The sequence below is a fragment of the Bradyrhizobium sp. AZCC 1610 genome, assembly GCF_036924515.1.
In the GTDB taxonomy this organism is placed as follows: Bacteria; Pseudomonadota; Alphaproteobacteria; order Rhizobiales; family Xanthobacteraceae; genus Bradyrhizobium.
Genome location: NZ_JAZHRR010000001.1, coordinates 632,121 through 1,548,757, shown reverse-complemented (window position 1 = coordinate 1,548,757; position 916,637 = coordinate 632,121). Strand labels below are relative to the sequence as shown.

Annotated in this window: 846 protein-coding genes, 2 tRNA genes, 2 other RNA genes, 34 pseudogenes and 3 riboswitches (2 of these 887 cut by a window edge); of the genes and pseudogenes, 380 read left to right on the top strand and 504 right to left on the bottom strand. The window is 62.0% G+C overall.

Annotated features, from left to right (window positions below):
- The 4 genes in view from V1279_RS07545 to V1279_RS07530 are tightly spaced (at most 23 nt apart) and all read right to left on the bottom strand, a layout consistent with a single transcriptional unit that may run on beyond the window.
- Positions 1 to 10 carry the beginning of an ABC transporter substrate-binding protein gene (locus V1279_RS07545; RefSeq protein WP_334433971.1) on the bottom strand. Its footprint begins 1,193 nt before the window's first position, so the window shows 10 of its 1,203 coding nt (coding positions 1–10); its start codon is at positions 8 to 10; its stop codon lies beyond the left edge, outside the window.
- A gap of 23 nt (positions 11 to 33) precedes the next feature.
- Entirely contained in the window at positions 34 to 618 is a 585-nt protein-coding gene (locus V1279_RS07540) for an amino acid synthesis family protein (RefSeq protein ID WP_317253130.1), read from the bottom strand.
- An 18-nt stretch (positions 619 to 636) separates the two neighbouring features.
- A complete protein-coding gene (locus V1279_RS07535) occupies positions 637 to 1,545 on the bottom strand; it encodes a UPF0280 family protein (RefSeq protein ID WP_334433965.1) in 909 nt (302 codons plus the stop codon).
- Complete coding sequence (locus V1279_RS07530) at positions 1,542 to 2,990, bottom strand: 6-hydroxynicotinate reductase (RefSeq protein WP_334433963.1); 1,449 nt, start codon at positions 2,988 to 2,990, stop codon at positions 1,542 to 1,544. Before V1279_RS07530 ends, V1279_RS07535 begins: the two co-directional genes overlap by 4 nt.
- 288 nt (positions 2,991 to 3,278) lie before the next feature.
- Here V1279_RS07530 and V1279_RS07525 point away from each other — a divergent pair, with 288 nt between their 5' ends.
- The 5 genes from V1279_RS07525 to V1279_RS07505 all read left to right on the top strand — a co-directional run bounded on the left by V1279_RS07525 (position 3,279) and on the right by V1279_RS07505 (position 10,807).
- Positions 3,279 to 3,761: a (2Fe-2S)-binding protein gene (locus V1279_RS07525; protein WP_334433961.1), complete on the top strand. Its 483-nt coding sequence runs from the start codon at positions 3,279 to 3,281 to the stop codon at positions 3,759 to 3,761.
- Positions 3,761 to 7,309 (top strand): molybdopterin cofactor-binding domain-containing protein, encoded by a 3,549-nt coding sequence (locus V1279_RS07520; protein WP_334433959.1) that lies wholly within the window; start codon positions 3,761 to 3,763, stop codon positions 7,307 to 7,309. The genes V1279_RS07525 and V1279_RS07520 overlap by 1 nt, the downstream gene beginning before the upstream one ends.
- Before the next feature lie 69 nt (positions 7,310 to 7,378).
- On the top strand, positions 7,379 to 8,683 hold the full coding sequence (gene pncB / locus V1279_RS07515) for a nicotinate phosphoribosyltransferase (RefSeq protein ID WP_334433957.1): 1,305 nt from the start codon (positions 7,379 to 7,381) through the stop codon (positions 8,681 to 8,683).
- Positions 8,684 to 8,728: 45 nt separating this feature from the next.
- A complete protein-coding gene (locus V1279_RS07510) occupies positions 8,729 to 10,024 on the top strand; it encodes an O-acetylhomoserine aminocarboxypropyltransferase (RefSeq protein WP_334433955.1) in 1,296 nt (431 codons plus the stop codon).
- Between the two features lie 3 nt (positions 10,025 to 10,027).
- On the top strand, positions 10,028 to 10,807 hold the full coding sequence (locus V1279_RS07505; protein WP_334433953.1) for an alpha/beta fold hydrolase: 780 nt from the start codon (positions 10,028 to 10,030) through the stop codon (positions 10,805 to 10,807).
- A gap of 114 nt (positions 10,808 to 10,921) precedes the next feature.
- Here V1279_RS07505 and V1279_RS07500 read toward each other — a convergent pair whose 3' ends face one another.
- The 3 genes from V1279_RS07500 to V1279_RS07490 form a co-directional block, all read right to left on the bottom strand.
- Positions 10,922 to 11,941, bottom strand: a complete 1,020-nt coding sequence (locus tag V1279_RS07500; RefSeq protein WP_334433951.1) for a S1C family serine protease — start codon at positions 11,939 to 11,941, stop codon at positions 10,922 to 10,924.
- An 81-nt stretch (positions 11,942 to 12,022) separates the two neighbouring features.
- Positions 12,023 to 12,472: a hypothetical protein gene (locus V1279_RS07495; protein WP_334433949.1), complete on the bottom strand. Its 450-nt coding sequence runs from the start codon at positions 12,470 to 12,472 to the stop codon at positions 12,023 to 12,025.
- 7 nt (positions 12,473 to 12,479) lie between these two features.
- Positions 12,480 to 14,078, bottom strand: coding sequence for a GMC family oxidoreductase (locus V1279_RS07490; RefSeq protein WP_334433947.1), 1,599 nt, complete (start codon positions 14,076 to 14,078; stop codon positions 12,480 to 12,482).
- Between the two features lie 169 nt (positions 14,079 to 14,247).
- Between V1279_RS07490 and V1279_RS07485 the strand changes: the two genes are divergently transcribed.
- Positions 14,248 to 15,876: a flavin-containing monooxygenase gene (locus V1279_RS07485; RefSeq protein ID WP_334433945.1), complete on the top strand. Its 1,629-nt coding sequence runs from the start codon at positions 14,248 to 14,250 to the stop codon at positions 15,874 to 15,876.
- A 575-nt stretch (positions 15,877 to 16,451) separates the two neighbouring features.
- On the opposite strand, the gene V1279_RS07480 is transcribed toward V1279_RS07485, so the two are convergent.
- The 6 genes from V1279_RS07480 to V1279_RS07455 all read right to left on the bottom strand — a co-directional run bounded on the left by V1279_RS07480 (position 16,452) and on the right by V1279_RS07455 (position 26,293).
- Complete coding sequence (locus tag V1279_RS07480; RefSeq protein WP_334433943.1) at positions 16,452 to 17,624, bottom strand: IS110 family transposase; 1,173 nt, start codon at positions 17,622 to 17,624, stop codon at positions 16,452 to 16,454.
- Between the two features lie 866 nt (positions 17,625 to 18,490).
- Positions 18,491 to 21,811 (bottom strand): carboxyl transferase domain-containing protein, encoded by a 3,321-nt coding sequence (locus V1279_RS07475; RefSeq protein ID WP_334433941.1) that lies wholly within the window; start codon positions 21,809 to 21,811, stop codon positions 18,491 to 18,493.
- 209 nt (positions 21,812 to 22,020) lie between these two features.
- Positions 22,021 to 23,463, bottom strand: a complete 1,443-nt coding sequence (locus V1279_RS07470) for an amidohydrolase family protein (protein WP_334433939.1) — start codon at positions 23,461 to 23,463, stop codon at positions 22,021 to 22,023.
- Between the two features lie 100 nt (positions 23,464 to 23,563).
- Positions 23,564 to 24,589: an ABC transporter substrate-binding protein gene (locus V1279_RS07465; RefSeq protein WP_334433937.1), complete on the bottom strand. Its 1,026-nt coding sequence runs from the start codon at positions 24,587 to 24,589 to the stop codon at positions 23,564 to 23,566.
- A gap of 47 nt (positions 24,590 to 24,636) precedes the next feature.
- Positions 24,637 to 25,413 (bottom strand): ABC transporter permease, encoded by a 777-nt coding sequence (locus V1279_RS07460; protein WP_334433935.1) that lies wholly within the window; start codon positions 25,411 to 25,413, stop codon positions 24,637 to 24,639.
- A 1-nt stretch (position 25,414) separates the two neighbouring features.
- The gene (locus V1279_RS07455) at positions 25,415 to 26,293 is read right to left on the bottom strand and encodes an ABC transporter ATP-binding protein (RefSeq protein WP_442894738.1); all 879 of its coding nucleotides are present in this window, start codon (positions 26,291 to 26,293) and stop codon (positions 25,415 to 25,417) included.
- Positions 26,294 to 26,487: 194 nt separating this feature from the next.
- On the opposite strand from V1279_RS07455, the gene V1279_RS07450 reads away from it, so the two are divergent.
- On the top strand, positions 26,488 to 27,246 hold the full coding sequence (locus V1279_RS07450) for a GntR family transcriptional regulator (protein ID WP_334433931.1): 759 nt from the start codon (positions 26,488 to 26,490) through the stop codon (positions 27,244 to 27,246).
- A gap of 137 nt (positions 27,247 to 27,383) precedes the next feature.
- On the opposite strand, the gene V1279_RS07445 is transcribed toward V1279_RS07450, so the two are convergent.
- On the bottom strand, positions 27,384 to 27,803 hold the full coding sequence (locus V1279_RS07445; protein ID WP_334433929.1) for a nuclear transport factor 2 family protein: 420 nt from the start codon (positions 27,801 to 27,803) through the stop codon (positions 27,384 to 27,386).
- Between the two features lie 134 nt (positions 27,804 to 27,937).
- Here V1279_RS07445 and V1279_RS07440 point away from each other — a divergent pair, with 134 nt between their 5' ends.
- Positions 27,938 to 29,179 (top strand): amidohydrolase family protein, encoded by a 1,242-nt coding sequence (locus V1279_RS07440; protein WP_334433927.1) that lies wholly within the window; start codon positions 27,938 to 27,940, stop codon positions 29,177 to 29,179.
- A 178-nt stretch (positions 29,180 to 29,357) separates the two neighbouring features.
- Positions 29,358 to 30,572 carry a mandelate racemase/muconate lactonizing enzyme family protein gene (locus V1279_RS07435; RefSeq protein ID WP_334433925.1) on the top strand — a complete coding sequence of 405 codons (1,215 nt, stop codon included), beginning with the start codon at positions 29,358 to 29,360 and terminating at the stop codon, positions 30,570 to 30,572.
- Between the two features lie 101 nt (positions 30,573 to 30,673).
- Here V1279_RS07435 and V1279_RS07430 read toward each other — a convergent pair whose 3' ends face one another.
- The 6 genes from V1279_RS07430 to V1279_RS07405 form a co-directional block, all read right to left on the bottom strand.
- Entirely contained in the window at positions 30,674 to 31,903 is a 1,230-nt protein-coding gene (locus V1279_RS07430; protein ID WP_334433923.1) for an ABC transporter substrate-binding protein, read from the bottom strand.
- A gap of 717 nt (positions 31,904 to 32,620) precedes the next feature.
- Entirely contained in the window at positions 32,621 to 34,666 is a 2,046-nt protein-coding gene (locus V1279_RS07425) for a hydantoinase/oxoprolinase family protein (protein ID WP_334433921.1), read from the bottom strand.
- Complete coding sequence (locus V1279_RS07420) at positions 34,663 to 36,330, bottom strand: hydantoinase B/oxoprolinase family protein (protein ID WP_334433919.1); 1,668 nt, start codon at positions 36,328 to 36,330, stop codon at positions 34,663 to 34,665. The genes V1279_RS07425 and V1279_RS07420 overlap by 4 nt, the downstream gene beginning before the upstream one ends.
- Positions 36,331 to 36,446: 116 nt before the next feature.
- Positions 36,447 to 37,763, bottom strand: coding sequence for an aspartate aminotransferase family protein (locus V1279_RS07415; protein WP_334433916.1), 1,317 nt, complete (start codon positions 37,761 to 37,763; stop codon positions 36,447 to 36,449).
- Positions 37,764 to 37,782: 19 nt separating this feature from the next.
- Positions 37,783 to 39,015 carry an MFS transporter gene (locus V1279_RS07410; RefSeq protein ID WP_334433914.1) on the bottom strand — a complete coding sequence of 411 codons (1,233 nt, stop codon included), beginning with the start codon at positions 39,013 to 39,015 and terminating at the stop codon, positions 37,783 to 37,785.
- A gap of 77 nt (positions 39,016 to 39,092) precedes the next feature.
- Positions 39,093 to 39,938 (bottom strand): CmcJ/NvfI family oxidoreductase, encoded by an 846-nt coding sequence (locus tag V1279_RS07405; protein ID WP_334433912.1) that lies wholly within the window; start codon positions 39,936 to 39,938, stop codon positions 39,093 to 39,095.
- A 383-nt stretch (positions 39,939 to 40,321) separates the two neighbouring features.
- On the opposite strand from V1279_RS07405, the gene V1279_RS07400 reads away from it, so the two are divergent.
- Positions 40,322 to 41,101, top strand: coding sequence for an SDR family oxidoreductase (locus V1279_RS07400; protein ID WP_334433910.1), 780 nt, complete (start codon positions 40,322 to 40,324; stop codon positions 41,099 to 41,101).
- A 200-nt stretch (positions 41,102 to 41,301) separates the two neighbouring features.
- Here V1279_RS07400 and V1279_RS07395 read toward each other — a convergent pair whose 3' ends face one another.
- Positions 41,302 to 41,601, bottom strand: coding sequence for an HU family DNA-binding protein (locus V1279_RS07395; protein WP_057851696.1), 300 nt, complete (start codon positions 41,599 to 41,601; stop codon positions 41,302 to 41,304).
- A 279-nt stretch (positions 41,602 to 41,880) separates the two neighbouring features.
- Positions 41,881 to 43,185 carry an NAD(P)/FAD-dependent oxidoreductase gene (locus tag V1279_RS07390; protein WP_334433908.1) on the bottom strand — a complete coding sequence of 435 codons (1,305 nt, stop codon included), beginning with the start codon at positions 43,183 to 43,185 and terminating at the stop codon, positions 41,881 to 41,883.
- Between the two features lie 73 nt (positions 43,186 to 43,258).
- Here V1279_RS07390 and V1279_RS07385 point away from each other — a divergent pair, with 73 nt between their 5' ends.
- Positions 43,259 to 44,113: a VOC family protein gene (locus V1279_RS07385; RefSeq protein WP_334433906.1), complete on the top strand. Its 855-nt coding sequence runs from the start codon at positions 43,259 to 43,261 to the stop codon at positions 44,111 to 44,113.
- 134 nt (positions 44,114 to 44,247) lie between these two features.
- Here V1279_RS07385 and V1279_RS07380 read toward each other — a convergent pair whose 3' ends face one another.
- The 3 genes from V1279_RS07380 to V1279_RS07370 form a co-directional block, all read right to left on the bottom strand.
- Positions 44,248 to 45,882, bottom strand: a complete 1,635-nt coding sequence (locus V1279_RS07380; RefSeq protein WP_334446253.1) for a regulator — start codon at positions 45,880 to 45,882, stop codon at positions 44,248 to 44,250.
- Positions 45,883 to 45,884: 2 nt separating this feature from the next.
- Positions 45,885 to 46,595 carry a cysteine hydrolase family protein gene (locus V1279_RS07375; protein WP_334433904.1) on the bottom strand — a complete coding sequence of 237 codons (711 nt, stop codon included), beginning with the start codon at positions 46,593 to 46,595 and terminating at the stop codon, positions 45,885 to 45,887.
- Between the two features lie 179 nt (positions 46,596 to 46,774).
- Positions 46,775 to 47,773, bottom strand: a complete 999-nt coding sequence (locus V1279_RS07370; protein WP_334433902.1) for a LysR family transcriptional regulator — start codon at positions 47,771 to 47,773, stop codon at positions 46,775 to 46,777.
- A gap of 99 nt (positions 47,774 to 47,872) precedes the next feature.
- On the opposite strand from V1279_RS07370, the gene V1279_RS07365 reads away from it, so the two are divergent.
- Positions 47,873 to 48,421 carry a YybH family protein gene (locus V1279_RS07365; RefSeq protein WP_334433900.1) on the top strand — a complete coding sequence of 183 codons (549 nt, stop codon included), beginning with the start codon at positions 47,873 to 47,875 and terminating at the stop codon, positions 48,419 to 48,421.
- Between the two features lie 95 nt (positions 48,422 to 48,516).
- On the opposite strand, the gene V1279_RS07360 is transcribed toward V1279_RS07365, so the two are convergent.
- The 8 genes from V1279_RS07360 to V1279_RS07325 form a co-directional block, all read right to left on the bottom strand.
- A complete protein-coding gene (locus V1279_RS07360; RefSeq protein ID WP_334433898.1) occupies positions 48,517 to 49,887 on the bottom strand; it encodes a hypothetical protein in 1,371 nt (456 codons plus the stop codon).
- 152 nt (positions 49,888 to 50,039) lie between these two features.
- Positions 50,040 to 51,299 (bottom strand): allantoate amidohydrolase, encoded by a 1,260-nt coding sequence (locus V1279_RS07355; protein WP_334433896.1) that lies wholly within the window; start codon positions 51,297 to 51,299, stop codon positions 50,040 to 50,042.
- Between the two features lie 4 nt (positions 51,300 to 51,303).
- Positions 51,304 to 52,242 carry an allantoinase PuuE gene (puuE, locus tag V1279_RS07350; RefSeq protein WP_334433894.1) on the bottom strand — a complete coding sequence of 313 codons (939 nt, stop codon included), beginning with the start codon at positions 52,240 to 52,242 and terminating at the stop codon, positions 51,304 to 51,306.
- Positions 52,243 to 52,244: 2 nt separating this feature from the next.
- Entirely contained in the window at positions 52,245 to 52,658 is a 414-nt protein-coding gene (locus V1279_RS07345; RefSeq protein ID WP_334433892.1) for a DUF3830 family protein, read from the bottom strand.
- Positions 52,659 to 52,793: 135 nt separating this feature from the next.
- Positions 52,794 to 53,585 carry a shikimate dehydrogenase family protein gene (locus tag V1279_RS07340; RefSeq protein ID WP_334433890.1) on the bottom strand — a complete coding sequence of 264 codons (792 nt, stop codon included), beginning with the start codon at positions 53,583 to 53,585 and terminating at the stop codon, positions 52,794 to 52,796.
- Between the two features lie 4 nt (positions 53,586 to 53,589).
- Entirely contained in the window at positions 53,590 to 54,417 is an 828-nt protein-coding gene (locus tag V1279_RS07335) for a carbohydrate ABC transporter permease (RefSeq protein WP_334433888.1), read from the bottom strand.
- 8 nt (positions 54,418 to 54,425) lie between these two features.
- Positions 54,426 to 55,325 carry a carbohydrate ABC transporter permease gene (locus tag V1279_RS07330; RefSeq protein ID WP_334433886.1) on the bottom strand — a complete coding sequence of 300 codons (900 nt, stop codon included), beginning with the start codon at positions 55,323 to 55,325 and terminating at the stop codon, positions 54,426 to 54,428.
- Positions 55,322 to 56,686 (bottom strand): ABC transporter substrate-binding protein, encoded by a 1,365-nt coding sequence (locus V1279_RS07325; protein WP_334433884.1) that lies wholly within the window; start codon positions 56,684 to 56,686, stop codon positions 55,322 to 55,324. Before V1279_RS07325 ends, V1279_RS07330 begins: the two co-directional genes overlap by 4 nt.
- A gap of 154 nt (positions 56,687 to 56,840) precedes the next feature.
- Between V1279_RS07325 and V1279_RS07320 the strand changes: the two genes are divergently transcribed.
- From V1279_RS07320 to V1279_RS07270, 11 genes are all read left to right on the top strand, one after another.
- On the top strand, positions 56,841 to 57,599 hold the full coding sequence (locus V1279_RS07320) for a FadR/GntR family transcriptional regulator (RefSeq protein ID WP_334433882.1): 759 nt from the start codon (positions 56,841 to 56,843) through the stop codon (positions 57,597 to 57,599).
- 80 nt (positions 57,600 to 57,679) lie between these two features.
- Positions 57,680 to 58,753, top strand: coding sequence for an LLM class flavin-dependent oxidoreductase (locus tag V1279_RS07315; protein ID WP_334433880.1), 1,074 nt, complete (start codon positions 57,680 to 57,682; stop codon positions 58,751 to 58,753).
- Between the two features lie 85 nt (positions 58,754 to 58,838).
- Positions 58,839 to 59,816: an NADPH:quinone oxidoreductase family protein gene (locus tag V1279_RS07310; RefSeq protein WP_334433878.1), complete on the top strand. Its 978-nt coding sequence runs from the start codon at positions 58,839 to 58,841 to the stop codon at positions 59,814 to 59,816.
- Between the two features lie 29 nt (positions 59,817 to 59,845).
- Positions 59,846 to 60,427 carry a DUF2889 domain-containing protein gene (locus V1279_RS07305; protein ID WP_334433876.1) on the top strand — a complete coding sequence of 194 codons (582 nt, stop codon included), beginning with the start codon at positions 59,846 to 59,848 and terminating at the stop codon, positions 60,425 to 60,427.
- 302 nt (positions 60,428 to 60,729) lie between these two features.
- Positions 60,730 to 61,029 (top strand): helix-turn-helix domain-containing protein, encoded by a 300-nt coding sequence (locus V1279_RS07300; protein ID WP_334433874.1) that lies wholly within the window; start codon positions 60,730 to 60,732, stop codon positions 61,027 to 61,029.
- Positions 61,029 to 63,044 carry a hydrogenase 4 subunit B gene (gene hyfB, locus V1279_RS07295; RefSeq protein ID WP_334433872.1) on the top strand — a complete coding sequence of 672 codons (2,016 nt, stop codon included), beginning with the start codon at positions 61,029 to 61,031 and terminating at the stop codon, positions 63,042 to 63,044. Before V1279_RS07300 ends, hyfB begins: the two co-directional genes overlap by 1 nt.
- Positions 63,035 to 63,991, top strand: coding sequence for a respiratory chain complex I subunit 1 family protein (locus tag V1279_RS07290; RefSeq protein ID WP_334433870.1), 957 nt, complete (start codon positions 63,035 to 63,037; stop codon positions 63,989 to 63,991). The genes hyfB and V1279_RS07290 overlap by 10 nt, the downstream gene beginning before the upstream one ends.
- Positions 63,992 to 63,996: 5 nt before the next feature.
- A complete protein-coding gene (locus V1279_RS07285) occupies positions 63,997 to 64,659 on the top strand; it encodes a hydrogenase-4 component E (RefSeq protein WP_212419042.1) in 663 nt (220 codons plus the stop codon).
- Positions 64,656 to 66,107 carry a hydrogenase 4 subunit F gene (locus V1279_RS07280; RefSeq protein ID WP_334433868.1) on the top strand — a complete coding sequence of 484 codons (1,452 nt, stop codon included), beginning with the start codon at positions 64,656 to 64,658 and terminating at the stop codon, positions 66,105 to 66,107. Before V1279_RS07285 ends, V1279_RS07280 begins: the two co-directional genes overlap by 4 nt.
- A gap of 12 nt (positions 66,108 to 66,119) precedes the next feature.
- On the top strand, positions 66,120 to 67,631 hold the full coding sequence (locus V1279_RS07275) for a hydrogenase large subunit (protein ID WP_334433866.1): 1,512 nt from the start codon (positions 66,120 to 66,122) through the stop codon (positions 67,629 to 67,631).
- Between the two features lie 12 nt (positions 67,632 to 67,643).
- The gene (locus tag V1279_RS07270; RefSeq protein WP_334433864.1) at positions 67,644 to 68,177 is read left to right on the top strand and encodes an NADH-quinone oxidoreductase subunit B family protein; all 534 of its coding nucleotides are present in this window, start codon (positions 67,644 to 67,646) and stop codon (positions 68,175 to 68,177) included.
- Positions 68,178 to 68,183: 6 nt separating this feature from the next.
- On the opposite strand, the gene V1279_RS07265 is transcribed toward V1279_RS07270, so the two are convergent.
- The gene (locus V1279_RS07265) at positions 68,184 to 68,510 is read right to left on the bottom strand and encodes a helix-turn-helix transcriptional regulator (protein WP_334433862.1); all 327 of its coding nucleotides are present in this window, start codon (positions 68,508 to 68,510) and stop codon (positions 68,184 to 68,186) included.
- Positions 68,511 to 68,693: 183 nt separating this feature from the next.
- On the opposite strand from V1279_RS07265, the gene V1279_RS07260 reads away from it, so the two are divergent.
- The 8 genes from V1279_RS07260 to V1279_RS07225 all read left to right on the top strand — a co-directional run bounded on the left by V1279_RS07260 (position 68,694) and on the right by V1279_RS07225 (position 76,804).
- Positions 68,694 to 69,152, top strand: a complete 459-nt coding sequence (locus V1279_RS07260) for a hypothetical protein (protein WP_334433860.1) — start codon at positions 68,694 to 68,696, stop codon at positions 69,150 to 69,152.
- Entirely contained in the window at positions 69,149 to 69,439 is a 291-nt protein-coding gene (locus V1279_RS07255; protein WP_334433858.1) for a hypothetical protein, read from the top strand. The genes V1279_RS07260 and V1279_RS07255 overlap by 4 nt, the downstream gene beginning before the upstream one ends.
- Positions 69,440 to 69,772: 333 nt before the next feature.
- Positions 69,773 to 70,711 carry an ABC transporter permease gene (locus tag V1279_RS07250; protein WP_334433856.1) on the top strand — a complete coding sequence of 313 codons (939 nt, stop codon included), beginning with the start codon at positions 69,773 to 69,775 and terminating at the stop codon, positions 70,709 to 70,711.
- On the top strand, positions 70,708 to 71,595 hold the full coding sequence (locus V1279_RS07245) for an ABC transporter permease (protein ID WP_334433854.1): 888 nt from the start codon (positions 70,708 to 70,710) through the stop codon (positions 71,593 to 71,595). Before V1279_RS07250 ends, V1279_RS07245 begins: the two co-directional genes overlap by 4 nt.
- On the top strand, positions 71,592 to 73,160 hold the full coding sequence (locus V1279_RS07240; RefSeq protein ID WP_334433852.1) for an ABC transporter substrate-binding protein: 1,569 nt from the start codon (positions 71,592 to 71,594) through the stop codon (positions 73,158 to 73,160). Before V1279_RS07245 ends, V1279_RS07240 begins: the two co-directional genes overlap by 4 nt.
- Before the next feature lie 16 nt (positions 73,161 to 73,176).
- Entirely contained in the window at positions 73,177 to 74,748 is a 1,572-nt protein-coding gene (locus V1279_RS07235) for an ABC transporter substrate-binding protein (protein ID WP_334433850.1), read from the top strand.
- Positions 74,748 to 75,728, top strand: a complete 981-nt coding sequence (locus V1279_RS07230; protein WP_334433848.1) for an ABC transporter ATP-binding protein — start codon at positions 74,748 to 74,750, stop codon at positions 75,726 to 75,728. The genes V1279_RS07235 and V1279_RS07230 overlap by 1 nt, the downstream gene beginning before the upstream one ends.
- Positions 75,725 to 76,804, top strand: a complete 1,080-nt coding sequence (locus tag V1279_RS07225) for an ABC transporter ATP-binding protein (protein WP_334433846.1) — start codon at positions 75,725 to 75,727, stop codon at positions 76,802 to 76,804. Before V1279_RS07230 ends, V1279_RS07225 begins: the two co-directional genes overlap by 4 nt.
- Positions 76,805 to 76,808: 4 nt before the next feature.
- Here the strand turns inward: V1279_RS07225 and uxuA are convergent, their stop codons facing one another.
- The 6 genes from uxuA to V1279_RS07195 all read right to left on the bottom strand — a co-directional run bounded on the left by uxuA (position 76,809) and on the right by V1279_RS07195 (position 82,942).
- Entirely contained in the window at positions 76,809 to 77,999 is a 1,191-nt protein-coding gene (gene uxuA, locus V1279_RS07220) for a mannonate dehydratase (RefSeq protein WP_334446251.1), read from the bottom strand.
- 30 nt (positions 78,000 to 78,029) lie between these two features.
- Positions 78,030 to 79,076 (bottom strand): L-idonate 5-dehydrogenase, encoded by a 1,047-nt coding sequence (locus V1279_RS07215; RefSeq protein ID WP_334433844.1) that lies wholly within the window; start codon positions 79,074 to 79,076, stop codon positions 78,030 to 78,032.
- On the bottom strand, positions 79,073 to 80,479 hold the full coding sequence (locus V1279_RS07210) for a TRAP transporter large permease (protein ID WP_334433842.1): 1,407 nt from the start codon (positions 80,477 to 80,479) through the stop codon (positions 79,073 to 79,075). The genes V1279_RS07215 and V1279_RS07210 overlap by 4 nt, the downstream gene beginning before the upstream one ends.
- Before the next feature lie 4 nt (positions 80,480 to 80,483).
- Entirely contained in the window at positions 80,484 to 81,062 is a 579-nt protein-coding gene (locus V1279_RS07205; protein WP_334446249.1) for a TRAP transporter small permease, read from the bottom strand.
- A gap of 83 nt (positions 81,063 to 81,145) precedes the next feature.
- Positions 81,146 to 82,054 carry a sialic acid TRAP transporter substrate-binding protein SiaP gene (locus tag V1279_RS07200; RefSeq protein WP_442894877.1) on the bottom strand — a complete coding sequence of 303 codons (909 nt, stop codon included), beginning with the start codon at positions 82,052 to 82,054 and terminating at the stop codon, positions 81,146 to 81,148.
- 150 nt (positions 82,055 to 82,204) lie between these two features.
- Positions 82,205 to 82,942, bottom strand: a complete 738-nt coding sequence (locus tag V1279_RS07195) for a FadR/GntR family transcriptional regulator (protein ID WP_334433838.1) — start codon at positions 82,940 to 82,942, stop codon at positions 82,205 to 82,207.
- A 121-nt stretch (positions 82,943 to 83,063) separates the two neighbouring features.
- On the opposite strand from V1279_RS07195, the gene V1279_RS07190 reads away from it, so the two are divergent.
- Positions 83,064 to 84,584: a mannitol dehydrogenase family protein gene (locus tag V1279_RS07190; RefSeq protein WP_334433836.1), complete on the top strand. Its 1,521-nt coding sequence runs from the start codon at positions 83,064 to 83,066 to the stop codon at positions 84,582 to 84,584.
- Positions 84,585 to 84,648: 64 nt separating this feature from the next.
- On the opposite strand, the gene V1279_RS07185 is transcribed toward V1279_RS07190, so the two are convergent.
- Positions 84,649 to 85,479 (bottom strand): alpha/beta hydrolase, encoded by an 831-nt coding sequence (locus V1279_RS07185; RefSeq protein ID WP_334433834.1) that lies wholly within the window; start codon positions 85,477 to 85,479, stop codon positions 84,649 to 84,651.
- Positions 85,480 to 85,643: 164 nt separating this feature from the next.
- Between V1279_RS07185 and kynU the strand changes: the two genes are divergently transcribed.
- Together kynU and kynA are read left to right on the top strand one after the other, a co-directional pair.
- The gene (gene kynU, locus V1279_RS07180; protein ID WP_334433832.1) at positions 85,644 to 86,837 is read left to right on the top strand and encodes a kynureninase; all 1,194 of its coding nucleotides are present in this window, start codon (positions 85,644 to 85,646) and stop codon (positions 86,835 to 86,837) included.
- Positions 86,834 to 87,673 carry a tryptophan 2,3-dioxygenase gene (gene kynA / locus V1279_RS07175; RefSeq protein ID WP_334433830.1) on the top strand — a complete coding sequence of 280 codons (840 nt, stop codon included), beginning with the start codon at positions 86,834 to 86,836 and terminating at the stop codon, positions 87,671 to 87,673. Before kynU ends, kynA begins: the two co-directional genes overlap by 4 nt.
- Before the next feature lie 22 nt (positions 87,674 to 87,695).
- Here the strand turns inward: kynA and V1279_RS07170 are convergent, their stop codons facing one another.
- The 4 genes from V1279_RS07170 to V1279_RS07155 all read right to left on the bottom strand — a co-directional run bounded on the left by V1279_RS07170 (position 87,696) and on the right by V1279_RS07155 (position 92,012).
- On the bottom strand, positions 87,696 to 88,148 hold the full coding sequence (locus tag V1279_RS07170) for a RidA family protein (RefSeq protein WP_334433828.1): 453 nt from the start codon (positions 88,146 to 88,148) through the stop codon (positions 87,696 to 87,698).
- Between the two features lie 24 nt (positions 88,149 to 88,172).
- The gene (locus V1279_RS07165) at positions 88,173 to 89,858 is read right to left on the bottom strand and encodes a benzoate-CoA ligase family protein (protein WP_334433826.1); all 1,686 of its coding nucleotides are present in this window, start codon (positions 89,856 to 89,858) and stop codon (positions 88,173 to 88,175) included.
- 180 nt (positions 89,859 to 90,038) lie between these two features.
- Positions 90,039 to 91,529, bottom strand: coding sequence for a flavin-containing monooxygenase (locus V1279_RS07160; RefSeq protein ID WP_334433824.1), 1,491 nt, complete (start codon positions 91,527 to 91,529; stop codon positions 90,039 to 90,041).
- 33 nt (positions 91,530 to 91,562) lie between these two features.
- Entirely contained in the window at positions 91,563 to 92,012 is a 450-nt protein-coding gene (locus V1279_RS07155; RefSeq protein WP_334433822.1) for a cupin domain-containing protein, read from the bottom strand.
- A gap of 248 nt (positions 92,013 to 92,260) precedes the next feature.
- On the opposite strand from V1279_RS07155, the gene V1279_RS07150 reads away from it, so the two are divergent.
- Positions 92,261 to 93,280, top strand: coding sequence for an AraC family transcriptional regulator (locus V1279_RS07150; protein ID WP_334433820.1), 1,020 nt, complete (start codon positions 92,261 to 92,263; stop codon positions 93,278 to 93,280).
- Between the two features lie 51 nt (positions 93,281 to 93,331).
- On the opposite strand, the gene V1279_RS07145 is transcribed toward V1279_RS07150, so the two are convergent.
- Entirely contained in the window at positions 93,332 to 93,826 is a 495-nt protein-coding gene (locus tag V1279_RS07145; protein WP_057833485.1) for a MarR family winged helix-turn-helix transcriptional regulator, read from the bottom strand.
- A gap of 224 nt (positions 93,827 to 94,050) precedes the next feature.
- Here V1279_RS07145 and V1279_RS07140 point away from each other — a divergent pair, with 224 nt between their 5' ends.
- Positions 94,051 to 95,223, top strand: a complete 1,173-nt coding sequence (locus V1279_RS07140) for an ABC transporter substrate-binding protein (protein WP_334433817.1) — start codon at positions 94,051 to 94,053, stop codon at positions 95,221 to 95,223.
- A gap of 22 nt (positions 95,224 to 95,245) precedes the next feature.
- Positions 95,246 to 95,701, top strand: a complete 456-nt coding sequence (locus V1279_RS07135) for a cupin domain-containing protein (protein WP_334433816.1) — start codon at positions 95,246 to 95,248, stop codon at positions 95,699 to 95,701.
- Positions 95,702 to 95,806: 105 nt separating this feature from the next.
- Here the strand turns inward: V1279_RS07135 and V1279_RS07130 are convergent, their stop codons facing one another.
- The 5 genes from V1279_RS07130 to V1279_RS07110 all read right to left on the bottom strand — a co-directional run bounded on the left by V1279_RS07130 (position 95,807) and on the right by V1279_RS07110 (position 103,286).
- Positions 95,807 to 97,057 (bottom strand): flavin-dependent oxidoreductase, encoded by a 1,251-nt coding sequence (locus V1279_RS07130; RefSeq protein ID WP_334433814.1) that lies wholly within the window; start codon positions 97,055 to 97,057, stop codon positions 95,807 to 95,809.
- A gap of 82 nt (positions 97,058 to 97,139) precedes the next feature.
- On the bottom strand, positions 97,140 to 99,488 hold the full coding sequence (locus V1279_RS07125; protein WP_334433812.1) for a bifunctional salicylyl-CoA 5-hydroxylase/oxidoreductase: 2,349 nt from the start codon (positions 99,486 to 99,488) through the stop codon (positions 97,140 to 97,142).
- 215 nt (positions 99,489 to 99,703) lie between these two features.
- Positions 99,704 to 100,540 carry an enoyl-CoA hydratase family protein gene (locus V1279_RS07120; RefSeq protein ID WP_334433810.1) on the bottom strand — a complete coding sequence of 279 codons (837 nt, stop codon included), beginning with the start codon at positions 100,538 to 100,540 and terminating at the stop codon, positions 99,704 to 99,706.
- Between the two features lie 36 nt (positions 100,541 to 100,576).
- Positions 100,577 to 101,338, bottom strand: a complete 762-nt coding sequence (locus V1279_RS07115; RefSeq protein WP_334433808.1) for an SDR family NAD(P)-dependent oxidoreductase — start codon at positions 101,336 to 101,338, stop codon at positions 100,577 to 100,579.
- Positions 101,339 to 102,098: 760 nt separating this feature from the next.
- A complete protein-coding gene (locus V1279_RS07110) occupies positions 102,099 to 103,286 on the bottom strand; it encodes a CaiB/BaiF CoA transferase family protein (RefSeq protein WP_334433805.1) in 1,188 nt (395 codons plus the stop codon).
- A 109-nt stretch (positions 103,287 to 103,395) separates the two neighbouring features.
- On the opposite strand from V1279_RS07110, the gene V1279_RS07105 reads away from it, so the two are divergent.
- Both V1279_RS07105 and V1279_RS07100 read left to right on the top strand, forming a co-directional pair.
- Positions 103,396 to 104,328: a dihydrodipicolinate synthase family protein gene (locus tag V1279_RS07105; protein ID WP_334433803.1), complete on the top strand. Its 933-nt coding sequence runs from the start codon at positions 103,396 to 103,398 to the stop codon at positions 104,326 to 104,328.
- An 82-nt stretch (positions 104,329 to 104,410) separates the two neighbouring features.
- Positions 104,411 to 104,602 (top strand): hypothetical protein, encoded by a 192-nt coding sequence (locus V1279_RS07100; RefSeq protein ID WP_334433801.1) that lies wholly within the window; start codon positions 104,411 to 104,413, stop codon positions 104,600 to 104,602.
- A 13-nt stretch (positions 104,603 to 104,615) separates the two neighbouring features.
- Here the strand turns inward: V1279_RS07100 and V1279_RS07095 are convergent, their stop codons facing one another.
- The 9 genes from V1279_RS07095 to V1279_RS07055 all read right to left on the bottom strand — a co-directional run bounded on the left by V1279_RS07095 (position 104,616) and on the right by V1279_RS07055 (position 117,081).
- The gene (locus V1279_RS07095) at positions 104,616 to 105,287 is read right to left on the bottom strand and encodes an endonuclease/exonuclease/phosphatase family protein (protein ID WP_334433799.1); all 672 of its coding nucleotides are present in this window, start codon (positions 105,285 to 105,287) and stop codon (positions 104,616 to 104,618) included.
- Between the two features lie 8 nt (positions 105,288 to 105,295).
- Positions 105,296 to 107,413, bottom strand: a complete 2,118-nt coding sequence (locus V1279_RS07090; RefSeq protein ID WP_334433797.1) for a VTT domain-containing protein — start codon at positions 107,411 to 107,413, stop codon at positions 105,296 to 105,298.
- Positions 107,414 to 107,818: 405 nt separating this feature from the next.
- Entirely contained in the window at positions 107,819 to 108,088 is a 270-nt protein-coding gene (locus tag V1279_RS07085; protein ID WP_334433795.1) for a hypothetical protein, read from the bottom strand.
- 59 nt (positions 108,089 to 108,147) lie between these two features.
- Positions 108,148 to 109,710 carry a GNAT family N-acetyltransferase gene (locus V1279_RS07080; protein WP_334433793.1) on the bottom strand — a complete coding sequence of 521 codons (1,563 nt, stop codon included), beginning with the start codon at positions 109,708 to 109,710 and terminating at the stop codon, positions 108,148 to 108,150.
- A gap of 44 nt (positions 109,711 to 109,754) precedes the next feature.
- On the bottom strand, positions 109,755 to 111,134 hold the full coding sequence (locus V1279_RS07075) for an HlyD family type I secretion periplasmic adaptor subunit (protein WP_334433791.1): 1,380 nt from the start codon (positions 111,132 to 111,134) through the stop codon (positions 109,755 to 109,757).
- Positions 111,135 to 111,175: 41 nt separating this feature from the next.
- A complete protein-coding gene (locus V1279_RS07070; protein WP_334433789.1) occupies positions 111,176 to 113,206 on the bottom strand; it encodes a type I secretion system permease/ATPase in 2,031 nt (676 codons plus the stop codon).
- 120 nt (positions 113,207 to 113,326) lie between these two features.
- Positions 113,327 to 115,261, bottom strand: coding sequence for a hypothetical protein (locus V1279_RS07065; protein WP_334433787.1), 1,935 nt, complete (start codon positions 115,259 to 115,261; stop codon positions 113,327 to 113,329).
- A 141-nt stretch (positions 115,262 to 115,402) separates the two neighbouring features.
- On the bottom strand, positions 115,403 to 116,191 hold the full coding sequence (locus V1279_RS07060; protein WP_334433785.1) for a hypothetical protein: 789 nt from the start codon (positions 116,189 to 116,191) through the stop codon (positions 115,403 to 115,405).
- 302 nt (positions 116,192 to 116,493) lie between these two features.
- Positions 116,494 to 117,081 (bottom strand): hypothetical protein, encoded by a 588-nt coding sequence (locus V1279_RS07055; protein WP_334433783.1) that lies wholly within the window; start codon positions 117,079 to 117,081, stop codon positions 116,494 to 116,496.
- A 511-nt stretch (positions 117,082 to 117,592) separates the two neighbouring features.
- On the opposite strand from V1279_RS07055, the gene V1279_RS07050 reads away from it, so the two are divergent.
- Positions 117,593 to 118,381 (top strand): response regulator transcription factor, encoded by a 789-nt coding sequence (locus V1279_RS07050; protein WP_334433781.1) that lies wholly within the window; start codon positions 117,593 to 117,595, stop codon positions 118,379 to 118,381.
- A 492-nt stretch (positions 118,382 to 118,873) separates the two neighbouring features.
- Positions 118,874 to 120,070 carry an acetyl-CoA C-acyltransferase gene (locus V1279_RS07045; RefSeq protein ID WP_334433779.1) on the top strand — a complete coding sequence of 399 codons (1,197 nt, stop codon included), beginning with the start codon at positions 118,874 to 118,876 and terminating at the stop codon, positions 120,068 to 120,070.
- Between the two features lie 84 nt (positions 120,071 to 120,154).
- Here V1279_RS07045 and V1279_RS07040 read toward each other — a convergent pair whose 3' ends face one another.
- Complete coding sequence (locus V1279_RS07040; protein ID WP_442894737.1) at positions 120,155 to 122,455, bottom strand: MHYT domain-containing protein; 2,301 nt, start codon at positions 122,453 to 122,455, stop codon at positions 120,155 to 120,157.
- A 386-nt stretch (positions 122,456 to 122,841) separates the two neighbouring features.
- Here V1279_RS07040 and V1279_RS07035 point away from each other — a divergent pair, with 386 nt between their 5' ends.
- The 3 genes from V1279_RS07035 to V1279_RS07025 all read left to right on the top strand — a co-directional run bounded on the left by V1279_RS07035 (position 122,842) and on the right by V1279_RS07025 (position 126,736).
- On the top strand, positions 122,842 to 123,372 hold the full coding sequence (locus V1279_RS07035; RefSeq protein ID WP_334433775.1) for a DUF992 domain-containing protein: 531 nt from the start codon (positions 122,842 to 122,844) through the stop codon (positions 123,370 to 123,372).
- Between the two features lie 1,112 nt (positions 123,373 to 124,484).
- Positions 124,485 to 125,204 carry a response regulator gene (locus V1279_RS07030; RefSeq protein ID WP_334433773.1) on the top strand — a complete coding sequence of 240 codons (720 nt, stop codon included), beginning with the start codon at positions 124,485 to 124,487 and terminating at the stop codon, positions 125,202 to 125,204.
- Positions 125,201 to 126,736, top strand: a complete 1,536-nt coding sequence (locus V1279_RS07025) for a sensor histidine kinase (protein WP_334433771.1) — start codon at positions 125,201 to 125,203, stop codon at positions 126,734 to 126,736. Before V1279_RS07030 ends, V1279_RS07025 begins: the two co-directional genes overlap by 4 nt.
- A gap of 238 nt (positions 126,737 to 126,974) precedes the next feature.
- On the opposite strand, the gene V1279_RS07020 is transcribed toward V1279_RS07025, so the two are convergent.
- The 10 genes from V1279_RS07020 to urtA all read right to left on the bottom strand — a co-directional run bounded on the left by V1279_RS07020 (position 126,975) and on the right by urtA (position 137,667).
- A complete protein-coding gene (locus tag V1279_RS07020; protein ID WP_334433769.1) occupies positions 126,975 to 128,333 on the bottom strand; it encodes a metal-dependent hydrolase family protein in 1,359 nt (452 codons plus the stop codon).
- 970 nt (positions 128,334 to 129,303) lie between these two features.
- Entirely contained in the window at positions 129,304 to 129,663 is a 360-nt protein-coding gene (locus tag V1279_RS07015; RefSeq protein WP_334433767.1) for a hypothetical protein, read from the bottom strand.
- Positions 129,664 to 129,841: 178 nt separating this feature from the next.
- Entirely contained in the window at positions 129,842 to 130,882 is a 1,041-nt protein-coding gene (locus tag V1279_RS07010; protein WP_334433765.1) for an aliphatic amidase, read from the bottom strand.
- A 51-nt stretch (positions 130,883 to 130,933) separates the two neighbouring features.
- Positions 130,934 to 131,275, bottom strand: coding sequence for an FmdB family zinc ribbon protein (locus V1279_RS07005; RefSeq protein WP_334433763.1), 342 nt, complete (start codon positions 131,273 to 131,275; stop codon positions 130,934 to 130,936).
- Between the two features lie 92 nt (positions 131,276 to 131,367).
- Positions 131,368 to 132,597 carry a formamidase gene (gene fmdA / locus V1279_RS07000; RefSeq protein WP_334433761.1) on the bottom strand — a complete coding sequence of 410 codons (1,230 nt, stop codon included), beginning with the start codon at positions 132,595 to 132,597 and terminating at the stop codon, positions 131,368 to 131,370.
- Between the two features lie 115 nt (positions 132,598 to 132,712).
- A complete protein-coding gene (gene urtE, locus V1279_RS06995; RefSeq protein WP_334433759.1) occupies positions 132,713 to 133,402 on the bottom strand; it encodes an urea ABC transporter ATP-binding subunit UrtE in 690 nt (229 codons plus the stop codon).
- A gap of 17 nt (positions 133,403 to 133,419) precedes the next feature.
- On the bottom strand, positions 133,420 to 134,175 hold the full coding sequence (gene urtD, locus V1279_RS06990) for an urea ABC transporter ATP-binding protein UrtD (protein ID WP_334433757.1): 756 nt from the start codon (positions 134,173 to 134,175) through the stop codon (positions 133,420 to 133,422).
- 11 nt (positions 134,176 to 134,186) lie between these two features.
- Positions 134,187 to 135,332, bottom strand: coding sequence for an urea ABC transporter permease subunit UrtC (gene urtC / locus V1279_RS06985; RefSeq protein WP_334433755.1), 1,146 nt, complete (start codon positions 135,330 to 135,332; stop codon positions 134,187 to 134,189).
- 17 nt (positions 135,333 to 135,349) lie between these two features.
- The gene (gene urtB / locus V1279_RS06980; RefSeq protein WP_334433752.1) at positions 135,350 to 136,276 is read right to left on the bottom strand and encodes an urea ABC transporter permease subunit UrtB; all 927 of its coding nucleotides are present in this window, start codon (positions 136,274 to 136,276) and stop codon (positions 135,350 to 135,352) included.
- Positions 136,277 to 136,407: 131 nt separating this feature from the next.
- Entirely contained in the window at positions 136,408 to 137,667 is a 1,260-nt protein-coding gene (gene urtA / locus V1279_RS06975) for an urea ABC transporter substrate-binding protein (protein ID WP_334433750.1), read from the bottom strand.
- A gap of 175 nt (positions 137,668 to 137,842) precedes the next feature.
- On the opposite strand from urtA, the gene V1279_RS06970 reads away from it, so the two are divergent.
- Positions 137,843 to 141,214 (top strand): hybrid sensor histidine kinase/response regulator, encoded by a 3,372-nt coding sequence (locus tag V1279_RS06970; RefSeq protein WP_334433748.1) that lies wholly within the window; start codon positions 137,843 to 137,845, stop codon positions 141,212 to 141,214.
- Entirely contained in the window at positions 141,204 to 142,133 is a 930-nt protein-coding gene (locus V1279_RS06965) for a response regulator transcription factor (protein WP_334433746.1), read from the top strand. The genes V1279_RS06970 and V1279_RS06965 overlap by 11 nt, the downstream gene beginning before the upstream one ends.
- Positions 142,134 to 142,196: 63 nt before the next feature.
- Here V1279_RS06965 and V1279_RS06960 read toward each other — a convergent pair whose 3' ends face one another.
- The 3 genes and pseudogenes from V1279_RS06960 to dctA form a co-directional block, all read right to left on the bottom strand.
- Positions 142,197 to 143,069, bottom strand: coding sequence for a bifunctional allantoicase/(S)-ureidoglycine aminohydrolase (locus tag V1279_RS06960; RefSeq protein ID WP_334433744.1), 873 nt, complete (start codon positions 143,067 to 143,069; stop codon positions 142,197 to 142,199).
- Between the two features lie 47 nt (positions 143,070 to 143,116).
- Entirely contained in the window at positions 143,117 to 143,653 is a 537-nt protein-coding gene (locus V1279_RS06955; RefSeq protein WP_334433742.1) for an ureidoglycolate lyase, read from the bottom strand.
- 46 nt (positions 143,654 to 143,699) lie between these two features.
- Positions 143,700 to 145,033: pseudogene (gene dctA, locus V1279_RS06950) on the bottom strand (C4-dicarboxylate transporter DctA).
- A gap of 33 nt (positions 145,034 to 145,066) precedes the next feature.
- Between dctA and V1279_RS06945 the strand changes: the two are divergent.
- Positions 145,067 to 146,221, top strand: a complete 1,155-nt coding sequence (locus V1279_RS06945) for a LysR substrate-binding domain-containing protein (protein WP_334433740.1) — start codon at positions 145,067 to 145,069, stop codon at positions 146,219 to 146,221.
- A gap of 12 nt (positions 146,222 to 146,233) precedes the next feature.
- On the opposite strand, the gene V1279_RS06940 is transcribed toward V1279_RS06945, so the two are convergent.
- The gene (locus V1279_RS06940) at positions 146,234 to 147,001 is read right to left on the bottom strand and encodes an SDR family oxidoreductase (protein WP_334433738.1); all 768 of its coding nucleotides are present in this window, start codon (positions 146,999 to 147,001) and stop codon (positions 146,234 to 146,236) included.
- 279 nt (positions 147,002 to 147,280) lie between these two features.
- Here V1279_RS06940 and V1279_RS06935 point away from each other — a divergent pair, with 279 nt between their 5' ends.
- From V1279_RS06935 to greA, 3 genes are all read left to right on the top strand, one after another.
- The gene (locus tag V1279_RS06935) at positions 147,281 to 147,553 is read left to right on the top strand and encodes a hypothetical protein (RefSeq protein ID WP_334433736.1); all 273 of its coding nucleotides are present in this window, start codon (positions 147,281 to 147,283) and stop codon (positions 147,551 to 147,553) included.
- A gap of 211 nt (positions 147,554 to 147,764) precedes the next feature.
- The gene (locus tag V1279_RS06930; RefSeq protein WP_334433734.1) at positions 147,765 to 149,270 is read left to right on the top strand and encodes an ATP-binding protein; all 1,506 of its coding nucleotides are present in this window, start codon (positions 147,765 to 147,767) and stop codon (positions 149,268 to 149,270) included.
- A 138-nt stretch (positions 149,271 to 149,408) separates the two neighbouring features.
- A complete protein-coding gene (greA, locus tag V1279_RS06925; protein ID WP_334433732.1) occupies positions 149,409 to 149,891 on the top strand; it encodes a transcription elongation factor GreA in 483 nt (160 codons plus the stop codon).
- 178 nt (positions 149,892 to 150,069) lie between these two features.
- Here greA and V1279_RS06920 read toward each other — a convergent pair whose 3' ends face one another.
- Positions 150,070 to 151,578, bottom strand: a complete 1,509-nt coding sequence (locus V1279_RS06920; protein WP_334433730.1) for an amidohydrolase family protein — start codon at positions 151,576 to 151,578, stop codon at positions 150,070 to 150,072.
- 415 nt (positions 151,579 to 151,993) lie between these two features.
- Between V1279_RS06920 and V1279_RS06915 the strand changes: the two genes are divergently transcribed.
- The gene (locus V1279_RS06915) at positions 151,994 to 152,467 is read left to right on the top strand and encodes a VOC family protein (protein WP_334446248.1); all 474 of its coding nucleotides are present in this window, start codon (positions 151,994 to 151,996) and stop codon (positions 152,465 to 152,467) included.
- 388 nt (positions 152,468 to 152,855) lie between these two features.
- Here V1279_RS06915 and dinB read toward each other — a convergent pair whose 3' ends face one another.
- From dinB to V1279_RS06890, 5 genes and pseudogenes are all read right to left on the bottom strand, one after another.
- Positions 152,856 to 154,103 carry a DNA polymerase IV gene (dinB, locus tag V1279_RS06910; protein ID WP_334446246.1) on the bottom strand — a complete coding sequence of 416 codons (1,248 nt, stop codon included), beginning with the start codon at positions 154,101 to 154,103 and terminating at the stop codon, positions 152,856 to 152,858.
- Positions 154,104 to 154,371: 268 nt separating this feature from the next.
- Positions 154,372 to 155,572: pseudogene (locus tag V1279_RS06905) on the bottom strand (adenylate/guanylate cyclase domain-containing protein).
- Between the two features lie 257 nt (positions 155,573 to 155,829).
- The gene (locus V1279_RS06900) at positions 155,830 to 156,879 is read right to left on the bottom strand and encodes an Ldh family oxidoreductase (protein ID WP_334433727.1); all 1,050 of its coding nucleotides are present in this window, start codon (positions 156,877 to 156,879) and stop codon (positions 155,830 to 155,832) included.
- Positions 156,880 to 156,881: 2 nt separating this feature from the next.
- The gene (locus V1279_RS06895; protein WP_334446245.1) at positions 156,882 to 157,763 is read right to left on the bottom strand and encodes an alpha/beta hydrolase; all 882 of its coding nucleotides are present in this window, start codon (positions 157,761 to 157,763) and stop codon (positions 156,882 to 156,884) included.
- Between the two features lie 73 nt (positions 157,764 to 157,836).
- Entirely contained in the window at positions 157,837 to 158,739 is a 903-nt protein-coding gene (locus V1279_RS06890) for a VOC family protein (protein ID WP_334433725.1), read from the bottom strand.
- 170 nt (positions 158,740 to 158,909) lie between these two features.
- Here V1279_RS06890 and V1279_RS06885 point away from each other — a divergent pair.
- The 5 genes and pseudogenes from V1279_RS06885 to V1279_RS06865 form a co-directional block, all read left to right on the top strand.
- Positions 158,910 to 159,077: pseudogene (locus tag V1279_RS06885) on the top strand (acyl-CoA dehydrogenase); the annotation flags it as partial.
- Between the two features lie 100 nt (positions 159,078 to 159,177).
- Entirely contained in the window at positions 159,178 to 159,909 is a 732-nt protein-coding gene (locus V1279_RS06880; protein ID WP_334433723.1) for a GntR family transcriptional regulator, read from the top strand.
- A gap of 193 nt (positions 159,910 to 160,102) precedes the next feature.
- Positions 160,103 to 161,218, top strand: a complete 1,116-nt coding sequence (locus tag V1279_RS06875; protein ID WP_334433721.1) for an alcohol dehydrogenase catalytic domain-containing protein — start codon at positions 160,103 to 160,105, stop codon at positions 161,216 to 161,218.
- Between the two features lie 23 nt (positions 161,219 to 161,241).
- Positions 161,242 to 161,775 carry a cupin domain-containing protein gene (locus V1279_RS06870; RefSeq protein ID WP_334433719.1) on the top strand — a complete coding sequence of 178 codons (534 nt, stop codon included), beginning with the start codon at positions 161,242 to 161,244 and terminating at the stop codon, positions 161,773 to 161,775.
- 163 nt (positions 161,776 to 161,938) lie between these two features.
- Positions 161,939 to 163,501 carry a bifunctional 3-(3-hydroxy-phenyl)propionate/3-hydroxycinnamic acid hydroxylase gene (locus tag V1279_RS06865; protein ID WP_334433717.1) on the top strand — a complete coding sequence of 521 codons (1,563 nt, stop codon included), beginning with the start codon at positions 161,939 to 161,941 and terminating at the stop codon, positions 163,499 to 163,501.
- Between the two features lie 91 nt (positions 163,502 to 163,592).
- Here V1279_RS06865 and V1279_RS06860 read toward each other — a convergent pair whose 3' ends face one another.
- Positions 163,593 to 163,913, bottom strand: a complete 321-nt coding sequence (locus V1279_RS06860; protein WP_334433715.1) for a 2Fe-2S iron-sulfur cluster-binding protein — start codon at positions 163,911 to 163,913, stop codon at positions 163,593 to 163,595.
- A 10-nt stretch (positions 163,914 to 163,923) separates the two neighbouring features.
- Positions 163,924 to 165,105 carry a cytochrome P450 gene (locus V1279_RS06855; RefSeq protein ID WP_334433713.1) on the bottom strand — a complete coding sequence of 394 codons (1,182 nt, stop codon included), beginning with the start codon at positions 165,103 to 165,105 and terminating at the stop codon, positions 163,924 to 163,926.
- Between the two features lie 148 nt (positions 165,106 to 165,253).
- On the opposite strand from V1279_RS06855, the gene V1279_RS06850 reads away from it, so the two are divergent.
- Together V1279_RS06850 and V1279_RS06845 are read left to right on the top strand one after the other, a co-directional pair.
- On the top strand, positions 165,254 to 165,688 hold the full coding sequence (locus V1279_RS06850) for a LysR family transcriptional regulator (protein WP_334433711.1): 435 nt from the start codon (positions 165,254 to 165,256) through the stop codon (positions 165,686 to 165,688).
- Between the two features lie 12 nt (positions 165,689 to 165,700).
- Positions 165,701 to 166,168 carry a LysR substrate-binding domain-containing protein gene (locus tag V1279_RS06845; RefSeq protein ID WP_334446243.1) on the top strand — a complete coding sequence of 156 codons (468 nt, stop codon included), beginning with the start codon at positions 165,701 to 165,703 and terminating at the stop codon, positions 166,166 to 166,168.
- 592 nt (positions 166,169 to 166,760) lie between these two features.
- Here the strand turns inward: V1279_RS06845 and V1279_RS06840 are convergent.
- From V1279_RS06840 to hutI, 6 genes are all read right to left on the bottom strand, one after another.
- The gene (locus tag V1279_RS06840; RefSeq protein ID WP_334433709.1) at positions 166,761 to 167,612 is read right to left on the bottom strand and encodes an amidohydrolase family protein; all 852 of its coding nucleotides are present in this window, start codon (positions 167,610 to 167,612) and stop codon (positions 166,761 to 166,763) included.
- Positions 167,612 to 168,649 (bottom strand): aldo/keto reductase, encoded by a 1,038-nt coding sequence (locus V1279_RS06835; RefSeq protein WP_334433707.1) that lies wholly within the window; start codon positions 168,647 to 168,649, stop codon positions 167,612 to 167,614. The genes V1279_RS06840 and V1279_RS06835 overlap by 1 nt, the downstream gene beginning before the upstream one ends.
- A 39-nt stretch (positions 168,650 to 168,688) precedes the next feature.
- Positions 168,689 to 169,972 carry a cystathionine gamma-synthase family protein gene (locus V1279_RS06830; protein ID WP_334433705.1) on the bottom strand — a complete coding sequence of 428 codons (1,284 nt, stop codon included), beginning with the start codon at positions 169,970 to 169,972 and terminating at the stop codon, positions 168,689 to 168,691.
- A 71-nt stretch (positions 169,973 to 170,043) separates the two neighbouring features.
- Entirely contained in the window at positions 170,044 to 171,714 is a 1,671-nt protein-coding gene (gene hutU / locus V1279_RS06825; RefSeq protein WP_334433703.1) for a urocanate hydratase, read from the bottom strand.
- Positions 171,711 to 173,288: a histidine ammonia-lyase gene (hutH, locus tag V1279_RS06820; protein WP_334433701.1), complete on the bottom strand. Its 1,578-nt coding sequence runs from the start codon at positions 173,286 to 173,288 to the stop codon at positions 171,711 to 171,713. Before hutH ends, hutU begins: the two co-directional genes overlap by 4 nt.
- Positions 173,285 to 174,499, bottom strand: a complete 1,215-nt coding sequence (gene hutI / locus V1279_RS06815) for an imidazolonepropionase (protein WP_334433699.1) — start codon at positions 174,497 to 174,499, stop codon at positions 173,285 to 173,287. Before hutI ends, hutH begins: the two co-directional genes overlap by 4 nt.
- Positions 174,500 to 174,586: 87 nt before the next feature.
- On the opposite strand from hutI, the gene V1279_RS06810 reads away from it, so the two are divergent.
- The 5 genes from V1279_RS06810 (at position 174,587) to V1279_RS06790 (ending at position 179,383) form a co-directional block, all read left to right on the top strand.
- Positions 174,587 to 175,945, top strand: coding sequence for a formimidoylglutamate deiminase (locus tag V1279_RS06810; protein WP_334433697.1), 1,359 nt, complete (start codon positions 174,587 to 174,589; stop codon positions 175,943 to 175,945).
- On the top strand, positions 175,942 to 176,685 hold the full coding sequence (gene hutC / locus V1279_RS06805) for a histidine utilization repressor (RefSeq protein WP_334433695.1): 744 nt from the start codon (positions 175,942 to 175,944) through the stop codon (positions 176,683 to 176,685). The genes V1279_RS06810 and hutC overlap by 4 nt, the downstream gene beginning before the upstream one ends.
- 105 nt (positions 176,686 to 176,790) lie before the next feature.
- Positions 176,791 to 177,735, top strand: coding sequence for an ABC transporter substrate-binding protein (locus V1279_RS06800; RefSeq protein ID WP_334433693.1), 945 nt, complete (start codon positions 176,791 to 176,793; stop codon positions 177,733 to 177,735).
- A 92-nt stretch (positions 177,736 to 177,827) separates the two neighbouring features.
- Positions 177,828 to 178,601, top strand: coding sequence for an ABC transporter permease (locus V1279_RS06795; RefSeq protein ID WP_334446242.1), 774 nt, complete (start codon positions 177,828 to 177,830; stop codon positions 178,599 to 178,601).
- Entirely contained in the window at positions 178,598 to 179,383 is a 786-nt protein-coding gene (locus tag V1279_RS06790; protein ID WP_334433691.1) for an ABC transporter ATP-binding protein, read from the top strand. The genes V1279_RS06795 and V1279_RS06790 overlap by 4 nt, the downstream gene beginning before the upstream one ends.
- A gap of 51 nt (positions 179,384 to 179,434) precedes the next feature.
- Here V1279_RS06790 and V1279_RS06785 read toward each other — a convergent pair whose 3' ends face one another.
- The gene (locus V1279_RS06785) at positions 179,435 to 179,824 is read right to left on the bottom strand and encodes a hypothetical protein (RefSeq protein ID WP_334433688.1); all 390 of its coding nucleotides are present in this window, start codon (positions 179,822 to 179,824) and stop codon (positions 179,435 to 179,437) included.
- A gap of 316 nt (positions 179,825 to 180,140) precedes the next feature.
- Here V1279_RS06785 and V1279_RS06780 point away from each other — a divergent pair, with 316 nt between their 5' ends.
- The 3 genes from V1279_RS06780 (at position 180,141) to V1279_RS06770 (ending at position 184,251) form a co-directional block, all read left to right on the top strand.
- Positions 180,141 to 180,458 carry a hypothetical protein gene (locus tag V1279_RS06780; protein WP_334433686.1) on the top strand — a complete coding sequence of 106 codons (318 nt, stop codon included), beginning with the start codon at positions 180,141 to 180,143 and terminating at the stop codon, positions 180,456 to 180,458.
- A gap of 1,070 nt (positions 180,459 to 181,528) precedes the next feature.
- The gene (locus tag V1279_RS06775; protein ID WP_334433684.1) at positions 181,529 to 181,672 is read left to right on the top strand and encodes a hypothetical protein; all 144 of its coding nucleotides are present in this window, start codon (positions 181,529 to 181,531) and stop codon (positions 181,670 to 181,672) included.
- Positions 181,673 to 181,716: 44 nt separating this feature from the next.
- A complete protein-coding gene (locus tag V1279_RS06770) occupies positions 181,717 to 184,251 on the top strand; it encodes an NfrA family protein (protein WP_334446241.1) in 2,535 nt (844 codons plus the stop codon).
- A gap of 208 nt (positions 184,252 to 184,459) precedes the next feature.
- Here V1279_RS06770 and V1279_RS06765 read toward each other — a convergent pair whose 3' ends face one another.
- From V1279_RS06765 to V1279_RS06755, 3 genes are all read right to left on the bottom strand, one after another.
- Positions 184,460 to 185,350: a PEP-CTERM sorting domain-containing protein gene (locus V1279_RS06765; RefSeq protein WP_334433682.1), complete on the bottom strand. Its 891-nt coding sequence runs from the start codon at positions 185,348 to 185,350 to the stop codon at positions 184,460 to 184,462.
- Positions 185,351 to 185,741: 391 nt separating this feature from the next.
- Positions 185,742 to 186,014 (bottom strand): hypothetical protein, encoded by a 273-nt coding sequence (locus tag V1279_RS06760; protein WP_334433680.1) that lies wholly within the window; start codon positions 186,012 to 186,014, stop codon positions 185,742 to 185,744.
- 90 nt (positions 186,015 to 186,104) lie between these two features.
- Positions 186,105 to 186,761, bottom strand: a complete 657-nt coding sequence (locus V1279_RS06755; RefSeq protein WP_334433679.1) for a DUF642 domain-containing protein — start codon at positions 186,759 to 186,761, stop codon at positions 186,105 to 186,107.
- Positions 186,762 to 187,269: 508 nt separating this feature from the next.
- Here V1279_RS06755 and V1279_RS37770 point away from each other — a divergent pair.
- Positions 187,270 to 187,368 (top strand): annotated as a pseudogene (locus V1279_RS37770) (PEPxxWA-CTERM sorting domain-containing protein); the annotation flags it as partial.
- A gap of 51 nt (positions 187,369 to 187,419) precedes the next feature.
- On the opposite strand, the gene V1279_RS06745 reads toward V1279_RS37770, so the two are convergent.
- From V1279_RS06745 to V1279_RS06715, 7 genes and pseudogenes are all read right to left on the bottom strand, one after another.
- On the bottom strand, positions 187,420 to 188,226 hold the full coding sequence (locus V1279_RS06745; RefSeq protein WP_334433677.1) for a hypothetical protein: 807 nt from the start codon (positions 188,224 to 188,226) through the stop codon (positions 187,420 to 187,422).
- 716 nt (positions 188,227 to 188,942) lie between these two features.
- Positions 188,943 to 189,293, bottom strand: a pseudogene (locus V1279_RS06740) (IS5/IS1182 family transposase); the annotation flags it as partial.
- A 265-nt stretch (positions 189,294 to 189,558) separates the two neighbouring features.
- Positions 189,559 to 189,660: pseudogene (locus V1279_RS37765) on the bottom strand (PEPxxWA-CTERM sorting domain-containing protein); the annotation flags it as partial.
- Positions 189,661 to 190,326: 666 nt separating this feature from the next.
- The gene (locus tag V1279_RS06730) at positions 190,327 to 190,587 is read right to left on the bottom strand and encodes a hypothetical protein (RefSeq protein ID WP_334433675.1); all 261 of its coding nucleotides are present in this window, start codon (positions 190,585 to 190,587) and stop codon (positions 190,327 to 190,329) included.
- Between the two features lie 80 nt (positions 190,588 to 190,667).
- A complete protein-coding gene (locus tag V1279_RS06725) occupies positions 190,668 to 190,877 on the bottom strand; it encodes a hypothetical protein (protein ID WP_334433673.1) in 210 nt (69 codons plus the stop codon).
- Positions 190,878 to 191,298: 421 nt separating this feature from the next.
- Positions 191,299 to 191,463 carry a hypothetical protein gene (locus V1279_RS06720; RefSeq protein WP_334433671.1) on the bottom strand — a complete coding sequence of 55 codons (165 nt, stop codon included), beginning with the start codon at positions 191,461 to 191,463 and terminating at the stop codon, positions 191,299 to 191,301.
- Between the two features lie 171 nt (positions 191,464 to 191,634).
- Positions 191,635 to 192,813, bottom strand: coding sequence for a glycosyltransferase family 2 protein (locus V1279_RS06715; RefSeq protein ID WP_334433670.1), 1,179 nt, complete (start codon positions 192,811 to 192,813; stop codon positions 191,635 to 191,637).
- Between the two features lie 191 nt (positions 192,814 to 193,004).
- On the opposite strand from V1279_RS06715, the gene V1279_RS06710 reads away from it, so the two are divergent.
- Positions 193,005 to 194,204, top strand: a complete 1,200-nt coding sequence (locus tag V1279_RS06710; protein WP_334433668.1) for a glycosyltransferase — start codon at positions 193,005 to 193,007, stop codon at positions 194,202 to 194,204.
- 69 nt (positions 194,205 to 194,273) lie between these two features.
- On the top strand, positions 194,274 to 194,594 hold the full coding sequence (locus V1279_RS06705) for a hypothetical protein (protein WP_334433666.1): 321 nt from the start codon (positions 194,274 to 194,276) through the stop codon (positions 194,592 to 194,594).
- A gap of 187 nt (positions 194,595 to 194,781) precedes the next feature.
- On the opposite strand, the gene V1279_RS06700 is transcribed toward V1279_RS06705, so the two are convergent.
- From V1279_RS06700 to V1279_RS06685, 4 genes are all read right to left on the bottom strand, one after another.
- A complete protein-coding gene (locus V1279_RS06700; protein ID WP_334433664.1) occupies positions 194,782 to 195,477 on the bottom strand; it encodes a metallophosphoesterase family protein in 696 nt (231 codons plus the stop codon).
- Positions 195,478 to 195,604: 127 nt separating this feature from the next.
- Positions 195,605 to 196,537, bottom strand: coding sequence for an exosortase V (gene xrtV / locus V1279_RS06695; RefSeq protein ID WP_334433662.1), 933 nt, complete (start codon positions 196,535 to 196,537; stop codon positions 195,605 to 195,607).
- A 38-nt stretch (positions 196,538 to 196,575) separates the two neighbouring features.
- Positions 196,576 to 196,797, bottom strand: coding sequence for an XrtV sorting system accessory protein (locus V1279_RS06690; protein ID WP_334433660.1), 222 nt, complete (start codon positions 196,795 to 196,797; stop codon positions 196,576 to 196,578).
- A 57-nt stretch (positions 196,798 to 196,854) separates the two neighbouring features.
- Entirely contained in the window at positions 196,855 to 197,727 is an 873-nt protein-coding gene (locus tag V1279_RS06685; protein WP_334433659.1) for a hypothetical protein, read from the bottom strand.
- Positions 197,728 to 197,984: 257 nt separating this feature from the next.
- On the opposite strand from V1279_RS06685, the gene epsI reads away from it, so the two are divergent.
- The 4 genes from epsI to fcl all read left to right on the top strand — a co-directional run bounded on the left by epsI (position 197,985) and on the right by fcl (position 201,557).
- Entirely contained in the window at positions 197,985 to 198,686 is a 702-nt protein-coding gene (gene epsI, locus V1279_RS06680) for an exosortase-associated protein EpsI, V-type (RefSeq protein WP_334446240.1), read from the top strand.
- A 41-nt stretch (positions 198,687 to 198,727) separates the two neighbouring features.
- Complete coding sequence (locus tag V1279_RS06675; RefSeq protein WP_334433658.1) at positions 198,728 to 199,432, top strand: S1 family peptidase; 705 nt, start codon at positions 198,728 to 198,730, stop codon at positions 199,430 to 199,432.
- A 111-nt stretch (positions 199,433 to 199,543) separates the two neighbouring features.
- Positions 199,544 to 200,629 (top strand): GDP-mannose 4,6-dehydratase, encoded by a 1,086-nt coding sequence (gene gmd, locus V1279_RS06670; RefSeq protein WP_334433657.1) that lies wholly within the window; start codon positions 199,544 to 199,546, stop codon positions 200,627 to 200,629.
- Entirely contained in the window at positions 200,610 to 201,557 is a 948-nt protein-coding gene (fcl, locus tag V1279_RS06665; protein WP_334433656.1) for a GDP-L-fucose synthase, read from the top strand. The genes gmd and fcl overlap by 20 nt, the downstream gene beginning before the upstream one ends.
- A 60-nt stretch (positions 201,558 to 201,617) precedes the next feature.
- On the opposite strand, the gene V1279_RS06660 is transcribed toward fcl, so the two are convergent.
- Positions 201,618 to 202,433 (bottom strand): CpsD/CapB family tyrosine-protein kinase, encoded by an 816-nt coding sequence (locus V1279_RS06660; RefSeq protein ID WP_334433655.1) that lies wholly within the window; start codon positions 202,431 to 202,433, stop codon positions 201,618 to 201,620.
- A 16-nt stretch (positions 202,434 to 202,449) separates the two neighbouring features.
- The gene (locus tag V1279_RS06655) at positions 202,450 to 203,799 is read right to left on the bottom strand and encodes a sugar transporter (RefSeq protein WP_334433654.1); all 1,350 of its coding nucleotides are present in this window, start codon (positions 203,797 to 203,799) and stop codon (positions 202,450 to 202,452) included.
- 273 nt (positions 203,800 to 204,072) lie between these two features.
- Between V1279_RS06655 and V1279_RS06650 the strand changes: the two genes are divergently transcribed.
- From V1279_RS06650 to V1279_RS06640, 3 genes are all read left to right on the top strand, one after another.
- On the top strand, positions 204,073 to 204,909 hold the full coding sequence (locus V1279_RS06650; RefSeq protein WP_334433652.1) for an ExeA family protein: 837 nt from the start codon (positions 204,073 to 204,075) through the stop codon (positions 204,907 to 204,909).
- A 123-nt stretch (positions 204,910 to 205,032) separates the two neighbouring features.
- A complete protein-coding gene (locus tag V1279_RS06645) occupies positions 205,033 to 205,617 on the top strand; it encodes a polysaccharide biosynthesis/export family protein (RefSeq protein ID WP_334433651.1) in 585 nt (194 codons plus the stop codon).
- A gap of 82 nt (positions 205,618 to 205,699) precedes the next feature.
- Positions 205,700 to 206,887, top strand: a complete 1,188-nt coding sequence (locus V1279_RS06640; RefSeq protein WP_334433650.1) for a hypothetical protein — start codon at positions 205,700 to 205,702, stop codon at positions 206,885 to 206,887.
- Positions 206,888 to 206,899: 12 nt separating this feature from the next.
- Here V1279_RS06640 and V1279_RS06635 read toward each other — a convergent pair whose 3' ends face one another.
- On the bottom strand, positions 206,900 to 209,167 hold the full coding sequence (locus V1279_RS06635) for a tetratricopeptide repeat protein (RefSeq protein WP_334433649.1): 2,268 nt from the start codon (positions 209,165 to 209,167) through the stop codon (positions 206,900 to 206,902).
- 184 nt (positions 209,168 to 209,351) lie between these two features.
- A complete protein-coding gene (locus tag V1279_RS06630; protein ID WP_334433648.1) occupies positions 209,352 to 210,563 on the bottom strand; it encodes a WecB/TagA/CpsF family glycosyltransferase in 1,212 nt (403 codons plus the stop codon).
- Between the two features lie 272 nt (positions 210,564 to 210,835).
- Here V1279_RS06630 and V1279_RS06625 point away from each other — a divergent pair, with 272 nt between their 5' ends.
- From V1279_RS06625 to V1279_RS06610, 4 genes are all read left to right on the top strand, one after another.
- Positions 210,836 to 211,351 carry a serine acetyltransferase gene (locus tag V1279_RS06625; protein ID WP_334433647.1) on the top strand — a complete coding sequence of 172 codons (516 nt, stop codon included), beginning with the start codon at positions 210,836 to 210,838 and terminating at the stop codon, positions 211,349 to 211,351.
- 169 nt (positions 211,352 to 211,520) lie between these two features.
- Complete coding sequence (locus V1279_RS06620) at positions 211,521 to 212,534, top strand: glycosyltransferase (protein WP_334433646.1); 1,014 nt, start codon at positions 211,521 to 211,523, stop codon at positions 212,532 to 212,534.
- Positions 212,535 to 212,625: 91 nt separating this feature from the next.
- Complete coding sequence (locus tag V1279_RS06615; RefSeq protein ID WP_334433645.1) at positions 212,626 to 213,465, top strand: FkbM family methyltransferase; 840 nt, start codon at positions 212,626 to 212,628, stop codon at positions 213,463 to 213,465.
- A gap of 310 nt (positions 213,466 to 213,775) precedes the next feature.
- The gene (locus tag V1279_RS06610; protein ID WP_161855475.1) at positions 213,776 to 214,213 is read left to right on the top strand and encodes a hypothetical protein; all 438 of its coding nucleotides are present in this window, start codon (positions 213,776 to 213,778) and stop codon (positions 214,211 to 214,213) included.
- A 101-nt stretch (positions 214,214 to 214,314) separates the two neighbouring features.
- Here the strand turns inward: V1279_RS06610 and tnpC (V1279_RS06605) are convergent, their stop codons facing one another.
- From tnpC (V1279_RS06605) to V1279_RS06560, 10 genes are all read right to left on the bottom strand, one after another.
- Positions 214,315 to 215,931 carry an IS66 family transposase gene (tnpC, locus tag V1279_RS06605; RefSeq protein ID WP_334446238.1) on the bottom strand — a complete coding sequence of 539 codons (1,617 nt, stop codon included), beginning with the start codon at positions 215,929 to 215,931 and terminating at the stop codon, positions 214,315 to 214,317.
- A 95-nt stretch (positions 215,932 to 216,026) separates the two neighbouring features.
- The gene (gene tnpB, locus V1279_RS06600) at positions 216,027 to 216,374 is read right to left on the bottom strand and encodes an IS66 family insertion sequence element accessory protein TnpB (RefSeq protein WP_334433644.1); all 348 of its coding nucleotides are present in this window, start codon (positions 216,372 to 216,374) and stop codon (positions 216,027 to 216,029) included.
- A complete protein-coding gene (gene tnpA, locus V1279_RS06595) occupies positions 216,371 to 216,745 on the bottom strand; it encodes an IS66-like element accessory protein TnpA (protein WP_334433643.1) in 375 nt (124 codons plus the stop codon). Before tnpA (V1279_RS06595) ends, tnpB (V1279_RS06600) begins: the two co-directional genes overlap by 4 nt.
- Before the next feature lie 495 nt (positions 216,746 to 217,240).
- On the bottom strand, positions 217,241 to 218,056 hold the full coding sequence (locus tag V1279_RS06590; protein ID WP_334433642.1) for a hypothetical protein: 816 nt from the start codon (positions 218,054 to 218,056) through the stop codon (positions 217,241 to 217,243).
- Positions 218,057 to 218,209: 153 nt separating this feature from the next.
- Complete coding sequence (locus V1279_RS06585) at positions 218,210 to 219,358, bottom strand: nodulation protein NodZ (protein WP_334433641.1); 1,149 nt, start codon at positions 219,356 to 219,358, stop codon at positions 218,210 to 218,212.
- 4 nt (positions 219,359 to 219,362) lie between these two features.
- Positions 219,363 to 220,820, bottom strand: a complete 1,458-nt coding sequence (locus V1279_RS06580) for a GMC family oxidoreductase (protein ID WP_334433640.1) — start codon at positions 220,818 to 220,820, stop codon at positions 219,363 to 219,365.
- A gap of 579 nt (positions 220,821 to 221,399) precedes the next feature.
- The gene (locus V1279_RS06575) at positions 221,400 to 223,385 is read right to left on the bottom strand and encodes a hypothetical protein (RefSeq protein WP_334433639.1); all 1,986 of its coding nucleotides are present in this window, start codon (positions 223,383 to 223,385) and stop codon (positions 221,400 to 221,402) included.
- A gap of 538 nt (positions 223,386 to 223,923) precedes the next feature.
- Positions 223,924 to 225,219 carry a glycosyltransferase family 4 protein gene (locus V1279_RS06570; protein WP_334433638.1) on the bottom strand — a complete coding sequence of 432 codons (1,296 nt, stop codon included), beginning with the start codon at positions 225,217 to 225,219 and terminating at the stop codon, positions 223,924 to 223,926.
- A gap of 54 nt (positions 225,220 to 225,273) precedes the next feature.
- A complete protein-coding gene (locus V1279_RS06565) occupies positions 225,274 to 226,662 on the bottom strand; it encodes an oligosaccharide flippase family protein (protein WP_334433637.1) in 1,389 nt (462 codons plus the stop codon).
- Positions 226,663 to 226,991: 329 nt separating this feature from the next.
- A complete protein-coding gene (locus V1279_RS06560; protein ID WP_334433636.1) occupies positions 226,992 to 228,281 on the bottom strand; it encodes a hypothetical protein in 1,290 nt (429 codons plus the stop codon).
- Positions 228,282 to 228,777: 496 nt separating this feature from the next.
- Here V1279_RS06560 and V1279_RS06555 point away from each other — a divergent pair, with 496 nt between their 5' ends.
- The 3 genes from V1279_RS06555 to V1279_RS06545 all read left to right on the top strand — a co-directional run bounded on the left by V1279_RS06555 (position 228,778) and on the right by V1279_RS06545 (position 231,449).
- Positions 228,778 to 229,590 (top strand): hypothetical protein, encoded by an 813-nt coding sequence (locus tag V1279_RS06555; protein ID WP_334433635.1) that lies wholly within the window; start codon positions 228,778 to 228,780, stop codon positions 229,588 to 229,590.
- 323 nt (positions 229,591 to 229,913) lie between these two features.
- Positions 229,914 to 230,708: an FkbM family methyltransferase gene (locus V1279_RS06550; RefSeq protein WP_334433634.1), complete on the top strand. Its 795-nt coding sequence runs from the start codon at positions 229,914 to 229,916 to the stop codon at positions 230,706 to 230,708.
- 459 nt (positions 230,709 to 231,167) lie between these two features.
- Entirely contained in the window at positions 231,168 to 231,449 is a 282-nt protein-coding gene (locus V1279_RS06545; RefSeq protein WP_334433633.1) for a hypothetical protein, read from the top strand.
- Position 231,450: 1 nt separating this feature from the next.
- Here V1279_RS06545 and V1279_RS06540 read toward each other — a convergent pair whose 3' ends face one another.
- Complete coding sequence (locus tag V1279_RS06540; RefSeq protein ID WP_334433632.1) at positions 231,451 to 231,705, bottom strand: hypothetical protein; 255 nt, start codon at positions 231,703 to 231,705, stop codon at positions 231,451 to 231,453.
- 311 nt (positions 231,706 to 232,016) lie between these two features.
- Here V1279_RS06540 and V1279_RS06535 point away from each other — a divergent pair, with 311 nt between their 5' ends.
- Positions 232,017 to 232,709, top strand: a complete 693-nt coding sequence (locus tag V1279_RS06535) for a PEP-CTERM sorting domain-containing protein (RefSeq protein WP_334433631.1) — start codon at positions 232,017 to 232,019, stop codon at positions 232,707 to 232,709.
- Positions 232,710 to 232,889: 180 nt separating this feature from the next.
- On the opposite strand, the gene tnpC (V1279_RS06530) is transcribed toward V1279_RS06535, so the two are convergent.
- From tnpC (V1279_RS06530) to gspG, 5 genes and pseudogenes are all read right to left on the bottom strand, one after another.
- Entirely contained in the window at positions 232,890 to 234,413 is a 1,524-nt protein-coding gene (gene tnpC / locus V1279_RS06530) for an IS66 family transposase (protein ID WP_334433630.1), read from the bottom strand.
- A gap of 80 nt (positions 234,414 to 234,493) precedes the next feature.
- Positions 234,494 to 234,850 carry an IS66 family insertion sequence element accessory protein TnpB gene (gene tnpB / locus V1279_RS06525; protein ID WP_334433629.1) on the bottom strand — a complete coding sequence of 119 codons (357 nt, stop codon included), beginning with the start codon at positions 234,848 to 234,850 and terminating at the stop codon, positions 234,494 to 234,496.
- On the bottom strand, positions 234,847 to 235,242 hold the full coding sequence (gene tnpA / locus V1279_RS06520) for an IS66-like element accessory protein TnpA (protein ID WP_334433628.1): 396 nt from the start codon (positions 235,240 to 235,242) through the stop codon (positions 234,847 to 234,849). Before tnpA (V1279_RS06520) ends, tnpB (V1279_RS06525) begins: the two co-directional genes overlap by 4 nt.
- 861 nt (positions 235,243 to 236,103) lie before the next feature.
- Positions 236,104 to 236,205, bottom strand: a pseudogene (locus tag V1279_RS37760) (PEPxxWA-CTERM sorting domain-containing protein); the annotation flags it as partial.
- 981 nt (positions 236,206 to 237,186) lie between these two features.
- The gene (gene gspG / locus V1279_RS06510) at positions 237,187 to 237,681 is read right to left on the bottom strand and encodes a type II secretion system major pseudopilin GspG (RefSeq protein WP_334433626.1); all 495 of its coding nucleotides are present in this window, start codon (positions 237,679 to 237,681) and stop codon (positions 237,187 to 237,189) included.
- A gap of 296 nt (positions 237,682 to 237,977) precedes the next feature.
- Between gspG and V1279_RS06505 the strand changes: the two genes are divergently transcribed.
- On the top strand, positions 237,978 to 241,088 hold the full coding sequence (locus V1279_RS06505; protein ID WP_334433625.1) for an efflux RND transporter permease subunit: 3,111 nt from the start codon (positions 237,978 to 237,980) through the stop codon (positions 241,086 to 241,088).
- Between the two features lie 479 nt (positions 241,089 to 241,567).
- On the opposite strand, the gene V1279_RS06500 is transcribed toward V1279_RS06505, so the two are convergent.
- Positions 241,568 to 242,569, bottom strand: a complete 1,002-nt coding sequence (locus V1279_RS06500) for an acyltransferase family protein (RefSeq protein WP_334433624.1) — start codon at positions 242,567 to 242,569, stop codon at positions 241,568 to 241,570.
- 185 nt (positions 242,570 to 242,754) lie between these two features.
- Here V1279_RS06500 and V1279_RS06495 point away from each other — a divergent pair, with 185 nt between their 5' ends.
- The 4 genes from V1279_RS06495 to V1279_RS06480 all read left to right on the top strand — a co-directional run bounded on the left by V1279_RS06495 (position 242,755) and on the right by V1279_RS06480 (position 246,280).
- Positions 242,755 to 243,738: a glycosyltransferase family 2 protein gene (locus V1279_RS06495; protein ID WP_334433623.1), complete on the top strand. Its 984-nt coding sequence runs from the start codon at positions 242,755 to 242,757 to the stop codon at positions 243,736 to 243,738.
- A gap of 28 nt (positions 243,739 to 243,766) precedes the next feature.
- Entirely contained in the window at positions 243,767 to 244,261 is a 495-nt protein-coding gene (locus V1279_RS06490; protein WP_334433622.1) for a hypothetical protein, read from the top strand.
- Positions 244,262 to 244,312: 51 nt separating this feature from the next.
- Complete coding sequence (locus V1279_RS06485) at positions 244,313 to 245,845, top strand: hypothetical protein (RefSeq protein WP_334433621.1); 1,533 nt, start codon at positions 244,313 to 244,315, stop codon at positions 245,843 to 245,845.
- A 270-nt stretch (positions 245,846 to 246,115) separates the two neighbouring features.
- Positions 246,116 to 246,280 carry a hypothetical protein gene (locus tag V1279_RS06480; RefSeq protein WP_334433620.1) on the top strand — a complete coding sequence of 55 codons (165 nt, stop codon included), beginning with the start codon at positions 246,116 to 246,118 and terminating at the stop codon, positions 246,278 to 246,280.
- 151 nt (positions 246,281 to 246,431) lie between these two features.
- Here the strand turns inward: V1279_RS06480 and V1279_RS06475 are convergent, their stop codons facing one another.
- Entirely contained in the window at positions 246,432 to 246,737 is a 306-nt protein-coding gene (locus V1279_RS06475) for a hypothetical protein (RefSeq protein WP_334433619.1), read from the bottom strand.
- Between the two features lie 260 nt (positions 246,738 to 246,997).
- On the opposite strand from V1279_RS06475, the gene V1279_RS06470 reads away from it, so the two are divergent.
- Entirely contained in the window at positions 246,998 to 247,414 is a 417-nt protein-coding gene (locus V1279_RS06470) for a VanZ family protein (RefSeq protein WP_334433618.1), read from the top strand.
- A gap of 736 nt (positions 247,415 to 248,150) precedes the next feature.
- Positions 248,151 to 248,252 (top strand): annotated as a pseudogene (locus tag V1279_RS37755) (PEPxxWA-CTERM sorting domain-containing protein); the annotation flags it as partial.
- Between the two features lie 105 nt (positions 248,253 to 248,357).
- On the opposite strand, the gene V1279_RS06460 reads toward V1279_RS37755, so the two are convergent.
- From V1279_RS06460 to V1279_RS06420, 9 genes are all read right to left on the bottom strand, one after another.
- On the bottom strand, positions 248,358 to 248,978 hold the full coding sequence (locus V1279_RS06460) for an A24 family peptidase (protein WP_334433616.1): 621 nt from the start codon (positions 248,976 to 248,978) through the stop codon (positions 248,358 to 248,360).
- Positions 248,975 to 249,577 carry a hypothetical protein gene (locus V1279_RS06455; protein WP_334433615.1) on the bottom strand — a complete coding sequence of 201 codons (603 nt, stop codon included), beginning with the start codon at positions 249,575 to 249,577 and terminating at the stop codon, positions 248,975 to 248,977. The genes V1279_RS06460 and V1279_RS06455 overlap by 4 nt, the downstream gene beginning before the upstream one ends.
- Positions 249,574 to 250,185 (bottom strand): type II secretion system protein GspM, encoded by a 612-nt coding sequence (gene gspM / locus V1279_RS06450; protein ID WP_334433614.1) that lies wholly within the window; start codon positions 250,183 to 250,185, stop codon positions 249,574 to 249,576. The genes V1279_RS06455 and gspM overlap by 4 nt, the downstream gene beginning before the upstream one ends.
- On the bottom strand, positions 250,182 to 251,291 hold the full coding sequence (locus V1279_RS06445; protein WP_334446237.1) for a PilN domain-containing protein: 1,110 nt from the start codon (positions 251,289 to 251,291) through the stop codon (positions 250,182 to 250,184). The genes gspM and V1279_RS06445 overlap by 4 nt, the downstream gene beginning before the upstream one ends.
- Positions 251,292 to 251,526: 235 nt before the next feature.
- Positions 251,527 to 252,171, bottom strand: a complete 645-nt coding sequence (locus V1279_RS06440) for a prepilin-type N-terminal cleavage/methylation domain-containing protein (RefSeq protein WP_334433613.1) — start codon at positions 252,169 to 252,171, stop codon at positions 251,527 to 251,529.
- Positions 252,168 to 252,590, bottom strand: coding sequence for a type IV pilus modification PilV family protein (locus V1279_RS06435; RefSeq protein ID WP_334433612.1), 423 nt, complete (start codon positions 252,588 to 252,590; stop codon positions 252,168 to 252,170). The genes V1279_RS06440 and V1279_RS06435 overlap by 4 nt, the downstream gene beginning before the upstream one ends.
- 20 nt (positions 252,591 to 252,610) lie before the next feature.
- On the bottom strand, positions 252,611 to 253,051 hold the full coding sequence (locus V1279_RS06430; RefSeq protein WP_334433611.1) for a GspH/FimT family pseudopilin: 441 nt from the start codon (positions 253,049 to 253,051) through the stop codon (positions 252,611 to 252,613).
- Positions 253,048 to 254,313, bottom strand: coding sequence for a type II secretion system F family protein (locus V1279_RS06425; RefSeq protein ID WP_334433610.1), 1,266 nt, complete (start codon positions 254,311 to 254,313; stop codon positions 253,048 to 253,050). Before V1279_RS06425 ends, V1279_RS06430 begins: the two co-directional genes overlap by 4 nt.
- Positions 254,314 to 254,329: 16 nt before the next feature.
- On the bottom strand, positions 254,330 to 256,111 hold the full coding sequence (locus V1279_RS06420) for a GspE/PulE family protein (protein WP_334433609.1): 1,782 nt from the start codon (positions 256,109 to 256,111) through the stop codon (positions 254,330 to 254,332).
- A 150-nt stretch (positions 256,112 to 256,261) separates the two neighbouring features.
- On the opposite strand from V1279_RS06420, the gene V1279_RS06415 reads away from it, so the two are divergent.
- The gene (locus V1279_RS06415) at positions 256,262 to 257,176 is read left to right on the top strand and encodes a hypothetical protein (protein ID WP_334433608.1); all 915 of its coding nucleotides are present in this window, start codon (positions 256,262 to 256,264) and stop codon (positions 257,174 to 257,176) included.
- Between the two features lie 142 nt (positions 257,177 to 257,318).
- Here V1279_RS06415 and V1279_RS06410 read toward each other — a convergent pair whose 3' ends face one another.
- From V1279_RS06410 to gspD, 6 genes are all read right to left on the bottom strand, one after another.
- Positions 257,319 to 257,453, bottom strand: coding sequence for a hypothetical protein (locus V1279_RS06410; protein WP_334433607.1), 135 nt, complete (start codon positions 257,451 to 257,453; stop codon positions 257,319 to 257,321).
- Between the two features lie 168 nt (positions 257,454 to 257,621).
- A complete protein-coding gene (locus tag V1279_RS06405) occupies positions 257,622 to 258,650 on the bottom strand; it encodes a hypothetical protein (protein ID WP_334433606.1) in 1,029 nt (342 codons plus the stop codon).
- Complete coding sequence (locus V1279_RS06400; protein ID WP_334433605.1) at positions 258,619 to 259,281, bottom strand: ParA family protein; 663 nt, start codon at positions 259,279 to 259,281, stop codon at positions 258,619 to 258,621. The genes V1279_RS06405 and V1279_RS06400 overlap by 32 nt, the downstream gene beginning before the upstream one ends.
- Positions 259,282 to 259,893: 612 nt before the next feature.
- Complete coding sequence (locus V1279_RS06395; RefSeq protein WP_028349245.1) at positions 259,894 to 260,190, bottom strand: hypothetical protein; 297 nt, start codon at positions 260,188 to 260,190, stop codon at positions 259,894 to 259,896.
- A gap of 203 nt (positions 260,191 to 260,393) precedes the next feature.
- The gene (locus V1279_RS06390) at positions 260,394 to 260,825 is read right to left on the bottom strand and encodes a hypothetical protein (RefSeq protein WP_334433603.1); all 432 of its coding nucleotides are present in this window, start codon (positions 260,823 to 260,825) and stop codon (positions 260,394 to 260,396) included.
- Positions 260,822 to 262,879, bottom strand: coding sequence for a type II secretion system secretin GspD (gspD, locus tag V1279_RS06385; protein WP_334433601.1), 2,058 nt, complete (start codon positions 262,877 to 262,879; stop codon positions 260,822 to 260,824). Before gspD ends, V1279_RS06390 begins: the two co-directional genes overlap by 4 nt.
- Positions 262,880 to 263,000: 121 nt before the next feature.
- Between gspD and V1279_RS06380 the strand changes: the two genes are divergently transcribed.
- Positions 263,001 to 263,153, top strand: a complete 153-nt coding sequence (locus V1279_RS06380; RefSeq protein ID WP_334433599.1) for a hypothetical protein — start codon at positions 263,001 to 263,003, stop codon at positions 263,151 to 263,153.
- Between the two features lie 256 nt (positions 263,154 to 263,409).
- On the top strand, positions 263,410 to 263,577 hold the full coding sequence (locus tag V1279_RS06375; RefSeq protein ID WP_334433597.1) for a hypothetical protein: 168 nt from the start codon (positions 263,410 to 263,412) through the stop codon (positions 263,575 to 263,577).
- A gap of 17 nt (positions 263,578 to 263,594) precedes the next feature.
- Here the strand turns inward: V1279_RS06375 and V1279_RS06370 are convergent, their stop codons facing one another.
- On the bottom strand, positions 263,595 to 263,795 hold the full coding sequence (locus V1279_RS06370; protein ID WP_334433595.1) for a hypothetical protein: 201 nt from the start codon (positions 263,793 to 263,795) through the stop codon (positions 263,595 to 263,597).
- A gap of 490 nt (positions 263,796 to 264,285) precedes the next feature.
- Here V1279_RS06370 and rfbF point away from each other — a divergent pair, with 490 nt between their 5' ends.
- From rfbF to rfbG, 4 genes are all read left to right on the top strand, one after another.
- Positions 264,286 to 265,056, top strand: a complete 771-nt coding sequence (gene rfbF / locus V1279_RS06365; RefSeq protein WP_334446236.1) for a glucose-1-phosphate cytidylyltransferase — start codon at positions 264,286 to 264,288, stop codon at positions 265,054 to 265,056.
- Positions 265,057 to 265,128: 72 nt separating this feature from the next.
- Complete coding sequence (gene rfbC, locus V1279_RS06360) at positions 265,129 to 265,695, top strand: dTDP-4-dehydrorhamnose 3,5-epimerase (protein WP_334433593.1); 567 nt, start codon at positions 265,129 to 265,131, stop codon at positions 265,693 to 265,695.
- Positions 265,692 to 266,627: an NAD-dependent epimerase/dehydratase family protein gene (locus tag V1279_RS06355; RefSeq protein ID WP_334433591.1), complete on the top strand. Its 936-nt coding sequence runs from the start codon at positions 265,692 to 265,694 to the stop codon at positions 266,625 to 266,627. Before rfbC ends, V1279_RS06355 begins: the two co-directional genes overlap by 4 nt.
- Positions 266,628 to 266,662: 35 nt before the next feature.
- Complete coding sequence (rfbG, locus tag V1279_RS06350) at positions 266,663 to 267,730, top strand: CDP-glucose 4,6-dehydratase (protein ID WP_334433589.1); 1,068 nt, start codon at positions 266,663 to 266,665, stop codon at positions 267,728 to 267,730.
- A 51-nt stretch (positions 267,731 to 267,781) separates the two neighbouring features.
- On the opposite strand, the gene V1279_RS06345 is transcribed toward rfbG, so the two are convergent.
- The 3 genes from V1279_RS06345 to V1279_RS06335 form a co-directional block, all read right to left on the bottom strand.
- Positions 267,782 to 268,024 (bottom strand): hypothetical protein, encoded by a 243-nt coding sequence (locus V1279_RS06345; protein WP_334433587.1) that lies wholly within the window; start codon positions 268,022 to 268,024, stop codon positions 267,782 to 267,784.
- Between the two features lie 42 nt (positions 268,025 to 268,066).
- Positions 268,067 to 268,444 carry an H-NS histone family protein gene (locus V1279_RS06340; protein ID WP_334433585.1) on the bottom strand — a complete coding sequence of 126 codons (378 nt, stop codon included), beginning with the start codon at positions 268,442 to 268,444 and terminating at the stop codon, positions 268,067 to 268,069.
- 275 nt (positions 268,445 to 268,719) lie between these two features.
- Complete coding sequence (locus V1279_RS06335) at positions 268,720 to 270,183, bottom strand: undecaprenyl-phosphate glucose phosphotransferase (RefSeq protein WP_334433583.1); 1,464 nt, start codon at positions 270,181 to 270,183, stop codon at positions 268,720 to 268,722.
- Between the two features lie 189 nt (positions 270,184 to 270,372).
- On the opposite strand from V1279_RS06335, the gene V1279_RS06330 reads away from it, so the two are divergent.
- Positions 270,373 to 270,636 carry a hypothetical protein gene (locus V1279_RS06330; RefSeq protein ID WP_334433581.1) on the top strand — a complete coding sequence of 88 codons (264 nt, stop codon included), beginning with the start codon at positions 270,373 to 270,375 and terminating at the stop codon, positions 270,634 to 270,636.
- Positions 270,637 to 270,691: 55 nt separating this feature from the next.
- Here the strand turns inward: V1279_RS06330 and V1279_RS06325 are convergent, their stop codons facing one another.
- Positions 270,692 to 271,039 carry a hypothetical protein gene (locus V1279_RS06325; protein ID WP_334433579.1) on the bottom strand — a complete coding sequence of 116 codons (348 nt, stop codon included), beginning with the start codon at positions 271,037 to 271,039 and terminating at the stop codon, positions 270,692 to 270,694.
- Between the two features lie 265 nt (positions 271,040 to 271,304).
- On the opposite strand from V1279_RS06325, the gene V1279_RS06320 reads away from it, so the two are divergent.
- The 6 genes from V1279_RS06320 to V1279_RS06295 all read left to right on the top strand — a co-directional run bounded on the left by V1279_RS06320 (position 271,305) and on the right by V1279_RS06295 (position 278,062).
- Entirely contained in the window at positions 271,305 to 271,724 is a 420-nt protein-coding gene (locus V1279_RS06320) for a hypothetical protein (protein ID WP_334433577.1), read from the top strand.
- A 154-nt stretch (positions 271,725 to 271,878) separates the two neighbouring features.
- Positions 271,879 to 272,895 (top strand): hypothetical protein, encoded by a 1,017-nt coding sequence (locus V1279_RS06315; protein ID WP_334433575.1) that lies wholly within the window; start codon positions 271,879 to 271,881, stop codon positions 272,893 to 272,895.
- A gap of 600 nt (positions 272,896 to 273,495) precedes the next feature.
- Positions 273,496 to 274,125, top strand: coding sequence for a PEPxxWA-CTERM sorting domain-containing protein (locus tag V1279_RS06310; RefSeq protein ID WP_334433574.1), 630 nt, complete (start codon positions 273,496 to 273,498; stop codon positions 274,123 to 274,125).
- 322 nt (positions 274,126 to 274,447) lie between these two features.
- Positions 274,448 to 274,648, top strand: coding sequence for a hypothetical protein (locus tag V1279_RS06305; RefSeq protein WP_334433573.1), 201 nt, complete (start codon positions 274,448 to 274,450; stop codon positions 274,646 to 274,648).
- Positions 274,649 to 275,380: 732 nt separating this feature from the next.
- Entirely contained in the window at positions 275,381 to 276,568 is a 1,188-nt protein-coding gene (wecB, locus tag V1279_RS06300; protein ID WP_334433572.1) for a non-hydrolyzing UDP-N-acetylglucosamine 2-epimerase, read from the top strand.
- Between the two features lie 3 nt (positions 276,569 to 276,571).
- Positions 276,572 to 278,062 carry a glycosyl transferase family protein gene (locus V1279_RS06295; RefSeq protein WP_334433571.1) on the top strand — a complete coding sequence of 497 codons (1,491 nt, stop codon included), beginning with the start codon at positions 276,572 to 276,574 and terminating at the stop codon, positions 278,060 to 278,062.
- Here the strand turns inward: V1279_RS06295 and V1279_RS06290 are convergent, their stop codons facing one another.
- Positions 278,063 to 278,368 (bottom strand): hypothetical protein, encoded by a 306-nt coding sequence (locus tag V1279_RS06290; protein ID WP_334433570.1) that lies wholly within the window; start codon positions 278,366 to 278,368, stop codon positions 278,063 to 278,065. It lies immediately after the preceding gene.
- Between the two features lie 391 nt (positions 278,369 to 278,759).
- On the opposite strand from V1279_RS06290, the gene V1279_RS06285 reads away from it, so the two are divergent.
- Together V1279_RS06285 and V1279_RS06280 are read left to right on the top strand one after the other, a co-directional pair.
- The gene (locus tag V1279_RS06285; RefSeq protein WP_334433569.1) at positions 278,760 to 279,044 is read left to right on the top strand and encodes a type II toxin-antitoxin system Phd/YefM family antitoxin; all 285 of its coding nucleotides are present in this window, start codon (positions 278,760 to 278,762) and stop codon (positions 279,042 to 279,044) included.
- Positions 279,041 to 279,460, top strand: coding sequence for a type II toxin-antitoxin system VapC family toxin (locus V1279_RS06280; RefSeq protein ID WP_334433567.1), 420 nt, complete (start codon positions 279,041 to 279,043; stop codon positions 279,458 to 279,460). The genes V1279_RS06285 and V1279_RS06280 overlap by 4 nt, the downstream gene beginning before the upstream one ends.
- Before the next feature lie 705 nt (positions 279,461 to 280,165).
- On the opposite strand, the gene acdA is transcribed toward V1279_RS06280, so the two are convergent.
- The gene (acdA, locus tag V1279_RS06275) at positions 280,166 to 281,377 is read right to left on the bottom strand and encodes a 3-sulfinopropanoyl-CoA desulfinase (protein WP_334433565.1); all 1,212 of its coding nucleotides are present in this window, start codon (positions 281,375 to 281,377) and stop codon (positions 280,166 to 280,168) included.
- Positions 281,378 to 281,512: 135 nt separating this feature from the next.
- Here acdA and V1279_RS06270 point away from each other — a divergent pair, with 135 nt between their 5' ends.
- Positions 281,513 to 282,355 (top strand): nitroreductase family protein, encoded by an 843-nt coding sequence (locus V1279_RS06270; RefSeq protein ID WP_334433564.1) that lies wholly within the window; start codon positions 281,513 to 281,515, stop codon positions 282,353 to 282,355.
- Positions 282,356 to 282,381: 26 nt separating this feature from the next.
- Here the strand turns inward: V1279_RS06270 and V1279_RS06265 are convergent, their stop codons facing one another.
- Positions 282,382 to 283,443 carry a YeiH family protein gene (locus V1279_RS06265; protein WP_334433562.1) on the bottom strand — a complete coding sequence of 354 codons (1,062 nt, stop codon included), beginning with the start codon at positions 283,441 to 283,443 and terminating at the stop codon, positions 282,382 to 282,384.
- 85 nt (positions 283,444 to 283,528) lie between these two features.
- Here V1279_RS06265 and V1279_RS06260 point away from each other — a divergent pair, with 85 nt between their 5' ends.
- Positions 283,529 to 284,437: a LysR family transcriptional regulator gene (locus V1279_RS06260; RefSeq protein ID WP_334433559.1), complete on the top strand. Its 909-nt coding sequence runs from the start codon at positions 283,529 to 283,531 to the stop codon at positions 284,435 to 284,437.
- Here the strand turns inward: V1279_RS06260 and V1279_RS06255 are convergent.
- The 3 genes from V1279_RS06255 to V1279_RS06245 all read right to left on the bottom strand — a co-directional run bounded on the left by V1279_RS06255 (position 284,434) and on the right by V1279_RS06245 (position 286,400).
- Positions 284,434 to 284,652 (bottom strand): hypothetical protein, encoded by a 219-nt coding sequence (locus V1279_RS06255; protein WP_334433558.1) that lies wholly within the window; start codon positions 284,650 to 284,652, stop codon positions 284,434 to 284,436. The two genes, V1279_RS06260 and V1279_RS06255, sit on opposite strands and share 4 nt — an antisense overlap.
- A gap of 432 nt (positions 284,653 to 285,084) precedes the next feature.
- A complete protein-coding gene (locus V1279_RS06250; protein ID WP_442894876.1) occupies positions 285,085 to 286,023 on the bottom strand; it encodes a recombinase zinc beta ribbon domain-containing protein in 939 nt (312 codons plus the stop codon).
- The gene (locus V1279_RS06245) at positions 285,909 to 286,400 is read right to left on the bottom strand and encodes a recombinase family protein (protein WP_442894875.1); all 492 of its coding nucleotides are present in this window, start codon (positions 286,398 to 286,400) and stop codon (positions 285,909 to 285,911) included. Before V1279_RS06245 ends, V1279_RS06250 begins: the two co-directional genes overlap by 115 nt.
- A gap of 18 nt (positions 286,401 to 286,418) precedes the next feature.
- On the opposite strand from V1279_RS06245, the gene V1279_RS06240 reads away from it, so the two are divergent.
- On the top strand, positions 286,419 to 286,574 hold the full coding sequence (locus V1279_RS06240) for a hypothetical protein (protein ID WP_334446762.1): 156 nt from the start codon (positions 286,419 to 286,421) through the stop codon (positions 286,572 to 286,574).
- 574 nt (positions 286,575 to 287,148) lie between these two features.
- On the opposite strand, the gene V1279_RS06235 is transcribed toward V1279_RS06240, so the two are convergent.
- The 4 genes from V1279_RS06235 to V1279_RS06220 all read right to left on the bottom strand — a co-directional run bounded on the left by V1279_RS06235 (position 287,149) and on the right by V1279_RS06220 (position 291,414).
- Complete coding sequence (locus tag V1279_RS06235) at positions 287,149 to 289,269, bottom strand: DUF3363 domain-containing protein (RefSeq protein WP_334433556.1); 2,121 nt, start codon at positions 289,267 to 289,269, stop codon at positions 287,149 to 287,151.
- A gap of 656 nt (positions 289,270 to 289,925) precedes the next feature.
- Positions 289,926 to 290,453 carry a transposase gene (locus tag V1279_RS06230; RefSeq protein ID WP_334433554.1) on the bottom strand — a complete coding sequence of 176 codons (528 nt, stop codon included), beginning with the start codon at positions 290,451 to 290,453 and terminating at the stop codon, positions 289,926 to 289,928.
- A gap of 26 nt (positions 290,454 to 290,479) precedes the next feature.
- Positions 290,480 to 290,914: an IS110 family transposase gene (locus tag V1279_RS06225; protein WP_334433552.1), complete on the bottom strand. Its 435-nt coding sequence runs from the start codon at positions 290,912 to 290,914 to the stop codon at positions 290,480 to 290,482.
- 152 nt (positions 290,915 to 291,066) lie between these two features.
- On the bottom strand, positions 291,067 to 291,414 hold the full coding sequence (locus V1279_RS06220) for an HdeA/HdeB family chaperone (RefSeq protein ID WP_334433550.1): 348 nt from the start codon (positions 291,412 to 291,414) through the stop codon (positions 291,067 to 291,069).
- Positions 291,415 to 291,672: 258 nt separating this feature from the next.
- On the opposite strand from V1279_RS06220, the gene V1279_RS06215 reads away from it, so the two are divergent.
- Positions 291,673 to 292,143: a hypothetical protein gene (locus V1279_RS06215; RefSeq protein ID WP_334433548.1), complete on the top strand. Its 471-nt coding sequence runs from the start codon at positions 291,673 to 291,675 to the stop codon at positions 292,141 to 292,143.
- Between the two features lie 460 nt (positions 292,144 to 292,603).
- Here the strand turns inward: V1279_RS06215 and V1279_RS06210 are convergent, their stop codons facing one another.
- The 5 genes from V1279_RS06210 to V1279_RS06190 all read right to left on the bottom strand — a co-directional run bounded on the left by V1279_RS06210 (position 292,604) and on the right by V1279_RS06190 (position 297,802).
- Positions 292,604 to 292,816 carry a hypothetical protein gene (locus V1279_RS06210; protein WP_334433546.1) on the bottom strand — a complete coding sequence of 71 codons (213 nt, stop codon included), beginning with the start codon at positions 292,814 to 292,816 and terminating at the stop codon, positions 292,604 to 292,606.
- Entirely contained in the window at positions 292,813 to 293,973 is a 1,161-nt protein-coding gene (locus V1279_RS06205) for a hypothetical protein (protein WP_334433544.1), read from the bottom strand. The genes V1279_RS06210 and V1279_RS06205 overlap by 4 nt, the downstream gene beginning before the upstream one ends.
- 7 nt (positions 293,974 to 293,980) lie before the next feature.
- Positions 293,981 to 295,477: a DUF4331 family protein gene (locus tag V1279_RS06200; RefSeq protein WP_334433541.1), complete on the bottom strand. Its 1,497-nt coding sequence runs from the start codon at positions 295,475 to 295,477 to the stop codon at positions 293,981 to 293,983.
- 75 nt (positions 295,478 to 295,552) lie between these two features.
- A complete protein-coding gene (locus tag V1279_RS06195; protein ID WP_334433539.1) occupies positions 295,553 to 297,310 on the bottom strand; it encodes a di-heme-cytochrome C peroxidase in 1,758 nt (585 codons plus the stop codon).
- 189 nt (positions 297,311 to 297,499) lie between these two features.
- The gene (locus V1279_RS06190; RefSeq protein ID WP_334433537.1) at positions 297,500 to 297,802 is read right to left on the bottom strand and encodes a c-type cytochrome; all 303 of its coding nucleotides are present in this window, start codon (positions 297,800 to 297,802) and stop codon (positions 297,500 to 297,502) included.
- A 339-nt stretch (positions 297,803 to 298,141) separates the two neighbouring features.
- Here V1279_RS06190 and V1279_RS06185 point away from each other — a divergent pair, with 339 nt between their 5' ends.
- From V1279_RS06185 to V1279_RS06135, 11 genes are all read left to right on the top strand, one after another.
- Positions 298,142 to 298,576, top strand: a complete 435-nt coding sequence (locus V1279_RS06185; protein ID WP_334433535.1) for an SRPBCC family protein — start codon at positions 298,142 to 298,144, stop codon at positions 298,574 to 298,576.
- Positions 298,577 to 298,776: 200 nt separating this feature from the next.
- Positions 298,777 to 299,247: a (2Fe-2S)-binding protein gene (locus V1279_RS06180; RefSeq protein WP_334433533.1), complete on the top strand. Its 471-nt coding sequence runs from the start codon at positions 298,777 to 298,779 to the stop codon at positions 299,245 to 299,247.
- Positions 299,244 to 301,472 carry a xanthine dehydrogenase family protein molybdopterin-binding subunit gene (locus V1279_RS06175; RefSeq protein ID WP_334433531.1) on the top strand — a complete coding sequence of 743 codons (2,229 nt, stop codon included), beginning with the start codon at positions 299,244 to 299,246 and terminating at the stop codon, positions 301,470 to 301,472. Before V1279_RS06180 ends, V1279_RS06175 begins: the two co-directional genes overlap by 4 nt.
- A gap of 13 nt (positions 301,473 to 301,485) precedes the next feature.
- Positions 301,486 to 301,701 carry a hypothetical protein gene (locus tag V1279_RS06170; RefSeq protein WP_334433529.1) on the top strand — a complete coding sequence of 72 codons (216 nt, stop codon included), beginning with the start codon at positions 301,486 to 301,488 and terminating at the stop codon, positions 301,699 to 301,701.
- Positions 301,698 to 302,246 (top strand): cytochrome C oxidase subunit II, encoded by a 549-nt coding sequence (locus tag V1279_RS06165; protein ID WP_334433527.1) that lies wholly within the window; start codon positions 301,698 to 301,700, stop codon positions 302,244 to 302,246. The genes V1279_RS06170 and V1279_RS06165 overlap by 4 nt, the downstream gene beginning before the upstream one ends.
- On the top strand, positions 302,236 to 303,864 hold the full coding sequence (locus V1279_RS06160) for a cbb3-type cytochrome c oxidase subunit I (protein WP_334433525.1): 1,629 nt from the start codon (positions 302,236 to 302,238) through the stop codon (positions 303,862 to 303,864). The genes V1279_RS06165 and V1279_RS06160 overlap by 11 nt, the downstream gene beginning before the upstream one ends.
- Positions 303,851 to 304,666, top strand: a complete 816-nt coding sequence (locus tag V1279_RS06155; RefSeq protein WP_334433523.1) for a c-type cytochrome — start codon at positions 303,851 to 303,853, stop codon at positions 304,664 to 304,666. Before V1279_RS06160 ends, V1279_RS06155 begins: the two co-directional genes overlap by 14 nt.
- A 332-nt stretch (positions 304,667 to 304,998) precedes the next feature.
- Positions 304,999 to 306,339: an OprD family outer membrane porin gene (locus V1279_RS06150; protein ID WP_334433521.1), complete on the top strand. Its 1,341-nt coding sequence runs from the start codon at positions 304,999 to 305,001 to the stop codon at positions 306,337 to 306,339.
- Between the two features lie 337 nt (positions 306,340 to 306,676).
- Positions 306,677 to 307,042 (top strand): DUF3302 domain-containing protein, encoded by a 366-nt coding sequence (locus tag V1279_RS06145; RefSeq protein WP_334433519.1) that lies wholly within the window; start codon positions 306,677 to 306,679, stop codon positions 307,040 to 307,042.
- Positions 307,039 to 308,196: an HlyD family secretion protein gene (locus tag V1279_RS06140; protein ID WP_334433518.1), complete on the top strand. Its 1,158-nt coding sequence runs from the start codon at positions 307,039 to 307,041 to the stop codon at positions 308,194 to 308,196. The genes V1279_RS06145 and V1279_RS06140 overlap by 4 nt, the downstream gene beginning before the upstream one ends.
- Before the next feature lie 126 nt (positions 308,197 to 308,322).
- A complete protein-coding gene (locus tag V1279_RS06135; protein WP_334433516.1) occupies positions 308,323 to 308,832 on the top strand; it encodes a hypothetical protein in 510 nt (169 codons plus the stop codon).
- 21 nt (positions 308,833 to 308,853) lie between these two features.
- Here the strand turns inward: V1279_RS06135 and V1279_RS06130 are convergent, their stop codons facing one another.
- The 3 genes from V1279_RS06130 to V1279_RS06120 form a co-directional block, all read right to left on the bottom strand.
- A complete protein-coding gene (locus V1279_RS06130) occupies positions 308,854 to 309,162 on the bottom strand; it encodes a hypothetical protein (RefSeq protein ID WP_334433514.1) in 309 nt (102 codons plus the stop codon).
- A gap of 229 nt (positions 309,163 to 309,391) precedes the next feature.
- Positions 309,392 to 310,615, bottom strand: coding sequence for a cation:proton antiporter (locus V1279_RS06125; RefSeq protein ID WP_334433512.1), 1,224 nt, complete (start codon positions 310,613 to 310,615; stop codon positions 309,392 to 309,394).
- A 379-nt stretch (positions 310,616 to 310,994) separates the two neighbouring features.
- Positions 310,995 to 312,437, bottom strand: a complete 1,443-nt coding sequence (locus tag V1279_RS06120) for an outer membrane protein (protein ID WP_334433510.1) — start codon at positions 312,435 to 312,437, stop codon at positions 310,995 to 310,997.
- Positions 312,438 to 312,995: 558 nt separating this feature from the next.
- On the opposite strand from V1279_RS06120, the gene V1279_RS06115 reads away from it, so the two are divergent.
- From V1279_RS06115 to V1279_RS06090, 6 genes are all read left to right on the top strand, one after another.
- Positions 312,996 to 313,298 carry a DUF3551 domain-containing protein gene (locus V1279_RS06115; protein WP_334433508.1) on the top strand — a complete coding sequence of 101 codons (303 nt, stop codon included), beginning with the start codon at positions 312,996 to 312,998 and terminating at the stop codon, positions 313,296 to 313,298.
- 41 nt (positions 313,299 to 313,339) lie between these two features.
- A complete protein-coding gene (locus V1279_RS06110; protein WP_334433506.1) occupies positions 313,340 to 313,585 on the top strand; it encodes a hypothetical protein in 246 nt (81 codons plus the stop codon).
- Positions 313,586 to 313,717: 132 nt separating this feature from the next.
- Positions 313,718 to 314,494 (top strand): hypothetical protein, encoded by a 777-nt coding sequence (locus V1279_RS06105; RefSeq protein WP_442894736.1) that lies wholly within the window; start codon positions 313,718 to 313,720, stop codon positions 314,492 to 314,494.
- A gap of 300 nt (positions 314,495 to 314,794) precedes the next feature.
- Positions 314,795 to 316,588 carry an ABC transporter ATP-binding protein gene (locus V1279_RS06100; protein WP_334433504.1) on the top strand — a complete coding sequence of 598 codons (1,794 nt, stop codon included), beginning with the start codon at positions 314,795 to 314,797 and terminating at the stop codon, positions 316,586 to 316,588.
- A 37-nt stretch (positions 316,589 to 316,625) separates the two neighbouring features.
- Positions 316,626 to 317,609 carry a phospholipase D-like domain-containing protein gene (locus tag V1279_RS06095; protein ID WP_334433502.1) on the top strand — a complete coding sequence of 328 codons (984 nt, stop codon included), beginning with the start codon at positions 316,626 to 316,628 and terminating at the stop codon, positions 317,607 to 317,609.
- A gap of 238 nt (positions 317,610 to 317,847) precedes the next feature.
- Positions 317,848 to 318,123, top strand: coding sequence for a response regulator (locus tag V1279_RS06090; protein WP_334433500.1), 276 nt, complete (start codon positions 317,848 to 317,850; stop codon positions 318,121 to 318,123).
- 7 nt (positions 318,124 to 318,130) lie between these two features.
- On the opposite strand, the gene V1279_RS06085 is transcribed toward V1279_RS06090, so the two are convergent.
- From V1279_RS06085 to V1279_RS06075, 3 genes are all read right to left on the bottom strand, one after another.
- Positions 318,131 to 320,077, bottom strand: coding sequence for an MASE1 domain-containing protein (locus V1279_RS06085; RefSeq protein ID WP_334433497.1), 1,947 nt, complete (start codon positions 320,075 to 320,077; stop codon positions 318,131 to 318,133).
- A gap of 699 nt (positions 320,078 to 320,776) precedes the next feature.
- Complete coding sequence (locus V1279_RS06080) at positions 320,777 to 321,472, bottom strand: urease accessory protein (protein WP_334433495.1); 696 nt, start codon at positions 321,470 to 321,472, stop codon at positions 320,777 to 320,779.
- Between the two features lie 234 nt (positions 321,473 to 321,706).
- A complete protein-coding gene (locus V1279_RS06075; protein WP_334433492.1) occupies positions 321,707 to 322,096 on the bottom strand; it encodes an Ig-like domain-containing protein in 390 nt (129 codons plus the stop codon).
- A gap of 1,153 nt (positions 322,097 to 323,249) precedes the next feature.
- On the opposite strand from V1279_RS06075, the gene V1279_RS06070 reads away from it, so the two are divergent.
- Positions 323,250 to 323,825, top strand: a complete 576-nt coding sequence (locus V1279_RS06070; protein WP_334433489.1) for a methyltransferase family protein — start codon at positions 323,250 to 323,252, stop codon at positions 323,823 to 323,825.
- A 540-nt stretch (positions 323,826 to 324,365) separates the two neighbouring features.
- On the opposite strand, the gene V1279_RS06065 is transcribed toward V1279_RS06070, so the two are convergent.
- Positions 324,366 to 324,998: a nucleoside deaminase gene (locus V1279_RS06065; RefSeq protein ID WP_334433486.1), complete on the bottom strand. Its 633-nt coding sequence runs from the start codon at positions 324,996 to 324,998 to the stop codon at positions 324,366 to 324,368.
- A gap of 821 nt (positions 324,999 to 325,819) precedes the next feature.
- Entirely contained in the window at positions 325,820 to 326,050 is a 231-nt protein-coding gene (locus V1279_RS06060) for a hypothetical protein (protein ID WP_334433483.1), read from the bottom strand.
- Positions 326,051 to 326,580: 530 nt separating this feature from the next.
- On the opposite strand from V1279_RS06060, the gene V1279_RS06055 reads away from it, so the two are divergent.
- Positions 326,581 to 327,294: a Bax inhibitor-1/YccA family protein gene (locus tag V1279_RS06055; protein WP_334433480.1), complete on the top strand. Its 714-nt coding sequence runs from the start codon at positions 326,581 to 326,583 to the stop codon at positions 327,292 to 327,294.
- Between the two features lie 458 nt (positions 327,295 to 327,752).
- Here V1279_RS06055 and V1279_RS06050 read toward each other — a convergent pair whose 3' ends face one another.
- The 7 genes and pseudogenes from V1279_RS06050 to V1279_RS06020 all read right to left on the bottom strand — a co-directional run bounded on the left by V1279_RS06050 (position 327,753) and on the right by V1279_RS06020 (position 337,986).
- Positions 327,753 to 329,288 (bottom strand): AMP-binding protein, encoded by a 1,536-nt coding sequence (locus V1279_RS06050; protein ID WP_334446230.1) that lies wholly within the window; start codon positions 329,286 to 329,288, stop codon positions 327,753 to 327,755.
- A 178-nt stretch (positions 329,289 to 329,466) separates the two neighbouring features.
- Complete coding sequence (locus V1279_RS06045) at positions 329,467 to 331,407, bottom strand: alkyl/aryl-sulfatase (protein WP_334433478.1); 1,941 nt, start codon at positions 331,405 to 331,407, stop codon at positions 329,467 to 329,469.
- A gap of 52 nt (positions 331,408 to 331,459) precedes the next feature.
- Positions 331,460 to 333,064, bottom strand: a complete 1,605-nt coding sequence (locus V1279_RS06040; protein ID WP_334433476.1) for a GMC family oxidoreductase — start codon at positions 333,062 to 333,064, stop codon at positions 331,460 to 331,462.
- Positions 333,061 to 334,548 (bottom strand): annotated as a pseudogene (locus V1279_RS06035) (coniferyl aldehyde dehydrogenase). The gene V1279_RS06040 and the pseudogene V1279_RS06035 overlap by 4 nt, the downstream one beginning before the upstream one ends.
- A 387-nt stretch (positions 334,549 to 334,935) precedes the next feature.
- Entirely contained in the window at positions 334,936 to 335,823 is an 888-nt protein-coding gene (phaZ, locus tag V1279_RS06030) for a poly(3-hydroxyalkanoate) depolymerase (RefSeq protein WP_334433474.1), read from the bottom strand.
- Positions 335,813 to 337,519 carry an alpha/beta fold hydrolase gene (locus V1279_RS06025; RefSeq protein WP_334433472.1) on the bottom strand — a complete coding sequence of 569 codons (1,707 nt, stop codon included), beginning with the start codon at positions 337,517 to 337,519 and terminating at the stop codon, positions 335,813 to 335,815. The genes phaZ and V1279_RS06025 overlap by 11 nt, the downstream gene beginning before the upstream one ends.
- The gene (locus V1279_RS06020; protein WP_334433470.1) at positions 337,516 to 337,986 is read right to left on the bottom strand and encodes a MaoC family dehydratase; all 471 of its coding nucleotides are present in this window, start codon (positions 337,984 to 337,986) and stop codon (positions 337,516 to 337,518) included. The genes V1279_RS06025 and V1279_RS06020 overlap by 4 nt, the downstream gene beginning before the upstream one ends.
- Positions 337,987 to 338,368: 382 nt before the next feature.
- Between V1279_RS06020 and V1279_RS06015 the strand changes: the two genes are divergently transcribed.
- Positions 338,369 to 339,349 (top strand): AraC family transcriptional regulator, encoded by a 981-nt coding sequence (locus V1279_RS06015; protein WP_334433468.1) that lies wholly within the window; start codon positions 338,369 to 338,371, stop codon positions 339,347 to 339,349.
- On the opposite strand, the gene V1279_RS06010 is transcribed toward V1279_RS06015, so the two are convergent.
- The 4 genes from V1279_RS06010 to V1279_RS05995 all read right to left on the bottom strand — a co-directional run bounded on the left by V1279_RS06010 (position 339,285) and on the right by V1279_RS05995 (position 344,189).
- Complete coding sequence (locus V1279_RS06010) at positions 339,285 to 339,770, bottom strand: alkyl sulfatase dimerization domain-containing protein (RefSeq protein WP_334446228.1); 486 nt, start codon at positions 339,768 to 339,770, stop codon at positions 339,285 to 339,287. The two genes, V1279_RS06015 and V1279_RS06010, sit on opposite strands and share 65 nt — an antisense overlap.
- 31 nt (positions 339,771 to 339,801) lie before the next feature.
- The gene (locus V1279_RS06005; RefSeq protein ID WP_334446227.1) at positions 339,802 to 340,221 is read right to left on the bottom strand and encodes a hypothetical protein; all 420 of its coding nucleotides are present in this window, start codon (positions 340,219 to 340,221) and stop codon (positions 339,802 to 339,804) included.
- A gap of 1,674 nt (positions 340,222 to 341,895) precedes the next feature.
- Positions 341,896 to 343,458 (bottom strand): Do family serine endopeptidase, encoded by a 1,563-nt coding sequence (locus tag V1279_RS06000; RefSeq protein WP_334433465.1) that lies wholly within the window; start codon positions 343,456 to 343,458, stop codon positions 341,896 to 341,898.
- Positions 343,459 to 343,679: 221 nt separating this feature from the next.
- Complete coding sequence (locus V1279_RS05995; protein WP_334433463.1) at positions 343,680 to 344,189, bottom strand: tellurite resistance TerB family protein; 510 nt, start codon at positions 344,187 to 344,189, stop codon at positions 343,680 to 343,682.
- 428 nt (positions 344,190 to 344,617) lie between these two features.
- On the opposite strand from V1279_RS05995, the gene sbmA reads away from it, so the two are divergent.
- Positions 344,618 to 345,868: a peptide antibiotic transporter SbmA gene (gene sbmA, locus V1279_RS05990; protein ID WP_334433461.1), complete on the top strand. Its 1,251-nt coding sequence runs from the start codon at positions 344,618 to 344,620 to the stop codon at positions 345,866 to 345,868.
- 99 nt (positions 345,869 to 345,967) lie between these two features.
- Here the strand turns inward: sbmA and V1279_RS05985 are convergent, their stop codons facing one another.
- On the bottom strand, positions 345,968 to 346,441 hold the full coding sequence (locus tag V1279_RS05985; RefSeq protein WP_334446225.1) for a helix-turn-helix domain-containing protein: 474 nt from the start codon (positions 346,439 to 346,441) through the stop codon (positions 345,968 to 345,970).
- A gap of 923 nt (positions 346,442 to 347,364) precedes the next feature.
- On the opposite strand from V1279_RS05985, the gene V1279_RS05980 reads away from it, so the two are divergent.
- Both V1279_RS05980 and V1279_RS05975 read left to right on the top strand, forming a co-directional pair.
- Positions 347,365 to 347,619 carry a hypothetical protein gene (locus tag V1279_RS05980; RefSeq protein WP_334433458.1) on the top strand — a complete coding sequence of 85 codons (255 nt, stop codon included), beginning with the start codon at positions 347,365 to 347,367 and terminating at the stop codon, positions 347,617 to 347,619.
- 61 nt (positions 347,620 to 347,680) lie between these two features.
- Positions 347,681 to 349,207, top strand: a complete 1,527-nt coding sequence (locus tag V1279_RS05975) for a hypothetical protein (RefSeq protein ID WP_334433455.1) — start codon at positions 347,681 to 347,683, stop codon at positions 349,205 to 349,207.
- A 383-nt stretch (positions 349,208 to 349,590) separates the two neighbouring features.
- Here V1279_RS05975 and V1279_RS05970 read toward each other — a convergent pair.
- The 5 genes from V1279_RS05970 to V1279_RS05950 all read right to left on the bottom strand — a co-directional run bounded on the left by V1279_RS05970 (position 349,591) and on the right by V1279_RS05950 (position 353,608).
- Positions 349,591 to 349,666 (bottom strand) — tRNA-Lys (locus tag V1279_RS05970).
- A 164-nt stretch (positions 349,667 to 349,830) separates the two neighbouring features.
- Positions 349,831 to 350,421, bottom strand: a complete 591-nt coding sequence (locus tag V1279_RS05965; RefSeq protein ID WP_334433452.1) for a Spy/CpxP family protein refolding chaperone — start codon at positions 350,419 to 350,421, stop codon at positions 349,831 to 349,833.
- A 128-nt stretch (positions 350,422 to 350,549) separates the two neighbouring features.
- On the bottom strand, positions 350,550 to 351,875 hold the full coding sequence (locus V1279_RS05960; protein ID WP_334433450.1) for a TRAP transporter large permease: 1,326 nt from the start codon (positions 351,873 to 351,875) through the stop codon (positions 350,550 to 350,552).
- Complete coding sequence (locus V1279_RS05955; protein WP_334433448.1) at positions 351,872 to 352,447, bottom strand: TRAP transporter small permease; 576 nt, start codon at positions 352,445 to 352,447, stop codon at positions 351,872 to 351,874. Before V1279_RS05955 ends, V1279_RS05960 begins: the two co-directional genes overlap by 4 nt.
- Before the next feature lie 159 nt (positions 352,448 to 352,606).
- Entirely contained in the window at positions 352,607 to 353,608 is a 1,002-nt protein-coding gene (locus tag V1279_RS05950) for a TRAP transporter substrate-binding protein (protein ID WP_334433446.1), read from the bottom strand.
- A 1,074-nt stretch (positions 353,609 to 354,682) separates the two neighbouring features.
- Here V1279_RS05950 and V1279_RS05945 point away from each other — a divergent pair.
- Positions 354,683 to 354,967, top strand: coding sequence for a hypothetical protein (locus V1279_RS05945; protein ID WP_334433445.1), 285 nt, complete (start codon positions 354,683 to 354,685; stop codon positions 354,965 to 354,967).
- A 153-nt stretch (positions 354,968 to 355,120) separates the two neighbouring features.
- Here V1279_RS05945 and V1279_RS05940 read toward each other — a convergent pair whose 3' ends face one another.
- The 3 genes from V1279_RS05940 to V1279_RS05930 all read right to left on the bottom strand — a co-directional run bounded on the left by V1279_RS05940 (position 355,121) and on the right by V1279_RS05930 (position 360,488).
- Positions 355,121 to 355,243 carry a hypothetical protein gene (locus V1279_RS05940; protein WP_334433444.1) on the bottom strand — a complete coding sequence of 41 codons (123 nt, stop codon included), beginning with the start codon at positions 355,241 to 355,243 and terminating at the stop codon, positions 355,121 to 355,123.
- 34 nt (positions 355,244 to 355,277) lie between these two features.
- Complete coding sequence (locus V1279_RS05935; RefSeq protein WP_334433442.1) at positions 355,278 to 358,622, bottom strand: adenylate/guanylate cyclase domain-containing protein; 3,345 nt, start codon at positions 358,620 to 358,622, stop codon at positions 355,278 to 355,280.
- A gap of 306 nt (positions 358,623 to 358,928) precedes the next feature.
- A complete protein-coding gene (locus V1279_RS05930; protein WP_334433441.1) occupies positions 358,929 to 360,488 on the bottom strand; it encodes a 2-isopropylmalate synthase in 1,560 nt (519 codons plus the stop codon).
- A 638-nt stretch (positions 360,489 to 361,126) separates the two neighbouring features.
- Between V1279_RS05930 and V1279_RS05925 the strand changes: the two genes are divergently transcribed.
- Both V1279_RS05925 and V1279_RS05920 read left to right on the top strand, forming a co-directional pair.
- Entirely contained in the window at positions 361,127 to 361,591 is a 465-nt protein-coding gene (locus V1279_RS05925; RefSeq protein WP_334433440.1) for a hypothetical protein, read from the top strand.
- Positions 361,566 to 362,471, top strand: coding sequence for a CHAD domain-containing protein (locus tag V1279_RS05920; protein ID WP_334433439.1), 906 nt, complete (start codon positions 361,566 to 361,568; stop codon positions 362,469 to 362,471). Before V1279_RS05925 ends, V1279_RS05920 begins: the two co-directional genes overlap by 26 nt.
- A 99-nt stretch (positions 362,472 to 362,570) precedes the next feature.
- Here the strand turns inward: V1279_RS05920 and V1279_RS05915 are convergent, their stop codons facing one another.
- The 9 genes from V1279_RS05915 to V1279_RS05875 all read right to left on the bottom strand — a co-directional run bounded on the left by V1279_RS05915 (position 362,571) and on the right by V1279_RS05875 (position 373,076).
- Entirely contained in the window at positions 362,571 to 363,482 is a 912-nt protein-coding gene (locus tag V1279_RS05915) for a polyphosphate kinase 2 family protein (protein ID WP_334433438.1), read from the bottom strand.
- A 122-nt stretch (positions 363,483 to 363,604) separates the two neighbouring features.
- Positions 363,605 to 364,579 carry a branched-chain amino acid ABC transporter permease gene (locus V1279_RS05910; RefSeq protein ID WP_334433437.1) on the bottom strand — a complete coding sequence of 325 codons (975 nt, stop codon included), beginning with the start codon at positions 364,577 to 364,579 and terminating at the stop codon, positions 363,605 to 363,607.
- Complete coding sequence (locus tag V1279_RS05905) at positions 364,576 to 365,457, bottom strand: branched-chain amino acid ABC transporter permease (RefSeq protein ID WP_334433436.1); 882 nt, start codon at positions 365,455 to 365,457, stop codon at positions 364,576 to 364,578. The genes V1279_RS05910 and V1279_RS05905 overlap by 4 nt, the downstream gene beginning before the upstream one ends.
- A gap of 65 nt (positions 365,458 to 365,522) precedes the next feature.
- On the bottom strand, positions 365,523 to 366,227 hold the full coding sequence (locus V1279_RS05900) for an ABC transporter ATP-binding protein (RefSeq protein ID WP_334433435.1): 705 nt from the start codon (positions 366,225 to 366,227) through the stop codon (positions 365,523 to 365,525).
- 3 nt (positions 366,228 to 366,230) lie between these two features.
- Entirely contained in the window at positions 366,231 to 366,998 is a 768-nt protein-coding gene (locus V1279_RS05895) for an ABC transporter ATP-binding protein (protein WP_334433433.1), read from the bottom strand.
- 18 nt (positions 366,999 to 367,016) lie between these two features.
- A complete protein-coding gene (locus V1279_RS05890) occupies positions 367,017 to 368,327 on the bottom strand; it encodes an ABC transporter substrate-binding protein (RefSeq protein ID WP_334433432.1) in 1,311 nt (436 codons plus the stop codon).
- 100 nt (positions 368,328 to 368,427) lie between these two features.
- A complete protein-coding gene (locus V1279_RS05885; RefSeq protein ID WP_334433430.1) occupies positions 368,428 to 369,144 on the bottom strand; it encodes an NUDIX hydrolase in 717 nt (238 codons plus the stop codon).
- 41 nt (positions 369,145 to 369,185) lie between these two features.
- Positions 369,186 to 370,214 carry an ABC transporter substrate-binding protein gene (locus V1279_RS05880; protein ID WP_334433428.1) on the bottom strand — a complete coding sequence of 343 codons (1,029 nt, stop codon included), beginning with the start codon at positions 370,212 to 370,214 and terminating at the stop codon, positions 369,186 to 369,188.
- A gap of 75 nt (positions 370,215 to 370,289) precedes the next feature.
- On the bottom strand, positions 370,290 to 373,076 hold the full coding sequence (locus tag V1279_RS05875) for an autotransporter outer membrane beta-barrel domain-containing protein (protein ID WP_334433427.1): 2,787 nt from the start codon (positions 373,074 to 373,076) through the stop codon (positions 370,290 to 370,292).
- A gap of 353 nt (positions 373,077 to 373,429) precedes the next feature.
- Here V1279_RS05875 and V1279_RS05870 point away from each other — a divergent pair, with 353 nt between their 5' ends.
- Together V1279_RS05870 and V1279_RS05865 are read left to right on the top strand one after the other, a co-directional pair.
- Positions 373,430 to 373,879 (top strand): cupin domain-containing protein, encoded by a 450-nt coding sequence (locus tag V1279_RS05870; RefSeq protein ID WP_334433426.1) that lies wholly within the window; start codon positions 373,430 to 373,432, stop codon positions 373,877 to 373,879.
- A gap of 165 nt (positions 373,880 to 374,044) precedes the next feature.
- Entirely contained in the window at positions 374,045 to 374,506 is a 462-nt protein-coding gene (locus tag V1279_RS05865; protein WP_334433425.1) for an OsmC family protein, read from the top strand.
- Between the two features lie 236 nt (positions 374,507 to 374,742).
- Here the strand turns inward: V1279_RS05865 and V1279_RS05860 are convergent, their stop codons facing one another.
- Both V1279_RS05860 and V1279_RS05855 read right to left on the bottom strand, forming a co-directional pair.
- Positions 374,743 to 375,531: an ABC transporter permease gene (locus V1279_RS05860; protein ID WP_334433424.1), complete on the bottom strand. Its 789-nt coding sequence runs from the start codon at positions 375,529 to 375,531 to the stop codon at positions 374,743 to 374,745.
- Complete coding sequence (locus V1279_RS05855) at positions 375,531 to 376,358, bottom strand: ABC transporter ATP-binding protein (RefSeq protein ID WP_334433423.1); 828 nt, start codon at positions 376,356 to 376,358, stop codon at positions 375,531 to 375,533. Before V1279_RS05855 ends, V1279_RS05860 begins: the two co-directional genes overlap by 1 nt.
- Before the next feature lie 203 nt (positions 376,359 to 376,561).
- Between V1279_RS05855 and V1279_RS05850 the strand changes: the two genes are divergently transcribed.
- The 3 genes from V1279_RS05850 (at position 376,562) to V1279_RS05840 (ending at position 378,959) form a co-directional block, all read left to right on the top strand.
- Positions 376,562 to 376,705: a hypothetical protein gene (locus tag V1279_RS05850; RefSeq protein ID WP_334433421.1), complete on the top strand. Its 144-nt coding sequence runs from the start codon at positions 376,562 to 376,564 to the stop codon at positions 376,703 to 376,705.
- Between the two features lie 269 nt (positions 376,706 to 376,974).
- Positions 376,975 to 377,469, top strand: a complete 495-nt coding sequence (locus tag V1279_RS05845; protein ID WP_334433420.1) for a septal ring lytic transglycosylase RlpA family protein — start codon at positions 376,975 to 376,977, stop codon at positions 377,467 to 377,469.
- A 323-nt stretch (positions 377,470 to 377,792) separates the two neighbouring features.
- A complete protein-coding gene (locus V1279_RS05840; protein ID WP_334433419.1) occupies positions 377,793 to 378,959 on the top strand; it encodes a lactonase family protein in 1,167 nt (388 codons plus the stop codon).
- 163 nt (positions 378,960 to 379,122) lie between these two features.
- Here the strand turns inward: V1279_RS05840 and V1279_RS05835 are convergent.
- A pseudogene (locus V1279_RS05835) lies at positions 379,123 to 379,904 on the bottom strand (SDR family NAD(P)-dependent oxidoreductase).
- A gap of 285 nt (positions 379,905 to 380,189) precedes the next feature.
- On the opposite strand from V1279_RS05835, the gene V1279_RS05830 reads away from it, so the two are divergent.
- The gene (locus V1279_RS05830) at positions 380,190 to 380,978 is read left to right on the top strand and encodes an ATP-binding cassette domain-containing protein (protein ID WP_334433417.1); all 789 of its coding nucleotides are present in this window, start codon (positions 380,190 to 380,192) and stop codon (positions 380,976 to 380,978) included.
- Complete coding sequence (locus tag V1279_RS05825) at positions 380,975 to 382,534, top strand: glycine betaine ABC transporter substrate-binding protein (protein WP_334433415.1); 1,560 nt, start codon at positions 380,975 to 380,977, stop codon at positions 382,532 to 382,534. Before V1279_RS05830 ends, V1279_RS05825 begins: the two co-directional genes overlap by 4 nt.
- A gap of 307 nt (positions 382,535 to 382,841) precedes the next feature.
- Here V1279_RS05825 and V1279_RS05820 read toward each other — a convergent pair whose 3' ends face one another.
- The 3 genes from V1279_RS05820 to V1279_RS05810 form a co-directional block, all read right to left on the bottom strand.
- Positions 382,842 to 384,569, bottom strand: coding sequence for a sulfatase-like hydrolase/transferase (locus V1279_RS05820; protein WP_334433413.1), 1,728 nt, complete (start codon positions 384,567 to 384,569; stop codon positions 382,842 to 382,844).
- Positions 384,570 to 384,601: 32 nt separating this feature from the next.
- Positions 384,602 to 386,311 (bottom strand): sulfatase-like hydrolase/transferase, encoded by a 1,710-nt coding sequence (locus V1279_RS05815; protein WP_334433411.1) that lies wholly within the window; start codon positions 386,309 to 386,311, stop codon positions 384,602 to 384,604.
- A gap of 210 nt (positions 386,312 to 386,521) precedes the next feature.
- On the bottom strand, positions 386,522 to 387,211 hold the full coding sequence (locus tag V1279_RS05810; protein ID WP_334433410.1) for a TetR/AcrR family transcriptional regulator: 690 nt from the start codon (positions 387,209 to 387,211) through the stop codon (positions 386,522 to 386,524).
- A 200-nt stretch (positions 387,212 to 387,411) separates the two neighbouring features.
- On the opposite strand from V1279_RS05810, the gene V1279_RS05805 reads away from it, so the two are divergent.
- On the top strand, positions 387,412 to 388,026 hold the full coding sequence (locus tag V1279_RS05805) for a hypothetical protein (protein ID WP_334433409.1): 615 nt from the start codon (positions 387,412 to 387,414) through the stop codon (positions 388,024 to 388,026).
- A gap of 1 nt (position 388,027) precedes the next feature.
- Here V1279_RS05805 and V1279_RS05800 read toward each other — a convergent pair whose 3' ends face one another.
- The gene (locus V1279_RS05800) at positions 388,028 to 388,273 is read right to left on the bottom strand and encodes a hypothetical protein (protein ID WP_334433408.1); all 246 of its coding nucleotides are present in this window, start codon (positions 388,271 to 388,273) and stop codon (positions 388,028 to 388,030) included.
- Between the two features lie 8 nt (positions 388,274 to 388,281).
- Complete coding sequence (locus tag V1279_RS05795; protein WP_334433406.1) at positions 388,282 to 389,133, bottom strand: SDR family oxidoreductase; 852 nt, start codon at positions 389,131 to 389,133, stop codon at positions 388,282 to 388,284.
- A 455-nt stretch (positions 389,134 to 389,588) separates the two neighbouring features.
- On the opposite strand from V1279_RS05795, the gene V1279_RS05790 reads away from it, so the two are divergent.
- Positions 389,589 to 390,674 (top strand): DUF2336 domain-containing protein, encoded by a 1,086-nt coding sequence (locus V1279_RS05790; protein WP_334433405.1) that lies wholly within the window; start codon positions 389,589 to 389,591, stop codon positions 390,672 to 390,674.
- 537 nt (positions 390,675 to 391,211) lie between these two features.
- Here V1279_RS05790 and ilvC read toward each other — a convergent pair.
- From ilvC to miaA, 8 genes are all read right to left on the bottom strand, one after another.
- Positions 391,212 to 392,231 carry a ketol-acid reductoisomerase gene (ilvC, locus tag V1279_RS05785; RefSeq protein WP_334433404.1) on the bottom strand — a complete coding sequence of 340 codons (1,020 nt, stop codon included), beginning with the start codon at positions 392,229 to 392,231 and terminating at the stop codon, positions 391,212 to 391,214.
- 146 nt (positions 392,232 to 392,377) lie between these two features.
- A complete protein-coding gene (locus V1279_RS05780) occupies positions 392,378 to 392,950 on the bottom strand; it encodes a LysE family translocator (RefSeq protein WP_334446223.1) in 573 nt (190 codons plus the stop codon).
- Between the two features lie 35 nt (positions 392,951 to 392,985).
- The gene (locus V1279_RS05775) at positions 392,986 to 393,876 is read right to left on the bottom strand and encodes an EamA family transporter (RefSeq protein ID WP_334433403.1); all 891 of its coding nucleotides are present in this window, start codon (positions 393,874 to 393,876) and stop codon (positions 392,986 to 392,988) included.
- 39 nt (positions 393,877 to 393,915) lie between these two features.
- Positions 393,916 to 394,611 carry a class I SAM-dependent methyltransferase gene (locus V1279_RS05770; protein WP_334433402.1) on the bottom strand — a complete coding sequence of 232 codons (696 nt, stop codon included), beginning with the start codon at positions 394,609 to 394,611 and terminating at the stop codon, positions 393,916 to 393,918.
- A gap of 3 nt (positions 394,612 to 394,614) precedes the next feature.
- Positions 394,615 to 395,157, bottom strand: coding sequence for an acetolactate synthase small subunit (ilvN, locus tag V1279_RS05765; protein ID WP_334433400.1), 543 nt, complete (start codon positions 395,155 to 395,157; stop codon positions 394,615 to 394,617).
- 25 nt (positions 395,158 to 395,182) lie between these two features.
- On the bottom strand, positions 395,183 to 396,169 hold the full coding sequence (locus V1279_RS05760; protein ID WP_334433399.1) for a threonine dehydratase: 987 nt from the start codon (positions 396,167 to 396,169) through the stop codon (positions 395,183 to 395,185).
- A gap of 153 nt (positions 396,170 to 396,322) precedes the next feature.
- Positions 396,323 to 398,098 (bottom strand): acetolactate synthase 3 large subunit, encoded by a 1,776-nt coding sequence (locus tag V1279_RS05755; RefSeq protein ID WP_334433397.1) that lies wholly within the window; start codon positions 398,096 to 398,098, stop codon positions 396,323 to 396,325.
- 347 nt (positions 398,099 to 398,445) lie between these two features.
- Positions 398,446 to 399,396: a tRNA (adenosine(37)-N6)-dimethylallyltransferase MiaA gene (miaA, locus tag V1279_RS05750; RefSeq protein WP_334433396.1), complete on the bottom strand. Its 951-nt coding sequence runs from the start codon at positions 399,394 to 399,396 to the stop codon at positions 398,446 to 398,448.
- Between miaA and serB the strand changes: the two genes are divergently transcribed.
- On the top strand, positions 399,374 to 400,279 hold the full coding sequence (gene serB, locus V1279_RS05745; RefSeq protein ID WP_334433395.1) for a phosphoserine phosphatase SerB: 906 nt from the start codon (positions 399,374 to 399,376) through the stop codon (positions 400,277 to 400,279). The two genes, miaA and serB, sit on opposite strands and share 23 nt — an antisense overlap.
- A gap of 116 nt (positions 400,280 to 400,395) precedes the next feature.
- Here serB and V1279_RS05740 read toward each other — a convergent pair whose 3' ends face one another.
- The 10 genes from V1279_RS05740 to V1279_RS05695 form a co-directional block, all read right to left on the bottom strand.
- Positions 400,396 to 401,910, bottom strand: coding sequence for a Do family serine endopeptidase (locus V1279_RS05740; RefSeq protein ID WP_334433394.1), 1,515 nt, complete (start codon positions 401,908 to 401,910; stop codon positions 400,396 to 400,398).
- A 302-nt stretch (positions 401,911 to 402,212) separates the two neighbouring features.
- A complete protein-coding gene (locus V1279_RS05735; RefSeq protein ID WP_028350308.1) occupies positions 402,213 to 402,413 on the bottom strand; it encodes a DUF2065 domain-containing protein in 201 nt (66 codons plus the stop codon).
- An 89-nt stretch (positions 402,414 to 402,502) separates the two neighbouring features.
- Entirely contained in the window at positions 402,503 to 403,408 is a 906-nt protein-coding gene (hflC, locus tag V1279_RS05730; protein ID WP_334433392.1) for a protease modulator HflC, read from the bottom strand.
- A complete protein-coding gene (hflK, locus tag V1279_RS05725; RefSeq protein ID WP_334433390.1) occupies positions 403,405 to 404,544 on the bottom strand; it encodes an FtsH protease activity modulator HflK in 1,140 nt (379 codons plus the stop codon). Before hflK ends, hflC begins: the two co-directional genes overlap by 4 nt.
- 172 nt (positions 404,545 to 404,716) lie before the next feature.
- Positions 404,717 to 405,229 (bottom strand): dihydrofolate reductase, encoded by a 513-nt coding sequence (locus tag V1279_RS05720; RefSeq protein ID WP_334433389.1) that lies wholly within the window; start codon positions 405,227 to 405,229, stop codon positions 404,717 to 404,719.
- A complete protein-coding gene (locus tag V1279_RS05715) occupies positions 405,229 to 405,714 on the bottom strand; it encodes a GNAT family N-acetyltransferase (protein WP_334433387.1) in 486 nt (161 codons plus the stop codon). The genes V1279_RS05720 and V1279_RS05715 overlap by 1 nt, the downstream gene beginning before the upstream one ends.
- A 22-nt stretch (positions 405,715 to 405,736) precedes the next feature.
- Complete coding sequence (locus V1279_RS05710; protein ID WP_334433385.1) at positions 405,737 to 406,531, bottom strand: thymidylate synthase; 795 nt, start codon at positions 406,529 to 406,531, stop codon at positions 405,737 to 405,739.
- A 173-nt stretch (positions 406,532 to 406,704) separates the two neighbouring features.
- Positions 406,705 to 407,688: a tripartite tricarboxylate transporter substrate binding protein BugD gene (locus V1279_RS05705; protein WP_334433384.1), complete on the bottom strand. Its 984-nt coding sequence runs from the start codon at positions 407,686 to 407,688 to the stop codon at positions 406,705 to 406,707.
- A 112-nt stretch (positions 407,689 to 407,800) separates the two neighbouring features.
- Entirely contained in the window at positions 407,801 to 409,366 is a 1,566-nt protein-coding gene (locus tag V1279_RS05700; protein ID WP_334433383.1) for a tripartite tricarboxylate transporter permease, read from the bottom strand.
- Positions 409,367 to 409,373: 7 nt separating this feature from the next.
- On the bottom strand, positions 409,374 to 409,874 hold the full coding sequence (locus V1279_RS05695; protein ID WP_334433381.1) for a tripartite tricarboxylate transporter TctB family protein: 501 nt from the start codon (positions 409,872 to 409,874) through the stop codon (positions 409,374 to 409,376).
- Positions 409,875 to 410,271: 397 nt separating this feature from the next.
- Here V1279_RS05695 and ssrA point away from each other — a divergent pair.
- From ssrA to V1279_RS05670, 5 genes are all read left to right on the top strand, one after another.
- Positions 410,272 to 410,629, top strand: a transfer-messenger RNA (tmRNA) gene (gene ssrA, locus V1279_RS05690).
- A gap of 144 nt (positions 410,630 to 410,773) precedes the next feature.
- Positions 410,774 to 411,289 carry an SspB family protein gene (locus V1279_RS05685; protein ID WP_334433379.1) on the top strand — a complete coding sequence of 172 codons (516 nt, stop codon included), beginning with the start codon at positions 410,774 to 410,776 and terminating at the stop codon, positions 411,287 to 411,289.
- Between the two features lie 72 nt (positions 411,290 to 411,361).
- Positions 411,362 to 412,777 carry a class II fumarate hydratase gene (fumC, locus tag V1279_RS05680; RefSeq protein WP_334433378.1) on the top strand — a complete coding sequence of 472 codons (1,416 nt, stop codon included), beginning with the start codon at positions 411,362 to 411,364 and terminating at the stop codon, positions 412,775 to 412,777.
- 289 nt (positions 412,778 to 413,066) lie between these two features.
- Positions 413,067 to 413,255, top strand: coding sequence for a DUF4169 family protein (locus V1279_RS05675; RefSeq protein ID WP_334433376.1), 189 nt, complete (start codon positions 413,067 to 413,069; stop codon positions 413,253 to 413,255).
- A complete protein-coding gene (locus V1279_RS05670; RefSeq protein WP_028350320.1) occupies positions 413,252 to 413,509 on the top strand; it encodes a ribbon-helix-helix domain-containing protein in 258 nt (85 codons plus the stop codon). Before V1279_RS05675 ends, V1279_RS05670 begins: the two co-directional genes overlap by 4 nt.
- Before the next feature lie 56 nt (positions 413,510 to 413,565).
- Here the strand turns inward: V1279_RS05670 and V1279_RS05665 are convergent, their stop codons facing one another.
- Positions 413,566 to 414,153: a tetratricopeptide repeat protein gene (locus V1279_RS05665; protein ID WP_334433374.1), complete on the bottom strand. Its 588-nt coding sequence runs from the start codon at positions 414,151 to 414,153 to the stop codon at positions 413,566 to 413,568.
- A 310-nt stretch (positions 414,154 to 414,463) separates the two neighbouring features.
- Between V1279_RS05665 and V1279_RS05660 the strand changes: the two genes are divergently transcribed.
- Positions 414,464 to 416,053, top strand: coding sequence for an ABC-F family ATP-binding cassette domain-containing protein (locus V1279_RS05660; RefSeq protein ID WP_334433373.1), 1,590 nt, complete (start codon positions 414,464 to 414,466; stop codon positions 416,051 to 416,053).
- Between the two features lie 1,566 nt (positions 416,054 to 417,619).
- Here the strand turns inward: V1279_RS05660 and V1279_RS05650 are convergent.
- Positions 417,620 to 419,788 (bottom strand): AsmA family protein, encoded by a 2,169-nt coding sequence (locus tag V1279_RS05650; protein ID WP_334433372.1) that lies wholly within the window; start codon positions 419,786 to 419,788, stop codon positions 417,620 to 417,622.
- 160 nt (positions 419,789 to 419,948) lie between these two features.
- Complete coding sequence (locus V1279_RS05645; protein ID WP_334433371.1) at positions 419,949 to 421,181, bottom strand: cytochrome P450; 1,233 nt, start codon at positions 421,179 to 421,181, stop codon at positions 419,949 to 419,951.
- 114 nt (positions 421,182 to 421,295) lie between these two features.
- On the opposite strand from V1279_RS05645, the gene V1279_RS05640 reads away from it, so the two are divergent.
- On the top strand, positions 421,296 to 421,907 hold the full coding sequence (locus V1279_RS05640) for a TetR/AcrR family transcriptional regulator (protein WP_334433369.1): 612 nt from the start codon (positions 421,296 to 421,298) through the stop codon (positions 421,905 to 421,907).
- A 76-nt stretch (positions 421,908 to 421,983) separates the two neighbouring features.
- Here V1279_RS05640 and V1279_RS05635 read toward each other — a convergent pair whose 3' ends face one another.
- The 3 genes from V1279_RS05635 to V1279_RS05625 form a co-directional block, all read right to left on the bottom strand.
- Positions 421,984 to 423,285, bottom strand: coding sequence for an MFS transporter (locus tag V1279_RS05635; RefSeq protein WP_334433367.1), 1,302 nt, complete (start codon positions 423,283 to 423,285; stop codon positions 421,984 to 421,986).
- 144 nt (positions 423,286 to 423,429) lie between these two features.
- Positions 423,430 to 424,407 (bottom strand): hydroxyacid dehydrogenase, encoded by a 978-nt coding sequence (locus tag V1279_RS05630; protein ID WP_334433366.1) that lies wholly within the window; start codon positions 424,405 to 424,407, stop codon positions 423,430 to 423,432.
- A gap of 101 nt (positions 424,408 to 424,508) precedes the next feature.
- The gene (locus tag V1279_RS05625) at positions 424,509 to 426,545 is read right to left on the bottom strand and encodes an adenylate/guanylate cyclase domain-containing protein (RefSeq protein ID WP_334433365.1); all 2,037 of its coding nucleotides are present in this window, start codon (positions 426,543 to 426,545) and stop codon (positions 424,509 to 424,511) included.
- Positions 426,546 to 426,747: 202 nt separating this feature from the next.
- On the opposite strand from V1279_RS05625, the gene V1279_RS05620 reads away from it, so the two are divergent.
- From V1279_RS05620 to V1279_RS05580, 9 genes are all read left to right on the top strand, one after another.
- The gene (locus V1279_RS05620; protein ID WP_334433364.1) at positions 426,748 to 427,479 is read left to right on the top strand and encodes a cytochrome c biogenesis CcdA family protein; all 732 of its coding nucleotides are present in this window, start codon (positions 426,748 to 426,750) and stop codon (positions 427,477 to 427,479) included.
- A 145-nt stretch (positions 427,480 to 427,624) separates the two neighbouring features.
- Positions 427,625 to 428,089: a DoxX family protein gene (locus tag V1279_RS05615; protein ID WP_334433363.1), complete on the top strand. Its 465-nt coding sequence runs from the start codon at positions 427,625 to 427,627 to the stop codon at positions 428,087 to 428,089.
- An 89-nt stretch (positions 428,090 to 428,178) separates the two neighbouring features.
- Positions 428,179 to 429,963, top strand: coding sequence for a thioredoxin domain-containing protein (locus V1279_RS05610; protein ID WP_334433362.1), 1,785 nt, complete (start codon positions 428,179 to 428,181; stop codon positions 429,961 to 429,963).
- 381 nt (positions 429,964 to 430,344) lie between these two features.
- Positions 430,345 to 430,608, top strand: coding sequence for a BufA2 family periplasmic bufferin-type metallophore (gene bufA2 / locus V1279_RS05605; protein ID WP_190241832.1), 264 nt, complete (start codon positions 430,345 to 430,347; stop codon positions 430,606 to 430,608).
- A 197-nt stretch (positions 430,609 to 430,805) separates the two neighbouring features.
- Positions 430,806 to 431,063: a BufA2 family periplasmic bufferin-type metallophore gene (gene bufA2, locus V1279_RS05600; protein WP_334433359.1), complete on the top strand. Its 258-nt coding sequence runs from the start codon at positions 430,806 to 430,808 to the stop codon at positions 431,061 to 431,063.
- Positions 431,064 to 431,171: 108 nt separating this feature from the next.
- On the top strand, positions 431,172 to 432,065 hold the full coding sequence (bufB, locus tag V1279_RS05595) for an MNIO family bufferin maturase (protein ID WP_334433356.1): 894 nt from the start codon (positions 431,172 to 431,174) through the stop codon (positions 432,063 to 432,065).
- Positions 432,062 to 432,847 (top strand): DNA-binding domain-containing protein, encoded by a 786-nt coding sequence (locus V1279_RS05590; RefSeq protein WP_334433354.1) that lies wholly within the window; start codon positions 432,062 to 432,064, stop codon positions 432,845 to 432,847. The genes bufB and V1279_RS05590 overlap by 4 nt, the downstream gene beginning before the upstream one ends.
- Positions 432,848 to 432,864: 17 nt before the next feature.
- Positions 432,865 to 433,653: a creatininase family protein gene (locus V1279_RS05585; protein ID WP_334433352.1), complete on the top strand. Its 789-nt coding sequence runs from the start codon at positions 432,865 to 432,867 to the stop codon at positions 433,651 to 433,653.
- Positions 433,650 to 434,639 (top strand): hypothetical protein, encoded by a 990-nt coding sequence (locus V1279_RS05580; protein ID WP_334433349.1) that lies wholly within the window; start codon positions 433,650 to 433,652, stop codon positions 434,637 to 434,639. Before V1279_RS05585 ends, V1279_RS05580 begins: the two co-directional genes overlap by 4 nt.
- Positions 434,640 to 434,706: 67 nt before the next feature.
- Here V1279_RS05580 and V1279_RS05575 read toward each other — a convergent pair whose 3' ends face one another.
- Both V1279_RS05575 and V1279_RS05570 read right to left on the bottom strand, forming a co-directional pair.
- Positions 434,707 to 435,405 carry an outer membrane protein gene (locus tag V1279_RS05575; RefSeq protein WP_334433347.1) on the bottom strand — a complete coding sequence of 233 codons (699 nt, stop codon included), beginning with the start codon at positions 435,403 to 435,405 and terminating at the stop codon, positions 434,707 to 434,709.
- Between the two features lie 233 nt (positions 435,406 to 435,638).
- The gene (locus V1279_RS05570) at positions 435,639 to 437,057 is read right to left on the bottom strand and encodes an FAD-binding oxidoreductase (RefSeq protein WP_334433345.1); all 1,419 of its coding nucleotides are present in this window, start codon (positions 437,055 to 437,057) and stop codon (positions 435,639 to 435,641) included.
- Between the two features lie 82 nt (positions 437,058 to 437,139).
- On the opposite strand from V1279_RS05570, the gene V1279_RS05565 reads away from it, so the two are divergent.
- A complete protein-coding gene (locus tag V1279_RS05565) occupies positions 437,140 to 437,658 on the top strand; it encodes a thioesterase family protein (protein ID WP_334433343.1) in 519 nt (172 codons plus the stop codon).
- A gap of 17 nt (positions 437,659 to 437,675) precedes the next feature.
- Here V1279_RS05565 and V1279_RS05560 read toward each other — a convergent pair whose 3' ends face one another.
- Positions 437,676 to 437,849, bottom strand: coding sequence for a DUF1328 domain-containing protein (locus V1279_RS05560; protein WP_334433340.1), 174 nt, complete (start codon positions 437,847 to 437,849; stop codon positions 437,676 to 437,678).
- A 288-nt stretch (positions 437,850 to 438,137) separates the two neighbouring features.
- Between V1279_RS05560 and V1279_RS05555 the strand changes: the two genes are divergently transcribed.
- The 4 genes from V1279_RS05555 to V1279_RS05540 all read left to right on the top strand — a co-directional run bounded on the left by V1279_RS05555 (position 438,138) and on the right by V1279_RS05540 (position 443,839).
- On the top strand, positions 438,138 to 440,780 hold the full coding sequence (locus tag V1279_RS05555) for an ATP-dependent helicase (protein ID WP_334433338.1): 2,643 nt from the start codon (positions 438,138 to 438,140) through the stop codon (positions 440,778 to 440,780).
- A 307-nt stretch (positions 440,781 to 441,087) separates the two neighbouring features.
- Positions 441,088 to 442,011: an ABC transporter ATP-binding protein gene (locus V1279_RS05550; protein ID WP_334433336.1), complete on the top strand. Its 924-nt coding sequence runs from the start codon at positions 441,088 to 441,090 to the stop codon at positions 442,009 to 442,011.
- On the top strand, positions 442,008 to 442,769 hold the full coding sequence (locus V1279_RS05545) for an ABC transporter permease (protein WP_213287755.1): 762 nt from the start codon (positions 442,008 to 442,010) through the stop codon (positions 442,767 to 442,769). Before V1279_RS05550 ends, V1279_RS05545 begins: the two co-directional genes overlap by 4 nt.
- A gap of 290 nt (positions 442,770 to 443,059) precedes the next feature.
- Positions 443,060 to 443,839, top strand: a complete 780-nt coding sequence (locus V1279_RS05540; RefSeq protein ID WP_334433333.1) for a L,D-transpeptidase — start codon at positions 443,060 to 443,062, stop codon at positions 443,837 to 443,839.
- 45 nt (positions 443,840 to 443,884) lie between these two features.
- Here V1279_RS05540 and V1279_RS05535 read toward each other — a convergent pair whose 3' ends face one another.
- From V1279_RS05535 to V1279_RS05525, 3 genes are all read right to left on the bottom strand, one after another.
- Positions 443,885 to 444,343 carry a DUF6691 family protein gene (locus tag V1279_RS05535; RefSeq protein WP_334433330.1) on the bottom strand — a complete coding sequence of 153 codons (459 nt, stop codon included), beginning with the start codon at positions 444,341 to 444,343 and terminating at the stop codon, positions 443,885 to 443,887.
- A gap of 3 nt (positions 444,344 to 444,346) precedes the next feature.
- Positions 444,347 to 444,772 (bottom strand): YeeE/YedE family protein, encoded by a 426-nt coding sequence (locus V1279_RS05530; RefSeq protein WP_334433327.1) that lies wholly within the window; start codon positions 444,770 to 444,772, stop codon positions 444,347 to 444,349.
- Positions 444,773 to 444,834: 62 nt separating this feature from the next.
- The gene (locus V1279_RS05525) at positions 444,835 to 447,120 is read right to left on the bottom strand and encodes a fused MFS/spermidine synthase (protein WP_334433324.1); all 2,286 of its coding nucleotides are present in this window, start codon (positions 447,118 to 447,120) and stop codon (positions 444,835 to 444,837) included.
- A 251-nt stretch (positions 447,121 to 447,371) separates the two neighbouring features.
- On the opposite strand from V1279_RS05525, the gene V1279_RS05520 reads away from it, so the two are divergent.
- Positions 447,372 to 448,973 carry a phytoene desaturase family protein gene (locus tag V1279_RS05520; RefSeq protein ID WP_334433322.1) on the top strand — a complete coding sequence of 534 codons (1,602 nt, stop codon included), beginning with the start codon at positions 447,372 to 447,374 and terminating at the stop codon, positions 448,971 to 448,973.
- 387 nt (positions 448,974 to 449,360) lie between these two features.
- Positions 449,361 to 450,251 carry a 50S ribosomal protein L11 methyltransferase gene (locus V1279_RS05515; protein WP_334433320.1) on the top strand — a complete coding sequence of 297 codons (891 nt, stop codon included), beginning with the start codon at positions 449,361 to 449,363 and terminating at the stop codon, positions 450,249 to 450,251.
- A gap of 106 nt (positions 450,252 to 450,357) precedes the next feature.
- Here V1279_RS05515 and V1279_RS05510 read toward each other — a convergent pair whose 3' ends face one another.
- The gene (locus tag V1279_RS05510; protein ID WP_334433317.1) at positions 450,358 to 450,546 is read right to left on the bottom strand and encodes a hypothetical protein; all 189 of its coding nucleotides are present in this window, start codon (positions 450,544 to 450,546) and stop codon (positions 450,358 to 450,360) included.
- A 189-nt stretch (positions 450,547 to 450,735) separates the two neighbouring features.
- Here V1279_RS05510 and V1279_RS05505 point away from each other — a divergent pair, with 189 nt between their 5' ends.
- The gene (locus V1279_RS05505) at positions 450,736 to 452,571 is read left to right on the top strand and encodes an aminopeptidase P family protein (protein WP_334433314.1); all 1,836 of its coding nucleotides are present in this window, start codon (positions 450,736 to 450,738) and stop codon (positions 452,569 to 452,571) included.
- 237 nt (positions 452,572 to 452,808) lie between these two features.
- Positions 452,809 to 454,092 carry a multidrug effflux MFS transporter gene (locus V1279_RS05500; protein ID WP_334433312.1) on the top strand — a complete coding sequence of 428 codons (1,284 nt, stop codon included), beginning with the start codon at positions 452,809 to 452,811 and terminating at the stop codon, positions 454,090 to 454,092.
- Positions 454,093 to 454,206: 114 nt separating this feature from the next.
- On the opposite strand, the gene ligA is transcribed toward V1279_RS05500, so the two are convergent.
- From ligA to rsmH, 20 genes are all read right to left on the bottom strand, one after another.
- Positions 454,207 to 456,351, bottom strand: coding sequence for an NAD-dependent DNA ligase LigA (ligA, locus tag V1279_RS05495; RefSeq protein WP_334433311.1), 2,145 nt, complete (start codon positions 456,349 to 456,351; stop codon positions 454,207 to 454,209).
- Between the two features lie 15 nt (positions 456,352 to 456,366).
- Positions 456,367 to 458,055, bottom strand: coding sequence for a DNA repair protein RecN (recN, locus tag V1279_RS05490; RefSeq protein ID WP_334433308.1), 1,689 nt, complete (start codon positions 458,053 to 458,055; stop codon positions 456,367 to 456,369).
- A 13-nt stretch (positions 458,056 to 458,068) separates the two neighbouring features.
- Entirely contained in the window at positions 458,069 to 459,001 is a 933-nt protein-coding gene (locus tag V1279_RS05485; protein WP_334433306.1) for an outer membrane protein assembly factor BamD, read from the bottom strand.
- Positions 459,002 to 459,311: 310 nt separating this feature from the next.
- Positions 459,312 to 460,271 carry a UDP-3-O-acyl-N-acetylglucosamine deacetylase gene (lpxC, locus tag V1279_RS05480; protein ID WP_334433303.1) on the bottom strand — a complete coding sequence of 320 codons (960 nt, stop codon included), beginning with the start codon at positions 460,269 to 460,271 and terminating at the stop codon, positions 459,312 to 459,314.
- A 352-nt stretch (positions 460,272 to 460,623) separates the two neighbouring features.
- On the bottom strand, positions 460,624 to 462,429 hold the full coding sequence (ftsZ, locus tag V1279_RS05475) for a cell division protein FtsZ (protein WP_334433301.1): 1,806 nt from the start codon (positions 462,427 to 462,429) through the stop codon (positions 460,624 to 460,626).
- A gap of 88 nt (positions 462,430 to 462,517) precedes the next feature.
- The gene (gene ftsA, locus V1279_RS05470) at positions 462,518 to 463,837 is read right to left on the bottom strand and encodes a cell division protein FtsA (RefSeq protein WP_334433298.1); all 1,320 of its coding nucleotides are present in this window, start codon (positions 463,835 to 463,837) and stop codon (positions 462,518 to 462,520) included.
- Entirely contained in the window at positions 463,834 to 464,814 is a 981-nt protein-coding gene (locus V1279_RS05465) for a cell division protein FtsQ/DivIB (protein WP_334433296.1), read from the bottom strand. The genes ftsA and V1279_RS05465 overlap by 4 nt, the downstream gene beginning before the upstream one ends.
- Before the next feature lie 311 nt (positions 464,815 to 465,125).
- Positions 465,126 to 466,118 carry a D-alanine--D-alanine ligase family protein gene (locus V1279_RS05455; RefSeq protein WP_334433294.1) on the bottom strand — a complete coding sequence of 331 codons (993 nt, stop codon included), beginning with the start codon at positions 466,116 to 466,118 and terminating at the stop codon, positions 465,126 to 465,128.
- Positions 466,118 to 467,041, bottom strand: coding sequence for a UDP-N-acetylmuramate dehydrogenase (gene murB, locus V1279_RS05450; protein ID WP_334433292.1), 924 nt, complete (start codon positions 467,039 to 467,041; stop codon positions 466,118 to 466,120). The genes V1279_RS05455 and murB overlap by 1 nt, the downstream gene beginning before the upstream one ends.
- 2 nt (positions 467,042 to 467,043) lie before the next feature.
- Complete coding sequence (murC, locus tag V1279_RS05445; protein ID WP_334433288.1) at positions 467,044 to 468,447, bottom strand: UDP-N-acetylmuramate--L-alanine ligase; 1,404 nt, start codon at positions 468,445 to 468,447, stop codon at positions 467,044 to 467,046.
- Between the two features lie 158 nt (positions 468,448 to 468,605).
- Positions 468,606 to 469,706, bottom strand: a complete 1,101-nt coding sequence (gene murG / locus V1279_RS05440) for an undecaprenyldiphospho-muramoylpentapeptide beta-N-acetylglucosaminyltransferase (protein WP_334433285.1) — start codon at positions 469,704 to 469,706, stop codon at positions 468,606 to 468,608.
- A 47-nt stretch (positions 469,707 to 469,753) separates the two neighbouring features.
- Positions 469,754 to 470,905 (bottom strand): putative lipid II flippase FtsW, encoded by a 1,152-nt coding sequence (gene ftsW, locus V1279_RS05435; RefSeq protein WP_334433283.1) that lies wholly within the window; start codon positions 470,903 to 470,905, stop codon positions 469,754 to 469,756.
- 190 nt (positions 470,906 to 471,095) lie between these two features.
- Positions 471,096 to 472,544: a DUF5107 domain-containing protein gene (locus V1279_RS05430; RefSeq protein ID WP_334433281.1), complete on the bottom strand. Its 1,449-nt coding sequence runs from the start codon at positions 472,542 to 472,544 to the stop codon at positions 471,096 to 471,098.
- A 117-nt stretch (positions 472,545 to 472,661) separates the two neighbouring features.
- The gene (murD, locus tag V1279_RS05425) at positions 472,662 to 474,062 is read right to left on the bottom strand and encodes a UDP-N-acetylmuramoyl-L-alanine--D-glutamate ligase (RefSeq protein WP_334433279.1); all 1,401 of its coding nucleotides are present in this window, start codon (positions 474,060 to 474,062) and stop codon (positions 472,662 to 472,664) included.
- Positions 474,063 to 474,072: 10 nt separating this feature from the next.
- Entirely contained in the window at positions 474,073 to 475,179 is a 1,107-nt protein-coding gene (mraY, locus tag V1279_RS05420; protein ID WP_334433276.1) for a phospho-N-acetylmuramoyl-pentapeptide-transferase, read from the bottom strand.
- Between the two features lie 202 nt (positions 475,180 to 475,381).
- Positions 475,382 to 476,764, bottom strand: a complete 1,383-nt coding sequence (locus tag V1279_RS05415; RefSeq protein WP_334433273.1) for a UDP-N-acetylmuramoyl-tripeptide--D-alanyl-D-alanine ligase — start codon at positions 476,762 to 476,764, stop codon at positions 475,382 to 475,384.
- Complete coding sequence (locus V1279_RS05410) at positions 476,761 to 478,221, bottom strand: UDP-N-acetylmuramoyl-L-alanyl-D-glutamate--2,6-diaminopimelate ligase (RefSeq protein ID WP_334433271.1); 1,461 nt, start codon at positions 478,219 to 478,221, stop codon at positions 476,761 to 476,763. The genes V1279_RS05415 and V1279_RS05410 overlap by 4 nt, the downstream gene beginning before the upstream one ends.
- Positions 478,222 to 478,269: 48 nt before the next feature.
- Positions 478,270 to 480,021, bottom strand: a complete 1,752-nt coding sequence (locus V1279_RS05405; RefSeq protein ID WP_334433269.1) for a peptidoglycan D,D-transpeptidase FtsI family protein — start codon at positions 480,019 to 480,021, stop codon at positions 478,270 to 478,272.
- Positions 480,018 to 480,410: a cell division protein FtsL gene (ftsL, locus tag V1279_RS05400; RefSeq protein ID WP_334433265.1), complete on the bottom strand. Its 393-nt coding sequence runs from the start codon at positions 480,408 to 480,410 to the stop codon at positions 480,018 to 480,020. The genes V1279_RS05405 and ftsL overlap by 4 nt, the downstream gene beginning before the upstream one ends.
- Before the next feature lie 3 nt (positions 480,411 to 480,413).
- Positions 480,414 to 481,409, bottom strand: coding sequence for a 16S rRNA (cytosine(1402)-N(4))-methyltransferase RsmH (gene rsmH / locus V1279_RS05395; RefSeq protein ID WP_334433262.1), 996 nt, complete (start codon positions 481,407 to 481,409; stop codon positions 480,414 to 480,416).
- 546 nt (positions 481,410 to 481,955) lie between these two features.
- On the opposite strand from rsmH, the gene V1279_RS05390 reads away from it, so the two are divergent.
- Positions 481,956 to 482,741, top strand: a complete 786-nt coding sequence (locus tag V1279_RS05390) for a peptidoglycan recognition protein family protein (RefSeq protein WP_334433259.1) — start codon at positions 481,956 to 481,958, stop codon at positions 482,739 to 482,741.
- Between the two features lie 142 nt (positions 482,742 to 482,883).
- Here V1279_RS05390 and V1279_RS05385 read toward each other — a convergent pair whose 3' ends face one another.
- Positions 482,884 to 484,122: an RNA polymerase sigma factor gene (locus tag V1279_RS05385; RefSeq protein ID WP_334433256.1), complete on the bottom strand. Its 1,239-nt coding sequence runs from the start codon at positions 484,120 to 484,122 to the stop codon at positions 482,884 to 482,886.
- 6 nt (positions 484,123 to 484,128) lie between these two features.
- Positions 484,129 to 484,479 carry a YciI family protein gene (locus tag V1279_RS05380; protein ID WP_334433253.1) on the bottom strand — a complete coding sequence of 117 codons (351 nt, stop codon included), beginning with the start codon at positions 484,477 to 484,479 and terminating at the stop codon, positions 484,129 to 484,131.
- Positions 484,480 to 484,617: 138 nt separating this feature from the next.
- Here V1279_RS05380 and rnpB point away from each other — a divergent pair.
- An RNA gene (rnpB, locus tag V1279_RS05375) (RNase P RNA component class A) lies at positions 484,618 to 485,031 on the top strand.
- 167 nt (positions 485,032 to 485,198) lie between these two features.
- Here rnpB and V1279_RS05370 read toward each other — a convergent pair.
- The 3 genes from V1279_RS05370 to V1279_RS05360 all read right to left on the bottom strand — a co-directional run bounded on the left by V1279_RS05370 (position 485,199) and on the right by V1279_RS05360 (position 487,762).
- The gene (locus V1279_RS05370; RefSeq protein WP_334433250.1) at positions 485,199 to 485,927 is read right to left on the bottom strand and encodes an alpha/beta hydrolase; all 729 of its coding nucleotides are present in this window, start codon (positions 485,925 to 485,927) and stop codon (positions 485,199 to 485,201) included.
- A gap of 117 nt (positions 485,928 to 486,044) precedes the next feature.
- A complete protein-coding gene (locus V1279_RS05365; RefSeq protein WP_334433248.1) occupies positions 486,045 to 487,010 on the bottom strand; it encodes a helix-turn-helix domain-containing protein in 966 nt (321 codons plus the stop codon).
- 218 nt (positions 487,011 to 487,228) lie between these two features.
- Positions 487,229 to 487,762, bottom strand: coding sequence for an alpha/beta fold hydrolase (locus V1279_RS05360; RefSeq protein WP_334433246.1), 534 nt, complete (start codon positions 487,760 to 487,762; stop codon positions 487,229 to 487,231).
- A gap of 131 nt (positions 487,763 to 487,893) precedes the next feature.
- Between V1279_RS05360 and V1279_RS05355 the strand changes: the two genes are divergently transcribed.
- Positions 487,894 to 488,637: a sulfite exporter TauE/SafE family protein gene (locus tag V1279_RS05355; protein ID WP_334433244.1), complete on the top strand. Its 744-nt coding sequence runs from the start codon at positions 487,894 to 487,896 to the stop codon at positions 488,635 to 488,637.
- A gap of 72 nt (positions 488,638 to 488,709) precedes the next feature.
- Positions 488,710 to 489,642 (top strand): DMT family transporter, encoded by a 933-nt coding sequence (locus V1279_RS05350; protein WP_334433242.1) that lies wholly within the window; start codon positions 488,710 to 488,712, stop codon positions 489,640 to 489,642.
- Here the strand turns inward: V1279_RS05350 and V1279_RS05345 are convergent.
- From V1279_RS05345 to V1279_RS05330, 4 genes are all read right to left on the bottom strand, one after another.
- Complete coding sequence (locus tag V1279_RS05345) at positions 489,624 to 490,025, bottom strand: hypothetical protein (protein WP_334433240.1); 402 nt, start codon at positions 490,023 to 490,025, stop codon at positions 489,624 to 489,626. The two genes, V1279_RS05350 and V1279_RS05345, sit on opposite strands and share 19 nt — an antisense overlap.
- Positions 490,026 to 490,088: 63 nt before the next feature.
- Positions 490,089 to 491,891 (bottom strand): ABC transporter ATP-binding protein, encoded by a 1,803-nt coding sequence (locus tag V1279_RS05340; RefSeq protein WP_334433238.1) that lies wholly within the window; start codon positions 491,889 to 491,891, stop codon positions 490,089 to 490,091.
- A gap of 327 nt (positions 491,892 to 492,218) precedes the next feature.
- Positions 492,219 to 493,808 (bottom strand): DHA2 family efflux MFS transporter permease subunit, encoded by a 1,590-nt coding sequence (locus tag V1279_RS05335; RefSeq protein WP_334433236.1) that lies wholly within the window; start codon positions 493,806 to 493,808, stop codon positions 492,219 to 492,221.
- A gap of 48 nt (positions 493,809 to 493,856) precedes the next feature.
- The gene (locus V1279_RS05330) at positions 493,857 to 495,152 is read right to left on the bottom strand and encodes an HlyD family secretion protein (protein WP_334433234.1); all 1,296 of its coding nucleotides are present in this window, start codon (positions 495,150 to 495,152) and stop codon (positions 493,857 to 493,859) included.
- A gap of 185 nt (positions 495,153 to 495,337) precedes the next feature.
- On the opposite strand from V1279_RS05330, the gene V1279_RS05325 reads away from it, so the two are divergent.
- Positions 495,338 to 495,979, top strand: a complete 642-nt coding sequence (locus V1279_RS05325; RefSeq protein WP_334433232.1) for a TetR/AcrR family transcriptional regulator — start codon at positions 495,338 to 495,340, stop codon at positions 495,977 to 495,979.
- A 30-nt stretch (positions 495,980 to 496,009) separates the two neighbouring features.
- On the opposite strand, the gene V1279_RS05320 is transcribed toward V1279_RS05325, so the two are convergent.
- A complete protein-coding gene (locus tag V1279_RS05320; RefSeq protein WP_334433230.1) occupies positions 496,010 to 498,256 on the bottom strand; it encodes a TonB-dependent siderophore receptor in 2,247 nt (748 codons plus the stop codon).
- Positions 498,257 to 498,972: 716 nt separating this feature from the next.
- Here V1279_RS05320 and V1279_RS05315 point away from each other — a divergent pair.
- From V1279_RS05315 to V1279_RS05305, 3 genes are read left to right on the top strand one after another with little or no spacing between them, the layout of a single operon-like run.
- The gene (locus V1279_RS05315) at positions 498,973 to 499,635 is read left to right on the top strand and encodes a TetR/AcrR family transcriptional regulator (RefSeq protein ID WP_334433227.1); all 663 of its coding nucleotides are present in this window, start codon (positions 498,973 to 498,975) and stop codon (positions 499,633 to 499,635) included.
- On the top strand, positions 499,632 to 502,322 hold the full coding sequence (locus V1279_RS05310) for a molybdopterin-dependent oxidoreductase (protein ID WP_334433225.1): 2,691 nt from the start codon (positions 499,632 to 499,634) through the stop codon (positions 502,320 to 502,322). Before V1279_RS05315 ends, V1279_RS05310 begins: the two co-directional genes overlap by 4 nt.
- Positions 502,319 to 503,242: an FAD binding domain-containing protein gene (locus V1279_RS05305; RefSeq protein WP_334433223.1), complete on the top strand. Its 924-nt coding sequence runs from the start codon at positions 502,319 to 502,321 to the stop codon at positions 503,240 to 503,242. Before V1279_RS05310 ends, V1279_RS05305 begins: the two co-directional genes overlap by 4 nt.
- Positions 503,243 to 503,337: 95 nt before the next feature.
- Here the strand turns inward: V1279_RS05305 and V1279_RS05300 are convergent, their stop codons facing one another.
- Entirely contained in the window at positions 503,338 to 504,597 is a 1,260-nt protein-coding gene (locus V1279_RS05300) for an extensin-like domain-containing protein (protein ID WP_334433221.1), read from the bottom strand.
- Positions 504,598 to 504,948: 351 nt separating this feature from the next.
- Positions 504,949 to 505,803: a DUF2147 domain-containing protein gene (locus tag V1279_RS05295; protein WP_334433219.1), complete on the bottom strand. Its 855-nt coding sequence runs from the start codon at positions 505,801 to 505,803 to the stop codon at positions 504,949 to 504,951.
- 186 nt (positions 505,804 to 505,989) lie between these two features.
- On the opposite strand from V1279_RS05295, the gene V1279_RS05290 reads away from it, so the two are divergent.
- Complete coding sequence (locus V1279_RS05290) at positions 505,990 to 506,721, top strand: DUF2147 domain-containing protein (RefSeq protein WP_334433217.1); 732 nt, start codon at positions 505,990 to 505,992, stop codon at positions 506,719 to 506,721.
- A gap of 81 nt (positions 506,722 to 506,802) precedes the next feature.
- Here V1279_RS05290 and V1279_RS05285 read toward each other — a convergent pair whose 3' ends face one another.
- The 7 genes from V1279_RS05285 to V1279_RS05255 all read right to left on the bottom strand — a co-directional run bounded on the left by V1279_RS05285 (position 506,803) and on the right by V1279_RS05255 (position 511,089).
- Complete coding sequence (locus tag V1279_RS05285) at positions 506,803 to 507,255, bottom strand: hypothetical protein (RefSeq protein ID WP_334433215.1); 453 nt, start codon at positions 507,253 to 507,255, stop codon at positions 506,803 to 506,805.
- A 129-nt stretch (positions 507,256 to 507,384) separates the two neighbouring features.
- On the bottom strand, positions 507,385 to 507,804 hold the full coding sequence (locus tag V1279_RS05280; protein WP_334446220.1) for a hypothetical protein: 420 nt from the start codon (positions 507,802 to 507,804) through the stop codon (positions 507,385 to 507,387).
- A gap of 351 nt (positions 507,805 to 508,155) precedes the next feature.
- Entirely contained in the window at positions 508,156 to 508,572 is a 417-nt protein-coding gene (locus tag V1279_RS05275; RefSeq protein WP_334433213.1) for a GFA family protein, read from the bottom strand.
- Between the two features lie 49 nt (positions 508,573 to 508,621).
- Positions 508,622 to 509,086 carry an SRPBCC family protein gene (locus V1279_RS05270; RefSeq protein ID WP_334433211.1) on the bottom strand — a complete coding sequence of 155 codons (465 nt, stop codon included), beginning with the start codon at positions 509,084 to 509,086 and terminating at the stop codon, positions 508,622 to 508,624.
- Positions 509,083 to 509,412 (bottom strand): ArsR/SmtB family transcription factor, encoded by a 330-nt coding sequence (locus V1279_RS05265; RefSeq protein WP_334433209.1) that lies wholly within the window; start codon positions 509,410 to 509,412, stop codon positions 509,083 to 509,085. The genes V1279_RS05270 and V1279_RS05265 overlap by 4 nt, the downstream gene beginning before the upstream one ends.
- Positions 509,413 to 509,658: 246 nt before the next feature.
- The gene (locus tag V1279_RS05260; protein ID WP_334433207.1) at positions 509,659 to 510,312 is read right to left on the bottom strand and encodes a glutathione S-transferase family protein; all 654 of its coding nucleotides are present in this window, start codon (positions 510,310 to 510,312) and stop codon (positions 509,659 to 509,661) included.
- Positions 510,313 to 510,375: 63 nt separating this feature from the next.
- Entirely contained in the window at positions 510,376 to 511,089 is a 714-nt protein-coding gene (locus tag V1279_RS05255) for a DNA helicase (protein WP_334433204.1), read from the bottom strand.
- A gap of 346 nt (positions 511,090 to 511,435) precedes the next feature.
- Between V1279_RS05255 and V1279_RS05250 the strand changes: the two genes are divergently transcribed.
- Complete coding sequence (locus tag V1279_RS05250; protein WP_334433201.1) at positions 511,436 to 512,872, top strand: FecR domain-containing protein; 1,437 nt, start codon at positions 511,436 to 511,438, stop codon at positions 512,870 to 512,872.
- Between the two features lie 15 nt (positions 512,873 to 512,887).
- Here V1279_RS05250 and V1279_RS05245 read toward each other — a convergent pair whose 3' ends face one another.
- Positions 512,888 to 513,637: an NUDIX hydrolase gene (locus V1279_RS05245; protein WP_334433198.1), complete on the bottom strand. Its 750-nt coding sequence runs from the start codon at positions 513,635 to 513,637 to the stop codon at positions 512,888 to 512,890.
- Between the two features lie 73 nt (positions 513,638 to 513,710).
- On the bottom strand, positions 513,711 to 514,574 hold the full coding sequence (gene asd / locus V1279_RS05240) for an archaetidylserine decarboxylase (protein ID WP_334446218.1): 864 nt from the start codon (positions 514,572 to 514,574) through the stop codon (positions 513,711 to 513,713).
- Between the two features lie 34 nt (positions 514,575 to 514,608).
- Between asd and V1279_RS05235 the strand changes: the two genes are divergently transcribed.
- Positions 514,609 to 516,273 (top strand): aminotransferase class III-fold pyridoxal phosphate-dependent enzyme, encoded by a 1,665-nt coding sequence (locus V1279_RS05235; RefSeq protein WP_334433195.1) that lies wholly within the window; start codon positions 514,609 to 514,611, stop codon positions 516,271 to 516,273.
- Positions 516,274 to 516,319: 46 nt separating this feature from the next.
- Here V1279_RS05235 and V1279_RS05230 read toward each other — a convergent pair whose 3' ends face one another.
- From V1279_RS05230 to V1279_RS05215, 4 genes are all read right to left on the bottom strand, one after another.
- A complete protein-coding gene (locus V1279_RS05230) occupies positions 516,320 to 516,526 on the bottom strand; it encodes a hypothetical protein (RefSeq protein WP_334433192.1) in 207 nt (68 codons plus the stop codon).
- A gap of 25 nt (positions 516,527 to 516,551) precedes the next feature.
- Complete coding sequence (locus V1279_RS05225; RefSeq protein ID WP_334433189.1) at positions 516,552 to 517,169, bottom strand: hypothetical protein; 618 nt, start codon at positions 517,167 to 517,169, stop codon at positions 516,552 to 516,554.
- A 121-nt stretch (positions 517,170 to 517,290) separates the two neighbouring features.
- The gene (locus V1279_RS05220) at positions 517,291 to 517,980 is read right to left on the bottom strand and encodes a class I SAM-dependent methyltransferase (protein ID WP_334433186.1); all 690 of its coding nucleotides are present in this window, start codon (positions 517,978 to 517,980) and stop codon (positions 517,291 to 517,293) included.
- Between the two features lie 54 nt (positions 517,981 to 518,034).
- Positions 518,035 to 519,090, bottom strand: coding sequence for a glycosyltransferase family 4 protein (locus V1279_RS05215; protein ID WP_334433183.1), 1,056 nt, complete (start codon positions 519,088 to 519,090; stop codon positions 518,035 to 518,037).
- Between the two features lie 197 nt (positions 519,091 to 519,287).
- Here V1279_RS05215 and V1279_RS05210 point away from each other — a divergent pair, with 197 nt between their 5' ends.
- Positions 519,288 to 520,616, top strand: coding sequence for a TAXI family TRAP transporter solute-binding subunit (locus V1279_RS05210; RefSeq protein WP_334433180.1), 1,329 nt, complete (start codon positions 519,288 to 519,290; stop codon positions 520,614 to 520,616).
- A gap of 447 nt (positions 520,617 to 521,063) precedes the next feature.
- On the top strand, positions 521,064 to 521,741 hold the full coding sequence (locus V1279_RS05205) for a L,D-transpeptidase (RefSeq protein ID WP_334433177.1): 678 nt from the start codon (positions 521,064 to 521,066) through the stop codon (positions 521,739 to 521,741).
- Between the two features lie 94 nt (positions 521,742 to 521,835).
- Here the strand turns inward: V1279_RS05205 and V1279_RS05200 are convergent, their stop codons facing one another.
- The 4 genes from V1279_RS05200 to V1279_RS05185 are packed head-to-tail and all read right to left on the bottom strand — an operon-like array spanning position 521,836 to position 523,667.
- Positions 521,836 to 522,123, bottom strand: a complete 288-nt coding sequence (locus V1279_RS05200) for a hypothetical protein (protein WP_334433174.1) — start codon at positions 522,121 to 522,123, stop codon at positions 521,836 to 521,838.
- The gene (locus V1279_RS05195; protein ID WP_334433171.1) at positions 522,120 to 522,515 is read right to left on the bottom strand and encodes a TfoX/Sxy family protein; all 396 of its coding nucleotides are present in this window, start codon (positions 522,513 to 522,515) and stop codon (positions 522,120 to 522,122) included. The genes V1279_RS05200 and V1279_RS05195 overlap by 4 nt, the downstream gene beginning before the upstream one ends.
- Positions 522,516 to 522,527: 12 nt before the next feature.
- Complete coding sequence (locus tag V1279_RS05190; protein WP_334433169.1) at positions 522,528 to 523,208, bottom strand: winged helix-turn-helix transcriptional regulator; 681 nt, start codon at positions 523,206 to 523,208, stop codon at positions 522,528 to 522,530.
- Positions 523,209 to 523,232: 24 nt separating this feature from the next.
- Positions 523,233 to 523,667: a hypothetical protein gene (locus tag V1279_RS05185; protein ID WP_334433168.1), complete on the bottom strand. Its 435-nt coding sequence runs from the start codon at positions 523,665 to 523,667 to the stop codon at positions 523,233 to 523,235.
- Between the two features lie 241 nt (positions 523,668 to 523,908).
- Here V1279_RS05185 and V1279_RS05180 point away from each other — a divergent pair, with 241 nt between their 5' ends.
- Entirely contained in the window at positions 523,909 to 525,477 is a 1,569-nt protein-coding gene (locus tag V1279_RS05180) for a DUF4403 family protein (protein WP_334433165.1), read from the top strand.
- 158 nt (positions 525,478 to 525,635) lie between these two features.
- On the opposite strand, the gene V1279_RS05175 is transcribed toward V1279_RS05180, so the two are convergent.
- The 4 genes from V1279_RS05175 to V1279_RS05160 form a co-directional block, all read right to left on the bottom strand.
- Positions 525,636 to 525,851, bottom strand: coding sequence for a dodecin family protein (locus V1279_RS05175; RefSeq protein ID WP_334433163.1), 216 nt, complete (start codon positions 525,849 to 525,851; stop codon positions 525,636 to 525,638).
- 222 nt (positions 525,852 to 526,073) lie between these two features.
- Entirely contained in the window at positions 526,074 to 526,613 is a 540-nt protein-coding gene (locus tag V1279_RS05170; protein ID WP_334433161.1) for a PRC-barrel domain-containing protein, read from the bottom strand.
- Between the two features lie 103 nt (positions 526,614 to 526,716).
- Positions 526,717 to 527,094: a PRC-barrel domain-containing protein gene (locus V1279_RS05165; protein ID WP_334433158.1), complete on the bottom strand. Its 378-nt coding sequence runs from the start codon at positions 527,092 to 527,094 to the stop codon at positions 526,717 to 526,719.
- A gap of 146 nt (positions 527,095 to 527,240) precedes the next feature.
- On the bottom strand, positions 527,241 to 527,534 hold the full coding sequence (locus V1279_RS05160; RefSeq protein WP_334446760.1) for a hypothetical protein: 294 nt from the start codon (positions 527,532 to 527,534) through the stop codon (positions 527,241 to 527,243).
- Here V1279_RS05160 and V1279_RS05155 point away from each other — a divergent pair.
- Together V1279_RS05155 and V1279_RS05150 are read left to right on the top strand one after the other, a co-directional pair.
- Positions 527,518 to 527,634: pseudogene (locus V1279_RS05155) on the top strand (DNA-binding response regulator); the annotation flags it as partial. The gene V1279_RS05160 and the pseudogene V1279_RS05155 sit on opposite strands and share 17 nt — an antisense overlap.
- Positions 527,600 to 528,304: pseudogene (locus V1279_RS05150) on the top strand (ATP-binding protein); the annotation flags it as partial. The pseudogenes V1279_RS05155 and V1279_RS05150, both read left to right, overlap by 35 nt.
- A gap of 9 nt (positions 528,305 to 528,313) precedes the next feature.
- On the opposite strand, the gene V1279_RS05145 reads toward V1279_RS05150, so the two are convergent.
- Positions 528,314 to 528,508, bottom strand: a complete 195-nt coding sequence (locus tag V1279_RS05145; protein ID WP_083754684.1) for a hypothetical protein — start codon at positions 528,506 to 528,508, stop codon at positions 528,314 to 528,316.
- A gap of 356 nt (positions 528,509 to 528,864) precedes the next feature.
- Here V1279_RS05145 and V1279_RS05140 point away from each other — a divergent pair, with 356 nt between their 5' ends.
- The 6 genes from V1279_RS05140 to thiC all read left to right on the top strand — a co-directional run bounded on the left by V1279_RS05140 (position 528,865) and on the right by thiC (position 534,514).
- The gene (locus V1279_RS05140; protein ID WP_442894735.1) at positions 528,865 to 529,371 is read left to right on the top strand and encodes a transglycosylase SLT domain-containing protein; all 507 of its coding nucleotides are present in this window, start codon (positions 528,865 to 528,867) and stop codon (positions 529,369 to 529,371) included.
- Positions 529,372 to 529,559: 188 nt separating this feature from the next.
- A riboswitch (TPP riboswitch) is annotated at positions 529,560 to 529,689 on the top strand.
- Entirely contained in the window at positions 529,677 to 530,690 is a 1,014-nt protein-coding gene (locus V1279_RS05135) for an FAD-dependent oxidoreductase (protein ID WP_334433153.1), read from the top strand. Its footprint overlaps the riboswitch before it by 13 nt.
- The gene (gene thiS / locus V1279_RS05130) at positions 530,681 to 530,878 is read left to right on the top strand and encodes a sulfur carrier protein ThiS (RefSeq protein WP_334433151.1); all 198 of its coding nucleotides are present in this window, start codon (positions 530,681 to 530,683) and stop codon (positions 530,876 to 530,878) included. Before V1279_RS05135 ends, thiS begins: the two co-directional genes overlap by 10 nt.
- A gap of 199 nt (positions 530,879 to 531,077) precedes the next feature.
- A complete protein-coding gene (locus V1279_RS05125) occupies positions 531,078 to 531,860 on the top strand; it encodes a thiazole synthase (protein WP_334446214.1) in 783 nt (260 codons plus the stop codon).
- A complete protein-coding gene (gene thiE / locus V1279_RS05120; protein WP_334433148.1) occupies positions 531,847 to 532,455 on the top strand; it encodes a thiamine phosphate synthase in 609 nt (202 codons plus the stop codon). Before V1279_RS05125 ends, thiE begins: the two co-directional genes overlap by 14 nt.
- Before the next feature lie 160 nt (positions 532,456 to 532,615).
- Positions 532,616 to 534,514, top strand: coding sequence for a phosphomethylpyrimidine synthase ThiC (thiC, locus tag V1279_RS05115; RefSeq protein ID WP_334433146.1), 1,899 nt, complete (start codon positions 532,616 to 532,618; stop codon positions 534,512 to 534,514).
- A 33-nt stretch (positions 534,515 to 534,547) separates the two neighbouring features.
- On the opposite strand, the gene V1279_RS05110 is transcribed toward thiC, so the two are convergent.
- The 3 genes from V1279_RS05110 to V1279_RS05100 all read right to left on the bottom strand — a co-directional run bounded on the left by V1279_RS05110 (position 534,548) and on the right by V1279_RS05100 (position 538,123).
- Positions 534,548 to 535,057 (bottom strand): SAM-dependent methyltransferase, encoded by a 510-nt coding sequence (locus V1279_RS05110; RefSeq protein WP_334433144.1) that lies wholly within the window; start codon positions 535,055 to 535,057, stop codon positions 534,548 to 534,550.
- 841 nt (positions 535,058 to 535,898) lie between these two features.
- Positions 535,899 to 537,167, bottom strand: coding sequence for a DUF6602 domain-containing protein (locus tag V1279_RS05105; RefSeq protein WP_334433141.1), 1,269 nt, complete (start codon positions 537,165 to 537,167; stop codon positions 535,899 to 535,901).
- A gap of 83 nt (positions 537,168 to 537,250) precedes the next feature.
- On the bottom strand, positions 537,251 to 538,123 hold the full coding sequence (locus V1279_RS05100) for a toll/interleukin-1 receptor domain-containing protein (RefSeq protein WP_334433140.1): 873 nt from the start codon (positions 538,121 to 538,123) through the stop codon (positions 537,251 to 537,253).
- Positions 538,124 to 538,729: 606 nt separating this feature from the next.
- Here V1279_RS05100 and V1279_RS05095 point away from each other — a divergent pair.
- Positions 538,730 to 538,978, top strand: coding sequence for a helix-turn-helix domain-containing protein (locus V1279_RS05095; protein ID WP_334446212.1), 249 nt, complete (start codon positions 538,730 to 538,732; stop codon positions 538,976 to 538,978).
- Positions 538,979 to 539,187: 209 nt separating this feature from the next.
- Here V1279_RS05095 and V1279_RS05090 read toward each other — a convergent pair whose 3' ends face one another.
- Positions 539,188 to 539,397 (bottom strand): DUF6429 family protein, encoded by a 210-nt coding sequence (locus tag V1279_RS05090; RefSeq protein ID WP_334433138.1) that lies wholly within the window; start codon positions 539,395 to 539,397, stop codon positions 539,188 to 539,190.
- Between the two features lie 1,054 nt (positions 539,398 to 540,451).
- On the opposite strand from V1279_RS05090, the gene V1279_RS05085 reads away from it, so the two are divergent.
- Both V1279_RS05085 and V1279_RS05080 read left to right on the top strand, forming a co-directional pair.
- Positions 540,452 to 541,213: an SPFH domain-containing protein gene (locus V1279_RS05085; RefSeq protein WP_334433135.1), complete on the top strand. Its 762-nt coding sequence runs from the start codon at positions 540,452 to 540,454 to the stop codon at positions 541,211 to 541,213.
- Between the two features lie 286 nt (positions 541,214 to 541,499).
- Positions 541,500 to 542,600, top strand: coding sequence for an alkene reductase (locus V1279_RS05080; RefSeq protein ID WP_334433133.1), 1,101 nt, complete (start codon positions 541,500 to 541,502; stop codon positions 542,598 to 542,600).
- A gap of 189 nt (positions 542,601 to 542,789) precedes the next feature.
- Here V1279_RS05080 and V1279_RS05075 read toward each other — a convergent pair whose 3' ends face one another.
- From V1279_RS05075 to V1279_RS05040, 8 genes are all read right to left on the bottom strand, one after another.
- On the bottom strand, positions 542,790 to 544,535 hold the full coding sequence (locus V1279_RS05075) for an ABC transporter substrate-binding protein (protein WP_334446210.1): 1,746 nt from the start codon (positions 544,533 to 544,535) through the stop codon (positions 542,790 to 542,792).
- Between the two features lie 128 nt (positions 544,536 to 544,663).
- Positions 544,664 to 544,990 (bottom strand): DUF2160 domain-containing protein, encoded by a 327-nt coding sequence (locus tag V1279_RS05070; RefSeq protein WP_334433131.1) that lies wholly within the window; start codon positions 544,988 to 544,990, stop codon positions 544,664 to 544,666.
- A gap of 2 nt (positions 544,991 to 544,992) precedes the next feature.
- Positions 544,993 to 545,799 carry a carbohydrate ABC transporter permease gene (locus V1279_RS05065; RefSeq protein ID WP_334433129.1) on the bottom strand — a complete coding sequence of 269 codons (807 nt, stop codon included), beginning with the start codon at positions 545,797 to 545,799 and terminating at the stop codon, positions 544,993 to 544,995.
- Positions 545,799 to 546,701, bottom strand: coding sequence for a carbohydrate ABC transporter permease (locus V1279_RS05060; protein ID WP_334433127.1), 903 nt, complete (start codon positions 546,699 to 546,701; stop codon positions 545,799 to 545,801). Before V1279_RS05060 ends, V1279_RS05065 begins: the two co-directional genes overlap by 1 nt.
- Positions 546,701 to 547,786, bottom strand: coding sequence for an ABC transporter ATP-binding protein (locus tag V1279_RS05055; RefSeq protein ID WP_334433125.1), 1,086 nt, complete (start codon positions 547,784 to 547,786; stop codon positions 546,701 to 546,703). Before V1279_RS05055 ends, V1279_RS05060 begins: the two co-directional genes overlap by 1 nt.
- A gap of 12 nt (positions 547,787 to 547,798) precedes the next feature.
- Positions 547,799 to 548,878 carry an ABC transporter ATP-binding protein gene (locus V1279_RS05050; protein WP_334433123.1) on the bottom strand — a complete coding sequence of 360 codons (1,080 nt, stop codon included), beginning with the start codon at positions 548,876 to 548,878 and terminating at the stop codon, positions 547,799 to 547,801.
- The gene (glpD, locus tag V1279_RS05045) at positions 548,875 to 550,419 is read right to left on the bottom strand and encodes a glycerol-3-phosphate dehydrogenase (protein WP_334433121.1); all 1,545 of its coding nucleotides are present in this window, start codon (positions 550,417 to 550,419) and stop codon (positions 548,875 to 548,877) included. Before glpD ends, V1279_RS05050 begins: the two co-directional genes overlap by 4 nt.
- Before the next feature lie 131 nt (positions 550,420 to 550,550).
- The gene (locus V1279_RS05040; protein ID WP_334433118.1) at positions 550,551 to 551,465 is read right to left on the bottom strand and encodes a DMT family transporter; all 915 of its coding nucleotides are present in this window, start codon (positions 551,463 to 551,465) and stop codon (positions 550,551 to 550,553) included.
- A gap of 60 nt (positions 551,466 to 551,525) precedes the next feature.
- On the opposite strand from V1279_RS05040, the gene V1279_RS05035 reads away from it, so the two are divergent.
- Positions 551,526 to 552,146, top strand: coding sequence for a CGNR zinc finger domain-containing protein (locus tag V1279_RS05035; protein WP_334433116.1), 621 nt, complete (start codon positions 551,526 to 551,528; stop codon positions 552,144 to 552,146).
- A 10-nt stretch (positions 552,147 to 552,156) separates the two neighbouring features.
- Here the strand turns inward: V1279_RS05035 and V1279_RS05030 are convergent, their stop codons facing one another.
- Positions 552,157 to 552,990, bottom strand: coding sequence for a DeoR/GlpR family DNA-binding transcription regulator (locus V1279_RS05030; protein ID WP_334433114.1), 834 nt, complete (start codon positions 552,988 to 552,990; stop codon positions 552,157 to 552,159).
- A 250-nt stretch (positions 552,991 to 553,240) separates the two neighbouring features.
- On the opposite strand from V1279_RS05030, the gene V1279_RS05025 reads away from it, so the two are divergent.
- A complete protein-coding gene (locus tag V1279_RS05025) occupies positions 553,241 to 553,699 on the top strand; it encodes a nuclear transport factor 2 family protein (protein ID WP_334433112.1) in 459 nt (152 codons plus the stop codon).
- A gap of 24 nt (positions 553,700 to 553,723) precedes the next feature.
- On the opposite strand, the gene V1279_RS05020 is transcribed toward V1279_RS05025, so the two are convergent.
- Positions 553,724 to 553,912 carry a hypothetical protein gene (locus V1279_RS05020; RefSeq protein WP_334433109.1) on the bottom strand — a complete coding sequence of 63 codons (189 nt, stop codon included), beginning with the start codon at positions 553,910 to 553,912 and terminating at the stop codon, positions 553,724 to 553,726.
- Positions 553,913 to 554,056: 144 nt separating this feature from the next.
- Here V1279_RS05020 and V1279_RS05015 point away from each other — a divergent pair.
- A pseudogene (locus V1279_RS05015) lies at positions 554,057 to 554,356 on the top strand (glycine zipper domain-containing protein); the annotation flags it as partial.
- A gap of 138 nt (positions 554,357 to 554,494) precedes the next feature.
- Here V1279_RS05015 and V1279_RS05010 read toward each other — a convergent pair.
- From V1279_RS05010 to V1279_RS04945, 14 genes and pseudogenes are all read right to left on the bottom strand, one after another.
- Positions 554,495 to 554,923, bottom strand: a complete 429-nt coding sequence (locus V1279_RS05010; protein WP_334433107.1) for an acyl-CoA thioesterase — start codon at positions 554,921 to 554,923, stop codon at positions 554,495 to 554,497.
- Positions 554,920 to 557,014: pseudogene (locus tag V1279_RS05005) on the bottom strand (3-hydroxyacyl-CoA dehydrogenase NAD-binding domain-containing protein). Before V1279_RS05005 ends, V1279_RS05010 begins: the two are co-directional and overlap by 4 nt.
- Before the next feature lie 2 nt (positions 557,015 to 557,016).
- On the bottom strand, positions 557,017 to 558,300 hold the full coding sequence (locus V1279_RS05000) for an acetyl-CoA C-acetyltransferase (RefSeq protein WP_334433105.1): 1,284 nt from the start codon (positions 558,298 to 558,300) through the stop codon (positions 557,017 to 557,019).
- Positions 558,300 to 560,568 (bottom strand): annotated as a pseudogene (locus tag V1279_RS04995) (acyl-CoA dehydrogenase). Before V1279_RS04995 ends, V1279_RS05000 begins: the two are co-directional and overlap by 1 nt.
- Before the next feature lie 254 nt (positions 560,569 to 560,822).
- Positions 560,823 to 561,089 carry a hypothetical protein gene (locus V1279_RS04990; protein ID WP_334433103.1) on the bottom strand — a complete coding sequence of 89 codons (267 nt, stop codon included), beginning with the start codon at positions 561,087 to 561,089 and terminating at the stop codon, positions 560,823 to 560,825.
- A gap of 238 nt (positions 561,090 to 561,327) precedes the next feature.
- Positions 561,328 to 562,582: pseudogene (locus V1279_RS04985) on the bottom strand (SMP-30/gluconolactonase/LRE family protein).
- A gap of 303 nt (positions 562,583 to 562,885) precedes the next feature.
- Positions 562,886 to 563,878 carry a L,D-transpeptidase family protein gene (locus V1279_RS04980; protein WP_334433101.1) on the bottom strand — a complete coding sequence of 331 codons (993 nt, stop codon included), beginning with the start codon at positions 563,876 to 563,878 and terminating at the stop codon, positions 562,886 to 562,888.
- Between the two features lie 156 nt (positions 563,879 to 564,034).
- The gene (locus tag V1279_RS04975) at positions 564,035 to 564,658 is read right to left on the bottom strand and encodes a flavin reductase family protein (RefSeq protein ID WP_334433099.1); all 624 of its coding nucleotides are present in this window, start codon (positions 564,656 to 564,658) and stop codon (positions 564,035 to 564,037) included.
- Between the two features lie 144 nt (positions 564,659 to 564,802).
- Positions 564,803 to 565,411, bottom strand: coding sequence for a TetR/AcrR family transcriptional regulator (locus tag V1279_RS04970; protein WP_334433097.1), 609 nt, complete (start codon positions 565,409 to 565,411; stop codon positions 564,803 to 564,805).
- Positions 565,412 to 565,430: 19 nt separating this feature from the next.
- Positions 565,431 to 568,571: an efflux RND transporter permease subunit gene (locus tag V1279_RS04965; RefSeq protein WP_334433093.1), complete on the bottom strand. Its 3,141-nt coding sequence runs from the start codon at positions 568,569 to 568,571 to the stop codon at positions 565,431 to 565,433.
- Positions 568,572 to 568,765: 194 nt separating this feature from the next.
- Positions 568,766 to 569,872 (bottom strand): efflux RND transporter periplasmic adaptor subunit, encoded by a 1,107-nt coding sequence (locus V1279_RS04960; protein WP_334433090.1) that lies wholly within the window; start codon positions 569,870 to 569,872, stop codon positions 568,766 to 568,768.
- 251 nt (positions 569,873 to 570,123) lie between these two features.
- Positions 570,124 to 570,570, bottom strand: a complete 447-nt coding sequence (locus V1279_RS04955) for a hypothetical protein (protein ID WP_334433087.1) — start codon at positions 570,568 to 570,570, stop codon at positions 570,124 to 570,126.
- A gap of 68 nt (positions 570,571 to 570,638) precedes the next feature.
- On the bottom strand, positions 570,639 to 571,811 hold the full coding sequence (locus V1279_RS04950) for a winged helix-turn-helix domain-containing protein (RefSeq protein WP_334433084.1): 1,173 nt from the start codon (positions 571,809 to 571,811) through the stop codon (positions 570,639 to 570,641).
- 78 nt (positions 571,812 to 571,889) lie between these two features.
- On the bottom strand, positions 571,890 to 572,120 hold the full coding sequence (locus V1279_RS04945; RefSeq protein WP_334433082.1) for a hypothetical protein: 231 nt from the start codon (positions 572,118 to 572,120) through the stop codon (positions 571,890 to 571,892).
- Positions 572,121 to 572,886: 766 nt separating this feature from the next.
- Here V1279_RS04945 and V1279_RS04940 point away from each other — a divergent pair.
- Complete coding sequence (locus V1279_RS04940) at positions 572,887 to 573,516, top strand: OmpA family protein (RefSeq protein ID WP_334433080.1); 630 nt, start codon at positions 572,887 to 572,889, stop codon at positions 573,514 to 573,516.
- Positions 573,517 to 573,639: 123 nt separating this feature from the next.
- Here the strand turns inward: V1279_RS04940 and V1279_RS04935 are convergent.
- Together V1279_RS04935 and V1279_RS04930 are read right to left on the bottom strand one after the other, a co-directional pair.
- Positions 573,640 to 573,858, bottom strand: a pseudogene (locus V1279_RS04935) (hybrid sensor histidine kinase/response regulator); the annotation flags it as partial.
- A gap of 10 nt (positions 573,859 to 573,868) precedes the next feature.
- Positions 573,869 to 575,131 carry a phospholipid carrier-dependent glycosyltransferase gene (locus V1279_RS04930; protein WP_334433078.1) on the bottom strand — a complete coding sequence of 421 codons (1,263 nt, stop codon included), beginning with the start codon at positions 575,129 to 575,131 and terminating at the stop codon, positions 573,869 to 573,871.
- On the opposite strand from V1279_RS04930, the gene V1279_RS04925 reads away from it, so the two are divergent.
- From V1279_RS04925 to V1279_RS04915, 3 genes are read left to right on the top strand one after another with little or no spacing between them, the layout of a single operon-like run.
- A complete protein-coding gene (locus tag V1279_RS04925) occupies positions 575,121 to 575,330 on the top strand; it encodes a hypothetical protein (protein ID WP_334433075.1) in 210 nt (69 codons plus the stop codon). The genes V1279_RS04930 and V1279_RS04925 overlap by 11 nt on opposite strands.
- A gap of 50 nt (positions 575,331 to 575,380) precedes the next feature.
- Complete coding sequence (locus V1279_RS04920) at positions 575,381 to 576,088, top strand: FecR family protein (RefSeq protein ID WP_334433073.1); 708 nt, start codon at positions 575,381 to 575,383, stop codon at positions 576,086 to 576,088.
- A 2-nt stretch (positions 576,089 to 576,090) separates the two neighbouring features.
- A complete protein-coding gene (locus V1279_RS04915; protein ID WP_334433071.1) occupies positions 576,091 to 577,215 on the top strand; it encodes a hypothetical protein in 1,125 nt (374 codons plus the stop codon).
- A gap of 183 nt (positions 577,216 to 577,398) precedes the next feature.
- Here V1279_RS04915 and V1279_RS04910 read toward each other — a convergent pair whose 3' ends face one another.
- From V1279_RS04910 to ggt, 7 genes are all read right to left on the bottom strand, one after another.
- Positions 577,399 to 577,887 carry a VOC family protein gene (locus V1279_RS04910; RefSeq protein WP_334433069.1) on the bottom strand — a complete coding sequence of 163 codons (489 nt, stop codon included), beginning with the start codon at positions 577,885 to 577,887 and terminating at the stop codon, positions 577,399 to 577,401.
- A gap of 35 nt (positions 577,888 to 577,922) precedes the next feature.
- On the bottom strand, positions 577,923 to 578,354 hold the full coding sequence (locus V1279_RS04905; protein WP_334433066.1) for a VOC family protein: 432 nt from the start codon (positions 578,352 to 578,354) through the stop codon (positions 577,923 to 577,925).
- A gap of 125 nt (positions 578,355 to 578,479) precedes the next feature.
- Entirely contained in the window at positions 578,480 to 579,217 is a 738-nt protein-coding gene (locus tag V1279_RS04900) for an enoyl-CoA hydratase/isomerase family protein (RefSeq protein ID WP_334433064.1), read from the bottom strand.
- A 40-nt stretch (positions 579,218 to 579,257) separates the two neighbouring features.
- Positions 579,258 to 579,782: a cupin domain-containing protein gene (locus V1279_RS04895; protein WP_334433061.1), complete on the bottom strand. Its 525-nt coding sequence runs from the start codon at positions 579,780 to 579,782 to the stop codon at positions 579,258 to 579,260.
- A 154-nt stretch (positions 579,783 to 579,936) separates the two neighbouring features.
- Complete coding sequence (locus V1279_RS04890; RefSeq protein WP_334433059.1) at positions 579,937 to 580,917, bottom strand: D-2-hydroxyacid dehydrogenase family protein; 981 nt, start codon at positions 580,915 to 580,917, stop codon at positions 579,937 to 579,939.
- A gap of 23 nt (positions 580,918 to 580,940) precedes the next feature.
- Positions 580,941 to 581,399, bottom strand: a complete 459-nt coding sequence (locus tag V1279_RS04885) for an FKBP-type peptidyl-prolyl cis-trans isomerase (protein ID WP_334433057.1) — start codon at positions 581,397 to 581,399, stop codon at positions 580,941 to 580,943.
- Positions 581,400 to 581,439: 40 nt separating this feature from the next.
- Complete coding sequence (gene ggt / locus V1279_RS04880; RefSeq protein WP_334433054.1) at positions 581,440 to 583,026, bottom strand: gamma-glutamyltransferase; 1,587 nt, start codon at positions 583,024 to 583,026, stop codon at positions 581,440 to 581,442.
- A gap of 205 nt (positions 583,027 to 583,231) precedes the next feature.
- Here ggt and trhO point away from each other — a divergent pair, with 205 nt between their 5' ends.
- Positions 583,232 to 583,984, top strand: a complete 753-nt coding sequence (gene trhO / locus V1279_RS04875; protein ID WP_334433052.1) for an oxygen-dependent tRNA uridine(34) hydroxylase TrhO — start codon at positions 583,232 to 583,234, stop codon at positions 583,982 to 583,984.
- A complete protein-coding gene (locus V1279_RS04870; RefSeq protein WP_334433050.1) occupies positions 583,977 to 584,192 on the top strand; it encodes a SlyX family protein in 216 nt (71 codons plus the stop codon). Before trhO ends, V1279_RS04870 begins: the two co-directional genes overlap by 8 nt.
- Positions 584,193 to 584,200: 8 nt before the next feature.
- Here the strand turns inward: V1279_RS04870 and V1279_RS04865 are convergent, their stop codons facing one another.
- On the bottom strand, positions 584,201 to 584,422 hold the full coding sequence (locus tag V1279_RS04865) for a hypothetical protein (protein ID WP_334433048.1): 222 nt from the start codon (positions 584,420 to 584,422) through the stop codon (positions 584,201 to 584,203).
- A gap of 135 nt (positions 584,423 to 584,557) precedes the next feature.
- On the opposite strand from V1279_RS04865, the gene hemE reads away from it, so the two are divergent.
- Positions 584,558 to 585,604, top strand: a complete 1,047-nt coding sequence (gene hemE / locus V1279_RS04860) for a uroporphyrinogen decarboxylase (RefSeq protein WP_334433045.1) — start codon at positions 584,558 to 584,560, stop codon at positions 585,602 to 585,604.
- A gap of 100 nt (positions 585,605 to 585,704) precedes the next feature.
- Here the strand turns inward: hemE and V1279_RS04855 are convergent, their stop codons facing one another.
- The 4 genes from V1279_RS04855 to V1279_RS04840 all read right to left on the bottom strand — a co-directional run bounded on the left by V1279_RS04855 (position 585,705) and on the right by V1279_RS04840 (position 589,328).
- On the bottom strand, positions 585,705 to 587,318 hold the full coding sequence (locus V1279_RS04855) for a GMC family oxidoreductase (protein WP_334433042.1): 1,614 nt from the start codon (positions 587,316 to 587,318) through the stop codon (positions 585,705 to 585,707).
- An 86-nt stretch (positions 587,319 to 587,404) separates the two neighbouring features.
- The gene (locus V1279_RS04850) at positions 587,405 to 588,187 is read right to left on the bottom strand and encodes an enoyl-CoA hydratase (RefSeq protein ID WP_334433039.1); all 783 of its coding nucleotides are present in this window, start codon (positions 588,185 to 588,187) and stop codon (positions 587,405 to 587,407) included.
- Positions 588,184 to 588,624: a MarR family winged helix-turn-helix transcriptional regulator gene (locus V1279_RS04845; RefSeq protein ID WP_334433037.1), complete on the bottom strand. Its 441-nt coding sequence runs from the start codon at positions 588,622 to 588,624 to the stop codon at positions 588,184 to 588,186. Before V1279_RS04845 ends, V1279_RS04850 begins: the two co-directional genes overlap by 4 nt.
- A gap of 116 nt (positions 588,625 to 588,740) precedes the next feature.
- Entirely contained in the window at positions 588,741 to 589,328 is a 588-nt protein-coding gene (locus tag V1279_RS04840) for a TetR/AcrR family transcriptional regulator (protein WP_334433035.1), read from the bottom strand.
- Positions 589,329 to 589,428: 100 nt separating this feature from the next.
- On the opposite strand from V1279_RS04840, the gene V1279_RS04835 reads away from it, so the two are divergent.
- The 10 genes and pseudogenes from V1279_RS04835 to V1279_RS04790 all read left to right on the top strand — a co-directional run bounded on the left by V1279_RS04835 (position 589,429) and on the right by V1279_RS04790 (position 596,610).
- Positions 589,429 to 589,794: a nuclear transport factor 2 family protein gene (locus V1279_RS04835; protein ID WP_334433032.1), complete on the top strand. Its 366-nt coding sequence runs from the start codon at positions 589,429 to 589,431 to the stop codon at positions 589,792 to 589,794.
- Positions 589,795 to 589,890: 96 nt separating this feature from the next.
- Positions 589,891 to 590,055, top strand: a pseudogene (locus V1279_RS04830) (GntR family transcriptional regulator); the annotation flags it as partial.
- Positions 590,056 to 590,167: 112 nt separating this feature from the next.
- Entirely contained in the window at positions 590,168 to 590,620 is a 453-nt protein-coding gene (locus V1279_RS04825) for an FCD domain-containing protein (protein ID WP_334433029.1), read from the top strand.
- Between the two features lie 50 nt (positions 590,621 to 590,670).
- Positions 590,671 to 591,642, top strand: coding sequence for an ABC transporter substrate-binding protein (locus V1279_RS04820; protein WP_334433026.1), 972 nt, complete (start codon positions 590,671 to 590,673; stop codon positions 591,640 to 591,642).
- A gap of 9 nt (positions 591,643 to 591,651) precedes the next feature.
- Positions 591,652 to 592,404: an ABC transporter permease gene (locus V1279_RS04815; RefSeq protein WP_334433023.1), complete on the top strand. Its 753-nt coding sequence runs from the start codon at positions 591,652 to 591,654 to the stop codon at positions 592,402 to 592,404.
- On the top strand, positions 592,383 to 593,180 hold the full coding sequence (locus V1279_RS04810; protein ID WP_334433021.1) for an ABC transporter ATP-binding protein: 798 nt from the start codon (positions 592,383 to 592,385) through the stop codon (positions 593,178 to 593,180). Before V1279_RS04815 ends, V1279_RS04810 begins: the two co-directional genes overlap by 22 nt.
- A gap of 7 nt (positions 593,181 to 593,187) precedes the next feature.
- Positions 593,188 to 593,988 (top strand): ABC transporter permease, encoded by an 801-nt coding sequence (locus tag V1279_RS04805; RefSeq protein ID WP_334433019.1) that lies wholly within the window; start codon positions 593,188 to 593,190, stop codon positions 593,986 to 593,988.
- A gap of 12 nt (positions 593,989 to 594,000) precedes the next feature.
- Positions 594,001 to 594,663 carry a polysaccharide deacetylase family protein gene (locus V1279_RS04800; protein ID WP_334433017.1) on the top strand — a complete coding sequence of 221 codons (663 nt, stop codon included), beginning with the start codon at positions 594,001 to 594,003 and terminating at the stop codon, positions 594,661 to 594,663.
- Entirely contained in the window at positions 594,663 to 595,532 is an 870-nt protein-coding gene (locus V1279_RS04795) for a fumarylacetoacetate hydrolase family protein (protein ID WP_334433015.1), read from the top strand. The genes V1279_RS04800 and V1279_RS04795 overlap by 1 nt, the downstream gene beginning before the upstream one ends.
- A 37-nt stretch (positions 595,533 to 595,569) precedes the next feature.
- Positions 595,570 to 596,610 (top strand): uroporphyrinogen decarboxylase family protein, encoded by a 1,041-nt coding sequence (locus tag V1279_RS04790; RefSeq protein WP_334433012.1) that lies wholly within the window; start codon positions 595,570 to 595,572, stop codon positions 596,608 to 596,610.
- Here the strand turns inward: V1279_RS04790 and V1279_RS04785 are convergent.
- The 8 genes and pseudogenes from V1279_RS04785 to V1279_RS04750 all read right to left on the bottom strand — a co-directional run.
- Positions 596,603 to 597,208 (bottom strand): nuclear transport factor 2 family protein, encoded by a 606-nt coding sequence (locus V1279_RS04785; protein WP_334433009.1) that lies wholly within the window; start codon positions 597,206 to 597,208, stop codon positions 596,603 to 596,605. The genes V1279_RS04790 and V1279_RS04785 overlap by 8 nt on opposite strands.
- Before the next feature lie 5 nt (positions 597,209 to 597,213).
- Entirely contained in the window at positions 597,214 to 597,483 is a 270-nt protein-coding gene (locus tag V1279_RS04780; protein WP_334433006.1) for a hypothetical protein, read from the bottom strand.
- On the bottom strand, positions 597,480 to 598,379 hold the full coding sequence (locus tag V1279_RS04775; RefSeq protein WP_334433004.1) for a DUF2778 domain-containing protein: 900 nt from the start codon (positions 598,377 to 598,379) through the stop codon (positions 597,480 to 597,482). Before V1279_RS04775 ends, V1279_RS04780 begins: the two co-directional genes overlap by 4 nt.
- A 281-nt stretch (positions 598,380 to 598,660) precedes the next feature.
- Positions 598,661 to 599,086, bottom strand: a complete 426-nt coding sequence (locus tag V1279_RS04770) for a DOPA 4,5-dioxygenase family protein (RefSeq protein ID WP_334433001.1) — start codon at positions 599,084 to 599,086, stop codon at positions 598,661 to 598,663.
- Between the two features lie 89 nt (positions 599,087 to 599,175).
- Positions 599,176 to 599,736 (bottom strand): carboxymuconolactone decarboxylase family protein, encoded by a 561-nt coding sequence (locus V1279_RS04765; protein WP_334432999.1) that lies wholly within the window; start codon positions 599,734 to 599,736, stop codon positions 599,176 to 599,178.
- Positions 599,737 to 599,761: 25 nt separating this feature from the next.
- A complete protein-coding gene (locus tag V1279_RS04760; RefSeq protein WP_334432997.1) occupies positions 599,762 to 600,295 on the bottom strand; it encodes a VOC family protein in 534 nt (177 codons plus the stop codon).
- Between the two features lie 66 nt (positions 600,296 to 600,361).
- A complete protein-coding gene (locus V1279_RS04755) occupies positions 600,362 to 600,721 on the bottom strand; it encodes an SDR family NAD(P)-dependent oxidoreductase (RefSeq protein WP_334446208.1) in 360 nt (119 codons plus the stop codon).
- Between the two features lie 100 nt (positions 600,722 to 600,821).
- A pseudogene (locus V1279_RS04750) lies at positions 600,822 to 601,160 on the bottom strand (SDR family NAD(P)-dependent oxidoreductase); the annotation flags it as partial.
- A gap of 206 nt (positions 601,161 to 601,366) precedes the next feature.
- Here V1279_RS04750 and V1279_RS04745 point away from each other — a divergent pair.
- On the top strand, positions 601,367 to 602,404 hold the full coding sequence (locus tag V1279_RS04745; RefSeq protein ID WP_334432994.1) for a LacI family DNA-binding transcriptional regulator: 1,038 nt from the start codon (positions 601,367 to 601,369) through the stop codon (positions 602,402 to 602,404).
- A gap of 106 nt (positions 602,405 to 602,510) precedes the next feature.
- Here V1279_RS04745 and V1279_RS04740 read toward each other — a convergent pair whose 3' ends face one another.
- The gene (locus tag V1279_RS04740; protein WP_334432992.1) at positions 602,511 to 602,801 is read right to left on the bottom strand and encodes a hypothetical protein; all 291 of its coding nucleotides are present in this window, start codon (positions 602,799 to 602,801) and stop codon (positions 602,511 to 602,513) included.
- Between V1279_RS04740 and V1279_RS04735 the strand changes: the two are divergent.
- Positions 602,694 to 603,245 (top strand): annotated as a pseudogene (locus tag V1279_RS04735) (Bug family tripartite tricarboxylate transporter substrate binding protein); the annotation flags it as partial. The gene V1279_RS04740 and the pseudogene V1279_RS04735 sit on opposite strands and share 108 nt — an antisense overlap.
- Positions 603,246 to 603,629: 384 nt before the next feature.
- On the opposite strand, the gene V1279_RS04730 reads toward V1279_RS04735, so the two are convergent.
- Positions 603,630 to 604,850: a cytochrome P450 gene (locus V1279_RS04730; RefSeq protein WP_334432989.1), complete on the bottom strand. Its 1,221-nt coding sequence runs from the start codon at positions 604,848 to 604,850 to the stop codon at positions 603,630 to 603,632.
- 61 nt (positions 604,851 to 604,911) lie between these two features.
- Complete coding sequence (locus V1279_RS04725; RefSeq protein ID WP_057853801.1) at positions 604,912 to 605,121, bottom strand: ferredoxin; 210 nt, start codon at positions 605,119 to 605,121, stop codon at positions 604,912 to 604,914.
- A gap of 151 nt (positions 605,122 to 605,272) precedes the next feature.
- Between V1279_RS04725 and V1279_RS04720 the strand changes: the two genes are divergently transcribed.
- The 3 genes from V1279_RS04720 to V1279_RS04710 all read left to right on the top strand — a co-directional run bounded on the left by V1279_RS04720 (position 605,273) and on the right by V1279_RS04710 (position 608,140).
- Complete coding sequence (locus V1279_RS04720) at positions 605,273 to 605,902, top strand: TetR/AcrR family transcriptional regulator (RefSeq protein ID WP_334432987.1); 630 nt, start codon at positions 605,273 to 605,275, stop codon at positions 605,900 to 605,902.
- Complete coding sequence (nhaA, locus tag V1279_RS04715) at positions 605,899 to 607,089, top strand: Na+/H+ antiporter NhaA (protein ID WP_334432985.1); 1,191 nt, start codon at positions 605,899 to 605,901, stop codon at positions 607,087 to 607,089. The genes V1279_RS04720 and nhaA overlap by 4 nt, the downstream gene beginning before the upstream one ends.
- A gap of 109 nt (positions 607,090 to 607,198) precedes the next feature.
- On the top strand, positions 607,199 to 608,140 hold the full coding sequence (locus V1279_RS04710) for a hypothetical protein (protein WP_334432982.1): 942 nt from the start codon (positions 607,199 to 607,201) through the stop codon (positions 608,138 to 608,140).
- Between the two features lie 85 nt (positions 608,141 to 608,225).
- On the opposite strand, the gene V1279_RS04705 is transcribed toward V1279_RS04710, so the two are convergent.
- From V1279_RS04705 to nirB, 3 genes are read right to left on the bottom strand one after another with little or no spacing between them, the layout of a single operon-like run.
- Positions 608,226 to 610,886: a nitrate reductase gene (locus V1279_RS04705; protein ID WP_334432979.1), complete on the bottom strand. Its 2,661-nt coding sequence runs from the start codon at positions 610,884 to 610,886 to the stop codon at positions 608,226 to 608,228.
- 12 nt (positions 610,887 to 610,898) lie between these two features.
- Positions 610,899 to 611,234, bottom strand: a complete 336-nt coding sequence (gene nirD / locus V1279_RS04700) for a nitrite reductase small subunit NirD (RefSeq protein WP_334432977.1) — start codon at positions 611,232 to 611,234, stop codon at positions 610,899 to 610,901.
- A complete protein-coding gene (nirB, locus tag V1279_RS04695; protein WP_334432975.1) occupies positions 611,231 to 613,690 on the bottom strand; it encodes a nitrite reductase large subunit NirB in 2,460 nt (819 codons plus the stop codon). Before nirB ends, nirD begins: the two co-directional genes overlap by 4 nt.
- 644 nt (positions 613,691 to 614,334) lie before the next feature.
- Between nirB and V1279_RS04690 the strand changes: the two genes are divergently transcribed.
- A complete protein-coding gene (locus V1279_RS04690; protein ID WP_334432972.1) occupies positions 614,335 to 615,594 on the top strand; it encodes an MFS transporter in 1,260 nt (419 codons plus the stop codon).
- 31 nt (positions 615,595 to 615,625) lie between these two features.
- A complete protein-coding gene (locus V1279_RS04685; protein WP_334432970.1) occupies positions 615,626 to 617,338 on the top strand; it encodes a protein kinase domain-containing protein in 1,713 nt (570 codons plus the stop codon).
- Positions 617,339 to 617,409: 71 nt separating this feature from the next.
- Here V1279_RS04685 and V1279_RS04680 read toward each other — a convergent pair whose 3' ends face one another.
- From V1279_RS04680 to V1279_RS04645, 8 genes and pseudogenes are all read right to left on the bottom strand, one after another.
- The gene (locus V1279_RS04680; protein ID WP_334432968.1) at positions 617,410 to 618,846 is read right to left on the bottom strand and encodes an NAD-dependent succinate-semialdehyde dehydrogenase; all 1,437 of its coding nucleotides are present in this window, start codon (positions 618,844 to 618,846) and stop codon (positions 617,410 to 617,412) included.
- Between the two features lie 98 nt (positions 618,847 to 618,944).
- On the bottom strand, positions 618,945 to 619,604 hold the full coding sequence (locus V1279_RS04675) for an ATP-binding cassette domain-containing protein (protein WP_334432966.1): 660 nt from the start codon (positions 619,602 to 619,604) through the stop codon (positions 618,945 to 618,947).
- Complete coding sequence (locus V1279_RS04670; RefSeq protein WP_334432963.1) at positions 619,604 to 620,305, bottom strand: ABC transporter ATP-binding protein; 702 nt, start codon at positions 620,303 to 620,305, stop codon at positions 619,604 to 619,606. The genes V1279_RS04675 and V1279_RS04670 overlap by 1 nt, the downstream gene beginning before the upstream one ends.
- Positions 620,302 to 621,045, bottom strand: coding sequence for an ABC transporter ATP-binding protein (locus V1279_RS04665; RefSeq protein ID WP_334432960.1), 744 nt, complete (start codon positions 621,043 to 621,045; stop codon positions 620,302 to 620,304). Before V1279_RS04665 ends, V1279_RS04670 begins: the two co-directional genes overlap by 4 nt.
- Positions 621,036 to 621,785, bottom strand: coding sequence for a branched-chain amino acid ABC transporter permease (locus tag V1279_RS04660; protein ID WP_334432957.1), 750 nt, complete (start codon positions 621,783 to 621,785; stop codon positions 621,036 to 621,038). The genes V1279_RS04665 and V1279_RS04660 overlap by 10 nt, the downstream gene beginning before the upstream one ends.
- 34 nt (positions 621,786 to 621,819) lie before the next feature.
- A pseudogene (locus V1279_RS04655) lies at positions 621,820 to 622,032 on the bottom strand (ABC transporter permease subunit); the annotation flags it as partial.
- A gap of 50 nt (positions 622,033 to 622,082) precedes the next feature.
- On the bottom strand, positions 622,083 to 623,003 hold the full coding sequence (locus V1279_RS04650) for a branched-chain amino acid ABC transporter permease (protein ID WP_334432954.1): 921 nt from the start codon (positions 623,001 to 623,003) through the stop codon (positions 622,083 to 622,085).
- A 76-nt stretch (positions 623,004 to 623,079) separates the two neighbouring features.
- Positions 623,080 to 624,375 carry an ABC transporter substrate-binding protein gene (locus V1279_RS04645; protein WP_334432951.1) on the bottom strand — a complete coding sequence of 432 codons (1,296 nt, stop codon included), beginning with the start codon at positions 624,373 to 624,375 and terminating at the stop codon, positions 623,080 to 623,082.
- A gap of 135 nt (positions 624,376 to 624,510) precedes the next feature.
- Between V1279_RS04645 and V1279_RS04640 the strand changes: the two genes are divergently transcribed.
- Complete coding sequence (locus V1279_RS04640) at positions 624,511 to 625,347, top strand: MurR/RpiR family transcriptional regulator (protein ID WP_334432949.1); 837 nt, start codon at positions 624,511 to 624,513, stop codon at positions 625,345 to 625,347.
- Between the two features lie 21 nt (positions 625,348 to 625,368).
- Complete coding sequence (locus tag V1279_RS04635) at positions 625,369 to 626,193, top strand: SDR family NAD(P)-dependent oxidoreductase (RefSeq protein WP_334432947.1); 825 nt, start codon at positions 625,369 to 625,371, stop codon at positions 626,191 to 626,193.
- A gap of 6 nt (positions 626,194 to 626,199) precedes the next feature.
- On the opposite strand, the gene V1279_RS04630 is transcribed toward V1279_RS04635, so the two are convergent.
- From V1279_RS04630 to V1279_RS04585, 10 genes are all read right to left on the bottom strand, one after another.
- Positions 626,200 to 627,105 (bottom strand): amino acid ABC transporter substrate-binding protein, encoded by a 906-nt coding sequence (locus V1279_RS04630; protein WP_334432945.1) that lies wholly within the window; start codon positions 627,103 to 627,105, stop codon positions 626,200 to 626,202.
- A gap of 140 nt (positions 627,106 to 627,245) precedes the next feature.
- Complete coding sequence (locus tag V1279_RS04625) at positions 627,246 to 627,593, bottom strand: RidA family protein (protein ID WP_334432942.1); 348 nt, start codon at positions 627,591 to 627,593, stop codon at positions 627,246 to 627,248.
- 17 nt (positions 627,594 to 627,610) lie between these two features.
- A complete protein-coding gene (locus tag V1279_RS04620; RefSeq protein ID WP_334432940.1) occupies positions 627,611 to 628,732 on the bottom strand; it encodes an NAD(P)/FAD-dependent oxidoreductase in 1,122 nt (373 codons plus the stop codon).
- Positions 628,729 to 630,147, bottom strand: coding sequence for an FAD/NAD(P)-dependent oxidoreductase (locus tag V1279_RS04615; protein ID WP_334432938.1), 1,419 nt, complete (start codon positions 630,145 to 630,147; stop codon positions 628,729 to 628,731). Before V1279_RS04615 ends, V1279_RS04620 begins: the two co-directional genes overlap by 4 nt.
- Entirely contained in the window at positions 630,144 to 630,440 is a 297-nt protein-coding gene (locus V1279_RS04610) for a (2Fe-2S)-binding protein (RefSeq protein WP_334432935.1), read from the bottom strand. Before V1279_RS04610 ends, V1279_RS04615 begins: the two co-directional genes overlap by 4 nt.
- A gap of 45 nt (positions 630,441 to 630,485) precedes the next feature.
- A complete protein-coding gene (locus tag V1279_RS04605) occupies positions 630,486 to 631,625 on the bottom strand; it encodes an NAD(P)/FAD-dependent oxidoreductase (RefSeq protein WP_334432933.1) in 1,140 nt (379 codons plus the stop codon).
- An 8-nt stretch (positions 631,626 to 631,633) separates the two neighbouring features.
- Positions 631,634 to 632,440: an ABC transporter permease gene (locus V1279_RS04600; protein WP_334432931.1), complete on the bottom strand. Its 807-nt coding sequence runs from the start codon at positions 632,438 to 632,440 to the stop codon at positions 631,634 to 631,636.
- Positions 632,437 to 633,345, bottom strand: coding sequence for an ABC transporter permease (locus V1279_RS04595; RefSeq protein ID WP_334432928.1), 909 nt, complete (start codon positions 633,343 to 633,345; stop codon positions 632,437 to 632,439). The genes V1279_RS04600 and V1279_RS04595 overlap by 4 nt, the downstream gene beginning before the upstream one ends.
- Complete coding sequence (locus V1279_RS04590) at positions 633,342 to 634,385, bottom strand: ABC transporter ATP-binding protein (RefSeq protein ID WP_334432925.1); 1,044 nt, start codon at positions 634,383 to 634,385, stop codon at positions 633,342 to 633,344. The genes V1279_RS04595 and V1279_RS04590 overlap by 4 nt, the downstream gene beginning before the upstream one ends.
- A 98-nt stretch (positions 634,386 to 634,483) precedes the next feature.
- A complete protein-coding gene (locus V1279_RS04585; RefSeq protein ID WP_334432923.1) occupies positions 634,484 to 635,515 on the bottom strand; it encodes an ABC transporter substrate-binding protein in 1,032 nt (343 codons plus the stop codon).
- Positions 635,516 to 635,790: 275 nt separating this feature from the next.
- Here V1279_RS04585 and V1279_RS04580 point away from each other — a divergent pair, with 275 nt between their 5' ends.
- From V1279_RS04580 to V1279_RS04565, 4 genes are all read left to right on the top strand, one after another.
- On the top strand, positions 635,791 to 636,750 hold the full coding sequence (locus tag V1279_RS04580; RefSeq protein WP_334432920.1) for a LysR substrate-binding domain-containing protein: 960 nt from the start codon (positions 635,791 to 635,793) through the stop codon (positions 636,748 to 636,750).
- Between the two features lie 354 nt (positions 636,751 to 637,104).
- Complete coding sequence (locus V1279_RS04575; RefSeq protein WP_334432918.1) at positions 637,105 to 637,380, top strand: winged helix-turn-helix transcriptional regulator; 276 nt, start codon at positions 637,105 to 637,107, stop codon at positions 637,378 to 637,380.
- A 351-nt stretch (positions 637,381 to 637,731) separates the two neighbouring features.
- The gene (locus V1279_RS04570) at positions 637,732 to 638,406 is read left to right on the top strand and encodes a hypothetical protein (protein WP_334432915.1); all 675 of its coding nucleotides are present in this window, start codon (positions 637,732 to 637,734) and stop codon (positions 638,404 to 638,406) included.
- Between the two features lie 67 nt (positions 638,407 to 638,473).
- Entirely contained in the window at positions 638,474 to 639,325 is an 852-nt protein-coding gene (locus tag V1279_RS04565; RefSeq protein WP_334432912.1) for a hypothetical protein, read from the top strand.
- A 187-nt stretch (positions 639,326 to 639,512) separates the two neighbouring features.
- On the opposite strand, the gene vapC is transcribed toward V1279_RS04565, so the two are convergent.
- The 3 genes from vapC to V1279_RS04550 all read right to left on the bottom strand — a co-directional run bounded on the left by vapC (position 639,513) and on the right by V1279_RS04550 (position 640,620).
- Positions 639,513 to 639,911: a type II toxin-antitoxin system tRNA(fMet)-specific endonuclease VapC gene (gene vapC, locus V1279_RS04560; protein ID WP_275198039.1), complete on the bottom strand. Its 399-nt coding sequence runs from the start codon at positions 639,909 to 639,911 to the stop codon at positions 639,513 to 639,515.
- A complete protein-coding gene (vapB, locus tag V1279_RS04555; RefSeq protein WP_334432905.1) occupies positions 639,911 to 640,144 on the bottom strand; it encodes a type II toxin-antitoxin system VapB family antitoxin in 234 nt (77 codons plus the stop codon). Before vapB ends, vapC begins: the two co-directional genes overlap by 1 nt.
- Positions 640,145 to 640,389: 245 nt before the next feature.
- Positions 640,390 to 640,620: a hypothetical protein gene (locus V1279_RS04550; RefSeq protein WP_334432902.1), complete on the bottom strand. Its 231-nt coding sequence runs from the start codon at positions 640,618 to 640,620 to the stop codon at positions 640,390 to 640,392.
- A 21-nt stretch (positions 640,621 to 640,641) separates the two neighbouring features.
- Here V1279_RS04550 and V1279_RS04545 point away from each other — a divergent pair, with 21 nt between their 5' ends.
- On the top strand, positions 640,642 to 641,853 hold the full coding sequence (locus V1279_RS04545) for a Fic family protein (RefSeq protein WP_334432900.1): 1,212 nt from the start codon (positions 640,642 to 640,644) through the stop codon (positions 641,851 to 641,853).
- 606 nt (positions 641,854 to 642,459) lie between these two features.
- On the opposite strand, the gene V1279_RS04540 is transcribed toward V1279_RS04545, so the two are convergent.
- The gene (locus V1279_RS04540; protein WP_334432897.1) at positions 642,460 to 642,849 is read right to left on the bottom strand and encodes a type II toxin-antitoxin system VapC family toxin; all 390 of its coding nucleotides are present in this window, start codon (positions 642,847 to 642,849) and stop codon (positions 642,460 to 642,462) included.
- Between the two features lie 299 nt (positions 642,850 to 643,148).
- On the opposite strand from V1279_RS04540, the gene V1279_RS04535 reads away from it, so the two are divergent.
- A complete protein-coding gene (locus V1279_RS04535) occupies positions 643,149 to 643,712 on the top strand; it encodes a hypothetical protein (protein ID WP_334432894.1) in 564 nt (187 codons plus the stop codon).
- 312 nt (positions 643,713 to 644,024) lie between these two features.
- Here V1279_RS04535 and V1279_RS04530 read toward each other — a convergent pair whose 3' ends face one another.
- On the bottom strand, positions 644,025 to 644,267 hold the full coding sequence (locus tag V1279_RS04530; protein WP_334432891.1) for a helix-turn-helix transcriptional regulator: 243 nt from the start codon (positions 644,265 to 644,267) through the stop codon (positions 644,025 to 644,027).
- 1,513 nt (positions 644,268 to 645,780) lie between these two features.
- Between V1279_RS04530 and V1279_RS04525 the strand changes: the two genes are divergently transcribed.
- The 5 genes from V1279_RS04525 to V1279_RS04505 all read left to right on the top strand — a co-directional run bounded on the left by V1279_RS04525 (position 645,781) and on the right by V1279_RS04505 (position 649,536).
- Entirely contained in the window at positions 645,781 to 646,308 is a 528-nt protein-coding gene (locus V1279_RS04525) for an MbcA/ParS/Xre antitoxin family protein (RefSeq protein WP_334432888.1), read from the top strand.
- Positions 646,305 to 646,976, top strand: a complete 672-nt coding sequence (locus V1279_RS04520; protein WP_334432885.1) for an RES family NAD+ phosphorylase — start codon at positions 646,305 to 646,307, stop codon at positions 646,974 to 646,976. The genes V1279_RS04525 and V1279_RS04520 overlap by 4 nt, the downstream gene beginning before the upstream one ends.
- Before the next feature lie 496 nt (positions 646,977 to 647,472).
- On the top strand, positions 647,473 to 647,727 hold the full coding sequence (locus V1279_RS04515) for a class I SAM-dependent methyltransferase (protein ID WP_334432882.1): 255 nt from the start codon (positions 647,473 to 647,475) through the stop codon (positions 647,725 to 647,727).
- 211 nt (positions 647,728 to 647,938) lie between these two features.
- Complete coding sequence (locus V1279_RS04510) at positions 647,939 to 648,703, top strand: DUF899 family protein (RefSeq protein WP_334432879.1); 765 nt, start codon at positions 647,939 to 647,941, stop codon at positions 648,701 to 648,703.
- A 653-nt stretch (positions 648,704 to 649,356) separates the two neighbouring features.
- On the top strand, positions 649,357 to 649,536 hold the full coding sequence (locus V1279_RS04505; RefSeq protein ID WP_275190303.1) for a hypothetical protein: 180 nt from the start codon (positions 649,357 to 649,359) through the stop codon (positions 649,534 to 649,536).
- Positions 649,537 to 649,931: 395 nt separating this feature from the next.
- Here V1279_RS04505 and V1279_RS04500 read toward each other — a convergent pair whose 3' ends face one another.
- Together V1279_RS04500 and V1279_RS04495 are read right to left on the bottom strand one after the other, a co-directional pair.
- On the bottom strand, positions 649,932 to 651,716 hold the full coding sequence (locus V1279_RS04500; protein WP_334432876.1) for an adenylate/guanylate cyclase domain-containing protein: 1,785 nt from the start codon (positions 651,714 to 651,716) through the stop codon (positions 649,932 to 649,934).
- Between the two features lie 327 nt (positions 651,717 to 652,043).
- A complete protein-coding gene (locus V1279_RS04495) occupies positions 652,044 to 655,211 on the bottom strand; it encodes an alpha/beta fold hydrolase (protein ID WP_334432874.1) in 3,168 nt (1,055 codons plus the stop codon).
- Positions 655,212 to 655,556: 345 nt separating this feature from the next.
- On the opposite strand from V1279_RS04495, the gene V1279_RS04490 reads away from it, so the two are divergent.
- The 5 genes from V1279_RS04490 (at position 655,557) to V1279_RS04470 (ending at position 660,326) form a co-directional block, all read left to right on the top strand.
- On the top strand, positions 655,557 to 656,570 hold the full coding sequence (locus tag V1279_RS04490) for an ABC transporter substrate-binding protein (RefSeq protein WP_334432871.1): 1,014 nt from the start codon (positions 655,557 to 655,559) through the stop codon (positions 656,568 to 656,570).
- Positions 656,554 to 658,143, top strand: a complete 1,590-nt coding sequence (locus V1279_RS04485; RefSeq protein WP_334432868.1) for a sensor histidine kinase — start codon at positions 656,554 to 656,556, stop codon at positions 658,141 to 658,143. The genes V1279_RS04490 and V1279_RS04485 overlap by 17 nt, the downstream gene beginning before the upstream one ends.
- Positions 658,140 to 658,505, top strand: coding sequence for a response regulator (locus tag V1279_RS04480; RefSeq protein ID WP_334432865.1), 366 nt, complete (start codon positions 658,140 to 658,142; stop codon positions 658,503 to 658,505). Before V1279_RS04485 ends, V1279_RS04480 begins: the two co-directional genes overlap by 4 nt.
- Before the next feature lie 29 nt (positions 658,506 to 658,534).
- The gene (locus tag V1279_RS04475; RefSeq protein ID WP_334432862.1) at positions 658,535 to 659,647 is read left to right on the top strand and encodes a response regulator; all 1,113 of its coding nucleotides are present in this window, start codon (positions 658,535 to 658,537) and stop codon (positions 659,645 to 659,647) included.
- 445 nt (positions 659,648 to 660,092) lie between these two features.
- Complete coding sequence (locus tag V1279_RS04470) at positions 660,093 to 660,326, top strand: GNAT family N-acetyltransferase (protein ID WP_334446206.1); 234 nt, start codon at positions 660,093 to 660,095, stop codon at positions 660,324 to 660,326.
- A gap of 548 nt (positions 660,327 to 660,874) precedes the next feature.
- On the opposite strand, the pseudogene V1279_RS04465 reads toward V1279_RS04470, so the two are convergent.
- Positions 660,875 to 661,084: pseudogene (locus tag V1279_RS04465) on the bottom strand (IS110 family transposase); the annotation flags it as partial.
- Here V1279_RS04465 and V1279_RS04460 point away from each other — a divergent pair.
- The 3 genes and pseudogenes from V1279_RS04460 to V1279_RS37750 form a co-directional block, all read left to right on the top strand.
- Positions 661,020 to 661,655 (top strand): annotated as a pseudogene (locus tag V1279_RS04460) (IS91 family transposase); the annotation flags it as partial. The pseudogenes V1279_RS04465 and V1279_RS04460 overlap by 65 nt on opposite strands.
- A gap of 643 nt (positions 661,656 to 662,298) precedes the next feature.
- Positions 662,299 to 663,111, top strand: a complete 813-nt coding sequence (locus tag V1279_RS04455; RefSeq protein WP_334432860.1) for a Crp/Fnr family transcriptional regulator — start codon at positions 662,299 to 662,301, stop codon at positions 663,109 to 663,111.
- A gap of 554 nt (positions 663,112 to 663,665) precedes the next feature.
- A pseudogene (locus V1279_RS37750) lies at positions 663,666 to 663,854 on the top strand (helix-turn-helix domain-containing protein); the annotation flags it as partial.
- Between the two features lie 166 nt (positions 663,855 to 664,020).
- On the opposite strand, the gene V1279_RS04445 reads toward V1279_RS37750, so the two are convergent.
- The 7 genes from V1279_RS04445 to V1279_RS04415 form a co-directional block, all read right to left on the bottom strand.
- Positions 664,021 to 664,773 (bottom strand): hypothetical protein, encoded by a 753-nt coding sequence (locus V1279_RS04445; protein WP_334432856.1) that lies wholly within the window; start codon positions 664,771 to 664,773, stop codon positions 664,021 to 664,023.
- Positions 664,770 to 665,186 (bottom strand): phage holin family protein, encoded by a 417-nt coding sequence (locus tag V1279_RS04440; protein WP_334432853.1) that lies wholly within the window; start codon positions 665,184 to 665,186, stop codon positions 664,770 to 664,772. The genes V1279_RS04445 and V1279_RS04440 overlap by 4 nt, the downstream gene beginning before the upstream one ends.
- Complete coding sequence (locus V1279_RS04435) at positions 665,146 to 665,784, bottom strand: YtxH domain-containing protein (RefSeq protein ID WP_334432850.1); 639 nt, start codon at positions 665,782 to 665,784, stop codon at positions 665,146 to 665,148. Before V1279_RS04435 ends, V1279_RS04440 begins: the two co-directional genes overlap by 41 nt.
- Positions 665,777 to 666,961: a hypothetical protein gene (locus tag V1279_RS04430; protein ID WP_334432847.1), complete on the bottom strand. Its 1,185-nt coding sequence runs from the start codon at positions 666,959 to 666,961 to the stop codon at positions 665,777 to 665,779. Before V1279_RS04430 ends, V1279_RS04435 begins: the two co-directional genes overlap by 8 nt.
- An 810-nt stretch (positions 666,962 to 667,771) precedes the next feature.
- Positions 667,772 to 668,620 (bottom strand): YihY/virulence factor BrkB family protein, encoded by an 849-nt coding sequence (locus tag V1279_RS04425; protein ID WP_334432844.1) that lies wholly within the window; start codon positions 668,618 to 668,620, stop codon positions 667,772 to 667,774.
- A gap of 225 nt (positions 668,621 to 668,845) precedes the next feature.
- The gene (locus tag V1279_RS04420; RefSeq protein WP_334446204.1) at positions 668,846 to 669,022 is read right to left on the bottom strand and encodes a DUF3606 domain-containing protein; all 177 of its coding nucleotides are present in this window, start codon (positions 669,020 to 669,022) and stop codon (positions 668,846 to 668,848) included.
- A 375-nt stretch (positions 669,023 to 669,397) separates the two neighbouring features.
- Positions 669,398 to 669,793 (bottom strand): PRC-barrel domain-containing protein, encoded by a 396-nt coding sequence (locus V1279_RS04415; RefSeq protein WP_334432842.1) that lies wholly within the window; start codon positions 669,791 to 669,793, stop codon positions 669,398 to 669,400.
- Positions 669,794 to 669,990: 197 nt separating this feature from the next.
- On the opposite strand from V1279_RS04415, the gene V1279_RS04410 reads away from it, so the two are divergent.
- The 3 genes from V1279_RS04410 (at position 669,991) to V1279_RS04400 (ending at position 673,674) form a co-directional block, all read left to right on the top strand.
- On the top strand, positions 669,991 to 671,487 hold the full coding sequence (locus V1279_RS04410; protein WP_334432839.1) for a helix-turn-helix transcriptional regulator: 1,497 nt from the start codon (positions 669,991 to 669,993) through the stop codon (positions 671,485 to 671,487).
- Between the two features lie 251 nt (positions 671,488 to 671,738).
- Positions 671,739 to 672,242 (top strand): YciE/YciF ferroxidase family protein, encoded by a 504-nt coding sequence (locus V1279_RS04405; protein WP_334432837.1) that lies wholly within the window; start codon positions 671,739 to 671,741, stop codon positions 672,240 to 672,242.
- Positions 672,243 to 672,456: 214 nt separating this feature from the next.
- A complete protein-coding gene (locus V1279_RS04400; protein WP_334432835.1) occupies positions 672,457 to 673,674 on the top strand; it encodes a sensor histidine kinase in 1,218 nt (405 codons plus the stop codon).
- 548 nt (positions 673,675 to 674,222) lie between these two features.
- Here V1279_RS04400 and V1279_RS04395 read toward each other — a convergent pair.
- The 12 genes from V1279_RS04395 to V1279_RS04340 all read right to left on the bottom strand — a co-directional run bounded on the left by V1279_RS04395 (position 674,223) and on the right by V1279_RS04340 (position 686,015).
- A complete protein-coding gene (locus V1279_RS04395) occupies positions 674,223 to 675,278 on the bottom strand; it encodes a HupE/UreJ family protein (protein WP_334432833.1) in 1,056 nt (351 codons plus the stop codon).
- On the bottom strand, positions 675,275 to 675,805 hold the full coding sequence (locus tag V1279_RS04390; protein ID WP_334432831.1) for a hypothetical protein: 531 nt from the start codon (positions 675,803 to 675,805) through the stop codon (positions 675,275 to 675,277). The genes V1279_RS04395 and V1279_RS04390 overlap by 4 nt, the downstream gene beginning before the upstream one ends.
- Complete coding sequence (locus V1279_RS04385; RefSeq protein WP_334432829.1) at positions 675,793 to 677,355, bottom strand: GldG family protein; 1,563 nt, start codon at positions 677,353 to 677,355, stop codon at positions 675,793 to 675,795. The genes V1279_RS04390 and V1279_RS04385 overlap by 13 nt, the downstream gene beginning before the upstream one ends.
- A complete protein-coding gene (locus V1279_RS04380) occupies positions 677,352 to 678,053 on the bottom strand; it encodes an ABC transporter permease (RefSeq protein ID WP_334432827.1) in 702 nt (233 codons plus the stop codon). Before V1279_RS04380 ends, V1279_RS04385 begins: the two co-directional genes overlap by 4 nt.
- Complete coding sequence (locus tag V1279_RS04375; protein WP_334432825.1) at positions 678,050 to 678,805, bottom strand: ABC transporter ATP-binding protein; 756 nt, start codon at positions 678,803 to 678,805, stop codon at positions 678,050 to 678,052. Before V1279_RS04375 ends, V1279_RS04380 begins: the two co-directional genes overlap by 4 nt.
- Positions 678,806 to 678,929: 124 nt before the next feature.
- Positions 678,930 to 679,790 carry an N-acyl homoserine lactonase family protein gene (locus tag V1279_RS04370; RefSeq protein ID WP_334432823.1) on the bottom strand — a complete coding sequence of 287 codons (861 nt, stop codon included), beginning with the start codon at positions 679,788 to 679,790 and terminating at the stop codon, positions 678,930 to 678,932.
- A gap of 287 nt (positions 679,791 to 680,077) precedes the next feature.
- Positions 680,078 to 680,248, bottom strand: a complete 171-nt coding sequence (locus V1279_RS04365; RefSeq protein ID WP_334432820.1) for a hypothetical protein — start codon at positions 680,246 to 680,248, stop codon at positions 680,078 to 680,080.
- 811 nt (positions 680,249 to 681,059) lie between these two features.
- Positions 681,060 to 681,899 carry an endonuclease/exonuclease/phosphatase family protein gene (locus tag V1279_RS04360; RefSeq protein WP_334432818.1) on the bottom strand — a complete coding sequence of 280 codons (840 nt, stop codon included), beginning with the start codon at positions 681,897 to 681,899 and terminating at the stop codon, positions 681,060 to 681,062.
- Positions 681,899 to 682,708 (bottom strand): carbohydrate ABC transporter permease, encoded by an 810-nt coding sequence (locus V1279_RS04355; RefSeq protein ID WP_334432816.1) that lies wholly within the window; start codon positions 682,706 to 682,708, stop codon positions 681,899 to 681,901. Before V1279_RS04355 ends, V1279_RS04360 begins: the two co-directional genes overlap by 1 nt.
- Positions 682,705 to 683,622, bottom strand: coding sequence for a carbohydrate ABC transporter permease (locus V1279_RS04350; RefSeq protein WP_334432814.1), 918 nt, complete (start codon positions 683,620 to 683,622; stop codon positions 682,705 to 682,707). Before V1279_RS04350 ends, V1279_RS04355 begins: the two co-directional genes overlap by 4 nt.
- Before the next feature lie 47 nt (positions 683,623 to 683,669).
- Positions 683,670 to 684,947: an ABC transporter substrate-binding protein gene (locus V1279_RS04345; RefSeq protein ID WP_334432811.1), complete on the bottom strand. Its 1,278-nt coding sequence runs from the start codon at positions 684,945 to 684,947 to the stop codon at positions 683,670 to 683,672.
- Between the two features lie 51 nt (positions 684,948 to 684,998).
- A complete protein-coding gene (locus V1279_RS04340) occupies positions 684,999 to 686,015 on the bottom strand; it encodes an ABC transporter ATP-binding protein (RefSeq protein WP_334432808.1) in 1,017 nt (338 codons plus the stop codon).
- A 283-nt stretch (positions 686,016 to 686,298) separates the two neighbouring features.
- Between V1279_RS04340 and V1279_RS04330 the strand changes: the two genes are divergently transcribed.
- The 3 genes from V1279_RS04330 (at position 686,299) to V1279_RS04320 (ending at position 689,331) form a co-directional block, all read left to right on the top strand.
- Entirely contained in the window at positions 686,299 to 687,087 is a 789-nt protein-coding gene (locus V1279_RS04330) for a DeoR/GlpR family DNA-binding transcription regulator (protein WP_442894734.1), read from the top strand.
- A gap of 53 nt (positions 687,088 to 687,140) precedes the next feature.
- On the top strand, positions 687,141 to 688,790 hold the full coding sequence (locus V1279_RS04325; RefSeq protein WP_334446201.1) for a Na/Pi cotransporter family protein: 1,650 nt from the start codon (positions 687,141 to 687,143) through the stop codon (positions 688,788 to 688,790).
- A gap of 157 nt (positions 688,791 to 688,947) precedes the next feature.
- Complete coding sequence (locus tag V1279_RS04320; RefSeq protein WP_334432806.1) at positions 688,948 to 689,331, top strand: NUDIX hydrolase; 384 nt, start codon at positions 688,948 to 688,950, stop codon at positions 689,329 to 689,331.
- Positions 689,332 to 689,370: 39 nt separating this feature from the next.
- On the opposite strand, the gene V1279_RS04315 is transcribed toward V1279_RS04320, so the two are convergent.
- Positions 689,371 to 689,634, bottom strand: a complete 264-nt coding sequence (locus V1279_RS04315) for a PepSY domain-containing protein (RefSeq protein ID WP_334432804.1) — start codon at positions 689,632 to 689,634, stop codon at positions 689,371 to 689,373.
- Between the two features lie 715 nt (positions 689,635 to 690,349).
- Here V1279_RS04315 and V1279_RS04310 point away from each other — a divergent pair.
- Positions 690,350 to 692,505: pseudogene (locus V1279_RS04310) on the top strand (TonB-dependent receptor).
- Positions 692,506 to 692,588: 83 nt separating this feature from the next.
- Here V1279_RS04310 and V1279_RS37745 read toward each other — a convergent pair.
- From V1279_RS37745 to V1279_RS04285, 6 genes and pseudogenes are all read right to left on the bottom strand, one after another.
- Positions 692,589 to 692,753: pseudogene (locus V1279_RS37745) on the bottom strand (CadC-family transcriptional regulator); the annotation flags it as partial.
- Positions 692,754 to 692,786: 33 nt separating this feature from the next.
- Entirely contained in the window at positions 692,787 to 693,158 is a 372-nt protein-coding gene (locus V1279_RS04305) for a hypothetical protein (protein WP_334432802.1), read from the bottom strand.
- 118 nt (positions 693,159 to 693,276) lie between these two features.
- The gene (locus V1279_RS04300) at positions 693,277 to 693,453 is read right to left on the bottom strand and encodes a hypothetical protein (protein WP_334432800.1); all 177 of its coding nucleotides are present in this window, start codon (positions 693,451 to 693,453) and stop codon (positions 693,277 to 693,279) included.
- A 295-nt stretch (positions 693,454 to 693,748) separates the two neighbouring features.
- Positions 693,749 to 694,071: pseudogene (locus V1279_RS04295) on the bottom strand (SOS response-associated peptidase family protein); the annotation flags it as partial.
- Positions 694,058 to 694,225: pseudogene (locus tag V1279_RS04290) on the bottom strand (short-chain dehydrogenase); the annotation flags it as partial. The pseudogenes V1279_RS04295 and V1279_RS04290, both read right to left, overlap by 14 nt.
- 429 nt (positions 694,226 to 694,654) lie before the next feature.
- Entirely contained in the window at positions 694,655 to 694,888 is a 234-nt protein-coding gene (locus V1279_RS04285; RefSeq protein ID WP_334432797.1) for a hypothetical protein, read from the bottom strand.
- Positions 694,889 to 695,304: 416 nt separating this feature from the next.
- Between V1279_RS04285 and V1279_RS04280 the strand changes: the two genes are divergently transcribed.
- The gene (locus V1279_RS04280) at positions 695,305 to 695,787 is read left to right on the top strand and encodes a hypothetical protein (RefSeq protein WP_334432795.1); all 483 of its coding nucleotides are present in this window, start codon (positions 695,305 to 695,307) and stop codon (positions 695,785 to 695,787) included.
- On the opposite strand, the gene V1279_RS04275 is transcribed toward V1279_RS04280, so the two are convergent.
- A complete protein-coding gene (locus V1279_RS04275) occupies positions 695,763 to 696,431 on the bottom strand; it encodes a class I SAM-dependent methyltransferase (RefSeq protein WP_334432793.1) in 669 nt (222 codons plus the stop codon). The genes V1279_RS04280 and V1279_RS04275 overlap by 25 nt on opposite strands.
- A gap of 530 nt (positions 696,432 to 696,961) precedes the next feature.
- Here V1279_RS04275 and V1279_RS04270 point away from each other — a divergent pair.
- From V1279_RS04270 to V1279_RS04260, 3 genes are all read left to right on the top strand, one after another.
- On the top strand, positions 696,962 to 697,174 hold the full coding sequence (locus tag V1279_RS04270; RefSeq protein WP_334367271.1) for a hypothetical protein: 213 nt from the start codon (positions 696,962 to 696,964) through the stop codon (positions 697,172 to 697,174).
- A 554-nt stretch (positions 697,175 to 697,728) separates the two neighbouring features.
- Positions 697,729 to 699,165: a DUF2252 domain-containing protein gene (locus V1279_RS04265; protein WP_334432791.1), complete on the top strand. Its 1,437-nt coding sequence runs from the start codon at positions 697,729 to 697,731 to the stop codon at positions 699,163 to 699,165.
- A gap of 224 nt (positions 699,166 to 699,389) precedes the next feature.
- Positions 699,390 to 700,625, top strand: coding sequence for an anion transporter (locus V1279_RS04260; protein WP_334432789.1), 1,236 nt, complete (start codon positions 699,390 to 699,392; stop codon positions 700,623 to 700,625).
- A gap of 49 nt (positions 700,626 to 700,674) precedes the next feature.
- Here the strand turns inward: V1279_RS04260 and V1279_RS04255 are convergent, their stop codons facing one another.
- Both V1279_RS04255 and crcB read right to left on the bottom strand, forming a co-directional pair.
- The gene (locus V1279_RS04255; RefSeq protein WP_334432787.1) at positions 700,675 to 701,112 is read right to left on the bottom strand and encodes an EamA family transporter; all 438 of its coding nucleotides are present in this window, start codon (positions 701,110 to 701,112) and stop codon (positions 700,675 to 700,677) included.
- Positions 701,109 to 701,492 (bottom strand): fluoride efflux transporter CrcB, encoded by a 384-nt coding sequence (gene crcB / locus V1279_RS04250; RefSeq protein ID WP_334432784.1) that lies wholly within the window; start codon positions 701,490 to 701,492, stop codon positions 701,109 to 701,111. Before crcB ends, V1279_RS04255 begins: the two co-directional genes overlap by 4 nt.
- A 27-nt stretch (positions 701,493 to 701,519) precedes the next feature.
- Positions 701,520 to 701,582: riboswitch (Fluoride riboswitch) on the bottom strand.
- A gap of 395 nt (positions 701,583 to 701,977) precedes the next feature.
- Here crcB and V1279_RS04245 point away from each other — a divergent pair.
- The 3 genes from V1279_RS04245 (at position 701,978) to V1279_RS04235 (ending at position 707,639) form a co-directional block, all read left to right on the top strand.
- On the top strand, positions 701,978 to 702,157 hold the full coding sequence (locus V1279_RS04245; RefSeq protein WP_334432782.1) for a hypothetical protein: 180 nt from the start codon (positions 701,978 to 701,980) through the stop codon (positions 702,155 to 702,157).
- Between the two features lie 1,135 nt (positions 702,158 to 703,292).
- Entirely contained in the window at positions 703,293 to 704,486 is a 1,194-nt protein-coding gene (locus tag V1279_RS04240; RefSeq protein WP_442894733.1) for an efflux RND transporter periplasmic adaptor subunit, read from the top strand.
- Positions 704,487 to 704,516: 30 nt separating this feature from the next.
- The gene (locus V1279_RS04235) at positions 704,517 to 707,639 is read left to right on the top strand and encodes an efflux RND transporter permease subunit (protein WP_334432778.1); all 3,123 of its coding nucleotides are present in this window, start codon (positions 704,517 to 704,519) and stop codon (positions 707,637 to 707,639) included.
- A 542-nt stretch (positions 707,640 to 708,181) separates the two neighbouring features.
- On the opposite strand, the gene V1279_RS04230 is transcribed toward V1279_RS04235, so the two are convergent.
- Positions 708,182 to 708,421, bottom strand: a complete 240-nt coding sequence (locus V1279_RS04230; protein WP_334432776.1) for a PepSY domain-containing protein — start codon at positions 708,419 to 708,421, stop codon at positions 708,182 to 708,184.
- 300 nt (positions 708,422 to 708,721) lie between these two features.
- Between V1279_RS04230 and V1279_RS04225 the strand changes: the two genes are divergently transcribed.
- Together V1279_RS04225 and V1279_RS04220 are read left to right on the top strand one after the other, a co-directional pair.
- A complete protein-coding gene (locus V1279_RS04225; RefSeq protein WP_334432774.1) occupies positions 708,722 to 709,177 on the top strand; it encodes a hypothetical protein in 456 nt (151 codons plus the stop codon).
- Positions 709,178 to 709,201: 24 nt separating this feature from the next.
- Positions 709,202 to 710,164 carry an HlyD family secretion protein gene (locus tag V1279_RS04220; RefSeq protein WP_334432772.1) on the top strand — a complete coding sequence of 321 codons (963 nt, stop codon included), beginning with the start codon at positions 709,202 to 709,204 and terminating at the stop codon, positions 710,162 to 710,164.
- A gap of 149 nt (positions 710,165 to 710,313) precedes the next feature.
- Here the strand turns inward: V1279_RS04220 and V1279_RS04215 are convergent, their stop codons facing one another.
- The 5 genes from V1279_RS04215 to mnmA form a co-directional block, all read right to left on the bottom strand.
- Complete coding sequence (locus V1279_RS04215) at positions 710,314 to 711,264, bottom strand: DUF2971 domain-containing protein (RefSeq protein ID WP_334432770.1); 951 nt, start codon at positions 711,262 to 711,264, stop codon at positions 710,314 to 710,316.
- A 1,012-nt stretch (positions 711,265 to 712,276) separates the two neighbouring features.
- Positions 712,277 to 712,353, bottom strand: a tRNA-Met gene (locus tag V1279_RS04210).
- 115 nt (positions 712,354 to 712,468) lie between these two features.
- Positions 712,469 to 712,834 carry a hypothetical protein gene (locus V1279_RS04205; protein ID WP_334432767.1) on the bottom strand — a complete coding sequence of 122 codons (366 nt, stop codon included), beginning with the start codon at positions 712,832 to 712,834 and terminating at the stop codon, positions 712,469 to 712,471.
- Positions 712,835 to 712,972: 138 nt separating this feature from the next.
- Positions 712,973 to 713,611 (bottom strand): class I SAM-dependent methyltransferase, encoded by a 639-nt coding sequence (locus tag V1279_RS04200; RefSeq protein WP_334432766.1) that lies wholly within the window; start codon positions 713,609 to 713,611, stop codon positions 712,973 to 712,975.
- Positions 713,612 to 713,632: 21 nt separating this feature from the next.
- Entirely contained in the window at positions 713,633 to 714,832 is a 1,200-nt protein-coding gene (gene mnmA, locus V1279_RS04195) for a tRNA 2-thiouridine(34) synthase MnmA (protein ID WP_334432764.1), read from the bottom strand.
- A 346-nt stretch (positions 714,833 to 715,178) separates the two neighbouring features.
- Between mnmA and V1279_RS04190 the strand changes: the two genes are divergently transcribed.
- The 8 genes from V1279_RS04190 to flbD all read left to right on the top strand — a co-directional run bounded on the left by V1279_RS04190 (position 715,179) and on the right by flbD (position 723,367).
- Positions 715,179 to 716,867 carry a flagellar hook-length control protein FliK gene (locus V1279_RS04190; protein ID WP_334432762.1) on the top strand — a complete coding sequence of 563 codons (1,689 nt, stop codon included), beginning with the start codon at positions 715,179 to 715,181 and terminating at the stop codon, positions 716,865 to 716,867.
- A gap of 11 nt (positions 716,868 to 716,878) precedes the next feature.
- Positions 716,879 to 717,574: a flagellar hook assembly protein FlgD gene (locus tag V1279_RS04185; protein ID WP_334432760.1), complete on the top strand. Its 696-nt coding sequence runs from the start codon at positions 716,879 to 716,881 to the stop codon at positions 717,572 to 717,574.
- Positions 717,575 to 717,781: 207 nt separating this feature from the next.
- Positions 717,782 to 718,057, top strand: a complete 276-nt coding sequence (gene sciP / locus V1279_RS04180; protein ID WP_002714638.1) for a CtrA inhibitor SciP — start codon at positions 717,782 to 717,784, stop codon at positions 718,055 to 718,057.
- A 170-nt stretch (positions 718,058 to 718,227) separates the two neighbouring features.
- On the top strand, positions 718,228 to 719,850 hold the full coding sequence (fliF, locus tag V1279_RS04175; protein ID WP_334432758.1) for a flagellar basal-body MS-ring/collar protein FliF: 1,623 nt from the start codon (positions 718,228 to 718,230) through the stop codon (positions 719,848 to 719,850).
- A 1-nt stretch (position 719,851) separates the two neighbouring features.
- Entirely contained in the window at positions 719,852 to 720,937 is a 1,086-nt protein-coding gene (gene fliG, locus V1279_RS04170; protein ID WP_334432756.1) for a flagellar motor switch protein FliG, read from the top strand.
- Positions 720,937 to 721,563, top strand: coding sequence for a FliH/SctL family protein (locus V1279_RS04165; RefSeq protein ID WP_334432752.1), 627 nt, complete (start codon positions 720,937 to 720,939; stop codon positions 721,561 to 721,563). The genes fliG and V1279_RS04165 overlap by 1 nt, the downstream gene beginning before the upstream one ends.
- Positions 721,564 to 721,582: 19 nt before the next feature.
- Entirely contained in the window at positions 721,583 to 721,933 is a 351-nt protein-coding gene (gene fliN / locus V1279_RS04160; RefSeq protein ID WP_108521346.1) for a flagellar motor switch protein FliN, read from the top strand.
- 54 nt (positions 721,934 to 721,987) lie between these two features.
- Positions 721,988 to 723,367, top strand: a complete 1,380-nt coding sequence (flbD, locus tag V1279_RS04155) for a sigma-54-dependent transcriptional regulator FlbD (RefSeq protein WP_334432746.1) — start codon at positions 721,988 to 721,990, stop codon at positions 723,365 to 723,367.
- A gap of 138 nt (positions 723,368 to 723,505) precedes the next feature.
- On the opposite strand, the gene V1279_RS04150 is transcribed toward flbD, so the two are convergent.
- Together V1279_RS04150 and V1279_RS04145 are read right to left on the bottom strand one after the other, a co-directional pair.
- On the bottom strand, positions 723,506 to 723,661 hold the full coding sequence (locus V1279_RS04150) for a hypothetical protein (protein ID WP_275189567.1): 156 nt from the start codon (positions 723,659 to 723,661) through the stop codon (positions 723,506 to 723,508).
- Positions 723,662 to 723,724: 63 nt separating this feature from the next.
- Complete coding sequence (locus V1279_RS04145; RefSeq protein ID WP_334432742.1) at positions 723,725 to 724,933, bottom strand: LLM class flavin-dependent oxidoreductase; 1,209 nt, start codon at positions 724,931 to 724,933, stop codon at positions 723,725 to 723,727.
- A gap of 199 nt (positions 724,934 to 725,132) precedes the next feature.
- Here V1279_RS04145 and V1279_RS04140 point away from each other — a divergent pair, with 199 nt between their 5' ends.
- The gene (locus V1279_RS04140) at positions 725,133 to 726,248 is read left to right on the top strand and encodes an ATP-dependent DNA helicase (RefSeq protein WP_334446199.1); all 1,116 of its coding nucleotides are present in this window, start codon (positions 725,133 to 725,135) and stop codon (positions 726,246 to 726,248) included.
- Between the two features lie 128 nt (positions 726,249 to 726,376).
- On the opposite strand, the gene V1279_RS04135 is transcribed toward V1279_RS04140, so the two are convergent.
- Complete coding sequence (locus tag V1279_RS04135; protein WP_334432740.1) at positions 726,377 to 728,071, bottom strand: caspase family protein; 1,695 nt, start codon at positions 728,069 to 728,071, stop codon at positions 726,377 to 726,379.
- A 265-nt stretch (positions 728,072 to 728,336) separates the two neighbouring features.
- Between V1279_RS04135 and msrA the strand changes: the two genes are divergently transcribed.
- The 4 genes from msrA to V1279_RS04115 all read left to right on the top strand — a co-directional run bounded on the left by msrA (position 728,337) and on the right by V1279_RS04115 (position 730,348).
- On the top strand, positions 728,337 to 729,056 hold the full coding sequence (gene msrA / locus V1279_RS04130) for a peptide-methionine (S)-S-oxide reductase MsrA (RefSeq protein ID WP_334432737.1): 720 nt from the start codon (positions 728,337 to 728,339) through the stop codon (positions 729,054 to 729,056).
- 24 nt (positions 729,057 to 729,080) lie between these two features.
- Positions 729,081 to 729,491, top strand: coding sequence for a peptide-methionine (R)-S-oxide reductase MsrB (gene msrB / locus V1279_RS04125; RefSeq protein ID WP_334432735.1), 411 nt, complete (start codon positions 729,081 to 729,083; stop codon positions 729,489 to 729,491).
- Positions 729,492 to 729,675: 184 nt separating this feature from the next.
- Positions 729,676 to 729,840 (top strand): DUF3309 family protein, encoded by a 165-nt coding sequence (locus V1279_RS04120; RefSeq protein WP_247780758.1) that lies wholly within the window; start codon positions 729,676 to 729,678, stop codon positions 729,838 to 729,840.
- Between the two features lie 223 nt (positions 729,841 to 730,063).
- Complete coding sequence (locus V1279_RS04115) at positions 730,064 to 730,348, top strand: hypothetical protein (protein WP_108521386.1); 285 nt, start codon at positions 730,064 to 730,066, stop codon at positions 730,346 to 730,348.
- A 54-nt stretch (positions 730,349 to 730,402) separates the two neighbouring features.
- On the opposite strand, the gene V1279_RS04110 is transcribed toward V1279_RS04115, so the two are convergent.
- From V1279_RS04110 to V1279_RS04100, 3 genes are all read right to left on the bottom strand, one after another.
- Positions 730,403 to 730,939 (bottom strand): DUF4112 domain-containing protein, encoded by a 537-nt coding sequence (locus tag V1279_RS04110; protein WP_334432729.1) that lies wholly within the window; start codon positions 730,937 to 730,939, stop codon positions 730,403 to 730,405.
- Positions 730,940 to 731,238: 299 nt separating this feature from the next.
- The gene (locus V1279_RS04105; protein WP_334432727.1) at positions 731,239 to 731,661 is read right to left on the bottom strand and encodes a DUF5413 family protein; all 423 of its coding nucleotides are present in this window, start codon (positions 731,659 to 731,661) and stop codon (positions 731,239 to 731,241) included.
- 168 nt (positions 731,662 to 731,829) lie between these two features.
- Positions 731,830 to 732,969: a DUF2336 domain-containing protein gene (locus V1279_RS04100; protein ID WP_334432725.1), complete on the bottom strand. Its 1,140-nt coding sequence runs from the start codon at positions 732,967 to 732,969 to the stop codon at positions 731,830 to 731,832.
- A 657-nt stretch (positions 732,970 to 733,626) separates the two neighbouring features.
- Between V1279_RS04100 and V1279_RS04095 the strand changes: the two genes are divergently transcribed.
- Positions 733,627 to 733,893 carry a hypothetical protein gene (locus tag V1279_RS04095; protein ID WP_334432723.1) on the top strand — a complete coding sequence of 89 codons (267 nt, stop codon included), beginning with the start codon at positions 733,627 to 733,629 and terminating at the stop codon, positions 733,891 to 733,893.
- A 178-nt stretch (positions 733,894 to 734,071) separates the two neighbouring features.
- Here the strand turns inward: V1279_RS04095 and V1279_RS04090 are convergent, their stop codons facing one another.
- Together V1279_RS04090 and V1279_RS04085 are read right to left on the bottom strand one after the other, a co-directional pair.
- Complete coding sequence (locus tag V1279_RS04090; protein ID WP_334432721.1) at positions 734,072 to 735,682, bottom strand: hypothetical protein; 1,611 nt, start codon at positions 735,680 to 735,682, stop codon at positions 734,072 to 734,074.
- 37 nt (positions 735,683 to 735,719) lie between these two features.
- Entirely contained in the window at positions 735,720 to 737,012 is a 1,293-nt protein-coding gene (locus V1279_RS04085) for an adenylosuccinate synthase (RefSeq protein ID WP_334432719.1), read from the bottom strand.
- Between the two features lie 338 nt (positions 737,013 to 737,350).
- Between V1279_RS04085 and ybaK the strand changes: the two genes are divergently transcribed.
- The gene (ybaK, locus tag V1279_RS04080; protein ID WP_334432717.1) at positions 737,351 to 737,824 is read left to right on the top strand and encodes a Cys-tRNA(Pro) deacylase; all 474 of its coding nucleotides are present in this window, start codon (positions 737,351 to 737,353) and stop codon (positions 737,822 to 737,824) included.
- Between the two features lie 23 nt (positions 737,825 to 737,847).
- Here ybaK and V1279_RS04075 read toward each other — a convergent pair whose 3' ends face one another.
- Positions 737,848 to 738,012: a hypothetical protein gene (locus V1279_RS04075; RefSeq protein WP_334432714.1), complete on the bottom strand. Its 165-nt coding sequence runs from the start codon at positions 738,010 to 738,012 to the stop codon at positions 737,848 to 737,850.
- A gap of 402 nt (positions 738,013 to 738,414) precedes the next feature.
- Between V1279_RS04075 and V1279_RS04070 the strand changes: the two genes are divergently transcribed.
- The 3 genes from V1279_RS04070 to V1279_RS04060 all read left to right on the top strand — a co-directional run bounded on the left by V1279_RS04070 (position 738,415) and on the right by V1279_RS04060 (position 741,499).
- Positions 738,415 to 739,341: a DMT family transporter gene (locus V1279_RS04070; RefSeq protein WP_334432712.1), complete on the top strand. Its 927-nt coding sequence runs from the start codon at positions 738,415 to 738,417 to the stop codon at positions 739,339 to 739,341.
- 81 nt (positions 739,342 to 739,422) lie between these two features.
- Positions 739,423 to 740,238, top strand: a complete 816-nt coding sequence (locus tag V1279_RS04065) for an MlaD family protein (RefSeq protein ID WP_334432709.1) — start codon at positions 739,423 to 739,425, stop codon at positions 740,236 to 740,238.
- Positions 740,239 to 740,344: 106 nt separating this feature from the next.
- Complete coding sequence (locus tag V1279_RS04060) at positions 740,345 to 741,499, top strand: alpha-hydroxy acid oxidase (RefSeq protein ID WP_442894874.1); 1,155 nt, start codon at positions 740,345 to 740,347, stop codon at positions 741,497 to 741,499.
- An 81-nt stretch (positions 741,500 to 741,580) separates the two neighbouring features.
- On the opposite strand, the gene V1279_RS04055 is transcribed toward V1279_RS04060, so the two are convergent.
- Positions 741,581 to 741,907: a fumarylacetoacetate hydrolase family protein gene (locus V1279_RS04055; protein ID WP_334432704.1), complete on the bottom strand. Its 327-nt coding sequence runs from the start codon at positions 741,905 to 741,907 to the stop codon at positions 741,581 to 741,583.
- On the opposite strand from V1279_RS04055, the gene V1279_RS04050 reads away from it, so the two are divergent.
- On the top strand, positions 741,887 to 742,882 hold the full coding sequence (locus V1279_RS04050; protein ID WP_334432702.1) for a zinc-dependent alcohol dehydrogenase family protein: 996 nt from the start codon (positions 741,887 to 741,889) through the stop codon (positions 742,880 to 742,882). The two genes, V1279_RS04055 and V1279_RS04050, sit on opposite strands and share 21 nt — an antisense overlap.
- 144 nt (positions 742,883 to 743,026) lie before the next feature.
- Positions 743,027 to 744,034, top strand: coding sequence for a tripartite tricarboxylate transporter substrate binding protein (locus V1279_RS04045; protein ID WP_334432699.1), 1,008 nt, complete (start codon positions 743,027 to 743,029; stop codon positions 744,032 to 744,034).
- Positions 744,035 to 744,134: 100 nt separating this feature from the next.
- Here V1279_RS04045 and V1279_RS04040 read toward each other — a convergent pair whose 3' ends face one another.
- Entirely contained in the window at positions 744,135 to 744,536 is a 402-nt protein-coding gene (locus V1279_RS04040; protein WP_334432697.1) for a DUF1330 domain-containing protein, read from the bottom strand.
- A 94-nt stretch (positions 744,537 to 744,630) separates the two neighbouring features.
- On the opposite strand from V1279_RS04040, the gene V1279_RS04035 reads away from it, so the two are divergent.
- Both V1279_RS04035 and V1279_RS04030 read left to right on the top strand, forming a co-directional pair.
- Entirely contained in the window at positions 744,631 to 745,569 is a 939-nt protein-coding gene (locus tag V1279_RS04035) for a DMT family transporter (RefSeq protein WP_334432695.1), read from the top strand.
- A gap of 273 nt (positions 745,570 to 745,842) precedes the next feature.
- Positions 745,843 to 746,769 (top strand): Bug family tripartite tricarboxylate transporter substrate binding protein, encoded by a 927-nt coding sequence (locus V1279_RS04030; protein ID WP_442894873.1) that lies wholly within the window; start codon positions 745,843 to 745,845, stop codon positions 746,767 to 746,769.
- 158 nt (positions 746,770 to 746,927) lie between these two features.
- Here the strand turns inward: V1279_RS04030 and V1279_RS04025 are convergent, their stop codons facing one another.
- A complete protein-coding gene (locus V1279_RS04025; RefSeq protein ID WP_334432691.1) occupies positions 746,928 to 748,613 on the bottom strand; it encodes a methyl-accepting chemotaxis protein in 1,686 nt (561 codons plus the stop codon).
- A gap of 250 nt (positions 748,614 to 748,863) precedes the next feature.
- Here V1279_RS04025 and V1279_RS04020 point away from each other — a divergent pair, with 250 nt between their 5' ends.
- The 4 genes from V1279_RS04020 (at position 748,864) to V1279_RS04005 (ending at position 753,394) form a co-directional block, all read left to right on the top strand.
- Positions 748,864 to 749,907, top strand: a complete 1,044-nt coding sequence (locus V1279_RS04020; protein WP_334432688.1) for a C-terminal binding protein — start codon at positions 748,864 to 748,866, stop codon at positions 749,905 to 749,907.
- 157 nt (positions 749,908 to 750,064) lie between these two features.
- Positions 750,065 to 751,411, top strand: coding sequence for an ABC transporter substrate-binding protein (locus V1279_RS04015; RefSeq protein WP_334432685.1), 1,347 nt, complete (start codon positions 750,065 to 750,067; stop codon positions 751,409 to 751,411).
- A gap of 134 nt (positions 751,412 to 751,545) precedes the next feature.
- Positions 751,546 to 752,502 carry a carbohydrate ABC transporter permease gene (locus tag V1279_RS04010; RefSeq protein ID WP_334432683.1) on the top strand — a complete coding sequence of 319 codons (957 nt, stop codon included), beginning with the start codon at positions 751,546 to 751,548 and terminating at the stop codon, positions 752,500 to 752,502.
- A gap of 49 nt (positions 752,503 to 752,551) precedes the next feature.
- Entirely contained in the window at positions 752,552 to 753,394 is an 843-nt protein-coding gene (locus V1279_RS04005; protein WP_442894033.1) for a carbohydrate ABC transporter permease, read from the top strand.
- Between the two features lie 2 nt (positions 753,395 to 753,396).
- Here the strand turns inward: V1279_RS04005 and V1279_RS04000 are convergent, their stop codons facing one another.
- The 6 genes from V1279_RS04000 to V1279_RS03975 all read right to left on the bottom strand — a co-directional run bounded on the left by V1279_RS04000 (position 753,397) and on the right by V1279_RS03975 (position 758,800).
- Complete coding sequence (locus tag V1279_RS04000) at positions 753,397 to 754,227, bottom strand: TonB family protein (protein ID WP_334432679.1); 831 nt, start codon at positions 754,225 to 754,227, stop codon at positions 753,397 to 753,399.
- Between the two features lie 5 nt (positions 754,228 to 754,232).
- The gene (gene exbD, locus V1279_RS03995) at positions 754,233 to 754,673 is read right to left on the bottom strand and encodes a TonB system transport protein ExbD (protein WP_334432676.1); all 441 of its coding nucleotides are present in this window, start codon (positions 754,671 to 754,673) and stop codon (positions 754,233 to 754,235) included.
- 17 nt (positions 754,674 to 754,690) lie between these two features.
- Positions 754,691 to 755,476, bottom strand: a complete 786-nt coding sequence (gene exbB, locus V1279_RS03990) for a tonB-system energizer ExbB (protein WP_334432673.1) — start codon at positions 755,474 to 755,476, stop codon at positions 754,691 to 754,693.
- A gap of 31 nt (positions 755,477 to 755,507) precedes the next feature.
- On the bottom strand, positions 755,508 to 756,023 hold the full coding sequence (hutX, locus tag V1279_RS03985; RefSeq protein WP_334432670.1) for a heme utilization cystosolic carrier protein HutX: 516 nt from the start codon (positions 756,021 to 756,023) through the stop codon (positions 755,508 to 755,510).
- A 13-nt stretch (positions 756,024 to 756,036) separates the two neighbouring features.
- Positions 756,037 to 756,372 carry an antibiotic biosynthesis monooxygenase family protein gene (locus tag V1279_RS03980; protein ID WP_057839794.1) on the bottom strand — a complete coding sequence of 112 codons (336 nt, stop codon included), beginning with the start codon at positions 756,370 to 756,372 and terminating at the stop codon, positions 756,037 to 756,039.
- A 136-nt stretch (positions 756,373 to 756,508) separates the two neighbouring features.
- On the bottom strand, positions 756,509 to 758,800 hold the full coding sequence (locus V1279_RS03975; protein WP_442894732.1) for a TonB-dependent hemoglobin/transferrin/lactoferrin family receptor: 2,292 nt from the start codon (positions 758,798 to 758,800) through the stop codon (positions 756,509 to 756,511).
- Between the two features lie 323 nt (positions 758,801 to 759,123).
- Between V1279_RS03975 and V1279_RS03970 the strand changes: the two genes are divergently transcribed.
- From V1279_RS03970 to V1279_RS03950, 5 genes are all read left to right on the top strand, one after another.
- A complete protein-coding gene (locus V1279_RS03970) occupies positions 759,124 to 759,330 on the top strand; it encodes a hemin uptake protein HemP (RefSeq protein WP_334432662.1) in 207 nt (68 codons plus the stop codon).
- Between the two features lie 35 nt (positions 759,331 to 759,365).
- Positions 759,366 to 760,319, top strand: a complete 954-nt coding sequence (locus V1279_RS03965; RefSeq protein ID WP_334432660.1) for a heme/hemin ABC transporter substrate-binding protein — start codon at positions 759,366 to 759,368, stop codon at positions 760,317 to 760,319.
- Entirely contained in the window at positions 760,316 to 761,413 is a 1,098-nt protein-coding gene (locus tag V1279_RS03960) for a FecCD family ABC transporter permease (RefSeq protein ID WP_442894731.1), read from the top strand. Before V1279_RS03965 ends, V1279_RS03960 begins: the two co-directional genes overlap by 4 nt.
- Complete coding sequence (locus tag V1279_RS03955; RefSeq protein WP_334432655.1) at positions 761,410 to 762,210, top strand: heme ABC transporter ATP-binding protein; 801 nt, start codon at positions 761,410 to 761,412, stop codon at positions 762,208 to 762,210. Before V1279_RS03960 ends, V1279_RS03955 begins: the two co-directional genes overlap by 4 nt.
- A 213-nt stretch (positions 762,211 to 762,423) precedes the next feature.
- A complete protein-coding gene (locus V1279_RS03950; protein WP_334432653.1) occupies positions 762,424 to 763,782 on the top strand; it encodes an esterase-like activity of phytase family protein in 1,359 nt (452 codons plus the stop codon).
- Between the two features lie 70 nt (positions 763,783 to 763,852).
- On the opposite strand, the gene V1279_RS03945 is transcribed toward V1279_RS03950, so the two are convergent.
- From V1279_RS03945 to V1279_RS03895, 11 genes are all read right to left on the bottom strand, one after another.
- A complete protein-coding gene (locus tag V1279_RS03945; protein WP_334432651.1) occupies positions 763,853 to 765,514 on the bottom strand; it encodes a mucoidy inhibitor MuiA family protein in 1,662 nt (553 codons plus the stop codon).
- Between the two features lie 170 nt (positions 765,515 to 765,684).
- Positions 765,685 to 767,274: a phosphoglycerate dehydrogenase gene (gene serA, locus V1279_RS03940; protein WP_334432649.1), complete on the bottom strand. Its 1,590-nt coding sequence runs from the start codon at positions 767,272 to 767,274 to the stop codon at positions 765,685 to 765,687.
- Positions 767,275 to 767,414: 140 nt separating this feature from the next.
- Positions 767,415 to 768,587 carry a phosphoserine transaminase gene (locus tag V1279_RS03935; RefSeq protein WP_334432646.1) on the bottom strand — a complete coding sequence of 391 codons (1,173 nt, stop codon included), beginning with the start codon at positions 768,585 to 768,587 and terminating at the stop codon, positions 767,415 to 767,417.
- Between the two features lie 79 nt (positions 768,588 to 768,666).
- On the bottom strand, positions 768,667 to 768,861 hold the full coding sequence (locus V1279_RS03930) for a hypothetical protein (RefSeq protein ID WP_334432644.1): 195 nt from the start codon (positions 768,859 to 768,861) through the stop codon (positions 768,667 to 768,669).
- A 256-nt stretch (positions 768,862 to 769,117) separates the two neighbouring features.
- A complete protein-coding gene (locus V1279_RS03925) occupies positions 769,118 to 769,588 on the bottom strand; it encodes a GNAT family N-acetyltransferase (RefSeq protein ID WP_334432641.1) in 471 nt (156 codons plus the stop codon).
- A 17-nt stretch (positions 769,589 to 769,605) separates the two neighbouring features.
- Positions 769,606 to 770,196: a glutathione S-transferase family protein gene (locus tag V1279_RS03920; RefSeq protein ID WP_334432639.1), complete on the bottom strand. Its 591-nt coding sequence runs from the start codon at positions 770,194 to 770,196 to the stop codon at positions 769,606 to 769,608.
- An 85-nt stretch (positions 770,197 to 770,281) separates the two neighbouring features.
- Positions 770,282 to 771,109: an outer membrane protein gene (locus tag V1279_RS03915; RefSeq protein WP_334432636.1), complete on the bottom strand. Its 828-nt coding sequence runs from the start codon at positions 771,107 to 771,109 to the stop codon at positions 770,282 to 770,284.
- 211 nt (positions 771,110 to 771,320) lie between these two features.
- Positions 771,321 to 772,148 carry an outer membrane protein gene (locus V1279_RS03910; protein WP_334432634.1) on the bottom strand — a complete coding sequence of 276 codons (828 nt, stop codon included), beginning with the start codon at positions 772,146 to 772,148 and terminating at the stop codon, positions 771,321 to 771,323.
- Between the two features lie 297 nt (positions 772,149 to 772,445).
- A complete protein-coding gene (locus V1279_RS03905) occupies positions 772,446 to 773,702 on the bottom strand; it encodes an MFS transporter (RefSeq protein ID WP_334432631.1) in 1,257 nt (418 codons plus the stop codon).
- Positions 773,703 to 773,847: 145 nt separating this feature from the next.
- Entirely contained in the window at positions 773,848 to 775,194 is a 1,347-nt protein-coding gene (glmM, locus tag V1279_RS03900; protein ID WP_334432628.1) for a phosphoglucosamine mutase, read from the bottom strand.
- 207 nt (positions 775,195 to 775,401) lie between these two features.
- Entirely contained in the window at positions 775,402 to 775,590 is a 189-nt protein-coding gene (locus tag V1279_RS03895; protein WP_334432626.1) for a hypothetical protein, read from the bottom strand.
- Positions 775,591 to 775,710: 120 nt separating this feature from the next.
- On the opposite strand from V1279_RS03895, the gene V1279_RS03890 reads away from it, so the two are divergent.
- Entirely contained in the window at positions 775,711 to 776,847 is a 1,137-nt protein-coding gene (locus tag V1279_RS03890; protein ID WP_334432624.1) for an alpha-hydroxy acid oxidase, read from the top strand.
- A gap of 184 nt (positions 776,848 to 777,031) precedes the next feature.
- Here V1279_RS03890 and V1279_RS03885 read toward each other — a convergent pair whose 3' ends face one another.
- From V1279_RS03885 to V1279_RS03845, 9 genes and pseudogenes are all read right to left on the bottom strand, one after another.
- Positions 777,032 to 777,658 (bottom strand): hypothetical protein, encoded by a 627-nt coding sequence (locus tag V1279_RS03885; RefSeq protein ID WP_334432622.1) that lies wholly within the window; start codon positions 777,656 to 777,658, stop codon positions 777,032 to 777,034.
- A 76-nt stretch (positions 777,659 to 777,734) separates the two neighbouring features.
- Complete coding sequence (locus V1279_RS03880; RefSeq protein ID WP_334432620.1) at positions 777,735 to 778,361, bottom strand: hypothetical protein; 627 nt, start codon at positions 778,359 to 778,361, stop codon at positions 777,735 to 777,737.
- Positions 778,362 to 778,448: 87 nt separating this feature from the next.
- Positions 778,449 to 779,291: a shikimate dehydrogenase gene (locus V1279_RS03875; protein ID WP_334432618.1), complete on the bottom strand. Its 843-nt coding sequence runs from the start codon at positions 779,289 to 779,291 to the stop codon at positions 778,449 to 778,451.
- Positions 779,292 to 779,372: 81 nt separating this feature from the next.
- Positions 779,373 to 781,421: an elongation factor G gene (locus V1279_RS03870; RefSeq protein ID WP_334432616.1), complete on the bottom strand. Its 2,049-nt coding sequence runs from the start codon at positions 781,419 to 781,421 to the stop codon at positions 779,373 to 779,375.
- 133 nt (positions 781,422 to 781,554) lie between these two features.
- Positions 781,555 to 781,711: pseudogene (locus V1279_RS03865) on the bottom strand (DUF992 domain-containing protein); the annotation flags it as partial.
- Positions 781,705 to 782,529 carry an alpha/beta fold hydrolase gene (locus tag V1279_RS03860; protein WP_334432614.1) on the bottom strand — a complete coding sequence of 275 codons (825 nt, stop codon included), beginning with the start codon at positions 782,527 to 782,529 and terminating at the stop codon, positions 781,705 to 781,707. The gene V1279_RS03860 and the pseudogene V1279_RS03865, both read right to left, overlap by 7 nt.
- A gap of 100 nt (positions 782,530 to 782,629) precedes the next feature.
- Positions 782,630 to 783,106 (bottom strand): DUF992 domain-containing protein, encoded by a 477-nt coding sequence (locus tag V1279_RS03855; RefSeq protein WP_334432612.1) that lies wholly within the window; start codon positions 783,104 to 783,106, stop codon positions 782,630 to 782,632.
- Positions 783,107 to 783,318: 212 nt separating this feature from the next.
- The gene (locus V1279_RS03850; RefSeq protein WP_334432610.1) at positions 783,319 to 783,834 is read right to left on the bottom strand and encodes a DUF992 domain-containing protein; all 516 of its coding nucleotides are present in this window, start codon (positions 783,832 to 783,834) and stop codon (positions 783,319 to 783,321) included.
- Positions 783,835 to 784,035: 201 nt separating this feature from the next.
- Positions 784,036 to 785,238: a pyridoxal phosphate-dependent aminotransferase gene (locus V1279_RS03845; protein ID WP_334432608.1), complete on the bottom strand. Its 1,203-nt coding sequence runs from the start codon at positions 785,236 to 785,238 to the stop codon at positions 784,036 to 784,038.
- A 190-nt stretch (positions 785,239 to 785,428) separates the two neighbouring features.
- On the opposite strand from V1279_RS03845, the pseudogene V1279_RS03840 reads away from it, so the two are divergent.
- From V1279_RS03840 to V1279_RS03825, 4 genes and pseudogenes are all read left to right on the top strand, one after another.
- Positions 785,429 to 786,657, top strand: a pseudogene (locus V1279_RS03840) (glycosyltransferase family 87 protein).
- Between the two features lie 205 nt (positions 786,658 to 786,862).
- Complete coding sequence (locus tag V1279_RS03835) at positions 786,863 to 787,516, top strand: glutathione S-transferase family protein (RefSeq protein WP_334432606.1); 654 nt, start codon at positions 786,863 to 786,865, stop codon at positions 787,514 to 787,516.
- Positions 787,517 to 787,722: 206 nt separating this feature from the next.
- Positions 787,723 to 787,896, top strand: a complete 174-nt coding sequence (locus V1279_RS03830; RefSeq protein ID WP_334432604.1) for a hypothetical protein — start codon at positions 787,723 to 787,725, stop codon at positions 787,894 to 787,896.
- A 69-nt stretch (positions 787,897 to 787,965) separates the two neighbouring features.
- A complete protein-coding gene (locus tag V1279_RS03825; RefSeq protein ID WP_334432601.1) occupies positions 787,966 to 789,126 on the top strand; it encodes a PQQ-dependent sugar dehydrogenase in 1,161 nt (386 codons plus the stop codon).
- A 21-nt stretch (positions 789,127 to 789,147) separates the two neighbouring features.
- On the opposite strand, the gene V1279_RS03820 is transcribed toward V1279_RS03825, so the two are convergent.
- Complete coding sequence (locus V1279_RS03820; protein ID WP_275190160.1) at positions 789,148 to 789,498, bottom strand: DMT family protein; 351 nt, start codon at positions 789,496 to 789,498, stop codon at positions 789,148 to 789,150.
- Between the two features lie 206 nt (positions 789,499 to 789,704).
- Between V1279_RS03820 and V1279_RS03815 the strand changes: the two genes are divergently transcribed.
- The 3 genes from V1279_RS03815 (at position 789,705) to V1279_RS03805 (ending at position 792,315) form a co-directional block, all read left to right on the top strand.
- A complete protein-coding gene (locus V1279_RS03815) occupies positions 789,705 to 790,517 on the top strand; it encodes a PAS-domain containing protein (RefSeq protein ID WP_334432598.1) in 813 nt (270 codons plus the stop codon).
- A gap of 116 nt (positions 790,518 to 790,633) precedes the next feature.
- On the top strand, positions 790,634 to 791,095 hold the full coding sequence (locus tag V1279_RS03810; protein ID WP_334432596.1) for a GNAT family N-acetyltransferase: 462 nt from the start codon (positions 790,634 to 790,636) through the stop codon (positions 791,093 to 791,095).
- A gap of 281 nt (positions 791,096 to 791,376) precedes the next feature.
- Entirely contained in the window at positions 791,377 to 792,315 is a 939-nt protein-coding gene (locus tag V1279_RS03805) for an aldo/keto reductase (protein ID WP_334432594.1), read from the top strand.
- A gap of 298 nt (positions 792,316 to 792,613) precedes the next feature.
- On the opposite strand, the gene V1279_RS03800 is transcribed toward V1279_RS03805, so the two are convergent.
- From V1279_RS03800 to V1279_RS03790, 3 genes are all read right to left on the bottom strand, one after another.
- Positions 792,614 to 792,976 (bottom strand): endonuclease domain-containing protein, encoded by a 363-nt coding sequence (locus V1279_RS03800; RefSeq protein ID WP_334432591.1) that lies wholly within the window; start codon positions 792,974 to 792,976, stop codon positions 792,614 to 792,616.
- Between the two features lie 73 nt (positions 792,977 to 793,049).
- Entirely contained in the window at positions 793,050 to 794,285 is a 1,236-nt protein-coding gene (locus tag V1279_RS03795; RefSeq protein WP_442894730.1) for a DUF1501 domain-containing protein, read from the bottom strand.
- Between the two features lie 5 nt (positions 794,286 to 794,290).
- The gene (locus tag V1279_RS03790; RefSeq protein ID WP_334432587.1) at positions 794,291 to 795,859 is read right to left on the bottom strand and encodes a DUF1800 domain-containing protein; all 1,569 of its coding nucleotides are present in this window, start codon (positions 795,857 to 795,859) and stop codon (positions 794,291 to 794,293) included.
- A 301-nt stretch (positions 795,860 to 796,160) separates the two neighbouring features.
- Between V1279_RS03790 and V1279_RS03780 the strand changes: the two genes are divergently transcribed.
- Entirely contained in the window at positions 796,161 to 796,850 is a 690-nt protein-coding gene (locus V1279_RS03780; RefSeq protein WP_334432583.1) for an HAD family hydrolase, read from the top strand.
- A gap of 120 nt (positions 796,851 to 796,970) precedes the next feature.
- Here V1279_RS03780 and V1279_RS03775 read toward each other — a convergent pair whose 3' ends face one another.
- The gene (locus V1279_RS03775) at positions 796,971 to 797,579 is read right to left on the bottom strand and encodes a TetR/AcrR family transcriptional regulator (protein ID WP_334432580.1); all 609 of its coding nucleotides are present in this window, start codon (positions 797,577 to 797,579) and stop codon (positions 796,971 to 796,973) included.
- A gap of 90 nt (positions 797,580 to 797,669) precedes the next feature.
- On the opposite strand from V1279_RS03775, the gene V1279_RS03770 reads away from it, so the two are divergent.
- Complete coding sequence (locus V1279_RS03770; protein ID WP_334432578.1) at positions 797,670 to 798,461, top strand: crotonase/enoyl-CoA hydratase family protein; 792 nt, start codon at positions 797,670 to 797,672, stop codon at positions 798,459 to 798,461.
- Between the two features lie 39 nt (positions 798,462 to 798,500).
- On the opposite strand, the gene V1279_RS03765 is transcribed toward V1279_RS03770, so the two are convergent.
- The 3 genes from V1279_RS03765 to V1279_RS03755 form a co-directional block, all read right to left on the bottom strand.
- Positions 798,501 to 798,677, bottom strand: a complete 177-nt coding sequence (locus V1279_RS03765) for a hypothetical protein (RefSeq protein WP_334432576.1) — start codon at positions 798,675 to 798,677, stop codon at positions 798,501 to 798,503.
- A gap of 200 nt (positions 798,678 to 798,877) precedes the next feature.
- Positions 798,878 to 799,570, bottom strand: coding sequence for a glutathione S-transferase family protein (locus V1279_RS03760; protein WP_334432574.1), 693 nt, complete (start codon positions 799,568 to 799,570; stop codon positions 798,878 to 798,880).
- A gap of 756 nt (positions 799,571 to 800,326) precedes the next feature.
- Complete coding sequence (locus tag V1279_RS03755; RefSeq protein ID WP_334432572.1) at positions 800,327 to 801,160, bottom strand: hypothetical protein; 834 nt, start codon at positions 801,158 to 801,160, stop codon at positions 800,327 to 800,329.
- Between V1279_RS03755 and V1279_RS03750 the strand changes: the two genes are divergently transcribed.
- From V1279_RS03750 to V1279_RS03735, 4 genes are all read left to right on the top strand, one after another.
- Positions 801,155 to 802,174: a hypothetical protein gene (locus V1279_RS03750; RefSeq protein WP_334432570.1), complete on the top strand. Its 1,020-nt coding sequence runs from the start codon at positions 801,155 to 801,157 to the stop codon at positions 802,172 to 802,174. The two genes, V1279_RS03755 and V1279_RS03750, sit on opposite strands and share 6 nt — an antisense overlap.
- Positions 802,175 to 802,238: 64 nt before the next feature.
- Positions 802,239 to 803,267 (top strand): TAXI family TRAP transporter solute-binding subunit, encoded by a 1,029-nt coding sequence (locus V1279_RS03745; RefSeq protein ID WP_442894729.1) that lies wholly within the window; start codon positions 802,239 to 802,241, stop codon positions 803,265 to 803,267.
- Positions 803,264 to 803,884 (top strand): hypothetical protein, encoded by a 621-nt coding sequence (locus tag V1279_RS03740; protein ID WP_334432567.1) that lies wholly within the window; start codon positions 803,264 to 803,266, stop codon positions 803,882 to 803,884. Before V1279_RS03745 ends, V1279_RS03740 begins: the two co-directional genes overlap by 4 nt.
- A 29-nt stretch (positions 803,885 to 803,913) precedes the next feature.
- Complete coding sequence (locus tag V1279_RS03735) at positions 803,914 to 804,459, top strand: DsrE family protein (protein WP_334432563.1); 546 nt, start codon at positions 803,914 to 803,916, stop codon at positions 804,457 to 804,459.
- Positions 804,460 to 804,664: 205 nt separating this feature from the next.
- Here V1279_RS03735 and V1279_RS03730 read toward each other — a convergent pair whose 3' ends face one another.
- From V1279_RS03730 to V1279_RS03715, 4 genes are all read right to left on the bottom strand, one after another.
- Positions 804,665 to 804,943 (bottom strand): hypothetical protein, encoded by a 279-nt coding sequence (locus V1279_RS03730; RefSeq protein WP_334432561.1) that lies wholly within the window; start codon positions 804,941 to 804,943, stop codon positions 804,665 to 804,667.
- Positions 804,944 to 805,168: 225 nt separating this feature from the next.
- Positions 805,169 to 805,876, bottom strand: a complete 708-nt coding sequence (locus V1279_RS03725) for a glutathione binding-like protein (protein ID WP_334432559.1) — start codon at positions 805,874 to 805,876, stop codon at positions 805,169 to 805,171.
- Positions 805,877 to 806,000: 124 nt separating this feature from the next.
- On the bottom strand, positions 806,001 to 806,237 hold the full coding sequence (locus tag V1279_RS03720) for a hypothetical protein (RefSeq protein ID WP_334432556.1): 237 nt from the start codon (positions 806,235 to 806,237) through the stop codon (positions 806,001 to 806,003).
- Positions 806,238 to 806,250: 13 nt separating this feature from the next.
- Positions 806,251 to 807,012, bottom strand: a complete 762-nt coding sequence (locus tag V1279_RS03715) for a sulfite exporter TauE/SafE family protein (RefSeq protein WP_334432554.1) — start codon at positions 807,010 to 807,012, stop codon at positions 806,251 to 806,253.
- Positions 807,013 to 807,321: 309 nt separating this feature from the next.
- Here V1279_RS03715 and V1279_RS03710 point away from each other — a divergent pair, with 309 nt between their 5' ends.
- The 5 genes from V1279_RS03710 (at position 807,322) to uvrB (ending at position 813,293) form a co-directional block, all read left to right on the top strand.
- Positions 807,322 to 808,227, top strand: coding sequence for a LysR substrate-binding domain-containing protein (locus V1279_RS03710; protein WP_334432551.1), 906 nt, complete (start codon positions 807,322 to 807,324; stop codon positions 808,225 to 808,227).
- A complete protein-coding gene (locus tag V1279_RS03705; RefSeq protein ID WP_334432548.1) occupies positions 808,217 to 809,437 on the top strand; it encodes an NAD(P)-binding domain-containing protein in 1,221 nt (406 codons plus the stop codon). Before V1279_RS03710 ends, V1279_RS03705 begins: the two co-directional genes overlap by 11 nt.
- 353 nt (positions 809,438 to 809,790) lie before the next feature.
- The gene (locus V1279_RS03700) at positions 809,791 to 809,913 is read left to right on the top strand and encodes a hypothetical protein (RefSeq protein WP_334446759.1); all 123 of its coding nucleotides are present in this window, start codon (positions 809,791 to 809,793) and stop codon (positions 809,911 to 809,913) included.
- Between the two features lie 83 nt (positions 809,914 to 809,996).
- A complete protein-coding gene (locus tag V1279_RS03695; protein ID WP_442894728.1) occupies positions 809,997 to 810,152 on the top strand; it encodes a hypothetical protein in 156 nt (51 codons plus the stop codon).
- Between the two features lie 111 nt (positions 810,153 to 810,263).
- Entirely contained in the window at positions 810,264 to 813,293 is a 3,030-nt protein-coding gene (gene uvrB / locus V1279_RS03690; RefSeq protein WP_334432547.1) for an excinuclease ABC subunit UvrB, read from the top strand.
- 101 nt (positions 813,294 to 813,394) lie between these two features.
- Here uvrB and V1279_RS03685 read toward each other — a convergent pair whose 3' ends face one another.
- Entirely contained in the window at positions 813,395 to 813,691 is a 297-nt protein-coding gene (locus V1279_RS03685; RefSeq protein ID WP_334432545.1) for a cytosolic protein, read from the bottom strand.
- 324 nt (positions 813,692 to 814,015) lie between these two features.
- Here V1279_RS03685 and V1279_RS03680 point away from each other — a divergent pair, with 324 nt between their 5' ends.
- From V1279_RS03680 to V1279_RS03660, 5 genes and pseudogenes are all read left to right on the top strand, one after another.
- Entirely contained in the window at positions 814,016 to 814,594 is a 579-nt protein-coding gene (locus tag V1279_RS03680; protein ID WP_334432544.1) for a GIY-YIG nuclease family protein, read from the top strand.
- Between the two features lie 73 nt (positions 814,595 to 814,667).
- Positions 814,668 to 815,933, top strand: coding sequence for a hypothetical protein (locus tag V1279_RS03675; protein ID WP_334432543.1), 1,266 nt, complete (start codon positions 814,668 to 814,670; stop codon positions 815,931 to 815,933).
- A 14-nt stretch (positions 815,934 to 815,947) separates the two neighbouring features.
- Positions 815,948 to 816,427, top strand: a pseudogene (locus V1279_RS03670) (DpnI domain-containing protein); the annotation flags it as partial.
- A gap of 139 nt (positions 816,428 to 816,566) precedes the next feature.
- Positions 816,567 to 816,710, top strand: a complete 144-nt coding sequence (locus V1279_RS03665) for a hypothetical protein (RefSeq protein WP_334432542.1) — start codon at positions 816,567 to 816,569, stop codon at positions 816,708 to 816,710.
- Between the two features lie 9 nt (positions 816,711 to 816,719).
- On the top strand, positions 816,720 to 816,995 hold the full coding sequence (locus V1279_RS03660) for a hypothetical protein (RefSeq protein WP_334432541.1): 276 nt from the start codon (positions 816,720 to 816,722) through the stop codon (positions 816,993 to 816,995).
- Positions 816,996 to 817,046: 51 nt separating this feature from the next.
- On the opposite strand, the gene V1279_RS03655 is transcribed toward V1279_RS03660, so the two are convergent.
- The 3 genes from V1279_RS03655 to V1279_RS03645 form a co-directional block, all read right to left on the bottom strand.
- Positions 817,047 to 817,343: an addiction module antidote protein gene (locus tag V1279_RS03655; protein ID WP_334432540.1), complete on the bottom strand. Its 297-nt coding sequence runs from the start codon at positions 817,341 to 817,343 to the stop codon at positions 817,047 to 817,049.
- Between the two features lies 1 nt (position 817,344).
- On the bottom strand, positions 817,345 to 817,641 hold the full coding sequence (locus V1279_RS03650; RefSeq protein WP_334432539.1) for a type II toxin-antitoxin system RelE/ParE family toxin: 297 nt from the start codon (positions 817,639 to 817,641) through the stop codon (positions 817,345 to 817,347).
- A gap of 1,046 nt (positions 817,642 to 818,687) precedes the next feature.
- Positions 818,688 to 818,867 carry a hypothetical protein gene (locus V1279_RS03645; RefSeq protein ID WP_334432538.1) on the bottom strand — a complete coding sequence of 60 codons (180 nt, stop codon included), beginning with the start codon at positions 818,865 to 818,867 and terminating at the stop codon, positions 818,688 to 818,690.
- Positions 818,868 to 819,108: 241 nt separating this feature from the next.
- On the opposite strand from V1279_RS03645, the gene V1279_RS03640 reads away from it, so the two are divergent.
- The 4 genes from V1279_RS03640 to V1279_RS03625 all read left to right on the top strand — a co-directional run bounded on the left by V1279_RS03640 (position 819,109) and on the right by V1279_RS03625 (position 821,455).
- Positions 819,109 to 819,558 (top strand): nuclear transport factor 2 family protein, encoded by a 450-nt coding sequence (locus tag V1279_RS03640; protein ID WP_334432537.1) that lies wholly within the window; start codon positions 819,109 to 819,111, stop codon positions 819,556 to 819,558.
- A gap of 98 nt (positions 819,559 to 819,656) precedes the next feature.
- The gene (locus V1279_RS03635) at positions 819,657 to 820,559 is read left to right on the top strand and encodes a hypothetical protein (RefSeq protein WP_334432536.1); all 903 of its coding nucleotides are present in this window, start codon (positions 819,657 to 819,659) and stop codon (positions 820,557 to 820,559) included.
- Positions 820,560 to 820,742: 183 nt separating this feature from the next.
- Positions 820,743 to 821,159 (top strand): hypothetical protein, encoded by a 417-nt coding sequence (locus tag V1279_RS03630; RefSeq protein ID WP_334432535.1) that lies wholly within the window; start codon positions 820,743 to 820,745, stop codon positions 821,157 to 821,159.
- 122 nt (positions 821,160 to 821,281) lie between these two features.
- Entirely contained in the window at positions 821,282 to 821,455 is a 174-nt protein-coding gene (locus tag V1279_RS03625; RefSeq protein ID WP_334432534.1) for a hypothetical protein, read from the top strand.
- Between the two features lie 34 nt (positions 821,456 to 821,489).
- On the opposite strand, the gene V1279_RS03620 is transcribed toward V1279_RS03625, so the two are convergent.
- The 3 genes from V1279_RS03620 to V1279_RS03610 all read right to left on the bottom strand — a co-directional run bounded on the left by V1279_RS03620 (position 821,490) and on the right by V1279_RS03610 (position 822,600).
- Complete coding sequence (locus V1279_RS03620; protein WP_334432533.1) at positions 821,490 to 821,633, bottom strand: hypothetical protein; 144 nt, start codon at positions 821,631 to 821,633, stop codon at positions 821,490 to 821,492.
- 101 nt (positions 821,634 to 821,734) lie between these two features.
- The gene (locus V1279_RS03615; RefSeq protein ID WP_334432532.1) at positions 821,735 to 822,136 is read right to left on the bottom strand and encodes a MaoC/PaaZ C-terminal domain-containing protein; all 402 of its coding nucleotides are present in this window, start codon (positions 822,134 to 822,136) and stop codon (positions 821,735 to 821,737) included.
- Between the two features lie 2 nt (positions 822,137 to 822,138).
- A complete protein-coding gene (locus V1279_RS03610; RefSeq protein WP_334432531.1) occupies positions 822,139 to 822,600 on the bottom strand; it encodes a MaoC family dehydratase in 462 nt (153 codons plus the stop codon).
- A gap of 205 nt (positions 822,601 to 822,805) precedes the next feature.
- Between V1279_RS03610 and V1279_RS03605 the strand changes: the two genes are divergently transcribed.
- On the top strand, positions 822,806 to 823,099 hold the full coding sequence (locus V1279_RS03605; protein WP_334432530.1) for a DUF4282 domain-containing protein: 294 nt from the start codon (positions 822,806 to 822,808) through the stop codon (positions 823,097 to 823,099).
- Positions 823,100 to 823,197: 98 nt separating this feature from the next.
- Here the strand turns inward: V1279_RS03605 and ychF are convergent, their stop codons facing one another.
- From ychF to V1279_RS03585, 4 genes are all read right to left on the bottom strand, one after another.
- Positions 823,198 to 824,295, bottom strand: coding sequence for a redox-regulated ATPase YchF (ychF, locus tag V1279_RS03600; RefSeq protein ID WP_334432529.1), 1,098 nt, complete (start codon positions 824,293 to 824,295; stop codon positions 823,198 to 823,200).
- Positions 824,296 to 824,464: 169 nt separating this feature from the next.
- Positions 824,465 to 825,073 (bottom strand): aminoacyl-tRNA hydrolase, encoded by a 609-nt coding sequence (gene pth / locus V1279_RS03595; protein ID WP_334432527.1) that lies wholly within the window; start codon positions 825,071 to 825,073, stop codon positions 824,465 to 824,467.
- Between the two features lie 21 nt (positions 825,074 to 825,094).
- Positions 825,095 to 825,817, bottom strand: a complete 723-nt coding sequence (locus tag V1279_RS03590; protein WP_334432525.1) for a 50S ribosomal protein L25/general stress protein Ctc — start codon at positions 825,815 to 825,817, stop codon at positions 825,095 to 825,097.
- Positions 825,818 to 826,040: 223 nt separating this feature from the next.
- Positions 826,041 to 826,322, bottom strand: coding sequence for an accessory factor UbiK family protein (locus V1279_RS03585; RefSeq protein ID WP_334432523.1), 282 nt, complete (start codon positions 826,320 to 826,322; stop codon positions 826,041 to 826,043).
- 195 nt (positions 826,323 to 826,517) lie between these two features.
- Here V1279_RS03585 and V1279_RS03580 point away from each other — a divergent pair, with 195 nt between their 5' ends.
- From V1279_RS03580 to pgeF, 4 genes are read left to right on the top strand one after another with little or no spacing between them, the layout of a single operon-like run.
- The gene (locus V1279_RS03580) at positions 826,518 to 827,252 is read left to right on the top strand and encodes a dienelactone hydrolase family protein (protein ID WP_334432520.1); all 735 of its coding nucleotides are present in this window, start codon (positions 826,518 to 826,520) and stop codon (positions 827,250 to 827,252) included.
- A 12-nt stretch (positions 827,253 to 827,264) separates the two neighbouring features.
- A complete protein-coding gene (gene lgt / locus V1279_RS03575; RefSeq protein WP_334432518.1) occupies positions 827,265 to 828,107 on the top strand; it encodes a prolipoprotein diacylglyceryl transferase in 843 nt (280 codons plus the stop codon).
- 8 nt (positions 828,108 to 828,115) lie between these two features.
- Entirely contained in the window at positions 828,116 to 829,243 is a 1,128-nt protein-coding gene (locus V1279_RS03570) for a class I SAM-dependent methyltransferase (RefSeq protein ID WP_442894727.1), read from the top strand.
- A complete protein-coding gene (gene pgeF, locus V1279_RS03565; RefSeq protein WP_334432516.1) occupies positions 829,240 to 830,007 on the top strand; it encodes a peptidoglycan editing factor PgeF in 768 nt (255 codons plus the stop codon). The genes V1279_RS03570 and pgeF overlap by 4 nt, the downstream gene beginning before the upstream one ends.
- A gap of 4 nt (positions 830,008 to 830,011) precedes the next feature.
- On the opposite strand, the pseudogene V1279_RS03560 reads toward pgeF, so the two are convergent.
- Positions 830,012 to 830,158, bottom strand: a pseudogene (locus V1279_RS03560) (zinc-binding dehydrogenase); the annotation flags it as partial.
- Positions 830,159 to 830,396: 238 nt separating this feature from the next.
- Between V1279_RS03560 and V1279_RS03555 the strand changes: the two are divergent.
- Both V1279_RS03555 and V1279_RS03550 read left to right on the top strand, forming a co-directional pair.
- The gene (locus V1279_RS03555) at positions 830,397 to 831,017 is read left to right on the top strand and encodes a hypothetical protein (protein ID WP_334432514.1); all 621 of its coding nucleotides are present in this window, start codon (positions 830,397 to 830,399) and stop codon (positions 831,015 to 831,017) included.
- Positions 831,018 to 831,189: 172 nt separating this feature from the next.
- Positions 831,190 to 832,143, top strand: a complete 954-nt coding sequence (locus tag V1279_RS03550; RefSeq protein ID WP_334446194.1) for a ribose-phosphate pyrophosphokinase — start codon at positions 831,190 to 831,192, stop codon at positions 832,141 to 832,143.
- Positions 832,144 to 832,246: 103 nt separating this feature from the next.
- Here V1279_RS03550 and V1279_RS03545 read toward each other — a convergent pair whose 3' ends face one another.
- Both V1279_RS03545 and V1279_RS03540 read right to left on the bottom strand, forming a co-directional pair.
- Positions 832,247 to 833,062, bottom strand: coding sequence for an SDR family NAD(P)-dependent oxidoreductase (locus V1279_RS03545; RefSeq protein WP_334432511.1), 816 nt, complete (start codon positions 833,060 to 833,062; stop codon positions 832,247 to 832,249).
- A 101-nt stretch (positions 833,063 to 833,163) separates the two neighbouring features.
- Positions 833,164 to 833,742 (bottom strand): 6,7-dimethyl-8-ribityllumazine synthase, encoded by a 579-nt coding sequence (locus tag V1279_RS03540; protein WP_334432509.1) that lies wholly within the window; start codon positions 833,740 to 833,742, stop codon positions 833,164 to 833,166.
- Positions 833,743 to 833,820: 78 nt separating this feature from the next.
- Positions 833,821 to 833,974: riboswitch (FMN riboswitch) on the bottom strand.
- A gap of 184 nt (positions 833,975 to 834,158) precedes the next feature.
- Between V1279_RS03540 and V1279_RS03535 the strand changes: the two genes are divergently transcribed.
- The 3 genes from V1279_RS03535 to proC all read left to right on the top strand — a co-directional run bounded on the left by V1279_RS03535 (position 834,159) and on the right by proC (position 837,153).
- Entirely contained in the window at positions 834,159 to 835,136 is a 978-nt protein-coding gene (locus V1279_RS03535) for a Bug family tripartite tricarboxylate transporter substrate binding protein (RefSeq protein ID WP_334432507.1), read from the top strand.
- 476 nt (positions 835,137 to 835,612) lie between these two features.
- The gene (locus tag V1279_RS03530) at positions 835,613 to 836,113 is read left to right on the top strand and encodes a YbjN domain-containing protein (RefSeq protein WP_334432506.1); all 501 of its coding nucleotides are present in this window, start codon (positions 835,613 to 835,615) and stop codon (positions 836,111 to 836,113) included.
- A 206-nt stretch (positions 836,114 to 836,319) separates the two neighbouring features.
- Positions 836,320 to 837,153 (top strand): pyrroline-5-carboxylate reductase, encoded by an 834-nt coding sequence (gene proC, locus V1279_RS03525; RefSeq protein WP_334432505.1) that lies wholly within the window; start codon positions 836,320 to 836,322, stop codon positions 837,151 to 837,153.
- Between the two features lie 109 nt (positions 837,154 to 837,262).
- Here proC and V1279_RS03520 read toward each other — a convergent pair whose 3' ends face one another.
- Together V1279_RS03520 and V1279_RS03515 are read right to left on the bottom strand one after the other, a co-directional pair.
- Positions 837,263 to 837,658: a thioesterase family protein gene (locus V1279_RS03520; protein ID WP_334432503.1), complete on the bottom strand. Its 396-nt coding sequence runs from the start codon at positions 837,656 to 837,658 to the stop codon at positions 837,263 to 837,265.
- Positions 837,659 to 837,819: 161 nt separating this feature from the next.
- A complete protein-coding gene (locus tag V1279_RS03515) occupies positions 837,820 to 838,029 on the bottom strand; it encodes a tautomerase family protein (RefSeq protein ID WP_161849727.1) in 210 nt (69 codons plus the stop codon).
- A 194-nt stretch (positions 838,030 to 838,223) separates the two neighbouring features.
- Between V1279_RS03515 and V1279_RS03510 the strand changes: the two genes are divergently transcribed.
- Positions 838,224 to 839,378, top strand: a complete 1,155-nt coding sequence (locus V1279_RS03510) for an IS4 family transposase (RefSeq protein ID WP_334432501.1) — start codon at positions 838,224 to 838,226, stop codon at positions 839,376 to 839,378.
- A 41-nt stretch (positions 839,379 to 839,419) separates the two neighbouring features.
- On the opposite strand, the gene hisS is transcribed toward V1279_RS03510, so the two are convergent.
- The 3 genes from hisS to V1279_RS03495 form a co-directional block, all read right to left on the bottom strand.
- Positions 839,420 to 840,892: a histidine--tRNA ligase gene (gene hisS, locus V1279_RS03505; RefSeq protein WP_334432498.1), complete on the bottom strand. Its 1,473-nt coding sequence runs from the start codon at positions 840,890 to 840,892 to the stop codon at positions 839,420 to 839,422.
- 236 nt (positions 840,893 to 841,128) lie between these two features.
- Positions 841,129 to 842,019: a branched-chain amino acid aminotransferase gene (locus V1279_RS03500; protein WP_334432496.1), complete on the bottom strand. Its 891-nt coding sequence runs from the start codon at positions 842,017 to 842,019 to the stop codon at positions 841,129 to 841,131.
- Positions 842,020 to 842,033: 14 nt separating this feature from the next.
- Positions 842,034 to 843,110, bottom strand: coding sequence for a branched-chain amino acid aminotransferase (locus V1279_RS03495; RefSeq protein ID WP_334432494.1), 1,077 nt, complete (start codon positions 843,108 to 843,110; stop codon positions 842,034 to 842,036).
- 287 nt (positions 843,111 to 843,397) lie between these two features.
- Between V1279_RS03495 and V1279_RS03490 the strand changes: the two genes are divergently transcribed.
- Genes V1279_RS03490 through V1279_RS03480 form a run of 3 tightly spaced genes read left to right on the top strand, consistent with a single transcriptional unit; the run spans position 843,398 to position 846,083 of the window.
- A complete protein-coding gene (locus tag V1279_RS03490; protein WP_334432491.1) occupies positions 843,398 to 843,952 on the top strand; it encodes a MarR family winged helix-turn-helix transcriptional regulator in 555 nt (184 codons plus the stop codon).
- A 2-nt stretch (positions 843,953 to 843,954) separates the two neighbouring features.
- Complete coding sequence (locus tag V1279_RS03485) at positions 843,955 to 844,689, top strand: response regulator (RefSeq protein ID WP_442894726.1); 735 nt, start codon at positions 843,955 to 843,957, stop codon at positions 844,687 to 844,689.
- A gap of 8 nt (positions 844,690 to 844,697) precedes the next feature.
- Entirely contained in the window at positions 844,698 to 846,083 is a 1,386-nt protein-coding gene (locus V1279_RS03480; RefSeq protein WP_334432489.1) for an ATP-binding protein, read from the top strand.
- 18 nt (positions 846,084 to 846,101) lie between these two features.
- Here V1279_RS03480 and V1279_RS03475 read toward each other — a convergent pair whose 3' ends face one another.
- Together V1279_RS03475 and V1279_RS03470 are read right to left on the bottom strand one after the other, a co-directional pair.
- Positions 846,102 to 846,638: a DUF3617 domain-containing protein gene (locus V1279_RS03475; protein ID WP_442894725.1), complete on the bottom strand. Its 537-nt coding sequence runs from the start codon at positions 846,636 to 846,638 to the stop codon at positions 846,102 to 846,104.
- Positions 846,639 to 846,742: 104 nt separating this feature from the next.
- Positions 846,743 to 847,063 (bottom strand): hypothetical protein, encoded by a 321-nt coding sequence (locus V1279_RS03470; protein ID WP_334432487.1) that lies wholly within the window; start codon positions 847,061 to 847,063, stop codon positions 846,743 to 846,745.
- A 166-nt stretch (positions 847,064 to 847,229) separates the two neighbouring features.
- Between V1279_RS03470 and V1279_RS03465 the strand changes: the two genes are divergently transcribed.
- From V1279_RS03465 to V1279_RS03445, 5 genes are all read left to right on the top strand, one after another.
- The gene (locus tag V1279_RS03465; protein ID WP_334432485.1) at positions 847,230 to 847,706 is read left to right on the top strand and encodes a hypothetical protein; all 477 of its coding nucleotides are present in this window, start codon (positions 847,230 to 847,232) and stop codon (positions 847,704 to 847,706) included.
- Between the two features lie 185 nt (positions 847,707 to 847,891).
- Positions 847,892 to 848,506 (top strand): ribonuclease T2 family protein, encoded by a 615-nt coding sequence (locus tag V1279_RS03460; RefSeq protein WP_442894872.1) that lies wholly within the window; start codon positions 847,892 to 847,894, stop codon positions 848,504 to 848,506.
- Positions 848,507 to 848,620: 114 nt separating this feature from the next.
- On the top strand, positions 848,621 to 848,899 hold the full coding sequence (locus V1279_RS03455) for a hypothetical protein (protein WP_334432481.1): 279 nt from the start codon (positions 848,621 to 848,623) through the stop codon (positions 848,897 to 848,899).
- A complete protein-coding gene (locus V1279_RS03450; protein WP_334432479.1) occupies positions 848,896 to 849,756 on the top strand; it encodes a 23S rRNA (adenine(2030)-N(6))-methyltransferase RlmJ in 861 nt (286 codons plus the stop codon). Before V1279_RS03455 ends, V1279_RS03450 begins: the two co-directional genes overlap by 4 nt.
- Before the next feature lie 262 nt (positions 849,757 to 850,018).
- Positions 850,019 to 850,234, top strand: a complete 216-nt coding sequence (locus V1279_RS03445) for a cold-shock protein (protein WP_028350729.1) — start codon at positions 850,019 to 850,021, stop codon at positions 850,232 to 850,234.
- Between the two features lie 171 nt (positions 850,235 to 850,405).
- Here the strand turns inward: V1279_RS03445 and V1279_RS03440 are convergent, their stop codons facing one another.
- On the bottom strand, positions 850,406 to 851,029 hold the full coding sequence (locus V1279_RS03440; protein ID WP_334432477.1) for an outer membrane protein: 624 nt from the start codon (positions 851,027 to 851,029) through the stop codon (positions 850,406 to 850,408).
- Between the two features lie 224 nt (positions 851,030 to 851,253).
- On the opposite strand from V1279_RS03440, the gene uvrC reads away from it, so the two are divergent.
- From uvrC to V1279_RS03395, 9 genes are all read left to right on the top strand, one after another.
- Positions 851,254 to 853,320: an excinuclease ABC subunit UvrC gene (gene uvrC / locus V1279_RS03435; protein WP_334432475.1), complete on the top strand. Its 2,067-nt coding sequence runs from the start codon at positions 851,254 to 851,256 to the stop codon at positions 853,318 to 853,320.
- A 101-nt stretch (positions 853,321 to 853,421) separates the two neighbouring features.
- Complete coding sequence (gene pgsA / locus V1279_RS03430; protein WP_334432473.1) at positions 853,422 to 854,036, top strand: CDP-diacylglycerol--glycerol-3-phosphate 3-phosphatidyltransferase; 615 nt, start codon at positions 853,422 to 853,424, stop codon at positions 854,034 to 854,036.
- Positions 854,033 to 854,284, top strand: coding sequence for a molybdopterin converting factor subunit 1 (gene moaD, locus V1279_RS03425; RefSeq protein WP_334432471.1), 252 nt, complete (start codon positions 854,033 to 854,035; stop codon positions 854,282 to 854,284). Before pgsA ends, moaD begins: the two co-directional genes overlap by 4 nt.
- Before the next feature lie 8 nt (positions 854,285 to 854,292).
- Positions 854,293 to 854,760, top strand: coding sequence for a molybdenum cofactor biosynthesis protein MoaE (locus V1279_RS03420; protein WP_334432469.1), 468 nt, complete (start codon positions 854,293 to 854,295; stop codon positions 854,758 to 854,760).
- Positions 854,760 to 855,737 (top strand): 50S ribosomal protein L3 N(5)-glutamine methyltransferase, encoded by a 978-nt coding sequence (gene prmB / locus V1279_RS03415; protein WP_334432467.1) that lies wholly within the window; start codon positions 854,760 to 854,762, stop codon positions 855,735 to 855,737. Before V1279_RS03420 ends, prmB begins: the two co-directional genes overlap by 1 nt.
- A gap of 107 nt (positions 855,738 to 855,844) precedes the next feature.
- Positions 855,845 to 857,191 carry an aspartate aminotransferase family protein gene (locus V1279_RS03410; protein ID WP_334432465.1) on the top strand — a complete coding sequence of 449 codons (1,347 nt, stop codon included), beginning with the start codon at positions 855,845 to 855,847 and terminating at the stop codon, positions 857,189 to 857,191.
- Positions 857,192 to 857,493: 302 nt separating this feature from the next.
- Positions 857,494 to 858,963: an EAL domain-containing protein gene (locus V1279_RS03405; protein WP_334432463.1), complete on the top strand. Its 1,470-nt coding sequence runs from the start codon at positions 857,494 to 857,496 to the stop codon at positions 858,961 to 858,963.
- 15 nt (positions 858,964 to 858,978) lie between these two features.
- Positions 858,979 to 859,833: a TIGR01459 family HAD-type hydrolase gene (locus V1279_RS03400; protein WP_334432461.1), complete on the top strand. Its 855-nt coding sequence runs from the start codon at positions 858,979 to 858,981 to the stop codon at positions 859,831 to 859,833.
- Between the two features lie 354 nt (positions 859,834 to 860,187).
- Positions 860,188 to 861,060 (top strand): catalase, encoded by an 873-nt coding sequence (locus V1279_RS03395; protein ID WP_334432459.1) that lies wholly within the window; start codon positions 860,188 to 860,190, stop codon positions 861,058 to 861,060.
- A gap of 7 nt (positions 861,061 to 861,067) precedes the next feature.
- Here V1279_RS03395 and V1279_RS03390 read toward each other — a convergent pair whose 3' ends face one another.
- Entirely contained in the window at positions 861,068 to 862,000 is a 933-nt protein-coding gene (locus V1279_RS03390; RefSeq protein WP_334432457.1) for a helix-turn-helix domain-containing protein, read from the bottom strand.
- Between the two features lie 430 nt (positions 862,001 to 862,430).
- Here V1279_RS03390 and V1279_RS03385 point away from each other — a divergent pair, with 430 nt between their 5' ends.
- The 4 genes from V1279_RS03385 (at position 862,431) to V1279_RS03370 (ending at position 866,196) form a co-directional block, all read left to right on the top strand.
- Complete coding sequence (locus V1279_RS03385) at positions 862,431 to 863,414, top strand: helix-turn-helix transcriptional regulator (RefSeq protein ID WP_442894724.1); 984 nt, start codon at positions 862,431 to 862,433, stop codon at positions 863,412 to 863,414.
- 101 nt (positions 863,415 to 863,515) lie between these two features.
- Complete coding sequence (locus V1279_RS03380) at positions 863,516 to 863,839, top strand: hypothetical protein (protein ID WP_334432455.1); 324 nt, start codon at positions 863,516 to 863,518, stop codon at positions 863,837 to 863,839.
- A gap of 111 nt (positions 863,840 to 863,950) precedes the next feature.
- A complete protein-coding gene (locus V1279_RS03375) occupies positions 863,951 to 865,168 on the top strand; it encodes an NAD(P)/FAD-dependent oxidoreductase (protein ID WP_334432453.1) in 1,218 nt (405 codons plus the stop codon).
- Positions 865,169 to 865,263: 95 nt separating this feature from the next.
- Positions 865,264 to 866,196, top strand: a complete 933-nt coding sequence (locus tag V1279_RS03370) for an MBL fold metallo-hydrolase (protein WP_334432451.1) — start codon at positions 865,264 to 865,266, stop codon at positions 866,194 to 866,196.
- A 291-nt stretch (positions 866,197 to 866,487) separates the two neighbouring features.
- Here the strand turns inward: V1279_RS03370 and V1279_RS03365 are convergent, their stop codons facing one another.
- Positions 866,488 to 866,883 (bottom strand): response regulator, encoded by a 396-nt coding sequence (locus tag V1279_RS03365; RefSeq protein WP_057835874.1) that lies wholly within the window; start codon positions 866,881 to 866,883, stop codon positions 866,488 to 866,490.
- Between the two features lie 222 nt (positions 866,884 to 867,105).
- Between V1279_RS03365 and V1279_RS03360 the strand changes: the two genes are divergently transcribed.
- The 8 genes and pseudogenes from V1279_RS03360 to arfB all read left to right on the top strand — a co-directional run bounded on the left by V1279_RS03360 (position 867,106) and on the right by arfB (position 877,101).
- A complete protein-coding gene (locus V1279_RS03360) occupies positions 867,106 to 868,089 on the top strand; it encodes a bifunctional riboflavin kinase/FAD synthetase (protein ID WP_334432449.1) in 984 nt (327 codons plus the stop codon).
- On the top strand, positions 868,086 to 868,640 hold the full coding sequence (locus V1279_RS03355; RefSeq protein WP_334432447.1) for a sugar O-acetyltransferase: 555 nt from the start codon (positions 868,086 to 868,088) through the stop codon (positions 868,638 to 868,640). The genes V1279_RS03360 and V1279_RS03355 overlap by 4 nt, the downstream gene beginning before the upstream one ends.
- A gap of 193 nt (positions 868,641 to 868,833) precedes the next feature.
- Positions 868,834 to 871,818, top strand: a pseudogene (gene ileS, locus V1279_RS03350) (isoleucine--tRNA ligase); the annotation flags it as partial.
- A 522-nt stretch (positions 871,819 to 872,340) separates the two neighbouring features.
- Complete coding sequence (gene lspA, locus V1279_RS03345; protein WP_334446186.1) at positions 872,341 to 872,838, top strand: signal peptidase II; 498 nt, start codon at positions 872,341 to 872,343, stop codon at positions 872,836 to 872,838.
- Between the two features lie 92 nt (positions 872,839 to 872,930).
- Positions 872,931 to 873,644 carry a hypothetical protein gene (locus V1279_RS03340; protein WP_334432445.1) on the top strand — a complete coding sequence of 238 codons (714 nt, stop codon included), beginning with the start codon at positions 872,931 to 872,933 and terminating at the stop codon, positions 873,642 to 873,644.
- Positions 873,645 to 873,807: 163 nt separating this feature from the next.
- On the top strand, positions 873,808 to 875,199 hold the full coding sequence (locus V1279_RS03335; RefSeq protein ID WP_442894723.1) for a M16 family metallopeptidase: 1,392 nt from the start codon (positions 873,808 to 873,810) through the stop codon (positions 875,197 to 875,199).
- On the top strand, positions 875,121 to 876,566 hold the full coding sequence (locus tag V1279_RS03330; RefSeq protein ID WP_334432442.1) for a M16 family metallopeptidase: 1,446 nt from the start codon (positions 875,121 to 875,123) through the stop codon (positions 876,564 to 876,566). The genes V1279_RS03335 and V1279_RS03330 overlap by 79 nt, the downstream gene beginning before the upstream one ends.
- 115 nt (positions 876,567 to 876,681) lie before the next feature.
- Positions 876,682 to 877,101, top strand: a complete 420-nt coding sequence (gene arfB / locus V1279_RS03325) for an alternative ribosome rescue aminoacyl-tRNA hydrolase ArfB (protein WP_334446184.1) — start codon at positions 876,682 to 876,684, stop codon at positions 877,099 to 877,101.
- Between the two features lie 22 nt (positions 877,102 to 877,123).
- On the opposite strand, the gene V1279_RS03320 is transcribed toward arfB, so the two are convergent.
- From V1279_RS03320 to V1279_RS03310, 3 genes are all read right to left on the bottom strand, one after another.
- Complete coding sequence (locus V1279_RS03320; RefSeq protein WP_334432440.1) at positions 877,124 to 877,654, bottom strand: RNA polymerase sigma factor; 531 nt, start codon at positions 877,652 to 877,654, stop codon at positions 877,124 to 877,126.
- Positions 877,651 to 877,848 carry a YgaP family membrane protein gene (locus tag V1279_RS03315; protein WP_334432438.1) on the bottom strand — a complete coding sequence of 66 codons (198 nt, stop codon included), beginning with the start codon at positions 877,846 to 877,848 and terminating at the stop codon, positions 877,651 to 877,653. The genes V1279_RS03320 and V1279_RS03315 overlap by 4 nt, the downstream gene beginning before the upstream one ends.
- A gap of 163 nt (positions 877,849 to 878,011) precedes the next feature.
- Positions 878,012 to 878,302: a hypothetical protein gene (locus tag V1279_RS03310; protein ID WP_334432436.1), complete on the bottom strand. Its 291-nt coding sequence runs from the start codon at positions 878,300 to 878,302 to the stop codon at positions 878,012 to 878,014.
- A 301-nt stretch (positions 878,303 to 878,603) separates the two neighbouring features.
- Here V1279_RS03310 and mutL point away from each other — a divergent pair, with 301 nt between their 5' ends.
- Complete coding sequence (mutL, locus tag V1279_RS03305) at positions 878,604 to 880,415, top strand: DNA mismatch repair endonuclease MutL (protein ID WP_334432434.1); 1,812 nt, start codon at positions 878,604 to 878,606, stop codon at positions 880,413 to 880,415.
- Between the two features lie 307 nt (positions 880,416 to 880,722).
- Complete coding sequence (locus V1279_RS03300) at positions 880,723 to 881,697, top strand: IS110 family transposase (protein WP_334432432.1); 975 nt, start codon at positions 880,723 to 880,725, stop codon at positions 881,695 to 881,697.
- Positions 881,698 to 881,890: 193 nt separating this feature from the next.
- Here the strand turns inward: V1279_RS03300 and rsmD are convergent, their stop codons facing one another.
- Both rsmD and V1279_RS03290 read right to left on the bottom strand, forming a co-directional pair.
- Positions 881,891 to 882,445, bottom strand: a complete 555-nt coding sequence (rsmD, locus tag V1279_RS03295; RefSeq protein ID WP_334432430.1) for a 16S rRNA (guanine(966)-N(2))-methyltransferase RsmD — start codon at positions 882,443 to 882,445, stop codon at positions 881,891 to 881,893.
- Positions 882,446 to 882,452: 7 nt separating this feature from the next.
- Positions 882,453 to 884,624: a pseudouridine synthase gene (locus V1279_RS03290; protein ID WP_334432428.1), complete on the bottom strand. Its 2,172-nt coding sequence runs from the start codon at positions 884,622 to 884,624 to the stop codon at positions 882,453 to 882,455.
- Between the two features lie 162 nt (positions 884,625 to 884,786).
- Here V1279_RS03290 and V1279_RS03285 point away from each other — a divergent pair, with 162 nt between their 5' ends.
- Positions 884,787 to 885,233: a nucleoside deaminase gene (locus V1279_RS03285; RefSeq protein WP_334432426.1), complete on the top strand. Its 447-nt coding sequence runs from the start codon at positions 884,787 to 884,789 to the stop codon at positions 885,231 to 885,233.
- Between the two features lie 95 nt (positions 885,234 to 885,328).
- Here V1279_RS03285 and V1279_RS03280 read toward each other — a convergent pair whose 3' ends face one another.
- A complete protein-coding gene (locus V1279_RS03280; protein ID WP_334432424.1) occupies positions 885,329 to 886,231 on the bottom strand; it encodes an alpha/beta fold hydrolase in 903 nt (300 codons plus the stop codon).
- A gap of 125 nt (positions 886,232 to 886,356) precedes the next feature.
- Here V1279_RS03280 and V1279_RS03275 point away from each other — a divergent pair, with 125 nt between their 5' ends.
- Complete coding sequence (locus V1279_RS03275; protein ID WP_334432422.1) at positions 886,357 to 887,589, top strand: acyl-CoA dehydrogenase family protein; 1,233 nt, start codon at positions 886,357 to 886,359, stop codon at positions 887,587 to 887,589.
- Between the two features lie 139 nt (positions 887,590 to 887,728).
- Here the strand turns inward: V1279_RS03275 and V1279_RS03270 are convergent, their stop codons facing one another.
- Positions 887,729 to 887,947, bottom strand: coding sequence for a hypothetical protein (locus V1279_RS03270; protein ID WP_334432420.1), 219 nt, complete (start codon positions 887,945 to 887,947; stop codon positions 887,729 to 887,731).
- 100 nt (positions 887,948 to 888,047) lie between these two features.
- Between V1279_RS03270 and V1279_RS03265 the strand changes: the two genes are divergently transcribed.
- Both V1279_RS03265 and V1279_RS03260 read left to right on the top strand, forming a co-directional pair.
- Positions 888,048 to 888,437, top strand: coding sequence for a VOC family protein (locus V1279_RS03265; RefSeq protein ID WP_334432418.1), 390 nt, complete (start codon positions 888,048 to 888,050; stop codon positions 888,435 to 888,437).
- Between the two features lie 104 nt (positions 888,438 to 888,541).
- Positions 888,542 to 888,835: a GYD domain-containing protein gene (locus tag V1279_RS03260; protein ID WP_334432416.1), complete on the top strand. Its 294-nt coding sequence runs from the start codon at positions 888,542 to 888,544 to the stop codon at positions 888,833 to 888,835.
- A 94-nt stretch (positions 888,836 to 888,929) separates the two neighbouring features.
- Here the strand turns inward: V1279_RS03260 and purD are convergent, their stop codons facing one another.
- The 4 genes from purD to V1279_RS03240 all read right to left on the bottom strand — a co-directional run bounded on the left by purD (position 888,930) and on the right by V1279_RS03240 (position 892,206).
- Entirely contained in the window at positions 888,930 to 890,213 is a 1,284-nt protein-coding gene (gene purD / locus V1279_RS03255; protein WP_334432414.1) for a phosphoribosylamine--glycine ligase, read from the bottom strand.
- A 95-nt stretch (positions 890,214 to 890,308) separates the two neighbouring features.
- Complete coding sequence (locus V1279_RS03250) at positions 890,309 to 890,614, bottom strand: winged helix-turn-helix domain-containing protein (RefSeq protein WP_334432412.1); 306 nt, start codon at positions 890,612 to 890,614, stop codon at positions 890,309 to 890,311.
- Positions 890,615 to 890,618: 4 nt separating this feature from the next.
- Positions 890,619 to 891,170: a hypothetical protein gene (locus V1279_RS03245; protein ID WP_334432410.1), complete on the bottom strand. Its 552-nt coding sequence runs from the start codon at positions 891,168 to 891,170 to the stop codon at positions 890,619 to 890,621.
- A gap of 25 nt (positions 891,171 to 891,195) precedes the next feature.
- Positions 891,196 to 892,206, bottom strand: coding sequence for an alpha/beta fold hydrolase (locus V1279_RS03240; RefSeq protein ID WP_334432408.1), 1,011 nt, complete (start codon positions 892,204 to 892,206; stop codon positions 891,196 to 891,198).
- A gap of 136 nt (positions 892,207 to 892,342) precedes the next feature.
- On the opposite strand from V1279_RS03240, the gene xseA reads away from it, so the two are divergent.
- Positions 892,343 to 893,965 (top strand): exodeoxyribonuclease VII large subunit, encoded by a 1,623-nt coding sequence (gene xseA / locus V1279_RS03235; protein WP_334432406.1) that lies wholly within the window; start codon positions 892,343 to 892,345, stop codon positions 893,963 to 893,965.
- Here the strand turns inward: xseA and V1279_RS03230 are convergent.
- Positions 893,962 to 894,795 (bottom strand): dienelactone hydrolase family protein, encoded by an 834-nt coding sequence (locus V1279_RS03230; protein WP_334432404.1) that lies wholly within the window; start codon positions 894,793 to 894,795, stop codon positions 893,962 to 893,964. The two genes, xseA and V1279_RS03230, sit on opposite strands and share 4 nt — an antisense overlap.
- A 188-nt stretch (positions 894,796 to 894,983) precedes the next feature.
- Here V1279_RS03230 and V1279_RS03225 point away from each other — a divergent pair, with 188 nt between their 5' ends.
- Positions 894,984 to 895,211, top strand: coding sequence for a DUF2093 domain-containing protein (locus V1279_RS03225; RefSeq protein ID WP_108520004.1), 228 nt, complete (start codon positions 894,984 to 894,986; stop codon positions 895,209 to 895,211).
- On the opposite strand, the gene lpxK is transcribed toward V1279_RS03225, so the two are convergent.
- From lpxK to V1279_RS03195, 6 genes are all read right to left on the bottom strand, one after another.
- Positions 895,208 to 896,227, bottom strand: a complete 1,020-nt coding sequence (gene lpxK, locus V1279_RS03220) for a tetraacyldisaccharide 4'-kinase (protein WP_334432402.1) — start codon at positions 896,225 to 896,227, stop codon at positions 895,208 to 895,210. The genes V1279_RS03225 and lpxK overlap by 4 nt on opposite strands.
- On the bottom strand, positions 896,220 to 897,554 hold the full coding sequence (locus V1279_RS03215) for a 3-deoxy-D-manno-octulosonic acid transferase (RefSeq protein ID WP_334446182.1): 1,335 nt from the start codon (positions 897,552 to 897,554) through the stop codon (positions 896,220 to 896,222). The genes lpxK and V1279_RS03215 overlap by 8 nt, the downstream gene beginning before the upstream one ends.
- Complete coding sequence (locus tag V1279_RS03210) at positions 897,517 to 898,230, bottom strand: lysophospholipid acyltransferase family protein (RefSeq protein WP_334432400.1); 714 nt, start codon at positions 898,228 to 898,230, stop codon at positions 897,517 to 897,519. The genes V1279_RS03215 and V1279_RS03210 overlap by 38 nt, the downstream gene beginning before the upstream one ends.
- A complete protein-coding gene (locus V1279_RS03205) occupies positions 898,227 to 898,475 on the bottom strand; it encodes a DUF4170 domain-containing protein (RefSeq protein WP_214487863.1) in 249 nt (82 codons plus the stop codon). The genes V1279_RS03210 and V1279_RS03205 overlap by 4 nt, the downstream gene beginning before the upstream one ends.
- 93 nt (positions 898,476 to 898,568) lie before the next feature.
- Entirely contained in the window at positions 898,569 to 899,378 is an 810-nt protein-coding gene (locus tag V1279_RS03200) for an inositol monophosphatase family protein (protein WP_334432397.1), read from the bottom strand.
- Positions 899,365 to 900,771 (bottom strand): TldD/PmbA family protein, encoded by a 1,407-nt coding sequence (locus V1279_RS03195; RefSeq protein WP_334432395.1) that lies wholly within the window; start codon positions 900,769 to 900,771, stop codon positions 899,365 to 899,367. The genes V1279_RS03200 and V1279_RS03195 overlap by 14 nt, the downstream gene beginning before the upstream one ends.
- 286 nt (positions 900,772 to 901,057) lie before the next feature.
- On the opposite strand from V1279_RS03195, the gene V1279_RS03190 reads away from it, so the two are divergent.
- Positions 901,058 to 901,585: a DUF6101 family protein gene (locus tag V1279_RS03190; protein WP_334432393.1), complete on the top strand. Its 528-nt coding sequence runs from the start codon at positions 901,058 to 901,060 to the stop codon at positions 901,583 to 901,585.
- Between the two features lie 875 nt (positions 901,586 to 902,460).
- On the opposite strand, the gene ubiA is transcribed toward V1279_RS03190, so the two are convergent.
- Positions 902,461 to 903,387: a 4-hydroxybenzoate octaprenyltransferase gene (gene ubiA / locus V1279_RS03185; RefSeq protein ID WP_334432391.1), complete on the bottom strand. Its 927-nt coding sequence runs from the start codon at positions 903,385 to 903,387 to the stop codon at positions 902,461 to 902,463.
- Positions 903,388 to 903,397: 10 nt separating this feature from the next.
- Positions 903,398 to 904,054, bottom strand: coding sequence for a hypothetical protein (locus V1279_RS03180; protein ID WP_334432389.1), 657 nt, complete (start codon positions 904,052 to 904,054; stop codon positions 903,398 to 903,400).
- A gap of 205 nt (positions 904,055 to 904,259) precedes the next feature.
- Between V1279_RS03180 and V1279_RS03175 the strand changes: the two genes are divergently transcribed.
- The 6 genes and pseudogenes from V1279_RS03175 (at position 904,260) to V1279_RS03150 (ending at position 910,324) form a co-directional block, all read left to right on the top strand.
- Positions 904,260 to 905,012, top strand: coding sequence for a 16S rRNA (uracil(1498)-N(3))-methyltransferase (locus V1279_RS03175; RefSeq protein ID WP_334432387.1), 753 nt, complete (start codon positions 904,260 to 904,262; stop codon positions 905,010 to 905,012).
- A gap of 178 nt (positions 905,013 to 905,190) precedes the next feature.
- Positions 905,191 to 906,385 (top strand): annotated as a pseudogene (locus tag V1279_RS03170) (ATP phosphoribosyltransferase regulatory subunit).
- On the top strand, positions 906,382 to 907,359 hold the full coding sequence (gene hisG, locus V1279_RS03165; protein ID WP_334432384.1) for an ATP phosphoribosyltransferase: 978 nt from the start codon (positions 906,382 to 906,384) through the stop codon (positions 907,357 to 907,359). The pseudogene V1279_RS03170 and the gene hisG overlap by 4 nt, the downstream one beginning before the upstream one ends.
- A 97-nt stretch (positions 907,360 to 907,456) precedes the next feature.
- Positions 907,457 to 908,503 carry a glycosyltransferase family 2 protein gene (locus V1279_RS03160; RefSeq protein ID WP_334432382.1) on the top strand — a complete coding sequence of 349 codons (1,047 nt, stop codon included), beginning with the start codon at positions 907,457 to 907,459 and terminating at the stop codon, positions 908,501 to 908,503.
- Positions 908,500 to 909,342 carry a ChbG/HpnK family deacetylase gene (locus V1279_RS03155; RefSeq protein WP_334432380.1) on the top strand — a complete coding sequence of 281 codons (843 nt, stop codon included), beginning with the start codon at positions 908,500 to 908,502 and terminating at the stop codon, positions 909,340 to 909,342. The genes V1279_RS03160 and V1279_RS03155 overlap by 4 nt, the downstream gene beginning before the upstream one ends.
- Positions 909,343 to 909,490: 148 nt before the next feature.
- Complete coding sequence (locus tag V1279_RS03150) at positions 909,491 to 910,324, top strand: DUF2076 domain-containing protein (RefSeq protein WP_334432377.1); 834 nt, start codon at positions 909,491 to 909,493, stop codon at positions 910,322 to 910,324.
- Positions 910,325 to 910,476: 152 nt separating this feature from the next.
- Here V1279_RS03150 and V1279_RS03145 read toward each other — a convergent pair whose 3' ends face one another.
- Positions 910,477 to 911,265 (bottom strand): L,D-transpeptidase, encoded by a 789-nt coding sequence (locus V1279_RS03145; RefSeq protein WP_334432375.1) that lies wholly within the window; start codon positions 911,263 to 911,265, stop codon positions 910,477 to 910,479.
- Between V1279_RS03145 and V1279_RS03140 the strand changes: the two genes are divergently transcribed.
- The 3 genes from V1279_RS03140 (at position 911,165) to V1279_RS03130 (ending at position 913,721) form a co-directional block, all read left to right on the top strand.
- On the top strand, positions 911,165 to 911,509 hold the full coding sequence (locus V1279_RS03140; protein ID WP_334446758.1) for a hypothetical protein: 345 nt from the start codon (positions 911,165 to 911,167) through the stop codon (positions 911,507 to 911,509). The two genes, V1279_RS03145 and V1279_RS03140, sit on opposite strands and share 101 nt — an antisense overlap.
- Positions 911,510 to 911,569: 60 nt before the next feature.
- Positions 911,570 to 912,349 carry a protein phosphatase CheZ gene (locus V1279_RS03135; RefSeq protein ID WP_334432373.1) on the top strand — a complete coding sequence of 260 codons (780 nt, stop codon included), beginning with the start codon at positions 911,570 to 911,572 and terminating at the stop codon, positions 912,347 to 912,349.
- 199 nt (positions 912,350 to 912,548) lie between these two features.
- On the top strand, positions 912,549 to 913,721 hold the full coding sequence (locus V1279_RS03130) for an IS110 family transposase (protein WP_334432371.1): 1,173 nt from the start codon (positions 912,549 to 912,551) through the stop codon (positions 913,719 to 913,721).
- A 601-nt stretch (positions 913,722 to 914,322) separates the two neighbouring features.
- On the opposite strand, the gene V1279_RS03125 is transcribed toward V1279_RS03130, so the two are convergent.
- Positions 914,323 to 914,838: a hypothetical protein gene (locus tag V1279_RS03125; protein WP_334432368.1), complete on the bottom strand. Its 516-nt coding sequence runs from the start codon at positions 914,836 to 914,838 to the stop codon at positions 914,323 to 914,325.
- Between the two features lie 364 nt (positions 914,839 to 915,202).
- Between V1279_RS03125 and V1279_RS03120 the strand changes: the two genes are divergently transcribed.
- Positions 915,203 to 915,499: a co-chaperone GroES gene (locus V1279_RS03120; RefSeq protein ID WP_334432363.1), complete on the top strand. Its 297-nt coding sequence runs from the start codon at positions 915,203 to 915,205 to the stop codon at positions 915,497 to 915,499.
- 172 nt (positions 915,500 to 915,671) lie between these two features.
- Positions 915,672 to 916,637, top strand: partial view of a chaperonin GroEL gene (gene groL, locus V1279_RS03115; protein ID WP_334432361.1) — the 5' portion only. Its footprint extends 681 nt past the window's final position; the window shows 966 of its 1,647 coding nt (coding positions 1–966); the start codon lies at positions 915,672 to 915,674; the stop codon falls past the right edge of the window.

Genomic DNA, 916,637 nt, shown 5'->3' with positions numbered 1-916,637 from the left:
TCCGTCGCATCCCTACCTCCAATGTTGAAGCAACTATCGCAAACCGTCTTCGCCTTTGACTTCCGAAACCGTCAATCCCCCGACGCGCGGCAATGGCCTGCCGCTGTCGGTGACCGCCACCGCGACCATGATCTCATTGGCGCGCGGCGCATCGTTGATCTGCACTTCCATCCCGTCGAAATGGCTGCGTACGAATGCCGCGTCCTTGTGGCCGAGCGGGATATCCAGCGTCGTCCCCGGGCCGCTGCGCTTCTTAGACGACGGAATCAGCGCCGCGCCCTTGCCCAGGACCTTGCGGACCGGCGCGCCCATCTTCGGATGCAGGATCGCTGCCGCGTGTTCCAGTTCGCCGTTTTCACCGACCGCCGCCGCCTTGCCGTAGCTGTGCGCCTTGGCGCCGTCGATCCCGAGTGCCGCGACTGCCTTCTTCGAAAGCAGATCGCCGAGTTCCTCGCCGATTTCGATCAAAGGCGAAAGGTCCTCGACGTACCGGCCTGCAAAGGGATTCTCAATCACGGCGATCGCCGCTGCGCGCCGCGTCGGCGGCGCAACTTTTTGCCCCATCTCGAGATGAGTTTCCTCGACCACCGTGACGATCTTGCGAATGATCGCGCTCATTGTCAGCCTCGCTCCCGATCAAACATGCGCTACTCTTTTTGGTGCGCCTTCATGAGACGCCGCCAACGCGCCTGCCTTGATCCCTGTTGCACCCACCACGGCCGTCTCGCCTAGTAGACGCAAGGCCGCACCTTCGATCAATCCCGCCGCAAGCAATTGCTGTGCCCGGCTCACCCCTGCCCTCAGCGCGTCGTCGATCTCGCTCTCCTGGAGCGCGCCGACGTCACGGGTGACAAGACGCGTGCCGAGGTCGCTGTCGGGCTGCAACTCATTCGCCGGGCAGCGGATAATGGCGGGATGACCGGGCAGATCGACGGCATTGGCGATGACGGTCGCGGCGGCATCGGCCTGCGATGCCGTTTTCGCCAGCACGGTAACGGCGTCGGCGATCCCAAGCGAAAAGCTGCGGCCGTGCCGCCCGCTGGTCGCGATACCCCGTGCCGGATCGCAGGCTTCGATGCTGATGGTTTGCATCACGCCATGATAGTCCGGCCGATCGATCAGCCCGACGGTGAACTGCTCCCTTCCGGTCAGATGCAGCGCGATATCGCCGCCATTATTGACATAGGCGCGATCGAGCCTCGCCGCACGGAGCATCGCGCCAAGGATCTCTTCCGCGACGCTACCCGCCACCGCCGCCATCGGCGTAATGAAATGTTCAGCCGCAAACGGAGCGACTGCCGCGTGCATGCGGCGTGCGACGACGCCTTTCAAATTGCACCGGGCCGGATCGGCGGTCCGGCGCAACTCCACCAGTTCCGCACAGAGTTCATCGAGCAGGCCGGTGAAGCGGCGCGCCGCCGCCTCATAGGCGGCACGCACATTTGCATCCTTGCCATTCGCCCCAATGATCAGGTCGATCGGACCGTCCTGCAAATGCAGCCGCTTGCCGTCCGGAAGAAGCGCGATCTGCGGAAACCGTTTCATGCGCGCCGTCCCGTCATGTAGGGCATCGGGCGAAATTCGCTGTTTTCCCGCAACGACGCCAGCGGACGCACGTGATCCATGTGGCCGCCGAGCGCGGCATAATCGGAAAGCCGCAGCGTGAACTCGATCGGCGCCACCAGCGCCGGTGTCGGCACATAGCCGAACGCGCCGGCCGGCATCTGCGTGACGTCGACCATGAAGGTGATACCGCCGCCTGGCCAGACATAGACGGGCGCGCCGCCGCTGGTGACCCGCGTCAGCGCATCCTTGACCGAGCGCGTCAGCCGCACCGGATTGTCGGTCACGCCGGCGCGCAGCGAACCGCCGGCGCCGCCCATGAACAGCACCGTGCACAGCGCCGGTTCGCAGTTCTCCTGAATACGCTCGACCGAGAACTGGAGATCGGGCGGCATCTGCTTTTCGATCGGCCGCAGCGCTTCATCAAGCTCGTAATAGGCCGCATGCTCGCCGGTGGTCGAGACCATCAGCATGGTGAGCCCAGGCCGCGCCTCCTTCGGATTGAACGGTCCCAGCACCGACAGCGGATCGGAAATATTGGTGCCGCCCCACCCGGTGCCGGGCTCGGCGACCTGGAAGTAACGGCCGGGCGTCGAGCGCCGTCCTTTCATCTTGATCCCGGTATCGGGAATATCAAGCAGCTTGCCGGCCTGATGTTCCGAGAGCACGCCGGTAATGTGGTCGTCCACGACCACAACTTCATCGACCTTGCCGTGCCATTGCTTGGCGAACATGCCGATCGTCGCGGAGCCGCAGCCCACCCGCATGCGCTCTTCCGCAACGCCGTTGACGATCGGTGGATAGCCGGCCTGCACCACCACCGTGGCGCCACCATCGATCGTCAGTTCCACCCGCTTGCAGTTGGAGAGGTCCATCAGCGCGTCGCAGGTGACGCGGCCTTCCTTCTTGGAGCCCCCGGTCAGGTGATGCACGCCGCCAAGCGACAGCATCTGCGAGCCGTATTCGCTCGTCGTCACATGGCCGATCGCCTCGCCTTCCGCGCGGACGGTTGCCGTCTCAGGGCCGAGGTAGCGGTCGGTGTCGATCTTCACCTTGACGCCGCAATAGCTGAAAATGCCTTCGGTCACGACCGTGACCATGTCGACGCCATCGACTTCCGAGGACACGATGAAGGGCGCGGGCTTGTAGTCGGGATAAGTTGTTCCCGCGCCGATCGCGGTAACGAACACGCTTGGTTCGTGGACGAGCTTGCCGTCCCAGTCGCCGCCGGCCTGAAACGGCACCAGCCGTCCGCCATGCGATACCGTCTGCTCCAGCACGATATGCGGATCGACGCGCACCAGTTCGCCGTTGTGATTGGCATAGCGATCGCACGCGCCCGCCGCGCCCGGCTTGATGTAGCACATCACCGGACAGGCATCGCAGCGGATCTTGTCGCCACCGTCGGCGGACGTCGCATCAGTCATGAACAAGCCTGCAGTCGAGAAGGCGCCGATCATAGCCGCATCTTCGCAGGCTTGATCATTTTGTTCGTACACGAACGATGTTGCGCGCGGACCGAAACCCTGTCAAGCGGCCTCGGCGGCGAAAAACCTGACTTGCCGTATAAAAACTCATTTGCCTCGCCTGCTGTTCATAAAGCGGGCAACGCGCTGCAGCGCGGGATCGCGCCGCTTGCACGTTTGTACACAAACGGTATCTTTCGCAAAGCGTCGAGCGCAGGATTTTGCAGCGCAACGAGGACCCCGGGGAGCATGACGCAGAGCATGATGCGCCTGACCGTCAACGGCAAGACTCACAATGTCGACGCCGCGCCCGACACGGCATTGCTCTATGTGCTGCGCAACGACCTCGCCTTGAACGGACCGAAATACGGCTGCGGTCTCGGCGAATGCGGCGCCTGCGCGGTGCTGATCGACGGCGTCGCCGCGCGGTCCTGCGTGATCCCGATCGAGGGCTGCACCAGGCGCGACATCGTGACGCTCGAAGGTCTCGGCACGCGCGAACATCCCGATCCGGTGCAGCAAGCCTTCATTAGCGAGCAAGCCGCACAATGCGGCTATTGCCTCAACGGCATGATCATCGCGACCAAGGCGTTGTTGCTGCGCTCCCCTCACCCGTCGGAGGACGAGGTGCTGGAAGCGCTGCGCCATCATCTCTGCCGCTGCGGCGCGCATATCGAGATCATGCGCGCTGCAATGCGCGCCGCAGGCCATGCCGTTGAGGCCCGGACGTGATGACGGCTGCCGACACGACCGAGGATCGCAACCGGCTGCAAGGCACGCTGTCCGTTGTCCGTCCCGCCTCACCCGTCGAGGCCGTCAAGTTCGAGACCTTTATCAGGATCACCGCCGACGGATCGGTCACCGCCTATAACGGCCATGTCGATCTCGGCACCGGCATTCGCACCGCGCTCGGTCAGATCGTCGCGGAGGAACTCGACGTATCCTTTGCCCGCGTCGTCGTCGTGCTGGGCGATACTTCTCTCGTGCCCAATCAGGGCGCGACGATTGCGAGCGAAACGATCCAGATCACCGCCGTGCCGCTGCGCAAGGCTGCGGCGCAGGCGCGGCAGTTTCTGGTCGCGCGTGCCGCGGCGCGACTGGAACTCCCGATCGAGGATCTCATCATTGAAGACGGCCTGATCCGCGGCCAGGACAATCGCAGCATCAGCTATGGCGAACTGATCGCGGGCGAGACTATCCGCCTTGAACTGGCGGACGACGTTCCGGTCAAGCCCGCCAGCGCCTACAGCATCGTCGGTCAATCCGTTCCGCGCATCGATCTGCCAGCGAAGGCAACGGGCGAGCTGGTCTACGTTCACGACATGCGTCTGCCCGGCATGCTCCACGGCCGCGTCGTCCGCCCGCCCTATGCAGGCGTCGATGTCGGCGACTTTATCGGCAACAGCCTGATCGCGGTGGATGAAGCCTCGGTGCGCAACATCCCCGGACTTGTCGCTGTCGTCAGGATCGGCGATTTCGTCGGCGTCGTCGCCGAGCGCGAGGAGAACGCAATTAAGGCCGCGGCACAGCTCAAGGTGAGCTGGAAGCCGGTGCCGACGCTGCCCGACCTGAAGGACATCGAGACCGCGCTGCGCGCCAATCCGTCGACGCCGCGAACGCTGATCGACAAGGGTGACGTCGATGCGGCGATTGCCGGTGCCGCGAAGCCGATGCCGCGAACCTATGTCTGGCCTTATCAGATGCACGCCTCGATCGGCCCATCCTGCGCGGTCGCCGACTATCAGGAGGATCAGACCAGGGTCTGGTCCGGCACGCAGAATCCGCACCATCTGCGCACCGAGCTGGCACGGCTGATCCATCGCCGCGAAGCCGAGATCGAGGTGATCCGGATGGAGGCCGCCGGCTGCTACGGCCGCAATTGCGCCGATGACGTTTCCGCCGACGCGGTGTTGCTGTCGCGGGCCGTCGGCCGGCCCGTTCGCGTGCAGCTGACGCGCGAGCAGGAACATGCGTGGGAACCCAAGGGCACCGCGCAGTTGATGGACGTCAACGGCGGATTGAATGCCGACGGCAGCGTCGCCGGTTATGATTTTGCCACACGCTATCCTTCGAACGGCGCCCCGACGCTGGCGCTGCTGCTGACCGGCACGATCCCGCACACACCCGCCATCTTCGAGATGGGCGACCGCACCGCGATCCCACCTTACGATTACGAGAATCTGCGCGTGGTGGCGAACGACATGCCGCCGATCGTGCGCGCCTCCTGGCTGCGCGGCGTCTCGGCGCTGCCGAACACCTTTGCGCATGAATCCTGGATCGACGAATGCGCTGATGAAGCCGGCGTCGACCCGATCGAGTATCGCCTGCGCCATTTAAAAGACTCCCGCGCGGTCGATCTCGTCAACGCGGTGGCCGAGCGCGCCGGCTGGAAGCCGCGACCGGTGCGGCAGGAGCCGGAAGGCGAGGGCGACATCGTGCGCGGCCGCGGCTTTGCCTATGCGCTCTATGTCCACAGCAAGTTTCCGGGCTATGGCGCGGCGTGGTCGGCCTGGATCGCCGATGTCGCCGTTAACAAGGCGACCGGCGACGTCAGCGTGACGCGCGTCGTTGCCGGGCAGGATTCCGGCCTGATGATCAACCCGGACGGCGTCCGCCACCAGATCCACGGCAACGTCATCCAGTCGACCAGCCGCGCGCTGATGGAGGAAGTTTCGTTCGACCGCACATCCGTGACGGCGCGGGAATGGGGCGCCTACCCCATCATCAAATTCCCCGAGGTGCCCGAGATCGATGTCTTGATGCTGCCGCGGCAGGATCAGCCGCCGCTCGGTGTCGGCGAGTCCGCCTCTGTCCCCAGTGCCGCCGCCATCGCCAACGCGATCTATGATGCGACCGGAGTGCGCTTTCGCGAACTGCCGTTCACGCCGGAGCGCATCTTGCGGGGACTGCAAGGCGAGGCACAAGCGGCACCGGAGGCATTGCCGACGCCGGCACCGCAGCCCGATCTCGACCGGTGGCGAAATCCATTCGCCGGACGGCGCGGTGCATTTGCAACCGCCGCGGCACTCTGCGCCGCCGCGATCGGCATCGGTGCCGCGGTGCTGCCGTGGCGTGCCATCGCGCCGATCGCGCGGCCGGATGCATCGATCTATTCGGCTGCGACCATCGCCCGCGGCCAGCAGCTCGCCGCGCTCGGAGACTGCGCGGTCTGCCATACCTCGGCGAACGGTATCCTCAACGCCGGCGGCCGTCCGCTGCAAACGCCGTTCGGCATGATCTACGCGACCAACATCACGCCCGATGTCGAAACCGGAATCGGCGCATGGTCCTATCCCGCCTTCGAGCGCGCGATGCGCGAGGGCATTCATCGCGACGGCCGGCATCTCTACCCGGTGTTTCCCTATCCACACTTCGCCAAGACGACCGACGCCGACATGCACGCGCTCTATGCCTATCTGATGGCGCAGTCGCCGGTGCACGCGGCGACGCCGACCAACACTCTCGCGTTTCCGTTCAATCTGCGCCCGTTGATGGCGGGATGGAATGCGCTGTTCCACAAGCCGGCCGTATTCCAGGCGGACCCGACCAAGTCCGAGGTGTGGAATCGCGGCGCCTATCTGGTGGAAGGCCTCGGCCATTGCAGCGCCTGCCATTCGCCGCGCAACACGCTTGGCGCGGAACAGGCGAACACCTATCTCGCCGGCGGATTTGCGGAAGGCTGGGAAGCGCCAGCGCTGACATCGTTGTCGCAGGCACCCATCCCCTGGAGTGAGAACGAACTGTATGCGTATTTGCGGACCGGCGAATCCCGCCTTCACGGCGTCGCCGCCGGGCCGATGGCGCCCGTGGTGAAGGAGCTCACAGCACTTCCGGATTCCGACATTCGCGCCATGGCGGTCTATCTCGCTTCGTTCAACGAGACCTCCATGGATAGCGCGGCGCAGCAAGCGCTCGCCGCGAGACTGGAATCCTCGACCGGCACGCGCGCGTCGGCAGCGTCCAGCATCGGCGCCCGGATCTACCAGGGCGCCTGCGCGGTGTGTCACGAGGTCGGCGGCGCGCCGCTGTTCGGCAGCCGGCCGTCGCTGGCGCTGAACAGCAATCTGCACAGCGCCGTGCCTGACAATCTGATCCAGCTCATCCTGCACGGCATCGCGAAGCCGGCCGCAACCGATCTCGGCTATATGCCGGCCTTCAAGGACAGCCTGACCGACGGCCAGGTCGTGGAGCTGGCCGCCTATCTCCGCCGGCAATTCGCCCCGGACAAGCCTGCCTGGACCGATATCCAGGCGGCGGTCGGCCGAATCCGGCAGGAATAGCGCGCTGAGCTGCCATGCCGCCGCCAAAACCCACTGGTTGGGCGGCCCTCGGCACGGTAGAGTTCCACCATGGCAGTTACCGACATTGCATCCCGGACCTATAACCACGGCTGGCGGCTCGACCCGATCGTGCGCAGCCTGCTCGATACCGATTTTTACAAGCTGCTGATGCTGCAGATGATCCGCGAATTCTATCCGGATCAGCGCGTCACCTTTTCGGTCATCAATCGCACCCGGCAGGTCCGCCTTGCCGAGATCATCGACGAGGGCGAGTTGCGCGCTCAGCTCGACCATGCCCGCACCATCCGCTTCACCAAGAAGGAACTGATCTGGCTCGCCGGTAACACGTTCTACGGCAAGACCCAGATGTTCTCGCCCGACTTCATCAACTGGCTCGCCAACTTCCGCCTGCCCGAATACGAGCTGAACAAGGTCGACGGCCAGTATGAACTGCACTTCCACGGGCCGTGGACCCACACTACGATGTGGGAAATCCCGGCGCTCGCGATCATGAACGAGCTGCGCTCGCGGCAGGCGACCAAGGGACAAGGGCGCTTCGTGCTCGATGTGCTCTATGCCCGCGCCAAGGCCAAGCTGTGGTCCAAGGTCGAGCGGCTGCGCAAGCTCGAAGGCCTGCGGCTGTCGGACTTCGGCACCCGCCGCCGACATGGTCATCTGTGGCAGCGCTGGTGCGTCGAGGCCGTCAAGGAAGGGCTCGGGCCTTCGTTCACCGGAACCTCCAACGTGCTGTTGGCGATGGACAACGATCTCGAAGCGATCGGAACCAATGCGCATGAACTGCCGATGGTCGCCGCCGCGCTCGCCGATGACGATAACGAGTTGCGCTGGGCGCCTTATCGCATTCTCGATCAATGGCGCCATACCTATGGCGGCAACCTCCTGATCGCCCTGCCCGACGCCTTCGGCACCAAGCCGTTCCTGCGCGATGCGCCGGACTGGGTCGCCGACTGGACCGGCTTTCGCCCGGACAGCGCGCCGCCGATCACGGCCGGCGAGGACATCATCAAATGGTGGAAGCAGAAAGGCCGCGATCCCCGCGAGAAGCTCCTGGTGTTCTCCGACGGCATGGACGTCGACTCGATCGAGGAGACTTATCGTCACTTCGCCGGACGCGTCCGCATCTCCTTCGGCTGGGGCACCAATCTCACCAATGATTTCGTCGGCTGCGCACCGGATGGATCCGCCGATCTCGATCCGATCTCGCTGGTGTGCAAGGTGACGTCGGTTGACGGTCGGCCGGCGGTCAAGCTGTCCGATAATCCCGAGAAGGCCACCGGCACGCCGTCCGAGATCGAACGCTATTTGCGGGTGTTCGGCAATGCCGGGCGCGTCCGCACCGCCGTGCACGTCTGAGCTATCAAGTACCTTCCCGCCACCCGTTGATCTGACGAGCCCCGCATGCCCGCACCCAAGCCGCCTGCTTTCGAAACCCTCAGCCTGCATGCCGGCCAGCGCCCCGATCCTGCAACCGGCGCCCGCGCGGTTCCGATTTACCAGACCACCTCCTACGTCTTCCAGGATTCCGATCACGCCGCGGCGCTGTTCAACCTGGAACGAGCCGGCCACATCTACACGCGCATTTCCAACCCGACGACGGCGGTGCTCGAGGAGCGCCTCGCCGCGCTCGAAGCCGGCGTCGGCGCGATCTGCACCGCGAGCGGAATGGCCGCGATGCATCTGGCGATCGCGACGATCCTTAACGCCGGCGACCACATCGTGGCCTCCGCCTCGCTCTATGGCGGCACCATCAACCTGCTGGCGCACACGCTGCCGCGCTTCGGCATTACGACCACCTTCGTCAAGCCGCGCGCGCTCGATGAATTCCGCGCCGCGATCAAGCCGAATACGCGGCTCGTGATCGGCGAGACCATCGGCAATCCCGGACTTGAGGTGCTCGACATTCCGGCGGTTGCCCAGATCGCGCATGACGCCAGGATTCCGCTTTTGATCGACAACACCTTTGCAACGCCGTTCCTCAGCCGCCCGATCGAGCTCGGCGCCGATCTCGTGATGAATTCCGCGACCAAATGGATCGGCGGCCACGGCATTGCGATCGGCGGCGTCATCGTCGATGGCGGCCGGTTCGACTGGCACGCCTCCGGCAAGTTTCCCCAGCTCACCGAGCCCTATGCCGGCTATCACGGCATCGTCTTCGACGAGCAGTTCGGCCAGGCCGCCTTCATCATGCGCGCCCGCACCGAGGGCCTGCGCGATTTTGGCGCGTGTCTCTCGCCGACCAACGCGTTCCAATTGTTGCAGGGCGTCGAGACGCTCGGCGTTCGCATGGAGCGCCATATGAGCAACACGCTCGCCGTCCTCGAAGCGCTGACCGCCAACAAGGCCGTCGACTGGGTGCTGCATCCGGCGCTGGAAAATCATCCCGACCATCAGCTCGCGAAGCGGCTGCTGCCGCGCGGCGCCGGATCGATCGTTTCTTTCGGCATCAAGGGCGGCCGCGCGGCGGGCAAAAAATTCATCGAGTCGTTGCGGATGATCAGCCACCTCGCCAATGTCGGCGACGCCAAGACGCTGGTGATTCATCCGGCCAGCACCACGCATCAGCAGATGGACGCGGCACAATTGAAGGCGGCAGGGGTCGGCGAGGAGCTGGTGCGGCTGTCGGTCGGCATCGAAGCCGTCTCCGACATCATCGACGATCTCGGCCAGGCGCTTCGCGCATCGCAGAAGGTTTGAACCATGCAGCTTTCCGTCAATGGTGCTGATGTCTTCGTGGCCACCGGCGGCCGTCCGTTCGATCCGTCGCTGCCCGCGGTGGTGATGCTGCACGGCGCGGGGTTCGATCATTCGACCTGGGCGCTGCACAGCCGCTGGTTCGCGCATCACGGCTATTCCGTGCTGGCGCCCGATCTGCCGGGCCACGGCCGCTCGGCCGGCGCGCCGCTGCCGACCATTGCCGACCTGGCCGACTGGACCGCCGCGCTGCTCGAAGCGGCCGGCGCGACGAAGGCGAAGCTGGTCGGGCATTCGATGGGATCGCTGATCGCACTCGAGACTTCCGCGCGGCATCCCGACAAGGTCTCGGGCCTCAGTTTGATCGGCACCGCCGCCGCGATGACCGTGGGGCCGGATCTGCTCAAGGCCGCGGAGGTCAACAATCCCGATGCCATCGACATGGTCTCGATCTGGGGCCTCGGCTTCAAGGCCGAACTCGGCGGCAGCCTCGCGCCGGGACTGTGGATGCATCAGGGCGCACAGCGCGTGCTGCAGCAGTCACGGCCGGGCGTGCTCTACAACGATCTCAATGCCTGTAATTCGTATCAGAATGCGCTGACGGCTGCCGCGCAGGTTAAGGTGCCCGCGACCTTCATTCTCGGCGAGCGTGATATGATGACGCCCGCGAAGGCCGGCAAGACGCTGGCGGCGGCGACGCCGAATTCGCGTATCGTGGTTGTGCCCGGCGCCGGCCACATGATCATGGCCGAAGCGCCGGACGAGTTGCTGGCGGCGTTGCGTTAGTAGGCCACGCTTGTCATTGCCGGGCTTCACCCGGCAATCCATCCCAAGAAAAGACTCTTGCGAAGATTGATGGATGCGCGGGTCAAGCCCGCGCATGACGAACTGAGGACAATACTACCGCGCCGGCTTCCTCTCCACCGGATGAATATCGATCGCGCGCAACCTCCCCATTCGCAGCACGTCCATCGACAACGTGCGGCCGATGCGGTCGCGGTCGAGAGCGCGGATCAGGTCGTCGACGCCGTTGATCTCGACGCCGTCGAGCCTGATCGCGACATCGCCCGGTAATAATCCTGCCTTTGCGGCCGGGCTATCCGGCTCGATCTGTGCCAGCAGCGCGCCCATCTTGTTGTCGACGCCGGCGACCACCGCATGCCGCCGCGGGATCGGCGCGGTCTGACCTGCCACGCCGATATAGGCGCGCCGGACATAGCCGTGGCGGATGATCTCCGACAGCACGAACTGCGCGGTGTTGCTGGCGACCGCAAAGCAGATGCCCTGCGCGCCGTTGATGATGGCGGTGTTGATGCCGATCACCTCGGCCGCTGACGACACCAGCGGGCCGCCGGAATTGCCGGGATTGAGCGCGGCGTCGGTCTGGATCACGTCCTCGATGGTCCGCCCGCTCATCGAGCGGATCGAGCGGCCGAGCGCGGACACCACACCGGCGGTAACGGTCGATTCGAAGCCGAGCGGGTTGCCGATCGCGACCACGAGCTGGCCACGGCGCAGGCTCTTGGAATTGCCGAGCGAGGCATAGCGCAGATCGCGCGCGCCGTCGGCTCGCAACAGCGCGAGGTCGGTGTCGGGATCGACGCCGAGCACGTGGGCATCGGTGACAAAGCCTTCGATGTCGCGCAGCCTGATCTCTTTCGATGAGCCGACCACATGACTGTTGGTCAGCACCAGGCCGTCGGGCGAGATCACGATGCCGGAGCCAAGCCCGCCGCGCTCGCGCACGCTGCGCACCTTCGGCCCGGTTTCGACGCGCACGACGGCGGGGCCTACGCGTTCGGTCACGTCGATCACGGCATTGGAATAGGCATCGAGCAAGACCCGGTCATTGTCGCGGGCAGGCTCGGCCGTTCGCGATGACGGATCGTCATCGGCGATATCTGAGGTAACATCCAACATGGCGAGATTCCTTCGGCCTCATCAGATGGTGGCCGGGAACCGCCTGCGCAAGATGCCCGCATCCGGCGCAGGGCTGGCCTGCTAGGGCGCGCGGCGGAACTTCGCCGGCCGCGCCTTGACGGGATCGAGCAGCGACCAGTCGCCCTGCTCCAGCGTGTAACCTTTCGGGAACGGCGCGCGCAGCTCAAGCCCGAGCGAGCGCAGCACGCGGTCGTCGCGGTAGTAGCATTGCAGGACGACGCGGACGAGCGTCGTCGCCGCAGCGCCGCCCGTAGCGCGGAACTCTGTCGCTATCGCCTCGCGTTTGGCCGTATCGAGTTCGGCCAGCGGTTGGCCTGCGAGACGCGCGAGATGATCGAGCGCCTGCGTGACCTGCGCGGTGTCGCGGCCGAGCGTCGCCAGCATGTCGGCCTGGATCGCGGGATCGTCCGCGCCGGGCACCTTGTACTCGTCGCTGGCGGGAATAATCATCGCAGCGACGGTGCGGAGATCGTCGCGTTGGGCTGAGGTCAGTTCATTGGCTGCGGACATGGCGGTCTCAATCGAAGAGGTTGGCAAGGCGTTGCTTCATCTGGTCGGCGACATAGAGCGCGATCGCCTGGATGGTCGAGGTCGGATTCACGCCGCCCGAGGTCACGAACACGCTGCCGTCGACGATGAAGAGGTTCTTTACGTCGTGCGAGCGGCCCCATTCGTTGACCACGGAGCGCGCAGGATCGGTACCCATCCGCGCCGTGCCGAGCAGATGCCAGCCGCCCCAGGGAATCGGGTTGTTGATGCAGATGTCGGTCGCGCCGGCGGCTTCGAGAATCTCGCGGCCGCGCGCCAGGCCATGCTCCATCATCTTCCGGCTGTTCTCGCCGATGGTGTAATCGATCTTCGGCGCAGGGATTCCGTGGCTGTCCTTCAGCACGGGATCGAGCGTGACGCGGTTGTGCTCCTCGGGCAGATCCTCGCAAATCGCGGAGACCGCGAGGCGATGGCCATTGAGCTTGCGAAACACGCGGTGATGATCCGCACCCCACGGCAAAATGCCCTTCTGCTCGCTCGCGACCGCTTCGAACACGGGCCCTGCACCGCGGCCGAACTGGATGCCATAGCCTCGGACAAAGCCGCGCGACAGGTCTGTGTCGTAAAACTCCTTGCTCCAGAGGCAGGTCGGCGGCGCGCGGTTACTGTCGGTCGGCTCCTTCACGAAGCCGTAGATCTGCGCATAGGGATGGAACATCAGGTTCTTGCCGACCAGGCCGGATGAATTGGCCAGCCCATTCGGGAAGCGGCCGGAGACCGAGTTCAAGAGCAGCCGCGGCGTACCAACGCCGTTGCAGGCGATGATGACGACCTCGGCCGTCTGGAATTGCTCGACACCGTCCTTGTCATAGTAGACGACGCCCGAGGCCATGCCATCCTCGTTGGTCAGGATCTCGCGCACGCGGCAATGGGTCTTGAGCTCGACGCCGGCGCGGATCGCGTGCGGCCAATAGGTGATGTCGGTCGAGGCTTTGGCGCCTTGCGCGCAGGCCGGCGTGCAATGGCCGAGATTGATGCAGCGCGCCCTGCCCTCGTAATCCATCGTCGCGATCGTGGTGTCCGACGGCCACCAATGCCAACCGAGCTTGTTCATGGCCTTGCCGATCAGCGGGCCGGAAAGCCCGAGCGGCTGCGGCGGCATCGGCGGGTGCGTCAGCGGCGAAAGCGGATCACCTGACAGGCCCGATACGCCCATCATCCGGTCGTTCTCCTCGAAGAACGGGGTGAGGACTTCGTAATCGATCGGCCAGTCATCAGCGACGCCATCGAGCGTCTTCACCTTGAAATCGGAGGCGTGCAGCCGCGGCCAATGCGCGGTGTACATCACCGTCGAGCCACCGACACCGTTGAAGTTGACGACCTTGATCGGCGAGTTGTCGTCGTTAACAGGATAGTCCTCGGGCCGGCCGCGGATGTTCGGGCTGGTCGACCAGTCGCCGTAAAACTTCGCCTCCCAGTCCCGCCCTGTGCTCGGATATTCCGACGGCTTCATCCAGCCGCCCTGGTCGAGGCAGAGGATGTGCATCTTGGTTTCGGCCAGGCTCCATGCCACCGCCGCGCCGGATGCGCCGGCGCCGATGATCAGGACGTCAACGGGATCGTTCATTGTGGTTCGCTTCGCTCCCTGAACTACGTCGCCTAAGGGCGATCTCGGCTTCACGATAGGGGCAGATGCGGCCGGCAGTAAAGCTGCGTGAGGCGGGCTTGGTCGGACAAACCTGCAACCCTGCCGCGCCTCGATACCGGTTTGTTCGCGGGCGCGAGACCGGATAGCCTTGCACCAAACCATAAGCACGGGAGCAACGCCGATTCCGGATTACGACGCCATTATCATCGGGGCGGGCATGTCGGGCCTGTACCAGCTCTACCGGCTGCGCGAACAAGGTTTTCGCGTGAGGGTATTCGAGGCCGGCACCGATGTCGGCGGCACCTGGTACTGGAACCGCTATCCCGGCGCGCGATTCGATTCGGAGAGCTATTCCTACGGCTATTCGTTCTCCAAGGAGCTTTTGGAGGAATGGGAGTGGTCGGAGCATTTCGCCGGCCAGCCGGAGACGTTGCGCTATCTCAACCATGTCGCCGACAAGTTCGACCTGCGTCGCGATATCCAGTTTCGCAGCCGGGTGACGGCAGCGGTTTACGACGAGGGCTCGCGGAGCTGGAGCATTACCCGCGAAGACGGCAGCCGCTTCAACACGCGGTTCTTGATCACCGCGATCGGGCCGCTGTCGACCCCTACGCTGCCGCGGATCGAGGGACGCGACGATTTCAAGGGCGCATCCTTCCACACCGCGCGATGGCCGAAGGAGCCCGTCGATTTCACCGGCAAGCGCGTCGCCGTGATCGGCACCGGCGCCACCGGCGTGCAGACCATCCAGACCATCGCGGGACAAGTTGGCCATCTCACCGTGTTCCAGCGCACCCCGAACTGGTGCGCACCGCTGCACAACGGCAAGATCGACGCCGAGACGCAAGTGAAAATCAAGGTGGGCTATCCGGAAATGTTCGCCCGCTGCCAGGAGACCTTTGCCTGCTTCCTGCACACGCCGGACCCGCGCGGCGCGTTCGAGGTGTCGGATGAGGAGCGCGAGGCGTTTTATGAAAAGCTCTATGGCGAGCGCGGCTTCGGCATCTGGCAAGGCAATTTCCGCGACATCCTGATCGACCGCAAGGCGAACGCCACGATCTCCGATTTCGTGGCGCGCAAGATCCGAGAGCGCGTGAAGAACCAGGCCGTGGCCGAGAAGCTGATCCCCAGGAATCACGGCTTTGGCACGCGGCGGCTGCCGCTCGAGACCTTCTATTACGAGGTCTACAACCAGGACAATGTCGAACTGGTAGACATCAACGAGACGCCGATCGAGCGGATCACGCCTGCGGGCATCAAGACCAGCGACAGGGAATACGCGTTCGACATCATCATCTACGCGACCGGTTTTGACGCCATCACCGGCAGCTTCGACAAGATCGATTTTCGCGGGGTTGGCGGCGTGCGGCTGAAGGACAAGTGGAGAAAAGGCCCGGAGACCTATCTCGGCATCATGGTGCATGAATTTCCGAACATGCTGATGCTGATGGGGCCGCACACCGCGCTCGGCAACATCCCGCGCAGCATCGAATACAGCATCGACTGGGTGACCGGACTGATACGTTTTGCTATGGCCAACAAGCTGACGCGGCTGGAGGCGACACCGGAAGGCGTGAAATCCTGGACCGACCACGTCAAGGCGCTCGGCGAGGGACTGCTGTCCAACGAAGTCAATTCCTGGATGACCGGCATCAATTCCAACGTCGAGGGCAAGCAGACCCGCATCGTCGCCCGCTACAGCGGCAGCGCGCCGGCTTATCGCGCAAGGTGCGATGAGGTGGCGGCGAAGGGGTATGAGGAGTTGAGGTTGGGGTAGTAATCGCATAAGGCTCTAACCACCTGACGATCGTCATACCCCGCGAAGGCGGTATCCAGTACGCCGCGGCTTCTCCGCTGAATCGCTGACGTCTCTGGAATACTTGTATGGGGGTGATCAAGAGTGATCGTTGTCAGATCATTGCTGTCGTCTCCTTGTTCGACGAAGACCGACATCTCCTCGTCCCGACCCCGAGACGACTAGCCGCCTGGGCGGAACGACGGTCAAGGGTGGCCGCAGGCCATCGCGGAGCGACGCAGCCCTTGACGGTCGTGAGCCCGGCGGCAGGCTTGAGGGCGGGACGAGGTTTGGCGTTAGCGGCATAGGGACGATTTCCGAGGCGAGCCCACCGTGGACGCGATACCGCGTCGCAGACTTGTATTCGGTTGATCGATCGGGACCAGAACCATGATGCATGCATGCGCATCGGGGGGCGAAGCTCCGGGGCGGCGGGTCCATTCTGGGTCGCGGCGCAAAGGCCATGTATTCCGGCGGATCACCGCCACCTCGGATGTCGTCGGCAGACTGCCGGCTGCTGAACCGTCAATCGTGTTGGAGTTGCGGAAGCTGCATGGTCAAGTGCCGGCCGGGCGCAGCCTGAGCCCCTCAGTTATCTCGCCGGTGGTTGCCAGCCGCCACAGCGCGATGAGCAGCTTGCGCGCCAGCGCCACGATCATGGTTTTGCGCGTGGTGCTGCGGCCATCCGCTGTGCGCTCGCGGAACCAACGGACGAGCCGGCTATCCTTCTGGAAGATCAGAAAGCGCCAGGCCAGTTGGATCATGCCGCGGCGGACCCGACCGTTGCCGGCGCGGGCCAGTCCCTTCTCGCGCCGGCGCTTGCCGCTCTCGTCCGGCGCGCCGGTCAGTCCAGCATAGCGCGCAACAGCTTTGCGATCGCGCAGCTTGCGCGCCAGCGCCTCATTTACCAGCATGTCGGCGGTCTCAATGCCGACGCCAAAAACCCTTGCGATCAGACGAACCATCGCGTGAGGCCTTGTCGTTGCGGCCGGCGCGAGCGCGAGCCGGCGCAACCGTTCACTTTCGATGATGTGGATCTGGTCGTGCACCAGGCGCAGCCGCTCCAGATCGCGGCGCAATTCGGCGTGGGCATTTTCCGGTAACGGTGTTCCTTCCGCGGTGTGCAGTGTCGCAAGCTTCTGCGCCGCCTTGCGCAGCCTCGGATTGAACCCGCCGATGCCGAACAGGGCGAGGACAGCCTTGATCCGGTTGACGATCCGTGTTTGCTCGCCCACGAGGCTCTCCCGCTCACGACTCGGCCGCCGCGCATCTTCTTCCGCCATGGTCGGGATCGCGACCATGCTGCAATGGCGCTTCTCGCCACGCAGCCAGCCGAGAAACGAGCGCATCAGCAGTTCCGTATCGATCCGATCGGTCTTGGCCCGGCGGTGCTCGCGGGACACTGCGATGCTTGCGGCATGGATGACGTAGGCCTCGATGGCGCGCGCCTGCAGCCAGCGCGCCAGCCAGAATCCGTCTCGCCCGGCCTCATAGGCGCAGACGATCCGCCTGACCGTCCGCCCGGCCTTGCGCGCTTCATCCTGCCAGCGCTGCAACAGCTTCAGCAGAGCGTCCGCATTTGCACCAAGCTTCTTCAGGGGCTGGCGCTCGACCCCCGGGATCACAGCCGCAACAAGCCACTTCGACTGGCTCATCTCGATCACTGCGACCAACGTGCTATCCTGTTCGAAGGCGGTGAGGGACCTGCTGGCGTCAAACGATTGCGACATGGGGTGCTCCATTGCGTGATCACGGCGCTCGAGGGTATCCACACCCTCGCCGCCGCTCCCCCCATAGCATCTGGGTCACCCGCCTTCGCGGACGATGACGGCTGAGCGGATCGCGTAGGATGGGTGGAGCGAAGCGATACCCATCAATGCCGGTGCGGATGGCGATGGGTATCGCTTCGCTCCACCCATCCTACGCCGATACGACTTCGCGATCTCGCGGCGCATTGCGTCCGAGGCCTGCTATCAACTTCCCGCCCTCTTCGATCAGAGGGCGCAGGGAAGACCGGTTGCTTGCTGCACCCGCGGTCTCGCGTGCGATTTGCGCAAACAAAAATGCACACGAGCATACAGGGCAGCGGGAGCATTCCGGCCTTCCCTGCGCAATGGCTTTACGGCTTACTTCGTGCTCTCCCCGGTGAACGGCTTTCTTGCCACCGTCGCTCCCAAGAAGCTTGCTTCTCGAGAACTTAACGCCAGCACCGCGGCGTCCGGACCACACGACTTCACCGTACACATCCGGCGCGTACGTCTATCGCGCCATTTGCGTCCATCGCATCTCACCGCACGTTCGTGACGATGGCCAACGCCCCTCATCTGCCGTGAGACAAGCGGAGTTATGTGAGTGATTTGGGTCAGAACGAAAGCAGAATATTTTTGATTCCCGGCCTTGACACCACTTCGGAAAATCAGAAGTGATTTGCCCGTCGTGCCAGTTGGTCGCACGCGGCTGCGCAAGATTGCGCTTGCGTGCAAAGCAAATCAGTCCGCAGTCCGTAGGGCGGATTAGCTGAGCGTAATCCGCCGGCCGCTGTGCAAGCGGATCAATGGTGGGTTACGCTTCGCTAACCCACCCTACGGGTCTTCCGCTACCACGCATCAATACACGGCCGCTTCTTTGTCGTGCGCGCTTCCGACTTCGGCACCGAGCGCAGGCCCGACATGATCCAGTGCCGCGTGTCGGCGGGATCGATCACCTCGTCGATCTCCAGCACGGATGCAATCGAGACCGCTTTGCCGTTGGCGTAGAGTTCGGCGACCTTGGCCTGGTAGTACTCCTCGCGCTCGGCCGGGTCCTCGATTGCCTCCATCTCCTTGCGGAAGCCGAGCCGGACATAGCCTTCCAGCCCCATGCCGCCGAACTCACCGGTCGGCCAGGCCACCGTGAAGAAGGAGGCGTGGAAGCCGCCGCCGATCATCGATTGCGCGCCAAGGCCATAGCCCTTGCGCAGGACGATGCCGAACAGCGGCACGGTGAGGCTCGCGCCGGTCACGAACATGCGCGCGACATGGCGCACGATCGCGGTCTTTTCGGCTTCGGGACCGACCATGAAGCCCGGCGTATCGCACAGTGACAACAGCGGGATGTCGAAGGCATCGCAGAGCTGCATGAAGCGCGCGGCCTTGTCACCCGCCGGCGCATCGATCGCGCCGCCGAGATGCTTTGGATTGTTGGCGATCAGGCCGAACGGCTTTCCCTCGATGCGGATGAAGGCGGTGATCATGCCGACGCCGAAATCCCGGCGGATTTCCAGCACTGAGCCCTCATCCGCCAGCAGATCGATCACGGTCCGGATATCATAGACCCGCAGGCGGTTTTCCGGGATCGCCCGCCGCAACAGGCGCTGGTCCGGCGCCTTCCAGTCGGCTTGCGCGCCTTGAAAATACGACAGGTATTTCTGCGCAGCAGCCGTGGCTTCCACCTCGTCCTCCACCAGAATGTCGATCACGCCATTCGGCGACTGGAACGACACGGGCCCGACTTCGGCCGGATGGTAGACGCCGAGGCCGCCGCCCTCGATCATCGCCGGGCCGCCCATGCCGATCGAGGCATTTGTCGTCGCGATGATGACGTCGCAGCAGCCGAGCATCGCGGCGTTGCCGGCGAAACAATAGCCGGAGACAACGCCGATGACCGGCACCAGCCCCGAGAGTTTGGCGAACTGCACGAAGGACGGCCCGTCGAGGCCGGTCATGCCAAGCCGGTCGGTATCGCCGGGACGACCGCCGCCGCCCTCGGCATAGAACACCAGCGGCATCCGCCATTGCTCGGCAAGGCCCAGCATGCGGTCGATCTTCTTGTGGTTCATATGGCCCTGGGTTCCGGCCAGCACGGTATAGTCGTAGGCGATCACCATGCAGCGGGCAGCGTCCGCACCGAACTTGTCCGCATTGACAGTGGCGACGCCGGAGATCAGGCCGTCGGCCGGGGTGTTGCGGATGAGATCGTCGACGGTGCGCCGGCGCCGCTGGGCGGCGATGGCGAGCGAGCCGTATTCGACGAAGGAGCCTTCATCGACGAGATGGGCGATGTTCTCGCGCACCGTGCGCTGGTTGGTCTTGCGCCGCCGCTCGACCGAAGCGGGGCGGTTTTCGTCCAGCGTGATGGCGTGGCGTTCGATCAGTTCGGCCAGATCGGGACGGATGTGATCGAGATCGACATCCTCCTCCTCGGCCACATCATGGGCGTCGATCTCGGCCGGCTCCAGATAGAGGATCGCCTCGTCCTGCATCAGCGTCACGCCGGCTTCCGCCGCGACCTTCGTCACCCTGCCGCCATGCGGCGCGGTGACCAGATGCTCCATCTTCATGGATTCGAGTACGGCGATCTGCTGGCCGGGGCGGACGAGGTCCCCTTCCCTGACGTCGACAGCCACGATCGTGCCCTGCAGCGGCGCGGGAACGGGCTCTGAGCCTGCCGGCCCCAATCCGGCAGCCGCAGCTTCCGTCATGGATGGGCCGTCGTCGGCCGCCACGCCGGATTCGATCAGCGCCGTCTCGGCGGTCGCTTTGGCTTCGCCGACGAGATCCGCGACATGGGCCTCGATGAAGCCGGTGCTGACGCGGTTCTCGACAAAATCCGGATGCGCCAAGATCGCGGCCAGGAAGGGGATGTTGGTCGCGACGCCGCCGATCCGGAACTCGCGCAGCGTGCGCGAGGCCTTGTGCACGACGTCGGTCCAGTTGCCGCCCGGCGAATGCACGATGACCTTGGCGAGCAGCGAGTCAAAGGCGGTGCTGGTGCGATAACCAGAGTAACCAAACGTATCGACGCGAACGCCGGGGCCGGACGGCAGGTCGAACAGATCAAGCGTTCCGCCGGTTGACTTTGTCCCGCCGGTCTCGTCCATCACCTCCATGTTGACGCGGAGCTGCATCGCATAGCCGCGCGGTTTTGGGATATAGGCCTGCGCCAGACCGAGCGAGCCCAGCGTGGCGCCGGCCGCGACCGCGAGCTGCGACTGCACGAGATCGAGCCCGAGCACCTGTTCGGTGACGGTGTGCTCGACCTGCAGCCGCGGATTGGCCTCGATGAAGGCGAACGCCTGGTCGCTTGTTCTGGCGTCGTTATCGACGAGAAATTCGAAGGTGCCGAGATTGTCGTAGTTCGCGGCAGCCGCGAGTTCTTTGGCGGCATCGATGATGCGCCCGCGCAAGGCATCGTTCAGCGACGGGCTCGGCGCGACCTCGATCAGCTTCTGGTTACGGCGCTGGATGGTGCATTCGCGCTCCCACAGATGGCTGATCGCGCCGTAGTGGTCGCAGATGATCTGCACCTCGATGTGGCGGGCGTTGCGGATCAGGCGCTCGACATAGACGTCGTCGCTGCCGAAGGCGGCCATGGCCTCGGACTGGCAGCGCGCATAGGCCTCCTCCAGCTTGCCCGCGTCGTCGACGATGCGCATGCCGCGGCCGCCGCCGCCGGCGATGGCCTTGATCATGATGGCGCCGCGCTCGCCGAGCGATTCAAGGAAGGCCCTTGCCTCGTCCAGGCTGGTCGGCCCGCTGGTGCCCTCGATGATGGGCACGCCGCATTGTCTTGCCAGCGCCTTGGCCCGCGCCTTGTCGCCGAACAGATCGAGCGCTTCCGGCGACGGCCCGACAAAAACGATGCTTTCCTCGATGCAGCGCCGGGCGAGCGTGGCATTCTCGCTGAGGAAGCCGTAGCCCGGATGCACGGCGTCGCATCCGGTCGCCCTGGCGGCTGATATCACGGCCTCGATATCGAGATAGGCCCGCGCGCCACGCCCGGGGATTTCGCAGGCGGCGTCGGCGGCGCGGACATGCAGCGATTGCGCATCGTCGGCGGAATGGATCGCGACGGTGGCGAGGCCGGCGTCGCCCGCCGCGCGCGCGATGCGGATGGCGATCTCGCCGCGGTTGGCGATCAGCAACTTATGGAAAGACATGGACGTTTCCGTTCAGGCACCGGAGCGAAATGAACGGGTAACCGGCCCACCTCGCCCCGCGTGCTTCCCCATTGCACCAAACGGCAGCACGATACGGCCGCCGTTTCAGTTTCCTGTTGCCGAACATGAAACCTTTGCCGGGATTCTGTGCAAGTGGAATTTACTTCCACAACACGGAATTCACACAGCAAGATGAGGCGCTTTGCGCCTTACCGGCAATCGAGCTGGGCTTCGAACCAGTTCTGCAGCGACGCCGGCAGTGGCGGCCAGGCGCGTTGAAAGCCGGAGAGCTTCCTTGCGTTGGTCCGGTAAATTCCGCGCAATTCCTTTTCGATCGCAGGGAGATCGACGCCGGTGCAGCGGCCTTCGCTGACGATCATCCGGCCATCCACCACCACATCGCGCAACAGCGACGCATTGCCGCGCGCGAACAGGAGATCGATGGGGTCGACAGGCATGATCTGGTCCCGGTCGAGCCGGTCCAGATCGATGGTGACGAAATCGGCCGGCGCGCCGGCTACCAGCGCGCCGGTGCCGGGCGAGCCCGTTGCCTTGCGGCCATTGGCGATGGCGAGGCCGAGGAATTCGGAAGCAGTCCAGGTCCGCCGGAAGCCGAGACCGCCGTGCATCATCTGCACCAGCCGCATCTCGCGCAACACGTCGTCGTCCTCGTCGAGCGCCAGCCCATCGACGCCGACCGCGATGGCGCAGCCGCATTTGTGCGCGGCGGCGATCGGCGCGAGGCCGGAGCGCAGATGGAGATTGGAGGAGAAATTGGTGACGATGCGCGCGCCGGAAGCCGCGATCATCTCGATTTCATCGGGGCGGGCATGGATGCAATGCGCCAGCGTCAGCCGCTCCGACAGGAAGCCGATGTCGCGAAGGTAGCGGACAATGCCTTGCGGGAAATGCTGGTCCGCCCAGGCGCGCTGATAGATGGTCTCCAACAGATGCATATGGATACGGCGTCCGGTCTGCGCAGAGTTTTCCGCGACCGCCTCCAGCAGCGGTTTTGAGCACCACTGCACGCCGGCCGGGCCAAGCTGCACATCGACCTTGGGCCCTGCGATGGCCGCGGCAATCGCATCCGTGAGCTCGATATAGGCGCTGGGCGACATCGGCGCGCGGACGAACATTTGCTCGATCGTGCTGCGATCGTCGTTGGAGAGGCCGGAGAGAACCGGTTCCTCATCGCCATACACGACCGGATTCTGGTCGCGCACCGCAAGCGCGAACGCGATGCGGATGCCGACATCGGACGCCGCGCGCGCGATAGCGCTGGCCTCCTCCACCAGCGGCATCGTGCCGCTCGAGCGGGTGTAATGGATCATCATCGCCGCACAGCCGGCCCGCGCCGAACGCGCCAGCGCCGAGGCCGCGGTCAGGTAGGGGTCGACCGGCGTGCCGAGCGCCGAGCGGAGAATCCAGCTTTCCAGGGGCATACCGAGCGCGCCGAACGAGGACGCGGTTGGTCGGGCATGGTCGTGGGCATTGACGAAGGCGGGAAGCACGAGGGAGCGCGGGCTTGTGGCGGAAAGCGCTGTCTCGGAGATATCGGTGATGGTTCCGCCATCGTGCCGCAGCACGACGTTTTCGAGCAGGCCACGGTCGGGGCTGGAGAACAGGTTATGTGCCGGAACGTTCATATTCATGCCCCGCTTGTCCGTCATTGCGAGGAGCGAAGCGACGAAGCAATCCAGACCTTCTTCTTGGCCATGGATTGCTTCGCAGCGCTCGCAATGACGAAAGGCGTCAATTCGCTGTGTAGACCAGTTCCCGTTCCGCACGCGGCGGCAAAAACTCGCGCGAGAAAATCTCCGACGGCGCGGGCGCGCGGGCGAGCTGGTAGCCTTCGACGATGATGCCGATGGCGCGGGCCATGCGGTCGTCCTTGACGTCGCCGACGCCGATCTCCTTCATCTCCGGCGAGACGATGAGCTTGTCGAAGGAATATTGCAGCCGGCGTTTCTCGACGTCGGCATTGATCAGGTTGTCATAGTTCAGCGCGGCTTTCATCCCGGCATTCTGATCCTTGGCAATCGCAATCATGCCCTTGTTGACGGCGCGGACGAGACCGGCGACGGCCTTCGGATTGGACGCCAAGAGCTTGCGCGAGACCATCACGCCGTTGGAATAGAGATCGAGCCCGTAGTCGCCGAACTGGAACCATTTGTAGTCCTTGTCGGGATCCTGGCGGTTCAGCACCAGGTTGAAATAGCTTGTGATGTTGAACACCAGGGCGGCATCGATATCGCCCTTGATCAGCATCGGCTCCTGCAGGTTCGGCGCCATGTTGGAAATCTTGATCTTCTCGCCCTCGAGCTTGTTCTTCTGGGCGAACACCGGCAGCAGCCGCGTCGTCGGGGTGCCCTGCGCGCCGCCGAGCGTATGGCCCTCGAAATCCTTGATGGTGTTGATGCCGCTGGTCTTCTTGGTGACGATCGCGAATGGCGGCTGATTCCAGATCATGTAGACCATCACAGGCGCGTCCTGCGGCTTGGTCGCGGCGTTCTGGATGATGGCGTTGACGTCGCCGAAGCCGGCGTCATAGGCGCCGGACATGATGCGCGTCACCGTGGCACCCGAGCCCTCGCCCTGGTCGATCACGACGTTGAGGCCTTCCGCTTTGAAGTAGCCGTGGTCCTTGGCATAGAAGAATGCGGCGTCGGACCCTTGCGTCTTCCAGCCGAGGGTGAACTTGATCGTCGTTTCCTGGGCGTTGGCGACGCCGGCGAACAAGGCAATTCCCAACAGCGCGGCGCTTACTCTGGCTAACATCGTTATCTCCTCGATAAGGGTTGGATGGCGGTTGGCGGAAACTTGCTTCATGTCGCGATCACGTCGTTCTTGCGGGTGGCCCAGCCGGTGACGCGTCCCTCGATCGCCGAGAAGATGACGTAGAGCGCTACGCCGAGGCCGGCGAGCACAAACAGGCCGGCGAACACCAGCGGCACGTTGAAATTCGAGGACGCTGTCATCATGACGTTGCCGATGCCGCGGTTCGAGGCGACGGTCTCCGACAGCACCGCGCCGACAAAGGCGTAAGAGATCGCGACCTTCAGCGAGGCAAAGAAGAACGGCATGGTGCGGGGCAGCCCGACGTTCCAGAGAACGTCGAGCTTGCTGGCGCCGAGCGCCTTCAGCACGTCCTCGAGTTCGGGTTCGGTGGTCGCCAGGCCCGTCGCGATGTTGACCACGATCGGGAAGAAGCAGATCGATAGCGCGGTCAGCACCGCCGGCACCGAGCCGGAGCCGAACCACAGCACGAAGATCGGCACCACAGCGACTTTTGGAATCGAGGAAAATCCAACGAGGAGCGGATAGGCCGTATCGTAAGCCGTCTTTGAAACGCCGATGACAGCGCCCAGCACGACGCCGAGGCCGACGCCAAGCACGAAGCCGATCATCGTGGTTGCCAGCGTCTGCAGGATGTGCGGCCAGAGGATCGGGAATTTCTCAAACAGCGTGACGAACACCTGCGACGGGCGCGGCAACACCAGATCAGACATCCCGGTCATCAGGCAGAACAATTCCCAGGCGACGAAGAACAGCACGATCAATGCCGCCGACCAGGCTTTCTGGCGATAATCGAGATCGGGCATGTCAGGCCGCTCCCTGTGCTGCCGAGGCGTCTTTGGATGCTGTTCGGGCATCCTCGATGAACGCGCGCAGTTTCTGATTGAGCGCGACGAAATCCGGCTCGAAGGTCATCGCGACCGTGCGCGGCCTCTCGAAGGTGACGCGGCTGTCGTCGAGGATGCGGCCGGGGCGCGCGCTCATCACGCAGATGCGGCTACCGAGGAACGCCGCCTCGCGCAGATCGTGCGTCACCAAGAGCACGGTCGGCTTGTGGGCGATCCAGAGATCCTGAAGGATCGACCACAGCTCTTCCCGCGTGAACTGGTCCAGTGCGCCAAAGGGCTCGTCGAGCAAGAGCATGCGCGGCTCATGGATCAGCGCGCGGCACAGATTGGCGCGCTGAAGCATGCCGCCGGAGAGTTGCCAGGGGTAGCGGCTGCCGAATCCCTTGAGGCCGACCTGCTCCAGCAGCGCATTGGCCTTGTCGCGGAATTCGGTCTTGCGCAGTTTTCTGAATTGCGAACGGAACGGTTCGACGATCTTGAGCGGCAGCATGATGTTCCGCTCGATCGTCATCCACGGCAGCATGGTCGGGTTCTGAAACGCCATGCCGACGCGCAAGGCGCGCGCCGCGACTTCCCGCCCGCCGACGATGACGACGCCTGATGTCGGCTGCACTAGGCCGCTGACCAGCCGCAGGATGGTGGACTTGCCGCAGCCGGAGGGGCCGACGAGGGCGACGAACTCGCCGTCGGCGATCCGCAGCGTCGTCGTGGAAAGCGCCGGCACCGCGCGGGCGCCGCGGCCGAAGGTGACCGAGGCCTCGGACAGCTCGATGGCGATGGGTGCGGCAGAAGCCGGAACCGGCGAGTCGGAGAATTCCGAATGTGGTTGCATGCGCATCATGGCTGGAAGTGCATGCAAGCCGGATGCCAGCAAAACCTGCGTTGTAAATCAACGAGATCGCGACCAGCCGCCAAATTGGCCGAATCTCTTTTGTGCAATTAGGTCCGCAAACTGCATGCAATTGAGGCGCTCAATTGATGGACAATTGTGATAAGAGAGCGCCATCCGAAGCACGTCCCAGAGATTCGCCGATGGCGCCCCGCTCCGCCAGCAAGACCCCAGAATCGTCCGACAAGGTCGGCGTGATCTGCCGCGCGCTCCGCCGCGCCATCATCGAGCAGGCGCTGGAGCCCGGCGCGAAACTCCCTGAGGATTCGCTCGGCGAGCGGTTCGGCGTCAGCCGCACGATCGCCCGCCATGCGCTGGGACAACTGGCGGCGGAGGGTCTCGTCGAACTTCGGCGCAACCGGATTGCGGTGGTCGCGACGCCAAGCTGGCAGGAAGCGCGCGACGCCTTTGACATCCGGATCGAGCTCGAACGGCTGGTGGTGCGCCAGCTCGCCGGCAAACTAACCAAGAGCCAGGTCGCCGAACTGAACGCCCATGTCGACGCCGAGGACCACGCGCGCGACGGCACGGACGCGGTATCGATTCGCCTCGCGACGGAATTCCACATCCTGCTCGCCCACATGACGAACAGCCCGATCCTGGTTCGCTACGTCAGCGAGGTCGCCTATCGCTGCTGCCTGACGCTGTCGCTCTACAGCCGTCCGCACTCATCGGAATGCGCGATCAACGAGCATCGCGCGATCATCGCAGCGCTGGTCAAGGGCGACGAGAGCAAGGTGATGGGCCTGATGCACAGCCATCTGGATTCGGTGGCCAGCCGCGCGCTGGTAGCCCCTGCCCCGCAGCGCGGCCGCGATTTGCTGGATATTCTGGCGCCTTACGCGGATGAGGCGGATGGTGCCCGCGTGGTGAAAATGCCGAAGGTGGTCAGGGCAAGGTAGACGACGTGTCCCGGACGCGGCGCAGCGTGAAACGCTGCTCCGCAGAGCCGGGACCCACGGCATCGGCGGGTGGACCCCGGATCAGCAGCGCAGCACGCCGCAAGTGCGGCGTGCTGCGCAGCATCCGGGGAAGGACGTCACGCCTCGATCCCCATCTGCACTAGAATCCGCTCGGCGCTATCGTTCCAGACATCCATCTTCACGATCTGGCCGCTCCTGACGACGAAGCGATCGACGTAGCGGTTGCCTTCGAACGGCGTGCCGTCGAGCCACTCGCCGTAGAGCGTGCCGATGCTGTAAACGGCGGTCTCGTCCGCGCCCGGACAGACGTCGAAGCGGTCCATCTTCTTCTTGACCCAGCGATAGCGCCGCGCGTTGAAGCCGGTCGGCCCACGTGGATGATCGAACTCGCGGCCGCCGGTGAAAGTGATGACCGTGCCGGGCTTCATATAGGCGGCGGCCGCCTCGGGATCCGGGATCATCGACGCCGTGAGGTAGGCCTCGACCACTTCGGCGTCTGACATTCCCTTGGGTTCGGCTTTGGCGGCAACGGACATGGCGGTCTCTCCTGCTCGCGCGAATACTACAATCGGGACACAGAACTGCATGCACATATTTTGAACAATTCAGCCTCAAAACTGCACACAATCTGGAGCTGCCCGGCAGCCGCCGTTCCGCTAGGTTCGGTCTCATGACTGCGAAACCCGCCTTCGACCTGATCTTCCGCAACGCCAGAACCCGGTCCTCAGCCATCCCGGTCGATATCGGCGTCGCCGGCGGGCGTATCGTCGCCATCGAACCGCGGCTTGCCTGCGAAGCGGCCGAGATCGATGTCGGCGGCAAATTGGCCCTGCCCGGCTTCGTCGATACGCACATCCACCTCGACAAGGCCTGCCTGCTCGGCCGCTGCGGACACGATCACGGCAGCGTCAACGAAGCCATCGCCGCGGTCGCGGCGATGAAACGCGATTTCACCGTGGAAGACGTCTATGCCCGCGGCGCTCGGGTGATCGAGCGCGCCATCGTTCACGGCACCACCCGCATGCGCACCCATGTGGAAATCGATCCGCGCATCGGCTTGCGCGGCTTCGAAGCGGTCAAGGCGCTGAAGCACGACTATGCCTGGGCGATCGATCTCTCGATCTGCGTGTTTCCGCAGGAAGGCCTGACCAACGATCCCGGCGCCGAGAAACTCCTGGTCGCCGCGCTGCGCGACGGCGGCGAAGCGATCGGCGGCTGCCCCTATATGGACACCGACCCGAATGCGCATCTCGAAAAAATCTTCGACCTGGCGCAGGAGTTCGATGTCGATATCGATTTGCACCTCGACTTCGATCTCGATCCGTCGTGGTGGCATCTCGAAGAGGTCTGCCGGCAGACCGAACGGCGCAACTACCAGGGCCGCGTCGCGATCGGTCATGCCACGAAACTGTCCGCGCTGCCGCCAGACCGGCTGAAGGCAGCCGCAGTGCGGCTGGCCAAATCAGGCGTCGCCGTGACCGTGCTGCCCGCGACCGATCTCTATCTGATGGGCCGCGACGCCACGCATAATGCGCCGCGCGGGCTGACAGTGGCGCACAAGCTCGTCGAGAACGGCGTCGTGTGTTCGGTCGCGACCAACAATGTGCTCAATCCCTTCACCCCGTTCGGCGATGCCTCGCTGCTGCGGATGGCGAATTTCTACGCCAATGTCGCGCATGCCGGGATCAGCGAGTTCGATGCCTGCCTCGATCTCGTCACCGAGCTGCCGGCGCGGCTGATGAACCTGCGGGACTATGGTATCGCGCCGGGTAACCCGGCCGATCTGGTCATCCTCGACACCGACAGCGGGACCAACGCAATTGCGGAACTGCCCGACATGCTGATGGGATTCAAGAACGGGCGGCAGGTGTTCGAGCGGCGGAAGCCGACGCTGTTTCCGCCGCAAGCATAGCCGGTCCGCTACCTCGTCATGCCCGGGTCACCCGACCGACGAAGGAGCCAATGCTTCGCGGCACGGGGCAAACCATGCAGGCCATGCTCTGCCCTTATGCGCTGCCCTGCAATTGACGGCCCCGCCAATCCATTGTTGTTATCGGCCAACCACAACAACAAGCCCGGGGCAGGAAATCATGAAAAAAGCCACCACCGTAAGAAGCGTCGAAACGCTCGCCTGCGACGCCGGCTGGCGCAACTACCACTTCGTCAAGATCATGACCGAGGACGGTATCGTCGGCTGGAGCGAATATGACGAGGGCTTTGGCGCACCCGGCGTGACCGCGGCGATCGAGCGTCTCGGGGCGCGCGTGGTCGGCAAGAACGCCTTCCAGCACGAGCGGATCCATGCGGAACTGTTTGCCGCGACGCGGCCGGCCGCGGGCGGCGTGGTAGCGCTGGCACTTGGCGCCATCGAGAACGCGCTGCTCGACGTCAAGGCCAAGTCGCTGGGTGTGCCCTGCTACGAGCTGCTCGGCGGCAAGATCCGCGACCGCATCCGGGTCTACTGGTCGCATTGCGCGACCTGGCGCATCAACCATCCCGACTGGTTCAAGCCGGCGATCACCAGCCTCGATGGCGTCAAATCGATCGGCAACGAGGTCCGCGAGAAGGGCTTTACGGCGATGAAGACCAACATCTTCGTCTACACCGACGGCAAGCCGCAGGGCTGGCGGCCCGGCTTCGGCTCGCCATTCGAGCCGGAGATCAATGTTGACCGCAAGGTGCTGCGCAATCTCTGCATACACCTCGAGGCGATCCGCGACGGCGCCGGGCCTGACGTCGACCTGCTGCTCGACCTCAACTTCAACGCCAAGACGGAAGGGTATCTGAAGATCCTGCGCGCCATCAAGGACATGGACTTGTTCTGGGTCGAGATCGACACCTTCAATCCGCAGGCGCTCGGCTACATCCGCCGCCAGAGCCCGCACCCGGTCTCATCCTGCGAGACACTATTAGGCTTGCGCGAATTCCTGCCCTACTTCAACGAACAGGCGATGGATGTGGCGATCATCGACACGCCGTGGAACGGGGTGTGGCAATCGATGAAGATCGCCGCCGCCGCCGAGCATTTCGAGGTCAACGTCGCCCCGCATAATTTCTACGGCCACCTCTGCACCATGCAGAACGCGCATTTCTCGGCCGCCGTGCCAAATTTGCGCATCATGGAAACCGATATCGACCGCCTGGCATGGGACCACGAGCTGTTCACGCATGTGCCCGAGATCGTCGACGGCCATCTCATCATGCCGGATCGCCCCGGCTGGGGCACCGAACCCAACGAGGAAGGCCTGCGCGCCCACCCGCCGAAGAGCAAGGGCGGGCTGTTGAATTACGGGCAGAAGAAGTAGCGGCCGATACGTAGGATGGGTGGAGCGAAGCGATACCCATCAATCGCCGCGCAAGACGCTGATGGGTATCGCTTCGCTCCACCCATCCTACATAGTCGCCATCACTTATCGCCCGGCGCGCTCGCAAACGCGCTCTCGATCACGTCGCCGATCGGCTGCCAGGAATTGCCGTCGAACTGCACCAACCGCATCTGCTCGATCGGGTGGAAGTCGGCCGGGCCGGTGTTGATCGCAATTCCCGGAAGCGCGACCGGACTGTGGTAATTCCTGAGCGACACCGCCTGCCGCATGATGTTCTCGCGCGACAGGTCGTCGCCGCACTGGGTCAACACCTGGACCAGGGTGGCCGCCGCCGCATAGCCGAAGATGGCGTAGCTATCCGCCTTGTCGCCGTCGGGATAATATTTGTCCATGAACGCTAGCCAGTCCTTGATGGCAGGGTCTTCCTTCCAGGCGGTGTCGCCGGCGTCCTTCAGGAACGAGGTCGAGATCACGCCGACGGAATTCTGAAGCCCCGCCGGTCTCAGCGCGTTCGCGATCGAAGCCGCCGCATTGACCAGCAACAACTGTGGATGCCAACCCAGTTCGGCCGCCCTGCGGATCGCACGCGCCGAGATCGGCGGCGCGCAATTGAGCACAAGCACTTCAGCACCGGAGTTCTTGAGGATGTCAACCTGGGTATCGATCGACATATCAGCCTCAATAGCGATATCGGCCACGATCATGTTGGCGGTGAGGCCGAGGCCCTCCTGCAATCCCCGGAACAGATCGCGACCAAACTGGTCGTTCTGCCACAGCACGGCTATCTTCCTGCTCGGATAGGCAGCCTGGATGTAATTAGCATAAATCCGCCCCTCGGCCCGGAACGTCGGCTGCCAGCCCATCGTCCATGGAAATCGCTTCGGATGCGCCCACTCCTCGTCGCCGGAGGCGACAAAGAGCTGTGGGATATTCCTCTCATTGAGAAAGGTTCGCGTCGCCAGATTGCTCGGCGTGCCGAACGATCCGAACATCAGGTGCACGCGCTCCTGCTCGACCAGTTCACGGGTGTGCTCGACCGCCGTTCTCGGATTGGAGCTGTCGTCGCGCGAGATGAATTTGATCTTGCGCCCGTTGATGCCGCCGCGCTCGTTGACCATGTCGAAATAGGCGGCTTCAGCCCTGCCGATCGAAGCGAACGCGGCCAATGGCCCGGTATAGGGCATGATGTTGCCGATGCGGATTTCGGTGTCTGTCACACCGGCAGCGCGGGTTGGCGGGGCGAGCCAAATCGATGCCAGCAACAATGCAGTGAAGAAGGCTGGTGACAGCCATTTTATTCTTGTTTTCATCAACGCGGCCCTCGAACCCGAGCTGTTCAGAGCTCGTGACGCCACCCAGCGATGACAATGATAGCGCGGGAGTTCAGGTTGTTAAAATGAAATGTTGGCGGCGCGGCATTGCCAGGCCACATGGATCGCCAATCTTCATAAAATGAGACGTTGCGGTTCAGGCGTGTTTGATGTCCGATATACCCTCAGCAGCGGCACGAATTCGAACATCGCTGGATATCCGATTTGCATCTAAGCAGTGTGTGGCAAGGAGGTCGAGGCATGAGGATAACGATCGTAGCTTTGGGAACGGCCCTGGTCCTGTGTAGCCTGGGCACGTTTGGTACCGTAGCGCATGCGCAGACGGCCCAAGTCGTTCGTGAACCACGAGCAAGGCCCATCATCAGGGTGCCCATCGTAACGCCAACTCCCTATTGGGATTACAATATTGTTCCACGATATCGTTATCGCCCTGAGGACGACCGGGTCGATCCATGCGGCGGGCCCGTGGTGCCGGTGATACGCGAAGGGCCTCAAGAGGCAACGGTTCCGTTGTGGCTGGCGAACGAATTGGGTCTTGGCCGCATACATGGTCGAGATTGGCCGTGTAGAGGCCGCAACCGGTAATGCACCGATTGAGCAGCAACGTAGCCCGTAGGATGGGTGGAGCGCAGCGATACCCATCAATGACAGCGCACAAAGTTGATGGGTATCGCTTCGCTCCACCCATCCTACATATCAGCGCAGCGAAATATCCAGCCAGCCCAACGCATTGACCGTGACGCGGTCGCCAGATTCGACGAGCACGGTCGTGGTCTCGGCTTCGATGATTGCAGGGCCCGTCAAAGTGTGCCCGGGCCGCAGCTCGTCGAGCGCATAGACCGGGACTTCGCGCCAGCCGCCGAAGAAGGCTTGCCGCCGGTTGCGTGGCGCACAGGTGCTGGATGTCGCGGCCTCCCGCGCGGTCTCGTCCTGCCGCGCGACTTCGCCGACGGCGGCGACGCGGGCGTTTACGAAGACGACTTCCTGGCCGCGCGAGGCGTAGGTGTACAATTCCTCGTGCCTGACGTGAAAGCGGTCCTCGATCTGGTCCACCAGATCAGGCGCGTTCCAGTCGAGGCCATCCAGCGAGACGTCGATTTCAAAAATCTGTTCGCCGTAGCGCATCTCGGCGGAGCGCTCGATCGAAATCTTTCCGTTGAACCATGAGCGAAGCCGGCCGGCCGCCTGCTGCTCCAGTCCGGCAAAGAGTTCGCCCACTTCATCAGCGGTGATGCGGGCGGCCGCGCCGTAATGCGTGCGGCTGACCTCGTAGCGGAGATCGCTGGTCAGCATGCCCCAGGCCGATAGCACCGAGGCCACCGTCGGCACGATGATGCGCTTGATCTCGAGTTCGCGCGCCACTTCCGCGGCGTGCAGGCCTGCCGCGCCGCCGAAACTCAACAGCGCAAATTTGCGCGGATCGACGCCGCGACGCAGCGTCATCAGGCGGATGCCATCGGCCATGTTGAGATTGATCATGCGGTAGATGCCGGCGGCGGCCTCCAGGCGCGACAGTTCCATCGACTTCGCAACGCGGTCGACTGCGGCTTCCGACGCCGCGCGGTCGAGCGGCCGCTTGCCGCCCATGAAGGCTGCGGCATCGAGATAGCCGAGCACGACATTGGCGTCGGTGACGGTCGCGGCCAAGCCGCCATTGCCGTAGCAAGCCGGGCCCGGCACCGAGCCCGCGCTTTCCGGCCCCACCCGCAGCGTGCGGCTGGCATCGACGCTGGCGATCGAGCCGCCGCCGGCGGCGATGCTCGCAATGTCGAGGCTGCGCAGCGCGATGCGTTGGCCAGCCAGCATGCCGTCGGCGGAGAGCGACGCCTGCCCCCCTGTTATCAGCGAGATGTCGGTAGAGGTGCCGCCCATGTCGAACGGCACCAGGTCGGGAATGCCGACCAGATCAGAACAGCGCCGCCCGCCGGACATGCCGCCCGCGGGGCCCGACAGCACCGTGCCCGCGGCAAGCCGCGAGGCTTCCTCGACGGGGGCCATGCCGCCATGCGACAGCACGACAAACAGACTGCCCTTGAAGCCGGCCTCGCCGAGCCGAGCTTCGAGGTTGGTCAGATAGCGCCGCACGATCGGCTCGACATAGGCGTTCACGATCGTGGTCGAGACGCGTTCATATTCCTTGATCTGCGGCAGCACGTCGCTGGAGCGCGAGATGCTGATATCCGGCAGCGCCTGCGTCAGCCGCTCGACGGCGGCGAGTTCATGAACAGGATTGAGATAGGAATGCAGGAAGCACACCGCGACCGATGTCGCGCCTGATTGCCTGACCCCGGCAATCGCGTCGTCGAGCGATTTCGCATCCGGCGGAATCAGCACCTGGCCGTTCGCCTTGAGCCGCTCCCTGACGCCAAAGCGCCGTTCGCGCGGCACCAGCGGCTCCGGCGGCGGCGAGCGCAGGTCGTACCGATCGGGCTTGAGACCCTCGCGCATCTCGATGACGTCGCGGTGGCTCTCGGTCGTGAGCAGGGCGACTTTTGCGCCTTTGCGCTCCAGCAGCGCATTGGTGGCAACCGTGGTGCCGTGAACCAGCCGGTCGGTCGCGGCCAGCATTTCCGCGCGTGTGACGTGCAGCCGCCGCGCCAGTTCTTCCAGGCCCGCCATCACGCCGATGGATTGATCCGCCGGGGTCGATGGCGATTTTGCAAATATCGTCTGCCCGCTCTCATCGGTGGCCACGAGATCGGTGTAGGTCCCGCCGACGTCAACGCCTATCCTGAACATCATGAGGACGCCTGCTTCGCCGCGACGTCCGTCAGGCCCTGCTCGCGGTCGCGTTGGCGCGCCTTCGCCGATCGCTTGTCAGGCGGCCCCCAACCGCCGCCGCCGGAGGAACGGATCTCGAGGCAATCGCCGGGACGCAGCTCGATGCCGACTTCCTTGGTGCGCAGCACGCGCGGCTCGCAGCCTTCGGACAGCAGGCGATAGTGATGCGGCTTGCCGTCCTCGCCGCCGAGCATGCCGCAGGGACCGTGGCGCGCGCCGTCACCCGCGGTGTTGCCTTTCGCGATCTTCTCGGTTTCCAGCACCAGATCGAGCGACACGCCGAGGCCGCCTCGAAACTGGCCGTCGCCGCCGGAGCCGGAGCGGAATTCGTGGCGGCGGAAATGCAGGGGAAAGCGCACCTCGGCGACCTCCAGGCTGCCGAACTTCAGCCCGCCGACCGAATGCCACTCGCCGATCGACGACCAGCCGTCGCCGCCCGACGACGCGCCGCCGCCCGGCCGCGCCTGGAACAAATGCCAGATGAAATTCTTTCCCGTGCGCGGGTCCTCGCCCTGGATCGCGATCCGGAATCGGCGGCTCCAGCCGGCCATCGCACGCTCCGGGCACGACGCCGACAGCGCCTTCACGATGGCTTCGACGATTTCATTCGAGGGATGGCTGGTGCACAAGGTCACCGGCCGGCCCGGATCGGCCCACACCACCGTGCCCTGTTTTGCAACTACCTTCAGCGGCCGCAGCGCGCCGGTGTTCTTGGGAATTTCAGCGTCGATCAGGTAGGCAAACGCCATCGCAACCGCGGCTTGCATGTTGGCGTGCGACGAGTTCACAAAACTGGTGGATTGCGGATCGGAGTCGGACAGATCGACCTCGACGTCGCTGCCTTTCTTGGTGACCTTGGCGGCGATGCGGATGTCGGTGCGGCCGTGGCCGTCATCGTCGAGAAACGCCTCGCCGTGGAAGACGCCGTCCTTCCAGGTCGAAACGACAGCGCGGGTCTGCTGCTCGGTCGCGTCGAGGATCGCTTCGACCGCCGCCTCGACGACAGGCGCGCCGAACTCGGCAAACAGCCGCGACAGCCGCCGCTCGCCGAGATGCGCTGCGCCGAGCATGGCGGCGAGATCGCCGCGAAATTCCCTGGGGTTACGAATGTTCAGCGCCAGCAGATCGAGCAGATCGCCACGCAGCTTGCCGGCCTCATAGAGTTTTATTGGCGGGACGCGCAGACCTTCCTGATAGATCTCGGTGGCGGCGGGATTATAGGCGCCATGGGTGGCGCCGCCGATATCGCTCTGGTGCGCGCGCACGATGGTCCAGAGCAGCCGCTTGTCGCCGGCGAAGACCGGCACGAAGGCGGTCAAGTCAGGCAGATGGCTGCCGCCATGATAGGGATCGTTGAGCAGGATGACGTCGCCCCGTTGCACGTCCTTGAACCGCTCCTCGACCGCAAGCGTCGCCCATGGCAGCGCGCCAACGTGAACCGGAAGGTGATCGGCCTGCGCGATCAGGCGTCCGCCGGTGTCGCAGATCGCCAGCGAAAAATCGCGGCTGGAATTGAGGATTTGCGAATAGGAGGTGCGAAGCATGGCTTCGCCCATCTCTTTCACGATCGAACTGAGGCGGTGCTGGACGACGGAGCGCGTGATGGGATCGATCTTGGCGGACATTCGGTGCCGTTGTTATCGTTGGTTCGTAGGATGGGTGGAGCGGAGCGATACCCATCACTATCACGTGCCGCAAATGATGGGTATCGCTTACGCTCCACCCATCCTACGCAGCGTCGTCACGGCGTGCGTGCGACTTCGTCGAGCGCGCCCGACGCCGCATCGATGATCGCATGTATATCGGCATCCGTCATCGGGGTCGACAATGCCATCAAGCCATTGCCCGCGGCCAGCACGCCGCGATTGAGAAATGCGCGGGTAAACACCGCCTGTCGCCGCGCCTCCTGCTCGCTCAGATAGGCCGAGCGATAGTCGCGGATCGGGCGGTCGGCGAAATGAATCTTGAGCAGCGAGCCGAGGCCCACCGTACCGCCGGGTACGCCGTGGCGCTTGAATGCGGCGTCGATGCCGGAGCGCACCGCCTCGCCCATCGCGTCGAGCCGCGCAAAGGCCGCGTCGTCGAGCAGCTCCATCGCGGCGATCCCGGCGCGCATCGTCATCGGATTGGCGGAGAACGTGCCGCCATGCGGCAGCGCCGGCTTGCCCGGGCGCGGATCGAACACCGCCATGACATACCGGTGGCCGCCGATCGCACCGACCGGAAAGCCGCCGCCGATGATCTTGCCGAGCGTAGTCAGATCTGGATCGATATTCCAGATGCCCTGCGCGCCGCGATAGCCGAGGCGAAAGGTGATGACCTCGTCGAAGATCAGGAGCGCGCCGACCTCGCGCGTGACTTTTCGAAGTGCCTCCAGATAAGCGTGATCCGCCGGTGCGAGACCGGCACGGTTCGGCATGGGATCGACCAGCACGCAGGCGAGCCCCTCGCCGTGCTCGCGGATCAGGCTGACGGCGGCTTCAGTGTCGTTGAAGGGAATGGTGACGACGTCGGCCAGTACATTGTCGGGCGTGCCCTTCGCGTAGGCAACCGAAACCGGCGCGTTGCGGCCCCAGGCCTCCGGTGTCGGATCGAGGCTCACCTCGGCGTAGTCATAAGAACCGTGATAGGCGCCCTCGCATTTGGCGATCCTGGGGCGGCCGGTATGCGCACGCGCCGCTTTCAGCGCCATCATCACGGCTTCCGTGCCGGAGTTCGCAAACCTGACCTGTTCGACCGAGGGCAATCGCGAAACGAGCAGTTCGGCAAGCTCGACCTCGGATTCCGTTGGCAAGCCGAACGCCGACCCCAGCGCCAGTTGCGCGGTGGCCGCTCTTATCAATGCGGGATGAGCGTGGCCGTGGATCTGCGAGGTAAAATTGTTGATGCAGTCGATATAGTCGTTGCCGTCGAGATCCCAGACCCGGCAGCCCTCGCCGCGCGCGGCGTAGATCGGATAGGGCTTCATGAACACGGTGGTGCGGGTGTTGCCGCCGGGCAGGCTCGCCAGCGCGCGGTCGTACATCTTTTGCGAGGACGAGTTCGGATCCGGGTACATGCGTGGTTCCGTCCAATGGTCAGGTATGCATCAAAAACACAATCGTCCCGACGATCAAGGTCGCGGCCATGAATAGCAGCACTGCAGGAAGGCCGAAGATCGTCGCCACCACGCCCGTCGTCGATTGCATCAGCGCCGCGCCAAGGAAGAACGCGAGATTGATTGCCGACAGCGCCTTGCCGGCATTCTGCGCGTCTATGAGCTGCCGCGTCATGCCGTAAAGCAATGGCTGCGTCGATATGGCGATGCCGATCAGGGCGAACAGCGCGCCGTCGATCTGGGCCGGCATGGCCTTCACACTGAGCAGTTCGGACAGCGGATAATGCGGTGCGCCGGCCGCCATCAGGGCGAGCAGCAGCGCGGCAAAGCAATGCGTGGCAGCCAGCACTTCGCGGCGGTGGCCGATGCTGCGATCGAGAATCCCCATCAGGACGGGGCCAGCGATCAAGGCGAGCGTGAACAGGCCGAGCATATTGCCCGCCTCGATGCGGCCGAGCGCCTTGATCTCCATCAGCCATGGGCCGCCCCACAATCCCCGCAGCACCAGCGAGGCCGCGAGCGACACCAGCGCCAGCGCGATCAGGCCGCGAAGCTGATACGAGAGACCGATGCGCAGCACCTCGGCCATTTGTGAGAGCGGCGAAGATCGGTCCGCATGCGCAGCCGGCTGTTTCGGGACCAGCAGGAACACCGCAATCGCCACCACAGCGCCGAAGCCTGCGGAGATCCAGAATCCCGCGCGCCATCCCCAGAGTTCGACGACAAAAGCCAGCGGGCTTGCCGACAACAGCATGCCGATATTGCCGATCGACAGGATGATGCCCGACCACAGGCCAAAGCGCGCCGCCGACATCTGCTTGGCGGCCAGCGTCATCGGGCACATCAGCATGCCCGAGGTGGCGACGCCGAGCAGGAACTGCCCGAACAGAAAGCCCTCCGGCCCGGTCGCGAGCCCGGACGCCAGCGCGCCGACGATGGTTCCGGCAAGGAGGCTCAGGGAAACCGGGCGCACGCCGAAGCGATCCATCGCGGCGCCGACCGGAATCTGCGAGGCGGCGAAGGCGAAATGATAGATCGAGGTGAGGCTCGCCAGCGTCTGCGGGGCCGTAGCGAAGTCAGCCGCCATCACATCGAGGCTGATCGCCGGAATAGTGCGCAAGAGCGTCGACAGCATGTGGCCGCAGGCCAGCGCCAGCAGCGCGAAAATCAGGGCGCGGATGTTAATATCCGCGCCATCGGCCTTGCCGTCCATGAGCCGTCTCGCCCCAAAACTGTTTGGGGCGAGGTATCATCAATAGGGTGGGAATGCGAATCCGCCTGTCGCGCCGTTCAGTTCCGGTGGAACACCAGCGTCCGCAGCTCGATGCTTTCGCGCGGGGCAGCATCAACCGGCGTGGTCGGATCGATGAACGCGGTATGCGGCCCGAACCGCGTGCGGCCGTCGGTTGCGGAATCGTAGCACTTCAGCAGCAGCGCCTCGTCGGTCCGCATTTCCGGAATGTAGTACCAGCGATGGTTCGGATTGTATTTTACGGAATAGGTCTCGCCGCTGCGGTTCGGATAGATCAGGTCGGAGGCGACGAGATCGCCCGCCTCGACAGTTTGACCGTCGCACATCGCAAGCGGAGTATCGCGCAGCGGACCGCGGATCGGCCGCCAGACGTTGATGACCTGCACGCGTCCCTTCAGAAGTTTGTCCGCCTCATCGGGCAGATGCTCGCGAACGCGATTGGCGCCCGAACTGTCGGTCTGGTCGACATGGACGCGCGTTGCGGGCTGGCGCGGACCGGCGCCCCTGATATCGGCGGCACCCTCCACGCGCTTGCGCACGGTGTGGTCGAAGATGAAGACGCGGTCAGCTTTGAGCGTCGCTTTCAGGAAGGCTTCCACGGCGGGATAGTAGACGCTTCTGACTTCCTTATCGTCGTAGAAATTCTTGACGATGGTGGGATGGCGGACCAGCGCAAAACCTTCGCGGTCCAAAGAGAGGTTGCCGGCGATCAGGCGCGCGTCGAAGATCGGGACGTTGTGCGGTTCGGGCAGCGCGGTCGATTTGGGTTCGCCCGGCGGCGGATCGAAGGCGTAGGTGCGGGGTTTTCCCGGTGTCGGCGCGAGATAGTTCAGCTCGGCCGTCACGAAGGGAAGCGATTCGAGTTTTGCTTGCTGCAGGCCCATGGTGGTCTCCCGGACTCCATTGTTTGTTCTGTTTGATCTTGGTCTGCCTGCCGGTCGCAACAAGCCCGCGGTGAAAATAGCAACGATGCCATTCCCGGCGGCGGCAAACGGGAAAAATCCTTTCGAAGACGCGTTCCGAACCGGATGGTATTTCTGGTGATCACGTGGTCGTCATCGGCCGCGAGCGGCGCGTTACAATCCCTCCCCTGCCGATCCCGTCCGCGGCGACGCCGTCGCCAATCGGCGCGATGCGTGAAGCGCGAAGCTGCCCTCACCTGCAGGCTGCTTGATCATGCCGGCCCGCGGAACCATGATGGCATGATCGGCCGATCATCGGCATCGGCCTGACCAGCGGCATCAAAGACCGCGATCGGGAGAACAACATGCAAGTCACGATGAAAGATCGCGTCGCCGTCGTCACCGGCGGCAGCAAGGGGATTGGGCTCGCCGTCGCGCGGCAATTCGCCGTCTCCGGCGCCAAGGTCGCGATGCTGGCGCGCGGCGCGCAAGACCTGAAGGCCGCGCGGGAGCTGCTCGTCAAGGACGGCCTCGAGGTTCGCGATTATGTCTGCGACGTCTCGAAGGCTTCGGACATTTCGAAGGCGCACGACAAGATCACCGCCGATCTCGGCCCTGTCGACATCCTCGTCAACAACGCGGGCACCGCGCGGACGATGACCTTCGAGAACATCTCCGACGAAGCCTGGCAGGAAGACCTCGATCTCAAACTGTTTGCCGCGATCCGTTTCAGCCGGCTGGTCTGGCCGGGCATGAAGGCGCGCAAATGGGGCCGCATCATCAACGTGCTCAATACCTACGCCAAGGCGCCGGCCGCCTCGTCGGCGCCCACCTCGGTATCGCGGGCGGCCGGCATGGCGCTGACCAAGGTGATGGCGAGCGAAGGCGGCGAGCACAACATCCTGGTCAATGCCATGCTGGTCGGCCTGATCATGAGCGATCAATGGGTGAAGCGGCACGCGGCGCAGGCGCCGGAGATGGACTTCGAGGTATTTGCGAAAAACCTCGCCAAGGGCACCCCGCTGGGGCGCATCGGCACGGCGGAGGAATTCGCCAACCTGGCCTGCTTCCTCGCTTCCGAGCAGGGATCGTTCATCACTGGCACCGCCATCAATGTCGATGGCGGCCGTTCGCCGGTGGTTTAAGCCGATATCGCTTTTGCCAATCCGTCTCTCGTGTCCCGGACGCGGTGCAGCGCTTCTCCGCAGAGCCGGGACCCTTCGGCATGTGGACCCCGGATCAGCAGCGCACCACGCCGCTAACGCGGCCCGCTGCGCAGCATCCGGGGAAAGCGCCCAGCCGCCAAACAAAAAGGCCCCCGTCGCCGGGGGCCTTTTCGCTCTTCTTAAACCGCGTCCTTGGCGGCCTTGACCGGGCGGGCCCGGACGATCTTGCGGGCCGGCTTGGCCTTGAACATCATTTCCTCGCCCGTGAAGGGGTTGGTGCCCTTCCGAGCCTTGGTCGCGGGCTTCTTGACCACGACGAACTTCGCGAAGCCGGGGACGAGGAACACCCCGTTCTTCTTGAGCTCCTTGTGGCCAACGTCAACGAGCGTGTCCATCACGTTCTTGACTTCCTTCTTCGAAACTTCGGTGGTGGTCGCGATCTTTTCGATCAGCTGCGACTTAGACATTTGGGTAGCCATGGTTGCTCCATTGATTCTGGCACAGGCGACGATATGGCGGAAACCGCCTAAAAAACAGGGTTTCCGACATTCTGCACAGCTATCTCGCTAGTCGAGTTGAACTGATTCGTCCAATTTTGGCTGGTTTTTAGGCCTCCGAAGCCGCCGAACCCTGTTTTTAAGGGCTTTGAGACACCTCATCCGGCGCTTTTCCTGGCAAACCCGCCCTTCAGGAGCCAGCTTCGCTGGTCTCGATTCGCAACAGCGGGGCAAGGGAGAAGTGCTACGGCGGCGCCGGCATCACGCCATCTCCCTCGCATCTCTGCGGCGGTAGACCAGCAGCATCAGCGGCGCGAGCTTGCGCAGCATGCCGTGCGCTACGATCGGCACCGGCTCGGTGAACGGCAGCGCCAGTTCGTTTTCCGGCACGCCGCGGACGGCCTTTGCCAGTTCACTGCCAAGCGGGATCGTCAGCGCGACTGCGCGGCCGTTGCAGCCGGTCCAGCCATAGGCATTGGGACCGAGCTTGTGAATGCGCGGCAGGAAGTCCGTGGTCATGCCGACATAGCCGTTCCAGATATAATCGAACGAGACCTCGCCGATCTGCGGCCACAGCCGCTGCAGGCGTTCGGTGACGCGCGCCTTGATCCGTTCGACCTTGTTGCCGGGGCCGATCACCGCGCCACCGGTGACGAGCCGGCTTCGGGCGTCATAGCGCGCGAAATAGAGCTCGCTATGGGTATCCGACATCGCCTGCCGGCCGGCAATGATGGTCTTGCGGACGTTGTCGGACAAGGGCTGCGTCGCCATCTGCCAGGACAGCACCGGCATCACCTCGCGCGCGATGTCAGGCACCAGCGACTTTGAAAATTCGCCGCTATAGGCGTTGGTCGCTACCACCAACGCGCGGCCGGAGATCTCACCCTTCGCGGTCTTCACCACCCAGCGATCGTTGCGGCGCTCGAAGCTTTCGGCCGGGGAGCGCGCGTAGATGCGTGCGCCAAGCCCAAGCACGGCGCGCGCGAGACCGCGGGCCAGCGCCAGCGGGTTGATGTGGCCGCCGGTCTTGTTCCAGAAGCCGCCGAACCATGCATCGGAGCCGAGCATGTTCCGCGTCTGCTCGCGCGAGAGCAGCTCAACGGGCGCGCCGAACTTCGACCACTGCCGCACCCGCCGTTCGGCAATCTTGATGCGACCCGGCGAATGCACCGGCTGAACCCAGCCGGCCTGCTCCCCTTCGGCATCGATGTTGTAGCGCCTTGTCACGTCGAAGAGATAAGAAGCACTGTCGCGCAGCATGCCGACAAAACGTTCTCCCGCCTCGCCGTGTTTGGCGACAATGTCCTCCGGATCGGGCCGCGACAGCGTCGGGATCACCTGGCCGTTGTTGCGCCCCGAGGCGCCCCAGCCCGGCTCCGCCGCCTCGACGATCGCGACATCTACGCCCGCCTCGCGCAGATGCAGCGCGGTGGAAAGGCCAGTGAAGCCGCCGCCGATCACGATCACGTCCACCTCTTGTGTGCCGGTCAATTCAGGCAATTCAGGCCCCGATGGCGTCACGGCCGCCCACAGCGAAGAAGGCCAGCGGACGTTGCTCGTATTCATCGGCATCCTTTCTTGCAGGCAACTGATCGTTCTGCTTAGTTTAGCCCGCTAACGAAGCCCAAGGAAACAAGAAGTGGCACTCAAAAACGTCATCGGAATCGATCACGCCGTGGTCATGGTGAAGGACCTCGACAAATCAGCCGAAAACTACAAACGGCTCGGCTTTTCGGTGTCGCCGCGCGGCACCCACAGCGCCCATATGGGATCGGGCAACTACACCATCATGTTCGACCCTGACTATATGGAATTGCTCGGCGTGCTGACGCCGACAGAACATAATGCTCCGGCGCGGGCGTTTCTTGAAACGAGCGGCGAAGGGATCGAGCGCATTGCCTTCACGGCGGTGGACTCGGCTGAAGGCGCCGAGGAAATTCGCGCGCGCGGTTATACGCCGGTTGGACCCACCGACTTCGAGCGGCCGGTGACGATGCCGGATGGCAGCATGTCTGCCGCGAAGTTTCGGACCTTCCAATGGCCAACGGCGGAAGCGCCCGGCGGCGTGCGCATCTTTGCCTGCCAGCACAAGACGCGCGAGACGGTGTGGATTCCTGAACTGATGAAGCATGCCAATGGCGCCAAGCGCCTGAAGCAGGTGCTGATCGTAACCCCGGAGCCGGCAGACGACGCCGCGCAACTCGCGAGCATGATCGATCGTGAGGCAAGGGTCGAACCGGACGGTGTCATTGCGGTTCCCTCGGGCGGCGACCGCGCCGATTTCGTATTCCTGACAAAGACCCAGCTCGGTACCCGCTACCCTGACGTCCCGCTGGCGGGACTGCCCGAGCGTGGCGGCGCGGGGCTTGTGATCGCGGCCGATGTCGCTGCGGCGGAGAAAGCGCTGGGTGCTGTCGGCGTGAAAAGCGCTGACGGGGTTGTGGTGCCGCCGGCTGCAGGCAACGGCACGATGCTGGCGTTCGTGAAGGGCTAGGAATGGTGCGTGTCCCGGACGCGATGCAGCGTGAAACGCTGCTTCGCAGAGCCGGGACCCAGCTGCGGCATGGACCCCGGCTCTGCAGCGCACCGCTGACGCGCTGCGCAGCGTCCGGGGAATGCGACAGCCTGCTACTCCGCCGGTGCTGCCGCCGGCACTTGCGAACTGTAACTCGCGCTCGGGCTGCTCTTCGCCAGCGCGAACAGTCCGGCCGCCATCACCACGTAGGCCAGCGCCACGCCCGGCGTGACGCCGATGCCGACGGCCTCGCCGTGCATGAAGCCGAAATAGGTCATGACGGCGCCGGCCAGCGCAAAGGCCGAAGCTTTGAGAAAATCGCGCTCGATCACGAACACGCCGATCGCGCCGAGCACGAGGCCGGCGAGGATCGAGCCGCCGCCCATCACTTCGAGGCCGCGATAGAGCACGCCCTGCTGCGGCAGCGACGCGATGGCTGCGGTCTTGACCGCGTCGACCTTGTCGGCGGCCAGACCGCCAACGCTCTGCGCGGCCGTGATCGTCGATCCCAGCATGGTGTCGATCTGCAGCTTCGCCCACGCCGCGAGATGCGGCGTCAATGCCAGCACGACCGCAGGCGCGTGCTTGACCGGCGTGGCCTGGAACGCCTGCGCGCCGATCAGCATGCCGATATAGAGCAGGATCGGCGAGATCGCGACCACAGGCACCAGCGCCAGCAATACCGAGATGATGCCGAACCACGACAGCAGCACCACCATGAGGCCGGTCGCCGCGGAATAGCCGATCCGCCCGCCCATCGCCTTCCAGCCGGGATGGCCGATGTAAACAGCGTTGATGAAGGGATTGCCCATCAGGCAGCCGATCAGGCTGACGACACCGTCCGCGGTCAGCACCCGCGTGGTCGGATATTCGTCGCCGGCCGCTTCCGCGCTTTCGACATTGTCCATGGCCTCGACGAGGTCGTAGATGCCGAACGGAATTGCCGTGACCAGAATGATGCCGAGGAATTCAAAGCCGGAGAAGACCTGGCCGAAGGCAGGTAACGGCACCGAGAAGCCGAAGTTCGCAAAGGCGTCGCCGACGCCCTTCAGGCTCAACCCACCAAGGCCGAGACCGAACAGGTTCGAACCCCAGGCGATGAGCATGCCGGCCGCGATGGCGACGAGGCCGGCCGGCATGCCTCTCCAATATTTCACGCCGCCGAACCAGCTCACCAGAATGATGGCAAAACAGACCAGCCCGATCTGCGGCGTCATGTACATCTCCAGCGCCGGGCGCATCGAGATGAAGGTGACGGAGACGCCGGCGAGCGTGCCGAGCAGCGCGGCGCGCGGGGTGATCTTTCGGATATAAGGCGCGATGAAGCCGCCGATCATCAGGATAAAGCTCTGGAAGAACACCCAGACGAGACCGGCCGACCAGCCCTTGACGGGGTCGCCGGTCTTGAGAGTGATCGGCAGCATGATCACGAAGGTGACGATGAACATGTGGGGCACGCTGACGCCCGACGGCAGCGCGCAGACGTCGTTGCGGCCGGTCTTCTGCGCCAGCCTGTAAGCGAGGTAGGCGTAGTAAAAGGTGGAGAGGCACATCATCAGGCCGAGCGCCGGCAGGATGCGGCCGAACACGATGCTATCAGGCATCTTCAGCACGAAGCGCAACAGGCCGGTCAGCACCAGCATGTTGACGAGAATGTTGGTGCCAAAACCGAACAACGCGTTCCAGTCGCCCGGCGTCCACAAGGCCGGCTTGAATCCTGAAGTACCTGCAGTCCCCGTCGTGCCCATGCTCATCGTAATCCCCCCGCTACTGCCGTTCTTGGAATCTCCGGTAAAAGTGCGTCCAGCACCGCGGCCGAGTCCGAGACCCAGCCGAAGATGCCGCCCTGGGCCTTGATCATCTTCAGGCCCATCTCGTGAAACTCGGGAAAGTAGGATGCGCAGCCATCTGCTAACACCACGCAGCGATAGCCGCGGTCATTGGCCTCGCGCACCGTGGTGTTGACGCAGACTTCGGTGGTGACGCCGCAGACCAGCAAATTCTCGATGCCATAGCGCTGCAGAACGTCACTAAGCTCTGTGGCGTAGAATGCACCCTTGCCGGGCTTGTCGATCACGATCTCGCTGTCGAGCGGATAGAGTTCGGGAATGATGTCGTGGCCGGCCTCGCCGCGAATGAGAATGCGCCCCATCGGCCCGGGATCGCCGATGCGCAAGGATGGCGCGCCGCGCTCGACCTTGGCCGGCGGCGCGTCCGACAGATCGGGCAAATGGCCCTCGCGGGTGTGAATGACCAACATGCCGGCCGCGCGCGCCGCATCCAGCACCGCGGTGATCGGCTTTACCGCCCGCGCAAGCTGGCTGACGTCATTGCCGAGCGTCTCGCCGAAGCCACCCGGCTCCATGAAATCGCGCTGCATGTCGATGATGAGAAGCCCGGTCGCCGCCCAGTCGAGCTCGATCGGCTCCGGCTCCGCTACGAGCTTTCTTGAGTTCGCCATGACGTATGCGCCCCGAACGAGAGAACTGTCCGGGGTAAGTCAAGCAAGGCGCATGCCATTGTGTACAATGGCATCATGCGACGGCTTCAAAAAAAATCAATTGTATTGTCAGACTGTTATTGCCCGACGCCGAACTCCGCGCGCCTTCATCAAACGCATCGCGGGCGGGCAGTTGCTCATTAGCTGTGCATGCCGCGATTCCGTTTGCCCGATCGAGGAACTGATGATCCGCCGCTTCCTGTTCGCACCTGTCCCAACAACTGGACCAGCCAGGCAAGCCCCGCATCCATCATCGCCACTTTTGGAAGAACGGCATTGATCGAGAAGCGCGGCAGCGACAGCGGCGCCTTGACCGGGAAGACATTGAAGCGCTCGCCATGGATCTCCACGAACCGTCGCGGCAGCGCGGAGACCATCTCGGTTTCGGCCAGCACCGACAGCGCGAAAATGAAATTCGGTACGGTCAGGGCAACACGCCGTGCCAAGCCTTTCTTGGCGAGTTCAGCGTCCACGAACCCGGAAGCGTCACCGGTATGCGAAACGACGAGATGCTCCATCTCGCAGTAGCGCTTGAGGGTCGGATTACGCTGGAACGAATGCTCCTTTCTAACGGCAATGACGAACTCTTCCTCATAGAGCGTCTGTTTATGGAAACGGACCGGAATATCGTCGAAGGGAATGATCGCGATATCCATCGTCCGGTCTTCGAGCTCCTTCAACGCGTCCTTCCACGCAAGGTTAATAGCCGTGAAGCCTTGCGTCGGTAGTAGCTGCCGGATACCCACGTCGACGCCCGGCGCCACCTCCCGCAACGTCTCCAACAGCGAAGGCAGGATGACCGACGAAATTCCATCCGGCGCGCCGATGATGAAGCGGCGCGTCGAGTGGCGCGGATCGAACGGCGTCGCCGACGAAACGACCCCGCGAATACGTGCAAGAATTTCCGCTACCGATGTCGCGAGCTGGAGGGCGTGCTCCGTCGGAACGACGCCTTTCGGGGTCTTGAGGAACAAGGGATCGCCGAGCAGCGTGCGCAGGCGGCCAAGGCCATGGCTGATGGCGGACGGCGAAAGATGCAGCCGCTCCGCCGACCGGCCGACATGCCGCTCTTGAAAGACGATCTCGAACAGCACGAGAAGGTTGAGATCAATCCGGGAAAGGTCAGTTTGGTTCAGCATAATGCTGAAATCATATCACTGGATTCATCATGATTGAAATGGGATTTGGGTAGCACCGCCGGTTAGTCGCCGGCCCAACCCGAATGGAAAGACACCGAAATGTTCAAATCGAACCGCTGGAGACGTTTGGCGCTGAAGGCCGCACTCGCGATGCCGCTGTCGGCCAGCGCCGCACAGGAGCCAACGCCGGCACGTTCGGAGCAGGAACTTGCCGATCTCGTCAGGAAGACCGAGGCCCAGGCTTCGGCTTTCATGCGTGGCGACATGGACACGTGGTCCGGCCTGGTGCGGATCGCAGGAGACTTTACGCTGATGCAGCCGTTTGGCGGTGAAGCCAGCCGCGGCTTCGATATGAGTCCCGAACGGCTGGCGCGGCTCGCGAGCTACTTCAGGAATGGCGACGCCAAGCTCGAACTCGTACAGTCCTATGCGTCTGACGATCTGGTCGTTCTTGCGATGATTGAGCGTGAGCACGGCGAAGTCGGCGGTTTGCCGGACCAGGATTGGTCGCTGCGTGTGACGCAAGTCTATCGCAGGCAAGGCGGGCAATGGTGGCTGGTCCATCGCCATGCCGATCCGCTCGTGCGCCACGTCGGGCTTGAGACCGCGGCCGCGCTGGCCCGCGGCGCAAATCTCGACGGGCGGTAACGCTTCGCGGTTCGTTGCCATCTCGATCAGGCATCGCACTTTGGGTCGGGATTGCAGTCGGCTCCGGAACTCCCGGATAGAAGAACAGCGACGCTCTAATTCCCGTTAAGCAGCGGGGTCCCGAATGCCCGCCGCCAGACCGACAGAAAACGCGGAAACCAGGAGTGAGCGACCGCGCCCTGATAGGCCCATGTGCGATATTTCTGACCGTTTTCGGATAACAGCTCCTGATATCCGCCGTGCGTTTCAGTCGCGGTACGAATATCGCGCAAAATGTCCTGCGCGCAGGACCTGTATCTATGCGTGCCGGAGTGTTCATCGTACTCCAGCATGCGATCGGCGAATTCGACGTTAAACGTCGGCCAGGACGAACGTCCCTGGTAGGCGGGCGCTGCAATCTTGTGGATCATCTTGTTCAGCGGATTATCCACGGATACCAGAAAGTGAGACGTATCAGGTATCCGAAATCGCGGTTCGGCGAGTATCAAATCCGTCGTTGCCGCGAACAATGCGCGCTCGGCATCGTCACTCAAGTCCCAAAATCCCTGGTGCACGTTGACGAAATCGAGCGCAATGGAAGACGCCGGCGGCTCGCTGGCGGCGTGCAAGGCATGCCTGACGTAGCCGGGCCTGCCGAACAACCGGAGCAGCTCCTTTTTGTATTGCGGGAGTTCGCGTCCGAGCACGGCTTCCAGCTCGATCCGATCAATCACCCCGAGTTTTATCCCGCGCAGAAAAGTCGCGTAAACGCATGCATTGGTGACAAAACGCCTGCGTTCGGCGCGGGTATCGGTTGCCGCGGAACGCGGTGCGGTTACGTCACACAGCAAAGCCGTGACGCCGCCCTCCTCGAACGGCTCCAACGCTTCCGCAAGTTGAAGTATCGCCTTCTTCAGATCCCCGCGATACTCGGCAAGCAACAGACGGCCGGCATGCGCGCCTTGCGACATCGCCAGATAGGAAGATTGCCTTTGATCCGCGTCGATGATTTGCTGCAGACCTGCGAGGATGCCCAACAGCGTATCCGACGGCAGTGAGAAGTAGTCGACGCCGATATACCGGTCGCCTCCGGCAGGAATAATGGTCGTCGTGACGACATTGGAGCGAACGGCTTCCAGCATCAGCCGGACGCTTTTTTCGAGCAACCGAACCCGGCGGACGGCATCCTCGGAATCCATGATGGTCTCGGGATCGAGAACATCGGGATAAAACCAGGCAAAGTCCCGCGGATAATAGGCAGTTGCGTGCGGCGCCCCCGTGACGAGAAAGGCTTCCTGCGGAGAAAATGCGCTGTCGACCGCGTGCCGGTACAGCTCATCGATTCCCAGCGACAGGCGATGCGCCTTTCTCAGGAACCGGTCGCTGAGAAAATTGACGCCCTGAATAACGTTGGCGATGCAGCTCGCAAACAGTCCCTGATAAAATCGGTATTCGCGATGTGACGGAAATGAAATATCACTATTCATAGGCTTGGATGATCGGTGTCCGAGGCTTCGAGGTCACGCGTTGGTACCCAAACACGATTGATTCGTCTCTCCGTCAAAGCGCGGTGATTTGTCATCGAATTGTCATGTTGTTCGATCTTGGCATTTGAGCATGACCCGCTGCAAGCCAACAGCTACGCTTGCCCCGCCCCACCCGCTTCCCTTGTTTGACTCCCCGGCCGGAAATTCTCGATCAGCCGCAGCAGCACGCGCGCGCCGGCATCGACATCGGCAAGTTCGACATGCTCGGCCGGATTATGGCTGATGCCGCCGCGGCAGCGAACGAACAGCATGGCGACGTCTGATATATCGATCATCGCCATGCCGTCATGTCCCGCCCCGCTCGGCAGTTCGAACACGGGATAATTTTCGGCAGCAACGGCTTCTGCCACTTGCGTTTTCAGCCATGGGGCGCAGGGCACGGTACGGTTTTCGTGGGTGACGTCGATCTGCAACGAGAGTTCACGCCGTTTCGCAATCACCTCGATCTGCCGCACGATCTCGGCGACGGCCTGCTTGCGGTGCGGATCAGTCGGCGCACGGATGTCGAGCGTGAACGATGCCCGACCGGGAATGACGTTGGTCGCGCCCGGCATCGCGCTGATGACGCCGACGGTGCCGACCAGGCCTGCACCGTCGGCCTTGCAGAACTGCTCGACTGCGACGATGCATTCGGCGGCGCCCGCCAGCGCGTCGCGCCGCATCGCCATCGGCACCGTGCCGGCGTGTCCCGCCATGCCCGAGAGGTTCGCCGCCAGCCGGGTGGCGCCTGATATCGCCGTCACCACGCCGACGGCAAGGTTCTGCTGCTCCAGCACCGGCCCCTGCTCGATATGCAGCTCGACATAGGCGTGCAGTTCGCGGCGCGTCCTCGCGGCCGTACCGATCTGGCCGGGGTCCAGCCCAAACTGCACCATGGCCTCGCGCATGGTGAGGCCGCTTGAATCGCGCGCGTTGAGCACGCTTTCGTCAAAGGTTCCGGCGATCGCCCGGCTGCCGAGCAGCGTGGAGGCGAAGCGCACGCCCTCCTCGTCGGCGAAACCGACGACTTCGATCGCAAACGGCATCCGCACGCCCCGCCGGTTCAGGTCGGCGACGCAGGAGATCGCCGTAATCACGCCGAGCGGACCGTCCCACTTGCCGGCGTCGCGCACGGTGTCGTAATGCGAACCCAGCATCAGGCAGGGCAACCCGGGACGTTCGCCCTCATAGCGGCAGCAGACATTGCCGATGGCGTCGAGATGTGCAGCCATGCCGGCATCTCTCATCCACGACAGAATGAGATCCGCCGCGATGCGATGTTCAGGCGAAAGGAAGATCCGCGCCAGATGCTCGCCCGTCTCGGAAATTGTCCCGAGCTGGTTGATCCGGCTTACGATTTCATCGCCGAGCATTGCTTCATCCAATGTCGAAAGCGTCGTCAGCGAGATGCGCCAGATTGGCGTGCCAGTGCTGCGCGATCTGTAGCCGCGTCGGCACCCAGACCCGCTCGTGCTGTCCGATGTAGTCGAGGAAGCGGATCAGCGCCGCCGCGCGGCCGGGACGGCCGACGACCCGGCAATGCAGGCCGACCGACATCATCTTCGGCGCTGTTTCGCCTTCCCTGTAAAGGACGTCAAAGCTGTCCTTGAGGTAGGTGAAGAATTCGTCCCCGCCGCCGAATCCCTGTGGGTTGATAAAGCGCATGTCGTTGGCATCGAGCGTATAGGGAATGACCAGGTGCGGCTTCGACCCGCGCGCCTTGATCCAGTATGGCAGGTCGTCCGCGTAGGAGTCGCAGAGATAAAGCAAACCGCCGGCTTCCATCAAAAGCCGCAGCGTGTTGATCGAGGAGCGCCCCGTGTACCAGCCGAGCGGGGGCACGCCGGTGGCCTCGGTGTGGACGCGGATCGCCGCCGCGATCTCGGCGCGCTCCTCGGTTTCCGACATGTCCTTGTGCTCGATCCATTTCAGGCTGTGGCTGGCGATGTCCCAGCCGGCCTCCTTCATGGCGGCGACCACATCAGGATTTCGCTTCAACGCCATCGCGACGCCGAACACGGTCACCGGCAAATTGCGTTCGGTGAAGGTCCGCCACAGCCGCCAGAAGCCGGCGCGCGAGCCATATTCGAACATCGATTCGATATTGGCGTGGCGCTGGCCGGGCCAGGGCTGTGCACCCATTACATCGGACAAAAAAGCTTCCGAGGCGCGATCGCCGTCGAGAATATTGTTCTCGCCGCCTTCCTCGAAATTCACCACGAACTGGACCGCGACCCGCGCGTTGCCGGGCCACCTGGGATCGGGCGGGTTGCGCCCGTAGCCGCGGAAGTCGCGCGGATAGGCCGGCGCGGCCATGCTTATATTTCCTCGAAGCGGATCTTCTGCGCACCCTGCCACAGCACGGTCTTGCCGAACGCAGTCAGGTTCTCCAGCCCCGAGGTCAGGGTGATGAAATGATTGCCGGCGAGCTGGCCCATCTTACTCGCAAAATGCACCCCGCCATAGGCGAGCAAAATTTCGGTCTCGCTGATGCCGCCGGGATAAAGAATGATCTGGCCGGGCGCGGGATAGCTGGTGTGGTTCTCGTAGGAGACGCCGAAATCGAGATCGCCGAGCGGCATCCAGACACCCTCGCCGCTCCACCGGACGTGGATCGCCTGGCTCTCGAACGGCATTGCCTTGCGAAACGCGGCAACCGTCTTGGGCGCCAGTTGCTCCTCGAAACGGGCCTGGAAGGTGAATTCACCGGCACGGACAATCAGTTGGCTCATCGATCTCTTCTTCTGGATGTATTTGAGGAAGTGGTTCAGCGGTATCCATTACAGCCGGGAATAACGGAAGCAAGGGCCATTCCAGCCCCAAAAGGCGGTTTCAAGGATGGCGCGGCCATCCTGGTCCGCCGCCGCTCAGGCCTCGCCGCGCCAGAATGCGGTCTGCAGCGGAAGCTGATGTTTGATCATGGCGACGCCATCAACCACTTTCAGGCCGCGTGCGGCGCAAGCCTGCATGAACTCGGTGCGGTGTGCGGCAATGATATCGAACACCGCGCAATCATCGGGTAGCCGCGCCGGGTCCATCGGCAGGGCGTCCGCCCGATGAAGCCCGAGCGAGGTCGCATTGACGAGCAGGCCGGCATCGTCGAATTCTTCGTCGAGGCTGATCTCAAGGTCGGCGAAGCGGTTGCGGAGTTTTGCTGCAAGCGTTTCGACCGGCTCCCGCGTCTCGTTCAGAATTCGCAGCCGCCGCGCTCCGGCGGCAGCGAGCGCGTGGCAGATCGCGCGGCCAGCGCCACCAGCCCCGATCACGACGCAGCGACGCTCCGGATCAAAGATCCCGTTCTCGCGCGCGGCATTGAGAAAACCGCCGCCGTCAAAGGATTCGCCGACCAGCCGTCCGCCACCCTCGACCCGGATCGTGTTGACCACGCCCTCGAATTCGGCGGCCGGCCCGACGGCGTCACAGAGCTCGAACGCCGCCGGCTTGTGCGGCATGGTGAGGTTGAAACCGGCAACGCTCGGCGACTTCGCAAGGGTGCGGATCGTTTCGGACAGATTTTCCGGCGCGATGTCGAGCGGCACCATATGCCAGTCCAGCCCGTTGCTCTGGAAATAGGGCGTGTAATGGCACGGCGCGCCGACATGCCCGGCCGGGTGGGCGAAGATGAACACGAACCGCGAGGCACCGGTCGGAAGCCGCATAGCACTATCCTTTCACGGCGCCGGCCGTCAGCCCGCTCACCAGATAGCGGCGCACCGCGAGAGAGAAGATCAGGACCGGTGCCATCACCAGCGATCCACCGGCGGCGATCTTGCCCCACTCCCAGCCCTCGTAGTTCATGAAGTTGACCACGGCAACCGGCGCGGTGCGCGCATTCGTCCGCGTCAGGATCAGCGCAAAGAAAAAGTCGTTCCAGGCATAGAGAAAGCACAGGATCGCGGTGGCAGCGATGCCGGGCGTCACCATCGGCAGCACGATTTCGAGGAAAACGACGCGGGTCGATGCGCCATCGACCAGTGCCGCCTCCTCCAGCGACTGCGGCACGGTTTCAAAAAACGGCTGCATCATCCAGATCACGAGCGGCAGGTTGAAGCTGGTGTAGACCAGCACCAGCCCGGTGACGGTGTCGAGCAATCCGATCCAGCGATAGAACAGGAAGAACGGAATCGTGAACGCGATCGGCGGCGCCATCCGCGTGATCAGGATCGCAAAGCTCAGCGCGTGCTTGCCCCGCCCCGCCCATCGCGACAGCGCGTAGGCGGCGGGCACTCCGAGAATGAGCGCCAGCGCGGTCGAAAACGAGGCGCTCATCAGGCTGTTGACGAAGGAGGCCGGGAACGCGCCCTGCCAGAGCGAGGTGTAGTTCTCCAGCGTCGGCGTGAAGATCAAGGGCGGCGGAAACTGCAGGATCAGGTCGTTGGACTTGAAACTCATCTGCAGCAGCCACAGGAATGGCGATAGCAGCACGATCAGCGTCACGCCAATCGCAACGAGCCGGCGAACGCTGGCCGAACGGCGGATAGGCCCACTCATGCCTCCACTCATGCCATGGCCTCCCGCCGGCGGCCCATCCACACCACGCCGAGGCTGACAGCCACGACCAGCAGCAGCATCACGATCGTGACCGAGCTGGAATAGCCGATCTCGTTGAAATCGAAGGCAAGCAGGTAGGCATAGTAGTTCGTTACTTCAGTGACGCTGCCCGGCCCGCCGCCGGTCAGGAGGAACACCAGCGGGAATGCCTTGACGCTGTCGATCAGGCGAAACATGCCTGAGATCACCAGGATCGGCGTGATGAAGGGCAGCGTGATGTAAAAGAAGATCTGCAGCCGGTTGGCGCCATCGACCAGCGCCGCTTCGGAAAATTCGTCCGGAATGGTCTGCAACGCGGCCAGCACCATCAGAAAGGTGAACGGCAACCATTCCCAGGTGTCGGCGATGATGATCGCGGTCAGGGCAAAATCGACGCTGGAGGTGAGCGACGGCAGCGCGATGTTGAGCAGGCCTGCGGCGTAGTAGAGCGGGCTGATGTCTGGCGTGTAGATCAGCTTCCAGATGATCGCCACCACGATCGGCGGCAGCACCATCGGGATCAGGAAGAAGGTGCGGGCGAATTCCACGACGCGCGACTGCGTGTGCAGCAGGAGCGCCAGCAACATGCCGAGCAGAACCTGAAACAACACGCCCCAGAACGACAGCTTGGCCTGCACCCACAGCGAATTGACGAAGCGTGGGTCATCAGGCAGCAGGCGGTAGTTGCGCAAGGGCGAACTGAAATCGGTCGACGAGCCGGGATTGACCAGTTGAAACGGCGTCAGGCTGGTCACGACCAGATAGATCGCGGGCAGACCCGCTATCATGAACAGCACGATCAGGCTCGGCGCCAGCGCCCAGCGGTTGAAGCGGCGGCGCTCGGCGTCGACCAGTCCTTTTCCACTCAAAGCGCAGTCCCGGCCCGCCGCATATTGGCAATCGCCTGCTCCTGCGCGGCGTTCATCGCAGCCTGGGCGGGGAGCTGCCCGGTCGCCACCTGCTCGAAGGCCTTGTTGAGGACATCGCCGACGATCGGGAATTCCTTCACGGTGCGATAGGCCATGTAGTTCTCGCCCTTCGCTGGCAGTCCCAGCACTTCGAGATAGAGCGCGCCGAGGTCCTGACCGTTGATCGTGTTGAGCCGGCGATATTCCTCGCTCGCGATCACGGATTTGCGGCAGACCGAGGAATGGCCGTGCTCCTTGACGAGCCGCATCGAGATTTCCGGGCTGAGCGCCCATTTGATGAATTCCCAGGCAGCCTTCTTGTTCTTGGCGTTTTTGGGAATGCCGAGCCCCTGGCTATTTGCTGCCGGGCAGTCGCGCGCCGGGCCAGCGGGCATCCTTACGACGCGCGAGGTGTCCTTGACCTTGCTGTCGCCTGACATGAGGATCGGCGTGATCCACGCGCTGGAATGAATGAAGATGTTGGAGCGGCCGGTCAGCAGCGATTGCCGGGCCTGGTCCTCGGTATAGGTCAGCACACCCTTCGGCGCGTAGTTCTTCAAGAGGTTCGCGTAGAATTCGATCGCCTGGACCGCTTCCGGCGAGTTCAGCGTCGGCATGATGTCGGCGGGCGGATTGCGGAAGATGTTGCCGCCAAAACCCTGGATGTAAGGCGGCAGGCACCAATGATGGAGCTGGAAGCTTACGATGCCGTTGACGTTGTCCGCACCGTTCATCGCCGCGCAAACCTGCTCGAGCTCGGCAAAGGTCTTCGGTATTTTGAGTCCCCGCTTCTCCATCAGGTCCATGCGCGACAGGCCCATCACCATGGCGCCGCCTTCCCACGAATAGCCGTAGGTGGCGCCCTTGGCGTCGCGGTAAGGCACCTGCGCGCCTTCGACGAAATCCTTCGGCTTCCACTCGGCCGGCGTCAGGTTGGGATCGCCGGTGAACTCGTCGAGATTGGCGAGCAGGCCCGCCGCGACCCAGCGCGCGGCGAGAATGAAGGTGACGTTGACGAAATCGAATGCCGAGCCGCCCGACGACAGTTCCAGATTGGCCTGCTGGTTGTAGACCGGAAACGCCGAGAGCTGCAGATCGACCTTCATGCCGGTCTGTGCCTCGAACTCGGGGATGTAGTTCTGCAGCAGGGTGAAGAAGCGGTGCTGGAACGATGCGCCGCGCAACGTGACGCCGGCAAACGGCTTTGTCTGCGCAATGACCGGCATCGGAAACGCCGCCGCGCCGATTGTGGCGGCGCCGGCCTGAAGCAGCGTTCGGCGGCTGACGGCTGCGGATTTATGGCTCGAATTCTTCTTGGTCATGGCAGCCTCCCTGGGCGGTCTTTTCGACAATATGACCGACATAAAATAGACTGTCAAAAGGAGGCTTCGCTAAAATTGGCTATTTTCATGGTATGAATTGACATCGCACCGCAATAAAGCAGACAATATTATTTCAAGGCTTGAGGGTCACGATTTGCCCAGGGACATCGAACTCCGCCGGTCCAACACCCACATCGCGCGCGAGATCGCCAAGCTCATCGTCTCCGGCGTATGGCACGAGGGTTGGACGCTGCCGCGCGAGATCGAACTCGCCTCGCAATTCAAGGTCAGCCGCACCTCTATCCGGGAATCACTGTCCGTCCTCAAGGCAAAAGGCCTGATCGCCGCGCGGCAGAAGGCGGGCACGCATGTCCGCGAGCGGATCAACTGGAACATGCTGGATGCGGAGCTTCTGGAGTGGACATGGGCGCTGCGTCCCACCGAAGAGTTCGCCCGGCAGCTCACGCAGGTGCGGCGGATCGTCGAGCCGGAGGCCTGCGCTATCTGCGCCGAACGCGGTTCGGATGCCGATCTCGCCCGCATCGAACGGGCCTATCGCGAGATGGACGCCGCCGGCATGGACAGCCGCGCCTATTCCGACCCCGACTTGCGCTTCCACCGCGGCATCCTGACGGCGACCGGCAATGATTTTCTGGTCGCCTTCGGCGCCACCGTCGAAGCGGCACTTCGGATGTCGTTCGATCTTTCGACGCTGAATCCGGGTGCGCCGCGCAAGAGCCTGCCCTATCACCGCGCCATCCTCGACGAGATATGGGCGCGCAATCCGGATGGCGCGCGGCGCGCGATGCATCGCCTGATGGACCTGACCGAGCGCAATATTACCTCGGCTCTGTCCCGCCGGCATGGCGAAGCGATGGCGGCAGCGGATGCCAGCCGTGAACACGACGCGTAACGGAACAGCCCTAAGCGCTTGCTTTCCCTTGGTGTTGTGCGTTTCATTCCAGTCAAACATTCAGGACCGGGGAAACACCCATGCCCGCAAGAATCATCGGAATGATCGGCACTCAACAGGAGGGCGTCGCGGTTCACCTGATCAAAGGACAGATATCGCGGGAGTGGGTGATTGACTTCACCCGCCTACACGAGCAGTGGAACTATGATTCTGTTCTCGTTGGATATTACGCCTCCGCCGCCGAAGGTTTTGCGATTGCGCTTTATGCGGCCGACCACACCGAACGGATCAAGTTCCTGATCGCACACCGGCCCGGCTCGGTGGCGCCGGCGCTGGCGGCGCGGCAGGTCGCGGCCTTCGACCAGCTCACGCAGGGCCGGATGGCGCTGCATATCATCGCCGGCACCAGCGACGCGGACCAGGCCAGCGAAGGCGACTTCCTGCCCAAGAACGACCGCTACCGCCGCGCCGGCGAGTATCTGGACGTGATGCGGAAGCTCTGGACCAGCGACAGCCCGATCGACCACCACGGCGAGTTCTACCGCGTCGAGGGCGGCTACTCCGACATCAAGCCGTACCAGCAGCCCTGCCCGCCGCTGTTCTTCGGCGGCTCATCGGAAGGCGCGCTGGAGATGGGCGCGAGGCATTGCGACGTGTTCGCGATCTTCGGCGAACCGCTCAAGGAGACGCGGGAGCGGGTCCAGGATTTCCGCCGGCGCGCGGCGGCCTTCGGGCGCAGCGTCGGATTCAACATGTCGCTGCGGCCGATCATGGCGGCGACCGAGGGCGCGGCGTGGGACAAGGCCAACGCCCTGCTGGCGGACGTCGAGCGCAAGACCGGCGCCGCGCCGCAGCCGACCAACCATTCCGCCGAACGCCTGCTCGGCTATGCGGCGCGCGGCGACGTCCATGACGAGCGGCTGTGGATGGGGATCGCGCGCGCCACCGGCGCACCCGGCAATACGTCGTGCCTGGTCGGAACGCCCGAACAGATCGCGGCCGCCGTGCTGGAATACTACCGGCTTGGCATTCATTCCTTCCTGCTGCGCGGTTTCGAGAACCCGCACGACACGATGGCAATCGGCCGCGACCTCATTCCACTCATCAAGGCGGGCGCGCTGGAGATCGACCGGCAGGCCGAAGCGGCCGAGTAAAACTTCACCCGAAGAATCTGCAGGCACCTCAAGATGCCGGCGTAATGCATTGGAGCCTAAGAAGAAAACGCATGAAAGAAATTGCATGAAGGCCGTGGTTGTCGACAGCTACAATTCGATCGACGGCATCTCGATCAAGGAGATCGATACGCCCGGCGTTTCCGAAGGCTGCGTCCGCGTCAAGGTCGGCGCCGCGGCGGTCGGCTTCGTCGATGGCTTGAAGGTGCAAGGACTTTATCAGACCAAGGACCCCCTGCCGTTCGTGCCGGGCACGGAGTTTGCCGGCATCGTCGATGCCGTTGCCGACGACGTCACCGCGTTCAGGCCTGATATGTCCGTGATCGGCATGACCCGCTCCGGCGCGCTTGCCGAATACATTTCGGTGCCGTCTGCGGCGCTCAAGCATCTGCCGCCGCAGGTTCCGTTCGAGGCCGGCGCGTCGTTTCAGGCCAACTATCTGACCGGGCTCTACGCGCTGGATGCCCGTGCATCGCTGCGCGAAGGCGAGATATTGCTGGTGCTGGGCGCGGCCGGCGGCGTCGGCATCGCCGCCGTTCAGATCGGCAGACTGATGGGCGCGCGGGTGATCGCAGCCGCCTCAACGGCGGAGAAGCGCGACTTTGCAGTTCGTCACGGCGCCGATCAGACCATCGACTACACCCAGGTGGATTGGCGAGATACGCTGAAGGAATTGACCGGCGGGCATGGGCCGGATGTCATTTTCGATCCCGTCGGCGGCGAAGTATCGCTGCAGGCGTTTCGCTCGATCGCCTGGCGCGGGCGGCACCTCGTCGTCGGATTCGCCTCCGGCACCATTCCAGCGCTGGCGTTCAATCTGCCGCTGCTCAAGGGAGGCGCGCTGCTCGGCGTCGATCTCGCCCAGATCCAGAAGCGCGAGCCGGAGACTCACACCCGCCTGATGGCGCAATTGTTCGACTGGCTGGCATCGGGCAAATTGCAGCCCGTGGTCGGCAAGGTCGTGCCGTTCGAGAATTTCCGCGAGGCGTTCAAGACCATGCAGTCGCGATCGGCGCTCGGGAAGATGATCGTCAAATTCGTCTGAAGTAATGCGTCGATGCAGGATACGAACTGATGCCTCTGGAAAATGGCAATAAATCGCGCCGCCTCATGCATACGCGCATCGTCGAATGCGAAGGCTTTCTGCGCGACGACGGGTTTTGGGAAGTCGAGGCGTGGCTGCGCGACACAAAACCCTTCACCCAGCGCGCCGATCGTTTTCGCGGCGAACTGAATCCGGGCGATCCCGTGCACGATATCGGCCTGCGCCTGGCAATCGACGACGGCATGACCATTCGCGAGGCCGAAGCGATGATGCGCGCGACGCCCTATCCGACCTGCGTCGAGGTCGAGCCGATCCTGCAGCGCCTGATCGGCGAGCGCGTCGGCCCCGGCTGGCGCGAGACGGTGCGCCGCAAGATCGGCCGGCTGGAAACCTGTACGCATCTGATGGAATTGCTCGGCCCTGCCGTCACTACGCTGTACCAGACCATGTCCTACGGCAAGAAGCCGCAGGGCCGCGACACGCTGGAGAACCAGCGGAACTCCGGCGAGCGGCCATTCTTCATCGGCGGCTGCCATTCCTGGCGCACCGACGGACCGGTCGTCGCCGCGATGTTCCCGCAGTTCGCGACCAAGCCGACGGCAAAGGATTAGTTGCGGCCAGTCTGATCCCGCTCCCGCATCGACGACCTCGCATGCAGGTCGCCTGTCGAGCTGGTGCTGCAGCTCACTCATCCGTCGTGGCAAATGGCCGCCGCTTCCTTTATTGCCAGCGGGGCTCCAACTCCGATCCATCCGAGCGGCCATGGCTCCCGTGCAGCCACGCACGAACTACCCCGGACATATCCTTTAGAATAGATATCTGAGATATCACTTGTTGACACATTAGCATCAATACTTAGGATGCAAGAATGACCTTTAATATTGGCCCGAGCGCCGCTGGCGAGGCAGGCTGAATGATCACAGCAGCTCAATTGCGGGCTGCCAGGGTGCTTCTCGGCATCGATCAGCGGCAGCTCGCGGAGCTGTCGGGGCTTTCGGTGCCGACCATCCAGCGGATGGAAGCGAGTGAGACGATGATTCGGGGCAACGTCGATTCGCTGGTGAAGCTGATCACCGCGCTCGAGGATGCCGGCATCGAATTGATCGACGATGGGGCGAACAGCGACGGCGGCGGGCGCGGCGTGCGGCTCAAGGCCGGCTCTGGAGATCGCGCGGAAAACAAGACATCGAGCGGAGCGAGGGCGCGCAAATAATGTCGGCCGTCGCTCTGCAAATGGTCTGTGTCGCCGGATTACTCGGGTTGGCCGCACTGGCGATCGTTCTGAGCCGATCGAAGATCTCCACACCCGTCATCTACGGCGCGACACTGGCCGTATCGACGATTGCATTAGCCGGCGCGTTGCGCAGCCTGCTCGGCGGCGCCGCTGATGCCACCACCCTCACCCTGCCGGTTGGATTGCCATGGCTTGGCGCGCACTTCCGCCTCGACGCACTGGCCTCGTTCTTCCTCATCGTCATCAATCTGGGTGGGGCGTCGGCAAGTCTCTATGGCCTCGGCTACGGCCATCATGACCCCGCGCCGCACCGCGTGCTTCCCTTCTTCCCCGCCTTTCTCGCCGGCATGAACCTCGTGGTGCTGGCCGACGACGCCTTCTCCTATCTGCTGTGCTGGGAGTTCATGTCGCTGGCGTCGTGGGCGCTTGTCATGGCGCATCATCGTGAGCCCGGCAACGCCAAGGCCGGCTACGTCTATCTCGTAATGGCAAGCTTCGGCACGCTCGCGCTGCTGCTCGCCTTCGGCCTGCTGGCAGGGCCGGCGGGGGACTACGGATTTGCGGCCATTCGCGCTGCGCAGCACACGCCCTATGCGGCGACGCTGGTGCTGATCCTGATGCTGCTCGGCGCCGGTTCCAAGGCGGGCCTGGTGCCGTTGCACGTCTGGCTGCCGCTCGCCCATCCGGCTGCGCCGAGCCACGTGTCCGCGCTGATGAGCGGCGTCATGACCAAGGTCGCAATCTACGGCTTCATTCGCGTCATGTTCGATCTGCTGGGACAGCCGACCTGGCCGGCCAGCGTGGTCGTGTTGTTCCTCGGCAGCATCACCGCCGTCATGGGCATCCTTTACGCCATGATGGAAAAGGATCTGAAGCGCCTTTTGGCCTACAGCACCATCGAAAATATCGGCATCGTCTTCGTCAGCCTCGGCCTTGCCATGGCGTTCCAGGCTAACGGCCTGAAGATGCCGGCCGCGCTCGCCTTCACCGCCGCCTTGTTTCACGCGCTCAACCATTCCTTCTTCAAGAGCCTGCTGTTCTTCGGCGCCGGCGCCGTGCTGACCGCGACGGGTGAGCGCGACATGGACAAACTGGGCGGTCTCATTCACCGCATGCCGTTCACGAGCTTCGTCGTCCTCGTCGGCTGCGTCGCGATCTCGGCGCTGCCGCCGTTCAACGGATTCGTGTCGGAGTGGCTGATCTTCCAGGCCGTGCTGCAAAGTCCGGAGCTGCCGCAATGGGCGCTGAAGATCATGGTGCCCGCGGTCGGCGCGATGCTGGCTTTGGCCGCCGCGCTGGCCGCGGCCTGCTTCGTCAAGACCTACGGCGTGACCTTTCTCGGCCGGCCGCGCGGGACGGCGGCGGAAGCCGCTGGTGAAGTCGATCGCTTCTCGCTCGCGACCATGTTCATTCTCGCAGCGCTCTGCCTGCTGGCCGGAATCCTGCCGGGGCTGGCGATCGACGCGCTAGCGCCGGTTGCGACCCAGATCCTCGGCAGCCGCATGCCGGCCCAGACAGGTCAACCCTGGCTTTCCATCGTGCCGATTGCGGAGGGCCGCAGCTCCTACAATGGATTGCTGGTGATGATGTTCATAACGGCAGCCGCGTCGCTTGCCGTGTATGTCATCCATCGCTTCGCTTCGCACGCGCTGCGCCGGGGACCAGCCTGGGGATGCGGTTTCTCCGACGCCACGCCTGCCGCGCAATATTCAGCCGTCAGCTTTGCGCAACCGATCCGCCGCGTGTTCGGCACGCTGGTGTTCCACGCCCGCGATCACGTCACGATGCCGCCGCCGGGAGACCTTCGGCCGGCGCGGCTCAGAATCGAATTGCACGACCTGGTGTGGAGCGGAATGTATGCGCCGATCGCGGATGCCGTCGGCTTCTTGTCGACGCGGCTCAATCGCCTGCAGTTCCTGACCATCCGGCGATATCTCAGCCTGGTCTTTGCTACCCTCGTCACGCTGCTGCTGGTGCTCGCGATATGGTCGTGATCTCGGACATCATCGTGCAAGGCGTGCAGATGCTGCTCGTGCTGCTGCTCGCCCCGCTCCTGACCGGCTACGTGCGCAAGATCAAGGCGCGGCTGGTACGCCGCCAGGGCGCCTCCGTCTTCCAGCCCTATCGCGATCTGCTGCGGCTCCTGCGCAAGGAAGTGGTGCTGGCCGACAACGCATCATGGTTGTTCCGCGTCACACCCTACATCACCTTCGCGGCGATCTGGGTCGCCGCCGCCTTGGTGCCGACCTTCGCGACCGGGCTGCTGTTCAACTGGACCGCCGATCTCATTGCTATCGTTGCATTGCTCGGAAGCGCGCGCTTCTTCCTCGCACTCGCGGGGATGGACGTCGGCACCAGTTTCGGCGGCATCGGCTCCAGCCGCGAGGTCATGATCGCAGCGCTTGCCGAGCCCGCGATGCTGCTGATCGTATTCTGTCTGGCGCTGGTCGCTGGCTCGACACAACTCTCGACCGTCTCGCACTTCCTGGCGTCGTCCTATGTGGGCTTGCGGGTATCGCTCGGAATGGCGCTGGTCGCGCTGTTCATGGTCGCGATCGCGGAGAACGCGCGCATCCCGGTCGACAACCCGGCGACGCACCTCGAACTCACCATGGTGCACGAGGCGATGATCCTGGAATATTCCGGACGACACCTCGCCATGATCGAACTCGGCGCTTTCCTGAAGCTGCTGCTCTACGTCTCGCTGATCGCCTGCGTGTTCCTCCCCTGGCAGATCGCGCTCTACGGCAGCGGCGCGTTGTCCTACACGATCGGCGCCGCCGCCTACATCGTCAAGCTCGCGCTGGCCGGCTTTCTGCTCGCGCTATTTGAGACCGCCACGGCGAAGATGCGGGTGTTTCGCGTCCCGCAATTCCTCGGCGCGGCCTTGATGCTGGGCCTGCTCGGCACCCTGCTGCTGTTCGTTTCGAGGAGTTTCTGATGCAAATGCACAGCCTCGCCTTCGACATCTCGCATACGCTGGCCGGCGGACTGGTGCTGATCAGCCTGATGATGCTGTATCAGGACCGTCTCTATTCGCTGCTCAATGTATTCGCGCTCCACGCCCTGGTACTGTCGCTTTCCGTTGCCTGGCAGGCCTTCATCCAGGATGCGCCCCATCTCTACGTCACCGCGGTCATCGCCCTGGTCTTCAAAGCGATCGTCATTCCGGTGGCGCTGCACCGCATCGTCAAGCAGCTCGGAATTCACCGCGACATAGAATCGGCCGTCGGAATCGGCCCGACCATGCTGGCGGGGATGGGGCTCGTCGCCCTCTCGCTGGTTCTCATGTTGCGGGTGACGAGCGACGCCGACCCGCTGGCGCGCGAGGATCTCGCTTTTGCCCTGTCGGTGGTGCTGCTCGGACTTCTGGTCATGGTGACGCGCCGCAATGCGGTCAGCCAGGTGGTCGGCTTTATGTCGCTCGAAAACGGACTGGTGCTGGCCGCGACCGGCGCCAAGGGCATGCCGCTGGTCGTCGAGATCAGCGTCGCCTTCTCGATCCTGATCGCGTTCATCGTCATCGGCATCTTCCTGTTCCGAATCCGCGAGCGCTTCGATTCGGTGGATGTCTCCGCACTCGACGACTTCCGGGGCGAACGGCGATGAACCTGCCTTTCTTCGCTCCCGTCACAGCCGTCCTGCTGATCCCGATCTGCTCGGCGGCGCTGCTGGCCGCCCTGCCCGGCTACCGGCTGACGGCACGGCTGAACGTCGTTGCCAGTCTGGCGACATTCCTGTCCGCGCTCTCCCTGTTCGTGGTCGAACGCCCCTCTCCCGGGCCTTACGTGCTGATCGACGACCTGAACATCGTCTTCATCGTGCTCAATACCTTCGTCGGGTTCACCACCAGCATCTTCAGCGCGAGCTATATCGCGCACGAGCTCGAAACCGGCCGGCTGACGCCGGTGTACCTGCGCTTCTACCATGCCATGTATCAGATCATGATGTTCGGCATGAATCTCGCGTTCGTGTCGAACAATATCGGCCTGATGTGGGTGGCGGTCGAACTCGCGACGCTAACGACGGTGCTGATGGTCGGCATCTACCGCACCCATGCGGCGCTCGAAGCCGCCTGGAAGTATTTCATCCTGGGCAGCGTCGGAATTGCGCTCGCTTTGTTCGGCACGATCCTGGTCTACATGGCGGCGCGCCCGGTGATGGGTGAAGGCCAGGACGGCATGGTCTGGACGCTGCTGGTCGAGCGCGCCGCGAACTTCGACGCGGCCCTGCTCAACGTCGCGTTCGTATTCCTGTTTCTCGGTTACGGCACGAAGGTCGGCCTCGCGCCGCTGCACGCCTGGTTGCCCGACGCGCACGCCGAAGGTCCGACGCCGATATCGGCGGTGTTGTCGGGCCTGTTGCTGAACGTCGCGCTCTATGCGCTGCTGCGCTTCAAGATATTGCTCGCCGCCAACCCGGCCTCGATCGCCCCTGGCCCTCTGATGGTGACGATGGGCCTGGTCTCGCTGATCTTCGCGGCCTTCATGCTGTACCGGCGACGCGACATCAAACGCCTGTTCGCCTATTCCTCGATCGAACACATGGGCATCATCGTATTTGCGTTCGGCATGGGCGGTCCGCTCGCCAATTTCGCCGGGCTCCTGCACATGGTGATGCACAGCCTGACCAAGTCGGCGATCTTCTACGCCGTCGGGCATATTTCACAGATCAAGGGCACCCAGCGGATTTCGCGGATCCGCGGCCTGACCGTGACCCATCCGGCGCTCGGCTGGGGACTGGTGGTAGGTGTCGTCGCGATCGCCGGACTGCCGCCGCTCGGGATCTTCATGAGCGAGTTCCTGGTCGTGAGTTCGACCTTTGCCAGGCAGCCGTTGCTTGCGATCGTGCTGGTATTCGGGCTGTTACTGGCCTTCGGCGCCTTGACGTTGCGCCTGACCAGCGTCGCCTTCGGCGAGCCGCGCGGCAGTACGGCCCCGGCCGACGCCTCGTACATTCCGATGTTTGCGCATCTCGCACTGGTATTGGGCGCAGGGATTTATCTTCCTGCCCCCCTGGTGGTCTGGTTCCAGCACGTGGCTCAACTCCTTGGATAGGGACGAATCGACATGCCGTCGCTGATCGATCTGACGCTGGAGGGCCGCAAGGTCGGGCAACACCGCCCGTGGCCACGCGTGGTGGTCGATGCATCGGTCTGGATATTTGCGGCGAGCGAGCTGGCGCATGGACGCTGGAGCCTGCTCGGCCTGTGGGGCGAACCCGCGGCGGTTCACATGGCGATCATGGATGGACAGACCGCAGAGATCGCGGTTGTCAGCCTGGATTGCCCCGACCGCACGTTTCCTTCCGTCGGCAAGCATCATCCGCCGGCGCTGCGGCTGGAACGGACCATCAACGACCTGTTCGGACTGTCTGCCGAGGGCTCACCCGACGCGCGACCATGGCTCGATCACGACCGCTGGGGCGTGCGCTTTCCATTGGGCGATCGCATCGACGCGTTGCCAAAGGCGGCGCCCTACGGTTTCCTCGCGGCGGAAGGCGACGGCCTGCACCAGATTGCGGTAGGCCCGGTGCATGCGGGTATCATCGAGCCCGGACATTTCCGCTTTACCGCGAGCGGCGAAACCGTGGTCCGGCTGGAGCAACGGCTCGGATACGTCCACAAGGGCATCGACGGGCTGATGACCGGCGCCAGCCTCGCGCGCGGCGTTCAACTCGCCGGCCGCACGTCGGGCGACAGCACCGTGGCCTACGCCTACGCGTTTTCGCGCGCGGCAGAGGCAGCCCTCGGCCTCGTCGTGCCCGACCGGGCCGTATTCCTGCGCGCGCTGCTAGCAGAACTCGAGCGGCTCGCCAACCATCTCGGCGACATCGGCGCGATCTGCAACGATGCGTCCTTTGCATTGATGCACGCGCATTGCGGCGTATTGCGCGAGAGCGTACTGCGCGCCGCCGGCGCGGCCTTCGGCCATCGCCTGATGCGGGACATCATCGTGCCCGGCGGTGTCAGCCGCGACATCGGCGCTGGCGGGGCGGAAACCATCCAGGCCACGCTGGACAATATCCGACTGCGCTTTCCGGCTTTGGTTGAACTCTATGACAACACCGCTTCGCTGCAGGATCGTACCGTCGATACCGGAATGCTCAAGCCGCCGCTCGCCCGGCAGTATGCCGCCGGCGGCTATGTCGGCCGCGCCTCGGGCCGCTCGTTCGACGCGCGCCGGACGCTGGCCTATCCGCCGTATGACGCCTTACGGTTCGACGTTCCTGTCCTCAGCGAGGGTGACGTCAACGCGCGCGTCTGGATCAGGATACGTGAAGTCGAACAAAGCATTTCGCTGATCGAGCAGATCCTGAGCCGGCTTCCCGAAGGCCTGACACGCAAGGAAGTTCCGCTTGGCGGAGAGGTGCGCGAGGGCATGGCGATCGTGGAGGGATTCCGCGGCGACGTTCTGGTCTGGCTGCGCCTGCGCAATGGCCTGATCGAACGATGCCATATGCGCGACCCTTCGTGGTTTCAATGGCCGCTGCTGGAAGCGGTGATCGAGAACAACATCGTCGCCGACTTTCCACTCTGCAACAAGTCGTTCAACTGTTCCTATTCGGGCCACGATCTGTAAGGACGTTACGCGATGCGCAAGCTGCTGTTCGAAAGCGTGTTTCGCCAGCCGCTCACCGAGCGGGCGCCATTGCCCGATGACGCCGCCGTGGCGGAGCTTGCAACCGCGCTCGGACAGGCCGCGCGGCGACGGCTCGGCCGGAGCCTGTCGATCCGCGAGGTCGATGCCGGATCCTGCAACGGATGCGAGCTGGAAATTCACGCGCTCAACAACGCCTATTACGACGTCGAGCGGTTCGGCCTGCGGTTCGTCGCCTCGCCGCGTCATGCCGATGTCCTGATGGTGACGGGACCGGTGACGAAAAACATGCGCGAGGCGCTCGAACGCACCTATCACGCGACGCCGAACCCGAAATGGGTCGTCGCGGTCGGAGATTGCGCGCGGAACGGAGGATGTTTTGCCGGCAGCTATGCGGTCGTCGGCGGCGTCTCCGAGGTCATCCCGGTCGACCTGCATATTCCCGGCTGCCCGCCTGCCCCGACAGCCATGCTGCAAGGCTTGCTGGCGCTGCTCGAACGCACGGACGCGGACGCCGTTACGTCGTGAGCAACGCTATCGAACACGCTCCAGCACCCTCTTCGGTTGGCGCATGGTCTTGCTCTTTGTCTTGAGATTTGTCTTGGGATTTGTGACATGTTCGCGAAGGCGCACCCCTCGCCCTCCCGTCGCGCTCGCCGCACCCGGATTGATCAGCTCGATCCCGGCGCTCTCGAGCGCGGAAACCAGTTTCATCAGGGAATCGACGTTGGCGCGGATCACGCCGTCGCTGGCTTCCATGCGCTGGATGGTCGGCACCGAAAGATCGGCCAACTCGGCCATTTGCCGCTGATCGATGCTCAGAAGCGCGCGCGCGGCCCTGAGTTGATTGGCGGTAATCATGGGGCGATTCTCCCGGTTCCGAAGCGGATATAGTTATCCCATCTAAATTACCGTCTCAAGCATCAACTTAGAGGTTCAGTATATCAATCAGGGCACAGCAAATGGTCTCTGCACGATTGGCATCCGATTCACGACATGATAAGCGATGTATCAAACATCCTATTTAATGCATGGTGATATAAGGTGCGGTTGCTGGGGTGCTATCAGGGCAGGAACGGTGCAATCGAGATCGTCGAATGCTCCGCCGATGGAACGCGGATCTATTTCGAGGAAGGCATCAGGCAGAGTCAGGCCACGCCCGACGGCGAGAGCGTCTTCAGCTATGTCAGGCTCATGGACGAACTCCTGCATTGCGCCACGAACATTCTGGTCCTGGGATGCGGTGGCGGAAATCTCGCCACCAGGCTGGCGCGGCTCGGAAAAGAGCTGACGATCGTCGACAATAATCCGATCAGCTTCGTGATCGCTCAGAGATACTTCGGGCTGCCGGGCGGATTGCCGCTGATGGTGTCCGATTTCCGGAAATTCATTCTCGATGACGACTTGCTATACGACGGGATCCCATCGATGTCGAAGGTCCGGATTTTCGCTTTGACGATGAATTCGACGTCGAGACCTGCGACGCCATCCGCGCGCGATTGACGCCCGGCGGCCGCATCGTCATGAACGTGTTGGTCGCGAACGACTTCGACCCGGTACCCGATCGCATCGCCGCACGGCTTGCCGGCGACCAGCTGGGAACGTGGATCATCGACGAGCAGGGCGTCCAGGATCGAAATGCGATCATTGCATGCGTGCCGGAAAAGCAGTTGAACGCGCGTCCGGCGCTTGCCGAGGCGATGCAAAACAGCCTCGAGCGCTGGTCGATCCGGCGAGCCAGATTGCGCGGTCGCGGCCTCGGCGCGATGTACTCCGCCGCTGACAGATAGCCCGCCGCGCGGCGCATGAAATTTCTGCTGCGCGCCCGCGCAAGTTCCAGCGAACGGCGCCGCAACCTTCGATTAGCGTCTGGACGCAAAACTGCTCGCCAAAATTTCGCGACACGGACTTCTTGCATTGCGAGAAGTCATTGCAGCCAGCGCAAAAGGACGCAGTCGGAGCGAACTGGCAGATTGGGCGTGACGCCGCGTCGGACAGGTGTCAGTATCCAAGCATAATCAAAAGCCGCGCACGTCGGACGAAGCGCGGCTGCCGAGGGGGAAATAAAAGCGTCAACGTCGGCGCGCGAATTTCTTTTGGCCCAACCCGTCCGTTGGCGTCGCATGGGACAACAGATTGTCCATCGTCTGCTGATTTCGTTCCCCGCATTGCTCGGGGTTCTCTTCCTCTGCTTTTGTCTGTTGCAAGTCGTGCCTGCCGATCCGGCGATGATCATCGCCGGCCCCGATGCCAAAGCCGAGACCATCGCCGCGATCCGCCTGGAGCTCGGCCTCGACAGATCCATTCCCATCCAGTTCTTCGAATACATCCTGCGTGTGCTGCGCGGGGATCTCGGCCGCTCCATCATCTCCAACCGGATGGTCAGCGAGGAACTGGCGATGACCATCGGGCCTACGGTCGAGCTGATGCTGGGCGCGATGCTGATCGCAGTGCCGAGCGGGCTCGCGCTCGGAACGCTGGCGGCCGTCAATCGCGGCCGTCTTGCCGACCGAGTCATCATGGCGTGCTCGGTGGCGGGCGTGTCGATGCCGGTGTTCTTCATCGGCCTGATCCTGATCCAGTTTGTCGGATTCAAATGGGCGCTGCTGCCGTTCACCGGCCGCACCGGACCGGTATGGGACGGCGGACTGCCGAGCCTGATCCTCCCCGCCCTGACGCTGGGCGCGGTGCTGATCGGCCCGATCGCGCGCCTGACGCGCACCGCCGTGCTCGAAGTGCTCGGCGCCGATTTCGTGCGCACGGCGCGCGCCAAGGGACTGCGCGAGCGGGTGGTGATCGTCCACCACGCGCTGCGCAACGCCATGATCCCCGTCGTCACGCTGATCGGACTGCAGGCGGCGTTCCTGCTTGGCGGCGCCGTCGTCACCGAAACCATGTTCTCGTGGCCAGGCGTTGGCCGGCTCGCCGTCGGCGCCATCGTCTCCAGCGATTTTCCGACCGCGCAGGGCGCGATCATGATCCTCGCCGTCGCCTTCCTGTCGATCAATCTGCTGGTCGACGTGCTCTACGTCTATCTCGATCCGAGGGTGCAGCGAAGATGAGCGCCGAGGCTCTCGATACAGGCTTTGCACAAGAGCGCGAAGCGAGCGCGTTTGCCCGTGCCGGGGTGCTGCGCCGGCTGGCGCGTGACCGCGTGGCTGCAATGGCCGGGCTGGCGCTCACGGTGATCGTGTTCGCAGCACTGTTTGCGCCCTGGATTGCGCCCTACGATCCCTACTTCACGGATCTTACCAAGGTGATGCGGCCCCCCGACGCGGAGTACTGGTTCGGTACCGACAACACCGGCCGCGACATCTTCAGCCGCGTCATCTACGGCACGCGTAACACGCTGATGCTCGGACTGGTCGGCGTGATCGTCGGCGGCTTCATCGGCGGCGTTCTCGGCATCCTCGCCGCCTACTATCGCCGTCTCGACGGCTGGATCATGCGGCTGGTCGATGTAATGCTGGCCTTTCCTGCGATCCTGATCGGGCTGGCGGTGGCCGCGATCTTCGGCGCCGGACTGACGGCGGTGGTGATCGCGCTCGTCGTCGCCACCGTGCCCGATGTCGCGCGGGTGGCGCGAGGTGCCGCGATAAGCGTGATGGGCCAGGAGTTCATGGAAGCCGGCCGCGCCGTCGGCGTGTGCGACCGCGAATTGATCTGGCGCTACCTGACGCTCAACTGCATTTCGACGATCTTCGTGTTTCTCACCTTGCGCTTCGGCCAGATCATCCTGATCGGCGCGGCGCTCGGCTTCCTCGGCATGGGCGCGCAGCCGCCGACCGCCGAACTCGGCATGATGGCGGCACAGGGCCGCGACTTCCTGTTCATGGCGCCGCACATCGCGACAATCCCGAGCTGTGCCATCTTCGTGATCGTGCTGGCCGCCAACCTTCTGGGCGACGCATTCCGCGACGTCCTCGATCCGAGGCTTCAGACATGATCAGGATCGCACTGGGAATGTGTCTGGCACTAAGCGTTGCGGGTCCGGCATCGACCCAGACGCTCCATCTGATGAAGGGCATCGACGCGCCGCATTACGATGCGCAACGCACGACCTGGGGACCGACCTCCGACATCGTCAACATGTTCCAGGACACGCTGGTGGCGCTCGACTGGGACGGCCGCACGCCGGTTCCCTATCTCGCCAAGTCGTGGACGATCAGCGAGGACGGCAGAACCTATACCTTCAAGCTGCGCGACGATGTGTCGTTCTGCAGCGGCAAGAAATTCACCGCCGACGACGTCGTCTACAGCTTCAAGCGGCTCAAGGATCCCGCGGTCAAGGCTCCCTATGCCTGGCGCGCCGGCAACATCAAGGAGCTTCGCGCAACCGATCCCACCACCGTCGAATACGAGCTCGAGGAGCCCTACTCCGAATTGCTCTTGCAACTCACCATGTTCACCAACGTCATCCACAACAAGGAAAGCGTCGAGGCGCTGGGCAAGGATTACGGCATCAAGGGCGCCGACGGCACCGGCCCCTGGTGTTTCGAGAACTGGCAGCCGCGCACCGAAATCGTGCTCAAGCGCCACGATGCCTACCGGTGGGGCCCGCCGATGTACAAGAACAAGGGCCCGGTGAAGTTCGAAAAGCTCGTCGTCAAGATCGTGCCGGAGGATTCCAGCCGCGTGGCGGCCATGATGGCCGGGCAGTTCGACATCACCCATCAATTTCCGGCGCAGTTCATCGCGCAGGCCAAGGCAGCGCCGATGCTGACCGTCACCGAAGCCAAGCCGAACTTCCAGTTGCTCTATTTCGGCTTCAAGACGACGCGGCCGATGGTATCAGACAAGCGCGTGCGTGAGGCGATGAGCATCGCCATCAACCGTGGCGAGATCGCCAAGGGCATCCTGCTCGGCAACGCCGATCCGGCATTCACCATCGTTGATCCCGACGCGCTCGACTTCGATGCCGGCACCAGGAGCATCGTCAAGGAAGACCTCGAACGCGCAAAGAACTTGCTCGACGAAGCCGGCTGGAAAATGGGCAGCGACGGCGTTCGCGAGAAGGACGGAGTCAAGCTGCAGCCCAAGGTCTACTACACCCAGGCTGGCAATACGCCGCGCGTCGCCGAGGCGATCCAGGGTTACCTGCGCCGAATCGGTGTGCAGTGGCAGCTTCAGCCGTGGGACTCGACCATTGCCTCCGCCAAGATGGCCGAGCAGGACTACGAAATCTGGTCGGTGACAGTGCCCTATCTGTCGGCCGGCGATCTCATGAACATCTATTTCGATTCCCGCAACATCCCGACGCCGAACCGGATGAACTGGAAAGACGCCGAAACCGACGACTGGCTGAAGCAGGGCCGCTCGGCGCTGACCGAAACCGACCGCGCCAAATACTACGCGCTGGTGCAGCAGAAGGTGATGCGGGAGCACCTCTGGATGCCCGTGCTCAACATCAACATGAATCAGGTGGCCAACAAGAAGATCACCGATGCCAGGCCGCACATGATCTACCAGAACACCTTCTATAAAGGGCTGGATGTGTCGCGCCAGAAATAACAAGGGAGAGAACACGATGCGCAGCATTTTGACGGGCGTTGTGGCGTTGCTCGGAGCGGCCGGAATGTGCTCGGCTGCCGAGGCGCAGACCTTGCGGGTGATGAAGTCGCTGGACGCGCCGCACTACGACGGCCAGCGCACGACCTGGTCGCCGACGTCGGATATCGTCAACATGTTCCAGGATACGCTGGTAGCGCTCGACTGGGACGGCAAGACGGCGATCCCCTATCTCGCCAAGTCGTGGACCATCAGCGAGGACGGCAAAACCTATACCTTCAAGCTGCGCGACGACGTGACGTTCTGCAGCGGCAAGAAGTTCACCGCCGCCGACGTCGTCTACAGCTTCAAGCGGCTGAAGGATCCCGACACCAAGGCGCCGTACCACTGGCGCGCCGGCGACATCAAGGAGCTGCGCGCGCCCGATCCTTATACCGTCGAATATGAGCTCAACGAGCCCTACTCCGAGCTGCTGCTGCAGCTCACCATGTACACCAACGCGATCCACAATCAGGCGAGCGTGGAGACGCTGGGCAAGGATTACGGCATCAAGGGAATCGACGGCACCGGGCCGTGGTGCTTCGAGAGCTGGCAGCCGCGCACGGAAATCGTGCTGAAGCGCCACGACGCCTACAAATGGGGTCCTTCCCTGTACAAGAACAAGGGGCCGGTGAAATTCGACAAGCTCAGCATCAAGATCGTGCCCGAGGACGCCAGCCGCGTCGCTGCCATCATGGGCGGACAGTTCGACCTTACCCACCAGGTCCCGTTGCAATTCATCGAGCAGGTCAAGGCCGCGCCCAACCTGACCGTCCAGGAGGCCCAGCCGAACTTCCAGCTGATGTATTACGGCTACAAGATCACGCGCCCGATGGTATCCGACAAGCGCGTGCGCGAGGCGATGAACATCGCCATCAACCGCGCCGACATCGTCAAGGGCGTCATGCTGGGCAACGCCGAACCGGCGTTCACCTTCGTCGATCCGAAGGCACTCGACTTCGCCGAAAAGACCAAGGGCATCATCAAGGAAGACGTCGAACGCGCCAAGAAGCTGTTGGACGAAGCTGGCTGGAACGTCGGCAGCGACGGCATCCGCGAGAAGGATGGCATGAAGCTCGCGCCCAAGGTTCTGTTCACGCAGGTCACCTACTTCCCGCGCGTGTCCGAGGCGATCCAGGGCTACATGCGCAAAATCGGCGTCGACTGGAAGATCGTCGGCTACGACTCCACGATCGCACCCGCCGAGATGGGCAAGCAGGACTACGAGCTGTGGACCGTGACGGTGCCCTATCTGTCGGCGGGCGAGTTGATGAACATCTATTTCAACTCGAAAAACATCCCCACCCCCAACCGCATGAACTGGAAAGATCCCGAGACCGACGAGTGGCTGCGCGCCGGCCGCGCCGCATTGACCGACACCGAGCGTGCGCTCAACTACGCCCGCGTGCAGGAGAAGGTGATGGGTGAGCATTTGTGGATGCCCGTAATGAACGTTGCCATGTACACGACGAGTTCGAAGAAGCTGAAAGATGTGCGACCGCACATGCTCTACCAGAACACCTTTTACAAGGGACTGGATTACGCGTTCTGATGGATAATCTTCTCGAGGTTCGTGGCCTGAAGACCCACTTCGCGACGGATCGCGGACTGTTCCGCGCCGTCGACGGCATCAGCTTCAGCGTTCCCCGGGGTCGCACCATCGGCCTTGTAGGCGAGTCCGGCTGCGGCAAGAGCGTGACCTCGCTCTCGGTGATGGGCCTGGTGCCGAGCCCGCCGGGCAAGGTCGAGGCCGAGGCGGTGCTGTTCGGCAATCGCGACGTGCTGCGGCTTTCGGCCGACGAACGCCGCAAGCTGCGCGGCGGCAAGATGTCGATGATCTTCCAGGAGCCGATGACATCGCTCAATCCGGTCCACACCGTCGGCCAGCAAATCGTCGAGGCGATCCTGGCCCACAGCGCAATGTCGCCGCGCGCGGCGCGGGCGCGTGCGATCGAGATGCTCGACCTGGTGCGGATTCCATCGCCGGCCCAGCGCATAGACGACTTTCCGCATAACATGTCGGGCGGCATGCGCCAGCGCGTGATGATCGCGATGGCGCTGAGCTGCGAGCCGGCGCTGTTGATCGCGGACGAGCCGACCACGGCGCTCGACGTCACCATCCAGGCCCAGATCCTCGACCTCCTGAGCGACCTGCAGCAGCGGCTCGGCATGGCGATCCTGATCATTACGCATGATCTCGGCGTCATCGCTGAGGTCGCCGATCAGGTGCTGGTGATGTATGCCGGCCGGATCGTCGAGAGCGCCGACGTCAACGACCTGTTCGCCGATCCCCAGCATCCCTATACGATCGGCTTGCTGGGCTCGATCCCACGCATCAATGTCGACCGCGAGCGCCTCGCCACCATCGAGGGCATGGTGCCCAGCCTCAATAACCAGCCGGCGGGCTGCCGCTTCGCGCCGCGCTGCCCGTTCGCGGACCAGCGCTGCCGGCTTGATCCGCCACCGTTGCGCGATATTGCGCCAGGCCATCAGGTGGCATGCTGGAAGGCGCCGGTCGAGGTGGCGTCATGAGCGATGCGCCGGTTCTTCAGGTCAACGGCCTGGTCAAGCATTTTGCGGTCACGCGCGGCCTGATCCGCCGCAAGGTGATTGGACTCGTGCGCGCCGTCGAGGGTGTGACTTTCGAGATCGCCCGCGGCGAGACGCTGGCGCTGGTCGGCGAATCCGGCTGCGGCAAGTCGACTACGGGACGCCTGATCCTGCGCCTGATGGACCCGACGTCAGGCTCGGTGCGCTTCAAGGGCAAGGAAATCGCCGATCTCGACAAGGATTCGCTGCGCCGGATGCGCCGGCACATGCAGATCATTTTTCAGGACCCGTACGCCTCGCTCAACCCGCGCATGACCGTGGGCGAAATCCTGGACGAGCCGCTGCGGGTCCACGAGATCGGCGACGCCCCGTCCCGCGCCGCGCGCGGGCGCGAGCTCCTTGAAATCGTCGGCCTGTCGCCCGAGCACGCCAGCCGCTATCCACACCAATTCTCGGGTGGGCAGCGCCAGCGCATCGGCATCGCCCGCGCGCTGGCCGTCAATCCCGACCTGATCGTCTGCGACGAGCCGGTGTCGGCGCTTGATGTCTCGATCCAGGCGCAGATCGTCAACCTGTTGCAGAATTTGCAACAGCGCTTCGGCCTTTCCTATCTGTTCATTGCCCATGATCTTGCCGTGGTGAAGCACATCAGCGACCGCGTCGCGGTGATGTATCTCGGCAAGCTTGTCGAAATCGCCGACAAGAAGACGCTCTACGATCGGCCGCTGCACCCGTACACCCAGGCGCTGCTGGCGGCGATCCCCAAGCCCGATCCGAGCTTGCGCACCACGCGCGTGATGCTGCAGGGCGACGTGCCGAGCCCCTTCAAGCCGCCGGCCGGATGCCGCTTCCACACCCGCTGCCCGCATGCGCAGCCACGCTGCTCGGCGGAGGAGCCGAAGCTGCGCGAGGCAGCGCCCGGCCATCGCGTAGCCTGTCATTTTTTCGAGACGTTACCCATCCCTACCATCATCGCGCGCTCCGGCCTCGCCAATGGCAAATTTGCCGAGCGGCTCGCAGCCTTCGAGGCCGCCAAGCAGGCGCGGACATTGGTCTGATCGATCAGCCGGCGTGTTCGATGGCGCGGATGGCGCCGCGCAGTTCAGCGAGCCCGCGCAGCCGGCCGATCGCGGTATAGCCGGGATTGGTGCGCTTGGTTTCCGCGAGATCGTCGAGCATGCGATGACCGTGATCCGGCCGGAACACGATTCTGTCGCGCGACGAACGCTTCCCGTTCTCGGCAAGCAGCGCCTTGAGCACCGCGATCATGTCGACGTCGCCGTCGAGATGATCGGACTCGAAGAACGACAGGCCGTCGCCTTCCCGCTTGGTCGCGCGCAGATGCGCAAAGCCGATCCGCGGCGCGAAGCGCTTCGCCATCGCGGGCAGATCGTTTTCCGCGCGCACGCCGAGCGAGCCGGTGCAGAAGCAGATACCGTTGGCCTTTGAGGGCACGGCATCGAACAGCGCCTGATAGTCTTCCGCCGAGGATGCAATGCGCGGCAGGCCGAACAGCGGCCGCGGCGGATCGTCCGGATGCAGCGTCAACGTCACGCCGAGGGATTCGGCGACCGGCGTCACGCGCGCGAGGAATTCGCTGAGGTGCTTGCGCAGCACCGCAGAATCGATGCCGCGATATTGCTGCAGGCGGTCGCGGAATTGCGGGATCGTCAGCGGATCAGTCGTGGAGCCCGGCAGCGCGCTGGCGATGTTGGTGACGAGGACATCGATATCGGCCTGCGTCATCCGCGAGTAGACCTCCTTGGCGCGGCGCTGCGCGGCCTCGGAATATTCGGCCGGCGCTTCCGGCCGCTGCAGGATATGCAAATCAAATGCCGCGAACCGTTCATGGTCGAAGCGCATCGCCTTGGCGCCGTTCGGCAGCTCCCATTCGAGATCAGTGCGGCACCAGTCCACAACAGGCATGAAATTATAGCAGATGATCTTGATGCCGGCTGAAGCCACCGCCTCGAGACTCGCGATCCAGGCCTCGATCGAGCGGGTCGCGCCGCCGCCGAGCCGCTTGACGTCATCGGGGATCGGAATCGATTCTACCACCGACCAGGTCAGCGGCGAGCGGCCGGGCTGGCCGTTCTCGATCAGGTTCTTGCGTTCCTCGACCGCCGACCGCGTCCACGCTTCGCCGATCGGCACCTGATGCAGCGCCGTCACCACGTCGGTTGCGCCGGCCTGGCGGATATCGTCGAGCGATACGGGGTCATTGGGCCCGTACCACCGCCATCCCTGCAGCATCATGGCGATCTCCTGAAACGAAAAATGCGATCAAGCCGTCAGCACGACCTTGACGCTTTGCGAGCGGTCGAGGGCCAGCCGCACGGCGTCGGGCGCGACCGAAAGCGGACGTTGGGCCGTCACCAGCGAAAGCACGTCGACGCTGCCGTCGGCGATCAGTTCGACCGCGGTGAAGAATTCGGATCCAAAGCGGAATGAGCCGCGCAGGTCGATCTCTTTGGCCATCACCGCATTCGCCGGCACCGGGATCTGGCCGCCGGGCAGATTGCCGACCTGAACCACGACGCCGCCGCGCCTGACGACGCCGATCGCGCTTGCCAAGCCCGCCGCGGTGCCCGAGACTTCAAAGGCCACGTCGAACGGACGCGCCGCGGCTTCCGCCTTCAGCGCCTCTTCGCCGCCGGAGATATCGACGACATGGTTGGCGCCGAGCCTTTTGGCAAACGCCAGCGGCGCTGCCGCGATATCGACGACCGTCGTCTCCGCGATCCCCGCGCGCTGCGCCGCCAGCATGGTCAAAAGACCGATGGGGCCAGCGCCGAACAGCACGGCGCGCTTGGCCGCGACATCGCCGGCGCGGGCGACCGCATGCAGGCACACTGCCAGCGGCTCGGCGAGCGCCGCCGCCTGATACGTCACATGGTCGGGAATCTTCACGCATTGCGCCGGGATGGCGTCGAAGTAAGACGCAAATCCGCCCTGCATATGCGGGGTCTTCGAGGCGGAACCCATGAAGAAGATGTTCTCGCAGAGATTGAGTCGGTTCTCGCGGCACGGCTTGCAATGGCCGCACCAGCGCGACGGATTGACGGCGACGCGGTCGCCGACGTTCACACCGGGCGCGCTGCCCGCGATCTCAACCACCTCGCCCGCGATCTCGTGGCCGAGCACGAGCGGCGAGGTCACGACAAAATCGCCGGTGCGGGCATGGCGATAGTAATGCATGTCGGAGCCGCAGATGCCGCCGGCGCCGAAACGAATCCGCACCATGCCTGACGCCAAGGGATCGAGCGGCCGCTCGACCATGCGCAGATCTTCCGGGCCGAACAGCGTTGCGGCCAAAGCCATCAATGTCATCTTGAGAGTCCCATATATTTCGGTAGCCAGAGCGTCAGTTCCGGGATGTAGGTGATGGCGACGAGCGCCAGCAGCAGCGGCACCAGCCACGGCAGGATCGCCATGGTCGTGCGCTCGACGGATAGTTTCGCCACGCGCGCGAGCACGAACAGGACCATGCCGAGCGGCGGGTGCAACAGGCCGATCATCAGGTTCAGCGTCATGATCAGGCCGAAATGAATGGGATCGATGCCCAGTTTCAGAACGATCGGCAGCAGGATCGGCACCAGAATGGTGATCGCCGCGATGGTGTCGATGAAGCAGCCGACGAACAGGATCAGGATGTTCGCCAGCAGCAGGAACACCCACTTGTTCTGAGTGATTCCGAGCATCGCATCCGTCAGCGTCTGCGCCGCCTGCGACACCGTCAGCAGCCACGCAAAGATCGAAGCCGCGGTCACGATGAACAGCACCGAGGCCGTGGTCTCGATGGTGTCGAAGGTTGCTTTGGCCACCGTCTGCAGCGTCATCGAGCGGTAGCGCACCAGCCCCAGAAACAGCGACCAGATCACGGCCGCGACGGCGGCCTCGGTCGGCGTGAACCAGCCGAGCGTCATGCCGCCGATCAGGATGACCGGCGCCATCAGCGCCATCACGGCGGAGAAATCAAAATACCAGTCGAGCGCCAGCAGCGTCACGAGGCCGATTCCAACGGCCATGTTCACCGACATCCCTGCGACGACCAGGAGCCAGACCACCAGCGGAAATGCGAGAACGATGAAGATCTCGAGAGCGGCCGAGCCGATTTGCGGCCAGGAGAACGGCGTGTCGCTCCCCCAACCGTTCTTGTGCGCGAAATAAGCCACCGTCGCCATCATGGCCAACGTCATGAAGACGCCCGGAATCACGCCGCCGAGAAACAGCGCGCCGATCGAGACGTTCGCCATCATGCCGTAGATCACGAACGGCAGCGACGGCGGGATGATCGGGCCGAGCGTCGCGGAGGCTGCCGTCACGCCGACGGCGAATTCGGTGGAGTAGCCGTGATCCTTCATCGCCTTGATCTCGATGGTGCCAAGGCCTGCGGCGTCCGCGATCGCGGTGCCGGACATGCCGGAAAAGATCACCGAGCCCACGATATTGACGTGGCCGAGGCCGCCGCGCATCCAGCCCACCAGGGCGACCGCGAACTTGTAGATGCGTCCCGTAACGCCGGCGATGTTCATGAGATTGCCGGCCAGGATGAAGAACGGCACGGCCAGCAGCGGAAAGCTCTCGACGCCGGCAATCATGCGCTGCGCCAGCGTCACGTCGGGCGTGATGCCGGTGACGAGAATGTAGACCAGCGACGATACCGCCATCGAAAGCGCGACCGGCAGGCCGACCAGCATCAGCAGCAGAAATCCCCCAAGCAGCAGCAGCATCGCCCTAGCCTTCCGTTCCGTCGAAGGCGCCCGGGCGCTCCAGGATCGAGTAGCCCCGCCGCCAGTTTTCGACCGCGATCTGGATCGAGCGCGCAAACATCAGCACGAAGCCGAGCAGCACGGCGTAATAAACAAAACCCTTTTGAAACTTGATCGTGGTCATCCGCTCGTCGCCGATGATCTGGATGAATTGCCAGACCAGCTTGATCGCATAGCCGAAGAACGCGATCCGGATCAGATCGATCACGGTCGATAGCGCGCGCGCTGGAATATGCGGCAGATAGCGGAAGATCAGGTCGACCTGGATGTGCCGCGACAGCCGCACGCACATCGCCGAACCGATGAACACCACGCCGATCAGACAGTAGGTCGCGATTTCCTCGGTCCAGGCATAGCTGTCGTTGAGGACATAGCGTGTGAAGAACTGCAGGAAGACCGACAGCGCCATGATCCAGAAGATCACCAGCGCCAACCAGTCCTCGGGCGCATATTGCCCGAGATCGGCGCCCTTGGGGACCTCGTCCTCGAAGGTATGGGCGATCTCGTCCGCCGTGATTTGCTTGTGAACTTCAACCATGGAAATGCGACCTCTCCGAGCCACCCTCAAGATCACCGCCGTGCTCGCCGCGACAAATCGCGGCAAGCACGGACGAAGGTTCTAGTCGTTTACTTCACCGCCTGGATGCGTTCCCAGTCGGCCTTGCGGTAGTCGAAGCTCTCGAAGCTGACGGTCTTGAGGACGGTGTCGCGGAACTCAGACTTGTTGACTTCGGTCACCGTCAGGCCCTTCTGCTTGAAGAAATCGACCAACTTGGCTTCGTTGGTCTTGATTTCGGCGGTCGCCTTCGCCGCCGCTTCCTGCGCGACGTCGGTGAAGATCTTGCGGTCTTCCTCAGACAACTTTTTCCAGAGCGCGCCGGAAACCACGGTGTTGAGATGATCGACGATGTGGCCGGTCAGCACGATGTGCTTCTGCACTTCGTAGAATTTCTTGGCCTCGATGGTCGTGAGCGGATTTTCCTGGGCTTCAACCGTGCCGTTCTGCAGAGCGAGATAGACCTCGGCAAACGCGATCGGCGCGGTGTTGGCGCCGCAGGCGCGCGGCATCGCGAGATAGGCCGGCACGTCAGGCACGCGAATCTTGAGGCCCTTCATGTCGGCGCAGGTCTTGATCGGCTTGTTCGACGAGGTGTGACGCACGCCGTAGTAAGTCACCGCCACGATGCGATGGCCGCTCTTGTCCTCGTAGCCCTTCGTAAGCTCCTTGAAGACGTCGCTCTTGGTATAGGCAAGGAGATGGTCGGCGTCGCGGAAGGTGTAGGGATAATAGGTCACGCCGATCGGCGGAAAGCTCTTGGCCGCGAAGCTCGAGCCGGAAATGATCATATCGACCGAGCCGAGCGCGAGCCCCTGGTTGATGTCGGTTTCCTTGCCAAGCTGCGAGGCCGGATAGACGTCGATCTGGTAACGGCCATTGGTGCGCTTGTTGATTTCACCGGCGGCCCAGACGGAAGCGGTGTGGAACGGCTCCGAGGTTTCGTAAACATGCGCCCATTTCAGCTTGGTCTGCGCCATGCCGGATGTGGTCGCGGCCAACAGCGCAGCAGCAGATGCCGCGAATGCAATCGTCAATTTCTTCAACACGTGAATTCCTCCGTTGCTACAATTTGCATTTGTTACTCAACCGGCGCAGCATTTCGCCGAACCGTTCGAATTCTTGGTCGTTTAGCCGCTCCTTGCGCGGACGCGGGAGGCGGACGATGCTTCCGTCCCGAAGTTTTGCGCAAAGCGGGCCTGCGAACGCGCCAGATGCTCGCGCATCGTCACGCGCGCCGCGTCCGGATCATGCGCGGCAATAGCATCGCGGATCGCCCGGTGCTCGGCCAGCGCCGCGTTCCAGGATTCCGGATTCTCGAAATAATGCGCGAGCTTGGCGAAATAGGGGTTGAGCCGCTGGTCGAACAACTCGCCGACCACGCGGACCAGCACGGCGTTGTCGAGACATCCGGCAACCGCAACATGAAACGCGCGGTCGTGGATCATCGAGGCTTCGCCGGGATGCTGCACCGTAGCCATCGCCTCCAGCGAAGCGTCGATGCGCGCGATGTCCTCAAGTGTCGCTACCCGCGCCGCCTGTTCGGCGATGGCTCCTTCGAGGAATTCGCGCGCGCGCAGCAGTTCGAACGGGCCTTCGATCTCGGCCGCCGCTGGCAAGGGCGGTGCGAGCGCCGCGGGTTCACTGACATAAATTCCGGAGCCGACGCGAATCCGGACCCGGCCCTCGACTTCCAGGGCAATCAGCGCTTCGCGTACCGTCGGCCGCGACACCTTCAACTGTTCGGCAAGATCGCGTTCGGTCGGAAGTCGGCTGCCCACGCGGTATTCGCCGCTGTCGATCAAGGCACGTAGCTGATCGGCAACCTGGCGATAAAGGCGTCGCGCTTCCACGGCTTCGAGCGGCACGCTCGGCTCTCCCTGACGATCCCCTGAGAGAATCGATTTTTCTTGCTTGGTCGGGCTAAGGCCAATAAATCCGGAGCATTGGCCTTACCAATTGACCAAAGATTGATAGAACGAGCCTTTCATGTCAAGCGAAACGGCAAAAATCCCGGTTTCCGGCCCGAAAGACGGCGATTTCCGCCTCTCGGCTGCCAATGTCCATCGGCTTCCCGGCCAGATCCGGCGCCCGGCCTATGACCGCTCGCGCGTCACCCCGGGCATCGTTCATCTCGGAATTGGCGCGTTCCACCGGGCACACCAGGCGGTGGTGATCGACGATCTCCTTGCTGGTGGCGCTACCGATTGGGGAATCGTCGGGGCCAGCTTGCGCAGTCCGGAAACGCGCGATGCCCTCGCGCCGCAGGATTGCCTCTACACGCTCGCCGTTCGCTCCGGCGCGGGCACCGACCACCGGATCATCGGTTCGGTTCTCGCATGCGAAGTCGCCAAAGAGAAACCAAGCCCGCTGATCGCGCGCCTCGCCCACCCGGCCACGCGCATCGTCTCGCTGACGGTCACCGAAAAGGGCTACTGTCACACGCCGCAAACCGGCGACCTGGACGAGCGTCATCCCGACATCGTTCATGACCTGCAGAATCTGGGCACGCCGCGCTCGGCCATCGGATTCCTGGTGGCTGCACTGGCGCGCCGGCGGATTGCAGGCGCAGCCCCCTTCACCGTTCTGTCGTGCGACAATCTCTCCGCCAATGGCCACACCGTCGGGCGGATCGTGAAGCAGTTCGCCGCCTTGCGATCGCGCAGTCTCGCCAAATGGATTGAAGCCGAGGTGGCCTTCCCTTCGACCATGGTGGACCGGATCGTGCCGGAGACCACCGACCTCGACCGGGCCGAGGTCTCCTCCGCGCTCGGCATGACCGACGCGTGGCCGGTGGTGACGGAGCCATTCACGCAATGGATCGTTGAAGACCGCTTTCCGGCAGGACGGCCGGATTTCGTGGCCGCAGGCGTGCAAATGGTCTCGGATGTGACGCCGTTCGAGCACATGAAACTGCGGCTGCTCAACGCCAGTCACTCGGCGCTGGCCTATCTCGGCTACCTCGCCGGCCATGAGACCATCGCTTCCACCATGACCGACCATCGCTTCGCAGCGCTTGCCCGACAGGTGATGCAAGACGCGGCGCCGACGCTGGCGATGCCTGAAGGCACCGATATTGCGGCCTACAGTGCATCGCTGCTGCAGCGCTTTTCCAATGCCGCTCTGCACCACCGTACCTGGCAGATCGCGATGGACGGCTCGCAGAAACTGCCGCAGCGGCTGCTCGCCACCATGCAGGACCGGTTGCGGCTGGGCCTTTCGATTGACACGCATGCGCTCGCGGTAGCGGGCTGGATGCGCTACGTCACTGCAAAGGACGAACAGGAACGCGCCATCGACGTGCGCGATCCGCTTGCCAAGGAACTGGCCGATATCGCCGAGCGCACCGGCCCATTCGCGGAGCGGCTTGCGCCCGCGCTGCTGGAGGTACACTCCATTTTCGGCAACCTTGGCAGCGATCCTCGCATGCGCAACGCCGTCACCGAGGCGCTCTCAAAACTCTATGCCCTGGGTGCACGACAGACGGTGCAGACGTTTCAGCCAGCATGATTGTTAGGTCAGAACCACCTGGTGGCAAGGCCGCAACCGCCGTTCATTTCGGAAATTCAGCAGGCTACGGAGACAACAAGGTCCTGGTGAGTTGGTGATAGGGATCGGCGAGCCCGTCGATGACATCGAAATGATGCCGGCCAGGTTCTTCGATCATGCGGGTTTTCGCGCCGAGCCCGGTCCAGATGTTGGCGAGGAGCGCGTTCTGGCGGACGAATTCCGGGCGCTCGGCGCTGCCCACCCAGCACGTCACGCGTGCATTCTGCATCGGCTCCAGCAATGCGGGGCTTTCCACGAGCGCCTCGGCCTCGTCGATCCGGAGATCCGTATTCATGGCGGCCTTCATCAGCGGACGAAGGTCATGAACGCCGGAAATGGAGACGGTGTGGCTGATGCGCGCCCGGACATCGTCCGGGAGCGGCGACGTCGCCGAAATCATGCGCGTCACCAGATGTCCGCCGGCGGAATGGCCGGCCAGAAAAAGCGGGCCTTCGACCATCGCGGCGGCGCGCTCGACAGCCGCGGCAATCTCGCGCGTGATCTCGGAGATGCGCACAGTCGGGCACAGCGTGTAGGAGGGCATCGCCACCGCATAGCCGCTTTCAATCGATCCGCGCGCGAGATGCGACCAAAAGCTCTTGTCGAGCGCCTTCCAGAATCCGCCATGGACGAAGACGACCAGGCCCTTTGGCCGGCCTTCCGGTGCAAAGAGATCGAAGCGGTTTCGTGCGCGCTCGCCATAGCTGATATCGAGCGTCGCGCGGCCGCTGCTCTGGAGTGCATCGCGATAGGCCTGCGCGGGCTGCACCCATGCGGCCGGCCAGCGTTCGCCGCCCGGAATGTTTGGAGCATTCGCATAGGCGTCGTTCCAGTCGGAAATCTGATGAAAAATCACGCGGTTCGGTTCCCATTCCATCTTGTGGGCCGGGCGGATGTCCGATCAATGCCCGCAGGCAACCAGTCTATACCGAGAAGCGCATCTCCCGCCCATAAATTTCAAGCTTGAAATAATCGATATCCGCGCGAATAATTCCACCGGGCGCGCACCGGGGAAAAGACATGACCGATTTCACGCGAACAAAATCCCGGTTCGCCATCCCGCATGGCGTGATCTATCTGGACGGCAATTCGCTCGGTCCCCTGCCCGTTGCAGCCGTCGATCGCGTCGGCCGCATGATATCGGAGGAATGGGGCAAGCACCTCATCAAGGGCTGGAACGTCGCAGGATGGATGACGCAGCCGCGGCGTGTCGGCGACCGAATCGGCCGGTTGATCGGCGCTGCCGACGGGACGGTGGTAGTGGGCGATACGCTGTCCATCAAAGTCTACCAGGCGCTGGCCTCCGCGCTCGAGCTCAATCCGTCGCGGCGCGTGATCTTGTCAGACACCGGAAACTTTCCTTCCGATCTCTACATCGCCAGCGGTCTGCTTGAATCGCTCGACCGTGGCTACGAGTTGAAGGTCGTGGCTCCCGAAGACGTCGAAGTCGCCATCGACGAGACGATCGCAGTGCTGATGCTGACCGAGGTCGACTATCGCACCGGCCGGCTGCACGACATGAGCGCGCTGACGCGCAGGGCGCATGCCGCCGGCGCGTTGACGGTCTGGGATCTGGCGCATTCCGCGGGCGCGATTCCGGTCGAGTTGGAAGGTGCTAGAGCCGATTTCGCAATCGGCTGCACCTACAAATATCTCAATGCCGGTCCTGGCGCGCCGGCCTTCATCTATGTAGCGCCGAAGCACGCCGATACGGCGCGGCCGGCGCTTTCCGGTTGGATGGGTCATCACGCTCCCTTTGCCTTTGACCTCGACTATCGGGCCGGTCCGGGCATTGAGCGAATGCGGATCGGTACGCCCCCGATCATTGCGATGGCCGCGCTCGACGCCGCCCTCGACGTCTGGGACGGCGTCAGCATGACCGACGTGCGCGATGCATCGATCGCGCTCGCCGACCTGTTCATCCGCGAAGTCGAAGGACGTTGTCCCGAACTGACGCTGGTTTCGCCGCGGGACGGAAAGCGGCGCGGCAGCCAGGTTTCGTTTCGTCATCCGGATGGCTACGCGATCATGCAGGCGCTGATCGCGCGCGACGTGATCGGCGATTTCCGCGCGCCGGACATGATGCGCTTCGGCTTTACGCCGCTCTACATCGGAGAAGCCGAGGTTCGCGCGGCAGTCGACGTCATCGCCGACGTCTTGACCAATCGCCGCTGGGATACCGCGGATTACCGCAAAAAGGCGCTCGTAACATGACTGGCAAGCCCGACGAATCTTCGCGTGAGGGAGCCCAGATGTCGTTCGAAGGGCGCATGTCCTACAGCGATTATCTGCATCTGGAACGCGTTCTGGACGCGCAAGAGCCGCTCTCGGACGCGCATGACGAACTGCTGTTCATCATCCAGCACCAGACTTCCGAGCTCTGGATGAAGCTGGCCATCCACGAAATCCGTTCCGCCATCAAGGCGATTCGTCACGACCAGTTGCATCCCGCCTTCAAGATGCTGTCGCGCGTCGCCCGGATCTTCGAGCAGCTCAATACCGCCTGGGACGTGTTGCGGACGATGACACCGAGCGAATACACCGAGTTTCGCGATCAGCTCGGGCAGTCCTCGGGTTTTCAGTCGTACCAGTACCGCGCGATCGAGTTCCTGGCCGGCAATCGCAATTTGGCGCTGCTTGGCCCGCACGCCCACCGCGCCGACATCATGGCAAAGCTCGAGGGAATTCTCGCTGAGCCGGGCCTTTATGACGAGGCGCTGCTGCTGCTGGCACGCAATGGTTTTGACATCGGCGAAGACGCGCGCCGAACCGACTGGCGCGTCAAGCGCACGCCAAACGACGAGGTTTTGGAGGCTTGGAAGACCGTCTATGCGTCACCGGCGAAACACTGGATGCTCTACGAGTTTGCGGAAAAGCTGGTCGATTTCGAAGACTATTTCCGCCGCTGGCGCTTCAACCACGTCACGACGGTCGAGCGCATCATCGGCCTGAAGCGCGGAACCGGCGGCACCTCGGGCGTCTCCTACTTGCGCAAGATGCTCGAGGTCGAACTTTTTCCGGAACTCTGGAAGCTGAGAACAGAGCTCTAAGACGACATCCGATAAGCGGGTTTCAGCGCGGTACCACTGCGGTCGCCTCGATCTCGACGAGCGCCGCCTTCTCGACCAGGCGCACCACTTGCACCAGCGCCATCGCCGGATAATGCGCGCCAAAAATCTCGCGATAGACGCGGCCGAGCTCTTTCAGGCTCGCGAGATATTCCTCGATGTCGACGACATACCAGGTCAGGCGCACGAGATGCTCGGGCCCGGCGCCGCCCTCGGCGAGGATATCGGCAATGTTGGAGAGCGTCTGACGCACTTGCGCAACGAAATCGGGTGCCAGGCGGCCCTGCGTGTCCCAGCCGATCACACCGCCGGTCACCACAAGCCGGCCATCGGCGGCCATGCCGTTGGCGTATCCTTTCGGCATCGGCCAGCCGCTCGGCTGCAACACTTGCGACGGCGAGGTATCGGTCTTGGGATTAGGCACCACGCTCAGCGTGGGGCCTTTGGGGGCGGTCACCGGCTTTCTCCATCAGGTTAGGCGTTATTCCGCGGCGACGCTTGGCGACGCCCGGCCGGCCGTGGCCATCTGCCTCAGCGCAAAGCGCCTCAGCTTGCCGGTTTCGGTCTTCGGCAGTTGCGCGACATATTCGATCGCACGCGGATATTTGTACGGTGCAATGGTCTGTTTGACGTGATCCTGCAACGCCTGCGTCAGCGCGGCGTCGCCCATGGCGCCACCCGCCAGAACAACATAGGCCTTGACGATCATGCCGCGCGCCTCGTCGGGCGCGCCGACCACGCCGCATTCGGCGACGGCAGGATGCGACAGCAACGCCGCTTCGACCTCGGGACCGGCGATGTTGTAGCCGGAGGAAACGATCATGTCGTCTGAGCGGGCAACAAAGGACAACCGTCCATTCGCGTCGCGAACAAAGGAATCGCCGGTCAGATTCCAGCCGTCGCGCACATAGTTCGATTGCCTGCTGTCGGCGAGATAACGGCACCCGGTTGGCCCGCGCACCGCAAGCTTGCCGACGGTATCGGGCGGCAATTCGTTCATGTCGTCGTCGACGATTTTTGCCTCGTAGCCCGCGACCGGATGTCCCGTCGTTCCCGCGATCGCATCGCCGACGCGGTTGGTGATGAAAATGTGCAGCAGCTCCGTCGAACCGATGCCGTCGAGGATGGTCTTGCCGGTCTTGCGGGTCCAGTTTTCGAATACCAGCGCCGGCAAGGTTTCACCGGCGGAGACCGCGATCCGCAGCGACGAGAGATCGGCGCCGTTGTCCATCGCGGCTATCATCGCGCGATACGCGGTTGGCGAGGTAAAGCAGATCGTCGCCTTGTAGGTCTCGATGATCTTGACCATCTCGGGCGGCGCCGCGTTTTCCAACAGCGTTGCCGTCGCGCCGAACCGCAACGGGAAAATCGCAAGACCGCCGAGCCCGAACGTAAAGGCCAGCGGCGGCGAGCCGACGAACACATCATCCTCAGTGACGTTGAGGACTTCCCTGGCGTAACCGTCCGCAACGATCATGAGGTCGCGATGGAAATGCATCGTCGCCTTGGGTTCGCCCGTGGTCCCCGAGGTGAATCCCAGCAGAGCAACATCGTCGCGTCCCGTTTTCACGGCGTCGAACTTCACCGGCTTGTTCAGCGCCACCCGGTCGAGCTCGGCATCATGGTTGGACGTGCCGTCGAAATTCACCACCTGCTTGAGAAAACGGCTGGTCTTCGCGCACGCGACCAGTTCATCGGCAATGCGGCTGTCGGTCAGCGCCAGCGCGATCTCGGCCTTGTCGACGATCTTGCCCAGTTCGCCGGCGCGCAGCATCGGCATGGTGTTGACGACGACGGCGCCGGCCTTGGTGGCCGCAAGCCAGGCCGCGACCAGCGCCGGGTTGTTGCCGGATCGGATCAGGACGCGATTGCCGGGCTTGACGCCGTAGTTCTCCACCAGCGCATGCGCGAGGCGGTTGGACCAGTCAGCCAGTTCCTTGTAAGTGCGCTGGCGGCCGTTGCCGATCAGCGCAATCCGGTCGCCCCAGCCTTTTTCGACGATGCGGTCGGTCAGCTCGACCGCGGCATTCAGGTATTCCGGATATTGAAACTCGGGCCGGTCGAGCAGCAGATCCGGCCATTGTTCGAACGGCGGCAGATTGCGCCGCGCAAAGTCATCGATATGGCCCGACGGGCCAAGGGTTGGGCTGGGAGTTTGACCTGACATTTCTATCTCCCCTCGCTTTCAATGAAAGGCTCGAGATCAATATCGAGGGACGCCCGGCAACGCCGTCTCGCAAATAATTTTAGGCTTAAAACAATTTTTCGCAAGGGTAGAATCGCGGGCGGAATCACGCCTCTCCGTCGCCGAGATCAACCTGACAGCGCCATGGGAACCCGTCCTTCGTCAGGCTGCGCGGTAGGCCGGCGCCGAGGCCAGGAAGCGGCCATAGGCCGCGGCATCGGGCGGGGTAAATTTCTCCACCAGCGGATTAGCCCGGCGTCCGGCCACGCCGATATCGGCCAGCAATTCGTCGAAATGCTTGAAGTGATAGGGCGCGACGCACAGCCCGCCATAGACGCCGGCCGCCGGCCGCTCGACGCGCCTGAAATGCAGCATCATCTCGATGTTGTCTTGCATCTCCTTAGGCGTCGGCTGACGGGCAAGCTGGCCATCGGCGTAGCGCACCAGCCAGTTCGCGGCGAGGTCTGCACACAACACCGTGCAGAAGCTGGAATTGAAACCGACGAATCCCATCTCGGGCAGGTCCGGATTGGCGATCAGCCGATAGAGCCGGTATTGCCCGTCGGGATCGACCAGTCTGTCGCGGTACGCCGGCGGCAGGAACGGCACGCCCAGTTTGTAGCCGATCGCAAGCACGGCCACATCGGCCTGGACGCGCTGCCCGCCGGTCATCACGATGGAATTGCCGTCGTAGCGCTCGAAGCTGCCTCTGATAGCCTTGATGTGGCCGTCGGCGACCATCGGAAAGAATCCCGGCGTGGCGATCGGCAGCGAACAATTGGCGCCGTCCTCGATCCGCCCTTCCGGCACCATGTCGCACTTGCCGAGCTTGAACTGCAGCTTCAGCAGACTCTCCAGTCCGCGCCAATTGGCCCAAACGAGCGGCTTTGCGACCGCATGCGCGAACCGCGACATCGCGCCGATGCCCCAGCTCCGGAACATCTCCTCCTGCGCGCGGACGTAGAGAATGCGTTTGAAATTGACCAGGCCGCCGATGAAATAGGGAATCCGCCACACCGGCTCGCGGTACACCAGCGTCACTTCGACAGCGCCGGAATTGACCGCATTGACCGCAATGTCGGTCGCCGACTTCGAACCGCCGAGTACGACGATCCTGCGTCCTTTGGCGATCATCGGATCGTTGTATTGCGAGGAGTGCGGGATGCGCCCTCCCTGTGCCTTGAAAGTGTCTTCGCCGGGCAGGCTGAGCGTCTGGGGCTCGTTGAACTGCCCCGTACAAACCGCGACAAAATCGAAATCTTCGTGACTGATACCACCATCCGGCCCCCGCAGCTCGAGCCGCCAGCCGGGAGCGGAATCGGGCCGGCGATCCATCTGCACCACGGCCGTGTTGAAGCGGATGGCACTGAGGAGATCGTTGTCCTTTGCGTATTCAGTTAGATAGGCGTGGACCTGCGGACCCTTCGGCCATTCCGGATAGGAATCCGGCATCGCCTTGTCGGTGTAACGATAGAGATCCTTCGGGCTTTGGGTTTGCACCTCGGGATAGGACCGCGCCGGCTCCCAGACGCCACCGAGATCGCCGCTGCGCTCGACAATCGTGATCCGATGTCCGCGCGCAGCAAAGGCTTTTGCGGCCGCAAGTCCGGATACGCCCGCGCCGATGACGCAGACTTTCTTTCGCCTGACCATGATGATGCCTCCAGCAAGGATGGGCTCAGGGAGCTATTCGTTGGCCTCTGGCGGCAAGAAGTTCACTTCATGCTGCGCGGAGATCCGAACTACCTCATCAGGATCCGTCAGATTGTGGAGCTGGTTGAACAGCGCTTCGAGCTTCTGCATCGGCGACACCCAGAACAGCGCGCGCGCCGGCTTGTCGGATTTATTGAAATAGCCGTGCGGGATGCCGCGCGGCATCCGAACGAGATCGCCGGCCTTGGCCTGCACCCAGGCGCCGTCGAGCTTGAGGTCGAGGGTGCCCTCCTGCACCAGGATGAATTCATCCTGCGTCGGGTGCACGTGCACCGGCACGAACTGGCCAGGTTCGCTGTTGGTCTCGAAGGCAAAGGTTGAATCGGTTACGGCCTTGGGGAAGTAGACCTGACCCAGGATGTTCCAGGTCTTGCCGCCGTAGCCCGTGCCGTTGGCGGTGATGCCTTTTTCGAGCGCTGCCATGTCGCCATCTCCTGTGTCGCGGTTGGTGGTCCTTGGTGTCGAACTCGTTCGCGCAGGCTGGGGCCCAGCGGCTCGACCGTCTAGCCAGAAAACGAATCCGTCGTCCGCGGACAGAAATTTTTCTGATTGCTGCGGCGCGAAAAAGACGGCTTGCCTCTGGATCAGGCAGGCAAACGCCAACAAAACGCCTTTCCAATAGGTGCCTGCGCCGATATTATAGGCTTCAAATAAATGCAAAGGGCCGGGCCGTGGCGAGGGCTACCAGCGTTCCAGAGCATGACCCCGCCGTCCGTTTGGCGGCGTTCAACCGCGTTTCGACCGACAGCGTCGACGACGCGGCCGATGCGGTCGGGCGCATCTTCTGCCCGCATGAATTGAAGCCCACCACGCGATCGTCGCCTGAATTCTTCGCGCTGCATAACAGCGCGGTCTTTGGCGGCTTCTCCGTCAACTACGTCGCCTATGGCGGATCGGTGTCGATCGACCCCGGCTGTCTCGAGCGCTTCTTCCTGCTGCAAATTCCCGTAGACGGTTCGGCGCGGATCCAAACGGCGGCGCGCGACATTGCAACCGCTCCCGGCGCCAGCGCCTCGCTATTGTCGCCGACGATTCCCACACGAATGACCTGGCAAGGCAATTGCGCCCAGCTCATTCTGCTGGTCGATCGCCGTCTGTTGGAGCAACGGGCCGCAGCGCTGTCGGGCCGGCCGACGGGCGCAGTCGAGTTCGAGCCCGCGGTCGATCTCTCGTCTGCAGGTGGCCGGGCGCTGCAGTCGCAGATCCTCGAACTCGTCGATCTCGCCGAATGCCTCGGACCGCAACGGCCGCTTTCTTCGGCGGCAGCGGCCGATATGCGCGAGACGCTGTTGGGTGCCTTGCTCTACGGCCAGCGCCACAGCGCGAGCGATGCGATCGAGCGATTTGGCGGCCGGGCCGAAGCGCTGCCGCAGCCACTCCGGCGGGCGCGCGAGTTCCTGTATGCGCACGCGGAACAGCCGCTCGATCTTGCGCAACTGGCCGAAGCCGCAGGCACGGGTATCCGCGCGTTGCAGCTCGGCTTCAGGCGGCATTTCGGAATGTCGATCTCGGAAATGCTGCGCGACATCCGGCTCGCGCATCTCAATGCCAGATTGGCCGCCGCCTCCCCTGACGAAAGCATCACCGACATCGCATTCGAGCTTGGATTTACTCATCTCAGCCGGATGGCGAGCGCCTATCGCGCCAAATTCGGTGAGACGCCCTCGGCGACCCTGCGCGTGATGAACTAGCGTCCGGCCAGTCACATCCGCGTTCAACGGATCACCCTTCCCGCGCCAGCCTCAACCCGCTCGCGCCTTCGCGGACTTCTGCGCCGAAGCCTTGGTCTTGGCCAACAGACGCATCAGTTCGCGGACGTCCTTTGGCGTCAGGTCCCCGAAGACATCGGCAATCCACAATTCGTGCTCCGCCGCCATCTTGCGGAATTCGGCTCGCCCTGCCTTGGTCAGGCGGATCACCTGCACGCGGCGGTCGGCATCCGACGTGCGGCGGTCGAGATGCCCGGATTCGACGAGGCGCTCGACCAATCCGGTGACGTTGCCGTTCGAGACCATCATCCGCTTGGAGACATCTGATAGCGTCATGCCCTCCGGCACCTTGTCGAGCTGGGCCATCAGATCGAACCGCGGCAGCGTGACGTCGAAGCGTTCGCGCAACCGGCTGCGCACCTCGCCCTCGATCAGGGTCGTGCAGGTCAGTAGGCGAAGCCACAGCCTGAGTTCGTCGCCATGATGCTCCGGGAGCTCGACGGCCTTGGTCTCTGAATCAAGGATCATATGCAAATCTTGTCCGGCTTGGGCGTTCGGTGATCCGAACAGAGCGCAGCTTGCGGATCATTGCCCAGATTTCTTTAGGTTTCAAGCAATTGGCGCATGGCTTGCATGGTGACTTGCATGGATGCGTTGTACTTGCAGGCGCCGTCACCGTCAGAATAAGCTGCAGTCCGAGCATTTGGTGCAGCATGGGTTTTCGGCTGCAGAGGCCGAATGGAGGAATAATCATGAAGCAGTCGTTGAAGCTGACAGGACTCGCCGTTTTGCTGGTTGCGGCCGGTCCGGCGGCAGCGCAGGAGAAAATCAAGATCGGCGTGATCACGACCTTGTCCGGCCCCGCGGCCGTCCTCGGCCAGCAATCGCGCGACGGCCTCCAACTCGGAATCAAGGACCTCGGCGGCAAGATGGCCGGCAAGGACGTCGAGGTCGTCGTCGTCGACGACGAACTCAAGCCCGATGGCGCGGTGACCAAGGCCAAGGGCCTGCTCGAACGCGAGAAGGTCGATTTCGTGGTCGGACCGATCTTCTCCAATATCCTGCAGGCCATTCATCGGCCGGTGACCGAGAACAAGACGTTCCTGATCAGCCCGAACGCGGGGCCGTCGAGCTATGCCGGCAAGGACTGCAGCCCGTTCTTCTACGTGACTTCCTACCAGAACGACCAGGTTCACGAGATCCTCGGCAAGGTCGCGCAGGACCGCGGCTACAAGCGCATGTATGTGCTGGTGCCGAACTATCAGGCCGGCAAGGATTCGGCGGCCGGCTTCAAGCTGGACTACAAGGGTGAGATATCAGAGGAAAGCTACACGCCGCTGGGTACGCTGGATTTCCAGGTCGAGCTGACCAAGATCGCTTCTTCCAAGGTCGATGCGCTGTTCACCTTCATGCCGGGTGGCATGGGCGTCGGCCTCGTGAAGCAGTACCGGCAGGCCGGCCTCGCCGACAAGATCCCGGTGTTGTCGGCATTCACCGTCGATGAATCGACCTTGCCCGCGCAACAGGACGCCGCGGTCGGCATGTTCGGCGGCGCCAACTGGGCGCCGAACATGGACAATCCCCAGAGCAAGAAGTTCGTGGCCGCCTACGAGGCTGCCTACAACAGCGTGCCCGGCACCTACGCTATGCAGGGCTATGATACGGCGATGCTGATCGACAGCGCGGTGAAGGCGGTGAAGGGCGACCTCAAGAACAAGAACGCCGTGTCGGCCGCGCTCAGGAAGGCCGAGTTCACCTCGCTGCGCGGCGACTTCAAGTTCAACGTCAACGGCTATCCAATTCAGAATTTTTATCTGACCAAGGTCGCCAAGCGTCCGGACGGAAAATTCCAGACCGAGATCGTCGAGAAGGTGTTTTCCAACTATGGCGACCGTTACGCCAAGGACTGCACGGCAGCCAAATAGACAATCAGGAGGGAGCGATATCATGAAGACCGAAATCGCCGGCATCACGCGCGCCAATGAAGGCATCCAGGGAATCTCCTGGAGCATCCTCGGCCAGACCTATGTGCCGAAAAACGTCACCGAGCATTCCTTCTCGTGGCATGCGACGCTGCCGCCCGAGACCTTCGTGCCGCCGCATATTCATCCCGACCAGGACGAATATCTCTACATCCTCGAGGGTAAGCTCGACTTCTTCCTCGACGGCGCCGAGACGCAGGCTACCCCAGGCGATCTGGTGCGGCTGCCGATGGGCAAGCCGCACGGCATCTTCAACAAGTCCGGCCGCACCGCGAAGGCGCTGTTCTGGGTCTCGCCGACGCGGCGGCTCTACGATCTGTTCTGGGCGATCCACAACATGAAGGAGCAGACCCCGGACGCGGTGGTGGCGCTGGCGGCCGAGCACAACATCCACTTCCTGCCGCCGCCTCCGGGGGCGTGAGGGAATACCCCGTAGCCCGGGTGGAGCGCAGCGAAACCCGGGGCCGCTGCCGCTGCTGATCGAACCCCGGATTGCGCTGCGCTCCATCCGGGCTACGGCGTGCAATTACGCCCGCACCGCCGCCAATCCCAACGGCGGCGCAAAGCCGGCCTTGGACGCGTAGCCGCGCACGATCGCCTCGCGCTGGGCGTGGCTCAGCACCTTCTCGATATCGGTAAAGCCATCCGGCGCGAGTTGCTCGACCGCGTCGATCACGCCCTCGGGGCCGCCGCGGCGGTTCGAGCGCACGATCTCCGCCGTCATCGGCAGCCGCTTATGCTCATAGGCCACCAGCGCCTGGCGCGGATGCTCGCAGCGCGCCAATTCGTCGGCCAGCGCGCGGGCGTCAAGGATCGCCTGCGACGCGCCGTTGGAACCGACCGGATACATCGGATGCGCGGCGTCGCCGAGCAGCGTGACCCGTCCCGAGGTCCAGTACGGTAGGGGATCGCGGTCGCAGCACGGGTACTCGTAGAATTCCGGCGTCGCCGAGATCAGGCTGCGCACATCGACATAGGGCACCTTGAACCGCTCGACATGCGGCATCAGCTCCTCGCGCTTGCCGGGCCGTGACCAGTCCTCGCGGCGCGGCGGCGGCGAATTGCCGTCGCCGATCTTCACCAACACCGCCCAATTGGTCAGCCGGCTCAACGAGCTCGAACCTTCCGCAATCGGATAGACCACGACCTTGGCATTCAATCCGCCGGCCACGATCATCGAGCGGCCGGTCAGGAATGCCGGCCAGTCGCGCGCGCCGCGCCACAGCATCAACCCGTTCCAGCACGGCGGTCCCTCGTCGGGAAACAGCATCTCGCGCACCCGCGAATGAATGCCGTCGGCGCCGATCAGGATATCGCCGCGAGCGGTTTTGACATGGGCGCCGGTGCGGTCGAAGAAGTGCGCGACCACGCCGCCCTCATGCTGCGCTAAGGAGCCGAGACGGCAACCGGTGTGGATTGCCTCAGGCCCGAGCCGTTCCTCGACGGCGCGATGGATCACACTCTGCAGGCGTCCGCGATGAACCGAGAATTGCGGCACGTCGTGGCCGGCATCGAGGCCGCGCGGTTCGCGCCAGACTTCCTGGCCGTGGCGGTTGAGATAATACAATTGATCGGTACGAACAGCGGTGGCGTCGAGCCGGTCAAGCAGCCCAAGGCCGGTCAATTCGCGGATAGCATGCGGCAGCGTATTGATGCCGACGCCAAGCTCGCGGATGCTATCGGACTGTTCGAACAATTCGCAGTCGATGCCGCGCGCGCGCAACATCAGCGCAGTGGTAAGGCCTCCGATGCCGCCCCCGACGATGATCGCTTTCATGCGCTTAACTCCGCTCTACGCTCTTTCACCCCGCCCCATTTGCAGTGGAGAGGGAGGGGATCGATAGAGGGTGCCATCCGGCCTATTCGGCTGCAAGCGGCTTTGTCGCCTCGGCTTTCAGCTCGGCGCGGGTTTTCGGCTTACCCTTAATTTTGAGGTCCTCGAAATCCTGGCGGTCGCGCACGCTGTTGCGGAAAATCTGTTCCTTGCCGGGCAGATATTGCGGCGGACAGGCAATATCGGCGCCGTACCAGGCCGCCGCCCGCATCGTGAAGAACGGATCGACCAGATGCGGCCGGGCCAGCGCCACGAGATCGGCGCGGCCGGCGGCGAGGATGGTATTGACCTGATCCGCGGTCGTGATGTTCCCGACGCACATGGTCGCAACCCGAGCTTCGTTGCGGACCTGATCGGAGAATGGTGTCTGGAACATCCGGCCGTAGATCGGCTGCGCGTCGCGCACGGTCTGCCCTGTCGAGACATCGACCAGATCGACGCCGGCTTCGCCGAACGCGCGCGCGATCGCGACCGCGTCATTACCGGTGATGCCGCCCGCAGCCCAGTCGGTGGCGGAGATACGAACCGACATCGGCTTGTGTGCCGGCCAAGCCGCACGCATCGCCTCGAACACTTCCAGCGGATAGCGCAGCCGGTTGGCGAGCGTGCCGCCATATTCGTCGGTGCGCTGATTGGTCAGCGGCGAAATGAAACTCGCCAGCAGATAGCCATGGGCACAGTGCATCTCGAGCATGTCAAAGCCGCAGGCCTCGCCACGCAAGGCCGCGGCGACGAACTCCTGCTTGACGCGGTCCATCGCGGCACGATCCATCTCGCGCGGCACCTGGCTGTCGGGGAAGTAAGGCAAAGGCGACGCCGAGATCGTGTCCCAGCCGCCCTGCTCCAGCGGCCGGTCCATGCCCTCCCACATCAATTTGGTCGCGCCTTTGCGGCCGGCGTGTCCAAGCTGCAGGCAGATCTTCGCGGCCGAATTGGCGTGGACGAAATCGACGATCCGCGTCCACGCCGCCTGCTGCTCGTCGTTCCATAGGCCAGTGCAGCCCGGCGTGATGCGGGCATCGCGGCCGACGCAGGTCATCTCGGTGAAGATCAACCCGGCGCCGCCGATGGCGCGCGAGCCGTAATGCACCAGATGGAAATCGCCGGGCACGCCTTCCTTCGCGGAGTACATGCACATCGGCGAGACCACCGCGCGATTGCTGACTTCCATCTCGCGCAGTTTCAGCGGCTGGAACATCGGCGCCACGGGCTTTTCGATATCTACGTCGAAGCCTTTTGAACGAACCTGTTTTGCAAACGCCGTGTCGACCTCGCGGACGAACTCGGGCGCGCGCAGCGTCAAATTATCGTAGGTGATCGCCTTGGCGCGGGTCATGACGCCGAAGGCGAACTGCACGGGATCGAAGTCCCAGAAGCGGTCGACATGTTCGAACCAGACCAGCGACACGTCGGCGGCGTGTTGGGTCTTCTCGACCTCCTCGCGCCGGCCGTGCTCGTAGGTTTGCAATGCGCCCTCGACCGTCGGCGCCTGCGCCATCGCATCGGCCAGCGCGATCGCGTCTTCCATCGCGAGCTTGGTGCCGGAGCCGATCGAGAAATGCGCGGTTGCCTTGGCGTCGCCGAGCAGCACCATGTTGTCCTTGACCCAGCGCTGGCTGCGGATCATCGGGAAATTCCGCCACATCGAGCGATTGATCAGCAGCGGATGGCCGTCGAGGAACCAGCCGAAAATCTCGGCCATCCGATCGGCGGATTGCTGCTCGCTCAGGCCTTCGAGTCCGGCACGCTGGAAGGTTTCGGCATCCGTCTCGAAAATCCAGGTCGAGCGTCCGGTCTCGTATTGATAGGCATGCGCGATGAACGGGCCCCACTCGGTCTCCTGGAAGATGAAGGTGAAGGCGTCAAGCGGCTTGGTCGAGCCCATCCACGCAAACTTGTTGGAGCGCAGATCGATCTGCGGCTGGAAGTGGTCAATGTATTTGTCGCGGAATCGGCTGTTGATGCCGTCGGCGAGCACGATGAGGTCGGCATTGGCGAACCTCGCCTCGTCGTCGATATCGGTCTCGAACAGCAGCGTCACGCCGAGTTCGCGGGCGCGCTCCTGCAGGATCAACAGCAGCGTCCGGCGCGAGCAGCCGCAAAAACCGTTGCCGCCGACGCGATGCACGGTGCCGCGGAAATGCACGGCGATGTCGTCCCAATAGGCGAATTCCTGCGTGATGCGGCGATAGCTCGGTGGATCGTATTTCTCGAAATTGTCGAGCGTGGCATCGGAGAACACCACGCCGAAGCCGAAGGTGTCGTCGGCGCGGTTGCGCTCATAGACCGTGATCTCGGCCTGGGGCCGCTGTTTCTTCAAGAGGATCGCGGCGTAGAGACCGGCCGGTCCGCCGCCGATAATCGCGATCTTCATCTACCGCCTCCGAAACAGGCTGTCGGGCTAGTTCGGAATTACTTTAAGCCTAAAATAATTTTCCGGCAAGGGGGCTGGTGGTTCGTTCGTAGCCCGGATGGAGCGTAGCGCAATCCGGGATTCCTGTGATGTAGACAAGAGTCCCGGGTTTCGCGGAGCCCGTCATCGGGCGCGCATTCGCGCGACCCGTTGGCTCCACCCGGGCTACGATCCCGTCAATTCCCCTGGAACACCGGGGTCCGCTTGTTCGAAAACGCCTCGAAGGCGCGGGCGAAATCTTCCGTGGTCATGCAGAGCGCCTGAGCTACCGCTTCGGCCTCGATCGCCTCCTCCACCGACATTGCCCATTCCATCGCCAGCATACGCTTGGTCATGGTGTTGGCGAAGGTGGGCCCATCCGAAATCTGCTTGGCCAGCAGCTGCGCCTGCAGCAGCACCTGTTCCGGCGTGACGATCCTGGAGAAGAAGCCCCAGCGCTCGCCCTCCTCCGCGGTCATGAAGCGGCCGGTGTAAAGCAATTCCGAGGCCCGCGACTGGCCGATAATGCGCGGCAGGATTGCGCAGGCGCCCATGTCGCAGCCGGCGAGGCCTACCTTGTTGAACAAGAACGCGACCTTGGCGCCGGTCGCGGCTAGACGCAGATCCGAGGCCATGGCGACGATCGCGCCGGCCCCGGCGCAGATGCCTTCGACGGAGGCAACGATCGGCTGCGGGCACGCCCGCATCGCCTTCACGAGATCGCCGGTCATCCGGGTGAAGGCGGTCAGCCCCTTGGTGTCCATCTGAATCAGGGGGCCGATGATCTCGAACACGTCGCCGCCGGAGGAAAAGTTGCCGCCTGCGCCAGTCACGACGATGGTCTTGACCGCGTCATCCATCGCGCAGGCTCGGAAGAAATCGGTGAGCTCGCGGTAGCTTTCGAAGGTCAGCGGATTCTTTCGCTCAGGCCTGTTCAGCGTCACGGTCGCGACGCGATCGACCACGGCCAGCAAAAAATGCTTCGGCGAATAGTCAGCCAGCGGCAGCGTGACGGGGTTGGCGGGCTTGCTCATGATCTCTCCCTGAATTGTATGATTATCGTTGGTCGGTCAGACCTCGCCACCGGCAACGGCGATGGCCTGACCCGTGATGGCGCCGGCGCCTTCGCCGCAGAGCCAGAGCACAGCGTCCGCCACTTCCGAGGGCGCCACGAGGCGTCCTTGCGGATTGTGCTTCGACAGTTCCGCGATGGCCTGCTCGCGGCTGCGGCCGGTCTTCTTGATGATGTTGTCGATCGAGCCTTCGAGCAAGTCGGTTTCGGTGAAGCCGGGACAGACGGCGTTGACGGTGACGCCGCTCTTCGCCGTCTCCAGCGCCAGCGAACGGACGAGGCCGATGACGGCGTGTTTCGCCGCGCTGTAGGCCGAGACATAGGCGTAGCCTTTCAAACCGGCGGTGGACGCGACGGCAACGATCCGCCCGTGGCGGCGCTCGAGCATTCCAGGCAATACGGCCTGTGTGGCGTGGACCACGCCCATAAAATTGACGTCGATCATCCGCTGGAACAACGCCGCATCGGAACGGCCGAACGGCGCAGATTCCGCCGCACCGGCATTGGCAACGAGGATGTCGATCGGTTGCCGCGCGGCGGCTTCTGCAATGGCGGATTTGACCGACGCCTGATCGGCGACATCGGCAACGGCTGCGAACTGCGCCGCGCCGGATGCAACGGCTTCATCCAGCGTCGCGCGGTTACGGCCGAGCACTGTTGCCGTCGCGCCCGCTTTCGACAGCGCCGCCGATATCGCAAGGCCGATGCCCCGCCCGCCGCCAGTGACGAGCGCATGGGAGGAACGCGACAATGGGGACATCGGTTTAGCCTCCAGGATGATGGTTCAGCATATATTTTAAACTTCAAGCTTTTGCAAGGAAAGGGCAAGGCGCGAGCGGTGGTCGGGTAGCCCGAGCTGGCCAGATTTCGTAGGATGGGTGGAGCGCAGCGATACCCATCAACGCCGGTGCGTGTGGCGATGGGTATCGCTGCGCTCCACCCATCCTACGACATAACTTCACGATCTCGCGGCGCATTGCGCCCAAGCTTTGCATCTTCGTTTGCCCTCCTTGAGAACAGAGGGCGCAGGGAAGACCGGGTGCTTGCTGCACCCGCGGTCTCGCGTGCGATTTGCGCAAACAAAAGTGCACACGAGCATACAGGGCAGCGGGAGCATTCCGGCCTTCCCTGCGCAATGGCTTTACGGCTTACTTCGTGCTCTCCCCGGTGAACGGCTTTCTTGCCACCGTCGCCCCCGAGAAGCTTCGCTTCTCCTGGGACTTAGCACCAGCACCGCGGCGCCCGAACCACACGACTTCGCCGTACGCTTCCGGCGCGTACGTCTAGCGCGCCCTCAGCGTCCATCGCATCTCACCGCACGTTCGTGACGATGGCCAACGCCCCTCATCTGCCGTGAGACGGGCGGAGTTATGCCGATGATTTGGGTGAGAACGAAAGCAGAATATTTTTGTCGAAGGGGCTGGACAGGTTTTGGGTGATTTGCCCGTCGTGCCAATTGGTCGCAGTCGCGTATTGAAATTGCGCTTGCACGCGAAGCAAATCAGTTCGCAGTCCGTACGTTAAACGATCCCGTCTCTCCGCAACGCCGCGATCGCCGCTGCATCGTAGCCGAGTTCGGCGAGCACGCTATCGGTGTGCTCGCCAAGCGTCGGCGGGCGCGACACGATTTCGCCCGGGGTCTCCGACAGCCGCACCGCGGCGCGCGCCGTCGGCGCAGGCTTCGGCAAGCCGGGATAGTCGACGTCCTGCATGAAGCCGGTGGCGCGGATATGCGGATGCTCCAGCGCCTGTTGCGGGCTCAGCACCGGTCCGGCCGGAATCATCGCTTTGCCCAGCGTATCGACCGCTTCCTGCGTGGTGCGCTCGGCGCACCAGCGCGCCATCCGCTCGCTGATGACAGGACCGTTCTCGCCGCGCTTGAGATCGTCGGCGAAGCGCGGATCGCTCAGCCAGTGATCCTCCTCGTCCATCAATCTGGCCCAGCGGATGAACAGCGGGTGCCCAGTCACCTGACACAGAACCCAGCCATCCCTGGTGCGGTAGATATCGGCGGGCGCCGCGGTCTGGCCGAGATTGCCGGTCGAGACGCGATTGGCTGATATCACCGCCTGCTCGATCAGCGTGGCGTTGGTGAACGAGAGTGCGGTCGCCAGCAGCGCGCCCTCGACGATCTGCCCGCGCCCGGATTTGCCGCGCTCGATCAGGGCGGCGAGCGTGCCGAACGCGCAATGCAGCGCCGTGCCGAAATCGACCCAGTTCACCGCGGCCCGGTACGGCGGATCGCCTTTGCCGGTCATGTAAACCGCACCCGACATCACCTGCCCGACGCCGTCGAAGCCGACGCGGTCGGACCACGGCCCCGGCCCGCCGAAAGCGGTCGCCGTCGTCAGGATGATGTCCGGCTTGATCGCCTTCAGCGAGTCGTAATCGAGCTTCATCGCGCGCAGCGTCTGCGGCGGCAGATTGGCGACGACGACATCGGCGGTGGCGACCAGCCGGCGCATCACCTCCTGCCCTTCCGGCTTCATCGGATCGAGCGTGATGCACTTCTTGTTGCGGTTGACCTGCAGGAACAGCGCGCCCTCGCCGCCTTCACCGACCGGCGCCACGAAACGATCCTCGCTGCCGTCACGTTTCTCCACGCGAATGACTTCCGCACCGAATTCCGCCAGCAATGTCGCACAGTAAGGCCCCGCGATATAGCGCCCGAAATCGAGGACGCGAACGCCCTCCAGAACTCCCCCCATTGATCTTTCCCTTATTCTTGCTGCTCGGTTGCGCCGAGCCTTCTAGCATGTTGATGAATGCATTGGACGACCATACAATCACTGATCCTGTTCGAATGGAACATCCAGAATGACCCTGACTGCACAACGGCCCTATCGCGGTGTCTTCCCCGTCGCTCCGACCATCTTCGACGACCGTGGGGAGCTCGATCTCGAGGGGCAACGCCGCTGTATCGATTTCATGATCGACGCCGGCTCCAATGGCCTCTGCATTCTGGCCAACTTCTCCGAGCAGTTCGTCCTGACCGATGCCGAGCGCGAGCAGGTGATGCATGCGGTGCTGGAGCATGTCGCCGGCCGGGTGCCCGTGATCGTGACGACGACGCATTTCGGCTCGCGCATCTGCGCCCAACGCAGTCGCCAGGCCCAGGACGCGGGCGCTGCGATGGTGATGATCATGCCGCCCTATCACGGCGCCACGTTCCGCGTGTCCGAGAAGGGCATTTTCGACTTCTATTGCACCGTGTCTGACGCCATCGACATCCCCATCATGATCCAGGATGCGCCGGTTGCCGGGACGCCGCTTTCGGTCGACCTGCTGGCCCGCATGGCGCGGGAAATCCCGAACATCCGCTATTTCAAGATCGAGGTGCCGATGGCGGCGGCGAAGCTTCGCGATCTCATCGCGGCCGGCGGCGACAACATCGAAGGTCCCTGGGATGGCGAGGAAGCCATCACGCTGATGGCCGATCTCGATGCCGGCGCGACCGGCGCGATGACGGGTGGCGGCTATCCGGACGGCATAAGGCAGATCGTCGATCCCTATCTGGCGGGGCGCCGGGAGGAAGCGATGGCGGCCTATGCGCGCTGGCTGCCGCTGATCAATTACGAGAACCGCCAGTGCGGCTTGCAGGCCGCCAAGATCCTGATGAAGGAAGGCGGCGTGATCGGCTCGGAAGCGGTTCGTCACCCCCTGCAAAGGGTTCACCCGGCGGCGCGTGCGGGTCTCATTGAAATCGCCCGCCAACTCGATCCCGTCGTGTTGCGCTGGGGACGGCAATAGCGCCTTCATGACGGATAGACGCAAAAGCTCACAGAAACGGAACCTTCGTTTCGGTCAAACGTAAAAATTGCGGAGGATCGACATGACCGAACAACAGACCTTTGCATTGTTGCTTGGCGAGGCGGCCATGGTCGTTTGGGGAGATATGCCGCGCGACATCCAGGAAGCGCTGTTCGAAACCGCGATGCGCGAGCGGGAGGATTTGCGCCACGACCTTGCCTGCCTACTGCATGAGCGTCATCCCAGGACACAGCACCCGGCAAAACCGACCTGACGGCGAGCAACCCCTAATCCGAGAAGGCGACATCGGCGATGACGGGCAGATGGTCCGAGCATGTGCGGGCCTTGCGGTCGGTCCAGGCCGAGCGGATCAGCCCGTCGCGCGTGACGTAAATCCGATCCAGCCGCAGAAGCGGAAAACGCGAGGGGAATGTCCGCAACCGCGTCCGAACCGGACAGGTTTGGGCCAGTACCCCGCGCACTGACCTCACCCAGAGCCAGTCGTTGAAATCGCCGAGCACGAGCGTTCGCTTCGGCTGCACCAGATCAACCAAGGCATGGGCCTGAGCGTGCCTTTCATGGATACTCAAACCGAGATGAGTGGCAACGACCGTCATCTCGCCCGCACTCGATTGTATGCGCGCCGAAATAGCCCGCCGCGGCTCCCGTTCCTGATATGAGACGTCGACGATTTTCGGAGCTTCGAGGAAGGGCCATTTGCTCAGCAACACCTGTCCGTAATCGCCGTCCTGTGTGACGATCGAACGGGCGTCGATGCTGTGGTCTCCGACCGCTTCCGCCAACCGGGCAAAGGGATCATCGGTTCTTCCGCGCGAATCGACCTCCTGCAGCGCCACGATGTCAGGAGACCAGTGGCGGATGATCGAACAAACACCGTCCAGATTGAAACCCGGATTGAGGTGGAAGATGCCGTGCACGTTCCACGTCATGATGCGCATCGTGGGCGTCACGTTCTTCGTCCCGCCATCCACGTCACCAGGAACTGCACGCCAAGGCACAGCGCGATCCAGGCTATGATCGCCAGCGCCAGCAGCACCGCATTCGTCCACGAGGCGTTTCTGGCCAGATCCGCGATCTGCGCACCGAGCGCAGCCATCACCGCGATCCCCGGCGCCATGCCCAGCACGGTGCCGAGCAGAAAATCGCGCAGGCTCAGCTTGCTGGCGCCCGCCACCACGTTCACGATCGAGAACGGGGCGATCGGGACCATCCGGATCATCGCGACCGCAACGACGCCCTTGCCGATGATGCGGCTCTGAACCCGCGCGGCCCGGCGCCCGAGCAACCGCTGCAAGCGGGCCTGGCCCAGCACGCGGCCGATCGAAAACAGCGTGAGCGCGCTGAGCAGCACGCCGGCGCCCGCGCTGAAGAAGCCCATCCAAGGTCCCAGCGCCGCGGATGTCGCGGCGATCAATACCAGCACCGGAAACACCACCAGCCCGCCGACGACGAAGGCGGCAATCGCCAGCAGCGGCGCGAATTGCGACCACGCAGGCTGCGAAATGACCGAGGAGACAAAACCGATGTCGGTGAAATCGCGCAGCGATGTGTACTGCCAGGCCAGGGCGAGGCCGGCGAGCGCCGCGGCCAACCCGGACACGGCCAAAATGGTTCTTGCCGTCCACATGCGACTGGCGGCGCGGTCGAGGTGAAGCGGTTCTCGGGGGTCGGCGACGGGCTGCACCATGGTTGCCACACTGCCGGCTGACGCGGCCGGATCGATCGGCTGCAACGATTTTGCAGCCTGCCGCTCCGCCAGGCGGTCGAGAAATCCAAACAGATCGGCCTCGTTGCTTGCGATTTCCCGTTCATCGACGCCGCAGAAATGTCCGATCAGGCTGCGGCGAAGCCGGGCGATGGATTTCCAGTGCGCCTCCGACGTCGCCTCGAAGGCGAGATCGCACTCGGTATCGGCGCCCATCGAGCGGTTGTTGAGGTTGGCCGAACCCACGCGCAGAATACGGTCGTCGACGATCATCACCTTGCTGTGCACCATGACGACGGCGGCCCCGTCCGCATCCCGAGTCGTTGGATAGAGAAAGCGAATCCGGTCCATGACGCCTGCCGCCACGAACCGGGCAATGAATCCGCCGCGGCCGCTCTGCATGGCCTGCGATTCGAACCAGGACGAATGCATCTTCGGTGTGACGATCAGAACGCGAAGCTGTGGCACGTCGAGCATCCGCTGCACCAGGAGGCGCGCTATGTCGGTGGCGCTGGTGAACTGGTTTTCGATATAGATGAAGCGGTCGGCCGCGTTGATGGACGCCTCGAACAGCCGCGCGACCTCGTTCACGCCGGTTTCGCTTGCGGTTGCTATCTCCGTTCGGGAAATGCCCACCGTCATATCGCGCGATTGCACCGGCACCGAGGCCGGCCAGCGCTCGCCCGCAACCGCCGCTGATGTTTCGACTGTGCATCCGGCGGCGCGCCACCTGCGCTCCGCCATTTCGGTCAGGCTGGCCGCCGCTTCGCCATCCACCATGCACTGCACGTCGTGAAACGGCGGATAGGGCTTGCCGTCGGGATCGGTCCGCAGCGGGTGATGGGCTGCGTGCTCGCTGGTGTCCCAGCGCCTTATTGTGAGGTCGAGACCGCCGACGAACGCAAGCGCGCCGTCGATGACGACGATCTTCTGGTGCTGCGCCGAGCCCAAGGGAAGGCTGGAGTCGAAACAGAAACGAAGCCGGTCCGGCGCGTCCGAGGTGAACTTGGCGGCTGAATTCCACTCCCGCTCCGCCGCGTAGAGAGCCGGGAAATTCCAGCTCAGGATGTTGATCCGCAGCTCGGGCTTCGCCTTCAGGAGCGCTTTCAGAAACGCCCCGAGCTCTGGCGGATAACCATCGTCGGCCTGCCCGGACGGCCCGACGAACCGGGTCTGGCTGTGGATGTCCCAGCCGATGATGTAGACCTGCCGCGTCGCGAGCAGCAGCGCTTCCCGCAAAGCGGCGAAATACGCGGCCGCGTCGTTGAGGATTGCCAGCCGCCCTGCCTTGCACCTTCTCCAGACAGTATCGCCCGGGATGAGGATGGATGAGCTTTGCAGCAGGCGGCACCTCGGCAAGACATGAGACACGAGCGCGGGACTACGAGCGCAGGCCCGCTCACTGAGCAAACGTCTGGCAGGCAAGACCGTTCCTGTACTCCGGGGCGTTTTGCGTTCCGGAATTTTTCGGGAAATCCAGCAAAGCTAGCGGCGCTCCCGGCTGGAAGAACCTTCTTCCCCGGCCACGGCCTCGATGTAGGTGCTGTGCAACGAGGTTGGCGACTTGAAGCCGTCGAACATGACACGGACGGTGCTGGGATAGCGGCCCGCGCCAACGACGACCCCTTCCCTGCCGGCGAGATTTGGGCATCGCGCCGCTCCGAGTGCGCTCATCCTGATGCGGGTCCGTGGAGGCAGCCCAGGCCGTCCTTCGGGCGGCTCTGCAGGCGATCGCGACGAACCGAGAGCCATCGCAGGGCTCATCTATTCGGCCGGCGATGAAAAACGTTCGGTGCCGAATGCCTGGCGGGAAATCCACCGGCGCACCATGCGATTGACGAACGCTGGCGGGCCGGAGGCCATCGCGGCTGTCAGCCAGGGGGGCAACAGAAGCGCCCCACTGTCGAACCCTGGCTGCGAGCCGTCACGCGCCACCACATGAGGCAGCCCGCAAAGGACCCCGGGCGCAATGGTGTCCTTGCCGGGCGCGCCTCCAGAACACAGATGCCTGTCGCTTCTGCTCATCGCGATCATCGTGCCCACTCCTTCCCGGCCATGTCCTTGCCAGCAGGGCGGTTCCGGCAAACGCCGCTCTACGCCGAGACCGAGCGTTCGCCAGCGGTCTGCCGGTCCGGCATGGGCCGCCAATCGCGCCACTTCCGGACCGACGGGGCGCTCGCCGGTTCTATTGCGGCCAACAGCGCGGCGTTGATTTCCGCCATCCGCCCGAGCTTGGCCATGCACTTGGCAACCGCGATGAAACCATCCGGCAGATCCGGTTGCAGCCGCATGAATTCGAGGTGCTGGCGCAATGCTTCCTCGTACTGACCGAGGCTTTCGCAGACCTGACCCAGACACTGCCACGCCTTGGCGGCATCGGGCCGAACCGTGGTCAGGGTCCGGAACAGCCGCTTGGCCGCGGCGAAGTCACCCTTCGCCGCCAGCAACTGGCCCAGCCGGTGCAACGCGTCGGCGTGCCTCGACTCAACCTCCAAAATCCGCCGGTAGCCTATCTCGGCGTCGGCAGCGTTCCCCTTCCGGTGAAGTTCAGTCGCCTGTTGCAGGACGTCAGGAATGCATCTGGCGTCGATCCTACCGCCGAGATTCCTGCCGTTCCTGGTCTCCAGAACGGTGCCACGGATCTTGCGCTCGGCGCAGCCGAATGAATATTTGTACGGCTCATTTCCGCGCAGGAAGTCGTATTCGGTATAGCCGAGCTCGATCGCGTGGCGAATGCTGAAGGCATGCAGGATCACGCCCGACGGCGGTCCATCGAAGGTCTCGTCGCGTCCGGTCATGTAGAACGAGAAGGTACGCTTGCGCGGATCCACCAGCGTGGCCAGCGCCGCGACGGCCCGGTCGCCGTGCCAGAACGTCGGCAGGTACACCAGGCCGGATTCAAAACTGCGCATCAGCATGGCGCCGTTCGAGCGGACCAGGCTATCGACTCGATCCCCTTTCCGAGGGCGCCACTTTGTCTCCCAGAATCCCAGCAGGGTCTTGAGATCCTGCGCGAACGTCTCGGGCGTGGCAACGGTTATTCGATATTCACCCTTCGCGTCGACCTGCTTCAGGAGACGCCGGATTTTCTGCCTAGTATTGGTGCTCAACGATTCGAGATAGGCATCCCAGCTCTTCGGCAGTGTGACGTATGGGCACAGATTGTTGTCGATACCGTCGACCTTGTTGATCCTGTTGAGCTCGGTCGAGCGAAAGCCGGCTTTCGGAAAGCAAGCCAGCAGCAACCGCACGCGCCGCTCCGACATCCGCAGATTGTCCAGGTTGAGACGCGTCCAGTTCATCTGCCTGACATAGCGGGCAAAGGCGGGAATGACCTTGTTCTCCATCTCGGGCCTGCAAATCAAGCCGGTGTAATCGGCGCCGTGATTGCCCGCCATCCGCATGTCGCTGAAGACGTCGGATTTCTCGATTGTGGTCTGCAGCCGCAAGGGAAAGAACGCCACGTAAGGCAGATCGGCGCCCTCACCGGCCTTTGCCGCGAGGATGAACCATGGCCCCGGGACGCAGGACAGCCAGCCGTGGAGCCATTTCCATGAAAGGAATATCTGCGCTTCGTCGTCCGCATCGTAGACGGCGTTCCAGTTGTCCTCGAGTTTCGCCAGCGACGGCAAGGTTTCGATGATTTCGATATGCACGGCGAACGCCTTTCCAAGGTGCGTGTTGAGTTGCTGTCGTGTGCCTAGCGCTCCCGGAATGCGCGCATAAAGCTGTCGTAGATGGGCCTCATGAGGTACTGGAAGAACGTGCGCTCCGCCGTCTTGATATAGACCTCGGCGGGCATGCCGGGCGTCGGACTGAAGCCCGGAAGATTCCGGCTCTCTTCGCTGTTGAGCCTGACGCGGACGAGATAGATGTCGGTCGGCCCGACCTGCTGGGACTTCTTTTCGTCCGCCAGGGTATCGGCCGACAGGTACACGACGTCGCCGGAGACCATCGGCGTGATGCGCTGGTTCAGCGCCGTCAACCGCACCATCGCGGCCTGTCCGTGCTTGACGCTGTCGATGTCCTGCGGCCGCAATCGCGCCTCGATGATCAGTTCGTCCTTCACCGGCAACAGCTCCATGATGTTCTTGCCGGCCTCGACCACCCCGCCCCGCGTATGATAGCGCAGCTTCACCACGACGCCTGAGACCGGCGCCGTGACGCGGATCCGATCGAGCACGCCCTTGGCGCTCAGCATCCGCTCGCGGACGTCGGCCAGTTCGCCCCGGATCTCGTGCATCTGTTCGACGGCGGTCTTGATCGCCGTCTTGCGCACGCCGTTGATCTGCTCGACCGCGCGGGCGATGCGTTCCTTGGCATCCCCGATGTCGCCCATGATGCGGCCCACTTCGCCTTCCAGATTGGCCTTCTGCCGCTGCAGCACCATCAGTTCCGGCTTGCGCACCAGTCCGGCCTGTACCAGACGGTCCTTGGTCACGATCTCCTCGTCGAGCAAGACGATCTGGCGCTTGACGGCGTCCAGTTGCACCCGCGATCCCTGGATCCGCTCTTCCAGCGCCTTGATGCTCTCGGCGATGCTCCTGACGTCGCTGTTGAGGTTGTTGCGGCGCGCCGTAAACGTCATCTGCTGACTGTCCACGATTTCCTTCACCTCGGGCGAACTGGCCAGGGGCGAATTGGCCAGCCAATTGACGATGTCGGGTGGCAGCGTGATTTCCGGCTCCTCCCTCATCTCGGCCTGCAGCCTTGCATCTATCGCCGTCAGCCTGATGCGGCGCAAGAACAGCCGCTGCAACTCCGCGCGCGCCGCGGTGTCATCGAGTTCGAGCAATACTTGCCCGGCTTCCACCTTGTCGCCTTCGCGCACGAAGATTTCGCGGATCACGCCGCCCTCGAGATGCTGGACGATCTTGTTCTGTCCGGTAACGACGAACACGCCCGACGCGACCACCGCGCCGGCGATCGGCGCCAGGTTGCCCCAGACGCCGAACCCCATCAGCACCACGGCCATGATCAGCGCGCCGGCAACCGTTGGAAACTTGGTCGATCGCGGCAGCGAATCGTACCAGGTGCCCTCTGCTTCCGCGGTGCGGTTCGCAATTTTCCTGTTGGCCATCACGTAACCTCGTTCCTGTCAAACCCCGGCCGACGCCTACATCAATTCAACGAAGGCGGATCGCCCGGCCCGGTCGGGATATTGTTCGGCTTGCGTCCCGTGATCATCGGAATGATCTCGTCGCGGCTGCCGAAAGCCTGCACCGCGCCCTGATGCAGGATCATGATCTTGTCGACGCTCATGAGTAGCGCCGCGCGCTGCGTGATCGTCACTACCGTGATTTGTTTTTCCTTGGCGCGCAGCAGCGACTTGGCGAGCGCCCGCTCGCCATTGGCGTCCAGGTTCGAATTCGGTTCGTCGAGCACGAGCAGGCGCGGGTTGCCGTAGAACGCGCGCGCCAGCCCGATGCGCTGGCGCTGGCCGCCCGACAGCGGACTGCCGTCCATGCCAACAATGGTCTCGTAGCCCTGGGCGAAGCCCGAGATCAGTTCGTGCACGTCGGCGGCCTCGGCCGCGTCGAACACATCCTCGTCGCGGGCGTCTTCGCGCATCCGGCCGATGTTGGCCTTGATGGATGCAGGGAATAATTGCACATCCTGCGGCAGGTAGCCGACACTCTCGCCGAACTGGCGCGGATCCCAGTTACGCAGATCCATCATGTCCAGCCTTACGCTGCCGGCGGTTGGAATGATGGATCCGACCAGCATGCGGGCCAGCATGGTTTTGCCGGTACCGGAGTCTCCGACAATGGCAAGGGATTCTCCGGGCTTCAGTTGGAAGCTGATTCCGTTCAGGATCACCTTCTTGTTCGGCGGCGGCACGTAGAGTATGCGCTCGACGCTGAGGTACCCTGCCGGACGCGGCAGCCGGAGCCGCTCCAGGTTGAGCGGCGAGTTCAGCAGCAGGGATCTGATGCGGGCATAGGCTGAACGCGCCTGCACGAAGTTGCGCCAGCCTTCGATGGTGCCTTCCAGCGGCGCCAGCGCCCGACTCGCCACGATCGAGGACGCGATCACCATGCCGCTGGTGATCTCGCTCTCCAGCGCCAGCCATGCTCCCCAGCCAAGGATCGCGATCTGGGTGCACAGTCGCAGGAATTTCGACACGCCCGTCATCAGGATGTTTAGGTCCTGCCCGATCACCTGCGCCTTCAGGGACTCCACGGTTTCGCGCCCCCACACCTGCACACCTTCGGGAATCATGCCCATGGCGTTGATGACCTGGGCGTTGCGCGCCATCGATTCCGCCTGCAGGTTTGCCCTGGCTCCGTAATTGTTCGCCTGGTTGAACGGGATCGCGGTCACCCGCTGGTTGACCAGTGCCACAATGACCAACGCGACGCCTGCGCCCAGTACGATGAATCCGAGATGCGGATGGATCAGGAATACAACGGCGAAATAGACCGGCGATACCGGCGTATCGAACATCGTCAGTAGCACCGGACCGGTGATGAACGCGCGCAAATGCTGCAGGTCGGCCAGCGTCTGGAATTCGCGGCTGGATCCACTCTGCGCGGATTTGGCGGCAGCGCTCAGCACGGGTCCGCCCAATTTGGCTTCGGTCTCCACCGCAACCCGCATCAGGATGACGCGGCGCATCATATCCATGAGCACATGCGCCGCGATTGCGACGACCACGATGATGGTCAGCATCACCAGCGTGTCCGTGCTGCGGCTGGTCATCACGCGATCGGACATGTTGAACAGGTAGATCGGAATCGCCAGCACCAGCAGGTTGACCGCGATCGAGAATATCCCCACGGTCACCAGGTTGCGGCGGGTGTTCGCAAGCCCCTTGCCGAGTACGTCGCGAAATTCATTGTCGCCGGAACGCTTTTGGAGCCGCGGCGTGCCGCCACCGCCTCCGCCGCCGCCACCACCGCCGGAGGAGCCGCCACCGTCCCTGTCGCCGCCACGCTGCAGCGGGGGCGCAGGAGTCTGTTGCTCGATCACGACGGTGGATCCCGGCGCCGGGGTCTTGGCTTCCTCCCGCAGGGATGGCTGGACCGCCGGCGGGTCCGCGACCTTGGCTACGGCCGGAGCTGCCTTCTCGTCCGCAGATTCGACCGGCGGATCCTTGGCCTGCGGAGGGGGCTGATCAAACCATGGACGAAGCGGAATTATCTTTGCCATATGCGGCGTTGCTTCGTCATACTCTCTCAAGCGCCAGGTCCCGGCTGCACCTGGACGATTATCCCAACCCCACATTTGGAAACTCCGTTACTTCCAATAAACAAAACATCCTGCTTGCCGCTAATGCAGCACGCTCGCCATCGGATCTGCCTGCACCGAATTGGTAACGACAGCCGGGCTCGCGTTGTTCTGGTCCTGGGTGTCGTCGACGAACGCGATGAGTTCAGTCACCAGGGTATCGGTGTCGCCATTGACCGCATCATCCTGGTCCACCGGCAACAGGTTGGCCTGCACCAGAATGGAGTCGGTGTAGATTTCTCCCTCGACGTAAATGACGTCGGGATTGACATCGACAATCGCGGCGTCGTTGGTGAGTTCATTGCCGCCGGTGCTGGCCGACTGCGTTACGCCCGCGTCGGGATCAAGCGCCATCAGATCGGCCGACGGCTCGTTTTGCAGTTGATACAGCACGTTGATGTCGGAGGTGATGTTGGTCTGCCAAACCGCATTGATGTCGTAGTAGTCTCCCTTGACATAGAGCACGCGCAGGGGGCCGCCATTGCCGGCGATGGCACTGCCCAGCTCGGGATCAATCGATGTCACGCCGGAGGCCAGCAGATCCAGGATTAGCTGGAGGCCCGGGGTCAGCGTGTCGAAGTTGTCGCCGCCATAATTCTCGATAGCTCCCTCGTTCAACAGCCTGTTGTGGCCCGAATTCACCGATTGAGACGGATCGGTGCCGTCGGCCGACATCACGATATTGTCGTTGTTCAACAGGATGTTATTCTGGAAGATCACGTTCATGCCGTGATAGGCGCCCTCGATGATGATCAGGTCGTATTGAATGTCACCATCAAAAATCTGAGCCAGATTACCGAGCTGATTGTGGCCGCCGACGAGGTTGTAGTGGCCTTCGCTGCTGACCTGCGCTGCCACATCGTTGTCGGAGAGATAATTGGTTTGGCTCACCGCATTGACGCTGTAGTAGTCGCCGTCGACCACATCGACGATCCAGTTCGGCCCCGCCCAGTAGGACGGGAGTTCGGCGTAGAGGCTGGGGTTCTGGACGAAATTGGCAATGTTGGTCGCGACATTGCCTTCGCTGGTCACCGATGGCGTGCCCTCCCCGCCCGACACGCTGACCTGATCGTTGTCGATGGTCGTGTTGGTCTGGAACATGGCGTCGGTCTTGAAGTAATCCCCCAACACCACCATGGTGCGGGCGCCCTCGCCAATATCGACCAGCAGCGCCGCGTTGATGCTGGAGTTGCCGCCCATCGACGCCCATTGGCCGGGGCCGTCGCCGGTGTCCGGCAACTCCTTCAGCTCGATCGGCGGCCTCGGCTCCGTTGGCGGTTCCTGCAGCTCGCCGTTGACATAGTAACCGGCAGGCACGGAATGATCGTCCGGCGTGCCGTCGCGGTCCGCCCAGGCGGCGTCGTGGGTGGTGATGAAATCCGGCAGGACGGCATCGTTCTGCGGCATCCACCAATCGGGGGGAACCTCGGCGTTGGCATTGGCCACCAACTCCTTGATGGTGTCCATCGCATCGCTGTTGAGGCTCATGATCAAGGGCTCGGCCGCAGCCAGGAAATCCGCCGGTAGGTTGGCGTCCTCGTCATGCATGAAGTTACGCTGGTGGACCGTAAGCTGTGTCTGCGCGCCGCCGTTCTCGTACGTCACCCTGATGTTAAGCTCGCCCCCGCCGCCTCCACCGCCGCCACCGCCCGCTGCCGGGAGCACGATGTTCGGTTTCAGCGGCGTCGGAAAGAAATCGAAATCGGGATCCTGCGGGCCTTTGTGCAGCTTGAGCGGACGGCCGCGGAACACATCCATCGGATCGTCGGCCAATGGCGCCGGCCATGGCCCTCCCGCACTGTCCAGGTCGTCAGGCGCGTAGCGATGATTGTAATTCGGTCGCAGCGTCGTGAAGTCAGCGGAGGGACCGGGCGCGAGCGTCTCATCGTACTGGGTGCGATCGCGAGCGATGTCCTCGAAGATCTGCAGATATCCAGCGAAATGGGAAATGATTTCGACGAAGCTAGCTGACGCCATGGGAACCTCCCCTGTCGCCGCGAACCGTCAGGGCCGCGCGACGACCCCACAGTTTCTTGTCGGCAACTGCGGCGACTGAACTGAAATGACTTGAGAAGAAATGACCCGCGCGGCAAACGCCGCGCGGGTCGGTACGCAAAACTAGCCGAGATCGCTATCCGTCAGAGCGTCACCGGCAGCCTGAATGGTGATGCTGTTGAACTGGATGTTGGCACCCTGCGTGATGTTCTGGTCGAACGCCGACTGGTTGATAACTGCATCGGCGCTGGAAGACACGTTGGCACGCTCAGCAATGTCGTTGGCGGTGAGCGAGGACGTGCCGCCCGTGATCTTGGCGTCCATCTCGAAATCGGAGCCCGGATAGCCGGATCCGCTGGTGTAGGTGGCAGACGACTGGTTGTGGTCGATATCGACCAGGTTGTTGACCTGATCAATATTGAACTGGTTGCCGTCGTCCATCTTCTGGTTCACCACGTCGGGCATCACCACAGAGCCCTTCGTGTCGAAGTCGCGGAGATCGATGACCGGGGCCAGGCTGCCCTCGATGCCGAGATCGATCTTCACGTCGACGTCGACGTCAACGTCAACCTTGTTTTCGACGGTGTTGCTGACCTTGTTGTCGATCTTGTTGTCGACGTCGTTATCGACCTCGTTGTCGAGCTCGTTGTCGACCTTGTTCGCATTGAGGTTGAGGTTGCCGTTGGCGTTCCAGTTCTCGCTCTTGTTATCGTTATCGTTATCGTTCTCGTTCTTGTTATCGTTCTCGCTCTTGGAATCGAGCGACTGTACCGCGACCTGGAATTGACCCTGGCCCTGACCCTGACCCTGGCCCTGCCCCTGCAACTGAGCCTGGAGATTGGCCTGCGCCTGCAACTGGTCCTGCTTCTGGTCCTGGCTTTGCTCCTGATCGGGATCCCAAAAATTAGACATGACGAGCTCCTGTGGTTTGGAGCATCGCGGGCGGAACGGAGAGCGCTGATCTTCTGAGTCTGCGGTCTTCGAAGCGCGGCGGTGCTCTTCAATGTCGGTTTCTTCCGACCGCCGGCACCCGCATTATTGCGAATGTCGGCCCGGTCAGAATGCCGCCACATCTTCGACAACAACATGCACGCATTCGATCCGTCGCTGTATCTTGCGATATCAACCATCGACACGGTTGGCGCTCAGAACGAATGAGTATTGGAGTGAACAGCAGCGGGACGAAACGTGACCATCCGTCGTCGCCGGACCGTTTAAGCCGCGTCGCGCGGCACGCTTTGGGGCTTCACGCCGTAAACATGCGCTTCAAGGCGCGGCAGCAGATCCCAGATCTCGCGGTTGATCTTCGTCATGTCGTGGGTCGTTCGCACCATCTCCTGCAGACGGCTTTCGTCCAGCGCCTTGATCTCTCCGAACTTCAGGCTCGACCGTGTTTCCATCAAACGCATCGACTGGGTGTGGGTGATAGCGCCCGAGGAATCGAAAATGAACATGCAGTGATTCAGTTCGTTGCGAACCTTGGTGGATTCCGAAAAGCGCTCGATGAGAGCCGTCAGACTTTTCGACAGAGCCTTGTCGCTAACCCTGATCTTGGCCAGCCGCTGGATCAGATCGAGTCTCGCGCGGGTCGTGTTCAATGTCGCGAACACGACTGCGGCGGAAGCCTCATCGGTTCGCAGGAGAATCATCAGCACGTAGATGAAAAGGCTTTCGTTATTCGACCAGCTGCAGATCAGGTTTCCCACCAGGGCCTGAACGAATGTGCGGCGATCCGCCGAAGCGGGAGCTGCTGCAGCGAGCATGTCAAAGTCAGGCTTTGGAGGCAGTTTGCTGACAAACATGGCAATTTCCGCAGATGCAGGCCGATTCATTTAATCATTTAATCGTACCGGCTTCGTCGCCAAAGAAGTACGTATCGAAAGATCGTCAACGAAGTACATATCGAAAGATATAGTAGCGAAGGTTGGGCGGGTTTTCTTCTGCAATCACTACAGGAGAATGTCGCATTCTTGCTGCTATCTTGCTGCAGTTCCCTTGTTCCCGACGACTTCTTGTCACACTCACGTTTCTTGGCATGCCAAATGAAGCTTCTTGGCATTCCGTCACAACATGTATAAACTTTTATGCACAATTAAGATGCTAAGTGATCTATTTCATAGCGACCTAGAACATCCGGAAGCAATCTATCGATAGTCATAGAGTGTAATCACCATAGTCATTGGACGTAATGTAAAGGGGCGCGTTATGTCGGTCCCATTTAAGAAGACAGTTTTCCTTGTAGACGCGATGGCCTTCAGACGAGCTCGCGCAGAGAGCTTCTTAAGTCCGTGGGCCCGTAACGAAAGCGTCGAATTGATTTCGCTCGACCCCGACGAAGCCCACACAAGACTTGTCCAGCGCGCCGTATGCGACATGCTGATTTACAGCGTCGGCGCTCCCTCGCCCCATGAGGTCTTCGCCGAGATACAGGTATTGCACACGCTTCGGCGTGACGCAGCGCTCGCCATCGTCTCCGACGATGAAAATCCCTCCACCGTTCTCGCCGCAATGCGTTGCGGGGCCCAAGGTTACTTCAGCAATTCCATGGTACCCGAGCTTGCGTTGCAGGCCCTTTCGTTCGTGCTTCACGGCGGCACTTATTTTCCGCCAAGCGCCATCATGGCCAGCCAGACCTTCAGCGCTTCGCCGCCCATCGAATATAGACTGCCCGATCTTTCCCCGGAGCAACCGCTTCCGGGGCCTGAACTCCAGATGCAGGCACCACCTCTCGGGCCGGACGACGGCCTTTACGAGCAGCAAGTCTCCCTTTTCGACGGCAAGGCGGCTACCAGCGTGCTGCGCGACCATGGCTTCAACGGTTCGAACGGCTCCAACGGCGCGCGGCACGCGCCCGAGTTTACCGAGCGGCAGTACGCCGTTCTTGCTTGTCTCTGCCAGGGCGACCCCAACAAGGTGATCGGTCGCAAGCTCGGCATGACCGAAACGACCGTGAAAGTCCATGTCCGCGAAATCATGCGCAAGCTGGGCGTAAGCAACCGGACCCAGGTCGCGATCGCCGCGGCGCACGTCTGCTCGGAAAGCGCCATCGAACTGGTTCCCGTGGATTCATCCATGACAGTCAAGCCGTCGATATCTCACTAGCGATGAATTTTCGGCACTGCGTCCCGCAGCGCCATTGCGCCATCCCTGCGGAACTGAATCAGCACCCGGTGGGTTCCACAATGAGCGCGTTGGAGAAGCCCCCGGATCATTGGTGCTAATCCTTCCGATACATCGATCCAGGGAAGACCGGGTACCGCAGAGGCTTTCGCACTCCCGCTTGTTCCCACGTCCTCGCTCCCGCCACGATTCACGGTAGGGACAGGGGTTCCGAAAGAGGACCGGGCCGGGCGGCGGCCAATGGCGCGCCTGCGGCCCATCGATCACCCGCATCGATGACAAGGCAGGCCGCGCGAAGACCTTCGGCAAGGCGCGCGCGACGGCTCCGCAAGGATGCGCCGGGCTGCTTCAATTTCCACCATTTCCGGCGGTCTTTCAGGGAGCGCATCGCTGCGGAAAGCGGCAGCATCCCATTGCAATCCCGCTGTATATGATTATCGTCATATAACAGCGACCGAAACAGGAGAACCCGCGATGTCCGCAAGCCCCGATCCCGTCGTCATCCTTTCCGCCGCACGCACGCCGCTTGGCCGGTTCATGGGCGAGTTGTCCCCCTTCAGCGCGCACAGGCTCGGTGCGCACGTGATCGGCGCCGCGCTGGCGCGGGCGAAACTCGCGCCGGAACGCGTTGACGAGGTCTTCATGGGCAATGTGCTGCCGGCCGGACAGGGTCAGGCGCCGGCGCGACAGGCCGCGCGCGGCGCCGGACTGCCCGACTCCACCGGCGCCACCACCGTCAACAAGGTCTGCGGTTCCGGCATGAAAGCCACCATGCTGGCGCACGACATCATCAATGCGGGCTCAGCCGGAATCGTGCTGTCCGGCGGCATGGAGAGCATGAGCAACGCCCCCTATTTGCTGGCCAAGGCGCGGGGCGGCTATCGCGCCGGCCATGACCGGATCATCGATCACATGATGATGGACGGGCTGGAAGACGCCTACGAGACCGGCCGCTCGATGGGCGACTTCGGCGAGGCCACCGCGGAGGCCTATCAGTTCACCCGCAAGGACCAGGACGCCTATGCCATGGAGACGCTGACCCGGGCGCGCAAGGCGGTCGAGGGCGGCGCGTTCAGGGCGGAGATCGCGCCGGTCACACTCACTGAAAAGGCCGGTCCGCGCGTCGTCGCCGATGACGAACATCCGCTCAAGGTGGACCCTGGCAAGATTCCCGGATTGAAGCCCGCGTTCCGCGCCAACGGTACCATCACGCCGGCCGCCTCCTCCGCCAATGCCGACGGCGCCGCGGCGCTCATTCTCGCCAAGCGTTCGCTCGCCGACCGCGACGGCTTGCCGGTGCTGGCCGAGATCAAGGGCCACGCCACCCACAGCCAGGAGCCGCAATGGTTCACCACCGCGCCGATCCCCGCCATCCGCAAGCTGCTCGACAAGGTCGGCTGGAGCGTCAGCGACGTTGACCTGTTCGAGATCAACGAAGCATTCGCGGTGGTGGCGATGGCGGCGCAGAAGGATCTCGGCATCGCCAGAGAAAAACTCAAAGTCAATGGCGGCGCCTGCGCACTCGGTCACCCGATCGGCGCCACCGGCGCGCGATTGATCGTGACGCTGCTGCATGCGCTGGAAGCGCGGAACCTGAAACGCGGCATCGCTGCGCTCTGCATCGGTGGCGGTGAGGCGACCGCCATCGCCATCGAGCGTTCCGTTCGCTGATCGGGCGACTGAACGCCATGCGGGCGGCATGAACGGTGTCGCTCGGTGCCAGGGCTGGAGAAAAAATGGCCGCGGCCTCGCGTGCTAGGCTCTCTTCGGGTGTAAGGTCAAAACCGAGCGCATCTCGGCCTGTACGCGCATTGCCTCCTCGATGGCGGCCACCAGCGCCGTCTGGTCGAACGGCTTGGAAATGCGCAGCAGATGAGGCTGCGTGGAGCCTGGAAGCTCGGCATATCCTGTGCAGAGCACTACGGGCGTGCCGGGACGCTCGGCGGCCACTGCCTCGGCAAGCTCAAGCCCGTTCATTCCCGTCATGGCGTAATCGGTCACCACGATATCGATCTTCGGCATTCGGGGCAGCAGCCGGACTGCCTCCTCGCCGGAGCGCGCCTCGATCACGGCGTGGCCGAGATCATCGAGCATCGCAGCGATGCTGTCGAGAACAAGAAGGTCATCATCGACGACCAACACGGAGATGGGTCGACCGCTGCGGGATGCGGAGCGCGACGGCTCAGCCGCCTGGGGCACCGGCACCTTTTCGTCCCGACAGGCGGGCAGCCAGATCTCGGCCGTGGTCCCTTCGCCGATGTGGCTCTTCAGCAGCAACACGCCTCCGGACTGTTCGGCCAACCCTTTCACCATCGAGAGGCCGAGACCTGTTCCCTTGCCAACACCCTTGGACGTGAAGAACGGCTCCTGCGCATGCTTCAGCGTCTCCTCGTCCATGCCGTAGCCGGTGTCGCTGACCGAGAGCGCGACGTATCGTCCCTCCGCAAGGCCGTCGATGGCATGCTCTTCGCGTGCGGCGATGCTGATCACCCCGCCGCCCGCCGTTATCGCATCCCGCGCATTGACGGCGAGGTTGAGGATCGCGAGCTCCAGCTGGTTGGCATCGACCTTCACATTTGCGAGTTCGATCGGAAAACGGGTCTCGACCCGGATGCCCGGATCAAACTTCAAGAGAGCTGCCATTCCGCGCACCAGCTCCGGGACATTCACGACGACGGGCTTGAGGTCCTGCTTGCGCGCGAATGCAAGCATGCGCTGGGTCAGCGAGGCACCCCGGAGGGCACCCTGGATCGCGTTGTCGAGGAGCCGGTGAATCCTGGGATCTTCCGGCTGGAGGCGCTTCTTCGCGAGTTCGAGGCTGCCCAGGATCACGGCGAGCAGGTTGTTGAAGTCGTGGGCCACGCCGCCGGTAAGCTGTCCGATAGTCTCCATCTTCTGCGATATCGCGAGCGCGTCGCGCGTGCGCTCCAGCGCTTCCTGGTCTCGGCGGCGTTCCGTCACGTCCCGAACGATCTTGGCGAAGCCTATGGTCTCGCCCCGCTCGTTTCGCACCACGCGAATCGTCGTCTCGGCCCAGAAGCGGCTGCCGTCCTTGCGAACGCGCCAGCCTTCGCCTGTCGACTTGCCTTCCCGCTTTGCGTCCTGAAGCACGGCATCAGGAATTCCGGAGTCGCGCTCCTCGTCGGTGTGAAGGATGGCGTAGTGCGTCCCGACGATCTCGTCGCCGTAGCCGATCAGCCGGCGCGCGCCGAGATTCCAGTTCGCCACCCGTCCCTCGGGGTCGAGCATGAAGATGGCGTGATCGGCCACACCCTCCACCAGCAGCCGGAATTTCTCCTCGCTTCGCCTGAGCGCCTCGGCTTCGCGACCAGCTCGTTCTGCCGAGGACCGGTCGTACACGGCCGCAGCAAGCCCCGTCATAAGGACGACAATCGTGGTGCCGGCGATCAGGAACGCGAGGGGCGCTTGTCCCACCGAGCCGTGTGCTGCGGCGCCAAGGACGACATCCGCGGGAACGAAGGAGGAGCCCCGCATGGCTGCGTAGTGCATCCCGGAAATCGCCACGCCCATGACGGCTCCCGCCGATATGCGCTCGAGCACGCTCGTCATGTGAAAAGCGAGGCGCAGCGCTATGATGGACGCTCCGATCGCAATGGCGATGGAAAGCACGACCCAAACGGGATCGTAGTGGATGGAAGCCGCCATCCGCATGGCGCTCATGCCGGTGTAGTGCATGCCGGAAATTGCGAGCCCCATTCCAATGCCGGAAACGACGAGCGCGTTCGACCGCCGACTTACGACGACGAATGCGGCTGCCGCGACCAGGATGGGAATGGCAAGCGAGAGGAGCGTGAGGAGCGGATCGTAGGAAATATCCACGCCGGGCAGGCTAAAGGCCAGCATGGCCACGAAATGCATCGACCAGATGCCGCCGCCCATGGCGACTGCCGCAGCCCCGAGCCAGCCCAGGCTGGCGGAACCTGAAGCGGCCCGCATGCGAGTCGCGAGATCCAGTGCCGTATACGAGGATAGCGCGGCGATCAGGACCGACAGCGCGACAAGAACGGGGTCATGGGAGCCTGGATGGTGATGCATTCCGTCGACGACGCAGTGAGAACATCTGAATAGCACCGTTTTTCCAACAGTGCATTGTTCCGGTGCCGAATATTTGAAGAGTTCAGCGAAAAGCCGGGCCGGGCCGGGAGGGATCGAAACCTCCGAATGGCGGAATCCAAAACCGCTTGGCTATTCAACGATTTCAAGGGGCATTTGAAAAAATGCCAAAAATGCCCCTAACATTTTCAATAGCTTGGCACTTTGCCCCTAAGCCAGCCAGCCGCGACCACCGGGGATTGCAGGTGCAATTTGGCGCACGACCGGTAGGACTTCCCGTCTGGTCGTCCTGCCCTGCGAGCAACGGGAACATCGCCATGCCGGTGCGCATTGAGGGATTCTCAGAATACGTCGATGGAGAGCCGCCCATGACCAAAGCAACGTTGAACAGAGCAATGCTGAACAGTCTCGCAACCGGATGCGCCGCCCTGGCACTCACCCTAACTATGGTTCCGGCCACGGCTCAGGAGGCCGGGCGAACCAGGGTCGGCACGCTCACTTGCAACATATCGCCCGGCGTCGGCCTCGTCGTCGGGGGACAGCGGCAACTGAGCTGCATCTATGCATCGGCGAGAGGCAGGGCGCGCGAGGCTTATGAAGGCACCGTTAGCACGCTTGGCCTCGACATCGGTGCCACGTCCGGCGGCCAGCTGGCCTGGGCCATTTTTGCGCCGACCACGCTGCGCCAGGCGGCGTTGGCGGGAACCTATACGGGTGCAACCGCCGGCGGCACGGTCGGCGCCGGAGCGAGCGCCAACGTCCTGGTCGGAGGCTCGGACCGCACGGTTATCATGCAGCCGGTGTCCGTGCAGGCGCAGACGGGCGTGAACATTGCGGCGGGCGTATCCACACTGGAACTGCGGCCGGCCGCTGCCCCCACAGGTCGCAGAGCCAAGTAACGACGCCATCACCGGCGAGTTAAAGCAGAACTGGCAGCATCCACAGTTATTGCCGGCAAGCCTTGGCTGTTAAGCCTTGGGTGTAAGCCTTGGGTGGCCATGCCTGCCTCTCGGTCCTCATGAGCATGTCCACCGTTGGCCGTGCCCAGCAGCGGCGCTGTGCCGGCGAAGCGACGATGCGGCGCATCGCGACTTCAAGCCGGCTCGGGCAAGACGTCATCATGTTTGCATGCGACGGCAGTCGGGCTGATCGGCCCAGAGGATGAGCTTTCGTGACTGATGCGAGGACATGATCCGCAAGAAGTAAAGTTGGGCACTCTGCACACGAACTTAGGATTCTGCGCGGACGTCAAACAGTCGTCCTCCGTCACGAGGCGCGAAACAGCCGCGCGATCTCCGCAGTCCATCAAATCAAGGGGTGTGGTCGAGGTCGAGGCATTCCGCAACACGAAAACGAGCAGCCAACTTATCCGCACTGCGGCTCTGCGAAGAAACAGTCCCTTCGGTCTGGCGTAATCGTCATCGCCCTCGGCCGATGAGCCTTTCGAGATTTCCGGAACTGCCCCGTGGGAAACGGCGTGCATCGCATCGTACATGTAACGCTCCTGCTTCGTTGAGCGTGCGCACGATGAAATCAGGATGTCGCAGAACTTTGCCGACCGCTGCCGGGAATTGTCGCGATCTGTCTCAGGAATGCTGCCTTGCATAGTTCGCGACAGTTGCGGCCTAGGTGATGGCCACCGCTCCTGTCATCCGCTCTTCAATGACCTTGCTCGCAATGCGGCTTCTTAAGTTGCATCAAGTCTGAACAGGCATGCGGGTCTGCGACAATTTGCGACAAAGATGGCGCACCGGGACAACGTTCTGCGACAGCTTGGGCCTAAATTATTTCAGCCAGATCGGGGAATCATGCACATGAGGCCGGTTCCCGCTCGGATCGGCCGGCATCGGCATCGGGATCCTGCGATCCCGATCCGATGCCGCGACGCTGTCAGTGCAGCCAGCCACAAGCATTTGATTTCAGTCGATCATACGCGGCCGATACATTTGGTTACACTTTTCCGATGGGTTGGGTGCAGGACTTCAGTATGATCCGGGACGGAGCAAACTAGATGGACTCGGCACCTCACATCGCCGTCGTGGACGATCATCGCGATATTCGCGATCTGGTCGGCAAATACTTGATGCAGCATGGCTACCGCATCAGCCTTGCGGAGAGCGCTGTTGCACTCCGCCGTTTGCTCGAACGAAGTGCTCTGGACCTGGTGGTTCTTGACATCATGATGCCGGGCGAGGACGGACTGTCCCTGTGCCGCCATCTGCGCAGCACCACCGACCTTCCCGTTATCCTGTTGACTGCGATGGCTGAGGAGACCGATCGAATCGTCGGCCTGGAAGTAGGTGCCGATGACTATGTGAGCAAGCCATTCAATCCCCGCGAACTTCTCGCCCGTATCAAAGCAGTGCTTCGACGAGTCCAAAGCCTGCCGCCGCAAAAGGGCCGGCTCGCGACCAAGGTCGTGCGCTTCGATCGGTGGACCTTCGAGGTCAGCCGGCGCGAGTTGGTTGGACACGACGGCGTCGCAGTACCGCTCAGCACGGCGGAGTTCCGCCTCTTGTGCGCATTTCTCGATCATCCGGGCCTGGTCCTCAGCCGCAATCAGCTCCTTGACCTGACGGTCGGCCGAGATGCCGATCCATTCGACAGGAGCATTGACAATCAAGTCAGCCGCTTGCGGAAGAAGATCGAGGCTGATCCGAAAGTACCAGCATTGATCAAGACTCACTGGGGCGGTGGATACAGCCTCGCCGCGCAGGTCGAGCAGCCATGATGAGCTTGTGGAAGCGCAGTCTTGCAGCCCGCTTCATCTGTTTCACACTGCTGTCTTTGATGCTGTCACAAGCAATCGTGTTCTTCATTTCGTGGGATGAGCACGGGCAGACGATTCGGAAGACCGCCAAGGGCGAGATACTCAGCCGGTGCGCCTCGCTCGCCCGGGTCTTGGAGGCGACGCCTCCGGCGCTTCAAACCGATATCCTTAACGCCAGCAACACCAGTACGGCGAGATATTGGATATCGACCAACGGTCTGAAGGATGCCTCCGCGTGGCGAGAGGAAGCATGGGAGCGTTTGGCTCAGCCATTGCCGCGCGTGTCCTTTCCCGGCCATACCGTACCCGCTGAGGCGAGACCGGATTTCGCCCGAAATAATGCCAGCAGCGATAGCGCCACCTCCTCGCAGTGGATCGATTTAAAGCCGGAAGCTTGGCCGCTGTCTCGACCAGCGAAATTTCTTTATCTCGATGACTCCACCGGCATGGGCTTGGCCGTTCGGTTGGCGAACGGTGCATGGCTGAACACTGCATTTGCCAAACCCGCGCAAGACGGCTTCTGGACCTCCAAATCCACCTTGGCACTCGGCCTCTCCGCGTTGTCGTTGTCGATCATTGCCGTATTCGCCGCTCGAGGCATCGCCCAACCATTGCGCCGCCTGGCCGTAGCGGCCGAAGCCCTCGGCCGTGGTCAGGAGGTCGTACCGCTGCCGGAAACCGGCCCCGACGATATCCGACGCACCGCCGAGGCATTCAATCGCATGCAAGCGCGCCTGCATCGTTTCGTCGACGACCGCACCAAAATGCTGGCCGCGATCGGCCATGATCTGCGCACACCTCTGACCTCGCTCCGCCTGCGTGCGGAATTCGTGCCCGACGATGACGTCCGCGAGAAAATGCTCTCCACAATTACCGAGATCCAAACGATGACAGAGGCGACTCTCGCATTCGCTCGCGAAGACGCAACCGCCGAAAACACGCGGACCGTGGACCTCTCGGCTCTCGTGGAAAGTCTCTGCGACGATCTCGCCGAACTCGGTTATGACGTCTCTTTCTCCGAGGGACAGAAGATCAGCTACAGCTGCCGACCGGACGCACTGCGCCGCGCGTGCCGCAACCTCGTCGAAAATGCCATCCGGTATGGCGAGCGAGCGCGCGTCAGCGTGGAAAGGCAAGCGGATAGTGTCGAAATCACCGTCTCGGACGACGGCCCCGGTATTCCAGACGATGCCAAAGAGCAGGTTTTTACGCCATTTTTCCGGATGGAGAATTCGCGGAACCGCGAAACTGGAGGCGTAGGTCTCGGCCTTTCCATTGCCCGGACCATTGTCCGCCACCACGGCGGCGATATGATCTTAACCAACAAGCAGAAGGGGCTACAGGCGACCATTAGCCTGCCAGCGCTGGACGGCGGGCCGCCTCCTCCCATCAGCCGCCCGGTCGCAGGAGCAAAGGACGTTACCAACGCTCTCGAATCGGCAAAACCCTCGTCGGTGGCCACGATCTTGCCGCGCGCGTCGAAATCATATTGATCACCCAGCAGACCGCCGATGCGCGAAAGGCCGGAGAGATAGAACGCGCGTCAGTTGTTATGGACGCTGGCCTTCGCTTTGCACTCAAAGCGGACGCGCAGGAGCAGTGACCTCTTATGCACTTTTCTCACAATCGGCAGCTGCCAGGTCGGCTTCTGCTTCGCTCGCTATGCCTCCCAGATCAAGCATGGATCGTTGCAAATCGGCCGTCTAGACGCCCTGTTCACAAGAACCTTGTCTAACGGGCAAGCGTATTCTTGTAGATATTTCCGTCTTTCATGATGATCTTGAAATTGTTAGCGGGGTCGGCAATGAGGCCGATATTGTCCAACGGATTACCGTCGACGAGCAGCAGATCGGCGAGTGCGCCCTGTTCCACGACGCCGAGTTTGCCGGGATAAGGATTCCGCTTGCCGGACAGCGCCAGCAGTTCGGCGTTTGTCGATGTCGCCATGATCAGCGCTTCGGCGGGGGTGTACCAGCGAGCGAGCGAGGCCAGGATTGCCCCTTGTTGGCGTGCCAGCGCGGCAGAGAATAGGACGTCAGTGCCCCACGCCGTCTTGATCTTGTACTTCTTCGCCAATTCGTAGGACCTTGCTATGCCGGGCCAGACCTCATCCGCCTTGGCTCGCTGGACGGAGCCCACAGGAAAGCCCAGCCTCAAGTCCTCGGGGAGAGGCTGCATGCTCAGCCAAACGCCCTTCTCGGCCATCAGTTTGGCTGTTGCTTCGTCCATCAGGAAGCCGTGTTCGATACACTTCACGCCAGCCGCAATAGCTCCCCGGATCGCCGCTGAGGTAAAGGCATGCGCGGCGACGTACGTGCCCCAATTCTCGGCCGCTTCAACCGCGGCGCGCAGTTCGGGTTCGGTGAAGGTGGTCACGTCGATCGGACTGAAGGGTGACGACACTCCGCCGCCCGCCGTCAACTTGACTTGGGAGGCGCCCTGCATGAGCTGTTCGCGGGCGCGCACGCGCACCTCGTCGGGGCTGTCCGCAACCATTGCGCCGCCGGTCTGCTCCATGCGGGTGAGCATGCCGCCGATCGTCCGCGGCAGGTCAGTGAGCTGGCGGAAATCCCCATGCCCGCTCGTGACAGTAATGACGGCGCCGGACGGATAAATGCGTGGGCCCTTGACGATGCCCTCGTCGATGGCGCTCTTGAGACCGAACGCCGGTCCCCCCAGGTCGCGAACGGTAGTGAAGCCGCGCATCAGGGTGTCTGTCGCCTCGGCACCAGCCAGGAGATTGTTGTAGCCGACGTCACCGAACGACTGTGCTGGTGTGACCCGGATCAACATCGCATGCCAATGGTTGTCGATCAGGCCGGGCATCAGTGTGCGTCCACCGCCAGCAATGATGCGTGTATCGGCGCGGCGATCGACCGCAATTGGGGCCGTCGAGATGCGTTCGATAATATTGCCTCTGGTTAGGACATTGGACGGAGCCGAGAGCGCGACGCTTTTTCCATCAAAGATGCGAACGTTCTCGAAAAGCGTGACGCCGGATTGATCCTGTGCGCCACTTGGTTGACAGAAACCAATCGACAGGGCCGAAAGCAGCGATGAAAATGCGGCTTGTCGAAACTTTTTGCTCATTTCGCGCGCCTCTCTGTTTCCGCCCGAAGTTCAAAGCCTATGATGGTTGGCGTGATCTTTTGCATCTGTTGAAGAAAACGCCCCAAGATGCGTAGGCATTTTCGCTCGAGCGAATGTCGCAGGCAGGGTCGCTTATGAAATCAACTCAATCTCGTCACACATTTCCTACGCCCCGATCCAAACCTAGCGATGAATATATCGCCTTCCGACAACTCGGCCGGATCGCTCGTCGATCGTTAGTCGCAAAAGGTCGCGCCCACGGCGCGTTTCGCCGCTAACAATCCAATGTCGTCCTCGCATACTCGCACTTCTCACGCGATCGATACCGTTTCGTTGAGCGATGCGTATTGCCTCACGCCGATCGATTCCACGCGATCTTCGGTCGATGCGGACGCCGTCACGATCGATCGTCACGCTTTGTGCCAGTGCTGTCGAGACAGTCGGCATGGTGGGCGCGCAAAGACAAAGAACTAAGATGATAAGAGCAAGGTGGTTGGCCTTTCTCATAACGGCGTCCTCTACGTAATCTAACGTGTGTGGCACATCCTTACAGTGCGATAGCGCAGGTCTTCGATCGCCGGAAATTCATCAAACGAAACCGGTAAAATCGAGGGCAGCGCTTCTAGCTGGTGAATACCAACTATAGCGTGTACTCTTGGCCAATCAAACGACAGGTAACCTGACACAATGGAAGGCAGCGTCTGGTCGACATTCCTCAAGGCATCGCCGGCGCTTACTGGACTAGCGTTGATCGCTGCTTCAGCACCCTCCCTTGCCGACAATAGTCCCGCCCTAAATGGAGTGGACATCAGGAGCTTGTGGCGAGCCGTCGCTGATCTACGGCCTCTCCTCTTTGCCCGCCCATGTCCGCTTTGGGTCTTGGGACGTCCACCTCAGCCGTAGCAGGTCCGCGCTGCGCCGTGAGCCGCCGTTGCCGGCAAACGGATGCAGTCTTCAAGCAATAGCTTGATCAGCCGCAATTCCAGATCGGCCCGATCGGCGTCCGCGTCCAGCAAGGGCCGAAGCTGCCGCCATTGTACCGACCGCCGTAAAAGCCAGGCCGGCCGAAATAGTGCCAATCGCCGTCGTACCCGTAATAACTTGGGATTGGATCGATATACCAGGGACGCCGGTTGCGGCGCGCCATGCACAAAACCGAAGCTTTCTGGGCGTAAGCTGGCAGGCTGTTATTCGGTGGCTGATGATAGCCCGGCAGAAAGCCGTAGCCGTGCCAGCGTGGCGCCGGCCGTTTATGAGCTGGCGCAGCTTGCGCGATGACTGGCAGCAGCGACAGGACGATAGCAATCGACAGAAACACGATGCGCGACATAAGCACACCATAGACGGTCGACTGTAGGGAGGCGATTCAAATCTGAGCGCACAGTCCAGCGCAACTGCAGCTGCAGACCTGGCTGTTCGGCAAGCAGAGGCCGACGATCGACGGTAGCGCCAACCTGACCTCGGCCGAATGACGGCAATCCTGGCGGCTCAATGCAGCCGCCCGGCCTCTAGTAATTGCTCGCCGTCAACGCGTTCGGGATGCCGTCGATCGGGCATTCGTCGGTGCCTGCGGTCGAGCGAGTCATTGCCTCGACCATCTCACGCGTGCCCTCCGGATCGGCGACCCACTTCTTGTAGAAGTCATAGGGGCAGGACGCGACGCCTTGCGCGCCTTCGCCGGAATTGATCATGCCGGTGTAGCCGCGATGCAGCAGCTTGAAGAGGTGGTTCTGCGACTGGCCGTTGCGGCGCGCATCGCGGATCAGGCTCTTCGACAGTCCGGCGTACTGGATGCCGTACTCCTCCTCGCCGGTCTCGCCCAGCGTGCGGCCGTCGAAGCCGATGATCGCGGAGTGGCCGAAATAGGAATAGACGCCGTCGAAGCCGGCGGCGTTGGCGACGGCGACATAGACATTGTTGGCCCAGGCCATCGCCTTGGAAATCAGGATCTGCTGTTCCTTGGCCGGATACATGTAGCCCTGGCAGCGCACGATCAGCTCGGCGCCCTTCATGGCGCAGTCGCGCCAGATCTCCGGAAAATTGCCGTCGTCGCAGATGATCAGGCTGACCTTCAGCCCCTTCGGTCCCTCGGAGACATAGGTGCAATTGCCGGGATACCAGCCTTCCATCGGCACCCACGGCATGATCTTGCGGTACTTCTGAACGATCACGCCCTGGTCGTTCATCAGGATCAGGGTGTTGTACGGCGCCTTGTGCGGATGCTCCTCATGACGCTCGCCGGTGAGCGAGAATACGCCCCAGACTTTTGCCTTGCGACAGGCTTCGGCGAAGATGTCGGTCTCAGGCCCCGGGACCTGCGAAGCGGTCTCGTACATCTCCTTGGAGTCGTACATGATGCCGTGGGTGGAATATTCCGGGAAGATCACGAGATCCATGCCCGGCAATCCGGACTTCATTCCGACCAGCATGTCGGCGATCTTACGGGCGTTGTCGAGCACTTCGGCCTTGGTGTGCAGGCGCGGCATTTTGTAGTTGACGACTGCGACGCCGACTGTGTCGTTGCTTGAGGAAATGTCACCGTGAAGCATTGGGATCGCCTCTTGTTCTGGTTGGAGTTTGTCGTCGCGAAAAATCGCGCCTCAGTGGCTGATCATCCAGGGCCGCGCGGTCGGAAAGCTCTTGGCGCCGCTCCTTGTCTGCTTCACCAAACGCGACGGCTTCTTGGATGAACAGCAGCCGCAGCCGGGACCGTGCGAAGCCTTGTATTCGCCGAGCGTTTTCGGCGCGTTGGCGCTGCGCTCGTTGGTAGCATGCGCCTTGCGCTTGTCGGAGGGCATGCAGAAGAATGCCGGCGCGGTCAGGATCACGCGCGGCGCCTCATTGTCGCAGCGCGGACAATCCTGCGGGTCGTCGCATTCGGCCATCGGCCGCATGTCCGTGAACGGGCCGCAATCGTTGCAGAGATATTCGTAGACGGGCATCTGGTTTCCTTGCGCGATGGTTGGAAGATCACGACGTCGGATGCGGGGCGGCCGGCACGCTTAAGCCGTCCCGCATCCTTCTCGCGCAGGGATCACTTGTCCGGCGAGATCGGCATCTGGATGTCGCCCGTGATGTGTTTGATCGGTCCGGCCGACGATGGCATGATGTCGAAGTCGAATATCTCCGTCGGCAGCCACAGCGTGGCGCAGGCGTTCGGCACATCGACGACGCCGGAGATGTGGCCCTGGCACGGCGCGGTGCCGAGGATCGAATAGGCCTGCGCGCCGGAATAGCCGAACTTCTTTAAGTACTCGATCGCGTTCAGGCAGGCCTGCCGGTAGGCGATGTGGACGTCGAGGTAATGCTGCTTGCCGGCCTCGTCGACCGAGATGCCCTCGAAGATCAGATAGTCCTTGTAGTTCGGCGTGATCGGCGATGGCTTGAACACCGGATTCTTGATGCCGTATTTGGCGACGCCGTCCTTGATGATGTCGACCTTGAGATGCAGCCAGCCGGCCATTTCGATCGCGCCGCAGAAGGTGATCTCGCCGTCGCCCTGGCTGAAATGCAGGTCGCCCATCGAGAGGCCGCCGCCCGGCACATAGACCGGGAAGAAGATTCTTGAGCCGCGCGACAAATCCTTGATGTCGCAATTGCCGCCATGCTCGCGCGGCGGCACGGTGCGCGCGCCCTCCGCGCCGACCTTGGCCTTGGCATCGCCCTTGGCGCGACCGGCGTGGGCGGTCGCGGCAAATGGCGGATTGGCGAGGCCCGGCACGCGGGTCGGGTTGGTCGCGATCAGCGCGGTCTCGCGCTCGTTCCAGGTCGCGAGCAATTTCGGATCGGGCAGACAGCCGATCAGACCGGGGTGGATCAGGCCGGCAAAATTCACGCCGGGCACGTGGCGCGACGATGTGTAAAGACCTTTGATGTCCCAGATCGACTTCTGCGCCAGCGGAAAGTGATCGGTCAGGAAGCCGCCGCCATTTTGTTTGGAGAAGAAGCCGTTGAAGCCCCAGAGGCTCTCCTTCAGCGGACCGACGTCGAGCAAATCGACCACCAGCAAATCGCCGGGCTCGGCGCCCTTGACGCCGATCGGGCCGGACAGGAAGTGCACGATCGACAGATCGATGTCGCGCACGTCGTCGGCGGAGTCGTTGTTCTTGATGAAGCCGCCGGTCCAGTCATAGGTCTCGATGATGAAATCGTCGCCCGGATTGACCCACGAAACCATCGGAATGTCGGGATGCCAGCGGTTGTGGATCATGTCGTTGTCGTAGGCCGACTTCGAAAGGTCGACCTTGATCAGTGTCTCGGGCATCGATAGCTCCCCTTTTTAAACAGCACAGGTTGCGATTTGTTTTGAGCATGATCTTTTCGGAAAGCCGCTTCACACTTTGCGCTAACGCGGCCCTCCGGGTCCGGATCACGCTCGCTCAGACGGACAGATATTTCGATACTTGCGCGGCATCGACGCTGTCGCGCGGGTCGTCACGGACGATTTCACCGTTCTCGATGACCAGCACGCGGTCGGCGATATCGAGTGCGAAGCTCAGGACTTGTTCAGACACCATGATCGACAAGCCGCGCTCGTCGCGAATGCGCTTCAAGGTGCGCGCCATCTCCTTGATGATCGACGGCTGGATGCCCTCGGTCGGCTCGTCCAGCAGCAGCACTTTTGGCTTGGTGGCGAGCGCGCGTGCGATCGCGAGCTGCTGCTGCTGCCCGCCCGACAAATTGCCGCCGCGGCGGCCCTTCATTTCCAGCAGCACCGGAAACAGTTCGTAGATGTCTTCGGGCACTTCCGACCCACCTGACACCACCAGGCCGGTCTCGATGTTTTCCTTCACCGTCATGGTGGAGAAGATCATGCGGCCCTGCGGCACGTAGGCGAGCCCCTTGGCGACGCGATCGTAGCTCGGCAGCGCGCTGAGCTCGGCGCCCTCCATGCTCACCGAGCCGCTCTTGGTCGGCAAGATACCCATCAGCGACTTCATCAGCGTCGTCTTGCCCATGCCGTTGCGACCCATGATCGCGACGATCTCGTTGGGCGCGACCGAGACGTTGAGGCCGTGCAGCACCTCGCTCTGGCCGTAAGCGACGTGAAGATCCGAAATTGCCAGCATGAACGCGCTCCCTGGTGTCAGTGTCCGAGGTAAACTTCGATCACCTTCGGATCGTTCTTCACCTTCTCCATCGTGCCCTCCGACAGGATCTGGCCCTGATGCAGCACCGTGACCTTGTGGGCGATGTCCTCGACGAATTTCATGTCGTGCTCGATCACCAGCACCGAGCGGTCCTTGGTGATGCGGTTCAAGAGCTCGGCGGTCTTGGCGCGCTCGCTGACGCTCATGCCGGCGACTGGCTCGTCGAGCATCAGCAAGTCCGGATCCTGGATCAGTAGCATCCCGATCTCGAGCCACTGCTTCTGGCCGTGGCTAAGCTGATCGGCGTAGGTATCGAGGCGATCCTTCAGGAAAATCATCTCGGCGACTTCCTCGACGCGCTGCTTCACCGCATCATCGCGCTGGAAGGCGAGCGAGCCGAACACGGTGCGCCCGCGCGGATAGGAAATCTCCAGGTTCTCGAACACGGTGAGGTCTTCGAACACCGACGGCGTTTGAAACTTGCGCCCCACCCCGGTCTGCACGATCTGGTTCTCTTTCAGTTTCGTCAGCTCCTTGCCGCGAAACTGGATCGAGCCCGAGGTCGCCTTGGTCTTTCCGCAGATCAGGTCCAGCACCGTGGTCTTGCCGGCGCCGTTCGGGCCGATGATGACACGGATCTCGTTCTCCTCGACATAGAAGGAGAGATTGTTGACGGCCTTGAAGCCGTCGAACGATACCGTGAGCGCCTCGACCGCGAGCAGGAAGGGTTTGGGCTGGTGACCGATGATCATGATCTATCTCCTCACTCTGCCGGCGCGCCGTCGGCGACGGAATTGCCGGTCCACGCACCCGACTTTGATTTGCGCGATGCCAGCAGCCGGTCGATACGCGGCTGAACGTAATCAGCCCAGATTCCCGACAGGCCGTTCGGGAACGCCAACACGACCGCGATGAACAGCGCGCCGAGGCCGAACAGCCAGAGCTGCGGGAAGGATTCCGAAAGGCTGGTCTTGGCAAAATTGACCAGGAGCGAGCCCCACACCGCGCCGAAGATCGACATCCGCCCGCCGACGGCGGTGTAGATCACCATTTCGATCGACGGCACGATGCCGACAAAGGACGGCGACATGAAGCCGACATTGAGCGCGAACATGGCACCGCCGATCGCGGCGAAGATCGCCGCCATGCAGAAGGCAAAGATCTTGAAGTTGGCGACGCTATAGCCGGAGAAACGGACGCGATCTTCCTGTTCGCGCATCGCCACCAGGATGCGGCCGAGCTTGGTCAGGCGGATGAACTGCGCGATGCCGATGCATGCGAACAGCAGGAACACTTCAAAGAAATAAAGGATGACCTTGGCATGGTCCGGCCGGATGTCCCACCCCTTCAGCGTACGCAGGTCGGTCATGCCGTTGATGCCACCGGTGTAGCCCTGCTGTCCCACAATCAGGATCGTCAGGATCGCGGCGACGGCCTGGGTGATGATCGCGAAGTAGGTGCCGCCGACACGGCGCTTGAACATCGCCGTGCCGATGATCAGGGCGAACAGGCCGGGCACCAGGATGATTGCAGCGATGGTAAAGGTGAGACTGTGGAACGGCTGCCAGAACAGCGGCAGCGAGGTGATCTGATTCCAATCCATGAAATCCGGAATGCCGGGCGTGGACTGGATCTTGGTGTTCTCGACGCTGGAGGCTTCCAGCTTGAGGAACATCGCCATGCAGTAGCCGCCGAGGCCGAAGAACACGCCCTGCCCCAGGCTCAGGATGCCGCCATATCCCCAGCACAGCACGAGGCCGATTGCGACAAAGGCGTAGGTCAGATATTTCGCGACCAGGTTGAGGCGGAACACATCCAGCGACAGCGGCAAGATCACGAACAGGACCAGGGCCAGCGCAATGAAGCCGATGAGCTCGGATCGATTGAAGAAGCGTGAGGTGATGATCATGACCGTGCCTGCTTTCGTTATTTGCGGACCTTGAGGGCGAACAGACCCTGCGGCCGCAGCATCAGAATTCCGACGACGGCGAGAAGCGTGAGCACCTTGGCCATCGAGCCCGACATGAAGAACTCCAGCGTCGACTGGGTCTGCGAGATCGAGAAGGCGGAAGCGATGGTGCCGAGCAGGCTGGCTGCGCCGCCGAACACGACCACCAGGAAGGTGTCGACGATGTAGAGCTGGCCCGAGGTCGGTCCGGTCGAGCCGATCATGGTGAACGCGCTTCCGGCGATGCCGGCGATCCCGCAACCGAGCGCGTAGGTGTAGCGATCCACTCTTGCGGTATTGATGCCGACGGCGCCGGCCATGATCCGGTTCTGCACGACCGCGCGGACCTGCCGGCCCCAGCGCGACTTGTACATGACGTAGGCAACCGCGCATGTGATCAAGACGGTGAGACCCATCACGAAGATGCCGTTGATCGGCACCTCGATGCTGTCGCTCACCTTGAGAGAACCCAGCATCCACTGCGGCAGCTCGACGCCGACCTCGCGCGGCCCGAACACCGAGCGATAGGTCTGCTGAAGAATCAGGCTCAAGCCCCAGGTGGCGAGCAACGTATCCAGCGGACGCTTGTAGAGATGGCGGATCAACGCCCACTCGACCAGCATCCCCAGTGCGCCGGAGGCAATAAAGGCCAAGGCCATCGCCAGGAAAAAATATCCTGAGAACAGCGTTGGCAGATAGCTCTGGAACACGTTCGACGTCATCCAGGTGACGTAGGCCCCCAGGATCATGAACTCACCATGGGCCATGTTGATGACGCCCATCTGGCCGAAGATGATCGCAAGGCCGAGCGCCATCAGCACGTAGACGGAAAACAGGATCAGGCCCGCAAAACCCTGCATGACGAAGATGGAGCCCAGATCGCCAATCGAATATTCGCCGAACATCGATGTTTCTCCGTCGAGGGGAAGGTCCCGCGTCGCGAACGGATTCGCGACGCGGGGTCGTGAAGCGCGGATTGACGGTCCACGCCAGGGAGCTGTTGCCCGGAGAAAAAGTGCGGGGAGTTCGGCCGCGCTTACTGGTAGCCCTTCGGGAACGGATCGGGCTCGACCAGATCGGTGGTCTCAAAGATCAACTCGAACTGGCCATCGAGCTTGGCCTTGCCGACGCGGGTCTTCGACCAGAGGTGATGGTTTTCATGGATGCGCACGTAACCTTCGGGCGCTTCCTTGAATTCGATGCCTGGCGAGGCGGCCGCGATCTTGTCGACGTCGAAGCTGCCGGCCTTCTCGGCGGTCAACTTCCACAGCCACGGGCCGAGATAGCCGGCCTGCGTCACGTCGCCGATCACGGTCTTCTCACCCCACAGTTTCTTGAAGGCGGGAACGAACGCCTTGTTGTTGGCATTGTCGAGCGACTGGAAGTACTTCATGCAGGCATAGGCGCCTGCGATGTTTTCGCCGCCGATGCCGTCGATCTCGTCTTCGGTCACCGAGATCGTCAGCAGCGCCTGCTTCGACAGGTCGACGCCGGCCGCCTTGAGCTGCTTGTAGAAGGCGACGTTCGAACCGCCGACCACGTCGGTGAAGATCACGTCGGGCTTGGTCAGCTTGATCTTGTTGATCACCGAATTGAACTGGGTGCTGCCGAGCGCGTAATATTCCTCGCCGACGACCTTGCCCTTCAGCACGTTCTCGACGTGCTTGCGCGCGATCTTGTTCGAGGTGCGCGGCCAGATGTAATCAGAACCGATGAAGAAGAACGATTTGGCGCCCTTCTCCTTGGCGATCCAGTTCAAACCGGCGAGAATCTGCTGGGTTGCCTCCTGGCCGGTGTAGATGACGTTCTTGGACTGCTCGAGGCCTTCATAGAAGGTCGGATAATAGAGCATGCCGTTGTACTGCTCGACGACCGGCAGCACCGCCTTGCGCGATGCCGAAGTCCAGCAGCCCATGATCGCCGCGACCTTGTCGTTGACGAGAAGCTTCTTGGCCTTTTCCGCAAATGTCGGCCAGTCGCTGGCGCCGTCTTCCTGGATGAACTTGATCTTGCGTCCGAGCACGCCGCCAGCGGCGTTGATCTGTTCGATCGCGAGCTTTTCGGCCTGGATCGAGCCGGTTTCCGAAATCGCCATCGTTCCGGTGGCCGAGTGCAGGATGCCGACGGTAACTTCCGTATCGGTGACCGCGAGGCCCGTGGTGTTGACCACGGAGGTCGCGGAGCCGGCTCCGAATGACGGCCGGGGAAGCATCGAAATGAACGGCAGTGCCGCCGCGCCCATCAGCAGTTTACGGCGAAGCGGCGACTGCAGGCCCTTGTTTGTTTCGTCTGACATGAGCACCCCATTTTTTGGTTCGAGAACGCGCTTTGGTCAGGCGAGGATGACCCGGATTTGTGCACCGCACAGATACGCAGGATTGCGTATACTGCACCGCAAAATAGCGACGTAGGTTTCTGGTACGGAGTTTGCTGGCTATGCGGGGTCGGCGAAGCGGGTCAGGAGCATCACAGTGGCAGGGCGGCAGCGGATTGACCGCGTCAGGCGCCAATATAATCAATGGGTTGCGAACCAAACCCTGGAAGACTATGCGCTGCGCTTCACCGCCAAGAGCGCCCGGCGATGGTCGGCCGCCCGCGTCGCCAATACCGCCCTTGGCGCCATCTCTTTTCTGGCGCTGGAGGCGATCGGCGGCACGATTACGCTGAAGTACGGCGCAGCCAACGCTACCGCCGCCATCCTGGTCGTCAGCGTCATCATCTTCTTTTGCGGCCTGCCGATTGCCTACCATGCCGCAAAATGCGGCATCGATATCGACCTGCTGACCCGCGGCGCCGGCTTCGGCTATATCGGCTCGACCATCACATCGCTGATCTATGCCTCCTTCACCTTCATCTTCTTCGCGCTCGAAGCGGTCATCATGGCAGCCGCGCTGGAGATGTGCTTCGGCATCCCGCGCCCGATCGGCTATCTCATCAGCGCCGTCGTCATCATTCCCGTGGTGACCTACGGCATCACCTTGATCAGCCGCTTCCAACTGTGGACGCAGCCGCTCTGGGTCGTCCTCCACATCCTTCCCTTCGTGGCGATCGCCTGGGCCAATCCGCATTCGTTCACGGAATGGCGCAAATTCGCCGGTGAGCATGGCGACCCGAGCGGCCATCTCGATCTGCTGCTGTTCGGCACCGCAGCCTCAGTGGTGTTTTCGCTGGTGGCGCAGATCGGCGAACAGGTCGACTTCCTGCGGTTCCTGCCGCGCGATCGCCGCACCTCGCGCACGTCATGGTGGATCGCCCTGCTGAGCGCCGGCCCCGGCTGGATCGTCTTTGGCGCGCTCAAGTTATTGCTGGGCTCGTTCCTCGCCTATTTCGCGCTCAGCCACGGCGTCTCCAGCGAGCACGCCGCCGAGCCCGCGCATATGTACCTCGAAGCATTTCGTTACGTGCTGTCGCAGCCGGACCTGACGCTGGCGCTGACCGGCACCTTCGTCATTCTCTCGCAGATCAAGATCAACGTCACCAACGCCTATGCCGGCTCGATCGCGTGGTCGAACTTCTTCTCGCGGCTGACACACAGCCATCCCGGCCGCGTGGTCTGGCTGGTGTTCAACGTCATGGTGGCGCTGCTGCTGATGGAAATCGGCGTCTACAAAGCGCTGGAGCAGACGCTGGCGCTCTACTCCAACGTTGCGATTGCCTGGGTCGGCGCGCTGGTCGCCGATCTCGTCATCAACAAGCCGCTCGGCCTGCGCCCGCAGCACATCGAGTTCAAGCGCGCGCATCTCTACGACATCAACCCGGTCGGCGTCGGCGCCATGACGATCGCGACCATCGTCTCGATCAGCGCGTTCTACGGCCTGTTCGGGCCGACGGCGAAGGCGCTCTCGGCCTTCGTGGCGCTCGCGGTCGCCTTCGTCGCCGCGCCCCTGATCGCATGGGCGACCGACGGCAAATACTACATCGCGCGCAAGCCCAAGCGGAGCTGGCAGAACCTGGAGGCGATCCAGTGCTGTATCTGCGAGCATTCGTTCGAGCCGGAGGACATGGCCTCCTGCCCGGCATACGCCGGGCCGATCTGTTCGCTGTGCTGTTCGCTCGACGCGCGCTGCCACGACCTCTGCAAGCCGCACGCGCGCGCCGGCGCACAGGTCTCGGAGGCGCTCGGCAAGCTGCTGCCGGAGCCGATCTATGCCCGGATCAACTCGCAGTTCGGGCGTTACCTCGGCGTGTTCGCGGTGTCCGCAGGCCTCGTTGGCCTGACGCTTGGGCTGATCTATCTGCAGACGTCCGCGACGATTCCGGTCGACGGTTTTGCGCTATCCGACGTGCTCTGGAAGGTATTCTTCGCGCTCACCATCATCATCGGCGTGGTGGCATGGCTGTTCGTGCTGGCGCAGCAGAGCCGCCGTGCGGCGGAGGCGGAAACGCGGCGGCAGACCGCGCTCTTGATCCAGGAAATCGACGCCCACAAGCGCACCGACGCCGAGCTGCAGCGCGCCAAGGAAGTGGCTGAATCCGCCAACCTCGCCAAGAGCCGCTATGTTGTGGGCCTGAGCCACGAACTGCGCTCGCCGCTCAACGCCATCTCTGGCTATGCGCAACTGCTGGAACAGGATTCCAGCCTCAATACCAAGCCGCGCGACCAGGTGCGCGTGGTCCGCCGCAGCGCCGACCATCTGTCGGGGCTGATCGACGGCATTTTGGACATTTCCAAGATCGAGGCAGGCCGGCTTTATTTATCGCGTGACGAGGTGCGGTTGAGCGAATTCCTCGACCAGCTCGTCGGGATGTTTCGCGTCCAGGCTGCCGCCAAGGGCATCGACTTCGTTTTCAAGCGGCCTTCAGTGCTGCCCGTCGTCGTCTATGCCGACGAAAAGCGCCTGCGTCAGGTTCTGATCAACCTGCTGTCGAATGCGCTGAAGTTCACGCAGACCGGCAGCGTGCAATTCGTCGTGCATTATCGCAGCCCGGTCGCGGAGTTCGAAGTGATCGACACCGGTCCCGGCATCCAGCCAGACGATCTCGAACGCATCTTCGCGCCGTTCGAGCGCGGTGCGCTCGGCGTCTCGCAGCCGCAGACCGGCACCGGCCTCGGGCTGACCATCAGCCGGCTGCTAGCCGGCGTGATGGGCGGCGACATCAAGGTGACCAGCCGGGTCGGCACCGGCAGCACGTTCCGCGTCAAGATCCTGCTGTCGGAAGTCACCAATCCGACAAGGATCGCGCCGGTGGAGGCGCCGATCTTCGGCTATCACGGCCCGCGCAAGACGATCCTCATCACCGACGACGATCCGACCCACCGCGACCTGCTGCGCGAGGTGCTGGCGCCGCTGGGCTTCATCTTGCTGAGCGCGCCGGACGGACCCGGCTGCCTCGCGCTGGCGCAACACTGCCGGCCCGATCTGTTCCTGCTGGATATCTCGATGGCGGGCATGGACGGCTGGACGGTGGCGGAAACGTTGCGCGCGAGCGGCCATCATCAGGCCCGCATTCTGATGGTGTCGGCGAGCGCGCTGGAGGCGCATGGCGCGCCGCTGGCGCAGCCGTTTCATGACGGCTACCTGATGAAGCCGATAGATATCCCCAAGCTGGTGGAGACGATCCGGCAACTGCTCAAGATCGAGTGGCAGTACGAGGCCGAGCAAATACCCCAGCCGCGCTGGAAACCGGAGACGGGATCGCGGCCACCGGTGAGATATGTCGAGGAACTGATCGGCCTCGGGCAACTCGGCTACATCCGCGCGATCCAGGTCAAGCTGGACGAAATCGGCAACGACTACCCTGAACATGCCGATTTCGTTTCGCAAATGCGCACGCTGGTCGACCGCTTCGATCTCGATCAGTACATGGCGACCCTGAAAACACTGCACAGCTATGATCACTGAATCCAAAAAGCGCGACATCGCCCTTGTCGTCGATGACTCGCCGGAGACGCTGCGGCTGCTCACCGACGCGCTCGACGGCGCAGGCATGACGGTCATGGTCGCGCTCGACGGTGCGGCGGCGATGCGGATCGTCGACCAGATCACGCCCGACATCGTGCTGCTCGATGCTGTGATGCCCGGGTTGGACGGTTTTGAAACCTGCAGGCGGCTGAAGCGCGACGCCGGCCTCGACCACGTTCCGATCATCTTCATGACGGGGCTGGCCGAAACCGAGCATATCGTGCGCGGCCTGGAGGCCGGCGGCGTCGACTACGTCACCAAGCCCATTGCGGTCGAGGAGATGCTGGCGCGCATCCGCGTCCACCTCGCCAATGCGCGGCTGACCCAGAGCGCGCGCGCCGCGCTCGATGTCTCCGGCCGCTATCTGCTCGCCGTCAATGGCGAGGGCAAGATCATGTGGGCGACGCCTCAGGCGCAGAAACTGCTGTCGGATGCGCTTGCCGCTGATAGCGACGACGATGTCGTGCTGCCGGAGCCGATCCCGCAATGGCTGGACCAGGCCCGCAAGGGCAAGGCCGGGTCGAAAGCTGCGATCATGACCGCACTTCCCGGCAACGAACAGCTCCGGCTGCAATATATGGGCAGACTGGGCACCAATGAATTCCTGCTGCGGCTTGCAAAGGATTCCGGCACCGAGACGCCGGCGGAATTCTCCAGCGAGCTTGGCCTGACGACGCGCGAGGGCGAAGTGCTGTCGTGGCTGTCAAAGGGCAAGACCAACCGCGACATTGCGCAAATTCTGGGCCTCTCCCCGCGCACCGTCGACAAGCACCTCGAGCAAATCTACTCGAAACTCGGCGTCGAGAACCGCACCGCCGCGGCTGCGATCGCGGTGAACGCGAAGCATCGAAAATCTTGACGCGACATTCTTCCTCGCCCTCTTGGCAAGCAAGCAAAGTCGTCAGCTTGGCGAGCTGATTCGTCAGGCATTGCCTCTGACCGGCCCGGCTTCAGAACTCGCCGGCGATCGCAAGGCGCGCAGATCCATGTGCCGGTTCACGTCTTTATACAGCAGGTAGCGGAAGCGTTCCGGGCCGCCGGCATAGCAAGCCTGAGGGCAAAAAGCGCGGAGCCACATATAATCTCCGGCCTCGACCTCAACCCAATCCTGGTTGAGCCGGTAGACGGCCTTGCCTTCCAGAACATAGAGGCCGTGCTCCATCACATGGGTCTCTGCGAAGGGGATCGACGCACCAGGTTCGAAAGTCACGATCGTAATATGCATGTCATGTCTGATATCGGATGGATCGACGAAACGCGTCGTCGCCCACCTGCCATCGGTGTGAGGCATCGGCGTCGGCGCAATGGAGTTTTCGTTGGTGACGATGGCATCGGGCACCGCGATATCAGGCACATGCTGATACAGCTTCCGGATCCAATGAAAATGCACTGAACCGGCGCCGCGGTTTTGCACGTGCCAGGAGCTCCCCGGAGGCAGGTAGGCAAAGCCACCGGGCCGCAGCACGTGCTCAGTTCCGGCAAGCCTCAGGGACAGCTCTCCCCCGACGACGAACAGCGCACCCTCCGCTCCCGCATCGGGTTCCGGCGCTTCGCTTCCTCCGCCCGGCGCTACGTCGATGAGGTAGTGCGAGAATGTTTCGGCAAAGCCGGACAGCGGTCGAGCCAGCACCCAAACGCGCGTATTGTCCCAGTGCGGAAGATAACTGGTCACGATGTCGCGGATCACGCCCTTTGGTATCACCGCATACGCAGCCGTGAAGACCGCCCGGCCGGTCAGCAACTCGGTCTGGGCCGGATGCCCTCCCGGCGGCACGTGATAGGTTCGAGACGACATTCCAGATGATCCCTTGGAGATGATTGTTGCGGACGATCGCCGGGCCGCTAGCCCTGCTTCGCCGTGATGTCCGTGTTCGCTTCCGCCGCACCATCGGGCGCGACGCGCAGCCAATTTGCCGCTTCAAGCCACTTTTCCTCGAGATTGCTGCCCGGACCCTTGCGGTCGATCACAAGGAACGGACTAGCCTCTCCGACGACGAGCAGCGGATGGTGCCAGCAGTTTCGCGCGTAGTTCACGCCCTGTTGTCCCGATGCAGCAAATGCCCGGTAGCTTGAAGGGACGCCCGGATCGGTACACACCACCACCAACCAGGGTGCTCCGCTCAACGGCATGAACAGTTGGCTACCCAGTGGGTGGCGCTCCATGAGCTTGATGACGAGCGGGGCTGGCCTTGCAGAGCCGACGAACAGACTGACGCTGACCTCTCCACCTTCCGCGGCTACGTCAATGCTGGCCAAGTCGTCAAAACGCTCCGCAAAGCCTTCATTGATCAATTTCGGCTTCACGTCTGCGGTCTCGACCACCTCGCCGAATGGCGCAAACCCTGCCCTTGTCAAAGGCGCAATCGAAAGCGCTGTCATCGCTCAACTCCTATCCGTCGCAGACCCGGGAACTGATGCCATGGTCTCAGGACGTCTGAAGCTGCGCGCCGGATACATCGATACCGACGGGATCGACCGGTGTGTCCATATCGATGGCAGCGACCTCGCCATTCAGGACGCGATGCGCCTTTTCCCGATCGATATCGCCTTCCCATGAGGCCACGGCAACCGTGGCGACGCAGTTTCCGACATAGTTGCCCAGCGCACGCGCGATCCCGATGAACCAGTCCACCGACAGGAGCAGCACCAATCCGATGGCTGGAATGGCCGGGATGGCCGCGAGCGTTGCTGCAAGGACAACGATGGCCGAGCCCGGAACCCCGTGAGCACCTTTCGAAGTCAGGAGCGCAATGCCGAGAATTGCCAGAAGATCACCAGTCGCCAGCGGCGTGTTGGTAGCCTGGGCAATGAATACGGCGGCCAGCGTCAGGTAGATCGAGAACGCATCGAGATTGAACGAGTATCCGGTCGGAATTACCAGCCCAACGGTCGACGGCTTGATGCCGAGGAGTCGAGCTTCCGCATGGTCTGTGGCAGCACGCTGTCTCCGGCCGCCGTGCCAAGAACAATCGTCAGCTCCTCGCGGAAGTAGCGGAGCAGCTTGAACAGGCTGAAGCCGCTAAAGCGCATGACCGTCCCCAGCACGACGACGACAAAGACGGTCACGGCCAAATAGAACAGGGCGACGAGACCACCGAGCTGCTTGAGCGAGCCGATGCCGTATTTTCCGACTGTAAATGCAATCGCCCCAAAGACACCGAGCGGCGCCAGCCTGACGACGAAATTCATCATCTTGAAGATGATATCGCTCACGCGTCCGATGAAATCCGCCACCGGCCTGGCCCGCTCGCCGCACAGGGAGACGGCGCAGCCAAACATGATCGAGACGATCAATACCTGCAGGATGTCACCGGTCGTAAACGCTCCCACCACGGTCGAGGGAATGAGTTTCATGAGGAATTCCGAGACGCCGCCGCCGGCAACCTGGGCTGCCGTCTGACTGAAGCCGCTCAGCGCTTTTGCATCCAGCGTCTTCGGATCGATGTTCATTCCAACGCCGGGCTCGAAGTAATAGGCGAGCGCAATGCCGAGCACCAAGGCAATTGTCGTTACGACCTCGAAGTATACGAGCGCGCGCACCCCGACCCGTCCAACCTTCGAGAGATCCCCCGCAGCGGCGATTCCGTGCACGACGACGCAAAACACGATCACGGGCACCAGCATCTTGATGAGCTTGATGAAGCCGTCGCCCAGCGGTTTCATCTGAAGGGCGACATCCGGGTAGGCCATGCCGAGTGCAATTCCCAGTCCGAGCGCAATGGCGACCTGGAAGAAGAGTGACTTGAGTATATTTGGCACGGCTTTCCCCGCTTGGTTGGCGCTTCCAATTCAATGCGGCTTGGTCGGCTCACCGCCGATGCCGCTATTGTTTTTGATGGCGACGTTGACGTCGCTTCGAAACCGGCTGCTCGCCCCACCGGGCTGCCGCCCGACCGCGCCGACCGCCTGCCCGCCTCGATCTTCGCGACACGGCATTTCCCATCATTCGTTGACCATGCCGGATCAAGTGTCCAATATATAGAACGACATGATCAAGAGGATTTCGCTATGGATCTCCGTCAGATCAGATATTTCATCGCCGTGGCCGAGGAGCGCAGCTTCACTGTCGCGGCGCGGCGGCTGAATCTTTCCCAACCGCCACTGAGCCAACAGATCCAGTCGCTCGAAGCTGCGTTGGGGGCGCAGCTTCTCTATAGAACCAGTCGCAGAGTCGAGTTGACGCAGGCCGGAGAAGCGCTCCTCGCGCGCGCCCGCGCCATTCAGCAGCAGATCAAACTGGCGGAAGACGAGGTCCGCGCGATTGGCGCCGGCCTGGTCGGAACTCTCGATATAGGAGCGACAGGCTCCATCCTGCGTGGACGGCTGGCCGATCTGCTGGCTGCGTACCGGAAGGATGCGCCTGCGGTGAAGATGACGGTGCATGAACAGGCACCGGCGTTGCAGATCGCGGCCCTCCTCAATCGAACGACGAACATCAGCCTCAATCGAAGCATTCCCACCGAGGACGCTTTGAGCAGCGAACTCGCGTGGCCGGAGGAGATCGTGGTGGCCATGCCGAAAGTCCATCCGCTCGCCCGGCGCAAGCGCATCGCCCTCGGTGACCTTGCGTCGGAGGACCACATCGTCTTGCAGCCGGAAAGCTCTCAATTTGCGCGCTATATACAGAAGTGCTGCATCGACGCCGGCTTCCTGCCGCGGGTCTCCCAGCAAGTCGTCGATGCGCAGTCGGTGCCGAGCTTGATCGCAGCGGGTTTCGGAGTTGCTCTGGTTCCGCAATCAATAGCCCGCTTCACGACCGACGAGATCGTGTTCAGGCCCATCAGGCCCTCGCCACCGTCCGCCGACGTGTTTCTCGTCTTCAGAAAAGATGAGACGTCGATGGTGGTGCAAAATTTCATCAAACTGGCGCGTCGTTTCCTCGGGCAGAAGCGGAATTCGGCTTTGGTCGGGCGGCGATTTATTTCGCGCAGTTCAACGACGTCTTGAAGCGGCGCAAACCTAGAGACTGGTGGTGATGCCACCATCGACATAGAGCGTATGGCCATTGACGAAGGACGAGGCTTTGCCGGACAGGAACACGGCGGCACCGACCAACTCCTCGACATTACCCCAGCGGGCGGCCGGCGTCCGCTTTTCGAGCCAGCTTGAGAACTCCGGATTGTCGACCAGCGCCTGGTTGAGCGGGGTCTTGAAGTAACCCGGCGCAATTGCATTGATCTGGAGACCGTATTTGGCCCAATCGGCGCACATGCCGCGGGTCAGGTTCTTTATCGCGCCCTTGGTGGCCGTATAGGGCGCGATGCCCGGTCGTGCGAGCTCGCTCTGCACGGACGCGATGTTGATGATCTTGCCACGGCCACGTGAAATCATATGACGCGCGACGGCCTGGCCGACATAGAACGCGCTCGAAATATTGGTGGCGAGCAATTGCTCCCACTTCTCGACGGGAAAGTCCTCGAGCGGCGAGCGAAACTGCATGCCGGCATTATTGACCAGAATATCGATCGCGCCGGAATTCTTCTCGATCGCCTCGACACCGGCCCTGGCGGCTTGCGCCTGTGTCACGTCGAAGCCGGCCACCGATACCTTGTGCCCCGCGGCCGTCAGCCTCAACGCGGCCGCATTCAGCTTGCCGGTATCGCGGCCGTTGAGGACGACTTCGGCGCCGTGTTCGGCAAGGCCTTGCGCGAACGCGAAGCCAATGCCCTGCGAAGAGCCAGTGATGAGCGCCCGCTTGCCCGTCAGTTCGAAAAGTTCAAAAGCCATGTGACGATCCCGTGCTGCCTCAAGCCGCCAAGGCTCATCGCCCAAGCGACTTCTTGATACCGTTCAATCCAAGGCGCGGGAAGGGGTCGGAATGGACGTAAAAGAATTGCGCGCCTTTTCGAACGTCCTCGACCGGTGTTCCCCTGACTGTCGCCTGACGTGATCGCAATCGTGGGCAGCGCAAGCTAATTATCAGTCGCATCAGCGTCCCTTCCAGAAGCGTACAGGTTGCTGCAAACTGCGTACGTAGCCTGCGATTCGTAGATATCCTGAGGACCCATGAACGAGACTTTGATATCCGCCTGCACGATGTTTCTCGTTCCAGCAACACTTTTGTTTGGCGCTTTAGGTGTCGCGAACTCGTCCTTTCTCAAGGTGCTGGTCTGCTTGCTTGGCGTAGCCACGACAGGAATATGGCTTTACCGGATATGGTGGTGGACAAACCTGTCTTTGATTGATCGCAGAACGGCGCTTGGTCTCGCGGGCATGTATGCGTGCGCGTGGCTGGTGACATTCCTGGTGCAGTTGAAGAATGTGTTCTCGTCGCGCTGACTGACTCCGTTTTGCTGAAAATCGCCGACAACCTTCGCCCACAACCTCGGCAGCCGCCTCCGGCGCGTGAAGTGTGCCACGGCCGGCATCCATCTGGGCTGATGGCGTTCGACCAGCCGTGGAGAACACGGAGTGAGCGGCCATGGGCGCTCGACGGGCTGCGATCAGGTTGTTAAGCCCCGCCTCCGCTAAGGGGACTTTGAGTCGAGACATGACCGTTGCGATCGAGATGGGACACACGACGGCCGGCGCCCCGGCGACTCTGGACCTTGAGGAACTGCTGGCGACCCGCCTGCTGGTGCAGGGCAATTCGGGCTCCGGCAAATCCCATCTGCTGCGCCGGCTGCTGGAACAGAGTGCTCCCTGGGTGCAGCAGACCATCATCGACCCCGAAGGCGACTTCGTGGCGCTTGCCGATCGTTTCGGCCACCTGCTGATCGATGCCGAGGACCATACCGAGCGGGGCCTGCAGGTCGCCGGCGAGCGAGCGCGCATCCATCGCGTCTCCACCGTGCTCAATCTCGAGGGGCTCGACGCCGAGAACCAGATGCGGCGCGCCGCCGCCTTCGTCGGCGGGCTTTTCGAGGTCGCCCGCGACCACTGGTACCCGATGCTGGTTGTGGTGGATGAGGCGCAGCTCTTCGCGCCGGCCGTCGCCGGCGAGGTTTCGGACGAGGCGCGCAAACTCTCGCTCGGCGCCATGACGAACCTGATGTGCCGTGGCCGCAAACGCGGGCTTGCGGGGGTCATCGCCACCCAGCGACTGGCGAAGCTCGCCAAGAACGTCGCGGCCGAGGCCTCCAATTTCCTCATGGGCCGAACCTTTCTGGATATCGACATGGCGCGCGCCGCCGACCTTCTGGGCATGGAGCGGCGACAGGCAGAGGCCTTCCGGGATCTGGAGCGCGGGCAATTCATGGCGCTGGGACCGGCCCTCTCCCGCCGTCCGCTGGGGCTGCGTATTGGCCCAACGGAGACCACGCCGCGCAACGCGACCCCGCGCCTGATGCCTCTGCCGGAAGCGACACTCGACGCACGCGCCATCATCCTGGCAGCGCCGCCGCCCGAGAATAATCGGCCCCAGCGCCGGTCGCCGCCAGACCTCCTCGGCCAGCTCATGGCGGCGAAGTCAGCGGCTCTGGAGATCCGTCCCGAAGCGGTGGAGCAGCCACTCAGTGCTGAGCAACTGGCGGAGCGGCATGAGCGAGTGGACCGTATTCTGCGCGCCGTCATGGCGGAGCCCGACGCGGGATTCCGTGCCATCGGCGTCCTCTATCAGGAGTTCGTGGTCCGCTGCCGAATAGAGGGCCTCGGTTCGGCCGTGCCGGACCTGGGTGACTTCCGTCGCATGCTGACGCGCGCCCGCGCCGGGCTCGGCTCCGATATGGCAGAGGATGACGGGTGGCAGGATGTCTCGGTCCGCGCCTCGCTTCTGCCGGAGGATATGCAGGGCGTCTTCATGATGATCGCCCGCGCCGCGAAAGAAGGTTGGCCCTGCCCGGGCGATGCAGCGATTGCCCGCGCCTATGGCTCACATTCGTTGCGCCGTGCACGGCGGCTGCTGACCTACATCGAGGAGCAGGGCCTCATCGTTTGCCAGCTTGACGGTGCCGGTCGGCGGATCGTGACGCTCGTCGAACTGGCCTGGGCGACGGCACCGGGCGACCCCAATGCCGAGGAACTGCCGGCGGAGCAAGGTGATCCCCAAACGGGGTAACTTGATAATGGCGCCCGTCTCGCTCCGCGGTATATGATGCGCTGAAGTCGCTGAGCGCTGCACTACAGTTCCTTTGACGAGCCCGCGCGCTTGTCGCCGGCCGCCTGTTGCATATCTCGCTTAAAAGGAGTTCTGAGCTTGAGCGTTGCCTTCACCAAGGAAGACAGTGCCGAAACGGCGTCGGAGACTCTGCTTCCCGACCGCCCGGTTTCACCTCATCCGAACCTCGTTACGGAAGCGGGATTAAAGGCTCTTGAATTTCAGCTTCACCAGGCTCGCGAGGCATACGAGACCGCGCAGAGGATCGAAGACGTGAATGAACGGCGGCGGCAAGCGGCAACCCCCTTGCGCGATGCGCGCTACTTTGCGGCGAGAGTTCGGACGGCTCAGGTCATCACCAAACCTACGTCAACTGACACTGTCGCCTTTGGGAGCACCGTGACCTTCAGGCGCGACGATGGGCGCGTGCAGAAATATCATATCGTGGGAGAGGACGAAGCGGACCCCAAGGCCGGCTCCGTTTCCTTCGTGTCCCCGGTGGCAAGGTCTCTGATGGGCAAAGCCGTTGGAGATGTAGTCGGTACATCCGGTCAAGAGCTTGAGATCATTGCGATCTCGTAGCCCCCGCACAGGACGCAGCCGATGTTTGGAATGTCCGCGTTGCGCCAGATATCGCACGAAGTGTTGCTTTTCATCCGAAGCCGAAATTGATCTTGTCTATCTACGTCTTTGTCACTGCAGCCGCGCGTCGACCGCGCCCGCGAAGCTTGCCCACTCCGCCGGCGCGGCCGCTGGAAATTTACGCCGCGCGAACGTAGCCGTAGCGCAGGTTCGAGGGCTCCTTGGCCGCCAGCGCATACTCGTTCTTGAGCGAAGCGAGACGGTCCACCGAAAAGGCCGGCATCCTGGTGTTGTCAGCCGCTTTCAGCCTGATCTTGTAGAATTTGGTGGCGTTGCCGCCGAAGATCAGTTGCTTGGTAGCGCTATTGGCGTCGCCGAGCGGCGCAAACCCGTATTTCTTCTGCATGTCCTCCGGAATTTCGAGGCGGCGCAGTGCCTCGATCTGCCACTGCGGTGAGCCATACCAGACCGAGTCAGTACCCCACATCACGTGATCGACCCCCATGCCCTTGATCAGTGTGCCGACCAGCGCGGCGCAAAACTTCGGATGCGCCACCGCCGAGTTGGCAAAGGAGGTGCCGATCTCGGCATAGACATTGGTGACGCCGAACTTCTGCGGGATTTCCGCGAGATCCGTGGCCCACTGGATGCGGCCGGTCTGCTCGAACTCGGCCCAGGCCTTGTCTGGCAGCTCGAGGAACGCCCGCAGCGCCGAGTGATAGATCACGAAGTTCATCTGCGGCCAGTCCTTCGCCGCCTTTCCGATGTCCCACGCGGTTGCGTATTCCCACACGCCGGCGAACGACTTCTCGTAATCGGGCGGCAGCAGCCCCTTGTGGATGCACAGCGTGTTGATGCCGGCCTTCACCGCTTTTTCGTAGAACGGATACATCACCTGCTCGTCGTCGAGCCGCCATGGGAACTTGGAGGGCGCCAGCGGATCGCCGATCGTGTAGGACTTCCAGGAATCGGGCTTGTAGACCTCGATTGCCTTGTCGACCTCCTCCATCCAGCCGGGCTGCTTGGGGGTGATGACGCTGTGCGCCAGCAGGCGGCGCGAGCCCGCGAAGTCGTTGATGAGCTCGCGGGCCTTGACGATCTGCTCGTTGGACAGAAGCCACCAGCTCGGATCGTCGAACGGCGCGCCGCTCAACAGCGCCATGTTGGTGTCGCTGTCGTAGTAGATCTCTTTCACGTAGTTCTGGAACTTGTAGCGGGCGAGCGAGGAGACGCCCTCCTCCTTCATCTTCGGGTTCCAGTGCTGGCTCGCAAAGTCCGCCAGACCCAAAAGCTCCTTGTGATCGAAGTCGTCGCGCACGAAATGGGTCTGGACGTCGAAGATGAACTGGCCGGCGAGGCCTTGCGCGCGCGCCAGCATCAGCTCGGGCTCGCGGGCCTCTGCAGCCGCGACCTGGAAAACATTGCCGTAGATGTCGTTCATTGCGAGGAATGCCGCCGCCATGCCGCAGCTCGTGTGCAGGAACTGCCTGCGGCTCAAACCGAGGTGCTTGCCGTTGAGGTCGGCGAGCTCGTTGATCCGCGCCTCGACCTTCCTCTGTGTAGTGCTCTGCGGGGGCGGGAGATACTCGCCGTTGGAAACAATTTGAGTGGGAATCGGCGTTGCCGCCGATGCCGCCTCGGCACCCGCGACGAGGCGCTGCTCTCGTTCACTAAGCCAAGTGCTCATCGTTTTCCTCCCTTGTTGATGATCGAAGCGCGTGCTGATCGTTGCCGCATGGAGGCTGCGTGCTTCACAGCGGTTAGCAGGCCGGCTCGCCGCACCGTCCGCCTCGCTCAAAGATTGCATCGCAGCCGCGCATGACGCGCGAATTCAACGCTCAAATTTCCATGGCCGCAAGCGGAGTAATCCGGCAGCCGCACTGTCCCAAACTCATTTCGCTTCCGATCGTTTTCAGTCGCATCGGCGTCCCTTCCAGAAGGGTACAGGTTGCTGTAACCTGCATATGCAGCCTGCCAAGGCATCGTGCTCGATGAAAAGTCCCACAGCCGAAGAACGCTTCACGACTATGAACGCGCAGCACAGACAGCACGGCATCGATAGAAGACCGCGGATGGCGCGCAAGTTGAACGAAGGACACGCAATGGCCAAGAACACGATTTGCCTGTGGTACGACAAGGACGCAGAGGCTGCTGCCCGCTTCTACGCCGAAACCTTTCCCAACAGCGCCGTGGATGGCGTCCACCGTGCACCCAGTAACTACCCATCCGGCAAGGAGGGCGACGTGCTGACGGTGGAATTCACAGTCGCCGGCGTTCCCTGTATCGGCCTCAACGGCGGTCCTGCGTTCAAGCACAACGAAGCTTTCTCGTTTCAGATCGCCACCGATGACCAGCAAGAGACCGACCGCTACTGGAACGCCATTGTTGGCAATGGGGGCCAAGAGAGTGCATGCGGCTGGTGCAAGGACAAGTGGGGCGTCTCCTGGCAAATCACGCCGCGCGTGCTGATCGAGGCGCTGGCGGCCGGCGGCGATGAAGCAAAGCGAGCATTCGATGCCATGATGGGCATGAAGAAAATCGACGTCGCCGCGATCAAAGCGGCACGGCGCGGCTGATGTTCGCCACCAGACCTTCCCGGACAGGCGTGCCGTGCCGATTTTTCAGAGGCCTGGCGGGCTCAGACCCAAGATCCGCCGTCAGAACGGATCGCGAGGGCGAGCTGGGAGTAACCTCAAGTCGGTCGCAAACGGCGAACTGGTGACGAGCTACTTTGTGAGCCATCGGGCGGTTCGAGGGAGCACTAATTGGCGACGTCACGATGGCGCAGTTGCTACCCGGTACCCGACGTAGCGATTCTATGATGATAGAGGCTCACGCCGGCGGACATAACGATCTGGTGGCTCGATCTCGATATCGATGACGACCGCGGCGTTCTCAGGGAGAACGGCGGGCGCTTCGTCCCTGGTGCACCATAGCACGCATCTCGGACTCTCGAGGTGACGGTCACAGGTCTTTTTCGGCGAGCTCGCGAAACGCGTCGGGAACGGAACGAGACATGCCCAGCTCCGCCGAGCCGTATCCAATAGCATCCCATCCGAAGCGATCGCGGATCTTATCGACGGCACGGTCGGCCGCCCATCGTGCCATGCCTATTTTGGTGCCGGGGCAGCGGCGTTCATCTGGAAGTCCCAACGGAAGTTCAAGCTCCAGATCCCAGTGCTCTTCGAGATGCGACACGGAGATCGCCAGGAGCGAGATGGTCTTTTCATCCGGGTGTTCTGCGAGGACCGCGCGCACCAGATCCTCGGCAATCTCGGCGAGGATCACGGTCGCGCAGATTGGTGCGTCGAGCGTTACCGAGCGAGTGACTGAGCGCAGGTTGGCGAAACGAACGCGGACCGTCACGGTTCGGCCGGGCCTGGACTTGGCGCGGAGCCGGCTGCCGATGCGGTCCGCAAGGTGAAACAGGGCGGGTCGAAAAACTCGCTCGTCGGCGGGCTTCCTGCCAATCGCCGATTGCGCTCCCGCCGATTGCGCCCGGCGGTGAGCCTTGATTTCCCGTGGATCGCGATTCCACGCCAGCGCTGCGAGTTTCTCTCCTGCCGCGGGACCGAGCAACCGCTCGAGCGACCATCCCGGTGTCTTTGCCAGCTGCCTGATCGTTAGTACACCGATCTCGGCCAGCCGCGCCCTGGTGACAGGTCCCACTCCCCACATCAGCTCGACGGGCAGGTGGTGAAGGAATTTCAGCTCGGTGTCGGGATCGACGACCACCAATCCGTCGGGCTTGGCCACTTGCGAAGCAATTTTTGCAAGATGCTTGGTGCGCGCTACACCGACTGAGATCGGAAGGCCAAGCTCCATGCGCACGCGTTGGCGGATCGCCCTTGCAATTTCGGCAGGCGGACCGAAGAGATGGGTGCAGCCCGCAACGTCGGCAAAGGCCTCGTCGATGGAAATCCGCTCGACGAGAGGCGTGAAATCGCCGATCACCTTGATGGCGGCGTCGCCCAGCCTTTGGTATTCCCTGAAATGCCCGCTGACGAAAGTGAGCTGCGGGCAGAGTTCGCGCGCCTGCCGTCCCGGCATGCCGCCGCTGACCCCGAAGGCCTTGGCTTCGTAAGAAGCAGCAAGCACAACTCCACCACCGACGGCGACGGGTTTGCCGCGCAACGAAGGGTCAAGGAGCTGCTCTACCGAGGCATAGAAAGCATCCAGATCCGCATGGAGGATGGTGGCTGTCGTTGCCATCCCGACCGTTTGCCCATGACGTTTCGAACATGACGTTTCGAAGAGGTTCTCGAAGAACATAATGAGAACAAGAGCGACGAGTGTCAAGCGATCGGTGTAGATCGCGCAGGCACCAGTCCTGACGGAAAGCCCCGGCTCTACCTGTCTTTCAGTGTCTGAGCGTTGTTGCGGGACTAACAAACCACCGAGACCGACATTCGCTGATAGTGGCCGTTTGACAAGTTTGCCCCTCTTGGGGGCGGTTCGGCATCTGGCGATAGATCGGCATTCAGCCGTGATAAGCAAACAACTCGATCGGGTCGTTGAAGCCGCGCACCGGATATTCGCCGACGCGTTCGAGATCGAAATCGCTTTCGACGAAGTCGGCGAACGCGCGGGATAACAGCACCGTTCTGCCCAATTGTTTGGTGAGGGTTTCGAGACGCGAAGCCATGTTGACCGCAGGACCGATAACGGTGAAGTCAAGCCGGGTGCGCGACCCGATATTACCGTACATGACGTCTCCGACGTGGACGCCGATGCCGTAATTCAGCGGCGCACGACCGGTTTCGCCGTTCCTTTCGTTCAGGGCAACCATGGCCTGACGGGCTTCGGCCACGGCATGCAGCAGATTTGCACAGGCCGACGGCTGGCTGAGCGGAAAAAATGGCGAGCAGACCGTCGCCGATGAATTTTAGTATCTCCCCACCATGTCGCGCAATCGGCTCCGACATCGCGTCGAAATAGCCGTTCAGAAGATCAATGACGTCATCGCGCGGCCAGTTGTCGGAGATCCGGGTGAAATCACGCAGATCGCAGATCATGATAGCGGCGCGTACCGTCGTCCCGCTTCCGCGTCTGGTGGCGCCGGCCAGAATCAGCTCGCCGGCATGCGACCCGACATAGGTTTCGAGCAGCGTTCGCGCCAGCCGGTTCTTCATGCGGATTTCGCTGACCAGCGCCAGAACCGGTAATAACTTCGACAGGCGGGCGATATGCGCGTCGTCGAAACCGCCTGGCCGGTCGGTTGCAAAGGTCACGATATGCCGCTTGCCGAGCGTATGGTACAGCGGCCAAGCGATATAGTCGGTCAGGCCTTTCGCCCGCATCTCGTCATAGATGGCGTGCTTCCGGCCCAGCGAGGCACCGCGTTCGAGATTCTCGCGCACCTCGGTGGCACCGTCATGGATTTCGTTGGCGGGACTGCCGATGTATTCGGATCGCTCCCTGACATCGTAGTCTACTCTCGCAAGCTCGGCCTCGCGCATCCCGTCGGCCCACATGATCCGGGCGCCAAGCCATTGCGGATGGTGGATCAGGAGATGAAGCGACGCCCGCTTGACGGGAATGCCCGCTCGCTGGAGCCGGATACACAGCTCGGCGAAAATATTGTCAATGAAGCGCTCATCTCGCGTGTCGTTTGTCAGCCAGTGCACAACGTCGCCGTCAGAATGCGCGGGAACGGGATCGATGTTTGGCGGCGCGTTCATAGCTTGCTCCTGAGCAGTGACCTGGATCGACGGTACAGGATATGTCGTGTCCCCGCTCGACGGCGTCAACGGGGTCCGCCGCAATCTGCCTGCGCGCATTGGGTTGTCGGCGGGTTGTCGCTTGCCACGTCGCGACTTGGCCGAGGCGTTCATTCCTCTGAAACGGTCCATTGTCGTAGGAATTGAGGTCACTGCGCACGCCGGCAGGAATTCCCTCGACAGCGGCGAGCCGCCTGTCGCCATTTCCATGCCTTCTTCTAAGTGAGGCCTTCGGGCACCGCTACCTTCAGCTTCGAGGCGAGCGCGAGCAGCCGGGACCGAGTGCCCTGCACGAGCGGTATGCCTACGCGCGACCGCGTTTCCATCTCATCGAAACCGCGTTCGCCCGGCAGATAAACGCGTTCCGATCCGGCCGCCGGCGGCAAGCCGTTGATGGCGGCGCCGAGGCGATCGACTTCGAGAGGGAAGCCTTCGCCGAATGCCGATGGGTCGAGCACAGCGACCAGGCCGTTGCCGCCTGGATCGCCGCCTCCGGCGAGCGCAACGGCAATCAGGGGATTCTCCGTCAGCACGCTGGCGAGCACCTCGATCATCAGAGAGAGGCCCGAACCTTTGGGGCCGGCCATCGGCAGGACGGCCTTTACGTTGCGCGGGTCCGTCGTCTCCCGGCCATCCGCGTCGACACCCCAACCCGCAGGAATCGCATGACCGGCATCCCTGGCCGCCATGATCTTGCCGAGCGCCACCGATGCGGTCGACATGTCGAGGAGCAAGGGGCGGTCCGGGTTGCTGGTGGGTGCGGCAATCGCGATGGGGTTCGTTGAGACACCCTCGGCCCTGGATCCATGATAGATCATGAGCGGCTTTGAAGCGGTCATGACGATGGCAACTTTACCCGCTTGGGCGACCTGTTGCGCGTAGTATCCGATCGCACCGGCATGGCTGATGGAGCGAACCGCGCACCAGCCAATGCCGTGGGTGTCTGCGAGTTGCGTCGCCGTTCGTGCGGCAATGTTCATTCCCACTGCGCCCGGCGCGCGTTGTGCGTCGATGACTGCTATCGCGCCCTTGCCTGAGATCCGGCGCGGTTCAGCGGATGGATTGATCAACCCAAGTTCCACCATCTCGACGTAGCGAGGGATCCGCAGCACGCCGTGCGAGTCGGCGCCGCGCAGATTCGCCCAAACCAGCATGGCAGCCGTCTGATCGGCCTGATCGGCCGTAAATCCGCCCGCCCCGAGAAGCGCGGCCGCGAAGCCCTGGAGTGTGCCAGAACCAATCGCGACCATGTCCGAAGCCGCACCCACGCTCAGGCTCCGAGGGGCGAGAGAAAGAACTTGTCGAGCCACCCTTTGATGATCGACTTTGTGCGCGGTGCATCCTCGGGCGCGAGCGGGAAATGGGACGTGCCGCTGATCAAAATGAGCTCGGCCGGCAGGCCGGCCTTTTCGAACATGCGGATCGACTGTTCCGTCGGCGTGATGGTGTCATTGGCGGTATGCAGAAAAAGTATCGGACGTGGAGCGATGTTTCCCACCACATCGTCGGCGCGGAAATTGTACATGCTCCATGCCGTCTCCACCGGAATTTCCATGATCGCCTTCGGGGAGAGATTCTTGCGCAGATGTTCGGGGATCGGGACGGCGTCGAAGCGGGAGATCCACATGCTCTTACCGGTTTCCTGCCGGTGCCTGCGGCCCTTTTCCAAAAGGGACGTGAACTTCGCCCAGGCCTCGGGCGTCGGGTGCTGGCCGCGGAATTTCCGCTCGCCATCACCCCAGCCGCAGGACGAAATTACGCAGGCGAAACGATCGTCCACACCCGCCGCATAGACGGAGACCGCCGCACCGAAGCTGTGGCCGACCACGCCGATCCGCTTGGGATCGACTTCTTCCCTCTCGGCGAGGAAAGTCAGTGCGTTCTTGGCGTCCGCCACCTGGTCGAAGCAGCGCACTTGCGCCCGCTCGCCCTCGCTCTCCCCGCAGCAGCGGAAATCGAAGCGAAGCGCCACGTAGCCCATCTGTTCGAGCATCTGCGCCTGGATCTCAGCGTGGGATTCGTCCTTCGACCCGACGAAGCCGTGCAGGACAATGAAGGCAGGCAGCCGCTGGCCCGGTTTTCTCGCATCCGGCACATGGAGAACGGCGGAAAGCTTGAGCCCGTCAGAGCGGAAAGTGAGCTTTTCTTGCATTGGATATCCTCGTACTGCTGTGCCGTCCGGCGCGCTCACGCATCGGCGCGACGGCTGCGTGCCGGACCTGCTGTCAGTTGATGGCGGTGAAGGGAAAATGATGCTGGCGCCACTCGAGCGGCGCCGGCGTGCCCCAGACATTCATGCAGCGCACATTGTCCGGGCGCTCGAGATTGGTAATGACGTTTGGAACAAAGCCCTCATCGTCCGCGATCGACGCCATCGAGCCGGCGCATTCGATCATCGCTCCGCTGGAGTCGGTGTAATAGGCATAGGTATTGTCACCCGGCCGGTGGCGGCCCGGCCCCCAGAGCATCTCCTTGTCAAATCGATCGAGCAGGTCGCCGAGCTTCAGGTAATCATTGAACTCCTTGAACTCGAAGGAGTAGTGATGCAGCCCCGCTTTGCCGCATACGACACCGACGATGTGATGCAGGCGGTTGCCGCCATACATCCAGCTCAGGCTGTCGTCGACCATACGTTCCGACAAACGCAGGCCGCCAATGATCTCGAGCTGCCGGCGCGTTGCGGCGGGATCAGGAGTTGTCAGGTTGAGGTGGTCCATCCGATTCGGTCCGACTCCATGGGTCGGGTACCGTCGTCCATAAAGCTTGTCACGTGTTGGCGTGTGTATCTCGAAGCGGAGCCCCTCTGGCGTCGCGAAAGTTACGCCCGCAGCCATGCATTCGAGGCTCGGTTCGCGAGAAAGAATCCGGCAGCCGGCGCCCTCGACCCGAGACTCCGCTTCCCGGACCGCTTCGACGGTGAGCGCTTCCAGCCCGATCGTATGCGTCGAGTTCTCATGCGACCTGAGCAACACCAGCTCAGCCGCGCGCCCGTTGGAGCTTAGCCAAGTCTGGCGCTCGTCCGAATAGGTGACCTGCAATCCGAGTATTTCGGTTGCTTCCCGCACCACCGTCTCGATCACGGTGGTGTTGATTTTCACATGCCCGACCGCGTGCACCAAATGCGGCATCTTCACCTCCCAAACTTCAAGATGTTTGAATTCTGCTACCGCATCGGAGCCGTGGAGGCAACACATTTTCGATTAAAATTGATATTTTCGAAATTTTGTGGCACCAAGGGATTTGAACGGTCCGGCAATCTGCCGGAGAGGGACTTCCAGAGGGTTGAGGGATCAGACTGATGGCACGCGCAAAGGGTAGCATTCCGTTCGCGTGGGACGATCCGTTCCTGCTCAAGGCGCAACTTGGCGAGGAGGAACGCATGATTCGCGACACGGCACGCGCCTACGTGCAGCAGCGTCTGGCCCCGCGTGTCCGAAAGGCTTTTCGGGACGAGAACACGGATCGGGTTCGACGGCCTCTCGCCTTGGCCGATTCATCAGGCGTGGTTTTATTTTTTCGAAAATCAGCATAGTGTGGTAGACGGACAGCAACTTAGGACGACGTGGATGCGCGACAGGCTCAAGCCGGCAGGAGAAACCCGCGGGACAGACGTGCTGCAGCGGATGCGCGCCGACATTATCAGTTGCGCGCTCAAGCCGGGCGCGAAGCTTCGGTTCGAGGGTCTGCGCGAGATGTACGCCGTCAGCTTCTCAACGCTGCGGGAAGCACTGTCGCGTCTCGTAGCTGAAGGGCTTGTGATCGCGGAGGATCAGCGCGGCTTTGTGGTCGCACCGGTGTCGATTGACGACCTTAATGACCTCACCTACGTCCGCGTACTCGTCGAGCGCGAATGCATCGCCCTCGCCATCAAGCATGGTAACGACGGTTGGGAGGCTGATATTATCGGCGCTTTCCATCGGATGGACCGTCTCCAGAGCCGCCTCGGCTCCAATTACTATCTTTCAGCGGAGTGGGCCAAACTTCACGGCGACTTTCATTTCTCGCTCGTCGCGGCCTGCGGTTCGCCCAATCTGCTGGAGATCCGCCAGAAGCTTTTCGAACGCGCGCACCGCTACCGGCGTATGTCGTCGCAATTCCGGCCGCAGTGGCGTGCCAAGGATGTCGAGCACAAGATGATCCTGGATTCGGTGATCGCGCGGGATACGGCAAAGGCCCAGGAACTGATCGAACGCCACATCCGCGAGACCACCGAAAACGTCATCAAACACGCTGGCCATCTCTTTGTCGCAGCGGACGACGAACGTCACAGCCGGGCCGCGCACGTCGCGGCTGAATAACGCGGCGCGCAGCACTCCACTCCTTCTATCGATGTAAAGCCGTCCTGACGGTAACTCGGCTGCGCGCTCGCCGTGCTGCATCGCGCTGCCTACAATATTACGAAAAGACATTGCATTTTCGAAATTTAGTGCGACAGTGCGCAAGGGACAGCCGGCGCCAAGCCTGCGTTCAAGTCACAAAAGGGAGGAATAAATGGTCGTGTCTGAAACGATGACCGCTGCCCGGATGCACACGGTTGGCGGCGAGTTGAAGCTGGAAAAACTTCCGACACCCAAACCAGGCGACATGGATGTCCTGGTCCGGGTGAAGGCCTGCGGGATCGTGCCGAACCTCGGCAACATCCTCGCCAACTGGCCGACCTGGTTTCCCCACATGCCGCAGCCGCCGCTTCCCGCGGTGTTCGGGCTGGACCCGGCCGGCGAAATCGCCGCGGTGGGCCGGCAGGTACACGGACTGAAACCGGGCGACCGCGTCTACGTCAATCCCGGGCGCTCATGCGGCACTTGCCGTCATTGCAGGCGTGGCGATTCCATCTCCTGCAAGCACTATGCGTTTCAGGGCTATTTCGGCTTTAGCGAAGATGCGCTGCAGACCTTTGCCGATTACCCGATCGGAGGGTTGAGCGAATACACCGTCGCTCCCGCCTCCGCGATCGTGAAGATCCCCGACAACATGACCTACGAACAGGCCGCGCGGCTCGGCTATCTCGGCACGGTCTATTCGGCGCTGAAGAAGGCCAATGCCGGTCCGGGCGATACGATTCTCGTCAACGGCATCAGCGGCACGCTCGGCATCGCCGCGGCGATCTTCGGTCCGGCCATGGGCGTCAAGAAGATCCTCGGCACCGGCCGCGACCGCAAGCTGCTGGAGGAAGTCAAGGCCCTTGCGCCCTCGCGCATCGAAGTGTTCTCGATAGACGACGGCAGCGTCACCGATTTCGTCATGAAGCATACTGACGGTGAAGGCGTAGACGCCTTCCTGGATTGTCTTGGGCCGGGCGCCTTGCACGAGACGTTCCTGCAAGGCCTTCGCAGCCTGCGCCGTGGCGGCATCGCGGTAGACATCGGAGCGGTGATGGGACCGGTCGCGGTCGACGTCCATTGGCTGATGGACCACAACCAGCGCCTCTATGGCTCCGCCTGGTTCACCACGCAGGAAGGACAGGAAATGGCCGACCTCGTTGCCGCGGGCGCGGTGAACCTGTCGATGCTCGAGACGCAAGGCCGCAAGCTCTCCGAAGTGAACGAAGCTATTTCCGGCATCGCGCAGCGCCACGGCGGTTTCTCCAACTTCGTCATCTATCCGTGAACGGACAGCCAAGGAGAGGAAACATGAGCTTCAGACGCGTCGTCACGGCCAAGAACGCCGCCGGAAAATCGGTGGTGGTGAGCGATGGCACTTCCCCCCGCGAGATGGCCCTCAAGCATACTCCGGGCTTCGTTTCTGCGCCGATCTGGATGGCCAAGCCGTCGCTGGCGGACGGCAAGGATCCGATGTCCATTCCGGACAGCAGTTTGCTGCCGGGGCCGGGCGGGTCGACCTTCCTCGTCGTCACCTTTCCTCCGGACCGTGTCATGATGTCGCCGGAGTTCAACCCGGCGCTCGCCGGCCCCGAGCATGCCGCGGCGGCGCCCGGAATCGCCGAGACCTTCGAGATGGATAATCCCGGCATGCACACCACGCCAACCGTGGACTATGTCTGCGTGATCGACGGTGAGATCGTGCTGGAGCTCGACGATGGTGTAACCGTCCAGCTCAAGCAGGGGGATACCGTTGTCCAACAGGGTGCGCGCCATGCCTGGCGCAATCCGGGAGACAAGCCCGCCACGCTTGCCTTCATCCTGTTGGGCGCCGGCGCGGCGTGACGCCCTGAGCGTCTGACCAAACACTCAGGGCCTCCGGCCGCAAGCGAGCGGTGTCGCCGGTCGCTTGGGCAGGCGCTCTCGTTATCGTTGTGGCTTCTCTGGCTGCCGCTGGTCGCATCGCGCGTAGCAATGATCTCTATCGGAAGAAAGAGGGAGGGTTCGATTGTCTTCAGCCGATGCACCTGAGGTCGTCGTGGTCGGGCTCGGACCGGTCGGCATCACCCTCTGCAATCTGCTGGCTTCCCAGGGGATCAGGGTCGAGGGCGTCGACGCGGCCAGCGAAGTCTATAGCCTCCCTCGCGCAATCGGCATGGACCACGAGGTGATGCGCATCTTCCAGAGTATCGGCGCGACCGATGCCCTCGTGGAGGCGATCGGCGACTACCGCCCCTCTGAATACCGTTCTGCGCAGGGCGTTCTGCTGCGGCGGTTCGAATCTCCGCCGGAGCCGTATCCACTCGCGTGGCCGCCCTATCTCACATTCTTGCAGCCCCAGCTCGAGCGCGTGCTGCGCGAAAATGCGGCAAAATTCCCTACCCTCACGCTGCGCACCGGGCTTGAGTTGGTCGAGCTGAAAGACCCCCATAAGCCAATTCTGACGTTCAGGGATAAAGCGACAGGGGAGATCACGCGACGGGCCCCGCGTTTCGGCGTGGGTTGCGACGGCGGAAACAGCTTCGTCCGCCGCAGTCTCGACATTGGCTTCGAGGATCTCGATTTTCACGAGCCTTGGCTGGTGGTGGACATGATCGTCGAGGACGAACATGCGTCGCTTCCGCAGACGAACATACAGTTCTGTAGTCCGGCGCGACCGCACACCTATGTCGTAGGGCCTGGACGGCTGCGACGTTGGGAGTTCATGATCCTGCCGGGTGAGAACGCGGACGAGGTCAATCGTGAGACACGCATCTGGGAACTACTCTCCCCGTGGCTGCGACAGGATCAGGCGCGCCTGTGGCGTTCCGCTACCTACACCTTCCACGCTTTGGTTGCCGAGAGATGGCGGATGGGTAACGTCTTTCTGGCGGGCGACGCCTGCCACATGATGCCGCCCTTTCTTGCACAGGGCATGGTGCAGGGCATCAAGGATACCGCCAATCTTTCATGGAAGCTGGCCCATGTGCTTCGGGATGGTTCGGAGCGCCTGCTCGATACCTACGAGGCAGAGCGCCGGCCTTTGGTGCGGGAAGTGATCGAAATTGCGAAGCGGCTCGGTCGCGTCATCTGCGAACTGGATCCGGAAAAGGCCCGCGCACGCGATGCCGAACTGATTGCGGCGATGGAAGCCGGACAAGGAGTCCAGATCCGCCAGAACCTGTTTCCGCCGATCCGCCACGGCCTCGTCGGCCGTGGCGCCAACGGATCGTCTTCGCCGGGCGCCGGAGAGCCGTGTCCTCAACCTTGGGTCGTTTCTTCCGGCAGGCGCGCTCGTCTCGATGACATGCTTCCCGGCGGGTTCGTTGTTCTGCTCGCGGGAGATATAGATGCGCCTCCCGCGCTCCTCGGGCAGGCGCGGGAATTGGGCGTAGCCGTACATCGAATTGCGCAGAGCCCGTCCGAACGGGCGTCGCTAATGGAAGAGGACGGCCTGCTTGCCAATTGGCTTTCGGCGAAAGGGGCGCGCGCTGTTCTCGTCCGTCCCGACCATATGGTGTTCGGCACCGCCGCCGATGTTCGGCAGGCCGAAGGGCTGCTGCGCGAATTGCGCTCAAGGCTGGTTGCCTGAGCCGGCTCGCTTGAGGCGATCGGCTCGTCGCCAATTAGAACGATTTTGCCAAGGAGCACGAGCGCGCAGTTTCGAGGCGACGAGCTTCCGCTCATTGCGCGGATGGCACGCGTACCGTCATGCCTTCCATCTCCGCCACGACGCGCACCTGGCAACTCAGGCGACTTTCGGCCGTGCGCTCCGAGGCCGCAAAATCGAGCATCTCGTCCTCGTGTTCGCCGACTTCGCCAGAGCAGCCCGCGTAGGCTAGGTCGAAGTAACAATGGCATGTGGCACAGGCGGCCGCGCCATTGCACTCGGCCACGATGCCACTCACGCCAGCGCCGAGTGCCGCCTCCATCACCGATTGGCCAGTGGGGGCGGCGACCTGGTGGGAGGCGCCGTCCGCGCCAATGAAAATGATATTCGGCATTGTTGCTCTCTCATGCGTCCCAACGGACAGGCAGCGACACCGGCCCGCGGAACACCCAACCCCGAACAAACGGCGGCGCATCATCACTCAGCCGAAGATTGGCGAGGCGTTCGAACAGCATTGGCACCACGATCCTGCCGACGGTCTGCCGCGAGACCCAGGTGCCGGCGCAGAAATGTGGTCCGGCGCCAAAGGCCAGATGCGATTGCCTGGGTCGGAAAATGTCGAACAGGTCCGGATCGGCGAAGCGCCTGTCGTCCCGATTCGCCGCGCCGACGCAGAGCCCGATCTGCAGGCCTTCCGGAAGCGTCACGCCGGAGAGATCGGCCTCGCTGGCGACGCGGCGCGGATACATGCCAATCGGCGAGATCCAGCGCACCGCCTCTTCAAACGCGACGGGCCAGAACTCCGGTTTGTCGAGGACGCTCTGCTTTTGAGCGGGATTTGCGAGCAGTCCGAGAGTCAGCGTGAGAATCGCGTCACGCGGTTCATTGAGCCCGCCGCCGATAATCACCTTGATATTGGCCCGGATCTCCTCGATGGGCATTGGTGGATCCGCATGCACCATGGCCGACAATATCGAGGGGTTCGGATATGCGCGGTGATGGTCGAGCACCGCCTCGATCGCCGCATCAATTCCGGCCCCCGCTTCCATCGCCTTCCGCTCGATATCGGCATCGCGTGAGTAGTTGCCTGCGCCATCGATCAGCGATTGAGACCACAATGCCAACGTCTCCCACGGAATCTCCTTGAAGCCGATCATCTCCATCAAGCTGAGCGAAGCCATCGGCGCGGCGAGCGCCGAATAGAGGTCCGCCTCATCAGCCTCAATGAGCTTGTCGATCAGCCGTTCGCAGATCGCGGCGAATTTCGGCGCCCAGTGTTCTTTGATAATGCCGGGCCGGAAGGCAGGCTCGACCGCCTTGCGACCGGCGGAGTGTTCGGCACCGTCCTTGCGCATGAAGGTCGGTCCCATCACCTTGTTGACCAGCGAAGCCGGATTGACCGATGAATAAGTTGCGGAATCGCGCTCGATTCTCATGATGTCATCGAAGCGCGTGACAAGAGTCAGGTTTGCCGCCGCCACGAAGACGGCCGGGGCCGTGTCGCGAATGCGCCGGAAGATGGGATAAGGATCCGCAAGCAGATCCTCGTAGGTGACATCGGTGATGACAGGTGCGGCGCTCGCCATCTTCCCTCCTCCCTGGAACATTCTGGCTTGCAAGGAGGCTATCGGGCGCACTGCAACCCTTCAATTCGATGGGCTGAATGGAGCTTATCGAAATATTGCATAACCTGTGCTAGGTTGACAGGCCGAGGAACGTGCTGGAGGCAGAGCCGTGACGATCAATACCGTTGACCCGGTCGACATCGGGGCGTTGCGCACGCTCGTCCTGGTCTACGACCTGCAATCGTTCTCTTCGGCAGCGGAGCGGCTCAACGTCAACCAGTCTACGATCAGTTATACGGTCGAACGATTGCGCGGCGCCTTTCAAGACCCGCTTTTCGTTCGCCAGGGCAACGGCGTCACCCCAACCGAGCGGTGCGCGGCTCTGGTGCATTGGGCTCGAGAGACGATTGGAGAAATCGAGGGACTTGCCTCGCCTGCGGAGTTCGATCCGGCAGTCGCGAGGGGCGCCGTGACAATTTCCTGCAACCATCACGAACGGCAGACTCTGATCCCGCAGTTCAGCGCCAGACTGCGAGCCGCGGCGCCGCACGCGCGGCTCGTGCTGCTTGACGCGGCGGGACACGGCAATGTCCACCTCAAATAAAACCAGTGTGACATCGTCCTTGGTCCGGTTGGGATCGTCGGCGCGAACTTTTATCGCCGACACATCCTCACTGACCATTACGTTTGCGTGATGGATCCCGCCAATGCTCTCGCCCGCGGCCGGATCACGCTTTCAGCCTATTGCAAGGCGGAACATGTGTTCGTAACCCACAACGGTGAATGGCAACCGCTCTACATCGATGTCCTCAAGGCCAAGGGAATCGTGCTGGAGCCGGCGGTCACGCTGCCCAGTCATGACAGCCTGGAGCGCATTATTCCCGGCACCAGCCTCATCGCGGCCATCCCACATCATTTGGCGCGTGCCATGCAGGGTGGTTTGCATATCGCTCCCCTGCCCTTCCGCGTTCCGATCAGCATCGACATGTACTGGAGCGCGAGAACCGCCAAGTCGGGTCTCCACAAATGGGCACGCAGTCTGCTCGCCGAAGTGGCCAAGGAGAGCGCCGTCGCAGCCAAATAGACGTGTTCGCGCCCTCTCGCGGCAGGTCACTCAATCCGAATGCCGGCTTTTGTACGGGACGTGGATCGTTCTTGCCCCGGTGGACTGAAATACAGACGCAGCAATGTCCGACCTCTCGACGCGCCTGCATTCCGTGATCGCTCATTCCGCGAACGGCCGCGAGAGCGCGTTGGCGGACCGACCCAGGGAAGCGCGAGGTTCGAGTACTGGCACCGCACCTTTACCCAACCCTCATTTGTGCAGCCGGAGTCCAGTCAACTTCGGAAGCAACGTCGGTCATTATCTCGCGCAACCACGCCAGTGCGGGACACGGGCGCGCACCTCATGAGGACGTTGGTCGGCTTCGTGTCAGAAATGATCGGCAGTATCTCACGGGACTCGATTCACGATCTCGTTGTTCGCACCGAGAGGAGAGAAGGCGCGTCGTTGCACAATCAAAGCGCGCAGCGCTCAATGTCCATCCCGCGAAGCGTGGATGACGGTCACTGGTCCTTTTCGGCGAGCTCGCGAAACTCGTCGGGAACGAAACGAGACATGCCCAGCGCCACTAGAACCTCGGCAATCTCCGCGAGGATCATCGTCGCGCAGGCGATCAATTGGCTTCAACATTCCGTCCCCGGCTCGAGAGATAGATGCGCGCCGCGTTACCGCCGAAGACAGCGGCCTTTTCATCCGCTAGCAGATCAGCCAGCAGGGTTTCGGTGGCGGCAAACCATTCTTCATAGCCGCCCGCCAGATTGACCACCGGCCAGTCGCTTCCCCATAGCAGGCGATATGGCCCGAAGCACGCGACGACATGATCCACGGCTTTCCGTAGATCCGCAATTTGCCAGTCTGGTGCGGCCTCGGTTGCCAAACCCGATAGCTTGCAGACGATGTTGGGGCGTTCGGCGAGCGATACGATATCACCCTGCCAGATCGCGAGCTCGCCGGTTGCAAGCCGCGGCTTGGCGCAATGGTCCAGCACGAACTGCAGCTCAGGATGATCGTCAACGACCCGCAGCAGTCGCGGCAAGTGGCGCGGCAGCACCAGCGCGTCGAACACCAGCCTGTTTCGGGTCATCGCCGCCAACAGCGGTGCCATGGCAGGGCGAACCAGCCAATCGTCATCGGGAATGTCCTGCACCATCGGCCGCAGTCCAACCAGGAGTTTGTGCGCGGCGAGTGCATCAATGCGCGCCCCGCCGTCGGCTGCGTCAAAGTCCGTCCAGCCGACCACGCCCCGCACCACCTGCGCCTTCGCCGCGATGTCGAGCAGAAACATGGTCTCCGCCTCGGTCGGTGCAGCCTGCACCAAAATCGTCCCCTGGATGTCAGCGGCGGCGAGGTGCGGCGCCAGGTCCGAAAGGGAAAAGTCACGATAGATCGGTGCGAGCGCGGGCGTCAGCCAACCATAATCGGCCCGGGCGAGGCTCCACAAATGATGATGCGCATCGATCCGCATCAGCCGGCTACCGACTGCGGAACGGGCGCCTCCGCATCCAGCAGACGCTCAGCCTTCAGATCGGCCCAAAGCGCGGTTGGCACCTTGCTGGACAGCGCAGCGACGTTGCGCTCGACCTCCTGCGGACTCTGGCCCCCCAGCACAACGCTCGCCACCGCCGGATGGCCGAGAGCAAAATGCAACGCCGCGGTTGGCAGGGCAACGTCATGCGCATCACAGACGCTTTCGATCTGCGCCACCTTTGCCAGGATCTCAGGTGGCGCATCCTTATAATTGTATTTGGCACCGCTCACCGCGCCGGTCGCCAGGATACCGGAATTGAATACGCCGCCGAGCAACACGCCGATTCCCTGTTGCCGCGCAAGCGGCAGAAATTCCGCCAGCGCCGGTTGCTCCAGCAGGGAATAGCGCCCGGCGAGCAGCATGGTATCGAATGATCCGGCTTGCGCGAAACGCACACACATCTCGGCCTCGTTCACGCCGATCCCGATGCCCGCAACAACTCCCTCTCCGCGAAGCCGGTCCAGCGCGACGTACGCGCCAGCCATCGCTTCGCGAAACCGCTCGTCGATCGCGTCGATGCCATGAGTCCAGACGTCGACGTCGTGGATCAGCAACAGGTCCAGCCGGTCGGCCCCTAGCCGCAACAGCGACTGTTCCACCGAGCGCATGGTGCCGTCATAGGAATAATCGAACACTGCCCGGTGCGGCAGCCCACCCACAAAGCCGGAGCCGTCGCGTCGCGTGTGAAACGGGTCCATCCAGCGACCGACCTTGGTGCAAACGACGATGTCCTGGCGCGGCACGCGCCTGATCGCGGCGCCGCAACGATGTTCGGCAAGGCCGTTGCCATAGTGCGGAGAAGTATCGAGGAGATTGATGCCCAGCTCGAACGCGCGTTTCACCGTATCGATGGCCGTGCCGTCATCCAGTTGCACGTAGAGATCACCAAGCGGTGCGGTTCCGAATCCTAGGACCGAAACCTGAAGCCGCGTTCGGCCAAGGGCACGGCGCGGCACTGCGAATACTGGTTTCATGTTGACCGGCTCTTTTCGGTTGATTGCGCACCCATGCAGCTATGCCTCATTCAAAGCCTGCGTAATATCCGCGATCAGATCAGACGGGTGCTCGATGCCGATCGATAGTCGGATCGTGGAGTCGAGAACGCCGATCTTTTGACGGATCTCAACCGGAACGCCGGAGTGGGTCATGCTTGCCGGCAGACTGGCAAGCGACTCCGTGCCGCCCAAGCTCACCGCCAGTTTGAAGATTTGCAGCGAGTTCAGGAATTTGAATGCGGCGGCCTGGCCGCCGACAATATCGAACGAAAACGTGGATCCCGCGCCAAGGCATTGCCTTGCGAACAGACGGCCGGCGGGGGAGGCTTCGTCGTGATGAGCGAGGTAGTGAACCCTCCCCACCTTGTCGTGGTCGCGCAAATAATCCGCCACGAGCCGAGCATTCTGGTTGGCCCTTTCCATCCGCAAGCTCAGCGTTTCGAGCGAGCGGCCGAGCATCCAGCAGGAATGAGGATCAAGTTGGGTGCCGATCGCGCCTCGCAACGCCTTGATGTCTTTCATGAGAGCCTTTGAGCCGAGCGCAGCGCCGGCGATCAGGTCGGAATGGCCGCCGACATATTTGGTCAGCGAGTACAACGACAGATCCGCGCCATGTTCGATCGGCCGCTGGAACACCGGCCCGAGCAACGTATTGTCACACGCGACGATCGGCATGTAGCCCTGCGCCTTGCCGATATTGTCGGCGATGCGGCGGACCATCGCGATATCGACGAGGCCGTTGGTGGGATTTGCCGGGGTTTCAATGAGAATCATCGCAACCCGCCCCTTTCGTATGGCGTCGTCCCCCGCCAGCTCGACAGCGGCTTCGTCGATGCCGTCGGCAAAGCCCACCGCGCCGATCGAGAAGCCGGCAAGCGTTTTCGCAAGCAGCGTTTCAGTGCCGCCATAGAGCGGCTGCGAATGCAGGATCACGTCGCCCGGCCGCGCGAACGCGAGAATCGTGGTCGCAATCGCCGACATCCCGGACGAGAACAGCGCACAGGACTCCGCGCGCTCGTAGACGGCGAGCCTGTCTTCGACAATCTCGCTGTTGGGATGATTGAACCGCGAATAGACCAGGCCCGCGCCTGTCCCCTCGGGCGGCTCGCGCCGACCCGAGACGAAATCGAAGAAGTCCTGTCCGTCTTCGGCGGTCCTGAAGACGAAGGTCGAGGTCAGGAAGACCGGTGGTTTGACGGCTCCTTCCGACAGTTGCGGATCGTAGCCGTAATTCAGCATCAGCGTTTCGGGATGCAGCACGTGGTTGCCGATGTGGGTCTTCGACGGAAACGGTTTCACCATGGCCTCTCTCGCTGTCTTGAGGGAACATCGAGCCCGGCGCACGCCATCGGCGGCATAAACTCTCCGGTGCGCTACAACGCCAGGCTGGGCAGATCGATCCCGTTGGCACGAGCACATGCAATCGCGCTTTCATAGCCCGCGTCGGCATGGCGCATGACCCCGCTCGCCGGATCGTTCCAAAGCACGCGCTCGATGCGGCGCGCAGCTTCCGGGGTTCCGTCGGCGACAATCACCATCCCGGCGTGCTGCGAATAGCCTATGCCGACACCGCCGCCGTGATGCAGCGAGACCCACGTCGCCCCGCTGGCACAGTTGAGCAACGCATTGAGCAGCGGCCAGTCGGACACCGCATCCGAACCATCGCGCATCGCTTCGGTTTCGCGGTTCGGGCTCGCCACCGAGCCGCTGTCGAGATGATCGCGGCCGATGACGATCGGTGCCTTCAGCTCGCCGCTCGCCACCATTTCATTGAACGCCAGGCCCAACCGGTGACGATCGCCAAGGCCAACCCAGCAGATCCGCGCCGGCAGCCCCTGAAACCTGATACGCGCCTTCGCCATGTCGAGCCAGTTATGAAGATGTTTATCGTCCGGCATCAGCTCCTTCACCTTGGCATCGGTCCGGAAGATATCCTCAGGGTCGCCCGATAGCGCTGCCCATCGGAACGGCCCGACGCCGCGGCAGAACAGCGGACGAATGTAGGCCGGAACGAAGCCGGGAAAATCGAATGCGTTTTTCAATCCCATGTCCTTCGCCATCTGGCGGATGTTGTTGCCGTAGTCGAGCGTGGGAATACCCTGTGCGTGGAAATCCAGCATGGCCTGGACATGGCCGACCATCGAGGTCTTGGCGGCGGCTTCAACCGCTTTCGGATCGTCCTGGCGTTTCGATTCCCATTCAGCGAGCGTCCATCCCTTCGGCAAATAGCCGTTGATCGGATCGTGCGCGCTGGTCTGGTCGGTGACGATGTCCGGCCTGACGCCGCGACGCACCAGCTCGGGAAAAACATCGGCGGCATTGCCAAGCAGGCCGACGGAGACCGGTTGCTTGCTCGCCGCTGCCTCCGCCATGATCGTGAGCGCCTCGTCAAGCGTGCTCGCCTGCCGGTCAAGGTAGCCCGTGCGCAACCGCATCTCGATGCGGCTCGGCTGGCATTCGATCGCGAGCATCGATGCCCCGGCCATCGTCGCGGCAAGCGGCTGGGCGCCACCCATGCCACCGAGACCCGCGGTCAGGATCCACTTGCCCGCGAGGCTGCCGCCGTAATGACGCCGCCCCACCTCGGCAAATGTTTCGTACGTCCCCTGCACGATGCCCTGGCTGCCGATGTAGATCCACGATCCGGCTGTCATCTGCCCGAACATCATCAGCCCTTGCTTGTCGAGGGCGTTGAAGTGATCGAGCGTCGCCCAGTGCGGTACCAGGTTCGAGTTCGCGATCAGCACGCGCGGCGCATCGGCGTGGGTGCGGAAAATTCCGACCGGCTTGCCTGACTGGACCACCAGCGTCTGGTCGCCCTCGAGCTTGCGAAGCGAGGTGACGATACGATCGAAACTTTCCCAGTCGCGCGCGGCGCGACCGATGCCGCCGTAAACGACGAGTTCGCTCGGCCGTTCGGCAACATCAGGGTCGAGATTGTTCATCAGCATTCGGAGCGGCGCTTCCGTCAACCAGCTCTTGGCGCTGATCTCGGACCCGCGGGGCGCGCGGATCGTACGGTCGTTGTCCAGTCGGCGGTTCATGACAGATGACCTCTCTCGGCAAGTCTTGGAAACGGGTTGCTCTCAAGCACCGAAATCGCGGTGGCCGGCAATGCGCCGGCTGCGACCAGCGTCGTTGCCTTTGCGAGATCGTCGGCCATGTAGCGATCGCCACCGAGCGCCGGCACCTGCTCGCGCAACACCGCGATGACCGCCGCAAGCGCAGGGCTGGTCGTATGTGGCGCGCGCAACCCGATGCCTTGCGCCGCAACCAGCAGCTCGATGCCGAGAATGGCGGCAAGATTGTCAGCCATGTCAGACAACCGGCGCGCGGCGTGCGCGGCCATCGACACATGATCTTCCTGATTGGCGCTGGTCGGCGTCGAATCGATCGAGCAAGCTGTGGCGCGTTGCTTGTTCTCGGCATAGAGCGCGGCCGCCGTGACTTCGGCGATCATGAAGCCGGAGTTGAGACCGGGATCGGGAGTCAGGAACGGCGGCAGGCCGAAGTTCAGCGCGGGATCGACGAGGGTCGCGATGCGCCGCTCGCTGATGGCGCCGATCTCGGACAACACCAATGCGATCTGGTCGGCAGCAAAGGCGACCGGCTCGGCGTGAAAGTTTCCGCCGGAGACGATTTCGCCGGACTCAACCAACACCAGCGGGTTGTCCGTGACGGCATTGGCCTCGATCGTCAACGTGCGGGCGGCTTGTACCAGCAGGTCGAGCGCGGCGCCGGCCACCTGCGGCTGACAACGCAGGCAATAGGGATCCTGCACGCGCTCGTCGCCCTCCAGATGCGACATGCGGATATCGCTACCCTCGAGCAGCGCTGTAAGCGCTGCGCCGGCCGCGATCTGCCCGGCATGCCCCCGCAATTGCTGAACCTCCGGACGGAACGGGGCCGTCGACGCCATGGCAGCGTCGACCGACAACGCGCCCGTCACCAGCGCAGCGCAGGCGAGGCCATGGGCGCGCAACAACCCGGAAATGGCATAGGCCGTTGAAAACTGCGTGCCGTTGATCAGGGCAAGACCTTCCTTCGGCCCTAGCGTCAACGGCGTGAGACCGGCGACGGCCAGTGCATCGAGGCCCGGCAAAACCTTGCCATCGACGAGCGCCTGCCCCTCGCCGATCATGACGGCGGTCATATGCGCGAGCGGCGCCAGATCGCCGGACGCTCCCACCGATCCCTGCTGCGGCACCAGCGGATAAATGCCTCGCGCCAGCATGGCCTGGAGCTGCTCGATGATTTCGCGGCGTACGCCCGAGGCGCCTCGTCCCAACGAGATAATCTTCAGCGCCATCATCAACCGCACGATCGGTTCGGGCGTAGGGGCCCCTACCCCGCAGCAATGCGACACGATGAGATTACGCTGCAGCAGCGCGGTCTGGTCGGGAGGAATTCGTTTCGACGCCAGTTTTCCGAACCCGGTATTGACGCCGTAAACCGGCGCTTGCGCACCCGCTGCCCGCGCAACAATGGCCGACGCTGCCTCGACGCGCGGCCAGAATGACGGATCGAGCACGACGGCAGCGCCTGCAAGCACTTGCGCCAGCTCGTCGAGGCCGACCCTTTCGGGCGAAACAACTATGGATGTGTTCCGATCGCTCATCGCCCCCTCCACACCCGGCGGTGCAGCGGGTTGAAGCCCATCCGATAGATCAGCTCGGCAGGCCGGTCGATATCCCAGATCGCGAGATCGCAATATTTGCCGGCCTCGAGCGTGCCGGTTTCATCGAGAATACCCAGCGCACGTGCGCCTTCCCGGGTCACGCCGGCGAGGCATTCGGCGACCGTCATCCAGAACAGCGTCGCGCCCATGTTCATGGCGAGCAGAAGCGACGTCAGCGGCGAGCTGCCGGGATTGCAATCGGTCGCGAGCGCCATGTTCACGCCGTGGGCGCGGAACAGTTCGATCGGCGGCTTCCTCGTCTCGCGAATGAAGTAGAACGCACCTGGCAGAAGCACCGCTACCGTGCCTGCCCGCGCCATGGCGGCAACACTGGCCTCATCCGTGTGCTCCAGATGATCGGCGGACAAGGCGGAGAATTCCGCGGCGAGCGCAGCGCCGCCGAGGTTCGACAACTGATCCGCATGCAGTTTGACCGGCAATCCCAGCACCTTGGCCGCGCGGAACACGCGCGTCATTTGCTCGCCTGAAAACGCGATGCCTTCCATGAAGCCATCAACCGCGTCGGCGAGGCCGGCTTTCACCACAGCCGGCAGCATGTCCTGGCAAACCAGATCGATGTATCGATCCTTTTCGCCCTCCGCTTCCGGAGGCAGCGCGTGCGCGCCAAGAAACGTCGTGCGGATCGTGACCGGTCGGTTACGGCCCAGCGCGCGCGCCGCCGACAGCTGACGCATCTCGGTGTCCGTATTGAGCCCATAGCCGGATTTGATCTCCAGCGTCGTCACGCCCTCGCCGATCAGGGCGTCGAGCCTCGGCAGCGCTCCCGCAACAAGTTCGGCCTCGCTGGATGCCCGCGTCGCTGCGACCGTCGAGACAATGCCGCCGCCCGCGCGCGCGATCTCTTCGTAGCTTGCGCCCTGCAGCCGCAATTCGAACTCGTGCGCGCGGTTTCCGCCGAATACCAGATGGGTATGACAATCGATCAGTCCGGGCGTGATCCAGCGCCCCGCACAATCGATCCGTTCGGCCGCATCGGCGTCCGATGGAAAGTTGGAACGGCTGCCTGCGAAGGCGATGCGGCCGTCGCGCGCAGCGATCAGGCCGTCCTCGATCACACCGAGCCCGGGTAGATCCGCCCGGACCGTGGCGAGCCGGGCGTTGAGCCAGATTCGATCGAAGCGCTCGGCCATGCAGCTCTCCTCAGCGACAGGAGCTTGACGTATCTATATGTCTATACATAAAATCGTGGTGGTATTCTGTCCAGCCGGTTTTGAAACATGTCCACTCTGCATTTCGGATCAGCACTGCTCCCTTCGGGCTGGGCTGATGACGTGCAGGTGGTGGTGACGGATCAGACCATCACGAAGGTTACGGCCGGTGTGGCGCCGGGACCGCACGATGAACGCCACCCGTTGGCAATTCCCGGAATAGCTAGTCTACACAGTCACGCGTTCCAGCGCGGCATGGCAGGGCTCGCCGAAACGAGCGGCAATTCCGCGGATACGTTCTGGACATGGCGCGAGGCGATGTATCGCTTCGCGCTGGAGATGACGCCGGAAGACACCGAAGCCGTCGCAACGCTGCTCTATGTCGAGATGCTCGAGCATGGGTATACCCGCGTCGGGGAATTCCATTATCTGCATCACGACCGCGATGGCGCACCCTACGCCAACCCTGCGGAGATGGCGACGCGAATTGCACGGGCCGCCGAGGTTACCGGCATCGGGCTCACATTACTGCCGAGTTTCTACGCGCATGGATCGTTCGGTGGAGCGCCACCGCATGCCGGCCAGCGCCGTTTCATCTGCTCGGTCGACCAGTTTGCCAGGCTGACCGCCGCCACGCGCACGGCTATCTGCGCGCTGCCGGGCGCCAATGTCGGCGTCGCGCCGCACAGCCTGCGGGCCGTGACGCCAGATGAACTGACAGCCATTGCACCGCTGGCCGAAGGCGGACCGGTGCACATTCACGCCGCCGAACAGACAAAAGAAATCGATGAATGCATCGCCTGGTCGAGGCGGCGGCCGGTTGAGTGGCTGCTCGAACATGCGCCCGTCAATCAGCGCTGGTGCCTCATTCACGCAACCCACATGACCGCAACGGAAACCGCCGCGCTTGCCGGGAGCGGCGCGGTCGCAGGGCTCTGCCCGGTGACTGAAGCGAGCCTCGGCGACGGCATTTTTCCCACCCGCGAATTCCTTGACGCAAGCGGCCGGTTCGGCGTCGGCACCGATTCCAACGTGCTGGTCGGCGTCACCGACGAATTGCGTCAGCTCGAATATGGCCAGCGGTTAAAACACCGCGAGCGCAATGTGTTGTCCGGCGGTCCCGGCGTCTCAACCGGTCGCGCGCTATTCGACGCAGCGCTCGCCGGCGGCGCCCAGGCGCTCGCGCAACCGGTGGTCGGACTCCAGGCTGGCGCACGTGCCGACATCGTGACGCTCGACACCACGCATCCCTCGCTCGCCGGGCGTCGCGGGGATACAGTCCTAGACGGCTGGATTTTTGCAGCGGGCTCGAGTGCCGTCGCCTGTGTCTGGTCGGGCGGAAACAAGCTCGTCGAGAATGGACGTCACCGCCTCCGCCGGCAGGCGCGCGATGCATTCAATGCGGCAGTACGGAGGCTCGTGGCATGAGCCTCACCGCGGACCGCGAGAAGCTTCCAACGGCCGACAAGCCGACGCTATACAAGCAGATCCGGCTCGACATCGAACGGAGGATCCTGACCGGTGAATGGCCCCCGGGTTACCGCATCCCGTTCGAGCACGAGCTCATGGCGCGCTATCGCTGCTCGCGCATGACGGTGAGCAAGGCGCTGTCGGAACTGGCGCAAGCCGATCTGATCGAGCGGCGGCGAAAGGCCGGCACCTTTGTACGCCGTCCCACGTTCCTTTCGGCGGTGCTCAAGATCGCCGACATCCGCGCGGAGATCACCGCGCTCGGCCGCAGCTATGGCTATGAGTTGATCCAGTGCTCGCGCCGCGCCGCGACCGCCGCCGACCGCACCCGTCTCGGGGCACGGCAGACCGGCAAGGTGATCGCGATCGCGTGCCGGCACAGCGCGGATGATGTACCTTTCGCCATCGAGGACAGGCTGATCGATCTCGACGCCGTGCCCGAGGCGGCTACAGCGGATTTTGCGACCGAGCCGCCCGGCTCGTGGCTGCTTCACCATGTCCCCTGGACGGAAGCCGAACATTCGATCTGCGCCATTGTGGCCGACCAACAGGCCGCGGCGGCGCTGGACATAGCGATCGGTGCACCGTGCCTGGTGATCGACCGGCATACCTGGCGCAGCGCGCGGCCGCTGACGGCTGTGCGCCTGCTCTATCCAGGCGAATCTCACAAACTGGTTGCCCGCTTCAAGGGCAGCTGAGAGGCAGACCAATGCATGTGAAGTACGGCACAATTTATGCAGCAGTTTATGCAGCAGTAGGACGAACAGGATCCAATCCATACACCCGGCAGAAGGAAGACAATCATGCTTAGTTATAGAATATTCGCCGCAACCGCCGCTCTTCTAGTGTCCGCGCCAGCCGTCGCACAAGACGTGAAGGTCGGCATCGGCATCTCGGGATGGACCGGGTTTGCGCCGCTCACGCTCGCCAACCAGGCGGGCATCTTCAAGAAGAACGGCCTCGATGTTACGATCAAGAAGATCCCGCAGAAGGACCGGCATCTGGCCATTGCCTCAGGTGACATCCAGTGCGCGGCGACCACGGTCGAAACCTGGATTTCCTGGAATGCCAATGGCGTCGCCACCAAGCAGATCTTCCAGCTCGACAAAAGTTACGGCGCCGATGGCATGGCAACGCGAAACGACGTTGCCTCGATCAAGGATCTGAAGGGCAAGACGGTCGCCGCATCCGCACCCGGCACTGCTCCCTATTTCACGCTGGCCTGGATGCTCAAGAAAAACGGCCTCTCGGTCAAGGACGTCACAGTGGTGAACCTGGAGCCAGCCGCGGCTGCGCAGGCATTCGTGGCCGGTCAGAACGACGCAGCCATGACCTATGAGCCCTATCTCTCGACGGTGCGCGCCGCGCCGGACAAGGGCAAGATCATCGCCACCACGCTCGACTATCCGATGATCAGGGACACGTTCGGCTGCACGCCGAAATTCCTGACCGACAACCCGAAGGCCGCGAAGGCGCTGGCCGACAGCTATTTCGAGGCGGTCGCCCTGATCGAAAAGGACCAGGCCAAGTCTTACGAAATCATGGGTTCCGATGTGAAGCAGTCCGGCGAGCAGTTCGGCAATTCGGCAAAATATCTGCGCTGGCAGGACAAGGCCGCGAACCAGAAATTCTTCGCGGGCGAATTCCAGGCCTTTACCAAGGAAGCCGCAGACCTGTTGCTCGAGATCGGCATCATCAAATCGATTCCGAAAATCGATGACCTCGTTGACACGAGCTACATCAAGTAGGTTCGGTCGGCATCGCGCCGGTCCCGCTTCCCACACGTGAGGGAGCGGGACTTCCCATGATTAGCGTACCGCTTTGAGGAATCTGCCTTGTGATACGTCCTCTTGATCCCGTGACATCGACGCAGCGCACGGTCTATGGCTTTGCGTTCTTTGTTCTGTTCGTGGCCCTGTGGGCATGGGCAACTTTTGGCGGCTACGTTTCGAAAACGTTTCTCGCCAACCCGCTGACAATGCTGCAGGAAGGTTGGGAACTGCTGACAAAGCACGGCTTCCTGTTCGACATCGGCATGACGATCTGGCGGGTTGTCGGCGGCTTCGTGCTAGCGGCCATCATCGCGGTGCCTACAGGCGTTCTGATGGGCGCTTACAAGCCGATCGAGGCTTTTCTCGAGCCGTTTGTTTCGTTTGCCCGTTATCTGCCCGCCTCAGCCTTTATCCCGCTGTTGATCCTGTGGGCGGGCATCGGCGAGCTGCAGAAGCTGCTGGTTATTTTTATCGGCTCGGTGTTCCAGATCATCTTGATGATCGCCGTGAACGTCGGCAGCACACGGCGTGACCTCGTTGAAGCAGCCTACACGCTGGGCGCCAGCGACCGCGGCATCATCGGCCGCGTGCTGCTGCCCTCGTCTGCTCCCGAGATCGCGGAAATCCTTCGGCTCGTCCTGGGCTGGGCGTGGACCTACGTCATCGTCGCCGAGCTCATCGGTTCATCGTCGGGCATCGGCCACATGATCACCGACAGCCAGGCTCTGCTCAATACCGGTCAGATCATCTTCGGTATCATCGTCATCGGGCTGATCGGCCTCGTGTCGGACTTCCTGTTCAAGGCTTTCAACGCCTGGCTGTTTCCGTGGAAACTGGCATGACCAAGCTGAAGATCGATCAGGTCACTCGTATCTTCCCTGCGCGCCAGGGCAACGCGCCCACGCGGGCGCTGGAACCGACCGACCTCAGCGTCGGCAACAACGACTTCGTCACCATCCTCGGCCCGTCGGGCTGCGGAAAATCCACGCTGCTGCGCATCATCGCAGGCCTTGACCGGCCGACAAGCGGCCGCGTCATCCTGGATGGGCTCGAGGTAACCGGACCTGGCGCGGATCGCGGCATGGTATTTCAGTCGTACACGCTGTTCCCATGGCTGACCGTGCGCGAAAACATCGCGTTCGGCCTGCGCGAAAGCGGAATTTCCGAGGCGGAGCGCGGCAAGATCGCCGATGGGTTCATCCAGCGGGTCGGTTTATCAGGATTTGAAAATCACTGGCCGAAGCAACTGTCCGGAGGCATGCAGCAACGCACGGCCATCGCGCGTGCCCTCGCCAACGATCCCAAGATCCTGTTGCTCGACGAGCCGTTCGGGGCGCTGGACAATCAAACCCGCGCGCTGATGCAAGAAATGCTGCTCGGGATCTGGGAACGCGACCAGAAGACCGTGCTGTTCGTCACGCACGATATCGAAGAGGCTATCTTCCTCGGCAGCCGCGTCATCGTGATGAGCGCACGTCCCGGCTGCATCAAGGCCGAGATCGCGGTCGATCTACCCCATCCGCGATCCTACAAGATCAAGACCGCGCCCGAATTCGTCAGGCTGAAAGAACGGCTCGTCGAAGAGATCCGCGCCGAGGCATTGAAGGTTGCAGTTCATGCCTGACAGCCCGCGCGAGCCGCATATGCGATCGGATGCAGCAGGCGATCAATCCACTCAGACAACGCGCTCGCGTTTGCCGGATCGCGCAGCCGTCCGCGTCGCATCTTTCAGGTAGAGGAAAAGCTTGCAGCAGCCAAAAGCGCTTATCAGCGCCGGCGGAAGCATTACCGCGGCAAGCAGCAAGGGTGACATGCCCGAAGGGCCGGCCCATCTTTCAAACGACCAACCCAAAGCAAGATCGATGGAAACAACCAGCAAAGCGAGAGCAAGCAACGGCAAAAAGAGTCCCGTAAACATTGAAACCCAACCTGGCGCCGCTTTTGACCAATCGATGCCATCGAACTCCAGGTCATGCCGCATGCCTTCAGGGATGCCGGCCAAATCGGAATTGTCGCCTGACCCGACATCTCCAGAACCCGTGGTTCGCGGGACTGCACCATTCATCTTAGTAGCCATGATAATTGAACAACGTGATTGTCTTTAAAACCAATGATCGTACGCCTTGGCAACATCGGCAGTTATTGGCGGACCGGTACCGGCGGCATTCCGCCATGCTATAGCAGCGATTTGATACCGTTTATAGGTCGGAGCAGACTTAATTTGGGTTCCACATGAATCCGTCTGTGGAGATAATCTGTAGTAAAAATAGGGGCTGCGTCCGCACCCGCCTGATCCGATGGGGTCCGTCTGCTCGGCCCGCTATAATGATTTAAACCGCTTCTATTAATCTCAATACCGAGACCGTCTTCGGGCGATCGCCTTGATATTTGCGCGCGCCTCGCTGCGCTTCAAGGAGTTAAAGCAAAGCGAAATTCCGAGGTCGCGCTTCCCACGTGCCTCGACGATGATGAACAATTTCGAATCTGGCGCGTTATGCCCGACCAATCAGCGATCTGCAGCCGGTCGAGAGCGTACGGATGGTTATTCGAATCCTGTTCGTTTCATGGGCCGTTTTGCTGCTGGCATCGCAACTCATTTGCGGCTGCGCCACGTTCTTGCATTGGCTATCGGCAGGCTAACGGCCCCACGCAGCGATGATGTCGGCAGACAAGATCAGTACCAGGGCCACCAGCTGTAACGATACCGCGGATTACCGTAGTTGCCAGGTCCGGCGTACGGTCCATAGAAATTCTTGTCGCCATAAACCCATCTGGCGACGGGCCGTCGCACATTCGGTCGATAGCAGTTTCCCGCCTCGTCGCAGATGACCTTCGCGGCCGTGATCAACGAATCCGGGACAGGCTGACTATGGCTTAGAAGCGGCGCCGCATCGGCATTGGTAGCAATCAAAAGGCCGGCCGCCAGCACGGACGCACAGATCGTTCGCATGTTTCTTTCTCTCCTCGCGCGAATTTACCAGCTGCTTCGAAAAAACAGGACTCACACGGCTAACCCGCCGGCGATCAACTCCACCTCACCTGGCTACGGCCGACTCTATGTTTTGGTCTCACGTCCCCAGCGCAGTGTTCGGGTACTCGGCCTCACAGACAGCCCAACCGAAGCTCCTCTTGATCGAGCCTACCCGCTTGGCCGAATGCTGACTAGGTCTCCTACCCGTATTTTTCCAGGTTGTCGGCTAACGCGCCGCTACACCGGATGCCGAATGCCCGCCTGAACTGACGTGTCGCGCAGCGACTGAAGCGTTCCTCGCGGCGAGCCGCACCGCCCACATTTCAGAATGGAACATGGATCCGGCTGGGCCTCGATCGGCAACGCAACCGTCAGGCTGCCGCATTGTTCGCAAACCAGCTTGAATGTTTGGCCACCCATCAGGGTGACGCGCGTTTCAACGCCCATGTCGAATTTATCCGTTCAGACTGCAGCAATCTGCCATGATTGCACGGTTAAAAAATGCACAGTTAAAAATCTGTCAAGAACCGGCCCGTGCGCCGCTCACGGCTCAAAATCCCGGTTCCTGTTGCGTCCTGCAATGGCTGAGCGCATTTAACCCTAATGGGTGCCCATGCGATGAAGGCCAGGGCGGCAATACCAGCGATCTGAAAGCCTAGCTCCCGTTCTTCAATCTCATGCCGGGCTGCGAGGCACGCTGCGAATTGCGTAGGGGCGCTTCGATTTTCCACCGCTACTCGTCGCGATCGCCCGACATTACGCAGCAAAAACATCACAGCCTCCAAAAAAGTGAGAAAAATGAATGACATCAAGGCCTATCGCGCCTTGAAGAACCAAATCTCAGTTCCGCTGAATCAGCGTCTCGGTTACTGTTTAGCGTTAAAATTTAACGGGATTGGCGTAGCGCTGGTTGCATGGGGAATTGGGGCGGGAAATACCTGAACCAGACGGCATTTCGCGCGGCGCTGGGGGCGCTTTTGCTCGCCGTGGTTCTGTGCGCCGGTGCCAGTGCTCAGGTCGCTGATAACGGCCCTCCGCTGGAGGGGGACGCCTACACGGCGGCAGAAACCGCTTACAAGGCGTTCGGCCAGGGCGACTACAAGGCTTCCGCAACAAGCGCCGCAGAGGCTGTGGCGCTCCGTCCCGATCTCCTGCGCCTGCACCTTCTCCTGATCGATTCGCTGGTCGCCGCGGGTGACCTGACCCAGGCCGAGCAAGCAACAAAGACCGCATCGGCGGCGCTTGCCGGCAACCAGGATCTCGAAGGGCGGCAAGCCAATATTCGGCAGCGCCTCGCCCAGCGGCCGGCCAGTGAAGGCTACAAGGCGCTTGAAAAGGGCGATGCCAAGGCGGCAGTGCGGGCGGCGCGCAGCGCGGTCGAATATGCCCCGGACTCGATGTCCTACCGCCTGTTGTTGCTGAGCGCCCAGATCGCGGACAATGATTTGCCCGGCGCATTGGCGACCGCCACGGAAGCTATTGCGCTCGATCGGGCAGACTATGTCCCCCTGGTATGGCGTGGGTATATCAACCAGCGTCTGGGAAAGCGCACCGACGCCGTTTCTGACTTTAGCGCTGCTCTCGCGACGCCGGGCCTGACCGAGCCACAACAAAAGAATATCCGCCTGATCGCCGCGGATGCAGCTCTTGCATCGGGGGACTTCAACGCCGCGATAGACTTGTTAGGCAGCTATTCGCGAACCGATCCCAAGGTTATCACCCGACTGACCGACGCCGAAGGCGCACGCCAGCGCATCGGGGTGCTGCAGAGCAACGGCCGTAGCGTGCCAGCGCCGATACAGAACTGTTTAGCCAATGCCAGTGGCGTTCGCTGCGAGCTCGAGGCACCTCTGGTTTCGAGTATTCTGACTCCCGTTGCATCTGCTGAAGAGAAAGCTGCAGCAGAACTCTATGAGGCGAAAGAACGCGCCTATCGGGCCGAACGAGATAAGAACTACAAATTAGCCGTCGCTGAGGCGCGCAAAGCCGTGCAGATTGAGCCCGATGCCGTTGCGAGCCGGCTTCTGCTTGTCAACATCCTGATGTCTGCCGGCCGCCCCGGGGAGGCCGAGACAGAGGCTACCAAGGCAATCAATGCGGGGCATGCGAACGCTGAAATCTACGCGCAGCGCGGATATGCGAGGAGCAAGCTCAAGAATTTCAATGGTGCAATGTCGGACTGGGAAACCGCCCTGAGGCAAGGCCTTCCTTCTGGTCAAGCCCGCAACATCAGGCTTTCGCTCGCCGATGCCGCCTTGACTTCCAACGAGCCCTTGCGGGCATTGCGCGCGTTGCAGAAATTGGCCGTCAGCTATGACACGGCGATCCGCAAGGCCTATGCGCTGCAGGCGCTTGGACGAAAGGAAGAATCGCTTCCTGAGTTCAGGACAGCCGAACGGCTGGCAACCACGGCTGTCCAGAGAGACGGCGCGTTGCGGGCGCAGATCAACACCTTGGTCGAGCTAGACCGCAAACCAGAAGCCCGCGCCCTGTTCGATCAGGCGATAGCCCATGGCAAATTGACTTCCATCCGGGACGCTGACGTTGGCTACCTCGCCGCCGCCGTCGGCAATGATGAGATCGCGCTGGCGCGTTTCGATCGCGCGCATGCCCATGGACAATTGCCGGCTCGGGCCACGATCGATGCGGGATATACCGCCATGCGTCGCTTCGAAAATCCAAAAGCGATCGCGTATCTGATGGAAGGAATCGATGCCAAGGCAGACGGACGGATCGATATTGACGATCAAAAGCTGTTCGAGACGCGGCGGACGGTTTCCGATCTGGCTCGCGTGTGGGGCATCAATACTTCCGTTTCATACGGCAAAGTCGGTTCGGCGCCCAATCTGTTCCTGATAACAACGGCACCCAGCAGTTACACATCGCAATTGGGAACCGAGTTCTATTATCGCCCGGAAGGTTTCGGATACAGGAACGGCGCGATATTCGAGCTGTTCGGTCGCCTTTTCGAAACCCTTTATGACCAGTCCGGCGGCCCAACGGGCGGACGCACGACACAGGGCATGGTGGGCGCCCGCTGGAAACCGTTCTCGAATGCCAACCTGGTCTTTGAAGTCGACAGGCTTATTGCGCTTGGCGATGCGGCACGCGATGACACGCTGTTGCGCGCGCTCTACTCCTACACGGTCGGCACAGATCTGCGTGTTGTGGATGCGAGCTGGCCGACCTGGTACGTCTACGCGGAAGTGGATCGCTTCCTCGAGAAGCGACAGCTAGTGGCGATCATGGAAGGCCGCTTCGGACGAAGCTTCCGGCTCGATCCCATCAGCAGCAAACTGGTATTCTTCCCGCACGCCGTGCTGGCTGCAAACTACGACGATTCATTCGCAAACCGTTCTGCCTACTCGGTCGGCGCAGGTGGTTCGTTGCGCTACTGGTTCGGCGAGACAAAATACATGGCGCCGCCTTCCTACTGGGAATTGACGCTGCAATATCGCTGGCGCCTCGCCGGCGATCAGCGGGCCCAGGGCATCTTCGCTCAGACGTCGATAAATTATTGATTCGATGCCGCTGGACCTGGCTCCCGCTATCTGGTGCCGCTGGTACCAATCATGATTCACAGTCGCGGTTGTGCTTCACCCTCGCGCAGGGCGGTGTGGCTGGTCAAACGTCTGGATTCAGATCGATCAAGCGCAGCTTGCCACCTAAAACAAAAGCCACTTTGCGGTGGCTTTCACAACATAGCTTTATTTGCTCGCGAAACTCAGATCACGCCACCGCGAGGACGCGGCTGGCGTTACGGCGATACATGCCAAAACCCAACCCTGCGAATCCGATGATCATCATGATCCAGGTGGACGGCTCGGGCACAGCGGCGGTGAACTGCACCTCGCTCAACAGTATCCAGGGCTGTTTGTCTGGATCGTATGCACTGTTCTTGAAGTCGTTGATGCTATCGATGAAGCAGCTGTTGGGGTCCGGGCTGTCGCAACCGTATCCGACGACATGATTGTTGTAGTAGTTGATGCCATCCAGCAGCAAAGGCCCCCTGTTCAGGGTCAAGCTGAAGGTATCACTGGAAAGGATGGGCGAGGCAAAAGTAAGCGTGACAACTTCGGTTCCGTTGTACTTGTCGCCCAGATAGTCCGTAAAGGTTGTCGTATAGCTCGGCGTGAAATTCGTGTTGCCAGGTGTGGTGACCGACACGTCCACTGACGCTGGCTGACCGACAAGGCCTCCGAAGCCAAGCGAACCAGCGTACGAACTCGCTACGTACAATGTAATTGCACTAACGCTCTTGCCTGCCTCAAGGTTAAAAATGATCGTGGGATCTTGATATTTCCAGCCGACGTAGTCTTGGGGCACGAACGAGTAATTCTGGGTTGGAATGGTTTTGTCGGTCAGTTTGCCGGTTCCGCCTGTCAGCCAGGCTTCCTTGGCAGTCCCATTTGATGGCACGACCAATGAAGAGCCATTGGTATTCGCATTGGCTGGAACAGAATAGGTCGAATCGAAATAGTCGTAGTTGCCGTTTTGGGTCAGCCCATTGCCGTTGTTCATCTCGTAACTGGTCACACCAACCAGACCGGCGAACGCCGCCGTTGAACCAAGGAAGGCGCTCGATAGCGCAACCAGCAAGCTTGACCGAAAAGACAACATTATCAAAAACCTCAGGCGAGAACCGCTCGCTATCCGGAACCTGTTCTATCGTTAGCAACTGCTTAATGCAATCTGTGGCGGTGCCGCAGCACTTAACTGTAGGATTTAAAGTTAATTCTGCGAATCCACAAGGCTGTTCTTAATCTATTGGAAAATATGCTTTTTTAGCCGTCCGGCGCAAGCTCCGGACCGGACAATTAATCAAGAAGGCGTTATTTGATTATTTGAAATGAATATCCCGCTTTGGCCGGGATCACCAGATCGAGACGTTCTGATTCGCGTTTTGCAGAAAAACAAATGGGTTCGTTTTGCGGGGGCTCCTCGTTTGATGGATCCGATCGTTCTGGCGCGTATGGCTGCCATGGCTCCACTGTTGCCGCCGCCCGCTTGCCTACTTATCGACCACCCCTGCTTGCAGCGACAGGATTCGGCACCGGCGAAAACTCGAATGTATAGCCATCGGCCCCCCCCGAAAAATGAAGAAGCCGCGATCGGTGACCACGATATCGCCTTTCTGAAGCAGGCTATCATTCATGGCCATTTCCGAAGCGATTCGCTCGACCTCAGCCAACGAGGGCGGCGGTCGTTTGATTCGGCCGCGCTCCTGCGCATACGCCGCTGCGCTCAGAAGCAAAGCGAGCAAGACAATGAAGGCTTTCCACATGGCTTTCTGACACGGGAGCGGGCGGCATCCGTATAACAAAAAAGCCGCCTCAAGGGCGGCTTTTTTCAACTTGCGTGGTCAGTTGCGCGATCAAGCAACCCGCAGGGCCGCTTCCGATTTACGGCGGTAGGCGACAAAACCAACACCGAGGAATCCAAGGATCATCATCGCCCAAGTCGATGGTTCGGGAATGGCCGTTATGGAAACGTCGCCAATCACCGGGCCATAAGGATTGTTCGAAGGCGTATTGAGGCTCGCAAAGTTAAGCGTGGCATCCCCGCCGGCCCAGGTGAATATGTACGACTCGAGCGCGTAACTCATATTCAACTTATTGCCGACCACAGGATACGCATAGTCCTGAGCAGCCGAACCGGTAACGCTAACTTCAAGGCTCTTCTCGGGCGGAGCGCCGTCCGGGTTTCCGGAAAGTGCAAACGTCACCTTGTAAGTTCCAGCCGCCAAACCAAACAGCGTCTGGCTAATGGCGCCGACGCTATTACCGTCAAGGTCTACCGATCCGCCACCGGGGGTCGGAGGCGTCCAGTAATTGCCAATCCAATCCACGCTGCCTGAAGTAACGGTCCACGCATTATTCGCACCGAAGGTGTTGCCGGTACCAATCGTCTGAAATGTGCCGGATGCGCCGGCAAAATTGCCATCGACGATAACTGCGGCATGACCGGCTACCGAAAAGCCAACGAGACCAGCCAGCGCGATAGCAGTGAGCCCTAACTTCCTGAACGACATCTAGTGCTCCAATTGCAAGCCCAAGCAGTATTAACAACCAGTTAGCTTTAAAGGTCGACAAGCGTCAAGGGATGGACAATTAAATTCTTCTTACGGAGAATTTAAATGATTCGCTATGGACGGCCAGACATAAAGGCTGATCGGGTCCCGGCAAATGTTCGGTGTTTGGAATCCTTCGTTGCTCGCGGGCCTTCTTGGGCAAGCTTGGGGAAATCCGGCAACGACGGCAGCACGCAACTCGCTCTTTCGTGGAAATGCCCTGCCTTTCAATCGCCGAAGAAAGACAGGGATCGCCGCGAAAGCAACTATCGCCAGGCAAAACGCCACGGGGCTGACGGTCTCGTTCAATCCTCAAAGCATTTTCCTTCGCGACTGCGACGATCCACGACCGCTTAACCAGGGCCCTGTCCGCCAAAGACAACCTGAATTTTTGCAACCCGTGCAGCAGCGCGAGGCAAGCCGCCCAGAGGCGGCTCTCATACGCATCCCAAAAGGCGATACCAGTGCGGTGCCCGAACCCTCGACATGGGCTATGATGATCCTGGGTTTCGCTGGGGTTGGCTTCACTGCATATCAGCGACGCAAGATCGCAGTGCTCGCCGCCTGATCAGATCAAGGATCACGAATAATCGCCTTCAAGCGGTCTTTGTCGTTTTCATTACCGGATTTTTGCGAACGTCACTTTTTGTGTCCGTTGACCTTGGCTATTCGTCTCCGCCTCAACGCCTGTTAGCTTGCCTGAATAGTAATAAGGTTGTGCTGACTTCGCCGAAGCGTCAGTTGAAAAGGCGTAATAAAGCGTCACCGCTTTGTCGTTTAAGGATTGCCCTACGATATAACCGACCAATGCGTGCTCGAACGAATGATAAGCGTTTTTCCATTCCCACTGCTTTGGCTGCTTTCGCACCGGTAGATGCGTCCTGCCGTCAACGCCATTCCACACTTCGCCATGCTCGGCATCTACAAATCGACTGAACCAATATTCATACGCGCTAGGCAGGTATTGCCGAAAGTTGGGATCAGTTATCGCCAATGTCCCCGCCAGTTGATTGAGTTCGGCGTATATCCACCATGACTTGCTAATGTCGACATTCCCTCCCGGCAGCACTCCGTTAGCCCAGCAGCCACAGTCGGCAATATAAGCGCGGGCAAGTAAGGATCGGGCATTGTCTTGCGCGAAATCCACCAGATCCTTGCGCCCCGTCAACAACCCCGTCCATCGGATCATCCAGAGCGCCTTTGCGCTGTGTCCAAAGTCCGTAGGCGTCGTCGTTAGATCCTTATCAATCGGTCGATTGGCCGATCGAAAAAACAACTTTTCGCCGGGTGAATAGAACTGATCGATCATGACTTTTGCAAGCTGGACTAGGCTTGCTTTCCACTCGCGCTGAACCTCGTCGGGGAGGATTGGAGCAAGCAAGACCAAGTACGTGTTCATTTGGTCCAGCTGCGCAACCAATTGCATGTCTTCGCGGATACTCCCCGCTCGAAAGACCAGCTGCGCATTGAAGGGCGCCTGAGGGAACGGAGTATTTTTCGAAGATGTAATTCTTCACCGCGAGGATATCGACAAGCACGTCAGGGTCGCGCGTCAAGTAATAATAGAATGACATCCCGAGGAGGCCATAGGCGAGCTGTTGCGGTGTTCGAAGGCCTGGTGCTGGTCCCCATGTATCTTTGGAAAGATTCTGCGTCGGCGCCATGCCTCCATGTGTACGGTCCATGGCGTTTTGACGGATAAAATCTATCCCGGTCTTCATTGAATCGAGATACGCGCGATTACCGGTAAGATGAAAAGCTACGCCATAGCCAAAAGATTGACGAGAGAGGGCCACCAAGTACCGTTCTTGTGGCGATCTATTAGCCCCGATCTCAGGACAAGGTTTCCGCTCATTGTAGAGGGTCCCATCATCACATCTTATCGAGGGAAAGGCGCCTGGTGTTTTCCCGAATGCAGCTTCATTCGTCCAGAACGGGAGCAACTCCTTATTGAGATGATCAAGCCAGCGACTACCTGGTGGGACCGGCTGCTGCGCCCATGCCGGAAAGCACAACAGGGAAAACAGCCACAACACCGATATGATTGGGCATTTCATTGTAGGCTACTCAACTGAAGAAATGACTGAATGAAATAGCTCTTTGCGATGGTGAGCTTGTCTACCCCATTTTCAATGTCAATCCTCTATCTCTCTTCCCCCGCGCGATGCCCGGGGTGGCTATGGCTGGCGGAGGACGCGCGACACAGAAACAGGCATAGCTGGCATCCAGCCCGACTGTGCCAACATCGAAGCCGAAGCGCTGTCGTTGGCGGTCGAGCCTGCCGAGATAGACGATCGAGTCATGCAAGTTGGCGGGAATGGCGTAGGTATCGGTGATGATGCAAAGCCTGCCATTCACCGTACGGTGATCGAGATAGAAGAAGCCCATCGGCTTGCCCTCGCGCGCCATGTAGCCGGCATCTGGATCGGTCCGCGAGACCTTGGTCTCCTTCTCGGCCAGCTGGCGCTCCTTGTCCGGCATCGGCCTCTTGCCGCCTTTGCGGTTGCGATCGCCACCTCATTGGCTCGCTCGTCCGGCCGGGTAGGCCTCGTTATCCGGTGTTTGTCCATCGGGCCGCGGCTTTGCTCCACGCTTTCTTCAGACCCCACCTCGCGGTGACACCCTTGCGCTTCGCTAGTCCTTCGCCGTCATCAGGCTGGACAGAGGACTTCCACCTCCAAGCTGTCGCTCGTACTCGGCACACCAAAGAAAAAGCCGCCTCACGGCGGCTTTCAATTATGTGCTGGGATTTATGGGCTCAGGCGAGACGTAATGCTGCCGCTGATTTCCGTCGATAAGCGACGAATCCCACGCCCAGGAAACCGAGAATCATCATGGCCCACGTGGACGGCTCCGGAACGGCCGTCAAAACGACATCGTCCAAAATATTGCCCTGCTGATTCGAAGGCCCGGTTTCCGTAAACTGCAACGCTCCACCAATAGCGGTTGTGAACGTAAAGGAATAAGGCGTGAGCGGATCACCCGACGTGAGCGTAATTGCTTGTGAGAAATCTCCAAGACTTACCACTGTCTCCTGAGCCGGTGCATTTCTGTGATTTCCGCCCAACAAAAACGAGACGGTGTAGGTACCAGGCCCAAAGGACAATACCGAGGTAATCTGACCAGCAGGGTCATTCCCATTGCCTGTCGTTCCGTCGAGATCAAGATAACTTCCGTGACCTGGGAAAAAATCATACGAACCGCCGACGCCGATGAGATCGACCGAGCCGGGGGGCGATGTTGGTTTGAAGACCGCGTCCCCCGCCCAGTTGAGAGTATCACCCGGGCCGGACGAGTTGAAATTGTCTTGGAGTACGACGGCTGCGTAACCGCTCTGCGGTGCTGCCGCCGCCATCAAAAGAACCGTTGCCGCGAGCACGAATTTCGAGTTCATAATGCCCTCCCTCGCAATAATTAAAACTACTTTCCTTTAACTTAACTGAAATTAAACTACTTTTAATAGCGTGTCAAAGGTGCCGCCGCCAAATAGGTTGCCGCTGAACGTCGGGCGGTGCCTGGGCGGAGATTACCGGCCTAGTTTGCCGGGATTGGGCACCCTTGTGAACTCGTTGGTCACGCCGTCGGGTGCCGGCCCGCGAAAAACGAAAAAGCCCCGGTCGGTGACGACAATGTCCCCCTTCTGAAGCAGGCTGTCGTTCATGGCCATTTCCGAGGCAATCCGCTCGGCCTCAGCGGCAGATGGCGGCGGCCGCCTAATGCGACCGCTCTCTGCATACGCCGCCGAACTCAACATCAAGGCGGCCGAGACGACGAACGCTTTCCACATGGCTCTCTACACCAGAAGCCGACGGTTATCTGTACAACAAAAAGCCGTCTCGGCGGCTTTTCCAAATCGTGGCCGAACGCTCAGAAATTTGCTCGGACCTTGGCCATCCCCGAGCATACCGTGGCGGCGAACCTGTTTTCCGGGCCTGTTTCCGGGTCGGCGTCGGGCCCGCTATCAACCCCGTCCGATTGGCCGCGCAGTGCTCTTTCGAGCTGAAGCCAATCGCTCTCCTTGATCTCGGTCGATTCATTCAGCGCCGCAAGCAGCGCGCTCGTCAGCCTATCCGGCATAGGTCCCATCCTCTCATGCCACCCGGCAGCCCATCCCGGCGGTCACAAGCCCGAAGAAAAACGGCGACGCAACCTACCCCAGGACGCTCGTCGCTCCGACACTATCTGGATGGGAACCCGACCGCGCAGCGATTCGCAAGCCGGCTACCCCGCTTGGCCATACCTTTTTCCAACTGGGTGACAAATAGCGCCCGTAGCCGGGGAAGCGGCCTTGGAACCCGCCTTGCGCGGGACCACCGTGCAAGGGACTGAATATGGTCAGGCTGGACGGTGCACCCACGCCGATGGCGGACATCCGGGCGCGCCAGCTAAGCCCCCAAAAGCCATCCCACGCCGGCAAATATCGCCCACAGCCAGCCGACCATGGCGATCCCGATCGCCGCCAGATAAAGCGGCGGAGCCAACCCCTGACCGAACTTTTTCATTGTGAACTTTGCAAAGCTTCCGCCTCGGACAAGCGCTCGCGAAGGCGTCGTAATTCCAGGTACCGCTCCGTAATGCTGACAGCCGTGGGCTTTTTCAACGCCTTCTTCGGCTTCTTTGATTTCGGCAGAACATCCACGGTCGTGCGGTTGCGCGCATTCATGGGTACCCCCTGCTCCTGCCTGAGAAACTCAAGCAAACGATGTGCCAGTCAAACTCGGGTGATGCGACCAGAACATCAGACTAATCTTTGTCGGCGCGTTTTTATTGGAGTTCGATAACGCTTGCGTGACCCGTTTGGGGGAAGTCGCGGAAAAAATCCGCGAGCCTGTTGTTAATTTGGGGTTGATCGGTCGGTCCGTATCCATTGGGACGCGGTGCCGCCTATCAACATCCGGCCGTAGAACTGAATTTTTTTCAATGCAAAAGTGCCAAACGATAATGCCTCATGCGCAGGAAAAACCTGACGTCCAAATTTAAACCAAGCCAGAGCAACACATAGGAAAAATCCAACGAGATTGCCGCCTGCGATCAAGGTGGGCAGCCACGGCCCTCCAAGCAGTGCAACGGACGAAGTCAGGACCATCGTCCCGACGATTAATAGCGCCAGGAGAGAGAGCGGCGGCACCAGAAGATCGAGCGCCAGCGCAAGGACCTTTATGTCGCCGCGCATTAACCCGACAGCGAGAAGTCGCGGGACGAATTTCCCGATTGTGGCGAGATGACCCTGTACCCAGCGCTGACGCTGACTCTCGGTCCCCTTGGCGCTTGTGGGGAACGTGCTGGTAACGCTCACGAACGGAAAGAAGTACGGAGCTTTGCCTATTTCCGCCAGATCGAGCCCCAGCTTCAAATCCTCCACGAGGTGCCCGCTAGCCAGTGGGACGGAGCTGATCGCATTCCACGGAAACATCATTCCTGTCCCCATCAGTTGAACGGGGCCATGAAGGTTTCTTAGTCCAAGAGGACGAATCCAGTTCCTGAGAATCCAGGCGAACTCCGCGAAGCTGTGATTAATGGGCGAATTTTCAGCGCTTCGCATCATGAACAGCGCTTGTACCGGCCGCTGAACCTGCTGACAGGTTCGCTTGAGCCCTTCGATCAAGTCGGCCTGGAGCCGGCAATCGGCATCGACAAAGAGAACAAAATCGGGCGGGTCCTGGCTAAGATGGGTTATGCCCCACCCCATCGCGAATCCCTTGCCAATTCTGTCGGGGTCGTTGCGGACAATGACCTCGGCACCCGATGCGGCCGCAACCGCCGCGGTGTCGTCGGTGCAGTTATCGGCAATGACGATAAGGCGGTCTCCAGCGCCAAGCTGCGCCTTGATATCTTGCAGCGTTGGAGTAAGTCCCAAGCTTTCATTGTGCGCAGGGACAATTACTGCAACACGCTTCTCGATATTTAATTCTTTGGCCTCGAAAGGCTCCAGCTTTGGCGCCTTGAGAGCTGCAAGGACTTCGACCAGCAGGACAGCGACGGGAACGCTGAGCAACCCAGCCAGTGCGGCCAAGATCAACATTTCATAAATACCGATCTCGAAACGTTTGACTTAACGCTTTTGCAAAAAAAGTGAGTATGGAAGTCAGGTATAAATATCCTGTTTCCCTCTCGATTACTACTATATTTCCCAAATAGATAAATAGGACGCGGGCCCGTATTTTATCGGGCCTACTTTCGGATAAGTCAGGCAGAGCACCCTTTATGAAGATCGCCTATCTGGTTAACCATTATCCGGCGATCAGCCACAGTTTCATTCGGCGCGAAATCCTGGCGCTCGAACGCCTGGGCCACGAGATCCTGCGAATTTCGGTCCGGGGCTGGGCCGATGCGCAGCGCGGCGCCGAAGATCAGTTGGAGCAGGCCCGCACACGTTACGTCCTGCGCGGCGGCGCGGTGCCGCTACTGGTTTCATTCCTGCGCATTGTGGCAACCAACCCCGCCGGCCTGTTTCGCGCGATCGTCCTAACGTTCAAGGTCGGTCTGCGGGCGGAGCGCCCCCTCCCCGTTCATCTGATTTATCTGTTCGAGGCGTGCCAGGTGGCGCTGTGGCTGCGCAGCGACAAGGCGCAGCACCTGCACGTTCATTTCGGAACCAATTCCGCCGAAGTCGCGATGCTGGTCCACGAACTGGGAGGGCCACCGTGGAGCTTTACCGCCCACGGCCCCGAAGAATTCGACAAGCCGAAGTTCATCGCGTTGCCTGAGAAAATCCGGCGGGCTCGTTTTGTCGTCGCGGTCAGTTCATTCGGACGGAGCCAGCTCTTTCGCAATGTCCCCCACTCCTATTGGCCCAAGATAAAGGTGGTGCATTGCGGGCTTGAACCAGCCTTCTATCAAACCAATGCCACCACGGCGGCGGGCGGCGAACGGCGATTGGTTTGCGTGGGCCGCCTGTGTGAACAGAAGGGGCAGTTGCTTCTGATCGAGGCGGCGCGGCTGCTGGCGGAGCGCGGGGCAAAGTTCGAATTGGTGCTTGCCGGCGATGGTGAAATGCGCGGCGAGATCGAGGCGCTCGTCGCAAAGTACAGGCTGACGGGTATCGTGCGGATAACAGGCTGGATCAGTAGCGACGAGGTTCGTTCCGAAATTCTCGCAGCCCGGGCGCTGGTGTTGCCGAGCTTCGCCGAAGGCCTGCCGGTCGTCATCATGGAAGCCATGGCGTTGCGCAGACCGGTCATCACAACGTTCGTCGCCGGCATCCCCGAACTGATTCAGCATGGCGAGCACGGCTGGCTGATTCCTGCCGGCGATCTCGAGAGTTTGGCCGCGGCAATGGAGCAATGTCTCGGCACGGCGCCGGAAGCGATCACGCGAATGGGAGAAAGTGCCCGTCAGCGGGTCCTGCAACGCCATGATGTGGACAAGGAAGCGGCTAAGCTGGCCGAACTGATCGAAGCCTAGTCCGGGCAGTTGGGCCGATAATTGTCGGCGACCCCGGTCGCGCCATGCCTCATGCTTCCAGGAAGTGAGATGAGGATACTGCTTTCCCTGCTGGCGGCTGTGACAGTGATCGGCTCGATGCAGCCGGCCGTCAGTCAGGTCAACATGCAGTATAGCGGCCGATATGGCGGACAGTACGGCGGCCAGTATGGCGGGCAATTTAGCGGACAATACAGCGGACAGTATTATGGGCGCGGAAGCAGCGACCAGACCGCCTCGCCAAACGCACTGGACAGAAAGCTCGACATTTTGGGCTATCCGGTCAATTCCGGCTCGTGTGGGCAACTTTACTATCCCTCGCCCGGAACGGATTATGTGCTCCATGACCGCCAGGGACGCCGCTGCTTTTAGAGCGGTGTGCTGCGCCTTCTCCGTAGGCAGCCGGGCCCTCTTCGTGAACTTCAATGCTGGCAAAGCTTTTGAGTGAAACGACGCGGCACCAATTCGCCGTCAACTCTACGGGCGACAGGTGATTGCCTAAAAAGGAACTTTGGCCTCGGAGAATGGAGCCGTTGCCGCACCGCCGAGGCGCTAGACTTCACATTTCACGGCCGAAGACTTCCAGGTACTCGGAGGCACCACCGGGCCGGCCGTCTTCAAATACCCCGATGACCAACCGTCCCGTTTTCCAGGCCAGCCCATCCAGATTGGTCTTGTGCTTGCCCGCAATGGGCGCGCGCGTATCAGCATGGTGGCCGTGTACGACGTAGCGATGCCCATGGCCGACATCGACACCGCTCGGATAACGCTTCCAAAGCAACGTTTCCTCGTTCTGCTGCTCAAGCGGAATTTTCGGATCGACCGCCGCATGGACGAATATTCTGTGCCGATCGACATGCACCAGCGGAAGATTGACGATCCAGTCCAGATGGTCGGCCGGGATCGCTCGCAAATCGGGAAGCGCCGGGCTTTGGTCATACGATGCCAGCGTCTCGCCTCCCCCATTCTTGATCCACCAGTCGAGTTCGGCCCTATTCTCACAGACCGCACACATCATGGCTTCGTGGTTGCCCTTCAGATTGACGACCTTCGATTCATCCGGTCGCCAGCTCATGAGACGCTCGATGACCTGTCTGCTCTGCGGCCCACGATCGACGTAGTCGCCCAGAGTTATGATCGTGGAAGCCACCCCCTCCGCATGCCGGGCGATCGCGTCAATGGCGCGATCCAGCAGGTCCAACCGGCCATGAAGGTCGGGTATGGCGTACGTTCGGCTCACGGCAACCTTCGTCAAGAACCGGTCTTGAAGTGGAACGAGCTTAGCAAGCTCGCCGCGAACGAGCCACCTCGCAGAATGCGCATGCAAGCGCAAGGCGCCTCAACGGGCGATTTCATGAGACGCAGCGAAGATGTTCGCGAAGCTAGGCGGGCGTCGCCGGCGCGGCGCGGCTGCGGACACGGCGCACCAGCGCAAAACAAAGGCCCAGAAAGGCATCGAACAGGAACAGCAGAATAACTGCGACGACGAAAAGGCCGATGCCGGTGAGATCGTGCAGAATTCCCTCGAGCATGTCAGGCCCCAGATAATAAGCGATCAGGACCAACGCGAAAACGCGACAGAAATTTGCAATGATGGTAATGGGTATAATCGCCGCGAGGAGGAGCAGGCTGCGAATTTTCTCCTGCCAGCGAAACGCATAGGCATAAAAAACGCCGATCGCGGACAATGCAAAAATCGAATTCATTCCGGAACAGGCGTCCTTTACCAGGAGCTGATAGGTTCCGATCATGATCATGACGCCGTTCTGGGCAACCGGAAAACCCGTCGCATAGAGCACGTTGGTGACGACGTTCGAAATAAAGACCTTGAGCGGAACCGTGGCGGCATCGACGAGCCAGTCGGGCATTGGCACTGCGAAGATCAGGAAGCCGATCGGAAATGCGAGTACCCGCAATGCCGGCCATCCTGCCGAAATCAGGACACAGCCGACGATGACGGGGATCAAGGAAAAGGTTTCGAAGGTAACCAGACCCTGTTGGATTCGGGCCAGATAGAGCAGGACCAGGCCGGCGAGGAGAGCAAGCCAGCCCGTGACAGGAGCCGGAGAAATTTCCACGGCCCTCAATTTCTCGCGCGATTGCCAGGTCAGCCAGAGCGAAGCCACAATGATGAGCGGGCCATGACCCTCCTGCTCGGTCTGCCAAGGCCCGTCAATCAAACTGAGGACGGTCTGGGCATAGGCAGCGATCACAGAGACGCCAAGCAGCGCCGGCCACAAAAAAGGGCCAAGAAAACCCGCCCTCGCCGATGGAATTACTTGCGTAAATGTCATTCCAATACCAACAGGTTCCAAAACCTAGTTTACTGATAGCATTAAAAGCAGCAAGCCGCCTATCTCCGCACTATCAAGACCGCGTAACCAGCGCCAGCAAGGATCAGGATCAGCGCAAGGTAGAACGCCCCCGCATTTCCGACCTGGTTGGCGACGGCGAATACGATGCCGGCCAGCATGAAGTGCAGCAACGTTCGATTGTCGCGCTCAGTGAACTGGAAAAACGCGATCACCAGCGCCACGAAACAGGTAACGGTCAACACATCAAAAAACGTTGTCATTTCACGTCGATATCGCCCTGAGGAACATTTTTACGGCGGCGCGATTAAGTTCTGCGCTCAGTTCTTCTTTCCATCTCCCGGCTGCATGATCTTTGCGTATTCACCTTCATATTTCGCTTCGAGGTTCGCCGAATAGGCCGCAATCCCCAGTTCGGCCTTGACCGCATCCGCGCGCATCAATTGCCGCGCCAGATTGGCCGCTGGCTCTCCTTCGAGCGGGCGCGGCTCCTCGCCCTTGACCTTGAAGAACATCCCGTTCTGTCCGGCGCGAACGAAGAACACGTCATCCGCCTTCTTGGCCTCGATCAAACCGTAAAACTCCGGTGGGAGATCGCCGCTGTTCAGCGCGCCCATTTGCCGGCCGTGGGGGATTCCGGCTGCGGTAAGCTTCTGGTCGATTTCGTCGAGCGATTTGGCACCCTTGTTCGCTTCGACGAAGGACTGGGTGGTCGGCCCGATCGGAAATGCGATCTGTTCAACGCTGAGCAATTTTCTGCCGGCGAATTTCGCCGGGTTGTTGGCGATGTACCTGTCGACATCTAGCTTGCCCGGCGCCTTGGCTGCCGCTGTTCGCTGCAGATACGCATTCTCGAGGATCTGCTCGCGCGATCTCAGCAGGTCCAGCAGCACGCCCGGCTCGCGATCGAGCTTCGCCGCCATGGCCTGGCGGAGCAAATATTTGCGCACGACCAGTTCACCCAGGACGCGCTTGACGATCTCGGGCTCCTTCTGCTTGTCCGGAGTTACGTTCGCCCAGCGGAACTCATTCTCGAGATCCTGGACGGTTACGACTTCCTCACCGACACGCGCAACGACCTGTCCTTTGGAGGCCGCGGGCTGATCGCTTTTCTTGCCGCAGCCGGCCAAGGCGACCGCACTACAGGCAAGCAAAACGGCAAGCCGAGCGATCTTGATGGACATACCCTTCATCCAGGAACTCCGTGCATCCAAATAGGCCGAGAAGCATATACAACAGGCTGGCCGTGCCCTAATCTTGGTATGACTAAACAGCCCGCTGCCCCGGGTCGAGCCAATAACGCTTTTTCACTGCGGTTTCCGTTATTTATGTTAATTTCGTTAAGCGGGCCGATTATCTCTTTCTTTTGACTGCAAATTGGCCGGTTGGAGTATATCCTCGTTCGAAACGGCTGATCCAATTAACTCTCGAAGATTGTGCGTGGGCCTCAATGAAATACCCTCGAATTCAGATCATATTGGCATGTATTGCAATCGTGGGCTGCGCCGTGCTTGCGACCGTGCTGGCGCCCCGCCAACTGATGGCCCGTACATCGGCCTCCCCCAGCCTTGAAACCGTCATTCCCCGTCAGTTTGGAACCTGGACGCTCGTTCCGGAAATCAGCCCGGTCCGCCCGGCGGATCCGGACGCATATGTTCAGCCGGATCCGCTTGCGGGAAAGATCTACAGCCAGGAAGTTGGTCGAGGCTATACCGACGGGCATGGCAACATCGTCATGCTGATGGTCGCATATGGTCCGGTGCAGAACTATCGGCTGAAGTCCCACCGCCCGGAGATTTGCTATACGGCCAATGGCTTCCGGATCTCGGAAAAGGCGGACGCCGCGATCAACTATCGCAACGGCGCGCAACCCATCAAGATGACCCGGTTGATTGCGGCAAGGGAGTCGCGCTTCGAGCCGGTCACCTACTGGCTGCGGATCGGCAATGACATCGCCAACGGCGTCGTCGATCATCAGCTCAGCCGATTGAAGTATGGCCTGCGTGGGATCATTCCCGATGGCGCCCTGATCAGGGTCTCCACCATCGGTCTGCCGAAGGATGTATCATTCAAGCTGCAGGACCAATTTATCCGCGATCTGCTTTCTGCCATTCCGCCTCAGGAAATCAAATTCTTTACCGGCGCGAGCTGAAGATCGCCATTAACAAACGACCGTGCACCTGGCAGGTAATTTTGGCGTTCGATCGACCCACCGCGAAGTTGCTGTGCGCACCGTTTCTCCAGGGCGCACTTCTTCTGGCGATCCTGTGGCAGCCAGCATGCGCGCAAGGTGCCGACGATACGCTGCTGCCGTACGCTGTGCACATTCACCAGACGCCGATGCAGAGCTGGGGACCGGGATCCGGCATCTATCTCGGAAAAGGCCTGTTCATCACGGCGGCGCATGTTGCAGGCCGGACTTGGCTGACGCGGCCCAAGATCGCGATTGCCGGCTCGGAATATCCGACCCGTGTCGTCAAGGAAGGCAGTTTCGAGGGAACGGATCTCACGTTGCTATCGGTCGAAGAAGAGCTTCTTCCGTCGCGCTTGCGACTTCGGCGAAACTCGATTTGCACTGAACCGCCCAGGCCGGGACAAGAGGTTGTGACCATTGTGCCGGGATCGGCCGTGCGCTCCCACATCCTCGCGCCCGATCGGCTGCCGATCGGAACCCGCAGCCGATTCAGTACGGTCATATCCGACGTGGCTCGCACCGGCAATTCCGGGTCAGGGGTGTTCGATGTCAAACGCAAATGCCTGCTCGGCATAATGAGCCGGAAAATATCGCAACCATATTATCGACCTGATACCAGAAAGACTGAAACGCGTGATATCGCCAAATACTTTGTACCGGCCTCAGAAATTGCGGCCTTCTTGCCCGCCCATTTGCAGCTCTAGTCGGCCCCCTTGGCTCTGCCGATCGATCGCCCGCACATTGAGACAAATCACAGCGTCGGCGTTCAATAAGTTTGGCACCTTGGCGCGCGGAAAGAAAACATTGGAGCTGGCATGACGAATGAACATTCACAGCGGCGCGTGGCGCTGATCACCGGCGTCACTGGCCAGGACGGCGCCTATCTGGCCGAATATCTGCTTGGCCTCGGCTATGAGATCCACGGCATCAAGCGACGGTCGTCCTCGTTCAACACCGCGCGCATCGATCACCTGTACCAGGATCCGCATTCCCGCAATGTGCCGTTCCTGCTGCACTATGGCGACATGACCGACTCGACCAATTTGATCCGGCTGATGCAGCAGATCAGGCCGACCGAGATCTACAACCTCGCCGCCCAGAGCCATGTCGGCGTCAGCTTCGAAAGCCCGGAATACACCGCCAATGCCGACGCCATCGGCGTGCTGCGGCTGCTCGAAGCGATCCGCATCCTCGGCATGGAGAAGGAGACGCGGTTCTATCAGGCCTCGACCTCGGAGCTCTACGGCCTCGTGCAAGAGGTGCCGCAGAGGGAATCCACGCCGTTCTACCCGCGCTCGCCTTACGGCGTCGCCAAGCTGTACGGCTACTGGATCACGGTGAACTACCGCGAGGCCTACGGCATCTATGCCTCGAACGGCATCCTGTTCAACCATGAGAGCCCGATCCGCGGCGAGACCTTTGTGACCCGCAAGATCACGCGCAGTGTCGCCCGCATCGAAACCGGCATCGATGAGGTGCTCTATCTCGGCAACCTCGGGGCCAAGCGCGACTGGGGCCATGCCCGGGATTACGTCGAGGGCATGCACAGGATTCTGCAGGCGGACGCGCCCGACGATTTCGTGCTGGCGACCGGCGAGACCCGGTCGGTGCGCGAGTTCGTCGAACTCGCGTTCGCCGAAGTCGGCCGCCGCATTGAATGGCGCGGCAAGGGTGTCGACGAGACCGGCGTCGACGCCAACTCCGGCAAGACCCTGGTCAGGATCGATCCGGTCTATTTCCGGCCGACCGAAGTCGATCTTCTGGTCGGCGATGCCAGCAAGGCGCGCGAGAAGCTCGGCTGGCAGCCCAGGACGTCGTTCGCCCAGCTGGTCAAGGAAATGGTCGCTAGCGATCTCGCTGACGCCCGGCGGGAGGTCGCCAATGGCAAGCCTTCCGTTTGAGCTGAAAGGCAAGACGGTCTACGTCGCCGGGCATCGCGGCATGGTTGGGTCGGCGCTGGTGCGCAGGCTGGCGGCGGAAGATGTCGAACTGCTGACGGCGAGCCGCAGCGAGGCCGATCTGCGCGATCAGGCCGCGGTCAACAAATGGTTTGCCGCCAAGTGCCCGCAGGTGGTGTTTCTCGCCGCCGCCAAGGTCGGCGGCATCGTCGCCAACAACACGCTGCGCGCCGAATTCCTCTACGACAATCTGGTGATTGCGGCGAATGTGATCCATGCGGCGCATGTCAACGGCGCCGAGAAGCTAATGTTCTTAGGCTCGTCCTGCATCTATCCGAAGCTGGCGCCGCAGCCGTTGCGCGAGGATGCCATGCTGACGGGGCCGCTGGAGCCGACCAACGAGCCCTATGCGATCGCCAAGATCGCCGGCATCAAGATGGTGGAGGCCTATCGCAGCCAGTATGGCGCCGACTTCATCAACGTGATGCCGACCAATCTTTATGGCCGCGGTGACAATTATCATCCCGAATACAGCCACGTCGTGGCCGCCCTGATCCGCCGCTTCCACGAGGCAAAGATGTCCGGCGCCAGGGAGGTCGTGGTCTGGGGCACCGGCACGCCGCGGCGCGAATTCCTCTATGTCGACGATCTCGCGGACGCCTGCATCCACTTGATGAAGACCTATTCTGGCGATGGGCTGGTCAATATCGGCACCGGGGAGGACATCACGATCGCCGAATTCGCCCGCGTGGTCGCGGCGGCCGTCGGCTACACCGGCGAGATCGGCTTCGACACCTCGCGCCCGAACGGCACGCCGCGCAAGCTGCTCGATGTCAGCTGGCTGGCCAAACTTGGCTGGCGCGCCAGCACCTCGTTCGAGGAGGGCATCAGGCTCGCCTATCAGGCGTTCCTCAGCGAAGGACGACAATAGCCTTCCGGAAGACCCGCAATCGAACCTCACGCCGTTTCGGAATCACGGTTGGATTTGAAATCAATAGTAGCCGTAGTACGAACCAGCCGTCTCGGTCGACTTGTTCACAACGACACGGAGAACAGGTGTTCGTTGCAAATGCCGCTGGCATTCCTTGATGTCAGAAACCGTCGTACTCCCAATCCCCGCAACGAGCAGCGCCGCATCTATTCTGGGTAGAATAGAAATCACATCATCGCCAAGCAGCATCGGCGGAAGATCGAAGATGACGATCCGCGACCGGAAGTCTCGCTTGATGGTCTGGAGCAGCGCCCCCATCGTCTGCGAGGCCATCCATTCCGAAGAGTTCGACGAGACCGATCCGGGCAGCACCAGCATGCTATTCGGACCGATGCTTGCCTGTACAACCGCTGACGAAAGTGGCGTGCGTCCTTCGAGCACGTTGAGAACGCCACCATTGCCGCTGATGCCTAGATAATTTCCAACCGCTGGCCGGCGCAAATCAAGATCGACCAGCAGTACCGACCGCTCCGGCAGCCGGGAAATACTCAGCGCAAGATTGCAGGCCGTTACCGTTTTTCCGCACCCGGCGGTCGGCGAAGTCACAGCCAGAAACTGCCAGCTCTTCTTGTCCATCTCCTGCAGCACCTGCGTGCGCAACATGTCGTAGTAGCGGCCGTGCTGGCTGGAAGTGCCATAGGCCACTATTCGATGGGCTTCGAGATGATCGGCGCTAAGGCGCACTTCCCTGAACGGCGACTCGGCAGAGCGCTGCAGGGACCCTTCAGCAGCGAGGGAAGATCCGCCCAACGCCGCCGGACGGTGCACCGCCTCCGCAGCTCGCGCGAGTTCAACAGCCTGCTTTATTGAATCCACTGCGTGACTCCGCGAATTATCGAAACAGCCCGACCCTGGCCTTGGCAATCATCAGGTCAAGCGGTGGAAGAAACAGATAGGCAACTATCAACAGCCCGATCACAACCAGCACCAACGCTCCCAGAAGAGCAAGCATCCGTCTCCGCCCCGCGCGCAATTCGGCTGCTGTCTTGATGTAGGGAATTGAAACGATCAACCGACCATCGACCACGGACAGGAGGTCATTACTCCTTCGGATTCCCTTGTCCAGGATCTCCATGAGGAACGTCAGTCCTGCTCCGCCAAACAGCGCGGCCGCGAAGGCCAGCGCAAGGACTTTCAGCCGATTGGGCTTGACCGGCTCTTGCGGAACCGTGGGCTGCTCGATGATTTCGAGCTTCTCGGACTGCTGGTCCTTTTCAAGGTTTTCACCGAGCCGTGCGGCCGCCAATTTTGCTGAGGCGGCATCGAGGTTCTTTTGCAGACTCTCCTGCTGGGCAACCATCGCCTCGATACTGGCAGCCGCCGCCGCGTCGTTGGTGGGCGCCGGCACGGCGGCCACCTTTTCCAGGGCTTCGATCTGCTTCTTCAGGGACTGGATCACAGGGTGCCGCTCTGAGTACAGCGCACCCTTCTGGATCAGTTCTGACTTGAGTTGCGTAAGGGTTGTCGTCGGCTGATCGGAGCCGCCGGACGATGCCGGTTTGCCCTGCGTGAGCCGTAACTGAGCAATCTTGGCATCGAGCGCCGAGTTCTCAACCTGAAGCCTTTGCACCTCTCGTGCCAGGAATTTCGTCGTGTCCGTGGCGCGGCTGGTCCGATCCCGAAGATCCTCGTTCAGGATCCGCGTCATCAACTCGTTGGCAACCTGCGCAGCCACCGCACCATTGCCGTATTCGAATCCGACCGAAAAAACGATCGTGGGATTTTCCATCGCGGCGCGCGTCCGCTGCTTGAAGTCCAGGTGAACGTCGACCGGCGCGATTTTCGTGTTCTTCTTGACCGCCGCGACGAGCTCGGTCGGCGACATCAGCGTGCGCTTGTCCGGGAACAGTTTAAATTTGTCGGCGATCGCGATGAGATTATCTCGCGTCATCGTCCGCTGCTGAATGACCTGAATACGCTCCTGCGCAGCACTGGTGACCGTAGGCCGGACCAGTTCGGATGGGATCTGCTGCGATTGAACGAGGATCCGTCCTTCCGAGAGATAGGTAGGCGGCCACAGCAAAGCTGCCGCGGCGCCCGCAGCCAGGATCGTGACGAACGGCAGCGCGAAATAGGCCCAGCGCCGCTTTACCAGTTCCCAATAGAAAGAGAGCTGCAATAGGTGACTACGGTCCTCTTGCAGCGGCTGGAAATCGTCCTCAAATTCAACTTTCTGCAACATATGTCGTCCGAGCGTTTGTTTGCGAGCCTGCTAGGCTAATGATGCCGCGAAATGAATCGGTGGCGCTTCGCTCCGGACTGCAATCTAGCATCGATCTTGCAGGGATTTAATGAATAGTTGCTCAGCGCCGTGAGTTTCAAATTTCAATCTTAATGGTGGTTCCATCGGCCGCCGCTTTGCCAAATTTACGTAGATCGGAGAAATGGGTTGAGGGAGGCAAGGTAATTTCCCGAATTACGCTATAAGGGTCTGTAGCCGGGCTAAGGAAGTTCAATGTACGAGGCGTTTTATCAGCTCCGGGAGAAACCTTTTTCAATTCTCCCCGACCCCGACCTGATTTACTGGGGCAAAATGCATTCCATGGCGTTCACGATGCTGGAGTTCGGCGTCATGAATAACGCCGGCTTCACCGTCATTACAGGTGAAATAGGTTCCGGCAAGACAACCCTGGTCCGGCATTTGCTCAAGAAGGTCAGCCCGGCGATCACAATCGGCCTGATCTCGAACTCCCCGCAAGGGCGGCAGGAATTGCTGCAATGGATACTGATGTCGCTCGGGCAATCGTTCGACGGTGATTACCCTAATCTTTTCAAGAAGTTACAAGATTTTCTGTATGGTCAATTCGCCAACGGAAGACGGACCATTTTGATCATCGATGAGGCGCAGAATCTCGAGCCGGAAGCGCTCGAACATTTGCGCATGATCTCCAATATTAACGCGGACAAGTTTCAGATCTTGCAGTTGATCCTGGTCGGTCAGCCCCAGCTCCGCGACCTGCTCCTGGCGCCCAAACTGCATCAGTTCGCACAGCGGATTTCCTCCGACTTCCACCTTCGCCCCCTCGACGACCGGGAGGTCGCCAATTACATCGCGTTCCGGCTCCAGGCGGTGGGTGCCCGCCGTCCCCTGTTCACCCAGGAGGCCTGCTCGCTGATCGCGTCCGCGAGCGGTGGAATACCCCGAATGATTAATGTTTTGTGCGATACAGCGCTGGTTTATGGCTTTGCCAATGACCAGCGAGTGATTTCGGATCAGATTGTTCGGGACGTCATTGCAGACAAGCAACAGTACAGCATTTTTCCGGTAAAAAAGTTCTCTCGGGTTCCCTAAGTCCTTGTATTCTATTAGCTTCCCTCAGGGCTGAATAATGGCTGCGTGTTCGGGTGGATCCCCACACGGTGGCCCAAGTGTCTTTGTTTACTGGCTTTTTTGCCGATAGTTTGGGGGAACGACATGCGAATCCTGCTGGCACTGCTGTGTATTGCCTTCCTGACCCCGGCGGCGAACGCGCAGGCCCTGAAATCGGGCGACAGCCTTAGTATTTCGGTCCTGCAAGACCCCAAGCTCGATCGGAACGTTGTCGTCGACCCCTCCGGTGAAATCGCGTTTCCCCTCGCCGGCCATATCCGGGCACGCGGGCTCACACCGTTGGCGCTCGAAAACATTCTCAAGAACAAGCTGAAGAACAACTACAAGGACGAGAATCTGGACGTTACGGTCGCAGTTATAAACGCTCCCAAGGAGATCCCCGAGGACGACTTGAAGCCCAAGATTTTCATCACCGGCGAGATCATCAAGCCGGGCTCCTATGTCGTCAGACAGAAAACGACCTTGATGCAGGCTATCGCCCTGGCTGGCGGCATCGGCCCCTTTGCTGCGAAGAACCGCATCCAGGTGAGGCGCAAGGGCCCCGGCGGCGACGAAACAATTTTCATGTTCAATTATCGCGCTTACGAAGCCGGTAACGACCTGGAGGGTAACATCACCTTGCGGGCCGGCGACGTCATCATGGTTCCAGAACGACGCTTGTTTGAGTGAGGCCTGACGATCGGCGGGGGCAAGAAGCAACGTGAAGAGAGCTGCCATAGCAGTCTCGGTGTGCTTTGGCATGGCGCCGTCCGTGGCATTTGCGTTCGATTGGTCGATAAAGGCCAGCGAGAGCGAAACTGTCGAACTGAACAGCAATCAGTTTTTGCGCAGCTCCCCCGCCGGATCGGTGGGTTCCTACACTACGCTTAATGCTGACGCACAAGCGCGCACACCGACATCCCTGTTCAATTTCACCGGCGACGGCACCTACAAGAAGTACTGGGGTCCGGGCGTCGCCGGCACCGCATCGGAATTCCTGAACTACGGATTCAAGGCGCGCTATGAGCTCAAGGAAAAGAACAGATTCGACCGGGAGTATGTCGAGGCAAGCTGGAGACAGCAAAGTACCGCTCTTGCGATCCTGAACGATCTCGGCGTTTCCACGCCGGCTTCAGGCTTCATCGATCGGCTTACGGCAACGGGTGGAATCGACCGTTCGATCACCGCAATTGACACAGTGTCTCTGTTCGCCACGTCCAGCCACACGAGTTACGAGCCGTCCAGTGGTGGCACGCCATTTACGGATACACTTGCGCGCGGCAATTGGCGGCGTTCGCTAAGTTCGGTCACGGCGATCAACTTGTCCTCCGAATATGAACTGCTCGAATATAGCAACGCGTTCAATACCCAGGTCCAGATTTTTCGTGAGCAGGCCGGGTTCGACGCCACTTTGTCGGCGGTGCTTTCCTTTCGCGCCAATGCTGGCGTCGCCTATCTGGTGACCGATCGAGGGGTTTCGAGTTCTGCAATCGGGGGCACAACGTCTGCCACACCCGTATCGAGCACGGTAGCCGACTGGATCGGCGACGCTGTCCTGACCTATCGAATGTTGAAGAGCACGACCTTGTCCGTCATCGCCAGCCAGTCGGTTGGACCGAGCGTTGTCGGCTCGCTGTTCAAGCGGGATTCGATCACGGCATCGCTGAGCCACAGCATCAATTCACGATCCACCCTCTCGCTTTCAGCGAGTGGCAACCGGCAGATAGCGACCACGACGACGGATTACGCTTCAGCATCGGCGACGTACAGCTACAATCTGACCCGGGAGTGGCTCGCGTCGGCCACCTACCGGTACCTGCATCGGTTCGCAAGCACCGGCACCACCATTTTCGATCCGATTACCGGCACGCCAACTGTGTCCGGCACGGGGCCGGCGGACTCCCACAGCCTGATGTTAGTCGTGACGCACAGCTGGACTGTGCTGCCATCCGGAAACTAGTCTAGCCGGCGTTCACTTCATCGCTGACCGGATGCTGTCCTTGAGCGATGTCCCGTCCGGCTCCAAAGAAAATGCGGTTTTGAACCGTTCTGCCGCCTTTTCAGTCTGCCCCGCAGCCGCGTAGCTCATGCCGAGGTGATAGTGGACCGCCGCAAGGTTCGACATCGCAGCTACGGCCGCCTCGAGCGTAGCGATCGCTCCCTTGAAATCGCCGCGCTTGTACTGGGCCCATCCCCACGTATCCTGGAACTGCGGTACGTTGGAGCCCTTAAGCTTTTCCGACAGCTCAAACGCACGGTCGAGGCTCGACTTGTCGCTCCGATTGTCCAGTAGCAGACTGGCGAGATTGTTGATCGCAACCGTGGAATTCGGCTGGTCCTGCACAATCGCTTCGTACTGGGATATTGCGGCGTCGTTGTTGCCCCGCTGGATCTGCAATCCAGCCAGGGAGAGACGAAAAGCTACATTGCCGGGTAACTCCGCAAGTCCAGCCTTGAGCACCTTGTCGGCCGCTTCATAGTCCTTGCTTTGAACATAGAGTTCGGTCAGCGCAGTGTATCCCGCCGGCTCTTTCGGCTGCTGCTCGACGGCCTTCTTGAAGCTTTGCAGTGCCTCGTCGTTCTTCTTTTCCGCCAGTTTGGCCTGCCCCAGAAACACGAGAAGCTGGGCATTGGCCGGGAACTTGTTGCTCATCGCCTGCAGCAGCGCCGAGGCCTTGTCCGGCTTGCCCTGCTTCACATAGGCCGAGGCAAGTGCAAGCACCGGCTGCGGCGCGTCCGGCGCCGCTTTGTGCGCTGCCTCCAGCGCTGCGATGCTTTCCTCGATCTTGTTCTGGCCCGCGAACGCCGCGGCGCGGATCTGCTCAGCAGCCATGCGGCCCTCGTCGACGCGTCCGATGGCGTCCGCGATCGCCAAGGCTCCCGACCAGTTCTGCCGGCTCAGTTTGACCTGCGCGAGCGACGACCAGATCTGGAGATTGCCGGAATTGCGATTGGCAGCTTCCGTTAGAATCTCTTCGGCGCGCGCCGCGTCGCCCTTGCGCTGCAGGAACGCGACGTAGCGGAGGACGACATCGGGATTGGAGTTGGATGATTTCAGCGCGTCGGCATACTGACGATCGGCCAACTCGGCCTTCCCGCTGCGTTCATACGCCACAGCCATCAGCGACAGCAGCTCAACCGACTTCGGCTGATCGTTGAGCGCCTCGCGCAAATCGGAAATGGCGCTGTCGAACTGGCCCTTGTCGATGCTCAGGGCCGCCCGCAGCCGGAGCGCGCCGGCGTTTCGACGATCCTTTGCAAGGATTTCAGCGATCAAGGGCTCGGCTGACGCCTTCTCTCCCTTGGAAACATAGATCTCCGCAAGCTTGACCTGGGCGGCGAGCTTCTTGTCGGGGGTAGCTGCCGTGGTGGTCAGCTTCTGCAAAACCTGCATGGCGTCGTCCGCCCGGTTCTGCCCAAGATTCAGTTCGGTCAATGCTATCTGGTAATCGAAATCATCGCCGCCTGCCTTGATCCGCGCTTCCAATTCCCCTCTGGCGGCATCCGCGCCTTTGGTGGCAGCCAAAAAGCGAACCAGGTCGAGCCCGATCTTGCTATCGGTCGGGTTGGCTTCCGCCCTCGCCCGAAATTCCTTCTCGGCCTCGACGAACTTTCGCTGCGCGATGAGAAACTGCAGAAGCTGGGCGCGGTATGCGCCTTCCTGAGGATTCTGCGCGATCAGCTTGCGCAGCAACTCCTCCGCCTTCGCCAAATCCTTCTTGCGTGCGTACGTGTCGATCTTCTGCAGTGTAATGCGCGTTTCGTCCTTGTCCGCAGGAACAGAATCCAGAAGCTTCAGTGCGCCGTCCAGATCGCCATCTGCGACTTTTTTCGACGCAAGCAACGAGATCGCATCGACGTTTGCCGGGTCGATCTCATAGGCGCGCTGGGCTTCGCGGATCGCGCCGGCATTGTCGTTTGTGCGCAGGAGAATGATCGCCCGCAAAGCATGGAGTTCCGCATTCGGCTTGTCGCCCTCGTTAGCGGCATCGACGACCCGGAGTGCAGCCTCGGCGGCCCCGCCGCCCACCATAATTCGCGCAAGCCTCAATCTTGCATTCAGGTCGTTCGGGTCTAGTTCGACGATACGGCGCAAATCCAGGAAGAGTGAAGTCGACTTTGTCCGTTCGTCGACGCCTGCGAGCGCCCGCCACACTTCAACCTTGTCGCTCTTGTACTTGACGGCCTTCAGGAGTTCCTTCCGCGCCTCGAGGTCGTCCTTCTTTTCGATGAGAGCCATTCCGCTCTCGTAATATTTTTGCGCGTTCTGCTCGGGCGAGCCACAGCCCGCTAAGAACGTCACGAGCAGGAGCGCAAGTCCGCGGCGAACTTGAAAAGTCTGACCAACTGGCTGCTTCATCTCTGGCCCTGAATGAGTGTCACACGGCCGAACCCGGCCGGATAATCGTCTGTTGCCTGCGCTATCACACTTCCTGCGACAGAAGGAATTCGAATCTGTTCAGGCGGAATATTCGTCGCAGGGTGGCGGACACACCGGTAAACAGCAGTTTCTGTCCCCGGCTGGCCAATTGCTTTCGGACCATCAGGAACAACCCGAAGAACCTTGCGTCGATGTATTGCGTATTCGAAACGTCGACGATCATCCGTTTGCCGCTGTCGAGCGCGTCGCGGAGCTGTTCGATAGCGCCGTCGACATGGGTAACCACCGCGGCCCCCGACAGAGCAAGGGTCACGGAACCGTGGTCTTCGCTCCTTGCGATTGACAGCCTGTTCAAGTTTCGCGTCCGCCGCTCACTGAGCATCAGGGGCAGGACGCAAGTGACCAGCATCGCGAGCAGCACCTTGCCGTCGCTCCAGTAACGACGCCAAAGATACGGTTCTTCCTTGATGCGCCACAGCCACTCGAACCCGGTACTGCGGAGCATCGGCGGCGCCCGCCGGACAGTTCCAGCTTCGAAATTGATGGTGGCGCCGAACTGGGCTCGAACGGGAGGGCGCAGCCGCCAATGGTTATGCAGCAGCCAGGCTTGGGCCTTCTCCGCGCCGAAAAACACCGCAATTAAATCCGCGTTACTGGCATTTATTTCATCGATTATTTTGGACGAGCTCATCTTTTCGATCGTACCGAAACCTGGATTAAGCACACCGACGCAATCCAGCCCGCCCCGCTCGGCGTTCAGCCTGGCGCCGACCGCAGCCGCCAGCCCCTCGGCTCCACCCAGCAGGAAGACCCGCAGACGCCGGCCTGTCCCATTGGCCGACTTGAGCCGGCCGAACAGGTCGCTGCCGGCGACTCTTTCATGGATCGGAATGCGCAGCAGTTTGGCGATCCAGATCAGCGGCATGCCGTCCGCAAGACACAAATCGCTGAGCAGCATGGACTCACGGAACGTGCCGTTGATCTGGCTCTTGACGAGGAAATTGACATTGGGCGTCGAAATCAGAAATGGCGAGCCGGCATTCGTCGCGAGATCCATCGCGCGCAGCAGCGACGGAAAATCGAGCGCATCCACGGGAATGCCGAGGAGGCCAAATACGTTGCGGGAGAGGTCGTCCGTAGAGGCGCATGCCAATCGCGGGTCCGCAGATCGCTCGGCAAAACCGGACGAGGCCGGAGGGGTGCGCAAAGTCTTCAACATAAAAGCTCCACGAACTTCAAATTTCGCCCGGCGCACCGCGGGTGAGCCATCATATGATTAACGAATAGTAAGTGATCTACTACGAAAATCTTGCTTAGTGAAATCGATTTAATATACGTGATTAATACCGCATCCCGAATGAATTGCCAATTCGAAGGAAATGGATGGGCGGGCACGCCGCCCCCGGGGAATCACGGGTCGTCGGCGATCGACGGTCGATAGAGAGATGGTTGCGCGCATTGAGCAGCGAGCGCTTCCAACGCGCCGAGCCGTCCGCTATCTAGTTTAATCCCAGGACAGGTGCACACGTGGATCAGGCTACCGAACAGATCAGCGCCGATGTTCCCGACTGGACGCGGGAGCGCCCCCGGCAGTTCTGGGACCCCGGCCCCAAGCTACTGCTGACGGTCCGGCGCTACCAGTTCTGGCAGGCACGCGGCGGCCTTTTTGGCACGCTGTGCTGCAAGTTCATCGTGCTGCGCCACCGCTTCTGGAGCGTGGTGACGGGAGCCGAAATACCGCTAACCTGCCAGATCGGCGGCGGGCTGCTGGTCCCCCACCCCAACGGCATTGTCATTCATCCGGACGCCAAAATCGGGGTGAATTGCCTGATTTTCCACCAGGTCACACTTGGCAGCCGCGGCCGCGGCGGGGTTCCCGAAATTGCCGGCCATGTCGACATCGGGGCTGGCGCCAAGATCCTTGGGCCGGTCAAGATCGGGGCGCATGCGCGGATCGGGGCAAATGCCGTCGTGATTGCCGACGTCGAGCCATACGGGGTGGCGACAGGGTATCCCGGGGCAATTCACCACGCTCAGCAATAGTGCCTTTGCTGCTTTCTGTTCGTGTTACTAGCCGTTCCAGTCGATCTGCCACGCCGGCGCAGCCGCTTGCTAAACAGGTTGTCCCTGCCGTCGCGTTTCCGGATCGAATTGATGGAAGTACACCGGCATCCCAGACCGCCGTCCGATTAAAGTGTTAAGAGATTCCATTTTGCAAACGCGCGAGAGCATTAATCACACAATCGACACGGGGCCTGCAAAGTTCGGCGTTGTTGTCATCGGACGCAATGAGGGCCAGCGGCTCGTCACCTGCCTGCGCTCGGTGTCCACGGCGGCGGCGGTGGTTTACGTCGATTCCAACTCGACGGACGGATCGGTGCAGGTCGCACGCGAGCTGGGCGCCGAGGTCATCGAGCTCGATCCCAGCATTCCCTTCACCGCGGCCCGCGCCCGCAATGCCGGTTTTGCCCGCCTGCTGACGATCATCCCCGATGTGCCTTACGTCCAGTTCGTGGACGGCGACTGCGAGCTTGCGAGCGGATGGCCTAAGGCCGCCGTCGCCTTTCTCGATTGCCAGGCGGATGCCGCCGCCGTATGCGGCAGGCTCCGCGAGCGACATCCCGATCGATCGGTCTACAACTGGCTGTGCGACAAAGAGTGGGACCGCCCCGCCGGCGAGGTACGCGCCTTTGCCGGCAACGTGATGATCCGCGCCGAGGCGCTGAAGGGCGTGGGCGGATATCGGGAAGACGTGATTGCCGGCGAAGAAGAAGAGTTGTCCGTTCGGCTTCGTCAGGCGAACTGGCGGCTCTGGCGGCTCACCGACGAGATGGCTCTGCACGACGCTGCAATGCTGCATTTTTCACAATGGTGGAAGCGGTCTTCGAGAGCCGGATATGCATTCGCACAAGGCGCCTATCTGCATGGAGCGTTGCCGGAACGCTTTGGGGTACGAGAATCGTGCCGCGCGCTCGTATGGGGCTTCGCCGTGCCCGTAGCCTGCGTCGTATCAGCAGTCGTTTTCTATCCGATGGGATTGATGGCTTGGTTGATCTTTCCCGTGCAGCTTTGCCGCCTTGCGATGAAAAATCCGGGAAAATTCGACGATCGAATCAAGCTTTCATCTTTCCAGGTCGCGGCTCGTTTCCCCGAATTGGTCGGGGCGCTCAAATTCTATCGTGATCATCTTCATGGCGGGCAGCCTAAAATCATCGAGTATAAATGAGAAAATAGATTTCGCCCGCGCGAGAAACATCCTGTGGGTATTGGCGGGGGCGGCAACGTCGAGTAGTTTGCAGTTTTGGAGGTGTTGACCGTTGAACAAAGAACATCTTGTTCCGCAAATGTTGCTGCGCCCCTGGCCGTTTCCGCGCGGTGCAGGTCGTATCGTCGACAAGTTTTTTAGTGGACTGCATTTTCGTACAAACGAGGCTACCGTGCAGACTACGGATGGCTTCGCGATGACCGTCAATCCAAACGAATTGATTGGACGGCACATTTACCTGACCGGAGAATTCGACCGCTCTATTATCGAGATCCTCTGCAATTTCTCACAACCGAACGATGTTTTACTCGATGTCGGGGCCAACATCGGGTATGTGAGCGCTTGCTTTTTGAAGAACGTACAAGGATCGAGAGCGATTGCCGTGGAGCCTCAAGAGGGCGTCCTTAAGCTCTTGCGCGCTAACCTGCCTCCCGACCGATCAACTATCGTCCCATGCGCTCTGTCGGACACGGACGGCGAAGTATGGTTTCAAACCAACAAAGCAAACAGCGGCGCCGGCCGAATAGTCGCCACCGGCGGTCAAGACGCCATCCGTATTCAGACGCAATCGGCCGACCGGCTGTTCGCCCACGCTTCGACTTCGAGAATCGACCTAGTTAAGATTGATGCAGAAGGACACGAAAAAACGATCATAGAGTCGTGTCTTTCGCATTTCGATCGGTTGCATCCTCGGGCAATTTTGTTTGAGGATTCGGCCCATGATGCTCCACAAATCAGCGCGATGCTAACGCAAATCGGATACAAGACATTCGGGATCGAAAAATCTCTTGTGTCCCTTACACTGACGGAAAACAAGCGCGCGCACGACTACATCGCCGTCTCTGCCAATCGAGAAATTCCAGGCCCCGCTCGTAATTCCTACGGACTTTAGGCCCCGAACCTCACCGCGTGCTCAACGACAACTGGGTCTCCGAGTAGAATATTTGGCGACCTCATCACCTCATCCGCCGCTGAAATACCCTACTGCACGGCCGACCGCCCATCTCACCGCAGCGGACAATCAGCCACGCGGCCCGACCAGCTTCACCGATCGTCCACTGCTACCGTAAGCATCCGCCCAAGGCCGCGGGAGACTCTGGTCCGAACTCCAGGCCGGCCGTGCAATGATGTGTGGACGGCGTATTTTCCGCGATTGACGGCCGGTTCGTGCGATGGCCTCGTTTCTATCAAGGAGCGAGGTTATGCTGATCGAAGAGCAGCTTCGGGAGCGGCTAAAGAAGGTGGAAGCGCTATATTTCGGCGCGACCACTGCGGGAGAACGTGATGCCGCCGAAGCCGCGGCAGAGCGGCTGAAGGCCAAGCTCGAGGAGGCCTGCCGCCGCGATCCCGCCGTCGAGATGAAGTTCAGCTTGCCGGACCAATGGTCGGTCCGATTGTTCATCGCCTTGTGCCGGCGTTATGGCATTCGGCCGTTCCGATATCCGCGGCAGCGCTCGACGACGATCATGGTCAGGGCACCGCGCCGCTTTTTCGACACCGTGGTGTGGCGGCAGTTTTCTGACCTGCACACGGACCTCTGGCTCTATTTCGAGCAGACGACGGAGCGGCTGATCCGGGAGGCTATCCACGCCGATACTGCGGACGCCGAGACCGCAGTCGAGCCGGCCAGCCTGCGATGATGCGCATCATGCCGCCATCCCAGTTCGTTCGGGTGCGACACTCCAATTCCACGCCAGAAGATCGCGCAGCCCGTCGATGCCGTTTTGACCCGACGTGATAGTTAGGCTGCCTGAGCGGCGGCGGGATTTGACGCCGTGCGTTTCCATTCCCAGGGCAGCAGCTCATGGAGCCGCCCCTGCGGGATGCCGGCGATGCGGCCGAGTACGTCGGCAAGCCAGGCCAGCGGATCGATATCGTTGAGCTTCGCCGTCATGATTAGCGTGGCCATGGCAGCGGCACGATCGGCACCGCGTTCGGAGCCGGCGAACAGCCAGGATTTGCGTCCCAGAGCAAAGCCGCGCAGCGCGCGTTCGGCCGCGTTGTTGGTGAGGCAGATCCGGCCGTCGTCGATGAATCGCGCAAACCGGTCCCAACGCTTGAGCATGTAGTCGATCGGCTCGACAACGGAGGCCGAGCGCGACAGGCGGGCACGCTCCTCCCGCAGCCAGGCTTCCAGGGCCGTCACAAGAGGGGCGCTCTGCTCCTTGCGGACGCGCCGCCGCTCGTCAGCGACAAGGCCATTGATGCCGCGCTCGATATCAAACAGCATATCGATGCGCCTGACGGCCTCCAGCGCGACAGGCGAGATCGCGGCTGCCTTCTTGCCACGCCGGGCATTGGCGGCAATATCAGCCAACTCGAAGAACTGCCGCCTTGCGTGCGCCCAACACAGCGCCGATGTGATCGGCCCCGGCAAGCGGAACGCCGCGTAAAGCTCGTTGTACCCGTCATAAGCGTCGGCCTGCAGAATGCCGGCGAAGTCGCGAAGATGCCGGACGGGATGTTCGTGCCGTCGGTCGCGCGAGGCGTAATACAGCGCCGCCGGCGGTGCCCGACTGCCGAAGGAACGATCGTCACGGACGTAGGTCCAGATGTGCCCCTTGACCGTCTTGCCCTTCGCCAGGATCGGGATCGTGGTGTCGTCACCGTGCAACCGTTCCGCGGCCAGGACATGGGCCTCGATCAGCGCGTGGAGTGGCTGCAGCACCGTCGTGCAGGCGCCCACCTGGTCGGCCAGTGTCGATACGCTCAGATCGATCCCCTCGCGGGCATATCGCTCGCTCTGCCGGTTCAGCGGCTGGTGCTGGCCGAACTTCTCGAACAGGATCATGGCCAGAAGGTTCGGCCCAGCGAAGCCGCGCGGCGTCACATGGAACGGTGCCGGTGGCTGCGCGATCGTCTCGCAGCTCCGGCAGGAGAATCTCTCCCGCACCGTCTGGATCACCTTCCAGGACCTGGGAACGACCTCCAGCGTCTCAGTGACGTCCTCGCCGAGCTTCGACAGCTTCGCCGAGCCGCAGCAGGGACAATTCTCGGGCGCAGCAATCACCACGCGCTCACGCGGCAAATGCTCGGGAAAGGGTTTGCGCGAAGGTCGCCTGCGCTCGAACGACTTGACCGTCTCCGTTCGCGCCGCCGCTTTCTCCGCTGCCAGTTCATCCTCGGTTGCGGCGGCCTCCAGGTCTTCCAGTTGCAGTTCCATCTGTTCGAGAAGCCGCGCCGTGCGTTCCGAGCGGCTGCCGTAGAGTTCGCGCCGCAGCTTCTCGATCTGGAGTTTCAGATGGGCGATCAGCGCTTCATGGCTGGAGAGGTCCGCCTGAGCGGTGGCCGCCTCGGCTTTGGCGCCCGCCGCAACAGCTTCCGCTTCCACTCGCGCGGCGCGCTCCGCGAGGATCATCGCGTGGGCGGCAGCAAGATCGGACGGAAGCGATTCAGACGCGGGTTTCACAAGGCGATGGAATCACATCCATCATCGCCTGCAAGCCAAATCCATCATCCCACCGACGTCGGACGCCAACTTTCCTGCGGATGGCGCCAATCGATCCCCGACAGCAGATAGCCGAGCTGCGCCGGAGAGATCGTTATCGCGCCGTCCGCCACGCTCGGCCACAAAAAGCGGCCTCGCTCCAGCCGCTTCGTGAACAGGCACGCGCCTTGGCCGTCGTGCCAGATCACCTTCAACAGATCGCCCCGACGTCCCCGGAAGCAGAACAGATGACCGCTCAGCGGATCGCGCCGCAGCACCTCCTGCACCAGCAACGACAGGCTCGCAAACCCCTTCCTCATATCGGTGTGGCCGGTCGCGAGCCAGACCCGCACCCCCTGCGGAAGTGGGATCATGGGCGCTCCAACACATCGAGAACCCGGCGAAGCGCCGCCGCATCGACACCAGTGTCGACGATCACGCGAGGCCCGTGCATCAGCACGATCTCGATCCGGCCTGATGCCGTGGTCAGACAGGACGGAGATGGCACGTTCTCCGCAGGGACGACATGTTCCGGCACCGACGTCTGACTGCCCGCCAGGGATTCGCCTCGGATAATCGCCGGTGCAAACACTGTGGTCTCATCCGCCTCGACAAGCCGGCCTTCCCGAGCCAGCCGGCGCCACGTGAACAATTGGCTCGCGGACAGCCCGTTTCGCCGCGCCGTCACCGACACAAGCCGTGGCCCGCTATAGCTCTCCGCCACGATCCGGTGCTTCGCGTCCAATGTCCAACGGCGCCGGGCTCCCGTCGAGATAACGTCAAGCCGAGAGGTCTTCGGAATAGGCGTATGCTCAGTCATACGCCTATGTCTTCACCGTCACATCATTTCAGGCAAGGCGGCCTTCGCCGGAGGAATACCTGCTACCCCGCGCCACTCGGCATACAAAACCTGAGACTCTAACCGCTTCTGGATGGAAGTTCAGTAGCAGGTCAGCCACGATCAGCGTCGCCCTCACCAACGCGACATGAAGGGCAGAACGCCCGGTGCCCTTCATTCAACGACTACCCAACACTTAACAAGCGGCCCGAAAAGAATCTGCCAATTAAGTCGCCTGACCGGTCCCCTCAAAGGCGGAATTGCCAAGGGACTAGCTGCTCTGTGCACCAAACTCACATCCGGACCTCGCCCCCAAGCCTTTCCTGGGCGACTAGGCAGACAAAATCCGAACTACTACTCAGGTCTCGTGCATCGGGCACTTTCAACGAGTGCGGTTCGGCATCAATTGTCAGTTACCGCATACCAACATTTCGGAAGTGGGTAATCTTCATTCGCTTGAACGCTTTTTCTATCCAAGGGATGTGGAAAATCGGTGGAGCCTTGCTTGTTCGATATCCTATCTTTTCTCAGAAACGTAAACTCCAAAATGGGCGGGATCTCAAATTCCTGATATCGGATTGGCGGAAAGCAATTATTCGGATGGATATGAACTACTTCGAAGTCTTTCAGAAGCTTAGTGAAGGTGAGATTGATCAACTCAAATCCTGCTTTGTCGCATAATTGTCCCAATCCATGAAATTCAATAACTAAAATCCTGAATTTTTTAAAGACTTCAACGCTAGTATCGAAGATGACACCATACTCTGCACCTTCAATATCCATTTGTAGAATGAGATCAGTTTTGTTCGGAGCTTTTCGATTAACCCAATTCTCCAACGTAATGAACGCGCCATCTTCGACGGGGCCGAGATACTTTTTCTCGAAATCAATTAGCTCATGCTTGAACGGCGGCTCCTCGACCGAATAATCAGCCAAGAAGCATTTTATGCCTCTGCTCACAAGGTCCTGTTCAAAATCTGCGATAACGGAAACTCCTGGCGAGAAGCAGATTTCCACGTTTTCCAAATCATTGGGCACCAAGTAACCCCCGTCGGATTGCCCTCCAATGCGGATGAGATCACGGTTCGTCCTGAATGGTTTGACCGTCTTGAAAAACTCCTTCAGGCGGGGACCCTCTGTGGTTCGGCCAATACGTATGTTGTTCGCCAATAAAAGCGACTTCAACCGATCTTTCGTTATTCTAGCAAGCGAGTCCATGGGTGGTCCTCTGACGCGCACGGCTCATCTACACTGAACGCGTTATGAATTTTTTCCACGCTGTCGAGATGCAAGGGATCCGCCGGATTGACAGATCAGAGTCCGATTGGGCGTAACTGATCCTGCTATAATCTTGGCGGGCGCTTCGCAAAGCTAATTATGGGCAGATAGCCGTGACATTATTCTTGTGATGGATCTGTTAGCAAGACTAGGCCTAAGGCGACACACCTTACCGTCATCCAAATTGATACGCGCAAGAAGCGAAAACCCGCTGTCCATATACAACAGGGCGCTGCACCTTCGCATGAGCTCCAGTTCTATGAACATATCCCGAGTTATTCTCTCGGAAATAGTTCCGCCCCTGATGCTGTCTTGCTCGCCGTATTGTACGGCATCGGCACGAAACTGGTGTAAGGGGCCAGCACCATCACCAAGAAGCTCTTTGGGCCGGGCCACGACCGATGGGAGGGCTTCGCGCATGACTTCAACAACATGCGCCGCATCGCAAAACAGTATTGGGACAGCCTCTCGTAGTCCGGTTCTATGGCAAAGGTTCCGGAATTGCGAGGCAACCTCGCTGCAAAAACGCCGCTCGGCCCGTGCTTGACCTGGTGTGCCAACCAGCGACGGTGGCATATTGTCCGAAAATGCTCCAAATAGGCCGGGTGTGTGCATGTCATTACGAGCGTTCATGGCGAGCTGGCGAATCAGAGCGAGCGGACCCAGCCAATATGCGGCACGAGCGCCAACGTTTTCTCCATTGCCGTGACGAATGTGAATGGCGATTGCTGGTGCAGCGCCGACGTGATCATCCCAGAACCCTTTCGCCTCGGCGCGGATGGAATCGACAGGTTGTAGCTCGCCCAACAACTCACGAACTGCTTGGCGAGGTGGCGGGGGCTCAACCCATTGATTCAGGACGATCGTAGCCTCGGCTGGATCTTCGTCAGATGTCACCATGTGGTTGATCGCGGCGATCTCATCAGCAGAATGTTTTGCATGATGAGGAGTGGCAAGGATCGATGCTGTCCACTTGCTTGGCCAATAGGGCGCCGGATAGAGAAGTGACTGTACGCTGTCGTCAGCGACAACGTTGACACCTGCGAGCTTCTGACGGGGTTCGAAATATTGATAAAAACAGTTGCGGTGCATGGTCGGGTCGGGATTGAACCGCGACCCTCTCCAATCCACAACGAGCGTCCTTCCTGTTCGTTTGGCGAACCACCATGCACCTACAAGGCATGATAGATGGTCTCCAATTCCTCCAAAGCAATGCCGCGCAACCACGTAACGAGTGGACATTTGCCTATCCCAAACTTAAGTGATCTGCCAAACGCAGCGCTAGAAGGACAATCGTAAGTGTAGGATTCGTGCCGCCGCCCGTCGGAAAAACCGAACTTCCTATAAGATAAAGATTTTCAGTCCCATGCACCCTGCAGTCCTCATTGACAACACCAAATTGGGGCTTTGACGACATACGTGTCGTACCCATTTGATGGGCGTGGCCCCCAATTTCAATTTCCAGGTCTTGATTAAGGATGAAGCGAGCTAACTGCACACGAGCTCTATCAAGCCGCGCCATTTCTTCCGCCGCTTTCATCGCCAGAATCCTTATTGTTTGCCTATCCTGATCGTTGAATTCCCAATCTAATTCCACGCTGCGCAAGCCCAGCTTATCAACCTCTCGCGACAACCTTACACGGCTGGATGGATTAGGAGATTGTTCGATCAGCGAGCTAACCACGCCATCCCCAGCGCAATCAAAATCGACCACGTCCCGCGCGATCTTTGTAAGACTAGGATGAAGACAACTCGTTTCGCGAAGAAACTGTTTAAGTACACGTAACTTGCCAGAACTTTGCGGCGATGAATTTCGCTCAAAGTGAACGATTCCGTTGCCGATGTTATTTTGTTGCAGGAAGGCACCGGTTGGCGTGAGCGAGATATCTCTGCGGAAAAAGCCAGGGGCTGTGACCAAGAACCGTCCGATGGGAACGTTCAAATGCTCCATAAAACAACGTCCGACCATTCCGGTTCGGTTGCCGACACCTTCCGAGGCCTGCTTGTTGGCATTTAAAAGCAGCCGCGCAGTTTCGATCGCTCCAAGCGCCAAAACATAGCGGCCTGCCGATACTGCTATTTCCTGACCAGCGAAATTACGAACCGAGAGACCTGTTACCAGAGTTTGAGCGCCGTTGAGCTGTATGTCGATGAGATTTGCGTTATAGAAAAAGTCCACGCGCTCCGATTGACTTAGCTCGGCCTTATACTTTTCGGCAAACCTTGTGGGCGGGCTTAGCGCATATCCGCTCTGAACAAAGGCTGTAGATCGGAATTCCGGATCTTCGTATGGAGATAGATCGCTGTCGACGATATCCAAAATTTCTTTTGCCTCGTCGAGCCTCGCGAGCACTTGCTCTCTCGAGATGGGCCAACCAGGCATTCCAAAATAAGCTCGCTCTTCAAAATCGATCGAATCAAAGACGCCACACCGACCGGTCCAATGATTCGACGTGCCGCCGAAATACCTTAGCCGCCCGCTTTGAACGTGCCAATATTGCCGACCAATGCTTCTTCCGCGATAAAGATCTTGAGATGCTTCGCTGTACGAAAGATCACCGCCTTCAAGAAGAAGGACCCGCTTGCCGCCTGCCGCTAGTTTCCTTGCCGTAGTGATTCCGGCAGGCCCCGTTCCGCAGATACAGACGTCATATGGGCCAGCGGTAACTATTCTTGTCCACGCCTCATTAAAATCAAAAATCATGCATCGAAAAATCCTGCTGATATCGAATGTCCTTGTCGGTCAGAACCCAACCGTTGACAACGACGAACCCCTCGCCGCAACTTTGAGCCTTCCCCAAAGCCCTAGATCCAGCGACGATTGAGCCCGGCATTACCAAGGAACCCAACGCAATAAGTTTTCGGATAAGCGCGCGACGAGTCTGACCCAAAACATTAGAGGATGTCATTACAATTACTCCCAGCTCCTTCACTAAGGTGATCTGGAAGCCCTTCGTTCATTTGCGGAAGAAAAGACGCCGGGTTTAACGGGGACATGGTTACCAATGTACGATCCCGTTCATATTACTCTGCCGAACGACTTCAAAGCAAGATTCCATCAGTCGCAGGATTTTCTTCAGCCGATATCGTTAACGCAGCCTTCGATTGCAAAGGCTGGACTTCACCTGCAAGGTGACAACGCCAGCAATTCAAGACCTCGCATATCGAGCGCGTTTCTATCAGCCGAACCGGCTTCTACACAGCAGCGACCGTCTATTGCAAACTCCTGCGAGCGGTCATTTTTGCGATGCAGAGAAGTAGATTATTGCCGTATTGCGCGCATCTATAACTTGCTTTGAAGAAGTGCATCCCACGACTTGAATTTTGGCGCATAGTTATCGCCAGTGCTCAGTGCCCACTGATTCAATCCAGGAATCAATAACCACGAAGCACTTCGTGAATGCGGGTGGGCCATGAATTGGGATAACTGATCCTGTACGAGCAGACTAAATGCAGGGCTCATCTTATAAGCGGTGAGGAGATTAGCTATCTCGCCCGAGGGGCCGCCATAAGAAGACGAAATTCCCAAGGTCGTGCACGTTTGCGTTGAAGGATACCAGCTTTCATGACCGCCTTCATAGCACTCGACAAATTTATTGAAGGTTGTGGCTACAGCTTCCCAAGCCGGATAAATCCCTATCCCTCTAGCGCCGCTGCTCAAAGCGAGCAAGGTCTGCGCACCCTTGGAACCATTCCTCAGTGTTCCAGCCCGAATATCGTTATCTAGGAATGCTAATGCCGATGCCATTTTGGATGGCACAGCACTCGCATAATCATCGGCCGCCGCGAGCAGACCCGCAATATTCGATGCACCATTCGATACATAGTTTACGTCAAAATTAGTACACTGTGCGCCAGAGTAGTACGTCGCGTAAGACAGCACGTCGCAATAATCAATCGGCCGATTGGGCGCAACATTGTAATTGGGATAACCAGTCTTGGCATAGACTGGGTATGAAGCTCCGTTCAGATCGGCACCTTGCATCCTATAAATGCTTGTGCCCGCGACGGGGCCAAACGCCTGAAACGCCATCACCCGCTTTAGTTCAGCAAGGGAGCGGGGCGACCAGGTCGAAGTAACAATCCCCATAATTTGCCGAACGCGGAGGCCGTACCAGCCGTAGACTTGCCGATTATTGTCGGCGGGAAAACCGAGCGCAGCGCCTTTCGCAAATGCCCATCTAGTTGCAGGAAATCCATTATTCCAGATCTCGTTTCCATACTCAAAATATGCGGTTGCGCCCAAGCGCAGCTTATCTCGCACTAGTGCCGTAAGGGCTTTTACTGAAGCGTCATCCATATATCCTGAAAAATTGCACCAGTAGTTGGCGTTCACCCTGTTGGCAAAAGCGATCTGCAATTCATAGGGGATACAAGGCATTTGGCCATCGGGCTGCCACATGAACGCTTTGAGAACCGCGTCGTAGGTCAAGGTCGCAAGCGAGTTGGCGGCAATTTTCCCAATGGGCATAGGCTGACCAGTGGCTGCCCCTGTTCCCACCAGTAACCGCACAGGGCCCCTACCCCCGGAATTGATCGTAACGTTCGTAGCCGTGTTAGCTTGCGCGAACTGAAGGTGGATCATCTCTCCATCGACATACGTCTTGGCTGCATCTGGGGGAGCTGAGCAGGTGTATTCATTGATCCCCGACGTTGATCCCGCCCAAGCGCCTGGTACCCACCGCTGGCTGCTAATGTTGATGCTCGTCCGCCATGGAGCGACGTATCTTAGCTGAGAAACATTTCCGAAGTTCGGATTTGTCCACCCCATGGGACGCACTATGCTTGGAGCCAGTAGCTGATAAGTGCCGATATAATCGTCAGCAAACATCTCTTCAGGTGTCGTTGCGCGATCGATGGCCGACTCGTCCGAGAGCTTGCACAGCACGACGTTTGACATCCCGGAGAATTTCTCTCCCGCCACAAACGAGAAAGAAACCGAGGCAGGAACAGAAGACACAAACGTAAACACCACGCGCGGGTTAGTTCCCACGACCTTCAAATTGAAGCCAGTGCCGCCGGAGACAAAATTTTCACCAGATATGATCGAGAAACCAGGTGAACCTCGACCAAGCTGAATGGTCCCCGTACCCTTCCACTTCAACACCATTTGATTTGAAACAATGAAGTTGGAGGGGAATTTTACTATTCCGTAGATGTTATTGGTCGGAGTAGCGGTCGGGTAACCATTGACGTCGAGAATGGCCGGATAGGCATAGCCTGGCGTCGATTGAAGACTCCCCAGCGTAAGCGCCAGGTTCTTGAACATCCCAGCCTCCACGGCCGTTCCTATTACGAGATTTTTCCTTGCAGTGGGAACCGCCGGCGCCACCAGTGGACGAGTTAGCGCCAGCGCGCCGGAGGAAGAAAGGATACCAGCCGCCGATGCTGAAGCCAAAAAGTGCCGTCGAGAAATCTTCACAGGTAGCCTCGCTTGGTTGGTTCAAATCCACAGAACTGAAAGTGCGCGTCCGGTCGCGCCGCTGGCTTTCCAAAGGAAGACATAAACTCCTAAACTCCGGCGGAACTCGATCTTTGGCCAATCCTGTAAGACTTACCTTTCCAAGTGGTTGATTAAATGGAACCCATTTGGAACACCGTCAATGCGAAGTAAAATAACCCATAGAAATGATATCGTAAGGTCCAATTTTTCCAGCCGAAAAATCAAAGCTAAGAATTACTTGCAGAATTACTTGCATCCAATTCACGGTGGCAAAAAGCCAAAACCAAGCACTCACCTCAAGATAGTAGATCCAGTTCAAACCGCCGCAATTCTACCTTTAGGTAGTTTAGCAGCGACCCGGTTGCTAAAATTTAGAAACGACGGAATGGTAGATGGAGCTGATCTTTCTTGCCTTTGCCTCCCAGGTAAATTCCTCAACAACCTTCTGCCTGGCTGCGGATCCTAATCGATTGAGCGTATCCGGAGCACTAATGATCGCTTGCATCGCACGTCTAAATCCTTCGACTAGGCTAGTTTCGTCAACAAACGGAACTCGAATCCCAGTTGCCTCATCAACCAGTTCAGAGGGCCCTCCGTAGTCAGCAACGATCGGCGTAACACCGAGTGCCATTGCTTCGAGGACCACACCTCCACCAAATTCTCTGATGCTGGGAAATACCAGGAAATCACAGGCGCTCAGCCTCTTCTGCACTTCTTGCTGAGATAGCCACCCGTGAAATTGAACACTTCTTTCGACGCCCAACTTCTTCACTTTTGCGATCAAGAAATCCTTTTGTGGTCCGTCACCGATGATCTGCAATTGCAAGGAGCCTGCGCGTAAAAACTGCACGGCAGCTTCGATGGCAATGTCGGCTCCTTTATACGGCACTAGCCGCCCGACAAATGCTGCCTGGATGGGGGACGCCTTCTGCGAAATTCTGGGGCTATTGAAAAGCTCCAGATCGACGGCGTTCTCGGGAATATAAATACACTTTCCAAGCGCCCAACGAGGCATTTCCTGCTGAGTAAACTTCGAACCGACGATGATTGCGGCACATTTTCGACGCGTTGATCGGTAGCCCGGCATTAGCTTATACAAACCCCTGACGTGAGATAGCCACTCGTGCTCGGCATGTTGCCGATGCGTAAAGCCTTTCGGCCATGGTACTCCTCCGTTCAACGGACCAAGAACAAAAGGAATACTGAGACGAGCCAGACGATTTGCGATCAAGCTGGGGTTAGTCGGGCTGAGCGGCGTGATCCGATGAACCAAATCAAATTCTCTCGCGACCAATTGCTTCTCAAAGAGCTTCCACAATTCCTGTTCGAATGAGTAATAGGACAATACTGAAAAGGCGGAAATCGTTGTCCACCCCTTGCCCACTCCGCCGCGCAATTTGGCTGCAAGTGCAATCAGCCGTGACGCTATGTATTCATTATCGATTGCGGTGAAGTCCTGGCCCTCGATCAATCCATGGCGCAGCAAGGCGTCCCTATTGCGAATTTGGGTGACCAGATGAACGTCTGCATGTTTTAATAGCGCGCGTGAGAGGTTCCAGCCGACGAGTGGAACGCTGGTCCATTCCGGGTTTGCAGCTTCCGCAATCAGCAGGACCCGCAACTTCCTCTCAGGATCCATCTTTGGCGTCTGATTCTTCAATTCACACTCCCGCCTGGCTTCAGATGATTGGGCTGCGGCCAGCTTGATGGACTATCAGCAGCATGCGGCAGCCAGCCTTACAAACGCGAGCCCACCCAGCCACCCGGCCACCCAGCCACCCAGCGCTGCTATTTCGATGCGAGGATTATTGAGCTCGTGTTTTGCATTGAAATAGAAAATCCATAACGTGGTAGGGAGCATATGGATTGCGAAGCCTATGACGGCACCAGGCAAACCAAATGAATAGTAGAGAACGGGCATGAACGTAAAAAGTGACACCAACTTGGTAACGTTAAGGACGGTGACGTATTCGGGCCGCCCCAAAGCGAGAAAAGCGCTTTGGCAAAGACCGTAACGGACGAACACGAGGCCGAAGGATAGATATTCCAGCATCCAGCCCGCGTCTGCATAGCGCTGATCATATAAGATCTTGATGATCAGAGCACCCGTCGCGAACAAAAATCCCGCCAGGCAGAGCAGCGCTGTGTCGGTAAACCATCGCATCCGATTGCAAACGTCGATGAGGCGACGCGGGCTGACGCGCGCAGCTTCACTTAGCGCCGGAAAAGCAACGCTACCAAACAATTGATTCGTTGAGCCCTCAGCAACTGAAGCCAAATTGCCGGCAATTGAATAGTAACCCAATCTCGACGCATCTGCCCAACCGCCCAACAATAAGCGGTCGCCATTTACCGCGAACGCGCTAAGTGCCGAGGACAGGAACGTCCATCTGCCAAAGCGGAACAATTCGCGGAGCGCGGCGCGGTCCCAACAGAACCGGTCCGCAGGTCCTCGCAGGAAGGTGTGGCTCAACAGCACCGTTATGACGGAGACAAAAACCAATCCAGCGATATAAGACCAGATCGAACGGGTTAACCAACCAAATCCGATGGTAAAGGCCAGTCCAAAAATCTGCACTGCCAACTCGATCGTAATCAGCCGCCGCAGGTTTAGATTCCGGCTTGCTGTTATCCATTTCATCGACTGGAAACCAAGGATGGCCGCCGACGCAGATGCAACTACTATGTAAGCAGGAAGTCCCGGATGGCCGTAAACCGAATTTGGCGGCAAAAGGCGAAGACCGTCGGCGAGCGATAAGCCAGCCGCAAAACATCCGCCTACCCCCCAAATGGCAAAGCCTCGTAGAATTTGAACCGTCCATGCGGTATTCAGGAATTCTCGATTGGCGCCATGCCTGCTCTGAACAACTGCCTGCCTAAGACCGATGTCCGTGAGCAATGTGATAATAATCTGTACCGCCGTGATTACCGCCAAGATGCCGAACACTTCAGGGTAAAAAATTCGGCTTAAGACCAGGGTCCCGATCAGCCGCAAAACAAGCGCCAGAAAATGTCCCAACAAAGTCCAACTCCCGGCGCCTACCACCCGGGACTTGAAGGACCGTGTTGCAGATTCGGATTGGTCGAGGGACACCGCGTTCATTGGAAGCCACTCCAGTGCGCGAAGCCAAGCAACTCAAAAGCCGATTGTCTAAGTCGTCGCAACATTGAATTCCTGTTCGACGTGGGGTTGGGGTGGTGGACGGATCATTTGACCGGAATGCGAATTTGTCGAGCGCTTGCGCTCACGTAATGAATAGAAAATTCCAAAAATGCTAGTAGCCGGCGGGCCCGTGGTTAATTCTCGTTTCAAGCAGGGCGACTGATCGCTCGTAGCACTTCGGGAGTTTCAGTTCTCGACCTGGTCGATAAACAACTTGATCAGACGAGAACCTGCAGTCGCCGACAGACTGTTCTACTATTTCGCATCGTTCAGATAGCATTGCTGGAAGCCAGCGGACGTCGGCTAATTGTTCGCCTGGCCGCCACGCAATTTTCGCCTCGTCCCAATAGCGCGCCGCAAATAAACCATGTCCAAGGGCGCAACGTCGAATTTGGCAAGAGGTCAACGACACTAAGACCGACGATCAATGACAGGGCGCCCAGAAAAATCCTTTCCCGTCTATTTTGGCAAAGCCTGACCGCTAAAATCGCACGATAGACCGCTAAACTCAGAAGTCCAAATTCTGAAATGAAACCAAGAAATCCAAACTGGCCGAATGTCTGTATCCATTTCCCATCCGACACGGCGAGATCTTTTCCGGTCTCAGGATCATAGACCCGATTTCGCCCATACCTGCCCCAACCAAAAAAGGGTCGTTGCGAAGCGCGATCCAACAACAAATCTTCGTTCAGGAACCGGTAAGCAAGGGATCTGCCACGCTCATCGCCTGCAGATTGCGCAATATCTACGATAAAATTGGTTGGAACGAGGTTTAACGAGCGCAGTATCGGATAGCCAAGCGAAAACGTCACAAGGACAACCGCCACACGAACCTGCATGCGGGGACTGGCCAGCCAAATCAACGCGACCGATATTGCGCCATAAACGATCGCTCCAGCGCTCCTGCAGAGCACGAGCACCGCACTCAGGTAAATGTTCGCGCTCGATGCAGGAAAGCTCCAAACCGGGTATTGGGCCTTTGCCATGGCGGCCGATGCGGCCCCCGCCGTCATGAGGAACAAAGTGGCAACAAGGCCATGGCCGGTAAATACCATTGGCCGGAAACTCTCGCCCCGGATCTGTTGTTGGAAGTCTGTGGGATGGAAACCGTATAACCAATGGTGAAGCTGCGGACTGAAACGAATTTCGAACAGCATGAGCAGTGAATAGATCAACCCGGCGATCACAAGGAGCCTGAGTATTTCAACGCTATCCGATGAGCTCGAAAAATATTTTCGTCCCAGATAGAAAGGAATGACAGCAATAATTGCGGCTTCGATTGCTGAGACGCCGTCATAAATGCCCGTTCCCGGGAGAAAGCGCTCTCCAACTAAAATTGGATCGCTGTTCAAAAGCGACGAAACAAATGCACCGAGAACATATGTAAGCGTCAGCGATCCGACCACGAATCCGAAACCAGTCGTACCGGTGCGCCTGTTTGGCTCGGCTCTCTTGCTAAATATTAAACAGCCGACGAGCGCACAAACCGCTGGGACGGTATTCTTGTCGATTGGCGGAAGCATTTCGAATTTTATGTTGGTGCCGACGGGCAGCAGCAAATAAGCGCCCAATATTGTTGCTACGGTCGCTTGGCAGAGCGAAAGCGATAAATATAGAGCGATTGAGACTAGCGGCCAAATCAATAGCGCCGAGTATGCAATCCAGTTAGATTCCATAAGGATGCAGGCCCACGAGTGAGTGACTCTATCATACCGTGTAACCAGTGCGTTTTGGCGTGTCCAGCGTTCTCCCCTGTCACGGCTAGCAAACCGTCGTCGGGGAGCGACTCGAACTCCATTTCCATTTGACGATATAGGCATCAGAGATGCCGAAGAAGACCACCGGATTAGGTAGACGATAGTTAATTGCGCGCTTCGCTATATCGACACGCCAACACGCTATGCTTGTCGATGGTTCGTCCGTGGTCTCCCGCTCTCTCTGAGACAGCCGTTAACAATCCCCTCGGAACCGCGTTGATAAGGGGTAGCAATGTGGGGTAGCGTGCTGGGATAATGGTCTTTGTATTTTGCCATTGCGGTATAGATATCGACCGCCATGGTCATTTTCGCTGTGACAGCTCTAGGCAAAAGGAACGATGGGCGGCGCCATGAATATCTGAGCGGATTGATCGCGATGCTCATTATGCCGACCGTGGCCTATTTTCCATTTATAAATCTTGCGGCCGAGGTAACGAAAGTGATTTCAAAATATGTAATCAATCTTCCCTCACGACTGGACCGGCGGGTCGAAATGGAAGAACAGTTGCACCGCGTAGGTTGGCACGCTCAGTTTTCCAGCGCGATCAGACCCGACAGCACAGCAGGCTTCCCTTCCATTGGCGCACACGGCTGCTACCTAAGCCATCTGGCGACGTTGAAGCGTGGGTACATCAACAAAGAACACGTCCTCGTCATGGAAGACGACTTGAATTTTGCGCCGGACTTTATTCGTCTTTGGGATCGCGCCTATGGAGAATTGGAGACCCAAGATTGGGATTTGTTTTATCCCGCGCACTACCTGCAAAACCAACCTGAAGGGCTGCTAACGATCGCCCCTGACTTGGGCGTAATGTGCACTCACTTCTATATGGTCCACAAAGACACGGTTTCCAAAATTATCGAAGAACTCGAAACTATCCTTGCCCGTCCTCCAGGGCACCCGGACGGTGCGCCCATGCACATTGACGGGGCGTACTCCACCATTCGAAAGCAAAACCCGCGGCTCAGGACCTTCGTTTTTACTCCCGCGCTAGGGAGACAAAGGCCGTCAAAGTCAAACATCTCTGACGAGAAGTTTTATGACCGGATTCCCGCGCTTAGCGCAGCTTTGACCGCGTTGCGGAAAATGAAGCGCAAAGCCATTGGCTAAGGATCAGCTGATCCCATAATTGTAATCTACATTCCCAGTCCATGACGAATATTTAGGTTTAACGTACATATCCCGGCAGAGCCGGATTAGTACGATCCATCCTTGAACGGGTCGAAACCCGACCTGCGGAGCCAAAATTCGCTGTCGGTTGGCGGAAGCTGATCTAATTGCCTGCGGCAGGCTCGCTAAGCTGGTAATTCGACGAAGAAATCACTGAGGGATTTGGCGCAACCCCAAAGGCAGTGAAGGGTGGCCATTTTCGGGCAATTGCGTGCTAGACTAGTGGCCTTTACGTCAGGGGCCGATTATATGCCGACCACATCATGAGCGTCTTGGACCGTATCCGCGTTAACCTTCAAGATATTTCCCAATTCGGCCCAGGGTTCCTGTGGCGCCACTCTCCTCGCCTCTCCGGCGCCAAGACGGCGTTGATCCGAATCAACGGCCAACCAATACACGTTCGGGCGGGCGAAAGTGACGTTGCCGCCGTTCGGCAGGTCTTTGGCTTTCGGCATTACGACATGGCAAACGGCGTTCCGGAAATAGATTACCGTGTCACAGCTCGATACAAGGCGATTTGCGATAGGGGCGGCGTTCCCGTGATTGTGGACGCTGGGGCCAACATCGGGGCCGCCGCCCTTTGGTTTAAACGTCGCTATCCCGCTTCGGCCGTTGTTGCGATCGAGCCCGATCCGGCCAACTATTCCGTGCTACGCATGAATGCCGACCTAACTGATGCCGTCACGCCTATTGAAGCAGCGATCGGATCGTCACCCGGTTTTGTGTCGGTCAAAAGTGAAGGCATGGGTTGGGCCACACAAACAGTCCGCGCCGAAAATGGCCTACGGATTATAACCATGCAGGAGGCATTTTCGACAATAAAGAACGGCGTTCCGTTCATCGCTAAGGTGGACATCGAGGGGTTCGAATCCGATCTATTTTCAGACAACACTGAATGGCTCGCAGAAACAACCGTCGTTCATATCGAACCACACGACTGGATGATGCCTGGAAAGGGCACCAGCCTGTCGTTCCAAAAGGCAATCGCAGCACATTCATACGAGCTGTTCCTAGCAAGCGAGATCATCACTTACGTGAGGCTGATCTCCGATGAATGATGAGGCAATAAGGTCCAGAGCGAAGACTCTAGATATTCCAATTCCTTCGACAATACCTTCTGCTTCGCGCCCTCTAAAAAAGGGAGAGACTTTATTCCACAAGTTGGTGTTACACGCGTTCTTGCTTTCGGCTCTTTAGGAATGGTGGCCGCGCGAAGCGGCGATTGCGGTCGATAAGGCGACCGTCTCGATCGACGGTCGAGACGAAGTACCATCTCGCTCAGAAATTCTACCACGCAGATTGCGCTTCTTCTCTCCGCGTATACACAAGCCAAACGGATCGCACTCTTGCCCTAGATGATTGTCGATCAGAGCAATATTTGTGTCAGGCATGGCACAAATTGGTTCAGCGCGGAGCGGCGCATTGCGCGCTCTTCCACACAGTCAGACAATCCCAGCTCTTCCACCTTCGATACAATCGCACTTCTAAAGAAGCCGCCACCTGCGATCGTATAGCTGATGTTCAAACCAGCCTTCGGTGCGCGCGATGGCAGCGAGTGTGTGAAAATGCCCTTGCTGGATCCAACGAGCGACGGTCGCCAGTCGAAGCTCGCCAGGCAGGTGACCCCATTCTGTTCCCAGAGTTGCCAGCCGGGCCGTTGCAATGATCTTGTCTTCAGGCACTCCGATTCGCAGCAACTGATTCCGCAAATGAGCCCCGACGACGAAAGCAACGTTGGCCCCGGCCATTTTCAGCCGATGGTCCGTCCCATAAACATCCAGGTCGCCATGAAGGGTTAGGCTATCCGAGATGTTTGACGCGGCTCCATCCTCGGGCCTGGATCTGTTGAATATAGTTTATTCCGGCCGCCAATCCGGACAGGCCGCCCAGCGCCCAAGCAACGTGAGCAGTGGCCGAAGGCGGAAATAAATAGTGCGTCTGCGCGATCGCCGTTTGCATTGTTGGTCCTTTCGTTTTCAGGGGAAGCAAACTGAAATCTACCGCTTCGTTGACCTGCCGTTGCCAGGAAATAGGTGGGTCTTTTTCACCAAACATGCCGAACTGGGCTTGAATCTTGGCTTCTGCCTTGTCCCTGCTGATTCACTGTTTAAACTCTAAGCTACTGATTTAACCGTCTGATTTTGCAGCAAATCAACCAGCACGAATTCCCTCAACGGACGCTACATATTTGATCCGGGCCCTGACTTCGCACCGAATGCGAACCTTTGGCTTGCCCTTCCGATAGCCTCGCGGTAGGTTGGCCCATAGTTAAATATTGGTTGAAACCATTCAAAAAAGGGTGCGCTGCAGTTGACATTGATATTTTGTTTAGTTAAATATTTAACAGTAGGTTTATGGAGGGTTTAATGAAAGCTAAGATATTTAATTTTGCGTTCTCGGTAGCAACTGGTTTGCTGCTCGCATGTGGTCCGACCCAGGCTGTAGAGCTTATTACCAATGGGGGATTTGAATCCGGCGATTTTTCGGGCTGGAACTTGTCAAGCCCTGTCGGAGACGACCACCCTCAGGTGGTTATCGCGTATAATCAAATCAGCAGCTATCCGACTGGGGCCTTTGGCGAAAGCGTTCCGAACCCGACGCCCTTGAATAATTACGGTGCATACTTCGTTGGCGACGCTAAGGCCGAGTTCATTTCTCAGTCAGTCGTTTTGGACCCGGGCAAACAATACCTAATAAGCTTCGAGGTATACTCGACCGACAACGGCAAGAAGAATCCGTTCGACGCCACCCTTCAGTCCTCAACGTCGAACACCGACCAGCTGTCGCCGCTTTTTAGCGCGCAAGCCTTGCCGACAGACTGGACGTTTTATTCTGCCATGTTCACGGCGGGAGCTGCTGGTCCCTACACGTTTGCTCTGAATTTTAACCCCAGCTTCCGCGGTTCGCCTGATTCGGATTTTGTGATCGACGATATTTCCATCAAGGCTGTGCCAGAGGCTTCGACCTGGGCTATGATGATCCTTGGTTTCCTTGGTGTTGGCTTCTTGGGGTACCGCCGCCGGAACGGGACCAACATGGTAAAGTTCCGTCTCTCCTAACTTCGGAAGAACAGCCCTCGTTAAAGAAGCCGCTCCATCCGGGCGGCTTCTTTTTTGTTTTGGCCAAGTTGAAGTCCCGGAATTTGCTGGACCGGATTGATAGAGAAACATTGGGCCGGGAAACTCAAGCTTAGCAAAAGAACACGTAAGGGATCGGGACCTTGAGCGTAAGCGTCGTTTTCAGGCCACGGCCCTGAGGTCTTGACGTTTGTAGGCCCACGGAAGCAGCTGGTCGATCTCGCTGTTTTGGTGACCGTTGGCGATCCTGGTGAGCACGTCGGTGAGGTAAGTGAGCGGATCGACGTCGTTCAGTTTGCAAGTTTCGATCAGTGACGCGATAGCGGCCCAATGCTCGGCGCCCCCGTCGGAGCCCGCGAACAGGGCATTTTTGCGGTTGAGCGCGATCGGGCGGATCGAGCGCTCGACGGCATTGTTGTCGAGCTCGATGCGGCCGTCGTCGATGAAGCGCGTCAGGCCCTCCCAACGCGAGAGCGCATAGCGGATGGCCTCCGCAAGCTTGCCCTTCTGACTGATCAGGGCGAGCTTTGCGCGCAGCCACTGCTCGAATGTGTCGGCGAGCGGTCGGCTTTTCTGCTGCCGGATGAGACGCCGCTCCTCGGCGCTGCGGCCACGGATGTCCTTCTCGATGGCATAAAATTCGGCAATTCGCTCGAGCGCTTCGCTCGCAATGGGCGCCGGGCCAGGGGTGGCGAGTTCATAGAAGTTGCGCCGCATGTGCGACCAGCAGAACGCAAGCTGGACGTCGCCGCGCTCGGCGAGCTTGCGGTAGCCGGCATAGCCGTCGACCTGCAGGATCCCCTTGAAGCCGTCGAGATGGGCGATCGGCCGCTCGGCCTTGCGGTCGGGTGCATAGACATAGACGACGCCCGGCGGATCGGCGCCGCCCCATGGCCGGTCGTCCGCGGCATAGGCCCAGAGCTGACCGGTCTTGGTGCGGCCGCGGCCGGGATCGAGCACCGGCAGCGTCGTCTCGTCGGCAAACAGTTTTGATCTCTGCCTGAGCTTGCCGAGCAGACGTTCGTGCAGCGGACGCAGGTGCCAGGCGGCCTGTCCCACCCAGTCCGCCAGCGTCGAACGATCGAGATCGATGCCCTGGCGGGCATAAATCTGCGCCTGCCGGTACAGCGGCAGGTGATCGGCATATTTGGAGACCAGAACCTGGGCGATGGTGGCCTCGGTCGGCAATCCGCCCTCGATCAGTCGGGCCGGAGCAGGCGCCTGCACGACACCGTCTTCGCACGATCGGCAGGCGTATTTGGGCCGCCGGGTGACGAGCCCCCGGAACTGCGCCGGCACCATGTCCAGCCGCTCGCTCCTGTCTTCGCCGATCCGGTGCAGATCGCCCCTGCAACAGGGGCAAGACTTGTCGTCGATATCGACGACGACTTCGATCCGCGGCAGATGCGCCGGCAGTGATCCACGATTGACCCTACGTTTGTGAGCCCGGGTTGCTCGCACATCAGGTGCGTTCGTGTCTTCCCTGGCTTCGCTGGAGGCTTCGACCTGCTCGACATCTTCAAGACCCAGCAGCATCTGCTCCTCGGGCAGCGTCTCCGCCCGACGGCCAAAGCGATGTCGCTGCAGCTCCTTGATGATCTGGCGCAGCCGCTCGCTCTCGTACCGCTCGGCAAGCAGCATCGCTTTCAGCGTATCGAGATCATCAGGCAATGCGTCGCTCGGCATGGTCAAATCAGATCATATTCGGCGGGGCTTTGCGACGATCCCGACAGCCCTGATTCACTTCGCCACAGCGCTGCCAACAACTATCCGGGCTGTGTCGGCGTTACCGTCTCCCGTGCCTCATGCACCCGCCGCCAGTCCAGCCCTTCCAGCAGCGCCGACAATTGCGCCGCCGACAGACGCATCACGCCGTCTTCGATCTTCGGCCAGCGGAAGATGCCGTCCTCCAACCGTTTGGCGAACAGGCACAGGCCCGTTCCATCCCAGAAGATCAGCTTGATCCGGTCCGCCCGCTTGGCCCGGAACACGTAGACTGCGCCCGAGAACGGATCGGCCAGCATGTGCTCGCGCACCAGTGTGGCCAATCCTTCGGCGCCCTTGCGGAAGTCGACCGGCCTGGTTGCCACCATCACCCGAACCGCACCCGTTGGACCGATCACCGGCTCGCCTTCAGCGCCTGGACGATGGCCGCAATCGTGTTTGCGTCCGCGCCGCGACCGGCCCTGATCGTAACGCCGTCAACCTCAACCTCGATCATCCCGACGTCGGGCTCGGACTTGCATCGCGGGGCTTTGCGCTGCGCGGGCGCCGAAGCGCGCACATCCACCACCGCTGGCACAAACTGCAATTCTTCCGCTTCAGAATCCTGGGCCGCAGCTTCCCTCAGTTGACGGCGCCAGCCAAACAACTGCTGCGGCGACAGCCCATGACGCCGGGCCACGGCACAGACCGACTCCCCGCCCGCTACAGTCTCCGCGACAATCCGCGCCTTGTCCTCGTCGCTCCACTTCCGCCGACGACCGGCTCCGGTGAAGACTTCCAGCCGCCGCACTGGCTCCGTGGTAGCACTACGCACTGTGTCCATTCTAAGCCTTACGGTTAAAACCAAACCGCAGACTCGCAGATCAGCGCATCATCCGGAAGGTGGCCGCAAAACATCGCTTACCCTTGAGCGTCTTGAGCCCTCGACCGAAGTCGTAAGCCGACCTGACCGTTTGTTCACGGCGCTTCGCTTTGGTGGTCCGATGATTGACGTCATTCCGTCATTCTCTACGCAGGTGGCTTGGAAAGCATCGGCCAGCCCGCCGTTTGCGATGGTCTCTCTGGTCCGCGAGCACGGGACCGCTGAGGCCAACGGTCCTTAATCTGGAAGGCCAGAATCGGCGGCACGGATGTCTCCGAGGCAGAGCGGCAAGGAGCTTGAGGAGCAGAGCGGGGCTGAGAAAGCTCCTGGCCGAGCAGATGCTTGGGTCCGCGCCCTTCGCGAACTCCCTTCAAAAATGGCGGGCCCGCCCAAGAATTCTGCAGTCTCGCAAGCTGTCACGAGCCTATCGGAACGGCAGGCCAGCTCTATCGCTCTATCTCGGCGCGGATAAGAAGATCCGTTACCGATCCAACCGCCGTCCAGACGCGACGCGCGGCCGGTTGTGCGATCTCGCCAACGAGCGAGGGCGTTTCGGCCACCCATAGCTGTTCGTCTTCCAGCGGCAGAAGGGACGTCGCGGATCTACCGACTTTGGCGAGGAAAAGGCTCACCGTCCACTTGGACGTGCAGACCCCGAGACTCAAACCGCTGCTGGATGAAAAATTCAGTCTAGACGTCAAAAACCCGATCAATTCTATTCTGGTCTTAAACTAGCAATAGCAAAAAAGACCGCCAGTGGCGGTCTCTGCGATTGCGATTTCGACATGGTCAGGCAGCAGTGGTCAGGGCCTTACGACGCCTGTAGGCTATGCAGCCAATGCCCATGAAGCCGAGGATCATCATCGCCCAAGTAGAGGGTTCAGGGACCGCGGCGGTCAAATTGAAAACAGGAGAAACGCCAACGCTCGAAAAATCTTCGGTGTAGCCGAGGGTAGGATAATAATAGACATTTACCGCATTGGTCGGACCAGACACAGAAAACGCAATTCCATTGTAATTCAGGACAGGATACGAGGAAGGAAAAATCAAATTGTCGTTGATACCTTGGTAGCCACCAGCGGCTATAATACCGATGATGGTTTCCCCATTCCAAAATCCCGCTATGGCAGTGGCAAGGAACACGCCGCCGCCTTGATCCGTCGCGGTGATTTGACCTGAAGCGGAAGTTAATCCGCTTGGGAAGTTCAGTGTATCGGATGTCGGAAAACTATAACTGAAGTTGAAAAGTGCCGCATGCGCGGCCCCAGGCAACAAAGCGATAGACATCGCTATTAACGCCAAAAAACCGGATATCTTCGATTTGAATTTCACGACATAGCCCCCAAGGAATGGGTTTAATGTACATGATTCGCATAATTAACCAAACCAACTAGCTGAACGCCGTACGTCAAGCACCCACTTGCTGTTTTCCGGCAGATCGCTCGCCTCGCCACGCCAACCCTTCACGACCAATGTTTCGATACGATATCCAACATCTCGCCGCGTGGCCCCTTTGAGCGGCAAAAGAATTGGATCCGCGAAACTGCTACCATTGTTCCGCTTCCCTTGTCAGGCATCGCGCAGCGAAATTGCAGCCTATCTGAGGTGCGTGGTGGCGCACGACAGCCCGCATGACTTTGCGTGCCTGCGTCGTGTGGACGATCCAGACTCGCTTGATCCACCAAGTGATGGCTGCGGCCAAGAGGACTGCGGACAGGACGATATTTGCCCTTTTTTGCATCGGAACGCCGCAAGTGTTGGGCACAGCGAAACGCTGGCCCATCCAACAACTCTCAGCGCAAAAAATATTGCTGCGCAGCGTCAGCCGCCACGGCATCTGTCGACTAAAGCAATCTCGCCTCCCCACTCAGGCTAGCTTCCTGAATTGCGGTACGACGACGATGACTGGGCTACAGACGCCGAGGTGGCCTTGCCGGTCGGCCCCAGCGAATAGACCTCGTACTGGCTATCGATGATGGCGTATTGATAGGGCCGCCCCCAGGGATCAAGCAGGTTCTTCGCCTTCTTCAGATACGGACCGTTCCAGCGCGGCGCCTCGGGAGGCGCTTCGACCAAGGCTTTTAAACCAGCGCTGGCGCTCGGATAGGCGCCATTTTCCATATAATAGAGTTCGAGCGCGGTCCCGATATTCTCGATCTGGAGCTGCACCGATTGGGTCTTGGCCTTGCCGAAATAACCCATCAGCTGCGGCGTAGCGATTGCCGTCAGGACCGCCAGGATACCCATTACGACCAGCAGTTCGAGCAGCGTATAGCCCGCATTTTTACGGTCGCGAAACCGCAAGGTCCCGCCCCGAAACAGCTTTCCGACACGGGGTCTCGCCCGGTCCAGTATCTTGGCCAACATCCTGATCGCCTCTGAATTCATCTTCGTGAATTTCCGCGAACGATACTGTTGGTCACTGGTGTTCAAAGGGTTTACGGATGGAACCCGCTGGGAAGACGGTCAACGTCAAGTAACGGTTATCGGGAAAGCTAATTATATTTGCGGAAGGGCTTATTCAGGGCCGCGGCCGTCTGGTAAATACCAACTTAAACTGACGCTGTCCGGGCCAACCATTTAATCCGGGATTCCGGCAGGTTCGAAAGACTGGAGCACCACATGCGGCGCCCGCTCCGCCGGCGCCATGGACGTGATTGAGCATGGCCTCGATTTCCGAGCCCTTCATCCGCCGGCCGGTCGGCACCACGCTGCTGGCGATCGGGCTCTTTCTGGTCGGCATGGTCGCGTATGTCTTCCTGCCGGTCTCGGCGGTGCCCAATGTCGATTTCCCGATGATCCGGGTGTTCGCCAATCGCCCCGGCGCGGATCCCGCCGTGATGGCGGCCACTGTCGCGGCGCCCCTGGAGCGGCGGCTCGGGCAGATTGCCGGCATTGAGCAGATCACCTCGACCAGTTCGCTCGGCACCACCAGCATCCAGTTGCAGTTCTCGATCGGCCGCAACATCGACCGCGCGGCGCGCGACGTCCAGGCCGCGATCAATGCGTCATTGGCGGACCTGCCGGGCGACCTGCCATCGCTGCCGCGATTCCGTAAAGCCAATCCCGCGGCGACGCCCATGTTCGTGCTGGCGCTGACATCGAAGACGCTGACGACCAGCGCGATGTATGATGTCGCCGACACCGTGATCGCGCAGCGTATCTCGCAGGTGCCTGGCGTCGGCGAAGTTTCCGTGAGCGGCGCCGACCAGCCGGCGGTGCGGATCGCGCTCAACCCGGTGGCGCTGTCGAATGCGGGAATCGCCACCGATGACATGCGGCTCGCCATCATCAACGCCAATCCGCTGGGCCCGGTAGGCATCTTCGACGGCGGCCGCCAGAGCGAGACGATTTCCACCAACCAGCAGATGCGCACCGCGGCCGAATTCCGCGACATCATCATCAAGAGCTCGGCCGGCAATTTCGTTCGCCTGGCCGACGTCGCCGAGATCGAGGACTCCGTCCGCAACCACCGCTCGATCGCCTGGTTCAACAAGCAGCCGGCGGTGCTGATCCAGATCACCAAGCAGGGCGACGCCAATGTAATCGAGACCGTTGACCGCATAAAAGCCTTGCTGCCGGAACTCAAACGATGGCTGCCCGCCGGCCTCGAGATTTCGACGCTGGTCGACCGCACCAACACCATCCGCGCCAGCGTGCTCGACATGCAGTTCACGCTGCTGGCGACCGCGTTCCTGGTGATGATGGTGGTGTTCGTCTTCCTGCGGCGGCTGACGCCGACCATTGCGGCCGGCGTCTCGGTGCCGCTGGCGCTGGCCGGCACCTGCGCCGGCATGTGGCTCGCCGGATTCTCGATCGACAATCTGTCGCTGATGGCGCTTGCGATCTCGGTCGGCTTCGTGGTCGACGACGCCATCGTCATGATCGAGAACATGCACCGCAATCTCGAGCACGGAATGGCACCGTATCCGGCCGCCTTGGAGGGCGCCAAACAGATCGGTTTTACCGTGCTCTCGATCAGCCTGTCCCTGATCGCGGCCTTTACCCCGCTGATCTTCATGGACGGGATCGCCGGCCGGCTGTTGCGTGAATTCTCGCTGACGCTGACCTTCGCCGTCATGGTATCGACCGTGGTCTCGCTCACGGTCACGCCGATGATCTGCGCACATTACATCAAGCAGGCCACCTTCGACCGCGCGACCTGGCTCGATCGCCTGGTCGAGGGCATGCTGTCGCGCATCGTCGCCTTCTATACCTGGACGCTGCGCGTGGTGCTGGGCTTCCCGTTCCTGACGCTGACCGTATTCTTTGCGACCATCGCGCTGACGGTGGTGCTCTATATCAAGATCCCGAAGGGCTATTTTCCGATCGACGACAGCGGCCTCATCGTCGGCGCCTCGCAAAGTTCATCGGACACCTCGTTCCAGTCCATGACCAGATTTCAGAAACAGCTCGAGGACGCCATTGAATCGGACGACGCCGTCGCGGGGGTCGGATCGATCCTTGGCAGCATGACGGCGAACCGGGGGCTGTTCTTCATCAGCCTCAAGCCGCCACAGGAAAGAGCCGGGCTGAGCACCCAACTCGTGATCGACCGGCTACGCAAGAAGCTCGAAACGATGCCGGGCGTACGGCTCTACATGTTTGCCGCTCAGGATGTTCGTGCCGGCGGACGTCAAAGCAGCTCCGACTACCAATACACGGTTACCAGCGTCCACATCGACCTTCTCAAGAAGTGGGCCCCCATCGTCGCCAAACGCATGGAAACGGTCGAGGGCATTGCTGACATTTCCACCGACCGCGACGCCGCCGGGCTGCAGCTCACGCTGACGATCGACCGCAACGCCGCCGCCACGCTTGGAGTCCGGGTCAAGGATATTGATGACGCCTTGAACAACGCGTTTGCGCAGCGGCAAATATCGATCGTCTATACCCAGCGCAACCAGTACATGGTGGTGCTGGAGATAGATCCGAAATTCCAGAGCGACCCTTCCAATCTGGAGCGCATCTACGTGGCGGGCGCCAACGATGCGCAGGTACCGCTGTCGGCCGTCGTTCGCTATGATCGCGGTCTGGCGTCGCTGGCGATCAATCACACCCAGTCGATCCCATCGGCCACGGTGTCGTTCAATCTGTTGCCCGACGTGCCGCTGGAGGTCGCGACCACAAACATCCAGCGCGCGGTCGAGGAGCTGCACATGCCGGAAGGCATCCGCGGCAGCTTCGATGGCAATGCCGGCGATTTCAACAAGACCAGCGGGCGGCAGCCGCTGCTGATCCTCGGCGCACTGGTTGCGATGTATATCGTGCTCGGCGTGCTCTACGAGAGCCTGGCGCACCCGATCACGATCATCTCGACATTGCCGTCCGCAGGGCTCGGCGCGCTGCTGGCACTGCAGGTGACCAATACGCCGCTGACGGTGATCGCCTTTGTCGGCATCATTCTGTTGATCGGCATCGTCAAGAAGAACGGCATCATGATGGTCGATTTCGCGCTCGATGCCGAGCGCAACCGCGGCCTGTCGTCGGCGGATGCGATCTTCGAGGCCTGCCGCGCCCGCTTCCGCCCCATCCTGATGACGACGATGGCGGCCTTGTTTGCCGGCATTCCGCTGGTCATTGCCACCGGCCCCGGCACCGAGCTGCGCCGGCCGCTCGGCATCACCATCATCGGCGGGCTGCTCGTGTCGCAGATCCTGACGCTGTACACGACGCCGGTGATCTACCTCCTCATCGACCGGCTGCGCCGAAAACTGCGATCCCGCGGCACGCTTGCGCCGATATCGACATCGTTTCCGTCGGCATTGCGATAGGCGGACTCCCGGTATGAAGAGGTTGGTCGCTTGCCGAGCCCCAGTTCGCACCGGGATTTGACGCCGCGGGGACCACGCCACCTTTCCGTCACCGGCACCACGGTCACGATCGGCGCGGATTCAACCGGCTTCGGGGCTTTCACCAGCGGAGGTTCTGGTACCTCTGGCTATAGCACTGCCGTAACAAACGGGATCATCTATGACGGCCATGGCAGCACCGGCTCACAGACCTTGAACCAGTTCCAGAATGCAGCCAAGGCAGCGGATGGGCATCCTCTACGGAACGCAGAAGGCTTTTCAGCGGTACGCCGCGGCGGGCGAGTTCCCGTCAGGCTATTTCTATTCGGGCCGTCCAACCAGTGGAGCAAATACGAATACCTCCACTCCACGCCCAGCCCACAAGTTGATCCGATGAGCCTGCTTAACAATCGCCTGCGCCGGAAGAGGCTGGTCGCCACGCCTTAGAAATATCTCCAACGCTACCAAACGTTGATCGCTGTCGCAAGGCCGGTCGCAATCATCGCGAGGCCGGCGACTAGCAGCATCGCGCCGCGTCGTTGCGTAAAGAACCTCTCTCTATTCTTCGCTATCCAGGAATCGATTAGCGCAAAATGGATCAAGCTAAAGCTTGATGAAATCAGGAAGGCTATTGCTACGGCGCTCCAATGCGGGAGACCGTACCGCACCAACGGGTTGATGGCGAATAGCCCAATCCAATGATTGAGATAGAAGGGGAATGAGGCCCCGCCGACGATTCGACCCAATCTCGTCTGACTGCCTTGCATCGAGCAGGCCGCGATGATCGAGACGGCGAGGAACGGTGCCCAAACTGGGTACGGAAAGGCTACAGCGATAACCAGTGCAGATGAAGCAGCGGCTATTGCAACGGATCGCTCTCTGCCAAAAATGGCCAGCAGGACGCCGAGAGCGATTGAAGCGAAGTCGTGAGGAAGCACAAAGTTGAGCACGACAAGGCCGGCGAGAATAGCCATCACGACCCATCGCCTCACAAGCATGATCAGCAATGGAGCGAGCAGATAGAATTGCTCCTCGACACATATCGACCAGAAGTGATTGCCCGTGCCGTGCAACGGCATGTGCTCACGCGCCGTCGCAAGTTGTGGCGGCCCGAACCAATTGTAAACGAAGGTCACCATGTAGACGAAGAACTCGAAAATCTTCGTGTCTTGCAAGCCTTGCTTTGCGGCCGTCGCAGCGAACAGGATACCGATCGCGACGGCGTAGGGAATCCAGATGCGAAACGATCGGTTGAAATAAAATCTCGGCAAGTCGTCAGGCTTCGATCGCAGTAGTATCCCGCCGATCAAATATCCACTGAGAGCGAAAAAGACCTGGACGCAGAAATTTCCGGCGTCGGCAGATATCAATGTGCCACTATGGGCGAAAAATATACCGATCGCTGCGATGGCGCGGATGTAGTCGAATAGCGGGTAATAATTCGTCTGCTCGGAACTGGACATCTAAAATCAGTGGAAATGAGGGGCGCACACTACCCCACCTCTCCACCCCCGCCAATCCCCCTTGAATGATTAATGCGCAGTTTGCTTATTAGGGCCCACATTAAACAAGGGCCCAAAGACGCCTTTTCTTTTCCGATCCGCAAGACTAATGATCGCCAATTGTTTGCACTAACTGGTCTCATACCGTGAAATTGCTCGTTGTTATCGTTAATTACCGCGTCACCCATCTTGCGATCGATTGCCTGCATTCGGTCGCAAAGGAGATCGCCAGCGTTCCCGGCATCCATGTCGCGATCTGCGAGAACGGATCGGGAGATGGTTCCGCCGAACTCATCCAGCGGGCGATCGACGACAACGGCTGGTCATCCTGGTGCACGCTCAAGGCTCTCGGCGTAAACCTCGGATTTACCGGCGGTAACAATGCGATCCTGCGGCCGGCGCTGGAATCGGCCGACAAGCCGCAATATTTTCTATTGCTCAATTCCGATACGATCGTCCGGCCGAACGCATTCAAGGCGCTCGTCGACTTCATGGACAACAATCCGAAAGTCGGCATCGCCGGCAGCCGGCTCGAAGAGCCCGACGGCACGCCGCAACGATCCGCGTTCCGCTTTCAATCGCCGCTAGGAGAGTTCGAGGGCAGCCTGAAACTTGGACTGGTCAGCAAGCTCTTGAGCCGCTGGGTAGTGGCCCCGCCTGTGGTCGATCATGCCTTCGAGACGGATTGGGTTTCCGGCGCCAGCATGATCATCCGGCGCGAGACCATGGAAGCGACGGGATTGCTCGACGAAGGCTATTTCACCTATTTCGATGACATCGACTATTGCTTCAATGCCAAAAAGCGAGGATGGCCGAGCTGGTATGTTCCGGCAAGCCGCGTGGTCCACCTCGTCGGTCAATCGACCGGCGTGAACAGCAAGCCCAAGCGCTTGCCGCCCTATCTCCTGGAAGCCCGCCGGCGCCACTTCCTGAAGAACTACGGCGCGTTCTACGCCGCGATGGTCGACGTTTGCAGAATCGCGGGCCTGTCGCTTTGGCGATTGCGGGTGCTTCTTACCGGAAAGGAAGACACCACTCCTCCGCAGCACCTTTCCGATTCAATCCGGCACAGCGTATTTTTTAAGGGGTTCAAGGTAACCGACGTCAAGAATCCGGCCTTGACCTTCTAGATTTTTCAAACCCGATCCGGGATTATTTATGCCCACCGACGCAGAGATTGATCGAAGCCTGGTAGAGTTTGCCCAAAAGATCGCGGCGATACCGAAGGGGATTGCGGACGAAGGTCGCCCCACAGAGCCGCCGCCAGACGCCTCCTCCACGGCCTCGCCAACCGCAACCGAGGTCGCAAGCCGAAGCCTGCCTCCCCCGCTTCCCACCGGCGAGCAACCCGATCCGGGCATTCGGCCGGCCGCGCCTGCAGGCGCAGGCGGCAAACAGGTCCGTCACACGGATGAAATCGCAAGCCTCATAATGAAGTCGCTGCGCACCATCGACGGTTGCCCCAATCGCGGATTTGTCGTTACGGTCTATGGGTCAAACCCATGGAATGCCATGCTGACAATACGGCCGGAAGCCGGTCCTCGTATTGACCGCGAGCTCTGGCGTTCCCGGGTGCACGACATCGGCGTGCACCTCAGAAACGATTTTGACGTGGCTGATACATCAACCATCTCGTCCAGCAGTTCGACGTAGTCACTCTGCAAGAGCTTGCGCCAGCGGAAAGCACGTCGGATACCCCTGGATATGGCAATCAGTTCAGCCAACAATACCTCGCCTTCCGGATCTGATCCGTTAGCTAAGCCATTCCACCTTCTGGGAATCGGTCCTTCCGCAACGGCCCCGGAGATTGAGGCCGCTCTCGCCCGGGCACGAGAAACGCGTATCGCGCCGGAAGAGAGCTTGACACAAGCATGTGCAAGTATTCTGGACCCAGCCCGGCGCCTGCCGGGCGAACTCTCCTATCCCCTCGGCAGCACGCCCGATCGCGTCGATCTCTTCTACGCCGAGCTGCCTGCCGACGCTTCCGACGAAGACATCCTGCAAACGTCGGCCCAGTTTGCACCGATCTCAAGAGCCAACTTCATTGCACGTTACGCGGCTCGCCGCGGCACATCGAGCGAACTGCTCGTTGCCTTGATTGACGCGCACAATTCCATCGATGCCATGGAAATCTATCAGGCCCTGCAGGCGCTCCGGCATCGCGCCGGCTGGGCTCCACCATCGCTAGCGAGCGTAAGGGATGGCTTGAACGATCTTCTCAACACACATTGCGTGGCCGTTATTGAAGCCTACGATCCGGTCGAAAGTGCCGCAGAACCGCTGCTGGAGGCCACTTGCCAGCTTCTTGCAACGCGTGAACAGCCACTCATCCAGACGCATTCCCTCCTGTTGGCAGCCTATCGGCGCGCCATTGGAGAGATGCGCTCCAACGCTGACCAGCAGGTCAACAATGCCTGCCAATTGCTCGAGCAACGACCGGAAGATGCGTCCTCGATTGAGGAACTGGCCGACGCGCTGTATCGCTGGGCCTCACTCTGCGAGCCCCTGCTATTGCTGGACGCGCACCAGGGCTTCACTGACCCGGAGATGAACGTCACCCCCGACCGCATATTTGGCCTGCTCGGCGATCTGAGCGCCCAGCACCATTACCTTAGGGCGCAGCAGGTCCTGGATCACGCGCTCGACGCTTTCGGATCAATTCCGGATGCGGCCGCGCGGCTCGCCGAAGTCAGAGAAATACTGCGCGATATGCAGCGCGCCGCTTCGAAGGGTATCGATCCGAACCCGAATCTTACGGTGCCTGCGGGAAACAGCGGCTTCCGTCACGTCAAAAAGGCCATGCTCGCGGCGGCGGCGCTGCTGGCCATGCTTGGACTTCTGGTTGCGTACTGGACGCTCGATCTTGGAGCAGCATTCTCCGTCGCCTCGGTACCTGATCCGCCTCACCCCAAAGCGGAGCCAGAGCTGCTTCCGCCGGTCGGCAAGGGCCAACGCTTTTCGCGAGAATATGTTCGTTACTGTCATTTTCAGGAAGAACGGCTGCGTGTGGTCAAGCAACAGGTCCGGGGCCCCGAAGACATCCGCGCCTATAACGCACTTGCAAATGACTACAATTCACGCTGCTCCGATTTCTTCTATCAGGACGACGATCTCCAGTTTGTGAAGGAAGAAGTCATCGCGAAGCGAAAGCTTCTCGAAGCCGACGCCGAGCGCATCCTTTCGATCTGGCCATGGCACAAGAATGCCGGTGAGGCACCGGCGGTATCGTCCAGATAAGCCGGTTTCCGAATGTGCCGCGTATTAGGGTTGATCGTTCAGCATCCGTTCAGCGATCGGACTGCCTTCTGCGAGACGGCGGCGATGGTTCGAGCATCCGGGATCGGCGGAGCATCGCGCAAGCGCCAGAGCCGAGGTTCCCGGTTTAACGTTTTGCGCGGGTATCAAGCTTAACGCGTGAGTTGCGTTGCGAACGACACGCGGGAAACTATGGTTGTTTTTGAGTTGCCGTATTCGGCCAAATTGATTGTATGAACGGTGGAGTATTTCGTGAAGCGACAGCGTTTGAGCAAACCAAAAGATATCCGGGAATTGCCGGCCGAGAAGTCGCTGAGCGACCGTTACGCAGAAGTGGTGCGGCTGCGCCAGGCCGTCTTCCGGACCCAGGCCGCGCTACGGGCACCGGCCGATGTCAACCGGCAGGTCTCGAAGTAACCTCATGCGGGTTGCCCGGTTCACCTACTTGTTTGCCATCGCCGCAGCCATGATCGGCTGGTCGTGGCTGCTTCTGCATAGCCTCGCCTGGGCATTTGACTTCTAGGCGCGTGGGCAGACGGGCGGGATCGCGCCGGATCGAACCTTGCGCTTAATCGCAGACTCTCACCGCTCTTTGCCGCCAACCCCTTACGGTCCATACCCGACGCAGCGCGTAGCACGCACCATCGCCGCGGTAGGCCCATGGACCGTACTCGGCATACTCGCCATAGCCGAACGGATAGTCGTAGCCGTCGTCAAATGGATGACCGTAGAGGCGCGCATAGCCGTACCCGCTCGGATAACCAATCCCGCGAAATCCCGGGGCGACGACAAACGCGCCGCCTGCGGCCGCGATCTCAGGGACGATTACAAGCGCCAGAGAAAGCGCAAACAAAGCTGAATGTGCCTTACGCATATTCCGGTGTCCTCGCGCTATCCCGCGGACTGGAATGCTGTGACGGAGCCGTGGCCAGGTGATCGATGAACTGGGCGCTGAATTCGGCAACCTTATCGAAAATCCGTTGGAGTTCGCCTAAGTGATCGGCCCGCAATCGATGGTTTCCCTTATCGGAAAGTTTACTCCCGGCGCTTGCGGAAAAGCCCGACAAGTCCCCCGCCATGTCGGGCCTGAGGTAAGGTTAAGGATCCTATTACCTCGAAAGAAGCTCTGGACCGGTGCAAAACCCCAAGATGAAGAGACGTATTACCCAGCTAGCCATTGCTGCGGCGTGGATCGCGGTCATCGCGATAGCCTACGCCACGCTGACGCATGTCGGCTTTGTCTATGCAATCTATTTCAAGCTCGCGCCGTATCTGATGCGGCCGGCGATGCAAACCTATGCTCATTTTGAGCACGTTATCGCATTTGCCTTCCTCGGCGCCCTCTTCGGCTTCGCCTATCCAAGACGCCCGATTCTCGTGTGCGTCATCGTTTTCGGCGCAGCGGCCCTGCTGGAGATCATGCAGACCATAACGCCGGATCGTCACGGCACATTGATCGATGCGCTCGAGAAAATGGCGGGCGGCGCGGCCGGCATCATATTTGCCCGGAGCGCCCAGCGGTTATGGTCTGCCAAGGATAAGCCATCCTGAGCTTAACAGGCCTTCGTAATTTAATTCCGATAGCTCGGTGACCAAACTGCTGGATTCCGCGATGCGGAAATGCCGCGGCCTCGATTTCACGTGTAACGGCTTGTTATCCCCAACCGAAGATTGACTCGAATTAAAGGAATGTGTTTAAGAGAAATACAACCAATAATAAATGGGGGGAATCATGCGGTTTTCGTCGCTGGGTTTGATCGGTCTGGGGACCGCTCTTGCGTTGACGTCGTTTGTCAGCAGCGCCTCGGCTGTCGTCACGTTTAATCAGGATCTGGCATCGGGCTGGACCCAGGGGAGCGGTACCAGCAACGGCCATTTCGCGGTCGATACGGAGGATAATGGGGTCGAACTCGGACTGCGCGCCTCTATCCGATTTGTCGGGCCGATCACGCCGACAGGAAATCTTTACATCGCGCCAGTGGGCAATTCGTCCGGCAAGGCGTTGTGGAATTTCGAGTTCTCGGTCAATCCCGGTTCGCTGGTGGGCACCCATTCGTTGCTGACCATCACCGGTCCCGGAGGGTCATTGGCGTTCAATCCGCAGCTAATACCAGATAATACCCCGATCGGCGGCCCGCTCTATCAGAACAGCGAAAACCTCGCTTTCGCATTTCTCGGAGGCCCACTGAATTTCAACCCCAATGCCTCCGGCATCTACACCTTCGATCTCAAGCTCTTCAGCGCAAACGACCAGCTACTGGGCGACGTGTCGATCCAGGTCAATGCCGTTCCTGAACCGTCAACCTGGGCGATGTTGATCCTTGGCTTCGCCGGCATCGGCTTCATGGCCTATCGCCGGAAGTCACGGCCGGCTGCGCTGGCCGCCTGACCCCAATTTTCGTTAGTGATGCGAAAGGCCGCCTTCGAGCGGCTTTTCTTTTGCGCTCATTGAGTTGAGATGCGCGAAGCGGGCAATCCTGAAAGCCACCCGGCTTTAAATCGGCTGCGGTCCCAAAACCCAGACCCACCAAAGGCCAATGGCAAGGTGAGGCCCAAATGAGATCGCCTGCTTGCCGTGCAGGTCATGTCCTTGCGTTCTCAGGATCAGCAGACTGACCAGGGCGGAGACCACGGCGATCAACAGCAGGCCGGGAATGCCTTCGGCGCCGATCCAAAGGGTGCCCGCCGCGACGAACTTCACGTCGCCGAAACCCAGGCCGTCATAACCCCGGAGCCAGCGATAGCCGGCGCGGAATAGGGACGCAGCAGCAAAGACCAGGGCAGCCTCCAATCCACGCGACCAGAAGTCGGCCGGGCCCCACAGCCAGGCCTGCAGCGCTCCGCCGGCGGCCAGCGCCAGAACCATGCTGTCCGGAATGATCCCGTAGCGGCCGTCAATGGCGCAAACAGCGGCCAGGAGAGCGACGAGGTAGCAGCCTGCGATGGCGGGCAGCGCCCAGCCGGGATCGCCTGCAAGGCCGATGGCGAGCCAGACCGCACCGGCTATCAAGGCCCACGCCACGACAACGTATGGCCGCCCTGGCGAGCGCCATGCCAGCGCTTCGCCAAAAAAACGGCCGGTACGGTCACCGGTCTTGCGGAGCGAGCGCATCATCTCCCGCTCGCATGAAGGGGAACGGTCAGCTTCTCGCCCTGCCCCTCCAACACCACGTGCTCGGGGGTCACCGAGGCGACGCGCCAGCCGTCGATTTGTCCATTGACCTGAACCCACACGCCCAGCGGACTTTGCGTCGTGACCAGGAACGCCTTCGCCACCCCGTCGCTCATGAACACCCCTTTGAGGGAGATCCCTGCGTCCAAGGTCGCCATCGGCGGGGGTGGCGCGGCGGCCGGCTCGGCCGCAACAAAACCCTGCCGGTTCCGTGAGAACAGCGGGCGCTGCACGATATTCTCAAAGCCTGCGGCGGCGCGCGCTTCGGAAGCCTTGGCGACCGGCCCGCTTCTGCCAAACCAGGTCGGGGCCGTGACCGTCGAAAGCTCAAGCGAAATCACCGCGCTCAGTGTCATCACACCAACAAGCGCGATCCAGGCCGCAAAACCCAAGATGAGAACGCGCGTCGCAGGCCGCAGCGCCGCCAATTCGCTCCGGCTGGGCAGGTCGGTCCGCCCGAGCATTGCGGCAAGCCTGGACGCCGCGAATTGCCGCGGTGAACCGGCCAGCCGAAGCTGCACCATTTGCGCCAACGACGTCATGGCATTCGCTCCGCCGGGGCCGATCCAGGGCCGGCTTGCCGGCCGCCCATGGCCGCCTCCCTTCCGGGTGGCTGCGAACCGTCGCGGATAGCGCCCTGAACCCTGAGTTCGGCCCTGATCGGACCGTCCTCCCCGTCCGCCAGGCTGCGGAACGAGGCCGAAGGGACGAACAATAGCGGCGTCTGGTTCTCGATCGTGAAGATCATGTCCCTGATAGCCTTCAGCGGCCCTTCGAGCTCTACGCTGACGGCAATCATGTGCAACGGCTGGGACCGGCCGCCCTGCAACCCGCGAATAGCGAGCAGATTGACACCGGCATTCGCCGCCATCGACTTCAGGCTGGCCTGCAGATCGGCGCTGGCGACGCGCTCTTCATTGCCGGGAAGGAAAGGATCGCCTGACCGCCCGACGCTGCCGGCCGACTTCTTTGCCGCGCGCGTCACGTTCTGAAAATGCGCAAGTTGCGCCGCATTATCCGAAATGTCTTCGCCCCTCGCAGCAAAGTGCGCCATGATCGGTGCAAGAAAGAAGATGACGACAAAGAGTATGGCGGCAGCATTGAAAGCCAGGAACGGCGTCCCGCGCGCCAATTTCAGATTCTGAATCATGGCGCGGCCCGGGATTTTGCGGTCACCCCACGCGCGCCACGCAGCTTGAACACGATGCTGAAGCGATCCTTGCGCTCGTTCGCATCCGGCGTAATCGCGGAAGTCAGGGTCGCGCCCGAAAATAGCGGCGACTGGTCGATGATGCGAACCAGACGTGCGGCATCCGCCGAAAATCCTGACAGCGTCACGGTGCCGTCGGCGATGCGGGTCTCGGTCAGAAAAGTATGATCGGGTAGAATACGCGACAGCTCATCCCACACGGCAAGGATGCCAGTCTCCGCCTTCATCGCGAACAAACGCGCCGCGGGATCCAGGCCGTCCCGACCGCTTTGAGCTGATAGCCGGGCCTCAACAACTGCCGTCTCCAGCGCGGCGGCAACGCTGGCCTGGCGCCATTCGAAGACGACGAGGCCTAGCAGGACGGCGCCGAGTGCGGCGACTGCCAGCAACCGGACCGCCCGCAGCGCCCACGCCGGATCTTCGTTACTGACGGCGCGGAACGTGATGACGGGTACGGCCTCACCGCCGGCGTCGGCCACCGCCAAACAGTCGACATCCCGCGACGCCAGAGCGAGCTCCGACAAAGCCGCCTCGGCGCGATCGCGCCTGATAATCCAGTGACACATCGGCACGACGCCGTCCGATTCCTGGCCCATTGCGGTCGCGGCATGCCAGATGTCCGAAAGCTGAAATGGCGTTCGCCGCAATATGTCCTGGTCAAGTATCCTGGGCAGGGCGCCAAAGGCCGCCTTGGGCACGCTCAACTCACGCAAAAAGAAAAGCTCGCGCGAAATCACCGGCGCCACGGTCGTCGCTTCCCGCGTCACGCCCTGCTGAGTGAGCCACTGCTCAAGTGCGGCCGCGTTGAAAAGCGGCAATGGAATCCGGATTTCCGCAGGACCTGTGGCGGACACCAGGCGGCATGTAACGCTGTGGCCGTCCCGCCAAAGCGTCACCTGCGGCTTCGTCTCGCCCTCGGCCCATTCGCGCCAGCGCGCCGGAACCGCGTCGCGCAAGCCCGACAGCCACCATTGCACAAAGCCCTTGCCCCACGCCGCGAGGACGTGGAGGCCACCGGCACGGACTGGCAGATCGGCGACAGGCATGATCGTCACTTGCGGGCATTCGATTCGAATGTACGAAGCCTATTTACTAATTCTTTACGAAGGGTAACGAGCGGGCGTTCAATGGCTGCTTGAAGTGCGTGTCGGCCAGCGCAGACCCCTTCGGGGGTACACCGCAGGGCCCAGACACAAAATCGCGAAAACAACCCCATGCAAAGTAGAATGGGCCCCGGCTCGCAGCACTCACGCCGCTTGCGTCCGGGGCACGAGTGTGGCTCTAGCCCTGGCGCAGCGCCACGATGGTGGCGGGCTCGTTACGCCGTTCGTCCTCAAATTCGATCCGGATCGAAACCAGATCCGGCAGCCGCTCGGGGCGAACCCAATCGGCGCGCCAGGCCGGCTTTACCTTCGGATCCGTGGTGCCGAAATACCCAATACGGATTTCACGCACGCCGCTAAGCACCACGACCCGGGTTGCGGCCGGTTCGAGGTTCTCCTTCGCGCGCGCCCCGTTAAGCGCCACGAACTCAGCGACGATATCGCCGCCGCTCCGCCGCAAGACGATCTTGTGCGGTCCGCCTCGCAACGACCGTCCCTCGCTCAACCCCACGAAGGAAACCACCTCGCCGCGACCATCGAATCCAATGGCGTCTTTTGGGCCTGGCCCGTCAGCCCGGACCGGGAGCGCTGATCCCACCAGCGCAGCGACGGTCTGGATCGCGGCACTGGTCTCACTTCCGATCTCGCTGGCGCGATCGGCGCCGAAAGCCTGCCGCGCCATCGACAATCCGCCGGCCAGAAAGCCCGTCAGGATCGCCAGGATGGCGAGCGACAACAGCAACTCGATCAGCGTCAACCCCTGCTCGCCCCTCCGCCGGGCAGCAACGCGAGAGATCAGCCGGCTGCGGACCGCGCGCGTCATTGTCTCGCCTCGGTCGCAAGCTTCAACGCCGCGAGCTTGGTGGCGATGCCGTCCGGCGTCTCAACGGCTACTTCAACCCAGAACGACTTCAAGGCGCCGTTTGCAGGCGCTGGCCGGCCGCCCTGCGGCGAACGCGTGTCACTGGCGGGACGAAGTTCCGTGACAGTCTGCCGCCACCGGAATTTGTTCGCGATCAAGCCTTCACGGTAGCCGGGCGCAAGCGCCTCGGAAATCCCTGCGGCTTCGAGACGCGACTGCGCAACGCGCAGCGCGGTGCGATTGACCTGCGTGCGCGCATCGGAACGCATCGCGACCACCACCCCGGTCGATATCGCACCGAGCCCCAGCGCCAGGATGACGAAGGCAACGAGGATTTCGATTAGCGCAAAACCTCGCTCGCCGTCACGCCTCGCCAACATTCGTCTGGATCGCGCACCCATCATTGGATCAACCGTGGCTCGCCGGTCAGCCAATTGACGGCGATGCGCGCCGATCGTCCATCCAGCGTCAGCGCGATCTCGCCGCCGGAAGACTGGCCGTCCGGATAGAACCTGATACCGCCGAGATCGCCGGAGCGCTCCGTCTCGGCAATCACCATCGCGGCACTCATTCCACGCGGCAGATTATGCATGGAATTCGGCAGGCCGAACCGGCCTTTCTCCACGTCGATCCGGAATAGTGTTTCCGCATTGCTCGACATCGCCTGCGCACGAGCGAGCTGAAGCGTCGCCGTGACGGAGCGCGCGGTGACGGCGACACGCGTGGCCACGGCCTTCGGTTTGGCGGACAGCGTGCCGGCAAGGACAAACCCGATGATCCCGATGACGACGAGCAATTCGGCCAGCGTGAACCCGGCTGACGATCGTGCGGGGCGTTTCATTGGAACGCGAGATTGTTGATCGACAGTACGGCGCTCATCACATGCATGATGAGCCCACCGATGCTTCCGCCGATGACAAGCGTCAAAGCCGGCGTCAGCAGGCCGACCATGCGTTCGATGCGCCGCTGCAGGTCGGCCTCGATCACGCTAGCCACCTGAATGAGCATGGGGCCGAGCTGGCCGGACTCCTCTCCGACGGCAACAAGGCGAAGCGATGCGGGCGGCAACAGGCCGTCGCTATCGAACGCGCGGTGCAGCGGCGTGCCTTCCGGAACACGCTTGATGGCGCCCTCATAGAGCGCATTCAGGTGCCGGTTGGTGACGAGCGCACGCGCGGTCTGCATCGCGGACATCAACGGCACCCTTGCGACGAGCAGCGTGCCGAGCGCCCGCGCAAAGCCAGCGGCTTCGCGGTTTCGAATGAGTCCGCCAATCACCGGCGTCGAGCATTTCAAACGATCGGCACCGAGCATGACTTCCGGATTTTGCTTCGCCTTGCCCCACAACACGAAACCTGCTGCGCCGCAAAGAGCGACTGCCAGCAGGACGATCAGCCAGTTGTCCTGAATCTCCTCGAAGAAATGCAGGATGCCCGGAAGCGGCAGGCCGGCATCGACGAAAATCGGCGAGATAGAGGGTATCAGCACAAACACGATGACCACGACCGATACCAGCGACATCAGGATCAGGATCATGGGATAGACGAGCGCGGACGCGATCTTGTTGCGGATCTCGAGCCGGCGCGCCAGCAATTCAGCGATCTGCTTGAGGACCTGCCCCGTGACCCCTCCGGCTTCGCCGGCGGCCAGAATGGCCCGGTAGTCCGATGGAAACACGTCCGGTCGTTGCGCCATCGCTTCCGAAAGCTGCAGTCCGGCCAGCACGTCCTTGAGAAGGCCGTTGGCGAGACGCGCGGTTTTCGGCGCGGCGCCCGGCCCTGCGATGATCCGGAACGCGGCATCGAGCGTCAGCCCGGAATTGGTCAGCGAAGCCAGCTCAACCGTGAAGGCCGTCAGTTCCTTCAGGCTGAAGCGGTTCGATTGAACGAGCTCGCGCTTCCAGACCGACGTTTCCGCTTCGCGCGCCGGAGCGGATGACTGGCTCGACCGTTCCACCGTGTGGTCGGCCACGCCATAGGTTTCGAACGGCGTCAGCCCCGAGCCGTAGAGCGCGTCGATGGCCGCGTCGAGACCTTCGGCGACGATCGTCCCTACGGTGACCGCGCCTCGTTCCGTGTACGCCTTGTAGTGAAACGTTGCCAAGGGCCAGGGCTCCCCTTTAGGACGCGCGGGTAACGCGAAGAACTTCTTCGAGCGAAGTCTCGCCGGCCCCGACCTTCACGAGGCCATCTTCGTAGAGTGTGTGAAAGCCTGCTTCACGCGCGATCTGCTCGATCGCACGCTGGTCCTGACTTCTTCTTCCGATGGTTTCGCGGATGGCATCGTCGACCACCAGCAGTTCCGATATCGTCGTGCGACCGCTATAGCCGGTATTGCCGCACGCCTCGCAGCCAACCGGCTCCCGGCTGTGCGACCAATCTATTCGCGGATTGCCTGCTATCGCCATCTTGAGCTTGCCATGCGCGCGATCGCCGTCGCTGTGCGGTCGCGAGCACGCGGGGCAAATCCTTCTGACCAGGCGCTGCGCCATCACGCCAGCAATCGTCGAGGCGAGAAGGTAACGTTCCAGTCCGATGTCGATCAGACGCGTAATCGCGGCAATCGCGCTGTTGGTGTGCAAGGTCGAGAATACCAGGTGGCCGGTCAGCGACGCCTGGATGGCGATGCGCGCGGTTTCGAGGTCGCGGATTTCGCCGATCATGACGATGTCCGGATCCTGGCGCAGGATCGAGCGAAGCGCCGTGGGAAAGTCGAGACCGATCTGCGGCTGGACCTGGATCTGGTTGATCCCGGAGAGCTGATACTCGATCGGATCTTCCACGGTGAACAGCTTCAGTTCGGGCCGATTGAGATCCTTCAAAGCAGTGTAGAGCGTCGTCGTCTTTCCGCTGCCGGTCGGGCCGGTGACCAGGATGATGCCGTTCGGAAGCGCCATCAGGCGCTGGAGACATGCTTGCGTCTTGCCGTCGAGCCCCAGCTTGGTGAAGTCGAGCTCCACCCGGGTCCGATCGAGGATTCTCATCACGACGCTTTCGCCGAACACCGTCGGCAAGGTCGAGACACGGATGTCGATCTCGACACCGCGAACCACGGTCTTGATGCGGCCGTCCTGCGGCAATCGCCGCTCGGCGATGTCAAGCTTGGCCATGATCTTCACGCGCGTCGTCAGTGCGGCCCGCAGCGTCGCGGGCACGAGGCGCTCCTGCTGCAAAAATCCGTCGATGCGGTAACGAACGGCGACGGCATCGCGTCCGGGTTCGATGTGCACGTCGGACGCGCCACGCTCGACGGCTCTCGCAATGATCTGATTCACGAGCCGGATGACCGGCGCTTCATTGGCGATATCACGCAGACGCTCGACGTCGAATTCGCTGCCGTCGTTGCCTGATATCGCGATGTCGTCGGTTTCCTCAGGCTGCATCTCGGACGCCGCGTCCTGGTACAGCGTCCGCAAGGCGCGCTCGATTTCCGCCGGAGCAATCACGGCGAGATCGACGTGCACGTCGAGCATGTAGCTGATGGCCTTTACGGACTCGTCGACAAAGGGATCAGAAGTTGCGATCAGCAGGCGACGGCCGTCGAACGAGATCGGCAGGATCCGATTGGTCTTGAGGAAGGAGAACTGCAAGCGGTCCGCCAGGACGGGCCGGGCCGGGAGACCCGCCGGTTCGATCAGCGGAAGACCGCAGTAGGTAGCGTAGGCCAGACAGAGGTCGGCCTCGGAAATCAGGCCGAGCTTGACCAGCACGAGATCGAAGCGTTCGGAAGCCGCTTCGGCGGCCCGCCGGGCCCGGCCGACGGCGGCGGGATCGACCAGGTCCTTGTCGACCAGAAGGTCGGAAAACGCCTGCGCGAAGCCGGCGTCCCTTGGCCTCGGCAGCTCCGTTCCCCGGCCTGGAGGTGCGGCCGGGCGCAACAATTGCTGGATATCGAATGACATTCGCGCGCTCGGCGGTGGGGTCTGCGTCGGCGCGATTCTAGGGGGGTTTGATTAACACAAGCTGTTTGACGCTTTGTTTGCCATTCCGGCGTAAATATCGGCCGACAACGCAAGGTCAGGCCGCTGGCCGGCCCAGCAAGGCTTATCGACGTGGCAAACCGGCCAAAGGCTCGAACGAACCGACTTCCTGCCCCCGACCGGCCGGAATGGCTTTCCCTGCCCCGCTCCAGGGCCAGCCAATCGGGCTTCGCGCTGGTCGCCGTGATCTGGACTTTGGGCCTGATTACGCTGCTTGGAATGGCTGTCATCGTCGGCGCGCGTTACCGCACCAAGACGTCGTCGAACTACGCCTCGGTGACCGCAGCCGAGATGGCGGCCGAGAGCGCCGTCAACCTGGCGATTGCCACGGCGCTGACTGCCGCGCCCGAACAAGCCGTTAATTTTCCGTTACGGTGCCGATTGCCCGGCGGTGAACGCGCCACGATCACGGTCGAGGAAGAGACCGGAAAAATCGACCTGAACACGGCGAGCCTGACCGCCTTGACGCGCTTCTTCACCGCGCTCACGGGCGATCAGTCGACAGGCACCCGCATCGCCTCGCAGATCATCGAATTCCGCAAACCGAAGGCACAGAGCACACCAGCCGCAGGGCCTGCTGAGGCACGCTTCACAACCGTGATGCAACTGGATCAGCTCGACGGCATGTCGCCGCGGTTGTTTCGGACAGCCCTTCGCCATGTCACGGTTCGCTCCGGGCGGCCGGAGCCCGACATGGAAGCCGCCTCTCCCGCCATGCTTAGACTGCTCAATATCGCGCCGAAGCAGACGAACGCCAAGCGAGGGCTGCCCACAGGCGGCAGCATGACCATCCGCGCGGATATCAGCGCCTCGGATGGCGCACGCTTCATCCGCGAGGCGCTGGTCTCGCTGGAGGGCGGCAACGGACGCCCCTACGTCATCCGCGAATGGCGGCGCGGGGATATCGATTCATCAAGCGCGCGGCAGGAACGCTCCCAAGGCGCTGCGCGCGCGTGCCTGCGCGTTCGCGACGCGGCGGCAAGCTGAGCTTCCTTCGACTCAACGTTGCAGCTTGGGTGCGTACTCATAAAGTCGGTTGCTGCGAGTCGGCCACCTGATGTCTGCTTCTCCCCCAACAGCGGCGCGGGAGCGGACATAGCGGCACTTCGCCATGGGGCCATTTCCGGACTCATGCATCGCAACAAAGCAAACCCTGTTCGATCACTTCGTCCGCGCGGGCGAGCACCGATGCCGGCAGGTTGCGGCCGAACGCCTTGGCGGTTTTCAGATTGACCACCAGCTCGTACTTGGTCGGCGTTTGCACCGGCAGACGGCTTCGCTCCGGCCCTTATCAGCGCAATCATGGGCCATGCAGGAGCGGCCCCAACGTCAGCGTCTTCTTCGTCCAAAGCTCGGACGAAGTTGCCGGGCGGTCCTCGCAGGGGCCTCGGCCTCAGTCAAATCGGACGCCAAATGGCCGCGCTGCTTAGCTTTATATTTCTGGATCTGAAATGCGGGTCAGCATCTTCACGTGCGGTCCCGCCCGTTTGAAGATCGGCTCCCAAAACGCATAGGCCGTCTCGGCGAAGCTCGCGCTTATGGTGAACTTCGTGAGCGCGCCCCGATATGCGGCCTGTCGCCGGCAGCCCTGCCCCTCGACAAGGTGCCAGATGAATTGAGCGACCTGGCGCGCGTAGGTGCTCGGACGACCTCTGTGGTTGGGTACGATCTCAAGCCGCATGGTCCCGGTGTCGCGCGTCTCCGGTTCGGTGATATTGGCAAGCCAGATGAAGATTGATGGATCAATGCTCGCGGCATAGCCGTCGCGCTTGAGCTGCTGATTGATCATAGAGAACGCGCTGGCGGCTTCTCTGAAGCATTCGCTCAGGATGAAGTTCGCCTGATTCTCCAGCTTGCCGCTCCGAAGATCGTCCAGCAATCTGATCGCCTCGTCAGTGAGCCGCCGCATGTATCGCAGTTGCGGCTGCCCCGCGCTGTCGGCTGGTTCCTTCTGCACAATCAACTCGGCCGCATCCGCGCGGAACTCCGTTGCGGCTTCTTTGACGGTCAAAAAATTGCTTTCAAGATTGGAACCGCCGATGTCTTTCGACGCCGCTTCGCCTCCCACCCGTGTCTCTACGGGGTCCTTTGCATGGTCCAACGCAGCATTCAGGCTGGCTTTGATGTTTTCAAAAGCTCTGTTTTGATAGTCCTTGGCAATCTTCACCATCATCTCGGTGGTAGTGTCGGAATCTAGGAGTTCGCCCTTGCGCGGCGCCGCCGCATTCCGAGATTCAAGCACCGCAACGGGACTCAGAGCCGTCGCTTGCCTTGCAAGGATTGTTTGATCAGACGTCTGCTCGCCTGTGTGCTCCGATCGCAGATTGGAAGCAGCAATCCCGCTGGACAACACAAACAGGCCATCGTCAACGGCTCGGCTCGCCGCCGCGGTAAGCTCCACCAGCGAGCGTCGCGCACAGCGTGTATGGCTAGCACGCCGCCTTTTTTGCGTGTGGCTCATGATCTAACGACCCCTCGACAAGCTTTTTCAAGGCCCAGCGCCACAGCTCACGAACTTCCTCCGAGGCTCTTCCCTCTTGTGCAAACTCGGTCACGCCTAATCCTGCCCCAAGCGCGTCCTGGTGGTCATTGCGCTGTCCGACATAGGGAAGCGCAAGCACCCCGAGCGAATTGAGCGACGTTGCAGCTTCACTCAAGCGGCAGCCCCGCGGTGGCGTCTGATTGAGGACGAAAGCAAATCGGCGGTTGAGCCTACGAATAGCAATCAGCGTCGGTATCGCAGCTTCGATGTCGGCCGGACTCGGACGCACCGGGATCAGGCAAAGATCGGCCCTCGCGATGGCGCGCATGGCCAGTGCATTGTTCGTGGCGGCGGTATCGATGACCGTAAGCCAGATTCCCTCAGCTTCAAGGCTGACGAGCGCCCCTTCTATTTCGGCGGGATCGGAGACCCGAACGACCCGCGGATAGGGATGGCCGCGCCGCTCTTTCCATTTTGAAATCGTGCCTTGTGGATCCGCCTCGACAAATGCGACGCGCTCCCCGTTCCCCATCGCTGCGACTGCAAGTCCGACCGCCAGCGTGCTCTTGCCGCTTCCGCCTTTTTGGGTGACCAGAGCAAGGACATACATTTCCTGCGCTTCCCGGATGACAACGACATGAAACGCACGAGTCGTCAAAAAAATTGGGCCTACCAATCGGTGACCTACCACTCCCCATCGTGAATCGCATCAAGAGCGAGCGTGGAACTCACAACCAAATCAAGGCCCAGCCACTAACGATATACCGCGCTATACGTTGCCCAACGCCGGCCGGTCCATACATTGGGCCACTCGCGGACATCCCACGGGCAAGCCCGAGCGTTTAAAGATGGCGCAAGCTCCGCTCGAGGTTGGGGACCACCGGATGGAGATCGGAGAACTCTTCGCGGAAAAGGGCGAGCCTCCTCGATATGATCGATCGGCGTCGGATAACAAGGGATCGCGGATCTCCCAGCGGCTCGTCCCTCGTCCGGGTGATGTCTCTTCTGGGTCAAAACCGAAAATCCTCAGTCGAGCATGAAACGTCCGCTTTGCGCCAGGAAGCGGCCGGCGCAGACATTGCCTCCGTCAGGTCATTCGGTCTTCAGATTGGCGTCACGCACCACCTTGCCCCACTTCTCCATCTCCAACTTGATGCGCGCCGTAAGGGGCAGTCTTGTCCCAGGCTTGCGCACGTAGCGGATGAGGACCCTTTGCGAACAATTACGCATCGGATTCTATATTCACCAAAACTTCCCCGGCGATGATTTCGGGGTCGCCAAGAATAAGGTCATGCAGGCTTGCTCGAACAAACTCCAGAACTTTGTCGTTCGCCGCAATGGCGCTTTCGCGGTCCTCGAATATCATCACAGCGACACCGACGCCCTCGCCCCCATCCAGTACATAGTAAGATCTGAATCCGGGCGATTCCCTCAGTATCCGACCGATGCCGCTTTTGGCGCGGCGAGCGGCATCCGCAACCGAACGAACCTTGGTGTACTTTCGAATGAATATGTACATCGGGCCACCGTGCGTCTCAGTTCCAGCCCCACGCATCAAAGCATATCGGGCAGGCCGCTGCTGGACTAGGGCCTACTTCCGGGATGGGTCACGAACGACAAAACTCAAAGTGAGCATAACGCGTCCGCTTTCGGGCGCATCGCGACCGAAGCGCTCCTTGGCCGGGCATGTTGAGCCCAGCTGCGCGCTAATGAGCCCGCGTCCTATCCTTTTGAGTTGAGCACGACCGGAGGCGCAGGCGGCGGCGGACGGACTGAGCCTTCGAGCTTCAAACGCTCCTCGACAACGGCAGGGCCGGGCTCCATCACGGTGCAACCCTTGTAGCGCTGCAGATCGGCCAGCGCGTCGAGCCGCCTGCGCTCATCGATGAGCTGCTTGGGCGCATCCAGCGGATATCTTTCGTAGCCGTAGCCGGCCAAGGGGCCCACCGCCAGCCAATACTCCAGCCGGGCGGCGCGCCGCGCCGCGTAGCGGAAGGACGCAGCGACGCCATTGCAGCTCATCGTTTCATCAACGGGCAGGACCGCATAGGGCGGCGGCGGTTCGATCGGATAGGCATAGGTCACGCAGCCCGCCAGAGCGCAGGCCATGCTCGACAACAGCCAGAAATTTCTTGTGGCTGCTCGGCGCTTCACTGTGAAATTATCCGCTGCATGGTGTTGGCCGGCGTGCGCTCGCGCGAGGTCGTGTGCGGCATGTAGACATGCATCTTGCGCCGGTATTCTTCCGTGACGAGACGGCTTTCCGTGCCATCGCGGACAACCTTGGGCGTGATCAGGATGACGAGTTCGGTCTTCTGAACCTGGTCGCCCCGGTTGGAGAACGCGGCTCCAAGCCCGGGTATGTCGCCGAGCAGCGGGATCTGGTTGCTGGTCTTGCTGGCCTGCTCCTGGATCATCCCGCCGAGCGCCAGGACTTCGCCGTCGTTGACGACGACGGTGGTCTTCACGCGCCGCTGCTGGATGGTCGGCGAGTCGATTCCGGATGAGGTGGTCTTCACCACGGCGCTGACTTCCTGCTCGATCTCGAGCTGCACCCTGCCGCTCTCATTGATGCGCGGCGTTACCGAAAGGATCACACCGGTATCCTGCATGGTGATCGAATTGACGATCGCCGTTTGCGCCGTCACGGTGCTGGTGGCGGTTTGCGTGGTGATCGGCACCTGATCGCCGATCTGCAGCCTCGCCGTCTTGTTGTCGAGAACCATCAGCGAAGGTGTCGAAATGACGTTGACGCGTGTAATCGCGTTCAATGCGCTGAGCGTCGACGCTATGCTGGCTGCGTTGACGGCATAGTTGAACCCGGGAAAGACCGATGCCACGCCGCCGGTCAGCGCGTTCGAGAACGAGGCGGTCGGCGTCCCCTTTTTCGATAGCTGCCATTGCACGCCATATTGCAGCTTGTCGTTCAGCGTCACCTCGGCAATGACCGCTTCGATCAGGACCTGGCTTGCGACCACGTCGAGCCCCTGAATGACACGAAGCACGCGCTGGTAGTCCCGCTCGTTGGCCATGATGAGGAGCGAGTTTTTCGTCTCGTCGGCGACGATCTTGAGCGGCGGTTCACCGCCCGCCCCGTTGGAGGACGGAGACGACGAAGATGGCTCCATCGAATCCGGCGCCAGTGCTTCCGGCTCGTTGTTCAGTGCGCGCTGCAGGCCTTGCAGATCGTTACCGGGACTGACGCCGCGAAGCCCGATCCCTGCGCCCTGATCGATATCCGGCGTCGCGCCGCCCGGTCCGAGCGATTTTGCCGAGCTTCCGGAGAAACTCGCCTGCTTCGATCGCGGCGAAACGCTGCGCGTCGGCGGCTTCACCACTTTCATTTCATTCGCGAACATCGACTGCAGTACACTTGCGAGCTCCACCACGGGCCGGTTCTGCACCTGGTAGACGTGAAGCTGCCGCTCCGAGCCGGCGGCCTTGGCATCCAGCCGCCTGATCCAGGTCTGCGCCCTCGGCAAATAGCTCGGCTGCGAGGTCACGACCAGAATGGCGCCAAGCCGCGTGTTGGCGATGAACCTGACGCGGCCCTTGAGCGGCCCTTCCTTCTCGGCAGCGAATATCGCCTTCAGTTCGTCGACCATTTTTTCCGGCTGCGGCGTTTTCACCGGAACGACCGCAAACGACATGCCCTTCATGACATCGACATCGAATACCGAAATTGAATCGAGCATGCTTTCGATTTCCGCCGGAGAGCCCTTGAGCGCGAGAATGTTGCGGGCATCATCGGCCTGCACGATTGCGCCTTTCGGCACCATCGGCTCCAGCACGCGTGCGACTTCGGTCGCGGAAACGTATTTCAAGGAAACCACGCGAATGCCGTTGCCGGCGATGGCGCTCTCGGCCGGACCATCGCCGGTCGCGATCACACCCGTGGCGGCCTGGTCGGCCGGCGCAATCCGGTAGGTGCCGCGGCTTTGCACCAGCACCGCGCCGATCGGCACCAGCGCGGTCTGGAACATCTCCATCGCCTCGGCCTTGCTGACCGGACGCGTCGTTTGCACCGAAATGACACCGTCGACGCGCGGGTCGACGACGTAGTTCACGCCGATCATGTCGCCGAGAACGGTCTTGGCGGCTTGCTGAAGCGGAACGCTTGCCAGATTGAGAACCACATTCCCATCCGCGCCGGCGGTCTTCCGCTTCGAATACGTCCCGCCGATCATGCTGCCGCTGCCGCCGTCCATGACGGCTACCGCCGGCGATGAAGGGGATGGAAGCGGCACGGCGCCGGTAGGGCCGCCGTCATACGCGTAGGTTTGCTCCAGGGAAACCGGCTGTCCCGAAGCCAATCTGGGTTGTGACACCGTGGTCAAAGGCGTCGCGATGGGGGTGGTGGTGCAGCCCGACACAACGAGTATTGCCGCCCAACAGGCGGCTGACCTCGTCGCAAGGCTACGAGAAGGCAACAAAGGTAAAACCCCCAACGACTTCGCGCCGTGGACGATTTTCGGCGCGTAAATATTTGGTAAAACATCATAGTTAATTGACAGTAAATCGGCCGGGCCGCGGGAGGCGCGAACGCGAGATCTTCCGGGAAAAACTCGCGGCGAGGATAACCGGAGAGATAATAGGTCCGCTTCGGGCCCATTAATATGAACCCGACGTCGAGCAGATGAGCCCTGGCTTGAACGCGCTTCGACTGGCTGGATCGGGCCAGAGCTGCTATATTTAATTTCGGCCCTGCGCTCTCAGCCTTGAATGTCAGGATTACGGTATGATGAACCTTGTCACAGCTCCCGTGAGCGAGACCTTCTCGATCGTTGGGACGTGCATCAACTGCACCGCTCCGGCCAGTCTGCTGGCAACGATGACCGTCATCGCCATCGGCGTTGCACTGGCATTTCGCTCAGAACGTAGTAACGGCGCGTCCCGCAACGCCTGAGCGAGGCAATCGATCGGTCAGACGAGATCGTCGGGTTCGTATTCGACGAACTTCTTGTAGATCCAGCGTCTGCCGTCGTGCCGGCGCCATACCTTGCCCCACAACAGCCGCCCCGTGATCGAGCGCCTCGGCACCATGACCGTCCAAAGATGCCAGGCATCCGCCCACGCCCGCTCGGGGCTGAACGACGTAACTTGAAACGGATTATCACGGCTCATCGGACTGAACTCCGGCATTGAAAGCACGTCGCGCCGATACAGGCGACGGCGCGCTCACACCTCAACTTGTCTGGAACGCAGGGAAGACACCTTGGCTGTAACGCATTCGAGCTTGCGCCGGAGTTCGCACACTTCCCGATATCTTTGCGCGAGATCTTCGGGCCGAGCCCGCGATTTACGCTTGGTGACAACCTTCCGACGCAGGCGATTTCGCTTCATGCTTCATCATAGCTTCGCCCGTGAGCGGCTCAATCAAAGCCGTCGATTAAGCTAACCCGTCAACCTTACTCGACCGCGCTCAACCTCAACGCGCGTATGCGTGGCCGCGGAATCGATTTCGTGCCTCGTTGCCAGCGCGGGAACCCGTAAATTGACGGGGTCAAATAAACCATTCTGTCACGAAATGACGGCACGGCCTCGCATGGCCTCGCCATTTCATGTAGGGAATAGCGGTAAACCTATTAATCTCAACGTATTGAATGGCAAATTAATGCGCGCAGTATTGCTGGCCGGTGGCCTGGGAACTCGGTTTGCCGAGGAGACCGATGTTCGTCCCAAGCCGATGATCGAAATCGGCGGCAAGCCGATCCTTTGGCACATCATGAAGATCTACAGCAGCCACGGCATCAACGACTTCATCATTTGCCTTGGCTACAAGGGCTACGTGATCAAGGAATACTTCTCCAACTACTTCCTGCATCAATCGAACGTCACCTTCGACCTTCGCGAAAACCGGATGGAGGTTCTGCAGAAGCACGCCGAGCCGTGGCGGGTGACGCTGATCGACACCGGCGAAGAAACCATGATCGGCGGGCGCATCAAGCGAATCCTCCCCTATATCGGCGATGACGACGCCTTCTGCCTGACCTATGGCGACGGCGTGGCCGATATCGACATCACCGAAAGCATCGCCTTCCATCGCCGCGAGGGGCGTCTGGCGACCGTGACCGGCACGCAGCCGCCCGGCCGCTTTGGCGCCATCAATCATCAGGGCAGCCGCGTTACCGGCTTTCAGGAAAAGCCGCGCGGCGACGGCAACTGGATCAATGGCGGCTTCTTCGTGCTTTCGCCCAAGGTCGGCGATTACATCGAAGGCGACGCCACCGTATGGGAAAAAGAACCGATGACGAATCTGGCGGAGGAGGGCCAGCTCAGCGTGTTCCTTCACGACGGCTTCTGGCACCCGATGGATACGTTGCGGGACAGGCGTTACCTGGAAGATTTGTGGGCCAACAACAAGGCACCTTGGAAAACCTGGTAAGTCGGAGTTTGGCCAGCGGGTAGCTCGCGGCTCGATACGCAACCAGTTGCAACTGACGAGACGATCGCAGACATGAAGTTTCACCCCACCCCGCTTTCCGGCGCCTTCACGATTGAACTCGACAAGCGTGGCGACGATCGGGGTTTCTTCGCCCGCCTGTTCTGCGATCAGGAATTCGGCGCTGCCGGCATCCCTACCGCGATCGCCCAAATCAACAATGCACTGAGTTCGCGGGCAGGCACGCTTCGCGGCATGCACTATCAATTGGCGCCTTCCGCCGAAATCAAGGTGGTGCGGTGCATCCGTGGCGCGGTCTATGACGTTATTGTCGATCTTCGGCCGGACTCGCCGACCTTTACGCAGTGGTTCGGCGCAGAACTCAGCGCAGAAAATCGACTGATGATGTACGCGCCACGCGGTTTCGCGCATGGCATCATGACGCTCACCGACGATTCCGAAACGCTTTATCTCGTAAGCACGCCGTACGATCCGGAACGCGAACGCGGCCTGCGCTACAACGATCCTCGCTTCGGAATCGCGTGGCCCCGGCCCGTTACCGAAATTTCCGAGAAGGACCGAACGTGGCCCGATTTCGACCCCGACTTTCACGGCATTGAATCGCTTCGAGGCCTGGTTTGAAAATCCTGCTGACAGGCGCAAGCTCCTTCACCGGACTGTGGTTCGCACGCCGACTGGCGGCAGCCGGACATCGCGTCGTGGCGCCTCTCAAAGGAGCCCGCAGCGAGTACACTGGTTTGCGCAAGGAGCGGGTGACGGAGCTGAGCCGCGTTGCTGAATTGGTCGAAAGCTGCCCGTTCGGGTCATCCGCATTCACGGATCTGGTCTGCTCGGGCAGTTGGGACATCCTATGTCAGCACGCATCGCGCGTCGGCGACTATCGAAATCCCGAATTCGACGTCGCGGCCGCGCTGGCCGAAAATACCCACAATCTCGCGCCGATTCTTAAGCTGATGCTCGACCGCGGGCTTGCCGGCGTCGTGCTGACGGGCACGGTGTTCGAGCAGGATGAAGGTGCCGGCGATGCGCCGTTGCGGGCGGTGTCTCCCTACGGTCTGTCCAAGGGACTGACATGGCAATACTACCGCTTCCTCAGCGAGACGATGGGTTTTACGCTGGGCAAGTTTGTCATCCCCAATCCGTTCGGCCCCTACGAAGAGCCACGCTTCTGCAACTTCCTGATCCGGTCATGGTTGAGAGGTGAGGCTCCGGCCGTGCGAACGCCCGACTATGTGCGCGACAATGTCCACGTCGACCTGCTATCGATTGCCTATGCCGATTTCGTCGAAAGCCTGCCGCGCGAACGAGGACAGTTCAGATACAATCCGAGCTTGTATGTTGAAACTCAAGGCGCTTTCGCCACTCGTCTAGCTGCCGAAATGGCTCCGCGGCTTGGCGTGGCCTGCCCGATTGATTTTTTGGAGCAAACGGATTTCAGCGAACCCAAGACCCGGATCAACACGGACAAAATCGGCGAAACCGCAAGCAGCTGGAGTGAATCCGGGGCGTGGGATGCGCACGCGGCGTTCTATATGGATCGACAGGGCGAGTGACGCCCGCAGATTATATTCGTGGAATGGACAGGCACGTGATTGACACTGATTTTTGGAACGGACGCCGTGTCTTCCTGACGGGCCACACTGGATTCAAGGGCGCGTGGCTGACGCTATTGCTAAAGCGCCTCGGAGCCAGTGTGACCGGCTTTGCCTTGCCACCTGAAAGGGAGCAAGACCTGTTCGAAGTGGCCAACGTTCGCTCGGCGCTGCATCGGCATGAAATAGGCGACGTGCGTGATCTGGATCGACTGGTCGCATGCATGCGCGCAGCCCAACCCGAGATCGTTCTCCATCTGGCTGCGCAGTCTCTCGTCCGTTTGTCCTACGAGGAGCCGGTCTCCACCTACGCAACCAACGTTATGGGAACAGTTCATGTGTTGGAGGCGGTGCGCACCTGTTCCGACACTCGCGCAACCATTGTCGTGACAAGTGACAAGTGTTATGAGAATGCGGAATGGACTTGGGGCTACAGGGAGAACGATCGCCTCGGCGGCCATGACCCGTACAGCAATAGCAAGGGATGCGCCGAACTTGTAACCGCGTCCTATCGCAAGAGCTTTTTTCCGCCGAGCGGATCGTCACACGTTGCGTCAGCGAGAGCGGGCAACGTGATCGGTGGCGGCGATTGGGCGCGAGACAGGCTCGTTCCGGACGCGATCCGCGCGTTTATTGCGGACCAAACGGTCCAGATACGCAATCCCAATGCCATTCGGCCCTGGCAACATGTGCTCGATCCGATCTCGGGCTACCTGCTGCTTGCGCAACGCGTTTATCAGGACGGCGCCAAAAATGCGGAAGGGTGGAATTTCGGCCCTTCTGCAACGAGCGAGGTGCCTGTTTCGAAGATCATTTCCCGCCTCGCGCATTTGTGGGGACAAAGCGCTTCGTGGGAGGTCGACGGTGGAGAGCATCCCCACGAAGCCTCCTATCTCAAGCTCGACTGCAGCAAGGCGATCAGCCAGTTGAATTGGAAGCCGGTTCTCGATCTGGAGAAAAGCCTGACTCTCACTGCGGACTGGTATCGAGCCTTCCAGAAAAGGGAAAACATGCGCGCGGTGACCGAAGACCAGATCGACGATTTCCTGCGCCAGGCCGGCTAAGCGTTTTCACCGAGCGGATCGACCTGAGGCACGATCATCCCATCGTAACCGCTACTTGTTCTGGCAGCTTTGCCTGCAGGTTTGGGCCTGGCTGTCACATGCGCTCTGGCAGGGAGCGCCGAGCGTGGTTGGGCATACGCGCTTGCAGGAAGCATTCTGGCTGGCGCAATTGGCAAGGCAGGCATCGCTGGCAGCATCGGCCAGGCGCCATTTGCCGATCGAGACGTTGTTTTGACCTGCAGCGGCCGTTCCAATCAGCAGCAAGGACAACACTGCGCAGAGCACGAGCTTCATGGAGACCTCCGATTGCACGGCCTTCGCGCCTGCCAAAGACGCCTATGCGCGGCGGCGGCGAGAACCTTCGCCGCCGGCTTCCGGCTTGCCAATCACGAACTCCTCAATCTTGTGACCGGTCTTCAGGGCGGCCGTGAGCCAGCGAGGCTGCTTCCCGCGCCCTGACCAGGTTTCGGAAGGCTCGTCGGGATTTCGATATTTTGGGAATACGCGGGGGTACTTCCGGCGCTCGCGAGGCGCACTTCGGGCATCCGCGGATTCCGTTTGGCGCATCTCCTTCTCGCGTCGAAGTTGCGCCAACCGCTTCTCAAGCTCGCGCTTTTCCGACGTCAATCGAACCGACAGCACCTGACTGAGCTCCTCATGGAGCTGCCATAACTCGTCTACCGACATTCCATCGAAATTTGGCTTCTTGTTCATCCCACTCGCGACCATCACAATTCGTGACGAACTACGACCATCACGATTCGTGACAAACTATAAGTCCCGCGCCGGCCCTTTCCAGTAAAATTGTAGATTTGGCCGACAAATCTCCGCAAAAACGTCAAATCGTGACCGGTGCCGGAACTTCCGGGAGGCTCGCCGACATCGCGCAGGCAGGCGGGGGTGTCACTGAGCCCAGATGGCGAAGTTCCCAGCCACCGGGCCGACAACCGCCGGTGCTTAACACTCGGAGACTCGCCTATCGGTTGCGGTCAGTAGGCGTTGCGCTTACGCAATACCTCGAAAAAGGTCTTGATCAGGATCTGGATGTCCAGCCATAGACTCCAGTTGTTGATGTACCAGAGGTCGAGTTTTACGCGTTCGGAGATGTGCTCGATCGTGGGTGTGCCCCCGCGCGCTCCGTTGCATTGCGCCCAGCCGGTCATGCCGGGCTTGACGTGATGCCGGAAAGCATACTCGCTCAATACCGTCTCAAAATAATTGTCATGGGCCAGCGCATGCGGACGCGGACCGATCAGGGACATCTCACCCCTGAGGACGTTTAACAGCTGAGGCAATTCATCGATACTTGCCGATCGCAACAGACGGCCAATGGACGTTACCCGGGGATCGTCGCGCGTAGCCTGCAGCACCGCGTGCCCGTTTTCCTGGACGGTCATGGTGCGGAATTTGAACATCATGAACTGCTTGCCATTAAATCCCTTTCGGAACTGCCGGAAAATAACCGGCCCGGGACTGTCAAGCTTGATGGCGATAGCCGTGAGCGCCATGATCGGCAGAAAGAACAGCAGCGCCAGCGCCGCGATGACCATGTCCATCACGCGCTTGACGAAGCGTTCCGCGGCACTGAGCGGTGCACGTTGAATTTCGATGGCGAGGACGCGCTGACGCGCCGACGACGCATAATTCGTCAACGTTCGAACCCGCATGTCGGGCAAGAGCCGCACCGCTACCGGAAGTGTCTTGACATGCTCGCGGATGAATTCCAGCCGGGGCGCATCCTCCCAGGGCATCGCAAGCAAGACCTCCCTGCAATTGTTGCGCCTGACGAAGTTTGCGGCTGAGTTGATAACGCTGACGTCGGCGGAGTCGCGCTTCACGGGATCGTCTTCGGAGCTGAGCATGAAGCGGTTGACTTCGGAAGTACCGAAGAAAACCAGGAGATCTCGGGGCTCCAACGCGGCGATCTCTTGGAAATCGCCGATCAGCACGATGTCCCGCCGACCGATTACGCCGCGCGAAACGGCAGCCCCCAGGGCCACCTTGGTAGCCTTCCTGACGACGAGTAATCCTGCCGGCGCAGCAAAATAAAACACCACAAAGGCGCCGCGTGAATAATCGACGCCGACCTTGAGCAGAAACGCAAAGAACGCGAGCAGCAACCCTGTCGTAAACCAGCAGATCAGTATTTCGCCGATCTCGACGCGCGGTTTGGCGCTGTCAGGAAAATCGTAATAACCGCTGCCGCTCATGCGCAGGATGTGAATGAAGCTCGCCAACAACCCGACTGCGCAATGCGGGAGAATATTCGGCACGTCGTTGCCGACAGATAGCTGATAGCCGATCCCCCCTGCCACGCTGGACAACAGGATCACGAAGGCATCTGCGGTCGATAACAGATAGGGGACGGCATTGCTGGAGAAACGAGCGGGAGAACCGCCAGCGGAATTGTCGAGCCGGCCTACCTTGTCGCCAATATCCGCTCCAATCGACATGAGAAAAATGTCCGCAGTATCACTGATACCAACTGTCTGATTATTGGCCAGAGACCATAAATCCGACAGACCATCAAAGGCCTAAGTAACTCTTCGTTAATACCCGTGACCATACACTCGGCCGGAGTGCGACGCAACATTTAATCAGTTTGAATGCGCCTTTAACCGTATTATGGAGCGAGTAGACGCATGCTGCCCATCCTCGCCTGCGGTGCCGGCATCTATGTGGGCCTTCATTTTAATATTTTGGCGCTGCTCCCGCTCTCTGTATTGGGCGCTGGGGCGTACATCGTCTCGGCCTGGGCCAACGGCCAGGGTCTGCTGGACGGTTTAGCCGTCGTGGCACTTCCAATCATCACCGTTCAGGTAGGGTATTTTCTGGGGCTAACGGGCCGGCCGGCCTATTTGCATTTACGGTCCCGGCTCAACATTCGGCACTCAGAGCGGGTATAATCCCGGGGATACGATTTAAACGCGGATTATCCGCAATTTCCGCGGCTGATGGTCCCTACCGCACTTTGTCGGCGAAATACCGGCTGAAGACTTCCTGAATGGCCCCCAGACCGCCAAGCTGACGCTCGAGCTCCTGTGTGCGTTTTTCGCCGCTTGCCATTTGCTGCTCGTATTCCTTGATCCTGGCCGCGTCCTTGGCGTCGCGCGTCAGATATTCATCGTAATCGGTGCCTGTGGCAAAGGCAGCCTGATCGCGCGCCGCATCGACCCGCGCACGCAGGGCGTCCCTCTCTTTCTGGATCGACGCGATTGCGGCCTCAACGGCGGCCGAAATTGAGCCGAGCCGTTCGCTGTCGGTCTGAGCATCGCGCTCTGCGGAACGAACCTTGAAAGCTCGTGCCATATCGAGTCTCCTTGGAGCACCGGTCTTCGCTGTACGGTTTCGCTGGACCGGCAGACCGCTGGACCAACGCTGGATAAGGAAGTTTTGTACAGCCTATCGAACCGTTGCCCGATCAACAACGTTGCATTTTTTTGAAAAAACGAAAGGCTGGATTCTTGGATGATTCGGATTTTCTGCAATAGCAACGACCGTGCAAGCGTATAGGATTGCCAAGCATATGCCGAGGTGACAACCGGACAGAAGCAAGATGAGATTTCGAGACACCTTGAAATTTGCTCTTGAGCTGATTGTGCCTGAAAAGCTCCTGCACCCAGGCGGGCGTGCTGCGTCCGATTCGAAGCACGAAGCTTCGCAGAATGTCGCGACAAGTCTTGAGGCCGCGGAAGCCGTACAGCGTGGAAAGGCCCGCCGGATTATCGAGGAGTTGGATCATGGCCAATTCGGCGGTCCCTCGTTCGGTCCGCAAACGATCGACCTGATGTCAAAGGCGCTGGAAAATGCCGAGGCTTCCTTGCCCGAGCCGGCATCGGACCAGCAGCTTCGATTGATTGCCGCTACGATCTTGAAGGTGGCCGGCGACGGCGAGCGCGATCCAATCCGCCTGAAGGCCGCGGCGATGTCTGCCCTGGGGTCTGCCTTGGGGTCGGTTGCCGGCAATGCGGACGGACAGCCGCTGTCGACCTGACCACAAGCGCCGCCGAAAGAACGGGCCGCCGAAGTCACTGGCCCGGCATGCGCCTGATCGGACGGGGTAATTTGCCACTAAAGCGGATCGCAAGCTATAAGCTGATCGAGCGGTTGTCGGATCGTCTCGCCCGCGCTGCCTAGGGACAATCAAAGTGGTTCATCATGAAGCTCCTAAATCGATCCTGGTTCACGGGCTGTTTGGACTGAGGAAACTTCTGGGTGTCGCAACGTTCGCCCTGATGATTGTTCTCTTGGGCCCGAAGCTGTTTGTCCTGTTCGACAATCCCAAGAACGCAACGGTCCCGGCCAAGCTGTTCGAGGCGCGCGAATACGTTCTCAGTAAATCGTTGCCGGTGCTGCATCGATATGTGCCGACCAACATTGCCGGCAGCGATCGCTCCGACTGGATCCTCATTGGCCTCGCCGTTCTCGTCACTATTTTCTCAGGCACAATCGCCCAGCGCATGCAGACCGCCTCGAACCGGCGGCTTCTGCGAAAGTCGGCCCAGGCATGGCGCCGGAAAGAGGGCGTGAAGCCGGGCTCCAAGCTCGACGCCGAACTGGAAACAACGCTGCGAATGGCGGAAAGCGGCAAGGTCGTGAACCGTCAGGAGTTGTTGCGGGTGTTTGCCGAAACCAAGAAGAAGCTCGACACCTTCGGCCGTGAAGTGGCCTTCCTCGCCATCGACGTGGTCGGCTCGGCGGGGATGAAGGCCGGCGAAGACCCTGCTTCAATTCAATATGACTTCGAAGAGTATCGAAAGCTCGTGGAGCGTATCTTTCGCGCCAGGGGCGTGTTGAAGACGGCATGGACACCCGACGGCGTGATGGCATGCTTCGCCCATGTGGAGGATGCTTGCCAGTCAGGCAAGGACGTCATCAAGAGTCTCAAGGTGTTCAACCGCGACGTGAAGGTGTCCAAGGCCGATTTCGCCGTTCGCTGCGGCGTGAATGCGGGCCTGGTCTACTTCGACGACACGACTCCGCTCGAGACGATCTCGGACCGCGTCATCGACGTCGCCGGGCACATGCAGAAGAACGCCGAGCCGAATACCGTGCTGGTGGCACGCAAGATCATCGAGCCGCTGCGTCAGCTTGAGGAATTTACCCACACCACGCAGGTCATCGATGGCTACGAAGCCAGCGTGTGGCGGGATACGGGCTCTTAAGCCACGCTCGCCTGCGCCCGCCCGCCTACCTCACATATTCGCGCCCACCATGCGGCGCGATTGCGAGCAGCGAAAATGGCCGCCCCGAATGCGGCCTTGAGCGTTGCCGTCGATCACGGTGATCGGACGGCTGCGCTGGCGCCGTGGCGACAGCGGAAGCCCGCCTCTTAAGGATGCTCTTTTTAGCGCCTTAGCATCGGCACCGATGAACGAGAGCCAAAAAACGTCGGCCAGAAAATTTTAAATCTGCCGCCTGCATTCAGGAAGCCCTTAAAGAACGGGCAGTTCGAAGTGACAAGACCTTTGTTCGACCGGCGTGCCGCGCGAGCAGAGGACTTGCTTGCCTGAGGCATGCGATCAACACAGTAAAAGTTTCATTAACGCGTCATAATACAACCTTAGATAATATTCGGAACTGGCGAACTTTAAATAAACGCTTGGCCAGCCTTGGGACGCAGTCATCTACGAATCTGGCGAGGAACATTCAGTGTTCGGCGCGGGTTCTCAACGGGAGCATTAATTAAAATGGTTGGTACTATCGCTAAACTGTCTTGCGCTGTTCTTCTCGTTGTATCCGCTGTGCCAGCCAGAGCTGTCGAGGTGATCACGAACGGCGACTTTCAATCGGGTCTGACGGGATGGACCTCGTACACTACCGCGAACGGGACGATCGCGGCCACTCCGAGCTTGCCAGGTGCTCCGCAGCCGCAGAACGCCTCGGTCGTCTCTTTCAACGTGACGGGTTCCGGCGCCTCGAACGCGTTGTTCCTGAACGCAGGCAAGATCAATCCTCCCTATGGTTCCGCGCCCGGGGAAGGTGGCGGCGTCTCGCAGACGTTCTCGACGACGGGTGGTCTGGCGACATTCTCGGCCGACATTGCGGCATTTACCCGCGTGAATGGTCTCACGGCGTTCGGGTTGATGAGCGTCCTGCTAGATGGTGTAGTGTTGGATAGCTTTGATTTCGTCGGCCCCGGCACGTCGACCACACTGCGCAACACGCTGGACTTCACCACCAACCTTACGGCGGGCCAGCATACCATCCAGCTACAGGCCACGCGTATATTCGCACCCGGTGGTGGCGTTACCTCGCAGTACTTCGACAACGTATCGCTCGACGTGCTGGCGCCCGTTCCGGAACCCTCAACCTGGGCGATGTTGATCCTTGGCTTCGTTGGTGTAGGTTTTATAGCTTATCGCCGTCGCAACGGCGCAACGCTCGCGGCCTGATCAGCGCTCCGATTGGATTGAGAAGCCGCCGCAAGGCGGCTTTTTTTCGTACCGTGCTGGACAGCTGCTGCGCAGCAAATACTTCGCTTTGGAAGCAAAGCGGGCATCAGCCTCAGTCCGGACGTCCCCGCCTTTGAGATTCAATCAAACTTCGAGAATTTCGAGACCGCAAGGGACTGCCAAATCAGATGCGGCAAGGCGACTTTATCCGGTAAGCTTCGAAAATCGCTGATGACTTTTTAATTGTCGCGTTGACCGCCACAATATTATCACATATGTTTTACCTTTAATTGGTTAATTTGAGGGTTTTGCGGTGGCGGCCGTGGACACCAAACTCAGCTCCGATTTGAGACGATTGCGATACGCCCTCGAGGCGGTTTCCGCGGATTTGGATGCTATTGAACAACGGCCGCATCCTTCGCTTCGTTCGGCCGCCGAAAACCTCGAGGGAAATCGACGCGACGGCCTCGAGGTATTCGTCAATCACTTTGTCTACGCGGTAAAACGCGGCGCCCTGCGCTAAACCAGCAGCCCCGGAAGAGTTTTCAGCGCTTGCATCGCGATCGCGCGCCGGACGAAAATCGCGGACGATTAGGCAAGCCCATTTGCAAGCCCATTTGTATGGCATTGCAGCGCTATGCTATTGGCGGTTCTATTGCTACGTGTGACCCAGCCAAGCGCTGAGTTAATGGTTCAATTTGCAATGCTCGGTTGAGATTACGATCATGTCGGTCGATATTTCGAAAGCCTATCTTGAGATTCAGAAACTTCGCAAAGAGATTCGCAAAGCGGAACTCGACATCATGATTTCTTTCGGAAGTCCACCCAACCGCTCTCTTCACTGCAGCTACATGAACGCTAGCGGTTTGCCGACGACCAATTCGCAAATGCTTACTTTAAAACGAAGCCAGAATTAACCGATCAACGCCCAGCCACTATTGCAAAATCAGCAAACGCCCTCGCGTCGATCCGGCCAGCCGTCCTCACTCGTCGGACTCGATCTCGACACGCGACAAAGATGCCAAACATTATACTGACCGTATAAATACGGGCGAGAGTATTTACCATGCATCCAAGTCTTCTCCGGATTACTACGGCAATCTCCGAAAATCCATTTAAATCAATTGTCTAATTCTTGGTTGCTGGCTAAAACACCAGCGATTTCTAATGCTGCCGTCGGGTTTAGTGGTGATGTAACGGCATTTCGGTCGGTAGTCGTGTCGTGGGGACGATGCGATCTTTTTGAAAGCAAGGCATGCATCACCCCCGCAGAGAGCATTTCAGCCACTCGACGCCTGTCCGCACTTTTGTCTTTGTTATTGGCACCCGGCCTGAAGTCATCAAGGTAGCCCCCATCATCCGCAGGCTGCGCGAAGCCGAGTGGGCGATCGTTCGGATCGTAACATCCGGCCAACAGAGCGATCTGCTAGACAGCACCCTTGCCGAATTCGGCCTCCATCCAGACTACTCCATCCCGCATCGAAGCAATTGCCGCACGCCGGCAGTGCTCGCCAGCCAGCTCATTCGCCGCCTGGACAAATATTTCGGCGAGGTTCGGCCGGATTGCGTTCTGGCCCAGGGAGACACGACAACGGCCTATGCGTCGTCGATTGCGGCGTTCTACCGCAAGATCGCCTTTGTGCATGTGGAGGCCGGGCTGCGCACGCCAAGCCTTGACGCGCCCTTCCCCGAGGAATTTCACCGCCGTTCGATCGCCGTATCCACATCCCTTCACTGCGCGCCCACATCGGCCGCGGCACAGAACCTCGTGCGAGAGAACATTTCGCGGGACAAGATCCTCGTTTCGGGAAACACCGTGATCGATTCATTGCTCGAAGTCGCGGCCTCGAAGCCGGCGCCGCCCGCCGACTTTCCCAGGTTGCGAACCATCCTCCTCACGGCGCATCGACGCGAGAATTTTGGCGCGCCGCTGCGGGACGCGTTTACCGCGATCAAGGCCTTCGTGGATCTCACCCCCGACGTTGCGGTGTATTTTCCGGTTCATCCCAATCCAAACGCGCGCGAAACGGCCATTGAAATTCTTTCGGCGCATCCCCGGATCAAGCTGGTCGATCCGCTGGGCTACCGCGACATCGTCGCCGCGATACAGAATGCCTGGTGCGTGGTGACCGACAGCGGCGGCCTTCAGGAAGAGGCGCCCGCGCTCGGCAAGCCCGTTCTGGTGTTGCGCGACGTAACCGAGCGGCCCGAGGCGGTGGCGTCAGGGGTTGTCGAACTGGTCGGGACTTCGCGCGAGGCGGTATTCGGTGCCTTGTTCGAGCTGCACAAGAACAGCGCCAAATACGCCCGCATGGCCCGGCCGGTATTTCCCTATGGCGATGGCCACGCCAGCAAGCGGATCGTCGAGGCCCTCTATCGGCAATTCGTCCTGCCGCCGCAAATGCGCTCCGCCGAAATCATTCAGCTTCACCACGCGTCCTAACTCATGACACAAGCCCCCTCCTTCATCTTTCAATATCTCTATGTCGTCGAAATTCTGATGTTGATCGCGGGTGTCATCATCGCGATCTCCAGCATCGACGACCTCGTGGTGGACCTGCTGTATTGGAGCAGCAGGCTGATGGGCACGGCCGACAGCAAGTCCAAGGAATTGCCGAGCGTGGAGATTCTCGAGCAAATCCCCGAGCGCCCCATCGCCATCATGGTGCCGTGCTGGAAGGAGCACGACGTCATTTTTTCGATGCTGTCATCGAACTCCCGGCTCGTGCGCTACGAGCACGCGCACTACTTCGTCGGCGTCTATCTGAACGATCCCCTGACCCAGGCCGAAGTGCGCAAGGCGCAGGGGCTGTACAAGAACATCCATATGGTGCTGGTCCCGCATGACGGCCCGACCAGCAAGGCCGACTGCCTGAACCAGACGATCTCCGACATCTTCACGTTCGAGGCCGAGCAACGCATCCAGTTTGCAGGAATCGTGATGCACGATTCCGAGGACCTCATTCATCCGCTGGAGCTCAAGCTCTTCAACAAGCTGGTCGACATCTACCACTTCATTCAGTTGCCGGTTTACTCGTTCTCCCGGCCGATCACTTCGATGATCGCGGGCCTCTACATGGATGAATTCGCCGAGATGCACACCAAGGACCTCGAGGTCCGGCAGCGGCTCAGCGGCGTCATTCCCTGCGCCGGCGTCTCCGCATGCTTCAGCCGGGAGGCGATCCAGCATCTCAACGATCAGAATCAGGGCGAGGCTTTCCGCACGTCATCGTTTACGGAAGACTACGACATCGCGTTTCGCGTCTCGGAACTCGGGTTCAATTCCGCATTCATCGCCTATCCGGCCAACTATGCGATCGACATCGATATCGACAGCGGTAACCCCGGCATTCTCCACCGGACCCTTCCGGTGGCGACCCGCGAATTCTTCCCGTCAGGCCTTGAGGCCGCCTATCGCCAACGCGCGCGCTGGCTGCTCGGCATCGTTTTCCAGGGCTCCGAAGAGCACGGCTGGAAAGGCTCGCTCGGGACAAAGTATTTTCTGGCGCGAGACAGAAAGGGCGTGATCACCAGCCCGGCCGTCATGCTCGCCTATTTTGCGCTCGCCAATCTGACCGTGTTCGAACTCTATCGGGCGGTTTTCGACCCCGAAAAGCAGTTTGTTTATGCCCTGCTGTCCCAGGACTGGGCGGTATGGATGTTTTTCGCAAACTTCCTGTTTCTGGTCTGGCGTTTGTTCAACCGAATGACGTTCACGGGCATGATTTACAATGTGCGTCATGCCCTGATGGCCGCGCCGAGGCTTGTCGTTGGCAATTTCGTCAACTTCTTTGCGACGTGGCGCGCCGTGCGCATCTACGCCAGCCACCGGATATCCGGCACAGCCCTCGTTTGGGACAAGACGTCCCACTCCTACCCGGTTCACATGGGCGACCTCACCTTGCCGCGGCCGGCGGTGCCCGAGGGTGCCGAATAGCTAGGAGGCCAGCACAGCCCGGATTTCGGGCTGCTGCCTGCTGGACGGGCTGGGGCCAAGGATGAGACGCGCGAACGAGCGCGTTGCGAGGAAAGCCGCGCAGACCACGATCGCAGCGAGTTGGAGACCGGGGTAAAAAATGATCGCCCCAAGAACGAGCCAGCCTGCCGCGATCGCAAGGAAGTCGCCGAGCCTTGAGCTCTTGCTGTGGGCAGGATCAAAGCCCTGATCGAGCGCATGGGCGATCGCATCAAGGCCGTCAATCGCATCCCTGCTTGTCGGGCCTGCCAGGTCACGTGAAAACATCAAACACCCCAGAAGCCTCTCGCGGGCTCTGGGGCATTTGGCGGCAGGACTATTGCCCACCGCTCAAACCGACCGTTACAGTTTTATCCAACTCGCGCTTTTCGAACGGAAGGGCCAGCACCTCCCCCTGGCATCAATAATTTAAGGCTAACGAACTCGGTCGAATTTTGCCTTCGGCGCCGATTGGGGGATCGACGCCAAACCTTCGCGCCGCCAAACCGCACGGCGGATGGCCCTCGGGATCCGCGCTGAGAGTGGCACGCGGCACCGTCTCTCCCTTAGGGAATTACCCTTCTGAAGTCGTAGCTTACCTATATTGCACAGCTATTGCACAGCGCGCTCGTTCCCATATATAGTCATGATAGTCATATTGGTCATTGAGGGTTTTGACATGACGAAGGCCAACAAGACGCCCTCCTCGCCGCCTCCTGGCGGCACTTGGACTCTCGCCGGTGCCAAGGCGCGGCTCTCGGAGGTGGTTGATCGTGCCCAGGCCGGTCCCCAAACCATCACCCGCAACGGCAAGCCGAGCGCGGTGATCGTCTCCGCCGAGGAATGGGCGCGCAAGACGGCGCGCAAAGGCACCCTGGCCGAGTTCCTGCTCGCGTCGCCGCTGCGCGGTGCCGATCTCGAGCTGGACCGCCAGCGCGACACGCCCCGTGATGTGAAGTTGTGAACCTCCTGCTCGATACTAACGTGCTGTCGGAGGTGCAGCGACCGGCGCCCGATCTGAAGGTGCTCGGCTGGCTTGATGCCGTCGACGAGGACCGGGTGTTCATCAGTGTCGCTTCGATCGCTGAACTTCGGCGCGGCATTGCTTTGATGGACGACGCCCGCCGACGCGCCGCGTTGGCCGCCTGGCTCGCCAACGATCTGCCGGCACGCTTTGGCGACCGGATCCTGCCGATCGATCACGCGGTTGCCGAGCACTGGGGCGACCTAATGGCGCAGGGCCGAAGCGGCGTTGCGCTGTCCGTTATGGATGGCTTCTTTGCGGCGACCGCGCTCGCCAAAGACCTCATGCTAGTCACGCGCAACGTCAAGGATTTTACGTTATTTGGCGTGCCGCTATTCAATCCGTGGGACGAATGAGTGGCCGACCAGGGTGTCCGGCAAGTCCGCTTCATCGCCCGGCACGGGCGCGTCGTCGCCGGTCTCGGCAGGAAGGATCCGGACCATCGGCTCCGGAGGATCGAGGTCGGTAAGGTTGACCGGTTAGGTTAAGCCGCGAGTTCGGTTGCAGCGCCCTCAAGCTGGGCTGTGGATTGAGTACCGGACAATTTCCCCAAGCGTTCGGGCCCACACCAGCAAAGCCGCCAGGCGAATATACTCCGCTTGGCGGCTTTGTTCTTTGGATCGCCAGTGCGCCACACATGGATGAACGCAAGCTACTTGATCGCTGTCGTGGTTGCCATGGCCGGCGGGCTATTGCTCATCGTCTGGATCGTGGGACAGCTTGTTTGATCGGCCTCAGCAGGAAGGCCACAAACAGCAAAGGCGGCCCCCAAATGGCCAGCAAGCCGTAAATTACAAGCTCCACAACGTCCATGCTCATCCCCAATGACATGTCGCTAACGAAGCTTTGCCTAGATTCGAGCTTGTTCAAAGCGAAACTGTTTGTGCGCCGCAACTATGCCCGCCTTGCAGCATCATCCCGCTACCTTTCGTTTCGCTCCGATTGCAGCAATGCGGGCGTGGTCCAGGCTGTACCGCCGGCTTTTCTGGTGCAGGTACGACGACGTTCAGCGACTTCCATGGTTACTTGCGCATTCCGAATACCGCGCGGTCTCATCGTGATTACTTCGCCGCGAGAGACGGAGCCTGAACCGCCTCCAAATATCCGTTGCGGGTCTGCGGGATTTTTGTGTCGAGAATCCTGGACGCCACCATCGTCCTCAGCACCTGCGCCGTGCCGCCGGCAATCGTGAACATGCGGGCATCCCGAACCATGCGTTCGAGCGGATAATCCCGCGAGTAGCCTCTGGCACCGAACAGTTGGAGGGCCTGGTTCGTGACCGTGTTGGCCGTCTCGGACGCGATGATCTTCGCCTGCGCCGCGAGAAGAGGATCCGGAAAAGGATCCGCGCTAAGGGCAGCCTGATGAAGCGACAGTCTCGCTGCATTGAGCGCCACCGCCATGTCGGCCAGCATCCACTGCAGGCCCTGGAATTCGGCGATCGGCCGTCCGAAATGCTTGCGCTCCTTCACGAAGATCACGGCCTTCTCAAACGCACCCTGCGCGAGCCCGAGCGCGACTGTTCCGGCGCCGACCCGTTGGCTGTTATACGCATCGATGAGGTCGGCAAAGCCACGCCGGAGCCCGCGCGGCGGCAGCACCAGCATATCCTCAGGGATTTCCAGGTTTTCGAAGATGATCTCGGTTTCGGGGATACCGCGGAGGCCCATTGCGGGTTCGCGTTTGCCGATGATCAAGCCGGGAGTCCCCTTGAGTGCGAGGAAGCCGCCGATCCCCTGCTCTTCGCCCCGCTCGTCGAATACACGGGCGAAGATCAGATGGAGCATGGAGACCCCACCGCCCGTGATCCAATGCTTCTTGCCTCGGATGACGTAAGTGTTGCCGTGCTTGTCTGCGCGCGTCGTCATCTCGGTCGCCGCCGATCCGGCTTCCGGCTCGGTGATGCAAATCGCGGGCTTGTCGCCCGAAAGAACGAGATCAGCTCCCAGCCGCTTCTGCTTTTCGGTGCCATACTGCATGACCGCGGAGATGGCGCCCATGTTGGCCTCGACCGTAATGCGCCCCGTCGCCCCGCATACCCGCGCCATTTCCTCGATGATCAGGGCGGCCTCGAAGTAACTTCCTCCCCGACCGCCATAGGATGTCGGAATCGTGTAGCCCATGAAGCCCGCGGCCTTCAGAGCAGCCACGTTGTCGAAAGGGTAGGCTTCGGTCCGGTCGATCTCCGCGGCCTTCGGCGCGAATTCGGTTTCGGCCAATTCACGCGCGACGCTGCGGAGCTTCAGTTGCTCGGGTGACAGTTTCATATCCATGGCAATCATCCTTCCCCGGAAGCGGCACGGTCTTTTCGATCATTCGGCTCCGAAGCGCTGCAAAACGCAACCGAATATTTTATGATCTCTCGTGCGAACCTGACGTTGATGAGCAGCGCCCTGGAGACCTTCGAGATGTCCAATTCGAGAACCCCGTTTGTCGATCGCTTCGGTCCTGATGCTGCGGATGTGGAATTCGGCGGCGACGCACCGTCCCTCCTCCGTCAGTTGGCGGCTCGCGGCTCGGTACGAAAATTCCGGTCCGATACCATTCCGTACCGGACCTTGCAGCGGCTATGTGCCCTGGCGTTATGCGCCCCGACCAAAAGCGACCTCCAGCAGCGCGACATCATCATCATCGACGCGCCGTCCCTGAAATCCCGGATCGGCGCGCTCCTGGCAGACGGACCGCTAGGCCAGAAATGGCTGGCAAACGTTCCGAGCCTTCTCATCTTCTGCGGCAACAATCGGCGACAGCGTCGAATCCACACACTGCGCGACAGGCATTTCGCCAACGATCACCTTGATGCCTTCTTCAATGCCGCTGTCGATGCCGCGATTGCCCTGTCCGCGTTCGTGATCGCGGCCGAGGCTGAGGGCCTGGGCGTCTGTCCGGTCAGCGCGGTTCGCAATCACTCCGACGTGCTGTCAGAGCTCCTGAAACTTCCCGACCATGTTTTCCCGGTAGCCGGCATCGCTGTGGGATACCCTGCCGAGGCTCCGCAGCTCAGCATGCGGCTTCCGCTGTCCGTGACCGTGCATCACAACACGTTTCTGGAAGACGGGCTCGATGATGCCATCGAGGCATATGATCGGCGCCGCGCGGCAGCCCAGCCTTACGCGGCTCAACGCTATGTCAGGGAGTTCGGATTGGCCGAAACCTATGGCTGGTCGGAGGATAAGGCGCGGCAATATTCGCACCCCGAGCGCGCGGACTTCGGCGCCTATGTGAGGCGCATCGGCTTCAGGTTGGACTGATCGTTCGAACGATCCCGAGCGGGGCACTAGTTGAACAGATGAACCAGGCCGATGCTGATCGCGAGCAGGAGCATCAGCGACAGCGTCACGGCCGCCGTCACCCTGCCACCGACGGTGGCAAGAACCCGAACGTCGACGCCGAGGCCGAGCGCCGCCATCGACACGACCGTGAGGAATCCGGTGATCGCGGTCAGCGGGCCGATCACCGTTGCCGGTACGATATCGAGCGAGCGCAGAACAGAAAGCGCGAGAAAGCCGAGGATGAACCAGGGCACGAGCCGGAAGAATCCAACCGCTGTATTGCCCTGCACTCCGCCACGCAGGCGCGGGGCGAGCAACGAAAGCCCCACCACGACCGGCCCCAGCATCAATACGCGCATCAACTTCACCAGCGTTCCGATCTGCGTGCTCACGAGCCCCGCCGGCACCGTTGCGGCAAGCACTTGCGGGACGGCGTAGACCGTGAGGCCGGCGAGAATTCCGTATTGCGTCGCGGACAATTGCAAAAGCGGAATGAGCAGCGGCAGCCCCAACACCATCACCACGCCGAGTATCGCCGTGAAGGAGATCGAGGACGCGATATCGTCGCCATCGGCTCCGATGACCGGCGCGACCGCTGCAATCGCCGAATTGCCGCAGATGGAATTGCCGCAGGCGATCAGGATCGAAAGCCGCGTCGATAGCCCGAGCATACGGCTGACGCCGAAGCTGAGGCCCAGGGTCACGACGACGGTCGCAGCAATGGCGCCGAGCAAGGCAGCGCCGGACGCCGCGATTGCAGCGAAGCTGATGGACGCGCCGAGCAGCATCACGGCCACCTCGAGCAGCTGCTTGGCGCTAAAGGCGATGCCGGCCTGCCAGCGCTCGGACGGATTCCAGAAGCTGCGCACGGCCATGCCGAGCAGGATCGCCAGCACCAGCGCTTCCACATAGGGGTGCGCGAACAAGCGCCGTTCCGCGGTTTCGAGGGCTGCCGAGATGCCGGCGACGATGATGCAAAGGAGAACGCCGGGAATGAGCCCTGCAAGGCGGCTGACACTGTTGGCCGATCCATTCCCTGGAGCGGAAAATTCCTCGTCCTGCGGCACTAATTTCTCCCGGGGAGAAAAATCTATGCGTCAGATGGCGATAGTTGGGTAATATATTTTCGATCTGGCCCAATAGAGGGAAGTTATGTCCTTGAACCTGCACCTGCTGCGCCTGTTCACGATGGTGGTGAGAACCGGGAGCTTCTCGCGTGCAGCCGACGCCCTCCATATCAGCCAGCCGGCGATCTCGAAGGGGGTGCGGGATTTCGAGCTTCAGGTCGGCTGCCGCCTGCTCGACCGGACCCCAAAGGGCGTGCGTCCGACACGGGAGGGAAAGGCGCTGGTGCGGCATGCGGAAGCGCTGTTTGCGACCGAGCGCGCGGCAGAGGACGAATTATTGTCGCTGCGCAATCTCGACAGCGGATCGCTGCGCATCGGCGCATCCACCACGATCGCAACCTACATGATATCGGACTATCTCGGGACGTTTCACCGAAAATATCCCGGGATCGACCTGCATCTCATTATCGCGAATACCAGGGACATCGCCGATCTCATGCTGGCGCATGATATCGAGATCGCGCTGGTCGAAGGTCCGGTTGAAGATGACGAGCTCGAAAGCCATGCCTGGCGAACCGACGTCATGAGCCTGATCGTCGATGCGCGGCACCGCTTCGCGGCGGCCGAGCGCGGGATCGACGGCGCGGCGCTGTGCGACGAAGTCCTGATCGTACGCGAGCCCGGTTCCGGATCGCGCGAGGTGGTGGCGCAGGCGCTGGCTGCCGAGGGCATCGAACCTAGGCGCACGCTGGAGATCGGCAGCACCGAGGCTATCAAGCAGGCGGTAGCCGCCGGCCTCGGCGTCGCCATCGTGTCCAGCGCCACGATTTCCGATCAGGTCACGCTTGGCCGACTCAAGGTCGTGCAGATGCGCGATCTGCAGATCGAGCGCACGCTGTGGCAATTGAAGGTACCCGGGCGAATAGAAATCCCTGCGGCGACCGCGTTCGAGCGGATCATCTGGCAGGACAAGCGAGTTGCTGAGGTGGCTTAGAAGATCGCGGCCTTGGCCAGCGCCGCGACGCGGCTGAAACCGTCAAAGACACCCGGCTCGAAGAAGGCGGCGCGGGCGATCACGATGGCTCCAACCAGCGACCAGAACAGGCCTGTGCCCGCCCACAACAGATATTTGGACGCGCGCGAACGCGGCCCTGCTTCCCGTTCGGGCATCAGGCGCTCGCCAAACGGCTCGTATCGCAAGCGTTCCATTGCGCGGCCAATCCATTGATTTCCGGAGTAAATGTCGTCGTTTCCGGCGCACGGAGCAATGGAAGCGATTTGCTTTTTCGAACCACGGAATGGAAGCGTATTTCTGTATGGACCGGTTGCGGAACGGCTTTCTTCTTTGCCGGTGTCTGGCTGCTCGGCCCCGAGGGAATGGCGGAAGGTCGAGCGGGATTGCCGTCAGTCCGACGCGCGTCACCGCATTCAATGGCAATGTATTGGATCTTGAAAGGCTTGGTGGGCGCACCAGGGCTCGAACCTGGGACCCGCTGATTAAGAGATAGCGACGGGTCAAGAACAATCAATGACTTACTGGTCGCACCACTGGGCTTATCCGACCGCAAATGGGCTTTCGTCGCACGATCATAGTCGTTGCACTGCCTGATATCTGAACACGCTACTCTGACTTTACGGGGGTCAACTGCGACTACAAGGCCATCGCTCGATAGGTTCAAATCGGGGACCTGCAAGCGCGTTTGTTATAACTTCTGGCTTGGGAGACCTCCGCCGGCCCGCGGCAAGGTCGAGAATGGCCATCAGCTCGCCGCGTAGGATGGCGTGGCTCTCGCCTCGCTTATCGCCGGGGGTTATCACCACCTCGCCAACGAGCGAGCGGATGTCCTCGCGGGCTTCCCCGTTGGACTCCGGCTCGGCCAGCGTTTCGGCGAGGCGTATCACCTTGGCGCGATAGTGTTCAGCGATATTCGGATGTACGTCCGGTAGAACGGCCGGAGCCTCGGCTAGTCGTGCCTCGATCTCGGCTTTCTGCTGAGCCAGTTCCCCCATCCTCGCCTTCATGGCCGGCTGGTACATACCATCCTCGATGGCGTCCATGATCCCTTTGATGCTCTTCTCAATCTTCACAAGGGCGCGGCGGCTCGCTTCTGCCTGCGCTCGCCGTTCACGGTTCTGGCGATTGGTTTCCTCGGCGTAGGCGCGCACGGCGACCGCTACGGCCTCGGGAGATACCAGCTTGTCGGTAAGGCCCGCCAACACGCGCCGCTCGATGTCGTCACGGCGAACGGTGCGACCGTTTTTGCAGATCCCTTTGCGGAAATGACCGAGACAGCCGTAGCGGTCGTTGACGACGATGCCATACTTGCTGCCGCAACACCCGCAGGTGAGCAGACCTGACCGGAGGAAGGCAGGGCGGCGCAGGCGGTTCAGCCGTTCCGCGCGAGCGGCCCGGACCCCCTTGGTCGTCGCCTCGAACTGCTTCGCAAGCTCGGCCTGGCGCAGCTTCACCCGCTGCCACAACTCGTCATCGACAACACGAAGTCCAGGCACCTCGGTCCTGATCCACTTCGCCTCGGGGTTCGGACGCGACACCCGCTTGCCCGTATTCGGGTCCTTGATGAAGCTCTGCCGGTTCCAGACCAGCAGGCCGGCATAGAGCTCGTTGTTGACGATGCCGTTGCCCCGGCAGGCATGTCCTCGGATCGTCGTGTCACCCAGGCGCGGCCGAACGGTCCGGGAATGCCATTCCGGTTCAGATCGGTCGCGATCCCGCGTGGCGATTTTCCCGCCGCGAATTCCTGGAAGATCCGACGGACAATCGCGGCCTCGGCTTCATTGATCTGGCGTTCGCCCCGAACCGGTTCACCCTCTCTATCGGTGCGCTTCACCACGTCGTAACCATAGCAGAGGCCGCCACCCGCCTTGCCCTTCTCCACTCGGCCGCGCAAACCACGATGGGTCTTGGCAGCGAGGTCTTTCAGGAACAGAGCGTTCATCGTGCCTTTGAGGCCGACATGAAGTTCGGAGATTTCGCACTGGACCGCGTCTCGCGCGATCAGGCCGACGTCGCGACGCTGTTCAAGCATCTGCGCTTTGCCGGCGTACTGCCCGTTTTGCTCCGGGAATCTGTCCGTCTCTTGAGCAAACGAACCAAGCAGATGAAATTGTAGCTGAACAACCTGTCTCTATCGTGGCCACGGTTCGTTGTCATTGGCCGCTGCCGGAGGCTTGGCCTGCTGCCGCGCGAGCTGTCGGCCGATAGCTTCTGCAATCCGCAGAATGCGCGGGTCAAGCGACTCTCCGGAGCGCGATCCATTGTCATTCGCCGGACAAGGCCTTTTCCCGTCCTCTTCCGTCGCCATTCCGACGCTCCCTCGTCAGGTCCATCGAGCGAAAAACAACGAGGGAGCGCAGAGCGGAAGTCAGGAAGTCGAGCCATCGTAGCAGAGCGCAAAGATACTTGCGGTCGGCGATTTCTGTTCGTTGGATGCAAATTTCTCAGGACTTTTCGAGCGGACCGGCATTCGCGACAGGGGGGACGATTCTTACGAATCTCGCGTCAGGATGAGGAAGCGCTCCGTTTCCGATTGATTGAGCCCTACCTGCTTGGCAAGCCCCTGCTGGGCCAGCGACAGCCCGTCAAGGCCGCAAGCCGCGAAGCGGGGGCGCGAAACGCGCCAGCCTTGACGGGGTGGCGCTGGTCCGGCCTGCTTGGCTTCAAGCAGGCAAGGCTTGCACGCCGGCTCACAGCCCCAACCCTCGCTTTCTACCCAAGCTCCATTCGATGCCGCCGTCATTGCGCATGAGGCCGGAGATGTGCTGCCCGATGCGGTTGTCGAGCACAGGTTGCCACGGCACGAGACTGAAGCTGAGCCCACCATCACCACTGAAGCTCTCGATCATCGCGAAACGGCCACTGGATAGTTGGGTGGAGCCGACAAGCTGGCCGCTGATGTGGTTGCCGGGAACGGTGAGTTGCCATTGTCGCCCGCGTTCGGCGGCGAGCGCCTTGCCGGCTCGTTCGATGTCGGCGGTCTCAAGCCGCTGGATCAGATTCTTTGGCGCCCGGACATGGCCGTTGCCGAGGTCGGTAACGTGGCCCGCGTCCACCAAGGCTCGCTTGCGCTTGTTCAGCGCCACCTTCACCTCCTGACCGAAACCATCGGCGGCAAGCGCCACACGCTGGCGGGAGACCAGTTCGCGGTCAAGCCAAGTCGCGCCGTCATGGCCGATCTGCCGGTCGAGACCGGTGGGAGACAGGACACTTATTCGAATATTCGCACGGTCCCGTGCGAGATCGTAGGTTTGACCGCGCTCGGGGAGATCGGCGGAGACACGCCAGTGATCCGCGTCGATCCGCTCCACATGGCCGCCCCGGCGCAGGGCCTCCAGCCGGCGGACATGGGAGCGAACGAACGCCTCGGGGTCGCCGCCGATGCGGTCGATCGCGGCGCGCGCCCGCTCCAGATGCGCGGACGGGCGATAGATACCTTCTTGACCTGCGACATCCATGATGTTGCGGTCGGCAGCACGCGGCGCGGGAGGGGCGGAGCCCGCCGCGACGATCATGCCTCGACCGACTTCCTCGGCGCGGGCAGCATCCATCTCGATGTGGTGCACCCGCCCGTCCACCCCGTCGATCACCAGTCGGACCCGCTCGTCGATCTCGTCGCCGCCAAGCCCTTTGTCGAGCACGCGGCCGACGATGCGTTCGGTCGCGCTCTCGCGGTGCAGGACATAGCGCGCCGGATGGCGGTCCTCTGCCAGCCCTTCGCGCTCCAGTGCCCTGTGCATGGTCTTGATGATGTCGCCGCGCTCACCAAGCTCCCGCAGCACGGGTTCGGCCTCGCGCGACACGATCCATTTGCCGGTTTCGACCTCGGTCGCAAGCCCCATGCGCTCCAGCTTGCGCGCCCGTTCAATTAGCAGCGCGCGGTTCTGACGGAACGTGTCGCGCATGTCCTGGTCGGGGCGCAGGTCGGTGACCTCCTTCCCCTGCTGCTCGGCGATCAGCATCCGGTCGAGCCTGGTGAAGCGGTCGGCGTCCACTTCCCGCTCGAGCTGCTTCGCCACCTCAAGCTCGGTCTGCCGGCCCAATTCCAGCGTGACGATTTCGCTGGCGCGCTCGCGAATGCCGTGAGCGATATAGTCGCCGGCGATGTTGAGGATCTTGCCGTCGTCGGTAATGCCCCGAACGATGATGTGGGTATGAGGGTGGCCGGTGTTGTGGTGGTCGACCGCGATCCAGTCGAGCCTCGTCCCGAGGTCGGCTTCCATCTGCTTCATCAGATTGCGAGTGGTCTCGCGCCGATCCGCCAACTCCGCCCCTTCCTCGGCGGAGACGATGAAGCGGAACTGATGACGGTCCTCGCGGCCCCGGTCGAGAAAGGCGCGGCCATCCTCTACGTCGCGCTCGGCCGAATAAACCTGGCCCTTCCCACCATCCCTCGTCACGCTATCCCGCTCGAGATAGCGCAGGTGGGCGTCTACCGCTTTGGCGCTGACGAAGCCACGCCCTCGCATCGCACCGCGCTGCGGGTTGAGCTTGACCACGCGGGCCTTCACGGCCACACGCCGGGCTCGTGTGCGCACCCCGCTTGCGTCCTGGTTCCACGCGCTCCGATCCTTCAGCGTCAGCCCTGTCGCAGCGCCGCGGCCCCGCGCATTGAACCGGCCACTTCCCTTTCCGGCCCTGGCCAAGCGGTCGGGGTTGCCGCCGGCCCGGCGGATGGCCTGTTGGACCTCACCGAGGAAGCTGGGCGTACGTCGGCGCATCCCGCCGAGCCGGCGCGCACGTATGCTCGCACCACCACGGTCCCGGACCTTGCCGGGACGGATGCGAAAGTCGTCTTCGTTGCTCGCCATGAGATGACGATCGGAGGTCGAAAAACACCGAGCAAGCGCGGAATGCTCTCGTCGCATGGGAGCGCAGAAATACGTGCATCGGCGTAAACACTGCGGTCTCTCATTACCCGCACGTTGCGGGCGATGGCGCTTGGATCGTTGAAAACAAAGAAGAAAGGTTCAGCAGCGCCCCCCGCCGCACCTCATCGCACGAAGAGCGAGCCCCGCAAAACAATGTGCAGACAAACACTTAGGAACGAAGTTCCGGCAGCGAAAAATCTCGCTTTATCTTGCCCTCCTAATCGGGCGTGCAAAGTCAACTCATTCCTACGCTTTTCTGCGACTCTTCGATCTTCGGCCATTACAGACTCCCTGCACCAAAACGCGCAAACTTCGCCACAGCCGCGTACGCGACGTGCATTCACCAGGCGGGTCCATGCGTTCCTTCGCGTTCAGCACATCGGCCATCGCATGCTCTTCATCAGGTTCGTAAACAGGGTTGTCCAAGCAGTCCGGCGCTCTCGTCTCGAAGGGCGGCAGCAGGCAAGAGATAGCGGACATTCCCCGTTTCGCGGCCCCGCCAGGGGACGCTCACCGCGCGCGCGGATCTCTAATTTGTTTCCTCCTCAACATGTGGGCGCAAACCCAGCGTCAATCCGTCGTCATCTGCACAGCAGCTACTGTGCAGGCTTCAATCGCAGCCGCTGCGTGACCTTTGCGCCGAACCCGACGTGGAGGTCGGTCTCGCTGACCCACATCCGGTGCAGAATGCTCGCGAGCTTGCGCGCGACCGCCGTGATGGCGCACAACATGCTCGATCGTTTAGCAATCCGCAGACCCCACACCCGCAATGCCGACCATTTCCTAACCCGCAGCAGCAGGCTTGCAGCCGCCTCGCATAGCGCCTCCCGAACGGCAACGTCGCCCTGTTTGCTGATCCGACCTTCAAAGTCGATCGACGTACCGGACTGGTGCCGCCTCGGCGTCAGGCCAAAATGGGCGCCTACCGTTCGGGACCGGGCAAAGCGATGAGGGTCATCAACGCCAACCTTGAACGACAGGGCTGCAACGGGACCGACGCCGGGAACCGTCATCAGACGCCGGCAGACAGGATCATGCTGGACCACTTGCAGGAGCACACGATGTAGCCGATCGTAACCCTCGAGGATCGCGTGACGCGCGTCCAGCATAGCCTCGATGGTCATCACAAAGATCGGATCGCTGCGCTCAATCAGCTCGCGGACGCGTGCTTCATATGTCCCCCGGGCGACGGCTCCGACAAGCAACCATAGGCCCGAAGCGCACCACGAATATGGTTTTCGAGATCGATCAGTTTGCGCTTGAGCAGCTTCCGGCTGGTCAGCAGCGTGCGCATCTTCTGCATGTCGATATTCTTGACATGCACGGCACGGTACCAGCCCAGTCGCATCATCTGTGCGATGCCGCGCGCGTCGTTCCGATCGGTCTTGTTCCGCATCGTCGACAGCGACACGCGCATGTGACGTGCCTCGACGACGGTGATCGGAAGCCCGGCTGACTGTAGTTCGCGATAGAGCCAGATGCCAAGCGACGACGCCTCGACTCCCACTCTCTCCAGGCGATCCGCGCAGTCATTGAGCGGCCATGGACTCGATTTTCTGAAGAGCTTCCACGCAACCGGCTCCATCGAGCAGGAAGGTCGGCGACAAACGCGGCGGGGCCGAAGCTACAATGAGTTGTGGCAAGTAGGAGCACGCACGCGAAACAATCCACGATGACTTAATATCTTCAAGAGTGACATTACGCTAACACCAGACCCGGCGACCGCGAATCGTAACTTCACTTGAACGCGGCCTTGTGTTTCTCTTGCTTGAGCATCACATCTATCGCTTCGATGATCCGAATCTGCGGATTTGCTTTGCAATAGACAATCACCTCATGTTCCAGCTCTTTCGAACGGGCTATGTTGAAGTAGTGCTTCTTTGCAAGGCCGTTGTACCAACCACTGTACCAGGTGGTCAGCCTGTCAGCATCGCCCTGCCAGGTTCCTGCAAGGGCAGCACACGTTAGTGCCTGCACGTCAATATAACCGTTAGCATCCGCGTACGCCGTGAGGTCTGTTTGCGCCTGAACGTGTGAACTTTCTGCAGCTAGAATTGCCGTCGCAGTAGCTAGTGCTTTCAGCATCTTGTCACCCCTGGGAAATCTTTCAGGCGAAGCGAAGGTCCGGTCGAACTGTGACAGAACCGCCAATCCGCGCTATGCACTTTCGGCCCAGATCAGTTGGGAAAAGAACGCCTCATTCAGTTTCGATGACTCCCGCCGATCACACTCAGCCCCGTGCGCTGGACTGTAAAGTGGATCCGCACCTGATGCCGATTTTGCATAGGCTACTCCTGATTCCTTTTCTAAGTTCGATTACGTCGAGATCAGAGTGTCAAAATCATGCCAGTAACAAGCCGCCCGGCTTTGCCAAGTCGTAGCTCCTTGGTTGTCTTATCTGCTATCTTGCTGATGCCCTGCCTTTCGTTGCTGGCTGGGGAACCGCCGAGCAAACCATTTCTCGACAAGAACAGTTTTTATCTGTCCTCCGCGGGCTTCAAAGTGCATTTCGCCAATGATGCCGCCGGCAAAAAGGCCCTGCACTCGCTGCCACCCCATCGCTTCGTGATTCACAACCTCGGCGCTGGTAACGTTCGGTATCTCTATGCCGAGCCTCAGCATTGTGTGTGCATCTTCATCGGCACCAAGGAGGCCTACCAAAACTATCGTGCAATTCTCACACAGCCAATACAGCAACCTGATGATGTCTCCGCAGATTACAAGACGCAGGTCAGCGCACTATTGGAGGGCGACCCCGTCGATATGGTGGGCAACCCGCCTTATGCCGCCGAGTATTTCCGCAATTATTATTAGGCGGGTTGAGATGTCACTGAGTGACCGCCTTCCACAAATCGATCGGATAGATCAGATCCCGTAACGCCGGCAAATAGCCCGAAGTCTGGAAATGCATTCAGCACAGAGACCTGTCCCAGACGGTGCAACCTCGACCTCGATACCAACCGCATACTCTCCTGGACTGCAATAGCTTCCCGAATTGCCAGGCTTCACGCTCGTCCAGGGCCCCTGCGTGGTGCCAGGAGGCATCGCCGTCGCTGGGGCAGCCGTTTGCGCGTGGGCGCCAGCGTTCGGCGCAATGGTGATAACGGCCAAGGCGACGAGTTTCGCGAGCGGTTTCACGGTAACTCTCCCATCTCCGCTTGGCTCCGCCCGGCACGAAACCAAGCTCTCGTCGGCTTAGGCGCTCTGTATCAAGGCAATCAGCCCCAGTCCTGAAACCCTATTGCGTTAGCGCAGCTGGAAGCTGGGTACGAGCCTACCGCCAGGCGGTTTTCCACCCGAGACCGACCCTCATCCAGATCTGGTTATCGGCGCTGCTATCTCGTACGCTCCAGCCGCTAATCATGAGGGCAGGTTGTTGGATCGCGCCCGCTTCCGGCACGGCAGCTTCGGACGGCAAAACTCGAAGAGCTGGCGTGAAGGCGGCAAGCGCTGCGCCGACAACAAAAACCCGACGATCGACTATCATGCGGCAGCCCCTTTCCCGGTTTCCAAAGAGCCTTGCACAAATGACGACAATTGGAACGCAGGTGCATTGCCCCAGCACTTGGTCGCTCTCACGGAAACTTCGTTGGCGACGTCGGTCTCGCCTGCTCCGAGGGCGATGGTGTAGGTCTGCTCAAAAGCACGGAGCGTCGGTCGATTCTTGAGATTGATCTCCGCGAGCTCCAGTGCCCGTGACGGATCGCCTCCACTGCCGATATAGAATTCGGCGCCATGATCGGCGAATGCCAGCAAGTGCTTGTCCAATAGTTCCTCGAACCTTGATCGCGCGGCTTCCAGATGTGAAGCCGCCTCACCAACGCTCCCCTCGGCATGCAGCACGTCTGCCAGCCTCCACGAGACTTCCGGATCGCCGCTGGCGAGCGCCGGCCTGAGCGTCGCCTCCGCTTCACGTGCCCGACCCGTGGCTGAACAGATCTCCGCCAGATGCACGCGGGCTCTCACATAACAAGGCAAACCGACAACTGCCTTGCGATACCAATGCTCGGCGCGCGCCAATTGTGGTTCCGGTACGAGTTCGCCCCAAAGCATGCCTAACTGAAAACAAACCCAGGCCACCGGGAACGGCGAAACATCCCGGTATTCCCGCAAGGCTTGTCGATAGATTTCGTCGGCGTCGTTAAATTCGCCCACATCTGCCAGCAGCGCACCAAGCGCTACACGGTCTTCAAAGCGACCGGATTTCGCAACGATCCTACGCCGCTCGTCCAGCACCTCCTCCAGATGCGAGCCGCACGCCTGATCGACGTTCAATAACACGCGCATTACGTCTGCCGACGGTGCTCCGCCAAGGCTTGCTTGTGCGAGATAGTGCCTTGCATCTGAAAAGCGATGCAACGCCGAGGCGATTTGCGCCTGAATCATCATCGTACGCGAGGAAAACGCATCCAGTCGGCCGAGTTGCTCGCCAAATGCTTCCAGACGACCAAGCGCCGACAGATCTCCCGCAAATTGCGCGGTCAGCTGTTCGTGTTCGAGGACGGTCTCGGCGGCGCCGGCGCGTTGCGGATCCTGATAGAAGCGGTTCCAGGACCGCAGACGCGCGCTATTCAGGTTGGTAATGGCGATCTCGCCATCGGTCGTTTGGAAACACTCGCAATCGAGAACCGCGGCTTCAGTCATTGTCACCTCAGAAGCGAGACTTGAGGCTGTCCAATCCAACCTTGAACAGGGTCGACACAATCGTCTTCACGGCAATAGTAGCCTGCCCGTTCGGAAGGAATTGGGCGCGCCATTCCACCGAACTGCCCACACCATTGGGCTTCACCGACAACATTCCAGTATAGTTCGCCACCGATAGACCTGAGACATTAGTGTAGCGGTAGAACCGGCCTGCGTTATCGATCGCCTCGAGACGTTCGATGATCTGCTTGCCGTCGACTGTTTCGATCGTTCGCAATTGACCGAGACCAGTTCCGGTTAAGCGAATTTCTGCGATCAGAGGATGCCAATTGCTACCAAATTGGCCTATCAACTCCCAGACCTTGTCGGGCGCGGCGCCGACATCGATGGTCTCAACCACCGTCTGCAGGTCGAGATTCGGCGATGCGAGGTATGGGAAGGTTTTCGTTCCAGGCTTGGTTGCCTTCGTCGTTCCGCCTTCCAGGAATTCGCGATCGCGATTCACGATCCACGTCATCAGTATGTCGATGACATCCGAGTCGACGGTGCGGCCTCCACCGGTCTGATAGGCCTTACCATTGATGGTACTTCGCTCGATTTCCAGATGGCTGGTGTCGGTCATCGGCTTCGCAACATCCATCAGTAGAAAATCGTCGACAAACATACTGGCGTTCACTGCCAGCGCAGATGGAGTCCAGTCCTGCTTGCCGTCGCGCATATCCCATTCGGCCAGGCTGTCCTTCATGCGCTGAAGAAACAAGGGGCGAAACTTTTCATCGATCGCGAAGGGGGTCTGCTGGTTCCAGAGATCGCGGATATCGTCAGCACCCGTCAGTCTGGGGTTGTTCAAGCGCATATTGGTGTTCTCGGGACGACCGACCCAATCCATCCGTGGCGGTTCGTGCCCCACCAATGCGCCGGGCCGAGGAATCGGTATCGTTTCGGCGATCACCGCGAATAAGGATCCTTTGCCGGGATCCAGCACGCGCTGCGTGTCGAACTCGACAACGATGCTAAGCACGTTATCGTTGAAAAGCAGGTTTTGAAACTTCTTCAAACCGGCCGGAATTAACCAGGCGAGGATAAATGGATCGGAACGCATTCCTGCGTATACGCGGAATGCGCCGTCAGGCGTAGATGCCCCTTTTTCATTGCCGGCTAGGAAACGAAGCGTCTGTCCATCGGGGAACGTAAAAATACCGCGCTGGACCGGCTTCCGGTCCACCGCGCCACGCTCAAGGGCCTCAAAACGGCAACTGAAGCGTATTTCAGGATCGGCCGTCTCGAATTTGGTAGCCTCGCCGATGCCAGCCACCTTCGCGCGACGAACGACGATCGAATGATTGATCGCATTTGAGAAGATGGCATCAACCCCGCACGTCGGAAAGACGTTCACGGCGAGCACCGTACGAGCCGGATTTTCCGGGCTCGTGAACGCAAGCAGGTCCGTGATATCGACTGCGGGGTCTCCGATCTGCCTCGGCCCGTCAATATGATCCGACATCACGGCACTCCAATCTTCATACGGCTCGACTAAGCGTTGGTGATCGAGACGATCACGCCCGAATAGCACTACCAGCTATTTTTGCGGCAGAAGCCCTGCAGGCGGGCCTCCGAACGGCGTCACTCTGCCGGGGTCTTCGGGAATGGACTTCAGGTACTCTACGAGCGCCCAGCGTTCGTTCTCCGTCAGCAATGGTCCGATTACACCACGTCCACGCGGACCATCCTCGAAGGAATGGCCGGCGTTCGAGTTTCCTAGCAACTCCGTATCATGCAAAAACTTTCCAGAGGCACCGCTGGTGTCCAGCCCCACTTTGACTGGATCGAATTCACGCCCGACGTAAAACTTCTTGGTGCGCTCCTTGGCTGGCACGAACATTTCGTACAGATTGGGAACTGAGCCGTTGTGCATAAATGGCGGAGTAGCCCAGACGCCGTCGCGCGGCGCGGCCTTGTAGACCTCTTCCGGCGGCTTTGCCAACGGGTACTCTCGATAGCCATGGAGATTCGCCTTCTCCTCCTCGGTCATCTTTAGGCCCGCCAGCGCCCTTTCCAGTATCGAACTGGAAACGCCGAAGTATAATTCACCCGTTCGCACGAGGTCCTTGCCGCGCAACTCCCCCGGCAGATGGTTGCTTAGTTGTCCCGTAAGTGCAAACGGCCGCAGATCGTGGAATTGCCCCGGATCGGTGCCCACGTATGACTGCGGTGTCAAACCGACCAGAATGAAGCGCTTGCCGTATTTGTTGGGCTCCGACCACCTGTAAGGCCAAGCGTTGTGGCAGCTTGCACAGTGGGTGATGAATAGCGATTGTCCGGCTTTCGCTTTTTCCCGGTCGATCTTACCGAATATTTCTTCCGGCCATTGCGGTGGCGCCAGGCGCGACAATAGGTTCTCAACCTTCTGGAGGTCCGCAATTCTTGCGTCGGAATGGAACAGCCCTTCCGCCGGCGATTTCGACCGCAGATCGATAGGCAAGTAGACGCCCATGGATTCGATCAGGTTTCGGTAAATCGGATCCTGTTGCACACCGCGCCATTGTGTCCACAGTCCTTGAGGAGCATTCCATAAGAACGGCGGTTTGGTTGGAGCGATGGGAGTAGACCAATTTTCGGGAAGCCCTGGTACGTCAGCCGTCAACCGATTGACAATCAGTCCGATGGCATCCATCCGCGACGGTCCCCAAGCTGAGGGGGTAACCAATGTCCGCGTGCGATAGTCGTGTATCTTGTTGGCCTGGCTTTCAAAGCGCTGCCGCAACGACTTCTTGGCATCGGCGCCGGAGGCTCCGATCCGCGCCGCAAGACGATCGAATTTCGCCGTATCAGTCAAAGTGGTCTGGATTGCTTCGTCGAGCGCGGTCAGATATGCCTTGATATCGAACATATTGCCGACGCCGCCTTGAATGCGAATGCGTTTGCCTTTGTAGTTGAGCTGGCCTTCATGACAGGCTGCGCATGTCAAGCCAATATGATCCCCGCTTTCGTTGTTTGCCCAACGACCTGCGCCCACCGACGTCTTGCTGAGACCAACCGGCAACCCGTCCGGGTTGAATCGGGGATTTGCCTTTTGAGTGATGAGGCCAAAGCGCTCGCTGTTTGCGTCGGATCGGAACAGCTCCTGGCCGTCAGCGACTTCAAGATTCAGGAAAATATCATATTGGAGGACCGCGGAACCTTGTGAGAACTGGTAGTACCATTCCTGATCCTCCTGCGACCATGCCTGATTGAGGAAGATGACAGGCTCAGCTGGAGCCTGTTGCGCGCTTGCCGGCACCATCGCAGACAGAGCAAGCAACGACCCAATGCCCAATTTTCGTATTGCTATTTTCATCGCAGCGCTCCGCACTCATGGTTGACGCGCAAAAATTCCTTTTGATCCGGCAGAGATTTGACCCGGCAAAGGAAGCAGGGATTCAGGCTCAGGACTTCGAATACTGAGGCAAATCCTGCAAAGTGACTATGCAAATTCGGCACCGCTGGATCTGTCGTCTGAAAGCTGCGGATCCGTGAGAGACCAGCGTCACTTGAGCGATGCATAGTAGGTTGCCAGGTTCTCAATATCCTGGTCGCTGAGCGAAGCCGTCAGCCCGTGCATCACAGAATTGACCCTGCCGGATTTAAAATCCTTTAGCGCCTTGACCAAGTCGGCGTCCGGCTTGCCTGCCAGTGCAGGATTGGGCGCTATCCCTTGGCCCTGATCGCCATGGCATCCTGCGCATACGGCTGACGTGTCCTTCCCCGCCGCCGCATTTCCTGCCGCCTGGGCGACGCCCGCAACCCCGAACGATGCAACAATAATTATTGCGGTCAGCTTGCGGGCCATCTCGTTCACCTCTTCAAGAAACGCGCAAAAATTCCTTCGATCCGGCAGAGATTTGACCCGGCAAAGGAAGCAGGGTGAGGACTTCGAATACTGAGGCAAATCCTGCAAGGTGACTATGCGAATTCGGTACACTTACCGCTGGTAGAGCACCAAATGGCGTGCCTGCTTGGATCGAAGTCTTCTCTCGAATGGCCGAAATTGCATAGCGATCGCTGCAATATTCAACCAATCTCTGACAGCAACGACATCACCTGCTGTCTCTCCGCACATTACCTGAGAGGCTGAGCCATGCGCTTTTCTTGTCGTCCCGTAGATGCCTCGTTCTTCGACACCGCGCCCATGCGTTTCAAGAACGTGGTGGAACTGAATGCGTCTCCCGCCAAGGTTTTTGCCATTTTTGAGGACGGAGAATCCTGGCCTCAATGGTTTCGTGCCATCCGTAAGGTGGCATGGACGAGCAATAAGCCGTACGGCGTTGGAACGACCCGGACCGCATGGCTTAAGCCGGTCACCCTCGACGAGCACTTTTTCCGCTGGGAGCAGAACCGCCGTTGTTCGTTCTACGTGACCGGGCAATCCATGCCGATGGCCCATGCGCTCGCCGAGGATTACCTGTTGGAGGAGCTTACGCCGGGCAAGACGCGTTTCACCTACACCGTGGCACTTGAGCCGCGTCTCTTGGTCGCCATGGGTGGCCCTATTTCGCGAATGTACTTCGGATCAATGTTCAAAAGCGCGTGCAAGAACCTGCAGAGTTACGTCCTGAAAGCCTGAACTCTAGATGAAACTTGGTCTGTTAGAGCACCAAATGCCCGCGCGCGGCTTGGCGTGATCGAAGTCTCCTCACGAATGGCCGAAAGTGCATAGCGATCGCTGCAATTTTCAACCAATCTCTGACAGCACCGAAGCTTCGAGTTGCGTACCACCTGCTGTCTCACATCTCCAAAGAACTCGGCAAGGGGTTCACCGGGATCATGGCCACCACCATCAAATTGACCGTCAATGGCAAGGCAGTCGTCCTGAAGGCCGAGGATCCCAGCATGCCCTTGCTGTACGCGCTGCGCGACCAACTCGGTCTGCACGGCATGCACTTCGGTTGTGGACTGGCACAATGTGGCGCCTGCACGGTGCATTATTACGGCGAAGCGCTGCGCAGCTGCGTCATGCCGGTCTCGGCTGTGGCCGACGCCGAAATCGTAACCCTGGAAGGTCTCGGTACGGCCGAGAAGCCACATCCAGTGCAGCAAGCATTCATCGACGAGCAAGCGGCCCAGTGCGGCTACTGCATCAACGGCATGATCATGCAGGCGGCCGCTTTTCTCGCGACAACAAAACGGCCGACTGAAGACCAGGTCAGACAGGCACTGGCGGGAAACCTGTGCAAATGCGGGACCCACGTCCGTATCCTGCGCGCCGTGATGCGTGCCGCGGAGAAAATGGCGTGACAGCACAGGCCGCCCACACGCTGCTTTCTCGCCGCGCTCTTCTGGCCCAGGGGGGCGCGCTCGTGGTGACGTTTGCCGTCACCTCACAATCGATCCGGGCTGAAGCGGCGCGCCCGGCCGACAAGACCGTCGCTGCCGACGAAGTCGCCGGCTTCATCTCGATCGACGCGACGGGCAAGGTCACGATCTATTCGGGAAAGGTTGAGCTCGGAACCGGCGCGATCACGGCGATCGCCCAGATCGCCGCCGAAGAGCTGTCCGTATCGCTCGATCGCGTAACAATGATCCAGGGCGATACCCAGCTCACGCCCAACCAAGGACCGACCTATGCCAGCTTGTCGATACAGGACGGCGGCATGCAGATCAGGCGGGCTGCGGCCACTGCGCGCGAGGCGCTCCTGCAGCGAGCTGCAGACAATCTCAAGGTGGCGAAGGACACTTTGACGGTCCAGGATGGACTGGTCACATCGCGGGCCGGTGGCAACAAGCTTTCGTATGCGCAACTCATCGGCGAGCAAAAGCTTGCAATGAAAATCGATCCCGCGGCGCCGCTGAGGGACCCAAAGGACTACACCATCGTGGGCACGTCTGTGCCTCGCCGCGACATTCCCGCCAAAATCTTCGGGACATTCAACTTCGTCCAGGACCACAAGCTACCCGGCATGCTGCATGCGCGTGTGGTTCACCCTGCCGCCGTCGGGGCAACGCTCGAACGATGGAACGACGATGCCTGTCGGAAAATCCCCGGCTATGTGCGCGCTGTTCGCAAGGGCAATTTTCTCGCCGTCGTGGCGACCGACGAATGGGCCGCAATCAGAGCGTCGACGGCGATCGTCGCAACATGGTCCGCCTGGGCCGGCTTGCCCGACGAATCCAGGCTCTTTGAGTGGGTGCGCAACGCGAAAATCAACCGCACAGAAGTGTTGCAGAGCACCGGCAATGCCAGCGAGGCGCGAAAGCCAGGCGGCCGAACGCTGCAGGCCACCTATGACATGACGATGAATACGCACGGATCGATTGGCCCATCTTGCGCGGTGGCCGACTTCAAGGACGGTTTTCTCACTGTCTGGACCCCCACGCAGGCGTGCCATCTGCTGCGTCCGCAACTTGCCACCATGCTGCAGCTGCCACCGGAGCGCATCCGCTGCATTTTTGTCGAGGGGGCGGGCTGCTATGGCCGGAATGGTTCCGATGACTGCTCTTCCGAAGCAGCATTAATCGCAACAATGATAGGCCGTCCGGTACGGCTACAATGGATGCGCGCCGACGAGCACGGCTGGGATCCGAAGTGCCCGCCGGTCCTGCTCGACTACAGCGCCGACGTAGACAGCGAAGGCCAGGTCACCAGGTGGGAAGCCGACGTATTTCTGAACCTACAACCGATGCAACGTTCTGGCGCAACGCTGCTCGCGGCGGTGCTCGCAAAGCTCCCGAAGTTCGGCTCAGGCGCCGGGCTCTACAATGCAGGACTGGGAATCCCGTACAACTTTGTCAACAGCAAGTTGACCGCACGCTGGCTCGCCGACGAACCGTTACCCGCGGCGTGGATACGCGCGCCGGGTCGCCTGCAAAATACCTTTGCCAACGAGAGCTTCCTTGACGAGATCGCCGCCGACACGGCGATCGATCCTTTTGAGATTCGAACGCGCTATCTGACCGATCAGCGCGGGCTTGAACTGCTCGAGCGGTTGCGAAAGCTCGCGAAGTGGGAGCCCCGTGGCACGCGTTCGCGCGATGCCGGTCCACTCGCGCACGGACGCGGTGTTTCCTACGTGAAGTATGAGCTGGTGCGGACCTATGTCGCGATCGTCGCCGATGTGACGGTCAATCGTACCACGGGCGCGATCAAGGTCGATCGTGTATTTGCTGTGCACGACTGTGGCCAGATCATCAACCCCGACGGGCTGCGCAATCAGATCGAGGGGAATATCGTACAGACGGTCAGTCGCACACTCATCGAGAAAGTGACATTCAGCCGAAGCGCCGTCACCAGTCTCAATTGGGGAAGTTACCCGATTCTGACCTTTCCCAATGTACCCGATGTCGTCATCGATTTGATTGATCGGCCCAACGAAGTTCCTTGGGGCGCAGGTGAACCCACAACGGCCGTTGTGCCCTCGGCAATCGCGAATGCGGTTTTCGACGCGACGGGCGCGCGCCTGCGTTCGATTCCGTTTAGGCCCGCCCAGGTGTTGGCAGCATTGAAACTCGCAAAGCCCGGATAACCGGAGGGAATCCATGCCGAGATCAGACAACCGAGTCGAAGACCACGTCTCGGCAGCTTTTTGCCGCGAGAACGTGGCGTTCCATGGCAACGACGACGAAGTCCTGGCGATAGCAGCGAAGGGGCCTCGCGGCGCGTTTTTGGTTGCGGGACTCTCGGTGGCAGCGCTGATTGCTATCTGGATTGCTTTCTATTTCTTCATTTTTGTGCCGCGGGGCCAAGTTGGATGAGCACACTTCCTCATGATGCCATCGAGGAGTCGGAACGGCGGTGGGCCTACGTCGTTGCTGGCGTCATTGGTTTCGTGTTCGCTGCGATTATCTTCAGCAGTGTGCATTTCACCGCCCAGCCTCCGTCGAATGTTGAAACGATTGACGCCAGCCGTCTCCATCTTGCCGGCGAATTCGTGGAGGAGAATCTTGGTACGGCGGTTCAGCCTGACGGCTCAGTGATTGTACGCGTCATTGCGCAGCAATACTCGTTTGTGCCCTCCTGTATGGTCGTTCCTGCGCAGACTCCAGTCGTCTTTCGTGTAACCAGCCCCGACGTCGTGCACGGATTTCTCATCACGGATACAAATGTGAACAGCATGGTGGTGCCGGGCTTCGTCGCAGAAGTGCGAACCCGGTTCAATAGCGCGAGAGATCACTTGATGCCTTGTCACGAGTATTGCAGCGTCGGTCACGACAGTATGTGGGCACACGTCAAGGTCGTCGACCGACGAGAGTTTGAAAAATCCTACGGCGGCCAACCAAGAGCGTCCTGTGTACGGTAGCAGTCGTCTTGTCCTTGCCCACTTCTGGGCCGCGTTTGCCGCCTTCGCGGTCGCGATTCCGCTTGGTGCGTGGCAAATGCTGGTCCGGAGTCCCCTCCACCATTGGGTGCCTCCGGAACTGTATTACCGCGCTGTCACAGCGCACGGCACAACCTTCGCCTATGTCTTTCCGACGCTGGTGGCGATGGGGTTCGGCTATGCGGTTTGCGCGGTATCGCTCGGCCGGCCGATGCGCGGCCTGTCGCTTGCCTGGGTTTCGTTTCTGCTTGTGATGGCCGGGGCGGCGATGGCCCTCGCGACAGTCGCCGCGGGAAACGCAACTGTCCTCTACACGTTCTATCCACCCATGCTAGGGAGCTCTTACTACTATCTTGGCGTTCTGCTCGCCGTTGTTGGCTCGTGGATTTGGATCGGGCTTATGGTTTGGCATTTCTGGCGCTGGAAAGTCGATCATCCCGGCCTACCGGTTCCTCTGGCGATGTTTGCCACGACCGTGGGAGCCCTGCTTTGGGGGTGGACATCACTTGGCGTAAGCGCAGAGATCGCCTTCCTCATTCTACCCAATGCCTACGGCTGGACACCGACGGTCGACCCCGGACTTGCCCGGGTGCTATTTTCCTGGACGCTTCATGCCATCGTCTATTTCTGGCTGATACCGACCTACATCTCGTTCTACGTCTTGTTGCCGCAGGCCGCCGACGGTCGCTTGTACAGCGACAAGATGGGACGCATCGCGTTCCTGCAACTCCTGGTCTTTTCGATGCCCATCGGCATTCATCACCTGTTTGTCGATCCCCAGATCGGGGCTGGCTTCAAGTTTCTTCATGCCGTGTTCACCGGAATGGTCGCGGTGCCAACCCTGCTCACGATTTTCACGATCTGCGCCTCCCTTGAAATTGCCGGCCGGCTGCGCGGCGGCCGAGGCCTGTTCGGCTGGATCGCCGCATTGCCGTGGGACCGTCCGTTCGTGCTCGCGTCGGGGTTTTCAATGGTCATGCTGGGACTTGGCGGCGCGAGCGGAATCATCAACATGAGCTACGTACTGAATTCGACGGTCCACAATACGCAATGGGTTACTGGCCATTTTCACCTGATCTACGGTGGAGCGGTCGTTATCATGTACTTTGCAATCGCATACGAGCTTTGGCCTCGATTGACGGGCCGGCCGCTTGCAGCCCCAAACCTTGTTCGGCTTCAATTGTGGACCTGGTCTGTCGGGATGCTGCTCGTCACCCTCCCGTGGCATCTTGTCGGGGTCATGGGCCAACCTCGTCGCATGGCTTACTACGATTTCAGCAATCCTGCGTTGGCTTCGCAGGGTATTTGGGTCAGTGTATCGGCGATCGGCGGTTTCGTTCTCGTCTTCTCGGCGGCTTTGTTCATCGGCGTGCTGCTAGCGTCGCATCGCGGACCCGCCGCCGCCATCTCACCTCTTAAATTTTCGCTCGCGATCAACCCGCCGCGCCGGCTGCCGAAATCGCTGAACAGCTTCGGGATATGGGCGCTGCTTGTGTTGGCCTTGACCGTCGCAAACTATGGCTATCCGCTGGCGCAGTTTGCATTTCTCGGCAAATCTGCCGTACCCGCTTTCCCGGTTTCGCAAAATGACCGACGGTGATCAGCCACCTCTGCGCGATTCCAGGTTCGCCATTTCGATTGGCGCAACCGCGGGGCTTTTTGTCCTTGCGCTCGTTGTTGGCTTCATCTGGCTTCCCTCCGCTCAGCGAGGTGCCAACGGGCTCGACCTGTGGAGCGCTATTTGCCGCGCCATCGGCCTGCCCGACGGTAACGCATCCGCATCCAAACCGGTGGCGGGACGGCCTGCTTCGGCGGTTGCGTGGACGACCGCGACGCGGCAAAAGCTCGAACAAGGCGACTCGATTGGTGGCGCGGCGATCGCCACGACCTGCAACAATTGCCATGGCGCCGACGGGATAAGCACAGATGCTGCGATTCCAAATCTGGCTGGTCAAAGCGCGGCCGCCATCTACAAACAGCTGGAGGATTTCAGAAGCGGCAAGCGATACCCAGCCGTGATGGGGGTGTATGTTTCTCCATTGTCGGAGGAGAACCTGATCGATCTTTCCGCATACTATGCGTCGCTGCCCAGTCAAAAGGGCGCTTTGAGCGAAGGACCGGCTGACACGGCCATGCGTCGCTTGATCGAAGTCGGCGACCCGCTCCGGGGGATCGCACCTTGCGCGGCCTGTCATGGACCGGTTGGCCTCACACCTGGAGCTCCCGGACTGAAGGGTCAGCAGCGGGCCTATCTCGAGCTACAATTGCAGTTATTTAAGAATGGCGATCGACGCAACGACATCAGCGAGCAGATGCGTACCATTGCCCGCCAATTGACAGGCGAGGAGATCGCGATGCTCGCTGCCTACTACTCGAACGTTAGCAACGACGTTGGACGCTAGAAGAAAAGGCAGAGCGAAAGGCTGATCGCTTAGAGAGATGGAACGGATCAGCAGCTAGTTCGATGGACCGTGCGCGGAAGGCCACTATGCCTTTGCAATTCCGGTTCGGGTTCGGGCTTTGAGCTTAACCTTCCATCAAAGGGTTGATTCGAGCGCGACCTTGCTTGCGGATATCACCTCAGCGGAGCTTTTCTAGCGGTTTGATCTGGAGTACCAAGGGTGGTGACTAGGAGGCTGCTGCGGTCATGCCGAAATGCCCCCCTCTTCGAAGTCATGTTTCGATAGGGCTGCTTGCTGCCGGCGGGATCGAGATATTCGTCGGATCAGTCGGTATGATTGCGCAATCCCAGGCGCAACAACTCCTGCCCGAGGCGCAGCAACTCCTACCTGACTCGCACATTGAGCTCGCAGACCAGGATCGCTTCAGCTGGAATGTGAAAAAAGTCCCGCCTCAACCTTTTATGAACGAGGTCTACTGGCAATATTCGGCCGAAACTCCGGCGTTCTTTCGCGATTCCTATTTGCAATTTGTGGCCCGAACGTTCGATTTTACGAGCAGCAATTTCAATGGGTCGAAGTCGCAAGCTTGGGCAGCCGGTGGTTGGCTGGCATTTAGATCGGGGCTTATCGGTGACGTGTTCGGGGTACACGCAGCGGCCTATACCTCGCAACCCATTTTCGCCCCGTTCGACGAAGGTGGCACAAAGCTGTTGGCTCCAGTCCAAAATTCGATCGGTGTGCTTGGGCAGATATATGGCCGCGCGCAGGTTGGGGACCAGGAATTTCGAGGTGGTCGCCAGTTGGTGGACACCCCTCTCATCAATCCGCAAGACAACCGAATGGTGCCCAATACGTTTGAAGCCGCCACTTTGGTCTCGCTACCGGACAGGGATCGAAACTACGATTACTCGGTCGGTTACCTCTGGAATATGAAACAGCGAGACTGGAATACTTTCATTTCCATGTCGGATGTTGTGACTGGCAACAATGTCGTCAACCACGGCGCGGCCTTCGGGATGGTCCGATACCGGCCGGTTACCGGGCTCTCGCTTGCCGCCATGGACTACAACGTCCAAGACTTTCTAAACACGGGCTTCGCTCAGGTAGAGTACGACTTCAGGCAGCCAAACTGGGTTCCGAATTGGATCATCGGCGCGAACGGCATCGATCAACGAAGCGTTGGTGCCAACCTGCTCACGGGCACTCCTTTCGAGACTTATCAGGCATCTGCGAAGGCGCAGATGCTTTATGCCGGATGGACATTGTTCGTCGCCGGTTCGATTACCGGTCGGGGTTCCAGTCTATATACGCCGTTCGGTGCAAATCCCAATTACACCGCTATGCAGCAGCTCTTATTCACGAACGCGAATGAAAAGGCCTTCGGCGGCAGCATAGCGTACGACTTCGGAACGGTTGGTCTTTCCGGCCTCAGCGCCGGGGCGTGGTACACGTATGGCTGGGACGCCATCAACAGCAGCACCAATGCGGGGATACCCGATCAGAAGGAGCTGGACCTCTGGATACAATATCGTCCAACGGAAGGCCCGTGGAAGGGTTTTCGTCTCAAGATGCAATACGCAAATGTCTGGCAGCAAGGTAACGTGCGCAATTCCCAACCGGAGCTCCAGTTCGTGGTCGACTATACCGTGCTATTTCGTCCACCCCCAAGATGAGACCATGGTTCATTCGTAAAGCGAAGAGAATCCTGGTGTGATTTTCGTCATCCAATTTCAGCATTCTCCGCTCGGCCGCACCTCGTCAGAGCGTCTTGGCGCCAGCGGCGAAGCTCCATGGAGAGAACTTCGCGTGGCTAGTCCAACCAGCACGGACCCGTTCACGCGAGGGCTTCCCGAGGTTTCTAAAACTTTCTTCTACCGCGCCGAATTTGCATAGCCAGCGAAAAAAGCACGGCACATCATTGGTTTCCGCTGTCTTTGTCAGCGAAACACTAGCTGTGTGATGGATGCCGGCCAGGAAGTACTGCTCTGCCATCACGGAGGAACGCCCGCCATGGAAGCTTTGTTGGGTTTTTCCCTCGACTTTTGGGACTATGCAACCTTCCTGTCGCTTTTTTTCCTTACCGCCGTCGGGCTCGGATTCATTGTGTTTATGCTTGGTCTTCCCGGGAGAATCGCCATCGCCCGCAACCATCCCGAAGCTGAGGCGGTCTATCTGATGGGCTGGGTCGGCTTCTTGGCGGTCGTGCCGTGGATTCAGGCGCTGGCCTGGGCCTTTAGGCCGACAACCGTGATCGATGTCCGCTATTTGCCAAAGGAGAGGAGGACCGAAACCGAAGCGACGATCGCAAAATTGACCGGCAAGTCCCCGGCGGCCCTCACGGCACCGGAGACGCAGCAAGGAGAGTCTACCCCATGATGGTTGCTCTTCTCGTTCTTGCATTTGCGTCACTTGTGTTTTGGCTTGTTTTTTTTCGATTCAAGCTCATCAGACTTACGCCTGGCTGGGGCGTTATCTTCGGCTTCTTTGTTGTCCATTTGTTGCTTGTCTTCGTGATAGGCCTCCGATTCGTTACGCCGAATTCCGCCAATGCAACCGTCGTTCAACGAACGATCCAGCTCGTTCCGCGCCTCCCCGAGCCAACGCTTGTTGAGGGGGTCCTTGTCGAGGAAGGTGCCGCCGTCAAGAAGGGCCAGCCTCTGTTTCAATTCGATCGCCGTCCCTACCAGTACAAGGTCGACCAGATCTCCGCGCAGCTCGCCGCGGCCACGCAAAACGTCAAGGTATTGAAGGCAGATGTCGACGCGGCGGCCCAAGGCGCGAAGAAGGCCAAGGTGGAGCTGGAATACGCTCAGTATCAGAAGCGGATCTTCGACAAGCTCGCACAGGAGCAGGCGGTGCGCGAAGAAACGGTGGAAGAGTGGCTGACCAAGGTGAATGCGGCGGAGGCAACCAACAATGCAGCACTGGCCCAACTCGAACGCGCCCGCCTGCAATACAAGTCCGAGATTGACGGCGTCAACACAACAGTCGCAAACATGGAGTCGCAACTTCAGCTCGCGCGATACTATCTGGATAATACTACTCTGATGGCGCCGGAGGACGGTCATATCATCAACCTTCAGGTCCGCCCGGGAATGGTGGCTGGCACATTTCGGGTCGGCGGCATCGCCGCATTTATTGCGGATGCAGACCGCTATCTGCTCGCAACATATTTCCAGGAGAACCTCAAATATGTGAAGCCGGGGCAGCCGGTTGAAGTCGCCCTCGATCTTTATCCCGGTCAAATCTTTCGCGGGACTGTTGACAGCGTCTGGCGCGGCAATGGCATAGGACAGTATTTGCCAAGCGACGACATCCCGAAATTCCAGCAGCCGCCGCCAAATGTTCCCCAAGGGCAATACGCCGTGAAGATACGACTCGACCACGCTGACCAATCCAAATTCCCGATAGGCGCGCAGGGTTTGGCTGCAATCTATACAGGGGGAGAGCATGGCGCATGGGCCGTACTTCGAAAGATCTCAATCCGCGCTCATTCCTGGTTCAACTGGGTCTATCCGCTCGATATCTAAGGGGGCTGCTTTAACGCCATTCGGTTCGTCAAGAGAGTCTACGTTATCCTCGAGCGTTGGAACATCAGCCTCCACGCCTCAGGGCGAACAATTGAAACATTGCGGGCAGATTGAAGGTCGCTTGCCATGACCAGAATTTTGCGGCTGCTGAGCAGCATTCTCTTCATGCTCACGATTGTACCGGCTGTCGGTGCGGACAAATTTGAATGTCCTTCGCCATTCAAACCAAACACTCCAGCCAAGCTCGAGCAGATCAAAGGCCTGCTCCCCGGTGCCAACGCAATGTCCGATATAAGCCAACTCAGCGCCACTATCGCCACCCTTCGGCGCGAGGGCATGTCCAAACGACTGATAGTTGATCACCTTATCGGTGCCTACTGTCCAATGGTCGTTCAAGAAGGCTCGTTGACCGATGCTGAAAAAGCTGGGCGTGTCGCGCGATTCTCCGGCCAGGTAACGAGGCTGGTCTATAGCCTCGACAGCGGTTTGGACGTCATCATCAACGTACCCCTCACACCCGACATTGTCGATGCGGTCAACGACATGGCAAAAAAGCAGGGCCTTTCGGGTCCTGGCTGGATCGCGATGACAGTAGATGATGCACTACAGCAACAGAGTTTCTCCCGGCGTCAGTAGGTTCATGTCGTGCAAGGCAAACTAGCGTGCCCACTGGTTCATTTGCAGACACGTTTGCAAACTTACATAACTTGGAGTGCCTCCGATGCTCTCCAGCGGAATGCATTGTGCCTTGCTTGAAGCCGGATATTTCGACCACTCGCTCCCGAGTTGCCGTTGTGCTCGTTTTTCATCCATGATGCAGGCCTTTACGGATTGAGTGTCCGAAAGTCCCGCCGTCGCGGCCAAGTCGAGCTTGCATGTGCGTGTGACGTCGAATGCCGGCACTCCATTGGCAACCGCGACAACCAGCTGTGAACTCAAGGCGAACATCGAGACTGAAATAGCCATCGTCGTAACTCCTTATCCTGTCCTTCCGCACGACCGCATATCTGGACAGGTATTTCAATGGGAGCGGACTGCTCTCGTCTATGCGAAAACGGACTTACAGCGCCGACAGATTTCCGGCAGTCGCTTGAAGTCGATCACTAGCCGCTCGCCCCGACGACGCCAATTCCCTTTTGGATCGCAGCAAACAGTAAACTTTCTTGCGCTCATGGCATTCCAAGCGGCCGTAGGTTCAATCGGTGAGAACGTGTTTATCGGCACTCAATCGAGATGCAAACCGCTCCGTCAGCACCGGACCAAGCACTGATGTGACGAATACCAGCACAAGCACGACATTGAACATGCGATCGTCAAGGAGGCGCTCGCCGGCTGAGTTGAGCGTGTCGTGGGCGACCAATGTCGCGGCAAGCGTGGCAGCGACCTGTGGCAGTGTGAGCGACCAAACGGTTAGTCGTTCATCCGGACCATAGCTGAACACATGACCCACGGCCCAGGCGGCGATCCACTTGCCGACAAGCAGGGCGCCAACAATACTGGCGACGAGGAAGAAATCGTCGAGAACCCCAAAAGCAAACTTGATCGGATCGATCAAGAAGCCGGTAACGACGAAGAAGATGGGGATGAAGAACGATTTGCTCAAAAACTCAAGCTTGAGACTTGCCGGCGCTTTTTGTGCTGAAGCGTTGATGGCGAGTCCCGCGAGAAACGCCCCTACGATGCCCGGCAGCTGGATCGCATCCGCAAGCACGCCTGCGATTGCCATGATGCTCAGCATAAGTACGAAGTAAGCGTCCTCCTCATTCTCCACTCGCTTGAGCACGTAGGCTCCGAGACGGCTCAAGCCGAACAGCACCAGCAGGATATAGCCAACGATTTCCGCTACGAGGAGCGCGAGCCCCGCCGGCGAGAAGCCGGTCGTATAAATCGAAACGCAAATTGCGAATACCACGAGCGACAGGGTGTCGGACATCACCGTGGCGCCGACCGCAACTGTCACCGACTCCCGATTTCCCAGGCCGAGCCGGCTCACGATGGGCAACCCAAGTAGTGTATGCGAAGCCAACAGCGATCCGATCACGATCGCCGGAACCACGCCGTAACCAAAAGAAAGCCCAACGATGGTGCCAAGCAACAGAGGAAACACGGTTGTGGCGATGCCAAGGGCGATCGAGCGGTCACGGGCCCGCCGAAACAACGCGAGATTGATCTCCAAGCCTGCGAAAAACATCAAGAGCAGTTTGCCGAGCTCCGCCAGGAAATCTGCTATCGGCCGGACCTTGCCAAAGATGTCGAGAACATACGGTCCGGCGACTACGCCGCCGAGTAGCAGCCCCACGGTTGCAGGAATGTGCATCCGGCGGGAAAGGCGAGGGATAACGACAAGCATCACCATCCCTACCGCGAACTTCGCGAGCACCGGCATGGTGAACAGGTAATCCCGGAGAAAATTGATCATCTGTCAACGGCACCTCTCGGCGCTGCGCTCGCGTCCGCCAGCGCGATTATCTAGAGAATTGTCGTTACCGCGCAGTCCGCCAAGCAGAGCCAGACGGTCACCGCCGACCGCAGCGCCGACCATCGCAGCTGCGTATGGTGCGCCCAATACCAATTGCCGCGGACGACGTACGGTCGATACCAAAGGCCGACAGCGCCGACGCGGGTGACTAGCTTAAAGATTTTCGACAAGAAAGTTGGTCCAAACAAAGCGTATGCGCTATGCACTTTCGGCATTCCATCCCAAGATCGAGCGAGACTTGCCGGCGTGTCATTGCCGTCGGTTGAAAGCGTGATGGAGCCGAAATCGGATAGTGCAGATTACGCGCCGGACCGCCACGTCATTTGACAGGAAACAGCAGCGCGATAGAAGCCCGCAGTTGCCACGCTGGAGTACCCGTCGGACGTATCGCGTTGTAATAAGCGGCAATCGATGCATTCACCGGTTGATCACCCATCTTGAAAACTCGCCCGAAGCCACCGCCGATCGGCACCGTCCACTGCTCGCCAGATGGTGCGAGCCAGTTCGAGGTAATGATGGGTGCTGTGGTCAAGTACCAGCCGTGCGCCATGTTGTAGTTGAGGAAGGGCTGGGCGAGAAAGGTGTTAACGGGCGGTCGCAGTGGATTGCCACCGATCGACCACTGGTTATTGAGCAGTACACCGATCACCCAATGTCCCGGTGTGGTCAGAAAGACGGCCGTTGGGCCGAACAGGAATTTGCCGGTTCCGAGGATCGGATCGTTGGCAGACGGAACGGTGAAGACTGGACCAACGCCCCAGATGAGTTTGCCCGGGTGCGCGGGGGAAAAAAACAGCGACTGAGTGATGTCGCCGATGCCATTGGTGTTGCTGTCGAAGAGCGGATTCGGCTGGCTCACCAACGGAATGATAGTGCGTGAGATCAGGTTCCAGTCATCGCTTAAGTGCATCGGCACGACGGGCTGAATGTTGAATACTTCCTGGGCGCGATTGAACGGCCCGGCGTTGAAATTGGTGTTGCTTTGGAACGGTACGCTGACCAAGTCCGCAATCGGGTTTTGCGATGCCTTCTGAAGATCTTCCGAAGGCTGATGAGAGGCCTCAGCGGTCGATGGCTCGGCCGCGGCGGAAACGCCGCTCTGGAATTTATAATTGATCCCGGCTTTGACCATTTGAAGGTCGCGGTTCAAAGCTATTGAAGGGACCGTCAGAGAATTCCAGTTTGATAGCCCGAGATAATCGTATTCGAGTTTGACCGTCCAACGCGACTTGAAGCCGTATTCGAGGCCACCGCCAACTAGCCAGCCACTGCTGGTGTTGGATCCGTTCCAGACTGTGCCAGGGAGGTTCAAAGTAGCGTTGCTGTGCACCCAGCCGCCGCCAAACTTGGCGAATACGAGCCATCGATCATTCACGAGGCCGACGCGGCCCGCCACGGTGCCGATCCAGCGCTGGTCCACATAACCTACCGTTGGAGTAGAAAGAGCCGGATGACTAAAGCTGGCTCCGTCAAAATCACCTTCGACGCCAAATAGAAGGTGGCCGGCCTGGAAATTATAGCCCGCCTGCACGCCGCCAATGAATTCGCTCAGGCCGCCATACAGATTGTTGCCAGGAATGTTCAGGCCGCCGTTGGACCATCCCCCGCCGAAGTTGGCCCCCACATAGAGCCCTGACCAATTATAAGGCGGCGCTGCGATTGGAGCTTTGTAAATCGGGGTTTTGGCAGGCAAGTCCGATGCAAGAGCAGGCCCGCTTACCAATCCTGCAGCGGCGATGCCCGCAAGGAAAGTTTTCTGCACTGTCGCCTCCTGAAGGCCGGCCACACTCCGAAGCATATTGCAAGTCGCACCTTCTCCCCAACTGGCTTGATTGATTGAGGTCAAACCATGCGCGCAATCTTCGATGCGGTGACTTTTCGGCAACAACGAGGTTCGGTCATCTCTTTAGCCACGCCGAACCAAGCCCTGCTAATTTCGTCACCGTTGCTGTCGTATCAAACGCAACGCCAGTTCGCATGGCTGGGCCCGGTGCGGACCTGCCGGGGATGCGAGAGGGCCTGCTCAGTTTGCGACCGCCTCAAATCAAACGCGCGATGTCTCCAATTGGCACCTTGTCGGATGCTAGCCGGGCCGTCTTGCTTGGTTGCTGATAATGCCGCCTTGCGCAGACTGTTGCAGATCCTTCTACAGGATGCCGAATTTGCATAGCGAACGATTGAGGAGCGAATAGTCTCTGTCCAGAAGCGGTAAGTCGCGTGGACAGGCTCTGGCTGACTAGTGCCTTCGCTGGCTCGTCCCCGCCCAATCGATGCCCAAGGCTCCGGAGAAGAGCACCACTCCAGCCATGAAGGTGCGGAAATGATCCGTGTGCCCCTCACCGCGCTGCTCGCTGCAGCAGGATTCTGGACGATCGATCACATTCCGGCTTCCGCCCAAACTGGCATATCGCAGTATCCTTTTTGCATCCAGGGCATGGACAATCCCGGTTGGAGCGGCTGCTCTTTTAACAGCCTACAAGCCTGCCAAGCCTCGGCGTCCGGCACAGATGCCGAATGTCTGACCAATCCCTGGTACCGACCCGGCACCAACGCTGCGCTACCTTCTCCGCAAGAACGAACGGGCATGGGTGGGCCACTTCCGATTGGGCCGCCCCCGAGATGATGAGAATATTCAGCCGCTGATCGCTATGACCGGACTCACCCATGAGAATCCAACGTCTTCCCGGTGGCTTCTGTTTCGCTTTTGCTCACCCCAAGGGCCAGCGCCTGCCGAATGCCAATGCATGCCAGTGGCGTGGAGGCGGCAACTATTTTCTGCTTCCGCAAGACTTGCTCACCTTGCGGGATCATGTGGATTTCCAGCGTCAGAAGGGCCGAAACTGCATAGCGTATGCGCGGCGCTTCGACCAATCTCTCGCAAGCAATCTTGAAGCGAGCATCCGCGTGTAACCGGGTGCTGAGAGAGAGGACTTTTACGGGACGTCCCGCAGGACGGCGAAGCAACGTGCTCCTCGCCTATGTCGTTTGAGGGATGTCAACCCTGTACCACAAGCTCTGGGCAATCACGGCAAGGAGTTCCTCATGGCCAAGAAGAACCGAACAAGCTGCATGATCATCGCCCTCCTGCTCTGCGGGGCGGCACCGGCGCTGGCCCAGACCACGCCTTCGACGCCGCAGCACATGCCCCTGCAGAAAACGATCGGCCAAGCCAAGCCGGAGATTGTGCCGTCCTTGATCGTCATGAATGCCCGCGGCGCCAGCCTGCAGGGCGGGAAACTGACACTCACCGGAGTGGCGCCTAACTCGATCGTTTTCGCGGACCGCCCGGTGCGGGCGGCAGGGCATTCGCTCACCACCGACCTGCTGGCGGAATGGTCACCAAACAATGCCAGCGATGAGAGCTTTACCAAGGATCCGCCGAACGCCACCGTCTCAGTGTTCAGTACGGACGGTTCGAAAATCCGCGATGCCGTCGTGGTGCTGAAGACGGCGAAGCTGGAGGGCGACCGGCTGACCTTCGATGTGGATGTGCTCGAAGGCGATCTGGCTGGCGGCGACGGGCCGGCGGCACTCTTCATCGACCGCTTCGGTTTCGGCGGCTTCCACGGTGGCGGCTTCCATGCTGGCGGCATGGGCGGCTTCCACGCTGCCGGCTTCCACGGCGGCTACGCGCGGGTCGGGGGTGTCGGCGCAGCCGGCGCTTGGCGTCGTCCCTACGTCGCTCGCGGTGCCTGGTATCGCGGAGGCTACGGTGCTGCAGCGGTCGGTGCCGCCGCGGTGGGTGGGGCTGCGCTGGGTGCGGCGGCAGCCAGCACCTATCCCTACTGCGGCTATTACCCTTATCCGCCGTGCTACTGAGGAGCTGCGAATGGCTTTGGCTCTATTCGACTGTCGTCCAGGAGACCTGGCAATTCTGGCAACGCACAGACCCTGCGAACCTTGCTTCAAAAAGCCCTGCATTGGAGAAGCCAATCGCGCCGCCTGAACTGCTGACCGTGGAAAGCTCAAGCGGACTTCAGGTTGCTGGGTCCGGTGGTCGGATTTCGCATAGCGCAATCAGACGAGAACGGGCAGTTTGTCAATCGAAAGAAACTTTAACAATTGCGAGAATCTTGCAGTCTTTTGCCGGCTTGATTCCGCCTCCGTCGGACGAAACAAATGACGCGCTTGGTGATTGGGCTTCTTCGGCCCTATCGGGGCTGGCTCGCAATTGTCTTTGTCGCGATGCTGGCTGAAATTGCTACAAGTCTCGCCGCACCGTGGCCGCTAAAGCTTGTGCTCGACGATGCACTCGGCAAGCACCACCTGCCTCATTGGTTGGAGTGGGCGCACCACTACGGCTTTGGACGACACACGCTTGGCGTGGCGCTGTTCGCCGGCGTCGCCACACTGATCATTGCGGTTATCGGTGCGGTCGCGACCTACATCGACAACTATTACACCACAAGCGTTGGGCAGTGGGTCGCCAATGATCTGCGGATTCGCATTTACGAGCATCTGCATCGTCTTTCGCTGCGATTCTACGACACGGCAAAGACCGGCGCGCTGATGTCAACCATTACCAGCGACGTTGCGACGATCCAGAGCTTTGCGTCGTCGTCAACGCTGAGCATCATCGTGGACATCATCACCATTGTCTTCATGATTGGCTTGATGCTCTGGCTGGACTGGGACTTCACTCTGATCGCCCTCGCCATTACGCCCTTCCTTCTGATGGCGGTCATGCATTTCAAGAGGGCCGTGAAGGAAGTCACGCGGACTGTCCGGGCCAAGCAGAGCGAAGTCGTCGCAGTTGTTCAGGAAGGGCTAGGGTCGGTTCGGGCAATAAAAGCATTCGGACGACAGGATCTTGAAATCGCCCATCTCGAAGCCGCGAGCCACGCGACAGTCGAGGCCGCTCTCAAGGCCCGGCAGGTGAAGTCGCTCCTGTCGCCTATGGTCAGTATTGTAGTCGCGATCTGCACCGCCATCGTGCTGTGGAGGGGAACGGCGCTGATCGTCGCGGGGACCATGACTGCAGGCGCTCTTACGGTCTATCTCGCCTACCTTGCGAAGTTCTTCAAACCAGTAAAGGACCTCGCAAGCATGACCAGCGCGATTGCGCAGACGACGGTGGCACTTGAACGCATCCAAAAGATACTGTCGGCAGACGAAGTCATTCGCGAACACCCTGAGGCAGCCGATCCCGGCCGGGTGAATGGCGCAATTGCATTCGAAAACATCGCGTTTGGCTATGACGATGAGACGCAGGTGCTGCGGGATGTTTCGTTCAAGATCGAACCCGGTCAGGTCGTGGGCATTGTCGGACCAACCGGTTCGGGCAAGTCCACTGTGTTGAGTCTGGTCCCTCGCTTTTACGACCCGAAGGGCGGACGAATTTTAATCGATGGCGTCGACGTTGCAACCTTCAAGCTCGACGCGCTGCGAGCCCAGGTTGGCTTTGTGTTGCAGGAGACGGTTCTGTTCCGCGGGACAATCCGCGAAAACATCGCTTACGGGCGGCCCGGCGCAACCGATGAAGAAGTCTTTGCCGCCGCGAAAATAGCCAATGCCGATGAATTCATCAGTCGCATGCCCCATGGTTACGACACTGTAGTCGGCGAACGCGGGGACACGCTTTCGGGCGGCCAGCGCCAGCGCATTGGCATTGCGCGCGCCGTCATTCGCAATAGCCCGATTATGATCCTGGACGAGCCGACGGCGGCACTCGACACCGAATCAGAACACCTTGTCATTGACGCCCTGCGAGAGTTGATGAAAGGCCGCACAGTCATCATGATCGCACATCGCCTGAGTACCATCAGCGAGGCGGACAAGATTGTTGTCCTCAAAGACGGCGTTGTCGCCGAGGAAGGCTCGCACGGCGAGCTGCTTGCGCTCGGTGGCGTTTACGCCGAACTTCACCGCATCCAGTACGAAACAACGGGAGCTCTACCTGCCAATGCGGCGTAACCCTTGAACAATTCCAGCCTCCTTCAGGAGCAAGAAAATGTCGCATACGCTCATCGTTCTTCCAGACGATACCGTCAGCGCGATCCTTGAACCGATCAATGCCGCCAAGCGCGCGTTGAACATAAGGATGTTTCTATTTACCGAGCCGACACTGCTCCGCGCGGTGATCGCAGCCCACCAACGCGGGGTCAATGTTCGCGTGATGCTCAATCCGGCGCGCCGCAACGGCAAGAGCGAAAATGAAAAGGCCCGAAAAGCCCTTCTCGCTGCCGGCGTCAAGGTGCGCGATAGCAGTGCCGCCTTTGCTCTCACGCATCAAAAGTCGATGGTTATCGACGACAAGATAGGTTTTGTAGAGTCCCTCAACTGGGAGCCTCGCGATCTGACTGAAACGCGCGATTATGCGGTTACGACGACCAAAAAGAGCGAAGTGAAGGAAATGATAAGGTGCTTCGACGCCGACTGGGCTCGCAAGCCGTTCAAACCTGACCCTAAATCACATCTGCTTTGGTGCCCCAATAACGGACGCGAACGGATCGCGGCCGTCATCGATGCAGCGAAGGAATCGCTCTGGCTTCAAAATGAACGCTATCAAGATACAGTCATCGTCGAAAGGCTCGTTCGTGCGGTGAATCGTGGGGTTCGCGTCAAGATCATGGCGCGCGCGCCGCATAAACTATCGGGCAAGAAGCTCGCTGAAGGCATCGGCGGGCTGCGAATTATGCACGACGTCGGCGCCAAGGTGCACTTGTTAAGGCACTTGAAGTTGCACGGCAAGATTGTGATCGCGGACGGCAAGCGAGCCATAGTCGGATCGATCAATCTCAGTCCAGGCAGTTTCGACTCGAGGCGCGAACTGGCGATCGAAACCAAATCGAAGCGCGTTCTGAAACGCCTCGTTCAGGTATCGCGCCGGGATTGGAAGCACTCGCAGAGAATCGACCTGTCCGATGCGGGCATACTGGCAGATCTAGAAAAGCACGGAAGCAAGGATGCGAACGTACTTGTTCTCGGGCGGTGAAACCAAGCAAGGCAAGGCTTGAGGGCGACTGGTTGCACAGACGTTCGCTGGGAATTTTCAAAACTTCATAAGACGGGCCAAATCCGCTTCTTCCCGAAAGCGGCCGTTCCTCCGAGCGAACGGCACGCGCGCTAACATCTGGATCGTCGGAACTGAAAGGTGCGCGTATTCTGCTAGTCGAGGATTCCTGGCACGTCGGCAATGCCATCAAACGGCTACTTCGTACACTGGAGCGGACGTGTCGGGTCCGGCTGCCACCATAGCTGACGCCGAGCGCCTAATTGCCGATCGCAAGCCCGACGTGGCCATCGTAGACATTAATCTGCGGGGCGAGCGGGCCAACCCGTTGCTTGATCGGCTCCAGGAAGAAGGCATTCCAGTCATCGTCATAACGGGCTACACGGAAGTTTCCCTACAACCTGGAAAGGTCGAAGCTATCCTGCAAAAGCCTGTCAGCGTCGAACAGTTTTTGGCCATCTTGCGCCCGATCGTTGCTCGGCTGCCCGATCGATGAGGGACTCTCACGCGAGGCTGCCCAGCTGCCTGAGGGGGATTTCGATTGTACAGGACACGCCTTCAGATGAAAACGCGAGGTCGACCGTACCTCCAAGCTCGTGAGGGATGAGTTCGCAAATCAGGCTAATTCCGTATCCGCTCTTACATGGAGCTGATACGGGCGGGCCACACGTCTCGCGCCACAAGATTATCAGACCAAACGTTGCATCGTCCCTGCTCTGGCATTCCCAGCTTACCGACACCCGACCTTGGGGGATTGACAGCGCGCCGTATTTGGAGGCGTTGGTCACAAGCTCGTGCAGCACCATTCCGAGCGCCTCAGTTGCCGCGGTGTTGAGCGCGACGTCTGGGCCGCTGGTCGTCGTATTTGCGTTTGTCGCGTAGGGAGCTAGCTGGTGCCGAACAAGATCCGCAAGACGAACGCCCAGCCAATTACCTTGGCTTAATAATTCGTGCGCAACTGCCATGCTTTGGATGCGTCTATCGAGTGCTTCGATAAATTCGTCGATTGTGCCGCTACCCTCGCGGGTATACATGGCGACCACGCCAACGCGCGCAAGCACGTTCTTGACGCGGTGGTCAAGCTCTGCGACCAGCATGCGTTGGTGCACTTCGGCTCGCTTGCTTTTCGTGATGTCACGGGTCAGGCCTTCGATACGTAGGCATTTTCCATCAACATCAAACTCTGCTGTTGCTGTTTCCTCAAGCCACATTTCCTGGGCGTCGGGGCGGATCACGCGGAATGTGACAGCATAGGACGGGTTGTCAGGTCGGACACTCCTCACTTGCGCTTTGAAGTGCGCACGGTCATCCGGATGAATCAGTGCAAGGAAGCGAGCTGCCGAAAGGGGTGCTTGCGGATCGTATCCAAGAATATTCGCCGCGTTCTCGCTGCGATGTGATGCACCGGTCTGGGCATCCCACTCAAAGGCAATCACCGCCCCGGCCGCAAGGGCCTTTTCCAAACGCGTCGCCCCCTCCCTCAGCGCAGCCTCCTGGTGACGCCGCTCTGCGAACAGCGCGGCAAGAACGAGCGTGCAGAGCGATATCGTCAAGATGCCCGCTTGGGCGCCCAAGATACGGTCCTCGATCGGAAGCTCGGGGTCACCGAAATATCCGATGCCAAAAGTTGTCGTCCACACGATCGTCAGTGCAACGACGAACGCGGCCGCCGCGGCGAATACTGGCCGGCAGCGGGCCGCTAGCCAGAGCAACAGGGGGAACAGCAGGGCAATCGGCACTACAGCCGCGAATGATGCGCGCGGTAGAAAGATAACAAGCGTGATCGTCAGTGTTATTGCAAGAAGTGCTACAGCCCCTTCGAGGGCCTCGTTCAGCGTCGGAGGGTCGCGCGCGGCCGCGGCAGCGCCGATTAGCAGGGGCGCAACCGTTAGAATACCGAGCGCGTCGGATGCGAACCAGTGCTGCCAGATGGTCAAAGTCGGCGCAGTCGAGAAGTGAAACAACTTGAACCCCAGAACTCCACCGATTCCCGAGATGGCGCTCCCCAACACGGCTGCCGCGAGCAATCCTAAGACTTTTCGCACGCGGTCGAGGGCGAAACCCGAACCAAATTGGCGCTCGATAAGGCCCGCCGTGAGCATCGCCTCTCCGGCATTGCACAACGCGAAAGTGACGGCACCAGCAAAGCTCCTGTCTCCCAAAAGATTGGCCGCGATCGTTGCAGCGCCCGCTCCGATGGCCACCGGCCATTTCGCCCGGGGACCAAAGGCAATCAGGACACCTGCCGCAACACCGGAGGCTGGCCAGAACACTGCCACGCCATCAGGTTTTGTCAGTAATGAAAGGCTAAACCGCGCCGCCAGGAAATATACGATACCAACCCCAATAGCGACCGCGACCGCGCTGGCCAATTGCCACGTCGGATCAGCGACAGCGAGCCGCCGTTCCTTTTGTTCCGGTAATCTATGAAGGACGGGGTTTCGCGTCATTCGCCTCCCCTTCGCTCGCCACACGACAGATATTGACGCCATCACCGAAAGATATCGGTATAGTAGATGATGAAGTCGCCAAACGTAGATATCGGAATCCCCGGCAGGCTTGTTCTGTCCGACCATGCCGCGGTGGATCTGGTCGCATAGCGCGTGATTACAACAGCGCTGGGAAACTCCAGCCGCGCGTTGCGCCTATCAGACCGCTAAACTCCGGGGTCGATCACTGAGCGATCAAAGCATATGTGCGAAGTGATTTGCTAGAGGCTTCGGCATCAAGTCCGACGTTCCCTTTGGCCCAAAAGTGAGCCCTCTCGCCCCTTGCTCGATGTCCGCTCTACCCCGATTGAACAGCCATCGTCGGTGTGGAGGATGACGTCAGATAGATGCAACCCGGAAATCGTGACATAGCTGCCCCGTGGCCTTTTCAGCCACAAGAGCGGACATCCAGCGACTGCTGCGGCATGTCCGTTTCGTGCCCATTCGCGTCAGTTTGACGATGTCCCCGTTACTTCCGCTTCAGCCTTGATAGCCTACGTTCGGCGGAGGGATTGGCAGGTCGATTTAGGCTATCGCGTGGAAGCCCGGCAAGTTCAATTAAGATAGCGCGACGCACTGATGGCCTCTTTCGCCCGGCTACCGTGCCGGAAACTGTTCCGATGCTACTGCATCAGCCCGCAGCGCAGGCTGCAACCGGCGTCAGGCCAAGACAGTCTCGAGCACCGTCATGATTCCGATCGCGATGGTGGCGAGGCCCACCGCCCCCTGCAGGCCGCGATTGGCCCAGGTGAGCCAGCGGGCGGAAACCGCGAGCGGCACCGCGATCACGATCGACAAGGCGCCCATGCCGATCATCGAGCCGATCCCGAACAGCGCGACGTAACCGAGCCCGACCGCGGGACTGGACGCCTGCGATACCGCTAATACCAGTAGCGCCGCCGAACCCGCCATGCCATGCATCAGCCCGACCAGCAAGGTGCGCCAACGGAAGCCATGGTCATGCGCGTGGGCGGAGCGAGCATGCGGCGTAGTTTCGCCGGCGTGGCTATGGGCGTGAAAATGCACCGTGCCGTCGCCATGGCCGTGCCGGTGAAAATGGACGCGAGCGCGCCACAGCCGCCACAGCACATGCGCGCCGAGGCCGATCAGCATCACGCCGACGGCGGTCTCCATCGGCCTGGCGATGGTTTCAGGGATGGCGCGGCCGAGCAGAATGGCGGCGCCGGCAAACACGAACAGCGTGAGCGTGTGGCCGAGCCCCCAAGTCAGCCCGTGCTTGACGATATCGGCCACATGGCTGCGGCGCGCGGCGATGCTGGATACGGCGGCGATATGGTCGGCTTCGAGCGCATGCTGCATGCCCAGCAGAAACCCCAGCCCCAGAATTCCAAACATACGCCACCTAACCCGCTCTGTGATTCAACCAAATGCCAGGCCGAAGCCTTGCCGGGCCAACACTTCCATCGAGCAGTCCCATCAGATGGAACTTCACACCGGATGGCGGACCGCAACCGAACGCGATGGGTCGTTCGAGTCGGGGCCAAGTGCGCGCTTCTGGTCAGTCAATATCGTCGACAACGGCCCGCTATGGTTCGCGAAACGGGCGTCACCTGATAGAGTGATCCAACGCTATTGGAGGATTGCGTTGATAGTGATTACTGACGTGCCAGAACTCGTCTGACTCTTGCCGGTCGCCTGAACGGAGAAAGCATCTCTACCTCTGTATCCAGCTTCCGATGTGTATACAAAAGAAGATACATTGAGCTGTTGCAGGGTGCCGTGCGCCGGATTCTGCGAAACGCTCGAACTCAATATTTCGCCGGCAATATTGACGGAAAACATGCAACTCCCGCCGGAAGCGATCTCGATATAGCCCGTCGAGTTAAAGCCCCAGCCTGCTGGCGGTGATCCCGACACCACGCACTGAGGAGCGTTCTGGGTAAGTGCGGGCGACGACGCAACCACCAATCCCAGCGCGGCCATCATCAGTACCGAACTCGCTCGCATCATGTGTGTCATTTGGGTTGCTCCATTGATGTTCTTCGGAAACCTCAGATTGTCAATGGCGACGTCGCCAGGTCCGTCCGGAAAGATATTCCAACCTGCTCAACGCGCTATGCAATTTCGGCAGAGGTTGATTCGGAAGTGTCCCTGCTAGCGCGGCCCGTCCGTTGTACCCTCAAGAGCAGACGGGGCACTGAACCCCGCTGTTATGGGCAGCATGACCGACGTTTGCGACAGCGCTCAGCATCACCCATTTGGCTGCGCGACGTGAGTCCATCCGATTGCTGGCTTCGCTGAAGCGTGGGAAATGATGACGGCAAGTTGCAGTTCGACGCGCGGCGCACTCGATCAAACTGCCGCATCAATTCCCATTTCTTGGATGGCGAAGTGTTATCCGTCAGCGTCACCGCCAAGCGGTGGGCCAATGCCGAGGCGGCACCGCAAACTCGCCATCCTCGCCGTTATTGCATAGCGGCCTTGGCTCCGCCGGATATATCGTTGTCTCGGCCGGGCCGACAATTATCCGGGAAACGCTCAGCTCGTGCCCGGTTACACTGGCCCGGTGTCCGTCAAGGAGGCAAATATGATCGGTATCCGAGGAACGCTCTTCGCTGTCGCTTTAGTCGTGCCATTCTTTGGAGCCTTGCTATCGGCAGAAGCAGCAAAGGTAGATCAAAGGGCCGCACGTGCTGAATGCTTCAGGCAGGCCCAAGCCGCTGTAAACGCCATCGGCTTTAGTCCGACTACTGCCGACAAGAACGCTGTCGGAATGGACGCCTATCGTCAGTGCTGCTTCAAAGCGGGCATACGGCCGTAAATACTCGGTCGTCTTCTGAAAGACTGCCGTCAGGCGGCCATTTAGCCTGCAATTGACGCCTGCCCCGGAGATCGCGTCCCAAAATTTGGACGCCGATCCAGGAAACGCCTACGTTCCTCCGCCGGCGGTGGTGGTCCAATAGCCTTGAGCACCGCCGTGAGTTGCGCTCCCGAACTGGGGCGCAGGTCACGGCGGACCAATCTGCCCCGTTAATGAGTACACGAGGGCTCAATCGAAGACCGGCCGAAGAATGCTTGGGACCAGCCGGTCGCTGCCCTTGCGGTGAGCTATGTGCTCCCCATACTCCTGCTATCCATCGCACTCTATCTGATACGACTCCGCGCCTAGGAAATGTCAACACTGGCCGTCGTCCTCCGTATCGTCGCCCTCCTCGCCTTTGCGGGACTCATGTTGTTGTCAGTTAGTTGGAGTCGCGGACATACCAAGACGCGAGCACGTCAGGATCGTGGCGACCGAGCACCGCTGGTGGCCAACTTCACTGCTCTCGGCCTGTTCTTCCTTTCGCTTTTGATCTTTCCCAGCAGCCCCGCCGGTTTCACGGCACTGCTGCTGGCGCTGTCAGGGTCCCTTCTTGCGCTAGCGGGCGCCGCCCTCGTCGTCAGATCCCGGGCCGAGCTTGGTGCCGCTTGGAGCTACGCGCCCATAGCAGATCAGAGCACCGGCCTCATCACAACCGGCCCTTATCGCCTCGTGCGACACCCCATCTATCTGGGCCTTGCACTGCTCGTCATGGGCGAAGCGCTCGCCTTCGGCAGTTGGCCGGCTCTCTTTATTGCGCTGTCGGGGATCGTCCCGACCTTGGCCTGGCGCGCTCGCGCGGAGGAGAAACTGCTCAGCCGTACATTTGGCGAGCGCTACGAGATCTATCGACAGCGAACCAAGATGATCATCCCGCACCTTCTCTAGACCCTACCCACGATGTGTCGACTAACCGATACGCGATGCGGCAAAGAATAATCGCGAGCCTCGGCCCGCTACCTTCTGCCTGACCTCCGGACTATGGATATCTGGAAGCCGCAGCGACGGCGAAGTTCCTATTCATGCGGCCTTAACAGGATCCGATCGGCATCGTTAGAGCAAAACTCGCATGCGCTCTTCGTGACTCCGCGGAGCTGTCGTAGTGAGCGAGTGAGGCAAGATCACCTATGGCAATCAGCATAGATACGATGGACGTCCGCTTTCCGGCAGCGACTCCAGGTACTGGAGGTCGGCTAGGGCAAAAACGCCGTTTCGGCCCTCTGCTGATATCTTCCGGTCTAGTCCGATTAACAGACATTCTCGGTGTCAGTCGGCACGTCTCAATGGCGCCAATCCGGAAAGTCGCAGTTCTACCAATCTTAGCCTATGCCCGCCCTTGAGGCGCGCCAAGAGCCGCATCGGAGACAACAATCCAAGAGGGACAGACCCAATAAGCCAATTCGGTGTCAACAGCGGATGTGAAGAATCCTAACCGCGCCAAAGGCGATCAACAACAAAAACCCTTGCCCAAGTTGCAAGGCGCGAGCCGGGCCCAACTCGCATCTTGCCTTTTAAAGTCCCAGCCCGATCATCTCTGGAGCCATCCACGAATATCCTCCGAGCTTTCACGAATTCCCAAATGAACGGATTCCACTTCTGAAAAACCTTCTGAACTTCGTCGTGCAAACATCCTGACACGACATCGGGCGGGGAAGCAAATACCTCCGGCAATGTTGAGGACAAACCGGCATCGGTTAGAATATTCCATCGTGAGTTACCGCCCATTACCGGGGATCGTAGGCCGAATATCACTCTGCCGATCCTGCTTTCCCGGATGGCGTAAGAACACATCGCGCAGGGCTCGATAGTCGAATAGATCGTGCACTCATCGAGGCTCGTTGACCCTAACTCTTTCTGAGCTGAAGAAATTGCGACCATCTCGGCGTGCCGCGTAACGTCTCGTTCGTTTCTGACCATATTGAGCGATTCGCAAATGAATTCGCCTCGTCGTCCGATGACAGCTGCAAACGGGTATTCCCTCTTTGAACTCGCGGATTGTGCCAGAGCAACGCAGCGGCGCATCATTGCTATATCGAATGCTTCTGAATCATGCTTGGTCATGGCACTGACTTTTGCGGCACGACAGACCGTCAAGATGATCTCGGGATTTGCCCCCGGACGAAATAATAATGACTGTTCACGGCATTAATCACATCGAAAAAGCTCTGCTGATCGCTCAACGGCTCGGGAAACTGAGCACCAGTATAGCAGCCTACCCGACCACTGTCCGGCTAGTCCAATGTCCGAGACAGGTCGAACTTACGCATAGAAATTTTGTCTCGATTACGTGCATGTCTCAAAGGTGCCAAACTCAGAACGAAAGAGTTCGAAGACGGCGCGAATTTGGCGGTCTGCGGCTACTACTCGCACAGCCACGACTGCGCCGCAGCGCTATTTTTCAGAACTGGCCCGGTTGAGCAGGTGGACTGAGCCAATCCGATCGCAGGTTGTTCGGGTTATTCCGATCGAATAAGTCCTGCCTAGTAAGGCCGCTCGGGCGAGCATCAATTGAGGGTGGGATTCTGCGAGGCTCGTGGCTTGGTGCGACTACGGCTTCGGCTCGTACGACGCAATTGGCAGAATAGCCAGCGTATTGGCAGTAAACTACGGCATTCCCCGTCCCAGTGCTCCCAGCTAAGAACCCAATTATTAGCGACGCCCACAATGCGATTGATCGCTTCATTTTAGCCTCCCGGGGCAAACCACTCTCGTAGCCAATCCACGATACAGCATGATCGCAAAAGAAGTGTCGGGCTATGCAGAAAAGTCAAGATTATTGCAGTCTTCTTCGTCTTTGCGCGTCGCGGTCCCGGTGATTTCGACGGCCTCCGCTCGACCGTCGAGGGTTGCTATGAGCCGTTCAATCTCGCCGCAATCGCGGATCAGCCGCAGACTCGCACTCGGCGGACCCGCCAGCCATGGCCGTCCCAGAAACGCTGTGTCACCCATTCGCAACTGCCAAAATCGTCGTATGGCCCGCGACCTGCTCCGTAAGGGGCGGGCTCATAATAGCGGCCCGGAGCGGCGACGCCACGCTGTGCGCTTGCGGGCGTCGCGGCGAGCGAACCGGCAATCGTTGCGACCGCGACAAAGGCAGCAAATGTTTTCCTCATTCTAGGCCCTCCTGTGCGCGCATGGCGTGCGGTCACGCGACCGCCGCACCATCAACCATGCCAAGAAATTCCCGCCGTTGCATGCCAACCCCCAGCGGGCGATTGTATCAGGTCAACTGGGTGCATTGATAGGGGCTGGCTTCGAGTTGCTTGTTGCAAAGTCCTGATGTCCGTTGAGGGTCCATTTCCGTACGTCGAAGCGCCCAAGCGCGAGGTCCGCTTTGCCCCTATCAACAGACGTCGTCACCGTGGTGGGCACGTCCGCTAAGTGTGCCAACACAGGCGACATAAGCTTGACCGGACACGTTCGGTTGTTAGAGCACAATTATCCACTTCGTGCCGAAATCGCATAGCATCGCACAGGGTTCCGCTTTAATTTGATAAGTCGGTCGAGGTCGCTGTCTTTGGCGAAGCTGCTGATATCCGCGAGGATTAGCTCACACTACGGAACGTGCGATCGTCTGCCTCATCTGTCGGAGTTGAGCGGCGGCTCGCTGCTTCCCGCAGGAGCTATCAAGAGGATACGCCCCATGGCGAACTACGATCCAAATGCAGCTGCGCCCGGCTTCTCCGCAAACCGCGCCACGGCGATAGACGTCGGCCTTCGCGCTTTCATGCTGGGCATATACAATTACATGGCCGCCGGCGTTGGCTTGACCGGCGTTGCCGCGTTCTTGACCTATCAGTTCACCGGCCCCGAATTGCTTCAAAGTCCGCTGATGTGGGTGCTCATGCTGGCGCCGCTGGGACTAGTGTTCTTTATCAGTGCTCGAATCAACACGTTGTCGGTGGAAGCTGCGCGAGGATTGTTTTTCCTCTATGCGGCCCTTGTCGGGATTTCATTGTCGACCATCTTCCACATCTACACGGAGTCCTCGATCACGCGGGTGTTCTTTATCTCGGCGGCCGCCTTCGGCGCGCTCAGCATCTGGGGTTACACTACCCAGCGAAACTTGTCGGGATTCGGAACTTTCCTGTTCATGGGCCTGATCGGCATCATTATCGCAAGCCTGGTCAATCTGTTTCTGAGATCGAGCGGGCTCGATTGGATGATTTCCATTATCGGCGTCGGTGTCTTTGCGGGCCTCACGGCTTACGATACCCAGCGGATCAAGGGGATGTACGACCGCGGCGATGACGCCACTTCGGCCGGCCGCAAGGCCGTGATGGGCGCACTGTCGCTCTACCTCAACTTCATCAACCTGTTCATGATGATGCTGCGCCTGATGGGCGGCCGACGCTAGAGTGCGAGCAATTCTCGCACGCGAGCCGCTTGCCCGCGGGCGATATGTGCTTCACCCCCGATAGTATTGCAAAACTCTTTTTGTCTCACCGATCATAAATCTCCGAACTATAGGCGCGGCGATCGAATATTGATGTGGGGAAACCAGTTCATTCCGTGACGAACTCACGGGCGACTTCCGTAGCGCGCGTTTGAGGCTACATTGATTGACGGTTGCCGGTTGCAGGCCGAATGCCTCGGAATCCGGGGTATGCAGCCGGCGCCGGCGCGGCATCCCGCCTCCTCCGGACGGGCCCTGTTGGTCCGCCTCTGAACCCGGTCTGCAGGAGCAGGCCTGATCGGTGAACCTCGCGGCACCACCTTGCCTTCAAAGCGTTACACGGCACCGGCTGCATTTAATGTCTCATTTAGAAGCAGCCTCAAGGGTACGGACCGAGATCGATGACGGCATGCGTCAGCTTACTGATCGCGGAGCTCGCGGCGCAGAATTTTTCCGACGTTGGATTTGGGTAGCGCGTCGATGAACTGAACAATCTTTGGCGTCTTGTAGGCCGTCATTTCCCTGCGGCAATGTGCGATCATATCCTCGGCTGTCAAGGAGGCATTCGGCGCCTTGACGACAAACAGCTTGACCGCCTCGCCCGTCTTCTCGTCCGATACACCGACGCATGCGCACTCCATCACGCCGGGACACGCGGTAGCAACCGCCTCGACCTCGTTCGGAAACACGTTGAAGCCGGAGACGAGGATCATGTCCTTCTTGCGGTCGACGATCTTCAAAAACCCATTTCGGTCGAACATGCCGACGTCGCCCGTGCGGAAGTAGCCATCAGCGGTGAACGCCGTCGCATTGACCTCCGGCTTCTCCCAATAACCGCGCATCACTTGCGGTCCCTTGGCACAAATCTCGCCAGCTTCGCCGATTGCGACCTCACGATCGCTATCGTCCAGAAGCTTGATGTCGGTCGATGGCACGGGCAAGCCGGTCGTCGCAGAGAACTCTGTCACGCGCATTGGATTGAACGACAGCACGGGGCTGGTCTCCGAAAGGCCGTAGCCTTCACGGATGATCTGACCGGTGATCTGCCGCCATCTTTCCGAAGTAGCTGCGATCACGGCGGCCCCGCCACCCCCGGACAAGCGAAGATTCGAGAAGTCCACCTCAGTGATCCTGGGGTGAGCAACCAGAGCGGCATACAGGGTGTTGACCCCCATGAACACCGTGGGCCTGGCCTGTTTCAGGGTCTGGATGAAGCTGTCCATGTCGCGTGGATTGGCGACAAGCCAGTTGTCGGCGCCAACGGAGAAATAGGTGATGAAATTCACCATGAGTGCGAAGATGTGATACAGCGGGATTGCAGTGACGATCACGTCTTCGCCGGAAGGCGGAGCACCGCGCATCGCAGCCTTGAACTGTTCTGTATTGGCTACCAGGTTGCGATGTGACAGCGCGGCGCCTTTTGACAGGCCGGTCGTTCCGCCGGTGTACTGCAGGAACAACAGATCGTCGCTGTTTAGACTCACCGGTTCGAAGGTGAGTGCGGCTCCTTCGACAAGTGCGTCGGCCAATGCAATGGCTCGCTTCAGGCGCTCGTCCACCGGCGGACTGGGCAGGCGCTGGCCGGTGCCGTCGCCAGGACCCGCGGTGATGACCGTCTCAAGCGGCGTCGTGGCCATGATTTCCGCTACGGTTGCCGACGACCCTGTGAAAACCACCATGATCTTGACGCCAGCATCGCGGAGCTGATGCTCGAGCTCACGCGGCGTATAGAGCGGATTGACGTTAACCTGCACGCCGCCGGCCCGGATGATGCCAAGGAAGGCGATTGGAAATGCGAGCAGGTTGGGCATCATGACCGCAATTCGATCGCCCTTTCTCACGCCAAGCTTCGTCTGCAGGTAACTCGCGAAGTTCCGCGACTGCCGATCCACCTCGGCGTAGGTCAACGTCTGTCCGAAGGATCGGAATGCGGGCTTCTCAGCGTGGACCGTCATCGCCCGTTCGAGCATGTGCACTACGGAAGGGTAAGCATCGGGGTTGATTTCGACGGGAATGTCGCACTCACGGTATGTGGCAAGCCATGGTCTTTCAGTCACGTCAAAATCCTCATGTTTGTCTTGTCGATTGGTCGATCTCAATCGCCGTCGTGGGCGGATTGGAGAATTGTCTCGGTTACTTCGTTACGATCGCAAAGGTCCCCGGCGCCTTGTCGATCAGGGTCAGGAAGCGGACCAAATCGATCCTGCTTCCATCGATCTTCAAGTCGTCGTTGAAGAGGAAATCCTTTATGCCTGCGGTGCCAGCCATCATCCTGATAAAGATGGGCTTGGTCAGCGTGAGCGTCGCATTGGCATCGGCAGCGGGCTCGGACTTCTTGTGATGCAGAACCGCGTTCTCGATCCAAAGCACGAATGACTCCTTGGTATCCGAGAACACAAGATTCACCTTCAGATCCTTGCCTTCAGCAGCCGGTCCGTCCAGCCCTGCCGCCATCGCTTCGAGGAACCGCTCGATAGGGGTTTGCGAGAGCATGTCGATGAAGCCCGAGCGATCTATGCCCTTTTTTGGCGGACCATTGCGCAGCTCCGCTGCCGCCGTCAGGTAACTGTTTCGCCACGTTGCGGCCTCGGCCATATAACCCATCTGATCGTATGTGCGAGCCAACAGGTCCTTGGCAGCCTGGTGATCGGGTTCAGCGAAAACGACATGGTTCAGCAGTTCGGCTGTCCATCTGTAGTCACCCTTGTCGAACGCCGTTTGAGCGGCAACGACGGTCTTGTCCGCGCCGCCGATGAGATCCAGGTAGCGTTTGGCGGATTCCTGAGGCGGCAGCGAATTCAAATTAGCGGGGTTGCCGTCATAGGCGCCGAGATAGAACTGGTACACGGCCTTAACATTGTGGCGCAGGTCGCCATAATAGCCCCGCACGCCCAAATACGACTCTAGCGACTTGGGCAATTTGATCTTGTCGGCGATTTCGCGTGGCGTATAGCCGGCGTTGATCAAACGCACGGTTTGGTCATGCGTGTATTTATATAGGTCGCGTTGCTTAGTGATGAACTCGGCGATGCGCTTCTGGCCCCAAATTGGCCAATTGTGCTGACCAAAATAGACCTCGGAGTCACGGGTCTGCTCCAGCGCCTGCTCCATGTAGGCAGCCCAGCGAAGGGCATCGCGCACCTTGGCGCCACGGACAGGCAGCAGATTGTGCATCGTTTGCGCCATATTCTCGGCGCCCGCATAGGCCTTCTTGTCAGGTACCGTGAAGGTCAACTCAGCGGGGGCTTCGGCGCCCGGTACGTTATAGAACACGAAGCGCACGCCGTCGAGCGTCAGCTCCTGCGACGCCTGGGTGATCAGCTGCGTCGGCTCGAGAATGCCGAACGAGCCGTAGGCTACGGCTTTGCCCAAGCCGGTATCGACCATACCCTTGGGCGAACGCTCCAGGTTCTTGCCGAACTGGTAGAGTGAACGTCTGCCCATTGCGGTACCGACCATCACATTCTCGCTGGTAGCTTCCGCCATGAATCCTTCAGGGGCCACGACTGGAATGTTCCGTTCGGCGACTTCCTTCGCCGGTGCGACGCCCAATGCGCCACCGAAATGGTCGATGTGGCTATGCGTGAACACGATTGCTGAGACGGGCTTGTCGCCCAAATGCTTGCGCGCAAACGCCAATGCCGCGGCCGCGCTCTCGCGACAGGTCAGTGCATCCACGACGATCCACCCGTTCTTGCCTTCGATCAGCGTCATGTTCCCGACGTCGAAGCCGCGCAACTGGTAGATTCCGTCGGTTACCTTGAACAGACCGATCTGGGCATTGAGGATGGCATGACGCCACAGACTCGGGTTGACGGTGGGCGGAGCCTTGCCTTCGACGAACTTGAACTCATCGAAATCGACCAGCACATTGCCATTTGCGTCGAGAATCTTGCCTTCGGGCCGTGCAATGAATCCGCGCTTGGCGTCTTCGAAGTCCTGCTGGTCTTCAAGGTTGAGCTCTTGCGCAAATTTCTCATTGGCCTTCAGTGTCGCCGGCATGGAATCTCCGCCCGTGATGACGACCTCGGCCTTGTTGTTGCAGCCCGTGATCGCAAACAGCGAAGCGACCATCGCGCATCGAATGATTTTCGTCATGGTTTTGGGTCCCGTGGGAAATGGAGCTTCAGACATTTTCTCGGATTAGGTCGGCGGCCTTTTCAGCAACCATGATCGTCGGAGCATTGGTGTTGCCACCCACCATCGTCGGCATGATCGACGCATCAACTACGCGCAAACCGCTGACGCCCCGTACTCGCAGCCTTGCATCGACCACGGCGGCCGGATCGCTCTCCGGACCCATCTTGCAGGTTCCGACCGGGTGATACTGCGTGTCGGCACGGCGGCGAATATCGTTCTCCAAGCCGGCGGGATCGTCGGTCCGCGTCGGGTACAGCATCTTGCCGCGGAAACGATCGAAAGGCTTGGATTCGATGATGCTCTGCTGGACCTGGGCTCCCTTGATCAACAGCTTCAGATCGCGTTCGTCGGAAAGGAAATTGGGATCAATCCTGGGCGCATCGCGCGGATCGGTGCTGTTGAGCCCCACCGTACCCCGGCTATAGGGGCGCAAGACGTCGACATGGCAGGAGATGCCATGGCCCAGATGGAGCTTGCGCGCGTGATCGTCGACGAGAGCGATGACGAAGACCAGTTGCAGATCGGGCACCAAAACTTCCTGCGACGAACGAAAGAACGCGCCGGCAGTTGCATAGGTCGTTGTCACGAGGCCAGTACGCTTCCTCTTCCATTCGATAGCCGCGCTTGCCAGCTTCGCTGTGCATCGGAGCGAAGCGCCAACCGTTTCGGTGTCGCTCGGCACGCGCCATGATTGAACATAATCGATGTGGTCCTGCAGATTCTTTCCAACCCCAGGCAGTTCATTCACGACCGGAATGCCGAGCTGTTTCAGATCCTCGCCCGCGCCAATGCCGGAAAGCTGCAGAAGCTGCGGTGAGCCAAAGGCCCCACCCGCCAGGATCACTTCCCGTCGAGCCCGCACCTCCTTCAGTTCGCCCCCTTGGTAGTACGACACGCCGCACGCACGTCGATTCTCGATCACTACCTTTGCCGATACGGCATGGGTCAGAACCTCGAGATTTTTGCGCGACAGGTTTGGGGTGATGTAGGCTTTGGCAGCACTGCAGCGCTCGCCGTTCTTGTGGGTGACCTGGTATTCGAAGGCGCCCTCTTGCTCGGCGCCGTTGTAATCAGGATTCCGCCGAATTTGTTGCATGGCCGCGGCGTCGAGGAACAGTTTGGTAAACGGGCTCTCGTGACGCGGATAGGTAACGTTCAATGGGCCGCCCTGCCCGTGGTAGCTATCCTTATACTGTTCGTTGTTCTCGGCGCGTTTGAACAGCGGCAAGACGTCGTCGTAAGACCAGCCGGGATTGCCCAGCGAGGCCCAGCGATCGTAGTCCCACTTGTTTCCCCGCACATAAAGCATGGCATTGATCGAGCTTGAGCCCCCAAGGGTCTTGCCGCGCGGTTGATATCCGCGGCGGCCATTCAGACCGGGCTGCGGCACCGTTTGGTACGCATAGTTATTGATCTTGGTTGGCACCATCGCGACGACGCCCGCCGGCGCGTGAATCAGGACGCTCTTGTCCCGTCCGCCGGCTTCCAGCAGACACACAGTGATCTTTGGATCCTCTGTAAGGCGAGAGGCTAACACGCACCCGGCAGAACCGGCGCCGACAACAACGAAGTCGAATTCACGATAATTCATGGTGTACTCTCGATGAGAGGGCTAGCAATTGATTCCTTCAGAGAGGGATCGCCCGTTCCGAGGAACAGTTTCAACGACAAGCGCTGCACGAGATTGCCGTAAGGAGGGTAAAAGAGACCGACGGGAAAAAAGCGATGCCGCTTGAACACAGTCTTTGCGTGCGACAGCTCGCGAAAACCTTCCACCCCGTGATAAGTACCCATGCCGGAATGGCCAACGCCACCAAAGGGGGCGTCATGATTGATCGCATGCCATCCCCAGTCATTGATGGTTACTCCGCCTGAATGAGTGCGGCGCAGGAGCTCCTGGCGTTCACCTGCGTCATGGCTGAAGCAGTACATCGCAAGCGGACGTTCGCCGGCATTGATGAACCGGATAGCCTCTTCCAAAGTGTCGTAGGGCACCACCGGAAGAATCGGACCGAACAATTCCTCGTTCATGATCCGCATTTCTGCGGTACAGTTGGTGACGACATGCAACGGCATCTGTCGGCCGTTGCGGCCTACGTCATACTCTGAGCAGGGAATAACCGTGGCGCCCTTTTCACGCGCGTCCGACAGCAATCCATTGAGGCGCCCGCAGTGCCGATCGTTCACGATCCACGTCTAGTCGTTGCCGCCGGGATTGGGTGCGCACATTTTCAGCGCGTTCGACTTAACTTCGGCGACGAAATCATTCACTCGCTCGCGTGGGACCAATGCGTAGTCGGGCGAAACACAGATTTGTCCGCAGTTGGCTGTCTTACCGTGGGTAATCCGTTTTGCAGCATCAGCGAGGGGATAGTTGCGCATGACGACCGCAGGCGATTTCCCACCGAGCTCCAAAGTCACCGGCGTGAGACTTTCGGAAGCGGTTCGCATGACAATCTTGCCGATGCCTGGCGAACCCGTGAATATGATGTGATTAAACGGCAGCGCCGTGAAAACGTTGGGGTCCGCCAACTCCTCACCAACCACGGCGACTTCTTCCTCCTGAAAGACTTCACCGAGCATTCGCGCGAGCTCAGCGTTCGTGGCAGGCGTGATCTCCGACATCTTGATCATCACCCGATTGCCCGCCGCGAGAGCAGCGATCAGCGGACCGACAGCGAGATAGACCGGAAAATTCCACGGCACGATGATGCCGACCACACCTTTGGGCTGATAGGTGACCGACAGGCTGTTCGATAGGAACAGTAATTCGGTGGCGCGCCTGCTCGGCTTCATCCAGCCCCTGAGATGAGCGATGGCGTGGTTCGCCTCAAGCGTCGATCCGAGCAGGTCGAGCATTTTCGACTCGGTCGGCGCCCGAAAGCCGAAGTCGCGGCTCATGGCGCTGGCCAGCACGTCCTGATAGCGGCTGATCTGCCGCTTCAGCGCCTTGATGCTGGCTCGACGACGCGATGCCGATGGATAGGGATCTGCGTTGAAGGCCGCGCGCTGTGCCGCAAATATTCGGGCGACGCGCAGCGCAGCATAGTCAACGGGGCTTCCGGACGAATTCATCTAACCAATCCTCCCTCGGGACGCTTTTTGAGCTTGCGTTAAACCCGACGAGGCAAGCTTTACGTTCGGGATCATCCGTCAAAAAGGTCGGATTCAGACAAGTTAGGGTGAAAAACTGCCAACTTGCGTTTTGCCTGCTTTCCTAGCGATTGCGGCAATGCGACCTCGAGCGCTCGTACTCCCTGCGCGGTCCAACTTTATTGCCGGTGGCACGCAAAACACGTCACGTTGGCGCCGAGGCCGCCACTTGTTTCGAGTCGATCAAGCTGCCGGCTGATACGCTACTCAGGCATTGCCGATCCGCCTATGCGAATTCGGCACATGGACTTTGCGAGCAGCCCTGCATCTGAGTAGAAGCGCGAGTGGCGGCCTGATTTCGCTAATATGCTAGCCCGCCAGAAACGCCTCGATGATTCCGGCTGTCTCGGCGGGGCGCGTCACGAGAAACAGATGCCCGTCATCGACGATCTCCAGCCGGGCGTACGGGATGAGATGCGCAAGGATCCGACCGTTGACCAGCGGCACCAACGGGTCGTCGCGCCCCATGAGAACGAGGGTCGGCTGGCGCAACCGCCACAACCACGGGAAGCTGGTCCATCCCGTCATGGCAATCAGCTGATAGAGATACCCGATGCCGCGGGTGCCCGCGATCGCGTTGGCATGGCGGGTGATCAGGGACGGGTCATCCCGAAAGGCGCCACCGTATATTTGGGGCGCGATTTTGCCCAGATAGCGCTTGTCGAGATACCGTCGCGGCGTCGCCATTCGCATGATCACGCCAGGGCTGCCCGGCACCATGATCGCGCCCGCCGAGGTCGCCGCCAGCACTAGTCGCCGGCAGACCCGGGGATACTGATACGCAAATTGCTGCGCCATGCCGCCGCCCCAGGACACGCCCGCGACATCGACTTCCCGATATCCCAATTCGGCGACCAGACGGGCAGCCAGGCGTGCGATGGTCGAAGGACGGTAAGGCAACAACGGCAGCGGCGAACCGCCGATACCGGGTATGTCAAAGATGATCGCCGGCGTGTCCGTCAGCGCTTCGAGAAAAGGCTTCGCCAGTTCCCAGTTTGCGCCGATACCGTTGAACAGCAGAAGCGGCGGCCGGCTGCCTGGCGAGTGCTTCACTGCAGTGTTGAGCAGTTGGCCTCCCACCCGGATCATGCGGACCTCGATTCCGCCCGAGGAGCCGCTCGAGTTCATGACGGACGCGCCCGGCTTCAAGGTGCCGTCCGCCACAGGCTTATCGGCGGCATCGCTGTCACTGTTCAAAGACATAGGTTCCTGGAGCCTTGCCAACGACTTGGTGACGCTTGCTGCCGAGTGATTTCGGCGCCTCAATTTGACTATCGGACCGCTCCTGCAGCCAGTCGCGCCAGTTAAGCCACCAGCTTCCCTGCCGCTTCTCCGCGCTGTTCAGAAAAGCATCCGGGCCGCCCGGGTTGACCGGACCGATCGCGTAAGAGGCTTTCCTGTTGGTAGGTGGGTTGATGAGGCTCTGGAGGTGACCACTGTTCGCAAGGATGAAGGTCGTGCTATCGCCCATGATCCGTGCCGTTTCGTAAACCGCCTTCCACGGCGTGATATGATCGGTGACGCCGGCAATGACATAGCTGTCGACCTTGGCCTTGCCCATATCGATGGCCCTGCCATTGAGGATCAGCTTGCCCGGATTGACGAAGGGATTGGTGGCATAGAGATCGATATAGTCGCTATGGAGGCGAGCCGGCAGCCGCGTCGTGTCCGCGTTCCAGAACAGGATGTCAAAGGCCGGCGGCGGATTTCCGAGTAGATAGTTGTTCACCCAGTAGTTCCAGATCAGATCGTTTGGCCGCATCCACGCAAACAGGCGCGCCAGATCCTGCCCGTCCAGAACTCCCTGCAGGCGGGAGGCTGCCTTGGCCGCAAGCATCGTTTCCGTGGTGATCAGCGAACCGAACGAGCTTTCGCCGAATGTGCCACAATCGAGAATGCAAACTGCCAGGATCATGTTCTTGATCTTGGCTCTGTTCGCAGTCCCAAGCGTCGCAAAATAGGCAGAGGACGTAATTCCGCCCGAGCAGGAGCCCATCATGCTGACGTCGTCGCAGCCTGTTATGTCGCACACGGCGTCAACCGCTTCGTCGATCGCCGCGACATAGGTATCAAGACCCCAGTCGCGATGCTCTTCCGTCGGATTACGCCAGCTGATGCAAAAGGTCTGAATTCCGCTGTCAAGCAGAAAGCGGATCATGCTCTTGTCAGGCGCAAGATCGACCGCATAGTACTTGTTGATCTGCGGCGGCGTTATCACCAGCGGCCTTCGCCACACGTTCGGCGTCGTCGGCGCGTACTGGATCAGCTCGAGAAGCTCGTTGCGGAAAACCACCGACCCGGGAGTGGAGGCCAGGCTTTCGCCGACCTTGAATGCGGACCGATCCACCTGTGAAGGCAGGCCGCCATTCTTGCCGATGTCCTCGAGAATATGCTGAAAGCCCCGCCATAAGCTCTTGCCGCCTGTATCGATCAGTTTGCGCACCGCAACCGGGTTCGCCAGCAAATTGTTGGTCGGCGAAAGTGCATCGATCCAGATGGTCGTGATGAGATTAGCGCGCTCCTTGTCGACGTCGCTCAGGCTGCTCTGGTTGACGAACTCGTTGAGTGCGTTTCCCAAGGCCAGATAGGCCTTGAGCAGCCCGCTATGCAAGGCGCTGCTTTTCCAGGTTGGATCGACAAACCGCTTGTCGCCGGCTTCGGGCTGCCGCTCGGACTTTCCGCTGACAATCTCGCCCAACTCGCCGATGAAGGAAAGCCATTGGTTGGTCACTACTTTCGGCTCGTTGACCATGGCTTTGAGAAGAATTCGGGCGCTGTCGAACAGATCTTTACCGCGCAAGCCGATCAGCGGATTGAGCGCAAGCGTGCTCCTCGAGGCCTGCTCGAACAGAATGTCCTTGGGTGCCTCTTCGAAACGGGCAGCGTTACTCATTTGCTCTGTCCGGGAAGCAAGAGTGCGAGGGTTTCGGCGATCAAAGCGGGCTTTTCAGAGCCTTCGATCTCGAGCGTGTTTTGCGTTTTCATGATGATCTGTCCGCCGTCCCTAGGCTCGGCGCCGAGCAGAATGGTGCGCAGACGGACCCGCGCGCCCGCCGGTACAGGCGCGATGAAGCGGACCTTATTGATGCCGTAGTTCAGGCCGGCCGCGGCATCTTTTGGGATGACTCCGATCTGAATGGCGAGCGGAGTGACCATCGAGAGCGCCAGGTAGCCGTGAGCGATCGGGCCGCGGAATGGGCTCTCGCGCTTCGCCCGTTCAACATCGACGTGAATCCATTGATCGTCCCCGGTGCAAGCCGCGAATGTACTGATGCGCGGCTGATCGATCGTGACCCAGTCGGAAACGCCGAGTTCTTCTCCGACGTGCTCGCCGACCTCGGCAAGGGTTAGGTCCTTCATGTTTCTCTCCGATATCGTTGTTTGTGACCGCTAGTGGGTGGCCCAGCACTCCTCGCAATTTTCGAAAAGCCGGCCGCCCTCGTCGCAACCGTTCTCGGTGATGGTGCAATAGAGGGCGGGAGCCCCGCCAAAAAGGTTGAAATCGGACAAGCTAAGGTGAAAAACTGCCAACTTGCGTTCGGCCTCGGCTCGGCTGGGTGCCAACCGCGAAACGCGGCTGCTTCGCTCGAATATGAGCCAAGCTCAGCATCAGGGAGTAAGGGGCATGCAGGGAGTCAGATCTGAACCAGCTGCCGCAGGTAATGAAACTCCCATGCGAGCGCGCGGAGCATATGGCAGCGCTCCTGACATAGTCACGCACAGCATGCTGGGAATTGGCGGTTTGTTCGAGGAGATGGCGTCTTACGGTATTTCGCGTGCGGCGCTGATTGCGAATACAGGCATCGAACTTGCCGCGCTGGACGATCCGGCGGCGCGCATGACCCATCAGCAGAAGATATTGCTTTTTCGCAATGTGCAACGCCTGTCGCCCCATCCTGGAGTCGGCCTGTTCGCCGGCCAGCGTCAGCGCCTTTCAGACTTTGGTGTGTTCGGCTATGCGCTCGCCTCCTCTGCCACTTTGGGCGACGCCCTTGCCTTCGGCGTCAAGCACGTTAGGCTTGCCGGGCCGGTGCTTGAGAAAAGCCTTCGCGTTGAAGACGGCGTGGCGATCTTCGAGGGCCACGATCCCTTTGAACTCGGTGAATTGTTGCCACTCGTCAGCGAATTCTGGTTTAGCTCGACACACAGCGTGATCGGACGCGTCCTGGAACGTCCCTTTCCTTCTCGACGATTGTTGTTGCCGTATCCAGCGCCAAAGCATGCTCCGCTTTATTCCGAAATATTCCAATGCAGGGTCGAGTTTGATGCCGGGACCATGCAATGGCATTTCGACCCAACACTTCTCAAGGAGAGGTGCCCAAATGCCAATCCGATAACCGCGCGGATGTGCGCGGACTTTTGCCATCGTATGCTGCAATCATTCAACGATGACGAACCGGAATTGGTCAGGACTGTCCGCTCGGCATGTCTTGACAGCGTCGGTGGCTTTCCAAGCGTCGTTGATGTGGCGGCACGCATTAATGTCTCCCCACGCACGTTGCACCGTCGGTTGGCCGAGTCCGGAAACAGCTATCAAGCCATTCTCGACGACGTGCGCCGCCGCCTAGCTGAGGAATATCTTCGCAATACCGCTCTGAGCACTGAAGAGATTGCAGCGCGGACCGGGTTTTCCGAAGCATCGAACTTTCGGAAAGCGTTCAAGAAATGGACCAACGAGCTACCCGCGGATTACCGTCGTCGCACGTCGCCTCGGACAAACTAGTCCGGCTGTTTGTTTCTATTGCCGCCTTCATGCCGTCGGTCTTCTCGTGGTTCAGGCGCAGCGCGACGAAGTCGAACAGCAGTTCATTGGTCATGCCGCGCACCGTGTCCGCCCCGCTCGTGCTGACGCCTGGGTCCTTCGGTCCGCTGCGCAGTTCGAGCGCGCCCATCAGGTAGGCGTTGCGCCAGGTCGCCGACTCGGTCTGGTAACCGATCTGTTCCAGCGCGTTGGCCTGCAGCGCACGCGCTTCGGCGTTGTTCGGGTTGGCAAAGACCGCCTTGTTGACCAGTTCGACCACCCAGCGGTAGTCACCGTCGGCAAAGGCCTTGCGGCCCAGCGCCACGACCGCCGCCTCGCCGCATCGCCGCAACGCCGCAACGTAGCGCTTGGACCGCGCGCAGGTTGTGGCTGAAGTTTCCAGAGGTTCAGAATCCAGTCGGCGGACCTGCTTCTTATTGCATTGTGATAGTCACCCCGCCCACGGCAGCCGACACCTCAGCACCTACCCGGGCACCGCTGAGCTGTAGGATGACGCCGTTGGCGTTCTGCAACTGCACGCCCCCAGCTCCTGCGGCGATCGCACCGCCTGCGCCGGCTACGACATAGCTGCCTGCAAGATCGCCGGGGCGCCGCAAGTTCAATGCCCTGCCCACGAACTTACTGGTGGAGGCGCCGATCGAAAAGCCCAAGCTCATGCCCGAAACCGTGAAGGGATACTTCTTGCCACGAAAGGTTAGTACACCCTGGCCACCGCCGACATCGACGATAAAGCCGCCCTTGGTAAATACGACACTCACCGTGCCGGTTTCAGCGAAGCATACCCTTGTAAAACCCATGAGCAGCAATACGGCGACAAAAGTGACTTGAGCCATCCGGTGAATTTTCATAATGCCCTCCCAATGTCTGGTCCAAGTTTCCCAGCTTCTAACGCTCAGCTGCGCCCTCCTGCGTTTGGATCGGTAAAATCCACTGCATTTTTGCGACAGTAGCGGAGCATGCGTCGGGTTCGATATTGGACCACGGTCCAATATCCTGTGAGAGAATTCCCCCGTAGCGTGCCCCGCCTGGGAAGCACAAACGGAAGACGGAACAATTTGCGAGGCTCTTGCAGTTTTTTGTCGGCCTAGTACCGCCTTGGTGGGACGGAGCGAGCGAATAGCACGCTTGGTGCTCGGGCTTCTTCGGCCTTATCGGGCTGGCTCGCTATTATCATCTTTATCGCGATGCTGGCTGAGATTGCTACAAGTCTGGCTGCACTATGGCCGCTTAAGCTTGTGCTCGACGATGCACTCGGCAAGCACCACCTGCCGCATTGGTTGGAGTGGGCGCACGACTACGGCTTTGGACGCCACACGCTGGGCGTCGACCCGTGCTACTTCGCTCACTGTCGGAGCATTGGCACAAACTGCACCCGCGAATTGGATTATCGTTGAGCTTTCAGGAGAAAGTAGAGCTGGCCGCCCGCGGGTGACATGCCGCCGAACTCAGGAGCGAAAGCGGCCAAAGGCCCTGAACGGCGAGAAGCTTCCGTGTCTGCTTCGGGGTCATTCGCGTCGGTCTGAGCCTGCACCGACCACTTCTGGTCTTCCCCAACAAACGGACGTTCTCAGGGTGCGTTGGCGTGTCTCAAAGGTGCCCAATCGCGGACACTCTCGTATGCTGGGCATGTCGCGACTTTTCGGCCACTCGCTGATGCCATGGATTAGAGCACTCACAATCTGAGACGATGGCGAACCGGCGAGGACATAGGCCATATGTCCGTGAAAGGAGACGATTCGTACAACTTTGCGGTTCGCTCCCTTTAGACCGCTCACTCGAATGACTTCATCGCGAAATGAAATCTCGGAACGCAGCTGCTCCCTCGTCGATGTCATAGCAGCTACGACTATCGACCGGCGATTGTGCGTCATGATCGAACAATTCTATCGAAAATAGCGGAGCCGCGTCAGAGTCGTCTTGCGAGATTTCGAGCATGCGAACCTCGTAATTTCCGAGTCGCGCGAGTGAAACTATTTTCGCGGCGCCGTCCGGAATACACAAGAGCTTGATATAGGCCCGTGTAATCCGCAATTTGCTGAACTCGATCTCTGATGCTTTGCACACGATTATTCTCGACGTTGAATATTGATGACGTCCATCATCGCTGCGTCGTGGCACGATGACCTGTCTTCAGGAGGTGGCCTGCCGCACGGGAGAGGATATCAAGTTGGCCGACAAGGTCCTGTGCCTCGGTCTAGGAGACAGGTTTCGGATCACCGTCATCTGAATACTCGACGAACTTTTTGTATTCCCAGCGTCCTCCACGGTTGCGTCGCCATACCATTCCCCAAACGAGCCGACCGGCAATCGATCGTCTCGGCATGATTACTCGCCAGAGATGCCAAGCATCAGACCTCCCCTGCCGCACATCTGAACGGGCGGCAGAATCAGTTTCGCTGCTGTTAGCCATCAGTGATCCGCGATATCCGAAAGACACTGAACTGGGCGCCGCGGCAACAGGATGGGCTGGCAGCGACAAAAATGCCGCTGCCAGCCAATTGAGTTGCCTAGCCGTTTGCGAGCGGCACAGCGACGTAACGGGACGCGTCGCCGGAGCGAAGGCGCATCAACACGCTGCTCTTCTTCTCGGTGCGCGCAGCTTCAAGCGCGTCGCCAACGTCGCCGGGTTTCATAACATTCTTCCCGGCAATCTCTAGAATCACATCGCCCTTTTTGACCCCGCGATCGGCAGCTGCGCTCTTCGGGTCTACCTTCATGATAACGACGCCTTCCTTGCTTGCGCCAACTGCCTTGCCCGCAGGGGCAAGGGTTAGACCCAGATGCGGAACGTCGGTACCATGAGCCGACCCTTTGCCATCGGCTCCACTGTCGGCCTTGGCTTGCTGAGCATTTGGCAGTTGACCAAGGGTCAGACTGACGACCTTGCTCTTGCCCTTGTGCAGAACGTCCAGCTTGACAGTGCTACCAGGTGCGAAGCCCCCAATGATGCGAGCGAGTTCACGGGCATCCTTGACCGACTGGCCATTTGCCGCAGTAATGACGTCGCCGGCCTCGACGCCGGCCTTTGCTGCAGGTCCATCCTTCTGGGGGTCAGCTACCAACGCACCCTGCGCTTGCTTCAAACCCATGCCGTCGGCGATATCCTGGGTTACCGGCTGAATCTGAACACCGATCCAACCGCGGCTGACGCTTCCGCTGTCCTTCAGCTGAGCGATCACGTTCTTTACAGTCGTTGCCGGGATCGAAAATGCGATGCCGACGCTGCCGCCGGATGGCGAATAGATCGCCGTGTTTACGCCGACGACCTCGCCCTGCATATTGAAAGCTGGGCCACCCGAATTGCCCTTGTTAACAGGCGCGTCGATCTGAATGAAATCGTCGTAAGGACCGCTTCCGATGTCACGGCCGCTGGCCGAAACGATGCCGGCGGTTACGGTACCACCCAAGCCAAACGGGTTGCCGACTGCAAGTACCCAATCACCAATTCTGGCCTTGCCCGCAGAAAGCTTCGCAAATGAAAAATCTGAACCGCCCTCGACTTTGATCAAGGCAAGGTCCGTCCGGGGATCTGTCCCGATGACCTTTGCGGTGTAGGTCTTTCCGGCGTCCGTCGTTACCTCGACCTTGTCGGCACCCTCAACGACATGGTTGTTGGTCACCGCGTATCCATCGGATGAAATGAAGAATCCGGAGCCTTGTCCCATCGTGCCATGCCGGCCGTTGCGCCCGGGATTCTGGAATTCGCCGTTCGGGCCGCCGAACTGACGAAAGAAGCGCTCCATAGGCGAACCCTGCTCGTCGGTGTCGTCCTTGTTGCTGGCGTCAGCGGCCTTGTCCTTCATCGTGACCTTGACCGAGATCACCGACGGCTTCACCCGCTCCACCACATCGGCAAAGCCGAGGGGTTGCTGGGTGGTGCCCGATGCGGCGTTAGCAGCCTGGGCATGGGCCGCGCTGCCAAAGACATCAATGCGATCGGGCGAAGCGCTGAAGCCATACACCGCGAGCCCGGTCACCACAGATGCCATCAACACCACTTTTCGTGCCGAGAAAAGGGAGCGCGTCTGCTCCCGATGAGAGGAGGATGCAGAATTGCGTTGGTCCGTCATAAGAGAGCTCCAGGTTGAGGATTCAGCGCGCAGTTGCGCGCGCTTATGCCGCTGCCGATACGGGCTCTCGAATTACGCGATGCTGACCAGAGAATTAATCTTTCGAAATGACTCGTGAAACTAAACGGGTCACCTTGGCTCAGAAATCAAATCACGACCGCTATTAGGAACTGTCCTCTGGTGAAGCCGCAAATCATCAAGGCGTTTTTGATTCTAATGGCTCAGAGTTGAGAAGATCGGCTCGCTTCTGAAGTCGCCGACATCAGCGCCACAGCGGCATTGTCAGCCAGCACCAGTTGACGAAGCGCGACACGTTGTCGCGATGACACTTCTAACAGATCCGCCGTACGCCAAATGATATTCGCTTCAAATTCATTTGGCTTCCCGTCAGCGTAAACTATCTCCCACATCATTCGGACGGTCTGGTAGCGGCCCTCGTCGTCGAGAACTTCCCTAAGCGTCCGGGTGAAACGATAGAGATCGACCGCAGTCCGAGCGGCCTCGGCCGACTGGTCGATCAATTGAGCGACAGTGAGATCGTCGAGTTGAAAGGCAGCTTTCAATAAAGCGTAAAGCTTTTTCCGCCGCCCGGCGGACATCTCGTCGTGAACGGTCGCCACACGCGTGAGCAATGCCGCGGTCGCGAGCCGGCTACTGTGTCCTTTGGCCGCGGTTTGCGGTCTCGCACTTTCAAAGAGATTTGGGATTAACGCCTTAATCGCTTCGAACATCGCGCACCGGCTTTCGTAATTATAAGCAATTGCGGAGACGCTTGACTGACCCTTTGCGACCACGGCCTGGTAGCAATCGGATAGCTGCTCTCCGAGACATCTGCGCGCGAATTAATAAGCCCCACCTTCCAAGGCAACCCTGCTTACAAAGCTTTAATCTGAACCTCCCAGAACGCACGGAAGGATGATTGACGAAACTTCACTAGGCTCGGCCTAAGCCGCCAGACTAGATGGAGCCATGTCCCGCAATTCAAATCATCAGGTATCTATGTTCATGTCCGCCGCGAAGGCGACAGACCCGTCGGCTTCAGGTGGAGTATTTTTCGTCGAAGAACGCCGTTGGGCGTACGCATTGCTCTGCCGGAATGGCCAGATGAAATAACCGGTTAGATCGCTATTTGCGCATCTTCCGTTTTCGGGACCTAATCATGTTCGTATCGTTCTTTCCTCGTCCGTTGGCTTTGACAGTTTCAGCCACGCTGTGGGGCGCCTTAGCGATTAGCTTCTGGTACACGTTCGGCTCTCAGACCGGCGAGTTGCTGGGATTTCACCTTCAGGCGTCTGGCACTAAGACAGTCGGCGCCGCCGCGTTTTGGTCGGCGCAATTCCTCTGGTTCTATCTCTATTTTGTCGTGGCAGTAGCGTTGTTCGCGTCGACCTGGATGCTTTTATCCCCCCACCCGTGGTCACGCTGGTCGATTCTTGGATCAGCGTTGATTTTGTTCACTTCCTACTTCCAGGTTCAGGTTAGCGTCGCGGTCAACGACTGGTACGGGCCGTTTTACGATCTCGTCCAGGCGGCGCTTTCGAAAGCCGAGCCCGTCACACTGCTTCAATTCTACCTCCAGCTTGCGACTTTTGCCGAAATCGCCTTCGTTGCCGTAACTGTCGGGGTCTTGACCAGATTCTTCGTCAGTCACTACATCTTTCGCTGGCGTACTGCGATGAACGATTATTACGCGACGCATTGGCCGCAGCTGCGCACCGTTGAGGGGGCCTCCCAGCGTGTTCAGGAAGATGCGATGCGGTTTGCGACCTCGATGGAAGGACTGGGCGTCAGTCTTGTCGATGCGATCATGACGCTCATTGCGTTTCTACCCGTCCTGGTCAGGCTTTCGACCAACGTGACAGAACTGCCTTTGATCGGTGCTATTCCGTATCCGCTGGTTGTGGCCGCATTACTTTGGGCGATGTTTGGAACGGCGTTTCTAGCGCTGATTGGTATGCGGCTGCCGGGACTAGAATTTCACAATCAGCGTGTGGAAGCAGCTTATCGGAAGGAACTTGTCCTGGGCGAGGACGACCCGGCTCGCGCGGTGCCACTCAAACTGCTCGACCTTTTTGCAGCGGTCCGCCAGAACTATTTTCGGGTCTATCTCAACTACATGTACTTCAATGTCGGCCGTATCCTGTATTTGCAGACGGACAACGTATTTCCTTACATTGTACTCGCACCGACTATTGTGGCCGGCAAGATCACGCTTGGTCCGTTGAACCAGATTCTCAATGCCTTCGCCCAGGTTCGATCGTCGTTCCAATTCCTTGTGAACTCGTGGCCCCGAATTGTAGAACTGATTTCGATCTATAAGCGCCTCAGAGCCTTTGAAAGCCGTATCGGCGGCGAGCCGAAGATATTCGCCGCAGCATTCTGTCGTCATTCATCGGCCACGTCATCTTGACCACATTCATAACGCCATCGGTATGCAAGTCGCCGTCAACTTCGGCGGGATTGGCCAAGTAGCATGACGCCTGCAAAACAACCCATGATGCCTCGCGATCTAGAGATATGATACTTCGCTAGCATCAGACTCGGCGGTCCCCACGCGACCGTGGGAGGTGCTACGGCGGCACCGCTCGGTTGCGGAACGCCTACCAAGCGTTTCCGAAGGACTTTCACCAAATGTTTTCCGGTACTCAACGGAAAAGCGCCCAAGCTCAACGAAGCCAAATGAGGTCGCGATTTCAGTGACGGTCACATAACGACCGCGGGCCAACAGCAGCGCCCGCCTTGCTCCCGATAATCTCAACATCCGCAGGCGTCGACAGGGCGGTAGGCCTCGGATCTTCTGAAAAGCTTTGCGCAGGGTTCGCTCGCTGACGGCCAGCGCTCGACAGAGTGTGGGAATATCGAGCGGGGTTTGAAAGTTGGCCAAGGCAAATCTCTCAGCCTGCTCGACCAGTTCGTGGTTTGGCTTACCCACACGCTTGCCAAACGTGAGGACCACGGATGGAGTGCCGTTACAATTGAACATTGCAGCAGCCCCAATTTGCGAACGCGCCATTAACGGCTCACAATGGAAACACTGCATCGACAAACGTCAGATTGATATTGCCCTTTGGGCCAACTATGCGGGCACTGGATTGGAATGACCCGCTCGCCGACGCTCCTGCTGCGAAGGCTATTCGGCGAGCCACCGATGTCGAACTTCCCCTTGGGCGCCTTTTTGACGAGCTTCCGTGCATGCGCAGTACGAAAGTGGGAATCTTTCGGGTAGCGGCTCGGTGGCGATTTCCGGCAAACAAAGGGCCGACCACTGGGCGGACTTTGCAATTATGATTAGAAACTCGAACACCCTATTTGCCCGGTTGCCCTTGGGTTTCTGGCGCAACACACCAAGTAGATCCCCGCCCTGCCCCTCAACTTGTCCCTCGGGCCAGATTTTAACGAAAAACTCCTATATGTGAATATGTTAGCATGTGAGCTCGAATCCTGCCCCCCAGATTAGTAGTTTAAAGGTCCGAAAGGTGAAAACCACCAGCGGCCGCACGCGACACACACGCCCCAAATCCAGATTCGATTGCCACGTACTGCACCAGTTTCGCACTAAAGACGACCGCAACGACGCAACGAACGGACACGAACTCACCAAAAACGTGGGAAACCAACGGCAGCGACTTTTGTTCTGCCGCTCATAACGGTCTGGTTGCAGGTTCGCACAAAGCTGGCGCGAATGCGCGAAGTGACAGCGCCGCATGCATCCTATTTGCACTCCAAATAAGCCGAATTCCCTACGTCTGGGGCGTGCGCTTTTCACCTTCGTTCTCGTCTGCTCCCATGTTGCATCGACTCTGATCAAAGGAGGGAAGATTGACGCGGCGTTGCGGAGTTATGCATTTGCACCTGCCGAATAGTCCAGAGAGGATGGTGCAACCCTATTCTTCGACCGAGGTTGCAATGGCGATAGGCATCTCACTGGACACTTTCTATCGCACGCGCCAAATCCGGCACGAGCGCGACGGCTTGCCAGCGCCGATCAGCGAACGCGGGCCGCTCAAATGGGAACGTACTGGCTTCGACGCCTGGCTGACTCGACATCATCCCATGCGCCCGAAGACGATCGCTAATGACACATTCGTGCCACCGCCGGCAGCAAGCGATGAAGAACATCGCGAACGGCTGAAAACGGCCTATGGGCATCATGGCACTTGACATTCAAGATCGTGCTAGATTCCAATAGGTGCCTTCTCTTGCTTCGGCACGAAGGCTTTCTATGGCAGATCCGAAATTTCCCTATGTGAAGTGGCGTGACGGTCGTCCGCGCTCATCACATGGCGCTTACGCAAGAGCGCTCGGCTTTGTCGACGCAGACCTGCGCCATCCGCCCCACGATGAAAAGAGCCGTCCGGTCGGCGCGTGGTTCAATCTTCAGGAGGCTTCCGAATTTTCCGACAAACGAAGATCGGAAATTGAGGCGGCGCGGCGCGCTGGCAAACTGCCCAAAAAGATTATCGTACGGAAGCGTACTACGATTGAGGATCTTCTCGACGACTGGAGCAAATCGGCTGAGTTCAAGGCATTGGCGGCCGCCTCGCAATCGTCCTATCGCAAGTGCATTTCCGCTATCCTCTATCGGCCGCAAACGCGCGAGGCTGCTGCGAAGATGCGTGCCGAGATCCGCGCCGCAAGATTGCTGGGCGTGGCCGAGCCCGCGCGCGAACTCGAGGCGATCGCGACCGCGACGCCATCGTCTATCGGCAAGCCGGAACTCCGAGCGTTCTACAACTATGCGAAATCGGTACGTGGCCATCATATGGCGCTGGCGATGATCGCGACGCTGTCAGCGGCATTCACCTGGGGTCAGGAAAGCATCCTGTGGCGCCTCGGACCCAACCCGCGAGAGGGTATGGAGTTCGATCATCCGGACGGCCGCGTCGTGCTGGTCGCGATGCGGGAATTTTCCGCGTGGGTCGCCGCAGCCGATGTGATCGAACGGGCCTCGATCGGCGACAGCTTCTATCTCGCGCTGTTCACCGGGCAGCGCCAGACCGACCGTCTGATTATGCGCGACGAGAGCGACGTCGCGGGACGGCATGCGTTCCGGCAAAGCAAGACTGGTGAACTCGTCGACATCAAGGAGGCGCCACAACTTAGCGCACGACTAATCGCTTCGCGCGCACGGATAAAGGCGCTCAAGCTGCGGCTTCAGCTTGAGACGGTGCCGCTTGAACTCGTCGTCAACGAGGACAATGGCGAACCTTATGACGAGAGCACCTATCGCCATTGGGTGTCGACGGCGCGCGCCGTCGCCGTGTTCGGCTTTCTCGCGCGCGACACCGTGCGCCGGGCGATCGTCCGCGCTGAGCGATTGACCACCGAACTGATCAGAACTGTCGACGGGCTGTTCGCGTCTTTTCCGCTCAATGAAGAGAACAAGGCGCAGCGCGCTCGCGCAGTGGATCAGCGCGCACGTGTTCTGGCGGCATGGCTGGAGGCGCAGGCGGCGCGCGACAGCAATGGCGATGACGGAGCATGGCGCCTCAAGCCGTGCCCGTCGCTGATGTTCATCAATGGCGCCGGCGAACTCGACCAAAAGCACGACCAGGACCTGCGCGATACCTGTGTCATGCTGCTCGATCGCGCCGGCTGCGACCTGTTGACGATCTGCGACATTACCGGGCACTCGTACCGAAGCGCACAGACGATCGTGAAGCACTACCGCGCCCGCAATGCCGATCGTGCCGATGCCGGCATCGACCGGCTCGAATTGCAGGTGCGTAAGGAAGGGATGAAGGGCTGATCGCCGACCTGGCCGAATCTCATTTCGGCGGCGGCTTGCAGCCGTGGAAGATGCTGTGCTGCTCGGCGTAGCAATATTCGGGATCCTCGGCGATGACGAACGCTATCGCGTCGATCGCTTACCGAGCGCCACCAGCGCCTCGCACGCGGCCCGATCCGAGCTGGGGGGCCGCTCTGAGTGTAATTTCGAAGCCGGCTCGAGCACCTGGTCCAAGCACACTCGACGGTGCACGGCGCTCCTCCCGGTATCGCCAAGAACCTTAAAAGACGTCCGTCAAACTCGTCGCACGGCGTGCGACGTGCGATCCCAAAAAGCGTCGCACGAGACCCGTTTTGTTCTCGGTAACCTTTCTTCTAACTTATTGAAGAAGAACGCTTTCGCGATGGTGGGCGCACCAGGGCTCGAACCTGGGACCCGCTGATTAAGAGTCAGCTGCTCTACCAACTGAGCTATGCGCCCGGATCTTGATCCGGAAGGTCCTTTGCAAGAGGGCGTCGTTTAGCAAAGCGACCTCGGGATGTCCAGCAAGCCGGAGCAAGTTTTCCCGGGCTTTGGCGGCTCGCCGCCATGGCAAAAGCCGCTGGATTTCAGCGGCTTCCGCCGAGGTCACGGGCAAGCGGCGATCACAGCCGTTCGGGGCCGCCCCGGTCCGGGCCGCCATCCCGGTCATAACGGTCGCGGTCGTAGCCATGGTGGCGGTCGAAGTCGCGGTCCCTGCCCATTTCGCGCTCGAACCGGTGATGGCGCCAGCCTTCCCTGCCCCCGAACCGGCCCATATGGGTCAGAACGGCCAGCCGGCGCTTCTGGCCGTCATCGAGCGTCTTGTAGAGCGGGTCGGCCGCCTCGGCGATCTTCTTCATGGCCGCCGCCGTGGCCGCCATATTCTCGGCCCGGTCACGCAGCCGCGCCACCGGATCGTCCGGCTTCTGCTGGCTGGAATCGTCCCTCGGCGGGTTCATCCGCGCGTTGGCGCGATCGATTCTGAGCTTGGCGAACTCCCTGACCGCGGCCTCGACGGGCGCCCACAGCTTTTCCTGCTCGGCCGTCAATTTGAGGCCGGCATGCACGGCCGCAATCCGCGCGTCGGCATAGGCCGCCCTGTCCTCCGGGCTCATCCGCGAAAAGCCGTGGCCCCAATGACGATGCTGGGCATAGACGGCGGTCGAACCGGCGATGGCAAGAACCGCGACCGCTGCGATGGCGAACTTCCTCATGCGAACCTCCTGTGAAAAGGTTGCCTGAAGATGGGCTCGCCTCAGCCGGCCTTCAACTTAAAGGTTGGCAAAGGAGGCTTCCCTTACCAAGATGTAATGCGAGGCCGTTTGATCCAATGCGCGAACGGCTACAGCATGCCGAGCGCACGCGGCAACCACAGCGAAAGCTCCGGCACGAAGGTGACGATGCCGAGGAAGATCAGCATGGTCAAAAGCCACGGCCACACCGCGATCGTCAGCTCCGTGATGCCCATCTTGGCGATGCCGGACGCCACGTAGAGGTTGAGGCCTACCGGCGGATGGCACATGCCGACTTCCATGTTGACGACCATCAGGATGCCGAGGTGCACCGGGTGGATGCCGAGCTTGACCGCCACCGGAAACAGGATCGGCGCCATGATCAGGACGATCGAGGATGGCTCCATCACATTGCCTGCGATCAGCAGCAACAAGTTCACGATCAGGAGGAAGATGATCCAGTCGACGCCGACCGAAGTGATCCAGGCTGCGATCTGCTGGGGAATGTTTTCGTTCGCCATCAGGAACGAGAACAGCACCGCGTTGGTGATGATGTAGAGGATCATCGCGCTCATGTTGGCGGAGCCGAGCAGCACCTTCGGCACGTCCCGCAGCGACATGTCGCGATAGACGAATACCGCGATGACGAAGGCGTAGACCGCGCTGATGGCGGCGGCTTCCGTCGGCGTGAACATGCCCGCATAGATGCCGCCGAGCACGATGATGATCAGCAGCAATCCCCACATGCACTTGCGGAACGCCGTGAAGCGCTCCGACCAGCTTGCCCGCGGCAATCGCGGATAGTCGTTTTTCCAGGCGCGGTAGAAGGTCGTCAAGCCCAGCAACGTCGCCAGCATCGCGCCCGGGATGACGCCCGCCATGAACATCTGACCGACAGAGGCCGACGAAACGCGATGCCCGGCGGGATCGAGCGCAATGCTGCCGCCGGTCGCCACGCAATAGATCACCATCACGATCGAGGGCGGAATCAGGATACCGAGCGCACCCGAGGTGGCGATGACGCCAGCCCCGAAGCGCTTGGGGAATCCCTGCTTCACCATCGCCGGCAACATGATCGCGCCGATCGCGATCACGGTCGCCGGCGACGAACCGGACACCGCGGCAAACAACGCGCAAGCCATCACGCCCGCGAGCCCGAGCCCACCATACCAGTGCCCGACCATGGAGGTCGCGAAATTGATCATGCGGCGCGCCACGCCGCCATGGGTCAGGAAGTTTCCGGCGAGGATGAAGAACGGGATCGCCATGATCTCGAAATTGTCGATCCCGGTGAACAGCTTCAGCGCCACCGACTCGGTCGGCACGTTGGTCATGGTGAAGATGAAGGTCAGCACCGTCATGCCGAGCGCGATCGAGATCGGCATGCCCGTCAGCATCAAGGCGACCAGCAGTCCGAAGATGAATACGCTGGTCATCGCGTCACCTCCGCGACGCCGGCGCCGGGCGCTTCGACGTCAACCCCCTCGACATGGGCGTGGTCATGATGCGGCAATTCGCCCGTGTAGAAGTAGCGATAGGCGACCTGCAGGAATCGGAAGCACATCAAATAGGAGCCCAGGGGAATGCAGAGATAGATGAACCAGCTCGGGATCTCGAGGTCGGGCGAGACCTGATCGGTGTACATCAATCCGATCACGAACTTCGCGCCCATGGTGCCGATCACGGCGGTGAAAAACGCGCCGCAGAACAGCCCGAACAGCACCACCGCATTGCGCCAAGGCGATCTGAGCTGGTTGACCACCACGTCGACGCCGACATGGATGCCGGTGCGCACGCCATAGGCCGCGCCGAACTTGGCCACCCACACGAACATGTAGATGCACAGTTCCTGCGCCCAGGACATATGGATCGGGAACAGGATCGGATACAGGAACGGAATCCCGATAAGATAGCGGTGCATCACCGCCAGAAAGATGATGAAGGTCGCGAGCCCCATCAGCGTCGCGATCAATATCTCCTCAAGCCGATCGAGGATGCGAAGCAGCATCAACTTCCCCCTGAAAGGCCGGCCCCTTTGTCACGGCCTGCCCTGCGCTATTCCTGGCTGCGCCCGTTGCGGCCGCAGTCCCCCCACATACTGATAGCATAGTTCGGACAATAAGAGGGCTTCCGCGCCGACGCACGGAAGCCCTTCAGCACTATTGTTTTAGTTCGTCGCGCCCCTCGTCTCCTTGAGGAATTCGTCGATCAGGGGCTGACCGACGCGCTTGGCCACATCCTGGTAAACCGGTTCGAGCGCCTTGCGCATCGCTGAGTCCTGCTCCGGCGTCAGCAACACGATTTCGCTCTTGCCGGTCTTCTTGATCTCCGCAAGCGCGTCGTCGTTTTCCTTCGCCGACTGACCATTGCCGTAGGCGGTGGCCTCCTTCATGGCCTTGTCCAGCTCGGTGCGAATATCCGCCGGAATGCCATCCCAGAATTTCTTGTTCACCACCACGATGTAGCCGATATAGCCGTGGTTCGTGACGGTGATGTACTTCTGCACTTCATGCATTTTCTGGGTGTAGATATTGGACCAGGTGTTCTCCTGGCCGTCCACCACGCCGGTCTGCAGCGCCTGATAGACTTCGGAGAACGCCATCACCTGCGGGATCGAGCCGAGCGTGCGGAACTGCGCCTCCAGCACCTTCGACGATTGAATGCGGAACTTCAGGCCCTTGTAGTCCGCGGGCGCCACCAGCTTCTTGTTGGCGCTCATCATCTTGAAGCCGTTGTCCCAGTACGCGAGACCGGTCATTCCCTTGGCATCAAGCAGTTTCAGCAGCCTGGTGCCGAGCGGTCCGTCGGTGACTTTGCGCAGCGTCTTCAGGTCGGGGAGGATGTACGGCAGATCGAACACCTCGAACTCCTTGACGCCGATCGGCCCGAACTTGGCGTTCGAGGGGGCCAGCATCTGCACCGCGCCGAGCTGCAGCGCCTCCAGCTCTTCCTTGTCCTTGTAGAGCTGCGAGTTCGGATAGACTTCGACCTTGACCTTGCCGGCGGTGTATTTCTCGGCCAGTTCCTTGAATTTCTCGGCCGCCAGCCCCTTCGGCGTATTGGTCGCCACCACATGGCTGAACTTGATCACGATCGGCGATTGCGCCGCAGCAGGTCCAGCCAGAGTCAATGCCGCGATCGATGCCGCGGCCAAAATCAGCTTGCGCATATTTCCTCCCGTTATTTATTTCCCCGGAGCGCGTGAACGCGGGTTCCGAAGCTTGCATGCCAGTTGCACCAATATAGACAAGCCAGCCGAATTGCCATTGCCCGTTAGAAGGGTGCTCTCGCGAAACCTTTGCTGCAGTGCAAAACGCAACATTGCGTCCGCCAGCCCGATCTAGTACGCCGCGGCCTTTCACCGTCATTGCGAGCCAACGGCTCGCAATGACGGTGGATATAGTTTCGCGATCTCGCGGCGCATTGCGTCCGAGGTTTGCTGGAGAACTTCCCGCCCTCTTGCTCAGAGGGCGCAGGGAAGACCGGGTGCTTGCTGCACCCGCGGTCTCGCGTGCGATTTGCGCAAACAAAAGTGCACACGAGCATACAGGGCAGCGGGAGCATTCCGGCCTTCCCTGCGCAATGGCTTTACGGCTTACTTCGTGCTCTTCTCGGAGAACGGCTTTCTTGCCTCCGTCGCCTGCGCTTCTTATCGCACGCTTAGCGCCAGCACCGCGGCGCCCGAACCACACGACTTCGCCGTACGCTTCCGGCGCGTACGTCTAGCGCGCCATCAGCGTCCATCGCATCTCACCGCACGTTCGTAACGATCGCGAAGCGCCCCTCATCTGCCGTGAGACGGGCGGAGTTATGCCGATGATTTGGGTGAGAACGAAAGCGGAATATTTTTGATTCCTGGGCTTGACGCGCTTTCGGAAAATCAGAAGTGATTTGCCTGTCGGGCCAGTCCGTCGCACGCATGCACGCGAGATTGCGCGTGCAGGAAAGGCAAATCAGTTTGCAGCCGTAGGTTGATAAAAGCGAAGTGTCCGCTTTGGCGGCCCTCGGTTGCGATCAAAGAACACCGCCCGCCACGGCTCCCATCACATTGGACGCGCTTTCCCTCGCTGGTCCGGGCTCAGTTCGCGACCTTGCAATAAAATGAAAATAATGTCGGGCAGTGGACAGTCAATTGCGTCACTTGCCCAAATCATAGCACGCGTATTGCCCGGCTATCCTTCTTTCACGTGAACGGAACGGTCGGCCGGATCTATTGAGTAACCGGTATTTTGGAGCCATTGCCATGACAAAGCTGGATGAGCGCACCATCGCCAGTATGGATGTCGTGCTCGAGAATGTCTGTCGCGGGCTGCCGAACAGCGGCGGTGATCACGCAACGCGGAAATACGTTGCGCAGAAACTGGTTCAAGCCGCGAAGAGAGGCAACACGACGCTCAGCGGCCTGGAGGCCGTTGGCCGTCGCGCATTGCAGGAAATCGCACAGGGATCGACAACGCCGCACGCGGAGCATCGGCGGGACGCAGCCGGTTCGAACAGCCAGCTTCGTTCCAGGCACCGCCTGCACTAGTAAAGCAAGACGGTCGCCGATCTCGCCAAGATGACATGAATCGAGGCGTCCGGCTGACCTGCGTCAGTCTAACGGTGCACGCTTTTGGCAGAGCTACCCACCGACGTCATTCCGGGGCAGCCCGAAGGGCCCCGGAATGACAAGGGGCTGACCTCAGCTCGCCGCCTGTGCCGGCATGTCGCGCTGGCGCTTCATGACGATCTTGTTCAGCGCACCGAGATAGGCTTTTGCCGAGGCGACCAGCGTATCCGGATCGGCGGCGTCGCGCGCGGTCATCGAACGTCCCTCATGGATTGACACCACAGGAGCGTCACCGGAGCGCATCAAGCAGCGCCCTGACCTCCCGCAGATCGGGCGTGTCGAAACCTTCCGTGAACCAGCCATAGACCGGCGCGAGGAGATCATGGGCCTGCTGCGGCTTGCCCTGGTCACGCCAGAGCCGGGCCAGGCTGGCGGTAGCGCGCAGTTCCAGGGCCTTGGCGCTCTGGCGACCGGCCACCTCAAGCGCACGCCGAAGGCACGCTTCCGCTTCGGTCCGCTCGCCGCCTTGCCTCGCCACCGTCAGCTCCCCACTCAAGCGACAGATTTCCGCCTCCCATCGCCGCTCACCGGTCTCCTCGACAGCAGCCGCAGCCTCGGCCAGCGCAGTCAACCCTTGCTCAGTTTCTCCGGCCCATGCCGAAGCTTCAGCCAGCAGCGCGAGATGATAGGGTCGACGGATGCGCACAGCCGTCGGCTCGACGGCGGCGAGACCGCCGCGAACCTCCGCAATCCCTTCCACAGCTTGCCCGCGTGCCGCCATTGCCCAGCCTCGCAAGATGCTCCCAGCTGCCTTCAAGTGCGGTGCGATGCCGTGCTCGGCGCACACTGCGATCGCGGCTTCCGCTTGCTCCCGGGTCGGCTCCGCTTCCCGCCGATGCTGGTAGATCATCGCCGCGAACACAAGCGCGAGAACAAGGCTGAAAGGATGCGACAGCTCCCGGGCCATGCTCACAGCTTCGCGCGCAGCGGCAAGCGCCTGCTCGGGGAAGCCAAGCGGCCACAGCGCGGCCGCCGCAGTGTATCGGTTGCAAACAGCCGCGTCGTGGCTGCCATAGAGGAATTTATGGGCACGGTACGCGTCCGGCCGATAGAGCGCCAATCCCGCCTCGATATGCGCCCTGCACGCGGTCAGATCCGGGAGATTGAGAAGGGTTGTCCATGCGGCATGGTGCGCCTGCAGGAGGAGTGCCGGATCTGTGCTCTGCCGCGCGAGTGCGAACAGCTCGTCCAGCAGATCGCGAGCCGTCTTAAACTCGCAGCGTTGCTGGTAAACGAGCCACAACCCCCAGCTCACGGCAAAGAGCTGCGCCACATCGCCGACTTGCCGGCATAGGTCACGGGCACGCAGGTAGACTTGCTCCACCTCCGGTGCCGACCAGCTCTTGGTGCTGATCAGCACCGGCGCAAGCACGAGCTGCAGGTCAAGTTCGCGGCGGGCGCGTTCCGCAGGCTCGGCGACCCGATCGACGAGCATCAGCCCCTTGCGGAGATGGGCGATCGCCTCCGCGTGTGCCGAGCGCTCGGCCGCGCGCTGGCCAGCCTTGCGCCAGTAGGTAACAGCGTTTTCCGTGAGGTCAGCTTCGGTGAAGTGGTGCGCCAGCATCTCTGGCTGGGTAGCCACAATGTCCGGGAACTTCTCCTCGAGCGCCCGGGCGATGCGCGCGTGCAGTGCTTGCCGCTTGCCGCGCAACAACGTGCCGTAGGCGGTATCCTGAACGAGGGAATGCTTGAAGCTGTAAGCCGATGAACCACGACGGAAAATCAGCTGTGATGCGGCGAGCTGTTCGAGAGCCGACTGCAAGGGCGCTTCGGGCAGCGGCGACACGGTCCGTATCAGGTCGTCGGTGAACTCCCGGCCAATGGCGGCGCCGTTCTGGGCGATTTCTTTTGCTTCCGGACTGAGACGGTCGAGACGGGCCAGGAGCGAGGCGTGCAGGGTAGCCGGGACGGCGATTGAACCCGGCGAGGTTCGCGAAAGCACGGCCTTGGCATCCCCTTCGGCTCCCGCTTCCAGCACAGCCTTGGTAAGTTCCTCGACGAACAGCGGCACGCCGTCCGTGCGGTCGATGATCTCGTGCACGACCGCGCTGGGCAGCACTTTGTCGCCAACCACCCGCTGCACGAGGGCTGCGGTGTCACGCCGGTTCAAGCGACCGAGCGCCAGCATCGTGACGTGCGGCTGGCCGATCCACGGTGGCGAGAACTCCGGTCGGAAGGCGAGCAGTAGCAGCACCGGCAGTTGCTGCACGCGATCGACCGTCATATGCAGGAGCTCGAGCGAAGTCGGGTCGATCCAGTGCACATCTTCAAAGACCCACAGCACGGGTTTGCGCCGAGATAGGTCCTCTACTTGCCGGGCCAGCGCCTGAAGCGTGCGCTCCTTCTTCGCCGGCGGACTGAGCGATACCGGGCAATAGCGGTCGGAGGGCAACGACAGCAGCTCGGCCAATAGCGGCATGTCTTCGGCGGCGGTCGCTGCGGTCGTTAACAGCGCCTCGATTTTGTCGAGCCTGACCGCCGGTGGGTCATCCCCGGTGAACCCGGCCGCCCGCTCCAGTTGCTTGATGACGGGGTACAGAGCGCTGCCCTGGTGGTGCGGCGAGCAGAAGCAGCGCAGGCGCGAGTACGGTTCAGCTTGCAGCTTCTCCTGGAGGGCCGCCACGAGTCGCGATTTCCCGACCCCGGGCTCCGCCGAGAGCAGCACCACCTGTCCCTCCCCAGAGGTCGCGCGCTGCCACCGGCGCAGCATCAGTTCGAGCTCTTCCTCGCGGCCGACCAGCGGGGTCAGACCGGCCGAATGGAAGGCTTCAAACCGGCTCTCGACGGCGCTCGACCGGAGCACCTGATAGGCATGGACCGGCTGCGGGAAGCCTTTCATCGCGACCGCGCCGAGATCGCGGTACTCGAAAAGATCGCCCAAGAGGTGGCGCGTCATGGGACCGACGACAATGGTGTTCGGCTCGCCAAGTGCCTGCAGGCGCGCCGCGAGGTTGGGCGTCTCACCCACCACGGCGCGTTCCAGTGCCTCGCCCGAGCCAATGAGATCGCCGACCACGACCAGCCCGGTCCCGATGCCGATGCGAACCCGAAGACGCTCGGATGTTTTCAGCTGGTCGACGGCGTCGATGAGCGCCAAACCTGCGCGCACCGCTCGCTCGGCATCATCCTCATGCGCCTGCGGGTAGCCGAAATAGAGCAGTGCGCCATCGCCCATGTACTTGGCGATGAAGCCGTCGAAGCGGGATACCGTCTCGGCGACGCAGCGGTGATACGCGCCAATCACCTCTCGCAGGTCTTCGGGGTCAAGAGCAGCCGATAGCGCGGTCGAGCCGACGAGATCGCAGAACATCACCGTGAGCTGCCGCCGTTCGGCTGAGGAGACGGCACTCACGGTTGAAGCCGGCGTCGCGCTCGGACCTGCCAATGTTGCGGGCTGCGGCAGGCATGCGGCCGCCTTCAGCAACTTCTTGCGCTGGCCAAGCGAGAGACCGAGCTTCTCCAAGTCCGCCTCGCTCAGCTCGGGCAGGATCTTGAGATCTACATCGTTCGCCCGCAACGCGGGTGCGAGTTGCACCAGACCAAGCGGCACTAGCCAGCGCTCCAGCTCGTCCACGGCCTTTCTCCTGGCTGGTGTGGACTCTACCAGATCGAACGTATGCTCCAAAGGTATCTTTGCCGGTTGCAGGAATTCCGAAAGAGGCCGGTTCGGCTCCGGGCCATAGTTCCGGCGCCGGTCCTTCGGACCGTCTCGGAATGAGATGAGCTTGTCGAGCGATCAGCTCGCCGCGACCACCGACGGCATGTCGCGCTGGCTGGATTGCCTCGCTATCGCAGGCAATGACGTGGAGAGGCCAATGCAAAGAAAAAACGCGGCACTTGTGGCACCGCGTTTCGTTAGCCCGTTGACGAGCGCGAAGCTTCAGCTCGCCGCCTGTGCCGGCATGTCGCGCTGGCGCTTCATGACGATCTTGTTCAGCGCACCGAGATAGGCTTTTGCCGAGGCGACCAGCGTATCCGGATCGGCCCCCTTCGACGTCATCGAGCGGCCTTCATGGGCGAGCCGCACCGACACTTCGGCTTGCGCGTCGGTGCCTTCGGTGACCGCGTGGACCTGATACAGCTCCAGCTTGGCCTCGTGCGGCACCAGCGCCTTGATGCAGTTGAACACAGCATCGACCGGACCGTTGCCTTCGGCTTCCTCGATTTTCATCTGGCCTTCGACGTCGAGCTTCATGGTCGCGCGCTGCGGGCCGTGGGTGCCGGCGATCACCGTCAGCGAAACAAGCTTGATGCGGTCATGCGAGGCCGCGATCTCCTGATCGACCAGCGCCTCAATGTCCTCGTCATAGATGTCCTTCTTGCGGTCGGCCAGCGCCTTCATCCGCACGAAGGCATCTTCCAGCTGGTTGTCGCCGAGCTTGTAGCCCATCTCCTCCAGCTTATGCACGAAGGCATGGCGGCCGGAGTGCTTGCCGAGCACCAGCGACGACTTCTTCAGGCCGATCATTTCGGGGCGCATGATCTCGTAGGTCGATGCGTCCTTCAGCACGCCATCCTGATGGATGCCGCTTTCATGGGCGAACGCGTTGCGGCCGACGATCGCCTTGTTGTACTGCACCGGGAACGAGGTCGCCGCCGATACCAGCTTCGAGGCCCGCGTCAGCATGGTGGTGTCGATCTTGTTCCACCACGGAAACACGTCGTTGCGGACGTTGATCGCCATCACGACTTCCTCGAGCGCGGCATTGCCTGCCCGCTCGCCGATGCCGTTGACGGTGCATTCGATCTGCCGCGCGCCGCCGGCGATGCCGGCCAGCGAGTTCGCCACTGCCATGCCGAGGTCGTTATGGCAATGCACGGAGAATATCGCCTTGTCGGAATTCGGCACGCGCTCGATCAGCGTGCGCATGAACCTGGTGTATTCCTCCGGCACGGTGTAGCCGACGGTATCGGGGATATTGACCGTGGTGGCCCCGGCCTTGATCACGGCCTCGACGATGCGGCAGAGAAAATCCATCTCGCTGCGGGTGCCGTCCTCGGCCGACCATTCGACGTCGTCGACCTGGTTGCGGGCGCGGGTGACGTTGGCGACCGAGAGCTCGACCACCTGCTCCGGCGTCATGTTCAGCTTGACGCGCATGTGCAGCGGCGAGGTCGCGATCACGGTGTGGACGCGGCCGCGCCGGGCGAATTTCACCGCTTCGGCGCAGCGGTCGATGTCCTTGGGATGCGCGCGCGACAGGCCCGCGATGACGGAATTCTTGGAGCGGCGGGCGATCTCGCTGACCGCCTGGAAATCGCCCTCGGAGGTGATCGGGAAACCGGCTTCGATGACGTCGACGCCCATGTCGTCGAGCATTTCGGCGATCTCGAGCTTTTCCTCGAACGTCATGGTGGCACCCGGGCACTGCTCGCCGTCACGCAGGGTGGTGTCGAATACGATTACGCGGTCCTTCTCGGACTTGTTGGCTGACGTCATCTGCAAAGTTCCTTTTGGGTGGTAGCGCCGCTTCTCGGGCGCTGAAGGGTCTGGTGATCCCGCGCGAACCCCTGAGTGCCCAGGCGCAAACCGCCCAGACGGCCCTCAGGGGCCGATAAGAAGCAGAAGCCCGCCAAGAAGGAGGGTGGGCGCGGACGCAGCCGGAATCGCGGGGGCAGCCTTGGCCGCTCCACCCCGAACTCCGTACTCTTTGCTGCGAATCAGCATTGCCAGACCCTTTGAACGGCCAAATCCTCAGCCAAAACCATTGACGGTTCGTTGCCGGGAGCGCGCCCAGAGGCCGTTCTAGACGAGAATTATGGCCGGCCGCAATGCCAAAAGATGGTCAGGAGGGGTGACCTAACGACCAGGCAAGTTTGGATGCGGAAGGTCGGCACCCGGAAACGCCTTCCGGCGTTATCAGCTTGCAAGCACCAAAATCAGCCCGCTCCTTCAGGCGAGCATCAAATGGGCGTTGAGACTGAAATCAAGTTCCAGTTGCCGAAGCGCAATCTTGGGGCATCTTCCAGATTGGCGGTGCCCGGCTGCAAGATTGGCAAGCGTTCGGAGAGCGACCTGCTGTCGACTATTTCGACACACCGAAGCAGAAGCTGAAGCGGCGCGGGCTTCTGCTCCGGGTGAGGCAAACGGACGGCAAGCACGTACAAACGATCAAGAAGACGTCCGGCACGCAGTTCGGCCGCGGCGAGTGGGAAACCGAAATAAAAGGTCGCACTCCCGATCTTGGGGAGGCAAACGGCACGCCGCTGGAGCGGCTGGCCTCGAACAAGCTGCGGCGCAAGTTGAAACCGATCTTCGAGACCTCGGTGCATCGCATCGCCCTGCCGGTCCGCACCAGACGGAGCGAGCTGGAGCTTGCCATTGATCACGGCAAGATCACTGCGGCGGGGCGGACAAGCCGCATCGAGGAGGTTGAACTCGAATTGAAAAAAGGTCCAGCAAAGGGATCTGTTTCGCGTCGCGAAGGCGCTGGAGCGAAAGCTCGCGGCCGAGCTCTGTTTGAGAGCGAAGGCAGACCTTGGCTACGATCTGATCAACGGCAAGGGCGCTCAAGCTGTGTTCGCCGAACCGATCGAGCTTGAGAAGCGGATGAGCGTAATCGAGGGTTTCCGAGCCATCGCCCGCTCCGCGCTTCGCCATTTTTCCGGAAACGCTGATGCCATCCGTAACCTTGATCCGGAAGGCGTACATCAGATGCGCGTAGGCTTGCGCCGCTTGCGTGCCGCCATTTCGCTGTTTTCGAAGGCATTGCCCGACGCGAAAACCGAAGAGATCAAGGCAGAACTCAGGTGGCTGACAAGCGAACTTGCCCCCGCGCGCGAGCTCCACGTCTTCCTGGAGGAGAAGATTGGTCCTGTCGCTCGCGAAATAACACCGCGGCGGGGCGGCAGAGCCATCGCGAAGCAATTTGCCGATAAACGCGCCGAGGCGCTCGAGCGGGCCAGGAAGGCTGTCGATTCGCCGAGATGCCGCGCGCTGCTCGTCGATGCGCTCGAGTGGATAGAGGCGCAGCACGGTCGGACCGACGTCGCAAACAGCGAGCTTGGCGACTTCGCCACAGGGGTGCTGGATCGGCGCATCAGGAACGCACACAAGGACGCAGGGAAGCTGCAGGAGATGACGGCGCCCGAGCGGCACAAATTCCGGATCAGGATGAAGAAGATCAGGTACGCGGCCGAGTTCTTCGAAAGCCTATTCCGCAGCAAACGCGAGCGAAAGGCACTCGCACGTCTATCGAAACATGCGAAGAAGATTCAGGACGCGCTGGGCTCGCTCAACGACTTCATTGCGGATCGAAAGATGGCGGCAGAGGCCGCGCTCCACGCGCCACCGCAAGACGGGCGCGCCCGCGCCTTTGTTTCAGGCATCATCGTTGGCCGCGAGGATGAACAGGCAAGGCCTCTCATGAAAGCGGCTGCAAAGGAACTGCGTGCGTTTCGCCAACTTTCCGGACCCGGCTGATGCGGTCGTCATCAGCACGTAGGATGGGTAGAGCCGAGCGAAACCCATCTATTTGCGCCACTTGGAATGAATGATGGGTTTCGCTTCGCTCTACCCATCCTACTTCTTACCCTCCGCCAGCAGCGCCTCGCGGACCTGTTTGAACTCGCTGCGGTCGGCCTTGTCGACTTTCGGGAAGTGCAGGTCGAGGCTGTCCAGCGCTGCGACGATCGTCGAGCCGATCACCACGCGCGCGAACCATTTGTGGTCGGCGGGGACTACGATCCAAGGGGCCGCCTGCGTCGAGGTGTGGCGGATCATGTCCTGGTAGGCGGCCTGATACTTTGCCCACAGCTTGCGCTCGCCGATGTCGGCCAGCGAGAACTTCCAGTTCTTGGCAGGCTCCTCCAGCCGCTCGAGAAAGCGCTCACGCTGTTCCTCCTTCGAGACGTTGAGAAAGAATTTCAGAATCACGGTGCCGTTGCGCGCGAGGTAGCGCTCCATGGCGGAGATGTCCTCGAAGCGCTCCTTCCAGATGTCCTTGGTCACGAGTTGCGGCGGCATTTTCTGCTTGGCGAGGATCTCCGGGTGGACCCGCACCACCAGGCATTCCTCGTAATGAGAGCGATTGAAGATGCCGATCCGGCCGCGCTCGGGCAGCGCGATCATGCTGCGCCACAGGAAATCGTGGTCGAGCTCTTTCGTGGAAGGCTGCTTGAACGAGGTGACCTCGCAGCCCTGCGGATTGACGCCCTCGAACACACTCTTGATCGCCGAATCCTTGCCGGCGGCGTCCATGCCCTGGAAGATCAGCAGCAGCGACCAGCGGTCCTGCGCATAGAGCTTTTCTTGGAAATCGTTGAGATGCTCGCGGTTGGCCTCGATGATCCTGGTCGCCTTTTCCTTGTCGAGCCCGCCCTTCTCGTTGGTCTTGTGCGACTTCAGGTGAAATTCGCCTGACCCGTCGTAGCGGAACGGGGCGACATAGGGCTTCAATTCATCCGCAAGCGGCTGCGAGGATTTCTTGCTCATCTATCTCCTCCTCGTCATGCCCGGGCTTGACCCGGGCATCCACGTCTTCAGCGACGCAATGAAAAAGACGTGGATGGCCGGGACAAGCCCGGCCATGACGGAGAGAGTAGCATGCATTTCCTTCACGTCTTCTTGGGTTGCGTCTTCAGTCGGTCGAGCACGCTACCAAGAATGCCCTTGGGAAGGAATATGATGAAGATGACCAGCAGCACGCCGTAGACCAGGTTGTCCCAGCCCACCGCCTTGGTGCCGAAGCCGATGCGCAGCACTTCGGCGAGCATGATGGTGATGACGGCGCCGACCGTCGGCCCGAGCGACACATAGAGCCCGCCGACGATGACGGCAAACACCATCTGCAGCGACACCGCAATGCCGCTGACCGTGTCGGGCGAGATGAACATCTGGTACTGGCAGTACAGCGCACCGGCGAGCGCCGTCATCAGCGCCGAGATCAGCGTGATCTTGAGCTTTTCGGCCGTGACGTTGACGCCGGCGGCGGCGGCTGCGTCCTCGTCCTCAGAGATCGCCTCCATGGCGTAGCGGCTCATGCTGCGATCGACCCAGCGCCAGATCAGAAGGCCCATGACCCAGACGAACAGCGCGATCAGGTACCACGTCGTCTTGTCGTCGAACTGCAGCGCCATCAGGCCGGAGCCGCTGCGGGCGCGGTCCGGCGTGTAGCCGAGCGAGCCGCCGGTGTAGTCGCGGGTCGCGGTAATGACCTGCAGGACGATGCCTGACAGCGCCAGCGTCACCAGCACGAAATAATGCCCGGTGATGCGGAAGCGGAAACAGGGATAGGCGACCACGAGCGCCAGCACCCCGGCCGCCACCATGCTGATGGGAATGCCGATCCACGGCGACACGTCGAGATGGTTCCACAGCAGCGCGGTGACATAGGCGCCGACGCCCATGAAGCCGCCATGGCCGAGCGACACCAGGCCGAAGCGGCCCATGATCGACCATGCGGTGTAGGCGAACGACCAGATCAGGATCAGCACGAGAATGTGCAGGTGATAGGGCTCGTCGCGATAGACGAAGGGCAGCGCGACCAGCGCGGCGAGTCCGACGGCCCAGGCGATATAGCGGGAATTCACGAGCGCCTCGCAAAAAGGCCCGCGGGCCGGATGAACATCATGACGATGAAGAAGGCGAAGGCCAGCACGTAACCCCATTCGAGGTCGGAGTACAGGCCGCCCAGCGAAATGATCTGGGCGAACACGAACGCCGCGATGAAGCCGCCGACAAAATTGCCGAGCCCGCCGAGCACGCAGATCAGGAAGGTGATCGGCCCGAACGACAGCCCGACGAAGGGGTGCACGTCGTATTGCAGCACCAGAAGACAGGCCGCGAGGCCGGCGAGTGCGCCGCCCAGTGCCGAGGTGATGAGATAGATGCGCCTGGTATCGACCCCCATCAGCGACATGATCTGGCGGTCCTGCGCGACGGCGCGGATCGCCGTGCCGGTATAGGTGCGCTTCATGAAGAAGTAGATCGCCAGCATGCCGATCAACGCAGCGGCGAAGGCCAAGAGCCGCGAATAGCTGAAATGCATCTCGCCGATCGCCAGCACCGGCAGGCGGATGCCGAGGTTGCGGAAGTCGATGCCGAAGGCGACGGTGGCAAAGCTCTGCAGGATGAACAGCACGCCGCCGGTCGCCAGCAACTGGTTGATCGGCGGCGCTGTCAACAGCGGCGCGATGACGATGTAATGCAGCGCCGCGCCAAGGGCAGCGACCAGCAGGATCGCGAACGGCGCCGCGACCCAGTACGGCAGGCCGAATACCTGGACCATGTAGTACATGCCGTACATGCCGATCATGACCAGTTCGGCGTAGCAGATCCAGGTCACGTCGATGACGCCGAAGATCAGGTTGAGCCCGAGCGCAAGCAGCGCCAGCACGCCGCCGAGCAGGATGCCGTTGACGATGGCTTCCAGCAGAAAGATGTCGAAGGTGTCGAGGAATGCCTGCATCGCCTGCCCTATTTTTTGAGCATGATCTTTTCGAAAAACCGGTTCCCACTTTTTCGGATCATGCTCTAAACCCCGAGATAAGCTTGCTTGATCGTATCGGTCGACAGCATCTCTTCCGACGTGCCGGACGCGCGGATGGTGCCGGCCTCGAGGAGATAGGCGCGGTCGACCACCTTCAGCACCTGCTGCACGTTCTGCTCGACGATCAGAACCGTGAGCCCGCTGGCGCGGATACGTTTGACCAGTTCGAACACCTGCTGCACCACGACCGGGGCCAGACCCGCTGAGGGCTCATCGAGCAGCAACAATTTCGGGTCCGACATCAGCGCGCGGCCGATCGCGCACATCTGCTGCTCGCCGCCGGACAAGGTGCCGGCCATCTGGCTGCGCCGTTCCTTCATGCGCGGGAACAGATCGAACACGAACTCCAGCCGCTCGGCATATTTGGCGCGCGCGCCCGGCATGTAGGCGCCCATCTTCAGATTGTCGTCGACGGTGAGTCGCGGAAACAGCCGGCGGTTCTCCGGCACGTGGGCGATGCCGAGATCGACGATGCGATGCGCCGGCGTCGCCAGCACGTCGTGGCCTTCCATCGCAATCGCGCCCCTGGCAGGCCGGATCAGGCCGGAGATCACGCGCATCAGCGTGGTCTTGCCGGCGCCGTTGGGGCCGATCACGCCGACCGCCTCACCCGCCTTGACCTCGAGATTGATCCCGAACAGCGCCTGAAAGCTGCCGTAGCCCGCGTCGATCGATTTCAATTCGAGCATGCGCTAGACCCCTGCCTTGCGGCGCGCTTCCGCGGCCGCAATCTGGCTCGAATCCGCGTCCGTGCCGAGATAGACCTCGATCACCCTGGGATCGCCGGCCACCGCGCTCGGCAGGCCTTCCGATATCTTCTCGCCGTGATCGAGCACCATCACGCGGTCGACCACCCGCATCAACACGCCCATGATGTGCTCGACCCAGATGATGGTGATGCCGAGCTCGTCGCGGATCTTGCGCAGCATGTCGGCGGCCTGATCCATCTCGTGCTCGTCGAGCCCGCCCAGGCTTTCGTCGGCGAGCAGAAGTTTTGGGCCCGTGGCGAGCGCCTTGGCCAGTTCGAGCTTCTTCAGGCCGGCGGCGCCGAGGCCGTCGACGCTGGCGTGCCGGTCTGTCGGCAGGCCGACCATGCCGAGCGCATGTTCGGCGGCCTCATCCGCCTTGGCGCGGCTGTGGCTGCCCCTGCCGTAATAGCCGGCCAGCGCCACGTTCTCAAAAATGCTGAGCCGATGAAACGGCCGCGGAATCTGGAAGGTGCGGCCGATGCCGCGGTTGATGATGCGGTGCGGGGCGACGCCGGCGATCTCCGCGCCGTCGAACAGGATCGATCCCGCCGTCGGTACAAGCGTGCCCGACAGCATGTTGAAGATCGTGCTCTTGCCGGAGCCGTTGGGGCCGATCAGGCCGAGAATCTCGCCCTGCTCGACCCTGAACGACACGTTGTTCACAGCGGTGAAGCCGCCGAAGCGCTTCACCAACCCTTCTACCGTCAGCACGCCGGATTCTCCGTCCGCTTACTGGTTGCTGAACGTGGTTCCCTTCGGCAGGGGCAGCACGGCCTCGCGCTGCGCCTGGCTCTTCGGCCACACCACATAGGACTTGTCGTCAATGTACTGGATCACCACCGGGAACGAGCGCTCGTTCTGGCCGGCCATCTGGCTGCCCTCGCCGTGGAACTTGACGCCGAAGCCCAGCATAGTGCCGCCTTCGGGAATGTCGACTTCGAGCGACGCCTTGCGCAGCGCCTCGGGATCGACGCCGCCATATTTCTTGATGGCGCGCGGCAGCACTTCGGTCAGGAAGACATAGGTATTCGACGCGGCCATGCCGACATGGGCGGAGCGGATCGCAACCCCGGGCTTGGCCTTGTCGAACTCCTCGCCGACCATCTTGATGACCGGGGGCAGCTTCGGATCCATCGATTTCTGGTTGGCGAGCCAGATCGAGATCGGATCGGTATTGAAGACGTAGTTGACGTCGCCGCCCAAACCTTCCTTCAGCTTCTCGTAGACACCATAGCCCGCGCCGTGGCCGACCAGTGCCTGGAATTTCAGGCCCTGCTCACGCGCCTGGCGGCCGAACAGGGTGATGTCGGGGTTATAGCCGGTATGGAAGATCACGTCGGGCCGCGCACGCTTCAGCTTGGTGACAAGCGAGGACAGATCCGGCGCGGTAGCCGAATAGCCTTCCTTCAGCACGATGTTGAAGCCAGCCTTTTTGGCGCCGGCCTCGTTGCCCTTGGAGACGTCGACGCCGTAGGCGCCGTCCTCGTGGATGATGGCGACGCGCAGGTCCTTCGGCTCCTTGCCGAGCTTCGCTTTCGAGTTCTGGGCAATGAAATCCATCGTCATCAGCCCGAACTGGTCGCCTGAAGCCTGCGGACGGAACACGTATTTGAAGTTCTTGTTGTCGAGCACGGCGGAAGAAATGCAGGTGGTGATCCACATGAACTTCTTCAGTTGCTCGACCCGGGCCGCGACCGGCACGCATTGCGCCGACGAATAGAAGCCGAGCAGCATGTCGACCTTTTCCTGCTCGATCAGCCGGACCGCCTCGTTGATCGCGACATCGGGCTTGCTCTGGGCGTCGGCGTAGACCGCCTCGATCTTGTAGCCTTCGACGCCGGTCTTGGTGAACTGGTCGAGCATGATCTTGGCGCCGATATATTGCAGTTCCGAACCGCCGCCCGCGATCGGGCCGGTCAGGTCGTAGATCACGCCGATCTTGATTTTCTTTTCCTGAGCCTCGGCGGTAACCGCCATCCCCAGCACCGCGATTGCGGCAGACAGCCCGACGAGAAGGCGTGCAGCTTTGCGCCCCGGCATGGAATCCTCCCTGGATTTATTTTTTGTGCACTGCGTTTTCTTGTTCTTGTTGTCGCCCATCACATTGGTAGCGCCACCAGATGTCAAGCGTATTGCTGCGTCAGGGCTCGGAAGTGAGCTGCGCCTCGATGAACGCCGTGACAAAACGCGGCATTGCGGAGGTGAGATCGCGCACGCCGCGCACGAGGTGGATGGCGGATAGTTCCGGCTGGCGCTGCGCGGCAAGATTGGCCACGATCCGATCGCGCACGACGTCACCCGGCATATCGACCCGCAACATGCGGATCATCGCAACCGCAGGTCCGGTGTAGATGCAGTGCCAATGCGGCTCGCTTGCGTATTCGCCGGGCGTCAGCCCGGTCTCTTCCTCGAGTTCGCGCGTGACGCTGCCCGATATGTCGACCGCGCCGTCCCTGATGTCGTCGAGATCGGGCGTGCCCGACGGGAAATAGATGCGCCCGGCATTGGAGGTATGCTGGCCCATCTCGCCGAGCACGAAGGCGCCATCGGCACAACGGAGCGCGCCCATACCGAAACCGTTGAACACGCTCGCGTCGGGAAAACCCCAGTCGCGCCACGCCAGAAAACTTGCGAAATCGGTTTCGAAATAGCTGGCGCTGAAGCGATCTCCTGAAAACACCGGGTTGCGCCCGAGCAGGACGCGGCCGTTCCACATAGCGGGCTTTTCGCACTGCTTGTCGGCGAAATGCGCGGCTATCTCCGCGCGCCGCGCTTCGGCAAACGGCCACGTCCACGCCTCGACAACGAGGTCGAGCGCGCTGACGCGATGAATGACCGGAGGTGTCGTGCCACTCATCGCCTGACTTCGCTTGATATCACGCCGATCCAATCCAGAGCTTACTTCGGATTCGCGCCGGTGGTCTTCTTGACCTGCTCGACATATTTGTTGGTGTAAGTCTTGGTCACGTCGATATTGGCCTTGGCGATCTCCGGCGAACTCTCGCTGAATACCGCGAGCACAGCATCCGCGCCCTTGGGATCCATCTTGCCGGTCAGCGAATACATCGGGATCGTATTCTTCAGCGCCGCCAGATAAAGCTCCTTGTTCTTGCCGACGATTTCATCGGGCATCTTCGCCATGATCTCTTCCGGCGAGTGCGAATGAATCCAGGCGAGCGTGTTGACGATCGCCGTGGTCAGCGCCTGCACTTCCTTTTCGTGCGACTTGATCCACGCTGTGGTCGTATAGAGCGCGCCGCCGGGATATTCGCCGCCGAACACGGCGAGCGTGTCCTTCTCGCTGCGGGTGTCGGCCAGTATCTTCAAATCGGGATAGCTGCCCTGCAAAACGGTGACGGAGGGATCGAGCATCACCGCTGCGTCGATCTGTCCCTGCTGCATAGCCGCCACGGCGGTGGCTCCTAAGCCGACGCCGATCACCGCGGCGCTGGTCGGGTCGAGGCCGTTCTTCTTCAACAGATACTTCAGGAAGAAATCGGTCGAGGAGCCCGGCGCGCTGACGCCGACCTTCTTGCCGGCCAGATCCTTGATCGATTTGATCTCGCTGGTATGCGCGGGCGACACCACCAGCACCAGGCCGGGATAGCGGTCATAGATCACGAAGGACTGCAATTCCTGCTTCTTGGCGGCCAGATTGACGCAATGGTCGAAATAGCCCGACACCACGTCGGCGCTGCCGCCGAGCACGGCCTTCAGCGCGTCCGAACCGCCCTTGAGGTCGACCAGTTCGACGGCCAGCCCCGCCTTTTCATATTCGCCGAGCTGCCTGGCCAGCACCGTCGGCAGATAGCACAGGCAGGAGCCGCCGCCGATCGCGACAGTAACCTTGCTTTGCGCTGCGGCAAATCCCGAGGACAGCGCCAATGCCAGCAGCGAAGCGGCCAGCCGGCCGAACAGTTTCTTCATGGTAATCCTCCCGGTCTCAATTCGGGCGGCACGATAGAGCAGCATGCGCCGCCTGAGAAGGTGCTGCACCTATGATTAAAAGCCGACGCGGAGGCCGCCCCGACCGCTGACGATCGAGCCCGAACTGTTCCACCCCAGATATTCGGCCGCGGCGAATAGAGATACGTTGCGCGACTGCCATTCCATGGCAAGGCCGCCGAAGCCGCCCCAGACATTGCCCGCGCCCGGTGCGGCGATGGCGAGCGGCTGCGCGAGCAAGGTGGCATTGATGGTATCGCCACCGACCCGCTGCACGCCAAGCGCTCCGCCAGACAGATTGATAAGCAGCCGCGACGCCGGGGAGATCTGCGTGCTCCGGGTCAACTTCAGCTCGGCGCGCTCCTCGACATTTTGCGTGTTGCGGCCGCCCGCCGTCAGCGGCGCGGTGGTACCGGTTTCGGTATAGCCGTCGAAGCCGGCATAGAGATAGCGCAACTGCACGCCCGGTGTCAGCGCGTAGTGCGAATCGAGCAGCGTTCCGAGTTCGAAGCGATGGCCCAATGTCAGCTCGGGACTGACGTACCAGCCGTTGTAACTCGCGGTCGCCGTCTCCAGCCCGTTGGGCACCAGATTGTTGTTGACGAGACGAGAGGTCGCGCTGTGCAGCGCCCCGCCCTGCGCGCCCGCCTGGAGGAACGATGCACCAGTGGTGTAGCGCGCATAGGCTCCACCAAATCCGAGATTACTGTCGGTCGCATCATTGTTCGGATCAATGCTGTTATGGGTGCTGCCGGCGCCGACGAAGACGCCGAGACGCAGATCCGGACGCACGGATTTCTCGACACCGATCGCCCCGCCGAACCAGGTCGTGACATTGCGCATCAAGAGGCCATCGGCGGACTGGATGTGCCGGCCGCCAAAACCGCGGCCCCACACGGTGGTGCCGTCGGCATGGACTGCGGTCGGACTCTTGTAGGCAATCTCGTCCGAGGCATAGGCCGAGAGGCCGGGAATGCCGGCAAAGGCATCGGCGATGCGCGACATGCCGCCATCGGGCGCGGCGAACGCGGACGTGCCGCCGCCACCGGATGCCGTCACGCCGTCGAATGCCGGCACGATCGCGGAAACGCTGCGCGAGAAATCGGAAAGCACGCTGCCGGCCGTTGCAAATGAGGTCGGATCGACCGAGGCGATCCGGTTGCCCGACACCACATAAGGCACCGTGCCGCCCACCGTTGCACCTGTCAGCGTATCGAAGGTGAGGTTCTGGTTGACCGCCCGCATGTTGACGGTGTCACCGCCGCCGCCGAGATTGATGGCGCCGATGATCCGCGATCCCCGCTGCACGGTCAGCGTGTCGGGCAATCCCACAAGCTGAAGCGCCGCAAGCCCGCCGCTGAGGATCCCGGAATTGGTCACGTTGCTTGAGCCAAAGGCCTGAATGCCGAAGCTGCCGGCCGAGATGGCGCCGGAATTGATCAGGGTCGCGTTGTGCTGATCGACCAAAATGGCGGTTCCGCCCGTACCATTCGCCGAAACGATTCCGGAATTGATCACGTAGGCGTTCTGAAGACCGATAATCGCGACACCGTTGGGTCCATTGGCAGCAATCACGCCCGAATTCGTCACGTTGGCATCCCGCGTGGCGATGATCGCGGCGCCGGACGTACCGTCAGCCAGAATGGTCCCGGAATTAAGTACGTTTGCATCTCGGCCGGCACCGATGCTGGTGCCGGTGCCCTGCGACGAGATGGTGCCTGAATTGACCACGTTGGCGTCTCGGCCGGCAGAAATTCCAACAGTGCTCGCGCTTGTGCCCGAAATGACGCCGGAATTGGTGACGTTGGCATCCTGAAGAGAGCGGATCGCCCGCCCGGTGAAAGCGCTGACCGAAATGGTGCCGGAATTGACCACGTTCGCGGTGGTGGCAGCGATAGCGAACAGATTTCCCAGAACCAGCCCTGAGTTGCTGACGTCGGCGGTCAGGGTGGCGGCAATGGCGGTGCCGCCGGTGTCGTTGGCTCTGATGAGGCCCGAATTTGTCACGGCGGCATTCCGCAGCGCGTGAATAGCGACGCCAGTGGTGGAAGCCGCGATCGTGCCGGTATTGGCTACGGTCGCATCTCGAAGCGAAAAGACGCCGCGACCGCCGTCTCCGGCCGTGATGATTCCGGAGTTCGTCAAACTGGCGTCTTGAAAACTCTTGATGCCGATGCCGCTGATGCCGTTCGCCGAGATGGTGCCGGAATTGGTCGCAAGGACAGTCTCGCCGGAGACAATGCCGATGCCGCCGCTTCCGTTGGCCGAGATGACCCCGGAATTGATAACGGTGGCAATGTGCTGATCGACGAAAATACCGAAGCCATCGGGACCGTTGGTCAGGATGCTTCCGGAATTGATCACATACGCATTTCGAATGGCGATAATGCCGGTGCCCTGGGACCCGTTGGCCGAAATCGTGCCGGAGTTGGCCACGTTGGCGTCGCGCGTAGCTACGATACCGTTGCTGAAACCGTCGTCAGCCCTGATGATCCCGGAATTGTTGACGCTGGCATCTCGCCCCACCCCAATGGCGCTGTTGGCAGCACCCGCGGCAGCGATGCTTCCAGAATTCGTCAGGTTCAAATCCTGATTGGCGAAGATGCCCAGACTGCTGAAGCCGCTGGCGAAGATCACGCCGGCCGTGGTGTTGGTCAAGCTTAGCGTCCCCAGATCCTGCAGGCCGACATTGCCAATGCCCCGAACACTGGTATCAGCGAGTGTGCCGCTGTTGGTGCAAGTCTGATTGGTCTGGACCGGGAAACCGACGCACTGCGCGTTCGCTTCGTCCACCGGCCAAAGCAGCAGCGGCAACATGGCCGCCAACAATACAGCCGCCGACATTCGGCAGCTACCGAACGGCATTCCCAGCCTAGGCGTGCAAATTCGCAAAATATTCCTCAAACGCTCATCAAAAAATAACGCCAAAATAATCGAGCGTTTGCGCCATGTATTCAGTTCCACGGAATAAAGTCGATCAGGCGACCCAAAGATTGCCGGCCTATTTCAAAGCCTGTGGCAAACGCGCAACGCGGGGGCCTCAAGCAATTCCGGCGCCCGACGAACAATCCGGCCAACCATATCGCCAGCCTCGTCGAAGGCCCCCGTCTTGGCCGATCGACTTCTCGACCTCTGGTCAGCAACCGTTTCGCGGCATAGCATCGCACCCATAATAATCAACACAGGGGGGACTGCCCATGAATCGCCTGGCCATCACGCTATCGCTCGCCGCCGCGTTCGCCGCCGGTTGCAGCGTCACTCATCTGTTGCGGCCGGCGATCGCCGCCGAGAACATCACGGCGCAGGTCATCCATACCGGCGAACTCGAGGGCGATGCGCTCGGCATGCCCTCGGGCACCGGCATGCGCTCCAAATTGTTCGTTGCCGCCGACGGCATGACCATCTCGATCCAGGACGGCAATGTCGGCAAGCACATGCATCCCAGCACCAACGAGATCCAGTACATCCTCGACGGCACCGGCACGATCTGGCTGGGCGACAAGGAAGTGAAGGTGAAGCCGGGCGATCTCGTCGTGATCCCGAAGGGCACCGCGCATGGCGGCACCAAGCCCGACGGCCGCACCATCAAGGCGATCGCGATCAAGACGCCGCCGCAGGCGCCTGACGATACGAAGATGTTGAATTGAAGGGCCACGGCCCCTCCGCCGCCATTGCGATAGCCGCATGGTGGGCAAAGGCACGCAGTGCCATGCCCACCATCCAGCGTCCCCATGATCTGCAGATGGTGGGCACGCTTCGCTTTGCCGACGCTACATTCTGCGAGCTCCGATAAGGTCATCCTGGAGGATCACGTGGCAACAGGGAAAACCTACAAGTCCTTTCAATACAGGAACAACCTGGTCTGGGACACCGCTCGCCGCGGCCGAACGTCCGCACCCGGCAAACCCGACATCGAGATCGGCAGTCCTCCTGAATTCAAGGGAGCGGCAGGCGTCTGGGCTCCCGAAGAAATGGTGGTCGCCGCGCTGAATGCTTGCTTGATGCTGACGTTTGTATCGTTCGCTCAAAGCAAGGGGCTGGAGTTTGTGGCCTATGAAAGCGCCGCGGAAGGCTTGCTGGCAAATGTCGACGGCAAATATCGGATTGTTGAAGTCAGCGTTCGGCCAACCCTGACCTTGGGAAGACAGGCTGAAATCGCGGCCGCCCGAACGATCATGGCCAAGGTGAAGGAAAACTGCTTCATTTCCAACTCGATTACCGCTGACGTGAAATTGGATCCGCAATTTCGACTAGCATCCGATGTCGCCACGTAGTGGGGCCTTCGGCCGCCGGACGCCAGACCAGGAGAATCGCAGGGTGGGCAAAGGCGCCCTTCGCGCCATGCCCACCATCCATCCGCATTGCAATCTTGATGGTGGGCACGCTCCGCTTTGCCCACCCTACGGTTCTCTCCGCCGTCATTGCGAGGAGCAAAGCGACGAAGCAATCCACGTCTCCGCGTGCGGCGCGATGGATTGCTTCGCTTCGCTCGCAATGACGGCAGGAAGCGTTACCCCCTGCCGTCCGCCACCACCGGCCGCCACACCAGCAGCCGCCGCTCGACCAGTGTCACCACCATGTCGATCAGGATGACGAAGGCCGACAGCACGAACATGCCGGCAAACACGGCGGCGACATCGAACACGCCTTCGGCCTGCTGGATCAGGTAGCCGAGACCGGCCGCCGATCCCAGATATTCGCCGACCACGGCGCCGACCACAGCAAAGCCGACCGCAGTGTGCAGCGAAGAGAACATCCACGACAGCGCCGACGGCCAGTAAACGTGGCGCGTCAGCTGACGCTCGCTCATCCCTAACATGCGGCCATTATCCAGTACCGTCGGTGAGACTTCCTTGACACCCTGATAGACGTTGAAGAACACGATGAAGAACACCAGCGTCACGCCGAGCGCGACCTTGGACCAGATGCCGAGGCCGAGCCACAACGTGAAGATCGGCGCCAGCACCACGCGCGGCAGCGCGTTGACCATCTTGACGTAGGGATCGAACACCGCGGCGACGCGCGGCTGGCGCGCGAACCAGAAGCCGACCAGCACGCCGCCGACCGAGCCGATCACGAAAGCCAGCACCGACTCCCACAGCGTGATCATCAGATGCTTCCAGATCACGCCGGAGGAGAACCATTTGACGATCTGGCTCGCGACGTCGACCGGGTTGGAGAAGAAGAACGGCGGCAGCAGGATGCGGCCGAACACCGGCACGGTGGCGAGGAACTGCCACAGCGATAGTGCGACCACGGCCACCATCAATTGCCAGAACAGCAGTGTCAGGCGCGACATCAGCCGACCTCCGCACTTAGCGTCGACTGCGCATAACCCTTCATCACTTCGTCCTTCAGCACGCTCCAGATTTCGCGGTGCAGTTCGTGGAATTGCTTTTCCATCCGCACTTCCGAGATGTCGCGCGGGCGCGGCAGCGGCACCCGCCAGTCGCCGATGATGCGCGCGGATGGCCCTGCCGACATGATCACGACACGATCGGCGAGCGCGATCGCCTCTTCGAGATCGTGGGTGACGAACAGCACCGCCTTGCGGTCGGCGTTCCATAATTCCAGCAGCAGATTGCCCATGATCTGCCGGGTCTGGGCGTCGAGCGGGCCGAACGGCTCGTCCATCAGCAATATCTTGGGGTCGCGGATCAGCACCTGCGCCAGCCCGACACGCTTGCGCTGCCCGCCGGACAGCATGTGCGGATAGCGGTTGGCGAACGCGCCGAGCCCCACTGATGTGAGCCAGCCCTGCGCGCGCTGCAGCGCCTGCTCGCGCGGCGCGCCCTTGATGTCGAGGCCAATGGCGACATTGTCGATCGCGGTCTTCCAGGGAAACAGCGCATCGGCCTGAAACAGGTAGCCGGCATCCCGGTTCAGGCCGGTCAGCGGCTGATCGAAAATCTTCACCGACCCCGCGGCGGGCTTCAAAAGCCCGGCCGCCACGTTGAGCAGCGTCGATTTCCCGCAGCCGGTCGGGCCCACAATGGCGACGAACTCGCCATGGGGGACGGACAGATTGGCCTTCTCGACGGCCGTATAGACCCGGTCGCCGGCCACGCGAAACGCCACTGTCGCATCGCCAAGCGCGACCGCCATCGGCTGTGCGGTATCCGCCATGTTTTCTCCCCAAGGTTTGGAGGGATGCCTTAGCGGGTACGAAGGAGAAGTTCAACGAAGGCCTGCGACGCGGTCGTTGACCAGCTTCGGCTTTCAGAGCTGAGCGGACCGAGACTTCAACTCGCCCTCCCTCGCGGGGCGGGCTTTTGCCTCACTCCTTGCGCCGACGCGCCGATGCACACGATCGTCCGCCGCGGCTGGGCATGCTGCTGCTCCGGCCGACCCAACCGAACTTCTATCTCCTCGATGAGCCGACCAATCATCTGGATATTGAGGGACAGGAAGCACTGAAAGACGAACATCCGCATTGCGCTGGCAGCGGACGTTACCCCCACGACAGCTTTTGACCTCAAGGGGGACATCGGTCAGACGCTTGCTCCTACTCACGCCCTAACAAAGAGGCTCTATTCAGTCATGCTGCTGACGCAATTTCTGTCTTAGTCGGTGAGAACTAAGAACACTTGTGCGAGGACCACCCTGGTTCCCACAACGGTTCCGTCGCCAGGATTGGCACGAATCCGCAAAAATCAGCGCGAGTTCGTCAAGCATCCGCGTTCGCTTGACCATGTTTTGCGGCGTCGGGAACCGAACGATCTAAAAAATCAGTCAAGGAGTTATGATGTTGTTTCGCTCGAGCGCCGCAATTTGCGGCGCCGTAGTTGCGCTTACCATTTCTGTTACCGTTGCTCGAAGTGAAATCGCTGCAGTTCATTCAAGCGCCGTCGTCAACGCCGCTTCTGGGGATGCGATCGTTGGCGCAGCATCCACGTACAACCCGTTCCGGCCTGGATGGCGGGAGGGCGGCCCGAACACAGCCTCCGGCGAGCGCTATGAACCCTCTGTCTGGGCGGCTGCCATCAAGACGAGTTTGCGCCAGAAATTTGGTGGGGTCCAATATGGCGCCAGGCCGAAGTATGCCCTCGTTGAGGCTGTAGGCAAGAAGGTCATCGTCAAGATAAATGACGTGGGGCCACTAACGCCTGGCCGCATCATTGACCTCAATGAGCGGGCGATGCGCCATTTCGATCCGAGCCTGCAGCTCGGGGTAATTTATGGCGTAAGAGTTAGGCCACTTTCCGGCGACTATTGGATCCCCGGACCGGTTGGCTGAACATCGCACGCGAAAGAAATAGAGCACGGCCCTCCTGGACGGTGGGAACGCCTCGATGCCTTGCCGCTGATCTTTGAGGCGATGCCACCTCTCGCGGCAAGGCGCCGGCCGGCGCAATTTGCGTTGCCATCAGTTCTGAAATGTAGAGAAGAGCCTGGCCGAATGTCCCCTCTTGCTAGCCGCAAAAACGAGCCTGTGTGTCTCCTGTTGGTCTGCTTGTTTGACAGGGTATGATGCTCTTGGCCTGAGCCTCGGAGACACAATGAGGTCTCAGCGCTGACTGCGGCCGAAAGCTACTTTTGACAAGTCCGGGGAGAGCAAAAATGAAAACGCCAAGAAGTGGAGCGACGAGCGTCGCGCTCGCGCTGCTGTTTATAATCGGAGTGACCTCGATGGCCGCGGCCAAGACGTTCGTCTACGTGTCGAATGCACAGGACGGCAATATCGACAGCTACATCATGGACACCAGCACCGGCGCGCTGACACCGATCGGCAAGGCCGAGGCCGCCAAACTGGTCATGCCAATGACGGTGAGCCCGAGCAAAAAGCAGCTCTATGCCGTAATCCGCTCGCAGCCAACACGCGTATTGACCTACGCCATCGATCCCGCGACCGGCGCGCTCACGCAAAAGGCGTCGGCGCCGCTTCCCGACAGCATGCCCTATGTGTCGACCGATCACACCGGGCGTTACCTGTTCACCGCCTCCTATGGCGGCGACAAACTTGCGGTAAGCCCGATCGGCGAAAATGGGCTGGTGGAGGCGGAAGCTATTCAGGTAATCGCCACTGGCCGCAATGCGCATGCGATCCTGCCCGACCGCAGCAACAAGTTCGTCTATGCGACCATACTCAGCGCCAATCAGGTGCTGCAGTTCATCTTCGATAGCAAGACCGGCAAGCTCACGGCCAATGAGCCGGCGGCGGTCAGCCCGGAAGCAGGTCACGGCCCGCGCCACATGACGCTCTCGCCGGACAACAAGAACCTTTATGTGCTAAACGAGCTCTCGGGACACGTCACGCAATATGCGATCGACACGGCCAAGGGAACGCTGACGCTCGTAGAGAGCATCAGTTCTGTGCCGGCGGAGGCCGGTCTCGTCTGGGGCGCGCCGCAGGCGCCGGCCGGCGCCGCACCGGCGCCCGCGGCAGCCGCACCAAAGGACGACAAGCCGAAAGTCTGGGCGGCCGACATCCAGACCACGCCCAATGGCAAATTCCTGTATTCGACCGAACGCACCAGCAACAAGATCGCCCTGTTCACGGTGACGGCCGAAACCGGCAAGCTTACCTACGTCACCAATTTCGCAACTGAGGCGCAGCCGCGCGGCATCAAGATCGATCCTAGCGGCCAGTATCTCGTCGCTTCGGGTGAAAAGTCGGACCGCCTGTCGGTCTACAAGATCGACCAAAGCACCGGAAAGCTGGGCGAGCCCAGTCGCTACCCGGTCGGTAATGGCGCGAATTGGGTGGAGATTGTCGACGTCCCGTGAGAGCTGCGCCTGCCGACGTGAGCGACAGATTCTGAGCTACAAAGCCCCGAAGGACCCGGGGCTTTGAAGGGAATAGCGACACCGCGCGAACATCTGGCAATGTGTATTGCCAACGCAGCACACCCCCTGCCTTGGGGTCGGAAGCAATGGGGACGGTGAAAGCTTATCCGCGCTTTCGTAGCTGAATGCGACCGACCGCCGCCAGGATAAACGCGCGCGGAAACAGCCGGAGCAGAACCGAAATAATCTTGATGCCGGGACCGGGCAGCACCACGCGCTTATTCGCCATCAGGCCGCGATACCCGGCCTGCGCGACATCAGATGCCGGGATGTTCAGCATTTCATGTTCAAATCCGGGTTTAATCCCGGCCCGCGCCTGAAATTCCGTCGACACCGAACCGGGACAGAGCGTCGTCACGCGCACTCCGTGCGGTGCGAGTTCCTGGCGTAGCGCTTCGCTGAACGACAGGACGTAAGCCTTGGACGCATAATACACCGCCATTCCGGGGCCTGGCAGAAAGCCGGCAAGCGAACCCAGATTGAGGATACCACCGCGATGCCGTATCAAGCTGTCGGCAAAGCGTAGCGACAAATCGGTCAGCGCCATGATGTTGACCGCGACGATACCGAGCTGCGCTGCCCGATCCAGTTCGATCGCACAGCCAAACAGACCGAAGCCCGCATTGTTGACGACGAACTCGACCTCCACCGCTTCCGTGGCCAAGGCCGCGGCAATTTTATCGCACGTATCGGGGTATTCGAGGTCGCAAGGAATCAAAATCGGCCGCGCGCCACCAGCGGCGACGATTTCGCTCGCCAACGTTGCAAGGCGATCCCCGTGTCGATCAACCAGGGCTAGTCGATGGCCCTTTGATGCGAAACGCGTGCCAGTTCGGCGCCTATTCCCGACGACGCACCGGTAATCAGCGTCACACGATCGATCATGCATAACGCTGTTAGGCGGAATAAAGGTCACCTGCAAGCACGATATCGGTTGGCGGAACTATCGGTTGTGCAATCCATACAGTCACCATCAACCAGGTGGCGATGAGCGCTGTTTCGTAAGGTCAACCGCCATGTAGGCAACCTGCCGCCGATGCCGGGCATTTTCCCGATTACCCCGCCCGTTCACGCCTTCCCGGGGACAGTTGAAGTCCCACATTCGCGGGCCGGCCATTTATCGGCTATCACTGTACCGCTAGGAAGAGCCAAGGGTTGGGACCGCACCGAATGCCGACCACGCCACTGATAGCTTACGCGAATGTCGGCAAGACCTTTGACGATGGCCGCGTCGTCGCCGTCGACGACGTCTCGCTCGAGGTCGCCGAGGGCGAGTTTTTGGCCATCGTCGGCGGCTCCGGTTCGGGCAAGACCACGCTGTTGCGGCTTGCCAACCGGCTGATCGAGGCGGACTCCGGCTCGATCACGGTCGAAGGCGAGGACGTGCACAACGTCGATCCTATCCTGCTGCGGCGGCGGATCGGCTATGTCTTCCAGAGCGGCGGGCTGTTTCCGCATCTCAGCGTCGCCGACAATATCGGCATTACGCCGAAGCTAACGGGCACTCCGCCCGCCGAGATTTCCGCGCGGGTGGATGAACTGCTCGACCTTGTCAGGCTCGACCGGCCGCAATACCGCAACCGGCTGCCGCATGAACTCTCCGGCGGCCAGCGCCAGCGCGTCAGCGTGGCGCGCGCGCTGGCCGCAAAGCCGCGCATCGTACTGATGGACGAGCCGTTCGGCGCGCTTGACCCCTTAACCCGCGATGCGCTCGGCGACGATTTTCGCGAGCTGCATCGCACGCTCGGCCTGACCACGGTCATGATCACCCATGACATGACGGAAGCCATCCTGCTCGCCGACCGGATCGCGGTGATGGGAGGCGGCCGGCTGCTGGCGCAGGGCACGCCATCAGAGCTTTCCGAAAGCGACGATGCTTACGTCGGCGAACTCATGCGCACGCCGCGGCGGCAGGCCGAACGGCTCGGCGCCCTGCTGCCGCGGGACGGTGCGGCATGAGCATCTTTGCCGATCCACGCTGGGGCGAGGCGCTGGGCCACCTGCCCGACTATCTCGGCAGTCATGTCCGCGTCAGCGTCACCGCGCTGGCGCTCGGACTTCTGGTCAGCCTGCCGCTTGCGATCCTCTCGCGCCATCGGCCGGTGCTGCGCGGCGCGCTGCTCGGGCTCGCCAGTATCGTGCAGACGGTGCCGGGATTAGCGCTGCTGGCGCTGTTCTATCCGCTGCTGCTGGCGCTTGCGGCACTCTCGCTGTCGTGGTTCGGCGTCAGTTTTTCCGCGTTCGGATTTTTGCCCGCGGTACTGGCGCTGGTGCTCTATTCGATGCTGCCGGTGCTGCGCAACACCATCACCGGCCTGCTGGGTGTCGAGCCTGCGATCCTCGAAGCGGCGCAGGGCGTCGGCATGACGCCGCGGCAATCGCTGTTCACGGTGGAACTACCGCTGGCGCTGCCGGTGATGATGGCGGGCATCCGCACATCAGCGGTCTGGGTGATCGGCACCGCAACGTTGTCGACGCCGATCGGCCAGACCAGCCTCGGCAATTACATCTTTGCAGGGTTGCAGACCCAGAACTGGGTGTTCGTGCTGTTCGGCTGCCTTGCCGCCGCGGTGCTGGCGCTGCTGGTCGATCAACTGCTGGCGCTGATCGAAAGCGGCTTGCGCCACCGCAGCCGCCTGCGCGCGGCGCTGGGCGGCGCCGGCATCGCCGCGCTCGTTGCGGTCACGCTGGTGCCTGCCATGATGCGCGCGCAGACGAACTACATCATCGGCGCAAAAACCTTCACCGAACAATATGTGCTGTCGGCATTGATGACGCAGCGGCTGAAAGCGGCCTCGCTTCCTGCGACGACGCGGGAAGGCCTCGGCTCCAACGTCATCTTCGAGGCGCTGGCGGCTGATGATATCGACGTCTATGTCGACTATTCCGGCACGCTATGGGCCAACCAGTTCCACCGCACCGACATCAGGCCGCGCCAGGAGCTATTGGCCGAATTGAAGACGATGCTGGCAAAGCAGAACATCACGCTGCTGGGCGAACTCGGCTTCGAGAACGCCTATGCGCTGGTGATGCCGCGCAAACGCGCCGAACAATTGGGCATCCGCACCATCGCCGACCTCGCCGCGCGCGCGGCGAACATGTCGATCGCCGGTGACTATGAATTCTTCTCGCGGCCCGAATGGACCGCGCTGCGCAAGGCCTACGGCTTGTCGTTCCGCGCCCAGCGGCAGATGCAGCCGGACTTCATGTATGCGGCCGTCGCCTCCGGTGAGGTCGACGTCATCGCCGGCTACACCAGCGACGGGCTGATCGCGAAATACGATCTGGTGACGCTGGGCGACATCAGGCGCGCGATCCCGCCCTACGACGCGATGGTGCTGCTCGCGCCCAAGCGCGCCAATGACGAAGCGTTGCGCAAAGCGCTTCAGCCGCTGCTCGGAAAGATCGACATTGCCACCATGCGCGAGGCCAATCTGCGCGCGGCAGGCAATGACGCGGAGAGCTCACCGGATGCGGTAGCGCAATGGCTATGGGAGAAGGTGGGGAATAGGTAGGAAGCCGTCGTTGGCCGCGGCCTCTTATCCGTCATTGCGAGCGAAGCGAAGCAATCCATAGCACCGCATGCCGAGACATGGATTGCTTCGTCGCTTCGCTCCTCGCAATGACGTGAGAGACATAACATTCGTAGCAACCATTAAATCCTCATGGTGAGGAGGCGCGCAGCGCCGTCTCGAACCATGCGGCCCGGCTGGTGCCAATCATCGAAACGCCGCTGCGCGGCTCCTCAGGATGAGGTCTGATAGCCGCGATGGGCACGCTTTGCTTTGCCCACCCTACGAGATCTCGCCATAACGGCGAACGTCAAAGTCCCTTGATCATCCCGGCGTCGATCAGGAGTCGATTAAATCGTCTTGCTTCCGCGCCCTTTCGGCAGGCATAGAACACGCCGGTGCAGCGAAGCATGATCTTCTTCTGCTCCTCGAACGACGGATCGAGCGGGACGCCGGCGGCTTCCTGGATCACGAGCGGGATGTAGGCCGCATCGAGCGTATCAAGCGCCGACGAGAGGTCGCCCGGCCGATAGTTGATGCCGTCAATCGCGTAGTAGGTAGAGAAATAGCGCGGATCGGCTGCCATCAAGCGTTTCGCCAGCAATTTCTGATCGATGCCGGGCTCAAGCAGTTTTTGCGAGATGGCCGGCTGGTGATCGCCGAAGCGCAACACCAGAAACGACTGATCCGGATAGTCGCGCTTAAGGGCAGCGATGAATACGCGGTAGTCGTTCTGCGTCATGACCTGGCGACGAATATATTCGTCGGTCTCCGCCGTGTTTCCCGGTGGCGTCCAGTCCGGCGGTGTCAGATCGGGCCGATAGACGTCGGTCCAGGGAAAATGGTTGGCCGTGAGGTAGACGAACATGAAGACCGGCGCGTGCTGCGGCTGCTCCCGCGCAAACACCTTCAAGGCCTGATCGAAGTAGAACCTGTCGGGCTGCATATCCTGGGCGACGCCCATATCCGCCATGTCGATGAAGTGGCCGACGCCAGTACCCTTCTGGAATGCGCGCGCGCCGAGGAAGTTGCCATAGGTCGGATAGAGCGAGAAGGTCTTGTATCCGCAACGCTTAAGCGCTTGCGGTAACCCTCGCGCAACACGGTTCGCGGTGATCCTTGTGACATAAAACTTCAGATCGCCGAACGACCGCGCCGACATGCCGGTCAGGACGTTGAATTCGGTGTACCACGTCGGGCCGCCGGTTGCCTCCGCGATCATGGTCCGTTGCTTGCCGTCGATGGACTTGAAGTAGTCGGAGTACCCTTGCGGCACTTTGATGCCAGGCGCGGCCGAGATGTCGAAGCTCGACTCGTCGAGCAGCATGATGATGTGCGGTCGCTTTGCCGTGGCGTCGCAGGTCTCGGCGGGCGGCAGCATGGGCAGGCCGGCAGCGTGCGCTCCCGCAAGGCGAAGCGGGCCATTCGTCGGCGGATCGACCTCGATCCATCCGGTCGAAGCCAGCCGCGACACCGCGACCACGCCGGAACGCGCCAGACTGGAAATGTGGTTGACGCCCTGGAACGGCTCCCAGGCCTGCTCGGGCCAGACTACCGACATCGCCGAGATCAATGCCGTCGTCGCAGCCAGCCCAGTCAGCGCAAAGCGGCGGCGCACGCGGAACGGATCGAAACGCCAGACCAGCCACAACAGCGGAACCGCAACGAGGCCTGCCAACATCAACTGCAACTGCAAGCGCGGGAACACCGAGAGAAGGAACGAAAACGTATCGCGGTCGATGATCAGGAAGTCGAGGAAGGTCAGCGTTAGCTGCAGAATTCCGAACTTGAAGTGCGACAGCGCGATCAAGATCACGATCAAGGCCAGCGCCAGCGCAGCGCAGATTCCGGGCCGCGGCAGCATGGACAGCAAAAGGCAGTTCACGAACACCCACGCCAGCAGCGACAGCGTGATCGCAAACGGCCCGTACTCGGTGAACAGCAGGACCGCCAGCGCGGTCAGATGCACGGCAACGATCAGGCCGGCCAGAGCAAAGAATCCGGCGCCGCGCGATTCCGCGCGGATGCTTTCGCTCATTCCGGATTCGGCAACGGCTGACATATCGCTCCTTAGAGCCCCTTGATGAAACCTGCCTCGATCAACAACCGGTTGAACCTGCGCGCTTCAGCCCCGTCCTTGCAGGCGTAGAATACACCCTTGCAGCGGAGCATGATCTTCTTTTGCTCCTCGAACGAAGGGTCGAGCGGAATGCCGGCGGCTTCCTGGATCACCAGCGGCAGATAGGGCGCGTCGATCGTGTCCATAACGGCGGAACTCTTCACCGGCTCGAAATTGATAGCGTCGATCGCGTAGTAGGTGGTGAAGTAGCGCGCGTCGTAGGTCGTGAACTTGCGGGCGACCCTGGCTTCGTCCAGGCCGGGATCCAGCAGGTTCGACGAAAACTCCGGCTGATGATCGCCGTAGCGAACGATCAGGAACGGCTGCGCCGGGAACTTCTTCTTCAGGCTGGCGATGAAGCCCGCATAGTCGCCGGCGCTCATGGTCTGGCGGCGCAGATATTCGTCGACCACCGGCTCGTTGCCGGGCTTGCGCCAGGACGGCAGCAGATCCGGGCGGAACCTGGTTTCCCAGGGGAAATGATTGGCAGCGAGATAGACGAAGGTGAACAGCGGCGTATTGGCCGGCTGCTCGGCGATCAGCTTGACCGCCTTGTCGTAGAAGAAGCTGTCCGGCTCGATGCCCTTCGCGCCGAGAGCGCGTGCGTCATAGAAGTGCTGGATGCCGGTGGAAGTCTGGAAGCCGCGCGCGCCCATGAAGGCGCCGTAGGCCGGATAGAGCGAGAGGGTGCTGTAACCGCAACGGCGCAGCGCCAGCGGCAACCCGCGCTCGACCCGCCCCGACGCGATGCGGGTGACGAAATAGGAGAAGCGGCCGAACGAGCGCGACGACAGGCCGGCCAGCACGTTGTACTCGGCCATCCAGCTTGCGCCGCCGCTGCTCTCGGCCATGAACTTGCGCTCGCGGCCGTCAAAGGACTTGAAGTGGCTGCCATAGCCCGGCGGCACCTTGACGCCAGCGGCCTGACGGATGTCGAAGCTCGACTCGTCATGGATCATGATGATGTGTGGGCGGCGGCCGGCGACATGGCAGGAATCGACCAGCGGCATCTTCAGCCGCTCGGCGGTTACGGCCTCCGATTCCATGAAGCCGTAATTGGCGAAGTCGGAAACCGCCGTCACGCCGGAGCGGGCGAACTTGGAAAAATAGCCGTCGTCGTAATAGCCGCGCCAGGCTTCATCCGGCCAGGCGATGGAATAACCAGCCAGCGCGGCGAGACCGGCCAGCAGGCCGGCCACCGCCGGCAGGCGGCGGATGCGGAACGGATCGAGCCACCACAGCGCATACATCAGCGGCAGGATGACGAGCGCGGCGCCGACCACGCTCCAGCGCAGGTTGGGAAAGATCGTGAACAGATAGGCCGCGGTGTCGCGGTCGATCACCATCAGGTCGACGAAGTTCGCGGTCATCTGCACGACGTCGTGCTTGAGCCGCGACAGCAGCACCAGCAGCACGACCAGCGTCAGCGACAGCGCGGCCGACAGCGCCGGCCGCCGCAGCAGCGCGATAAAGAAGAAGTTCAGGATGCCCCATGCCAGGGCGAAGCCCATCCGGCCGCCGAAATCGGTTTCGGTCTGCAGCAGGACCGCCAGCGCTGCCATGTGCGGTACAGCGACAGCCGAAAGCCGCCAGAAGCCGATGGCGGCAAGGCCGGCGGCAAGGGTGGTGGCGGAGGGCCCTGGATTTGGCGCGGGCGCCATGGGGAAAAACGCAACATGACCCGGCGCAATGCAAAGCCTTGGCTGGTGACGACCAGGAGACGCACGACCCATCCGGAACCTGTGTCGTGTCATAAAAACGTAGTGGAATCGTCATGAACGCGCAATGAATATGCCGCCGGGCGAACGCAGCAGAGTAAATTTGGCGCTGTCATTCCGGGGCGCGAAGCGAACCCGGAATGACGGCAGGAGTCAGAGCCGGCTGGCAATCCCCTCGATGAAAAGATAGAGGATTGCCTCGGCGGTCCGCTCGGCCTCGGGGGCGGCCACCCCCCAGCGCGGAAAATGGCCGTCGATATTCATCCGGGCAAAGCCATAAACCAGCGCCCGGCCGGCAATCTGGACCTGCCTGAGGTCCACGGCGCGGAGCTGGCCCGCCGCGAAGGCTTCGGCGAGCGCTTGCTCGGTCAGCTCGATCAGTTCGGCATTGTCGCGGGAGATGGCGGCGGCTTTGTCGTGCTCAAAAAAGCGCCGGCTGGAAATGATCTCGAAATGGGTCGGATTGCGCATCGCCCAGCGCAGGTAGGCGAGCCCGAGGCAGCGAAAGCGGCCGAGTGGATCGCCGGGGGCTGCGGCGGCAAGCGCCGTCTCGATCTCGGCGCGGAACCGGCGCTGCGCCTCCTCCGCCACCGCCTGCATCAGGGCGTCGCGGCTCGGAAAATGCCGGAACGGCGCCCCTGGCGACACGCCTGCGCGGCGGGCGGCTTCGCGGACGCTGACCGCCTCCGCCCCGCCCTCGTCGACCAACTGCAGCGCGGCATCGAGCAGGACGCGCCGGAGATCGCCGTGATGATACGGCTTTGGCGCGGTCGCGCGGGACGCGCGACGGCGCGGCTTGACGGCCGAGGATTTCGCGGCGGACGATTTGGCGACGGGATGCATGTCCTCTCCTACCATCACTGCCTTGTGAATGTAAGCACCGATTACACTATTGACCGCCCGGCATCGGCATATGTAACTGGCGATTACATTGCGCATCCGCGTCATTGCGAGCGAAGCGAAGCAATCCATTCTTTCTTGACTTGGTGAGGTGGATTGCTTCGCTTCGCTCGCAATGACGCACAATCGATGGGGGAACGAACATGCCGACGCGTCAAAACTGGTTCGATGGCTGGCGGCTGTTCGCCCTGCTCTCGCTGACCCTGCTCGCCCTCAGCATCTGGATCGCCGGCATGCGCTCGTTCGAGGTCGAGGGCGTGCGCATGGTGATCCGCTTCACCGCGCGAACCTCGCTGGTATTGTTCTGCCTCGCCTTCTCGGCCGCGCTGGCGCTGATGTGGCCCAACGCGTGGACCCGATGGCTGCGCCGCAACCGCCGCTATCTCGGCGTCAGCTTTGCGGCCTCGCACGCCATTCACGCGGTCGCCATCATAGCCTTCGCCATCATGGATCCCGCCGGATATGCGGCGGCGACCTCGATCGCGTCCTACATCTTCGGCGGCATCGGCTACGCCTTCATCATCGCCATGGCCGCGACCTCGTTCGACCGCACCGCGGCCGCGATCGGCGCACGCGCCTGGCGCCGGCTGCATCTCGCCGGCGGCTACTACCTGCTGTTCCAGTTCATGGTCTCGTTCGGCAAGCGGATTCCCGACATGCCGCTCTATGCGCTGTTCCTGATACCGCTGGTGGCGGTGTTCGCGCTGCGGATGATCGCAATGGCGCCGCGGGCCAAGCAGACCGTTCAGGCCGGTTGATCTAGTCGTCCGCCTTCAAAAAGAACTTGCGGCCGAGCTGATGGTGCACCGTGATGACGGCCCGATCGACATCGCTGATCAGGCTGTCGCCGAGTACGACGTTGGGGATCTCCCAGTTTCGCCCCTCGCGGACGGGCAACGCCGACAGCGCCGGAACGGAAGCGGTTTCGCACCCGGGTTGAGCGCGGAGCGCCGCGTTGGCAAGCAGGGTCAACTCGGCGTGGGTCTTACCAATGCGCGTTATCACGACCGACTTCATCCCTGCGGCGTCAGCCCGAGGCGCTTGGCGATGATCCTGTCGAGGGTGCGCTTGGGCAACACGGCTGCCATGAACTGCCGCATCGGATCCGGCGCGATCACGTAGCGCACCTTGGGTTTCGGCAGCGTCAATGCCTCGAAGACTTTCTCGGCGATCCTCTCCGCCGGCAATCCAGTCGCACCAAGGCCCAGCATGAAGGCGCGGATTTTCTCCAGCGCCGGAAAATACGGCGAGTTCTTGTAGGCGGAGATATCGACCTCCTCGGCCTTGCTCCAGATCGGCGTCTTTACCGCGCCCGGCGCAATGATGATGACGTCGATCCCGAATAGCATCAGTTCGCGGCGCAGGCTCTCCGAAAGCCCCTCGATCGCGTGCTTGGATGCGGAATAGGCCGAGGTCATCGGATTGCCGTTCCTGCCGGCGACCGAGGAGATCATCACGATCCGCCCCTTCGGTCCCTTCAGGGCCGGATCGGAGCCGAGCAGCGGCCCGAAAGCCTGGGTCGCGATAACAGGGCCGATGAAGTTGACGTCCATCTGGCGGCGGAATTCGTCGGCGGCGAGTTCGAGCACCGGGCCCGAGACGGCTATGCCGGCATTGTTGACGAGACCGGCGAGAGTCTCCCCGTTGAGGGCGTTGCGGACCTCGCGCGCGGCAGCCAATACGGCGGCCTCATCGGTGACGTCGAAGATCAGCGGCGAGAAGTTCGCCCCGAACTCGCCCTTGAGGCGGTCGGCGTCGGCCTGCTTGCGGACGCTGCCGAACACGCGGAAGCCGCGGTCGAGCAGCAATTTCGCACTGGCCCAGCCGATGCCGGTGGACGCGCCGGTGATGACGACAGATCTCATGACCTAAGCCCTTGTGAGAGGTTTAATGAAGTTTGTCGTGAAGGAATGCTTAAGCACTGGCTTTGTCAGCTTCCTCCGCGGGTGCGGCCAGCCTTGACGGCGTCTTGTTTGGCAAGCTGCTATTCGATTTTTCCCGGGAACGGTTTGGAGAGGATAGCAGCCGGACCGGGGTACCGGAAGCGATGGTACATGCCCGATCCGGTTCGACATCGGCGATTTATCGCGTGAAATCGCAGCATACGCCCCGATCGCTTTGGTAAATAATTCGGAACGCGACGTTTGCAATGCGCGGCCTGCTTCGATGCCGGAGTGCCTGCGATGACCGCCGCCAATGGATTGCCCGTTTCAGATGCAGTCGATCTGTATTTCCACCGGATCGCGCCTTTAACGCAGGTGTAAGGCTCGGCTCGGCATTGTGCGCGCCAACCCATCAACAACCAGACAGGCTGCCCACAATGGTGCAACAGCCGGCGCACTCGATCATTGCCGAACTTGAAGATGCCGTCAGAGGCGGTTCATCCGCCCGACGGGTTGAAACCCTGCGGCAGGTGACCGATCTCTTCCTCAATGACGGGGACCGCCTCAGCGACGACCAGGTCAAGGTCTTCGACGACGTGCTCTGCCTCCTGATCGCGCGCGTCGAAACGCGGGCCAAGGCCGAACTCTCGAAACGGCTGGCGCCGCTCGACTACGCGCCGTTCGAGGTCATCCAGCATCTTGCCTGGGACGACGAGATCGAGGTCGCCGGCAATGTGCTTGCAAATTCCAGCCGGCTCGGGACCGACGTGCTGGTCGAGATCGCCAGCAGCAAGGGGCAGGATCACCTGCTCGCCATTTCCGGCCGGCCCAACCTGCCCGCGGCCGTGACCGACGTCATCGTCGATCGCGGCGAAAACCAGGTGATCCGCAAGCTGGCCAACAATGCCGGCGCGCAGTTTTCCGAAGAAGGCTATTCCAACATCGTCGCCCGCGCCTCCGCCGACGACGAGCTGGTCGAGATTCTCGGCCTTCGCGGCGATCTGCCGGTAAATTGCATGCGCGATCTGCTGCGACGCGCCAAGGACGCGGTCCGCGCCCGCCTGCTGGCCATCGCGCCGCCTGCGCTCCAGGAAGAGATCAAGCAGGTCCTGAACACGATCGCCCGCGAAACGCCGCCCTCGGGGCGGAGCTTCGGCGTTGCCGAGGAGTACGTAAAGCTGATGAAGGGGCTGAACGAGCTGGACGACGCGGCGGTCTATAATTTCGCCGAATCGAAAAAGTTCGACGAGGTCACGGTTGCGATCGCGGTTCTCAATGAGATGCCAATCGAAATGGTGGCTCGGCTGATGGAAGGCCCCCGCGCCGACCTCCTCCTCATTCCCTGCCGGTCGGCCCGCCTGAACTGGCCGACGGTCGAGTCGATCCTGCGCAACCGGCCGGTGATGCCTTCGGTCAACGAGCAGACGCTGGAGATCGCGGAGCGCGATTACCGGAAACTGTCGATGGAGACGGCCCAGCGCACAGTGCGCTTCTGGCAGTTGCACAACAGGATCGAGAAGTAGGCGGTTCGGATTGCTTGAGTCGGACCTGCGCCGGTCGACCGCCGTCTTTGACCGGGTGCCGACCTCGCCTCACTGCATGGAGAAACTGATACCCGGTCGCGCTGTTCGACCGGCGACCTCGCTTCGCGAACGAGAATGCAGATTAAGCAACCGCGCTTTGACTCGGTAAACGCTGGCTTTTCTGTCGTTAATGTAACTGTTGAATTGCTTCGCACCAAGAATGTGCATGAAGCGTCAGCTCTTCGTTTCGGCTCGGGCGGCGCACTCGGCGCGGCGCGTTGAAGAATATGGTTGAGCCATAAATTCTTTGAAGAAGCGGCGAGACCGCGTTCGCGATCTCGCCCGAACGTAGCGTCGAACGCTTAATTATTGGTATGTCGGTAACGCCGAACCTGCGCTTGGACGCTCTCATGTCCCGGACGCGGTGCAGCGCGCCAGCGATGCGCCGAAGAGCCGGGACCGCTTCGCGAACGCCGATGGACCCCGGACCAGTAGCGCATCACTTGCGTGCTGCGCTGCATCCGGGGAACGACACCGTCAGTTCTTGGTCTTGTCGACCAGTGCGCCCTTCTTGATCCACGGCATCATGTCGCGGAGTTTTGCGCCGACTTCCTCGATCGGATGCTCGGCGAGCTTGGCGCGGGTCGCCTTGAACGAGGTCTGGTTGACCTTGTTCTCCAGCATCCAGTCGCGGGCGAACTTGCCGGACTGGATGTCGTTGAGCACCCGCTTCATCTCGGCCTTGGTCTCTGATGTGACGATGCGTGGACCGGTGACGTATTCGCCGTACTCGGCGGTGTTGGAGATCGAGTAGTTCATGTTGGCGATGCCGCCTTCATAGATCAGGTCGACGATCAGCTTCACCTCGTGCAGGCATTCGAAATAGGCCATCTCGGGGGCGTAGCCGGCTTCCACCAGCGTCTCGTAGCCGCCCTTGATCAGCTCGACCAGCCCACCGCAGAGCACCACCTGCTCGCCGAACAGATCGGTTTCGCACTCTTCCTTGAACGTGGTTTCGATGATGCCGGCGCGGCCGCCGCCGATCGCCGAGGCATAGCTGAGGCCGAGGTCATGGGCGTTGCCGGAGATGTCCTTGGCGATCGCGATCAGGCAGGGCACGCCGCCGCCGCGCTGGTATTCCGAGCGCACGGTGTGGCCGGGGCCCTTCGGCGCGATCATCAGCACGTCAAGGTCGGCGCGCGGGTCGAGCAGGTTGAAATGGACGTTGAGCCCGTGAGCGAACACGAGCGCCGCACCCTTCTTCATGTTGTCGTGCAGGTGCTCGCGGTAGATGTCGCCCTGCAATTCGTCGGGGGTCAGCATCATCACGAGGTCGGCCCATTTGGCGGCCTCGGCGACTTCCATCACCTTGAAGCCGGCGGCTTCCGCCTTCTTGGCCGAGGCCGAGCCCCTGCGCAGCGCAATCGCGACTTCCTTGACGCCGGAATCCTTCAGGTTCAGCGCATGGGCGTGGCCCTGGCTGCCATAGCCGACGATGACGACCTTCTTGCCCTTGATCAGGTTCAGGTCGGCATCACGATCGTAATAAACACGCATGGGTCGTTTCCTTAATCGATGGCCAAAACGGCCGGTTAATCAGGCATTTGGGGGAATAGGACCGCCGGTCGCCCGTGAATTTCCGGCGTTGTCTAGAGCATTTTCCGCTTCAGGGGAAACCCGTTTCTGCATGGCCAGGTGCGGCATCATGCGTCCATGAAGACCGGATAGAGCGACGCCAGCAGCAGCACCGCCATGATGATGTTGAAGGCCCGCACCGCCCGCCGGGAGGTCAGGACGGGGCGCAGCGAAGTGCCGAACAGCGCCCAGGCGGTGCAGGACAGGATGCCGAGGACCAAGCTCAAGCCGACCTGGATCACGATGTTCCAGGGATAGGCCGCGATGGCCGCATAGGCGGTGATGGTGCCAATCACCATGACCCAGCCCTTGGCGTTGACCCATTGGAACATAGCCGCGCCCCAGAACGTCATCGGGCGGCCACGGCTATCCTGATCCGCGGACGGCGGCTCGGACATCGCAATCGCCCAGGCCAGATAGATCAGGTAGGCGACCCCGGCATATTTCAGGATGGTCTGCAGCACGGGATAGGCGATGAAGACGGTCCCGAGCCCGAGACCGACCGCGCCGACCATGAAGGCAAAGCCGACCGTGATTCCCATGATGTGCGGGATGGTCGGGCGGAAGCCGTAAGTCAGCCCCGACGAGAGCAACATGATGTTGTTCGGCCCCGGCGTGAAGAACATCACCGTGGCAAACATGACGAAGGCGATTAGCACGAATGCGACATGGGACCTCACGCGATCTTTGGCAGAACTTGTTTTTCTAAGGTCTTGGGACGCTTCGACAGCAGCATGACGGCAATGCCGCCCACCGCCGTGACCATCCCGGCCAGCCGCAGCGGCCCGAAGGTTTCGCCGAACACCACGCTGGAGGCGGCGGAACCAACGAACGGCACCAGCAGCGCGAACGGCACCACCTGCGCCGCAGGATAGTCCCGCAGTAGCCTCCCCCACAGCCAGTAGGCGATGCTGGTGGAGACCCCGCCGAGACCGATCATGCACATCAGGCCGGTCAGCGACATATGGGTCAGCGCATGCCAGGTCGGCTGCGGGCCGTTGCTGACCAGCGTCAGCGCAAACAATGGGACCGCCGCAACCAGACACAGCCATGCGAACAGATCGAACATCGGCACATCAGGTGCGCGCCGGAGCAGCAGGTTGCCGGCTGCGAAGCTGAGCGGCGAGATCATCAATATGGCGAAGGCACTGATGCTGAAATCATAACCGACGGTGCCGCAGATCATCAGCAGGCCGGCCGTGGCGACGCCGATGCCAACGGTCTGCCACGCGCCCGGCCGCTCGCGGAACAGGAGCGCGGCAAAACCGATGGTGAACAGCGCCTGGCTCTGCACGATCACGCTGGAAAGGCCGACGGGAACGCCGTGGGCGATGGCAAAGGCCTGGGCGAGAAACTGCCCGAGGAACAGCGTGAAGCTGATCGAGGCCAGCACCGTCCATGAAACCTTCGGCCGCGCCACGAACAGGCAGGGCAAGGCGGCGATGGAAAAGCGCAGCGTCGTCATCAGTTCCGGCGAAAACTCGTCGAGCGCGATCCGGCTTGCTACGAAGGCAAGGCCCCAGATCACCGCCACCAGCACGGCGATGCAGACATCGGCCGGTTTCATTTTTCTTGGCCCTGTTGGTTCCTGGCTCTGTTGGTTTTCTTAGCTCTGTTGGTCCGGCTTTGGTTTGCGCAAGAGGTAAGTGCCGTGCAGCGGCGCGTGATAGTCGACCGATTCCAGCGTGAAGCCGACATCGGTCAGCATGCGCTCGATCACCCAGCCGAAGGTAGAGTATTCGTCGCGCATATGGGTGACCACGCCCTCGCGCTGGAAATCGTGGTTCTTGATGGTGAAATCGGCCCATTGCTCGACATCGCGCTCAGTGCCGTCGGGCATGCTGACGAAGACGATGTCGCGCAGGTAGAAATTGGCGCCGGGCTTCAGCGCCGCATAGATTCTTGCCAGCGCCACCGCCTTCCAGAAATCCGGCAAATGATGCAGCGTGAACTCGCTGACAATCAGATCATACGAATTCGGCTGGTAGGCGAAGCTCAGCATGCCGGCCGGCTGGGTCCGAATCGCGATCTTGCGGTCGCGGGCCTGGATATTGGCGAGCGCCAGCATCGCCGGCGAAATGTCGATCGCGTCGACCTCGGCGCCCATTAGCGCCGCCTCGCAGGCCAGGACGCCGTTGCCGCAACCGATATCGGCCACCCGCCAGCCCTTCTGCACGCCGAGCATGGCCAGCGCCGCACGCGCCCGGAGGTCGCTGTCGTCATGCCGGTCATAGATCGAGGCGACCGCGGAATCGAGGCCGAGCTGCCGCCGTTGATTGTAATACCAGTCGCGCGCCAGCATGTTTCACATCCCTTCAGGCCCGCGCCCGATCGCGGCAACGCCGGTGCGCGACACTTCGACAAGGCCGAGCGGGCGCATCAGGTCGATGAATTGGCTGATCTTGGTGGAATTGCCTGTGATCTCGAACACAAAACTCTCTGTCGTGGCGTCGATCACGCGGGCGCGGAACGCATCTGCCAGCCGCAGCGCTTCGACGCGGTGGTCGCCGCCGCCGCGCACCTTCACCATGGCGAGTTCCCGCTCGATCGAGCGGCCAGTGATCGTCATGTCGACGACGCGGTAGACCGGCACCATGCGATCGAGCTGGTGCTTGATCTGCTCGATCACCATCGGCGTACCTGTGGTGACGATGGTGATGCGCGAGAGATGTTTCTGGCTCTCGGTTTCGGAAACGGTGAGACTCTCGATGTTGTAGCCGCGGCCGGAGAACAGGCCGATCACGCGCGCGAGCACGCCCGGCTCGTTCTGCACCAGGACCGAGAGCGTGTGCGTCTCGTTTGGATCGTGGCGATCTTCCAGGAAGTAGGCGGATGCGGGCTGGTTCATTATCGTCCCCTTACATGTCCTCTCATCACGCCACGGCCCGTTGGCCGGTCGCTGTGACGTCCGTCCCGACCCATCTGCGGAACAGATCGAAATCGATATTGCCGCCGCTCAGGACCAGGCCGACGCGCTTGCCGGCGAGCTTTGCCTTCTCCTGCAGCGCGGCTGCGAGCGCAGCCGCGCCCGCGCCTTCGGCGAGATTGTGCGTGTCGGTCCAGTAGGCGCGGACAGCCGTGGCAACCTCATTGTCTGTGACCTGCACGATGCGCGCGGCGCCCTTGCTGATAACCGCGAGCGCTTCCGCGACGGGAACACGCGTGGCCATGCCGTCGGCCAGCGTATTGCTGGTTTCGGTGGTCACGACCGTGCCGGCCGCAAACGACAACGCATAGGACGGCGCTTCGGTCGATTGCACGCCGACGATCTCGGTCGTGGCACCTAAGAGATCGCGCGCCATGATGCAGCCGCAAATCCCCGAGCCCTGCCCGATCGGCACGTAGAGCACGTCGAGGTCGGGCGCAGCCCTCAGCAATTCGAGCGCATAGGTGGCTACGCCGAGTACGAGATCGGGATGGAAGGACGGCACCATGTGGAGGCCGGCGAACTGGGCGCGGCGCTCGGCTTCTTCGGCGGCCGCCTGAAAGTCCTCGCCATGTTCGACCAGTTCGGCACCGAACGCGCGCATGGCGCGGTTCTTCTCCACTGAATTGCCGCGCGGCACATAAATCACGGCCGGAACGCCGTGGCGGCCAGCCGCGAAGGCGAGGCTCTGCCCGTGATTGCCGCGCGTGGCGGAAATGATCCCGGGCGTGTTCGGTCGCTCCCGCTTCAGCCGGTCGAGATAAACCAGCCCGCCGCGCACCTTGAAGGCGCCGATCGGCGTGTGGTTCTCATGCTTGACCACGACGTCAGCGCCGAGCCGGTCGCTAAGCAGCGGCCACGCATGCGCAGGCGTCGGCGGCACAGCCTGGCCGACGATCTCGTGCGCACGTTCGAGCTCCCTGAGATCAAACATTTTGGTTTCCAGTCGATCTTTCCTCATTCTTGTCATCCCCGCGAAAGCGGGGATCCAGTATTCCAGAGACGCCCGAGAGCAACGCAGAAGCCGTGGCGTACTGGATCGCCCGGTCCAGCCGGGCGATGACAGCGGAATTTGTGTCCAGCGCCCTCACACCAGCGCCTTGCCGCCGGCGAAGGCGGCGGCGGTAGCCTCGTCGGTGGCTTCCGCCGGCAGCAGCATTTCGTTGTGCGCCTTGCCGGACGGAATCATCGGGAAGCAGTTTTCCAGCGCGGCGACGCGGCAATCGAACAGCACCGGGCGCTTGACGCTGATCATTTCCTTGAGCGCGCCGTCGAGATCGCTGGGCTTGATCGCCTGCAGGCCGACGCAGCCGAACGCGTCCGCCAGCTTGACGAAATCCGGCAGCGCTTCGGAGTAAGAATGCGACAGCCGGTTGCCGTGCAGGAGCTGCTGCCACTGCCGCACCATGCCCATGTACTGGTTGTTCAGGATGAAGATCTTGATCGGCAGCTCGAACTGAACGGCCGTCGACATCTCCTGCATCGTCATCTGCACCGAGGCGTCGCCCGCGATATCGATCACGAGGCTGTCGCGATGCGCGACCTGCACGCCGAGCGCGGCCGGCAGGCCGTAGCCCATGGTGCCGAGACCGCCCGACGTCATCCAGCGGTGCGGCTCCTCGAACCCGAAGAACTGCGCCGCCCACATCTGGTGCTGGCCGACTTCGGTCGTGATGTAGGTGTCGTGCCCTCGCGTCGCCGCGAACAGGCGTTCGATGGCGTATTGCGGCAGGATGACATCGTTGTTCTTCCTGTATGCGAGCGAATTGCGCGCGCGCCACTTGGCGATCTCCTGCCACCAGATCCTGATATCGGGCTTCTTCGCCTCCGCCTTGAACACCTGCAGCAGGTCGCCGAGCACGTTGCCGGCATCGCCGATGATCGGCACGTCGACGCGAATGTTCTTGTTGATCGAGGACGGGTCGATGTCGATGTGAATCTTCTTCGAGCCCGGCGAGAACGCATCGGTGCGGCCGGTGATGCGGTCGTCGAAGCGCGCGCCGACGCACAGCATGACGTCGCAATCATGCATCGCCATGTTGGCCTCGTAGGTGCCGTGCATGCCCAGCATGCCGAGCCAGTTCTTGCCTGTGGCCGGATAGGCGCCGAGGCCCATCAGGGTCGAGGTGATCGGGAAACCCGTAACCTCGACCAGGTCGCGCAGCAGCTTCGACGCTTCGGTGCCGGAATTGATGACGCCGCCGCCGGAATAGATCACCGGCCGCTTGGCGGAAGCCAATAGCGCCACGGCTTTACGGATCTGCGCGGCGTCGCCCTTCACCCGCGGCGTGTAGGAGACATGCACGTCGGACTTGCGCGGCGGATGGTAGGTGCCGATCGCAAACTGCACGTCCTTGGGCACGTCGACCACGACGGGGCCGGGACGGCCCGTGGTCGCCACATAGAACGCCTCGTGCAGCACCTTGGCCAGATCGTTGACGTCGCGCACCAGCCAGTTGTGCTTGGTGCAGGGACGGGTGATGCCGACGGTGTCGCATTCCTGGAACGCGTCATTGCCGATCAAATGCGTCGGCACCTGCCCGGTGATGCAGACCAGGGGAATCGAATCCATCAGCGCGTCGGTCAGCGGCGTCACCATGTTGGTGGCGCCGGGGCCTGACGTCACCAGCACCACGCCCGGCTTGCCGGTCGAGCGCGCGTAGCCTTCGGCCGCATGGCCGGCGCCCTGCTCGTGCCGCACCAGAATGTGCTCGACGTCGCTCTGCTGGAAAATCTCGTCATAGATCGGAAGCACCGCTCCGCCGGGATAGCCGAACAGGTGCTGGACACCATGATCGATGAGCGCGCGCACGATCATCGCGGCGCCGGTCATCTGGTTGGGATCGTGGCTCTTGTCGGTCATGGTCTGCTCCGGATGCGCGGTTGGCGCGGCTTTCTTCGGTTTCGAGGTCTTGAGGGAATAAAAAAAGGGCCCGAGAGGCCCAATGCACACCGCCTGACTTTGGGATGGCCTCAGCCACCCCCGGCGGTGCGCCTGGGTACGACTACGATAAGGAGTTTGGTAATAATATTACGCATTTTGCGGCTCGGACTTCCCAAAGGTTGCGCGAACATAGCCGCCCCACCCTGAATGTCAAGGCAATGGCGCCATCGGCGCGATTTTTGCAGCTTAGCGGCGTTCCGGCGGCTCGGCGAGGGGGAATTTTATGCGTGCAGCCATGCGCGCGGTCCGCCTCACCACTTTCGTTGTCATTCCGGGATGGTCCGAAGCCACCCCCTCGCCGCCTCCGGCTTCACCCATTCAAACTCCGGCAGTTGGTGCCGGAACCAGGTGAACTGCCGCTTGGCGTAATGGCGGGTGTCGGCGCGGCCGATTTCGGCGGCCTCTTCGCGCGTGATCTCGCCGACTAGGTAGCGGATCAGCGCCGGCACGCCATGGGCCTTCATGGCCGGCAGCAAGGGATCGAGCTTTCGCGCGGCCAGCGCCGCGACCTCATCCAGCGCGCCGGCGGCCAGCATCGCGCCGAACCGCGCATCGATCCGCGCATAAAGTTGATCGCGTTCGGGCGCGAGGAACAGGGCGGTGAATTCGCTCCGAGGCAGCAGCGGCGGCAGGCCTTCCTGGTGCCAGTCGGGCAGCGTACGGCCGGTGGCTTCGACGACTTCCAGCGCACGGGCAATCCGCGTGCGGTCGCGCGGCTTCAGGCGTTCGGCCGATATGGGATCGCGGCGTGCCAGCTCAGCGTGCAACGCCTCGACACCGTCGCGCTCCAGCCGCGCGCGAACGGCATCGCGTATCTCGGCCGGGATAGCCGGCACCGCGGACAGGCCGCGCGTCAACGCCTTGAAGTACAGGCCGGACCCGCCGATGAAGACGGCTAAGCGCTTTTCCGCGCGCGCCTCCGCCAGCACCTCTCCGGCATCCGCCACCCAGGCACCCGCCGAGAAATTGACAGATGCGTCGACATGGCCATAGAGCCGGTGCGGCGCGCACGCCTCCTCCTCCGGTGTCGGCCGCGCCGTGATGATGCGGAGATCGCGATAGACCTGCATGGAATCGGTGTTGATGACGACGCCGCCGGTCTTTTGTGCCAATTCGAGCGCCAGGGCCGACTTGCCGCTGGCGGTCGGCCCTGCGATAAGCACGGCCTTGCTCAAATCTAGCTGATACGCCTGCATGTCCCTCGTCGCCACGCTCATCTGCAACCCGGCCAATCCCGCGCTCGACACCACCATCGTCGACGGCGCGCTGGCCGTCCTTCCCTCGCCGGGAACAGCGCAATGGCTGTTCGACGAGGTCGCAGTCGACATTCCCTTCGACTATCAGGTCAAGAGCCTGGACGACATCAAGGCGATCGAAACCCGCCTGCAAAAGGCGCGCGGCGACCTGCCGATCGACATCGTCGTGCAGCCTGTCGCCTTCAGGCGCAAGAAGCTTTTTCTGGCGGACATGGATTCCACCATGATCGGCCAGGAATGCATCGACGAACTGGCCGATTTCGCCGGGCTGAGGGCGCATGTCGCCGGAATCACCGAACGGGCGATGCGCGGCGAAATCGAATTCGAGCCGGCGCTGCGCGAGCGCGTCGCACTGCTGAAGGACCTGCCGGTCGGCGTGGTCGATGAGGTGCTGGCAAAACGCATCATACCGACGCCGGGAGGCCGGGAGCTGGTTTCCACCATGCGCGCGAACGGCGCCTGGACCTGCCTGATCTCCGGCGGCTTCACGCTGTTCACCCATGCGGTCGCCGCAAAAATCGGCTTCCAGGAGAACCGCGCCAACGAGTTGAAGATTCGCGACGGCAAGTTCACCGGCGAAGTGGCCGAGCCGATCCTCGGCCGCGCCGCCAAGCTGGCAACGCTCATCGAGCTTCGCGAATCCTTCGACCTCGACGAAATCGACACGCTGGTGACCGGTGACGGCGCCAACGATCTCGGCATGATCCAGGCTGCGGGGCTCGGCGTCGCCTATCACGCCAAGCCCGCGGTCGCCGCCGCTGCCGCCGCGCGGATCGACTACGGCGACCTCACCGCGCTGCTGTATGCGCAGGGCTATCGGCGCGAGGAGTTTGTGGAGAAATAATCCCCGGCTGTCGTCACCCGCGAAAGCGGGTGATCAAGTATTCCAGAGACGTCAGCGACAGAACCGAAAGGCCGCGGCGTACTGGATACTCCGCTTTCGCGGAGTATGACGGGTCGTTACTGCACACTCAGCGCGACGAAGCGCAATTCGCCTTCGCCGTTCGAGACCAGCAGCAGCACCGACTTCTTGCCGTCCTTCTTGAGCTGATCGACGCGCTTCTTGATGTCGGCCGCGTTGCCGACGGCTTCCTGCGCCACCTCGACGATGACGTCTCCGGCGGAGAGCCGCTTTTCGGCGGCGTCGGAGGAGCCATCGACACCGGTGATGATCACGCCTTTGACGCTATCCTTGATCTTGTACTTGCTGCGCAGATCCTTGCTCAGCGCGGCGAGATCGAGGCCGAGCGCCTTTTGCGTCACCGGCTTTTCGACGACGGGGTCTTCCTTGCTCTTGACGGCGGCCTGCTGCACCTTGTCGGTATCCTCGAGGCGCCCGAGCGTGACCTTGCGGCTTTCCTCTTTACCCTTGCGGATGATGACCACGTCGACTTCCTTGCCGACCGCGGTGTCGGCGACGACGCGAGAGAGATCCTTCGGGTCCTTGACGTCCTTGCCGTCGAACTTGACGACGACGTCGCCGGGCTCGATGCCCGCGGGCCTGGCCGGCCCCTTGTCGTCGATGCCCGCAACCAGCGCGCCGCGGGCAGGCTTGATGTTGAGGCTTTCGGCGATCTCCTCGGTGACCTGCTGGATCCGCACGCCGAGCCAGCCGCGGCGCAGCTCGCCGAACTGCCGGAGCTGATCGACCACGCCCGCCACCGTCTTCGAGGGCACCGCGAAACCGAGTCCGATCGAACCGCCGGTCGGCGAAATGATCAGCGTGTTGACGCCGACCACCTCGCCTTCGAGATTGAACAGCGGGCCGCCGGAATTGCCGCGGTTGATGGATGCATCGGTCTGGATGTAGCTGTCGTACGGCCCCTGGCTGATGTCGCGGTTGCGCGCCGATACGATACCGGCCGTGACCGAACCGCCGAGGCTGAACGGATTGCCGATCGCAATCACCCATTCGCCGAGCCGCAGCTTGTCGGAATCGCCGAACTTCACCGCGTTCACCGGCTTCACCGGCTTGAACTTCAGGACCGCGATGTCGGTCTTCTTGTCGACGCCGACCAGCTCGGCCTTGATCTTGGTGCCGTCGTTCATGATGATGTTGATTTCGTCGGCGTCCGCGATGACGTGATTATTGGTGACGACGACGCCTGCGGCATCGACGATGAAGCCGGAGCCGAGCGAATTGGTCTTGCGGCGCTGCATCTCGCCGCTCTTGTCGCCGTCCTTGGGGGCGCCGCCGCGCCGGTTCTTGAAGAAGTCATCGAAGAACTCTTCGAACGGCGAGCCCGGCGGCAGTTGCGGCATCGCTTCCCTGTTGTTGCCGCCGCCCTTGGCCTCGACGTTCTGCGAGGTCGAGATGTTGACGACGGAGTCGATCACCTTCTCGGCAATGTCGGCGATGCCGTCCGGCCCGCGCGCGCTGACCGGCGCGGTCGCCAGAATGCTGGCGGCACTGAGCGAGATCGCAATCCCCATCAAGCGCAGGCGACTGGTCAAGGCGGGTCTGGCACCGGTCATGTCAGCTTGTCTCCAAAGGGTCGAATTCGGGTCCACAGTGCGCCCGAACGGGTCCGAGGCGCAAGCATCTGCGCCTGATATTCCGGCGAAAAACCGGCCCCAGACGGCTCACGATTGCGTTGACGCCACAGCTACTTGCGCCCCGAGGGCGTCGGTCATTCCAGGGCGCGAAGCAAATTTAAGGCGTGCAATTGCACGGCGCAAAATCTCGAGGTTCCCCGATGTGCAATGGCATATTCCCGATGTGCAATCGCATATCCGACGTCCCGTCCTTCGGATCATCCCGAAATGACGGAACCGCCCTACCGCCGCACGAACCAGATCAGGAGCAGGCCCACGACCGCCGAGACGATGCCGACGATCCGCAGGATATTGTCCGGCGTCGCCAGCGCGCTCTTCATCGCCCGGCGCATCCAGGCCGGGCTGGCGGCGAACATCAGGCCTTCGAGCACGAAGAGAATGCCCACACCGATGAGGAAGTCGGCGAACGCTATGGACCTCATCGAATGGCGACCCCCCGCTGGCGCTTTTTACTTTATGCCGGCGAAGCGAACCGCTTCGCCGTAACGCGTGTATCCGACCCCGAGGAGGTCTAGGGCTTCGCCGCCGCAGCCGCAGCCGCCGGTGGGTGGCCGGATGGATTGGCAAAGAAGCGGAAGAACTCGGAATCAGGCCGTAGCAGGAAACGGGTGTCGTTGGAACGGAGCCCGGTCTCATAGGCCGACATCGAACGATAGAAGGCGAAGAACTCCGGATCCCGGCCATAGGCCTCGGCGAACAGGCGGTTGCGTTCGGCGTCGCCGACGCCGCGCGTCTGCTCGGAGGTCGAATTGGCCTCCGCGATGATGACGGTGGCCTCGCGATCGGCCTTCGATCGGATCTCCTGCGACTTCTGGCCGCCCTGGGCGCGGAACTCCGCCGCCTCGCGCTGCCGTTCGGTCTGCATGCGCTGATAGACCGCCTGGCTGTTGGCCTCCGGCAGATCGGCGCGGCGGATACGCACGTCGACCACCTGGATGCCGTACTGATCGGCCTCCCGGTCGAGTTGCTCGCGGATGCGCGTCATCAGGCCCTCGCGTTCGTCGCGCACCACATTGATGAAGTTGACCTCGCCCAGCACGCGGCGCAGTGACGCGTTCAACAGCGTGGTGAGCTGAATGTTGGCGGCCTGGATCGAGCCGATGCTCTGATAGAAGCGCAACGGGTTTTTGATCCGGTAGCGGGCGAAGGCGTCGACGACGAGCCGCTTCTGGTCGGAAGCGATGACTTCCTGGGACGGATTTTCCAGATCGAGGATGCGCTTGTCGATGCTGATGACGGTGTCGATGAACGGCGCCTTGAAGTTAAGGCCCGGCTCGGACACGACGTCGACCGGCCGGCCGAGCCGGACCACGAGCGCCTGTTCGGTCTGAGACACCGTGAAGATCGAGCTGTAGCCCACGATAACCACGAGGAACAGCAGGATCAGGGTGGCAATACCTGCAACCGGGGACCTCATCGGGTGCCTCCGCTCTGCTGCTGACCGGCCGTCGGCGCCGGACGGCGCGGCGTCAATTCGCTGAGCGGCAGATACGGCACGATGCTCTGTGCCGAGTTGCCGCCGTCATAGACCAGTTTCTCGGACCCGCCGAGAATCCGCTCCATCGTCTCCAGGTAAATTCGTTGCCGCGTCACGTCGGGTGCCTTCTTGTATTCGTCATAGACCTTCGAGAAGCGCGAGCTCTGGCCCTTGGCCTCGGCGACCGCCTGTTCCTTGTAGCCTTCGGCGACCTGCAGGATCTGCGCAGCGCGGCCGCGGGCGTCGGGGATGACGCGGTTGGCGTAGGTCTGCGCCTCGTTCTGCAGCCGCTCAAAGTCGGCGCGCGCGGCCTGCACGTCGCGGAACGAGTCGATTACCTGCGCGGGGGGATCGACTTTCTGCATTTGCACCTGCGTGATCTGGATCCCGGAGCCGTAGGTGTCGAGCGTCCTCTGCATCAGTTCCTGCACGCCCTGCTCGTTCGTGGTGCGGGCGCCGGTAAGGATCGGCTGGATCAAGGAACGGCCGATCACTTCGCGCATTGCGCTTTCGGCCACTGCCTTCACGGTGCCTTCGGGGTTCTGGATGTTGAAGAGGTAATTGCCGACGCCGTCGGGCTTGATCCGCCACAGCACGGTGAAGTCGACGTCGACGATGTTTTCGTCGCCGGTCAGCATCAGGCTTTCTTCCGGCACGTCCCGCATGGTGCGGCCGCGCCGCGCCGGATCGTCGATCAGCGACATCCCGATCGAGATCGTGGAGACGCGCAGTGCCTTCGGCAGCAGCACGGTCTCGATCGGATAGGGCAGATGATAGTTCAGGCCGGGTTGCACGGTGCGAACATGCTTGCCGAAGCGCAGCACGACGCCGAGCTCTTCCGACTGCACGCGGAAGAATCCGGACAAGCCCCAGATCGCCAACGCGCCAGCCAGCACCAGCGCGATGCCCATGCCGCTGAAATGTCCGCCGGGCAGAAGCTGCTGCAGCTTGTCCTGGCCGCGCCGCAGGAGATCCTCGAGATCGGGTGGCCTCGGCCCGACCGATTGCGGACCCGAACCCCACGGCCCCTTCGGACCTGAGCCCCATGGACCGCCGCCTTGATTCTTCCACGGCATATCAACTCTCCTCTGCGGGTGGCCCGGGTCCGCCTGTTGGGCAGGATGCCTTAAGCCTCGCATATCCGCCCGGCTTTATAGGGGACCGCTAGGTCCCTTACAACGCAAGCTTACCTCTCCGAGCAGCTATGCTTGAGGCCATAATTGTCAATGCAAACATTGGTTAGCGAGGTTAACGCTGTTTGCGCCGACGAAATGTCACATAGGAGAAATCGGCGCTGTCGTGCGGACCGGCCAGATTCCGCACACGCGCCACCTCTTCCCAAGCGGTTAGATCGACGGCCGGAAAACGCGTGTCGCCGTCGGGCCGGGCATGCACCTCGGTAAACTCCAAGCGATCGGCGCTGTCCATCCATTGGGCATAGATTTCCGCGCCGCCGATCACAGCGATCTCAGTGGCGAAACGTCGCAGCGCATCGCCGGTGGCGATCGCCTTCGCATCAGCGAAGGAATGGGTAACCACCACGCCATCGGCGCGAAAGGCCAAATCGCGGGTGACGACGATATTGGTCCGTCCGGGAAGCGGACGGCCGATCGAGACGAAAGTCTTGCGCCCCATCACCACGGGCTTTCCCGTTGTCAGCGCCTTGAAACGCGCCATGTCGGATTTCAGCCGCCACGGAATGGCGCCACTTGCCCCGATCACGCCGTTCTCCGCGACCGCAACGATGAGAACGATTTCCATTACCGCGTCCCTTGCGCCAGCGCCGTCAGCGCCGGACCGCCGACCCGGCAAATCGTCCACTCGTCCATCAGTTCGGCGCCAAGCGATTTGTAGAATTCGATCGACGGCGTGTTCCAGTCGAGCACCGACCACTGCAATCGCGACCAGCCGTTTGCCACGCATTGCTTTGCGAGATGCACCAAGAGCGCCTTGCCTATACCCTTGCCGCGCAGCGCCGGGCGAACGAACAGATCTTCCAGATAGATCCCGGAGCGGCCGCTGAAGGTCGAGAAATTGACGAACCAAACCGCGAAGCCCGCAGGCATCCCGTCCCATTCGGCGATCTCGCAGAACAATCGCGGATTGGCGCCGAACAATGCCGCGTCGATGTCGGCCTCAGTCGCCTCCATTTCGTGGAGCAGCTTTTCGTATTCGGCGAGTTCGCGAACAAAGGACAGGACAAGCCCCGCCTCGTCCGGCCGCGCGCGGCGGATCGTGAGGGACATCAGGTGCTCACACCGCTGCTACTCATACCGCAACTTCGGCCTTGATGTGCGGGTGCGGATCGTAGCCTTCGAGCGCAAAATCCTCGTAACGGAACGCGAAGATATCCTTCACGTCCGGATTGATCTTCATGACCGGCAACGGGCGCGTCGGCCGCGTCAGTTGCAGCCGCGCCTGTTCGAGATGGTTGGAGTAGAGATGTGCGTCGCCGAGCGAGTGCACGAAGTCGCCGGGCTTCAATCCCGTCACCTGCGCGACCATCATGGTCAGCAACGAATAGGAAGCGATGTTGAAGGGCACGCCGAGGAACACGTCGGCCGAGCGCTGATAGAGCTGGCAGGAGAGCTTGCCGTTGGCGACGTAGAACTGAAACAGGCAGTGACAGGGCGGCAGCGCCATCTTGTCGACATCGGCCGGATTCCACGCGCTCACGATCAGCCGCCGCGAATCCGGGCTGCGCTTGATCATGTCGATGACGTTGGAAATCTGGTCGATGCTGCGCCCGTCCGGCGCCGGCCATGACCGCCACTGCGACCCGTAAACCGGGCCCAGATCGCCGTTTTCGTCGGCCCATTCATCCCAGATCGAGACGCCGTTGTCCTTCAGGTACTTGATGTTGGTGTCGCCGGCGAGAAACCACAGCAATTCGTGCACAATCGCCTTCAGCGGCAGCCGCTTGGTGGTCAGCATCGGAAACCCGGCCGACAGGTTGAACCGCATCTGGTGACCGAAGATCGACAGCGTGCCGGTGCCGGTGCGGTCGTGCTTCTCCGCGCCGTCGCTGAGGATACGTTCGAGCAGGTCGTGGTACTGGTTCATGGCTGGTGCTTCAGGCCTTTTCGGAACGGCGAATTTAGCGGCCGGGACATCCGATCGACACGCCGATTCGGCTTCGCACAGCAATTATACCCGGAAAAATGATCATCCCCTGCACAAACGGCAAGGGGCGGAACCTGCGTCCCGCCCCTCGCCCATTGTCTTGATTGTGTGGGCTAATTCACCGCTTTGAGCACCGGCGTCCATTTGGCGATTTCATTTTTCACCAACGTTCCCAGCGCGGCAGGGGTACGATCGGCGGCAGCCGGAATGACGCTGCCGAGATCGAGCAGGCGCTTGCGCACGCCCTCGTCATCCAGCGCCTTGACGACCGCGGCGTTCAATTTGGCGACGACGTCCGCGGGCGTTCCCTTCGGCGCGAAAATCGCATTCCACGCCTGGGCCTGGAAGGCCGGCAAGCCCGCCTCGGTGGTGGTGGGAACATTGGGCAATGACGGATTGCGCTCGGCCGTCGCAACCGCATAGGCCTTGATCGTGCCGCCGTTGATCTGCGGCACCGCGTTGACGATCTGGTCGCACATGTAATCGACCTGCCCGCCCACCAGCGCGTTCATCGCAGGTCCCGTGCCGTTGAAGGGAACGCCGATCGGCTTGACTCCCAGGATCGAGTTCAGCAATTCGCACGACACATTCGAAACCGAACCTACGCCGGCATGCGCCGCGTTGACCTTGGATTCATTCGCTTTCACATAGGTGATGAATTCCTTGAGGTCCTTCGGCGGGAAATCCTTCCGTGCCAGAATCAGGATCGGGGTGCCGGCGAGCAGGCCGACCGGCTCGAAATCCTTCTCCGGATGATAGGCCAGCTTGGGATAAAGCGGCACGGAAGCCGCATGCGTTCCCATATGCCCTGTGATCAGCGTATAGCCGTCATTGGCAGCCTTCGAGGCGCGCGTGGTGGCGGTGGTGCCGCCGGCGCCGACCACGTTCTCGATGATGATGGTTTGACCGAGCGTTTGCGCCATGTGGCCGGTGACGATGCGTGCGATGACATCGGTCGGACCGCCTGCCGCGAACGGCACGATCATGGTGATGCTGCGCGTCGGATAGGTTTGAGCCTGCGCCTGGGAAGAGCACAGGCCCAGCCCGGCAAGCACAGCCAGAAAACCGCTCGCGAGCGAGCGACCGTACCAGTTCATTTTGATCTCCCGAGATCCGTTGCAATGCCGAACCTGCCGGCCGGCATTTTCCATGGCATAGAAAATTAGCCCTAGGTCGACCAGACTTCGGGCTGCGGCGCACCGCCGCAGGTTAGTTCTCCGATTCCACAAACACCTCGTCGCGCTTCTTACGCAGCGATGGCAGTACCGCGAGGATAAGCAACCCAGCGGCAATTGCCATCAGCACCGCCGACAACGGACGCGTCAGGAAGACCGACCAATCGCCGCGCGAGATCAGGAGTGCGCGGCGCAGGTTTTCTTCCATCAGCGGTCCGAGCACCATACCGAGCAGCAACGGCGCCGGCTCGAAATCGTGCTTGATCAGCCAGTAGCCGACCAAGCCGAACGCGCCTGCGAGCATGACGTCCGTTGGGGCGTTGTTCACGGAGTAGATGCCGATACAGCAGAAAACCACGATAGAAGGAAACATCAGGCGATACGGCACGCGCAGGAGCCGCACCCAGATCCCGACCAGCGGGAGATTGATGATGAGCAACATTAGATTGCCGACCCACATCGAGGCAATCATGCCCCAAACGAGTTCCGGCTGCTTCTGCATCACCTGTGGGCCCGGCACGATGCCGTGAATCGTCATTGCGCCGACCATCAGCGCCATCACGGCGTTGGGCGGGATGCCGAGCGTGAGCAACGGGATGAAGGAGGTCTGGGCGGCGGCGTTGTTGGCACTCTCGGGTGCCGCGACGCCCCGGATTTCGCCATGACCGAACTTCGAGGGATCTTTCGCGACTTTCTTCTCGAGCGTGTATGCGGCGAACGATGCGATCACGGCGCCGCCGCCCGGCAGAATGCCGAGAATCGATCCGAGCGCGGTGCCGCGCAGGATCGCAGGGGCAGTTTCCTTGAGATCCTGCGCCGTCGGCATTAGTCCCGAAACCTTCTCCTGAACCAGCTTGCGATCGGTTTCACCGCCGGCATCGAGATTGCGAATGATCTCCGCAAAGCCGAACAGTCCCATCGCCAGCGTGGCAAAACCAAGACCGTCAGCGAGTTCGGGAATGTTGAAGGCCATGCGCGAGGCGCCAGTCTCGATGTCGGACCCGACCATGGACAGCAGCAGCCCGAACACGATCATCGCGATCGCCTTCAGCACTGAGCCTTTCGCGAGCACAACCGCAAAGATCAGGCCGAGCACCATCAGCGAGAAATATTCGGCAGGACCGAACGCCAGCGCGAGCTTGGTGAGCGGCGCGCCCAGCAGGGCGATCAGCACGGTCGCGACACAGCCGGCGAAGAACGATCCGATCGCGGCGATCGCGAGCGCCGGACCGGCGCGGCCCTTTTTCGCCATCTGGAAGCCGTCCAGCGCGGTGACCACCGAGCCGGCCTCACCGGGAATGTTGACCAGGATCGAGGTGGTCGAGCCGCCATACTGTGCACCGTAATAGATGCCGGCCAGCATGATCAGCGCGCCGACCGGGGGCAGGCCAAAGGTGATTGGCAGCAGCATGGCCACGGTGGCGATGGTGCCGATGCCCGGCAGGACGCCGACGAGCGTGCCGACCAGCGCACCGATCAGGCACAGCAAAATATTGACCGGGATCGGAATGGATGCGCCGCCAAGAAAAGCGGGTGTCCACTGCACGAACTGGAAAACGACGCCGAAGCCAAGTCCAAGATTTGAAAAGATATCTCCCATCACGCCCTCACCGGATCATGAAAGTCGGCAGGAGCTGCAAAGGCAGGCCGAGCGCATATGGAAACAACAGGGCGCAAAACGCCGTCAGGCAGATGGCAACGATCAGCGTCTCCGTCCACCGGGTTTCCGGTGACCCGCATGCCGCGATCAAGAAGGCGGCCATGGCGGCAAAGATCATTCCCATGGGCCGGATCGTGAAGGCGAACGTCAAGATCGCGGCCGTCACGAAGAAGGGTCCCCGCCAATGGTATTTCGCGAGATGGGGACCTTCGGTGAAAACGCCGACAACAGTGATGAGCGCGCCCAGGCCCAGCAGCAAAAATCCGAACATCCGCGGCGCGGTGCCGGCGCCGAACGAAAATCCGCGCATGCCCTGCAGGTCGCTCGACGCCCAAAGGGCGAACACGGCAATCGCCATCAAGGCAATTCCGCCGACAAATTCCTGCGGGTTGCGAACCCATTTCGGTATAATGGATTTGACCGGCGCATGGCCCGGCGTGGCGTTCATGGATATCTCCTCCCCCAAAAAGCGGGCTTCTCGCCCGTTTGTTTGGATAACCTGGATGCTTGTCCCGGAAACTTGCTAGCGATTTTCCTCAGACAACGCCAGCAAAACCCAAAGCGCCTCCGAGCCGGATGGCAAATGAACTGGCAAAGCTGCAATCAGCCCAGCCAAGGGGCCGCAGATCGCAACCTTTGCGATTGTAGCGCCGCAATACGCGAGCGATCAGCCGAGCAGCAGCGCGATCCTTGCGTCCACACCAGCGAAAATTTATGCGGCGCCGGGACGCCGATCGGCACCTGGTGCGCTTTCGGGAATGGTCGAATTCGTGGCGAAACCGCAACTGAGCGATATCAAACCGAAAGTCCAGGACCCGCGTTCCCCTCCTGTTCGGGCGCCTTCGGCCCTGTTTTTCTCCAAACTTTCACCCTATATTGGGGGTGCCGGTTCGCCGGCTATGGAAATAAATGACCGTCGCAATAAACCATTCGGACCCGGGGGCAGTACCCGGCGCCTCCACCCAAGCCCACCCCTCCTGGATGGGTTTCGGCGGGGGCGAACCAGGATCGACGAGGGCGTAAAGGGCGAGTTTTTTCCCGGTATGGTTCCGCCGTTATCGGGCTATGCAATAGTTGCAAACGACAACTATGCTCCGGTTGCTCAGGCTGCGTAACGCAGTTTGAAAGACCAAGTCTAAAGTCCTGGTGGGTTAAGCTCCGCTAGGCGGGGTTCGGAGGCACCTGGCAACAGAAGCCTCCACTTTATTCTCTTCATTTCCGGCCGACGGCGCCATTCTGCCGCAAATTCGCTCCGTCGGGCCTGCTGACCTGCGGCTCCCGCCGGGGTAGCATAGAGGCAAGGGGCGAGTCGGGCGACCGGCGGCCATCCAACGTAACAGGACGACCATGGCGACCGATCATATCCGTTATGACGTGCTGGCGCGCGACGCGCTGCGCGGGGTGCTGCGCCGCGTGCTAACCGACGCCGCCGAACACGGCCTGCCGGGCGAGCACCATTTCTTCATCACCTTCCTGTCCACCGCCGACGGCGTGAAGCTGTCGCCGCGGCTTTTGGCGCAATATCCGGAAGAGATGACGATCATCCTGCAGCATCAGTTCTGGGACCTGGTGGTGACGGAGGATCGTTTCGAGGTCGGCCTGTCGTTCGGCGGCATCCCCGAGCGGCTGGTGGTACCGTTCGCGGCGATCAAGAGTTTTCTCGATCCCTCGGTGCAGTTCGGCCTGCAATTCGAGCCGTCGGAAGCCACGGCAGAGGTACCTGCAGCGAAGCTGCCGGCAGTTCCTGCCCCGTCTGCCCTGTCCGTCGCCGCGCCGGAGCCCGCCGCGGAAAGCCAGGAGGAGCCGGCGAAGACGAGCGAAGGCGCGGAAGTGGTGCGGCTGGATCGTTTCCGCAAGAAATAATCCGCGCGCGAGAAAATCCGCGACGCTGTACTGTGCGCATTCCGCGACCTTTACGGCGCAACGGACGTATTCATGGCCCGCACAGAAACATCTGGAAACAAATCCAGCCGCAGTGAGACGGACAGCTTCGGTCCGATCGACGTTCCCGCCGACCGCTATTGGGGCGCGCAAACCGAGCGCTCACGACAGAATTTCAAGATCGGCCAGGATCGTATGCCGATGGCGATCGTCCGTGCGCTCGGCACCGTCAAACTCGCCTCCGCCCTAACCAATCGCGAACTCGGATTGCTCGACGCGCGCCGCGCCGGGGCCATCGTCCGCGCCGCGCGCGAGGTGATCGAAGGCAAGCTCGACGATCACTTTCCACTGGTCGTCTGGCAGACCGGCTCCGGCACCCAGACCAACATGAACCTCAACGAGGTGATCGCCAACCGCGCCAACCAGATGCTGGGCGGCGAGCTCGGCGCCAAGAAACCGGTTCATCCCAACGATCACGTCAACATGAGTCAGTCGTCGAACGATTCATTTCCGACGGCGATGCATATCGCCGCCGCGGGACGCATCATCGCCGACCTGCTTCCGGCGCTCACCGACCTGCATCGCGAATTGCGCAAGAAGGAAAAGGCCTTCGCAAAAATCGTCAAGATCGGGCGAACGCATACCCAGGACGCAACGCCATTGACGCTGGGGCAGGAATTCTCGGGCTACACCGCGCAGGTCGAGAGCGGCATCGCGCGGCTGCGAACCGCGGCGAAGGAATTGTTCCCGCTGGCGCAGGGCGGCACCGCGGTTGGAACCGGTCTCAATTCCAAGCCGCGATTTGCAAAACTGTTTGCCAGGCACGTCGCGAAAATCACACGACTGCCCTTCACCAGCGCGCCCAACAAATTCGAGGCGCTGGCTTCCAACGACGCTTATGTCATGGTGCATGGCGCGATCAATTCGGTGGCGACCGGCCTGTTCAAGATCGCCAACGACATTCGCCTGCTGGGCTCGGGCCCGCGTTCCGGCCTCGGCGAATTGATCCTGCCTGAAAACGAACCGGGCTCGTCGATCATGCCCGGCAAGGTCAACCCGACCCAGTGCGAAGCGATGACCATGGTCTGCTGTCAGGTGTTCGGCAACCAGACAGCCGTCACCGTTGCCGGGAGCCAGGGACATTTCGAATTGAATGTTTACAAGCCGGTACTGGCATATTGTATGATGCATTCCATTCAACTGCTGTCGGACGCGGCACGCTCGTTCACCGAACATTGCGTGGTGGGCATACGCGCCGACGAAAAGCGAATTCGCGATTTGATGGAGCGCTCGCTGATGCTGGTCACGGCGCTGGCTCCGAAGATCGGATACGACAACGCCGCGAAGGTCGCCAAATCGGCGCACGCGCGCGGAACAACATTGAAGGAAGAGGCTGTACGCCTCGGATTTGTGAGCGCCGCCGAATTCGAACGCCTGGTGCAGCCGGACAAAATGACACACCCGGGCTGATCGCCACGGCTGCCCCCGGGAAACTACGGGTGAGAAATATAAACTATGGATCATACCTGAAGAATGAGGTTGGTCATCTATCGCGGTTGCGGTGACACATGGTACGAGCAGGAATTATTCGGTTTTCGCAGAGCGAAACATATTTTTTGATGCTATCAGGGAGAACTACACGGGGATTCCGAATGACCATCCAATTTGCCAGCGCACGACACGACGACATTTTTCCAGCCGACGTTTTTCCAGCCAATGAATTATCATGCCTTCGAGTCGCCGGATGATGGAGGCGAACATGGCAGACATGATCAATCTGAAGCGATTCAAGAAGCGTAACGAACGGGAACAATCGGCAAGGCAAGCCGACGCTAACCGCGCGCGGTTTGGCCGGACCAAGGCCGAACGCGCGTTCGATGAACGCCGCAAGGATCGCGCCGGCGATCTTTTGGACCAGCACAAGCTCGATGACGGAGACGCGTCATGAAGTCACCCGTCGTCAAGCGCTCGATCGTGGTCGCCGGCCACAAGACCAGTGTCAGCCTCGAAGAGGCTTTCTGGAACGGCATGAAGGAAATCTCGGGGCTGCGGAACATGACCTTGTCCGAGTTGGTCGGAGAGATCGACAGCAACCGCCAGCAGGGCAATCTGTCCTCGGCGATCCGTCTCTTCGTACTGGACTATTTCCGCACCCGCGCCATGCCGGCCGCCGCGCCGGACGCGCCGCGGCCGCAGGCTTAGGCTTTCTGTTCAGGCGAGCGCGCCGCAAGCGCGCCCGCTCAGTCACGTCGCAACGCTCAATAAACAAGTCCGGTGCCGGGCGGCTTTTCGAGCGCCGTGGCCAACGACCGATATTCCTCGCAGCCCGTGCCGCAGATCGCCGCGATCCGGGTTAGATGATACGACGCCTGGTCGCGATTGCCCTGCTCGATCTGCCACAGGCCGTAATACTGCCAGGTCAGCACGTGGTTCGGGTCCGCCTTCAGCGCGCGCTCGTACCAGGTCTGCGACAGCCTGTAGTCGCCGAGCTTGCGATAGGAATAGCCGATCAGATTGGCAACGCTTGCGTTGTCGTCGCGGCCGAGCGCCTTGAGCTGTTCGATGGCGGCGGCATAATCGTTGCGCTCGTAGATCGTCGCATGCGCGGCACGGTATCCCTGCCGGAACGCAGCATCGTCGGCGCTCGATTGTTTGGTGGGCTTCCTCTTGGACTTGGAGCTCGACCTGGGAGCGGGTCTGGTGTCCGGCGGCGGCGGGTTGGCCGAAGGTGGGTCACCGCCACCACCGCCGCCGCCTCCCGCGGCGAAGGCCGGCACGGATGGCGGCGATGCGATCAGAGCCACCGAAAACAGTGCCAGCGTTGCGAGCTTGATTGCTGATTTCATCGTGCGAACCTCCGGTTTTCCTGCGTGAGTGAATCCATGGTCCAGCCGCAGGTACAGACCCCGCCGGGCGGGAAGTATTCCCGCCGGACCAGCGGAAGCGTTGCGCGTTGCGGCAGGCTGGACGAATGACGGCAAGACGTATCTAATTGATGGTCGTTGCAGTTCCCCGCAAAAGCGGCGGGCGGAACCCGACGAAGACCGACGGAAGACGGACGGAAGAAGGCCCGTCACTGAGAAAGCCTGGAGAGAGCAATGGACATCGCAAAGCTGACCGCGCCCCGCGACCTCAGTCCATTTTCGGAAGCTCTCCATGCCTGCCTTTCTCGTTCTGGATTCCATCTCCCTCGCCACCCCTGACGGACGCCCGCTGTTCGATGGATTGACGCTCGCAATCGGCCGCGAGCGCACCGGCGTTGTCGGCCGCAACGGCTGCGGCAAATCCACATTGCTTCGCCTGATCGCGGGCGAGATCGAACCTGCAAGCGGATCGCTGCAACGCATCGGCTCGATCGGCATGCTCGCGCAACTGACCGATGAACGGCTGACGGTCGACGAGGCGCTCGGCGTCGCCGGCGATCTTGCCCGCCTGCGCCGGCTCGAACGCGGCCAAGGATCAATTCAAGGATCGCTTGACGACGCGACGGAAGCGGATTGGACGCTGGAAGCGAGGATACAGGCGTCGCTGGCCGAAGCCGGACTGCCGTCGTTGCCGCTGCATCGCCCGATCGTCTCCTTGAGCGGCGGCGAGCGAACGCGCCTCGCGCTGGCGCGCCTCTTGATCGAGGCGCCGGATCTGCTGCTACTGGACGAGCCCACCAACAATCTCGACGGCTGTGGCCGGCGGGCCGTGGCGCAGTTGCTCGAACGCTGGCAGGGCGGCGTCCTCGTCGCCAGCCACGACCGCGCGCTGCTGGAACGCGTCGACCGCATCGTCGAACTGACGCCGATCGGCATCACCATATTCGGCGGCGCGTGGCCGGCCTTCGCCGAAGCGCGCGAGGCTGCCCGCACCCGCGCCACTGATGAACTCGAGCGCGCTTCGGATTCGTTACGCAACACCGAACGCACGCTGCAGAAGGCGCGGGAAAAGAAGGCGCGCCGCGACAAGGCCGGCCGCGCCTGGCGCGCCAAGGGCATCGAGGACAAGATGTTCATGGACCGCGAGAAGGAGCGCGCCGAGAACAGCGCTGCGCGCGAAAGCGGGCTCGCTGGCCGCCTGCTCGGCGAGCGCACCGAGGCGCTGGAGATGGCCAGGGCGCAGGTCGAGATCCTGACGCCGCTTTCGATCGATCTGCCGCGCACTCATCTGCCCGGCGGGCGCGAACTCATCGCGTTGAAGGACGTGGCGATGCTCTTCGGAGAGCGCCATCTGTTCGGACCGCTGTCATTTTGGGTTCGCGGACCCGAGCGGATCGCCATCCGCGGCGCCAACGGTTCCGGCAAGACCACCCTGTTTCGCCTGATCACCGGCGAGCTGAAACCTGCGAGCGGCGACGTCGGCCGCCTTACCGACCGCATTGCCGTGCTCGATCAGCATATCGGCCTGCTCGATCCTGGGCTGAGCATTCTCGACAATCTGCGCCGCCTCAATCCGCAGCTCTCGGCCAACGAGGCTCACGCGGCGCTGGCGCGGTTTGCATTCCGTAACCGGGCGGCGCTGCAGATTGCGGCAACTCTCAGCGGCGGCGAACGGCTGCGCGCAGGCCTCGCCTGTGTCTTCGCACGCCCGCAACCGCCGTTCCTCCTGCTGCTGGACGAGCCGACCAACCATCTCGATCTCGCCTCGATCGAGCAACTGGAAGATGCGCTGCATGGATTCGACGGCGCGCTGATCGCCGTCAGCCACGACGAGGCGTTTTTGCGGGCGATCGGGATCGAAAGGGAGATCGTGCTCGACTAAAGCGTTTTCGAGCGAAGTGGGTACCGGTTCGCGTGAAGAAAACGCGTCAAACAAGAGTCTAGAGCTTCGGTTCTGATTCAATCAGAACCGAAGCTTTAGTTGGAACGCGGCGGCGGATTGGCGACCTGCGGCGTCAGCGCAAGCGGCGGACGCGGCGGCCTCGGCTTGGCGGGGCCCGGCGCGGGCCTCACGTCGATCGGCGGCGGCAGCGGCGCAACCTGCGGCTGGCCTGCGACGGGCGCGGGCGGTGCATTGACGACGGGCGGACGCGGCGCCGTCGCCTTCTTCGTCGGAGGCCGCCGCGGGTCGCGACCCTTTGGGGTCACCAGCGCGGGCGGCAGCGTCGCCTCCGGTATCGGCGGTTGCCCATCCGCGGGCAGCACGATGGGCGGCGGCGCCGACGGCGGCGGTTCGCCACGCTCGATCGCATCGAGCCTTCGGGTTTCGTGATCGATCGCGCGCACCGCCAGCCACGACGACAAAGGGGCAACGTCGACGCTGCGGCTGAGCGCGTCGGGCGTGCCCACCGCAAGCAGTTGAATCTCCGGGCGTCCGGTCGTCATCGTCAAGGAAAGGGCGGCGCGGATATCGGCCTGATCGGCGGCAATATCGTATCCGCCGGAGACGGTGGCCCGCACGCCGTTGCCGTCTAGCGTCGTGGCGCCCACGCGAAGCCGGCCGTCCCTGACGGTGAACGGGATCTGCGCGGAAGGAACCGCAAGCGCGCCGGCCGGAAGGGCGGATTCGACGATCTGCTTCAATCGGACATCGTCCTTTGCCTGCCCGTTGTCATTGGCACGGACCGCCACTTCGAAGGCGCGCGGATCGAGGCCTGAAATCCTGGCCGCTTCCAGCGTCAGCGTTCCACTGCCGGACAGCGCCCCCGCCAGCGCCGAGGCGCTGCGGCCCTGGCTCGTCAGCGTCATCTGCATCGACGCGCGGCCGGCGGGCATCGCGAGGTTGCGATAGCGCAGCGCCGTGCCGTCGACACCGGAGAGTTGAACGCTCGCATTCAACGCAATTCCGTTCGCGCCTGGCTTCGCATCCATACTGGCGGTGACATCGCCGCCGCCGATCTTGCCTTTGATGGCATCGAAGCTCAGCGACTGGCCGTCGCTCTTGATCACCCCGCTCACCGGCTGCAATTCGCTTCCGCCCGGCAGCAGGCCGCGCAGCGCCTGAAACGCGATCCTGCCGCGCCAGCCCTTCGCGAGCCCGGTGCTGAGCGGCTCGGCGGCATCATGTCCGGCGGCGCCGAGCGCCAGGGCAAAGGCCGGCGCCAGCGCGAGCTGCTCGGCGCCGATTTCGCCCTCGATCTCCTTCTCCTCGCCAAGCGTCACCGCCACGCTGCCGCGCAGGCGCGAACCGCCGATACTGCTGTCGAGGTCGTCGAAAGTCAGCCTGTTGCCGGCGAGCTGCAGGCGCGAAGACAGGCCGATGTTCTGCGCCAGCGTATCCCCCGGCTTGAGATCGAGCAGCGGCCCGAAATCGGCGCCGCGAACTTTCAAGGAGAGACTGGCCTTGGCCTCCTGTGCCCATGGCTCGGCGGAGCCTTCCGCTTCGGCCTCAAGTCTCGTCCCCGAGATCTTTGCCTTGAGGCGCAACGGCGCGCCCCACGCGCCCGTCGCGCTGCCCTCGAATTGCGCCGGGCCGTCGCCCGCCGTGACGGCGCGATCGAGGCCGAGCAAAACGAGCAAGGCGCGGCCTTGCTCGGACGACAATTTCGACTCGATCCCAACGTCGCTGCTCCGGAGCGCGGCGAGATCGACGCCCTGGATTGCCGCCACGGTTGGCCTTGCGGTGATCGTGGTGACGCCCTTGAGCAGCAGCGAGTCGAGCTCGGCTGTGGCGCGCGCCTGGACGCGATCGGACTGCCCGGCATTGCTGGTGAGATCGAGCGCCAGCTTCAGGCGCGCCGGGCCTGGGCTGGTCCCCATTGCATTGATCCGCGCGGCCAGCGCCGGTGAAAAGGGAACGATCAGGCTGGTCAACCGACCGAGCGAAGCGGCACTCGAATTGAGCGCGAACCATCCGGTCGCGTTGACGCGGTCGAAATTGCCCGCGCCGTCCAGCGTCACGCTTTCGAGCTGGCCGATCTTCAACTGCTCGAGCGATACCTTCGCCGGCGAGTAGGCCAGTCTGGCACGCAGCGGACTCAGCTCCTGTCCGGCGGAGGTGGCGCGGCCGATATCGAGCGAAAGCTTTTCCCTCATCCGGCCACTCGCCTTGCGGCCCCGCGAGCGACCGCGCAAAGGCCGTGGCGGCATCGAGATCGAGCCGCTCCGCCTTCAGTTCCGCATCGACCCGGGAGCCGTGAATTGCTTGCCGGTGCGACACCACCACCCGCCCCTCCACCGTGCCGCCTTCGATGTCGGCCTTCATGGCGTCGATGGCAAAGCCCTCGGGCGCGACGGTCACGTCGCCGCGCAGCCGAAGCGGCTTCTGGCTGCGATAGGCGATCTCGCCGCGGCCCTGCAGCCAGGTCAGCAGCGCCTCGGGATCGGAGGATTCGACGCTGAGCGCGGCCTTGAACCGGTCCGGCGCAACGCTCTTCGCACCGGTCTCGCTGAGCGAAACCCTGGTCGCGCCGGGCGCGCGGAACTCGAGTCTTCGGAGGCTCCAGGATTTGTCGTCGCCATGCAATTCGGCAGCAATGTCCTGCAACGGGCGTCCGCCGAGCATGACCTGCTCGGACGCGAGCTCGATCTGCGCGGAGACCGGCAAATGCGGAACGACTGATGTGAGCGCCCGCAGCGCCGGTAACGCGCGGGCTGGTTCGGCGGCATTGTCCTTGGCGACGAACCTGTCGGCATCGAGCTGACGCGCCGACAGCACCGCCCGCAACAGCGGCGTCGCACCGAAGCGGATGTCGCCATTGCCTGACAGTTTCAGCGCGCGCTCCTCGGGGCCATAGGTCACCTCGACCTGTTCGAGCCGCGCCGCCGAATAATCGGCCTTGACCTTCGCGGCGATGCGCCACGGCAGTTCGTCGCCCTTACCCTTTTGGGCTGCGGGAGCAGCCAGCGTCATCGCGCCCTCGAAGCGCGGCGCGCGGGCATCGAAATTCAGGACGCCATCGAGATCGATGGCGAGCGCGCGCTGGCCCGGGTCGATATTGAGATGCACGCGGGTGCCGTTGCCGTCGGGGCCCTGCCCCGAGGAGACGCGAAACGGATAGCGCGTGCCCGACAGCATGAAGTTGCCGTCGCCGCGGATCCAGCCGGCCAGCGAACGCACGTCGCCGCTGAAGGCGATATCGTTCAGTTCGAGCGTGCTGCGGCTGGCCGCGTCATGCAGGGCAATGCGGCCGGTGAGATTGAGCCGATCGATCGCCAGCGAGCCCAGATTGACTGTTCCGGTCGATGCCGGCCAATCGATCCGCCCCTTCGCGTCGAGCCCGAGATCGACCGACATGCCGTTGATCGTCAATTCGGTCGCGCGCACCTCGCCGCGCATCAGCGAGCCGAGGCTGAACTCGACATCGAGCTTGTTGGCGCGAACCTTGCCGAGATCGTTGGCGCCGCCGACCACGACCGAGTGCAGTTGCAGCGATGGCGCCGGCAACAGCCGCGCGTCGAGTTTGCCGCCGACGCGGACCGGCGCGCCGACGATCCGCGTCGCCTCAGCCTCGAATTGCGGCCGGAACTGGTTCCAGTCAATGAAATACGGCCCGACGAGTGCGGCGATCAACGCAATGATGAAGGCGATTGCCAGGCCGAGCAGCGTCGTCTGCACGGTATCTCCTCTTGAACCGCCCCGGCGCGCAGGCCGCGCTACGCCGAACCCGGCCCCGGAGCAGCCCGGAATATAGAGAGAAGTATGGCGAAGTCACAGCGTCATACTGACAGGCGCCCCGCCCGGCTCCGAGCACCGGATCCGGGGGCTCGCCAAGGCGTTACCAGCTCGCCGGCAGGCGCTTCAGGCCGCGCAGCACGAAGGTCGGCCGCCATTCCGGATTGACAGCGTCATCCAGCCGCAGGTCCGGCAGCCGGCGCAGCAGGGTCGAAATCGCCACTTCAGCCTCGATCCGCGCCAACTGAGCGCCGAGGCAGAAGTGAATGCCGCCGCCGAAGGACAGCGGCCTTACATTGGGCCTGACGATATCGAGGCGCTCCGGGTGGTCGGGATAGACCGCGGGGTCGTGGTTGGCCGAGCCGAGCAGGCACAGCACACTCTCGCCCTTCGGGATGCGCTTTCCCCCGAGGTCGTCGATGTCTTCCAGCGCCACCCGGCCGGTCAGCTGCACCGATGAATCGTAGCGCAGGAATTCCTCGATGGCGTTGGTAATGAGCTCGGGCCTGGCCTTGAGCAGCGCGAGCTGGTCGGGATTGCGATGCAGCGCCAGGAGGCCGTTGCCGATCAGGTTGACGGTGGTCTCGTGGCCCGCGCCGAACAACAGAATGATATTGGCGGTCAGTTCCTCATTGGAGAGCTTGCTGCCGTCCTCCTCGGCCTGCACCAGCTGCGTGATCAGGTCGTCGCCGGGGGTCTTCCGCCGCAGCTCGAACATCTGCTGGAAATACATCGCCGCCATCGCATTGCCGGCGTTGCCCTGCTTGATCTCGTCCGGCGACAGCGGCACCGGATCGAGCAGGCGCCCGCCATCGCGCGAGCTCGTATAAAACACCTCGCGATGCTCCTCCGGGATTCCGAGCATGTCGCAGATGATGGTGACCGGGAGGCGGAACGCGAAATCCTCGATCAGGTCCATCTTCCCTTGCGGGATGATGCGGTCGAGCGTCTCATCGACGATCTGCTGAATGCGCGGGCGCATGTCCTCGACCCGGCGGGCGGTGAAGGCCTTCACCACCAGCCCACGCAAACGGGTGTGGTCCGGCGGGTCCTGCTGCAGCATCCAGTGGCTCATGCTGCGGAACACCGGCTCGTCCATGATCTTGGGGCCGTAACGCCGGATCGTGCGCTCGACATAGTCCTTACCGAACCGCTTGTCGCGCACCACGAGGCTGACCTCGGCGTGGCGGCTGGCGACATACACGCCGAGCGGCGTCAGGTGCACCGGATCGGTGGTGCGCATCCGCTCATAATGCGGATAGGGATCGCGAATGAAATCGGGGGACAGCGGATTGAACAGGGGCGCGCTACTGGCAGTCTGAACATGCTCGTTCATGGTGACCTCAACTGGTTGCTGGCGGTGCGCAGTTCAGCGCGTTTTCCCCCCAGGCCGATGGTCGAAACTCGATACATTATTGTATTGAGTTGCATTCTCGCCTAAAATGGGCAGATGTCAAGAGTGCGAACGAGACCCACAAGGGACGACACCCGCGAAAAGCTGTTCGAGGCGGCGGCGCGCGTGTTCGAGGAACAGGGCATCGGCGGCGCCAGCATCGAGGCGATTGCGGCGGCGGCCGGCTTCACGCGCGGGGCGTTCTATTCGAACTTCAAGAGCAAGGACGAACTGATCATCGCCATGCTCGAGGATCACGTCGAGCAATCCATCGGGCGCATCCGCGATCTGCTCGACCGGCACAAGAACCTTGCGGATTTCATCGATGCGCTGAAGACCATGGACCGCAGCCAGCAGGATCCGCTCGGCCGCTCTCCCCTGCTGCATATGGAAATGATCCTGTTCGTGGCGCGCGCCGAAAAGCGCCGGCCCGAACTCGCCAAGCGGCTGCGCGCCCGGCGAAAACTGGTCACCGACATCATCGAGACCACCGCCAGGAACAGCGGCAGGACGACGATTCTCAATCCGACATGGGCCGGCGCGCTGGTGCTGGCGCTGGAGGACGGCTTTCGTCTGCACCGCCTGATCGATCCCGAGACTACGTCGCCCGACAGCTTTTTTCGCGCCATCGGCGACCTGCAGCGGGCGATGGGAATTTCAGCGGCGTGAGGCGTACTGCGGAAACCGTTCTACATCGACGCGTGCGCTCGATGAGCCGCAATCGAGCGCCTTGCAATAACGGCTGCTAGCCCGCCTCGCTCTTGATCTGGTTTTTGTGCATTTGTCCCGCAACCGCCCTCACCTTGCGCGGCGACGCCCGCCAGATCGCAACCGCCGACAACATGCTGACGGCAATGCCGATCGCAAAGGCTGATGTATAGCTGCCTGAAAGATCGTACAGCAGCCCGGTCGCCCACGGGCCTCCAGCGCCGCCGGCCAGCGCCGCCAGCATGATGGTGCCGAAAATGCTGCCATATTGCTTGCCCTGAAAGATCTCCAGCACCACCGCGCCCATGACCGAGGTCAGGCCGTAGCCGAGCACGCCTTGCGTGAAGATCATGAGATAGACCAGCGGCAATACCGGCGCGAATTTCAAGGCGATCAGCGCCGCGAAACAGATCGCAAAGCCGGCGCAACTGATGGCCCAGATCCATTCGCGCCCGATCCGGTCGGAAAGATGTCCGAGCCAGATCTGGCCGGGAATGCCGAGCAGGCTGACGACGCCGAGCGCCCACACCGCGACGTTCGCACTGAAACCGATGTCGAGTAGGTATTTGGTCTGGTGCACCTGCACCGCGTACCAGACGTACAGGCCACAGAAGTAACCGAGCGAGATCCACCAGAATCGCGCGGTACGCAACGCCCGGCGCAGTGTCCAGTCGGTGGCGGCCCATACGGGATCGACAACGTTCGAGCGAGGTGCGGGCGATGTTGCCGACGGCGCCGCATCGCCATCCGGCCGCAGCCCGATATCCTCGGGCCGTTTTCGCAGCAAAAGATTGATCGGCGCGAGCACGGCCAATACGAGAATGCCCATCGCGGTGCAGGCGGTGCGCCAGCCGGTCTGCTCGATCAGATGCTGCACCCATGGCAGCAAGGTCACCGAGCCGATGCCGACGCCGGCAAAGGCGAGCCCCATGGCGAGCCCGCGGCGGCGAATGAACCAGTTCGGCAGAAACAGCGATTGGCCGGAGTAGCCGAGGCACACGCTCCCCGCGCCGACCAGCACGCCGATCGTGAGATAGAGATGCCAGGGCTGCGTCGTAAGCGGCGCGAGCAACAGCCCGCCGCCCATCAGCGCGACGCCGAGCTCCATCACCCCGCGCGGCCCGAAGCGATCCATCATACGCCCGATCAGCGGACTGACGGCACCCGATACCACAAAGCCAAAGGAAAACGCGCCCGCGGTGACGCCGCGCTCCCATCCGAACTCGGAAATGATCGGCGGAAAGAACAGCGAGAATGCGGTCCTGGCATTGACGCCGATCGCCATGGTGACGAACGTCACCGCAACGATCAGCCAGCCATAGAAGAAGGGAAGACGCATTGGGTTTCGCTGGTTGGAGGGGCCGGCGCGGCCACATCTGCGCTACGGCGACGAGCGCGGTGCCCCATCATGCACGGCCTGACGGGTGAAGCAATTCAGTGAACTGGTTCATGGATTTCGATCACCCATTCCTGATGGTCAGGGTCAAGCCCGCCGCTTCCAACGATCCGCATTGACCGCGCCGACCGGCACCTCGCCTGCGATAATGGCCTCCACCTGCCGCACCGTTTCCAGCGACTGGCTCTCGATCGCCGGGGGCGTCAGGCCGCCGATATGCGGCGTGGCGATGACGTTCGGGAGCTTTGCCAGCTCCGGCGTCGGCATCTGGTCCGGCGCGCGGCCGACATCCATCGCGGCGCCGGCGATGCGGTTTTCCCTGAGCGCCGCCGACAATGCCGCCTCGTCGACGAGATTGCCGCGCGACAGGTTGATGAAGAAGGCGTGCCTCTGCATGCGCGCCAGCGCCGCCGGCCCGATCAGGTTTTCGGTTTGCTCGTTGGCAACCGCGAGACAGACGACGTAGTCGGCGCGCGCCAGCAGATCGTCGAGCGGCACATGCTGGAGACCCTGTTCGCTCACGGTCGCAAAGGGATCGGCAATCAGAATTTCCATGTCCAACACCTTGGCGATCTGCGCCAGGTAGCGGCCAATGCTGCCATAACCGATAATGCCGAGGCGGCTGCCGGCCAGTTGCCGGCCCATGATGACCTCGGGCTTGCGCGCTGCATGAAAGTCGGCGGTCGCGCGGGACACGCCGCGCGACAGATCGACCATGAAGCCGAGCGCCAGTTCGGCGACCGATCGCACGAAGCCCGGCCCCGCCCGCGTGACCAGGACGCCGGCCGCGGACGCCGCATCGACATCGATGTTGCGGATATCGACCGCGCAGCGAACGAAGGCGCGCAAGTTCGGCAGCGCTGGAAATATCGCGCCCTGCCCCGCCGTGAGCCGGTCGGCCACGATGATGTCGACGTCGCGCGCGGCCTCGATCAGGCCGGCGGCGCCGAGCGCGTCGTTCGATTCATGCAGCTTGACCTGCGCGATGGCTTGCAGCCCGCTGAGGCTGCGTTCGCCGTAATACTGGGCGCGAGACTGCGGTGTATGGGTCAGCAGGATCTTCAATGCTGGCGGTTTCCCTGTCGATAGCCATGACATGTGACGTCACGGCCGGCACATCTATGGCAAAGCCGCCGCCTCGCGCAAGGCTGCGGCGGCCGCGTCGGCTACTTGGATCGTGCGACCGTCGTGCCGTCCCAATCTTCGCCGGCGGGATTCTCGAGCTGCTGCCGGCAGCGTTCGATCATCGCCGATGACGCTGCATCGTCACGAATTTTCAGCACGATCTCGAACGCAGCGATCGCTGCCTTGAAATCACGCGCGCGGAAGGCGCCCAGGCCGGATTCATACGAAGCCACCCAGGCGGGTGCGCCGAACTCGTCGGCCATACCAAGCAATTCATAGATCTGCAGTCCGCCGGCGCGGCCATAGACCGCCAGCCGGTCGAGTTCGCGAACCACGATGCTTTTCCCCGCCAGCCGGCGCGTTTCGGGGCCGATGATGATCGTGGAGCCGTACGCCTTGTTGGTGCTCTCCAGCCGGCTTGCAATGTTCACGGCGTCGCCGATCACGGTGTAGTTCAGCCGCACTTCCGATCCGATATTGCCGACCAGCATGTCGCCGGAATTGATGCCGATGCGAATCTTGACGCTCTCGCCGTGGTCGTCGACGAGACCCCCCTCCTCCACCGCGCGCCGGCACGCCAGGGCCGCCCGGCAGCAATCGACGGCATGATCCGGATTGGGCGACGGCGCGCCCCAGAACGCCATCACGGCATCGCCGATGAATTTGTCGATGGTGCCATTGTGGCGCTGAATTTCCGCCGAGACGCTGTCGAAATAACGCGACAGCAGCGGAATGATTCGGTCGCCGAGCCGCTCCGACATGCCGGTGAAGCCGGCGAGATCGATGAACATCACGCTCATCGGCCGGACCGCGCCGCCAAGGCGCGCGCCGTTGCCGTCGCTGATCAGCCGCTTCACCAGGTCGGCCGGAATGTATTTCCGGAACGCCGCAAGCCCCTGCGCCATGTCGCCGATCGCGCCGGAGAGATTCCCGATCTCGGTCAATCGAGACGGATGCCGCTGCACCTTGTCGAGGTCAAAACGCTCGACATGCCTGATCTCGTTGACCACCTTGATCAGCGGCGCGGCGATCAGGCGCTGCGCGAGCCATGCCGACAAAAGTCCCGCGAAAACGATCAACACCGCGAGCCCGATCAGCAAATTCCGGATCGTCATCTGCACCGGGCCGAGAAATTCCGATTCCGGCACCACCGTCACCAGCGACCAGCCCGGAAACGAAATCGGCGTCAGCACCGCCTGATAGGCCTTGCCGTCGCGCGTCACCTTCGTATTGAACGGCTGCCCCTCGCCCGGTTCGTACGCGCTGGCGTTCCGGATCGCCTCGACCGCGATGGGAAACAGCGGATGATCGGTTTTCAGCGCCACTGCCTCGTTGGCATTCGGATCGGGGGCGGCGACCACCTTGCCGTTCCGTTCGAGGATGAAGGCACCGGCCGATTTTCCGACCGTGAGCTGCGACAGGAAATTCGACACCCGCGTCAGTTCGATGATGATGGCGATGACGCCGGCGGGCTTCTGGTCGATATCGATCGGAGCCGCGAAGGCGGCCGCCAGCCGCTCGCCCTTGGGATGCGTCGTGAAGGTCGCCCAGAGTTCGTCGTTGGTTTCGATGGCGGTGCGAAACCATTCCTGATCGGTGACGGAATATTTTGTGTCCTCGACATGGCTTTTCTTGAGCTGAAGATCGTTGCCGACGAATTCATACCGGTCGGTACGCATCTTGCGATCCGGGGTGATCTCCAGCATTTCGATGACGCCATCGCCGGCCTTGTGCCCAGCAAAGAACGATCCATCGGGCCATCCGAACGCCACCCAGGAGATGGTCGGCTGCGACAACAATTGCGACCGGAAAACGACTTCGCGTTTCCTGGTATCGCGCGGCTCGAACACTTTCTCGGCCAGCAGCGTCCGCACCGCCAACATGGACGACCGTGCCTCCGTCGTGACCGACTGTAGTTCGTCGCCGACCGCGGATACGATCTGGTCATTGATGGTGTTGGCCAGCGTCTGGCTGACCTGATGGGCGGTGCGCCACCACAGCAAGTGCACGCCGACGGCGCTGACGACGATGGACGTCAGCACGAGGGCGGAAATGGCGGTGCGGATGCCGAGGCGCATGCAGGGATCCTGTTTTGCGGGGGACGCTTATGGGCTTTACGCGACCATAGCAGCGTCTGTTTCAGCCGCGAGGCCATTTCGGCGTCCCGGACACGGCTCTGTGACCGCAGTTGAGCCGTAATGGCGACGAAACTTATCGATTGTCTGTTCCGTACAAGCCAGGACGGCGCTATGCCTTGTGGCAATTCTCGAAGGTCATGCAATGCACGATGTTTCCATCCCGGCGGCCCTGATTGCCGGTCTCGTCAGCTTCCTGTCGCCCTGCGTGCTGCCGCTGGTGCCGCCTTATCTGATCTATCTCACCGGCGCGACCATCGAGCATGTCGCCAATGACGGACCGACGCAGACCTCCAAGCGCGCGGTGATGGCTTCGGCGCTGATGTTCGTGCTCGGATTCTCCACCGTCTTTGTAGCGCTCGGCGCCAGCGCCTCCCTGATCGGCGGCCTGATCCGCGCCTGGTCGGCAGAGCTCTCGATCCTGGCCGGCATCGTGATCATCATCATGGGCCTGCATTTCCTCGGCCTGACCCGGATCGGGCTGTTGATGCGCGAGGGCCGGATGCCGATGCCGAAGCCGGTCGGCCTGTGGGGCGCCTATGCCATGGGGCTCGCCTTCGCCTTCGGCTGGACCCCCTGCATCGGCCCGATTCTGGCGGCGATCCTGTCGATTGCGGCGGCTGAGGCTACCGTCACCAAGGGCGCCGGGCTGCTCGCGGTCTATTCCGCCGGGCTCGGAATCCCGTTCCTGCTGGCAGCCTTCATGGTCGAGCAGTTCTCCTCGCTGTTCGCGCGGATGAAGCGGCATTTGAGCAAGGTCGAGCACGCCATGGGCATCCTGATGGTAATCACAGGCATCGGCTTCCTGACCGGCTCCGTCACCAGCATCAGCATCTGGCTGCTGGAGACTTTCCCCGCACTTCAAAATTTCGGTTAGGCCCCGTAACAAGCGGGCCAGCCATTTCGAAATTCCTGTGAGGACCAGATCGCCGCGATCGCGGCCGTGGCTTTTTGCGCGAACCGGATTGAAGGAAGTCGCAGGTCGCGGTCTCGCGTCGCCAAATATTTAAAGGGGGCTTTGCATGTATTTCATCGTCAATCTGCTCATCCTGCTGCCCGCGCAGATCGCATCGTATTTTTCCTGGGCCGGGCCGCTGATCATGCGGGTCATCGTCGGCTACACCTTCATGCTGTCCGGCTGGGGCAAGCTGACCCATCTCGAGCAGGTAACCGAGAACTTTGTCGGGTGGGGCATTCCATTCCCGAACATCCTCACCCCTTTCGTATCCGGCGTCGAATTCTTCGGCGGCGCCATGCTGATCCTCGGCCTGTTCACGCGAATTCCGGCCGCGATGCTGGCGGTGGTCATGGTCGTTGCCATCAAGGCGGCGAAATGGAGCGACGTCGATTCACTGGAAACGCTGCTCGGCTTCGAGGAGGCGGCCTACTTCGCGGGCTTCATGTGGCTCGCGATCGCCGGCCCCGGCGCGGCGTCGCTGGACCGGCTGCTGGTGAATGCGACCGGGCATCGCGAGAAGTCGACCTGATCTCACAATCCCGTGACATCGCCGAAAAGCTGAGCCCGGATTTTGCCGCGCCCGTAGCTGTCGAAACGCCAGCGCTTCCGGGAGCCGCCATGAAACTCGTCCGCCTTGCCGCCTTCGCCCTCGCCGCGCTTGCCGCATCGCCGTCGTTTGCTTCAGACGGGCCCAAATGGAGCGAATGGAGCGACGACCTGTTCACCCGCGCGCAGGCCGAGCAGCGCTTCGTCATTCTCGATCTCGAGGCGGTGTGGTGCCACTGGTGCCACGTCATGGAGAAGACGACCTACGCCAATCCCGAGGTCAGGGAATTGCTGGCCGCGAAATATCTGCCGGTGCGGGTCGATCAGGACGCCAACCCCGATCTGTCGAGCCGCTATGGCGACTGGGGCTGGCCGGCGACCATCGTGTTCGGCCCCGACGGCACCGAGATCGCCAAGATCAGGGGATATATCGAGCCGGAACGGATGCAGGCGCTGCTCAAGGCCATCATCGACGATCCTTCGCCGGGACCGTCGGTCGGCGAAGCCTTTGAGGTAAAGCCGACGACCTCCGCCTTCCTCGACAAGGAACGGCGCGCCGCATTGACCAGGAATGTCGACGAATCCTACGAGGAAAAACTCGGCGGTTGGGGCGAGAACCAGAAATACATCGACGCCGACAGCATGGATCTTGCGATCACGCGCGCCGAGGCCGGCGATGCCATGGCGATCAAGCGCGCCCGGCAGACTTTGGATGCCGCTGTCGCGCTGATCGATCCGGTGTGGGGCGGCGTGTACCAGTATTCCGAAGGCGGCTCCTGGACCCGCGCGCATTTCGAAAAGATCATGTCGTTCCAGGCGCAATATCTCCGGCAGTACAGTCAGGCCTATGCGCTGTGGAAGGATCCAAAATATCTTGCCGCTGCACGCAACATCGAACGCTATCTCGCGAATTTTCTGACGAGCCCCGACGGCGCGTTCTATGTCAGCCAGGACGCCGATCTCGATCACGATACCGACGGGCACAAATACTACGCGCTGCCGGACGGCGAGCGCCGCAAACGAGGCATGCCGCGCATCGACAAGAATTTATACGCGCGCGAAAATGGCTGGGCGATCTCGGGGCTTTCGGCTTTCTATAACGTCACCAACGATCCCAAAGTGCTGGCGATCGCAGAACGCGCGGCGAAATGGGTGATCGACAACCGCGCACTGCCGGATGGCGGCTTCCGTCACGGCGAGAAAGATCGCGGCGGACCATTTCTGGGCGATACGCTCTCGATGGGTCAGGCCTTCCTCGATCTCTATGCCGCCACGGGAAATCGCGACTGGCTCACCTCGGCCGCCAAGGCCGGCGATTTCGTCGCGACCTTCCGCGATGAGGCCGGCGGCTTCGTGACCTCGAAGACCGCGGAAGGCAAGACCGGCGTGCTCGCAAAACCCGCCAAGCTGATTGACGACCAGGTGCAGGTCGCAAGGTTCATGAACCTGCTCAACCGCTACTTCGGCAACGAGAACTATCGCGAGCAGGCCGCGCACGCGATGCGCTATCTCATCAGCGCCTCGGCCGGGGTGATGCGTCCGCTGCCCGGCATTTTGCTCGCCGACGAAGAGCTCGCTATCGAGCCCACCCACATGACAATCGTCGGACACAAGGACGATGCCCGCGCGAAAACCTTGCATGCCCTGGCCCGCGCGCTGCCGGCCCGCTACAAGCGCCTGGAGTGGCTGGATCTGCGCGAGGGAAAATTACCCAACCCCGACGTCGAATATCCTGACCTCGGCGAACCCGCGGCGTTCGCCTGCAGCAACCGCATTTGCTCGTTTCCCTCCTTCAATGCCGAGGAGTTGCGGGCCACCGTTGCGCAGATGGCCAGGCTGAAACCTGTGCGGGGTTAGCTGAACTGAATTGTGCAACGCAAACCGATGCCACCGGCATCCGAGCTAATCGGTTGAAGCGACGCGCTTTCTCAGCCGCCGGCGCCTGCGGCGATCATTGCGGCCGCGAAACGAATACTCTCGCGACGCCGGGGTTAGACATGAGCGGGATGTTCACCGCCAAAAAAAGAAAATTTTCTTTTGAAACTCTGTAACCAAATCGACTGATGCCCCGTAGCTGGTTCTGGATGAGCACTCAGATCACGGAGACTTGACGTCAAGCCACCGCGATCCGATTGGCATCCACCACTCCCTGCGTCGTGCGGGTCCGTGATCAAACGATCATCGGATGATCACGGCGTCACGTCATGTCTTCAAACAATCATCATCGAGGAGATCGTCATGAAGTTGAATTCCAAATCCGGTGCGACGCTCGCCGCTGCCGCCGCCACCCTGTTCCTCGCCGGCTCGGTGGTGTCGACGGTGTCGACATCAGCGAACGCCGCCGCGGGCAAGTGCATGGCCGGTAACGCCTGCAAGGGCCAGAGCGCCTGCAAGGGCGGAGCCAATGCCTGCAAGGGCCAGAACGCCTGCAAGGGCACCGGCTTCTCGATGGCTTCCGAAAAGGAGTGCGCCGCCAAGGGCGCCAAGTTCGTCAAGGGCTGATCGATCGGATCAGGTGCGAGGGAGGGCCCGGCGCGCTGTCGGGCCCTCGTTGCTTCGACCCGGCGGCTGAAATAAATTCGGCCCGCGTGTAACCAAGGCCAGATCCATCGCGTAATCATCTCCGGGTGCCGTTTGTCGGCAGGAACTATCGCTGCTTGCCGGCGATGCACCCTCACACTTCTTTTGGAGGAATACCCATGAAGCTAACATCCAAGTCCGGCGCCGCGCTGGCCGCCGCCGCTGCCACTCTGTTCCTGGCCGGCACCACCGTGTCGACCGTGACCTACGCTGCCGGCGAGGGTAAGTGCGTCGGCGCAAATGCCTGCAAGGGCCAGAGTGCATGCAAGGGCGGCGCAAATGCCTGCAAGGGCCAGAACGCCTGCAAGGGCCAGGGCTTCTCGGCCATGACCAAGGAGAAGTGCGACGCCGCCAAGGGTAAGTATATGCCGTCCTAACGACGGTTCGATCGAGGCCCGGCGTAGGCCGGGCCTCGTATCCATGCTAGGTTGACGGCACAGTTTGGGACACGCCTCGTTTGGCTGACCCGTTCGAGCGGAGACGAGATGAACGTCGCGAGCAGATTGCCTAAGACCTCGGCGGCCGCGCTTGCAGACCGTCCAGCCAAGCCGGCCTTCCTCGGCTTCGGTCTCGGCCTGCGCCACCAGCATTACGACGAAATCCTGAGCGGCAATCCACCGATCGACTGGTTCGAGGTCATCAGCGAAAACTACATGCTGCCCGGCGGCCAGCCGCTGCGCACGCTCGATCGCATCTGCGAACGCTATCCCGTGGTGATGCACGGCGTGTCGATGTCGATCGCCTCCACCGCGCCGCCGAATTTCGAATATCTGCAAGCCCTGAAGGACCTCGCCAGACGCGTCGAGCCGAAATGGGTGTCGGACCATCTTTGCTGGACCGGCGTCCATGGCAAGAACCTCCATGATCTCCTGCCGATCCCCTACACCAGGGAAGCGCTCGATCACGTCGTCAGCCGCGTCCACCTGGTGCAGGACTTCCTCGACCGCGCCATCGTGCTCGAGAATGTCTCGACCTACGTCCAGTTCAGCAATTCCGAAATGACGGAATGGGAATTCCTGTCCGAGTTGTCGCGACGCTCCGGATGCTGGCTGTTGTTCGACGTCAACAACGTCTATGTCAGCTCCTTCAACCACGGCTACGATCCGATGACCTTCCTCAATGGAATTCCGGCGGATCGCGTGGTGCAGTTTCACATGGCCGGCCACAGCCATATGGGTACCCATATCATCGACACCCACGACCATCCGGTGTGCGAGGATGTCTGGGATCTCTATGCCGCAGCCCTGAAGCGCTTTGGCCGGGTCTCGACCATGATCGAGCGCGATGACAACATTCCGCCGCTCGACGAACTTCTGGTCGAGGTTGTCAGGACCCGCGAGATGGCGGAGAAAGTTTTGCCGGCAAAGCAGGCGGAATGAGCGACTTCGCGCGACAGCAGGCTGAGTTTCAGCGCGGCGTCCTTGATGGCGACGACACGGTGCTGGCTGAAATCCTCGACAGCCCGCGGGAAAAGCGCGAAACGCTGTTCGGTGTCTATCGCTACGCCTACGGTTCGCGGCTGGTCGAGGCAATGCGCAACGACCACGAGCTGCTGCATCTCTATCTCGGCGACGAGATGTTCGATGAGATGGGGCATGCATATGTCAAGGCGCGCCCGTCCGGGCATCCGAACCTGCGCTGGTTCTCGCAAGGTCTGCCCGAGTTCCTGAAATCGACCGCACCCTACTCCGACCATTCCGTGCTGTCCGATCTTGCAGCCCTCGAAAGGGCGCTCAACGACGCCTTCGACGCCGCGGAAGGCAAGGTCGTCGAGCTGACCGACATGGCGGGCTTTGCGCCCGAAGCATGGTCGGGCCTCAGATTCCGGCCGCATCCCAGTGCATCCAGGCTCGAGCTGGCGACCAACGCGGCTGCGATCTGGCTCGCGCTCAAGAACGACGAAGCGCCGCCGGACGCGACTGGACTGGAGCAGCCAGCACATCTCTTGATCTGGCGCCAGGACGTCACGCCGATGTTCCGCGAACTTTTGGCGGAGGAAGCGATGATGTGGGATGAGGCCGCAAACGGCATTCCGTTCGGCGTGCTCTGCGAAATGCTCGCGACCTATGACGATCCCGACAGCGCGGCGGGACGCGGCGCGGGTTATCTGCACAGCTGGATCACGGCAGGACTTTTGACGGATGTTTCCGTCGGCTCGTAAAGAGGGGCGCCCGGCGAATGGAAATTGACACCGATCGCCATTTCATCGAGCGTATGCCTTGGGATGAAGTCGCGCGGCGCATCGGTGATGGCGCGGTGGCAATATTGCCGATCGGTGCCGCGGCCAAGCAGCACGGCTTCCACCTCCCCCTCAATACCGACCGCATTCAGGCCGAATGGCTCGCAGGCAGGATGGCGGGAAAAATCGACGCGCTGATCTGGCCGACGCTGACCTACGGCCATTACCCCGCCTTTGTCGAATATGCCGGCAGCAGCAGCCTTTCGATTTCGACCTTCGAGGCGCTCGTGCGCGAGGTTGCGGGGCAGATCCTCGGCAGCGGATGCCCAAAACTGCTCGTGCTCAATACCGGCATCAGCACGTTGGCGCCGGTCGACCGCGCCCTGGCGCGCCTCGCGAGCGAGCGGGTCAAGCATTTGTGGATCCACGAAGGTCCGCGCTATCCCCGCGTGGCCAGGCAATTGGCCGAGCAGAGCCATGGCAGCCATGCCGACGAACTGGAAACGTCGCTGATGCTGGCGTTGGCGCCGCATCTGGTCGACATGACGCGCGCCGAAGCCAGCCCCGGCCTGAAACAGGAGACGCCGGGCGCATTGACGCCGTCGGACCCGAATTCGCCAAACTACAGCCGCTCCGGCAGCTATGGCGATCCGACACGGGCGACATCGGCCAAGGGCGAAGCCTTGCTCGCCGCCATGCTCGACGATCTCCACGAACAGGCCGCCGCGTTCATCGCGCAAGGCACCGAGGAGCACCGACCCTCCGCGGTCCAAAGCGTGCTGAGATGAAAGCCGCCGGCGCCGTTCGCTGGACCGTTGCCGCCGCCGTCCTCGCCGCGATGCTGGCAAGCGCCATATCGTTCCGCGCCACCGCGCAATCGGAATATATGCGGGGCGACCGCATGCCCTACGATGCGTTCGACCGGCTGCCCCGGACCGATCTTGAAATGCCCGGCGGCACCATCCATGTCGCGTTCGCGCCGGGCGACATCACGCTGCCAAAAGAAAAACTGCTCGACTGGATCAGGATGTCGGCCCGGGCCGTCACGACCTATTACGGACGGTTTCCCGTCAATTCGCTGCGGCTATTATTGGTGCCCGTCGATGGCGGGCGCATCCGCGGCGGCACGACGTGGGGCTATCGCGGCGCCGCCATTCGGATTCCCTTCGGCCACGATTCCACCGAGGATGTCTTGCGGCGCGACTGGGTGATGGTGCACGAGATGGTGCATACCGCCCTGCCCGACATGCCCGATCGCTACGCGTGGCTGTCGGAGGGACTGGCCGTCTATGTCGAGCCGATCGCGCGGGTGCAGGCCGGAGACCTCACGGCGCGGGAAATCTGGCAGGCGATGATGCGCGACATGCCGAAAGGTTTGCCGCAGGCCGGCGATCAGGGCCTGGACAACACCGGCACCTGGGGGCGGAAGTACTGGGGCGGCGCGATGTTCTGCCTGCTGGCCGATATCGAAATCCGCAAAGCGACGAATAATCGCCTCGGCTTGCAGGACGCGATGCGCGGCGTGCTCGCCGCCGGTGGCAGTCATGAGCAGGACTGGCCGATCGAGCGCATTCTTGCTACGGCCGACAAAGCCGTCGGCGTCGACGTGCTGACCCGGCTTCACAACGAGATGGGGCCGAAGCCCGTGACCCCAGATCTCGCCGCGCTATGGCGCGACCTCGGACTGAAGCGGATTGGCGAAGATATTGAATTCGACGACGCCGCGCCGCTCGCAGCGATCCGCAAGGCGATCACCGCGCCGCACGTACAATAAGGCGTATAGAAAAGCGTGACTTGATGATCCGGCAGCCCATCGCTGCCGGATCATCTCGACCGAAATATCAGAACCGGTAGCTGGCGCCGACGCGCACGAGATGCATCTCGTTGCGGAATTCGGCCCGGGTGCGGTCCCGGCTGGACAGCGTGACGCTGCCATAATTAGCGTAGAGATATTCGCCGCGCCCGACGAAATGCTTAGTGAAAGCATACTCGACGCCGCCGCCCGCGATCAGCCCGGCCTTGACCTGTTCGTCCCAGATAAACTGCTCCAGGGTGTCACAACCCTTCTGAACCGTATAGCGATAGCCGTTGCTGATGCTGGCCACGCCGACGCCGACCGCACCGAACGCCAGCAGGCGGTCGAACGCGTAGCCTGCGCGCAGGCGAGCGGAGCCGAACGCACCGAACCTCGACAGCAACGCGCTGTCGCCAAAGACGTGTTCGTCCTGTGACGACGTGGACTTGCCCCAATCGAATTCGCCGCCGATCACAAAGCGGTTGGCGAACTGATAGTTGTAGCCGCCATAGACGCCGACCGCGAAGCCGCCCGCCTGCCCCTCTGCGTGACGGCAGGCACCATTCCGGCAGTAATCGGCGGCCCACGCCGCATACGCTCCGCCGCCGTAAACGCCGGCATAGAATCCGGTCCAGTTATAGTGAGGCGAAGGCAGGTCCGGAATACGAAGATCGGTAGCCTTCGCCGCCGGTCCTGCCAGTAAAAAGCCACAAGCCGCAACAATCCCCCAGGAAACAAAACGCATCAACGCACCTCATCACGCACGACACACGCAACACATGTTGCGGAACCAAGCTGAAGAGGGAACTTCGGGCGCGACGATGTTTAAGTCGGGCGGCGCTGTGTCGGAACGAGGCTATGTTTGGAACCAAACTGCGACAGCCGCCACAATGTACAACCCTTGAGCGAACAACGCCGTTGCAGGACTTCGACCGCCACCTGCGGTTTCAGCGCGAAGGTGGCGGGCCCCGGGCGCGGTTAGTTCACCGGCACGATCTTGCCGGGATTGAAAATGTTCTGCGGGTCGAGCGCCTGCTTCAGCGCACGCATGGCGTCGATCGCCTCGGGACCGAGTTCGGCCTCGAGGTATTTCTGCTTGCCCTGCCCGATGCCGTGCTCGCCGGTGCAGGTGCCGCCCATCGACTGCGCCCGCTCGACCAGGCGATGCATGAAGTCCTCGCCGCGCGCCATTTCTTCCGCATTGTCGACGTCGCAGACCAGCGAGCAGTGGAAGTTGCCGTCGCCGACATGGCCGACGATCGGCGACAGCAGATTGAGCCGCTTCAGATCGTCCTCGGTCTCGGTGACGCAATCCGCCAGCCTTGAGATCGGCACGCAAACGTCGGTCGCGACCACGCCCGCGCCGGGGCGCAGCGCCTTGACCGACCAATAGGCGTCATGCCGCGCCTGCCAGAGTTTTGTGCGGTCCTCGGGCTTGGTTGTCCAGGTGAAATCGCCGCCGCCGCATTCCCTGGCGATCTCGCCGAAATTCCTGGACTGCTCGGCCACCTCGACCTCGCTGCCATGAAATTCCAGAAGCAGCAGCGGCGTCTCCGGCAGGGTCAGCTTCGAATAGGAATTGCAAGCGCGGACCTGCTCGGCGTTGAGCAGTTCGATCCGCGCGAGCGGAATGCCGGTCTGGATGGCCAGGATGGTCGCCTGACAGGCGCCGCGCACGGTTTCGAACGAACAGGCGGCGGCTGCGATCGTCTCGGGGATACCGCGCAGCTTGATGGTAAGTTCGGAGATGATGCCGAGCGTGCCCTCGGCACCGACGAACAGATGCGTCAGGTCGTAACCGGCCGCTGATTTCTTCGCCCGCGTGCCCGTCGTGATGATCTCGCCGTCGCCGCGCACCACTTTGAGCGCCAGCACGTTGTCGCGGATGGTGCCGTAACGCACCGCGTTGGTCCCTGAGGCCCGCGTCGAGGCCATGCCGCCGAGCGAAGCGTCGGCGCCGGGATCGATCGGGAAGAACAGCCCCTGGTCGCGCAGATGCTCGTTCAGCGCCTTGCGGGTCACACCTGGCTGGATCACGCAATCAAGGTCCTCGGCATGAACTTCGAGAATCCGGTTCATGTCGCGCAGGTCGATGCAGACGCCGCCGGCGGGCGCATTGACCTGGCCCTCCAGCGAAGTGCCGGTGCCGAACGCAATCACGGGAACGGAGTGTTTGGCGCAGATCCGCACCAGGTCCTGGATGTCGACGGCTTCCTGCGCCATCACCACGGCATCAGGCGGCTGCGTCGGCAACCAGGTGGTGGTATGGGCGTGCTGTTCGCGCACCGCCTGCGAGGTGATCAGCCGATTGCCGAATCGCGCCGCCAGCGCCTCAATGGCGCTTGCCAGCGCCTGCGGCTCCGGCCGCTTTAAATTATTCGATATCGTCGTCGCCACGCCAAGTTCCTCCGGATTTGAGCGGACCGTGGCAAAGGATATAAGGGGGGTCAAGAGACCCGCAAAAACAAAGGGATGGATGATGACGACCGCTGCCGCCGCCAAGGATGATTTGAAGGATATGCCGCTGCCGCCGGCCCCGTTCCTGTCCTCGGTGATGCAGATCGAACCGCAATGGATCGACTACAACGGCCACCTCAACATGGCCTATTACAACGTCATGATGGACCGCGCGATCGACGAGATGTGGCTGCAACTCGGGATCGGGCCGGCCTACATGAAGGAACGCCACTGCTCGACCTTTACCGCCGAATGCCATGTTCGCTATCTGCGCGAGATTCACCTTGGCGATCCCGTTCAGATTTCGGTTTATCTGTTAGGCCATGACGAGAAGCGGCTGCATACGTTCGAGGAATTGCGGCAGGCGACCGACGGCTGGCTCTCCGCGACGTCGGAAAACATGACGCTCCATATGGACATGAATGCGCGGAAAGTGGCGCCCTTCCCGCCCGACATCCGCGCCCGCATCCAGGCGGTGGGGGATTCTCATGCGGCGGTTCCGCGGCCCGAGGGCATCGGCCGCAAAGTCGCGATGCCCTGAGATAGCCCATCCGGTCGCTAGACGTTGCTGCGTCCGCGCACCACTCCGACCACCGCTGAGACCAGAAACAGGATCACGGCGATAAAGAAGATCGCCTTGGCGATGTCAACGGAAGCGCCGGCGATGCCACCGTAGCCCAGAACACCCGCGATCAATGCGATGACCAGAAACGTAACGACCCAGCTCAACATCACATGACCTCAATTGGCTGTTGCTTTCGCGACGGCAACGACTGAAGCGTCGCGCATCGCCTACAGGACCAATCCGGGCCGGTAATGTTGGTTCCGGGCGGCAAAATCGCGAAATTTGACGATTCCGGCGGAACAAAATCGCAGCGTAGCCTCAAAATCCGGCCTGCAAACGCGATCGCATAAACCTGTCAAAACGGCCGGCGAGGCCCTATATGGCCCTCAATCCCTGCTAAGAAGGCTCCCCTTTACCGCCTCACGGTGCCATCGTGGGGCCAACACGATTCGAGCATGACCGAGCCGAGCAAACTGCCCCATCGCGGCGTCCCCGAGCACCAGCCAGCGGCTGGCGGCATCGCCGCGCGTGCGCGGGCCGCGGCCGGCCCGCAATATCTGAACGGGCTCAATCCCGAACAGCGCGAGGCGGTCGAGACGCTGGACGGACCGGTTCTGGTGCTGGCCGGCGCCGGCACCGGCAAGACCCGCGTGCTGACCACGCGGATCGCCCACATCCTGAGTCAGGGCCGGGCTCGCCCGCATGAAATCCTGTCGGTGACCTTCACCAACAAGGCCGCGCGCGAGATGAAGCTGCGCCTCGGCCAGATGCTTGGCCAGGCCGTGGAGGGCATGCCGTGGCTCGGCACTTTCCACTCGATCGGGGGCCGCATCCTGCGCTTCCACGCCGAGCTGGTGCAGCTCAAATCCAATTTCACCGTGCTCGATGTCGACGATCAGGTGCGGCTCTTGAAGCAATTGCTGCAGGCCGAGAACATCGACGACAAGCGCTGGCCCGCACGCATGCTGGCCGGACTGATCGACGGCTGGAAGAACCGCGGCTTGACGCCCGGCCAGGTGCCGGCGGGCGAAGCCGTCATGTTCGGCAACGGCAAGGGCGGCAAACTCTACGCCAGCTACCAGGAGCGGCTGAAAATCCTCAACGCCGCCGATTTCGGCGATCTGCTGCTAGAGAACATCCGGCTGTTTCGTGAAAACCCCGATGTGCTGCGGCAGTACCAGAACCGCTTCAAGTTCATTCTGGTCGACGAATATCAGGACACCAACGTCGCGCAGTATCTATGGCTCCGGCTGCTGTCGCAGGCGCCGTCGCGGCCGGGGGTCCCGCTTTCCGCGATCATTCCGGGCGAGATCACCTCGCCCCACTTGCGGGGAGAGGTCGGATTGCAAAGCAATCCGGGTGAGGGGGACTCTTCGCAGGCTGAGCTCGTGGAAGGAGCCCCTCACCCCGACCCTCTAAGAGCGAGCTCCGCTCGTCTCGACCCCGTGAAGGACGGGGAGAGGGAGAAGAACGCCCCCGCCGCTCCCCTCAAGAACATCTGCTGCGTCGGCGACGACGACCAGTCGATCTATGGCTGGCGCGGCGCGGAGGTCGACAACATCCTGCGCTTCGATCACGATTTTCCCGGCGCAAAAGTCATCCGCCTCGAGCGCAATTACCGCTCGACAGGTCACATCCTGGCCGCCGCCTCGCATCTGATCGCGCACAATGAAGGCCGTCTCGGCAAGACGCTGCGCACCGAGGATGTCGACGGCGAGAAGGTCACCGTAACAGGCTCCTGGGATTCGGAAGAGGAAGCCCGCGCCATCGGCGAGGAGATCGAGGAACTGCAGCGATCAGCGGAAAACCTCAACGAGGTCGCGATCCTGGTGCGGGCCTCGTTCCAGATGCGCGAGTTCGAAGATCGCTTCGTCACGCTCGGCCTGCCCTATCGCGTGATCGGCGGTCCCAGGTTCTATGAGCGCGCTGAAATCCGCGACGCGCTGGCCTATCTGCGCGTGATCAATTCGCCCGCCGATGACCTCGCCTTCGAGCGCATCGTCAATGTGCCCAAGCGCGGCCTTGGCGACGCCACCGTGCAGATGCTGCACGACCACGCCCGCAAGCGCCGCATCCCCTTGTTCGAGGCCGCCCGCGCCGTAGTCGAGACCGACGAGCTGAAGCCGAAGGCGCGCGGGAGCCTGCGCGACGTGGTCGCGCAATTCGACCGCTGGCGCGCCCAGCGCGAGGTCACCACACATACCGAGCTCGCCGAAATCGTGCTCGACGAGAGCGGCTATACCGAGATGTGGCAGAAGGACCGCTCGGCCGACGCCGCGGGCCGGCTGGATAATTTGAAGGAACTCGTGCGCTCGATGGAAGAGTTCGAGAACCTGCAAGGTTTTCTCGAACACATCTCGCTGGTGATGGACCGCGACGGCGGCGCCGAGGAGGAAGCAGTGTCGCTGATGACGCTGCATTCGGCCAAGGGGCTCGAATTCGACAATGTGTTCCTGCCCGGCTGGGAGGAAGGCCTGTTTCCGAGCCAGCGCACGCTCGACGAACAGGGTCGCGCCGGCCTCGAAGAGGAACGACGCCTCGCCCATGTCGGCCTGACCCGCGCCCGCCGCCGCGCCAAACTCTATTTCGCCACCAATCGCCGCATCCACGGCACGTGGTCGACCACGATCCCGTCGCGCTTTCTCGACGAGCTGCCCTCAGCCAATGTCGAGATCACGGAGTCCAAGGGCGGCTCCGGCTGGGGCGGCAGCGGCGGCTACGGCCCCTCACGCTTCGACAATGTCGAATCCTTCGGCTCCAGCTACACCACGCCGGGCTGGCAGCGCGCACAGGCCAATCGCAACCGCGGCCAGAGTGGTCGCGGACAGGCCCGCGGCGGTTTCGAGGAAAACCAGTCGCCATTTTCAGGCTCGCGCAGCGATGCCTTCTCACGCAACAAGCGTGGCCCGATAGTGATCGAAGGTGAACTGGTCGCGAAATCCACCGGCACGGTTTCGGAATTCTCGCTCGACGACCGCGTGTTTCACCAGAAATTCGGCTACGGCCATGTGGTGAAAATCGACGGCAACAAGCTGACGATTGCGTTCGAGAAAGCCGGCGAGAAGAAGGTGGTCGATAGTTTTGTGGAGCGAGTGTAAACTCGCCTCATGAACCACAAGCGCAAGCGCCCGAAGTCCGCCCGCGCCGGCTGTCTGTTGTGCAAGCCGCACAAGGCCAATGGCTGTTACCCGCGTCATAAGAATATGCAGTTTGGAGACCGTCGGCGTTTTGAGGCTGGCAGAGAACAAATACGCTGCGAAGGCTTCGTTACAGCAAAGTAGATTCCACCATTGCGGAATGCTCCGCGCGTTCCTATCTCCCGGTTCCCACCCTCTCCCGCGTCGATTCGGCCGAAGCGCCGCTTTGTCGTTGCCGACATTTCCATTTCAGACTGCCATGCTCGCGATGCCCCCTATCATATCCGTCTCCAATCTCTCAAAGACCTACGGCTCCGGTTTCAAGGCGCTGAACGGTATCAATCTGGACATCAAGCGCGGCGAGATCTTCGCGCTGCTCGGGCCGAACGGCGCGGGCAAGACGACGCTGATCAGCATCATCTGCGGTATCGCCAATCTGAGCGAGGGCCGCGTCACCGTCGGCGGCCATGACATCAACCGGGACTATCGCGCCGCGCGGTCGCTGATCGGGCTGGTGCCGCAGGAGTTGCACACCGATTCCTTTGAAACCGTATGGGCGACCGTCAGCTTCAGCCGCGGCCTGTTCGGCAAGCCCAAGAATCCAGCGCACATCGAAAAGGTCCTGAAAGACCTGTCGCTGTGGGACAAGAAGGACTCCAAGATCATCACGCTCTCCGGCGGCATGAAGCGCCGCGTGATGATTGCAAAGGCGCTGTCGCACGAGCCGCAGATCCTGTTCCTGGATGAGCCGACCGCGGGCGTCGACGTCGAATTGCGCAAGGGCATGTGGGACGTAGTGCGTACACTCCAGGCTTCCGGCGTCACCATCATCCTGACCACGCATTACATCCAGGAAGCCGAGGAGATGGCCGACCGCATCGGCGTCATCAACAAGGGCGAGATCATCCTGGTCGAGGACAAGGCCGGGCTGATGCAAAAGCTCGGCAAGAAAGAATTGAAGGTGCATCTGCAAAGCAGGATCGATGCGATCCCCGCCTCGCTCGCGGCCTACAATCTCGAACTGTCGGACGACGGCCACGCGGTCATCTACGACTACGATACCAAGGGCGACCGCACCGGCATCACCAGCCTGCTCAACGACCTCAGGAACGCCGGCATTCGCATCTCGGACCTCGATACCCGCCAATCTTCCCTTGAAGACATCTTCGTCAGCCTGGTGAGGGCGCCATGAATTACCGTGCGATCCGCGCCATCTATCTGTTCGAAATGGCCCGCACCTGGCGCACGCTGCTGCAGAGCATCGTCTCGCCGGTGGTCTCCACCTCGCTCTATTTCGTGGTGTTCGGCGCCGCGATCGGCTCCCGCATTACCGAGGTCGAGGGCGTCAGCTACGGCACTTTCATCGTGCCGGGGCTGGTGATGTTGTCGGTCTTGACGCAGAGCATCGCCAACGCCTCGTTCGGTATCTACTTCCCGAAATTCGTCGGCACCATCTACGAAATCCTGTCGGCGCCGGTTTCCTATATCGAGATCGTGATCGGCTATGTCGGCGCGGCCGCGACCAAATCCATCATCCTCGGGCTGATCATTATGGCGACCGCGGCGCTGTTCGTGCCGCTGCATATCCATCACCCCTGGTGGATGCTGACCTTCCTGGTGCTGACGGCCGTGACCTTCAGCCTGTTCGGCTTCATCATCGGCATCTGGGCCGACGGGTTCGAAAAGCTGCAGATGATCCCGATGCTGATCGTGACGCCGCTGACCTTCCTGGGCGGCAGCTTCTACTCGGTGAACATGCTGCCGTCGGGCTGGCGCACCATCACGCTGCTCAATCCGGTGGTGTATCTGATCTCGGGCTTCCGCTGGAGCTTCTACGAGATCGCCGACGTCAGCGTGGCCTTGAGCCTGGGCATGACGCTCGGCTTCCTCGCCATCTGCATGGTTTTGGTGTGGTGGATCTTCCGGACCGGTTACCGGCTGAAGAATTGACGCGAGACTCGTAGCCCGGATGGAGTGAAGCGCAATCCGGGATTCTCGCGATCGAGTGAAGTCCCGGGTTTCGCTTCGCTCCACCCGGGCTACGGTCCGTCGGGACACCGCTCGCGAAAAAGTCAGCACTTTGCCGCCGATTGCGCCGTCCTGACGCCTTGTTTGCGCCGCGGCGGGCGTTAACGATTGCGGGCGCAGGCCACTGGAACCAGTGCCGGTTTCCGGGCATATTGGATGCCGGGGACGGAGAGCCGGCAGCTTTAGTCAGAGGCCTGGAGGCCAAAGGTAAAATGCGTTCCTTCCTCATTGCCGTCGCCGCCCTGACGCTGTTTGCCTCGGGCACGGCCCAAGCCAAGGTCGCCATCACAGTCGACAAGGACAACCAGCAGATGACCGTCGCCGTCGACGGCGTCGAAACGTACCGGTGGCCGGTGTCGTCGGGCCTTCCCTCCTACGAGACGCCGAACGGCAGCTTCCGCGCCTTTCGCATGGAGGAGGACCACTACTCCAAGGAATTCGACGAGGCGCCGATGCCGCACTCGATCTTCTTCACGAAGATCGGCCACGCCATCCACGGCACTGATTCCGTCAACCGTCTCGGCGCTCCCGCTTCGCATGGCTGCGTGCGGCTGTCGCGCGAGAATGCCGCAAAACTCTTTGCGCTGGTCAAGGAGCAAGGCGTGCTCAACACCACGGTGACGCTGTCCGGTTCATCCCAGGTCGCGCTGGCGCGCAATCCGCGGCCGCGCGGCAACACCGCCGTCGCCCGTCGCGCGCCACTGCCGCAATATGATTCCGCCGCCGGCGATCCCGTCGTGATCACGCCGCAACAGCAGCGCGTCGCGCCGCAGACCCGGGCCGACGACGGCTATATATATCCCGCTGATGGTACCTCGAACGAAGCGCGCTATCCGGCGCCGAGCCGCCGCGTCTACGACACCCAAGCCTATCAGCAGCAGCAACAGCAGCAATACTACGACAACCGCGGCTATGCGCCGGCGCCGCAGGGCCACTACTATCAACCGCGGCAGACTTATCAGCAGCGCGGGCTGTTCACCTATCAGGATTAGCCGGGCGGCTTCATCGCGGCCGCAGAACGTCCGCGAGCTACAATCTCAGCCGTCCGTCGCACTCGCCAGCAGGCGCTCGCGTTGCGCCATCAGCCGCGACTGTTGCCAGGCATCGTGAGCCATCATGCCGGCGGCCATCGCGACGACGAAGACGATGACCCCGGGCGACAGCGTCGCCAGGCTCTCCAGCGCCGGCCCCGGGCATAACCCGACAAGGCCCCACCCGATTCCGAACAGCGCGGCGCCCGCGACCAGCGGCAGATCGATCCCCGACTTGCCCGGCCAGAAATATTGCCCGGCAAGCCACGGCCGTGAACGGCGATTGGCCAGCCTGAAGCCCGGCACCGACACCGCGAGCGCGGCCGCCATCACCACCGCGAGGCTCGGATCCCACGCGCCGAAGATGTCCAGAAAACCCAAAACCTTGGTCGGCTGCACCATGCCTGAAATCAGCAGGCCCGCACCGAAGATCAGGCCGCACAACAAGGGGGCAATGATCCACATGGCTCAACCTCCCAACACGTGATGCGTGATCGCGACCGTGATGACCGCTGTCACCATGAAGACGACGGTGGCGGCGATCGAGCGCGGCGACAGCCGTGCTATTCCGCAGATGCCGTGACCGGAGGTGCAGCCGCCGCCGAGCCGGGTGCCGAACCCGACCAGCAGTCCTGCTGCGACAATGACGGCCCAACTCGATGGCAGCTTGGGCTGCGCCATTCCGTAACCGATCAGGCCGGCGATCACGGGCGCCAGAATGAGCCCCACGATGAAAGCGATACGCCAGCCCTTGTCCTCGCCGCGCAAATTCAACAGGCCGCTGAAGATGCCGCTGATGCCGGCGATCCGGCCGGTCGACAACATCAGCAGGACGGCGGAAAGCCCGATCAGCACGCCGCCGATCGCGGCCGATACGGGAGTGAAACTGGCCATGACGGGTTTTCCTTCATTGGGGCGTCCTCAATCATAGGCGCGCCTTGCCTGACCGCAACCCGCTACTCCTCGCCTTTCCTGAGCCGCCGCCATACCGCGCCCAGCACGTTGGAATAATCGTCGGTCCAGACTCGCTGGTCGTCTTCGGCCTCTGTCAGCGCCCATTGATCTGACGACGCCAGCTTGCCGACGTCGGCCTCTTCCCGCGCCGAGACCACCACCGTGGTCGAGAAGATGTATTCACTGTCTCGGCCGGAATCCTCGCTGTAGACCCAGCTCTTCAAGTCGTTGGCGTCGGCGATGCCCACGACGACGCTCGACAGTTCCAGATGCCGGTTGGAGACGTGCATCAACACCGCGCCCTGCGGCGCCAGCTTGGACTTGTAGATTTCCATCGCCTCTTCGGTCGCCAGATGAACCGGGATCGCATCCGACGAATAGGCGTCCACGATGATCAGATCGTAGACGCCGTCGGGCTCGCGCGCGAAGGTCAGCCGCGCATCACCGATCACGGGTTCCAGGTTCGGCTCGCAGACGTGGATATAGGTGAAGTATTTCGGGTCGCGCGCGGTATCGACCATCGACTGGTCGATCTCGAAGAACTTCCACTCCTCGCCGGGCTCGGAGGCGCAGACCAGCGTGCCGGAGCCGAGCCCGATCACCGCCACGCGTAGCGGGGCCGCTTTACGTTCGCGGATCGCCGTGATCGCCTGACCGATGCCGCCCTCCTTGTGATAGTAGGTGATCGGTTCCGGCTGGCCGGTGATCGGCGTGCCGTCGTCGTTCTTGAATTTCTCGGCGCCGTGGATCGTCGTGCCGTGCATCAGCACGTGATACTGGCCGTTCGGCGTCACCACGATCTTGTGGACGCCGAAGAAACTTCGCACCGTCTCCACCCGTCCGTCGTCGGAAGGGTAAGCGCGCAGCAGCACCAGCGCCACCGCGACGGTCGCAAAGATCTTCCAGCGGTTGGCGTTGAGGCCGAGCGCCAGCAGCGCCGCCAGCACGCCGACCGCGCCGATCACCCAGACGCGATGTTCTTCGAACCAGTTGAACCATTTTCCGGTCGACCAGGCCGGCGCTATCAAGGCCACCGCCAGCGCCGCGAGGAACGGCCAGTACCACGCGCTCCAGCGCGGCAGGCGTTCGCCGCCGGGCGGCCGGCATAGCGCCGCAAGCGCCAGCAGGATCGGATACTCCGCAACCCATGAGAAGGTGAACGGCGCGATCAGGCCGGCAAAGAGGCCGCCGACCATGCCGCCGAACGACAGCGCGACATAGAAACCGGTAAGATATTTCGCCGGCGGGCGGGTGCGCGCCAGTTCGCCGTGGCAGGCCATCGCGATCACGAAGAAGCAGAGCTGATGGCCGCCAAGCGTCAGCAGCAGATTCTGCTCGCCGCCGAACGCCAGCAGCACCACGACGCCGGCGATCGCCAGCGGCTGCGCCAGCAGCATCCATTTGTGCGGCAACAGCGGCCGCGACTGGAACACCAGCACCCAGGTCAAGAGATAGAGCGACAGCGGCAGCACCCACAGCAAGGGCGCTGCGGCGACGTCGGTGGAAATATGCGCAGTCACCGCGATCAGCAGCCCCGACGGCACGGCGGCAAGGAAGATCCAACGGGCGCGCAGAATCCATGACGGCGCCGGCGCGTCGGTGTCGTCGTCCGGCATGTTCAACTTTGCCGTATTCGCCGGCGAGCGCAGCAGCAAGACGCCGCAGGTTGCGATCAGCACGATCAAGAGGCCATAGCCGCCGGTCCAGATCAGGTTTTGCGTGCGCAGCGTGAATATCGGCTCCAGCAGCACCGGGTAGGACAACAGCGCCAGGAAGCTGCCGACGTTCGAGGAAGCATAGAGGAAGTAAGGATCGGGACCGTTGGGGTGGCCGGTGCGGACGAACCAGGCCTGCAGCAGCGGATTGTTGGCGGCGAGTGCGAAGAACGGCAGCCCGATCGACACCGCAAACAGGCCGAGCAGCCAGAGCGCATAGCCTGACGTCGGCGGATTGCCCCACCCGCCCGAGATCGACAACGGCAGCGTGAGCATCGCGACCACGAGCAGCAGCAGATGGATCGCCACGGGAAGCATGCGGTTGCGGAGCTGCATCAGAAAATGCGCATAGGCATAGCCGCCAAGCAGCAGCGACTGGAAGAACACCATCGCCACCGACCACACCGCCGGCGAGCCGCCGAGCCGCGGCAGCACCATCTTGGTGAACAAGGGCTGCACCGAAAACAGCAGCAGCGCACTGACAAAGATCGCGGCGGTGTAGACGACCAGGACCAGCCGGTTCCGATTTTCGGAAGGCTGGTCCGTTGAAACGGACAGATCGGGAGAAATCATCAAAACTCCGGCTGGAAACCGGCGGGCGCCGGTGGCGGGATTTCCGGCAGGGCCGCCGGAGGCGCGCAATGGAGCATAGGGCGACACGGCGAGCAATGCGGGATAAGACTCGTCATTCCGGGGCGATGCGAGGCATCGAACCCCAATGTGCAATTGCACATTGTGGAATTTCGAGATTCCGGGTCTGGTCCTTCGGACCATCCCGGAATGACGAATCCCTCTAATCAAACTTTCTTGAAGCTGAAGCTGGCATGAACGAGACGGATGTTGTCATCATCGGGGCGGGCCACAACGGCCTCACCTGCGCGGCCTATCTCGCGATGGCCGGCCTTCGCGTGAAAGTGGTGGAGCGCCGCAAGGCGGTCGGCGGCGCCGCCGTGACCGAGGAATTCCACCCCGGCTTCCGCAACTCGGTGGCCGCCTATACGGTCAGCTTGCTCAACCCGCAGATAGCAGCCGACCTGAAGCTCGCCGATCACGGCCTGCGCATCGTCGAGCGCCGCGCACAGAATTTTCTGCCCGCGCCCGACGGCAGCTATCTCCTGACCGGCGAGGGCCGCACCCGGCAATCGGTCGAGAAACTCAGCCCGCACGATGCTATCAGTATCGACGCCTTCTCGCGCGAGTTGGAGGCCATCGCCGACGTGCTGCGGCAATTCGTACTGCGCGCGCCGCCGAACATCGTCGAGGGTTTTGGAATCGGCGCGATTCGCGAAGCCTTTAACGCCATAGGCACCGCAGGCATCCTGCGCAAGCTTTCGCTGGAACAGCAGCGCAGCCTGCTCGACCTGTTCACGCGCTCGGCCGGTGAGATGCTGGACGAGCGTTTCGAGAACGACCTGGTGAAGGCGCTGTTCGGCTTCGACGCCATCGTCGGCAATTACGCCAGTCCCTACGCCGCAGGCTCTGCCTATGTGATGCTGCACCATGCATTCGGCGAAGTGAACGGCAAGAAGGGCGTGTGGGGCCACGCGATCGGCGGCATGGGCGCGATCACGCAGGCGATGGCGCGCGCGGCGCGCGGGCACGGCGCCGAGATCGAAACCGAAGCCGGCGTGCGCGAAGTGATCGTCGAGGGCGGGCGCGCCGCGGGCGTCATCCTCGACAATGGTGAGACGATCCGCGCGAAATACATCGTCTCCGGCGTCAATCCGAAATTGCTGTATACGCGGCTCGTGCCGTCGGGCGCGCTGCCGCCGGAATTCCTCGAACGCATCGCGCGCTGGCGCAACGGCTCCGGCACCTTCCGGATGAATGTCGCGCTGAACGCCCTGCCTTCCTTCACCGCATTGCCTGGCGCCGGCGACCATCTCACCGCCGGCATCATCCTTGGGCCCAGCCTCGGTTACATGGACCGCGCCTGGCAGGACGCGCGCAGCTATGGCTGGAGCCGCGAGCCGGTGGTGGAAGTGCTGATCCCCTCGACGCTGGACGATTCGCTCGCGCCGGAGGGCCAGCATGTCGCGAGCCTGTTCTGCCAGCATGTCGCGCCGGAATTGCCGGACGGGAAATCATGGGACGATCATCGCGACGAGGTCGCCGACCTCATGATCGCGACGGTGGATAAATTCGCGCCGGGCTTTGCGGCAAGCGTGATTGGCCGCCAGGTGCTGTCGCCGCTCGACCTCGAGCGGCAGTTCGGCCTGCTCGGCGGCGACATCTTTCACGGCGCCCTGACATTGAACCAATTGTTCTCGGCGCGACCGATGCTGGGCCATGCCGATTATCGCGGGCCGCTGAAAGGCCTCTATCATTGCGGCTCGGGCGCCCATCCCGGCGGCGGCGTCACCGGCGCCCCCGGCCATAACGCCGCGAAGGTGATCCTGGGCGATCATCGCGCGCTGTTCGGCTAAGTCATGCGGCGGATGGGGACAATGTACGTAAAGCCGGTGGGTAATGGCGGGAAAAGCCTGTGGATTGGTTGTCGAAAACTTGCCGTGGCGGCTGTGGAAACCTCGCCGCAGCGCCTGTGGAAAGCGTCGGGATGCTTCGCGGATAACCGGTTGGCAGATGCCTCGCTTGGCTGTGGATGGTCGGTGGAGATTGCGTGCGCAAATCCCGGCCTATCTTGGAATCCAAGGTTCCCTGCAGTTCCTATCCGGGAACCACGAGATGAATCTAAGGCTGTCCTAACAGCCGCCACGCAACTTTCCCGAGCAGCACGACATGAAATTTGCTCAAATTTGAATGAAACGCTACTTCCCCCATTCGCGTCTTCCCGCTTTTCTCCAGGTCCTTCAATGACTTTCATCGCTTCCACGCACCGCGTCAGCTTTGCAATCGGCGGCGAGCACGCGGCCAAAGGCGTCGTCGACGCCCTGACCGAAGTTTTTTTCGAAGGCCAGGCCGCGGTCGCCGCGTTCGAACGGCCCGATGGCCGATGGGACGTCACGGTGCATTTTGCCGAGCCACCCGATCGGGCGCTGATCCACGAACTCGTGGCCAACGCCGCAGGCCGGGAAGTTGCAAAGGGCATCGCCTTCGACACGGTCGAGGCCAAGGATTGGGTCAAGGCCAGCCTCGAAGACCTTGTTCCTGTCCCCGCCGGGCGCTTCGTCGTCCACGGCCAGCATGACCGCGAGAGGATCGCGCCCAACAAGATCGGCATCGAAATCGAGGCGGCGCTGGCATTCGGCACCGGCCACCACGGCACCACGCGCGGCTGCCTGCTGCTGCTCGATCACGTCCTGAAAGCCTGGCGTCCGCGCCGCGTGCTGGATCTCGGCACCGGCACCGGGGTGCTGGCGATTGCGACTGCCAAGGCGCTGCATGAAAAGGTGCTGGCGAGCGATATCGACCCGCCATCGGTGCAGGTCGCCCGCGAGAACGCGCGGCTGAACGTATCAGGGCATCTAGTGCAGGCGATCCGCGCCACCGGTTTTTCCGCGCCGCAGTTCGCGCAGGCCGCACCGTTCGACCTGGTGCTGGCGAATATCCTCGCCAATCCGTTGCGGCAACTGGCAGGGCCGATGTCGCGGTATCTGGCGCCATCGGCCCTGGTCATTCTGTCGGGCCTGCTGACGCATCAGGCGCCCGGCGTCATCGCCGCCTATCGCGCCCGTGGCCTGGTGCCGGTGCGGCACCTTCGCATCGAAGGCTGGAGCAGCCTGTTGCTGCGCAAGGTGAATTGAAATTCCATAGCGTTTTCGAGCGAAGTGGTACCGGTTCGCGTGAAGAAAACGCGTCAAAACAAGAATCTAGAGCTTCGGTTCTGATTCAATCAGAACCGATAATGCTCTAGTCGGCCGATCTGTGACGATTGCTGGCGATCACGCCCTTTTCTTTCTTCAACGATCGCTTGACGCGCGCTTCCGCGAACCGGTCGAGGATCTGGACGATGACGCCGCGCTGTTTCTTGTTGGCGACCGGCGTTATCGGGCCGCGGTCGGCCGGTGGCGAAATCTTCTCAAACGTGAAAGCAGGCATGGTGTATCCCCTCTTCATTGAGTTGAAACACTCCTGGAGCCTCCCGGTATCTTGAGCCGAACAGCCTACACTGCAAAACCGTTCCATCCGACTAACGCGAACGGATATAGTGAAGCACGGATTATGCCAAATTGTGGCGATGCCGGCCGCATTGCGGACCGCTCCACCCAACCCTAAAGTGACCAGGCAATGTTCGAAGCTCATTTCCAGACATTCGAAGAACCCGAGAGCGGCGTCGCGCTGACTGCGCGGCTGGGCATCTTCCGCGAGGAACTGGCGCGCCGGAAACTGACCGGATTCGTGATTCCCCGCGCCGATCAGCAGCAAAATGAGTATGTCGCGGCCTCCGAAGAGCGGCTGGCCTGGTTGACCGGCTTCACCGGCTCGGCCGGCATGGCGATCGTCCTGACGCGCGAGGCCGCCGTCTTCGTCGATGGCCGCTATACGCTGCAGGCCGCCAAGCAGGTCGACCGCAAGGCCTGGCACATCGAGCCGCTGGCCGATCCACCGCCGGAACACTGGCTGGGGAAACACCTTTCGGCCGGCGACCGCCTCGGTTTTGACCCGTGGCTGCACACTTCGGCGGCAGCCGAGCGTCTGGCCGCCGCCTGCGCCAAGGCCGGCGCCGAATTGATCGCGGTGGAGAGCAACCCGCTGGATTCGGTGTGGACCGAGCGCCCGGCCCCGCCGCTCGGCCGCGTCGCCATTCATGGCCCGCAATTTTCCGGCGAGATCGAAGCCGAGAAACTCAAGCGGATCCGGCTCGAGATGAGCAAGCTCGGGGTCGAGGCGCTGGTGCTGTCGGACAGCCACGCGGTGGCCTGGACCTTCAACATCCGCGGCGCCGACGTCTCGCACACGCCGCTGCCTTTGTCCTACGCGCTGGTGCCGAAGGACGGCCGCCCCACCGTCTTCATCGACCACCGCAAGCTTTCCAACCTGACGCGCGACCATCTCGAGCAATCAGCCGATGTCCGGGACCCCGACGCGCTGGTGCCTGATCTCACCGAGCTCGCGCGCAGCGGCGCCGCGATCGCCCTCGACAGCGCCACCGCCGCGGACGCGCTGAGCCGCCTGATCGCAGGCGCCGGGGGAAAACCGGTGCGCGGCAACGATCCGGTGAGCCTGTTGAAGGCGGTGAAGAATATCACCGAGATCGAGGGCACGCGTACCGCGCACCAGCGTGACGCGGTGGCGCTGACACGCTTCCTCGCCTGGATCGACCGCGAGGCGCCCTCCGGCGCGCTGACGGAGATCGACACCGTAGAGGCACTGGAAACTTTTCGGCGCCAGACCTGCGCGCTGAAGGATGTTTCGTTTCCGACCATCGCCGGCACCGGGCCGAACGGCGCGATCGTGCATTACCGCGTCACCCGCAAGAGCAACCGGCGGATTTCGCCCGGCGATCTCCTGCTGATCGATTCCGGGGCACAATATGAAGACGGCACCACCGACGTCACCCGCACGATTGCAATCGGCACACCCACCGACGAAATGCGCGACCGCTTCACCCGCGTGCTTCGGGGACACATCGCGATTGCGCGCGCGGTGTTTCCCGACGGCACCACCGGCGCGCAGCTCGATTCCTTTGCACGGCAATTCCTGTGGCAGGCCGGCCTCGATTTTGAGCACGGCACCGGCCACGGCGTCGGCAGCTACCTCTCGGTGCACGAAGGCCCGGCGCGCATTTCAAAACTCGGCACCACGCCGCTGAAGCGCGGCATGATCCTTTCCAACGAGCCCGGCTATTACAAGACCGACGCCTACGGCATCCGGATCGAGAACCTCGAACTCGTCATCGGCACCGACGTCGCCGGCGCCGAAAAACCGGTGAATGCATTCGGGACGCTGACGCTGGCGCCGATCGACCGCCGCCTGGTCGACGTGAATATGCTGAGCGCGACGGAACTGAAATGGCTGAACGACTACCACGAGCGCGTAAGTCGCGCAGTGCGCCCGCATCTCGACGACAACGCCACGAAGCTGTGGCTGGATGAGGCGACGGCAGCGATGCTGCCGCTTTAATCGTCATTCCGGCGTGCGAAGCCCGTAGGATGGGTGGAGCGAAGCGATACCCATCAATGCCGGAGTACGTGGCGATGGGTATCGCTTCGCTCCACCCATCCTACTCCCGGGTGACGAGAGCGATGTGCTGTACGAATTCAGCATGGCCGCATGCTGAAACATCCGTATCCGCCATGAGCCACCGCGCTACAGTCTGATTCAACCAACAGTATCTTCAACCAACGGGATCGGACCCGAATGCACGGCGTCGTGGGCAAGCCGCCCGGCGCGGCGGCGGACAATAACGCCGTCGCGACTTCAAAGATCATGCTGCTGATGCTGGTCGCGATGACCGGCGTCGCGCCGATCTCGCTCTATATGCTGGTGCCGGCGCTGCCTGTGCTGGCGACGACGTTTCACGGCGACATCTCGATCGCACAGATGACGGTGTCGCTCTACATGGTCGGCATCGCCTGCTCGCAGCTCATCATGGGGCCACTGTCGGACAAGTTCGGCCGCCGTCCGGTGCTGCTCGCGGGCCTGGCCCTGATGGTGGCGGCCAGCATCGGCTGCTCGCTGGCTCAGACGCTGCCGCAACTGATCGCGGCGCGCTTCCTGCAGGCGCTCGGCGGCGCCACCGGCATGGTGGTGAGCCGCGCCATCATCCGCGATCTCTACAGCCGCGATCGCATCAGCTCCATGATCAGCCTCGTCATCGGGGTCATGATGGTGGCGCAAATGCTGAGCGCGCTCGCCGGCGGTCTGTTGGAGACTGCGTTCGGCTGGCGCGCGATCTTCTATTTCATTACCGCGGCTTCGCTCAGTGTCGCCGTGCTGATCGCCGTTGCGCTGCCCGAGACGCGCCGCGAGCGCGGCGTCAGCAGCAGCTTCCGCGGCGATGTCAGCAAGCTGATCCGCGACCGCGCCTTTCTCGGCTATGTGCTGTGCCAGGTGCTGGCTTCGCAAATCATCTTCACCTTTGCCGGCGGCGGACCTTACATCGTGGTGACGCAGATGGGCCGAACCACCGCCGAATACGGCGCCTGGTTCGCGGCCACCGGATTTGCCTATCTGATCGGCAACCTGTTCTGCGTCCGCTTCGCGCCGCGCCATTCGCTGGAGAAGCTGATCTGGTTCGGGCTGGCGCTGCAATTCACCGGCGCCCTGCTGAACCTTCTCCTGAGCATCGTCGGGATCAACCAGTCGCCGGTCTGGCTGTTCGGCACCCAGATGGTCGTGATGGTCGCCAACGCCTTCGTGATGAACAATGCCGCAGCCGGCGCTATCAGCGTGCGGCCCGAGGCCGCCGGCACCGCCGCGGGCGCGATGGGCTTCCTGCAGCAGGGCATCGGCGCGCTGGTCTCGCAATTCGGCGCCTATCTCGGCGGCCACTCCACCACGACGCTGCCGTTGACGGCCGCCATCTTCGCGCTCTCGATCGCGTGTGCGTCGGCAATGTTCTTTTTGGTGCCGCGGCGAAGCGGTGTGGTGAGCGAGGAATTGGTAAAAAAGGCGGAGGAGGAAGAACAGGGGATGTTGTGAGGTTAATATCGCTGTCTCAACGTCATTGCGAGCGCAGCGAAGCAATCCATTTCTCCACGAGCGGCGCTATGGATTGCTTCGTCGCTTACGCTCCTCGCAATGACGCGGAGAGAGTCACTCCCCGATCAGCTTCAGCCACTCGTCCTCGGTCAGCACCGGTACGCCGTGCTTCTTGGCTTCCGCGAGCTTTGAACCCGCGCCCGGCCCCGCCACCACATAATCCGTCTTCTTCGACACTGAGCCGGAAGCCTTCGCGCCCAGCCGCTCGGCCGTCGCCTTGGCTTCATCGCGCGTCATCTTTTCCAGCGAGCCGGTGAACACCACGGTCTTGCCGGCCACCGCCGAATTGCTCTTCGGCTTTTCGGCGTCGAGAACCGTGACTTCCTTCTTCAGCCGCTCGACGACGCCGCGGTTATGGCTTTCGCCGAAATAGGCTGCGACGCTCTTGATCACGGTGTCGCCGATCTGATCGAGCGCATCCATCTCGGCAATAGTCTCCTCGTCGCCCTTGGCGACCTTGAGGCAGGCGTCGTGAAAGGCGTCCCATGAACCGTAGCCGCGCGCCAGCGCCAGCGCGGTGGTCTCGCCGACATGGCGCATGCCGAGCGCATAGATGAAACGCTCCAGCGCAATGCGTCGGCGGCTCTCGATCGCGGCAAACAGATTGCGCACCGAGGTTTCGCCGTAGCCTTCGATCTCCTCGAGCTTCAGCTTGGCGTTGCGCTTCTGCAGCGTGAAGATGTCGGCGGGCTCCTTCACCCACCCCTCGTCGAAGAAGTACTGAAGCTGCTTCTCGCCGAGGCCGTCGATGTCGAAGGCGCGGCGCGACACGAACAGCTTTAAGTGCTCGATCTTCTGGAACGGACAGGCGAACTCGCCGGTGCAGCGGGCGCGCGAGCCTTCCTCGCCGGTTGCCGTTTCCTCGCGCACGACGTCGGTGTGCAGCGGGCACGGGCATTTCTTCGGGAAGTGAAACTCTTTGGCGTTCTTCGGCCGCTTGTCGATCACGACGTCGACGACCTGCGGAATCACGTCGCCGGCGCGCTGGATCACGACGGTATCGCCGAGCCTGATGTCGCGCCCCTCGCGCAGCACTTCGCCCTTGTTGCCGATGCCCTTGATGTAGTCCTCATTGTGCAGCGTGACGTTCTGTACGATCACGCCGCCGACGCCGACGGGTTCGAGCTTGCCGACCGGCGTGAACGATCCCGTCCGCCCGACCTGGATCTCGATATCCCTGAGCACCGTCATGGCGCGCTCGGCCGGGAATTTGTGCGCGATGGCCCAGCGCGGCGTACGCGAGACGAAGCCGAGCCGCTCCTGCCAGTCGATGCGATCGATCTTGTAGACGACGCCGTCGATGTCGTAGTCGAGCTCGGCGCGCTGTTCCTCGATCTTGCGATGGAAAGCAATCAGCTGCTCGACGGAGTGACAGAGTTTTGTGAGCGGATTGGTCTTGAAGCCGCAGCGCTCAAACCAGCCGATCATGCCGGATTGCGTCCTCTCGGGCATCGCGCTCATTTCGGCCCAGGAATAGGCGAAAAACCCGAGCGGGCGCGAGGCCGTGATGGAAGGGTCTTTCTGGCGAAGCGAACCCGCGGCGGAATTTCGCGGATTGGCGAAAATGGTGTCGCCCGCGGCCTTCTGACGTTCGTTCAGCGCCAGAAAAGCGTGCTTGGTCATATAGACCTCGCCGCGCACCTCGCAGATATCAGGGATGTTGCGGCCCTTCAGCCTGTGCGGCACATCCTCCAGCGTACGGATATTGGCGGTGACATCCTCGCCTACCGCACCGTCGCCGCGGGTGGCGGCGGTAACGAGTTCGCCGTCCTCGTAGCGCAGCGACATCGACAACCCGTCGATCTTCGGCTCGGCGGAAAAATCGATCTTGTCGTCGCTGAGCTTGAGAAAGCGCTCGATGCGGCCGACGAAGTCGAGCACGTCCTGTTCGGCGAACGCATTGTCGAGCGACAGCATCGGCACCGCATGCCGGACTTTCTTGAATCGCCCGGATGGCGCGGCGCCGATCTTCTGCGATGGCGATTCGGAGGTAACGAATTCAGGAAAGCGTTTCTCGATCGCATCGTATCGTTGCCGCAACGCGTCGTATTCGGCATCCGTGATGCTGGGCGCATCTTCTTGATAGTAACGCTTATCGTGGCCTTCGAGCTCCAGCGCCAGCCGCATGTGCTCAACCTTGGCCTGCGCCTTGGTGAGCGTGGCCACGTCAACCAGCGCTTTCTTCGCTTTCACAGCCATGACTGCGCACCACCGTTAAGCTGTCGCCGCGCGCAACAGCCGCTCCGCCGCCGCCCTTGCCTCCGCGGTGATCTCCGCGCCGGCCAGCATGCGGGCGATTTCCTCGCGGCGGTGGTCGGCGGCGAGCGCGTTGACGCGGGTGGCGACGCGCTTGCCCTTGTCGAGCGCGTCCTTGGAAATCAGGAGATGCTGGTTCGCCCTTGCGGCGACCTGCGGTGCGTGCGTCACCGCCATCACCTGGACCTGGCCGGCCAGCCGCGAAAGCCGCGCGCCGATCGCGTCCGCTACCGCACCGCCGACGCCGGTATCGATTTCGTCGAACACCAGCGTGGGCGCGGAGCCGCGATCCGACAGCACCACTTTCAGCGCCAGCAGGAAGCGCGACAGCTCGCCGCCGGAGGCGACCTTCATCAGCGGGCCCGCCTTGGTGCCGGGATTGGTCTGCACCCAGAACTCGACGCGGTCGATGCCTTGAGGTCCCGGCGACTTCGCGTCGGTTTCGACCTGGGTCATGAATTTCGCGCGTTCGAGCTTCAGCGGCGCAAGTTCGGCGTTCACCGCCTTGTTGAGCTTCTCGGCGAACTTGTTGCGGGCCGCAGACAGTTTCTCGGCAGCCGCACCGTAGCGTTTGTCGGCTTCATCGGCTGCGGCTTCCAGCTTCTTCAACTGATCCGCGCCGGCATCGATCAGCGCGACGTCGGCGACGAATTTGGCAGCGAGCGCCGCGAGCCCATCGACCGGCGTCGAGTATTTGCGCGAGGCGGCGCGAAGCGCAAACAGCCGCTCCTCGATGCGCTCCAGCTCGGCGGGATCGAAATCGGCCGCGATCAGGGCTGCGCTCAGATGCTGGTCGGCCTCTTCCAGCGCGTTGATCGCGATATCGATCGCCTTCACCGCCGGCTCGACCAGGGCGGGCGAATTGGCGGCACGGCGTTCGAGGCGGCGTACCGCGGCGGCCAGTGCCGGCACCGGCGAATGGGGGCCGCCGACCGCCTCCTGCGCCTCACGAAGGTCGCTTGCGATCTTCTCGCCCTGCATCATGGTGGTGCGGCGTTCGGCGAGCGCCGTCTCCTCGCCGTCCTTCGGCTTCAGGGCTTTGAGTTCGTCGGCGGCGTGGCGCAGATAATCCGCCTCGCGCGCGGCGCGTTCCATGCTGGCACGATGCGCGTCCAGCGCCGCGTTGGCGGTGCGCCGCGCCTCCCATAACGTTTCCAGCGCCGAGACCTCCTTCTCCAGCCCGGCAAAGGCGTCGAGCAGCTGCCGGTGCGTCGAGGCATCGACCAGCGCGCGCTCGTCATGCTGGCCGTGAATCTCGACCAGCGCCGCGCCGACGGCTTTCAGCGTCTGCACGCTGATCGACTGGTCGTTGATGAAGGCGCGGGTGCGGCCGTCGGCAAGCTGCACGCGGCGAAGAATCATCTCGCAAGACGCTTGAGAACTCGCATCGTCGAGGCCATTCTCGGACAGGATCTTTGCGGCGGGATGGCCCTTCGGAACGTCGAAGGTGGCCGTCACCTGGCCCTGCTCCGCGCCATGGCGGACCAGGCCCGAATCGCCGCGGCCGCCGAGCGCCAGCGCGAAGGCATCGAGCAGGATGGATTTGCCCGCGCCGGTCTCGCCGGTCAGCACCGCGAGGCCACGGGAGAATTCGATATCGAGCCGTTCGATCAGGACGATGTCACGGATCGACAGACGCGCCAGCATGCGAAGTAAATTCCTAACCGCGACCCATATTGGTCAAGGAACCGAGACCCAACTTCTTGAAGGCCCTGGAAATATAGGAACCCTTGTTCTCGCTCGGCTCGAGACCGCCGGACTTTACAAGATTATAGGCGTCCTTGTACCAGCGGCTGTCAGGAAAGTTGTGTCCAAGTACGGCCGCGGCCGTCTGCGCCTCGCCGACGATGCCGATCGCCATGTAGGCCTCGGTCAGCCGCGCCAGCGCCTCCTCGACATGCCGCGTGGTCTGGTAGCGGGTGACGACCGTCTTGAAGCGGTTGATCGCGGCGGTGTAGTCGCGCTTTTCCATGTAGTAGCGGCCGACGTCCATTTCCTTGCCGGCGAGCTGGTCGCGCGCGCCTTCGAGCTTGGCCTTGGCGGAGGTCGAATATTCCGAGGTCGGATATTTGCGAATCACCTCTTCCAGCGCCGCGATCGCCTTTTCGGTGCGGCCCTGGTCGCGGGAGATGTCCGGGATCTGGTCGTAATGCGAGGCCGCGATCAGATACTGCGCGTAGGCCGCATCGGAGCTGCCGGGATGCAGCGTCACGTAACGGGTCGCCGCGCCGATGCAGCTGTCATAGTCGCCGGAATTGTAGAAGGAATAGGCCGACATCAGCAGCGATTTGCGCGCCCAGTCCGAATAAGGGTGCTGGCGGTCGACTTCCTCGAATTTCTTCGACGCCGCCTTGTTATCCTTGCGCTGGTTCATCAGGTACAAGCCCTCATTGTAGAGCTTGTCCGCCGGTTCCTCGTTGAAGGTGTCGTCCTTGGCGGTGAACTTGTCCCAGAGCGCGCCCGTGCCGCATCCGCTCAAGGGAATGGCGAGCGCAATCAGGCCCGCCGCCAGCCGCAGCGACCGTCCGGCCCCGGCGAGGCTGGAAAGCCCAAGTGATTTGCGTGATTCGAGCGTCATACGCTGTGCCAACATGGAATCTGTGACCTGACGCCTTTGATGCGGTTGATGACTGAGCCCGCCCGTCCATGAACCGCGGTCATAGACGTCATATTCCCCGTGCCCAATGCGTTTGGTACACAATTCTTTCAGGCCTCGTGGCGCCCTGTGGTGCAACCGCAGGCCTCTGTAGCCGAAAAATGGTCCTCAACCAATCGAATACGCAGCCAATTCGCCCGGATTAAGGCGGCTGGACGACAGCCTTACCAATTGTGGTTACTACGGAAAACGCGTCGGTATGGCGCGAAAAAAGCTTGGAAAGTCAGGGACATTTCGCAGGCGAAAGTCAGGAAACATCCGGACCATAGACCGGGGCGATCAAGCCGCCCACCATGCCCGCACCGGCCTCGACATGGCCGCGGGGACGGCGTGCCGGCTCGGCCTCGACCACCCGCCAGGCGCTGCGATCGGCCAACAGGGCCGTCAGCACGGCGTGGTTCAGCTTGTGGCCGCCGCGCACCGAGCGGTAGGCGCCAAGCAGCGGCAAACCAGCCAGGGTTAGATCGCCAACCGCGTCCAGCGCCTTGTGGCGGGCGCATTCGTCGCTGAAGCGCAGCCCTTCGGTGTTGAGCAGACGGGCGTCATCGAGCACCACTGTATTCTCAAACGAGGCGCCGCGCGCGAAACCGGCGCTCCAGAGCCGCGCCACGTCGTTCATGAAGCCAAAAGTCCGGGCGCGGGAAATCTCGCGGCGGAAGCTTTCGGGGTTGAGATCGAGCGAGAAGTTCTGGCGGCCGATCACGGGATTGGCGAAGTCGATCTCGACCTCGACGCGGAACCCGCCTGCATGCGGGCGCAGTTCGCCGAAGCTATCGCCGATCGCGACCTGTACCGCTTTCAGCACCTGAATGAAGCGGCGGGAGGCCGACTGGGTGACGATGCCGGCCTGGTCGATGGCGGCGACGAAGGCCGCCGCGCTGCCGTCCATGATCGGAACTTCCGGACCGTCGACTTCGATGATGGCGTTGTCGACGCCCATGCCGCGCAAGGCAGCGAGCACATGTTCGGCGGTGGAAACCAGCGGGCCTTCCCGGTCGCCGAGAACGGTAGCAAGATCGGTGGCGGTTACGGATTCCGCGATTGCGGGAACTTCGCGGTCGGCCTCATCAAGGCCGGTGCGGATAAAAACAAAGCCCGCATCCACAGGAGCAGGTCCAAGCGTCAGGCTGACAGGTAGACCGGAATGAACGCCGACGCCCGTTACGGTGGCTTGCGACCGAAGCGTGGTTTGACGGCTGAATTTCATTCGCTAACTGCCCACTACCGACTTTACCTAAAGACTTGGAACCGGGCGTAAGCACCGATTCGCGTTTTAGGCATCCCCAAGTCACGGCAGACCATAGTCACCGCCCCGAAGCGCGCCAACTCACGCTTCTTTACCGATTGTTACCCTATCTCTGCCGCAATCGTGCCAAGGGTTAACCAAACTCCGACACGGGCGGACGCGAATTCAGACGCGATACCCGATCACGGAATGAATAATTAATGATTTAAAATCAGTTGGTTGGCCAGTGAGCCGAGGCTCGGCACAAGCCAAAGAGAAGGGGCCCCGGCTGGAACAGCCGGGGCCCTTTGCTTACCTCGATTGTAACAAAACCTCAGTTGGCCTGGCGTCGGAGGAAGGCCGGGATATCAAGATGGTCGTCGCCCTGTGGCGCCGGGGCAACAGGTGCCGGGCGGCCATGGACGTCCAAACCTTGCGGCGCCGGGCGTTTTGCGTACTCCGATACCGGTTCCTGATTCGCCGCCATTTGCTGCGCGACGCTACGCTGCGGCTTGCGATCGGGCAGCGGCGCCATCGCGGGACCGGAGGCGCGGGCCGCGATCGGCGGCTCGGTCTCTTCGTCGCGGCGACCGAGGCCGACATTGGCGAGCCGCTGCAATAGCGACAGCCGCGTCTTCTGCGGATGTTCCTCCTCTCCGTCGCCGCGGGCGTGCCGGATTTCGGCCTGCGCTGGCATCGGGAGATCCTCGAATTTCGGCATCCGCGGCGAGCGGGACGGCGGACGTTCGGCCGCCTGCGGGATGAAGGTTTCGGGTGTCGCCGGCTGCTCGGACTCGACGCGGGCGGCCTCGTTATGATCCGGGAACAGGGTCGGCTTCTGCGCGATCGGGCGGACCGTGACGTCGCCATAGGACGCCGGCTGGATCGGCGCCTGTTGCGGCGTCTCAACCGCCGCGGCGATCGCGGCGAGCGCTGCACGCTCGACATTGCTGGACGAACGTTGCGCTGGCGCGGCGGCGCCAGGGGCCTGCGCGGGAGCCGGAGCACCCCCCTGCGCCGCCGGCTCGAGCTTCTGGGCGCGTTCGGCCAGGCGCGCATTGTCGGCGCGGAGGCGAGCGGTCAGTTCGGCCAGACGGCTGTCCGGCGAGGACGTGCCGGTGGCGGTGGCAGTGGTCGCGGCCGCCGGGGCGGCGGCGGCATTGCGCGCGATCTGCGCCTGCTCGATACCCGTGGCGACGACGGAAACGCGGATGATGCCGTCGAGCGTTTCGTCGAAGGTGGCGCCGACGATGATGTTGGCGTCCTGATCCACCTCCTCGCGAATCCGCGTGGCGGCTTCGTCGACTTCGAACAGCGTGAGGTCCTTGCCGCCGGTGATCGAGATCAGCAGGCCGCGGGCGCCCTTCATCGATGAGTCGTCGATCAACGGGTTGGCGATCGCAGCTTCCGCTGCGGTCAGCGCCCGCTTCTCGCCGGTCGCTTCGCCCGTGCCCATCATCGCCTTGCCCATTTCGCGCATCACGGCGCGGACGTCGGCGAAGTCGAGGTTGATCAGGCCTTCCTTGACCATCAGGTCGGTGATGCAGGCAACGCCCGAATAGAGCACCTGGTCGGCCATCGCGAAGGCATCGGCGAAGGTGGTCTTTTCGTTGGCGACCCGGAACAGGTTCTGGTTCGGGATGATCAGCAGCGTGTCGACCACCTTGTGCAGTTCGGCGATGCCGGACTCGGCGGTGCGCATGCGGCGCATGCCCTCGAAGTGGAACGGCTTGGTCACGACGCCGACGGTGAGGATGCCCATTTCGCGCGCGGTCCTGGCGATCACAGGGGCTGCGCCGGTGCCGGTGCCGCCGCCCATGCCGGCAGTGACGAACACCATGTTGGCGCCCGAGAGATGGTCGCGAAGCTCGTCGATGACCTCCTGCGCCGCCGCCGCGCCGACATCAGGCTGGGACCCCGCGCCGAGGCCCTGCGTCACCTGCGTGCCCATCTGCACGATGCGCTGCGCCTTCGACATGGTCAGCGCCTGCGCGTCGGTATTGGCGACGACGAAGTCGACGCCCTGCAACCCGGCAGTGATCATGTTATTGACGGCATTGCCGCCTGCTCCACCGACGCCGAAGACGGTAATCCGCGGTTTCAGCTCGCTGATGTCAGGGGGGGTCAGATTGAGTGCCATGGTTGCCTCTCCTACGACGCGCGCGTTGGTTCGCCCCGGCCGACGGCCGCGGGATTTGGTGAAAATCGTTTGGTCATTGGACCGGTCATCAGAAGCCCTCGCGAAGCCATCGTCCGACCTTTCCGAAATAGCCGTCAGTCCCTGTCCTGAGCTGCCGCGTATGCCGCGGTTCAACGTGTTCCAGATGAGCGTATTGCGGATAGACCAGGAGGCCGGTCGGCACTGCGAACGAGGCGCTCTTGGCCTCGTTGGGCAGCCGGCCGAAACCGAGCGGACGGCCGATCCGGACCGGCCGGTTGAGAATGCGGGTGGCGAGTTCGACGGTGCCGGTCAGCTGGGACGCGCCGCCGCTCAACACAACCCGCGCCCGCGGCTCCGCCGCAAAGGGGGAATCGGCGAGCCGGTCCCGGACCATTTCAAATATCTCCTCGGCGCGATGCCGGACGATGTTCGCGATCGTGGCGCGCGAGACGATCTGCGGCGCATCTTGTTCCTCGCCTGCAGTCGGAACAGACATCAACTCGCGCGCGTCGGACCCGCCGGTCAGCACGGTCCCGTATAAAGTCTTGATTCGCTCGGCATCCGCAATGCATGCGCCGACGCCGCGTGCAAGATCCATGGTGACGTGCTGCCCGCCGAGCGCAAATCCGCTGGCATGAACGAAGCGGCCGGCGGAATAGGTCGCGATCGTGGTCGATCCGGCGCCCATTTCGACCACGGCAGCGCCGAGATCGGCCTCGTCGTCGGTCAACACGGACAGGCCTGCGACATAAGGACTCGCCGCCATGGCCTCGACATTGAGATGGCAGCGCTCGACCACCAGCATCAGGTTGCGGGCAACCGTTGCATCCGCCGTCACCACGTTCATGTCGACGCCGAACTGCCGGGCCACCATGCCGCGGGGGTCGCGGATGCCCTTGACGCCATCCAGCGCGTAGCCGACCGGCAGCGCATGCAGCACCGTGCGCCCCTCGCCGGTGGCGTGGCGCATGCCGGTGGAGGTCACCCGGGTGACGTCATCGGCGGTAACGGCGCCACCGCGGATATCGGCGGCGGCCTCGACCAGCTGGCCCTGCAGCCGGCCTCCGGAAACCGACAGCAATACTGACTCAACGCGGACCTTGGCCATGCGCTCGGCCAGCGCCACGGCCTGGCGCACCGCCTGCTCGCATTCGGCGAGATCGACCACGGAGCCTGCCTTGACGCCGCGCGACTGGATCTGGCTGTAGCCGATCAATTCCACCGCATGGGTGCGGCCGCGCAGCGCCTCGTTCGCCGGAGACGGCTTCAGCCGCGCGATCATGCAGGCGATCTTGCTGGTGCCGACATCGAGCGAGGCCACCAGCGCCGTACGCTTGTGGTCGACGGGGCGCGTCTTCGGGGTCTGGTTGCGATCGAGGCCGGTCATGCGTCACCGGCCTTTTTCTTGGGTTTCTTGTCCTTGAACAGTTCTTCGCGGGCCTTGGCCGCGTCATCAGACAATTGCACGGTGAGCCTGTCCGGCAGGCGCATGTCGACCGCGACGATGTCGCGCGAGAACAGCCTGTCGTCCTTGTCGAGCTTGCTGAGCACGGCAAGCGCATTGCCGACGTCGTTCTCCGGCAGGCGAATGTCGAGCCCGTCCTTCAGCCGCAAATTCCAGCGCCGTTCGCCGACGAGGATCGCAGCCTTGGTCGCTGAGCGAACCTGCGGATAGCGGTCCAGAAGGGCGAGGAAGTCGCGGGCCTTGACATCGGCGCCCTTGCCCACCACCAGCGGCAGCGTCACGAAGCGGCGCGACACGTAGGGCTCCAGCACCGCGCCGTCCTCCGAGATTACGGACAGCCGGCCGTCCTGCTGCCACAGCGCGAAAGCCGTGCGCTCAACGATGTCGATCTGCAGCTGGCCTGGATAAAGCTTCAGGATGGTCGCATCCGATATCCACGGATTGGCCTTGAGCTTGTCGCGCACGGTGGCAGCGTCGAGAAACAACAGCGAGGAGCGGCCATTGACGCCGCCGATCGCGAGCACCTCGTCCTGGCTCAATTGTTTGCGGCCGTTGATGGCGACTGTGGTGATGCGGAATCCGGCCGAATTGGCCAGCGCATTACGAGTATCGCTGAGCGCAACCATGAAGTCGTCGACATGGCCGCCCTTGACGATGCCCAAGCCTGCGCTGCCGAGCAGCATCAGCGCGGTCAGGGTGACGCCGAGGCGATTCGGAAGATGACGTTCGACCAGACGGACCAGACGATTCGGCGGGTCGCGATCGATCACGGACCTCGCCGGGACGCGGGCGCCCAGCCGCTCGCGCAGCAGCACGGCCGCTCCAATAGCGGCCGCCTTCAGGTCAGCTTGGGGCCCCAGCGATCTCAGCGACCGAGCGAGGCGTCCTGCACCATCCATTGCACGAGCCTGTCCAAGTGTTGTTCCCGCAAGCGTTTTTGCGGGTTCCGGCCCATATGACGCCTCGGTCTTGCCGGACTTGGTGCTGATCTAAAGTCGGAACAGCGCACGCCCCGGAGCCAAGCGCAACATGCGCCGCCAGCGTTAACCTTCGGACTTCCTGGTAAACAAAGTGTAAATTCGCGGCGCCGCGGACGCGCTTTGGTGCGTCTTTTGAGTGGTTTGCCGGACAATTCTTAGGATTTTAGCAACAATTCTCGTGGCGAGGTTAGTTCCGGGTTAACGGCCTGTTAACGGCTTGGCGGGGCCGTTCAAACCCGTTCCCGGTTCCGCAGTTCGGCCAGCGCGACCTGTTCGCGCAGAAAATCCACGAATTCGATCCCCTGCGCCTTCAGCGCTTTCGGGTAGAGCGATGCTGCCGTTAGTCCCGGCAGCGTGTTGGTTTCCAGGTAAACCAGCCCCTTCGCCGAGACGATGAAGTCGGTCCGGGAGTAACCGCTGCACGACAGCGCCCGGTGTGCCCGCAGCGCCTGGTCCATGAGCGCGGCGCTGATCTCAGGCGAAAATCGTCCCGGGCAGATCTCCTGGGTGGATTTGAGCAGGTACTTCGCCGTGTAGTCGAACGCGCCTTCCGCCGGCACGATTTCGATCGGCGGCAGTGAAAGCACCGAGCCGTCGGGCCGCTCCAGCACGCCGCAGGTCGCCTCCACGCCCGAGATGAACGGCTCGATCAGATATTCCTCTGTTTTGGCGGCGTTGCGCACGGCTACGAGATCCTGCTTCGCATTGACGAAGATCAGGCCATAGCTCGATCCATCCCGCGCCGGCTTTGCGATCAGCCTGCCATATTCGGCAAACGCCGCGTCGAGGTTTTCCAGGGCGACACCGGCCGGCGCCGCGACGCCCGCAATCGCCGCGAATCGTTTGGCCGCCATCTTGTCGAAAGCGAGATTCGACGACGCCGAACCGGAGCCGGTGAAGGGAATCCCGCGCAGTTCGCACATCGCCTGCAATTCGCCGTTCTCGGCCCGGCCGCCATGCAGGCCGAACACCAGCACGCGATCCTCGGACTTCGCCTTGTCGAGCGCCGCTTCGAGCGGCAGGCCGCGGTTGCCGGGTTTGAATTCATTTTCGAACGGACGCGCGTGCCCAAGCAGCTTTTGCGACGCAACCTCATGCACCGTGTCGGCAATGTCCCAGAACCAGAGATCGGCTTCCGGCAACGCCCGATGCAGCGCCTGGGCGCTGGCGACCGAGACCAGCCGCTCCTTGTTGGTGCCGCCAAAGAGAATGGTAATCCGCATCAGCCCTGCTCGATCCCGATCCGCTTGATTTCCCAGTGTAGCTCGATTCCAGAATTCGCTTTAACCCGCTCACGCACGGTTTCACCCAGCGTTTCAATATCATGCCCGGTGGCGTTACCGGTATTGATGAGGAAATTGCAGTGCATTTCCGAGACCTGCGCCCCGCCCACGCGCAAGCCGCGGCAGCCGGCGGCGTCGATCAGTTTCCAGGCGCTGTTGCCGGGTGGATTCTTGAAGGTCGATCCTCCCGTCTTTTCGCGAATCGGCTGAGCGGTTTCGCGATGGGTCTGCACCTCGTTCATCCGCGCGCGAATGGTTTCGGCGTCCGTGACGGCGCCTTGAAAGCGCGCCGACGTGAAGATGATCGACGGGTCGACGCCGTTGTTACGGTAGACGAACTTCATGTCGGCATTGGTGAAGACATGCCTGGCGCCGTCGCGGCCGATGCCGACGGCCTCGACCAGCACATCCTTGGTCTCGCTGCCATTGGCGCCGGCATTCATCCGCAGCGCGCCGCCGATGGTGCCGGGGATGCCGAAGAAGAATTCCATGCCGCCGATGTTGGCGGCTGCCGCGGTCTCCGCCACGCGCTTGTCGAGCGCGGCTGTGCCCGCGCTGACGATATCGCCTGAAGCCAGGGTCTCGCCAAACGCCCGCGGCGACAGCCGGATCACGACGCCCGCCATGCCGCCGTCGCGTACGATCAGGTTGGAGCCGACGCCGACGACGTAAACCGGCAACTCGTTCGGAAGCAGCTTCAAGAAGTACGCGAGATCGTCTTCATCCGCCGGCGTGAACAGCACCTGCGCCGGCCCGCCGACGCGAAACCACGTCAGCTCCGCCAGCGACTGGTTCGCCAGCAACCGCCCGCGCAGTTGCGGCATCGCGGCCTTCAGATCGGGCGTGATGTCGGGAAAGGTCACGGCTACCCCAACGCCTTCAGTTCGCCCGGCAAGGCGTAGGCCCATTGCGTGATGTTGCCGGCGCCGAGGCAGACGACGAGGTCGCCCGGATGCGCAATTCCGTGAACGACCTTGGCAAGCTCCGCCGAACTCTGCAGCGGGATCACCTCGCGATGGCCATGCGTGCGCAGGCCGAGCACGAAATGATCGCGGTCGATGCCCTCGATCGGCGCCTCGCCGGCCGGATAGACCTCGGCGACGATGACTGCGTCCGCATCGTTGAAGCAGGTGCAGAATTCCTCGAACAGCGATTGCAGCCGGGTGAAGCGATGCGGCTGCACCACGGCTATGATCTTGCCGTTGGTGGATTCACGCGCCGCTTTAAGGACGGCTGATATCTCGACCGGGTGATGGCCGTAATCGTCGATCACGGTAACACCGTTCCATTCGCCGGTCCGGGTGAAGCGCCGCTTGACGCCGCCGAAGCCCGCCATGGCCTTGCGAATCGCCTCGTCGGAAATGCCGAGCTCGTGCGCGACCGCGATCGCCGCTGTCGCATTTGCCGCGTTATGCCGTCCGGGCATCGGCAGCAGGATGTCTGCGATCTCGTGGGTGGCGTCGGTCTTGCGGTTGCGGAACACGACCTTGAATTTGGAGCCGCCGCCGGTCGGCGTCAGATCAACCAGCCGCGCGTCGGCCTGCGGATTCTCGCCATAGGTGATGATGCGGCGGTCCTCGATCCGGCCGACGATCGACTGCACGACGGGATGATCGATGCACATCACGGCAAAACCGTAGAACGGCACGTTCTCGACGAAATTGCGGAAGGCGTCCTGCACCGCCTCGAACGTCTTGAAATGGTCTAGGTGCTCGGGGTCGACATTGGTGACGATGGCGACATCGGTCGGCAGTTTCAAGAATGTTCCGTCGCTCTCGTCGGCTTCCACCACCATCCAGTCGCCCGCCCCCAGCCGCGCATTGGTGCCGTAGGCGTTGATGATGCCGCCATTGATCACGGTCGGATCAAGATTGCCGCCATCCAAGAGGGCTGCGACCATCGAGGTGGTCGTGGTCTTGCCATGGGTGCCGGCAATCGCGACGCAGCTCTTCAGCCGCATCAGTTCGGCCAGCATTTCGGCCCGGCGCACCACCGGAATGCGCTGCGCGCGGGCCGCCATCAATTCGGGATTGTCGCGCTTGATCGCGGTCGAGACCACGACCACGTCGGCGCCGTCGATATTCTCGGCCTTGTGGCCGACCGAGACTGTGATGCCCTTCTCCCGCAACCGCGTGACATTGCCGCTCTCGGAGGCGTCCGAGCCCTGCACGGTGTAACCGAGATTGCACAGCACTTCGGCGATGCCGCTCATGCCGATGCCGCCGATCCCGACGAAGTGAATGGGTCCGATCTCGCGCGGCAGTCTCATGAAACGTTCCCTGTCGTCATCATCCGCCTTGTGCGCCGTTGAGCACAGCAGCGGATGATCCAGTATTCCGCGAAGCCGAGGCTCAAATCAGGCGCCGCAGGATACTGGATGCCCCGCTTTCGCGTGGCATGACAAGGGGCAATTTTGCGGACAACCGCCTAGATTCCGGCGGTTTTCATCACCAGATCGGCTAGCCGTTCGGCGGCGTCGAGCCGGCCGACCTTGCGGGCGGCGGCCGCCATTGCGGTCAGCCGGGCGGGTTCGGCGGCGAAGGCGGAGATTTCCGCCGCCAGCCGGTCGGGCGTGAACTCGGCCTGTGGTATCCGTAAAGCTCCGTCTACCTGGGCCAGCACGCCGGCATTGGCGAACTGGTCCTGGTCGATCGCGCCGGGCAGCGGCACCAAAATCGAGGGCCGGCCGATCGCGGCGAGTTCCGCCACCGTGCCGGCGCCGGAGCGCGAGACCACAAGGTGACTGGACGCCAGCCGCGCCGGCAGGTCGGTAAAGAATGGCGCCAGTTCGGCATTGATCCTGCGCCGCTCATAGATCGAGCGCACCCGCCCCATGTCTTCCTTGCGCACCTGCTGCGTCAGAATCAGGCGGCTCCACAGCATCGGCTCCAGCTTTTCGATTGCGCCCGGCACGATATCGCTCATGACCCGCGCGCCCTGGCTGCCGCCGACCACGAGCAGGCGCAGCGGCCCGTTCGGTTCGGGAGACGCGAACGGCACGGCGGCAGCCGTGAGGACCGCGGGGCGCATCGGCGTGCCGACGGTCGTCGTCTTGCCCGCGAGATCAGGATCGCGATCGAGCACGCCCGGCAGCGAGGTGGCAATTGCGTTGACACGGCGGGAGAGAAAGCGGTTGGCGCGGCCGAGCACGGCATTGGCGTCGTGAATGATGCCGGGCACGCCGAGCAGCCTTGCCGCCATCAGCGGCGGCAGCGTCGGGTAGCCGCCGAAGCCGACCACGGCGGCAGGTTTTAGCCGCCGCACCAGATTGGCAGCAACCAGCGTGCCGTAACCGAGCATGTAAGCGGTGCGCGCCAGCGACAGCAGCGAGCGGCCGCGCACGGTCTCGCTCGGCACCACGTCGATATTGTCCCTGGTGAACAGGCCGCTGTAGCGTAGCGCTCGGGCGTCGGTTGCGAGACGCACACGCAGGCCGCGCTTGATCAGCTCGACGCCCAGCGCCTCGGCGGGAAACAGATGACCGCCGGTGCCGCCGGCTGCCAGCAGAATCAAAGGGGCATTGTCCATGGCTTCAAATAGCCGACGGCGCGGCCGCCGTCACCACGTCCGTGCGGTCAAGCGTAACCGCGCGCCACGCCCGCCGCGTTCATCGATTCCACCTCGGTACGCGGGCGTTGCCGTGTCAGCGCCAGCATCATGCCGACGCCATAGGCCAGCGAGATGATCGACGAGCCACCATAGGAGATGAAGGGCAGCGTCATGCCCTTGGCGGGGACCAATTGCAGATTGACCGCCATGTTGATCGCGGCCTGCATGCCGAACAGGATCGCAAGCCCCGACGCCGCAAAGCGCGCGAACATGTCCTCGCTCGAATAGGCGCGCGTCAGTGTCCGGATCACGACGAAGGCGAACAGCGAAACCAGCGCCAGGCACAGGATGATGCCGAACTCTTCGGCGGCCACCGCGAACACGAAGTCGGTATGGCTGTCTGGAAGACTGCGCTTTGCGATGCCCTCGCCGGGCCCGAGGCCGAACCAGCCGCCGTTCCAGAACGCTTCCATCGCCATGTCGACCTGAAAGGTGTCGCCGGATGCCGGGTTCATGAAGCGCCTGATGCGGCCGGCGACGTGCGGCACCAGCAGATAGGCGCCAAACAATCCCGCCGCCGAGACGCCGGCAAGGCCGGCCACCCAGATCATCCGCATGCCCGCGATGAAGAACAGCGCGCCCCACACCACCAGGATCAGCATGGTCTGGCCGAAGTCCGGTTCCATCACCAGCAGCGCCACCAGTGTCAGCAACAGCACGATCGCCATCGAGGTCGCCGGCATTTCCGGCCGCTTGGTCGATTCCGCAAATAGCCACGCCGCCATCACCACGAAGGCGGGCTTTGCGGATTCGGAGGCCTGGATGTTGACGCCAAGCAGCGTGATCCAGCGCCGCGAACCCTTCACCTCCGCGCCGAAGACAAGCGTCGCCACAATCAGCAGGATCGAGACCACGAAAACCAGCAGCGCGAGACGGCGGATCTGCTTGGACGACAGAAACGACACCCCGATCAGCACCATCAGGGAAGGCAGCAGGAACAGCACGTGCCGGCCGAAGAAATGGAAGGGATCGAGCCCGATCCGCGTCGCCACCGGCGGGCTCGCCGCCAGCGACAGGATGACGCCGCCCAGCATCAGCACCATGATCGCGCCGAGCAGCAGCTTATCCACGGTCCACCACCAGTCCGAAAACGGCGTGCGTTGGTCACGGGCGAGCATGGGCGTCCCCAAAATGGCAGAGGTAACGCCCATTGGTGGCGCAGGATGGTTTATGGGGGGTTAACGAGGTAGGTAACTTTTGAGAGATCAGCCAACGCTGCGTAGGATGGGTGGAGCGAAGCGATACCCATCAATTGCGTTTGGCAAAAGATGATGGGTATCGCTGCGCTCTACCCATCCTACAGTCAAACTACTTTATTTTTGTTTCGGCCGCGATCAGCTCTTTGCCTTCCGCGGTCGTGATCGTCAGCCGCACTTGTTCGCCGCTGCCGCCGGCAGGGATCGCCGCGGAAATGCGATTTCCGTTTTTCGGGTCGGCTTTCACGGCGTCGTTGAACAATATCGCATCGCCGCGTGTCAACGTGACGCGCAACGGCGTGGCCGGTTCGATGCTGAAGAACTGAAGATTCACGCCTGATGCCTCGGCCGAGAGATTGATCAGGATTTTCTCGTTCGCGGCCGTCACGTTGCTCATGCCGACGGTCGGACTGTAAGTCTCCGTGACAGACACTTCGCTCCGCGCGGGAAGCTTGGCGCGGTGGAAGAACTGGTCCGACACGCCCGCCCACAATTCGACGTAAGGCCGCACTTCGTTCGGGTCTTTGCGCGCGTCAGTCTCGTTCGTGAACGACGGAAATCCCCACGTCCACATCTTCAGGCCCGGCGTGACCGTATTGTCGGCGATGCGGATGATTCCCTCCTCGTTGTCGTGGTTGATCACACCCCAGAAATTCCCGCCCCGCATATCGGGCGCCGCGTACGCGATGCCCATTGTCGGCCAGTTCTTGAAGTAGCGCAGTTTTTCGAAACGACTCTTGCCCGGACCTAAGCTCCCATCGCTTTCGGACAGATTGGCCGACCAGGCGGGCGTGCTGTAGGCCTCGATCGGCGCGATGATTTCGGCGCCGCCGGTCGTCTTGGGGTTTTTCGGGTCCGATCCCGGCGCGAGCGTCGTGCACGTCCAGTACTCGTAATCGATCGTCCGATCGTGCGGATTCTTCAGCACCACGCGCGCATCGAGCGCGGCGCGATCGGCTTTCAGCGTGACATAGTAAGTCGCTTCGATACCCGTCGAGCCCTTGAGGAACTGCGTTGGTGCCGCGGAATACGCGAAATCATCTTTAAGCGACATCGACACGGTCACTTCGCCGGCACTCTCCTTCACGACCTTGAAGTCCCACGGCTTCAGCCACGCCTTTCCGTGCTCGGCATCAGGGAACGTCGGGAAGATGCCGCCATACACCATCAGCCAGTCGTAATAAAAATTGCTGGCCTTCATCCCGTAAGGCACGCCTACCTCGTTGCGATAAAGTTGTTCGTGGCCGGTCGGCTTGTAAATGATGGAAAGAATGCGTCCGCCAAATTCGGGCAGGAGCGTTACTTTCAGATAACGATTCTCGAGCACGTGGGTCTTGAACGTGCGATCGACGATGGTCTTCTTGTCGAGCGACCCGCTGACGAATCCGTTCTCCGCAGAGGTCGCGTACCTGACGGTGCTCCACGAAATCGTCGACTCGCTGAGAGACACCCTGTCGGACAACGGCGAAGCCGCATCCACGGCGGAATTAAACGCATAAGCCGCGGAAAGTATCGCAACCGCGAAACGAACGCGGATACGTGCCGGAGCATGAGTTGCCATTTACGACGCCCTCGAATGGGCAGTATGTAGGATGGGTAGAGCGCAGCGAAACCCATCAATCCGGTACCACAGCGATGGGTTTCGCTACGCTCTACCCATCCTACGCGATCCGCATCCTCACACCACCGGCTTGACGCCCGGCATCGCCGTCACCAGATCGCGAAACTTGGCGCCGCGGATTTCGAAGTTGCGGTACTGGTCGAACGAGGCGCAGGCGGGCGACAACAGCACCACGGGATCGACGAGCCCCGAAGCTTCCGCGTCGCGTGCGGCGTTCGCCACCGCCACATCGAGCGTTTCCGAAATCTCGTACGGCACGCGCTCGCCGAGCGTCCCTGCAAATTCCTGCGCGGCCTCGCCGATCAGATAGGCTTTGCGGATGCGCGGAAAGTACTCGGTCAGGCCGGTGATGCCGCCGAGTTTTGCCTTACCGCCGGCGATCCAGAAGATGTCGGCAAACGACGACAGCGCGTGCGCGGCGGCATCGGCATTGGTGCCCTTGGAGTCGTTGACGAACAGCACGTTGCCGCGGCGACCGACCTGCTCCATGCGGTGCGCAAGGCCGGGAAAGCTGCGCAGGCCGTTTTGCAACGTATCGGTCGCGATGCCCATCGCGAGCGCGCAGGCCGCTGCGCAAGCGGCGTTCTGCGCGTTGTGCAGGCCGCGCAGCGAGCCGATGCCGCCCAGCCTTGCGATTTCGCTGCGCGCACCGCCGGACGCCTGAACGATGGTTTCGCGCTCGACATAGATGCCGTCGGGCAGCGGGTTCTTCACGGAGATGCGCACCACGCGCTTACCGGCCTGATCGAGCCGGTCGGCGATGTTGCGGCTCCAGATGTCATCGACGCCGACGATCGATGTGCCCTGCGGCTGCACGCCGGCAACGAGCCGCGCCTTCACGGCGGCGTAGTGCTCCAGCGTGCCATGGCGATCGATGTGGTCTTCGCTGACATTGAGGAGAATCCCCACCGACGGATCGAGCGAAGGCGCCAGATCGATCTGGTAGGATGACATCTCGACCACGTGCACGCGCCCCATCCGCGGCGGCTCCAGCGACAGGATCGCGGTTCCGATATTACCACCCATCTGGGTGTCGTAGCCGGCCACCTTCATCAGGTGTGCGATCAGGGCGGTGGTGGTCGACTTGCCGTTGGTGCCGGTGATGGCGACGAACGGCGCGTCCGGCGCATGGCGGCGGCGCTCCCGGCAAAATAGTTCGATGTCGCCGATCACCTCGACGCCAGCCTGACGTGCCATCAGCACTGACCAGTGCGGCGCCGGATGGGTGAGCGGCGCGCCGGGCGTCAAAATCAGCGCCGAGAAATTCGTCCACGACACCGTGCGCAGGTCGGCGGTGGTGAAGCCGGCCTGGGCTGCCTTGGCGACATTGTCGGCACTGTCGTCGCCCGCGATCACCTCCGCGCCGCCGGCCTTCAGCGCGTGGCAGCTCGCGAGGCCCGAACCGCCGAGGCCGAAGACGGCGACCGTCTTGTCCGCGAATGAAGTGACGGGGATCATCGCGCGCGGCTCACCGCAGCTTCAGCGTGGAGAGGCCGGCCAGCGCCAGCATCACCGAGATGATCCAGAACCGGATCACTATCTGCGGTTCGGTCCAGCCCTTCTGCTCGAAATGATGATGCAGCGGCGCCATCCGGAACACGCGTTTTCCCGTCAGCTTGAACGAAGCCACCTGCACGATGACGGAGACGGCCTCCAGCACGAACAACCCGCCGATCACGGCCAGCACGATCTCATGCTTGACCGCAACCGCCGTCGCACCGATCATGCCGCCGAGCGCGAGCGAGCCGGTGTCGCCCATGAAGATCGAAGCCGGCGGTGCATTGAACCAGAGGAATCCTAATCCGGCGCCGAGCACCGCGCCGCACAGCACCGCGAGCTCACCAGTGCCGGCGACGTATCTGATCTGCAGATAATCCGAAAAGACCGCGTTGCCGGTCAGATACGAGATCATGCCGAAGCTCGCGGCGGCGATCATGACCGGCACGATCGCAAGCCCGTCGAGGCCGTCGGTCAGGTTCACCGCATTGCCGGCGCCGACGATGACGAACGCGCCGAAGATCACGAAGAACCAGCCGAAATTGATCACCACGTCTTTCAGGAAGGGTATCGCAAGCGACGTCGAGGTCGCATCACGGCCGAGCCGCACCAGCGCGTAGCAGGCCGCGAGCGCAATCACCGCCTCGATCAACAGCCGCAGCTTGCCGGCGAAGCCGCTATGGCTCTGCTTCGTCACCTTCAGATAGTCGTCGTAGAATCCGACGAAGCCGAAGCCGAGCGTCACCGCGAGCACGATCCAGACGTAAGGGTTGAGCGGATTGGCCCACAGCAACGTCGAGACCACGAGGCCCGACAGGATCATCAGGCCGCCCATCGTCGGCGTGCCCTTCTTGGAGATCAAATGCGATTGCGGGCCGTCGGTGCGGATCGGCTGGCCCTTGCCTTGCCGAAGCCGCAAATGATCGATGATCCAGGGTCCGAACAGGAACACGAACAGCGCGCCCGTCACCATCGCCCCGCCGGTGCGGAAGGTGATGTAGCGAAACACGTTGAACGCACCGCGGAAGATGCCAAAACCCGGGACGGTGTTGGAAAGCTCGATCAGCCAGTAAAACATTCAGGTCGGCCCTATCACGCGGCTTGGTTGCGCCGTCTTTGGCGGGAAGCGCTCCGGGAACGCCTGCGTTCCGGGAACGCGTTCGTTCCGGGAACGCCTTGATAATCGTTTTCATCCCCAAACCAAGCAAATCTTGGTCATGCATGGGGTATTGACGAATCGCCTCTCGCGGACACAACGCACCCGTCAGGTGCGGCCTAGTTTACGCCTTTGCCTGCAAGGCGGCCAGCAACCTCGGCACAAACTTGTTCACCCAGAACATCTTTTTGCTGCCCTTGACGACCACCACGTCCCCGTTCCGCAGCAATGCGGCGATTTCCTGGGGATCGAGCGTGGCCGGGTCTTCATGCCAGCCCAACGCCCGCTCCGCCGGCACGAGATCGTATAAATGGCGCATCAGCGGGCCGACGCAGTAAATGCCGTCGATGCCCGGCAGGTCTGCGGCGAGCTTCTCGTGATAGGCGGGCGCATCAGCGCCCAGTTCCAGCATGTCGCCGAGAACGGCGATGCGCCGGCCAGCCTTCACCGGCCGCGCCTTCAGGCTGCCGAGCGCGGCCACCATGCTGGCCGGATTGCCGTTGAAACTGTCGTCGATCACGGTGACGCCATGGGCCGCCTGCTCCACGCCGCGGCCGGTCATGATGCCGACATGGCTGAGCTCGTTGGCCAGCGACGCCGGTTCGAGCCCGGCGGCACGGACGGACGCCAGCGCGGCAAGCGCGTTCTGCAGCCGATGTGGCGCACCGGGCGTCAGGCCGAATTCGATTGGCTTGCCGTTCACCTGCGCAGTGACGTTCCAGCTCTCGCCCTCGGCTGCGTGGTTCAGCTCCCGCACCTCGGATCCCTCGCCAAAGCGAACGACCTTGCCGTTCCATTCCGGCGCCTCGACATCATCAGGCAGCACCAGCACGCCATCGTCAGGCAGACCTTGCGCGATGCTCACCTTCTCGCGCCGGATCGCTTCCAGGCTGCCGAGCTTTTCCAGATGCACCGGCTGCACGTTTACGACAAGCGCGACCGTAGGCTGGGTCAGTTCGCTGAGCCGCGCGATCTCGTCTGATTGGTTCATGCCCATTTCGACGACCCACACGCTCGCGCCAGGGCTGGCATTGCACAGCGTCAGCGGCACGCCCCAGAAATTGTTGAAGCTGCTCGGGCTGGCATAGGCGGCAGGATACGCGGCGAGGAACTCCTTGGTGCTGGTCTTGCCGGCGCTGCCGGTCAGGCCGATCACCGGACCGTTGAACCGCGCCCGCGCCGCGCGTGCAAGCCGCCACAGGCCATCGATCAACGTGTCCTCGACGATCAACTGCGGAACGCTGACGCCGTCGATCCGATGCGGGACGATCATCGCCACGGCGCCGGCCGCTTCCGCCTTGGCGGCGAATTCCCAGCCATCGCGCGCGCTGGCGAAACTGGAGATGAAGCCGCCGCTTGGCGTGCCGCTCAACGCCACGAACAGGCAGCCCGGTTTCACCAACCGGCTGTCCTGCGTGACGAAATCAATCGGCGTAGCGGGGTACTCGCCGGACAGCCCCAGCGCGCGCGCGACTTCGGCAGTGGTCCACAATGGCGTCGTGCTCATGCCACCCTCGCTGCGAGCGCGGCCGCCACCGCCTCGTGATCGCTGAACGGCAAAACCGTGTCGCCGACGATCTGGCCGGTCTCGTGCCCCTTGCCGGCGATCAGCAAGGCATCGCCGGGCTGCAGCGCTGCTATCCCTGCCCTGATCGCTTCAGCACGATCGCCGATGTCGCTGGCGCCCTTCGCCGCCGCCAGAATGGCGGCGCGGATCGTGGCCGGATTTTCGCTGCGCGGATTGTCGTCGGTGACGATGACTTGATCCGCATTCTCGGCCGCAATCGCACCCATGATCGGGCGTTTTCCGGCGTCGCGATCGCCACCGGCGCCGAAGATGACGACGAGTTTGCGCTTGGCGTAAGGCCGCAGCGCCTGCAGCGCCTTCGCCAGCGCATCCGGCTTGTGCGCGTAATCGACAAAGATCGGCGCGCCATTGTGTGCGCCGACCCGCTCCAGCCGCCCCTTGGCGCCTTCGAGATGCTCGAGCGCATCCAGCACAGCATCCGCCTCGCTGCCGGTGCCGATCGCGAGCCCCGCGGCAACGAGCGCGTTCTCGATCTGGAATTCGCCGACCAGCGGCAGCTTGATCGTGCAATTGCGCCCGCGGTTCGCCAGTGCAAGGTTCTGTGCATATCCTTCGACGGTAGCACCAACGAGGCGGATGCCTTCACCGGCGCCATCCGCATTGCGGCCGACGGTGATGATCCGCAAGCCCCGCGTCCGCGCCGCCTCGATCACTTCCGGCGAGCACTCATGATCGGCCGAGATCACCGCCGCACCACCAGGCGCAACGAGATCGCGGAACAGCCGCAGCTTGGCGGCGAGGTAATGCGCGACGTCAGGGTGATAGTCCATGTGGTCGCGCGTGAGATTGGTAAAACCGCCGGCGGCGATGCGTACGCCATCGAGCCGGAACTGGTCGAGCCCGTGCGAGGACGCCTCGAAGGCCAGATGCGTGACACCGTCGCCCGCGATCTCGTCGAGCTGCCTGTGCAGCGCGATCGGGTCCGGCGTCGTTAGCGAGCCGTACACCGTGCGCTTCGGCGAAACGAGGCCGATGGTGCCAATGCTGGCCGCTGCGTGGCCGAGCCGTTCCCAGATCTGGCGCGTGAACGCGGCCACCGAGGTCTTGCCGCTGGTCCCGGTCACCGCCGCGATGGTCGCGGGCTGCCGCGGATAAAATCTCGCCGCCGCCAGCGCCAGCGCGCGGCGTGGATTTGACGTGACGACGAACGGCACGCGGAGGCCGCCGGGCGGCGCATGGTCACCGGCTACCGCGACAGCCCCCGCCCGTATAGCCGAATCGACGAAGCGCGAGCCGTCGGTCTTGCTGCCTGCAATGGCAAAGAACAGGTCGCCCGGCTTCACCGCGCGGCTGTCGACCGCAAGGCCTTTCACATCGACAGCTTCCGCCTGCGGCTCGATCGCAGCGTCGTCGCTGAAGAGTTCGCGAAGTTTCATCGTGCTCCAGTCCGGCCCGGCGCAGCTTGGCGCGCCTGATCCTACGCCTTACTGGGTTGTCCTCGATGCCGCAAGAATAAGGCGGTCGGACGGCGGCAGATCGAAGCGCGGCTCGATGCCCAGAAGCGGGCCGATGCGGGCAATCACCTTGCCGCCGGTCGGCACCGCGTTCCAGCCCGAGGTAATGAAGCCATGGGTTTCCGGCAGCGCTTTCGGCTCGTCCAGCATGACCAGCAACTGGTACTGCGGATTGTCGGCCGGAATGATCGCGGTGAACGAGTTGAGCACCTGTTTCTTGGAATAGCGCCCGTTGACCACCTTTTCCGAGGTGCCGGTCTTGCCGCCGATATAGTAACCCTTCACGTCGGCCTTCTTGGCGGTTCCGATCTCGGCGTTCAGCCGCATCAGATAACGCATCTTGTCGGAAGTTTCCGTTCTGAGCACCTTCTTGGCGATCGCCCTGGCCTCCTCTTCCGACCGTTTGAGGAAGGTCGGGGGAATCAGGAGACCGCCATTGATGCAGGCGTTGATGCCCATCACCGCCTGCAGCGGCGCCACGGCGATGCCGTGACCGAAGGCGATCGTGATGGTGTTGAGCTCGCTCCAGCGCTTCGGCACGATCGGGGAGGCGCTTTCAGGCAGTTCGGTGCGCAGCCGGTCCATCTGGCCGAGCTTCTTCAGGAACGCCTTGTGCGCCTCGACGCCCTGCGCCAGCGCGATCTTGGCCGCGCCGACGTTCGAGGAGAACGTAAACACTTCCGACAGCGTGATCGCGCGGCCGACCGGATGGGTGTCGTGAATGGTGAACTTGCCGAACTTCAGTGCCCCGCGTCCATCATAGAGCGTGTTGAGGTTGGCCTTGCCGGAATCCAGCGCCATCGCCAGCGTCAGCGCCTTGAAGGTCGAGCCCATTTCGAACACGCCGGTGGTCAGGCGGTTGATGCGCTCGGGATCGTGCGCCTCTTTCGGATTGTTCGGGTCGAAATCCGGCAACGACACCAGGGCCACGATCTCGCCGGTCCGGACGTTGGAGACGAGGCCGGACGCCGCCTTGGCCTTGTATTTTTCCTTCGCCTTCAACAGCTCATCGCGCAGTGCATGTTCGACACGCAGGTCGATCGACAGTTCCACCGGGCGCTGCAGGCGATCGGTGGCGAAGCCGGCGCGGTGCAGATCGGCCAGACCGTTATTGTCCAGCCACTTCTCCATCCCGGCGATGCCCTGGTTGTCGATGTTGACGAGCCCGATCAGATGCGCGACCGCAGCACCCGTCGGATAGACCCGCTTGTTCTCGCGCAGGAAGCCGATGCCGGGAATGCCGAGCTTGTGGATGTCGTGCTGCTGTTTTGGCGTGATCTCGCGCTTCAGCCACACAAAGCCCTTGCGCGACGACAGGCGCGTGCGCGCCTCCGCTTCGTCGAGGTCCGGCAGCGCCGCGGTCAAAAGTTCGATCGCCTCGTCCTTGTCGATGATGCGCCTGGGCTCGCCGAACAGGCTCGGGCTCTTGACGTCGGTCGCGAGCACCGTGCCGTTGCGGTCGACGATGTCCGGCCGCGCGGTCGCAATCGCGTCCTGCGAGCCGGCCCGGCGCGCGCCGTGGCTGTCGGCGCCGACCGCGAACATCACCAGACGTCCGGCCAGCACCGCATAGATCGCCGCGAACAGCAGGATGGCCAATCCTACCCGCGCCCGGGCCTTGGCAGCGCGATCGACGTTGCGCCCGTAGAGCAGGCTGCGGATCAGCCGCTGCCGCCACGGTTCCGCGGGCCTCCTGACGTTGGCAAGCGCCCGGCCGGTCATTGCTGATCTCCCGGTGCGGGCACGGAGCCGGTTGTGGGCGGTGCTTCGGCGGCAGCCTCGATGGTATTGATCATCGCGCCGATCGGATCGGGCGCACCGGGCCTTGCAAAGGCCGGCGGCCGTTCCGGCAAATTCTTCAACTGATCGTATTGCGTGGCGTTGAGCGGCTTCAGGCCGAGATGGCGTTCGGCGAGCCCTTGCAGCCGCAGCGGCGCATCGAGCTTGGCCCATTCCGCGCGCAGCGCCGCTATGGCATCGCGCTGCTCGCGGATCTCGGCGTTCAGCCGCAGCACGCGCTCGACGCGCGCGGTCGATTCCATCTTGATCCGGTAGACGTAGGCCGCCGCGAACACCAGCACGCCGATAACGAGGAAGTGGATGACACGCATTGGTCAGCCTCCCCTCATCACGTCGGCAAGAACGGGCCATGCCGGCAGGCGGCCTGCCGCATGCGCCGGCGCCATCGTGCGCTCGGCAGCGCGTAGCTTAGCGGAACGCGCGCGCGGATTGACGGCCACTTCGGCTTCGCCGGGGGTAACGGGACGCTTGGTCAAAATCTGGAAACTCGGCGCAACCTGCGCCAACTCAGGCAAGTGCCGCGAACCGCCGCCGGTCTTGCCGCGCGCGTTGAAAAAATCCTTGACGATGCGGTCTTCCAGCGAATGAAACGACACGACTACCAGCCGCCCGCCGGGCTTCAGCACGCGCTCGGCTGCCGCCAGCGCCAGATGCAGTTCGTCGAGTTCCGCGTTGACGAAGATTCTCAGGCCCTGGAACGTGCGCGTCGCCGGATGAATCTCGTTCGGCTTGGAGCGCACCACCTTGCCGACGATATCGGCCAGCGCTTGCGTCGTCGTAATCGGCGCTTCCTTGCGCGCCGTCACGATGGCGCGCGCCACGGCGCGGGAATGGCGCTCCTCGCCGAAGATGTAGATGATATTGGCGAGATCGGCCTCGGAGGCCTTCGCCACGACATCCGCCGCCGTCGGCCCGTCATGGCCCATCCGCATATCGAGCGGACCGCCGAGCCGGAACGAGAAGCCGCGCGCGGCCTGATCGAGCTGCATCGAGGAAACGCCGACGTCCATCACGACGCCGTCCACTTCGGCCATGCCTTGCGCCGCGCAGATGTCTGCAAGGTTGGAGAATCGGTCCTCGACCAGGGTCAGCCGGCCGCCGGACTGGTCAACCAGATCGAATCCGCCGGTAATTGCTGACCGGTCGCGATCGATGCCGATGACCCGGGTTCCCGCGACAGCAAGGATTGCGCGGCTGTAGCCGCCGGCGCCGAAGGTCGCGTCGATATAGATGCCACCGTCCCGGGGATTGAGCATCTCGACCGCCTCGCGGCCGAGCACCGAGATGTGTCGCGGCGCAGCCGGGCTCATGCGCCGTCCCCCGGCGGTTTCCAGTCGATGCTGCGAAAACTGGACGCGAACGGGTCCATTGCGCCTCAAATCTCTGCGCTTCGCCGGGCTTTTCCGGCCAAAAACCCGCGACTCGGCGCGCTTACCGTTTCCGGCCCGGCCTCGCGCCCCCTCATTTCCAGACGGAATTTGCTGGGTTGCCATGGCATTTCGAGCGCGAAAGAGGGCCTCGGCCGTCCCCAATCCGGTTCGGCTCTTCATCACTTAGTAACGGCACTTAGCGTTAAGAAAGCGTTGATGATCAACGAAGGGTTTTGCGCGCTTTCTAGACACCGAAAGCCGGTGATGCGCCTCGCACACACTCGGTCAAAATGCGAGCTGGAACTCGACCGCCGGATTGCGCGGCCACGAGGTAAATGAATAGTAAATGGCATTGCTGCTTAAGCCACGATGTTGCCGCTCTCCCGCCCGGTTTGGGTTTAAAAAATGGCTACTGGTTCGTTCGCATCTGCTGGTATTGATTCGAGGCGTCAACGCGCCCTTCCCGTTCCCAGGGCCAACGCCGACATGAAGACCTTTACCCCAGATTCCTCGATCGCATCCGACGTCATCCCGTCGCCGAACCATGGCGACCGCAACAACGGCCGCATCGCGGACATGATCCTGCTGCACTACACCGGCATGCCGGATGTGGAAGGCGCGATCGCCCAGCTCTGCACCCCCGGCACCGACGTGTCAGCCCATTACATCGTGCTGGAAGACGGCCGCATCGTGCAATGCGTGCCAGAAGCCAAGCGCGCCTGGCACGCCGGCGTATCCTCCTGGGCCGGCGAGGAAGACATCAATTCCTGCTCGATCGGGATCGAGATCATCAATCGCGGCCATGACTGGGGTTATCCCGACTTCCCGCTGCGCCAGATCGCCGCCGTGATCGCGCTGTGCCGCGGCATCATGCTCCGCCGCAAGATACCTTCGCATCGCGTGCTCGGGCATTCCGATGTCGCCCCGGCGCGCAAAAGGGATCCCGGCGAAAAATTCCCGTGGCATTCGCTGGCCAATTCCGGCGTCGGCCATTGGGTGCAGCCGGCGCCGATCGTGCGCGGCGAAACGCTCAAGCTCGGCAGCATCAGCGACGACGTCGCAGGTATGCAGGCGGCGCTTGCCAAATACGGCTACAATATCCCGACCCACGGCAAGTTTGACGGCCCGACCATGGAAGTGGTCACCGCGTTTCAGCGCCACTTCCGTCCCGCGCGCGTCGACGGCATCGCCGATCACTCGATCATGAGCACGCTGCACGCGCTGCTGGCGAGTTTGCCGGCGGATGCGACCACGACGGTGGTTGCGACGTAAATCCAGCTCCGATCTGTACCCCTATCGTCATGGCCGGGCTTGTCCCGCCATCCACGTCTTTGGCTCACACGAAGGGGAAGACGTGGATGCCCGGGACATCTAGCGCGAAGACGCGCTTCGCGCTTCTGCCCGGGCATGACGGCTAAGAACCCAGCTCCGCGATCCGCCGCGCATAAAATCGCCGCAACGGCTCGAGTTGCGTTGCCGTCGTCGCCGCCTGATATGCTTCGCGCGCCGCAACGCGCCGGCCGAGCCGGCGCAACAAATCCGCGCGCACGGCCGGCAGCAGCTCATAGCCCTTCAGCCCGCCGCGCGCCTCCAGCGCATCGATCAGGTCGAGCGCCCGCGCCGGACCGTCGACCATCGACACTGCGGCGGCATGGTTGAGTTCGATCACCGGCGACGGGCTGATCCGGAGCAGCACTTCATAGAGGCCGGCGATCTGCCGCCAATCGGTATCGTTATAACTGGGCGCACGCGCATGCAGCGCGGCGATTGCCGCCTGCACCGCGTAGGATTGCGGCCGCCCCGGCATCCGCAGCGCGTCCTCCACCAGCATCAAGCCTTCGGCGATCTGGCTCTTGTCCCACAGCGTGCGGTCCTGCTCTTCCAGCAGCACGATATCGCCGCCTGCGGTTTCGCGGCCGGCGCGGCGTGAATCATGCAACAGCATCAGCGCCAGCAACCCCTTGATCTCGCCGCGTCCCGGCATCAGCGCGTCGAGCAGCCGCGCCAGCCGGATCGCCTCGCGCGCAAGATCAGGCCGCATCAGATCTTCGCCGGAGGTTGCGACATAGCCTTCGGTGAAGACGAGATAGATTACCGCAAGCACGCCGCGCAACCGCGGCTCCAGCGCTTCGCGTTCCGGAACCTCGTAAGCGATGCCGGCGAGCCGGATTTTCTGCTTGGCGCGCACCAGGCGCTGCGCCATCGCGTCTTCGCCTGCGAGAAACGCCCGCGCCACCTGCGCTGTCGAGAGCCCGCACACCGTGCGCAGTGTGAGCGCGACCTGAACCTCGGCGGCAAAGGACGGGTGGCAGCAGGTGAAGATCAGCCGCAACATGTCGTCGTCGAGCACGCCGTCGGCGGCCTCGTACGGCGCCGACGCATTAAGCAGGATTTCATGCGTCAGTTCCTGCTGCTTGCCGCGAAACGCGACATTGCGGCGCACGCGATCGATCGCCTTGTTGCGCCCGACATTGACCAGCCAGGCCCGCGGATTGGATGGCAGATCAGTGGTAGCCCAGCGCTCCAGCGCCACCGCAAAAGCATCCTGCAGGGCATCCTCGGCGAGATCGAAATCGCCGACGAGGCGGATCAGCGTGGCCAGCGCCCGCCCCGCCTCGTCGCGAAAGATCTTTTCGATTTCGATGGGCGTCATGCGCCGTCAATCATAGACCATGACCGGCCTGACCTCGATCGAACCCGACTTGGCGCCGGGAATGCGCGCGGCAATGCCGAGGGCCGTGTCGAGATCCTTGGCCTCGACCAGATAGTAGCCGCCGAGTTGCTCGCGCGTCTCCGCGAATGGACCATCCGTGGTCAGCATCTTGCCGTCGCGAACCCGCACCGTGGTCGCGGTCGTCGTCGGCTGCAAGCCGTCGCCGGCCTTGAAATGGCCGCTTTGAACGATGGACTGGGTGAATGCGCCGTAGTCGGCGGTCACTTGCTTCCGCTCGGCAGGGCCCATTTTGCCGATTTCGGCTTCGTTCCGATAGATCAACAGCAGGTACTGCATCTCATTACTCCCTTTGATCGGCTGGATCGCCGACACCCAGTCGAACGGAGCCAACGCCAAACGACATCTTCAGGATAGTTTATTTTGCTTGGTTTGGCGGCTTGACGCCACGCCCCCCAACCCCCATGCCTTAAGGCGTCAGTCGGCCGGACGGCCGCTCCCGCTACGGTCGAAAGGCTGCGGGGGAGGAAAGTCCGGGCTCCATCGACATACGGTGCCGGATAACGTCCGGCGGGGGTGACCCCAGGGAAAGTGCCACAGAGAACGAACCGCCTTCTCTCCGGAGGAGGTAAGGGTGAAAAGGTGCGGTAAGAGCGCACCGCGGGTCCGGCAACGGAACCGGCATGGCAAACCACACCGGGAGCAAAACCGAATAGGGACGGCAACGCGGTAAGTTCGCGAGAAGCGATAACACCGCAGGGCGATGTCAGGCTCGCCGTCCGGGTAGGTTGCTCGAGGCCATGTGCAAACATGGTCCCAGAGGAATGGCCGTCACGTACCATTCGCAAGAATGGTGCCCTACAGAACCCGGCTTACAGGCTGGCTGATGCTCTAAAATGAAGGGTTCGGCGCGAACACGCCGGACCCTTCGCCATTTCAACCAACGCAACCCGTAGCCCGGATGGAGCGCAGCGTAATCCGGGGCCACTGTCAGTTGCTGGCGGACCGCTCCCGGATTGCGCTGCGCTCCATCCGGGCTACGCGTTCGCGCATCGATCTCAGTCGCGACCCGCCTCCGCAATCGCCTGCGCCAGCCTTGCCGGATTGCTGAAGAACATCTCGTGGCTGCCGTTGCATTCGACCAGCCGGAAAAGCCCCAGCCGTTCCGACAACCGCGGATGCCATGGCATGCTGTGCGGCAGGGCGATGTCCTGCTGGCAATTGACATAGGATTTGCCGACCGGCAGTTCCGCCAGGGCCCGCTTCAGCGTGATCTTGTCGGTGAATGTCTTGTAGGGATGCAGATTGAGTTTGGCGAAGGCGGACTTCGCCAGTTCGAGGTCGGCGTCGTTGATAAAGGCGTCGCGCCAGATTTCGAACGGCAGCATCACGGCGTTGTTGTTGGCAGCGGCCACGGCATCGAACAGTCCAACGTAGTGCGGCGGCACCATGTCGTTGAGGCACTGCCCATCCAGTGGGACAAAGGCGTTGACATAGACAAGGCGTTTGATCCGGTCCGTCAGGCGGTCGGCGACGCCCGAAATCACCATGCCTCCATAGGAGTGGCCGACCAGGCGGATGTCGCGCAGATTGTTCGCTTCGATGTAAGTGACGATCGACGAGATCGCCTGCTCGAGACCAATCGTCTCGCGATCGTCGTCCTTGTTGTTGCCGGCCACCGTTGGGCAATGCACGATGTGGTCGCTCTTGCGAAGATGCCCGGCCACCGCTTCCATTTCGGCGCCGGTGTGCCACGCGCCGTGAACCAGTACGTAAGTGTCTGCCATTCCCGTCTCCCCTCGATTTCGCAAAATCGAACCTTGATAGAGACGGCGTCTCGCGTGGATGGCCGGATTCGGCCAGTGTCATCGCCGGATTGCGCCAAGGGGCGCTACAATAACGCCTCAGCGCTGCCGCCGGAATGCGCCCGGGGTCATGCCGAGAAACTTGCGGCATTGGCGGATGAAGTGGGATGGATCGGACAGGCCGACACGCAGTCCGATCCCACTGATCCTGATGCGATCGAACCGCGGCTCGCTCAGCATCCTGCGCGCCGCCGCCATCCGGCAATCGTTGAGCAGCCCGCTAAACGTCAGGCCCACTTTGTTGAGGCAGCGGTGCAAGGTCCGCTCCGAGACACGCAAATCCTCCGCGACGGCCACAGCCGTCAGTCCCGGCTCGGCGTAGCGCAGCCTTATGGCACGGCCGATCTGGTCCAAGAGTTTTGCGGCATCGCGCTGCTCGGCGGGCGTGGCCGGAATCTCGCTGCCGAACCCAAGCGCCAGCAGCGCGCCGAGCTGGTCGGTCAGCACCCGCGCCGGCAGCGGCTGGTCCGTGGCGAGCTGCGGAGTCAATTGGCAGGCAAATGCGCTGAGCGCCGCGCCCCAGCCGGCGCGCCCGTCGATGCGCTGCCCGATGCGCCGCTCGGGATCGGTGATCCAGGATTCGACCCAGTGGATCGGCAGCTCCAGCGACAGCGTGTCTGCGGTCACCGCAAAGTTGAATTCATAGCAGCGCCGGGAATCCAGCAGGACGAGATCCATCGGCCGCATCCGCGACGCGTGACCGTTCTGCATGACCGTCCAGTCGTTGTCGGTCTTGCACAGCAAATAATAGTAGTTCGACGTGCTGCGGGCGACGCTGGCTTTGCGGCGGTAGACGTGCTGCGCCGATCCCTGCACGCGGTTGATGCCGATCGTGTCGAGTTGCCCGCGCTGAACGGAGCAATCGAAGCCCGAGCGGACCTGCGTCGTGATATCCATTTCGAGAAAACATTCGCAGACGGCGCCGATCCAATAGTCCAGGCGTCGTTCAGGCTCGACCAGACCGGTCGACCACGTCTCGACGCCTACCGTCGTTCTGGCCGCCATGGCCCTGCCCTCCGCGATCGACGCCGACCACCGGCTCGCCAGCTTGTTGGGCGGATGGCGGAGAGTCAATCGGTATGCGGGGCATCTCGTAGCCCGGATGGAGCGCAGCGCAATCCGGGATCTGTGCGCTCCGTTAGCTCAATACCCGTCATATTTGGCACGACGTCCGGGACTGGCATCGGCCCCGGATTGCGCTGCGCTTCATCCGGGCTACGCAACTACGCAGCGATCTTTTGCAGTAACGCCATCAACGCCTCCGGCGCGGTGACATTCGGCGAATGGCTGGCGTCGATCTCGTAATAGCTCCAGGCGGAATCGCCCTTCGTCATTCTGGCGAACTGCCCAAACGTATCGGCCGGCGTGATACGCGTGGCGTAGATGTAGCTACGTGGCAGGGTCAGCGGCCCACCCTGCAGCTTGAGCCTGGTCTCGAAGCATTTGATCGGCATGTCGACGCGACGTGTTGAGAGCCATTCGACATCTGCAGGCGACGTATCCGATGGCGTCGGATTCGGCGGCACGCGCCAGCCGCCGGACTTTGCCAGTTCCTGCATCCGCAACACGGCCGCCTGATTCAGATCCAGCAACGACTGGCCGTCGCCGGGCACGAAGGCGTCGACATAGATCAACTGCCTGACCTTGTCGCGCGCACGGTCGGCGACGCCTGTCGCAACCATGCCGCCATAGCTGTGGCCGATCAGCACGATGTCGCTTCCACGCCCAGCCTGCGGACCACGCGCCGTGACAGACAAGAAAGGTTTTCGAAGGAGTTGTACTCATTGAGCCGTTTCCACCGGGTTGTTGTTGAAGGCTTCAATTGCGATAGTACCTGTCCGCCGCGTCGCGTAAACGTCGCGGCAATGATCAAGAAAAAGACACAGTGATGGACGTCGCCACCTACGCGATTTTGCTTGCTGGCGCGCTCGCCGGTGGTTTCGTTTCAGGCCTCGCCGGTTTCGGCACGGCGCTGATGGCGCTGGGGATCTGGCTATACATCCTGCCGCCGGCGATTGCCGTGCCGCTGGTGCTGATCTGTTCGGTCAGCTCGCAGATCTCGACATTGCCGTCGATGTGGAAGCTGCTCGACTTCAAGCTGGCTTTGCCGTTCGTGGCCGGCGGACTTGTCGGCATGCCGATCGGGGCACTATTGGTCGCGCGCGCCGATCCGCAGACCTTCAAGCTCAGCGTCGGCGTGATGCTGCTGGTGTTTCCGACCGCGCTCTATTTCATCCGCAAGCCGATGGCCTTTCATTTCGGCGGCCGCATCGCCGACGCCGGCGTCGGATTTGCCGGCGGCATTCTCGGCGGCCTTGCCGGCCTGTCCGGCCCGCTGCCGACCCTGTGGGCCAGCATCCGCGGCTGGACCAAGGATCAGCGCCGCAGCGTTTTCCAGATCTTCAATGGCAGCGTGCTCGGCGCCGCGCTCTGCCTGCAGATCGCCAGCGGTTTCGTAAAGCTGGACGTGTTCTGGCTGGCGATGCTGGCGTTGCCCGGCACGCTGATCGGCGCCCGCCTCGGCATGCGCACCTACCACGCCCTGAACGACCGAAATTTCTACGACGTCGTGCTGGCGCTGCTGTTTCTGTCAGGCGCCGGATTGGTGTGGAGCAGCATTGCTCCGAGGTAGTGGCGCATAGCCGCCATGTGCTCCGAGTAGATTGCTGTACGCTGGCAAGCAAAACAGCTAACCAATCGCCTCATGTCCTCCCCTGCGTCACGCGAGCGTCTCGGCCTGCTGCTGGGCTTCATCGGCATGGCGATCTTCGGCGGCACGCTGCCGGCGACGCGGATCGCGGTTGCGGAAATTGATCCGATTGCACTGACCTCGCTGCGCACAGCGATCGCAGGGCTGTGTTCGCTGGCGCTCCTCCTCATGTTGCGCCGCCCGCTGCCGCCCCGCGCGCTGTGGCCGCAACTCGTGATCGCCATGCTCTGCGTCGCCATCCTGTTTCCGCTTCTGATGTCGCTCGGGATGCAGCGGGTCGACGCTTCGCATGGCGGTGTGGTGCTCGGGATTCTGCCGATCGCCACCGCGCTCGCCGCCGTCGCCATCACCCATGAACGGCCGAGGCCGCTGTTCTGGATCGCCTCCGTCGCCGGCGCGGCGCTAGTGATCATGTTTGCATTGCGTCAAGGCGGCGGTGCGCTCGCGGCCGGTGACCTGTTTCTGTTCGCCTCCGTCGCCGTGGCCGCAATCGGTTATGCGTTTTCCGGTCGGCTCACATCGCAGATGCCGGGCTGGGAGGTCATTAGCTGGATTCTCGTCATCGGCCTGCCGCTCTCGATACCGGCGGCAGTGCTGACCATGCCGCACGATGTCGGCCAGATAGCCCTGAAGCCATGGCTCGGGCTGCTCTATGTCGCGCTGTTCTCGCAATGGATCGGATTCTTCGCATGGAACGCGGGGCTGGCGATGGGCGGCATCGCGCGGGTGTCGCAGATCCAATTGCTGCAACCCTTCGTCACCTTTGCGCTCGCGGCGTTCTTCAACGACGAAACCATCACGCTGCAGATCCTGCTATTCGCCGCCGCCGTCGTGGTGACGGTCGCGATCTCGACGCGCACGCGCGCCAAGGCCGCGCCGTCGCCGCCGCAACGCGATCGCGAACCGCCTCAGTTGGCGGCATCCTGATCGATCAGCTTCGGGTGATCGGCCACCAATTCCGCCCTCGTCTTTTCCGACTGTATTGCGCGAAGCAGGACCCTCGCGGTCTTCAGATGATCCACCTGCACGCACAGCTTGATGATCTGGCTCACTGAAACGTCACGCATCGAATCGTCGGAGATTTGCATCGCTACTTCGAGCGCGCGCTTGATGGCGGCCTCGCATCGCTGGGCATCGGCGACTTGCTTCTTCTCGGCATCACGCCCGCCGGCCGCCGCCATCTTTTCCGCGATGGCACCTGCGGAAGCACAGATGTCGCGAATCTTGTGGGCCGCGCCGATATCGCCCAACGGCTGATCGTCGGCGACTTCCCAGACATCCGGCTGCCGACCCTTGCGAAACCAGCGCATCGCGCAAGTCCTCTCGATGCCTGAAACATATTCCGACACCGAGCAGGACTGCAAGAACGCACATCACTCCGCCGCCGAGATGCGGCCGAACTCGGTCGCCTGCAGCTCGAACAGCCCACGATAGAGGCCGCCGGGTCGCGCCGTCAGCGCCGCGTGGGTCCCCTGCTCGACGATCTCGCCGCGATCGAACACCAGGATGCGATCGAGGCTGCGCACCGTCGATAGCCGGTGTGCGATCACGATCGAGGTGCGCCCTTTCATCAGCCGCTCCATCGCCTGCTGGATCAAGCCTTCCGATTCCGAATCGAGGCTCGAGGTCGCCTCGTCCAGGATCAGCACCGGCGCGTCCGCCAGGAACGCGCGCGCCAACGCGACGCGCTGTCGCTCGCCGCCCGACAGCTTGACGCCGCGTTCGCCGACCAGCGTGCTGTAGCCCTTCGGCAGCCGCAGGATGAAGTCGTGCGCGTTGGCGAGCCGCGCCGCCTGCTCGATCGCCGGCGTGCTGGCGCCGGGCCGGCCATAGGCGATGTTCTCGGCCAGCGTGCGGTGAAACAGGATCGGGTCCTGCTGCACGATCGCGATCTGGCTGCGCAGCGAATGCTGCTCAGCTTTCGCGATGTCCTGACCGTCGATCAGGATCTTGCCGCCGCTAACGTCGTAGAGCCGCTGCACCAGCTTGACGAAGGTGGTCTTGCCGGAACCGGAACGGCCGACCAGGCCGACCCGTTCGCCGGCGCGGATCTCCACCGACAGGCCGTCATACAGCGGCGCGCGATGGCCGCCATAATGGAACGTCACGTCGTCGAACACGATGCAGCCGCCTTGGATGTCGATCGGTTTTGCATCAGGCGCATCCGCAATGCCGATCGGCTCGCCATGGATCGCGACCAGCTCCTCCATGTCGTTGACCGAACGCTGCAGATTGTTGATGTGCATGCCGACGTCGCGCAGGTAGGCGTGGATGATGTAGTAGCTGGTCAGCACATAGGTGACGTCGCCCGGCGTGGCGCGGCCGGCGATCCACAGCAGGATCGCACCGCCGATCACCGAGCCGCGGAAGCACAGCAACACCGCGAGCTGTGCCGTCGAGGTGTAATTGTAACGGTACCACGTCCGCTGCACGCGCGTGCGCCATCGTCCGATGACGCCGGCCAACCGGGCATCCTCGCGCGCTTCCGCGCCGAAGGACTTCACCACGGCGTTACACGTCAAAGCATCCGCCAGCGTGCCGCCGACCTTGGTGTCCCAGGCATTGGAGACGCGCGCGGCGGGGGCGATATAATTCATCGAGAACGCCAGCGTCATCGATACGTAGATCACCGTGCCCACCGCGATCACCGCGCCGAGCACGGGCCAGTGCAGCCCGAGCAGGATCATCGAGCCCAGCAGCACTAGCAGCGACGGCGCCAGCGCCATCAGGATGGTGTCGTTGAGCAGGTCGAGCGCCCACATGCCGCGCGTGACCTTGCGCACGGTTGATCCTGCAAAGCTGTTGGCGTGCCAGTCGGTCGAGAAACGCTGCACGCGCGCAAACGCGTCGCGCGACACGTCGGACATCGTCTTCAGCGTGAACGGCACGATCGCCTGCAGGCCGGTCAGCCGCAGGATCATCGATATGAGGCCGAGCGCCACGATCCCGCCAAAGGCAACGAACGCGGCATGCCGCGCCGCCGCGTCCGAAGCGCCCAAGGTCAGCGCATCGACCAGGCGGCCGGAGAAGATCGGCATGAACAGGTCGGCCGCGGTCGCGCCCAGCAGGCCGCCGGCGACGACGGCGGCGCGGCCGGGCTGTTGCAGCCAGTGGCGAAACACGAACGGGATGACCACGCGTATTGCCGCGGGACGTTTGTCTGTTTGAACGGTCATGGCGTCATCCGGCTGCGCGCACGCAAACGCCGGCTCCATCTGAATTGACGCGCGGTGGCCTCAGGCCGAACGCAAGCGTCGTTGAAAAATAGCGTTAAGTCGTTGGGAAGATTTGGAGATCGGGCGTCAGGCCCGACCAGGGCCGGCGGAGATCGCGCTCAGTGACGCGACCGAAATACCAGCACGAGCATCGGACGCGAGGGTGCAATCTGCGAATACATCGAAATCATGCAAATCTCCCCGGTTCGAGCGACAATGCGCTGCTTATAAATGCATCGCGGGTGATTTGCAACATGACAACTACGTGAGCGTGCATTGCCACGCCTGTTAATGTGCATCGCCCTCAGCCGCCATCGCATAAGGCTTTTTCAGGACCAGGACCACAAGGCTCAAACCGAAATAGAACATGGCCAGCATGAAGAAGACGTCGCCATAACCCATCACCACCGCCTGACGGTGCACGATCTGCGACAACTGCTTCATCGCGATCAGCGCGGCATCGCCCATGCCCTGCATGCGCTGCGTGAGCATGTTGAGCGTCTCGACTGCGGTGGCGTTGCCCCAGGTAACGCTGTCATGCAGGCGCGAGATGTGCAGGTCGGTACGCTCGCTCAGCACCTGGTTGATGACGGCGAGCCCCACCGCGCCGCCGAGGTTGCGCGTCAGGTTGAACAGGCCGGAGGCGTTTTTCACCCGCTCGGGCGCCAGCGTGCCGAGCGCGGTGGTGTTGGTCGGCACTATCACCAGCATCATGCCGACCCCGCGCAGGATCTGCGGAATCAGCAGTTCGTAGAAATCATAGTCCTTGGTGATCCAGGTCATCTGGTAGGAGCCGAGCGCGAACAGCACGAGGCCAATCGCGATCAGGTAGCGCATGTCGTACTTCACCATCAGCTTTCCAACGATCGGCGCGGTGAGGAACATGGCGATGCCCGAGACAAACATGGTCTCGCCGATCATCAGCGCGCTGTAGCCGCGCACTTCGGCGAGGTAGCGCGGATACATATAGGTCAGGCCGTAAAGCCCGATGCCGACGCAGAACGAAATCAGGCAGCCGACCGCAAAATTACGGTCGGTGAAGGTCCTGATGTCGACGATCGGCTCCCTGACGCTGAGCACCCGCCAGAAGAAGGCGATCGCCGAGACCGCACAGATCGCAGCGCATATGGCTACCGAAGTATCTTCCAGCCATTGCGACTGTGGCCCCTCTTCCAGCACGTATTCGAGCGTGCCGAGAAAGCTCCCCATGAACAACAGGCCCCACCAGTCGAAATGCTCGAGCAGCGCGAAGTCCGGCTTGTCGAAATCGACCAGCGCGAGGACGCCGACGGTGATGCCGATGCCGGGGACGATGTTGATGAAGAACAGCCAGTGCCAGGACATCATGCCGGTGATGTAGCCGCCGACCGTCGGCCCGATGGTCGGCGCCAGCGTCGCGACCAGCCCGATGATCGGGCCGACGATGTAGAATTTCGAACGCGGAAACACCGTGTAGGCGGATGCGAACACGGTGGGGATCATGCCGGCACCGAGAAATCCCTGGATCGCGCGCCAGATGATCATCTGCTCGATCGTCGAGGCAAAGCCGCAGAAGAAGCTCGCGATGGTGAAGCCGGAGGCGGAAATCGCAAACAGCAGGCGGGTGCCGAGCGCGCGCGACAGGAATCCGGACAGCGGGATCGCGATCACCTCGGCGATCAGGTACGAGGTCTGCACCCACGACACTTCGCTTGAGCTGGCCGAAAGTCCGGCCTGGATTTCCGCCAGCGACGCCGAGACGACCTGAATGTCCAGGATCGACATGAACATCCCGAACACCATGATCATAAACGCAAACAGCCGCCGTGGCGGAATGCGCTCGGAGGCATCGGTCGTGGCGTTCATCATCGAGGGCGATGCGGTGGTGGCGTCAGCCATGATCAGCTCGGAACCGGCGCGGGGCTTTCGTCCCGGGCACTAAAGCAGTCACTGCGGCTGAACCACGGCCGGCGCATCGAGGTCGGCCTCGCTGTCGGCGTCGGCCGCGCCCTCACGGGTGTCGACGGTCGCATGGACCGACATGCCGGCGCGCAGCAAATGCTGCTTCGCCACGTCCTTTGGCACCCGAATGCGAACCGGCAGCCGCTGCACGATCTTGGTGAAATTGCCGGTGGCGTTGTCCGGCGGCAGCAAGGTGAACACCGAGCCCGCCGCGGGCGAAATGCTGTCGACGACGCCGGCGAATTTGCGATGGCCGTAAGCGTCGACCGAGATCTTCACGGGCTGGCCGGGACGGATGCGCTTGAGCTGGGTTTCCTTGAAATTGGCGTCGATGAAGACGTCGTTGAGCGGCACCAGATTGGCAAGCCGCTGCCCGGCCTGGATGAAGTCGCCGGTATTGACGAGGCGGTTGGAGAAGGTGCCGTCGACCGGCGCACGCACCGAAGTGAACCCAAGGTCGCGCTCGGCCTTGGCGAGCTGGGTTTGCAACTCCGCAAGCTGCGCGCGGGCCTCGGCCTGTTGCGCTTTCGTCACCTCGACATTGTCGCGCGCGGCCTCATAGGCCGCTTGCGCCGACTGCACCGCGGCAAGGCCCTGGTCGCGAGCGGCTTCGGAGATTTCGAAGGCGGCGCGCGAGGCAAAGCCCTTGGTGCTCAGCGACTGCTGGCGATCGAAGTCGAGGCCGGCGCGCTTCATCGCCGCCTCCGAGGAGGCGAGCTGCGCCCTGGTCTGCTCGACGGCGCTCTCCAGCGCCGTGACCTGACGGCCGATGCGATCGATCGTCGCCTGCTGGGTCGCGATCTTGCTGCGCGCCGCTTCGGCAGCAATACGATAATCGCCGTCATCGATCCTGAAGATCACATCGCCAGTGCGAACGATCGAATTGTCGGCGGGCAGGATCGCCGCGACATGGCCCGAGACCCTGGCACCAAGCGTGGTGTTGTTGGCGCGCACATAGGCGTTGTCGGTCGAGACATAGAAGCGTCCGACGAAAACGAAATAGACGCCGTAGCCGATGGCGGCGAGCGCCAGCAAGCCGAGCACGCCCATCATCACGAATTTGCGCTTGCCCGGTTTCGCCGCGGCGGTATCGGCAGCGTCGGCGGCAGGCCCGCCGGGCTTTTCGATCTCCACAGGGCCGGGGGGTTCAGCGGGGCGCCGCCGGGTTTCTTCCGCGACCTGGGTCCGCAGTTGATCCGCGGCCTCCTGCGCCGCTTCATCGCCGGCCGTTTCCGGCCCGGTGCGGACGATGCGTGCGGCCTGATCTCTAGCTGCGGCCATTACCGGCTTCCCCAATTCCAGATGATGCCATGCCAGTGAGGCCAAGACCGGCCGCATGGGCAGCTATTTCTAAGTAGCATTGACCGAACGGTTCGGTCAACGTATATCCCGTCTCATGGACCATAAAGCGAGAATAGCGTCCCGCCTGCATCTCGGGTTGAATTCTTTCGCCAGAAGATAAACCAATGGTTGCATCAACGCCAAACACAAATCATCCCTTCGGCGACGAGGACAATTCGAAGCGCCGCCAGATCCTGGATGGCGCGCGAAAGGTGTTCATGGATCTGGGCTTCGATGGGGCCAGCATGAACGAGATCGCGCGCTCGGCAGGCGTCTCCAAGGGCACGCTCTATGTCTACTTCGCCGACAAGTGCCGGCTGTTCGAGGCCATCGTCGAGGCCGAGGCACTCGAACAGGGCCAGGTCGTGTTCAATTTCGATCCCGCGCGCGAGGCCGAGACCATGCTGCGCGAATTCGGGCGGGCCTACATCCAGATGCTGTGCCGGCCGGGCGGCGGATCGTCGATCCGCACCGTGATGGCGATTGCTGAACGGATGCCGGAGGTCGGCAGCCGCTTCTACGTGAATGTGCTGGAGAAGACGATCAACCGTCTTGCCGATTATCTGCAGGCGCATGTCCGGCCCAACGATCTTGCGATCGACGACTGCCAGCTTGCAGCCGCGCAGTTCATGCAGATGTGCCAGGCGACGCTGTTCCTGCCGTTCGTCTTTCAGGCCGCTACCGCCCCTTCAGCCGAGCGCATCGCGCAGGTGGTCGACAGCGCGACGCGGCTGTTTCTGCAGACGTACCGGGCGAAGCCGGCGTAAGACCGGCCTCCCCTTTTTCTCGATCGTGCCCTAAAACCTGTACGTCGCGCTTCCGAGCACGGTGCGGCCGATGCCGAAGAAGCAATCGCCGCGGGCGAGGCAGGTGGTAACATGGCGCTTGTCGGCAAGATTGGTGGCGTTGACCTGAAACCGCCACGGGCCGGTCTCATAGCGGATCATCGCGTCGAACAGTGTGTAGTCAGGCGTCTGGAGTTTGTCGGCGCCGTCCCAGGATTCGCCGATGTAGCGCACGCCGCCGCCGATCGTGACGCCCTGCAGACCGAGCGCGGTGAGACGGTACTTCGCCCATAGCGAGGCCTGGTGTTCGGGAACGGTTTCGACGCGCTTGCCGGCATTGTCGCCGCTTTCCACCGTGGCATTGAGGTAGGAATAGGCGCCGATCAGATCAAGGTCCGGCGTCACGCGGCTAATCACCTCGAGTTCGGCGCCGCGAATCCGCACCTGGCCGGTCTGGACCGAGAGCAAAGCGCCGTCGGGACTGCTTGCCAGCCGGTTCTTCTCGGTGGTGTCGAAGATCGCACCGTTGATCGCCGTACCGGGCATTGGATTGTACTTGAATCCCAGTTCCACCATCTCGCCCTGCTGCGCCTTGCAGACGCCGGCGCAGATGCCCGAGCCGAAGATCGGCGTGAACGACTGTGCGTAAGTGACGTAGGGCGTCAGCCCGAACGGCAGTTCGTACATCAGCCCGGCGCGGCCGGTGGTCGCCCTGGTGTCTTCCGCCGGCGCCCCCTGCACATCGTTGCTGACGAAATCCTGGCGGATGCCGAGGACAGCCAGCCACGGCCCAAGCCGCATCTGGTCCTGCGCATAAAGCCCGAGCTGGCTTTGCCGCAGGTCCGGTTCGGGCGAGAGCGTCGGCGGGGCGACACCATTATAGACCGGCGCATAGAGGTCGAACCGAGTATCATCAAGATAAGTCCCCGACGACGCGCGTTCCCCAAGGACACGATAGTCGACGCCAAACAGCGTCTTGTGCATGATCGGGCCGGTCGCGAACTTCAATTCGGCGTTGCTGTCCGAGGTAAAACTGTTCTTGCTGGTTTCCCGTCCCGAGACGAACCGCGCCACGGTGCGCCTCAGGGGATCCCCCAGAAATGGATCCGGGTTTGAATAGATGTCCGGATAGATGAAGCGGTAGATGCCCTCGATATGGGCGTAACGCATACTCTGCCGGATCTTCAGGCCGTCGCTGAAGCTGTGCTCGAACAGGCTAGAGACCGCGCCGGTTTCGGTCTGGTAGCGATCATAGCTGGGCTCGCTCGCAAATCGCCGCACCGGAATCAAGCCGTTGGGACCCGGGAACAGTGTGCCCTCATGCGGCAGGAACGCGGTGGAGATACCGCTCATATCCTTTTGGTAGGTGCCGAGCACTGTCCAACTAGTGTTGTTAGTCGGCCGCCAGGTCAGCGACGGCGCCAGCACGATGCGGTCGTCCGGAACGTAGTCGGTCTGCGAATTGCTGTCGCGGAACACGCCGATGAACCGATACAGCCACTCGCCGTCCTTGGTGAGCTTGCCGGTCGAGTCCAGTTGCACCTGTTTGCGGTTGAAGCTGCCATACTGCACGCCGATCTCATTGAAGGCCTCCGCCTGCGGACGCTTCGAAATCAGGTTCAACAGGCCGGCCGTCGAAGTGTCGCCATACAGCACCGATGCCGGACCGCGCAGCACCTCGATCCGCTCCAGCGTGTAGGGCTCGGGCCGCCATTCGTTGAAAGTGAACGTGTTCACCATGCGGGTGCCGTCGAGATAGATGTTGGGATCCTGGCCGCGGATGCGCGGATAGTCGCCGCGCGAATCCGGACCATAGGCGTCGGCGAACACGCCGGGCACGTAGCGCAGCGATTCCTGCACGGTAAGCGCGCCCTGGTCGGTGACGCGGTCGGCGGTGACCACTGTGATCGATTGCGGCGTTTCACGCAGCGGCGTGTCGGTCTTGGTGCCGGTGCCGCTCTGGCCCGCGAGATAGCCGTGCACCGGACCGGTCGCGGTCTCAGCGCGCGCGCCGGCAGCTGCCGCGGCATCGGGCGCCGTCTGCGCGCGCTGGGCTGCGCGACGGCTCGCGGCCGACGCAGATTGCCGTCTGGGTGCGGGGCGCGACCGCGCGGCCGGTGGACGTGAGGGCTGGTCGACGACGACGGCCGGCAATTCGCGCGCGGACGATTGCGCTTCCGCCGGCGTCACATCGATCATCGCGGCGAGCATCGGCAGCGCGGCGCCGAGCCATCCCGCGGTCTTCAAGCATGCATTCATTTCCAGTCCTCATCGCTTCGCGCGGGACCAGTAACAAGTGCGACCACTGCGATGAAGTGCGTGAAGGATACAGCGGCGTATCAATCACGCGTTTAGAATTAGTATTGCTCCAGACTGCTTGAATAACGGTCACCAAACGGAAATTCAGAATTGGTATTGATCTAAATGAACGCGCGACAGTTGTAGTGGCGCGCGACGCGTGATTACGCGCGCATGGTGGAGCCCGTCACGACACGGGATCGATTGCTGGACCCACGCCCGAAAGACTTTCCGAAAGCGATCGACGGCTCAGCGGCGATTCGCAAGGAACCGGGGAGAAACAAATCAAGCTACCCGGGAACCAAAACTGCAATCGATGATTGTGCTTCGGGCGGGAGGCTGGGATGAGATCCATAAAGAGCACGCTTCTTTGGCTGGTCGGCATTCCACTGCCGATCATCCTTCTGATCGCGCTTTTCCTACATCCCGGTTGACCGCGTGGCCTGGCAAGAACGGCCAACTTTCGAACTGCGCTCGATGCGTTCCTGAACGCACCTTCGATGGGCCGGTATTTCAACGCGAACATCAAGGCGGCCGGCCGCGACGGGAACGGCCCGCACCACTGCCGGGCCCATAAAGTCTCGCCCTATCAGTGACATCAGGCTTGCCGTCGCGGCACTGTTCCTGTTCGCGATCTCGTTATTTGACACTTCTTCTAATTTTGTCAAAATCGTCAAATGGGCTCGCGCACCCGCATTCTCGATGCCGCGATGCTGGTGTTCCGCCGGCACGGTTTCCGGCGCTCGTCGATCGAGCAGGCGGCGGAGGCCGCCGGCCTGACGCGGCAGGCGCTCTATCATCATTTCAAATCCAAGGAAGCGCTGTTCCGCGCCGTCATCGAACGGCTGCATGAGGAGGCGCTTGCCGCCGAAATCGCAGCCGCAGCAGCCGCGGAAAAGGCCCGCGGCAGCCTCGCCGATATTCTCGTCGCTTCGGTCTCCGCCAAGCTCGGGCAGTTGGCCGCTTCGCTCGACGGCTCGCCCCATGTCGAGGAGCTGTTCTCCGAGCATCTCCTGCAGGCCCGCGACCTCTACCAGAAATATGCCACGGCCTATGCGGAGCAGCTCGCCGCGACGATCACGCGCGTCTGCCGCAAGCAGGGCCTCGTTCTCAACGCCGGCATGACACCGCGCGAGCTGGCGCGTTGCGTCGAGATGGCGGTCAACGGCACCAAATCCGCGTACCCGGCGATGCAGCCGGCGGGGGCTTTCCTGAAGGATCTGGAAATCATGCTGCGCACGCTCGTCGCGGGAGCCATCCGCCCGGTGAAAAAGCCGCGCGCGGCCAAACCGAAACCAGCCAAGAAATCCATTTCCCGCAAACCTGGAGATCGCAGATGAGCACGATGACGATCAACGGCAAGCTCGCTCCCCTCCCCGACGATCCCGATGCGCTGCTGGTCGACGTCGTGCGCGACGCGCTCGATCTCACCGGCACCAAGCTGGTCTGCGGGGCCGGCGTGTGCGGTGCCTGCACCGTGCTGGTCGATGGCGAGCCCGCCGTGAGCTGCCTGATGCCGGCTCGATCAGCCGCGAACACGAACGTGACCACCGTCGAAGGCATCGGCGCTGCAAAACTGCACCCGGTGCAGAAGGCCTTCATGGCGCACGATGCCCTGCAATGCGGCTTCTGCACGCCAGGCTTCATCGTCGAGGCCGCGGCGTTTCACGCTTTTTGGCGCGCGGCCAAGGGGACGGCGGTGCCGTCGCGCGAGGAAATCGGCGCGGCGCTGTCGGGCCATCTCTGCCGCTGCGGCGCCTATGACGGCATCTTCCGTGCCGTGGCGGATGCCTGCGCCGGCCGCTTCGACGGCGACGACATCCTCCCGCCGCGCATGGAAGCGCGCGACAAGGTGACGGGATCGGCGAAGTATACCGTCGACATCCATCATGACGGCCAGCTCGAAGGCGTGATCCTGCGCTCGCCGTTCGCGCATGCGCGCATCGGTGAACTCGATCTGGCGCCGGCGCGCGCGATGCCGGGTGTCAGTGCCGCGATCTCGCTGCTCGGCGACGATCGCATTGTCCGCTATGTCGGCGAGCCGATCGCAGCGGTCGCGGCGAGGGATCGCAAGTCCGCGCTGGCCGCGATCGCCGCCATCAAGCTCGGCAGCGAACGCCTGCCGTCGGCGATCGGGCTCGACGAGGCGCGCAGGACCGATGCGCCGGTGGTGTTCGAAAAATCCGCGCGCAAGAAGGCCGGCAACGTCTCCGAAGGCGGCGGTGCGCCGGCCGCCTGGAAAGGCAATATCCGCGGACCATCGGCGGCGTTCTCCAAGAAGCCGAAGAAGGTGCGGAGCTGGGTCGACGGCGCGCGCGCGGCAAATAACCCGCTGCTGGTCGAGGGCACCTTCCGCACCGGTACGCAACAGCACGCCTGCCTCGAGCCGCATGCCGCGGTCGCGCGTTTCGATGGCGACCGGCTGACCGTGCATGTTTCGACGCAGTCGGTGTTTCACCTGATGGAGCTGATCGCCAAGCGCTACAAGCTCGGCCACGACAAGGTGCGCGTGATTGCCGATCATGTCGGCGGCGGTTTTGGTTCGAAGGCCGCGCTTGGCGTGGAAACGACCACCGCGATCGAACTGGCGCGCGAAGCCAAGGCGCCGGTCAGAGTAGCCTACGACCGGCACGAGGAGCTTTCGGTCACCGGCTATCGGCCGGCGACGGAAATGAAAATTGCATTGCTGCCGTCCGAGCAAGGCGAACTGAAAGCACTTTCGCTAACCGCCTACGCCGACACAGGAGCCGCGACCAATTCGACCATCGCGGCACTCGCCCGCCTGATCTATCCCGCAGAAGGCAAGGAACTGGCCGATTTCGACGTCATCAGCAATTTGCCGGCCGGCGCTCCCTTCCGAGGGCCCGGCGGACCGCCGATGGCGTTTGCGCTGGAACAGGCGATCGACGAAGCGGCGCTGCGCATGAACATCGATCCGATCGCGCTGCGCAAACGCTGGGATCCCGATCCCAACCGACAGCGACTGTACGATTGGGCATCAAGCCTGGAGGTGTGGCGCAACCGGAAACCGATAGCCGTGCAGAGCGGCCGTTATCGCCGCGGCGTCGGCGTCGCCACCGGCTACTGGCTTTATCTGTGGCAGCCCGGCTCGAAGGTCGAAGTGGCGGTCAAGGGTGGACGCCTGATCGCCAGCACCGCGACACAGGACATCGGCACCGGCACCCGCACCGTGATCGCCAATACGGTCGCGCGCGAGTTCGGGCTGGAGCCGCATGAGATCGAGGTCAGGATCGGCGATTCGAAACTGCCGGAAGGGCCGGGTTCAGGCGGCAGCCGGGTCACGGCTTCGGTGATCCCACCGATGCTGCTGGCGATCGAGCAGTTGAAGGCCGCGATCCAGCAAAACGCAAAGCGGCAACCGGTCCCCGGCTCCAACGCGCCATGGCGCGAAATGCTCGCAGGCTCGCCCGACCTCTCCGCTTCCCGCGTGCGGCCGGAAGACTCCAGGCAGATGGCGCCGGGCGTCCAGTCGCCGCTGAAGCAGGCCGGCTTCATGGGCATGATCTTCGGCTGGATGATGCGGCGCTTCTCCAATCTTGCGATCGGCGCCGGCGTGCCGAGTTCGGTGCAGGTGGTGGAAGTCGAAGTCGATACCTGGCTCGGCCATGCCCGCGTCGTCAACGTTCACACCGGCATTGCGGTCGGCAAGATCGTGGCGCCGGCATTGGCGCGAAGCCAGGCGGCAGGCGCTGTCATTCAGGGCATCGGCTACGCGCTCTATGAAGCGCGCGAAGTCGATTCCCGCACCGGCGATGTGCTCAGCGGCGGCATGGAGGATTATCGCATTCCGGGAATCGCGGACACGCCAATGATCGACGTGCATTTCGACCAGGGCGGCTTCGACCACGTGCTCGGCGGCAGTGTCGGCATCGGCGAGGTCGCGACCGTGCCGACCTCACCGGCGGTCGCCAACGCCATTCTCAACGCCACCGGCGTTCGGCTGACCGAACTGCCGATTCGTCCCGACCGTCTCATCGCCGCGCTCAAAGGGAGGGCCGCCGCATGACACCATCAGCCATGACCGCCACACAGGCAGGCGAATTCCGCGCCGCCGGTACCGACCTCTCCGAGCGACGGCGCAGCGGCGTCTCGACGGGACCGCTGATCGATATATCAGCCGCACCCGACACGATCGGGATGCATTGGGGCACTGAGGGAAGTTTGCGCATCGGCGCCTTCACCACCATTGCCGCCATCGCCGCCGAAGCACGCATCGCCGCGGCGTATCCGGGCATTGCGGCGTCCGCGCTAGGCCTGGCGACGCCGCAGATCCGCCACCTCGCCACCATCGGCGGCAATCTCGCGCAACGTTCGCGCTGCTGGTATTTTCGAAATCCGCATATCGCCTGCCTGAAGAAAGGCGGCACTGACTGTCCCGCGCGGTCCGGCAATCATCTCTATCACGTCGTCTTCGACCTCGGCCCCTGCGTGGCGCCGCATCCCTCGACCATGGCGGCGGCACTGCTGGCCTATGAAGCGAAAGTGACCACCGACCGCAGGAGTTCGCTGACGATCGGCGATCTCCTCGGCGACGGCTCCAACGGCACCGCCGACAACGCGCTGCAGCCAGGCGAGATGATCAAGAGCATCGAGCTTCCCGTTCCGCTGCAAGGCGAGCGCGCGCTGTACAGGCGCGCGATCAGCCGCACCCATGCCGAATGGCCGCTGGTCGAAGTCTGCGCCCGCGCCGTGATCAAGGACGGCGCGTTCCGGTTCGTCCGCCTCGCCGCCGGCGGCATCGCCCCGGTGCCGCTACGGCTCGCGGCGGTGGAAGCGGCATTGCAGGGCAAGCGGGTCAATGCAGCAACGATTGCCAGTGCCGCAGAACAAGCGACATCAGGTGCAAAGCCGCTGCCGATGACGGGATACAAACTCGATCTGCTGAAGGGCGTCGTGCAGGACTTGCTGGAGCGGCTGGCGGGGTAGCCCGTAGGATGGGTGGAGCCCTTGCGAAACCCATCACTTCGCGAACGGGATTGATGGGTATCGCTTCGCTCCACCCATCCTACGGAGCCGCGGCTCTAATGATAATGACCCTCGAACTCGTCTTCTTCGTTGACCTTGCTGTTGCCCCTGAACCAACGCGACACCGACTTCTTGGCTCCGACCGATCCCGTCGAATAGGGATCGCGTGACGCATAAGGATTACGCTGCCCGGCGCGCGCGGCGACCTGGTCGCCCGACACGGCGGCCGGCTGGCAGATGGTGCGGCGGGAGGGGCGGCGCATCAGGTCGACGTGAATGTGATCCTCATGGTGGGAGTTGGATCCGGGCGCCAGCACGGTGTTGAACTGCTGGCAGGCGGCCGCCTGCACGTCGCGCAGAAAGCCCTGCTCTTCCGGCATGCCGCGCCAGCCGCCCTTCACCGTGATGCGCCTGCCGTCGGCGAGCGTGAAGGCTGCGATGTCGAGCGCGTTGCCGAAGGCGTGCTCGGAAATATGCGCGTGCGGACTGCCGTTCATGCCGCGGCAGGAATACGCCGAGATCTGCTTGATTTCGACGACGCGCACGCCGAACCAGCGCATCGCCGCCGGCTGCACGGAATCGGTGAGCCAGCGGTCGAGCGCCGAGACGATCGGGCACGCCAGCGTCGCCGCGGGCTTCATCGAGACCTGTCCGAACGCGCTGACGGAATTGCCCTGCGCGGGCCCGAGCCGTGGCGCGGCCGGCGTTGCCGGCGGTGGCGAATAGGTTGGCTGTGGGTACGGCGTAGCAGAAGGCGCCGTGTAACGCTCGCGCGGCGGATAGGACGGTGCCGCCCTATAGCCGCCGTCGCGCGCTGCCGGCATGCCTTCGGGCGGCAGATCGACGTCATCCTCCTGCGGAGCGATGCCCGGCGCGGACAGCGAGATCGGGCCGTTCGACGGCGCGGCATAGGTCGGCTGGCGCGGCGCCGGATTCGGATAACCTCCCGAATAGCTTCCTTGATAGTTTCCCTGGGGCGGAGCTGCCGCCGGCGCGCGCGCGATCGGCCAGCGCGGCTGATTGCCGATATTTCCGGGCGGCCGCAGGCTTTCGTCGGCAAATCCGAAGCTGGCGATGTTTTCGCCGAGCGCCGCCACTTTCAGCGGATATTCCGCGCCGCACACACCGGGACCGGAGATCGGGTCGATCCGGACCAATTCCGGGCTCTCCTTGACCGCACCGGACTTCAGGCAAGCGACTTCGGCCTCGGCACGCCACGGTTCGCGCTCGGCGGACTGAAAAAATCCGCGGCCACAACCCGCTAGCGAGACGAGGACGAAGGAGCCGACGAGATACAAACGAACTCCGTGCGTCATCGCCCGCACGTTCAACGAATTTATTTAAAGACTCTTCAACATGTTGATTTTACGAATTTTTTACCATGTTTCCGGGGCCGCCGCCGGTGGAGAGCCCGGGATGGACAGCGACGCTGACTTTTTGGGCCGGGAACACTTTGCTAACCTTAAGTGTTATGTGCGGGCACGACGTGAACCCAGGGAGCTCTCCCAATGGATTTCGTAAGTCCTCTCGTCAGCAGACTTAGCGTTGTAACCGCGTATGTTGCACTCGCTTTCGTCGGCGCGATTGTGCTTGGCGTGTTCTAGACCTCCGTCCAGAGATGGACCTGAACGCTCGGTGGCCGTGCCACCGGGCGTTTTCGTGGGCGGCTACGAGCGCTGCTCGGCGGATACCTGCCGCGACGTCACCAGGCTGTCGGCGCGGCGCGTGATGCGGCTCCAATTGTTGCCGGAGCAATAGAAGCGGCCGAGCGCGCAGGCTTCGACGCGAAGCGTGTTGATCGCCTTCATCGACATCGTGCCGTAATACGTCTCGCCTGAGTCCTGGCTGTAGACGCCGCCGGTCCATTGCCTTTCCGTCTTCGGCTTCATGTTGATCAGGATCGCTTCGCCCTTCTCGTTCGACGAACCGAGCACGAAGCCGCACAGCGCATTGCCGCATTTTGCGATCCGCACCGTTCCCTTGCCTTCGGTCTGCCAGTCACCGATCGGAGAATCCGACGGCTCTTCGTCGGCCTGATGCGAGACGCGCTCGACCTGCGGCGGAGGCTGCGCGGTCTCGACCGGTTTTTCGACCGGCGGAGGTGGCGGCACTGGAATCGAAACCTGTTGAACCGGTGGCGGGGCGGGCGGCGCAGGTGGCGGAGGCGCAGCGACGATCTGGCTTCTCGATGCGGCCGTCGTGTAGACGGCCGGCGGCGGCGCGGCGACGATGGTCTTGGCGGGCGCCGTGGTCGCTGGCGGTGCGGGCGACGAAACCGTCTGTGGCGCCGATGGCACAGGCTTTGCCGGCACTGCCGCGCCGCGATCGTCGTCATGGCGGTCGCGCTTGCGGCGCCAGTGGAGGCTTCTGGAGATCGACATCGAGGCACACGAGGCCGAACGGCAATGCCGGGAGGATTCGATGTGCACCCGATGGCCGCCGACGCTGAATGAAATCGAACGACCGGCATAGGCCGAAGAACTGAGCGCCATCAGCACGGCGAGAAAACAAAATCGTTTCATCGAAGCCTCCCGCAGGTGATGCGGAAAGCTAGCCGCGGGGAAACTCGACTGAATGTGATTTGAATCACCGGGCCGCTCCGCGCTTCCGGGCGTCTTGTGACGTGTATCACAGAACCTGTCCCTCGCGCCGCGTAGGGTCCGCCCAAGTTCACCGCGACCTGCTCACAAGCCGCTCAGGAGGCTGTCATGAAGAAGCTCTACATCCTCGCCGCATTATTGATGGCCACCACCTCGGCGCATGCCGGCGGAATTACCTTCCAGATCAACGGCGAGCGCATTCGCGTTGAATCGCCGCGCAACTGCAACGGCATTTCCTGCATCAAGATCACCGCACCCGGCTATAACGGCACGCTCGGCAATGTCGATCTCAAGGGCCTGGGCTCCAAGAGCAAGGACGATGACGTCGCCGACACCACACCAGCGGCACCGGCCGCTCCGGCTCCGGCCCAGGTCGCCGCGCCGCAGCCCGCTGCTCCAGCGGTGACGCCCGCCCCTGCTCAGACGACCGTCGCAGCCGCGACGCCGGCACGGACCGAAGTTGCGCCGCCCGCTCCGCCTCCGCCGCCCGCACCGGTCGCCGCCGCGCCTGCGCCCGCACCGCAACCGGCTCCGGCCGCAGCCGCCGCGCCCGATCCGAATTCGCCGGTCGGCATCTGGGCTACGGAAGAGAACAAGGGCAACGTTCGCATCGAGGAATGCGGCGCCAATCTGTGCGGCTATGCCGTCAACACCGGCGCACGGATCCTGATCAACATGAAGCCGCAGGGCAGCAAGTGGACCGGCCGGATTCATGATCCCGACAGCGGCCGCAATTACGACTCGACGATTGCGCTGAAGGGCGCCAGCACGCTCAAGGTCCAGGGCTGCGCCTTCGGCGGCATGTTCTGCGGCGGCCAGACCTGGAAGCGCGTGAGCTGATTATTTCTCCCCGAGACTTGAGGCCCTGTGGTTCGCCACCGGGCCTTCTTTATGCGCATCGTCAAATTACGCCGGGTACCGTCACTTCGTACGATTAAAAACCACGTCGAATTTTTGCTTTACGACAACTTGGTCGTAGACGCCTCTCAGACTGTCGCTCGCGGCATCATATTTGAGTGTGTAAGTTGAGCCGCCGTAACCGGCAGCGCGTAATTCAAAGAATAGCTTGAGTGCGTTTCCGTCGCGGGCAACTTCTGCGATGTGAAAGGGTAGCGGCCTCGGATTGGCATAACTGGCATCAAGCTTGCCGTTTTCATCAACAGCACTGATGTTGATTACATATGGACCTTCGGTTCGCGCCCACCGGCCAACCAGTACGCCAAATGCGAGTACCGCCGAGCCGGTGGGCGCGACTGGTGGTGTCTGCGCCAGCGCACCGCTGCCGAACACCGCAACTATGCCAGCAAGTGCGATTAGGCCTTTTCTATTGGCAGCGCTTCGCTTCTCTTTCGTCGATTTGGTGCACTTCATCATTTGCGGCTCCCAAACGTGATGCGAGGAGTTGCCGGCGGACGGCCAAAAACTCAGCGCCGCTGAATGTTCCAGGCCGCCACAGCACATGAAGTTTGCAGAGGTTCAGCCTCCAGTCGGCGGGCCTGCTTCTTATTGCATTGTGATGGTCACCCCGCCCACGGCAGCCGACACCTCAGCACCGACCCGGGCACCACTGAGCTGCAGGATGACGCCGTTGGCGTTCTGCAACTGCACGCCCCCTGCTCCGGTGGCGATCGCACCGCCTGCGCCGGCGACGGCATAGCTGCCTGCAAGATCGCCGGGGCGCCGCAAGTTCAGTGCCCTGCCTACGAACCTACTGGTGGAGGCGCCGATCTGAAGGCCCAAGCTCATGCCCGAAACCGTGAAGGGATACTTCTTGCCCCGAAAGGTAAGTACACCCTGGCCGCCGCCGACATCGACGATAAAACCGCCCTTGGTAAATACGACACTCACCGTGCCGGTTTCAGCGAAGCATACCCTTGTAAAACCCATGAGCAGCAATAGGGCGACGAAAGCGACTTGAGCCATCCGGTGAATTTTCATAATGCCCTCCCAATGTCTGGTCCCATCTCTCCACCCTTCAGGTAGAATCCATGGGATATTTTCGCCACGAAATCTCTGCCGTGAGTCCGTCGTGTTGATCTCTGGGCCAATGGGCTGGTTTCCCAGCTTCTAACGCTCAGCTGCGCCCCTGCGTTTGGATCCGTAAAATCCACCGCATTTTTGCGACAGTAACCGAGCATCCGTTGGGTTCGATATTGGACCACGGTCCAATATCCTGTGAGAGGTTTCCCCTCGTAGTGTGCTGCGCCTGGGAAGCACAAACTGAAGACCAAGCAATTGCGAGACTCTTGCCGCTTTTTGTCGGCCTAGCTAGCTTCACATCGGCGGCATCTTCTCGAATTTCGGCACGGCCGGATCGAGCCGGTCCCAGGCATGACCGCGCACCGTGTACGTCACCATCTGCGGCTCGTATCGGCCGGGATCGTCGAGGCTCGCGGCGTGAATGGTGAAGAAGTCCGGCATGGCCGAGAAGGTCAGATAGGCAGGCGACCCGCAGGCGGGGCAGAATCCGCGCGTCTTCACGTTCCCGTTGTCGTCGACCATGTCCCAATGCGTCGCTTCGCCCGCGAGCTTCACCGCCTCCCTGCTCGGGAAGGTCAGATAGGATCCGTGCCCGGTGCCGCTCGTACTCTGGCAGTCGCGGCACTGGCAGTCGTTCATCGCAATCGGCTCGGCCGAGATTTCATAGCGGATCGCGCCGCAGGCGCATCCGCCGGTGTAAGGCTTGCTCATGTCTCTCTCCCAATAAAGCGCTGCATTGGCCACGGCGATTTCCGTCGCGTCAGTCCTTCCCGTCGACGATAGCGCCGATGTTCTGGACTACCTTCGTCCAGCCTTCGCTCATGCTCTTGAAGGCAGTATCGTTCTTCGGCAGGACGAAGCCGGAATGGACGAGGCGGAGGCGCGTGCCGTTTTCGACCTTGGAAAGGATGAACGTGACCACGGTGTCGAGTCGTGAGCCGTATCCCACGTTTCCCTCATGCCCGCCTTTCCAGGCATAGGCAAAACGTTCGTTCGGCTTCACCTCCAGCACCTGGCAGTGAATGGTGCCGTCCCACGCGCCGGCCGGCGTGGTCTGGTAGGTGAAGTGTTTGCCTTCCACGGGCTCGAAGCCGGCCGGCATCATCAGCCAGCGGCCCATCAAATTGGCCGTGGTCAGCGTTTTCCAGATCGTCTCCGGCGTATGCGGGAAAACCTCGTCGACCACGATGTCTTGCGTGTCGGGCTTCAATGCAGCGTCGTTCATGGATCAATTTCCTTCAGCAGTGTTCTGAGATTTGCAAAGCGTTCGCGCCAGAAGACGCCGTAATGGCTCATCCAGTCGACTAGCGGCGCGAGGCCTTCCGGCTGGGCGCGGTAATAGACTTTCCGGCCTTCGGGGCGCTCGGCGACCAGGCCGGCCAGTTTCAGGGCCTTGAGGTGTTGAGAAATGGCGCCCTGGGTCACGCCACTCCCTCGCGTCAGTTCGACGACGGTGATCTCGTCGGAGCTGACGACCTGCTCAAACACGGCCCGCCGTGTGGGATCGGCAAGCGCGCGCATGACGGCGTTGATGGCAGCGGCTTCGGTCATGGGAAACCAATAGCGTACGCTAATTGATTAGTCAATACTAATTTGTTTGATTGATGGTCCGTCAATACACCCACACTGCTGGTGCCGCGTTCGCGCTGCTCAGCGAGCAAAAAAATGAAGCCACTGGGGCGTGATCGCTGCGCGCCAGGGTGCTCGACGCGAGACTGCGCTTCGTATCGCTAGGGTCACGACCCATAAACTAACGAAAAACCCGGATGGCGACTTCGAGCCCAGGACGGACCTCAATCAGCCGGTCGGTGGCTTGCCGGTGTAAACCGCCAATTGAGCGTCGAAAGCCCGCTTGTAGGCGGGCCGCGCTTCGCCACGGGCGACATAGGCGGCAAGGTTCGGATATTCGTTCAGAATGCACGATGATTTCAACCTGAGCAGCACCGACACCATCATCAGGTCACCCGCGCTGAACGGACCATCGAGCCAGTCGGCACTGCCAACGCGAGCGGAAAGTTGCTTCAACCGGTCGCGGACGCGATCCTCGACCAGAGGCAGGCGCTCCTTACTCCAGGGCTTATCGCCCTCCAGAATCCTGGCAGCTGCGAGTTCAAGGATCGCCGGCTCCACCGTGTTGAGCGCGGCAAACATCCATGTGATCGCGCGCGCCCGCGCATCGGCATCGTCCGGCAGCAGGCCCGCATGGCGCTCGGCGATATGGAAGACGATCGACCCTGTCTCGAACAGAGCGAGATCGCCTTCCTCATAGGTCGGAATCTGGCCGAAAGGATGAAGCGCCAGATGCGCGGGTTCCTTCATCGCACGAAACGAAACAAGGCGAACCTCGTAAGGTTGGCCGACTTCTTCAAGCGCCCAGCGAACGCGCGTATCACGCGCCAGTCCCTTGCCGCCATCGGGTGACCGTTCAAAGGCGGTAATGGTGATGGTCATCGTGAGGCTCCTCCTGGCCAAAATCATTGGCTGCGGGGCTGGCTCGGGCAATGAGTCCTGACCCTAGCTTGCCGCCCGAAACTGAACCTCACCGTTGTTCAGGAAACATGTCTTGGTGAAGAGGCTCAGATCCAGCGGATTCGGCAATCTGACATCTTCCAGATCGGGGCATGGTTTGATCAACGGATCGTAGGAGCGATCGATCTGGGAGATAAAGACGAAGATCAGCCCGCGATCGCGTGCGAACGACTGCAGCGCCCGAACCTGAACCATCAATTCCGGATTCTCACGTTTCTGGTCGAGCAGTTGCAGATAGTCCACGACCACCAGGGTGCCGCGAGGCGCGGTGGCCAGCCGCTTGATGATGTAATCCGAACTCATGGCGTCGGAGCTATCGAATTCAAACAGACCGGCAAAATCCCCCCGCGCCACGCCGATGGCACGGAAACGATCCAGCATATCCTTCTCCGTGTACTCCAGCGTGAAGAACACGCCTCGACTGCCGGACTTCATGGCTTGCACGGCGAGTTCGAGGCTCATCAGGGTCTTGCCGTGGCCCGGGCGCGCACCCACCAGCACCAGGTCGCCGGGAGCCAGCCGCGCAAACAGTTTTTCGGCGGGCGCGGTGGCCGTCACTTTGGCCGCGAGCAAACTCCAGGCGCTAAAACCCTCCAGCCTGGCAACGCGGTCGAGCGCCTCGTGCAGCGGGATATTTTCTGCACGGGATAGAAGTTTGGCCTTGCGCTTCAAGTGATAAAGGGGCGCAGACAGCTTCATCGAAAGAACCTCCTATTGCGAGCAATTGTCACAACCCCTCCTTATGCTTGGTGCTCGAACAGTTGGTTCGATGGTTGAAATGGCCCCGCATGAATGATGCTTTCCCGACGGAGGGGGGAGGCATGGGCCGCGCCAGAATCAGATTATAGCCGATCCCTGCTGAAGGGATATTGCCAACCTTGGGCGAGGTTGCGGAAAAGTAAGCGCCATGTCCGGACATTCCGGGCGTGGCGCTTGATCGTTTGGTCCTGCCGTGACAATGCCATTCATCTCGCGTTCAGCGCAGTGAGGCTGAAATCGTCTGGCCTCGCCCTTCGTTCGCTCCCTCCCTTACCGGAATCCCGTGATGCAGCGCCCGCTTTCCCTCGCGCTCCTGCTGTTTGCCTGCAACATGGCGATCGGCGCTGCAAATGTTTCCGCGGCCTCGTCCGAACCGACACAACTGGCCCAGGCACAACCCGCGCAACCGCCGACGGCGACACCTGATCCCGCTGCCCCCGGCGCCACCGCGCCTGCCACTGATGCGCAGGCGCCCGAGGAGCCGGTCGGCAACGTCGCGACCGTGATCGGCAGCGCCGGCGTTATCCGCAATGACAAGACCACGCCGCTCAAGGCCAAGGACGACATCTATCTCAACGACGTGGTGCAGACTGGAGCGAATTCCGCGCTCGGCATCACCTTCATCGACGCCACCACCTTTAATCTCAAGGCCAACACAAAAATCACCATCGACAACTACGTCTACGAGGACGGCGGCAAAAGCAACGCGGCGATCTTCGACGTCGCCAAGGGTACCGCCGCCTTCGTTGCAGCCTCGGTGGCAAAAACCGGCGACATGAAGATCACGACGCCGACGGCGACGCTCGGCATTCGCGGCACCACCGGCCTCGTCGAAGTGCCGGAGGGTGCCGCCGCCAACAATCCGAACAACGTCGCAGTCAAGCTTTATCCCGACGCCGACGGAAGGGTCGGCCGGATCGAGGTCAATGACCGCGCCGGCGCGCGGCTCGGGTTTCTCACCCAAGGCGCGAGCGGCTTCACCATTCGCCCGGGCGCCGGCGGCGTGCGCCTCGCCGCGGTGCCGCTGGTGATTTCGCAAGCGGTGATGCTGCGCGACCAGGGCTTTGTACGTCAGCTTCACTCGACACAGAATTTCGGCCGGCAGGTCGTGTTCCAGCAGCGCGAATTCCGCCGCGCCAATCCCACCTTCGTCAATCCGAACCGGCCGATCCGGCAATTCCAGCCCGGCCAGCGGCGGCAGAACGGTCTGCCGGGACAACCCGGTCAGCCGCCACTGCCGGGCGTGCCGAATCGCCCAGGACAACAGCAGCCTGGTCAGCTCAATCGTCCCGGACAGCCGCAACAACCCGGTCAATTGAACCGGCCCGGTCAGCAGCAACAACCGGGCGCGCCGAACCGCCAGGGACAACGGCAGCCGGGCTCTCTGCCGCGGCCGGGCACACCGCCCCGCGCGGGGCAGCCGGGATCGCTCAATCAACCCGGTGTGCCGCCGCGGGCCGGACAACCGTCACGCCCCGATCTGCCACCGCAGCCCGGCCTGCCGCCACGCGCAGGCCAACCGCAACAGCCCTCAGTGCCGGCGCAGTCCGCCGCGCCGCTGGCACGGCCGGGACTGCCGAACAGGTATGGCGTTCCCGGACTGCAGCGGTCACCCGGCGTTCAGGATGCTCCGGCCCTGCAACGTCCGGGATTGCCCGCCGCGCCGAGGCGGCCGGCGGCCGCGCCGCAACGGGGCAAGCCGCTGCCGAAGGAATTGCGATAGGCGCAGAAGGTGGGATCAGGCTGCGCGCCGCAGCCAGTCCCGCACTCTCTGAAGCAGATTTTTCGGCGGCTGCTGTCGCGTTCGCATCTCGGCCGCATCGACGGCCACCGGCTCTATCTCCGGCGCGAATGACGGCGAGACGGCGGGCTCGGCTTCAACGGTGAATGCTGCTGCGGTCGCATCGATCACCACCGTCACCTCGTCATCCTGCGCAACCGGCGACGAGGGTTGATCGGGCTGGGGCGACGCAGGCACGGGAGCGGCGGCCGGAGGCGCTGTCTCGCCGGTCCGCCGCATCCGGCGCTTTTCCGGCGCCGGTTGTTTGACCCGCGCTTTCCGGGCGGGCGCGGCATGCGCGGCCGCGGCCAGCGCAATCGGACCTACATTTTCAAGGAACGCGCGCTCGTAACCACGCGAGAGCCGGTCGACGGCGTCTGCAAGCGGCAGCCAGTCCACGGCCCTCACGTCCCGCATCAGCTCATAGACCGCATCGCCGCGCGCTTCCATGCGCCAGTAATGCACGACCTTGGAACCGCCGCGGGACTCATAGACCAGCGTGCCCAGAAATTCGTGCACGGAAACATCGTGCCCGGTCTCTTCCATCACCTCGCGCTCGGCCGCGGCGCGCGGCGTCTCGCCGTCGTCGAGCTTGCCCTTGGGCAACACCCATTCATTGCGCTTGCGCAGGCGCACCACGGCGACCAGCGGCGTTTCTGCCTGCCGCAGCACAATGCCTCCCGCCGCCAGCACGGGCGTTCGCGCCATCAATCTTCCCGTTTTCCGATTTCGAATCTCGCGACCATATAGCGACAAGCGGCCGCAAAATCGAGATCAGGAATTACGGCTTTCGCAACAGCGGCTCTCCTGCGTGGATACGCCCGCCTTCCACGACATTGTCGGCGAACTCAAAATGCTCGGGCGCCAGCACGATGATGGTCGAGCCGTGCTCGAACCAGCCGAGTTCGTCGCCCTTGCTGACTTTCGCATCGCAGGGAAACACCGTCGGCCCCCTGCTCTGCGCGTTGAGGGTCACATCGAGGAAATGCAGCCTGATGCTGGCCACCAGAATCGCGGCGACCGGCACCAGCGTCAGCGCTTCGCCCGACGGCAAGCGCATCTCGAGCACCGCCCGCTCGTTCTTGCAGAACAGACGCTCGACCCGCTTCAGCGCGATCGGATTGACGTTCCAGACATCGCCATGGATGAACGTCACGCGCTCGATCTTGCCGTCATACGGCGCGTGGAAGCGGTGATACATGCTGGACGTCAGCCTGAGCGTGAGGAAGCGGCCGTTGCGGTGGCTCTCCACCAGCGCGGGATCGCCGAGCAGATCGAGCAGCGAGTAAGGCGCGCCCTTGATCTGGAACAGCTCGGTATCCGCGATTCTGCCGAAAGCGCCGATGATGCCGTCGGAGGGGCTGACCACGACGGATGGATCGGGATTGGCCGGCCGCAGCCCCGGACGCAGTTCGCGCGTAAAGCAATCGTGCAGGCTTTTGAATTCGGTCTTTTTGGCTTCCGACAGATCGAGATCGGAAAACAGCCGCCAGCACGCGATCGAGGCATCGCGCACAAAACGGTTCTCGATCTTGCTGAACCAGCCCATGAAGCGCGTCAGCGCCGCCCGCGGAATGCGGTTGGTCAGGAGGAAATTCAGATCCTCCTGTTGCGTGAAGCGGGCGATCAGGCCCCGGATTGTCATCAATCTGTCAGCAGGATTGGCTAGCGCTTCAGGCATGGATTCGTCCCTTCCGATTCTTTCCCTGTCCGCCGCTGCGGTCGCTAGCGCCGCGGCAGTCTTCCCCAAATTGCAGGCGCGGCTGGCGCTGTCCCGCGCCAAGCAACGTTCGCTATCAGGACATTCCAAAATGTCCAAGATGGTCGCGCGGCTGGTGCCGCATTACGAATTCGATATAGACGACTTCTTCCGTTCCGACGGCGCCCCCGCCGACGTCGCCACACAGCGGCAGGACGCTTTCTTCCGGCTCGCCCGCCTCTATGAGGAGCGCTATGCCAAGGGCCGGAAGATGACGGCCGATGCCGCGACCCACATCTCCGACCTGCAGTTCACGGAAAACTACCGGGTGCCGTTCCAGTACAGCCGGCTCGTTCGCGAAAATCTCGGCACCGGCGCGTTCATGCAGTCCTCCGCCGGCGTCACCGTCACCGATGTCGACGGCAATGTGTTCTACGACCTGACCGGGTCCTACGGCGTCAACATTTTCGGCAACGACTTCTACAAGGAATGCATCACGGAAGCCGAAAAGCGCGCCCGCACGCTTGGTCCGGTGCTCGGTCCTTACCATCCCGTTATCACCGACAACGTCCGCCGGTTGTGTGAAATCTCCGGCCTCGACGAAGTTTCGTTCCATATGTCCGGCACCGAAGCGGTGATGCAGGCGGTGCGGCTGGCGCGCTACCACACCAAGCGCTCGCATCTGGTTCGGTTCGCCGGCGCCTATCATGGCTGGTGGGGCGACGTGCAGCCCGGCGTCGGCAACCCGGTGTCGCCGCACGAGACCTATACGCTGGCCGACATGTCGGAGCGAACGCTGCATGTGCTGCGCACCCGCCGCGACATCGCCTGCGTGCTGGTCAATCCGCTGCAGGCACTGCACCCCAATGCCAATGCGCCCGGCGACTCCGCCCTGATCGACAGTTCGCGCAAAGGCAATTTCGACCGCGCAGCCTATGGCGAATGGCTGAAGAAGCTGCGCGAGGTCTGTACCGAGCGCGGCATCGTGCTGATCTTCGATGAAGTGTTCGTCGGCTTCCGTCTTGGCGCCGGTGGCGCGCAGGAATATTTCGGCGTTCGCGCCGACATGGTCACTTACGGCAAGAGCCTCGCCGGCGGCCTCCCCGTCGGCGTGGTCTGCGGCCGTAAGGATCTGATGCGGCGCTTCCGCGATGACCGCCCCGCCGACGTCTGCTTTGCCCGCGGCACCTTCAATTCGCACCCTTACGTGATGACGGCGATGGATGAATTCCTCAGCCGCCTCGCCAGCCCGAACTTCAATGCCGTCTATCAGGGGCTCGACGAGACCTGGAACGGCCGCGCCGAGGCGCTGAACGCGCGGCTGGCCACGAACGATCTCCCGGTGCAGGTCAGCAATCTCTCCTCGATCTGGATGGTGCAATATACCGAGCCGTCCCGTTACAACTGGATGCTGCAATACTATCTGCGCGCCGAAGGACTGGCGCTGAGCTGGGTCGGCACCGGCCGGCTGATCTTCAGCCTGAACTACACGGAAGCCGATTTCACTGAAGTCGCCGATCGCTTTGTCGCGGCGGCCGAGAACATGAAACGCGACGGCTGGTGGTGGCACGATGCTTCGCTGACCAACAAGAACATCAAGCGGCAGATCCTGAAAGAGATGCTTGCCAAGAGGTTTGGGCGCTAAGGACACGCTTCCGTTCACCGCCATCGCGGGAGATTGAGCACTCTCGTCATTGCGAGGAGCGAAGCGACGAAGCAATCCAACTATCCCCGTGCAGAGAGATGGATTGCTTCGCTTCGCTCGCAATGACGACTTCACGACTGCTTTTTTCTCTGTCGTCATGGCCGGGGTTGTCCCGGCCATCCACGTCTTTCTTGTTGCTGACATTGCAATCGCTGACGCTCAAGACGTGGATGCCCGGCACAAGGCCGGGCATGACGGCTTCTTCGCTTGCGCAATCCTCACGCGTGCTTGACGTGCTTCTCGAGGCCGGGATCGATCAGTTCGCCCTTCATGAGAGCCAACGGTGCCTTGTAGTACAGCTTGAGATCGCTGAAGGGGTCGGTGAGGATCTTCGTCATCCAGACCAGGCCGGTCTCGACGTCGCGGATGAAGAACAGGTGGACGGTGCGGAACAGCAGCCCGCCGATGCCGACCGCGAGCCACACTTTGGCAACCTGACGCATGAAGTCCGCCGTCGAAGTCCAGGGCGTAAACAACCCGAACAGCGTCGGATCGAGGTACAGCACCAGCGGCGACAGTGCCCAGATCGTCATCAGCACGACCTTGCGCTGCAGGTTGTAGCCGACCTTGATCTCTTCCTTGTGCTCGTGGGTCGCGTGGTTGACGTGATCATAGCCGCGCGGCTCGAAGAAGAAGTGGCCGGCCTGCCGCGTCGTCATCGAAACCAGCCAGCCGACCAGCGCCGATACCACGGGATCGAAGAACAGCATTGCGTAAGCGAACAGGAAGCTCGCCGCGCTGACGAAGTGCAGCGACTGGTTGATGCGGCTGTGGTGATAGTAGCGATGGTCGTCCCAGCGCTGGGTCCGCAGTTCCTGCAGGAAGTTCTTGATCATTCTCTACCCCCAATTCTTTCGGGTTTGTGTTTAACGGGATTCGATGTCCGGCATGTGACATCATGATGTTGACATGTGACTGAACGCAGCGTCGCGATGGCGCGACGTCAACGGCCGCGCACTAGGCGGCCGCTGCCACGTCGACCTTGCGAAAACGCACCAGGGAGAAGTGCCCGAGCGGCGGCACCAGGCGGCGCTCCGCCAGTTCGATGCCTCGTGCACCCGCCAGCCATTGCGCATAGCGCGACCAGGCGAACTCGGCGGTGCGGAAGCCGAGCGGGCGCACCACCGGCTGCAGACGCTGCTCGATGAAGCGGCGCATGCCGGCATCGGCGCTGACGCGGGTGAGGATGATGAGCTCGCCACCCGGCCGTAGCACGCGGGCAAATTCGTCGAGCGCCTTTTCGGGGTTCGGCACTGCGGTGACGACATATTGCGCCATTACCACGTCGAACGAATCGTCGGGGAATTCGAGGCTTTCGGCGTCCATCACCGCAAGCCCTTCGACGTTCTTCAGGCCGAGCTCGTCGACGCGCTTCTTCGCCTTCTGCAGCATCGCTTCCGAAATATCGGTGCCGAAGATGCGCAGATGCGGCGCGTATAGCGGCAGCGAGATGCCGGTGCCGACGCCGACCTCGAGCACGCGGCCGCCGATCTTGTTGGTCGCCTGGATTGCCGCCTTGCGGCCCTTGCTGAACACGCCCCCGAACACGAGGTCGTAAACCGGTGCCCAGCGATCATAGGCCTGCTCGACCGTTTCGCGGTCGAAATCGAGCTGCCTGGTACCGTCAAGCTTGATGATGTCTGCCATGGTTCGTTCTGCCTTCTCGTCTCACGCTTATGACTGGATTTATGGTCTTTGCACTCAACCCTGCACGGCGCTCGCGGCGGGCGCCCGGCGCACCGGCCGCAGCGCGCGGCTCGGCTGCAGCGCCGTCAGGTTGCCGATGAACTGCCGCGCGCTGTTTTCCCAGGAACGCGCCAGCGCAAAATTCCGGCAGGTTTCGCGCGACATCGTCAGCGCGCGCAAGGACGCGGCGCGCAGATCGGTGTCGATTGCGCCGATCGGATGATCGGCAATGACATCCTTCGGGCCGGTGACCGGAAATGCCGCGACCGGCGTGCCACAGGCTAGCGCCTCGAGCTGCACGACGCCGAAGGTGTCGGTGAGGCTCGGAAACACGAAGACGTCGGCGGCGGCGAGATGCGCGGTCAGGTCCGCGCCCTTCTTCTCGCCGAGATAGATCGCGTCGGGATATTGCTTTGCGAGCTGCGCCTTCTGCGGTCCGTCGCCGACGACCACTTTCGACCCCGGCAAATCGAGCGACAGAAACGCTTCGAGATTCTTTTCCACCGCGACGCGGCCCATGGTCATGAAGACCGGCCGCGGCAGATCGAGCGCCGCAGGCGTATGCGGATTGAACAGCTCGGTGTCGACGCCGCGTGTCCAGAAACCGAGTTTCCGGAATCCCCGCGCGCCGAGTTCCTGCCGCAGCGAGTCGGTCGCGACCATGGTCGTGGAAGACGCGGCATGAAAGTGCCGCAGCACCGCGTAGCCGACGCTCGCCGGCACCCCGGTGCGGACGGCGATATATTCGGGAAAACGCGTCGTATAGGACGTGGTGAACGCCAGCTTGCGGCGGCGGCAATAGGCACGCACCATCCAGCCGATCGGCCCCTCGGTCGCGATGTGGATGGCGTCCGGCGCCGCCTCCTCGATCCGTCGCGCGATCTCGCGCCGGTTCGGCAGCGCGATGCGCAAGCCCGGATAGGTCGGCAACGCCATCGAGGGAAATCCGTCCGGGGTCAGAAAGCTGATGTCGGCGCCAAGCGCGGCGGCGCTGCGCGCCAGCGACGTCAGCGTACGGACGACGCCGTTCACCTGCGGATGCCATGCATCGGTCGCAATCAGTATCTTCATGTCCCGGACCCGAGATTAATGATTCTCAAATCCGACGTTGGGACATGGATATTTCAAGCGTATGACGTCATCGTTCTGTAAGGATGTTTTTAAGCTCGCCTCCACGCATTTTCGTGTAACGTGACAGAACGATGTCAGACCCAAACGACAATACTGCGCGATCCCGCCGACGGCGAAAGCGCCGGAGCTATGCGCTTTTGATCCTTGCCGCCGGCATGCTCGCGTTCGGCGTCGCCGCCGGCACGCTGTACTACGTGCTGCGCCCGACGACGCTGCGGATCGCGGTCGGGCCTGCCGGCAGCGACGACCAGAAACTGATCCAGTTGATGGCGCAGACCTTTGCGCGCGAGAACGGTTCCGTGCGGCTTGCACCGATCACGACGGAAGGGGCAGTGGAGAGCATCGCGCTGTTCGCCGCCGGCAAGGCCGATCTCGCGGTGGCGCGCGGCGACCTGAACCTGCCGGAAAATGCCGAGTCGGTCGCCATCCTGCGCAAGAATGTCGTCGTGCTGTGGGCGCCTTCCGGCCTTCCCGCCAAGGGCTCGAAGAAGCAGCCCACACCCAAGATCAAGAGTCTCGATGAGCTGGCCGGCCACCGCGTCGGCGTGATCGGGCGGACGCAGGCCAATGTCGCGTTGTTGCGCAGTATTCTGAAAGAGTCCGGCATCAATCCCGACAAGGTCACGATCAGTCAGTTCGCCACCAACCAGATCGGCGAGATGGCGCGCGATCAGTCGGTCGACGCCTTCATGGCGGTCGGCCCGCTCAAGAGCAAGATCACCGTGGACGCCATCGCGGCGACGGCTGTGGCCCGCGGCGATCCGAAATTCCTGCCGATCGAGGTTTCCGATGCGATCGCGAAGAAGAACCCGATCTACGAATCCGAAGAGATTCCTGCCAGCATCTTCGGCTCCTCGCCGCAGCGGCCGGAAGACAAGGTCGACACTGTTGCCGTCAATCACCTGATCGTCGCGCCGAAGTCGTTGTCGGACACGGCGGTCGCCGCCTTTGCCCGCCAGCTCTTCACCAACCGCCAGCAGCTTGCGCGCGAATTGCCGACCGCCTCGCAGATCGAAAAGCCTGACACCGACAAGGACGCTGCCTTGCCGGCGCATGCGGGAGCGGCGGCCTATATCGACGGCAACGAGCGAACGTTCCTCGAAAAATACACCGACTATATCTGGGGGGCGATCCTGATCCTCTCGGGGTTGGGCTCGGTCGGCGCCTGGTTCAAGCACTACTGGAACAGCGACGAACGCGAAGTGTATGTCGGCCATCGCGATGAACTGCTCGACCTGATTTCCAGGGTACGCAAGGCGGAAACGCCGCAAGAGCTGGCGGAGATGCAGAACACAGCCGACGGCATATTGCGTCACGCGCTCGATTGCTATGACGACGGCGCAGTCGAGGACGGCGACCTCTCGGTGATCGGTTTAGCGCTCGAACAATTCCACCACGCGGTCGTCGACCGCCGCGTCGTGCTCAACGCCGGCGAGGCCGGCATGCCGCGAATGCGCGCCGGCTAGGCCACCTGATTGGTTGGGCCGCCTTTTCGATCAAGTAGATTGTCAGCGCGGGAGCAACGCCGGTGCAACCGGGGACGCTTCCTTCTCCCCTTGTGGGAGATGGTGGCCATAGGCGGTCCAAGACCGCCATTCTTAAGGGACGCCGATGCTTTGCATCGGTTACGCGCAGTCCGCGACGGATGAGGGGTCTGTCTCCGCGGAGAGAACCCCTCACCCGTCTCAATCGCGCTTTGCGCGATTGATCCACCCTCTCCCACAAGGGGAGAGGGGAAGTGGCAGCGCCGGTCCGCCGCCCGGTCCGTCAACGAAACCTTAACGAAACAATTCCCTAACGCGACGAAACCATTTTGGCGATTTCGTGCAAATGTCCTGAAACGGTTCATCGGTACAGGTTTCCCCAACGACGCGCCGAGAACGGCGCGACAAAATTTAAAACAGGGGCGACCAATGTTTAATTCATTTAGCCTGACCACCCGCTTTGCTGCCGCCGCTTTTGGTGCGCTGGCAATCGGCGCGACCGCATTTTCCGCACCCGCCGCCGCAGCTCCGCTGCCGCTGTTTCCGTTTTTCCTGCCGCAGATCGAAGCGGCCCCGCCGCCGGTTGCGGCTACGCCCCAGGAAGAAGAACGCTTCGAGCTGCCGGCACGCCTGCGTCGCCAGGTCGTGAACTACTACACCCGCGAGGCGCCGGGCACGATCATCATCGATACCCCGAACACCTATCTCTACCTCGTGCTCGGCAACGGCCAGGCGATGCGCTACGGCATCGGCATCGGCCGCGACGGCTTCACCTGGTCGGGCACCCAGACGATCACCCGCAAGGCCGAATGGCCGGCGTGGACCCCGCCCCCGCAAATGATCGCCCGCCAGCCCTATTTGCCGCGCCACATGACCGGCGGCCCGGGTAATCCGCTCGGCGCCCGCGCGATGTATCTCGGCGGCACCATCTATCGCATCCACGGCACCAACGACCCCTCGACGATCGGCACCCGCGTTTCCTCAGGCTGCCTCCGCCTCACCAATGAAGACGTCAAGGACCTCTATTCGCGGGTCAGCGTCGGCACCAAGGTGATCGTGCTGCCGATGACGGATCGCCGCGCCGATCTCGGCCGGACCATCCGCTAACCGCAAAACAATTCCCACGCTGAAAGCGGCCCCGGCATAGCCGGGGCCGCTTTCGCATCATCCTCCAAATAGATGAAGACGCCGATGAAGAAGGTTAGCTCGACCTTACTTCGTAGACTCGAATGCTCGAAATGAAAGGGTTGCCTTGCGCCATCTTCTCCGCGTCGTCGAGATTTGCCGCGTTGACGATCGTGAATCCGGTAATGGCGTCGGGGCCGAGCGGAAGGTCCTTCGTTCCGCCCTTCGAGATTTCTCGGCCATTGCCGAAGCCGCCCATGTCTACAGTATGCGGCTTGGTTGCCTCAAACCATTTGCCCCAGGCGGCCATGATTTCCGGAGTGGGTTTTTCAAATCCGTAATGCAGCAGCACAAACTTCTTCATGCTCGACTCCTGTTCACCGGTTGAGGCAAATGCTTTCTCTTTGGGGACTTCGCCTTTGGTGCGATTGTCTCGGCATACCGCAGCGAAAGATTGATCCAGGATGCGCGCTTGCGCGGATCGGCCAGTAGCTCCTCAGGCAATCGCACATATTCACGCATCGGCCGACCCACCATGGGCTCGAAGGGTCGTTCGCCGAATTCGGCGCTATACCTGGCGCGATCCTGCTCCGATAACCGCATGATGAAATCGTTCTGATGCAGGCCGATAAAGAGATTTCCGTTAGCGAAGGCCGCCGGGTAGCCGAACATCTTGCGGCGGGAAATGTTTGCGCCCGGCGGGACCGACTTGTCGAACAGATCGATCAGCGACTGTGGTGATTTCGTCCAGGCCACCGGTTACTCCTTTCAGCTTGCCGCGGGCGCTGCGCGCCGGCGTTCCGCAAGGTCGAACAGAAGGGGAAGCTTGCGAACCAGCGTTATAGAGCCGCTAACTCTGGCGCGCTTCGCCTCGATTGCGTCCTGAAGGGATACGCTCATCCCGACAATCTGCAGCACCGCGTCGAACGGGGCTTCCAGTATCCCCTTGCAATCCGTAACGCCTCTCTGAATTGCCGTACCTGAGCCGCTGCCCGCGACGGTAAAGCCTGCCGACTTCTTGCCATGGGTGACCACGAGGCCGACGTTAATTTCCGGCACGGGTGAACGCTTCGCAATGGCGTCAAGGCCAAGCATCACCCAGTCCGGCTCGAACGTGTCGCCCGGCACCGGCGGGAACAGGAAGCGACCGCCCCAGCGGATCAATTCCCGGATCGCGGGCTGAACTTCCCGGCCGATCTCCGTCAGCTCGTATACCTGCGCATTGACCGGCCGCGGCAAGGCAGTTCGCCGCACGACGTTGCACTCGATCAGGGTGGTAAGGCGCGATGTCAGCAAAGTGGGACTCATACCGTCAAGATGATCCAGGAGATCGCCAAACCGCTTCGGCCCAAGAAGGAGCTCCCGGATAATCAGGAGAGTCCAGCGCTCGCCGATGATTTCCGCCGCGCGGGCAAGTGCGCAGAATTGCGGATAGTGAAGATTGGTCATGCCTTCGAGATTAGTTCCTCCGCGTCATCTTCGGTAAGCGAGGGCGATCAGCGGACCCACGACGGCGAACTGCAGGATCGTGAACGCGGTTTCGAGCAATACATAGTCCGGCACGGAAACCATCACATTCTTGGCTGCGACGGCGAGCGTGGTGAACGACCACGACAACAGGCCTGCGCCAAGGCCATACAAGAGCCCGTCCTTCAGAAAGGACCCGCTACCTTGCATGAATACCCGCGGGAACAACCACGAGAAGATCGCGCCCTGGATGACCATTGAACCCAGTCCAAAGGCGATCACCGGCTCGTCGCGATAGATCTGGAGCGCGTGATACTTCTGCTCGAACAGGACGAGATGCCAGACGAAGGCGATCGGAAAGGACGGAAGAAGATAGGCGGCAAAGCCGAGCCAGAAGCTGCGGGCATCGGCCGGACGAGCAACGTAAGATACCGCTGGCATCGGCAACTCCGACTCTACTACATTTTTTATAGTAGTCAGTATAGAATCTGGAGTCAACTATTGGAGGATGGCGGCGCCTTCGGCGTACTCACAAATGAGCTCACGGCCGAGCCGGGATCGTTGCCGAGCGCTGCGGCCAAGCGCGGTTCCCTGCGTTTCATCGACCACCCAACCACACTGGCGTACCTTCCCTCTTCGCTGTAGAACGCTTCGGGGCGATTCAATGGATCCGGGGGGACGATTGCGTCTGCCGATGCATCTCAAGACGATTTCGATTGCGTTCGCGGTCGTTGTCGTCTCGTTTGCGGCCAGCCTGAAGGTCATGGACTTCGTCGCGCCGCGCGCCACGAACCGACCGCCTGCGCTTGCCGAATTGCCGCCGCTGCCGCCGGCGCCGCGCGCATCCACCGTGATGGCGCCGATTGCGGTTACGCTGTCGGCGATCCGCGACGCCGCCGATCGCGGCGCGCCGCGCTCCTTCGCCGGCAAGGCCGATAATCCGATATCGCAGATCCTGCAGAATGCCGATATCGGCTGGACCGCCTCGCGCGGGCCGATCGTAGCTACCGGCGCACAGGACGTGCTGTCGCTGGCGACGCCGCTGACGGGCACACTGAACGTAACCGGCTCGCTGTCGGCGAAGGCGACCGGTGCGGTCGGCGACGCGCTCGGCGGCCTGCTCGGTGGCAACGTCGCCAAGCAGATCGGCAGCGTGAACATCAAGAATCTCAACGCCAGCGCCGAGATCAAAGGCAACGTGGTCATATCAGCGCGGCCGCAGATCGCCGCGAACTGGCGCATCGAGCCGAACCTCGCAGCGCAGGTCAATCTCGGCGACAGTAGCCTCAGCGTGGCGGGCGCGCGCGTCAACGTGCCCGCGCAGGTGAAGCCATTGATCGACAAGAATGTCGCCGAGCAGATCGCGCTGGTGCAGGCGCGCATGCGCAACGATCCGACCTTTGAACAAAACGCGCGGGCACAATGGGCCAAGGCCTGCCGCTCGATCCCGCTGCAGGGCACGACCGCCGGTTCGACGATGCCGCCGCTGTGGCTGGAATTGCGCCCCACCCGCGCGATTGCCGCGCAACCGCGCGTCGATGCTTCGAACCTCACGCTGACGCTCGGCATCGAAGCGGAGACCCGGATCACGCCAACTGAGACCAAGCCGTCCTGCCCGTTCCCCGCCACGATCGCCATCGTGCCGCCGACGCCCGGACGGGTCGCGATCGCCGTTCCCATCGACATGCCCTTCACCGAGATCAACAAGATCGTGGAAGCGCAGTTCGCCGGAAAGACCTTTCCGGAAGATGGTTCCGGCGCGGTCGACGTCACCGTCAAGCGCGCCAGCGTCGCGGCGTCGGGCAACCGCCTGCTGATTTCGCTGCTGGTGAGCACCAAGGAAAAGAAGAGCTTCTTAAGCCTCGGCGGCGAGGCCAATGTGCATATCTGGGGAAGGCCGGTGCTCGATCAGGCCGAGCAGACGCTGCGGCTGACCGATATCGAACTCGCCGTCGAGTCGGAGGCCGCCTTCGGGCTGCTGGGCACTGCTGCGCGCGCGGCCATCCCGCACTTGCAAAAGACGCTGGCGGAAAAGGCGACCGTCGACCTCAAGCCGTTCGCAAGCAACGCCCAGAAAAAGATTGCGGCAGTGATCGCCGATTTCCAGAAGAACGAGGACGGCCTGCGGGTCTCGGCCGAGATCAACAAGCTGCGGCTCGCCGACATCGCCTTCGATTCCAAAACGCTGCGCGTGATCGCGGAAGCCGAAGGCGCGATCAACGTCTATGTGACCGCGCTGCCGGCGCTGTGACGGCGTGCAGCGCGCCTCAAGTCCAAGGGTTGGCAAAGCTGCAGCGTGCCCACCATTCAAGCTTCGATCCGTTGATGGATGGTGGGCACGCGGAGCCTGTCATCGGGCGCGCGTTCGCGCGACCCGGTGGCTTTGCCCACCCACGCATCATCCCGCCGCTACGACCCCTCGAACTTGAACGAGAGGCTCAGCTTGGCGCGGTAGGCTTCGACCTTGCCGCTGGCGTCCAGTTGCAGATCGAGCTTCATGACCTCGGCGACGCGCAGATCGCGCAGCGACTCTCCAGCGCGACTGACCGCGGCGGCAGCGGCCTTCTCCCAGGATTCCGTGCTGGTGCCGATCAGCTCGATGACTTTGTAGACGCTATCAGCCATGTCGTCCTCCCGTTGATGCAAGGGTCTATACAAGGCAGGACACAGGTGCTCCTGCCGCGAGACAACCTAACATCGGGACGTGCATCGTGAATAGGATGCGCTGCACCATTGCGAGCGTTTACGCCAGCGTGCGCCCATAAAACACACGCCCATAAAACACAATGGCCGGGCGGCTTACGCCGTCCGGCCATTTGTGAAAGTCATTGCTGCGCGACCGATGCCTCACTCGGTCGAGTACTTGAACTCCGGCATCGACTTCAGCTGATCCTTCGTTGCGCTGAACACGGCGTGATCCGGATACCACGGATTCTTCTTGGGAGGAGCCGCGGCCGGCGCTGCGCCCGTCGTCGTACCCGTGCCTGTTGTCCCAGGCCTTGCGCCGCCGCTGGCAGGCGCGCCGGCCGTGCCGGTATAGGCAATCGGCTCATCGACGAACTTCACCTTGTCGATCGGCACCGCAACCAGATGCTCGCCGACGCCGAGGAAGCCGCCGACACCGATCACCACGCCTTTGATGTCGCCGCTCTTGTCGGTCAGCAGATCGTTGATCGATCCGAGGCTTTCGTTGCTGTCGTTGTACACATTCAGGCCGACCAGCTTCGAGGTCCGCCAGTTACCCTTGAACGACGAGGTATCGGATGAAGCCGCAGGCGCGGCGGTGGTGGCGCTGTCAGTCGTTGCCGAAGGACTTTGTTGCGCGAACGCGACGCTCGCCAGCAGCGCGGAGGCCGCGATGCCGGCAACGGCAGTTTTGGTTAACATGTCGGTTCTCCTCATCTCCTCATTTCAGAAACGCTCTGGAAGAACCCGTCACGTCAACAAGTGTTCCACGCATTTCGCACGGAACAGGTGCGCCGCACTGCGGTCAGAAGCCGCCCCAGTAAGGCGGCATGCCGTAATAGCGATGCAGCTCGGCTTCCTTCGCGCGATCGCCCCAGTCGAAATCTTTGTCGGCACGGAATGACGGCGCGCGCTTCAGCTCTTCATCGTCGATGTCGAGTTCGTAGGCTTCGAACTTCGTGCTGTAGCGAAGCCGCCCCCACGGCAACGGAATCAGATTGGCCCCGATGCCCAGAAACCCGCCGAAACTCAGGACTGCATAGGATACTTTACCGGTGACCTTGTCGATCATCACCCGTTCGATATGGCCGATCATGTCCCCGTTCGGCCGCCGCACCGCGGTCCCCTCGACACGGTCGCTCGCGATCAAGGGATGCGGCTTGGCCATGACGTCGCTTGCCATCGGACCCTCCACATGAATCGAACAATCAACGCGACGACCCGCGTTCGGGTTCCACCGGGTAAAAATGAGACAACCATCCTTCCCTTTCGGAAAGGATGGTTGCTGCGTCGCCTTGTCCGCTCCGCGCTGAAACGCGATCCGCGGGCTCAGCTTTGATAATCGATCAGCAATGCCGAGAAGGAACCGCTGCTGCTCACGCTTGAACTGCCGGTTGCACCGTAGGTCGTCGATGACGAAGCCGACAGCGATTCCTGCAGCGATTGCAGGAACTGCTTGAGAATGTCGTCGATCGAAGTCGTGCTCGACGAAGAGTCGTCGCTCGAGGACACGCCATCCGCAGGGGGCGGACCGCCGGGGCCGCCCGGAGGGGGGCCGCCAGCCCCGCCGGGGCCGTTGGCGAAGGCGGCCTTGAAGATTCCCTGCGAGATGGCGCGCGCCATGACCGACCGCAGAATAGATCTCCTGATCCTCGACGTCATGCTGCCCGGCGAGGACGGCCTCACCCTCTGCCGCAAGGTGCGCGCTCAATCGCATGCGCCAGCGCATCACCGGCCTGATCGACGACCGCACCAGGATGCTCGCCGCGATCAGCCACGATCTGCGCACGCCGATTACAAGAATGCGGCTGCGCTCCGAATTCATCGAGGACGAGACCCATCGTAGCCGCATGCTCGACGATCTCGACCAGATGCGCGCGATGCTGGAATCGGTGCTGTCGTTCCTGCGCAACGATCGTCGGCTGGAAGCGATGACGCTGGCCGACATCGCCAGCACGCTGCAGCTCATCACCGACCAGTTCGGCGACATGGGATGCAGGGTCGCCTATGACGGCCCCGCGCATGCCATGGCCACGGTGCGGCCCGACGATTTGCACCGCGCCGTCACCAACCTGGTGGAGAATGCCGTGCGATTCGGCGCCGAAGCGGTGATCCGCCTTCGCGTTTCGGCGGATCAGCTCATCATCGACGTCGAAGACGACGGCCCCGGCATTTCGGATGCGCTGAAGCAGAATATGCTGGAGCCGTTCGTGCGCGGCGACGAGGCCCGCAACATGGATGAAGCGGCGGGGTTCGGCCTTGGTCTTTCGATCACGAACGCCATCGCAACAGCGCATAGCGGCACGCTGTCGCTGCGCGACCGGCAGCCGCACGGACTGGTGGTTCGCATGCGATTGCCAACGCACCAGAACAGCGGCCGCTCCGCGGCCTAGATATTTGCGTCAGGCTGCCAGCGCGTCGGGATCAGCTTCTTCGTAGATCGCGATCGCCTCGAAGCGATAGTCGCAGGCGCGGCAGAACCAGAGGAAGGACGTGCGGCCCGGGCTGCTCTCGACCCAATCGGGTCTCGGGATCGGCTTACCGCACTGGGCACAGGGATTACCGCGAGGCAGAGAGCTGGAATCGAGTCGAGCCATGGCGCATCTCCCTTTTGACGTCTTGCTGACGACGTTTTGTTTAATCGATGATTGGTTATGTCATTGAATGAGACAGGATTGCTGCCGGAATTGGATGTTCTGGCGGCAACGCTTGTACACTTTCGTCGATTCATTTGCACGACAATCGTGCGCGTCGGCATGACGCAGACTGGCGTAGCAGACGCGATGCGCCGCAGTAACAATCTGGGCGTCACGCTCGCCCGAGTCCGTTAACGAGTGCACCGGCCGCGGATACCTCGCCGCGATGCCGCCGGTTTTTCGCCACATCTGCGCCCGCTAATGGAACTACCGAAAGTGCCAATGGTTAAACGCGCCCGTCCGCCGAGATGGTTTTTATGAAAAGTTTGCCGAAATTCGCCTGGCTCTCCGCCACGGCGGCGCTGCTGGTTTCGCCCGGGGCGATGGCGCAGAGCCGCGCGCAATATGAGAGCATGGTCGCAACCCATGCGCGAGCCAACAACGTGCCGGAAGCGCTGGTGCACCGGGTGATCGTGCGCGAGAGCAAATATCATCCCAACCTCGTCGGACGCGGCGGCACCATCGGATTGATGCAGATCAAGCTGCCGACCGCGCGGGGCCTCGGCTACACCGGCGACGCCGCGGGCCTGCGCGATCCCGACACCAATCTCGCCTGGGGCATCAAATATCTGGCCGGCGCCTATCGCGCCGCCAACAGCGATCACGGTCGAGCCGTGCGTTATTATGCGAGCGGCTATTACTACGCCGCAAAGCGCCAGCGGCAGGAGCGGCCCCTGCAGATCGCGCCCGTGCTTGCGAGTGGCGGGCCGCCGAAAATCATCGCCAGGCCCGCAGACGCGAATGCGCTGCAGGCCCCCGAATAGCTAAATTTCGTGTCCCGGGCGCGGTGCGGCGCCTAGCGCTGCTCCGCAGAACCGGGACCTCCCGAGGCAACCTTTGGGCCTCGGCTCAGCGGCGCACCGCCAAGAGGCGCTGCGTCGCGTCCGGGGCATGGTAGCGGTGCAGTTCCCGCAAAGCCGCGTTGACACCCCCGCCCAACTGCCTACATTAGCCCTGTTCCGAGGGGTGCTCCGATGAGGAGCTGAGATACCGCAAGCTTGGGCAGTTCAGCCTGAGACCGCGGTGACCCTTTGAACCTGATCCGGGTCATGCCGGCGAAGGGACAGGGATGTACCAGAAGTCAGATCTACGCGGGGACTCCCCCGTTTCCATCATCGGCGCGGGCATTGCCGGCGCATGGCAGGCGCTGCTGTTCGCACAGGCCGGCCATGCCGTCACTTTGTATGAGCGCAGTGACGCCTATATGACGCTCGCAACCAGCCACTGGGCCGGCGGCATGCTCGCGCCGTATTGCGAGGCTGAGGCCTCCGAGCCTGCGATCGGCCGGCTCGGCATCCGCTCGCTGGATCTGTGGCGCGAGCTTTTTCCGAAAACCCCGTTCAACGGATCGCTTGTCGTGGCGCATGCGCGCGACCGCGCCGATTTCGAGCGCTTTGCGAAACTGACCACCAGCCATGTCAGGCTCGACGCCCGCGGCGTCAGCGATCTCGAACCTTCGCTGGAGGGCCGTTTCCGCGATGGCCTGTTCTATGCCGGTGAAGGCCATGTCGAGCCGCGCCGCGTGCTCCCCGAGCTGCATGCGCGCATCACGGCGGCCGGCGGCACCATCAAGTTCGACTGCGACACAAGCGCGGAAGATCTCGACGGCATCGTGATCGACTGCCGCGGGCTTTCGGCGCGCGACGAGCAGCCGGAATTACGCGGCGTGAAGGGCGAGATGATCATCGTTGAGACGAACGAGGTCGAGCTGTCGCGCCCGGTGCGGCTGATCCATCCGCGCTGGCCGCTTTACGTCATTCCGCGCGGCGACAATAAATTCATGCTGGGCGCGACCTCGATCGAGGCCGAGGACACCGGCGTCAGCGTGCGCTCGGCGCTGGAGCTGCTCGGCGCAGCCTATGCCGTGCATCCGGCGTTTGCCGAGGCGCGCATCGTCGAGTTCGGCTCGGGCCTTCGTCCGGCCTTCCCCGACAATCTGCCGCGGATCACGATTCGCAACGACAAGATCGCCGTGAACGGGCTCTACCGCCACGGCTTTCTGCTGGCCCCCGCACTGGCCGAGCTGACACTTGCCTATGTGCAGCGCGGCGCGATCGACAATGAGGTGATGCGATGCGTGTGACCGTCAACGGCGAAGCGCGGGAGATCACCTCTTCCCGCGTCGACGCCCTGCTTAGCGAACTCGAATACGAGGGCACGCATTTCGCGATCGCAGTGAATTACGACGTGCTGCCGAAAAGCCGCTGGGCGGAGACTGTGCTGAAGAGCGGCGATGAAATCGAGATCATCACGCCGCGGCAGGGAGGGTGAGGGGGATGCTAGCTTGCGTACCATCTCTCCCCCCGTCGTCCCTGCGAACGCAGGGACCCATAGCCACCGGCCTTCATTTTGAAGGAAGGCATCTGCCACAGCGCCCACAAGAGAGATCACGCGGCCGCGATGAGCGCCATTGCGCTCACGCTAGGGGTCCCTGCGTTCGCAGGGACGACAGATGGAAAGCTGCGACACCATGCTGAACTTCTACGGCAAGACCTTCTCCTCCCGCCTGCTGATCGGCACGGCGCTCTACCCCTCGCCCGCGATCATGCAGGACGCGATCCGCGCGTCGGGGGCCAACATCGTCACTGTGTCGCTGCGGCGCGAATCTGCCGGCGGCAAGACCGGCGATGCGTTCTGGTCGCTGATCCGCGAGCTCGGCGTCACGGTGCTGCCGAACACCGCCGGCTGCCGCAGCGTGCGCGAGGCGGTGACCACCGCAAAGCTGGCGCGCGAGCTTTTCGCCACGCCCTGGATCAAGCTGGAGGTGATCGCCGACAACGATACGCTGCAGCCCGACGTGGTCGGCCTGGTCGAGGCCGCCGCCATCCTGATCAAGGACGGCTTTGAAGTATTCCCCTATTGCACCGAAGACCTTTCGGTCGCGATGCGGCTGGTCGATGCGGGGTGCAAGGTGGTGATGCCGTGGGCCGCGCCGATCGGCAGCGCCAAGGGCATCACCAACCGCGACGCGCTAAAACTGATGCGCGAGCGCCTGCCTGACATCACGCTGGTGGTCGACGCCGGCTTAGGGGCGCCGTCGCATGCGGCCCACGCGCTCGAACTCGGCTACGACGCGGTGCTGCTCAACACGGCCATTGCAAAAGCCGCCGACCCCGTCGCGATGGCCAATGCGTTCCGCCTCGGCGTCGAAGCCGGCCGCACCGCCTATGAGGCCGGGTTGATGGAAGCCCGCGACTTCGCCTCGCCTTCAACCCCTGTGATCGGGACACCGTTCTGGCATGCCGTATCCTGATAAATTTTATCCCGTCGTTCACAACGTCGCCTGGGTGACGCGGCTGGCGCTGCTCGGCGCCGGCACCATCCAGTTGCGCGCCAAGGACCTCAATGAGTCAGAGGCGCTGCAGATCGTGACCGACGCGCTGGAGGCCATCAAGGGCACGCCGGCAAAACTCGTGGTCAACGATTACTGGCGCGCGGCGATCGTCGCCGGCGCAAAGCACCTGCATCTCGGCCAGGAAGACCTTGCCGATGCCGACCTCGGTGAAATCCGTAAAGCAGGATTGACGCTCGGCATCTCCACCCATGATGACGAGGAGCTGGCGACCGCGCTTGCAGCGAAGCCGGACTATATCGCGCTCGGCCCGATTTTTCCGACCACGCTGAAATCGATGCGCTTCGCGCCGCAGGGCATTGCAAAGATCACCGAGTGGAAGAAGCGCATCGGCGACATCCCGCTGGTCGCGATCGGCGGCATCAAGTTCGAACAATCGGCCGAGATTTTTGCCGCGGGTGCGGACTCCATCGCCGTCGTCAGCGACGTCACCCAGCACGCCGACCCGGATGCGCGGGTGCGGCAGTGGCTGGGCCACAGCGCGGAGGCCGCGTGATGAGGACACCTGTTATCCGTCACCCTGAGGCGGCCGCTTCTTCAGCGGCCCTCGAAGGGCGACGGCCCGGCTCCATCCTTCGAGGCTCGCAAGCGCTCGCACCTCAGGATGACGAACAGCACGCGATGACGCGATAAACAAATTCAACGGAGGATACATAATGAACATTCGCTCTAACCCCGACACCACCCTGCCCGCCGTCACTACCGGGCCCCTTCCCTCATCGCGCAAAATCTTTGCAACGCCGGACGCCGCGCCCGACCTGCGCGTGCCCCTGCGCGAGATCATTTTGAGCGAAGGCGCCGGCGAGCCGAACCTGCCGGTGTACGACACCTCGGGCCCCTATACCGATCCGACTGTGACCATCGACGTCAACGCCGGCCTGTCGCGCAGCCGCATCGAATGGGTGAAGGAGCGCGGCGGCGTCGAGGAATATCAGGGCCGCGAGATCAAGCCGGAGGACAACGGCAATGTCGGCGCGTCGCATGCCGCAAAGGCCTTCACCGCGCACCACAAACCCTTACGCGGCCTCGACGGCCACAAGATCACCCAGCTCGAATTCGCTCGCGCCGGGATCATCACCAAAGAGATGATCTACGTCGCCGAGCGCGAAAACCTCGGCCGGAAAGCACAGCTCGAACGCGCCGAAGCAGCCCTTGCCGACGGCGAAAGCTTTGGCGCCGAGGTCCCCGCCTTCGTCACGCCGGAGTTCGTGCGCTCCGAGATCGCGCGCGGCAGGGCCATCATTCCCTGCAACATCAACCACGCCGAACTCGAGCCGATGATCATCGGCCGCAATTTTCTCACCAAGATCAACGCCAATATCGGCAACTCCGCCGTTACCTCGTCGGTGGAAGAAGAGGTCGACAAGATGGTGTGGGCGATCCGCTGGGGGGCCGACACCGTGATGGACCTCTCCACGGGCCGCAACATCCACACCACGCGCGAGTGGATCTTGCGCAACGCGCCGATCCCGATCGGCACCGTTCCGATCTACCAGGCGCTGGAGAAGTGCGAAGGCGATCCGGTCAAACTGACCTGGGAGCTCTACAAGGACACGCTGATCGAGCAATGCGAACAGGGCGTCGACTATTTCACCATCCACGCCGGCGTGCGCCTGCCCTACATCCACCTCACCGCCAACCGCGTCACCGGCATCGTGTCGCGCGGCGGCTCGATCATGGCGAAGTGGTGCCTGGCGCATCACAAGGAAAGCTTCCTCTATACGCACTTCGACGAGATCTGCGATCTCATGCGCAAGTATGACGTCTCGTTCTCGCTCGGCGACGGCCTGCGCCCCGGCTCGATCGCCGACGCCAACGACCGCGCGCAGTTTGCGGAGTTGGAGACGCTCGGCGAGCTGACGAAGATCGCGTGGGACAAGGGCTGTCAGGTGATGATCGAAGGCCCCGGCCATGTGCCGATGCACAAGATCAAGATCAACATGGACAAGCAGCTCAAGGAGTGCGGCGAAGCCCCGTTCTATACGTTGGGCCCGCTGACCACCGACATCGCGCCGGGCTACGACCACATCACCTCAGGGATCGGTGCGGCCATGATCGGCTGGTTCGGCTGCGCCATGCTCTGCTACGTCACCCCGAAGGAGCATCTCGGCCTCCCCGACCGCAACGACGTCAAGGTCGGCGTCATCACCTACAAGATCGCCGCCCACGCCTCTGACTTGGCCAAGGGCCACCCCGCCGCGCAACTGCGCGACGACGCCCTCTCCCGCGCCCGCTTCGACTTCCGCTGGACCGACCAATTCAACCTCGGCCTCGATCCGGACACGGCAAAGAGCTTCCACGACGAAACGCTGCCGAAGGAAGCCCACAAGGTCGCGCACTTCTGCTCGATGTGCGGGCCGAAGTTCTGTTCGATGAAGATCACGCAGGATGTGCGGGATTATGCGGCGACGCTGAACGATCCGGCGGGTGTGGGGATGTCGGTGAGCGGGACCATCGAGGACGGCATGGCAGCGATGTCGCAGAAGTTCAAGGAGATGGGGAGCGATCTCTACCTGGATGCGGAGAAGGTGAGGGAGAGCAATCGGGTGTTGTGAGGGGCCTCCAACACGAATTTGACTAATCGGTTTTCACAGCAAAGAACCGAGCATCCCGACGGCATCGCCTCGGGCACCAGGACGCAGGGGGTTTTCGTAATCCCCTGCGCGCTCTAACCGCTTTCGACATGGAGGAATCCACATCAGGCGAGGAAGTTGCGTCGACCCCCTCTCCTTTTCCCACACTAGCCAAGCGTAGCCGGTTGCTGTCGAGGCTTTCCTATCGAGGCGCCCTCTCACCATCGGAACCCGTTCGCTGAACTGCGCAAATTTTGTCGGTGGAATATCACGAAATATCGCGTCGTATCGACCTACACTTTCCAAGAACACACTGCGCGCCAAAATGGCGACTCCCTTGCGAGCCTCACTTAAAGCCCGCAGAACGAACTCTTCAGCAAGCCGGAAGGGCGGATTGGTGATTATCCAATCATAAGATTCTTCGTTGGTGGACATCGTCACAAAGTCAAGAAGCTCCCCATATTGGTAATCGTAAGCGTCAGATGCCCTGACCGTATGAAAATATTCGCCTAGCACCTTCGACATATGTCCGGCGCCGCACGCGGGCTCCCAACAGGTCATTTCGGCTAGCGTCTCTCCAACTTCCAAGACATGCTCAAGTAGTGCACGCGTCGCCCAAGGTGGCGTAGGGAAATCGTCGGGGCTATTCTTGGCCTCGATCCGTTGAGACATGACAGCATGTGATAAATTTTGCATAGGATCTAATTTGAAAAGCGAATCATCTCACCAGTTGGCTCCGCAACACATTGCACACGAGGAGGCCGCTTGGCCAGTATTGGCGGACGGAGGTCCAACTAGGTCCGCTTCCCGCGAATAGCTTCGCTAACGCGACCGTGATTTACGTTAAAAGCTCCCCCTATCTCTTGATGGGACATATCGGGATTATCCTTGGCAAACTCACGAATTTCCTCCGCAAGTTCGGGTGTCATCGGAGTACTTGTCGCAGGAGCCCTCGGACCTACCGGAGACCTCCGCCGAAGCTCCTCCGCGAGTTCCAAAAGTTCGGCGGCCTCCTCCGGATAAGCCCCCTGAATCTCCTCAGAAATTTCACGAATTCGCGTCATTACCTCGGGTATTTTCATTGTTCCTCCAAGAGCTTGGGGGCCAGTACGTGGAAACTCCTATCGCTTAGTACGAGCACGTTGCCAACAATGCTACCATACGGCGGGGCGCCGTTAAATGGCGCAAATGGCCGAGTTGAAAAGCACTGACTTGGCTTCTGACCTTGGACCAGCGAAATGGCGGAGACGGCGCCAGGTCCAAAACATGTGCGTCAAGATCGAGTTCGTTGCTTCCCTTGCTGAGCAACGCATGCCACTTGCGTATTGATGAAAGTTCGGTGGTAAAAATCCGAGATTGAAGGCATTCAGTTCTGCGATGAGCGGAGCCGCTCTTCCAGCCATGAAGCTAAAAGACGCTGATCGAATGAAGCATAAGCTTCTCCGGTAGGCATATAGTGAATAATGATCGGGTCATGAATGGGGAAGATCTTCCCGTCCCTCTCCGAGACAAGCCTCTTCTGGAGGAGAGACTTGGCAATAGAATTGCCGCTCGTACCCTCGCTCGCGCAAAACGATAGAAATTGACTGTCGTTTAAGTCAGTCGGGCCAAGCTGGTTGAGATGCATCAGAACGGTTGCCTCAGTATCATTCAAGCTTGATGGCTCCCATGGAGCCTTCTCCTTGTTGTACTGCGCTAGCTGCTTCTCCGAATAATCCATGTGTCTCAAAATTGGCTTTCGATCAGATGTATCCCACTCGGTCATAAGCAGCGGCTTCAATTTTTCGGGCCGCAAGTCGTCATTGAAGAACACTCCAGCATTTGCAAGCGTCGATAACTTCTCCCAAATCAGCTCCAACATAATTCTGATCGGTGATTCACTGCACGAAACTACGACCGACCATTGATTGTCGTCCGTTGAGAGACAGTATGGATTGCCCGCGGCCTTCAAAACGCTAAATGAGCCGCAAATTACTTGATCAGGAAATCCCTCCAAATCAATCGATGCCCTGCCCTCTTGTTCACACGCTTCGACAACTGCCGTTCGCAACCCACTCTCCGTCTTATATCCCCCAAATGAATAAATGATCCGCAACGGAAGAAGCGTCTCAGTAGCAATTAGATTAAAGATAGCCTGCAATGAAGGCGACAAGCGCCGGAAGTCCGAAAGACTACCTACGTGCTTGCCTGTAATCAGAGAGAACGACAAAGCCGCGCGGTCAAATTTAACGGGAGTTTTCTTTTCTAGATGAAACTCGCGAGCCATTTTGGCGACGATAGCCAGTTTGTCTCGAGCGTCGCGAACTTCGCTGGCATTTAGCGTCTTCTTGACTTCAAGAACGCAAATCACCTGGTCGATCCGATAGACGTACTTCGATGTATTTGGCACAGGCGCTCCCGATCCGGTCACGACCATGCAATCTACTTCGCGGCTTAGTTCCCCATTCGGTCCACGAACAAAGCCGCGCTCCACTCTTAGATCCGGCACAGGTGGCAAGGCTCGATTTGTGATTTGGGCAGTCACTCCCTCGAACATCTCGCCTATAGTCAGCTTGTGAGTTATGTCCTGACCTTGGATTTCTCCAAGCTTCTTATCCTGGAACTGTTGGAGAAGATCAGCAAACTTAGTAATCACAGAATTTCTCCGATGGAGTCTCGAACGTTGTACCGTCGCTCGTGCCCATATCTGAGACAGCTAACCAGGCAACTACAATGTCTTTAGTTTTGGCTTGATCTTCGCAAAGAGGGCACTGCGTTGGCTGAGATGATCGCTTGATTTGCTTCATCTAAATAACGCCGAAATTGCAAAAGCTGACGACGGATACCATCCGCCTCTAGCGCGAGATCATCTCTCTCAAAATGAACGAGCAACCGATTAGCAAGAGCGTTCCATCGTCCCATTAAAGCAAGAACGAGGTTGCGCTCTCGACCACTGAGGGACGATTCGCTTTCGAAATATGAACTCAATACCTTGTTGATCAAGATATCGACAGACGAACCTAGCAGCCTGTCCGGATGGGCCAGCGCCATGGCTTGCTCGCGCCCGAGTGCTAGAACTTCTTCTAGAATTTCTTCCGTGCTGCGTGCGGCTACGCACTTTGTTGCTCCATCCTCACGCAAGATTGCGTCGATCTTTTCTTGCAGATCAGGCCAAAGTTTTTCGAACAGAGTCGTCAAGCGTGGTTCAGGCATCAATACGCCCTCGTCAGCAAGGTTCGCCGACTTGAGCAACTTCAAGACATCGTCTCGGGCGAAATTAGTAACCTGAAATTGCGATAAGGGCTGAAGAACGTCCGCTGGACGAATGCCAAACAGCAGAGGAGCCACTCGAGACTCTTCTACTGACTTTGCAATCGCACCTGCCTCAAAGTGCAGCCAGCGCGAGCTAAGATTTTCTTTGGTTAGAACCACTAGCCCAAAGCGAGCTTCTTCAAGTTCATTTCCGATATGGCTCGACCATCTCGCGCCTTTCTCGATAGACTCTGATGACATGTAAGGCTCAACGCCTTGCAGCACCATGGGCAACCACTCGAACAACCGTTCTGCAATTCGGCGGCTTAGATCGCCCGACCAACTTATAAATAAGCGCATGTGCTACAACCCTATCAAATAGCTGCAACTTTGAGTGTAGCCGCTGATGAAGGTCCGGCAAAGTCGCCTTTCCATATTCTCACAGCTATTGAAGGAGATTACTCAACCGCCAAAGGTAACTGCTTATGCCCAAACGCCAAAAGGCCTAGAGTGCGGGCTACGAATGGTTGAAATGGTGACGAGCCAGTCGTCGATAACCTGCACGCAGGGCGGATTAGCGACCTGTCCGCCGTAGCTCGCAGAGCGAAGGCGGAAGCGTAATCCGCCATCTTCGCAACGAGAGCGCGGCGGATCTGGCGCGAACAGCGATGGGTTTCGCTTCGCTCTACCGATCCTACGCCGCTGCGGGCGCAGCGACGACGCGGAGAGGTCATTGCGCATGTGCGGGCCGGATTGGCGGACCTGCCGAAGCAAAGCCGCATACCGTAATAATACCGCCTCATTAATCTTCCGTTAACCATTCGCAGCCAACCTCGTTTGCGGCAGGGGGCCGTGATTCCTGATGTTTCTGCTTCGCGTTTCGGAGCAAGCGTCGATCGGGAGGTGTTGATGCCCCAAGAGTATCGTGACGAGTATTTTGGCGCGTACCGTGACCTGTACCTTGGCGTGGACTGCGTCTGCACGCCCGAGATTTCGCTGCCGGAATCTCAAACCCTTTCACCCCACGAGATCGTGCCGATGCTGATCGGCTCCACAGTCGAGGCGATCGAGCGCGAGCTTGTGCTGCAGACACTGGCGCGCTGCGACGGCAATCGCACCCACGCCGCGCGCGTGCTCGGACTTTCGGTGCGCACGATGCGGAACAAGATCCGGCAGTATGCGACGGATGGGATCGACATTCCCGCGCACAGCTAGGTCGAGCAAGCTTCGTCGTCATCCGGGTGCGCGTTCGCGCAAGCCATCGGCTTTGCCTGCCCCCACAAGGCTGCGGCACTATCAACTCAACGAAGCCAGCACGTAGGCGGATTGGCGGAGCGTCATCAGCCGTCTTCGCAACGAGAGCACGGTGGATGTGGCGCGAGCGGCGATGGGTTTCGCTGCGCTCTACCCATCCTACAGGTCGCCTACTCCTCGAACATTTCCTTGAACAGTCTCTTTGCCCGCTCCAGACCCTCGTTAGTGAAAACCACCGACTTCACCTTACCGACGGGATCGTGGATCATCCCTTTTTCGTGCAGGCGGCCGAGAACGCCCCAATCCATACCTTTCCATGCCCGGTTATCGTCATGCAGAGCCAGCGCCGCGTCGTCGATCTTGTCCTTGTTGGTGGCCATCGTGAACACCTCTCATCGCGCGATGTTTGCGGCATCCTAATCGGGCGCGCGCGAGAGGCAATGGTGGCGGCGTTCGATGCCGGCAAGGTCCAGCTTCGTAGGTGCTGCAGGGTGGGTAAAGGAGCGAACGCGACGTGCCCACCATCCATCGCCAAACACACTGCAAGATGGTGGGCACGCTTCCGCCTTCGCTCGTTGAGCTACGGCGAGACAAGTCGCTTTGCTCACCTACGGCAGCTACTGACTGCGAAGTGATTTGCTTTGCGCGCAAGCGCAATCGCGATGCGCAACCGCGACAAATCAACACGACGGGCAAATCACTTCTGATTTTCAGAAATCGCGTCAAGCCCTTCGCACAAAAATATTCCGCTTAACATTCAGGGCAAATCACCCGCATAACTCCGCCCGTCTCACCCGATGAGAGGGGCGCTCGCGAACGTCACGAACGCGCGGTGGGATGCGGTGGACGCTGAGGGCGCGACAGACGTGCGCGCCGGACGCGTACGGCGAAGTCGTGTGGTTCGGGCGTCGCGGTGCTGGCGCTAAGTCCGGGAGAGGCGAAAGTTTCTCACGGGCGACGGAGGCAAAAGAGCCGTTCTCCGGGGAGAGCACGAAGTAAGCCGTAAAGCCATTGCGCAGGGAAGGCCGGGATGCTCCGCCTGTACCTGTATGCTCGTGTGCGCGTCTTCTATGCGCAATTGCACACGAGACCGCGGGTGCAGCGTGCACCCGGTCTTCCCTGCGCCCTCTTCTTTTGAGGGTGGGACGTTATCTAGCAAACCTCGGGCACAAATGCGCCGCGAGATCGCGAATGTGTGTCACCTCTTTGAAATTGAATCCGAAATCTCTACGTCCTCCCTGCGAACGCAGGGACGACGTAGAAGGCGTAGCGGCAGCAGGCGCAGCCCGGGTGAGCGGAGCGATACCCGGGATCGTCTCGGGGCAAACAACTACCCGCATGTCGCTCCGCTCATGCGGGCTACGATCGGCCCTGCTCAAGACCGCCTGCCCGCCAGAACAAACCGGCGTCACAATGCCTTCATTTAGAATGCAAATGACCGGGCAACAGTTCGATTATTTTTGTTTACATCTTCTGATTGAAATGGTGATGACTTATTTTCGACGCAGGAAAAGCCAAGAAAAAAGCAAAGAGAAGAACCGGCATCACGGCGTCTCCAACAAGATAAAAAACACTGCAGGGGGAAGGAAAAACGTGGGTGAGCTTCTGGGGTCAATAGCATTTTCCTTGATCGTCATCGCCGTGATCGCCGGCGCCTGGGCCTGGATTTCGACGCTGTTCAGGAAGGGGATCATGGCGCTGCTCGGCTTCGATCGGGTCTGTGTGCAGCAGTTTGAAACCGTCCTGCTCTACCGGAACGGCCGGTTTGAAAGGGCCCTGCCCCCCGGCCTGCACCGGATCCGCGCCGGCAGCCGCCAACTGGCGCGGATCGACAGACGCCCCGAGGTGTTTCGATTTGCGCAAGGTGCCGTTTCCGCCGACCGGATTGTGGTCAACCTCGTCTATGTCGCCCGGACTCAGATCGTCGATCCCAGGGCAGCTTTCGAAAGCACGCAGAACTACCGGGACGAGATATCCATCCGGCTGCAATCGGTCGTGAAGGCGGTATGCAGCCGCAAACCTCGCCTCGAAATTCAGATGGATCATCAGAGCTTCAGCAATAGCGCGCAGAAGGCCGCCAACCAGGTGCTTCGCGCCATCGGTTGCGAATGCCTGACCTTCGAACTGCTGCAGGTCGATGCCGCGGGGCCCATCGCGGAATTGGACGACAGGCGAATGGGATTTGCGGCGGAATAGCGTGTGGCGCGCCAACGGGCGGCGACGCCAGCCGCCGGCGTCCCGGGTCGGGCGCTGACAGTGCCGTTCGGCCCTCAAGGCACCGGCTGGGAGGTCCCTATGCTGCGCCGCTCCCGATTTCGAACGGATCATCCTGCGTCGGCGCGCGGACGCCATGGCGCGACACTGCCCACATGGCCGGGATCGAGCGCAGCTCGTCTGCGCAAGCCGAATGGCTTCGGGGATTGCGAGAATTGCCCGCAATGCCCAACTGTTCCCTATCACCATTGACCCGGACATCCCCGACATGAGCCAGACCAAACTGTTCGAGCCCTTCAAGCTTGGCCCGATAGCGCTTCCCAACCGCCTCGTGATGGCGCCGCTGACCCGCAACCGCGCGGTGCCGCCCGGCATGGTGCCGAGCCCGCTCGCGATCGACTATTACCGTCAGCGCGCCTCCGCAGGCCTTCTGGTCACCGAAGCGAGTCAGGTTTCGCAGCAGGGCCAGGGCTACCAGGATACGCCCGGCATCTATTCGAAGGCGCAGGTCGAAGGCTGGCGCAAGGTCACCGACCGCGTGCACGAAAACGGCGGGCGCATCTTCATCCAGATCTGGCATGTCGGCCGCATCTCGCACTCGACGTTGCAGCCCGGCGGCGGCAAGCCGGTGGCGCCATCCGCGATCCGCGCCAAGGGCAAGACTTTTGTGAACGGCACCTTCACCGAAATCTCCGAGCCGCGCGCGCTCGAGCTGTCGGAGATTCCTGGCATCATCGAGGATTTCAAGCGCGGCACCGAGAATGCGCTGGCGGCCGGCTTCGACGGCGTCGAAATTCATGGGGCCAACGGCTACCTGCTCGACCAGTTCGCCAAGGACGGCACCAACAAGCGCACCGATGCTTACGGCGGAGGAATCGAGAACCGCGCCAAGCTGATGCTGGAGGTTTCGAAGGTGGTGGCTGCCGTCGCCGGCCCCGAACGCACCGGCATCCGCATCTCGCCGGTGACGCCCGCCAACGACGTCTCCGATAGCAACCCGCAGCCGCTGTTCGATCACATCGTCGATCAACTCAGCGCCCTGAAGCTGACCTACATCCACGTCATCGAAGGCGCGACCGGCGGCCCGCGCGACATCGCGCCGTTCGACTATGCGTCCTTGCGCAAGCGCTTCAAGCAGGCTTACGTCGCCAACAACGGCTACGATTTCGATCTCGCGACGAAAGTGCTCGAGGCCGGCGCGGCCGATCTCATCGCGTTCGGAAAACCGTTCATCTCGAACCCGGACCTGGTCGAGCGCCTGAAGAAGGGCGCACCGCTGAACGAGTGGGACAAGGCGACGTTCTACGGCGGCGGCGCCAAGGGCTATACGGATTATCCGACGCTCGGCGCGGCGCAGGCGGCGGAGTAGCCCCCGCTCCTTCCCCGTCATTGCCTGCGACAAACGCGAAGCGTTTGCGCAAGGGAGCGACAGCGACGAAGCAATCCATCTATCCGCAATGCCGCACGATGGATTGCTTCGCTTCGCTCGCAATGACGAAAGGAAAAGGCCGGGATCGCTCCCGGCCTTTAGTTTTTGCATCACTCGTAATCGCGAAGCTTACTTCGCCTCTGCCCGCTTGGGCGGCGTAGCCGGCCACGACTTGATCAGCGCGTCGTAGTCGACGGTCTCGCCCTTCGGCTTCTCGTTCGCCAGCTTGCGGGCCGGCGCGATGGTCTTGTCCTTCTCCGCCTTGGCGAACCAGAACTCGGCCGTCTCCTTCTTGTTCAGCTTCGGCCCGCACTCTTTCTGCACGCCGGACTTTTCGAGACGTTCGAGCACCGAGTCCTGCGCTGCGGCCAGCGCATCCATCGCCGCCTGCGGCGTCTTCGCTCCCGACGACGCATCGCCGATGTTCTGCCACCACAATTGCGCGAGCTTCGGATAGTCGGGCACGTTGTTGCCGGTCGGGGTCCACTGCACGCGCGCGGGCGAGCGGTAGAACTCGATCAGGCCGCCGAGCTTCGGCGCACGCTCGGTGAACGACTTGTCCCAGATATCGGACTCACGAACGAAGGTGAGACCGACATGGCTCTTCTTCAAGGACACCGTCTTGGAGTTGATGAACTGCAGATAGAGCCAGGCCGCCTTGCGGCGATCGGGCGGGGTCGACTTCAGGAGCGTGGAGGAGCCGGCGTCCTGGTAGCCGAGCTTCATGCCCTCTTTCCAGTACGAGCCGTGCGGCGACGGCGCCATGCGCCACTTCGGCGTGCCGTCCGCGTTCACGACTGCAATACCCGGCTTCACCATGTCGGCGGTGAAGGCGGTGTACCAGAAGATCTGCTGGGCGATCGCACCTTGTGCCGGCACCGGTCCCGATTCGGAGAAGGTCATGCCTTGCGCCTGCGGCGGGGCATACTTCTTCATCCAGTCAAGATATTTGGTGATGGAGTAGACCGCAGCCGGACCGTTGGTGTCGCCGCCGCGCTCGACGCTTGAGCCGACCGGACGGCAGCCTTCCATGCGGATGCCCCATTCGTCGACCGGCTTACCGTTGGGGATGCCCTTGTCGCCGTTGCCGGCCATCGACAGCCAGGCGTCGGTGAAACGCCAGCCGAGCGAGGGATCCTTCTTGCCGTAGTCCATGTGGCCATAGACCTTGACGCCGTTGATCTCCTTGATGTCGTTGGTGAAGAACTCGGCGATGTCTTCGTAGGCCGACCAGTTCACGGGAACGCCGAGATCGTAGCCGTATTTGGCCTTGAACTTGGCCTTGTAGTCCGGATTGGAGAACCAGTCGTAGCGGAACCAATAGAGGTTCGCGAACTGCTGGTCTGGAAGCTGATAGAGCTTGCCGTCCGGGCCCGTGGTGAAGGATTTTCCGATGAAGTCGTTGACGTCGAGCTGCGGGTTGGTGACGTCCTTGCCCTCGCCGGTCATGTAGTCCGACAGGATCACGGTCTGGCCGTAGCGGAAGTGCGTTCCGATCAGGTCGCTATCGTTGATCCAGCCGTCATAGACGTTCTTGCCGGACTGCATCTGAGTCTGGAGCTTTTCAACGACGTCGCCTTCCTGGATCAGGTCGTGCTTGACCTTGATGCCGGTGATTTCGGTGAAGGCCTTCGCCAGCGTCCGCGATTCATACTCGTGCGTCGTGATGGTTTCCGAGACGACGTTGATTTCCATTCCCTTGAACGGCGCTGCGGCCTTTTCGAACCACTGCAGCTCCTTCAACTGGTCGGCCTTCGACAGGGTCGAGGGCTGGAATTCGCTGTCAATCCACCTTTGATTGACGGCGTCGTCCGCAAGTGCGGGTGCGGCGGCCATGGTGACCGATGCCGCGATCAGCGCAGCCGCGCTGGTCATCGTCAGAAAGCTCTCCTTGGTCAAGGGACCGTTTCTTCCTCTCAAGCGTCGCATGTAGGATCCTCCGGTTGCAGCGACAAACACGAATTCAGGCCCGGGTTGATCCCGGATCTGCTCTTTTTCGCTGTTCAGACGGTGCGGAAAATCGCAACGGCCGAGACGAGCGAAATTACGGTTGCGAGCCACAGGCTCGATATTTCAACGCCCTCTCCAATCGGCAAGATCAGAAGCAGGTCGGTGCCGGCAAAGGCGATCCACAGCAGGTGGATGACGGCGGCGAGCACCAGCGAAATGAACAGGCGGTCGCCGCGCGTGGTCGGAATCCGCAATACGCCGACGCGTTCGGCTTCGGGATAGGCGAGCGCAAGCCACGTCATGGTACCGAGCGTCAGCGCCAGCATCACGAAGAAGATCGCGGTTGGCAGCGTCCAGGCCATCCATGCGATATGTTCCATGGCTACACCCGTCCCAGCGCAAAACCGCGCGCGATGTAGTTGCGGACGAACCAGATCACCAGGGCGCCGGGGATGATCGTTAGCACGCCGGCCGCAGCCAGCAGGCCCCAGTCCATGCCGGAGGCCGAGACCGTGCGGGTCATGATCGCCGAGATCGGCTTGGCGTTGACCGAGGTCAACGTGCGCGCCAGCAGCAATTCGACCCAGGAGAACATGAAGCAGAAGAACGCGGCGACGCCGATACCGCTCGCGATCAGCGGCACCAGGATCTTGACGAAGAAGCGCGAGAACGAATAGCCGTCGAGGAACGCGGTTTCGTCGATCTCGCGCGGTACGCCGGAGACGAAACCTTCGAGGATCCAGACCGCCAGCGGCACATTGAAGATGCAATGCGCCAGCGCAACGGCCCACGGCGTATCGAACAGATTGATCGCCGAGTAGAGGTTGAAGAACGGCAACGCAAACACCGCCGCCGGCGCCATCCGGTTCGACAGCAGCCAGAAGAACAAATGCTTGTCGCCAAGGAAACGGTAGCGCGAGAAGGCGTAGGCTGCCGGCAACGCCACCGCAATCGAGATCGCGGTGTTGATCAGCACATAGGTCAGCGAGTTGATGTAGCCGGAGTACCAGCTCTCGTCGGTGAAGATGCGCTTGTAGTTTTCCAACGTCGGCTGGTGCGGCCACAGCGTCATGGTGGTGACGATTTCCGTGTTGGTCTTGAAGCTCATGTTGACGAGCCAGTAGATCGGCAACAGCAGGAAGATCAGGAACAGCGAGATGATGAGGCGGCGACCGGGAATCGAATTCATCACGCGCCCTCCTTCTTGGCGGGACGCTCGGCCCCAGCGTTGGTCATCACGGTGTAGAAGATCCAGCACACGATCAGGATGATCAGATTGTAGACCAGCGAAAGTGCCGCGGCCTTGCCGAGGTCGAACTGCCCGAGCGCGATCTTGACCAACTCGATCGAGACGAAAGTGGTCGAGTTGCCCGGCCCGCCGCCGGTCACCACGAACGGCTCGGTGTAGATCATGAAGCTGTCCATGAACCGCAGCAGCACCGCGATCAAGAGCACGCGGTTCATCTTCGGCAACTGGATCGCCTTGAACACCGCCCAGCGCGAGGCGCCGTCGATCTGCGCCGCCTGGTAATAGGCGTCGGGAATCGACTTCAGTCCGGCGTAGCACAGCAGCGCAACGAGGCTGGTCCAGTGCCAGACGTCCATCACGATGACGGTGGCCCAGGCATCGAACTCGTTGGAGACGTAGTTGTAGTCGATACCGAGGCTGTTGAGCGTATAGCCGAGCAGGCCGATGTCGGGCCGGCCGAAAATCTGCCAGATCGTTCCGACCACGTTCCACGGGATCAAGAGCGGCAACGCCAGGATCACGAGACATACAGCGACGGTCCAGCCCTCGCGCGGCATCGACAGCGCTACCACGATGCCGAGCGGCACCTCGATCGCCAGGATGATGGCGGAGAACAGCAGGTTGCGGCCGAGCGATGCGAGGAAACGCCCGCCGAGATCGGTCGAGGGATCGAGCAGCTCCTTGAACCAGCCGACGCCGTTCCAGAAGAACTGGTTGTTGCCGAACGTATCCTGCATCGAATAGTTCACGACCGTCATCAACGGCAGGATCGCGGAGAACGCGACCACCGCGAATACCGGCAGCACCAGGAACCAGGCTTTCTGGTTGATGGTCTTGTCCATCAAGCAACCCCCTCGACCAGACGGCTATCGGCATAGACGTGCACATGCGCGGGATCGAACACCAGCCCGACCATGTTGTCGGGAACGGAAAATCCCGGCGGCACGCGGGCGGCGAATTTTGCGTCGCCGATGCGAACGCGGGCGAAGCGGACGCGGCCGAGATCGTCGATGCGCTCGATCGTGGCCGACAACAGGCCGGACGCGGGAGCGGCAATATTGACGAATTCCGGCCGGACGCCGATCTCGATTCTAACGCCCGCCGGCAGCACGCCGTAATTGCGATGCAGGCCGATGATGTGGCCGTCGACGCGCGCCTCGTGTCCGCTCACCGCGGCCGGCACGATGTTCATGCCGGGCGACCCGATGAAATAGCCGACAAAGGTATGTGCGGGCTTGTCAAACAGTTCTGCCGGCGTCCCGCTCTGCACCACGCGGCCGTCATGCATGACGACGACCGTGTCGGCGAAGGTCAGCGCCTCGGTCTGGTCATGGGTGACGTAGATCATCGTCAGGTCAAGCTCGCGATGCAGCGCCTTGAGTTTTGAGCGCAACTGCCATTTAAGCTCGGGATCGATCACCGTCAGCGGCTCGTCGAACAGCACCGCGGCGACGTCGGAGCGGACCAGGCCGCGGCCGAGCGAAATCTTCTGCTTGGCATCGGCCGTCAGGCGCGTCGCCTTGCGGCCGAGATAAGGCGTGAGATCCAAGAGATCGGCGATCTGCTTCACCCGCGCCTCGACCTCGACCTTCGGCACGCCGCGGTTCTGCAGCGGGAATGCGAGGTTCTGCCCGACCGTCATGGTGTCGTAGATCACCGGAAACTGGAATACCTGCGCGATATTGCGCTTCTGGGTTGACAGCGGTGTGATATCGGCGCCGTCGAACATGATCTTTCCGCGCGACGGCGCGACGATGCCGGAAATCAGGTTGAGCAGCGTGGTTTTGCCGCAGCCGGACGGGCCGAGCAATGCATACGCCCCGCCCTGCCGCCAGGTCATTGTCACCGGCTTGAGCGCAAACGATTCCGACGGCGCAGCATTGCCGCCGTAGGAGTGCGCGAGATCGACGAGGTCAATGCGGGCCATGTCGCATCTCCCTCAATTGGGGCCTGGCGCGGCGACCAGACGGTCGGCGGCGTCGAATACGAAGACGTTGTCGGGATCGAGCACGGCATCGAGCAAATGGCCGGGCTCGTATTCATGCACGCCCGGCAGCACTGCAACCCAGTTGGAGGCACCGCGATTGAGATGCACAAAACTCTCCGAGCCCGTGATCTCGGTTACGGTGACGGTGGCGTGAAACGCGTGCCGCCCGGCGATGCCGCTGGCCACCTCGAGCTGATGGGCGCGGAAGCCGACGCGATAGGGACCGTCGGAAAGCTGCGCATAGAGGCCGGTGGCCGGCGCCTGTATGCCGCCGGCATATTGCACAGAACCGTTCTTCTTCTCGATGCCAACGATGTTGAGCGGTGGATCGGAGAACACCTGCGCCACCCGCAGCGTATCTGGCTGGCGATAGACTTTTGAGGTATTGCCGGCCTGCAATACTTGCCCCTCCCACATGCATACGGTGTCACCGCCAAGCAGCAGCGCTTCCGACGGTTCTGTCGTCGCATAGACGAAGATCGCGCCCGACGCCTCGAAGATGCGCGGCAGTTCGGAGCGCAGTTCCTCGCGAAGCTTGTAGTCGAGATTGGCGAGCGGCTCGTCCAGCAGCACGAGATCGGCGCCCTTGACCAGCGCACGCGCGATCGCGGTACGCTGCTGCTGGCCGCCGGACAATTGCAGCGGCGTGCGTTTAAGATAAGGCTCGAGCCGCAGCAGCTTCGCAGCTTCCTGGACGCGCCGGTCGATCTCCTCGCGCGGCCTGCCCTGCACACGCAACGGCGAAGCGATGTTCTCATACACCGTCAGCGAGGGGTAATTGATGAACTGCTGATAGACCATTGCGACCGAGCGCTGCCGCACGTCGAACCCGGTGACATCCTTGCCCTCGACCAGCACGCGGCCGGTCGTCGGCCGGTCGAGGCCGGCAAGCAGCCGCATGATCGAGGTCTTGCCTGACAGCGTCGGTCCGAGCAGCACGCTCAGCGTGCCGCGCTCGAGCGTCAGCGAGACATCGCGAATGGTCGGGATGCCGTCCACAGTTCGCGTGACGTGTTCGAGCATGACGCTCATGTCCGCCCTCCCGCTTCACGCAAAGGACGTTCGCCGGGGGCGCGATGGGCTTTGATCCACTCGTCGAGCGCGGCAATTTCATCCGGCGACAGCTGCAATCCGAGCTTGGACCTTCGCCATACCACGTCGTCGGCAGTGCAGGCCCATTCGTTCGACATCAGGTACCTGACTTCGCGCTCCGTCAAGGTGGCGCCGAACGACTGGCCGAGATCGGTCAATGATTTCGCGTTGCCAAGCAATTTTGTCGCACGCGTGCCATAGGCATGCGCGAGGCGGTTGGCATGCGCCGCGGCGAGGAACGGATATTCCCGCGTCAGTCCCGCCGTCAGCGCGGCGACCGCCGAAACATCCATGTCGCCGCCGGGCAGCGGCGACTTGCCGGTCCAGCCTTCTTTGGCTTTGGCGCTGCGCAAGTATGGCGAGAGCCGCTCCAGCGCTTCCTCGGCGAGTCGCCGATAGGTCGTGATCTTACCGCCATAGATCGACAGCAACGGCGCGCCACCGGGCGTATCGAGCTCGAACACGTAATCGCGGGTCGCGGCCTTGGCCTCGCTGGCGCCATCGTCATAGAGCGGCCGCACGCCGGAATAGGTCCAGACAACATCCGCAGGCAGCACAGGCTTTTTCAAGTATTCACTGGCCGACGCGCAGAGATATTGGATCTCCTCAGGCGAAGCTTTCACCTTGGCCGGGTCGCCGTCGTAATCGCGATCGGTGGTGCCGATCAGCGTGAAATCGTCCTGATAGGGAATGACGAAAATGATGCGGCCGTCGGCGTTCTGGAACATGTAGGCGCGGTCATGGTCATAGAGCTTGCGCACCACGATGTGGGAGCCCTGCACCAGGCGCACTTTTGCGCGCGCGTTGACGCCGGAGCCTGCGGAAAGCACCTGTTCGACCCAGGGGCCGCCGGCGTTGACCAGCGCGCGCGCCTGGATGGTGGTGCGCGTGCCGCTGATCGTGTTCTCGACGGTGACGTGCCAGATGCCGTCCGCCTGCCTGATCTCGACCGCGCGTGAACGGGTATGGATTTCGGCGCCGCGATCCGCCGCGTCGCGTGCGGTCAGCACAACGAGACGCGCATCGTCGACGAAGCAATCGGAATATTCGAAACCGCGCTTGTAGCGGTTGGCGATCAAGGGTTTGCCCACCTCGTCATGGACCAGATCGACCGAGCGCGTCGGCGGCAGCAGATGGCGGCCGCCGATATGGTCGTACAGGAACAACCCTAGCCTCAGCAGCCAGGCCGGCCGCAAGCCGGAGTGGTGCGGCAAAACGAAACGCAGGGGCCTGATGATGTGGGGCGCGATCTGCCAGAGAATTTCGCGCTCGATCAGTGCCTCGCGGACCAGCCGGAACTCATAATATTCGAGATAGCGCAGCCCGCCATGCACCAGCTTGGTCGACCAGGACGACGTTCCGCTCGCCAAGTCGTTCATTTCACAAAGGAAAACGGAATTGCCCCGGCCCGCCGCATCGCGCGCGATGCCGCAGCCATTGATGCCGCCTCCGATGATGGCGAGATCGAATATCCTGTCCAACGAAACGCTTCCCCGGCGATCGCCTCTTCACTTTGGCGATTTCACTTTCGGATGGGAGTTAATCACAAAGAAAAACGAAAGCAAGGTGAAAGCGGGGCTGGCAAGGGACGACCATTCTTTAATCGGCGCGGTCAGGTCCGCCGTTGTGGGAGCGGACCTCCGCTCACGACGTAAACACCTGCGGAAATCCCGGCGATCGCAATCCAGTCCGTCGCCGTCGGCCACTCGCCGAGAATCGGGATTGCCATGACAGCTGTCATCGCCGGGGATAGAGCGGCAAACGCGGCCCCGCTCGAGGCACCGAGGATGCTGACCGCGCGCCCGTAGAAGACGAGGGACGCGATTGCGGTCAGAAGCCCCTGCACGAACGCTTGAAGCGCCAGATCGCTCCATGGGGCTCCGGCGAAACTCGCACCCTCCACAAGCAAATAAGCGGGCACGTAGATAAACAAGGCGCCGACGGCGGCGATCCCGGCCGCGTGCAGCCCATCGAGCCGCGCGTGACGCATCGCGACGGTGTAGCAGGCCCACGCTGCGGCGGACCCTAGAAACAGCGCGTGCCCAATCGTCTGCCCGGACCCGATCGCGCTGCCGGTACCCCAGGCGATGCCGAAGACGCCGAGCAGAATCAGCACGAAGCCGATCTTTTTCGCGCCGGTGAACGGCTCTTGCAGGATCGCCGCGGCAAGCAGCGCGACCGCCAGCGGCATGACCCCGGGAAACAGCGCGCCAGCATGCGCCGCTGGCGCGAACAGCAGGCCTGCGTTCGCGAACAGGACGGGGGCGCCGCCACCGAGCACGATCGCCGCCAGCCCAATCCAGCCGAGACGTTCGAGAGCAAGGCCCCTACGCACGACGTACGGCAGCAGGAGCAAACCGGCCACGCCGAAACGAAGCGCAGCGATGTCCCATGGCGTGAGGCTGGTCTTGAGGCCCAGGCGAGCCACCACGATCCATCCGGACCAGATGCTGACCGCGGCGAGGCCATAGAGTGCGCCGCGGATATATTCCGCAGCAGCGCGCCCGGGGACGGCAAAATCCGTCATCATCGACTCCCGACAGCAATGGACGGCTCATAACCCTTTTGATATGTTTTACAGGTTATGATGGAGCACGACGTGAGGCAAGCAGAAAGCGCCAATCCGTTCGAATGGAGCGGCGGGCATCCGGCTCTGGACCTTGTGAACACCTTGGATGAGCGGCCCTCGTCCACGCCGATCGAGAACCTGGCAACGTATCATGACCTGACACGCTTTGCGGCGCTGGCGGGACTGCTCGATCGGCGGACCGCCGCACGTCTGCAACGGCTCGATAGCCGCTCGGGCTCTTATATCTTGAAACGCGCGCGCAAGCTTCGCGAGCACCTTCATGATGTGCTGGCTACTGCAAATTCAGGGCGGCCCGCGCGGCAGCCTGATCTCGATGCGCTATCCGCCGCGATCCAGGCGGCACATGCGGCCCAGACGCTGGTGTCCTCGCCTTCGCCCGGATTGGCCAATCGCCGCTGGTCTCCAGCGCTGACGCCAGAAATTCCCCTGCATGCCTGTTCGCTCGCTATCGAATGTCTGCTCGTTGACGAGGATCGCAAAAGAATTCGTAAATGTAGCGCCTCAGACTGCGACGTCTATTACCTCGACACCAGCAAGGGCCGACGCCGGCAATGGTGCAGCATGAAAGGCTGCGGAAATCGCGAAAAACAACGGCGGTGGCGTTCCGCGACGCGATAGGGCCGAAGCGCTATCGCAGTCGAACGGCGGCGGGAGGAGGAATCGGCTCGCCCGGCTCGTCGATATCCGCCGCCGGCTTGTCCATCGCCTCGACCACTTCGATGCCGCGATGGCTGCAGATGCTGGCGAGGCCCGCCGGCAGCGGCGCATCGGTCACGAAGGTCTGGATCTGGCTGAGATGGGCGATGCGTACCGGCGCGCTGCGACGGAGTTTTGTCGAGTCCGCGACCAGCATGACGCTGCGGGCGTTGGCGATGATCGCCTGCGCCGCCTGCACCTCGCGATAGTCGAAGTCGAGCAGCGCGCCCTCTTCGTCGATCGCCGAGGCGCCGATGATGGCGTAATCGACCTTGAACTGGCCGATCAGGCTGATCGCGGTCGAGCCGATCACTGCGCCGTCGGCACGGCGCACCGCACCACCGGCCACGATCACCTCGATGCGCGGATGGCGATACAAGAGCATCGCGACGTTGAGGTTGTTGGTAATGACGAGCAGGTCCTCATGCGAGGTCAGCGCGCTCGCGACTTCTTCCGTCGTGGTGCCGATGTTGATGAACAGCGAGCAGCCGTTCGGAATCCGCGACGCCGCGGCGATGCCGATCGCCCGCTTCTCTTCCGCCGCCACAAAACGCCGCGCCTCATAGGCGAGGTTTTCGACGCCGGAGGCGATGATGGCGCCGCCGTGGATTCGGGTCAGCGAACGCTGGTCGCAGAGGTCGTTGAGGTCCTTGCGGATGGTCTGCGCCGAAACCTCGAAACGCTTGGCGAGGTCTTCCACCATCACCCGGCCAAAGGCGCGGGCGATGTTGAGAATTTCAGTCTGACGGTGGGACAGTCCGGCCACGGCTGGCACCCTTGAGATATGGACCTGATATGGAGCTGGGGCACAAAGTTGCCGTTATGGTGCGGCTGATTGGGGCTGCGGTCAACGAGGGAGATCGGCCGCAAAGGCGTTTGGCGGGGCGAAACGAGGAATCCTGGTTAAGGCGACCGCGCCCGAAGCCATGCGAGCCCGCACCCTGCGCGCGACTGCTCGACAAAGCAATTTGTGGCTGCAACACTGTGATCACAACCAGAAACGAATGGAGGAAACCATGAACATCGATCGCCGTCAGCTCGCCTTGCCCGTACTCGCACTTGGGCTTGGGATTGGGCTCATGAGCGTCGTCCCGGCTTTTGCCGGAGCGGACGAGGATGCCATTGCGAAGAACGTCGAAGCCTTCCGTGCGGCGCAGGCGGCTGGCAATGCCGAAGGGATCGCCCCGCTCTGCGCGGAAGAACTCAGCTACAGCCACTCCAGCGGAGCTGTCGACGACAAGGCGACACTGCTGGCGGGCGTCAAGAATGCGAAATACAAATGGACGTCGCTTGAATACAAGAACCCCACGATCCGCATCGTCGGTCCGGCCGCCATCGTGCGCTTCAACTTTGTTGGCGAGCAGGAATTTGCGGCCGACGGCAAGAAGGTCCCGCAGAACCTGCACATCCTGATGAACTGGCAGAAGCAGGGTTCGGACTGGAAGCTGCTGTCGCGGTCGGCCACCAAGCTCTGACCGTTGGACGACCGGCGCTGGCGGTTACGCCGCCAGCGGCATCCCGCTGGCGAGAAGCTGGGCCGCGTGCTCGGCCTCGCGAGCATTGCGGAATATCTGCCCCTCCAGCCGGTTGAAACGGTGCGAGGCGGCAAAGAACCGATAGCCGCCAGGCACGCGCACAACAATGCCTGCCGACTGCGAGCCGACTTCGATGATATAGGTGTCCGACATGGTCCAGCCTCTGATTTCTTCCCGGCCTACAACGGGTTGCGGGGCAAATCGTTCCCCGCTTCCAGCGTTGCGCCGTAAGGCCAACCTATGTCAAAGCTGGCTGCAGAATACGCTGGCGAATCGTTCAATGGCTGGAGAACTGACATGATGCCGAAATTCGCGCTCTCGATGCTGGTTGCCCTTGCGGTCTGCGCACCGCTCCAGGAGGCCGCGGCGCAGGAAAGCACGCTCGGGGGCGCGCTGTTCGGCGGCGCCGCGGGCGCCATTGTCGGCGGCGCGCTCGGCGGCGGCCGTGGGGCTGCGGTTGGCGCGATCGTGGGTGCCACGACGGGCGCCGCGATCGGCGCCCAGGGCGAACCGCGGCCCGGCGGCTATCGCTATTACCAGGGCGGCTGCTACGTGGAACAGCCCGGCGGCTGGCAGGAAGTTTCGCCGCGCTATTGCGGTGTCCAGGCACAGTACGCACCTCCCCCGCCCCGGTATTATGACGACACGCCGCGCTGCATGCGCTCGCAGACCTATGATCCGCGCCGCGGCACGTTCATTGGCCGTGACGGCTACGAGCGTCCCTGCCCGTAAGCTTCAGGTCGTGATCACACCGGCCGGGCTAACTGGCTGCGGACGGCCGTTGTCATCGATCGAGACGTAGGTGAAATTGCCGTCGGTCACGAGGATCGACTGCAACTCTTTGCGCCGCACCACCCAGGCTTCCAGGTGAACGGTAATCGAGGTGCGTCCGACCCGCACCAGATTGGCGTAGACCGAAACGAGATCGCCGACATACACCGCTTTGCGGAAATTCATCGCCTCGATCGCGACCGTGACGGTCCGCGACTTGGCGATCTTGGAAGCGAACACGCCGCCACCGATGTCCATCTGGCTGAGCAGCCAGCCGCCGAAGATATCGCCATTGGCGTTGGTGTCGGCCGGCATCGCCAGCGTGCGGATGCAGAGGTCGCCGCGCGGCTCGGTCTCGGTGTTGACCGGCGCGTGCACATGGGTCTCCGTCACTTGAAAGTCTCCCAGCCGGCATCCGGCGTAAACCGGCCGCCAAACTTGTCGGTCAGGGCGTCCAGCGTCGAGACCACGTTCTCCACGCCGCGGGTTCGCGCATAGTTGAGGGGACCGCCGCGGAACGGCGCGTAGCCGGTGCCGAAGATGACGGCACCGTCGACTGCATCGGCATTGTCGACGATGCCTTCACGCAAGCAGGCGACGCAGACATTCGACATCGGCAGGATCAGCCGGTCGATCATTTCCGCCGACGGTTCCGAGATCGCGGACATGCCGCCGGCGTCGGCCTTGCCGTCCTTCCAGATGTAAAACCCCTTGCCGGTCTTGCGGCCGAGTTCTCCGTTGGCGACCTTGTCGCGCAGCCAGGCCGGCGTCGGCGGCAGCATGTCGCCGAACTTCGAGCGCAGCATGTCGCCGACATCGAGGCAGATATCGAGGCCGACCTGGTCGGCCAATTCAATCGGACCCATCGGCATGCCGAACTTCTTGGCGGCGGCGTCGATGACCTTCTTGTCGATCTTCTCGTCCAGCATCACCATCGCTTCCAGCATGTACGGCGTCAGCGCACGGTTGACGAGAAAGCCGGGCGAGGATTTTACGGGCAGCGGCAGCCGGTCGATGGCGCCGACGAAGGCCAGCGCCTCCTTCAATAGTTGCGCATCGGTGCCGTCATGGCTGACGACCTCAACGAGCTGCAGCCGCGATACCGGATTGAAGAAGTGTAGTCCGAGCAGCCGCTCGGGCCTCTGCAGCCTGGTGCGCAGGTCCTGCAGCGGAATGCTCGAGGTGTTGGTGGCAAGGATCGCGCCGAGCTTCATGACAGGCTCAAGGCCGCGCGTAGACCTTCTGCTTCAGCTCAAGCTTTTCCGGCACCGCTTCGATAATGAGATCGGCGTTGCGGACGCCCTCGGCCTGCATGTCCGGCATCAGCCGGTCGAGCGCATCGCGCACGGCAGTGCGCTTGCGCAGGATCTTGCCGTAGAGGTCAGCTGCGCGCTTGATCGCGCCAGCGATCGGCTCCGGCTTCATGTCGGCAAGCGTGACCCGCATGCCCTGACCGGCGCACCAGGCGGCGATGTCGCCGCCCATCGCGCCGGCGCCGATGACGTGGACGTACTCAATCTTGTTGCCGCTGCCTGCGAGCTTCTTCATCTGCTCGCGCAGGAAGAAAACGCGGATCAGGTTCTGCGCGGTCGGCGTCACCATCAGCTTGGCGAAAGACGCCTTCTCGGCGTTGAGCATCGCCGCACGGTCGCCGCCATGCTTTTCCCAGAGATCGATCAGCGCGTAAGGCGCGGGGTAATGCGCTTCCGGCGCGGCCTTGGCCGCCTCGCTGCGCATGCGCCCGGCGAGGAATCCCCTGACCGGACCGAGGCTGAGAAAATTGTTGAGCAGCCCGGGCCGCGCGCGTTTCATACGGCCGGATACGGCGTCCTTCACGGCATTGCGAACATGCCGCTCCTGCGTCACGGCGTCGACCAGCCCGAGCGATTTCGCTTTGCGCGCATCGATGGTCTTGCCGGTGAGCATCAACGGCATCGCCTGCATCGGATTGACGAGCTGCGTAAACCGCACGGTGCCACCGAGGCCTGGATGCAGGCCGAGCATCACCTCGGGGAAACCAAACCGCGCGTCCTCGATCGCAATCCGCATCTGGCAGGCCAGCGCCACTTCGAGGCCACCGCCGAGGCAGAAGCCGTGGATCACGGCAACGCTCGGAACCCGCAGGGCCTCAAGCCGGTCGATCACCGCATGCGCGCGGCCGATCTCGGTCTCGACTGCACTCGAATCGGTCGCGCCGCGAAACGCATTGACGTCCGCGCCGGCAATGAAGCCGGAATTCTTGGCGGAACGAATGACGAGGCCTGTCGGGCGTTGGCTTTCCAGCTCCGCCAGCACCTTGTCGAGCTCCTCGATCAGGTCGGCCGAAAGCGTATTGGCGCTGGTGCCTTCGCGGTCGAACAAGAGCCACGCGACGCCATCGGCATCCCGCGTCAGCTTGAAATTCTTGTACGGCCCATCGGCATCGGACTTCGGCCCGAGTTCGAGCACGCGATCACCGAGAACGTTCATGATCTGCGAATCCATGATCACACCGCCTCTATCAGCATCGCGCCGCCCTGCCCGCCGCCGATACATTCGGTGGCGATGCCGCGCCGTGTGCCCAATCGCTTCATGGTGTTGACGAGATGCAGCACGATGCGATTGCCGCTGCAGCCGACGGGATGGCCGAGGCTGATCGCGCCGCCATCGACGTTCAATTTGCTCTGGTCGAGTTCGCCGGCCGCGCCATCGAGGCCGAGAATCCCCTTGCAGAATTTTTCGTCGTTCCAGGCGGCAAGACAGCCCAGCACCTGCGTCGCAAATGCCTCGTTCAATTCCCAGGTCTCGATATCCGACAGCGTCAGTTCGTTGCGCTTCAACAGCTCGGTCGCCGACAGCACCGGGCCCAGGCCCATGATGCCGGGATCGAGCGCCGACCACTGGCTGTCGAGAATGGCCGCCTTCGGCTTCAGGCCGTGTTTGGCAACCGCCTCTTCGGACGCCAGGATCACCCACGACGCGCCGTCGGTGATTTGCGAGGAATTGCCGGCGGTGACCTTGCCCCAGGGACGCTCGAACACCGGTTTCAGTTTCGCCAAGCTCTCCGGCGTCGAGTCCGGCCGCACGCCGTCGTCGTGATCGTAGAATTTTCCGTCTCGGGCGAACGCGGTTTCGACCTCGCCCTTGAGCCAACCCTCCGATTGCGCCTTCGCCAGCCGCTTGTGGCTTTCGGCGGCATAGGCATCCGACTGCGCGCGGGTGACGCCGAAGAGATGCCCGACCACTTCGGCGGTTTGGCCCATATTAAGTTCGGTGATGGGATCGGTGAGCCCGCGCTCCAGCCCGATAATCGGCTTGAAATAGCTCGGCTTCGCCTTCAGCGCGGCCATGATTTTTGCGCCGATGCCTTTCGCTCCCGCAAGGCCCGCAAACCAGCGCACGCCCTGTTGCGGCCATACCAGCGGCGCGTGGCTCAACGCCTCGGCGCCGCCCGCCAGAATAAGGTCTGAGACGCCTTCGCGGATGTAGCGGTAAGCCGTGTCGATCGACTGCATGCCGGAGCCGCAATTGATCTGCACGGTAAAGGCGACCATCTTCTCGCCCATGCCGAGCCGCAGCGCAGCGACGCGGGCCGGGTTCATCTCGTCGGCAATGACGTTGACGCAGCCAAGAATGACCTGATCGAAAGCGTTGGGCGCGAAAGGCTGCCGCGCCAACAGCGGCCGGCCGCATTGCACGGCGAGATCGACCGGGGTGAACGGCCCGGGACCAGAACGCGCTTTCAGGAACGGCGTCCGGCTGCCGTCAACGATAAAGACCGGTCGCGCCATCAGCTCGCTGCCCTCTGCTCACCCAGTTCCTGGAAGAATTGATGCACGTCGGCGCCCTTCCTGTAAATCGGCGACAGCGCTTCGGCTGCGAAATCGTCGACCTCAATCACCTTCGCAACGGCTTCATGCGCAGCCTGCAGCTTCTCGCCGTCGGCCTGTGTAATGACGCCCTTCTTGACCGCCTCTTTCCAGTCATGCAGGCGCGCGGCGCGCATCTGTTTGGAAATATCTTCTGCCGCCGTGACCAGAAGGAACGCCTTCTCCAGGCGGGCCACGCCGCCATCATCGTCGACCGCGGAAAGATCTGATGTCAACCGGTCGCGCGCCGCCGACGGCTCCAGCACGAGCTGCGCACATTGATGCACGACGCGGTCGGACGGCCCGAGCACCTTTGCGCCGAGCGGTTGGATCAGGAATTTCAGGATCACGGCCACGAACCGGTTCGGCAGGTTGGCGAGGATTTCGGCAAAGCGGTTCTCGATCGTCTTGAAGCCACTCGCCATGCACCATTCGAGCGCGGCGAAATCTTCCTTCTGCCGTCCCTCATCCTGCCAGCGTTTCAACGCAGCTGACAGCAGATAGAGTTCGGACAGAATGTCGCCGAACCGGGCGGAGAGCATTTCCTTGCGCTTGAGTGCGCCACCCAACGTCAACAGTGCCATGTCGGCGCATAATGCAAACGCCGCAGAGTATCGCGAAATCTGGCGATAGAACCGCGTCGCCTCGCCGGCATCGGGTGCGGGCGCAAACAGGCCGCCGCTCCAGCTTCGGCCCCAGGCGCGAAACATGGTCTTGAAGCTGTGGCCGACATGTTTCCAGAGCGCCTTGTCGAAGGCGTCGAGGCCTTTGGCACGATCCGCTTCACCCAGTGCATTCATTTCGTCGAGCAGGAATGGATGCGCGCGGATCGCGCCTTGACCAAACACGATGAGATTTCGGGTGAGGATATTGGCGCCCTCGACGGTGATGCCGACCGGCACTGAACGATAGAGATTGCCGAGATAGTTCTGCGGCCCGTCGATCACGGCCTTGCCGCCATGGATGTCCATGGCGTCGTCGATCACGATCCGCATCCGCTCGGTAGCGTGCAGCTTCATGATGCCGGAAATGACGGCGGGATGATGCCCCTGATTGAGAGCAGCACAGGTCAGCCGGCGCGCGGCGTCGAGCAGATAGGCCGTACCGGCAATGCGGGCGAGCGGCTCCTCGATGCCTTCGAACTTGCCGATGGAAATGCCGAACTGCTCGCGGATGCGGGCATAGGCGCCGGTGGTACGCGCCGCATAGGCCGCGCCTGCGGCCGAGAGTGACGGCAGCGAGATGCCGCGGCCGGCGGCGAGCGCCGTCATCAGCATCTTCCAGCCCTGCCCGAGCCGCTCTTGCCCGCCGATAATGTAGTCCATCGGGATGAATACGTCGCGGCCCCAGTTCGGGCCGTTCTGGAACACCTGCATCGCCGGCAAATGCCTGCGGCCGATCTCGACGCCGGGCAGATGGGTCGGGATCAGGGCTACGGTAATGCCGAGGTCTTCCTGATCTCCCACCAGATGATCGGGGTCATAGGCCTTGAAGGCGAGACCGAGCAGCGTCGCGACCGGCCCCAGCGTGATGTAGCGCTTGTGCCAGTTCAGGCGCAGGCCCAGCACTTCGCGACCTTCGAAATTGCCCTTGCAGATGATCCCGGTATCGACCATCGACGCCGCATCGGAGCCGGCTTCCGGGCTGGTGAGGCCGAAGCAGGGAATGTCGGCGCCTTCGGCAAGCCGCGGCAGCCATCTATCCTGTTGCTCCTTGGTGCCGAAACGCATCAGCAGTTCACCCGGCCCGAGCGAATTCGGCACCATCACGGTGACGGCCGCGGTCAGCGAGCGCGAGGAAAGTTTTCGCACCACTTCCGAATGCGCATAGGGCGAGAAGCCAAGCCCGCCAAATTCCCTGGGGATGATCATGCCGAAGAATTTTGTGACGCTTGATGAAGGCCCAGGCCTCCGGCGGCAGATCGCGCCACTCCCAATTGATCTTCCACTCGTCGAGCATGGCGCAGAGCTCGTCGACGGGGCCGTTGAGAAAGGCCTTTTCTTCTTCAGTCAACGTGGCCGGCGCAACCGCCAGCAACTTCGACCAGTCGGGATTGCCGGTGAAGAGATCCGCATCCCACCAGACGTCGCCCGCTTCGAGCGCCTCGCGCTCGGTGTCGGACATCGCGGGCATTGCGCCACGCGCGAAAGCGAAGATCGGCTTGCTGATGAAATCGCGGCGGAAGCTCATGGGGACCTCCTCATGATCGAGGGCGCGACGTCGCGCCTCACCTGTGCCAAACGTCAGTTCATCCTAGCTGAAAAGCACGGGTTTCGGGGACGCCTCGCATCGGGAATGAAGCGAAATAGATAAACTGGGAGATAACGGCGGCGGCCCGGACCCGTTCCAAAACGGCTGCATTGTCCGGCGGTTAGAGACCGGCGACGTTACCGGAGGGTTGCCGTCCGGAGTGCCCACAGGTCTCAACCGCGGGCACGCCGGTATTATGAATCACGCTTGTTGCGTCGCCGTTCATTGGGGACGAAAACGGCAAACACTTCCCTGACGCGAACGGCAGGCGTGACATCGCGGGTAAAGCGACGCTCCGCGGTCGTCTGTGTTTCCTCCACGCGAGGCGCGTAAATCGCGCTCCCGTACAGCGATCCGTCGAACCGCAAATTGCTCTCGTCGTCGGTGAGGTAAGCGTTTGAAACAAACAACAATACGAGTAACGCCGACCCGACGTAGGTAAAATATTTAAAAATAGGCATTGATAGATGAGTCTCCCTTCCTGGAAGGAAGGGTGCACCGCTCGCAATAAAGCTGAAGTTTAAGGGTGCCCAGCTTTTGCCGGAACAGTTGGCTGCCGGTTGCCAATTTGTGACGAATTTTAATGAATCGATGCGGATTCTCTTTCGCCATCATTCCGGGACTCGCGCTGCGAGAACTCCGATGCGCAATTGCGCATCGGAGAATGACGATGAGATGACGCGTGGAGCGGCGGACCGATCAGCCTGGTCCCGCGCCTTGCGTGGCGGTATAGACGGCATAGAGCGACTGGCTCGCAGCCATGAACAGGCGGTTGCGCTTGGGGCCGCCGAAGCAGACGTTGCCGCAGACCTCGGGCAGACGGATGCGGCCGATCAGCTTGCCCTCCGGCGACCACACTGTCACGCCGCTATAGCCGACGGCGCGGCCGGCGTTGCTGGAACACCAGACATTGCCATTGACGTCGCAGCGCACACCGTCCGGTCCGCACTTCACGCCGTCGACCATGAAGTCGCTGAACCGCTTGTGGTTGGTGAGCTTGTTGTCGGTGCCGACATCGAACACGAACATGTCGCCCTTGCCGCCCGGACCAGTATCGCCCGGTCCCTTGCCGGTAGAGGCGACGTACAGCTTCTTGTAGTCAGGCGAGAAGCAGAGGCCGTTGGGATCCGGCACCTGCTCCTCGGTCACCACGAGGTCGATGCGACCGGAGGGATCGATGCGATAACAATTGGTCGGCAATTCGCGCTTGCCCGGCACGAAACCGGCCGGCTGACCGATCCGCGGGTTGAGCTTGCCGGCAGCGTTGCTCGGTCCTCCCGCGACGTCGGGCTCGCCCTCATAGAGCATGCCTCCATAAGGCGGATCGGTGAACCAGTAGCTGCCGTCGGGATGCGCGACGACGTCGTTCGGCGAGTTGAGCTTTTTACCGTTGTAGGAGTCGGCCAGCACGGTCGCGGTGCCGTCGTGCTCATAGCGCACGACCCGGCGGGTGAGATGTTCGCAGGAGAGCTGTCGCCCCTGGAAATCGAACGAGTTGCCGTTTGAGTTGTTGGAGGGTGTGCGGAAGACGCTGACGTGGCCGTCATCCTCCGACCATCGCATCTGCCTGTTGTTGGGGATGTCGCTCCACAGGAGATAACGGCCCTGCGCGCTCCAGGCCGGACCCTCCGCCCCACAACAGCCCGGTATGAAGACGCTTGATCGCGGTGTTGGGCTGGGCGAGATTGTTGAAAGATGGATCGACGGCGATAATGTCGGGATCCCAGAAATAGGTGGTCGGGGCGCCGCGCGGACTGAAATCGCGCGGCGGGCTGGTGATCGTCGACGGCGGCGCCACCGGGCCGCCCTGAGGGCCGCCTTGGGCCAGCGCGCCGCTGACGCCCGCCACGGTGGCGCCGGCGCATGCCGCCAGACCATGGACGAGTGTTCGTCGTGATATCGAGACTTCTGGATCGCGCTGCCGTTGTGGATCGCAGCGCTCTTGGCGTGTCATCGCATCCTCCCAATGTGTACGCCGACCGTTGATCCCGGCCTGGCAACTCTAGGTTATTCTGCCCCGTCGCCGGTGGCGAGAGCTGCTTTCGATTTTTTCCCGCGCGTGAGGCTTGCAATGCAAGATGGCATTGCCTCGTCCAACTCATGTCGGGAGGCTCTGCCACGCGCGGTCGGCGAGCGGCTTGGGCGCTTGCCCACCGGAATGCCGGCAACGCTTTACGTCAAACCTTCGTCGGGAATATTCAACGTCGTGCCGGACGCCTTGACGATTTCATTTCACAGTGCCGCGTCAACCAGGACGTCACTTCTTGTTGGCCGCCTCGCGCTCGATAAAGGCGACCTCTACGCCCTTCTTCAGGAGCCTTGCCAGCCTGTCGGCGTCCCAGTTGGTGAGACGCACGCAGCCATTCGACTCCGACTTGCTGACTTTCGATGGATTGGGGGTCCCGTGAATGCCATATCCTTCCGCTGAAAGTCCGATCCATTGGGACCCGACGGGATTGTTGGGGCCGGGCTTGATCTTGAAGGCCCGCTTGGATTTGACTCCCTTGAACTTGTAGTCCGGGTTGTAGCGATAATACGGATTTGCATCGATCGAGATCACCTTGAGGACGCCATTGGGGCTCGGCTTCTCCTCGCTTCCCACGGTCGCGGGAAAGAATGCGATCAATTCGGAATTGGCGAAGGCCCTGACGGTTTGGGACATCTTGTCGACTTCGACACGCGTCACGGCTGACTTGCTCTCTTTCACCGCAACGTTCATCACCGCGATCGTTTGGCCGGCCTCGTCGAATTTCTTGCCGGGGTTGAGAGCCGCGAGCAAAGCCTCGCTCATGTGAAACTTCTCGGCGATCGCCTCGCGCGGGCTGGTGTAGTGCAGCGCCTTCAGGCCTTTCATGTCTTCCATCTTCGCAGGAAGCTTCTTCAGGAACGGCCCTTTGACGTCCTTGTCCGTGATCTTGTAGTCGACGACGATCGGATCCGATCCGGTGGCCAGCAAGGCGCCCCAGACTTCGGAAGTCAGGGGCTGCTTTCTGACGGCGAGGCCCTTGGATTCGGCGAATGCCTTCAGGGCTTTTTCGGCATTCTCGCCCAGCTTGCCGTCGATCTCTCCGGGAGAGAAACTGGCGCGGTCGAGCAGCAGCTGCGCCTTGACGATTACGGGATTGATCTTGTCGTCGCCCGGCAGCTTGCCCTTGAACTCCGCGTTGTTGATCGCCGCCGCATCGAGGCCCGCGAAGGCTGGAGCGGCGAGACAGACGAGCAACATCAGCCCGGCGAGCACGCGGATCATTGGCAATCTCCGAAACAACATCTGATAAAGATTTGGACGGTGCGGAGTTCCGTGACGCCGTAGCCCGGATGGAGCGAAGCGCAATCCGGGATGGCTCTCTTGCACACCTTCCCCGGGTTTCGCTTCGCTTCACCCGGGCTACGTTCGGGTAAACGTTCAATCCGGCCGGATCATCTCGAACATGTTTTCCGGCTTGATCTCGAAATAATCGCCGCGGCGGCCGGCGCGGACGATCGGGTGGGCCAGCCCGGTCTGGTAGACGCCGTCCTTGATGAAGGCCTTGTCGATATGCACGGCGATGACTTCGCCCAGCGTCAACCAGGCCTGCGCCTTTTCGCCGTCGGCGCCCTGCAACTGGATGATCTGCGTCAGCTTGCATTCGAACGCGACCGGGCTTTCCGCCACGCGGGGCACGTTGACGAGCTTGCAGGGCGCAGCGGTAAGCCCCGCGATCTTGAACTCATCGACGCTACGGGCGACATGGGCCGCCGTCGCATTCATCTGCTTCGCCAGATCCATGGTGGCGAGATTCCAGACGAATTCGCCGGTATCCTGGATATTGCCGGCGCTGTCCTTCCAGTTCGTGGAGGAGAAGCCGATGATCGGCGGGTGATAGCAGAAGGCGTTGAAGAAGCTGTAAGGCGCCAGATTGATGTTGCCGGTGCCATCGCGCGAGGAAATCCACCCGATCGGCCGCGGGGCGATAATGGCGTTGAAGGGGTCGTGCTTGAGGCCGTGGCCGTTCTTCGGCTCGTAGGAATGCAGGTCTTTGATGGTCACGCCGGAGTTTTTCCTTGTTTTGGTAGCCCGGATGGAGCGAAGCGCAATCCGGGACCTCTCGCAAGCAGCCAAAGTCGTCCCGGATTACGCTTACGCTCCATCCGGGCTACGCAGTTCGAAATAACCGGTCAAGTGGCGAAGCGGTCAATTCGCCTTGGCGCGCGGCGAAAGGCCGGCGATGATGAAATCGATCATTTCGTCGATCGTGGGACCGGGCTTGGTGGCGCACTGGGCGATCATCTGCGGGTGGAAGAACCGCATCATCGCGGTGCAGGCGCACATCGCGGCCTTCGGCACGTCGGCGACCTCGAACTCGCCTGACGCTGCGCCTTGGCCGATCACGCTGCCGATCGTTTCAGTAATCTGCAGCATATGCGCCACGCAGACGTCCCAGCTCTCCTCCATCGCGATCTCGACCATCTCGTGCAGCTTGGAATCGCCGACATAGCGTTCCGCGTTCATGTGGTGGATCGAGATCATCAGCTCGCGCAGGCGGGTCGCCGCCGGACCGCGGCCGGCCGCAATCGTCTGCGCGGCCTGTTCGACCTCACCCATCAAGCCGCGGGCCACGCCCTCGTGGATCGCCTTCTTCGAATCGAAGAAGCGATAGACGTTGGCGGGGCTCATCCGCAGTTCCTTGGCGATGTCGGCGACCGTGGTCTTCTGGTAACCGATCTGCCTGAACAGACGCTCCGCCACCACGAGAATCCTTTCCCGGGTATCGGTCTCGACGTTTTCAGAAATCAGCGTCATGTCAGCTCTCAATGTTCAATTATTCTGCGGCGTCGGCAAGCGGAATCGCGTGCGGACCCTTGATCTGATGCTGCGGCGCAAGATCAGGCTGTTCGGCCTGGCCGCTTTCATCCAGGCTCTTCCTGAACCACAGGGCATAGAGGCCCGGCAGGTACAGCAAGGTCAGGAAGGTTGCGACGAACAAACCGCCCATGATGGTGATGGCCATCGGGCCCCAGAAGGCTGAGCGCGACAACGGGATCATGGCTAGGATCGCCGCCAGCGCGGTCAGCACCACCGGGCGGGCACGGCGGACGGTGGCCTCGACGATGGCTTCCTTGCGCGTCAGGCCCTGGGAAACGTCGGTTTCGATCTGGTCGACCAAAATCACCGCGTTGCGCATAATCATACCGGCCAGCGCGATCAGTCCGAGCAGCGCCACGAAACCAAACGGCTGGTTGGCAATGTTGAGACCGAGCGAGGCGCCGACGATGCCGAGCGGCGCGGTCAGGAACACCAGGATCAGACGCGAGAAGCTCTGCAACTGGATCATCAGCAGGGTAAGCATCACCAGCGCCATCAGCGGAAACAGCAGGGCGATCGAAGCGTTGCCCTTCTCGGATTCCTCGAATGCGCCGCCCGGCTCGATCCGGTAGGCCGGCTCGAGCTGATCGCGGATTTCCTGCAGCTTCGGCCAGATCTGGTTGGTGACATCGGGGGCCTGGACGCCGTCGACGACGTCGGTGCGCACCGTGATCGCCATGTCGCGGTTGCGCCGCCACATGATCGGCTCCTCGTGCGAATACTCGACCTTGGCGATCTGCTGCAGCGGCACGGCGACGCCGTTGCGCGAGGTCACGGTGAGGTCGCCGACGCTCTTGAGATCGAGCCGTTCGGACGGTACCGCACGGGCGACCACGCCGACCTTCTCGATGCCATCACGGATGGTCGTGACCTGCGCGCCCGAGATCAGCATGGCGAGCGCCTGCGAGACGTCCTGCGGGGTCAGGCCGAGCGCGCGGGCGCGGTCCTGATCCACCACCAGCTTCAGGTAGGGCGACTGCTCGTTCCAGTCGAGCTGCGGCTCCGTAACGCTGGGATTCTGCTTCATCACATCGCGCACCTTGTAGGCGATGTCACGCACCGTGTTGGCGTCGGGGCCGATCACCCGGAACTGGACCGGGAAGCCGACCGGCGGGCCGAAATTGAAGCGATCGATGCGCACCCGCGCTTCGGACAGATCGCCCCCGGCGACCGCCTTCTCCAGCCGCGCCTTGATCCGCTCGCGGGCCTCGACGTCCTTGGAGACGATCACGATCTCGGCGAAGGCCTCGTTCGGCAGTTGCGGATTGAGGCCGAGCCAGAACCGCGGCGAGCCCTGGCCGACATAGGCGGTGTAGGTGGCGATATCCTTGTCGTCCTTGAGCAGCGCTTCGGCCTTCTTCACGGCCTTCTCGGTGACGTTGAAGGCGGTGCCTTCCGGCAGGCGCAACTGCAGGAACAGCTCGGGCCGCTCGGAGAGCGGGAAGAATTGCTGCTGCACATTGCCGAAGCCTACGATCGACAGCACGAACACGCCGACCGTCGCCGCCACCACCTTGATCCGGTGATCGACGCACCACTGCACCATGCTGCGCAGGATGCGATACATGCGGGTCTCATAGACCGCGTGCGGATCGTGGTTGTGGTGAACCTTGATGTTCGGCAGCAGCTTGACGCCGATATAGGGCGTGAAAATCACCGCGACGAACCAGGATGCGACCAGCGCGATCGCCACGATCCAGAAGATGCCGCCGGCATATTCGCCGACCGCCGAATTGGCAAAGCCGATGGGGAGGAAGCCAGCGGCCGTGACCAGCGTTCCCGTGAGCATCGGAAACGCAGTTGATTCCCAGGCAAAGGCGGCCGCGCGGACGCGGTCCCAGCCCTGTTCCATTTTCACCACCATCATTTCCACGGCGATGATGGCGTCGTCGACCAATAGGCCGAGCGCGATGATCAGCGCGCCGAGCGTGATGCGGTGCAGGTCGATCGACATCGCGTTCATGACGATGAAGACGATGGCAAGCACCAGCGGCACCGACATGGCGACCACGATTCCCGTGCGCCAGCCGAGCGCCACGAACGAGACGAACAGCACGATCGCCAGCGCCTCGATGAAGGAATGCACGAACTCGCCGACGGCCCGCTCGACCACCTTCGGCTGGTCGGCGATCTGCTCCACCTCGATGCCCTGCGGCACGGCCTTCATGAAATCGGCGGTCGCTTTTTCGACCTCCTTGCCGAGTTCGAGAATGTTGGCGCCCCTGGTGGTTACCACGCCGACGCCGATCGCCGGCTTGCCTTCCTGGCGGGCGACGAAAGTCGGCGGATCGACGAAGCCGTGGGTAACGGTCGCGATATCGCCGAGCCGGAACACGCGGCCATTGCTTTCGACCGGCGTCTCCGCCACCGCCTTGGCGCCGTCAAGCGCGCCGGTGACGCGCAGCGGCACGCGCTGCGAGGAGGTTTCCACCGTACCTGCCGGCGTGACGTTATTCTGCTTGGCGAGCGAATCGAACAACGCCTGCGGCGTGATGCCGAGCGTCGCCAGCTTGGCGTGCGAGAACTCGACGAAGATGCGCTCGTCCTGGGTGCCGTAGAGATTGACCTTGGTGACGCCTTGCACCTTCAAGAGCCGCTGGCGCATGCCTTCGGCGGCCTTCTTTAATTGCGCGTAGTCGGCGCCGTCGCCGGTCATCATGTAGAGAATGGAATCGACGTCGGAAAATTCGTCGTTGACGTTCGGCCCGAGCAGGCCGGCAGGCAACTGGCCCTGCACGTCGGCGATTTTCTTGCGCAGCAGATAAAACAGGTACGGCACATCCTTCGGCGGCGTCGAATCCTTGAAGGTAACCTGCATCGCCGTGAACGACGGTTTTGAATAGGTCTGCACCTTCTCGAAGAACGGCAATTCCTGCAGCTTCTTCTCGATGGGGTCGGCGACCTGGGTCTGCATTTCCTGCGCGGTCGCGCCCGGCCAGATCGCCGAAACGTTGACCACCTTCACCGTGAAGAACGGATCCTCGGCGCGGCCAAGCCGCTGGTAGGAGAAGAAACCGGCGGCACCCAGCACAATCATCAGGAACAGGATCAGGGTCGGATGGCTCACCGCCCAGCCCGAGAGATTGAAGCGCTTCATGTCACTCTCCAACGAACCGAATTGCCAAGGTGCGACTTACTGTGACCGTCATTGCCTGCGACAAACGCGAAGCGTTTGCGCAAGGGAGCGAAGCGACGAAGCAATCCATACTTCCTTGTGGCGACATTGATTGCTTCGCGGAGCCTGTCATCGGGCGCGCATTTCGCGCGACCCGTTGGCTCGCAATGACGGGACTAAAACGACAGCGACGAGACCACCCGGACCTTCTGGGCCGGATCGATCTTCTGCACGCCGAGCGCGACCACCTTGGCGCCGTCATTGACGCCGCCGGAGATCACGACCGAATTGCTCTCGTAGGATTTCACGACCACCGGCTGCAGCTTCACCGCGCCGGCATCATCGACAATATAGAGTGAGGGGGTGCTGCCTTGGCTGAACAGCGCTGACAGCGGCAGCCTGGCGACGCGCTCGGTGGCGGCGTCGGCCAGCGTCAGCGTCGCGGTCATGCCGAGCGAGACCTTGTCGTCGGCTTCCGGCAGCGAGAACTTTGCGAGGTAAGTCCGGGTCGCCGGATCGGCCGACGGCGCGATCTCGCGCAGCTTCGCAGTATATTTCTTCTCCGCATCCGACCACAGCGTTACGGTGGCGGTACCGGACTTGGCGCGCCCGACCAGCGTCTCGGGGATCGCGACCACCGCTTCCTTTTCGGCAAAGCGCGCGACGCGGATCGCGGTCTGGCCGGAGGCCACGACCTGGCCGGGATCGATCAGGGTCGCGGTGACGACGCCGCGGCTGTCGGCCAGCAGCGTTGCATAAGACAGAGAGTTCTTGGTGAGTTCGACCTGCCGCTCGGCGCGATTAAGGCGTGCGCGCGCTTCATCAGCGGCGGCGCGGCTCTGATCCATCTGGGCGTCGGTGGTCCAGCCCTTGGCGCGCAGATCCTTGGCGCGCTGCTCGGCGGCGCCAGCCTGTGCCAGCACGCCGGTGGCGGCGCGAAATTCGGCCTCCGCCTGCTCGGCCTGCAGCTTCAGGTCGACCTCGTCGAGGGTGGCCAGCGGCTGGCCGATATCGACGGTCTGGCCAACCTCGACCAGGCGCTTGGCGACCTTGCCGGGAACCCGGAAGCCCATGTCGGTCTCAATCCGGGGCCGGATGGTGCCGACAAAGCTGCGCTCCGGCGTCTCGGCTGCATAATGCACCGTGGCGATCAGTACCGGGCGTCCGGGGACGGCCGTTTCGGCGGCCTTTTCATTGCAGCCGGCCAATGCGAACACCGCAAAGGCTAGCGAAGCTCCCGTCAAGAGCCTGTAATAGCTAGAGAAAATGGAACGGGCAAACATCGGACTCTCCATCGCGGATCTGATGAAGAGTATTGAATGCTCACTGATGAATGTCAACATTCGTCAGTGGTCATCATTTCGTGATAGGAAATGGGTTAAGAGGTAATTGCTTTCCTTGGAAACCGATGGCGGCTGGACAGCCGAAATCGTGCCCGCCTAGTTGCCCGTCTCCGGAGAAGTAGCCTGAATGGAGCGCGGCGAAATCCAGGCTACGCGCCTGCTTCGGTTACTCGGCCGAAACCCGCCGCCATTTACCGCGCGCGGCGAGCTTTCTTGCGCGTCTTCGTAGGTACGCTCTTTCTGGCGCTCCTCGCGACCTTCCGCGCAGGACCGGACTCCTTGTTCGATTTCTTGCTGGCGGCCTTCTTGGCCGTATTCTTCGACCTCCCGGGCTTCGTTGTCCTTGCCTTGGCCGCTCTGGCTTTCGTTGCCTTGGCTGCCGTTGCGCTGCGCCGCTTCTTTGCCGCGCGCTTTCGCCGTGCAGGCGCGGCTGCGACCGGCGGTACCATCAGCGGATCGGAAACGAGGCCGTCGGCGGCGAGCGGCACATAGGCCACCGCGCGTTCGTCGGCCCTCAAGCCCGGCTCATCCGCCTTCAACGCCTGGCTTGCGGCTTCCGTCGCGGTGCCGGCGATGCCTTTCATCGCGTCTGTGAACTTTTCCGGAATCGATTTTTCCTTGTCTTTGTCCTTGGCCATATCGTCTCCCTCAGCTTCCTGACATGGAACCAACCAACCCGGCGCCGCCGGGTTCCTGGACGGAAACCTCACTCCGCCAGCTGAAACCGCTCAAAGCGATCCAATTCTTCCTCGATGCGGCGCTTGTAGTCCTTGCGCGAGGCCCGCGCCGCGCCCTTGCCGACCCAGCTCCATTTCTGCATCAGCAATTTCTTGTTCTGGCGGTCGGTCTTGAGGTCGATGGCGGCGACGATGTCTTGGCCGACCAGGACGGGCAGCGCGAAATAGCCGAACAGGCGCTTGTCTTTTGGCACATAGGCCTCGAAGCGGTGACCGTAATCGAAGAACAATTCGGTGCGCTTGCGCTGGATAACAAGCGGATCGAAAGGCGAGAGAATGTGCACCGGGCCATCGCCCGCGTCTGCCGGCGGATCCGCCTCCAGCACTTCCGGCCGGATCCAATGCTCCTGCTTGCCGGCCCCTTCGAGCGCAACCGGCGCCAATTCCTTGCGCCGCACCCGCGCCTCGATCAGGCGCCGCACCGCCGCCTTGCTCGGCGCGTCGAGATGGCAAATGGAATCGAGGCTGACGACGCCTTGCGAACGTAACGCACGGTCGAGCAGGTAAGCGATGATTTCCGCCGACGTCGCCGGCTTCGGCGGCTTGTCCCAGCCGAAATGCCGCGTCATCAGCTCATAGGTCTTGAGCATGCCGGTACGTTCGGAAATCGTCACCTCGCCGGTGTAGAAGGCAAGCTGCAGCGCCCGCTTCGAGGGCTTGCGGCTCTGCCAGAGATGTTCCTTCTCGGTCAGAATGTCGTCCTCGATGTCGCGGATGGTCAGCGCGCCGTCGCGCCGCAGCAACCGCATCACCTTGCGGGTGTCCTCGGGCTTCACGGAGGCGAACCATCGATGGCCCTCGCGCCGGTGCTCTCGCATCGCCGGGACGAAGAAGCGAAAATCCTTCGCCGGCACATAGGACAGCGCATGCGTCCAGTATTCGAACACGCTCTTGTCGACGCTCTGCGCCTGACGCAGGTCCGCGCGGGCGTAAGCCGGGATACGGCTATAGAGAATGTGATGATGGCAGCGCTCGATGACGTGAATGGTGTCGATCTGCACATAGCCGAGATGGTCCACCGCCGCCGCAACCGCCTGCGGTCCGACGCCGAACGGCTCGTTCGTATCGAGCCGCTGGGCATGCAGCCAGATTCGCCGGGCCTCGGTTTTGGTCAGGGGACGGGGTTCAGTCGCGCGGAGCATCGCGCAACAATGTAGCGGGATTCGCGCGCGGGGGGAGTCCCGGGTTCCGTGGTCGCCGGCCCGCGGCGCGAACTCACCTCACCGCTTCGGCCGCTCCCCCACACTGCCGGTTGCGATCTCGGCCTCGCAGGAGGCGCGGCCGGGCTGGGGCGCATGGCATTTGTAGACGTGGCCGGTGAGACGATCGACCAGCCACGCGCTCTCCTCCGTCGGGCTTTCGAACCCGACATAGCGGCTGCCGAGCGAATTGATCAGCGTCGACAGCAAAATTGCAGCGGCGATCAACGCCGCTCCGATCAATGTTGGCATTGAACTTCCGGAACCGGCAGGCTCCGATGCGCTGGCACGGTAACCCTGGTACTCACGCTGACGCTTGACTGACTGTAACACCCGCCCCGCCCGTTTGGTTGCCCCGAACGAATTCTTCTTCAGATTTTTTTGTGAGTAGATTTGCTAGAGACGCATCTGGCCGATTTGTTGTCCAGAGATCGGCGCTGGCGCGACGGCACACAGTTTTTCTTTTCTGAAGTCAGCGGCGGGAAGTGATGCAGCGGTCGCTTATCCCGCAAGACTACGGATGCCACCCTGCTCGCACCGTCCTGTCACTGCAGTGCGTTGTGCTGCGGGACATTGAGATCGCCGGGATCGCTGCGCTTCGATCACCGCACAGCGCGAGTAGCCTCCACCGAACTTGGCGAAAGCCTGATGCCGAAGTCGAGGCCGGCCAGCCGACGCCCGACGTCATGGCGGGGCTACGGTCGAGATCGAAACGGTTCCTGCCTGGTAGAGTCTTCCAAGAAGGTCGATGATCCATCCCGGTCACCGATCGAAAGGTGATTCAGATCACGCGAGCAATGTTGGACGATCATCCACCGGCGACGTCCCGACACGCAGAATGACGGCGTATTGGCCTCAAACACCCTGCGATGCCGGCTCAAAGCCAGCCCTAGTCGGAAAGCTGGCGTTATCAATGTGACTTGAATCACATTACCTACTTTGAACCCGTCCTATCCTCGCAGCATCAAAACGTCATGCACGCCACCTTTGCAGGGCGTTAACAGTGAGGATTAAGACAATGACGCGCTTTCTTTCCATCATGACTATCGGCGCCACCCTGTCGATGGCGGGCCTGGCTGTCGCCGGCGACACCGTTTCGGCCGACAAAATCCTGGACGCGCTGAAGCCGAAGCCGGGCGCGACCCGCGGCCTTTCGACCGGCGCGCAGCAGCCGGCGGACGCCGCCGTACAGGCCAAGGAAACCGGCTTCGTCAACACGCTGCGCAACCGCAAGACGCGGTCACTGTCGCTCGGCGAGCGCCAGGAAATTGCGGAACTTGCTGCGAGCAAGCCGAAGATCGATCTCGAAATCCAGTTCGACTACAATTCGGCCGACATCAGCAAGGGCTCGGTGACCGCCGTGCAGGAACTCGGCAAGGCGCTCTCTGATTCGAGCCTCAAGGGTTCGACCTTCGTCGTTGCCGGCCATACCGACGCGATCGGCGGCGAGGCGTATAACCAGGATCTTTCCGAGCGCCGCGCCGACACGATCAAGAAGTACCTGACCGAGAAGTACGGCATCGTCGGTTCCAATCTCGTGACCGTCGGTTACGGCGAGAGCAAGCCGAAGGATCCGAATGCGCCGACGGACCCGACCAACCGCCGCGTTCAGGTCGTCAACATGGACACCAAGACCGCGTCGAAGTGAGGTCTTGAACGTCAATCCGCCTGCCGCTTGCGGCAGGCGGATTTTGATTGCGGACGGGAAGCACGACGCACCGGTTCGTTCGCTCTACGACTTGTCGAGAATTTCCCTGATCTTTGCCGCCAGCACGTTCTCACCCAGCGTACGCCTGAAGAAATCCGACATGCCGGCGACCAATTGACCGACATTGGTCAGTTTGGGATCGAGCGGCTGCCTTCGCGCAAACGCCAGCAAGCGCTGCGTCAGCATCGCCGCGCGCTGCGCGCCGTTCGCAGCGTTGGCGATCACGCGCGTCAGCCGTTCGCGGGTGGCATCGCCCCACGACTGCAAACAGCGATCGGCGATCCCTGCTCCCTCAAATCCAGTTCTGGAAGATCATCAGGCGGCTGAACGTCGCCATCGAGGTGCCAATGAACGCGACCGATATCGGCAACATTGCGGCAAAACCGGCAAAACCGACCGCAACATAAGCCCACAACAACCAGCGGGGCATGCCGCCGCGGTTCAAGGCATAGACCAGCGCAAGGCTCGCCGCGGTCGCCGCCGGAAGATAGTAATAAAGGAACCCGAGCGTTCTCGGCAGCAACGCCCATGCGAGGTAGGGGCCGAAATAGAACGCCAATATCAGGAAGGCATCGACCCGCCGCGTCACAATCCAGTCGCGCAGGCAGATCGCGACCGCAATCAGCGCCGGCCACAGGATCAGCGGATTGCCGAGGAAGACCACCGCGGCGATCCGGTCGTCGCCGATCTTGTCGAAGAGATACCAGACCGGCCGCACCAGGAACGGCCAGGACGGCCACGAACTCATATAAGTGTGGCCCGCGATCGCGGTCGTGGTGTTATCGCTGAAGATCCGCCGTTGCGCTTCCAGAATATTCGTAACCGACGGCCCATAAAGCGGAATGAAGGTCACGAAATAGACCGCAGCCGGAATCAGTACGAAGCAGGCGGCGAAATGCCCGGCCTTGAAGCCGGGCCAGAGATCGGGCCGGTACCAATCATCAGGGCTGGCGTCGGCGAATTGCGTGCGCCAGCTTTGCATCAGGCGGATCACGGCGACGAGGGCAATGCAGACCGCGAGCACGAAGAGCCCGCTCCATTTGCAGGCGATCGACAGGCCGAAGCCGGTCCCGGCAAGCGCGAACCACAGATGCGGCCGCTGCTTTCGAAAGCCATGCATGAACGCCGCGATCGCGAACAGGCTGAAGGTGAGCGCGAAAATATCCAGCATCGCGATCCGCGATTGCACGAACAGCATCTGGTTGAAAAAGGCGAGCAGGCTCGCTGCAATGGCCGGCCCGTGCGCTGCGAACAGCGCCAGGCCACACAGATACACCGCGACGATGGCGAGCGATCCGAACAATACGCCCGGATAGCGCCAGCCCAGCGGCCCGTCGCCGAACGAATGGATCGACAGCGCCATGAACTGCTTGGCGAGCGGCGGATGCATCGGGTTGAGCATCGGCTCTCGCATCACCGGCTCGAGCATCTGCCGCGCCGCCGGCACGTAATGCACCTCGTCGAAATAGAGTTTCTCCGGCGCGGTGACGCCGATCAGCATCACGAAATGCGCGAGAACAAAAAGGACTGCCGCGATGATGCCCGTGCGCATCATCAAAGCGGGCAGAACAGAATGTGATGGGGCTAATGGCTTCACGGACAATCTGGCCCGGAATCAGGGACTGGATGACATTGCGGCAAAATTGAGTGTGGTGGCTTCGGATTTTTATGTCCATCGCATTGAACGCATTTCGATTCCGCAATCACCAACCGACGGGCGAGTAGGCCACGCGAGTGATAATTCTGCCACATAGCACGCGCGCGCGATCCGGTGCGATGTCGGGGTAAATCGATCGGCTTTGAAATGAATTTCAGTAACTGCTTTCGTTTGCTAATTGCCATTGGCCTGGTAACTGCGTTCGCTGCTCCCGCGTATGCGCAAACGCGCGTCGGCGAAGCGGCCGTCGTCAAGAATGAAGTGCTCCGCGTTGCCGGACCTTCGACCACCCAGATCGAGGTCGGCGATGGACTGGTCCGCGACGAAACCGTGCGCACCGGGATCGACAGCGCCACGCGGCTGGTGATGGCCGACAGCACCAACCTCTCGCTCGGACCCAACGCGACGCTCAAGCTCGACCGTACCGTTTTCGACGACGAACATCACTACCGCGAAGTCGCGGTGCGCATGACCTCGGGCGCGTTTCGCTTCGTCACCGGCCATTCGGACAAGGCCGCCTACAAGATCACGACGCCGCTGGCGACCATTGGCGTGCGCGGCACCACGCTCGACATCCTGTCGCAGCGTGGCCAGACCATCGTCAACCTGCAGGACGGCGCGGCCTCGGTATGCACGGTCAGCTTTGAATGCATCCAGCGCCCCGGCGACACCGCCATCATCACCTCGGGCGCCGGCGGCAGATCGACGATCAGGAAGACCAACAACCCGCCATGGACATTTGCCGCAACCTGCAGCGCCGCGACAGGGCTTTGCAGCAAGACGCAGTATGCCGATGCGGCGCCCGTCATCGTCGATGACGGCAGCGATCCCACCGGCATGCTGTGCGGGCGCTGACCATGGCAAATTTCAGCCGCAGCGTTCTGTTATGCGCAACGCTCTTTGTCGCGCTGCCCGCGACGCAATCATCGCCTGCGTGGGCGCAGTCGCCATCGCCCTCGCCGACACCGCTGGAAGAGTGCATCGAGTGCTATCCGCCGACGCCAACGCCGAGCCCAACGCCATCGACTTCTCCGTCGCCGACGCCAAGCCCCACATCGACGCCAATCACCAACGCGCCACCGGCGGCTGTGACCGGTTCGAGCGCCGGGTCGATCAACGACCTGGCCGGACAGCGCTTCAACCAGATGATCACCAACCGTGTGCTTGGCAACGTGCTGCTGGGGATCAACGAGCAGGTCAATTGCAACGATTGCGTCAGCGCGTTCGGTTCGGCGGGTTCGTTCTCGGCCGGCATTCACGGCCGCAAGAACCTGACGCCCAATCTGTCGCTGCTCGCCGGCATCGCCTATGCCCAGTACAATGAAGGCGGCTATCGCGTCACCAGTTCGCCGATCGGCGCGTTCGCGCTGCGTTATGATTTCGTCGACTGGGGATCGTCGCGGCCGTTCTTCGATATCGGCACCATCCTGTCGCCGTTCCAGAAAGTGCGCTACGCGCGCAGCTACACGACGAGCCTCGGCGCGGTATCGCTCGAAAGTTCGACCACGAGCGAGAATTACGCCGTCTATGGCCGCGCCGGCTGGATGAGCCGGCTGTCGCCGCGCGATGAGGTGGCGGCTTCCGTCGAGGTCTGGCAGCTATGGCAGCGGGTGAAGGGCTACACGGACCCCACCACAGCCTTCAATCCGTTCGACGCCTCGATCGCCGATGGCACGGACCGCACCAACCTCGTCAAGGTCGGCGGACAGTGGACCCATCTGTTCGGCTCAAGCGTCGAAGCCAACATCAACGGCGGATGGGTGCAATCCTTCGGAACGCGATCCGGCATCGTCGCCAGCGTGACCGGCGACGGCACCATCGTGCCTGTCATCGGCAACCAGGGCTGGTTCGAATATGGCGGCCGGCTCGGCTTCCGCATCACCAAGGGCTGGGTCGCCGACCTCTTCCTCAACGGCACCGCCGGCCCGCAGCCGGTCGGCAATACACTTCACGGCGGAGTGGGTTTGAGGGTCAGTTATTAGGGATCATCGCTCCCTCGCCCCGCTCTTGCGGGGTCGAGACAAGCGAAGCTTGCTCTTAGAGGGTCGGGGTGAGGGGTTGCTTCCGCAAACTCGAAAGAACAGATTCGTGGAGAGTCCCCCTCACCCTGATTGCTTCGCAATCCGACCTCTCCCCGCAAGAGCGGGGCGAGGTAAGCAGGCAGCTCACGCCGCGCTCTTCCCCTCATACGCCCGCTTCAAGCCTTCGACATCAAGCTTGACCATGCCGAGCAGCGCCTGCATGGCCCGCTGCGCGCCAGCGGTGTCGGAACCACCGATATACTTCATCAGCGCGGTCGGCACGATCTGCCAGGACACGCCGAAGCGATCCTTCAGCCAGCCGCATTGGTCGGCCTTGCCGCCGTTAGCGAGCAATGCATCCCAGAGCCGGTCGACCTCGGCCTGGTCGGCGCAGTCGATCTTGAAGGAGATCGCGTGCGTGTGTTCCATCTTCATGCCGCCATTCAGCGCCATGAAACCTTGGCCGGCCAGCGTGAAGTCCACCACCAGCACGGTGCCGGCCTTGCCGCCGGGGCTATCGATGGTATTGCGCTGGATCTTCTCGATCCGGGAATCCGGCAGCAGCGAGACGTAGAACTTCGCGGCCTCCTCGGCTTCGCTGCTAAACCACAGGCAGGGAGAAATCTTGGACATCGGGAGAACTCCGGGTTGCTGACAGGTTCGATTTATCAGGCATCGGCTATGGCTGACTGTGCAGCGGTTGCTGCCGCGACATCCATCCACATCACCTCCCAATGGTGGCCATCCGGATCTTCGAAGCTGCGGCCATACATGAAGCCGTAATCCTGCTTCGGGCCTGGATCGGAGCCGCCGCCCGCGCCTTGCGCCTTCCCGACCATGTCGTCCACCGCGTCGCGGCTGTCGGCGGACAGGCAGATCAGGACCTGGCTGGTTGCCTTGGCATCGGCGATCTTCTTCGAAGTGAATTGGCGATACTTGTCGTGGGTCAGCAGCATGACGTAGATGCTCTCGGAAAACACCATGCAGGACGCGGTGTCATCGGAGAATTGCGGGTTCTTTTCGCCGCCGATCGCCTGATAGAAGGCGGTCGAGCGGGCGAGGTCACTGACCGGCAGGTTGACGAAGATCATTTTGGCCATAATCGGTTCCTTTCGAGGGGCTCATGCCAAGGACGAACCCGCGAAGACGGATCCGACATCCTTTTCAAATTTTTTTCAGGCGGCGAAACGGCGTGCCGTCGCCGGCATCCGGCGGCGAATGGCCGCTATCTGCCCTTGAAGTCGGGCTTGCGCTTTTCGGCGAACGCCTTGACGCCTTCCTTGAGGTCTTCGCTGTCCCTGATGACATCGAGCAGCCGGCGCACCTCGGCGACCCCTTCCAGCGGCCCCTTCGGCATGGCGTCGCGGGCGAGTTTCTTCAGCGCCCGGACCACCAGGGGCGCGTTGGCGGCAATTTTCGCCGCCATCTCCTGGGCGAGTGCGACATGCTGCCCCTTCGGCGCGACCTTGTTCACGAAGCCGATCTGCCAGGCGCGCTCCGCCGACATTTCCTCGCCGACCAGCAAAAACTCCATGGCGATCTTGTGCGGCATCCGGGCCATCACCGAGGAGATGCCGCCGGCGGTGGTGCCGATCTTGCCCTCGGGGTAGATGAAGCGCGTCGTCTCCGACGCCACGCACATGTCCGCCATCTGCACCAGCACGAAGGCGCCGCCGACAACCCATCCGGATGTCGCGGCAATGACCGGCTTGTCGAGTTCGACGCCCAATCCAGGCACCGCGTGCCACATGTTGGCAGGAAGATCCCTGACGTCGGCGCCGACAGAAAAATACTTCTCTTCGGATGACGCAAGCACCGCAACACGGTCATCGCTTTCGTGAAAGCGGAGCCAGGCCGCGCGCAACTCGTCGCACAGGGTGTTGTTGAGCGCATTGTGCGCCGACGCGCGATCCATCGTGATGGTAGCGACGTGGCCCGCGCTCTCGTAGCGAACAAGCTTCATGGCATTCCCTGCGACATCCGCACGAAGGCGGCCTTTGTTATTACTTCTTCTCGGCGGGATCGCGGTGCACCGGATCGACCCACAGCACCGTCTCGGGTTTTTCCACCGGCTCGATGTCGAGGTTGATCGCGACCGCCTCGCCGTCGCTGCGCACCAGCACACATTCCAGCACCTCGTCGCGGCTGGCGTTGATCTCCTGATGCGGCACATAGGGCGGTACGAAGATGAAATCGCCGGGGCCGGCCTCCGCGGTGAATTGCAACTGCTCGCCCCAGCGCATCCGCGCCTTGCCCTTCACGACATAGATGATGCTTTCGAGGTGGCCGTGATGATGCGCACCGGTCTTGGCATCGGGCCGGATCGTCACGGTCCCCGCCCATAATTTCTGCGCGCCGACGCGGGCGAAATTGATCGCGGCCTTGCGGTCCATGCCGGCGGTGGACGGCACGTTGGGATCGAGCTGGTTGCCGGGAATGACGCGGACGCCGTCATGCTTCCAGCGCTCGGCATCGCCGTGCGAATGGTCGTGATCGTGGGAATGGGTGTGGTCGTGCGTGCCGGTCATTGTGCGCCTTCTCGGAAAATCGTTCGTCCGAACGGTATCGAAAAGTAGGGCTGCAAACCAGAAGATTAAGGGAGCCGGCGGCGCATGGGCGCCCCGGTTTTCGTCATGGCCGGGCTCGTCCCTCGCCGATCCGCGCCCTGATGCCTGCCGAGCCTCAGCGCCGTCTGGACATCACATCCGGATTGACGACATTCGTCGGCGTGCCCGCAGCATAGGCCAGGATCTGGTCGAAGATATCCGTGAACTGGATTTCGTATTCGTCGCGCGAGACGTAGCCGAGATGCGGCGTGCAGACCACGTTGTCCATGGTCAGCAGGGGATCGTTGACGTCGCGGAGCGGTTCCTTTTCATAGACATCGATCGCCGCCATGCCGGGCCTCCCGGCGCGCAGCGCATTGACCAGCGCGTTCGGCTCGATCAGCGGCGCGCGGCTGGTGTTGACCAGCAGCGCCGAGGGTTTCATGCGCGCGAGATCTTCCGCCTTGACGATGCCGCGCGTCGCATTGACCAGGCGCATGTGCAGCGAAAGCACATCGCACCGTTCGAAGAAATCAACCTTGCTGGCGGCGGTCTCGTAGCCGTCGGCACGGGCCTTCGCCATCGCCGGTTCGCGGGCCCATACCAGCACGTTCATGCCGAACGCCTTGCCGTAGCCGGCGACGACGGCGCCGATCCGCCCGTAGCCGTAAATGCCGAGCGTCTTGCCGCGGAGCGTGTGGCCGACGCCGATCTGCCATTTGCCAGCCTTGAGCGCCGCCATCTGCTGCGGAATGGCGCGCATCGCCGCCAGGATCAGGCCCCAGGTGAATTCGGCGGTCGCATAGGACGGCGTATCGGCGTGCTGGCTGGATGACACGACAATACCGAGCCGGGTGCAGGTGTCGATGTCGATGTGCGGATAGACGCTGCGCTGGCTGATCAGCTTCAGTTTCGGCAACCGCTCCAGCAGCGGCGTGCGGATTTGCGTGCGCTCGCGGATCAGCACCAGCGCTTCGGTGTCGCGCAGGCGTTCTGCCAGCACATCGACGTCCTGGACGTGATCGTTCCAGATGGTGACGTCGTGTCCGGCCAGCTTGCCGAAGCAGTCGAGGATGCGCAACGTGTCGAAATAATCGTCGAGGATCGAGACCTTCACGATGCGCCTCCCCGTTGCGCGTGTTACTTCACCGCCAGCAATTCGACGTCGAACATCAGCGTCGCATTCGGCGGGATGGCGCCGCCGGCGCCCCGCGCGCCGTAGCCGAGTTCAGGCGGAATGATCAGCGTGCGCTTGCCGCCGACCTTCATCGAGGCAACACCCTCGTCCCAGCCGGCGATCACCCGGCGCTGGCCGATCGGAAACTCGAACGGCTCGTTGCGGTCCACGGATGAATCGAACTTCTTGCCCTTCTGGCCGTTCTCGTAGAGCCATCCGGTATAATGCATGACACAGGTCTGGCCGGTCTTCGGCGACGCGCCGGTGCCGACCTTGCTGTCGATGATCTGCAAGCCTGAAGCTGTGGTCATGGGTTTTCCTGCGGTCTGGGCCGAAGCCATCCTGATGGCAACGGGTGTGGAAACCGCGGCCGCCACGGCGGCGAATGCGGTCCGGATGATCGTGCGTCGGGAGAAGCGCATCTGTTGAACCTCTTCTTGGAGAGACGGAGCTTCTAGACGCTCAATAGCCCAGCGCGCAACCGTCCTTGCGGGGATCGGAGCCGCCGGTCAGCGTGCCCTTGTCCCAGTCGATCCAGATCGCCTGGCCACCGCCGAGCGGGCCGACCACGCTGGTGGTCTTGTGGCCGATCTTCTTCAGGCCTTCGACGATCTCGGCCGGCACGCTGTCCTCGAGCTGGTAGACGCCCTCATAATGCAGGCCGCGCGGCATATCGATGGCTTCCTGCACGTCGCAGCCATAGTCGAGGATGTTGGTCAGCACATGGGTCTGCCCCACCGGCTGATACTGTCCGCCCATCACGCCGAACGGCATCATGGCGCGGCCGTTCTTGGTGGCGAGGCTCGGAATGATCGTGTGCAGCGGCCGCTTGCCCGGCGCGATGCAGTTGGGATGGCCGGGCTGAATCCGGAAACCGCCGGCACGGTTCTGCAGCAGGATGCCGGTTTTGTTGGACACGATCGCCGATCCGAAGGAATGCGCGATCGAATTAATGAACGAGCAGACGTTGCGGTCCTTGTCGACGACGGTGATGTAGACGGTGGACGGATTCATCGGCGGCGCAACGTTGGGCAAATCAAGCAGTCGGTCCATCCTGATATTCTTGATGTGCTCCTCGGCGAATTCCTTGGCGAGGATTCCCGCGACATCGACATGAACCTGCTGGGGATCGCCGATATATTGCTCGCGCATCATGTAGGCGATACGGGCGGCCTCCGCTTCGAGATGGAAGCGCTCGATGCTGAGCGCGGGAAACTTCGTCAAGTCGAAGCGAGAGAGGATGTTCAGCATCACCAGCATGGTGATACCAGGACCATTCGGCGGGCACTGCCAGACGTCATGGCCCTTGTACATCGTACCGATCGGCGACGTGGCTTCGGTCGAATGCGCGGCAAAATCTTCCAGCGTGTGCAGGCCGCCGATGCCACGAAGCGTCTCCACCATATCCGCGGCGATCTCGCCGGTGTAAAACGCATCGCGGCCGTTCTTGGCGATGGCGCGTAACGTCTTGCCCAATTCCGGCTGGTGGATCACGTCGCCGGCCACCGCTGGCTTGCCGTGCGGCAAAAGATAGCGCTCGGTGTTGGTGCCGTTCTTCAGCTTCTCGAACTGGTTCTTCCAATCGAAAGCGATGCGCGGGGCGACGACATAACCTTCCTCGGCGGCCTTGATCGCGGGCTGCAGCAGGGTGTCGAGCCCCATCTTGCCGTGGTCGCGCAGGATCGCGTCCCAAGCATCGATCGCGCCGGGAATGCTCACCGCATGGGCCGAGGTCAGCGGCACCGAGTGGATCTTGCGCTCCAGATACCATTCCGCCTTGGCCGCCATCGGCGCGCGTCCGGAGCCGTTATAGGCGACGATCTTGCCCTCGCCCTTCGGCTGGATCAGCGCAAAACAATCGCCGCCGATGCCGGTCGATTGCGGTTCGATGACGCCGAGCAGCGCGCAGGCCGCGACCGCGGCGTCCGCCGCCGTGCCGCCCGCCCGCATCACGTCGATCGCGGTTAACGCGGCCTCGGGATGCGACGTCGCCACCATCGCGTTCTGGGCATGGACCGTGGAGCGGCCGGCGAAATGGAAATTCCTCATCGCGAGTGCTTTCTTTTCAGCGTTTCTTCAATATTTCTTGGGCATCCCGCAGGAGGGCATTGGGCGGGCTTAGCCAGCGTTCTTGGCATATTCATCCCGGGCAGGGCAATGGCTGGCATGCCAACGAATTGGCCGGCAGCAATGCGCGGAATACGTGGCGGAATACGGGGTTTCCCCTTCCCGGCCTGCCTGATAAACGGTCGCCATGCCGCTCAAGGTCGCCGCCCTCTACCAATTCGCCGCGCTGCCGGACTTCCGGGAGCTGCGCGAGCCGCTGCGTGCGCTTGCTGTCGGCCTCGGGATCAAGGGCAGCGTGCTGCTGGCCCATGAGGGCATCAACGGCACGGTTGCGGGCGGCGATGCGGGCATCGACGCGTTCGTCTGCGAGTTGCAGCACGGCGCCCTTTTCGGCGGGCGACTCGACCATCTCGAACTCAAGTTTTCAAACGCTTCCGCGATGCCGTTCCAGCGGCTGAAGGTCCGGCTGAAAAAGGAAATCGTCACGCTCGGAGATGCTGCCGCCGATCCGACGCGGCAGGTCGGCACCTATGTCGAACCGTCAGACTGGAACGAGCTGATTGCCGCACCCGACACGCTGGTGATTGATACCCGCAACGCCTTCGAGGTGGCGATGGGCACGTTCGAAGGGGCGGTCGATCCCGGTATCAAAAGCTTTGGGCAGTTCAAGGAATTCGCCGCGCAGCAACTCGACCCTGCCAGGCACAAGAGGATCGCGATGTTCTGCACCGGCGGTATCCGGTGCGAGAAGGCCAGCGCCTATCTGCTGGCGCGAGGCTTCAACGAAGTCTATCACCTCAAGGGTGGCATCCTCCGCTATCTCGAAGGCGTGCCGGAGCAAGAGAGCCGCTGGCGCGGTGAGTGTTTTGTATTCGACGAACGTGTGGCGCTGGGCCATGGCCTGCGGGAGCACAAGATAAACGATGGCTCCCATGAGTGACGTCGACGCACTGAGCGAGCGCATCGACGCGCTGGAAATGCGACTGACTTATCAGGATGTGACCATCGAGACGCTGAACCAGACGATCACCGCGCAATGGGTTGAGATCGACAGACTGACGCGCCAGGTCACTGAACTGAAGGAGCGCCTTCAGGAAGCCGAAAGCAACGCGCCGGGCCCGGTGAACGAGCCGCCGCCGCATTACTGAGATTTGCGTCAGCGGAAGACGGCGCGGACCTTGTTCCACAGCGTTTCGTTTGCACGATCGCTATCGGCCTTCGACGGCGCTGGTTGCGCGGCGCTCACGGGATCGGACGCCGGAAAGGTATCCACCAGACCGGCCTCGAGCTTTTCGTGAATTTCCCGATCGGCTTTCTGCGCTTCACGGGGATCTTCGGCGTGCTTGTCATGCGCCGCTGGATTGAATTTCTGAGCCATCGGGACCTCCATGGATGAGATAACTGCGCGGTTTTACGCCAGTTCCACATTTCGCTCCGGTATCCCTCCTTGGCCCGGGGGGAACCTGCGTGTATCAGAGACGCAAATCTCCGCCGTCCCGCAGGAACTTATCGATTGTCCCAGAAATCCGCCGTGAAACCTTTTATCGAAGTGCTGTGCGGCCGCAGGCAGGAGGTGCCGCCTGCGTGGATGATGCGCCAGGCCGGCCGCTATCTGCCCGAATATCGCGAGCTGCGCGCCAAGGCCGGGAGCTTTCTCGACCTGTGCTTCACGCCGGAATATGCCGCCGAGGTGACGCTGCAGCCGATCCGCCGCTTCAACTTCGACGCCGCGATCATCTTTTCCGACATTCTCGTGATCCCCTATGCGCTCGGCCGCTCCGTGCGCTTCGAAGCCGGCGAAGGCCCGCGGCTCGACCCGCTGAATACACCGGAGCAGGTGACGACGCTGGCGCGCGCGGCCGATTTCGGCAAGCTCGAGCCGGTCTATGAGGCGCTGCGCCGCGTACGCCGCGACCTCGCCCCTGAGATTGCGCTGATCGGCTTCTGCGGCGCGCCATGGACGGTCGCGACCTACATGGTTGCGGGACAGGGCACACCCGACCAGGCGCCGGCGCGGATGATGGCCTATCGTCATCCGGAGGCGTTCGCTGAAATCATCGACGTGCTGGTGGAGAATTCGATCCAGTATTTGCTCGGCCAGCTCAAGGCCGGCGCGGATGCGTTGCAGATCTTCGATACCTGGGCCGGCGTGCTGCCGCCGCGCGAATTCGAGCGCTGGTCGATTGAGCCTGCGAAACGCATCGTCGCGGGCGTGCGCGCGAAAGCGCCTGATGCAAAAATCATCGGCTTTCCCCGCGGCGCGGGCGCGCTGCTGCCGGCCTATGTGGAAGCGACCGGCGTCAATGCCGTCAGTATCGACTGGGCGGCCGAGCCGTCATTGATCCGCGAGCGCGTGCAGAGCCGCGTCGCCGTGCAGGGCAATCTCGATCCGCTGGCGTTGATCGCGGGCGGCGCCGCGCTCGACCGCGCCGTCGACGACGTGCTGGCGAATTACGCGGCTGGACGGCTGATCTTCAACCTCGGCCACGGCATCCAGCCGGAAACCCCGATCGCCCATGTCGAGCAGATGCTCAAGCGGGTGCGGGCATATAAGGGGTAATCTTGTAGCCCGGATGGAGCGAAGCGCAATCCGGGAAAGGTTTCTCCGCGGCGAACAACCCCGGATTACGCTACGCTCCATCCGGGCTACGGTCAGACGCCTACCTTGCATCCTCCAGGATCATATCCGACGCCTTTTCGGCGATCATGATGGTCGGCGCGTTGGTATTGCCCGACATCAGGTCGGGCATGATGGACGCATCGACCACGCGCAGGCCTTCGATGCCGCGCACGCATAAGCGCTGGTCGACGACGGCAAGCGCATCGCTGCCCATGCGGCAGGTCGAGGTCGGGTGATAGACCGTGCTGCCGGTGCGGCGGCAGAAGTCCAGCAATTCGTCGTCGCTCTGCACTTTCGGACCGGGATCGACCTCCGCGACCGCGTAAGCCTTCAGTGCAGGGGCTGCGAGGATGCTGCGCAGGATGCGGATGCCATCGATGAAGGCGCGGCGATCGGTTTCGGTCGCGAGATAGTTGATGCGGATTTCCGGTGGCATGGAAGGATCTGCGCTTTTGATGCGCAGCGAGCCGCGGCTTTCGGGACGCAACTGGCAGACTGAAGCGGTAAAGCCCGAGAGCGCGTGCAGCTTCTCGCCCATCTTGTCGGTCGAGAACGGCAGGAAGTGAATCTGGATATCGGGTGACGCCAGCCGCGGGCTGGTCTTGAAGAATGCGCCCGAGGTGCCGGCGGCGATCGTCAGCGGCCCCTTGCGCAATGCGACGTATTGAATGCCCGCCATCACCCGGCGTACCGGATTGTTGACGACATCGTTGAGTGTGACCTTTTGCGCGCAACGCGTGATCAACCGTACCTGCATGTGGTCCTGCAGATCGTTGCCGACGCCGGGTGCGTCGAGCACGATCTCAATGCCGTGCTGCTTCAACAAGTCGGCCGGTCCAACGCCCGAGAGCTGCAGCAATTGCGGCGAATTATACGCGCCGCTGGAAACCAGGATTTCCTTGCGCGCCCGCACCGTGCGCACGCGGCCTTCCTGCTTGTACTGGACCGCCTTGGCGCGGCGGCCCTCGAACAGGATGCGCTGCGCCAGCGCGGAAGTCTCGATGTGCAGGTTAGGCCGCTTCCTGGCGGGACGAAGGTAGGAGAACGCCGTGCTGGCCCGGCGCCCACGCCGCGTCGTCGTCTGGAAAAATCCCGCGCCCTCCTGCGTGGCGCCGTTGAAATCGGGATTGGTCGGAACACCGGTCTCGGCCGCAGCTATCACAAAGGCTTCCGACAGGGGATCGTGATGCCGCCAGTCCGACACCGGCAGCGGGCCGCCGCTGCCATGGTACTTGTCAGGCCCGCGCTGCTGATTTTCGGCCTTCTTGAAATAGGGCAGCACATCGTCGTAGCCCCAGCCGGCATTGCCGCGCTGGCGCCAGCGATCGTAATCCTCGTGCTGGCCACGCACATAGAGCAAGCCGTTGATCGAACTGGAGCCGCCGAGCACTTTTCCGCGCGGCTGGAACACTTGCCGGCCGTTCAATCCCGGTTCCGGCTCGGTCTGGTACATCCAGTTGACGGATTTTTCCTTGAACAGCTTTCCGTAGCCGAGCGGCACGTGGATCCAGAGATTGGTATCCTTCAGTCCGGCCTCCAGCAGCAACACGGAATGCTTGCCGTCGGCGCTCAGGCGATTGGCGAGCACGCATCCGGCCGAGCCGGCGCCGACGATGACGTAATCGAATTCGGAAGTGTCATTGTTCTTGTTCATTTGTTTCCCCGCACGCGACCCGAAAGAGGTAGCGGGGCCGTCACGGGCGGTCAATTGCCTCCCGGTCGCGGGCGGGGAGAAAGCGGCTACGCCGGCTGTTTTGCGAGTTTCAAAAAGTCTGGCGGCCGGCGTTCGGCGAATGCGACGAAGGCCTCGCGCGCCTCGGCGGTTTTCAGGCGCTCCGCGAACTGCTCGCTTTCCGCCTTGATCTGCGCCATGAGAAGCTCCGGATTGCGCATCAGCCGCTTCGTCGTGCTGACGGCGCCCGCCGGCTGCTTCGCCAGCCGGGACGCGAGCGCTCTTGCTTCAGCGTCGAGTTTGTCCAGCGGCACCACCCGGTTGGCGAGCCCCCAAGCAAACGCGGACTTGGCATCGACGGCTTCGCCGAGCGCGAACATCTCGTAGGCGCGCGCATACCCGATGCGAAGCGGCATCAACAGGCTGGAGGCGGCTTCCGGCACCAATGCCAGATTGACGAACGGCGTTGAAAGCAGCGCGTTCTCGGCCAGCACGACCAGATCGCAATGTAGCAGCATCGTGGTGCCGATGCCGACGGCGCGGCCCTGGACGGCTGCGACCAGCGGACGGCTCGATTTTGCGAGCGCCTGCAGGAAACGGCCGACATGCCGCTCGCCCTGAACGGCGCCTGTCGCGATGGCGGCGAACTCGCCGACGTCGTTGCCGGCGGTGAACATGTCGCCCTCGCCGCGGATCAGCAACACGCGTACGGATGAATCCGTCTCGGCGGCTTCGATCGCGTCCGCAAGCGCACCGTACATCGCATTCGTCAGCGCGTTCTTCTTGTCGGGGCGAGCCATCGTCAGGCTCAAAATCCCGTCGCTCTTCTCGATCTTGATATGCTCGGTCATTCGTCTTCTCCTCTGGGAAATCTCGATTGCAGGCTGGTGAGCCAGCGCGCGACGACATCGATCTCGGCTTCGCTAAATCCTTCCGTGAGGCGCGCGTTGACCTCGATGAGCCCGGCCTTCGACTGCGCCAGCGCGGTGCGGCCGGATGGCGTCAGCCACAGCCGCCACGCCCGGCCGTCGTCCGGATCGGCGCGGCGCCTGATGAGGTTCGCCGCCGTCATCCGGTCGACCAAGCCGCTGATGCCGGGCGGGCCGAGATCGAGCGCCGCGCCCGCTTCACCCATCAACACGCCATCGCGCTGGCCCAGAACGAACAGCAACCCCGACTGCGCGGCCGTGACGCCGCACTGCTGGGTTTGCGCCGCCATCCAGCGCTGCAGCCTGCGCTGCGCGACATTGAGCAGGAATACCAGGCGATGCTCGCGACGGGGGCTCATCTGGACAGGTTTTTCATTTACTTCGCATACGAACTATTTAGGTTAAGATCGAGAAGTTGTCACGACAATTCTGGGCCGGAACTGAGAGGAGCGGACCGCGAGATCCGCGCAAACTGTCACCGCAAACGGAGCGCTTCGAGTAACGACTTGAAGGCGAGACTATATTCGGAGCCGGCCTTGATCACATCCGGCCGCCCCGCGCAGGCAACGGCGGCCTCGGTAACAGCGCCCAGCAGTAACCGCGACAGCGGTTCGATCGGCTGTCGCGCGATCAGACCAGCGTCCATCGCAGCCGCCAGCGCGCGCGGAAACTTGCCGCCGAAATGCTCGGCGTCGATTTCGCGCCAGCGCTCCCAGCCCAGCACCGCCGGACCGTCGCGCAGGATGATCTGGCCGGTCGGCCCCTTGGCGCAGGCCGCAAAGTAATGCTGGGTGCCGGCAACCATCGCCGCCAGCACATCGCGTTCGGATCGGGTGGCGCGTTCGATGTCGGCCACGAGATCCCGGGAGACGGAATCGAACACCGCTTCGAAAACCGCCTCCTTGGTTGCGAAGTGATGATAGACCGCCCCCTTCGCGACCCGCGCGGATTCCGCGATGTCGTCCATGGTGGTGGCGGCAAAGCCGCGTTCGCCGAACAGCCGGCGTCCCGCCTTCAGGATTGCTTCCGTTGTCGCCAGGCGGCGTTCAGCCTGTTTCGCCATCGCCTTTGTCTAGTCGAAATTCAAACCGACGGCCAGTTGACTTTCCGACCTTCGGTCGGTATTTACCGACTTGTAGTCGGTTTGTAACACGAGGACACGCATGCCCAGCCGTCAGACCGTCGAAGCGTTCGTTAAGCTGGTGGAAGCCGGTGACTACGTCGTTGCGATCGAACAGTTCTATGCGCCCGACGCCTCAACGCGGGAGAACACTTCCGAGCCCGTCGTCGGCCGTGACGCGCTGGTTGCCAAGGAGCGCGGCGTGATGGCGGCCTTCAGCAAGATCGAGGCGGCGCGGATCGGGCCAAGCCTGATCGACGGCGATACCGTAGCCGCGCGTTGGAAATTCACATTCACCAGCGCGGATGGGTCGGTGCGAACGCTGGAAGAGATCGCCTGGCAGAACTGGCGCGGCGAGCAACTGATCGAGGAGCGGTTCTTCTATGATCCCAGACAGATGACCAGTTGAGACAAATGGCTAGGAAATCGCAGTCCCTGCAATGCTATAGAGAAAAAATCGATTTTCGATTGACGACATCGGCTTCCCTCGCCAATCTCCGCTGCCATGAGCAGTATCGGGTTGAGTTTTGGTGAGAGTCTTGCCGACGAACGGCCTCGAAGCCTGACGTCCGCCGTTCAGGAGCGACTGCGCGCGGACATTCTTTCGACCCGGCTGCTGCCCGGCCAGAAGCTGCATATCGCCGGTCTCGCAAAACAGTTTTCGGTCAGCCTTGCCGCGGTGCGCGAGGCGCTGTCGCGGCTGGTTGCCGACGGGCTGGTGCAGGCATTCCGACCAGCGCGGCTTTCGCGTCAGCCCGGTATCGCCTGCGGACCTTCGCGACGTGACGCAAACCCGCGTCGATATCGAAGGGCTGGCGCTGCGGCGCTCGATCGAGCGCGGCGACGCGGCATGGCTTGCCTCGGTGGAGAAATCGTTCGCGGCGCTCTGCGCCGTTCCTCACACCTATCCCGACGATCCAACCCATCACTATGAGGAATGGGTGGTGCGGCACCGCGTCTTTCATCGCACACTGGTGAATGCCTGCGGCTCGCAATGGCTGCTCGGGTTTCGTGATGTGCTGCACGAGCAGAGCGAGCGATATCGAAGGCTCGCGATCCGACGTAACACCGAAAAATCCCGCAACGTCGAGGCGGAACACACGGCAATCGTGGATGCCGTGCTCAAGCGCGATGCCGATGCCGCGGTCGCGGCACTCTCGAAGCATTTCATGACGACCATGCACCTCGTCGAGTTCGCTACAGCAAAAGCTTCCGGGGGTGCCGACACCGCCTGATCGATCGCTCGAAGACCAAACCAATCAAGAAAAAGCAAAGGGAAACGTCAATGAAGATCACGCGACGCCACATCCTGGCAACGATCACGGTAGGCACCGTCCTTGGCGCATCAGCCACCGTGCAAGCCGCCGACACTGTCCGCATCGGCCTTCCCACCAAAACTTACTGGCCGACCACGATCGCGGAAACCGCGGTACGCCAAAAGCTGTTCGAGAAGGAAGGCATTGCGGCGGAGCTTACGATCTATCGCGGCGGCGCCGAGACGTTCGAAGCGATGGCGGCGGGTGCTGCCGACGTCATTCTCGACGCGACTTCGCTGGTATCAGCCGGACGCAAGAAGGGCGTGAACTCCAAAGTGCTCGCAAATGCCGCCATGGGCTATTACGGCTGGCAATTGATGACGCTTTCGAAATCGACGCTCGGCGTCAAGGATTTGGCCGGCAAGAAGGTCGCGATCACCTCCGCGGGATCCGGCTCCGACCTGCTGGCGCTGTGGACCCAGCAGGACAAGAAGATCGAGTTCACCCGCGTGCCCGTCGGCGGCGGCGGGCTGGTACCGAACCTGCTCGCCGGCAATGTCGACGCAGCCGTGGTTTACTCGCCGCTGAGCTTCCAGATTTCCAAATCGGGCGAAGCGCGCACCATCCTCGACTTCTCCAGGGAAGTGCCGCCGAACCTCGCCGCCGGCTGGATCGCGCTCGACAAATACGTGCAGGACAAGCCGCAGATGGTGCAGAAGACGCTGAATGCGCTCTATGGCGCGCTCGCCTTCATGCGCGCCAACAAGGACGCGTCCGTCAAACTGATCACCGAGCTCTATGAAATCCCCGCCGAGATCGCGGCGCTGGAATATGAAAACACGATCATGAAGCTGGAAACCGACGGCAGCATGGACGGGCCCAAGATTCCGGAGCAGCTTCAGCTCGCGCTCGACATGGCCAAGGCCGGCGGCATGAAGGACCTTGGGCCCGTCGCCGAGATTATCTCGACGCAGTTCAAGCCGGTTCCGACCAAGCCCTGAGGCGGCGCGATGCGCGGATTAGGCGTAAAGGCGGCGCGGGTCGCCATCGTGGTGGCGCTGTTTGCGATATGGGAAATCCTGTCGCGGACCGGCCTCGTCAACCCGCGCCTGCTTCCTTCCGCCTCCGACACGCTGGCAACGCTCGGCGAACTCCTGCAGCGGGCGAGCGTGCGCAAGGACCTTGCCGTCACCGCGACCGAGGTGGTGACGGCGTTTGCGCTCGCCGTCCCCGTCGGCGCGCTGATCGGTTTTCTGATTGCAGAGAACCGCTATTTCGCCGACGTGGCAAAGCCGCTGCTGTTCTTCGCCTTCAGCATTCCGAAATCGATCTTCCTGCCGATGTTCATCCTGGTGTTCGGGGTCGGCTTTGCGCAGAAGGTCGGCTTCGGCTTCTTCTCGACCATCTTCATCGTGATCATGTCGACCACGACGGCGGTGGAGTCGGTCAAGGTTGAGCATTTGACCGTCGCACGCTCCTATGGCGCAACGCCAATGCAGACCGCCTTCCGCGTCTATCTGCCGAGCATGCTCCCCGTTCTGCTGGAGGCGCTGCGGATCTCGATGATCTTCAATCTCACCGGCGTCATCCTCGCCGAAATGTACGCCTCGCGCGACGGCATCGGCCACCAGATCGCAACCTGGGGCGAGAATTTTCAGATGAAGCAGTTGCTGGCCGGCGTGGTGATGATCGCCGTGATCGCGATCACCTTCAATGAACTGGTCAGATGGGTGGAAACACGATGCAGCCATTGGCGAACATAACCCCGCTGAAGCCGGCCGGCGCGGTCGAGGTCCGCAATGTCGGGCAGGTCTTCAAGACCACGACGCAGGACGTCGTCGCGCTCGAGGACGTCTCGCTCGACGTCAAGCCCGGCCGCTTCGTCGTGCTGGTCGGCCCGAGCGGCTGCGGCAAGTCGACGCTTCTGATGATGATGGCGGGCCTGCGCCAGCAGACCTCGGGCACCATCACCATCAGCGGCGCGCCGATCCCGGAGCCCGATCCGAACCGGGTCGGCGTGGTGTTTCAGGAAGCCAGCCTGTTTCCCTGGCTGACGGCGGAAGAGAACGTCGAGTTTCCGCTGGCGCTGCGCGGCGTCACCAAGAGCGATCGTCGTGCCAGGGCACAGGACGCCTTGAAGCTCGTCGGCCTCGACGGTTTCGGCAAGCGCCATCCGCACGAACTGTCCGGCGGCATGAAGCAGCGCGTCTCGATCGCGCGCGGGCTGGTTCAGGACCCACCGGTGCTGCTGATGGACGAACCGTTTGCCGCGCTTGACGAACAGACCCGCATGACCATGGGCGACGAATTGTTGCGGATCTGGGCGGCGACCGGCAAGACGGTGGTGTTCGTCACCCACAGCCTGACCGAAGCGGTCTACCTCGCCGACGAGGTCATCGTGATGTCGCCGCGCCCCGGCCGCATTGTCGATCATCTGCAGGTCTCGCTGCCCCGCCCGCGTACATATGAAATGCTGAGCGGCGACACGTTCGGCACGCTGCGCGACCGCATCTGGCGGCATATCCGAAAATCGGCGTGAGGCAGAGATGACCGCAGCGACGCTTCGCAGATTGATCGTGATCGGCCTGATTGCGCTGTGGGAAATCCTGCCGCGTGCCGGCTTCATTCCGGAACTGTTCCTGCCGTCGCTGTCGTCGACGCTTGCGGCCGGATGGAACGAAGCGGGTGAATACGGCCACGCGCTCGCCGTGACGCTCTACGAGGTCGCGATCTCGATGGCTTTTGCCTGTGGTGGCGGCATCCTGTTAGGGGCCATCGTCGGCAGCCTGCCGCGACCGCGCATCCTGATCATGCCGATGGTATCGAGCCTTTATGCAGTGCCGCTGGTCATTCTCTATCCCGTCTTCACGGTGTGGCTCGGCATCGGCTCGGAATCCAAGATCGCGTTCGCTTCCATTTATGGATTCCTGCCGACGATGCTCGCGACCGCCGCCGGGATCCAGACCATCGATCCGCAATTGCTGCTGGCCGCCCGCAGCATGGGCGCGACGCTGAGCCAGCGGCTGGTTCGCGTGATCATTCCGGCGGCAATTCCGACCGTGCTGTCGGGGCTGCGGGTCGGCGGTGCGCTCGTGATCGTCGGCGTTGTCGTGTCCGAGATGCTGATTTCGTCCGCCGGCATCGGCTATCTGATTTCCCGCTACCGCACCATTCTCGACAGCCCGCATGTCTTCGCCGGCGTTCTCCTGGTGCTTGCGATGGCAATTGCCTTCAACGCCGCCATCAAATGGATCGAGCGCAAGGCCGCGATCTGGCAGACCGGGTCACGCGCCGGCCAGCGCGCCGCCGACGAGATCACCGCCGGCGCCATTCAGCCTGCGACCTGACGGAGCAGCGGCGTGTTCGATCTGACGCTGACATTCGACAATGGTCCCGAGCCCGGCGTCACGCCGCGCGTGCTCGATACCTTACGCGAACGCGGCATCAAGACGACCTTCTTCGTGATCGGCGAGAAGCTTGGCGACCCCGAACGCCGCCGGCTTGCGGCGCGGGCCCATGACGAAGGCCACTGGATCGGCAATCACACTTTTACGCACACGGTGCCGCTCGGGCAGCAACGGGATCCGGAAGCGGCACAGCACGAGATCGGCCGGACGCAGGATGCGATCGGCAACCTCGCGCACGCCAATCGCTGGTTCCGGCCGTTCGGCGGCGGGGGCCATCTCGACGACCGGCTGTTGAAGCCTTCCGTGGTCGAATATCTCGCGCGCAACAAGCATAGCTGCGTGCTCTGGAACGCGATCCCGCGCGACTGGGACGATCCCGACGGGTGGGCCGACCGGGCCTTGGAACAGTGCCGATCGCAGCCGTGGAGTCTCATGGTTCTGCACGATCTGCCGAGCGGTGCGATGGACCATCTCGAACGCTTTATCGACCGCGCCGGGAAAGCCGGCGCGCGTTTCCATCAAGACTTTCCGCCCGACTGTGTTCCGATCCGCTCTGGCGAGATCGTACGATCCATCGAACCCTATGTTTCCTCCATCGAAGAAGGTACCGAATAATGAAGATCGCGAGTTTCAAGGCAGGTCAGACGGCAACCTACGGCCTGGTGACAAACGCCGGCATCATCGATGCCGGCAAGCGGCTGAAGGATTGGCCGACCCTGAAGGCGTTGCTCGCGAACGGATCGCTCGACGACCTGAAGGCGCTGCAAAGCGAACGTCCCGATTACGCGTTCGCCGAAATCGAATTGCTGCCGACCGTTCCCGATCCGGACAAGATCTTCTGCATCGGCGTCAACTACGCCACACATCTCGCCGAAAGCGGCCATCCCACACCGCCGCACCCGATGATCTTCATCCGCTTTGCCAACAGCCAGGTCGGCGGCGGCCAGCCGATGATCCGGCCGCTGGAGTCCGAGCGATTCGATTATGAGGGCGAGACGGCCGTTATCATCGGCAAGGCCGGCCGACGCATTTCGCGCGAGACAGCGCTGGCGCATGTCGCCGGCTATGCCTGCTACAATGACGGCAGCATCCGCGACTGGCAGCGCCATACTTCGCAATTCGCCCCCGGCAAAAACTTCGTCGGCACCGGCGCATTCGGGCCATGGATGGTCACGACGGACGAAATCCCCGACATCAGCAAGCAGACCATCGCGACCCGCCTCAACGGCGTCGAGGTGCAGGCAGCACCAATCTCGGACCTCGTGTTCGACGTCCCTGCCCTGATCGCCTATTGCTCGACCTTCACCGAGCTCGTCCCCGGCGACGTCATCGTGACCGGCACCACCGGCGGCGTCGGCGCCTACCGCACGCCGCCGCTCTGGATGAAGGATGGCGACGTGGTCGAGGTCGAGGTGTCCGGCATCGGCGTGCTGCGCAATCCGGTCAAGGATGAGGCTGCGGCCGCGGTGACGCGTGCGGCCTGAGAATTGAGGAAGCAATAGCAAGAGCAAGGAGACACTCATGAACCTGCCAAAGCACCTGCTGCCGACCACCGTCGTCGGCAGCTACCCGCAGCCGGAATGGCTGGTCGATCGCGCGATGCTGTCGAAAGTGGTGCCGCGCACGCGCATGCATGCGATGTGGCGGCTGCCGGCCGAGCACCTGGAGGAAGCGCAGGACGACGCCACCATTGTCGCGATCAGGGACATGGAGCGCGCCGGCATCGACATCGTGACCGACGGCGAAATCCGCCGTGAGAGCTATTCGAACCGTTTCGCCACGGCGCTTGAGGGCATCGACGACGAAAATCCGGCGATGATCACCTCGCGCAGCGGGCACCAGACGCCGGTGCCGCGCGTCGTCGGCCCGGTAAAGCGGCGTGGCCCGGTCGAGCTGCACGACATGGAATTTCTGCGGGAGAATACCGATCGCGCGGCCAAGATCACCCTGCCCGGCCCGTTCACGATGAGCCAGCAGGCCAAGAACGAATTCTATAAAGACGACGAGGAACTGGCGATGGCGTTCGCCGCCGCCGTCAACGCCGAAGCGCTCGACCTGCAAAAGGCCGGCGCCGACGTGATCCAGCTTGACGAGCCCTGGGTACGCAACAATCCGGACCTTGCCCGCCGCTATGCGGTCAAGGCGATCAACCGCGCGCTCGAGGGCATTACCGTGCCGACGGTAGTGCATCTGTGCTTCGGCTATGCCGCTGTCGTGCCCGGCTCGACCAAGCCGGCCGGCTATTCCTTCCTCGCCGAACTCGCCGACACAAAGGCCGAGCAGATTTCGATCGAGGCGGCGCAACCAAAACTCGATCTCGGCGTGCTCAAGGATCTGTCGTCGAAGAAAATCATGCTCGGCGTGCTCGACCTCGGCAATCCCGAGATCGAATCCGCCGATGTGGTAGCCAGCCGGATCCGCAACGGGTTGAGGCACGTCGCCGCCGATCGCCTCGTCGTCGCGCCCGATTGCGGCATGAAGTACATGCCGCGGCATATCGCGTTCGGAAAACTGAAGGCGATGTGCGACGCAGCAGCCGCCGTGCGCAAGGAGATCAGCTAAGCGGCTTGCCCTGCAGCCATGTCGCCCCGCGCGCATACAATGCCTCGACTTCGGGCCCCTTCAGGCCGGGCATGTCGCGCTTCACCGTGTAGCCGATGCGGGTCTGCAAATAGGCGAGGTGCCGGTATCCCGGCGGAAACTGCTCGAGCAGTGCCTTGTCGAGAACGGGCGCCGCGCCCGGCGTGACGGGGTCCATGCGGTCCTTCTCATAGATCGGCTGGCGCAGCACGATGCCCCAGCGCCCCTCGCGCTTTTCAAGGAAATCGTAGAACCGCCCGGTGCAGAGCACATCGCACAGCACGCCTTCGACCTCGGCGCGCTGCGAGATCGTCATCTTGGTCTGCGAAATCGCGCGGTGTCCTGCGAGGTCGACCGAGATGCCGCCGAGGAAATGCAGGATGCTGACACCCTTGGCCCAGGCCTGCTTGCTGATCTCGATGAACTCGTCGCCGGTGCCCTGCGTCCAGGTCGCCATCATGCGGCCGTCGGGATGCCAGACCGTGCGGAAACGCTCCCAGTCGCCGGCATCGCGCCAGATCGCCCAGTTCTGCAACAATTCCCGGATAAGGCGGTCGTCTTCAATCTCGCTTGCGGGCATGGGACTCACAGTAGCTTCGCGCGGACGAACAGTGCACGCAGGGCGTTGGTCGCCTGCACCGTCAGCATCGCGTTATCAGCGGCGCCCTGTAGTGCACTGACAGCATCGGCGTGCAGCGCGCGGAATTCGATCCACTCGATCGAGCTGAGATTGCTGATGAAGCGATAGGCCTGGCCGACCGTTCCGATCGACACCGTCTTGCCATTCAGGTTGATTTTGAAAACCGCACGCAGCGGCGTGTCGGAATCGGCGGCATCGCCCGCAACTGCGCTCATGACGGGGACGGTGAACGCCGCGACGCGGTGAGGCCTTCGCGCAGGCTCGGTACCACGACAAGGCGCTTGACCTCGCCGTTCTGGTAAGCGGCCAGGAACCTGTCATAGTCCTTGATCGAGACGCAGCCGTTCGAATCGCCGTTGGGGCCGAGCAAATAGCTGTGCACGAGCAGGCCCGTTCGCCCGTGCATTTCGTTTTCGCCCACGGGAGTCATGCGCAGCGCCGCGACACCATGAAAAAGTTTCTCGCGCGGCTTAAGGTCATAGACGTTCGGCGGCGTCGCGCCGACCATGCGCTTGTCGACATACGCCGGATTGTCCATCAGGCCACCCAGCCCTGAGTGTGCCTCGAGCTTGGTGCCGTTCGGCAAGTAAACGGCGCGGGCCGAAATGTCGTAGACCGCCGTCTGGCTGTCATAGCCGAGCGCCGTCAGATCCTTGCGCTCACCGAGCAGCCCGTCCCCCGGGGTCAGCGATGCCAGCGAGAAGCGCATCGGCACCAGATCGGCGAGCTTCTCGAACATGGTGCGGTTGTCAGACGAAACCGGCGCCGGATCGCTCCTCACTGACTGAAGATTGGCCAGGACCGGCCGGGCTCTCGGCAACGGGATTGCCGCCTCGGCTGTCGAGGCGGCGGATGGCGCGGGCTCAATATTCTGCTCCTCGCGCGATTGTCCGCCCAACAGGCTTTCGATGTGCCCGAACTCCGCATCGAAATCCGAGCGCCCCGAACGGGCGGCGGGACGCCAGGGGTAATTGAGGGCCAGCGAACGGCGTACCGAGCCCGGGCCGAAGCGCTCATCGAACGAGGTAGTGCTGCTGACATTCGCGGATGCGGGATTGACCCAGGCGGCCAGGTCGAAATCGGTCACCCACGCGGCCAGTCCCAGCGCCATGGCGAGCGCCGCTGTGCCGAATGCCGCTTCACGGAGCAAACGGGTACCGCGGCTCGAAGCAAGCCCGGCTGTGCTGGTCGTCCTTCTATCCATCCGTCCCCGGCTCGGCGCTTCGGAATCACGTCTGATTCCTAATGGATTCACCGAATAAGTCCCACCATAATGCAAACCAAAGTAAGGCATAATCGAGACAAACGCTCGCAGCCATCATGACCGGCCGAATCCACGGATTCAAGCCAAGTAATGGTAAACCGGGCCGGGATTCCCCGGCTAAACCGCGCTCAGGGCCGCAGAACCGGATTGGTATTCGGCGCGGGCGCCTCTTCCATCTCGGCATGCTCCGGCAGCTTGTCGGCATGCACGGCGAGCGCCGGCCCGATCCAGATCGGATCGGCCAGATGGTCCCGGCGCGGATTGGTCGTATTCGGATGCACCAGAACGCTTAGATTGCCATGATTGAGCATCAGCCATGGGACCAACTCGGGGAAAACCTCCCGGGCAAAGGCCACCTGGTACATGGCCTGGTCATGCGGGCCGACCTTGACGTCGTGCCATCGCCCGAGCGTGACCGAGAACCGCTCGCCGATCCAGGCGCGCAACTGCTCGGCCTCGGCCCGCGTGGCCGCCGGATCGTAATAGATATGGGCGTGGTAGCTCGCGATCTCGCCTAATGGTCGCGGACCGCTCGCCTCCGGCTCACCTGTCATTGCACGCTCCGCGCCATCGTTGCCCTCGAACTGCCCGATGATCGCTGCAACCGGCCGTGCGGTCAATGTGGCACGGTCATGTGTAGACGTCAGCCCGACCGCTTCTTGCTGCTCTCGAAGACGGTCATACCGGCGGCCGGGTCGAGGTCAACCTCGGTTGCCTCCGTCAGGCGCGCCATCGTCATGTAGAAGCCGATCGCCAGGATCGATTCGACGATCTCCTGCTCGCTGAAATGCTTGCGCATCGCGGCGAACACCGGTTCGGCGACGCGCACGTTCTCGATGACTTCCCGGCCGAACGCCAGCAGCGCCTGTTCGGCGGCATTGAACGCGGCATCCTCGTATTTGCTTTGCTCGATGCAGTCGATCTGCTTTTGCGTGACGCCGACGCCGAGCGCGATCGGAACATGCTGCCGCCACTCATAGGCACCGTGCTCGCACTGCGCGACCTGGAGGATCAGCAATTCGCGATTGACGTGGCTGAGCTTTTGACGGTGCAGGATCGAATTGGCGAACCGCATCGCCGGAATGAAGTTGGCCTCGGCGTGCGCCATCATCCGGAAGATGTTCAGCACGACCGGCATCCTGTCAAAGGACTCACGCACGTCGCCGTTGGTTGCCGCCGGATCGATCAGGGGAAGTCTTGCCATCCGCTTTTTCCTTACGTTTGCTATTTCACCGTCCACCGACTTCGCGGATCGGATCGGAGCCGTCCCAGTCGGCGGCGACCTTGCGGATGTGCTCGAAGAAACTCCCCTTGCTGCCGCTGATGTCTGAAATCTCCACGACGGTTCCGGGATGGGCTTGCGTATCGAAGTAGGCAAAGCGGCCCTTTTCGCCGCCGATCTGGCCTTCATGTCCGATCCTATAGCCAAGCGACAGCGCGCGGTCGTAGAGCGCCTGATAATCACGGGTCCAGTACGACATGTGCTGCAAGCCTTCACGGCCGGAGTCGAGAAACTCCTTGTACATCGAGGGCGCATCGTTGCGCTGCTGGATCAGCTCGATCTGCAGATCGCCGGAATTGGCGAGCGCCACGCTCATCTCCATGGCGGAGTCCTGGCCGCGGTGGCGGAAGTAGTCGGTCTTGACCTTGTCGATATAGTACCAGGGGCCGACGCCCATCACGTTGACCCAGTGATCCATGGCGGCGCGGATATCCCGCACGACATATCCGTTCTGGCAGACCGCACCAAAGATACGGCTCATGACGACCTCCCGTCTGCTTCCCGGCGGCACATCCTTTCCGCCTCTTGTTCTTATTGATCCCGACGTTCAGCCGATCGACCTGCCGCCGTCGATCACGAACTCGGTGCCGGTGACGTAGCGGCTCTCGTCGCTGGCGAGCCACAGGATGCCGTTCGCGATATCTTCAGGTGCGGCCTTGTACCCGAGCGGGACGGCGCGTTCGGTGAGCTTGTCCAGCGTTGGCCCGCGTGCCGGTCCGGCATTCGAGCCGTCCTCGGCGGTGCCGATCAGCGTGTCCCAGATCGCGGTTTCGGTGATGCCGGGGTGCAGCGAGTTGACGCGCACGCCATCCTTGGCGGCCGCGCATTCCAGCGCAACCGATTTCGTGAACAGCCGCACGCCGCCCTTGGTCGCGCAGTAGCCCGAGACGTTCGGCGACGCCTTGATTCCCGCAATCGAGGAAACGTTGATGATGCTTCCGCCCCCGCCCTGCCCGCACTAGCGGGAGCGAATGCTTCACGCCGAGGAAGACGCCATCGAGATTGACGGCCACCTGCCGCTTCCAGTCGGCGAACGCCATCTCGACCACGGGACCCGAGAGGCCGATCCCGGCATTGTTGACGAGTACATCGAGCCGGCCGAACCGTGAACGGGTCTGGGCCACAATCGACTGCCAGTCCTCCTCGCGCGTCACGTCGTGGTGGTAGTACTCGCACTCGCACCCCGAGGCGCGCAATTCGCGCAGCAGGCCTTCGCCCTTCTCGTCCTGTAGATCGGTGGCGACGATCTTGGCGCCCTCGCGCGCCAGCAGCAGGGCTGCGCTTCGTCCGATGCCGTTGGCGGCACCGGTCACCAAAGCGACCTTTCCTTCGACACGCCGTGTCATGCCTCGGTCCCGTTTCCTGCCTGCGCCTCTGCTCCCGGCTTTTCTGGAAACGTTTCCATACTTCGTCTCATACTATTGTTCAAGTACCGATTTTCGGAGGCCTTTGGCTTGCATATCGTTTCCATTTTGGCTTGCATATCGTTTCCAGAACACGGTAGGATTTCGCCCACTTACGCCCGAGCGGCAATGCTCAAGGGAGCCCTGCAATGTCGTTGCGCCAGGCCCAGCCTGCACGTGCCACAATTCGCGACGTCGCAGCCCAGGCCGGCGTATCGGTCAGCAGCGTCAGCCGCGTCATGAACGGCGAGCCGCACATCAGTCCGGAATTGCACGCCCGCATCATGCGGGCGGTGAACCGCCTGCGCTTCGAGCCGCATTCGGCGGCGCAGGCCTTGCGTTCGCGTGAGAGCAAGACGATCGGCTGCATGGTCTCCGACCTCTCCAACCCACTCTACAGCGAGATGATCAACGGCGCAGAGGAGGAATTCCAGCGCGCCGGCTACGTACTGATGCTTGCCGCAACCCGGCACGAGCAAGGCCGCGAAACGGCGTTCATATCGGCGGTGCGCCGGCGGCGCATGGATGGATTGCTGCTGTTCGCCGGCGACAACGCCCACACCGATTTCACCGGCGCGCTCGCAAACCTGGACCTGCCCTGCGTGGCGATCGACCGTGAGGTGCCGAGCGTCCCCTCGGTGCGCGCGGACCACCGCGGCGGTGGCCTCGAAATCACGCGGTATCTCATCGGGCTCGGCCATCGCCGCATCGCGCTGCTCACCGGCCGTGCCGCGCTGCTGCCAAGTTCGGAGCGCCTTGCCGGCTATCGGCAGGCCCACGCCGAAGCCAAGATCGAGGTCGATCCCGACCTGATCCGGCCGCAGACGCAAGGCTCGAGCATTGCGTTCAGCGACGTCTGCCAATTGCTGCAAGGCCCCGACCGTCCGACCGCGATCATTACGTTGGGCACGCACATGCTGGCCGGCGTGATGGACGCGCTTGCCAGCAACGGCCTCCGCTATCCCGACGACATGTCGCTGGTGTGCATCGGCGACACTGATCTCGCCCGGCATGCAACACCGGGTATCTCCGCGTTGACATGGGATCTGGACCAGATGGGCCGGGTCGCCGCCAACATCCTGCTCGATCGGATTCGCGACGGCGACGAGGCCCGCAAGATCCGGCCGGTCTACCTGCCGACACGTTTCATCCTTCGGCACTCCGGCGCCAAGCCTCGCGCACCCTGATCGCGCGACGGCCCTGCCGATCTCCACGCCCGGCGCAAACAACGCCCGGCGACGAACGACCAAAAACAAAAAACAAACGGGAAACCCAGGAGTAGAGTAAATGAAGTTACGCGCGATAATGCTTTCGCTGCTTGCGCTCGCGTCCGTGCCATGCTCGGCCCGCGCCGAGGACGCGGCCGACTACCCCTCCAAGAAGATCAAGATGCTGCTGCCGTTCGGGGCCGGTGGCGGCGGCGACGTGCTCGGCCGGCTGCTTGCCGACCGGATGGGCAACCGTCTTGGGCAAACCATTTACGTCGAAAACCGCACCGGCGCCGCAGGCACCATCGGCGCGCAGCAGGCGGCGACCTCCCCGCCGGATGGCTACACCATCACGATCGGCGGCATGACCACGCATGTGCTCGCGCCGGCGGTCTATCCGAACCTGCCCTATGATCCGATCAAGGACTTTACGACCATCGGCCGGATCGGAACGTCGTCCATTCTTCTCATCTCGACGAAGGATTTTGCCGCCAACGATCTGCGCGGCCTGACCGAGCTATCGAAAAAGGGCGAGCCGATCCAGTACGTAAGCTGGGGCGTCGGCTCGACCGGACATTTCTGCGGCGAAATCCTCTCCCAGAAGGCGGGTGTCCGCCTGCAGCATGTCCCGTTCAGCGGCGCGGCGAAACTTGCCAACGACCTGATGGGCGGGCACATCTCGGTGGGGCTGGTCGACATGGCGACCGGGACGCCGCTGGTGAGGGATGGCAAGCTGAAGGCGCTTGCTGTCTGCGGCGGACGATCGCCGAGCCTGCCTGACGTGGCGAGCTACAAGGAGCAAGGCGTCGATTTCGAACGGAGCCTGTCCTGGGTGATGTATGCGCCCGCGGGTCTTCCCGCTTCCGTGTTACGCAAAAAATTTCCGGCGCGCTCAAGGCGTCGCTGGCCGAGCCCGACATCATTGAGAAGCTGCTGGCACTCGGCATCTCGGTGGACTTCATCGCCGGAGACCAGCAGCGCGACATCAACGCGAGCGACATCGAAGCCTGGAAGAAAGTCGCCAGCGACGCGAAGATCGAGGTCAAGTAGCGGAAGCGTGTCCCGGACGCACTGCAGCGCCCGCTCGGCGCTGCAGTGCAGAGCCGGGACCCATCTCAACGCGCGGGAATGGGTCCCGGCTCAGCAACGCAGCACTTCGTGCCGCGTTGCGTCCGGGACACGACACCTATCCGACGCTGAATGCTCAGTTCGCCTTGCCGAACAGCATGGGCAACTGGCGCGGGCCGCGCACGGTACCTTCCGACCACGTGACCTTACCGGCCGGATCGAGCCTGAAATCCGGAATCCGCTTCAGCCATTCCTCGATCGCAACGGTCATTTCCATACGCGCGAGGTTGGAGCCGACGCAGCGGTGAATGCCGAGGCCGAACGCCGCGTGGCGATTTTCCTTGCGGTCGATCACCACCTTTTCGGCATCGGGGAACATCGCCGGATCGCGGTTAGCGGCCGGGAACGACAACAGCACCATGTTGCCGGGCTTGACCGGGCAGCCGCTGACGGTGGTCTCCTTCATCACCTCACGCGCCATCGTCACCGGCGAATAGGCGCGCAGCAGTTCTTCGACCGCCAGCGGCATCAGTTCGGGCTCCGCGACAAGGCGCTCGCGGTCCGCAGGCGTCTTCGCCAAATGCCACAGCGAGGAGCCGATCGCGCTCCAGGTGGTGTCGATGCCGGCGATCAGCAGCAGCCGCAGCGAACCCAGCACATGCTCATCCGCCAGCGGATTTCCGTCCTTGTCCTTCGCGTTCATCAGCGTCGTGATCAGATCGTCGGTCGGATTCTTTTTGCGCTGCTCGAGGTGGCCGGCGAAATAGCCGGTCATCTCCCTCACCGCCTCCATCAGCGCGTTGTCATCCTTGATGCCGAGTTCGAGGATGCCGTGAATCCATTTGATGAAGAGATCGCCGTCCTTTTCGGGAATCCCGAGCATATGCGCGATGGCGCGGACCGGAACATGCTTGGTATAGCGCGCGGCGGCGTCGCATTTGCCGTCGGCAATGAACTCGTCGATCAGCTCGTTGCAGATGGCGCGCACCCGCGGCTCGAGCTTTTTCATCGCGTCCGGCGTGAACGGCGGCAACAGCAACTGCTTGGCAGGCTTGTGCTCAGGCGGATCGGAGGTGATCGGCGGCGCCCTGGCGGTTATCTCCGGCCGCATGTCGCGCACGATGACGCGCCGCGAAGAAAAATGGTCGGTGTCGTAGGCGATTTCCTTCACCGCCTGGTAGGTGGTCGGCATGTAGCAGCCGAGGAACCGCTCGGTGTAAACGACCGGCGACGCCTCACGCAATTTTTCCCAAATCGGAAACGGGTTTTCCGTCCAGGTCGGATCGGTGTGGTCGAAATCGTTGACCCAGTCGGTGACTGGGGGATGTTCGGGCATGATGCTGGCGGAATCGGACATCGGAGCAATTCCTCTGCTTGGTACGTTCAGATCCTGGTGGATTAAGGATCGCGTGACCGGACTATTCCTCGGTCACCTCGATCGCGATCTCGGGGCAGTTGCTCTGGGCGAGCCAGGCTTTGTCTTCCAGACCCGCGGGCACGGAACCGTCGCCGACTTCGTGCGCGTTGCCGAATTCGTCGAGGTCGAACAGTTCGGGTGCCAGTGATTTGCAGCGCGCGTGGCCCTGACATTTGTCCTGGTCGACGCGGATTTTCAGCTTTCCAGCCATCGCAGCGTTTCCCTTTTGCGGCGCGCATTATCTCGCACTGCCCTCTCTCGGCGCGACGGCGCAGACACGCCGGCTCACCGCGAAGTTATATCGTATTACATTCGCGTTGCCGTTGTGCTGTCAAGGCAAAAGTTATAGATCATGGAACTGAATGCCGCCTCGACCCGCACGCAAAGCACTGAACGCCTATCACCATGGGGATCTTCGTGATGCCCTGGTTCAGGCCGCGTTGCACGAAGTCGAGCTCGGCGGTCCCGAAGCGATCAGCATCAGCGCGCTTGCCAAGAAGCTCGGCGTCTCGCAGCCGGCGCCCTACAAGCATTTTGCCGATCGCGAGACGCTGCTGACGGCCGTCACGGCCGAAGCGTTCCGGCAGTTCTCAGCCATGATGCGCACGGCGATCGAAAAGCCGTCAAAGCAGTCGAAGCTGTCGCGCTTCGCGCAGCTCACGCTTGATTTCGGCCTGCGCCGCAACGGCATCTATCGCCTGATGTTTGCGTCGCGAACCATGGCATGCGCGCCGAAAGGCAGCGAGCTGCAAAGCGCGGCAATGGAGACATTCGAACTCCTGGTGGAAGCGCTGGAGGCGCCGGCCGTCGGGCTCCTGCGCGAGCGTAGCGCCCTGAAGGTCTGGGCCTCGCTACATGGCGTGGTCATGCTCGCGGAACAGGGATTGCTAACCGGCCAGGTTGCCCATGTCAGCCGGGAAGAGCTGGTCGAAGACATCGTCGGGGAAACCAAGCTCGCGCTGTCGGTCGCCATCAAGGCGGCCGGCCAGTGAAGGCCAAGGCGCCGCCGGCCGCGCCTCGCGCTGCCGACAACACGGACCTCTATGGCGGCATCGCGCTCGGCGTCGCCGCGGCCGCGGCTCTCATCGTCGCAAACTCGCCGATCGGGCCTCAATATCAGGCGCTGTTGCATACGACCGGCGAGGTGCGGATCGGATCGATCGGGCTGACCAAGACGCTCGAACACTGGATCAACGACGGCTTGATGGCGGTGTTCTTTCTGCTGGTCGGCCTCGAGATCAAGCGCGAAGCGATCGAGGGTGCGCTGGCAAGTCCGAAGAAAGCGGCTTTGCCCGTGATCGCCGCGTTTGGCGGCTTCGTCACGCCGGCCGCGATCTTTGCCGCGGTAAACTGGGGCGACGCCCACGCGTTGCGCGGCTGGGCCATACCGGCAGCCACCGACATCGCTTTTGCGCTCGGCGTCTGCGCCATGCTGGGACGTAAAGTGCCCGCTTCGCTGAAAACTTTTCTATTGGCGCTCGCGATCATCGACGACCTGATGGCCATCATCGTCATCGCGATCTTCTATACCGCCGACCTTTCGGTTCTGGCGCTGGCGCTCGGCGGGCTCGGCGTCGCCGCGCTCGTGGTCCTCAACCTGCTCGATGTGCGCAAGCCCGCGTTCTATCTGATCGCAGGCCTATTCACCTGGGTCTGCGTGCTCGAATCCGGGGTGCATGCGACGCTCGCCGGCGTCGCCGTCGGCTTCGCGATGCCGCTGACGCGGCAGGACGGCCACAGCCTGCTCGAAGATACCGAACACGCGCTCAAGCCGTGGGTCAATTTCGCCATCGTCCCGATCTTTGCCTTCGCCAATGCCGGCGTATCGCTTTATGGCCTGACCTTCGCGAATCTGACAGCGCCGATCCCGCTCGGGATTATTGCAGGACTTTTCATCGGCAAACAGGTCGGGGTCTTTGTCGCGTCGCTGCTTGCGATCAGGCTGGGCCTGGCTGCCATGCCGGAAGGAACCACGACTACAAAACTCTATGCAATGGCCATCCTGACCGGCATCGGCTTCACCATGAGCCTCTTCATCGGCACGCTGGCGTTCGACGATGAAGCGGTGCTGAAACAGATCCGGCTCGGCGTCCTCGCGGCTTCGCTGCTGTCCGGCATCGCCGCCGCGCTGCTTTTTGCGGCCCTCAGCCGATCGAACGGAGTTCCGGCTCCCCGATAGGCGGCGCAAACGCGCCACACCCGCCATGAGACCGAAGCCGGGATGGCAGCCGCCGCTTGTATTCGCCACAGGCAAATGGTCTAGCTTGTCCAGTCAAGGGCAACGCCGGTTGAGCACGAGCTTTACCAGATCTACTGCACCGCGCCGTCTGAAACTCGCGCTAGCGCGATCCGTCGGAGGCGTAGCGCTCGGCGTGCTGGTGTCGTTTTGCGTCACGGGCCTTGCGCTTGGAAAAGACGATGGCGACGATGAGGAGGAGGATGCGACCGCGGCAAAACCGGCCCTGCCGAACTTTTACCTCGATATGAGAACCATCTACTCGACGCTGCCCGCCGGCTCGCTCTCGATCGGATTCAGCTCGCCTCCGTTGTTATCGAGGCTGGTGAGCCTTTCCTCGCTCCGAACCCAGACTTCGCCGTCCAGCCAAAGCCTCTCGGTCGACCTGCCCTTGACTGTCGATGTCAATGATCGGCTCTCGGTCTATGGCGGCGTCAGCGGAGCCACGTCGCAGGCCGGTACCGATCCCTGGACTGCGTTCACGATCTTCAGCTTTACCGTCGGATTCCAGGCCGACATCTATCAGCAGAACGGCGGAACGTTTCCGACCATCACCGTCCAATCCAACGCGTCGCGTTCGACTTCAGATGCCCCGCTGGCCTCCACCACCTACAACACGATCGTCGAGGCGGACTACGCACTGAATGCGGATGAAACGCGCGGGCTGCTCGCGGGAATGCAGTACGCCAAGGTCCTGCTCGATAGCCCCCTCGCCCGCGTCAACCCTGATGTCATGGGCTATGTCGGCGGCTATTATCAGTGGGACAACAACTGGAAGCTGACCGGCCGCTTCGGTGTGCAACACTTCGGCGGCGCGCAGCTTCTGAACCTGACGCCGTTTCCTGCCTTCACGCAGCCGATCGTTCGGTTCGACCTCGACCGCATGGACGACAACGACAATCGGCTGTTCGGCGTCACCGCACAGATCGCCTGGACGCCGAAGCCGTCCTACCAGCTAACGCTGCGAACGCCGCTTTACGCGATTAGGAATTAGTGGCGACGCTACAGCAAAGGCCGCCGAGGCGTATTGTCCGGCGACAGCCGTTTGACGGATCGCAACCGGCATACGCTCAGGCCGCTTATGCGGGCTGCGAGTCCCGCGCGGCCGCGCCGCGCAGCAGCTTGCCGATCTCCGGCTTGCAGGCGCCGCAATTGGTGCCGGCCTTCAGGCGCCGGCCGACGTCCTCGACGCTGGCTGCCCCTTTAAGGATTTCGGCCGATATCTGATGTTGTCCGACGCCGAAGCACGAGCAGACAATCGGCCCGACATCCTGGCTGGCATCGAGCGGCTGCCCGGTCAGCAGCGACATCCGCGCATTCGGCGACAATACCTGCTCGGCGAATAGCCCTGATAGCCACGACCGCGAGACCAGCTTGTGGTCGGGGGCGATAAACACGCAGCCCTCCAGCCGGCCGTCGCGAACAGCCGCGTAGCGGAAACGGCCAGCCTTCGGATCGCGATAGGCGATCCACTCGATGTCGTCATATCCGACGCGTAGCTGCGCCCGCGCCCAATCGCGCCAGCTCGGTGGCCGCTCATCGCCGGCAAGCTCCATCCGCCAGCAGGTCCCCGAAAGCCCGCCGACCCAGTAGCCCGCTTCGGGACGCTCGATCTCCTGCCGGCTGAGAATGAAGGCATGCCATTTCGGCAAGTAAGCAGCCGCCTTGACCGGCGTGTGCTTGGACTCCGGCTGCCCGGAGATCGGATCGGTGGCCGGATTGACCAGCGCGTTGACCCGGCCATCGCCGGCATACTCGCCGTTCCAGTGCATCGGCACGAACACGCAGCCGCGCCGCTGGTCGGCGGTGACGACAACGCGCGCCACCATCCCGCCCCAGGGACTGGTCAGTCGCGCGAGCCCGCCATTCTCGACGCCGGCCATGCGTGCATCGTCGGGATGGAATTCGGCACAAGGCTCGAAAACGTGCGCCAGCAGCCGCGGCGATTTTCCCGTCCGCGTCATGGTGTGCCATTGATCGCGGACCCGCCCGGTATTGAGCACCAGTGGATAGTCCCGGCTGGTCGCGTTCACGGCGGCACGCGGCGTCACCGGCACAAAACGCGCCTTGCGGTCGGCAGTGAAGAATTTTCCGGTTTCGAACATCCGCGGCGTGCCGGTCGGATATTCGCGCGTCACCGGCCACTGAATCGGGGTAAGCGCATCGTAGGCGCGATCGTCGAGCGTATTCAGGGCAGACAGATCGAAATCGCGCGTCCCTTCATTCTCGAAACTGGAAAGCCTGGCGTGCTCGCGGAAGACCGCGGCAACGCTCGGATAGTCGAACCCCGAAAAGCCCATGCGCTGGGCGACGTCGCAGACCGTCTGCCAATCGGCCCTTGCAGCGCCGGGCGCAGGCAGGAACCGCCGCTGCCGGGAGATGCGGCGTTCGGAATTGGTGACGGTGCCGTCCTTTTCGCCCCAGGTCAGCGCAGGCAGCAATACGTGGGCATGACGCGTGGTGTCGGTATGACGCATGCAATCGGAGACGACGACGAGCTCGCATGCATCGAGAGCGCGGCGCACGCGATCGGCATCCGGCAGGCTGACCAGCGGATTGGTGGACATGATCCAGACCGCCTTGATGCGCCGGTCGGCGATCGCGTCGAACATGTCGACGGCCTTGAGGCCCTGCCTGTCCGCGATAATTGGCGACTGCCAGAAGCGCTGGACCATGTCGCGGTGCTGCGGGTTTTCGATCTCCATGTGGGCGGCCAATTGATTGGCCAGCCCGCCGACTTCCCGCCCGCCCATGGCGTTGGGTTGTCCGGTCAGCGAGAATGGCCCCATGCCGGGTCGCCCGATACGGCCCGTCAACAAATGGCAGTTGATGATCGCATTGACCTTGTCGACGCCGCTGCTCGACTGGTTGACGCCCTGCGAATAAAGAGTGACGACCCGCTCGGTTTTGGCAAACCAGTCGAAGAACAACGCCACCGCGCCCTCGGCCAGGCCGCAGATTTCGGCAGTCTGCGCAACTGTCTGGCCGGCGACCTGGCGCAACGCGGCTTCGGCGCCGGTGGTGGAGCCATCCACGAACGCGCTGTCGATGGCGTCGCGCGAAGCAAGATGCGCGAGCAATCCATTGAACAGCACCGAATCGCTGCCTGAGCGAAGCGGCAGGTGCAGATCGGCGCCGTCACATGTCGCAGTCCGCCGCGGATCGATGACGACAATGCGGCAGGCGGGGTTGTTGGCCTTGGCGGCCACCATACGCTGGTAAAGGATCGGATGGCACCAGGCGGCATTGGAGCCGACGAGGACCAGAAGATCGGCGGTTTCGAGGTCCTCATAGCAGCCCGGCACGGTGTCGCTGCCGAACGCGCGCTTGTGACCCGCCACGCTCGACGCCATGCACAGCCGGGAATTGGTGTCGATGTTGGCGGTGCCGATGAAGCCCTTGGCGAGCTTGTTGATGACGTAATAGTCCTCGGTGAGAATCTGGCCGGAGACATAGAAGGCGACCGAATCCGGCCCATGCTCGCGGACGATTCTGGCAAAACCCTCCGCGACATGATCGAGTGCGCTATCCCAGCTCGTTTCCTGCCCGTTGACCACAGGCGCGAGCAGGCGCCCCTCGAGGCCGATGGTCTCGGCCAGCGCCGAGCCCTTCGCGCACAGCCGCCCAAAATTGGCGGGATGAAGCGGATCGCCCCGAACGGTAACCGTATCAGAGGCATCCCTGTCAGCGATGACGCCGCAGCCGACGCCGCAATACGGACAGGTTGTCTTCACTGGCACGGGCGATCACCCTCACTCGGCGGGCACGGCCGCCGCCGTCTGGATACAAAGCCAGACGATGTCATTCTCCACCTTGGTCGGATGCGCGCGCGTGCATCCCTCATCAGGCGCGACCGCCGTACCGCTTTTGAGCTCAATGACGAAATTGTGCAGCGGACAGGTGACGCGTTTATTGTGCACGATGCCTTGCGACAGCGGTCCGCCCTTGTGCGGACAGCGATCGTCGAGCGCGAACACCTCGTCGTCGGCGGTCCGAAATACTGCAATGTCTCCGGACGCCGTTCGCACGACACGCGAGCCGAGAACGGGAATATCGTTCAGCGTCCCGATTTCAATCCAGTTGCTCATGCGAGTTCCAGCTCCGCGAGCGGGGTGAATTCGTTGCGATCGACGCCGCGTTTGGCGCGCGCCGCCCAGGGATCGCTCTGCGAGAACTGCTGCGAATAAGCGAAACGGCTGAACAGGGCTTTGCGGTTGGCGACATCGTCGACCACCTGCTTGCGGATGGCGTCGAGACCGACCCGGTCGCACCACTTGTACATGCGCTCCAGATACCAGCCCTGCTCGCGATAGAGCTGTGTCAGCGCGGCGATGACTTCGAGCGTTTCCTCCTCGGTCGCAACCTTGCCCAGGAACTCGGTTCCCTTGATGTGAAGACCGGCGGCGCCGGCGAAATGGATCTCGAATCCGGAATCGACGCAGACGACGCCGACGTCCTTGCAGGTCGCTTCCGCGCAGTTGCGCGGACAACCGGACACTGCAAGTTTCACCTTGGCCGGCGTCCACGAGCCCCACATGAATTTTTCGATCTTGATGCCGAGGCCGGTCGAATCCTGTGTGCCGAAACGGCACCATTCCGAACCGACGCAGGTCTTCACCGTCCGCAGTCCCTTGGCATAGGCGTGGCCCGACACCATGCCCGCATCATTGAGGTCGGCCCAGACGGCCGGCAAATCCTCCTTCTTCACGCCGAGAAGATCGATGCGCTGTCCGCCAGTCACCTTGACGGTCGGAATCTTGAACTTGTCCGCGACGTCGGCGATGGCACGCAATTCATCCGGCGTCGTGACGCCGCCCCACATCCGGGGCACGACCGAATACGTCCCATCCTTCTGGATATTGGCGTGGACGCGTTCATTGATGTAGCGCGACTGCTGATCGTCGCGATACTCGCCGGGCCAGGTGGCAAGCAGGTAATAGTTCAGGGCGGGCCGGCAGGAATGACACCCGTTCGGCGTCTTCCAGTCCATGAACCTCATGACGTCGGGGATGGTTTTCAATCCATTCTCGATGATGACGCGGCGCGCATCGTCATGGCTGTGATCGGTGCACGCGCACATCGGCTTGACCTTCGGCGCCGCCGAATAGTCGCCGCCGAGCGTGAAGGCGAGTACCTGCTCGACCAGACCGGTACAGGAACCGCAGGACGACGATGCCTTGGTGTGCGCACGCACGTCGTCGATCGTGAAGAGTTTCTTTTCGCTGATCGCTTTGACGATCGTACCCTTGCAGACGCCGTTGCATCCGCAGATTTCCGCGTCGTCGCTCATGGCGGCGACCGAGTTCTTGCCGCTATGGCCGCCATCGCCGAGATTGGCGGCGCCGAACACCAGCCGCTCGCGCATTTGCGAAACGTCGGTGCCGTCGCGCAGATGCTGGAAGTACCACGGGCCGTCGATGGTGTCGCCATAGAGCACGGCGCCGATGATCTTCTTGTCGCGCAGAATGATCCGCTTGTAGACGCCGCGGGAAGCGTCCTGCATGACGATCTCTTCCTTATCCGCACCCGGCGCGAAGTCGCCGGCGGAGAACAGGTCGATCCCGGTCACCTTCAATTTGGTCGAAACGACCGACCCGTCATAGGTGGCGAAGCCCTTCATGGCGAGATGATTGGCGCAAACCTTGGCCTGGTCGAACAGGGGAGCCACGAGGCCGTAGGTCTGGCGGCGGTGCTGCACGCATTCGCCGACCGCATAGATGCGCCCGTCGTAGGTCTGCATGGTGTCGGAGACGACGATGCCGCGCTCACAATAGAGACCTGCCTTGCGCGCCAGCTCGATATTCGGGCGAATGCCGACCGCCATCACGACCAGATCCGCGGGGAGTTCCTCGCCGTCGGCAAAGCGCACGCCGGTCACGCGGTCCTCACCCAGGATCGCTTCCGTCTGTGCGGGCATCTTGAACACCATGCCGCGCTCTTCCAGCGACTTGCGCAGCAATCCGCCCGCGACCTGATCGAGCTGGCGCTCCATCAGCGTGTCGAGCAGATGCACGACAGTGACGTTCATGCCGCGCTTCATCAGTCCGTTGGCGGCTTCGAGGCCGAGCAGACCGCCGCCGATCACGACGGCATTCTTGTAGCTCGTCGAGGCCTGAACCATGCGCTCGACGTCCTGAATGTCGCGAAAGCCGATGACGCCCGGGAGGTCCTTGCCCGGAAGCGGCAGCATGATCGGGTTGGAGCCGGTGGCGATCAGCAGGCGATCATAGGGCACCCGCGCGCCTTCCGCGGTGACGACTTCGCAGGTACGCCGATCGATCATCTCGATCATTTCGCCCTTGCGCAGCGTGATCCCGTTATCCTCGTACCACTGCTCGGTGTTGAGCATGATGTCGTCGACGGTCTTCTCGCCGGCGAGCACAGGCGACAGCAGAATCCGGTTGTAATTGCCGTAGGGCTCGGAACCGAAGACGGTGATGTCATAAAGGTCGGGGGCACGATCCAGCAGCACTTCCACCGTGCGGATGCCGGCCATGCCGTTGCCGATCACCACCAACTTTTGCTTGCTTATTTTCTCGAGCATGCTCTGCCTTCTAATCCGGGTTCCGATGGTCTCACTCGGCGACGCAGATCTGCATCGTCGATTGGCAGGAAATATTGAATGATTGGGAGTGCCCATCGGCGGGCAGATAATCGTCGACTATGACGATCGATGATTTCCTGTATTCAAGACACGTGCCAGCGCCAGCCCCGTAGTTTTCGGGCGCAACGCACGATGAATCGTTAATTGGCTGCACCGGTGCGTGCATGAATGCCCAAAAAATCACCCCCTCGGGCTATCCATTGTGCACAACACGAATGCTTGACCATGACCCGGCGTCAATTTGCTGCCGGAAATGGCACTACGCGGATATGCGGCTCTTCAGGAGCGCTTTTCCGCGAATGCCCGCCACCGCATAATAAAACACCACGCTGCACGTTCGGGCGGCTGTTTTTGCCAACAAACGGAGCAGCGAGCGCGTTCGAGGCCGGTTATCCACGCGCAGCAAGGCACTGCAAATACATGCAAAGTGGCGCGCTCGTTTTTCTGGCACACGAATTGCTGACGTTACGGCACGGAGTGTGTGTCTCAACGACGAGACGACCTCTCGCTTTCAAAATCCATCCCTTTGTGCCGAGATCGCCGCGCGCTGCGCGGCGTCACGCGCCGCTGTTCGAGGCTGCTCGATGAAGTTTGCTGAATTCAAGAAGGCCGGCCACTGGCCCACGCTGCTCGCCGCCTTCCTCTATTTCGACATCAGCTTCATGGCCTGGGTCGCGCTCGGTCCGTTGATCGTCTACATCGTGAGCGACATGAACCTCGCCGTCGAAGAGAAGTTCACGCTTGTCGCCATTCCGGTTCTGGCCGGCGCATTGCTGCGGGTGCCGATGGGCCTTCTCGCCGATCTGTTCGGCGCCAAACGGACCGGAATTGTCGCGCAAATAGTTGTCATCGCCGCGACGGCGTGGGTCTGCTACTTCGGCCTTCCGAGCAAGCTGTCGGTGGAGATCTTCGGTCTCGCGCTCGGCATCGGCGGCGCCTCGTTCGCGGTGGCGCTGCCGCAGGCGAGCCGCTGGTATCCGCCGCAATATCAGGGTGTGGTGATGGGGATCGCCGGCGCCGGCAATATGGGCGTCGTGCTTGACACGATGTTCGCGCCGACGATCGCCGAACTTTGGGGCTGGCAAGCCGTGTTCGGCGTGCTGCTTGTTCCGATGGTGCTGATCCTCGCCTACTACATCTACGCCGCCAAGGATGCGCCCGGGGAGCGGAAGCCGATTTCGCTGAAGGCTTACGGTACCTTGCTGCGCGACCCCGACAGCCGCTGGTTCATGTTCTTCTACTTCATCACATTCGGCGGCTTTGTCGGACTGGCCAACGCGCTGCCGCTGTATTTCTCGGTGCAGTATCACGTGTCAGGCGTTGCGGCGGGACTGCTGGTTTCCCTGATCGTCGCGTTCGGTTCGGGTTTCCGCCCGGTCGGCGGACTGATCGCCGACCGCATCGGCGGCATCCGCTCATTGTCGATGTTCTTTGGCGTCGTCGTGGCGTCCTATCTCGTCATCGCCTTCATGCCGGAAGGGCCTGCTGCGCCGGCGGCTGCGGGCTGGGCGCTCACCGAGATGCCGCGGATCGCCTGGATCTCGGTGTTGCTGTTCTCCATCGGCGTCCTCGCGCTCGGCATGGGCAATGGCGCGGTGTTCCAGCTCATTCCTCTCCGCTTCCGTCAGGAAATCGGCCTGATGACCGGCATGGTCGGCTGCGCCGGCGGCATCGGCGGCTTCTTCCTTGCCCAGGCGCTCGGCATCGCCAAGGGAATGACCGGCGGATTTGGCGCGGGCTTCGTGTTTTTCGGCCTGCTGGCGTTGCTTGGTTTCCTCGGACTTGCCATGGTCAAGGTGCGCTGGCGCACTACATGGGGCGCCGCATCGGGAGCGCGGGTCTAAAGACCGGCGCTGCTAACTTGACAGGCCGCGGGTGACGATCGGTTCGCAACGAAATCTCGGGGTTCGCGTCGGCTTCGTCAGCGAGACCGGCAAACGGTCCGCCAATGAGGATTACGTCGCGACCTGCCTCGGCCGGTCCGGTGTGAGCAACCGCGACATTGTCGCCGCGGTCGCCGACGGCGTCGGCGGACACAAGGGCGGGCGCGAAGCCGCCGAGCTCGCGGTCCGGTGCTTCATCGACGCCTATTATTCCCTCCCGGAAACGCTCGGCGTGCGCCGCCGGGCATCGCGTTCGCTGGAAGCCGCCAACAGCTGGATCTACACGCAAGGCCGCACCGATCCCCTGCTCAGCGGCATGAGTTGCGCCTTCTCCTCGATCATCCTGTCGCGGCGGCAGTGCCACGTCATTCACATCGGCGACACCCGCGCCTATCGCCTTAGCGAGGGGCGCCTGGAGCGGCTGACCACGGACCACATCGCCGGACGCGGCGATCTCGCGCATCTGCTCAACCGCGCCATCGGCTTCGAGGACTTCGCCCGCTTCGACTACGCCACCGTCGGACTGCGCCAGCACGACAGGCTTCTGATCTGCAGCGACGGCGTTCATGGCGTGCTGGCCGACCACCGGCTGCAGGTGCTGTTGAGCGAGCGCACCTCGCCGGAAGAATCCGCGCGCGCACTGGTTGACGCGGCGATGGATGCCGGCTCCAGCGACAACATGACCGCCTTGGTGCTCGACGTCGTCGACCTGCCGCCCGCCGACCGCGACGAACTCACCCACTCGATCGCGACGCTTCCGATTTTGGACCTGCCCGAAGCCGGCGACGTTATCGACGATTTCATACTCGGCGAAATATTGTCTGACGGACGCTACAGCCGCCTGTTCAAGGCGATCGACAAGCGGCAGGGCCGCGAACTCGTGCTGAAGTTTCCGCATCCGCGCGTGGCCAGCGAGGGCTCCTATCGCCTCGCCTTCGTCCGCGAGGCGTGGGTCGCGGCGCGTGTGCGAAGCCTGTGGATCGGAGAGATCGTCGAACTGCCTGCCGAACGGCAGACCCGCCTCTATTCGGTGATGCCGCTTTACGAAGGCGAGACGCTGGAACAGCGGCTCAACCGCTCGCCGCAGCTTTCGCTAAGCGAAGGCATCGGGATCGCGACCAAACTGGCGCGCGCGGTCGCGACCTTGCATCGTGCCGGCATCATTCATCGCGACATCAAGCCCGATAACGTGATCCTGTTGAACGGCGGCGGATTGCGGCTGGTCGACCTCGGCGTTGCACGCGTGCCGCTGCTCGAGGATTTCCCGGCCGAGGATATTCCGGGCACGGCGAGCTACATGGCGCCGGAGCTGTTCGGCGGGCGGCCCGGCGACGAGTTTTCCGATCTCTATGCGCTCGGCGTCACCGTCTACCGGATGTTCACTGCCGCCTACCCTTACGGCGAGATCGAGCCGTTCTCGCGGCCCCGCTTCGGCAAGCCCGCTTACCTCTCGCGCTATCGCCCCGACCTGCCGGCCTGGCTGGACGCGGTGATCGGCAAGGCGCTCAACGTCGATCCGGCGCAGCGCTACGGCGATGTCATCGAGTTCTCGCACGAACTCGAGAACGGCGCGATGTGGGCGAAGCCCGCCGTCGCGGCGCGGCGCTCGCTCTACGACCGCGATCCGCTCGTGTTCTGGAAGAGCCTGTCCGCAGGCCTGATCGTGCTCGTCATCCTGCTTCTGGCATGGTCGGTACGAAATTAGCCCGACGCTCCGGAGGAGCGTCGGGCTGTGTCACGTCAGCGAAGCCAACCGCGTTGGTTTCGCGATCTGGCTCACACCCCGGTCTGGGTGATGAACTTGGTGTTGAAATACCCGTCCATCGCCTCGGTGCCGCCCTCCGAGCCGTAGCCGGAATCCTTGACACCGCCGAACGGCACTTCGGGCAGCGCGAGGCCAAAGCTGTTGATCGAGACCATGCCGGCTTCGATGGCGGCGCCAATCGCTGTCGCCGTCTTGGTCGAACTGGTGAAGGCGTATGACGCCAGGCCAAACGGCAAGCGGTTGGCTTCCTCGGCCACCTCATCGAAGGTCGAGAAGCGGGAGATCAGCGCCAGCGGGCCGAACGGCTCTTCGTTCATGGCGCGCGCATCCTTCGGCACATCGCTGACCACGGTCGGTTCGTAGAAGTATCCCTTGTTGCCGACGCGGTGGCCGCCGGTCTCGAGCTTGGCGCCCTTGCCCACGGCATCCTGCACCATGCCCTCGATGGCGGTGACGCGGCGCGGATTGGCGAGCGAACCCATCTTCGAATCCGGATCCATGCCGTTGCCGACCTTCATCGACTTGGCGCCTTCGACGAACTTGTCGACGAATTCGCGAAACACGTCGTCCTGCACCAGCATGCGGGTCGGCGAAATGCAGACCTGCCCGGCATTGCGGTACTTCGCCGCCGCCAGAATCTTTGCTGCCGACGACACGTCGGCATCCTTGAACACGATCGCCGGCGCGTGGCCGCCCAGCTCCATGGTGGCGCGCTTCATGTGCAGGCCCGCCAATGCGGAGAGCTGCTTGCCCACGACAGTCGATCCCGTGAAGGAGATCTTGCGGATCACCGGATGCGGAATGAGATATTCAGAAATCTCCGACGGCACGCCGTAGACCAGGTTGATGACGCCATCAGGCACGCCCGCATCGACAAACGCCTTGATCAGTTGCGCCGGGGACGCCGGCGTTTCCTCGGGCGCCTTGACGATGATCGAGCAGCCGGCCGCAAGGCCCGCGGAGAGTTTCCTGACGACCTGGTTGATCGGGAAATTCCACGGCGTAAAGGCCGCGACCGGGCCGACCGGCTCCTTGACCGCGATCTGGTAAATGCCGGGGCCGCGGGCCGGGATCACGCGGCCATAGGCGCGCTTGGCTTCCTCGGCGAACCACTCGATGACGTCGGCGGCGGCCATGGCTTCCATCTTGGCCTCGGCCAGCGTCTTGCCCTGCTCCATCGTCATGAGCGGCGCGATCTCGTCATTGCGCTCGCGCATGATCGCGGCCGCCTTGCGCATGATCCTGCAGCGCTCGAACGGCGCCACCGCCCGCCAGACCTTGAACCCCTTGGCGGCCGCTTCCAGCGCCTCGTCGAGATCGGCGCGGTCGGCATGCGCCACGGTGCCGATGGTTTCCTCCGTCGCCGGATTGAGCACAGCGATGGTCCTGCCCGATTGGCTCGGCCGCCATTTGCCGTTGATGAACAATTGAGTATTGGAATATGCCACGAGACTTGCTCCCTCTTTTATTGTCGCCGGATGGCGAATGGGCCGGCTGAAGATCCGGCGCCTTTATGATCGAAGCCCGGCCGGATTGCAAAGCCGATTCAACCGGGTATGGCCCTGCGACCGGCGCAGAGCGCATCCGCCGCCCGCGTCATTTCCGCACCCAGATAATTGCGGAACCGCACCTGACCGCTGAGTGCCGCGAAATCGGGATGTCGCGTCACGCCGCCATCGGCCACCAGCAAATATTGCTCGGCAATTTCCGCCAGAATCTCCAGATGCCAGGCCGCGGTCGGATGCAGGCACAACACCACGAGACGACCCTCGGCCCGCAGTTTGCGGAAGAAGTCGAGCATGAAGCCGATATATCCGTCCTGCAGGTTGAACTGCGGCTCGTCGAACAGATGCACCATGGGCGCCGATGTCGGCGACTTCCCGAGCAGCACAGACGGGACCAGCTTGCGGAAGCGGCGGACCTGATAGGACTGGTGATAATGGATCGCCAGCCGGTCACGCTCGCGATATTTGACCCGGTGAATGTCGGTACCGGCGACGTAGACGTGGCCGGAAGACGGCGTATTCGAACCCGTCATCATCTCGAACAGCGTGGTCTTGCCGGCGCCGTTCGGGCCGACCACGCCGATGATCGAGGGTCGGTCGATCTCGAGATCGGCTTCGAGCGTAAACGTCTGATGTCGCACCACGCGCCCGCGTGTGTAGACCTTGCGAACCCGATCCAGAACGAGCAGCGGCGAAGCCATCAGTGAACTCCGAGCAGACGGTGGCGGAGCGCGCCGTCGTCGCGGAGCGCAGCCGCTTCTCCGGTCCAGGCGATCCGGCCACGGTCGATGACCGCGGCATGATCGGCGACCGATAGCGCGATCTCGGCGTTCTGCTCGACCACCAGCGAAGCGACGCCTTCCTCCCGCAGCCTGCGGATGGTCGCCAGCACGTCGCCGACGATCTTTGGCGCCAGCCCCTGGCTCGGTTCGTCGAACAGGATAAGTCCTGGCGCGCCGACGAGCGCGCGCGCGATCGCCACCATCTGCATTTCACCACCCGACAGATTTTCGCATTCGCGCTCCATCAAATATTCGAGCGGCGAAAAGATTTCGCAAGCCTCCTTGACGGTCCAGCTCCGGAACCGGGTGCGCTTCTGCGCGATGCCGAGATTGCGCGCCACGGAAAGCGTCGGACACAGCCGCCGGTCGTCGGGCACCCAGCCGATGCCGCCGCGCGCGATTTCGTGCGTCGGGCTATGGGTGACCTCGCGGCCATCGAACCGGATCGCCCCACGCCTCGGACGCGTGAGCCCCAGGATCGAACGCAGCATCGTGGTCTTGCCGGCTCCGTTGGGGCCGAGCAGCGCAAACACCTTTCCGTGCTCCACCGCCAGCGACGCGCCGAACAGCGCCTGGGTTTCGCCGTAAAACGTATCGACCGCCTCGACTTCCAAAATCATGCGAACCGCCCGAGGTTGGAGCGCTTGACCCATTCATTCTGCTGCAGCTCGTGCGGCGCGCCGCGCGCTACCACCTGACCCCAGTGGATCACCGAAATGCGGTCGGCCAGCGAGAACAGGAATTCCATGTCGTGTTCGATGGCCACGATCGTGAGCTTGCCCTTGAGACGCCCGACCAGCGCCGCCAGCCGCTGCACGCCATCGGAGCCAAGCCCGGAAGTCGGCTCGTCCAGGCACAGCACCCGGGGGTTCTGCCCGAGCGCGACCGCGATCTCGAGCGCGCGGCGATCGCCATAGGAAAGATCCTTGGCGCGCACATCGCCCTTGTCGGCAAGCCCGACGGTTGTGAGCACCTCTGAAGCTTTCCTTGCAAGACCGTGATCGCCGGCCGCCGCGTGGCGCATATCAAAGCCGCGGGCGCGAAAACCCGGCAGGCCAACCATGACGTTTTCGCGCGCGGTGAAATCGTCGAACAGCGTCATGATCTGAAATGAGCGTGCGACACCCTTGGCGGCGATGCGATGCGAGCTAAGCCCCGTCACATCTTCGCCATCGAGCCGGATCGAGCCGCGGCTCGGCTTCACACGGCCGGTGAGCACGTTGAAGAAGGTGGTCTTGCCGGCGCCATTGGGGCCCATCAGGCCGTGGAATTCACCCTCTGGCACCGCAAGGTCGATGCTTTCGAGCACGACGCGGTCGCCGAACCGGACGTGAATGCCTGCGACTTCGATCAGCGCCATCGCTCGCCTCCGAACAACAGACGTAGTGCCGAACCGCCCTGCTGCCGCATCGAATGCAGCGAACGGTTTTGCCAGGCTGCAGTAATGGCGCCGGCAACGCCCTCGGGCCGGAACAGCACCACGGCCATGAATAGCAGACCGAAATACAACATCCAGGCATTGGTCAGCGCGCCGATCACGTCGCGCGCGATCAGAAACAGGAACACGCCGACCACGGGTCCCCAGAAACTGACGAGGCCGCCGCCGACCAGCGTCATCATGACGACGTAACCGGATTGATGCAGGCTCATCACATCAGGGAATGCGGCAAGCTGCGCCATCGCGAACAACCCGCCGGCAAACCCCGAAACCGCCGCGGACAGCGTAAAGATCGACGCCTTGTAGAGCCAGACATTGTAGCCGAGATGCGCGGCGCGGGTTTCGCTCTGCTTGATGGCCGCGATCACGCGGCCATAGGGCGAATGCACCAGCCGCCACAGTGCGACCACCGCCACGCCGAACACGATGAGAACGAAATAGTAGAACGCCACATTGCCGGCGAGATCGAACGACGCAAATCCAAGATCGGCCGGCAGCCGCGCGATCTTCAACAGCCCGTCCTCGCCGCCGGTGACCTTGTGCGACTTGATCGCGAGCGTCCAGAAGATCTGGCCGAAGGCGATGGTCATGAAGGCATAGTAGATGCCGCGCCGGTGCGAGATGAACAGCGCGACCAGCGCCTCCGGCCAGTCCCGCAACAACAAACGCAGCCGCCAGGCATATCCAGAGATTCGCAACGACATTGAACTGACAGAGGCCGAAGGCGTAGGCGCCGATGCCGAAATAAGCGCCGTGACCGAACGACGGCAACCCGGCCGTACCAAGCACGAGATTGAACGCCAGCGCGTAGAGCGACCAGATCAGGATTTCGATGCCGAGATAAGGATAGAGGCCGACGCGCGCGATCCACAGCGGCACCGTCGCCAGCACCAGAAGCAGCACCAGCATGGTGGGCGTTATCAGCCGCTCGGAATCGGATTTTTGCGTTGGGATCATCTTTAGGCCTCAAGCACGCTTTTCTTGCCCCAGAGGCCGCGCGCCCGAACGGTCACGACCACCACCAGCAGCACGTACATCGACAGCAAAGACCATTCGGAGGCATAGGCGCCGGTGAGGCCGACGGCGAGACCGACCAGCAGGCCCGCAACGACCGCGCCCCAGAAACTGCCGACGCCGCCGAGCACGATCACCAGGAATGCCGGAATGACGGCGTCGACGCCCATATGCGGGCGGATGCCCCAGATCGGCGCCACGATGATTCCGGCGATCGCGGCCAGCATGGTGCCAAACACGAAGACCAGGAGCCGCAGCCGCGTCAAATTGATGCCGAGCGCGCGCACGATCTCGCTGTCATGGGCGCCGGCCTTGACGGTCGCGCCGAACGACGTCTTCTCGATCAGAAGCCAGACCAGTCCGATGATCGCGACCGCGATGCCTGCGGCATAGAAGCGATAGGTCGACCAGATCAAATCACCGAACAGAAAGCCGCCGCTGACGCCTTGCGGAACCTGCAACACGTAATCGCGCGTACCCCAGGTCAGGCGGATCGTCTCCTCGATCACCATCGCCGCGCCAAAGGTGAGCAGAAGGCCGTAGAGCGGATCCTTGCCGTAGGTGCGGCGCATGCAGAATTCGATGGCAATGCCGACGATGCCCACCGCCGCCGGCGCCAGGATCAGCGTCGCGACGTAGCGCCAGCCGAGCGGCATCGCGAGCCAGGCATGCGCGATATCCGGCGGGAACGGCGGGCGCGGTCCCATCAGTTGCATGGCGAAGTAGGCGCCGAGCGCGAACAACGAACCATGCGCCAGGTTGATCTGCTCCATCAGCCCGACGATCAGCATGAAGCCGAGCGCGATCAGCGCGAACAGCAGGCCGAGCGTGAGGCCGTTGAGGATATGCGGAAGGAGATCGAACAAGCTGCAGTCTCGTGTTGGAATTGCGAGACAGCGGGCGCGCCGCACGCCCGCTGCAGGAGGTGAAGCCCTGTTGTCGTCAGGAGTCGACGGTCGGAACCTGCTCGTAGGGCGTCAGCTTGCACTTGGCTTGCGCATCGGTATCGGCAGCCGCCTTCGGCTCGGTCCAGCTGATGATCTCGTACAGATCGGTGTTATCCGACGGCTTGGCGTTGCGGCGCGCCAGGTAGATCGTCTGCTGCATCTGATGCGTCACCGGGTCCATGTAGGCATCGAAATGCTGCATGCGGTCGGTCGCCGAGACCTTCAGGTTTTCAAGTTCCTTGATAATCTTGATGTTGTTGGTCGAGCCTGCGCGCTCGATCGCACGCAGCAACTCACGCGTCGCCATGTAGCCGTTGTAGGAGACGTTTCCGGGCACCGGGATAGACCCCTCCTTGTTGGTGGCCTGCCACTTCTTCACGAATTCCGCGACGCCGGGCAGCGCGAGCTTGTGATACCAGGTGGTGCCGAACACGCCGAACAGGCTGTTGGGCGCGCCCCACACATCGGGCCAGTCCTGCTGGTTGTTGATCCAGGCCGGCTTGCCGTCGAGCTTGAGCTGGGCAACCTGCTCGCGCAGCGCCTTGATGTCGTCGCCGCCGATCGCGGTCGCCACTACATCCGGCTTCGCCTGCTGGATCTTCAACAGATACGCCGTGAAGTCACGCGTGTTCTGCGGCACCAGCAGATTGTCCATGATCTTGCCACCGGCACCCTCGACCTGCGCTTTCGTCGCAGCTGACGTGGTGTGGCCCCACACGTAATCGTTGGTGAGCAGCATCCATTTCTTGCCGATCGAATCGACGGCGTTCTTGACCGACGCCTTGGAGAAATTGGTGCCGTTACCGTCCCAGACGAATTTGATGCGCGAACAATTCTCGCCCGCCTCGCTGGGCGCCGAGGAATTGGTGTTGAGGTAGATCACGCCGTTCTTGGCGGCGACCTGGGTGATGGCGTTGGCGACGCCGGAATGCACCGCGCCGATCAGGATGGTGCAGTCTTCCCGGGTGATGAAACGCTCGGCGATGCGGCTGCCGGTCGCCGGCGTCGTCTCGGTGTCGGCGGTGATCCAGGTGACCTTGCGCCCGAGCACCCCGCCTTTGGCGTTGGCCTCGTCGATCGCCATCTGGATGCCGCGCAGATCGTCCTGGCCGCTGTTGCCATACTGGCCGCTGGCGTCGCAGGTCAGGCCTAGCTTGATCGGCTTGGCGGCGCCTTGCGCCCAAACCTGATTTTCCTTCCACGGGCCGAAATAACTGGCCGTCCCGGCAAAGGCACTGGCCATCAGGCTGCCCTTGAGAACGCCTCGCCGCGAGATTTCACGCTTCGTCATGGCTCCCTCCCAACCGCTTTGTTTTCTTGTTGCAGCTCATAGAATGAACGTTCTATTGTAAATGTAAAGTGGAATGTTTGAACCAGAAGATAGAACCAATCGGCGAAACGGTCGCGATCGGGTAAAGCTGACACCATGAACAAGCCTGCCGGCACGGCGATGAGTTACGACGAGTTGCGCGGCGCGATCGCCCAGCGGCATCGCGCTTTGTCCGGACGCTTGCAGCAGATCGCCGAGTTCGTGCTCGATCATCCGACCGACGTCGCGCTCGGCACCGTTGCCGAGATCGCGGAGCGCTCCGGCGTACCGCCTTCGGCCATCGTCCGCTTCGCGCACGCGCTCGGCTTCGGCGGCTTCACCCAGATGCAGCAGGTATTCCGTTCGCGCCTCGTGGCCGGCGTAGCGCCGAGTTACAAGGCGCGGCTGGCGCGGATGAAGAGCGAGGAGAAATCGATTCTCGGACGCAAGCCTGCCGCGGTGCTGGGACGCTTCGTCGCGGAGGCGCAATCATCGCTGGTAGCGCTGAGTCAGTCAGCCCATGAGCACCAGCTCGAAGCCGCCATCAAAATACTGGCGAAGGCGCGCGACATCTATTTGCTCGGCCTTGGCGGCTCGTTTCCGGTGGCGACGCATCTCGCCTATGTGCTGCGAAAATTCGGGCGGCGCGTGGTGTTGCTCGACGGCACCGGCGGCAGCATTCATGAGCAATCCCATCCCGCTACCGCCGAGGACGCGCTGGTCGCGATCAGCTTCCGCAACTATTACCCCGACACGGCGCGGCTGTTTCCCGAACTGGTGGCGCGCAACGTGCCGGCGATTTCCATCACCGACAGTCTGCTGAGCCCGATCGTCGAGGGCGCATCGGTCGTATTCGAGATCCAGGACATGCCGGAGCCAGCATTGCGCACACTGGTCGCGCCGATGTGCCTGGTGCAGGCGCTCGCCATCGGCCTCGATCTCGCCACAGACTGACCTTTCACAGGAGAAGACATCATGGCACCACACGACGCCGCGCAGGCGCTGAAGGGCAAGGTTACGCTGGTCACCGGTGCCGGCCGCGGGCTTGGCCGGGCGTTCGCCGAACGGCTCGCGAGCCTCGGCGCCGATGTCGCCATTCACGGCATGCGCGAGCATGGCCCGGCGGAATATGGCGAGGGATCGACACTGACGGCGGTCGCTGAAGCGGTGGCAACGGTGCATGGCGTCCGCACCATCCGCGTGCTCGGCGATCTAACTCAAGGCGCCGACATCGCGCGGGTGGTCGAGACCACGACGCAGCAATTGGGAGCGATCGATATTCTCGTCCACAATGCCGGCGGCGACATCGCCGCCAAGGGTGGCAAGCCGGATCCGAACGACGCCGTCGGCATCCGCGAGGAAGACGTGCGCGCGGTGCTCGATCGAAACCTGCTCTCAACGATCCTGACTTGCCAGGCAGTGGCAAAGCAGATGATGCCGCGGCGCCAGGGCCGCATCGTCACCATCGGTTCGGTCGCGGCCTTCAAGGGCCGCACCAACGGTTCAATCTATGCGGTCGCGAAAGCCGGCATGACTCATTACACGCGCTGCCTCGCCGACCAGCTCCGATCCTACGACATCACGGTGAACTGCATCGCGCCGGGCGACACCCGCACCGGCCGCTTCATGGGCACGCGCGCGGTAGATCAGGAACGAATGGTGGAAACGGGCACGCTGGACCGCATCGCCACCGTCGACGAAGTCGCGCGGGTCGTCGAAGTGTTCGCAGGCCCCCTGGGTGCGTTTGTGTCAGGTCAGGTGCTGCGCGTCGATGGCGGGGGACAGTGCTGGGCAGGGTGACGCCTTTCAGCGCTCGTAGCTTGCCGGGTCGGGGCTGTCTGACGGATTTGCGAACGCACTGCGCAACACCGCTGACATCGGCGTCTTGTAATTAAGGCCGTTCGGGGGTACCGGCGATTCGAACCATTTCTTGTAGATGACCGCGATCTCGGGGCTGCGATACAGTTCCGCCGTCGCACGATCCACCAGGGCCTTGAACGGGATATCATTCTTGCGCAGCATGATCCCGTAGGGTTCGGCCTTCGAAAACGTCTCCTCGCTGATGATATAGGCGGACGGGTCCTTCGATCGCGCAATCGCGACGGCGAGCTGCACGTCATCGAGTACGTAGGCGGCGGCGCGGCCGGTCTCCAGCATCAGAAACGCCTCCGCCTGGTCCTTGGCAGCCAGCACCGTGACGCCGAGATTTCGGGCGGTGTTGGCCTGGTTGAGCTGCACCATGTTGGTCGAGCCCGATATCGCAACGACCGGCTTGCCCTTCAACTGGTCGATCGTGGCGACGTTATCGGCCTTTCGCGCGGCGAAGCGGGTCGCCGACAGGAAATGCGAGTTCGTAAAGGACACCTGGCGCTGCCGCTCCGCATTGTTGGTGGTGGAAGAGCAGACCAGATCGACCGCGCCGTTCATCATGAGCGGAATGCGGTTGGACGACGTCACGGGGCTCGTCTCGACGTTGAGGCTTGAAAGCTTCAGTTCGCGCTTCACCGCGTCCACGATCTTCATGCAGATGTCGACGGCGTATCCAATCGCCTTCTGGTCGCCGTCCAGATAGCTGAACGGCACCGAGGCTTCCTGGATGCCAAGCACGATCCTGTTCGTCTCCTTGACCTTCTGGAGCGTCCCGGTCAGCTCGCTTGCGCTTGCGGGGGCGGTGATCAGGGCAACGGCAAGCATGGTCAATGACAGACGCATTGTGGTGGACCTCATTGGATCATGAACGGGTGGGCAGCGACTGAGCTGGCGGACGACCGTAGCCGACAAGCAGTCACCGTTGAATTAGCGATGGTGAAAACCGGCTATATCAAAGTTGCATTGCAGACGGATCAGTGCGCTCAGTCTTTGAGCGCAGTGATCACTATTTCAATCAAGGCGCCGCCCCCGAGATCGGCTACACCGACCGTTGCCCGCGTCGGGAGGTCGTTGCCGAAAAATTCGAGCCAAGCCGCATCCATCTCCTTTTTCTTGGAGAGATCCGTCACGAAGATCGAGGCACTGACGACGCGGGTTGCGTCAGTGCCCGCCTCTTTCAGATAGCCGGCAATCTTGCCGAGGATGTTGCGGGTCTGCTCGCCCATCGAGGTGCTGGTGTCGTCGGCGATCGTGCCGCCGACGAACACAAACCCGTTGGCTTCAACTGCGCGGTGCATGATCGGCGTACGGATGTTGCGGATGATGTTCATGATGTCCTCATCTTCTTCTAGGGTGTTGAAGGATGAAACCGGTCGATGCTGAGATCGCCGATCCGTGTTTGGGTGCCACCGTTGGCGATCAGTTCCGTCATCACAGCGCCTGCGCCGGGGCCGAGTTGGAAGCCATGCAGCGAAAACCCGAACTGGTAGTAGAGCCCCGAGTGCCGGGCGCTCGGGCCGAGCACGGGCAATTCGTCGCGCGTCCGCGCCTCGATGCCGGCCCAGGCACGGACGATGGTGGCGTCGCGCATGATTGGAAAGAGCTCGAACACCGTACGCGCGCTGATGGCGAGGCTGCGCCAGTCCAGCAAGGTCTCGTTTCTGTCCTGGTCCGGCGTCGCCAGATGCCCGCCACCGATCAGGACCGTGCCGTTGGCGAACTGTTTGAAGGAGAGTTTGCGGCCGCGCAGGATTACCACCGGATCGATGAAATGCGGCACGCGGGAGGTAATCATCAGCATCGGCGCCACAGTCTCAACCGGCACCGGCTCACCAAGCGCCGCGGCGATGCGGCCGGCCCAAGCGCCTGCGGCATTGACGAGCACCGGCGCCGCATAGGTATCGGCGCCGATATCAACCCGCCACAACCCATCTTGCTTTCGAATGTTGGACGCTGCCACGCCCTCACAGACGGTTGCGCCGAGCGCGGCGGCCTTGCGGCGAAACGCGGTGGTGGTTCGGGCCGGATCGGCCGCACCATCGCGCCGCGACACCACTCCGCCAGGGCAACTCTCGGCCACCGCCGACACCAGCCGCCGCAGCTCTGGCCCATCGATCAGCTCCTCATGGGTGAAGCCGAGCGCATTCAGCTCGGCGACGCGCGCGCGACAGGCTTCGAATTCGGCGTCGTTCTCGGCGACCAGCACCTGGCCGTGGCTTTCGAAGCCGCAGGCGTCGTCGACAAGTCCTTCAATGCGCTCCCAAATGCCCATCGAGCGGATCGAGAGCGGGATCTCGGCGACATGCCGCGCGAGCTGACGGACGCCACCGGCATTCACCCCTGAGGCATGGCGGCCGGCATAGTCCTTCTCGATCAACACCGGCTTCATGCCCGCGAGGCACATGTGAAGCGCGGTCGAGCATCCGTGGATGCCGCCACCGACAATGATGGCATCCGCGAGCTTCGTCATCCGCGCACCACCGCGTGGACGTCGGCGTCTGTCTTCGGCACCGCCGCCAGCTCAGCGAGCGTGATCGGCTTCACCGGTGCGCGCAGCCGATAGTAGCCGATCTCCTGCGGAGTCTTGCCGCGGGCCTGCGCCATCAGCTCAGTGACGGTCAGACCGCAGAGCCGGCCCTGGCAGGGACCCATGCCGGTGCGGCGATAAGCCTTGAGCTGGTTGGGGCCGGTCGCACCGATCGCGACGGCATCGAGGATGTCCTTGGCCGATACCTCCTCGCAGCGACAGACAATGGTGTCGCCAGAGGGAATGCGAAACTGCCGGGCGGGGCGGAACAGCGTATCGAGGAAGGCACGGCCGCGCTCGGCCTTAGCCAGCGCTGCTCTGAAGGTCGACATCGGTGCAAGCTTGGCAGCAGCCGCAGGCGCCAGCGCCTCGACCGCACCGCGCGCCGCGATGCGGCCGCGGACAATTGCGGCTGCCGCGCCGCCGATCCCGGCACCATCTCCGGCGATGGCGATGCCTTCAACCGATGTGTTGCCGTTGTGATCGAGAACCGGCGACCAGCAGAGCTGCAGGTCGTCCCAGCGATGCTCGATCGCGGCCGCCATCGCGAGATTGACGTTGGGCACCACCCCCTGGTGCAGCAGCAGCAGCTCGGCCGGAATCGTCTCGCGTCGGCTGCCGACGGCATAGGTCACGGTTGCGAGCTGACCGTCGCCGGCGGCAGCGAGTTCGCTCACTCCAGTCACCACCGGCACTTTCGCCCGCACCTCCCGCATCATGGCAAGGCCCTTTGCGAAATAGGGCGAGGTCAAGAAGGCGAAGGCGTGAGGCAGCGCGGCAAAATAGTTTCGACGCTCGGTCGTATCGAGAATGCGATCGATGCGGCCGCCAAGGCGCAGGATCTGCGCCGCGAGCAGCCAAAGCAGCGGCCCCTGGCCGGCGATCACCGTCCGCCCGTCCGGCACCAGGCCCGAGGACTTCAGCATCGTCTGCGCGGCGCCTGCGGTCATCACGCCCGGAAGGGTCCAGCCGGGAATCGGAAACGGCCGCTCCAGCGCACCCGTCGCCAGAATCACACGACGCGCCTCGACGAGGGACGACGCGCCGCCGATTGACACGCCGACCTCGAGATTCCGGTCAAGGCTCCAGACCGTCGCACGCTGGATGACTTCGGCGCCGCTCGATTGCGCCACCTGGACGAGTTCCGCGCCTGCCCAATAGTCGGCACCGAGGTAGTCGCGTTCGGTGACCGGGGTCGAGGCGATGGCACGCCAGACCTGACCGCCGGGGCCGGCATTCTCGTCGAGCAGCAGCGTTGATAGGCCAGCCTCGGCCACAGTCGCAGCGGCAGCGAGCCCGGCGGGCCCTGCCCCGATGACCACGACGTCATAGCTATCGCGCTTGGGAGCCACGTTCATCGACCGATCTCCCTTTTGCCCTTCTGAATCTCGATCTGCATGCCCTCAGCGACAGGTACCAGGCAGCCTTGGCGATTGCCGACGCCATCGATGGTGACGAGGCAGTCGAAGCACACGCCCATCATGCAGTAGGGCAAGCGCGGCGCGCCGCTCACCGCGGTGGCGCGGCGCACGTCACGGCCGGAGGCGAGCAGGGCTGCGGAAACCGTATCGCCCTCGCGCGCGGCGACGGCGGCCCCGTCGACGACGATGTGCACGGATTGTCTGCTGTCCTGATCGGATCGTTTGAACATTGGATGCCTCTTCGCCCCTTCTCTCGCGTCGGGGTCGTCTCGATGTCAGTAGTAGCCGCTGCTTGCCGCAGCATGGTTCGTGTCGAAGCGGCGGGCCGAGAACGCGCCGACGAGTTCCGGTTCGAGCGCGCCCGCCGCCACCATCCGGGCAATTTCGAAGGCGTGATTGGAGGCGAGCGTGACACCGGAATGACAGCAGGTGACGAAAGCGCCGGGCGCACTCTCCGACTGATCGTAGATCGGAAAACCATCCTGCGGCATCACGCGGATGCCGGACCAGGTCCTGATGACGTTGAGGCGGGCCAGATGCGGGAACATGCGCTGCGCGCGATCCGCCATCACGGCGCTCACCGAATGGTTCAGCGTGCGATCGTCGAGCTGATCTTCCTTGCTGTCTCCAATCATCACCGTGCCCTCATCGGTCTGGCGAATGGTGGTCAGCGGATGCGGCAGGAACGGCATGGTGCGCTCGGTCACCACGATCTGGCCGCGGGTCGGGCCCATCGGCGCCGACAGGCCGACATCAGGTGCGAGCGACTGGTTGGCGTTGCCGGCGGAGAGCACGACCTTCCCGGCGCAGATCTCGCCCTGCAATGTCGACAGCCGGAATTCGCCGCCACTCCGGGCGATTGCCGAGACCGGCCGCTCAGGAAAATAGTCGACGCCGAACAACTTCAACCCGGTGTGGAAGGCGCGGAAAGTGCGCAATGAATTCACGTGCCCGTCCAGCGGACAGAAGCTGCCGCCGGAGACCTCTGGACCAATGAGCGGCAGCATCTTCTTGACCTCCGACGCCGACAGCATCTCCATCTTGTAATCTGCTGCGCCAACCTGGTTGTGCATGCGCGTGACAAGCTGAGCGCGCTGCGCGAACTCGTCCTCGCCGAGCGTCAGGTGGAAACCGCCATTCTGCTGCAGGGCGACGTCGAGCCCGGTCTGCTCTTTCAATTCAGCGGCGAGCTTGCCCCAGGTTTCGGACGCCCGCATTGTCCAGCCGGTGTAGGCCGGCATGCCTAGCCCCTTGCTCTGCACCCAGACGAGCGCAAAGTTTGCCCGCGAGGCGCGCTTGGCGATATCGCCCTCGTCGAGGACAACGACCGTCTTGCCGAGCCGGCCGAGACCCCAGGCAATAGCGGAGCCGAGCAGCCCGCCGCCCACGACAGCGACGTCATATTCCTTTGACATGGGTTCTCCTAGCGCCCCGGGTCGCTCTTGCCGGCGAGCACGCGGTCGAGCCCGTAGAAGCGGTCGAGCAGGATCAGGGCGGTCATGGTGATCGCGATCACGCTGGCCGACACGGAAGTCACCAGCGGATCGATGTTGTCTTGGATGTAAAGGAACATGCGCACGGGCAGCGTCTCGGTGCCCGGCGTGGCCAGAAAGACGGTCATGGTCAGATCGTCAAAGGACTGAATGAAGGCTAGCGCCCAGCCGCTGATGACGCCCGGCAGGATCAGAGGCAAGGTCACGCGACGGAACAACGTCCAACCGCCGGCGCCGAGCGAGACCGCCGCCATCTCGACCGAGCGGTCCATGCCGGTTGCCGCGGCCAGCGTCAGCCGCAATGCGAACGGGAACACCACCACCACATGAGCGACCAGCAGGCCAGTAAAACTGCCGCCCATGCCGATCGCGGTGAAGAAGCGCAGGAAGGCGATGCCGAGCACGACATGCGGGATCATCAGCGGCGACAGGAACAGCGCCGCGAGGGCGTCGCGGCCCCGGAAACTATAACGGGCGATGGCAAGCGCCGCCGGCACCGCGAACAGGAGCGCCACCAACGAGGACAGCGCGCCGAGCCCGAGGCTCACCCAGAAGGCGTGGACGAACTCGGGATAGCTCGCGATCTTCCTGAACCAGCGCAGTGAGAAACTGGTCGTGGGCAGCGACAGGTAGCCCTCGGGCGTGAACGCGACGAGGCAGACCACCATGATCGGCGCCAGCATGACGACGACGAAGATCGTATGGAAGATGAGCGCGAGCGGGCCGTTCGTCCTCATCGGAACACCTCGGCATAGCGTCGCTCGATCAGCGCGTTGCTGCCGACGACGATCAGCACAAGCGCCACCAGCAGCAGGATCGCCACCGCCGCGCCGAGCGGCCAATTCAGCGTGTTGAGGAACTCGTCATAGGCGAGCGTCGCCGCGACCTTGAGCCGGCGGCCGCCGATGATGGCGGGCGTCGCAAAAGCGCTGGCGGACAGCGAGAACACGATGATCGCGCCCGCCAACACGCCCGGCATGATCTGCGGCAGAACGATGCGGCGGATGATCGTGAGCGGGTTGGCGCCGAGCGACAGGGCGGCGTTCTCGATCTGCGGATCGAGGCGCTGCAGCGCGGTCCAGACCGACAGCACCATGAAAGGCATCATCACGTGCGCGAGTGCGATGACCATGCCGGTCTCGGTGAACATGAAGGGCAGCGGCGAGCCGATCAGCCCAAGCGACATCAGCAGCTTGTTGACGAGGCCGTTGTTGCCGCCGAACAGGAGTGCCCAGCCGAGCGTGCGCGCCACCACCGAGATCAGCAACGGGCCAAGGATCACCAGCAGGAAGAAGCTCTTCCAGCGTCTGCTCATGCGGTTGAGGATGTAGGCCTCCGGCGCACCGAACAAGGCGGTGATCAGCGTCGTCAGCAGTGCGATGCGGAAGGTTCGCCAGAACATCTCGGCATAATACGGATCGGTCGCGACCTCGTGCCAGTTCTTCAGGATGAAGACCGGCTCGATGCCTTTGTATTGGCCCCAGTCGTGGAATGAGAGCATCACCGTCATGGCGAGCGGGATCACCAGTACGCCGACGAACAGCATCAGCGCGGGCGCGGTCAGCGCCCATGCCGCGCGCCCATCACGCGTGTCCGCCGCCGGTGCAGTGTTCGCCGGAGCGGTGTCGATGGCCGCGCTCATGCAGCATCTCCTGCACCACGGAGGCTCATATCTTCCGGCCGCCAGGCGAGCCGAACGGCCTCGCCCTCCGCGGGCTGCGGCTGGCCGTCGTTTTGGCGGATCACAATCACAGAGCCGCACTCGCTCTCGCACTGGAACAGCCAGTGATTGCCCTGGAATATGCGGGTGACGATCTTCGCCGCGATCCCTGCATCGCCGAAGCCGATCCGCTCGGGGCGGATGCTGACCGTCACCGGACCCGCGAGGCCTGCCGGTGCAGGGACGCTCCAGGAGCCGGCGACCAGCCGCCCCGGAGAGGCGCTCCGGTCGATCGCCGCGGCGAAATCGTTCGTCTTGCCGAGAAACTGGGACACAAAGGCGGAAGCCGGCCGCTCATAGGTCTCCTGCGGCGTGCCGATCTGCTCGATGCGGCCCTGGTTCATCACCACGATCCGGTCGGACAGCGACATCGCCTCGTTCTGGTCGTGGGTGACGAGGATCGTGGTGGTACCGACATTTCGCTGGATCTGACGCAGCTCGATCTGCATGCCCTCGCGCAGCTTGGCGTCCAGATTCGACAGCGGTTCATCGAGGAGCAGCACGCTCGGCCGGATCACGAGCGCACGGGCAAGCGCAACGCGCTGCTGCTGACCGCCGGACATCCGCCGCGGATAACGGTCTTCGTAGCCGGCGAGCCCGACCATCGCCAGCGTAGCGCGGACGCGCTCGCGGCATTCGGCCCGCGGCACGCGCCGCATCTCGAGACCAAAGGCGACGTTCTCGGCCGCCGTCATATGCGGGAACAGCGCATAGCTCTGGAATACGATGCCGAGGCCACGCTTGGCCGGATGCACCGCAGTCAGGTCGCGTCCCTCGAGCCGGATCGCACCATGCGAGGGATCGAGGAAGCCCGCGATCATCTGCAGCGTCGTGGTCTTCCCGCAGCCCGACGGACCGAGGAAGGAGACGAACTCGCCCTTGCCTACCGTAAGACTGAAGTCATCGACGACAGTCTGCGGGCCGAACTGTTTTGCGACACGGTCGAGCTCAAGAAAGGACATGGATGCTTCCGGGTGCTGCTGGGCAAAGGTCGATGGTGGGCCTGCGGCATCGCGCGAAGCCATCGCCGAAATCCCGTCCGCCGGCGCCGAGCCTTGGCTCAGCGCTCGACCTCGCGATTCCACCGTTTGGTCCATTCCTCGCGCTTGTCGTTGATAACACCCCAGTCGGGCGTATAGAGCTTTGCGGCGCGCTCACCGATCGGCGCCATCTTGCCGAGCTCCGGCGGGACCACGACCGACTTCAGCACCGGGCCGTAGCCGTAATCCTTCAGCAACACGAGCTGTGTTTTCGGCTCGAGCAGCGTCTTGATGAATGCCGAGGCGAGCGGTGACGCGTTGGGCTTGGTAATCGGACAGGCGGTCGTCAGCAGCGTGGCCGCGCCTTCCTTCGGATAGACGAAGTCGACAGGGAAGCCGGTGTTGGCGAAGCTCTGGACCCGGCCTGTGCCCCACACGGCCAGCACGGCCTGGCCGGACTGGAACAGCTCGGTCATCTTGCCTGGCGAAGGCTCATAGGCCAGCACATTGGGATTGACGTCAGTCTTGATAATCTTGAAGCCGGCGTCGACGTTGGCTTCGCTGCCACCATTCATCCTGGCAAGCATCAGCAACGTGTGCAGACCATACGTGTTGTTGATGGGCGGGATGACCAGTTGCTTCTGGTACTTCGGATCCTTGAGATCGTTCCAGGAGGTCGGCGGCGCCCAGCCTTTCTCCGCGAAGACCTTGGTGTTGTACATCAGGCCGGTTGCGACCAGACCAATGCCAACCGCGCGGTCGTCCTTGAAACGTGCGGCCTCGTAGAGATCGGCAGGCAGGCCTTCGATCTTGCCGCAGAAGCCCAGCTGGATTGCCTGGTACATCGGACCGTCATCAACGATCGCCACATCGATCTGCTGGTTGCCCTTCTGAGCCTGCAACTTGGCAAGCGTGTCTGTCGAGTTGCCGGCGACGTATTCGACCTTGACACCGTTGCTCTGCTCGAAGCCGGGGATGACCTCGTCGCGGATCGTCTTCTCGAAAGAGCCGCCGTAGCCCGCTACATAGAGCGTCTTCTGCTGCGCCAAAACCGCCGACGGAGCCAGGGCGAGGGTCGCGAGGGTCGCTGTCACAAGGCCGAGTTGCTTCATTTGGATCAATCTCCAATACCGTGCGAGTTGCACCCGGCGCGCAACCCCATTTTGACCGGCTCGAGTCCCCTCCTCCGAACGAAGCGCATGCGTCCTGTTCGGCGGCGCCGCGGCACGACGTAACGTCGGACCGCGCGAGAGATTTTGGGCGTCCGAGTCACTGCCCAAAAAACTGGCTTGATCCAGCTCTGATGAAAACGATCGCAATCCCCGCTTTCGCCGTCCAATGAATAATGGCACCATCTGCATGCCGAAATGTTATGGATGGGGCAGAGATGGCGCGGATCAATTCGCGGCAGGTTGAAGCCTTTCGCGCGATGATGCTGACCGGCAGCGTGACGGAGGCGGCAAAGCTGATAGCTGTGACCCAGCCGGCCGTAAGCCGGCTGTTGCGCGACTTTCAGGCGCTGCTCAAGATGAAGCTGTTCGAGAGACGCGGCAGCGGTCTTGTGCCGACGGCAGCCGCAACCGCGCTCTATATGGAAGTCGAACGGTCTTTCGTCGGACTTGAACGCATCACCGCCGCCGCCGAAGAAATCCGCAGTCGCCGGACCGGGACGCTGCGGATCGCGGCCCTGCCGGCACTGTCCAACGGCTACCTGCCGCGATTGGCTGGCGGGTTCCTGAAGGAACGGCCAAACCTCAACCTGGCTTTTTTTGGCGTCATCTCGCCGATCGTGATCGACTGGGTTCTGAACCATCAGTGTGACATCGGCTTTGCCGAGGTGCCGATCGCCCATTCCGGCCTGCCGTGCGTGCGGCTGCCGGCGCCCGCTCGCGTTGCGATCCTTCCCGCCGGACACCGGCTCGCCGCCAAGGAAACGCTGCAGCCACGCGATTTCGAAGGAGAGACCTTCGTGTCCCTGACAGCGGGATCGACCGGCCGACATCTGATTGACCAGGCCTTCAATCGCGACGATGTCCGCCGGGTGCTTCGGGTCGAGACCAGCCTGTCCGAAATCATGTGCGGGTTGGTGTCATCCGGACTCGGCGTGGCGATCTGCGATCCCTTTACAGCACAGGAATTCGCGAACCGAGGCGTCGTCGCGCGCCATTTTCTGCCGCGGATCGATTTCGAGTTCGCTGCGGTGTTTCCGCCGCAGCGCAGTCCCTCGCCGGTGGCGTTGGACCTGGTGGAAGCCATGCGGCAAGCACTGAGCGAGATGAACGCTCCCGCGCCAATCGCCGCAACCCGAGAGACTAGCGCAACCAAGCGTTCGGGCAGTTCTCGATAGGTAAGGTTTGATTGCTCGAGGCGGTCCGCCTCAACGATTGGCTGAGTTGATTGCCAAGGATCGCCTGCGCTGGGCTAAAGTGATCAAGGATGCCGACATAACTTCAGAATAGCTGCACCGAGCTGTGTCGCAGTGTGATGAGCTAACCGAGCGCCCAACACAAAGAAGCGCCGAGTGCCGCAGCGACCGCAATGGGCATCCCGTGTACTCCTGACGGCGCTACGGATAGAGTAGTGGCATCCGTACCACCTGACAGAGAGAAGCGCTACCCATTTAGTAGCAGGGGATGCCCTCATGAGCCGAACTCCAAAACCCGGGATGCCTGTCCGAGGCTCACGATCAGGTGTCCCTGTCATGGCGCTCTTGGACTTGTTGGGGCGACGCTGGACGATGGGGGTTCTGTGGAACCTCAGCAAAGGCGGACCCTGCACTTTTCGGGAGTTGCAAGAACGCTGCGAAGCGATCTCGCCTACGGTTCTCAATTCGCGCCTGAAAGAACTGCGTGAAGCAGGCTTGGTCGAGCATTCTCACGAGGGTTATCGCGCCACACCGACCGGACATGAACTTTATGCCCTGCTTGTTCCTCTTGGGGTTTGGGCGAAAAAGTGGGCAGCTAAGTTACCGGCGTAAGTCATTCCTGGGATAGTGATAACGAAGCGCACCAAGCCAGGCATCCAGGCGAGGTCACAGTTGCGATTGTCGGACGCTTGAACGCACTGCGGGGGAGCAGGCCTACCCCCACAACGTTCGAGGAGTGTGGGGAAAAGTTGGTAGCGAGAGAGGGACTCGAACCCCCGACCCCAGGATTATGATTCCCGTGCTCCGACGGTTTGAGTCCTTTGGCGGACATTTCCGCATGGATCGGCCTGAAATCCGCCAAAAAACTCAACCTCAATAGGGCCTTGTCGGGTCGGTTTTCGCGGACGACCGACCGCGATGCGCTACCGATCTGCTACGGGCTGGGGGCCAACGGAGTTGGCCATGGCACCCAAATCCCAGCGAAAGGAAATCACCCAGGCAGTCGTCGACGAGGCCTTGGCGCGCGCCTCGCGCGCCAAGGATTCGAAGGAAATTCACGACTACTTCGACACGACGCAGCGCTACTTGCAGCTGCGGCAGCGGGGCCGCTCGGTCAGCTGGTTCGTGCGCGCCAAGGGGCAGTCGCGGAGAATCGGAAGCGCGAGCCAGGCCCCCGGGGATCGGGAATTTCTCAGCCTGAAGGCAGCCCGGCGGAAGGCCGGCGAAGTCTTCTTCGCGATGAAGCCGAGGAGCGCCCTCAATCTCTCCGGCAGGTCCGGCTGGACATGGGCGGAGCTCGATCGGCAGTACCAGGCGTCGCTCAAGCTGCTGCGCAAGAAGGGCAAGAAGATCAAGCGGCCTTCCAAAGGGACCCAGGACGACGTCCGGCTGTGCTTCGGCAAGCCGGAGTTCGTCGGCTGGCGGAAGATCAGGCTCGCCGACCTCACCGACCTCAACCTCATCAAGCTGATCGGTGAGGTGCACACGGCGCGCGGGTCATCGGGCCTGCGAGAAGACGCTGGCTTACGTCAAGGCCGCCCTGTCGTGGGCACACTCCGAACAGACGATCGAAAGCGGGCTCGCCGGTACGATGCCGTGGTGGGCAGCGATCAAGCCGCCGCAGCCCAAATCGGATGAAATCGGGCAGATGGAGACGCGGCAGCGCACGCTGGTCGCCGCGAAAAACGATTTCACGGTCGAGAACTTGGGCGATCTGCTGGCGCGTCACGAGCGGTTCTGCGCCGATCGTGCCGGGAACGAGCGGATCTCACCGGCCGTGCGCTGGGGCGTATGGTGGTTCGCGTTGACCGCCAACCGTCGTTTCACGCTTAGTCAGCTCAGGCGCGACGACCTGCAGCCTATCGATCCCCTCAACCCGTATTCCTCGCCGGATCAACCCTGGGGCATTGCCGAATGGCCGGCCGAAGCGGTCAAGAACAAGGTGCCATTCATGCTCCCGGTTCCCCCGATCGGGCTCCACATCGCCAATTCGTGCATGTGGGATTGGAGGCTGCTTGTCGGCAAAAAGCGTGGCTTCCGCAGCGCCACCGAATGGCTGTTCGCATCGACCAGGCGCCGAAGCCGTCGCGATCACCCCGACAATCCCGATCCCGGCCTGTACCCAAATAGCCTGAACGCGCATCTCCGAGCCATGCGAGGAAAGAAGAAGAACGGAATGAACAGGATAGACTACCTGAAGGGCCTCCCGCCTGTCTGGCCTCACCTGGTCCGGTCCGTAGCCACGAATTTTTTCGCTCGGCACCGCCGGACCTTACCTGCGGCAGCCGCATCCGCGATGCTTGGCCACGTTCTGCCGAACGACAACGATGTTGACTGGCGCCGGATGTCGAAGACAACGGAGGACTACTACCTCACCGCCCAGCACATGGACCTGAAAGCGGAGGCGATGAAACTCTGGAGCGAGGCGCTCGTGAAGGCTTATGTCGAAGCCGGAGGAATGCTCCCGATGCCGCGCGAGCAGGCCCCGCTCGCTACAGGTCCGACCTGGATACTACCGAGGCTACCGAAGGCGAAAAGCTGGCCGCGCGCCGCGTGAATGACGCGCCGGGCATAGTTTGTCCCCTAACAGCTCTCCAACCTGCTGGAATCGCTAAGTCGAGATTCTACCGACGCGCGCAGAGAAACGCCGACATCGAGCAAAGTGCGTCCTCTAAGGCTGATGCATCTGGGTGCGACGTGGAAGCCGTGCGTTGCGCAGGTACTTCTGACCTTCCTGTCCTCAGTCAGACCCAGTTCTCGACTCTAACCCCCGGCATGCGAGTAAACTCGCGCATGTTGTTAGTGACGATGATCAATCCTTCGCTGCGGGCATGTCCACCGATCTGCATGTCATGAGGACCACAGGGCGTTCCCACACGCTCGAGTTCTGCCCGGACCTGACCGTAATGCGCGGCCGCCTTGTCCGCAAATGGCAGCACGTCAAGACGGGCCACGAAATGCTCGATAGCCGTTAGATTGTCGGCGCGGCGTGCGGATTTCTCTGCGCCATAATGCAACTCGCCAAGCGTGATGCTTGAGATGCAGAGTTGTTCGGCCAGTGCATTGAACTTTTCGCGTAGTTCCAGTGGATAGTTCTTTATGACGTAGATGCAGATGTTCGTGTCGAGCATATAGGTGAGCATCAGAGCGGCTCGCGCTTCTCGGCTGCCGGCTGTCCACGCTCAACCATGAAATCCTCGCTGACGCGCGGTCCGTTCTGAAACAGATCATCCCATCGTTTGCCTTGAGGCACGATCACGCGGCTGCGGCCAATCTTCAGAATGTCAACCTGATGTACATTCTCTGGAAAGGCGACTGCCTTGGGCAGGCGGACGGCTTGGCTGCGATTACTGATGAACACCGTCGAGGTCGTCATGTTGCTTCCTAAGTGTATATCCAAATGGGATATACATAGACCAGCGATGATATTTTTACAAGACCGCCCTGTCTGGCCATTTAGTCCCTACGGGTGGAATCCAAGTTCCGACCGTGGAGAGGGGCGCGTCCGACGCTCCGATCCGCCATCAAGTTCGTTCCCTCGTTCGGAATCGGCAAGGAGATCGGCAAAAACAGGGGCGAAACTCTTTCCAACATGCCTGAAAATAGTGCAATATTATGGTGTTATAGGTAAACCGCGAAGGCAGAAAGATCGGCAAAATGACCAGTATCGCTCACATGGAACCGATGCTTCCGGACCTTGATCCCGGCCTCAGTGATCAGGTACTCGCTCTGGTCGAGAAGTCCAGCTCCTTCAGCGGAGGCCTCAACGCGTCGCTTAAAGCTTCCGTCGGCGACATCGTCAGGGCGATGAACTGCTACTACTCCAACCTCATCGAAGGTCACGATACCCATCTCGCCGACATCGAGCGAGCGATGAAGAACGACTATTCGAAGGAGCCGAAGAAGCGGGACCTTCAGCTCGAGGCTAAAGCTCACATCGAAGTGCAGGGGATCATCGATCGCGGAGAGATGCCGTCCCCGGCTTTGTCGGTCGAGGGCATCTGCTGGATCCACCGGGAGTTCTGCAGCCGTCTTCCTGACAGCCTGCTGGCAATCGAGGACCCCGTCATGAAGACGACGATCCGCATGACGCCTGGCGAACTCAGAACGCGACACGTAAAGGTCGGCGAGCACCTTGCCCCCGAGCCGGCAACGCTGCCGGCTCTTCTTGCCCGCTTCGTCCAGGCCTACTCGTCGCCGATGCTGAGCAAGACGCAGCGAATTCTTTCAGTCGGCGCCGGTCATCACCGCTTGGCCTGGATCCATCCTTTCATGGACGGGAACGGCCGCGTCACCCGCCTCTTGTCGCATGCGCTCCTGAAAGAACTCGGCATCGGCTCGGAGTTGTGGTCCGTATCGCGCGGCCTGGCGCGCAACGTCGGCCGCTACAAGGAACTGCTGCAGGCCGCGGACGAGCCTCGTCGCGGAGATCTGGACGGGCGCGGCACCTTGACCGAAGCCGGCCTCGCCGAATTCTGCCGGTTCTTCCTTGAGGTCTGCATCGATCAGATCGACTTTATGAGGTTTCTGCTCAATCCTTCCGAGCTTATGAACCGCGTCGAGGTCTGGGCGGACGAGGAGGTTCGAGCCAAGCGTCTTCCCAAGGGTTCATGGCGGCTCCTGCGGGAGGCGATCTTGATCGGAGAGTTTCCGCGCGCACGCGCTGTCGAATTGACAGGTTACCAGGATAGGCAGGCGCGCACGGTACTCGGCGAGTTGGTCGCGAAACGCCTCCTAGTGTCCGATACGCCGAAGGGCCCTGTCCGTCTTGGCTTCCCGTCGACCGTCATCGAGCGCTGGTTTCCTGGACTGTACCAGCCGCGTCCGTCGGTCGTCGCCGAGGCGAGCAAGACCCCAGCCCCGACCGCAGCCAGCGACGGCGAGAAAGCCAAGCTGGCCGAGGAATTGAGCTCGCGCATGGCGCGGCGGGGCTGGGCGGTCCCGGACAATTTCGCAGAGACGATCACCATCTATGCCGACGAGAGCGCCCTCGCTGCCATGCTGGAACAGGTCTGGCGAGCCAGCACGCTCAAAGACCTGCTCGACGAGCACCAGATAGTCATGCCGGGAATGGCGAACGACTAGGGTCACCCTGAAAAAAAGCCCCGCCGTTTCGGCGGGGCTTTTTGCGATCGCTGGCCTATGCCCAAATCGCGGACGTTCTATGGTGTGAACCAGACCGGTGGCGCCGAGTAGAGGACCTACTTTGCCCCGATTAGGGGACGTACTTGTAGGGGACGAACTTTGCCCGTCGCTGCAGTGAACCGGTTGCTCCCGGTAAGTTCGAGGCTGCATCAGCTCGTGCGCGCGGCAACTTGGGGGACCTGCGGAGGACGGCTTCTCGCGTTCGGGTCCTATAGGGTGCGCATCCTCAAGCCAGTGGTTCAGAGAAGGTCTCGTCGATGCACGGAGAACGCGACGGGACCGCCTGATCTGGAAGCCGCACCTCGGGATTTTGTCTTGCATCGTCTGAAGGCCGCCCGGGCGACCGGAGCGACGATGCTCCAACGACGGGCCGGTGGTTTGTGAAAGGTCTGACCGAATCTTAGGCCATTCGGAATTCGTGTTGAAACATCGCGCCGCGTCAGCTGGAGGCCAAGCCGGCGTCCCGGCGGGTGTCCTCGGTTGATTGGCTTTCCGGCCTCAGTCAGGTACGCCCTTAAATTTTATGTGCGTTCTGCGCGCCCGGTGTCAGGGCGCGCGCACCTTGATGCCGCCAAGGCCGTTGGCGGCTTTGGCGAAATCCTGGTCAAAGCTGATGAAGGCCTCACAGCCTCCCGCCTTGGCCAGATGCAGACCATCCGCAAAGTCCACGCCCTGCCGCATCCAGCCCAACGCCATCGCCGCGGCGGTAGCATCTTCCAGACTCACGCGCGGCAGCCCCGCGAAATCGGAGAGGGCCTTGGCGCACTGGGCAGCGGAAAACCCATAGACGCTCCGCAGCACCCACTCGGTCTCCAGCAGGACTGTGGTGCAGACGAAGACGTCATTGTTGTCGATCAGCCTGCGTGCCCGGCCAGCCTGTCCGGGATCGTCGCCCACGAGATAGCGGACGATGAGCTTAGTATCGATTGCGAGCATGCCCCCGTTTCGCCTCGGGTCCAAGGTTGGGCATCGCTCTCTCCTTCTCTGTCAGACGTGGCAGTGAGTGGCCCTCCCAAGAGCAACCGTTGCGGGTATCCGACGGTAACGAGCAGTTACCCGGATCCTTGGGAAGGCGTGTGAGTTGGTGGAAGAAGCTCCAATTGAACCGAAGATCAAAACGGTTCAAATCGGAAATGGTTCGAATCAGATGGTAACAAGTATTCGCAAACCCGCATCCCGACTCTTGCGGCTCGAATCCTTCCGTTTGGGGGCACTTTTCATGTTCGCGAGTCGGGATGGGATTCAGGAAACCCTATAAAAATCGATATTCCACGAATTTCGAGGCACGCATCAGCCACTTTCCTCACAAGATGACGGTGAATGACTACCGCGGCCCGCACCATGAGGAGGAAGTGTTCGTGCGCGCGGAAAAGGTTGATCGGGAGCGGTATTTCCTGTTGCACGATGACAACGGTAAACCGCTGTATCCCGCCCTGATACAGCGGTTGGACAAACTCAAGGCCAATCGCACTTCCGGGCCGCTCTTTGTCTGCGAGGAATCAACCCCTGGCGAGCCGAGGGCCTGGACGAGCGGGAAGTTGAACAGAGTAGTGTCGGATATCTGCAAGGAAGCCGGATTGCCTCACCTGACGCTCACCCAGTTCCGGAAGGGCGGTCTGACGGAATCGGGCACTGCTGGCCTGACGACCACGCAGATCATGAGCCAAAGCATACACCTCACGGAACAGACGGTTCAGATCTATCTTGAGAAGAACCAGGAGGTCGCGATGGAGGGACAGAAGCTCCGTCTCCGCTGGCGCCGCAAGAAGGCCAAGCGCGGCATCGACATCGTGACATAACCGCAAGGGATTCGTTTCCCTCCCGCCGCCTGCGAGCGGCGGGAGGAGCTCTGATTGTCAGAGCTCTAAGTGATATCGCTTGCCTCGATCACCCTATCTCGGCTTTCATGCGGCGTTGACCGCCGCGAACACCGAACTGCAGAAAACCGTCCACTTTTCGACGGATTGCCACGCACGCACGGTCAACGCGTCGAACCCGAGCGCAGGTGCGGCCACGACGAGCATTCTCCCGGCCAACCGATGACACCGATTAACTTGTCACGCGCGATGGTGACCCGAACACCGCCTCGGCCGATCACGTGTGGGATGCCGCTATCGTGCCTTCGACGCATGCGGGACAAGAAGATCGGCGACCTCGGTACCGAGCGCGGCTGCAATCTTGTCCAGCGATTCCAACGTCGGATTGGCTGTGGCGACTTCCATTGCGCTGACGAGCGCCTGACGCACCTTCGCCGCATCAGCGAGGTCATCCTGCGACCATGACCTCTCAAGGCGAAGCTGACGCAGGTTGCGGGCAAGCAGCCGCTTCGTGTGTTTCGGATGTCGGCGCCTCATCCGTCAGGATGATGCATTTGCAAGCGAACTGCGCCACACGCTTTAGCGTTTAAAACACGCTTAAGCGTGTAATGCCGACCCCATGATCGTCACGAGCGCATCCTCTTCTGAGGACGACGATCACCGCGAAACGGCGTTCATCATGCGGCTTCCGATCTCCGCTTCCGCGTTTTCGTTCCGACCGTCGGGAAGACGATGATCTTCGGCATCGGCATACCCACTCCGCGCCCCACAACAACTCAGCCGAAGGCGCATCACGCCTGATCATCTGCACGCCTGAGTTTTGAAAACCAAAAGCTCAACTCAAACTGCCGGCGTCCGGCAATGTCGTGGTGCGGCTGAGCACTATGGGATTGCCGGTTGCACGGTGCTCACCATAGCCTCACTGCAGGGGCAATAAGGCCTGACAACCGAGCCCACGAGAGAGGACCAGGGTGCCAACGTAGCGACGGCTGACTGTCGGCGATTTGTGTGGCATCGGCGGCGTCAAGCTCACAAGAGACTACAGAGCTCAACGCGGAGCATCCGGCGTCAGCAATTCGCATCGGCCCGCGCAGTAACTCAAGGCATGGCTTCAGCTGTCCGGGCCCCAAAGCGGCCAGTGCCGCCGACCCTGCCACCAGCCCGGCGTTAACCTCTACGGCGAACATTGCGGCGCCGGTCGGCGATCCCACACGACGGGGCCAACAAGGTCGCCGAAAAGAGGCACGAGGAGCTGGCGGATGTGTTGCCGCGGCCATCTATATGACAATTGTCGTTGCGGTGGCCATTAAACTCCGCGTTGCATCCAATTTTAGAGATCTCTCGAAGCGACTTTTCAAGCATTCGCGCTATCAATTGAAGCACGAGCACACCATCCATACCCCGCTCGCGCGCCTTAAGAGCGCTGCGGGTAGTCTCACTGAAACTTAGACCTTCGCCCCATCTCAGGAAATAATTCTCGCAGGCCAACTCGTCTGCGAACGGCGCAGCTTTGCCTGCGGACAGGACCAGCGATGACCGTCTCTTACTTGAGCTTCCGCGTGCCCTACGCTGCTAATCGGGACTGCATGATCGTCATCCAGCCGCAGAGCTCGGCATACCGCGCGGTCTGCGTCGACGCAGCGACCAGATGGACAATCGGCTGCCCGTCAGTTCCGCGTGAGCCAGATGGCGCGCGGCCGGCAATCTCGGCCACAGATGTCATTGGCATGATAGGCGGGTATCGCCTGGCGTCGGCCGCCGTCGATATCGAGGCCGACGAGCTGGCAAGGCGTATCCGTCGGATGTCCGGCGAGTTGCGGTTGCGCCGGCGCTTGTGGCGTCGGCGGCGCGGGTATCGGATCGGGAATTTTGCTCCGAGCGACGCCCCTTGAGACTCGCGCTGACTTACAGCGCCTGCACCTATTCTAGCACCCTTGGCAGGATCCGCAGAACGGAGGTCAACGACCTGAATCCCCATCCATTCCTCCAGACGGGGAGTTGCATTTTGTCTAGATTTGGACTATGTCTATATCTAACACAAGGTGCACCCATGTCGAGCAATCCCAAAAGACGCCCGTCTGAAGCGGCAAATGGGCCTCAGCGCCTCGACAATTCACGCTTTGCCCCGGCCAATCGAAGGCGGCTCAGCGCTCCCGCTTTGCGGACTTTCCTGGCCATTGCGGATCTATGGGGATTGACCGAAGAGCAGCGTCTCCTGATCCTCGGCTATCCCTCTCGATCCACGTACCACAACTGGTGCAAGCAAGCTCGCGAGCACGGCGCTTTCACCCTCGACGTTGATGTGCTCACACGCATCTCGGCGGTGCTCGGCATCCATCAGGCTCTCGGAGTTCTGTTTCCGACGGAGCAGCTTGGCGTCGAGTGGTTGCGAACCCCGCACAACGCTGTCGTGTTCGGCGGGCGGCCGCCCGTCGACTTGGTGACCAGCGGCTCCCAGGATGGATTGCTCTCGGTGCGCCGTTTCCTCGACGGCGCGCGAGGCGGTCTCTACATGCAGCCGAACACCATTGACGAGGCGTTCGCGCCTTACGACGACGCGGAAATTGTCTTCCGGTGACGGACGCTTTCGCACCCTCGCCACGGCCCGCCTATCGTCTGATCCCGTCGCAGTTCCCTCCCGTCGGTCTGTTTGATACCGTTGCAACCGCAGCTGATCTTGCGGCCGTAATGGAGCTGGTCGGCTGGACCAACGATCGGCTTGTCGCTGAGCGTATCGCCCGACTACCGCAGGCAGAATGGGTGTATGGCGTCCCCAACGCCAGCATCGTCATGGCGGCTTTTCTACACGTTGCGCCTGGTGGGATGCGATTCAATGGTCCCGAGCTCGGGGCCTGGTACGCAGCCGACGATATCCGGACAGCAGCTGCCGAGGTCGGTCATCACCTGCGGCGCGAGACGGTCGCCCGCAATGTAACCACGATGACCCGGACCTACAGGGCGTATGCCGCAACTCTGTTAGGCGACTATCTCGACATCCGAGGCCAGCAGACCAGGCGCCCCGACGTATACGCAAGCGACCGCTATGGCGCCTCGCAGAAGCTTGGCGAGGAGGTTCGCGCGTCAGGCGGCGCGGGACTGCTCTATGACAGCCTGCGGCGTCGGACCGGTGTCAACGTTGTCGCGCACCGCCCCCGCAATATCACGGACATCGTACAGACGGATCATTTCGAAATCACGATCCTGGCAACATCGCGTACGATCGACGTCCGCAAGCTGTCGCTTTGATCAAACTGCTGACCGCCGGCACCGTCGCGCCCGGCGAATGGCCGTTAGCATACGGTTTTCGCACCGCTTGCTGGCCTATCGGACGCTACTAAATTGAAGGTTCATCCCTTGGGAGGAAGAACCGTGAGGAGCTCTATGATGGCGGTCGCACACCACGACTTTATTCCAGCGGCGGGGCGCCGCTGGCTGCTGCCGCTTTATGACCCGATGATCGCTCTGCTGACACGCGAGCGGCGCTGGCGCGGCGAAATTCTCAAGTCGCTGGACCTCGAGCCCGGCGACATCGTTGTCGATGTCGGCTGCGGTACCGGCACGCTTGCGATCATGGCGAAGGAACAGGTGCCGCAGGCGCGCAGGTCGTCGGCGTCGATCCCGATCCTAACGCCCTGGGGCGCGCGCAGAAGAAGGCGGCTCGCAGGGAATCGGCGTCACCTTTTATCGCGGATTCGGCAACGAGACCGCGAAACTCATAGGCGCCGCGCGCGCGACAAAGCTGGTGTCCTCGCTTGCCTTCCACCATATGCCGCGCGAGATGCAGGCCGAGACGCTGGCTTCCATGCATGCGGCGCTGGCGCCCGGCGGAGCGTTGCGGATCGCGGATTTCGTCGGCGGACATTTCGGCGGACCCGGCGAAGGAATGTTGGTCGGTGACTTGACGGCGGCGGGCTTCGAGAATGCGCGCACGATTGGTCAGTTTCGCTTGGCCTTCGGCAAGGTCACCCTTGTCGGCGGGGAAAGGCCCCGCGCTTGATCAGGGCCGGCGCCGCAGACCGACCGATCACGAGGTGAGCGGGAACTGGGCGAGCCGGCAAGGCGTGCCATTCGACACATGGCGCGGCAGGTGATCTCGCACTTGGCCGATCTAGGTGGGCCGGCTGAGCTGCTCCGAACGTTCCCAAGGTGCAGATGGGCTCAGGTTCGCTGGAGTCGTGCTATACTTAGTCGCCTCGACGGAGTCGTCCATGGGCGTGACCTTTCCAAATGAAAGTCCGGCGTATCGCGCCGCTCGGAACAGGCTGCTGCAGCGCGAGGTAGCACTCAGGCGCGAAATGGAGGCAGTGGCCGCGGAGATTCGAGCACTCCCGCCGGGTGGAGCCGTTCCCGAGGATTACGAATTTGACCACATTGACTCAAAGGGGGCACCAGCGAAGGTGCGGCTATCCGAACTGTTCCGGCCCGCTACCGATACTTTGATCCTCTACCATTACATGTTCCCCCGGCACCGCGGCGACAAGCGGCGGGGACCGAGCAGTGGGCCAATGGCAGAGCTTCCGGTTGAGGAGGGGCCGTGCCCCTCTTGCACTGCTTTGCTCGACAACTGGGAGGGAGCGGTGCCGCACGTTGAGGGGCTGGGAGCAAACATCGCGGCCGTGGCCAAGGCACCGATCCAGCGGGTCGCGGCTTGTGCAGCGCATCGCGGCTGGCGCAATTTGAAGGTGCTTTCAGCCGCCAACAACAGCTTCAAGCGCGACTATCATGGCGAGGATAAGGAGGGACAGCAGGTGCCGATGCTCACCGTATTCCACAAGGGCGCCGATGGGGTGATTAGGCTGAGCTGGGCCTCCGAACTGTTGTTCTTGCCGACCGAACCGGGGCAGGATCCACGACATGTCGGCACGGTCGAGCCGATGTGGACCCTCTTGGACCTCACTCCTGGAGGGCGGCCCGACGCGTACGAGCAAATCGAATACGAATGCTGTCGGCCCGAAGCGCCAGCGAGTACTTAGCGAGCATACAGCAACTTCGAAATCGCGCGCTCGTGCTTCAGAACAGTGGCTTTGCCGACGCCTGTGCAGAGTTGCCAGGGTCTGAAAAGAGTCGACTCCAGCCGTAGCCCGAATGGGCGCTCTGGAGAGCGCCGCGAATGTCTGGAACTCCCCGATAGTGTTGAAAAACGTCTCTTTGGGGTGATGACCAAGACCAAGCCGCCGTCGCGGCTATCGTGGCGCTTGCGAAGACACAATGATTGTTGTCGAAGCGCAGAAAGAAATTGCTAGTTTCCGTCGCGACTATCGACGTGGGCACTTTGCTCTGGCCTCTTTGACGCCCGATCACGCGCTGTCTGCGTTGTGGTCATATCGTCGTAATTGTCCGCAAGACGCAACAGCCGTCCTTTGATCAATGGGTCTGCCTCCGTCGCAAGTTCCCGGAGGACGCGCGCTCTATTCCTGTAAAATCGGTCGTCCATGCTGGGTCGTCCCCTCGAAAAGAGAGGTAGATGCCCGCTTTCTCCGACCAATAACAGTAATGTAGATCACATATCCCGTTTTTCACGTAGCGAGGTCGCATTCACATTCTCGCAATGGAAGTTTGTTCTTGCTCGCCAGCGCAGACAGTCATGATAGAAGCCCGGCACTGCCCAATATGATTCGGAGTAAGAATGGCAAAAGCTAAGAAAGTAGTTCGCCGCGCGTGGACAAAAGACGATGTTCGGACAATGAAGACGATGGCAAAATCCAAGTCAGGCGTCGCCAAGATCTCAAAGGCGTTGAAGCGAACTCCCGGTGCCACCAGCGTCATGGCTGCAAAGCTTGGTGTGTCTCTTTCAACGCGCGTTTAACCCACAGTGCGACGGGGCCGGGGTACGGTCTGTCCCAATTTTCACAATTCTTTCGTACGCAAATAGATCGAGCCACGCGGCTGCACGATTCCTGACGCGACCGCGTGGCCGAATTTGTCGAGCGATTTACTGTTGGTCACGCTGCGCGCGGATTGACTACGGTGTAGCCCCGCAGTGAGCGCGCGTGAATTCTCGTTGCGCGCCCGCCCGAGTTAGCATCATACGCCATCCAGGCGTCACCTTCGCCGCCGCACTGCGCCAACAGACGATCACCTGCCCGTTGCGGGTGGGCGCAGACAGAGCCAATAGCGTTGCATCACCGCTCATTACGCGAACGGCCGCTTTGCGCCAACACCGGACGTCCCCACAACGACGCGATTGACCCAACTCCGACATCACCCCTCAGGCACCCCGGCCAAGCGCATACCCTCACGGACGCGCTTGCTCCCCGCAACGAAGGTCGGATCGTCACTTATTCTGCCTCGAGTACGGCGAATGTTGAAAGTTGGATCGAGCTCAAACCCCGCCTTTGCCGCAGCACGCGCTTCCTCCATCGAGCCGAGCAGCGCAAGCGCGGCCGCCAGCTGGAAATGTGCGATGGGATAATTCCGGTTGGCTTCGAGGCACCGGCGCAGCCATGCCACTGCTTCAACGTCGGCGCCAAGAATGAGTTTGGTCAAGCCAGCGTAGAACATCCACCGAAAGGCAATAGGATCGCGGGGAGAGAGCCGAAAAGCTTCCTCGATATGACCCTCGGCTTCCGTGCCTCGACCGATTAAGACCTTCGCCGAACCGATAATACCGTGAGCGTCGGCCAAATTTCGATCTAGAGCCAACGCCCGTTCGCATTCCCGGATGCCTTGGGCCGCGCGCTTCGTTGAGCATTGCACGGCACCCAAATACATGTGAGCCCGAGCGTGCTGCGGTGAAATGGATAGAGCTTTGATCAACGCTGCTTCGGCCGCTGCAAAGCGCGCCTCACGGTCGCTGAAGATAAAAAACGCAGCGCTTGCCGCATCTACAGCCGCTATACCGACCAACGCTTCTGTATTTTCCGGGTCGAGCACCAAAGCTCGCTCGTAAAACTCCCTTGCCTGCGCCATGTGTTCGGCGGTGAACCCCTTATTGAAGCAACAGTTGCCCTGGAAACTCAAGTCGATTGCATCCGGATGCAGTGAACGCGCCGCGCGTCGCGCCTCAGCCTCAATGAGCTGGGCATTCAATGTATTGGCGAGCCTGCAGACGATTTCGTCCTGCATATCGAATAGATCAGCAATAGGCTTGTCGAAGCGTTCGGCCCAGAGGTGGCTGGCAGTTTCGACGTCGATAAGTTGCACGTTAACTCGCAGCCTGTTACCGCCACGTTGTACCGAGCCTTCGAGGACATAGCGCACATTCAGTTCTCTACCGACCTTTTGAACGTCCACGTCTTTGCCTTTGAAGGTGAAGGCCGTGCTGCGCGCGATAACAAACGAGCCGCTGATCCGCGACAAGTCCGAGATCAGGCTCTCAGTTACGCCATCGATGAAGTAGTCCTGCTCGGGACCACCGCTAAGGTTCGTGAAAGGCAGCACCACGATGGAAAGACGAGGCGGTGAATGTGCGCTCGACTTCGCGTACTCAGCCGGTGGGCTGGATGATCCCTCCCGGACCACGGCGTAGACCCGGACCGGACGGTCGATGTTTTTGAGGTTATGCTCACCCAGATCGGCGAACTCAACCCCGACCTTGCCTCGGACGTGATCGTAGGCGGCAGACGAGATGCAGACACCGCCAGGTTCTGCAATGCTTTCAAGCCGTGCCGCAATATTCACACCATCGCCAAAGATGTCATGGGGCTCGACGATTACGTCCCCGATGTTGACGCCTACGCGGAAAGCAATACGCCTGCTTTCCGCATCGCCATTTGTAAGTTCGCGAATGCGAGTTTGGAACTGCAGAGCAGCTCGAACCGCTTCGACCGCGCTCGGAAACTCTGCCAAGAGCCCGTCGCCGGTGTTCTTTACGATGCGGCCGCCGTGTTCCGTGATTGCGGGCTCGACATCGTCCGCGAGGAGCGTCCTCAGTTTGGCGTGGGTAGCCTCTTCGTCGTGGTGCATAAGCCGCGAATAGCCAGCCACATCGGCGGCCAATATCGCCGACAACCTCCGCTCGATCCGGAATGGCCGCTCTTGCACCATGGCATGCAATCCAACCAGCGCATAAAGTACGACGGATCAGACGGCAGTGCCAAGTGAAGGAATGTCCACCTTACGTCTGTTCTTGGCACTTTTGCGACATGCCGACCGGCTCTGGCGATGTCCGCTAGTCGGGGAAGACCGGAAGTGAACGGAGCACAGTCAGAGCGACGCGAATGACCCCGGAGCGGTCACTTGGTCTGCCGTGCCTGCTTCGGGACGATCGCTCTAAGATCCATTGCCGTGGCCCGCAAGGGACACATACTGACTGCTGTCGCGTTTGCCTGCATTTCAGCTTGGGATTGGCCGGCAAGTAGAGCGGTAACGCCGTCATTTAACCGGGCGGCTCGAGGCGAGACTGCGCGCGAAGGCCCGAACGACGTGGCAGAACTCGGCGGTGTCCGTGAAAAGAGGCAAGTGACCCTTGGCTTCGAATATGTGCAGCGTTGCGTCGGGAAGCAACGATGCAGTCAACTCCGCGGCCGCGAATGAGACGAGCCGATCCTCTCCGCCATGCGTGACAAGCGTCTTCGTGTGCACGAGTGGGAGAATGCCTGTCACGTCGCCGTCCGTCGCGTCCAGGAAGAAACTCAGGAGCGTCTCCTTCGGAAGCCTGAGCCTGGATCGAACGACGGAATCCAGCATTTCATGCATTTCGGGCTCCGAGAAGACCTCGCCGACGTGGAGCCGCAGCATAGGCTCCACCTCCCCGGTGCGTCGCATCTCTTCCTGAAGCGCGATCCAATGTTCTGAGAAATGTTCCTGGCCTTGGCCGGCCGAAGGCGCGCCGATCGTAACGATACCACTCAGGAACTCCGCCCCTTGATGCGCCACTCGAAACAGGACGTTGGCTCCCATCGAGATTCCGACACCGATCAGCTTCGACGCCCCAAGTTCGCGTATCACGGCGAGCGCGTCGCTCGCATGCTCGGCGATCGTGTAGGGCCTCTGCAGCGCGTTTGAGCGACCGGACCCGCGCGGATCGATGGTGACAACCCTGAACTCATCGCAGAGGCGCTCGAGCACAGGCTGGAACATGGCCAATCCGAGCGCCTGAGTGCTGACGAAGAGGAGCGTGAAGTCACCCGCGCCATGCTCGTAATAGGCAATGCGCGCCAAGCCACGCTTCGCGATTCGGCAGTGGTGGCGCTTTTTCTCGATGCCTTCGCGTACTGCGGGATCGGCGACCTCCTCGATTGCCTGGCGATAATACTCGTTTGCCGCAGCAATATTCTCTGCAAGACTCGCGAGGTCGCCAAGCATGATCAATGCGTCGGTGCGGAAGCGGCGAAGCTCCGGCAACGGTTCGACCTCAGACCGGGTCGCGTCGAGACAGGCGGTGAGGTGAGAAGCAGCTTCACGGGTGGCGAACGTAGCCTTCGCCAGCCGGGCGGCCTCGAGCCAAAGACCTGCCGCCCGAATCGTCTCCCCCGCCTCGGCATAGTGTCGCGCAAGCCATTCTGGCCGTGGTCCAGAAAGCTCGGACAGGTGCGTCTCGGCCGATTCGGCGATGCGGACGTGCAGCGACCGACGCCGGCTTTTCAGGATGGAGGCGTAGGCCGCCTCCTGAATGAGAGCATGGCGGAACCGGTATATCGCCGCCGTGCCCACACCCTCGCGGACAATGAGGCCGCTCGCGACAGCGTGGTCCAGGGCCTCACCGACAGCACCGACGTCGCTTCGCGATACCGCGACAACCAGGTCGTGGGAGAACTCCCGCCCGATCGCGGCGCAGACTTGCAAAACCTCCTTTGTTGAACCGAGGCGGTCCAGCCGGGCCGACAACAGGTCGCTCAGAGTGCTAGGAATCTCCGCGTGAGCTACCTGCGAGCCTTCGCAGAGGCTAGGCTCGGCATCGCTGCGCTGCGCGCTCTCAAGAACTACCCGCGACAGCTCCTCGATAAAGAGTGGCACTCCATCCGCACGGGCGACGATACGCTCGACGGCCGCCGGCTTCAGGCGTCCGGCGCCTGCCGTCTCTTCGACAAGCGCTGCGGCCTCACGGCGGTTCAACCGATCAAGCCTCAGCGAAAGCACGTGCGGGAGATCACCCCACGCCGGCGAGAACTCGGGCCGATGACTGACGATCATCAGAATGGAGAGGCCAGCTACCGTTTCAGCCAACCGTCCAAGCAGCTCAAGGGAGCTCGGGTCCGCCCAATGCGCATCCTCAAACACAAGAAGGAGCGGCCCGCGCTGCGCCAAGGTCTCCACCTGCGCCGCGAGCATCGCAAGCATCTTCGCCTTGAGCTGCTGCGGCGTAAGGTCCGCGGAGAGCGAGGGCACGCCGAGAAGGCTCGCAAGAACGGGCGCAGCAGCCTCGGCTCTTGTCCCTAGCCGGTGCTCGAGTAGCGCGCAAAGCTTTGCGTGCCGAGCTGTGAGGCCATCTTCGAGGCGGAAGCCGGCGGCCCGTGCGAGCTCGCTCGCGAAGGGATGGAGCGCAGTCTGGGCGTGGAGTGGTGAGCCTTGATATTCGAGGCGCGAGCGGGGCGCGCGGCCGAGCCGCTGCCTCAGGGCCTCGATCAGTCGCGATTTGCCGATCCCGGGCTCGCCGACAAGCAGGACCACCTGCCCCCGGCCGTTCGCGGCCGCGGCCCATGCGTCGCACAGGATTTTCAGCTCGTGTTCGCGTCCGACCAGTTGCGTAAGGCCAGGTCCACGCAGCGCACCAAAACGGCTCTCGGGCGCCCGGCTGCCGGCGACGGCATAGGCGCAGATCGGGTGGTCGTAGCCCTTGAGCAGCAGGCTGTCACGCTCGGAAAAATCGAAAAGCCCGCCCAGCAGGCGCCGCGTGCTCTCCGCAACCAGAACCTGTCCGGCCTCGGCACAGGCCTGCAGCCGCGCGGCAAGGTTTGGGGTATCGCCGGTGACCGCGCGCTCTTGGGCCGACCCGACGCCGGCCAAGTCGCCGACTACGACCAGCCCGGTCGCAATCCCGACCCGTGCCGCAAGGCGCTGGCCATGGGGTCTCGAAATGTCCCCAACGGAGCGGGCGGCGGCGAGGCCAGCGCGCACCGCTCGCTCGGCATCGTCCTCATGCGCGCGCGGCCAACCGAAATAACAGAGCACTCCATCGCCCATGTATTTGGCAATGTGACCTCCGAACCGTGTGACGTCCGCAGAGACCGCTCCTTGATAGAGATGGATCAGGTCGCGCATCTCCTCCGGATCGAGCCTGGACGCGAGCGCAGTGGAGCCGACGAGATCAATGAACATAACGGTCAGCTGCCGACGCTCGGCTCCTGCCCGCGCCTCCAGTGCGTGTTCAATGAAATGCGCAGGCTCGTCGACACCTTCGACGGAGGTTCGGAAGGATCTGCTCCGCAGCTCCGCAGTTGCCGCCAGAAGCTTTCGGCGGTGCCCCACCGATCGGACCCCAATGTCCTTAAGGTCTTCGGCCGTTAGCCGCAGGAGCACATCGGCCTCGACGTTGTTCTCACGAAAGGCCGTAACGTACTGCTCCAGCCCTAACCCGCGCAGCCAAGCCTCAATATCCATGTCCCACCTCCCGGTGGGCCCGTTCAAACCAGCACAATACCACGGCCGATGCGGGAGGTCGCGCATGACGTCGGCTCTTGGCACCTTTGAGACATGCCGACGGACACTGAAAATGTCTGCTTATCGGGATAGATCGGAAGTGGTCGGCGCACGGTCGAAATGACGCGTTTGACCCGAAGCCGACCTCGGGGCCCGGCGCACGCCGAAAAATCGGCCGTATGCGATATGCCATTGCCGTGATATCATCTTCGTTAGCGGGGGCTTGAAGTCCACGCAAAATACGTCAGCCCGACGTTCGGCCCCTGGAAGCGCCACTTTAGGTAAGGTGATTTCGAGGAGGTTCCGATGCAGACGAACCGTCGCGACTTGTTATTGGCTGGGGCCTGCGCCGCTTCCACTGCCATATTGTGGAGCCCAGTGACTCGGCTTAGCGCCGAAGGGCCCAATCCGCGTCCAGAAACCACTACAATCCGCCTCGCGAAGAACCCGGTCATCTGCATTGCCCCGCAGTACGTGGTTAGCGACCTGCTGAATGCCGAGGGGTTTACAAATGTCGTTTACGTCCAATCCGATGCCGGCGTGGAGCAAACCAAAGCAGTCGGGAAGGGAGACATCGACTTCACCCTGCATTTCTCCGGTCCGCTTCTTCTTCAGGTCGATCGTGGCTTGAGCATTACGATTCTGGCCGGGATTCATGTCGGCTGCTTCGAGCTATTCGCCAAGGAAGGGATACGCAGCGTCGCCGATCTGAAGGGGCGAACGGTCGGGATTCAGGGGCTCGAGACAAGCCCGCACGTTTTCCTCAGCGCGATGGCGACGCTGGTTGGACTCGATCCCGCCAAGGACATCGAATGGGTGACGAGCGGGCCGGTCAAACCGATCGAGTTGTTTGCTGAGGGTAAGATCGACGCCTTCCTCGGATTTCCTCCAGAACCGCAGCGTTTGCGTGCGCAGAACATCGGTCGTGTCATCGTCAACAGCGCGCAGGATCGCCCATGGTCGCAGTACTTTTGCTGCATGTTGGCGAGCAATCGCGAATTCGTCCGAAAGAATCCCATCGCCACCAAGCGGGTGGTTCGCGCCATGCTCCGGGCGACGGATTTGTGCGTGAGCGAGCCGACCCTTGTAGCGCAGCGTATGGTCGATAGGGGCTTCACGGCTCGCAAGGACTACGCGGTCCAGACGCTTGCGGACGTGCCGTACAACCGCTGGCGTGACTACGATCCCGAAGACACAATCCGTTTTTACGCGCTTCGTCTGCGCGAAGCGGGGATGCTGAAATCAAGCCCTGCGAAAATCGTCGCGGATGGAGCCGACTGGCGGTTCCTCAACGAGGTCCGACGTGAACTTGGAGGCTGATTCAACTCCTTCGTTTCTTCGCCCGCTCGCTGCAATATCGCGAGCACGTCGAGACGGCAAATCGGTGAAGGACGGCCGCGTCGGCTTCGAGTCACGCCCGTCGCTGCGCACCAAATTGCTGATGGCCTTCCTCATCATCGAGGTGCTCCTGGTCTCGGTTGGGGTGATCGGATTTCTTTCGTTGCGCGAAGCCGACCAGCAGACAAACCGAGTAGTTGCACTCCAGCACAAGATCGAGGCATACCGGCAGGTGCAGCACGATACGCTTCGACAGCTCCACGGCGTATCCTCAGCTCTCGCCTTTCCGAGCGAAACGACACTGGCAAGTGCGCTACGGCAGATCAACCAGTTCGGGTACGGCCTTGACCGCGTCTCGTTTGTCGAAAAGGACGAGCTTGCGCTGCTCAACCAGGTGCGCGAAGAATATGCGCGCTTCATTGCCGTAGGTTCGCACGTCATCGATCTCATCCGCAACGGGCGAGCGGCTGAGGCCAAACAGAGCGAACTCGCACTTGGGCCCCTCGCGGACAAGCTCGAACGATTGACCAATCAATTGGTCAACCGGGCTGAAGCGGACATGATCGCCGGCATAGATGCGAGCCGGCACACCTATGCCAAATCTCAAGTGCTTGTCGCCGCCGTCGCGCTCGCAAGTTTCGTGCTTACGCTGGTCTTGGGACATGCGATCTCCCGATCTGTGATCGAACCGGTCCGCATTATCCACGACGGTTTGAATCGAATAGCGGCTGGCGACTTCACCCGTCGCATCGAGGTTCCCAATCGGGACGAACTCGGGGAGCTTGCGGCGCACGTCAATTCGACCTGCGAAGAACTCCAGCAGCTTTACCGAAGCCTTGAGGAGGCGAGCCGTCACAAGTCGCAGTTCCTCGCAAACATGAGTCATGAGTTACGGACGCCACTGAACGCGATACTCGGCTTTTCAGAACTCCTGCTGGACGGCATTTACGGCGATCCTCCAGAACAAATGCGATTACCCGTCGAACGCATCCAGCGGAACGGCAGACATCTGCTCGGGCTCATCAACGACGTCCTCGATCTCTCCAAGATTGAAGCCGGACAGCTTCGGCTCTCTTTGGCCGACTATTCCGTAGAGGAATTGGTTAGCGGCGTTTATACCTCCGTTGAATCCCTCGCCGCCGAAAAGAAATTGGGGTTGAGAGTTGCTGTTCCCACTGGTCTACCGCCGGCGCGGGGAGATGAACGCAGGCTCGCTCAGGCCCTTTTCAACCTTGTTGGTAACGCGATAAAATTCACCGATGCGGGAGAGATCCGGATCGAAGTGGAGGCGAAAGGGGATTTCTACAAATTTTCAGTCCAAGACACGGGACCGGGTATCGACGAAGCCGATCAAACAAAAATTTTCGAAGAATTCCAACAGGTCGATAATTCGATCACCAAGACGAAGGGCGGCTCCGGATTGGGCCTCGCCATCGTAAAGCGCATTGTGGAGATGCATGGTGGACGAATCTGGATAGAATCCCGCCTCGGCCATGGCGCGACCTTTTCCTTTTTGGTCCCAGCCCGGCTAGAGCAACAGGCGACCCAGACATGAGCAAGCGCGTACTGGTGGTGGAAGATCAGGAGGACAATCGGCAGATTCTGCGCGATCTGCTCGCAAGCGTCGGTTACGAAATGATCGAGGCGCACGACGGCGAAGAGGCACTCATAGCAGCGCGAACCCAAAGCCCGGACCTAATCCTGATGGATATCCAACTGCCTATTCTTGACGGATACGAGGCGACACGGCGCATAAAAGCACAATCAGATCTCCGTCATATTCCAATCGTCGTCGTCACCTCCTACGCGCTGAGCGGCGACGAAGAAAAGGCGCGCGCAGCAGGCTGCGATGCCTATGTCGCGAAGCCCTACAGCGCACGAAAACTCCTTGAGACGATCAATCGATACCTGACATAGGTTCCGGCGCGTGCCGACGTGGAGCGGAAATGCATGACCCACCCCGCATCTTGATCGTAGATGATAACGAAACGAATCGCTGCCTTCTTACCGCGCGGCTGGGCGCCGAGGGTTATGAGACGACGGAGGCTGAAAACGGCGAGAGAGCGCTCGCAGTCGCGCATGAAGTTGCGCCGGACGTTGTCCTCCTTGACGTCATGATGCCGAAAATCGATGGCTTTGAGGTCTGCCGGCGCATGAAAGGCGACCCTACGCTCGGATTTGTTCCAATCGTCATGGTTACGGCGCGAACTGATTCAAAAGACGTCGTTACCGGACTCAACTCAGGCGCGGATGAATATTTGACCAAACCGATCGATCATGCAGCACTCGTTGCCCGAGTGCGCTCTATGCTCCGAATCAAGGAATTGCATGATCGAGTTGAAGCGCAGGCCGTCGAACTCGCGTCGTGGAATAGAATGCTCGAGCAACGCGTTGCCGAGCAGCTTGAGCAAATTGAGCGCGTCAGCCGCTTAAAGCGTTTTCTTTCGCCACAGATAGCGGAATTGATCCTTTCTTCGTCGACATATGAGCCCCTGGCGAGCCACCGCAGGCAGGTGACCATAGTCTTCGGTGATCTGCGGGGATTTACCGCTTTCGCGGAGATCGCCGAGCCTGAGGAGGTGATGGCTGTGATGCGGGAGTATCATGCAACCTTAGGCTCCCTTATTCATGAGTTTGAAGGCACGTTGGAGAGGTTTTTGGGTGACGGAATCATGGTGATCTTCGGCGATCCGATTCCTTGTCCCGATCCGTGCGAGCGAGCTGTTCAGATGGCGGTCGCGATGCGAGGTCGTCTGTCCGAATTGTCCAGCAAGTGGCGGCGCGAAAGGCACGAGCTCGGTTTTGGAGTCGGCATAGCATATGGATACGCCACGCTCGGCGCTATTGGTTTCGAGGGCCGCTCTGAGTACACCGCGATCGGGACCGTGGTCAATCTCGCGGCCCGTCTTTGCGCGGAGGCGCGCGACGGTCAGATCTTGATCGATAGCAAAGTGCGCGCGGCGCTCGACAGGAGGGCAACGGCGGAGCCCGTAGGTGAACTGACGCTCAAGGGTTTGCGTCGTCCCATAGCGGCGTACAACGTGATCGAGATGACGTGAGGGAGATGTCGATCATCAGTTCGCTCCAAGCGACTAGTCTAGCCTAGAGACTCGGCGGTTGTCCAACCGACCAGAGTCGAGCCCGTGATCGACTTGAAACGGGGCCAGCAACCTGGACCTTGATCTTCCCCAAGGCTTAATGGTTCGCGCAGACAAGGTGATCGAATTAGATCAGCTATGTCTGCTTGTGGCCCGTAGGTGAAGTGGCGGCACGTTGCATTGAGGTCCGCTCATGGACGTGTAGCGGACTAGGTTTGCTCACGGTGAGTTCTTCGCAATTTGACCCACAAGAGACATTGGCAAGCTGAAATGCTACACCGCTCCCTCAAGTCGAAGGAGGTTTAGCTTGGCCCTGACAATCCGACCGCCGACGATTGATGAGTTATCCGTCCTTTCCGATCTGTGTTTCGGGTCTAAGGCCGTCTAGGGCTACGACGTGGAGTTCATGGAAGCGTGTCGCGGCGAGTTGTCGTTTGAGCCGCGCGACTTGGAGTTGACGCCCATCGCTGTTGCCGAACATGACGGCAAGCCAATCGGTGTTGCACAGCTAAGAGTCGTCGATGATGAGGCTGATTTGCTGAAACTATTCGTCGAGCCCAGCGGGCTTCGGAGCGGCACGAGTAAGGCGCTGCTCGCTTGGGCTACCGACGTCGCGAAAAACTGGGTGCCACGCGACTAACAATCGAGGCGGATCCCGATGCGGCTCCCTTTTACCGCAGGATGGGAGCTTACGATGTCGGCCAAGCGCCGTCTGGCTCGGTGCCGGGAAGGATGTTGCCGAAACTAGCGATGAACCTTTGCCCTGCGGACTGACCGTCAGGTCCGAAACTGGCACTCAGCTGACCTCCCCCGTTCCAGCGAATGTCCGCTTCGCGCCAGAAGCGGCCATTCCCCTAAAGGCAGTTTTTGACCCAATGTATGGTCCGGCCGTGCGTTGCAAGTGGATTTTGCCGAGCTGGCGGTAAGCGGTCTTGCATCAATGTATCCGGCCTTTGATTGGAGCGTTGTGCTCCGGGCCATCATGGATATCAGCGCGCGTGCAATCTCGTTAGCGGACAGGCCTCTGTGGGCCATTCGGGTCACCAGTGTTCGCATGCGCCGGGAAGACCGTACCTCCATCTCGTCTCATCCTCTCGCAGACCTCGGCAGGTAAAGCATATCGATCTGGCTACGTCATCGCGGACTCCTCATTTTTCGGCCTCTATTGCCGTTGGCGTGGAATAGGAATCACGCGGATTGGCTCGCTGCCTGATCCATCTTCCGCGCCTCGAATGCCCGACCACGGGCCAGGACGCTCCAGGCGATGCGGGCGAGCTTGTTGGCGAGTGCGATCGCCAGCACGTTGTGATGCAGCCGCTTCCTGGCCGCCTCGATCCAGGGCTTGAGCCCATGGCGCTCCCAGATCTTCGTGGAGAAGCTGATCGCGGCCCACAACGCCGGCCACCTGCAGTTCTTCGGCGATCATGCCGCTCTCGCCGACCCGCAGGCATTCGCGGCATATCTGGCACCGCTGCGCCGAGCCGAATGGGTGGTCTATGCCAAGCGCCCGTTCGGCGGGCCACAGGCCGTGCTGGCCTATCTGTCGCGCTATACCCATCGCGTCGCCATCGCCAACAGCCGGCTGATCGCCTGCGATCGCACCAGTGTCACCTTCCGGTGGAAAGACTATCGTGCCGATAGTCGCGATCGCCAGAAGCTCATGACACTCTCAACCGGCGAGTTTATCCGCCGCTTCCTCATCCACGTCCTGCCGCACGGCTTCCACCGCATCCGCCACTACGGCCTGTTGGCCAGCGGCACGCGCGCCGACAACATCGCCCGAGCGCGTGAGTTGCTCGCCGTTTCAAACTCCCAGGGCGAGCCCACCGCTGCCGCCGCCGATGCCGGCAAGCCGATTTGTCCATGCTGCGGCGGTCGCATGATCATCATCGAGGTCTTCGAGTGCGGTGCAACGCCACGGCATCGGCCGACAGCTCCAACGAACCGCATCAGGATCGACACCTCATGACCGCGTCATACCCCCGCAAATCTGATCGTCGCACTAGCTGCCTCTCGACCGGCCACGGCAGAGCGCGCTCAGACATCCAGCCGTCGTCTCAAACCGTCCGACAATTCACCGCGATCGACGTGACCCGCCGCTCATCCGGCAGTCGTTTCACCGTCCACCGGCTTGCTGGAGCGCCTCGACCCCAATCACACACCTCATCCGCGGCACTCAAATCCCCATAGCGCACGCCGCACCACCCACGTATCCCTTCCCGCGGTTTCCTCCCTTGGAGGTTTGCGGACGCCGGCCCCGTGCCCGCAGCACCACCGTCATGGGGCCGGCATCCGAAAACCTTCACAGACTCGGAAGTTCCCGATTTTTGCGACGCTATTGCCCTCCACTTGCGAAAGTCGCCGAGGAGCCGGCATTACCTCTCTTCAGCTCAGGGGCAGATACAACGGCAAAACCAGACCCTGAGCGGACATTCGCACATCCCCCGACGGGGCTATGTCTCCGCGACGGTCGGCCGTTAGCATGCCAGCGGGACAAGACCACGTCAAACCAACTTGATTTGTCTTGCAAACGCGCCGTTCCCGGGCGATTTGGCGTCGTCTCAACGAACGATACCCGACGAATACCGACGGCTTTGCGCGGAGGATGATCGATGGGGTCCAACAGTGCAGCTTCGATACTAGACCGCATTCTTGATACGGCGGCGGACAATCTCAGGATCGAAAAGATTCTGGTTCAGATGGGTCTCGATCCGAACAACATCACCTACGACGCACTATTTAACCGGCTGCTGGAAATTGTGCTGGCCAACATCACGCTTGCCAATATGTTTGCCGTGGTTGGGGCCATCTTTCTTGTCGCTACCTTGCTGATGCAGACAATCGTGCCACTGCGCGTCGCGAACATGGTCGGCTGCATGTTCTTCGTCGCCTATGGCGCGCTCTCGGGAAATTTCGGGGCTTTCATCCTCTATCTGCTCTTGCTGCCGGTCAATGCAATCCGCCTCCGTCAAATGCTCAATCTGATCAAAAGGGCACGTATTGCGACGGAGGGAGATACCTCATTGGAACCGCTCAAACCGTTCATGACTGAGCGCAGATTTCGCCGGGGAGACAAATTGTTCAAGAAGAATGATGCAGCTTCCGAAATGTTTCTAACGGTCACAGGAACGTTTTTGGTCAAGGAAATCGGCGTCGAGCTTCCGCCGGGACGTCTCATGGGCGAACTCGGTTTCCTTACTCCCAATCAGCGGAGAACCGCTACCGTCGAATGCATCGAAGACGGGCAAGTGATGACTATTACTTATGAAAAGCTGCTCGAGATTTATTTTCAGAATCCACAATTCGGCTATTACGTTCTTGTGCTAACCAGCCAGCGCTTGCTCGAGAACATATCGCGGCTGGAAGGAATTATCGCACAAGAAAAGACCGCGCGGCAGACTCTAGCCACGGATGACATAGCTTAACCCTTGGCTCTAGATGTCTCGCGCTTTTGGTAACAGGACATCCCGACGCAGCGCAGGTCTTGCGATGCAACGACGTCCGGTTTGGGTCAAACTGAGAAATACTCGAAACGAGCAGATATTTTCCGCTCTCCCGCCGATAACAGACATCCTCGGCGACCGTTTGGCTAGGCTGAGTTCAGGCGGAAGGAAGTGTTTTCATTCCAGATCCAACATGACGAGCACCCTGCCCGCGCCTGAGCAGGCTGACAAGGTTTTACGATCTCCTTGGCGGTTGGAAACTGGATAGTTTTCTAGTCATTCGTTATCGACCACGAGATCCTGCGTATGAACGGCCGCTTTGCGCCAAGAGCGGTCGTTCGACAAACTTCAATCTCAGAACAAGCAGTAGCAAGCCTTCCCTGCCGAACATGGCTTCTGCGAGGTCCCTTTCAACATTGGACATTGGTCGAATAACTCTTCGTGTCCTGTCATCGGACCGCGAGCTAGGATGAGAGCGCGTAATATGATCGTTCCCCTTTGTTCCGGGAAGTGTCCGGACGACAAGGAGGGCACATATGTCCGAGCCTATGTTTCTGACGTCCCATGAAGTTATCGAACGTTATCGCGGCCAGATCAGCGAGGGCACCCTGCGCAACTGGCGTTCGATGAGAGTTGGACCTTCGTTTCTAAAAAATCGGCAAGGCCGTTCTCTACCCGCTTGAGGAACTCGATCGGTGGACCGCCGAAACCTCATCGTCTGCCGGCCATTCAGACCGCTCCTGATCGATGAGGTCAGTGTTGAGCGGGCGCCATCATCGACCACACAAACGAACGCAACGGTCCTAACTTGCAGCCTCAACGGATGCGACAGGTAGAAGCTATCCGCGGTGTTCGCAGCGCCTGAGCAAATCAAACTTTTGCTCTTGCCTATCATGATTTGGTCGGGGTCACCCGCTCGGATACGCCCTTGCCCGCCGCATCGACGACGCGGCCGACTTTTGTCGAGAAATCTCCGACCGCCGATTTCGCTCCCTCTACGGTGAGGCCCTGTTTGCGGGCTTCCTCAGTGACGGCGCCCATCACGCTTTCTGAAAGCGTCGTCGCGCGAGCGGTTTGTTCAGTGGCGAACTCGGCGGCCTTCGCTTTAACGGTCTCGCTGGTATCGCCGAGGTAAGCGACTTCAACTTCACTCGAAGGCAGGGCGGCTGCAATGCCCGCGCCGATCGCGAGCCCGATCGCGCCCAGCGCCAATGGCTGGGTCCTGATTAGCTCAGTCAAGTTGGAGCGGGCCGTGTCGAACATCTCTGCCCCGGCACCAGGAATAGATCTGGCATAATCGGAAGCAGCGTCGGAATAATCCCGTCCGAAGCGAGTTGCACTATCGAGAGCGTCCGCGCCATCGTCTCGCAGAGCGTCCTTTGCTGACGTGACGTGCTGCTCGCCGATCGAACCGGCGCCGGACCTAAAGGTCGAACGGGCGGCTTCAAACGCATTGCCGGCCGCATCTGGAATGCGGTCAAAGCCGGTGCGTCGGACAAAATCCGCGGCCCGTTCAACAGGTCGGCTGCCGGTGAAGAGCCAGAATACACCCAGTCCGATCAGCGCAGCGGATAAGGGATTCTTGCGCGCGGCACTGCCCAGATCCCGAAAGAAGTCCGATCCTTTTTCCGAAATATCACTCATCGTACCATCTCCTTCGCCGCGGCCTTGTCGCGTTGCACCTGATCAAGAGTGACCGAAGGCTTGAGAGCATCACCGGAAAGCCGGCTCAATCCGATTCCTATCAACGCTCCCGAAACCAGCGCCGCGCCCCCTCCTGTCAACAGATAGGCGACGGGCTCAGAAAACCCGCCCCGTATCAATGCCGCCGAAAGCGCGAATAACAGCAGCACCAGCGCCGGTATCAGGATTACCGCACCCGCGCCGATCATGGCGGCAGCCCGGCCGACCTGGTTTACCTTTTCCGAGAGCTCCACCCGAGCAAGTTCGAACTCGTTGCCAACGAGTTTGGCAAGCTGTCCGACGGCGTCGCTGAAAAGCTCCGGTATCGACCGGCTACTTTGTGAACTCATCGCGATACCCCTTGCTATCTGCATTCGATTGCCTCGCACTGTTCCGCGCAACGGTGTTTCCGTCGCTAAAGTCAGATCCACCGCCTTCGGAAGACTCCGCTGAACTCCTTAAAAACCGGACGACGCCAAAGCCGGCCAGCACAGCCATTCCTAGGAACGCCGCCGGCTGCCGACGCGCAAACGACTGTGCGCCTCGCAGCAGGTCGTTAAAGTTGCCCGTCCTGATCGAGTCGGAAACCCCTTCGACTTGCGATGCCGCCTTCCGGATGTAGGTCCCCGCAATCGGTAAGTCGCCGTCGAATTCGCGGGCGGCGCGGCGCATCGTGTCCGCCAGGCTTCCGACGTATTCCGCGCCGGCGTTCTTCTGGCCGTCGACCGTCTGCTTGAGCTTGCCGGTTGCCTGCGATGCGACGTCTTTCGCGGCATCGACGAAGTCCGATGTGTGGCCCTTGATCGCTTCCGAGGAAGACCCGGCCATATCGATCGCCTTGTCCTTCAAGTCGCGCCCGGCGGAAAGTGCTTGGTCGGTCACGGTCTTTGCCGCGGTGGCGGCTTTTTCGAAGCCATGAGATGCCGTGCCCGATCCCGTTTGATCCGTGCTCCTGAATGTTTGGTCAGCCATGGTCGGTCCCTCCGTGAGCGCTCGGTTGATGTTCGTCTTGTGTCGGTTCGAAAGCGGTCGCTACCGCAGTTTCCGCAACGCGCCGCACCCGCTGTCCGATGTCCTGTGCGGCCTCGCCTATGCCGTCGGGCGTAAGGCCTTCCTCTTGAGCCCGCCGGGTCGCTTCGTCGACGACTTCACCGACGGCTTTCTTAGCGGTGTCGAAACCTTGCGATGTGGCGGTTTGGGCGCGTCGCTTCACCGCGGTGCTGGCGTCGCCAACCAGGTCATCCTCGATCTCGGAGCGGGGCAGCGCGCTCGCGATCAGACCGCCGACCAGCAGGCCGACGCCCGCCACCAGCAGTGGATTTTGTTCGATCGTCTCGAAGATCGCCTTTCCCGCGCGTTCGGTGAGATCGGATGCCTTGTCGCGGACCGCCCTTGCAGCATCCAGCCCTGCATCTGTGGTGGTGCCGATCGCCCTTTGACCGGCGGATGTTGCGCCGGACGCAATGTCCTGGACCGTCGCGGCGGCCGAACTGACTGTGCGGATGCCTTCGTCCCTGAGCTCGATCGCATGATTGGAAACTGAGGCTTCGAACGACGCCACGTTCTCTTGAAACTTCTGTGAATTCGAGGCGAGCGTAGTCCCCGCCGCATCGGCCGCCCGGCTCGCCCGATCGTTTCCGCCGGCGACGGCAGAGCTTACGCGATCAAGTTGTTCGGACGCGTACGTCTTCGCCGCGGATGCTGACTCTTCAACTTGATTTCCGAAATCATGGGCCCGACGGCCGACCTCATCCGAAAGGTCGGACACTACTTCGGATACCTTCTGCTTTGCGGTCTGCCCGGTCTTGGAGCCGGCGAAGAACAGGCCCGCGCCCACCATCAGCACCGGCAAGGGTATAGTTCGCGCCAGCCGCAGCAGTGGATATGCGACGCTTGCTCCGACCGCCACGGCCTGCATCGGATTCCTGCGGGCGGCGGCAGTAACGTCGTTTAGCAGCCGCTCACCCCTACTTTTGATGTAGTCGGACACCTCGGCCTTGATGGCGTCGGGACTGATGCGCTGGCGGATGTCGCTCGCGGTCTCCGCCACGCTAGTACGGAGCTGCTCGACGATATCGGTCAGGCCGGCCCGCGTTTGCTCTGTTTCGCGTTTGATCTGCTGCAACGAGCGGGTGTCGGTCTGTGGCATGACGCAATCCTCTCACGAACTGTTTGAATTGAAGCCTGAACTCCAATGATGGCATTAGTTCCCGACGCTTCCGGAGCGACACTTGCCGCGGCCTAATCGTCCTCGATCGCCGTGGTAGCGTCGGCTACGCGGGCATTGATGCTTCGCGCTTAAGTGCGTCCGCGACGACAAGGCCCCCACAATCGTCCAGCCGGCCCAATCCGGGAACGGAAAAGACCGGCTTTCCGAAAATCAACACGCCTGAGGTAAGGACGGGCCCCGCAATTCCACAAGTTTAGAAAATACTAGAAGAATTGGTGCTTTGAGACTGCCCCACTTCTCGCGTCGTTTCCTTTTGACGACTCTATTGCGCCTAAACGTTGGCTCGGTCTTTGCCAAACACCTCGACGTACCGTTAAGGTGGACGGCATGGCCTGAGATTGGCTCGCTTTGCTGAGGGCAAACTAGTATCAACGCCGATTGTCCAAGACGTTGAATGCCTCGTCATCTGACGGGCCGGCCGGCCTATCGGCGGCGATCTATTTGGTTCGCTACTGTCGAAAATTAGCGTGGTGGAAAGTGGCGGCAGTCGCTGCTTCCCTCATTCCCGAAAGCCAAAGCTATCCAGGATTTGCGGAAGGTATTGGGGGCGAGACACGTTGCGGGTTTTGCAGACACCGGCCGAAACATATGGTGTATCGATCGGCCATCGTCGCGTGTACTAGCTGAATCTGACAAGTCACAGCTTACAAATCGATATCCGTTGGTGTGCACAGTTGATCCAATTGCGGCGCGGAAAGACACCGGCGAGGAGAACGCGAAGTGAAACAGCTAAGCCCTGGAAGCATCGTTAGACTTAGCGCGGTCGGAATACGCTTTAGTGAATTCAGCGCCGAGCAAAACAATCTGAGCTGAGTAATACACCCAGAGCAACATGACGATCAGCGCCCCTGCGGCACCATAAGCAGAAGCCACCGCGCTGCTGCCGATATACCAGCCAATTAGCGACTTTCCAGCGGTGAACAAGAACGACGTCACAATGGCTCCAACGATCACGTCACGCCATTCGATCTGTTTGTCCGGCAGAACTTTGTAGATTGTAGCGAACAAGATCGAAATCAGCAGAAGAGATATCACCGCGTTCACAATCGTAAGGATGACCTGCCCAAACGGAAAAACAGAGTTCAGGTATTCGCCAAATGCGGATAGGCCCGCGCTTATCGCCAACGATACCATCAAGAGAAATCCCAGCGAGACCACAAGCCCTAGGCCTACAGCGCGTGCCCTGATCAAACGGGACATCGGCGTGCCCGTCGGGCCTGCTTTCCAGATGACGTTAAGCGCCGTTTGCATTTCACCGAATACGCCTGAAGCGGTAACGATAACCATGACCACCCCAACAACGGTGGCGATCTTGCCGGAGGTCTTACTCTGCGCGCTCGCGACTGCGGTCTGCAGAATTTCGGCACTTTGTTGGCCGATCAGGCCGCTTAGCTGAGCAATAATTCCGTTTTGCGCAGCTTCCCGCCCGAAAACCATGCCTGCGATCGCGACGACGATCAGCAGAACCGGAGCAATAGACGTCACCGTGTAAAAGGCTATTGCCGCGCCCCTTCCAAGCGCCTCGTCATTGACGAATGCAGTAACCGTGGTCTTCAACAGACGCCAGGCTTTTTGCACGAGTTATACCCACCAGGTCATTTTTCGATGGTTACCAACGCTTGTCGGCAACGTTCAGCACGCCTTCTCCATTCAACGATCGATTTCCTCAGCTCAATTTTCGTAATCCGGCATCCAAGGGTGATTGTTGCGCATCATACGTTCTCGATGAAAGCAAAAACGTGCTGCTCTTTTAATATGCAAGATCTTACTATCATGACGGCATTTCTGCCCATGGCGATGCCACTATTTCTCGAGCTCTTTCTTCACGGCCGCAGCCGAGTTTCCGACCTTGTCGACGACGCGCTGCAGCTCCTCCTCTGAAACTCCAAGATGTTTGGTCCAGTAACGGACCTCAAAAGCGTCATTCATCGCAATCTTCGATCGGTCCGACTGGCCTCTCTTTGAGAAATTGTCCGGCATCGCATCCTCCTGTTCCACGCCTCCGACGGCTTTTTGGCACCATCGATCTTTGTGGTCGTAATCAAAGCGATTTCTTTCTAGTTCGCGTAACCCAAGATCACGCTCGGCGATGCGTTTCCGAAGCTGGGCTGGTGTTTGGTCAGCATTGAAACTGCCGGAGCGATTTTTGGATAGGTTCTTTCTCCGGCCCTTCAACTCCCTTTTTGATAGGACCGCGGATTCTTCGCGCTCGCTTCCTTCGGATCCAGGGGTGGTCGTTTTTCGTGCGCTCGGACTCCTTTTCCTCATGCCCATCAACAACGTTCCCAGCAATCCGATGCGCGCGAACACCATCCATGGCTCGCCATCGTCGGCTGCGCGGCGAGCAACAGCGGATCAGAGACTGCGGTGCGAGCTGCCGTAATAATCGTCGATCTGACGCACGTAACTGTGATCGGCCCAGCTCGGCTCCTGTCCTTGCACAAAGGTGGGCGCCTTCTCCAGCATCTCCTTGTTAACATCGACGACGTACCCGCTTTGGGATTCGTCGTAGTCGAGCATGCTCCAGGGAACCGGATGGTAACTATTTCCAATGCCCAGGAACCCGCCGAATGACATCACCGCATACGCAACATCGCCCGAACGCTTGTCGATCATCACGTCATAGACGGAGCCGAGAGCTTCGCCTTGACGGTTATAGACCGCTGTCCCCTCGACCTTGCTGGCTGCGATAAGAGTTCGTGTCTCACTCCGAGAAGCGTCGCCTTCGCGTCCGCGATTTGAACTTTGCAAAACTGCCTCCTCTTGATCCCTAAGTGTGGAGGACGAAAATGAGTTCGTCGTCCTGATTAAGGCTATTTAGATGCCGGCACCCTGGATGTCACTGGCAAGAAAGGACTAAGCTAAGTAGTAAAAACAACCCTTTCCCTAAGGAGCCCGGCGGCGATGCTTCGTCCCTAACGAGCAAACGTGAACCGTGGAGCTTGCAGATGCGCCCAGTCAGCCCGCGTCGTGACCGCAGCCAGTTGCAGCAGATCGTATCTGGAGTGAGCGAAGGGATAATCATCATAGATCCGGATCGGACCATCGTCTGGGCTAATGATGCGGCACTTGCCATGCATGGTGTCGATAAGCTGGCAGATCTCGGCAAGAACGTTGAAACGTACCGAAAACGGTTCCGGCTACGGTACCGTAACAATCATCCTCTCAGCCGTGGCGAGTACCCCATCGAGCGTGTGATCGCCGGCGAGCGCTTCGACGATGTCACCGTCCAAGTGACCCGCGTTCGAAACCAAGATCAAGCATGGGTCCACCAAATTCGAAGCCTTGTCATCACAGAAAGGTCAGGTGAACCGGACTGCTTTATTCTGATCACCCGTGATGTCACGGAGCAGTATGAGGCGGAGAAGAGGTTCGAAGCAGCGTTCAACGCGAACCCTGCTCCCGCGATCATTTGCCGTCTTGCCGACCTTCGGTACGTGAAAGTCAATCAAGGCTTCACCGAGATGACAGGGTACCCGAGTGAAAAGATCATTGGCCGTTCAGTTAACGATATCGATGTTTTGGCCGACGCGGAGCAAAGACAGTTAGCGCTCGAGCGCCTCAAGGAAGGCCGAACGATTCCCCAAATGGAGGCTCACATTCCGCTACCTGGAAGGGCTCAAAAATTCGTCATCGTCGCCGGCCAGCCGATCGAGATGGACGACGAGAACTGCATGCTCTTTACCTTTGCGGATATCGATTCGCGCAAGAAGGCAGAGACTGCGCTGCGCCAAAGCGAAGAGCGTTTCGCGACATCCTTTCGGCTCGCGCCCGTGCCGGCCGCAATCGCCAACCTTGCAGGATTCAAGATTCTTGAAGTGAACGAGGCGTTTCGACAGATCACCGGTTATACGGAGGAGGAGGTTATCGGCCGTAGTGCGACTGCGATACACCTGTGGGCTGACAGGGCTGCACAGCAGCAATTCGAGAAAGCCCTGGAAGAGACGGGAGGCATTCGCAACCTAGACCTTCAAATGAAAGCCAAGGATGGAACGATCTTGGATTGTCTTGTCTCATCCGAAATCGTGAGGATCAATGATCAGCGGTGCGTTCTTTGCGTGATGCTTGACATCACAGAACGCAAGCGATCCGAGGAAGAGCTGATCGAAGCGATTGAGACGGTCATGCAAGATACTTCGTGGCTCAGTCGAATCATTGTCGAAAAGCTTGCCGCGCTTCGTCAATCGTCACGTGCTTCACGTTCCACCGCAGATCTGGACGACCTGACTGATCGTGAGCGTGAGATCTTAGGGTTGATTTGTGAGGGTATGACGGACGCGCAAATCAGCGCGACGTTGAGCCTCTCGAAAAACACGGTTCGAAATCACGTTGCCTCGCTGTACCGTAAGCTCGGAGTCAATCGGCGCGGCGCTGCTATTATTTGGGGACGCGAACGCGGAATTACGCGCAATCGAGTCGTCAAAAGGAAACGACGCGAGAGGTGAGGCAGTCTCAAAGCATCAACTCTTCTAGTATTTTCTAAACTTGTGGAATTGCATTGCCCGTCGTTATCTCGGGGCAAGCCCGGACAGGCGCAGAGCCGGCCGCGGAGAGATAGGTGGAGCGCTTACGTCACCGCCTTCGAGATGGTGGCTTACCAGACACACCCAATGGGGTTGCGTGTTTCGGGCCAGCGTTGCACCGCGGACTTTCGGCTGTCGACAGGATGAACCGGGTTAGCACAAAGGAGTAAGCAATGGCTGCCAGACCAAAGACTCAGAAGACGCTCGAAGATCTATTTTACGAAACACTCAAGGATATCCATTTCGCTGAAAAGCAGATCCTGCGGGCCTTGCCGAAGATGGCGAAAGCTGCTGATTCTGAAGATCTGAGGAAGGCGTTTGAAACGCACCGCGATGAAACAGAAGGACAGATAGAGCGTCTAGTCCAGATTTTCGAATTGATCGGAAAGCCCGCGCGGACGAAGACCTGTGATGCTGTCCTCGGCATTGTCGAGGAAGGCAAAGAGGTAATGGAGGATTTCGAAGGGTCGGAGGCTCTGGATGCCGGCCTTCTGGCTGGTGCTCAGGCCGTCGAGCATTACGAGATCTCGCGCTATGGAACACTTAAAACCTGGGCCTCGCAGCTCGGGCTGCGGGATGTTGCAGAGCTGCTCGATAAAACGCTGCAAGAAGAAAAGAAGACGGATGATCTGCTCAGCCAGCTTGCAAAACAAGCGATCAATCGGAAAGCCGCCTGAGCCATCTCAGAAACCCCGCTGCCCGTTTCAGGGTTCCACCCAGGAGGATCATCATGGGCCGTAGCGTACTTCTTTGGCTAATCGGAGTTCCCATCCCGGTGATTATCCTGCTGTGGTTCTTGATGCGCTGAGGTGTCAAAATCCTCGGAGCCTGCTGCAGTACGGAGGGCGGACAACAAGCTCCTCGCGGCACTACCACACGAACGGATCGCGCATGACCTGCCCCTTACAACTCGCCGGCAAAAGGGCATCTGTGTCATCGAATAACCGGGACGAACTTCCCTACCGCCTGCGTCAGCAATCTCTTCTCGGCGAGTTTGGCCGCTCTGCTTTGCAGACGCGTGATTTCCGACAAATTCTGCAGCGCGCGACCGAACTCTCTGCTCAAGGACTTGAGGCGCCTTTTGCCAAGGTCTTGGAATATCTACCGGATGAAAACCGTCTTCTCGTGCGCTCAGGCGTCGGCTGGGCCCCGGGCGCAACTGATAATACCGCACTTGGAGCCGACGTCGAATCGCCGGCTGGCTTCGCATACCATACTGGTAAAGCGGTCATCTCGAACCATCTACATGAAGAAACGCGGTTTCGCACGCCTCAGCTCCTAGCCGACCATGGCGTCAGGCGCGCGATCAACGTCCTTATCGAACGAGGCGGTGAAGGCAACCGCCCGTTCGGTGTGCTGGAGGTCGACAGTCCGGACCCCGGTCAGTTCGACCGAGCGGACGCCGACTTCCTTGCGGGCTTCGCAGGACTTCTCGGCATCGCTATCGAGCGTCAGCAGGCCGATGCCCGGCTTCAAGAGGCGCTTGACTATCAGGCCCTGCTAACGCGGGAGATGAGTCACCGTGTCAAGAACAGTCTTGCTGTTGTCGTTGGGCTACTTCGCGTTCAGGCGCTCAGCGCGCAGTCAGAGGACGCGCAAAGTGCACTAGCGGACGCCGGCTCGCGAGTCGCAACCATAGCCCAAGTTCATGACCACCTATGGCGCGGCACGCAAATCGGTTTCGTCGAGCTTGCCGACTTTATGGGCGAGCTTTGCAACAAACTCCAGGAAACAACACCTGGACACACCGTACTCTGCCATGCTGACCGGACGGGGCTTTCGGCCGACCAGGCCATTCCGTTGGGGCTTCTGGTCAATGAACTCGTGACCAACGCGGTCAAGTACGCCTACCCTGATCGCGCCGGCACAATCCAAGTATCCGCCCGCGAGATTGGGGGGCGCCTCCTGGTCGAAGTCTCCGACCAAGGCATCGGTCTCCCGGAAGGTTTCGACATCGATCAGCCCCGCAAGAGCCTGGGCCTCAGGCTGATCAATGGCCTACTCAGGCAACTCAACGGCCAACTGAAGATAGCATCGAATGAGCCGAAAGGCTCACGCTTCACGCTCGAAATGCCACTCCTAGTCGGCACGCCACATACGGGAGGTTGATCCTCGGTTGATCCTCGTCTCAGTCAGGGCAAGAGAACCCGCTTCTGGACAAATGATCTGTCCGCCTCGCCCCGGAGAATCAGCGTAAGCTATTTGACCGGCCCCACTGAGTGATCCGATTGGACCCCCAACCCATACCCCAGTCATTTCCGCCAGCTGCCTAACTCCATATTCTCTTACGATATTTCTATTTGAGTTTGTTGGTGCACAAAGATGCCACTCGATACCCCACTTGCGCGTTTGGCCACAGCTGATCACGCAATCGAAATGATCAAGCATGATCTAATGCTTCTGCACAAGTCGGAGCGGTTGAGCCCCTCAAGCCCGGCTGATGCCGCCACCTCGCAGTACGGGGTACAGCACCTCATTAGCGGTGGAAGGCGCCACAATACCATTCATGATGAGTAAGTTTCGGGTCGCACCAGCAAATATGGTCAAACTGATCCGCCTGGAGCTAAATGTCCGCTTTGCGCCGGAAGCGGCCGTTCCATAATTGCTCATTCCGTAAATTGAGCCATCGAGAAGTCCGGTTTCGGCACCAGTGACCCTCAACCGACAAAAATGCGTTCGACCAACCAGTAAGTGCCGATTACGGCTACCGTCAGCGAGGCGATGCGCGGGGCCAGTCGCGCGCCGCGCCCGCGCGACAGCCACATCAGCGCCGGCAGGAAGACGGCAACGAAAATTAGTTGTCCGATTTCGACCCCCACATTGAAACCCACCAGCCCACGCACCAGTGTCACCCCCTTCAAGCCGAGCTCGCCAAGTACGGAGGCAAACCCGAAGCCGTGCACAAGGCCGAAACCGAAACTCCAGATCCACCGCCTCCGGTCGGGCTCGGCCGCGAAAAGATTCTCCAGCGCGACCCACACGATCGTAGCCGCAATCAGCGGCTCGATGATGCGGTCGGGAATCGTCACAATGCCCAGCGCTGCGACCGACAGCGTCACGCTGTGGGCCAATGTGAAGGCCGTGACGATGCTCACTACCGACCACACGCCTCGCGCGGTGACCAGCAGCGCGACGAGGAACAGCAGATGGTCATAGCCGGTCAGAATGTGCTCGATGCCGAGCTTGACGAAATCGAACCAGCCTGTCCCAATGGTGCGGTCGATGTCCACAGTGATGGACCTCGCTTCCTCCCCGAAGATCACCGGCCGCTCGCCGCTCGGCGTGCGGAGATTGCCGAGAGTCTGGTAGTGCTCGCCCAGAAAGGCGCGCCAGTCCTCCGTGATGTCGAGGCGGCCATGGGAAGCGTCGCATGTGAAGTCGATTTCGACCGTTGCGCGGGTCTCGTTGGTGCCGGCGCCGCCAATGCGCACTCGTCCCGCCCGGCAGCGTCCGCCGTCGAGGTCGACCGTGACGCTTCTGCGCGCCGCTTCGGCCACCGTTTCCGCCGCGGCGCGGTCGCCATTGGTGGCAGCTGTTAGCGTGGCCGTCGCTGAGGCCGGCAGCTCGGGCAACGCGACGGAAAGCGCATAGAGCACCCGGCCGCCTGTGAATTCGATGCGCAACAGTCCCGTCGTGGTCACATGCGCAAAGGCGCCGCCGCAGACAATGAGCGCCAGCCAGAGCGCTGCCCATCGCATCAGCCTCGCCGTCACGGCGTTCCTCCCGTCCGCTCCCATTCCTCGGCGACGAAGGCCGGCAGCAGCGCAATCTCCGGACTCCCGTCCAGCCTCGCATAATGCGACAGGCCCATCGGATTGGTGACGCCGAACGAAATGGCGAAGACGGAGGCGCCTCGGCCGTTGACGACGATGCGCAGCCGGGGCGGCGCGAGGCCAAACTGCGCCGTGCCGGCTTGGGCGACTTCCGCAGCCGTCAGAACACGGTCCGGCCCCGAATTGCGCAGGAATTTGAGCGCGCTGTCGAGCCGCGCCTCAAAACCCGCGGTGGCTGTTCCCTGCGTCGCGCGCCAGCCCTCGGGGGTGCGCACGAAATGCCAATGGCCACGCGGGGCGGTAACATCGACCTCGCGCACCTCCTCGAGAGGAATCATCATCAGTCCTTTGGGCTTGAACGGCTGAAGCCCTGGGCCACCGCGACCGCCGGTAAACGCCAGAGCCGCGAGAAAGGCTGTGGCGCCGAGCGCTGCGGCTGCCCAGGCCAGCCGGTTCATCTCCGCCACCACCACATCGCGCTGCCGGCGAATGCTATCAAGCCGGGAATCAGCAGAACTGTGACGAGGAAGATGCCGCGCATCTGCTCGCCGGTGAGCGACACCGTCGGCAGCACCTCGACCGGCGGTCTCATCGCCGGCGCCCGTTCCTCACGCGTCAGCCAGGAGATTGCGGCCAGCACGGCGTCGGAATTGGCCAGATAAGGAAAGAAGGAATTGGAGGCGAAATCGGCGTCGCCCGCGACGATCATGCGGAAGGGCGCTGCCGCCGATCCTTCCAGCCGTCCCTCGGCGGCAAGCACAATGATCTGCGAGGAGCGCGGCCCGGACTTCGCCTTGGTCTGGTTCCCCAGACGGTTGGCGATGATGTAGCTGTCGCCGCTGCTGGCAGCCAGTGGCGTCACCTGCACGCCCGGCGCTGCCAAGATTTCTAGCGGACGCGCACCGGGATAGAATGAGAGTGCCAGCCCCCGCGTTGCAGGGTGGGCGCCGTAGCGCGATACGGCAATCATCTGCTCATCGGTGAAATAATGCTCGGTCGGATCGACGATCACACCATCGCGCACCGCGATGCCGAGGCCGGCAAGTAGGGCCGCGATGCTCTCATCGAGGGTATAGTCCGGCTCGATCAGGAACATCGCAGAGCCGCCGCGTTCCAGATAGCGGCGCAGCACGTCGGTTTCGCCGGGGCTGTAGCGGGTCCGCGGATTGGCTTCGACGATCGCAGCGCAATCGTCCGGGATCGGTTGCCCAGTGGCGAAGGAGACCTTTCGGGCGACTAGGCCGAGCTTCTCAATGGCGCGTCTCAGGCGGCCGAGGCCGTGCTGCTCCATCTGCACTACCCCGGTGCCGGAGACGTTATGGCTATGATTGTGGGCACCCTCAAAATGCGTGTGGAATTCGAAATTGTCGATGTCGTATTCGCCGTGGCCCGAGGCGAAGCAGATCACGACCTCACGGGTCCGCAACAGCCGCAACACACCGAGCGCGATCTCGCGGTCGTCTGTGGTGATCACTTCGACACGGCGTTCGCCGAGGCGCAGTACGGCGGAATTATAGGTTCGCACGCCCTGGCTGCTGGCCAGCGCCGGATTCTGATCGGCGTCGATCTGCTGCACGCGAAAATTCGCATTCTGCCGTTCGAGTTGCCGCAGCATAGCGCCGAGCGCCCGCGCCGCCTGGTTCTGCTTCTGGTAGAAATAGACGACGTCGATGGGTTCGCTGAGCCTGCGCACCACTTCGCCCGCCTCCGCCGACGGCGTGAAGGCTTTGTCGTGCGTGAGGTCGAGGTGGGCGTCGTGACGGAACAGCGCGACATTGGCGAGGATCGTGACCATGACGGCGGCGGCGACGACAAGCGTGGCGGAGGCCATGCGGCTGGCGAAGGCGAGCCTCGCCGGCACTTTCAGCCCGGCCGCAAACAACAGCACCAGCGCGAGCACTACCCCGGCAAACCAGCCGAGATTGATCCAGTCGAGCGACTGCAGCGACTCGAGAAGGCTGTGAAGAAAGCTGGTATCCCCGGCCGGCAGATCGGTCAAACCTTGCTGGTCGCTCATCGCTGCGCAAGCCCCCAGGCGGTCAGGAAAAGCGCAAGCATGCTCGCGGTGACGAAATAGCCGATGTCCGACAGGAACACCGAGCCGCTGACCATCGGTTTGAAGTGGCCTATCAAAGAGAGGTTGATTGCAAAGCTGTCGAACGGGGGTGGCAGAAGATAGGACACCGAATCGGCAAACCAAAGCATCAGGAACGCGCCGATCGACAACGCCGCGGCCACGACCTGGCTCTCGGTAATGCTCGACATCAGGAGACCGACGGCGACTAGCAGCGAGGCGTGGAGCGCGAGCGCCAGATAGCCGGCATAAATCGGTCCCCAATCCGGTTCGCCGTAGCGGCCGAGGATCACGGCGTAAATGAGCGTTAGCGCGAAAATCCCGAGCACGAGCGTCAGCGTAGCGGCATATTTCGCCAGCACGACCGAGAGCTCGCGAACCGGCGCGGTGAGCAGCAGTTCGAGCGTTTCCGATCGCCGCTCCTCGGCGAAGGTGCGCATGGTCAGAACGGGCACCAGCAGGATCGACAACACGTACATCTGGTGAAAGATGTATTGGAGGTTGGCGACCTTGGTGACGAAAAGCGTCAGACTGAAGGTATAGCCGAGCACGAGCAGGAACACGGCCGCGACCGTGTAACCGATCGGCGACGTCAACGTCGCGTTCAGTTCCTTGGCGAAGAGGATGCGCAGTGTTCTCATGTCAGCGACAAAAACCAGCTCTCGAGATTCGGGGTGTCGGCGATCGCCCGAACGCCGAGCAACCGGCCGTCGAGCATCACCGCCACCCGGTCCGAGGTTTTCTCCACCTCACTGAGGATATGCGAACTCATGAGCACCGTATGGCGTCCGGCAAGCGAGCGGATCAGCCCCCTCATTTCGATGATCTGGCGTGGATCAAGCCCGTTGGTCGGCTCGTCGAGGATGAGGATGTCGGGATCGTGGATCAATGCCTGAGCGAGCGCAGCCCGCTGGCGATAGCCACGCGACAGGGCCCGGGTCGGCTTGTCCACCACAGCACCTAACGCCAGCCGGTCGACGACACGCTCCACGGCGGCGGCCACCGTCCGTTCAGGCAAGCCGCGGAGCCGGGCCATGAATGCCAGGAATTCGCCGACGCGCATTTGCCGGTAGAGAGGCGCCGATTCCGGCACATAGCCGATAAGCCGCCGCACCGCGAGCGAATCGCGCACTGTGTCGAGGCCTGCCACCGTGAGCCGCCCTGCAGACGGCAGCAGGTAGCCCGCGAGCAGCCGCATGAAGGTGGTTTTGCCGGAGCCGTTCGGTCCCAACAGGCCGAACACTTCGCCGCGGCGGATGTCGAGCGTGAGCCGGTCCAGCGCCGTGACCGAGCCGTAGCGTTTGCTTACGCTGACCGCTGAGATGGCCGGGGTATCCGTCGCACGGATTGGCGCATCCTCGCGCGGCGCCGCGTCGATTGACGAGATGGTCATGCAGCGCCCCGACAAAGCAGCGTCTGCCCTGCAGACAGGCCTGCGACTGCGTCGCCCCGGCAGGCTCGCCTGGACGGTCTGGTGCGGGCCCTGCTCCCGAGCAGAGCCCTCGCCGATTCAGATCTCAATCGTAAAACTCGGGCGCCTTCTTCGTCGCCTTGAAGATTTCCGGATCGTGCCCGTAGAAAATCTGCGCGTTATTCGCATCGCGCACCAGCCTAATGCGCTGATAGCTGCGATAGGCATCGCCCGGGTTTTGTGTGCCCGGGATCGGCGGGATGAGGTTCTTGTCGAGATTTTCCTTGAGATAGACCACGTCGCTGGTGAGGATGACCGAGCCGGTCTTGGGCAGCTTCACGGTCACGAACTGGCTGCCTGGGGTATGGCCTGGAGCACGCATGACACGCACCGAGCCGTCGTCGAACAGGTCCAGATCGCCGTTGAGGCGGATGACGTTCATTTTCTTCGTGTCGGCGAAATCGCCTGGAATGTAATAGACGGAGAAGCCGACATCCGGCCACCAGGCAGCCTTCAGCTCATCTTCCTGGACGACGAGGGTTGAATTCGGAAACTGGCCGACGTTTCCGCCGTGATCGAGATGCAGGTGACCGGCGACCACGTATTTGATGTCGTCGGTCTTGAGACCGATCTTGGCAAGTTGCGCTGGAATCGCGTCATCCTTGGTCATTTTAAGGCCGAAGCCCTTGGCGAGAGGTCCCCACCATCCCTCGGGGTCGGTGATCGTCTTGTCGTTGTTTCCGGTGTCGATGATGACGTTGCCCTTGGGATGTTTGAGCACGTAGAAACTTACAGGCGCCCAGTCGATGTTGCCTTGCCCGCCCATCTGCAGGGCTGCCTTCGGGAAGCCTCCCAACGAGCCAGATGTGAAGACGTAAAGTTTCGGACCCTCTTGTGCGGGGGCCGGCGCGGCGACTGCCGCAAGGCCGAGCGCGACAGCTAGACTCAACGCAAAATGCTTCGTCATAGCGTTCCTCCTTTGCCTTCGTTTTACGGGCTCTCTCTGGAGCCACAAAGCCCTTCCCAATGAGGTCGAGGCCAAGCACCAAGGATAGATTGAGCGCCCCTGCAAAAGCAAGTTGGGAATGGTCTTTAGGTGGACCGGCCTTCCGTTTTGGCCGCGCTAGGCTGGAACTCCAGTGTCTCGGGCTGGCCCTTTGTTAATCTAGTCCTGCGGAGGAAACAGCAGAGCTCGATCGCGCGTACTACTGGCCGAATTAGGGCCGGTCGCCATCTGAAAACAGGCACTCTTGATCAATGCTGCTTTTTGCCGAACTTTTTCTTGGCCTTCAACACGTCCGCCTGACTGCGATAGGCCTTCGCCATATTCAAGAAATTTTGCGAGATTTCGGGGTCCGAGGCGGACCGCGCCAAGCGTTCAGCCTTGGCCGCCTGCTTCCGGAAAAATTTGGTTTCCTTCACCATCGCGCGCATCTAATGCGAGTGCACCGGGACGTACTGAAGGACGACCCAAACGCCAAGCCCGAAAGGCAGGACAAGTATCGTGCCGCCGAGGAATGGTTGAAGCCGCATAGGTGCCCTCGTTTCGACCCGGGCGGAAAAACCCCGCCCGCGCGAAGGCGGGACGGGGATAGTTTGTGCTAGAGCGCCGGTGTCAACACCCCGACGCCGAGCGAAATCCTATCACCGGATTGAAAAGACGGAAATCGAAACTTCCCGGCCGGGTCTCGCACCACGCCTTGATAATTCTATCCCGCCGCGCGGCCTGCTGCTCGAGCGCTGCCGACGGCTGGACGTTTTCCGCCTTTAGGTCCTCTTGGCATTCGCCCTGTGTCGATAAACTTAGCGAGACAGGAGCCGTGCTTAGAGGGACACACATTCATGAAAAACACCGCATTATTACAAGATGGATAAGCTGGGTGAACTTCTTGGCGTATTCCATCGCGACCACTCTTGACCGAATAGCTTCGGCCGGCCTCTGCACTCCACTGAAGCGTGGCTGTTTTGGCCTAGCTGGGGCCGCCTTGGTTGCGGGCTTTTTCGAACTGATGATGCGCGAGCGGGCCGGGATCGCGAGACCTGAGTACTTCCATTTGATGCCGCCAAGGCCGCCCATTTCAAACTGAGGCACTACCCGATTCTGATGCGGTTTGGGCGCTCGCGCTCAAGCCCGGTTGGTCCGAGCATGGGAAGCATGGCTCGATCGACCCCGGGAGCGCGTCGCGCCTTCGCTCTGAAGGCCCCTACTCTATCAGAAGAGTGACAGGCAACTTGTTCAATCAGCCAGTTCGATGAAGATAGGTTGATGATCAGAAGCGTCGGTCTTGCTATTGACTTGGACGCGGCGGATCCGGCCGGTCAGATCTTCTGTAGTGAAAATAAAGTCGCGACAGTCCGGCCCATCCGCCCATTGCACACGATCGTACAGTCCGCAGGTTGGCGATCGCGGTTGGCCCGGATGGCAGATGGCCCATGCGTCCCGGTAGTTAAGACCGGGCCGAGCCGATCGATCAATCAGTGCATGCTGCCGGTCGGTGACGTCGAAGTTGAAATCACCGCATAACACGCTCGGCGCCGCCAGCGTCTGACTCCCGTAAGGCTCGTTGTGCTGGGAAACCGATGCCTTGGAACTCGTCGACGCCTCCTGCTGTAAATCCAGCAGCCGCGCAATCTGCGCTTCGCGCTGATCGGCAGAGTGGTATTCAAGATGCGTATTGACGATCCGCAGCACGCCGAACGCGGCCTGGACCGTGACCTCCAACGCGTGACGGCGCATGCTGCGCGTGGCGCCAGCTCCCGGCCACGGCAGCAGGTGATTGGCAATCTGCAAGACCGGCAAGCGCGACAGCGTCATGTTTCCGAACCGGTGTAATCCGCCCGCGCTGTCCATCGTTTCGATCGCCGGGCGAAACACCGGCAGATAATCGGATAGCAGCGCAGCAAGTTGCCCGCTTTGATCCGTATTGCCGTCGAGTTTGGAAAAACTGGTAGATACTTCCTGGAAACAGAAGACATCTACGTCGGCCATCTCCTTCGCTACGGCGACGATCCGCTCCAGGTCGGTCACGCCGTCGCAACCCTTTCCGCACTGGATATTCCACGTGATCAACCGCATCAGCGGATTCCCGCACGCATAAAGGATTGGACGAACTGCCGCTGGAACAGAAGGAAAGCGAACAGCAGCGGCGCCATCGTCATTACGGTCGCAGCGGTGATGATCGACCAGTCCACACCGGTCTCCGGTGCGCCGAACACAGCCAGCCCAACGGTCAGAGGCCTGGCTTCCACCGAATTTGTGACGATCAGTGGCCACAGGAAATTGTTCCAGTGATAGCTGACCGAAACGAGACCGAACGCGACATACGTGGGCCGCGCCAGCGGAACGTAAACCCGCCAGAGAATCTCCAATGGTCCTGCCCCCTCGACCCGGGCTGCTTCGACCAGTTCCTGCGGAACGCTCTTGAATGTCTGCCGTAACAGGAAGATGCCGAATGCGCTCGCAAGATACGGCAACGCGATCGCCGGGATGGTATCCAACAACCCGAGCGTTCCAATCATGCGGTAGTTCTCGACGATCAGCACGTCCGGCATGATCATCAATTGGAGCAGGACGAGCGCGAACGCGATGCCGCTGCCCTTGAACTTGAAGCGCGCGAACGCGTATGCCGCCAGGGTCGACAGGACGAGTTGCCCAATCAGGATCAGAACGACCAGAACGACCGTATTGAAATAATATCGGCCGAACGGCGCCTGATTCCAAGCCCGTGCAAAATTCTCCAGCGTCCACGGCGCAGATAGGCTGAACGACGTTGCAAAAGCGGCCGGATGCAGCGCGCTCCAGAAGGCATAGGCCAGCGGCGCAAGCCAAAGCAATGCCAATAGCCACGCGGCGATCACTTCAAGAGGATGCGTCCGCCCGTTCATTGATAATGGATCCTACGATCGAGATAACCGAACTTGATCAGTGCAACCGTGCTCAGTAGGACCAGAAGTACCACCGTCAGTGTCGCCGCATAGGCTGAATCCTGGAACGTGAATGCAACTTCGTAGATGTAATAAAGCAGCAATGTACTTGCATTGTTGGGACCACCCTTGGTCATGATGACAAGGTGATCGACCAGCTTGAACGAATTGATGACCGCATTGATCGCCACGAACAGGGTGGTCGGCATCAGCAGTGGAAAGGTAATTCGCCGGAACGTGTACCAGCGGCTCGCACCCTCAACGGCCGCCGCTTCCTCAAGATCGGGCGAAAGCTGCTGCAGCGCGGCGAGATAGAAGATCATGAAGAATCCGGCTTCCTTCCAGATCACCATGACGACCAGGCAGCTCATCACGGTCGAGGGGTCGCCGAGCCAATTCCAACCTGCGAAACCGATCAGCCCGCGGAGCTGATCCAGCAATCCATAGTCCGGCGTGTAAAAAAACAGCCAGATGTTGGCAACCGCTATCATCGGCAGCACGGTGGGCGTGAAATAGGCAAGACGCAGGAAGCCGCGCCCGCGCATGTTGCGGTTGACCCACATCGCCATCAGCAGCGCCAGCGCGATCGATGTCGGAATCGTACCGAGTGCGAACCAAAAATTGTTGACGAGCGCTCTCCAGAAAATCGGATCGGCCGCCATCGAGCGGTAACTGTCGAGGCCGACGAAAACCTCCGTGCCGTTGCGCCGCATGATGAAGAAGGAATGCCGAATCGTCGCCAAGATCGGGTAGTGCGTGAACGCAACCAGCAGCACAGTCGCGGGCAGCAGCAGCAGCCAGGCGTTTACCGCGTTCCACCACGCATACGATCTCGGTTGGCGCACAACGGGCGATATGACGACTTGATCGGACATTGGATTATCAGGCCGGGTGACGGCGAACCGTCACCCGGCCCTTCCCTTTATTTGTAAGCGCGCAGTACGCGGTCGGCCTGCTGCTGGGCGGCGGCAAGCGCTTCCTGCGGCTTCTGCGTGCCGGTGACCGCCGCCTGCACCGCATCACCGACGAACTTATAGACGCGGCCGTTCTCGTGAACGGACAGTTCCGGTACGGCATGTTCAAGCTGATCGCGGGCAACGGTCGCGGCAGGAAAACCCTTTGCATACGCTTCCATCGCCGGGGTCTTGTAGGCCGCCGGCGAAACCGCGACGTAACCGGTCTTCATGCTCCACTCGGCCGCGCGCTCAGGGGCCGTCATCCACTGGATGAATTTCACGGCTGCCTTCTGCTGCTCGGGGGCAGCGCTCTTGAAGATGTAAAAGCTACCGCCGCCTGTCGGCGAGCCGCGCCGCTCCTTGCCGGGCAGCATGGCAACACCGAAGTTGAACTTGGCAGCGTCCTTGACCGCAGTCAGATTGCCTGTGGTGTGCCACATCATGGCGGTTTTGCCTTCAAGGAAATCAGTGCGCAGCGTCGCCCAGTCAATGCTGCCCATCGGCATTACGTTATGCTTGCGTGACAGGTCGACCCAATATTCGAGCGCTCCCACCGTCTTTGGCGCGGTGAGATAAACCTCGTTGCCCGCATCATTCATCAACTTCTGGCCATTCTCGATGGCAAGCGCCTGTAGCATCCAGTAGGCGTAACCGGTTGTCGGAATTTCGACGCCCCAGCGCGCAGTGTTGCCGGACGCATCCTTCTTGACGAGCTTCCTGGCCATGTCGGCCATTTCATCCCAGGTCGTCGGCGCCTTTTCCGGATCGAGGCCCGCTTCCTTGAACGCGTCCTTGTTCCAGTACAGCACGATGGTCGAGCGCTGGAACGGAATGCTCCAGGTTTTGCCGTCAATCTGTCCATTCGCCATGAACGCCGGATAGAATTCCTTGAACCACGCTTTGTCAGCGACCAGACCGTCGATCGGTACAATGGCGTTTTCGTCCATCAGCGTGAAGACATCGGTCGACAGTAGCACCGACAATTGTGGCGGTTGGCCGCCTTTCATCGCCGTCATCGCCTTGGTCATTGTATCGGTGTAGTTGCCGGCATAGACCGCCGTTACCTTGATGTCCGCGTTCTCTTTCTCGAAGCGGGCGACCATGTCGTCGATGATCTTCGTCACCGGGCCGCCCACCGCGACCGGATAATACATGGTGAGATCCACCGCCGCCGCGGGACACAGGCTCAGACACAGGGCCGCAAGCGTCGCAGCCGCCAGCATTGTTTGTCGAAAAAATCTCATGTCGTCCTCCCTTGTTATCTTTTTTGCCGTACCGAGACCGTCGTTTCAGTTTCAGCCAGATGCAATTCGCCTTGCCTCATTGACGGCCGACTCCAGCCGCCGTTCCGATTTCTGGTCAAACTGATGTTCATGGCCGGTGTCCCAGGCAAGCCTGACGTCATCGCCTGGGTGAGCCTTGCTGAAACCATCTTGCCGCACCGAAACCGGTTGGCCTTCGATTTCGCACAGAATGATGCTGTCGGCACCGAGATGCTCGACGGCTTTTACGCGCGCTGCGTGACCGTCTTGCGACACGATGCGGATATGCTCCGGCCGGATACCGATCAGCCGGTCGCCCTGCAGGATCAAACTCATCGGTGGCGTGCCGATAAAGCGCGCGGTGAATGCCGACGCCGGCCGATTGTACAATTCCTCCGGCGAACCGCTCTGCTCGACGCGACCGTCGCGCATTAGCACGACGCGATCGGCCATGGTCATGGCCTCGGTCTGATCGTGCGTCACATAGACCATCGTCATTCCGAGTCGCTGCTGCAGCGCTCGGATTTCGGTCCGCATCTCGTGGCGCAGCTTGGCGTCGAGATTCGAGAGTGGTTCGTCCATCAGGCAGACGCGCGCCTCCGCGATAATGGCGCGCCCGAGCGCCACGCGCTGGCGCTGGCCGCCGGACAGTTGCGACGGCTTGCGCTCGAGCAAATGTCCGAGACCGACGATGTCCGCAACGCGCTGAAGCCGCGCGTCGCGCTCGGCGCGAGATACACGGCGCACGCGCAAACCGAAGATAATATTCTCCGCCACGCTCAGGTGTGGAAACAGTGCGTAGGACTGGAACACCATGGAGATCTTGCGCTGAGCCGGCGTGAGATGCGTCACGTCCGTGCCGCCGATCGTAATCGTGCCACGGTCGAGTTGCTCGAGCCCCGCAATCAAACGAAGCGTTGTGGATTTGCCGCAACCCGATGGGCCGAGCAGCACCAGCAGCGACCCTTCTTCCGCCGTGAGACTCACGTCGTCGACGGCCCGCATGGGACCCCAATTCTTGGAAACGTGATCCAGCGTAATCGCCGACATGGTCTACCCGGTCCAGCACTGTTGTGGCGTGCAATAGGCACAAGCGCAGTCGCAGTCGTATCGAAGCATCCTAGTCCGTTGCTTCGTTCTCGTGTGGCGTAGCCCGCGATCAGCCATTGAAAACGGAACGATCCCTTTCCCTTTTCCGAACCGATCTAGCCACAAAGGCCCGTTCTCCCCCCGAGCGCCCTCCGATGTTCATATGAACATAATATATGCACATATGAAATAGAAATTGCGTCTCTCTTGTTCGAATGATACTTTTTGATGGCAAAGGGGTCCTATGCTCAAGATGGCCACTGAACGCCAGGCCCGTATTCTGGAGATCGTGCGCGAGGAAGGTTTCGCCTCGATCGAGCATCTCGCCAAGCATTTCGACGTCACGCAGCAGACCGTCCGCCGTGTCGTGAATAAGTTGTGCGACCAAGGGCTGCTGCGGCGGATTCACGGCGGCGTCAGCCTTCCCGTGCAGAACCAGAACCTTGCCTACGGAAGCCGACAGGGATTGAACCCCGACGCCAAGCGACGGATCGCTCATGCGGTTTCCAATTTCATTCCCGACGGCGCATCGCTCATGATTGGCCTCGGCACGACGCCCGAATATGTCGCGCAGGCGTTGTCCCGCCGTCAGGATCTGCGGGTCATCACCAACAACCTGAACGTGGCAGCGGCGTTCGCGCAAAATCCCGACGTGGAAATCACGATCGCAGGCGGAACACTGCGTCCCTTTGACCGGGACATCATCGGCGACGCGGCAGTACGTTTTTTTTCCGGCTTCAGGGCCGATTTCGGAATCTTCGGCGTCGGGGGCATCGATCAGGACGGCACCCTGCTCGATTTTCATTCGGACGAAGTCCAGGCGCGGCAGGCCATCGTCGCCAATTGTCGAGCCGCCCTGCTGGTCGCCGACACCAGCAAATTCGGCCGCAACGCCACGGTCCGCGGCGGCCATCTTAGCGATTGTCATCATTTCTTCACAGACAAGCCGCTGCCGGCGGGTTTTCGTCCGATCGCCGAACAGTACGCGGATCGAATCCACGCCGCGAGGGATGGCCGCGTAGACGCTGCGTGAATTGGACTGAATGGGCGGCTCAGTTCGTCGGAATACCTAGGAGAGAATCGATCATGTCCCAGTTTGTTTCCTTGATCGATCTTGCCGGCGCCATCGCGCTGCTGCTTTGGGGCACCCACATGGTGCAGACCGGCGTCCAGCGCGCCTTTGGGTCGAAGTTGCGGTCGATCCTGGGCAGCGCCTTGCGTAACCGCTTTCGCGCTTTCCTCGCCGGTGTAGGCATTACCGCGGTCCTTCAGAGCAGCACCGCCACGGGACTGATGACGGCTGGCTTCGCTGCCGGCGGCCTGGTGGCGCTTGTCCCGGCGCTCGCGGTCATGTTGGGCGCCAATGTGGGTACGACATTGATCGTGCAGGTTCTTTCGTTCGACGTCGTGCTGATCTCTCCGGCGCTGATCCTGATCGGCATGGTGATGTTCCGGAAGGATTCGCGAACCCAAGCGCACGATCTCGGTCGCGTGTTCATCGGCCTCGGCTTGATGCTCCTTGCGTTGCACCAGCTTCTCAGTCTGATGACTGTCTACGAGAATTCACCGATCTTGCGCATGCTGTTGAGCGCTGTTTCGGCCTCATGGTTCTTGGACGTATGTCTGGCGGCTTTATTGACATGGGCTGCCCATTCGAGCGTCGCAATCGTCTTGCTCATCATGTCGCTGGCGACGAAAGGCGTGGTTCCTGCTGACGCGGCCTTTGCCTTGGTTCTCGGTGCAAATCTCGGCACAGCCATCAATCCTCTCGTTGAGGGTCCGGGAGGCGACGATCCGGCAGCGAAACGGCTTCCATTCGGCAATCTGCTCGGACGTATTCTGGGCGTTGCCGCGACAGTAAATTTTCTCGGGCCGATCAGTCATTTCATGACCTCGATCGAGCCAACCAGCGCGCGCGCGGTTGCCGATTTTCACACCCTTTTCAATCTTGTCGTCGCTGTCGTATCGCTGCCGCTTTTAGGGCCTTATGCGTCGCTGTTGCGCCGCTGGCTTCCGGAACGTGTCGATCCGGCCGATCCTGCGCGCCCACTCTACCTCGATCCCGCCGCGAGGGAGACGCCCATCGTCGCGCTCGGCGCAGCATCTCGCGAAGCGCTGCGGCTCGCCGATGTGCTCGAGGAAATGCTTCAAGGGGTGAACGCCGGACTAGCGAAGGGAGACCGGCGGTTGCTCGTTGAGACCCGGCGGCGCGAAGATGTGCTAGATAAGCTGAACATTGCAATCAAAGCCTATCTTACCTCGCTTGATCCGGAAGAGCTGAATGCGACCGATCATCGCCGCCTAAATGAGATTCTGACGTTCTCGATGAACATCGAGCAGGCCGGCGACGTTGTAGATCGAAACTTTTTGCCGCACGCCTCCAAGCGGCTGAAGCGAGGCTTGGCTTTCTCCGAAGAAGAGCAAAAAGACCTGACGGCCATGATCGAGCGCCTTTCTGCCAATCTCAAGACTGCAGCATCGTTGTTCGTCACAGAAGATCCACGAACCGCGCGCCTCCTGGTCGACGAAAAAGTCGCGTTCAGGGACGCGGAGTCGAAGGCGACAGCTTCGCATTTCAACCGACTCCGGGATAGTGACCTCCAGGCGGCTCAAGCCAGCTCGATCCATCTCGACCTTTTGCGGGATATCAAGCTGATCAATTCCCACATCATAGCCGCCGCCGCATATCCGGTGCTGGAGCGCACCGGCGCACTTCTGCCGAGCCGCGTGACGTAGTTGCCGTGCGAACCGGTTCAATACCGGCGCTTGGACTCTCTTTGATCACTCGGTGCACCCATCGTGCACGCTGCCTTCTTCGTTGTGTTTGGCAGGATTGAAGGACTAGGCAAAGGGCCGTTAAATCATAGGTGATTCGACATAGGGTGCTTAGGGAATGGCGAAATCCTCGAAACTGGTGGCTGCGAAACGTGGGCGGGTGCTTCTCGTAAGACGAAAGCGCGATGGGCTTTGGATGTTTCCCGGAGGGCGCAAGCGCGCGCGAGAAAGCGATAAAGATTGCCTGCGCAGGGAGATCAAAGAAGAACTTCCGAAACTCAAACTTGGACGCCTTCGGCTTTGGAAGGAAGTCAAAGCCAAGAACCGTCGTTCGGGCCGGAAAATGAGTGACGCGATCTTCGTGACAGCGAAAGCGTCCGGACCCCTGACAATCGGCGACAAACATGAAATCGAGAAGGCAACCTGGCGCAAGCCGCGTGGCATTCGTCTGACGCCAACGTCGCGCTACATCAGGGATAAACTCTTTCCAAAATCAAACTAGAAAAGAAGGAGGCCGCCAACTGAGGCAGCCTCGACGCTCTTAGTCGTCGAGCTTTTCGGACGTCATTACGCCGGTCTTCGGATCGGCGTGAAATTCCATCTTCTGGCCGTTCTTGATGCCTTCGCCTTCCCATCGACCGTCATCGGCTTCAAGCTTGGTAACCTGCGTATAGCCCGACTTGAGAACCTGCTCGATCACTTGCTGGGCGGGCATCCAGTCCGGTCCCGGCTGATCGGCCCTTGCCAGGTTTAGCGGACCCACTGAAAGGGCCACGGCGAAAACAACAGACGCTAATTTGTTCATGGCGGACCTCCCTTATACGTACAACGACCAACCTAGCCGGAAGGTGAAGGTTCCGGGCAAATCGAAATGAGGGCGAAGCGGACTTCGAAATCTACGACGAAGAACAGCTGGGGTGGATTTTTCGACTCGCAAACTAGGCCAATGCCATTTTCAATTAGGCCACTGGGGGCCGAATTAGGCCAGTACCTGCCGCTCCCCCCGAGAAGCGTGATGAACTCGCATCGCTTCATGTTTCTCCCACGTAGGGAGAGCCGGCATATTCTAGCATCCAGCGGGGCTGCGTGCACCTTTGAACATGACTCGTGAAGGATTGGCCAAACGTCCGTTAATGGGATGGTCCGGCCGTGCTCTCGCCCCACCAGCAAGAGAAGCTCGTGCGGGGCACCAAAGCCAAGGAGCACGCCATGGCGGAAATTCACCCCTATGTCGGATTTTGCATAGTGAGCTCGCTTAGCCGCGACGCTTCGCGGCGGCGTCGGTCTCAGCCAGCAGGTCGTCCTCGATGGTAATGGTGATCCGGTGCATCCGAATATTCCGGTGATCCTCTCGCGGAGGCCGTATGATATTCCCTGTTGCAACGTCATACTCGCCTCGATAGCGTGAGAGCGCCGGGTTGAGTGCGTGCAGTCGTCAGTGACTCTAGCTGGTATCGTGCGGGAGATGTCAGTGGTCCTGCCTTATTGCGGCTATTTTCCGCGCCGCCGCTTCGTCTGCCATCTGTGCGGTCCCAACCGCTGGGCAGGAGCGAGCCGCCGTCAAGCCAGATCAGCTTCCGCCGGTCACTGTTACGTCTCCTGAAGCGAAGCCGCCCAAGCGGGTTGCCCGGCCAAAGCCATCGCAACATCGCGGGACACGAACTACGACCGCGACCAGATCCGACCAGTCGGCCTCAGGCACAGGGGCCGCGCCCGGTACCCCTGCCGAAGGAATTGCCGCCCTGCAGCCCACCGCCGCCAGCGCGATAAGCTTTACCGGCGAGCAGGTGAACGCGGTGCCGTTCGCGCGTGTCGGCGAGGCGCTGGATGTCGTGCCCGGCCTGATCGTCACCCAGCATTCCGGAGAAGGTAAAGCCAATCAGTATTTCCTGCGCGGCTTCAACCTTGACCACGGCGCCGATCTCTCCATCAAGGTCGACGGCATGCCCGTCAACATGCCAACTCATGGCCACGGGCAGGGCTACGCCGATATCAACTTTCTGATCCCTGAGCTGATCCAATCGGTGAATGTCCGCAAAGGTCCGTACTACGCCGATGTGGGCGACTTCAGCTCGGCCGGGTCCGTCGCGATCGACTACCTTAACAAGCTGCCGAAAAATCTAGCCGAGGTCACGTTTGGCAGCTTCGGTTACCGGCGCGGCGTGGCGGCGGGATCGACCGCGGTCGGCGCAGGCACACTGCTCGCCGCGATCGAGGGTATCAAATACGATGGGCCGTGGGACGTGCCGGACAATGTGCGGAAAATAAACAGCGTGTTGCGCTACAGCCAGGGCACCGCGAGCGATGGCCTCACACTGACCGCGATGGCCTATTCTAACGGCTGGAACTCGACCGACCAGGTCGCGCAGCGCGCCATCGATCAGGGAATCATCGGTCGGTTCGGCTCGCTTGATCCCACTGATGGCGGGACGTCCAGCCGCTTCAGCCTGTCAGGCAACTGGGCTCAATCGAGCGAGTACGGCCAGAGCAAGATCAGCGCCTATATCGTGCGCTCTGACCTGCAGCTCTTCAACAACTTCACCTACTTCCTCGATAATATAATCCCGTCAACGGCGACCAGTTCAACCAGCTCGATCGCCGCACCCTTGGCGGCTTCGACGCACGACATGCCTTCGACTGGCGGTTTGGCGGCTTCGAGACGCAAACTTGCGTCGGCATGCAGAGCCGCTACGACGACATCCATGTCGGTCTGTTCAAGACGGAGCAGCGTGCGGTGCATTCGACCGTGCGCGAGGACCGCGTGCAGGAAGGCAATGTCGGCATCTGGACCGACACGACGACACGCTGGACCGATTGGCTGCGCGCCACTGTCGGCATCCGCGAGGACGTTTTCGCCGGCCGCGTTCTCAGCGACACGCCGGAAAATTCAGGCAATGCCCAAGCGACGATGACGAGCCCGAAGGCCGGCATCGTGCTGGGCCCTTGGTACAAGACTGAGTTCTACGGCAACGCCAGCTACGGCCTGCACAGCAATGACATCCGCGGCGCGACGATAACGGTTGACCCGATCGACAAGGTGACGCCGCAGGATCGCGTGCCGCTGCTTGTTCGGTCGAAAGGCGCCGAACTCGGCATCCGCACGAAAGCGATCGACGGACTCACAAGCTCGGTTGCTGTCTTTGTGCTCGATTTCGACGCCGAACTGCTGTTCGTGGGCGACGCCGGCACCACTGAGGCCAGCCGGCCGAGCCGCCGGGTTGGCGTGGAGTGGGTGAACCAATACAAGCCGAAGCCGTGGCTATCATTCGATCTGGACGTTGCCTATACCCGCGCGCGCTTCACCGATTTCGATGCCGCCGGCAATTTCATCCCGGGCGCGCCGGCGTGGATCGCGAGCGGCGCAATTACCTTAGGCAACGAGACTGGTTGGTCCGGTGCACTGAAGGCGCGCTATTTCAGCCCGCGTCCGCTGATTGAGGACGATAGCGTCCGTTCGCTGGCGTCGCTGATCTTCAACGCACGCGCAGGCTACCGCTTCGACAATGGTCTAAAACTGCAGCTCGACGTGCTCAACCTCTTCAACGCGCGAACCAACCAGATCGAATATCACTATCTGTCGCGATTGCCGGGTGAGCCGATTGGCGGTGTCGCCGATCGGCATGTCCATCCCGCCGAGCCGTTCGCGGTTCGCGTCACGCTGGCGGGAAGGTTTTGATGGCTGCCATGTCACCTTCTGGGGCACCTAACCGACATAGGCAATCTGGGATACGTCCGCTTTGCCGTTCCTGGAAGTTGTGTGTTGATCAACTGCCCGGTAATGCGAACGCGGTTGCCTGCCTTGCGGACGCTACCCTCCAGCACGTAGCGAACGTCTAGCTCGCGGCCAACCCATTTGACGTCGACAGCTTTGCCTTTGTAGGTAAAGCCTGAAGCGCGAGCGATGACGAACAGATTTTGAACGCGACAGTCTCGCCCCCATTTCTGAGGTGCCTTAGCTCATAGTCCACCACGCGGCACGAAGAAGCAGAGCTCGTCCCCCGTGCTCTTGTTTATGAACAGCACGGGCAAACGATCTGGGGTGTCTTCAGCCTTGATGATGTCGGGTGGGATGACTTTCCATTGGCCGTCTTTGAGGTATTGCCACTGGTCCGAATGGTCGTCTGCGACGCGGAAGCGTGTTTTGAATACATCGCCGTTACCGCAACACGATTTCCACGGAACACCGAGCCGGTGTTGAGCGGCGGGGTTCATTTCCTGTCTGTTGAACCATTCGTGGTGCGCCATTGACGGATCGTGAGCGTCAGCACGAAAGGACATCAGAAGAAGAAGAATACCGAACATCGTTAGTACGCGATCGAACGCTTTCATGGCAGCCTCCATTGTGGACTGTCATTAATTTTAGCATCCGCGAATCACACGAACTCTCCGGCAACTAAGGAAACCAGATTCTAAAGAAAATGGCAGCCCCTTTAGCGGCTGTTAGCGCTTAGTAAGGCAAAAGCTCGGAAGCTTTTGTCCCGGCCAGGCTGTGGAAGTTCTTGCATTGACCTATCACTGTACCGGCGGCATGACGCTGGATCGAAGGTGAGTACGACCACAGCATGGTGGTTGCAGTAATGAGAAGGGCAACGGCCGCAATTGCAGATATGATCAGATGCTTCATGGGAAACCTCCGGTTTCCTTCCACGAAGGTTCGTTCGACAGCTTGATGCAAGGTTCAAGCAAACATGGGCGCTGGTGAACTATGCACGTTGCCTCGCATTGCGGCTTCCCATTGAGATAACAGAGGAAATCGTTTCGATGGAACCTGCTATAAAAAAGAACTCGATCACGTTTGGCTGAGTGGCCTCTTATGGGCCGCAAAACCGCATCAAAAAAATGCGAGCCTGATGCTGGTGCGGTTCAGGCTGGAATAAACGCTGATGATGTGCAGCGCCGAGTTCCTCTCAAACCATCGGTCATGCAGCACCGGTGACGTCCTCTTTTTCAGTACCGCGTGCCACCACCTTCATAACCTCGTCCGGCAGCGGTCGCTGCAACGCCTTCGCTTCTTCCCATGGCCGCACGCATCCAAACATCGCGTTCTTCAGGTGGTCAGGAAAACCGGCATCGCCTTGGTATGGATCGCTTCGACGGTCGCGTTCGGTGCGGTGGTCAGGAAGCCGTACATAAGATGCAGCGGAATCGGCTTGGACTTTGTGCCGTGGTCGCCCTTGTACTCGGTCCAGATACCGGCGAAGGCCGCGAGCGGTCGATCATCATCGAGCCCGAACCAGACGATGGCCGGCGAGAAAGCCCGAATAGCAGGCCATTTCCCAGACCTTGCGAAACACACGCTCGGTAGTGTCGAGGATCGGAAAGTTGATGTTGGCGCCGACGTTGAAGATGCAGACTTCGAGCGGCGCGTGTTTGGCGGCATCAGTGAGGAAGGAAATGCAAGTGAGAAGTGGCCGCCTCAGTTGGCGGCTTCTCTCGTTGGTGATGGCCCCTATCCATATCCTGACAATAAAGGTGGCCCTTATTGAAGAAAGCGCATGGGAGTTTCCGATCCATCCAATTACGCATACCCTATTCTCGCTCGAGATCTGAATGCGCCGCCAGAATTTGATGGGGACAGTCGCCGCGCTCGAAAAGCGGGTGGCGACTCTCTAGACTTTCCTGTCAGTAGATTTCGCGGCCTAAACAACTTTGGTGCTGTCGGCTTGCCCCTTTTCGGCGGTCCAGCCCTGTCCCGTTGCGGATTGAGCGGGATCGGCTTCAGCGGTGCAGCGCCGAGCGGGGTCTGGCGTGACAAACCCATTGCCGACGCGGTGCGCGATGCCGCTTTAGCCGCGTCATCGCGCACCTCCTGCAAGCGCGAGGACCTACATCTCCTTCTTTGTCGTCGTGCTCTTCGTGGTCTTCTTAGTCTTCTTCGCGGCCTTCTTGGCGGCCGACATCTCGGAGTTACCCAGCGCGACCGGCTGGTCTACTGTCGCCTGCGCCTTTGCGTCCACAGAAGACTTGGTATCGTGAGCTACGGCACTACCGGCAGCAATTGCTGCAGATCCAGCGAGGAGCGATGCAACAAGAACCGGAACAGATATATTCTTGAGCATGTGGTGTCCTTTCAGTTTAGGGGCTGGAAACCCGGCCACCTCTGGTGGCGTGAGACCACGTTAGCCGGCGAAACTGAATTCACCGTGAACAGAAGGCCCGGCTTCCGTTCATGTTCAGCCTCGACGAGCTGGGCTACCTTCCCTTCGCACAATCCGGCGGCTCCTATTCCATCTCGTCAGCCTGGCTCTACGAGCGTACCGGACTTCCGGAGTGACGTGCCGTGACTTCCGCTATTGTGAAGGTTTTCGGATGCCGGCCCCCACGACGACGGCGCCACGTACTCCGGGGCCGGCGTCCGCAAACCTCCAATGGAGGAAACCGCGGGATGTGGGGCGAGGTGGCGCGTCAGACGCTGTGGGGGGTTGGCGGCTGTGAGTGCGAGTACAACTTTTGCGATATGGCACGAACTTTGCGAATGGGTGAAAACGCCTTTCGCCGCTCCTGTAATTTCAGAGAGTTAGGCGTTGTAAAAAAAAGGCACATATTACAACTTGTGCGTTATGTGCCTGATGGCAGCCTTTGTACCGCATCGGTCGAACAAATATTTCCACGTGATGGCGTCCAACGGAAATGTTTCGAGCTCGGCTTATATATCATCACTGCATCTCCAATCGCACCGGTTCGGGTATTCGAAGTTGCGCTCCCAACGCTGTCGGTGCGAGATCCGCGCGATCATCGTGCTGAACCATCATCGGTTCTGGGGATATGCTTCTGGCCCTTCATCGTCGGGCAACACGCTCCCATCGTCCACCATGGCCATGCCGGCCGCCGCAGCGCCCTACCGCGCGAGCGGTTTAGTCCTCTGGCACCTTTGAGACATGCCGACTGCATTGAGCAATGTCCGCTTTCAGGGGTAACCCGGAAGATATTTGCTCATACCGACTTCTTCTCAGTTTGACCCTGAACGGACCTCAACGGATGACCGCGGACTTTGACCAGTTCGCGCCTAGCAAAGGCAAGCCAAGTCCAATGGACGCCGTTCCTTCGATTAGCGGGTTGAAGAGACCCAGCCTCCACGCGCCTCAGCAACGTGAACCCTTCTCTCAATGCAACGTCCACCGTCTCTTGCGGAACGATCGAGTGAACAGTTCTTTCCAGAGCGCCCGGCCCATGCCGGAGCGACATGATTACGATTCCGCCGGAAGCTGTTAGCTCGGCCAGACTGCGCATCGCAACTAGCCGCTGGTCGATATCCAGATGCTGCCACACGGCACATAGCAAGATCAAATCGAAGTGTCCGCGCCGTTTGGTCTCGATGAGGTCGGGAAGTCTGTCATCAATCCACTCGATCTTCGATAAGGCATGGACTGACATTCCAGCATCCCGAAATTCCTTGACCGGTTCCACGGCCAAGACGGAGTGGCCCATGTTGGCCAACCACGCCGCATCCCGACCCGGACCCGCTCCGATGTCGACGACACGCACGCTGGACAGGGGTAGCAGATCGATCACAGGCTTGAAGAGGTCCGAAGAAGAGACCGCATTGAAACGATCGATAAGTTCAGAGGCTGCTGCCGTGTAGCCTTCGATCACTTGTTGCATTGGCGCTTCCAAAAATGGCGCGACCATCAGGACAGTGGGCAGAGCGGGCCGCGACCAAGAAAGGGTCAGAGCTTTGCAGTTCAAAGTCAAGGTCCGGAAACGCCCGTACTGTGGGCCGTAGGAATGGTTGTGTGTGAATGAGACTTGCCCGACTAGAATTGTAACCGGCTTTGGCGCAGCCACGCTTGCTTGACTCAGAGCTCTCTTCATGAGCTGGAATATCTCGAGGACGTGGCTCGATCGGACGCAATCGATCTCCAATTACGACTCGATTGGCCTAAGAACGGAATGAAACGCCGATCTTTGACGAGAGACCGTCACGTCGCACATGTAGTCCTTACCTAAATTTCACAAATCCTATCGCTCAATTGAGTTGATTTTGCCGCGTGCTCGCTCAAGGCTTCAACCAGTCCGATCGACAAAGTGCATCAGAGGGGCTTCTGGATCACAAACGTCAGCCCAAGCAGACCGTCAGATGCGACCTAAGTCTCCAGGACCTGGGCATCCTGAGTTGGAAAATGGAGAGCCACATGCCGCAATTCGATGTTGAAGTTGTTGCACTAATGCGGATCGCTCTCGAGGAGGTAATGTTGAGGGTGCCTGCAGAATTCTGCAACGTGTCCGCGAAAGCCTATCTCGCTGAATGCATATTAATAGCGGCGGCGCAGGGTCGCACCAGTTACGCAGAGCTTGTAGCGGCGGGAGCTGACCACATACAGACCATCGCGTCGATGCTCTCATGAGTTCGCTGCGTGCGCTAGAGGCTGTCCACGTCCTTCCGAAGAGGCGCTTAGGATAAGTCGGAACTAGCGCGACTCTCTTCGTGCTGGAGCTCCTCGCCATGAACGCTATGACACCCCCATTCGAGCCCCCGTCGCTTCCGTGGAACGCAAGTCGGACACTATGGCCGTCATGCAGCGGAGGACTGCGGCCATGGTCGTCATGATGATCGGTCGACAGGCAGGCCTGATAGATCGCCCGCTTAACGCAATGGAGAAACCTTCATTAACGGCTGCGCAGTACCGAAATAGATGATCAGCGAGCTCTCACGCAGGGGGTCGGCAAGCGGGGGTTGGACCAAACAGGGAGGAAAGTTTGCCAAGGGATTGCGCGCCGCGCTCGACAAGACGGCGAGCACGAAGATCTAGATTGGGAAAAGGAAACGTATCGACTGAACTCGGCCGAGGGTCGAGGGCAGGTGTGACGACTGTGGCTGCGCACGAGATAAAGAACAAAGGCGCGCTGCCTTCCGCTTCCTGGGAGTCTAGGGCCGGACCGGCGTCCCGCACAGCCACGCTTGCCGGCTTGCGGACAGCTGGTTGGCTCCATATACCGTTTTCCTTCATTGGAGCACTTCCAGATGACGGTCACTTTGGGTTCGCGGAGCGAACTGTTCCAAGTGGGCAAAGCGCTCCGACGCAAGACGCCGCGAGAAGGACATGCCGACCTTAAAGGATCGATGTCGCGCAATGCCGTTGCAATTCTCGCCGAGAGCGATCCGCATCGCGTTCCGGAGCTTGTGCCGGAGCGGTACGCGCGCATGACGCTCAACCCGTTCGCTTTCCTGCGCGGCGCCGCGGCGGTGATGGCGACAGACTTGGCCGCCCAGCCAGTGGCCGGAATACCGGTGCAGGCAGGCGGCGACAGCCACCTGATGAACTTCGGCGCCTTCGTTAGTCCGGAGGACAATATCCTGTTCGACGTGAACGATTTTGATGAGACGCTGCCTGGCGTCGATTTCACCGTCGATCTGAAGCGTCTCGCAGCCAGCGTAGCGGTAGCGGCATCGGCCGCAGGCACAAACAAGAAACAGGCCCGCGCGGTCGCGGCTGCGACTGTCAAGGCCTATCGGACGCACATTTCCGCACTCGCCAAGCTGTCGCCGCTGGAAATCTGGCACAGCCGGATCGACCTCGAACAGGAGATCAAGCAGATCGGCAATAGTGGTCTGCGGCGCCAGCTCGTTGGCGTGATTGCTAAGGCGCGGGGCGAGGGCTTAGCGAAGGACGATAATTTCCCGCATCTGGTCAGCGGCGATAATCCGAAGATCGTCGATAAGCCTCCTACCATTTTCCATCTCGATCCTAAGGCCGACGCGCGACACCGGCTTGGTGTCGAGCGCGTGTTCGCTGCCTATCGTAAAGGCCTCAATCCTAATCGGCAGCGGTTGCTCGACCGTTTCACAATGAAGGATCTCGCCTTCAAGGCGGTGGGCGTCGGATCGGTCGGCACATTCTGCTGCGTGGCATTGTTCATGACCGGCGACAACGAGCCCTTGTTCTTGCAGGTCAAACAAGCGCAGCGATCGGTTTTGGAACGGCTCGGCGGCAAGCTTACCTACAAAGGAAATCAAGGTCGTCGGGTTGTAGAGGGCCAACAGATGATGCAGGCCGCCGGCGACATCTTCCTGGGTGCGACGCAGGACGATGCGACCGGCCGTCAGTTCTATGTTCGGACGCTGAAAAGCCGCAGGCTTGGCGCCGTCAGCGAAATCAGCGAAGGCGAGGCACTCTCCGACTATGCCAAGCTATGCGGTCGAACGCTCGCGCGTGCCCATGCGCGCTCCGGCGACCCTGCCGCGATCGCTGGCTACAGTGGCAAGAGCGACGCGCTCGATGACGCGATCGCGTCCTTCGCGACGGCCTATGCCGACCAGACAAGCGCCGACCACGCCGCTCTGGTGAAGGCGAAGGGGACCAAACCCACGGCTACGAAGAAAGCGAAAGCGGCTTAGTCGCAAAGGGAGAGCCAGGCCCCGGTATCCAAGACTTAGGCGGCGTTCACCTACTTGTGTGGCACGAAAGTCTGGAAGTGGCGCTTTTCGGTCCTGTTGCCATGTCTGTCTTCGGTCGCTTCCCCCGGGGGAACGCGGAGGTCCTGTAGTCATGGCTAAGCGTCGCGTTTGACCCATTTTGAGACATGGCTTGCAGCTTGTCGGCGGCGCTACGCGAAGGCTTGATGGGCGGAATGAACTGGATGCCTGAAACAACGAGTGCTGCTGCGTGGTTGATCTTTCTTGCAACCTACGCCGTCATGGCCGTCGGCAAGATACCCGTATACCGGATCGACCGGGCTGGGGCGGCCCTGCTGGGCGGCAGTTTGATGGTCGCCACCGGCGTATTGTCGCTCGAAGAAGCGTATCGAGCGGTCGACTTCAATACGATCGTGTTGCTGCTTGGCATGATGATCGTCGTCGCCAATCTCCGGCTTTCGGGATTTTTTCGCGTCATCACCTACTGGACCGCGGCCTACGTTAGACGGCCGATAACGTTGCTTGGAACGGTAATTTTTTCCTCCGGGATTCTTTCAGCGTTCCTGGTCAACGACACGATCTGCCTGGTGATGACCCCGCTTGTGCTCGAACTCGTGACACGGCTAAAGCGAAACCCTATTCCCTACCTCTTGGCGGTCGCGACCGCATCTAACATCGGTAGTGTGGCAACTATCACGGGAAATCCCCAGAACATTATCATTGGAAGCCTCTCAGGTATTCCCTACGGCGATTTCGCTGCGGCGCTTGTGCCGGTCGCAGTCATCGGGCTCATGGTCACCTCTGTTCTCATCGCATTATCCTATCGAAGTGAATTCTTTACGCCTGACCGGTTTGACAAAATCGACATCTCAGCCCGCTATCATGGACCGCTGTTGGCGAAGTCACTTGTCGTTATGGCGGTTATGGTCGTGCTGTTCTTCTTCGGCCAGCCAGTCGCCAAGGTGGCTATAATGGGTGGTGCTTTTCTGCTGCTGACGCGGCGCGTGAGACCTGAAAAGGTTTATATCGAGATCGACTGGCCGCTTCTTGTGATGTTTGTCGGATTGTTTGTCGTCATCGGCGGGCTCGAGAAAGCGGTCATCACGGCCGATGTCAGCGCTGCGATCGCCCGCCAGCACCTCGACAACCCAACAATCCTGGCCAGCCTCACGGCGGTGCTGTCCAACCTGGTTAGCAACGTTCCGGCCGTGCTTCTCCTCAAGTCGTTCGTTCCGAACTTACAAGATCCGCAACGTGCTTGGCTTGTAGTCGCGATGGCTGCGACGCTGGCTGGGAATTTTACACTGGTCGGCTCTGTTGCCAATCTCATTGTCGCGCAGCGTGCCAAGGCGCGAGGCGTGGAATTAAACTTTGGAGAATATTTTAAGCTGGGTGCGCCACTCACGGTTCTGACGATTGCTTTTGGGCTCTTGTGGCTCTGAACCAGTTCGGTCCATTCAAGAACAGTTTTAGCCGATACGACGCCCTCCCCTAGGCTCGATAGGCAACAAGCACGGCACCGCACGCGATCAGAATCACGCCGAGCCAATTTGGCAGCGCAAGCCGTTCACCCAAGAAGAGCACTGCGAAAACTGAGACGAAGACGACGCTGAGCTTGTCCACCGGAGCAACGCGCCCGGCATCTCCGAGCTTCAAGGCGCGGAAGTAGCAAATCCAAGACGCGCCCGTCGCGGCACCCGATAGGATAAGAAACAGCCACGTTTTCGCGGACACGCTGGACGGCTGCTGCCAGTTCCCTGAGGCGCAGACGATCAGTGCGGCCACCCAAAGGATGACGACGGTACGAATAAACGTCGCAAAGTCCGAATTGACGTTCTCGATACCGATCTTTGCGAAGATGGCTGTTAGGGCCGCGAATCCTGCGGAAAGCAGCGCCCAAAATACCCAGGAGAGCAGAAGATTTTTCATACAAGTGCCCTAACAAATCGCAGCGCCGCGATCAGGGCACCAACGGGCAGCGTCACCGAAGTCACCATGTAAGCAAATGATGCCAACGTCTGTCCACGTTCAATCAGATAGTAGGTGTCCAGAGAAAATGTGGAAAAAGTCGTGTAGCCACCGCAGACGCCGACCGTCAGGAATATCCGCATTACCTGCGACAAATCCCATTTGGCCGCAAAAAGGCCGACGCACGCACCAATCAAAAATGAGCCGGTCACGTTGATTACGAGCGTGCCCCAAGGAAAGTCCGCTCCGAATAATCTTCCCGATCCGACGCCGACCAAATACCGCGCGACTGATCCGAGTGCGCCGCCGGCGCCTACCGCAAGAATGAGTTGAGGGGTCATTTGCACATGCTCCTACCTGCGCTCTCGCGCTCAGTAGGAGTCATCAGCCAAAATGGCGGTTATCGGGGGAACCCCATCCCCATCACTGTGGATGAGATAAGCGAAACAGTCTGCATCGACAACCCGACTAGGTATTTTTCCAGGCCACGCTCGCCTTCAGGAACGAGGCGCGAAGCGCCCGCGGCAGAATCCATGGCTGTCAATGCGAATATTTGCATGGGCGTTTGCCTGATCGTTTGCGGAACGTTTGCCGAGCGCCGGTATTACCGCGTGCGTCCCGGGTCAGAAACCTTGGACCGGGCGCATCCGGATGGGACGGACCGCCACCACACCAGCCCACGGTGGCGAGGCCGATCTCATGGTGTCGACCTGCCGGCAGCAACATGATCGGCGGGCTCCGGGCGGCCTCGGTCCAAGCTTCAGACACTTCGAACCGAGGCCGCTCAGCACCACAGGCGGAGACTGGAACAACAATGCGAGGAACTATGGCGAAGGCCAAGAAGGTGATGCGGCGCGAGTACACCCGCGAGGACGTGAGGGCTCTGAAGGCGCACTCGAAGTCCAAGACGCCGATTGCCAAGATCTCCAAGCAAATGAAGCGGTCGGTTCCCGCACTGAGGGCGAAGGCGCACCAGCTCGGCATCGGGCTCGGTCACCAGCGCTGAGGGCTCAGGGGCTGGCGGCCACACCCGGTTCGTTCACAACGTTCCATCGTGATTTGCACGAACATTTGTGGATAGACGACGTTGCCCCAGGCGTGCTGGACTGCATGCTTGATGCGGCCTGGCCTCTCCATGTCCCCCAATGCCCCCAGCTGGGCCGTTCTCCTTCCGTCGCCGGTCGCTCGCGCTGGGCGGCCGGCGCGGACTGGAGCTTCTATCAGCGCGAAGCGCTCGCTACCCGCAAACGGAATGGCCGCAGATTGCTCTGCGGCCTACCGATTCAAAGTATGCTTGTGCGTGCTGAAATGCTCGTGCCGGTTCTGCATCGGTATTAGCGCCGACGCGGCCCTTTCCCTTCCCCGGAGTACTACGGTCACGGGACGTTCCGTGTCCGGAAAGTCTTTTCCGGAAAAGGGCAATCTCTTTCCAGATCGGAACAGACCGTCAACGGCGCCGGGCGAGAGTCTTCTGTCAGCGCGAAGCGCTCGCCGGCTATACCCAAGTATGCTGGAACGGAAGCCACTTCCGTTTCATTTGGTCATCATGGAACGGATCTTGATCACGGTGATCGCGGTGGCCCTGCTGATACTCATCGGGTCGGCCACCATGCTGATCTACAGCACTGGGCATTCGGTCGCTCTACCGTCAGTGACGCAATGTGGCTTCTGGGGCGAGATAAGCGACGGGATATCTTGCCGATGAAGCGGTAGCGCGAAGCGCTCGCTACCCACGCCCATCGTGGAATGGCTCGGGGTGCAGAGCGGCGCGCTTCCGCTGCATGTCGGCGATGAGCTTATTCAGGCCGTCGACGGTCTTCTTGGTCGGTGATGTTCCTGGCGACCCTCTGATAGTGCTCGATCTTGGCGTCGAGTTGTTTGCACTGCTCGCACATGGTGTCGTCTGCATCGAGACATCTGGAATAACATGCCGACGAGCTAGAGTTGGACGGCGCGATCGTCGATCCTCTTCATCTGGGACATGCTTGAACCCCACCTCTCAGGATTTTTCGTTTTTTGGGTTGTGCGAGCGCCAATTGGGAACTATTAGGCCGGCTGAGACAAATTGTCGCTGTGGGCCGGGTCGTATGTTTGGCAAATTTTATAAGCGATTGCAGTCGGTTAGCCCGCAGCGATGGGCCATGGCGATTGCCCTGGTGGCGCTGACTGGGGCGGCCGTTTACGGCGCGACCCATCTCGGCGGCCCAAAACGGGGGCATTCGGAAGTCTCGAGCCAGTCCCGCAAGGGCGGACTGCAGCGCTACACGCCGAGCCCGGCCGAATGGGCCAGCCTGTCGATTCAGCCCGTCAACGAACGGGGCTTTCGCGCCGAGCACATCACCGAAGGCAAGATTGCGATCGACGAGGATCGCTCGACGCCGGTGTTCTCGCCCTATGCCGGCCGCGTCACCAGGCTCCTGGCCCGGCCGGGCGACAACGTGGTCAGGGGCCAGCCGCTGTTCGTGATCGAGGCCGCCGACAATATTCAGGCGCAGAACGATTTCATCGCCGCGATGAGCGCCATGAACAAGGCGAAGTCCGCACTCGATCTGGCGGAGTTGCAGGGCCAGCGCGCCAAGGACCTCTACGAAGGCAAGGCCGTCCCGCTGAAGGACTATCAGCAGAGCCAGGCGACGCTGATCCAGGCGCAGAACGACGTGCGCGCCTCGCAGACGGCACTCGAGGCGGCGCGCAACAAGCTGCGCATCCTCGGCCTGACCGACGACGACATTGCGACCTTCCAGGAGAAGGGCCGCATCAATCCCGAGACCACGATCTTCGCGCCGATCAGCGGCACCGTGGTCCAGCGCAAGATCGGCCCCGGCCAGTATGTCAATGCCGGCGCCAGCGATCCCGTCTATGTGATCGGCGATCTCTCCACCGTCTGGATGACCGCTTTCGTCCGCGAGAGCGATTGCGCCAACGTCGCGGTCGGGCAGGACGTGACGTTCAACGCACTGGCGCTGCCGGGCCGCGAAATGTCGGCGCGCATCAATTACGTCGCCACCGCGATCGATCCGGCAACGCGCCGGCTCCTGGTGCGCGCCACCATCGACAACAGGAACGGCCAGTTGAAGCCGGAAATGTTCGCCAACGTTACGATCTATTCGGCCAGCGACCATCCTTCGGTCGGCGTGCCGAAGCAGGCGTTGATCTATGAGGGCGATCAGGTCCGGATCTGGGTCGCGCATCCCGACAAGACGATTGAACTCCGACAGATCAAGCCTGGCCTCACCAACGGCGACCTCGTCGAGGTGGTCGGCAATCTCAAGCCCGGCGAACAGATCGTCACCAAAGGCGCGCTATTCATCGACCGCGCCGCGTCCGGCAGCTGATCCCTCGCTCATTTGAAAGCTTCGATCTGAATGGATCGCCTAGTCGCCCTAGCTGTCAGCCGCCGCTACTTGATGGTCGGCATGTTCATAGCCGTGCTGGTCGGCGGCCTGATCGCATTCAAGCAGCTCAACATCGAGGCCTATCCCGATCCAACCCCGCCGATGGTCGACATCGTGACGCAAAGCCCGGGGCTGTCGTCGGAAGAGGTCGAACGCTACATCACCATTCCAATCGAGACCCAGGTCGCAGGCATCAAGAACCTGCGCACCATCCGCACCATTTCGCTGTACGGATTGTCCGACGTCAAACTGCAATTCTCGTTCGACTACACCTATGACGAGGCGCTGCAGCAGGTCCTGAACCGGCTCTCGCAGCTGGCGCCGCTGCCCGGCAACGCGCAGCCCGGCATCTCTCCGCTCAGCGCGATCGGCGAAATCTACCGCTACCGGCTGACCGGGCCGCCGCAATACAGCGTGCTCGACCTCAAGACTTTGCAGGACTGGGTCCTGCAGCGCCGCTTCCGCGCCGTGCCAGGCGTGATCGACGTCACCGGCTGGGGCGGCAAGACCAAGACCTACGAGCTGCAAGTCGATTTCAACAAGCTGATCGCCTACGGATTGACTCTGCCGCAGGTGCTGCAGGCCGTCAGCAATTCCAACATCAATGTCGGCGGCAATACCGTCAATATCGGCGCGCAATCGGCCGTGGTGCGTGGCGTCGGCCTGATTCGCTCGATTGACGATCTCGCCAGCACCATGGTCGCGCAAAGCGGCGGCAACCCGGTGCTGGTCAAGGATATCGCGACCGTCGCGGTCGGCGAGAAGCCGCGGCTCGGCATCGCCGGCCTCGATCAGTCTGACGACATCGTGCAGGGCATCGTGTTGATGCGGCGCGGCGAGCAAAGCTCGCCGACGATTGCGCGGGTCGAGCAGCTTGTTACCTCGATCAACAATTCCAGCATCCTGCCGCCGGGCGTGAAGATCGAGCGGATCTACGATCGCAAGGATCTGATCGACATCACCACCGCGACCGTGCTGCACAACATGGTGCTCGGCATTGTCCTGATCGTGCTGCTGCAATGGATGTTCCTGGGTGATCTTCGCAGCGCGCTGATCGTCGGCGCCACCATACCCTTCGCGCTGTTCTTCGCCGTCATCATCCTGGTGCTGCGTGGCGAATCCGCCAATCTGCTGTCGGTCGGCGCGATCGATTTCGGGCTGATCGTGGACGCCACCGTGATCATGGTGGAAGCGATCTTCCGCCGGCTGTCGCAAACCATTGCGCTGTCGGAAGCCGAGCAGAGCCTTATCGCGGCCGACACCACCATGGCCATGAAAAGCCACGCCATCCTGTCGGCCGGCGCCGACGTGTCGCGCTCGATCTTTTTTGCCGCCGCCATCATCATTGCAGCTTTTCTGCCGCTGTTCACGCTGAGCGGCGTCGAAGGTAATATTTTCGGACCGATGGCGCGGACTTATGCCTATGCGCTGGCCGGGGGACTGCTCGCAACGTTCACGGTCACGCCCGCGCTCAGCGCGATCATTCTGCCGTCGCATATGCATGAGACCGAGACCCGGCTGATGGCTTTCCTGCACCGGCTCTATATGCCGGTGCTGCACTGGGCGGTCGGTAACCGGAAGCCCGTGATGTCTGGCGCCATCGGGCTTGTGATGACGACCATCTTCTTTGCGCGGCTGCTTGGCCTCGAGTTTCTGCCCAAGCTGGAGGAAGGCAATCTGTGGATCCGCGCCACGCTACCGCCGACCATCTCGCTGCAGGAGGGCAATACGTACGTCAACGAGATGCGAAAGATCATCCGCGCCCGTCCGGAAGTGGAATCGGTGGTGTCCCAACACGGCCGTCCCGACGACGGCACCGACGCCGCCGGCCTGTTCAACGCCGAGTTCTTTGCGCCGCTGAAACCGGTCGGCGAATGGCCCGATACCAAGGACAAGGACGTATTGACCGCGCAACTGCTGGCGCAGCTGCAGGATAAATTCCCCGGGGTCGAGTTCAATTTCTCGCAATATCTGCAGGACAACGTCTCCGAAGCGGTCTCCGGCGTAAAGGGCGAGAACTCGATCAAGCTGTACGGTAATGATCTTCAGGCGCTCACCGACACCGCCAACAAGATCAAATCCGTGCTTGGCACCGTACAGGGCGTCACCGATCTGGCCGTGTTCACCTCGCTCGGCCAGCCGACCATCCAGATCGATATCGATCGCGCGCGTGCGGCGCGTTATGGCCTGTCGCCGGGCGATATCAACGCCACCATCCGTGTCGCGATCGGCGGCGACAGCGCCGGCGATCTCTACGAACCCGGCAGCGACCGGCATTTCCCGATCATCGTCCGGCTTGCGCCCGAATATCGCAAGAGCGCGGAGGCCATCCAGAACTTGCGGATCGGGGCGCCGGGCCCGAACGGCACGGTCACGCAGATACCTTTAAGCGAGCTGGCGTCGATCAATCTGGTTTCGGGCGCGGCCTACATCTACCGGGAGCAGCAGGAGCGGTATCTGCCGATCAAGTTCTCGGTGCGCGAACGCGACCTCGGCAGCGCGATCCAGGAAGCGCAGGACAAGGTCGCAGCAGAGGTCAAGCTTCCGCCGGGATCGCGGGTCGAATGGGTCGGCGAGTTCGGCAATCTGCAGGACGCCATCAAGCGGCTGTCGATCGTGGTGCCGATTAGCCTGGCGCTGATTGCGGTGCTGTTGTGGTTCAATTTCGGCTCGATGGTCGACACGCTGCTGGCGATGAGCGTGATCCCGATGGCGATCTTCGGCGGCGTGCTCGGGCTGTTGATCTCGGGCATTCCTTTCAGCGTGTCGGCGGCGATCGGGTTCATCGCACTGTTCGGCATCGCCGTGATGGACGGCATCATCATCCTGTCGCAATACAATCAGCTGATCGACGAAGGCTTTGATCGGATGCGGGCGGTGATCCGCACCGGTGAACTGCAACTGCGGCCGGTGCTGATGACCTGTGTCGTCGCCGGCGTCGGGCTATTGCCGGCGGCGATGTCGGCGGGGATCGGCTCGCAGGTGCAAAAGCCGCTGGCGGTCGTGGTCGTCACCGGCATGATGCTGGCGCCGCTGGTGATCCTGGTGACGCTGCCGGTGTTGATTTCGTATTTCTCGCGCCGGGCGCGGTAGCGCCGCTCTTCCCTTGTTTGACGCGTTCTTGACGCGGCGCGTCCCACGACTTGCAGCCGATCGACGACATCCACCCACGGGAGACGAGGCCCGCACGGCAAAGGCACCGTTCTGAGAAACGTAGCTGGCCGCTAGATTGCTGTTATTTCGCGCTCTCATACTATTCCGCATGCGGCCATTCGCGCCAAAGTGAACTAGCCGCGATCAGGAGGTCGTCACCCTCAACCCAAACCGTGCAATTCCGAATAGGAACGCGGGGGCACCGATAATTCCGCCGGCGCTCGCACCAAGCGAAGCGATCGACGTAGCGCGTCCCTGATGTTTATCGAACCATGGCGCAAGAGTCGTCGCGACTGCGGTGGTAGAAAGGCCCAGCCGATCCCCATTAATAAGGGCGAGATACGCCTCGCATGGCACGGTTGCTTGGCCAATTGCGATAACCCCACCGGCTAGGGCGATCCCGCCAAGCGCAATAATCGGGCAGCCTTGGCAGTAGGCATTATGCTGAAGGTTAAGGTGGCGTGACGAATAACCAAATCTCTCTAGTGCCGCTCTTGGATTTTGCCGTTGCTGTCTACCACGAGCGACACTTCCTTGCCGTTTTTCATCGCCTTGACGGCCGTACCTTCGGCGGTGGATTTGATTTCTCGGATTTGTGAATAACCCGCGGATTCCAGCTTGGTTACCAGCTCCTGCTGGGTCAGGGCATGGGCAGGCGTGGCGCCCGAACACGCAATGAGCATAAGCGCTGCACCCGTAAAAATCGTCTTAGCTATCTTCATGTTCGTCTCCCGACGCTGGAAAGGCTCGCGATAAGGGACGATGAACGGTTTTGGTTCCGATAAAGCGCACACGGCTTCGTGACTATTTGATCCGTTCAAGTGAGCATTATCATTCACTGGTTCCTGTTGCGCGTGCGCCGCACTCGATCTAGGAAATTCGAACTTCGCAGGCGAAGGAACGGAAATGCTACGTCCTTGTTACTTGCAAAGCCGGGACAATTTTCCAAAATTGTCGCCAACAACAGTAACTTTTTTGGAGGCGGCGCTCTCTGGAGACATAACCCACCCAGGGAGCCAGCAATGTCTGAGACCGCCGACAGCAATGCAGCAACAAAAAGCCAGCCTGTTTCCCGAGCCCGCCGCCACCCTGTAATCCTTCGGGTTTCCTCCCTTGCGGTGGCCAGTGTGCTTTCGCTCTTGTTGATAAATGCTGTTGTGCCACCGATCATCGCCGACCAATCCGACAGGGCGGTGGTCAATGCTCCCGTTACACTGCTGACCGCGCCCATCGACGGCGAAATCGACTCGCTGGCGATGAGTCCGGGTCACGCCGTGGCAGCCGGTGAGGCACTAGCGCGGATTTCGAACGTCCGGCTGGATCGCGGAACTCTGATTTCACTTCAGGAAAAGGCCGCGGAGGCCCGGGAAAAACTGGCATCCACGGTAGCAAAAAAGAACTCGGACCGCGCCTATCTGACATCGCTCGATGCCGAGATCGCGGGCCAGATCGAACAGCTCAAGGCACAATTTCAATAGCAGATCGCCGAAGCGCGCGCGCGGGTGGCCGAATCCGACTCCTTTAGCGCGGAAAAGAAGGCGTTGGTTGAGCGGCAATCCGACATGGTCGCACGCAACGCTGCGAGCACGTATATGCTCAAGCCGACCACTCACCAGTATTCGGCCGCGTTGCATAATGCGGATGCCGAAAACGCGAAGCTCAACCAGAAGATCGCACAGCTCGATGCGCTGGGAAAAGGTATCTATGTGGGAGACGATCTCGTCGCCATCGGCACCCTGGTTCAGAAGCGGCGGGACATCGACCTTGATGAAAAAAGAATGGAAATCGAGGAAAAAGAGCTTGCCGCGGTGTTGGAAGATCACCAGCGGCTCATAGACATCGAGCAAACGAGACTGGATTCGTTGGCTGGAGCCAATGTCCGAGTTACCAGTGCGGGCAACATCCTGAACGTCGGGGCCGGGCCTGGCCGGCATGTCAATGCAGGAGACACACTGGCGTCGCTTGTCGATTGCGACAAGCGTTTCGTTGTAGCGATTTTTTCGTATCGACAGGGCCAGAGCATGAAGGTCGGCACAAGAGTCCGCGTTGACGGCGCTTCTTTCCGGTCGGGCATCGTGACCGCTGTGTTGCCCAAGACGAGCGACAAGATCGACGACCGCTTCGCTGTCCCATTCCCGCAGACCGAACGGCGGGAATTGTACGCGATCATTGCGCCTGACAGCCAGGCCGACAGCACGGTCCAACCGGAAGACGCCGCCCGGCACCAACAATCGACACCCTGCACCGTTGGTCAGTGGGTAAGCGTGACCAAGGATGACGGCATCGTTCCTTCGATGTCGGTTACCTGGCGTCGTCTCGAAACACTGATGACGGCGTGGAGCAGCAAGAAAATGCCGCTCCAGCCCACTGACGACACCGAAAGGAAACGTGAAACAGGATGTGCAGATCCCACACGCGCCATTCAGACCCTCTCGAAAACATACTTGCAATTCCCCAGCCGATGATTGACTCTTCGTTGAACTCTACCCGTGTACTTTGATTTAATGATTTGCCTCGCAGGTATTACCGTCTGCCTGTCTGGCTATCACCGCGACGGGTGCGATACCGGTGCGAAAATGGATACTGCCCCGCCATTGACGATCGAGATCGCATGTCAAGCCTCGACCTCGCTCACGGTCTCGAACGCCTCGTAAATCGAACGGAACCGCCGTGGAAAGAACGCGCATAGTTCATCCGTGTCCAGCGCGCACTTCTTGAGTCGAAACGTGCCACGTAGCTCCCGCATCTCGTAGAAGCGGACAGGTCGGCGCCGATCCTCCAGAGCCTTCACCACAGCGTACTTGACGGCGGACTCACACCGGATGCCGAAGATGACCTCCTCCAGCTCAAGCGGGGAATTCTGCAAGCCCCGCTGGCCGATTAGCCGCCATTCCCGTTCATAGCGCCAGCTCGCTGCCTTTCTAAGCAGGACCGCGGTATCGACAGTCTGACGGGCTATATCGTCGCCATCGAGCATGGCGGCGACTTTGCTCGCTTCCACGAACCTGCAGCCGCCGTATCCGACCTTGTAGAGGTTTTCGGCGGCATCGTCCGGGACCGAGTAGCCTATGCACACGCCTTTGTGTTGGTCGCCATAGTGGCTCCACATCAGAGGGCAATTCGTCCGTTCGGCGAACGAGACGATTCCCTTATCGTATTGACGGAGCAGTTCCTCCTCGACGTATTGACCGAGGAGAACCTGGAGAGGATCCGCGACCTCGTATTCTGGATTCGTGGCGTTGTACCGAATATTTGCGATCAGCTCTTCGGCGCGCCGGCGAGCTTGCCGAGAGATGTGCTCGACCGTCTTCGGCCCTCGGTATTTGATTTTCTTCGCCGCCGCGGCCATCTCGGCAGTAACACGTCGCTCAACGAATTTGATGAAAACACGCTCGAGATCCTGCGCGCCGAGATCTGTCTCCAGGGAAGGACGTGTGTCGAGGGGATCGTTAAAGGTGCTCGGATCAGCGAAGAAGAGGTTGTCGGCAACCAGAACGTCGAGCGTGAGGTTGCTGAACGCTCGGTATTTGTAAAGTCGCTTCGGTATCTTGTCGCCCCCAGCCATCGCTCCACCCAACGTTATCTCGTAAATCGAATCGCCGCGCTGTTTGCGGCGATTATGTCGCTAAACATCTGTACTTGTGTCCACGACAGCGCCGTGGAGGTGTTGGTGGCCCAAGCGTTTCGTTCCCGCCGCAAATGCTGGCGGCGAGGACTTTCAGGTCGAGCCATTTCATGTGGTCTATCGCGTGGTAGAGATTAAACCCTTCGATGTAGGCAATAACTTTACGCATCAATGGTAGTATAGCACACAAACGAAAAAGGCCGGAACCTGGCGGAACGGACCTGTCCACCGGAAGCCTACCGCGCCGGCGGTCAACTGCGTCCACCTCCTTCGATCGACAAGGGCAGCGGGTCGCGAGTATCAATGCCAGATTGAATTTGGGTTGAGGCGGGCTTCAGGCTCGCACGCTGCAGCCGTGCCGCGGTTCAAGGACTCGGTACGAATCTATCGGACCAAAACGGCGGCTATTCCGCCTAGTGTCTTCCAAGGATTCGACCTTCCCCTGCAGCTGCATTGGTGGCAACTTGGTCCGCCCGCGGGTCCCCACCGCGGTTCTCCACCGTCCGAATCCGGTGGCTCTGGAAATGCCCGGTTTTGTTGGGTTTTTCGCACGTCGGGGTCCGGTGGCGGAGAGGGAGGGACTCTCACCGCCGTTTTGCGGGCCCTCCCACCAATCGGAAGACCCCTCACCAACTTCCGGAAAACTGCGAAACACAGATGAACCACTGAAGCCCCGGTCGAGCGCGTCAAGCCGGGTCACCTACAACAAAAGGCGGTCCATGAACCCATGCATCTCAAGGAATCGCTTATGCCCTTGAACACGTGCATCGACATTCCTCGTTTAAGGATTCGATAGCCGATTGGGATGCGGCGAGATAACTTTGCCTACTAAGAGGATTCGATTATCGCGCGCGACGGTCGTGTTTGCTACGAGACCCTGCTACGGGCAGATCTCTGCCGACATGGGCAGCAGATGAATTCGATGTAAGATGCTGATTCGAATGGTATTTTTTGGTAGCGAGAGAGGGACTCGAACCCCCGACCCCAGGATTATGATTCCCGTGCTCTAACCAGCTGAGCTACCTCGCCACGGTTCGTCGTCGCGGCACACTATACCGCATTCGCGAACGCGCGGCATATAAGGAGTGGCTTAAGGACCTGTCAAGCAAAGCCAGCGGTCCAGCCAAGCGCCTGCAAAATAGCGCTATTTCGGCCGAATTGACGGGTCGCCGCCGGGGCTGCCGGGCGGGGGAATCACAGGCGTCTTGCCCGAGTCCGGCGCCGGCGCGTGCATTTCGGGATCGACGCCTGGAGGCGGACACAATACGCCCTCCGAGCGGGCCAGCTTGTCGCCAAGCGGCTCGACTCGCTGACCGGTGGTCGTTCCCTCCGGAGCTTTCTCGCCGGGCTTCGGCAACGGTTGCATCGGCGCGCAATCGGCGGCGCGCTGCGGCGATGGCGGCGCGGTCTGAGCCGGCGGCGTGGTCGGACCTGGCGGGGCCTGCGCCCTCGCCACGTCGGCGGCCGCCATCAACACACATGAGATCAGAAGGGCGCGTTTCATTGCCATGCAGAGGAAACGGCCTGCACTTGCGGAGGTTCCGCAGTCAAACTGTCGCTTTTTGTTTGACGCGTTTTCTTAACGCGAACCGGCCTCCACCCCCGGATCAAGTCCGAGGGCATGCTTCGCTCGAAAACGCTATGCGCTTCACGATTTCTGAAAACGGATCAGCGAAAAATGTCCCATCGGCGGCATCGGCCGCCGCTCGGTCAGGGTGACACCGCCATGTTTGGCGGCCCAGTCAGTCAGGCGTTCCCACGGGAATTCCGGCCGCCAGCCGAGCCGCCGCGCCAGTGGTGCGAAGGCCAGTTCGAAGATGCGGCGCGGGCCGCTTTCGGCGCCGATGTGATTGACCAGGATGAGCTCGCCGCCGGGTTTGAGCACGCGGATAAAATCATCCAGCGTCGCCTCGGGATCCGGCACCGCCGTGATGACATATTGCGCCACCACCGCATCGAAAAACGCATCCGGAAACGCCAGGTTCTTGGCGTCCATCACCGCGAGCGTTTCGACGTTGGTGAGGCCGAACTCGCGCACGCGCTTCCGCGCCCGCCGCAGCATCGGCTCGGAAATGTCGACGCCGCACAATTTCGTGCTGCGCGAATATTCGGACAGCGACAGCCCGGTGCCGACGCCAACATCGAGAACGCGCCCGCCGATCTTGTCGGCTTCCGCGATGGTCGATCGGCGGCCCTCGTCGAATACCTTGCCGAAAACGAGATCGTAGACCGGCGCCCAGCGCCCATAAGCCTTTTCGACCCCCTCGCGGTCGATGTCCCCAGCCATTTCCCCTGCCCCGATTTTTTCTTAACTGCGCATTGCCTCGGCGAGTGGCGCGGTCGCTTGCTGCGCCCCTGCCCTCGCCGCCGCATGGCGTGCGGTCGCGCTCTTGATGAATCCGCCGCCGAGCACGCGCGCCTGTCCCGCAGGCGCATCGTAGAACACGCAGGCCTGGCCGGGTGAAACGCCCTCTTCGCCGGCAACGAGTTCGACCTCATAACCGCCGTCGACCGCGCGCAACCAGGCCGGCTGCGGCGCGCGCGTCGAGCGCACGCGCACGAACATCTCGATGCCGTCGCCGATGACGCGATCCAGCAGCCCGTCGCCGATCCAGTTGATGTCACGAAGGCGGATGCGATCCATCCGCAATGCCTCGCGCGGCCCCACCACGACGCGGCGGCTGGCCGCATCGAGCTTGACGACATAGAGCGGCGCGCCGGCGGCGATCCCCAGTCCCTTGCGCTGGCCGACGGTGAAATGAACGATGCCCTGATGCCGGCCGACGACGCGGCCGTCGAGATCGACGATGTCGCCGGGCTCGATCGCACCCGGCTTCAGGCGGCCGATAATATCGGTGTAGCGCCCGGTCGGCACGAAACAGATGTCCTGGCTATCCTGCTTGTCGGCGACTTCGAGGCCGAAGCGACGCGCCAGTTCGCGCGCCTGCGGCTTGGTCATGTCGCCAAGGGGGAAGCGCAGATAGTCGAGCTGCTCGCGCGTGGTCGCGAACAGGAAATAGCTCTGGTCGCGATCGGAATCCGCCGCGCACACCAGCGCACGCGATCCGTCGGCGAGACGGCGCGAGGCGACATAATGCCCGGTCGCGAGCGCCTGCGCGCCGAGTTCGCGCGCGGTCGCCAAGAGATCGCGAAACTTGATCGATCGGTTGCACTCGATGCAGGGCACCGGCGTCTCGCCGAGCGCGTAGCTGTCGGCAAAATTGTCGATCACGGATTCGCGGAAGCGGCTTTCATAGTCGAGCACGTAATGCGGAATGCCGATCCGCTCCGCGACGTTGCGGGCATCGTGGATATCGCGGCCGGCGCAGCAGGCGCCCTTGCGATGGGTGGCCGCGCCGTGGTCGTAAAGCTGCAGCGTGATCCCGACCACGTCGTAGCCCTCGGACTTCAGCAAGGCAGCCGTCACCGAGGAATCGACGCCGCCGGACATGGCGACCACGATCCGCGTATCTTGCGGACGGCCTTCGAGATCCAGACTGTTTCGCATGCCAGGGGTCATCGACTTCAATCGCAAGCGCGCTAACGCGACTCGCGGCCAGGGTTAAAAAGCCTTTTTATCATAAGGCCTTAGGACGGCATTCGGCCATACCGGGCCGGATCGGACGCCGCTCTTTAATATAGGCCGTATTCCCGCGAGGCAATCAGCCGATCCCCATTTTGGAGCGTGTCCAGGACGGCAAATCTTGCCGCCGGGCAGAAAAGGGGGCCGCGATCATGCCCTGCACTCTGGCTGGCACCCTCGTAAGCATCTGAAATATCACGATCTTTTCTTAAGCGGCGAGTGGCCCGGTCCTTGCTGAATGGTAGCCGAGAGCTCAGCGCGAGGGTCGCCCGTGGTTAGTGTCACGTCAGAAGTATCGGCAAACACATCTTTTCAAAATGCGGCGGCGAGGTCCGCCCGGCCGGATTCCGAGCCGCCGGCCAGAAACGACAGCTTCGCGGCGCTGGTCGACAGCAATACGGCCGCCAACAACAACGACAATCGCACCCAGGACAACGCGCCCGCCCCGCGCCGCTCCGACGATGCGCAAGCCGCATCCGACAACCGTGCGCGCGACAATGCTGCCGCATCGGACAAGGCGGACAAGGCCGCGCGCAACGATTCGAATGATCGCAACGCCGCGGCCAAAGCACACAGCGACAAGGCACGCGACGACGGCAAAGCCGACAGCACCGCCGATGCCGATACCAAGACCGATGCCGCGACGAACCGCCGCGCCAAATCGAAGTCCGATGCCCCGAAGTCCGATGGCGCAAAGTCCGACGAGACGACGCAGGCATCTTCCGGCGACGCTTCCGCGGCAGGCGATCAGACCGAGACGTCACAGGAGGGAACGGCCGTCGTGACGGCCGATGCCATTGCCGTTGCCATCCCTGCTGCCGCAGCGCCGGCGGCGACAGCTTCCGCGACACAAGCAACCGACAAGGCGACCGCGCCGCTTGCCATCGCAGCGGCAGCGATCGCAGCCTCCGCTTCGCTCGCCGCCGAGACCGCGCCGGCCGCTCCCGCCGCTGAAGCCACCGAGGCCGCCGCCACCCAGCCCGCGACCGCGAACGCCGCGCAGGCCAACGTCGTCGCCAAGACCAGTGCGCAAGGCGGCGTCGGCCAGGCCGTCAGCGCCCAGGCCACATCCGCCGATCCATCCATCGCAACCGGTATTGCTCAGGCCGCTTCAGTGGTCGCAGCGACGCCCGCCGCCACCAAAGCCGCCGCGCAACTCAAGAACCCTGATCTCGCCAGGAAGGGCGCCACGACGGCGGTCGAGCAGACCGTCACCACCGATACTGCCGCCCCCGCAGCACCTGCCGCGGATACCATTGTGCCCGCCGTCACGCCGCCGACCGAAGCCGCGGGCAAGCCGAAGTCCGACAATGGCATAGCCGACGCCGTGAAGGCCGACGCGTCAGGCAATTCCATCGCGCCGCCGGCCGCCCAAACCAATGCGTATCTTGCCGCCCTTGATGTCGGCCAGTCGCCGGTCAATTCCTCCGGCAACGGCCTGCAGGCCGCCGGCGCAATCCAGGCGCAGCAATCGGCCGCTCCCGCCACGACGCCGGCTACTGCGACCCAGCTTACCGCCACGGCCGCCGCAAGCGCGCCGGTACTGGTGAGCGGACTTGCGATGGAAATCGCCGCGTCTGCCAAGAGCGGCAAGACCCGCTTCGAAATCCGGCTCGATCCCGCCGAACTCGGCCGCATCGATGTCCGCATCGATATCGATCGCCACGGCCAGATGACGTCGCATCTGACGGTCGAACGGCCGGAAACGCTGTCAATGCTACGCCAGGACGCCAACCAGTTGCAGCGCGCACTCGACAACGCCGGACTCTCGACCGGCAATGGCGGACTGCAGTTCAGCCTGCGCGACCAATCTTCGCAAGGCCAGAACGACGGTAACCAGTCCAATCCCAACGCGCATCGCCTCGTCGTCGGCGAGGAAGACAGCGTGCCGGCCGTCGTCGCCGGCCGCGGCTATGGCCGCATGCTCGGTTCGAGCGGCGGCGTCGACATCAGAGTTTAAGGGAGACCGCCATGGCAGTCGATGCAACCATGCCGACGACGATCGTCTCAGCGACCGGGACCGGTACCGCCGCCAGCAACAAGACCGCTTCGGAGAAGACGACGGGAATTGCGGATAATTTCCAGACCTTCCTGACGCTGCTGACCACGCAGCTGCAGAACCAGAATCCGCTCGATCCGCTGGACACCAACCAGTTTACCCAGCAGCTCGTGCAGTTTGCCGGAGTCGAGCAGCAGCTCAGATCGAACGAACAGTTGAAGGCGCTGGTGGAGATCGAAAAGAGCGCGCAGGCGACCCAGGCGCTGGTTTATGTCGGCAATACCGTTGCCGTCGACGGCAGCAAGGCGCAGTTCGACAAATCGGCGACCTGGAATTTTCACTCCGAGAAAAGCACCTCCGCGACGATCACGATCACCAATTCGGCCGGGCAGACCGCCTATACCGGGTCCTATGCGCTGAAAGAGGGCAATTCCAGTTTCGTCTGGGACGGCAAGGGCAATGATGGGGTGCAGTGGCCGGCCGGCAATTACACCTTGACCGCCACCGGCAAGGACAGCTCCGGCAACAACGTGGCGATCTCCACCGAGGTCCAGGGCATCGTCGACTCAGTCGATCTCAGCGCCTCCCCGCCGCTGCTTTCGATCGGCGGGCAAAACTACACCACCGACAAGATCAAGCGCGTGGTCCGTCCGGGCGCCTCCAGCTAGCGCCCTCACCGCTCGCATCGTTTGATAAGCTCTCCCGCCCGGCAATCCCTGATTGTACGCAAAAGCGTCACAGGGAACCCGGGCCGAAGCTATTTTCCATCATTTTCAAGGAGATTCGTATTGAAGCCGTAGGCTTAGGCAAATTTTAAGCCGGGGGGCGTAGATTTACTACCGTGAGTTCAGTGGTTGAGAGTTTGTGAGTACGCCATGACAGAACCCCATCGCCCGAGGGTAAAATACGTCATCGGGCCTGACGGCAGTCCGTTAACAATTGCCGACTTGCCCGCGCCCGGAACCAAACGGTGGGTGATCCGCCGCAAGGCCGAAGTCGTTGCGGCAGTCCGCGGAGGCCTGCTCTCCCTCGAGGAAGCCTGCAGCCGCTATACGCTGACAGTCGACGAATTCCTGTCCTGGCAGTTTTCCATCGATCAGCATGGCCTGGCCGGTTTGCGGACCACCCGCATTCAGCAATATCGGCAGTAAACTCTCCCGAACCGAAAGATTTGATGAAAACCGGCTTCGTTTTGCGAAGTCGGTTTTTTTCATGCCGGAACTAATCGCGACGGCTTTAACGGTTGTTAACCATATCGAAACCATCCCCTAGGCAATAATTGCCCAGTCGGTCCCTGGGGCCGAATCCCTGGGGGCGGTTGGTGCAAAGTCTCGTTGCTTTCCTGAAAGGCCTGGGTGCGTCACGGCTGATGGCTATGGTTGCGGTGACGACCGCGCTGATCGGCTTCTTCGCCTTCGTCATCATGCGCGTCACGACGCCGCAGATGACCACCCTGTTCACCGACCTCTCCACCGAAGATTCCTCCGGCATCATCAAGGATCTGGAGCGCCAGGCCATTCCCTTCGAGCTGCGCAACGAAGGCGCGGTCATCATGGTGCCGAAGGACAAGGTCACGCGGCTGCGGATGAAGCTGGCCGAAAGCAACCTGCCCAAGGGCGGCGGCGTCGGCTACGAGATTTTCGACAAGTCCGATGCGCTCGGCACCACGAGCTTCGTCCAGAACATCAACCATCTGCGCGCGCTGGAGGGTGAACTCGCCCGCACCATCCGCGCCATCGACCGCATCCAGGCCGCCCGCGTCCATCTGGTGCTGCCGGAACGGCCCTTGTTCGCGCGCGAGGCGCCGGAGCCGTCAGCCTCGATCGTGGTGCGGGTGCGCGGCAGCCTCGAACCGCAGCAGATCCGCGCCATCCGCCACGTCGTCGCCTCAGCCGTCAACGGATTGAAGCCGCAGCGGGTGTCGATCGTCGACGAAGCCGGCCGGCTGCTGGCTGACGGCGCCGGCAAGGAAGCCGATATCGCCGTCGGTGAAGAGCGCCGCACGGCCTTCGAGAAGCGCATGCGCAACGAGGTCGAGGCGATCGTCTCCTCGGTGGTCGGCCAGGGCCGTGCCCGCGTCCAGCTCACCGCCGACTTCGACTACAACAAGGTCACCCAGACTTCGGACAAGTTCGATCCCGAGGGCCGCGTGCTGCGCTCCACCCAGACCCGCGAGGAATCTTCGCTGACCGCCGAGAACAACGGCCAGGTGACGGTCAACAACGAACTGCCCGGCAACCAGACCAACACCACCGGGCCTGCGGCCCGCGACCAGAGCAAGAAGAGCGAAGAGACCAACAATTACGAGATTTCCCGCACCACCAAGACCGAGGTCACCGAGGCCGGACGCGTCAACCGGATCTCGGTCGCGGTGCTGGTCGACGGCGCCTATACCAAGAACGAAAAAGGCGAAATGGTCTATCAGGACCGCAGCAAGGAACAGCTCGACCGCATCGCCACCCTGGTCCGCTCGGCGATCGGCTTCGACCAGAAGCGCGGCGACCAGGTCGAGGTCGTCAATCTTCGCTTTGCCGAAGCGCCGACGGTCCCCCCGGTGGTGGAGCCGGGCGGCCTGCTCGGCATGCTGCAGTTCACCAAGGATGACGTCATGTACGTCATCGAACTCGGCGTCATGATGCTGCTCGGCCTCGTGGTGCTGTTCATGGTGATCCGCCCGCTGGTCAAGCGCATCCTGGCTGCCGAAGTAATTCCCGCGCAGCCCCAGCCGGCGCTCGCTTTGACCGACGGCACGCAGGCCGAACTCGGACCCGGCCAGGCCCTGATTGCCGGCACCAGCGGCACCGCCCAGTTGATCGACGTCGCCCAGGTTCAGGGCCAGGTCCACGCGCAAGCGGTGCACCGGGTCGGCGAACTGGCCGAACGCAATCCGAACGAGACCGCCTCCATCGTTCGCCAATGGCTCAGCGAACCCGTCGAGAACTGACATGGCCGCCGTACCGCAAACTTCAAACGCCAACGACATCACCACCGTCATCTCGGCGCTGGCGAGCCGTCAGGCGAGCCGGCCGAAGGGCAAGCCGCTGAGCGGCCCGAAGCGCGCCGCCATCCTGATGCTGGCGCTGGGCGAGCAATATGGCGGCAAGGTGTGGTCGCTGCTCGACGACGACGAGGTACGCGAACTGTCGATCCATATGTCGACGCTCGGCACCGTCGAAGCCGACATCGTGGAAGACCTGCTGCTCGAATTCGTTTCGCGGATGTCGGCATCCGGCGCGCTGATGGGCACCTTCGACGCCACCGAGCGGCTGTTGCAGCAATATCTGCCGTCCGAGCGCGTCACCGGCATCATGGATGAAATTCGCGGCCCCGCCGGCCGCAACATGTGGGAGAAGCTCTCCAACGTGCAGGAAGAGGTGCTCGCCAACTACCTCAAGAACGAATACCCGCAGACCATCGCAGTGGTGCTGTCGAAGCTGAAGCCGGAGCACGCCGCGCGCGTGCTGGCGATCCTGCCCGAGGATCTTGCGCTGGACGTGGTCGGCCGCATGCTGAAGATGGAAGCGGTGCAGAAGGAAGTCATCGAGCGCGTCGAGCAGACGCTGCGCACCGAGTTCATGTCCAACCTGTCGCAGACCCGCCGTCGCGACGCCCACGAGGTGATGGCCGAAATCTTCAACAATTTCGACCGCCAGACCGAGACCCGCTTCATCACCTCGCTGGAAGAGGAAAACCGCGAATCCGCCGAGCGCATCAAGGCGCTGATGTTTACCTTCGACGACCTCATCAAGCTCGACTCCGCCTCGGCCCAGACGCTGATGCGCAATGTCGACAAGGACAAGCTCGGCATCGCGTTGAAGAGCGCCAATGAGGAGGTGCGTGCCTTCTTCCTCGGCAACATGTCCTCACGCGCCGGCAAGATGCTGATGGACGATATGGCCGCGATGGGGCCGGTGCGGCTGCGTGATGTCGACGAGGCGCAGGCGCTGCTCGTCAACCTTGCCAAGGACATGGCCGCCAGGGGCGAAATCACGCTGACCAAGAACCGCGCCGACGACGAACTGGTGTACTGATGGCCGCGCCCGCAAAATTCTTGTTCGACACAGACTTCGCGGCGCCGGACAAGGCGCGCGAGCGCGCGGCAACGGCCACCGAGATCGCGCAGAAGATCGCCGAGGCCGAGGCACGTGCCTACCGCGCCGGCTACGAGGCGGCCCAGCACGAGGCCAGGGTGGAGAGCGACCGCCGCTCGGCGCTGGCGCTGGAAGAGATCGGCATCGCCATCAGGGGTATCGCCACGCGCTTCTCCGGCATCGAGGCCAGGATGGAAACCGAGGCGGTCGAAGTCGCGGTCGCGGTGGCGCGCAAGCTGTGCAGCGAACTGATCGTCCGCGAACCGCTCGGCGAAATCACTGCCCTCGTCAGCGACTGCTTCTCCCACCTGGTCGCAATCCCGCATCTCGTCGTCCGCATCAACGACCAGCTCTACGAGGCCGCGCGCGAGAAGATCGAACGGCAGGCGGCCCAAAGCGGCTTCGAGGGCCGGCTGGTGATCCTGGCCGAGCCTGGAATTGCCACCGGCGACTGCAGGATCGAATGGGCCGACGGCGGCATGGTGCTGGAACGCGCAGCCATCGAAGTGAAGATCAGCGAACTCGTCGGGCGCTATCTGGCGTCCCGCGATCAGGCCGAAACGTAAAGGCCATGAGGACTGAACCATGAGTGACACCGACGCACAGGTACCGCTACCCGATCTCAACGCCGCGGACGCCCCGCCGATCGACGATCTGGCCTACAACGAGGACGAACAGGCCTCGCGCATCGCCGCCGACCTCGAGGCCGTGTTCGACGTGCCGGTGCAGGTCTCGGCCGTGCTCGGCCGCTCCAAGATGGACGTCGGCGAATTGTTGAAGCTTGGACCCGGCACCGTGCTCGAACTCGACCGCCGCGTCGGCGAAGCCATCGACATCTACGTCAACAACCGCCTGGTGGCGCGTGGTGAGGTCGTGCTGGTGGAAGACAAGCTCGGCGTGACCATGACGGAAATCATCAAGGCGGAACGCAGCTAACAATTTTGGCGATACGCGCCGTGAACGGCGCGAACAGACGGACAGGAGATAAAAATGCGGCTTCTCATCGTTGGCACATTGAAGGGCCAGCTCACGACCGCCACCAAGATCGCGATGGAAAACGGCGCATCGGTAACCCACACCGAGGCGATCGAACAGGCGATGGCCGTGCTGCGCGGCGGCAAGGGCGCCGACCTGCTGCTGGTCGACGTCGCCCTCGATATCCGCGACCTGGTGATGCGGCTGGAAGCCGAGCACATCCACGTGCCGATCGTGGCCTGCGGCATCTCCAACGACGCCCGCGCGGCGGTGGCCGCGATCCACGCCGGCGCCAAGGAATACATCCCGCTGCCGCCCGATCCCGAATTGATCGCCGCCGTGCTCGCCGCCGTCGCCAATGATTCACGCGATCTGATCTATCGCGACGAAGCCATGGGCAAGGTCGTCAAGCTGGCGCAGCAGATCGCGGGCTCCGACGCCTCCGTGATGATCACCGGCGAATCCGGCACCGGCAAGGAAGTGCTGGCGCGTTATGTCCACTCGCGCTCGAACCGCGCCAAGCGGCCGTTCATTTCGATCAATTGCGCGGCTATTCCCGAGCATCTATTGGAGTCCGAATTGTTCGGCCACGAGAAGGGCGCCTTCACCGGCGCCATCGCCCGCCGTATCGGCAAGTTCGAGGAAGCGACCGGCGGCACGCTGCTGCTCGATGAAATCTCCGAGATGGACGTTCGCCTGCAATCCAAGCTGCTGCGCGCGATCCAGGAACGCGTGATCGACCGCGTCGGCGGCACCAAGCCGGTGCCGGTCGATATCCGCATCCTCGCGACCTCGAACCGCAACCTCTCTGATGCCGTGCGCGAAGGCACTTTCCGCGAGGACCTGCTGTTCCGCCTCAACGTCGTCAATTTGAAGATCCCGCCGCTGCGCGACCGTCCAGCCGACATTCTTGAACTGGCGCAGCATTTTGCGAAGAAATACGCCGACGCCAACGGCGTGCCGCTGCGCCCGATCTCGGCCGACGCGCGGCGGGTGCTGACCTCAAACCGCTGGCAGGGCAACGTCCGCGAACTGGAAAACACCATCCATCGTTCGGTGCTGATGGCGCAGGGCGATGAGATCGGAGCCGACGCGATCCTGACGCCGGACGGCGACCGCCTCGACCTCGCCAAGACCCCGCCAGCCGTGGCCCACGCCACCTTTGCCGCCGAACAAGTCACGCGTGCGCTCGTCGGCCGCACCGTCGCCGATGTCGAGCGCGACCTGATCCTGGAGACGCTGAAACACTGCCTGGGCAACCGGACCCACGCCGCCAATATTCTCGGCATCTCGATCCGCACGCTGCGCAACAAGCTGAACGAATATGCCGACGGCGGCATCCCGATCACGCCGGCAGGCTCCGGCGAGCACCAGCGGTTTGTGGCAGCGGGCTGAGCCGTATGTTCCCCGGACGCAGCGCATCGCGGCAGCGGTGCGCTGCTGAGCCGGGGCCCAACTTACTTATGGCTGACGATGGGTCCCGGCTCTGCGGAGCAGCGTTGCCACGCTGCACCGCGTCCGGGACACGATGCATCACGAATAACTCGGCGCATCCGGCTTACGGAAAATATGGATGGGATCGCCGGGCTGCAGATCGCGGCCGGTGAAAACCGCATAGGCGTATAGTGCGAGATAGGCGATCGCGACCGCGCCGATGCCGTAAAATACCCAGGTCGCCAATCGCTTCATCAGACAGCCGCACCATGTTGAGCCTTCGCAAGGCTAACACACCGTGGGGCATCGGCCCAGCCGCTATCCCGCCGCCACCCTCTGCGCCGGCGCGACATTGATTGCCAGCTTGCCATAACGGTCCTTGAAAGCTTCAGTGTCGATTTCTTCAAGCTGGATCGCGCCGCTCATCACGCCCTTCTTCCACTCATCATGTTCGGGATCGTTCTGGAACTCCGGCATCACCTCTTTGGCGAACAGTTCGAGCGACTCGCAGATGTGCTCGTGGGTGTTCTTGCCGGCCTGGTTGAGCAAGATCACCTGGTCAATGTGCGAAGTGCGGAAACGCCGCAGCTTCTTTCGGATGGTTTCCGGCGAGCCGATCAGGCCGCCGCGCAGCGCCGCCTCCTGCGCTTCCGGATTGTCGCGCTTCCACTTGTTGTACTCATCCCACATGTTGACGGTGCCAGGATCCGGACGTTGCCGGTTCTGCGACGCGCCGTAATAGCGCAGCGCGAACTGGAAGAAGGTGGCGCCGTCGGCGCGGGCGCGGGCCTCCTCATCCGTCTTGGCGCACATGAAGAACGAAACCAGCGCCATGTTCGGATTGATCTCGTAATCGGCGAGTTTCTTCAGCCGTTTTGTAATTGCGTTGTAATAGGCATGCACCCAGGCATGAGCGGCTTCCGCGCTGACGAACTGGAAGCCGAGCGCGCCAAAGCCGTTCTCGCCGGCACGCTCGATGGTCGGCAGTTGCGAGCACGCCATCCACAGCGGCGGATGCGGCTTCTGCACCGGCTTCGGCACCACGTTGCGCAAGGGAATGTCGAAATACTTGCCGTGATGCTCGGTGCCCACCTTCGTGAACATCGGAAAGATCGCCTGGACCGCTTCCTCGAACACCTCGCGCTTGGTTTCCATGTCGCGGCCGAACGGCGTCAGCTCGGTGATCGACGCGCTCTCGCCCATGCCGAATTCGCAGCGGCCGTTGCTGAGGAGATCGAGCACCGCGACGCGTTCGGCGACCCGGGCGGGATGATTGGTGGTGAGCTGGAAAATGCCGTGGCCGAGCCGGATGTTCTTGGTCCGCTGGCTGGCCGCAGCGAGAAAGGATTCCGGCGCGGGCGAGTGGGAATATTCCTCGAGGAAATGATGTTCGACCACCCATGCATAATCATAGCCGAGCCGGTCGGCGGTCTCGAGTTGGGTCAGCGCGTTCTGGTAGAGCCGGAGCTCGTCGCCCTCTTGCCATGGGCGCGGCAGTTGCAGCTCGTAAAAGATGCCGAATTTCATGACGCCTCCCAAGAGCGCTCGTTAAGACCGCTTGTTGTTTTCGGTCAGTGTATTCGCCATGCATCCCAAGTCCAGCCTCGACCGCGAAACTGCAATTCCGTGGCACGGAAGCAGCCTTGCAAGGAACGCGCGAATGGTTAGCTTTACGCTTCCGTTGAGTCGCGGCCTCACCGCCCGCTCTTCTCTCCATCTGGACCTCATGACCAAGTTCACGCCGCATCAAGATTCCGCGCTGAAGGCCGTTGCCGACTGGCTGAAGGCCAAGCCCGGCAGGGGCGGCACGCCGCCGGTATTCCGCCTGTTCGGCTATGCCGGCACCGGCAAGACCACGCTGGCGCGGCACATCGCCGATGGCGTCGATGGCGAGGTGAAGTATGCGGCCTTCACGGGCAAGGCCGCGCTGGTGATGCGCAACAAGGGTTGCGACAACGCCTCCACCATCCACTCGCTGATCTATCGCGCCAAGGAATCGGGCGTCGAGCAGCCGAGTTTCGAACTGTGGGATGACGCGCCCGCTTCCAAAGCAAAGCTGATCGTGATCGACGAATGTTCGATGGTCGATGCGGAGCTTGGCCGCGACCTGATGTCGTTCGACTGTCCCTTGCTGGTGCTCGGCGATCCCGCGCAATTGCCGCCGATCCAGGGCGGCGGTTTCTTCACGGACTGCGAGCCCGACGCGATGCTGACCGAGGTGCATCGCCAGGCCCAGGATGACCCGATCGTGCGGATGTCGATGGATATCCGCGAGGGCCGCGAACTCGAAATCGGCCGCCATGGCGAGAGCGAGGTAGTCCCGCGCAGCGAACTCGATCCGGATCGCGTAATGAGCGCCGACCAGGTGCTGGTCGGGCGCAACAACACCCGCCGCGCCTACAACAAGCGCGTTCGCCAGAAACAGAACATCGAGGACCCCTTTCCGGTGGCCGGCGACAAGCTGGTCTGCCTGCGCAACAACCGCAAGAAGGGCCTGTTCAACGGCGGGCTGTGGCGCGTCAAATCGCGCACCCAGCCGCGGGCGAAATCAAAAATCCTGACCATGCGGCTCTCGCCCGACGAGGAGTTCGGCCACAAGGTGACCAAGGTCTCGGTACGCCATGATTGCTTCGAGGGCGGCATCGAGGCGATCCCGTGGGAGGAGCGCAAGCCGTATGACGAGTTCGACTTTGGCTACGTGCTCACCGTGCACAAGTCGCAGGGCTCGCAATGGGACGACGTGGTGCTGTTCGACGAGAGCTTTGCGTTCCAGGACAGCCGGGCGAGATGGCTCTACACGGGGATTACGCGCGCGGCGAAGCGGCTGAGCGTGGTGGTGTGACTTGAAGCCGGCGTTCCCCGGATGCTGCGCAGCACGAAGTGATGCGCTGCTGATCCGGGGGTCCACGAGCGGCCGGCAATAGGTCCCGGCGCAGCGTTGCACGCTGCACCGCGTCCGGGACACAAGACCTACTTCGCCGCCACGAAGTAAAAATCCTCGCGCCCCGGCAATGAGCCGTAGGTGAAAGGCTGCTGCGTGCGATTGGTGGCCTTCCAGACATCGTCGCGGACGATGTCGAACAGCTTCCGCACCTCGATCTTCGGCTCCTTGATGACCCGCGCCAGCGCGGTGGCGAACGGACTGTTCGGGGAATCGCCATCGAGCGCGGTCTCGCCGTGCTTGGCGGCGTAGACCACCATGAAGCCGGCTTCCGGCTCGATGTTGGAAAAGCCCCGGTTGACCAATTTTAGCGCGATGGTCCGCTGCATGGTCTTCTCGAACGGATTATCACGGCACGCATCGAGCATCACCAGCCGCAGCTTGCGCGCGCCGGCAACTGCCCCGATCACCTGCTCGAGCGCCACCGCCTGCGTCTCCGCGTCACTGTCGGCCTTCAGCCTGGCATCGACCGGGATCAGATAGTTCACGCCGCCGATCTCCATGCCGTGGCCGGCATAATAGACCACGGCCCAATCCGCCTTTTCGGCCTCGAGGCCGAATTCGTGCAGGGCGGCAAAGAATTTGTCCCGCGTGAGATCGGGCGCCAGCGTCACGGCGGCAAAGCCAAGCTCCCGAAAGGTCGATGCGATCAATTTGGCGTCACGCGGTGGATTTTCCAGCGGCGCAGCGTTCCGGTAGGCGCCATTGCCGACGATCAGCGCAACCTTGCGCGGGCCGGCCGGCGGTGTGGCTTTGCCTGCTGGAGCCGTGCCCAATAGCGCCTCCAGCCGCTCCTTGGCGACGGCGCGCGCTAGCGTAGTGTCGATATCCTCGCGCTGCGCCGCCACGGCGTTGGCCGCCAGGCGATAGTCGGCACGTGCGGCGGCGAGGTTGCGGCGTTTCTCGAAAAGCTGCCCGCGGCCGACATAGGCGCGAACGTAGTTCGGATTGATCTTGAGCACCCGGTCGTAATCGCTGAGGGCGGCGTCGAGATTGCCCTTGCCGAGATAGGCATTGCCGCGGCTGGTCAGCCCATAAACATTGTTCGGTGACTTCGCCAACGCTGCATTGCAGTCAACGAGCGCGTCGTCGAACCTGCCCATGCCGGTGTAGGTAACGCACCGGTAGGCCGGAACTTGCGGACCGTCGGGATTGACCTTTTGCGCCTCGGCGAAGTCGGCGAGCGAGGCGTCGTACAGTTTCATCAATCCCTGCAGGCGGCCGCGGTTGTAATGGTGCAGGTAGCGGCTCTGATCGTTGAAGATGTGTTTGACCGCCAGGTTGAATTCATCCAGCGCGCGCTGCAGCTCGCCCCTGCGCATGAAGATCACGCCGCGGTTGTTGTAGGCGGTGCCGAAAGTCGGGCGTAGCTGCAGGCACAGATCGTAATCGGCCAGCGCTCGCTCGTCGTCGCCCTTGTAGCTGTAGGCGTTGCCCCGCGCATTGATGACATTGATATTCTGGGGCGCGATCTCGTGCGAGGCGGTGAAAGCCGCGATCGCGCCATCGTAATCGCGCTTCTTCACCAGCGAGTCGCCACGAAACCAGAAGGCGGCGGCCCTGGAGGGGCCGGTGATCCTCTCGTCGGCGATCACGCTTTCGCAGGCCGCGAGGCGTGCTGTGGGTTCCGCCGTGGAATTCCGGCAGGTTTCGACATCGCCCGCGGCCCGCGCGGGGCCGGCGGCGATAAACATGACGAGACCCAGCAACAAGGCCCGCAACATCGGCGGAACGCTCCGGCGCATGGATTTTGGTCGCGGCGCGCGACCAGCGGTTCATTGTGGAAAGGCAGGCCCGCACCGGTCAAGCGTGACCGATCGCCCTTCCATAAGGCCTTGCGCGGGCGCAGCTTTATTCACGAACTCGTGTGGCGCGGGCCGTAACAATCCGCGGCCAAGGCCGTATCTAGGGCATCGGAACGCCTTGAGCCAATTGCGAAACGCCGATCCCGCTCTAGACTGCCCCCAACCAATGCCGAAAGAGGAAACCATGTCCCCTCGCCATCTCAGCCGCCTGTCGCTGTGCGCTGCCGCCATCGGCGCGCTGGCCATTGCCGCGTTCGCCATCAGCCCCTCGCGTGCCTCCGAGGAAGCCGTCATCATTCCGCCTCCCGCCCTCGACGTTCAGGCGGCCGACGGCATCCAGACCGCCGTGATCGCGGGCGGTTGCTTCTGGGGCGTGCAGGGCGTGTACCAGCACACCGCAGGCGTGCTCAACGCGGTGTCCGGCTATTCCGGCGGCAGCAAGATGACCGCGAACTACACCATGATCGGCACCGGCACGACCGGACACGCCGAGGCGGTCGAGATCAAGTACGATCCGAAGAAGATCAGCTACGGCAAGATCCTGCAGATTTTCTTCTCCGTCGTGCACGACCCGACGCAGTTGAACCGCCAGGGCCCGGACACCGGTACGCAATATCGCTCGGCGATCTTCACCGCCAATGACGAGCAGAAGAAGGTGGCGGAAGCCTATATCGCCCAGCTCAACGCCGCCAAGGTCTACAAGAAGCCGATCGTGACCAAGGTCGGCCCGCTGCAGGCGTTCTATGCGGCGGAAGACTATCACCAGGACTACCTGACGCTGCACCCGAAGCAGCCCTATATTGTCTTCAACGACATGCCGAAGATCGAGAACCTGAAGAAGATCTTTGCGGAAAACTACATCGAGAAGCCGACGCTGGTGAGCAACGCCAAGGCCACTAATTGAAGGGCTACCAATTAAGGAGGCTAAATGTCCGACACCAAGACATCCGGCAAGCTCGTCAAGAGCGAGGCCGAGTGGCGCCGCGAGCTGACGCCGATGCAGTACGCCGTGCTGCGCGAGAAGGCGACCGAGCGGCCGTTCTCCGGTGAATATGAGCACGAGCACCGCAAGGGCACCTATACCTGCGCCGGCTGCGGCCAGACGCTGTTCGAATCCGATGCCAAGTTCGACTCCGGCTGCGGCTGGCCGAGCTTCACCGCGCCTGCCGTCGACGGCCATGTCGACGAGGAGCATGATATCAGCCACGGCATGGTCCGCACCGAGGTGTTGTGCTCGAAATGCAACGGCCATCTCGGCCACGTCTTTCCCGACGGCCCCGGCCCGACCGGCCTGCGCTACTGCATCAACTCGGCGGCCTTGAAGCTGCAGCCGAAATAGTTTTCGGCAACGGTCGAACTTATTCCAACCCCCCGTGCGACCAGGAGCTGGTCGTGCGGGGTTTCTGTTTGGCGGGACGCTTCATTCCAACCTGCCGACCAAGGACTCGCGATCCGGAATATGCTTTGATCCGGTCCGCGGGAGCGTTTTGGGGGACGCCCGCGGGGCCTTCGGGGAGCGCGCCATGTCGCTTGGGACGATACTCGTCATTATCTTGATCATATTCCTCCTCGGCGGCTTCTCCGGCCGCATCAGGGGCTATGGCTATGGCTACGGCCATTCCGGCATGGGGCTTGCCGGCGTGATTTTAATCGTGCTCCTGATCCTGCTGCTGCTCGGCAAGATTTGAGCCATTAAGCCATTGAAAAAACTTGATTAAAGTTTAGTTCCCCGCAGCCATGCGTGGATTCATCATCACCCCCGATCCGCTCGTTCAGGGGTCGCATTTTTGTCAAAGAAGCTTATATTGGGCTCTGAAATGACGTGCACGGTGCGGCCCGCGATTGTGGCCCACCGTCATCCAATCCCCATTGCTCACACGCAAGAGCCGAAAAAGATTGAGGTCACCGTCCATGCGTCCCTTCAGCTACAACACCGCCGCCGAACTGTTTCCCGCCGCGATCCGCAAGAAGAAGCGGGCCGGGTTTGCCTATCGGCGTTTTGGCACCGCGGCCGAAGCGGTTCGCTTCGCGATCGAGGAATTGCCGGCGGACTCGCTGAACGGCGCCTATCTGCAGGTCGAGGAAGCCCGCTTCGACCAGAGCGGTATCCGCACGCTCTATGAAAGCGAAGCCTTCCCGCTGCCGCGCCGTCCGCGTGCGCCCGCCAGCGCTGAAGACAAAGCCGACGCGGCCTAACCTCCATATTGTCAAACAGCGCGCTCCCGGAGATCATTTCCGGGGGCGTTTTTGTTAGCGCGGCTGCCGGTCGAGCCAGCGCTTGAGCATGCGCACGTTGCGGACGTTGGCGCGGAACATGACGTCGAAGGCGTCGCCCGCGACCGGCACCAGGCCGACCACGCCGTCAACGGCGACATTGGCGAGCATCCGCGCCGTGATGTGCCAGGGCGCCCCGAGCGCGCGCGCCTCACGCACCACCCACAGCGCAATCGCCGTCGTGATAATGTCGCCGACCACGGGGATCAGCCCGATCAGCCCGTCGATGCCGTAGCGAAAATTGGTGCCGGGCACGATGAAGGCGACGTCCAAAAGTTTGGCGATGGCATCGAGCCGCGCCAGCCGCTGCTCGCGCGTCAGCTCGCCGAACGGATTGGCGGCGGGATGACCGAAATCGAACCGCAATCCCTCGAACCGCGTGTGCAGGTTCGCCTCGGGGACTTCGCGCCCCTCCTGGTCGATGACCGGGCCGCGCCCGGGCGCGCGCGTCCGGGAAGACTGCCCGGAACGTGAACGCTGCGGCGTGTGGATATCGTCGTCTGACATGGCCATCACATGGTAACGCGAAGGCGAGGCGCAAGTTGCGTCACGCGGCCGCGGCAGGCACCTTTACCTGCCTTTTCAAAGAGCAAACATGACTTTCCGATCTCGCGGCACGTGTGCCCGAGGTGTGCATCTTGTCGCAAGTGTGCGTCGAGATTGTGCTTGCGCGCAAAGCAAATCAGTTCGCAGTTCGTGGGGTAGGCAAAGCAACAGCGTGCCCACCATCAAGACGTGCGCTCGACGATAGATGGTGGGCACGGCGCTAACGCGCCTTTGCCCACCCTGCGATTCCGTATCGATGCGAAGCGTTACGTCGAATGCACCGGCCGCGGCGCGTCGGCATATCTGTGCGCCAACCAGGACGATAGCATCGCAGGCACCATGCCGACGATGCCGTAGAGCAGGAACTGCACCGCGCCGGTATCCGGTCCGCGCGAGCCATAGAGCAATGAGGATGCCGCGAAGCCGATCGCGCCTACGATCAGTATCCGTGCCACGGGCGCAATGCGCTTGACGTGAGAGAGAATGTCGTCGATGGCGCCGATCATCAACGCCGGCACGATGCCGAACAGATAGCTGTACTGCAGCGTCTTGACGAACGCGGCGAGGAATTTTCCGATCTCCGACCAGTTGGTCTCGGTCCAGTAGCCCGAAGTCACCGTGGCCGCGAACAGCATCAAAAACCCGCCGACGAACGGGCCGATAGCTCCGAAAATCAGATAGCGTTTCATGGCGACCTCTGCGTTGAGCCTATGGATCGAGAAGGAAGACTCACCATCGGACCAACCGCATGGTTCCGTGACCAGACATATCCGGCTTCGACAGCGCCTTGGCCATACGCAATTTCAAATCCAGTCAGCAGGGCGGAGTCAAGAGGCCAGCGGCCTCCGATGCTGAAGTCAGGCAGACCGGCTCAGGCTGCCATTGGCAGCCGATGCGACCGCTGCCGGCTCGTTCTTCTTTGCAAGAATCCGATCCGACCCGAACCGGATCGTCCATTGTGCAACCGACAGCAACAAGGACTCAAACACCGCCACGCATTGTTCGAGCTCGCGGTCGGTGGATGGCGGGCAGCCGGGCCGGTTGCGGACGATCATCGTCGTTGTCGACCAGGTCAGCCGGGCGGCCTTGCAGGCGACGATCAGTCCATACACCCGGTCGGGTTCGAGCAAGGGTTCGATCGCCTCGACCTTGACGTCGGCCTTCAAGGCGAGGGCTGCGACCACGTGGACGTATTCACCTCTCACCGCAAACCGGTTGACGATGGAATCATTCAGCTTGCCGGTGCGATTGAGCGCGACGACCTCGCTTTGCGCCTGGGTGTAGTCAATCGCCATCCGGGCCGCGCCGCGCTGTCCGGCGGTCGTCGCAGCAGAATTTTGGGTTTTCTCCCGCATGACAGGTCGCGCCGCCGTCAGGAATCGCGCGCGGACGACGTCGGCAACCTTGCCAATGAGCTCCCGCAGCAGGCTGCCGGGAATGTCCAGGCGAACGCCGAGCTTTTCCGCCAGCCCCTCGTCACGCTCTGCCCGTCCGACCAGCGTTGCGTAGCCGCATTCGGAGAAACGCGCGCCGGCGTTCCGCGCGAGCGCATTGGAGACGTGGACGTCGCCAAATCTCATCAGCGCGTCGGTCAGCGCTTCGTTGAGCGTCCTTCGGTCGCAGATCGCCAACAAGTGCTGCTGGCCACGGCTTTTGACGATTTCAAGAAGGTCTGTTTCCGACAGACAGCTGGACCTTCTCAGAACCGGCGCGGCCACCTGGGGCTGTTCGTGGAACGCAAGCTGGCGGATCGTCTGGCGCGGGGCCCGGTCGATGGTGGACAGGGCCTCGCTGAGCTGGATCACGGTCGTTGCTTCCACCCGCTCGATCAGGTGGGCGAGGACGCCATCGACCGCGGCGATCTGCGAGTCACCGAGGCGATCGACATTGGACAGGAACAGGTCCGTCACCTCCCCGAAAATTCGGGCGTCGTGCTCGGGTCCATCCTCTTCGGCGCCGTTCAATTCCGCGCGCAGATCCGGCGATACGGCAGGCATGGCTATCCCACCTCCGCACCGGTCATCCCGGCTCGCCGCGACACCTCCGGCCGCGGCCATTCCATCGCGCGGATGGCCGCTAGCTTCGTGGATCCATTGGCAGCGGAGTAAACAAGCATTTGAGTGCCACTCGAAAGGCTGGTTTCGGCAGCCTTTTCACTCCAACGAAAGCAAATGAGGCGCGCATGCGAGCAATAGCCACTGATCGTACCCGGGCTTCCCTAACGGGTGGTTGTTCGAGGGCCAGGAATTTCCGCATTTATACTGAGTTTTGCAGCGCGGAAGGCGAGCCCGGCCGGCCTGGGAGCCGGGCCATCGAGAAGCTGCGGCGTACTGGATACCCCGCCGGAGCCTGTCATCGGGCGCGCATTCGCGCGACCCGGTGGCGGGGTGCGACAGCGGAGGCGCTTCGGTCGACGTGGCGCGCACGCAACAGTTCAGGAAGTGTTGGTGCGAGCCATTGCAGCTTCGACGCATTAGCGCATAATTCGCGGCGGAGTGGCGCAGCACTTTTGATTCGAACATCGGCAGAATTCGAGCAACCACACCGGGTGACTCCCGGGTGATGGATGACGCCTGCGGCAGCGCAAACCGCGTGCAGCGCCCCCAATGAACAGCGGCCAGCACCGCGCGCGCGCAACCTTGGGGAACGCATCGATGACTTTCCACCGTACAAGCAGAATCGCACTTCTCTTCGCCATCGCCTTCGCGGCGACGGCACTTTCCGCACGCCCGAGCCTTGCCTTCTCGGAGGCGCAGCAGATGTGCACGGGCGACGCCATGCGGCTATGCGGCCATGAAGTCCCCAACGTCCAGCGAATCACCGCCTGCATGGTCAGGCACCGCGCGCAGGTCAGTCCAGGCTGCCGGGCCGTGATGGACCGCGAGCACACCGCGCGGAGGCGAGCCGCCGCTGCTGAGTAACAGCTCGTTTCGCTCGAAGACGAACGCAGAACGGCCTCAGCAGAGCTGCGTGCAATGTTGAGGCTGCTTTCTTGCTGGATTCTTTCGCGGCGCCGCGCAGCGATCGATTAGCGATCGACTTCCTGGCTCAACGGAGATCAGCTCAGGTTTGAGAGCGCATCTGCGACGCTCCCGGTAGCTACTCCCCCCACAGCGCGAACGCGTCGTTGAACGCGCGTTCGCCGGGGGCGCCCTTTTCGATCGCGATGATGGCGCGGCGCTGGTTGACGTAGACCAAGGGCACGTCGAACCAGGAACGTTCCTTCAGGAGCTGCAAATTGCGGGCGCGGTCGGAATCGACGTTGGAGAGGCCGACCAGGAAGAAGCCGTCGGTGACTTTCACGGCGAGACCGGCCAGTGGCGTGCCGCGCGCCTGCTCGTTGGACTTCATCAGGATGCCCGGCACGTTGCCGACGCCGCCGCCGGAGAAATCCTGCGGCAGGATGAAGGTCAATTCCGCGGTGTGGCTCGCCGGCAGCGAGGTATCGGTGTTGCGGCGGAACGACATCGTCATCTTGAACTTACGGTCGGGAATCTCGATGTCGGCGCGCACGGCGACATCAGGCTTCTGGTTGCCGCTCGCCTTGATCGGTTCGGTGCGCCAGATCACCGAGCCGACATACTGCTTGCCCTTGGGATCGGACGGGTCCTCGTCATACAGCACGACGCGCTGCGCCACCGGCGCGACGTTCTCCGACGACGGCTGGCCGACGCGATCGGGGATCTTCGGGCGCGACTGCGGCGCGGCCGGATCCTTCGGCGCTTCCACCACGGACGAGGACTTGAACAGGCCGCTCATGGCCGTCACGACCGACCTGCCCCACAGGATGCCGGCACCGACCAGAATGAGCACGATGCCGACCGCAATCGCGCTCTTGAACGGAAACACCGCGGCTGCTCGGGCGGGCTTCTTCGGCTCGCGGTCGCGATCCTGCGAGAGCCGCGGGCGGTCACGCGACGGCGTCTGCGGCTGCTGCGGCGCGTAGCGGTCCGCCTCCTCCAGCGATTCGTCATAGGAATAGGGCGCGTCGGGATCGGCGCCACGGTTCTCCATGCTCGGCTCGAGCCGGTCGAATTCCGGCGAGGGCGACGGCACGTTGGCATAGGTCTTTCGCGCAGCGCGATTGGCCTGCGCCGCGGCGCGGCCGAGATCGTCGGCGTCGGCGGCGATGTCGCGGAAACCGCGCATGCCGGGCGGCTGCGGCTGCGGCGGCTGGCCGTTGTCGGGACCGCGGCGGGCGCCGCCCCCGCGCTCGCGGGGCGGCGGTGGCGGCAGGCCGGCATCCTGCATCGGAATCTGCGGCGGCTGCGGGCGCGGCGCGCCGGGCGGCGCATCGGAGCGCAGATTGCGCGGCGGGCGTTGTTCGTCCTGGCCAAGCGGTGGACGGGCCTCGCGCGAGGGGCCTTGAGAAGGCGGACGCGGACGTGGCGAACCCGGAGGGCCTGCGGATTCCGGCGGTCGGGCATTGGCGCGGCGGAAAGCGTCGCCGCCACGCGCGGCCCCACCGCCGCCCGGCCGCGAGGCCTCGCGGGCGCGCTGGGCGGCTTCCGATTCGACCTTGCGCACGGCTTCTTCCAGCGACAGCCGCTCGCGGGTGATTTCGGATTCGGAAAGCGGCGGCTGAACGCTGCGCAACTGCGCGATCAGCGCGGTGCGAGCCCGCTCATAGAGCGCACGGCGGCTCTCACCTGGAGCATTGGGGTCCAGGCCGGCGATAGCGCGTGCGATCAGCGGGTAATAATCAGCCATTTCTCTTCAATACTGCAGGCCCGACGGTAACATCTCGTTAAGCCTCGAACGGGTTCTGTACCAGGATAGTATCCTCGCGTTCGGGGCTGGTGGAAAGCAATGCAATCGGGCAACCCACGAGTTCCTCGACCCGGCGGACATATTTGATCGCCTGGGCCGGCAGATCTGCCCAGGAACGGGCGTTGGCGGTCGGCTCCTTCCAGCCTTCAATCGTCTCATAGATGGGCACCACCCGGGCCTGGGCGCCCTCGCCCGCCGGCAGATGGTCGATTTCCTTGCCGTCCAGCATATAGCCGGTGCAGACCTCGATGGTGTCGAAGCCGTCGAGAATGTCGAGTTTTGTAAGTGCGAGACCCGTGATGCCGCAGGTGCGGACGGTCTGGCGCACCAGCACCGCATCGAACCAGCCGCAGCGGCGCGGGCGGCCGGTATTGGTGCCGAATTCGCGGCCACGCTCGCCGATCTTGCGGCCGATGTCATTGTCCTGCTCGGTCGGGAACGGGCCCTGCCCGACGCGGGTCGTGTAGGCCTTGCAGATGCCAAGCACGTAACCGACCGAGGCCGGCCCCATGCCGGTGCCGGTCGCCGCCTGCGCCGCTACCGTGTTGGACGAGGTGACGTAAGGGTATGTACCGTGATCCACATCCAGAAGCGCGCCCTGCGCGCCCTCGAACAGGATGCGCTTGCCCTCGCGCCGCTTGAGGTCCAGGAGCCGCCACACCGTCTCGGTGTAGGGCAACAGCTTCGGCGCCAGCGCGGTGAGTTCTTTCAGGATCCCGCCGCCGTCGATCTCCTCCAGATTGAGCCCGCGGCGCAGCGCGTTGTGATGCGCCAGCAGGCGATCGATCTTGTGCGGCAGCGTATCGAGGTCGGCGAGGTCCATCAGGCGGATGGCGCGGCGGCCGACCTTGTCTTCATAAGCAGGGCCGATGCCGCGGCGCGTGGTGCCGATCGCGGTGACCGCATTGGAGGATTCCCGCAAGGCGTCGAGATCGCGATGCAGCGGCAGGATCAGCGTGACGTTTTCGGCGACGCGCAGGTTTTCCGGGCTGATGGCGACGCCCTGGCCCTTCAGTCTTGCAACTTCATCGAGGAAAGCCTGCGGATCGAACACCACGCCGTTGCCGATCACGGCGAGTTTCGACGGTCGCAGCACGCCGGACGGCAATAGCGCCAGCTTGTAGGTCTCGCCATTGATGACGAGCGTATGGCCGGCATTGTGGCCGCCCTGGAAGCGCACGACGATATCGGCCTGCTCCGACAACCAGTCGACGATCTTGCCCTTCCCTTCGTCGCCCCATTGGGCACCGACGACGACAACATTGGCCATTTCTAAAGTGTTCCCTGCAAATCTGATGGTCCCAGCATGACCTTTCCGGAAAACCGGTAGCCACTTTTCCGGATCATGCTCTCTTTGGTTTGCGCATGATCTGATCGGAAAACCGGTAGCCACTTTTCCGGATCATGCGGTAGCTTGCCCAGCCCAAATCACGGCCGGGGCCGTTCGCATGCAAGGCAGCCCCACCGGATAAAGGAAGCGGCTGCTCTAGGCAAGCAGGAAGGCAGCTTTAAGGGAGCCTTAGAACAGCTCCAACCCATTGATATCCCCGTAAAATTCCTGACCACCGGGCGACAGACGCATTAACATCCGGCAATGACGGAAAGGCCATGTCGAAAACCACCCGTGCGACCCAGGCGCTGGAAAAGCTTGGCGTGAAATTCACCCTGCATGCCTACGACTACGACCCGGATGCGGCGAGCATCGGGCTGCAGGCGGCGGACGCGCTCGGCGTTGAGCCTGCGCGCGTGCTCAAGACGCTGATGGCCGAGGTCGACGGCAAGCCGGTCTGCGCCGTGGTGCCGTCCGACTGCGAGGTCAGCATGAAAAAGCTTGCGAGCGCCTTCGCCGCCAAGGCGGCAAAGATGATGCGGCCGGCGGATGCCGAACGGCTGACCGGCTACCATGTCGGCGGCATCTCGCCGTTCGGGCAGAAGAAGCGCGTGCCGGTCGCGATCGAGGAAGCCGCGCTCGGCTATGCAAGCGTGTTCCTCAATGGCGGCCAGCGCGGCTTGCAGATCGAACTCGACCCCAACGACGCCGTGAAGGCGGCTGGCGCGATCGCGCGCACGCTCGTGGCGTGAGCGGCCGTCGCGTCGGCAAACCGCTACCTGGTGAGTGTGACCTGCGTCTGCGCCCATAGCATCGCCTCGATGATGGCCTCGCGCAGTTTCGGGCGCTGCTCCTCATCGCACTCGATGAACGCCAGAATGGAATTGGCGCGAACGGCAAACTGGTGACGTGTTTCGGCTTCGGCTTCTTCGGCCGACATCGGCTTGTTCAAAGGAATGACCCATCATCTCTGGAAATTCGACTTCACGGGCAAAGGAAGCTGCCGAAAACGCAGCCGCCCGCAAACCCGTGGTCCCAACGATCGAACGCCCGATACTGAAAATAACCCGGAAAAACCTCATGCACCCCGAAAAACAAACAAAGGTTGGGCTACATGAATCAATCGTCCTTTGATTGCATATTTGCCCGCCCGCTTGCAACCCCAATCAACAGGCGAGGAACAGGCAAAGGAAACAGCCGAGGCGGGCTGCATGGTCGCGATGCATCTTGCACCATTGATGAGCGCCGCAAATCCGTGTCTGTGACGGGAGCCGGGCAGCATTCCGGCCCGGTGACGTTAGCCGGGCGGGCCGCGGCGCCATGAACCGGGCCTTACCTTTAAATGACGGCTACCGAACAGACTTCATCCGCCCGATCCGGGAACTGGCTCGCTAACCAGCCTTATCTGCTGCTCAGCATCACCGCGCTGTGCTGGGCCGGCAACGCCATCGTCGGGCGGATGGCCGCCGGCCACATCGCGCCGGTGACGCTTTCATTCCTGCGCTGGTCGTTCGCATTCCTGATCATCCTGCCGTTTGCCTGGCGGCATCTGGTCCACGACTGGCCCGCGATCCGCAGCCGCCTCGGCATCATGATCCTGCTCTCCATCACCGGCATCGGCGCGTTCAATACGCTGCAATACTGGGCGCTTGAACACACCCAGGCGCTGAACACGCTGTTGTTGCAGTCGGCAGGCCCGCTGGTGGTCGCGGTGTGGTCGCTGCTGCTGCTCGGCGTACGGCTGACGCTGGCGCAGGCGGCGGGCGTCATGCTGTCGATGGCCGGCGTGCTGATCATCCTGATGCACGGCGACCTCACCAAGCTGTCCGGCATCGACTTCAACATCGGCGACCTGATCTTCATCGTGGCGCTTGCGATCTTCGGGATCTATTCGGTGCTGTCGCTAAAACGCCCCGATATCCATGGCCTGTCGTTCGTCGCCTTCACCTTCGGGGCCGGCGCGGCCTGCCTGATTCCGTTGTTCATCTGGGAGTTGTTCGCACGGCCGCTGATGCAGATCGACACCGCGAACCTGCTGACGCTCGCCTACGTCGCGCTGTTTCCCTCGACGATCGCCTATCTCTGCTACAATCGCGGCGTGCAACTGATCGGCGCCAACCGCGCCGCGCCGTTCTTCCACGTGGTCCCGGTGTTCGGAACCATCATGTCGATCGTCTTCCTCGGCGAGCATCCGCAAGCGTTCCATTTCATCGGCTTCGCGCTGGTGCTGGCCGGGGTGTTCGTGGCGTCGCGGAAAGCTTCCGCCTGAACGCTCCTTGCGGGGCGAGGCTGAGAAGGCTGCGGTGACTTGCCGGGCCAAATCCGCTATTTCTTGCTTCGGAAGGTTTCGATGAAGGTTCACGCCAGCAATCTAATGATCGGCACGCTCGTCCTGGCCCTGATCGGGGGATCGCTGGGCGGGTTTCTCGGCTACCAGAAGTTCGTCAGCGCCAAGCAGAAGGTGCCGTTCCGAGTGATCTTCGAGGGCTCGGCCAGCGGCCTGCGCAAGGGCGGCAGCGTGAATTTCGCCGGCATTCGGGTTGGCGAGGTGGTGTCGCTGAAGCTCGATCATCCGCGCCGCGTCGTAGCCCTTGCCATGATCGACGGCAACACGCCGGTGAAGAGCGACACGCAAGTTGGCCTCGAATTTCAGGGGCTGACGGGCATCGCGGCGATCTCGTTCACCGGCGGATCGGACGAAGCGGCGCCGCCGCCAAAGGGCGCGGACGGCATTGCCGAGCTGACCGCCGATGCGGACGGGACGCTCAACACCCAGGAAAAAATCCGCGTGGCGCTGCGCAACGTCGACCGGGTGATATCAGACAATGAGGTGGCGGTGAAAGATACGCTGCGGAATTTCGAGACGTTCACGGCCTCGCTTTTCGGCAATGGCGAGAGGATCGCCAGCATCATCTCGACCGCCGAATCCGGCGTCAACGCCGTCGACGGCGCGCTGACCAAGACCAAGGATTTTCTCGGCGGGCTTGCCAGCGACAAATATGGCGGCGAACTGCTGCCGACCGTGATCTCGATGCGCGAGCTGATCGAAAGTTTTGACAAGAAATCCGGGCAATTGATCGCCGAGACGCGAAAAATGCTCGGCGACGTCAGCGCGTCCGTCAACAAGGCAGGCCAGAAATCTGGCGGACCGCCTCCCCGCCGCTAACCTGCCTCCTTCGCACAACAACCAAGAAAACTGGAACGCCGACGTGCTCGACAAATCCGCCGATGTGACCGTGCCGCCCACGACCGTGACCCGCACCGAAAGCGCGGTGCCGCGGGCTTTGCAAAAATATCTCTCGCTCGACGATTTCGAACCGACCGCACGGCGCCGGATTCCCAAATTCCTCTACGGCTACATCTCCGGCGGCGCCGAGACCGACGCTGCGCTGCGCGACAACCGCAAGGCCTTCGACGAATACGGTCTTGTGCCGCGCGTGCTCAACGACGTCTCCGGCCGCGACCAGACAACGACGCTGTTCGGCAAGACCTATGCCTCGCCGTTCGGCATTCCGCCGATGGGCTCTTCGGCGCTGTGCGCCTATCGCGGCGACATCGTGCTGACGCGGGCGGCCAAGTCTGAGAATGTACCGATGATTCTCAGCGCGTCGTCGCTGATCACGCTGGAGGATGTGCGCGCCGCCAATCAGGCGGCGTGGTATCAGGCCTATCTTGCAGGCCTGCCCGAGCGGATCGAGCCGCTGGTCGATCGCGTGGCGGCGGCCGGCTACGACACCTTCGTCGTCACCGCCGACGTGCCGGTGCCGCCCAACCGCGAGAACAACATCCGCAACGGCTTTCAGGTGCCGCTCGCGATCACGCCGCGCGTGTTCTGGGACACGGTCACGCATCCGCATTGGCTGTTCGGCACCTGGGCACGCACCGTGATGAATTTCGGCATGCCGCATTTCGAGAACATGGATGCCAAACGCGGCCCGCCGGTGCTGGCGAAAAACCTGATGCGCAATATCGGCCATCGCGACCAGCTCGCCTGGAAGCATGTCGAGTTGATCCGCAAACGCTGGAAGGGCAAGCTCGTGATCAAGGGCCTGGTCTCGCCGGCGGACGCGCGCATGGCGCGCGAAAGCGGCGTCGACGGCGTAATGCTGTCCAACCATGGCGGCCGCCAGCTCGACTACACGATGTCGGGCCTGCGCACGCTGCCGGAGATCGCGGCCGAAGCGAAAGGCATGACGATCATGGTCGACGGCGGCATCCGCCGCGGCACCGACGTGATCAAGGCGCTCGCGCTCGGCGCGCATTTCGTCTGGATCGGCCGCCCCTTCCTCTATGCCGCGATCGCCGGCGGCGAAGCCGGCGTGCAGCGCGCGATCACGCTGCTCAAGGCCGAAATCGACCGCGACCTCGCGCTGCTCGGGATTCGCAAATTAAGCGAGATCACGCCGGACCTGGTGCGGAAGTTCTAGCAGCCGAAACCTCCGCCCGCCCCCTGCACTTCGCGGATCGCCGCTCGATCGAGACTTGCGTCTTCCTGATGTCGAAGGCCGTCACTGCGCTGCCTCATCAACCACGGGGTTACGCAGCACGCCGATCTTCTCCACCTCGACTTCAACGACGTCGCCCGGTGCGAGGAACATCGGCGGCTTGCGCGTGAAGCCGACGCCGGCCGGTGTGCCGATGGCGATGACGTCGCTCGGCATCAGATCGAATATCTCGGACGCGTGGTCGATCAGCCGCGGAATCGAGAAGATCAGAAACGAGGTGTCGGATTTCTGGTTGCAATAATTTTCGTAATAAGCAATATTTTCGAAAATATGAGAATTTCGATAGAAGCTTGGGGAGGCCGCGTTCGCATGAAGGCTGTATTGGTGCATCGTCCAGGAGGCCCGGAGGCGCTCGACTATACCGAGGTTCCAATGCCGGCCCTGGGCGAGCGGGACGTCCTGATCCGCGCGAAGGCCTTCGGCGTCGGCCAGCCGGACAAGCTGATCCGCAGCGGCGTCTACAAATGGATGCCGCCACTGCCGGCCAATCCTGGCAACGACGTCGCCGGAGGGATCGAAGCCATAGGCGCGCAAGTGAGCGGACTTTCCGTCGGTCAAAGGGTGCTGCTGAGCGCGCGCGACCTCGCCCAGCGCGGCGGCTGCTACGCCGAATATGTCACCGCGCCTGCGGACGCCGTGCACGTGCTGCCCGAGAACGTCGCGTTCGAGGACGCCGTTTGCCTGCCGAACTACCAGGTCGCCTGGGCGCTGTTGAACAATTGCGGCTCCAGCACGCCGCCCCACTCCGCCCTCGTCATCGGTGCGGCCGGCGGGGTCGGGACCTCGCTGGTGCAGCTTGCGAAAATCGCCGGGATGAAGGTGATCGGGACCGTCAGCACGGCGGAGAAGGCCGCCTTCGCGCGCCAGATGGGGGCCGATGAGATCATCTTCTATCGCGACGAGGATGTCGTCGCCCGCACCCGCGCGCTGACGGACGGACGCGGCGTCAGCCTGGTGCTCGATCATGTCTGCGGGCCGGAATTCTATTCCTATCTCGGCGCGCTCGATAAATGGGGCACCATCGTCTCCTACAATGCGTTTGCCGGACTGCCGACGGAAAACCTGATGGGCGAGATGCGGAAGTATCTCGACATCTGCCCGGCGATCCGGTGCTTTTCCTTTCACATCTATGATCACGACCGCGAAGGCCGGCGCGACATCATGCGAAAGATGATCGGCTACCTCGCCGACGGCGCCATTCTCCCCTCGATCTTCAAGCGCTTCAAGCTCTCTGAAGTGCGCGCCGCGCATGAACTTCTCGATTCTGGCGCCGCGTTCGGGAAGATCGTGATGACGCCGGATTGAGCGGAATATCCGCACAGCCGGAGAGTTCGCCTGAATTCAGGCGCTACCGAGTTTTCTCCAACGATGCGCGGCGTGAAGTAATCGCGCCGCGTCGCCACTAGCCGAAACTGACGTCAAAAAGCAAAACTTCAGGGATGAAACAAGATGGCTCGATTGTTGAACGTCCTGCGCGGACGATGGTGTGCCCTGCGTTACGTCGCAGTCGCGGCGGCAAGTCTGGCGTGCCTCGCGCCCTCCGTCGTCGCAGCGCAAAGCTACCCGAACCGGCCGATCCGGCTGATGCACGGCTTTGCGGCGGGCGGTGCCGCCGACACCATGGCGCGCATCGTCTCCGACGGCCTTTCCAAGCGGCTGGGACAGCCGGTGCTGGTGGAAGCCAAGCCCGGCGCGGGCGGCAACCTTGCCGCCGACGCCGTCGCCAGATCCGCGCCGGACGGCTACACGATCGGCCTCGTCACGGGGGCGCACGCGATTTCGGGCGCGCTCTACAAGCAGCTCGCCTATAGCCCCACCGACAGTTTCGATATGCTGTCGACGATGGTGTATTACGCGCTGGTGATCGCGGTTCGCGCCGACCATAAGGCGAAGACGCTGGCGGACCTGATTGCGATGGCGAAAGCGAAGCCCGATGACCTGAGCTACGGCTCGGTCGGTTTCGGCAGCACGCACCACCTCGCCGGCGAGCTGCTGAATATCACCGCCGGCACCAGGATGGTGCACGTCCCCTATCGCGGTGACTCACTGACCGTCACCTCCCTGCTCGCCGGAGACGTTCCCGTGATCGTCGGGACCACCGTGCTGCTCGCAGGCCAGATCGAGAGCGGCGCCATTCGCGGTCTCGCTGTCACTTCGCCCGCACGCACGAAACTGCTGCCGAACGTGCCGTCTGCGCAGGAAGGCGGTGTGAAAGGGTACGACGTCCGGACCTGGGCCGGATTGCTGGTCCCCAAAGGCACGCCGCCGGACATCGTGAAGCGGCTGAACGCGGAAATCCTGTCGATGCTCGCAGACCCCGCCACGAAAGCGGCGCTTGAAACCGCAACCGGCGGCGAGGCTCGAAGCAGCACGCCGGAGGAGATGCGAGCATTGATCACCTCAGAAATCGACAGGTGGTCGAAGGTCATCAACGACGCCGGCATTCCGCGCATCTGAGCGGCTTGCGAGGGATCGGTAGCCCGGATGGAGCGCAGCGTAATCCGGGAAAGCTTGACCGCTGCGAGACCGTCCCGGATTGCGCTGCGCTCCATCCGGGCTACGGGATCTTGAACTTGCTGTAGGCCTCTTTGGTCGCGATGATCACGTGCTCGGCGCAGCCATTGGTGCGGTGCGGGTCGCAGTGATTTTCGTAGTCCGCCGACGTCATCATGTCGATGAAGGCGGCGACATCAGGATAATACACCAGTGCCAGGTAATCCCACTGATTGCCGTCTTGCCGCCCCAGCGCGACCGCCTTGGCATCGCCGGTCCATAGCAGCGTGCCGCCGCGCGCCTTGATCATCGGCACCGTGAGCGCGCTATAGCGCAGATATGCGTCCCAGCCCGATCCATCGCCGTCGAGCGAACGCTCGCGAAACCGCATCAGGTTCACCATCACCACCGGCGCCAATGGATCGAGCTCCTGCAGGCCCTTCACGTTCAGCAAATCCACACCCATCGACGGTACCTCGCGACAATTCAGGACATTGTAGCATTGCATGCATGGGACTTGTCGCGCGGCGGATAATCCGGCCCTATCTGCACCCGCGACCATGACCCAGCCCGCACCAGCGCCGCCTGCCCTCGATCCGGTCCGGTGGCTGAACAACCAGCCCTATCTGCTGCTGAGCCTGACCTCGCTGTTCTGGGCCGGCAACATCGTGCTGGCACGCCATGTCGCCGGCCATGTACCGCCGTTGACGCTGTCCTGCGTCCGCTGGATCGGCACCTTTCTGATCCTGCTGCCCTTTGCCTGGCCGCATTTGAAGCAGGACTGGCCGGTGCTGCGCGCGCATCTGCCGATGATGCTGTTTTTGTCGCTGGTCGGGTTCGCTTACAACAACGCGATCTCCTACTGGGCGTTGCAATATACCGAGGCGCTGAACGCGCTTTTGATCCAGTCGGCGGGACCACTGTTTGTCGCGCTGTGGTCGCTGGCGCTGTTCGGCATCCGCCTGACCGGTGCGCAGCTCGCCGGCATCACCATCTCGCTCGCGGGCGTCCTGACCATCATCCTGCGCGGCGATTTTGGCGCGCTCGCCAGCATCAGCTTCAACCGCGGCGACCTGATGTTTGCCAGTTCGCTGGTATCGTTCGGATTGTATTCGGCGCTGATCCCGCGCCGGCCGGTGACGCATGCGCTGTCACTGATTTCATTCACCACCTGCTGCGGCGCGCTGATGCTTGTACCATTCGCGGTCTGGGAATATTCGACCGGCACCACGTTGAAGTTCGACTTCATTTCGATGGCGACGCTTGGCTATGCCGTGATCTTTCCCTCGACGCTGGCCTATCTGTTCTTCAACCGCGGGCTGGCGCTGATCGGGCCGAACCGCGCCGCGCCGTTCTTTCATCTGGTGCCAGTGTTCGGCTCGGCGATGGCGATCCTGCTGCTCGGAGAGCAGTTGCGGTTATTCCATCTGGTGGGCTATGCGCTGGTGCTGGCCGGCGTCGTGATCGCGTCTAGGCGGGCTTCGGCAAAGAAGGCTTGAGGGATCGACGTGTCCCGGACGCGGTGCAGCGCTACTTCAGCGCTGCTCCGCAGAGCCGGGACCCAGCGCAATGGGCCCCGGTTCAGCGGCGCACCACTTCGTGGCGCACCGCGCCCGGGGCACGCGTTGAGCCTGCGTAGCGCCGTACCGGCTTCCATCTTCGATCCCGGCAGGCTAGCTTGCCGGCCAATCCAACACAAAAAGAGCTGAGGAAACGACTAAATGTTCACAACTTTGAAGCGGTATCGGCACCTTACTGTGGCGGCCTCCCTGATGCTGGCGACGATCGCCACGGCTTCCGCGCAGGCGCCCTACCCGAACCGCAACATCACGCTGGTGCTGCCGTTCGCAGCCGGCAGCGGCACCGACACCACGACGCGCATCATCTCGAAGGAACTCGGCACCGCGCTCGGCGTCGGCATCGTGATTGAAAACAAGCCGGGCGCCAACGGCTCGCTCGCGGCGAGCCAGGTCGCCCGCTCCGCGCCTGACGGATACACGCTGATGGTGTCGACGAACACGCCGCATTCGGCAAATCCGTATCTCATGAAGAACATGACCTACGACCCGGTCAAGGATTTCACCCCGGTCGCGCGGACCGGCGACCTGCCCTTCATGCTGGTGATCCATCCGGACATTCCGGCGAACTCGGTGGCCGAACTGATCGCGCTGGCAAAGAAAGAGCCGGGCAAATACTCCTATGCCAGCGGCAGCTCGGCGGCGATCGTGTCGGGTGCGACATTCGCCAGCCTCGCCGGCATCGACCTGCTTCACGTTCCCTACAAGAGTTCGCCGCCCGCCTTGACCGACCTGATCGCCGGCCGCGTCTCGATGATGTTCATCGACGTGCCGACCGGCCTGCCCCACGTCAACGCCAAGGCGCTGAAGGCGCTCGCGGTCACCACCAAGCAGCGCTCGGCATTGTTGCCCGATCTCCCGACCATGAACGACACGGTGAAGGGTTTCGACATCACCTCGTGGCAAGGCTATTTCGGCCCGGCCGGCATGCCGAAGGATATCGTCACCAGGCTGAACGCGGAAATCCGCAAGGTCGTCGAGCGCCCCGACATCAAGAGCCAACTCGCCGAGCGCGGCATGGAAGCATTCTCCGGCACGCCGGAAGAATTCGACGCCTTCGTGAAGGAGCAGCTCAAGGTGTGGGAAAAGCTGATTGCAGGTGCGGGGATCGAGAAGCAGTAAAGGCAGATCACGGCTTGCACTGCGTGTCCCGGACGCGGTGCAGCGTTCTTGACGCTGCGCCGCAGAGCCGGGACCCACCTCCGCCAGGCATGGACCCCGGATCAGCAGCGCATCACTTCGTGCTGCGCAGCATCCGGGGAACGCGATCACCGGGAAACTTACGCCGCCCGCACCTTGCCCAAAAACTCATCCACCGCGCTGCGCAGCATGCCGGACTGGTTGTCGAGTTCGCGGGCGTTCGCCAGCACCTCGGACGCCGCCTTGCCGGTCGCCGCTGCCGCCGTGGTGACGCCGCCGATATGGGCAGAGATCTCGTTCGATCCGGCCGCCACCGACTGAATGTTGCGGGCGATCTCGCGGGTGGCGCCGCCCTGCTGCTCGACGGCGGTCGAGATCGAGACCGTGATCTCGCTCATCTGCGCGATGGTTTCGGTGATGCCGCCGATCGAGGCCACGGCTTCGCTGGTCGAGGACTGCATGGCGGCGACCTGGGAGGAGATTTCCTCGGTCGCCTTCGCGGTCTGGTTGGCGAGCGCCTTCACTTCCGACGCCACCACCGCGAAGCCGCGGCCGGAATCGCCGGCGCGCGCCGCCTCGATGGTGGCGTTGAGCGCGAGCAGATTGGTCTGCGCCGCGATCGAGTGGATCAGCTTGACCACTTCGCCGATCTTCTCGGCGCCGGTCGAGAGCGCGCTGACGGTGGCGTTGGTGCGCTCGGCGTCGCTCACCGCCTTGGTGGCAATTTCGCTGGAGCGCGCCACCTGACGGGAAATCTCGGTCACCGAGCTGGAGAGCTCTTCCGCAGCCGACGCGACCGTGCCGACATTGTCGGACGAACGCTGCGATGCCGCGCCGACGGTCGCAGCCCGCGCGCTGGCGTCGCTGGCGGTCGTGGTCATGGACTGCGCGGTGGTCTGCATGCCGGCCGCCGCCGTCGACACCGAGCGGACGATGCCGGTCACGCTGCGTTCGAAGTTGCTGGCGATGCTTTCCATCGCCGCCCTCCGCTCGGCCTCGGCGCGCGCCTGCACCTCCGCCTCCTTCTGTTCGAGCCCGCGGATGCGCATCGCGTTATCCTGGAAGATCTGGACGGTCGCGGCCATCGCGCCGATCTCGTCGCCGCGGCCGATGCCGGGGATGGCGCCGTCCAGCCGGCCCTCGGCCAGATCCTGCATGCGGGCGCCGAGCTGACCGAGCGGCTTCGAGATACTGCGGCCGATCAGCCAGGCGATGCTGCCTGCAATCAGCGCGATGCCGAGAATGGCAAGCCCGAGCACCATCGCGATCGGCTTCATCTTGGTGTCGAGATCGTCGAGATAGGCGCCGGTACCGACAAACATGTTCCAGCCGGGGATCGGAACCGCGTAGGAGAATTTGCGGATCAGTTCCTCTTGTCCCGGCTTACGGAATTCGTAGCGCAGCATGATTTCGCCATTGGCCACGATGCCGTCGCGCAACTCGCGCACGAGTTTTCTGCCACCCGTGTCGATGTCCATGCGGTTCTGGCCAATCTGGCTGGGAACCGGCGCCAGCACGGCGACACCATCCATCGTGTAGGCGAACACGTAGCCGTTGCCGTTGTCGAAGGTCAGCGTATTGCCGCGCTTGCTGAACTCGGCAATCGCCGCTTCCTTGGTCATCTGGCCCGCGGCAACCTGCTTCTGCAGGCCGAGCGCCATGTTGCGCGCCATATCGACGATCGCTTTTGTCTGCTCGATCCGCGCATTCAGCATCTCACGCTGCATCAGATAGCCCGCGAGTACGCCGGCGACGCAGAGGCCGAGCAGGGTCACACCCACCAGAATGCCGAGCTTGGGGGTGATCTTGAGATTGGTCAGCTTCACGGGGATCTCCGGAAATAGGCGCGTGGCACGCGATTGGCCGATTGATTCGGCGCACAATATCGTGAGACCCTTTAGCGCTTTGTTACGAAGACCAGCGGAAACCCGCCGGAACCGCTGCTCCCGATTTGGGCAGCAACCGGCGATTGTAGCTGGCAGCGACCAAGTCGCGTAAAATACGAAGTTGCGTAAAGAAAAGGGGCGGCGCCCGTCGTCTCAAACCAACACCGAAGAATAAAATCGGGAGCAGGAAATGCCGAAATACAGGGTGGTGACGCCGAAGGGCGCGAGCTTCACGGTCGCCGGCGGCGGCTACGACTATGAAAAGGAAGCGCTCGATCCGATCGGGGCCGAAATCATCGAGGCGCCGGCCAACGAGGCGGAATTCATCGCCGCTGCAAAGACCGCGGATGCGATCTACGCCAAGGGCATGCCGATCACGAAAGCGGTCATCGACGCCCTCGAAAGCTGCAAGGTGATCACGCTCGGCAGCGTCGGCGTCGACTCGGTCGACGTCAAGGCCGCCACCGCCCGCGGCATTCCCGTCACCAACATCCCCGACACCTTCATCGAGGAGGTCGCCGACCACGCCATGATGCTGCTGCTGGCGGGTTTTCGGCGGCTGGTCGAGCAGGACAAGATGGTGCGCACTGGCCGCTGGTCGGAGGGCCGGCCGGCGCTTTTGAAGATCCCGCGGTTGATGGGCCAGACGCTGGGCTTCATCTCCTTCGGCCGGGTGGCGCGCGCGGTCGCCAAGCGCGCGGCACCCTTCGGCTTGCGCATGATGGCCTACGATCCCTTCATCCAGGAAACGCTGATGTACGATCACGGTGTGATCCCCTCAACGCTGTCGGAGGTGCTGTCGCAGTCGGATTTCGTCTCGATGCATGCGCCGGCCCGGCCCGAGGTGCATCACATGCTCACCGAGAAGCATTTCCGCCAGATGAAAAAATCCGCCGTCTTCATCAACACCGGCCGCGGCGCCACGGTGGACGAGGAATCGCTGATCAAGGCGCTGCAGGAGGGCTGGATCGCCCACGCCGCCCTCGACGTGCTGGAAAAGGAGCCGCCGTCCCACAACAACCCGATGCTTTCGATGGAAAACGTCACCTTGACCGCCCATGTGGCCTCGGCATCGGCACGTTTTGACGAGGCGCGCAAGCGCCGCGTGGGCTACGAATTGTCACTGGTCCTGCAGGGGATGTGGCCGGTAAGCTGCGTCAATCCGTCGGTGCTGCAAAACACCGCGCTCCGCCGCTGGCAGCCCGTCAGCATGGATCGCGGTCCGAACAGCTAGAGCATGATCCGGAAAAGTGGGTACCGGTTTTCCGAAAGATCATGCTCAAACAAGAGAACCAGGGCGGGATGACGAGGATCGTTATCCCGCCCTGGAAAAGCGTTCCGACTACGTTCACCGGCGGTTCAACGCCGGGAACCAGAACAGGGAGAGAACCATGAAGAACGACATCACCCGTCGTGAAGCATTGGCGCTGGGCGCGTCCGCCGCCGCGCTGGCCACGACCGGCGCGTCTGCCCAAACCGCATCCGCTATCAAGGCCGCCGACGTCCCCGCCCTCAAGCTTGCGATCGAGAAAGGCGCGAGCCTGCGCATGCTGCGCCCGGTGCGTTTCGTGCAGGCCGACGAGGACGTGTTCCGCGCCAATGCGGCCAAATTCACCAAGGAGACCGGCGTCGAGGTCAAGGTCGACTTCGTCGGCTGGGAAGACATCAACCAGCAGACCGCGGTGACTTCGAATTCCGGCGCCGGCCCTGACATCATCATCGGCTTCTCCGACGCGCCGCATATCTATATCGACAAGTTGATCGAGCTGACCGATGTGGCCGACTATCTCGGCAAGCGCTATGGCGGCTGGCAGCCGTTGGCGCAGAAGTACGGCAAGAAGAGCAAGAGCGATGCCTGGATCGGACTGCCGTTCGGCGCCACCGCCGGCCCCCTGATCTACCGCAAATCGGTGCTGCAATCGGTCGGGTTCGACAAGGTCCCGGAAGATCATGCCGGGTTTGTCGACCTGTGCCGCAAGCTGCAGAAGGCCGGCAAGCCGGCCGGCTTCGCGCTGGGCAATGCCAGGGGCGACGGAAACGGCTTTGCCAACTGGGCGCTGTGGTCGCACAACGCTTCCCTGCTGGATGAGGAAGGCAACGTCGTCATCAACAGCAAGGAAACCATCGCCGCGCTGAATTGGGTCAGGGAACTGTATCCAACCTTCATTGCCGGCACGCCGTCGTGGAACGACGTCAGCAACAACCGTGCCTATTCCTCGCAGGAAATCTCGCTGACCGCCAACGGAGTTTCGCTGTATTTCTCGCTGAAGAACGATCCGGCCACCCGCGCAATCGCCGAGGACAGCGAGCATCAATTGCTGCCGAAGGGCCTGGCCAAGATTTCACCGATGGCAGGGCTGACACTGAACGCGATGGTGTTCAAGCACAGCCAGTACCCCAACGCCGCAAAGGCATTCCTGCAATACATGTTGGAAAAGGACCAGTACGAGCCGTGGCTCAACGCCAACTCAGGCTATTGGTCCCAGCCGCTTGCGGCCTATGCCGACGCCGCGGTTTGGTCCAGCGATCCCAAGGTCAAGATCTTCAAGAACACCATGAACAGCACCTATTACGACGGCTACAAGGGCCCGATCTCGACGGCAACCGGGGCGGTCAACGCCGATTACGTGCTGGTGCAGATGTGCGCAGCGGTGGCCACCGGCGCCTCGACCCCGGAGGCCGCAGCCGCGGAAGCGGAGCAGCGCTGCAAGCGGTATTTCCGGCGACAGGGCCGGTAGCCGAACAGAGCCGCCGTCATTACGAGGAGCGAAGCGACGAAGCAATCCATTCTTTACTTTCCCTGGATGCATGGATTGCTTCGCTTCGCTCGCAATGACGACGACCTGACATAGCTCGCATCGGGATAATATTGATGTCTGTAACGACTCTACCATCGCGCGGCGTGGCGCTCCGGCAACCGGGCTGGGTCGCGCGCCTGTTCGACTACAAGCCGTTCCTGATCGTGATGTGCCTCACGCCGGCGATCGGGCTGTTGACGGTGTTTCTTACCTACCCGCTGGGCCTCGGCGTCTGGCTCGCCTTCACCGACACCACGATCGGCCAGCGCGGCATCTTTATCGGCCTGGAGAATTTCCAGTATCTGTGGACCGATCCCTTGTGGTGGGGCGCAGTGTTCTACAGCGTGTTCTACACGGCGATCGCGACCTTCGGGAAATTCGCGCTCGGCTTCTGGCTGGCGCTGCTGCTCAACAACCACTTCCCACTCAAGAGCCTGTTGCGCGCCATCGTGCTGTTGCCGTGGATCGTGCCGACGGTGCTGTCGGCGCTGGCGTTCTGGTGGATCTACGATCCGCAGTTTTCGATCATTTCCTATCTCCTGGTCGACGTACTGCACATCCGCACCACCAACATCGACTTCCTCGGCAATCCCTGGGGCGCACGCTTCTCGCTGATCGCGGCCAACATCTGGCGCGGCATTCCCTTCGTCGCGATCTCGCTGCTGGCGGGCCTGCAGACCATCTCGCCTTCGCTCTATGAGGCGGCGATGCTGGACGGCGCCAGCGCCTGGCAACGCTTCCGCTACATCACCTTCCCGATGATGATGCCCATCCTGGCGATCGTGATGACGTTCTCGATCATCTTCACCTTTACCGACTTCCAGCTCGTCTACGCCATCACCCGCGGCGGGCCGGTCAACTCCACGCATCTGCTGGCGACGCTCGCGTTCCAGCGCGGCATCGCCGGCGGCGAGCTCGGCGAGGGTGCGGCGATCGCGGTGTCGATGATCCCGTTCCTCGTGTTCGCGACGTTGTTCAGCTACTTCGGCCTCGCGCGCCGCAAATGGCAGCAGGGAGAAGCCAATGACTGACGCAACCGCCCAACAATCGACCAATGTCGCCAGCGCCACGCCCGACACCATGGCGTGGGATTCCCGCGCGCGGCGGGTGATGATGATCTACCTGCCGCTGTCCTGCTTCGTGCTGATCCTGCTGTTCCCGTTCTACTGGATGGCGATCACCTCGTTCAAACCGAACGCCGAGCTTCTGAACTACAAGGAGCACAATCCGTTCTGGATCTCCTCGCCGACGCTCGCCCATATCAAGCATTTGCTGTTCAACACCGCCTATCCGACCTGGCTGAAGACCACGATGTTCGTGGCGATCGGCTCCACCTTCCTGTCGCTGTTCGCTTCGACGCTTGCCGCCTACGCGATCGAGCGCTTGCGCTTCCGCGGCAGTCCTTACGTGGGGCTCGGCATCTACCTCGCCTATCTGGTGCCGCCTTCGATCCTGTTCATTCCGCTGGCCACCGTGATCGTGCAGTTCGGCCTGTTCGACTCGCCGATGGCGCTGATCCTGGTGTATCCGACCTTCCTGGTGCCGTTCTGCACCTGGCTCCTGATCGGCTATTTCAAATCGATCCCGTATGAGCTGGAGGAATGCGCGCTGGTCGACGGCGCCACAAGGCTGCAGATCCTGCGGCGGATCACGCTGCCGCTCGCGGTGCCCGGCCTGATCTCGGCCGGCATCTTCTCCTTCACGCTGTCGTGGAACGAGTTCATCTACGCGCTCGCCTTCATCCAGAGCGGCGCCAACAAGACGGTGCCGGTCGCGATCCTGACCGAGCTCGTCACCGGCGACGTCTACCAGTGGGGCGCGCTGATGGCGGGCTCCCTGCTCGGCTCGCTGCCGGTCGCGCTGTTTTATTCGCTGTTCGTGGATTACTACGTGTCGTCGCTGACGGGCGCGGTGAAGGAATAGGATCAGCGGATATAGAACGCCACCGGCGCGCTAAACGGCATCGAGGCCTGTTTCACATCAGCAGGGAATGCGGGAAACGGCTGGGCGCGGCGCACCATTGCCAGCGTCTCGGCGTCCAGCGCCGAATGGCCTGACGAGCCGCCGAGGCCGACGGAAAGCACCCCGCCGCTCCGGCTGAGCGTGAAGCTGACCCGCGCGGTGCCCTGCTGGCCCGCAGCCTTGGCGGCGGGCGGATATTGCTTGAAGCGTTGCAGATGCGCGGCGACCATCTGCCGGTAGGAAGCAAGGGCTGCCGCCGATGCTCCGGCGCTGACGGCGGACGCGGCCGGCGCCTGGCGCTCGGCCTTGGGCGAGGCTGTCGTTCGCGGCGCGGGCGGCGCGTCGGTCGGTTTCTTCGCCTCCGCGCGAACCACCTTCGGCTTCACCGGCGACGGCTTTTTCTCAGGCTCGACCTTGGCCGGCTCCGGCTTCGGCGGGGTCGGCTCGGTCTTCTGCTCTGGTGGGGCTACGACTTCCGGCTTCTCCTGCGGCGGCGTCGGCGCGATCTGTTCCTGCACGGCTTCCGCAGCCGCCGGCTCCGGCGGCGAGGCATCGGCCTGCTGCATAACAGGCCCCGGCGCGAGATCCATTTGCGTCGGTTGCGGCGCGGAGGAAGCCGGCGCCATGTCGACCATGATCGCGGGCAAGGTGACGCCCGGCACCGGCCGCTGCGTGTACCAATTCAAGGCAAGCGCGATCAGTGCTGCATGCGCGACGACGATCGCCGTGGCCGACGCTCCCCAGCGCCGAACGGCGGCCTGGTCGGAGATATCATGCAGCGCGAACGCGTTCATGGCAGTCAACTGCGGCCGTCGAGGCCGACCAGCGCGATCTTGAGATAGCCGGCGTTGCGCAACAGGTTCATCACCTCCATCAGGTCGCCATAGCTGACGGCCTTGTCGGCGCGCAGATAGATGCGCTCGTCCTTTTTCCCGTGCGTGGCGCTGTCGAGCGTGGAGGTCAGCACGTCGCGCGCAATGACATCCTCGCCAACCGCCACCGAAAGATCCGGCTTCACCGTGACGAACACCGGCTTGTCCGGCCGCGGTGACGGCTCGACCGCGCTCGCCGGGAGATCGACGCCGAGATCGACGGTGGCGAGCGGGGCGGCGACCATGAAGATAATCAGGAGCACCAGCATCACGTCGATGAACGGCGTGACGTTGATCTCATGCGACTCGACAAGATCGTCGCCGCCGCGTGCCCGTCCACCGATTGCTTGACCGAGCTTCGCGCCCATCGTTCACACTCCGTCGTTTACTCGGCGGCGCGCGCAAGCCGGAACGAGCCGCGGTCGCCTTCGCGGCTGATCAGAAGCAGCACCATTGCCGAGGCGTCGCCGAGCAGCGCGCGATGGGCCGCGATGGTGCGGGTGAGATGGTTGTAGATCACGACCGCGGGGATCGCCGCGACAAGACCGAGCGCGGTCGCCAGCAGCGCCTCGGCGATACCCGGTGCGACAACGGCGAGATTGGTGGTGTGGGCTTCGGAAATGCCGATGAACGAGTTCATGATGCCCCAAACCGTTCCGAACAGGCCGACGAAGGGTGCAGTGGCGCCGATGGTCGCGAGCACGCCGGTGCCGCGCGCGATCTGCCGCGACATCGCGGCCTCGACCCGCTCCAGCCGCAGCGCCACCCGCTCCTTGAGGCCGTCGTCAAAATGGCCGCCGGAGAGGCTGGCCTCGCGCGCGGCGGACTGGACGATCTGCGCCACGGCGTCGTTGCCGCCGCGGGTTTCCTGCTCGGCCTTGGCGAGCACGGTATCGGTTTCCAGCAGGCTCAGGCGCCGCCTGGCGGTCGCCGTCTTGCGGCGGACTTCAATGGTTTTGGCGAGCCAGATCGTCCACGTCACCAGCGAGGCGAAGGCTAAGCCCACCATGACCGCCTGCACCACGACGTCCGCATTCACGAACATGTTCCAGGGCGACAGGTTGCGCGGCAGCAGCGCGACGTCGGTGGCGCCGAGCGCCGCACTCGGCAAGATGGCCACGCCGGCCGCGCCGCACCAACGGATCATAACGTCCAGCACTCTATGCTGCATGGTCGTCTCCCGGGCTGACAATACGAACCGGCTACGCCGCGCGGGCGGGCGCGATCCTCTCGCTAAGCGCATGAAAGCGCTGCAACTGGTCGCTGCGCAGCGCGCGCGTCTCGTCGCGGCCGACGAACACCTTGAACATGATGCCGCCGTCCACATTGACGAACGCGATGAAGGCCGACGATTTGCCCATGAAGGGCCGCTCGACGAAAGCGATGGCCGCGCAGCGTTCGTGACGAAGATGGCCGTGAAGCCCCTTCGGCTGCATCAGGTTGAAATAGCCGCGGCCGATCTCGCCCGCGGGCACGCTGCCGGTGAATTCGAAGATCGCATCATCGGTATGGACGATCAGCGTCACCTCGCCCCATTGCGCGACGTCGGCCATCGCGGCGGCGAATTCGCTGCCGCCACCGATACGCACCATCGTTTCCGGCAGCGCCTCCAGGACGGCGCGCGGGGTAACTTTCCGCTCCCGCGCCACATCCTCGATCACCGCGCCCGGATGCTCCGCCATATACGCCTTGAGGCCGGCAACGTCCGTGCTCAACATGGCACCCTCCCCTTTAAGCGGCGGCGCTGGACTTGCGCTCGCTCAGGATCACTTCAAATCCTTCAAACTTGGGATGGCCGAGGTAGAGGCTTTCGCCGGTCTTGTTGTCGGCGCGGGCGTGGGCCCGGCGGAATTCTTCCGATTTGGTCCAGGCTTCGAACGCCGCCTTGTCGACCCAGACCGTGTGCGAGGAATACAGCGTGTGATCCTCGGCGACGGGCCCCTTGAGCAGATGAAACTCGACGAAGCCGGCCATGCTGCTGAGATAGGACTCGCGCGTGCGCCAGACGGTCTCGAACGCCGCTTCAGAGCCAATCTTCACCTGGAACCGGTTCATTGCGATAAACATTTCAAAATCTCCTTGCTGGGTTGCTGGGGTGCGCCTGGCGTACCGCTTGAGTTGGTGGGAAACATGAACGCACCGCAGCCGCGCTGGAGCATTAGCGCGGCCCGGTGCAACTTGATCGGTTTGTCAGCTCGTCGAACTAAACTCCGCCAAAGTGAATTTTCAAACCGGCCTTGTAGACCCTGCCCGGTCCGGGGCTCGACCACAACACGTCGTTCTGCGTGGAGTTGTCGGAGGAACTGCGCGGGATCGCGTAGGGCCGGTAATACTGGTTCAGGAGATTGTCGATCGACGCGGAGAACACGATATCCTTGGTCGCGTTCCAGGTCAGATACAGATTGACCAGTTCATACCCGGTCGAGGGCAGATAGCCGGCGGGCACGTCGTTGTTGGCGCCAAACGAGGACCACTGCGCCGCCAGGATCAGCCTGCGGTCGAGCAGCCGCACGCCGCCGGTCGTGGTGATCTTGCGCGGCGTGATGGTCGAAAGCCCGATATTGGTCGCGACGTTCTTGCCACGGATCAGGTGACCGGCGACGCCGACATACCATGAGCCCGCGTCATACAGCGTCTCGGCCTCGATGCCCTCGATCCGAGCCTGCGCGATATTCTGGTACTGGTAGAACTGGGGGAGCGTGCCGAACGGCGGCATCGCAACAAATCCAAAGGGGACGAGGTCGATGTAGTCACTGACGTCGTTGCGGAACACGTTGAACTTGCCGCGGAAGCTGTCGTTGGCGGAAAAGATGCCGTCATATTTCAGGTTGACGCCGGCTTCCTTGTTCTTGCCGACCTCCGGCCGCAGGTTGGGATTGGGCAGGAAGCAGAACAGGCCGAAATTGCCGTCCGGGCAGTTGAAACCAAACGGCGCACCACCGTTTGCATGCGAGCCGTTGATCAGCGTTTCCGTGATCGCGGGCGCGCGATAGCCTTCGGCATAGCTGACATAGGGCGTGAAGCCCGCCACCGGCGTTACGCCGACAGTGATCTTGGGCGAGAAGCGATCGCCGCCGCCACCCGTCGCCACCGTCGGCGAATGAAGATCGTAGCGGTCGTAGCGGATCGCGCTGACGACTTCGAGCCAGGTCGAATAGTTCTGCTTCAGTTGTGCGAAGCCGCCGGAGACGGTCCGCAAGCCGCTGGGCGTGGTGACGTTCGAATTGCCGCGACTGTCGGTCGTTCTCACATCGTCCTGAAACGCGTCGAACCCGACCGTGAAAGCGTTGCGCCAGTCGCCGACATTGAAGCGGGTCGTGTTGTTGACGTCGATGCCGAGGGTATCGAGCACATAGCCGCGGCGGTCGCCGACGCAGCCCGAAATGTTGTTGCCGGGATTGGCAAGCGAACAAACGCCACCGCCACTGTTGATGCGGTTATTATAGGTCTTGATCTGGTCGTTGTCGGTACGATTGCCGTAGACGGTTGCGCTCCAGTCGAACCATCTGTCATCAGGCTTCGAGTACTTCCAGGTGAGCGTTCCCGTGTAGTTCTTCGCGTCCGATGCATAGACCGAGCTGCCCGCGATCGCCGCCGGGGGCGTAAGGGTGGTGGTCGGCCCGCGATTGAATTGCCCAATACTGTACTTGTAATCCTGGAAGATGCCGCCGAGCTTGACCTCATGGCCTTCGGCGGGACGCACCGTAACCTTCATCAAGCCGGCCGCGATCTCGTTGCCTGTATTGCCGATCTCGGTGCCGTTGCCGTCCTTGTAGTTGCCCTGGGTGCGGTAGACCGCGCCGCCGAACACGTCGACATCGGGGTTGACGCGCACGCCGCCGAAGATCGAGCCGAGGCCGCGAGCGCTGTTGGTGCCGCCAGAGCCGGTCATGTCGACGCCCCAGCGCTCGCCGGGGCGCACGACGTCGTCGATGTCCTTGGTGCGGAACGAGACCACGCCGCCGATCGCGCCGGAGCCGTAGATGTTCGCGGTCGGGCCGCGCACGATATCGACGCCGCCGACCAGTTCCGGGTCGAGGAAGAACGAGCCGTTGGCATTGTGGCCGGTGCGCTGGTAGTTCTGCCGCGCGCCGTCGACAACGACGGCGACGCGGCCGAAATCCTGCAGGCCGCGGATGTTGATCACGGTCGAGGGATCGTCGCCGCGCTCCTGAAACGAAACACCGGGCACGTTGTAGAAGATATCGGACAGCCGGTTCGGCTGCAGGCCCTGGATCTGCTCGAGCGTCACCACGCTGACCGGCGCCAGCGCGTCGATGGCGCGCTCCTCGGTCTTCGAGGCTGCCACCGTGATCGTATCGAGCGATTGCACCGGTGCGGCCCCAATCTGCGCCCGCGCGTTCATCGCCGGCGCCTGCGTATCCTGCTGCGGCTTGGCTTGCTGGCGCTTGGCCTGCTTCTGTTTCTTCTGCTCGGCAGGGCGCGTGACGGCCTCCGCTTCGAGCGCCTGCGTGAACGCTGCGCTTGACGACATCAATGCGAACGAAAATGCCGACGCGCCTAAAACCAAGGCGCGCGAATGCCTAGCCCCGAAAGCCATACTGCCCCAACCTGTTGTTCTGTCTCTTGGGTCTGGCTGGCGGGAACCGCGGTGATGAGCGGCTGCTTGCTGGCTACCAATTTTCGCGACCGAGCACCCCCGCCCGTATCGCATTCATCTTGGTTACGCCGCGTTGCGGAACCGGTCAATAACGGCACGGCGCACTTTACATCGATTGTAAAGTGCAGCAGTTGGATTGCGCGTCGATCAAATTATACAAGCAGCTGGTCGGGAATATTGGGGACACAGCAGCAATTATGGCGGCACCTTCAGGAGATAATGTCGGAGGCGCCGGAAAGCATGCCGAAAAGCCGTCGTCTGCGACGCGCCTTCTCACCATGAACGGCAGCCGTATCGACAGCCGCGAGCTGTTCGCGACCGAGCGCGAAATTATCATCGCGCATGGCGAGGACAATTATCGCCTGCGGCTGACGTCGCAGAACAAGCTGATTCTGACCAAGTGAACCTCACCAAAAGGACCTAACCAGGTGAACCGGCAATGACATTTTGTCGCACACTCGTATTGTCGGCCGCCGCGGGCTGTTTCCTGCTTGGCGGCACAGCGCTCGCCGCGGGCATTACGGTGCATGATGCCCGTAACCGCGACGTCACGATCGGCGATGTCGCGCGGATCGTCTCGATCGGCGGCGCGATCACGGAAATCCTCTATGCGCTGGGCTTTGAGGACCGCCTCGCCGGTGTCGACTCGACCAGCCTCTATCCGGCCGCAGCGCTACGCGACAAGCCGAATGTCGGCTACATGCGCCAGCTTTCGGCCGAGGGCGTGCTCGGGCTCAACCCCTCGCTGGTGCTGGCGGCGCAAGGGTCCGGGCCGAAGGAAACCATGGACGTGCTGGAGGCCGCCAGGGTGCCGCTGGTGCTGGTGCCGGAAACATTTTCGGAAGCAGGCCTGATCGAGAAGATCAGGCTGGTCGGCCACGCCATGGGCGCGGACAAGCGGGCCGAATGCCTGATCGCGGCGGTAACGGACGATCTGACGCAACTGCGCGAGCTGCGCGCCAAGGTGACGAAGCCGGTCCGCGTGATGTTCGTGATGTCGCTGCTGAACGGCCGGGCGATGGCCGCCGGGAAAAACACCGCGGCGAACGAGATCATCGCGCTCGCCGGCGGCGTCAACGCGATCGACGGCTATGACGGCTACAAGATCATCAACGACGAGGCGATCGTAGCTGCAAAGCCCGACGTGGTGCTTTCGATCCAGCGCAGCAAAGACTCGCTGGATGCGGAAACGGTGTACCTCCATCCGGCCTTCGCGATGACGCCGGTTGCGGCGAACAAGGCGTTCATTTCCATGGATGGCCTCTATCTGCTCGGCTTCGGGCCGCGCACGGCGGCCGCCGCCCGCGATCTCTCGATCAAGCTCTATCCGGCGCTGGCGCCGCAGGCGGAGAACTTCAAGCCGGCGGTGCTCGCCGCAAACTGCCGGCTGTGACTGCGCTGGCCGACAGCACCGAACGTGCGAAACGCCGCAGCGGGTATGCATTGCGCCCGCCCGCTTCACTGACCCTCATCTGCCTGTTTGTCGCGCTTGCCGGTGCGGCGCTGATCGCGCTCACGGTGGGCGCCGCGGGAATTCCGCTGGGGCGGCTGCCGGCCGCGCTCGGCCTGTGGGGCGACACTGCAGCGGGTCCGATGCTTGCGCGCGACCAGCTCGTGCTGTGGTCGATCCGGATTCCGCGGATCGCCGCGGCTGCGATGGTAGGCGCCCTGCTCGCCGCATCGGGCGCCATCATGCAGGGGCTGTTTCGCAATCCCCTGGCCGATCCCGCGCTGGTCGGCGTTTCCTCCGGGGGCGCGCTGGCGGCTGCCGCCGCGATCGTGTTCACCGACAGCCAGATCGGCCAAAGCCTCCGCTTCATGCAGCATCAGTTGCTGCCGATCGCGGCGTTTGCGGGCTCGCTGGTGACAACGATCATCCTCTATTCGATCGCAAGCCGCTCGGGGCGGACGTCGATCGCGATTTTCCTGCTGGCCGGCATCGCGATTGCCGCCATCGCCAATGCCGGCATCGGCTTACTCGTGTTCATCGCCGACGATCGCCAGTTGCGCGACATCACGTTCTGGATGCTGGGCTCGTTGAGCGGCGCGACCTGGCCCAAGCTCGCCACGCTGGCGCCGGTGCTCGCGCTCGCTTTGATCGCCTGCGTCTCCATCGCGCGCGGCCTCGATGTCCTGGTGCTCGGCGAGGCCGAGGCGTTTCACAGCGGCGTCGACGTCGAACGCTTGAAGCGGATTTCGATCGTGCTGGTGTCGGCGATGACCGGGGTTGCCGTCTCCGTCTGCGGCGTGGTCGGCTTTGTCGGCATCGTGGTGCCGCATCTGCTGCGGCTGGTGATCGGGCCGGCGCACCGGCTGCTGCTGCCGGCCTCGATGTTATTGGGTGCGGTGCTGCTGGTGGGCGCCGATACGCTGGCCCGCACCATCGTGGCGCCCGCGGAAATGCCGATCGGCATCCTGACGGCGGCGATCGGCGCGCCGTTCTTCCTGGGCATGCTGTTGCGTCAGCGCGGGCTGGTTTCGCTATGACCGCCCTTCTCGAAGCGCAATCGATCTCGATAACGATCGGCGGCGCCACGCTGGTCGACGGCATCGATCTGCGCATCAAAGCCGGCGAGATGGTCGCGATCGTCGGCCCCAACGGCGCGGGCAAATCGACGCTGCTGCGGATGCTGTCCGGCGATCTCCGCCCGACGCGCGGCCAGATCAGGCTGAAACAGCGCGACATCCATCTCTATGCGCCGCGCGCTCTCGCCCACCACCGCGCGATGCTGTCGCAGCATGTCAACGTCACCTTCCCGTTCACGGTGGAGGAAATCGTCCATATGGGCGCGGGCGATAGCGGCCGCGCCACCGCGCAGCGGCTGGTCGATGCGGCGCTTGGCGAAGTCGATCTCGCGCATTTCGCTCACCGACAACTGCCGACGCTCTCCGGCGGCGAGCAGCAACGCGCGCATTTTGCCCGCGTGCTGGTGCAGCTCGCCTGCGGCGAAGAACAGCACGGCCCCGGCCTGCTGCTGCTGGACGAGCCGACCTCCAGCCTCGACATGCGTCACCAGATCGACCTGGTGGAAACGGCGAAGCGGCGCGCGCAGAATGGTACGGCCGTGATCGCCGTGCTGCACGACCTCAATCTGGCGATGCGCTTCGCCGACCGGATCGTGCTGTTGCACCGGGGACGGCTAGCCGTCGACGGCGGCCGCACCGATGCGATCACGGCCGAGACCATCCGCCGGATTTTTGAGGTGGACGTCACGATCGACTATACCGATCAGGGCGTACCGTTCCTGCTGCCGCAGACGATGCGGCCCGCAGGCCCGCCCTAGAGCCCGGTTCTGATTGAATCAGAACCGGGCTCTAGGTTTTTGTTTTGACGCGTTTTCTTGACGCGAACCGGGGCCCACTTCGCTGGAAAACGCTATGACGGCATAACGCCGCAAGGCTTATCCCACGGCGTTACAGGTTCTTCACGGAACTGTCAGCCAATTGTAACAGCCGCTCCGCAAGACAGGCGCATCGTCATTCACAGGAGATCCGCCATGCGCGTGTCATTGCTCTGCTCCGTCGTATCTGTCTTGCTGGCCAGTGCTGCATTTGCGCAAGGCGAAGGCGAAGGCGAATTTCCCGCCACGCTGAAGGGCCACGCCGTGCTGCCGGCGCAGAGCTTCGTCGATGCGCCCGCCGACGCACCCAATGATCTCAAGACCGCGGGCAAATACACCACCGGCAAGCGCACCGACGCCGTCGGCGCCGTGATGGGCAAATCCTATGAGCGGCCGACCGGCGTGTCGCTGCCGTTCAAGGGCCAACCGCTGCAGGGTCATTCCGGCATCAAGGTGATGCCGGACGGCTCGTTCTGGGTGCTCACCGACAACGGCATGGGCTCGCGCTACAACTCAGCGGATTCGATGCTGTATCTCAACCGCCACAAGATCGACTGGGCCAGCGGCAAGATCGAGCGGCAGGAAACCATCTTCCTGCACGACTCCGACAAAAAGGTGCCATTCCGCATCCTGCATGAAGACACGGCAAAACGTTATCTCACCGGCGCCGACTTCGACACCGAAGGCTTTCAGATCATCGGCGACACCTTCTGGATCGGCGACGAGTTCGGCCCCTACGTGCTGAAGGCCGACAAGACTGGCAAGATCCTGGCCGTGTTCGAAACCACCGCCGACGGCAAGCCGGTGCGCTCGCCGGACCATTGGTCGGTGCAGTCGCCGGCAGCACCGGGCGCGAGCTACACCACGGTCAATCTGCGCCGCTCCAAGGGCTATGAAGGTTTTGCCGCCTCGAAGGACGGCAAGTTCCTGTACGGCCTGCTCGAAGGCCCGCTCTGGGACGCCGAAAAAAAGGACGTTGAAAAAGTCGACGGCAAGGAAGCCGCGCGGATCCTCGAGTTCGACGTCGCGGCGGAAAAGTTCACCGGGCGCTACTGGCACTATGTGTTCGAGCAGAACGGCAATGCGATCGGCGACTTCAACATGATCGACGCTTCAAGCGGCCTGATCATCGAACGCGACAATGGCGAAGGCACCGCCGACAAGGCCTGTCCGCAAAGCCAGCGCGGCGAGAGCTGCTTTCTGGACCTCGCGAAATTCAAGCGCGTCTACAAGGTCGAGCTTTCCGACGCCAATGTCGGCAAGCCGGTGCGCAAGATCGGCTATATCGACCTGATGAAGATCAAGGATCCCGACAACAAGGCCCGCAAGCCGCTCAACGACGGCGTCTTGGCGTTCCCGTTCTTCACCATCGAGAACGTCGATCGCATCGACGAGACGCACATCATCGTCGGCAACGACAACAACCTGCCGTTCTCGTCGAGCCGCGAGCCGAACAAGGCTGACGACAACGAGTTCGTGCTGCTGGAAGTCGGTGAGTTTTTGAAGGCGAAGTGACGCTGCCCCTTCTCCCTCTCCCCGCCCTTTCGCGGGGAGAGGGTCGACCGTGCGTCGCTCCAACATCGCCTCACCCCGCCGGCACCATCACGACGCCCTTGTCCTTGGGCCAGCGTATCCGCCAGGCGAAGTTGATGTCCCTGACCTCACCAGGCTTGGCCTCAAAAGCCCACTCCAGCACGCCGCGTTTGTCACGCAGATTGCTCGCGGTCGGAGTCGTCGTGGACGACAGCATCTCGACCACGATGTCCTCGTTCTCGCTGACCGGCAACTGGTCCTCGATCGCGATCCTGATCGGGAAATCATGGCCGTTGCGGATCGTCGTCTTGAACGAACGCTCGTCGGTCTTCGACGTCACGATCAGGCCGGCCGACCCCTCGTTGCGCTTGAGGACGGCGCGTTCGATCTTGATCTTGTCGTCGGCGCCGAACCCGAGCCGCACGGTTTCGTCCTTGCCGGCGGCAGCCATCTGGCCGCGGCCGACGAACACGCCGTCGCGATAGATCGCGACCCGGCCCGGCAGCAGTGGCGCGTCCTCGCTCTGCTTGAAGCTCGCTTCGAGGAATGCGGTCGGATTCATCACCGGCACGGCGCGTACCGCCAGATCGGGCGCGATGCTCGCACTGGAGACGCGCAGGCTCTTGGCCCCTTCGCTGGCGCCGAGGCTGACGCGACCGGGAATCCTGAACACCACCTGGAAGCCGCTGACATCGGCTGTAGCCTGCTGTTCTTCGGCCTTCCCGGCGAGCGCCTCCGCTACCTGGGGCGCCGGTGCTGAGCGCAGCAGCGGTTTTGCATTATTCATCAAGCCGCCGCTGGCCGACTGGGCAGGACGTGGCGGTTGCGGATATTGCACAATCAGCGAATTGAGATCGGGCGCGTTGCCGCCGCGCGCGGTTCGCACGGTCGAGACGCTGAGCGCGACATTGGACCAGTCCTCACCGGTCGCCTGGGTGATTTCGGCGCGGCGCACCAGTTCGAGCGCGGGCTTGCGATCCTTGGCGCCGGTGTCGAGACGGGCGTCATAGAGCGGCGTCCAGCGCGCGTTGCGCACCGCATAGGTCACGCGCAGCGTTGCTTTCGTTGCGGCTGCCGCCGCGAGCTCGATCTTGACTTCCAGCTTGCTCGGCGGCTTTTGCGCCCGGTCCTGTTCGAGACGCGCGATTTCGCGGTCGAGTTCGCGCTGCTTGCGCACGGCGTCGCGAATGGCTGTATCGGCGCTGGCGATTTCGTCGCCGACCGCGGCAAAGGCCGCGCGCCATTCGGCGATCGGCCGCGCCTCGCCCTTGTCGCCGATTCCGGCCGGAGAGATATCCGCAAATCGCTCGGCAAATTTGCGCCGGGCGGTCGCCGCATCGATCGCGCCCTGCAGATTGACGCGCTCGTCCTTCAGCGCCTCAATGCGCTTGTCGAGTTCGGGCAGGTTGACCGGCGATGCCGCGCGCGGCGGCTTTGCGTCGATCGCGCCAATGGTGAGTTTTGCGCCCGCCTCGCCCTCGACCCTGAGCGACGACGGATCCAGCGTGAGCGGAAAATCCTTGAGAACGGCCGAATTCTCGCCGGCCGACAGGTCGAGCGAGATGATCCGCGTGACGCTGGCGCCATCGGGATAGACGGTGACGGCATCGACCGCTGAACTGGCGGCCACGTCCGCCGCCCGCACCGGGCCGGCGGCAAGCGCCGTGAACACGACGAGGCTCGTCGTTAAAAAACCATTCGTAATCAATCGCATGGATACCCTCCTGAACCGCTCGCTGGACGGCGACGCGCAAAGACGCCCACCACTCCCGGTCATGAGACGCGGCGAGGAAGGAACCGGTTCGATTGAAGTTTATCTGCGGCGTCGCCGCGGCGGGACCGCGGCGACGGATAAGCAATCCCTCACAGGGGGATGACGCGCAGTTAGAACACCAGCGCCTTGGCCTGCTTCACCTGCGGCAGTGCCTGCACCTTGGCGAGCACGTCCGCCGGGACCGGCCCGTCGATCTCGACCAGCGCGATGGCGTCGCCGCCCTGCTTGGTGCGGCCGAGATGGAAGGTGGCGATGTTGATCTTGGCATCGCCGAGCAGGCCGGCGAAGCTGCCGATGAAGCCGGGCTTGTCCTCGTTGGTGACATAGATCATCGACTTGCCGAATTCGGCGTCGACCCGGATGCCCTTGATGTCGACCAGCCGCGGCTTGCCGTCGTGATAGACCGTGCCGGACACCGAGCGTTCCTGCCGCTCGGTGGTGACGGTGACGGTGATCAGGCTTTCGTAATCGCTCTGCGCCGCGCGCACGATTTCGTCCACCACCATGCCGCGCTCTTTCGCGACGACCGGCGCGGAGACCACGTTGACGTCGCCCAGCATCGGCCGCAACAGGCCCGACAGCACCGCCGAGGTGATTGCCTTGATCTTCATCTCGGCGACGTGTCCCTCATAGGTGATCTGAACCTTGAGAATTCCGCTCTCGGTGAGCTGACCCGCGAATGAGCCGAGCTTTTCGGCGAGTTCGATGAACGGCTTCAGCTTCGGCGCTTCTTCGGCCGTGATCGACGGAAAATTCACCGCGTTCGAGATCGCGCCGGTCAGCAGATAGTCGGACATCTGCTCGGCGACCTGAAGGGCGACGTTCTCCTGCGCTTCCGTGGTGGCGGCGCCGAGATGCGGCGTGCAGATCACGTTGGGATGGCCGAACAGCACGTTGTTGGTGGCGGGCTCCTCGACGAACACGTCGAAGGCAGCGCCGGCGACATGCCTGGAATTCAGCGCATCGACCAGCGCCTGCTCGTCGACCAGGCCGCCACGGGCGCAGTTGATGATCCGCACGCCCTTCTTCATCTTGGCGAGCGCCGCCGCGTCGATAATGTTCCTGGTCTTTTCGGTCAGCGGCGTGTGCAGCGTGATAAAATCGGCGCGCTTGAGTAGTTCGTCGAGCTCGACCTTCTCGACCCCGATGTCCTTGGCGCGTTCCGGCGACAGGAACGGATCGAACGCGATCACCTTCATGCGCAGGCCCAGCGCGCGGTCGGCGACGATCGCGCCGATATTGCCACAACCGATCACGCCCAGCGTCTTGGCGGTGATTTCGACGCCCATGAAGCGGTTCTTCTCCCACTTGCCGGCCTGGGTAGAGGTGTCGGCCTGCGGAATTTCACGCGCCAGCGCCAGCATCAGCGTGATGGCGTGCTCGGCGGTCGTGATCGAATTGCCGAACGGCGTATTCATCACGATGATGCCCTTGGCGGTGGCCGCCGGGATTTCGACGTTGTCGACGCCGATGCCGGCGCGGCCGATCACCTTCAGCTTCGTTGCTTTCTCGATGATCTTGGCCGTCGCCTTGGTCGCGGAACGGATCGCAAGGCCGTCGTAATTGCCGATGATCTCGGCGAGCTTGTCCTTGTCCTTGCCGAGATTGGGTTGGAAGTCGACCTCGATGCCGCGGTCTTTGAAGATTTGCACGGCGGCCGGTGAGAGCGCGTCGGAAATGAGAACTTTGGGTTTTGACATCTGATGTTCCTTTGGGAAATCGAAACGTCGTCCCGGCCGAAGCGCCTCTTGGCGCGTAGAGCCGGGACCCATACTCCGTGCTGTGGTTATGGGTCCCGGCTCGCGCTTCGCTTGGCCGGGACGACGGCTAAGTGGATGAGTTAAGCGGCCTTCGGCAGCGCGGCCCTGGTCTCGGCGAACGCCCAGTCGATCCACTGCGTCAGCAGCGCGACGTCGGAGGCTTCCACGGTGGCGCCGCACCAGATCCGCAAGCCCGCCGGCGCATCGCGGTAATAGGCGAAGTCGTAACCGGCGCCTTCCTTCTCCACGAGAGCCACGAGCTTCTTGGAGAACTCGGCCTGCGCGTCCGCGTTAAGTGAGGTGATCGCGGGATCTGTGAACTTCAGGCACACCGAGGTGTTGGAACGGATCGAGGCATCCTTCGCCAGGAAATCGATCCACGGCGTCTTCGCCTTCCAGTCCGAAAGCACCTTGGTGTTGGCGTCGGCGCGCGCGATCAGGGCCTTGAGGCCGCCGATCGATTTTGCCCAGTTCAGCGCATCGAGATAATCCTCGACGCACAGCATCGACGGCGTGTTGATGGTCTCGCCTTCGAAGATGCCCTGGTTGAGCTTGCCGCCCTTGGTCAGACGGAAAATCTTCGGCAGCGGCCAGGCCGGCTTGTAGGTCTCCAGCCGCTCCACCGCGCGCGGCGAAAGGATCAGCATGCCGTGCGCGGCTTCGCCGCCCAGCGCCTTCTGCCAGGAGAACGTCACCACATCGAGTTTTGCGAAATCGAGTGCTTGCGCAAAGGCGGCCGACGTCGCGTCGCAGATGGTGAGGCCTTCGCGGGTCGCGCTGATCCAGTCGGCGTCCGGCACACGCACGCCCGAGGTGGTGCCGTTCCAGGTGAAGACGATGTCGGAAGCCTGATCGACCTTGGCGAGATCGGGAAGATCGCCATAGCCGGCATGCAGCTTGGTGACGTCGTTCAGCTTCAATTCCTTGACGATGTCGCTGACCCAGCCCTCGCCGAAGGATTCCCAGGCGATCGTCGTGACGGGGCGCGCGCCGAGCAGCGACCACAGCGCCATTTCGACCGCGCCGGTATCGGACGCCGGCACGATGCCGATCTTGTAGTCGGCGGGGACTTCAAGCACTTCGCGCGTCAGTTCGATCGCAAGCTTGAGCTTGGCTTTGCCGACCTTCGCGCGGTGCGAGCGGCCGAGGGCAGCGTCCTTGAGATTTTGGGGATTCCAGCCGGGGCGCTTGGCACAGGGGCCGGAGGAAAAATGCGGCACGTTAGGCCGCGAAGCGGGCTTCGCTACGGTCATGATCTATCCTTCCAGATAGTAAGCCTCCCGTTGGGGGGAGGTGTCCCGCCGCGGTGCATAAGGTAAACCGGCCCGATCGTCAAGAAACTTCGGGAGCCTGACGCTCGATTGATGGGTGTTCGCTCTCGGAAGGCACCGGCTCTTGCTGCAGAAGTTCGGCGGCGTCGACGACCAGTTTGTCGGCCTCCCGCCGGCTCGAGACCTTCAAAATGCTGGTCTCTCCGGCCTGCACGACATATTCGCTTCCGATCCGGACAATCGAATATCTTTTCATCGGAAATCCCCAAGCTGCCCCAAGCCCTATGGGAGACGTCGGCATAGCGGAGACGTTCCGGTCCGTAAAATCACGGACGCACGCGTAGTTTATCGGTTGTTAACCGGATCGTAGAGTGACGACTACCTCAGCATTCATAGCAAATACGCTTCAACCGCAGTCGGCTGACCTTTATTCTGACGCGTTTCTTTACGCGAGCCGGATTCCACCCCGGATCAAGTCCGAGGGCATGCTTCGCTCGAAAACGCTATGGCGATCAAAATCGCAAGGTCAAGCCGACATGGCTGCGCGCAAAGCCCAGCCGCTCGTAAAATCGTTGCGCATCGACGCGGGTATGATGTGTCAGCAGTTCGACCAGTTTGCATCCGTTCGCTCGCGCTTCGGCAACCGCCCACTGCACCATCTGCTCGCCGATGCCGCGGCTGCGGCAGTGTTTGGCAACGCGGACATCCTCGATCAGGCCGCGCGAGGCGCCCTGCGAGCTCAGCCCCGGCAGAATGCATAGCTGCAGGCAACCGACGACGGCGCCCTCGCCGTCCTCGGCGACGACGAGGAAGATATTCGGGTCGCGCTGTAGCGTTTCGAACGCCGTGTAATAGGATTGCGGCAGCGGGTCTTCGATCCGCTCCCGGGCACCGCCGAGCGGATCGTCCGCCAGCATGGCGACGATGGCACCTATGTCGTCGCGGCGGGCACGGCGGATGGCGACCTCTGAGACGGCAGACATGACGATTTCCAGTGAAGTCAGCGCGCCGGCGGCAGGCCGAGGACTTTTTCGGTCGCGCCGATCCAGCGGCGCACCGCGGCGTAGCCGTCGAGATGAAAGCCGCCTTCATGCGCCACGCGCGTATAGGCCAGCAGCGATAGGTCGGCGAGCGTGACGGCGTCGCCCACCAGAAATGGCGTGATGGCAAGCTGATGCTCCATCCGCGCCAGCGCCGTATAGCCACGCTTGACCTTGTCGGGATCGAGGTCGGAAACCGGCTTCTTCAGATAGAACATCTGGAAGCGGCAGACGGCGATGTACGGCTCATGGCTGTACTGCTCCCAGAACAGCCACTCGTCCATCTTCCCTGCCGCGAACGCATCCTGCGGAATGAGATGAGAACCGCGCGCGAGATAACGGATGATGGCATTGGATTGCGCCAGCGTACGGCCGTCATCGAGTTCGATCGCTGGCACCTGCCCGGCGCCGTTGAGCTTGAGGAACTCCGCGGTCCGCGTCTCGCCCTTGAGCGTATCGACCGCTATCCAGGTGTAGGGCACCGCGAGATGATCGCACACCCACTTCACCTTGAGGCAATTGCCGGAATTGGTATCGCCGTAGACTTTCATGTGCCGCTGCCCTCGTTACGGCGACACTGCAACAGGCGGCGGCAAATCTGTCAACGGCGTCCGGACGCCGCTGCATCCGGCGCGATCAGAATTTATAACCCACGCCCGCGCGCACCGTGTTGACGGTGGTATCGACCTTCGTGGTGAACCGGAGATACTCCCATTCGGCGCGCAGGAAGAGACCCGAATACAGCATCACGTCGACGCCGAGACCGCCGGCGAAGCCCCATACGAAATGAGAGTTCTTGTCGTCAGTCAGGCTGTAGGCCCCCGAGTAATCGGGAAGCGGTGGAACGGCCGAGCCGACATATCGATAGTTAATGGCAGCATCAGCCCTGCGATTGATATTCGCCTGCCCCAGTGCGACGCCGACAAATCCATAAGGCAGGAAGCTGTCGAATGCGTATGCGCCACGTACGCGCAGCGAGCCGTAATCGGTGAGCTTCATCGAGGCGCTCGAGGACACGACAGCCGTCGACACGTAATCAGTAGGATACTGGAACGACCGGGCCTGGGAGCCGCTCGAGGCTCCGAAGAAGTTGCCATGGGTATAGTTCAGCTCCAGACCAATGATGGCCTCGCTCCACTGAAAATTATAGCCGACGAACCCGCCGAAGCCGCTGTTCTGCATATGGGCCTTGCCGAGCAGAGGCCATTGCGAAATATTGAACTCCGATTCCAGGTCGAGATTGTTCAGAAGCTTGGCGAGCAGGTCCTGGCCGGAGTTGGTGAAGTCCATATCCGCAGCGCCGTGCGCGGCGTGGCCTCCGATATAGACGCCCGACCAGTTGACGCTGCTTCTGCTCAGCCCGTCGGTGAAACTGCCGCGGAGAAACGGCAAGTCCGGCATATCAGCCGCCTGAGCGCCGGTCACCGCTCCGCCCATCACCGCCACCAGCAAAAATCGACGCATCGCAACGCTCCATCGGACACTCTGAACCTGCGTTGATCATCGCCTGTTAACCTTAACCAATCGTTGTCGCGTGCACCGATTAGGCAAGATCTTGTCGGAAAGCCGGCAAACATTTTTCGCCCGCCGCAGCTCCCGCATCGCCATGCACCAAAAGCAAACGGCGCGGGAAGTGCCCGCGCCGTTCGGCAACGTTAACGAATGGCAGTCGCGATTAACCTTTGCGCATTAGCGGCGGCGCGTAAACCTGCGGGCTGGTCAGATCCCAACGCACGCCGAGCTTCAGGTCATGCGAAGTGATGTTCTTGAAGGTCATCGGGTTGATGGTGTTGACACCGCTGCCGTCGAAGGTCCGCAAGTCGCCGGTCAGACCGTCGCCCATGTCGAGATAGCGATAGGCGAGTTCGACGGTGAAGTTCGGCGTGACCCTGTAGGCGAGACCGGCATGCGCGGCCCAGGCGAAATTCCACTTCGCGACGTTGTCGCCAAAGGCGAGACCCGGCAGCGCACCGCCGCCATTGTTGGCAATGCCCGCGTCAGTGAAACCGTTGATCGCGACCCGCGCGCCGCCGACGCCGGCGCCGATGAACGGGGTGATGCACCACCAGGTACCGAGATCGACATAGGCGTTGGCGAGAACGACCCACTCGTTCTTGGTAGCGTGGTAGGTGTCGATGCCGACGCCGCCTACATAGGTGATGCGGTCGGTGCCGACGAACTGCGAATTGCCGCGGTATTCACCGGTCACGTCGGCGCGGAACCAGTTGTTGACCTTGTAACCGACGCCGAGACCGAAGATGCCGGCGCTGTTGAAGCTGTTCCTCTGCACCGATGAGGTGAGGGTGGCGTCGAGCGCGTTGTTCAAACGATCGACCCGCTGATTGCTGAAGCCGATGTCGCCGCGCAGATACCAGCCGCCGAAATCCTCGACCACCGGGGGAGCATACATCGGAGGAGGCGCAATCGCCATGTCGGCAGCAAACGCCGCCTGGGACAATAAAGTGGCCGCACCGGCGGCAATGAAAGACTTAACGCTACGCATTGGCTTCGTCCTTTTGTCCGGTGAGGCTGACTGCAAAAAAGGCCCCACTTCAAAAACTCACGGACGGACGATGGCATTAAATGCTTAAGCGGCGCTTAACCCTAATTATTAAGGTTGACAAACTCTGACTTTTTCATCGCGCTGTTTGCGACGCGAGTCCCGATGCATTTGCAACATGAGTAACAATGGACAAACTGCCATACGTCCTAACGATGTATTGAGAAGAATCCACTCGCCGCCGCGCCGTTAAGATTTTGTTGATGCGCTGAGCTTCCGCCCTCACCTCGCGAGAACGCGTCAGCGCGCGTGCATTGGCATCTTTGGCAGTAACACCGCGAGCAGGCCGAGCGCGGGCAGGAACGCGCAGAGGTGATAGACGAAGGCGATCCCGGTGTGGTCGGCGAGCTTGCCGAGCACGGCGGCGCCAAGTCCGCCGATGCCGAAGGCGACGCCGAAGAACACGCCTGAGATCATTCCGAAACGGTGCGGCATCAGTTCCTGCGCGAACACGATGATCGAGGACGTAGCCGACGAGAGGATGAGGCCGATGAAAACTGTCAGCACGGCGCTCGCGGCAAGGCCGGCATAGGGCAGCGCCAGCGTGAACGGCAGCGCGCCCAGGATCGAGAACCAGATGACGTATTTGCGGCCGAAGCGATCGCCGAGCGGCCCGCCGAAGAACGCGCCTGCCGCATTGGCCGCGAGAAACACGAAGAGGTAGAGCTGGGCTGCCTGCGTCGACACCTGAAACTTGTCGATCAGATAGAAGATGTAATAGCTCGACAGGCTCGACACATAGAGCTGCTTCGAGAACAGCAGTGCGACCAGCACCGCGAGCGCAATTTTGACGCGCCGCGAATCCGGCAGGTCCGGATGACGTTCCACCGCAGCCGATTTCCTCGTCGCGATCTGCGGCTTGTACCAGACGCCGATCCGCCACAGGATCACGATCGCCAGAAACGCGATCGATGAAAACCAGGCGATCGAGGGCTGGCCGAACGGCACCACGATCAAGGCCGCCAGCACCGGCCCCATCGAGGTGCCAAAACTGCCGCCGAGCTGAAACACCGATTGCGCGAAGCCGTAGCGGCCACCCGAGGCGAGACGCGCGATCCGCGCCGACTCCGGATGGAACACGGCCGAGCCGAGGCCTACCAGCGCCGCCGCGATCAGGATGATGGGATAGCGCGCCGCGACGCTGAGCAGCAGCAATCCGAAGAAGGTGAAGGCCATGCCGATCGCAAGCGAGAACGGCTGCGCCTTCTTGTCGGTGAAATGCCCGACAACAGGCTGCAGCAGCGACGCGGTAAACTGGAACGCCAGCGTGATCATGCCGATCTGCCCATAGTCCAGCGCGTAAGCGTCCTTCAGGATCGGATAGACCGAGGCGATCAACGACTGCATGGTGTCGTTGAGGAAATGCGAGAAGCTGATGCCGGCCAGCACGACATAGGCCGGCCCCGCGACGGCCGCCTTGGCGGCAAGGCCCGCTGCGTCCGGCACGACTACCGGCGCGGTCGCCGTTTCTTCTGAGACGATGACGGGCTTGTTCAAGGGCGCATTCCCGAAAAGAATCGCGGACAGGCAGTGTCCGTGTTCTACGGTCGGGCCATCGTCGCGACCAGCAGCAATAGCTTATGGCTGCGATGCGTTGCCGCACCACCGATCAGCGATCCCGCGCCATCAGGATAAAGCTGGCTTATGCCGCCGCGGCGTGACCGAGCGCGGTGACGATCTGATCGACGACGTCCTCGACCAGGATGCGGTCGTCGCCCTCGCCCATCACGCGGATCACGGGCTCAGTGCCGGACGAACGGACCAGCAGCCGGCCGTGCCCGTTGAGGCGATTCTCGCCGTCCATGATCGCCGATTTCACCTCGGCATGGTCGAGCGGCTTGCCTGAGCGGTAGCGCACGTTCTTCAGGATCTGCGGCAGCGGATCGAAACGGTGACAGACTTCCGAAACCGGACGGCGAAGTTTTTGCACCACGGCCAGCACCTGCAGCGCGGCGACGAAGCCGTCGCCCGTGGTGGCGTAGTCGGAGAGGATGATATGGCCTGAGGGTTCGCCGCCGAGATTGTAGCCCTGCTTGAGCATCTGCTCGAGCACGTAACGGTCGCCGACCGGCGTGCGCACCATGCCGATGCCCTGCCCTTCGAGGAAACGTTCGAGCCCGAGATTGGACATCACGGTGGCGACGATGCCGGGCTTGGCGAGACGGCCGTCTTCCTTCCAGCTTTGCGCGATCACCGCGAGCAACTGATCGCCGTCGACCACATGTCCGCGCTCATCGACCAGAATGACGCGATCGGCGTCGCCGTCGAGCGCGATGCCGATATCGGCGCGCATCTCGCGCACTTTCTTGGCAAGCGCCTCCGGCGAGGTCGAGCCGCATTCCTTGTTGATGTTGAACCCGTCGGGCTCGACGCCGATCGCAATGACGTCGGCGCCCAGTTCCCACAGCGCTTCCGGCACCACTTTGTAGGCCGCGCCGTGCGCGCAGTCGACCACCACGCGCAGCCCGTCGAGCGAGAGCTCGCGCGGCAGCGTGCGCTTGGCGAATTCGATGTAGCGGTCATGCACGCCATCGATGCGGCGGGCGCGCCCGAGGCTGGCGCTCTGCGCCAGGCGACGGTCGATCGGCTCGTCGAGCAATTGCTCGATCTGCGTCTCGACATCGTCGGAAAGCTTGAAGCCCTGCGGGCCGAACAGCTTGATGCCGTTATCCTCGAACAAATTGTGCGAGGCTGAGATCATCACGCCGAGATCGGCGCGCATCGACTTGGTCAGCATCGCGACCGCCGGCGTCGGCATCGGACCGAGCAGCAGCACGTCCATGCCGACCGAGGTGAAGCCGGCCACCATGGCGTATTCGATCATGTAGCCGGAGAGACGCGTGTCCTTGCCGATGACGACGCGGTGGCGGTGGTCGCCACGCTGAAACACCAGGCCGGCCGCCTGCCCCACCTTGAGCGCGAGCTCCGGCGTGATCAAACCATTGGCGCGGCCCCGAATTCCGTCGGTACCGAAATATTTGCGACTCATGTGACCCCCAGCCGTTCCAGAGTCTTCTTCAGGCCATCAAGGCCACGAATCCCCCGAACGCCCTCCATCCTAGTGTGCATGGGTTATAATCCCTCGGCCGCTAAAATGGCTTCAAAAAATATGATGAATCATTACGGCCGGAAGCGGCCCCGATCAACGCATAAGCGTTTGTTATTATTGTAAATTATCCTTCTGCGCCCACCGGGATCAGGACGGGCGGCCGCCCCGCTTGACGTGGAGGTCGCCCTTCGAGGGCGCTGGCTGGGTGACATTGACCGGGTCGGACGCCGGAAAGGTCTCTTCGAGCCCCTCCTCCAGGGCGTCGTCGAGCCGGCGCTTTTCCTCTGAAACGGCCGAGCCGGTCTCGACGGGGGCAACACTGCGCGGTCCGGTCATGGGATGTCCTCCCGTCGGGAATGGCGCCAGAGACGCGATTTGGGAGATGCGATTTGGCTGGCCATCCAACCATGCTAGATGACGACACCGCCAGGAAATTCAAGAAGGGCCGGGACGTCCATGAAGCACATCACCTGCATTGAGGATCTGCGCCAGCTGCACAAGCGCAGGGTTCCCAAGGCGTTTTTCGACTACGCGGACCGCGGCTCCTACACCGAGGACACGCTGCGCGCCAATTCCGAGGATCTTCGCCAGATCAAGTTCCGCCAGCGTATCCTGGTCGACGTCTCCAAGCGCGATCTCTCCACCACGATCCTCGGCGAGCCAGCCGCGATGCCGCTGATCCTCGCGCCGGTCGGCCTGCTCGGCATGCAGCATGGCGACGGCGAGATTCATGCCTGCCGCGCTGCCCAAGCCGCCGGCATTCCCTTTACCCAGAGCACGATGTCGATCTGCTCGATCGAGGATATCGCAGCCGCCGTCGACAAGCCGTTCTGGTTCCAGCTCTACGTGATGAAGGACCGCGGTTTCGTCAAGGCGCTGATCGAGCGCGCGATCGCGGCGAAATGCTCGGCGCTGGTGCTGACCGTCGACCTGCAGGTGATCGGCCAGCGCCACCAGGACATCAAGAACGGCATGTCGGTGCCGCCGGAATGGTCGCTGTCGAAACTGCTCGACTTCGCCAGCAAGCCGTCATGGGTCGCCGGCGTGCTGCGCGGCAAGCGCCGCAGCTTCGGCAACATCGTCGGCCACGTCAAAGGCACCGAGGATCTCACCAAGCTGTCGGAATGGACCGCGTCGCAGTTCGATACCTCGCTGAACTGGAAGGACATCGACTGGATCCGCTCGATCTGGCCGGGCAAGCTGATCCTGAAAGGCATTCTCGACGTCGAGGACGCCGAGATCGCGGCCAAGACCGGCGCGCAGGCCATTGTCGTCTCCAACCATGGCGGCCGCCAACTCGACGGCGCGCCGTCATCGATCGAGGTGCTGCCCGAAATCGTCGACACGGTCGGCTCGAAAATGGAGATCATGTTCGACGGCGGCATCCGCTCCGGCCAGGACGTGATGCGGGCACTCGCGCTCGGCGCCAAATCCTGCATGATCGGCCGCGCCTATGCCTATGGCCTGGGCGCCGGCGGACAGGCCGGCGTCGCCAAGGCGCTCGACATCATCGCCAAGGAAATGCTCACCACCATGGGATTGTGCGGCGTCAACACGATCGCCGAGATCGACGATAACGTGCTGGCGGTGTGAGACGGATCAAACTCTATCGTCGTCCCGGCGAACGCCGGGAACCATACGCCGCGGCCCTTCAGTTAGGCGATGTGGTAGACGCCTTCAATCTACAGTAAACAGTCGTGGTTATGGGTCCCTGCGCCAAGTGCGCAATTGCGCACAAGGCAGGGACGACCCGTTGAGAGAGCTCAGCAGGAACCCCTCACATCGGCGGCGTGATCCCGTCGCGACCGACATTAACGCGAGCCGCTTCCAGCGTGCCGTCGTCCTTCTTCACCGCGCTGAAGATAATCACCTTGGCGCCCGGCTTCAGTTCGGACTTGTCGCCGGCGACGAAGGTGACGACGGGCGTACCCTCCGGCACCACGACTTTCTTTTCGCCGTCCTTGTATTTGACCAGGATGTTCTGGCCGTCGGTGCCCTTCACCGTCTGCGCGACGGTGGCATTGGTCATGGTCGAGTTGGGGCGCTGGTCCCAGGGCCGGAAGCCTTCGGCCGCGCCGCGCTGGTTCTCGGGGAAGATATGCACCGCGACCGCCTTCTGGGTGCCGTCCGGCTCCGGCATCCCGGTAACGCCGATATAGGAGCCTTCCTTGATGTCAGACAGTTCGGTCTTGGCAACGCCGAACACCGCGACATTGTCGGTGACGCGCACCTTCATGTCGGTGCCCTCGCGCGACTTGATCGACAGCATGGGCCCGTCGACGGCCTCGATGGTGCCGCGAATGCGGATCGTCGGCGGCTGTTGCGCCCACGCCGCCGATCCAAGCAGGGTGACAAAGGCCAGCGAGGCCGCGAGCCCGCGCGGCCATGAAGAAGATTGCAGCATGGTATTCCTCCCGAGGTGTATTGGCGCCCAACTCAACGCAAACACCGGACGGGAGTAGCTATTCCCGGGGGCGACTTCACATCGGCGGGGTCAGCCCGTCGCGGCCGACGCTGACACGGCTGGTCTCGAAGGAGCCGTCCGGCAGCTTCTTCATGAAGGCGATCACCTTGGCGCCGGGCTTGAGGTCGGACTTGCCGGCGGGAACGTAGGTCACGACCGGCGTCTCCGGGGAGACCACGACTTTCTTCTCGCCGCCTTTGTATTTGATCATCAGGGTATGACCGTCATTGCCGACCACGGACTCCGCCACAGTGGCGTTGGTCATGGTGGAGTTGGGACGCAGGTCATAGGGCCGCGAGCCCTCGCCGGTGCCGCGCATCGCTTCCGGAAACACATGCACCTCCACCGCGTTCTGGCTGCCGTCGGGTCCCGGCACCGTGGTGGTGCCGATGAAGGAACCGACCTTGACGTCGGACAGCGAGATCTTGCTGATCCCGACGATGTTGACGTCGCCGGTCATATGCAGCCTGACGTCCTCGCCGCCCCGCGACTTCACGGCGAGCACGTCGCCATCGACGGCCTCGATGGTGCCGCGAACGCGCGTCGGCGTCGGCGGCTGCTGGGCGATCGCGTAGAGCGTGGAGCCCGCGACCATCGCGACGGCGGCAAGCAAGCGAACGAGTTGAAAGCGACTGACGGACATGGCGGGAATCTCCGGTGGCGGCACTGACGTAACCATTGACCCCGGCTTCTCGAAAAAATTCCGGCTCAAGTCTTCGCGATCAGCCGATCATGTATTCGTGAGATCGGCTTCGACGAGCGCGCGCAGTTCCGGCGTCACCTCGGGGCGCCGGCCGAACCACAATTCGAAGCCGCGCACCGCTTGATGCAACAGCATGCCGAGCCCGTCGGCGGTCTTCAGCCCGCGCGCGCGTGAAGCCGTCAGCAATGGCGTGTCGAGCGGCACGTAGACGAGATCGGCGACGACGGCATGCGGCGGCAACCGCCCGACATCGAGTTCGAGCGGCGGCTGCCCCTTCATGCCGAGCGACGTCGTATTCACCAGCAACCCGGCGCGCGGCAGCAGATCGCCGAGCGCATCCCACGCCACCGGCAGAACGCTCGCGCCGAACTGATCCGCCAGCGCGTGGGCGCGCTCCATGGTACGGTTGGCGAGATGCACCCGCTTGATGCCACGGTCGAGCAGGCCAAACAGAACGGCGCGCGATGAGCCGCCGGCGCCGAGCACCAGCGCGTCCTCGCACCTGTCCCATCCATCAGCACATGCGTCGAGATTGTTGATAAAACCTTCGACGTCGGTGTTGGTCGAGCAGAGTTCGCCATTCTCGAACCACAGCGTATTGGCCGCGCCGACCGCGTGCGCCCGCTCGTCCGGCTTCGACAGCGAAAGCGCACGCTCCTTGTGGGGGATGGTGACGTTGGCGCCGACGAAGCCGCGCAGCGACAGCCGAAAGACGAAGTCCTGAAACTCGTCGGGCGGCACCGCCTCGATGACGTAGCCGCCCGCGATGCCGAGCGTCCGCAGCCAGTAATGATGGATCAGCGGCGAGCGCGAATGCGCAGCCGGCCATCCGATCAGGCAGGCGGCGGGAGGTTTTGTTCCAGTTGTCATGCCTGTCACATCAGGCAAGCAGCGGGCGCTGTCAATGATCATGGTCCGGAGGCCACGATCATCGACATCTCATAAGTCATCTCACGCCGCGACGCGGTGCGCGGCGATAATCTGGTCGGCGGCGCGGCCGGTAACTTCGGCCATGCGGTCGAATGCCCGCGTGAAACTACCGGCGCCGGCGGTGGCTGACCGCAATTCCACGATCAGGTCGCCGATCTCGGCCTCCGGCATGGTGGCGCGGACGCAATCCCATCCCGGCCAGTTGTCGCGGGTGTCGAAGCCCAGGATCTGGCCGCGACGCGCCGACAGGATGGCGTTGATCTTCGCCGTCGCCTCCGTCGGGCAGACGATCTCCACCATGTGGATCGGCTCCAGCAGCACCGGCTGGCACTGCGGCAGCGCCTCGCTCATACCGATCCGCGCCGCCGTGCGGAAGGCGAGATCGGAGGAGTCGACGCTGTGATAGGAGCCGTCCGTCAGCGTCACCTGCACGTCGATGACGGGGAAGCCGAGCGGGCCCTTCGCCAGGCCATCGACCACGCCCTCTTCCACTGCGCCGATATAGTTGCGTGGCACCGCGCCGCCGACGACCTTTTCGTCGAACGCGAAACCCGAGCCACGCGGCATCGGCTTGACCTCCAGCACCACGTCGCCGAACTGGCCATGGCCACCGGATTGCTTCTTGTGGCGGCCGCGCTGGGTGATCGATTTGCGGATAGTCTCCTGATAGCCGATCGCAGGTGGTTGCGATTTGACGTTGACGCCGAAGCGATCCTTGAGCCGCTCGAGCGCGACGCGCAGATGCATCTCGCCCTGTCCCCACAGCACGATGTCATGGGTCTGCTGGTTCTGGATCATCGTCAGCGACGGATCCTCCTCGTTCAGCCGCAACAGCGCCTGGCCGAGCTTGACGTCGTCCTTGCGGTCGACAGCCGCGAGCGACATCGCCAGCACCGGCGGCGTCGGCTCGAGACGCGTCAGCGCCGTTGGCGCGGTCTTGCCGCTCGACAGCGTGTCGCCGGTCTTGATTGCGTCGAGCTTGCCGAGCGCGATCGTCTCTCCGGCCTCGGCCGCGGCCCGCTTGGTGTCGTGTCCGCCGCTCACTGCGAGAATACCGGAAACCCGCCCGGCCTCACCGGAGGAAGATTGCAGCGTCGCGCCGTCATCGAGGTGGCCGGCCAGCAGCCGCGTCAGCGACAGCTTGCCGCCGTGCTGCAGATGCAGGGTCTTGAACACATAGGCCAGCGCATCCTTCTGCGACGACACGCCGAGCCGCTTCGCCGTCTCGACAACGCCGGGCGCTTCATGCCGCAGCGCCTTCATCAGCCGCAGCACGCCGTTTTCGCGGCTCGCCGCACCCAGCAGCACCGGGCAGATCAGACCTTCGCGCAACTCGCGGGCGAGGTCGTCGAACACGGCGTCGCGCGGTGGCTGGATGTCCTCCAGCAATTGCTCCATCAGCGCGTCGTCGTGGTCGGCGAGCTTTTCCAGCATCGTGAAGCGCGCTTCCTTCTCGCGGTCGAGATTGCCGCCGTCCAATGCGATGACCTCGGACGGCTTGTGTTCGCGGTAAACGAAGGCGCGTTCCAGCGCGAGATCGACAAAGCCTTCGATCAACTCGCCGTTCCAGATCGGGATCTGCCGCAGCACCAGCGGCACGCGCGAGGCCGGCTGCAGCGTCGCCAACGTCTCGCGGATGCGCTTGTTGGCGCGATCGATCTTGTTCAAAAACAGAAAACGCGGAATGCCGAGATCCTCCAGCTCGCGCAGGATGATCTGCAGTTGCGGCAGCTTTTTCTCGTCCGCCTCGCAGACCACGACCGCGGCATCGACCGCGGGCAACGCGCCGCGCATGTCGTGCGCGAACTCGATCGAGCCGGGACAATCGATAAAGGTATAACTATCGCCCATGAAGGTGGTGGTGGCGGCGGAGAGGCCCACGCCCATCTTGTGGTGACGTGCCTCGGGGCTCGCATCGCCTACGGAAGTTCCGGCATCGACGCTGCCGGCATTTTTAATGGCGCCCGTTCGCGCCAATATGGCCTCTAGAAGTGTGGTTTTACCGCTCTGGAAAGGGCCCACTAGCGCTATGCACCGTGGACCGTGGGGACTTCTGACGTCTTGTCCCATTGCCGCCTCCTTGTTTGGAGCTCGGCCCGTGATTGGGTCGGCGGATTGGATGCTCCGCCCGTCCCGTGATTTTGGCAAGCGGGAAAACGTCGCTGCGCTGCATCGAGAGCGCGATCGAAGCGCTAGCGAAGAATTAACGCCCCGGCCGGAGTTCCAGGCTTTCCAATCCGGCAGCAATGCTGACGCCAACCTGGCCCTGCACGCTCAAAGGCTGCAGCGCGATCGAATTGGCGGAGCCGCCGACCGCCAACACCGAGCATGGCGCTGCCCTGCGCCGCGCTTGCTATGCCTGGTGGTCGGAACAGCCATCGATGAACTCCGCAAGGAGGCCTGTGATCTCAGTCGGCCGCTCCAGGCTCGGCAGATGGGCGGTGCCGGTCAACATATGGCCCGCCCCGTTCGACATTGTCGCAGCCATATGACGGCATCGCTCCTGAATGTGCGGGAAATCGAGGTCACCCCAGATCACAAGCGATGGCGCCGATATCTCGCCGAGACGATCGAAGGCGGGCGCGACATCGAGGTTCGACCCGATCGGCGGCGATCGCAGCGCAATGGCGTTCATGTCGAGGAACAGCCGGCGCGCCTCGCCCGTGACACGCCCCTCGGGCTGCAGTGGACCATCCAGCCAAAGATGAGCCTTGATTGCGTTTACGCGATCCAAATCGCCGGCTTGTTCGGCGTCCTTAAGCCTGGCCATCAGGCCCTCGATGTCAGGCGGATAGGTCGGCTCAGGCGCGCCGCTCACGGCGGGCGCAATGAGAACGAGAGCGCGGACATAGGATGGATGCAGAAGCGCAGTGTCGAGCGCGATCCGTCCACCCTGAGAGCATCCAACAAGGATCGTCGGCGCGCCGTTCCCGACGGCATCAATCACCGCCAGTAAATCCGCGACTGCACAAAAGTCCTCCTTTTCCGCGCGAGTCTCGCCAAAGCCCCGCCGATCATATGCGATCGCCTTGTTGCTTGCGCCGACGGCATCCAGTTGCGCGCGCCACATGCGGCTATCGCAGACTGCGGCGTGCAGAAAGACAACAGGGTCGCCATGGCCGACGACCTTCGCAGCCAGCCTGGCTTGGCCGGACGCAATCTGATGATTCGAACTCATGATTCATGCTAGCCGGTGCCGGAGGGGGCGGCCAGCAAGCAGCCCGCGTGAGCGCAACGATATGCGCGGAAAAAGACAGGCCGGAAAGAAGCCGCCTCGATTAACGCCCCGGCCGGAGTTCCAGGCTTTCCAATCCGGCAGCAATGCTGACGCCAACCTGGCCCTGCACGCTCAAGGGCTGCAGCGCGATCGAATTGGCGGAGCCGCCGACGAGCATGTTGCCGCCGACACCGACGCCGAGCGTCGCGCTGCCCTGCGCGCCGACATAGTCGCCGGAAAGGCCGCCCGGCCCGAGGCGGGCTACAGGTGCGAACACGCCCCAGGCCAGCGCCGATTCCTGGGTGATGCCGAGATCGAGCCCGACTTTCCGGATGGTGGCGACATAGCGATCCTCGGGCATCCCTTCGGCGCGCAGCACGCAGCCGAGATGGGTGACGGAACCGACGATGAAGCCGACGCTGGCGCCGCCGCGGCACTCCAGCACGCCGACCTGCACGCGCTGCGCCTGCTGCGCATGGGCGCCGCCGATCGACGAAGCCAGCGTGGCGAGCGCGGCAAGGATGAGGAAACGACGCATGAAGAAATCTCCGGCTGAAAAACGGTGATGCGAGCAGAGCATGAAACAAGGCCGTGCCCGCGGCGCTCGGCGTTCTATGCCATAACATCACAGGCCGTGCCAGAATCACCACTACCGTCATTCCGGGGCGCGCAGAGCGCGAGCCCGGAATGACGAATCGAACTCAACAAAAAAGGCCCGCTTGCGCGGGCCTCTTCCTCGACGTGTCATCCTCAGCCGCGGTGACGATGGCGGCGCACGTGCCGGCGCGGGCCGTTGCCGTAGAATGGCTGCAGCTCGACGCCTGCGATGCCAGCGGCAACGTTCAGCCCGGTCTGTCCCTGCACGCTGATCGGCTGCAGCGCGTAGGCGTTGGCGGGACCGCCAACCAGGAAATTGCCGCCGCCGCCGACGCCGATCGATGCATTGGCGCCGACGCCGCCATAGCTGCCGGCGAGTTCGCCGCGCCCGAGCCGGCTGTTCGGCGCACTGACCGCCCAGGACAACTGCGTCTGCTCGGTGACGCCGAGATCGAGACCGATGCGCTGCACCCTGGCGATGTAGGGTTCAGGCCGGCGGCCTTCGCTGCGGAACACGCATTCGAGGCTCGTCACCGAGCCGACCACGAAGCCGACATTCTGGCCGCCCTGGCATTGCAGGATGCCGGCGCGAACCGCTGGCGCCGCGTCAGCGCTTGCGAGCGGCGCCAGCAGCGAAAGCGTGGCGAGTGTCAATGTCAGGAGTCGCATGTATCCCAGTCTCCGCATGTTGATGAACAAATTCAGCGGAGCGGACAGGATGGAAGCGCCGTGTCGAAAACATGGCGCTTCCTCAAGAAGCCGTCAAAACATCAGGCGATCACGACCTGTTGTGATTTGACACGCTTTTTTGACGCGAACCGAAAAGCCATCCCGCATCAAGTGCGGGACAGGCTTCTACTGAAACGCTTCTTATCTCAAATTGCCACAAAAGCGCTGGATGCGCTTGCAGGCGTCTTCGAGGTCGGAGGTTTTGGTCGCGTAGGAAATCCGGAACGCCGGTCCAAGCCCGAACGCAGAACCCTGCACGACAGCGACGCCTTCGCTCTCCAACAGCTCGGTGACGAAGTCTTCGTCATTGGCGATCACCTTGCCTGATGGCGAGGTCTTGCCGATGGTGCCGGCGCAGGACGGATAGACGTAGAAAGCGCCCTCCGGCCGCGGGCAGTCGATGCCCTTGGCCTGGTTGAGCATCGAGACCACGAGGTCGCGACGCTCCTTGAACACCTTGTTGTGCACGGGGATGAAGTCCTGCGGACCGTTCAGCGCCTCGACGGAAGCCCACTGCGCGATCGACGACGGGTTCGAGGTCGACTGCGACTGGATCGTCGCCATCGCCTTGATCAGGTCGGCGGGGCCGCCGGCATAGCCGATGCGCCAGCCGGTCATGCAATAGGCTTTCGACACGCCGTTCACCGTCAGCGTGCGCTCGTACAATTTCGGCTCGACCTGCGCCGGCGTTGCAAACTGGAAGTCGTCATAGACCAGGTGCTCGTACATGTCGTCGGTCATCACCCAGACATGCGGATGCTTCACCAGCACGTCGGTGATCGCCTTCAGCTCGGTGCGCGTGTAGGCGGCGCCGGTCGGGTTCGACGGCGAGCACAGGATGATCCATTTGGTCTTCGGCGTGATCGCCTTTTCCAGGTCTTCGGGGCGCAGCTTGAAGCCGCTCGACGCCGGGCACACCACCGGCACCGACTCGCCGCCGGCCAGCGCCACCATCTCGGGATAGCTGACCCAGTACGGCGCAGGGATGATGACCTCGTCGCCGGGGTTAAGCGTCGCCATCAGCGCGTTGTAGAGCACCTGCTTGCCGCCGGTGCCGACGATGATCTGGTTCGGCTTGTAGGTCAGGCCGTTCTCGCGCTGGAACTTGGCTGATATCGCCTCCTTCAGCTCGGGAATGCCGCCGACGTCGGTATACTTGGTCTTGCCGGCCTCGATGGCGCGGATCGCCGCCAGCTTGATGTTGGCGGGCGTGTCGAAATCCGGCTCGCCGGCGCCGAGGCCAATGACGTTGCGGCCCGCCGCTTTCAGCGCGCGCGCTTTGTCCGTGACCGCGATCGTCGCGGACGGCTTCACACGGGCGAGCGAGGCGGACAGGAAGGGCATCATCATCTCCTGGCAAACGCCGTGAACACTGGAATCCACGACTCTTTCTGATGGGATCGGCGTACCCTAAGACGCGGCGCGCTGCATCGCAAGAAGCTTGCCCGGATAAGGCCCAACTTTAGGGAACGTTAAAGCGGGCTCGGTACGGTCGGAGCAATGCGGCGCAATATTCGTAAAATCCAGCGGTGAAATGACTCATATCTGGCAAGGGCTGCGAACCGGCGAGTGGCTGACGGCGGCGCGAATGCGCTGCTACAGCCTGATCCTGCTCGGCCTCTCGGTCCTGTTGTTCGCCGGATGGTTCGCGGTTTCCGACGGCCTGATCGACCGCAGCGGCAAGCCGATCGGCACCGATTTTTCCAACGTCTATGCGGCAGGCACGCTGACCTGGCAGGGCCGCTCGGCGGAGGCTTACGCCCCCGCGCTCCAGCACGCGGCGGAGAAGGCGGTATTCGACGGCCGCGAGGTGCCGTTCTATGGCTGGCACTATCCGCCGTTCTTCTTCGCGATTGCCGTTCTCGTCGCCGCCGTTCCTACGCGTGGGGCCTGGCGATCTGGCTGGTGGCGAGTTTTGCGGCCTACCTCGCAGCGGTCCGCGCCATCCTGCCGCGTTAGGAAACGCTGCTGGTCGCCGCCGCCTTCCCGGCCGTGTTTGTCAATGTCGGCCACGGCCAGAATGGATTCCTCACCGCGGCCCTGCTTGGCGGCGCGCTGCACTGGCTCGATCGCAGGCCATGGCTTGCCGGCGTGCTGATCGGCCTGCTGGCCTACAAGCCGCAGTTCGGCGTCCTGATTCCGATCGCGCTTCTGGCGGGCGGACGGTGGCGCACGATCGGCGCGGCGGCGGCCACCGTTGCAGCGCTGGTCGCGGTCAGCTTCGCGCTGCTCGGCAGCGGCATCTGGCACGCCTTCGCCGACTCGATGAATTTCACGCAAACGATCGTGCTCGAACAGGGCGGCACCGGCTGGCAGAAGATCCAGTCGATCTTCTCGGCCGTCCGGGCGTGGGGCGCGAGCGTGCCTATCGCCTATGCGGTGCAGGCCTCGTTGCTCGCCATGCTCGCCGCTACGCTGGCCTGGCTGTGGCACAGCGATGCTGCCTTCGAACTCAAGGCCGCGGCGCTGGCGCTGGGCAGCCTGCTCGCGACGCGCTATGTGCTCGACTATGACCTCGTGGCGCTCGCGGTCGCGATCGCATTCGTTGCGCGGCATGGTCTGCGCCACGGCTTTCGCGATTTCGAGATCAGCCTGCTCGCCGCGGCCTGGATCGTGCCGCTGTTGTCGCGCAGCATCGCCGGGGTCACCTTCATACCCCTGGGGCTATTCGTCGAGTTGGCCCTCTATGCCTTCGTCTTGCGGCGCGCGGCACTCGATCGCGCGAGCCATGCGGTTGGCGCACACCGCGTCGCGCAAGCGTGATCTAACTTGTTCCGATGTGTTGATGGAATCATTCTGCGCGCGTGCAGTGCGGTAGAGGTTTTCGACTTTTTCCATTCCGCGGGTCTTGCGACGCGTTCATAACGGCATCATTGTTTAGCCGCGTTGCGGCGCGAAAGCCTTGCGTCCGCAGCGTTCGTGCTCCAGCGTGCGTGCTTCCCCTGACCGAGTGAAATTCCAAAAGACGATGTACAAGCTCTATTCGATGCAGCGCTCCGGCAACAGCTACAAGGTCCGCCTTGCGCTGGCGCTGCTCAACGCGCCGTATCAGGCGATCGAAGTCGACATTCTCCGAGGCGAAAGCCGCACGCCGGATTTCCTGGAGAAGAATCCCAGCGGACAGGTGCCGCTGCTGGAAGTCGCCAACGGACGCTATCTCGCCGAGTCCAACGCCATCCTCTGGTATGTCTGCGGCGGCACTTCGCTGGCCCCGGAGTCGCGGGTCGAGCGCGCCGAAGCGCTGCAGTGGATGTTCTTCGAGCAGCACGCGCTCGAGCCCAATATCGGCGCCGCCTATTTCTGGCTGTCGCTGGTCAAGGGCGGCCGCGACCTGCAGACGCATGCACTGGAGGACTGGATGGAGCGCGGCTATGCCGCGCTGCAGGTGATGGAAAACCATCTCAAGAGCTGCGCCTATTTCGCCGCGGGACAACTGACGGTCGCCGATATCGCGCTGTACGGCTACACCCACCTCGCCGACCGCTGCGACTACGATCTGGCAACCTTCCCGGCCATCCGCGCCTGGCTGCGGCGGGTCGAGCAGACCCCCGGCTTCGTGACCATGGACTGGCGGCCGGAGGCCGAGGTCGACGACCAGGCCAGCGTCGCCGCCGGCGCATAACGCCGCCGCGCCTACAGCCAGCCTCCTCACTTTCGCGCGAGCTTGCCGCCAAAGGTTAACAATAGCGGGTATAAACTTAACCTTTGCCGCGATTCCGCCATCTTCAGGGGCCGGGGCGCCGCAATGTTGCCGGCGATCATTGCAAGGTTTTCCTGACGTCGCGTGAGTCGCGGGTGATTCGTCCCGCGTTACAAGGATTTAGGCCAATGATGCGGTCATCCGGCGCGGTCGGCTTCGAGAGCAGCCGAGCGCCCGTCGCTTCTTCCCGATTACTTGGTGCCATCGCCACCTCGCTCGCGATCGGCACGCTATCGCTTTGTGTCATGGTCACCCTGACGGTGCTGTCGATCAAGGCCACCGTCGCAATGCCCATTCCGTGACAGTTGCGTCCTTTTTGTTTGCATCATTAGCGAACGCGCGATGATCGGCATCGCGACTGGACGACCAGGATGAAAACACCTGTCGGCCTTGTGACCGCCGCCCTGGCGGTCGCGATCCTGCTCGCAGTCTCGTTCCTGATCGCCACCGGCACCCGCGGCCAGGAGCAAGCATTTGGTTCGTCGGCGGGCGAACTCGAAGTCCGGACCATCGCCAGGGGCCTCGCTAATCCCTGGGCGCTGGCGTTCCTGCCCGACGGCAAGATGCTGGTGACCGAGCGGGCGGGCCGCATGCGCATCGTCAGCGCGGAAGGACAGGTCTCGCCGCCGCTCAAGGGCGTGCCTGACGTTTGGGCCTCGGGCCAAGGCGGCCTGCATGACGTTATCATCGACAAATCCTTTGCGCAGAATAGGACCCTCTATTTCTGCTTCGCCGAACGCACCGAGGGCGGCGGGCGCACCACGACTGCGCGCGCCAAACTGAACGACGGCAACGGCCGCCTCGACGAGGTCAAGATCATCTTCCGCCAGCAAGGGCCGCTGTCTTCGGGAAATCACTATGGCTGCCGCATCGCACAGGCCGACGACGGCAATCTGTTCGTGGCGCTCGGCGATCACTTCACCTACCGCGACCAAGCGCAGAATCTCGGCAACCATCTCGGCAAGATAGTCCGTATCGCGCCCGACGGATCGGTACCCCCGGGCAATCCGTTCGCGGGCCGCGCCGATGCCAAGCCGGAAATCTGGAGTTACGGGCACCGCAACATACAGGCACTTGCGATCAATCCGACGACCAGTGAGCCCTGGGAAATCGAGCATGGCCCGCGCGGCGGTGACGAGGTCAATGTTGTCGGCAAGGGCAAGAATTACGGCTGGCCGGTGATCGGCTACGGCATCGATTACTCCGGCGCGAAAATCCACAACAGCACGACCAAGGACGGCATGGAGCAGCCGCTCAAATACTGGGTGCCGTCGATCGCGCCGTCCGGCATGGCCTTCTACACCGGAAAGCTGTTTCCGAAATGGAACGGCAGCCTGTTCACCGGCGCGTTGCGCAGCGCGATGCTGGTGCGGCTGACGCTGAACGGAAACGCCGTAACGTCGGAGGAACGCCTGCTGGAGAACCTGCACGAGCGTATCAGGGACGTCCGCCAGGGACCGGACGGCGCGCTGTGGCTGCTCACAGATAGTTCGAACGGACGGGTATTGCGGGTGACGCCGGCCGCGAAGTGACGATGATCTGCGCAAAAGCGCTCACCATTTGTGAAAGATTAGAAACGCGCCGAAGGCGATGCAGGCGAAGCCGAGCGCGTGATTCCACGCCAGCGGCTCCTTCAGATAGAGCACCGAGAAGCAGGCGAACACCACCAGCGTGATCACCTCCTGCATGGTCTTGAGTTGCGCCGCCGAGTACACCGCGCTGCCCCAGCGGTTGGCTGGCACCGCCAGCCAGTATTCGACGAAGGCGATCCCCCAGCTCGCCAGCACGACCAGCGCCAGCGGGCTCTCCTTGAATTTCAGGTGGCCGTACCAGGCAAAGGTCATGAAGACGTTGGAGGCAAACAGCATCAGGATTGGCAACAGCGTCGGGGAAACAGTGGGCATCGATGTCCTCTTGCAAAATGTCGTTCGGCCTGACCAGCGGGCTTCGTAACCCGCTTCTCGGGCATTCGAATATCATTTGATTTCAAGAATGCGAAAGCCCGCTGCATCCGCGCAACGCTCTCTTAAGACTGGCGGCAGAAAGGCGTGCACAATCGCAACAATCAGGCATGCTTGCGTCTTATTCCCGGCAAGTGGCGAGAACGGGCATGCAGTTGAACTGGCGCGCAATCTCCGGTCCGGCTCTTACGATAGTGACGGCGCTGGTCGCCTTCCTGGTCGACCGACATTTCGTTCCGGTCCCCAATCCCGCGCCGCTGTTCGTCTGCATCGTCGCGCTTGCCGCCTCCGTCAGCGGCATCGTCTCCGGCATGGCCAGCGCCGCCATTGCGGTGGCATCTTCCGCGCTGTTCTTCCTCAATCACCGCGCCGCGCCTGGTTACGACATGTCGGACCTGGCGCGCATGCTGCTGCTGGCAGTCACCGCCGGCGGCACCGCGCTCATCACCGGCCTGTTGCGGCAGAAATGGGTCGATGCGTTCGCATGGGACAAGAAGCATCATGCCACCGCCGACCGCCTGTCGGCTGCGCTCGATCAGGTCGATATCGGCATCGTGCTGCTCGATGCCGATACCCGCGCCGAATTCATCAACCGCGCCTTCCGCGATTATTTCGCGCTGTCGGACGAGCAGGCCGACAGCAAGCCGCCCTTCATCGCGCTTATGTATCACGGCCGCGACACCGGCGCCTGGCAACTGCCTGAGGACGAGCTGAGCGCGTTCATTGCCAAGCGCACCGAAATGATCCGGACGGGCGATTCCACTCCGATCAACATCAATCTCGCCGACGGACAGGTGCTGCGCTTCATCTGCACGGCGCTGCCCGATGGCGGACGCATGCTGAGCTATACACCGGTCACCGACCTCGTTCGCCACAGCGACGATCCCGACAGCGCCGACTACTACCGCGCGTTACGCGGCAGCTATCGCAGCCTTGCCCACCACCTCGGCGCCGCGGAATAACGGCGGCAACGCCGGCGCTATTGCGACATTGATCCTTTCTGCCCTGTCTGTAGTAATGCACAGGCTTCTCCCGCGCGTCCCGACGCGTCATCTCCCCAGCAAAACGGAATCGCTTAATGTCCGGCGACCTCACCATCCGCTTCGTCACCCGTCAGGACTACGGGCGATGGCTTCCGCTGTGGGAAGGCTACAACGCCTTCTACGGCCGCTCGGGGCCGACCGCGCTTGCGCCCGAGATCACGGCGATGACGTGGGCGCGTTTCTTCGACGCCTACGAGCCGGTGCATGCGCTGGTCGCCGAGAGCGGCGGCGAACTGCTTGGGTTGACGCACTATCTGTTTCACCGCAGCACCACCGCGATCGAGCCGACGTGCTATCTGCAGGACCTCTTCACCGACGTGGCGGCGCGCGGCAAGGGCGTCGGCCGCGCCTTGATCAACGGCGTGTACGACCAGGCGAAGCTCGCGGGATCTTCCCGCGTCTATTGGCAGACCCACGAGACCAACCACACCGCGATGCAGCTTTACGACAAGGTGGCGGAGCGTTCCGGCTTCGTCGTTTACCGCAAGCTGTTCTGACACGCTTTCGTGAAGACGTGCCCATCGGGCCGGCTGTGGATAAGTCCTGATGTCACGGCGGCGTAACAAAGCGCGGCTAGCCTGCGCCCGCGTCTGATCAGCCCCCCGTCTCGGATCACGCGCCCCAAGCGGCCCCCGTCAGTCGCCGCGTCTGACCGGGGCCGCATCTTTTTGTGCCGCATGGCTGCCAAGCGTGGCGGCCGATCGTACCGCTGCTTGCGGGGCGAAGTGGCGCGGGCCACAATGCGCTCCCTCCCGCGACCATCCCACAGGATCGATCCATGCAAATTCGCAACCTCGGCGGCTCCGGCCTGCGCGTTTCCGCCGTCGGCCTCGGCTGCAACAATTTCGGCCAGCGCACCGATCTGGAAACCTCGCGCAAGGTGATCCACAAGGCGATCGACCTCGGCATCACCCTGTTCGACACCGCCGACATCTATGCCGGCATGGGCGGCTCCGAGACCGTGCTGGGCACCGTCCTCGGCGACCGCCGCAAGGACATCGTGCTGGCGACGAAATATGCCAAACCCATGAGCAATGACGGCACCAGGCAGGGCGCCTCGCGCCGCTACATCATGTCCGCGGTCGAGGCCAGCCTGACGCGGCTGAAGACCGACTACATCGATCTCTACCAGCAGCATGACTACGATTCCTTGACGCCGATGGAAGAGACGCTGCGCGCGCTGGACGACCTCGTCCGCCAGGGCAAGGTCCGCTACATCGGCAATTCGAACTTTCCGGCGTGGCGGATCGCGGAAGCGGAAATGCTGGCGCGGCAGATGAACGTCAACCGCTTCGTCTCCTGCCAGGACGAATACAGCCTCGTGGTGCGCGGCATCGAGAAGGACCTGCTACCCGCAGCAACGGAATACCGGCTCGGCCTGCTGCCGTTCTTCCCGCTGGCGAGCGGCCTCCTCACCGGCAAGTACAAGCGCGGCGCCGCCGTCCCCGACGACACCCGCTTCGCCAAGGCGCCTGCGTTGAAGGACCGCTACGTCACCCCGCGTAATGAAGACATCGTCGAAAAACTGCAGGCGTTTGCGCAGGCCCGCGGCCACACCATGCTGGAGCTCGCCTTCTCCTGGCTGGCATCGCGCCCGCAAATCTCGAGCGTCATCGCCGGCGCGACGCGTGTCGAACAGGTCGAGCAGAACGTGAAAGCGATCGGCTGGACACTGAGCGCGGAGGAGTTGGCGGAGATCGACGGGATTACGAAGTGATGAGGCGCTCTCTCCACTCCCTCTCCCCGCCTCTTGCGGGGAGAGGGTTGGGGTGAGGGGCTCCCTCCGCGAGTTCTGAACGACGTTAGACCTGTACCCCCTCACCCGGCGCTTCGCACCGACCTCTCCCCGCAAGCGGGGCGAGGTTGAAGAGGCTCGCTCTCTCCGCTCCCTCTCCCCGCCTCTTGCGGGGAGAGGGTTGGGGTGAGGGGCTCCCTCCGCGAGTTCTGAACGACGTGAGACCTGTACCCCCTCACCCGGCGCTTCGCGCCGACCTCTCCCCGCAAGCGGGGCGAGGTTAAGAGAAGCGAGAGGCTCGATCCGAGAGTTCCGCTTGAAGCGTCGTCAGAACGCCGTCGGTATTGCCGAGCACGTCATTATTCCAGAAGCGAAGCACCCTGTAGCCGTCATCGGTCAAACGACGATCGCGCACGGCATCCACCGCTGATTCATTGTGCTGTCCGCCATCGACCTCGACAATCAGATTGAGTTCACGGCAAACGAAGTCGCAGATGTAACCGCTGATGGGTACTTGCCGTGCGAACTTGTGTCCGTCGATCTGCCGGTTGCGGATGCGATTCCAGAGTACCGTTTCCGCGTCTGTCTGATTGACGCGCAGCCGTCTTGCGATTCGGATGGTTTTTTCATTGCGGCCGCGCATTGTCCTGCCCCTCACCCGGATTGCTTCGCAATCCGACCTCTCCCCGCAAAAGGGCGGGGAGAGGTTTAGGTACCTACCCCACCAACCCCTGCATCGGCTTCACTCCAGCACTGTCCGGGAACACGGACTCCGCCAGCACGCGTTCCGCCAGCCCGAACTGATCCTTCAGCACGCCCTTCATCACCGCACGCAGATCGGTGGTCGGCGCGAGATCGCGGCCCTGATAGAGGTTGGCGGGCTTCAGCCCCGGCCAGTTCGCGATCACGCGCCCGCCTTTCACCGCGCCGCCGGCGAGCAGCGCGATGGTGCCGGTGCCGTGATCGGTGCCCTGCGTGCCGTTGATGCGCGCGGTGCGGCCGAATTCGGTGGCGACCACAATTACGGTGTCGCGCCAGCGTGGTCCCAGCCCGGTTTCGAACTCCGCCAGCGCGCCGTCGAGACCGCCGAGCAGTTGCGCCAGCCGCCCGACCGGCCCGCCTTCGTTGGCGTGCGTGTCCCAGCCGTCGAAAGCGAGCGCACCGATCCGCGGACCGTCGTCGGCGGCCATCAGTTTTGCGGCGCCGCGCGCCACCAGCCGCATCGCGCCGGCGCCAGTGGTGCCGGGCTTCGGCTTCATGTCGTCGCCTTGCGCGGCCTTGTCGAGAGCGAGGCCCTGCTTCAACGCGCTCGCCAGCGCGGGATCGCGGTGCTGATAAAGTTCGAGGAGCCGCATCGCCGTATCTTCCGCAGCCTGCGGCACCGCGACCGGCGCCCAGCCGACGGTTGGCGCAGCACCACGCAGCACCAGCGGCGTGGTCGGGCCGACCGCCAGCGCGCTCGTCACCCGCTCGCCTTTCGGCAGGCCTTCCAGCGCGCGGTTGAGCCAGCCGGACTGCACCCGGCCGGGACCTGCAAAGCCGCTCTCGAGCACGTCCTGGCCGTCGAAATGCGAACGGTCGCGATAGGACGTCGCCACCGCGTGAATCACGGCAGCCTTCTTCTCGCGATACATCCGCGAAAATTCCGGCATCGCCGGATGCAGCGAAAAGAAATTGTCGAGCGGCAAAGCCGCGTTCGGGCCGCTCGACGACAACGCGATCGCACCGTGCAGGCCGGCATAATCGGGATCGCCGATCGGCGCGACAGTGGCGAGCCCGTCCAGCGCGCCGCGCAGGATGACGACCACCAGCCGCGGATCGCGGCCGTCGGCGGCGCGCGCAAATTTCGGCAAGTAGGCCCATGCCGCAAAGGAGGCGCCGCCGAGCAACACGCCACGCCGCGAGATTACCGATGACGCCAGGCTTTCACAGCAACCCATTGTCGTTTCCATGGATGTCATCTCCTCTGGAATTCCGGCGACATCAGCAACAGCGCCAGCGCCTGCTGCCGCGATTCCGCGCGCTCGACGGTTCGTCGTGTCTCTGATGATGCCGCATCCGCGGCAACGAGTTCGAGCAGGTCGCGCGGATCGACGCCGTCGGCGAGCCGTGAGGCGATCTGCGCTGATAGATCGAGCCGCAGCTTGATGCCTTCCGGCGCCGCCCAGGCGGCGTTCGTATCGGGAAAACCGTTCGGCCCGGCGGGCGCCCACAGCGGCTGGCCCAGCGCGTTGAGGCCGGAGAGATAGCGGCCGGGATCGTTCGGGATCTGCGCCAACAACCGGCCGGCCGCGACCAGAAATTCGTAAGGCGAGCGCATCTTCGCAAGCGGCGCCTTCCAGGCGTCATCGGAATCCACCAGCGCTGTCGCCAGCGCCTTGAGATCGCCGTCGGTTTTCGTGAAGACACCGGCGAGCCGTGCCACCAATCCCGGTGGCGGATCGTCGGCCACGAAGTGACGCGCGAATTTGCCGGCAATGAATTTCGCGGTCGAGGGATGCCGCGCGATATCGGTCAGCACCGCTTCGCCCTGCGCGACGCCGGGAGCGTCGTAGATTTTTCCCATTACCCGCTGCGCACCCGGCTGATGCGCATTGGCGTTGAACACGAAGCTGCCGGGCGGCCCCAACTGGCCCAGCCTCCCAGCGTAGGTCCAGCCCGTGATGATGTTTGCCAGCGACGTCACGTCGTCCTGCGAATAGCCGCCGCCGACGCCGAGCGTATGCAGTTCGAGGATTTCGCGGGCGAGGTTTTCGTTCAGTCCCCGGTTGCGGTTTTTCCCGGCGCGCGAATCCGGGCCCAGCGATTGCTGGTTGTCGAGAAAGAACAGCATCGCCGGATGCTGCTCGACCGCCTTCAGCATGTCGGCGAAACGCCCGAGCACATAGGGGCGGATCGCCTCGCGCTCGAACGAGCCGGCCCACATCCGCGCCGGCCCGCCCTTGTTGGCGGAAATGCAGAAATGATTGGACCAGAACACCACCAGCCGCTCGCCAAATCCGCAATCGGCCATGATGGCGCGTTGCAGCCGCGCCAGCGCCTCGGCGCGAAAGGTCTTCTGGATGACGTTCAGCGGCGGCGGTGGCGGTTTTGGCGCATTGGGCCGCATCGTCTCAGTGGGCGTCATGGCCGCATCGGGATTTTCCGGCGGCTTCGCCGGCGGTTCCTTTGACGGTTCTCTGGGCGCCATATCCATGGCGATGCTGTTGAGCGAAAGGTTCCGCCGCTGCGCCTTCGCATCCGCTGGCGGTTGACCTTCGGTGGCGGGCGCCGGCGTGGCCTGCTTGGCAGCTGCATCGCGGGCCTGCTGAATCTCGAACTGATAGTCGAACACGGCCTTGCCGAGCGCCGGTGTCGACTGCAATCCCGGCACTTCGAGCAGCACGCCATTGGGCCGGGCGAGTTCTGCCTTGACGAAGCCGCGCGGATCGGAGGCCGCATTGGGAAAATCGCCGGACGCCCCGCCGCGCGCGCCTAGTCCGAAGCGATTGAGCGCAACGAGGGCGGCTTGCGAATCGCGGGCCATCGGATTTCCCTTGGGTCTTTCGCGGGCGTATATTGCCACTGATTATACCGCGCTTCACCGTGAACCCGAGATTAATTCCACTTAGGGATGCCGTCCGATTCATGACAAATCGGTTAGAAAATCAGCCTTCCCGCCGCCTCGCCTGCGCCGGCTGCGGCGCTGAATTCAATTGCAGTTTGTCGGGGCCGTGCTGGTGTTCCGACGAAGCGTTCCGCCTGCCGATGCCGGTGGACGGCAGCGATTGTCTCTGTCCGGCCTGCCTGCGCAAACTCGCAGAACAGCGCGCAGGCGCAGGTGCGACGTGACCGGCAAATGGAATGTCGGCGCCGTCCTGCTCGACATGGACGGCACGCTGCTCGACACCGAGCGCGTCTATCTCGACAGCCTGGTCGCGGCGCTGAAGACGCATGGCTACACCGACGATACTGTAACGCTGTGCCAGGCGATGGTCGGTCTTCCCGGTCCGGAATGCGAGGCCATGCTGCACGCGCGCTATGGGGAAAGCTTTCCGCTTGCGGAGATCAGCAGGGCTTTCGTCAGCAACCGCGATCAAATTCTTAAGCTTGGCCTGCCGCTGAAAAGCGGCGCGGTCGAACTGCTGGATGCGCTGCAAGGCGCCGAATGCCCGATGGCGATCGTCACCTCCTCGTCGCTGCGCACGGCCGATTCGCATCTGCGGCTTGCAGGCATTCGCCACCGCTTCGAAACGCTCCTGACCTGCGACGACGTCGCGCGCGGCAAGCCGAGCCCCGATCTCTATCTTCTGGCGGCGGCGCGGTTCAGCCTGAAGCCGGAAGTTTGCGTGGCGGTGGAGGATTCCAATCACGGCGTGACCGCTGCCCACGCCGCCGGCGCGATTACGATCATGGTGCCTGACATGGTGACGCCGACGGAAGAGTCGCGCGCGCGATGCGCCGCTATTGTGCCCGACCTCGGCGCCGTGCTCGAGGTGCTGCGCGAGCGCGGCGGGTTTGAACGCCGCTCGTCCTAGCCGTCCCTGCGAGCGAAGCGAGCAATCCATAGCGCCACGAGCGGAGGCATGGATTGCTTCGTCGCGGAGCCTGTCGGGCGTGCATTCGCGCGACCCGTTGGCTCCTCGCAATGACGGAGACTACTGCGGACGCCTCGAACGCCGCCTCGCCCGCGCGGGAAGCGCAGCCTCGATCAATGCATGCGCCGCCTCACCCGCCGTTTCCATATAGCTGGGATCGCGATGCAGCAGCACGACGGCAAACGAGCCGTCGAGCAGCAGCAATATCTGACGTGCGAGCTGCGCTGCCTGCGCGATCCCGGCTGCGGCAAAGATTGCACGCAGCCATTCCTCGAACTTCTTCTTGTGCGCGGCGCCGATCCTGATCGCGGGATGGCCGGGCATGTTGGCGAGTTCGGCTGACGTGCGCAGGAAGCCGCACCCCTTCCACTTCGGATGCCGCGCCGAACGGGCGAGATTGCGGAAGATTGCTTCGACCCTGGCAGGCAAGCCACCGTCGGCTTCCAAAAACCATTGCCGGAACAGCGCGAGATTTGGCTGATCGCGGGCGGCGAGATAGGCCGCCACCAGATCGTCCTTGCTCTTGAAATGATAATACAGCGTGCGCTTGGTAACGCCGGCCTTCGCCGCCACCGCATCGACGCTGACGCCCCTGATGCCGTCATTGTAGAACAGCGCGCTCGCCGCCGAAATAATGCGCTCGCGTGTCGGGATTCCGGATCGTGCCATGGCCCGTATGTATACTATCCAGTGAATATACACAACGCGATCCGCCTTCTAGGGTGCCCGCAAGCTACCGACACTTACGGAGAGACCCAGATGTCCGACGCCGTGCTGCTCGAAATCAATGACGGGATCGCGCTGGTCACGCTCAACCGCCCTGACAAGCTCAATGCGCTGAACTACGATCTGATCGATCGCCTGATGGCGGCGCTGGATGGAATCGAGACGGACGCCGATACACGCGCCGTGATCCTGACCGGCGCGGGCGAACGCGCGTTCTCCGCGGGCGCCGATATCCACGAATTCTCCGGCAGCGTCCGTCGCGGTCGCGATACGGCCATCAGCGACTTCGTCCGGCGCGGCCAGGCGATGACCGCGCGGCTCGAAGCCTTCAGGAAGCCGGTGATCGCAGCCGTCAACGGGCTGGCGTTCGGCGGCGGATGCGAGATCACCGAGGCCGTGCATCTGGCCATCGCCAGTGAGCGCGCACGCTTCGCCAAGCCGGAAATCAATCTGGGCATGCCGCCGACCTTCGGCGGAACACAGCGGCTGCCGCGGCTCGCCGGGCGCAAGTGCGCGCTCGAACTGCTATTGACCGGCGATCCGTTCTCGCCGCAACGGGCGCTGGAGATCGGGCTGGTCAACAGGGTCGTGCCGCATGATGCCCTGCTGCCGGCCGCACGCGAGTTGGCGGGCCGTATCGTCAGGCATTCGTCGCTCGCGGTCGGCGGGATCATTACGGCGGTCACCCGCGGACTGAACATGAGCATCGGCGAAGGGCTGCAAGTCGAGAGCGAGCAATTCGCCGCTGTCGTTCCGACCGGCGATCTCGGCGAAGGCATCAATGCCTGGATCGAGCGCAGGCCACCGCTCTATCGCGGTTGCTGACGCCAGGCATTAGCCCCGCTGCAGTTTCCTTCTGGCGAACTAAGCGGCGTCTTTAGTCGCAATCACCGTCCGCATGTCATCTGCCAGTTCGCGGTAATGCTGGCCGAGGCGCAGATATAGCTCGCGCTTCGCCGCGTCCGCCGTCAACTTGCCGATCAAATCGCATTCGGCAGCGAGCGTCTCGAACCGCTCCAATCTGGCTTCAAAGTCGGTCATGACGCGTCTCCCCTGACAGCCACCAAGGGGATAAGATTACGCCTTCATTTTACGTCACAGCTAACATCGTTATCGGATAGAACTAATTTACAGCCTCGGCGATAGGCCCGACACCCACGCAATCATTGCCTGCCGCCAACCAACGCCGCCGCGATTGGCTCTGGCCGGCGATCCCGGTGACCTACGCACCCCGCCGCCCCCTACCCGTGATAGCTTGGCGACTTCCGCGCCAGTCCATCGAACGCATCGAACAGCCGCTCGCGCCAGGCATAAACCGGATCGTCTTCCATCAGCAGCTTGAACGGACTGACCACCCGCGCCCACTGGAACGCGCCGAACACGATATAGTCCGCATAGTTCGCAGCAGAGCCGCCGAGGAAGGGCTGCGTCCGCAATGTCAGCCGCAGCGGGTCGAGCGACTTGCGAAAGCCTTCGACCGCCCTGTCGCGGCTGGCCATGGTTTCTTCCAGCGGCTTGCCGAAGCGCGCCTCGCGCGTCTTGCGGAAATAGGCCGCGTCCTCCGGCTTCAGGTTGAGCGGGATGTCGGCAATGATCAGCGGAAACATGCCGCCGATCACCCCGTCGCCCCACCAGTTCAGCATCCGCCCCACGGCGCGGCCGCCCTCGCCGCCGAACAGCGACGGCCGGTCCGGATACTGGTCTTCGAGATAGGTGGCGATCGTCCAGGAATCGACGACCGCATTTTCGCCGTCGAGCAGCACCGGCACTTTTTCCGAACCGTACGGCGCGATCGCTTGCTTATCGGTGAAGCACCACGGGATGGTTTCCGCCGACAGTCCCTTGTGCGCCAGCGCCATCCGGGTCCGCCAGCAGAACGGGCTGAACGGGCGGGATGGGTCAGTGCCGACGAGTTCATAGAGTTTGAGTGGCATGGGCGACATCTTGCGCGAGTAGCGGCAACCAGACAAGCGCTGTCATTGCAAGGAGCGCATGCAAACGAGGTGTCCCCGTAGCTCGAAGACAAAGCGAACGCAATCCATCATCGCCCCGCTGCCAAGCGGCGCTGCTTGAGCGACGGATAGCTTTCCACGCCGTAGAACTACGGGCGATCCACAAGTCTCAGCGGCCTTGAGGAGCGTTTGGCAGTATCGAAAGGAGTATGAGCGCTCTTCGGCAGTATCTCGGAAGGAGTATTGAATCTCCTTTCCACAGTCGAATACGCTTGGGTTCATTAGCGAAATTCAGAAGTTGACCCGAATTGAGACGATGACCCGATAATACCTCAGATAGTACCTCGGAAGATTATACCGTTAGAAGAGGCGTTCATTGCAATGCGCCACCCAATCGAGACCGCACCGAGAGATGGGACAGCCGTTATCCTGGAGCATGATCCGACCGGGACCTATGACATTGCTCACTGGTCGGCTCAGGTGGGTCAGTGGATCACTGAAAACAGCGAGCCAAGCAAGATCACGCCGACGCATTGGCGTCCAATGCCGGGCGACAAATATCTCCCACAAGACCACGTTGAAGCGCACACCTCCTCCCGGCTCTGGCCGTCATCGCCGCGCGCGCGGCGGCTGATCACAGCCTGCTGGATCACACTCATCGCGGCGGTGCTCACGCGCCTCTATTTCGGCTTCGGGCAAGAGACCCCGTTGCTCAGTGAGGACTCGCGGAAAACCGATTCATTGGCGCTTCGGCAGCAAGCCGTGCCCGGCCAAGCGGAAGTCGGGGCGGGGACGAAGGCTGTGCAGGTCAAGCAGGACGCAGAGGCGTCCGGCACTCCGCGGGCTATCGAGGAACTCGATGTGCAGTTGCAGACTGCGGCTGCGAACCGCGCACAATCGCTCGAACAGGAGCGGCAGAAAACGGTCGCCCTGGCTCAGGAGATCGCGGCTGCGCGACAAATGCCGACCACAAGCGCGCCGGAAGGCCGTCAAGCGCTCGACGAAGAACGCGCACGCAGCGACGCGCTGAAGAGCGAACTTGCCGCCGCGCGGCGCGAAAACGAGGCGCAGGCGCAACAATTGCGCACGGTAAGCGAGGAAGCTCGGCAATCCAGGCAGGCGGCAGCCGCGGACAGCGCACAAGCGCTCGAGCAGGAACGGCAGAAGGCCGCTGCCCTCGCGCAGGAGGCCGCGACGGCGCGACAAGAGCTGACCACAATCACAGCGAAACACGGTCAAGCGCTCGACGAGGAACGCGCACGCAGTGCCGCACTGAAGACCGAACTCGCCACAGTGCAGCGCGAAAACGAGCTGCAGGCGGCGCAATTGCGCAAGGCGAGCGAAGAAATGGGGCAGCTCAAGCAGGCGGCAGCCGCAGACGCCGCAGAATCGCTCGAACGCGAACGGCAGAAGACGGCTGCCCTCGCACGCGAGGCCGCGGCTGCGCGACAAGAACTCATCACCAGCACGGCGAAACACCGTCAAGTGCTTGACGAGGAACGCGCACGGCGCGCCGCATTGTGGAGCGAGCTGGCGGCGGCGCAGCGCGAGATCGAGGCACAGGCGATGCAACTGCGCAAGGCGAGCGAGGAAATCGGGCAGCTCAAGCAGGCGGCGGCCGCGGGCAGCGCGCAATCGGTCGAACAGGAACAGCAGAAGACGGTTGCGCTCGCGCAGGAGGCCGAAGCTCTGCGACAGGCGCTGACCGCGAGCGCGGCAAAACATCATCAAGCGTTCGATGAGGAACGCGCGCGCAGTGCCGCGCTGACGGACGAACTCGCCGCAGCGAAGCGCGAAAACGAAAGGCAAACAGCGCAACTACGCATGGCCAGCGAAGAAATCGGGCAGCTCAAGCAGGCGGCAGCCGCTGACATCGCACAATCGGTCGAACAGGAACAGCAGAAGACGGCTGCGCTCGCGCAGGAGGCCGCGGCTGCGCGACAGGAGCTGACCGCGAGCGCGGCAAAACATCGTCAAGCGCTCGATCAGGAGCGCACGCGCAGTGCCGCGCTGAAGAGCGAACTCGCCACCGCGAAGGGTGAAAACGAGATGCAAACAGCGCAACTGCGCAAGGCCAGCGAGGAAATGGGGCAGCTCAAGCAGGCGTCGGAACGCGTCATGACAGAGCTGCGGCAATCCCTGCAGCAGGAGCGCGAGCGAACCGAGGTAATGGCACGAGAAATCGAGTCCGCGCGGCGCCCGATCGCTGTGCGCGTTACCCCTGAACCCGCCGCGACCAGTAGCATTTCCAAGGCAGCACACGTGATTGAGGTAGCCGCGACGGCGCAGCCGCCGGCCGCAGAAGCGCAAGCGAGTCCGGAGGCGACGAGATTAATCGCCCGCGCCCGCACACTGCTCGTTCAGGGAAACATTGGCGCGGCGCGCATCGTGCTCGAGCATGCTGTCGAAACGGGAAGTGCGCGGGCAAGCTTCACGCTCGCAGAGACGTATGATCCCGTCATTCTTTCCACATGGGGAACGTACGGTACGCGCGGCGATGCGATCAAGGCACGCGAGCTCTATGCCAAAGCTCATGCCGGCGGAATTTTGGGTGCGAAGGATCGATTGGAGCGACTGGATCAGTGACGTTTTGATACTCGGACGATAGCGGCGGCTGAAAGCCGAACTTTTTACGAAGAGGATATTGCAAATGAACATGATTTCCAGATCGAGCATTTTGCTCGCGCTCGCCGTGTTGGCCCCGATCGTTCTGGTGCTTCAACCCGCCACGTTGGATGCACAAACGCAGGGCGCCCGCAAGGCGCAACGGCCCCCAACGCAGATCTCCGAAAAAGAGAAGATGAACGCCTGGACGGTCGGCCTCGCGGGCGGCTTGCTTGAGGGCGCGCCGCTTCGCCTTGCGGCAGAAATCGCCCGCGTCGTCGACGACGGGCCGAACTTGCATGTCCTGCCGATCGTCACCCGAGGCGCCACCGAAAACCTGAACTCGCTGCTCTATTTGCGCGGTGTCGATACGGCGATAATCAATTCCGACGCGCTCGAGGAGTACAAGGTTCAGGTACCGGAGATCCAACGCCGCATCACGTACTTGCTCAATCTCTTTCCCTCGGAGCTGCATATTTTCGTTCGGCCCGAAATTCAAAGCCTGCAGGATCTCGCCGGCAAGAAAGTGAATTTCAATACCCAGGGAACGGCTGCCGCCTATTCCGGACCGCTGATCTTCAGCCGTCTCGGCATCAAATCAGAAAACACTTTCATTCCCCATCAGGTCGCGCTGGAGCAGATGCGCAAAGGCGAGATGGCGGCCGTCGTTTTCATCACGTCGAAGCCAGTTGACGCCTTCGTGCGCGGGCGCTGGGAACCCGGCTTCAAGTTCCTCCCCGTAAAATATGAAAGCAAGTTCGAGGATTACTATCTTCCCGCGCTGTTGGAGGCGGGCGAATACCCCGGTCTGATCAAGCAAGGCGAACGTATTCCGACGATCGCGGTGCCAACCGTTCTGGTCGCTTTCAATTGGCCGGCCGGGACAAACCGCTATCAGCGCGTCGCCCGCTTTGTTGATACGCTGTTTTCCCGTATCGACAAGCTGCAGGCGCCGGGCTTCGACCCAAAGTGGAAGTCAATCAATCTCGCCGCGACAGTCCCCAGCCTCGCCCGTTTTGCGGCGGCGCAGGAATGGCTGGATCGTCACGCGCGCGCGGCACAGGTGTCGCGATGAAAGCGCTCCCTCTCTCCATCGCGTTCGAACTCGTCAGCAGGATCGCGTTGGCGCAAGGCCCGACCGACCCGATGCCGGATCTTCGCGCTTGCTCCCTGATGGAGCGTGAGGAGCGGCTGGAATGTCTGGACAATCTGCTACGTAATATTGCGCCGGCTCGGCCGGCTCCTGGGACCGACAATTGGATTGTCAGCGAGACCACGTCGCCAGTTGACTATACGCCGATTATCACCGCCACCACGTCTTCCCACGGCGGCTCAAATGATTATCCGATGCAACTCTCGATTCGCTGCCGCGCCGGTCGCACTGAACTGGTCGTCGCAGGACCGGCCTTCTCCCGCAACGGGAAGGATTATGCCATTTCATACCGCATCGATGACAGTCAGCCCGTGCAGCCTGCGGGAGCCCAGCCATCGTCCGGAACAGGCGTAGCGTTCACGGGCGACGTCGTACGCTTACTGCAGTCCCTTCCCGAGCAGGGCGAGCTTGCCATTCGTGTCGTGAGCCGAACCGCTGCCCAGGAAGGACATTTCTCGCTCGGCGGACTGAAAGCCGCGCGAAAGCGTCTCGCCACGGTGTGTAAATGGCCTCACATCGTAGCCGGTCCGCGCAACTGAGGTCATCGAGCAACCAAGGGAGATGCGTCATGAAAAGGATTGGAGATGTTGTCAGACTGATGGCTGGCGTCATAGCGCTGCTCGTCATGGCACCGCCATCAGCGCCGGCGCAGGAAAAGAATCAAGCGGCGCCGGTGAAGAAGCAGGCGGCACCTGCGCAAGGGTTGAAGCGTACCGCTGCCGTTGCTGTTGCCGTTCCCGACAAGAAACCGCACCGCCTGATCTTGCAGGTGAATTCGAACGAGCCTGCGATGATGAATCTCGCGCTCAACAACGCAACCAACGTCGCGCAGTATTACAAGGACCTCGGCGAGAACGTGGCGATCGACGTCGTCACTTTCGGTCCGGGCCTGCATATGCTGCGTGACGACACCTCGCCGGTCAAGGCGAGAATCAAGGCGATCTCGGAGAGCAACCCATCGATCTCGTTCGAAGCCTGCGCCAATACGCGCGATAATATGAGCAGGGCGGAAAGCAAGGAAATTCCGCTAATGTCAGAAGCGAAGGTCGTGAAGTCCGGAGTCGTGCGTGTAATGGAGTTGCAGGAGCAGGGCTGGGCGTATGTGAAGCCGTGATGGCGCTGCCTCCTGTGGAGCCGACAGCTTTCGCCTGACGAGGTGCGATTGCGCAGCATTTTTCGCCGCGCAATCGCAAGAGCTATGTAGGCGCGCCGAAACGTCTAGACCGTCGAAATACCGTCGATCGGGCTGATATCACCGCAGACTGTTGCCAATCGGAGCGCGGTGCCAGCGGTTTATTTTTCGATTTGTGTGAGCAGCTTCACTGACGAGGTGCGATGTCGAACTCTTTGCGCAGCTCGGCGTCTGTGTAGAAGCACACACCGCCATCGAGATCGCGCACCAGCCACTCCTCCAGATACACGATCTGTGTCCCGCTTTGCCTTTCGTGTCGAAGCTCGAGGTGCCCGTCCTCGCTTCGCTGCAGCGAGCAACCGGATTGTACCCAGCTCGGCCATTCGTGCAGCGGCTGTCCGGTGAACTGCCAGGCGATCAACGCCACATTGGTTGGGCGTGGCTTCAGCTTCAGTGTGGTTTCCACAATCGTCTCCGAAAACAATGAGTCCTGCGGTCTGACAACGCCCGGACCCGGCAAAAGTTGAACGTTCACCCGGCAATTCTCGCTGCGATTCGCCGATATTGCCTATGCGTCTTTGAGATGGGTATCCGGGATTGGACGGGGGAATCCCCAGTCTGTCGCGCCGGGAAGATGGACACGCGGGCCAGGCCCGCGTCTCCATGTGCGCGCTCGCCACGCGATCCTGTCCTACCGCACCACCGCCGCGGTCTGGCCGAACAGGATCCTGCGCTCCTCCTCGGTGCGGTTGACGGGCTGGCCGAAATTCGGATTGACCTCTTTCGCCTTGGCATAGGCGCGCTCCGTCGCCGGCCGGGCGCGGATAGTTTCCAGCCAGCGTTTCAGGTGCGGGAAGTCGTCGATATTCTGGTCCTGGTTCTTGTAGGGCACGATCCAGGGATAGCTCGCCATGTCGGCGATCGAATAGTCGCCGGCGATGAATTCGCGGTCCGACAGGCGCTTGTTGAGCACGCCATAGAGCCGGTTGGTCTCGTTCACATAGCGGTCGATGGCGTATTTGATTTTTTCTACCGCGTAATTTCTGAAGTGGTGGTTCTGCCCGGCCATCGGCCCGAGCCCGCCCATCTGCCAGAACGTCCACTGGATCGCATCGTAACGGCCGTAGAGATCCGACGGCAGGAACTTGCCGGTCTTCTCGGCGAGATATAGCAGCATCGCACCGGATTCGAAGATCGAGATCGGTTTTCCGCCGCCCTTCGGCTCATGATCGACCATCGCGGGAATGCGGTTGTTGGGCGCGATCGCCAGAAACTCCGGCTTGAACTGCTCGCCCTTGCCGATGTTGACCGGAAAGATCTTGTACGTCAGCCCGGTCTCTTCGAGGAACATCGTGATCTTGTGGCCGTTCGGCGTGGTCCAGTAGTGAAGGTCTATCATCGGACGATCCTGCTATGCACGGAATTGTTGTTTTCGCAAGAAAGATGCGACTGCATGAATTTGGCCGGATCGCCGGCGCAAGTCAATTGGCGCCGGCCCCGCGCGCGCGAATGTGATGGGCACCTCAAGCGCTGCGGCCGTGCTCGCGCAGGAATTCGGCGCCGCATTCGGTGATAGCGACGCATACGCCGCGGCCGGCCACAGGTTCGCGCGTGACATAGCCGCGATCGACCGCGTCCTCCCAGATCGTCAGCCGCGGACACGAGGTTCGCCACGTCTCGATTACCTCGGAATAGAGCCGCGGTTCGCGCGCGATCCATTCGACGAGATCGAGCACCAGCGGGTCCGTCGTCGCAGCCATCGCTCTTCTCCGGCTAGAACGCCATCGCGTTCGTGCGCGTGAACAGCAGCCAGCCTCCATAAAGGATGTAGTAGCCCGCGACCGTCGTGATCAGCCGGTTCGCCCAGGTGCGAAACTGCGCATCGCTCATCGCTTCCAGGATGCGCCGCGCCAGCGTGGTGCCGAGCATCGAGGCGGCGATGGCGACCACAGCCAGCATCGGATCGAGCGTCGCCGCCTGGTCGACGATGCCGCCGAAATAGATCAGTTTTGTCAGATGGCTGGCGACCTGGCAGGTGGCCTTGGTGGCGACCACCTCGCGGCGGCCGAAATTGCCGCCGATAAAGAACGTATCCATCAAGGGACCGGAGACGCCGGTCATCAGCATCAGGCCCATGCAGATGAAGCCGTAGAACGAGCCCTGCCAGATGCTGTCGGGGTTGGGCTTGAGGTTCTTCGGCATCAGCCGCGCCATGAACGGCGTCACCCCGAGCAGCAGCAGCGCGATCGGCTTGTCCGGCACGTAACGGGCGATCGACCAGACACCGAGCGCCAGCGCGCAGCCGATCAGATAGACGAACACCGGCCGCCAGCGGATATGCGCCCGCCACAGAAAGGCGCGCCAGCCGTTCGAGGCCATCTGCGTGATCGCGTGCAGCACCATCGCGGTGGGCAGCGGCATCAGCATCAACAGCACGCCGATCAGGATCATCCCGCCGGCCATGCCGAACAGGCCCGACAGGAACGCTGTCGCGACCATCAACGCACCGAGGGCTGCGATCATGAGGGGCGTCAAGAGAATCTCCTGCATCAGCCAGCTCAGGTCGAGGTGCCGGCGTCTTCTCCTTCTCCCCGCCCTTCGCGGGGAGAAGGTCGGGATGAGGGGCTGCTTCCGCAAACTCGGTGACAGTCGGACTCGCGGAAGCAGCCCCTCACCCGGCGCTTCGCGCCGACCTCTCCCCGCGAAGAGCGGGGCGAGGTTGAAAAGAACCGCACCGATTCAACCCAAGGCTATCAAAGCCACTATGGCTATTCTTCTGCCTCGCTTGTGACATCGGCGCAAACTGAGTTATCTTGCCCTGGCATCAGTTTTCCTGAGGGTTATGTGCGGCGGCTGCTCTTTCTCAACGGTATCAAGGCGTTCGAGGCTGCGGCCAGGACCGGCAGCTTTGCCGCCGCCGGCGCCGAGCTCAGCGTATCCGCCGCCGCCGTCAGCCGGATGGTGCATCTGCTGGAAGAGCGGCTGGGGGTTGCGCTGTTCGAGCGCAAGGCCAACCGCCTCGTCACCACGGCGGCGGGCCGCGCCTATCAGGGCGGGCTGACGCCGATCTTCGACGCGCTGGCGAGCCTGACCGCGCAGGTCACCGCGCCCTCCAGCGTGCGCGTGCTGACCATCGGCGTAGGTCCCACCTTTGCGATGAAGTGGCTGATCCCGCGGCTGGCGGATTTCCGCAAACACGAGCCGGATATCGACGTCCGCATCACCACCGGCGGCGCCGCGGTGCCGTTCGGCGAGGACTGGAGCTGCGGCATCAAGCTCGGCGGCGGCGAATGGCCCGGCCTGATCGCCGAACCATTATTCGCCGCCGACCTGCTGCCGGTATGCGCGCCGCGGCTTGCGGCCGCGCTCAAACGTCCCGGCGATCTGAAGGGGCCGACCTTGCTCCGGGTTGTGCATTCGCCCGACGACTGGCCGTCATGGCTCGAGGCTGCCGGCACAGCCCGCATCACCGCCCGCGGACCGGAGTTCGAGTTTTACGGCCAGGCGCTGCAGGCCGCCGTCGACGGCCTCGGCATCGCCATGGGCATCCGCCCCTATATCGACGACGACCTCGCCGCCGGCCGGCTGGTCGCGCCGTTTGCGTTAAGCGTGCCGAAAGGCATGCGCTGGTATCTGGTCTATCGCGGCTTCAGCACGGGGCAGCGCGATTTCGCCGCGTTCCGGCGCTGGATTATCCGCGCGGCGGCAGAGCCCGCCACGCGGCGCAGGGGTCAGAGACATGCCGGATGAAAAAATCGAAACGCTCGTGATCGGCGGCGGTCAGGCCGGGTTGGTGATGAGCCACCGGCTGAAGGAGCGCGGGCTTTCGCACCTCGTGCTCGAGCGCCATCGGATCGCCGAGCGCTGGCGCAGCGAACGTTGGGACGGGCTGAAATTCCAGTTTCCCAACTGGTCGGTGCGGCTGCCGGACTTTCCGTTTCCGCACAGCGATCCGGATGCGTTTGCAGACACGGCCGACATCATCAGATACATCGAGGCCTATGCCGGTTTTGTCGCGCCCCCGATCCGCTGCGGCGTCGCGGTGACGCGGCTGTCGCAGCGTGAGCGCGCAGGTTTCGTCGCCGAGACCACCGACGGCACGATCGCGGCGGACAATGTCGTCGTCGCCACCGGTCCCTATCAGCGCAACCTCGTCCCGGACCTGCTGGGCGGTCATCCCGTGTTCCAGGTCCATGCCGCTGACTACAAGAATCCTGGACAGCTTCCGCCGGGCGCGGTGCTGGTCGCCGGCGCCGGCGCATCGGGCGCGCAGATTGCCGAGGAATTGTTGCAGGCCGGCCGCCGCGTCTACCTCTCGGTCGCACGCCACCGCCGCCTGCCGCGCCGCTACCGCGGCCGCGACCTGATCTGGTGGCTCGCCGACATGCGCCTCGATCAGGTCACGCCGGAGGAGCGTGGGCCCGCGCGCCTGGGCCCTGTGATTTCGGGCGCCTATGGCGGCCGCACCATCGACTTCCGCAACTTCGCCGCCGACGGCATGATCCTGGTGGGACGCCTCGAGGCGGCGCATCGCGGCGTGATCGGGATTGCACCCGGCCTTGCCCAAAACCTTGCCGACGCCGACCTCGTCTACACCACCTTCCTCGATACGGTGGACGCGTATGTGAAACGGCGCCGCATGGAGGTGCCCGAAGACCCCGACGCCCGCGCGACGTTCGCCGATCCGCCTTGCGTCACCGCACCGCTCACGCGCCTCGACCTCGCTGCGGAAGGCATCTCCGCGGTGATCTGGGCCACCGGCTACGGCGTCGATTTCGGCTGGATCGATCTTGCGGTCACCGACGCCAAAGGCGAGGCCGTCCACCGCAACGGCATATCCGCCGTGCCGGGCCTGTATTTCCTCGGCCTGCAATGGCTGTCGAAGATGAATTCCTCGTTCCTGTCGGGCGTCGGCGACGACGCGGAAGTGCTCGCCGATCATATTCTCGCGCGGCGGTGAGAGTTCTCGTGTCCCGGACGCGGTGCAGCCTAGGCGATGCGTAGCATCGTCTGGTAACGCTGCTCCGCAGAGCCGGGACCCACAACCATCTCGCCCGAACCTATGGACCCCGGAACGGCAGCGCATCACGCCGCAAAAGCGGCGCGCTGCGCTGCATCCGGGGAACGCGACCCGCAAAAATCAACCGATATGTGAACCCGTTCACAAAGTCCCTGACTCAGCCGTGTTCTTCTGCCGTCATGGGCAACTCCGGGGGACAAGCCATGATCTATGGCGGCTTTGAAATTCAGTCGTTCGAAGCAGGAAGAGGGCTATGGCACGCCAGGATTCAACGGGCCGACCAGGAGCCGGTCATGATCGATGGAATGGCGTTTCCGACGCTCGAAGTCGGTTTCGCCTGGTCGGATCCGGAAGCGGCGATCGCGGATGCGAAAGCCCATATCGATCGTTTCAAGCCGCGGTTCGTGAATCCGTAAGCGCCACTGCTGGAATTAGCGGCCGCGCGCTGGCCGGCCGAATCTCCATACCCCCTCCCGAACAGACCCTGCAGGCGACGCCGGTGCTCTCGAACTGTCCGGACTGCAGCGCCTCGCTCGCGGTCCTGCGCATCATCCCCGGCCGCGCCGGCGTCGAATACTGGACCATGCGATGCACCCGTTGCGGCGGGATCCATCTGGATATCGTCAATCACTCGACCGCTCCGCTGACGACTTAACGCGACGGTTCCGAATCGGCTTGCTGACATCTGCTGACATGACGACGCGCAGCATCGCGCGCGAGGCCGTTTGCCCTTTTCTCGCTGGCTGACTCATCCCATATTCGCCGGATGGCGAAGAAACCTGACACCCCCAAAAAGCCCGGCAAGACTCCCAAATCCAAGGCGCATCGGCCGGACGTGCAGCCGATCGGGCCGTCGCTGGCCGAACTGCTCAATCCCGCGATCAACCGCGGCGATGCTGGCATGGGCTCGGGCACCGGCCTGCAGCCGCCGCCGGACAATTCGTGGGACCGCCGCGCCGGCGGCGAGGCGGCTGCGCATCGCGCGCGCGCTTCGACCAAGGGAACCAGCGAAGACGTTGCCAAACGCGATGTACTGCCATCTGCGACCAAAGGTCTGGAAGAGGCCCCCCAGGCCAATTACGGCACCTCGGCGACCATCCCGACGCTCGACCCCGAACTCGCGCGCCAGCTCGGCCTGCCGACGGCGGAAGACGACGACGAGGCGCTGGCGCGGCCGCCGCGCAACAAGATGGAAGCGCTCGGCGTCAAGGCCACCGCCGATGCCCTGGAGAATCTGATCCGCGACGGCCGCCCGGAATTCAAGGGCGATGACGGCCAGATCAGAGTCTGGGCCCCGCACCGGCCGCCGCGCCCGGAAAAATCCGAGGGCGGCGTACGCTTCGAGATCAAGTCCGAATATGAGCCAAAGGGCGACCAGCCGACCGCGATCAAGGAATTAGTCGAAGGCATCAACCGCAACGACCGCACCCAAGTGCTGCTTGGCGTCACCGGCTCGGGCAAAACCTACACCATGGCCAAGGTGATCGAGGCGACGCAGCGCCCCGCCATCATCCTGGCGCCGAACAAGACGCTGGCCGCCCAGCTCTATGGCGAGTTCAAGAGCTTCTTCCCCGACAACGCCGTCGAATACTTTGTCTCCTACTACGACTACTACCAGCCCGAGGCCTACGTCCCGCGCACCGACACCTATATCGAAAAAGACTCGTCCATCAACGAGCAGATCGACCGCATGCGCCACTCGGCGACGCGTGCGCTCCTGGAACGCGACGACGTCATCATCGTCGCCTCCGTCTCCTGCATCTACGGTATCGGCTCGGTCGAGACCTACACCGCGATGACGTTCGCACTGAAGAAGGGCGAGCGCATCGACCAGCGGCAATTGATCGCCGACCTCGTGGCGCTGCAATACAAGCGCACCCAGGCCGACTTTACCCGCGGCACCTTTCGCGTCCGCGGCGACGTCATCGACATCTTCCCGGCGCACTATGAAGACCGCGCCTGGCGCGTGAACCTGTTCGGCGACACCGTCGAAAATATCGAGGAGTTCGATCCGCTCACCGGCCACAAGCAGGACGATCTCGAATTCATCAAGATCTACGCCAACTCGCACTATGTGACGCCGCGCCCGACCTTGGTGCAGGCGATCAAGTCGATCAAGAGCGAACTGAAATTGCGGCTCGACGAACTCAACAACCATGGCCGCCTGTTGGAAGCGCAGCGGCTGGAGCAGCGCACCACCTTCGATCTCGAAATGATGGAAGCGACCGGAAGCTGCGCCGGCATCGAAAACTATTCGCGCTACCTCACCGGACGCCGCCCCGGCGAGCCGCCGCCGACGCTGTTCGAATACGTGCCTGACAACGCGCTGGTGTTCGCCGACGAAAGCCACGTCACCGTGCCGCAGATCGGCGGCATGTTCAAAGGCGACTTCCGCCGCAAGGCGACGCTCGCCGAATACGGCTTCCGCCTGCCCTCCTGCATGGACAACCGTCCGCTGCGGTTCGAGGAATGGGACATGATGCGCCCGCAGAGCGTCGCGGTGTCGGCGACCCCGAGCGGCTGGGAACTGAACGAAAGCGGCGGCGTGTTCGTCGAGCAGGTGATCCGCCCGACCGGGCTGATCGACCCACCGGTCAACATTCGCCCGGCCCGCACGCAGGTCGACGATCTCGTCGGCGAGGTGCGCGCCACCGCCGCAGCCGGTTATCGCTCGCTGATCACGGTGCTGACAAAGCGGATGGCGGAAGACCTCACCGAATATCTGCACGAGCAGGGCATTCGCGTGCGCTACATGCACAGTGATATCGACACGATCGAGCGCATCGAGATTATCAGAGACCTGCGCCTCGGCGCGTTCGACGCACTGGTCGGCATCAATCTGTTGCGCGAGGGCCTCGACATTCCCGAGTGCGCGCTGGTCGCGATCCTCGACGCCGACAAGGAGGGCTTTTTGCGCAGCGAGACCTCGCTGATCCAGACCATCGGCCGCGCCGCGCGCAATGTCGACGGCAAGGTGATCCTCTATGCCGATCAGATGACCGGCTCGATGGAGCGCGCCATCGCCGAGACCGACCGCCGCCGCGAGAAGCAGGTCGAATACAACACCGCGCACGGCATCACCCCGGAGAGCATCAAGAAGTCGATCGGCGACATCATGAACTCTGTCTACGAGCGCGACCACGTGCTGGTCGAGATCGGCGACGGCGGCATGGCCGACGATGTGATCTCGATCGGCCACAATTTCGAGGCTGTTCTCTCCGACCTCGAAACCCGCATGCGCGAAGCCGCCGCCGATCTGAACTTCGAGGAAGCCGCCCGCCTCCGCGACGAAGTCAAACGCCTCCGCGCGACGGAAATGGCCGTCGTCGACGACCCGACCGCGAAGCAACGCGCCGTGCAAGGCAAGGCGGGGGCGTATGCGGGAACGAAGAAATACGGCGAGGCGGCGAATTTGCCGGTCAGCGCGATGAAGAAGAAGAGCGTCTCTTCAGCGCTCAAGGCCAGCCGAGGCGGCGCTCCCACTTCCCCCTCGCCCCGTTCTTCACGGGGTCGAGACGAGCGAAGCTCGCTCTTAGAGGGTCGGGGTGAGGGGCAATCCACGGGTGGTGCTGGTGCTAGCCCCTCCAAAATCCACAAACCCCACCTAGACGAAATGCACGGCCCAGAGTCCCTGCCCTTCCGCCCCGCCGGCGCCAAGCCGCGCAAGCCCGAGCCCGCCAGCGGCAGCAAAATCTTCCAGCCCACCGACTCCCGCCAATCCGGCCCCGAGTTCGGCCCCGCCCCCCGCTCAAGCGGCGGCGCACCGGGACATCGCGGTGGGTGGAAGAAGAGGTAGGAGATCAATGATCGCTACCCGGCAGTCTTCGTTCGCAATGGACGGAAGTCCTTGCGACTCAACCGCGCGTCATGACCCGCGGCCAGCACATCAAAACCGGTTCACCGCTGTTCTTGAAGAATCGGCGCACCGAGTTCATCGAAACGAAAGAGCTGAAACACCCGCTGGCCATTGAAGTCGAGCACTCTCAAATCATCGGTCTCGCGCAGACCGCTCTCGACCGCTTGAAAATGCCCGCCGTAGCGCTCCTTGGCGAGCGACACTGGAACCTCAAACGCGACGAACTTGCCAACCCCTTTGTGCCTGAGCTCCTCGAGAAGCTTCGGATCATGTAAGGACTCGTGCGACGTGAGAATGAGCAGCGGCCCACTCGCCGTGAGCAGCAAAAGCGATTTCATCGGACTCTCCTTCGCGGTTGGACTGAATTCACGCCTCATGTTCAGTCTGGTTGGACGGTGTCGCCGACGCGCCCAGTATAAGCCAGTTCACCGTTGATAACGATTCCGGGTGGACATGATCTTGTACTCTTGGGCGGACCCGGATGCTCGGCCGCATCGAGGTAAGTGACGCGCATGTCCGGAAGTCGGGTTCACGATTCCACCATTCGCTTATGCGCGGCCATCTCCACCGCAACAGCCTAGGGGGTACCTACACCGTGCCTGTGCCCACAGGATCATTGCACCACACGCGTGGATTGTATTAGGATCAAATTGGGGGAAGAGATGGCGGAGTTGACCGAATACGAGCTGCGCTTCCTATCGAGCCAACGCATCGACGAGAGCGAGGTCATGGACTGCGCCGACATGTCGCCGCGCCGCTACAAGTGGGCGATGGAGGAAGAGGGCTACCTCTTCTGCATCGCTCCGCGCTCCTGCTACACGAACCACCGCCTTCGTAGCCGCGTGGGGCACTGCATTGAGTGTGATACGGCACGCATCGCGTTCGTTCGGCGGCATCACGCCGAAGCTTACATTTACATAGCCGGTTCGCTCGGCTCAAGAGTAGTGAAGGTCGGCAACGCACTCTGGCCTGAGCGTCGGGTTTCCGCGCTCAATTCGCGCTGCTACGGCAGCATCCGGGATTGGGTAATGCTCTACCACATTAAGTTCGTCGACGCGGGCAAGGTCGAGTTCGGAGCGCATCGCCGCCTATTCGGCTATCGACGTGGCCGCCAAGAGATATTCAGATGCAACTACGAGCTTGCGCGCAAGGCTCTCACGGAAGCGGCAACGGGTTATGCCGGTCAAGACGAATGGGAGCATCGATACGCGGCGATACGGTATGGATTCGACCATGAATAAGTAACCGATCAGCGACCATCGATCCGATGATTGTTCGGGCTCGCACCAGATCGTGCAGCCCGCATCGAAGTAAATGGAAGAAGCCAAAATTCTTTGGGTGACAGAGTTGCCGCTTACCATCAACACAAACCAAATTCCGGGCCTGATCACTTGGTTTAACGGCTTCATCGGGTTTCGCGACATTCAAAAGCGGATCGAACGCGTCGAAGCAAAACTTCAAGATATCGGCTTTGATGTACCAGCACTGAATCGAAGATATTATTTTCACTCAACCTACAAAAGCCTTGTCATTCGAAATCGGACGTACGGCAGAATTGATGTCAAAAATCCCAATAACAATCGAGCCTTAACACTTATTGGAGCGGTAAGAGAATTTTCTACGCAGCTCAATTCAAAGCAACAGGAGCGATTGCGTGCCCGGATTATAGGATCGCTCGATCCAGATCGAGATATCCGCGAATTTGAACATGAAATGCGAGCGTTTGTTCACTACAAGGGAGCAGGGCTATCCGTCATTCCTTCCGACGGAGATAACGACGGACGGTTTGATTTTCTGGTCAAGGGGAGTAAGGGCGAATTCGAACTAGAATGTAAGACGTTTTCCGAAAGTATTGGCAATGCCATTTCGATAGATGACAGCATACATGTATTCAGGGCTTTTAAGCGCACGCTGCATCAACAATCTAATTTCAGGGAAAGCGGAATTATCACTCTGACTTTTCCAAAACGTCCAGAAATGTCCGAAGGACAGGTCGCAACCGTTATCACCGGATTCCTTTCTGGCGCCTCCGGAGCGATAGAACGTGATAACTACTCGATAACGTTTGAGAGACGCAGCGATTGGGAAGCTCTACTTCAGAATAAGATGCGAGAAGCAGTAGTAAATGATATCGCAAGCAGATTTGACGAGCACAACTCGCATTCCATGGTCACGCTATCCAAAGACCACGCCGTAATGTTTGTCATTCGTAGCCGCCGCGCTTCGCGTCCCGCAACTTCGATATTTGATCGGCTTAAGAAAGCTAGCGAGCAATTCTCTAAAATGCGCCCTGCCGTAGTTTGGGGACATTTTCTAGGCTTCGGTGAAATTGAGTTCAAAGAATTGCTGGAGGGACAAAAGCTCGGTCAACGGGCGCTTGATGCGTTCGGCCATTACTTGTTCAAGAGTCCAAACCGAAGCTACGTTTGTAGATTGCGCCTTAGCGCTGACGGAGACTCTTTTCGACCCACCCATCAGTTCAGCCCGAGCCTAGTGCTACCAAAGGGAATTAGCGGTGGCGGACCAGCGTACGACCTGACTTCGAACGTCTCGAAATTTGATCCAATGGTAACGCAATAACAGTTGGAAGCAGGATGAAACTCGGCTTCGAAGAATCCCAATCGCCCTACACCAGCGGCACGCAGAAGGCGCGCGCCTGGACCGAAGCCTGGGTAAGCGCTTGGGCGTATTGCCCGCACTGCGGCAACGCGAAGATGTCGCAATTCCCGAACAACAGCCCGCTCGCCGACTTCCTTTGCGGATCGTGCAGCGAGGAATTCGAACTCAAGAGCCAGAAGAGCAAGTTCGGCGCGAAGGTCGCCGATGGCGCCTATAAGACCACATGCGAGCGGCTGGCGGCCAGCAACAATCCCAACCTGTTGCTGATGAATTACGACGTCAAATCACTGTCAGTCATCAATCTCCTGATCGTTCCAAAACACTTCTTCGTCCGCGAGATCATCGAAGAGCGCAAGCCGCTAGCGGTCACAGCAAGAAGGGCCGGCTGGATTGGATCGAATATCGTCCTGTCCCGCGTACCCGATTCCGGCAAGATTCACATCGTGAAGGACGGCGTCGTTCGTCCAAAGGATGCCGTTCTCGAAGAGTGGCAGAAGACGCTGTTTCTCAGGAACGAGTCGCCGGAAACTCGAGGCTGGTTGCTCGACGTGATGAAATGCGCGGATCGGCAAGCGCGATTTTACTCTCGAAGAGGTGTATGCTTTCGAACGGCATCTTGGCGATCTCTACCCAGGCAATCAGAACGTCAAGCCCAAGATACGGCAGCAGCTTCAATACCTGCGTGACCGTGGATTTATCGAGTTTGTTTCTCGCGGCAATTATCGTTTGCGATCCTAGGAGACTCGCATGGCTTGGTTTCTCAATCTCTACAAATGCGACCGTTGCAGGCGCCGGTGGGCCGATGAATGGTCCTGCATGTGCGACGATGAATGCCCGCATTGCGGCGCGCGCGACATGACGCCGTACGAGAGTGAGGAACTGACCACCTTGATCGAGGAAGAACGCGGCGAGTTCGTGGTGCTCTGGTCGCCAGAGACAGCGGAGCACGATCCCGACTACCGCGAACTCGGGCGCTTTCCAACCCGCGAAAAGGCGCTGGAGTTTTTGTCTGCCGACGGATGATCCGAATGTGCGTCATTCCGGAAGCAAAGTTGCACCTGTCCGGTAGCTCCCTTACGCCGCCCTCGAGCCCTGCGGCCGGGCCACCAAATCGATGCCGAGCGCATGAAGCACCTTGATGACGGTGCCGAATTCCGGCCTCGCCTCTCCACCTAGTGCCCGGTACAAATTCTCCCGGGAGAGGCCGGCTTGCTCCGCCACCGCGCTCATGCCCCGCGCGCGGGCAACCGTGCCGATGGCAACAGCGATGGCCGATGCGTCTTCGGATTCGAGAGCTTCGTTGATGTAGGCTGCGATCATCTCGGGGCTGTCGAGATATTCGGCTGCGTCGAACGGTTTTGCTTTGGCCATTTCAGTCCTCCAACTCACTCGCCAACTTCTTGGCCGCCCTGATATCCGAAGTCTGTGAACTCTTGTCTCCGCCACAAAGCAGAACGACGATCTCCTCACCGCGCTGAACGTAGTAAACTCTGTACCCCGGTCCGTAATGTATTCTCATCTCGCTAATCCCATCGCCAACCGGGGCAACGTCTCCGGGATTGCCGAGGCTGAGACGATCGATCCTGGCCAACACCTTCGCCCGGGCTCGAATGTCTCGCAGGTCTCTCAGCCAGCTTGAGAATTCATCCGTTCTCTTGATATCAGGCATCTGTAGCGCATACGCTACAGATGCCATTTTGTCAACGAGAGGCCTGTACGACCCGACGAACCCCGGGCGACGTTGGCGAGAGCACTACTACCGATTGCGTTGCCTGCCGGGCAAATCACGCATGGCTTGGTCCAGCGCTCCCGACAAAAATATTACTCTTCGCCGTTACCCCAAATCACCCCTACAACTCCCACCATCCCGCACCCATGAGAGGGGCGTATCGCGATCGTCACGGACGTTGGGTGCGGGATGCGATGGACGCGGCAGCGTCGGGCGCGCAAAGGGGTCGCAGGGCGAGCTACGGCTTGTGAGCGACCAGCCGGCGCGCAGACGACCGGCGCTTAAACGCCTTCGCCAGGATTTCGGTCGGCAGCACATGAGCCGGTCGAAGCGTTTTGGTGGAGGAAGCTGCGGACGGCAAAAGCGTGTGGTCTTGGCACCCGTGGCTGGTTTCAAGCTGATGGAGATTTGTCGGGCCCAACCGGGCTTCGGCTGGTCGCCAATCCGTCAGCGACGGTGGCAAGAGGAATTCGTCGCCGGGGAGAGCGCGCTATAAGCCGTAAAACCATTGCGCAGGGAAGGCCGGGTGTTCCGGCGCACCTTGCGATCACCCGTGTGCATTTTTGCGCACGATCGCGGGTGCTGAGGGCACCCGGCTTTCCCTGCGCCCTCTTCGTTTTCGAGGGCATCGCCGATCGCATCACTCCGGGCGCTTCGCGCCGCGAGAATGCGGAGGTGTGTCTTGTAGGATGGGTAGAGCGAAGCGAAACCCATCGAGCCCTGCGTCCATCACGATTTGATGGGTATCGCTTCGCTCCACCCATCCTACGGTTCCGGATCACCTTCGCGGGTGACGGCTGTTTGAAATTCGAAAACGAGCGCGCGGCACACACTCAGCGTCGTCCCTGCGAACGCAGGGACCCATACCGCGTGATCTCTCGATAAGGCAAGTGCAGCAGACGCCTTTCGCAAAAACTCCGCCGGTGGTTGTGGGTCCCTGCGTTCGCAGGGACGACAGCGAGAATGCAGCGGCCACCGCCGCCCCCTCACCCCGACCGGCGGTTGCTCGTGTTCTGCGTCAGATTGCCGTGCGCGGCCTGTTCGCGGATGTTGTTCTTCTCATCGTCGCGATGGCCCTTGGTGGTGTCGAGGGGAACGCGGGGGGCGCTGCCGGCGCCCTTGTGGCTCTGGTTGTCCGGGGGGATCGGCGGAACGGTCTTCGCCATCATGGTCTCCGTTATCGACGAAAAGAAGCAACGCTGGCCGCGGAGGGATCGTTCCCAAGCACGGCGGCATGCATTGTCGCCGTGACCGTCTGCCCCTGCGTCGGCGCATCGCCGGTAGCGGTGAACCTTTTGGAAACCAGCGCGTCAGATACTGTGAGTCCTTTTGCTGGTTGATCGTTGTGCCGTTCCGTTCACAATGGGTCCGGCAAGAGCCGGTTCGAGCACAGGCAGGGTGGGGCGAATGACCGAGGGATCAAACCGCCAGCGTGTGCTGGATTTCCTCAACGTCCTGTATTCCGGCGACGTCGAAGCCGCGCTGGAGCGTTGCACCGACGACGTCGAATCCCTCGCCAATGCCCCGATCGACATCCTGCCGCATATGGGCCACCGCCGCGGCAAGGCCGAACTGCGCGAGATGTGGGATGCGGTCCGTGCCCGCTATTCCGAGCTGCGCTGCGAGGTGCCCATGCTGGTCACCGAGAACGACAAGGCGGCCGCGTTCATCCGCGTGTTCTTCCGCAAGAGCATCAATCAGCGCATGGTGCAGTTCGACATCGCCGGCTTCTACACCCTGCGCAACGGCAAAATCAGCCATATCAGGGAAATCATCGACACCTTCGATCTGGTCCAGCAACTACTCGAACGCGACGTCGCCGCGATCCTGACTGGCCGGCGGCCGGACCCGATCTAGCCAGGTTGTCATTATTGCGGGATACTCGCCATAATTTTGCAACAGAGCGAACGCATTCTTGGCGCGACTTGGAATGCGGGCGGGCAATGATTCCCTACATGCGATTTGGCTGGGCGCGGCTGCCAATGCTGGTGGCCGGCGTAAGTTTGGCTTCGATGCTGGCGGCAGCGGCGCAAACGCCGCCGGCGGACGACGATCAGGACGAGCCTGCGGCAGAAGAGGCCGAGGTGGCTCCCAGCGTCAACGACGCTGACATCATGAAGGACATCGACGTCAGCAAGCTCGACTGGAGCCTGCTCAATGTCGATGCGTCGACCCTGACCGGTCCGGCGCCGAGCCGAAGCGCTGCGTCGAAAGCCGCTGCCAGTGTGGATGCCGCGTGGTCCGCCAATGAAAGGGCGAACGGCACCTCCGCGGTGTCGGTCAAGCAATCCATCACGCCGTTCTGGGATACGCGCATCGGCGCCGACATGACGGTCGCAAGGCAAGGCACGGCGACGACGTCCGAACTGCTCTCGGAAAAACTCGCCAATGGCGGCAGCCTGCCGCAATCGTCCGGCACCGCATGGGCGGCGATCACGGCCCCCGGCGTCGCCTCGATTTGGGACCAAACCTCCGTCGAAGCCCGCGTCGATCCCGGCTCCGAGCAGAGCAGGCTCGGCACCTCCTTGAGCAAATCGCTGCCGCTCAGCGAGCAATATTCGGTGACCCTGAAGAACGACTACAACCTGATCCAGCAGGGCATCGTGCCGGTGCCGGGCATCGTCAGCCATCCGACGCACAGCTACGAGACCGACCAGTCGGCAAAGCTCAGCATCGCCGACACCGGCACCAGCCTGATCGCCGGCCAGACCCTGTCGACGTCGGACGACAAATGGCTACGCAAGGTCGGCGCCGAGCAGAAGCTGTTCGACGGCGTCACCATTTCCGGCTCGATCGGCGAAACGCCGTCCGGCGCGGCCAACAGGAGCCTCAGCGCAGGGTTCAAACGCAGCTGGTAAGGGCCGGAGTCGTCCCGTTTTGACGCGTTTTCGGGCCTGAAGGTACCGCCCCCCGAGAATGATCCACCATTGCCGCAGATTGGCCCAGATGCGGCCAAAATCGGCAGCACAGATGGGAGCCGCTCCACTTCGTCGTGCGGGGGACTTCCGCGCTCGCCTGAAAGCGAAACAGAGGAATTGCCGATGAACGCCACCATTCGCCCCGAACAGATTGATGAAACCCCGGAAGCCGACGGCGATCTCGCCGCCGTATCCGAAGTCGAGGCCGGCATCCGCGAATTCGTTCGCAACGACATTGCCTATCTGCGCCGGCCGGCAGTCGCCGCGGAGACCGCGCCGCTCGACGCCAATGCCGAAGCGACCGTCAACAACGTCAATTCGCTGATCCAGCGCGTCGCCGGCACCTCGCTGGCGGAAATCGAGAAGCTGATTTCCGAACTCGAAAGCCTCCGCGACCTGCTGCATGCCGAAGGCCAGCGCGTCCAGCGTGAGATTTCAGGCTATGCCCAGCTCAGCCAGGCTGCGATGAAGTCGACGCGCATGATCGCCGACAACGTCAACCAGTGGAAGCGCGCTGCCGACGGCCTGCGCAACAGCTGATCCCGATCGTTGCAAAAATCTAACACTCCGCCGCGTTCCGTACCGGAGCGCGGCGGTTTCGTTTGGCAGGGTTCGATCTGAACTTTATAAGCACGGTCGCGTCCAGGGACGGATGTCGTCACGTGGCGGCAGGCAACCTTTTGGGGGACACACCGGCGATGCAAAACGTTCAGCCAGACAACATGAATTCAATGCCGTTGCGGCAATCGTCGCATAGCGTGGGCACGATCGTGATCCGCTTCGTCGGGCTGCTGACGCTTGCGGTCGTGGCAATGACGCTGATCTGGAGCCGCTGAACTTCTTCAGCGCTCATGGCCATCCGATCCGCAACTACTGGCGGACGAAAGCGGTGTTCTCGATCGTGTAGACACCATCGGCATAGGATTTCACCACCATTCCGGCGGTCAGCATCACCGCCAGCGTGACGGTTGCGAAAATAAAGCCGACGAATTTCAGGCTGCTGCGATCTGCCATAATCATCCCCTCGCTACTTCCCCTGAGACGTATTTGGCAGGCAGAAAGTTCAAAATGCGTTAGCAAAAAATCCGTTCCGTGGAGTCATGGATTACGAGGAGCTAACGAGACAATTGGCTAACCATGTTTGGCGGGTGGGCACGTAGCCCGGATGGAGCGAAGCGCAATCCGGGAACGCCGGTGTCGCCGGCCAGCACCGGCTTGATCCAGCGCAGTTCACGAAAACCCGGCGACGGCCCCCACACCGCGACCTTCTCACCGCGTGCGACGGCCTCGGCCGTCAATCGCTTGCCGTCGGCGACCAAGAGCTTCATGCACACCGCCGCAACGTGCCAGCCCGATGCGGCCAGCCCCCCGAACAGGGATTTGCGCCCCTCTTCCTCATCGAGGTGAAAGCGCTGCGGATCGAACTGCGCGGCAAACCTCTTGATGTCGTCGGCGGTGAAGGTGAACGAGCCAAACTCGCGCTGCGCGCCGATCTCGATGTCCTCGAAGAAACGCATCGCTACTCGGCTCCTGCTTCAAGGCGCCGGCGCACGATCATCGGGGACTCCATCTCGCAGAGTACGACCCCGGCCGCGTTGCGGATCGTACTCATGAGGGTCACGATGCCGGTTTCGGGACGGCTGTTCGAAATCCTGGCCTCCGCGACGTCGACATCCAGCGTCAGGTCGTCGTCCGGGCGCAGCGGCGCCAGCCAGCGCATCTCGTTGACGCCGGGCGAGCCCATCGACGCCGTGCGGCCGATAAAGCCGTCGAACAGCATCCGCATCATGATCGAGCCGAGATGCCAGCCCGAACCGGACAGGCCTTTCAGCATCGAGGCATTGGCGGCGGCCTCGTCCAGATGCATCGGCTGCGGGTCGAATTCGGCGGCAAAGGCCAAAATCTCCTCGCGCGTGACGTGGCGCGGTCCGAACGTGCCGAAATGGCCGGGCGTGAAGTCTTCGAAGGTCAGCGTTGTCATCTATCAACGATTTGGATTGAGGATTACGGCGGGGAAGCCTGAATGTGGCCGCTATTTGCGGCAATCTCAACCCGTCCACCCGCATGGCTCGTTCGCCAGAGGCGAGTACCGCTCCCGGCGCTCTCCGCTGACTTGCCCGAAGCAATTTTCGGGGCTAGCCCTGTGCCATCTGGGACCAGGTTTTTGACTCGCCGGAGAACCATCGATGCTCGATTTTCAGGATCTGTTTCAGTGGGACCGCTTCATCACGCCCACGATTATCAAGACTTTCTACTGGCTGGTCATTGGCTTGATCGTGTTGTTCGGGCTATCCGGAATCTTTCGGGCACTTGCCGAGATGGCGATCAGCCCGTTCGGTGGATTCATCCTGCTGCTGTCCTCGATCGCCGGTGTTGTGGTCGGCGTGGTGTTTTCGCGCATCGCCGCGGAATTCGTCCTGATCGTCTTCCGCATCAACGAGCATCTCGGCGCGATCAGGGATCAGGGGCAGATGCGGTAGGTTCTCACTCACAGCGCCGTAGCCCGGATGGAGCGCAGCGCAATCCGGGTTAGCTCTCGTTCCCGGATTTCGCTTCGCTCCATCCGGGCTACGACTTCTCAGGTATTGAACCTGAAATGCATCACGTCGCCGTCGGCGACGACATATTCCTTGCCTTCCAGCCGCAGCTTGCCGGCGTCACGGGCGCCGGCTTCGCCGTTCAGCGCGACGTAATCGGCATAGGCGATGGTCTCGGCCCGGATAAAGCCCTTTTCGAAATCGGTATGGATCACGCCGGCCGACGCCGGCGCCTTGGTGCCGCGATGGATGGTCCAGGCGCGGGCCTCCTTCGGACCCACGGTGAAATAGGTGATGAGATCGAGCAGCTGGTAGCCGGCGCGGATCAGGCGGTCGAGACCGGCCTCTTCGAGACCCAGCGTCTCGAGAAACTCGGCGCGCTCCTCGCGTGATAGCGTTGCGATCTCGGATTCGATCTTGGCAGAGATCACCACCGCGACAGCACCTTCCTTCTTGGCGTGCTCGAACACCTGGTTTGAGAAGTTGTTGCCGTCCTTGGCCGAGCCTTCCTCGACGTTGCAGACATAGAGCACCGGTTTCGACGTCAGGAGGCCGAGCATGCCGAAGGCGCGCTCTTCCTCCGGCTTGCGCTCCAGAAACCGCGCCGGCTTGCCGTCGCGCAGCAGCACTAATGCGCGGTTGACGAGGTCGAGCGCTTCCTTGGCTTCCTTGTCGTTGCCCTTGGCCTTTTTGGCGAGGTTGTCGACGCGCTTTTCCAGGCTGTCGAGGTCGGCGAGCATCAGTTCGGTTTCGATGGTCTCGATGTCGGCCAATGGGGCGATCTTGCCCTCGACATGGGTGATGTCGGAGTCTTCGAAACACCGCACCACATGCGCCACCGCGTCGACCTCGCGGATGGTGGCGAGGAACTGGTTACCGAGGCCTTCGCCCTTCGAGGCGCCGCGGACGAGGCCCGCAATGTCGACGAAGGTCAGCCGCGTCGGGATGATCTGCGCGGAGCCTGCGATATCAGACAGTCTGTCGAGCCGGGGATCAGGCACAGCGACCTCGCCGACATTCGGCTCGATCGTGCAGAACGGATAATTCGCCGCCTGCGCCGCCGCCGTCTCGGTCAGCGCGTTGAACAGCGTCGACTTGCCGACATTGGGCAGGCCAACGATACCGCATTTGAATCCCATTTCGTCCTCAACGATTTCTCTTCGTCATGGCCGGGCTTGTCCCGGCCATCCACGTCTTGTTCGCTCTGGCAAGGAAGACGTGGATGCCCGGCACATCTGCGCGAAGACGCGCTTCGCGCTTTTGGCCGGGCATGACGGCGGAGTATGCAATTTGCGCCGGCACGAGAAGTCAGCCCTGCTTCCCGTCATCTTCCTTTTCGAAAAATCCCTTGGCCTGCAGCGCCAGATGCACCTTGTTCTGGAACGTCGAATCCTTACCCGCCGCCAGCAAGCCGGCATTCTCGGCAACCGCTTCGCACAAAGCTTCCACCCAGGGGCGGTCGCTCTTGGCAAAATCCGACAGCACGTGGCTGTGCACCAGCTCCTTGACGCCGGGATGACCGATCCCGAGCCGCACCCGGCGGTAGTCGTTGCCGATATGCGAGGAGATCGAGCGCAGCCCGTTATGACCGGCGATGCCGCCGCCGATCTTGACCCTGACTTTCGCCGCCGGCAGTTCGAGTTCGTCCTGAAACACGGTGATGTCGCCGGCGGACAGCTTGAAGAAGTTCGCGGCTTCCTGAACCGCGCGCCCGGACTCGTTCATATAGGTGGTCGGCCGCAGCAGAACGACCTTCTCGCGATCGAGCGTGCCTTCGGAAGTCTCGCCCTGAAAACGGCGGCGCCACGGTGCGAAACCGTGACGCCGCGCAATTTCATCGACGGCCACGAACCCGATGTTGTGCCGGTTGTTCGCGTATTTCGAACCGGGGTTACCGAGACCGACAAACAGGCGCATGACGCGGCATCCCGCCGCTGCTTACTTCTTCTTGTCGCCGCCAGCCGGCGCTTTCGCACCAGCCGCCGGAGCCGCAGCACCCGGCGCAGGCGCGGCAGCAGCCGGCGCCGCAGCACCCGCCGCCGGAGCGGCCGTGCCTGCAGCCGCAGCAGCCGCCGCAGCCTTCTGTTCTTCGGCGTAGCCGGACGGCGGCACGATGGTCACCAGCGTCGCGTCCTCACGCGACAGCGACTTCACGCCGGTCGGCAGCTTGATCTCGGACAGATGCAGCGAGTGGCTGATTTCCAGTGCGCCGACATCGGCCTCGATGTACTGCGGAATATTGTCGACCGAGCATTCGAGATCGATGGTGTGGGTGACGATGTTGACGGTGCCGCCGCGCTTGACGCCGGGCGAGGATTCGCCGTTCTGAACGCGCAGGGGAACGCTGACGCGGATGGTGGCGCCCTCGCCGAGGCGCATGAAATCGACATGCAGCGGGAAGTCACGCACCGGATCGAGATGGAAGTCGCGCGGAATCACGCGGTGCTTCTTGCCCTCGAGATCGATGTCGAAAAGTGTGGTCAGGAACCGGCCGGCCAGGATGCGCTGGCGCAGTTCCTTGTCGTCGACCGAAATGGTCACGGGGGGCTGGTTGTTGCCGTAGATCACTCCGGGCACTCTCCCGGCGCGACGCTCTGCCCGGGCGGCCCCCTTGCCGCTCTGCGGACGCGCGGTCGCCTTCAATTCCTTGACGGTCGCCATCGTGTTAAGTCCTTGTTTTCTAAAAAGTTAAAGGCCGCATCGCGGCCCGTTGGCGTCCCACAGCAAGCCTCCAGGGGTGCGGGGGCTGCGGACGTGGCGGGCTTTTAGCCCCAAAGGGTCGAAATGACAAGGAAATGAAGGGATTTTTCTGCGGTTTTGGGCCAATGACGCCGCTCTCCCTCCAAGCCGTCATGCCCGGCTTTGGACCCCTATCCGTCCGTCTTCAGACTGCGCCGGTGTCCGGCGCGGCCGGCGAAATGCCGAGCTTGGCTTCCAGCAACGCGATCCGGCCCTTGAGCGCCTCATTCTCCTCGCGCGCCAGGCGGGCCATGTCCTTGACCGCATCGAACTCCTCGCGTTTGACGAGGTCGAGGTCGCGCAGGATGCGTTCGGCCTGGTTGCGCACGACCGTATCGACCTCGCGCTTGACGCCCTGGGCGGCGCCGGCGGCGTCGTTCATCAAGCGGCCGATCTCGTCGAAAAACCGATTGCTGGTCTGGGTCATCTGAAACGCTCCGGTCGCTGCAAATTGATCGTCACCGGCATGACAATGGCGATCTCAAAGGCAAGGTTCAAGAGCAAGGTTCAAGAGCAAGGTTCAAGGACTTCAAGACCGTTCGCCTTGTCATGCTCGCCTTTCCTTGCAATCGTATCGAACGCCCAGCCAGACACCAGAATCACAAAGCAAGAAGAAACGCCCATGATCGACCAGCAGATCGATATCGCGACCAAGGACGGCAAGACCACAACCTTCATCACCCATCCCGAACGCGGCGGGCCCTTTCCGATCATCATCTTCTACATGGACGCTCCCGCGATCCGTGAGGAACTGCGTGACATGGCGCGGCGGCTCGGCACGTCGGGCTATTACGTGATGCTGCCCAATATGTATTACCGCTCCGGCGTCATGGAGTTGGGACCGATCCCGCCGGACCCGGAGGCGCCCGAGCGCAAGCGGATGTTCGGCTTCATGAACTCGATCAACATTCCCATGGTGATGGAGGACACCGAGGCGCTGCTCGCCTATGCCGAGACGCAAGAAGCGGCGAACACGAAGATCGTCGGCACCGTCGGCTACTGCATGAGCGGCCGCTACGCGGTCAACGCGGCGACGCATTTTCCGGATCGTGTGAAGGCGGCCGCTTCGATCTACGGCACGCATCTCGCGACCGACCAGCCCGACAGCCCGCATCTCGCTGCAAGCAAAGCCAAGGCCGAACTGTATTTCGCTTGCGCCGAGACCGACATCTATGCGCCACAGGAGATTATCGACAAGGTCGCGGCCGGCATGAAGGGATCGAACAACGAGGTCGAGATCTATCCCGGCACCCATCACGGCTTCGCCTTCCCGAAGCGCCCGGTCTATCACCGTGACGCCGCCGAACGGCACTGGGAGCGGCTGCTGGCGCTCTATCGCCGCAACCTCGTGCCATAGACATCGCGCCCGATGCCCTTTCTCACCATCGCCTTTCCGGTGTTCGATCCGATCGCGATCTCCATCGGGCCGATCGCGATCCGCTGGTATGCGCTGGCCTATATCGGCGGCATCGTGCTCGGATGGATCTACGCGCGCTCGCTGCTTAAGAGCGAAAAGTTATGGGGCGGTCCGGCGCCGGCTACGCCGGTTCAGATCGATGATTTCATCCTGTGGGTCACCATCGGCATTATCGTCGGCGGCCGCACCGGTTACGTCCTGTTCTACAATCCCGCCTTCTTCATCCAGCACCCGGCTGAGATATTCCAGCTGTGGAATGGCGGCATGTCGTTTCACGGCGGCTTCCTTGGCTGCGTCGCAGCGGTGATGCTGTTTGCCCACAGAAACAACATTTCGATCCTGTCGCTTGGCGACATCACCACCGCGGTCGCCCCGATCGGGCTGCTCCTTGGGCGGCTTGCCAATTTCCTCAACAGCGAGTTGTGGGGTCGGCCGGCCGACGACAGTGTGCCCTGGGCGATGGTGTTTCCAAATGGCGGGCCGCTGCCGCGGCACCCGAGTCAGCTCTACGAGGCCGGGCTCGAAGGCATCCTACTGTTTGCGGTCTTGGCTATCATGGTCCGGATGGGCGCCCTGAAACGGCCGGGCCTGATCCTCGGCAGCTTCATCACCGTCTACGCGCTTGCGCGCATTACCAGCGAATTCTTCCGCGAACCGGACCCGCAGCTCGGATTTTTGTGGGGCGGGCTGACCATGGGTATGCTGTTGTCGGTACCAATGATCATTGCCGGGGCCATTCTGATTGTGATGGCATGGCGCCGCAAGGCGCCGGAGCATATACAGAAGTCGATTTAAGGCAGGCCGTGACCGAATTTTCACCGTTGCAGGCGGAGATCCACAAGCTGATCAGATCGTCAGGACCGATGCCGGTCTGGCGATACATGGAGCTGTGCCTGATGCATCCCGCGCACGGCTATTACGTGTCGCGCGATCCGCTCGGCCGCGAGGGCGATTTCACCACCGCGCCCGAGGTCAGCCAGATGTTCGGCGAGTTGCTCGGTCTATGGGCGGCTTCGGTGTGGAAGGCGATCGGGTCGCCGCCGATGCTGCGGCTGGTCGAACTCGGCCCCGGCCGCGGCACCATGATGGCGGACGCGCTCCGCGCGGTCCGGGTGCTGCCGCCGCTCTATCAATCGCTTCAGGTCCACCTCGTCGAGATCAATCCGGTACTGCGCGAAAAGCAGCGCGCGACGCTGTCCGGCGCCCGCAACATCAGCTGGCATGACAGCATCGACGACGTGCCGGAGGGCGCCGCGGTCATTTTCGCTAACGAATATTTCGACGTGCTGCCGATCCATCAGGTGGTCAAGCGCGAGACCGGCTGGCACGAGCGCGTGGTCAACCTCGACGCCAATGGCAAGCTGGTATTCGCGGCCTCGGACGAGCCGATGCCGCGCTTCGAGGTGTTGCTGCCGCCGCTGGTGCGCGCGGCCCCTGTCGGCGCCGTGTTCGAATGGCGGCCTGACGCCGAGATGATGAAGATCGCCACGCGGGTGCGCGACCAGGATGGCGCGGCGCTGATCATCGATTACGGCCATCTGCGCAGCGACGCCGGCGACACCTTCCAGGCGATCGCCCGCCACAGCTTTGCCGATCCCCTGAAGAATCCAGGCCAGGCCGACGTCACCGCCCATGTCGATTTCCAGGCGCTGGCGCGTGCGGCGGAAGACGTCGGCGCGCGCGTTCATGGCCCGGTGACGCAGGGCGAATTCCTCAAGCGGCTCGGCATCGAGACGCGGGCCGTCACGTTGATGGGAAAAACCACAGCGGAAGTTTCCGCCGATATTTCCGCCGCGCTGAAGCGCCTGACCGACAGCGGCCGCGGCGGCATGGGATCGATGTTCAAGGTGCTTGCGGTCACGGAACCCAATCTTACCGCGGTCGCAGGCCTCAGCGACGAACCGCCGGCGCCGGGAGACGAAACAGCATGACGTTCGGATCGTCGCTGCTCGCAGCCATTCCAGGGCTGCGTCACGCCTTCTTCACCCGCGAGGGCGGGATATCCAGCGGAATCTACCAGGGCCTCAATGGCGGGCTCGGCTCCAACGACGATCCGGCCAGTGTCGCGGAAAATCGCCGCCGGATGGCCGAGCAGATGGGCGTTGCGCCCGAGCTTTTGCTCAGCGCCCACCAGATCCATTCGCCCGATGTCGTGGTGGTAACCGGACCATGGCAAGGCGACAAGCCGCGCGCCGACGCGCTCGTCACCTGCACGGAAGGCATCGCCATCGGCGTCACCGCCGCGGATTGTGGCCCGATCCTGTTCGCCGACGCAGGCGCCCGCGTGATCGGCGCCGCCCATGCCGGCTGGAAGGGCGCGCTGACCGGCGTGCTGGAATCCACCATCGACGCGATGGAAAAACTCGGCGCCGACCGCTCCGGCATCGTCGCCGCCATCGGTCCGCTGATCCGCCAGCACTCCTATGAAGTCGGCAGCGAATTCGTCGAACGTTTTCTTGATGCCGACACGGAGAATGGCGTGTTCTTCATGCCCTCGGTGCGCGAAGGCCACGCCATGTTCGACCTCGCCGGATTTATCCGCATGCGGCTGGAGAATGCCGGCGTCCTGATGATCGACGACATCGGCGTCGATACCTATTCCGACGAGCGCTTCTACAGCTACCGCCGCTCGGTGCACCGGAAAGAGCCGGACTACGGCCGCCACGTCCACGCGATCGCGTTGACGGGCGAGTAATTCCCTACCTTAGCACCACCTTGCCCCGCGCCCGGCCTGCTTCGAGATAGGTCAGCGCATCGGGCAACTGCTCGAAGGCAAATTCGCGGTCGACCACCGGCCTGATCGCGCCGCCTTCCACCAAAGCGGCGATGTCGCGCAACTGGTCGCCCAATTTCGATCAGGACGTCGTCAGGGCCCGGACCGGATCGGCGATTTCGGCCAGGCGGACATGGTCGGCGATCGCGCCATAGCCGTCGAGGACAAAGGCTCGCATGGATCATCCTGCCGGGCTGAAGAATTCTGGCAACAACAAGGTGAACGGGGGCGAGCTCGACGCAATCTTTTTGGCGGGCCGGTGCACCCGCTGCCCTAGACCTTAACACATTTTAACGATATCGCAGGGAGCAATGAGGGACACCTTGATAGCTTCGCGCCTGAAAGCGCCGCGCGCGATGATCGCCGCGGCGCTGCTTGTCGCCGCCTCGGCGCTTGGCGGCTGCGCCGGCAACGGCGCAACGGGCAGCGGCTCGTACGCGATGGCTTCGACGGGTAGCGGTCCCACCGTGGCGTTCGAATCGATCGACGGTCCACCGCCGCAGGTGTTCGACCGGATGGTCAGCGTGCTCGACAGCGAATCGAAGCTGCGAAACTTATCGATCGTCTCGCGCGAAGGCGGGGCTTCCTATCGCGTGCGCAGCTACCTCTCGGCACAGGTGGTTCGCGGCAAAACCGTGATCGCCTGGGTCTGGGACGTCTACGACAACAACCAGCAGCGCGCGCTGCGGCTTTCCGGCGAGGAAGCGGCCGGCAAGGCCGGCCGCGACGCCTGGACGGCAGCCGACGACCTCGTATTGCGGAAGATTGCGCAGGCCGGCCTTAGCGGCCTCTCGGGCATGATCAATGGAACCCCGGATGCCGCGCCCGCGCCAGGCCCGGCGCGAGGCGGTCCGGCGGTTGCGAGTGCGGCAGACACGGCACTCGCCCAGGATGCAGCCGGCGTCACGGCGCTGGGCTACAGTGCCCAGTAAAGCGGCCCCGAAATAGTCCGGTAACGGCCTATTTTTCGCCGGGAAAACCGAGGCCATGGGTTGCCAGCCGAGGCACCCGCCTGATATCTCCTCGCTCATCAAAACGCGCCGGTTCCGAGGATTTCTCGATATGCTGAACGTCGTATCCAGCAAGGCGCGAGGAGAAGCGTCGATGGCGGCCAAGAACGGCTCGATCAAGTTGGTCGCCGGCAATTCCAATCCGGTACTGGCCCGGGAAATCGCCGACTGGCTGAACCTGTCGCTGACCAAGGCCAACGTCCGCCGCTTTGCGGATATGGAAATCTTCGTCGAGATCCAGGAAAACGTCCGTGGCTCCGACGTCTTCATCATCCAGTCGACGTCGTTTCCGGCCAACGACCATATGATGGAGTTGTTGATCATCACCGACGCGCTGCGCCGGGCTTCGGCGCGCCGCATCACCGCGGTGATTCCCTATTTCGGCTACGCGCGACAGGACCGCAAGGTCGGTTCGCGCTCGCCGATCTCGGCCAAGCTGGTGGCCAATTTGATCACCCGAGCCGGCGTCGACCGCGTCATGACGCTCGACCTGCATGCCGGCCAGATCCAGGGCTTCTTCGATATCCCGACCGACAACCTCTTCGCCTCGCCGGTCATGGTGCGTGACATCAAGGAACGCTTCGACCTTTCCAACGTCATGGTGGTGTCGCCCGACGTCGGCGGCGTGGTACGCGCCCGCGGACTCGCCAAGCGCATCAACACGCCGCTCGCCATCATCGACAAGCGTCGCGAGCGCGCCGGTGAGTCTGAAGTCATGAACGTGATCGGCGACTGCGCCGGTTACACCTGCATCCTGATCGACGACATCGTGGATTCCGGCGGCACGCTGGTGAACGCAGCGGACGCGCTGCTCGCCAATGGCGCCAAGGATGTCTACGCCTACATCTCCCATGGTGTGCTGTCGGGCGGCGCAGCGGCGCGTATCGCCAGCTCGCGGCTGAAGGAACTCGTCATCACCGACTCCATCCTGCCGACCGAGGCGGTCACCAAGGCCGCCAATATCCGCACGCTGTCGATCGCGCCCCTGATTGCGGAAGCGATCAGCCGCACCGCGTCGGAAGAATCGGTGTCGAGCCTGTTCGACTAGAACCGGGTTCGTAGGGTGGGCAAAGCGCAAGCGTGCCCACCATTCACGATGACGCTTCAGGATAGATGGTGGGCACGCTTCGCTTTGCCCACCCTACAGCACCTCACTCAAATCCCGGCCGCGGCACCAAATTCATCAGCATATTGGCATAGCCGCCATCGACCGTGATCTCGTCACCGTTGACATAGGATGCGCGGTCACTGGCCAGGAACAGGATCGCGTCAGCCATATCCTGCGGCATGCCGACCCGCCGCATCGGCACCACGGCGGAGCGTCGCTCGGTCACGCCAGGCGTATCGTAGAACGACTGGCTCATCGGCGTGATCACCATGCCGGGGCTGACGACGTTGCTGCGGATGCCGTGCGGTCCCCATTCGTTGGCAAGTTGCCGCGACAGCATGATCACGCCGGCCTTGCTGACGCTGTAGGCGCCGCTCTGCCCCTGCGCGTTGCTGCCGGCGATCGAGGCCACGTGAACCAGGCTGCCGCGGCGATGCACGCGCATCTGCCGGCCGAAAACCTGCGCGCAGACGAAGTAGCCGGTCAGGTTGACCGACAGGACCGCGTTCCATTCGGCAAGCGACAGGGTGTCGAGCGCGCCGGGACGCAGCACGGCGGCGGTATTGACCAGCACGTGACACGGCCCGAGCGATTTCCCGATCGTCGCGGACGCGGCGGTGACGCTCTCGACATCAGAGGTATCGCAACGGGCAATGACGTGATCAGCGCCGAGCTCGGCGAGTTCGCCGCGCGTCACCTCAAGACCGCGCTCATCGAGATCGACGGCGGCGACGCGGGCGCCGGCCTTGGCGAAGCTGACGGCAACGGCGCGGCCGATGCCGCCACCGCCACCCGTCACTACGCAAGTGCGGCCTGATAGCCCAAGCCAATCGGAAGATTCTTGTTCGGTTTTGACCATCGATGCTCCAATCAAGGCTGCATTCGTCATTGCGAGAGCGACGAAGCAATCCATCTTGCTTGCTGCTCGATGGATTGCTTCGCTAGCAATGACGAAACTATTTACCCAACGATCCCCGCGGCCACCTGGCCGCGCAACCGTTCCAGGCTATGCAGCGTATTGGCGCAGGCTTCCGCGACCTCGATGCCCTTGATGACGAAATGCTTGCGGAAGAAGTCGTGATGCACGGCGCTGTCGTGGAATTGCTGCGGCGTCAGCACCGCGGAGAATACCGGCACTTCGGTTCGCAATTGCACGTCCATCAACGCCTTGATCACGGTGTCGGCGACGAATTCGTGGCGGTAGATGCCGCCGTCGACCACCAGCCCGGCCGCCACGATCGCGGTGTAACGCCGCGTCTTGGCGAGCAGTTGCGCATGCAGCGGGATTTCGAACGAACCGGGCACCTCGAACAGATCGACCTGCGCGCGGGTGATATGGCGTGCCTCGATCTCTTCGAGGAATGCGATGCGGCACTCCTCGACCACGTCGCGGTGCCAGGACGACTGCACGAAGGCGACGCGCTGCGGCTTGACGAACCGCGGATGCACCGGCGGACGCTCGGGCACGTCAGGGACGTGGCTCGTTTCGACATTTTGGGGTGGGGATTGGACTTCAGGCTCTTGCAACATCTGATTCATGGCTTTCCTCTTTCAGGACCAGAATCAGGGCATACGGAACGACGCCGGCCCACGCGCAAACGTGCGAAGGCCGCCGCAAACCGTTCTCTTTCATCCGGACTATAACCGTCGGCTTCGGAATCGCACCGAATCTGCTGACCCTTCTTCCCGCATCGAGAGGAAGGCGCTCGCGGGCTTGGGCTACGTCACCCTTACCGCCGGTGGGGATTTTCACCCCGCCCTGAGAACATCGGCCGCCCGGAATGGACGACCTGCCAGGAAATATGACGAAACGCCGCGACAGGGGCAAGCACCTTAGACATGGGGAAACGGCATGTCCCCATGCCGCCGTAACAGGGCATGTCACACGTCAGCGCGAACGGCTTTACCCGCGCCCCTGCAATTGGGATAGCCTTGGTGCCAACAGGGGGCACACCATGAAACTTCTCCGCCGGAATTTCCTCAAACTCGCAGGCGCCACCGTCCTGGCGCCCGCCTTGCCACGCTTCGCGTCCGCGCTCGATTATCCGACCCGGCCGACGAAAATCGTCGCGGGCTTCGCTGCCGGCGGCGGTGTCGACATCACCGCGCGCCTGATCGGTCAGTGGCTGGCCGATCACCTCGGGCAGCCCTTCGTGGTCGAGAACCGCACCGGCGCCGGCGGCAATATCGGCACCGAGGCGGTCGTGAACGCCGCTCCCGACGGCTACACGCTGCTGCTGGCAACCGTCCCGAACGCGGTCAACGCCTCGCTCTACGAAAAACTGAACTTCAATTTTGTCCGCGACATCGCGCCGGTCGCCGGCGTCATCCGCGTGCCGATGGTGGTGCTGGTCCACCCTTCGGTATCAGCGCAGACGCTTCCCGAATTCATCGCTTACGCCAAAGCCAATCCGGGGAAGGTCAACATGGCCTCGGCCGGCAGCGGCAGCGCGCCGCATATGGCGGGCGAGCTGTTCAAGATGATGACCGGCGTCGACATGGTCCACGTCCCCTATCGCGGCCAGGGCCCGGCGCTGACGGATCTGCTCGGCGGCCAGGTGCAGATTCTGTTCGCCGCTGCGCCCGGCACCGCCGACCACATCAAGACCGGCAAGCTGCGCGCGCTCGCGGTGACGACAGCTGCGCGAATGCCGGATCTGCCGGAGGTTCCGACGGTGGCGGATTCCGTGCCGGGTTATGAAGCCAGCCAGTGGTACGGTTTCGCCGCGCCGAAAAACACGCCGGCGGAGATCGTCGACAAGCTCAACAAGGAAATCAATGCGGCGATCGCCGATCCCGGCATGAAGGCAAAGCTTGCCGCGATCGGCGGCGCGCCGATGCCGGGCTCACCGACCGATTTCGGCAGACTGATCGCCGACGAAACCGAGAAGTGGGGCAAGGTGGTTCGCACCGGCGGCCTCAAGCCGGAGTAAGGCGGCCGCCTCTGGCGCCTTTCGGTTCTGATTGCCTCAGAACCGGCATCCACTTCGCTGGAGCACGCGCCCTGTCCAGGCGCGCATTTCCGCGCGAGGAACCAACTTCGCCCTCGGCATCTGCAGGCGTCCCGGCGCCGGGATGCGCGGTCATTCCTGAAGATTTACCAGAAATTAACCATTGTGGCAGACCGGCCCCGATTTCTCCGGCCGCCGGACTCCGCAGCGCTCGAATCCGATTCCGGTTTGTTCTCAAATTAATAACTGTGGCCGCGATCTGCTGTGGACGACGCCGCTTTGGCCTGTGGACGGACTCAGGGGTCAGTTGCGCGGATTCCGCAAATCACATCACTTGAGCCTCGGCAGCCCCGGAAGGATCAGCGATCGGCGGGATTGCAGCCGGCGGCGACGCAGTTCAACGCGCGCCGTGCTCCACGTGCGTATCACAAGAATTCAAAAAACAAGGTCGAGACGGCATGTCCCTCCTCGAAGGCATTATCGATTCCCGGAACAACCCGCTCGCGGCGATCGAGGACATTGCCGCCGAAAACAATTGGGCGTTCGAGCGCTCCGGCGAAGACGAAGTCACTATCGTCTCCAAGGGCAACTGGACCGACTATCAGCTCTCCTTCACCTGGATGGCGGAGATCGAGGCGCTGCATCTGGCCTCCGCCTTCGACATGAAGATTCCGCCGGCGCGCCGCGCCGAAGTGCAGCGGCTGATCGCGGCGATCAACGAGCAATTATGGGTCGGCCATTTCGACATCTGGACCCACACCGGCATGATCATGTACCGGCAGGCGCTGGTGCTGCCGGGCGGGCTGACCGCCTCGACCGCGCAATGCGAAGTCATGCTGGCCGGCGCCATCCACGCCTGCGAGCGCTATTACCCCGCGTTCCAGTTCGTGGTCTGGGCCGGGAAAACCGCCGCGGAGGCGATGAGCGCGGCGATGTTCGATACCGAGGGCGAGGCGTAGGAGCCGCGCCGCTTCTGCACACTCGATGTCGTTCCTGCCTAGTGCGCAATTGCGCACGGGAGCAGGAACCCATACGCCGTGACCTCTGGAGCCCAAGCAAACTGCTTGTGGCCTTTCTCTCGCTTGACTAGAACCGGCTGTGGTTATGGGTCCCTGCGCCCGTGCGCAATTGCGCACTAGGCAGGGACGACGAGAGAGTATTTCGCATGTCGTCGTCAGTCACCGCAGTTAGTTCCCTCGCTAACCTCCACGGCACCATCGCGCTCGCCGGCGCCGGCAAGATGGGCGGCGCGATGCTGACCGGATGGCTGGCCGGCGGCCTCGACGCAAGCCGCGTGATCGTGGTCGAGCCCTTCCCGTCCGACGACATCAAGGCGCTCGCCGCCAAGGGCGTCCGTCTCAATCCGAAGGACGCCGGCGCAGTCGATACGCTAGTCATGGCGGTGAAGCCGCAGACGTTCCGGGAAGCCGGACCGGCGCTGAAGTCCTTCGTCGGACCGAACACGCTCGTCGTTTCGATCATGGCGGGCATCACCATCGCCGCACTTGAAGAAGTCTGCAGCGGCATGGCGGTTCGCGCGATGCCGAACACACCGGCCGCGATCGGCCGCGGCATCACGGTTGCTGTGCCTGCGAAGAATGTCAGCGCCGCGCAACGCGCCACGGCCGATGCGTTGCTGCGCGCCACCGGCTCGGTCGAATGGGTCGAGGATGAAAACCTGATGGATGCGGTGACCGCCGTGTCAGGCTCCGGCCCGGCCTATGTGTTCCTGCTCGCCGAAGAACTCGCGCGCGCCGGCGTTGAGGCCGGCCTGCCGGCAGAACTTGCAACCAAGCTCGCGCGCGAAACCGTCGCCGGCTCCGGCGAACTGCTGCATCGCTCCGAACAGGATTCCGCCACGCTGCGCCAGAACGTCACCTCGCCCGGCGGCACCACGGCCGCCGCGCTGGAAGTGTTGATGGGCAAGGACGGAATGCAACCGCTGATGATCCGCGCGATTGCCGCGGCGACGAAGCGCTCAAAGGAATTGGCGAAGTAGGGATCGTAGGGTGGGCAAAGCGCAAGCGTGCCCACCATCACGAGCACCGTGCTGGATGGTGGGCACGGCGCAAGGGCGCCTTTGCCCACCCTACGGCCCGAGCAAGTGGCTACTTCCCCGCGAGCCGCTTCGTAAACGTCTCGACCCTGACGAGGCCGCGGGCGTGGCGGCCGTCGCCGATCTTGCGCGCGCCCTCGAAGGCTTCGACCTCGAAGCGGATCACGCGGCGCTCCACCGCGACGACCGTTCCCGTGACGCGCACGGTCGCGCCGACCAGCGACGCGCCGAGATGGCGGATATCGACCTCGGTTCCGACCGTGATCCAGCCCGGCTGAAGATGACCCCTGATGGCGTCGCTGGATGCCATCTCCATTTCCAGGATCATCATCGGCGTCGCATAGACCATCGGCATGCCGGGCACGAAATGCCCGACCGTGCGCTCGGCTGGTACGACCAGCGTCCGCTCGGCGCTCATGCCGATCTTGATGAAGTCGCGTGCGTCCATGGATTGCTTCCGCAAAACCGGTGTCGTCCCGGCCTTGCGCCGGGACCCATACCGCGTGATGCCTCGGTCAAGGCCGTGACGCCAACACCTGCCGAAACAACAAGCGCCGGTGGTTATGGGGTCCCTGCGTTCGCAGCGTTCGCAGGGACGACGATGGAGAGTTACTTCTTCGCCGCGGCCGCCGCCGCACGCTCCACAAATGTCTTGCCGCCCTTCATCTTGTGGGCCAGCGGCGCTTCGTTGATCTGGATCACCACCGCATCGGCATCGACGCCGAGGTTCTTGACCAGCGCCTGCGTGATGTCGCGCATCATGCCGGCCTTCTGTTCGTCGGTGCGGCCGGCGGCCATGCTCACGGTAATCTCAGGCATTGGTAGCTCCCTTTGTTTTTGCTTACTCGCCGTCATTGCCGGGCTTGACCCGGCAATCCATCATTTTGAAGATGGATACGCGGGTCAAGCCCACGGCTGTCCGGTTCGATTTTTATGGACAGGGTGCATGACGTGGATTCTTCTGTGTTTTGAGCGCTTCGCACACGTTCGAGACACGGAAGGAGATCCGCGCCATGCGGCATCAGAATAGCGTATTTCATAGTCTAACGAAGCACATTCCTTGGTCTAGATTCGAACAGATCGTGGAAAAGCACGGAGCCGACCGGTTGGTGCGCAAATTGACGACGAAGCGTCACCTCATTGCTTTGCTGTATGGGCAATTGAGCGGCGCAACGAGCCTGCGGGAGGCCGTGACCGGAATGGCGAGCCACGAGACACGACTTTATCATGTGGGAGCGACACCGGTGAAGCGTTCGACGATGTCGGACGCCAATTCGAAACGGCCTTGGCAAGTGTTTAGCGAGTTGTTTGCGCAAATGTTGCCGCAAGCGCATCGCGGGCTGCGGCGCGCGGCGGCAGACGCGGTCCGGCTGATTGATTCCACCAGTGTTCGGCTCTCTAGCCTGAGCGAAGGCTGGGCGACGTTTTCGGCCGATGTGTTCGGGGCCAAGGCGCATATCGTCTACGATCCGAATGCCGATCGACCGGTCTACTTTGCGGTGACACCGGCCAACGTCAACGACATCACAGCCGCCAAAGCCATGCCGATCGAGCCGGGTGTAACCTACGTCTACGACCTCGGTTATTACGATTACGGCTGGTGGGCGAGGCTCGATGATGCCGGCTGCCGCTTTGTGACACGGCTGAAGAAGAACACTCCGTTCAGCGTGGTCAAGGAGAACCGCGTTCCCAAGGGCAGCAATATTGTGAGCGACCGGATCGGTCACCTGCCGGCCCGGCTCGCCAACAGCCGCAACAATCCGCTGCAAGTTCCGGTCCGGGAGATCCGCGTGATCATCGACACCGGTAAGTTGTTGCGCATCGTGACCAATGATCTCGACGCGCCGGCGCAGGAGATCGCAGACCTTTACAAACAGCGTTGGCAGATCGAGTTGTTCTTCCGCTGGGTCAAGCAGACGCTTCGAATCAGGCACTTCATCGGGGTCTCCGAGAATGCCGTTCGCATTCAGATCGCTACCGCCCTGATCGCTTTTCTCATCTTGCGTATGGCCCAGCTCGCTCAAAAGGCAATACACAGCCCCCTCGTATTTGCCCGGCTCGTCCGCTCCAACCTCATGCGCAGGCGCCCGATCAACCAGTTGCTCGAACCCCTACAGCCCATCCCGATCAACTCAAACCAGTTAAAACTCGGATTATACTTACAATGAACCGGACAGCCGTGGGTCAAGCCCGCGTATGACAAAATCAACTATCCCCACTTCACGTCATGGCGCGCCAGTACTTCGCGCACCTTCGCGACGATCTCGCCTTCGGTGCAGGAAAACTGTGCCGGGCGCGTTTCACGCCATTCCTGGTTGGAGGCGATCGCAGCCGCCGCCTTCGCGCCCTCTATCAGATCCTTGATCTGAATTTCGCCGCGCGCCTTTTCATCCGAGCCCTGGATGATCACGCAAGGCGAATTCCGGCGGTCGGCATATTTGAGCTGGTTGCCCATGTTCTTGGGATTTCCGAGATAGAGCTCGGCGCGGATGTTTGCATTGCGCAACTGCGCGACCATCTTCTGATAGTCGGCGACACGATCGCGATCGAACACGGTGACCACGACCGGCCCGAAGTCCGGCCGCGTATCGAGCTTGCCCAGCATCGTCAGCGCGGCCTGCAGGCGCGACACGCCGATGGAAAATCCCGTTGCCGGCACCGGCTCGCCGCGGAAGCGCGAAACGAGCCCGTCATAACGGCCGCCGCCGCCGATCGAGCCGAAGCGGACGGGGCGGCCTTTTTCGTCCTTGGTCTCAAGGGTGAGTTCGACCTCGTAGACGGGGCCAGTGTAATATTCGAGGCCGCGGACGACGGAAGGATCGATGACGATTTGATCCGCCCCATAGCCGGATGCAGTAACGAGCTTGCTTATCGCGTCGAGTTCGTCGCGGCCTTCCTGTCCGACCTTGCTGTCGCGCAGCCGCGCATCGATCTGCGCGCCCTGTTCGATCGCGCCGACCACCAGGGCGATATCATTCGCTTTGAGACCGGCACCTTTGGTGAAGTCGCCCGACTCGTCCTTGCGGCCGTCGCCTAGCAATTGCTGAACGCCGGAGATGCCGAGCCGATCAAGCTTGTCGATCGCACGCATCACGGTCAGCCATTGCCCGTCATCGGCGATACCAAGCGCATCCCTCACGCCATCCAGCACCTTGCGGTTATTCACCTTCACCAGGTAGCTGCCACGCGGAATACCGAGCGCTTCCATCGTATCCGCCGCCATCATGCACATCTCGGCATCGGCCGCGGGCGAGGCCGAGCCCACCGTGTCGGCGTCGAACTGCATGAACTGTCGGAAGCGGCCGGGGCCTGGCTTTTCGTTGCGATAGACATAGCCGGCGCGGTAGCTGCGATAGGGTTTAGGTAAAGCGTCGAAATTCTCCGCCACATAGCGCGCCAGCGGCGCGGTCAGGTCGTAGCGCAGCGAGATCCACTGTTCGTCGTCGTCCTGGAACGAGAACACACCCTCGTTCGGCCGGTCCTGGTCGGGCAGGAATTTTCCGAGCGCATCGGTGAACTCCATCGCCGGGGTTTCCACCGGCTCAAAGCCGTAACGCTCGTAGACTTCGCGGATTTTCTCGACCATCTGGCGCGTGGCGGCAATCGCGGCCGGGCCACGATCCTCCAGCCCGCGCGGCAGGCGGGCCTTCAGTTTCTGGGGTTTTTTGGGTTTTTCAGCCATGGCCGCGTTGGTACCAGCCAAGGCGCGGCCGGGCAACCGCGTCGCAGGGCTAACAGCAAGCTTCGTCATGGCCGCTTGACGCAGAATTGCCTGACGGCGTTCCCCGGACGCTGCGCAGCACGGCGCAATTGCGCCGTGGTGCGCTGCTGATCCGGGGTCCAACTACGGCCGATATGGGTCCCGGCTCTGCGGAGCAGCGTTGCACGCTGCGCCGCGTCCGGGACACGAGAGAGACCTTACGCTGCAGCCGCCTTGTCCTTGGGCTGCACTTCGGCGGTGTAATCGGCCATCAACAGCTCGGAGATCTTGCCGGGCGTGAACTTCCAATTCGCAATCTCGGACACCGGGGTTATTTCCGCCGCGGTGCCGGTGATGAAGCACTCAGTGAAGCCGTCGAGCTCCTCCGGCATGATGCGGCGCTCGATCACCTCGATGCCGCGCCGCCTGGCGAGGTCGATCGCGGTGGCGCGGGTGATGCCGGCGAGGAAACAGTCGGCGATCGGCGTGTGGATCTTGCCGTCCTTGATGAAGAAGATGTTGGCGCCGGTGCATTCGGCGACCCGCCCCTGCCAGTCCAGCATCATGGCGTCGGCATAACCTGCGCGCTCCGCCTTGTGCTTACTGATGGTGCAGATCATGTAGAGGCCGGACGCCTTCGCCAGCGCCGGAATCGTCGCCGGATCGGGCCGGCGGTATTCGGCCAAGCCGATCCGGATGCCCTTCAATTTCTCGGCCGGATCGAAATAGCTCGGCCAGTCCCAGGCGGCGATCGCGAGATGGATGGTGTTGGTCTGCGCCGACACGCCCATCATCTCCGAACCGCGCCAGGCGATCGGACGCAGATAGGCGTCCGGCAAATTGTTCTTGTCGATCACGAGCTGTTTTGCGGCATCGATCTCGGCCACCGAATACGGAATCTCGAAATCGAGGATGTTGGCCGAGTTCTTCAGCCGCTCGGAATGCGCCGTGCTCTTGAAGACCCTGCCGCCATAGGCGCGCTCGCCCTCGATCACGCAGCTCGCGTAGTGCAGGCCATGAGTGAGAATATGCACGTTGGCGTCGGCCCACGGCACCAGCTTTCCATCATACCAGATCACGCCATCGATCTTGTCGAACGACACTCCCATGGTCTCTCTCCCGGTCACAGGACCTGTCTAATCCAGTCGTGCGGGTCGGCCGCGCGACCGTACTGGATGTCGACGAGCTTCTTGCGCAGCCCCATGGCGACGGGGCCGGCCGCGCCGCCGCTGATCAGAAACTCGCCGCTCGCGGAACACACCTTGCCGATCGGCGAGATGACGGCCGCCGTGCCGCAGGCGAAGGCCTCTTTCAGCTTTCCGCTGGCGGCATCCGCGCGCCACTGATCGATCGTGTAGAGCTCCTCGCGCACGGGCGTGCCGACATCCCTCGCGAGCGCGATGATCGAATCGCGGGTGATGCCCGGCAGGATCGTGCCGAGCGGCGGCGTCAGCAGCGACCCGTCGTCGAACACGAAGAAGACATTCATGCCGCCGAGTTCCTCGATGTAGCGGCGCTCGACCGCATCGAGGAAAACGACCTGATCGCAGCCGTGCTCGATGGCCTCGGCCTGCGCGCGCAGGCTTGCGGCGTAATTGCCGCCGCATTTGACGGCGCCGGTGCCGCCGATCGCGGCGCGCGTGTAGTTCTCCGACACCCAGATCGACACTGGCGCGGGTCCGCCCTTGAAATAGGAGCCGACGGGCGAAGCGATAACGGCGAAGATGTATTCCGCTGACGGCTTCACGCCGAGGAAGACCTCGCTCGCGATCATGAACGGCCGCAAATAGAGACTGCCCTCGCCGCCCGGTATCCAGGCGCTGTCGATGCGCACGAGCTGCTCGACCGCTTCGATGAACACAGGCTCGGGCAGCGGCGCCATAGCCATGCGCTCGGCCGAGTTTCTGAAGCGCCGGGCATTGGCGTCGGGGCGGAACAGGTTCACGCCGTTGTCGCGCCTGTAGGCCTTGAGGCCTTCGAAAATCTCCTGCGCGTAGTGCAGGACGGCTGTGGCAGGATCGAGCGGGAAATTCGCGCGGGATTCGACGCGCGCGTCGTGCCAGCCGTTGGCCTGGTTGTAGCGCACGATCGCCATGTGATCGGTGAAGATCCGGCCGAAGCCCGGGTCCGCGAGCCTTGCCGTGCGCTCCTGCTCCGGCGTCGGATTCGCCGCAGGCTGGATGTCGAATTTCAAGCTCATACCCTTGCTTCCTGCCCTTGCTGTCGGAATCGGCGCGATTTCTGGCGCCGGCCTGCCGCTCCCGGCGGGCTGGCTTAATAGGTCTGGACTGAGGACATGCTTTTGCGGAATGCCGAAGTCCAGTATGTTTGCCGATATGCCGCTCGACAATCGCACGGTAGTCCATTTGCGGCCGTTGCCGCCATTGCTGGCTTTTTCCGGCTGCCTGACACGTCACCAAGTTCGAAACGACTTAAAGTTTCGTCGTGGCTGGCAGTTTTGTAACATTGAACCCAAGATATGTCAACATGACTGACGTAAATTTCTCAAGGGACCCGGCCGACCCCGATTCGCAGGGAGCCGCCGGCACGTCCCCCGCCCCGCGGGCCGGCGAATTGCGCTGGGACATCATCGAATTGTTGTTCTTCGCCTATCGCGATTTCGTGGGCGACGCCGACCATGAGCTCGAGGCTTTCGGGTTCGGCCGCGCCCATCACCGCGTGATGCATTTCGTCTACCGCTATCCCGGCCTCAAGGTCGCCGACCTCCTGGATGTCCTGCGGATCACCAAGCAGTCGCTTGGCCGGGTGCTCAAGCAATTGCTCGACGAGGGCTACATCGTCCAGAAGACCGGCAATAACGACCGCCGGCAGCGCCTTCTTTACGCCACCCCCAAGGGCGAAGCCTTGGTGGCGAAGCTCGCAGGGCTGCAGACCGATCGCATCACAAGCGCGCTCCGGGACATCAATCCCGAAGGCGTCGCTGCTATCAGCCAGTTCCTGCGCGCGATGATCGATCGCGACGACCCCGACAAGGTGCTAGAGGCGATCTTCGGGACCGGCAGCAAGAAGCCAAGGGAGTGACCGTGGCGCAAGGAGTAACCATCGCTGCAGCCACCGCGCGGGCAACGCGGCAGCTGGCCGACGACGCCCCGCATCTGCTCTTGGTCGACGACGACCGCCGTATCCGCGATCTCTTGTCGCGGTTTCTATCGGGCGAGGGTTACCGCGTCACCACCGCCTCGAGCGCGAACGACGCCCGCGCAAAGCTGCTCGGCCTGCATTTCGATCTCCTGATCCTCGACGTCATGATGCCCGGCGAAACCGGCTTCGATCTGGCCCGCTTCATTCGCACCTCCTCCTCAGTGCCGATCATCATGCTGACGGCGCGCCATGAGGCGGAGGCGCGGATCGAGGGCCTGCAGATCGGCGCCGACGATTATGTCGCCAAGCCGTTCGAGCCGCGCGAACTGGTCTTGCGGATCGGCAATATCCTCAAGCGCTCCGCGCCGCCGCCGGTGGAGGCGCTGGAGCAGATCGCGTTCGGCCCTTACGTCTATCATCTCGACCGCGGCGAACTGCGTCAGGGCGAGGAAATCATTCACCTGACCGACCGCGAGCGCGAAATGCTGCGCATTCTGGCCGCCAGCCCCGGCGAAACCGTGCCGCGCGCGGCGCTGACCGGGGGCGGCACGGTGAACGAGCGCGCGGTCGACGTGCAGATCAACCGCCTGCGGCGCAAGATCGAGCGCGATCCCGCCAATCCGCTGTTCCTGCAGGCGGTGCGCGGCATCGGCTATCGCCTGGTCGCGTCGCCCTGAGCCAATTCATGAGCACGCTCGACACCGGCCTGACGTTCATCCGCAATGCGTCGCAACGCGTCTCCAGGGCCAATGGCTGGATGGGCAACGCGTTCAAGAGCTGGATGCCGACCGGGCTCTATGCCCGGGCGCTCCTGATCATGATCGTGCCGATGGTGATCCTGCAAACGGTCGTGGCGTTCGTGTTCATGGAGCGGCACTGGAACACGGTGACGCGTCGGCTGTCGGCTGCCGTGGTGCAGGACATCGCCAGCCTGATCGACGTCTACAAGTTCTATCCGCAGGACAAGGAGCGCTCGCAGTTGCGCCACATCGGACAGCGGCTGCAGCTCGTGGTCGATTTTCTTCCGGTCGGCGATATGCCGCAGCCCGGGCCGAAACCGTTCTTCTCGCTGCTCGACCAGACCCTGTCGACGCAGATCGGCCGCCAGATTCGCCGCCCGTTCTGGATCGATACCGTCGGCAAGTCCAATCTGGTCGAAATACGTATCCAGCTCGACGATTCCGTGATGCGGGTGTTCGCGCAGCGCAGCGCCGCCTACGCCTCGAATTCGGAGATCTTCATCTTCTGGATGCTCGGCACCTCCTCGATCCTGCTGATCGTCGCGGTGCTGTTTTTGCGCAACCAGATCAGGCCGATCCTGCGGCTGGCGGACGCCGCCGAAAGTTTCGGCAAGGGCCGCGAGGTACCGAATTTCCGTCCCCGCGGCGCGCGGGAGGTGCGGCGCGCGGCGCAGGCGTTCCTGGAAATGAAGGCGCGCGTCGAGCGCTCGATCGAGCAGCGCACCGCGATGCTGGCCGGCGTCAGCCACGATCTGCGCACCATCCTGACCCGCTTCAAGCTCGAACTCGCACTTATCGGCGACAGCCCTGAAGTCGACGGCATGCGCAAAGACGTCGACGAAATGGCCGGCATGCTGGAGGCCTATCTCGCCTTTGCGCGCGGCGACAGTGGCGAGATCGCGCAGCCGACCGACATGGCGATGGCGCTGGAAGAGTTGCGCAGCGATGCAGAACGCCACGGCCATACCGCGACCGTGGTGTTCCGTGGACTGCCGGTCGTGACGGTGAAGCCGGCCTCGTTCAAGCGCTGCATCGCCAACCTCGTCTCCAACGCGGCGCGCCACGCCAACACGGTCGCCATCACCGGCCACCGCGATCACCGTTATCTGACGGTTACGGTCGACGACGACGGGCCGGGCATTCCGGCCAATATGCGCGCGGAAGTGTTCAAGCCGTTCCTTCGGCTCGACGATGCCCGCAACCAGGACGAAGGCGGCACGGGCCTGGGGCTGGCCATCGCCCGCGACATCGCCCGCTCACATGGCGGTGACATCACGCTCGGCGACAGCCCGATGGGCGGCCTGCGCGCGGCGGTAAGGGTGCCGGTGTAATTGGGCGATGTAGCCCGCTTACTTCTTCGGCATCATGGACTTCAGCTTTTCCATGTCCTTGATGTTCATCTTCATGCCGCCAGGCATCACGGTATCGCCGGGCTTTTGATCGCTCTTGCAGGCGCCAAGCCATTTGGCCTCGATCGTCGTGGTGTTGTCGCGCCCTCCACCGGCCGGGCCACCCTCGCTGCGCGAGGTCGATTTCACGGTGTAGGCGGAGTTGAAGTCGCCGGTGATCTCGGCATGTGACTTGATCGTCATGCCGGCGATGCCGCAGACGGAATCGGTGACATAGCCGGCTGACGTCTTCTGGATATCCTGCTTCGAGCACATCTCCTTGGCCATCGGCGACATTGCTGTGCTCATGTCCTTATCGGTGGTCTCGTCGGTGCATTGCTGCATCGTCATCTCAGGCACCGGCGCGCCTGTGCTCAGCACCTTCATCTCCCACAGACCGGCCTTGCGCACCGGCAGCTCCACGGCGACCGCGCCGTTCACGGGCAACATGGCCAGCAGGCCAGCGGCCAAACAAGACACAAGAAGCAGTCGTCTCATGCGTGTGCTCCCCCTGAATTCTTCCACGATATTGTGCGCACGCGAAGTGAACGCTTCGCGTGGCAAAAACATGTCCAGCCGGAAAATCAGGTAGCGGCGCGCGCTCAGTAAAGCGTGCGCAGCGGCCGCTCGGCGGCGCCATAGGGCACCCAGCGGCAGGCAAAGGAAACATAGCCGCCGTAATTGGCTTGCACGCCGAGGAATTTCACCACCTTGCCGTAGCGGGCGCAGTGATCGACGGCGAGTTGGCGGGCATCGGCCTGCATCGCGAGCGGATAGGCGATGATACCGCCGGTGTCATTGCCCTTGAACGGCGGCACCGTGTCGATGTCCCACCACTGCGCCTGCGCAGGCGCGCCCGCCAGCATTCCGCCCATTACTACCAGGCACATGGCAATCAGGCACGCGGCCATAATTCTTCGCATCGCAGACTCCATTTCGCTCGAAGCCCACCATAGTGTGCGCCGATGGCCGTGAAAAGAATGGTTGCAGCACGAGGCGGACTTGGTCGTCAGGTGTTGCCGCGCTGCACTTGACCTTGTCAGGGCTTCGCGGCACCGTCTCGCGTGTTGGCTTACCGGCGGATTCCCCATGCGCAACCTGTTCAAATCCTTGAGAGCACTCGGTCCCAAAGCACTTGGCCCGATGGCGGCGGCGTTCGCCCTGCTGGTCTCCAGCCATGCCGCCCAGGCCGCCAATCCGATGGAATTGAATTTCGGGCTGTTCGGCCCGAAATATGATGGCCGCGTCGCCGAGTGCGAGCGGGCGCTGTCGACGATCGCGTACCAATTCCAGGAGAAGGAGGGCAAGTTCTGGAATTCGGCGCTGACGATTACTGGCTACGGCCGGATCCACGAAACCGCGTTCCGACCCTGGCAGTCCGACAACATTCCGCGCCGCTACTGCAGCGGCGACGTGATGCTGAGCGACGGCAAGATGCGCACCGTGCACTTCTCGATCATCGAGGACGGCGGCTTTGCCGGCTTCGGCCAAGGCGTAGAATGGTGCGTGACCGGCCTTGACCGCAACTGGGCCTATAGCCCCGGCTGCCGGGCCGCCAAGCCCTGATTCGCCCAATTCGCGCCGATTGAACGGACCCGCGGCTGGCGTCCGCGATAAATTAATTTTGTTCTTGAAATGTTCCGGTTCCCTGCTAGGCTCCCGGTAGTCGAGTAGAGGGGCTTTCGATGCACCGATCCGTCATCATTTTGCGGCTTCTGATTTCGCTGGCGCTTGTTGTCGTCTCCGTCGGGATGGCGTCCGCCCAGGACCGCCGGCAGAACGCCCCGGGCGAGTTCGATTTTTACGTCCTGGCCCTTTCGTGGTCGCCCTCGTTCTGCGAGGCGGCGGCCGAGCGCGGCAATAGCGGACGCTCACAGGCCCAGTGCGAACGGCCCTATTCCTTCGTGGTCCACGGCCTGTGGCCGCAATATGAGCGCGGTTTTCCCGAATACTGCCAGCGGCCCTCACCGCGGCTCGATCGCAACATCATGACCTCGATGCTGGACCTGATGCCGGCGCCCGGCCTGATCTTCAACCAGTGGGACAAGCACGGCACCTGTTCGGGCCTTGGTGCGCGGGCCTATTTCGAGAGCGTCCGCAAGGCGCGTGCGGCTGTGAAAATCCCCGAGGAATTCCTGCAATTGTCGGAGCAGAAGACGATTGCCCCCGGCGATCTCGAAGAGGCCTTCATCAAGATCAACCCGGGCCTCAGCAGTTCGGCGATTTCGGTGACCTGCTCGAGCCGGCGGCTGAGCGAGGTGCGGGTCTGCCTGAGCAAGGACATGCAATTCCGCGCCTGCGAGGAAACCGACCGCCGCACCTGCCGGCGTGACGAGGTAGTGATGCCGCCGGTGCGGGGCGGTTGAAGAGCCGCTTCCATCGTGCAGGCCCACACATAGCAATCCGCCCTGCGCAGACTGCCCAGAGTTGTCTGCGTTCCCGGTCATCCACGGCTTTATTGTCGTCTGCAAGGTACGTGGATGGCCGGGACCCTCTACGCCGAAGCTGCGTCAGGCACGAATATCGACGCTGGTGTGATCGGCGAAGCTCAGTCGTGCCGATCCATTGCTGCCGAGATTGAAAACAAGGGAATCGTCCGAGCCCTCGAAGCTTACAGTGGTCCTGCCGTGCTGCTGGGTGACGATAACATCATTCTGCGACTAGCCACTGAACCTCCATTGCAGACGTCATCCGCCGCTCGCATCTTCGACGATATGGGTTACTTTCCGGGCCCCGATGTCGTAACCCCTCCCCCATGAACTACCGACACGCCTTTCACGCCGGCGGCTTTGCCGATGTCATCAAGCACATCGTGCTGGTGCGCATGCTGGCCTATCTGCAGGAAAAGCAGGCCCCGTTTCGCGTCATCGACACCCATGCCGGCGCCGGGCGCTACGATCTCACCGGCGAAGAAGCCCGCCGCGGCGGCGAATGGCTGACCGGCATTGCGCGGGTGCTGCAGGCGCGGTTTTCGGAAAACACGCTGCCGCTGGTCGCCCCCTATCTCGATATCATCAGGGCATTCAACGCGCCGGGCAAGCTTGAGGCCTATCCCGGATCGCCCCTGATCGCCCGCGCGCTGCTGCGGCCACAGGACCGTCTCACGGCCTGCGAAATCGAGCCCGGCGCCCGCAGGCAGCTGATCGACGCGCTGCGCCGCGACAGCCAGGCAAGGGTGGTCGATCTCGATGGCTGGATGGCGTTGCCGGCCTTCGTGCCGCCCAACGAGCGGCGCGGCCTGGTGCTGATCGACCCCTCGTTCGAGCAAAAGGACGAATTCGAGAAGCTGGCCGACGGATTCGCCGAAGCCTACGCGAAATGGCCGACCGGCAGCTATCTGATCTGGTATCCGGTGAAGAGCCGGCGGGTCACCGACACCCTGGCGCGCCTTGTCGCGGGCGCTGCCGCCGCCAGCAAGCCGGCCGGGAAATGCCTGCGGCTCGAATTCAGCGTCGCGCCGCAGGCGCCGGGCGGCCCCCTCGCCTCCACCGGTCTTTTGATCGTCAATCCGCCGTGGACGCTGGCGGGCGAGCTGAAGACCATTCTACCCGAACTCGAAAAGCCGCTCGGCCAGGGCGGCGCCGGCCGGTTCAGGCTGGAGACGCCCAAGCCCTGAGGACCCGGCGCATCAGGTGAAAAGTGCGAATGGCCATAGGCAATTCGCGCAAATCCGTATTATGCTCAGGCCGTTGGGACTGGCTTTACGTTCCGCTTCCGCGAATGGTTGCGGCGGAGTGATCAAGGCCGAATAAAATCCAGGTTGGTCGGGGACGTGAACCCGATCGGCTCAGGTGGCCAAGCTTCCGGCAGCGAATGTCCGGTCGGCTGACACGCGAGATGCGCGTAGCGGCAGAGCAATACGGGGGAGGAGTTTCCCGATGGCCATGACTGGAACAGTCAAGTTCTTCAATGGAGAACGCGGCTACGGCTTCATCAAGCCCGATGATGGCGGCCGCGATGTGTTCGTGCACATCACCGCCGTCGAGCGGGCCGGACTGAAGGATCTGACAGAAGGACAGCGCATTACGTTTGAGGTCGAACCGGACAAGAAGGGCAAAGGCCCCAAGGCGGTCAACCTGGTGATTTCATCGTAAACCGACGCTCGCCTTGGAAGCGGACTGAATTCCTGCTGCGAAGATTGCGCTGGGCACGGCATTGCCGTCCAGAGCGGTGAGGCGCGCGGCGAGCGCAACCCCGGCCCTAAGGCAAAAAAATCCCGGCGACCTGCTGCCGCCGGGAGGTGATAGCCGACAGTTTCTTTGTTCTCAGAAGTGATAGTTCACGCCGGCCCGGATCAAGCCGAACCGGTAACCGTTCGACGCGCCTGTAACGACGAAGTTGCTGTTGGCCAGATCGACATAGAGGTATTCGACCTTGGCGCTCCAGTTCGGGGCGAAGCCCATCTCGGCGCCGACGCCGAGCGTCCAGCCCGCATTGGTATGGGACTCCGTCACGCCGAAGGTGGTGGCGCGCAGCTCGCCGAAGGCGAGACCGCCGGTACCGAAGAACAGCACGTTGTTGAACGCGTAACCGGCGCGGCCGCGAACCGTACCGAACCAGGGATTGGAGAATTTCCACGGTGCGAAGGTATCTTCGGCGCCGGTGGCCTGGACGTCGCCTTCGATGCCGAACACCCACGGCCCGTTCCGCCAATTGTAGCCGGCCTGGACACCACCCACGAAACCGGACGGCTTGGTCGGATTGTTTGCGACCGAGCCCCAGGCATAGCCGAGGTTGCCGCCGAGATAGGGGCCGGCCCAGCTATCGGGACCGAAGTGCGTCTGGTTGACCGTCAAGGGCGGGCGCGATCCGTAGAGGTCGGCCCCCCGTGCCGATGTGGTCCAGCCAGCAGCGATCACCGCCAGCGCGCCCCACACAAACCTGCTCATCACGCCACCCCACGCAACTTGCCGCGACCATGCCCGGCGAAAGACCGCCTGGTTACGGAACTCCAGCTTTTTCCGCTAAGATTTATCGAGAGTTTTAAGTTAAAGGGTTGTTAAGCCGGGTAACTCCCGCTCCTCAGTCTTAAGAAAGCGTTACCGGCGCCCTTCCCCGGGAGAGAGCGTCGCGAACGCTGGCGATGCCGCCTTGCAGCGCTTAATTTAGGCCCATGGATCACGATTCTACCGACCATCCGCAGCCCCCGCGCAAGGCGCGGCGGGGTTCCCAGCCGGATCTGCCGCCGCAGGACCTGATCGCCGCCGACGTCGATCCCGCGACATCCGCCGCCGAGGAGGACGACGAGGCGCGCCTGCCGGAAGCCCCTGAGGAAGCTGCCGAGGCGATTGCCGAAGGCCCGCTGGCGATCGGCCACGCCGCCATCGAAAACGCGGTGCGGCTGGCGCCGACCTCTCCCGGTGTCTACCGCATGCTCAATGCCGGAAGCGACGTGCTGTACGTCGGCAAAGCGAAAAACGTCCGCAAGCGGCTTGCTTCCTACGCCCGCGTCAACGCGCCGCTGCCGGCGCGCATTCTGCGGATGATTGCGGCAACCATGACGGTCGAGATCGTCTCCACCACGACCGAGACCGAAGCGCTGCTGCTGGAAGCCAACCTGATCAAGCAGCTGCGGCCGCGCTTCAATGTGCAACTGCGCGACGACAAGTCGTTTCCCTACATCCTGATATCAGGCGACCATTGGGCGCCGCAGATCCTCAAACATCGCGGCGCGCAAACCAGGCCCGGACGATATTTTGGGCCGTTCGCATCCGCAGGCGCCGTCAACCGCACCATCACGGCGCTGCAGCGCGCGTTCCTGATCCGCTCCTGCACCGACAGCTTCTTCGAGAGCCGCACCCGCCCCTGCCTGCTCTACCAGATCCGCCGCTGCTCGGGCCCCTGTACCCGCGAGATCGATTTCCCCGGCTACACCGAGCTAGTGCGCGAGGCGAACGACTTCCTTTCCGGGCGGAGCCACGCCGTGAAGGAGTTGCTCGCCGCTGAGATGGAGAAGGCGTCGAACGAACTCGAATTCGAGACCGCGGCGCTCTACCGCGACCGCCTCGCCGCGCTGTCGGCGATCCAGTCGCAGCAGGGCATCAATCCGCGCACCGTGGAAGAAGCCGACGTGTTCGCCATCCATCAGGAGGGCGGCTATTCCTGCGTCGAAGTATTCTTCTTCCGCACCGGCCAGAACTGGGGCAACCGCGCCTATTTTCCGCGCGCGGAGAAGTCGTTCACGCCGGAGGAAGTGCTGGCCTCGTTCCTCGCGCAATTCTACGACGACAAGCCGCCGCCGAGACTCATCCTGCTGTCGCATGAGATCGAGGAATCAGCACTGCTTGCCGACGCGCTTTGCGTGAAGGCCGGCTACAAAGTCGAAGTCTCGGTACCCAAGCGCGGCGAGAAAAAAGAATTGGTCACGCATGCGCTGACCAACGCGCGCGAGGCGCTTGGCCGCAAGCTCGCCGATACGGCGACGCAGAGCAGGCTGCTGGAAGGGATGTCGACCACGCTCGGACTGCCGCAGGTGCCGAAGCGCATCGAGGTCTACGACAACAGCCACATCCAGGGCACCAACGCCGTCGGCGCGATGATCGTGGCGGGGCCGGATGGTTTTATCAAAAACCAGTACCGCAAGTTCAACATCAAGTCCGAGGGACTGACGCCCGGCGACGACTATGCGATGATGCGCGAGGTGCTGGAACGGCGCTTCAAGCGGCTCCTGAAACCGCCGGAGGGCGACGCCGTCAAGGCGAAGGCCGACGATGATTCGTTTCCGCAATGGCCCGACCTCGTCATCATCGACGGCGGCCGCGGCCAGCTCAACGCCGTCCGAGAAATTTTCGAGGGTCTGGGACTAGCCCAGGTCTCGCTGATGGCCGTGGCAAAAGGCCCGGACCGCGATGCCGGGCGGGAGACCCTGTTCATGCCGGACCGCGAGGCCATCAAGCTCGAGCCGCGCGACCCGGTGCTGTATTTCATCCAGCGGCTGCGCGACGAGGCGCATCGCTTCGTGATCGGCTCGCACCGCAAACTGCGGAAAAAAGACATCAGGGAAGCGGGCTTACAGGAAATCCCGGGCATCGGCCCGTCACGCAAACGTGCCTTGCTGCATCACTTCGGAACACTGAAGGAGATCGAGCGGGCCTCGATCGCGGACCTCGGCAAGGTTCCAGGCGTTAGCGCCGAAAGCGCTCGCAAGATTTTCGAGTTTTTCCATGCGCAGCCGGGTTGAGGGACTTCGAATCGAGAGGCATGTCATTTGGGCGTCGCCTGCGACAGATGATCTAGGTCCACACGGTTGACCTTCACGCTCCAGCGGTATTGGTAACACGGATGAACATCGCAACAACCAGGGGACAGGCCAAAACCCTGTCCTTGCCGAATATCCTGACCTACGCCCGCATTGCCGCCATTCCGGTAGTGGTCGGCTGCGTTTTCGCCCAGTCCATCCTGGACGGCCCGCTGTGGCTGCGCTGGGTAGCGCTGGCGGTCTTCATCGCTGCCGCGGTGACCGACTACCTCGATGGCTACTATGCGCGAATGTGGGATCAGCAATCCGCTTTTGGCCGGATGCTGGACCCGATCGCCGACAAGCTGCTGGTGGCGTCCTGCCTCCTGATGCTGGCAGCCGATAGCAGCATCCATGGCTGGACGCTGTGGGCCGCCATCGTGATCCTGTGCCGCGAGATCCTGGTCTCGGGCTTGCGGGAATATCTCGCCGCGCTGCGGGTCAGCGTGCCCGTGACCAAGCTTGCGAAATGGAAGACCACCATTCAGTTGGTCGCGATCGGCTTTCTGATCGCCGGTGAAGCGGGCGAGCAGCTCCTGCCGGCGACCACCCTGATCGGCATCGCCCTGTTGTGGTTGTCGGCGATCTTCACGATCTACACCGGCTGGGACTATTTCCGCGCCGGCATCCATCACCTCATCAAGGAGGATGAGGGATGAGGGTCAAGTATTTCGCCTGGGTACGCGAGCGGGTCGGCGTGGCGGAGGAAACGATCGAGCCGCCGGCAGATGTGCGCACGGTGAACGACCTGATCGGCTGGCTGTCCAGCCGGGGCGAGGCTTATGCCTACGCCTTCGAAAAGCCGAAGGTGATCCGCGCCGCGATTGACCAGGCCCACGTCAAGCCGGACGCCGTGATCGCTGGCGCGCGTGAGATTGCGTTCTTCCCGCCGATGACCGGCGGCTGACCTCAAGCATGTCCGTCACCGCGACCATCCGTATCCAGGCAGGCGATTTCGACGTTGCGCAGGAGATCGCGGCGCTCACCAAAGGCCGTACCGATATCGGCGCCGTCGTCACGTTCAGCGGCATCTGCCGCGGCAGCGAGAACGGCGAGCCGATCGCCGCGCTGACGCTCGAGCATTATCCCGGCATGGCGGAGGCCGAGATCGGGCGCCACGCCGACGAGGCGCTGTCGCGCTGGCCGTTGCAGGGGCTCACCATCGTTCACCGGTTCGGCCGCATCGCGCCGGGCGAGAACATCGTGCTGGTGGTGACGGCGTCGCCGCATCGCCAGGCAGCCTTCGAAGCGGCGGAATTCCTGATGGACTATCTGAAGACCAACGCGCCGTTCTGGAAGCGCGAGGAAAGCGAAAAAGGCACGAGCTGGGTGGAGGCGCGCGACCATGATGATGCAGCCGCCGCGCGCTGGACCAAGCCCTGATGGCCAAACGCACGAAGCCGGCGGCAAAGCGCGGCCAGACCACATCGAAACTTCCCAAGGTCGGCGCCGGCGAATTGCTGACGCTGCTCGATTTCGTCCGCTTCGCCGTCAGCCGCTTCACCGAGGCCGGGCTGGTATTTGCCCATGGCACCACCGATCCTGTTGCCGAGGCCGCCTTCCTGGTCTGCGAGGCGCTGCATCTGCACCCTGACCAGTTCGAGGCGTTCGCCACCGCGCGCGTCACTGCCGCCGAAGGCCGAAAGATCCTCGACCTGATCGCGCGCCGCGTCACGACCCGAAAACCCACAGCCTACCTCGTCAACAAGATCTACATGCGCGGTCTGCCCTTCTATGTCGACGAGCGCACCATCGTGCCGCGCTCGTTCATCGGCGAACTGCTGGAGCAGCATTTCGGTCGCCAGGAAAATGAAGAGTATGACGCGGAAGACGGTTCGCTGATCGGCGATCCGGCATCGATACACAGCGTGCTCGACCTCTGCACCGGCTCGGGCTGTCTCGCCATTCTGGCGAGCAGGAATTTTCCGAATGCCGCGATCGACGCGGTGGATATTTCAAAAGACGCAATCGAGGTCGCCGCGCGCAATGTCGGAGACTACGGGCTACAGGATCGCTTGAAGCTGTACCGTGGCGATCTGTTCAAGCCGCTGGGCGGCAAGCGCTACGACCTGATCATTTCCAATCCCCCCTATGTCGATGCGGAAGGCATGGCCGGCCTGCCGCGCGAATGCCGTGCCGAGCCGAAGCTTGCCTTCGATGGCGGCGCCGACGGGCTCGACATTGTCAGGCGCATCCTCGACGAGGCAGAAGCGCACCTGACGCCGCAGGGCGGGCTATTATGCGAGATCGGCCGCTGCCGTCCGCAACTGGAAGCCGCCTATCCGCAACTGCCGCTGCTCTGGCTCGATACCGCGGATTCCGAGGGCGAAGTATTCTGGATCGCCGCGTCCGATCTGTGAATTTACGGAATAGCGCTGAAATATCACGGCGTGCCGGCGTTCCCGTTCAGCGGCGAAACTGATAGTTTGGGCGTTACCCACCGCCCCAAACATCAAAGAGGCCGCCCATGCTGGACAAGAGCCCCCGTCCCACCCCCGTCGCGGTTCCGAACGACCTCGCCGCGCACTGGATGCCGTTCACTGCGAACCGGGCGTTCAAGAAGAACCCGCGGCTGCTCGCCAGCGCCAAGGACATGCATTACTTCACCGTCGACGGCCGCAAGATCATCGACGGCGCCTCGGGCATGTGGTGCACCAATGCCGGCCACGGCCGCACCCAGATTTCGTCGGCAATCGCCAAGCAGGCCGAGGCGCTGGACTATGCGCCGCCGTTCCAGTTCGGTATCCCGCAGGCCTTTGAACTCGCCAGCCGCATCGCGGAACTGGCGCCCGCCGGGCTCGACCACGTGTTCTTCTGCAATTCCGGCTCGGAAGCGGCCGATACCGCGCTCAAGATCGCGCTGGCCTATCACCAGATCAACGGTCAGGGCAGCCGCATCCGCCTGATCGGCCGTGAACGGGGCTATCACGGCGTCGGTTTTGGCGGCACCTCGGTCGGCGGCATCGTCGGCAACCGCAAGCTGTTCGGCTCGCTCTTGACCGGCGTCGATCATTTGCCGGCGACCTATGACCGCGAGAAGCAAGCCTTCAGCAAGGGCGAACCCGACTATGGCGCGCATTTCGCCGACGAGCTCGAACGCATCGTCAACCTGCACGGCGCCAACACGGTCGCGGCCGTGATCGTCGAGCCGATGGCCGGATCGACCGGCGTGCTGCCGGCGCCGAAGGGCTATCTGAAGCGACTGCGCGAGATCACCCAGAAGCATGGCATCCTCCTGATCTTCGACGAGGTCATCACTGGCTTCGGCCGGCTCGGCTTCGCCTTTGCCGCCGAACGCTATGGCGTGACGCCCGACATGCTGACCTTCGCCAAGGGCATCACCAATGGCGCCGCCCCGATGGGCGGTGTGCTGGTGCGCGACACCATCCATGACGCCTTCATGAGCGGCCCGGAACATGTGGTCGAACTGGCCCATGGCTACACCTACTCGGCCCATCCGCTGGCCTGCGCGGCGGGTCTGGCCACGCTCGACATCTACCGCGACGAAAAGCTGTTCGAGCGCGCTCATGGGCTCGAGCCGAAATTCGCCGACGCGGTGATGTCGCTGCGGAACGAGCCAGGCGTCGTGGATATCCGGACCGTCGGCCTGACCGCCGGCATCGACCTCGCGCCGGTCGCCGACGCGCCGGGCAAGCGCGGCTTCGCCGGGCTCGACAGCGCCTTCCACGACAATGATTTGATGCTGCGGGTTGCCGGCGACACGCTGTGCCTGACCCCGCCCTTGATCATGACCGAAGACCAGATCGGCGAGATCGTCGAAAAAGTCACCAAGGTGATCCGCGCGACGGCGTAGCCATCGCTCTCGTGTCCCGGCCTTTATGCGCAATTGCGCATCAGGAGCCGGGACCCATCTCTCCTCAGTCCCGATCCTCGACATGGGTGCCGGCTCCTGATGCGCAATTGCGCATAAGGGCCGGGACACGAGACTGCCTGGCATCGCGTTCCCAGTTCCGGCCGTGCCAAAAGAACACTAGCTCTGCGAATCAACATTGATGCTAAGGTTGCGCCGCTCGGGGAGCGCAAGGCGGAACATGGCTGAAACTTCCGTGTTTTCCCGGGTGAATACAGTTCGGACCTGAGGACGTAGCGCGCGACATGATTCGCATTTCGACGGTTTTCATCGCCATCTGCATGGTGCTGGTTGCAGCATCCCTCGGCCTCGTGCTGCATGCGGTGGCCGGCTTCAACGGCACCGAATCCGCGATCGTGGCGCTCACCGCGCTGACCTTCCTGATCCTCTACAACGCCGTGTCGATGCGGCTGCGCGACCGCTCCGACGTCGGCGGCCAGATCGCCGATCTTTCCCGCGGCACCGCCGACCTCGCACGCCAGGTTGCCGAATTCGGCCGCCGGCTCGCCGCGGTCGAGGGCCGGGTGGTGTCGGCGAACTCTGCGAGCTCCGACCGCATCCAGGCCGTCCTCGGCGAGATCAACGAGCTCGGCGGGTTGGTCAAGCAACTGGCCATCTCGGTGGCGAGCCATGAGGATCTGCTGGCCTCGGGCGCGGCGGCCGCGCCCCCCGCCCCGTCGGACAGGCAGCATTCCGAACCGCCGAACGAACCGGCGCTCGCCCCGGAGCAAGCGGCGCCTACCGTCAGGCCCGCGCCGGCTGCTGCCGCAAGGCCGGCGCCGGCGGCAATTGCCGCAGAAGCAACGTCTGCCTCGCGCAGCCAGCCGCAACTGCTTGCCGCGGTGAAGAACGCCGTCGAGGAAAACCGGCTCGACATCTACCTGCAGCCGATGGTGACGCTGCCGCAGCGCAAGGTGCGGTTCTACGAGGCAGTGACGCGGCTGCGCGACGACAAGGATCAGATCCTCGCCGCCGACGATTTTATCGCCACCGCCGAAGCCGGCGGGCTGATCGGCAAGATCGATCACATCGTGATGCTGCGCTGTATCCAGGTGTTGCGCCGCCTGATGGTGCGCAACAAGGACGTCGGCGTGTTCTGCAACGTCTCGGCGGCGACACTCGGCAATCACGCCAATTTCGCGCAATGCCTCGACTTCCTCGAGGCCAATCGGGCGCTGGCGCCGTCCTTCGTGCTCGAATTCAAGCAGGCGGCGTTCCGCCACCTCGGTCCGGCCGAAATCGAGAATCTCGCCGCGCTGTCGCAGCGCGGTTACCGCTTCTCGATCGATCACGTCACCGACTTGCGGATCGAGCCGCGCGACCTCGCCGACCGCGGCGTCCGTTTCATCAAGGTGCCGGCGGCATTGTTGCTCGATCCCAAACAGAGCTCGACCTCGGACATCCATCCTTCCGATCTTTCTGACTTGCTCGGCCGCTTCGGCATTGACCTGATCGCCGAAAAGATCGAGGGCGAGCGCGCGGTGGTGGATCTGCTCGACTATGACGTGCGGTTTGGACAGGGCTTCCTGTTTGCGCCGCCGCGGCCGTTGCGGCCCGAGGGGGCATCTGCTACCGGCGGGACGACAGCGAACAAGGAATCCGGCACTTCCAATGGCTCCAGCAACACCGCTCCCATCGCCGGCCCGGCCGCCGAGCCCCCGATGCGGGCGACCGGCAATGCCGCACTGGCGCGCCGTGCCGCGGGACCGGGCTAACAGGCTTCCGCAATCATGACCTCATTGCGGTTCGTCGAACAGCTGCGCGGCCTCGTGAACGGCGTGGAGGTCATCCTCTCCGACATCTGGGGCGTGGTGCATAACGGGCTCGAGGCGTTTCCCGAAGCCTGCGAGGCGCTGCACACCTATCGCCAGCGCGGCGGCACCGTCATCCTGATCACCAACGCGCCGCGGCCGGCCGATTCCGTGCAGCGCCAGTTGCGCAAGTTCGGCGTCGCCGACGAAACCTACGATGCCATCGTCAGTTCCGGCGACCTGACCCGCAATTTCGTCGCCGACCATCCCGGCAAGAGGATGTTCTGGATCGGTCCGGAGCGAGACTCTTCGATCCATCGCGGGCTTGACGCCGCGATGGCACCGCTGGAGCAGGCCGACTACATCGTCTGCACCGGCCTGTTCGACGACGAGATCGAATCGGCGGAAGACTATCGCGCGATGATGCTGCAGGCGCGCGAGCACAAGCTGCCGCTGGTTTGCGCCAACCCCGACATCGTCGTCGAACGCGGCGACCGGCTGATCTATTGCGCGGGCGCCATCGCCGAGCTCTATCGCGAACTAGGCGGTGAGGTGATCTTCTACGGCAAGCCGCACCGGCCGATCTATGAACGCGCCATGGCGCTCGCCGCCGAACGCCGCGGCCAGCCGACCTCGCTCGACCGTGTGCTGGCGATCGGGGATTCGGTGCGCACCGATCTCACTGGCGCGCTCGGTTTCGGAATCGATTGTCTTTTCCTCACCCGCGGCATCCATTCCGAGGAATTCGAGGGCATCGACCAGCTCGATCCGGCCTCGGTGAAAGAGCTGTTCGGACATCCACCCCGCGCGCTGATGCGGGAGCTGCGGTGGTAGGTGCATCGCTGCGCCGGACTCAAAATTGCGAAAACAACCCCATGCAAAGTAGGAATGGGCCTTACATCATCCGAAAACGCAAGACCTGGTAGGGCGTGGTCCCATTAAACAACCGCTCGACGAGGTTGCGCGCGCAGTGGACTGCGCAACAGCCACTCAAGAATGGAGATCCATCGAGGCGAGCTGCTATCGGCAAGTTTCGTCGCAGAATCGGACAAGGCATGGTCGCTTCGGGAAAGACGCCTGGCTTGGCTTGCCCTACGCTAAAACCAAAGTCCCAACGTCCGAGCCCAAGGTTCCGTTCTGCCCAGGTTTCGCAGCGGTGTTGCCACGCCCGCATCCATTATCGACGCCTTGAAGGCGGCAGCCGGTCTGCGGCCAAGGAGTCGCGCGAGCTTCGCCTGGGGCCGGTGCGTTAGGGGTACCTATGCCCCCTCTGATCAGGCTCGGGAGATCACGAAATCCCGCAGCTTCACCAAGCCATCGCGCGTGCTGGCGCGCTTCTCTTTGGACGGCGGCCATCCAGCGGCGGCGAACACCAACCTCTTGTTGCGCGGCTTCAGCTTCCGGCTCGGCGGCGACGGTCAGCGCTCGGAAATTTTCACGCAAAGCGTCCCGATTCATTTCGCCAGGACGCCCGAACAGATGCTGGCTTTCCTTGCGGCACGCATTCGGGGACCGGACGGCAATCCGGATTGGGAGAAGCTCGAGGCATTCTCAGCCAGCAATCCCGAAACGCTGCATCAGGCGGACTACATCGCCGCGCATCCGTTGCCCGCAAGCTTTGCCAGCACGACCTATTGGGGTGTGCACGCATTTCCCGCGACGAATTCAAAAGGCGAGACACGGTTCATCAAGTTCAAGATCATGCCGGTCGGCGAAGAACGCAGGCGGGCCGCGAACGAGGCCACGGCGAAGGCTCCCGACCTCCTGCAAGGCGACCTCGACTCCCGGATCGCGGCCCGCGATATCAGGTTCAGCGTGATGGCGCTGCTCGACCGTCCCGGCGACCCTGTCATGGACGTGACCATCCGATGGCCCGATGAGGACAGACGCGAAGCGGTGCGGCTGGGAACGATCGTGGTCACCGGCGTCGAAGCAAACGATGCGTGCGATGAGGCCGTCTTCAATCCGACCAATCTTGCGGAAGGTATCGGTCGTCCGCCGGACGCGATGTTTGCGGCGCGCTGCGCCGCCTACGCGATCTCCCAGACAAGACGTCGCTGACCGGAGGTCAGGTTTCGCTTTCCGGTGCGCCACACGCTTCACGGCGCCACGCTGCCGGGCTGACGCCGACCGTGGCCGAAAACACCCGCGTAAAGTGGCTTTGATTGGCAAACCCGGCCGATATCGCAATCTCGGACAACGGCAGGTCGCGGATGGTCATCAACTGTTTGGCCGCCTTCACGCGCTGACGAAGCAGCCACTGGTGCGGCGGCAGGCCGGTGGAGATTCGAAAAGCGCGCGAAAAATGGCTGACCGAGAAATCAAACTCGGCGGCAATTTGTTGCAATGAAACCTTTCCGCCGAGGTCCGAATCGAGCCTTTCGCAGGCGCGCTTAACCTGCCAAGGCGCAAGACCGCCGCGGGTCGGCTCACCGCCGAGGCGCAGTCCGCCATAAGCTTGGGCGACGTGTGCGGTGAACGCAACCATCATGTGATCGACGAAAAGTTGGTTAGTCTCGTCCGGCCGACGCAGCCCTTCTTGCAGCGACGCGCCGATATGACGAATCACCGCATCGTCATGGCCGACGCCGAGCTGACAGGTGAGCTGACCGACGCGCGGCGTGCGGGACTGCTCAGTGAGACCGTCGAGCGTCGAGCGCGGCAAATAGAAAAAGAGGGAATGGAAGGGCTTGTCGATCACGTAGCGCGGATCGTGCTTGAGGTCGTACAGATATGTTGCGCCCGCCGGGATATCCGCCTTCATCACGCACTTGCCGTTCTCCCAGAGTTCGCAGTCCGGGTAGTTGTGAAGTTTCAAGCTGACGAGAAAGGCATCCTCAGGGGTAAACGAGCCGGAAAGACCCGCCACGGGGCTGTCGTCCCGGGTTTCGGTGACCGCGAGTTCCATGCCGCGCAGTGAACGCGCGATTAGCGAAGGCGGCGCATCCTTCAGATGCAGGACCTGCCCCAGCCTTTGGCCGAACGCGCCCGTCTGTGTCATAGGGATCGATCCCATCAGTGGAGTTGGACACGGCCGGTCATCGTCCCGGGGCGAAGTCGCGGCTCATTATCTGATATCAGCAAGAGACCGTCTAGATTCCCCGCGAGACAAGTTTTCGAGACTTGCGGCGAGGTCCCATTGCCCGTTTCACCGAGGCTGCACCGTGTCAATTTCGTGACACATAGCTTGATAGCATCGTCCGGGCCGTCGGCGCCGATGACCATTTGCAACAGTGCTCAAGATAAGAGCGTTTTCGGTCGGCTGCCCAGTTCGACAGCAGCAAGCGATGCCGTTCGCCGCGCCTGATTTTCGACTTTGGTCGCATGCGAGGCGCCTGATGGCGGCTTGGAGCAGAATCGGACAAAGCATGGCGGCTTTGAGAAAGACGCCAGACCTGTCGCCCGCCTAGAACCGCGCCGAACGCTCAACGATGCTTCTCAACGGCGAGGACAGGTTCATGAGCCACCCACCACTTACGCGCGATCTTTCGCACCAGAATCAGCCAGACACTTCCGAGGCGCACCAGCGCGATTTGCGGGACGCCCAGCACCGTTCTGCCGATGCGGAGATGGCGCGCGTGCTTCACACCCAACCACTCCGCATGGCTTCAGACCCATCCAGCGGCACGATCGCCCACTGGAAACATGAACCATTGCACGACGTCGTCGAGCCCATGACCGATCACGTCATCATGGCTTACAACGGCTCGATGCAGCGCGTGGAACGGCGGTCAGGAAGATCGGTTGCGATTGGAACGTTTCGTCCCGGGGTTGTGATCATCATTCCGGAAGGATCAAGCTCCCGATGGGATATTCCGAAACCCGTTGATGTCATTCAGCTCTATCTTCCTCACACAACGCTCAAGCGCGTTGCCGACGAAGCCGACACCGCTACACCGATCGATCTCCTGGAACGAACGGGGCATCCTGACCCCATTACATCCCGATTGCTCTTGAGCGCGGCCGATTCCCTGGAGGGCAATGGGGCCCTGGATGCGCTGTTCAGGCATCAGCTAACAGACCTCCTTGCCACGCGCGTGCTGGCTGCGCACAGCGGCTCGCCAACCACGTTCCAGCCGACCATGGGTGGGCTGTCGCCGAAGGTCCTGCTCCGTGCCACCGAACGCTTGCGCTCGGACAGCGATGCGGACGTCTCTCTCGCGGCGCTGGCTTCGGATGCCGGCCTGTCGCGCTTCCATTTCTGCCGTGCCTTCAAGGAAAGCACCGGGCTTTCACCGCATGCCTGGCTGCGCCAGCACCGGCTCGAGCAGGCCATGAACATGCTGCGCGACACTGACGCGTCGGTCGTGTCGGTCGCAGTCGCGCTTGGCTATTCCTCCCAGACCGCCTTCGCCGCGGCATTCCGGAAGCTGACCGGCGAAACCCCGAGCGATTGGCGGAGGCGCGTGCGTTAACAGCAATCTCTCTACAGGCACGTCAATCGCTCTGGGGCAGTTGAAGATTCGGTTCGCTAGAACTTCACGGTGCCCACACCAACAACAGAGGGAAACAAGTGATGGCCTGGAAGAACTTCATCGGCCCCCTTGCAATCACATCGCGAAGGAGCGTCGTCGCGTCCGCCGTCATGTACGGCCTTTCATTGACGGTTCGCTTCACTTCGGCAGCGGGCGAGGAAACCGAAATTCCGCCACAAGCCGTTCAAAGCAGCAATCCGATGATCTCCATCATGACCAAAGATGGTGTCCCGACCTTCTGCAAGGACTGGGGCCCGAAGTCCGCTCAGCCGATTGTCTTTCACCGTGGCTGGCCGGTGAGTTCCGGGGGTTGCCGCACGGCATGTGAGCCAGTGTCGTCAATGCCGAGCTGCTCCCCTCCATAAGGGCCTGGCGTCTTCGTTTCACCTCTTCGCGTCGTCGGTCGCTGCCGCCAATGAGGAGCAGCGGCGGTAGCGCCCGAATTTCCGGGAAATTCAACCACAGGAGTAAATCACATGCGACTAATCATCATCGGCGCCGGCTTCGCCGGCATGTATGCCGCCCTTTCCGCAGCGCGCCTGCGCGACATCAAGGGCGTTTCACCCGAGGAGCTCGAGATCGCGCTCATCGCGCCCGAGCCGACGCTCGTCGTGCGTCCGCGGCTCTACGAACCGAAGCCCGAAACACTGACGGCGCCGCTACTGGATGTGCTGAAGGCGATCGATGTCGTCTACGTGCAAGGCAGCGCCGAGACGATCGATACCAAATCCTGTATGGTGCAAGTCGCGACCGCCAAGGGCAAGCGAAAGACGCTCTCCTACGACCGTCTGGTCGTGGCCACCGGCAGCCGGTTGTTCCGTCCGAATATTCCGGGCCTCGCCGAACACGGTTTCAGCGTCGACCAGCTCGACGACGCAATTGCGCTCGATAAACATTTGCACCGCCTGGCCAATCGGCCGGCGAAGAACGGGCGCGACACCGTGGTCGTGGCCGGCGGCGGATTCACCGGCATCGAAGCGGCGACGGAGATGCCCGGCCGGCTTCGTGCGGTCCTCGGCAAGGATGCCAAGACGCGCGTCATCATCGTCGACCGCAACAGCACGATCGCACCCGATATGGGCGAAGGCCCCCGCCCCGTCATCGAGGACGCCCTGCGCAAACTCGGGGTGGAGACCCGACTCGGCGCCGGTGTCGCCTCGCTCGACGAATCCGGCGTCACGCTTTCCAACGGCGAACGCATCGAAGCCGAGACCGTGATCTGGGCAGCCGGTATTCGCGCCGCGCCGTTGACCCAGCAGCTTCCTGCCGAGCGCGACAATTTCGGCCGGCTGCTGGTCGACCGCGATTTGCGCGTGCCGTCGGTACCAGGCGTCTTCGCCACCGGCGATGCCGCTCGCGCCGCATGCGACGATGACGGCAATTACGCGCTGATGTCGTGCCAGCACGCCACGCGGATGGGCGCCTTTGCCGGCAACAACGCCGCAGCGGAGCTGCTGGGCGTGCGGACCAAGCCGTATCACCAGAAGGCCTACGTCACCTGTCTCGACCTGGGAGAAGCCGGCGCGCTGTTCACGCTCGGTTGGGAGCGCAAGGTCGAGATGGTCGGCGAGGTCGGCAAGAAGACCAAGCAGGAGATCAACACCGTCTGGATCTATCCGCCGAAGGCCGAGCGTGCTGCCGCGCTGGCCTCGGCCGATCCGGAGCGTGTGACTGATGTGACTGGCTTCTTCTAGACCCGTCACGCGAAACGGGCCGCGCTCTCCGCTGGCTGCGCGGCCTGCACAACCGAGACCAGCAAGTAGCCTCTACCATGAAACAGGAGACAAACATGAACCTACACAACATGAGCCTGGACAACACTTCAAACCCCGGCGGATCGAGACCCGACGAATTGGTTCCGTCGCGCTACGCGGTGCGGGTCGGCGAGATCGACGTGCTGGTGGTCAGCGATGGCGTGCTACCGCTCCCAACCGCAATGTTGGCACACAACATCGACTCGGCCGTCCGGGCGACCTGGCTGAAAGACATGTTCCTGCCGCCGGACGCTTACGATTGGGCGCTGAACGTGGTCGTGGTGCGTAGCGGCGACCGGACCATACTCGTCGATGCAGGGCTTGGGCTCGACCCGGACTTGCACTTGCCGCGGGCCGGGCAATTGATCAAGCGACTGGAGGCCGCCGGCATCGATCTTGCGTCCGTGACCGACGTGGTGCTGACCCACATGCACATGGACCACATTGGCGGGCTGCTCGTCGACGGGGTGAAGGACCAACTGCGTCCGGACCTGCGGATCCACGTGGCGGCCGCCGAGGTCAAGTTCTGGGAGGCGCCCGATTTCTCCCACGTCTCCATGCCGCCGGGTTTCCCGGACGCGCTTCGGTCGACCGCCAAGCGGTTCGTGAAAGAGTACCGCAGCCAGTTGCGGCCGTTCGAGGAGGAGTACGAGGTGGCGCCGGGAGTGGTCGTCACTCGCACCGGCGGCCACACCCCCGGGCACAGCGTGGTCCGCGTGGCGTCCGGCGGCGACCGGCTGACATTTGCCGGAGACCTCGTGTTCGCGGTCGGGTTCGAACACCCCGAGTGGTACAACGGCTTCGAACACGACCCCGAGGAGTCGGCCCGCGTTCGTATCAGTCTTTTGCGGGAACTGGCTGAGACCGGTGGGCTGCTGGTGGCCACTCACCTGCCGTTCCCGTCCGTCGGCCATGTGGCGGTCGACGGCGACGTCTTTCGTTGGGTACCGGTCTTCTGGGACTACTGACCGCTTGTTGAATTAGGTCCGAACTAGGGCGCGTACTCATGGCGTTAATGAGTGCATGCCCTAGCTCAACCATTTCAAATGCGAGAGACGTGAAGTGGACGCTGTCAAGGAAGTCCGCTTCTGCGCAAAGCGGACGTCGGATAAACTAGAGATGTCGCCCAAGTGGCGCATGTTGGACATCGAGCAGCAATCAATCAGATTTATGCGTCCGCGCCGCAACCGGCCAAAACAGCAATGCCCGGGATTGGGCCGGGCATCACGAGAATTGGAGCGAACTGGAGACCAGACGCCTTACGCCGTCGCCATGTCCGGGAAGACCGCTTCGATCTTGGTCTTCAGCGTCGCCGCGTTGAAAGGCTTGACAATGTAGTTGTTCACGCCGGCCTTCTTGGCGGCGATCACGTTCTCGGTCTTGGATTCCGCCGTGATCATGATGAAGGGCGTGGTGGCCAAATTTGGGTCGGCACGGACTTCCTTGAGGAGGTCGTAACCGGTCATCGGCTCCATGTTCCAGTCGGAAATCACGAGCCCGTATTTCTTGCCGCGCATCTTGTTCAGCGCCGCCGAGCCGTCGCTGGCATCGTCGATGTTGTCGAAGCCGAGCTGCTTCAGAAGATTTCGGATGATGCGGATCATGGTGCTGTAGTCATCAACCACCAGAACCGGCATGGACAAATCAACCGCCATCTTTTCCCCCACTCAACGCTTACGCCACAAATATTCGGCAGGCCTGCGCGACCCGCAGTCCTCCCCCCAGCTCTAGCATCAGGCGTTAAACAGCCAGTTAACCGGGCGTGGGCGGATTGCGCCCGTTTTGATACGACCCCGCCCGCTTGACTTCGAAGGTGGCGCCGCGTCACGGTCCGGCCGCGTTCACCGAGACCCAAGAATCCCTGAAGAATTCCTGAAATGACGACTGGTTTTACCGTTATCCGAGACACCACCCCTGCCGCCGAGATCCCCCGCGGGGCCGTGGTCGCCATGGGCAATTTCGACGGCGTTCATCTGGGGCACCGGGCCGTGATCGACGCTGCCCTGCGGATGGGCCGCGCCCACGGCAAGCCGGCTTTCGCCGTCACCTTCGAGCCGCATCCACGCAGCTTTTTCAGCCCGAACAGCCCGCAATTCCGCCTCTCCGATGAGGCCAGCAAGCTGCGGCTGCTGGCCGGGACGGGGCTGGACGGTGCCGTGGTGATGACCTTCGACAAGACCCGCGCCGGAACCTCGGCGCAAGATTTCATTCACCATGACCTGATCGAGCGCCTCGGCGTCAGCGGCATTGCGGTCGGCTACGACTTTCATTTCGGCAAGGGCCGTGCCGGCTCGCCGAGCCTGCTGGTCAGCGAGGGGCCGCGACTCGGCATCGAGGTCGATGTCCAGGCCCATGTCGATATCGAGGAGCGGCCGGTGTCCTCCAGCGCGATCCGCATGGCGCTTGCGGAGGGCCAGATCAACGAAGCCACCGCCATGCTGGGCGGGCCGTGGTTCGTGAGCGGCGAGGTGATCCATGGCGAGAAGCGCGGCCGCGATCTCGGCTACCCCACCGCCAATATCCGCCTCGACAAGAATTGCAGCCTCAAGCATGGCATCTATGCGGTGCGGGTCGGCCTTGGGCAGGGAAAGGATCAGGTGCGGCTCGATGGCGTGGCCAGTTTCGGCCGCCGCCCGACCTTTGATAACGGCGCGCCGCTACTTGAAGTGTTCCTGTTCGACTTCAAGGGCGACCTCTACGGTGCTGTCCTCGACATTGCCTTCATAGGTTTCATCCGTGACGAGCTGAAATTCGACACCATCGAAGCGTTGATACGCCAGATGGATGACGACAGCGCCAGGGCGCGCGCGGCACTGGCCGCGGCGCCGGACGCCTTTCCCAGGCTCGGAGCGATCGGTTGAACAAGACGGAAAAAGAAAAAATGCTGGCCGGCGAGCTGTACCGCCCCGGCGATTCCGAACTGCAGGCGGATGCCGCCGCCAACAAGGCCTGGCTCGCGCGCTACAATGCGGCGCTGGCAGCCCCCGTGGCCGAGCGTCACGCGCTGCTGTCGGCCCATTTCAGGCGTGTCGGCGCCGGCGCCGTGATCCGCCCGCCGTTCTTTTGTGACTATGGCTACAACATCCGGCTCGGCGACGAGGTGTTTCTCAACTTCAACTGCGTCATCCTCGACGTCGTCGAAGTTGTCATCGGCGACCGCACCCAGATCGGGCCCGCGGCGCAAATCTACGCCGCCGACCACCCGCGCGACGCCGATACACGGCGGACCGGCCTTGAATTCGGCCGCCCGGTGCGGATCGGTAGCGATGTCTGGATCGGCGGCGGCGCCATTATCCTGCCCGGCGTCACGGTCGGCGACGGTGCAGTGATCGGCGCCGGCAGCGTGGTCACGCGGGATGTTGCCGCGGGCCAGACGGTTGCCGGCAACCCTGCTCGGCCGCGTCAGGCCTGACGGGAGGGCGGCCGCGGGGCTTTGCGATTTCCCGGTTGGCTGCTATGGAAAAGCCCCATGTTTGCGCGGCGCACCATCAGCATTAGCAGCCCGGCTTCCGCCTGAGCGATCCGCTCGGCGCAAGACCGGGATTTCCGTGCTTCACCCGCATATCAGCGATTGCAGCGTCGTTATGAGCCAAACCAGAGCATTCATGTCCCAAAAGCCGCAAAAGTCCGACGTCACTGACTATTCAAAAACCCTGTTCCTGCCGCAGACGGAATTCCCGATGCGCGCCGGCCTGCCGCAGCGCGAGCCGGAGATCCTCAAATACTGGAACGAGATCGACCTCTACGAAAAGCTGCGAGAGGACGCCGCCGGCCGCGCCAAATTCGTGCTGCATGACGGCCCGCCCTACGCCAACGGCAACATCCATATCGGCCACGCCCTCAACAAGATCCTCAAGGACGTGGTGACCAGGAGCCAGCAGATGCTGGGCTTCGATTCCAATTACGTGCCGGGCTGGGACTGTCACGGCCTGCCGATCGAATGGAAGATCGAGGAAGAGAACTACCGCTCCAAGGGCAAGCCGAAGCCGGATTTCCGTGACTCCACCGCGATGGTGGCGTTCCGGAAAGAGTGCCGCGCTTATGCGACGCACTGGCTGAACGTCCAGCGCGAGGAGTTCAAGCGGCTCGGCATCATCGGCGACTGGGATCACCCCTACGCCACCATGAGCTATCCGGCCGAGGCGCAGATCGCGCGCGAGCTGATGAAGTTCGCCGCCAACGGCACGCTCTATCGCGGCTCCAAGCCCGTGATGTGGAGCGTGGTCGAGAAGACCGCGCTGGCCGAAGCCGAGGTCGAATACGAGGACTACACCTCTGACATGGTGTGGGTGAAATTTCCGGTCACCTCCCCGGCGCACGGCGCGCTGGCGGAAGCGTCCGTGCTGATCTGGACCACCACGCCGTGGACGCTGCCGGGCAACCGCGCCATCTCGTTCTCGCCGAAGATCGCCTACGGTCTTTACAAGGTGACCGATGCGCCCGTTGATAATTGGGCAAAGACCGGCGATGTGCTGATCCTAGCCGATGCGCTCGCAGGAGAAGTGTTCAAACAGGCGCGCGTTACCGCCTACGAGAAGGTGCGCGACCTGCCGGGGGACACGCTCGACGCGGTGGAATGCGCCCATCCGTTGCGAGGCTTCGGCGGCGGATACGAATTCACGGTGCCGCTGTTGCCCGGCGACCACGTCACCGACGACACCGGTACCGGCTTCGTGCACACTGCGCCCGGCCACGGCCGCGAGGACTTCGACGTCTGGACGGCGAACGCGCGCGATCTGGAGCCGCGCGGCATCAACACCGCCATCCCCTATACCGTCGATGAGAACGGCGCCTTCACCGACCATGCGCCGGGCTTTACCGGCAAACGCGTGATCAACGACAAGGGCGAGAAAGGCGACGCCAACGAGGCCGTGATCAAGGCGCTGGTCGAGGTCGGAAGGCTGCTCGCGCGCGGCCGGCTCAAGCATCAATACCCGCATTCCTGGCGCTCGAAGAAGCCGGTGATCTTCCGCAACACGCCGCAATGGTTCATCGCGATGGACAAGGACATCACTGTCGACGGCAAGGCGAAGCCAGGCGACACGCTGCGCGGCCGCGCGCTGCATGCGATCTCGGTGACGCAATGGGTGCCGCCCGCTGGACAAAACCGCATCAACGGCATGATCGCCGGACGCCCGGACTGGGTGATCTCGCGCCAGCGCGCCTGGGGCGTGCCGATCGCCGTCTTCGTGCGCGAGAAGGGCGACGGCTCCGCCGAGATCCTGCAGGACGAAATCGTCAACCAGCGCATCGTCGAAGCTTTCATGGAGGAAGGCGCCGACGCCTGGTACATGGACGGCGCGCGCGAGCGCTTTCTCGGGCCGCGCGCCAGCGAGGAATGGAAGAAAGTCGACGATATCTGCGACGTCTGGTTCGATTCGGGCTCGACCCATGCCTTCGTGCTGGAGGACCGCCAGAATTTCCCCAATCTCGGCAACATCGTCCGCAAGATCGATGGCGGCGAAGATACCGTGATGTATCTGGAAGGGTCGGACCAGCATCGCGGCTGGTTTCATTCCTCGCTGCTGGAAAGCGCCGGCACCCGTGGCCGCGCACCGTATGACGTCGTGCTCACCCACGGCTTCACGCTGGACGAGAACGGCCGCAAGATGTCGAAATCGCTCGGCAACACGGTCGAGCCGCAGAAGGTGATGAAGGATTCGGGCGCGGATATTCTCCGCCTCTGGGTCTGCGCCACCGACTATGCCGACGACCAGCGCATCGGGCCGGAGATCCTCAAGAACACTATCGAAACCTACCGCAAGCTGCGCAACTCGATCCGCTGGATGCTCGGCACGCTGCATCATTTCGATCCCGCCGATGCGGTTGCGCGCACCGACATGCCCGAGCTGGAACGCTTGATGCTGCACGAGCTCGCGAAACGCGCCTCCATCGTGCGCCAGGCCTATGCCGAGTTCGACTACAAGACGGTGGTCGCGACGCTTGCGGCGTTCATGAACACCGAATTGTCGGCGTTCTATTTCGATATCCGCAAGGACGCGCTCTATTGCGATCCACCATCCTCGGTCGCGCGCAAGGCGGCGCTGACCGCGATCGACATCATCTGCGACGCGATCCTGCGCTGGCTGGCGCCGGTGCTCAGCTTTACCTGCGAAGAAGCGTGGCGGATGTACAAGCCGGACGCGGAAGCCTCGGTGCACCTGACCCTGTTCCCGGAAGGCTTTGACGAATTCCGCGACGATGCGCTCGCCGCGAAGTGGGAAATCATTCGCAACGTCCGCCGTGTCGTCACCGGTGCGCTCGAACTTGAGCGCGCGGCCAAGAACATCGGCTCATCGCTGGAGGCCTCGCCGCTGGTCTATGTATCGGACAAGAACATCTTCAACACGCTGTTCGATGTCGATCTGGCCGAAGTCTGCATCACTTCGAATGCGATGGTGACCAACGACGAGGCCCCGGCCAGCGCATTCAAGCTCGCCGACGTGCCTGATGTCGCTGTCGTGGTCGAGAAGGCAGTGGGCACCAAGTGCGCCCGGTCGTGGAAGATCCTGCCGACCGTCGGTGAAGACGCCGAATATCCCGACGTCTCCCCGCGCGATGCACAGGCCTTGCGCGAGTGGAAGGCGCTTACCGAAGGCGGGAAGCCGGTCGATGCCGTCAAAGCGCCCGCCGAGCCTGTTGCATTGATCGAGACGCAACACGTAGAACCAGCGCCGGTACTAAAGGAAACCAAGCCCGACAAGAAGGTCAGAGCCAAGAAGACTTTGGAAAGCTCGGAGGCTGAGGAAGCCAAGAGACCGGCCAAAGCCAACAAGGTCGTAGCGGCCAAGAAGGCCATCGAAGCCGAGAAGACCGTTGAAGCCGAAGCCAAGAAGCCCAATGCCAAAAAGGCCAAAGCCAAGAAGGCCAAGAAAGCCACGGCCAAAAAAGCCGTAGCCACGAAAGCCGTAGCCAAAAAAGCCAAGGCCAAGAAGGCTGCCAAATCCAGGAAAGCTTCTTCGGCAACGAAGGGGGCTAAGAAGGCGGCAGCAAGGACGGCGGCCAGGAGGGCAAAGAAGAAAAAGACGACCACGGAGCCGGGAAGGAAGCCGCCGGCGACCAAGGCAAAAAAGAAAAAGAAGGCCAGATAAGTGTCCGGCAAGGAGCGCTTCGTGACCCCTCACCTCCGCGCCGGCGCCATTGCCGCGATCGCGACGCTGGTGATCGACCAGGCCTCGAAACTCTGGCTGCTCTACGTGTTCGACCTCGCCCATCGCGGCGCGGTCAGGGTCACGCCGTTCTTCGACCTGGTGCTGGCCTGGAATATCGGGATCAGTTTTGGCTGGTTCCAAAGCGATAACCAGTTCGCCCAACTCGCGCTGATGGCGATCAAAGCGATCGCCGTGATCGTGTTGGGGATCTGGATGGCGCGCTCCAGCACGCTGCTGGCAACGTTGGCGCTCGGCCTGATCATCGGCGGCGCGGTCGGCAACGGCATCGACCGCTTCGTGCACGGCGCGGTGGTCGATTTCGCCCTGTTCCACCTCGAGATCGGGGGAAAAACCTTCAATTGGTACGTGTTTAACCTGGCGGATGTGGCCATTGTTGCCGGGGTAGCCGGCCTATTGTATGACTCGTTCCTGGGGGTACCCGCCGCAAAAGCGCCCTGATCCCGGCTGATACGAACCCCTGCGGTATGGAGCCATCACGCCCCTTAAGCCGGCCCCCGCGTGTTGCAGAAATTGTGAATGGGAACAGCGCGATGCGCGAGACCGAAGCCCGCTTCTGGATGCTGCAGACCAGCTCGCTGAGCCGGGCCCTGCGGTTTGCCGCCATTGCCCTCGGCATCGGCCTCGTGATGGCCGCAGGCCCCGTGCGCGCGGCTGACGACGAGGACGAAGACGACAAGACCTTCGAGGAAAAGATCATCGAAGGCATCATGCGCGGCATCGGCGGCACCAACATGGAAAACCGCGGCATCGAGTATCGTGAGCGCTCCCCGCTCGTGGTTCCTCCTAAGCTCGACCTGCCGCCGCCGGCCGGCTCCTCGGCCGAAGTGACGGCGCCGAACTGGCCGAAGGATCCCGACCTGCAGCGCCGAAAGGCGGCTGCCGCAGCGCGCAAGAAAGAGAACAAGGACCCGCGCGAAGCGGCCCGCGTCCTGACGCCGGCCGAACTCGCTGTGGGCAAGACCGCGGCGCCCTCGCGCAAAGACAACGATCCGGTGCAACCCGGTACCAACAACAACAATCCGATTCTGAGCCCGTCGCAGCTCGGCTATAGCGGCGGCTTCAGCGGCCTGTTCGGGGGCAGCAAGACCGAGACGGCTCCGTTCAAGGGCGAGCCGACGCGGGATTCGCTGACGCAGCCGCCGCCCGGCTACCAGACGCCGTCGTCGAACTTTGCCTACGGCACCGGACCGAAGGAATCGCTCAACAAGGAATACAATCCGGCCGCCGGCAAGTATGGCGAATAGTTAAGCTCATCTCTCGCCTTCGTGACGATTGCTGGTACCGGCGCGGTGTACGATGCCGCGGCTTGATCCCGAACCGATTTGTCGGGTTACTTCTAACATTTGCGCGAATTCCCGCTCGCAAGACCGGTAACCAGTTTTGCGGAATGAGCGCGCCAGATAGGTCATGATGTCCCCACACCGCTTTGCCGCTTCTCTCGTTGCAGCCCTCATCTCGACGTTTGCTTTCTCCACCGGTAGCGCATTCGCCCAGACCACGGTCACGTCGGAACGTCCTGCCAGCTTCACCCTCGACAACGGCCTGCAAGTGGTCGTGATCCCGGATCACCGCACGCCCGTCGTCACGCAGATGATCTGGTACAAGGTCGGCTCCGCCGACGAGACACCGGGCAAATCGGGACTGGCGCACTTCCTCGAACATCTGATGTTCAAGGGGACAGCCAAGCATCCCGCCGGTGAATTTTCCCAGACCGTGCTGCGGATCGGCGGCAACGAAAACGCCTTCACCTCACTCGACTACACCGGCTATTTCCAGCGCGTGCCGCGCGAGCAGCTGGCGAAAATGATGGAATTCGAGGCCGACCGCATGACCGGCCTCATCCTCAAGGATGAGAACGTGCTGCCCGAGCGCGACGTCGTGCTCGAGGAATTCAACATGCGCGTCGCCAACAATCCGGACGCCCGATTGACCGAGCAGATCATGGCGGCGCTGTATCTCAACCATCCCTATGGGCGCCCCGTGATCGGCTGGCGCCAGGAGATCGAGAAGCTCGACCGCGAGGATGCGCTGGCGTTCTACAAGCGCTTCTACGCGCCGAACAACGCGATCCTGGTGATCGCGGGCGACGTCGACGCCAAGGAAGTCCGGCCGATGGTGGAAAAGGCCTATGGCGGCATCCCGGCGCAGCCGGCGATATCAGCGCATCGCGTCCGCCCGCAGGAGCCGGTGCCTGCCGCGCCGCGCACGGTGACGCTGTCCGATCCGCGCGTCGAACAGACCAGCCTGCGGCGCTATTATCTCGTCCCCTCCTCCGCGACGGCTGCGGCCGGCGAAGGCCCCGCGCTCGACGTGCTCGCGCAACTGATGGGCGGCGGCTCCAACTCCTATCTCTACCACGCGCTGGTGATCGACCGTCCGCTCGCGATCAGCGCCGGCGCCGGTTACCAGGGCACTTCGCTGGATCCCTCGCAGTTCTCGATCTCGGTTTCGCCAAAACCCGGCGTGGAGTTTTCGCTGATCGAGCAGGCGATCGACGGCGTGATTGCGGACATCATCCAGAATCCCGCCCGCGCCGAGGATCTCGAGCGGGTCAAGACCCAGTTGATTGCGGAAGCGATCTACGCCCAGGACAATCAGGCCACGCTGGCGCGCTGGTATGGCGGCGCGCTGACCACGGGGCTTTCGATCGACGATATCAGGAGCTGGCCGGACCGGATTCGCGCCGTTACCACCGAACAGGTCCGCGACGCCGCGCAGAAATGGCTCGACAGCAAACGCTCGGTGACCGGCTACCTGATCAAGGATGCCGCGCCGAAACGCGAGGAGAAGCGCTCGTGATCCGTCTTTCGATTGGCGCGCAGCGCCTCGCATCCGGCCTGATCGCCGGCGCCGTGCTGCTGTTGCTGGCGGCGACGCCGTCGCACGCCGCGGCAAAGATCCAGCGGCTGGTCTCGCCTGGAGGCATCGAGGCCTGGTTCGTGCAGGACGCCACCGTGCCCCTGATTGCAATGGAATATGCCTTCAGCGGCGGCGCCGGTCAGGACCCATCAGGCAAGTCCGGCGTCGGCAACATGGTCGCCGGCCTGCTCGATGAAGGCTCCGGCGATCTCGATTCCAAAACCTTTCACGAGCGCCTCGAGCGCCGCGCCATCGAACTGAGCTTCTCCTCGACCCGGGATTATTTCCGCGGCTCGCTCCGCATGCTCAAGGACAACAAGGACGAGGCCTTCGGCCTCCTGCATCTGGCGCTGACCTCGCCGCATTTCGACACCACCGACGTCGAGCGCATTCGCGCGCAGGTGCTCTCCGGGCTGCGCCGCGACACCACCAACCCGACCTCGCTGGCGAGCCGCAAATTCCTCGAATTAGCCTTCGGCGATCATCCCTATGGCAGGCAGGGCAACGGCACGCTCGACAGCGTACCGAAGATCGACGTCGCCGACATGAAGGATTACGTTCGCCGCGTGATCGCCAAGGATAGCTTGCGCATTGCCGTGGTCGGCGATGTCGATGCCGACACCCTCGGCAAGCTCCTGGACAAGACATTCGGCGGATTGCCGGCCAAGGCCAACCTGACGGCGATCGCCGATGTCGAGGCCACCAAGCCGCCGCAACGCGCGTTCGTGCCGCTCGACGTGCCGCAGACCGTGGTGACGTTCGGCGGCCCCGGCATTCGCCGCCACGATCCGAATTTCATGTCCGCTTATGTCGTCAACCACATCCTCGGCGGCGGCGGATTGTCGTCGCGGCTCTACAAGGAGGTGCGCGAAAAGCGCGGCTTGGCCTATTCGGTCTACGAATCCCTGCTCTGGATGGATCGCTCCGCCCTGTTCATCGGCAACACCGGCACCCGCGCCGACCGCGCCGGCGAGACCGTCGACGCGATCGAGAAGGAAATCCGCCGCATGGCCGAGGAAGGCCCGACCCAGAAGGAACTGGACGAGGCCAAGTCCTACCTCAAGGGCTCGCAGATGCTGGCGCTCGATACCTCCTCGAAGCTCGCCCAGGCGCTGCTGCAGTACCAGCTCGACAAGCTGCCGATCGACTATATCGAAAAGCGCAACGCCCTCGTCGACGCCGTGACGCTCGACGACGCCAAAAAGGCCGCGCAGAAGCTGTGGGGCCAGGGCCTGCTCACCGTCATCGTCGGCCGCGCCCCGCAAGCCGCCGCCCAGCCCGCCGCGGCGCCGCCGAAGGCGAACTAGGCCTCCCCCTTTTCTCCGTCATGGCCGGGCTTGTCCCGGCCATCCACGTTTTCTATACGCTGATAAGTCGTGGATGCCCGGGACAAGCCCGGGCATGACGACCTTTGGTGCCGCCATGCTGCGGATTTCCCGCAACCTTACGATCGACGAGAACGATATCGAGATCGGCTTCGTCCGCGCCTCCGGTCCGGGCGGGCAGAACGTCAACAAGCTCTCGACCGCAGCGCAGCTCCGTTTCGATACGCGCAAGATCACGCTGCCGGAGGACGCAGGCCTGCGGCTGAACCGGATTGCCGGCCAGCGCATGACCAAGGAGGGCGTGATCGTGATCCACGCCCAGCGCTTCCGTACCCAGGAACGCAACCGCGCCGACGCCATCGACCGCCTGCTCGAAATGCTGCGCGAAGCCATGGTAAGGCCGATACCGCGGCGAGCCACCAAGCCGACCTTCGGCTCGAAGCAGCGAAGGCTGGAAGGCAAGAAGCGCCGCAGCGACGTCAAGGCGAAGCGCAACACCGCGCGCTTCGACGATTGAGGTCCCCGTCTCTGTTATCATCTCAGTCGCGGATCAGATATTCCCGGATCATCAACCGCGCGCGGTGAATGCGCGCCTTGACGCTTTCGCGCGTCAGGGCGAGAACTTCAGCGATCTCGTCGATCGACAATTCCTCGATATCGCGCAGCAGGATCACCTCGCGGTAGTGATCGGGCAACGACTGGATGGCGCGGGAAAGGTCGATGCGAATGTCTTCGGGCGCGAGATGCGCCAGCCGCATCTCCACATCGGCCGAAGCGTCCGCCATTCCCGCCGATCGGCGCAGCAGGCGAAGGCAGGCGCGGCGGGCGACCGCAAACAGCCACGCCGAGAACGACGTCACCGCGCGCAGCGTGCCGACCCGCCGGTACAGCAGCAACAGCGTTTCCTGAACCGCGTCATCGATATCCGCCGCGCGGCAAGTGCGTGCGGCATAGCGGCGGATATCAGGCTGGGCCGCCGCGATCAGCGCGACCAACGCCGCAGTGTCCCCGCCGCGCGCAGCTTCGACCAGCGAAGGATCGCAGCGGCTTGTTCCAGCCAACGCATTCATGGCGACGGCAGCCTGCGGCCGACCATGGCGCACATCGGACAAAAGCCGAAAAATCCGGTTGCGATTGCGACCACGCCAGTACCCGCGATCAGATAGCCGGCGGGCATGCCAAGCAGCCCATACCCGATCATGCCAACACCCGCGACCGACCGCATGGCCCGCTCCCATCCCGGCAAATTCTTGCGATAAAACATACCAGCTCCTTTCGATTCAGCGAGAGAACATCAGCGTTCTCCCCCGATAGAGCCGCCCGGCCGGACTTTCGGTTCGCGCGTGATCGGCCAAAACATAAAAAAACTCCGGCCGCCGCGCGGCCGGAGTTTCTGGTTTCAGAGAGAAACCCGACGAAGGGCGGGTTTACCGGCCCGTCGCTGCACCGCCAGCGGCGCCAGGGGCCTTGGGCGCTGTGCTGCCGGCGCCGACCGTACCCTTGGCGCCGGTTTTGGCGGTCGCGCCGGCCTTCTGGCCGGGTGCTCCCGCTCGCGCATCCATGTCCTCATCGACGCTGCCTGACGCTCCGCCTTGCATTTGGGTGCCCTTTGCACCGCCGCGGATCTGCGTGTCGGATGCGGCGCCTTGCGCCAGTACCGGACCGGCAAGCAGAGCCGAGATTGCAACGGCGATCGCCGAGGTTTTCGCTAACTTCATCCATTTCTCCAAGGTTATGTTGACGACAAACAGTTCGGTTCTTCAGACGCCGTTCACAACCCGAACATGTTCATCGCCGGATCAGTCGTTATCCGCGAACGGCGCGCGCGCCATGCAAGCCGCGCGATGTGGTGATCGTGTAGGATTTTCGAGGTCTTTTTGCGAATCCTTGGCCACGGGCCGACCGCATATGCGACGCCTCGGTATCTTCGGAAAAGTTCCGTAAAAATATTTTGATACATGCATTTGATCCGGTAGCCGCCTAAAATCGCCCACCAGCCTCGAATCGATCCGAGACCTCATGCCCGTCCGCCAGCTTCCCGAACAGATCGTCAACCGCATCGCCGCCGGCGAGGTGGTCGAGCGTCCCGCGAGCGTGGTCAAGGAACTCGTCGAAAACGCCATCGATGCCGGCGCCAGCCGCGTCGACATCTTCACCGACGGCGGCGGCCGGCGGCGGATCGGCATCACGGATGATGGCAGTGGCATGACCCATGGCGACCTTGCGCTCGCCGTCGACCGCCACGCCACCTCCAAGCTCGATGACGAGGATCTCTTACGCATTCGCACACTCGGGTTTCGCGGCGAAGCCCTGCCCTCGATCGGCGCGGTCGCTCGGCTCGGCATCACCACGCGCCACGCCGGCGAACCGCACGCCTGGTCGCTGTCGGTCGAAGGCGGCGTGAAATCGGCGATCATGCCGGCGGCACTGTCGCAAGGCACCCGCGTCGAGGTCAGCGATCTTTTTTACGCGACGCCGGCGCGGCTGAAATTCCTCAAGACCGACCGCACCGAGGCCGAAGCGATCCGCGAGGTGGTGCGGCGGCTTGCGATGGCGCGGCCCGACATCGCCTTCACGCTCGCCGGCGAAGAACGCGCGCCCGTGACCTGGGCCGCAGCGTTGCCCGGCGCAGCGGGGCGGCTGACGCGGCTCGGCGATATCCTGGGAAGCGAATTTCGCTCTTCCGCCATCGAGGTGCGCGCGGAGCGGGAAAGCGTTGTGGTCGATGGGTTTGCCGCAGCACCCTCGCTGACCCGGGCCAATGCGCTCGGACAATATCTCTTCGTCAACGGCCGCCCGGTGCGCGACAAGCTCATCCTCGGCGCGGTGCGCGCGGCCTATTCGGATTACCTGCCGCGCGACCGCCATCCCGTGGTGGCGCTGTTCGTGACGCTCGAGCCGCAGGAGGTGGACGCCAACGTTCATCCCGCCAAGACCGAGGTGCGGTTTCGCAACGCCGGCCTCGTCCGCGCGCTGATCGTGCATGCACTGAAAGAGGGCCTTGCCCGCGAAGGCAGACGTACGGCCGCCAATACCGACGGCGCGGCGCTGTCGGCGTTCCGCCCGTCGTCTGCGCCGCGCCCGAGCAATTGGGACTGGCGCAGTTCGCCGGCCTATCCGGTCAACCCCGCGCCTTCATTCGGAGGCTCGGTGGCGTCTGCGCTCGCCGAAGCGGGCCAGGCCGCCTTTGATGTCGGCACGCCGGCCGCCGACGTGCGCTTCGAGGCGCAGCCCTCTGCCGACCTGCTCGACCGCCCGCTGGGCGCCGCGCGGACGCAGATCCACGAAACCTATATCGTGTCGCAGACCCACGACGGCCTGATCGTCGTGGACCAGCACGCCGCGCATGAGCGCATCGTCTATGAGAAGCTGAAGGCGTCGCTGTCGAAGAACGGCGTGCAGCGGCAGATTCTGCTGATCCCCGAGATCGTCGAGCTGGATGAGGCGACTGTCGAAAAACTGCTCGCGCGCGCCGACGAACTGGCATCGTTTGGATTGGCGATCGAATCCTTTGGCCCCGGCGCAGTCGCGGTACGCGAGACGCCGTCGCTGCTCGGGAAGGCCAACGCGGCAGGGTTGCTCCGCGATCTCGCCGAGCACATGGCCGAATGGGACGAGGCGCTGCCACTGGAGCGCCGCCTGATGCATGTCGCCGCCACCATGGCCTGCCACGGCTCGGTCCGCGCCGGCCGCCGCCTCAAACCGGAAGAGATGAACGCGCTGTTGCGCGAGATGGAAGACACGCCGAATTCCGGCCAGTGCAACCACGGCCGCCCGACCTATGTGGAATTGAAACTGAGCGATATCGAGAAGCTGTTCGGGAGAAGGTGAAATCGCTGGAATGTAGGGTGGGCAAAGGCGCCCTTGCGCCGTGCCCACCATCAACACTCCCCACGCAATGGTGGGCACGCTTCGCTTTGCCCACCCTTGTATTAGCGCACCAGATTATACTTGCGTCGTTCCGTGAGGAATGGCCCAGCCTGGGTGGCCACCCGGGCTGGGCCGCCGATCGATCGGATCGATGCCCACCGAAGCCTTGAGGGCTGTCTGTCGTAGCAAGATCGCGGTCGGCACTTCATCGGGACCCGGATGGTTGAACGAACTTTAGGTTCGCATTCACAAGGGAGGGTCGACGAAGATGGCTAAGCGTATCACAGTCTGTGCCGGGATCGATACCGGCAAACGGAAGCTCGACGTGGCAATCGATGGCAACTGCGAGCAGTTGCAGGTCGAGAACACGGCGGAAGGTCACAAGGTGCTATTGGAGTGGCTGCGGCGCCACAAGGTCAAGCGCATTGGGATCGAGGCGAGCGGCGGCTATGAACAAGCGGTCGTCGTCGAGTTGCGACGCAAGCGGTTTGTCGTGGTGGTGTTTCAGCCGGCGCAGGTGCGTGCCTACGCCAAGTTCCACTTGCAGCGAGCCAAGAACGACAAGATCGATGCCGCGCTGATCGCGGCCTGCACTGCTGCGGTCAAGAAGATCCATCCCGCCCCCGATCCCCGGCTGCAGCCTTTTGCCGAACACCTGACGTTGATCGAGCAGATCGGCGAGGATATTAAACTGTACAAGAACCGGCTCGAGACCTGCCGAGATCCGCGTATCCAGAAGGTCTGGAAGGAAGAGATCGCCCGCCTGGCCAAGCGGGCGAGGGTCGAACTCAAGGCTCTGGTGGCCGCGATCCGCGAGCATCGCGACCTCGCCCAGCGGCTCGACCTGATCTACAGCGTCGGCGGCGCCGGGCTGCCGACCGCAGTCGCGATCCTGGTGCGCATGCCCGAGATCGGCCAGCTCAGCCGCGAGCAAGCCGCAGCCCTCGCCGGGCTCGCGCCCTATGACGATGACAGCGGCGAGCAAGTCGGCGCTCGTCACATCGACGGCGGGCGCAAGAGGCTGCGCCGGGCGCTCTATACCGCCGCGCTGCCGGCATCCTTTCGCTGGAACCCGCAGCTTATCGCTCTTTACAAGCGGCTGAAGGCCGCCGGAAAAGAACACAAGCGCTGCCTCATCGCCTGCGCCAGTAAGCTGCTCATCTTCGTCAACACCGTCGTGGCCCGCGGCACGCTGTGGCAAGATGAACCGCCTCCAACCGCCGTAATCGCCCGGACCGGATGAATTCGGTTTCTTGGTTCGACCGCAGCACCGTTTCTTCGTCCCGACCTGCCGCTCCGACGACGTCGCGCGCAGACGCCGTCAAGGATGGCCGTCGCTCTGCTCCCTCCACCGCCACGCTGTCGTCAGGCCACGCCTTGACGGCGGTGAGCACGGCGTCAGCCTCACCGGCGATCGGGTGAAGCTTTAATGGTTGCTACCTTCCTCGCAAAAACACAAACTCCGTATCGTCGTACGCCCGCCGCTCCAGCTCCTCGAATCCATCCGGCGCCATGAACGCTGCCACCTTCGCTTCCTCCACCACCACAAGCGCCCCCGGTGTCAGCCATCCGCCATCGCGCAGCGAGCCAAGCGCCTTCTCCGCAAGTCCCTTGGCATAGGGCGGATCGAGAAAGGCCAGCGAGAACGGCTCCATCGGATGCGCCGGGCCGAGATTGGTGGCATCGCGGCGATAGACCTTTGTCACGCCGCCGAGGCCCAGCGCCTCGACATTGTTGCGCAACAGCGCACGCGCTTCGGCGCCGTTGTCGACGAACAGCGTGAAGCCGGCGCCGCGCGACACCGCTTCGATGCCGAGCGCCCCGGTGCCGGCGAACAGGTCGAGCACGCGCGCGCCCTCGATCGGGTCGTCATAGGCGTGGATCAGGATGTTGAACACGGACTCGCGCAGGCGGTCCGCCGTCGGGCGGATCTCCTGCGATGAGGGCGAAGCCAGATTACGGCCCTTCAATCGTCCGCCGACGACGCGCATGGTCCAGCTACTCGTCCCGCGGCGTCAAATCGCGCTTGCCGTGATAGCCGCGCTTGGGGCGGCGCGGCGGGCCGTAGCCGTTGACCTCTTCCTCGTTGCGGGCGCGAGCCTCCTCGCTGCCGGTGCGCTGCACCAGCACGCGGCGGCCCTTGCGGTCCGCGATCAGCGCGCTTTTCCCGGCCGGCTTGAACGGCTTCTTGCCGCGCGGCGCATCCGTCTCTTCGTCGGCGGACTTTTCGTCAGATTTTTCGCCCGGCATCGGCCGGTTGAAATCGGCGCCGGCGAGCGTTGCGATCTTTTCGCCGAGCTGCTCGCGCAGCACACGGGTCTTGACCTCCTCGACCTGGCCTTCGGCGAGTTCGCCGAGTTGGAACGGCCCGTAGGAGACGCGGATCAGCCGGTTCACCTCGAGGCCGAGATGGGCCATGACATTGCGGACCTCGCGGTTCTTGCCTTCGCGGATCGCAAATACCAGCCAGACATTGGCGCCCTGGTCGCGCTCCAGCGTCGCGTCGATCGAGCCGTATTTGACGCCGTCGACCTCGACGCCCTTCTTCAGCTCATCGAGCTGCGCCTGCGTGACCTCGCCATGGGCGCGCACGCGATAGCGCCGCAGCCAGCCGGTATCAGGCAGTTCAAGCGCGCGCGCCAGTCCGCCGTCATTGGTCAGCAGTAATAGCCCCTCGGTGTTGAAGTCGAGCCGGCCGATCGAGATCAGCCGCGGCAATCCTTCCGGCAGATTGTCGAACACTGTCGGCCGCCCCTCGGGATCGGCATGCGTGGTCATCAGGCCGCGCGGCTTGTGATACATGAACAGCCGTGTGCGCTCGCGCGGCGGCAGCACCTTGCCGTCGACGGCGATAACGTCGTTGGCGGTGACATCGAGCGCGGGTGAATTGATCACGCGGCCGTTGACGGTGACGCGGCCCTGCGTGATCCATTCCTCGGCATCGCGGCGCGAGGCGAGGCCAGCGCGGGAAACCACCTTGGCGATGCGCTCGCCGGATTTCTTGACGCGCGGCGGCTGCGGCGCGCGCTTGTCGAATTCAGGCTTGCGCTCGCGATAGGCGCCACGGCCACCGAACGCCGGACGTTTTGCAAAAATCTTGCTGTCGTCCTCGTTCTCGCGACGCGGCCGGTCGTCACCCGCTTCACTGCGCGGATGCTCCTGCCAGTCGGTGCGGCCCTCCCCCGGGTCGCCCTTGCGATCCCGGTGCTGGCGAGGACGGTCGAACTTCGGGCGATCCTCGCGCGAGCGCGAAAAGCGCGGACGCTCCTCGCCGCCGCGATCATCGCGCGGCCGGTCAAAGCGCGGCTTGTCGAAATTGCGCGCACCGTCACGGACGGGACGGGAGTCACGCTCGCCGCGATCATCGCGCTTCTGCCACGGTTTTGAATCGCCGCGGTCCCGACCACGGTCACCAAAATCCTTTCGCGGACCCCGGTCGGGCGCCCCTCGGGAGAATTTTCGATCGCCGCCAAATTTTCTCTCAGGCCGATCGCCGCGGGGCCGATCGCCATCGCGCGACGGCCGGGCACTAAAGGGCCGATCGCCACGCGGACGGTCGCCGTCTTTACGAGAACCTTCGCCGCGTGGCGTGTAAGGTCGCTTCTCGCCGCCACCTTCTCGCGGGGTATAGGGCTTCTTGTCGCCAAATTTCCGATCGGAAAAACGTCCAGCCGGACGGGCATCGTCGCGATCACGGCGCGGCGGCCGATCGTCGCGATTGAAATTCGGACGATCGCCGCGCGGCGTGTACGGGCGCTTGTCGCCACCGCCACGATCTTCACGCGGCTTGAACGAACGCTTTTCACCATCGTCACCGCGTGACGGACGGCCAGCAAATGGCCTGTCGCCGCGCGGGCGCGGTGCGTCGCCAAAGTCCCGACGCGGCGGACGATCATCGCCATCCCGCTTTCCGGCGTAAGGTTTCCCGCCGCCGGAATAAGGCTTCTTGCCAAACGACTTCGCGCCGTCGGACTTCCCGGCATAGGGACGCCGCTCACCGTCGCGCTTGTCACCGTCCCCCTTGCCGGCAAACCCGCGCTTGGCGAATTTCTTCTCCGGACCCCTCGCCGCCCCTGAGCGGCCCTTGCCGCCACCGGCGCGGCCCTTGCCGTCGCCGGGACGGTCGCGCCGGCCGCGGGAATCGTTGTTTTTGTCGCTATCGCGGGGCATGAATGGTCTCTCGGGTACAGATGAATTGGCAATCAGGAAGCGGATGGGCTGTCATAGCGATAACGCGCGCGCACTTTGCTCAAGGCGCATTCTCACGCAAAACCGGTATCCGCGTTTGCTGAAGGCGGCTCTCATAGCAGGTTTCTTCCGATGATACGAGGCATGACTGTCCCTTCTTTCATGGATTTGGCGCTGAAAACGGCTGAAAACGCCGGAAAAGCCGGCGAAGTTCCGATCGGGTGCGTAATCGTCAGGGATTACGAGGTCATCGCCACGGCCGGCAACCGGACGCTGACCGACCGCGATCCGACCGCCCATGCCGAAATTCTGGCGATCCGGCAGGCCGCCGAGGCCATCGGGACCGAGCGGCTGGTCGATTGCGACCTCTACGTGACGCTGGAGCCGTGCACGATGTGCGCCGGCGCGATCTCGTTTGCCCGGATCCGGCGGCTCTATTACGGTGCCGCCGATCCCAAGGGCGGCGCGGTGGATTCCGGCGTGCGGTTTTTTGCTCAGCCAACCTGCCATCATGTGCCGGAGGTCTATTCGGCGGTCGGGGAGACCGAAGCGGCCACGCTGCTCAAGGAGTTTTTCAAGGTGCGGCGGTGATGGGCCTGTAGCCCGGATGAAGCGCAGCGCAATCCGGGGAATATCGTGGACGCTGTCCCGGATTGCGCTTCGCTCCATCCGGGCTACGAAAGTCATCAAGCCAGGAAAAACTCTCTGAGCAACTTCGCCGTCACATCCGGATTTTCCTCGGTGAGAAAATGCCCGGAATCCACCGCCGCCCCCTCCACCTTCGTCGCCCATTTCCTCCACGTATCGAGCGGCGTCGTCGCCGCGCCCGCGACGCCGGTATCGCCCCACAGCGCCAGCATCGGGACCGTGATCTTCTTGCCGGCATCGAAATCTTTCTTGTCGATCTCGTAGTCGGCATAGGCGCCGGCGCGGTAATCCTCGCACATCGCGTGCACGCGGGCGGGATCGCGGAATGGCGCGAGGTAATGTTCCAGAGCGCGCGGATCGATCGCGTCCAGCGTCTTTGACTTGGTTTGGCTTGCCAACTTCCACTTGAGGAAGAACTCTCCATTGCCCGAGATCAGCGTCTCCGGCAGCGGATAAGGCTGCGCCAGAAACGCCCAATGGTAGATCTTCAGCGCGGAGAGCCGGTTCAGCTTCTCCCAGTAGTCATAAGTCGGCGCGATATCGAGCACCGCGAGTTTCGACAGCCGGCCGGGATGGTCGAGCGCCAGCCGGTACGACACGCGCCCGCCGCGGTCGTGACCGGCGAGCGCGAAATGCACATGGCCGAGCTGCTCCATCGCCTCCACCATCACCTTCGCCATCGCGCGCTTGGTGTAGGGCATATGGTTCTCGTCACTGCGAGGCATATCCGACCAGCCATAGCCCGGCAGATCGGCGATGATCAGCGTGAACTGGTCTGCAAGCTGTGGCGCAACCGGGTGCCACATCACATGCGTGGACGAGAAGCCGTGCAGCAGCAACAGCGGCGGTCCCTTGCCGCCAACGCGGGCGAAGATGCGGCCCAACGAGGTGTTGATCCATTCGGAGGCGTATCCGGGAAACAGATCGGCAAGATCGGGCATGGGCGCGCTCCCTCGTGGGTTGCGGCTATTGCTTCAAACTTTGTTTGCCGTTGCCGCTGGCAGACCGCAGGTTTATTCCATTCTTCAAGCCCGACCAACAGGAACAAGAACCGAGGAAACCAGCGATGTCGATCGATTTCGAAATCCCGGCTGAGGCCAAGGCGATCCGCGAAAAAGTCCGCCAATGGGTGCATGACGAATGTATCCCCGCGGAGAAGGAACTGGATACCAAGCCGCTCGCCGAAGTGCTCGGCCCGCTGCGGAAAAAGGCCCGCGCGCAGGGGCTGTGGTGCCCGTTCGTGCCGAAGGAATATGGCGGCATGGGCTTAGGTCCGCTGGCGAATGCGCTGGTGCAGATGGAGCTCGGCGAGAGCATGCTCGGCGCGCTGTCGATGAACACGCAAGGCCCCGACGACGCCTCGATGATGACGATCCTCGCCCACGGCACGGAGTATCAAAAGGAGAAGTTCCTTAAACCGCTGCTCAATGGCGACAAGCGGATCTGCTTCTCGATGACGGAAAAGGCCGCCGGCGCGGACGCCACCGGCATGCAGACCACAGCCGTGAAGGACGGCAACGAGAATTACATCCTGAACGGCGAGAAGTGGTTTTCCTCCTCCGCCAGCGTGGCCGACATGGCGCTGGTGATGGCCAAGACCGATCCGAACGCGCCGCGGCACAAGCAGTATTCGACCTTCATCGTCGAACTGCCGAACCCCGGCTACAAGATCAAGCGCAACGTCGCCAACATGGCGATCGAGGGTCCGCATGACGATGTGATCCACGGCGGACATTCCGAAATCGAGATCAGGGATCTGAAGGTGCCGGCCGACAATCTGGTCGGCGGCGAAGGCAATGGCTTTGCCATGGGCCAGCACCGCCTCGCCTACGGCCGCCTGCGCCACGGCATGCACAACGTCGCCAAGGCGCAACGCGCGCTCGACATGGCGGTTGCCCATGTCACGAAACGCTCGACCTTCGGCACGCTGCTCGCCGACCGGCAGGCGGTGCAGTTCATGCTCGCCGATTGCGCCAGCGAGCTCTATATTGGCCGGCTGATGCTGCTGCATATCGCCTACAAGGCGGAGAAGGGCCTCGACATCCGGCAGGAGAATTCGATCGCCAAGATTTTCCATGCGCACATGGTGCACAAGGTGATCGACACCGCGATCCAGCTTCACGGCGCGCTCGGCTTCAGCCAGGATACGCCGCTCGCCAAATGGTACACCCAGGTGCGCGCGCAGCGTCTGGTCGACGGTCCGGACGAAGTGCACAAGTGGCGGATCGGCAAGAACGTCATCAAGGCGTTCCGCGAGCACGGCACCACGGCAAGCGCAGCCGGCGGGGATCTGCTCTGAACGTTATTGCGCACGGTCGGCACAGGCGCGCTCTTGCGCCATGCCACCGTCTATCGGGCATCGCGACTGAATAGTGGGGCCTCTGATCGGGCTCTCACTTGCGCGACCCGGTTTTGCCCTTGCTACGATTTGATGCCGGTTAGCCGTGCGTGAAGTCGCTATGTTTCAGGCCGAGCGCCTTGACCGCCGCCTCCGGAAGCCGGCCCCACGCTTCAACCTTCTCATTCGGAGCCATGACAGCCGCAATAATGGCTGTCGCCTTCTCCGGATCCTGTTCGGCCACAAAATAGACCGAGCGGATAGGCGGACCGCCTTCCAATGGCTGAGTTGTCACCAGTACGACCTGACCATCTGCCATATCCCAATATATCACGGCCGTTGTCACGGTAGCAGTGGAATGTCGCTGATGCGACCCCCACCTAATCGTTCAGCCAATCTCATCACCCGGAGGCGCCATCATGATCGAAGGGATCAGCGCGATCACACTTGGCACTCACGACATGCAACGCGCCGTCCAGTTCTACCGCTCACTGGGGTTTGACATCTCGTGCGGCGGCGAAGTGTCTTCGTTTACCAGCTTTCGGGCAGGGACCGGCTATCTCAACCTGATTGCCCAGCCTGATCAACGGCGCTGGTCCTGGTGGGGGCGCGTCATTTTCTACGTCGCCGACGTCAATGCATTTTACGACCGTGCGCTGGCGGCGGGGTGCCAGCCTACGACCGCGCCCCGCGATGCCGAATGGGGGGAACGCTACTTTCATCTCACCGACCCCGATGGGCACGAGCTCAGCTTCGCGCGGCCTTTGCGGCCTACGGGCATAGCTCCCCTCGCCGACACGGCAGGATAAGTCACGCCCGCTGACCTTTCCGATTCCGCCGGTGGCAGTGCCGCAGGTGCTGTGGCAAGCTCGGCCTCATCCCGTTGTGCAGGGTGCTAACCGGGAGGACGGCCATGGTAGCTTACGTCGTGCTGGCGAATTTCACGGAGCAGGGAATCCGCAACGCCAAGGAGTCGCCGAAGCGCGCGGACGCCTTCAAGGCAATGGCGAAGACGTTCGGAGTGACAGTGAAGGAGATACTCTGGACACAGGGGCGATATGACATTGTGACCATCGTCGATGCGCCAGATGAGTTATCCGTCCTGTCGCTCACGCTGAGCCTCGGCGCGCTCGGCAATGTTCGTACCGAATCGTTGCGGGCCTTTTCCGCAACTGAGATGACGAAGGCCGTCGGCAGCATGCTTTGACGACCGCGTCCGCTCGGCAGGCAGCCTGCAGCGAAGCCGACGCTGCAACTCGCATTTGCTGTCGCGGGGGCTGATCCCGCTTGCCGACTTTGCGTCAGCCCGTCGCCTTCTCCAGCTCTACCGCCTGCCAGGCGATGTCACGGCGGCAGAAACCATCAGGCCATTTGATGCGATCGACGGCCTGATAGGCACGCTGTTGGGCTTCCAGCACGCTCTTGCCCATGGCGCAGACATTCAGCACGCGGCCGCCATTGGCGAGGATGGCGCCGTCCTTCGCCGCCGTGCCCGCATGGAAGATTTCGACGCCTTCGATCTTGGCGGCGTCATCGAGGCCGTCGATGCGCGTGCCCTTCTTGTAGTCGCCGGGATAACCCTTCGCTGCCATCACCACGGTCAGCGCAGGCTCTGGATACCAACGCAGGTCGAAATGCTTCAGTTCTCCGTCACAAGCCGCCAGAAACGCCGGCACGATGTCGGACATCATCCGCAGCATCAGCACCTGGCACTCGGGATCGCCGAAGCGGACATTGTATTCGAAAAGCTTTGGCCCCTGCTCCGTCAGCATCACGCCGGCATAGAGCACGCCGCGAAACGGCATGTCGCGCTGCTTCATGCCAGCTACGGTCGGCAGGATGATCCGCGCCATGATCTGGTCGTGAATTTCAGCCGTCACGAACGGCGTCGGCGAATAGGCGCCCATGCCGCCGGTGTTCGGCCCCTCGTCGTGATCGAACACGCGCTTGTGGTCCTGCGCCGAGGCAAGCGGGATCGCGGTTTCGCCGTCGCACAGCGCGAAGAAGCTGATCTCGCGGCCTTCGAGATATTCCTCGATCACGACTTCCGCACCCGCCGCACCGAACGCGCCGTCGAACATCATGGCGATGGCCGCCTCGGCTTCATCAAGCGTTTTCGCGACGACAACGCCCTTGCCGGCGGCCAGGCCATCAGCCTTGACCACGATCGGCGCGCCCTGCGCGCGCACGTAAGCCAGCGCGTCGTCAGCCGTCGTGAAGCGGCCGTAGGCGCCGGTTGGAATGTTGAATTCGGTGCAGAGCGCCTTGGTGAAGCCCTTGGATCCCTCGAGCTGGGCGGCCTGCTTGCTCGGGCCAAACGCCTTGATGCCGGCCGCCGCGAGATCGTCGACGATCCCGGCCGCCAGTGGCGTTTCCGGGCCGACTACGACGAAATCCACAGCGTTACGTTGGCAGAAATCGATCACCGCGGCGTGGTCGGTAATGTCCAACGCGACGCATTCGGCCTCGCGCGCGATGCCGGCGTTGCCGGGCGCGCACCACAGCTTGGTGAGCAACGGGGAAGCCGCGATCTTCCATGCGAGAGCGTGTTCGCGGCCACCGGAACCGAGCAGGAGAATGTTCATGAATGTGGCCAGATACGGGAGTTCAAGGCCAAGTCGGTCGCATAAAACTCCCTGCCCCCGCAAGGGGAGCATCGCGCTTGTGCAGAGGAGTTTCGCTACACTTTCCTCCCTGACCCGGCGATGATCTCCTGCAGCGTGGCGACATGGCGGGCGAAGGCGCCGCGGCCGGCCGCGGTCGCGGTTACCGTGGTCTGTGGTTTCTTGCCGACAAAGGCCTTTTCCACCACGACATAACCGGCCCTGGCCAGCGTCTCGATATGGGCGCCAAGATTGCCGTCGGTGGCGCCGGTGAGTTGCTTCAGTTTTGAGAATTCCAGCCCGGTGCCCGCCGGCAGCGCGTTCAGCCCCGCCATGATCCGCAAGCGCAGCGGTTGATGGATGATATCGTCGATCTCGGCCATGGCGCTAGCTCCGGCGCATCCACCAGCCGCCGAGCATCAGCCCGCCGCCATCGACAAAGGCCATCCACAGGTCGAACCAGTCGCCGACCAGGAAGTATCCGACCAGCGCCAGTGCGCTGATGCAAAGACCGATCACGACAAAGGCGTGGCCGAACCAGAGTCCGGCGATGATGTAGAGCAGCATGAAATAAATTGGCCAGAACGTGCCCATCTGGCGCGGCGTGAAGTGGCCGAGCACGCTCGTGCAGAGGAACCCGAAGGCGAAGAACAGCACGAACGCGATCAGCATCCTGAAATCGAAGGTGCGAATGCCAGTCTTGCGATATCCGAAGGCGCTGATCGCAAACGATCCCGCGACGCCCGCGACGTTCAGCGCGGCCCAGAAATAGCCGGCCTGGCGCGGCAGCAGAAACGAGCCGAGATAGCCGGCAAATACCAGCGCGCCCCACATGATCAGCATCAGGCTGGCGAGATTGTAGATCCGCGATTGCCGGACGCGGCGCGTCATCTCGTTGATTTCGGCGAGCGCCTCGGAGGCCTCGCGGCTGTCGATCATGTTGCCCATCCCTGCCCCGGCGCCGCTATGACCCCGCCATGGCGCGCGTGGCAACATCCTCGGCGACGATGGATACCGCCTTCGGCGCAGCGACGATACCCATGTGGTTGATGCCGTCGAGCACCCTGACGTCGACCGCGACCTTCGCGCTACGCACGGCTTCGGCGTATTTGTCCGAAAACATCACTTCGTCGTCGGCGCCGGAGATGATCGTGAGCGGTTTTGTCGCGGCGGCGAGATCGTGGCGGAAATCGCCCCGCACCGCAAAGTTGCGCATCAACCGGTCGGTATAGGTCGACACCAGCGTCTTCTCGGAGTTCGGTGGCACCGCGAGCGCCAGCACCGGCAGCGCCTCACAGCAGGTGATCCCGAGCTTGCGCAGCGCCAGCAGGCCGAGGATGCGCGGGATATCGGCGCTGGCCCAGCCGCCGGAGCCCGGCCGGGTGGAGGGAGCGTCGTAGCCGAGATAGGGCGCGAGCAGCACGAAGCGCTCGAACAGGTTCTGGATCGGCGAGCCGGCCACGCGCAGCGCAAAGCCGCCGCCGGACGAATGGCCGACCAAGGTCAGCGGCGCTGACGGCACGGTGTTGCGCAAGACCGCGACGAAATCGGCGAGGTCGTCCTCGAGCTGGCCGACATAGCCGATATCGCCGCGCGTGCCTGACGTGCCGTGGCCGCGCATGTCGACCGCAAAGGTTTCCACGCCGTGCCCAGCCAGCGCCTGCGACAGCGCATGGATGGTGCCACCGCTGGAACCGGAGGAGCCATGAATCACGATCGCCACGCGCCCCGTCGGCGCGCCGCCCGCGCCATAATGGCGGAAGCCGAGCCATGTGCCGTCGCGGGCCTGGAGCCGCTCAATCGCAGGCAGGCTGGAAAGATCGACGGTGGCTCGCGTCCGCGAGATCGCTTGCAGTTCCGGCAGCGGCTGCAGCGGCGTTGCCAGCAGGGCCAGCACCATCAGCGCCAGCACGCCGACGCCGCACAGGACCCATTTCAGGAGGCTCACGGAGCCGCGAATCAGGAATTTGAACATCGATCACGCCTCGCCAGAATGAAGTGCAGAGAACTCTGTACTACAGAGAATGTGAGTTCCACAAGAGCCGGATTGGCGGGGATGGTTAAAAATCCCTACGTTGCGGCAACGCCTCCAACGCCCGAATCAGTTGCCGATGCCAGCTGCCGAAAACCTGATCAACGCGCCCGAATTCACCGTCTCCGAGCTATCCTCCGCGCTGAAGCGGACGGTGGAGGACGCCTACGGGCACGTGCGCGTCCGCGGCGAGATCTCCGGCTTCCGCGGGCCGCACTCCTCGGGCCATTGCTATTTCGCGCTGAAGGACGAGAGCGCCAAGATCGAGGCGGTGATCTGGAAATTCGCCCACGCCCGGATGCGGTTCAAGCCGCAGGAGGGGCTCGAGGTCATCGCCACCGGCAAGCTCACGACCTATCCCGGGTCGTCGAAATACCAGATCGTCATCGAAGCGCTCGAGCCCGCCGGGATCGGCGCGCTGATGGCGCTGATGGAGGAGCGCAAGCGGAAGCTCGCGGCCGAAGGCCTGTTCGACGAGGCGCGCAAGCAATTGCTGCCATGGCTACCGGAGGTGATCGGGGTCGTCACCTCGCCGACCGGCGCCGTAATCCGCGACATCCTGCATCGGCTGCAGGACCGTTTTCCCCGCCGCGTGCTGGTGTGGCCGGTCAAGGTCCAGGGCGAAGGCTCGGCCGAACAGGTGGCCGCCGCCATCCGCGGCTTCAATGCGCTGCCCGAAGCGGGAAAGATTCCGCGGCCGGATCTGCTGATCGTCGCGCGCGGCGGCGGCTCGCTGGAGGATTTGTGGTCGTTCAACGAGGAGATCGTGGTTCGCGCCGCCGCCGAGAGCACGATCCCGCTGATTTCGGCCGTCGGCCACGAGACCGATATCACGCTGATCGATTTCGCCGCCGACAAGCGCGCCCCGACGCCTACGGCCGCGGCCGAAATGGCGGTTCCTGTCCGTAGCGAATTGTTCGTCGAGGTCGAAAGCCTGGCGCGGCGCACGATAGTGTGCTGGCAGCGCGGGCAGGAGAGCCGCCGCAATGAATTGCGCGCCGCCGCCCGGGCGCTGCCGGGTTTAAGCGAGCTGCTCGCGATCCCGCGGCAGCGGCTGGATCATCTCGGCGCCGCCCTGCCCCGCGGATTGAAGGCCAATACCCACGCCCATCACCGCCGCTTTTCGCATCTGAGCGCCGGCCTGACGCTGAAGGTTTTGCGCGGGCAGGTCGCGCAAGCCAATCACCGCCTCACGGTGTCGGGCGAACGCATCAGGCTGTCCGCCCGCGCGCTGCTGCGCAACCGGCAGGACCGCTTTGCCGGGCTGGAGGTCAGGCTGAAGGCCTCAAAACTCTCCAACGCCCAGGCGCAGCGCAATGCCATAGCGCGTGACCGCGAGCGCGCGCAACGGCTGGCGGAGCGCGCCCGCCGCGCGCTCGAGACCGCCCTGCAGCGTCTCGACGCGCGTGTCGCCCATAGCGGTCAATTGTTGTCGGCGCTGTCCTACCGCGGCGTGCTCGCGCGCGGCTTTGCCCTGGTGCGCGACGCGCAGGGGCACGCGGTGCATGCCGCCGCCGCGATCGGACCGAGCGCGCATCTGTCGATCGAATTCGCCGATGGCCGCGTCGGCGCCACCGCGGATGCGGATCGGCCCCAGACCACGGCTCCCGCCGCGAGTACGCCGAAGGCGACGCCGCACGAGGCGAAGCCGGCGGCGCCGAAGCGCGTGGCCAAGCCGGTTGATCAGGGAAGTCTGTTCTAGCGCGCCAGCCACTCCGCAACGCGCCGTTGCGCGTCCCTGCGCGCGTCCGCATCCGTGCCGATATGACCGCGTTCGGGCAACGCGGCATCGGAGCCTGCGATCGCCCGCAGCGGCAGGTTGGCGCGGTCGAAATCGTGGGATGCGCCGGGATAGATCACGATCTGCACCAGCGCGCTGCGGCCGCGGGCGTCATCCACAATCTGGCGACAGGCGGACGGCGAACTGACGTCGTCCTGCGCGCCGATCAGCAGCAGCGTCGGCATGCGCGTGCTCCAGCCGAGGCCGGACGAGATCCGGCAATCCGGATAGAATGCGATCGCCGAGCGAAAATCCGGCCCGATACCGCGCGCTGACGATTGCGGACGCACCGCCCACAGCACCGCGCTGGCGCCGTTCGCCCATCCCATCAGGCTGATCCGGTCACGCGCGGCCCAGGGTTGCTGCAGCAACCATTGCCGCGATGCATTGACATCGGCCACCCGCTCGCGGCGGGCGAGCACACGGCGCTCATTGACGCGGCATTGCGGGCCGAGCTCCCGCGAACCGTAACTGTCCGGCAGCAGCACCGCATGGCCCGCCTTCAACAGCTGTTCCGCCCAGTCGCGGTAGCGCGGCAGCACGGGCTCCGACTGCCCGCTCAATCCGCCGCAGCCATGCAGCGCGATCACGGTGGAAAACGGGCCGTCACCATCCGGCTTGTAGAGCTGGGCATGCAGGGTCAGACCCCTTGCCGGGATATCGACCTGGCGCGGGGCCGGCAACGGCGCGGCACCGGCCGTGCAGGCCGCAGTAAGGAGCGTCAGGAATAGCGTTGCTGACAACAGGCGCATCGGTCTCGGTCGGATCGGTATGACGCTGCGGGCACAGTGAAATTCACGCTATCATGCAGGTCGGCACAAAATCATCACAAGTAGGTCAGTTTCCGGGGCGGACAGTACGACCTATTTATGATAGATGAAATCTTGGAAAATACACTTAAGGCCAGCCCGCGCGGGCCGGTCCATCGGAGAGTTTGACGGTGCTCAATAAATTCGGACCCTCGGGCCATGGCGAAGCGCAGGTGCAATATCTGGACGGCGATTTCCGCGTGATCTCGCCCGGTACCTATGTGCGCTGCGCCATCACCGACGTGCGGATCCCGCTCGACGAATTGAAGTACTGGAGCGTCGACCTGCAGGAGGCCTATTCGGTTCCGACCGCCGTGCTGCAGCGGCACTTTCCCGGCGCGCTGAAGACGCAGGGCTAGTCAGCCGGCCTCTCGCGCGCCTTGAACAGGCGCGCCGATATGAACTTCCGCAGCAATCCCTTGTCATCGAATTCGAGCGCCACGCCGAACGGTACGATCTGCTTTGCCCATTCCGGCAAGGTCCCGCCATACCACAGCCGCGCCAGATCCTTTTCCGTCGTCACCAGCGTCAGCGCCTCGCCTCTCGCCTCGGCGATCAGGCTTTCGATCTCGGCCTGCGAATAAGCATGATGATCGGCGAAGGCGCGCTGCCCGGCCACTTCGATGCCGCTGGCGCGCAGCGTGTTGAAGAATCGGGTGGGATCGCCGATGCCGGCAAACGCCAGCACGCGCTTGCCCCGAAGCTGTGCGACCTGCGCCTCATCCGGCTTCAGATGCGCTGATAACACCGGCTTGCCCTGCGCCACGATCTCGGCCGCGACCTGCTCGGCAGCACTGCCGTTGCCGACGACGATCAGCGCGTCGGTGCGCGCCAGTTGCGGCCGCAACGGCGCACGCAGGGGGCCGGCGGGAAATACCTGCCCGTTGCCTATTCCGCGCTCGCTATCGATCACGATCAGGGAAGCGTCCTTGACAATCGCCGGGCTCTGGAAGCCGTCGTCCATCAGGATCACGGTGGCGCCCCGCGACAGCGCCAGCGGCACGCCGTCCGCGCGCTTGCGCGACACCACGACCGGCAAATGGCCTGCCAGCATCAACGGCTCGTCGCCGACATCGGAAGCCGCGTGCCTGACAGGATCGACCCTGACCGGGCCGCGCAATTCGCCGCCATAGCCGCGGCTGAGCACGACCGGCGTCTCGCCGAGCTCGCGCAGCAGCTTCGCCAGCGCCAGCACGGTCGGCGTCTTGCCGGCGCCACCGACGTTATAGTTGCCGACGCAGAGCACCGGAATGCCGGCGTTCAGTCCCTTGCGCTGCAGGCGCTTTGCGGCAACGGCGCCATAGAGTGCGGCGAGCGGTTTCAATAGATGCGAGTTGAGCGAAGACGGGCCGTGCCAGAAGCCCGGCTCACGCATTGGCCGCTCCCATCTCGATCCGCAGTTGCAGCAAATACGGCTCGAGCGCGAAGAGCGTGCGCTCCAGCGCGCCGCCGAGCTGCCCGACCACGCGCTCGGACGCAGCCAGCACGGCTTCGCGCGCCTTGGGATCGGCGAGCATCTGCCCGAGCTGCTTGACCAGCGCTTCCTGCGTATCAGCCCGCCGCGCGCCGCCGGCGGAATCGAGCGCCTCATACACATCGGTGAAATTGAACACGTGGGGGCCGTGGACAATCGAGGCACCGAGCTTGATCGCCTCGATCGGATTCTGCCCGCCATGCTCGACCAGCGATCCGCCCATGAACACGATCGGCGCCAGCCGGTAGAACAACCCCAGTTCGCCCATGGTGTCGGCGACATAGATGTCGGTCGTAGCGGTGGGTAAGTCCTCATGCGAGCGCAGGGTCGGATTGAGGCCGGAAGCTGCGATCATGCGCGCGATGGCCTCGCCGCGATCGGGATGCCGCGGCACAATCACGGTCAACAGCTTTGGAAAATAGCGGGCGAGCGTCCGGTGGGTTTCCGTGAGGATTTCCTCTTCGCCGGGATGCGTGGAGGCTGCGACCACCACCGGGCGGCCGCGCGTCATCGACATCAACATATCCAGTTTGTTGCCGTCGGCTGGCGGCGCAGGAACGTCGAGCTTGAGATTTCCCGTGACGATGACGTTGCGGCTGCCCAGCGCGGTAAAACGATCCGCATCGGTCTGCGATTGCGCCAGGCAGATGTCAAACTTGCCGAGCAGTGCCGAGATCGTCCCTGCGACCCGGCGCCAGCGCGGAAACGAGCGCTGCGACATCCGGCCGTTGATCAGCACCATCGGCAGCCGCCGCGCGGCGCTCGACAGGATCAGGTTCGGCCACAGGTCCGATTCGATGAACAGCGCCAGCGAGGGCCGCCAGTGATCGAGAAACCGCGTGACGTAGCGTGGCGAGTCGTAGGGCACATATTGATGGATGACGTCAGCGGGGAACCGCTTGGCGACGATCGCAGCCGAGGTCACCGTGCCGGAGGTCACGAGGACACGCAGGTCGAGCGCCCGCAGCCGCTCGATCAGCGCCGCCGCCGCCAGCACCTCGCCGACGCTGGCGCCGTGAATCCACACCAGCGGCCCGGTGGGCCGGATATCGGCGCTCAGACCGCGGCGCTCGCCGACCCGCGCCGGGTCTTCCTTGCCGAGCTTTAACCGCCGGCTGATCAACGCAGGCGACAGCGGCACGATCACGGACGACAGTTTCCGGTAGACGCGCAACGTCATCGGCAGCGAACTAGCCAAGAGCGGCCTCCGGACGCCCGACGGCGGCATAGGCACGACGGGTCGCTTCGTTCAGATAAGATTCTACCTGAATACGCAACTTTTCCATAGTCTCGGCATCGGCGTCCGGCGGCACGTATACATGTTCAATGCCTACCACGGCACCGCGCCCGAATGGCAAATTGATGGTGGTAGAGTCCCAGTTCTTCAACCGGATGAACCTGGAGGTCACCATCGCAAACGGCATGATCGGCCGGCCCGACTCCCGCGCCAGCATGATGATTCCAAGCCCCACGACTCGCGCGCGCTTCGGCACGTCGGCGGTGGTAGCGACGTTCCACTTATCTTCCAGCGCCTGCAGCATTTCCCTGAAGGCGCCGACGCCGCCCTTGCGGTGAAAGGCGCCGCCGTGATCGCCGGAGCCTCTGATCGTGCCGATGCCGAGCCGCTCGGCGGCGATGGCGTTGAACTCGCCGTCGCGATGCCGCGAGATCAGCACCTTGGCGCGATGGCTCTCCCTGGTCTTGATGAACGGCGTCATGAAATGCTGGCCGTGCCAGAATGCGAAGATCGCCGGCATCTCCGGCTCGACGATGTCGTAAACGTTGGCCGGATCATAGCTGAAGCGGTTGGTCAGCCAGACCAGCCGCAGATATTCGGCCGCAAGCACACCCAGCGCGCGCTGAACCCAGCTGCTGCGCAGCAAATCGCGAAGGAATCGTTTCAACTGGAGGACTTCGTGTCTTGACCTGGATCGAGCAGCCGGTGGAGGTGAACCACGAAGTAGCGCATGTGGGCATTGTCAACGGTCTGCTGCGCCTTCGCCTTCCAGGCCGCGTGTGCGGATGCGTAATTGGGATACACGCCGACGATGTCGACCTGGTCGAGGTCCTTGAACGTGATGTGTTCGAGATCGGTCAACTCGCCGCCGATGACGAGGTGAAGCAATTGCTGCGGGGCACTATCTGGCATGATGGTCTTTCCTAACGAGGTGCCCGGCAAGCAACAGCGACAACGTATATCGCGGCGTAGACGGGATGATTTGTGGCACGGATTTAGACCGATTCAGGGCAGCGGACGATTTCGGAAATGCTCGACAATCCGCGCATGTCGATCCTGTCCCGCCGCCACCAGCACCCCGTGCACCACCTCCCGGCGATTATACTCAATCGCATCCCCCGAGAGTGCGGTCATTCTACCATTCGCTTCCTGCACGATCAAATTCGCTGCGGCAAGATCCCAGTCGCGGCTCTGACCGCCTGCAAAAGCGGCATCGAGGCTGCCGTCAGCGACCCGGCACAGCCGAAGCGCCAGCGATCCGATCCGCGGATGCAGCGTAATCTCATCCGGTGACGAACTCAGCCGCTGCACCAGCGGTTTTGGTCCAGCCATGCGGGAAAAATCGAGTTCCGTGCCAGCAGCCGCACGCACCGGCCTTTCGTTGCGCGTGGTGCCCTCGCCACGGATCGCGACGAAGAATTCGTCGCTGGCGGGAGCGAACACCGCCGCCAGCACCGGCGTAGCGCCCGCAACTAGCGCCACGCTCACGCACCAGTCTTCACGGCCGGCGAGATAGCCGCGGGTGCCGTCGATCGGGTCGACGATCCAGACCAGTTCCTTGCCGAGACGGGAATCATCGTCGACGCTCTCTTCCGACAGCCAGCCATAATCCGGCGTCGCCGCGCGCAGCCGCCGCTCGACAAGGTCGTTGACGGCGATGTCGGCCTCGGAGACCGGCGACGAGGCGCCCTTGGTCCAGTTCTTCAGCTCGGTGCGAAACAGCGACAAGGCCAGCGCGCCGGCTTCGCGCACGGTGTCCCGCAACAGCGCGGCGTCGCGCGCCCAGATCCTGTCGGCGATATCAGCGTCCGCCAAGCGTCAGGCCCTCGATGCGCAGCGTCGGCGCGTTGACGCCGTAGCGGAATTCCAGGTCGTTGGCCGGAACCAGCGATTTGAACATCGCCAGCAGATGGCCCGCGATCGTCACCTCGCTGACGGGGTAAGTGATCTCGCCGTTCTCGATCCAGAAGCCGGAGGCGCCGCGGCTGTAATCGCCGGTCACGCCGTTGACACCGGAGCCGATCAGGTCGGTAACGTAAAACCCCTGCTTGATGTCGGAGATCAGTTGCTTCGGCGTCATCTCGCCGGGCTCGAGATGCAGATTATACGATCCCGGCGACGGCGAGGACGAGACGCCACGATGGGCATGCCCGGTCGTAACCAGCCCGAGTTCGCGCGCGGTTGCGCAATCGAGCAGCCACGTGGTCAACACCCCCTCGTCGATCAGCGCGATCTTCTTCACGCTTACGCCCTCGGCGTCGAAGGTCTGCGACCGCAGGCCGCGCACCCGCAAGGGATCGTCGATGATGCGGATATTCTTCGCGAACAGTTGCTCGCCCATCCGGTCTTTCAAAAAGCTCGTCTTGCGCGCGATCGAGGCGCCGTTGATGGCGCCGACGAGATGGCCAACCAGCGAAGCCGACACCCGGGGATCGTACACGACCGGCACCTTGCAGGTTTCGACCTTGCGCGGATTGGACCGCGCCACGGTACGCTCCCCTGCCCTGCGGCCGACGCTTTCGGGCGAATCGAGGTCGGACGCATGCGGGGCCGAAGTGAAATCGTAATCGCGCTCCATGCTGGTGCCTTCGCCCGAGATCGCGGTCACCGAGATGCCTTGGCTGGAGCGCAGATATGAGCCGTGGAAGCCGGTCGAGGTCACCAGCACCATGCCGCCGATGCCGCTCGACGCGGACGCGCCGCTCGACTTGGTCACGCCCTTGACCGCTAGAGCTGCGGCTTCCGCTTCGCAGGCGCGGCGCTCCAGTTCGCTTGTGGTCGGAACATTGCGGTCGAGCAGATCGAGATCGGCGAACTCGCGCGCCAGCAGCGAGGGATCGGCGAGGCCGACATATTTGTCATCGGGCGCGACGCGGGCCATCGCAACCGCGCGCTCGGCGAGTTTGGCGACGCCATCGCCGGAAATATCGTTGGTCGAAACCACGGCCTGGCGTTGTCCGACCAATACACGCAATCCGACGTCGTCGCCTTCGGAGCGCTCGGATTCCTCGACCCGGCCGTCGCGGACCTCGACCCCTTGCGAAACGCCGCGCACCGCGACAGCGTCGGCAGCATCCGCGCCGGCGCGCTTGGCGGCCTCGACCAGTCGCTGCGCCAGCGTCGAGAGCGCCGATTGGTCGAACAGGTCGGAGGTCGCGTCGGAGGCCTTCTGGGAAAGCTGTGACGTGCTGGATGGTGAAGAGTTCACAAACGAAATCCCTGACATTTAAGAGGGCGGGAACGCAAATCCGCAAGGCTCTCAGATGTGCCTGATTCACAGGGATTTCAAGCATTTTGCGACACCAAATGCCAAACAATTTCGGCATTTGCGCAAGGTCTCGTCAATCATGCGTGCCAAGGTCTTGTCAATCATGCGGGGAGATCCAGGGCGGGTGACGTCTCCTTAACCAGGCTTTTTAAGACGAAACGGAAATCGCTCGGCTAAGGTCTCGCGTATCGACCGGGAACATAATCCCGGCGGGGAGATAAGAGCCGTGAGGCGTCAAACAGCAACAAGCGGGATCAATCCCGCCGGGTCGAGCCGCGCACTGCGGCTCGACCCTCTTTCTCTGCCGCTCAGCTTCCATGCGCACGACACCCGCGCAGACGGCGGCGTGCGGAGGATAGAACTCCATCGCGAACGCGTCGTGCTGCACCGTGCCATCAAGGGCATGCGGATGGCGATCAACGTTCGCGTCAGCGACTTTCTCGGCGTCGCACTGCGTGGTCTCGACGACGACGCGCAGATGCTGGTGCTGGCGCATCGCGATCCCTCGCTGAACATTCCGCTGTGCGTGAGCTCCGACCACGAAGAGATCGCCTCCGCCTGGCAGATGTGGAGCGACATCCTCGCGCTGCCGCTGCTGACCGAAGACGACCACCGCGAACCGGCCGCCCGCCGCCGCCGGCACAACGCGGTCCGGAGCCGCCGTCCGAAATTCCTGGTGCGCCGCCGGGGTGGTAACCTGACCAATACCGAGACCATTCATAGCGACGAGCGCGAGATCATCGCGCGGGATTAGGCCAGACCCGTCATTGCTCTCGTAGGATGGGTGGAGCGAAGCGATACCCATCAATGCCGGTGCGGATGGCGATGGGTATCGCTTCGCTCCACCCATCCTACGCGGATACGACTTCGCGATCTCGCGGCGCAATTCGCCCGAGGTTTGCTGATAACTTCCCGCCCTCTTTATCAGAGGGCGCAGGGAAGACCGGGTGCTTGCTGCACCCGCGGTCCCGCGTGCGATTTGCGCGTAACAAGATGCACACGAGCATACAGGGCAGCGGGAACACTCCGGCCTTCCCTGCGCAATGGCTTTACGGCTTACTTCGTGCTCTTCCCGGAGAACGGCTTTCTTGCCTCCGTCGCCTGCGCTTCTTATCGCACGCTTAACGCCAGCACCGCGGCGCCCGAACCACACGACTTCACCCTACGCTCAAGGCGCGTACGTCTAGCGCGCCTCTTGCGTCCATCGCATCTCACCGCGCGTTCGTGACGATCGCGAGCGCCCCTCATCCGCGGTGAGACAGGCGGAGTTATGCGGGTGATTTGGGTGAGAACGAAAGCAGAATATTTTTGCGCGAGGGACTGGACAGGTTTTACTGATTTGCACGTCGGGTTGGCCGCTACCTGCAATTGCGCTTGCGGGCAAAGCAAAATCAGTTCGCAGTGCGCCATGGGTTATTGCGTTCCCCGGATGCTGCGCAGCACGAAGTGGCGCGCTGCTGATCCGGGTCCATGGGTCTCGGCTCTGCGGTGCAGCGTTAAGAACGCTGCACCGCGTCCGGGACACGAGAACCGTAGGGTGGCAAAGCGAAAGCGCGCTCACCATCAAAAAGCGCATGCGATGAAAGATGGCGGGCACGTCAGTAACGCGCCTTTGCCCACCCTACAAATTCAGCGCATCACCGCATCGACCAGCAATCCCGCAAACAGCAACAGTCCCGCATCGCGGTTCGACCAGAATACCCGCATGCACAGCGCGGGATCGCTGATGTCCAAGCGCCTGATCTGCCAGACGAGATGCGCGGCGAAGGCGGCCAGGCCGATCCATGCCGGCCAGCGTGCGCCGCCCAGCACCAGCGCTACGCCGATCAGCATCACCGCGAGCGCATAAAACACCGCGAGCGCCCGATGGGTGCGCGCGCCGAACAGGCGTGCGGTGGACTTGACGCCGATCAGCGCGTCGTCCTCGGTGTCCTGGTGGGCGTAGATCGTGTCGTAGCCGATCACCCAGGCGATCGAGCCGGCATAGAGCACGAGCGCGGTCAGATCGATCCGCCCGAGCGTGACGGCAAATCCCATCAGTGCGCCCCATGAGAACGCCAGCCCGAGCACGACCTGCGGCCACCAGGTGATGCGCTTCATGAAGGGATAGACCGCGACGATGACGAGCGAGGCAATGCCGGTCATGATCGCAAAACGGTTGAACTGCAGCAGCACTGCCAATCCGATCAGCGCCTGCAGGACCAGGAAGGCAAACGCCTGCGTCACGCTGACCTGCCCGGCGGGCAGCGGCCGCGACCGCGTCCGCTCGACCTTGGCGTCGAGATCGCGATCGGTGATGTCGTTCCAGGTGCAACCCGCCCCGCGCATGACAAAGGCGCCGACGAAGAACAGCACGATCACGAGCGGCAATTGCGAGACGTCGCGGGCAATGCCGGCGGCGAGCGCCGCCGACCACCAGCACGGCATCAGCAACAGCCACGATCCGATCGGACGGTCGAAACGGGAAAGCCGCAAGTAAGGCCGCGACCAGGACGGCGCGCGCGTATCGACCCAGTTGCCGGTGGCATCGGCAACGCGGGTGGTCGCGTCGCTCATCGGACCGGGATCATCGCGCGAGAACGTTGCCGTTCAGCGTATCGAAGGTGCTGCCGCCCTTCTTCACGGTTTGCGCCTCAGGTAGCGCCGCCGAAGAGCCGAGCACTTCGCTCAGGCTGGGACCGGCGGGCCCTCGCGCCTGCGCCTGTGCCGCCACACCGCAGACCTGCTTCTGCATCTTCTCGGTGTTCTTGTGGCCGTTCTTGAGCTGGTCGGCGATCTGCGGCGGAATTCCGCATTTGGCCGAGTTGGTCTCGACATATTTGATCATCTTGATTTCGGCCTGACCGAAATTTCCGATCAGCTTGCAGGCCTCGTCCGGCGGTGCCTTGCGATCGCTCGCGGCCTTGATCATCTTGCCGCGTCGCTCGGCCTCCTCGCGCAAGGGAACGAACCCTTTCATGCAGGCGTCTGCCGAACCGCTGGCTTGTGGCGGCGGCCCACTGAAGCCGCTGGAAACCGGGGCGGCACCTTGCGACGGGAACGCCGAAGGGGCGCCGACCGAGGCCGACGGCGCAGCGCCATTCACCGGCGGAAACGGCGAAGCATTCGCAGGTGCTGCGCTCTGGTTGGGCAATGGCGCCGGAAAAGCACCTTGCGCAAGCACTTGCCCGGCATGAACGGTCACGACGGCAGCGGTCAGCGGCACAATCAGGCGGCGGATCATCAAGGGTGTATCTCCGGCGAGGTCCAGGCAGCCCCGGCGTGTTCCGAACGAAGCGGATTTGCAACGGGCATTTTTACGATTCCTGCCGACGCTTAACAAGCCGTTGATTGGGGCAGCAGCGCGGCGCATGGCCGCCGGAAAGGTAAAAATAGCCTCCGGATTCTAGCGCTTTAGGCTAAAAGCGCCCGGAAACGGAACATTACCAATGCCCGAACTCGATTTTCGCGCCCCTCGCCTGTTCGTCGACGCTCCCTTGCGCGAGGGCGAGCGAATCGCGCTGGAGCGCAACCAGAGCAATTATCTGGGCAATGTGCTGCGGCTTTCGGCCGGCGAATCGATCCTGGTGTTCAACGGCCGCGACGGCGAATGGTGGGCGCAGATCGACGGCCGCAAGCGGCCCGACAGTCTGAGCATCGTCGCGCGGACGCGGCCGCAGGACCGCCTGCCCGACATCGCCTATGTCTTCGCGCCGCTGAAACACGCCCGTCTCGACTACATGGTGCAGAAGGCGGTCGAGATGGGTGCGTCGCTCCTGCAGCCGGTGTTGACGCGGCACACCCAGGTCTCGCGGGTCAATAGCGAGCGGATGCGCGCCAATGTCATCGAGGCCGCCGAGCAGTGCGGCATCCTGAGCCTTGCTGAGGTTGCTGAGCCTGTTGCGCTCGACCGCTTTCTCGAGAAGCGCGAAACCAGCCGCCTGCTGGTGTTCTGCGACGAGGCGGCCGACATCGGCAATCCCATCGAGGCGCTGCAACAGGGGTTGATCGCCACCGATGGGATCGACGTCGTGATCGGCCCGGAGGGCGGATTTGCCGGGGAAGAACGGGCGCTCTTGGTGCGGCAGCCCAGGACGCTGCGGCTGTCGTTGGGCCCCCGCATCTTGCGCGCGGATACGGCTGCTGTTGCCGCGCTGGCGCTGGTGCAGGCCGCGCTGGGGGATTGGCACGGGCCGGGGTAGACGGGGGAGGACTAACCGGCCAAGCCACCATCAAGCCACCGCCCATTAAGTCAGTTGGCCAATCCCTGTCGAAACGCCGGCCGGGCCATGCTAAGGCCTGCGCCAACGAGGCCCCTAGGAACCCTGGGGCGCCCCAAAGAACCCTGGAACCCGGCTTTTCCGGATATTTGGACGTGAAATGACCGCGACTGCTGCCGTCAAAGGTGCTGCCGGATCCGCCAACTGGGCGGATGCGCTGCTATTGTCGTTTGCACAAGGCGGCTACGTCCAGGCCCACCCCGGCATCCTGCAGCCGGCCGAGCCGTTCCTCGACCTCTCCGGCGAGGACATTCGCAAGAGCCTTTATCTGACCACCGACGCGTCCGGCGAGGAGCTCTGCCTGCGCCCCGACCTCACCATTCCGGTGGCGCGCGACTATCTCGCCTCCGGGCGCGCCGGCCAGCCCGCCGGCTTCAGCTATCTCGGGCCGGTGTTTCGCTATCGCGGCGGCCAGCCGAGCGAGTTTCTCCAGGCCGGCATCGAATCCTTTGGCCGGCAGGACCGCGCCGCAGCGGATGCGGAAATGCTGGCGCTGGCGCTCGAAGCTACCACCGCCTTCGGATTGAAGGACGTCGAAATCCGCACCGGCGACGTCGCCCTGTTCACCGCGCTGATCGACGCGCTTAATCTCTACCCGGTCTGGCGGCGGCGGCTGATCAAGGATTTCAACCGCAAGATCAGCCTCGCCGAGGACATCGAGCGGCTGACGCTTTCGACCGCGCCCGGCCGCAACGAATATGAGGGCGTGCTGGCCGCACTTGCCGGCTCCGACCGCAAGGCGGCGCTGGCGCTGGTCACCGACCTGATGTCGATCGCCGGCGCTACCAATGTGGGCGGACGGACGGTGGCCGAAATCGCCGACCGCTTCCTCGAACAATCGACCTTGAAGGGCGGCGCGCTGCCGCGCGACGCACTCGATATCATCAAGCGCTTCCTCGCGATCGCGGGCGATCCCGATGAATCGGTCGCGCAACTGCGTGCGCTGGCCTCGGACGCAAAACTTGATCTGTCAGCGGCGATCGATCAGCTCGAAAGCCGTATCGGCTTCATGGCTGCGCGCGGCATCGACACGAAACTGACGCGGTTTTCCACCTCGTTCGGCCGCGGGCTCGACTACTACACCGGCTTCGAATTCGAGCTGCACGCCAAGGGAAATGCCAAGGGAACACCGAAGGGAAATACCAGGGCTAACGGCGTCGAACCGCTGTGTAGCAGGCGGGCGCTATGATGGCCTGATGACGCAACTCGGTTCGCCCACGCCGATCCCGGCGGTCGGATTCTCGGTGTGGATCGAAGCCTTGACGCAACTCGGCAAACAAGGGAGCGCCGCATGACCGCTCCCTTCGTTCTTGCCGTTCCCTCCAAGGGCCGCCTGCAGGAGAACGCTGAGGCGTTTTTCACCCGCGCAGGGCTCTCACTGGCGAAACCGCGCGGCGCGCGCGACTATCGCGGCACCATCGCGGGCCTCGACAATGTCGAGATCGCCTATCTCTCCGCGAGCGAAATCGCTTCGCAATTGGCGCGCGGCATGGTGCATCTCGGCGTCACCGGCGAGGATCTGTTGCGCGAAAGCATTGCGGACGCCGACAAGCGCATATTGCTGATCGACAGTCTCGGCTTCGGCAGCGCCAATGTCGTGGTCGCGGTGCCGCAGGCCTGGATCGACGTCCGCACCATGGCCGATCTCGACGACGTCACCACCGGCTTCCGCGCCAAGCATAACCGGCGGATGCGGGTCGCGACCAAATACATCAACCTGACCCGCAACTTCTTCGCCGCGCACGGCGTGGTCGATTACCGCATCGTCGAAAGCGCCGGCGCCACCGAGGGCGCGCCCGCCGTCGGCACCGCCGAGATGATCGTCGACATCACCACCACGGGCGCCACGCTTGCCGCCAATGGCCTCAAGGTGCTCGACGACGGCGTGATCCTGCGCAGCCAGGCCAACCTCGTGGCCTCCAAGGACGCCGACTGGTCGACTGACGCCCGCGAGACTGCGCGCGTCATCCTCGACCACATCGCCGCGCGGGCGCGGGCCAGCAAATACCGCGAGGTGAGAACGCGTTTCGCCGGCTGCAACGATGCGTTGCTGGCGGAAGCCCATAATCGTTTTGGTGTGGTGGCGCCGTTCGGCGGGCCAACCTCCTCGGGCATGATCACGCTGCACTGCCCGCCGATGCAGCTTTACGCGCTCGGCAGTTTCCTGCGTGAGCATGGCGCCGACACGGTTTCGATCGCCTCGCTCGACTATGTGCTCGACCGGGAAAACCCGTTGTTTGCCAGGCTCGAGGCGTTCTTGCGGCAATAAGGCTGCCGTTTCGTTCATCGTTGCGACAGCTTTCGTTCATCGTTGCGACAGCTAGCGGCGCGTAACATATACGGTTGGATAATCTGGGACCTGATCGATGATGCTCGGCTCTGACGTTTCCCGCCTGTCGACGACCGCAGCCGGCGCCGCCGCGCAAGGCCTGTCGATTGTCGTGCCGCTGTACAATGAGGCGGCGGGGCTCGCTTTGCTGCACGAGCGGCTGGTCGGCCTCGCCCGCACGCTGAAGGCACGTTACGGCCTCGGAAGCGAAGTGGTCTATGTCGACGACGGCAGCGCCGACAATACGCTGGCGATCGCGCGTTCGCTTGACGCTGACGCGCTCGACATCCAGGTGGTGTCGCTGTCGCGCAATTTCGGCAAGGAGGCCGCGCTGATGGCGGGGCTGGACCATGCCCGCCGCGGCGCGGTGCTGTTCATGGACGGCGACGGGCAGCATCCACCGAGCCTGGTCGAAAAACTGGTCGCGCACTGGATCGATGACGGCTACGACGTCGTCTATACGGCCAAGGCGCATCGCGACAATGAATCGTTCCTGCGCCGCCAGGCCGTGCACGGCTTCTACGCGCTGATCAACTGGGGCGCGCGGCAGAAGATCCCCGAGGATGCCGGCGATTTCCGCCTGCTGTCGCCGCGGGCGGCCACGGCGCTGCGCCAGCTTCCCGAGCGCAACCGCTTCTTCAAGGGCCTGTCGAACTGGATCGGCTTCCGCCAGATCCGCGTCGATTACGAGCCGGCGCCGCGCGCGCACGGCGTCACGACGTTCAGCCCCGGCCGGCTGATCGGACTGTCGATCGAGGGGTTGACGTCGTTCTCGGTGGCGCCGTTGCGCTTTGCGAGCCTGCTCGGCGTGCTGCTGGCGATCAGCGCCTTCCTGTTCGGCCTGACCATTCTCTGGGAGGTCTGGACCACGGGCAAGCAGGTCCCCGGCTATCCCTCGCTGATGATCGGCCTGATGACGATCGGCGGCGTGCAGCTCATCATGATCGGCATCGTCGGCGAATATATCGGCAAGATCCTCTCCGAGCTGAAGGCGCGCCCGATCTACTTCGTCGCCGAGCACTCCGAAAAACGTGCCGATGGCGAGACGGCGGCGAGCGCCACTGAGCGGACCGCCGCCGAATGAACGACGACGCGCTGCGCCGGATCTGGCTGTGCGCCGACGATTACGGGCTGGCCGAGGGCGTCAACCGCGCCATTCGCGATCTGATCTCCGGCGGCCGTCTCAATGCCACCTCGGTGATGGTGGTAGGCCCGGCGATCGGCCGCGCCGAGGTCACCGCGTTGCAGGACATCGCGGCGGCGAGCCCGCGCTGCGCGATCGGCCTGCACGCGACGCTGACCGCGCCGTTTCGTCCGCTGACGATGTATTTCAGGCCGCTCAATGGTGGTCTGTTCCTGCCGTTTCCAGCCATGCTGCGATCGGGGCTGTTGCGGCGGCTCGATCCTGAACTGATCGAGGACGAACTGCTCGCGCAGCTCGCAGCCTTCAAGGAGCTGTTCGGCCGCGCGCCCGATTTCGTCGACGGCCACCAGCACGCGCAACTCTTCCCGCAGGTGCGCGACGCCTTCCTGCGCGCGGTGAAGGAAGCCGCCCCCGGCGCCTGGGTCCGTCAGGGCGGACGCCTCAAGCCGCTGGCCAAGCTCGTCGGCGCGCCGAAGGCGCTGGTGCTCGACGTTCTCAGCGCGCAATTCCGCAAGCGCGCCACCGACGCAAAAATCCCGTTCAACCCTGCCTTCGCCGGCGCCTATGATTTTTCGAAAGCGTCCGATTTCGGCGTGCTGATGGGTGAGTTCCTTCAGGACTTGCCGGAAGGCGGGCTCGTGATGTGCCACCCTGGTTTCGTCGACGAGACGCTCGAGAATCTCGATCCCCTGACCACCCAGCGCGAGGCGGAACACGCGTTTCTGGCCAGCGATCGATTCCCGACATTACTTGTGGCGAATAAAATTACATTAAGTTGACAAGACTCGGAGTTGATAAGACCCGGGAAATCCGCCTGGCGTTTTGTCGCATACCAAAATTTAATTCGGCCACCCACTACTTGCGACACAAAGCTCACCCTACATCTTCCCGGCGCGTTGACGACGATCCGACGCGAAGGAGAGGGCCATGACACCGCAAGAACGCCAACTGATTGACGATCTTTTTGACCGGCTCGCCAAGCTGGAGAGCGCCAAGCGCGATCCGGAGGCGATGTCAGCGATCATGCAGGGCCTGCGCAACGCGCCCAATGCGGTCTACGCGCTGGTGCAGACGGCGCTGGTGCAGGACGAAGCGCTGAAACGCGCCGACATGCGCATCCAGGAATTGGAAGCAGCGGATCAGCAAAATCAATCCGGCGGCTTCCTCGATTCGATGCGCGATGCAATTTTCGGGCAGAACCAGCCGCAGGGTTCGGTGCCCAACGTGCGTGCGCCCGATATGGCCGGCAGCCGGCCGACCTGGAACACCGGGCAGGTGCTGCAGCAGAACCAGGCGCCCGGGCAATATAATCAACCGGGCTATAATCAACCGGGCTACGCCCAGCCCTATGGCGGCGCACAGCAGCAGCCTTCCGCATTTGGCGGCGGTGGCGGCTCGTTCCTCGGAACGGCGGCGGCGGCCGCGGCCGGCGTGGTCGGCGGATCACTGCTGGCCGGCAGCATCCGCTCGATGATGGGCGGCGGCGGCAACCACCAGGCGTTCGGCGACACGGCGGGCCACAGCGGCGGCATCGAAGACCGCAGGCCGTCGAGCGACCAATCCGGCGGCGACCTGGCGCGGGACGCCGGAATCAACGACATCGGTTCGCGCGGCTCGTCCAGCCAGCGCGCCGACAACAACGACAACGATTCCGGTTCGCGGCAGGGCTTCTTCGATCAGGCCTCGCATGACGATGACGACATGGACCACGATGCCGACGGCTTCGACGGCGACGATGGTGGTGATGGCGATTACGCGTGATCGACGCGCGCGCTGAAAATCAATACGGCCGCCCAATCGGGCGGCCGTTTTTGTTTTGTAGCCCGGATGGAGCGAAGCGCAATCCGGGATAATCGATCCGCGGTGAGACCGCCCCGGATTTCGCTTCGCTCCATCCGGGCTACGGCTACCGCTCAGATCACCACGACCCTGGCGCCGACGCCGACGCGGCCGTAGAGATCGATGACGTCTTCATTGCGCATCCGGATGCAGCCGGACGACACGTTGGTGCCGATGGTCCAGGGCTCGTTGGAGCCGTGGATGCGATAGAGCGACGAACCCAGATACATCGCGCGCGCGCCGAGCGGATTTTGCGGACCGCCCTCCATGTGCCGCGGCAGATCGGGGCGCCGCGCCAGCATTTCCGGCGGCGGCGTCCAGGCCGGCCATTCCTTCTTCGCGGAGACGGTCTTGACGCCCGACCAGGTGAAGCCGGGACGGCCGACGCCGACGCCATAGCGCAGCGCCTTGCCGTCGCCCTGCACCAGGAACAGGAATTTGTTCGGGGTGTCGATCACGATGGTGCCCGGGCTTTCCTTGCCGCGATACTCGACCACCTGCTTTTCGTACTTCGGATCGAGCGGACGCTGCGCGGGGTCGAGCTCCTCCTCCCGGTGCATCGATTGCTGCGGATCCATCGGCGGCAGCAGCGCGCGCCGCCCGCCATATCCGTAATCGGGCTGCGTCTGATAGGCCGGCTGTTGCTGATAGCGCCCGCCCGGCGGCAGGTCGCCGAACAGGAATTCGATGAAGCCGCCGCCCATCTGCGAGCGTTCGGCAGAGGCGGTCCGCACCGGCGCGGGCTCGCGGGCGTAGATCACGTTGGGTTCGGCAATTGGCAAGGCGTCGATCGCACTGGCCTCACTGGTGAAGCAAAGGCAAGACGCGCTCGCAAGGAGCGCAAGGGAGATTTTTCCGGACATCGACGTACTCTGTACTGTTCGTCATTGCGGGTTGGCGGCGGCTCGACAAACGCCGCTGCACGCGATCAATACAAATCAAAACCTAATCGGTTTGGTAAACAGATCAGGCGTTTCGATTCACCATTTCGGCAATGGCGCGCGGATTTGTCCGGTAGCGTTTATTTTGCGTGAACGCGCGCCCCTCATGGTTAATCGTTGGTGTGCGGCCGCGGGCAAAGCGTCGATACGCGATGTTCCGGCGTGAACCTCACGTTAAATCGCATCGGTTTAAGACACACGTGAAGTGAAGGGGTGGGAAAAACTCATGTCGGTCAATCGCAAACGTTTTCGTATCGAACAAGCTCTTCTGGGCGACGCGCCAATTATGATGCCTGCCGTCGAAGGCGGCGAGATCGGCCCGATGCATCGTGAGATCATGGCCGAGCTGCGCGCGATCCGCGCACAGATGGCGGGCTTCGGCCACACCCCCGCCGCTTCGACCGAGCAGTCGGGGATCACCACGCGCGAGATTGCCGAATCGCACGCGTTGCTGGAAACCTATCGCGCCCAGATCGAGCAGTGCGCGAAGCTCAAGGTCGAGCTCGACCTCATCCACGACGCCATCAACCGCACCAAGCGCGAAATCGCCACGCTGCACGGCAAGAGCTTTGACGGTCAGGAAATGGCCAAGGTCAATGGCGAGCTCGGCGCCGTCGTCGGCGGCACCGAACAGGCCACCCAGCAGATTCTCGAGGCCGTCGAGGCGATCGACCAGGCCGCCACCGCATTGTCCAAGAACATCTCGGCCGACCAGCAGAAGCTGCTCAGCGAGGATATCCAGGAACGCGTCGTCGCGATCTTCGAGGCCTGCAACTTCCAGGACCTTACCGGCCAGCGCATCAGCAAAGTGATGAGCACGATGAAGTTCATCGAACAGCACATCAATGCGATGATGGATATCTGGGGCGGCGTCGATGCCATCAAGGCGCACGCCCCCCCGATCGTGGATGCCCGCGAAGGCGACGCCAAGCTGCTGAACGGCCCGAAGCTGGACGGCGACGACGGTCACGCCTCGCAGAACGACATCGACGCGCTGTTCGATTGATCGGACTGGTTAACGCAGACTAAATAAAAACGCCGGCAGCGATGCCGGCGTTTTTTTCTGTTTGAGCGGCCAACTTCTCCCCTGTCGTCGCCCGCCTTGTGCGCAATTGTGCACTGGGGCGGGCGATCCAGATGCTATGGGGAGCGGCGGCGAGGGTGTGAATGCCCTCGAGCGCCGTGATCACGCAATGGAGCACCCCATGTCGCAATCGTTTGACGCCAGCAGGTCCCTCACCGCCTTCGAACAGGATAGCACATTGGTCGCAGTGATCGAGATGAGCCAGTCGAAGTGGCTCGTTGCGGCTGTGATCCCGGGGGTCGAGCGCCAGCCCCTGAAGAAGCTTGGTGCAAATGCGGACGCTCTGCTGAAGCTGTTGCAGCGCTGGCAGGATGAAGCGCGCAAGGCCGGGCGGACGGTCAGGCGGATCGTCTGCGCCTATGAGGCCGGGCGAGACGGATTCTGGCTGGCGCGCTGGCTGCAGGCGCGCGCCATCGAGACCTACGTCATCCATGCTGCGAGTATTGCGGTGTCCCGCGAGCACCGGCGCGCCAAGACCGATCGGATCGACACGGAACTGCTGATGCGATCGTTTCTCGGCTGGCTGCATGGCGAGAAGCGCCATTGCAGCATGGTCGCGATCCCGACCATGGCAGAAGAAGATGCGCGGCGGCCGAGCCGCGAACGGGAGAGCCTCGTGGGCGAGCAGACACGGATCGTCAACCGGATCAAGGGTGTCCTCGCCCTGTTCGGCATCGGCGGGTTCAATCCGAAGCTGCGCAAGGCGGCGCAGAAGCTTGCGACGCTGCGCACCGCGGAAGGAACGCCGCTGCCGCAGAATGCCGACGCGGAGCTGCGCCACGATCTGGAGCGGCTGCGCCTGGTGCGCGACCAGATCCGCATCATCGAGAGCGAACGGGTGCGCCGGCCCGCTGTTGCGCCGGCGGCTGCGACAGGTCCTCACGCGATGGTGCGTCTGATCGCAAGGGTTTTTGGCGTCGGCATCGAGACTGCCGACATGCTGGTGAATGAGGCGTTGGTGCGCAATCTGCGTGATCGCAGAGCCGTGGCGCGCTATGCCGGACTAACCGGCGCGCCGGACGAAAGCGGCAAGCGCCACCGCGAGAAGGGACTGGCCCGCGCCGGCAACGGTCGGGTCCGCCGCGGCATGATCCAACTGGCCTGGCGCTTTCTGATCTTCCAGAAGGATAGCCGGCTCGTCCGTTGGTTCCGCGAGCGCACAGCGGATGGCCGCAGCACCACGCGCAAAACCATGATCGTGGCGCTGGCGCGCAAGCTGCTCATCGCGCTGTGGCGGCTGGCAACCACCGGCGAGATAACTGAGGGGCTCAGGCTGCGCCCGGCCGGCACTTGACCATGCAGCTTCCGCAACTCCAACACGATTGACGGTTCAGCAGCCGGCAGTCTGCCGACGACATCCGAGGTGGCGGTGATCCGCCGGAATACATGGCCTTTGCGCCGCGACCCAGAATGGACCCGCCGCCCCGGAGCTTCGCCCCCCGATGCGCATGCATGCATCATGGTTCTGGTCCCGATCGATCAACCGAATACAAGTCTGCGACGCGGTATCGCGTCCACGGTGGGCTCGCCTCGGAAATCGTCCCTATGCCGCTAACGCCAAACCTCGTCCCGCCCTCAAGCCTGCCGCCGGGCTCACGACCGTCAAGGGCTGCGTCGCTCCGCGATGGCCTGCGGCCACCCTTGACCGTCGTTCCGCCCAGGCGGCTAGTCGTCTCGGGGTCGGGACGAGGAGATGTCGGTCTTCGTCGAACAAGGAGACGACAGCAATGATCTGACAACGATCACTCTTGATCACCCCCATACAAGTATTCCAGAGACGTCAGCGATTCAGCGGAGAAGCCGCGGCGTACTGGATGCCCCGCCGGAGCCTGTCATCGGGCGCGCATTCGCGCGACCCGTTGGCGGGGCATGACGGCAAGGGAATGCAGTTTGCCTCACGCCCGCGGCGCGCAGCGCACATAGACCATGTTGCCGTAACGGACCGCGGCATCCTTTTCGATGAAGCGGGTCACGAGCACGCGGCCGTCGAACGAGACGATCTCGCGGTCCTGGTCGCTGCCGGCGGGACCGGGCGGGCCGATATAGTTCTTGCCGCCCGGGCTGCCCTTGAGGCGCAGTTCCTGCGGGGTGGCCTGGTCGGCCAGATGCATGACGACGCCGCCGCTCTGGCCGGCGCCGATCACATAAGGCTGCTTGCACTGCCCTCGCGCCGCCGCTTCGGTGCGGGCGCGGTCATTGGGATTCTGGAACGAAGCGAGGCCCCAGCGGCCGACGATCTCGTCGGAGCGGATGGTCGCCGGCATTTCCGGCGCGAGGCCGGGCTCGGCGTCGGGGGGCGGACTGGACGACAGCGACGGCAGGCTCATGCTGCTGCACGCCGCCAGCAAGATCGTCAGCGCCGACGCGATCGCCAGATTGGCAACCGTACGCGCATTACGTGAGCTGATCATCGCATTCCCCCGAGCAAATCCTTGGCCGCTCCCGTCAAGCAGCCGATAAGCAGCCGCCGATAAGCAGCCAACCGCAAAAAGCCTGCCGGAGCAATGACGTCGGTTAAAATTACGCCGCTGCGCCGATTTGGTTTCCGTAGCACCATCCTATATTGGCCTCACCAAGGCTTTAACCCCCTTGTTTGCTTGACAGGATCGGCGCCAAGCCATATTCCCCGGCCCCACGTTTAGCACTCAAATACAAAGATTGCTAAGGGTCGTGCTGCCCCGCCCGGGGCGGCGTCGAATACCCGGTATTCCCAGCCATTTTCGATGGCACAGACCTGAAACCACGCCTTCCAAAGGAACTTCAAGAGGAGACGTCATGGCTAAATCCAAATTTCGTCCGCTGCACGACCGCGTCGTGGTAAAGCGCATCGATGCCGAAGAGAAGACCAAGGGCGGCATCATCATTCCCGACAGCGCCAAGGAAAAGCCGTCGCAAGGCGAAATCACCGCCGTGGGCCCGGGCGGCCGCGACGAGGCCGGCAAGCTGATTCCGATCGACCTTCAGGTCGGCGACCGCGTGCTGTTCGGCAAATGGTCGGGTACCGAGGTCAAGCTCGACGGCGAGGAACTCCTGATCATGAAGGAGTCCGACATCATGGGCGTGCTGAGCTGACCGAATAGACCCGAACCGCCGCCGCACACCAATCGTCATGCCCGGGCTTGACCCGGGCATCCATCATTCTTCGGAAGAGTCACGCGAAGGCGATGGATTGCCGGGTCAAGCCCGGCAATGACGGCGAGGAAGAGCAGCGGCTGATTTACCCCAATTTCCAGGAGCAATTCAAATGGCTGCCAAAGACGTTAAATTTTCCGGCGACGCCCGCGACCGCATGCTGCGCGGCGTCGATATTCTCGCCAACGCCGTGAAGGTGACGCTCGGCCCCAAGGGCCGCAACGTCGTCATCGACAAGAGCTTCGGCGCTCCCCGCATCACCAAGGATGGCGTCACCGTCGCCAAGGAGATTGAGCTCGAGGACAAGTTCGAGAACATGGGCGCGCAGATGCTGCGCGAAGTCGCCTCCAAGACCAACGACACCGCCGGCGACGGCACCACCACCGCGACCGTGCTGGCGCAGGCGATCGTGCGCGAAGGCGCCAAGTCGGTCGCCGCCGGCATGAACCCGATGGACCTCAAGCGCGGCATCGACATCGCAGTCCTCGCCGTCGTCAAGGATATCGAGAAGCGCGCCAAGCCGGTCGCCTCTTCGTCCGAAGTCGCCCAGATCGGCACCATCTCGGCCAACGGCGACGCGGCCATCGGCAAGATGATCGCGCAGGCGATGCAGAAGGTCGGCAATGAAGGCGTGATCACGGTCGAGGAGAACAAGTCGCTCGAGACCGAAGTCGACATCGTCGAGGGCATGAAGTTCGACCGCGGCTACCTGTCGCCCTACTTCATCACCAACGCCGAAAAGATGACGGCCGAACTCGAAGACGTCTACGTGCTGCTGCACGAGAAGAAGCTGTCCGGCCTGCAGTCGATGCTGCCGGTGCTGGAAGCCGTGGTGCAGTCGGGCCGTCCGCTGCTGATCGTCGCCGAGGACGTCGAGGGCGAGGCACTGGCGACACTCGTCGTCAACCGCCTGCGCGGCGGCCTGAAGGTCGCCGCCGTCAAGGCGCCGGGCTTCGGCGATCGCCGCAAGGCGATGCTGGAAGACATCGCGATCCTGACCGGCGGTCAGCTGATCTCAGATGAACTCGGCATGAAGCTCGAAAGCGTCACCATCAACATGCTCGGCCGCGCCGGCAAG

Bases quoted from the DNA above. Each gene is read 5' to 3' on its own strand.
- V1279_RS05135 (WP_334433153.1), top strand. From the start codon at position 529,677: ATGTACCAGAAGTCAGATCTACGCGGGGACTCCCCCGTTTCCATCATC.
- V1279_RS06475 (WP_334433619.1), bottom strand. From the start codon at position 246,737: ATGCGTAAGGCACATTCAGCTTTGTTTGCGCTTTCTCTGGCGCTTGTA.
- V1279_RS05590 (WP_334433354.1), top strand. From the start codon at position 432,062: ATGAGCGACTTCGCGCGACAGCAGGCTGAGTTTCAGCGCGGCGTCCTT.
- V1279_RS05830 (WP_334433417.1), top strand. From the start codon at position 380,190: ATGCCGACCACGCCACTGATAGCTTACGCGAATGTCGGCAAGACCTTT.
- V1279_RS03650 (WP_334432539.1), bottom strand. From the start codon at position 817,641: ATGCCTGATATCAAGAGAACGGATGAATTCTCAAGCTGGCTGAGAGAC.
- V1279_RS03750 (WP_334432570.1), top strand. From the start codon at position 801,155: ATGCAACTGCGCAAGGCGAGCGAGGAAATCGGGCAGCTCAAGCAGGCG.
- V1279_RS04000 (WP_334432679.1), bottom strand. From the start codon at position 754,227: ATGAACGCGTTCGCGCTGCATGATATCTCCGACCAGGCCGCCGTTCGG.
- V1279_RS05720 (WP_334433389.1), bottom strand. From the start codon at position 405,229: ATGGAAATCGTTCTCATCGTTGCGGTCGCGGAGAACGGCGTGATCGGG.
- V1279_RS04005 (WP_442894033.1), top strand. From the start codon at position 752,552: ATGGCGTGGGATTCCCGCGCGCGGCGGGTGATGATGATCTACCTGCCG.
- V1279_RS05025 (WP_334433112.1), top strand. From the start codon at position 553,241: ATGAACATCGATCGCCGTCAGCTCGCCTTGCCCGTACTCGCACTTGGG.
- V1279_RS04600 (WP_334432931.1), bottom strand. From the start codon at position 632,440: ATGAGGACGAACGGCCCGCTCGCGCTCATCTTCCATACGATCTTCGTC.
- V1279_RS06880 (WP_334433723.1), top strand. From the start codon at position 159,178: ATGCGCGACAGGCTCAAGCCGGCAGGAGAAACCCGCGGGACAGACGTG.
- V1279_RS03920 (WP_334432639.1), bottom strand. From the start codon at position 770,196: ATGAAAGTCTACGGCGATACCAATTCCGGCAATTGCCTCAAGGTGAAG.
- V1279_RS06575 (WP_334433639.1), bottom strand. From the start codon at position 223,385: ATGTTCAAGAACCTGGCGCTTACGCTGGGGAGTCTTCAATCGACGCCA.
- V1279_RS06725 (WP_334433673.1), bottom strand. From the start codon at position 190,877: ATGCCGGATAGGCTGACGAGCGCGCTGCTTGCGGCGCTGAATGAATCG.
- V1279_RS03935 (WP_334432646.1), bottom strand. From the start codon at position 768,587: ATGACCGTAGCGAAGCCCGCTTCGCGGCCTAACGTGCCGCATTTTTCC.
- murC (WP_334433288.1), bottom strand. From the start codon at position 468,447: ATGAGACTGCCGCGCGAGATCGGACCCATTCACTTCGTCGGGATCGGC.
- V1279_RS05985 (WP_334446225.1), bottom strand. From the start codon at position 346,441: ATGTTCAATTGTAACGGCACTCCATCCGTGGTCCTCACGTTTGGCAAG.
- V1279_RS06070 (WP_334433489.1), top strand. From the start codon at position 323,250: ATGTCAACACTGGCCGTCGTCCTCCGTATCGTCGCCCTCCTCGCCTTT.
- lpxK (WP_334432402.1), bottom strand. From the start codon at position 896,227: ATGCGTGAGCCGGGCTTCTGGCACGGCCCGTCTTCGCTCAACTCGCAT.
- V1279_RS07015 (WP_334433767.1), bottom strand. From the start codon at position 129,663: ATGTCGCGCATCGTGTTTCTGTCGATTGCTATCGTCCTGTCGCTGCTG.
- V1279_RS07100 (WP_334433801.1), top strand. From the start codon at position 104,411: ATGACCGAACAACAGACCTTTGCATTGTTGCTTGGCGAGGCGGCCATG.
- V1279_RS06430 (WP_334433611.1), bottom strand. From the start codon at position 253,051: ATGAAACGCCCCGCACGATCGTCAGCCGGGTTCACGCTGGCCGAATTG.
- V1279_RS03580 (WP_334432520.1), top strand. From the start codon at position 826,518: ATGATCGACCAGCAGATCGATATCGCGACCAAGGACGGCAAGACCACA.
- V1279_RS06075 (WP_334433492.1), bottom strand. From the start codon at position 322,096: ATGACACACATGATGCGAGCGAGTTCGGTACTGATGATGGCCGCGCTG.
- V1279_RS07030 (WP_334433773.1), top strand. From the start codon at position 124,485: ATGGACTCGGCACCTCACATCGCCGTCGTGGACGATCATCGCGATATT.
- exbD (WP_334432676.1), bottom strand. From the start codon at position 754,673: ATGGGCGCGAAGCTCGGTCAAGCAATCGGTGGACGGGCACGCGGCGGC.
- V1279_RS05320 (WP_334433230.1), bottom strand. From the start codon at position 498,256: ATGAATGCATGCTTGAAGACCGCGGGATGGCTCGGCGCCGCGCTGCCG.
- V1279_RS03675 (WP_334432543.1), top strand. From the start codon at position 814,668: ATGGAAGAAGCCAAAATTCTTTGGGTGACAGAGTTGCCGCTTACCATC.
- V1279_RS06395 (WP_028349245.1), bottom strand. From the start codon at position 260,190: ATGTACATATTCATTCGAAAGTACACCAAGGTTCGTTCGGTTGCGGAT.
- V1279_RS05775 (WP_334433403.1), bottom strand. From the start codon at position 393,876: ATGAAACCGGCCGATGTCTGCATCGCCGTGCTGGTGGCGGTGATCTGG.
- tnpC (WP_334446238.1), bottom strand. From the start codon at position 215,931: ATGATCCTCGCGGAGCGCGCCGCGCGAGTGGAAGCGGAAGCTGTTGCG.
- V1279_RS03530 (WP_334432506.1), top strand. From the start codon at position 835,613: ATGTCCCTCCTCGAAGGCATTATCGATTCCCGGAACAACCCGCTCGCG.
- trhO (WP_334433052.1), top strand. From the start codon at position 583,232: ATGCCGCTCAAGGTCGCCGCCCTCTACCAATTCGCCGCGCTGCCGGAC.
- thiE (WP_334433148.1), top strand. From the start codon at position 531,847: ATGCCGTATCCTGATAAATTTTATCCCGTCGTTCACAACGTCGCCTGG.
- V1279_RS04780 (WP_334433006.1), bottom strand. From the start codon at position 597,483: ATGAGCGCAGTTGCGGGCGATGCCGCCGATTCCGACACGCCGCTGCGT.
- gspD (WP_334433601.1), bottom strand. From the start codon at position 262,879: ATGGACGGCGGCAGCGGCAGCATGATCGGCGGGACGTATTCGAAGCGG.
- V1279_RS06200 (WP_334433541.1), bottom strand. From the start codon at position 295,477: ATGTCGGATCATATTGACGGGCCGAGGCAGATCGGAGACCCCGCAGTC.
- V1279_RS04500 (WP_334432876.1), bottom strand. From the start codon at position 651,716: ATGGTGCAAGAGCGGCCATTCCGGATCGAGCGGAGGTTGTCGGCGATA.
- V1279_RS07310 (WP_334433878.1), top strand. From the start codon at position 58,839: ATGAAGGCCGTGGTTGTCGACAGCTACAATTCGATCGACGGCATCTCG.
- V1279_RS05790 (WP_334433405.1), top strand. From the start codon at position 389,589: ATGGTGCAACAGCCGGCGCACTCGATCATTGCCGAACTTGAAGATGCC.
- V1279_RS04420 (WP_334446204.1), bottom strand. From the start codon at position 669,022: ATGCCGGACAATTTCTCAAAGAGAGGCCAGTCGGACCGATCGAAGATT.
- V1279_RS06180 (WP_334433533.1), top strand. From the start codon at position 298,777: ATGGCCACCACCATCAAATTGACCGTCAATGGCAAGGCAGTCGTCCTG.
- V1279_RS05145 (WP_083754684.1), bottom strand. From the start codon at position 528,508: ATGGCTCGACTCGATTCCAGCTCTCTGCCTCGCGGTAATCCCTGTGCC.
- V1279_RS03720 (WP_334432556.1), bottom strand. From the start codon at position 806,237: ATGGCTGCGACGACGGACCCGCTGGTGCTCGATCTCGTCGAATGGATC.
- msrA (WP_334432737.1), top strand. From the start codon at position 728,337: ATGTCCCCTCGCCATCTCAGCCGCCTGTCGCTGTGCGCTGCCGCCATC.
- bufB (WP_334433356.1), top strand. From the start codon at position 431,172: ATGAACGTCGCGAGCAGATTGCCTAAGACCTCGGCGGCCGCGCTTGCA.
- V1279_RS04835 (WP_334433032.1), top strand. From the start codon at position 589,429: ATGCCCAGCCGTCAGACCGTCGAAGCGTTCGTTAAGCTGGTGGAAGCC.
- V1279_RS03620 (WP_334432533.1), bottom strand. From the start codon at position 821,633: ATGGCAGATCGCAGCAGCCTGAAATTCGTCGGCTTTATTTTCGCAACC.
- urtE (WP_334433759.1), bottom strand. From the start codon at position 133,402: ATGCTGGCAATTTCGGATCTTCACGTCGCTTACGGCCAGAGCGAGGTG.
- V1279_RS06145 (WP_334433519.1), top strand. From the start codon at position 306,677: ATGGAAGCTTTGTTGGGTTTTTCCCTCGACTTTTGGGACTATGCAACC.
- V1279_RS06930 (WP_334433734.1), top strand. From the start codon at position 147,765: ATGACCGTTGCGATCGAGATGGGACACACGACGGCCGGCGCCCCGGCG.
- V1279_RS06290 (WP_334433570.1), bottom strand. From the start codon at position 278,368: ATGTTTTCACGTGACCTGGCAGGCCCGACAAGCAGGGATGCGATTGAC.
- V1279_RS06285 (WP_334433569.1), top strand. From the start codon at position 278,760: ATGACGAAGGCCAACAAGACGCCCTCCTCGCCGCCTCCTGGCGGCACT.
- V1279_RS05350 (WP_334433242.1), top strand. From the start codon at position 488,710: ATGTCCTCCCCTGCGTCACGCGAGCGTCTCGGCCTGCTGCTGGGCTTC.
- V1279_RS05295 (WP_334433219.1), bottom strand. From the start codon at position 505,803: ATGAAACGATTTTGTTTTCTCGCCGTGCTGATGGCGCTCAGTTCTTCG.
- V1279_RS05815 (WP_334433411.1), bottom strand. From the start codon at position 386,311: ATGGCGCCCGCGCCAAATCCAGGGCCCTCCGCCACCACCCTTGCCGCC.
- V1279_RS05250 (WP_334433201.1), top strand. From the start codon at position 511,436: ATGCAGCGCCCGCTTTCCCTCGCGCTCCTGCTGTTTGCCTGCAACATG.
- V1279_RS03335 (WP_442894723.1), top strand. From the start codon at position 873,808: ATGATGTCCCCACACCGCTTTGCCGCTTCTCTCGTTGCAGCCCTCATC.
- hyfB (WP_334433872.1), top strand. From the start codon at position 61,029: ATGTCGGCCGTCGCTCTGCAAATGGTCTGTGTCGCCGGATTACTCGGG.
- ftsA (WP_334433298.1), bottom strand. From the start codon at position 463,837: ATGACCGGCCTCGATCGCAACCAGACCCCGAAGACGCGCCCCGTCGAC.
- lpxC (WP_334433303.1), bottom strand. From the start codon at position 460,271: ATGAAATTCAGCCGTCAAACCACGCTTCGGTCGCAAGCCACCGTAACG.
- V1279_RS07345 (WP_334433892.1), bottom strand. From the start codon at position 52,658: ATGAGCCAACTGATTGTCCGTGCCGGTGAATTCACCTTCCAGGCCCGT.
- V1279_RS05820 (WP_334433413.1), bottom strand. From the start codon at position 384,569: ATGAGCGAAAGCATCCGCGCGGAATCGCGCGGCGCCGGATTCTTTGCT.
- V1279_RS04640 (WP_334432949.1), top strand. From the start codon at position 624,511: ATGAACAAGCCTGCCGGCACGGCGATGAGTTACGACGAGTTGCGCGGC.
- V1279_RS05875 (WP_334433427.1), bottom strand. From the start codon at position 373,076: ATGTCGGCGGCTGTATTGTTGGCGGCCATGTTGCCGCTGCTGCTTTGG.
- V1279_RS05140 (WP_442894735.1), top strand. From the start codon at position 528,865: ATGAAAAGTTTGCCGAAATTCGCCTGGCTCTCCGCCACGGCGGCGCTG.
- V1279_RS03280 (WP_334432424.1), bottom strand. From the start codon at position 886,231: ATGCCCGATCTTGCCGATCTGTTTCCCGGATACGCCTCCGAATGGATC.
- V1279_RS07010 (WP_334433765.1), bottom strand. From the start codon at position 130,882: ATGCTTCACGGTGACATTTCCTCAAGCAACGACACAGTCGGCGTCGCA.
- V1279_RS07415 (WP_334433916.1), bottom strand. From the start codon at position 37,763: ATGTACCCGGATCCGAACTCGTCCTCGCAAAAGATGTACGACCGCGCG.
- V1279_RS03410 (WP_334432465.1), top strand. From the start codon at position 855,845: ATGCTGGACAAGAGCCCCCGTCCCACCCCCGTCGCGGTTCCGAACGAC.
- V1279_RS04590 (WP_334432925.1), bottom strand. From the start codon at position 634,385: ATGTCCTTTCTTGAGCTCGACCGTGTCGCAAAACAGTTCGGCCCGCAG.
- V1279_RS07300 (WP_334433874.1), top strand. From the start codon at position 60,730: ATGATCACAGCAGCTCAATTGCGGGCTGCCAGGGTGCTTCTCGGCATC.
- V1279_RS05165 (WP_334433158.1), bottom strand. From the start codon at position 527,094: ATGGCAAGCGACGTCATGGCCAAGCCGCATCCCTTGATCGCGAGCGAC.
- mraY (WP_334433276.1), bottom strand. From the start codon at position 475,179: ATGTTTTACTGGCTGATCGAGCTTTCCAACACCGTCCCGGGTTTTGGC.
- V1279_RS03745 (WP_442894729.1), top strand. From the start codon at position 802,239: ATGAACATGATTTCCAGATCGAGCATTTTGCTCGCGCTCGCCGTGTTG.
- V1279_RS07130 (WP_334433814.1), bottom strand. From the start codon at position 97,057: ATGAAAGCGATCATCGTCGGGGGCGGCATCGGAGGCCTTACCACTGCG.
- thiC (WP_334433146.1), top strand. From the start codon at position 532,616: ATGAACATTCGCTCTAACCCCGACACCACCCTGCCCGCCGTCACTACC.
- V1279_RS04775 (WP_334433004.1), bottom strand. From the start codon at position 598,379: ATGGCGCTGGGACTGGCCGCGTGGGTGACCGATTTCGACCTGGCCGCC.
- V1279_RS05670 (WP_028350320.1), top strand. From the start codon at position 413,252: ATGAAGTCACCCGTCGTCAAGCGCTCGATCGTGGTCGCCGGCCACAAG.
- V1279_RS04430 (WP_334432847.1), bottom strand. From the start codon at position 666,961: ATGCCACAGACCGACACCCGCTCGTTGCAGCAGATCAAACGCGAAACA.
- nirB (WP_334432975.1), bottom strand. From the start codon at position 613,690: ATGCTCGAGAAAATAAGCAAGCAAAAGTTGGTGGTGATCGGCAACGGC.
- V1279_RS06060 (WP_334433483.1), bottom strand. From the start codon at position 326,050: ATGAGGAAAACATTTGCTGCCTTTGTCGCGGTCGCAACGATTGCCGGT.
- V1279_RS05505 (WP_334433314.1), top strand. From the start codon at position 450,736: ATGTTCGAAGCTCATTTCCAGACATTCGAAGAACCCGAGAGCGGCGTC.
- V1279_RS04530 (WP_334432891.1), bottom strand. From the start codon at position 644,267: ATGAGGCGCCGACATCCGAAACACACGAAGCGGCTGCTTGCCCGCAAC.
- V1279_RS06645 (WP_334433651.1), top strand. From the start codon at position 205,033: ATGCGAATCCTGCTGGCACTGCTGTGTATTGCCTTCCTGACCCCGGCG.
- V1279_RS05565 (WP_334433343.1), top strand. From the start codon at position 437,140: ATGACGACCGCTGCCGCCGCCAAGGATGATTTGAAGGATATGCCGCTG.
- V1279_RS03330 (WP_334432442.1), top strand. From the start codon at position 875,121: ATGGCTCGACAGCAAACGCTCGGTGACCGGCTACCTGATCAAGGATGC.
- ubiA (WP_334432391.1), bottom strand. From the start codon at position 903,387: ATGAGCGACGCGACCACCCGCGTTGCCGATGCCACCGGCAACTGGGTC.
- V1279_RS04330 (WP_442894734.1), top strand. From the start codon at position 686,299: ATGCTCAAGATGGCCACTGAACGCCAGGCCCGTATTCTGGAGATCGTG.
- V1279_RS04815 (WP_334433023.1), top strand. From the start codon at position 591,652: ATGCGCGGATTAGGCGTAAAGGCGGCGCGGGTCGCCATCGTGGTGGCG.
- V1279_RS06345 (WP_334433587.1), bottom strand. From the start codon at position 268,024: ATGAAGCTCGTGCTCTGCGCAGTGTTGTCCTTGCTGCTGATTGGAACG.
- V1279_RS04765 (WP_334432999.1), bottom strand. From the start codon at position 599,736: ATGGCAAGACTTCCCCTGATCGATCCGGCGGCAACCAACGGCGACGTG.
- V1279_RS04350 (WP_334432814.1), bottom strand. From the start codon at position 683,622: ATGTCCGATCAAGTCGTCATATCGCCCGTTGTGCGCCAACCGAGATCG.
- V1279_RS05510 (WP_334433317.1), bottom strand. From the start codon at position 450,546: ATGCCTGCTTTCACGTTTGAGAAGATTTCGCCACCGGCCGACCGCGGC.
- V1279_RS04215 (WP_334432770.1), bottom strand. From the start codon at position 711,264: ATGGCTGGGGGCGACAAGATACCGAAGCGACTTTACAAATACCGAGCG.
- V1279_RS04910 (WP_334433069.1), bottom strand. From the start codon at position 577,887: ATGTCCAAGATTTCTCCCTGCCTGTGGTTTAGCAGCGAAGCCGAGGAG.
- V1279_RS03810 (WP_334432596.1), top strand. From the start codon at position 790,634: ATGTCCGGCGACCTCACCATCCGCTTCGTCACCCGTCAGGACTACGGG.
- V1279_RS03890 (WP_334432624.1), top strand. From the start codon at position 775,711: ATGAAGCACATCACCTGCATTGAGGATCTGCGCCAGCTGCACAAGCGC.
- V1279_RS04275 (WP_334432793.1), bottom strand. From the start codon at position 696,431: ATGCAACAAGTGATCGAAGGCTACACGGCAGCAGCCTCTGAACTTATC.
- uxuA (WP_334446251.1), bottom strand. From the start codon at position 77,999: ATGCTGCAGGGATGGCGGTGGTACGGGCCCAATGACCCCGTATCGCTC.
- V1279_RS05915 (WP_334433438.1), bottom strand. From the start codon at position 363,482: ATGAGCAAGAAATCCTCGCAGCCGCTTGCGGATGAATTGAAGCCCTAT.
- V1279_RS07370 (WP_334433902.1), bottom strand. From the start codon at position 47,773: ATGCTGAACCAAACTGACCTTTCCCGGATTGATCTCAACCTTCTCGTG.
- V1279_RS03805 (WP_334432594.1), top strand. From the start codon at position 791,377: ATGCAAATTCGCAACCTCGGCGGCTCCGGCCTGCGCGTTTCCGCCGTC.
- V1279_RS03300 (WP_334432432.1), top strand. From the start codon at position 880,723: ATGGCTAAGCGTATCACAGTCTGTGCCGGGATCGATACCGGCAAACGG.
- V1279_RS03640 (WP_334432537.1), top strand. From the start codon at position 819,109: ATGACCGAGGGATCAAACCGCCAGCGTGTGCTGGATTTCCTCAACGTC.
- V1279_RS05755 (WP_334433397.1), bottom strand. From the start codon at position 398,098: ATGACCGACAAGAGCCACGATCCCAACCAGATGACCGGCGCCGCGATG.
- hutI (WP_334433699.1), bottom strand. From the start codon at position 174,499: ATGGCCGAGCGCTTCGATCGAATCTGGCTCAACGCCCGGCTCGCCACG.
- V1279_RS06920 (WP_334433730.1), bottom strand. From the start codon at position 151,578: ATGAGCACTTGGCTTAGTGAACGAGAGCAGCGCCTCGTCGCGGGTGCC.
- V1279_RS07270 (WP_334433864.1), top strand. From the start codon at position 67,644: ATGCGCAAGCTGCTGTTCGAAAGCGTGTTTCGCCAGCCGCTCACCGAG.
- V1279_RS05100 (WP_334433140.1), bottom strand. From the start codon at position 538,123: ATGCGCTTATTTATAAGTTGGTCGGGCGATCTAAGCCGCCGAATTGCA.
- V1279_RS04605 (WP_334432933.1), bottom strand. From the start codon at position 631,625: ATGTCAAAGGAATATGACGTCGCTGTCGTGGGCGGCGGGCTGCTCGGC.
- V1279_RS05940 (WP_334433444.1), bottom strand. From the start codon at position 355,243: ATGACCGCGCGCGACGCCGCCGATCCGGATACGCTGGTCGCCTCGGCA.
- V1279_RS06400 (WP_334433605.1), bottom strand. From the start codon at position 259,281: ATGTATGTCCTTGCTCTGGTCACCCAAAAAGGCGGAAGCGGCAAGAGC.
- V1279_RS05685 (WP_334433379.1), top strand. From the start codon at position 410,774: ATGGCGACCGATCATATCCGTTATGACGTGCTGGCGCGCGACGCGCTG.
- hutX (WP_334432670.1), bottom strand. From the start codon at position 756,023: ATGTTGAGCACGGACGTTGCCGGCCTCAAGGCGTATATGGCGGAGCAT.
- V1279_RS06505 (WP_334433625.1), top strand. From the start codon at position 237,978: ATGGCCTCGATTTCCGAGCCCTTCATCCGCCGGCCGGTCGGCACCACG.
- V1279_RS06840 (WP_334433709.1), bottom strand. From the start codon at position 167,612: ATGCGGATCGATGCGCATCATCATTTGTGGAGCCTCGCCCGGGCCGAT.
- V1279_RS07455 (WP_442894738.1), bottom strand. From the start codon at position 26,293: ATGCGCATGCAACCACATTCGGAATTCTCCGACTCGCCGGTTCCGGCT.
- V1279_RS03475 (WP_442894725.1), bottom strand. From the start codon at position 846,638: ATGAGACGACTGCTTCTTGTGTCTTGTTTGGCCGCTGGCCTGCTGGCC.
- V1279_RS07115 (WP_334433808.1), bottom strand. From the start codon at position 101,338: ATGTCCCCATTGTCGCGTTCCTCCCATGCGCTCGTCACTGGCGGCGGG.
- V1279_RS07275 (WP_334433866.1), top strand. From the start codon at position 66,120: ATGCCGTCGCTGATCGATCTGACGCTGGAGGGCCGCAAGGTCGGGCAA.
- V1279_RS06545 (WP_334433633.1), top strand. From the start codon at position 231,168: ATGTTCAAACCAGCCTTCGGTGCGCGCGATGGCAGCGAGTGTGTGAAA.
- V1279_RS07465 (WP_334433937.1), bottom strand. From the start codon at position 24,589: ATGTTAGCCAGAGTAAGCGCCGCGCTGTTGGGAATTGCCTTGTTCGCC.
- V1279_RS06705 (WP_334433666.1), top strand. From the start codon at position 194,274: ATGAGGATACTGCTTTCCCTGCTGGCGGCTGTGACAGTGATCGGCTCG.
- V1279_RS07445 (WP_334433929.1), bottom strand. From the start codon at position 27,803: ATGTCCGTTGCCGCCAAAGCCGAACCCAAGGGAATGTCAGACGCCGAA.
- V1279_RS07070 (WP_334433789.1), bottom strand. From the start codon at position 113,206: ATGGCAAAGATAATTCCGCTTCGTCCATGGTTTGATCAGCCCCCTCCG.
- V1279_RS06775 (WP_334433684.1), top strand. From the start codon at position 181,529: ATGAATGACATCAAGGCCTATCGCGCCTTGAAGAACCAAATCTCAGTT.
- V1279_RS03655 (WP_334432540.1), bottom strand. From the start codon at position 817,343: ATGGCCAAAGCAAAACCGTTCGACGCAGCCGAATATCTCGACAGCCCC.
- V1279_RS04280 (WP_334432795.1), top strand. From the start codon at position 695,305: ATGGGTGAAAACGCCTTTCGCCGCTCCTGTAATTTCAGAGAGTTAGGC.
- V1279_RS04790 (WP_334433012.1), top strand. From the start codon at position 595,570: ATGAACCTGCCAAAGCACCTGCTGCCGACCACCGTCGTCGGCAGCTAC.
- V1279_RS04475 (WP_334432862.1), top strand. From the start codon at position 658,535: ATGCATGACCCACCCCGCATCTTGATCGTAGATGATAACGAAACGAAT.
- V1279_RS04030 (WP_442894873.1), top strand. From the start codon at position 745,843: ATGCTGGCGACGATCGCCACGGCTTCCGCGCAGGCGCCCTACCCGAAC.
- V1279_RS06890 (WP_334433725.1), bottom strand. From the start codon at position 158,739: ATGCCGCATTTGGTGCACGCGGTCGGGCATGTGAAAATCAACACCACC.
- V1279_RS05525 (WP_334433324.1), bottom strand. From the start codon at position 447,120: ATGATTTCTCCCGATCTGTCCGTTTCAACGGACCAGCCTTCCGAAAAT.
- purD (WP_334432414.1), bottom strand. From the start codon at position 890,213: ATGAACATTCTCCTGCTCGGTTCCGGTGGCCGCGAACACGCTCTCGCA.
- V1279_RS06710 (WP_334433668.1), top strand. From the start codon at position 193,005: ATGAAGATCGCCTATCTGGTTAACCATTATCCGGCGATCAGCCACAGT.
- V1279_RS06440 (WP_334433613.1), bottom strand. From the start codon at position 252,171: ATGACGCGCGCGGTCCGCAGCCGGCTGATCTCTCGCGTTGCTGCCCGG.
- V1279_RS05780 (WP_334446223.1), bottom strand. From the start codon at position 392,950: ATGTTTGCCACGGTGATGTTCTTCACGCCGGGGCCGAACAACATCATG.
- V1279_RS07355 (WP_334433896.1), bottom strand. From the start codon at position 51,299: ATGCTCGGCGATGAAATCGTAAGCCGGATCAACCAGCTCGGGACAATT.
- V1279_RS04670 (WP_334432963.1), bottom strand. From the start codon at position 620,305: ATGATTTTGGAAGTCGAGGCGGTCGATACGTTTTACGGCGAAACCCAG.
- V1279_RS04145 (WP_334432742.1), bottom strand. From the start codon at position 724,933: ATGAAATTCGGCATCTTTTACGAGCTGCAACTGCCGCGCCCATGGCAA.
- V1279_RS05515 (WP_334433320.1), top strand. From the start codon at position 449,361: ATGACTTTCATCGCTTCCACGCACCGCGTCAGCTTTGCAATCGGCGGC.
- V1279_RS06485 (WP_334433621.1), top strand. From the start codon at position 244,313: ATGGCAATCAGTTCAGCCAACAATACCTCGCCTTCCGGATCTGATCCG.
- V1279_RS04490 (WP_334432871.1), top strand. From the start codon at position 655,557: ATGCAGACGAACCGTCGCGACTTGTTATTGGCTGGGGCCTGCGCCGCT.
- V1279_RS04355 (WP_334432816.1), bottom strand. From the start codon at position 682,708: ATGAACGGGCGGACGCATCCTCTTGAAGTGATCGCCGCGTGGCTATTG.
- V1279_RS07005 (WP_334433763.1), bottom strand. From the start codon at position 131,275: ATGCCCGTCTACGAATATCTCTGCAACGATTGCGGCCCGTTCACGGAC.
- V1279_RS03360 (WP_334432449.1), top strand. From the start codon at position 867,106: ATGACGACTGGTTTTACCGTTATCCGAGACACCACCCCTGCCGCCGAG.
- V1279_RS04115 (WP_108521386.1), top strand. From the start codon at position 730,064: ATGCGTCCCTTCAGCTACAACACCGCCGCCGAACTGTTTCCCGCCGCG.
- V1279_RS05020 (WP_334433109.1), bottom strand. From the start codon at position 553,912: ATGTCGGACACCTATATCATCGAAGTCGGCTCGCAGTCGGCAGGCATT.
- V1279_RS06945 (WP_334433740.1), top strand. From the start codon at position 145,067: ATGCGGCTTGGTCGGCTCACCGCCGATGCCGCTATTGTTTTTGATGGC.
- V1279_RS07120 (WP_334433810.1), bottom strand. From the start codon at position 100,540: ATGAGCAAGCCCGCCAACCCCGTCACGCTGCCGCTGGCTGACTATTCG.
- vapC (WP_275198039.1), bottom strand. From the start codon at position 639,911: ATGCTCACCTATATGCTCGACACGAACATCTGCATCTACGTCATAAAG.
- V1279_RS07065 (WP_334433787.1), bottom strand. From the start codon at position 115,261: ATGGCGTCAGCTAGCTTCGTCGAAATCATTTCCCATTTCGCTGGATAT.
- V1279_RS03590 (WP_334432525.1), bottom strand. From the start codon at position 825,817: ATGGCGACCGTCAAGGAATTGAAGGCGACCGCGCGTCCGCAGAGCGGC.
- V1279_RS07095 (WP_334433799.1), bottom strand. From the start codon at position 105,287: ATGCGCATCATGACGTGGAACGTGCACGGCATCTTCCACCTCAATCCG.
- V1279_RS04620 (WP_334432940.1), bottom strand. From the start codon at position 628,732: ATGACGAAGCTCGCGGATGCCATCATTGTCGGTGGCGGCATCCACGGA.
- V1279_RS06870 (WP_334433719.1), top strand. From the start codon at position 161,242: ATGAGCTTCAGACGCGTCGTCACGGCCAAGAACGCCGCCGGAAAATCG.
- V1279_RS04240 (WP_442894733.1), top strand. From the start codon at position 703,293: ATGGCGATTGCCCTGGTGGCGCTGACTGGGGCGGCCGTTTACGGCGCG.
- V1279_RS04135 (WP_334432740.1), bottom strand. From the start codon at position 728,071: ATGTTGCGGGCCTTGTTGCTGGGTCTCGTCATGTTTATCGCCGCCGGC.
- V1279_RS03205 (WP_214487863.1), bottom strand. From the start codon at position 898,475: ATGCCAGATAGTGCCCCGCAGCAATTGCTTCACCTCGTCATCGGCGGC.
- V1279_RS06255 (WP_334433558.1), bottom strand. From the start codon at position 284,652: ATGGAACGCTTGCGATACGAGCCGTTTGGCGAGCGCCTGATGCCCGAA.
- V1279_RS04745 (WP_334432994.1), top strand. From the start codon at position 601,367: ATGTCGTTGCGCCAGGCCCAGCCTGCACGTGCCACAATTCGCGACGTC.
- rfbF (WP_334446236.1), top strand. From the start codon at position 264,286: ATGCGCGCAGTATTGCTGGCCGGTGGCCTGGGAACTCGGTTTGCCGAG.
- V1279_RS06095 (WP_334433502.1), top strand. From the start codon at position 316,626: ATGTCGCATACGCTCATCGTTCTTCCAGACGATACCGTCAGCGCGATC.
- V1279_RS06790 (WP_334433691.1), top strand. From the start codon at position 178,598: ATGACCAAGCTGAAGATCGATCAGGTCACTCGTATCTTCCCTGCGCGC.
- V1279_RS05555 (WP_334433338.1), top strand. From the start codon at position 438,138: ATGACCGAGCCGAGCAAACTGCCCCATCGCGGCGTCCCCGAGCACCAG.
- V1279_RS07025 (WP_334433771.1), top strand. From the start codon at position 125,201: ATGATGAGCTTGTGGAAGCGCAGTCTTGCAGCCCGCTTCATCTGTTTC.
- V1279_RS04020 (WP_334432688.1), top strand. From the start codon at position 748,864: ATGCCGAAATACAGGGTGGTGACGCCGAAGGGCGCGAGCTTCACGGTC.
- V1279_RS03835 (WP_334432606.1), top strand. From the start codon at position 786,863: ATGTACAAGCTCTATTCGATGCAGCGCTCCGGCAACAGCTACAAGGTC.
- V1279_RS07425 (WP_334433921.1), bottom strand. From the start codon at position 34,666: ATGATGTTCAGGATAGGCGTTGACGTCGGCGGGACCTACACCGATCTC.
- V1279_RS06155 (WP_334433523.1), top strand. From the start codon at position 303,851: ATGACCGACGGTGATCAGCCACCTCTGCGCGATTCCAGGTTCGCCATT.
- V1279_RS05705 (WP_334433384.1), bottom strand. From the start codon at position 407,688: ATGAACTGGTACGGTCGCTCGCTCGCGAGCGGTTTTCTGGCTGTGCTT.
- hisG (WP_334432384.1), top strand. From the start codon at position 906,382: ATGACCGCTCCCTTCGTTCTTGCCGTTCCCTCCAAGGGCCGCCTGCAG.
- V1279_RS05715 (WP_334433387.1), bottom strand. From the start codon at position 405,714: ATGTCCCTCACGATCCGCCGCGCGCGGCCGGACGAGGCGGGGCTTGTC.
- hisS (WP_334432498.1), bottom strand. From the start codon at position 840,892: ATGGCTGAAAAACCCAAAAAACCCCAGAAACTGAAGGCCCGCCTGCCG.
- V1279_RS03390 (WP_334432457.1), bottom strand. From the start codon at position 862,000: ATGACACAGACGGGCGCGTTCGGCCAAAGGCTGGGGCAGGTCCTGCAT.
- V1279_RS03120 (WP_334432363.1), top strand. From the start codon at position 915,203: ATGGCTAAATCCAAATTTCGTCCGCTGCACGACCGCGTCGTGGTAAAG.
- V1279_RS06100 (WP_334433504.1), top strand. From the start codon at position 314,795: ATGACGCGCTTGGTGATTGGGCTTCTTCGGCCCTATCGGGGCTGGCTC.
- V1279_RS04325 (WP_334446201.1), top strand. From the start codon at position 687,141: ATGTCCCAGTTTGTTTCCTTGATCGATCTTGCCGGCGCCATCGCGCTG.
- V1279_RS06045 (WP_334433478.1), bottom strand. From the start codon at position 331,407: ATGGTCGCTTCGCTGTTTGCGATCACGGGCTGCAACAACAAGGCCGAG.
- V1279_RS07520 (WP_334433959.1), top strand. From the start codon at position 3,761: ATGACGGCTGCCGACACGACCGAGGATCGCAACCGGCTGCAAGGCACG.
- V1279_RS07410 (WP_334433914.1), bottom strand. From the start codon at position 39,015: ATGGACGGCAAGGCCGATGGCGCGGATATTAACATCCGCGCCCTGATT.
- V1279_RS07435 (WP_334433925.1), top strand. From the start codon at position 29,358: ATGAAAAAAGCCACCACCGTAAGAAGCGTCGAAACGCTCGCCTGCGAC.
- V1279_RS06210 (WP_334433546.1), bottom strand. From the start codon at position 292,816: ATGATAGTCGATCGTCGGGTTTTTGTTGTCGGCGCAGCGCTTGCCGCC.
- V1279_RS03725 (WP_334432559.1), bottom strand. From the start codon at position 805,876: ATGATAGACCTTCACTACTGGACCACGCCGAACGGCCACAAGATCACG.
- V1279_RS03645 (WP_334432538.1), bottom strand. From the start codon at position 818,867: ATGGCGAAGACCGTTCCGCCGATCCCCCCGGACAACCAGAGCCACAAG.
- V1279_RS05760 (WP_334433399.1), bottom strand. From the start codon at position 396,169: ATGTTTGATCTCAGGGAGCTCGAACGTGCGCACGAGATCGTCGGCCAG.
- ybaK (WP_334432717.1), top strand. From the start codon at position 737,351: ATGTCGAAAACCACCCGTGCGACCCAGGCGCTGGAAAAGCTTGGCGTG.
- V1279_RS03520 (WP_334432503.1), bottom strand. From the start codon at position 837,658: ATGGACGCACGCGACTTCATCAAGATCGGCATGAGCGCCGAGCGGACG.
- V1279_RS06765 (WP_334433682.1), bottom strand. From the start codon at position 185,350: ATGTTGTCTTTTCGGTCAAGCTTGCTGGTTGCGCTATCGAGCGCCTTC.
- V1279_RS03405 (WP_334432463.1), top strand. From the start codon at position 857,494: ATGATTCGCATTTCGACGGTTTTCATCGCCATCTGCATGGTGCTGGTT.
- V1279_RS03850 (WP_334432610.1), bottom strand. From the start codon at position 783,834: ATGCGACTCCTGACATTGACACTCGCCACGCTTTCGCTGCTGGCGCCG.
- V1279_RS05620 (WP_334433364.1), top strand. From the start codon at position 426,748: ATGCACGATGTTTCCATCCCGGCGGCCCTGATTGCCGGTCTCGTCAGC.
- V1279_RS03460 (WP_442894872.1), top strand. From the start codon at position 847,892: ATGGCGTCCGCCCAGGACCGCCGGCAGAACGCCCCGGGCGAGTTCGAT.
- V1279_RS05110 (WP_334433144.1), bottom strand. From the start codon at position 535,057: ATGTCGAAGGTGCTAGGCGAATATTTTCATACGGTCAGGGCATCTGAC.
- V1279_RS04225 (WP_334432774.1), top strand. From the start codon at position 708,722: ATGTCTGAGACCGCCGACAGCAATGCAGCAACAAAAAGCCAGCCTGTT.
- V1279_RS05405 (WP_334433269.1), bottom strand. From the start codon at position 480,021: ATGACCGGCCGGGCGCTTGCCAACGTCAGGAGGCCCGCGGAACCGTGG.
- V1279_RS03700 (WP_334446759.1), top strand. From the start codon at position 809,791: ATGATCGATGGAATGGCGTTTCCGACGCTCGAAGTCGGTTTCGCCTGG.
- V1279_RS05310 (WP_334433225.1), top strand. From the start codon at position 499,632: ATGAGCACGATGACGATCAACGGCAAGCTCGCTCCCCTCCCCGACGAT.
- V1279_RS07135 (WP_334433816.1), top strand. From the start codon at position 95,246: ATGAAGACCGAAATCGCCGGCATCACGCGCGCCAATGAAGGCATCCAG.
- V1279_RS03375 (WP_334432453.1), top strand. From the start codon at position 863,951: ATGCGACTAATCATCATCGGCGCCGGCTTCGCCGGCATGTATGCCGCC.
- V1279_RS06005 (WP_334446227.1), bottom strand. From the start codon at position 340,221: ATGGCTCAAGTCACTTTTGTCGCCGTATTGCTGCTCATGGGTTTTACA.
- V1279_RS03760 (WP_334432574.1), bottom strand. From the start codon at position 799,570: ATGCCACTCAAACTCTATGAACTCGTCGGCACTGACCCATCCCGCCCG.
- V1279_RS04070 (WP_334432712.1), top strand. From the start codon at position 738,415: ATGACGGCTACCGAACAGACTTCATCCGCCCGATCCGGGAACTGGCTC.
- V1279_RS06115 (WP_334433508.1), top strand. From the start codon at position 312,996: ATGATCCGTGTGCCCCTCACCGCGCTGCTCGCTGCAGCAGGATTCTGG.
- V1279_RS04035 (WP_334432695.1), top strand. From the start codon at position 744,631: ATGACCCAGCCCGCACCAGCGCCGCCTGCCCTCGATCCGGTCCGGTGG.
- V1279_RS05905 (WP_334433436.1), bottom strand. From the start codon at position 365,457: ATGCAGGCATTCCTCGACACCTTCGACATCTTTCTGCTGGAAGCCATC.
- V1279_RS06830 (WP_334433705.1), bottom strand. From the start codon at position 169,972: ATGGTGAAACCGTTTCCGTCGAAGACCCACATCGGCAACCACGTGCTG.
- V1279_RS05975 (WP_334433455.1), top strand. From the start codon at position 347,681: ATGGCAGATCCGAAATTTCCCTATGTGAAGTGGCGTGACGGTCGTCCG.
- urtB (WP_334433752.1), bottom strand. From the start codon at position 136,276: ATGTTCGGCGAATATTCGATTGGCGATCTGGGCTCCATCTTCGTCATG.
- V1279_RS04535 (WP_334432894.1), top strand. From the start codon at position 643,149: ATGGGATTCAGGAAACCCTATAAAAATCGATATTCCACGAATTTCGAG.
- V1279_RS04575 (WP_334432918.1), top strand. From the start codon at position 637,105: ATGGCGCTCTTGGACTTGTTGGGGCGACGCTGGACGATGGGGGTTCTG.
- pgsA (WP_334432473.1), top strand. From the start codon at position 853,422: ATGAACATCGCAACAACCAGGGGACAGGCCAAAACCCTGTCCTTGCCG.
- V1279_RS05345 (WP_334433240.1), bottom strand. From the start codon at position 490,025: ATGCGCTGGTTTCGCAAGGGTCGGCAGCCGGATGTCTGGGAAGTCGCC.
- V1279_RS03245 (WP_334432410.1), bottom strand. From the start codon at position 891,170: ATGATCGACAGCCGCGAGGCCTCCGAGGCGCTCGCCGAAATCAACGAG.
- lgt (WP_334432518.1), top strand. From the start codon at position 827,265: ATGCCCTTTCTCACCATCGCCTTTCCGGTGTTCGATCCGATCGCGATC.
- V1279_RS05665 (WP_334433374.1), bottom strand. From the start codon at position 414,153: ATGAAATCAGCAATCAAGCTCGCAACGCTGGCACTGTTTTCGGTGGCT.
- V1279_RS07510 (WP_334433955.1), top strand. From the start codon at position 8,729: ATGCCCGCACCCAAGCCGCCTGCTTTCGAAACCCTCAGCCTGCATGCC.
- V1279_RS03215 (WP_334446182.1), bottom strand. From the start codon at position 897,554: ATGCCGCCGTCGGGCGTCCGGAGGCCGCTCTTGGCTAGTTCGCTGCCG.
- V1279_RS07210 (WP_334433842.1), bottom strand. From the start codon at position 80,479: ATGCTGCTGCTGCTTGGGGGATTTCTGCTGCTGATGCTGGTCGGCCTG.
- V1279_RS04950 (WP_334433084.1), bottom strand. From the start codon at position 571,811: ATGCTCCGCGCGACTGAACCCCGTCCCCTGACCAAAACCGAGGCCCGG.
- recN (WP_334433308.1), bottom strand. From the start codon at position 458,055: ATGCTGGCGCGTCTGTCGATCCGTGACATCGTCCTGATCGAACGGCTC.
- V1279_RS06405 (WP_334433606.1), bottom strand. From the start codon at position 258,650: ATGAGCCACACGCAAAAAAGGCGGCGTGCTAGCCATACACGCTGTGCG.
- V1279_RS05735 (WP_028350308.1), bottom strand. From the start codon at position 402,413: ATGAGGTCCATAGCGTTCGCCGACTTCCTCATCGGTGTGGGCATTCTC.
- V1279_RS06650 (WP_334433652.1), top strand. From the start codon at position 204,073: ATGTACGAGGCGTTTTATCAGCTCCGGGAGAAACCTTTTTCAATTCTC.
- V1279_RS05050 (WP_334433123.1), bottom strand. From the start codon at position 548,878: ATGAGCGTCATGCTCGAACACGTCACGCGAACTGTGGACGGCATCCCG.
- V1279_RS07315 (WP_334433880.1), top strand. From the start codon at position 57,680: ATGCCCGCAAGAATCATCGGAATGATCGGCACTCAACAGGAGGGCGTC.
- V1279_RS07335 (WP_334433888.1), bottom strand. From the start codon at position 54,417: ATGAGTGGGCCTATCCGCCGTTCGGCCAGCGTTCGCCGGCTCGTTGCG.
- V1279_RS04795 (WP_334433015.1), top strand. From the start codon at position 594,663: ATGAAGATCGCGAGTTTCAAGGCAGGTCAGACGGCAACCTACGGCCTG.
- V1279_RS07105 (WP_334433803.1), top strand. From the start codon at position 103,396: ATGACCCTGACTGCACAACGGCCCTATCGCGGTGTCTTCCCCGTCGCT.
- V1279_RS04365 (WP_334432820.1), bottom strand. From the start codon at position 680,248: ATGGTGAAGGAAACCAAATTTTTCCGGAAGCAGGCGGCCAAGGCTGAA.
- V1279_RS04400 (WP_334432835.1), top strand. From the start codon at position 672,457: ATGACCTGCCCCTTACAACTCGCCGGCAAAAGGGCATCTGTGTCATCG.
- V1279_RS04090 (WP_334432721.1), bottom strand. From the start codon at position 735,682: ATGGCTGATTATTACCCGCTGATCGCACGCGCTATCGCCGGCCTGGAC.
- V1279_RS06690 (WP_334433660.1), bottom strand. From the start codon at position 196,797: ATGACAACGTTTTTTGATGTGTTGACCGTTACCTGTTTCGTGGCGCTG.
- fliN (WP_108521346.1), top strand. From the start codon at position 721,583: ATGAGTGACACCGACGCACAGGTACCGCTACCCGATCTCAACGCCGCG.
- V1279_RS05040 (WP_334433118.1), bottom strand. From the start codon at position 551,465: ATGACGGATTTTGCCGTCCCCGGGCGCGCTGCTGCGGAATATATCCGC.
- bufA2 (WP_190241832.1), top strand. From the start codon at position 430,345: ATGAAGTTGAATTCCAAATCCGGTGCGACGCTCGCCGCTGCCGCCGCC.
- V1279_RS07360 (WP_334433898.1), bottom strand. From the start codon at position 49,887: ATGAATAGTGATATTTCATTTCCGTCACATCGCGAATACCGATTTTAT.
- V1279_RS03975 (WP_442894732.1), bottom strand. From the start codon at position 758,800: ATGTCGTCAAGCGCAGCGTTCACGCAGGCGCTCGAAGCGGAGGCCGTC.
- V1279_RS03910 (WP_334432634.1), bottom strand. From the start codon at position 772,148: ATGCGTAGCGTTAAGTCTTTCATTGCCGCCGGTGCGGCCACTTTATTG.
- V1279_RS03880 (WP_334432620.1), bottom strand. From the start codon at position 778,361: ATGTCCGTCAGTCGCTTTCAACTCGTTCGCTTGCTTGCCGCCGTCGCG.
- V1279_RS04585 (WP_334432923.1), bottom strand. From the start codon at position 635,515: ATGAAGCAACTCGGCCTTGTGACAGCGACCCTCGCGACCCTCGCCCTG.
- V1279_RS06915 (WP_334446248.1), top strand. From the start codon at position 151,994: ATGGCCAAGAACACGATTTGCCTGTGGTACGACAAGGACGCAGAGGCT.
- ilvC (WP_334433404.1), bottom strand. From the start codon at position 392,231: ATGCGTGTTTATTACGATCGTGATGCCGACCTGAACCTGATCAAGGGC.
- V1279_RS06205 (WP_334433544.1), bottom strand. From the start codon at position 293,973: ATGACTGAAGCCGCGGTTCTCGATTGCGAGTGTTTCCAAACGACCGAT.
- V1279_RS06195 (WP_334433539.1), bottom strand. From the start codon at position 297,310: ATGAAAATAGCAATACGAAAATTGGGCATTGGGTCGTTGCTTGCTCTG.
- exbB (WP_334432673.1), bottom strand. From the start codon at position 755,476: ATGCAGCATAGAGTGCTGGACGTTATGATCCGTTGGTGCGGCGCGGCC.
- V1279_RS04185 (WP_334432760.1), top strand. From the start codon at position 716,879: ATGGCAGTCGATGCAACCATGCCGACGACGATCGTCTCAGCGACCGGG.
- V1279_RS05485 (WP_334433306.1), bottom strand. From the start codon at position 459,001: ATGTTGGCACAGCGTATGACGCTCGAATCACGCAAATCACTTGGGCTT.
- hflK (WP_334433390.1), bottom strand. From the start codon at position 404,544: ATGCCGTGGAAGAATCAAGGCGGCGGTCCATGGGGCTCAGGTCCGAAG.
- V1279_RS07155 (WP_334433822.1), bottom strand. From the start codon at position 92,012: ATGGCAGCGCTCGAAAAAGGCATCACCGCCAACGGCACGGGCTACGGC.
- V1279_RS03175 (WP_334432387.1), top strand. From the start codon at position 904,260: ATGCCCGAACTCGATTTTCGCGCCCCTCGCCTGTTCGTCGACGCTCCC.
- V1279_RS04580 (WP_334432920.1), top strand. From the start codon at position 635,791: ATGGCGCGGATCAATTCGCGGCAGGTTGAAGCCTTTCGCGCGATGATG.
- V1279_RS07480 (WP_334433943.1), bottom strand. From the start codon at position 17,624: ATGTCGCAATCGTTTGACGCCAGCAGGTCCCTCACCGCCTTCGAACAG.
- murD (WP_334433279.1), bottom strand. From the start codon at position 474,062: ATGATCCCCGTCACTTCATTCGCGGACAAGACGGTCGCCGTCTTCGGC.
- V1279_RS04360 (WP_334432818.1), bottom strand. From the start codon at position 681,899: ATGCGGTTGATCACGTGGAATATCCAGTGCGGAAAGGGTTGCGACGGC.
- V1279_RS03705 (WP_334432548.1), top strand. From the start codon at position 808,217: ATGCCGGATGAAAAAATCGAAACGCTCGTGATCGGCGGCGGTCAGGCC.
- V1279_RS04965 (WP_334433093.1), bottom strand. From the start codon at position 568,571: ATGAAGCGCTTCAATCTCTCGGGCTGGGCGGTGAGCCATCCGACCCTG.
- V1279_RS03950 (WP_334432653.1), top strand. From the start codon at position 762,424: ATGCGCGTGTCATTGCTCTGCTCCGTCGTATCTGTCTTGCTGGCCAGT.
- crcB (WP_334432784.1), bottom strand. From the start codon at position 701,492: ATGACCCCTCAACTCATTCTTGCGGTAGGCGCCGGCGGCGCACTCGGA.
- V1279_RS05060 (WP_334433127.1), bottom strand. From the start codon at position 546,701: ATGGACAAGACCATCAACCAGAAAGCCTGGTTCCTGGTGCTGCCGGTA.
- V1279_RS05305 (WP_334433223.1), top strand. From the start codon at position 502,319: ATGACACCATCAGCCATGACCGCCACACAGGCAGGCGAATTCCGCGCC.
- V1279_RS07375 (WP_334433904.1), bottom strand. From the start codon at position 46,595: ATGGCGAACTCAAGAAAGCTCGTAGCGGAGCCGGAGCCGATCGAGCTC.
- V1279_RS05255 (WP_334433204.1), bottom strand. From the start codon at position 511,089: ATGAAGCTGTCTGCGCCCCTTTATCACTTGAAGCGCAAGGCCAAACTT.
- V1279_RS03615 (WP_334432532.1), bottom strand. From the start codon at position 822,136: ATGCGTTTCTTCGAGGACATCGAGATCGGCGCGCAGCGCGAGTTTGGC.
- V1279_RS03930 (WP_334432644.1), bottom strand. From the start codon at position 768,861: ATGAAAAGATATTCGATTGTCCGGATCGGAAGCGAATATGTCGTGCAG.
- arfB (WP_334446184.1), top strand. From the start codon at position 876,682: ATGCTGCGGATTTCCCGCAACCTTACGATCGACGAGAACGATATCGAG.
- V1279_RS05125 (WP_334446214.1), top strand. From the start codon at position 531,078: ATGCTGAACTTCTACGGCAAGACCTTCTCCTCCCGCCTGCTGATCGGC.
- flbD (WP_334432746.1), top strand. From the start codon at position 721,988: ATGCGGCTTCTCATCGTTGGCACATTGAAGGGCCAGCTCACGACCGCC.
- V1279_RS03770 (WP_334432578.1), top strand. From the start codon at position 797,670: ATGTCCGACGCCGTGCTGCTCGAAATCAATGACGGGATCGCGCTGGTC.
- V1279_RS05070 (WP_334433131.1), bottom strand. From the start codon at position 544,990: ATGGAACATATCGCATGGATGGCCTGGACGCTGCCAACCGCGATCTTC.
- V1279_RS06270 (WP_334433564.1), top strand. From the start codon at position 281,513: ATGTCCAATTCGAGAACCCCGTTTGTCGATCGCTTCGGTCCTGATGCT.
- ftsL (WP_334433265.1), bottom strand. From the start codon at position 480,410: ATGCGTGTCATCCACTTCCTCGTTATCGGCGTGCTGGTGTTCGCGGCG.
- V1279_RS05625 (WP_334433365.1), bottom strand. From the start codon at position 426,545: ATGCGCCTCGGCATCCGCACCGCCATTTCCGCCCTCGTGCTGACGTCC.
- V1279_RS06335 (WP_334433583.1), bottom strand. From the start codon at position 270,183: ATGTCGATTGGAGCGGATATTGGCGACAAGGTAGGCCGGCTCGACAAT.
- V1279_RS05390 (WP_334433259.1), top strand. From the start codon at position 481,956: ATGAAGACCTTTACCCCAGATTCCTCGATCGCATCCGACGTCATCCCG.
- V1279_RS07400 (WP_334433910.1), top strand. From the start codon at position 40,322: ATGCAAGTCACGATGAAAGATCGCGTCGCCGTCGTCACCGGCGGCAGC.
- V1279_RS05795 (WP_334433406.1), bottom strand. From the start codon at position 389,133: ATGAGATCTGTCGTCATCACCGGCGCGTCCACCGGCATCGGCTGGGCC.
- V1279_RS03790 (WP_334432587.1), bottom strand. From the start codon at position 795,859: ATGGCCCGCGATTCGCAAGCCGCCCTCGTTGCGCTCAATCGCTTCGGA.
- V1279_RS04200 (WP_334432766.1), bottom strand. From the start codon at position 713,611: ATGGCTGGGGACATCGACCGCGAGGGGGTCGAAAAGGCTTATGGGCGC.
- V1279_RS03970 (WP_334432662.1), top strand. From the start codon at position 759,124: ATGGCGGCACCTTCAGGAGATAATGTCGGAGGCGCCGGAAAGCATGCC.
- sciP (WP_002714638.1), top strand. From the start codon at position 717,782: ATGACAGAACCCCATCGCCCGAGGGTAAAATACGTCATCGGGCCTGAC.
- V1279_RS03290 (WP_334432428.1), bottom strand. From the start codon at position 884,624: ATGCCCCGCGATAGCGACAAAAACAACGATTCCCGCGGCCGGCGCGAC.
- V1279_RS03660 (WP_334432541.1), top strand. From the start codon at position 816,720: ATGGCTTGGTTTCTCAATCTCTACAAATGCGACCGTTGCAGGCGCCGG.
- V1279_RS06105 (WP_442894736.1), top strand. From the start codon at position 313,718: ATGGCCAAGAAGAACCGAACAAGCTGCATGATCATCGCCCTCCTGCTC.
- V1279_RS05085 (WP_334433135.1), top strand. From the start codon at position 540,452: ATGACCGGGCAACAGTTCGATTATTTTTGTTTACATCTTCTGATTGAA.
- V1279_RS05205 (WP_334433177.1), top strand. From the start codon at position 521,064: ATGTTTAATTCATTTAGCCTGACCACCCGCTTTGCTGCCGCCGCTTTT.
- proC (WP_334432505.1), top strand. From the start codon at position 836,320: ATGTCGTCGTCAGTCACCGCAGTTAGTTCCCTCGCTAACCTCCACGGC.
- V1279_RS03685 (WP_334432545.1), bottom strand. From the start codon at position 813,691: ATGAAATCGCTTTTGCTGCTCACGGCGAGTGGGCCGCTGCTCATTCTC.
- V1279_RS07225 (WP_334433846.1), top strand. From the start codon at position 75,725: ATGAGCGATGCGCCGGTTCTTCAGGTCAACGGCCTGGTCAAGCATTTT.
- V1279_RS06555 (WP_334433635.1), top strand. From the start codon at position 228,778: ATGGTCATTTTCGCTGTGACAGCTCTAGGCAAAAGGAACGATGGGCGG.
- V1279_RS05930 (WP_334433441.1), bottom strand. From the start codon at position 360,488: ATGACGTCAGCCAACAAGTCCGAGAAGGACCGCGTAATCGTATTCGAC.
- V1279_RS04260 (WP_334432789.1), top strand. From the start codon at position 699,390: ATGGGCGGAATGAACTGGATGCCTGAAACAACGAGTGCTGCTGCGTGG.
- V1279_RS04740 (WP_334432992.1), bottom strand. From the start codon at position 602,801: ATGCGTGGTCATGCCGCCGATCGTGATGGTGTAGCCATCCGGCGGGGA.
- V1279_RS06295 (WP_334433571.1), top strand. From the start codon at position 276,572: ATGACACAAGCCCCCTCCTTCATCTTTCAATATCTCTATGTCGTCGAA.
- V1279_RS03365 (WP_057835874.1), bottom strand. From the start codon at position 866,883: ATGGCGGTTGATTTGTCCATGCCGGTTCTGGTGGTTGATGACTACAGC.
- V1279_RS05275 (WP_334433213.1), bottom strand. From the start codon at position 508,572: ATGAGCAAGCCTTACACCGGCGGATGCGCCTGCGGCGCGATCCGCTAT.
- V1279_RS03735 (WP_334432563.1), top strand. From the start codon at position 803,914: ATGAAAAGGATTGGAGATGTTGTCAGACTGATGGCTGGCGTCATAGCG.
- V1279_RS03955 (WP_334432655.1), top strand. From the start codon at position 761,410: ATGACCGCCCTTCTCGAAGCGCAATCGATCTCGATAACGATCGGCGGC.
- V1279_RS07280 (WP_334433868.1), top strand. From the start codon at position 64,656: ATGAACCTGCCTTTCTTCGCTCCCGTCACAGCCGTCCTGCTGATCCCG.
- ligA (WP_334433311.1), bottom strand. From the start codon at position 456,351: ATGGCTGTGAAAGCGAAGAAAGCGCTGGTTGACGTGGCCACGCTCACC.
- V1279_RS06835 (WP_334433707.1), bottom strand. From the start codon at position 168,649: ATGAAACCAGTATTCGCAGTGCCGCGCCGTGCCCTTGGCCGAACGCGG.
- ftsZ (WP_334433301.1), bottom strand. From the start codon at position 462,429: ATGGCACTCAATCTGACCCCCCCTGACATCAGCGAGCTGAAACCGCGG.
- V1279_RS07500 (WP_334433951.1), bottom strand. From the start codon at position 11,941: ATGTTGGATGTTACCTCAGATATCGCCGATGACGATCCGTCATCGCGA.
- V1279_RS07240 (WP_334433852.1), top strand. From the start codon at position 71,592: ATGATCAGGATCGCACTGGGAATGTGTCTGGCACTAAGCGTTGCGGGT.
- V1279_RS03240 (WP_334432408.1), bottom strand. From the start codon at position 892,206: ATGTTCAAATTCCTGATTCGCGGCTCCGTGAGCCTCCTGAAATGGGTC.
- V1279_RS05530 (WP_334433327.1), bottom strand. From the start codon at position 444,772: ATGGCCAGTTTCACTCCCGTATCGGCCGCGATCGGCGGCGTGCTGATC.
- V1279_RS06455 (WP_334433615.1), bottom strand. From the start codon at position 249,577: ATGACGTCGTTGGCGCAAATGGTGCAGCTTCGGCTGGCCGGTTCACCG.
- V1279_RS06130 (WP_334433514.1), bottom strand. From the start codon at position 309,162: ATGGCTATTTCAGTCTCGATGTTCGCCTTGAGTTCACAGCTGGTTGTC.
- V1279_RS03135 (WP_334432373.1), top strand. From the start codon at position 911,570: ATGTCGGTCAATCGCAAACGTTTTCGTATCGAACAAGCTCTTCTGGGC.
- V1279_RS05580 (WP_334433349.1), top strand. From the start codon at position 433,650: ATGAAAGCCGCCGGCGCCGTTCGCTGGACCGTTGCCGCCGCCGTCCTC.
- V1279_RS05965 (WP_334433452.1), bottom strand. From the start codon at position 350,421: ATGAGGAAGTTCGCCATCGCAGCGGTCGCGGTTCTTGCCATCGCCGGT.
- V1279_RS06635 (WP_334433649.1), bottom strand. From the start codon at position 209,167: ATGGCTCTCATCGAAAAGAAGGACGACCTCGAGGCGCGGAAGGAACTC.
- V1279_RS07200 (WP_442894877.1), bottom strand. From the start codon at position 82,054: ATGGCGCAGACCAAGCTGAAATGGGCGCATGTTTACGAAACCTCGGAG.
- V1279_RS04730 (WP_334432989.1), bottom strand. From the start codon at position 604,850: ATGTCCGATTCCGCCAGCATCATGCCCGAACATCCCCCAGTCACCGAC.
- V1279_RS04065 (WP_334432709.1), top strand. From the start codon at position 739,423: ATGAAGGTTCACGCCAGCAATCTAATGATCGGCACGCTCGTCCTGGCC.
- V1279_RS06580 (WP_334433640.1), bottom strand. From the start codon at position 220,820: ATGATTTTTGATTTTAATGAGGCGTGGACAAGAATAGTTACCGCTGGC.
- V1279_RS05315 (WP_334433227.1), top strand. From the start codon at position 498,973: ATGGGCTCGCGCACCCGCATTCTCGATGCCGCGATGCTGGTGTTCCGC.
- V1279_RS06895 (WP_334446245.1), bottom strand. From the start codon at position 157,763: ATGCAAGAAAAGCTCACTTTCCGCTCTGACGGGCTCAAGCTTTCCGCC.
- V1279_RS04285 (WP_334432797.1), bottom strand. From the start codon at position 694,888: ATGCTCAAGAATATATCTGTTCCGGTTCTTGTTGCATCGCTCCTCGCT.
- V1279_RS05885 (WP_334433430.1), bottom strand. From the start codon at position 369,144: ATGAGTGGCACGACACCTCCGGTCATTCATCGCGTCAGCGCGCTCGAC.
- V1279_RS03885 (WP_334432622.1), bottom strand. From the start codon at position 777,658: ATGCTGCAATCTTCTTCATGGCCGCGCGGGCTCGCGGCCTCGCTGGCC.
- V1279_RS03370 (WP_334432451.1), top strand. From the start codon at position 865,264: ATGAACCTACACAACATGAGCCTGGACAACACTTCAAACCCCGGCGGA.
- glmM (WP_334432628.1), bottom strand. From the start codon at position 775,194: ATGAGTCGCAAATATTTCGGTACCGACGGAATTCGGGGCCGCGCCAAT.
- V1279_RS05980 (WP_334433458.1), top strand. From the start codon at position 347,365: ATGGCGATAGGCATCTCACTGGACACTTTCTATCGCACGCGCCAAATC.
- V1279_RS07215 (WP_334433844.1), bottom strand. From the start codon at position 79,076: ATGACATTGATGGCTTTGGCCGCAACGCTGTTCGGCCCGGAAGATCTG.
- V1279_RS04840 (WP_334433035.1), bottom strand. From the start codon at position 589,328: ATGGCGAAACAGGCTGAACGCCGCCTGGCGACAACGGAAGCAATCCTG.
- V1279_RS05415 (WP_334433273.1), bottom strand. From the start codon at position 476,764: ATGAGCACGACGCCATTGTGGACCACTGCCGAAGTCGCGCGCGCGCTG.
- V1279_RS04095 (WP_334432723.1), top strand. From the start codon at position 733,627: ATGACTTTCCACCGTACAAGCAGAATCGCACTTCTCTTCGCCATCGCC.
- V1279_RS04595 (WP_334432928.1), bottom strand. From the start codon at position 633,345: ATGAGCGCGGCCATCGACACCGCTCCGGCGAACACTGCACCGGCGGCG.
- V1279_RS07430 (WP_334433923.1), bottom strand. From the start codon at position 31,903: ATGAAAACAAGAATAAAATGGCTGTCACCAGCCTTCTTCACTGCATTG.
- V1279_RS03380 (WP_334432455.1), top strand. From the start codon at position 863,516: ATGGCCTGGAAGAACTTCATCGGCCCCCTTGCAATCACATCGCGAAGG.
- V1279_RS07380 (WP_334446253.1), bottom strand. From the start codon at position 45,882: ATGGGCACGACGGGGACTGCAGGTACTTCAGGATTCAAGCCGGCCTTG.
- hflC (WP_334433392.1), bottom strand. From the start codon at position 403,408: ATGAGGTCCCCGGTTGCAGGTATTGCCACCCTGATCCTGCTGTTCCTC.
- asd (WP_334446218.1), bottom strand. From the start codon at position 514,574: ATGACAATCCGGGGCCTGATCGCCCGCTTCACGCAACAGGAGGATCTG.
- V1279_RS05900 (WP_334433435.1), bottom strand. From the start codon at position 366,227: ATGCTCGAATTGAAATCGATCGACGCGGGCTACGGCAGCTTTCAGGCG.
- V1279_RS07110 (WP_334433805.1), bottom strand. From the start codon at position 103,286: ATGGGGGGAGTTCTGGAGGGCGTTCGCGTCCTCGATTTCGGGCGCTAT.
- V1279_RS04055 (WP_334432704.1), bottom strand. From the start codon at position 741,907: ATGCACCAATACAGCCTTCATGCGAACGCGGCCTCCCCAAGCTTCTAT.
- V1279_RS04300 (WP_334432800.1), bottom strand. From the start codon at position 693,453: ATGAAGCATCTGATCATATCTGCAATTGCGGCCGTTGCCCTTCTCATT.
- V1279_RS05860 (WP_334433424.1), bottom strand. From the start codon at position 375,531: ATGTCGCGCCTGACACTGCTGTTCTGGCAATTGATGGTGGCCGTGGTC.
- xseA (WP_334432406.1), top strand. From the start codon at position 892,343: ATGCCAGCTGCCGAAAACCTGATCAACGCGCCCGAATTCACCGTCTCC.
- V1279_RS03315 (WP_334432438.1), bottom strand. From the start codon at position 877,848: ATGTTTTATCGCAAGAATTTGCCGGGATGGGAGCGGGCCATGCGGTCG.
- V1279_RS04625 (WP_334432942.1), bottom strand. From the start codon at position 627,593: ATGAACATCATCCGCAACATCCGTACGCCGATCATGCACCGCGCAGTT.
- V1279_RS05325 (WP_334433232.1), top strand. From the start codon at position 495,338: ATGGTTGCATCAACGCCAAACACAAATCATCCCTTCGGCGACGAGGAC.
- V1279_RS04610 (WP_334432935.1), bottom strand. From the start codon at position 630,440: ATGTTCAAACGATCCGATCAGGACAGCAGACAATCCGTGCACATCGTC.
- V1279_RS04270 (WP_334367271.1), top strand. From the start codon at position 696,962: ATGCCGCAATTCGATGTTGAAGTTGTTGCACTAATGCGGATCGCTCTC.
- thiS (WP_334433151.1), top strand. From the start codon at position 530,681: ATGCGTGTGACCGTCAACGGCGAAGCGCGGGAGATCACCTCTTCCCGC.
- V1279_RS06050 (WP_334446230.1), bottom strand. From the start codon at position 329,288: ATGACGGTCCACGCTGAGAAGCCCGCATTCCGATCCTTCGGACAGACG.
- V1279_RS04990 (WP_334433103.1), bottom strand. From the start codon at position 561,089: ATGCCTATTTTTAAATATTTTACCTACGTCGGGTCGGCGTTACTCGTA.
- tnpB (WP_334433644.1), bottom strand. From the start codon at position 216,374: ATGATCCCACTTCCGCAGGGGGTGCGGGTCTGGCTCGCGACCGGCCAC.
- V1279_RS06490 (WP_334433622.1), top strand. From the start codon at position 243,767: ATGCCCACCGACGCAGAGATTGATCGAAGCCTGGTAGAGTTTGCCCAA.
- V1279_RS07525 (WP_334433961.1), top strand. From the start codon at position 3,279: ATGACGCAGAGCATGATGCGCCTGACCGTCAACGGCAAGACTCACAAT.
- V1279_RS03545 (WP_334432511.1), bottom strand. From the start codon at position 833,062: ATGGTCAAAACCGAACAAGAATCTTCCGATTGGCTTGGGCTATCAGGC.
- V1279_RS05265 (WP_334433209.1), bottom strand. From the start codon at position 509,412: ATGACCGAAGCCGCTGCCATCAACGCCGTCATGCGCGCGCTTGCCGAT.
- V1279_RS04140 (WP_334446199.1), top strand. From the start codon at position 725,133: ATGACCAAGTTCACGCCGCATCAAGATTCCGCGCTGAAGGCCGTTGCC.
- V1279_RS03820 (WP_275190160.1), bottom strand. From the start codon at position 789,498: ATGCCCACTGTTTCCCCGACGCTGTTGCCAATCCTGATGCTGTTTGCC.
- V1279_RS07290 (WP_334433870.1), top strand. From the start codon at position 63,035: ATGGTCGTGATCTCGGACATCATCGTGCAAGGCGTGCAGATGCTGCTC.
- V1279_RS07325 (WP_334433884.1), bottom strand. From the start codon at position 56,686: ATGACCAAGAAGAATTCGAGCCATAAATCCGCAGCCGTCAGCCGCCGA.
- V1279_RS04570 (WP_334432915.1), top strand. From the start codon at position 637,732: ATGGCACCCAAATCCCAGCGAAAGGAAATCACCCAGGCAGTCGTCGAC.
- V1279_RS05640 (WP_334433369.1), top strand. From the start codon at position 421,296: ATGTCAAGAGTGCGAACGAGACCCACAAGGGACGACACCCGCGAAAAG.
- V1279_RS07245 (WP_334433854.1), top strand. From the start codon at position 70,708: ATGAGCGCCGAGGCTCTCGATACAGGCTTTGCACAAGAGCGCGAAGCG.
- fcl (WP_334433656.1), top strand. From the start codon at position 200,610: ATGGCAAGCCTTCCGTTTGAGCTGAAAGGCAAGACGGTCTACGTCGCC.
- V1279_RS05055 (WP_334433125.1), bottom strand. From the start codon at position 547,786: ATGGCCCGCATTGACCTCGTCGATCTCGCGCACTCCTACGGCGGCAAT.
- V1279_RS03585 (WP_334432523.1), bottom strand. From the start codon at position 826,322: ATGACCCAGACCAGCAATCGGTTTTTCGACGAGATCGGCCGCTTGATG.
- rsmH (WP_334433262.1), bottom strand. From the start codon at position 481,409: ATGAGCCCGGCTGCGCCGCGACACATCTCGGTGCTCGGCCGCGAGGCG.
- V1279_RS05520 (WP_334433322.1), top strand. From the start codon at position 447,372: ATGAACGAGACGGATGTTGTCATCATCGGGGCGGGCCACAACGGCCTC.
- rsmD (WP_334432430.1), bottom strand. From the start codon at position 882,445: ATGCGCGTCGTCGGCGGACGATTGAAGGGCCGTAATCTGGCTTCGCCC.
- V1279_RS07450 (WP_334433931.1), top strand. From the start codon at position 26,488: ATGGCGCCCCGCTCCGCCAGCAAGACCCCAGAATCGTCCGACAAGGTC.
- V1279_RS07365 (WP_334433900.1), top strand. From the start codon at position 47,873: ATGTTCAAATCGAACCGCTGGAGACGTTTGGCGCTGAAGGCCGCACTC.
- V1279_RS04455 (WP_334432860.1), top strand. From the start codon at position 662,299: ATGGGGTCCAACAGTGCAGCTTCGATACTAGACCGCATTCTTGATACG.
- V1279_RS05080 (WP_334433133.1), top strand. From the start codon at position 541,500: ATGAGCCAGACCAAACTGTTCGAGCCCTTCAAGCTTGGCCCGATAGCG.
- V1279_RS05075 (WP_334446210.1), bottom strand. From the start codon at position 544,535: ATGACCAGCGCGGCTGCGCTGATCGCGGCATCGGTCACCATGGCCGCC.
- V1279_RS06655 (WP_334433654.1), bottom strand. From the start codon at position 203,799: ATGTTGCAGAAAGTTGAATTTGAGGACGATTTCCAGCCGCTGCAAGAG.
- V1279_RS03855 (WP_334432612.1), bottom strand. From the start codon at position 783,106: ATGCGTCGTTTCCTCATCCTTGCCGCGCTCGCCACGCTGGCTTCGTCG.
- V1279_RS05710 (WP_334433385.1), bottom strand. From the start codon at position 406,531: ATGAACCAGTACCACGACCTGCTCGAACGTATCCTCAGCGACGGCGCG.
- prmB (WP_334432467.1), top strand. From the start codon at position 854,760: ATGGCCAAACGCACGAAGCCGGCGGCAAAGCGCGGCCAGACCACATCG.
- fmdA (WP_334433761.1), bottom strand. From the start codon at position 132,597: ATGCCCGAGACACTGATCAAGGTCGACCTTTCGAAGTCGGCCTACGAC.
- ftsW (WP_334433283.1), bottom strand. From the start codon at position 470,905: ATGCTCGCCCGTGACCAACGCACGCCGTTTTCGGACTGGTGGTGGACC.
- V1279_RS07190 (WP_334433836.1), top strand. From the start codon at position 83,064: ATGTCAAGCGAAACGGCAAAAATCCCGGTTTCCGGCCCGAAAGACGGC.
- msrB (WP_334432735.1), top strand. From the start codon at position 729,081: ATGTCCGACACCAAGACATCCGGCAAGCTCGTCAAGAGCGAGGCCGAG.
- V1279_RS03400 (WP_334432461.1), top strand. From the start codon at position 858,979: ATGACCTCATTGCGGTTCGTCGAACAGCTGCGCGGCCTCGTGAACGGC.
- epsI (WP_334446240.1), top strand. From the start codon at position 197,985: ATGAAATACCCTCGAATTCAGATCATATTGGCATGTATTGCAATCGTG.
- V1279_RS05270 (WP_334433211.1), bottom strand. From the start codon at position 509,086: ATGAACGACGCTGCATTGAAGCCCGACACGCAAGACATCGTGGTCGAC.
- V1279_RS06110 (WP_334433506.1), top strand. From the start codon at position 313,340: ATGAGAATCCAACGTCTTCCCGGTGGCTTCTGTTTCGCTTTTGCTCAC.
- V1279_RS06435 (WP_334433612.1), bottom strand. From the start codon at position 252,590: ATGTTGGCGAGGCGTGACGGCGAGCGAGGTTTTGCGCTAATCGAAATC.
- puuE (WP_334433894.1), bottom strand. From the start codon at position 52,242: ATGGCCGCGCCGGCCTATCCGCGCGACTTCCGCGGCTACGGGCGCAAC.
- V1279_RS03490 (WP_334432491.1), top strand. From the start codon at position 843,398: ATGACTGACGTAAATTTCTCAAGGGACCCGGCCGACCCCGATTCGCAG.
- V1279_RS05160 (WP_334446760.1), bottom strand. From the start codon at position 527,534: ATGGCGCGCGCCATCTCGCAGGGAATCTTCAAGGCCGCCTTCGCCAAC.
- V1279_RS06040 (WP_334433476.1), bottom strand. From the start codon at position 333,064: ATGAATTATCGTGAATTCGACTTCGTTGTTGTCGGCGCCGGTTCTGCC.
- V1279_RS06260 (WP_334433559.1), top strand. From the start codon at position 283,529: ATGTCCTTGAACCTGCACCTGCTGCGCCTGTTCACGATGGTGGTGAGA.
- V1279_RS07535 (WP_334433965.1), bottom strand. From the start codon at position 1,545: ATGAAACGGTTTCCGCAGATCGCGCTTCTTCCGGACGGCAAGCGGCTG.
- mnmA (WP_334432764.1), bottom strand. From the start codon at position 714,832: ATGCGAAACAGTCTGGATCTCGAAGGCCGTCCGCAAGATACGCGGATC.
- hutU (WP_334433703.1), bottom strand. From the start codon at position 171,714: ATGAACCGCCGACTGGACAACGACCGTACGATCCGCGCGCCCCGCGGG.
- V1279_RS06785 (WP_334433688.1), bottom strand. From the start codon at position 179,824: ATGAATGGTGCAGTCCCGCGAACCACGGGTTCTGGAGATGTCGGGTCA.
- V1279_RS03160 (WP_334432382.1), top strand. From the start codon at position 907,457: ATGATGCTCGGCTCTGACGTTTCCCGCCTGTCGACGACCGCAGCCGGC.
- V1279_RS07055 (WP_334433783.1), bottom strand. From the start codon at position 117,081: ATGTTTGTCAGCAAACTGCCTCCAAAGCCTGACTTTGACATGCTCGCT.
- V1279_RS03450 (WP_334432479.1), top strand. From the start codon at position 848,896: ATGAACTACCGACACGCCTTTCACGCCGGCGGCTTTGCCGATGTCATC.
- V1279_RS04120 (WP_247780758.1), top strand. From the start codon at position 729,676: ATGTCGCTTGGGACGATACTCGTCATTATCTTGATCATATTCCTCCTC.
- V1279_RS04845 (WP_334433037.1), bottom strand. From the start codon at position 588,624: ATGAGCCCCCGTCGCGAGCATCGCCTGGTATTCCTGCTCAATGTCGCG.
- V1279_RS07470 (WP_334433939.1), bottom strand. From the start codon at position 23,463: ATGAATATGAACGTTCCGGCACATAACCTGTTCTCCAGCCCCGACCGT.
- V1279_RS07390 (WP_334433908.1), bottom strand. From the start codon at position 43,185: ATGAATACGAGCAACGTCCGCTGGCCTTCTTCGCTGTGGGCGGCCGTG.
- V1279_RS06375 (WP_334433597.1), top strand. From the start codon at position 263,410: ATGATGAACCTTGTCACAGCTCCCGTGAGCGAGACCTTCTCGATCGTT.
- V1279_RS05225 (WP_334433189.1), bottom strand. From the start codon at position 517,169: ATGATCAAGAACTTCCTGCAGGAACTGCGGACCCAGCGCTGGGACGAC.
- V1279_RS05465 (WP_334433296.1), bottom strand. From the start codon at position 464,814: ATGGATGGTGCAGGACGCCTCGCTCGGTCGCTGAGATCGCTGGGGCCC.
- hutC (WP_334433695.1), top strand. From the start codon at position 175,942: ATGAGCCTCACCGCGGACCGCGAGAAGCTTCCAACGGCCGACAAGCCG.
- V1279_RS05430 (WP_334433281.1), bottom strand. From the start codon at position 472,544: ATGGCAACTCATGCTCCGGCACGTATCCGCGTTCGTTTCGCGGTTGCG.
- V1279_RS06240 (WP_334446762.1), top strand. From the start codon at position 286,419: ATGAAGTTCGGAGATTTCGCACTGGACCGCGTCTCGCGCGATCAGGCC.
- V1279_RS05880 (WP_334433428.1), bottom strand. From the start codon at position 370,214: ATGAAGAAACTGTTCGGCCGGCTGGCCGCTTCGCTGCTGGCATTGGCG.
- V1279_RS05955 (WP_334433448.1), bottom strand. From the start codon at position 352,447: ATGCTGCTTCGCATCCTCGATCGGCTTGAGGAGATATTGATCGCGACG.
- V1279_RS06855 (WP_334433713.1), bottom strand. From the start codon at position 165,105: ATGGCGAGCGCCGCACCTGTCATCACCGATGTCACCTACGAGGATCTG.
- V1279_RS06500 (WP_334433624.1), bottom strand. From the start codon at position 242,569: ATGTCCAGTTCCGAGCAGACGAATTATTACCCGCTATTCGACTACATC.
- urtA (WP_334433750.1), bottom strand. From the start codon at position 137,667: ATGTCAGACGAAACAAACAAGGGCCTGCAGTCGCCGCTTCGCCGTAAA.
- dinB (WP_334446246.1), bottom strand. From the start codon at position 154,103: ATGGCAACGACAGCCACCATCCTCCATGCGGATCTGGATGCTTTCTAT.
- pncB (WP_334433957.1), top strand. From the start codon at position 7,379: ATGGCAGTTACCGACATTGCATCCCGGACCTATAACCACGGCTGGCGG.
- serA (WP_334432649.1), bottom strand. From the start codon at position 767,274: ATGTCAAAACCCAAAGTTCTCATTTCCGACGCGCTCTCACCGGCCGCC.
- V1279_RS06215 (WP_334433548.1), top strand. From the start codon at position 291,673: ATGCCAGTAACAAGCCGCCCGGCTTTGCCAAGTCGTAGCTCCTTGGTT.
- V1279_RS04165 (WP_334432752.1), top strand. From the start codon at position 720,937: ATGGCCGCGCCCGCAAAATTCTTGTTCGACACAGACTTCGCGGCGCCG.
- uvrB (WP_334432547.1), top strand. From the start codon at position 810,264: ATGGCGAAGAAACCTGACACCCCCAAAAAGCCCGGCAAGACTCCCAAA.
- V1279_RS07340 (WP_334433890.1), bottom strand. From the start codon at position 53,585: ATGCGGCTTCCGACCGGTGCCTCGCGGTTCGTGTTCATCTTCGCCCAC.
- V1279_RS06585 (WP_334433641.1), bottom strand. From the start codon at position 219,358: ATGTCCACTCGTTACGTGGTTGCGCGGCATTGCTTTGGAGGAATTGGA.
- V1279_RS03480 (WP_334432489.1), top strand. From the start codon at position 844,698: ATGAGCACGCTCGACACCGGCCTGACGTTCATCCGCAATGCGTCGCAA.
- serB (WP_334433395.1), top strand. From the start codon at position 399,374: ATGTCCCTCGTCGCCACGCTCATCTGCAACCCGGCCAATCCCGCGCTC.
- V1279_RS04245 (WP_334432782.1), top strand. From the start codon at position 701,978: ATGGCGAAGGCCAAGAAGGTGATGCGGCGCGAGTACACCCGCGAGGAC.
- V1279_RS06065 (WP_334433486.1), bottom strand. From the start codon at position 324,998: ATGACCAAGCATGATTCAGAAGCATTCGATATAGCAATGATGCGCCGC.
- V1279_RS04805 (WP_334433019.1), top strand. From the start codon at position 593,188: ATGACCGCAGCGACGCTTCGCAGATTGATCGTGATCGGCCTGATTGCG.
- V1279_RS03470 (WP_334432487.1), bottom strand. From the start codon at position 847,063: ATGCGAAGAATTATGGCCGCGTGCCTGATTGCCATGTGCCTGGTAGTA.
- V1279_RS06940 (WP_334433738.1), bottom strand. From the start codon at position 147,001: ATGGCTTTTGAACTTTTCGAACTGACGGGCAAGCGGGCGCTCATCACT.
- V1279_RS03965 (WP_334432660.1), top strand. From the start codon at position 759,366: ATGACATTTTGTCGCACACTCGTATTGTCGGCCGCCGCGGGCTGTTTC.
- V1279_RS04305 (WP_334432802.1), bottom strand. From the start codon at position 693,158: ATGAAAGCGTTCGATCGCGTACTAACGATGTTCGGTATTCTTCTTCTT.
- V1279_RS04785 (WP_334433009.1), bottom strand. From the start codon at position 597,208: ATGCCCGCAAGCGAGATTGAAGACGACCGCCTTATCCGGGAATTGTTG.
- V1279_RS05615 (WP_334433363.1), top strand. From the start codon at position 427,625: ATGTATTTCATCGTCAATCTGCTCATCCTGCTGCCCGCGCAGATCGCA.
- V1279_RS03795 (WP_442894730.1), bottom strand. From the start codon at position 794,285: ATGGAAACGACAATGGGTTGCTGTGAAAGCCTGGCGTCATCGGTAATC.
- V1279_RS04645 (WP_334432951.1), bottom strand. From the start codon at position 624,375: ATGACGAAGCGTGAAATCTCGCGGCGAGGCGTTCTCAAGGGCAGCCTG.
- V1279_RS06800 (WP_334433693.1), top strand. From the start codon at position 176,791: ATGCTTAGTTATAGAATATTCGCCGCAACCGCCGCTCTTCTAGTGTCC.
- V1279_RS04850 (WP_334433039.1), bottom strand. From the start codon at position 588,187: ATGACCGAGCATATCAAGATCGAGAAGAGCGACGGGATTTTGAGCCTG.
- V1279_RS06135 (WP_334433516.1), top strand. From the start codon at position 308,323: ATGACCAGAATTTTGCGGCTGCTGAGCAGCATTCTCTTCATGCTCACG.
- V1279_RS03765 (WP_334432576.1), bottom strand. From the start codon at position 798,677: ATGACCGACTTTGAAGCCAGATTGGAGCGGTTCGAGACGCTCGCTGCC.
- V1279_RS06860 (WP_334433715.1), bottom strand. From the start codon at position 163,913: ATGCCGAATATCATTTTCATTGGCGCGGACGGCGCCTCCCACCAGGTC.
- V1279_RS04110 (WP_334432729.1), bottom strand. From the start codon at position 730,939: ATGGCCATGTCAGACGACGATATCCACACGCCGCAGCGTTCACGTTCC.
- V1279_RS04015 (WP_334432685.1), top strand. From the start codon at position 750,065: ATGAAGAACGACATCACCCGTCGTGAAGCATTGGCGCTGGGCGCGTCC.
- gmd (WP_334433657.1), top strand. From the start codon at position 199,544: ATGACGAATGAACATTCACAGCGGCGCGTGGCGCTGATCACCGGCGTC.
- V1279_RS04820 (WP_334433026.1), top strand. From the start codon at position 590,671: ATGAAGATCACGCGACGCCACATCCTGGCAACGATCACGGTAGGCACC.
- V1279_RS04445 (WP_334432856.1), bottom strand. From the start codon at position 664,773: ATGAGTGATATTTCGGAAAAAGGATCGGACTTCTTTCGGGATCTGGGC.
- V1279_RS06610 (WP_161855475.1), top strand. From the start codon at position 213,776: ATGCTGATCGAAGAGCAGCTTCGGGAGCGGCTAAAGAAGGTGGAAGCG.
- V1279_RS04905 (WP_334433066.1), bottom strand. From the start codon at position 578,354: ATGGCCAAAATGATCTTCGTCAACCTGCCGGTCAGTGACCTCGCCCGC.
- V1279_RS06460 (WP_334433616.1), bottom strand. From the start codon at position 248,978: ATGATGCGCTCGCTCCGCAAGACCGGTGACCGTACCGGCCGTTTTTTT.
- V1279_RS04725 (WP_057853801.1), bottom strand. From the start codon at position 605,121: ATGGCTGGAAAGCTGAAAATCCGCGTCGACCAGGACAAATGTCAGGGC.
- V1279_RS07060 (WP_334433785.1), bottom strand. From the start codon at position 116,191: ATGTCTAATTTTTGGGATCCCGATCAGGAGCAAAGCCAGGACCAGAAG.
- V1279_RS07475 (WP_334433941.1), bottom strand. From the start codon at position 21,811: ATGTCTTTCCATAAGTTGCTGATCGCCAACCGCGGCGAGATCGCCATC.
- V1279_RS07035 (WP_334433775.1), top strand. From the start codon at position 122,842: ATGACCAAAGCAACGTTGAACAGAGCAATGCTGAACAGTCTCGCAACC.
- V1279_RS05740 (WP_334433394.1), bottom strand. From the start codon at position 401,910: ATGACCGGTGCCAGACCCGCCTTGACCAGTCGCCTGCGCTTGATGGGG.
- V1279_RS05840 (WP_334433419.1), top strand. From the start codon at position 377,793: ATGAAAACGCCAAGAAGTGGAGCGACGAGCGTCGCGCTCGCGCTGCTG.
- V1279_RS06960 (WP_334433744.1), bottom strand. From the start codon at position 143,069: ATGTCGTCTCGAACCTATCACGTGCCGCCGGGAGGGCATCCGGCCCAG.
- V1279_RS03870 (WP_334432616.1), bottom strand. From the start codon at position 781,421: ATGGGACAAGACGTCAGAAGTCCCCACGGTCCACGGTGCATAGCGCTA.
- V1279_RS07020 (WP_334433769.1), bottom strand. From the start codon at position 128,333: ATGAGCAAAAAGTTTCGACAAGCCGCATTTTCATCGCTGCTTTCGGCC.
- V1279_RS04085 (WP_334432719.1), bottom strand. From the start codon at position 737,012: ATGGCCAATGTTGTCGTCGTCGGTGCCCAATGGGGCGACGAAGGGAAG.
- V1279_RS05535 (WP_334433330.1), bottom strand. From the start codon at position 444,343: ATGTGGATCATTGCCCCCTTGTTGTGCGGCCTGATCTTCGGTGCGGGC.
- V1279_RS04105 (WP_334432727.1), bottom strand. From the start codon at position 731,661: ATGAAACGCTATCTGATTTTCGGAGCTATCGGCCCGTTCGTCGGCGGG.
- V1279_RS05285 (WP_334433215.1), bottom strand. From the start codon at position 507,255: ATGATGAAGTGCACCAAATCGACGAAAGAGAAGCGAAGCGCTGCCAAT.
- V1279_RS04315 (WP_334432804.1), bottom strand. From the start codon at position 689,634: ATGAACAAATTAGCGTCTGTTGTTTTCGCCGTGGCCCTTTCAGTGGGT.
- V1279_RS05770 (WP_334433402.1), bottom strand. From the start codon at position 394,611: ATGCTGGCGCGCGACTGGTATTACAATCAACGGCGGCAGCTCGGCCTC.
- V1279_RS05660 (WP_334433373.1), top strand. From the start codon at position 414,464: ATGCCTGCCTTTCTCGTTCTGGATTCCATCTCCCTCGCCACCCCTGAC.
- V1279_RS06025 (WP_334433472.1), bottom strand. From the start codon at position 337,519: ATGAGTAACGCTGCCCGTTTCGAAGAGGCACCCAAGGACATTCTGTTC.
- V1279_RS04010 (WP_334432683.1), top strand. From the start codon at position 751,546: ATGTCTGTAACGACTCTACCATCGCGCGGCGTGGCGCTCCGGCAACCG.
- moaD (WP_334432471.1), top strand. From the start codon at position 854,033: ATGAGGGTCAAGTATTTCGCCTGGGTACGCGAGCGGGTCGGCGTGGCG.
- V1279_RS06225 (WP_334433552.1), bottom strand. From the start codon at position 290,914: ATGGAGCCGGTTGCGTGGAAGCTCTTCAGAAAATCGAGTCCATGGCCG.
- V1279_RS06955 (WP_334433742.1), bottom strand. From the start codon at position 143,653: ATGACAGCGCTTTCGATTGCGCCTTTGACAAGGGCAGGGTTTGCGCCA.
- V1279_RS06760 (WP_334433680.1), bottom strand. From the start codon at position 186,014: ATGTGGAAAGCCTTCATTGTCTTGCTCGCTTTGCTTCTGAGCGCAGCG.
- V1279_RS03510 (WP_334432501.1), top strand. From the start codon at position 838,224: ATGCGGCATCAGAATAGCGTATTTCATAGTCTAACGAAGCACATTCCT.
- V1279_RS03180 (WP_334432389.1), bottom strand. From the start codon at position 904,054: ATGATCCGCCGCCTGATTGTGCCGCTGACCGCTGCCGTCGTGACCGTT.
- fliG (WP_334432756.1), top strand. From the start codon at position 719,852: ATGGCCGCCGTACCGCAAACTTCAAACGCCAACGACATCACCACCGTC.
- V1279_RS05090 (WP_334433138.1), bottom strand. From the start codon at position 539,397: ATGGCCACCAACAAGGACAAGATCGACGACGCGGCGCTGGCTCTGCAT.
- V1279_RS04855 (WP_334433042.1), bottom strand. From the start codon at position 587,318: ATGAACAAGAACAATGACACTTCCGAATTCGATTACGTCATCGTCGGC.
- V1279_RS03875 (WP_334432618.1), bottom strand. From the start codon at position 779,291: ATGACAACTGGAACAAAACCTCCCGCCGCCTGCCTGATCGGATGGCCG.
- V1279_RS04040 (WP_334432697.1), bottom strand. From the start codon at position 744,536: ATGGGTGTGGATTTGCTGAACGTGAAGGGCCTGCAGGAGCTCGATCCA.
- V1279_RS04440 (WP_334432853.1), bottom strand. From the start codon at position 665,186: ATGCAGATAGCAAGGGGTATCGCGATGAGTTCACAAAGTAGCCGGTCG.
- V1279_RS05330 (WP_334433234.1), bottom strand. From the start codon at position 495,152: ATGGCCGCAGCTAGAGATCAGGCCGCACGCATCGTCCGCACCGGGCCG.
- miaA (WP_334433396.1), bottom strand. From the start codon at position 399,396: ATGAGCGTGGCGACGAGGGACATGCAGGCGTATCAGCTAGATTTGAGC.
- V1279_RS04510 (WP_334432879.1), top strand. From the start codon at position 647,939: ATGGGCGTGACCTTTCCAAATGAAAGTCCGGCGTATCGCGCCGCTCGG.
- V1279_RS03535 (WP_334432507.1), top strand. From the start codon at position 834,159: ATGAAACTTCTCCGCCGGAATTTCCTCAAACTCGCAGGCGCCACCGTC.
- tnpC (WP_334433630.1), bottom strand. From the start codon at position 234,413: ATGCCGAGCGACGCATTGCCTGATGATCTCGATACGCTGAAAGCGATG.
- V1279_RS07495 (WP_334433949.1), bottom strand. From the start codon at position 12,472: ATGTCCGCAGCCAATGAACTGACCTCAGCCCAACGCGACGATCTCCGC.
- V1279_RS06085 (WP_334433497.1), bottom strand. From the start codon at position 320,077: ATGACGCGAAACCCCGTCCTTCATAGATTACCGGAACAAAAGGAACGG.
- V1279_RS04235 (WP_334432778.1), top strand. From the start codon at position 704,517: ATGGATCGCCTAGTCGCCCTAGCTGTCAGCCGCCGCTACTTGATGGTC.
- V1279_RS06185 (WP_334433535.1), top strand. From the start codon at position 298,142: ATGCGTTTCAAGAACGTGGTGGAACTGAATGCGTCTCCCGCCAAGGTT.
- V1279_RS06445 (WP_334446237.1), bottom strand. From the start codon at position 251,291: ATGCCTGTCGCCGATCTGCCAGTCCGTGCCGGTGGCCTCCACGTCCTC.
- V1279_RS05175 (WP_334433163.1), bottom strand. From the start codon at position 525,851: ATGGCTGATAGCGTCTACAAAGTCATCGAGCTGATCGGCACCAGCACG.
- V1279_RS04540 (WP_334432897.1), bottom strand. From the start codon at position 642,849: ATGCTCGCAATCGATACTAAGCTCATCGTCCGCTATCTCGTGGGCGAC.
- V1279_RS03145 (WP_334432375.1), bottom strand. From the start codon at position 911,265: ATGTCCGGAAAAATCTCCCTTGCGCTCCTTGCGAGCGCGTCTTGCCTT.
- V1279_RS05855 (WP_334433423.1), bottom strand. From the start codon at position 376,358: ATGGCGGATACCGCACAGCCGATGGCGGTCGCGCTTGGCGATGCGACA.
- V1279_RS05235 (WP_334433195.1), top strand. From the start codon at position 514,609: ATGGATTCGTCCCTTCCGATTCTTTCCCTGTCCGCCGCTGCGGTCGCT.
- V1279_RS04230 (WP_334432776.1), bottom strand. From the start codon at position 708,421: ATGAAGATAGCTAAGACGATTTTTACGGGTGCAGCGCTTATGCTCATT.
- V1279_RS06055 (WP_334433480.1), top strand. From the start codon at position 326,581: ATGGCGAACTACGATCCAAATGCAGCTGCGCCCGGCTTCTCCGCAAAC.
- V1279_RS05945 (WP_334433445.1), top strand. From the start codon at position 354,683: ATGACAAAGCTGGATGAGCGCACCATCGCCAGTATGGATGTCGTGCTC.
- V1279_RS04470 (WP_334446206.1), top strand. From the start codon at position 660,093: ATGGAAGCGTGTCGCGGCGAGTTGTCGTTTGAGCCGCGCGACTTGGAG.
- V1279_RS03455 (WP_334432481.1), top strand. From the start codon at position 848,621: ATGGCCGGGACCCTCTACGCCGAAGCTGCGTCAGGCACGAATATCGAC.
- V1279_RS04885 (WP_334433057.1), bottom strand. From the start codon at position 581,399: ATGCGCTTCTCCCGACGCACGATCATCCGGACCGCATTCGCCGCCGTG.
- V1279_RS06550 (WP_334433634.1), top strand. From the start codon at position 229,914: ATGAGCGTCTTGGACCGTATCCGCGTTAACCTTCAAGATATTTCCCAA.
- V1279_RS03610 (WP_334432531.1), bottom strand. From the start codon at position 822,600: ATGACAACGCTGACCTTCGAAGACTTCACGCCCGGCCATTTCGGCACG.
- V1279_RS03980 (WP_057839794.1), bottom strand. From the start codon at position 756,372: ATGTTTATCGCAATGAACCGGTTCCAGGTGAAGATTGGCTCTGAAGCG.
- V1279_RS04045 (WP_334432699.1), top strand. From the start codon at position 743,027: ATGGCTCGATTGTTGAACGTCCTGCGCGGACGATGGTGTGCCCTGCGT.
- V1279_RS05410 (WP_334433271.1), bottom strand. From the start codon at position 478,221: ATGAAACTTCGCGAACTCTTCAGCGACGACGCTGCGATCGAGCCGCAG.
- V1279_RS05635 (WP_334433367.1), bottom strand. From the start codon at position 423,285: ATGCGTCTTCCCTTCTTCTATGGCTGGCTGATCGTTGCGGTGACGTTC.
- urtC (WP_334433755.1), bottom strand. From the start codon at position 135,332: ATGATCATCACCTCACGCTTCTTCAATCGATCCGAGCTCATCGGCTTC.
- V1279_RS05825 (WP_334433415.1), top strand. From the start codon at position 380,975: ATGAGCATCTTTGCCGATCCACGCTGGGGCGAGGCGCTGGGCCACCTG.
- V1279_RS06190 (WP_334433537.1), bottom strand. From the start codon at position 297,802: ATGGCCCGCAAGCTGACCGCAATAATTATTGTTGCATCGTTCGGGGTT.
- V1279_RS05960 (WP_334433450.1), bottom strand. From the start codon at position 351,875: ATGACCAGCGTATTCATCTTCGGACTGCTGGTCGCCTTGATGCTGACG.
- V1279_RS03830 (WP_334432604.1), top strand. From the start codon at position 787,723: ATGATGCGGTCATCCGGCGCGGTCGGCTTCGAGAGCAGCCGAGCGCCC.
- V1279_RS03230 (WP_334432404.1), bottom strand. From the start codon at position 894,795: ATGCGCCTGTTGTCAGCAACGCTATTCCTGACGCTCCTTACTGCGGCC.
- V1279_RS05645 (WP_334433371.1), bottom strand. From the start codon at position 421,181: ATGAACGAGCATGTTCAGACTGCCAGTAGCGCGCCCCTGTTCAATCCG.
- V1279_RS07490 (WP_334433947.1), bottom strand. From the start codon at position 14,078: ATGAACGATCCCGTTGACGTCCTGATCATCGGCGCCGGCGCATCCGGC.
- V1279_RS03860 (WP_334432614.1), bottom strand. From the start codon at position 782,529: ATGAGTTCGAATCATCAGATTGCGTCCGGCCAAGCCAGGCTGGCTGCG.
- V1279_RS06330 (WP_334433581.1), top strand. From the start codon at position 270,373: ATGCTGCCCATCCTCGCCTGCGGTGCCGGCATCTATGTGGGCCTTCAT.
- V1279_RS04980 (WP_334433101.1), bottom strand. From the start codon at position 563,878: ATGATCCGCGTGCTCGCCGGGCTGATGTTGCTCGTCTGTCTCGCCGCT.
- V1279_RS03800 (WP_334432591.1), bottom strand. From the start codon at position 792,976: ATGCGCGGCCGCAATGAAAAAACCATCCGAATCGCAAGACGGCTGCGC.
- V1279_RS04675 (WP_334432966.1), bottom strand. From the start codon at position 619,604: ATGGCTTCGCCGCTGCTCGTTCTGGATCGGGTTCGCAAGGTCTACACA.
- V1279_RS07045 (WP_334433779.1), top strand. From the start codon at position 118,874: ATGTCCGCAAGCCCCGATCCCGTCGTCATCCTTTCCGCCGCACGCACG.
- V1279_RS06150 (WP_334433521.1), top strand. From the start codon at position 304,999: ATGATTGCGCAATCCCAGGCGCAACAACTCCTGCCCGAGGCGCAGCAA.
- V1279_RS05220 (WP_334433186.1), bottom strand. From the start codon at position 517,980: ATGGCAGACATCATCAAGCTTGACGGTACCAGGCAGCTCGATTTCGAC.
- V1279_RS07440 (WP_334433927.1), top strand. From the start codon at position 27,938: ATGACTGCGAAACCCGCCTTCGACCTGATCTTCCGCAACGCCAGAACC.
- V1279_RS06745 (WP_334433677.1), bottom strand. From the start codon at position 188,226: ATGCAATTGGTTGCGCAGCTGGACCAAATGAACACGTACTTGGTCTTG.
- V1279_RS06000 (WP_334433465.1), bottom strand. From the start codon at position 343,458: ATGACGGACCAACGCAATTCTGCATCCTCCTCTCATCGGGAGCAGACG.
- V1279_RS03825 (WP_334432601.1), top strand. From the start codon at position 787,966: ATGAAAACACCTGTCGGCCTTGTGACCGCCGCCCTGGCGGTCGCGATC.
- V1279_RS04960 (WP_334433090.1), bottom strand. From the start codon at position 569,872: ATGTTTGCCCGTTCCATTTTCTCTAGCTATTACAGGCTCTTGACGGGA.
- V1279_RS04915 (WP_334433071.1), top strand. From the start codon at position 576,091: ATGGCAAATTTCAGCCGCAGCGTTCTGTTATGCGCAACGCTCTTTGTC.
- V1279_RS05190 (WP_334433169.1), bottom strand. From the start codon at position 523,208: ATGACCAATCTTCACTATCCGCAATTCTGCGCACTTGCCCGCGCGGCG.
- V1279_RS04690 (WP_334432972.1), top strand. From the start codon at position 614,335: ATGAAGTTTGCTGAATTCAAGAAGGCCGGCCACTGGCCCACGCTGCTC.
- V1279_RS03420 (WP_334432469.1), top strand. From the start codon at position 854,293: ATGTCCGTCACCGCGACCATCCGTATCCAGGCAGGCGATTTCGACGTT.
- V1279_RS05850 (WP_334433421.1), top strand. From the start codon at position 376,562: ATGCTGCTGCTCCGGCCGACCCAACCGAACTTCTATCTCCTCGATGAG.
- V1279_RS06590 (WP_334433642.1), bottom strand. From the start codon at position 218,056: ATGGACTCGCTTGCTAGAATAACGAAAGATCGGTTGAAGTCGCTTTTA.
- V1279_RS03500 (WP_334432496.1), bottom strand. From the start codon at position 842,019: ATGGGAGTGTCGTTCGACAAGATCGATGGCGTGATCTGGTATGATGGA.
- V1279_RS03845 (WP_334432608.1), bottom strand. From the start codon at position 785,238: ATGCCCTTCCTGTCCGCCTCGCTCGCCCGTGTGAAGCCGTCCGCGACG.
- vapB (WP_334432905.1), bottom strand. From the start codon at position 640,144: ATGACGACCTCGACGGTGTTCATCAGTAATCGCAGCCAAGCCGTCCGC.
- V1279_RS05540 (WP_334433333.1), top strand. From the start codon at position 443,060: ATGCGTTCCTTCCTCATTGCCGTCGCCGCCCTGACGCTGTTTGCCTCG.
- rfbC (WP_334433593.1), top strand. From the start codon at position 265,129: ATGAAGTTTCACCCCACCCCGCTTTCCGGCGCCTTCACGATTGAACTC.
- V1279_RS04630 (WP_334432945.1), bottom strand. From the start codon at position 627,105: ATGCGTCTGTCATTGACCATGCTTGCCGTTGCCCTGATCACCGCCCCC.
- V1279_RS07145 (WP_057833485.1), bottom strand. From the start codon at position 93,826: ATGATCCTTGATTCAGAGACCAAGGCCGTCGAGCTCCCGGAGCATCAT.
- V1279_RS04525 (WP_334432888.1), top strand. From the start codon at position 645,781: ATGTCGAGCAATCCCAAAAGACGCCCGTCTGAAGCGGCAAATGGGCCT.
- V1279_RS05700 (WP_334433383.1), bottom strand. From the start codon at position 409,366: ATGGGAGATATCTTTTCAAATCTTGGACTTGGCTTCGGCGTCGTTTTC.
- V1279_RS04405 (WP_334432837.1), top strand. From the start codon at position 671,739: ATGGCTGCCAGACCAAAGACTCAGAAGACGCTCGAAGATCTATTTTAC.
- V1279_RS05380 (WP_334433253.1), bottom strand. From the start codon at position 484,479: ATGCAGTACCTGCTGTTGATCTATCGGAACGAAGCCGAAATCGGCAAA.
- V1279_RS06535 (WP_334433631.1), top strand. From the start codon at position 232,017: ATGAAAGCTAAGATATTTAATTTTGCGTTCTCGGTAGCAACTGGTTTG.
- V1279_RS03275 (WP_334432422.1), top strand. From the start codon at position 886,357: ATGTCGATCGATTTCGAAATCCCGGCTGAGGCCAAGGCGATCCGCGAA.
- V1279_RS05805 (WP_334433409.1), top strand. From the start codon at position 387,412: ATGCCGACGCGTCAAAACTGGTTCGATGGCTGGCGGCTGTTCGCCCTG.
- V1279_RS04665 (WP_334432960.1), bottom strand. From the start codon at position 621,045: ATGGCGCTGATCGAAGTCGCAGGCATTCACGTCCGGTTCGGCGACCGC.
- V1279_RS06540 (WP_334433632.1), bottom strand. From the start codon at position 231,705: ATGTTTGGTGAAAAAGACCCACCTATTTCCTGGCAACGGCAGGTCAAC.
- V1279_RS04480 (WP_334432865.1), top strand. From the start codon at position 658,140: ATGAGCAAGCGCGTACTGGTGGTGGAAGATCAGGAGGACAATCGGCAG.
- V1279_RS06235 (WP_334433556.1), bottom strand. From the start codon at position 289,269: ATGGCGAGCAACGAAGACGACTTTCGCATCCGTCCCGGCAAGGTCCGG.
- V1279_RS06165 (WP_334433527.1), top strand. From the start codon at position 301,698: ATGAGCACACTTCCTCATGATGCCATCGAGGAGTCGGAACGGCGGTGG.
- V1279_RS06220 (WP_334433550.1), bottom strand. From the start codon at position 291,414: ATGCTGAAAGCACTAGCTACTGCGACGGCAATTCTAGCTGCAGAAAGT.
- V1279_RS07530 (WP_334433963.1), bottom strand. From the start codon at position 2,990: ATGACTGATGCGACGTCCGCCGACGGTGGCGACAAGATCCGCTGCGAT.
- V1279_RS04955 (WP_334433087.1), bottom strand. From the start codon at position 570,570: ATGGCCAAGGACAAAGACAAGGAAAAATCGATTCCGGAAAAGTTCACA.
- V1279_RS04150 (WP_275189567.1), bottom strand. From the start codon at position 723,661: ATGAAGCGATTGGCGACCTGGGTATTTTACGGCATCGGCGCGGTCGCG.
- sbmA (WP_334433461.1), top strand. From the start codon at position 344,618: ATGTTCGTATCGTTCTTTCCTCGTCCGTTGGCTTTGACAGTTTCAGCC.
- V1279_RS06420 (WP_334433609.1), bottom strand. From the start codon at position 256,111: ATGTCATTCGATATCCAGCAATTGTTGCGCCCGGCCGCACCTCCAGGC.
- V1279_RS05260 (WP_334433207.1), bottom strand. From the start codon at position 510,312: ATGACCATCACCATTACCGCCTTTGAACGGTCACCCGATGGCGGCAAG.
- V1279_RS05870 (WP_334433426.1), top strand. From the start codon at position 373,430: ATGAATCGCCTGGCCATCACGCTATCGCTCGCCGCCGCGTTCGCCGCC.
- acdA (WP_334433565.1), bottom strand. From the start codon at position 281,377: ATGGATATGAAACTGTCACCCGAGCAACTGAAGCTCCGCAGCGTCGCG.
- V1279_RS03285 (WP_334432426.1), top strand. From the start codon at position 884,787: ATGACTGTCCCTTCTTTCATGGATTTGGCGCTGAAAACGGCTGAAAAC.
- V1279_RS04380 (WP_334432827.1), bottom strand. From the start codon at position 678,053: ATGAGAACACTGCGCATCCTCTTCGCCAAGGAACTGAACGCGACGTTG.
- V1279_RS07230 (WP_334433848.1), top strand. From the start codon at position 74,748: ATGGATAATCTTCTCGAGGTTCGTGGCCTGAAGACCCACTTCGCGACG.
- V1279_RS04075 (WP_334432714.1), bottom strand. From the start codon at position 738,012: ATGTCGGCCGAAGAAGCCGAAGCCGAAACACGTCACCAGTTTGCCGTT.
- V1279_RS04760 (WP_334432997.1), bottom strand. From the start codon at position 600,295: ATGAGCCGTATCTTTGGTGCGGTCTGCCAGAACGGATATGTCGTGCGG.
- kynU (WP_334433832.1), top strand. From the start codon at position 85,644: ATGACCGATTTCACGCGAACAAAATCCCGGTTCGCCATCCCGCATGGC.
- V1279_RS05385 (WP_334433256.1), bottom strand. From the start codon at position 484,122: ATGACGCCCATCGAAATCGAAAAGATCTTTCGCGACGAGGCGGGGCGG.
- V1279_RS05280 (WP_334446220.1), bottom strand. From the start codon at position 507,804: ATGGCTCAAGTCGCTTTCGTCGCCCTATTGCTGCTCATGGGTTTTACA.
- V1279_RS05355 (WP_334433244.1), top strand. From the start codon at position 487,894: ATGGACGTCGCCACCTACGCGATTTTGCTTGCTGGCGCGCTCGCCGGT.
- V1279_RS06810 (WP_334433697.1), top strand. From the start codon at position 174,587: ATGTCCACTCTGCATTTCGGATCAGCACTGCTCCCTTCGGGCTGGGCT.
- V1279_RS04545 (WP_334432900.1), top strand. From the start codon at position 640,642: ATGAAGAACGACTATTCGAAGGAGCCGAAGAAGCGGGACCTTCAGCTC.
- V1279_RS03775 (WP_334432580.1), bottom strand. From the start codon at position 797,579: ATGGCACGATCCGGAATCCCGACACGCGAGCGCATTATTTCGGCGGCG.
- V1279_RS07265 (WP_334433862.1), bottom strand. From the start codon at position 68,510: ATGATTACCGCCAATCAACTCAGGGCCGCGCGCGCGCTTCTGAGCATC.
- V1279_RS06370 (WP_334433595.1), bottom strand. From the start codon at position 263,795: ATGAGCCGTGATAATCCGTTTCAAGTTACGTCGTTCAGCCCCGAGCGG.
- V1279_RS05245 (WP_334433198.1), bottom strand. From the start codon at position 513,637: ATGGCGCGAACGCCCGTGCTGGCGGCGGGAGGCATTGTGCTGCGGCAG.
- V1279_RS03265 (WP_334432418.1), top strand. From the start codon at position 888,048: ATGATCGAAGGGATCAGCGCGATCACACTTGGCACTCACGACATGCAA.
- V1279_RS07160 (WP_334433824.1), bottom strand. From the start codon at position 91,529: ATGGTCAGGCGAAAGAAAGTCTGCGTCATCGGCGCGGGCGTATCCGGA.
- V1279_RS04410 (WP_334432839.1), top strand. From the start codon at position 669,991: ATGCGCCCAGTCAGCCCGCGTCGTGACCGCAGCCAGTTGCAGCAGATC.
- V1279_RS04810 (WP_334433021.1), top strand. From the start codon at position 592,383: ATGCAGCCATTGGCGAACATAACCCCGCTGAAGCCGGCCGGCGCGGTC.
- V1279_RS03540 (WP_334432509.1), bottom strand. From the start codon at position 833,742: ATGAATCAGATGTTGCAAGAGCCTGAAGTCCAATCCCCACCCCAAAAT.
- V1279_RS05610 (WP_334433362.1), top strand. From the start codon at position 428,179: ATGAAACTCGTCCGCCTTGCCGCCTTCGCCCTCGCCGCGCTTGCCGCA.
- V1279_RS05370 (WP_334433250.1), bottom strand. From the start codon at position 485,927: ATGGCAGACACTTACGTACTGGTTCACGGCGCGTGGCACACCGGCGCC.
- V1279_RS07085 (WP_334433795.1), bottom strand. From the start codon at position 108,088: ATGATCGCGATGAGCAGAAGCGACAGGCATCTGTGTTCTGGAGGCGCG.
- V1279_RS06875 (WP_334433721.1), top strand. From the start codon at position 160,103: ATGGTCGTGTCTGAAACGATGACCGCTGCCCGGATGCACACGGTTGGC.
- V1279_RS03155 (WP_334432380.1), top strand. From the start codon at position 908,500: ATGAACGACGACGCGCTGCGCCGGATCTGGCTGTGCGCCGACGATTAC.
- V1279_RS07165 (WP_334433826.1), bottom strand. From the start codon at position 89,858: ATGTCAGGTCAAACTCCCAGCCCAACCCTTGGCCCGTCGGGCCATATC.
- V1279_RS05560 (WP_334433340.1), bottom strand. From the start codon at position 437,849: ATGTTGAGCTGGGTCGTTACGTTTCTGGTCATCGCATTGATCGCGGGT.
- V1279_RS04205 (WP_334432767.1), bottom strand. From the start codon at position 712,834: ATGGCAATGAAACGCGCCCTTCTGATCTCATGTGTGTTGATGGCGGCC.
- V1279_RS05365 (WP_334433248.1), bottom strand. From the start codon at position 487,010: ATGGCGGCCAGAACGACGGTAGGCGTCGAGACGTGGTCGACCGGTCTG.
- V1279_RS04050 (WP_334432702.1), top strand. From the start codon at position 741,887: ATGAAGGCTGTATTGGTGCATCGTCCAGGAGGCCCGGAGGCGCTCGAC.
- V1279_RS05170 (WP_334433161.1), bottom strand. From the start codon at position 526,613: ATGTTAACCAAAACTGCCGTTGCCGGCATCGCGGCCTCCGCGCTGCTG.
- V1279_RS05845 (WP_334433420.1), top strand. From the start codon at position 376,975: ATGATGTTGTTTCGCTCGAGCGCCGCAATTTGCGGCGCCGTAGTTGCG.
- bufA2 (WP_334433359.1), top strand. From the start codon at position 430,806: ATGAAGCTAACATCCAAGTCCGGCGCCGCGCTGGCCGCCGCCGCTGCC.
- V1279_RS07235 (WP_334433850.1), top strand. From the start codon at position 73,177: ATGCGCAGCATTTTGACGGGCGTTGTGGCGTTGCTCGGAGCGGCCGGA.
- V1279_RS04970 (WP_334433097.1), bottom strand. From the start codon at position 565,411: ATGACGCTGATTTCTGAAAACGTCGAGACCGATACCCGGGAAAGGATT.
- V1279_RS03740 (WP_334432567.1), top strand. From the start codon at position 803,264: ATGAAAGCGCTCCCTCTCTCCATCGCGTTCGAACTCGTCAGCAGGATC.
- V1279_RS05230 (WP_334433192.1), bottom strand. From the start codon at position 516,526: ATGCCCGGCCTTGTGCCGGGCATCCACGTCTTGAGCGTCAGCGATTGC.
- V1279_RS05545 (WP_213287755.1), top strand. From the start codon at position 442,008: ATGAATTACCGTGCGATCCGCGCCATCTATCTGTTCGAAATGGCCCGC.
- V1279_RS07140 (WP_334433817.1), top strand. From the start codon at position 94,051: ATGAAGCAGTCGTTGAAGCTGACAGGACTCGCCGTTTTGCTGGTTGCG.
- V1279_RS03440 (WP_334432477.1), bottom strand. From the start codon at position 851,029: ATGAGCAGGTTTGTGTGGGGCGCGCTGGCGGTGATCGCTGCTGGCTGG.
- V1279_RS03130 (WP_334432371.1), top strand. From the start codon at position 912,549: ATGTCGCAATCGTTTGACGCCAGCAGGTCCCTCACCGCCTTCGAACAG.
- V1279_RS06720 (WP_334433671.1), bottom strand. From the start codon at position 191,463: ATGAATGCGCGCAACCGCACGACCGTGGATGTTCTGCCGAAATCAAAG.
- murG (WP_334433285.1), bottom strand. From the start codon at position 469,706: ATGGACAATGCCCCTTTGATTCTGCTGGCAGCCGGCGGCACCGGCGGT.
- V1279_RS06340 (WP_334433585.1), bottom strand. From the start codon at position 268,444: ATGAACAAGAAGCCAAATTTCGATGGAATGTCGGTAGACGAGTTATGG.
- V1279_RS03465 (WP_334432485.1), top strand. From the start codon at position 847,230: ATGCGCAACCTGTTCAAATCCTTGAGAGCACTCGGTCCCAAAGCACTT.
- V1279_RS04920 (WP_334433073.1), top strand. From the start codon at position 575,381: ATGAATTTCAGTAACTGCTTTCGTTTGCTAATTGCCATTGGCCTGGTA.
- V1279_RS04615 (WP_334432938.1), bottom strand. From the start codon at position 630,147: ATGAACGTGGCTCCCAAGCGCGATAGCTATGACGTCGTGGTCATCGGG.
- mutL (WP_334432434.1), top strand. From the start codon at position 878,604: ATGCCCGTCCGCCAGCTTCCCGAACAGATCGTCAACCGCATCGCCGCC.
- V1279_RS04435 (WP_334432850.1), bottom strand. From the start codon at position 665,784: ATGGCTGACCAAACATTCAGGAGCACGGATCAAACGGGATCGGGCACG.
- V1279_RS03925 (WP_334432641.1), bottom strand. From the start codon at position 769,588: ATGTCTGCCGTCTCAGAGGTCGCCATCCGCCGTGCCCGCCGCGACGAC.
- V1279_RS07285 (WP_212419042.1), top strand. From the start codon at position 63,997: ATGCACAGCCTCGCCTTCGACATCTCGCATACGCTGGCCGGCGGACTG.
- V1279_RS07460 (WP_334433935.1), bottom strand. From the start codon at position 25,413: ATGCCCGATCTCGATTATCGCCAGAAAGCCTGGTCGGCGGCATTGATC.
- V1279_RS05455 (WP_334433294.1), bottom strand. From the start codon at position 466,118: ATGCGGATTACCATTCTCTTTGGCGGCACCAACAAGGAGCGGCTGGTC.
- hutH (WP_334433701.1), bottom strand. From the start codon at position 173,288: ATGAGCGATCGGAACACATCCATAGTTGTTTCGCCCGAAAGGGTCGGC.
- V1279_RS05290 (WP_334433217.1), top strand. From the start codon at position 505,990: ATGAAGAAGCTCTACATCCTCGCCGCATTATTGATGGCCACCACCTCG.
- fumC (WP_334433378.1), top strand. From the start codon at position 411,362: ATGGCCCGCACAGAAACATCTGGAAACAAATCCAGCCGCAGTGAGACG.
- V1279_RS06730 (WP_334433675.1), bottom strand. From the start codon at position 190,587: ATGTGGAAAGCGTTCGTCGTCTCGGCCGCCTTGATGTTGAGTTCGGCG.
- V1279_RS07405 (WP_334433912.1), bottom strand. From the start codon at position 39,938: ATGGGCCTGCAGCAAGCAAAACTCGAATCGCTTCCCTTCGTGACGGCC.
- V1279_RS03260 (WP_334432416.1), top strand. From the start codon at position 888,542: ATGGTAGCTTACGTCGTGCTGGCGAATTTCACGGAGCAGGGAATCCGC.
- V1279_RS05890 (WP_334433432.1), bottom strand. From the start codon at position 368,327: ATGCCGGGGCGCAAAGCTGCACGCCTTCTCGTCGGGCTGTCTGCCGCA.
- V1279_RS07250 (WP_334433856.1), top strand. From the start codon at position 69,773: ATGGGACAACAGATTGTCCATCGTCTGCTGATTTCGTTCCCCGCATTG.
- V1279_RS04945 (WP_334433082.1), bottom strand. From the start codon at position 572,120: ATGCCAACATTGATCGGAGCGGCGTTGATCGCCGCTGCAATTTTGCTG.
- V1279_RS07505 (WP_334433953.1), top strand. From the start codon at position 10,028: ATGCAGCTTTCCGTCAATGGTGCTGATGTCTTCGTGGCCACCGGCGGC.
- V1279_RS03385 (WP_442894724.1), top strand. From the start codon at position 862,431: ATGCTTCTCAACGGCGAGGACAGGTTCATGAGCCACCCACCACTTACG.
- ilvN (WP_334433400.1), bottom strand. From the start codon at position 395,157: ATGAACCAGCCCGCATCCGCCTACTTCCTGGAAGATCGCCACGATCCA.
- V1279_RS03310 (WP_334432436.1), bottom strand. From the start codon at position 878,302: ATGAAGTTAGCGAAAACCTCGGCGATCGCCGTTGCAATCTCGGCTCTG.
- V1279_RS04255 (WP_334432787.1), bottom strand. From the start codon at position 701,112: ATGAAAAATCTTCTGCTCTCCTGGGTATTTTGGGCGCTGCTTTCCGCA.
- V1279_RS06565 (WP_334433637.1), bottom strand. From the start codon at position 226,662: ATGAACGCGGTGTCCCTCGACCAATCCGAATCTGCAACACGGTCCTTC.
- urtD (WP_334433757.1), bottom strand. From the start codon at position 134,175: ATGATCATCGGTCACCAGCCCAAACCCTTCCTGCTCGCGGTCGAGGCG.
- V1279_RS05500 (WP_334433312.1), top strand. From the start codon at position 452,809: ATGCACGGCGTCGTGGGCAAGCCGCCCGGCGCGGCGGCGGACAATAAC.
- V1279_RS06140 (WP_334433518.1), top strand. From the start codon at position 307,039: ATGATGGTTGCTCTTCTCGTTCTTGCATTTGCGTCACTTGTGTTTTGG.
- V1279_RS04720 (WP_334432987.1), top strand. From the start codon at position 605,273: ATGCCGCCTCGACCCGCACGCAAAGCACTGAACGCCTATCACCATGGG.
- V1279_RS04930 (WP_334433078.1), bottom strand. From the start codon at position 575,131: ATGATGCGCACGGGCATCATCGCGGCAGTCCTTTTTGTTCTCGCGCAT.
- V1279_RS03555 (WP_334432514.1), top strand. From the start codon at position 830,397: ATGAGGGACACCTTGATAGCTTCGCGCCTGAAAGCGCCGCGCGCGATG.
- V1279_RS03915 (WP_334432636.1), bottom strand. From the start codon at position 771,109: ATGCGTCGATTTTTGCTGGTGGCGGTGATGGGCGGAGCGGTGACCGGC.
- pth (WP_334432527.1), bottom strand. From the start codon at position 825,073: ATGCGCCTGTTTGTCGGTCTCGGTAACCCCGGTTCGAAATACGCGAAC.
- wecB (WP_334433572.1), top strand. From the start codon at position 275,381: ATGCATCACCCCCGCAGAGAGCATTTCAGCCACTCGACGCCTGTCCGC.
- V1279_RS05065 (WP_334433129.1), bottom strand. From the start codon at position 545,799: ATGAATTCGATTCCCGGTCGCCGCCTCATCATCTCGCTGTTCCTGATC.
- V1279_RS04895 (WP_334433061.1), bottom strand. From the start codon at position 579,782: ATGACCGGCACGCACGACCACACCCATTCCCACGATCACGACCATTCG.
- V1279_RS04375 (WP_334432825.1), bottom strand. From the start codon at position 678,805: ATGACCATCTCGTCAATCGACGCGGCGCCGCGCGAGGATGCGCCAATC.
- V1279_RS03320 (WP_334432440.1), bottom strand. From the start codon at position 877,654: ATGAATGCGTTGGCTGGAACAAGCCGCTGCGATCCTTCGCTGGTCGAA.
- gspM (WP_334433614.1), bottom strand. From the start codon at position 250,185: ATGATTCAGAATCTGAAATTGGCGCGCGGGACGCCGTTCCTGGCTTTC.
- V1279_RS05300 (WP_334433221.1), bottom strand. From the start codon at position 504,597: ATGACGCACGGAGTTCGTTTGTATCTCGTCGGCTCCTTCGTCCTCGTC.
- V1279_RS04370 (WP_334432823.1), bottom strand. From the start codon at position 679,790: ATGACGAAGCATTTTGCGTTGAGTCTAGCTGTCGCGCTCGGCCTTGCG.
- V1279_RS03270 (WP_334432420.1), bottom strand. From the start codon at position 887,947: ATGGCAGATGGTCAGGTCGTACTGGTGACAACTCAGCCATTGGAAGGC.
- V1279_RS05550 (WP_334433336.1), top strand. From the start codon at position 441,088: ATGCCCCCTATCATATCCGTCTCCAATCTCTCAAAGACCTACGGCTCC.
- V1279_RS07040 (WP_442894737.1), bottom strand. From the start codon at position 122,455: ATGCATCACCATCCAGGCTCCCATGACCCCGTTCTTGTCGCGCTGTCG.
- V1279_RS06965 (WP_334433746.1), top strand. From the start codon at position 141,204: ATGATCACTGAATCCAAAAAGCGCGACATCGCCCTTGTCGTCGATGAC.
- V1279_RS03515 (WP_161849727.1), bottom strand. From the start codon at position 838,029: ATGCCTGAGATTACCGTGAGCATGGCCGCCGGCCGCACCGACGAACAG.
- V1279_RS04505 (WP_275190303.1), top strand. From the start codon at position 649,357: ATGGCAAAAGCTAAGAAAGTAGTTCGCCGCGCGTGGACAAAAGACGAT.
- V1279_RS05675 (WP_334433376.1), top strand. From the start codon at position 413,067: ATGGCAGACATGATCAATCTGAAGCGATTCAAGAAGCGTAACGAACGG.
- V1279_RS04320 (WP_334432806.1), top strand. From the start codon at position 688,948: ATGGCGAAATCCTCGAAACTGGTGGCTGCGAAACGTGGGCGGGTGCTT.
- V1279_RS07540 (WP_317253130.1), bottom strand. From the start codon at position 618: ATGAGCGCGATCATTCGCAAGATCGTCACGGTGGTCGAGGAAACTCAT.
- V1279_RS04900 (WP_334433064.1), bottom strand. From the start codon at position 579,217: ATGAAGCTTGTTCGCTACGAGAGCGCGGGCCACGTCGCTACCATCACG.
- V1279_RS04345 (WP_334432811.1), bottom strand. From the start codon at position 684,947: ATGAGATTTTTTCGACAAACAATGCTGGCGGCTGCGACGCTTGCGGCC.
- V1279_RS04865 (WP_334433048.1), bottom strand. From the start codon at position 584,422: ATGGCTCAGAAATTCAATCCAGCGGCGCATGACAAGCACGCCGAAGAT.
- V1279_RS04770 (WP_334433001.1), bottom strand. From the start codon at position 599,086: ATGACAGGTGAGCCGGAGGCGAGCGGTCCGCGACCATTAGGCGAGATC.
- V1279_RS06020 (WP_334433470.1), bottom strand. From the start codon at position 337,986: ATGAAGGACCTAACCCTTGCCGAGGTCGGCGAGCACGTCGGAGAAGAA.
- V1279_RS07075 (WP_334433791.1), bottom strand. From the start codon at position 111,134: ATGGCCAACAGGAAAATTGCGAACCGCACCGCGGAAGCAGAGGGCACC.
- V1279_RS05035 (WP_334433116.1), top strand. From the start codon at position 551,526: ATGGAGCACGACGTGAGGCAAGCAGAAAGCGCCAATCCGTTCGAATGG.
- V1279_RS04635 (WP_334432947.1), top strand. From the start codon at position 625,369: ATGGCACCACACGACGCCGCGCAGGCGCTGAAGGGCAAGGTTACGCTG.
- V1279_RS06125 (WP_334433512.1), bottom strand. From the start codon at position 310,615: ATGATCAATTTTCTCCGGGATTACCTGTTCACCATGCCGGTGCTCGCG.
- ychF (WP_334432529.1), bottom strand. From the start codon at position 824,295: ATGGGATTCAAATGCGGTATCGTTGGCCTGCCCAATGTCGGCAAGTCG.
- V1279_RS03125 (WP_334432368.1), bottom strand. From the start codon at position 914,838: ATGATCAGCTCACGTAATGCGCGTACGGTTGCCAATCTGGCGATCGCG.
- V1279_RS03150 (WP_334432377.1), top strand. From the start codon at position 909,491: ATGACACCGCAAGAACGCCAACTGATTGACGATCTTTTTGACCGGCTC.
- V1279_RS05185 (WP_334433168.1), bottom strand. From the start codon at position 523,667: ATGCCAGCGGTATCTTACGTTGCTCGTCCGGCCGATGCCCGCAGCTTC.
- V1279_RS03495 (WP_334432494.1), bottom strand. From the start codon at position 843,110: ATGAGCTTGAAATTCGACATCCAGCCTGCGGCGAATCCGACGCCGGAG.
- V1279_RS03550 (WP_334446194.1), top strand. From the start codon at position 831,190: ATGGCGGCCAAGAACGGCTCGATCAAGTTGGTCGCCGGCAATTCCAAT.
- V1279_RS06755 (WP_334433679.1), bottom strand. From the start codon at position 186,761: ATGTCGTTCAGGAAGTTAGGGCTCACTGCTATCGCGCTGGCTGGTCTC.
- gspG (WP_334433626.1), bottom strand. From the start codon at position 237,681: ATGTTGGCCAAGATACTGGACCGGGCGAGACCCCGTGTCGGAAAGCTG.
- pgeF (WP_334432516.1), top strand. From the start codon at position 829,240: ATGACGTTCGGATCGTCGCTGCTCGCAGCCATTCCAGGGCTGCGTCAC.
- V1279_RS06170 (WP_334433529.1), top strand. From the start codon at position 301,486: ATGCCGAGATCAGACAACCGAGTCGAAGACCACGTCTCGGCAGCTTTT.
- V1279_RS04495 (WP_334432874.1), bottom strand. From the start codon at position 655,211: ATGGATATTGAGGCTTGGCTGCGCGGGTTAGGGCTGGAGCAGTACGTT.
- kynA (WP_334433830.1), top strand. From the start codon at position 86,834: ATGACTGGCAAGCCCGACGAATCTTCGCGTGAGGGAGCCCAGATGTCG.
- V1279_RS06245 (WP_442894875.1), bottom strand. From the start codon at position 286,400: ATGAACGCTCTGTTCCTGAAAGACCTCGCTGCCAAGACCCATCGTGGT.
- V1279_RS03605 (WP_334432530.1), top strand. From the start codon at position 822,806: ATGCTCGATTTTCAGGATCTGTTTCAGTGGGACCGCTTCATCACGCCC.
- V1279_RS03815 (WP_334432598.1), top strand. From the start codon at position 789,705: ATGCAGTTGAACTGGCGCGCAATCTCCGGTCCGGCTCTTACGATAGTG.
- V1279_RS05950 (WP_334433446.1), bottom strand. From the start codon at position 353,608: ATGCGCAAGCTGATTTTGGCCGCGGCATCGATCGCGGCATTGACTCTG.
- V1279_RS07305 (WP_334433876.1), top strand. From the start codon at position 59,846: ATGCCTCTGGAAAATGGCAATAAATCGCGCCGCCTCATGCATACGCGC.
- V1279_RS04940 (WP_334433080.1), top strand. From the start codon at position 572,887: ATGACGCGCTTTCTTTCCATCATGACTATCGGCGCCACCCTGTCGATG.
- V1279_RS04340 (WP_334432808.1), bottom strand. From the start codon at position 686,015: ATGTCGGCGATTACGCTGGATCACGTTTCCAAGAATTGGGGTCCCATG.
- V1279_RS05000 (WP_334433105.1), bottom strand. From the start codon at position 558,300: ATGGCGCGACCGGTCTTTATCGTTGACGGCAGCCGGACGCCGTTCCTG.
- V1279_RS07420 (WP_334433919.1), bottom strand. From the start codon at position 36,330: ATGTCCGCCAAGATCGATCCCATCACGCGCTCCGTCGTCCAGCACCGC.
- V1279_RS05340 (WP_334433238.1), bottom strand. From the start codon at position 491,891: ATGACCGTTCAAACAGACAAACGTCCCGCGGCAATACGCGTGGTCATC.
- V1279_RS05200 (WP_334433174.1), bottom strand. From the start codon at position 522,123: ATGAAGAAGTTTGTGCTGCTGCATTACGGATTTGAAAAACCCACTCCG.
- V1279_RS05575 (WP_334433347.1), bottom strand. From the start codon at position 435,405: ATGCGTTTTGTTTCCTGGGGGATTGTTGCGGCTTGTGGCTTTTTACTG.
- V1279_RS03340 (WP_334432445.1), top strand. From the start codon at position 872,931: ATGCGCGAGACCGAAGCCCGCTTCTGGATGCTGCAGACCAGCTCGCTG.
- V1279_RS06230 (WP_334433554.1), bottom strand. From the start codon at position 290,453: ATGACCATCGAGGCTATGCTGGACGCGCGTCACGCGATCCTCGAGGGT.
- V1279_RS04870 (WP_334433050.1), top strand. From the start codon at position 583,977: ATGAGTGACGTCGACGCACTGAGCGAGCGCATCGACGCGCTGGAAATG.
- V1279_RS03445 (WP_028350729.1), top strand. From the start codon at position 850,019: ATGGCCATGACTGGAACAGTCAAGTTCTTCAATGGAGAACGCGGCTAC.
- V1279_RS06080 (WP_334433495.1), bottom strand. From the start codon at position 321,472: ATGTTTGGAATTCTGGGGCTGGGGTTTCTGCTGGGCATGCAGCATGCG.
- V1279_RS07395 (WP_057851696.1), bottom strand. From the start codon at position 41,601: ATGGCTACCCAAATGTCTAAGTCGCAGCTGATCGAAAAGATCGCGACC.
- V1279_RS06935 (WP_334433736.1), top strand. From the start codon at position 147,281: ATGAACGAGACTTTGATATCCGCCTGCACGATGTTTCTCGTTCCAGCA.
- V1279_RS03250 (WP_334432412.1), bottom strand. From the start codon at position 890,614: ATGGCCGAGATCGACGATATCATCCATCAACCGCTGCGCTTGCGGATC.
- V1279_RS07125 (WP_334433812.1), bottom strand. From the start codon at position 99,488: ATGAAGATCGCGATTATCGGCGGCGGACCGGCCGGTCTCTACGCCGCG.
- uvrC (WP_334432475.1), top strand. From the start codon at position 851,254: ATGGATCACGATTCTACCGACCATCCGCAGCCCCCGCGCAAGGCGCGG.
- V1279_RS03680 (WP_334432544.1), top strand. From the start codon at position 814,016: ATGGCGGAGTTGACCGAATACGAGCTGCGCTTCCTATCGAGCCAACGC.
- V1279_RS03630 (WP_334432535.1), top strand. From the start codon at position 820,743: ATGAACGCCACCATTCGCCCCGAACAGATTGATGAAACCCCGGAAGCC.
- V1279_RS05585 (WP_334433352.1), top strand. From the start codon at position 432,865: ATGGAAATTGACACCGATCGCCATTTCATCGAGCGTATGCCTTGGGAT.
- V1279_RS03895 (WP_334432626.1), bottom strand. From the start codon at position 775,590: ATGACCGGACCGCGCAGTGTTGCCCCCGTCGAGACCGGCTCGGCCGTT.
- nirD (WP_334432977.1), bottom strand. From the start codon at position 611,234: ATGAGCAACTGGATTGAAATCGGGACGCTGAACGATATTCCCGTTCTC.
- V1279_RS05810 (WP_334433410.1), bottom strand. From the start codon at position 387,211: ATGCATCCCGTCGCCAAATCGTCCGCCGCGAAATCCTCGGCCGTCAAG.
- V1279_RS06685 (WP_334433659.1), bottom strand. From the start codon at position 197,727: ATGAAGGGTATGTCCATCAAGATCGCTCGGCTTGCCGTTTTGCTTGCC.
- V1279_RS05695 (WP_334433381.1), bottom strand. From the start codon at position 409,874: ATGAACGCCACGCCGGGCCATGCGCCGGTCAAATCCATTATACCGAAA.
- V1279_RS06325 (WP_334433579.1), bottom strand. From the start codon at position 271,039: ATGGCACGAGCTTTCAAGGTTCGTTCCGCAGAGCGCGATGCTCAGACC.
- V1279_RS04550 (WP_334432902.1), bottom strand. From the start codon at position 640,620: ATGGGTATCGTGACCTTCGATGAGGTTGGAGTAGTAGCAGTTCATCGC.
- V1279_RS04100 (WP_334432725.1), bottom strand. From the start codon at position 732,969: ATGCCTGCCGTATCGCCGGATCTGCGCGCGGAATTGAACGGCGCCGAA.
- V1279_RS05335 (WP_334433236.1), bottom strand. From the start codon at position 493,808: ATGGCTGACGCCACCACCGCATCGCCCTCGATGATGAACGCCACGACC.
- V1279_RS03635 (WP_334432536.1), top strand. From the start codon at position 819,657: ATGCGATTTGGCTGGGCGCGGCTGCCAATGCTGGTGGCCGGCGTAAGT.
- ggt (WP_334433054.1), bottom strand. From the start codon at position 583,026: ATGAGGAATTTCCATTTCGCCGGCCGCTCCACGGTCCATGCCCAGAAC.
- V1279_RS05215 (WP_334433183.1), bottom strand. From the start codon at position 519,090: ATGAAGATACTGATTGCGACCGATGCATGGCATCCGCAGGTGAACGGC.
- V1279_RS05995 (WP_334433463.1), bottom strand. From the start codon at position 344,189: ATGTTCGAAGCGATTAAGGCGTTAATCCCAAATCTCTTTGAAAGTGCG.
- V1279_RS03945 (WP_334432651.1), bottom strand. From the start codon at position 765,514: ATGCGATTGATTACGAATGGTTTTTTAACGACGAGCCTCGTCGTGTTC.
- V1279_RS04385 (WP_334432829.1), bottom strand. From the start codon at position 677,355: ATGAGCGACCAGCAAGGTTTGACCGATCTGCCGGCCGGGGATACCAGC.